Raw genomic sequence first — 922,746 nt, forward strand, 5'->3', positions numbered from 1 at the left:
GCCCCCATCTTTCCGGTTCCGACGACTGCCACTCCGAGCGGGTCGCGCGGGTTCATGGCCACCGGCCGTCCTTTCGGGTCGTCAGGCACCACAGGAATCGTCAGGCACCGCAGGAACGGAGGAACTTGCGGGTGCGCTCCGCGATGGGGAGGGGCTTGTCCGGCTCGCACGGGTACATGTCCTGCTCGACGATCGCGAACAGCTCCACGCCCAGGCGCTGCGCCGCGATCAGCACCGGCTCCAACTCCGGTACACCGGACGGCGGTTCGCACATCACACCCCGTGCCACGGCCGGTCCGAACGGCACCTCGTCCCTGACGACGTCGGCGAGGACCGCCGGGTCGACCTGCTTGAGGTGCAGATAGCCGATGCGTTCGCCGTACGCCTCGATCAGCTTGACGCTGTCGCCGCCGCAGTAGGCGTAATGCCCGGTGTCCAGGCAGAGGTTGACCAGTTCCGAGTCGGTCGAGTCGAGGAAGTGCTCGACGTGGTCCTCGGTGTCGAGGTGGGTGTCGGCGTGCGGGTGGACGACGATGTCGAGCCCGTACGCCTCCTTGACCTCGTGTCCGAGCCGCTCCATGCCCTTGGTGAGGTGGGCCCACTGCTCGCCGGTCAGCTCCGGCGGTTCCAGGATCTCTGCGGTCTTGTCGTCCCGCCAGAAGGAGGGGATGACGACCAGGTGCCGCGCGCCCATCGCCTGGGTGAGCGCGGCCACTTGGCTGACGTGCTCCCACGTTGCGTCCCAGACCGAGGGGCCCCGGTGCAGGCCGGTGAAGACCGTGCCCGCGGAGACCTTCAGGTCGCGCCGATCGATCTCCTCTGTGAGCCGGGCCGGGTCGGTCGGCAGATAGCCGTACGGGCCCAGTTCGATCCAGGAGTAGCCGGCCTGCGCGACCTCGTCCAGGAACCGTTCCCACGGCACCTGTTGGGGGTCGTCCGGGAACCACACGCCCCACGAGTCCGGGGCGGAGCCGACCCGGATGCGGTCCAGGAACGGGCGGTCCGACATGTCAGGCGGTCCCTTCGGGAGACGCGGCCACCGGCGCCTTCAGGGCCTTCTCGTCGGGGAGTTCGTCGACGTCGACGCCGCGTACCTGGGACAACTCGTGCTTGAGTGCGGCGAGTTCGGTGCCGCCGGCCATGTGGTTGGTGAGCTCTTCGAGGGTGATCTCGCTGCGCTCCGCCGACAACTCCATGGTGCCCAGGCGCAGCACGCTGAAGTGGTCGCCGACCATGTAGGCGTGGTGCGGGTTGTGGGTGATGAAGATGACCCCGAGACCGCGTTCACGCGCTGCGGCCACGTACTTCAGCACGACACCGGACTGCTTGACACCCAACGCGGCTGTCGGCTCGTCCAGGATCAGGACGCGGGCACCGAAGTAGACGGCGCGGGCGATCGCCACACACTGGCGCTGGCCGCCGGAGAGGGTGCCGATGGGCTGGTCCAGGTTGTCCAGGACGATGCCCATGTTGCGCAGCTCTTCGTCCGCGGTCTTCTTCATCTTCTCGATGTCGAGACGGCGGAACGGCCAGGGACCCTTGGTCATCTCGGAGCCGAGGAAGAAGTTGCGCCACACCGGCATCAACGGCACGACGGCCAGGTCCTGGTAGACGGTCGCGATGCCCCGGTCCAACGCCTGACGCGGCGTGGTGAAGTGCACCGCCCCGCCGTCGACGAGGAACTCGCCCTCGGTGTGCTGGTGCAGCCCGGAGATGATTTTGATGAGCGTGGACTTGCCCGCGCCGTTGTCACCCAGCACGCAGGTGACCTGACCCGGGCGGACCGCGAGGTCTACGCCGTGCAGGGCGCGGACATTGCCGTACGCCTTGCCCGCGTTGCGCAGTTGGACGATCGGCGCGTCCGCGTCGGCGGGCGCGCTGTCGGTGAGGATGGCGCCGTGGGTGCCGGATTCGTTGCTTGCCATGAAGGTCACCTCCGGGTCGCGGTGCGCTGGACCCACAGATTGATGAGGACGGCGCCGAGCAGCATCACGCCGAGGAACGCCTTGAACCAGTCGGGGTTCCAGCCGGCGTAGACGATGCCCTGCTGCACCATGCCGAACATGAACGCGCCGAAGACGGGGCCGATCGCCGAGCCGGCGCCGCCGGTCAGCAGACAGCCGCCGATGACGGCCGCGGAGATGTAGATCAGCTCCTGGCCGACGCCCTCGCCGGACTGCACGGTGTTGAAGGTGAACAGCTGATGCATGCCGATGAACCAGGCACCGAAACCGACCAGCATGAACAGGGAGATCTTGGTGAACGCGACGGGCACGCCGACGGCCCGCGCGGAGTCCTTGTTGCCGCCGACCGCGAAGATCCAGTTGCCGTACTTGGTGCGCAGCAGCACCCAGGTGGCGATCGCCGCGAACACCAGCCAGTAGAAGATGGTGATCTTGACGTCGACGCCGCCGATGTCGAAGGACGCCGCGAAGACCTTCTTGGCCTGGCCGAAGCCGTCCATGTTGCTGATGTCGTCGGTGGCGACGTTGCCGGTGACCAGTTTCGTCACCGCGAGGTTGACGCCCTGGAGGATCAGGAACGTGCCCAGCGTGACCAGGAAGCTGGGCAGCCCGGTCTTGACGACCATCCACCCGTTGAGGAAGCCGATGCCCAACGACACCAGCAGGGCGACGATCACACCGACCCACACGTTCATGGTGAGTTGGTAGCTGAGCATGCTCGCGGTCAGTGCCGAAGTGATGACCGCGACACCGGCGGAGAGGTCGAACTCCCCGCCGATCATGAGCAGGGCGACCGGTAGCGCCATGATGCCGATCGTCGACGAGCTGTACAGGATGTTCGCCATCGAGGCGCCGTCCCGCACGGGCGGAGCGGCGATCAGGAAGAACACGTACACCGCGGCCGCGCCGAGGAAGACGCCCACCTCGGGCCGGGCCAACAACCGTAGCGCCAGGGGCCGTTCAGAGGTCCGGCCATCGGTTTCCTTGGGGCCGGGGGCCGGCGGTGAGGTCACCGCCGGCTCGGCGTGCTGGGTCATGCTCATCACCGGGTTCCGTTGGCGGCGTACTTCGCGACGGCGTCGACGTTGGTCTTGTCGACGAAGGCCGGGCCGGTCAGTACGGGCTGCTCACCGCCGCCGCTGTAGTTGCCGTTGTTCTTGTAGAGCCACAGGGAGTCGACCGCCAAGTAGCCCTGGAGGTACGGCTGCTGGTCCACCGCGAACTGGACGGTGCCCTTCTTGATGGCGCCGGTCAGGGTGCTGTTCAGGTCGAAGGTCGCGACCTTCGCCTTGCTGCCCGCGTCGGACAGCGACTGCACCGCCGTCATCGCGAACGGGGCACCCAGGGTGACGACGTAGTCGATCGCCTTGTCCTGCGTGAGCTTGGCCGTGATCGTCGACTTCACCGACGGCATGTCCGTGCCGTTGACGTTGAGGACCTCGGTGGTGCCGGTGAACGTCTTCTTCACACCGGCGCAGCGCTGGGTCAGACCGATGTTGCCCTGCTCCTGGATGACACAGACGGCCTTCTTGGCGCCTTCCGCGTTCAGCCGCTTGCCGAGCGCCTCGCCGGCCACCGTCTCGTCCTGGCCGAAGAACTCCAGCAGTCCGAGCTTCTTCCAGTCGCTGAGACCGGAGTTGAGCCCGACGACGGGTATGTTCGCGGACTTCGCCTTGCCGATGACGTCCTTCAGGGCGTCGGGCTTGGCGAGGGTGACCGCGATGCCGTCGACCTTCTGGTCGATCGCGTTCTGCACCAGGTTCGACTGGTTGCCCGCGTTCGGGTCGGCCGAGTAGATGAGCTTGATGTTGTCCTTGGCGGCTGCGGCCTGGGCGCCCTTGCGGACGATGTCCCAGAACGTGTCGCCGGGCGCCTGGTGCGTGACCAGGGCGACCGTCATACGAGGGGTGCTCGCCTTGCCCGCGGAGGCGCCGGAGCCGTCCTCGGTGGACTTCTTGCCGCCCGAGCTGCTGGAGCAGCCGGCGAGGGTCAGGGCCGCTGCCGCGGCCACCGCCACGATGGGGGCCATTCTGCGCGAGCGGGAGTAAGTGGAACGGTCCATCTTTCCTGCACCTCACTGTGCTTCAGGGGAAAGGGAGTCATGATCGCAGAAATCCGGGCTCGGGGCCTGTCGGCCCCGGGTCGTTTGCCGCGAAACACGGCTGTTGCGCTGGGACGGAATCAAATCCCCGGTCGCGTCCGCTGTCAATACTTTGTTAAGACATCATTTCACGAGCAGGTCCGAATGTAAGTACAAACTATTGACAGGGAGCCCCTCCGAGACCTACACCTGGGAGGCGGCAGGCCTCTGGACCCGCCCACCCCCAGCAGCTCAGAGGAGTGTCGCGCATGGCCGAGTCAGCCCAGTCCTTCGATCTGATCACCATGGGCCGCATCGGGGTCGATCTCTACCCGTTGCAGTCTGGCGTACCGCTGGCCCGTGTGGAGACGTTCGGCAAGTTCCTCGGAGGTTCGGCGAGCAATGTGGCGGTCGCCGCCGCCCGGCTCGGCCGCAGCACCGCGGTGATCACCCGCACCGGCGACGACCCCTTCGGGACGTATCTGCACGAGGCCCTCAAGGATTTCGGGGTCGACGACCGCTGGGTCACGCCCGTCGCGGAGTACCCGACCCCGGTCACGTTCTGCGAGATCTTCCCTCCGGACGACTTCCCGCTGTACTTCTACCGGCAGCCCAAGGCGCCCGACCTGGAGATCCGCACGGAGGAGCTGGACTACTTCGCGATCCGCCAGGCCCGCGTCTTCTGGATCACCGGCACCGGTCTGAGCGAGGAGCCGAGCCGCTCCGCCACGCTCGCCGCCCTCAAGGCGCGCGACAAGGCGGGCACCACGGTCTTCGACCTCGACTGGCGCCCCATGTTCTGGAAGGACCCGGAGGAGGCCCGCCCGTACTACGCGGAGGCCCTGCGCCACGCGACGGTCGCGGTGGGCAACCTCGACGAGTGCGAGGTCGCCACCGGCGTCCGCGAGCCCCGTGCCTGCGCCCAGGCGCTGCTGGACGCGGGCGTGGAGCTGGCCGTCGTCAAGCAGGGCCCCAAGGGCGTCCTGGCCGTGCACCGCGACGGCACGACCGCCGAGGTGCCGCCGGTCCCGGTCGAGGTGCTGAACGGCCTCGGCGCGGGCGACGCGTTCGGCGGTTCGCTGTGCCACGGGCTGCTGGCCGGCTGGGACCTGGAACGGTCCATGCGGTTCGCCAACGCGGCCGGCGCCCTCGTCGCCTCCCGTCTCGCCTGCTCCACCGCGATGCCCACCGAGTCCGAGGTCGAGGACCTCCTCGCCGGCGCACGTGTGGACGGCTGACCCACGTGACCGCCCGAGCCTTTCCTGAACGGAGCTTCTCTTGAGCATCAGCATCGCCGACCTGGTCACGGTCAGAGCCCGGCACCCGGAGGCCGTCGCCGAGGCGGCCGCCCGCCGGGTGCGCCGCCCGCTGCTGGGCGACAGCGGCCGCCTGATGATCGTGGCCGCCGACCACCCCGCGCGCGGCGCCCTGGGCGTCGGCGACCGCCGCATGGCCATGGCGAACCGCGCCGACCTGCTGGAACGCCTGTGCGTCGCGCTGTCCCGGCCCGGTGTCGACGGGGTGCTCGCCACCGCCGACATACTCGAGGACCTGCTCCTGCTCGGGGTCCTCGACGGCAAGGTCGTGATGGGCTCGATGAACCGCGGCGGCCTGTCCGGCGCCGCCTTCGAGATGGACGACCGGTTCACCGGACACCGTGCCGAGGACATCGCCCGGCTCCGCTTCGACGCGGGCAAACTCCTGCTCCGCATCGACTACGACGACCCGGGCTCCCTCACCACGCTGGAGTCGACGGCACGCGCCATCGACGACATGGCCGCGCACCAACTCCCCTTGTTCGTCGAGCCGTTCATCTCCCGCCGCGTCGACGGCAAGGTCCGCAACGACCTGTCCGCGGAGGCCGTGACGCGCTCGATCGCGATCTCCTCGGGCCTGGGCGGCACCTCCGCCTACACCTGGCTGAAACTGCCCGTCACCGACGACCCGGACGACATGGCCGAGGTCCTGGAGGCGTCGACACTGCCCGTCGTCCTGCTCGGCGGCGAGGTCGGCGACGACCAGGAGGGCGCGTACGAGAAGTGGCGCAAGACGCTGCGCCTGCCCACCGTCCAGGGCCTGGTCGTGGGCCGATCCCTGCTGTACCCCGCCGACGGCGGCGTGGAGGCGGCGGTGGACACCGCCGTGGGTCTGTTGTGAACCGGAGGCACACCATGACGAGCGCGTACCACCTTCCCGCAGGCAAGGCCCTCGGCGGCCCCTACGTCGTGGACGTCACCCCCGAGTCGGCGGCCTGGGGCTACTCCAGCCTGCGGGTCCTGGAGCTGCCGCCGGGCGGCGTCCACACATTCGACACCGACGACAGCGAGTGGATCGTCGTCCCGCTCGCCGGCGGCTGCACGGTCTCCGCGGCCGACGACTTCGGCCACGACACCTTCGAACTCCACGGCCGCGAGAGCGTGTTCACCGCCGTGAGCGACTTCGCGTACGTGCCCCGCGATTCCCGTACGACGATCCTGTCGCCCGGCGGTGGCCGCTTCGCGCTGACCGGCGCCCGCTGCACCCGCCGGCTGCCCGCCCGCTACGGCCCGGCCTCGTCGGTGCCGGTGGAGCTGCGCGGCACCGGCAACAGCAGCCGCCAGGTCAACAACTTCGGCGCGGCCGGCGTCTTCGAGTGCGACAAGCTCATCGCCGTAGAGGTGATCACGCCCGGCGGGAACTGGTCCTCGTTCCCGCCGCACAAGCACGACCAGCACCGGCCCGGCGAGGAGTCCGTCCTCGAAGAGGTCTACTACTTCGAGTTCGCCGACCACGAGGGCACCCCCGGACTCGGCTACCAGCGGGTCTCCCCGTCCGGGCAGGGCCGCAACACGGATGTCCTGGCCGAAGTCCGGGGCGGGGACGTGGTGTTGATCCCGGACGGCTGGCACGGGCCCTCCATGGCAGTGCCCGGTCACCACATGTACTACCTCAACGTCATGGCGGGTCCCGAGGACGACCGCTCCTGGCTGATCTGCGACCACCCCGATCACGCCTGGGTCCGCGGCACGTGGCCCGAGCAGCCCGTCGACCCCCGTCTCCCCCTCTACACGGCACCGGAGAAGTCCTGATGAGCACCCCCACCCGCCGCCTGACCGTCGCCCAGGCCCTGGTGCAGTTCCTGTCGGTCCAGTACACCGAGCGCGACGGCGTTCGGCACCGGCTGATCGCCGGCACCTGGGGCATCTTCGGCCATGGCAACGTTGCCGGACTCGGCCAGGCGCTGCTCGAAGCCGGCGAGGACACGATGCCGTTCCACCAGGGCCGCAACGAACAGGCCATGGTGCACGCGGCAGTTGGCTATGCCCGCCAGCTGGACCGCCTCTCCGCGCAGGCGGTCACGACGTCGATCGGACCGGGCGCCACCAACCTGGTCACGGGCGCCGCGCTCGCCACCATCAACCGCCTGCCGGTCCTGCTCCTCCCCGGCGACTACTTCGCGACCCGCGCCGCCGACCCGCTGCTCCAGCAGCTGGAGCACCCGGTCGAAGGCGACCTGTCGGTCAACGACACGCTGCGCCCGGTCTCCCGCTACTTCGACCGCGTCATGCGCCCCGAGGCCCTGATCCCGGCCGCGCTCAACGCGATGCGCGTCCTGGCCGACCCGGTCGAGACGGGAGCGGTAACTCTCGCTCTCCCGCAGGACGTTCAGGCCGAGGCCTACGACTGGCCGGAGGAGTTCTTCGCCGACCGCGTGTGGCACGTACGGCGTCCGACTGCCGATCCGTTCGAGCTGGCGGAGGCCGTCGAGGCCATCCGTTCCGCCGAGCGCCCGGTGATCGTCGCGGGCGGCGGTATCCACCACAGCCGCGCCGAGGAGGCGCTGAAGGCGCTGGTGGACGCCACCGGCATCCCGGTCGCCTCCACCCAGGCGGGCAAGGGCTCGCTCCGCTACGACCACCCGGCCGACCTGGGCGGCATCGGCCACACCGGCACGGCGGTCAGCGACGACATCGCGCGCACCGCGGACCTGGTGATCGGTGTCGGCACCCGCTACACGGACTTCACGACGGCGTCGAACACGCTCTTCCAGAACCCGGACGTGCGGTTCGTCAACCTCAACATCACCGCGTTCGACGCCCACAAGCTCGCGGCGCGCACCCTGGTGTGCGACGCGAGGGCGGGACTCACCGCGTTGACCGAGGCACTCGCCGATCACCGTGTGAACTCGGTTTACGAGGCCGAGTACCGCGAGGGCAAGGAGCGCTGGGAGCGGGTCGTCGACACCGCGTTCACCGCCCCCGACGAGAACGCCGTACCGACCCAGACCCAACTCCTCGGTGCTCTCGACGCGGTCGTCGGCGACGACGACGTGGTCATCAACGCGGCCGGCTCACTCCCCGGCGACCTGCACAAGCTGTGGCGGGCGCGCTCGCCGCGCCAGTACCACCTCGAATACGGCTTCTCCTGCATGGGCTACGAGATCCCGGCCGGCATCGGCGTCCAGCAGGCCGCCCCCGACACCCCCGTGTGGTCGCTGGTCGGCGACGGCACGTATCTGATGATGCCGACCGAGATCGTCACGGCGGTCCAGGAGGGCCTCCCCGTCAACCTGGTCCTGATCCAGAACCACGGCTACGCCTCCATCAGCGGCCTCTCCGAGTCCGTCGGCGGTGAGCGCTTCGGCACGGCGTACCGCTACCGCGCGGCCGACGGCACCTTCTCCGGCGCCCCGCTCCCGGTCGACCTGGCCGCCAACGCGGCCAGCCTCGGCATGGACGTCCTGCGCGCCAAGACGGTGCGCGAACTGCGCGAGGCGCTCGCCACGGCCCGCGCCTCCGACCGGCCCACCTGCGTCTACGTCGAGACCGACACCGCCACCCCGACCGCTCCCCCGGCCGAGGCCTGGTGGGACGTGCCGGTCGCCGAGACCGCCTCGCGCGAGTCCGCCGTACAGGCCCGCGAGGAGTACGACCGCCAGGTCGCCGACCGTCGCCGTCACCTCTGAACTCCCCTCCCCCGAAAGGCACGTGCACCATGAAGACGATCACCCACTGGATCGACGGCAAGCCCGTCGAGAGCACCTCGGGCCGTTTCGGCCCCGTGTACAACCCGGCGACCGGCGCTCAGGAGAAGCAGGTCGGCTTCGCGACCGTCGACGAGGTGGACACCGCCGTCGCCTCCGCGAAGGCCGCGTTCGAGAGCTGGGGCACCTCCTCGCTCGCCAAGCGCACCGCGATCCTGTTCAAGTACCGCGAGCTGCTGGACGCGCACCGCGACGAGATCGCCGAGCTGATCACCGCCGAGCACGGCAAGGTGCACTCGGACGCGCTCGGCGAGGTCGCGCGCGGCATGGAGATCGTCGAACTCGCCTGCGGCATCAGCGTGCAGCTGAAGGGCGAACTGTCGACGCAGGTCTCGACCCGCGTGGACGTGGCCTCGATTCGCCAGCCGTTGGGGGTAGTTGCGGGCATCACGCCGTTCAACTTCCCGGCCATGGTGCCGATGTGGATGTTCCCGATCGCCATCGCGACCGGCAACACCTTCATCCTCAAGCCGAGCGAGAAGGACCCCTCGGCCTCCTACCGACTGGCCGAACTCGCCTCCGAGGCGGGCCTGCCGCAGGGTGTCCTGAACGTCGTGCAGGGCGACAAGCTGGCCGTCGACCGCATCCTGGAGCACCCGGACATCGAGGCCGTCTCCTTCGTCGGCTCGACGCCGATCGCGAAGTACATCCAGCTCAAGGCAGTCGAGCACGGCAAGCGCGTGCAGGCCCTCGGCGGCGCCAAGAACCACATGCTGGTCCTGCCGGACGCGGACCTGGACTTCGCGGCCGACCAGGCGATCAACGCGGCCTACGGTTCGGCCGGCGAGCGCTGCATGGCCGTCTCCGTCGTGGTCGCGGTCGGCGACACCGGCGACGAGCTGGTCGCCAAGATCGCCGAGCGCGCCGGCAAGCTGCGCATCGGCCCCGGCAACGACCCGGCGAGCGAGATGGGCCCGCTCATCACCCGCGAGCACCGCGACAAGGTCGCCTCCTACGTCGCGTCGGCCGCCGAGCAGGGAGCCGAGGTCGTCGTCGACGGCACCGGCTTCTCGGTCGAGGGCCACGAGGACGGCTTCTTCCTCGGCGTCTCCCTCCTCGACAAGGTGCCGCTGACGGCGGACGCGTACAAGGACGAGATCTTCGGCCCGGTCCTGGTCGTCGTCCGCGCGGAGTCGTACGACGAGGCCATCACCCTGATCAACAGCTCCCGTTGGGGCAACGGCACCGCGATCTTCACCCGGGACGGCGGCGCCGCGCGCCGCTTCCAGATGGAGGTCAAGGCAGGCATGGTCGGCGTGAACGTGCCGATCCCGGTGCCCGTCGGCTACCACTCCTTCGGAGGCTGGAAGGACTCCCTCTTCGGGGACCTCCACGTCTACGGCAACGACGGCGTCGCCTTCTACACCCAGGGCAAGGTGATCACCACCCGCTGGCCCGACCCGGCCGACGGTGGCATCAACCTCGGTTTCCCCAGCAACTCCTGACAACCCGTCACGATCCGTGAGGAGGTGCCCCTGTGGCGAAGACCGGTGACTACGCGCGTGCCGCGAACGGGTCCCCGCTCGATGCCCTGCATTTCGCCCTGGACCGCAACAGTCCGGTGCCGCTGTACTACCAGCTCGCACAGCAGCTGGAGGCGGCGATCGAGCACGGGACGCTGGCGCCGGGCAACCTCCTGGGCAACGAGATCGACCTGTCCGTACGCCTCGGCCTGTCCCGCCCCACCGTCCGCCAGGCCATCCAGTCCCTCGTGGACAAGGGCCTGTTGGTCCGGCGGCGCGGGGTCGGCACGCAGGTGGTGCACAGCCAGGTCAAGAGACCGCTGGAACTCAGCAGCCTCTACGACGACCTGGAGTCGGCCGGGCAGGGTCCGACCACGGTGGTGCTGCGCAACGAGGGCGTGCCCGCGACCGCGGATGTCGCGGCCGCCCTCGGCGTCCCGGAGGGCAGCGAGGTGACCCTCCTGGAACGGCTGCGCTCCACGCACGGCCAGCCGGTGGCGTTCCTCTGCAACTACCTGCCGTCGAACCTGCTCCAACTCGACACCGCCCGGCTGGAGTCGACGGGCCTGTACCGGATGCTGCGCACCGCCGGCATCACCCTGCACAGCGCCCGCCAGACGATAGGCGCCCGCTCGGCCACCCCGGCGGAGGCAACGCGCCTCGACGAGAAGGAGGGCGCGGCCCTGCTCACCATGCAGCGCACGGCGTACGACGACACGGGGCGGGCGGTCGAGTACGGAACGCACATCTACCGGGCGTCGCGGTACGCGTTCGACTTCCAGTTGCTGGTCAGGCCCTGAACTACAGGGCGGAGTCGAGGAGTTGCCGCTGCTCCGCCGTCAACTCCAGTTCCACGGCCGCGAGGTTCTCCGCCAACTGAGCGACCGACGACGCCCCCGCGAGCGGCACGATCGGCAGCGGACCGCCCAACTGCCATGCCAGCACTACCTGGTTGACACTCGCCCCGGTCTCCTTCGCCACCTCCCGCAGTGCGGCGAGGCGGGCGGGGGTGCCGGGGTGGTCGTAGTCGGCGGGCAGCGGTTTGTCCTCGCGGGTGTAGGCGCCGGCCAGCAGGGGTGAGTAGGCGACCAGGGTGAGGGCGGGCTCGGCGCGCAGATAGCCGAGGAGGTCCGGGCCGGCGCTGCCGAGGCTGCCGTCGGGGAAGAGCTCGGACGGTACGTCGGTCCGGGGGCGCAGATAGCTGTGCTGGTACTGGAGGACGTCGTAGCCGGGCAGCCCGGCCGCGGCGGCGAGCGCGCGGGACCGTTCCACACGCCAGACTGCATGGTTGCTGACGCCGAGGAGACCGACGGTGCCCTCGGCGACCAACTCGGCGAATCCTTCGACGGTTTCCTGTAGCGGAACCCGGTGGTCCTCGATGTGCGCGTACAGCACATCGAGCTTCTCCACGCCGAGGCGTTCGCGGCTGCGCTCGGCCGACTCGCGGATGACCTTCGCGGACAGGCCCTCCGGGTTGTCGACGTAGCTCGTGCCGGGTGCCAGCGGGCGGGCGCCGAGCTTGGTGGCGATCACGATCTCGTCGCCGACGCCGCGGCTGCGCCGCCACCGTCCGAGCAGCTTCTCGCTCTGGCCGCCCTGGCTTCCGTCGTGCCAGAAGGCGTAGTTGTCGGACGTGTCGATGAAGTTGCCGCCGGCCTCGACATAGCGGTCGAGTACGGCGAAGCAGGTCGCTTCGTCGGTGCGGGAGCCGAACAGCATCGCGCCGAGCGCGAGCACGCTCACCTCACGGCGACGGTCCGGATCGGCGCCTATCGTGCGGTACTTCATGGTGGTCCCTCCCGTTCGCGCCCGGTCCTCCGGGCGCGAACGGGAGTCTTCCTCTTGAAGCGCACTTCAAGTCAAGGCCCTGGACGGCTACTTGGCGAACGGCCCGTCCAGCGCGGCCCATTGGAGCAGCATGATGGTCTTGGCGTCGGCGATCTCCCCGGTGCGGATCATCTCCAGGGCTCTGCGGAAGGGCAGTTCGAGGATCTCGATGTCCTCGCCCTCCTCCTGGAGGCCGCCGCCCTCGTGGGTGCGGGTGGAGGGGCCGTAGGAGGCGGCGTAGAAACCGATGCGTTCGGTGACCGAGCCGGGGCTCATGTAGACGTCGAAGACGTGCTCCACCTCGCCGACGGTGTGCCCGGTCTCCTCCACCACCTCGCGCCGTACGGCCTCCTCCGGGTGTTCGTCCTCGTCGTCGAGGAGTCCGCCCGGGGTCTCGACGAGCATGCCGTCGGGGTGGCCGTTGACGTACACGGGGAAGCGGAACTGGCGGGTGAGCAGGACCATTTCGCGTTCGGCGTCGTAGAGGAGGAGGGTCGCGCCGTTGCCGCGGTCGTGGGTCTCGCGCTCCTGGGTGGTCCAGGTGCCGTCGCCGTGCCGGAAGTCGAAGGTGGTGGTCCGCTCGACGTACCAGTGGCTGGACAGCAGTGTCACGTCGCGGACCTTGACGCGCGGGTTGCCGGTCAGGTCGAGGCCGGTGCGGTCCAGGCGGGTGCGGCCCCGGCGGTCGGGGGTGTCGGCGCCCGCGGTCATCGGACACCGGCCGGACGGGAGGGGACGATCGAGTTGTTCATGTCCGACGTCTATCACTCCGGAGCGCGAGACGCTTGGCCAGAACCTGTGCTCCGCGAGCCCAACTGGTGTGCCGGTTGCGTTGATTCGTCGCGTGCTGTCCCCTGCTCCGGGCATGCTGGAAGCATGTCTGAGCACGGTGATCAGGTTCCCGGATACCGGATGATCAGGATGGAAGCCCAGCCGGACGCCCCGGCGGCGGCCCTCGCGGACGTGGATGCCTGGCAGGCCCGCAAGGCGTATCCGAACGTCCTCGGAGGTGGTGGCCCGGTGTTCGGGGTGGCCGAGGAGCTGGAGACCGGTGGCTGGCAGATCATCTCCCTCTTCTCCAGCGCCTACCCGCAGGGCACCCGCGACACCATGGCCATGATGTTCCGCGAACGGGCGCGGGCCGCCGAGGACGCGGGCGACACGGAGACGCGGCAGGAGTGGCTGCGCAACGCGGAGCGGCTGGACTGGGAGGCGCTGGACGAACTCACGGTGCTGGGGCGCCGGTTCAGGATCGTGCGGGGCGACCAGTTCATCCGGATGGGCCCGACGGGACCGGAGCCGCCCCGGCCGTCCGACCCCGACCCGGCGAAGGTGGGGCACGGTCACGAGTACCGCGGCCGTACCAAGGGATTCGTGATCGACCCCTTCACCCCGACCGGGATGTCCGAGGGCATCCTGCGCATGGAGCTCCTGTCGCTGGTCCACGCCCCGGGCACCGCTCCCTCCGCCGTACGGAAGGACTCGTTGCGCGCCCTGGAGACGCATCCCGGGGGTGTGCTGCTGCCCGCCGAGTTCACGGCGGCCGAGTTCACCGACGGCCACTGGGCGCCGACGCAGATGACGAAAGCGAGCCCGCAGGGATCGCGGGACACGCTCACCACCTATCTGCGGGTGATGGCGCCGGTCATGGAACAGCTCGACGAGGAGACACGCGCGGAGTACGGGCGGCTGGCCGACCGGATCGACGCCGAACGCTGCGACGAGATCGTGATCGACGGCTGCCGCACGCGCATCGTCCGCGTGGAACGCCTCGTGCGCGTCGGCCCCGACGGCCCCGAGGGCCCGCGCCCCTCCGACCCCGACCCCGAACTCCCCAGCGCCGTCCAGGAGAAGCAGCTCCGCGAGGAGGGCGTGTTCGACGAGTACCGGGTGCTGAACGAGGAGGAGACCGAACAGCGCCGCGTGGCGGAGGAACAGTCGAAGGAGTTCCTACGGCTGTTCGAGGAGCAGAAGCGGCGGCGAGAAGCCGCTGACGGGGCCTGAGTCGATGAGGAGGGCGGGGCCGGCCGGTCCCGCCCTCCTCATCGACAGTGGTGTCAGCTCTTGCCGAGCATCTTGTTCATCTGCTCGATCTCGGCGCTCTGAGCCGTGATCACGTCGGCCGCGAGTTCGGTGGCGGGGGCGTAACTGCCGTCCGCCTTCTCGGTCTTGGCCATGTCGACGGCGCCTTCGTGGTGGTCAACCATCATGGTGAGGAACATGGTGTCGAAGTCGGCGCCGGAGGCCTTCTCCAGCTTGCCCATGTCGGCGTCGCTCATCATGCCGGGCGTGGCGGACGACGACATGTCGTGGTTCATGCCGGAGTCCATGCCGGACATGTCCTTGGGGACCTGCTCGCCCCACGAGGTGAGCCAGCCGGACATGGTCTTGATCTCCGGGGCCTGGGCGCCCTCGATCTTCGTGGCGAGGCTCTTGACCTGTGCCGAGGAGGCGTGGCCTGCGGCCAGTCCGGCCATCTCCACGGCCTGGCGGTGGTGCTGGATCATCTCCTTCGAGAAGGAGACGTCCGCGGCGTTGTGGCCGGCGGCCGCGGTACCGGACGCGGTCGCGGTACCGCTGCTCGCCTTGCCGTCGCCGTCGCTGCCGCACGCGGCGAGCGTGAGGGCGGCCACCGAGGCGGTGACGGCGAGAACGGTACGACGGACGAACCTGCGCTGTGCGGTCATGGTGGAACTCCTGGTGTGTGGATCCGTTCAGGGCATGCCGGTGCGCGCACGGTGACGTGTCGCGCGGGCCGCTCTAGATCCGCAGGAGTTGGAGTTCGGCGAGGGTCGGTGGGGCCCGGCCCCCGTCGGGACCGCTGCCCGCCGCGGACGTACGTCCGTCGGGCACTTCGGCGCAGGCCGCCACATCGGGTTGCAGCACCGGAACAACGGCCGGGGCACCGGCGACGGACGCGGAGGCGCAGGTCGCGTCGGCGTGCTCCATGTGGCTGCCGCAGTCGCCCGAGCCGTGATCGCAGGCATCCGGCGTCGACGCCGTCTCGCCCGTCGCCACGGTCGTAACCGCCATGGCGTGTTCGGCCATGGGAACGGGCCCGAGCCCGTGCATCCCGAGCAGGCCGAACAGCAGGGCGGCCACGAGCAGCCCGTAGGACCGCACGCGACGGTGCGGTCCTACGGGCTGCTCGGGACGGGCCATGGGGCCACCATACCCACCCTGGGTATCGGGCCCGCACCGGACACCTAGGTGAGTGCCCCCGCCGTGGGTGCCTTCGCGCTGCGGTAGGTGGAGATTCCCAGGGCCAGCAGCCAGTAGCTGAGGATCGCGCCCATCAGGGCGGTGGTGCCCCAGCCGTTCGCCGCGTAGAAGTGCGCGGGGGTGTTCCCGAAGAACAGGGACGGCACGAAGGCGAGGTTGATCACGGCCAGGACGTAGGCCGACCTACTGGTCCAGCGCGGCAGCAGCTTCGTGCGGGAGACGGCGAAGCCCAGCGCGGTCAGGAAGAACGCCAGCATCAGCCGGGAGATCGACCCGTAGAGGATGTAGGTGCCGCTGACGTCGATCGTCGGGTCGATCGGACGGTCGGCGGCGATGACCGCGCCGGCCTCCAGTCCGCTGGAGACCAGCGTGATCGTCGTGTAGACGAGCCCCGCCGTGAAGGCCATCGAACCGGCCCACTCGTACTCGGGATTCACGCGCTTCACCAGGTCGCGGAACGCGGTCACGAACACGAGCAGGAACGCCAGCGCGACGATCCCGATCAGCAGCCTGGCCAGCACGTTGGCGTCCGGCGGCGGGCCCGAGTAGACGAAGTACAGGGGCACTTCGACGATGAGGGCGACGGCGGCGGCGATGCCCGCACCGCCCGCCAGACGCCTGGCCGACATTTCGTTCATGGGGTCCCCCGAAGGTTCCGTGTGGTGGATTCGGTACGCCTTGAATCCTGCCGTCGGCGACGCTCACGGTCCCTGGGCCTGAGGACCGGATCGGGGGTGTTCCTACCGACACCCCCGATCCGGACCTTCAGCGCGCCCGGCGCAGGAAGTCGACGACCAGGTCGGTCGTCGCCTCCGGCTGTTCCTCCGTGATCCAGTGCCCGCAGTCCGGGATGACCGCGTCCTCGACGTCGTCGGCGACACACCGCAGCACCTCGCCGATACCGGGGCCGAAGGTGGCCTCGCCGCCGAAGGCCAGGACCGGCATCCGCAGCTTGCCCTGGGCGAGGAACTTCTCGTTGTCGGCCGCGTCCTGACCGAACGCCAGGAACTGGGCGAAGCTCGCCCGCATGGCGCCGGGCCGTGCGTAGAGCGCCGCGTAGTGCTCGCGCTTCGCTCCGTCGAACCGTTCCGGGACCACGGAGAGTTCGTTCCAGAAGCGGTCGAGGTAGACGCGCTCGCGGCCGGCGACCAGGCGCTCCATGTCGTGACCGCCGAAGCCGAAGTGCCACATGGTCGGGTCCTGTGTGATCCGGTCCCAGGGCCCGATGCCGGGCAGCGGCGCGTCGATGGCCACCCATCGGCTCACGCGCTCGGGGTGGGTGGCGACGGCCGCGTAGCCGACCATGATGCCGATGTCGTGCGTGACCAGTTCGATCGAGCCCACGCCCAGGGCGTCCAGGACACCCCACACGTCCGCCGCCTGGTTCTTCTTGTCGTAGCCGCCCTCGGGCTTCGAGGAGAGGCCCAGCCCCCGCAGATCGGGCGCGATGACGGTGGGGTCCTCGATGAGCGCGCTCGCCAGATGACCCCACATGTCGCCCGTCGTGCCGAAGCCGTGCAGCAGGACGACCACCGGCCCCTGTCCGCCGACGCGTACGTGGATCGTGGCGCCGTTGGTCTCGATCTCACGCGTCCGCATGCAGAGAGGAAGCTGGTCGCGTTTCCGCCGCACGGCCAGGCGGTTCACGCGCTTGTGCCGCGACCAGACGCATGGGCCCGCGTGCCGCGCCGTCCGCTCGATGGCGGCGAGTTCCGGGTTAACCTCGGTCCATACGAAAAGGGCCCCCACAGGCTCTCGCCTGCGAAGACCCTTCGCACCGTCGGGACGACAGGATTTGAACCTGCGACCCCTTGACCCCCAGTCAAGTGCGCTACCAAGCTGCGCCACGTCCCGGTGCGCTTCCCACGGAGAACCGTGTGATCGCGCGAACAGCACTTTACCCCACGCCCGGGGGTGCGCCGAAGCCGGTGCCGGGCGGGGGACAATCGTCGTATGAGCGACACGACCTCAGACGGTACGGCCGACGCGCGGGACCGGGACGGCGAGGGGCGGGCGCGCAATGCCCGGCCGCGGGACGGGCTCGGGCGGCCGTTGCCGTACGACGCGGACGGTGTGGCACGGCAGCCCGAGGGGGTCGTGCGGGCGCCGGAGGTGACCGTCGTCGAGGCGCAGGCGCTGCTCGACGAGGGGAAACCCTTCCACGCGCACGAGGTCTTCGAGGACGCCTGGAAGTCGGGTCCCGACGAGGAGCGTGCCCTGTGGCGCGGGCTCGCCCAGCTCGCGGTGGGCCTCACGCACGCGGCCCGGGGGAACACCACCGGCGGGGCCCGGCTGCTGCGGCGCGGCGCCGGGGGCGTCGAGGAGTGGGCGTCCCGTCCGGGGCGGGAGCGGCCGTACGGGATGGATCTCGTGGGGGTCGCCGCGTGGGCCCGGGGGCTCGCGGACGACGTGGAGCGGGGCGGCGGGAGCGTCGACGCGCGGGCGCGGGCACCTCGGCTGCGCGGGACGTCGTAGCCGACGAGGGATTCGAATCACCCGGTGTGTGGCGAAGCGTGCCGGTGCGGTGTACGGGCTGTCAGTGGCGTGGGGCAGACTCGGGGGTGTGCGAAAGATTCATGTCATCGGTATCGGCGCGGGCGACCCCGAGCAGCTGACCCTCCAGGCGGTCAGGGTGCTGCGGAGCACCGACGTGTTCTTCATCCTCGACAAGGGTGAGGTGAAGTCCGACCTCACTCAGCTCCGCCGGGACATGCTCGACGCGCACATACCGGAGGGGACGTACCGCCTGGTCGAGGCGCGGGACCCGGAGCGGGACCGGAAGGCCGGGGGTGCCGCGTACTCGCCTGCGGTCGGGGACTGGCGCAGTGCCCGCGCGGACATCTACGAGCGGCTCATCGTCGAGGAGTTGGGCGAGGACGAGAGCGGCGCGTTCCTGGTATGGGGCGATCCTTCGCTGTACGACAGCACGCTCGGCATCCTGGAGGAGATCCTGGAGCGGGGTGCGGTGGCGTTCGAGTACGACGTCGTGCCCGGCATCAGCAGTGTCTCGGCGCTCGTCGCCCGGCACCGCACGGGGCTGAACCGGGTCGCCCGGCCGGTGCAGATCACCACGGGGCGGCGGCTGTCCGAGGGGTTCCCGGACGAGGTGGACGACGTGGTCGTGATGCTGGACGCGCACCAGGCGTTCCGGCGGTACGCCGACCAGGACATCGACATCTACTGGGGCGCCTATCTGGGCACCCCGGACGAGATCCTCGCCTCCGGTCCGATAGCCGAGGCCGCTCCGCGCATCGAGCGGCTGCGCGCGGAGGCCCGTGAGCGCAAGGGCTGGATCATGGACACGTATCTGCTGCGCCGGCACCCGAAGGGCGAGTAGCGGGCAGGGACTGGGGTGGGGAGGCTGGAGCTGGCGGCTGGGGCACCCGACTGGACCGCCCCGTATGCATGAGGGGGCCGGTGGTGTGAGGGTGACCTCGTGACAGTCGCCGAGGAAACCGCGCTGCCTTCCGCGCAGCAGCCCCCCGTGCTGGACCCCCGCCGCCGCAACGTCGTCTTCGTGACGATCATGCTGGGCATGCTGCTCGCGGCCCTCGACCAGACCATCGTCGGTACGGCCCTTCCGACCATCGTGTCGGACCTGGGCGGTGCCGAGCACATGTCGTGGGTGGTCACCGCCTATCTGCTCGCGGAGACCGTCGCGACCGTGCTGGTCGGCAAGTTCGGTGACCTGTTCGGCCGCAAGGTGGTCTTCCAGGTCTCGGCGATCGTGTTCATCTCGGGCTCGTTCCTGTGCGGCTTCTCCACCAACATGACGCTGCTGATCGCCTGGCGGGCCGTGCAGGGCATCGGCGCGGGCGGTCTGATGGTGACGGCGATGGCGCTGATCGCCGACGTCATCCCGCTGCGGGAACGCGGCAAGTACCAGGGCGCGATCGGCGCGGTGTTCGGCGTGGCCACGGTCATCGGACCGCTCCTGGGCGGCCTGTTCACCGACCACCTCACCTGGCGCTGGGCGTTCTACGTCAACGTCCCCATCGCGATCGTCGTCGTCATCGCGGCGGCCCGCACCATCCCCGTGGTCAAGTCGGCGATGCGGCCCGTCATCGACTACCTGGGCATCGCACTCGTCGCGATCGGCGCCAGCTCCCTGATCCTGGCGACGAGTTGGGGCGGCAACGAGTACGCGTGGGGTTCGGCGACCATCATCGGCCTGTTCGTGGGCGGTGTGATCGCACTCGGCCTGTTCTGCTGGGTGGAGACCCGGGCCGAGCAACCCATGCTGCCCATGCGGCTGTTCACGAACCCGGTGTTCGCGGTCTGCTCGATCCTCAGCTTCATCGTCGGTTTCGCGATGCTCGGCGCCCTGACGTATCTGCCGACCTATCTGCAGTACGTCGACGGCGACTCGGCCACCATCTCCGGTGTGCGGACGCTGCCCATGGTGATCGGGCTGCTGATCGCGTCCGTCTTCAGCGGCAACGTGGTCAGCAAGACCGGCCAGTACCGCATCTTCCCGATCATCGGCTCCGCGGTGATGGGCGTCGGGCTGTATCTGATGTCCCTTATGGGCCCGGGCACCGGCGCGTTCCTGGAGTCGGTGTACATGTTCGTGCTCGGCACCGGCATCGGCCTGTGCATGCAGGTGCTGACGATCGCCGTGCAGAACACCGTCGAGTACACCGACCTCGGCACCGCGACCTCCGGCGTCACCTTCTTCCGTACGCTGGGCAGTTCGTTCGGCACCGCCGTCTTCGGCACGATCTACGCCAACAGCCTGGGGCCGAACCTCAAGGACGGGATCGCCGAGGCCGCGAGGACCAGCGCGCTGAACCCGGCCGTCATCACCAAGGCGGCGACCAGCCCCGAGGGCCTGCACAAACTGCCGCACGCCGCCGCCGCGCCGATCATCAACGCGTACGCCGACACCATCCACACGGTGTTCCGGTGGACGGTCCCGGTCGCCGTGATCGGTTTCGTCGTCGCCCTGTTCCTCAAGCAGGTCCAGCTGCGCGACAGTGCGCGGATGGGCTCCACCGACATGGGCGAGGGCTTCGCGTCACCGCGCGGCGGGGACTCGCAACGGCTCCTCGAAGCGGCCGTCGGCAAGGTCATCGGCAGTACCGACCTGGACACCGCCAGGCGGATCATCACGGCCTCCGACACCCGGCTGGACGTCGCCGGCGCCTGGGCCGTGATGCAGGTCGAACTGTTCGGCCGGATGGTCGGCCACGCGAGCCTCGGCCTGATCGCCGCGCGCCGCCACATGCCACCGGAGGTACTCCTCCCCGTCTTCGACCGCATGGTCGAGGAGGGCTATCTGACCCGCGACGGCTACCTCCTCTCCCACACCGCGGCGGGCGAACGCGAGGCCGAGGTCATCGGCAAGGCGTGGGGCGATTGGCTGGAGGACCGGGTGGAGAAGGACATCGGCCGCCCCTCGGGCACGGATCTGCGCGCCGCGGTCGACTCCATCGCCAAGCGGCTCCTCGTGGAGGACCTGACCTCCGGACTGCCGCGGCGCGCGGCGGAGTTGGAGACCAGTTCGGCGCCGTGAAAACCGGGTGACCGGTGCAAGGCGCTCCGGTCATACTCGCGGCATGTCCCCGACGCCCGTGCGCTTCCGCGACCCGCGCGCCACGCTCGCCGACTTCGCGTCGTCGGTACTGGTCCGGTGCCCGCGCTGCGAGCGGATCGCCCACTTCGAACGGCGTCCGTGCACCCCACCGGACGCCGACGGCAGGAGGTATCCGCACACCCGCATCGTCTGCCGGTCCTGCGGCCTGTGCCGGATCGACATCGGCGCGGGCCGCTCCTCGCGGTATTCCAGTGACTGCTCCTGCCCGGCCCTGTGGCTGCGGGCCGGGACCAGACACGGGGAGTTGTGGGCGTACAACCTCCAACACCTGGACCTGATCAGGCGGTTCGTCGCCGCCGATCTGCGCGAACGAGCGCCCTGGTACGACACCGGGCGCAAGATGACACTCGTCGCCCGCCTGCCGGCCTGGATGAAGAGCGCCAAGAACCGGGACGACGTTCTGCGCACGGTGGACCGTCTCCGGGCCACGGTCATCGCCCCGCACTGAACCCCAGCCGCTCCAGCACCCCGGCGACATCAGGCACCGCGCTCACCCCGTCCGGCAACCGCGGCCGTCGTACGACCACGACCGGGACGCCCGCCTCGCGCGCGGCCGTGAGTTTGGCCGCCGTCGCCGCTCCCCCGCTGTCCTTCGTCACGACCACGTCGATCCGGTGGTCGCGGAGCAGCGCCGTCTCGTCGGCCAGGGTGAAGGGTCCGCGGGCCAGCAGCACTTCGACGTCCGGCGGCATCGGGGGTTCGGGCGGCTCCACCGACCGTACGACGAAGTGCAGTTGGGCGAGGTGGGCGAAGGTCGCGAGACCGAGGCGGCCGGTGGTGAGCAGTACCCGGCGTCCGAGTGCGGGCAGTGCCTCGGCGGCCTCGCTCAGGGTGGCGACCGTGTGCCAGTCGTCCCCGGGCCCCGGCCGCCAGCCGGGCCTGCGCAGCACCACGACGGGCAGTCCGGTCGCCGCGGCAGCCTGTACCGCGTTCGCGGTGATCGACTTTGCGAAGGGGTGGGTGGCGTCGACGACGGCGTCCACGCGATGTTCCCGCAGCCACTCGGCCAGCCCCTCGGCTCCGCCGAAACCGCCGATCCGTACGTCCCCGGCCGGCGTCCCCGGCCGTGACACCCGCCCGGCGAGAGACGTGGTCACCCGCACTTCGGGAAGGGCCGTCAGCTCGGCGGCCAGCTCACGTGCCTCGGTGGTGCCGCCGAGGATCAGGATGTGCGGGGACATGCGGCGAGCGTACGAGGTCACGGGGCCGAGGGGTCAGCGGAGGAGCAGTTGCAGGCCGCCGATGATCGTCGCCGCGATCACGAGTTGCTCGAACAATCGCTGGTTGATTCGGTTCACAGCCCATTTGCCGATCAACGCACCGGGCACGACGAACGCCGCGAGGGCCGCGTCAAGGAGGAGGGAGTGGCCGTCGATCAGACCGAGGCCCACGCTGAAAGGCACCTTGGTCACGTTGACGATCAGGAAGAAGAACGCCGACGTGCCGAGAAAGCCCAGCTTCCGGAAGCCCGCGGAGAGCAGGTACATCGACATCACCGGGCCGCCGGCGTTGGCGACCATCGTGGTGAAACCGCCGAGCACACCGTACGAGCGCGCCTTCGCCCGGCCGGACCTGGTGGCGACGGAGTCCGGTTCGTCATCGGCCCCCGCTCCGTCCCCTGCCCCGGCCTCCGCCCTGCGCCGGCGCCACAGGGTGACCCCCGCCATGAACAGCAGAATCGCCCCGATCGACGTCCGTACGACCGCGTCGTCGGCCCACACCAGGAACAGCGTCCCGATCACGACTCCCGCCGCGACCGCCGGGAACAGCCGCCACAGGGTGGGCCAGTGGGCGTGCCGCCGGTAGGTGAGGACGGCGAGGACATCGCCGACGATCAGGATCGGGAGCAGGACGCCGGTGGAGGCGCGGGCGGGCAGGACGGCCGCGAAGATCGCCAGGCTGACCGTGTTGGCCCCGCTGACGGCGGTCTTGGAGAAGCCGACGAGCAGGGCCGCGGCGGCGAGCGCGGCGAATTCCCAGCCGGATATGTGCCAGAGAGTCATCGTGTTCATGCGAGGACCGATGGTATGTCCATACATCTGCCCGCGTAAGGAGTGTCTCGCCAGGTGGCCCCTGCCAGGTCCGGGAGTCGCCAGCCGCCAGCCGTCGGCCGCCGGGCACGACGCTCGGCCAGTGCGGAGTGGTGACGATCCGCGGGGCCGCCTGGGAAGATCCACCGGGATCAGGACCGTTCCGACACCGCCGGAGGACACATGGCCGACACCCGCGAGCACACCCTCATGGGCACCCGGGGCGCGATCACCGCCCACGAGTGGCCGCACGAACACCCGCGTTACGTGGCCCTCGTCGCGCACGGATACGGCGAACACATCGGCCGGTACGCCGAGTTGGCCGCCGTACTGCTGACGCACGGCGCGGCGGTCTTCGGCCCCGATCACCAGGGCCACGGCACGTCGGCCGGCGAGCGTGTGCTGATCGCGGACTTCGAGGACGTGGTCACGGACCTCCACGCCGTCGCCGAACTGGCCCGTGCCACGCACCCGGGCGTCCCCCTCGTCCTGATCGGCCACTCCATGGGCGGCCTGATCGCATCCCGCTTCGCGCAGCGCCACGGCGACGGGTTGGCCGCGCTCGTGCTGTCCGGACCGGTGATCGGCGGCTGGGAACTGCCGGGCCGGCTGCTCGCCCTCGATGTGATCCCCGACATCCCGATCAGCCCGACCGCGCTGTCCCGGGACCCTGACGTCGGTACGGCGTACGCGGCGGATCCGCTGGTCTGGCACGGTCCGATGAAGCGGCCGACGCTGGAGGCCTTCGCCCAGACCCTGGAGACCGTGGCCGAGTTGGGGAACATCGGCGCGCTCCCCCTGCTCTGGCTGCACGGCGGCGACGACCGGCTCGTCCCGCTCGACGGCAGCCGCATCGGCGTGGAGCGGTTGAACGGCGGTGAGTTGACCGAGCGGGTGTATCCGGGCGCCCGGCACGAGGTGTTCCACGAGACGAACCGGGCGGAGGTCTTCACGGACCTGACCCGTTTCCTGGACGGGGTGTTGAACGGCACCACCCGGTCGGCATGACCGTGCCAAACTTCTCGCACAGCCCATGGGGACCGTCGCACGCTGCCCGTGGGTGTCGTCGTAGTGCGCAGTCCAGCAGAGGAGCGTCGCGTGACCGGGACAGAGCCGGCCGTCCAGCGGATCGACACGTCGAAGCCGCATCCGGCGCGGGTGTACGACTGGTTCCTCGGCGGCAAGGACAACTACCCGGTCGACGAGCAACTCGGCAGGCAGATCACGTCACTTGACCCGGGCGCCCCGCGGACCGCGCGTGCCAACCGCTGGTTCATGCAGCGGGCGACGCGGATGCTCGTCCGGGAGTCGGGCATCCGCCAGTTCCTGGACGTCGGCACCGGCATACCGACCGCGCCCAACCTCCATCAGATCGCCCAGTCGACCGCGCCGGACGCGCGGGTCGTGTACGTCGACAACGACCCGATCGTCCTCGCCCACGCGGCGGCGCTGCTGCGCGGTACGCCCGAGGGGGCGACGGAGTACATCCAGGCCGACGCCCGCGAACCGCTCACCATCCTCCAACAGGCGTCCCGCGTCCTCGACTTCGACCGCCCGATCGCCCTGTCCCTCATCGCCCTGCTGCACTTCATCCCGGACGAGGACGGCGCCCACGAGCTGGTGAGCACCCTCATCGACGCGCTGGCGCCGGGCAGTTGTCTGGTGGTCTCCGCCATGACCGCCGACCTCGAACGGGAGAAGGTCGAGCGGGGCATCGCCGCCTACGCGGCCGGCGGGGTGACGCTGGTGGCCCGTTCGCACGCCGAAGTGAGCAGCATCTTCAAGGGTCTTGAGCCGATGGACCCCGGCATCGTGTCGGTGTCCGACTGGCATCCCGAACTCGCGGAGAGCGAGACCCCGCTCGGCGAGGGGCCGATCTCGCTGTACGGCGGGGTCGGCTTGAAGGTCTGAGAGGGCACGCCCGGCCACGCCCCCGCACGTCCCGATCCTTCAGAACCACCCGGCCGGAAACACCGCCCGCACCTCCCAGCCGGCCCCCTCCCGCGGACCGGCCCGGAGGTCACCGCCCAGCGCCGTCACCCGTTCCTTGAGACCGACGAGGCCGAAGCCGCCGCCGTGTGCCGCGGACGGGAGTTGCGTGCCGCCACGCCCGTCGTCCCGCACCGTGACCTCCAGGCGTCGGCCGGAGCAGCGCAGTCCCACGGTGACCTCGGCGGCGTCGGCCGCGTGCCGTCGTACGTTCGTCAGGGCCTCTTGTACGACCCGGAAGGCGGCGGCCTGCACCTCGTGCGGGAGGTCGTCGGGCAGCATCGGGTCGCGGCGCAGGGTGACCTTCTGGACGGGGCTCGCGAAACCGTCGACGAGGTCGGCGACGGCCGCCAGGTCGCCGACCGGGCGGCGGTCGGCCGCGTCCGGGGCTGTGTCGCGCAGTACGCCGACCGTGCGGCGCATGGAGGCCAGGGCCTCGGTCGAGGCGCGTTCGATGGCCGCCAGGACCGGGTCGAGGTCTTCCGGCCGGGTGGTGGCCATCATGCGGGCCACCTGGGTCTGCACGAGGATCCCGGTGACATGGTGGGCGACGAAGTCGTGCAGGTCGGCGGCGATGGCGAGGCGTTCGGCGCGCCGGGTCTCGGTGATCGTGACGGTGCGGCGGTAGTCGAGCGAGCGCAGATAGCCCGCCAGCCCGGCGGTGCTCCCGACGAGCACCAGGCCCAGCGCCGTGACCAGGTAGAGGTTGTCGTCGGTGACCGAGTGGAAGTAGCGCGCCGACAGGGCGAGCAGCGCGAGGCCGTCCAGGCCACCGCACACCACGGCCCAGCGCTGCGGGCAGTGCCGTACGGCGATGAAGGTCAGGGTGAGCAGGATCACGACCTCGCCGGGGCCGAACAACTCCGTCCGCCCGGCGAGGATCGCGCCCGCGCTGTACGACAGCGAGAGGGCGGCGGGCACGGCGGTGCGCAGTTGTGGCGTGAGCCACGGCGGGCGGCGGCCGACGGGCCACAGGATGGCGGCCAGACCGGTGAGGAGCACGACGGTCGCCGGCCAGGTCGCCCGGCCGGTGGAGGCCGTGAAGCTCAGGTCGTAGGTCACGAGCCCGAGCAGGGCTCCCACGGCGAGTCCCCGCGCGCAGCCCCGGCCGTTGACGGATTTCATACTGGTCACGGTATGCGGGGCTCGGTGGGGTGGGATCGGCCGAACGGTCGAGCGGGCGGACCGCGAACCCTGGCCGTTCGGCCGAGGCGGGCGCGGGTCCTGGCCGGTGAGAGTGGGACCACTTCCTCCTCTCCGACCCTTCAGGAGTACGTGATGCAGTCCAGCAGGTTCGTCATCGGGGTGATCGGCGGCGCGGCGGCCGTGGTCGCCGTCGGGGCGCTCGGCACCCATCTGCTCTCCGGCACGCAGTCCACCACCGGACTCGACGCGCACAGCACGGTGACGGTGGACGGCCACAAGGCGCTGTCGGGCGACATCGTCGCCGGCCGGGCGCAGAGCAGGTACCACCCGCTCCCCTGGGTCGGTGACAAGGTCTCCGACGTCATCTGCCCCACCGGTCTGAAGGCCGTCGCGGGAGCCACCGTCACCTGCACGGGCCACAGGAGCGACGGTTCGACCGTCTCCATCCCGGTCAGCGTGGTCAAGGCCTCGGCCGACTCCGTCACCTGGAAGTTCGAGCGCTCATGACCGTCGTACTGGCCGGTGTCGGCCTCACCAAGAAGTACGGCTCCACCACGGCACTGGCGGGCGTGGACGTGGAGGTCGGCGCCCGCGACTCCCTCGCGATCATGGGCCCGTCGGGCTCCGGCAAGTCCACGCTGCTGCACACCCTCGCCGGGATCATCCGCCCGGACGGCGGCCAGGTGCTGTTGCGCGGCGACCGTATCGACGACCTGGGCGAGAACCGGCTCAGCGCGCTGCGCCGCAAGCGGTTCGGGTTCGTCTTCCAGTCCGGTCAGCTGCTGCCGGAGCTGCCCGCCGAGGAGAACGTCGCCCTTCCGCTGATGCTGGAGGGCCTGCCCCGCGCGCAGGCGGTCGAGCGCGCCCGGCGCTGGTTCGCGCCGCTCGGTCTGGACGGTCTGGAGCGGCGCCGCCCCGGCCAGTTGTCCGGTGGTCAGGCCCAACGGGTCGCCATCGCCCGCGCGTTGGCCGTGGCGCCGGATGTGGTCTTCGCCGACGAGCCGACCGGCGCCCTGGACCAGGCGACCAGTACGGAGGTCGTCCGTCTGCTGACGTCGGTGACCCGCGAGCAGGGTGCCGCCCTGGTGATGGTCACGCACGACGCCGATGTGGCCGCGCACTGCGACCGGGTCGTCCAGGTCCGCGACGGCCGGATCAGCAACTCCACCCAGTTCACTGCCAGTTGAGCCTCCGGAGCCCTCGATGCGTTCCCCCGTCCTGCCCCTGACCTGGCACCTCGCGAAGGCGTCCGGCCGCCGCGGCCTGCAGAGCCAACTCCTGGCCGCCGCAGCCGCGGCCGTGGGTTCCCTCGTCCTGCTGACCCTGCTCGCCGCCTACTTCGGTGCGGGAGCCCGCGCCGACCGCACGGCCTGGCGCACCCCCGACGCGGACCGCCACGGCACGGCGATCCAGGCCCTCACCACGACGTACGTCCGCGACCAGCCGATCACGGTCGTCTCCCTCGCCCAACTCCCCAACCGCGCACCGACACCCGCCCCGCCCGGCCTGAACACCTTCCCCGGACAAGGCGAGTTGTACGTCTCCCCCGCCCTCGCCAAGCTCCTCCACGACCTCCCCTCCTCCCAACTGGCCGCCCGTTTCCCGAAGACGACGTCCTACGGCACGATCGGCGCCGCCGGACTCGCCTCACCCGACGACCTCGTGGCCGTCGTCGGCCGGGCGCCCACGGACCCCGCGGTCTCCAAGTCGGCCGGGAACCACGGGATTTACGACCAGGGGCTGACCGCGCGCGCCGAGATATCCGGATTCTCCGGAACGCGACGCAGCGTGTTCACCGTCGACGACCAGAGCGCGGTACTCCTCGGCGTGGGTCTCCTGGTCGTCCCCGTGATCGTGCTGGCCTCGGCGGCCGGACGGCTCGGTGCGGCCCGCCGGGAACAGCGCCTGGCCGCGCTGCGCCTCGCCGGCGCGACTCCCCGCCAGATCCTCGCGATGACCGGCGTGGAGGCGGCCGCGGTGGGTGCGGCCGGTGCCCTGACGGGCGCGGTGGCCTATGGCGCGCTGCTGCCCGCGCTCGCCGAGATCCCGTACGGCATCGGCACCTGGTACACCGGGCAGTTGTGGGTGGGGCTGCCGTGGGTGGCGGCGGTCGTGGTCGGCGTGGCCGCGCTGATCGCCGTCAGCGCGATGTCGATGCTGCGCCGGGTGGCGTCCTCGCCGCTCGGGGTCGCCCAGCAGTCCGATCCACGCCGGACCCGGCTGATCCGGCTCGTCCTGTTCGTGGCGGTGCTGGTCTACATCCGGTCGAGCACGGACGGCAGCACCCTGAAGCCCGGGACACTGGTCGCGCTGATGATCCTGCTCTACGGCGGCTTCTGGATGTTCGGGCCGTGGGTCGTGGACCGCCTCGGCCGGATCGCGGGCCGCTTCGCCCGCCGCCCGGCGACCCTGCTGGCCGCCCGCCGGCTCAGCGACGACCCACGCGGTGCCTGGCGGACGGTGAGCGGCCTGGTGCTGGCCGGGTTCGTCGCCGGGTTCTTCACCGTCGGCCACCTCGGTATCGTCGGCTTCGACCAGCGGGGCCAGGTCGCCGTACCCACCGCGAACGCCACCGCCGCCCGGCACACGGTCGGCGAGGCCCGCACGCTGCTGCGCGCGGCGGGCGTCGAGGCGAGGGTCGGCACGGAGGACAGCGGCTTCCTCCTCGGCGGCATGGACGGCGTGATCGCGCACGTCTCCGGCGGACCGGCCGCCATCGACACGGCGGTCACGGCCCTCCAGCCGCTCGGCGCGGGCCGACTCCCGTACACCGGTGCCTACGCCGAGGCGCAGGACACCGCCATCACCGACCGCCTCGCCCAACTCGCCACCGCCACACTGGCCGTGAGCTTCCTCGTGGCCACGGCCTCCGCGGGCCTGACCGCCGCCGCGAACGTCCTCGACCGCCGCCGTACGTACGGCCTGCTGCGGCTGTCCGGCACTCCGTTGAAGGTGCTGGACCGGGCCAGAGTGCGTGAGACGGTCCTCCCTCTGCTCGTCCTGGCCGGCGGCACCACCGCAACCGGCGTGTACGCCGCCGTCCAGGTCGACAAGGCGGTCGGCAGCACGATCAGCTCCTCCGGCGCCGTACAGCTGGCCGTCTGCGTGACCCTGGGCGCCCTCGCCATGCTCGCCGCGATCGGCGCGAGCCGCCCGCTGCTGCGGGCGGTCACGGCGGACCCGGCCCAGGCGACGGACTGACACCGACCACCACCCTCCTGAGGCATGATCGACCCATGACCGTCCCCGCCCCGCCCATCCGCGTGCTGATCGCCGACGATCAGGAGATGGTCCGTACCGGTTTCCGGTTCTTCCTGGACGCCCAGCCCGACATCACCGTGGTCGCCGAGGCCGTCGACGGCGAGGAGGCCGTGGCACTGGCCCGGCGGGAGCGGCCCGACGTGTGTCTGCTGGACATCCGGATGCCGAAGCTGGACGGCCTGACGGCGACCCGGTTGCTGGCCGGGCCCGACGTCGCCGATCCGCTGCGGGTCGTCGTGGTGACGACCTTCGACCTGGACGAGTACGTGTACGGCGCGCTGCGCGGCGGCGCCTGCGGGTTCCTGCTGAAGGACTCGGGGCCGATCCTGCTGGCGGAGGCGGTCCGGGCAGCGGCGGCCGGTGACTCGCTGGTCTCCCCCTCGGTCACCGTCCGCCTGCTCAAGCACCTCACCGCCGCGACGGCCGAGACTCCCAAGGCGGCCCCCTCCGCACCGGCGCTGCGCGAGCCGCTCACCGACCGCGAGGCCGAGGTCGTCCGCCTGGTCGCCCTCGGCCGCACCAACGCCGAGATCGCCGCCGGACTGTACGTCTCCCTGTCCACGGTGAAGACGCACCTCTCCAGCGTCCAGCTGAAACTGGCCGCGCGGAACCGCGTCGAGATCGCGGCCTGGGCCTGGCAGCACGGTCAGGTGCGGCCGGGTCCCTGAACCGTCAGGCGGACATATCGAGATCTACGGCGGCCTCGGCATAGGTGACGAAGTCGTCGACCAGCTGGTGGAAGAGGCCCGCGAGGTGTCGTAGGTCCTCGGCGGACCAGTGGATCAACGCCATCTCGATACCGCGGCGGCTCGCGTCCCGTATGCGGTTGACGGCGGCCAGGCCGCTGTCGGTGAGCTGCACGCGCTGGGCGCGGCCGTCGTCGGGGTCCGGGATGCGGACCACATGGCCGAGCTGCTCCAACTGCCGCAGCTGGCGCGTGACATGGGAGGCCTCCACGGACATCCGGACCGCCAGCACCCCGGGGCGCAGCGGCTCGCTCTCGGCGATGTACCGGAGGATCGCCACGGCGGCCCGGTCCAGCGGCAGCCCGGCCAGCGCCATCAGGCGCTCGTGCTGCCGGGCCCGCCCCGCCAGGTAGGCGATACGGGTGAGAACCCGCTCGATCTCGGCTACGTCCTCCGGAACGGGCGCTGTCACGGGTGGCGGTGTGGACATGCGCCCACCGTAACAGCTACTTGCCTGAGTCAAGCAAGGTCGGGAACGCTTGCTTGACTCAAGTAACTCATTTATGGTTGCCTAACTCAAGCAAGCCAAGAGCTGGGGCCGCCTGAGCGGAGGTGTCCCCGTCGCGCCGTACACCGTGGGGACGGAGTATGGCGCAGTCACCGGCCCCGGCGGCCGGAGCACTCCCCCCGTCCGCCGCCGGGGCCGGTGACACCCCTCACGCACATGGAAAGCGAGCCCCACATGGCCACGATGAAGTCCGTGCGGACCGGCGCCGTAGACACGATCGACGTGGTGGACGTCGAGCGTCCGGTGCCCGGGCCGAAGGACGCCCTCATGAAGATCCGCGCCTGCGGGATCTGCGGCACCGACACCTTCTTCCTCCACATCGGCGGCGGCCCCTTCGGACCGGGCGGTGCCATGGCCCCGGTGCCCCTCGGCCACGAGCCGGCGGGCGAGATCGTCGAGGTCGGCGCCGAGGTCGACGGCCTGAAGGTGGGCGACCGGGTGGTCGTCAACCCGCAGGGCGCCCCCAGCGGGATCATCGGCTGCGGCGGCAGGCACGGCGCCATGAGCGACTACCTCCTGCTGGAGGACTGCGAGATCGGCAAGAGCGTCACCGTCTTCCCCGACACCGTGCCGTTCGACGTCGCCGCGCTCAACGAGCCGATGGCCGTGGCCCGGCACGCCGTCAACCGGTCCGAGGCCAAACCGGGCGACAAGGTCGTCATCTTCGGTGCCGGACCCATCGGTCTGGGCGCGGCGATCTGGCTGAAGCTGCGCGGGGTCGAGCACGTCGTCGTCGCGGACGTCATCGCCTCACGCCTGGAGACCGCGCTCGCCGTCGGCGCCGACGCCGTGATCAACTCCGCCGAGGAGGACGTCACCGCCCGGCTGACCGAGTTGCACGGCCAGGCCGCCAACGCGCTGGGCCAGCCCCGCCCGGGCACCGACATCTACATCGACGCCGCCGGCGTTGCCGCGGTCGTCAACACCACGGTCGACTCCGCGAAGTGGGGCGCCAAGCTGGTGATGGTCGCCGTACAGAAGAAGGGCGCCGACATCGACCTCGGCGGGATGCTGCGCAGCGAGCTGACGCTGATCGCCTCGCAGGGCTATCCCACCGAGATCTTCGAGGTCACGCGGGAGATCGTCGAGCACCACGAGCGGTTCGCCAAGCTGATCAGCCACCGTGTGCCCTTCGCCGAGGTCGGACAGGCCTTCGAGCTCGCGCTGACGCCGGGCGCGGCGGAGAAGATCGTCGTCACCTTCGACGAGTAGTCGCCGGCGCGCGGGTTCCCGCCGTCGGCCGTGGTCGACGGCGGGAACCCGCGGACGGCCGGCCTTCTCGGACAGGAACCCCCACTCCATGATCCCCACGCCATGATCAACCGCCTGCGGCGCCTGCAACGACTGCTGCGCTGCCATCCCCGTACCGTCGACCTGGTCATCGCCGCCACCCTCTTCGCCTGCTCCTTCCCGGGCAGTGTGATGACGCTCCCGGGCCGCGATCTGAACGTTCCGTGGTGGCCGGGCGTGCTGGTCACAGGCATCTCCGCCCTCGCCCTGCTGTGGCGGCGCACTCTGCCGCGCACCACCGTGGTGGTCACCCTCTGCGGCGCCATGACCGTGGCCGCGCTCGGCTACATCCTCACGGTCCTGGTGATAGGACCGCTGATGGTCGCCCTCTACACGCTGGCCCGGCTCTCCGACCGGACCACCGCGAACCTCTTCACCGTCTCCGGCATCGCCCTGCTGGTCGGCACGGCCCTGCTCGTGGGACCCGACACCGAACCGCTGGTCCTGAAACTGCTCGGCCCGGCCGTCTGGCTGCTGCTGCCGACCTCCCTCGGCACCACGACCCGGCTCCGGGCCGCCTACCTGGAGGCGGTGCAGGCCCGCGCCGAACACGCGGAACGGACCCGGGAGAAGGAGGCGCGGCACCGTGTCACCGAGGAGCGCATGCGGATCGCCCGCGACCTCCACGACGTCGTCGCCCATCACCTCGTCCTGGCCAACCTCCAAGCGGGCACAGTCGTACGGCTGATGCGCAGCCGGCCCGAGGAGGCCGAGCGGATCGCCGGTGAACTCGCGGCCACCACCCTGTCGGCCGTACGCGAACTCAAGGCCACCGTCGGCCTGTTGCGCCATGCCGACGACTCGGAGACTCCGTCGGGGCCCGCACCCGGGCTGGCCCAACTCGCCGAGCTGGCCGCCTCGTTCGAGCCCGCCGGGCTGTCCGTCACCGTCAACACCGAAGGCAGGCCAAGGCCGTTGTCCGCCGGCGTCGACCTCACGGCGTACCGGATCGTGCAGGAGGCGCTCACCAACGTGACCAAGCACGCGGGCACCGGCGCGGCGGAGGTGCGGCTCAGCTACTCGCACGACCGGCTCGGCATCACCGTCACCGACCACGGCGGTACGACACCGCCCTCCTCCCCCGCTCCCGCTCCGACCGACGGCTACGGAGTCATCGGCATGCGCGAGCGCGCCCTGTCCGCCGGGGGGCGGCTGCGGGCGGGGCATCGGCCGCAGGGCGGCTTCGAGGTGGTCACCGAATTGCCGCTGCCCTCTCACCATCAGGCTCACGATCAGCCTCACGACGAGAATGCACTTGCTTAACTCAATCAATCTCATTATGGTTGAGTAAGTCAAGCAACCCCAGCACCGCCCGTTCCCAATGGAGGCACTGCCATGTCCGACGCCCTTGCCCGACCCGCCGAAGCGGGTTCCTCCGCTCCGCCGAGGTCGAACGCCGTCGTCGCGGTGCTGGCCCTCGCCGGGATCGTCGTCTCGCTCATGCAGACCCTGGTCATTCCGATCATCCCGGAGCTGCCGAAATACCTGAACGCCTCCGCGTCGAACACGGCGTGGGCGGTCACCGCCACTCTGCTGGCCGCCGCCGTGGCCACCCCGGTGGTGGGCCGCCTCGGTGACATGTTCGGCAAGCGCCGCATGCTCCTGACCAGCATCATCCTGCTGGTGACGGGCTCGATCGTCTGCGCCCTGGCCGACTCGCTGGTCCCGATGGTCATCGGCCGTGCGCTCCAGGGGCTGGCGGCCGCGGTCGTCCCGCTCGGCATCAGCATCATGCGTGACGTACTGCCCAGCGACCGGCTGGCCGGCTCCACCGCCCTGATGAGCGCCTCGCTCGGTGTCGGCGGCGCCCTGGGCCTGCCCTCGGCCGCCTTTATCGCCGACCACTACAACTGGCACCTCCTCTTCTGGGTCTCCGCCGCCCTCGGCGCCGTCGCCTTCCTGCTGGTCCTGCTGATCGTGCCCGAGTCCAAGGTCCGCACCGGCGGCCGCTTCGACCTGGTCGGCTCGCTCGGGCTCTCCGCCGGGCTGATCTCCCTGCTGCTCGCGATCTCCAAGGGCTCCGACTGGGGCTGGACCAGCGCTACGACCCTGATCCTCGGCTTCGCCGCCGTCGCGATCCTGCTCTCCTGGGGCTGGTACGAGCTGCGCAGCCCGCAGCCGCTGGTCGATCTGCGCACGACCGCGAAGCCGCAGGTGCTGTTCACCAACCTGGCCTCGATCGCCCTCGGCTTCTCGATGTTCGCGATGTCCCTGGTCCTCCCCCAGCTGCTGCAACTGCCCACGCAGACCGGCTACGGCCTGGGCAAGTCGATGCTGATGGTCGGCCTGGTGCTCGCCCCGCAGGGCCTGGTCATGATGGCCATGTCCGCCGTGTCCGCCGCGGTCACCAAGGCCAAGGGCCCGAAGGTCACCCTGATGATCGGCGCGCTGATCGTGACCTCCGGCTACGGCCTGAACATCCTGCTGATGTCCGAGGTCTGGCACCTCATCCTAGTGTCCTGCATCATCGGTGCCGGTGTCGGCTTCACCTACGGCGCCCTGCCCGCCCTGATCATGGGCGCGGTCGACCCGTCCCAGACCGGCGCGGCGAACAGCCTCAACACCCTGATGCGGTCCCTGGGCACCTCCTTCGCCAGCGCCATCGCCGGTGTGATCCTCGCCCAGATGACCACCGACTTCGGCGGCAACGCCCTTCCGTCGGAGAACGGCTTCAAGGTGGTCATGGCGATCGGTGCCGGAGCCGCGCTGCTGGCCTTCTTCCTCGCGAGCCTGATCCCCAAGCGCCGTACGGCGGTTGAGGCACCGGCCGACGCGGAGCCGACTCCGGCTCCCGAGGTCGCCGAGGCCAAGGCGTAAGGCATTCTGGCCATCGAGTACACGGCGGTCGCCGTCCCGCGTGGTGCGGGACGGCGACCGCCCTCGGCTTGCCCGCAGTTCCCCCGGCACACAGCGAGGAGTCCACGATGACGACACCCAACTCCCGTGACACGGCGGCCGGTTCGGCCGACGCACCCGTGGTTCGCTGCGGCGCCGGTGCGGTGCGCGGGAGATGGGAGGACGGGCTGGCGGTCTTCCGCGGCATCCCGTTCGCCGAACCGCCCGTCGGGGAGGCCCGGTTCCAGGCACCGCGACCCGTGCGCGGCTGGGACGGCGTGCGCGAGGCCCACGACTTCGGTCCGCCGCCCCCGCAGGAGTCCGGATTCCAGGGCCGCCGGGGCGTGTTGGAGGCGGCGACGGGCGACGACTGGCTGACCGTCAACGTGTGGACGCCCGCTCCCGATCCGGCGGCCCGCCGGCCGGTCATGGTGTGGATCTACGGCGGCGCCTACAAGTTGGGACACGCGGGCAGCCCCGGCTACGACGCCCAACACATCGCGCAGGACGGCGACTTGGTGGTCGTGACCTTCAACTACCGCGTCGGCATCGAGGGGTTCGCCCGGATCAACGGCGCCCCCGCCAACCGCGGGCTGCTCGACCAGGTCGCCGCGCTGGAGTGGGTGCGGGAGAACATCACCGCGTTCGGCGGCGACCCCGAACAGGTCACCGTCTTCGGCGAGTCGGCCGGTGCCGGGTCGGTGGCGTCGCTGCTGGTCATGCCGAGCGCCGCCGGGCTGTTCCGCCGGGCCATCGCGCAGAGCGTGCCGAGCCCCTTCTTCTCCGACCCGCTGGCCAAGGACATCGCGGCCGCGATCGCCGCCGAGGCGGGACTGCGCCCCACCGCCGCCGACCTGGCGACCGTCGACCCGCGTCAACTGCCGGCCCTGGGCGAGACGTTGACCGCCAAGATGCACCAGTACGAGGACCGGTGGGGCGCCGTCGCCCACACGCTGAGCCCCTTCGCACCCGTCGTCGACGGCGAGGTGCTGCCCACTACGCCCTGGCAGGGCGTCGCGGCCGGCGCCGCCCGCGACGTGGAGCTGATCCTCGGTCACAACCGGGACGAGTTCCGCCTGTTCACCGTGCTCGACGGGCAGTTCGGGAAGATCACCGGGGAGGACGCGGCGACCACGCTGCGCCGGTTCGGGCCCGGCCCCGATGCCGCAACGGCCTACCGCGCCGCCTTCCCGGACGCCTCACCGGGCGAGTTGCACGAGACCGTCAACTCCGACCGGGTGTTCCGCATGCCCTGCGTCCACCTGGCGGATGCGCAGGTCGCCGCCGGCGGACGCGTGCACGTCTACGAACTCACCTGGCCCGCACCGGGGTTGGGCGGAGTGCTCGGCGCCTGCCACGGTCTCGACATCCCGCTGCTGTTCGGCACGTTCACCGCCGACCTGGGCAACCTCCTGTTCGCCGATGTCGAGCCCTCCCCCGAGGCACTGGCGCTGTCGTCCCGTTTCCGCGCGTCCTGGGCGGCGTTCGCGAGGACGGGCGACCCGGGCTGGCCCGCGTACGACAGCGAGCGGCGGCCGGTGCAGGTGCTCGACGCGGAGTCCGTGGTCACGGCGTACCCGGAGGAGGCCTCGCGGCGGGTGTGGGAGGGATATGCCTTCGGTGCGCTGACGTTGGCCGAGCAAACCGGGCAACCCGAGTAACGCGACCGCACGCCCCTCTTGGCCGCGAGCCCCCTCACCCCCAACCCCTCGCCCTCCCGAGTCCTCAGTCCTCGCCCTTCCCGGCCACCAACCGCTCCAGCCGGTCGAACCGCTCGTGCAGAGCCCGTACCGTCTCCGCGCCCAACTCCTCGGCCCCGTGCGCGAGATGATGCCGGCGGCGCTGTTCCCTGCCGACGAACCACGTGGCCAGGGCCGCCGTGACGAGGCCGTAGGTGGTGATGCCGGTGACCATCACCGCCGAGCCGACGACGCGGCCCCACAGGGTCACCGGGTAGAAGTCGCCGTATCCGACGGTGGTCGCCGTCTCGATCGACCACCACAGGGCCTTCGGGTACGTCGTCAGATTGGCGCCGCGCGCTCCCTGCTCGGCGGCGACCACCGCCCAGGAGCCGACGAGCATCACCACGCCGAGGACCGCCGTCGCCGCGCCCGCCGCCTTCAGGTGGAGCGAGCGGCCCTCCCTGCCGAGCAGCAACTCGACCGCCCTGGTGAGGAATCCGGGCAGCATGGTCACTCCTTCGCGCGGGGGTGCCGGGTGGGCGGCCGGAGCTCGTACCGGCCTGGGGCCAGTGTCGGGGCGGGCGGGGGGGGCGGGCATGCCGGGCGGGGCGTTCGAGTTGCCGTACGACGTGCGGCGTTGTGCGCTGGGGGCACTGCTTCGCTGCCCGACCGACCGCGCGGGAACACAACCGACCGCCCGCGAGACGATTCCCCCACCGCCCCACAAGACGGAGGAACCTGCCATGACCGCGGAACCCCGAGCCGTGCCGGAGACCTTCGCGTTCACCTGTGGTGACTGCGGCCACTGCTGGGAGGCCACCTTCCAGGTGATGTTCTTCACCAATCCGACCGACGCCTTCGGCCTGACCACGCAGGAGTACGTCGACGAGGAGGGGAAGGCCCTCAGGTCGCCCCTCGCCGACGCGGTCTGCCCCAAGTGCGGCGGGCGCACGGTGCATGTCCTGGAGGCCGGGCTCGCGGCACGGGCCCGCCGCGCGGAACACGAACCCCTGCCGCCGCACGAGCACCATGAGCACCGTCTGCATCTGCCGCACCGGCATTCCGGCCCGCCGGAGGACGAGGCACGCTGACGCACCCCTACCCGGCGTGACTCACCCGAACGGCCCCCTGCGCTGGAGCCCCGCTCCGCCCGATGGTGCGCTGGGGAGCGACCCACCACTCCCCCAGGAGGCCCCGCCATGCACCGTCGCCCGCCCTCCCGAGCGCCCCGTCCCGCCCGTGTCCTCGCGTCGGCCCTGGCGGTGGGCGCCCTGCTGACCTGCGCGGCCTGCTCCGGCGAGGGCGAGGGCGACGGTGCGGCCGGGGACCACGCCTCGGACGTCGCCGCCTCCCCTCTCGCCGCCGAGTCCCCGCTCGCCTCACCCCGCACCGGAAAATCCGCCTCGCCCCGTGCCCAGAAGTCCGCCGCCCCCGTCCTCACCCCGGCCGGTGCCAAGGCCGCGCTGATCACCGAGGCGGATCTCGAGGACGACTGGACCCAGGTCAAAGACGCCGCCGGCTGGGGCGACAAACTGGTCATCGGGAAGGTCGACGTCGCCGACTTCCTCACCGCGAAGACGAACGCCACCGACTGCCAGAAACTGCTCGACGCGCTCTACGACGACGATCTCCTCGGCAAGCCGTCCGGCGCGTCCGCGCTGACCGGGTTCGAGCAGGACGACTCCCGGCTGCTCTACCAGGTCGCCGCCTACGACCGGGCCAAGCTCGGTGCCTCCCTGAACTGGCTGAAGACGCTGCCGGTGACGTGCGACCAGTTCACCGCGACCGACTCCAAGGGCGGCCACCGGACGGTCCAGGTCATCGAGGACCCGGTGCCCTCCGTGGGCGACGCCCGCCAGGGTCTCCAGGTCACCGTCACGGGTACGAGCGGCAGCGCACCCACCACGCTCACCCTGCAGTTGGCCGTCGTCCGGGTCGGCACCGACGCGATCACCGTCACGTCCGGCGGCCTCGACGGCACGGAGAGCGACACGACCGAGGCCGCCGTGCGGAACGGCACCACGCACCTGAAGGACGTACTGGCCGGACGGACGCCGCCCGCCCAACCCGGCAACCTGGACTGACAGTTGACCGATCCCCGCCGCTCCCGGAGGACATCCGCCAGAAGATTCGCCCCGATGGCCGCGAGCTCTTGGGCCGAGTGATCACCAGACGGCACAATGGAGTTGACGGCCAAACAGGCGACAAAGGAGCCAAGACGTGAGTGACAGCGACACCCCGGCAGAGGGACCGACCCGGCTCAACACCGGTGTGGCGCACAACGCCCGCGTGTGGAACTACTGGATCGGCGGCAAGGACAACTACGAGATCGACCAGCGGGTCGGCGAGCACGTCGCCGGAATGTTCCCGGTGATCCGTGAAGTGGCGCGCGCGGACCGGGACTTCCTCGGCCGGGCGGTGCGCTTCCTCGCCACCGAGCGCGGGGTACGGCAGTTCCTCGACATCGGCACCGGACTGCCCACGGTCGACAACACCCACGAGATCGCCCAGCGCGTCGCACCCGACGCACGCATCGTCTACGTCGACAACGACCCGCTGGTGCTGATCCACGCCCGCACCCTGCTGACGAGCACCCCCGAGGGCGTCACCGACTACATCGACGCGGACGTGCACGACCCGGCGGCGATCGTCCAACGGGCAGCCGACACCCTGGACTTCGACCGTCCCGTCGCGGTGATGATGCTGGGCATCCTCAACTTCATCCTCGACACCGAGGACGCCCGGCAGGTCGTACGCAGGGTCATGGCCGCGGTCCCCTCGGGCAGTTTCCTCGTGCTGACGCACCCGACCTTCGACGCCGACCTCGGCGGCGAGGGCAACGTCCCGGCGATGACGTTCTGGAACGAGAACGCCACTCCCCCGATCACCGCCCGCAGCCGCGCCGACGTCACCGCCTTCTTCGAGGGCCTCGACCTCCTCGACCCGGGCCTGGTGCCGTGCTCGCGGTGGCGTCCGGACTCCGACTCCCCGGCCGTGGTACCGCAGTTCGGGGCGGTGGCCGTGAAACCCTGACGGGGACGCCGACCGTGCAGGACGCGACCGTGGAGGACGTATGACCACCCTTGTCGACCCCCTGCCCGGCGGCCGCCCCGGCGAGGTCGAGCGCGCCACCGCGCTGGCCGCGGAGCTGACCGGGCGGGGTGTGCACGGGATCGTCCTGGCCTACGTCGACACCGCGGGCGTGGGCCGGGTGAAGACGGTCCCGACCGCGAAACTCGCCTCGGCGGCGGCCTGGGGCGTCGGCATGTCCCCGGTGTTCGACACGTTCCTGGCGAACGACTCCATCGTCACCACCGACGTCCTCGGCTCCCCGGACGGCGATCTGCGCCTCTACCCCGACCTCGACCACCTGGCCGTCCTGTCCGGACAGCCCGGCTGGGCCTGGGCCCCGGTCGACCGCGTCACCCAGGAGGGCGAGCGCCACCCCGGGTGCAGCCGAACCTTCCTGCGCCGTACGGTCGTTGACGCGCAGCGGCTCCACGGGCTCACCTTCCGGGCGGGCATCGAGATCGAGTGGTCGCTCGGCCTGGCCACCGCATCCGACGACGCGTTCGTCCCCGCCACGACCGGTCCGGCGTACGGAGCGACCCGACAGGTCGAACTCAGCGACTACGGCGCCGAGTTGCTGTCGGCCCTGGCGACCCAGGGCGTGGACGTGGACCAGTTCCATCCCGAGTACGCGGCCGGGCAGTTCGAGTTGTCGATCGGCGCCCTCGACCCGGTCGCGGCGGCCGACCGCAGTGTCCTCGTACGGCAGACGATCCGCGCGGTGTCCGGGCGGCACGGCCTGCGCGCCTCGTTCACGCCGGCGGTCTTCGCGCAGGGTGTCGGCAACGGCGGCCACATCCATCTCTCCGCCTGGCGCGACGGCGCCAACCTGCATGCCGGGGGCGGCCGTCGCTACGGCATGACGGACGACGCCGAGTCGTTCGCGGCCGGTGTCCTCACCCACCTCCCGGCCCTCGCCGCCGTGACCGCGCCGAGCCCGGCCAGCTACTTCCGCCTCCAACCCTCCCAGTGGGCAGGGGTGTTCACCGCCTGGGGCCGCGAGACCCGCGAGGCGGCGGTACGCGTCGTCACCGGTACGGCCGGCCAGCGCGCCCAGGTGGCGAACCTTGAGGTGAAGCCGGTCGACCTGGCCGCCAACCCGTATCTCGCCCTCGGCTGCCTGATCGCCGCCGGCCTCGACGGCCTCACCTCGTCCGCCGCCCTGCCCGAGGAGACCACCGGAGACCCCGCGCACCTCGGCGCTACGGAGGCCGAGACCCGGGGCGTACGACGACTGCCGACCTCCCTCGCCGAGTCCGTCGCGGAGTTCAGCAAGGACACGCAGCTGCGGGCCGCGCTTGGACCGGTCCTCGCCGACGCGGTGATCGCCGTACGGCAGGGCGAGATCGCGGCCGTGGCGGAGCTGGACGACGACCAAGTGGCTGCCGTGTACCGCTGGAAGTACTGACGATGGCCACTGGACCGGTCCACGAGGCGCTCGCCGCGCTGGAGTTGGTGGACCACCACTGCCACGGAGTCGTCACCGAGGAGCTGGACCTCGCGGCCTTCGAGTCACTGCTCACCGAGGGCGATGTCTGGCCGGGCAGCGGGATCTCGCCGTTCGACAGTCCGGTCGGGATCGCCGTACGCCGTTACTGCGCGCCGGTGTTGGACCTGGAGCGGCACGCGCCCGCCGACGAATACCTCGCCCGGCGGGCCGAGTTGGAGCCGCACGAAGTCAACCGGCGTTTCCTGGCGGCCGCGGGCACCGGCGTCTTCTGCGTCGACACGGGATTCGCGCCGCACCACATCACCTCGCCCGCCGAACTCGCGGAGGTGGCAGGCGCCGTAGCGCATGAGGTCGTACGGCTCGAAGCGGTCGCGGAGTCCGTGGCCGCGCGGGGCGTCGAGCCGGACGGGTACGCCGAGGCGTTCCGGGCCGCCGCGCTGGACGCGGTGCGGCGGCCGGGGGTGGTCGCGGTGAAGTCGGTGGCCGCGTACCGGACGGGGTTCGATCTCGACCCGGCCAGACCCTCGGAGGTGGAGGTGACCACGGCGGCCCGCGACTGGCTGGACCGTGGCGGGCGGCTCGAAGACCCGGTCCTGGTACGGCAGTTGCTGTGGACCGCGGTCGACCTGGGGCTCCCGCTCCAGCTCCACACGGGGTTCGGCGACAACGACATCCGGCTGCACCGCACGGACCCCGCCCTGCTCACGGACTGGCTGCACCTGACCGCAGGCACGATCCCGGTGCTGCTTCTGCACTGCTGGCCGTATCAGCGTCAGGCCGGATACCTGGCGGCCGTCTTCGAACAGGTGTACTTGGACGTGGGGCTCGCCCTGCACCATGTTGGACCGGTCCGGGCGCGGGCCGTACTGGCGGAGGCGATGGAGATCACACCGTTCCGCAAACTTTTGTACAGCTCTGACGCCTATGGTCTTGCGGAGTTCTATGGGCTCGGTGCGCTGGCGTTCCGCCGGGGTCTGGGGGATCTGCTCCAGGAGCGGGTGGACGCCGACGAACTGGGCCTGGCCGACGCGCTGCGGCTGGCACGCTGGGCGGGGGCCGACAACGCCCGCCGGGTCTACCGGCTATCCGACGGACACTGAAAGTATGATCAAGCAATGTCTGACATGACCGATACCACGCCCGGTTGGCTGTCCGCCGACGACCTCGAACAGGCACGCGCCCGCATGCCGATCCTCTACGTCGAAGCGGTGCCCGTCCGCGTCGACGACAACGGGGAGGTGACCAGCATCGGCCTGCTGCTGCGCATCGGCCCCGACGGCACCGTCAACCGCACCCTCGTCTCCGGCCGCGTACTGCACCACGAGCGGGTCCGCGACGCGCTCCTGCGCAACCTGGAGAAGGACCTCGGCCCGGTCGCGCTGCCCCGGATCCCGACCTCGCTCCAGCCGTTCACCGTCGCCGAGTACTTCCCGACGCACGGCGTCACCCCGTACCACGACCCCCGCCAGCACGCGGTGTCCCTCGCCTACGTCGTGCCGGTCACCGGCGACTGCCGGCCCCGGCAGGACGCTCTCGACCTCGTCTGGTTCAGCCCGGAGGAGGCCGCCTCGGAGGCGCTGCGCAGCGAAATGCCGGGCGGGCACGGGGTGTTGCTCAAGCAGGCGCTGGCGCACGTGGGTTGTGTGTCCTGACCGGGGCGCTCAGCCCGTGACACCTCCTTCCGTGAGGCCCGCGAGGACGCGGCGCTGCAGGACGAGGTAGACGAGGACGAGCGGCAGGCTGGTCAGTACCACATGGGCGAACACCAGGTTCCAGCTGACACCGTGCGTGGACGAGGAGGCGAAGGAGTACAACGTCAGCGGCAGCGTGGCCGACTGCGAGCCACGCAGCAGGAACAGGGCGAAGTAGAAGTCGTTCCAGACCGAGATGATCAGCATGACCGCACCGGTGAAGAGCACCGGGGTGAGCACGGGCAGCACGATCCGCCAGTAGATCTGCCACTTGTTCGCCCCGTCCAGCTGCGCGGCCTCCTCGAAGTCGTGCGGAAGAGTGCGGACGAAGCCGGTGGCCAGGAAGATCACCACCCCGAGCCGGGTGCCGGCGATCACCAGCATGTAGCCGAGACGCGATCCGTTGAGGCCGAGCTGGGTGAGGACGTAGATGGTCGGGATGATCGCCGGGGGCAGCACGATCGACAGCGCGGACGTGTAGTACGCGAACCGCAGCGTCCGCGAGTCGGAACGGGCGTACGCCCAGGCCGCCATGGAGCCGAGCAGAAGCACCGCGAGGATCGTCGGAACGGCCAGCAGCGCGCTGTTGCGCAGGCCGGTGAGGTACGAGCCCTTGTCGATCACCGTGTGGTAATTCGCCCCGGCGCCCCAGTGTTTGGGCCAGCTCATCGACAGGACGCTCGCATCGCCCTCCGTCTTGAGGGAGTTGACGATCAGCAGCCAGAACGGGACGAGGATCCAGGGGATCGCGAAGAGGGTCAGGCACGCGTATCGGGCAACTCCCCTGGCTTTCAAGGCGATCGCGCTCACATCGGCACCTCCCGCCGGCGCAGCCAGCTCATCAGCGGGACCGCCGTGACGATCACCATCAGCGTGACGACGAAGCCCAGCGCGCTCGCCGTACCGAAGAAGCTCTGCCCGTACTGGGTGTAGACGGCGACGTTGAGCAGGGTTGTGGCGTCGCCGGGACCGCCCGCGGTCGTCGAGAACACCACGTCCAGCGCGCTGAACGCGCCGACGAGGGAGACGACCACGTTGAAGGTCACCGCCGGTGCCAGCAGCGGGAGTTTGACCGACCAGAAGCGGCGCACCGCCCCGGCGCCGTCGAGGGTCGCCGCCTGGAGGAGCTGCTCCGGGATGCGGTTGAGGCCCGCGATGTAGACCAGGGTGATCAGGCCGCTCAGCTTCCACGCGTCGATCGAGGCGACCGCGAGCAGCGCCGTGGTGTCGTGGCCGAGCCAGGCGTAGTGGAACTCGCCGGGCAGGACGGCCGACAGGAAGGTGTTGAGCGGGCCGTGCGCGTTGAGGACCGCGGCCCATATGTAGCCGGCCGCGAGCGGCGAGATCAGCACCGGGATGAAAAACAGCGAGCGGAAAAGGGAGTTGACGCGGTTGGTGCGTTGCAGCGCGGTGGCCAGCGCGAGGCCGACCGTGTTCTGTACGGCCATGGCGGTGATCGCGTAGATCGCGGTGACCGTGATCGCGTGCTTGAGGATGCCGAGTTGGTTCAGGAGCTTGAAGTTGGTGAGCCCGGTCCAGGTGATCGTGTCGCTGTAGCCGGTCCACTGCACGAACGCGAAGAAGGCGTTGGCGAGGAACGGCAGCACGAAGAAGACCAGGACGAGGGCGATGGACGGCAGCGCGAAGGCGTACGGGTGCAGCCTGCGGCGGGGACGGTTGACGGCCAGCGGCGGCTCGTCCGGGGCGGGTTGGCCGGCCGGGACGGCGGTGGTCGGGGACGCGTCGTGCAGTGAGGACGTCATACGTCGGTCACTGGTCCCGCGTCACTGCTTGGCCGCGGCGGCGGCCTGGGCGTAGTAGGTCTGCATCTTGTCGGCCACCTGCTGCGGTGTCTCCTGTCCGGCGAGCAGTTTTTGGGCCTCGGCGCCGAAGCTGCTGAAGCCCGGCAGGGGCGAGTTGAAGGAGAGCGTGGCACCCCTGTCGTACGCCGTCTTCACGTCCTGGAGGAGGCCCTGGAGTTGAGGTGTCGCCGTGCCGGAGAGCGTGGGGATGATCTTCGCTTCCTTGATGTAGTCGGCGTAACCGGCACCGGTGATGTAGTCGATGAAGTCGACGGCGGCGCGTTCCTTCTTGGAGTCGCCGGTGCTCGGGACGTAGTACGTGCCGAGCGGGCTGGGCGCGTAGTTGGTGACCGGCTTGGTGGCGGAGAGGCCGACGAAGCCGACGGCCGCGTCGACCTTGGCGGTGTCGTCGTTCGCGTCGGAGTTCAACAGGCCGATGGAGTCGGAGTTGTTGGCGACCATGGCGGCCTTGCCGCTCAGGACCGCCTTGAAGGAGTCCTCCCATTGGGCCGTGTTGGCATCGGAGTTGAAGCAGCCCGCCTTGCGAAGCGAGTCGTAGGCCTTGAGTCCGGCGACGAACGGGCCGTCGGGATCGTTGAGTTGGGCCGTGCCGTCGAGGATCGACTTGTCGTAGGCCTGGTCGGTGTTGGACTCGGCGAGGTAGTTGAAGGCACCGAGGATCTGCGGCGGCCACTGGGAGCCGCCGGCCTCGAAGATCGGCGTGACGCCCGGCGTCTTCGCCTTGAGGGTCTTGCAGGCGGCGGCCAACTCGGCGTAGGTCTGCGGGGGTTGGAGGCCCGCCTTGGTGAGGACCTGCTTGTTGTAGAAGATGCCGTCGACGGACAGGGAGCCGACGGTGGCCGCGTAGACCTTGCCGCCGACGTTGCCGGAGACGTCCGCGAGCGTGCCCTCCTTCTTGACGAAGGGCAGGGCGCTGAGGTCGATCATGTTCTTGGCGGCATTGAGGGAGAGCACGTCGACCTGGTTGCCGTGCCATTCCAGGATGTCCGGGCGGGCTCCGGTGGCCCACTTGGTCTGCACGGTGCTCGGGAAGCTGTCGGCGGGGATGTCGACCAGGTCGATCGTGTTGCCGGACTTCTTCTCGTAGGCCTTGTACAGGTCCAACAGGGCTGTCGGGTCGGCGGTGTTGTGCCAGAGCGTGAGCGTCACTCCGGTCGGCGCCTTGCCGGAGGTGTCGGCCACCTTGCCGGACCGCGCCGAGTCGTCGCCGTTCGCACAGGCCGAGGCCGTGAGACCGATGACGAGGGCTCCGACGAACAGGCCGTGACGCCGTCTGCAACCGTTCATGCCGTGCACTCCCCTTCACTGCGGCTCCGAGAGGGGGGTCACACTGGCACGGGCCGACGCGGTCCCGTCCATCTCCGGATCGAACGCTTAGCTTTCAAGACGTGCACGCACGACCGGAGTTGTGGACGGACGGGACCGATGCGGTGAGTCAGGCGGGGTCGCCGGCGCTGCGCTGGCTGGTGCCCGGCTGGCCGTCGTCCCGCTGCCACTCGACGACCAGTTCGTCCTTGGTACCGAAGCGGACCAGATGCCGGCCCACCACATCTTCGAGCCGGTCGAGGAACTCGGGCTCTGCCTCGACCGCGAGCAGCAGTGCCCCCTCGGTGGCGGTCAGCGAACCGGTGCCGTCCTGGAAGACGAGACGGCCCGTGCCGGTCTCCTCGTCCCAGCTGGTCTCGCTGCGACGGCCCAGGTGGGAGGCGAGTTGTTTGGCGTAGCGCTGCGGTCGGTCGGTGGTGACGCGGGCTTCAGAACGGGACATGGACGACTCCTGGGTGACGTGATGCGTGACGGTGACGTGGATACGCGACGGTGGCGTGGACGCGGATCGTTGACTCGGATGTGGATCGTTGACGCGGATGCGGGAACGAGTCGATGGTGCCGGAGAGTCGGGCCGGCCGCGCGGATGTGCCACCCGTCGTGTGCCGCAACGTATGGATGCCTTCTGGGGCGCCTTCACTTCCTAGACGCGGACATGCCGTTTCCGTCATGTTTCCCAGGGGCCGGTATCGGTCCGTGCCCGGCGCCTGCCCTGTTTCTGTCAACTCTCCGCCCTCTCTCCGTCCGCGAACACCAGGAGGACGTATGCGCCTTGGACCGCTCCAGGAGTTGAACGCGGACCAGGCCGTGTTCCGCGACCGGCTCGTCGCCCAACGGGGTGGAATCCACGGGCCGTTCGAGGTCCTGCTGCGCAGCCCGCGTCTCGGCGACCGGATGGAGGCGCTGAGCACGTACTGCATGCGCGACTCGGCACTTCCGCCGAGACTGCGCGAACTGACCCTTCTCATCGCCGCCCGCCGCTTCGACGCGCAGCACTCGTGGAATGCCCACCACAGCAAAGCGGTTGCGGCCGGTCTCGACCCCGCCGCACTGCACCGGCTGGCCCGCGGCGAGGACCCGCGCTTCGACCGCGCCGACGAGAAGGTCCTGCACCGGTTCGCCGTCCGGACGTTGACGGTCCACTTCGTCGACGACGACACGTACGCCGCCGCGCTCGCGGAGTTCGGCGAGGCCGCGCTCGTCGATCTGGTGGTCGCGCTCGGCACGTTCGCGACCCTCGCCCTGGTCCTCAACACCTTCGAGGTGGACCTCCAGCCCGACCGGGAACCGCCGTTCCCGGACGTACGCGGCTTCCAGCACATCGGGCCCGCCCAGGAGGAACGTTGACCTCACCGCACGAAGAGCCCCTCGACTCCGCAGCACCGCAGGAGCCGGGACGACTACGGGCCGGTGTCGTCAGAACCGACATCACCCCGACCGACCTCACCGGTCTGCACCCCCTCCCCGGCACGTTCTCCGGCGTACACGACCGGCTTTTCCTGCGCGCCCTGTACCTGAGCGACGGCGAGACCGAAGTCGCCCTGGTCTCCCTGGACTTGATCGAGGCCGGCGACATCACACCGGTGCGCGAGCGCGTCGAACGCGAACTCGGCATCCCCACCGACCACATCGTCATCACCGCGACCCACACCCACAACGCCCCCCGGATCGCGGACGTCTCACCCGGCGCACTGGCCCACGCGGGCGGCCCGGAGTCCTTCGTCTACACGGAGTTCGTCTACGACCGGATCGTCGGCGCCCTCCACGAGGCCAGGTCGAGGGCGCGCCCGGCCAGGTTCGGCGTCGGCACCGGGACCGCCGACGTCAACATCAACCGCGAGGCGTACGTCGACGGCCGGTGGACGCTGGGCCAGAACCCGGACGGGCCGTCCGACAAGACGGTCTGGGTCCTCAAGTTCGAGTCCCTGGACGGCGATCCGATCGCCCTCCTCGTCAACTACGCCGTCCACTCGACGGTGGTGCTCGGCACCGGGGAGGTCAGCGGCGACCTGGCCGGGGCCGCCTGCCGTTACCTGGAGGGGAGTTACGACGGTGACGTGGTCGCCCTGTGGACCGTCGGCGCGCTGGGCGACCAGGATCCGCGCGTCAACATCGGGGTGCCGTTCGGCGTCGCTCCCACCGAGCGGCAGAAGAGCCGCGCCTACGCGGCGATGGAGGCGCAGGGCCTGATCGTCGGCGCGGAGGCGTTGCGCGTCGCGGACGGGATCGGCGAGTTGACGCATGCGGTGCGTATCGGTGCGGGGCAGCGGACGGTGGCGTGTCCGGTGAAGGCCGGCCAGGACGTCATGGAGACCATGAGGCAGGAACTCGTCGACTCCGTGCCGCTGCGCCTGGCCCTCGTCCAGCTCAACGAGGTGGCGCTGGCGGGTGTGTCCGGCGAGGTCGTCACCGACATCTACCGCCGCCTGCGGCACGAATCGCCGCTCGCCCGCACCCTGTTGATCTCCATCGCCAACGACCGCATCGGCTACCTCCCCGACGACGCCCACTTCGACCGCCCGGTCCACTCGGTCAACGGCTGCCCGATCGCCCGGGGTTACGCCGAGGACACCATCGTCGACGGGGTGGTGGGGTTGATCTCCGAGCAGTTGCGGGCCGCACGGTGAGCACGCGGTTGCGTGCGGGCGCCGGGCGGGCGGCCGTGGACCTGCCGGCCTCGCTGCTCCCCGTCGACGGTTTCACCACGGTCCACGATCCCCTGCACGTACGGGTACTCGTGCTGGACGACTCCACAACTCGGCTCTGCGTCACGGTCATTGAGCAGACATCGATCTTCGACGACCAGCTCGCCCGTACGAAGAAGATCCTCCACCAGGTCTGTGCCGTGGACCCGGCGCACGCGCTGGTCGTGGCGAGCCACACCTTCTCCGCCCCGCACATCCACCCGCCCGGACGCGCGCCGGAGGGCGAGGAGGAGCGCAACGCCCGCCTGAGCAGCGCCGTGGACGACGCGCTGGCACGGGCCGCGGCCGACGCCGTACGGACCCTGCGCCCCGCCCGCACCGGCTTCGGGCTCGGCTCCTGCCGCGTCAACGTCCAGCGGGACGTGCGTACTTCGCACGGCTGGTGGCTCGGCGCCGACGACAGCGGCCCGACCGACGACAGCGTGGGCGTCCTGCGCATCGACACCACGGACGGCGTTGACGGCGTTGACGGCCGTCCGATCGCCGTGCTGGTGAACCACGCCGTCCAGTCCTCGGTACTGAACGGCTCCCTCACCCGCTCCGGCGACCGCGAGATCAGCGCCGACCTGGCGGGCGCGACCGCGACCCGCGTCGAACAGCACTACGGCGACGACACGGTGGCCCTGTTCCTGGTCGGCGCGGCCGGCGACCAGGCCCCCTACCTCACCGCCGTCCGCACCACGGTCGACGAGCACGGCGGACTCCACCGATCCGACGCCCAGGAGGCCGGACACACCCTGGTCGACCTGCTCGGCGAACGCCTCGCCGCCGAGGCGATCCGCGTCGCCGAACACACCCGCACGACCGAACCGACCGCGCCGCTACGGGTGGCGCACGACAGCGTCAGGGTCCCGGCCCAACTCCCCCCGGCGGGCGGCCTGCACGCCCTGCACCCCACGACGCGCTACGACTTCACGCAGGACGGATTCTCCGAGGCACCGGTCGTAGTGGCCAGGATCGGCGACACCGTACTCGCCGGACTACAGGCCGAGTTGAACGCCCGCACCGGTCTCGACCTCAAGGCCGCGTCGCCGTTCCCCGCCACCTGCGTGGTCACCATGGTGAACGGCGCCGCCAAGTACATGGCAGACGCCGGGAGTTACGACCGGATCACCTACGAGGCGATGAACTCCCGGTACGCGAAGGGCGCGGCCGAGGCCGTCACGGCGCGGCTCGCCGGGCTGCTGCGGGAACTCCGGGCCGCCGCCTCCTGCCGCATCTACACGTTCTGAGGTCCGAGGACCAAGGAGACGTCGACGCGCACCGCCACCGGTATGCCCAAGGTCGCGGCCCCCGGCTCGGAACCGGGGCCCGCGACCTCTCGATCAGCGCCTGCCGTACGTCAGTTCTTGCCCTTGGTGACGATCCACTTGCCGCCCACCCAGTTGCCGACCGTCTCGTAGCCGGAGCGGAAGGAGCCGAGCCGGTTGAGCTTGAGGGAGGCTTCGGCGGTGGACTTGACGGGGGTGTAGCTGCTCGCGTCGGTGGTCGGGCCGCCCGTGGTGTTCTTGGCGTAGTACGGGAAGGGGTAGACCGGACGGGAGGCGGTGGTGTCGCCGCCGCTGTCCACCGACCTCGTCGTCAGGCTGGCCGGGGCGTCGCCCTTGGTCACCCAGTCGGTGATCGCGGTCAGCGCGTCGAAGGTGTTCGGGCCCTGGCCGCCGCCGCAGTGGGCGACGCCAGGGAGCAGGAAGAGGCGGGCGAAGGTCTTGGTGGCCGCCTCGCCGCCCATGACCTTCTCAACTGCCTTGTAGTAGGCCATCGTTCCGACGGCGGGGATGTGCTGGTCGCCGAGGCCGTGCCAGAGGATCAGCTTGCCGCCGGCCTTCTTGAACGCGGCGAGGTCGGGGTCGGTGGCGTCGTACATGCCCTCGCCCAGCCGCATGACCTTCTTGTAGTAGGCGGCCGTGAACTTGATGTCCTTGTACGTCAGGGTCGGCTGCGGGCTGTCGAAGATCTGGTAGCGCAGGGTCTCCCGGACGAAGCTGATGTCGCCGCTGGCGCCGGTGGCGGTGGCCGGAGTGATGATGCCGGCCCAGTTCAGCTCGGAGCCGAGCAACTGGTAGCCGGGGTAGAGGAGTTGGCCGTGTTCGTCGGTGGGGCCGGCGTAGATGCGGCGCAGGGTGGTGACCTGGTCGGCGGTCAGGCAGTACGCGTCGGACGTCGAGGTCCGGCCCGTCTTGCACTGGATGGTGCCGGGGTCCCAGGTGCAGCTCAGCGGGTCGGCGATGATGCCGTCGGCGGGGGCGCCGCAGCCCTTGAGCACGGCCTTGTGGAGGTCGGCGAGGTCGGCGTTGGTGATCGTGGCCGGGCCGCCGTCGAGGTACACGGACTGGGCGGTCCAGGCGTGCGAGAAGGTGTTCAGCGCGGTGAAGTTGTTGGCCGGGGCGCCGGCGATGATGCCGTCGAAGTCGGTCGGGTAGCGCTGCGCCTCGGTGAGGGCCTGGTGGCCGCCCTGGGAGCAGCCGTCGAAGTAGGAGTGGGTGACCGCCTGGCCGTAGTACTGCTTGATGACGGCCTTGGCCGCCTGGACCAGTTCGTGGTCGGACTTGTAGCCGAAGTCGGCGCGCAGGGTGGGGTCGGTGGAGAAGAGGCCGCCGCCCTGGTAGTGCCCCTCGTCGCTGGAGGCGACGGCGAAGGCGCCGGTGGTCAGGGGGACGCAGCCGGTCGAGGCGGGGGCGCTGGTCACGTTGATGTTGCCGCACAGGCCGCCGCAGCCGAGCTGGAGGTAGTTGGCCTGCCAGCCGGTCTGGGGCAGCTTGATCTCGAAGTGGATCTGCGGGGCGATCACGCCCTTGACGTCACAAGCGGCCCAGTTTCCAAGGGTGTTGGTGCTCGCGGCGAGTTCGGTGGCCGAGGTGATCTCGAAGGGCACGCCGGGGACGGCACTGGCCAGGTCCAGTTGGGCTACGGCGGAACACGAGATGGCCGGTGCGATGCCCGAGGTCGTAGTGCTCGCCGAAACGCCTTTCGCCGAGGTCGAGTTGGCGGCCTGCGCGCTGCCGGTCGCGCTGTTGGCCAGTGCCACGCCCGCACCGGTGACCAGCGCGACGGCCGCGGCGAGGGTGGCCATGAAGGTGGCCGAGTTCCACCGACACCATCTGAACAGCATGGGCATGCCGGGTACTCCGTTCGATCGCCGGATCGGGGTTCGTGCCGAGGTGCCGTGACAGGCGTGGAACCCGGTGGGCGCGCTACGGCCGAGGCCGACTCCACGATGAAGGCACGGCGAGGAACGTAGCTCTCCGGAAATCCGTGCGCAATACCGTCGCCGACATTGTTAACGATTTCGTCGAAACTTTTTGCGGCCGTCGCCACCCGCAGCCGAGACCGACATGGAACGCAACGTCGGCTTTCACTCACTGCCGCCGGCTTCGAACCCTCCCAGGGCGAACCTCCGCACATCGACGGCAGAACGCGTCATACCGCACCGGTCACGGCGACGCGCGATCAGTACCAGATCCGCACTGAATCGCCCGCCCTCCTCCCGTCCATTTTTCTGCGCGAACCATTGTTTGTACCGACCGTTAGGTCTATTTTATCGCCAGCCGCACCGGGGCCGCGAAAAGGAGGCAGGCATGCCCGCCGCCCGGGCCGTCGCGACCGGCACGCGCCGCTCTCGCGCCGTATGCCCCAGACGCAGTCAGATCCAGAGCCGCCCCACGCACCTCCGCTCACCCACGGAAGGCCGCTGATGTCCCAGACACAAACCCCGCTCCCGGAGACCGCGGAGAGATCTCTCTCCACCAGCCGCAACGTCCTCGTCATCGTGGCACTCGTGTGGACCGTCCAACTGGTCGCGCTGGTCGCCGCGTTGTCCGGCATCGCGCAGGCCGATGTCGCGATCCACTTCCGGACCACGAACATCGCCTGGTTCACCCTGATGACCCTGCTGACCGGCACCTTCTTCCTGCCTTTCGCCGTCAAGGCCGCGGCGATCTTCGGCAAGAAGCGCGTCCTGCTCGCCGCCACCGCGCTCGGCTTCGTCGGCGACCTGCTCGCCGCCGTCGCCACCGACTACCGCACCCTGCTGATCGGGCGCGGCATCGCGGGCATCTACGCAGCCACCGCCCCGCTCGCCTACGCGATCACCCGCGACGTGTTCCCCCGCCGTTGGGTCGGTCTCGCCAGCGGAATCCTCGCGGGCGGCATCGGCCTCGTCGCCTTCGGCGGGCCTTTCCTGTCCGGCTGGCTCCTGGACGACTACGGCTTCCGCGGCGTGCTGTGGTTCATGGCCATCAGCACCGCACTGAGCTTCGTACTGGTGGCCGCCTTCGTGCCGGAGAGCCCGATCCGTACGGCGGCCGGCCGAATGGACTGGGCCGGAGGAATCCTCCTCGGCGGCGGCATCACCGCGCTCGTCTACGCCGTCGGTGAGGGGTCGCACTGGGGCTGGAGCAGCGGCAGGTTCATCACCTGGGTCGTCGCGTCGGCTGTCACCTTGATCGTCTTCGTGCTCGTCGAGCGCCGGGTCGCCGAACCGCTGTTCCCGTCGGCCATGACCCGGCGCCGTCCGGTGTGGACCGTTCTTCTGGCAACCTCCGTCGCGGCCGGCGCACTCAGCGCCGTCGGCGTAGTGATCCAGCTGCTGATCCTGATGCCGAGGATCCCCACCATCTCCGACGGCCTGGGCTGGTCCGGGACCCACAACGCCATCGTCACCAGTCCGATCAGCGCCATGATCATCGTGGGGGCCGTCGGTACCGGTGCGCTCGCCCGCCGGATGGACTCGCGGATCCTGCTGGGCGTCGGTGCCCTGCTCGCGATATTCGGTTACGGTCTCGGCACCCACCTGCACCACAGCGCCCCGCAGATCATCGGGATGGGTGTGTTCGCCGGGTTGGGCACGGGCATTGTCATGGCCAGTGTGCCCATCATGATCATCGAGGCGGTGACCCCCGAGGAGCAGGCGCTGGCCAACGGCGTCCAGACCCTCGGTATGGGCGTCGCGCAGATCATCGTCTCCCAGGTGGCCTTCGTCGTGATGGCGCAGCACGGGGCCGTCCTCAAGGGCACCCAGTTCTACCTCGACGCCGGCTTCACGAACGGGCTCTGGCTGGTCGTCGGATGCGTCACCGTGGGCGCGGCACTCATTCTCCTGATCCCCAAGACCAAGCACCTCGACGAGGTGGTGGTCGGCCAGGCGGTCTGACGCCACACGGACAGCCCCGAACAAGCCGAAGGCCGTTCACCCGTCGCCGGGCGAACGGCCTTCGGCGTCACGCCGGTTCAGACGTTCCGCACGTACTCGGCGGCCGCGTCCAGCAGCCAGTCCGTCAGATACCCGGCGAAAGACGAACGGACCAACACCCAGAACCCCGCGCCGGGTTCGTCCCGGGCGACCAGGACGACCTGGGCGCGGGCCAGGGTGGTCTGGGCGCAGCGTCCGGGACCGAAGGCTCGCGGGTGCAGGTCCAGCGGGCACCCGTGGGCCAGCAGGTCGCGGGCGCGGGCGCCGGAGACGAGGAGGGTGGTGCGCTGGGCCGAGACATCGGTGACGGCGACGTGTTCGTCACCGGCCGCAGCACGGATCCGGTGCTCCACGTCCCGCTGGATGTCCGGCGGTCCGACCACGAGCCACTCGTCCGGGCCGAGCCACAGCACGGTCAACTCCCCTGCCCGCACCACCGTGTTGGGCTCAAGGGGCAGGGACAGGCCGAGCGCGAGGCCTACGGCGTCCGCCGCCGCGCCCTTCGCGTCGAGCCGGAGGTTCACCTGGGCCAGGAAGGGGAGTTCGGCCAGCCGGATCGCGCCGCCGGAGGAGCGGGTCGTGTCCGCCAGTCGGTCGGCGGCACCGGTGAGGGGGCTGCGGCGCGGGACGGAAAGGGCGGTGTCAGCCATCGCGGCGGGCTCCCTCGGGGTCGTAGAGGACGGGGCTTGCGACGGTGACCGGGATCAACCGGTCGCCCACGGGGGCGTAGAGGCGTTCGCCGATGCGGTCACGGCCGCCCTTGATCAGGGCGAGGGCGAAGGTGCGGCCGAGGGCGGCACTGCGGTAGCTGGAGGTGACGTGGCCGAGCATCGGGACGGGCGGGGCCGGGAGCACGCTGTCCGCGATCAGCTGGGTGCCCTCGGGGAGGAAGGCGGCGGGGTCCTCGGGGAGGAGACCGACGAGGTGTTTGCGGTCGGGGCGGACGGCGTCGGCGCGGGCGTAGGAACGCTTGCCGATGAAGTCGGGCTTCTTCTTCGAGACCGCCCAACTCATGCCGAGATCCTGGGGCGTTACGGTGCCGTCGGTGTCCTGGCCGATGATCGGGTAGCCCTTCTCGGCGCGCAGGACGTGCATGGTCTCCGTGCCGTAGGGGGTGATGCCGAAGGGGGCGCCGGCCTCGTACAGCGCCTCCCACAGGGCGAGGGCCTCCCACGGTGACACGTTGATCTCGTAGGCGAGTTCGCCGGAGAAGCTGATCCGGCAGACCCTGGCCTCGATGCCGGCGACGGTGGTGTCCCGCCAGGCCATGAACGGGAAGTCGTCGTTGCCGACTGCCAGTTGGGGTGCGAGTGCGCCGAGCACCTCGCGGGAGCGGGGGCCGACCAGGGCGACGGTGGCCCACTGTTCGGTCACCGAGGCGCAGTGGACGCGGAGTTCGGGCCACTCGGTCTGGTGCCACTCCTCCATCCAGTCCAGTACGGCGGCCGCGTTGCCCGTGGTCGTGGTGACCAGGTAGCGGTCCGGTGCGAGGCGGATGGCCGTACCGTCGTCGAAGACCATGCCGTCCGGGCGGCACATGACGCCGTAACGGATCATGCCGACCTTCAGGTTGCTCATCATGTTCGTGTAGAGCCGGTCGAGGAAGACCGGTGCGTCCGGGCCCTGTACGTCGATCTTGCCGAGGGTGGAACCGTCCATGAACGCGACGCCCTCACGGGCCGCCGCGCACTCGCGCAGGACGGCGCTCTCCATGTCCTCGCCGTCGCGCGGGTAGTACCAAGGCCGCTTCCACTGGCCGACGTTCTCGAACAGCGCGCCCTGCATGACGTGCCAGTCGTGCAGCGCGGTCGTACGGATGGGGTCGTGCAGGGCGCCCCGGTCGCGGCCGGCGAGGGTGGCGAAGGAGACGGGCGTGTACGGCGGGCGGAAGGTCGTCGTGCCGAGCGACGACACGTCCACGCCCAGGAGTTCGGCGACCACGCCGCTCGCCAGGATGCCCGAGGTCTTCCCCTGGTCGTTGGCCGTACCGGCCGTCGTGTAGCGCTTGGTGTGTTCGACCGAGTTGAGGCCGGCGGCGGTGGCGCGGGTCAAGTCGGCGACGGTGACGTCTCGTTGGAGGTCCACGAAGTGGGGGGCGTCGGTGGCGCCCGGGACGTGGAAGACGTGCATGGCGGGGGTGTGCGGTTCGCTGGTCACCTGGGGCAGGGAAGGCGGTTCGGCCGTGTAGCCCTCGGCCTCTGTCGCTCGGGCCCCCGCGGCTGCGCCCTGCAACAGGGCTCCGGCCAGGTCGAATTCACCGTTCGCGCTGCCCGCGACCTCGACCAGCTGGCGGCAGGTGTCGGGGACGAAGGTGCCGAGGGTGTCGTCGTAGCGGAGTCTGCCACCTGCCTGGCTGAAGAGGTGGGCGACCGGGTTCCAGCCACCGGAGACCAGGAGGAGATCGGCGGCGAACCGCCTTGTCGTGCCCGTGGTTTCGCCGTACGGGGCGACCGTCACGGCGGTCAGGCGTGGGGCGCCCTCGGTACCGACGACTGCGTGTCCGGTCAGCACCTCGATGCCTGCCTCGCGGGCCCGGCTCGCCCACTCCTCCGGCTCCGACGGGCGGGTGTCCACGATCGCCGCGACCTCCACGCCTGCCGCCGCCAGGTCCAACGCGGCTGCGTACGCCGTGTCGTTGGTGGTGAAGACGACGGCACTACGGCCGGGGAGGACGCCGTAGCGATTGACGTAGGCGCGGGACGAGGCGGCGAGCATCACGCCGGGGCGGTCGTTGTCCGCGAAGGCGAGTGAGCGCTCGTGCGCGCCTGTTGCGAGGACGACGCGGCGGGCGCGGATGCGCCAGACGCGTTCCCGGGAGACGTGGGCGGGGGCTTCCGCGCCGAGGTGGTTGGTGCGGCGTTCCACGGCGAGGAGGTGGTTGTCGTCGTAGTGGCCGAAGACGGTGGTGCGGCGGAGTACGCGTACGTCGGGTGCCGTGGTGAGCTCCTCGCTCAACTCGGCCACCCAGTCCAGGAGTTGAGCCGTGTCCAGGAGGCTTCCACCCAGGTCGGGGCGGTCGTCGGCGAGGATTACCCGGGCTCCGGTGCGGACGGCGGCTGCGGCGGCCGCGAGACCGGCTGGGCCTGCGCCTACGACGAGCAGGTCGCAGTGGGCGTGGACCGCGTCGTAGCGGGCGGGGTCCGGTTCGGTGGCCAAGCGGCCCTGGCCGGGGAGGCTGGTCGCGACGAGGCCGTCGTACAGCTCGACGGTCGTTGCCGGGAGCATCGGCTCGGGGAAGGGGGCCTCGATCTGGATGACGGCGTTGGGTTCCTCGACGCCGGCCGTGAAGATGCCTCGGGGGCGGCCGAGTTTGATGCTGGTGCCGGTTTGGATGACTCCGTTGGCGAGGAGGGCGGAGGCGAGGGTGTCGCCTTTGTAACCCTGGTATTCGGTGCCGTCGAAGGTGAAGGTGAGGGGGGTGTCTCGGTGGATTCGGCCGCGGGTGGGGTGGCGGAACGGATGGCCCGCGGCAGAGCCGCTGATGGATGCGGCGCCCCCGCCGCCCCTACCCGTCCCGTCCTCCAGGGGCTCTGCCCCTTCGGCCCCGTTCCCAGGGGGCTCCGCCCCCTGGACCCCCGTCGGCCCCGAGAGGGCCTCGTCCTCAAACGCCGGACGGGCTGACATTGCGGGCCCGCGCTGAACAGTGGCCGGATGGACGGGTGCGGTCGGACGTGGCTGAGGACGTGGCTGAGATGGCACCGTCGAATCGGCAACCGCCTCCCTCCCACTCGGCGTTGGCCGCGGCTCCCCCGCCCGGTACACCCCCAGGATCTCGTTCGTCGCCGTGTTCCGTACCGCGTTGAACCAGCGGCGGCAGCCCGCCGCGTGGTTCCACCGCTCCGCGAAGGGGCCCTTCGGGTTGTCGCGGAAGAACAGGTAGCGCGCCCACTCCTCGTCGGTCAGTTCAGCGGGGGTCTCCGGGTAGGCGACGTGGGCCTGGCCGCCGTAGTGGAACTCGGCTTCGTCGCGGGGCCCGCACCAGGGGCAGGGGATCAGCAGCATGGTTGGGCTCCCTAGTGGGCCACCGCGGCGGCGCCGTGCTCGTCGACGAGCGCGCCGGTGGTGAAACGGTCGAGCGAGAAGGGGGCGTTGAGGTGGTGAGGGGTGTCGTGGGCGATGGTGTGGGCGTAGACCCAGCCGACGCCCGGGGTTGCCTTGAAACCGCCGGTTCCCCAGCCGCAGTTGAGGTACAGGTTGTCCACGGGACTCAGGCCTACGATCGGTGACGCGTCCGGGGTTACGTCCACGATGCCGCCCCAGGTGCGCAGCACATGGGCTCGGGCGAAGACCGGGAAGAGTTCCAGGGCCGCGGACATCTGTTCCTCGATGATGTGGAACGCTCCACGCTGGGTGTACGAGTTGTACGAGTCGATGCCCGCGCCCATCACCAACTCGCCCTTGTGCGCCTGGCTCACGTACACGTGGACCGCGTTGGACATGACCACCGTGGGGTGGACCGGTTCCAGCAACTCCGACACCAAGGCCTGCAACGGGTGGCTCTGGAGCGGGAGTTGGATGCCCGCCATCGCTGCCAACACCGACGTGTGGCCTGCCGAGCAGAGTGCCACCTTGCCCGCCGCTATCGGGCCGAGTGTGGTCTGTACGCCCACCACCCTGCCGTCGACCATGTCGAGGCCCGTGACCTCGCAGTTCTGGATGATGTCGATGCCGGCGGCGTCCGCAGAGCGGGCCAGGCCCCAGGCCACGTGGTCGTGTTTGGCGATACCGGCGCGTGGTTGGTAGGTGCCGCCCATCACCGGATACCGCACGTCCGGAGAGACGTTGACGATCGGGCAGACCTCTTTGACCTGCCGTTCGTCGAGCCACTCCGCGTCCACGCCGTTGAGACGGTTCGCCTCGACCCGGCGCACGCTGTCGCGGACGTCCTGGAAGCTGTGGGCGAGGTTCAGGACCCCGCGCTGGGAGAAGAGGATCGGGTAGTCCAGCTCCTCCTCCAGGCCCTCCCAGAGTTTGAGCGCGTGCTCGTAGATGCCGGCGCTCTCGTCCCACAGGTAGTTGGAACGGATGATCGTGGTGTTGCGGGCCATGTTGCCGCCCGCCAGCCAGCCCTTCTCCAGCACCGCGACGTTGGTGATGCCGTGGTTCTTCGCCAAGTAGTGGGCGGTCGCCAGGCCGTGGCCGCCGCCGCCCACGATGACGACGTCGTACGAGCGTTTCGGCTCCGGTGTGCGCCAGAGCCAGTCCGGGTGTTCGGGGAGGTCTGCGCCCGGGGTGCGGGGGGTCATCGGGGGGCGTCCTCCTCGGACAGGTGCGGGTAGAGCGGGTGCTTCGCGGCGAGGGCTTCTGTGCGGGCCCTCAACGCCCCCGTGTCCGGGGCCGGTTGGAGGGCCAGCGCGATCACGTCGGAGACCTCGGCGAAGTCCTCCTCCGTGAAGCCGCGCGTGGCCAGCGCCGGGGTGCCGATGCGCAGCCCGGACGTGACCATGGGCGGGCGCGGGTCGAAGGGCACGGCGTTGCGGTTGACCGTGATGCCGATCTCGTGGAGCAGGTCTTCCGCCTGCCTGCCGTCCAACTCCGAGTCGCGCAGGTCTACCAGGACCAGGTGCACGTCCGTACCGCCGGTGAGGACCTTCACGCCGGTCGCGGCCACGTCGGCTCGGGTGAGGCGCTCCGCGAGGATGCGGGAGCCGGCGAGTGTGCGGGCCTGGCGTTCGGCGAACTCCGGAGACGCGGCGACCTTGAACGACACCGCCTTCGCGGCGATGACATGCTCCAGCGGGCCGCCCTGCATCCCGGGGAACACCGCCGAGTTGATCTTCTTGGCGAGGTCGGCCTCGTTGGTGAGGATGACTCCGCCGCGCGGGCCGCCGAGGGTCTTGTGCGTCGTCGTCGTGGTCACGTGTGCGTGTGGGACCGGGTTGGGGTGCAGGCCTGCGGCCACCAGGCCCGCGAAGTGCGCCATGTCGACCATCAGCAGGGCGCCCACCTCGTCGGCGATCCGGCGGAACGCGGCGAAGTCCAACTGCCGTGGATACGCCGACCAGCCCGCGATGATCATCTTGGGGCGGTGTTCCTTGGCGAGTTGCTCCACCTCGTCCATGTCGACCAGGTTGTCGGTCTCGGAGACGTGGTACGGCACCACGTTCAGCATCTTGCCGCTGTAGTTGAGGCGCATGCCGTGGGTGAGGTGTCCGCCGTGGGCGAGGTCGAGGCCGAGGATCGTGTCACCGGGCTTCAACAGGGCGAAGAACACCGCCGTGTTGGCCTGTGCGCCCGAGTGCGGCTGGACGTTCGCGAAGCCCGCGCCGAACAGGGACTTGACCCGCTCGATCGCCAACCGCTCGGTGACGTCGACGTGTTCGCAGCCGCCGTAGTAGCGGCGTCCGGGGTAGCCCTCCGCGTACTTGTTGGTGAGGACCGAGCCCTGCGCCTCCAGTACGGCGGACGGCGCGAAGTTTTCGGAGGCGATCATCTCCAACGTGGACTGCTGGCGGTGCAGTTCGGCGCGGAGCGCGGCGTGGACCTCGGGATCCAGTTCCGCCAAGGGGGTGTTCAGCGCGTTCATGGAGCGTTCGCGTCCTTCCGGCTAGCCGCGGAGGCGGGACATCGTCGGGTCGAACAGCGGCTCCTCGGCGACGACGGCCTCGACGCGCTCGTCGAAGTAGCCGATGTGCAACTGGGTGCCGAGGGTGGCGAGTTCGGCCGGGAGCCAGGCGTAGGCAATGCCCTTGCCGATCGTGTAGCCGTAGGCGGCGCTGGTGACGTAGCCGACGGCACGCTCGCCGTCGTAGACCGGCTCCTTGCCCATGACGACGGAGTGCGGGTCGTCGATGGTCAGGCAGGTCAACTTCCTTTGTACGTCGGCCTTTCGGCGTTCCAGTGCCGTCTTGCCGATGAAGTCGCCCTTGTCGAGCTTGACGGCGAAGCCGACGCCGGCCTCGTAGGGGTCGTGCTCGTAGGTCATGTCGGTGCCGAAGGAGCGGTAACCCTTCTCCAGGCGGAGGCTGTTGAAGGCGCCGCGCCCGGCGATGACACCGCCGAGGGGCTTGGCCGCCTGCCACAGGGTGTCCCAGAGTTTCTGGCCCTGGTCGGCGGTGGTGTACAGCTCCCAGCCGAGTTCGCCGACGTAGGAGAGTCGCATGGCGGTGACCGGGACCGTTCCAACATAGGCCTGCTTGGCGCGGAAGTATTTGAGGCCCTCGTTCGTGAAGTCCTCGTCCGTCAGGGGTTGGAGGACCTTGCGGGCCAGGGGGCCCCACAGGCCGATGCAGCAGGTGCCGGGGGTGATGTCGCGGACCTGGACCGTTCCATCGGCCGGGAGGTGGCGGGTGAACCAGTCGAGGTCCAGGTTGCCGTTGGCGCCGACCTGGAAGCGGCCGCGGGCCAGGCGGGCGACGGTGATGTCGCTGCGGATGCCGCCGTCGTGGTCGAGGAGGAGGGTGTACGTGACCGAGCCGACGGACTTGGCGACCTTGCCGGTGACCAGGCCCTCCAGGAAGTCGGCGGAGCCGGGGCCGGTCACCTCCAGGCGTTTGAGGGCCGTCATGTCGTACATCGCGACGGTCTCGCGCGTGGCCTGTGCCTCGGCGCCGACGATGGGCGACCAGTACTGTGCCGCCCAGTCGTTCGGGGTGGGGATCGAACGGCCTTCCAGAAGGGCCGAGTTGGCCTCGTACCACTGCGGGCGCTCCCAGCCGTTCGCCTCCAGGAAGACCGCGCCGTGTTCCTGCTGGCGGGTGTGGAAGGGGCTGGTGCGGATCGGGCGCGGCTCACCGGACGGCTGGAGGGGGTGGAGGATGTCGTACACCTCGACGAAGTTCTGGCAGTCGCGGGCCAGGACGTATTCCGGGGCGAGTTGGTGCTGTTCGAAGCGGTTGACGTCGCACTCGTGGAGGTCGAAGGACGAGCAGTGGCCGTCGACCAGCCATTCGGCCATCGCGCGGCCGACGCCCGCCGAGTGCGTGACCCAGACCGCCTCGGCGACCCAGAAGCCCTTGACGTCCGGGGACTCGCCGAGGAGGGGGAAGTTGTCGGTGGTGAAGGAGAAGAGGCCGTTGATGCCCTCTTCGACCTTCGCGTCCTTCGTCGCGGGGAGCAGTGACTGTGTTTCGGTCCAGGCGGGCGCGAAGTCGTCCTCGGTGAACTTGAGGACGGAGGGCATGTCGTCGGCCTCGCCGACCGAGAGGATGTCGTCAGCCGAGATGGGCATCGGGCGGTGGCCGTAGTAGCCGATGCCGATGGCGTCGTAGCGGTCGCGGTAGTAGAGGTCGGCGTCCTGGTGGCGCAGGATCGGGCGGACGGCCTCCTCGGTCTGGCCGGCGAGGGCGGGTACTGGACCGGTCCAGGCGAGTTGGTGGCCGAGCGGGGTCAGCGGGAGGTTCATGCCGACCATGCGGGCGATCTTCGGGCCCCAGATGCCGGCGCAGCACACGACGATGTCGGCGGGGATCTCGCCCTGGTCGGTGAGGACGCCGGTGACGCGGCCGTCGGCCCGCTGGACGTCGAGGACTTCGTGGCGGGCGAGGAAGGTCACGCCGCGTTCGGTGGCCCGGCGGATCTGCGCCTCGACGGCGAGGACGGCTTTCGCGAGGCCGTCGGTGGGGACCAGGAGGCCGCCGAGGACCTTGTCGGGGTTGACGAGGGGGTGCTGCTGCACGCACTCCTCGGCGCTCAGCAGCCGGGCCTCCACACCCCAGGCGGTGATCCAGCCGTGGCGGCGGTGGAGTTCGGCGACACGTTCGGGGGTGGTGGCCACTTCGAGGCCGCCGACCTGGAGGAAGCAGGGCTTGCCGTCGACGTCGAGGGAGCAGAACTTCTCGACCGTGTAGCGCGCCAACTCGGTCATGGTCTTCGAGGAGTTGGTCTGGAAGACCAGTCCCGGGGCGTGCGAGGACGAGCCCCCGGTGGCGGGCAGCGGGCCCTGGTCGACCACGGTCACTTCGGTCCAGCCTCGCGCGGAGATCTCGTCCGCGAGCGCCGCCCCCACGACGCCCGCTCCGATGATGACCACTCGGGGTCCCGCCATCGCCGCACCTCCGGCTAGAAAGCAATCCGGTTGCTGTCTGCGCAACATGCTTCAGGTTGCGCAACTCAATGTGCCCGGCGCGAGGAGTGGGTGTCAAGGGGTCCGTGACGTCGGAAAACAGCCCGAAACACCGGCCTGAACACGCCGACACACAGCGATGCCCGGTGGGCGGTGCGCACCCTCGCGCACCGCCCACCGGGCAGGTCCAACCACGTTCCCGTCAGGGCTACTTGAGCCAGGCGTCGACCTTGGCCTGGTTGGCGTCGACCCACTTCTTCGCCGCGGCGTCGTCGGACAGCTTGTCCTGCGCTATGTACTTGGCCACGGTGTTCTGGTCCTCGTTCGTCCAGTTGAAGTTCTTCACCAGGTTGTAGGCGGGACTGCCCGACTTGGCGAACTTCGCGCTGACGATCTTGTCGAGGTCGTACACGGGATAGTCGCAGGCGATCTTCGCCGCGTCCGCGTCACAGCCCGTCGTGTACGCGGGCAGCGACACCTTCTTCAGCGCGACCTCGGAGAGGAACCACTGCGGCTCGTAGAAGTAGCCGATCACCCACTGCTTGTTCTTCTCGGCGGTACGGAAGGCCTGGATGAGCGCGGTCTCGCTGCCCGCGTACACCACCTTGAAGTCGAGCTTCAGGTTCTTCACGAGCGCGGCGTCGTTGGTGACGTACGACGGGTCCCCGTCGAGGAGTTGGCCCTTGCCGCCCGACTCGGAGGTCTTGAACTTGGACGCGTACTTGTTCAGGTTCTTGTAGTTGAGGATGTCGGGGTGGGCTTTCGCGAGCCACGGCGGTACGTACCAGCCGATGATGCCTTTGTTGCCGGTCTGGCCGGCCTCCACGGCGGTCTTCTGGCCGGTGATGTACTTCTTCTTGAGGTCGTCGTGGCCCCAGTTCTCCAGGACGGCATCGACCTCGCCGGTGCCGAAGCCCTGCCAGGCGATCTCCTCTTTCAGGTCCTTCTTGTCGACCGTACAGCCGAGTTGGTGCTGCGCGACGTACGCGACGACCGCCGCGTCCGCCTCGTAGCCCACCCACGGGTTGACCGCGAGGTTGAAGGTCCCGCACTTGGCCGAGCTGCCCGAGCTGCTGCCCGAGTCCGAGGACGTGTCGCCGACCTTCGCCCCGCCGCAGGCGGTGAGGGTGAGGCCGAGGACGGCCAGGCCGGCCGCGCCGGTTCGCCAGTGTCTTGCCATGGTGTCGTGCTCCTTTAAGCGCTGGTTCGGCGCGCGGCCGCCTGAGTGATCCGGTCGAACATGACTCCGAGCAGGACGATGGCGAGCCCCGCCGCCAGCCCCTTGCCGTACAGCTCGCCCTGCGAGAATCCGGCCACGACGTCGTAGCCGAGGGCGCCGGCTCCCACCAGGCCGCCCACAACAACCATCGACAGCACGTAGATCAGGCCCTGGTTGGTCGCGAGGGTCAAAGCGCTACGTGCCATCGGGAGTTGAACCTTGGTGATGATCTGCCAGGTGTTGCACCCGGCCGCGGTGGCCGCCTCGACGGTGGTCTCGGGAACGGCCCGCACCCCGTCGGCGGTGATCTTGATGGCGACCGGTACGGCGTACACGACGGCGGCGACGATCGCGGTGAAGCGGGTCGCGCCGAACAGCGCGAGGAACGGCACGAGATAGACGAACGGCGGCATGACCTGCGCCGCGTCCAACGTCGGCCGCAACAGCCGGTCCACCATCGCGCTGCGCCCCATCCACACGCCGAAGGCGATGCCGAACAGCATCACCAGCACGGTCGCCACGACGGTCGAGGCGAGTGTCGTCATGGCGTCCGACCACACACCCGTGCCGACAAGCAGCCCCACACAGACGGCAGTTGTGACCCCGGAGCGCCAGCCGCCGACCACCACGCCGATCCCGACGAGCGCGGCGCCGACGAGCCACCACGGGGAGTCGGTGAGCAGCGACTGGAACGGGTTGAGCAGTCCGTTGGTGATCGCGTCCCGGAAGGCGTTGGTGATGCCGGAGAGGTTGTCCTGCGCCCAAGTCGTCACGCTGTCAGCCGCGTTGGCGATATGAGTGCCCGCGGTGCCGTCGCCGGGGAACTGCGCCGCCCAGAGGTAGGTGTGCGACAGATAGAGGAGCACTACGACGCCCACCGCGCCCGAACCGAGCAGCGGGCGGCGCCACTTGAGGAACCGGCCGCTGGAATTCCGGGCCTGTTCCGCGCGTGTGCTGGACGCGGTGGTGACCCGGTCCAACACGATCGCCATGACGACGATGGCGAGGCCCGCGTTGAAGGCCGTACCGACGTCGAGCGACTGGAGGGCCTGCATGACGGTCTTGCCGAGGCCGGGTGCGTCGATCAGGGCCGCGATGGTGACCATCGCGAGGGCGGCCATGATGGTCTGGTTGACACCCATCACCACGGTCCGCTTGGCCATCGGCAGCAGCACCTTGAGCAGCGACTGCCATCGCGTCGACCCCATGGAGTCAGCCGCTTCCACGGTGGTCTCCGGTACGGAGCGGATGCCGTGCGCGGTGATGCGGATCGCGGGCGGTGCCGCGTAGATCACCGTGGCGATGACGGCGGAGGCCGGGCCGATGAGGAAGATCAGGGTCAGCGGTGCCAGGTAGACGAAGGTCGGCATCGTCTGCATGAAGTCCAGGAAGGGCGTCATGATCCGGTTGACCCGGTCGGACAGCCCCGCCCACACCCCCAGCGGGATCGCGAACAGCAGCGCCACGAAGACCGCGGAGAGGGTGAGCGCCAGGGTGTCCATGCTCTCCTGCCACAGCCCCTGCAGCCCGAAGAAGGCGAAGCCGGCCATGGCGAGGAGCGCGACCCGCCAGTTGCCCACGGCCCAGGACACGAAGCCGACGGTGCCGACGACACCGAGCCAGCCGATCTGCGGCAGCGGGCGGTCGCCGCTCGGCTGCGAGATCAGGTCCTGGACGAAGGTCACCAGGTTGTCGATGACCAGGCGGATCTCGTTGAAGAAGTACAGGAACAGCGGGTTGGAGTTGCGGTTGGCGCCGACCGAGTCGTTGAGGTCGTTGAACCAGCGGTGCAGCCCGGTGAGATCGGCCGCCGCGAGGGTCAGCGTCTGCTTGCCGCGCAGCACGGCGAACAGCACGAGCCACACGACCAGGATGGCGCCCACCATCATGGGCCGGGTCACCCTGCGCACGGCGGGGACCGTGGGAGGGGCTTCGGCGACCCGCTCCGTCTTCTCCGGTTTCTCCACGGCGACGGTCATCACGCGTCGCCTTCCTGCCCGGCGACGACCGCGAGGATCTCCTCGTCGCCGACGATGCCGAGCAGCTTGCCGTTCTCGACGACCTTGACGGGCTTGTCGGCCGCGAGCACGGCCCGGGTGGCTTCCCGTACGACGACGTCCGGCCCCAACTCGGGCCCGTCCAGGGCGTCTCCGTCCACGGCGGGACGCATGATCCAGCGCAGGGTGAGGACGTCACCGCGGGGCACGTCCTTCACGAACTCGCGTACGTAGTCGTCGGCGGGAGCGCCGACCAGCTCGTCCCCGGTCCCGCACTGCACCATCTTACCGTCGCGCATGATGAGGATGCGGTCGCCCAGCTTGAGGGCCTCGGACAGGTCGTGGGTGATGAACACCATGGTCTTGCCGACCTCGTGGTGCAGCCGGATGACCTCGTTCTGCATGTCACGGCGGATCAGCGGGTCGAGCGCGGAGAACGGTTCGTCGAAGAGGAGTACGTCCGGGTCGCCGGCCAACGCCCGGGCGAGACCGACGCGTTGCTGCATACCGCCGGAGAGCTGGTCGGGGTAGGAGTTCTCGTACCCGGAGAGGCCGACCAACTCGACGACTTCCAGGGCCCGTTTGGTGCGCTCGGCCTTGCTCATGCCGCGGATCTCCAGGCCGAACGACACGTTGTCGACGACCCTGCGGTGCGGCAGCAGCCCGAAGTGCTGGAAGACCATGGAGAACTTACGGCGCCGCAGCTCGCGCAGCCGCTTGGCGTCCGCGTCCCGGATGTCCTCGCCCTCGAAGACGATCTCACCGGAGGTCGGTTCGATCAGCCGGGTCAGACATCGCACCAGGGTGGACTTCCCGGAGCCGGACAGCCCCATGACGACGAAGACCTCGCCGGGCGAGACCTCGAAGTTCACATCGCGTACGGCGGCCGTGCAGCCGGTGCGGTCCATCAGCTCACGGCGCGTCAGCCCGCACAGTTCCTCGGAATCGGGTACCTGCTCGGCCTTCGGCCCGAACACCTTCCACAGCTTGCGCACGGATATGACCGGGGTGGGGCCCGAGTCCTGGGGCGTGCCGCGCCGCTGCGGCACCTCGGTCTGTGCTGGGGTCACGATCGACCTCTTTTCGGCGTTCAGCCGCGGAACCAGTGCTGCGGCCGGGGTTGGATGTTCTGCCAGATGTGCTTGGGCTCTCGGTACTCGTCCAGGCCGGTCGGTCCCAACTCCCGGCCCACGCCCGAGTGTCCGAAGCCACCCCATTCCGCTTGCGGCACATAGGGGTGGTAGTCGTTGATCCACACCGTGCCGTGCCGCAGCCGCCGGGCGACCCGCTGGGCCTTCCCCGCGTCCTGGGTCCAGACGGCACCGGCGAGTCCGAACTCGGTGTCGTTGGCGATACGTACGGCGTCGTCCTCGTCGGTGAAGCGCTCGACGGTCAGCACCGGCCCGAAGGACTCCTCGTGCACCACCCGCATGTCCTGCGTGCACGCGTCGAGCACGGTCGGCGGGTAGAAGTGCCCGTCGGCGAGGGCGAGTTCGGAAGGCCGCTCACCACCGCACCGCAGCACGGCCCCCTCGGCGATCCCGGCCGCGACATACGCCTCGACCTTCTCCAGGTGCTGCGCGGAGATCAGCGCCCCGGTCTCGGCCTCGGGATCGAAGGGCCCGCCGAGCCTGATCTGCCGCGCGCGCCGCACCACTTCGTCCACGAAACGGTCGTGCAGCGAGTCCTCGACGATCAACCGGGCGCCGGCCGAGCAGACTTGGCCCGAGTGCAGGAAGACGGCCGTGAGCGCGAAGTCCACGGCCGTCTCGAAGTCGGCGTCGGCGAAGATGACGTTGGGGTTCTTGCCGCCCAGCTCCAGCGCCACCTTTTTCACGGTCGCGGCGGCGGTGGCCATGATGCGTTTGCCGGTCTCCAGTCCCCCGGTGAAGGAGACCATGTCGACGGCGGGATCCTCGGAGAGCGGCGCACCCACCTCGGGCCCGGTACCGAGCACGAGATTGGCGGCACCGGCGGGCAGTCCCGCCTCCTCCAGCGCGCGCATCAGCAGGATGGAGGTGGAGGGAGTCAGCTCACTCGGTTTGAGAACGACCGTGTTCCCGGCGAGGAGCGCTGGAGCGACCTTCCAACTGGCCTGCAACAGCGGGTAGTTCCAGGGCGTGATCAACCCGCACACCCCAACGGGCTCGTAGACGACCCGACTTACGGCGTCGTCGCGCCCGGTGTCGATGACCCGCCCGGCGTCGGTCCCGCCGATCCCGCCGTAGTAACGGAAACAAGAGACGACATCGGCGATGTCGTACTCGCTCTCCACCAGCCGCTTGCCGGAGTCCAGCGACTCGGCGCGGGCGAACTCCTTGGCGTCGCGCTCGATGAGATCGGCGGTGCGCAGCAACAGCGCACCGCGCTCCCGCTCGGGGGTGCGCGGCCACGGCCCTTCGTCGAAGGCGCGGCGGGCGGCGGCGATCGCGGCCTCGGTGTCGGGACGCGTTCCCTCGGACACGGTCGCGGTGAGCGTGCCGTCGGCGGGACAGCGGATGTCACGGTGACCGCCGGCCACCGCGTCGCGCCATTCTCCGTCCACATACAGGTCTGCCACGTGTGGAGCCCTTCGAGCGAATTTCGTTGCGCATCGTGCACCGTATTGCTTGTGGTGGAACACCCTGGCGAATGTGCAGACATACGTCAAGGGGTTGGCAGATGACGATTTCGCCATGCGGCCCATTGCGTGGCCGCCTCTTGACCGCGAGCGGCGCGCGGCCCAACCATGTTGCGTATCGCTCACCACGTTGTGCAATACGCACCACTGTTACGCACCGACGGAGGCCATCCATGTCCCCTCGACCGCACCCCGGCCGCGAATTCGTCCTCACCCTCTCGTGTCCGGACAGCGCCGGACTGGTCCATGCCGTGAGCGGCTTTCTCGTGCGGAACTCCGGCAACATCCTGGAGAGCCAGCAATTCGATGATCGACTCCAGGACCGCTTCTTCATGAGGGTCCACTTCGACGTTTCCGATCCAAACGCCGACCTGAAAACTCTGCGTTACCGATTCGGCCCGGTCGCCGAGGCGTACCGCATCTCCTGGACCCTCCGGGACGCCTCCACCCCCACCCGGACCCTGCTCATGGTCTCCAAGTTCGGCCACTGCCTGAACGACCTGCTGTTCCGCCAGCGCACTGGTGCCCTCAACATCGAGATCCCCGCGATCGTCTCCAACCACCGCGACTTCGAGGGCCTCGCCGAGACGTACGGCATCCCCTTCCACCACATCCCGGTCACCAAGGACACGAAGGCCGACGCGGAGGCACGCGTGCTGGAGCTCGTACGCGACCTGGACATCGACCTGGTGGTACTGGCCCGCTACATGCAGATCCTCTCCGACGACCTCTGCAAGCAGCTCGAGGGCCACGCCATCAACATCCACCACTCCTTCCTCCCCAGCTTCAAGGGCGCCCGCCCCTACCAGCAGGCGTACGACCGCGGCGTCAAGCTCGTGGGCGCCACGGCGCACTATGTGACCCCCGAACTGGACGAGGGCCAGATCATCGACCAGGACGTGGTGCGGGTGGACCACTCGCTGGACCCGGATGAGCTGGTGACGGTCGGGCGGGACGTGGAGGCGCAGGTGCTGGCGCACGCGGTGAAGTGGCACAGCGAGAGCAGGGTGATGGTGTACGGGAATCGGACGGTGGTGTTTCGGTGAGGGTGGGGGGTGAGCCCGGCCGTGGGTGAGGGTGCGGGTGCGGCGGGTGCGGGTGCGGGTGCGGGTGCGGGCTGTATACGGCTTCTGGCAGCGGCACTTGGGGCACAGGCAGGCTGATCGTGCGGTGGAGTTGCGGTGAGAGTGGGAGTGAGGGCGGGCTAGGGTCGGCGGGTGCGGATGAGCGCCGCATACGGCCCCCGGCGGCGGCACTTGGGGCGCAGCACGGCGACGGCAGCCTGTCGGGGGCGACTTGGAACGCGGGCACGCACACATCAGCCTGTCCCGCGGCGACATGGAACGCGGACGCACACAACAGCCCAACCCGCTGCATCGCGGAGCGCGGGCGCGCACATCAGCCCGTCCATGGTGACTCGGAACGCGGGCGCGCACACATCAGCCCGTCGACAGCGACTTGGAACGCGGCCGGCGAATCCAACCGTCTGCGGCGACTCGAGACGCGCGCCGGTATCGTCCAGCCGTCGTGGCAGCTTGAAACGCGCGTCCGCAGCACCCAGCCGTCCCCGGCGACTCGAAACACGGGGCCACAACACCCGGCCGTCTGCGGCAACTTGGAACCCAGGCCGGCTATATCAGCCCGTCCGGCGTTTGAGGACGAGGCCCGTTCAGGGCCGATGCGGGGGTCTGGGGGCGGAGCCCCCGGCAACGCCCGCCGCAGCCGACCGCGCCCCAGGAGACGCCCCTAGGCGCCCAACCGCTCAAGCGCAGCGCAGCGCCACCGTTCGGTCTCCGCAAGCTGGTTGAACGTGAACACGTGCAGGCCCGCCACCCCCGCCGCCGGCCCGGCGAGCGCCCCCGCGCTACGGTCGAGCAACCGGTCGGGCGAGTAACCCCCGGGCGCGGCGAACCGTAGAAACCAGGACGCGTGCTTCGTGAGGAAGCGGGTCGACTCCCCCACTCCGATCTTCGTCGCCATGGCCAGCAGTTTCGCCCGCTGTACAGGCCCCGCGACGCCCACGTACAACGGCAGGGCGACGTCACGCCGCCGGATCCGCCCGACCCACTCGCCCAGCACGCGCGCGTCGAAGCACAGGTTGCTCACGATGTACGTGGCGTGCGTGCGCTTGTCCCACATGGCCTGGATGGTGAGGTCGTCGTGGATGAGGGGGTGGCTCTCGGGGTAGCCGGTGATGCCGACGCGGGCGAAGGGGCTGCCCAGCTCGCTGAGCCGGCGCAGCACCGGCAGGGCCCCGTCGTAGGCCCCAGCAGGCGGATCCGCGTCTCCGGCGGGTACGAAGACGTCGTCGACGCCCGTCTCCCGGAGCCGGTCCACGATGTCCTTGAGATGCGCGTCGTCCCGCAGCAGCCGTGCCGGCACGTGCGGGACCACGCGGTAGCCGTGCGCCGCCAGCCGTCCGACGAGGTCGAGGGTCGGTTCCAGGCCCTTGACCGGCGACGCCGTCACGGTGACGACGACATCGCGCGGTACATGGGCGAGGACCTTCTCCTCGGTCGCCTTCGCGGGCAGCACCTCGTAACGGACGTTAGACAGCAGCGTCTTGAGACCGTCGCCGCCCAACACGCCCTACCCGGCCTGCTTCTGGGCGTCGCGGTGCCGGTAGTACACCGCCGAGGACGGAGCGAGCGGCTCCTTGCCCAGAATCAGATCGGCCGCCTTCTCGGCGATCATCATCACCGGCGCGTAGATGTTGCCATTGGTCACGTACGGCATCACCGACGCGTCCACGACCCGCAGCCCCTCCACCCCGTGCACCCGCATGGTGCCGGGATCGACGACGGCCATGTCGTCCGTGCCCATCTTGCAGGTGCAGGAGGGATGCAGAGCGGTCTCGCCCTCCTTGGCCACCCACGCGAGGATCTCCTCGTCGCTCTCCACGGACGGCCCGGGCGAGATCTCCCCGTCGTTGTACGGGGCGAGCGCGGGCTGGTTGAGGAGCTTGCGGGCGACCCGGACCGACTCGACCCACTCCCGCCGGTCCTGTTCGGTGGACAGGTAGTTGAAGCGCAGCGCGGGGTGCTCCAGCGGATCCTTGCTCTTGATCTTCACCGAGCCGATCGCGTCGGAGTACATGGGCCCGACGTGCACCTGGTAGCCGTGGCCGCCGGCCGGCGACGAGCCGTCGTAGCGGACCGCGATCGGCAGGAAGTGGAACATCAGGTTGGGGTAGTCGACGTCCTCGTTGCTGCGGGCGAAGCCGCCGGCCTCGAAGTGGTTGGTGGCGGCGGGGCCCTTGCGGAAGAGCCACTGGAGGCCGATGAAGGGGGCGCGCCACTTCGCCATGTACGGCTGCATGGAGACGGGTTGCTTGCAGGCGTACTGGATGTACACCTCCAGGTGGTCCTGCATGTTCTCGCCGACGCCCGGCAGGTCGTGGACGACGTCGATGCCGAGCGCGGTCAGCTCCTCCGCGTTGCCGATGCCCGAAAGCTGAAGCAGCTGGGGGGAGTTGATCGCGCCGCCGCACAGGACGACCTCGCGGGCGCGCACCTGGTGGAGCCTGCCGCGGTGCTTGTACTCGACGCCGACGGCCTTCTTGCCCTCGAAGAGGACGCGGGTGACCATCGCGCGGGTGGTGACGGTGAGGTTGGGCCGCTTCCGCACCGGCTTCAAGTACGCCTTGGAAGCGGACAGTCGGCGCCCCCGGCTGACGTTGCGGTCGAAGGGCGCGAAGCCCTCCTGCTGATAGCCGTTGACGTCGTCGGTGCGCGGATATCCCGCTTCCTGCACGGCGTCGAGGAACGCGCCGAACAACGGGTTGGAGGCGGGCCCGCGTTCGAGGACGAGCGGGCCGTCGTGGCCGCGGAACTCGTCGTCGGGCTCGGCCGCGAGGCAGTTCTCCATCCGCCGGAAGTACGGCAGACAGTGCGCGTAGTCCCAGCTCTCCATGCCGGCGTCGGCGGCCCAGCGCTCGTAGTCCATGGGGTTGCCGCGCTGGAAGATCATGCCGTTGATGCTGCTGGAGCCGCCCAGCACCTTGCCGCGCGCGTGGTAGACGCGCCGGTCGCCCATGTGCGGTTCGGGTTCGGACTCGTACTTCCAGTCGTAGAACCGGCTGCCGATCGGGTAGGTCAGCGCGGCCGGCATGTGGATGAAGACGTCCCACGGGTAGTCGGGCCGGCCGGCCTCCAGGACCAGCACCTGGTTGGCCGGGTCCGCGGAGAGCCGGTTCGCCAGTGCGCTGCCGGCGGATCCACCGCCGACGATGACGAAGTCGTATTGCAGGGGAGCCATGATCTCTCGTCTCGCTCGCGCCGTAGATACGCGAGGCATGCTAATACGAGTACCGCTATACGCACTAGGTTGCGCGCCACGCAACTTGGAGGCCCAGGTTTCCGTACTGTTTCCCGGCCCCGGTCCCGCGCGGGACCGGGTGGACCCCGCGTTCCTCAGATGCTGAAGCGCTCCTTGCCGAGGAGGGGCCGGACCCGGGAGCGGAAGCCGGCCGTGCGGAAGGGTTGCTGGAGGAGGCCCGGGCGCAGGTGCTGGGCGAGTGCGGCGGCGATCATGCCCTGGTCGAGAGCGAGGACGTGGTCGCTGACGCGGCCGTTCGCGGTGTCGACGGAGTCGCGGAAGCCGTAGCGGTCGTCGTAGGCCCCGAAGTCCCGGGCCAGTGCGGTGAGGTTCGCGAGGGCCTCGGGCGCGGCGTACGGCAGGGCGAGGAAGGAGGCGTGCGGGGTGACGACGCCGAGGGAGTTGTAGCCGTCCTCCTGCATGCCGATCGCGTCCACGCCGTACTCGCGGTAGCCGCCCTCGGGGATGTTGGCCGGCGAGAAGCCCCAGTAGCCGTACTTCTCCTCGTCCAGGCCGTGTTCGATCTGGCTGCGCACGTAGCGCTGGTGGGTGGTGCCCCACGAGTTCGGCGACCAGGCGGCCTCGGGCACGAACAGCGGGACCATCAGCGCCTCGAACATCGAGCCGCCCCAGGTGGGGACGAGCTTGCGGCCGCGGTAGGTGTAGTGGCCCTCCCACACCCGTACGCCGTCGATCGTGACGTAGGAGCCCTCGGGTTCCTGTTCCTGTCCCATGCCGGGGAGCAGGGTGCGGAACAGGTGCCAGTAGTGCTCGGTGGGCAGCGAGTTGTCGGCTATGCCGAGGTAACTGGCCATCCTCGGTTCGGTGTTGAGGGCGCCGTAGTGGTGGCCGGTGGGTTCGCCCTTGCCGGGCTTGTCCGGCCAGAAGCCGCCGCGCAGTTGACCGGGTCCGGCGACCGGGTCGGCCGGGTCGTAGGGGGTGTAGTAGTACGACCAGTCGGCGTCGGCGAGGAGTCGGGCGACGCGCGGACGCAGTTCCGGGTCGGCGTCGGCGGCGATCTTCAGTCCGGTGACCAGCCAGGCGTTGTCGACGGTGGAGAGGAAGGGGCGCACCGGGTCGCCCGTCCCGGGCCAGCCGGTGAGGACCGAACCGTCGTACGCGTCGTACCAGTTGAACCAGAAGCCGTGCGCGCGCTCCAGCTTCTCGACCGCCGCGAGGGTGCGGGACAGCCGCTGGTGCATGACGGACCCGGAGATCACCGCGAGGCCGGCGGCGGCGACGGTCGACCACAGGCCGCAGCCGATGTTGGTCGGTGAGGTCTGGGTCGAGGGCACGGGGGTGCCGGTGCCGGAGACATCCACCGTGTCGGCGGTCAGGCCGAGTTCGGTGGTCATCGCGGTTATCGAGCGGTAGGTCGCCTCGAACCAGGTCCGCAGCGGCGCGCTCGCGGGGGCGGGGCGGCCGCGGGTCGACGCCGACGCGGAGACGAGGGGTGTCGCGGCTGTGAGGGCGGCGGCTCCCGCCGTGGCGGTGGTGAGGAACGTACGACGGTTCATGCGGGTCCAACTCCCAGGGGAATGCGGGCGGGACGGGCAAGGGAAGGGGTGCGTGTGCCGTCGTGTCCCGTGCGGGACGGCGGCGGGGCGGGAGCCGACGGGATGTCAGGGGCCCGTCGGCTCCCGGGACTTGGGGTGGGCTATGCGTTCAGGTTTGCCGTGCGCGGCAGTTCGCGGGTTCGGCCCAGGGCGCCGAGCCAGTCGGCGGACGGCTTGGCGGTGCGGGCGAAGGTGACCGGGTCCACGGCGATCAGGCCGAACGTCGGCCGGTAGGAGCCCCATTCGTAGTTGTCGAGGGCGCTCCAGGCGAGGTAGCCGGCGATGTTCAGGCCGTCGTCGAGGGCCGCGGCGACCGCGTCCAGGGCACCCGCGTAGTAGTCGATACGGCGATGGTCGTCGGCGGTGGCGATGCCGTTCTCGGTGACGATCAGCGGAACGCCGGGGCCGACGATGCCGGCGGTGTGACGCAGGGCGTGACCGACGGCCTCCGGGTAGAACTCCCATTGCGTGAGGGTGCGTTCGGCGTCCTCGGGCGCGGGGATCGGGCCGTCGGCGCCGATCCTGGTGCGGGTGTAGGACTGGACGCCGATCCAGTCGTCGTCGCGGGCGGCCTCGATGAAGACGTCCTCGCGGGGGTGGCGGTAGGCGGCGGTGACGTCCTCGGCACCGGGCAGCGCCTGGTAGACCTGGTTGGCGATGGTCCAGCCGACCTGGATGGCGGGGTCGATCGCCCGCACCGCCTTGACCGCGGCCCGGTGGGCGGCGATCACCGCGTGGGTGGTCTCCTCGTCCGGGGTGGGCAGTCCGGCGGGCGGGAAGCCCTGGTCACCGGCCTTGGCGGCGCCCGCCATCACGGCGATCATGTTGGGTTCGTTGATGGTGCAGACGTGGCGGACGCCGTCCGCGATGATCGGCGCGCACCGCTCGGCATAGCGGGCGAACAGGTCGGCGGCGCCGTCGGCGGTCCAGCCGCCGAGGTCCTCGAACCACTGCGGGACCGTGAAGTGGTGCAGGGTCACCATCGGGCGCAGGCCGCGCGCGAGAGCGCCGTCCACCATGCGGCGGTAGTGGGCGATCTCGGCACGGGAGAAGGTGCCCGGGACGGGTTCGATGCGGGCCCATTCGACGCTGAACCGGTAGTCGGTGAAGCCGAGTCGGGCGAGCAGGTCCATGTCCTGCTCCCAGCGGTGGTAGCTGTCGCAGGCGTCCAGGCTCGGCTCCTCGATGCCGGCCGCCGGGTCGTGTTCCTTGCGCCACCAGTCACTGTTGACGTTGTTCCCCTCGATCTGGTGGGCGGCCGTGGAGGCGCCCCACAGGAAGCCGTCGGGGAACGGGGTGGGAGTGTGACTCATGGTTCGTCGTGTCTTTCTGCTGGTGGGGGCGGGCGGACTTGCGGGGCCAGCGGCGTGTGAGACCAACAGGCCTGTGGGGCGGGCTACTTGAGCCCGGCGGTCGCGATGCCCTGGGTGAAGTGGCGTTGCAGTACGGCGAAGACGAGCAGCACCGGCAGCACGACGAGCAGGGAGCCGGCCATCAACATGCCGTTCCCGCCGCCGACCGTGCGGTTGGGATCGTTGGCGAACGTCGCCAGGGCCACCGGCAGCGTGTACTTGCCGGGGTCGTTGGTCGCGATCAGCGGCCAGACGAAGTTGTTCCAGGACCCGAGGAAGGTGAAGATCGTCAGGGTCGCCAGGGCGGGCTTGACCAGGGGCAGCACGATGCGCCAGAAGATGTACCACTCGCCGGCACCGTCGATGCGGGCCGCTTCGAGGAGTTCGTCGGGGATCGACTGCATGAACTGCCGCATGAGGAAGACCCCGAAGGCCCCGGCGGCGAAGGGCAGGACCAGTCCGGCGTAGGTGTCGATGAGGTTCAGCTTGGTCATCAGCACGTACAACGGCAGCACGAGCAGGTTGCCCGGCACCATCAGGGCCGCCAGGACGATGCCGAACACCTTGGAGCGGCCGGTGAATTGAAGCTTGGCGAGGGCGTAGCCGAGCATCGAGCAGAACAGCAGATTGCAGACGGTCACGAGCACCGCCACGATCAGCGAGTTCATGAAGTACCGCGCCATGTCCAACTGGTCCAGCAGCTCACGGAAGTTGGCGAGCGTCCAGTGGCTGGGGATCCACACCGGCGGGCTGGCCGTGAGGTCCTTCTTCGTCTTGAAGGCGGACAGCGCCATCCACAGGAAGGGTGCGGCCATGACCAGCAGCCCCAGCGAGGCGACCGTGTACAGCAGGGGTCCTCGGACCCGGCCAGGGCCGCGGCGGGTCGGGGCGGTCGCCGTGGGCGCGGTCATGAGGTGTTGTCCTTCAGCAGTCGGAGCTGGAGCACCGTGATGCCCATGATCACCACGAACAGGACGTACGCCATGGCGCTCGCGTAGCCCATGTGGAAGAAGTTGAAGCCCTCCTGGTACATGTCCAGGGAGACGGTCATGGTGGAGTTGGAGGGGCCGCCCTGGGTCATCACGAAGGGTTCCTCGAACACGTTGAGGTAGCCGATGGAGGTGATGACGGTGGCGTAGAGCATCGTCGGCCGCAGCAACGGCACGGTGACGCGCCGCAGTTCCTGCCAGGCGCCGGCGCCGTCCAGTCGCGCGGCCTCCCGGACCTCGGTGGGGATGGCCTGTAGTCCGGCGATGAACAGGACCATCACGGTGCCGAGGTTCCGCCATACCGCCATCGCGATCAGCGAGGGCATGGCCCAGGTCTCGGAGCCGAGGAAGTCCGGCGCGGTCAGGCCGAGTTCGGAGGCGAGACCGGCGACCAGCCCGTCCGATGGGTCGAGCACGAACCGCCAGACGACGGCGACCGCGACGATGGTCGTGACGACCGGGGCGTAGAAGCCGACGCGGAAGAAGGTACGGGCGCGGTCGATGCCGTTGTTGAGCAGGACGGCCACGAGCAGTCCCAGTACGACGGTCAGCGGGACGCCGACGACCACGAAGTAGCCGGTGTTGAAGAGCGCCGTGCGGAAGACGTCGTCGTCGAAGAGCCGTGTGTAGTTGTCGAAGCCGACGAACTCCGCCTCGAAGGGGCGGGTGACGTCGCGCGCCCCGAAGTCGGTGAAGCTCATCAGGAGCGTCGCGACGATCGGGAGGAGCATGAACAGGCCGAACAGCACGAGGAAGGGCGTGGAGAACAGCCAGCCGTGCAGGTTGTGCCGGCCCGGCGGACGGCCGCGACCCGGCCCTCGCGTCGGCCCAACAGGGGCCTTGGAAAGCTTGGTCGGGCCCGTGGCCGCGCTGTCGGCGGTCGATCCGGTCACCAGGGACATCGCTGTTACCTCACGAGCCCTTCGATCTGGGACTGCGCCTTGCCCAGCGCGTCCTTCGCGGACGAACGGCCCTGCGTGACCTGCTCGATGGCGGCGTCGACCTTGGAGGTGATCTCCGTGAGCTTCGGGTCGGACGGCGGGGTCTTGGCGCTCTCCAGCTGCTTGCGCCAGATCTTCAGGTTCGCGTCGGTGGCGAGGTCACCGGACTCCCAGGCCGCCTTGTTGGCGGGCAGGTCACGGGTGCGCTCGTACCAGTCGGCCTGGCCCTGGGCGTTGGTGAGGGAGGCGATGAACTCCTTCGCGGCGGCCTTGTGTTCACTGTCCGCCGAGATCGCGAGACTGGACCCGCCGGCCATCGACACCGAGGACGCGTCGGACGGCACGGGCGCGATCGCCCACTTGCCCTTCAGGTCCGGGTAGTTGTCGTCGAGCAGGGACATGATCCACGGCCCGCCGAAGAACATGGGCACGGAGCCGGTGTTGAAGTCCTTGGTGACGTCGTAGCCGGGCCGCACCGACTTGGCGCTGAGCCCCTTGTCGAAGTAACTCCCGTAGTTCTCCAGCGCCTTGACGGCCGCCGCGCTGTCGATGACGGGCTTGTCGTCCTGCGTGAGCAGCTCACCGCCCGCCGAGTACAGGAACGGGTAGAAGCTCTGCACGGTGTCCAGACCACCCGGCTGGATGGACAGCCCCCACTTGGTGCCGGCCTTCTCCTTGTACGCCTCGGCCGCTTTCTGCAACTCGGTCATGGTCGCCGGGGCGGTCTTGAGGCCGGCCTTGGCCGCGAGGTCGGTGCGGTAGTAGAGGACGCGGGTGTCGACGTACCAGGGGACGCCGTACGCCTTCCCGTCGTACGACACCTGGTCCCAGGCGGCGGGGAAGAAGTCGCCCTCCTTGGCCGTCTTGGTGTCGACCGGTTCGAGGACACCCATGTCGGCGAACTCGCCGAGGTAGGTCCCGCCCATCTGGACGACGTCGGGGAGCTTGTCGGCGGCAGCGGCGGCGACCAGCTTCTGGTGGGCCACGTCCCAGCCGACGGGGGTCACCTTGACGGTGATGTTGGTGTGCGTCTTCTCGTACGCCTTCGCGACGTCGGCGAGCTTCTCGCCCTCGGTGCCCATCGCCCAGACCGTCAGGGTCTGTTTGGCGTCGGCTGCCACCTCCGCGCCACCGGAACCACCGCAGGCGGTGAGGGTGAGCGCGGAGGCCACGGTGAGGGCGATCGAAGCGGTGGTGGCAGGACGGCGCATGGACTGCTCCTCCTTGAGCGTTCCGGATGTATGCGCTTCCTGTAAGCGCATACATCACTCTCGTGCAAGAATTCCGGGACGAGCAAGGGGCTCTCGGTCACGCTCCCGTAACGACTGGGACATCGGGCGATGACATGGAATCCGAGTCGGTTGATTTGCTGATTTAGCGCGCTTTGGGTGCCGCCGCACGGGGATGGTTCGGTGGATTCCCCGATGCGCTCGCGGGCGGTGATCCGCGACGATGGGTGGTCCTGGTGCTCCGCTCCTGCCCAGGGGGCTTGAGTCGACGCTCATGGTCTGCGTTGCGGGTCACCGGCCGTGGTCGCGTTTCTCTTTCGCGTACGGAGGCTGGGCGCCGGGGCTTCGCGCACCGAGGGGGATGCAGATATGACGAAGCGGATGGCCCTGTGGGGCGAGGAGCTTTTCCGGAGTCGGGAGTGGGAGCGGCGTCGCGGTCTGGCGCCGGAGAGTCATGCGGAACTCGGCCCGGCGCCAAGGGGGTTCGAGCCCTGCCTGCTGGCCGTGCTCCGGCTGTCGCTGGGGACGAAGCCGGACACTCGTGTCCCCACCGGGTGGTTCCGGCAGGCGCTCGCCCGCACGGGGTACCTCGCCCGTGCGGCCGAGTCGGCGTACACGATCAGTGACGAGGCCGAGCGGGGTGAGGAACTCCTGACCCTGGTGAAGGCCGCGGCCAACACCGAAGACCTCTGCGGCGCGCAGGAGTTGGCCGAGTCGATCACCGTGCGCCAGCTGCGGGACCTGGCACTGGTCGCCCTCGTACCGGCGTGGGCCCGGGCCGGGGAACGCGACCGGGCCGTCGCCGTGGCGGAGAGCGTCCGCTATCCGCACAACTGGGGGAAAGCCTGGGCCTTGTTGGCGGAGGCGGCGGCGGACGACGGTGACACCCTCGACGCACTCGAGTTCGCCGACCGCGCCGACGCCGAGGCGAGTTCCGCCGGCTTCGACGGGACGGGAGAGGTGCTTGTTCGTCTCGTGAAGGTGGCCGACGCCGCCGGTGACCAGGTCCGGGCGGCCATGCTCGCCGACCGCGTCGAGGACTTCGCGCGGTCCCACAAGCGGAGCCCGTGGACTCAACCCGGGCCACTGGCGGTGGTGTTGGCCCGGGAGGCGTTGAGAGGAGACCTGGACCGGGTGGATGCTCTGCTGGGCCGGCGGCTCGGCACCGGGAGTGGGAGCTGGGGCGAATCCGGGGGTGGGGGCGAAGGCCGAGCTGGAAGCGGGAGCGGGGGCGGAGGCCAAGCCGGAGCCGGAAGCCGAGTCGGGGGCGGGGGCCAAGCCGGAGCAGGAAACGGAAGCCGAGTCGGGGGCAGAGGCCAAACCGGAGCAGGAAACGGAAGCCGAGTCGGGGGCAGAGGCCAAACCGGAGCAGGAAACGGAAGTGGAGAGAGGTCATTGGACGGCGGCGATCCCGTCGACCAGAACATGGCCCGCCACGGAGACGCGGACCCGGACATGCTCATCAGATACCTGCCGGTGCCCAGTTCCCCTCTCGGCGCCTCGGACCTGGCCCATGTGCTGGACGCGGTCGCCGAATCCGCCGCCCAGGAAGTGGCCCTCACCCTGGCGGACCGGGCGGAGACACTGCTCGACACCACCGTCGGCTTCGATCACGACCTGCTGCTGAGCGCCCTGACCCTTCTGCTGGCCCGGCGCGGGCAGGTCGAGCGGGCCATGGCGCTCGCCGACCGGATCGACTCCCCCGCGGCGCGCGCGGGGCAACAGGCGGCGATCGTCGGCCAGTTGGCCCGCTACGGCGACACGGACCGGGCCGAGGCTCTCGCGTCCGAGATCACCGACCGCCGGGCGCGGACCCGGGCACTGATCGAAGTGGTCCGGGAGTTGGCCCGACGAGGCGATCCGGACCGGGCGGAGACCTTGGCCCGCTCGATCACCGACCGCTGGGCAGAGGGCGAGGCGTTGATCGCGGTCGTCCGGGAACTGGCCCGGCGTGGCGATCCGGAGCGCGCCGAAGCCCTCGCCCACTCGATCGCCTACCGCGCGACACGGGCCCGCGCGCTGGCCGTACTCGCGGAGCTGTCCGATCCGCCCCGCGCCCGCAGGCTTGCCGCGCAGGTCATGGTCCTCGACGACTGGGCGACTGCCCTGCCCTTGTTGGAGCGGCTCGTGCCCCGAGCGGTGGCGACGGTCGCCCACCATGCCGAGGAGCTGCTGCGCGATCGGGCGTGACGGGCTGCCCCGCCTCTCCTTCTTCTCCTTTTCTCCTTCTTGTCAGTGCCGATTGCGAGACTCACTCCATGATTCCGAAATTGCCCCTGAACAGCCCGCGTTGGCGTGACCTCGACGGTGTGACCGCCGAGGAGGTGCAGGCACTCCTGGCGCAGATGGCCTCAACGGCCGTCACCGGCGCCGACGCTGAATGGCGGCAGTCCTGGACGTACATGACCGACGACCTGATGGCCGACGGCACCGTCTACGACAGCGCCTACGCGGTCCTGCCCCATCTCGTCGAGGCGGCGGCGGAGTTGCCCCCGGATCAGTCCGTGGACTTCTGGGTGGACCTGGGCTTCATCGTGACCGCGGAGGACAGGCGTCCGGTACCGGCCGATCTGGAGGCGGGGTTCGATGCCGCGCTGCGGCTGGCCGAGCGGGCGGCCGCACGGAGCTTCCTCGACGCGGGCGCTCCCGCGAAGCTCTGCGGCCAACTCGCCCTGAGCTGCGTCGCCTTCGCCGGTCACCACATCGGCGCGGCGCTGTGGGATCTCGAACCCAAGGAAAGCTACCTCCAGTTGGTGTGTCCCGGGTGCGGGTCCGACACCGAGATCCTCAAGTTCTTCGTGGACCCGGTGCATCCGCCGTTCCAGGCCCCTGAGTTGCCTGATCCGGATCATCGTGTCCGTCAGGGGCAGCACCCTTGGGGTGAGGTCGCCGACGCTTTGCGGGGGGACACGCTCGGGCGGGAGTGGGAGCCCTTCCTGCGGGTGGCGCGTGCCGTCGCGGCGGCAGGGGTGCCCGTCGAAGCACCGGGGCCGGCCGTCCTGTGCCTGATCGCCGGGATGGTCGCGGCCAAAGGCACCCCGCAATGGGCCGGGAGCGAATGGGCCCGCCAACTGGCTTTGCTCACCGGGCACTTCCGCTGCTGGGACTGCGAACAGAGCTGGACGATCGCCGACGGCCTGGCGGAGAGCCCGGACGGCGCCAGTCCCCAGAGCGTCCCCGCGCAGGCATCGGCGGACGCCACCGGCAGCTCGGCCACTGCGGTGCGGCCGGCAACAGTTGAACCAACAGGCGGCGCAACCACCCGTCTACGGCAGGACGGGAACGTTCTCCTCACGGCCGACGGCACGCCCTGGGGCCGTATAACGGTGTTCTCTGATTCCGAGTCCCCTTTCTCCGATTCCGCACCGGGTTCATCCAGCGGCGTCGACTCCCTGACGGTAGTGGCCCTCCCCGATGGGCCAACGCTCGTGGCCGGTGCCTGTGTTGGCGCCGGAGACAAGGGCGTGGTGTGTCTGTGGGACGCGGCCGACGGCCGACTCGTCCATGGGCCGCTGGCCGGACATCACGACCGTGTCCGCGCGTTGACCGCGCTGCCCCTCCCCGAGGGCCGCGTCCTGCTGGCGAGCGGGGGCGGCAGCGGGTCGATCGGCCTGTGGGATGCCGTCACCGGGCGGCCGGTTCGCGAGCCCGTCGGCAACTGGCTCGGCGAGGTGACCGGGATGTGCGCCGCGCCCCTCGCCGACGGCCGGACCCTGCTCGTCACCGCCACCTCCCGAGGCGCGGTCCGCTTGAGGGATGCGGCCACGGGTGAACCTGTCGGGCGCCTCAACCCCTCCGGTCGTCCGATCCGGTCGCTCGCCGCCGTCCCGGCCTCCGGCGGACAGACGATGATCGCGGCCGCGGACACCCAGGGCGGCGTCCACATGTGGGACCCGGCCGTCGACGACCCCTGGGACCCGGGCGCGGCCGTGCAGTTGAAGGACCGCGCGCTCAGCGATGCCGGACACCGGGTGGCGGTCGTCGTGGCGGCGCCCACCGCCGACGGGACCCTGCTGGCCACCGGCGACGACCGCGGCGTGGTCATGCTGTGGGACCCGGCGACCGGAACGCCGGTCGGTGAGGGGCTGCCTCCCGCGACGGGCACCGCAGGCCCACCGGTCATGGCTGCCGCCACATCACACGAAGGGCGCGCCGTCCTGGTCATCGGCACCAAGCGCGGGCACGACCTGCGGGTGTGGGAACCGGCGACCGGCGCGGTGCGGCGGATATCCCTGGATGTGTCCGTCACCTGCTTGGCCGCCGTGGGTTCCGACGTGATCGTCGGACACGAGCACGGAGTTCTCGGACTCCCGCTCGCGAGGCGGTGAACCGACCCGTTCCGAACCAGCGGCGCCGGCCGAAACCCTGACCACCCGTCAGAAGAACTCGCCAACCCGTCCAGGATCTACGTCAGTTGGGTTCCGCTGCCCTCGGCCTCGCCGCATCCACAGCTGGCGCGGCGCACCACGGTGACCGGGAGCATCAGCGACACCGGCTCCCTGTCGGACGCCCCGCTGAGCCGCTGCACGAGCAGTTCGGCCGCCTGCTCCCCCAGCCGCAGCATGGGCTGACGCACCGTGGTCAGCGCCGGCCGCACGAGTCGGCCGAGCGGGATCCCGTCGAAGCCCGTCACCACCACGTCCTCGGGAACCCGTAGCCCCCGCCGTTGCAGCGCGTGCAGCGCGCCGACGGCCATCTGGTCGTTGGCGAAGACGAGGGCCTCGGGCAGCGGGCCGTCACGGTCGGCCAGGGCGTCCACCGCGTCGGCCCCGTCGGCCTGCCTCATCATCGGCATGCGCAGGACCGGTTCGTCGGCTGTTGCCACGTCTGCTGCCGCGCACGCCTCCAGGAAGCCCCGGAAGCGGGCCTCCACGTCCGGCGACTCCTCGGCGGAACCGATGTACGCCAGGCGCCGTAGCCCGTGGTCCTCGATGAGGTGGCGGGTCAGCTCGCGCTGGCCGTCGGAGTTGGCGACCTCCAGGTGGTCCAGGTGGTCGAGGTGGTCGCCGCCCTCGCGGGGCCCGGCGAGCATCACCACGGGCTGCCGTCTGGAGATCACCTCCAGCTCCTCGGTCGGTACGGTGCGCGCCATGACGGCGAACCCGTCGACACGTCCCGCCACCTTGGCCACCAGGCTCTCCGGCCCGCCCTTCAGCGAGGCGGCGATCAGCAGCGCGTAGCCGTGCCGACGGGCGGTGCGCTCCATGCCGCGGATGATCTGGTCGGAGTAGAGCATCGCCGCGTCGTCGTCCTCGGCGTCGGTCTCCTCCGCGTCCGGATCGGAGTAGTCGGGGAAGCACAGGCCCAGGACGCCGGTGGTACGGCTGGCGAGGCCGCGCGCGTTGCCGCTGGGTACGTAGCCGAGTTCCCGGGCGGCCGCGAGGACCCGCTCCCGGGTCTGGGCCCGCACCGAGTCGGGGTTGCGGTAGACGCGGGACACCGTGGCGATCGAGACGCCCGACCGGTTGGCCACGTCGTACACGGTGGGGACGGAACTCATGGGACGGAATCCTCATGTGGTCGGTGCGCATAGCGGCGTAGGCGCGTGATGTCTGCACGGGAGGCAAGCAGGTGATGTAAGCGCATTCACCCTAGGGGTTGGCCAGGTCAGGAGCAAGGCGCCGAGTCGGGGGGCGGCGGACTGGTCGTTTGTGAGTACGCGTACTCATGCCCCCGAACGCCCGGCCGCGTGACGATACAGATCGTCCGCACATGAGGCATCACCTCGTCCGCACACAGGGCATCACCGGCAGATCAGAGAGTCAGCAGCACGTGCTCAGCGCCTTCGCCCGTACCGTCGTCCCCCTCCTCGGCCGTCTGACGGTGACCACCGGGGCGGCCCGTACCGTCGCGCCCGGCAGCATCGTCGCGCCCAACCACACCGCTCTCGCCGATCCGGGACTCGTCCTGGCCGCACTGCACCGGCTGGGCGTCGAGCCGGTCGTCCTCGCCACCGCGGGACTGTGGAAGGTCCCCGTACTCGGCCGCCGTCTCACCCGCGAGGGCCACATACCGGTCCACCGGGGCAGCCGTAGCGCGGCGGCGGCACTGGACCTGGCGGCCGACGCCCTCGCCGCGGGGCGGGTCGTGGTGATCTACCCCGAGGGCGGACTCCCCCGCCGCCGGGACTCCGCGGACCACGGACCCGGGGCCTTCCGCACCGGTCTGGCCCGGCTCGCGCTCACCACCGGCGCGCCCGTCGTCCCGCTCGGACACGCGGGAGCCCGCCGGATCGTCTCCGGCGGGCGGGCGAAGCAGATCGCCGGTGTCCTCACCGCGCCGCTGCGCCGCCCGGACCTCCACGTCCACCTCGGCGAACCCGTCCATCTCACCGGAGACATCGACGAGGCAACCGCGCACGCCCGCACGGCAGTTGAGGCCGCCTGGCGGCAGGCGGTCGGTCGACTGCCGTCCTCGCGCAACGCCTCACTCCCCCGGACGTGAGGCAGCCGGGTCAGGCCGAGCCGCTCGTCGCGTTGCGGGCAGTCGGTCGGTACGTCGAGGAGCTGTCGCGCACGCTCCACATCACGTTCTCGCGCAGCCGCTCCAACTCGGCGCCGGAGCAACCGGCCCGGAAGCCGTGAAACGCCATGCTCGGCTCCAGCACCGGCGCCCCCGGCCCGGCGAGCGCACAGCCGTCCGCGACCCGCGTGCCGCGAACTCGGTTGGGTGAAGCGGGAGTTGGCGGGTGGCCGACGCTGTGGCCGGCCCATGAACCGACCGTGGGCCGGCCGCCACCCTCCATGGCTTCCCTGGCCTCGGACACCACCTCCTACCAGGCGAAAGAGCCTGATCAGAGTCTCCTCAGTAAAAACCTTGTACCGCACTACGCGTATAGTTTCGCTGTGAGCAACTACAGTCCAGATACTGAAACGACAGGTTCGCAGTCCGGCGGAGTGCAGTCCGTGGACCGTGCCATCAGCGTGCTGGAGATCCTGGCCCAGCGTGGCGAGGCCGGTGTCAGTGAGGTGGCCGGCGAGATCGAGGTTCACAAGTCGACCGCGTTCCGGCTGCTCGGGGCGCTGGAGGCGCGCGGGCTGGTGGAGCAGGCGGGCGAACGCGGCAAGTACCGGCTCGGCTTCGGGATCGTGCGGCTGGCCGGTGCGGTCACCGGCCGCATCGACATCACGCAGCAGGGCCGCCCGGTCTGCGAGCGGCTCGCCGAGGAGATCGGCGAGACCGTCAACATCGCCGTCATGCAGGAGCAGTACGCGATCAACCTGTACGAGGTCCGCGGCCCCGGCGCCGTCACCGCGCACAACTGGGTAGGAGAACTCACCCCGTTGCACGCCACCTCCAGCGGCAAGGCCCTGCTGGCCCACCTGCCCGCCAAGGAGCGCACCGCGCTGCTGGCGGAGGCCGGCCTGAAGAAGGTGACCCCGCACACCATCACCTCGAAGACCAAGCTGGAGAAGAACCTCGCCGAGGCCCGGGAGCGCGGATACACCTGGACGCTGGAGGAGTTGGAGCTCGGACTGCACGCCATGGCCGCGCCGGTGCGCAACCGCGACGGCGAGGTCATCGCGGCCGTCAGCGCCTCGGGACCGGCGTACCGGTTCACCGAGGAGCGTCTGCACGAACTCGCCCCGGTGCTGGTCAAGGGCGCCGAAGAGATCAGCCACCGCATGGGCTACCTGGGCTGAGCGTCCCCGGCGGCTCAGTCACCTCTGTCGGGTCCCGGTCCCGGGCGGCCGAGTCACCCCTGGCTGATCCCCAGGCGCTCGTTCACCCAGTCGTGGAAGGCGCCGATGTGGTGCTCGCTGGGCACCAGCACCCCGCCCTTGGCGTACATCCGGGAGCTCATCCCGGGCTGCGTACGCTCGCACGCCTCGAAGTCCTGGCGGTTGACCCGGTCGAAGAGCTCCACGGACCGGCTGACGTCCTTGCCGCTCTCGACGACGTGCGGGAGGTAGAGCCAGTCGCACTCGACGATCGTGCGGTCGACGGCCACCGGGTACATCCGGTGGAAGATCACGTGGTCGGGGACGAGGTTGATGAACACCTGCGGCCTGATGGTGATCGCGTAGTAGCGGCGGTCCTGGTCGTCGCTCACCCCGGGGATGCGGTCGAGGCCCTCCGAGCCGTCGACGGTGAAACCCTGCACCTCCTCACCGAACTCGGCGCCGTGCCCGACGTAGTACTGGGCGGCGTAGCCGTCGGCGAACTCCGGTAGTACCTCGGTGAGTTCGGGATGGATCGTGGCGCAGTGGTAGCACTCCATGAAGTTCTCGATGATGAGCTTCCAGTTGGCCTTGACGTCGTAGACGATGCGCCGGCCCACCGAGAGGTGGTCGATGTCGTAGTGCTCCAGGGACTCCACGTCGCCGAGCCGGGCGACGACCTCGCTGATGACGTCCTCGTCGAACGACGGGGGGTTCTCCGCCAGGTTGACCCACACATAGCCGAGCCATTCGCGGACGGCGACGCTCACCAGGCCGAACTCGGTGCGGCCGACGTCGGGCATCTTCGTGAGGTTGGGAGCCGCGACGAGCTTGCCGTTCAGGTCGTACGTCCAGGCGTGGTACGGGCATTGGAAGGCGCGTTTGACCTCGCCGGTCTCCTCGGTGCAGAGCTTGGCGCCGCGGTGCCGGCAGACGTTGAAGTAGGCGCGTATGGAGTTGTCGCGGGCGCGTGTGATCAGGATGCTCTCGCGGCCCACGTCGACGGTCCGGAAGGCGCCCGGTTTGGGCAGGTCGGAGGAGCGCACCGCGCAGAACCACATCGTCTCGAAGATGCGCTCCTGTTCCTGGGCGAAGATCTCCGGGTCCGTGTAGGAGGAGCCGGGCAGGGTGGCGATCAGGCTGTCCGGCAGGCTGGTCGAGGTCACAGTGCGCTCCTCCGAGAACGTCGTGGGTCGGTCATTCACGCGCCGGGCAGAGCGACTCCGGACGGTGTGGTCGGACGGTGTTGTACGGGTCAACTCGCCTTGGCGGCAAGCTGTTTGCGCCACCGCATGAACAGCCGCGGCTGGTTCATCGCGAGCACGGCGACCGGCTGCCCGGCCCGCCGGTAGACGGCGAGGAAACTGCGGTCGCCGGTGGCGCCCTCCTCGACGGTCACACTGTCGGCGCCGGCCGCGTGACCCGCGAACTGGATCTTCACGCCGTACTGGTCCGACCAGAAGTACGGCGGCCGCGGCGCCCCCGCCTCCACCGCACCCCACGCCAGCAACGCGGCCACGGCGGCTTCGGGCCGCTCCCGCGCCCCGGTCCAGTGCTCGACCCGACGGTGCGAACCCGCCTGCGGGTCGTACCAGTTGGCACAGTCCCCTACGGCGACCACGCCGGCGAGACTGGTCCGGCCGTCGGCACCGCACTTGACGCCGTTGTCGAGCTCGACGCCGGAACCTTCCAGCCACTCGACGCAGGGCCGCGCACCGACACCGACGACGACCATGTCGGCGGGGACGGTTCGCCCGTCCTCCAGCAGTACGGCGTCGACGCGGGCCTCACCGCTCAGCCCTTTCACCCCGACACCGCACAACAGCCGTACACCGTGGGCCTCGTGGAGGGCGGAAACGATGCCGCCCATGGTCTCGCCGAGCGGTCCCGCGAGCGGGGTCGGTGCCGCCTCGATCACCGTGACGTCGAGTCCGAGGGCGTACGCCGTGGAGGCGACCTCGGCGCCGATGAAGCCGCCGCCGATCACCACCAGCCGTCCGCCCAGGGCGAGTTCGTCGCGCAGGGCGCGGGCGTCGTCCAGGGTGCGCAGGGTGTGCACCCCGGCCAGTCCGTCCGTGCCGGGCAGGTTCCGCGCCACCGCGCCGGTCGCGACGACCACGCCGTCGGCCCGGACCTCCCGCCCGTCGTCGAGGAGCAACACCCGCTCAGCGCCGTCGACTTGGAGCCCGACGGCACGGGCGCCGAGCAGCCACTCCGCCCGCAGGTCCTCGTCGTCCATCTCCAGCAACAGATCGGCTTCGCTCACGGTCCCGGCGAGGAACTCCTTGGACAACGGCGGCCTGTCGTACGGGCGATGGGGTTCGTCGCCGATGACGACGAGCCGTCCGTCGTAGCCCTGTTTCCGCAGCGAGCGCGCCGCCGACAGCCCGGCCAGCGAGGCGCCCACCACGGCCACCGTCCTCACGCGGGGCCTCCGGCGAGCCGGGACGCGACGCAGGGCGGCAGGTTCGGGGCGTCCGTGGACGGCACGACGTAGATCATGCCGTCCTGGACGAGCACCTCGTGGGTACGCACCGGGCGCTTGGCCGGCGGGGCGTCGACGGCACCGGTCCGCAGGTCGAACTTCGAAGCGTGCAGCGGGCATTCCACCTCGCAGCCCTCCAGCCAGCCGTCCGCGAGCGAGGCGTCCTGGTGGGTGCACGTGTCGTCGATGGCGAAGACCTCGCCGTCGTCGGTGTGGAACACCGAAACCGGCGGATCGATGTCGAGCCGGTAGGCCTCGCCTCGCGGCAGATCCACGAGAAGGCACGCGGGAATCATCATGACACCTCGGTGCGTATAGCGAAACGGATTGCGGTAAGCGCAACGTCAGTTTGAGGGCGGCCCCAAACCGTTGTCAAGGTATTCAGAGGCCACGCGAACCCCTTACCCAGTGTTGCTTTTCACGCAACATCGCGCGCCCTCAGCAACACCAGGCGGAGCTCAGAACCCGCGGTCGATCCACTCCTGAAGGTGCGGGGCCTCGGCGGCGACCGTGGTCGTGTCCCCATGTCCGGTGTATACGACGGTGTCGCCCGGCAGACCGAGCAGCCGGTCCCGGATCGAGTCGACGATGGTCGGGAAATGGGAGTACGACCGCCCCGTGGCCCCCGGTCCGCCCGCGAAGAGCGTGTCACCGCTGAAGAGGGCGTTCAGCGCGGGCGCATACAGGCAGACGGCGCCGGGCGCGTGCCCGGGCGTGTGCAGCACGGTCAGCTCGACCCCCGCCACGACCACGACCTGCCCGTCGGCCAGTTCGGCGTCGGGCGCCCGGTCCGGGTGGGTCTGCTTCCACAGCGGCAGGTCGTCGGCGTGGAGCAGGACCGGAGCGCCGGTGCGGTCGGCGAGTCCGGGCGCGGCGTCGATGTGGTCGTTGTGCGCGTGGGTGCAGACGACGGCGACGAGTCGGCGGTCGCCGACCGCTTCCGCGATGGCGTCGGCGTCGTGCGCGGCGTCGATCACGACGGCCTCGGTGTCGTCACCGATGATCCAGACGTTGTTGTCGACGTCCCAGGTGCCGCCGTCGAGGCTGAACTGCCCTGAGGTGACGAGGTGTTCGATACGCGCGGCCATCACAGCACCACCACCGAACGCAGCACGTCGCCGCCGTGCATCCGCTCGAAGGCCTTCTCGACGTCCTCCAGCGCGATGGTCTCCGTGACGAACGCGTCCAGATCCAGCCGCCCCTGGAGATAGAGGTCGATCAGCATGGGGAAGTCGCGGGAGGGCAGGCAGTCGCCGTACCACGACGACTTGAGCGACCCGCCCCGCCCGAAGACGTCCAGCAGCGGCAGTTCGAGCGTCATCTCCGAGGTGGGCACACCGACGAGGACGACGGTACCGGCGAGATCACGGCCGTAGAAGGCCTGCTTGTACGTCTCCGGGCGGCCGACCGCCTCGATGACGACGTCGGCGCCGAAGCCGCCGGTCAGTTCGCGGATGGCCTCGACGGCGTCGGACTGCTTGGAGTTGACGGTGTGCGTGGCGCCCAGCGAGCGGGCCTTCTCCAGCTTCCGGTCGTCGATGTCCACGGCGATGATCCGCGCCGCACCCGCGAGCCGGGACCCGGCGATCGCCGCGTCACCGACACCGCCGCAACCGATGACGGCGACGGTGTCACCGCGTCCGACGTTGCCGGTGTTGATGGCCGCGCCGATGCCGGCCATCACGCCACAGCCCAGCAGCCCGGCGGCGGCAGCCGACGCGGCCCGGTCGACCTTGGTGCACTGTCCCGCCGCGACCAGGGTCTTCTCGGCGAAGGCACCGATACCGAGGGCCGGAGAGAGTTCGGTGCCGTCGAGCAGGGTCATCTTCTGCTTGGCGTTGTGGGTGTCGAAGCAGTACTGCGGCCGGCCGCGCCGACAGGCCCGGCAATTCCCGCACACGGCACGCCAGTTGAGGATCACGAAGTCGCCGGGGGCCACATCGGTGACACCCTCCCCCACCGACTCCACGACGCCCGCGGCCTCGTGCCCGAGCAGGAAGGGGAAGTCGTCGTTGATACCGCCCTCGCGGTAGTGCAGATCGGTGTGGCAGACCCCGCACGCCTCGACCTTCACCAGCGCCTCACCCGGGCCGGGGTCGGGGACGACGATCGTCTCCAGGCTGACGGGGGCACCCTTCCCCCGCGCGATGACAGCACGGACCTGGTGCGACATGGCCACTCCTCCGCTGGTACCGGACCTGAGCAGAACGTTGCTCATTACGGCACGCTTCGCGCGTGCCGCAACACAGCATCACGGAGGGCCGAACGGGGGTCAAGGATTCGGGCCGACGCTCACCGTCGGCATCACCGGCCGCCGAGCCCCCGCAGAAAGGTGTCGACGACCATGTCGGCGGCCTGGGCGGCGCCGAGGTCGGGCAGTTGCCGCGAAGCCAGGTGCATGAGCTGCGGCAGCAGTGAACTCGCCCACGCCGCCGGGACGTCGGCACGCAGGAGGCCCTCGCTCGTGGAACGTTCCAGGAAGACGTCCACCTCCCGGATCAGGGCGTCACGCCGTTCGCGGATCGTCTCGTCGGCCTTCATCCGGGTGAGCTCGACGGGCCACTTGCGATTGACGCCGATGATCCCCTCGACATAGCGGTGCAGGGCCACGGCGACGGGTGCCTCGCGCAGCCTGGCGTCCTCGACGGCCCGCTCGATGGCCTCGACCCGGGCCTCGTAGATGGCCGCCAGCAGTTCCTCGCGGGAGGCGAACCGCCGGTAGACGGTACGGCGGTCGACACCGGCCTCGGCGGCGATGGCGGCGATGCTCGCGCCCGGGTCGGCGGCGAGCATGCGCGCTCCGGTCGTCAGGACGGCTTCGAGGTTGCGTACGGCGTCGGCTCTCACACGCCGAAGTATAGCCAGCTATCACCACACGCCTGGGGCGGTGACATTCATAAGTGCTACATTGAAGTGGCAGATATCGAAAATGATCACCCTTGGACTCCCCGGGAGAGCGCACATGATCACCTACGACCGACTCTTCATCGCGGGTTCGTGGACCGTTCCAAGCAGCCCCGAGCTGCTCGACATCCGGTCGCCGCACGACCGCACGGTGATCGGCCGCGCCGCGCAGGCCCGCCCCGCCGACGTGGACCGGGCCGTGGCCGCCGCCCGCGCCGCCTTCGACGAGGGACCCTGGCCGCGTACCGCGCCCGCGGAACGCATCGCCGTCATCCGGAGGCTCAACGCCCTGCGCGAGGCCGACGCCGAGAAGATCGCGGCGCTGATCTCGGCGGAGAACGGCTCGGCCGGCTGGTTCACGCTGGCCGGGCAGCCGGGACTCGGCAGGCAGGCGGGCGCCTACCTCAAGGCGGCCGAGGAGCTCGGCTGGGAGGAGACCCTGGCCCCGTCCGACCCCGGCTCCCCCACCCGGAGCGTGCTGCGCCGCGAGCCCATCGGTGTCGTGGCCGCCGTCATTCCGTGGAACTCCCCGTTCTCCGCGGCCCTGGCCAAGGTCATCCCCGCACTGCTGGCCGGGAACACGGTCGTCCTCAAGGTGTCCCCCGAGAACTCGCTCAGCATGGGCTTCCTCGCCGAACTCCTGGAACGGTCCAGCCTGCCGGAGGGCGTGATCAGCATCCTTCCCGCCGACCGCGAGACCAGTGAGTACCTGGTGTCGCACCCCGACGTCGACAAGATCGCGTTCACGGGCTCGACCGGGGCCGGCCGCAGGATCGCGTCCATCGCGGGCGAGCAGCTCAAGCGGGTCAGCCTGGAGCTGGGCGGCAAGTCGGCGGCCGTCGTCCTGGACGACGCCGATATCGAACTGGCCGTACAGGGACTGAAGTTCGCGTCCCTGCTGAACAACGGCGAGGCCTGCATCGCACAGACCCGAGTCCTCGCGCCGCGCAGCCGGTACGAGGAAGTCGTCACCGCCCTCAAAGACCTCGTCGAGTCGCTCAAGGTGGGCGACCCGAGCGACCCCGACACGTTCATCGGCCCGATGGTCCGCCCCGACCAGCAGCAGCGCGTGCGCGACTACATCGAACTCGGCATCAAGGAAGGCGCTCGGCTGGTCACCGGCGGCCCCCAAGTTCCGCCCGGCCTCGAAGGCGGCAACTACGTCACCCCGACCGTCTTCGCCGACGTGGACAACTCCATGCGGATCGCCCAGGAGGAGATCTTTGGACCGGTCCTCGTCGTCATCCCCTACGACGACGAGGACGACGCCGTACGGATCGCCAACGACTCGGAGTACGGCCTCTCCGGCGGAGTATGGTCCGCCGACCAGGCCCGTGCGCTCGCCGTGGCCCGCCGCCTGCGCACCGGCACCGTCACCGTGAACGGTGCGCCCATCGCCTTCGACGGCCCCTTCGGCGGCTACAAGGCCAGCGGAATCGGCCGTGAGTACGGGGCAGTTGGGCTCGCGCAGTACGTGGAGTACAAGACCGTCACGCTGTGACCCGGCGTCGGCCTCGGCAACATCGTTGCCGTTTCAGCCGCTGCTACGAGGGCGGGACTTCCGCCGCCTGCGCGGCTGCCATGTCGAGGTCCAGCCACGCTTCCTCGGTCAGGTCGGTCGCGGTCCAGCGGGCAGCGGACACGACCTCCTCGGGAGTACGGAAACCCGCGACCACACAGGCCACGCCGGGGTCGCGCAGCGGGAACCGCAGGGCGGCGTGCGGGAGTTCGGTGCCGTGTCGGGCGGACACCCCGGCAAGAAGCCGGGCGCGGCGCAGTGCCGATTCCGGGGCGGGGCCGTAGTCGAAGGTGGCGTCACCCTGGGGGTAAGGACGGCTGAGCAGACCGGAGTTGAAGGGGGCGGCGGCCACCACCGCGACCCCGCGTTCGGCGCACGCGTCCAGCAAGGGGCGGGCGGTGCGGTCGAGCAGGGTCCACCGCCCGGCCACCATGACGGCGTCGACGTCCGCCTCCGCGACGACGCGCAGCAGCGGGGCGACCGTGTTCATGCCGACGCCGACGGCGCCGATGACGCCCTGGTCGCGCAGAGCGGTCAACGTGGGCAGGGCATGGCCGAGGGCGGCATCCAGGTGATCGTCGGGATCATGGACGTAGACGATGTCCACATGGTCCAGGCGCAGACGGTTCAGGCTGTCCTCCAGACTTCGCAGTACACCGTCCCGTGAGTAGTCGGGGCGGCGGACCAGCGTGTCGGGTACGGCGAAGCCGGCCGCCGCCAGGTCGGATCCGGTGGGTGCCGGGTGGGGTTCCAGCAGTCGGCCGACCTTGGTGGAGATGGTGAACTCCGCCCGTGGACGGTGGGCGAGGGCATCGCCGAGCCGCCGTTCGGACAGTCCGAGGCCGTAGTGCGGGGCGGTGTCGTAGTAGCGCACCCCCGCGTCCCAGGCGGCATCGAGGGTGGCCTGTGCCTGGAAGTCGCCGATCGGGCTGTGGAGATTGCCGACGGGGGCGGCACCGAATCCCAGCGTGCTGACCTGGACTCTCGTACCACCGAGTGGGCGTGTCCTCACGAGGTTCCCGCTTCCACGGCCTTCGCCGCATAGGGAAGGATCTGCTTCATCTGGCAGGCAGGACCCTAAGGATGGGATCCATTTCGCGCAACATCCCGGCAGAGCTGCGTAGTTCATCATGTTTTGTCGGTGTATTCGCGGGACTTCTGCCTGAGATGCGTCCGATCTCTTCCCAACTCACAGCCGCAGTGCCATATTGGCCGCGGAAAATGAACCTGATTAATCCGTGACGCAAGAGGAGATTCGCCTTGGGCGACTCAACACAGGCCTACCGTCCGGGGTACGAGCTGGTCGCGGAGCAGCTGCTGGAGTACATCGCGCAGCAGAACCTGCGGCCCGGCGACCGCCTCCCCACCGAGCAGGGCCTGGCCGAGATCCTGGGAGCATCCCGCAACGTGACCCGGGAGGCCGTGAAGGTGCTGGCCGCCATCGGCCGGCTCCAAGTGCGGCGCGGCGCCGGTATCTTCGTCGCCGCCTCGGTCGGCGGGCTGCTGGACGACGAGCTCTCGCACTTCCGGCCGACCAGCATGGAAGACGTCCGCATGCTCCTGGACTACCGCAAGGTGATCGAGTCGGAGACAGCTCGCCGTGCCGCCTCGCACGCCACCCCGATCGAGGTCCGGGCCATCCGGGAGAGCGCGGAGAGTTCCCTGACGGCGGCCACGATGGACGACGTGGACACCTTCGCCAAGGCGGACGCGGCCTTCCACGACTCGGTGGGCGCCGCCTCGCACAACGTGTTCCTGAGGGCGAGCGTCGCCGGTGTGCGGCGCCTGGCGTCCCAGTCCGACGTGCTGCTCTTCCACGGTGACGTGCCCGGATCGCTGGAGGTCGCCGCGCATCAGCATGTGGCCATAGCGGAGGCGGTCGCCGCGGGGGCGGCCGATCTCGCCGAGCGGCTGATGGTGGAACACATCGGCACCACGCAGAGCCAGTTCGAGCGGAAGATCCGCGACCGGCTGTTCAGTACCGACGCTCCCGCGGCCCCCGAGGGGCCTCCGGAGGGCTCGCAATAAGTGGCAGCACCGGGGCTCCACCGCCGTCCACGGCGGCGGCAGCCCCGTAACCCGGCCGACCCCGCATGTGCCGCGGCACAGCGATCGGGCCGCCCGACGCCCTGAAGTCCCGGTGGACGACCGGGACTTGCAGGTATCAACCTCCCTCAGGCGATTGGATACGCGTGTCTCATCCGTCTGCGCGCAGGGGCGCCTTCGTGCCGCTGCGAAGAAGTTTCACGGCCGTCTGTTCGGTGGCCGTCGTGGCGGCCCTGCTGAATGCCGGGCCGGCCCAGGCGGCTCCCCGGTCGCCGGACCTCGATGTCTATGTCTCCCCGACCGGCCGGGACGTCGGCTCCGGTACCGCCGCACACCCCTTCAAGACCCTCGACCACGCGCGGGACTACGTACGCGCCGTCAAGCAGAAGGCCAAGGGCGACATCCATGTCCGGCTCCTGTCCGGCACCTACCAGCTCAGCCGCACCTTCGCCCTGACCGCCCGGGACTCCGGCCGCGACGGACACCGGATCTTCTACGAGGCCGCCCCCGGCGCACACCCGGTGATCAGCGGGGGCAAGCAGGTCACCGGCTGGACCCCGGCCGACTCGGCGGGCAAGGTCTACAAGGCCAGGGTGGGCGACATCGACACCCGACAGCTGTATGTGGACGGCGAGTTGGAGACCCGGGCGCGCAGCGGCAAGAACCCCGCCGGCTTCAGCCAGACATCCACCGGCTACGCCTTCACGGACTCGAGTCTCAACGCGTACAAGCGTCCCTCGGACCTGGAGGTCGTCAGCTCCTGGGGCTGGAAGCTGATGCGCTGCCCCGTGCAGTCGATCGCCGACAACAAGATGACGATGCAGCAGCCGTGTTGGCACAACGCGCATCTCCAGCAGGGCCAGGAGATCCAGAACCCGACCTGGCTGGAGAACGCCCGCGAGCTGCTGGACACCCCCGGTGAGTGGTACCTGGACAAGGGTGCGGGCGAGATCTACTACATGCCCAAGTCCGGCCAGAACCTGTCCACTTCGACAGTCACCGTGCCGCTCGTGCAGGACCTGGTGGACCTCGACGGCACCAGGACCGCCCCGGTCAGCAACGTGTCCTTCCGGGGGATCACCTTCTCCAACTCCACCTGGCTCGCGCCCAGTTCCTCCGAGGGCCTCATCGAGGGCCAGGCCGGTTTCCGGATGGTCGGCAACGACCCGACCTTCGACGCGACCCGCCTGAAGTGGCGGAAGACGCCCGGCGCCGTCAATGTCAGCTACGGCCACGGGATCGGCTTCGAGGGCAACACCTTCACCCATCTCGGCGCGGTCGGGCTGAACTTGAACACCGGTACGCAGGGCACCGACATCACGGGCAACGTCTTCCGCCAGATCGCCGCCACCGGCATCCAGATAGGCGGGGTCGAGGTGATCGACGCCCACCCCGACGACCCTCGGGACATCACCAAGGACACCCGGGTCGCCAACAACGTGGTCACCAAGGTCGCCGACCAGTACAACGGCTCCATCGGCATCCTGGCCGGCTACACCGACCACACCACCATCACCCACAACAAGGTCTACGACCTGCCCTACACCGGCATCTCCGTCGGCTGGGGCTGGGGCCTCACCGACCAGGGCGGCGACACCAACTACCCCGGGAATCTGGGCGTTCCGATCTGGGACACCCCCACGACCAGCCGTGACACCAAGGTCACGGACAACGAGATCTACGACATCATGAAGTCGCAGGCCGACGGCGGCGCCATCTACACGCTGAGCTCCAACCCCGGCGGCGTGGTGTCCGGCAACTACATCCACGGCACACCGCCGCCCGCCTACGGCGCGATCTACCACGACGAAGGCAGCCGGTACTGGACGAACACCGGCAACGCCCTGTGCGACGTCGCCTACCAGTGGCTGTTCCTCAACCACGGCATGGACATCGACGCCACGGGCAACTTCACCACCCAGCCCGCCTACTCCACCCAGGCCAACAGCACGGGCAGCACCATCACCGGCAACACCACCGTGGACTCCTGCGCCCAGCTCCCGGCCTCCATCGTCAACAACGCGGGCCTGCAAGCGAGTTACCGCCACCTCGACCCGGACCCCGCCGTCCCCGACCACCAGGCGCCCAGCAGTCCCGGCACGCCGAGCGCGGTCACCGACTTCCCGACGATCGCGGACCTCAGCTGGGCCGCGTCCACCGACGACACCGCCGTCACCGGCTACTCCGTCTACCGCGACGGCAAGCTGATCAGCGCCACCGGCAAGACCTCGGTGCGCCTCCCGGGCCTGACCGCGGGCAAGTCGTACACCTTCAAGATCACCGCCCGGGACGCCGCCGGCAACGAGTCCCAGCCCAGCCAGGCGCTCAAGGTCACCATGCCGTCCGGCTCCGACCTCGCCCTCAAGAAGACGGTCACCGCCTCGTCGTACTCGGAGGCCAACACCCCGGAGAAGGCGGTCGACGGAGACCTCTCCACCCGCTGGGCGCAGGGCCTGGGACTGCCCGACCCGTCCTGGATCCAGGTCGACCTCGGAGCGTCGTACGACGTGAACGGCGCGATCACCACCTTCGAGAAGGCGAGCGGCTACAAGTACCGCATCGAGGTCTCCCCCGACGAGGTCCACTGGCAGACCCTCGCGGACCGCACCGCCGCGAACACCACGGCGGCGACCGACTACGTCCACTCGGACACTCCGGTCGCGGGCCGCTTCGTACGGCTGACCGTCACCGGCTCCAGCTGGAACGGCGGCAGCATCTACGACTTCCAGGTCTACGGCACCCCCAGGACCGTCACGGACCACACGGCCCCGACCGCCCCCGGACAGCCAACGGTCAAGCCGCTGCTGCCCAGCCTGGTCGATGTCGGCTGGCCCGCGGCCACCGATGACACCGGCGTCACCAGCTACGTCGTCTACCAGGACGGCAAGCGGATCGCCGTCACCGACGCCACGACCCTGCGGGTCTCCGGCCTCACCGCCGCCACGTCGTACTCCTTCACCGTCGTGGCACGCGACGAGGCGCTGAACGCCTCCGCCCCCAGCAAGGCGGCAGTCGTCACCACGCCGGCCGACAACGACCTGGCCCTGAACAGGACGGCGACCGCGTCCTCCGAGTCGGAGGGCTACGCCCCGGCGAAGGCGGTCGACGGCGATCTGTCGACCCGCTGGGCGCAGGGCCTGGGGCTGCCCGACCCGTCCTGGCTCCAGGTCGACCTCGGCAAGGACACCACCGTCTCCACCGTGGTCACCACCTTCGAGTTGCCCAGCGGCTACAAGTACCGCCTGGAGTACTCCACCGACGGCCAGAACTGGTCGCCGTTCGAGGACCACACAACCGAGAGCACCACCGCGCGGACCAACTACGCCTTCGCCGGCACCCCCGTCACCGCACGCTTCCTGCGCCTGACCGTCACCGGTTCCAGCGGCAACGGCGGCAGCGTCTCCGCGCTCCAGGCGTACGGCGGCTTCTGAGCACTCCGATGCGGAGTACTCCGCTTCCGGATACTCCGCGTCCGAGCCGAAACCTTTCTCCCTACAGAAGACGAAAGCCAGGATGAAGATCACCCATGTCGAAGTGCACCGGATCGATGTTCCGGCAGCCAGTCCGCCCTTCCGCTGGCGCGACGGGCTGAGCGGCAGCGCTCCGGTGGGCGACGGCGCGGTCCTGCACATCGGGACGGACGAGGGGGCCGAGGGCGTGGCGGTGTTCGCCCGTCCGGGCGCCCACTCCACCCTGCGGGACCTGGTGGACCGGGTCTTCCGCCCGGAACTGGTCGGAGCCGACCCGTTCCAGCGGGAGTGGCTGTGGCACCGGGTGTGGGAGCTGGACCGTATCCACGAACTCCCGCTCCCCGCCCTGGGCTTGATCGACATCGCCCTGTGGGACCTGGCCGGCCGCTACCACGGCGAACCGGTCTGGCGCCTGCTCGGCGGTTTCCGGGACGCCATCCCCGCCTACGCCTCCACCTCGACGTTCGCCGGCATCGCGGAGTTCCTCGACGTGGCGGACCAGTGCCTGGGGCTCGGCTACCGAGGCATCAAGCTGCACGCCTGGGGCGACGCCCGCCGTGACGCGGAACTGTGCCTGGCCCTGCGCGAACACGTCGGTCCCGACGTCCCTCTGATGTACGACGGTTCGGCGGGCTTCGACCTGCCCGACGCGATCCGGCTGGGGCGGGCGCTCTCCGAGGCCGACTACCTCTGGTACGAGGAGCCGATGCGGGAGTTCAGCATCTCCGCGTACCAGAAGCTGGCCGAGGTCGTGGACGTACCGCTGCTGGTGGCGGAGACCTCCGACGGAGCGCACATGAACGCGGCGGACTTCATCCGCTCCGGTGCCGCCACCTTCGGTGTCCGGGCCGGCACCACCCTCCGGGGCGGCATCACCGGCGCCATGCGCACCGCGCATCTCGCCGACGCCTACCGGCTGCGCGCCGAGGTGCACGGTTCGGACATTCCCAACCACCACCTGTGCATGGCCATCTCCAACACCACCTACTACGAGTCCCTGGTGACCTCGGTGAACGTCGTCCGGGAGCGCCATGTGGACGACCAGGGCCTGGTGCACGCCCCCACGGGGCCCGGCATAGCCCTTCCCCTCGATTTCGGCTACGGCAGCCAACTCCTGCCGTTCGTCGAGCAACCGCGCTGAGCGGCGCAAGAACAGAAAGGCAAGGCAAGACGATGGAGTCTTCCCGATCTCGGAGAACCGGCCGGCGTCACTCGCTGCTCCGCGCGGCGGCCGTCACGCTGTCCCTGGCCACCGCGGCCGCCCTGGCCGGCTGTGCCAGCGCCGACACCACCACCCCTTCCTCCGCCAAGCAGTCGGCGTTCAAGCCGGCCACGCAGAAGGACGGTTCGCAGATCACGGTGTGGGCCGACTCGACCCGGCTGCCGTCGGTGCAGGCGTACCAGAAGTCCCACCCCGACGTGAAGATGAAGATCGTCACGTACGACGGCGGCGCCGACGGATCGACGTACCTCCAGTCGAAGGTGCAGCTGTTCGACAGGACCGGCAGCGGATGGCCGGACGTGGTGTTCGGCACGCCGACCGACGTGACCTGGGCGTCGGAGGCCACCAAGCCCGGTGCGCGGCCGTTCGCCGCGCCCCTGGACGAGAAGCTCGTACCCCAGAGCACCCTGGACGGCTTCGCCAAGGGGTCCCTGACGCCCTGTCAGTTCAACGGCCACACCTACTGCATGCGCAACGACATCGCGCAGGTCGTCCTCTGGTACAACAAGTCCCTCATGGACAAGTGGGGTTACCAGGTCCCCACCACATGGGAGGACTACGAGGCCCTCGGCACGAAGGTCGCCAAGGAGCACCCCGGCTACCTCGTCGGCTCGGTCGGTGACACCAACTCCCATGAGTCGTACTTCTGGTCGGGCCAGTGCCCGGCGTTCAGCCTGACGAAGCCGGACACCCTGCGCACCGACCTCCAGGACCCGAAGTGCACCCGGATGGCGACACTGCTGGACAAGCTGATCAGCGCCAAGGCCATCACCACGCAGGGCTTCTTCAGCCAGGGCTTCGCCAAGAACAGCGGCAGCAAGGTCCTGATGGCCTACGGCCCCTCCTGGTACGGCCAGTACCTCTTCAAGGCCGGTTTCAAGACTCCGGCCAAGCAGATCGCCGCGGCGCCTCCGCTGACCTGGAAGGGGGAGAGCACGGCTGCCACGGGCAACGTCGGCGGCGGTGTGTGGATGGTGTCCTCGCACAGCGCCAACCTGAAGGCGTCCTCGGACCTGGTCACCTGGCTGACCACCTCGGACGAGAACCAGGCCACCGCGCCCACCTATCCGGCCTACGCCCGGGCCGCGAAGGCGTGGCTGGCCAACCCGGCCAACAAGGACTACTTCGCCAATGACGTGAGCGGGCCGTTCGAGCAGGCCGCGAACGAGGTGTGGACCGGCTGGTCGAACACCAGGTTCTCGGACTCCACCGCCTGGTCCAGCGTCGTACTCCCGGCTCTGACCGCCGGAAAGACCCTGACCGAGACGCTGCCGGCCTGGCAGCAGGAGATAGCCGGCGAGGCGAAGACCCAGGGCTACAAGGTGGTCGGTCAGTGACCCTGCTGGAGACCGAGCGCGTCACCGTCTCCGCCCTGCGCCGTGGCACCACGCCACGGCGCGGGGGCCGCGGTAGCGCGGGCTACTTCTTCGTCGCGGGCTACGCGCTGCTGCTGCTCGCGTTCGGCGTCTTCCCCACCGGGTACGCGTTCTACCTGTCGCTCACCAACGACCGGGGCCAGTTCACCGGGCTCAACCAGTTCACGAAGGTCGTCCAGGACTACCGCTTCGCCCCGGCCTTCACCCACATGCTGATCTATCTGGTCCTGTGGCTGGTGACACTCGTCGTCCTGGTCGTGCTGACGGCCGTGGTCCTGCGCAGCCGCGTGCGTCCGGGCACCTCGGCGCTCTTCCGCTTCCTCTACTACATCCCCGGCGCCCTCGCCGGAGTGGCGAGCGTGCTGGTCTGGCTGTTCATGCTGGACCCCGATGTCAGCCCGGTGTCACGGCTGTTGACCGCCCTGGGGTTCAAGACGTTCGCCGCCGTCCTGGCGCCCGGCAACCTGCCGCTGATCCTCATGCTGATCGCCTTTTGGACCGGTGCAGGAGGCTGGATGGTCGTGATGTACGGGGCGTTGAACAACATCCCCGACGAGGTGCTGGAAGCGGCCCGCATGGACGGCGCGGGACCGTGGCGCACTGCCTGGCACATCCAGATCCCGATGATCCGGCAGTGGATCGTCTACATGGCGATCATGGCCTTCGCGACGGGCACCCAGCTGTTCGTGGAGCCCCAACTCCTCCAGACCGCCAGCCTCGGCAGGGTGAGTCCCACCTGGTCACCCAACCAACTGGCTTACGTCTACGCCTTCCAGCAGGGCGACTTCAACGGCGCCGCCGCCATCTCCGTCGTCCTCCTCGCCGTGGGCCTCCTGGCCGCCGGTCTCCTGGTCGCCCGCTCGAACCTGTTCACGTTGGACGAGAAATGACACAGACGACTCTCTCCCTGACGGCCATGAGGCGACGCGTCCGCCCGTCAAGGAGCCTCCCCTTCCTGGTAGTTGGACTCCTTCTGGCCTTCCTCCTGGTGTTCTTCGTCCTGCCGGTGATCTGGCTGCTGTTGGCACCGTCGAAGACCGCCGGCGAAGTGGTGCGGGACAACCCGCTCTCCTTCGGTTCGTTCCACCAGATAGCCACGGCCTGGCGGCACTTGTTCGCCTTCCAGGACGGCGCCATGACGAGGTGGCTGCTCAACTCGGCCGTCTACTCGGGCGGTTCGCTGATCCTGACGCTGGCCGTCAGCGTTCCGGCCGGCTACGCGCTGGCCCTGACGAAGTTCCGGGGCCGCAAGACGCTCCTCGTGATCACCCTGGTCACCATGATCATGCCGCAGGCCACCCTGGTGCTGCCGATCTTCCTGGAGCTCAACCGCTTCCATCTCATCGGCACCGTCTGGTCGTTGATACTCCCCTTCTCCTTCTATCCGTTCGGCGTGTACCTGGTCTACATCTACTTCGGGAGCAGCCTCCCCAAGGACCTGCTCTCCGCCGCCCGCATCGACGGCTGCACGGAGTGGCAGCTCTTCGCACGCATCGCGCTCCCGCTCGCCAAACCGGTGGTCGGACTGGTCGCGTTCTTCAGCTTCGTGGGCAACTGGAACAACTTCTTCCTGCCCTACCTCGTCCTGCCGAACAGCGAGCAGTTCCCCGTCCAGGTGGGACTGAACCAACTGCTCACCTCCACACCGTCGTTCAACCCCGTCGCCGGCGCCGGACTGAACGTCACCATCCCCGAACTGGCCCTGGCCATCATCGTCGCCATCCTTCCCGTGCTGGTGCTCTTCGTCTTCTCGCAGCGCACCCTGGTGTCCGGGATGCTCGCCGGATCGAGCAAGGAATGAGCGCTGCCCCCTTGTCCGCAGAGGAGACCGTGTGTACCGGCTCGATCCGCGCTACGCCCCCGCCCCGCAGGCCGTCCTCCACACCGGATGGCAGGCGGTGGCCTCCCAACTCCCCGACGGTCCCGCGGTGTTGGCCGTCGACGGCCCCCCGTCCGTCGACTGGTCCCTCCTCGCCGATCGCCTCGCACACGAGCTGACCGGCCGCGGTACCCCCGTCACCCTGCTCGACATCCGGGGCCACTACGCACCGCCGGCCCACGTCAGGAGCCGCACCGAACACCCGTCAGACGCCGACGACCCGTACTTCCGCAAGCTCGCCGACAACCCCCTCGACGACCTCTTCGAGACCCTCCCTGAACCCGCACCGCCGCAGGAAGAGCTGCTCCTCGTCTACGGGCCAGGCGCCGCCCTCGTCGATCACGACCTGCTCTGGTACGCCGATGTGCCCAAGCGGTACGCGGAGGCGGCCGTCGGCGCGGGTGAGGTGGGCGCCAACCTCGGCCTGCCGGGCGTAGAACCCGACTTCAGACGCCTCTTCTACATCGACTGGCCGATGCTCGACCGGCACCGCGACGCACTCGCACCCCACCTCGACGCCTGGCTCGACATGCAGCGTCCCGAGCACCCGGCGTGGATCGACGGAGCGGGCCTGCGCGCCACCTGCGCCGCCCTGGCCCGCGAGCCCGTCCGCACCCGCCCGTACTTCAACTCCACTCCCTGGGGCGGCCATTGGGCCCAGCGCGAGCTCGGCTTCAACCCCGACTCCCCCAACACCGCGCTCGGTTACGAGTTGATCGCACCAGAGGCCGGCGTCCTCATCGGCACCGGACCACAGGCGCAGGCCGAGGTGCCGTTCCAACTCCTGTGCGTGCTGGAGCCGTTGAGCGTGCTGGGGGCGGAGGCGCACGCCCGCTTCGGCACGTCCTTCCCGATCCGCTTCGACTACCTGGACACCGTCGGCGGCGGCAGCCTCTCCGTGCACTGCCACCCGAAGGAGCCGTACATGCGCGAGCGTTTCGGCTGGGCGTACACCCAGCACGAGACGTACTACCTGACCCTCGGCGGCACCGACACCAAGGTGTTCCTCGGCCTGCGCGAGGACGCCGACGTGGACGTCTTCCGCAAGGAGGTGGAACGGTCCATCACCGACGGAGTGCCCATGGACCCCGAGGACCACGTCCTGGCCTTCCCCGCCGAGCAGGGCCAGTTGTTCATGATCCCGGCGGGCACCCCGCACGCCAGCGGCGCGGGCAACCTCGTCCTGGAGATCAGCGCGACCCCCTATCTGTACAGCCTGAGGTTCTACGACTGGCTGCGGCCCGGCACCGACGGCAACCCGCGCCCCCTCCCCTACGAGCACGGGTTCGCCAACCTGGAGACCGGACGACGCGGCGCGGCCGTCACCCGTGACCTGGTGCAGAAGCCGCGCACCCTGCGCGAGGGCACAGGCTGGCGGGAGGAGATCATCGGCGACCTGGCCGAGATGTTCTACGAGATCAGGAGGTTCGTGCTAGACGCCGATGCCGAGGCTCCCGACGACACGCAGGGCCGCTTCCACATCCTGAACGTGGTGGAAGGAGAAGGCGTCACGGTGCACACGGCGGCCGGTGACCGCCACGAACTCGCCTATGCGGAGACGCTCACCGTGCCGGCCGCGGTAGGCCGCTACACCCTGCGGGCAGCGGCCGGCGGCCCGGTGCGTGTCGTGAAGGCGCTGGTCCGTTGATCCCTGTCCTGGAGATCGGCGGCACCCATGTCACCGCGGCACTCGTCGACCCGCGCGACGGACGCGTCACCAGCCGTACGCGCAGGCCGCTCGACGCGGACGGCGACGCCGAAGCCATCCTCGGCCGCGTACGCGACTGCGCCGACGGACTGCCGGTGCCTCCTGGCGCGCGGTGGGGCGTGGCGGTGCCAGGGCCGTTCGACTACGCGAGGGGGATCGCCCTCTTCAACAGCGTGGGAAAGTTCGACGCCCTGTACGGGATGGACGTACGAGCAGCACTCCTCCACGGACTGCGGCAGCGCCCCGGCGACATCGTGTTCCTCAACGACGCCCACGCCTTCCTGACCGGCGAGTGGTCGGCAGGCGCCGTCCGCGGGCACCGCCGTGCCGTGGGCATCACGCTCGGCACCGGTGTCGGCTCCGCGTTCCTCGCCGACGGCCGCATCTGCGACACCGGTCCCGGCATACCGCCCGAGGGCCGGATGGACCTCACCGAGATCGACGGCCGCCCCCTGGAGGACACCGTCTCCCGCCGCGCGATCCTCGCCCGCTACGGCGATCCCGCCGCCGATGTGCACGACATCGCCGGCCGAGCCAGAGCGCGGGAAGAGCGGGCCCGGCGGGTACTGGACGACGCCTTCACCGGACTGGGCCTCGCCCTGGCCCCGCGCCTGGCGGACTTCGGCGCGACCGCCCTGGTCGTCGGCGGCTCCATGGCCCACTCCTGGGACCTCGTCGCCCCCGCCCTGTCCACCGGTCTCGCGACCGGGGGCTGGACACCGGACGACCCGGGTGCCGGCGCGGATCCACCGGCTCCCGCACCCCCGGAGGACACCGCGGGATCCGCACCGCTCGGTCCGGGCCGCACTTCGGCGGCCGGCGCACGGCGTACTCGTACGGTGAGACCTGCTGGCCCCTCGGGGGACGCCGCGCTGGTGGGCGCGGCCCGCGCGGCGGCGGCGTGAGACCGATCAGCTCCCAGCCGGTCGCCGGGGATGACCTCGATCGACGTCAGGAGCCGTCCCGGTCGCAGTCCTAGTACCCGGCGGGCTCCCGGTCCACGATCTCTTCCCGTCGCATGGTCGGCGCTTCAGGACTTGGCGGAAGCACGCGGGGCGCGGGGTCGCGCGCTGCGGGGCCAGGTCCAGGGGTGGGGTGCCGGGGTCGGGCAGGGGCTGGAAGGGCAGATCGCCGTCGTAGTGCACGGCGAGGGTCAGCATGCCGGCGGCGAGGCGGCGCGCGTCCGCCAGGCCGAGTGCGGACTCCTCGGTGATCAGCCGGTTGGTGAGGCCGTCGAGGAGCGCGAGGGCGACGGTCGCGACGTCGGAGGGGTCGCAGTCGCGGAAGTCACCGGTGCGCAGGCCGTCTTCGACCAGCGCGGCCAAGGCGTGCAGCATGCGGGCGCGGAACTCGGCGAGCGTCGCGGCGAGTTCGGGTGATCCGGAGGAGCGGATCTCCAGTTCGGCCCACAGCCTGCATTCCAGGACGTCGTCGTGCGTGAGCGGAAGTCCGAAGTCGATGAGGTCCGCCAGCCGTTGGGGCGGGGTGTCGCGGTCCGCCTGCCGGGTGCGGCCGGCGAGGCGGGCTTCGGCGCGGGTGAGGGAGTGCGCCAGCGCGCCGGTGAGCAGCCGTTCGCGGCCGGTGAAGTGGTAGTGCACCAGCGCGGTCGAGACGCCGGCGCGGGCCGCGATGTCGGCGATGCGGACGCCGTCGAAACCGTCCCGGGCGATCAACTCGACGGCGGCCTGCAGGATGCCCTCGCGCGCGCCGCCGGCGGTGTCCGCGGCTGCGTCGTCGGTCTTGGTCGCGTGCTCCTCGGCCCGGGTCTGGCCATCGGCGTCACCGACCTGATCCTGCGGCGCAATCGCTACCGCGGCCCCGGCCTGTGCAACGAGACCCCCACCAGCGCCTACTGGTACCACGGGGGCGTCAACCGGGCCGGCGTCACCGCCCAGGTCCTCGGCACCGCCGCCGCGCTGCTGTGCATCAACTCCACGGACTTCCAGGGGCCCTCGCCACCGCGCTCGGCGGAGCTGACCTGTCCGCGCTGGTCGGCCCCACCGTCGGAGCACTGCTGTACGCGCTGCTGTTCCCGCGCCTGTACCGCACCCAACTCACCACGGCCCGCGCCGAACCGTAGCCCCCAGACCACCGGAGCCCTGCCCGGGGCGACCGCCTGAAGAGGGCGAGCCCCGCCCCGCGTCGCGCCACGTTGCGCCGGAGCGCTCAAGACAGCGCTCTCACCTGCGGAAATACCCCCTCGGGCGATCGCATCCAGACGGGAGTCCGCCGGGCTGCCGGTCGGCTCGATCGACCACAACGAAGATAATGTTATCCCTCCTCATTTTCTCATTCAAACGAACGAAGGGTGTGATCGGCGGGTTAACCACCTCCCCCCAGGGCAGAAAGCCGTTGTTTCCGCCAAAGAATGAAAAGGAAGGGCGAGGGGGTGGAAAGAGTGGAGGGGATTTTCGTCGCATGGGGGTATGCGTGAACCCAATCGCCGGGAGCATTTCTTTCGTTCGATCATTGGTGATGCGCATGCACTTATGCCGCGATTCTTTCTGGACTGAAGTCCTTCAGCATCGCGAGCGCCTCCTGCGTCTGGTGCGCCGCCGGCTGCCCAATCTGCATGACGCCGAGGACTGCGTCCAGGAGGCCATGCTGCGGGCGGCGACCCACCGCGACCTGGACCGCGACCGGCTCGGTGCGTTCCTGACCACGGTCGCCATGCGGCTGTGCATCGACAGCTACCGGGAACGGGAGCGCTGGCAGCGGCTGCTCCTGCGCATCACCGACGGGGAGCCGGAGATGCTGGAGGAAGCCGTCTGCGACCGGGAGTTCGGCCGCTGGCTGCTCCGGCAGGCCGATCAGCTCCGCGGCAGGGAGCGGCAGGTGATGCTCGCGCGAGCGAATGGGATCTCCATCGCCGAGTTCGCCCGCATCAACCAGATCTCCGTAAAGGCCGCCGAGGGTGCTTTCACGCGTGGCAGAGCAAGGCTCCGGCACATGTGCACCCAATCTCTGGGCGAATCCTGCGGATGACCGAGAAATGGTTGGGCATCCTGGTGAATTCCATGATGCCCCTAGGGAAGGACACCCGAAAAAGTGGCTGACAAACCGAGCACCCAGGACACCATCAAGAACTTACTCGGCGACATCGCCGACAGTTCCAACAAGGCTTTCAACGATTTCCTCGACCCGCCGAACAAGTCCAGGAAGTCCGACTTCCCGGACTGGTTCGGCTCCGGCAATCCGATGGCGGCCCTGGCCGGGACACCCCTCGGGGCACTACAGGCGATGGCGGCGTTCGGCGGCGGCGTGAACCCCGTGGCCGCACTCGCCGGCGCCAACCCGCTCGCCCTCCTGGCCGGCGCCTCGTCGGACCGGGGCTCCGGGCCGGTGAACCCCCTGGCCGCACTCGCGAACGCCAACCCGCTCGCCGTTCTGGCGGGCGCGAACCCGGCGGCGGCCCTCGCCGGGTTGTCCGCCTCGTCCAACTCCGCCAATCCGCTCGCGGCCTTCGGGCAGCTCGCCGGCGCGGCAGCGGGACTGCCCGCCGCCGTGGGCGGTCTCGGCGGCCTGGCCGAGTCCCTGGCGACCCTGCCCCAGCAGATCGCCAAACTGACCGACCTGCTGTCCACGCTGGTCGGTGCCCTGGACACCATCAGCGATGTCGCGGCGAGTACCGGAGTCCGTCCGCCGGCCAAGAAGGGATGACCGACGCCGTCCTGGCACAAGGCCGTTGACCCGCGGTCCGTGCCCGGTGCGCCGGGCCGGCTTCCGCAGAACCCTTAGGAGGGAACCCGCGTCGTGAGGACCTTGATCGGCGACCGGCTCCGGCTGGTCGTGAAGGTGCTGGGCAGTCTGATCGCCGACGAGGTCGGTCACACGGCGCGGGAACGCGGCAGATCCAAGGGCAACGGCCGGTCCCCGGCGGAGGAGGAGGAATCCGCCGCCGGGGACGCCCAACGACGTGCACGGGCCGTACGCAAAGCCCTGGAGAGCCTGGGCCCGTTCTACGTGAAGCTCGGCCAGATCCTCTCCACCCGGCCGGACATGGTGCCGCCCTCGATGATCGCCGAGTTCCAGAACCTGCACGACCAGGTCGACGTGCAGCCGTTCTCCCTGTTCGAGCCGGTCCTGGAGAAGGATCTCGGCCCCGACTGGAAGCTCAGGTTCGACGACATCGACACCACCAAGCCCCTGGGCGCGGCGTCGCTGGCCCAGGTCTACCGGGTGACCCTGCCCGGGGGCCGGGAGGCCGTGGTGAAGATCCAGCGGCCGGAGATCCGCGAGGCCGTCCGGGCCGACATGGCCCTGCTGCGCCGGGCGTCCCGCATCGTGGCGCGGGCGGCACCGCGGTTCAACGAGGTCATCGACGTCGAGGCGATGCTGGGCTCGATCTTCGACGCCATGGAACCCGAACTGGACTTCACCGGCGAGGCCCGCAACATGGAGGAGGGCCGGGAGGCAGCCCGGGACTTCCGCACCCTGGCCGTCCCCGAGGTCCTCTCGGCCACACCCCGGGTGCTGGTGCAGTCGATGGCTCCCGGCATGTCCGTACGGCATCTGGACCCCAGGTCGTTCAGCGACAGCGAGCGCACCGACATCGGCAAGGACCTGCTGCGGTTCATGTACCGCGGCTACTTCGTCCAGCGGACGTTCCACGCGGATCCGCACGCGGGCAACGTCTTCGCGCTGCCCGGGGGCCCCGCGACCCTGATCGACTGGGGCATGGTGGGTCGCCTGGACAAGCGGACCAGCCTCCAGCTGCTTCCGCTGCTGATGGCGCTGGCGCAGAACGACGGACACGGCCTGGCCCGCGCCTGGGCCGACATGGGGAAACTCACCGCCTGGGCGAACCTGCCGGCGTTCGCCGCCGATATGGCGGCGCTGGTCCCCAAGATCTCCAGCGCCTCGCTGGGCGAGCTCAACTTCGGCGTCTCGCTCACCACGGTGCTGGAGAAGGCCACCAAGCGGGGCATCGGCTCCGCGCCCTCGATCTCGCTGCTGGGGAAGTCCTTCGCCAACCTCGAAGGATCGGTGCGCTGCCTGGCGCCCGAGCTGTCGCTGGCGGAGATCTTCAAGGGCGAGGTCCGCGGCATCGTGATGTCCCTGCTGGGCGAGTTCATCTCGCTGGAGCAGCTGGGCCGTACGGCGATGGACCTGATGGTCACGGCCACCACCAGCCCCGAGCAGCTGCGCGGGCTGCTGGCCGACGCGTCCAACCGGCGGTTCGCGCTCCAGGTCCACCACCCGAGGACGCCTGCCGCCCTGGGAGGCGAACGCGGCTCCTCCTACGCGGGGTTGATCGCCCTGGGTGCCATGGCGCTGCTGCTGGACCACCGCCGTAGGTCCCGCTGACGCGTCCGCCCGCGCACCCTGCCTCAGCCGCCCTCCAGGCTCCCGCCTCGGCCGCCCTCCAGAGCTGTCCGGAGGGCGGCCAGTGTGGCCCGCATCGTCGCGCGGTTGCGCTCGCGGCGCCGGACCACGCCGGTGACCGCCGGGCTGACGGCGGTGAGCAGCCGTCCGGCGACCGCCGACCGCAGGTCCAGCCACTCCTCCGTGACCTCGCATCCCCCGGGTACCTCCGTGAAGCGGTACGTCCACTGGGACAGGGCGACGCCCAGGAAGCTGACCTTGAAGGCGAAGCAGCTTCCCGGCCGGGCGGAGACCACGGTGCACAGGGTGGCCCAGGGCAGCCACGAGGCGCGGTTGAGCCCCACGAAGCGGGTTCCCACGCGTACGGCGCCCGCGTCGCCCAGCACACGGGCGCCGCGGACCTCCGGACTCCACTGCCCCATGCGCGTGACGTCGCTGACAGCGGCGTACGCCGTGTCCGGCGGCACCCGGACCGTGACGCGCTCGCTGAGCGGGGCCGGGCTCCTCACGCGCGGATGGTGATGCCGTGCTCACGGTCATCCGTGAGGATCTCCATCAGGGCGCGGCTGTCGGTCTTGAGCGCGGTGCGCTTACCAGTGACCCGGTTGGCGATCTCGACCGTGCAGGAGCCGATCTTCGTGTTGAGGCAGTGTTTGATCCCGCCGGGCGGGTTGTAGTAGTTCAGGCCTACGAACCGTTCCTTGGGGGCGGTCATCCGACCGCGGATGTCGACGGTGCCGTCGGACGTGGCGAAGTCCCAGTAGAAGTAGCCGAAGTCCGCCTTGGCGGTGAGCGCCTGACGCAGCGACACCAGCGAGTACTCGCGGTCGTCGTGGCGCAGGACGAGGAAGGTGACCTGCGGGATGTGCACGGGGCCGAGCTTGGCGCGGGCCGTGACGACCTCCAGGAAGCTGTCGGGCTCCCCGTCGAAGCCCGCGACCTGCCCGAAGGCGTAGTGGTCGGTGTGCCGGCTGCCCCAGTTGTGGTTCTGGCTGCCCGTCCAGCCGTCGATGTCGACGCTCTCGCCGTTGACGTCCAGGCTGCCGCTGTACCGGGCGAGCGGCGTGCCGACCAGGCTCTTCGCCTTGGGGAACCCGCCCGTGTACATCCTCGGCGGCAGCAGGAACAGCGGCGGCTGGTCCCCGGTGTACGTCAGGTCCCAGCCGATCCGGCCGTCCGGTCCCCGCGCCTCGCCCTTGAGGTGGCCCGGTTCCAGCACGCGGTCGCCGACCCGGGCGCCGAACGAGTCGGTGCTGAAGTGGCAGTCGGCGATGGGGTGTTCCTCCTTGGCCACCACATGCTGTCCGGTCACCCCGTCGAACCAGATCGCCCAGAGCTCGCCGATGGCCGCCTCGGGCATGTCCGCGGGGCTGAACACGGTGTAGCGGATCCAGAAGGCGCGGGGTTCCGTGGGGTGGTTGCCCCGCTGGTAGAAGCTCTCGTAGTGGCCGGCCCGCTGGCCCGGCCGGTAGCGGGTCCGGTTGATGTGCTCGGGGTCGAGGAGCGAGGCGTCGGCGTTCATGAGGTCCGTTCTCCGGCGACATGGGCGGTGCGTGCGGCCGAGGGCGTCCGCTGATGCATCGTCATCAGCATTCCGTACCGCGGCCGCAGCGTGATGGTGGCGTGGTTCACCACCCGGTGAGAGGGAACATGGCGGAACTCCCAGCGGCGCACCAGGGCGCACAGCAGCAGATGGGCCTCCATGAGCGCGAAGTGCTTCCCGATGCAGAGGTGCGGCCCCGCGCCGAACGGCAGATAGGCGAAGCGGTGGCGCCCCTTGCCGGTCTCCGGGAGGAAGCGGTCCGGGTCGAAGCGCTCGGGGTCCGGCCAGTGCCGCGGGTGCCGGTGGATGTCGTACAGGTTCACCAGGACGCGTGACCCGGCCGGTACCCGGTAGCCGCCCAGTTCGGTGTCCCGGAGCACCAGCCGGGGCAGGATCGGCGCCGACGGATAGAGCCGCAGGGCCTCCTCGAAGACCCGGAGGGTGTACGGCATCGCCGCCAGGTCGTCGGGGGTGGGGAGGTCGTCGCCCAGGACAGCGTCGACCTCGCGCTGGACCCGCTCCAGCACCTCGCGGTGCCGGGAGAGCAGGTAGAAGGCCCAGGTGAGGGTGATCGCGGTGGTCTCGTGCCCGGCGGCGAAGGTGGTGATCACCTCGTCCCGCAGTTCCCGGTCGGTCATCCCCTGGCCGGTGTCGGCGTCGCGGGCGGCCAGCAGCATGTCCAGCAGGTCCCCGCCGCCGGTGGGGGCGTCGGGCCGCCGGCGTTCCGCGATGATCCGGTAGATGAGGTCGTCGAGCCCTCGCATGACCTCGTGGAAGCGCCGGTTGCGGGGGGTCGGCCAGGACGTCGGCGGGCTCAGCGGGTTCTGCAGCCGGTCGAAGGCGTAGTTGATCGCGACGTCCACCGCGTCCGGTCCGAGACCGGCCAGGGTCCGGCTCACATCGGTGCTGAACATGCAGCGGCTGACGATGTCGAGGGTGACCCGCATCATCTCCGTGTGCAGGTCCACCACCGCACCCGTCCGGTAGCGGTCCGCCATGTGCGCGATCTGCTCGGCCGCCGAGACCCCCATCGTCGCGAACATGCCCGCGAGGGACTGCTTGGTGTAGATCGGCTGCATCATCCGCCGGTTGCGCAGCCAGCTCTTGTGGTCGTCGCTGGTCAGCAGCCCCTCGCCGAGGACGAGCCGCAGCGGGTTGTCCGGCCCGAGTTTGCCGAACCGGCCGGTGTCGGTCAGTACCTCGGCGGCCAGCTCCGGGCTGGACACGCCGTGCACCGCGACCGGGCCGAGCCGGTACCGGACCAGGTCGCCGTGGGCGGTGCGCCCGCGGTGCATGGCCTGGAGGATGTCGCGCCGGAAGTCCAGCACACTGCCCAGCAACGGCAGTCCGGCCGCCCTCGGGGCGCCCGCCGCCACGCCATCGCGTACGTCGGTCATCGCGATCGCCCTCACTTCCGCGCCAGCGCGCAGACCCAGCCCAGCGAACGGCGCGGCTCCGACACGAACCGGGCGTCCTGGAACCCGGCCTTGGTGAGCCGGTCCACCAGGTCGTCCCCGGAGAGGATGTGCAGCCCCGCCCGCCGCGACCGTTCCGTGAAGCGCCGGCCGAAGAACCGCTGCGTCAGTGACGGGTCGGCGGCGGCCTCCCGGCTCATCTCCAGCGTGACGGCCACCTGCCCGCCCGGCTTCAGCACCCGGTACGCCTCGGCGAGGCCGCCCAGGGGGTCCGGCCAGAAGTAGAAGGTCTCGATCGCGCAGACCTGGTCGAACGACGAGTCCTCGTACGGCAGTTGGGAGCAGTCTCCGTGCCGGATCTCGACCCGGCCGCGCGCGACGGCCGGCAGATTGCGCCGTACGGCCTGCTCGACCATCTCCGTCGAGTAGTCCACCCCGGCGACGAATCCCTGAGCGGTCCGCCGCGACAGCAGCCTCACCGCCATGCCCCCGCCGCAGCCGACGTCCAGCACCCGCTGACGTCCGCGCACGTTCATGTGCTCGATCGTCCACGCGGTGAGACTCCGGTGCTGCACCGCCATCAGGTTTCCGAAGAACCGGCCGGCTCGCCCGGTCGGCCTGCGGAAGTTCTCCTCCATGAGCTCCAGCGGCCTTGCCAGCAGTGTGCCGATCATTGACGTTCCTTTCCGGTCAGCCCTGCGTCCGTGTGGTTCCGAGGCGGTCGGAGTGAATCGGTCGAGTGGTCCACGGCTCCTCACCCCCGGGGGCCGAGTTCGGGCCAGGCCGCGCGGCGGACCGTGCGGTCCATCGAGGCCAGCCGGGCCCGCAGGAGCGGCCGGGCCGGTCCCGACACCGGCAGCCAGGGCGCCCGGGAGCGGTGCCAGGGCAGCGGCTCGTACGGGCCCGCGGCACCCAGCAGAGCCGCCGCGAGGTAGGAGCCGTGCGCCACCGACATCGCGAGACCGTGCCCGTTGCAGCCGCCCGCGTACCAGACACCGGGCCGCCCCCGGACCGGCCCCACCACGGGGAGGCCGTCGGCCGTCACCCCGATCCCGCCCGCCCAGCGGTGCGTGACCTCCACCCCGGCCAGGGCCGGGTGCAGTGCCCGCAGCCACTGCTCCAGCCGGTGGAACGCGAAGACCCGCAGCACGGCCCTGCGGCGGGGCCCGATCCCGTCCGGACAGAGAGCGGTACCGCCCCCGACCACCAGCCGTCCATCCGCGGTGAGGCGGAAGTACGGGGCCAGGAGCACCGCGTCGATCACCGCCAGGCCACCGTGGCCGAGGAGCGCACGCGCCTCGTGGCCCAGCGGTTCGGTCGCCACCGCGTGCACCTCGAGACCGAGCACCGTGCCCACCGGCAGCCCGAGCCCCGCCACCCCGGCGTTCACCGCCAGCACCGACTTCGGCGCCCGTACGGTGCCGTGCGGGAAGAGCAGTTCGGGCTGGTGTCCGTCCCCGCCGCGCACCTCCCGCAGCGGGCTGCCACCGTAGAGCCGTACGCCCTTGGCCACGCAGGCCCTTGCCAGAGCCACCGTCAGCGCGGCCGGGTCGAGGGTGGCGGTGTGCCGGTGGAGCAGCCCCGCGTGGTAAGGCACGTCCACCCGGCGCCGGATGTCGGCGGCGCAGAGGACGGGCACCTCCAGGTCCAGGGAACGGTAGGCGGCGGCCTGCCGTGCCAGGGACACCAGCCCGGCGCGGGAGCGCGCCGCGACGATCTGCTCCCCGTCCGAGCAGGGCACACCGAGCCGGTCGCACAGCTCCACGACGTGGCGTACCGCCTCGACGCTGGCCCGGTGCATCCGGCGGGCGACGGCGGGACCGTGCCGACGCACCGCCCGGTCGACCGGCGGGCCGACGCGCGGGCCCAGCAGCCCGGTGCCCCGCCCGCTGGCACCCGCCGCCGGCCGCCGCGCGTCCACCACCACGATGTCCAGGGAGGGTTGGCGTTCCGCCAGGTGGTAGGCCGTGGACAGTCCTACGAGTCCCGCGCCCACCACCGCGACATCGGCACCGATCCGGCCGCACACGGTCGACGGCGGGTCGGCGCCGTCCGGATCCCCGGGTTCCCAGCAGGGCGTGCCCGGCGCGAACAGGGTCACCGGGGCGCTCCTTCCCGGGCCGTCGGCTCACCGGCCCCGGACAGCGACCCGAACCTGCGGTCGTGCCAGAGCAGGGGACGGCCCGACGCCACCTGCACCGCGGCCACCCGTCCCACCACCGCGCTGTGGTCGCCGTAGCGGCGGATGTCCTCGACCAGGCAGACCGACCAGCCGAGCGCGTCGCCGAAGACGGGGGCGCCCAGGACGGGACGGAGGGGGACCTCGCGGAACCGCTCGGCCGGTGAGACGGCCGGGTCCGCGAAGCGGGTGGCCCGTGAACGCTGGTTGTCCCGGAGCAGGTTGACCGCGAAGACGCCCTGACCACCGATCGCCGACAGGGTGTGCGAGCCGTTGCGCAGACAGGCGAGCAGGAGGGGCGGGCGGGCCGACAGGGAGGTGAGGGAGGAGACGGTCATCCCGGTGGGGCCGTCGCCGCCCTGGGTGGTGACCACGGTGACACCGGAGGCGAGTTGGGCGTACAGGCGCAGGCAGTGCTCGGTGTCCGGGCCGGGCTCGTCCCGCAGCTGTTCGCCCGGGGCCGGCGGCCGGGCCAGGGCGAGGTCAGCCATGCGCGGCGTCCACGAAACCGGCCGGTGACACCGTGCCGAGCAGACCCTGGAGGATCTTCTCGATGTTCGTACGTAACGTCGACTCGGCCACCGGGTCGAGGATCTCGGCCAGGGTGGGGATCCCCAGGTCGAACGAGGCCCGGAAGGTGACGGTGGTGCCGTCCCGGTGCGCCTCGCAGGCCCAACTGCCCTCGAAGGTCTCGAAGTCGCCGCTGAGCTGTTCGAACGCGATGGAGAGGGTGGCCGGCGAGAAGGTGTCGCGTTCCGTCCAGCGCATCAGCCCGTTGCGGAAGGCGACCGTCCACGCGGAGACCACGGAACCGTCGGGTCGCGGCGGCTGCACCTCCACCGCGCGGACGGTCGTGGTGAGTTCGGGGTACCGGCTGAAGTCGCTGATCCTCCGGTAGGCGTGCTCGGGGTCGATGCCCTGGGCTGTCATCCGGACTGTCACATGGCGCATGGGGTTCGTCCTCACTGGCGGGGGTGCTGTCGTGACTGACGTGGGGTGGTGTTGTCGTGCCGACGTCGTGACCGGTCAGGCGAGGCGGGTGTGCACGGCCCGCAGGGCTTCGGCGAGGGCGTCCAGGAAGAGCTGGGTCTCGTCGGCGTCGGCGATCGCCGGGGGCGTCAGCCGGAGCACGCGCGTGGAGTTGAGCGAGTGGTTGACCAGGACACCCCGGCTCACCAGCTCCAGCAGCGTCTCGCCGACGGCCTGTGCCCGGGTGAACTCGATACCGATCAGCAGTCCCCTGCCGCGCACCTCGCGCACCAGGCGTTCCCGGTAGGGGGCGCAGGCCTCCTCGACTCCCGCGAGCAGGTGCCGGCCGAGCGCTGCGGCCCGGCCCACGATGTCCTCGCGGTCGATCGTCTCCACCGCCGCCAGTGCCGCCGCACAGGCGATCGGCGAGGCGCCGAAGGTGGAGGTGTGGAGGTAGGGATCGCGGGAGAACGGACGGTAGGCGTCCTTGGTCGCCACCAACGCGGCCACCGGTACGACACCGCCGCTCAGCCCCTTCCCGACGAGGAGGACATCGGGCACCACGCCCTCCCTGTCCACGCCCCACCAGGTGCCGAGCCGGCCAAGACCGGTCTGCACCTCGTCCACGATCAGGAAGGCGCCGTACGCCCGGCACAGCCCGGCCGCCTCCGCGAGATACCCGGGCGGCGGAATGCGCACCCCGCCCTCGCCCTGCACCGGTTCGAGGATCACGCAGGCGCGGTCGCGGCGCGCACGGAGTGCCGCCTCCAGCTCGGCCAGGTCCCCGTACGACACCTGCGCGGTGTCCGGCAGCAGCGGCTCGAAGGGCTGCTGGTACAGGGAGTTGGCGGTGACGCTCAGCGCCCCCAGGGTCTTGCCGTGGTACCCGGACACGGTGGTCACCAGGGCGTTGCGCCCATGGGCACGGGCCAGCTTCAGGCCCGCTTCGGTGGCCTCGGCACCGGAGTTGACGAAGTGGACGTGGTCGAGTCCCGCCGGGGTACGGGCGGCCAGCGCGGCGGCGGCCTGCGCGGCGACGGGTTCCAGGAACACCCGGGTGGCCAGCGGATGCGCGTCCAACTGCCGGTGCACCGCGTCGAGTACGGCCGGGTGGCGATGCCCCAGGATGAAGACGCCGTAGCCCCCGAAGTCCAGGTAGCGGCGCCCGTCGTCGGTATGCACCCAGGCACCCTCGGAGTACACCTCGGCCATTCCACCGAGCACGCTGCCCATGACGGCCCGGCCGGTGCCGAGGTGGCGGCGGTACAGCTCGGCGGTGTCGGGGGGTCGTGGTGTGGGGGTGGGAGCGGTGGTCTCTGCGGGGGCGGGAGCGGCTACCCCTGCGGTGGCGGGAGCGGCCACCCCTACGGACGCGTGAGCCGCAATCTCCACGGCGGTCATGACGCAAGCTCCGTCGGTGTCCGAGGCGTCGGTGTCCGAGGCGTCCGCGACCGGAGCAGGCCTCCTCGGCCGGTGGCCCAGCACTCCACGTTGCGCGTCAGCGCCGACCGGATCGCGGCGCGTGTGGGGGCCGTACCGCAGTGCGGTGTCCCCAGATCGGACGCGAAGGGCAGTTCCCGCTGGAAGACGAGCAGCAGCTCCGCGTAGTCCTGGAGCCGGCGCCGCACCAGCGCGGGGAAGGACGGCCCCTCCAGCAGTGGCAGCAGCAGCCGGTGCACCGCTTCCACGGGGATCAGCCGCGGCGGGTGCGGGCGTTCACCGTGGTGTCCGGCGAACTCCAGGCAGATGTCGACGACCTCCCGCTGCAGGATTGCCTCGCGCCCGGCGGTCAGCCAGTACTCGCCCTGTGCGACGCCGGACCTGACCAGGTCGCCCACCGCGCGGGCCACCACGTCCTGCGGCACCATGTCGATCCGTGTCCCGGGCGAGCCCGGAAGCACCGGGACCTGGCCCTTGACGATCCCTCCCAGCGCCCGGGTCAGGCCCTGCACCCGGGCGATCCGGCCGGTGGACGAGTCGCCCATGACCAGGGACGGACGCAGGATGACCCCGGGGACCTCGGCCGACCGTACGGCCTCCTCGGCGGCCGTCTTGGAGGCGAGGTACGCGGCCGCCCCGGGAAAGCGCTCCTGTTCCTCGGGCGCGAGCGGGTTCGCCACGAAGGCGGTGCTCATGTAGAAGAACGGGGCGTCGGCGCGGGCCGCCAGGTCGAGCATCGACCGGGTGCCGTCCAGGTTGGTGCGCCAGATGTCGGCCGGGGCCAGCCGCCAGTTGGTGGCCGCGGCGGAGTGCACCACGACGTCCACCTCGGCTGCGAGGTCCAGCCGCTGGGCGGGCGAGAGCCCCAGTCCGTGGGCTCTCAGATCCGCCGTCACCTCCCGTACCCGGGGGTCGTCCAACGGTGCCCGGTGGCGCAGGCAGATCAGGTCGTAGTCGTCGCAGAGCTCGTCGATCAGGGCCTGGCCGAGTACTCCGGCGGCGCCGGTGAGCAGCAGGGTGGGGCGTTGACTTCGAGGGCGGGACGGACGGGATGAGCGGGACGGGTGGGATGGACCGGTGGGTTCTGGCGGCATGGTTCGGGAACTCCCATCGGGTGGAGGGGTGTTGAAGTGGGTGTGATGCGGTTCCTGAGGACGTGAGGAGTCGTGCCCAGGGCCGGGATCGGGGTCCGGATCGGGACCGGGATCGGGATCGGGTCAGGCGACGGTGAGCGGGCCGTCTGCCAGGTGGGCCGCCAGCGGGCCGGTCATCCTGGACCGTGCGGGCGGGTGCAGGGACAGCCCGTTGGCGCAGGCCGCGAGGTGTCCTACCTCGTCCGAGCTCATGAAGTTGAGGCCGCCGAGCAGCTCCACCGCCCGCGGGACGATGCGGGCAAGGGCGTCCTGCACGCAGTACCGCACGTACAGCGAGTCGGCGAGCGCCGACTCGTCCGGGCAGCCCTCGTCGAGCCGGCGGGCGACGCCCTCCGCGGCGGCCATCGCGCCCTCGGCCTCCACCAGCAGCCGGACCCGCTCGGACTCGGGCACCCGCTCGTTGCGCAGCACCCGCTCCACCAGCGCACTGGCGACCCCGAGATAGCTCCCCGTCATCAGCAGCTCGAACCAGACCAGGCCCGCGGTCTGCAGTTCGTCCAGGCGCCCCTCCGTGGCCGAGGTCCGCAGCAGCAGCTCCGGCGGTACGAGCACATCCGAGAGGGTGACCTGGTCGCTCTCCGCTCCCGACAGGAAGGTGCTGGACCAGAAACCGCTGACGCTCACGCCCTCGCTCTCGGCGGGCACCAGCGCCACCGCCAGCTCGTCGCGCGCCCCCCGCTCACCGGGAACCAGGACACTGGCGGTGAGCAGATCCATGGACCGGGCGAGGCTGCACGGGCGCTTCACCCCGCTGATCCGCACCCCGTCGGGTCCCACCGTGGCGGTCATCGACGGGGAGAGGATGCCTGCGCCCGGCCGCCCCTCGGCGAAGCCGGAGGCCACCAGACGGTTGCCGGAGGCCACTCCTTCGACGAGCATCCACTCCAGGCCCTCGCCGTCGGTGACCAGGCCGACCAGGGTGGCCATGGAGAAGTGGTGCATCGTGGTGGCCACCGCCAGGGACGGCGACCTGCTGCCCAGGGCGCGCTGCACCCGCAGGGCGTCCAGCGCGGTGGCGCCCTTCCCCTAGCAGGAGACCGGCACCACAAGACCCGGACCACCGCTGTCGCGGAAGAGCCCGATACCCGGGCTGCTCGGGCTCTCCAGCTCCATGAGCGGCACCGCCCGCAGACTCTCGTCGAGCCCCGGCAACAACTTCGTCAGTACGGCGCGTTCGCGCTCCAGAAACCTCATGTGCTCCCCTGCTCCGGGACGACCCGGTCGCGCTGAACCCCGTCCGCCGGACGGGAATGGTCAGATCCTTCGGCCAGGCCCTACAGCGCGCGGGTGGCGCGCAGCAGCTGCCACACCGCCGAAGGACCTGGCCGCCCCTGGAAGGCGATGTACTCGGGCAGCACCACATGGGGCGCCCATTTCCGCTTGTACTCGAGCTGCGCGGCGGCCGGGTAGATCCGCTCGCCGTGCTGGGCGAGCAGCCGCACGCAGCGCGTGAAGGTACGGCTCGCACACGGCAGTTCGTGCTCGTCGGAGAGACCGGTGAAGGGCGTGAAGCCGAAGTGCAGCCAGCCCGCGCCGTCGGCCGACATCCGCTCCATCGCGGTCGCGTTCAGCGCCTCCATCACCCCGGGTGGAGCGTCCGGGGAACGCCGGCTGAGGTCGTGCAGCCAGCCCGGCCGGCTGCCGAAGACCGGCGAGTAACTGATGTACCCGACGGCCACCCCGCCGATCCGCCCCACGAACAACCGCCGGTGCCGCTGGGCCAGCCCGGTCCGCTCCCCCACCAGGAACCGCAGCTCCTTGGCACCGCCCTTGCCGCGGAGCCAGGCCCGGTCGATCAGATCCAGTTCGTTCTGCACCTCGTCGTCGGCCACGGAGGGGGCCTCGACCACCTCAAGACCGGCGCGCCGGGCTCTGGATATCTTGTTCCGCAGCCGTACGAAGGCCGATCCGCGCAGCGTGAACCGGGTCAGGTCGACCGCGTACGACGCCCCGAGCTGGTTCACGGTGAACCCGTGCGCCCCGTACAACTCGGCGTCCGCCCGCTGCAGTTGTACGGCCACCAGCCGACGCGGACGGGCCTGCGCCGCGAAGGCGTCCAGCAGCCCCGCGCGCTGCTCCTCGGCCGCGAAGGGACCCGCGAACTGCAGCAGGTGGCGCCCCGACCGCCGATAGACGCAGGTGCCGTCGAAACGTGGATCTCGGAAGTATTCGTTGCCCTGATTGAGTGCGAGAAAAGAGCTCGGATTGTCGCTGTGCCGGACCAGGGTCTCAAAGACGGACGGCATCCGCACCCCTCCGGGATTCATCAGGGTCCATTCCGGCCGAATTCGAGTATGCCCGCTCGAATTCGATGTACACCGGATGCGGGTGCGGCTCGAAAAGGACCCCGAACGGCTTGAGCGAATTCCCGAACAGGGCGCGGTCCCCCAACAGATGCAGGGGGAGAGCGAGCAGCGCCCACTCCGGCTTCACCAGTACCGCCCACAGTCCGGCGACGACACTTGCCGTCACGAGGCTGTGCATGGTGTTGTACGCCACGAAGTACCAGCGCGAGATACGCCCGTCCCGGCTTCTCCGGAATGCCAGGGCGCCGGGGAGATAGCCGATGGCGTCGATGACGACGAAGAGCGCGATGAACACTGCCCACCGGATATCCGAAAAATGCCGCACGGCGAGCGCGGAACATACGGCCAGACCACCCAGCCATTCCAAGCGCAGCAGCAGGAAGGTGGTTCTCGTCTCGAATCTGTTTTCTGCATCCATGTGCTCTCCACCCTTCACCCTTGTTTACGGGGAAAGCGAAGGAAACCCTCACACGATTCCGGGCTCCTCGTCGACGTCGAAGACGTATTCGAGAAGTCGGGACGAGACGATGGGCGTACAGCTGGTCAGCTCCTCCCGCGCAGCGGAGGAAGCTCATGTCCGGGTCACCCCTGCTGTTCCTCGCCCAGCAGGATCCCCGAGTCGCGGCGCCAGGCTTCGCCCTCGGGTGTCCAGGTGACGCGGGTGCCGAGGGTGATCCAGACGCCGAACTGTCCGGGAGACAGCTCAGCGTGCTGCGCCACCCAGACGCTGTTCAGGCAGAGTTGCAAGCCGCAGTTCTTGGAATCGGACAGGCCGCGCCAGCCGCAGTTCCGGCTGACGTCCAGGCTCAGTGGCCCGAGCACGGAGACCATCCGGTCCAGTTCCTCCTCGGTGGCGTCGTCCTCGGGCTCGCTGTCGGCGGTACCGAAGGGCGGGGTCGTATCCAGGGAGAGCGTCACTCCCTCGGGCAGCGGCCAGAGGTCGGCCAGGCCGGGGCCAAGACGTAGGTCCGCCGTGAGCCAGGACTTCGGCTGCTCCGCGTCGAACGCGATGGCATCACGGCGCACGAGTTCGTCCAGGAAGGGGAAGACGACGGGATCCCGGTCCGCGACCATGCGGGCGGTGCCGAAGGAACGAAGAGCGTACGCGTACTGCTCGGCCGTGCTGATCGGTTCCAGCCGGGGCCAGGGGTCGGTGGACCAGTCGGCCAGATCGCGCATGATCGCCCGCGCCCGCGCACTCGCGGCGTCGGGAAAGGATTCGAGCACTGGATAGAGCATCGAGGCCAAGAAGCGTGCCTTTCGGGGACACAGGGACACGGGCGGACGCGCCGTCGCCGTACGCGTCCGCCCGCGTCCCGGGGATCGCAGCTCGAGGTCGGACAGCGGTGGGCGGTTCAGCAGGAGTGCCTGTTCGGTGAAGAGTAGGCATGTCCCTCGACGTGGCCTTCGTCGGTGTCACCACCGAGGTCGAAGTCGCCGAGTTCGATGCCGCTTGCGTCGCAGACCCGCCCGTGTGCGGCGTTGCGGACGGCATCGGCCTCCGCGGACACGAGCGCGTCGGCGAGCGTCTTGGCCATCGTGCGCGGCGGATCCGGACTCGCCGCGGCGAGGTCGTCTTCCGCGAGCACTCGCGGAGGCGGACCGTCGGGTGCGGTCACCGTGCTGGTCTCACCCCCTCGGATCAGGTCGAACTGTCCGGCGGCGGTTTGCCGCGAGCGGATTGCGGCTAGGGTGCTGACGGTTCGCGCCGAGGCGTGCGGACCAGGAGCGGGGATCCGCGGGGCGGTCATGGGGTCACGGTCGCCGGGGAGTTAATCGGACACGACGGGGGCTCGGGTTGGATCACGGCGGGCGGCAGGGGAACAAGGGCACTGCCCCAGGTCGACCGGACGCGGTGAACGGGTGACCGGCCGCCCGGCGCCATCGGTGCTGCCCCCGTCGCTGCGCCCGTGGCTCGGACTGATCGCGGTCCTCGCCGCGCTGGTGGTCGGCGCGCTCGGGGTCCTGTACTCCGGCCACAGCGAGCCCGGCGCGGTGGACAGGTGGATCATCCAGCCGACGGCGGACACTCTGGGGCCGCCGTGGCGGCGCGTCGCCCTGGCCCTGGACTTCCTGGGGGAGCCCGTGGGAGCGGCGGCGCTGATCGTGGCCGCCGTGACGGCCTGCCTGCTGCTACGGCGTCCTCGCGCTGCGGTGTTCGTCGTTGCCGGCGTCGGCACGACCGTGGGGACGGCGACGCTGCTCAAGCACTTGGTGGGACGTACCATCCACGGCCCCGGCAACCTGTCCTACCCGAGTGGGCACACCGCCTTCGCCACCGCGCTCGCCCTCATGGCGGCGCTGCTCGCGACCCGCCGGCTCGGCCTCGGCAGGACGGCCGGCACGTCATTCGTGCTCGCCTCGGCACTGGTCGCCGGCGCCGCCATGGGATGGGCGCAGGTCGGACTGGGCGCGCACTATCCGACCGACGTCCTCGGCGGCTGGTGCACCGCACTGGCGGTGATTCCGGCGACCGCGTGGCTGGTCGACCGGATCGCCGACCGGATGACCGACTCCGGTCGGCGGGAACGCCGCTGACGTCACGTCACCTCACGACAGGCGGCGGAACACCGGCTTCACGGGTCGCCCGGCCAGCCAGGGGGTGGGGTCGGCGGCGTCCAGCGCCTTCCGGTACACGGCACACGCCTCGGCCACCACGTCGACGGTACGGTCGATGTCCTCGTCGTCGAGTGCGTTGCTCACCACGAAGGAGGGGGCCAGCACGCCGCCCGCGAGGAGCCGGCGCAGGAACAGGGTGCGGTACTGCTGCGACGGCTGCCCGTTCTCGTCGAGGGTGGCGAAGACCAGGTTGCTGGCCCGGCCCCGGACGACGAGGTGGTCGCCGACGCCCATGCCGTCCGCGACCTCGCGGACACCGGCGGCCAGCCGCTCGCCCAGGGCGTGCAACCGCGCGGTGACACCCTCTTCGACGTACGTGGCCTGCACGGCCATCGCCGCCGCCAGGGAGTGCGTCTCCGCACCGTGCGTGGTGGACAGCAGGAACACCCGCTCGCCGGAGTGACGCAGCCCGCCCCGCTCCATCAGGTCGCGGCGCCCGGCCAGCGCGGAGACGGCGAATCCGTTGCCCAGTGCCTTGCCGAACGTGGAGAGGTCGGGGACGACGCCGTACAGGCCCTGGGCGCCCGCCTCGGACCAGCGGAAGCCGGTGATCATCTCGTCGAAGATCAGTACGCAGCCGTACCGGTCGGCCAGCTCGCGCAGGCCGGCGAGGTACCCGGGCGGCGGTTCGGTGTGGGTGGCGGGTTCGAGGATCAGGCAGGCGATCTCGTCCGGGTACCGGGTGAGCATCTCCTCCGTGGCGGCCAGGTCGCCGTAGGGGAAGGACGCTATGAGGTCGGTGGTCGTCGACGGGATGCCGGCGGACATCGGTGTGGTGCCGATGAACCAGTCGTCGACGGAGAAGAACGGATGGTCGGAGCAGAGGGCCACCCGCGAGCGGCCGGTGGCGGCGCGGGCGAGGCGTACCGCGGCGGAGGTGGCGTCGGAGCCGTTCTTCGCGAACTTCACCATCTCGGCGGTCGGCACGGTGGCCAGGAAGCGTTCGGCGGCCTCGACCTCCACGATGGACGGCCGGACGAAGTTGCTGCCGCGGCCGAGTTCCCGCCGCACGGCCTCGATCACGCGCGGGTGGGCGTGACCGAGGCTGACCGACCGCAGGCCGGAGCCGTACTCGATGTAGCGGTTGCCGTCGACGTCCCACACGTGGGCACCGCTGCCGTGGCTGATGACCGGGGCCAGGTTCTCGGGGTACTGGTCGTCGCCCTTGGCGTAGGTGTGAGCGCCCCCGGGGATCATGGCGTGCAGCCGCTCGTTGGCTGTCCGCGACAGGGGCAGGTCAAGCACTTCGGTGTCCACGAGGACCTCAACTTTCTCTGTGCTTCAGGACCTCGGCGAGGCTCGGCGCCTCTCGGTCCCGTTGGGACATCAGTGCAACCGGCAGCGGCCAGGGAATGGCGAGCTCCGGGTCGTCGAAGGCGATGGTGACGTCCTCGGTCGGATCGTGCGGGCGGTCGATCCGGTACGAGGTGTCTGCGGTGTCGGTCAGTGCCTGAAAACCGTGCGCGCATCCCGCGGGAATGTAAAGAGTTGGCTGTGATTCTCCTGTGAGTTCAAAGGATGTCCAATGGCGGTACGTCGGTGAGTCCGGCCGCAGGTCCACGACGACGTCGAAGACCCGCCCGTACGAGCACCGCACCAACTTGGCCTCGCCCGCACCGGATCGCAGGTGCAGGCCGCGCACCACGCCCCGGACCGAGCGGGACAGGCTGTCCTGGACGAAGGCGTCCGGGTCGAGGCCCACCGACCGGACCACGTCGGCGTCGAACGTGCGGCAGAAGAAGCCGCGTTCGTCGGCGTACGGCGTCGGTTCGAAGAGGAACGCGCCGGCGATCTCCGGGACTTCGGTCGCTTTCATGGAGACTCCTGGCGGGCGTGAGCGTGGGTGTGGCCAGTCGCGGGGAACACGGCCGCGGTCAACGAGCTGAACTGGTCCCGCAGTTGGCGGGCGGCGGCCAGGTTCCGCTCGGCGAGGGTCCCCCGCAGCTCGGCCGATCGCTTCTCCAACGCCCGGAATTGCTCCAGCAACCGGTCTGCGTCGACCTCGCGCGCCGGGTGGCAGTACGCGCCGAGGCCCATCCGCTCCATGAGCGCGTCGCTCTTCGCCGCGTAGCTGAGGGCGAGCACCGGCGTTCCGGTCTTCAGCGCGCAGATCAGGTTGTGGTAGCGGACCGCCACCACGGTGTCGGCGGCCGCCATCTCGTTCATCAGGTCGGCCAGGGACATCGGTTCGGCCGCGGTGACCAGGGGTGAGTCGACGGCGTCGAGGATCGCGGCGACCACCGTGGCATCGCAGCGGTCGCCGGTGAGCAGCCGGACCGGCCTGCCCTCCTCGACCAGCGTGCGGACGAACCGGATCGTCCCGTCGAGGTAGCGCCCGTATATCTCGTCGGCCCGGGCGCGGTCGTCGTTGCCGCCGTGGAAGTCCATGACGCCGACGCAGACCGTGCCGGGCGGGCCCGAGGGTGTGCTCGTCCGCGGCGCCGGCAGGGAGAACGCGAGGTCCGGGTAGACCTCGTCGCGCGCGGTGTCCACGCCCATCGCCCGCATCGCGTCCCTGGATTGGGCGTCGCGGTACGACCGGTAGGCGGCCAGCCGCCCCGACCAGCGGACCAGTGCCCGGGTGGGCCGGTTGCGGATCTCGGCGGCGCCGACGCTGACCAGCGCGACCCGGGTGCGCGTCAGGCGGCCGCTCGCGCAGAGCAGGAACAGCGAGTACGGGAAGCCCCACGGCCGTAGCGGCAGGGTCGCTTCCAGGACGCCCATGCCCGGCACGATCACCACGTCGTGGCGGCGCACCCAGGCGGCGGTGCGGAAGATGTCGACGAACTTGCCCAGCCCCTTGGACACGATCGCGCCCGCGCGGGACGCGGTCCGGTACTCGGCGCGGTTCCAGTGCATGCGGGTGGCGGGGATCCCGAACCGGGCCGTCACGGCCTCGGGTCCGCCGCACAGGGCGTCCACGACCGCGTCCGGGTGGTCGGCGCGGAGGTAGCCGAGGACGGCTTCGAGCGACCCGTCGTTACCGAGGTTGCCGGAGCCGAGCAGGCCGAACACCCCGACGCGCACCGGCCGTTCGGGCGCTGACGTCATGCGCGCCTCCCCTCGCGGCCGGCGACGAGGGCGTCGACGGAGACCGTGAGCTGGGCCGGGTCGACCGGGGCCCGGTCCTCGACCCGCTCGCCTGCGCCCGGCCGGACCCGGCTGGTCATCCAGGAAGCCAGGTGGCGGTAGCAGGCGCGCCGGTCGGCCGGGGAGAGCGGTGCCCGCCGGATCGCCGAGGCGAAGCCCCAGACGTACTCGGCGAGCAGGCGGGGCGTCGGGTGCAGCGCGCCGGCCCGGCGCGGGTCCAGGTTGACGCACCGGGCGCGCTTGGAGGGGTTGGCGCGCTCGGCGCGGGTGGGGTGGTCGCGGCGGAAGTACAGCAGTTCCGGGACCTGGTGGAAGCGTCCGTGCAGGGTGATCTCGGCGACGAACGTGCGGTCCGCGTGGTGGTAGCTGTCCATCGGCTTCACCCGGCGCAGTACGTCGGCCCGGATGACTCCGTAGAAGTCGTCGCCGCCGGGCTCGAACAGCAGACTGCGGAAGCGGTCCGGTGCGTGCGGGGAGTCGGTGGCGAGCGTGTAGTCGTAGGGCACCGTCACCTGGCCGTCGCCGTCGATGACCGCCTGGTCGGTGTGGGCGAGGATGACGTCCGGCCGCTCGTCCAGTGCTTCTATGCAGCGCGTCAGCAGGTCACGGCCGTAGAGGTCGTCGTGCGAGGCCCACTTGAACAACTCGCCGCGGGACTCGGCGAACACGTGGTTGTGGTTCGGGGTGGCGCCGATGTTGCGGGGCAGCCGGAGGTAGCGGATGCGGGAGTCCTGCGCCGCGTACTTGCGGCAGATGTCCTCGGTGCCGTCGGCCGAGGCGTTGTCGGAGACGACCAGTTCGAAGTCCTCGTAGGTCTGGCCGAGCAGCGCGTCGAACGACTCGGCCAGGTACTCCTCGCCGTTGTACACGGGCAGGCCGATGCTCAGCCTCGGTCGGTCGGTCATGAGGTCCTCACTTCGGGGATGGGATCGCGGTGGCGCTCGCGCAGGGCGGAGCGCAGTTGCAGCCACCACACGGCCGAACCGCTGATGGTCGCGGCGGCGACGCCCCAGGCCGAGCCGGCCGTGCCGGCGAGGGCCGCCCCGCCGAGCCCGCCGCCGACGTAGCAGGCGGAGGCGAACAGCTGGCATTTCAGGCTGCGCCGGGCCGCGCCGAGTGCGCGCAGTCCGGCCGCGGCGCCGGTGCCGAGGCCCGCTCCCGCGACGCTGAGGGTGATCTGCACGATGAGGTGCGAGGAGGAGTGCCAGACGTCGCCGAGCGCCAACTCGCCGAGCCGGCCCGGCATCAGCAGCAGCGCCGAGCCCCAGATCAGCGCCCCGGTCGCCTGTCCCCCGCCGAGGAGGAGGCAGAACCTGCCCAGTCGGTGCGGGGCCTGCCGCAGCACGCGTGCCGCCTCGGGGACGGTGACCAGGGACAGCCCCATCAGTACGGCGAGGAAGGGGCCGAGGAGGAGTTCGGCGCCGCGCACCGCGCCCACCGCGCTCACTCCGACGATCGCGCCGAGGCCGTACGCCCGGAGCTGGCTCGCGCCGCTGAGGCTGACGTTCTCGACCAGGTACCGGTAGCCGAGATCACGCTGTTCGCGCAGCCACCCGCGGGCCTGTGAAGTCCGGGGCCGGATGCCGGACTGGACGCAGCCGTACCCCGCCGCGACCGTGGCGGACGCGCCCCAGGCGAGCACGAAGGCGGCCACGGTGCCGACATGAGCCGCCACCACCATGGCGGGGATCAGCGCGATGCCCCACACGATGTCGTTGACGAACGCCTTGCGCCCGTCGCCGGCGGCGAAGAACGAGAACCGCCAGGCGTCCTGGAGCAGCAGCCCCGGCATCATGAGACCGAGGGCGGCGAACGCGGGCCCCACCCGACCGCCGAGCCCGAGCCCGGCCGCCAGACAGAGAACTCCGAGCGCCGTGCCGACGCAGAGCGCGGTACCCGTCGAGCGGGCCACCGCCCCGCGCCAGGACGCCTGCGGCACCCCGCTGAAGCGCACCACGAGCGGGTCGGTGGCCAGGCCGCGGGAGACGTTGAGCACCACGCCGTAGGTCACCCAGGCGAGGCTGAACACGCCGAACGCGGTCACCCCCAGCGAGCGGGCCACATAGATGCCCACCGCGAAGTTGCTGATACTGGAGGCCGCCTGGTCGGCCAGTCCCCAGGACAGCCGGCCGACGAGGGCCCGCTTCGCGGACCGGGCCGGTCGCGCCGCTGTCTGAGGATTCTCCCCGTCGGTGGTCATCGGCGTCATGTCTTGATCAGCCCGGCCTCGCGCAGCGCGCCGGCCGCGCCGGCGACGGTGTCGAACGGCAGCCCGGACCGCTCGGCGACGTCCAGCAGACTGTGGTCGCCGTCGGACAGGTTGAGCACCCAGAGCATGGCCATCTGGGCCTGCTTGGTGTCGCTGCGGCCACCGAGCGCGTCGTACAACCCGCGCCGGCCCAGCTGTGGTTCGCCGTAGGGGCTGAGGTTGAGGTACCGCCGGTTGCGGTCGAGAACGGCGAACGCCTCGCGGCAGACCGCGAGGGTGTCCGCCATCGCCTCCGGGGAGACGTAGTCCAGGTTGTCCGCCGAGGTGTGGTACTCGGGGTAGCCCGCGTACGGGGTCCGGGTGAGCGAGCCCACGCCCAGGTTGAAGCCGGGTGAGCAGTACTGCCGCTCGTCGTAGCCGTACGGGGTGAACTCGTTGACGCGGTGCGGGCGTTCGGACGCCGCCAGCACGTGCCGCAGCACCCGGTCGATCTCCGCGTCACCGCGCCTGCTCTGCTTGTACGTCAGCTGTCCCGGGTCCCCGGCGCAGGCCAGCACGAGGCCGTGCTTGACCCGCTCGATCCGCTCCGCGTTGCGGGCCAGCCAGGTGATCGCCCCGATGGTGCCGGGCGCGTAGATGAACCGGTAGGTGTAGTACGGCGTCTGCCGCGCCAGCGCACGGGCCAGGAACGTCGCCACCGCGATGCCGGCGAGGTTGTCGTTGGCCAGCGACGGGTGGCAGGTGTGGCAGGAGACGATCACCTCGTCGGCGACCTGTCCGGGGACCACGTGCTCGGCGTAGGTGAGGTGGCCGTCCGCGAGGGTGGAGTCGATCCGCACCTCGTAGTCGCCGTCGGGCAGCGCGTCCAGGGTGTCCTGGGCCAGGCAGAAGCCCCACTCCGGCTTGTAGTAACTGGTGCGGTACGGCACCCAGTTGGGCTGGTCCGGCAGGGTGTGCAGGTGGGCGCGCAGCTCGGACAGGGGCATGGTCCTCGACACCGGCACGCTGTAGCCGAGCACGTGCAGGCTGGACGCGGCGAAGTCGACGACCCGCCGGCCGGTGCTGTCGGCGATGTACGCGTCCCGGATGTTCCACTCCTGCGGCACCGTCCAGTCGAGGACCTGCGTCCCCGTCGGCACCTCGTGCACCTGCAACGGGAGGTACTCGCCGACGATGTCCAGGGTGGCGCGCACGCCGTCGCCGGTGATGCTCCGGCAGAGCGGATACAGCCGCTCCACCAGGCCGTACATTTCCTCGCCCGCGTCGGTCATCGGCGCCACCGCAGGGTGTCGTCGACGGTGCCGGCGTCGGTCGCCGCGCGCAGCACGGCGAGGCGGGTGAAGCGCTGCTCGAAGGCCTCCCGGGTCAGGTCGAACTTGCGGTAGGCGTCGGCGAGTTCGAGCGCGCCCTGCTTCACCGTCCACTCGCAGTCGAAGCCGGGGATCGCGGCGCGGAACCGGGAGAAGTCCACCCGGTAGGACCGCGGGTCGGCACCGTTCTCCCCGGTGATCACCACCTTCGCGCCGGACACCGCCTCGGCGACCTGGTCGGCGATCTCGGCGACCGTGACGTTGTTGAACTCGCTGCCGATGTTGAACGCCCGGTCGTGCACCGCCTCGCGCGGTGCGGTGAGCGCGGCCGTGAAGGCGCGGGCGATGTCGGCGGCGTGCACCAGCGGGCGCCAGGGCGTGCCGTCGGAGAGGACCAGCACCTCCCCGGACAGGAGCGCGTGGCCCACCAGGTTGTTCAGCACGATGTCGGCGCGCAGCCGGGGCGAGTAGCCGAAGGCGGTGGCGTTGCGCATGAACACCGGGGTGAAGTCGCCGTCGGCGAGCGCGTGCACATCGTCCTCGACCCGCACCTTCGACTCCGCGTACGGCGTCACCGGGCGCAGCGGGGCGTCCTCGGTCACCAGGTCGTCGCCGCCCGAGGCGCCGTAGACGGAGCACGTCGACGCGTACAGGAAGCGCCGGACTCCGGCTTCGCGGGCCAGCTTCGCCAGCCGTACGGACGCGTGGTGGTTGATGTCGTAGGTGAGTTCCGGCGCCAGCGAGCCGAGCGGGTCGTTCGAGAGTGCGGCCAGGTGGATCACGGCGTCCACCCCGGCCACGTGCTCGGCGGTGATGTCGCGCAGGTCCACCCGGACCCCGGGCGGGTCGGCGGGCTGCGGGCCGAGGACGGAGTCGGCGAACAGGCCGGAGTCGAGGCCGACGACCTCGTGTCCGGCGGCGGTGAGGACGGGTGCCATCACGGTGCCCAGATATCCCTGGTGTCCGGTCAGTAGTACGCGCAAGGTTGTTCAACCCCCCAGGTTGAGCGTGAGTTTGGTGACGGCGAAGGCCTCGGCGTAGCGCGCGTGGCATTCGATACCGCGGATCCGGGCCAGGCCCAGGAAGGCCTCCCGGTCGTACCAGGGCCGGTGTCGCTGCGAGGGGTAGTGCTCCTGCAGCAGCCGCACCTTCTGTTCGGCGGTCTCCGGCGACAGCGGCTGGTACGCCGCCATGCGGCCGAGATCGCCGTCCCACTTGACGATCTCGTAGCCGAGCACCAGGTGGTCGCGGAACGCGGTGGGTATCAGCCGTGCCAGGCCGCGGTGGTCCTGGTGCGCGTCATCGGTACGCGGGGCCAGGATCAGATCCGGGTCGGTCCGCTCGCGCAGTTCCTCGACCGCGGCCTTGGCCTCGTCCCAGTGGGTGGGCAGCCGGCCGTCCGGCAGCTTGTGCACGGTCAGCCGCAGGTCGGCGCCCGGGCAGAAGGCGGTGAGCGCGGCCTGTTCCTCCTGCTCCCGCTCGCTGCCGCCGCCGGAGAGCACCAGTGCGTCGACGCGGATGCCCGGCCGCGCCTGGCAGAGCGTCAGCAGGGTGCCGCCGGCGCCGATGGCGATGTCGTCGCAGTGCGCGCCCACGACGACGATCCGGTCGAGAGGACCGGCTCCGAGCCTGATCACGCACGCACCTCCGCGCTGTCCCGCTCCCACACGGCCCACGGACGGTCGCCCCGGGTGTAGGCCTCGTCGAGCGCGGCCCGCTCCTTCACGGTGTCGGTCGGCTTCCAGAAGCCGCGGTGCTGGTGCGCCACCAGCCGCCCCTGCTTGGCCAGTTGGGCGCATCCGTCGGCGACCAGGTCCCCGTTCTCCGGTATGTGGTCGAAGACCTCCTGGCGGAGGACGAAGTAGCCGCCGTTCTCCCACAGCGGCATGTCGCTCACCGCGGTGATGCCGCCCACCAGGCCGTCCTCGCCCAACTCCACGCAGTGGAACGAGGACTGTGGCGGTACGACCATCATCGACGCCCCGGCGTCGCGCTGGGCGAACCGGTCGATCATCTCCGGCAGCGGGGCGTCGGTGAGCACGTCGGCGTAGTTGGCGAGGAACATCTCGTCGCCGTCCAGATGGTGCCGCACCCGGCGCAGCCGCTCCCCGATCGGTGACTCGATGCCGGTCTGCGCGAACGTGATCGTCCAGTCCGCGATGTCGGTGGACAGCAGCTCGGTGCGCCCGCCCCGCAGGACGAAGTCGTTGGACGCCGTCTCCTCGTAGTTGAGGAAGAAGTCCTTGATGTGGTGCGCCCCGTAGCCGAGGCACAGGATGAACTCCTTGTGCCCGAAGTGCGCGTAGTAGCGCATGACATGCCAGATCAGCGGTCTCGGCCCGACCATCGCCATCGGCTTGGGCACGTCGTCGGAGGTTCCGTTGCGCATGCGCATCCCGTAACCGCCGCAGAACAGGACGACCTTCATGCTGTGACCTCCTTCAAGACGCCTTCGACAATGCTCAGTTCCGGGATCGGAAAGACCAGCCGGCCGCCCCACTCGTGCACGAACGACAGCTGCTCGACCAGCTCCGCCCGCAGGTTCCACGGGAGGACGAGGACGTAGTCCGGCTTGTCGGCGGCTATCTGCTCGGGCGGCAGGATCGGGATGCGGGTGCCCGGGGTGAACCTGCCGTGCTTGTACGGATTGCGGTCGACCGTGTACGCGAGCAGGTCGGGCCGGATGCCGCAGTGGTTGAGCAGGGTGTTGCCCTTGCCCGGGGCGCCGTAACCGACGACCGTCTCGCCGCGCTCGGCCGCCTCGATGAGGAACCGCAGCAGGTCCCGGCGTACCTTGGCCACCCGGGCGGAGAACTCGGTGTACCCCGACAGCTCCTGCAACCCGGCGGCCTTCTCCCGGGCCAGCACGTCGGCCACCCGCTGCGACGGCTCCCCCGCCACCTCGGCCGGCCGGGCCCACAGCCGGATGGAGCCGCCGTGCGTGGGCAGCAACTCGACGTCCACGAGGGCGAGTCCGCCGCTCGCGAGGGCTCGGATCGCGGAGGCGACCGTGTAGTACTGGAAGTGCTCGTGGTAGATCGTGTCGTACTGGTTCTCCTCGATCAGGGTCAGCAGGTGCTGCACCTCGATGGAGACCCAGCCGTCGTCGGCGACCAGCGCGCGCAGCCCCTGGGTGAACCCGACGACGTCGGGGATGTGCGCGTACACGTTGTTGGCCACGACCAGGTCCGCCGGGCCGTGCTCGGCACGGACGGCCGAACCGGTGTCGGGGCTCAGGAACGCCGTGTGCGTGGGCACCCCCGCCTCCCGCGCCGCGGCACCGACGTTCACCGACGGCTCGATGCCGAGGCAGCGGATCCCCCGGTCCACCACGTGCCGCAGCAGGTAGCCGTCGTTGCTCGCGACCTCGACCACGAAGGCGTCGGGACCGAGAGCGAGGCGCTGTACGGCATCGGCGACGTACGTGCGCGCGTGCTCCACCCAGGAGGTCGAGAACGAGGAGAAGTACGCGTACTCCTTGAACGTCTCCTCCGGCGTGATCAGCGGAGGGATCTGCGCGAGCCAGCAGTCGGTGCAGACCCGCAGGTTCAGCGGGTACGTCTGCTCCGGCCGGTCCAGTTGGTCCGCGGCGAGAAAGCTCTCACATGGTGGTGTCGCCCCAAGATCGACGACGCTCGTCGTCGCTTCCGAGCCGCAGAGTCGGCATCGTGTCATCCGCTGTCCCCATCCCCCCTGCTCGCGCGGGTGTCCCCACCACGAGCCAGTGCTGACCGACCCGCGATCGCGGTGCGGTACTCCTCCAGCAGGCGCTCCAGGCCGACGGCCGGGCTGAATCCCTGCTCGTAGCGGCGCCGGGCCGCCTGCCCCATCTCCCGGTTGCGGGCCGGCTCGGCCGCGATCCGGCGTACGCAGGACGCCAGCGAGGCGGGCTCGCCCGGCCGGTGCAGCAGCCCGGTGACGCCGTCCTCGACGAGTTCGACGAAGGCGCCGTGACCCGCGGCGACGGTCGGGACCCCGGCCGCCATCGCCTCCACGACCACCAGGCCGAACGCCTCCAGCCACGTCGAGGGAGCCACCACGGCGACCGACCGCGCGATGGCCTCCCCGCACTCCGCCGTGTCCAACAGGCCGACGTAGCGCACGTCGTCCCGGCCCGCCGCCCAGGCGGTCACCTCCGGCTCCAGCGGCCCGGTGCCGGCGATCACGAGCGGTACGCCGATACCGCCGCCCGCCGCGATCTCGTCCCACGCGGTCATGAGCAGCCGCACGCCCTTGGCCTCCGCGAGCCGGCCGAGATACAGCACGTGCTCGCCGTCGTCCTTTCGGCAACTGCCCGGCTCCGGCACGAAGTTGTGCTTCACCGCCAGCCGCTCGGCGGGCATGCCGGACCGCACCAGGACGTCACGCTGCGCCGCGGAGATGCAGAGGAACCGCTCCACGCCGGACCACCACCGCCGCCGGTTGACCGACAGGCTGACCGCGAGCGGCACGGTCGCCAGGCGGGAGTTGCGGTAGCAGCCGTGCCGGACGGCGGGCAGCGGTGCAGAGCCGACGCACTCGGTGCACGGTCGGCCGTCCCGCTGGAGCGTGCCGGGCGGGCAGACCTGGGTGTAGTTGTGCAAGGTGGCGACGGCTGGCACATCGGCGTCGGCGCAGGCGGCGAGCACGGCGGGCGACAGGAGCGGGAAGACGTTGTGGACGTGCACCACGTCCGGCCGCTCGGCGCGCAGCCGGGCGGCGAGTTCCGTGCGGACGGCCGGGTTCCACGGCACCAGGAGCGGCACCGCGACCTTGCCGAGGAGGGAGCGGGCGCCGATGTCGTCGCTGCGCCGCTCGAACACCTCGACCCGGTGGCCGGCCGCGCGCAGCAGCTCCGCCTCCTGGTCGACGACCTTGTTCTCCCCGCTCGGCTGCGCCGAGTTGTAGCGGTTGTGCACCACGAGAACGTGCATGCTCAGGTCGCCTCCGATCTACGGGCCCAGCGCGGGATGTGCCGTCGCGAGGCTTCGGGCATCGAGAGGGAGGCGGCCTGGGCGGGGACCGCCAACAGCGAGGCGGCCAGGGCCAGATGGAGCAGATACGGCGAGGCGTCGCCGAGACCGGCCTCGGTGTACGAGGCGATCGCGCAGTAGCTGATCAGGAAGATCGCGCAGGCCCTCTCCAGCGACGGCGGCCGCAGCAGCGCGACGCCGCCCAGCACGAGGATGATCGCCGCGACGAGGGTGACACCGATCAGGCCCTGCTCGTTGTAGACGGCCAGCCAGCTGTTGTCGATCGGCAGCCCGCCGAAGGACTTGTCGCCCAGGCCCACGCCGAACACCTGCTCCGCGGTCGTCCGGGGCGCGGCCAGCAGGGCGTTCCAGACCTTGGCCCGGCCGGTGAGACTGGAGAAGTTCTCCTGGCTCTGTCCGCGCAGGAACCACGTCTGGAGCGCGGAGGCGAAGCCCACCGCGGCCACCACGGAGATCAGCACCGCCCAGGTGAAGAAGCGGCGGGCCGCGGCGCTGGTCAGGACGAGCGAGCCGATCGCGAGCGTCAGCCCGAGGAGCAGGCCGAGTGTGGCCGTCCGGGTGTGGGTGAGCGCGAGCAGCACCAGCGACGGCACGATGACCAGCACGGCGCTGGTCCGGTCGGTCCGTTTGCCGATGACGAGCAGCACGGTGAGCCCGATGATGACCGCCGCGTACTGCCCGATCTGCGGCGGGGTGAGCGGCCACAGCGCGCCGACGAGGCGTCCGCCGTAGAGGCCGGGCAGGGCCTTGCCCGGGGAGACGAGCAGGCCGGCGGCCACCGAGCCGAGGACCGCGTAGTACATCCGGATGTGGTAGCGGACGAACGTCGCACTGCCGTCCCACCAGCGGGTGAGCAGCCAGAGTGTGCCGATGAAGAGGGCCAGCCGGAAGCAGCGGAACAGCGCGCCCGTCCCGGATTCCAGGCTCGCGCTGGAGATCACGCTCGACACCAGCAGCAGGGAGAGCAGCAGCACGTAGGCGCTGGATCGGATGCGCACCCGTTGGTTGACCGCGAGCGCCAGCGCGAACGCGGCGACCAGCGAGCCCATGGTGACCATCTGGATGAGGGAGCGGGGCAGCGGGACGATGGTCTTCGCCCCGGCGGAGCCGAGCGTGTTGAGGACCAGCAGTCCCCAGACGATCCCGACGATCTTCGGTGTGCCGGCCGGGCGCGGTACGGCGCCGGGCGGCGTCTGTGCCGTCTCCGGTCCGCGCGTCAGGTTCTCCCCCATCTCAACCACCGGCCTGGAGGTCGAGGGTGCTGCCCTTGTCCTGCTGGTACGGCGCCGCCTGCCACTGCCCGAAGTCGAGCACCCGGCTCTGGTCCTCGGCGACGAACTTCCACGGCCCGACGTAGACGTTGTCGTGCCAACTGTTGTGCTGCTTCTCGGTGATGGCTTCGGCCACCCCTTCGCCGTGGTACGGCGACCAGTCCGGATAGGTGCCGTAGTTGGAGAGCACCGCCATGCGGTCGCACATCTCCGTGCACTTGACGACGGACTCGTCGAGCACGAAGCGGTTGTCGTGGATGTCCACCCGCTGGGTCTTCCACCGGCAGTCGGAGTACAGCGGTGCCTTGGTGATCGCCGGTCGCACGCAACTGCTCGTCTTCTTCACCAGCAGCGTGCAGTCACCGGACGAGGTGTTGGCCGGGCTGTTGCAGAACCGGTCGGCGTTCTCCCACAGGGTGATCCCGGACCAGTTGTCCTCCAGCACGTTCCCGTAGATCTCGATCTTGTGGGTGCGGGCCTGGACCCGGGGTTCGCCGCCGGACTCGGAGAGGTAGACGGTCGCGTACGGGAAGTTGTCGCCGCTGTCGGCCGCCTTGCGGCCCTCGACCCAGTTGTTCCGCCGGATCGTGTTGTCCCGGATGACCGCGTTGTAGCTCGTCTCGTAGATCAGTGCGGCACCGTCGTTGGCCTCGATCACGTTGTTCTCGATGAGGAAGTCGTTGTTGTTGGTGTCCGCCCACAGCCCGGTGCCGCGGTTGCCGTGCACCCAGTTCCCGCTGATGTCGGCGCCGTCGACCTCCCAGAACTTGACGCCTCCGGTGCAGCCGCAGCCCTTCTGCTTCCGCTCCCAGTCGCCGGTGTTGTTGCCCGTGATCTCGTTGCCCTCGACCACCAGGCCGGTGATACGGCCGTTGCCCTTGTAGGCGTTCATGCCGTATTGGCCGTTGTCGCGCAGGCAGTCGGCGCGGACCTGCTGGCGGGCACCGGCCATCAGCCCGGCGCCGGAGTTGTTCTGGATCGTCGAGTGTTCGATGACCCATCCGTCGGCCGAGTCGTGGTTGACGACGCCCTCGTCCTGCGGCGCGACGAACCCCTGCACGGTCAGATAGCGGATGGTGACGTCGGCGGCGTTGCCGGTGAAGGCGTACTGGTTGGCCTTCCGGCCGTCGAACACCGCGCCGGGCGCGCCGATGTAGTGGTCCCCCTTCTTGGGGATGACCTGGGCGTAGCGGTCCCGCTCGAGTCTGTGCGTGCCCGGCTTGAGCCAGAACGTGGTGTTCGGGGGGCTCTTCTTGGTCTTCGCCGCCAGGTCGCCGACCACCTTGGGGTCCACGGTCACCGCACCCGCCGGCGCCTTCGCCGGTCCGGATGCGGGGTTGGCGCACACCCGGGCAACGGACCGGGCGGCGGACGTGGACGTGGACGGCGCGGCGGTCGGCTTCGTCGTGGCCGGGGCGCTCGACGTGCTGTCGCAGCCGGTGACCGTCAGCAGGGCCAGCGCCAGCGGTGCCGCCGCCAGCGCCCAGTGCCGCCTCCTGTTCCTCACGCGCCCCCCTGGCCGCGGAACCCGAGCACGGTGGTGAACCCGTCCGTGCCGTCGGCGAATCCGGTGCCGACCAGCGTGGTGGTGGGTTCTTTGCGCCCGAATCCGGCGGAGTACCAGCCCAGCGGCGGGTCCGTCTCGCCGCGATGCGCCTGCCAGGACAGCTGCGCGGGCAGGTCGAGCACCGCGGAGCGCTCCTCACCGTCCCGGGTCCAGGTGAGCACGGCCCGGTGCCCGGCCAGGTCCGCGGCGATCGCCGGGCCGAGGTGGAACGCCAACCGCGCGTCCCGCGGGCTGTGTTGGCCGCGGACCTCGTCGACGATCCTCAGCTCCTGGCTCCCGGCCGTCAGCTCCACCCGGCGGCGGTGCACCGAGCCCTGGTAGCCGTCGTGCTCGGCGGCCCAACGGGCCACTCCCGCACCGGAGTTGTCCACGTCCAGAACGCGGCTGCGGGCCTGCCGGGTCCAGAGGAACGGGCCGCCGGAGACGGACTGGTCACCGCCGTCCAGTTGCAGGGTGTTGTGGCCGAGGGTCGAGCGGAAGTACTGCCGCCATGCGGGCTGCCCGTGATAGCAGTACGTCCCCGGGTCGGCGAGCACGTCCACCCCGTCGTGCCGGACCTCCACGGACAATGCGTCGGCGTGGGCGTGCGCGGCGATGGACAGGAAGCCGTGCGGACCGCCGTCGCAGCGGCACCAGATCTCCTCGGGACCGCGCAGGACGGTGAGCCCCGCGTCGGCGAAGTGGGCGGGCCTGGTCGCCGGGCGGGCGGTTCCGTCCTTCGTGTACGGCCGGACGAGCGCGGCCAGCAGCGGGGTGCGGACGTCGGTGCCGGTGACCGCCGGCCACCAGTCGAGGCGGCCGAACACGGCGTCGCCCGTTGCCAGGAGCGAGCCCCAGCGGTCGGTGCCCTCGCCGTCCAGGATCAGGCCGTATCCGTCGTCCGCGTCCCCCTGGCGGGGCGGTCGCAGCCGGTTGTCCACCACGGCCGCCAGGGCGTCGGTCATCCGCAGCAGCACCAGCCGGAGCGACGCGGGCACCGGCACATCGGCGGCATCGGCCTCGGCCAGCGCGGCCAGGCCGAGTTCCAGCACGAGACCGTGGTACTCGGTGGCCAGCTCGCGGTTGAGGCCGGAGTCGAAGGTGTTGGCACGCAGCTCCCGCTCCAGCGAGCGCAGCGCGTCCGATCGCCAACGCGCCGACGAGGGGAACCAGTTGAACGCGCAGGCCGCGGCGAACTGTCCGGCGGTCTCCGCGATGACGTGGTTGTTCGCCGAGGAGCCCCGGCTGGGGAAGGCGGCCAGCCAGCGCTGGTGGTGCCAGATCTGGTTCAGCGCGACCGGGTTGTCCTCGAACAGCTCGGCCGCGCCCGGCCAGCCGTCGAGCAGCCGCCGGACCCATACCCAGGACAACAGCCGGATGCCCAGCTCGATGCCGCTGATCCAGTGCACGCCTCGCAGCGGCGGGTTGGCCGCCCACCACGACCGCAGCTGGGCGGCGACGCGCTCGGCGTACCGCTCGTCGCCGGTGACCGCGTAGGCGGCGGCGAGCACGGTGAGGTGCTGGTGCCGGGACGGCTCCCAGATCTGCTTGATGTCCCCGGCCACGTCCTCGTCGCGGTACGGCACGTCGAAGGCGTAGCCCGACGGGGCCCGGCGCCCGGTCTTCGGGTCGTAGGACCAGTCCGGGTCGATGAGGTCGTCGCGGACCACCCCGAAGAACTCGGCGTGCCCGGCCATCAGTTGGTCCGCCTCGGCGACGAGCCGTTTCACGGCGTCCGGCGGCACCTCGGCGACCGTGCCCGCGGGCAGGACGGCGGTGAACCGGGCGCCGGTGACGGCCGGACAGGCGGGCGGCGCCGACCGCCAGCGCCGTCTGCGCACGGTGTCGCCCGCCCGGCCCGCGATCTCGCGCGGGCCCATCCGGGACAGTCGGCGCAGGTACCAGCCCGCGCTCATGGTCATGGCGTCCTCGCCAAGGTCACCGGCGCGCCGCCGGCCAGGCCGGTCCCCACGGCGAGGGTGGCCGCCGTGGTGGCGACCAGCGACTCCAGCGGCACCGGCATCGGCCCGCCGGTCCGAACGGCCTTGATGAACGCGGCCAGTTCGGCGTTCTGGCCCTTGTCCCGGGCCTTGGGCAGCCGCGAACTGACCCACTTCTTACGGCCGTGGACCGAAGCGCGGACGAAGTCGTCGAGCTTCAGCACCTTGCCGTCCCCGACCAGGTCCAGGGTCTCCTTGGGGAAGCCGGAGGCGCCGGTGGTGACGTAGCTGATGGTGGCGGTGGACCCGTCCGGGTAGCGCAGGACGACCTGGAGGTCCTCGTTGCCGGGCGCGGCCGTCGCGTACACGGAGACCGGGTCGGCGTCGAGCAGCCAGCTCGCCGTGTCGATGAAGTGGCCGCCCTCACCGGCGAACCGCGAGCCCTCGGCGCCCTGTTGGAGGTACCAGCTGCCGTGCTGGAGCTTGCCCGCGTTGACGAGGTAGCGCAGGCTCGCCGGACCGGTCCGGGCGCCGAACCGCTCCTTGGCCTCCTGGAGCAGCGGTGCGAACCGGCGGTTGAAGCCCACCTGGAGGCGGTCGTTGCCGGACTCCTCCACCGCCGCGAGGACGCCGGCCAGCTCGTCCTCGGTGAGGGCCAGGGGCTTCTCCACGAACACCGTCTTGCCGGCCAGCAGTGCCTGCCGGGTCAGCTCGGCGTGCGAGCTGTGCCGGGTGACCACGAACACGGCGTCGACGGACTTGTCGCCGAGCACGGCGTCGAGGTCGGTGGTCGCCTGGGCGAAGCCGAACTTCCGCTGCGCGTTGGCCCCCGAGAGCGCCGTCGTGGTGACGACGGTCGACAGCTCGACGCCCTCGCGCTGGGCCAGGTGCGGCAGCAGCATCGACGTCGCGTAGTTGCCGGCGCCGACGAACGCGAGCCGCACCGGAGTCTTGGCGGACCGGGCCGGGGTGGACACCTTGGCGGTGCGCGGCACCGCGGGCACGGCCACCGCCGGGGCCTGCGTCTCCCCCGCTTCCTCTTCCTGCTCGGGGTACCGGAACAGCACGGCGACAGCCTTCAGTTCGCCGTCCTTCAGCCGCTGATACGTCTCGACGGCGTCGTCGAAGTCGGCGATGTGGGAGACCAGGGGGTCCACGTCGACCCTGCCTCGGGCGACGAGGTCGAGGAAGCACGCCAGGTTGCGGCGCTCGGTCCAGCGGACGTAGCCGATCGGGTAGTCCCGGCCCTCCAGCTCGTACGACGGGTCGTAGCGCCCGGGGCCGTAGGAGCGCGAGAAGCGGACGTCGAGTTCCTTCTCGTAGTACGCGTTCCACGGCAGGTCCAGGCGGCACTTGCCGATGTCGACGACCCGGCCGCGGTCCCGTGCGAGCCGGGCGGCCAGCTCGACGGGCTGGTTGCTGCCGCCGCCTGCGGCCAGGAACACCTGGTCCACGCCGTGGCCGTCGGTGAGTTCGGCGACGGCCGCTTCCACGGCCGGGGACGCGGGGTCGCCGCAGGCCGCGGCGCCCAGGCGCTCGGCGAGTTCGCAGCGCGTCGGGTCGGGGTCGGCGCCGACCACGCGGACTCCCGCGGCGGTGAGCAGCTGCACCACGAGTTGCCCGATGAGGCCGAGGCCGATGACCAGCGCCACCTCGCCGAGCTGCGGCTCGCCCTGGCGGACACCCTGCATCGCGATCGAGCCGACGGTGCCGAAGGCCGCGTGCTGCGGCGCGAGGCCTTCGGGGACGGGGGCGTAGAGGTTCTTCGGCACCCAGTTCAGCTCGGCGTGCAGCGCGTGTTCGTTGCCGGCGCAGGCCACGAGGTCGCCGACCTTCACGTCGTCGATCCCGGCGCCGACCTGCTCGACCACCCCGCACAGCGAGTAGCCCAGCGGCGTGTAGGAGTCCAGCTTGCCCATCACCTTGCGGTAGGTGGCGGGCACCCCGTTGGTGGCCACGCTCTGCATGACCTTGGCCACCTGGTCCGGCCGCGAGCGGGCCTTGCCCAGCATCGACATGCCGGCCTCGGAGACCTTCATGAGCTCGGTGCCGGTGGATATCAGCGAGTAGGCGCTGCGGACCAGCACACCGCCCGGCTTGCACCCCGGTACCGGAACGTCGAGCACCGCCAGCTCGCCGCTCTTGTAGTTCTGTACAACCTGCTTCACCAGAACTCCTGATTCCTAAGCCATCGACCGAGTGCTCTGGGCGGAGCCAGAGGTCGCGTCGCGATACCAGTACTCGAGGGTCAGTACGTGCCACAGATGTTTGGAGTAGTCCGCCTGTCCGGCGGCGTCCTCGGCGACCATGCGCGCCAGCGCGTCGCGGCGCAGGAGCCCGGAGTTGACGAGCACGCCGTCGTTGACGACCTCGCGCACCAGCGGTGCCAGGTCCCGGCTCATCCAGGCGCGCAGCGGGGCGCTGAACAGGCCCTTGGGCCGGTACACGATCTCCCGGGGCAGGATCGAGGTGGCCGCCTCCTTGAGGGCGGCCTTGCCCTGTCGTCCGACGATCTTGCGGTCGCCGGGCACGGTGAACGCCGCCTTGACCACCTCGACGTCCACGTACGGCACCCGCACCTCGGTCGACGCGGCCATGCTGGAGCGGTCCGTGTAGGCGAGGTTCAGGCCCGGCAGGAACATCCGGGCGTCGGTCAGGCACATGCGGTTGACGAAGTCGTCGAGGTCGTTGTCCTGGTAGACGTCGGCGTGTTCGGTCAGCACGTCGTCGACCGTTCCGGCCAGATCCGGGTTGATCAGGGCGAGCAGTTCGTCCTGGTCGTACATGGTGTAGCTGCGCCGGAACGCGGTCTCCTCGGGCAGATCGGCGAAGGAGAGGAACCGCTTCGCGAAACGCACCGACCGGTAGCCGCGCCGGGCCGAGGCGACCGGCAGCCGGTCCACGACCCCGGACACCCCGCGCCGCAGGGGCCGGGGGACGCGCTGGTAGCGCAGCGCGAGCAGGTTGGCGAAGTGCTTGCGGTACCCCGCGAACAGCTCGTCCGCGCCCATCCCCGAGAGCATCACCTTGACCCCGGCCTCCCGGGCGGCCATGCAGATCAGGTACGTGTTGATCGCGGCGGGGTCGCCGATCGGCTCGTCGAGGCTGTACGTCATCTGCGGCAGCAGGTCGAGCACGTTCGGGGCGATCTCGATCTCGTGCAGGTCGACGCCGAACTGCTCGGCGACCTGCCGGGCGTAGCGCAGGTCGTCGGGCATCGCCTCGAACTTGGCGTCCTCGGCGCGGAAGCCGATCGTGTAGGCGGAGATCCCGGGTTGGTGGCGGGCCGCCAGCGCGGTCAGATAGCTGGAGTCGAGGCCGCCGGAGAGGAAGGTCGCCACGGGTACGTCGGAGAGCAGGTGGCGCCGGGTCGACTCCTCGACGACGGCGTCCAGGTCCGGCTGTTCACCGGCCAGCGCCCGGTCCCGGCCCTCGGCGGCGACGTCCTTCAGGTTCCAGAAACTGCCGCGCTCCACCCGGCCGTCGGGCCGGCAGCGCAGCCAGCTCCCCGGCGGCAGCTTCTCCGCCTCGCGGAACGCGCAGCGCGAGTCCGGCACCCAGTAGTAGAGGAGGGAGGCCACCAGCGCCGCATGGTCCACCTCCAGCGACTTGCCGGTCGCGGCGGCCAGCGCCTTGAGCTCGGAGGCGAACATCAGGCCCTCGCCGCGCCGGAGCAGGAACAGCGGTTTGATGCCCAACTGGTCGCGGGCGAGCACCAGTTCACCGGAGCGCTCGTCGAAGACACCGAACGCGAACATGCCGCGCAGCCGGGGCAGGCAGTCCGTGCCCCAGCGCCGCCAGGCCTCCAGGAGCACCTCGGTGTCGGAGGTACCGCGGAAGCGCACCCCGGTGGCCGCCAGCTCGGCACGCAGCTCGGGCGCGTTGTACAGCTCGCCGTTGTACGTCAGGGCGAGGCCGTCCGAGACCATCGGCTGGGCGCCGGTCTCGGACAGGTCGATGATGGACAGCCGACGGTGCCCGAGCTGCACTTCGCCGTCACCCAGGGGGTGGCCGTAGCGGCCCGCGCCGTCCGGGCCCCGGTGGGCGAGGGTGTCGGTGAGCCGGTCGGTCACGGCCTTTCCGTCCGGCCATCGGTACGTGCCCGCTATGCCACACACGTCTACCGCACCTCCTGGTCGTTGTCCGGGACCCGTGCGGCCCGTATCGGCTGCCGTTCCGTGAGCCGCCGGCCTGTCGCGTTCTGCCAGGTCGGCCGCTCGCTCCGACCGCGCAGCGCGTTGGCCAGCCCGTCCCACAGCGTGCCGTCGGTCCGGTCGCGCGGATCGGGATCGATCAGCACCACACCGATCACCGGGATGCGCTGGTCCGCGAGCTGCCGCGCCACGGTGTGCAGCCAGGCGGCGCTGCCGTGCCCGGCACGTACGACGAGCACGGTCCGGGTGCCGAGATACTGGAGGTCGGTCCACGCCGTGCCGGGCGCCACCGAGCCGACGCCGATCCGCTGGTCCTGGGGCGACACCGCCGCGGCGTTTTCGCCGCCGACCACGGTGGGGTCTCCCGGTTTCGAGCGGCGGCCGGAGAGCTGCGTGCCGGGGAGACCGTCGACGACGACGACCGGCCCGTCCTCCGCCAGTGCCCGGGCGAGGCCGAGGGCGATCACGGTCGTGCCGCGCGCGCAGCCCAGTTCCAGCAGCGACAGGGGTTCCGCCGCTCCGCGCGCGGTGCGGACCAGTGTCGTGGTGAGCCGTTCGCGGGCCACCCGGGTGCGCCGGCGCTGCCACAACCTGCCCGAACGGCGGGGCAGTTCGGCGATGACCGAGGCGCCGAGGTTGGCCGCGATGTCCCGGCGCAGCACGGGGCGGTCCGCGACCACCACACCGACGGCGGCCAGCGCGAGCCCGAGGAAGAGCCCGAGGACGAGCCCGATCACGGCGTCGGTGACGAGGGCCTTGGGCAGGGAGTGCCGCACCGCGCGCGGTGCGTCCACGATCTGGGTGGCGGCGATGAGCTGGGGCGCGCCGATGCGCGCTTCCTCGGCGCGTTCGCCGAAGTCGGAGATCCGGGAGGTGAGTTCGGCCCGCTGGGCGAAGAGCGACTCGATGCTCGCCGAGTCCTTGGGATCGCTGTCGGGCGTCCGGCCGCCGATCGCCTTGTTGACGTCGGCGAGCTCCGCCTGCATCCGGGCCTGCTGATCGAGCAGGCCCTGGGCGTTGGCGTTGGCGATGTCCCGGATGCGCTGGGCGTGGTCCGCGACGAACGCGTCGGCCAGTGCCTTGGCCCGGGCCACCGCCTCCGCGTCGGTGTCGGCCGTGACATCGATCTGGAGCACGTTGTTGGTCAGGCCGGTGCCCCGGTAGTCCCGCATGAAGTCCTCAGGTTTCTCCGAGGACTTGAGGGCCTTCAGGGCCCGATCGGCGATCCGCGTGGTGCCCAGCAGCTGGGCGTCGGTGCGGATCAGCGTTCCGGGGTCGTTCGGCTGGTCCTCCTGATGCGCGACCAGCACCTTGGTCTCCGCGGTCGGTGCCGGCGGCAGCAGGACCGCCACGGCCGCGCCGCCCAGCAGTCCGAGCACCGCCATGGCGCCCCACAGGCGGCGGCGTCTGCGCACCGCGACCACCAGCCCCTGGAGGTCGAGGAGCGGCGTGGAGGCCGACGACTCCGAAGTCGTGCTCGTCGTCACGCTGAATCTCCTGTCGCGTGGCCATGGACCGCGAACGTCAAAGTGGCGTCGTCCGAAAGGCGGTCGGCGGTTTCCGTCGCTCGGGTGCTGACCGTGCCGGCGACGACGACGCCGACGACCTCGTGTCCGCCGTCCGCGCACGCCTCGGCGAGGCCGGCGAGTTCCCCGGCGGTCCAGCTCCCGGCGCTGAGGACGGCCAGGACACCGGACTCGGTGGCGCGGTCAGGCACGATCGGCCGGTCCACCGAGACCTCGACCAGTCGCAGCAGCGGATCGCCGCCGGCTTCGGTGACGAGCTGTCCGGCGGCCCGGCGGGCCACCTCGTCGCCTTCCGGTACGACGACCAACAGCCTTCGGGGGGAGGGAAGTTGGTCCCGGAGGCGAGCGCACACCCGCCGGTAGCGGATCCGCCGCTCGGCCTCGTCGCCCGACCTGTGCGGGGTCGGTGTGTCCCATCGGGTGTCGGTGCCGAGAAGCCGGCGGATCCGGGCCCGTGCGCCACCGCTGTCGGGGTGGTGCCCGCGCCGTTCACCGGGCACGTCGACGGCGCCGAGGAACGGCGAGCCGAGCGCCGCGGCGATCTCCGGTTCGGTGCGCAGCCGGCGGCTCACTCGTGCGGCGGCGAGATGGCCGACGATCGCGAGCAGGAAGAACAGCAGCGCACCGGCGCCGATGAGCTGTGTCCTCGTCGGCGCCGCCGCACCGGTCGGCCGGGGTGCCGGCCCCATGACGACCATGTTGGCCTTGGCGGACGTCGGATCGGCGTCCTCCAGCTTCTTCAGGGCGTCCTGCAACGCGGTGCGCAGACCCTCCAGCTCGGTGCGGGCCTGCACGCTCTCCACGGTCTGCCCCGGATCGGCCGCGCCGGCCAGGTCGGTGATGCGGCGGTTGGTCTCCGCCACCTGCTTGCGCAGCGCCTCCGTGGCCGTGTCCGCAGCGGGGTCGGTGCTGCCGCCCGCGATACGGGTGGCGAAGGTGACGAACTGCTGGGCCAGCTGGTCGGAGAGCCGCTGGGCGCGCTCCGGGGTGTCGGCCGTGCCGGAGACCTTGATGATGTTCCCGTCGTCCGCCTTGGCACTCACGTCTTTCTGCAGTTCGGTGCCGTCGACGCCCTTCCAGTTGAGCGCGGCGGCGGCACGGTCGGCCACCGCCGAACTGGTCGCGATGTCCACCTGGGTCAGCAGTTCGCGCTCTTCCCACTGCCCGGGCAGCAGGACCGATGCCTCTGCCGTGTAGCGCGGCGGGAGCAGCAGCACCGAGGTGCCGTAGCCGAAGAGCGCGCCCACTACGGCGAGGACGGCGAGGAGCCGCCACCGCCGGCGGAGAATCCGTCCGATCGTGACCAGACGGATCGTGTCGTCATTCAATGGTGCGGCCTCTTCCCCGTACGGACCGGCCCGCCCGCCGCGACCGGGACCTGGTCCCGGCAGGCGGCGGTGTAGGCGGCGAGCAGTGACGCTTGCGAGTTCTCCCAGGACAGCGGTCCGCTGATCCGCTCCTGGCCGATCCTGCCCATCCGGGCCCGCTTCTCGGGATCGTCGAGGAGCAGCGCGATGAGCTTGGCGAACTGGGCCTCGTCGTCGTCGGGCGCGTAGACGGCGGCGTCACCGGCGGAGACGCGCGCCTCCCGGAGGTCGAACGAGACGATCGGCCGTCCCATCGCCATGTACTCCAGGACCTTGTTCATGGTCGACACGTCGTTGAGCGGATTGCACGGGTCGGGAGACAGGCACACGTCCGCGGTGCACAGGTAGCGCACCAGGTCGGCGTCCGGGATGCGTCCGGTGAACTGCACCTGGTCGGAGAGGCCGAGCTCCCGGGACAGTTCCACCATCGCGTCGAAGGCGTCGCCGGCGCCGACGAAGACCGCGTGCCAGTCGGTCCGCCCGTGCTCGTCGCGCAGTTTCGCGAGGGCCCGCAAGGCGTAGTCGACGCCGTCCTGCGGGCCCATGACGCCGAGGTAGCACAGCAGATGAGGCTTGCCGCGCTTCAACTCCGGCTCCGGGGGCACCGGTTGGAACCGGTCGGTCGCGGGCGCGCTGCGCACCACGAAGACGTCCTCCGGCCGCTTGCCGCCACGGCGCAGCGCGACGTCCCGGTAGCTCTCGTTCGTGGCGAGCACGATGTCCGCGGCCCGGTAGGTCCGCCTCTCCAGCGCGCACACGGCGCGGTAGAGCAGGTCCTCGCCTCGGTCGAACCGGGAGAGGTACAGCTCGGGTACCAGGTCGTGCTGGTCGAAGACGAACCGAGCGCCGCGCCGCTTCATCCACAGCGCGGGCAGGAACAGCAGGTCGGGCGGGTTGCAGGCGTGGACCACGTCGACCGGACCGACCTTGCGGGCCAGCCGGACCGTGTGCCACAGCGCCGATCCGTACTCCCGCAGATAGCCGGCCGGCCCTCCGGTGGCCGCGCGCAACGGGTAGCGGTGGATCCGCACCCCGTCGATCACCGCCTCCGGTTCCGTGTCCCGCTTCTCCCCCCGGGGGCAGATGACGTGCACCTCCCAGCCCGCGTCGCGCAGCGTGGTGCACTCCTGCCACACCCGCCGGTCGAACGGCACTGACAGGTTCTCCACCAGGATCAGCGCGCGCCGGTTCGTCCCGTCGCCGCTGTTCTCGTTACCAGGCAAGGCCCATGTACCCCGGTTCGGTCCGGCGCGCCTCGGCGTCGGGAAGATGGATGAGGTCGATGATCGCCGGTCCGCCCGCAGGGGGCAGCGCCGACAGTACGGCCGGGTCCTTGGTCCCGACCAGGCACACCTCGGCGTGCTCCACCACCTCGTCGACGGAGTCGGCGAGCAGCTGCGCGAGATGCGGCAGCCGGCTCTCGATGTACTCGCGGTTCGCGCCGAGCAGCCGGGAGAGGCTCACGTTGGCGTCGTAGATCTTGAGGTCGTAGCCCTTGCCGAAGAGCCGCTCCGCGAGCTCGACGAGCGGGCTCTCCCGGAGGTCGTCGGTGCCGGGTTTGAAGGACAGCCCGAACAGGCCCACCCGGCGCTTGCCGGTGCGCTCGACCATGTCCACCGCGCGCTGGAGATGGTCGGAGTTGGAGGCCAGCACGTGGGAGAGGATGGGCACCGAGACGTCGGCCCGCTGCGCCGCGTGGACCAGACTGCGCAGGTCCTTGGGCAGGCAGGAACCACCGAAGGCGAAGCCGGGCCGCAGGTAGGCGGGGCTGATGTTCAGCTTGCGGTCGGCCAGGAACACGTCCATCACCTGGTGCGAGTCCACCCCGAGCGCCTGGCACACCGAGCCCAGCTCGTTCGCGAAGCCGATCTTGAGGCCGTGGAACGCGTTGTCCGCGTACTTGATGGCCTCGGCGGTCGGGATCGGCACCCGGAACACCTCGCCGGGCAGGCCCTCGTACAGCGCCGCCACCGCGTCGCCGCTCGCCGGGTCGAGTTCGCCGATGACGGTCTTCGGCGGGTCGAAGAAGTCCTTCACGCTGGTGCCCTCGCGCAGGAACTCCGGGTTGACCGCGACCCCGATGTCCACCCCGGCCGTACCGCCGACGTGCTTCTCCAGGATCGGCACCAGCAGGTTCAGGCAGGTGCCCGGGAGCATGGTGCTGCGGAACACGACGGTCTGCCGCCCGCCCCGCTCGGCCAGCGCGGCGCCGATCTCCTCGGTGACCCGCTCCAAGTACGTGGTGCACAGGCTGCCGTTGGGCTCCGACGGCGTGCCCACGCAGATCAGCGATATCTCGCTGTCCATGATCGCTTCGCGGACGTCGCCGGTGGCGCGGAGCGCTCCGGTCCGCACGACCTCGGCGATGAGCTCGCCGATCCGCTCCTCGACCACCGGGGCCTTGCCGTCGTTGACCAGGTCGACCTTCACCTGGTTGACGTCCACCCCGATGACCTCGTGCCCCATGCTGGCCAGGCACGCGGCCGACACACAGCCCACGTAGCCGAGCCCGAAAACGCTGACTCTCATGCCTCGCCTCTCCCCCCAGTCAGGCCCTTGCGGCCTGCGGTCCGCGCGTCGGTCGGACGACCCCCGCGCATCAGTAGGCCCCCTGCCCGTGGAGCACCGCACGCAGCGTCTTCCACAAGATCACCGTGTCCAGGGCGAGCGACCAGTCCTCCACGTACCGCAGGTCGAGGCGGACCGCCTCCTCCCACGACAGATCGCTGCGTCCGCTGATCTGCCACAGGCCGGTGAGGCCGGGCTTGACCAGCAGCCGCCGCCGGATGTCCGGGCCGTACGCGGCGGATTCCTCCGGCAGCGGAGGCCGCGGTCCGACGAGCGACATCGATCCGGTGAGTACGTTGAAAAGCTGCGGGAGCTCGTCGAGCGAGTACCGGCGCAGCACTGCTCCCACCCGGGTCACCCGCGGATCCCGGCGGAGCTTGAACAGCAGACCCGCGCCCTCGTTCCGGTCGGCCAGGTCCTTACGTGCCCCGTGGGCCCCGGTGACCATGGTGCGGAACTTGACGATGGTGAACTCGCGGCCGTCCTTGCCGACCCTGCGCTGGCGATAGATCGCCCCGCCCCGGCTGTCCATCAGCACGAGCAGCCCGACGAGGACCATCAGCGGTGCGAACAGCACCAGCAGAATCGTTGCGCCAATCCGGTCGACGACCCCTTTGATCGCCCGGCGGCCCCCACTGAAGGTCGGCATGCTGACCCGCAGCAACGGGATTCCGAGCACCGCGTCGACATGCAGGCGCGGGCCGGCCACCTCCATCAGCACGGGGGCCACGATCATCTCGGCGTCGCTGCCTTCGAGGTTCCAGGCCAGCCGCTGCAGCCGGTCCGGTGACCAGTGCGGGTCCGGTGTGACCGCGACGACGCGGTAGCCGTCGTGGCGGACGTGCTTGGCGACGTCCTCCAGCAGGCCTATGACCGGCACTCCGTCCAACTGGTCACCGTCGAGCCCGCCTTCCTCGCCGTCGATGCCACGGCCGTCCGTCGTGCACACCGCCTCCACCCGCCAGCCGAGGTGCGGGAACTTGCGGGTGCGATTGATCAGGTCGCGCACGGTGGCCGGGCTCCCGGCAGCGAGCACCGGTCTCAGGCACCGTCCTTCATTGCGCTGTTTGTGCAGCCAGAGGCGGAGCAGATACCGCGCGGTCATGGTGACGAGCGCTATCGCCGGGATCGCGACGAAGATCCAGAGCTTGATGTTGCGCGAGGTCAGGGCGATCCCGCCGAGCGCCAGCACGACGGTCGCCGTGAACAGCGAGCGTCCGAGCCGACGGAATTCCTCGGCACCCTGGCCGAGCACGGCCGGAGCCCACGCCCGGCTCACCGCAAGCGCTCCCAGCACCAGCAGCTGGGTGCCGAAGGCGAGAATCCCCCATTTCTCATGCCAGTTGGCCGCGTCCCGGGCCCCGAAGAAGTCACCGATCGCCCCCACCACGCAGGCGGTGGCCACGGTGTCACTGATGATCACGGTACGGCGGTACCGCTGCTCCCAATCGGTCGCGGGCTGGCTGATCGCCCCGTCCGCCAGGCGCCCACGCGCCGACGGAAAAGGGCCGACTATTCCCCCCTGCCGCACAGAACCCCCCAAGGTCCCCAGTGGTACGGCGTCTCCGCCTCACACTGTTTCGCCCCCTGCGGAGGGTCCCCGCCCTCCGCACTGTGCCTCCCTTCGGGAGGCCCCCACCGCGCTGTTCCCCTCAGGAAGCCACCGCCCCGGCGTATGGCATCCCGGCTGTCTCAGAGTTACGTGGTCAACCCCCTGACGACAGCGAACTCGCGGGTCCTACCAAGCTCCTGGGGTACGCGGAGACCCGTCGAAACCTCGGATGCTCCCCACGCCCCAAGTCCCCCTACGGGTCCAAGTACCGATCACCCCCACGTCAGGCGCGAGAGACGCGGCTACTGGCCGTCTACATCGCCGGACCCATAGATCATCATTTGTCGCCTGGTGTCCCACCATTGCGAAAGCACGGTCAATCTAGACCATCTGGGGCCGCCTGAAGAGAGGTCTGTGTGGACTTTGTGCTCAATATTTGAAGGCGGGGCCATAGATCAGTGATCTCCCGCGGGTGCCCTGGTGACGCAAAACGTGCCCTGCGCCCTACGACGGCGGGAGTTCTCCGAGCCGACGGCACCGGCGACCCGAGGCGTCCCGGCGCCGATCGACGACACCCGGGAACAGGTCTTCACCGCACTGTTCGCGCAGGCAGACGCCGAGGACGACCTCCACCGGGTCGTCGCCGTCGACTTACGAGATCGTGCGCGCCGACCACTACGCCGCCGAAGCCCACGCAAACCGGCCCCGGCCGCGCCGGGTTCCCAACCAGCCAACCCACATGCCCGTGTGGCGCAATCCTCGCGAGCCGTCCGACCCCACCTCGGGAGGCAAAGTTTGCGCGCGGTGGTGCCGCAAAGGCCGCTCCGATCGCCACCCGCGAACACCGCGGCGGATCCGGTGACCGATCGCCGGCCATCGCCGGTACGGGAGCGCGACAAGATCACGTCGAGGACCGCGAACCAGGCCTGAGGGAACGCAAGAAGCCGCCCTCCCTCATATCAGGCAGAACCACGATGCAAGACGCGCGTCCGCGCGCGTGCCGTTCAAGGTCACGCGCACCGTCCGGTCCCCAACTGGTCCCCAGGACAACGGCAACCGGAGTCCGTGGCTGCCTGCCGTGGACCAGCAAGTACCTGGCCTCCCCGGCCGCCCGCAGTGCCGTGGGTGTCGGAGTCGCTCAGGGAGCTCTGGCCTTGCCCTCGCCGACGTTTCCGGGAGCGTGGGGGTGCGTGGTGAGCGGATGCGTCAGCACCCGGGGAGACCGGGCTCGGCGATTCGTGGTTCGTCCGGCGGTTCGATCTCCGGCGGGATCGGCAGGTCGATTCGGCCGGCACACCGATCGCGTTCTCGTCGTTGAACGCGACCACGGCGGCAGGCAGTTCGCCCGCGTCGAGGAGGTGACGGGCGGCGCGCTCACCGGCCGCCTCGGTGTTGTCGCCGCGCCGCACCCTGATGTGCCCGTCCAGACCGTGCCGCCGCATGGCCCCACAAACTCTGCTGGTCCGGATGTCGCGCCATGTTCCTCGCGTCAAGCGCTCCCCGGAAACCCCGAGCTCCTGCCCCGTCACGGGCAGACAGGTCCCGAAAAGCGGATCCAGCGGCACCACCGCACTCCGCCCGGGCCCTGCCCATCCGGTCAAATGCCCAGAACCGTACGGGCGGTGAGGAAATAGATCACCAGTCCCGTGGCGTCGACCAGGGTCGTCACCATCGGGGCCGACACCACCGCGGGGTCGATGTGGAGCCGTTTGGCCAACAGGGGCATGGCGCCACCGACCGTCGCCGCCCAGCCGCAGATGATCACCAGGGTGATGCCGACCACGACGGCGATCTGCGCGCCCACGAACAGTGTGCCCAGCACCATCCCGAGGGTGGCCAGCATCGTGCCCAGCACCACGCCCACCCTGGACTCGCGCCAGATGACCGCCGGCAGATCGGAGACGCGCACCTCGCCCACGGCCAGCGCCCGTACCGCGGCGGTGGCCGCCTGCGCTCCCGCGTTGCCGCCGGTGCCGATCAGCAGCGGAATGAACATGGCCAGTTGGGTGACCTTCTCCAGCGTGCTCTCGAACGCCTCCGTCACGGTCACCGTGAGGGTCGCGGCCAGCAGCAGAAGCAACAGCCACACGACCCGGTACCGCGCCAACTGCCAGACGGACGCCGCCATGTAGTGCCCCATCCAGGGAGCCGCCCCGGACTGCAGCACGACATCCTCCGTGTCCGCCTCCTCGATGACCTCGACCGCGTCGTCGATGGTGAGCAGCCCTACGAGCCGCTCCTCGCTGTCGACGACGGGCAGGGCCAGGGCGTTGGTCTCGCGCATCAGGCGCGCGGCACCCTCGGCGGAATCGGTGGCGTACGCGCGGGCCGCGCCGGTGACGACGTGGTCGGTGACGTTGTCGTCCGGCGAGCTGAGCACCAGCTCGCGCAGGGTGACCACACCGGTCAGGCGGCGCCCGGAGTCCACGACCGGCAGGGTGTAGACGGTCTCGGCGTCCGCGCCCTTGGTCCGGACCCGTCGGAGTGCCTGCCTCACCGTCGACCGGCCGTCGAGGGCGACGACTTCCGGTGTCATGTAGCGGCCGACCGAGCCTTCCGGGTAGCCGAGCAGTGCCGCGGTCACCTGGCGCTCGTGCGTGCTGAGCCCCGCCAGGACCCGCCGGACCACCTTGGCGGGCGCCTCGCGCAGCATGCGCACCCTGTCGTCGGGGTCCAGCTCCTCGACCAGCTCGCGGAACGCCACGTCCCGCAGCCCCATCAGAATGGCCTGCTGATCCACGGGTTCCAGTTCCTCGAACACCGCGATGGCCTGGTCCTTGCCCAGCAGCCGGAACGCGACGACCGCGTCCACGCTGTCCATCCGGGCCAGCTCGTCGGCGATCACGTGCGGAGGGCGTCGGCCCAGCAGGTGCTGGGCGTCGCGCAGGTCGTGCCGTTCCAGGGCGTCCCGGAGCTCGGTGGGCAGTTCGTCGGGCAGCTGGACAAATGTCATGGCAGGTCACCTCGGCGGGACGGAGGGAAGGGGGCATGCTCTCCTGCTCGAAGGCGCACACCGGAGCCCGTCACCGCCCTGACAAGGTTCAGCCGTGAGCTGTCACGGCCCGCGTGGGAGAGGGGCAACGGTGCGCGGGGACCGACTCGGAGGTTCGCTCTGCACGGCGAACCACCTCCTTCTTCCGCTGACGAACGTCCTGGGCCGACAGCCGGATCGTGCTTGCGGCATCCGGCACACGCGAGCCGTACGGCTGATCTGAGGGGTTTCCTCCGTCTCGGACGAGTCGCGTGAAGGATGCGTGCAGACGATCAGCGGGACGTCCGGGAGGAGAAGCACGCCCGTGTACGGCGACGCCCCAGCGGGGTGCACGGACCCACCGGGGCGGCCCGCGGTCGTCAGGCGTGCTGGACGAGGGCGAAGGTCACGCCCGCCGTGTCCTTGAATACGGCGACACGTCCGAGGCCGGGCGCCTCGATCGGCCCGGACACGACAGTGCCGCCCAGCGCGACCGCCGCGGCGGAGGCCGCGTCCACGTCCGCGACACCGAAGTGCAGGGTCCAGCCGGCGGCACCCTCGGGCCCGCTCGTGATACCACCGAACTCCGCGACTCCGCCGACGAACGTCAGATGAGCCACGGCGCCTCCGGCCGGGGGTACGGCCGCGGTCCAGCCGAAGACCTGGCCGTAGAACGCCTTGGCACCGTCGACGTCCGGTGTGCTCAGTCCGAACCAGGACAGCGCGCCGGGCTCGCGCACCAGTCCGGAGCCGGGGTGCTTGTCCGGCTCCCAGGCGCCGAACACCGCGCCGTCCGGGGCCTCGTAGACGGCCGCGCTACCGGCGACCGACACCTTCGCGGGCGGACTCACCACACGGCCCCCGGCCTCCTCGACGGCCTTGGTCGTCGCGTCGAGGTCGTCCGACATGAAGTAGACGGTCCAGCCGGCCGAGTGCTCCTGCCCCTCCCTGAGCTTGACCGCGCCCACGATCTTCTCTCCCCGCAGCACCAAGTTCACGTATCCGCTGGGCAGTTCGAGGGCCTCCCAGCCCAGGAGGGAGCTGTAGAAGGTGCGGGCGGAGGCGACGTCGGGGGTGTCGAGATCCGCCCAGCAGGGTGCACCGGCAGGGTGACGAGTGATCTTCATCGGTTCTCCTCGGGTCACAACGATCGATCTTCACCCAGAGTGGCTGTGCCGCAGGCCAGGGCTCCAGTCAGCGCGGTCAACTCGCTTGTTCCTTCCATTCGTTGACCCGTCCGCGTCGATTTCGTCCACCTCTCGACCGCCCAGTGCGTCCAGGACGGCTTGGGTGACGTCCTCGGGGGTACGGCCGTCGGTGGCCACGACAGCCCGCGCGACCTCGGCATACAAGTGACGCCTGGCCTCCATCAGTTCACGCCACTGCTTGCGCGGATTGATGGCCAGCAGCGGACGCGCCGCGTTCAGACCCGTGCGCTTGACCGCCTCGTCCACATCCATGGACAGATAGACGACCCGATGCCCGACCAGCAACGCCCGCGTGTCCGCATCGAGGATCGAACCCCCGCCCAGCGCCAGGACACCCTCGTGCCCGGCGAGCGCCTGGTGCACGGCACGCTTCTCGATCGCCCGGAAGACCGGCTCACCCTCGTCGACGAAGATCTCCGCGATGCTGCGGCCCTCGACAGCCACGATGTCCTCGTCCGTGTCCCGGTAACCGACACCGAGCCGCCCCGCGAGCTGCTGCCCGACGGTGGACTTGCCGACCCCCATGGGACCGACCAGGACGACGAGCGGTACCGCGGTCACCGGATCGCCAGGTTCTCGAGGTACGACCGCACGTTACGACGGGTCTCGGGCACCGAGTCGCCACCGAACTTCTCCGCCACCGCATCCGCCAGGACCAGCGCGACCATCGCCTCCGCGACAATCCCCGCAGCCGGCACCGCAGACACGTCGGAACGCTGATGATGGGCCTGCGTGGCCTCACCCGTCACCACATCGACCGTCTGCAGAGCACGCGGCACCGTCGCGATCGGCTTCATCGCCGCCCGCACCCGCAACAACTCACCCGTCGACAGACCACCCTCAGTACCACCCGACCGGCCCGAGACACGCCGAATGCCCTCACCGGTGTTCACGATCTCGTCGTGCGCCAGCGAACCGGGCACCCGGGCGAGTTCGAAGCCGTCGCCGATCTCGACACCCTTGATCGCCTGAATACCCATCAGCGCACCGGCGAGACGGGCATCCAGCTTCCGGTCCCAGTGCACATGCGAGCCCAAGCCGACGGGAACCCCGTAGGCCAGGATCTCGACCACACCACCGAGAGTGTCACCGTCCTTGTGGGCCTGATCGATCTCCGCGACCATCTGCTTCGACGCATCCGCGTCCAGGCACCGCACCGGATCCGCGTCCAGCTTCCCGACATCGGCGGGCGTCGGCAGCACACCGCGCGGGGCCTTCGCCGAGGCCAGCTCGACGACGTGCGAGACGATCTCGATCCCGGCCGTCTCCCTGATGTACGACCGCACGACGGCACCCAGCGCGACACGCGCCGCCGTCTCACGCGCCGAGGCACGCTCCAGGATCGGACGCGCCTCGTCGAAGCCGTACTTCTGCATACCGGCAAGATCAGCATGGCCGGGGCGCGGACGGGTCAGCGGAGCGTTACGCGCCAGCCCCGCCAGGATCTCCGGATCGACCGGGTCCGCCGCCATGACCTGCTCCCACTTGGGCCACTCCGTGTTCCCCACCATGATCGCGACCGGGGAACCGAGCGTGAGACCGTGCCGGACACCACCCAGGAAGGTGACCTCGTCACGCTCGAACTTCATCCGCGCACCACGTCCATAACCGAGCCGGCGCCGGGCCAGGTGATCCGCCACCATCTCCGTGGTGATCGGCACACCGGCGGGAAGACCCTCCAGCGTCGCCACGAGTGCGGGACCGTGGGACTCCCCCGCGGTCAGCCAGCGCAACCTGCCCATACTCACTGGTGCTCCTCGATCGACTCATCCGCGCCGACGGGCGGTTCGTACCAGGGGAAGAGCCGCCGCAGCTCGCTGTGGAACGCTGGAAATGTCTTCGCCACGCAGTGCGGGTCGTCCAGGGTCAGCGTGTCCGGGGTGGTGAGACCGAGCACCGAGAAGGCCATCGCGATGCGATGGTCGTGGCGGCAGGAGACGCGCGCGGAACGTGGTGTGCCGGGGTACACGGTGATCCAGTCGCTGCCCTCGGCGGTCTCGATTCCACAGGCCCGAAGGTTCTGCGCGACGGCGGCGATGCGGTCGGACTCCTTCAGGCGTGTGTGTCCGATGCCGTGGATCGTGATCGGTGCGTCGGCGAGCGGGGCGATCGCGGCGAGGGTCATGAAGGTGTCCGACACATCTCCCATGTCGACGGCGAAGCCTCCGCGCAGTCGTCCGGTTCCGGTCACCGTTGTCGCCGTCTCGTCCACGCGTACCTCGGCGCCCGCCTTCGCGAGGATCTCCACGAAACGGAGGTCGCCTTGAAGACAGCCCGCGCCGAGGCCCGGCACGGTGACGGTGCGTCCCGTCACGGCCGCGGCGGCGAAGGCGTACGAGGCCGTGGAGGCATCCGGTTCGACGACCGTGTCGGTGGCCGTGTACGGCCCCGGCTCGACCCGCAGATCGCCGTCCTCACCCTCGGTGACGCGGGCGCCGTAGCGTCGCATCAGCGCCAACGTCATGTCCACGTAGGGGCGGCTGACCAGGCCCAGGGCGCGGACCCGGAGTCCCGTGCGCATCAGGGGCGCCGCCATGAGCAGACCGCTGAGGTACTGGCTGCTCGGCGACGACTCCACCGTGATGTTCCCACCGGCCAGTCCTTCGGCGCGGACCAGCAGGGGTAGGCCGTTGCCCGGACCCGCCTCGATGTCGGCTCCCAGTCCGCGCAGCGCCTCCAGCAGAGGTTCCTGGGGGCGGGCCCGCAGTTGGGAGGAGCCGTCGAAGAGGAAGGCGCCGTGGCCGGTGGCGGCGAAAGGGGGCAGGAAGCGGGCGGCCGTCCCGGCGTCCGCGCACCACAGGCGGGCCCGTCCGGTCGGGCCCCGGCCCGCTCCCGTCACCTCCCAGGACTCGTCCAGAGGACCGACCCGCACGGGGATGCCGCATTCCCTGAGCGCGCCGCGGAAGGCGAGCGTGTCCTCACCGACCAGCGGGGCGTGGATCCGGCTCGTGCCCTCGGCGGCCGCCGCGAGGAGCAGGAGCCGGTTGGTCAGGCTCTTGGAGCCGGGGATTCTGGCGATGAGGGGCGTCGTGCCGCGTGTGGTGTCCGTGTTCACGTGACCACCTCCGGGTCGCGGCGTGGGGTGGGCAGACGCAGTCCGCGGTGGATGTCCATGGCGGCGGACGACTGGTTGAGGGTGATGTAGTGCAGTCCGGGGGCTCCCTCGTCGAGCAGCCGCTGGGCGAGTTCGGTGGCGTGGTCGACGCCGATGCGGTGGGACTCCCCGGGGTCGTACTGCGCGGTCCGCAGGCGCAGCGCGAGGTCGTCGGGGAATGTCGCGTCGCTGAGGCGGGCGAACCGTGCGATCTGTTCGTAGCGGGTGGCGGGCATGATGCCCGGGATGACCGGGGTGTCGCAGCCGGCGAGGGCCAGCCGGTCGCGCAGCCGGAGGTAGTCCTCGGCGCGGAAGAACATCTGGGTGATGGCGTAGTCGGCGCCGGCCCGGCACTTGGCCACGAGATGGCGGATGTCGGTGTCCCAGTCCGGTGAGCGGGGGTGGCGTTCCGGGAAGGCCGCGACGCCGATGCTGAACGTGCCGCACCGGCGGATGAGTTCGACGAGCTCGGCGGCATGCCGCAGGCCGTGGGGGTGCGGGATCCACGGGCCCCGGGGGTCTCCGGGCGGGTCTCCGCGCAGGGCGAGGACGTCGCGGATACCGGCGTCGGCGTAGCGGCCGATGATCGCGCGCAGCTCGGCGGTGGAGTGCTGGACCGCGGTGAGGTGGGCCACCGGGCGCAGGGTGGTGTCCTCGGCGATCCGCCGGGTGAGCGCCGTGGTGCGTTCTCGGGAGGTGCCGCCGGCGCCGTACGTCACCGACACGAAGGACGGGTCGAGGGTCTCGACGCGGCGCAGCGCGTCCCACAGCGCGCGTTGCCCTTTGCCGGTCCTGGGCGGGAAGAACTCGAAGGAGTACGAGCGGTGGCCTGCCGTGATCAGTTCGGCCGGTCCCCTGCGGATCCGCTCGGCCGGCGGGGCGGGAGTCGTCATGCCGTGTCGCCTCCTGGCGGGGTCGCCGGTCCGTATGCCGCGGTCGTCAGGGCTCGCAGATGTGCGGCGGACGTGGTGTAGGTCTGGGTGCCTGTGCGCGACAGCGCCCGGGCGGCCAGGGCCGAGCCCGACTGCGCGCACCGGGTGGTGTCCTCGCCCGCGGCCAGGGCTGCCAGGTAGCCGGCGCGGAAGGCGTCGCCCACGCCTGTCGGGTCGGCCGCCCCGGGGGTGGCGACGGCGGGGATGTCCAGCGTGGGTTCGTCCGCGCGCTCGACGCGGCTGCCCTTCTCCCCGAGGGTGGTGATCCATACGCCGACGCGGCGCAGGACGTCGGATCGGGACCAGCCTGTCTTGGCGAGCAGCAGCGCGTGTTCGTACTCGTTGGTGAACAAGTGGTCGGCGCCCTCGACGAGTTCACGGATCCGGGGGGCGTCGAGCCGGGCCAGTTGCCGGGACGGGTCGGCGGCGAAGGGGATGCGGTGGGCGCGGCACGCGCGTGTGTGCCGGAGCATCGCGGCCGGGTCGTCGGCACCGACGAGGACGAGGTCGGCGCCTCCGCCCCGGCGTACGACGTCGACGAGGTCGATGTCGGCGGCCTCGGTCATCGCTCCCGGATGGAAGGAGGCGATCTGGTTGCCGTCCGGGTCGGTGGTGCACAGGAAGCGGGCGGTGTGGCGGGTGCGGGAGACATGGACCCCGGAGGTGTCCACGCCGAGTGCCGACAGCCGCTGTCCGTACTGGCCGAAGTCCGTGCCCACCGCTCCCACCAGCAGCGGGCGGTGGTCCAGTCGGGCCAGGCCGTAGGCGATGTTCGCGCCCACTCCCCCGTCGCGGATCTCCAGGGTGTCGACCAGGAACGACAGCGAGACATGATCGATGCGGTCGGCGAGCAGTTGGTCGGCGATACGGCCGGGGAATGTCATCAGGTGGTCGGTGGCGATGGAACCGGTGACGGCGATCCGCATGTCAGACCCCGGCCGCCGCGCGCAGGGCGTCGACCCGGTCGGTGCGCTCCCAGGTGAAGTCGGGCAGTGCGCGCCCGAAGTGGCCGTACGCGGCGGTCCGGGCGTAGATCGGGCGACGCAGGTCGAGGTCGCGGATGATCGCGGCCGGGCGCAGGTCGAAGACCTGCCGGATGGCGTGCTCGATCGCCGTGTACGGCACGGCGGCGGTGCCGAAGGTCTCCACGAACAGGCCGACGGGCTCGGCCACTCCGATCGCGTACGCCACCTGGACCTCGCAGCGGCGGGCGAGTCCGGCGGCGACCACGTTCTTGGCGACCCAGCGCATCGCGTACGCGGCCGAACGGTCCACCTTGGAGGGGTCCTTGCCGGAGAAGGCGCCGCCGCCGTGGCGGGCCATGCCGCCGTACGTGTCGATGATGATCTTGCGGCCGGTCAGGCCGGCGTCGCCCATCGGGCCGCCGATCTCGAAGCGGCCGGTCGGGTTGACCAGGAGGCGGTAGCCGTCGGTGTCCAGTTTGACGCCGTGCTCCGCCAGCCGGGCCAGTTCGTGCTCGACCACGTGGGTACGGATGTCGGGGGTGAGCAGGCCGTCCAGGTCGATGTCCGCGGCATGCTGCGCGGAGACGACGACCGTGTCCAGGCGGGCCGCGCGGCTGCCCAGGTACTCGATGGTGACCTGGGTCTTGCCGTCCGGGCGCAGATAGGGGGCGACACCCTCCTTGCGGACCTCCGCGAGCCGCTGCGACAGGCGGTGGGCCAACTGGATGGGCAGCGGCATCAGTTCGGGTGTCTCGTCGCAGGCGTACCCGAACATCAGGCCCTGGTCGCCCGCGCCGCCGGTGTCGACGCCCTGGGCGATGTCCGGGGACTGGGCGCCGATCGACACGGACACCCCGCACGACCGCCCGTCGAACCCCTTCTGGGACGCGTCGTAGCCGATGTCGAGGACGGCCTCCCGGACCAGGCCGGGGATGTCCGCGTACGCGGTGGTGGCCACTTCTCCGGCGACGTGCACCTGCCCGGTGGTGATCAGGGTCTCCACGGCGACCCGCGACCGCGGATCCTCCGTGAGCAGGGCGTCGAGGACGGTGTCGCTGATCCGGTCGGCGATCTTGTCGGGGTGGCCCTCGGTCACGGACTCCGAGGTGAACAGGCGGCGGGACATGGCTCTCCCTGTGGTCGCAGCGGCTGCTGGCTGGTGGGACGTCGCACGCGAAGGCGTGAAGGTGTCGGGCCGGAGAGCTCCCCGGGGGAAGTAGGAGCTCTCCGGCCCTGCTGGGGGGGGTGATGGATGGTCAGGAGGCGGCGGCCGTGAGGGCCTTGGCGAGGCGCACCACCCGTTCGGCCTGGACCCGGGCCGCGTTGCGGGTGACGTCGCCGACGGGGACGGTGCCGCCGGCATCGTGGTGGGCGGTGCCGTAGGGGTTGCCGTCGACGAACTTGTCCGGGTGGGTGAACCCGGGGGCGACGACGATGCCGCCGAAGTGGTGGAAGGACTGCATGAGGGCGAGCAGGGTGGACTCGTTGCCGCCGTGCGGGCTGCCCGTGGAGGTGAAGCCGCTGTAGACCTTGTCGGCCAGTTCGCCACGCCTCCACGCACCGCCGAGGGTGTCGAGGAACTGCTTGAGCTGGGCGGCGATGTTGCCGAACCGGGTCGGAGAACCCATGAGGACGGCGTCGGCCCAGACGATGTCCTCGACGGCGGCGAGCGGGATGCCGGCGGTCGCCGCCGCGGTGGCGGCCCAGGCGGACTGGGATGCGACGACTTCTTGGGGGGCGAGTTCCGCCACCCGGCGGAGCCGGACCTCGGCGCCGGCCTTCTCGGCCGTGTCGGCGATCTCCCGGGCGATGTCGGCGACATGGCCGGTGGCGGAGTAGTAGACGACGGTGACCTTTACGACGGTGTCCATGCCGGTCCTCACCAGTCCGCCAGGTGGAGGGACAGCAGCGGATCCGCCAGGGCGAGCGCGGAGGCCGGGTGGGTGAACGTCCGGTCGTAGTGGACGAGCGGAGTGCGGTCGTCGTCCACGTGGGTGTCCAGGACGCGGCCGACGACGATGCTGTGATCGCCCCCGTCGAGGACGGCGTGCAGCGCGCAGGCGATCCGGGCGCAAGCACCCGGCGCGCCGGGCAGGCCCAGCTCGCAGGGCACGATGTCCCCCTCCATGTCGCCTTCGGCGAACCGGTCGACGCCGGACCGGGCGAAGCGGAGTGCGACCTGGTCCTGCCCGTGTGCGAGGAGGTTGACCAGGAAGCGGTCTGCGGACGTGAACGCCGTGTGGGTGCTGGCGGTCTTGTTCAGGCAGACCAGGACGAGGGGCGGGTCCAGGGACAGGGAGCTGAAGGAGGTCGCCGTGAAACCCCAGCGCCGTCCGGTGCCGTCGACGGTCGTGACCACGGTCACCGGTCCGGGAACCCTGGACATGGCGTGGGTCAGGGCCGCGCCGGTGGTGCCTGCTGTGCCATTCATGGGGCGATCACTCTCCGGTGGCAGGCGGATCAGGGCTGGAGGCGGCACGTGCGCCATCCTCGGTCGTGACGGTCGTAGCGCAGCCTGCGGTGCAGCCGGTCCGAGTCGGCGCACCAGAACTCCACGGCGACCGGGCTGAGCAGGTATCCGACGAAGCGTGCGGGGCGCGGCAGCGGGGTCGCGGGGGCCGCGAGGCGGTCCGCCTGGGCGCGCAGGGCGGTCACGTCCCGCAGGGGTTCGCTCTGCCGGGAGGCCGCGGACATCGAGTGCATGGGGATCGGCCGGCCGGACCAGAGGGCATCGGAGTCGGCGTCGCTCGACTGGGCGACGGGACCGGAGAGGATGAGCTGCTGGCCGGTCTCGCGCCAGTAGAGGAGGCCGGACGCCCAGCCGGTGGCCGCCATCTCCCGGCCCTTCTGGCTGGTGGAGTGGCTGGCGAACACCAGCCCGCGGGCGGTGATGTCGGTGACGGAGACGATGCGGTTGGAGGCCCGTCCCTGGCTGTCGGCGGTCGCCAGCGCGAGAGCGCGGGGTTCGCGCACCTCGCGTGCGGTCGCCTCGCTGATCCACTGGTGGACGAGCCCCATGGGCTCGGCGGGCGGACGGTCGTACTCGGGGAAGTCCAGGTCGACTTCGCCGGTGAGGCTCTCGAATCGGCTGCTGTTCACGCGTTCCTCGCTAGACGTAGAGGGTGCCGCGGGCGGCGACGACACCGTGGCCGCCGACCTCGACCGACCGGACGGTCCCGCCGGTGCCTTCGGCGGTGGCGAGCATCAAGGACGGGCGGCCCATCTCGACGCCCTGAAGGATCTCCAGGTGCTGCCCGTAGGCGGCGAGCCGGTGCCGGGCCAGGTGGATGGCGAGCGGCCCGGCGGCCGAGCCCGTCGCCGCGTCCTCCACGACGCCGTAGGCGGGCGAGAACATACGGGTCCGCCAGTGGACACCCGCGCCGGCGAAGCAGTTGGCCGCCATGTCCGGGAACCGCCCGAGGGCCCGGTGATCGGGGCGGAGAGCGGACAGCTCCGTGACGCTCGGGAGCCCCACGAGGACGTGCCGGGGGCCGTTGCGGTAGATCTCCACGGGCGCGACGGTCTCCCCGACTCCGAGCGCCGCCAGGAGTTCCGCACGGTGCTCGTACGGCTCCCAGGTGGGGACGGGCTGTCGCATCCGTACGGTCGTGACGCCGTCGTCGTCGGCGAGTTCGAACGGGATGACGCCCATGGCGGTCTCGAGCCGGAGCCGGTCCTCCTTGAGCGTGTGTCCCAGCGCCACCGCGGTGCCCAGCAGCGGATGGCCGGCGAACGGCAGCTCGTTGACGGGGGTGAAGATGCGGATGCGGGCGTCTCCGCCCTGCTCGGGCGGCAGGACGAAGGTGACCTCGGAGAGGTTCATCTCGCGGGCGATGCGCTGCATCAGTTCGGTGGTCAGGTCGGCGGCGTCGAAGAAGACCGCCACGGGATTGCCTTCGAGGGGAGTCCGGGCGAAGGCGTCGACGACTGTGTATGCGTGCACGTGAGTGTCCCCCGGGTAGTGGTGCGGTTGTTCAGGCGGTCGCCGTGAACACGGGCCCTGGTCCGTCGAGTCCGAGCAGCGAGTGGGCGCCCTCGACCGTGGCCTCGACGTCGAAGCGGGTCCGGTGCGTGGGCGGGCGCCCGATCAACTGCGCGGCCCGGTTGGGCGGCAGCCCGTCGGGGCGGTCCGCCTCCCAGAGCATCACCGCGCCCCACCGGTTGTGCTGCCGGTCCGCCATCCAGAACTTCAGCCGCAGACCCGGTACGTCGCTCCACGCGGCGACCGCCCCGTCCCGAAGGTGTTCCCGCAGCGAGTCGATGGTCTGCGGCGTTCCGTCGAGGTCCCACCAGACGATGTCAACCCGCACGGCCGAGCACCTCCTGGATGGTGCGGCCCAGGATGCGCGGACCGTCGACGGTGAGCACCGACTCGGCGTGGAACTGCATCGAGGCGAAGCCGGGTCCGCGCAGTCCGTGCACCTCTCCCGTCGCCGGGTCACGGCTCACCTCCACGGCACCGATCCCCGCGATGTCCTGCTTGTCCTCGTCGCTGTGGGCGGCGAAGGTGTTGTAGAACCCGACGCGTTCCCGGCTGCCGAACAGGTCGATCTCGCGTTGCACTCCCTGGTTCGGGACATCCCGGCGGATCAGGCCGAGTCCGAGGCCGAGGCTGAGCACCTGGTGGCTCAGACACACGGCGAGGAAGGGCCGTTGCTCGGCCAGCAGGCAGTCGATCGCGGAGCGCAGGCTGCGGATCTTGGGGTCGTCGGCCGCTCGGGGGTCGCCGGGTCCCGGTCCCATCACGACCAGGTCGTGGTCGCCGAAGGCATACGGATCGTCGAAGTGACAGATCGTCACTTTCAGCCCCAGGGAGCGGAGTTGAAGCCCGATCATGGCGGTGAAGGTGTCCTCGGCGTCGATGATCAGGGCGCTCAGTCCTTCCAGCCCGGTCACCGCGGGCCGTCGGCCGGCGTTCTCGTCGAGCCAGAACCGGGCGATGCCGCTGTTGCGCTGTGCCAGGGCCGCGCGGACGTCCGGATGGGTGCCGTACCGCTGGGCACGTCCGTTCTCCAGGGCGCCGAGGAGGCCGGCCGCCTTGGCCCGGGTCTCGGCGACCTCCGACAGGGGGTCGGAGTGCCGGACCAGTGTGGCGCCGACCCCGATCCGCACCCTGCCGCGGGTGTCGATGTCGGCGGTGCGGATGAGGATCGCCGAGTCGAGAACACGCTCGCCGCTCGCGTCCCGTCCGATCAGCGCGGCCACACCGCTGTAGTAACCGCGGCCTTCGGGCTCGTACTTGTGGATGATCCGGACCGCGCTCTCCAGCGGGCTGCCCGTGACCGTGGGCGCGAACAGCGTCTCGTGCAGGATCTCGCGCACGTCCCGGTCGGTGCGTCCGTCGATGAAGTACTCGGTGTGGGCCAGCCGCGCCATCTCCTTGAGATAGGGGCCCAGGACACGGCCGCCGCCCTCGCAGATGCGGGCCATCATCTTCAGTTCCTCGTCGACGACCATGTACAGCTCGTCGGTCTCCTTGCGGTCGGCGAGGAACTCGGTGACGCCTTCCAGGGTGGAACCGGCCGGCGGGTAGCGATAGGTGCCGCTGATCGGGTTCATGACCGCGGTCCCGCCGCTCACCGAGATGTGCCGTTCAGGGGTGGCGCCCACGAAGGTGCGGTCACCGGTGTGGATGACGAACGTCCAGTACGCGCCCTGTTCCCGCTCCAGCAACCGGCGGAAGAACACCAGCGCGTCGCGGAGCGAGTAGTCGCCGATCTCGGCCAGGAAGGACCGCTTGACGACGAAGTTGGCGCCCTCCCCGGTGCCGATCTCGTCCGCGACGACGCGGCGTACGGTTTCGGCGTACCGCTCGTCGTCGATGTCGAAGCCGTGGGCCGTCACGGAGGTCGGTGTGTCCGGAAGCCGGAGAAGCAGTTCGGGCATCGAGACCCGGTCCTGCTCGGTGACGGACAGCGCGATGAGGGGCGCGCCGTCGTCGGGAGCGGTGAAGCCGCGTTCGGTGATCTGCCGGTACGGCGCCACGACCAGGACATCGTGCCCGGTCCCCGCGCTGCCGGGCGTCGGGTGATCGGTGAGGGGGATGTCGGCCAGGGTCTCCGGCAGCGTCACGTCGCCGACCAGGACGTCGACCGTGTCCGGGACGCCGGTCTCCGGACGGTGCAGGAGGGCGAAGGCGGATGCCTGGAGGTTCAGTACGCGGCCGAGCAGGTCGCCGGGGGTTCGAAAGCCCGGGTCGTGTCGCGTGCTCATATGAGCACCTCCGTGGACGGGAGCACCACCGCGCAGCGCTGGGCCGCGTAGTCCAGGGCCAGTCGGTGGTGGGCCTCGGAGAAGTCGCCGAGGGCGTCGGCGGCGAGGAAGGTCTGGATGTCGTTGGTGAACGCCTCCAGTGCGGTGGCCAGGACGCCGACATGGGCGTACACACCGCACAGCACGAGTTGGTCGCGGCCCGCGGCCCGCATGCGGTCGAGCAGGTCGGAGCGGAAGAAGGCGCTGTAGCGCCACTTGGTGAGCACCCAGTCCTCCTCGGTGGGCGCGAGTTCGGGCACCACCTCGCGGTCCGCCGGGTCGGTGCGCATACCGGGGCCCCAGAAGTCCTTGAGCAGTCCGCGCTGTTCGTCGGTCATCCGGCCGGGCTGGGCGGTGTAGGCCACGGGGACGCCGAGGGCGGCGGCCCGCTTGCGCAGGGTGGCGGCGTTGTGGACGAGTTCGCCGCGCAGGGGGTCGGGCAGTGCCTGGAGGAAGTAGCGCTGCATGTCGTGGACGAGCAGGACGGCGCGGTCCGGATGCGGGGTCCAGTCCGCCACGTTCGCGGGCAGGCGTCCGGCGGTGGGCAGGGTGTACGGCGTGATGGCGGGTAGGCCGGCCATGGGATCAGCTCCTTTGCGGCGGGGTGGCCGCGTCGGCGGGGCGTGTCAGAGGGCGTCGGCCCATGCCGTGACCAGGGAGACGGCCTGCCGGGAGTTGAGGCGGGGGTCGCAGAAGGTGGTGTGCCGTTCGCCGATCCGGCCGAGCTCCGAGACGTCCGCGGCGCACTCCGTCACGTCGTCCGGTGTGGTCTCCAGGTGCAGTCCGCCGGCCACGCCGCCCGCCGCCGCGACCGCGTGGCCGAAGTCGTGGACCTCACGGGCCATGGTGGTCAGCAGGCGGGTCTTCCGGCCGCCCGGTGCGGTGATGGTGTTGCCGTGCATCGGGTCGCACAGCCAGATCACCGGGTGGCCCGCGGAGCGGACCGCCGCCACCAGGGTCGGCAGCCGCTCCCCGACGGTGTCGGCGCCCATCCGGGAGACCAGGGTGAGGCGGCCGGGTTCGCGCAGCGGGTCCAGGCGCTCGCACAGCGAGGTGATCTCCTCGGGGGTCGTGCCCGGGCCGACCTTGCAGGCGACCGGGTTGACCACATCGGCCAGCAGGTCGACGTGGGCGCCGTCCAGCTGGCGGGTGCGCTCACCGATCCACGGCCAGTGCGTGGATCCCAACCAGCGTGTGGAGTCGCCGAGTTCGCGGATCATCGGGACCTCGTAGTCCAGCAGGAGCGCCTCGTGGCTCGTCCACACCAGGGGTTCGACGCCCGGCCAGGTGCGCAGGGCGGGGGCGCGCCAGCCGAGGTGTTCCACGATGTCGCAGGCCGCCATGTACCCGGTGAGGATCCGCAGCGGGTCGGGACGCCTGGCCTCCGGGTCGGGCTCCGGGCTGTTGACCATGTGCCCTCGGTAGACGGGCAGCGCCAGGTCGCCGACCTGCTCGAAGTCGCTCGACCGCGGCTTGGCGAACTGGCCGGCCATCCGTCCGACGCGCAGCACGGGCTTCCCGGTGAGCATCTTCAGGGTGGTGCCGAGCAGGTCGAGCACGGCGGTCTTGCGCCGTACGTGCCCGGACGTGCACTCCTCCGGGTCCTCGGCGCAGTCTCCCGACTGGAGCACGAGCGCCTCCCCCGCCGCGACGGAGGCGAGCAGCGACCTGAGGGTGTGGACGTCCTCGATCCGGACGAGCGGCGGGCGGGAGCTGAGGATCTCCCGTACCCGCTGGACCTGTGCGAGGTCGGGCCAGTCGGGCTGTTGCAGCGCCTTGGACCTCTGTATTTCGGTTAGTGCGTGTCCCACGACAGTGCCCCCGTGAAGCGGAGAGGATTTATGTTCGGGTCATGGCATACCGTGCGTGCAGGCCGGCGGATCAGGTGGGGATGCCTTCACGTTCGATGCGCGGAACTTCTATTCCCAGCGCCTTGAACTGCTGGCAGGGATTCATGAACTCGCGCTGCTGCTTTATCTTCCCGTCCTCGAACAGGAAGGAGTGCAGGAAGTGGTTGCGGTAGTACCCGTCCGGATATCCGGGAAAAAGAATCTTTCCCTCTCCGTCGCATTCGACCCAGAAACGGTCGGGGTCCTGGCTGTCGAAGATCTCGACGTTGGTCCAGACCCAGTCGGGGAAGCACTTGAGCGACCAGACGGCGTGCTCGCCCAGCCGGTCGCGGCCGCGGATGACGATCGGTTCGCCGCTCTCCGTGGTCCACAGGCCGCCGGCACCGTCCTCGGTGAACAGCAGGTGGCGCCGGAGCCGGTCCTCGCCACGGGTGTTCATGTACTGCTCGACGATGGCCCGGTTGTGGGTGCGCAGTTCGGTCCGGTCGGTGGGTATTCGAGGTTCTGACATGGGTGTCCTCTGCTGGGGTGGGGCGAGGAATGAGGGGGATGCGCGGGGGTCAGACGATGAAGCTGATGTCGCGCGGGTCGCCGCCGACGAGGGCACGGCCGTAGACCTGCTCGGGGATGCCCATGCCGAAGCCGGCGTGTCGGCTGCCGACGTTGATGTCGCGCCAGAGCCGCTGGAGGGGGTTGGACTCGTTGAAGGCGGACGAGCCGTGGGCGGTGAGGAGGGTGTCCACGGCCTCCCTGCACAGCCGTCCGACCAGCGTGGACTCCAGCCGGTTGCGGGCCCGGACGGTGAGGTCGGCGTTGACGCCGGCCCGGGCGAGTTCGTCCACGGTGTCCGCGATGCGTGCGGCCACCAGCTTCGCCATGTCGATCTTCGAGGTGGCGTCGGCGAGGTCGAGCTGGAAGGTCGGCGACTGCGTCTGGTTCCGGTAGGTGGAACCGGCGACGGGGCGGGTGGGGCCCTTGTCGCGGACGAAGTCGAGGGCCGCCTCGGCACCACCGATCAGGGCGCCGATCAAGCCGATCGAGAACAGGCCGGTGAGGCTGTTGCGGTAGGGCAGCGCGGGATCGACGACACCGTCGGTCTCGCCGTTGAGGATCGGCAGGTACGGCACCAGCCTGTGGTCGGGTACGAAGATCCGGTCGGCCACGACGGTGTTGCTGCCGGTGCCGCGCATTCCGGCGAAGTACCAGGTGTCCTTGACGGCGACCTCGTCGGCCGGCATCAGGGCGAAGCGCACGTCGGGCCGGCCCGCGTCGGTGGGGACGGCGATCAGCGCGCTGACCCACTGTGCGTGCAGGCAGCCGGAGACGTACGCCCACTCGCCGCTGACGATCATGCCGCCGTCGACCGGTTCGACGGCCGGTGAGGGCAGCCCGAGGACCAGTGCGCACCGGGCGTCCGGGGCCTCTCCCCAGATCTCGTCGCCGGCCGCGGCCGGGAACAGGGCGGCCATGAAGTTGCCGGCGTTGAGGACGCCGGCGATCCAGGCGGCGGAGGGGCAGCCCCGGCCGAGCGTGGTGGCGACGTCGAGCAGGGTGCGCATGTCCGTCGCGTAGCCGCCGAGCCGCCGCGGTGTCTGCAGCCGCAGCAGTCCGGCCTCCGTCATGGCGGTGACGACCCGGTCGGATATCCGCCGCTCTCGTTCGCATTCGGCGGCGTCCGTCCACAGGAGTTCCCGCAGACCTTCGGCCCGCGCGACGAGTTCCGCACGGTCGGGAATCAGTTCTTCACTGGTGACCGAATCGACAGGGAGCACGGAATTCGACATTCCGAATCATTCCTTTCGCGTTTCTCGACAGGTGGAACGCTAGGGGCCCGAAATCCCGGAAGTCAAGGGTGACTATTTCCGATTCGCCGAGAATCCGGACCGCCGAAAATTGGCAGGACTCAATTACGCGCCGTGCTTTTCGACCGTGTTTTCGGGAGTTCGGTGGCTCAGCGCGGACCGACGGGGCGGCGCAGGTTGCCGAGCACGACCCTGCCGACGGTGAGCGGGTTGAGGAGGATGAGGGGTGAGGAGAGCAGGGAACTGACCTTGACGAACTCCTGGGTGAGCGCGGGGTCCCGCTCCGCCGCGTTCAGGAGCCGCTCGAAGTAGGCGTTGGTCAGCCGTACCGGGAGCGGCCGGTCCCCCTCGACCTGAGGAAGGGCCAGGTCACTGCCGACGGCCATCTGCCAGGCCACCTCGATCTTCCGGGCGGCGGCCCGGAAGAAGCGGTACGGCAGCCGGTCGCGCCCCCGGCCGAGACACTCCCGCAGGGCGGCGGCCTGGAGCGCGGCCACCGACATCCCCTGGCCGTAGACCGGGTTGAAGCTGCAGATCGCGTCGCCGAAGACGATCAGCCCCTCGGGAAACCTCTCCAGCCGTTCGTAGCGGCGGCGCACACTCGCCGGGTAGCGATGGGCCACCGGGTCGTCGAGAGGTTCGGCGGCGCACAGTGCCTCGAAGACGTCGGACGGCACGATGGGCTTGGCGAACTCCAGGAAGTCGGCGGGGTCGGTCGGCGGATGGTGGCCGCCGTAGCCGATCAGGGTGAGCATCCAGCGGTCCTCCTCGTGCTGGAGGAAGGTCGCACCTGTCGGCCGGCCCGGTGTGGCTCCCACGATGACCACCTTGCGGCGGCCGAGGGTGCCCGGCGCGAGACGCAGGGTGCGGCTGACGTACTTGATGTCGACGGCGATCCTGTCCTCACCCGGAGGTTCGTAGCCGAGGTCGGCCAGCCAGCGGGTGGTACGTCCGCCGCGTCCGGTCGCGTCGACGACGAGGTCGGCCGTCAACTCCCGTTCCGCACCGCCTTCGCGCTCCACGACCCGGACACCGGCGACACGGGATCCGTCCGACCCGCCGAGCAACCCCGCGGCCTCGCACCGGTCGATGATCTCCACACCCGGCAACTCCCTCACCCGCGCCCGGATCTGTCCCTCCAGCTGAGGCCGGGTCGGCTGGTAGGTGGGCGTGGGGTCCGCGTAACGGCCCTCCTGGCACAAGAGGTGACCGCCCGGCGCGAAGTACATCTCGGTGGGTTCCCGGACGACGGGGACCCCGCCCGCCTCGAACTCCTCCAGCAGTCCGGGGAACATCTCCTGGAGCCCACGGGTGCCGGCGGGCAGGATCGCGTGGGCGTGCCGCCCCTGCGGCACGCCGCGCCGGTTCTCGTCCGTCGCCGGGAGGGCGTCCCGGTCGACCACGGTGACGCGGTCGAAGGTGTCGGACAGCACCCTGGCGGCGAAGAGACCGGCGATGCTGGCTCCGAGAACCACACAGTGGCCGCCGCGGGCACCGGGCTCCTTGGGATCATGCGGGCGTGCGGTGTCGTCAGACATGCGATTCCTCTGCTGTCCGTGAGGCAGGTGACGGGGCTGATTTCCCGGTCGCGCCGGCGAGAAGAGCTCCGTGTCGGCCGTGGATCTCTCGTTCCGGGCCACGGGAAAAAGACTTTCGGCAAGCAGCGTGCAATGAGGCCGAGATCCGTCGCCGAGCCGCTCCGATTAACAGGGAGATGAACCGCAGGAAAATACACTGCGCGCGATCATACCCGGCGGTATCCCCGTAGTGCGACTAGGCCAAACCCGCACGGCGGGCAATGTCTCGGCCAACATGGGGGCGGCGTGGCGAGAAATGAGGCAACCGGCAACGGAATAGGGAATTCCGAATTACCGGCCGCGCACCCGGGAGTTCCCTCAGAGTTCCGCGGCCGCCAGCCAACAGGAAGGAAGCGGGGCGACCGTGCGCCCGTGACCGATCCGCGCGTCGTCCCCCGCGTACACGCGGGCCCGCCATCCGTGGCCGCCGAGCCACTCCTCGATGTCGTCGCGGGCGGAGAGCCACTTGGCACCCTGCTCCTCGACCCGCTCACGCACGGGCCTGCCCTCCTCCTGGAGCATGGCCGCCTTGAGGTGCTCCAGCATGAGCCGGCTCCCCGGCGCGGACAGTTCGGTGACGCCGGCCAGGAGGGACTCCCCGGCCGCGTCGGTCAGGTACATCAGCAGACCCTCGACCAGCCAGACCGTCGGCTGCCGCGGGTCGAAGCCCGCCGCACGCAGGTGGGACTGCCAGTCCTCGCGCAGATCAGCGGCCACGCCGTGGCGCTCGCACGCCAGGGGCAGTCCGGAGCGGGCGATGAGGGCGTCCTTGAACCGCGTCATCTCCGGCAGCTCCACCTCGAACCACCGGGTCCCGGCAGGCAGGGCGAGCCGTACGGTACGGCCGTCCACCCCCGCGGCGAGCGTGACGACCTGACGGATCCCGGTGCCGACCCCCGCGAGGATCTCGTCGTCGAGGAACCGCGTGCGCACCGCGAAGTACGTCGGGAAGCCGGCGGCGCTGTTGTGGGTCTGCTTGATCACCTCGGCCACCTCACCCAGCACCGGGTCCTCGGCCAGCGCCGACAGCATCGCGGCGGCCAGCGGGTCCCGGAACAACCCATCCGGACGCTCGCTTTCCAGTTGCCGCATCCAGGCGGTGAAGAGCGCTGTCTGTCCGACCCCGACGGAAGGTGTCTTCAGCTCCACCATAAAATCCTCCCCAAGACGAGTTCAATTCAACGGAAAGGAACGGTCTACGCAGGTAGATCGTCGACCGTGGGCATCCGTAAAAATTGCTGACTATTTCCTGGCGGAAGGGGCGCGAAAAGAGGATGGAAGACAGCCCACCCGTTCGCTGTACATGCCCCCGCTACGCCCGTGCATCTCAGCCCGAGCGGTTGACCTGATGGAATTCTGTGGGACCTTACGGCTGCGATGGTAGCGTGCTCTGCGTTATCTTCAAGTTTATTCCACGGAGCAGGGCCTCATTGAAGGATGTGTGCATGCTGGATGACCTGGACCGTGCCCTGATCCACGCGCTGCACATCGACGGCCGCGCACCTTTCAGCCAGATCGCCGCCGCCCTCGACGTCTCACCGCAGACCGTCGCCCGTCGCTACCGCCGACTGCGCACCGAGGCCTCCCTGCGGGTCGTGGGACTTCCGGACCCCCATCAGGCGGGTCAGACGCAGTGGCTCGTCCGGCTCACCGCGGCGGCGAGTTCCGCTCAGGACCTGGCCTACGCGCTCGTACGCCGCCGGGACACGTCGTGGGTGAAACTCACGTCCGGCGGCACCGAGATCGTCGCGATCATCCACGCGCCGACCGAGGCCGACGCGGGCAACTCCCTGCTGCTGCGCGACATCCCGCGTACCAGCAACATCACCGCGGTGTCCGCGCACTGCATCCTGCACACCTACCTCGGCGGTCCGACGAACTGGCGCCGCAGCGCCGACACACTGGACGAGGCGCAGCAACGCGTCCTGCGCGAGCACGACGCGACCGACACCTCGTACGTGCCCGTACCGCGCCAACTCACCGAGGCCGACGCGGGCTTACTGGTCGCTCTCCAGAAGGACGGCCGGGCCACACACGCGGAACTGGCGCAGGAGACGGGCTGGTCCCCGGTCACCGTGGCGCGCCGGCTCGCCGATCTGCAGGCGGGCGGCGCCATCTTCTTCGACGTCGAGGTCGACACCGGCCACTTCGGTGCCAACACCAGGGCGCTGCTGTGGATGTCGGTGAGCCCGGCGCAACTCGAGAACGTGGCGACGACACTGGCCGGCCACGACGAACTGGCCTACGTCGCCGCGACCACGGGCCCCACCAACCTGGTGGCTCAGGCCCTGTGCCGCGACCCCGCCGACCTGCACCACTACCTGGCCCGGCGGCTGGGCTCCCTGGACGCCATCCACACCCTCGAGACCAGCCCGGTCCTTCAGAACCTCAAGGCGTCGAGCCCCATCATCACCGATCTGGCCCGCACCAGAATCCCCCCGGCCCCTGCCCGTACACGGATCTGACGGTCTGTGGCCCACCAGCCACCGGCACGCCGAAGCGGCGGCCCGGAGGCCGCCGCACACACCCCGCGGGACATCGCTCCGCTAGTGCCCGGATCCCGCGTCGGCCGGAGCGTTCTTGTCGACCATCATCCGGCTGGCCGCGAAGCTGACCACCACCAGCGCCACGGCGACCCAGAAGGCGAGCTGGACGGCGTGCAGGGCGGCCCGGGCCCCGCCGTCACCCGCGCTGCCGAGGTAGACACTGCCGAGGACCGCCACCCCGAGCGTGGCGCCCAGTTGCTGGACCGCGTTCAGCAGACCGGCGGCCGAGCCGATCTCCTGCGGCTGGAGCGGCTTGAGCGCGATGGTGAAGAACGCCGGACTGAACAGGCCGACTCCGAGCCCGACGACCGCGAGCGCGAACAGCAGCGCCGTCGGGTACTTGTGCGCGTCCGCCGTGTGGTAGACGGCGATGGCGGCAAGCGCACCGACCAGCAGAACCGCCAGCCCGAGGGACATCATGCGGTGTCCGTAGCGCCTGACCAGGTGTGCGCCGGCCACCCAGGAGGCGACGGCCAGGCCCACCGACCACGGAGCGAGGGTCAGACCCGCCTTCAACACGTCCGTGCCCAGACCGAGTTGGAGCTGAAGCACGATGACCATCATCAGACCGTTCGTGACGGCGAAGAAGGACATCGACGTCACCAGTGCGGCCGGGAACCCGTGGTGGGCGAACAGACTCGGCTCCACCAGCGGGCTGCGTCCGGTGGCGGCCACCTGCCGCTGGTGCACCGCGAACAGCGCCATCAGGCACAGCCCGGCCACCATGGCCGCCCAGCTCCACCCCGACAGGGCGGTCAGGTCGGCGCCGATCAGCGGGTAGACGACAAGACCGATGCCGGCCATGGCCAGCAACGTGCCGGTCACGTCGAGGCCGGGCCGCTTGGGGGCGCGGTTCTCCATCAGCTTGGGCGCGATCGCGAGGACGACGACCGACACGGGGACGTTCACCAGGAACGCCGCGCGCCACGAGGAACCGAACAGGTCGGCGTGGGTGAGTACGCCGCCCAGCACCGGCCCGCACACGGCGGCCAGACCCATCACCGGCCCGATGCTGCCCAGGGCCTTGGACATCTCGGGACCGGCGAACATCGTCTTGATCAGGCCGATGGTCTGCGGAATGATCACCGCCGCCGCGGCTCCCTGCACCACCCGGAAGGTGATCAGGAGCCCGACGGTGGGCGCCGCGGCGCAGGCGGCGGACGCGACCATGAACCCGGTGACACCGATGACGAACAGCCGCTTGCGTCCGGCGATGTCACCGAGCCGGCCGCCGGTGATCAGCAGCACCGCGAACGGCAGGGTGTAGGCGGTCGTGAACCACTGGATGTCGGAGACCGACCCGCCCAGATCGGCATGGATCTTCGGTGCGGCGACCTGCACGATGGTCGCGTCCAACAGGTTCATCGCCTCACCGAGCAGCAGGGCGGTGAGCGCCAGCCACCGCCATCGGTACGCCGTGGGGTTCGGCGACAACACACGCTCAGCAGTCATCAGGGGATTCCTCTCCACCGTTGTCGACACGCCGGCCCGACCTCGGCGAGCGAGCTTCGGGGCCGACCACCACTGAGCGTGGCGGCGAGGAGAAGGGGTGCTCCAGCCAGAGCGGGGACTTGGTGGATTCCTTCCACCGGTGCCACCCCTGGAGTCGATTTCCCACACGCCCACCGGGTGGGAGTACGACGTCCGCGGCACCGTCGTCCGGACCTGGGGCCGGGCATGCGGTGTCAGGTTCCTTCAACAGGGCCCTCCCGATGGAAGAAATGCTCCAGTCCACCGCCGTCACTGGAGCGGCCGCACGTGATCACTTCACGCTGGGGTTCCCCGGCCGCCACCGGCGTTCCGGGGCTCGACCCCGTCACGTTCATCCTGTTCAGGAGCGCGCATGGCCGTAGTGCCCGCCACCCAGAGAGAAGTCCGCCTCCTCACCAAGCCGACCGGGCTGCCCCGTCCGGAGCATTTCGGTGTGGTCGAGACCCCTGTCGTACCGCCAGGGGAGGGCGAGGTGCTGGTACGCAACCTCTTCTTCCACGTCTTCGCCACCCTGCGCATCCTCATCGCGGGTGCGACCCAGGACACCCCGTTCCCCGTGCTCGACGCCGGTGACACCCTCGTCGGCGCGGCGATCGGCGAGGTGGTCCAAGCGCCGGAGGGCAGCGGCCTCGGGGCGGGCGACCTGGTCTCGCACTGGCTCGGCTGGCGTGAGTACGCCGTCGTACCGGAAGCCGAGTGCACCCGGCTGGACCGCACGGTCCTGCCGGATCCGGTCGCTCACCTCCAGCAGGGCTGGACGGCGTACGCGGCACTCACCCGCGGGGTCGAACTCCGCCCCGGAGACACCGTGTTCGTCTCCGCCGGGGGCAGCGGCATCGGTTCGATGGCCGGCCTCATCGCCCGGCAGCTGGGCGCCGGGCGGGTCATCGCCAGCGCCGGTTCGCAGGAGAAGGCCGACCGGCTGCGGACCGAACTCGGCTACGACGACGTGGTGGTCCGCGGCGCGGGACCGCTCGCCGAGCAGCTGGCGAAGGCGGCACCCGACGGCATCGACGTCTACTTCGACAACGTCGGCGGAGAACAACTGCGAGCGGCCGTCGACGCGGCGCGCCCGGGCGCCCGGTTCGTGCTCATCGGCGCGCTGTCCGGGCAGTTGGCACCGGAGGGCACCGGAACCACGGCCCCCGTCGAGCTGGACTCGCTGCCGCTCATCCACAAGCGCATCGAGATGCGCGGCTTCAGCTCCGACGACTACGACGACAAGGACGAGTGGACCGAGCGTTTCGGTGCGTGGCTCAGGGCCGGGAAGATCACCTTCCCCCATGTGCGCGTCAAGGGCATCGAGAACGCGCCGCGGACCCTGCTGGAGGTGATCGAGGGACGGCACGTCGGTGCCGTCGTCGTCGAGCTGTAGCGGCCCAACCGCCCCGCTTGCCAACCGAGTCAGGAGTCCCAGTGTCGCGAGCTGCAACCGAGGTCCTCGACCTTCCCATCGACGTCCCGCCGGAGCCGGACGAGCTCATCCGAGCCGCCATGGCGTGGCACTTCGGCCCGGAGACGGGGTCACCGTTCTGGCTGGAGCGGGCCAAGAGCCTGCCGTTCGATCCACTCACCGACGTCAGGACCCACGACGACCTCACCCTGTTCCCGAACATGGCGGCCGAGCTGCGGGACGTACGCGCCCAGGACCTCGTACCGCGCGGGTACGGCCGATCGCCGGACGTCATAGGGGTGTTCGAGAGCGGCGGCACCACCGGGGCGCCGAAGCGCGTCGTCCTGCTGCGGGACTGGCTGGAGCGGATGCTCCACTGGAGCAACCTCAACCTCGACGCCCACGGCTTCGAGCGGGGTGCCGACTGGCTCGGCCTCGTGCCCAGCGGCCCGCACATCGTCGGCGAGTACTTCCGCAGGTCCGCGGCCACCCACGGACGGTACGGGTTCACCCTCGACCTCGACCCTCGGTGGGTGAAGAAACTGATCGCCTCGGGCCGCCGGGCCGACGCGGACGCCTACGCCGAACACCTCGTCGACCAGGCGGCGTTCGTGCTGCGCACCCAGGACATCGGCGTGCTGACGATCACTCCCCCGCTGCTCGAACGCGTCGCCCGCCGGGACGACTTGACCGAGCTGGTCAACGAGAAGGTCCGGGCGATCCGCTGGGGCGGAACCCAACTGGACCCCGACTCGCGCCACCTCTACAAGACCGAGATCTTCCCCGATGTCGTTCTGTGCGGGAACTACGGCAGCACCATGATCCTCGGCTTCGCCGGCGAACGCCCGGGCCTGCCGGACGACGCCGGCTGTGTCTTCGACCCGTACAGCCCGTACGTCACGTTCTCCGTCGTCGACCCGGAGACACTGCGCCCGGTCGGCTACGGGGATCGGGGCCGCGTCCTCGTGCATCACGTCAGCAAGTCGTTCTTCCTGCCCAACAACCTGGAGCGGGACACCGCGACCCGGATCGAACCGCTCACCGGACGCGTGGGCGACGCCGTGGCCGACATCGCGCCGGTGACGACCTTCGAGAACGAGGCCGTGATCGAGGGTGTGTACTGATGACCGGGCCCCGTTCCGACGTGGTCCCGCTCGACGCCCTGGGGCCCCGAGGACCCTACCGGGCACGCAACCGCCTGGCCGTGTCCGACGTGGCGGGCCGGGAGAGTGCCGAACTCAGCCTCGTACCCGCCCTGTTCGTCGATCGCACGATGAAGGCCATGCGGCGGGCCAGCACTCCCCCACCCGACGAGCGGATCGGCATGATCGGCCGGGCCGCCGACCTCTTCGCCACCGCCACCCTGGGCGACCTGACACCCGATGAGTACGCCCACCGGGTCAGCCGGGTCGGCGGAACACCGATCTCCGTCGTGCGGGCCACCGCGACAGCCATTGCGGCACGGCTGCGCAAAGCCCACTACAGCGTGGAGCACGCCAGGCCGACCGGTGCGGTGCACCGGTGGGACGATCCGCTGACCCGCACCGGGCGCGCGGTGTGGGTGCGGCGCGGGAACGTGTTCGGGGTGCACGCGGCCGGCAACCATCCCGGACCGCACAGCCTGTGGCCGGAGGCACTCGCGCTGGGCTACCGCGTCGCCGTACGGCCGTCCCGCCGTGAGCCGTTCACCCCGCACCGACTGGTCACGGCTCTGCGCGCGGCCGGCTTCGGCGACGACCAGGTGGCACTCCTGCCGACCGACCACACGACGGCCGACGCCCTGTTGCGGGGCTCCGATCTCGGGCTGGTGTACGGGGGCGAGGAGGTGGTGCGCAAGTACGCGGGCGACCCCTCGGTGCTGCCGCAGGGTCCTGGCCGGTCGAAGATCCTGCTGACCCGGGAGATGGACTGGCGGGAACACCTCGACATGATCGTCGACTCGGTGAGCGGTCACGGAGGCACGGGCTGCGTCAACACGACGGCCGTCTTCGTGGAGGGTGATCCCGCCCCGCTGTGCGCCGCGCTCGCCGAACGCCTGGCCGCCGTCCCGAGCCTGCCCCCGGAAGATCCGGCAGCGGTCTTCCCCGTCCAGCCACTGGCCACCGCCAAGGCACTCGAAGCCCATCTCCTGCACCGGGCGGCCGGCACCACGCCGTGGCTCGGCGGCGACGGCATACGGGACGAACTCGGCGACGGCAGCGCCGTACTGCGCGCCGCGGTCCACCAGCTCGACCGGCCCGACGCTCCGCAGGCCGTCGTGGAACTGCCCTTCCCCTGCGTGTGGGTGGCGCCCTGGACGCGTGCGGCGGGCCTCGCACCTCTGCGCGACAGCCTGGTCCTGACCGCGGTCACACACGACGACCGGCTGGTGGCCGAGCTGGTGGAGGAACCCTCGATCAGCAACGTGTACGTGGGGAAGCACCCGACGTACTGGATGGACTCCGGACTGCCGCACGACGGCTACCTCGCCGAGTTCCTCATGCGGTGCAAGTCGGTGATCAGGGACTGACACCGGTTCCGTCGCCCGTGGCGGTGAATCCCCACCGCCCCCGCCGACGGGGGAGCAGCTTCCCCCTCCCCGTCGGCGGCCGTGTTTCATCCTGCCCCGCAGGGTGCGTGAAGGATGGTGTGCGAATGCTCGACGAACTCGACCGCGCCCTGATCCACGCGCTGCACATCGACGGACGCGCCTCCTTCGCCCAGCTGGCTGCCGTGCTGGCGGTGTCCCCGCAGACGGTCTCCCGCCGCTACGACCGGCTCCGCGAGCAGGCTGCTCTGCGGGTCGTCGGGTTGCCCGACCCTCAACTGACAGGCCACGAGCAATGGCTGCTGCGCCTCACCGCCGCCCCCGAGACCGCCCTGGACCTCGCGCACGCTCTGGTGCGCCGCCCGGACACCTCATGGGTGTACCTCACCGGAGGGGGCACCGAGATCGTCGCCGTGCTGGAGACCCCCCTGGGCACGGCACACGGCCACTCCCTGCTCCTGCGCGAACTGCCGCCGAGTGTGGGTCTCACGGCCGTCTCCGCCCACCACCTGCTGCACACCTACCTGGGCTGGCGCACCCCGTGGCGCATGAGCGCCAACACGCTGACCCCGCGTCAGCAACGCATGCTGGGCGGAAGGACGTTCACCGGGTACGGCGAGACGAGGCCCCCCGGCCACCACCGCCAGGTCCAGCTGTCCCCCGCGGACCACGCCCTGATGGACGCGTTGCGGCGGGACGGGCGGGCCGCCGTCGCGGAACTCGCCGCCGGCACCGGCTGGTCACCGGCGACGGTCTCACGACGGCTGGATCACCTGCGCGCCTGCGGGGCGATCTTCTTCGACATAGAGATCGACCCCGTCCTGCTGGGCGGGAGCGTCAAGGTCCTGCTGTGGATGGCGGTAGCCCCGGCTCATCTCGACGAGGTGGCGGAGTCCCTGTCCCGCCATGACGAGCTGGCCTTCGTGGCCCACACCACCGGCCCCACCAATCTCGTGGCACACGCCCTGTGCCCGGACAGCGCCGCGCTGTACCACTACCTCACCCACGGCCTGGGCGCGGTCAAGGCGATCAGCACCCTGGAGACGGCACCGGTGCTGCGTACGCTCAAAGCGGTAGGGCCGATCGCGCCCCCGGGACCGTCTGATCGCCGAGGATGAACCGCGCGGAGATCATCGCAGGAAGTACGTCATCCGAAGAACGCACAGGGGACAACCCGGCGAGAATCGACCGCACAAACGGAAAAGCCGCTTCAGATCTCCTCTGAAGCGGCCCTGACCTACGACTTCTTGTCTACGACTCCGAAGAGTCGGGACGACAGGATTTGAACCTGCGACCCCTTGACCCCCAGTCAAGTGCGCTACCAAGCTGCGCCACGTCCCGTTGCCCGTCTGACCTGGGGTTTCCCCTGGTTGAACGCGCATGGAAACAATACCGCACTCGCGTCGGTGATCGCGCCCGTCTTTATTCTGGGCCGGCTTCCGGTCGCGCCCCCGGCAGCGCTTGACCTGAAGTTTGGTTGAGGTTGCACGATCGTCCCCATGACGACGACAACCACGGAACACAGCCGTCCGTACACACACGGCGACCTGCCCCGCCTCATGGGGCTGATGACCGGCGACGAGAAACACGGCCCGGCGGCGACCTCGACGCTGGACGCGCTGTGGGTGCTCTACGACCGGGTGCTACGGGTCGGCCCGGAGCGGATGGACGACCCCGAGCGGGACCGGTTCCTGCTGTCCAAGGGGCACGGGCCGATGGCGTACTACGCCGTACTGGCCGCCAAGGGATTCGTGCCGGTGGAGTGGCTCCCGGGCTTCGGCTCCTACGACTCGCCGCTCGGCCACCACCCGGACCGGGTGCTGGTGCCGGGCGTCGAGATCGGCAGCGGGTCGTTGGGGCACGGGCTGCCGATCGCCGTCGGGACGGCGCTGGGGCTGCGCGCCCAAGGGCGCACCGAACCGCGGGTCTGGGTGCTGGTCGGGGACGCCGAGCTGGACGAGGGCAGCAATCACGAGGCCATCGCGTTCGCCGGGCCCGCCGGACTGGACCGGCTGCACACCGTCGTCATCGACAACTCCTCGGCCAGCCACGCCCGTCCCGGCGGTATCGCCGCCCGTTTCGAGGCCGCGGGCTGGTCCGCGGCGACGGTCGACGGCCGTGACCACGAAGCGCTGTACGCCGCCTTCACCGCGCCGCACCCCGGCCGACCGCATGTGGTCGTGGCCCAGGTGGAGCCGAAGTCCGCCTGATCGCCCCTCCCCCTCCCTCACCAGCACATCGAGAAAGGCACCCCATGGACACCATGCGTGACCGTTTCGCCCCGGTCGTCTCCCGGCTGCTCGACGAGGACCCACGGGTCGCGGTCGTCCTCGCCGAGATCGGCATGGACGGCTTCGCGGACACCCGACTACGGCACCCCGACCGGGTGATCAACGTCGGCATCCGCGAGCAACTCCTCGTCGGGGCGGGCGCGGGACTAGCCCTGACCGGGATGCGTCCGGTCGTGCACACCTTCGCGAGTTTCCTCGTCGAGCGCCCCTTCGAGCAGGTCAAGCTGGACCTCGGGCACCAGGACGTCGGCGCGGTCCTGGTGAGCGCGGCGGCCTCCTTCGACTGGCCCGCCGGCGGGTTCACGCACATGGCTCCGGGCGACGTGGCCCTCCTCGACACCCTGGACGGCTGGACCGTGCACGTGCCGGGCCACCCGGACGAGGCCGAGACCCTCCTACGGCACGCGGTCGCCGCGGGCGACGACAAGGTGTACGTACGGCTGTCCGTCCAGTCCAACGCGGAGGCCCTTTCGGTCGACGGCGCGCGCTTCCGCACCGTCCGCGAGGGCCGCTCCGGCGTGGTCGTCGCCGTCGGGCCGATGCTCGACGCCGTCCTCGCCGCGACGGAGGGCCTCGACGTCACCGTCCTGTACGCCACGACCGTACGGCCCTTCGACGCGGACGCGTTGCGCGCGGCCACGTGGGATGCCGGGACGGACGTCGTCCTCGTCGAGCCGTATCTGGCGGGCACTTCGACCACCGCCGCGAACGACGCGCTCGCCGACGTGCCCCACCGCGTTCTCGGCCTCGGCGTCGGCCGGGCCGAACTGCGGCGCTACGGCACCGTCGCCGAACACCTCACCGCCCACGGCCTCGACGCCCGGACCCTGCGCGAGCGAATCGGCGGCTTCGTAGGAGGAGGAAGAGGCGGGCGCGTGGCGGCGCGGAGCTGAGACATCGCCGTACGACAACGCCCCCACCGTCACACGCACCCGCCGCGGCCGGCACCGTCCCCTCGGCCTCCTCTTCGCCGTCAACTCTCCTGCGGGCACGCCCGTTCACGTATCACCGCATCGCTCGGGGCACTGGTGCCACGCGCGCCGACCGGTGTCGCGTCGGCGCGTATCAGCCCGCGTACGGCAGGCACCAGCAGCAGAGCGGTCGGCACCACCAAGCTCATCGCGCCCGCGACGAGGAGCACGTGGTCGGCGCCGAGGGCTCCAGCGGCGGGGCCCGCCAGGGCCTGGCCGACGGGCATCATCGCGAGGGAGCCCGCCACGTCGTACGCATGGATGCGGTTGAGGACGTCCGGTGGGACCTGGGTCTGGACGCTCGTCGCCCACATCACGCCCCAGAAGGACATCCCCACCCCGGCGACGGCGGCACCGGCCGCCATGGCCGGTACGCCGAGTCCCGCCCCGACGGTCGCCGGGAAACCGGCGAAGGCGAAGAGGGCGATCGCCCCGGCGCGGAGCATACGGCGGGGGCGCAGCCGCAGGGCCAGCAGTCCGCCTACGACGGTGCCCGCGCCGAGGGCGGAGTTGACCAGGCCGTAGGCGCGCGGGCCGTGTTGTTGCACGACCTGTGTCGCCACGAGGGGAACGGTCGGACCCCATACGGCGATCATGTAGAGGCACCACACGGCGATGACCGCCCAGAGCCAGGTGCGTGATCTGAACTCCCGCCATCCCTCGACCAGATCGGCCTTGAACGCGCCCGACCCGTGCCCGGGCTCGCGGCTGCCCGGCGCGAGCGGGGGCAGCCGGAGGAGCAGGAGGCAGAGGGCGCTCACCGCGTAGGTGGCTGCGTGGGCCGCGAACACGCCGCCGGGCGAGGTGAATCCGACGAGCAGGCCCGCGACGGCCGGACCGGCGAGCTGGGCGGCGGACTCGGCGATGCGTATCGCGCCGTTCGCGCCCTGGATGTCGGTGGCGAGTCTCGGCACCGTACTCGCCACGCCGGGCTGGAACACCGCGCCCGCCACGCCGTTGACGAAGCCGATCGCGCAGATCTCCCAGAGCACGACATGGCCGCTGAAGAAGAGCGCGGCGGCGAGGGACTGGGTGCCGAGGCGCACCAGGTCGGCGCCGATCATCAGTTTGCGGGTGCTGAAACGGTCGGCGATCACCCCGCCGAAGACGACAAGTCCCGCGAAGGCGGCGGCTGTCGAGGCCATGGCGAGACCGACCGCGCCCGCGCCGTACCCGTGTTCCAGCAGACCTGCGGCGAGGGCCACGGGCAGCATGGTGTCGCCGAGCCGGGCGACGGCGCGGGCCACGAAGAACAGCGCGAAGTCCCGTGACCAGACGGGTCGTTCGCCACGCCCACCCCCTTCGCCAGGCCCACGCCCACCCTCACGGCCCCGCTTCACCGACCCCGCAACCGCTCCGGCAATCCCTCCGGCAACGATGTCATCGCCGTTGCAGTAGCCATCGCCGACGCCGGCCACCCCGACCGGCTCCAACTCCGATCCGCGCCCCATCGCCTCGCGCGCCGGATCCGACGCCGTCCCGCTCATCCCCCAGCGCTCCCTCCCCCGGCCGCCGCCCCCGAAGCGCCCCGCCGGTGCTCACGAAATCCCTCCCAGGCGGGAGCCGGATCCCCCTCCGCCCCAACTCCCACTCCCGCTTCCGGATGATGCCACGCACCACTGACAACGCCCGAGGGAATTTCAGTCGCCGGACCCGGACGGCAGGCCCAACTCGGGGTAGGAGTCCAGGAGTCGGGGCGGGGCCGCCTGGCGCCAGGAGTCGGCGAGGATGTCGCGGAGTTCGTCCTCGCTGTCCAGCGCGGAGAGGCGGGCCCGGACCCAGGCGAAACCCGCCTCGTGGTCGGCGACCCAGAACTTCTCCGGCTCCGCCAGGACCAGTTCGTCGCGCTCCTCCTTGGGGCAGCGCACCGCGATGGAGGTCTCCTCCTCGGGCACGGTGACGAACATCTTCCCGGCGACCCGGAAGGTGGGCATGTTCCAGGCGATCTTCTCCGTCGTGTCCGGGAGGGAGAGGGCGATACGGCGTACGTCTTCGGCATCCGGCATGAGTCGCAAGATAGCGGCTGCCACTGACAATCACCTGGTGGGAGTGCCTGCCCCCAAGTCCGCCACGGCGCCCGCCCTCGCGACCGCAACCGCGCCGACGTCCGCTGCCCGTCCCTCCCCCACACTCTTGTAGTACAGCGTCGTCGGCCGCAGCACCCCGGCCGGGTTCGCCGCGTAGTCCGGGATCACGCCGGCCCGGGTCCAGCCGGCCGAGCGGTACAGGTGCTCGGCGGGGCTGTCGGTCTCGGTGTCCAGATGGAGGAGGGTGATGCCGGCGGCGACGGCCGCGTCCTCGGCGATGGTCAGGAGCCGCCGGCCGAGCCCCTCTCCCCTGGCCTCCCGGTGCACCATCAGCTTGACCAGTTCGGCGCGGTGGCGGCTGTTGGGCTTGTCGGGGAAGGCCAGGCTCACCGTGCCGACGACCCGGTCGCCGCTCAGCGCCGCCCACACGGCGAGTTGCCCGGCGGCCACACCGGCGGCACGCTCCCGCCACCAGTCGACGGCCGCCGTCCGGCCGAGCGGCGCGAGGAACCCGATCGAGGCGCCGTCGTCCACGGCGTCGACCAACAGGTCCGCCAGCTCATCGACGGCAGCGAGCAGTTGAGGCGAGTCCAGGACCCGCACCGTCACCTGCATGTTCGCGTTCACCTTCAAGTCCATGTTCACGGCAACACCACCGCCAGTACGTAGCGCACGTCACCAGGCCCCGAGCACCGGAACCGCGTCGGCCCCCACACCCGCAACCGCAGACAGTCACCGGCGTCCAGATGGTGCTCGGCGTCCTGGGCCGTCACGTCGAGGGCGCCCTCCAGGACCCAGATGTGCTGTTCCAGGCCGGGCACGGGCGGCCGGTCGTAGGCGAGGTCGGCGCCCGCGCGGAGCCGTCCCTCGACGAGTTCGCCGCGCAGCCCGGTGTGCGGGGGCGACACGGACCGTCGTACGAAACCGGAGGCGCGGTCCTCCCACACCGGTTGCTCGGCGGCGCGGACCAGCAGGGCGGGTTCGGCCTCCACCTCGCTGAGGAGTTGGGACATGGTGCGGCCGTAGACGCCGCAGAGACGGTTGAGGAGAGAAGCCGTGGGGCTGATCTCGGCGCGTTCCGCACGGAACAGGGTCGAACGGCTCACCCCGCTGCGCTCCGCCAACTCCCCCAGGGACCAACCGTGTTCGGCCCGCAGCTCGGCCAGTCGGGTGCCGAGCCGGGCGTCCATGGGGTCCGGAGCGGTCACCGGTTCCTCTGGTTTCATATCCGGGACGATATCCCGGATATGAAACGGCGGGGTTACGTCCGGGCCACTTCTTCGAGTGCGTCCAGTACCGGGCGGATCAGGGGGTGCTCCTCCGTGCCGCGCCGTACGGCGGCGAAGACGCGGCGGGTCGGGGCCACTCCGTCGACGGGCCGGACGACGACGCCGGTCAGGTCCATGCCGCGCAGCGCCGAGCGGGGGACGAGGGCCACGCCCGCGTCGGCCGACGCGAGGGCGACCACGGCGCGGAAGTCGTCGGAGGAGTGTTCGAGACGGGGCTGGAATCCGGCGTTCTCGCAGGCCAGGACGACGACCTCGTGGCAGGGGTTGCCGGGGTAGGGGCCGATCCACGAGTCCTTGGCCAGCTCGGCGAGGGGAACCTCGGCGGCGTCGGCGAGGCGGTGGGTGACCGGGACGACCGCGTCGAACGGCTCGGCGTAGAGCGGGAGATGGGTCAGGCGCGGGTCGTCGGCGGGCGGGGCCCCGCGGTACTCGACGGCAACCGCGACATCCACCTGCCGGTCCAGCACCATCGGCAGGCTGGCGTCGCCCTCGGCGTCCTGGACGCGGATGCGGATACCGGGCGCCAGCCGGGCGAGCCGGGTCACCGCGGGTGCTACGACCTGTGCGATACCGGTCGCGAACGCGGCGACCGTGACCGTGCCGGCCGCGCCCGAGCTGTACGCGGCGAGTTCCGCCTCGGCCCGCTCCAGCTGGGCCAGGACCACGTTGGTGTGGCTGAGCAGGATCTCGCCGGCCGGGGTCAGCCGTACGCCCTTGGCCCCGCGCTCGACCAGGCGGTGCCCGGTCTCCTGCTCCAGCGCGGCGAGCTGCTGCGACACCGCCGAGGGGGTGAGATACAGCGCGGCGGCCGCCGCCGTCACGGTGCGGTGGTCTGCCACCGCACGGAGGATGTGGAGCCGCCGCGCTTCGATCATGGGACCGATTATCGCAATATGTCCAAGCTGTTCGGTCCCCTCGGGTTTCCGGCCGCTCCCGGGCTTCCGGTTCCGCTCAGGCGTTCAGCTCCGCGCGGGCCGCCACAAACGCGTCCACCGCCCGGTTCACGTCGTCCGTCGAGTGCGCGGCGGACAGCTGGACCCGGATGCGGGCCTTCCCCTGCGGCACCACCGGATACGAGAAGCCGATCACGTACACACCCCGCTCCAGCAGCAGCTCCGCCAACCGCCCGGCCACCGCCGCGTCGCCGATCATCACGGGTGCGATCGCGTGGTCACCGGGGAGGACGTCGAAGCCTTCCTCGGTCATCCTCCGGCGGAACAGCGCGGTGTTCGCGGCGAGTTGGACGCGCAGGTCGTCCGCGGACTCCAGCAGGTCGAGCACCTTCAGGGAGGCCGCGGCGATCACCGGGGCGAGGGTGTTCGAGAAGAGGTACGGCCGCGAGCGCTGGCGGAGCAGAGCGACGATCTCGGCGCGGGCGGCGACATAGCCGCCGGAGGCTCCGCCGAGGGCCTTGCCGAGGGTGCCGGTGATGATGTCGACGCGGTCCATGACGCCGTGCAGTTCGGGGGTGCCCCGGCCGCCGGGGCCGACGAAGCCGACGGCGTGGGAGTCGTCGACCATGACCATCGCGTCGTAGCGGTCGGCGAGGTCGCAGATCTCGCGCAGCGGGGCGACGTAACCGTCCATGGAGAAGACGCCGTCGGTGACGATCAGCTTCCTGCGCGCACTCGACGCCTCCTTCAACTGCCGTTCCAGATCGGCCATGTCGCGGTTCGCGTACCGCATGCGGCGGGCCTTGCTGAGGCGGATGCCGTCGATGATCGACGCGTGGTTCAACGCGTCGGAGATCACCGCGTCCTCCGGGCCCAACAGGGTCTCGAAGACACCGCCGTTGGCGTCGAAGCAGGAGGAGTAGAGGATCGTGTCCTCCTGGCCGAGGAACGCGGACAGACGGGCCTCGAGTTCCTTGTGGACCTCCTGGGTTCCGCAGATGAAGCGCACGGAGGCCATGCCGTAGCCCCAGCGGTCGAGGGCCGCGTGGGCTGCGGCGACGACCTCGGGGTGGTCGGCGAGGCCCAGGTAGTTGTTGGCGCAGAAGTTGAGGACCTCGCCGGGACGGCCGCCCGCGGTGACCTTCACGGTCGCGGACTGCGGGGAGCCGATCACGCGCTCGGGCTTGTGGAGTCCGGCGGCGCGGATCTCGTCGAGGGTGGTGCGGAGGTCGTCGCGCACGGAGTCGAACATGGGGGAAGCTCCTAAAGTTCCTTCGCCGAAAGGGAGTTGCTCGGCCCGACAGGGAGTTGCTCGTTCCCAGATGGAGTTACGCGGTCCAGTCCAGGATGACCTTGCCGCCCTTGCCGCTCGCGGCGTCCGCGAACGCCGCCTCGAAGTCGCGGTAGCCGTACCGGCCGGTGATGACGGGCGCGAGGTCCAGGCCGCCCTCCAGCAGGACCGACATCGCGTACCACGTCTCGAACATCTCACGGCCGTAGATGCCCTTGATGGTGAGCATCGAGGTGACGATGCGCGACCAGTCGACCGGGAACTCCTCGGCGGGCAGGCCGAGCATGGCGATACGGCCACCGTGCGTCATGTTGGCGATCATGTCGCGCATCGCCTCGGGGCGGCCGGACATCTCCAGCCCGATGTCGAAGCCCTCGCGGAGTCCCAATTCCCTCTGACCGTCCGCGATCTGAGCGTCCGTCACGTTGAGCGCGAGGCTCACACCGATCTTCCGGGCGAGGGCGAGTCGTTCCTCGCTCACATCCGTCACCACGACGTTCCGCGCGCCGGCGTGGCGCGCAACTGCCGCCGCCATCAAGCCGATCGGGCCCGCACCGGTGATCAGGACGTCCTCGCCGACGAGCGGGAAGGACAGCGCGGTGTGCACGGCGTTGCCGAACGGGTCGAAGATCGCGGCGACATCGAGGTCGACGGGGACGCGGTGCACCCACACGTTGGCGGCGGGCAGCGCGACGTACTCCGCGAAGGCCCCGTCCCGTCCGACGCCGAGCCCGACCGTGGCGCGGCACAGGTGGCGGCGCCCGGCGAGGCAGTTGCGGCACTTGCCGCACACCAAGTGGCCCTCGCCGCTGACCATTTCACCGATAGCGATGTCGGCGACGTCCCGGCCCGTCCCGACGACCTCGCCCACGAACTCGTGGCCGAGCACCAGCGGCGTACGGATCGCCTGCTGAGCCCAGCCGTCCCAGTTCCGAATGTGCAGGTCGGTGCCGCAGATCCCGGTCCGCAGGACCTTGATCAGTACGTCGCCCGGTCCGACGGCGGGCTCCGGGACGTCCGCGAGCCACAGCCCGGGCTCCGCCTTCTCCTTGACCAGCGCCTTCAACGCAACGGCTCCTGAGGGTGAGGTCCCGGGCGCGGGCATGCCGAACGAGCCCGTTCCGGGGGTGGGGTGGATTCTGTTAGCAATCTGCCCCACCCGAGCGCCCGGGTCCATCGAGGTTTTCTTAAGCCGTGTCGCAGCTTTCCTTCACAGCTGTCAGAGCCGCGACACCTGGTAATGGGCGATGTACCAGCCGCCCGTCAACCGCTTCACCAGCACGGCTAGCTTGACGTCGACCGGCGCCCGGTCGGTGAACGTGAACTCCGCGTCCAGATAACCGAGTACGAGGTCGTCGGCGTACCGCCGGGTTTCGAGGATCGCGAACTCGGCTGTCATACCCAGTGGTTGGGAGTCGTAGTACTCGGCGACGCCCTTTCGGCCGACGCTGTAGGGGTGCAGCCCCTGGAAGATCGCGTCCTCGGTGAAGAGCCGGGCCACCCCCTCCGGTTCGTGCGCGTCCACGGCCGCCTTCCAGGGGTCCAGGACACCGCGCAGGACGAGTTCGTCGTCGTTCGTGCTGTTCATCTCCGTCGACCTTTCTCAGTGACCGGTCTGTCGACCCTTCTCAGTGACCGGCGCTCATACCGCCGTCGACATGCAGGATCTCGCCGGTGACGAAGGGCGCGTTCTCCAAGAAGACCACCGCGTCGACGATGTCGCTCACCTCGCCCATCCGGCCGACGGGGTGCAGGCCGGCGAGGCCCGTGTGGGTCTCCTCCGGGTGCATCGGGGTCTTGATGGTGCCGGGCGACACCGCGTTGGCGCGGATGCCGCGGGTCGCGTACTCGATGGCGAGGGACTTGGTGGCGGACTGAAGTCCGCCCTTGGTCAGCGAGGCCAGGGCGGAGGGGACCCGGGCGTCCGCGTTGTCGACCAGGCTGGTGGTGACGTTGACGATGTGGCCGCCGCCCTGGGTGAGCATGTGCCCGATGGCCAGCTGGGTGATCCGGAAGAACCCGGTCATGTTGATGCCGATCACGGAGGCGTAGTCGTCGGCCGTGTAGTCGGTGAACGGCTTGGCGACGAAGACGCCCGCGTTGTTGACCAGCGTGTCGACGCGGCCGAACCGCTCGATCGCGGCGGCGACGACCCGCTCGGCGGTCGCCGGGTCCGCGATGTCGCCCTGGACGGTCAGCACGTCCGCGTCGTCGGCCGGGGCGATGGTGCGCGAGGTGGCGACGACGGCGTACCCGAGCTTGCGGTAGGCGTCGACGACGCCCGCTCCGATGCCCTGCGAGGCACCGGTGACGATCGCGACCTTCTGGTTCTGAGTGCTCATGACGACCTTCTCCGAAGTAGGTGCTGAGGTGCTCCCGGTCGATCGATGATTACTAGCCGACCGGTCGCCTATTGGAGAAAGTAGGCGACCCGGGGAAGTGAAGGCAAAGGCCGGACGGGGTTTTCCCAGGACCGGAATCCTCGCTGCTGGGAGGCCTGGCCTCCCAGCCCACGTCAGCGGTGCGGGTCGCCCTCGGGCAGCCAGGCTTCGGGGACGCGCAGCCCGAGGTCCCCGACGCCGTCGCAGAGCGCGTCCACGGCGGCGAGCACCGCGGTGCGCGTCTCGCCCTCGCGCCACACCAGCGACCAGGTCCAGTGAACCGCGGGCGCGACGATCTCGCGGCGCACCAGGTCGGACGGCAGCGAAGTGGTCTGCCCCTTGGGCGAGTTGACGACCGGACGGCGGCTGCGGCGGACGTGGTCGAAGAACGCGGGGCCGGTGATCCCGCCGTCGGAGATGGGCACCGCGCGGGCCCCTGTGTCGTGCGCGAGCTGCTCGGCGTACACGTTCCACGACGACCAGGAATTGGTGTCGTCGTCGAGGAGGAGCACGGTGTCCCGGGCCCGCACGTCACCGGTGTCGGTGCCCGCGGACACCGCGTACAGCCGGTCCGCGCCGAGCAGCCGGGCCCGCAGTCCGTGCCGCTTCAGGTCCTCGTCCCGCACCCAGCACACGGCGAGGTCCAGGCTGCCGTCCGCGACCCGGGCGGCCTGCGTGTGCGAGGGCGCGACCCAGGCGTCGACGTGCACCTGGGCCACCCCGGCGGTGCGCGAAGTCAGGTCCGCGGGAAGCCAGTTGACGTAGCCGAGCCGGACCGCCTCCGAGCCCGCGAGCCGCCCGGCCCGGCGCCGGAGGTCGTCGGCGCGCTCCAGCAGGGCGCGGGTGTGCGGGAGCAGGGCGGCTCCGGCCGGGGTGAGGGAGACCGAGCGGCGGTCGCGGTCGAAGAGCCGTACGCCCAGGTCGCGTTCGAGGGCCTTGATCTGCTGGGAGAGGGACGGGCCGGCGATCAGCAGGCGGTCGGCGGCCCGGCCGAAGTTCAGCTCCTCGGCGACGGCGACGAAGTACCTCAGTTGGCGCAGCTCCACGCCCGTCATGCTACGCGGGCTGGGAGGCCGTACCTCTCAGCAGGGAGCGAGCCCGTCGTGGCGCCCGGGCCGGTCACGGGCCACCATGAGGGCATGGAACCCGGCGCTCTGTCGTCCCGCCGGGCGGGCCGAACGGAGCGAGACCATGCTGCGAGAGTTCCTGGTCGAGATCACCACCACGATCCCCGAGGGCACCCCTCAGGAAGAGGTCGACCGGCGCCGCGCCGCCGAGGCCGTCCGCGCCCGCGAACTGGCCGCGACCGGCCATCTGGCCCGGCTGTGGCGCCCGGTCGGCGAACTGCGCAGCGTGGGCGTCTGGCGCGCCGCCGACGAGGAGGACCTCCACGCGAAGGTGCTGGGCACCCTGCCCCTGCACGCGTGGATGAGCTTCGTCGTCACCCCGCTGGAACCGCACCCGAACGACCCCGGCAGCTCGGTGTAGCACACCACCCCAACTCACCCCCTGCGCAAGGGATTTCATCACCATGAGCCCCTACGCCCCGGTGCCCGCACCTCGGGCGGAGGGCCCCTTCCCGTCCCCGTGGCTCCATGTCGCGCGGGTCGCCGCGGCCCTCGCGGCGGGCATGGGTGTCGGCCGCTTCGTGTACACCCCGATCCTCCCGCTGATGCACGCCCAGGCGGGGCTCTCCACCGACGCCGGCGCCCACCTGGCCACCGCCAACTACGTCGGCTACCTCCTCGGCGCCCTCGCGGGCACCCTGCTCCCGGCCCTGGTCCGCTCCCGCACGGTCCTGCGCGGCTCGTTCGTCCTGCTGGTCTGCACGCTGGCCGCGATGCCCGCCACGCACAGCACCACGGCGTGGATCGCGCTGCGTCTGCTGGCGGGGGTGGCGAGCGCGCTGATCTTCGTGGTCGCGGTCAGCTCGCTCCTCGGCCACCTGCGCAACCACCCTGCGCACCTGCCCGGTTGGGGCTTCGGCGGCGTGGGCGCCGGCATCGCGCTCTCCGGGCTGCTGGTCCTCGCCCTGCGCTCCGTCGCGGACTGGCAGGTCGCGTGGTGGTCCTCGGCCGTACTCGCCACGGCGCTCGCGGCCGCCGCGTGGAATCTACGGCCCGAGGCGCCGATCGCACCCTCAACAGACGCCCCGGAAAAGGCCGTTGACCCCTGGTTCGGCGCCCTGTTCGTCAGCTACGGCCTGGAGGGCGTCGGCTACATCGTCGCGGGGACCTTCCTGGTCGCCGCGATCGGGCAGAGCTCCCCGGGCTGGATCGGCAGCGGCGCGTGGGTGCTCGTCGGGCTGGCCGCCGTACCGTCCTCGGCGCTGTGGGCGCGGCTCGGGCGCCGCTGGTCGCGGCCCGCGCTGCTGTGCGTGGCGCTGGTGATCCAGGCGGTCGGCATCGCGCTGCCAGCGCTGGTCGGCGGGGTGGCGGCGGCCCTGGTCTCCGCGGTGCTGTTCGGCGCGACCTTCATCGGCATCAGCACGCTCGCCCTGGCCACCGGGGCGGAGTTGCGATTCCCGCGCTCGGTGGCCCTGTTGACCGCCGGCTACTCCGTCGGCCAGATCGTCGGCCCCCTCGCCGTGGCCCCGCTGCTGCACCACGGCTACCGCCCGGCCCTGCTCCTGGCCGCCGCGGTGGTCCTCGCCGCGGCCGTGGCGGCCGCCGTCCTACGGGCCGGTCTCCCGCGTCACGCGGTGGCGCCACGACGCTCCGTGCCGGCCCAGGAGATACGGACCGCCGATCGCTGATCAGGCGGCCCGGGCCCCGAGCAGGGCCAGGCAGTTGGCCCAAAGGGGGCTCAGGCGCCCGGTGTTGTTGTAGAGCTTCGCGAACATCACCTGGCCCTCCAGCTGCGCGACGACGGAACGCGCCGCCTCCCGGGAGTCGGTGACGGTGACGTCACCGCGGTCGCGCGCCTCGCCGACGACCGCGGCGACCATCTCGACCTGCGCGTCGAAGATCTCCTGCAACCGCGCGCGCACGGCATCGGTCTGATTGCTCATCTCCAGGCTGAGGTTGCCGAACAGACAGCCCAGCACGGTGCCGCAACCCTGCTGCACGGCGTGCTGCCCGGCCTCGGTCTCCTCGAACAACTGCCGCAGCCGGTCCAGCGGTTGGGCTCCACCGTCACCGCCAGCGCCGCTGTCGCCGCCGTCACCGCTCAGGATGCGCGTCCACTCCCGGCGCTGGTCCGCCCAGTGCGCGTCGACGACGGCCAGCGCGAGGGCTTCCTTCGAAGCGTAGAAGTAGTAGAAGCTGCCCTTCGGCACCCCGGCCGCCTTGCAGATCTCGGCCACCCCCAGCGCCGAGTAACCACGCACCTCGAAGAGCGACCGCCCGGCGGCGAGGATCTTCTCTCCGGCGTCACTTGTCCTACCCATACGACAACTATACGACCGGTCGGCTATCCACGACGGGCCGGCTATCCACCGCCGAGCAGCTCCAGGCGGGCCACCAGCTCCGCCGCCGTCGACTTGATCGTCTCCAGACCCGGCTTCCCCCACGGCCGCGGCTCCGTGTCGACGACACACACGGTGCCCAGCACCATCCCCGTGGAGTCGATGAGCGGCGCTCCCAGATAGGAACGGATGCCGAACTCGTCGACCACCGGATTGCCCGCGAACCGCGGATAGTCGCAGACGTCCTCCAACACCAGCGCCTTGCGTCGGACCACCACATGGGGGCAGAACCCATAATCACGCGCCAACTGCCGTCCCACCTCGGGCTTGGCGTGCTCCCCTCCCGAGACGGGCCTGGGCAGTCCCACACTGCCCGGAGTGTGCAGACCGGCGAAGAACTGCCGGTTCTCGTCGATGAAGTTGACCATCGCGTACGGCGCCCCGGTGAGCTCGGCGAGGTGGTCCGCGAAGGCGTCGAGCGCCGGGTCCGGATGCTCCCCCAGGCCCAGCCCGCGCAGCCGTCGCATCCGTTGAGGGGCCTCCTTGTCCTCGGGCGTGAGCAGCAGACGACCTGCCGGACGCGGCGGGTCGTAGCTCATGGGCGTACTCCGTCCCTGTGGACGTATGACATAGAGGAACTCCGTGGCGGTGTGCGGGGATCACATGTGGGCACCATGGCTCGGCGCATGCGCCGGGGCGTGGGCGATGAGATGGCGTACGAGGGTCAGCAGGGTCTGGACACCGGAACTGGAGATCCGCGCGTCGCAGCGGACGACCGGGATCCCGGGGTCGAGGTCTATGGCGGCACGCACTTCCTCGGGGTCGTAGCGGTGGGAGCCGTCGAACTCGTTGATCGCGACGATGAAGCCGAGGCCGCGCTGTTCGAAGAAGTCGACGGCCGCGAAGCACTCCTCCAGTCGTCGTGTGTCGGCGAGGATGACCGCGCCGAGCGCGCCCTCGGACAGTTCGTCCCACATGAACCAGAACCGCTCCTGTCCGGGCGTGCCGAACAGATAGAGCACGTGTTCCGGGTCGAGGGTGATCCGGCCGAAGTCCATCGCCACGGTCGTCTCGACCTTGTTCTCGATGCCTTCGAGATCGTCGGTCGCGGCACTGACCGTGGTGAGCAGCTCCTCCGTGCTGAGCGGCGCGATCTCGCTCACCGCACCGACGAAGGTCGTCTTGCCGACGCCGAAGCCGCCCGCCACCAGGATCTTCAGTGCGGTGGGGAAGGGATCGTGGCCGCTCTCGTAGTCAGAGCTGTCGTCGTAGTCCATCGAGCACTGCCTCCAGAAGAGACCGGTCAGTGGGGTTGTGGTGGAACTCGGGTGGCTTGGTGGTCAGCGTCCCGCAGTCGACGAGGTCCGACAGCAGCACCTTGGTGACCGCGGCCGGCAGCTTCAGGTGGGCGGCGACCTCGGCGACCGAGACGGGCGCGCGGCACAGGTCGAGCGCCTGCGCGTGCTCGGGTCCGAGGTAGCCGAGGGGGGTGGCGCCGGTGGCCATCACCTGCGACAGGAGGTCGAGTGCGACGGAGGGCCGGGTCCGGCCGTTGCTGACCGTGAAGGGGCGCACAAGACGTCCGGCCGCGTCGTCCAACCAGGGCCCGTCGCCGGCCGTCGCCACGCTCACGGCCTCATCGCAGGGGATTCGACGGCGTGCTGCCGGGGCGCGGTCACGAGGTAGGGGCGGACGCTCTTGACCAGCATCGCCATCTCGTAGCCGAGGACGGCCGCGTCGGCCTCGCGGCCGGCGAGCACGGCGAGACAGGTGCCGGAGCCGGCCGTGGTGACGAAGAGCAGCGTCGAGTCGAGTTCGACGACGACCTGCCGGACGTCTCCACCGTCACCGAAGCGGACGCCCGCGCTACGGCCGAGGGAGTACAGCCCGGAGGCCAGGGCGGCCATGTGGTCGGCGCTGTCCGGGTCGAGCCCGTGAACCGACTTCACGAGCCCGTCGCAGGAGAGCAGGACCGCGCTGGTGGTGTGCGGTACGCGCTGCACGAGGCCGCTCATCAGCCAGTCGAGATCGGATACATGGCCGGTCGGCGCATCGCTCGCCATGGTGGATCGACTCCTTGGGGTACGAAGGTCTGCGGGAGCGCGGGTGGGGGTGGCAGTGGGGGTGGGGGCGTGCGTGGTCATCCGGCTGATGCGCTCCCGTCGTGCCGGGCGGTGAGGTCGCGGTCGTGACCGAGCACATGCGCGTGCGCTTCGGCTATGGGGGCCGCGCCCATGTGGGGGGCGAGGGTGAAGCGGTCCGTGGTGGTGTGCGTGCCTGGGCCCGCGTCCGTCTCGGTGTCCGGTGTCGTGGGCTGAGCGGTGTAGTGGTGGAGTGCGGTGTCCATATAGCCGGAGCCCATGTGTGTTGCCGACATATGCGGTTGCTCTACGGAGGGCTGTTCCGGGGCGTTCGAGTCCAGGCCGGACGGGTCCGCGTGGAGCGCGTTCATGTAGAGACCGCCGGTGTGGACGCCGTTCGTGCCGGCCCCGTTCATGTGCGGGAACTCCGTGTGGGACGGCTCAATGGACGACGGGACCGTGCGGGACGGCTCGGTGAGGGACGATTCCGTGAGGGGCGGCTCCGTGTGGAGTGCGCTCATGTAGGCCCCGCCCGTGTGGACCTCGTCCATGGGCAGGACCGAGGCCTGTGCCAACTCGGTGTGGGCCGACTCTGTGTGGGCCGACTCTGTGTGGTCCGACTCCATGTGTGGTGACGCCACCTCGGCCCCGTCCGCCGGCACCGCCCCGTCCGCCGCCTCGGCCGCCTCCATGTGCTGCTGTGCCTCCGCGAGACCGATCCCCCGTTGGAAGGCGGCCATCAGCCCCGGGTCGTGGCCTGCGGGGTGCTCGGAGTCCTGGCGGGGAGTGGGGCCGTCGCGGAGTTGGGGTGCGATGTGTTCCTGGGCCCGGCGCCGGGGCAGTTGGGGCGGTTTGCCCATGGTGCCGCGTACCGCTCCGCCGCGCGGGACGGGCGGTGCGGTCACGTTCTCGGCCACGGTCCCCCGGTCGTCGGGACGGATACCGGGCACCGCCTCCGAGGGGTTGGCCCGTTCCGCGTGGGCGCCGCGCACGGGCAGCGGCACCGGCCCACTGCCGTTCGGACTCGGTGCACCGGGCGGCACGGAGTCCCGTCGTTGATGCCGCCCCGGCGACCCTGCCCCACGCTGGTGCCGCCCCGGTGCGACAGGAGCACCGGACGCCGCCGATTCGCCCTGTCCTACGGCGAGTTGACCAGCCTCGGTCCCACGCTGCGCCTGTCCCCCGACCTGCGGAGCGTGCTGCGGCGGCGCGAGCGGATGCCCCCCGCCCAACGTGTCCTGCGGCCGTCCCGCGACCCCGGGTGCGCCCGGTGCCGTACCCAACAGGGCTTGTGGCACCACGATGACGGCCTGCACCCCGCCGTAGATGTTGGTCTGGAGGCGGACGTGGATGCCGTGGCGGCGGGCGAGTTGGGAGACCACGAACAGGCCGATGCGGCCGTCGGCGAGCAGGCTCGCGACGTTGACCTGGTCGGGGTCGGTGAGCAGGGCGTTCATGCGGCTCTGCTCACCGACGGGCATGCCGAGTCCGCGGTCCTCGACCTCGACGGCGAGTCCCGAGGTCACGAGGTTGACGCGGAGCAGTACTTGGGTGTGCGGGGCGCTGAACACCGTGGCGTTCTCGACGAGTTCGGCCAGCAGGTGGATCACGTCGGCGACGGCGTGGCCGCGCAGGGTGCCGTCGATCGGCGGCACGAGTTTGACGCGGGAGTACTGCTCGACCTCGGCGATGGCGGAGCGCAGCACCTCGGTCATGGAGACCGGGTTGCTCCACTGTCTGCGGGAGACGGCGCCGCCGAGGACGGCGAGGTTCTCGGCGTGCCGGCGGATGCGGGTGGCGAGATGGTCGACGTGGAAGAGGCCCTTGAGCAGGTCGGGGTCCTCGATCTCGTTCTCCAGCTCGTCGAGGATGGAGATCTCGCGGTGCACGAGGGACTGCAGGCGCCGGGCGAGGTTGACGAAGACCTCGACCTTCTGTTCGCTGCCCGCCTGGCTGGAGAGCTGGGATGCCGCGACGACGGCGGTGACGGCGCCGTCGTGCGCGTGTGCCAGGTCGGCGGCGAGGAGGTCGAAGTCGTCGGCGTCTCCCGGGGGCCTGCTGCGCGGTTTGCGCTGGGGCGGGCCCTCGCCGCGGCGCAGCGCCTCGACCAGGTCGCGCAGATCGGCCTCGCCGCGCGCGCTGCTGCGGCGCAGGGCGCCGATGCGGTCGCTGACGGAACCGGCGGCGCGGCCCGCGGCGACGGCGGCGATCAGGATGCCCGCGACCGTCACCGAGGTCGCTCCGGCGAGGACGACCCAGAGGGTGAGGCTGGTCCGCGCTCCGGTGGAGCGGACGGTGAACAGGACGGCGGCGCTGGCGCTCAGTGCGACCGCGATGGGCGGCAGCACGGCTAGGCGCAGGAGTTGGGGGCGTATGTGCGTATCGGGCAGTGCGGGCACGGGTCGGGCGGCCGGTCGCCCGTGCCGGCCGCCCTCACGGCGGTCTGCGCGTGCGGCCGGTGCACGGAGTTGAGACATCGGCGTCCTCGTACTGGTGCGTCGGGCCGGTTTGTTCGCGCGGGGTGCGCGATTCGGGCATACGCCATCGCGGTGCCGGTCGAGAGAGCCGAAGATTTCGGCCCTGCGTCGCCCGACGGACACTCACAGTAGTCGTCAACGCATCAGGTGCGGTGGGCAGTTGACAAAGTCCCCCGGGGAGCGTCCCGCTCTGGTATGAGGCCTCGCACGACAGACCGATAACCCCCTCGACCACATGCCGAAGAAGGACAAAGAATCGATCACGCCTGATCGGAAGCGGTCGCGAACGGGCGCCGGGGGATGAGGGGTTCGATGCGGCCCTGCCCGCCACCCCTCGCCCGCCCCTCGCCCGGGGTCGGGCCACAGGGGCGTTTCCCGGTGAATCGACCGCCCTCGATCACACCCCGGAACATCACAGAGCGTGTCCGCGACGGAGGTCTACGAGCGCGTCAGGCGTCGAAGCGGCGGCGGGCGGCCTCGATCTGGCCGAGGTATCGGTGGGTCCAGCCGCACATGGCGTCGACGGTCGCCCGGAGCCCCTGTCCCGACTCGGTGAGGGTGTATTCGACGCGCGGCGGCACGGTGGGGTGCACGTCGCGCTCGACCAGACCGTAGCGCTCCAGCATGCGCAGGTTCTGGGTGAGCATCTTGTGGCTGATGCCCTCGATCGCGTTCCGCAGTTCACTGAAGCGCAGGGTGCCTTCGCCGAGGGCCTCGATGATCAGGAACGCCCACTTGTTGGCGACGTCGGAGAAGATCTCCCGCGCCAAGGAGTCGGCGCGCCTCAGGTCCGCGTCCTCGGGCGAGTCGCTGAACTGCTTGGTCACCATAAGGTTCCTCAGTCACCGAAAAGTGCGTTCTTCCAGGTCAGTGGCAACTCTCCTACGGTTTCCGAGTAACCACAAGTGACCGAGAACGAGGTGGGCAGCATGGCCGTCAGTCTGATGAACCCCAGCGGATTGCCGCAGATCCCGGTGTACCGGCAGGTGTCGATCGCGACCGGGTCGAGGCTGGTCTTCGTCGCCGGCCAGGTCGCCTGGGACGCCGAGGGGGTCACGGTCGGCGAAGGCGACCTCGCCGCCCAGGTCGAGCGGAGCTACCTCAACGTCGGCACCGCGCTGGCCGCGGTCGGCGCGTCCTTCGACGACGTGGTGAAGCTGACCGTCTATGTCGTCGACTGGACCCCTGACAAGATGCCCCAGTTCCTGGAGGGGGTCGCCCGGGCCGCCGCGCGGCTGGGGACCACGCCGATGGCGCCGGGCACACTGATCGGCGTGGCGGCCCTGGACGTGCCGGACCATCTGGTCGAGGTCGAAGCCACCGCGGTCATCGACTGAGCGGAGCCGACCGGGCGGCTCCGTTTCGCCCGGCCGCAGGACCTCCGCACCTTGCGCGCCTCGCCCTGTCAGCGCTCGTTCGCGAGGTCCAGCTCCGCCGGAGCGGCCGGCTGCTTCGACTCCGGCTCCGTCTCCACCGGCTTCGGGGTCCGCCAGTGGTGGTCGATCGTCCCCCCGAAGGGCCGCCACCACGGGTCCGTGGTCAGGTCGCCGCCCGGTTCGAACGGCTCGCCCGGCCTCGGCGTGGCCACGGCCTGGCCCGCCGCCTCGCCCTCGTCCGCGGTCCACTCGCCGGGCTCGGCCCACGGGTGCAGCGCCAGATTGAACGTGCCCCAGTGGATCGGCAGCAGCACCCCGTGCGGCTGCCCGCCCTGGAGGTCGAGGTGGGCGCGCATGCCCTCCTCGGGCGTCATGTGGATGTCGGGCCAGAACTCGCTGTACGCACCGATCTGGATCATCGTGGCGTCGAACGGGCCGTGCGCGGCACCGATGTCCTTGAAGCCCTCGAAGTAGCCGGTGTCGCCGCTGTGGTAGATCCGGTGCTCGTCACCGGCGACCACCCAGGAGGCCCAGAGCGTGTGCTGGGTGTTGCGCAGACCGCGGCCGCAGAAGTGGCGGGCCGGGGTAGCGGTCAGGGTGAGGCCGCCGACCTTGGTCTCCTCGTGCCAGTCCAGCTCGCGCAGCCGGTCGGGGGACACGCCCCAGTGCTCCAGGTGGGCGCCGACGCCGAGCGGCACGGCGAACAGGGTGTCCGTGTCGGCCAGCGCCTTGATCGTGGGCATGTCCAGGTGGTCGTAGTGGTCGTGCGAGATGACCACGACGTCGACCGGGCCGAGCGCGGCGATCGGCAGGGGCACCGGGTGCAGCCGCTTGGGTCCGGCGAACGGGAACGGGGAGCAGCGCTCGCCCCAGACCGGGTCGAAGAGGACCCGGTGTCCGTCGATCTCCGCCAGCACGCTGGAGTGCCCCATCCAGGTCAGCCGCAGCCCGGTCGCGGCGGGCCTGGCCAGGTCGGCGAGGGTGGTGGCGTGCACCGGCAGCGTGCCGCCGGGGGCGCGGCGGGCGCGCTGCTCCTTGTCGAGGTAGGACTTCCCCATCTCGCGCATCGTGCCGCCGGACGGGCGGACGTTCGTGTTGCCCCCGGGGTTCTGGAAGACCCCGTCCTTGAAGTGGGGCGATCTGCGGATGCGCGCCAGGCGCTCGCCGCTCGGGTCCGCGCCGAAGGCAGCGGGCTGCAGCGCGCGGAGCCCGGAGCTCAGCGTACGGAATCCGGTCACGATGCCTCCAGGTCGGGTCGGTCAGGCTTTCCATTATGGTCGACCCCTGTGACAACGCCGATGCATCGGCGTCACGAGGGCCGGTTTCCAAGGAAAGACCAAAGTTCCGCGCCGGAGGTTGACGCCGTGGACGGAACCGGACCTTCCGTTGACAGGACGCCGTACCGCTTCCGATACTGACTCGCCGTTCAGTAACCGCCGTTCGTCACCTGCCGTCCGGTACGCGCTTCCGCACTCGTCCCACCCGTGTTCGCCCTGCCGGGCGGCGCCCCGAGGAGCCCCATGACCGCCCCCTTGATGTCGCTCACCTGGACCGACCACGTCACCGGTCGCCAGGGTTTCCTGGTCGTCGACCGGCTGGTGCGCGGGGTGTCCAGCGGCGGACTGCGGATGCGGCCGGGCTGCACGCTCGACGAGGTGGCCGGGCTCGCCCGGGGCATGACCATGAAAGAGGCGCTGCACTACGACCCGGAGGGCCGCTACGTCCCCCTGGGCGGCGCCAAGGGCGGTATCGACTGCGACCCCCAGGACCCGGTGTCGTACGGCCTCCTCGTGCGCTATCTGCGCGCCATGCGGCCGTACATCGAGAGCTTCTGGACGACGGGTGAGGACCTCGGACTCAGCCAGGACCTGGTCGACCGGGCCGCCGCGGAGGCGGGGCTCGTGTCGTCGATCCAGGCCGTGTATCCGCTCCTCGACGACGAGACGGAGGCGCGGCGGCGGCTGGCGGACGCCTTCGCGGTCGAGGTGGACGGCATCGGTCTGGACGAGCTGGTCGGCGGCTGCGGGGTCGCCGAGTCGGTGCTCGCGGCGCTGGACCGGGCGGGCGTGCCGTACGCGGGGACGCGGGTCGCCGTGCAGGGCCTGGGGACGATGGGCGGGGCCACGGCACGGTTCCTCACGCGCGCGGGGCTGGCGATCGTCGCCGTCGCCGACATCAAGGGCACGATCGCGAACCCGGCCGGGCTCGACGTGGACGCGCTGCTCGCGGCCCGGGACACCTACGGCACCGTGGACCGCTCCGCGCTGCGCCACGGCGACCTCGAACTCCCCGGCGAGGACTGGCTGTCCGTCGAGGCGGAGGTGCTGGTTCCGGCGGCGGTGTCGTACGCGATCGACACCTCGAACCAGCAAGGGATCACGGCCCGTTGGATCGTCGAGGCGGCCAACATGCCCGTGCTGCCTGAGGCGGAGGAACTGCTCTCCGCGCGCGGGGTCACCGTGCTGCCGGACGTGGTCGTGAACTCCGGGACGAACGCCTGGTGGTGGTGGACGCTGTTCGGCGACATCGGCGCCGACGCGGACGAGGCGTTCGCGCACACCCGGCGTTCGATGCGCGCCCTGATCGACCTGATGCTGGCCCGCGCGGAGGCCGACGGCACGACACCGCGCGCCGCCGCGCACGCCATCGTCGCGGACCGGCTGCCGGTCATCGCGGAACGGTTCGGCTGGTACCGGTGACGTACGGGACAACACCCCTGTGGGCGACGGATTAGGGTGACCGCGTGGCGAGAGTGCGGTTGAGCGTGACGGAGCGGCGGGCGGAGTTGCTGCGGGCCGCCGTCGAGCAGATCGAGGCGCGGGGTGTGGCGGCGGTCAGGATCGCCGACGTCGCCTCGGCGCTCGGGGTGAGCAACGCGCTGGTGCTCTATCACTTCTCGACCAAGGAGAAGCTGGTCGCCGCCGCGTTCACCTTCGCCGCCGAGGACGACCTCGCGCATCTGCGCAAGCTGCTCGGCCGCCGTACGACCGCACTCCGTAGGCTGCGGACGGCGGTGCGCTGGTACGCGCCGACCGGGCAGGCCAAGGGCTGGCGGCTGTGGATCGAGGGCTGGGCGGCGGCGCTGCGCGAACCCGCCCTCCTGGAGGTCACGCGCGATCTCGACCGGCAGTGGAAGCAGGCACTCGCGGAGGTCGTCGCCGAGGGAGTGACCGCGGGCGAGTTCCACTGCCCGGACCCGGCCACCACGGCCCTGCGCCTCACGGCCCTCCTGGACGGCCTCGCCGTACAGATGACGGCGTACGCGGGCGCGGTGTCGCGGGCGCGGGCCCTGGAGTGGGTCGACGAGGCGCTCGCCCGCGAACTGGGCCTCGACCGGGCCGCGTTGATTGCCCCCTGAACCGTCTCTCCGTAGACACTCAGTTCAGTTCGTGGACCGCGGTGACCGTGACCGTGGCACGGATCCCGCCCGGCGCGACGAGCACACTGTCCTGGGCGCGCGGCAACGGCACGGCCACGCGTGCGCGTGCGGATCCAGCGGGTCCACGGGTGGGTGTGGGCATGGAGACGAGTACGGGCATACGGACGGGATCCTTCCGGCAGCCGGGGCGGTTCGGGGCATGCCAACACCCCGGTCCTTCCACCGGCGTACACCACTCCCGCGCGGTCACCTCACCGGTGGAGCAGGGCGGGCCGACCGCGCCGGGACGTACGACGACGTAGCACCCCCCGGCATGGCGGCCGCACCCGTCACCCTGTGGTCCGGTAAAGCGTTCATCCCGTCAGGCCACCCGCTCGATCCGCATCTTGATGTCGTCCGGAGACAATGCGCCCTTCGCCTCGACATGGTCCCCGGAGGACTCGCCCCGGAGCCGGCGTCCGATCCACGGCACCAGGTACTCGCGCGCCCAGTGGACGTCGTCGCGCCGGATGTCGAGCGGGCCGCGCCGCGGCAGCGGAGGCCAGGGCTGGTCCGGGTCGGCCGGGACCTCGACGCCGAGGATCTGGCCGGCGCGGAGCGCCACGCGCGTGTGCCCCTCGGGAGAGAGGTGGAGCCGGTCGCCGTCCCAGGCCCGCCGGTCCTGGACCGTCTTCAGGGACCAGAGGTCGAGCACCGGGCAGCCGTACCGGTCGGCGATGGCCCGCACATGTCCGTTGTAGGTGGCGATCTTGCCGCGCAGATGCTTGAGGACGGGCACGTTACGGGTGTCGAAGCCGGTCGTCACCATGACGGTGCCGACGGCTCCGGTGAGGTCGGCGACCGCGCGTTCGAAGCGCTCGGCGACCTCGTCGGGGTCGGTGCCGGGACGGATGATGTCGTTGCCGCCGGCGCAGAAGGAGACCAGGTCCGGGCCGATCTCCTTGGCCCGGGTGAGCTGGTCGGCCACGATCTGGTCGAGCAGCTTGCCGCGTACCGCGAGGTTGGCGTACTCGAAGTCGCCCTCGGGTTGCCGGTCCGCGAGCAGTACCGCGAACCGGTCGGCCCAGCCGACCATCGCCCCGTCGGGCCCTGGGTCGCCGACGCCCTCGGTGAAGCTGTCCCCCAGCGCCACGTACGACCCGATCACTGATCTGTTGTCACTCTTCGAATCGTTAGCCACGGCAACCATAATTCACCCTGGGGTGTGACCTACGCGATCGTAATAAGGGGTTGACGGACGGTGAGATAAGCCACTTGTAAAGTGTTGTCCAAAGTCGGAATAAGCCTCTGATCAGGGGCGTTGACCCCCCAACTGCTATGCCCGAAGGCCGGACCCGAGGATCTGGGTCCGGCCTTCGATGGCGCGAGGCAGGCGTCGGGGCCTGGTGTCAGCCGACGGTGACGCCGTGCGAGCGGAGGTAGGCGACCGGGTCCACGTCCGAGCCGTAGTACGGCGTGGTCCTGATCTCGAAGTGGAGGTGCGGGCCGGTCACGTTGCCGGTCGCGCCGGAGAGGCCTATCTGCTGGCCCTCGGTCACGGTCTGGCCGGCCGAGACGGACAGCTGCGACATGTGGGCGTACTGCGAGTACTCGCCGTCCGCGTGCCGGATGACGACCTCGTTGCCGTACGCGCCGTCGTAGGCCGCCGAGACGACCGTGCCCGCCGCTATGGCCTTGATGGTGGTGCCGGTCGGGACGACGAAGTCGACGCCGGTGTGGTAGCCGCTGGACCACATGCTGCCCGCGACGTGGTAGCCGGTGCCGATGGTGGCACCGGTCACGGGGAGGGTGTAGCCGCTGGAGGTGCTGGTGCTGTCGTCGCTCTGCGAGGCCGATGTGCTCTTCGAGGAGGAAGACGAAGAGGACGAGGAAGTCGAAGAGCCGGACGACTTGGACGAGTTGGACGACTTGGTCGTGTCCGTCCCGCTCGTCCCGCCCGTCGTGGCCTTCTCGCCGAGGGAGAGCTTCAGGCCCGGGTGGATCAGCGACGGGTCACTGCCGATGACCTCGCGGTTGTCCTGGTAGATCTTCTTCCAGCCACCGGTGACGTCCTGCTGCTCGGCGATCTTCGCGAGCCAGTCGCCGGCCTTCACCGAATACGTCTTGACGCCCGAGGCCTTCGAGACGGTCTTCGCGGCGGCCTGCTCCGTGACCGTCTTCTCGGTCGCCGGAACGGACTGAACCGCCTTTTCCGGAGCGGAAGTCGTGGTCGCGGCATGGGCGCCGGTGGCCCCCATGAGCGGAAGGGCGAGTGCGGCGCCGCCGGTTCCGGCTACGGCCATCGAGCGAGAGAGACGCTGGGACTTCGGGCGGCGGTGCTTACCCTTCGCGGGCATGACGAATTCCTCTCCGGCGCCTGCGAGGTGAGCTGTCGGGTGCGGGCTGGAGATGCCCGGCCGCGCGCTGGTCGCGGCTAAACCCCAAGCCCGTTCCGGAGACCGGAACAGGCGTCTTACCTGTGGGTCCCCCGCTCCTGCCGCATACGGGTGGGTGTGTGCGGAGTCCGGTCGGCGGCAGGATTGGGCGTCCGTCCGGATTGGTGGCGAACGTAAGCGAGGAAGACGCAAAGGGACAAGCAGGAGGTTCCACGGATTTGCGTTCCTTGCGACTCCCTGTGGGAATTCACAGTCACCCTCCGTGAATTCCCACCGGACTCAACCCCTCAATTCCCCTGTAAGAGCACGTCAATTACGTGCACATGACGAACGACGCACGGTCACGAATATGACGCTGCTCACGTACGCAACTCTCAGGTTCCTTTATTCCAGAGCGAGTTGGCACGAAGGCTGCAATTAGGACAGAGGGATCAGATGCGACGCAGGCGGAGAACCGTCGCATCAAGGTCACCTTGCAGCCCCGTCCGCAGCCCGTGGTGCAACAGGACGGCACCCCGGTGGACTTCGCCCGTTTCGAGGCATTCGTACGACACTGTCGGGTCGAGTCCGCGCAGCCGGAGCGCAGGCAGCGGCTCACCGTAGTGCTGCGCCTGGAGCAGGGCGAGGACGACGGTCTCGTCGCCGCGCACGTACTGCACGGCGCTCAGGCCGCCGCGCGGCGGGCGCAGCCGGTGGAGGTCGCCGTGCTGGACGAGCGGCCGGATCTCCTTGTAGAGGTCGACCCATCGGCGGGCCTCGGCGAGTTCCTCCTCGGTCCACTCCGAGAGGTCGCCGCCCACCCCGAGGACTCCGGCCATGGCGCTCACGAACCGGAAACGCAGGCTGCTGACCCGGTTGTTGAGCTGGGTGTTCGGGCTGTCGGTGACCCACGCGGCCATCACGCGCGCGGGGTGGATCTGGCTGAAGCCGTGCTGGATGGCGAGCCGGTCGAGCGGGTCGGTGTTGTCCGAGGTCCACACCTGGTCCGTGCGGCTCATGATGCCGAGGTCGATCCGGCCGCCGCCGCCCGAGCAGGACTCGAAGGCCACGCCCGGGTGGGCCGCCCGCAACCGGTCGAACAGGGCATACAGGGCGCGCACATGGTCGACCCAGAGGCGCTGCGGATAGGCGTCACCCGGCCACCCGGCATCCGTGAAGCAGCGGTTGAAGTCCCACTTCACGTAGTCGATGGGGGCACTGGAGAGCAGCCCGTCGAGCTGCTCCCAGAGGTACTCCTGGACATCCTCGCGGGCCAGGTTCAGAACGAGCTGATTGCGGAACTCCGTCCGCTTTCGCCCCTCTTGGTACTGCACCCAGTCGGGGTGCGCGCGGTACAGGTCGCTGTCCGGGTTGATCATCTCGGGCTCGACCCAGATGCCGAACTGCATGCCCAGCGCGTGGACACGGTCGGCGAGCGGCTTGAGGCCGGCGGGGAAGCGGTCCGGGTTGGGGGTCCAGTCACCGAGCCCGGCACGGTCGCTGGTGCGCTTCCCGAACCAGCCGTCGTCGACCACGAACAGCTCGACCCCGACCGCCGCCGCACGCCGCGCGAGCGTCTCCTGCTGCTCCTCGGAGATGTCGAACTGCGTGGCCTCCCAGGAGTTGTAGAGCACCGGCCGGTCCTGGTCCGCGTCCGGGATGACGTACGTCCGCTGGTACGCGTGCCAGGTGCGGCTGGCGCCGCCGAACCCGGCGTCGCTCCACAGTCCAGCGAAGACGGGGGTCGTGAAGGACTCCCCCGGCGCGAGGAGCAGCAGCCCGGAGTCGTCGTACCCGGCGCCGCCGCCGATCTGCACGCGCGCGTCCGGGAGTTGGGCCACGGCGATCCGCCAGGACCCCGACCAGCCGAGGGCACAGCCGTAGACCTCGCCGCGCTCCTCGGTCGCGTCGGTGTCGAGGGCGACCCAGGGCAGGTGCTGGTGCCCGGTGTGGCCGCGCCGGCTGCCGATGACCTTCTCACCGTAGGTGAGGTCGGAACGCACCAGCCGCGACTCGGCGGCCCACCGCCCGTGCAACTGCGACAGCCGCCACCCCTCGCGCTCGGGCAGCGTCCACACGGCGGAGTCGGCACGCAGCAGCTCCAGGGCCTCGCCCCCGTCGTTGTCGAGGCTGGTCCAGCGCTCTACGACGTCGCCGCGCATCCGGTAGTGCAGCGTGATCGCGAGGCCGGTGTCCCGGAAGCGCAGCCGCAGTTCGTCGCCCTCGGTGTCGTACCGCTCGAAGGCCCATTCCGTGCCGCGGCGCTCGGGCGTGCGCACGGACAGCGCGGGGCGTGCGAAGCGGGGGCCGCCCTCGACGGGGTACTCCTCGCGGCCGTCGAGCGGGGACTCGAAGGAGGAGCCGCCGGGCAGCGGGCGGGCGGCGAGTTCCTCGGCGTCGGCGAGTGCGATCGCGGGGCCCCAGTGCAGGTGGAGCAGTTCGTCGTCCTCGGTGAGATGGACGGCGTAGCTGCTCGTGGGGCCCGACAGCACCCACGTACGGCCGTTCTCGGCGATCTCCAGCATCAGGTTCCTCACAGATTCGAACAAGTCCGTTCAAGCGCCAACATCATCAATGGCAGGAGGCCTGCGAGGCAACGCCTGTGGACAACTCATTGCCTCTCGAACCCATGTCGTATCGTCGTGAACGTGCCCGCCGGTGAGCCGCGTCGTCGGGCCGAGTGGGAGGAGTCCTCGTGACGCAGCAGATTCCGTCGACCGAGCCGGAGTTGTCCGGAGTGCGCAATTTCCGGGACGTGGGCGGACTTCCGACGGCGGACGGACGGCGGGTGCGGCACGGGGTGCTGTTCCGCAGCGGCCACCTCGCGCACGCGACCGAGGAGGACGCCGCGTTCCTCGACTCGCTGGGCCTGCACACGATCTTCGACTTCCGCAACGCGTCGGACCAGAAGCTGGAGGGTCCCGACGTCGAGCTGCCCGGCGTGCGCAACGTGAATCTGCCGCTGTCCGACCCGGCGGACGGCTCCGAGTTCTGGAAGATGGTCCGCGACGGCGAGATGGACCAGCTGCGCGAGATCCTCGGCGGCGACAAGGGCGCGAACCGGATGATCGCCTCGTACCGCACGATCGTCACGGACCGCACCGCCGAGCACTCCCAGGTGCTGCGCGCACTCGCGGAGGACAGTGTCCCCGCGCTGATGCACTGCGCGGCGGGCAAGGACCGCGCGGGCCTGTCGATAGCCGTGACACTGCTCGCCCTGGGCGTGGAGCGCGAGGCGATCGTCACCGACTACCTGGAGTCGAACGCGAAGCACCGCCGCTACAAGGTGCGCCGCAGCGGCTCCGCCGCCTCGGCCTACTCCCCCGAGGTGATGGAGCTCCTCAGCCCCCTGTTCGACGCCCGCGCCGAGTATCTGACGGCGGCCTTCGAGACCGCCGAGGAGACCTGGGGCAGCGTGGACGCCTATCTGGAGCGGGGACTGGGGATCACCCCCGCGATCCGGGAGCGGCTGCGCGAGCGCCTGCTCGACTGAACTCGCGGCTGTGGCGGGCTACTTGGCGCCCACGGAGAACAGCAGGTAGATGAAGGCCGCGAAGACGTGGCCGACGGCGATGTAGATGAGGAGCCGTACCCACAGCGCGCGCGGGAACTTGTCCTCGATGTTGTTGCCGCTCATGACGTCTCTCCGGTGATCGGGCCCAGGCACAGGGTGGCCGTGGGGCTCTGCAGCAGGGTGTGGACGAACAGGACCTCGACGCCGTCCTCGTCGGCGGCGGCGAGGCGGTGCGGGGTGAGCGAGTCGAAGTGCGCGCTGTCGCCCGGCGCGAGGAGGTGCGCGGTGTCCCCGAGGCGCAGGCGCAGCCGGCCCTTGAGGACGTAGAGCCACTCCTCGCCGGGGTGCACGCGCACGATGTCGCCCTGGGAGCCGTGCGGGATGCGGACGCGCAGCGACTGCATGCCCCGGCCGGGGGCGCCGGCCTGCCAGTACGTCCAGCCGCCCGCCCCGGTCGGTTCCATGTCGGCGGCGCGGACGACGGCGTCCCGGTCGGTGGCCGTCTCGCCGAGCAGATCCGAGACTGTCGTACCGTAGATGCGGGCGAGCGCGAGCAGCATCGGCAGCGAGGGCTGGCGCAGCCCGGTCTCCAGACGGGAGAGATGGGCGGGCGAGAGTCCGGCCGAGCGGGCGGCGACCTCCAGGGTGAGGGAGGCGCGGCGGCGCAGGGCGCGGAGCTGTGGTGCGACGGTGGCCGGCAGGTCTTCGACCGGCCCGGCCGACGGTTCCGGCTCGGTCTCGGGAGAGCTCATGCTCTCCATTCAGCCGCAGGATTGCCTCTGCGGCAAATTTCTTGCCACAGAGGCAAAAACCTCGTCCTGGCGGCTCAGCGGTTGGCCACCGCCTGCTTCACGAGCGTCTTGCTGAAGTCCCACATCAGCCCGCCGCCGCTGTGCGCGTCGTCCATCACGGCCGTGAAGGCGTCCACGAACCGGTCCACCTCACGCTCACCGACGGTCAGCGGCGGGATCAGCTTGATGACCTCCAGATGGTCGCCGGAGACCTGGGTGAGGATCCGGTGCCGCTGGAGCAGCGGTACGACCACCATCTGCGCGAACAGGCCCTTGCGCGCGGCCTGCAGCATCGCCCAACGGCTGCGCAGTTTCAGCGACTTGGGCCTGCCGAACTCGATGCCGATCATCAGGCCCCGGCCGCGCACGTCGGCGAGCAGCTCGTACTTGTCGACCAGCGCGGCGAGCCGGGACCTCAACTGGTCCCCGGTGGCACGGGCGTTGGCGACGATCTGCTCGTTCTCCATGACCGACAGCACGGCGAGGCCCGCCGCCATGGCCTGCGCGTTGGACCCGAAGCTCGCCGAGTGGACCAGCACACGGTCCATGGACGAGTAGACCTTCTTGAAGATCCAGTCCTTGCCGAGGGTGGCGCCGACCGGCACATACCCCCCGGACAGCGCCTTGGCCACGCACACCAGGTCCGGCTCCACGCCCTCCTCGTGCTGGTAGGCGTAGAAGTCACCGGTGCGCCCGAGGCCGGTCTGCACCTCGTCGGCGATGAGCAACGCCTTGTGCTGGTGCAGGAGTTCCTGCGCGGCGCGCAGATAGCCGGGCGGCGCCTCGTGGACGCCCTTGCCCTGGATCGGTTCGACGACGAGGGCGGCGACGTCACCCTTCTTCAACTCCCGTGCCAGGGCGTCGAGATCGCCGAGCGGTACGGCCGTGTCCGGCAGCAGCGGGGCGAAGCCGTCCCGGAAGCCGTCCTCGCCGTTGACCGAGAGCGAGCCGGTGGTCAGGCCGTGGAAGGCGTGGTCGCAGTACAGGACCCGGGGTTTCCCGGTGGCGTAGCGGGCGAACTTGAGCGCGGTCTCGACCGCCTCCGTGCCGCTGTTGCCGAAGAACACCCGGTCCAGGTGCGGGCTGTGGGTGAGGAGTCGCTCGGCGAGCAGGCCGGGCAGCGGCTGGCAGTCGAAGCGGGTGAGGTCGGCGAGCTGGGCGTCGAGGACGTCGTGCAGCGCCTTGCGGACGACGGGGTGGTGGCGGCCCAGGCCCATCACCCCGAACCCGGCGAGCATGTCCAGGTAGTCGTTGCCGTCCGCGTCCCAGAAGTAGGCGCCCTCGCCCCGCTCGTAGACCTTGTCGAAGCCGATGGTGTGCAGCATGCGCGGGAGCTGGTGGTTCAGGTACTTGGCGTGCAGCTCGTAGCGCTCGGCTCCGCGCTCGGCCAGCAGCGCGGTGAGGTCGAACTCCTTGGTCATTCGGGTTTCTCCTTGGCTGTGCCGGCGTTCGCGTCCTTGACCGCCAGGCTTGCGCTGATCCGTCCGGCGACCTCGACGGGCGTGAGGCCGATGTCGGCGAGCACCTCGCCGCGTTTGGCGTGCGCGAGGAACTGCTCCGGGATGCCGAACCGCCGTACGGGGACGTCGACTTCGGCGTCACCCAGAGCCAGCGCCACGGCGGCGCCGACGCCGGACGCCCGGCTGTTGTCCTCGACGACGGCTACGAGGCGGTGCTCGGCGGCGAGGCCGGGCAGCGCCGGGTCGACGGGTTTGACCCAACGGGGGTCCACGACCGTGCAGTTGATGCCGCGCGCTTCGAGGAGTTCGGCGGCCTGGAGGCAGACGGGCGCCATCACTCCTACGGCGACGAGCAGTACCTCGGGTGCCTCCGCACCCCGGTGCAGGACGTCGAGGCCGCCCACGCGGTCGATCGCCGGGATCTCCGGTCCGACCGACTCCTTCGGGAAGCGGACGAGGGTCGGCGCGTCGTCGACGGCGACCGCTTCCCGTAGCTGGGCCCGGAGTTGGTCGGCGTCGCGCGGCGCGGCGATGCGAAGGCCCGGCACGACCTGGAGGATGGACATGTCCCACATGCCGTTGTGTGACGCTCCGTCAACTCCGGTCACCCCGGCGCGGTCCAGGACGAACGTCACCCCGCAGCGGTGCAACGCCACGTCCATCAGCAGTTGGTCGAAGGCTCGGTTGAGGAACGTGGCGTAGATGGCGACGACGGGATGCAGACCGCCGGTCGCCAGACCTGCCGCCGATACGGCCGCGTGCTGCTCGGCGATGCCCACGTCCCACACCCGGTCGGGGAACTTCGCGGCGAACTTGCCGAGGCCGACCGGGTGCAGCATGGCGGCCGTGATGGCCACGATGTCGTCGCGTTCCTCCCCGATGCGCAGGATCTCGTCGCCGAACACGCTGGTCCAGGAGGGGCCGTTGGAGGGTACGAGGGGTGCGCAGGTGAGCGGGTCCATCACGCCGACGGTGTGGAAGTGGTCCTCCTCGTGGGCGAGGGCGGGTTCGTAGCCGCGCCCCTTCTCCGTGAGGCAGTGGACGAGGACCGGGCCGTGGAAGCGTTTCGCGCGGCGCAGCGCGGACTCGACGGCGCCGATGTCGTGTCCGTCGATCGGGCCGACGTACTTCAGGCCCAGGTCCTCGAACATGCCCTGCGGGGCGAACGCGTCCTTGAAGCCCTTCTTCGCGCCGTGCAGCGACTCGTAGACGGTGTTGCCGATGACCGGGGTGCGCAGCAGGACGTCCTTGCCCCAGGCGAGGACCTTCTCGTAGCTGTCGGTCGTGCGCAGGGTCGCCAGGTGGTTGGCGAGGCCGCCGATGGTGGGCGAGTAGGAGCGCTCGTTGTCGTTGACGACGATGATCAGCGGCCGGTCCTTCGCGGCGGCGATGTTGTTCAGCGCCTCCCACGCCATACCGCCGGTCAGCGCGCCGTCGCCGATGACCGCGACGACATGGCCCTTCTCGCCCTGCACCTGGCGGGCCTTGGCGAGGCCGTCCGCCCAGCCGAGCGCGGTGGAGGCGTGGCTGTTCTCGATGACGTCGTGCTCGGACTCGTCCCGCGAGGGGTAGCCGGACAGGCCCCCCTTGCTGCGCAACTTCGAGAAGTCCTGACGGCCCGTCAAGATCTTGTGGACGTAGCTCTGGTGGCCGGTGTCCCACAGGATGCGGTCAGTTGGAGACTCGAAGACCCGGTGGAGCGCGATGGTCAGTTCCACCACACCCAGGTTGGGCCCGAGGTGTCCGCCGGTCCTGGCCACCGCATGGACCAGGAACTCCCTTATCTCTTCGGACAGTTCGCCGAGTTCCGCCTCGGACAGCGACTTCAGGTCGCGTGGTTGCCGGATGCTCTCCAGAATCGTCACGTCGGGCCCCCTTCGGTCCGTGCTGTTTCAGCTCACGGTGACGGCCGGTTCCCCCGCCGCGACGCCGTCCTGCTCCATCTGTTCGGCGATCTTCATCGCCTCCTCGATGAGGGTCTCCACGATCTTCGACTCGGGGACGGTCTTGATGACCTCGCCCTTGACGAAGATCTGCCCCTTCCCGTTGCCGGAGGCGACCCCCAGGTCCGCCTCCCGTGCCTCGCCGGGTCCGTTGACGACGCAGCCCATGACCGCGACGCGCAACGGCACCTCCATGCCCTCGAGCCCGGCCGTGACCTCGTCGGCGAGCTTGTAGACGTCCACCTGGGCGCGCCCGCAGGACGGGCACGACACGATCTCCAGCCGGCGGGGCTTGAGGTTCAGCGACTCCAGGATCTGGAGGCCGACCTTGACCTCCTCCACCGGCGGGGCGGACAGCGACACCCGGATCGTGTCGCCGATGCCCTCGCTGAGCAGCGCCCCGAAGGCGACCGCCGACTTGATCGTGCCCTGGAACGCGGGCCCGGCCTCGGTGACCCCGAGGTGCAGCGGATAGTCGCTCTGCGCGGCGAGTTGCCGGTAGGCGTTGACCATCACCACGGGGTCGTTGTGCTTCACGGAGATCTTGATGTCGCTGAAGCCGTGCTCCTCGAAGAGCGACGCCTCCCACAGGGCCGACTCGACGAGCGCCTCGGGCGTCGCCTTGCCGTACTTCTGGAGCAGACGCCGGTCCAGGGAACCGGCGTTGACCCCGATGCGGATCGGCGTGCCGTGGTCCTTCGCGGCCCGCGCGATCTCCTTGACCTTGTCGTCGAACTGCTTGATGTTGCCGGGATTGACGCGAACTGCCGCGCACCCGGCCTCGATCGCGGCGAACACGTACTTGGGCTGAAAGTGGATGTCCGCGATCACCGGGATCTGCGACTTGCGCGCGATGGTCGCCAGCGCGTCCGCGTCGTCCTGCGTGGGGCAGGCGACGCGGACGATCTGGCAGCCGGACGCGGTGAGTTCGGCGATCTGCTGGAGGGTGGCGCCGATGTCCGACGTACGCGTCGTGGTCATCGACTGGACCGAGACGGGGGCCCCGCCCCCGACCGCCACCGATCCGACCTGGATGCGTCGCGACACACGTCGCTCGGCGATCGGCCGGACCGGCATCTCGGGGACGCCCAGGGCTACAGCGGTCATGACGTCAGTCGCGGTTTCCGGCGACGGTCTCGCGCATGGCCCGCAGGGACTCCTTGAGGGAGCCCATGGTGGCGAGGACGGCGGTGGGCTCGTAGCCGCAGTGCGCCATGCAGTTGGCGCAGCGCGGGTCCTTGCCGCGGCCGTACTTGTCCCAGTCGGTGTCCTCGATCAGCTCCCGGTACGTGGGCACGTACCCGTCGCTCATCAGATAGCAGGGGCGCTGCCAGCCGAAGAGCGAGTAGTTCGGGATCGCCCAGGCCGTGCACGGGAAGTCGACCTTGCCCTCCAGGAAGTCCAGGAAGAGCGGGGAGTGGTTGAGCCGCCACTTCCTGCGGTTGCCGCCCGCGAAGGCCTTCTTGAACAGCTCGTGGGTCTGCGCGACACCCAGGAAGTGCTCCTGGTCGGGCGCCTTCTCGTAGGCGTAGGCGGGCGAGATCATCATCTCGTCGACCTTGATGTCGTCGTTGAGGAAGTTCAGGACCTCGATGATGGTCTGCGGGGTGTCGGTGTTGAAGAAGGTGGAGTTGGTGGTGACCCGGAAGCCGCGTTTCTTGGCCTCCTTCATCGCCTCCACCGCCTCGTCGAACACACCCTCCTTCGCGACGGACTCGTCGTGCCGCTCGCGCAGCCCGTCGATGTGCACCGCGAACGCGAAGTATGGCGAGGGCGTGAACTTGTCGAGCTTCTTGCGCAGCAGCATCGCGTTGGTGCAGAGGAAGACGTACTTCTTCTTCGCCACCAACTGCCGCACGATCTCGTCGATCTGAGGGTGCATCAGGGGCTCGCCGCCCGCGATGGACACCATCGGCGCACCGGACTCGAGCACCGCCCCGACGGCCTGCGCCACCGGCATGCGCTGCTTGAGCACGCCCGCCGGGTGCTGGATCTTGCCGCAGCCCTCGCACTTCAGGTTGCACGCGAAGAGCGGTTCCAGCTCCACGATCAGGGGGAACTTGTCCCGCTTGCGGAGCTTCTGTTCAGCCAAGTAGGTAGCGACCTTGATTGTCTGGCGCAGCGGCATGGCCATCTGGCTCACCTCCGGGGGAGCAGCAAAGAACGGTGCCATTCGAAAAAAGCGGGAAGAACGGATCGAAGAACGCGGAAAGCTGATATTCCACCGCGCACCGTGCCGATCCGGACGAGTTCATGTTCAGGAGCGTCCACGACCACCCGTACGGCCGCAACCGGGCGCGCGCCCGTACGCACGGCGCTCAGCAGCGTGGCCGCCGACTCCATGTCGACCGCGATTGCGCCGGTCGCGAGCAGATCCGACCGTTCCTGACCGCGGACGATGTGATCGGAGCCGGTCAGGGGGCCGGTGTGGACGGTGCGTCCGGGCAGGGCCCGCACCAGTTCCTTGACGAGCAGCTCGGTGCCGACGCACGGAACGGTTCCGCGCGCCTGTCTGGTCTCCTCGGCGACCACCAGGTCACCGGGGTGCATGCCGGGGGCGAGTCCGGCGCAGAAGCCCGTGGCCAGTACGGCGGCCCCGTCCAGCGCCGGGTCGGCGAGGCGCCGGGTGACGGCCTCCTCGGCCGCCTGGGGCCCCATCCCCGTCCTGAGGAAGGTGACCGGCCCGCCGGCGCCGGAGCGGTCGCCCGCGCGCAGGGCGAGGTGCTCGATGCCGAGCGCGCAGGCGATCAGCAGCGGCGGTCCGGCGGGCTGCGGGCTCATCAGCCCCCCTTGGCCGGGGAGAAGGGCGTCTGGGAGAACGGTTCTCCATGCACGAAGCGCCCGAGCGCGGTGAGCGGGAAAACCTGCCGGTAGAGGTGGTAGTTGATGGAGAAGTCCCACGGGAACCCCGTGCCGGTGAAGTAGGGCTCGTCCCAGGACCCGTCCTCCCGCTGGGTCGCCGCGAGCCACTCGATACCGCGTTCCACGGCTTTGGAGTCGCGCTCCCCCGCCGCGAGCAGGGCCATCAGGGCCCAGGCAGTCTGCGAGGCGGTGGAGGCGCCCCGGCCGCTCCATTCCTTGGCGTACTTGTAGGAGCGCAGGTCCTCGCCCCAGCCGCCGTCGTCGTTCTGCACGGTCTCCAGCCAGGTGACCGCCCGCCGGATCGCCGGATGCGAGCCGGGGATCCCGGCCGCGGCGAGCGCCGGTACGACGGACCCGGTGCCGTATACGTAGTTGACGCCCCAGCGGCCGAACCACGAGCCGTCCGGCTCCTGTTCGGCGAGCAGCCACTCGATGCCGCGCCGGGTGCGCGGGTCGTGGGCGAGGCCCTCGACGGCGAGCATCTCGACGACGTGCGCGGTGACGTCCGCCGACGGCGGGTCGATGACCTCGCCGAAGTCGCAGAACGGCAGCCGGTTGGGGAACGGGCTGGTGTTGTCGACGTCGAAGGCGCCCCAACCGCCGTTCTTGGACTGCATTCCGAGGTTCCAGCGGACCGCGCGTCCGGCGGCCCGGTCGAGTCGTTCCGGGTCGTGATGTCTGACCCGGCGCAGCGCGAGCACGACCTCGGCGGTGTCGTCGATGTCGGGGTAGTTGTCGTTGTGGAACTCGAACGCCCAGCCGCCGGGCGGCAGTTGGGGCCGTTTGACCGCCCAGTCGCCAGGGCGGACGATCTCCTCCCCGAGCATCCAGTCGGCCGCCTTGACCAGTTGGGGGTGGTCGGCGGGCACGCCCGCATCGGCGAGTGCGATGGTCGCGAGGCAGGTGTCCCACACCGGGGACTGGCAGGCCTCGATCATCCGGGCCCCGTCCTCGCGCCAGACCGCGAACCGGTCAAGCGACTCAAGTCCCGCGCGCATCACGGGGTGTTCGAGGTCGTAGCCGAGCAGGTGCAGGGCGATCACCGAGTACACGGCCGGCGGCTGGATGCCGCCCCAGCAGCCGTCGTTCTCCTGCCGCTCGATGATCCAGCGCGCGGCCGATTTCATGGCCGCCCCGCGCAGCTTGCGCGGCGCGATTTTGCGGTAGAGGTGCAGCGCCTTGTCGAGCCGCTGGAAGGCACCGTCCCAACTCGCCACCGGGGCAAGGGGCTTGACCGGGTTCGGGTTGTCCGCGTCGGTGTGCAGTTCGTCGAGCGGGAAGGGCGCGGGACGTACCGGCCGCTTCGCGGAGACGACGGTGAGCGGCACGATGGTCTGCCGGGCCCAGCATCCGAAGTCGTAGATGTTGAGCGGTACCCAGGTGGGGAAGTATAGGAGTTCCGGCGGGAGTTCGGGCAGGTCGTCCCACTTCCACCAGCCGAACAGCGCGAGCCAGATCCGGGTGAAGACCCGGGCCGAGGCGATCCCGCCCCGCTCGCGGACCCACGCGGACGCCTTCGCCATGTGCGGGGCGTCCGGCGCGTCCCCGGCCAGCCGGAGGGCGACGTACGCCTCGATGGTGGTGGAGAGTTCACCGGGTCCGCCGTAGAAGCTCGCCCAGGTGCCGTCCTCGCGCTGCTCGCCGCGGATGAAGAGTGCGGCGGCCTGCGTCGTCGACTCGTCCCGGATGCCCAGGAACTGACGGAGCAGCAGATCCTCGGCGTCCATCGTGACGTTCGTCTCGAGGTCGCCCTTCCACCAGCCCTGGGCGTCCTGCTGCGAGAGGAGGAAGTCGGTGGCGCGTTGTACGGCGAGTGCGGCGGCGTCGTGCACCCCGGCCGCCACGGGGGTGTTGATGTCGGTTTCGCTGGCCGCGGCAACACGGGGAGGCATGGCCCCGGTGCTTCCGTCGGTCGTCGCTGTCATGGCTTCCCCTTCGTGCAGTGGCATGTCTCTGCTGTGGGTCCGCCGTCGGCCGGTACTCGTTCGTTCGCAGCACCGGCCGGCGACTACGCGAGGGCTATTCGACCGATAGTGATCATCTCTTTCGTACGACGACGAAGTCGGCGAGCGCCGTGAACTGCGCCCGAACCCGGTCGGGCATGTCGATGGCGTCGAGGACCTCGATGGCGATGGTGTGCTGACGGCGTGCCTCTTCGGCGGTCCACTCGCGGCCGCCGGCCTCCTCGATGAGCGCGGCGCGGGCCGCGAACTCCGCCTCGGAGAAGTTCTCGAAGTCGCTGCTCTTGGCGTCGGCGGCGAGGATCTCGCCGAGCCGCTCGGATGCGGGTCCGCCCGCCGCGAGCGCCGCCACCACGGGCAGGGACTTCTTGCGCTGGCGCAGATCGCTCCAGGTCTGCTTCCCGGTGGCCTCCGGGTCGCCCCAGATGCCGAGGAGGTCGTCGACGGCCTGGAAGGCCAGGCCGAGGTGGTAGCCGTACTTCTCCAGGACGTCGGCGGTGCGGTCGTCCGCGCCGCCGAGCACGGCCCCGATGGAGGAGGCGCAGGCGAGCAGGGCGCCGGTCTTGTTGCCCTCCATCTCCAGGCACTCCTCGACGCTGACGCGGTCGCGGTGCTCGTAGGAGATGTCCTGCGCCTGGCCGTCGATGAGGGCGCGGGTCGCGGTGGTGAGGCGGCGGGTGGCGCGGCCGGCCTCGACGGTGCCGAGCTCCAGCAGCACCTCGTTGGCCAGCGCGAACAGGGCGTCGCCGACGAGGATGGCCTGGGAGGGGCCGTGCACCTTCCAGACGGTGTCGCGGTGCCGGCGCTGCTCGTCGCCGTCCATCAGGTCGTCGTGCAGCAACGAGAAGTTGTGGACCAGCTCGACGGCTACGGCGCCGGGGATGCCGGTCTCGGGCGACGCGCCGGTGACCTCTGCGGAGAGCACGGCGAGCGCGGGGCGTACGGCCTTGCCGCCGTCGCCGGCCGCCGGGTTGCCCTCGGCGTCGATCCAGCCGAAGTGGTAGGCGGAGACGGTGTCCATGGGAGGAGCCAGGCGGTCCACGGCCGCCCTCAGTACCGGTGTGGCAAGGGTCCGGCCGCGCTCCAGGAGCGCGGACACGTCCACCGCGTCGGCAGCCGTCTCGGCCGGGGGCACAGTGGGCACAGTCTCTCCTCTTGTCGCGGTACCGGAGGTGCGGGGGCCTGCCGCATGCTGATCGAGCATCACGCCGCCTCCTCGAACTCGAAGAGATGACGGGGGCGGGGCCGGCCCAGGGCGGCGAGTGCGGCGTCCGCCGCGCTCACCCCACTGCGGACCGCACTCTCCATGGTCGCGGGCCACCCTGTGGCGGTCCACGATCCGGCCAGGTACAGGCCGGGGGCCTTGGTGCGGGCGCCGGGCCGCAGCCGTCCGACGCCGGGGGCGGGAGCGAACGTCGCCGTGCGCTCCCTGGTCACGAAGAAGTCCTTCACCTCGGCGCCGCGCGCACCGGGCAGCAGCCGCTCCAGCTCGGGGAGGTAGCGCTCCCGCAGCGCGGCCACGGGCGCGTCGATCTCGTCGTGCACGGCGGACTGGGACAGCGCCAGGTACTGGCCGTCCTTCAGTCCGGACGCGTCGGTCCGGTCGAACACCCACTGCACGGGGGTGCCCAGTGCCGCGAAGAAGGGCCGGGCGAGCACCTTGCGGTCGTAGACGACATGGACGTTGAGGATCGGCGAGTAGTCCATCGCCAGCAGCCGCTCGGGGGCGTCGAGCGCTCCGCCGGGCAGCAGATCGTGGGCCTCGCGCTGCGGTACGGCGAGGACGACGGCGTCGGCGTCGATGGTCTCGCCGGGAACCTGAACGCTCCAACGCCCGTTTTCGTCAGTGGAGATGGAGGTGACGCGTGTACGGACTTCGGTGCGCACGCCCGCGGAGTCGAGCGCCTTGCGGGCGAGCCGGTCGTGCAGTTCACCCAGCGGGACATGGGCCCAGCCGATGTCGGCCGCACCCGGGTCGGAGAGCAGACCGGTCTTGAACACCATCGCGGCCAGCGCCAGCGAGGAATCGCCCGCGACCGCGTTGAGGGTGGCGACCCCCACCAGGTCCCACAGTGCCTCGACGGCACGCGCCGACTGACCGTGCGCGGTCAGCCAGCTGCCGAAGTTCTGGGCGTCCAGCGCGGGGTCGGCGAGGTCGAGCCCTTTGAGGGCGAGTGCGGCACGTCCGACTTTGGCGCGCTCGGCGAACGAGAGATGCGGGTACGTCGCGAGGCTGCGCCCCAGATGCAGGGGCACGGGCAGCGGGTCGCGCCGCAGTCTCCCGAGGCGGCGTCCCTCGGGGCGGTTCACGTCGAGTACGGGCACGTCGAGACGATCCTGCAGCGGAGCCAGCGCCGCGCCCTCGATGCGGTCGAGGAACCAGCGGTAGGCGGTGCAGCAGCGCAGGTACACGTGCTGGCCGTTGTCGACGGTGAGGTCGCCGCGCTGGAAGGAGAAGGCGAGTCCCCCCAGGCGCGGGCGGCCTTCGAGCAGGGTGACGCGGACTCCGGCGTCGGCGAGCGCGAGCGCGGTGGTGATGCCGGCGAGCCCGCCGCCGACCACGACGGCATGCCGTCCGGTCCGTCCCGCCGGTTTGTCCGAGGGCAGCCCTTCGGACCGCGTCCCTCCGCTCATCGCGCACTCCCCCCTGCGTACCCGCCGTGGCAGGTCGTTGCAGTCAGGGACGCCGCTTCGCACCGGAGGGTTGCGTGCCGCATTTCTCCGGCGGCATCACCTTGGCCCACTTTGTCCATCAGGTGCGCCTCCTGAGGGTCCGCCGCGTGACGTGCCGGGCGTCCAGACCGGACAGGCCGCGCACCGCGACGTAGGCCTTCTCGCGGCCGGGCAGGGAGACGCGGCCGCGCAGGACGGCCTCCGGCTCGCGCTCGATACGGTCGAGGAGGCGGCGGTAGATGCCGGCCATGGCGGCGACACAGGCGCCGCTGCGGCGGTCGAGCATGGGCAGCAGCCGGTAGCCCTCGGCGAACAGGGTGCGGGCCCGGCGCACCTCGAAGTGCACGAGACCCGCGAAGTCGGAACCCTCCGGCGGATTCGGCCCGTCGAACCCGGCCGAGCAGCCGAATTTCGCGAGGTCGTCGGCGGGCAGATAGGTACGGCCGCCCTCGGCGTCCTCGCGGACGTCCCGCAGGATGTTGGTGAGCTGGAGCGCGAGCCCCAGCGTGTCGGCGTACTCCGAGGCGCGCTCGACACCGCGCGCCCCCGCCTCCGTCCCGAACACGCCGAGCGAGAGCCGCCCGATCGCACCCGCGACACACCGGCAGTAGACCTTCAGGTCGTCCCAGGTCTCGTAGGTCTCGCCGCGTACGTCCATCAGGACGCCGTCGATCAGTTCGTCCAGGCCGTCGAGCGGGACCGGGAAGGCCTCGGCCGTGTGCGCGAGGGCGACCGCGACCGGGTCGGTGTCGTCCTCCTCGACCTTGCCCTCGCGGACCCGGGTCAGCAGCGCCCGGGTGTCCTCCAGGCGTGCCGACTTCACGTCGGTCGGCAGTGCGCCGTCACCGATGTCGTCGACGCGCCGGGAGAACGCGTACAGCGCCGACATCGCGCGGCGCTTGGGCGTCGGCAGCAGTCTGATGCCGTACGCGAAGTTACGTGCCTGCTGTCCGGTGACGGCCTCGCAGTAGCTGTAGGCGGCGAGTACCGGTGCGGACATGTGCGGTGCAGACTCCACGCTGCGGATCACCCCTCTCCTCGCAGAGTCACGCCCACCTCACGCAGCAACTGGATCTTGCCGGGTTTGGGCGGGCCGGGAAGTACGTCGTATTCAGCGGCGACGATCGCTCGGATCGCCGCTCTTCCCCCCGCCACGAACCCCGCGAGCAGCAGCTTCAGTCTGCCGTGGACGCTACCCACCAGGGGGGCGCCTTCATTCAGGAGATCGCGGGCGCGTTCTGCTTCGTATGCAACCAGTGCGCGCACCGATGCGCCCGCGGAGGGCGTGGCGAGATCCGCTTCCTGGACGTGAAAGCGCTTCATGTCCTGGGCGGGCAGGTAGATGCGGTCGCGGCCGAGGTCCTCGGCGACGTCCTGCAGGTGTTCGACGATCTGAAGTGCGGTACAGATCGCGTCGGAGTGCCGGACCCGCTCGGGGGTCTCGGTGCCGGTGACGCCGAGGACCAGGCGGCCGACCGGGTTCGCGGACAGTTCGCAGTAGGCGACGAGATCGTCGTAGGTCTCGTAGCGCGTGACGAGCTGGTCCTGGCGGTTCGCGGCGATCAGGCCGAGGAAGGGCTCGGGGGTCAGCGCGCGGCGGCGGACGGTCGGCTGGAGGCGGCGCAGCAGGGGGTGGCCCGGGGTGCCGTCGAAGACGCGGTGCAGATCGGCCTCGAAGGCGTCGAGGAGGAGCAGGCGGTCCTCTGCGTCCGCGGGCGACACACCGAGTAGGCGGGCGTCGGCGCCGCCGGGGGCCAGGTCGCCGTCGCCGATGTCGTCGACGAGGCGGGCGAATCCGTACACCGCCATGAGATCGGTGCGCCAGGACTTGGGCAGGAAGAAAGGTGCCACGGGGAAGTTCTCACCCGCGGCCTTGTCGAGTGTGCCGCGCTCCGGATCGCCGGGGCCGGCGGGGCCGCTTCCCGTCATCGCTCACTGCCAGGGGCGGGGACGGCGCATGCTTCGGTGAGCTGGGGAGTTTCCGTAGCCATTGCCGTCACATCTCCCGTTCTACACTGCCGACCCAATACACACTATTTCGGACACGCCGCCCAGTCGTCCGCACGGTTAAACGCAGGCTTACCCGCAGGAGGGTGTCGCGCATTATCGCCCCACTTGCCGCTATTCGGCACCGGTACAGCTTACGTTGTACAACGCAGCGAGCTTCCTCGGGGTGTCCTGCACATCACAACAACACACCGATTGGCGTCAAGATTCCTTGGGCGGGGCCGAGTTGACGTTTCCTTTGCAGACGCGGAGCCCCGCCGGAACAGTTCCGGCGGGGCCCTGGGAAGCGTTCTGGGCTTTTGCGCCCGTATGCGGGTGGACTACTTGCCCGTGAACTTCTCGTACTCCTTGAGAACCTCGTCGGTCGGGCCGTCCATCCGCAGTTCGCCGCGTTCCAGCCACAGCACCCGGTCACAGGTGTCGCGGATCGACTTGTTGTTGTGACTGACGAGAAACACCGTGCCCGCGGACTTGCGCAGCTCGCGGATGCGCTCCTCGGAGCGGACCTGGAACTTGCGGTCGCCGGTGGCCAGCGCCTCGTCGATCATCAGGACGTCGTGGTCCTTCGCCGCCGCGATGGAGAAGCGCAGCCTCGCCGCCATGCCGGAGGAGTAGGTGCGCATCGGGAGGGTGATGAAGTCGCCCTTCTCGTTGATGCCGGAGAAGTCGACGATGTCCTGGTAGCGCTCCCTGACCTGCTCGCGGCTCATGCCCATGGCGAGTCCGCCCAGGATGACGTTGCGCTCGCCGGTGAGGTCGTTCATCAGGGCCGCGTTCACGCCCAGCAGCGAGGGCTGGCCGTTGGTGTAGACGCGGCCCTTCTCGGCCGGGAGCAGGCCGGCGATGGCGCGCAGCAGGGTCGACTTGCCGGAGCCGTTCGAGCCGATCAGGCCGACGGCCTCGCCGCGGTAGGCGACGAAGGAGACGCCCTTGACGGCGTGCACCTTGCGCACCCCGCGCTCCTCGCCGCGCTTGACTATGCGGCTGAGGGCGGAGGTGGCACTGCCCTTGCCGGTCTTGGCGCCGTGCACGCGGTAGACGATGTGCAGCTCGTCCGCGATGACGGTGGGGACCAGGTCCCGGGGGGTCTGCTCGACGTTCTGCTCAGCCACGGCCGTACCGCTCCTCCGCCTGCCAGAAATACACGAAGCCGCCGACGAACAGGACCACGGCCCAGAAGGCGGCGATGGCCCACACGTGCGGCGGCAGGTTCGAGGAGCCGTAGCCGTCGATGATCGCGAAGCGCATCAGGTCCATGTAGACGGCGGCCGGGTTCACCTGGAGCACGCGGATGAACACCTCGGAGCGGCCCTCCATCATCGTGCTGATGGAGAACATGACGCCCGACGCGTACATCCAGGTGCGCAGGATGAACGGCATCAGCTGGGCGAGGTCCGGGGTCTTGGCGCCCATCCGCGCCACGATCAGCGCGAGCCCGGTGTTGAAGAGGAACTGCAGCACCAGCACCGGGAGGATCAGCAGCCAGGACAGGCTGGGGTAGCTGCCGAAGCCGACGACGATGATGAACAGCACGACCATCGAGAACAGCAGTTGCTGGAGCTGCTGGAGCGCGAAGGAGATCGGCAGCGAGGCGCGCGGGAAGTGCAGCGCGCGCACCAGGCCGAGGTTGCCGGAGATCGCGCGGACGCCCGCCATGATCGAGCTCTGCGTGAAGGTGAACACGAACACGCCGGTGACCAGGAACGGGATGTACACGTCCCGGGACATGCCGCGGCTGGCCTTCAGGATGACGCCGAAGATGAAGAAGTACACGGCCGCGTTCAGCAGCGGCGTGGCCACCTGCCAGAGCTGGCCGAGCTTCGCCTGGCTGTACTGGGCCGTCAGCTTCGCCTGGGAGAAGGCGAGGATGAAGTGACGGCGTCCCCAGAGCTGGCGGACGTACTCGGCGAGTCCGGGGCGGGCACCGCTGACCGTCAGCCCGTACTTGGCGGACAGTTGTGCCGCCGTGAGGCCTTCGTCGGGCGACGGACGCGGGCTCACCGCGACTCCGCCGTCATGCGTTGTCTCACTCAAGGGTGGATGCCTTCATCTTCGGATTCGTCTTACGACTGTCTTGCGTTCGTCTTACGGAATTGTGCTACAGGACGCGACACGTATCCGCCGCGGGATACGTTCCGAGGGGTCGTCCGCGCGGCCGGCGCGCGGTGGCGCACCCCGAGCTTGTCAGATGACCGGAGGACGGCCCAGCCGAGTCAGGCGCCACACCGTACGCCACCGCATGGGCCGGCGCGGTCCGCACGGAGTGGTCCAGCCCTCCTTGAACCCGCCGAACCAGGCCTGGAGCGCCGGGCGCGAGGGACGGCGCAGGAGGGTGAGCAGCAGCCACACCCCGAGATAGACGGGGACGAGGGGTGCGGGGAGGTTGCGGCGGGCCAGCCAGACCCGGTTGCGGGCGACCATGCGGTGGTACACCGCGTGCCGCGAGGGCGCGGTCGTCGGGTGGTACAGCACCATGTCGGACCGGTAGTCGATCATCCAGCCCGCATCCAGGGCCCGCCAGGCGAGGTCGGTCTCCTCATGGGCGTAGAAGAACTCGTCCGGGAGTCCGCCGACCTCGGCGAAGACCCTCGTGCGGACGGCGTTGGCGCCGCCGAGGAAGGTGGTGACCCGGGAGGAGCGCATCGGGTCGGAGGCGCGCAGCCGCGGCACGTGGCGGCGCTGGGTGACGCCGGTCTCCGGGTCGGCGATACGGAAGCTGATGATGCCGAGTTCGGGGTCGGCGGCGAAGGCCTGCCGGCACAGCTCGGCGGTGTCGTGCTGGGCGAGGAGCCCGTCGTCGTCGAGGAACATCACTATGTCGACATCGCGACCGCCCGGTCCGAAGGCGTCCAGGCCGATGTTGCGGCCACCGGGGATGCCCAGGTTCTCGGGCAGTTCGACGGTCCGGACGCCCTCGGGGACGTCCGGTACGGGCGAGCCGTTGCCGACGACGACCGCCTCGACCCGGTCGCCGTCCTGCTTGGCGACCGAGTCGAGCAACGCCCGTAGTTGGTCGGGGCGGTTGCCCATGGTGATGATCACCGCGCCGACCTTCATGCCGCTCACTTCAGCCTGCTCGACGCGAGGATCGACACCAGGTGCAGCAGGGTCTGGAGCAGCGCGATGCCGGCCAGGACGGCGACGCCGAGCCGCGAGTAGAACAGGTCGCCGCGCATCTGGTCCACGATCGCGAGGACCAGGATCAGCAGGGACGCCTCGATGCCGAGGATCAGCCGGTGGAACTTGAAGGCGGCGGCGGCCCGGCGGGCCAGCGCCATCCCGGAGGACCGCATCTCGGCCGCGGACTCCTGCACCGGTTCCTTGCCGGTCTGGTGCCGGGCGACGCCGACCAGGTCGGTCTCGGCCTTGATGAGGATCGCGCCGAGCGCGGCCAGCGTCCCGAGGAACGCCCACAGCCAGTCGATACGGCCGCTGCCCCACAGGTCGGCGGCGCGCAGCCCGAAGCCGACGAGGACCGCCGCGTCGGTGAGGTAGGCGCCGACCCGGTCGAGGTAGACCCCTGCAAGGGAGTACTGCTTGCGCCAGCGGGCGATCTCGCCGTCGACGCAGTCCAGCAGCAGGTACATCTGGACGCACACCACGCCGAGTACGGCGCCCGTGATCCCCGGCACCAGCAGCGCCGGGGCGGCGAGCACGCCGAAGACGGTCATCAGGTACGTGAGCTGGTTGGGCGAGACCCTGGTGTTCACCAGGTAGCGGTCCACCCGCAGGGACACCTCACGCATGTAGAGGCGTCCCATCCAGTGCTCACCGCTGCGCCGGTCCTTCACCCCTGCGGGGTGGACGACGGGACGGAGTTCAGCTACCGATGGCCTTGACATAGTCGGCGTAGTTGTCCTTGATCTGGTCGGTTTTCAGGTCGAGGTGTTCGAGGATGGTGTAGCGGCCGGGGCGGGTCTCCGGAGCGAACTCCACGGCGCGGACGAACTCGTCCACCGTGAAGCCGATCTCCTCGGGCAGCACCGGCAGTCCGTGCCGGCGCAACACCTCGGCCATGTACACCGATTCCTCGTGGGCTCCGCGCAGGTACATCGCGAAGGCCGCGCCCAGTCCGCACTGCTCGCCGTGGGCGGCCGCGCGTTTGGGGAAGAGCAGGTCGAAGGCGTGGTTGATCTCGTGGCAGGACCCGGAGGCGGGACGTGAGTCGCCCGAGATCGACATCGCGACACCGGTGAGGACCAGCGCCTCGGCGAGCACCTGGAGGAAGGCACCGTCCTCTATGCCGCCGGGATGCCGGAGCACCGCTTCGCCCGCCTGCCGGGCCATGGCGGCGGCGAGGCCGTCGATCTTCTCGCCGTTGACGCGGTTGGACAGTTCCCAGTCCGCGATCGCGTTGATGTTGGAGATCGCGTCACCGATACCGGCCCGCACGAAGCGCGCCGGTGCCTCCCGGATGACGTCCAGGTCGATGACGACCGCGATCGGGTTCGGCACGCCGTACGAGCCGCGGCCCGCGTCGTTGTCGAGGGTGGCGACGGGCGAGCACAGGCCGTCGTGCGCGAGGTTCGTCGGTACGGCGACCAGGGGCAGGCCGATGCGCGCCGCGGCGAACTTGGCGCAGTCGATGATCTTGCCGCCGCCGAGGCCCACGACCGCGTCGTAGTGACCGGCCTTCATGTCGCCGGCCAGCTGGATCGCGTCGTCGAGGGTGCCGCCGCCGACCTCGTACCAGGTGGCGCCGGGCAGGCTGGGTTCGAGGCGCGCGCGCAGCCGGGCACCGGAGCCTCCGCTGACCGCGACGGCGAGCCGGCCGGAGTGCGAGATGCGCTGGTCGGCGAGGACGCAGGCCAGGTCGTCGAGGGCACCCGGGCGGATGTCGACGACGACCGGCGAGGGAATCAGCCGGGTCAGTACAGGCACGCGATCTCCCGCCCCTTGGCCAGATCGTCGTGGTTGTCGATCTCGACCCACTTGACGTCGCCGATCGGGGCCACGTCGATCCGGAAGCCGCGGTTGACCAGTTCCTGGTAGCCGTGCTCGTAGAACTGCTGCGGGTCGGTCTCCCACACGGTCTTGAGCGCGTCGGCCAGTTCCAGGGTGGCGTCGCCCTCGATGAGAGTGACGCCGATGTACTCGCCGGTGGCCTCGGCGGGGTCCATCAGCTTGGTGATCTTCGTCATGCCCTTGGCGGGGTCGACGACGACCTTCATCTCCTCGTCGGCGAGGGACTTGACGGTGTCCAGCGCGAGGATGATCTTCTTGCCCTCGCCGCGCGCCGCGAGGAGCGTCCGCTCGACGGAGACCGGGTGGACGGTGTCGCCGTTGGCGAGGATCACGCCGTCCTTGAGGGCGTCACGTCCGCACCACAGGGAGTAGGCGTTGTTCCACTCCTCGGCCTTGTCGTTGTCGATGAGGGTGAGCTTGAGGCCGTACTTCTGCTCCAGGGCCGCCTTGCGCTCGTACACGGCTTCCTTGCGGTAGCCGACGATGATCGCGACCTCGGTCAGACCGATCTCGGCGAAGTTGCCGAGGGTGAGGTCCAGGACCGTGGGTTCGCCCTCTATGCCCGCGGGCCCCACCGGCACCAGAGCCTTGGGAAGGCTGTCGGTGTAGGGGCGCAGACGCCGTCCGGCGCCGGCCGCCAGCACGAGGCCGATCATGCGGGTTCTCCTTCATCGTGTACGGCGGGCGCCCCTGCGGACACCCAGAAGCGGATGCTCTCGAAGAGCACCAGCAGGGCCACGGCCACGGCGAGGGCCGTGAGCGCGACCGTGAACTGCGACGCGGTGAGCGCGGCGGCGAGAACGGTGACGAGCAGCGTCCGCCCCTCGTGCCCCCCGATGGCGCGCACCAGCCAGGCCGGGGACGCCCCGGCGTTGCCGCGGATGCGGTACACCGTGTCGTAGTGATGGTAGGCGACGGCGGCCACCAGGCCGAAAGCCGCCGGAAGCGCTCCGTTCACCTCCGCTTGGGCCGCGAGGATCAGGACGGTGCAGTATTCGGCCGCCCGGAAGAGCGGGGGGACCAGCCAGTCGAGGGAACCCTTGAGAGGGCGGTACAGGGCCTGGCCGGCGGCGACCGCGTAGACGAAGGCGCCCGCCACGGGGGCCCAGGTCACACCGGAGAAGAGGGACACGGCGAGGACGGCGGTGCCCGCGAGGGCGATCAGGAGCGGTGCGCCGAAGCGGCCGGGGCTCACCCGGGCCACCAGGGACGCGAGCGGTCCGTTGTCCGCGAGGTCCGCCAGCGCCTGTGCCGCCCGGTCCGTCCGCTTCGCCTTGCGGGTCAGTGAGCGCAGCACCCGGCCCGCCGTCGTGTACGTCGCCGCGAAGGCGCAGCCGACGAGGAGGACGTAGAAGGTGATCCGGGGGGTCGTCGCGGCCGTGAGGACGGCGATCATCGCCCATCGTTCGCCGATGGGCAGAACTATCATCCGGCGCACCCAGACCGTCCAGCCGACGCTGTCGAGCTTGTCGGAGAGGGCTGCGGTGGGACTGGTGTTGGCGGTGGCGTCGTGGTTGGCCTCGTTGAACGAGAAGTCCACGACGTGTCGGCAGGTCTGCAGGATCATCGCGCCCAGCGCGAGCGCCCACACGTCGTCGCCGCCCCGGGCCGCGCCGAGCGCGAGGCCGGCGTAGTAGGCGTACTCCTTGGCGCGGTCGAAGGTGGCGTCGAGCCAGGCGCCGAGCGTCGAGTACTGCAGGGCGTAGCGGGCGATCTGTCCGTCGACGCAGTCGAGGACGAAGGAGAAGAGGAGCAGCACGCCGGCCACGACGTAGCCGCCGCGGGTGCCGGTGGCCGCGCTGCCCGCCGCGATCAGCGCGGTGAGCAGGGAAGCGGTGGTGACCTGGTTCGGGGTGAGGCCGCGGCGGGCGCACCAGCGCGCGATGTAGCGGGAGTACGGGCTGATGAAGTGCGTGGTGAAGAAGCCGTCGCGGGACTTCACGGCCGACTTCAGGCGGACGGCCTCGTCGTCGACGGCGGCCACGGCCTGACGTGCCTCGTTGCGGGCCTGCGGGTCGGCGGGGACGGTGGCGACGAGGCTGCCCAGCTCGGGGCGGTGCACGTCGCAGCCGTCGGCGTCGAGCGCGGTGACGATGCGGTCGGCGAGGTTGTCGAGGAGGGTCGTGCCGGTGCTCGCCGAGTTCTCGCGGGCGACCGCACGGGTCAGTGCCTGCCGGCCGGTGGGCTGGGCGGTGACGGCGCCCGGTACCGCGGCGAGCGGGAAGCGGGGGTCCGTGAGGCCGAGGCGCAGCGCGTGCGGGTGGCCCACGAAGCGGGCGTCCACGACGGCGACCCGCTGGTCACCGGGGACGGCCGCGAGGAGCGTCTCCGCCTCGGTGGCGTCGGTGGCGGTCCGGACGTCGAAGCCGAGCGACCGCAGATCGGTCTCGATCGACGATCCGGGGACCGGCTGACCGGTGAGGATGGCGGTCGACAACCGAACTCACTCCCTGGGTGCCGACGCTCGGGCGCCGGTCATGTGCATGGTGGTGGCGCCCTACGGGTGGCACCCGGGCGGCATGTCGGCAGAGGCTATCGGATGCTCTCAAGCCCGTGTTCACCGGCCGTTCATGGGCTGATCAACAGGGTCTGAGGCGCCTCCGCCGAGATCATCATCGGGGATTCGGGCCCCGCCCGACAAACCGCACCTGCCAGACCGGGCATCGCGGGACATTGCGGAGGCCCACTCCGCAACGGCATAGGGTCGATGCCCATGACATGGCTGATCACCGGCGGAGCCGGATACATCGGGGCCCATGTGGCGCGGGCGATGGCGGACGCCGGGGAGCGGGTCGTCGCCCTCGACGACCTCTCGGCGGGAAACCCCTCGCGCCTCCCGACGACCGTGCCGCTCGTCCACGGTTCCTCCCTGGACGGCGACCTCCTGAAGCGGGTGTTCGCCGAGCACCAGGTGACCGGGGTCGTGCATCTCGCGGCGCGCAAGCAGGTCGCCGAGTCCGTGGCGCAGCCGACGCGCTACTACCGGGAGAACGTGGGCGGCCTGGCGACCCTCCTGGACGCGGTCGCCGGCGCGGGCATCGAACGGTTCGTGTTCTCGTCCTCGGCGGCGGTCTACGGCGACCCGGGCGTCGACCTGATCACCGAGGACACCCCGTGCGCGCCGGTGAACCCGTACGGCGAGACCAAGCTCACCGGTGAGTGGCTGGTCCGGGCGGCGGGCGCGGCGCACGGCATCGACACGGTGTGCCTGCGCTACTTCAACGTGGCGGGCGCCGCCGCCCCCGAACTGGCCGACACGGGTGTCTTCAACATCGTCCCCATGGTCTTCGACCGGCTCACCCGCGACGAGGCCCCGCGGATCTTCGGCGACGACTATCCGACCCCGGACGGCACCTGCGTCCGCGACTACATCCATGTCGCCGACCTCGCCGAGGCGCACCTGACGGCGGCACGGCGACTGTCCGACGGCGGCGCGAGCGGCGACCTGACGGTCAACATCGGCCGCGGGCAAGGGGTTTCGGTCCGCGAGCTGGTCACGGTGATCGGTGAGGTCACCGGCGACCGGCGGCCGGCCGTCGTCGAGGGACGCCGTCCCGGCGACGCCCCGCGGGCGGTCGCCTCCGCCGAGCGGGCCGCCGCAGAGCTGGGGTGGACGGCTCGGCGTGGGGTGCGGGAGATGGTCGAGTCGGCGTGGCAAGGGTGGCGGCTGCACCACGCCATGTGAACTTAGGCTGCCCTGACCTGCGATTTGTTTACGCAGGTCAGGGCACATGACAACGGTGTTCAGTGCCGCGTTGCCCGATACCCCCCACCCGTAGTTCACTGGGGTCCCGGTCAGTAATCAGGAGGGCGGCGTTTCATGGGGGCAGGGCACGACCACGGGCACTCGCACGGCGCTCCCGTCACCGGTACGGCGGCGGCCGCGTACCAGGGCAGGCTGCGGGTCGCGCTGGGGATCACGATCACCGTGATGGTGGTCGAGGTCGTCGGCGGACTGCTCGCGGACTCCCTCGCGCTCATCGCGGACGCGGCCCACATGGCGACCGACGCGCTGGGCCTCGGCATGGCGCTGCTCGCGATCCACTTCGCGAACCGCCCGGCGACCGGCAACCGCACCTTCGGCTACGCCCGCGCGGAGATCCTCGCCGCGCTCGCCAACTGCCTGCTGCTGCTCGGCGTCGGCGGCTACGTCCTGTACGAGGCGGTCCAGCGGTTCGTCACGCCGGCCGACACCGAGGGCGGGCTGACCATCGTGTTCGGTCTGATCGGCCTGGTCGCGAACATGATCTCCCTCACGCTGCTGGTGCGCGGCCAGAAGGAGAGCCTGAACGTGCGGGGCGCGTTCCTGGAGGTCGCCGCGGACGCGCTGGGCTCCCTCGCGGTGATCATCTCGGCCGTGGTGATCCTGACCACGGGCTGGCAGGCGGCCGACCCGATCGCCTCGCTCGCCATCGGCCTGATGATCGTGCCGCGCACCCTGAAGCTGCTGCGCGAGACCCTCGACGTACTGCTGGAGTCGGCCCCCAAGGACGTCGACATGCAGGACGTACGCACCCACATCCTGGCCCTGGACGGGGTCGAGGACGTCCACGATCTGCACGCCTGGACGATCACCTCGGGCATGCCGGTGCTCTCCGCGCACGTGGTCGTCCGCTCGGACGTGCTGAACGCCATCGGCAACGAGAAGATCCTCCACGAACTCCAGGGCTGCCTCGGCGACCACTTCGACGTGGAGCACTGCACCTTCCAGCTGGAGCCCGGCGGGCACGCGGAGCACGAGGCGAAGCTCTGCCACTGACGGCTGACCGAAGCCGACGGAATCCGAGGGAAATCGACCGGTCCGGACGGAACGCAACCGTCCGGCGTACACCCATGTCCACACTCGCGCGACCCCGCCCCCCGGACGGTTCCGCCGTCGCCGCGCCGGGCACGATGAACTGCCGGGAGTGCCGGATCCGTACGGCAGACTTGGCTCGAGGACCGATGTGAAGGATGGGTATGCCGACCACACCTGCCACCGCGACGCACAACTCGTCGAACGGCACCGCTGACGCGATCTTGCTCGAACTGGTCGACGAGAGCGGCGTGACGATCGGCACCGCCGAGAAGCTCACCGCCCATCAGCCGCCGGGGCAGCTGCACCGCGCCTTCTCCGTCTTCCTCTTCGACGAGCAGGGCCGGCTGCTGCTCCAGCAGCGGGCGCTCGGCAAGTACCACTCCCCCGGTGTGTGGTCCAACACCTGCTGCGGTCACCCCTACCCGGGCGAGGCGCCCTTCGCGGCGGCGGCCCGGCGGACGTACGAGGAGCTGGGGGTGTCCCCGTCGCTGCTCGCCGAGGCGGGCACGGTGCGCTACAACCACCCGGACCCGGACTCGGGCCTGGTGGAGCAGGAGTACAACCACCTGTTCGTCGGCATGGTGCAGTCGCCGCTGCGGCCGGACCCGGAGGAGGTGGGCACGACCGCGTTCGTGACGCCCGCCGAGCTGACCGAGCGGCACGCGAAGGACACCTTCTCGTCCTGGTTCATGACGGTGCTGGACGCGGCCCGTCCGGCGGTCAGGGAGCTGACGGGCCCGTCCGCGGGCTGGTGACCTCCTCGCCTACGGCACCTGCGCGGGCTTAAGCGGCAGGGCGGCCCAGATCACCTTGCCGCCGCTCGCGGTGTGCTCGACGTCGCAGACGCCGCCCGCCTCCCGGGTCACCTCGCGCACCAGGAGCAGCCCCCGGCCGCCGGTCTCGTCGTGGTCGGCCACCAGGGCGGTCGGGCGGTAGGGGTGGTTGTCCTCGACGGACACCCGCACCCACTCGGCACCGACGGCGATCTCCACGGCGAGCGTCGGCGACAGCAATACCGCGTGCCTGACCACGTTGGTGACCAGCTCGGAGACGATCAGCAACAGCCCCTGCAACAGGTCGTCCGAGAGGGGCACGCCCTGCCGGAAGAGCAGGTCCCGTACGGCGTGTCGCGCCTGCGGGACGGAGGCGTCGACGGCGGAGGCGGTGAACCGCCAGACTCCCTCGTACGGCAGCGGATCCGGCGGGGCGGGGACGGGGACGGGATCCGGGGGATCGTCTCTGCCGCCTTCTGGGCGTGGGCCTGACCCACGCCCGTGGTTCTCCATCGTCCGGTCGCCACCCTTGCGCTCGATTGTCACCACACGACGAGTGTTGGCATCGACCCGCGCCACCCCGGATGACTGAACAGAAGTCAGCAGGTATCGGACGCTTTCCGATCGTTGCTGCATGGCCCGGTCGACTGTGGGACCGCCCCTGTTCCTCTGATGCCGACTTCGCGAACTCTTCGGGTTGTACGTAGCATCCGGCCCATGGAGCCCCGCCTGCTGCACGACGTCGCCGACTCGGTCGCCACCGTCGTCGTCCACCACCCCGGCAAGCGCAACGCGATGACCGCCGAGATGTGGCGCTCGCTGCCGCCGCTGCTCGACACCCTGGCCGCCGATCCGGGCGTACGGGCGCTCGTACTGACCGGTGAGGGCGGGACGTTCTGTGCCGGGGCCGACATCTCGACGCTGCGGGGGTCGGCGGGTGAGGCGCAGGGGCTGGCGGTGCTCGCGGAGGAGGCGCTCGCGGCGTTCCCGAAGCCCACGCTGGCGGCGATCCGGGGGCATTGCGTGGGCGGTGGGGCGCAGTTGGCGGCGGCCTGTGATCTGCGGTTCGCCGAGGAGGGCGCGCTGTTCGGGGTGACTCCGGCGAAGCTCGGGATCGTGTATCCGGCGTCCGCCACCCGGCGGCTGGTGTCGCTGGTGGGTCCGGGGGCCGCCAAGTACCTGCTGTTCTCGGGAGAGTTGATCGACGCGGAGCGGGCGCTGCGCACCGGGTTCGTCGACGAGCTGCTGCCCGAGGGCGAACTCACCAAGCGGGTCGCGGAGTTCACCCGGGTGCTGGTCTCCCGCTCGCAGTTGACGCAGGCCGCGGCGAAGGAGTTCGCCAACGGCCGTACGGACAGGGACGGTTACTGGGCCGAGCAGGTGCGCGGCAGTGGCGACACCGCGGAGGGCGTCGCCGCGTTCCTGGAGCGCCGGGCACCGCGCTTCACCTGGACTGCGTCAGGCACTGTTTCAGGGACTACTTCAGGATGAAGCGGCTGCTCGCGCGGAACTTCTCGACGAGGTGCGCGGGCGCCTTCTGCGGGGACCCCGCGTCGTAGGGCGGTTGCGGGTCGTACTCGGTCAACAGCTGTACGGCCTGGGCGTGTTCGTCGCCCGCGATCCGGCCGAGCAGGGTGAGGCCCATGTCGATGCCGGAGGAGACGCCGGCCGCGGTGACGTACTTGCCGTCGGTCACCACCCGCTCCCCCGTGGGTTCGACGCCGAAGTTCTTCAGGTGGTCCAGGGCGAGCCAGTGGGAGGTCGCGCGACGGCCCCGGAGGAGTCCGGCGGCGGCCAGCAGCAGGGAGCCCGTGCACACCGAGGTCGTCCAGGTGGTCGTGGCGTCGGCGGTGCGCAGCCAGTCCAGGAGGGTCTCGTTCTCCATCTGCGGGGTCTGGCCGGGGCCGCCCGGGACGACCACGATGTCGGGGGTCGGCACGTCGGCGAGGGTGCGGTCGGCGACGAGCGCCAGGTTTCCGGTCTCGTTGCGGACGGGGCCGGTCCGTTCGGCGACGAAGACGGTTTCCGAGTCGGGGAGGCGGCCGAGGGTCTCGTAGGGGCCGACGGCGTCCAGGGCGGTGAAGCGGTCGAAGAGGACGATGGCGATCTGCATGGGGGCCTTTCGTGTTCGGTGGGTGCTGGATGCGGTTCAGGTGGTTCGGTGGTTCGTTCGCTGCAGGTCGACGGGGGCTGGTCGCGCAGTTCCCCGCGCCCCTAAAAGGGGCGCTGCCCGCGGGCGTTGGGCAAGAAGTGGCGGGACGCCCCGGAGAGCTCTCGGCGTTCGGCAAGCGGAGGTCGCCGGTGCGCCGGGGATGCCCTTCAGCCTTCAGCGGGCGGGTGTCGCCCGGGCGCTCGGTGCCGGGTGGAAGCGGCGGCGGTACTCGGCCGGGGCCGCGCCGAGGGTCTTGAGGAAGGCGCGGCGCATGGTCTCGGGGGTGCCGTAGCCGCTGGCGCGGGAGATCTCCTCGATGCCGTCGGCGGTGTCCTCCAGGAGGCGCCGGGCGTGTTCGAGGCGGACGCGGTCGACGTAGCGGCCGGGCGTCGTGCCGGTCTCGGCCTGGAAGGCGCGGGCGAAGTGGCGGGGCGAGAGGCGGGCGCGGGTTGCGAGGGAGTCGACGCTCAGGTCCTCGCCGGGGTGCTCGGTGATCCACTGCTGGACCTCGCGGAGGGGCTCCCGCTGGGCCGTCTGGGCGGCTAGCTGGGCGCTGAACTGGGCCTGGTTCCCCGGCCGGCGCAGGAACACGACCAGGTGGCGGGCGATGGTCAGCGCCGTGTCCCGGCCCAGGTCCTCCTCGACCAGGGCGAGGGCGAGATCGATGCCGGAGGTGACACCGGCCGAGGTGGAGACGGGCCCGTCCCGGACGTAGATCGGGTCCGGGTCGACCTCGACGGCGGGATGGTCGCGGGCGAGTTTCGCGCAGTACGCCCAGTGCGTGGTGGCCCGGCGGCCGTCCAGGAGGCCCGCCTCGGCGAGCAGGATCGCCCCGGTGCACACGGAGACCAGTCGCTCCGCGCGCGGCCCGTGTGCGCGCAGCCAGTCGGTCACACGCGGGTCGGGGGCACGTGTCCCCGGGCCGCCGGGGACGAGGAGCGTGTGCGGGGCGGGCGCGGCGGCGAGGGTCGAGTCCGGTACGACGGTCAGGCCGCTGGAGGTGCGCACCGAACCGCCGTCCAGGGAGGCCGTACGGATGCGATAGGCGCCCGGGGCCTGCTTCTCGGCGCCCGCGAAGACCTCCACGGGGCCGGTGATGTCGAGGCTCTGGACGTCGTCGAAGAGGACCACCAGGACGGTTCGCATACCGTCGATTCTTCGCGCTCAGCGGGATGGCCGCAATGACGGGTACCCCACCTTTCCTGCCATCCGGCGCCCACCCCTGGAGCCCGTACCGACCAGTCGGTAACGTGGCCGTCATGACTACTGCCGCCGTCGATCACCGTGCCGGGCGCCGCTGCTACAACGCGCTCAACTCCCTGCACTCCACGCTCTACTTCTCGCCCGACCTGGGGAGGGAGGTGTCGGCTCTCGGAGTCAAGGACTCCCAGGCCATCAACTTCGCCGTACGGGCGGCCGCGATGGGGCCGGTCGGGCCGGGCACGGTGATGGCCACGTTCTACAACTACAAGTACGACCTCGTGGCCCGGCATGTGCCCGCCGTGTGGGAGATCGTCTCCCCGGAGCAGGTCCTGCACGCACGCGCGCGTGCCGTCGACGCGACCCTGCGGCGCCTGTTGGGCGACGACGCGGTGGCGTCGGAGGAGATGGCGGAGGCGGCGCGGCTGGCGCTGCGGGCCACCGAGGCGTGTGCGCGCCCCGCCCGGCCCCTGTACGCCGCGCACGCCGATCTGCCGCTCCCCGAGGAGCCGCACCTCGCCTACTTCCACGCGGCCACGCTGCTGCGCGAACACCGCGGCGACGGCCACCTGGCCGTGCTGCTGTCCGCCGGACTCGACGGCCTGGAGGCCGTGGTCACCCACACCGCGACCGGCAAGGGCATGACCCCGAAGTGGGTGTTCGGCACGCGCGGGTGGAACCAGGAGGAGTGGGACGCCGCATCGGGACGGCTCCGGGAGCGCGGGCTGCTCGACGGGGAGGGCGAGTTGACGGAGGCCGGGGTCGCGCTGCGCGCCGAGATCGAGGCGGAGACCGACCGGCTGGACCGGGCACCGTACGAGCACCTGGGCGCCGAAGGGGTCGCACGTCTGACCGAACTGGCGACCGGATTCGCACGGCTCGCGCTCGCCGCCGGGGCGTTTCCTCGGGATCTGCTCGGCAAGAGCTAGTCGTCGGACCCGCAGGGCAGCGCCCTGATCCCCGGTTGTCGGTGTCACCTGCCACAATTGCCGCGCAACCTCAGTGGAGAAGGCGGTACGGGCGTGACGACACCCCTCGTAGGGTCCATCGAAGGCAGGATCGCCGAGGAGCTCGGCGTACGGGAGCGGCAGGTGAAGGCTGCCGTCGAGCTGCTCGACGGCGGTTCGACGGTGCCCTTCATCGCCCGCTACCGCAAGGAAGCGACCGAGATGCTCGACGACGCGCAGCTGCGCACGCTCGAGGAACGGTTGCGCTATCTGCGGGAGTTGGAGGAGCGGCGGACCGCGATCCTCGAATCGGTGCGTGAGCAGGGCAAGCTCACCGGGGAGTTGGAGGCGCAGATCCGGGCCGCCGAGACCAAGGCGCGTCTTGAGGACATCTACCTGCCCTTCAAGCCCAAGCGGCGGACGAAGGCCCAGATCGCGCGCGAGGCCGGTCTGGAGCCGCTCGCGGAGGGGCTGTTGGGCGACCCGTCCGTGGAACCGCTGGCCGCGGCCGCCGCGTTTGTCGACGCCGACAAGGGCGTCGCCGATCCGCAGGCCGCCCTCGACGGCGCCCGGGCGATCCTCACCGAGCGGTTCTCGGAGGACGCCGACCTGATCGGCGAGCTGCGTGAGCGGATGTGGGGGCGCGGGCGCCTCGCCGCGAAGGTGCGGGACGGCAAGGAGGAGGCGGGCGCCAAGTTCGCCGACTACTTCGACTTCTCGGAGCCGTTCACCGCGCTGCCCTCGCACCGCATCCTCGCGATGCTGCGCGGCGAGAAGGAGGACGTCCTCGATCTCGTCCTGGAGCCCGAGGAGGCCACCGAGGGGCCCTCTTCCTACGAGGGGATGGTCGCCCACCGCTTCCAGGTCCTCGACCGGGGCCGTCCCGGCGACAAGTGGCTTCAGGACACGGTCCGTTGGGCCTGGCGCACCCGCATCCTCGTGCACCTCGGCATCGACCTGCGGCTGCGGCTGCGTACGGCCGCCGAGGACGAGGCGGTCAACGTCTTCGCCTCGAACCTGCGCGACCTGCTGCTCGCCGCACCGGCCGGCACGCGCGCGACGCTGGGCCTGGACCCCGGTTTCCGTACGGGCGTGAAGGTGGCCGTCGTCGACGCGACCGGCAAGGTCGTCGCCACGGACGTGATCTACCCGCACGTCCCGGCCAACAAGTGGGACGACGCCCTCGCCAAGCTGGCCCGCCTCTCCGCGCGGCACTCGGTCGAACTGATCGCGATCGGCAACGGCACGGCGTCCCGCGAGACCGACAAGCTCGCCGGTGAACTCATCACCAAGCACCCGGAGTTGAACCTCACCAAAGTGATGGTGTCCGAGGCCGGCGCGTCCGTGTACTCGGCGTCCGCGTTCGCCTCGGCGGAACTGCCCGACATGGACGTGTCGTTGCGCGGTGCCGTCTCCATCGCGCGCCGACTCCAGGACCCCCTCGCGGAGTTGGTGAAGATCGACCCCAAGTCGATCGGTGTCGGCCAGTACCAGCACGACCTGTCCGAGGTGAAGCTGTCGCGTTCGCTGGACGCGGTGGTCGAGGACTGTGTGAACGGCGTCGGCGTGGACGTCAACACGGCCTCCGCGCCGCTGCTTTCACGCGTCTCCGGCATCACGTCCGGCCTCGCCGAGAACATCGTGTCGCACCGCGATGCCAACGGCCCCTTCAAGTCGCGTACGCAGCTGAAGAACGTGGCGCGGCTCGGCCCGAAGGCGTACGAGCAGTGCGCGGGCTTCCTGCGCATCCGGGGTGGCGACGACCCTCTCGACTCGTCCAGCGTGCACCCGGAGGCGTATCCGGTGGTGCGGCGGATGGTGAAGACGGCGGGCAGCGAGGTGGCGTCGCTGATCGGCAACACGTCGGTGCTGCGCTCGCTGAAGCCGACCGAGTTCGTGGACGAGACGTTCGGTCTGCCGACGGTGACCGACATCCTCAAGGAGCTGGAGAAGCCGGGGCGCGACCCTCGTCCCGCGTTCAAGACGGCCACGTTCAAGGACGGCGTCGAGAAGATCTCCGACCTCACCCCCGGGATGGTTCTGGAGGGTGTCGTCACGAACGTCGCCGCGTTCGGGGCGTTCATCGACGTCGGTGTGCACCAGGACGGTCTGGCGCACGTCTCCGCGCTGTCGAAGACGTTCGTCAAGGACCCGCGGGACGTGGTGAAGCCGGGTGACATCGTCAAGGTGAAGGTCCTCGACGTGGACATCCCCCGGAAGCGGATCTCGTTGACGCTGCGGCTCGACGACGAGGCGGTGGCCTCCGGCGGGGAGCGGCGACAGCAGGGTGGGGGTGGCGAGCGTCGGCAGCAGGGCGGTGGGCGTCCGCCGCAGCAGCGCCAGCAGCAGCGGCAGGGCGGTCAGGGGGGTGGATCGCGGCAGGCGGCTCCGCCGCCGGGTAACAGTGCGATGGCTGATGCTCTGCGGAAGGCGGGGTTGTTGGACCCGGGCAAGAAGGGCAAGCGCTGACGGGTGTGACGGTCAGGTAGTGGGGCGCTGCGGGTCCGTTGTGGCTGGTCGCGCAGTTCCCCGCGCCCCTGGGGGGGTGGGCGCTCAGCGGCGGAAATGGGTGGACGTGGATCATCTCGCCGACAGACTGGGCGCATGATCTCACCGGACTTCAAAGCCGACCTGCGCGTCTTTCTTCAGGACCCCGTGACGCACTGCTGTGGAAGCTCGAAGGGCTGTCGGAGTACGACATCCGACGGCCGGTGACGCCGACCGGGACCAATCTGCTGGGACTGGTCAAGCATCTGGCCGGGGCCGAGGCGTTCTACTTCGGGACGGTGTTCGGGCGGCCGGTCGACGGGCCGGAGTTGTGGATCGCGGGGGACGCCGAGCCGAACGCGGATCTGCGCGCACTCGCACGCGACGATCGAGGCGCTGCCTCTGGACGCGGTCGGCCGTATGCCCGGTGAAGGCGGCAACGAACTCACCCTGCACCGCACCCTCGTCCACATGCCCTACGAGACGTCCCGCCACGCAGGCCACGCCGACGTCGTACGCGAACTCGTCGACGGGGCGACGGGTCAGCGCGTCGGGGGCACCAACATGGCTCCTGGTGAAGCGAGTTGGTGGGAGGAGCACCGGAACCGGGTGGAGCGCGCCGCGAAAGCGGCCGAGCGTCTCAACTCCGGTGCGAACAGCACCCCTTCAGGGGCGCGGGGAACTGCGCGACCAGCCACAACGGACCCGCGGTGAACGAACAACGCAAACCTCACCGTTGCTCCGTCACCTTCCCGTCCGCCACCTCCAACCGCCGAGTCACCTGAACCGCGTCCAGCATCCGCCGATCATGGGTCACCAACAGCAGCGTGCCCTCGTACGCATCGAGCGCCGACTCCAACTGCTCGATGGCAGGCAGGTCGAGGTGGTTGGTCGGCTCGTCCAGGACGAGGAGGTTGACGCCCCGGCCCTGGAGGAGCGCCAGAGCAGAACGGGTGCGCTCACCCGGTGACAGGGTCCCGGCCGGACGCATCACGTGGTGCGCCTTGAGCCCGAACTTGGCCAGCAGCGTGCGGACTTCTGCGGGCTCGGTGTCCGGGACCGCCGCGCAGAACGCGTCGAGCAGGGACTCCGTGCCGTGGAACAGCTGCCGGGCCTGGTCGACCTCGCCGACCAGGACGCCCGAGCCGAGCGTCGCGTGCCCCGCGTCCAACGGGATACGCCCGAGCAGCGCGCCGAGCAGCGTCGACTTGCCCGCACCGTTCGCACCGGTCACCGCGACCCGGTCCGCCCAGTCGATCTGGAGGGACACCGGCCCAAAACCGAAGTCGCCCCGCCGTACCTCCGCGTCCCGCAGCGTCGCGACGACCGCGCCCGAGCGCGGCGCGGACGCGATCTCCATCCGCAGCTCCCACTCCTTGCGGGGCTCGTCGACGACATCGAGGCGTTCGATCATCCGCTGGGTCTGCCGCGCCTTCGCCGCCTGCTTCTCGCTCGCCTCGCTGCGGAACTTGCGGCCGATCTTGTCGTTGTCGTTGTTCGCCTTGCGGCGGGCGTTCTTGACGCCCTTGTCCATCCAGCCGCGCTGCATCTGCGCGCGGTCCTGGAGGGCGGAGCGCTTGTCGGCGTACTCCTCGAAGTCGTCGCGGGCGTGCCGGCGGGCCACGTCCCGCTCCTCCAGGTACGCGTCGTAGCCGCCGCCGTAGAGGTTGATCTGGTTCTGGGCCAGGTCGAGTTCGAGGACCTTGGTGACCGTGCGGGTGAGGAACTCGCGGTCGTGCGACACGACGACCGTGCCGGCGCGCAGGCCGGAGACGAAGCGTTCGAGGCGCTCCAGGCCGTCGAGGTCCAGGTCGTTGGTGGGCTCGTCGAGGAGGAAGACGTCGTAGCGGGAGAGGAGGAGGGAGGCCAGGCCCGCGCGTGCCGCCTGGCCGCCGGACAGGGACGTCATCGGCTGGTCGAGGTCGATGGCGAGGCCGAGTGTGTCGGCGATCTCCTCGGCCCGCTCGTCGAGGTCGGCGCCGCCGAGGTCGAGCCAGCGCTCCAGGCTCGCCGAGTACGCGTCGTCGGCGCCGGGTGCGCCGTCCACCAGGGCCTGGGTGGCCTCGTCCATCGTGCGTTGCGCCTCGGCGACTCCCGTACGGCGAGCGAGGAACGCGCGCACGCTCTCGCCCGGGCGCCGGTCCGGCTCCTGCGGGAGGTGTCCTACGGTCGCCGCCGGCGGGGAGAGGCGCAGTTCGCCCTCCTCGGGAGCGAGGAGCCCGGCGAGCATCCTGAGCAGGGTGGACTTGCCCGCGCCGTTGGCACCGACAAGGCCGATCACATCGCCGGGGGCGACGACGAGGTCGAGCCCGGTGAAGAGGGCGCGGTCGCCGTGTCCGGCGGCGAGATTCTTGGCGACGAGAGTGGCAGTCATCAGACCGCCGATCCTAATCGGTCCCCTTCGCCGTCCGCGCCGCGGTTTTCTCCCGTCCGCGCCGCCGTTCTCAGCGCGCCATCGCCTCCACCAGCACGCTTCCCGTGGTCCGGGCCACGACGAAGGACTCGCCCTTCACCGCCTTCGCGTCGAGGGCGATGCGGTGGCGGCCGGGTTCCAGGACGCCGTCGAAGAGATCCTGGGCGCGGCCGCGGTTGAGGCGGTCGAGCCGGTACGCGGTGAGGCGCACCCGGCACGGTGAGGTGACCTCGATGCCCGCCTCGCCGTCGGCGGCGACCAGCCGGGTCAGCCGGTGCTGGCCGGCGGGGCGGCGGTCCAGGGCGTGTTCGATCTGGGCGACGAGGAGCGGGACGATGGGGGCGAGGCCGTCGACGTACGCCACGTCGACCCCGGCACGGTCGAACGCGGCCTGTACGGCGGCCCGTTCGGCCTGGGTGACGGCCCGGCCGAAGGCTACGGCGCCGTAGCCGCGGAGTTCGTCGGCGGGGACGTGGGTCGCGTCGCCGGTGATGTCGGCGCCGATGCCGATGGCGCGCAGGGCGGCGGCGAGCTTGGCGAGGATGGCGACGCGGGCGCCGATCAGCAGGACACGGCGTTTGGCGACCGGGGGCTCGGTGCCGTCGATGAGGGAGTCGAGGGCCGCGCGGTACTCGGCTCCGGCGAACCGGAAGGGCCCCAGGCCGTGGTAGCCGTTGCGCTCCAGGTCGGCGTGTTCGTCGGTCTGCCAGGCGAAGTCGCGCCAGATGTAGTCGGCGCCGTCCTGCTGGATGACGGCGGTGACGGCACCGCAGGCCAGGTCCTCGCACTCGGGGCAGCCGTAGATGACGTAGCGGCCGCCCTTCAGGGGTGGGTCCGTCTCCAGGAGGAGGCTGCGGACCTGGGCGGTGAAGATCGCGGGTGGTACGTCGGAGGCGAGCGGGGAGACGGCGTCCAGGTCGGTGAGCTGGAACAGCAGCGGGCGGCCGTCGACGATGAAGTCGACGAAGTCGCGGTGCACCTGGTAGCCGCCGTCCGCGAGGACTTCACCGGCACGCATCGCCGGTGCCAGGCCGAAGGCCGCGTATTCGGCAGACATGCTGTGAGTATCCCCAGATCGAGGCGGATGTGAGCACGGCATGACATATTCCGCTAGCGTCCGCGCATGGAGAGCGGTGTGCGTGGCGATGTGATCGTGGTCGGCGGGGGCGTCATCGGACTGACGACGGCCGTCGTGCTGGCGGAGCGTGGTGCCCGGGTACGGGTGTGGACGCGGGAGCCTGTCGAGCTGACGACCTCGGCGGTCGCCGGCGCGCTGTGGTGGCCGTACCGGATCGAGCCGGAGGCGCTCGTCGGTGAGTGGGCGCTCCAATCGCTCGTCGTGTACGAGGAGTTGGCGGCGCGGCCCGAGGAGACGGGCGTACGCCTGGTCGAGGGCGTACAGGGCGAGACGCGGCTGGACGAGCTGGGGCCGTGGGCGGCCCGGGTGCCGGGGCTGCGGGAGGCGCGGGCCGAGGAGTACGCGGGCGGCGGGCTGTGGGCACGGTTGCCGCTGATCGACATGCCGGCCCATCTGCCGTGGCTGCGGGGGCGGTTCCTGAAGGCGGGCGGGACCGTCGAGGAGCAGTCGGTGGTGGATCTCGCGGAGGTGCCGGCGGCCGTCGTGGTCAACTGCACGGGGCTGGACTCCATGGACCTCGTGCCCGATCCCTCGGTACGGCCGGTGCGCGGGCAGTTGGTCGTCGTGGAGAACCCGGGGATCACGACCTGGCTGACGTCGGTCGACCACTCGGCGGACACGTCCACGTACTTCTTCCCGCAGCCGGGCGGGCTCATCCTGGGCGGCACGGCCGAGGAGGACGCCTGGTCCATGACACCCGACCCCGCGACCGCCGAGGCGATCGTCGCCCGCTGCGCGGCGATCCGCCCGGAGATCGCCGGGGCGCGTGTACTGGAGCACCGGGTGGGCCTGCGGCCGACGCGGCCCTCGGTGCGGCTGGAGCGTGAAGTACTGCCGGACGGACGGGTGTTGGTGCACAACTACGGCCATGGCGGGGCGGGGATCACGGTGGCGTGGGGGTGTGCGCGGGAGGCCGCGGGGTTGGTGGAGGCGGGCGCTGCCTGAGGAGTCCGGCCGCCACCGGGACCCACCCGACGAGGGCGGCGGAGCCCGGTCGCTCCGCCGCCCCCGTCGAGCCGTTGACCGACGGTCAGTTGCCCGGTACCCGGTGTGCGGAACGGGGCGACCGTACGCCGTCGAGGGTCGTGGCCGCTGGTGTCGCGGCTCCGGCGCCCGCCGTGGCCTTCGCGAACGCCGACGCACCGCCGACGAGCGGGAGTTGGGCCGAGGTGCGGGACAGGTTCAGGGCGAGGGTCGGGGTGGTGGACGGCGGATCGATGAGGTCCTTGTCCGTGCCCGCGACGATCAGGGCGAGGCGGTGTCCGGCCGGGACGACGTGGTCGGTCGCCGCCAGGTCGAGGGTGATGGTGTACGCCTTGCCCGGGGTGAGCGGTACGCCCTTCGTCGCGGAGGCGTAGTTGCCGAGGTCGGCCCAGCCGCGGCTGACCACGTTGTAGTCAACAGCCTTGGTCTTGGCCTGGGTTGCCAGGAAGCAGGCGCTGTCGCCGGCCGTGCTCTCGCCCCAGCAGGTGCGGTCGGTGAGCGTGGTGATGCCCTCGGCGGAGTCCGCGTAGTCACGGATGGTGTCGGGGCCGACGTCGACAAGTACGGCCGAGAGATGGGCCGTTGACGTGGTGGGTGTCGCGGTGACCGTCACCTTCGAGGAGCCCGACAGACGCAGGTCCTTCGTGAGCGGCCCGGTGACGAAACCGGCCTTGTCCGCCGTCGACCTGTCGATCGCCGCGGCCCAATCGGTCTCGCTCTCCTGCGGGTTGTCCGTGAACGTCTCGGTGCCCGCGCCCGCGTGCAGGCCGAGCGTGCCCACGCCCGCCTGGGTGCCCTGCGCCGGGTGGAGGGTGGTCGTCGCGGTGCCGCGGGGCGGCCAGGTCGCCGACGTGACCCACTGGTCCGGGTGCCGTTCGACGTCGGCCATCGGCCGGCGGTCGATTCCGTTGTCGTAGCCGAGGAGTTCGTGGTCGAACCAGCGGTGCAGGGTGTCCACGAAGGCGGCGCGGCGGTAGTCGAAGGGGTCGACGTGGCCGGTCTGGGAGAGCCAGATCTTGCGCTCGACGCCGTTCTTGGCGAGGGCGTCCCACCACTGGCCGAAGTTCTTGGTGCGGACGTTGAGGTCCTGCATGCCGTGCACGAGGAAGACGCTGGCCTTGACCTTGCTCGCGTCCTTGACGTAGTCGCGCTCGGTCCAGAACGGCGTCCAGTCGCCGGTGCGCGGGGCTCCGTCGACGATCTTCTGCTGGACGGCGGCGCACTTGGCCTGTGCGTCGGGGCTGTCGACGTAGCCGGAGAGCCAGTCGGGGCCGGAGTCGTAGAGCGGGGCGCCCTTGGCGAAGTAGTAGTCGTACCAGGAGGAGATGGCGCTGATCGGGACGATCGTCTTCAGGCCCTTCACACCGGTGGCGGCGACGCCGTTGGCGATGGTGCCGTCCCAGCTCTTGCCGATCATTCCGGTCTTGCCGTTGGTCCAACTCGCTTGTGTGCGTGCGGTTCCGGTGCGGGTGGTGTACGCCTTGGCGCGTCCGTTGAGCCAGTCGACGACGGCCTTCGCGGACTGGATGTCGGAGCGGCCGCCGACGTCGACGCAGCCGTCGGAGCGGTTGGTGCCGGCGAGGTCGACGCCGACGAAGGCGTAGCCGCGGGGCACGAAGTAGTTGTCGTAGAAGAGCGGCATCTGGACAACGTTGCCGCCCGCGTCGTACGTCTTGAGCTGGCTCTCGTTGCCGCGTCCGCAGCAGGAGTAGTAGGGGCTGGCGTCCATGATGACGGGGACTTTGCGGCCCTGTCGGGCGGGTTCGCTCGGGCGGACGATGTCGACGGCGACCCGGTCGGTCTTTCCGTCGCCGTCGCCGTCGAGTCCGGTGTCCACCCAGACGGCCTCGCGGATGGCCTTCGCGTAGGAGTAGACCGGTTGGCTCTCCTGCGGGGCGCTCTGGGCCGCTGTCGGGGTGAGGAAGGCGGCCAGGAGGGCGGCGATCGCCGCGGTCGCGAGCGATCTCCAGATCGTGAAGCGCGTGCGTTTCGGCATGCGCGGACGGTACATCGGTCAACTCCCGTGCTGGAAGAGGCACTCGGGGTCGTTCGGGGTCATGACGGCCGAATGGCGATCGTGTGACAGGAGGGGCCGTGGACAGGCGAGGGGCCACAGGGAGTGAATAGCCTTTGGACAGACTTCGTGGACCGACCCCTACGGCTCTTCGACCTTCGTGGACCCCCACGGCTCTTCGACTCCTCGTGGAGCCCTACGACTTGGAGTTCTCGTGCACCGCAGAATCATCGCGCCGGGCGCCCTCGCGGCGGCCTCCCTCATGCTGGCGATCCCGGCGTCGGCGGCAAGCTACTCCCCCGGCGCTCCGGGCATCGGCGACCCCTACTACCCGGCCTACGGCAACGGCGGATACGACGTCTCGCACTACGACCTCAGGCTCCAATACCAGCCCGCGACCGACGAGTTGGCGGGCACGGCGACGATCCTCGCGCAGACCACGCAGGACCTGTCCCGCTTCGACCTCGACTTCCTGCTCGACGTGAGCGAGATCCGGGTCAACGGCGCCAAGGCGACGTTCGCGACCTCCGGCCAGCACGAGCTGGAGATCACCCCGAAGACGCCGCTGCCGAAGGGCACGCCGATCACGGTCGTGGTCCGCTACAGCGGGGTGCCGTCCACGAAGAGCGCGTACGGCTTCACCACGTGGCACCGCACCCCGGACGGCGCGGTCGCGGCGGACGAGCCCGAGTCCGCGTGGTGGTGGTTCCCGAGCAACGACCACCCCAGCGACAAGGCGACCTACGACGTGTCGGTGGCCGTACCGAACGGCACCCAGGCCATCTCCAACGGCACACTCCAGTCGACGAGTTCACAACTCGGCTGGACCCGCTACAACTGGCGCCAGAACAAGCCGCAGGCCACCTATCTGGCCACGCTCGCGCTCGGCAGGTTCGACATCACGACCAGCACTTCGGAGGGCGGCGTCCCCGTCATCAACGCCTACAGCAAGGACCTCGGCGACAACGACGGGTCCGCGCGGGCGAGCGTCGAGCGCACCGGGGAGATCGTCGACTGGCTGAGCGGCTACTTCGGCAAATATCCGTTCAGTACGGCTGGTGGCTATGTGCCCAACACGACCACCGGGTACGCCCTGGAGACCCAGACCCGCGTCTACTACAGCCAGAAGCAGTTCGCGAACGGCGCCAACACCTCTGTCGTCGTCCATGAGTTGGCCCACCAGTGGTACGGCGACGACGTGTCCCTGAAGGGCTGGAAGGACATCTGGATCAACGAGGGCTTCGCGCGGTACGCGCAATGGCTCTGGTCGGAGCACGAGGGCGAGGGCACCACCCAGCAACTCGCCGACTACGTCTACGCCTCGCACCCGGCGGACGACGCGTTCTGGACGATCGCGCCGGGCGACCCGGGCGCGGACAACCAGTTCGAACTCCCCGTGTACGACCGGGGCGCGCTGGCCATCCAGGCGCTGCGCAACGAGGTCGGCGACGACGCGTTCTTCGCGATCCTGAAGGGCTGGCCGAAGGAGCACGCGTACGGCAACGCGTCCGTCGCGGACTTCCGGGCCTACGCCGAGCAGGTCTCCGGCAAGCCGCTGTCCGCGCTCTTCGACACCTGGCTGTTCCAGCCGACGAAGCCGGCGGCATCGGCGGCGCGGAGCGCGTCCATCGCGAGGGCGTCGGCGGACGCGGCTCCGGTGCGGCCGAAGTCGTGGAAGAAGATCGCGGCGACGAACGACGTGCACGGGGGCTGACAGGTCGGGCGGGTGAGTGGGCGGGTGGCTCGGGGAAGCGGTTCTCCCGGGCCACCCGCGTTCACGGACTCGGGCCGTACCGGTCCCGGTCAGTCGTTGCCGGACACCGAAGGGGTCAGGTCCCGCCCGGTGTCCTTGACGAACACGATCCCGTCGTTTCCGGCCAAGTGCGCGGGGTCCAGCGGCGCGTAGCCGTACCAAGGGGACACGCGAGGTGCGGGCGTCGTACCGGCGAACGCGGCGGCGAGTCGGCGCGGGTCGACGAGGCAACGCTCCTGCGGGAGCGCGTACAGCAGCCCCTCGACGGTGTCCGGTGGCGGGGCGTCGACCCCTTGGTGGCGGATCGTGCCGAGGGCCGTGGCCAGGAAGGCGTACTCCTCGCCCATGTGGGCGTCGACGATCGCGCCGGCGCTCCACCACTCCAGCGGCAGGCCGCCCATCCGCATCGTGCTCCGGTGCCGCTGGAGGTGGCCGTTGTGGGCGTTCACCAGCGTCGGGCTCCGTTCGGCGACGGCGAGCAGGTTCGCGGCCATCATCGAGTCCCGCAGGGCGACCAGCCGCGCCATGCGGCTCGGTGACGGGTCGGCCATCGAGGCGTGGTAGCGCAGCAGCCCGACCGCGGTACGGCCGTACAGGCGCGCGCGGTGCCACTCGTCCGGTGTGGACGTGGCGACCAGGTGTGGCGTCTGCGCGTCGAGCAGAGCCACCAAGTCATCGGCCAGCAAGCGGAGTTGCCTGGCGTCGGGGGTCTGTCCTACGGACCGGGCCGGGTCCGTCATCGCGGCGGGGTCGGTCCACCGGTCGTCGGCGCCGAGGAGATCGTCGAGTGTTTCCGCCGTGCAGGGAAGGAGGGCTGCGTCGACCTTGGCGGTGAGGTACGTATGGAGTGCGGTGAGGGCCTGCCGCGGGCTCGCGGCGCCGGTGATCTCCAGCGGGCCGTCGAAACCGGCGAACCGCACCCGCTCGGACTCGGACCGGCCGTCGTTGAACGCGCGCATCCAGCGCACCAGTTCGCGGTTGGCCGGGAAGACGCCCCACTCGTGGCTGAAGCCGCGCTCCATGACCTCGTCGAGGGTGCCTGTGCCCGAGGTGACGTGGTCGTCCACGACCAGGCCCATCAGGCAGTCGCTCTCCAGGGCGATCGTCCGGTAGCCCTCCTGCTCGACGAGGTGGCGGAAGAGCTCGTTCCGTACGTCGAGCAGAACGTCCTCTCCGTGGGTGGGCTCGCCCAGGGCGAGCAGTCGTGGCCTGGTCGGCAGCAATCCCATGACGGCAGCGGGGTCGACGGCGTGCACCGCATCTGTGATACCGGGAGTCATACCTTCAAAGCTATCGTTGAACCAACGGTTGAAACTTTTCGTCGACAGCGGCAGGACAGTGAAGCGGAACCCTCAAAGCAGTGGTCGGCTCAGGCCCGTCGACCTGGCGCGCGGACACGGTCTGTCGACGCAGGCGGTCCGCAACTACGAAGCGGCCGGGATCCTTCCGGCCGCCGAACGCACCGCGCACGGCTACCGCACCTACACGCGCCGGCACGCTCAGGCCCTGCACGCGTTTCTCGCGCTCGTGCCCGGACATGGTCATCAGACGGCCGCGGCGATCATGCAGGCGGTCAACCGGGACGCCACCGAGGACGCGCTTCGGCTCATCGACGACAGCCATGTGCAGCTGCTCGACGACCGCCGCATCCTCCAGGCGGTCGAAGCCGCGCTTCGTGACCTGCGGCCCGTGCCGGAGGAGCGCGGTGACACGTTCGTCGGCCCGCTGGCGAGAAGGCTCGGCATCCGCCCGGCCACCCTGCGCACATGGGAGCGCGCCGGTCTGGTCCAGCCGCGCCGGGACCCGCGGACGGGTTACCGGGTCTACGGCCCGGTCGACGTACGCGACGCCTTCCTGGTCCACCAGCTCAGGCGGGGCGGCCAACTGCTCGGACAGATCGCCCCGTTGATCGCCCAGGTCCGTTCCGCCGGAGGCGTCGCACCGCTCGAGTCGACGCTGCGCGACTGGCAGGCCCGCCTCTCGGCCCGCGGCCGCGCCCTGCTCACCGGCGCCGCCGCACTGGACGCCTACCTCGACCACTCACCGGCGCCCGGAGACGGGCCGAGCACCCGCACCACCGCCGCGTCGGCCACGCCCTAGTGCGGCGCACCGGCCGTCGAAGCCTCCAACTCCGCAACCTGTACGAGGAGTTCGTCCCGCCCGATCGCGTCGATCTCCGTCGACGGCACCGTGCACGCGTACGCCCCGGCGATCGCGCCGTACCGGGCACAGCGCTGCGGGGTCTCCCCCTTCAGCCAGCCGAAGAGGAAGGCGGAGGCGAAGGCGTCGCCCGCGCCGTTCGAGTCGACGACCGGCTTCCGGGGTGTGGTGGTCGGGATGTGGGTCAGCTCGTCGTCGGCCAGCAGATACGCGCCCTCCGCACCGGCCGTCGCGACGACCAGTCGGGCCCGGCCCCGTTCGGCGATGGCACGCATCGTGTGTTCGGGGTCGCCGGTCAGCGCGGTGGTGGACAGGAAGACGATGTCCGCCGCGTGGGCGAACTCCTCCTGGTACGGGTTCTCGCCGTCCCAGTTGTGCAGGTCCGTCGAGATCGTCGTGCCGGACTCGCGCAGCAGCGGGAGGGCGTGGGCGCAGGGCTGGGTGATGGAGACGTGGGCGTGGCGGCTCGCCTCGGCGAGGGCGCGGACCGTGGGTTCCGGGAGGCGGTCGTCGGGGTGGGCGCGGGTCGCGTCGTAGAGGGAGAGGCGCCGGCCGTCTGGGCCCACGAGGTTGACCGCGCGCTTGGTGCCGGCGGGCTGCGGGACCTCGGTGAGCGGGATGGCGCGGTCGCGGTGCAGGGCGCGGACCAGGTCGCCCTCGGGGTCGGCGCCGAGCATGTCGAGGTGGTGGGTGCGCAGGCCCAGCGCGCTCAGGCCGAGGGCGACGAAGTCGCCGGTCTGGCCGGCGCGGGTGCGGATGCCGGGGTCGATCATGTAGCTGTCGGCGTACGGGAGCGGCAGTTCGGGGACGTGGACGATGGTGTCCACGCCGGCGCCGCCCAGGACGAGGACGTCGATGTCACGGCTCATGGCTCTCCCTCTCCGATGCGAGCAGCGAGTCAAGCAGGCGGCGGGGATCATCGCAAGGGCTTGCGCAAGATTCTGCAACTCCTTTCAGGGTGAGGCGAGTTGGGTCCTGTCAGTGTGAGGTGAGTCGGGTCCGGCGGTTCAGTCCCCGTGGTCGTACACCGTCACCGCGATCCCCCGCCGCACCAGCCGCTCGGTGACCAGTGGTTCGACCCGTGACCACTTGCCGCCCGCGAGGCCGCACCCGATGCGGGGCATGTGCACGGACGCGCCGAGCTCGGCCGCGCGCTCGGCCAGCAGGCCCAGCGCCGTGTCGATCGCCTCGTAGCGCACGGGGACGCCCTTGCTGCCTGTGCGTATCCCCCGCTGGCCGATCATGTTGGCCACCCACACATGGCGCTCGACCCGCACGAGCTGGATCGCGCCCAGCCCGAAGTCGTTGGCCGCGCGGCCGTGGTGCCATGCGCGGTACTCCTTCTCCGGCTCGGGCCAGCGGCGCGACACGGCCAGCACGAAGCCCTTCCCCCAGCCCCCGATGTCGTTGCAGACATGCGCGATCACCTTGACGCCCTTGACCGACGGAACGGTCGCGTCACCCCGGACATAGTTGATCTCCCCCATGCCGTCCACCGTAGGCGGCACCACTGACAACACCCTTCGGTGGTTTCACAGTGTTGGTGAGACAGCGATACTGCTGCACATGACGACCGACACCGAGGAGCCGACGCTCACGATCGACGAACTGGCCGCGCGGGCCGGTACCACGGTCCGCACGGTCCGGTTCTACAGCACCAAGGGGCTGCTCCCGCCGCCGGTGATCGGGGCGCGGCGGGTCGGGCACTACGGGCAGGAGCACCTGTCGCGGCTGGCGTTGATCGAGGAGTTGCAGCAGCAGGGCATGACGCTGGCCGCGATCGAGCGCTACCTGGGGCAACTGCCGCCGGACCTCAGCGCGCACGACCTCGCGATCCACCGCGCGGTGGTGGCGTCGTGGGCGCCGGACGGCACGGAGACCCTGGACCGGCGGGAGCTGGACCGGCGGGCGGGCCGGGCGCTGAGCGAGGAGGACGTGGAGCGGCTCGTCGCGATGGGCGTGGTCGGGCTCGACGGTGCCTCGTACCGCGTCGACTCCGGTCTGCTGCGGCTCGGCGTGCGACTGCTCGACGTACCGGTGTCGCAGGAGGCGATCCTCGCCTCCCGGAACGTACTCATCGAGCATTCCCGGGCGGCGGCCCACGAGTTGGCGCAGGTGTTCCGCGGCGAGGTGTCCGAACGTGCCGCGCATGACGTGAAGTCACTGTCCGCGCACATGCAACCCCTGGTGGTGCAGGCCCTCCTGACGACCTTTCAGCGGTCGCTGCGCGAGGAACTCCGCACATGGCTCAAGGAACCGGCCGAGTCACAGGAAGGCTGAACCGCCCGACACGTTCAGTGTCTGCCCGGTCAGGAACCCGCTGCCCTCGTCGACCACGTACAGCAAGGTCGAGACGAGGTCGGACGGCTGCTGTGTCCGTGGCACCACCTGCTGGTCCCGGACGTGCCCGAAGCCGCCGTCCGCGCCGACCGTCCGCTCTGCGGTCGCGGTGCGGACCATGCTGGGCGCGATCGCGTTGACGGTGATGTCGTACGGTCCGAGCGCCGCCGCGAGCGAGCGCGTGAAGCCGATGAGGCCCATCTTCGAGGCGACGTACGGGACCATCGTCGGCGGTGCGGTGAGGACGGCCGCCGAGACGATGTTGACGATACGGCCCCGGCCGGCGGCCTTCAGATACGGCAGGACCGCGCGGCTCAGCAGGAACGGCGCCTCCAGGTTGACGCGCATGATCCGGCGCCACTCCTCGGGTGTGGTCTCCTCGAAGGGGCGCGACGGGTAGACGCCCGCGTTGTTGACCAGGACGTGCAGTGTGCCGAACTGCTCGATGACGTGTTCCAACGCCCCCTGGATCTGAGCCTCGTCGGTGACGTCACCGATCAACTCCACGTAGCCCGGCACCTTTTCGGCGGTCTCCGGCTGCGCGACGAGATCGAGTCCCGCGACCCGGTAGCCGCGCTGGGCGAGCGCGACGGCGAACTCCTGCCCGAGGCCCTGTGCCGCGCCGGTCACCAGGGCGGTCCGCGTGTCCATGGGGCGAGTGTGATGACCCGTCAGGCCGTCGGCAAGGGCGCATTTCACTCGCTGAAACGCCCTGGTTGCCGCTCACGCCCGGTGGGCCCACCCTGCGTGACGAACCCAGCACCAGCCGTACGGGAGCCGTGCCCGATGACCGAGACCGAGCGTGCCGTGGACGACGCCGAGCGCGCCCGCGAACAGGGCGGCGGGCCGGGCGGGTCGGCGCCCTGGTGGCGTCGGCTCACGCCGTCCGCGCCTGCGTCGAAGCCGGTGCCGCGTCGGTGGGTCCGGGACGAGTTCGGTGTGCTGCTCGTGCTGGGGTTGCTGATCGCCGGGATCGGCATCCCGTACCCGGACTTCCTGGGCACGGACAATCTCCTCTCCACCGCCCACAACTCCGTCTACATCTCGCTGATGGCGTGCGGCATGGTCTTCGCACTGTCGATGCGCGAGGTCGACCTGTCCGTGGGCGGGACCTACGCGATGTGCCTGGTCGTCGGGGCGCTGTTGATCCGGGACGGCACCGCGCCCTGGCTGGCGGTGCCGGTGATGCTGCTCACCGGGATCGCGCTGGGGGTGTTCAACGCGCTGGTGACGACGCTGCTGGCGCTGCCGTCGTTCATCGTCACGCTCGGCACGCTGATGCTGTTCCGAGGTGTCGGACTGGCGCTCGCGGACGGCAAGCAGATCACCGATCTCCCCCTGGACGACTCGTTCTTCACGTTCGCGGGCGGCGATCCGGGCGGGGTGCCGTTCGCGCTGTGGGTGCTGCTCGCGATGATCGTCGTGCTGACGGTCGTGCTGTCCCGGACGCGCTTCGGGGCGCGAGTGCGGGCGATCGGGTCCAACCCCGACGCCGCCGCCTTCAGCGGCATCCCGGTCGTCCGCACCCGTGTCCAGGCGCTGGCCCTGTCCGGCCTGACCACGGCGTGCGCCGCCGCGCTCGCGCTCGCCTTCTACGGCGCGGGGGATCCGACTCTGGGCCAGGGTTACGAGTTGCAGGCGATCGCCGCGTGCATCATCGGCGGCACTCCGCTGGCCGGGGGGCGCGGTTCGGTGGTCGGCGCGGTGGCCGGGGCGATGATCCTGTCGGTGGTCGCCTCCGGCCTGGTGTTCTTCGAAGTACCCATCAACTGGACGTCGTTCGCGACGGGCGGGGTGATCCTCGTCGCCGTCGCGGCCGACAGCGCGCTGCGCCGCACCGGACGCCGTCGCAAGTGAGGTCCCCCTGAGGTCCAAGTCCCTCGTCGTCCAAGTCCCCCTGTGGTCCAGCCTTTTGGAGGCCGTGATGCACTCCCGTTCGCGTACCTGGTCCGCGGCGTTCGGCGCCCTGGTCCTGCTGGCCACCGCAGGCTGCGGCAGCGGTTCCGGCGGCAGCAACGGCAAGCTGAAGATGGGCATTTCGGTCGCCAACATCTCCCTGAACTTCGCCCACGAGATGGTGCTGGGCGCGGAGAGCGCCGCGAGTCACGCGGGCAAGGTCGACTTCAAGGCCGTAGGGCCGCCCAACACGGACGGGCCCGCCGAGGTGCAGCTGTTCCAGAACCTCACCGCCGTCGCCAAGGACGGCATCGTCCTGGAGAACCTCGACCCGCCGATCTTCACCCGGCCCGCCGCACGCGCCGTCGACCAGGGCATCCCGATCGTCGCCCTGGACACCTCCCCCACCAACGGCAGCAAGGTGAACTTCTATGTGGGGAACGACAATTACGCGCTCGGTGAGCTGATGGCGAAGGAGGCGCTGAAGCGGCTCGGCAGCGATCCGAAGGGGCAGATCGTGATCGGGGTGCCGAACCCGGGGACGCCGGTGCTCGACAACCGCGCGAAGGGCATCTCCGACACGTTCAAGAAGGAGGCGCCCGGCGTCAAGGTCCTCGGCCCCTTCCAGACGTACAGCGATCCCGGCCAGAACTACAGCTCCTGGTCCGCGCAGGTGAACGCGCACCCGGACGCGCTCGCCTTCCTCGGCGTCGGTGACGCCGACAGCTACAACCTCGCGAAGATCAAGAAGGCCGAGCACGGCAAGTGGCTCACGGCCGGCTTCGACGTCGACCCGAAGACCCTGGACGCCGTGAAGGACGGCTCCAACTTCGTCACCATCGACCCGCAGCACTTCCTGAAGGGCTATCTGTCCACGGCGATGCTGATCGAGGCGGTGCGCGACAAGAAGGGGAAACTGCCGGACGGTTGGTTCCTGTCGCCCGGCGGGGTCGTGGACTCTTCCAATATCGACGAGATCATCGCCCGGCAGAAGTCGGCGCAGGCGGCCTACGACTGGTACAAGCCGACGATCGACAAGCTGCTCGGCGACCAGTCGGCCAACCTCAAGCCCTTGAAGGACGCGCGCTGAGATGGCCCGCGACGACATCCTCGTGGCGGAGGAACTGGTCAAGTCCTACGGCGGTGTACGGGCGTTGGACAGTGCGTCGATCCGGCTGCGCGGCGGCGAGGTGCACGCGCTGGTCGGTGAGAACGGCGCCGGGAAGTCCACGCTGGTACGCATCCTGTCGGGGACGCTGGCCGCGGACGCGGGGACGGTGCGGTCGGCCGAGGACGCCCGGATCGCCGTCGTCTCCCAGGAGTTGAGCCTCTTCCCTGACCTCACCGTGCGCGAGAACCTCTTCCCGCAGCATCCGCCCCTGCGCCTGGGCCTGTTGGACCGGAGCGCCATGGACCAGGCGGCCCGGCCGGTCCTCGCGGAACTCGGCCTGGACGTGGACCTCCGGACAGAGCTGGGCGAACTCCCGCTCGCCGACCAGCAGTTGACGGAGATCGCACGCGCTCTGCTACGACGCCCCAAGCTGCTGATCCTCGACGAGCCCACGTCGGCGCTGCCGGCCGCCGCCGTCGACCGCCTCGAAGGTGTCCTGCGCACGCTGACGGACCGGGGCATCGCCGTCCTGTACGTCTCCCACTTCCTGGACGAGGTGATGCGCTTCGCGCAGCGCGTGACGGTCCTGCGGGACGGGCGGGTGGCGCTGGCGGGTGTGGAGCGGGCCGAGGTCGACGTGCCGGAGCTGGTGTCGGCGATGCTGGGCGGCCGGCCGGAGCAACTGCCGCGCCGGGCGCGGTCGTTGGCCGCCGACCGGCCGCCGCCCGTGGTGCTGTCCGAGGTGAACGTGGACGGGCGGCTGACCGATGTGACGTTCACCGTGCGGGCGGGCGAGGTGGTCGGGGTCGCCGGGCTGCAAGGAGCGGGCCATCTCGACGCGTTGGCGGTGGTGTGCGGGCGTACGGCGGTCTCCGGGGGCCGGGTCGACGTCGGCGGCCGGGGTCTGCCGCGCTCGCTGCGGGGCGCGGTGCGCGCGGGCGTCGCCTTCGTGCCGAGCGACCGTAAACGGTACGGGCTGATGGTGGACCGTACGGTGTGGGAGAACACCACGGCGGTCAGCTGGCTGGCGCTGGGCCGGGGCGGGATCGCCCCCTCCCGGTCCGAACTGGTGCGCCGCACCGCCGAGTTGACCGGGCGGCTGCGGCTGCGCGGCGGGCCGTACGACCTGGTCGCCCGGTTGTCCGGCGGCAATCAGCAGAAGGTCGTCTTCGCCAAGTGGCTCGCGACCGAACCGAAGATCGTCGTCCTGGACGATCCGACCCGGGGTGTCGACGTCGGTGTACGCGCGGAGATGCACCGCATCGTGGGCGAGTTGGCGGCGGGCGGCGCGGCCGTCCTGATCGCGTCGACCGATCTCGCGGAGCTGACGGAGGTGTGCGACCGGGTGCTGGTGTTCGTGCGCGGGCGGGTCACCGAGGAGGTGCGCGGGGAACGGCTGACGGAGCACGGGCTGGCGGTGGCGATGCAGCGGCCGGAGGTGGCCGCGTCAGACTGACAGGCTGCGCGTGATCGCGCGTGCCGCCGCGCACAGCCGTGCCCCGATGCGGTCCATGTCCAGGCGGCGGGTGCCCCCGGTGACGGAGATCGCGGCGATCGGGCGGGGGCCGAAGTCGTGGGCGTAGACGGGGGCCGCGACGGCGGAGATCCCGATCTCGGCCTCCTCCAGGTTGACGCCGTAGCCGCGGGCCCGGGTGCGGGCGAGGTCGCGGGCGAGCTGGCCGGGGAGGACCAGGGTGCGCGGGGTGAGGCGGGGCAGGGTGCGGTGCGGCGGGCGCGGGTCCTGGGCGAGGAAGACCTTGCCGGTGGCGGTGCAGTGGGCCGGGAGCCGGCCGCCGGTGCGGGAGACGATCGGGGTGGCGCGGCGGCCGGTGACCTTCTCCAGGAAGAGGGTGTCGGTGCCGTCCGGGACGGCCAGGTGGACGTTCTCGTGGGTCGCCTCGTGCAGATCGCCCAGATAGGGCAGCGCCACGTCCCGCAACTCCCGTACGGACGGCGACGATTGGCCGAGGACGAACAGGGCGAGCCCGATGCGGTAGCTGCCTTCCGGCGTTCGGTCCACCAGGCCGAGTCGGGCCAGCTCGCCGATCAGTCGGTATGCCGTCGGCTTGGGCAGGCCGGTGCGCAGGGCGAGTTCGGCGAGGGAGAGCGCGGTCTCGGCGTCGCCGCAGGCGCGGAGCAGCAACACCCCGCGTGCGAGTACCGACTTCGGCAGCGGCCCGTCCGTCATGGACCGATGGTGGTCGCTGTCGAGCGCGGGTGACAAGGCGTGGGTGACGGTGGGTCAGGAAAGCAACCGAAGCGGTATCTCTACGAGGTGCGCAGCGGTACGTCCACGAGCATCGGCCGCGTCAACTCGTCGGCCCCGGACACCAGTTCACGCAGGTGATCCGCGCTGTCGGCCCGTACCGCGTCGACGCCGAAGAAGCGTGCGGCCTGGGTGAAGTCCAGGGCGCCCAACTCGGTTCCGGGGCAAGGCCCGTTGCCGCCCATCGCCCCGTACGTGTCCTGGAGCGTGCGGTAGCTGCCGTTGCCCATCACCACGAACAGCACCGGGACCTGCTGCCGTGCCGCGCTCCACAGCCCCTGGAGTCCGAACAGCGCGCAGCCGTCGCCGAGGACCGAGACCACCGGCCGCCCGGGCTCGGCGAGCGAGCGGCCGACGGCGGCACCGATGCCCCAGCCCAGGCCCCCGCCGACGGCGTGGGTGTAGCTGCCGGGGCGGTCGAGCCGTAGCAGCCGACGGAGCAACAGGCCGACGGTGATGGCCTCTTCGACGATCACGGCGTCCGTCGGCAGGCCGCGTGCGACGGCGTGGGCGGCGGCCCAGGGGGCGAGTGGCGCCGCCGAGTAGGCGGCACGGGCGGCGGACTCGGCGCGGTCGCGCTCGGCGGTGTGCCGTTCGCCGGCGCGCAGGGTGCGGGCCTTGGCGGTGTGGTCGGGCACCTGCTCGCGCAGCAGCTCGGCGAGCCGGTGCAGCGAGGGTGCGAGCGCGCCGACGAGCCCGGCATCCGCGGGGAAGTTGCGGCCGATCTCCTCGGCGTCCGCGTCGAGTTGGACGACGGTGATGCCGGGCGGCAGGGCGGGCCCGGGGCTGTAGTGGTGGGGCGTGAAGGCGTGCGCTCCGACGATGAGGACGGTGTCGTACGAGGCGAGGGCGGCCCGGATCGCGTCGTGGCGGGGTGGCAGCATCCCGGCGTAAAGGGGGTGTGTGGCGGGGAAGTTGAGGCAGTCGGCCATCGGCTGGTGATGGACGGTCGCACCGCAGGCCTCCGCCGTGCGGACGAGCGCCGCCACCGCGTCCTCACGGCCCACTCCGTCCCCGGCGACGATCGCGGGGCGGGCGGCGGCGCCGAGCAGTACGGCGGCCCGGTCGAGTCCGGCGGCGGGGCCCGGCCTGGGCGGTGCGGTGCGGGCGGGCACCTCCACCTCGGTGTCCTCGGCGAGCAGGTCCATGGGGACGGACAGGAACACCGGCCCGGCGGGCGGGCGTTGGGACTGCGCGAAGGCGCGGCGCAGGGCGAGGGGCAGGTCGCGGGCGTGCTGGATGTCGTACGTCGCCTTCACGGCGGGCGCCGCGAGGCCGAGCAGGTCTCCGGAGAGCATGGGGTCCTGTTGGAGGTGGCGGCGGTCCTGCTGGCCGGCCGTGACGACGAGCGGGGTACGCGAACGGCGGGCGTTGAGAAGGCCGATGAGGCCGTTGGCCAGTCCGGCGGCGATGTGCAGGCTGACGAACGCGGGGCGGCCGGTGCCGCGCGCGTAGCCGTCGGCCATGGAGACGACGGCGCCTTCGTGGACGCCGAGGACGTACTCGGGGGCGTCCTCGGTCTCCGACAGGGCGGCCAGGAACGGGAGTTCGGTGGTGCCGGGGTTGCCGAAGATCCGGTCCACGCCCTCGCCGCGCAGGATGTCGAGGAGGGCGAGGGCGGGACGGTGACCCATGGGGGCTCCTCGGGGGACGGGACCGGTGAACGGTTCGCCGGTCAGCGTCGGGGTCCCGTCCCCACGAGGGCAAGGGCAGCGTGTCGCTCAGCGATACGTCAGCGCGCGTCGCTGAAGCGCTCCCCCTTCTCGGCCTTCTCGACGAGCAGCGCGGGCGGCGTGAACCGCTCCCCGTAGCGCTCGGCGAGCGCACGCGCGCGTGCCACGAAGCCGGGGAGGCCGCCCTCGTAGCCGTTGATGTACTGGAGGACACCGCCGGTCCAACCGGGGAAGCCGATGCCGAAGATGGACCCGATGTTGGCGTCGGCGACGGACGTCAGCACGCCCTCTTCAAGGAGCTTGACGGTGTCGAGCGCCTCGGAGAACAGCATGCGTTCCTGCATGTCTTCGAAGGGCACGGTCTCGGAGGGGCTCTCGGCGCCCTCGCGGGTGAAGTGCTCGCGCAGGCCCGGCCACAGACCCGCGCGCTTGCCGTTCTCGTCGTAGTCGTAGAAGCCCGCGCCGCCGCTGCGCCCGGTGCGGCCGAACTCGTCGACCATGCGGTCGATGACGGCCTCGGCGGGGTGCCCGGGCCAGGTGCCGCCCGCTTCTTCCACCGCCCGCTTGGACTCGTTGCGGATCTTGCGCGGGAGGGTGAGCGTCAACTCGTCCATCAGGGACAGGACCTTGGCCGGGTAGCCGGCCTGCGCGGCGGCCTGCTCGACGGACGCGGGCTCGATGCCCTCGCCGACCATCGCGACGCCCTCGTTGATGAACTGCCCGATCACCCGTGAGGTGAAGAAGCCGCGCGAGTCGTTGACGACGATCGGGGTCTTCTTGATCTGCCGGACCAGGTCGAAGGCGCGCGCGAGGGCCTCGTCGCCGGTGCGCTCGCCCTTGATGATCTCGACGAGGGGCATCTTGTCGACGGGCGAGAAGAAGTGCAGCCCGATGAAGTCGGCCTGGCGCTCGACGCCTTCGGCGAGGGCGGTGATGGGGAGGGTGGAGGTGTTGGAGCAGAGAAGCGCGTCGGGCTCGACGATGTGCTGGATCTCCTGGAACACCTTGTGCTTGAGCGAGGTGTCCTCGAAGACGGCCTCGATCACCGCGTCGCAGCCCGCGAGTTGCTGCGGGTCGGCGGTGGGGGTGATGCGGGCGAGCAGCGCGTCCGCCTTCTCCTGGGACGTACGACCGCGGGAGACCGCCTTCGCGCAGAGCTTCTCGGAGTAGGCCTTGCCCTTGGCCGCCGCCTCCGGAGTCACGTCCTTCAGGACGACGTCGATGCCCGCGCGGGCGCACGAGTAGGCGATGCCGGCGCCCATCATCCCGGCGCCGAGGACGGCGACCTTGCGGACGGGGCGGGACGCGATGCCCTGGGGGCGGTTGGCGCCGGAGTTGACGGCCTGGAGGTCGAAGAAGAACGCCTGGATCATGTTCTTCGAGGTCTGGCCGACCGCCAACTCGACGAAGTAGCGGGTCTCGATGACCTGCGCGGTCTCGAAGTCGACCTGGGCGCCCTCGACGGCGGCGGCGAGGATGTTGCGCGGGGCCGGGTAGGGCGCGCCGTTGGTCTGCTTGCGCAGGGAGGCCGGGAAGGCGGGCAGGTTGGCCGCGAACTTGGGGTTCGCCGGGGTGCCGCCCGGGATGCGGTAGCCGGGCTTGTCCCAGGGCTGCTGCGACTGCGGGTTGGCGTCGATGAAGGCGCGGGCCTTGGCGATCAACTCGTCCGGGGTGGTGGCCACTTCGTGGACGAGGCCGTTCTCCTGGGCGCGCCGCGGGCTGTACTGGGTGCCCTGGAGCAGCACCTTCAGCAGCGCGTCGGTGATGCCCAGCAGCCGTACCGTACGGACGACTCCGCCGCCTCCGGGGAGCAGGCCGAGGGTGACCTCGGGGCAGCCGATCTTCGAGCCGGGCGCATCGAGGGCGACCCGGTGGTGGCAGGCGAGGGCGATCTCGTAACCGCCGCCCAGGGCCGCGCCGTTGATCGCGGCGACGACCGGCTTGCCGAGGGTCTCGATGCGGCGCAGGTTCCGCTTGATGGCGAGGCCGCCGTCGAAGAACTCCTGCGCGGTGTCCGGGGTGACGCGGATCAGGTCGCGCAGGTCGCCGCCGGCGAAGAAGGTCTTCTTGGCGGAGGTGACGATGATGCCGCGGATGGACTCCCGCTCGGCCTCCAGGCGGTCGGCGATCACGGTGAGGGAGTCGCGGAAGGCCGCGTTCATGGTGTTCGCGGACTGGTCGGGGTCGTCGAGGACGAGGGTGACGATCCCGGTGTCGTCCTGTTCCCAGCGGATGGTGGTGCTCTCGGTCATGAGGGGTTCTCCGTAGAAGTCTCTGCTGCCGCTGGGGTGTTCAGACGCGTTCGACGATCGTGGCGATGCCCATGCCGCCGCCGACGCACAGGGTGGCGAGGCCGTAGCGCTTGTCCTGGCGCTCCAGTTCGTCGACGAGCGTGCCGAGGATGATCGCACCGGTCGCGCCGAGCGGGTGGCCCAGCGCGATGGCGCCGCCGTTGACGTTGACCTTGTCCAGGGACAGGCCCATGTCGCGCACGAAGCGCAGGACGACCGCGGCGAAGGCCTCGTTGATCTCGACGAGGTCGATGTCGTCGATGGTCAGCCCGGCCCGGGCGAGGGCCTTGCGGGTGGCCGGGGCGGGTCCGGTGAGCATGATGGTCGGCTCGGAGCCGGAGACGGCCGCGGAGACGATCCGCGCGCGCGGGGTGAGGCCGTAGCGCTCGCCGACCTCCTTCGAGCCGATGGCGACGAGGGAGGCGCCGTCGACGATGCCGGAGGAGTTGCCCGCGTGGTGGACGTGGTCGATCTTCTCGACCCAGTGGTACTTCTGCAGGGCCACGGCGTCGAAGCCGCCGAGCTCGCCGATGTCCGCGAAGGACGGCTTGAGCCTGGCGAGGGAGTCGGCGGTGCTGCCGGGGCGCAGGTGCTCGTCGTGGTCGAGGACGACCAGGCCGCTGCGGTCGCGGACCGGGACGACGGACCGCTCGAAGCGGCCCTCCTTCCAGGCGGTGGCCGCCCGCTCCTGCGAGAGCGCCGCGTACTCGTCGACGTCGCGCCGCGAGAATCCCTCGATCGTGGCGATCAGGTCGGCGCCGATGCCCTGGGGCACGAAGTTGACGGCGAGGTTCGTCATCGGGTCGTTGAACCAGGCGCCGCCGTCCGAGGCCATCGGCACTCGTGACATCGACTCGACACCACCGGCGAGGACGAGGTCCTCCCAGCCCGAACGCACCTTGGCGGCGGCCATGTTGACGGCTTCGAGGCCCGAGGCACAGAAGCGGTTCTCCTGCACCCCGGCCACCGTGTCCGGCAGTCCGGCGGCCACGGCGGCGATCCGGGCGATGTCGGAGCCCTGGTCGCCGACCGGGCCGACGACGCCGAGCACGATGTCGTCGATCGCGGCCGGGTCCAGGTCCGGGAAGCGGTCACGGAGTTCGTGGATCAGTCCGACGACCAGGTCGATGGGCTTCGTGCCGTGCAGGGATCCGTTCGCCTTGCCGCGCCCGCGCGGGGTGCGGATCGCGTCGTAGACATACGCTTCGGTGCTCACTGCCAAGCCTTTCGATGAGGGTGTTCAAAGACTCGCCGAGGGGTTTCCTCGCTGAGGGTCGTCGACGGCGTCGAGAAGTCCGGGGACGTCCCAGTCCCGGGCCACCTCGGACGTGCCCGCGCCGGGCCTGGCGGGTCCGCCGCGCACCGAGGTGGGCGTCGCGGAGAACCGGGGTGCGGGGGCGGGCTGGGTGATCCCGCCGTGCTCGGTGAAGGTGCCGCGCGCGGCGAGGTGCGGGTGGTGCGGGGCCTCGCGCAGCGACAGCACAGGCGCCACGCACGCGTCCGTGCCCGCGAAGACGCCGGTCCACTCGTCTCTCGTACGGCTCCGGAAGCGGGCCGCGACCGCCTCGCGCAGCTCGCCCCAACGGGTCCAGTCCCGGCGGGCGTCGGCGAAGTCCGCGAGGCCGAGCAGGTCCACGAACTCGCCGTAGAACCGCGGCTCCAGGGCGCCCACCGCCATGTGCTTCCCGTCGGCGGTCTCGTAGGTGCCGTAGTACGGGCAGCCGCCGTCGAGGAGGTTGGCGGCGCGCCGGTCCTGCCAGCCGCCGGCGGCGAGCATGCCGTGGATCATCGCGGAGAGGTGGGCGGTGCCGTCGACGATGGCCGCGTCGACGACCTGGCCGGTACCGGTCACGCGCGCGTGGTGCAGGGCCGCGAGGACGCCGACGACGAGGTAGAGCGCGCCGCCCGCGTAGTCGCCGAGCAGGTTGGCGGGGGCGGGCGGGGGCTCCCCGGGGCTGCCGATCATGCCGAGGGTGCCGGTGAGCGCGATGTACGCGATGTCGTGCCCGGCGCGGTCGGCGAGGGGGCCGTCCTGGCCCCAGCCGGTCATCCGGCCGTAGACGAGCCGGGGGTTGCGGGCGTGGCAGGGCTCGGGGCCCACTCCGAGGCGCTCGGTGACGCCGGGGCGGTTGCCCTCGATCAGGATGTCGGCGCGTCCGACCAGGTCGAGCACGCGCGCGGGGCCGTCCGGCGCCTTCAGGTCGACGAGGACCGAGCGCTTGTTGCGGTTGGTGATGTCGCACTCCGGGTCGATCCCGAGTGCGATGCCGCCGGGCCGGTCGACGCGGACGACGTCGGCGCCCAGGTCGGCGAGGAGCATGGCCGCGAAGGGGCCGGGGCCGATGCCGGCCAGCTCGACCACGCGCACGCCGGAGAGCGGGCCGTGCCCGGGCGTCGTTGCCGCTGTCATCCAGCCCCCAGCTGTGACACAACCGATGTAACACCAGCGATGATAAGAACGTGTTCCACTCGACACAAGGCCTGGGCGAGCAAGCGCTTAGCCAAGTTACCCGTCGTTAGCCACGGCTAGCCGCGACTCTGCGCGTCCAGCTCGGCCGTCAGGCGCTTCGGGGCGATCGCGCGGTAGCTCTCCTCCGCCCAGTCGCACAGCAGCTCGGCGGCCGGGGCGCCCTGCTCGGCGAGCGGAACGCGCACCCAGCCGGCCTTGCCGAGGCCGTAGCCGGCGGGCTCGGCGCCGGGCGAGGTGAGCGCGTGGGCGTGGGCGGCCTCGTCCGTGAGCTTGACCGTCATGGCCGACGGATGGCTGCCGTCGTCGACACCGAGGAAGACGAACACCTTCTTGTTGACCTTCACGACGGTCTCACCCCAGGGGCAGTATCGATATGCGGCTCCGCCGCGCGGCCTCCACGGCACCCGGCAGCGCGAGGGCGAACTCGCGTACTTTCGCCCGCTTCTTCAGGGCGTTCCTGGGCACAGCCACCTGATACCTCCGGGCTCGTCGTCGGGCTCCGCACTCTTCACGCTAGCCTCAGCCACCGACAGCGGCGCGGGCTGCGGGACCCAGGAGTGTCATGAGCAGGCTGAACAGGACAGATCGTCCCTACGACATCGTGCTCTTCGGAGCCACGGGCTTCGTCGGCGCGCTCACCGCGGAGTACCTCGCCGCGCACGCGCCCGAGGGCCTGCGCTGGGCGATCGCCGGCCGCGACGAGCTGAAACTGAAGCGACTGCGCGAACGGCTCCCCGGCGGCCCGGCGGTCGGCGTGCTCCGGGCCGACGTCTCCGACCCGGACTCCCTGCGCGAACTCGCCGAGCACGCACGCGTGGTGGCCACGACGGTCGGCCCCTACGTCACCTACGGCGAGGACCTCGTCGCCGCCTGCGCGGACGCCGGCACCGACTATCTCGACCTCAGCGGCGAGCCGGAGTTCGTCGACCTGACGTACGTCCGCCACGACGCACGCGCGCGTGAGACCGGCGCACGGCTGGTGCACTCCGCCGGCTTCGACTCGATCCCGCACGACCTGGGGGCGTACTTCACCGTCCAGCAGCTGCCGGAGGGGGTGCCCCTGACGGTGGACGGCTTCGTGACCGTCGACGCGATGTTCTCCGGCGGCACGTTCGCCACGGCGCTGACCCAACTCGGGCGCGGCAGGCAGGTGCTGGCCGCCGCCCGGGAGCGGCGCCGCCACCAACCGCGGCTGGTGGGACGCCGGGCCGGCGCACCCATGGGGGCACCGCGGTTCGCCGGGGAGGTCGGCTCCTGGGCGGTGCCCCTGCCGACCATCGACCCGCAGGTCGTCGAACGATCCGCGCGGGCCCTGGAGCGCTACGGCCCCGACTTCCGCTACCGCCACTACGCGGCCGTACGGCACCTCCCGGTGGCCCTCGGCGGTGTCACGGTGGCCGGCGCACTGGCCACGGCCGCCCAACTCCCGCCCGCCCGCCGCTGGTTGTCCGACCGTCTCAAGCCGGGCGACGGACCGAGCCCGGAGAAGCGCGCGAAGAGCTGGTTCTCCGTGAAGTTCGTCGGCGAGGGCGGCGGCCGCCGGGTCTTCACGGAGGTCGCGGGCGGCGACCCCGGCTACGACGAGACGGCGAAGATGTTCGCCGAGTCGGCCCTCTCCCTCGCCCTCGACGAACTCCCGCCCACAGCGGGCCAGGTGACGACGGCGGCGGCGATGGGCGACGCCCTCGTCGAACGGCTCCGGAGTGCGGGCATCACGTTCCGGGTGGCGGCGAGCCGCTGACGGTGTCGGACCCCCGTGTCACGATGGACGCCATGGAGACGCCGAACACCGACTGGATCACCGTCGCGGCCTACGAGAACCTGCCGGGCCGCCCCACGCCGTGGGCGGCCACGCGCGCTTGACTGCGCGAGCACGGCATCGACTGGATGCCCTTCGCCCAGGAGGAGTTGCGCTGGGATCTCGCCTGCGGCATCGGGCCCGACGGCCACTGGCACGGCTGGTTCGACGTCCGGGTCCGCACCGACGCGCTCCGGGGTCTCGGACTGCATCCGGATCAGCCCACCGCCGAGGCCGTCGGCCCGTCTCCGCCCGGCTGGTGGCATGCCGCCGCGGAACGCCGGGCCGTGAACAGGCCGCGCTGATCGGGGAGTTCAGGGCACCCCTCGGAATGGGCTAGGATGGATCTTGAGCCGGTCGCCGGAACATTCCGGGGTCTGGTCGCGCGTCGGTGGTCCAAGGAAAGACGCCCCGCTTCCTGCGGGGAAATGCAGGTGCAAGGCCTGCCCGGCGCTCAAGTCCGAGCCCCGTCCCGCTACTTGCGGGGTGGGGCTCGAGTGTTTCCCGCACCGGTGCGGCCCCGGCCTCACGGCCACAGCGTGTAGATCATCCCGCCGATCCAGGCGAGGCCCGCCGCCACGGACAGGACGAGCGCGATCATCACGGCGCGCTCGACGGGCTGGCTCGGGTGGGCAACGGGCTTCGGGGAACGGTGCGTTGTCATGCGGGACAGCCTGCCGATCACGCGGGCGCGGTCACATCCGTACAGGTACTCAGATCAGGTACTCAGAACGCGACGCGCTCCCGCATGCCTACGCGGTCGCCTCCCGCAGCGCCCGCCGGCACAGCGCGTCCGCCCTGCGCGTCGTCTCCGGGAGGCGGAACTCCGGGGTCAACGCGAGCGTGTGGGCGCAGGCGTTGTCCAGGGTCACCCGGTGGCCCACGGAGACGAACACCGGCTTCACCGCGTCCCGGGTGCGCAGCGCGCGTCCGACCTCGTCGGCGTCCGCGCGGAGCGGCGACGAGGAGCCGCGCGGAGTGCCCGGATCGTCGTAGGTGAACGTGAAGGGGTTCTTGGCGACGCCGATCGTGGGCAGGCCGGTGAGGACGCCGAGGTGGCTGGCGAGGCCGAAGCGGCGAGGGTGGGCGAGGCCGTAGCCGTCGCACACGACCAGGCCCGGCGGGCACGGCAGGGCCTCCAACGCGGCCAGCACCGTGGGGATTTCACGGAAGGCCAGCAGCCCCGGCACGTACGGGAAGGAGACCCGGCCGACGGCCGTGGCCTCGGCGACGACCGTGAGGTCCACCGCGTCCAGCACGACCGCCGCGGCCACCACCACGTCCCGCTCGTCGTCGTAGGCGACGTCAACTCCGGTGACGTGCCCGGTCCTTGGCGGCGGCCCCGGTTCGCCGGTCACCACCCGCTCCCGCAACTCGTCCTGGACGGCGCGGGCTTGGTCCTCGGTCGCGGGCCAGCCCGCGGGAATGGGTACGGTCGTCATGGTGGTGCCGAGCGTACGGGGATCCTGGGGGCGCGAAGGAACGGCGGGACCGTGGTGGCCCCGCCCAACGCTCCGCCCGGCGTCCTCGCCCAACACCCCGCCCGGCCTCCTCAGTTCTCCAGCCGTGCCACGCGCCCCTTCTCCCCCGCGGCCCAGCAGCCCAGGTCCGCCGCGCAGTCGACCGTGTCGTACGAGCCGGTGTCCACCGTCTTCCAGGTGCGGCCGGCGTCGGTCGTGAGGTCCGTGCCCGTGGGGCCGACCGCGAGGGCCGTGCTGCGGCTGTGGGGCAGCCAGCTGACGCCGGAGCGGTAGGCGGGCGGCGGGGTCGTGGCGGGACGCCAGGTGCGGCCCCCGTCACCGGTGACGGCCGCCGCGAGCGGTGAGGGCTGGTCGGCGGTGTAGTTCCCGCCGACCGCGAGGCCGTGCGAACGGTCGCGGAAGGCGAGCGCGAACACCCCGCGCGCGGGGTCACCGGCCGGGATCGGCGTGTCGGTCGCCGTCCAGGTGAGGCCCCGGTCCGCGGAGTGCAGGACACGCGCGCGTGCGCCCCCACCGGTGGCCAGCCAGACGTCCCTCGGCCCGGAACTCACCAGACACTGGCCGCTCGCCGCGAAGCCCGCCTCGCCGTCGAGCGCGGCCGGCATCCCGGCGTTCGACAGCACCTTCCAGGAGCGGCCGCCGTCGCCGGTCGACAGGATGCGGAACTTGCCGTCCACCGGGTCGCTCATCGCGAGGCCGTGTCGGCTGTCGAAGAAGGTCATGCAGTCGTAGAAGGCGCTCGCGTCGGTGTTGCGGAAGGACTCCGTCCAGGTCGCTCCGGCGTCGTCGGTGCGGTAGACGCGGGACGCCTCGCCCTCGCCGATCGCCAGGACCACCGCGCGCCGCGCGTCGAACGCCTCGATGTCCCGGAACTGGAGGTCGGCGGCGCCGGGCGGCGAGACGTTCCGCCAGCTCGCCCCGCCGTCGGTGGTGCGCAGCACCGTGCCCGCGGTCCCGGCCACCCACGCGGTGTTCCGGCTGACGGCCGACAGCCCCCGGAACCGCACGTCGGCGGCCCCGCTGTCCTTGAGCTGCCAGTGCGGAGCCCAGTGCGCCGTGTCCCGCGCCTGTGCCGGTACGGCGGTCAGCACAGCCAGCGCCGCCCCGCACGCCACGGCCGCGGCCATGCTCCGGTACGTACGTCCCACCTGTCGCGTCTTCCCCATGCGCCTCATGGCGGGCGAAGCTAGCCCACTCCCCGGAGGCCGTCCAGATGCCCGCGCCCGCCTTGGGCGCATATGGGCAGCGGTGACAGAGGTCACTCGAAATTCGTGTACACGAATCGGCCCGTTCCAGCGTCTCTTCCAGTGCGGACCCATCCGACCGGGGGTCCGCTACGGAGTCTTTTCAGGAGCCCGTCCGGCCGTCATCGCAGTCAGCACCGCCGTCACACAAGGGAGCAAGGCGTTGTCCATCGTCATCGAGCAGCCCGTAGAGGCCCGTCTCGTCGCCGCCGCACCGCGGATGCCGAGCATTCCCGCCACCCTGCACTACGACCGGCGGGACCCCTTCGCCGTCCGGATGACCTTCCCGGCGCCGGCCACCCTGGAGGGCGTCGAGGTCTGCTGGACCTTCGCCCGGGAACTCCTCGCGGACGGCCTGCACGGCACCGAGGGCCAGGGCGACGTCCGGGTGCGGCCCTACGGCTTCGACCGCACCGTCCTGGAGTTCCACGCCCCCGAGGGCACCGCGGTCGTGCATGTCCACTCGTCCGAGATACGCCGCTTCCTGCAGGCCACCGGCGAGCTGGTGCCCGCCGGTCTCGAACACCTCCAGCTGGACCTGGACCACGACCTCGCCGAGCTGATGCGGGACGCCTGCTGAGCTAGTTCCCCCGCGCCAGCAGGGAGTTGAGCTCGCCGTAGCCGAGCCCTCCGGTCTGCGCGCCGTAGGTACCCGTGTCCAGCAGCTCCCGCGCGGCACGGCGGACCACGGCGTACGCGGCCGCCGCGATGCTGGAGCCCGCGCTCACGCGCGCCACGCCCAGCGCGGCCAGTTCGGCGACCGGCGGTGCGCCGGGGCCGACCAGCACATTGAGCGGCGCGTCGATCCCGCCGGCGAGTTCCTTGACCGTTCCCGGTTCGACGGCCCCGGGGACGAAGATCCCGTCGGCGCCCGCGGCACGGAACGCGGCGGCCCGCTCCAGCGTCGCGTCCACTCCCCCGGCACCCCGCAGATACGTGTCGATGCGCGCGTTGACGAACAGCGGCACGCCCTCCGCGTCGGCGGCCTCGCGGGCGGCGGCGATGCGCTCGGCCTGCTCGGCGACCGGACGCAGGATGCCCTCACCCCCGTAGAGCGCGTCCTCGATGTTCACCCCCACCGCACCCGCGGCGAGCACCGCGCGGACCGTGTCGGCGACGCCCGCCGGGTCCTTCGCGAAGCCGCTCTCGATGTCGGCGCTCACCAGTACGGCGACGGTCGCGGTGATCCGCGCGACCGCCTCCAGGGCCCGCTCCCGGTCCAGCCGGTCGCCGTCCGCGACGCCGAGGGCCCAGGCGAGGCCCGCGCTGGTGGTCGCCACGGCGGACGCGCCCGCGTCCTCGACGATGCGGGCGCTCGCGGCGTCCCAGGCGTTCGGGAGGACCAGCGGACGTCCCGGGACATGCAGCGCGCGGAAGGCCAGAGCCCGGTCACGGAGGGTGTTCTGGTTCGTCATGCGCCCCACTCAAGCAGTCGTGGGCGTGCCCTGGCTGGCAGGAATCCGACATCGGCGTGCGGGTCGCGGGCGCCCGTTTAATGCGTTGACAGTCCCCTGAGGCCGTTCGTAGCGTTGCCCTTGCTTCTGTTGCCGTCGATCGGAGTAGGACGTTGCTCGTCTGAGGTTCTGAGACACCGCGTCACACACCCCTGAGGTGTGTCCGTCGTGTACGACCTCGGCGTCCGAGCCGTCCTCCGGAACAGGGCCTTTTCCTCTGCCCCCGGGACCAGTCTCCCGCCTCGCGGTGTCTCGCTACGCGTCCGCCCCTGACCGCGTCAAGCAACCGCGAGGCCCTCATGCATACCTCCGTCACCTGTACGTCCCTCTCCTTCGCGTGGTCCGACGGGACCCCCGTCTTCGAGGACCTGGACGCCGCCTTCGGACCCGGAAGGACAGGGCTCGTCGGCGTCAACGGATCAGGGAAATCAACCCTGTTGAAGCTGATCGCCGGTCGGCTCGCCCCGGCCGACGGCGCCGTGCGGGTCGCGGGCGAGGTCGGCTACCTCCCGCAGAACGTCACGCTCGACACCGCCCTGCGCGTCGACGTCACGCTCGGCATCGCCGCTCAACGCGCCGCCCTGCACGCCATCGAGGCCGGTGACGCGGCCGAGGAGCACTTCGAGACGCTCGGCGACGACTGGGACGTAGAGGAGCGCGCGCTCGCCACACTCGGCGAACTCGGCCTGGGACACATCGACTTGGACCGCACCATCGGCGAGGTGTCGGGCGGCGAGTCCGTACTCCTGCGGCTGGCCGCGCTGTTGCTCGGCCGGCCGGACGTCCTGCTCCTCGACGAACCGACGAACAACCTCGACCTGTACGCCCGCAGGCGGCTGTACTCGGCCGTCGCGTCCTGGCCGGGAGTGATGATCGTGGTCAGCCACGACCGTGAACTCCTCGACCTGGTCGACCAGATCGCCGATCTGCGCTCCGGCGAGATCACCTGGTACGGCGGCAACTACTCCGCCTACGAGGAGGCCCTCAGCACCGAACAGGACGCCGCGACACGGATGGTGCGCGTCGCCGAGGCGGACTTCCGCAAACAGAAACGCGAACTGTCCGACGCCCAGGTCAAGTTGGCCCGTCGTAAGAAGTACGGACAGAAGATGTTCGAGCAGAAGCGCGAGCCGAAGATCGTCATGGGCGCGCGCAGGCGGTCCGCGCAGGAGTCCGCGGGCAAGCACCGCATCCTGCACGAGGAGCGGCTCGCGGAGGCGAAGGAACGGCTCGACGAGGCGGTGGAGGCGGTACGGGACGACGACGAGATCCGCGTCGACCTGCCGTACACGGCCGTACCGCCGGGCCGTCAGGTCCTGACCCTCATGGACCTGGAACTCGCGTACGGCGCGCGGGTGGGCGGCCTCGATCTGCGCGGGCCGGAGCGCATCGCGCTGATCGGGCGCAACGGCGCCGGCAAGACGACGTTGTTGCGCACGATCGCCGCGGAGCTGGAGCCGGTGTCGGGCGAGGCGGTGACGCATGTCCCGCTCCGCTTCCTGCCGCAGCGGCTCGATGTCCTCGACGGTGAGCTGACCGTGGCCGAGAACGTGGCCCGGTTCGCGCCGGGCGCCACCAACAACCGGGTCCGGGCGCGGCTGGCCCGCTTCCTGTTCCGGGGTGCCCGCGCCGACCAGCAGGCGGCGACCCTGTCCGGCGGCGAACGCTTCCGGGCTGCGCTGGCCGCGCTGATGCTGGCGGAGCCCGCCCCGCAGCTGCTGATGCTGGACGAGCCGACGAACAACCTCGACATGGCGAGTGTGCGGCAGCTCACCACGGCGCTGGAGTCGTACGAAGGGGCGTTGATCGTGGCCAGTCACGACCTGCCGTTCCTGGAGTCGATCGGCATCACACGCTGGCTGCTGCTGGACGGGGAGCTGCGGACGATCACACCGGAGGAGGTGGAACACCCGGCATAGCGCCCGTGCGGCACCCGGTCCGGGCCCTCCGGGCGCGTCTCAGGAGGGCCACAGCCTCACGTGAGGGGTTTTGTCGGCACGGACGGGTGACGCATGATGGCCAACCGGTGCCCCGACAACGGCGCCGAATCGATCCCGCCGATACGGAGTCCCGCTCGTGCCCAGCAAGAAGGCCCTCGTCCGCCGCCCCAGCCCGCGCCTGGCCGAAGGGCTGGTCACGCACATCGAGCGGGAGAAGGTCGACGTCGAGCAGGCCGTCGAGCAGTGGGAGGCGTACGCGCACGCGCTGCGGGTGCACGGCTGGGAGACGATCGAGGTGGACCCGGCCGACGACTGCCCCGACTCCGTGTTCGTCGAGGACGCCGTCGTCATGTACAAGAACGTGGCGCTGATCGCCCGGCCCGGCGCCGAGTCCCGGCGCGAGGAGACCGGCGGGGTCGAGGAGGCGGTGGCCCGGCTCGGCTGCTCGGTGAACTGGGTCTGGGAACCGGGCACCCTGGAGGGCGGTGACGTTCTCAAGGTCGACGACACGATCTACGTCGGCCGGGGCGGCCGGACGAACGCGGCCGGCGTCCAGCAGCTGCGGGCCGTGTTCGAGCCGCTCGGGGCGCGGGTGGTCACCGTGCCCGTGAGCAAGGTGCTGCATCTGAAGTCGGCGGTCACCGCGCTGCCCGACGGGACGGTGCTCGGGCACATCCCGAAGGTGGACCGGCCCTCGCTCTTCCCGCGCTTCCTGTCGGTGCCCGAGGAGGCCGGTGCGCATGTGGTGCTGCTCGGCGCCGACAAGGTGCTGATGGCGGCGAGCGCGCCCAAGACGGCCGATCTGCTCGGCGATCTCGGCCTCGAACCGGTCGTGGTGGACATCAGCGAGTTCGAGAAACTCGAAGGATGTGTGACCTGCCTCTCGGTCCGGCTCCGGGATCTGTACGCCTGAACGGGTGACGGAACCGCCCGTTCGGCGCCGGGACCTGCGGTCCTGGGGCCCCGCGGGATTACCCGGCGATACGGCCTGAACAGCGATCTTTACAGCGTCCTTAACCTACGGTCTCGTAACCTACGGTTTCGTAGCCTACGATTCCGTAAGTTGCACAGGTCCCGGCACCGCTCGCCGGTTTGTTCAGTTTTGTACCGCGTCCCCCTGGAGTCCCCGTGACGATCACTTCCCCGCACCTCGGCAGCCCCGCAGTCTGGACCGACGCCAAGCTGCTGTACGCGCTCGAGGAAGTGGTCGAGACCGAGCTCAACCGGCACCTCAAGGTCACCAAGGACTGGATGCCGCACGAGTACGTGCCGTGGAGCGACGCCCGGAACTTCCCCGGCTTCTTCGAGGACGGCGAGGCCTGGGGCAAGGAGCAGTCCAAGGTCACCGAGATCGGCCGCATCGCCCTCGTCGTGAACCTCCTTACGGAGGACAACCTCCCCAGCTACCACCACGAGATCGCCTCCCTCTTCGGCCGCGACGGCGCCTGGGGCACCTGGGTGCACCGCTGGACGGCGGAGGAAGGCCGGCACGGCATCGTCATGCGGGACTACCTGCTCGCCTCCCGCGCGGTCGACCCGGAGAAGCTCGAAGCGTTCCGCATGCAGCACATGAGCGAGGGCTTCGAGTCGGACAACCGGCACTCGATGCTGCACTCGGTCGCGTACGTCGCCTTCCAGGAACTGGCCACCCGCGTCTCGCACCGCAACACCGGCCACCAGTCGGGCGACCCGGTCTGCGACCGCATGCTGGCCCGCATCGCGACCGACGAGAACCTCCACATGGTCTTCTACCGCAACCTCCTGAAGGCCGCGTTCGAGCTCGCCCCCGACCTCACCATGCAGGCCGTGCGCGACGTCCTCGTCAACTTCCGGATGCCCGGTCACGGCATGCCCGGCTTCGAGCGGTTCGCCGCCCAGATGGCCATCGGCGAGGTCTACAACCTGCGCATCCACCACGACGACGTCATCCAGCCCGTGCTGCGCTTCCTGAAGGTCATGGACATCGACGGTCTCGGCCCCGAGGGCCAGCAGGCCCAGGAGGAAATCGGCCTCTACATGGGCGGTCTGGACTCCGAGGCGTCCAAGTTCGACGAGAAGCTGGCGACCCGCAAGGCCCGCATGGCGGCCCGCGCGAGCGCCTGACCGACCACTAAACCGCCCGGTGATCGATTTACCGGTGCGGGACGCGCCCCCGCTGCGGCATCATGCCGCCATGCGTGACAACAGCACGTCGGGGGCGGCGGTCGGCTTCCTGCTGCACCTGATCGACAGCGCGGACGCCGAGCGGATACGGCGGCGGACCGGCCTCCCGGAGCCGGAGGCCGAGGGAACGTCCGAGGCCCGGCGCAACACCCTGCTCTGGTCCTGGACGAGGACGGCGGTGCCGTCCTCCGTGCTGTTGTGGGTCCTGGAGGAGAACGATCCGGAACTGAACCAGTGGGTCTGGCGGCACGTCTCCGCGGACAACGCGATGCGGCGCGCCATCGCGCGCGGTGTGCCGTTCGGTCCCCCGCGCGCGGAGCCGCTGACCGTCGCCGACAGCGTGCAGCTGTCGGACGAACCTCCGGTCCCCGAGAACTTCACCCGCTTCGGCCTCGTCGGCGCCCTGCGCGAGGGCACCACCATGCAGTCCGCGCGGACGGCCGCGTCCATGGTCCTGGAGCGCTCCGACTGGCAGGCCGTCACCGACGCGGACCAGGATCGCCCGCTGCCCGGTTACGCGCGCTGGGCGCTGTCGATACGCCCGGACTGCCCGTCCGCGCTGCGCGCGCGTTTCGGCACACACCCCAAGTTCACCCACCGGGTCGAGCAGGCCGGCGTGCTGGACGGCCCCGCCGACTACGCGACCGGCTGGGGCCCCGCCTGGCACGTCCTTGGCGTGGTCTCCACAGGCCGGCTGCTGTTCCCCACGCGCGTGACCGAGGCCGAGGACGCCCTGCGACCGCTCGTGCGCGAGCACCTGGCCGGCCACGAGGACGCCTGGGCGGTCCTGGCACAGCTCATCGACACGTTCCACGGGAACGCGGTGGAGCTGGTGGTGACGGCGGGCGCGATCGCCTGAGCCGGGCCCTGAGGGCTTGAGGGGGGCGGGGCGGCTGGATTCGAACCAGCGTGTTCCGGTTCTGGAGACCAATGCGCCTGCCTCTGCGCTACGACCCCGCCCTTGGCACCAGAGCGTAATGCCTTGGCCCGCTGTCAGTGCGGCCTGGTACCAATGGGGCACTGGGGAAAACGCGGCGCGGGGGGCGTGACATGGCGTACGGGGAGCGGGGTCGGCGTACCCCTGTGGTCGATCTGGCCGACCGCAGGGCGCTGGAGCGGTACCGGCCGGCGGACCCGGCCGTGGTCGCGGAGGCGCGGCGGCTGAAGGAGGCCGCGCTGCTGGACTTCGGGCTGACGGAGTCGGCGGTGGCGTCCTGGCTGTACGCGAAGTGCCATCACCAGATCCCGACCACGGCGGTGGACACGGGGGCCGTGGTCGCCTCCGGTGACGGCTCCTGCCTGCTGCTCTTCAACCCGGACTTCTTCGTCGGACTCGGCCTGGACGGCGTGAAGTTCGTGCTCTTCCACGAGGCACGGCATCTGGTGCAGCGCCATCTGTTCGCCGACCTGGAACTGCGCGACGACCCGGTCTTCGAGCTGGCCGCCGAGGTCTCCATCAACCATGTCGCCCTGGTCCGCCTCGGCCGCACCGGACTGCCCCTGCTGAACGGCCGGCCGACAGGCATCGACCCACGCGAGATCCACGGCCTGTACCGCGAGGACCTCACCGCGCACGGCCTGGAGCCGGTGCCGTACGGGGAGTTCGTCGCGACCGACATGAAGGTCTACGGCGAGCTGAAGCGGATGCGGCACCCTCCGGTCCCGGAGCGGCACCTGTGCGTGCACCTGGTGGACGGGTGGGTACCGGCCGACCAGGAGACGGTGGACGCGGTGGCGTCGTCCGCGCTGCTGAACTCGCTGCTGGCGGCCCGGCGCGGACACACGGGTGCGGAGCGGGAGTTGCTCGACCTGATGGGCCGCACCGAGGACGGTTCCGCGCGGGCCGGCCGGATCTGGGGGAACCTCGGAGCGGGCGTCCTGCGCGGCGAGACGGCACGCACGCATACGGTCCACTGGTGGCAGCGCTGGCTCGTCGACGTCCTCGGCTCGAAACTGCGCGACGGCGAGCGCCTGGTGTACCCGAAGAAGCGCGGCGCCCTCCTCGCGGCCCTCGGCCAGGACCCGATGCTCTCGCGCCGCGGCCCGGTCCGGGACAAGGTCCTGGTCATCGCGTACGACACCTCGGGCTCGATGCCGCACCAGGTGATCACCTGGCTCACCGAACTCGTCGGCCGCATCGACGGGGTCGAGGCGCACTGGCTGTCCTTCGACGCGGTGGTGATGCCGTTCAGGCCGGGCGAGCGGGTCTACGGCGGTGGCGGCACCAGCTTCCAGGTCGTCGCGGACTACGTGGAGGGGCGTACCGAGGTGAACGGCCGGCGGTTCGACGTCACCCCGGACGCGGTCGTGATGGTCACCGACGGGCACGCGCCGCCGGTCACGCCCGCCGAGCCGGACAAGTGGATCTGGCTGATCACCGAGGGCGGCAGCGAGTGGCCCGAGACGCACAACCCGGCGATGGACTGCCATCGCGTCACGACAGGATCGACGTAAATGACCACGGAGACAGGGCAGTTGACGACCCCGGAGACCGGGCACGGTCGGCGTGAGCCGTCGCGTCTGGAGGCGTTCATCGACGCGATGATCGACATCGGGCAGACCGGGCAGGTCTTCGGCGAGCACGGCATCGGCAAGACGGCGACGTTCTTCGCCCACATCGGCCGCGCCCACCCGGACACCGCGCTGGTCTACGTCCCGGCGGCGAATCTCACACCGGACGACCTGCTCGTCAACGCGCCGGTGCGGGACCCGCACACCGGCGAACTCGTGCTGCGCCAGCTGGTGATGAGCCAGTTGAAGCCGGGCACGCCGTTCGTGCTGCTCATCGACGACTCGTTGCAGGCGGGCGACACGATCCAGTCGCAGCTGATGCAGATCGCCTGCAACTGGACGCTGGGCGAGCACGATCTGCGGGCGCTCGGCTGCGTCGGTGTCTTCCTCACGGACAACGAGTCGCTGTCCGAGACCTCGGCCCGGCGCGGTGATCTCGCGCTGCTCGACCGCATGGTCACGATGCGGATCACGGCCAACGACACGTCCTGGCGCCGGCATCTGGCCGCCAAGTACCGCCCCTGGGACCTCAGTTCGGTGTTCAGTGTCTGGGCGTCGCTCTCGCCGGCGCTGCGCGAACTGCTGTCCCCGCGCACGCTGGACCACGTCCTGGCCAACGCGAAGGAGGGCTTCCCGCTCCGCTGGGGACTTCCCCTGATCGACGGCGAGCGGCTGCGGCTGGCCGAGCCGGGCCCGGACGGCAAGCCCGGGCAGAACCGCACGGCGGAGATCCTGGACCGCATCGCCGAGGCCCTGGGCGTCCCCAACCCGGCCACGATCCCCGACCCGGTACGGCAGGTGGTGCGGGCCGCGCTGCGCAACCGCTGGACGGTGCTGCTCCAAGGGCCGCCCGGGTGCGGCAAGACGGAGCTGGTCCGGGAGACGGTCCGCGCGGGCCTCGGCCGGGAGCCGCTGTACTTCTCGCTCCCGGTGACTAACGTCGAGGACCTGTGCGCCCCGATCCCGTCGCCGGACGGCACCCTGGACAACCTGCTGGCGGCGAACTTCACCGGGCCCGGCCCCAAGGCGATCGTGTGGGACGAGTACAACCGCCCCAAGGACAAGGCCGCGTTCGCCAAGCTCATGGAGATCACCCAGGAGTGGTCGCTGGCCGGGCGGCGGATCGAGAACCTCAGGGCACAGATCGCCGTCCAGAACCCGCCGTACCACCTCGGCCGCAAGCTGCTCGTCTCGCGCAACAACATCGCCCAGGCGACGAGGTTCACGGCCTCGCTGACGGTGGAGCCGGAGGACATCCCGGCGAACGAGTGGCTGCTCGCGCGCTACGGCTCGGACGCGGAGACGGTGCTGGAGTGGTGGAAGCACGACATCGACGACGAGGGCCGCGCCTGGATCACCAAGCGCACGCTGGAGCGGCTCATCAAGCTGCACCGGCGGGGGCTGCCGCTGGAGATGGCGACGGTCTACCTCGGCGACGGCGAGTACGCGCCCGTGCCGCTCACCGCCCTGATCGACCGCTTCAAGGGCCGCCCGGTGACGGGCCTGCGTGAAATGGCCCGTGACGCGGACCTCTGGGAGGCCCGGCTGCGCCGAGCCGCCGAGCACACCGACGAGGGCGGCGACGACAGTGACGTGGTCCACCAGATCCTCGCCAACGCGGAGCTCTCCCAGCTGAAGAAGCACCGCGCGGTGGTGGCCCGCATGGTGGCCCTGCTGCCGGCGAAGCTCCGGGCGACGTATCTGGTGGGGGCGTCGGAGCCGCAACAGCGGTTCTGGACGGACGTCTTCACGGGGTTGGCGCGTCGCTGACCCCGTGCTCGGCCTCCCCCGGCCGCGCCGTGCGGTGCACGCTGCGTACGGCGGCCACGTCGGGAGCGAGCAGGGGCGCGGGGATGTGGGCGGTAAGTGCTTCCAGGCGGCGTTTGACGCTGGCGGCGATCCCCTGGCCGAGGACGAAGCGGGTGGGGGTGATCGCGCGGGGTGCCGTGTCGAGGAGGCGGTGGGCCTCGCGGCTGCGCATCCCCGTGTGGGACAGGACGAGATGGGTGAGGCGGTGCTCGGCGGCCACGAGGGCTTGGGAGATGCTCTCGGCGGCGGTCAGATCGACGTGGTTGTCGGCCGCGCCGAGCACGGCCGCCGCTCGCACCCGCCCGAGGTCCAGCAGACCGACCCCGGCCGCGGTGGCGGCGGTCACCAGCCGCGCCGCGACCCGCGGGCCGATGCCGTTGCTGGCGACGGACAGCCGTGTGAGCCGTCCGTGCGGCCCCTGTTGCAGGGCGTCGGCCAGGAGGAGGGCGCCCTGGTCCCCCAACCCGGCAGCGGATACGTAGAGTTCGTCGATCGCGCCCGCCGCGATGACAGCGGCGAGGGGTGCGGCACCATCCGCGCCGAGCGGGTTGCCGCCGACGAAGAGCCGCTCGATGCGGCGCCCATTGCCGGCGGCGGCGAGCAGCGCATCGGCGAGAACGAGAACCCCCGCCGGATCGATCCCGGTCTGCACGAGGTCGAGCGTGCGCAAAGACCGCGCGGACTCGATGAGTTCGGCCGCCGCCCGCCCGCCACCGCTGCCCAGCGGATTGCGCTTGAGCCACACCCCGGTGACGACCTGCGGCGAGGCGCGCAACTGGTCGGCGATCCGGCAGGCACCACCGGCCGTGATCCCGTTGCAGCCGAGATAGAGCGTCTCGACCTCACCGCTCCCACCGGCCACGACCTCGGCACCCTCGTCACCGAGCCCGTCCGTGCCGAGCAGCAAGTGCCGTACGGGAGACGGCCCTTGGGCCAGTGCCTCGGCGACCAGCGCGGCGCCCTCCGCCCCCAGGTCCTGCTTGCACAGGTCGAGCCGCCCGTCGGGCAACGCCGTCCCTACGGCGAAGTCGAGCCGCTCTCCGGCGGGCCGGCCCGCCCTCAACCAGTCGAGCAGCGGGCCGAGTTCGGCGACGGGCCGCGGCGGGACATGGACCACACCGGCAAAGCCGATCGCCGGGGGACGGGGGGACACCGGGGCTGCCGATTCCGGGGCGGTCGGTGCGGGCATCGGAACCGACTCGCCCGACGCGGACCCCGAAGCCGTCGCCTCCGGGCCGACCGGCGCAGCCGTCGGACGCGACTCGCCCACGTCCGGCACCGGAGATTCCGTCGCCCCCTGCCCCGGACCCGCCCCAGAAGATCCCTCCAGGTCCCCGGTGTTCTCCATGCCCCCGCTCACCACGCCGCCTCCCGATAGTCCTTGAGGAACACCCCGGACACCGGGTCCCCGGACTCACCGCGCACGATCGGGTCGTAGACGCGGGCCGCGCCGTCCACGATGTCGAGCGGTGTGCGGAAGCCGGCCTCGGCCATGCGGCCCTTCTTGGGGGCGGGGTTCTCGTCGGTGATCCAGCCGGTGTCGACGGCGCACATGTGGACGCCCTGGTCGGCGAGTTCGGCGGCGCTGGTGCGGGTGAGCATGTTGAGCGCGGCCTTGGCCATGTTGGTGTGGGGATGGCCGGCCGTCTTGTTCCGTACGGCGAACCGGCCCTCCACCGCGGTGACGTTGACGACGTATCTGCGCGGACGCGGCGAGGCGAGCAGCAGGGGCAGCAGGCGGTCGCAAAGGAGGGCGGGGGCAAGGGCGTTGACGAGCTGGGTCTCCAGGACCTCGGCCGGGTCGAGGGCGCCGAGCCGGGCCGACCAGGAGTTCTCCGGAGACGGGTCGGGCAGCAGCCCGGCCTCGTCGGCCTCGCGCAGCACGACGGGCAGCGCCGACGCCCCGCCCGCGAGCATCCGCATCGGGGTGAAGCCGGGCGCCTGCCGTGCCCCCTCCGGCAGCGCGTCCCGCTCCCCAGCGGCCAGCAGCGCGTACGACTGCGGAGGGCGCCGTACGGTCTGCGCGGCGTTGTTGACGAGGATGTCCAGCGGCTCGCCCGCCTGCCTCAACTCCTCACACAGGCCCAGTACTTGACGCGGATCGCGGAGGTCGACGGCGAGCACCGTCAGCCGGTCCAGCCATTTCTCGCTGCCCGGCTCGGCGCGGAAACGGTGTACCGCATCGTGCGGGAAGCGCGAGGTGACCAGCACGTCCGCGCCGTCCCGCAGCATCATCAGCGCCAGCTGGAAACCGATCTTCACCCGCCCGCCGGTGAGCAGCACCCGGCGCCCGCTCAGATCCGTACGCAGCGCCCGGCGCGCGGAGTTGTCGGCGGCGCAGTCCGGACACAGCCGGTGGTAGAAGGAATCCACCTGTCGATAGGGCGACTTGCAGACATAGCAACCGCGCGGCCTGCGGTAGACACCACCCGCGTCCGCACGCCCCGCGACCTCACGCGCGAGGCCCAGCGGAGCGTCCTCGCGTCGGTCGACCGCCCCCGTCGCGGTCGCCGCCATCGTCGCCGCGTCGGACGCGGACACGTCGGCACCGCGGGCCTTGCGGCGCCGCAGCCGGCCGTCCCGGGCGAAGGACGCGGCGACCTGTTCCGCGCGCAGGCGCACCGGATCGTCGACGGGCAACTCCCGCAGCCTGCCCACCGCATGGTGGAAGGCGGCCAGTTCCGCCTCGGTGATCCCGCCCTCGTCAGTCATCGCTTCCCGCCCCGGCCGTGCCATGAAGTGGGCCCCGGCCGGATTCGAACCGGCGTGACCGCCCTGAGAAGGCGGCGAGTCTGCCTCTGCTCTACAGGGCCCCCGAACGCAGCCCGGGGATCGGATTCGAACCGATGTGATTCGTCAGAGCACGACGTGCGCCTGCCTCTGCGCTACGCCCGGGTGCGCCCCCGGATCCTAGCCGCACTCCCCCGCGCGCACCGCACCGATAAACGCCCCCGTCAGCGGGAGCCCCGTCTTATCTCCAGGCGTTCCTTCTCCGACAGACCGCCCCACACACCGAAGCGTTCGTCGTTGTCGAGGGCGTACTCCAGGCAGGCGGAGCGGATCGGGCACATGCCGCAGATCCGTTTGGCTTCCCTGACGGAGCTGCCCGGTTCGGGGAAGAAGAAGTCCGCCCCGGTCTGCGCGCACAACGCCTCCTGCTGCCAGTCCAGGTCGGGCGAGGTGATCGTGTCGATGTGCATGGGCAGGATCGTGCCGTGCGGCGAAAAACGTTCGATCAACGCGGGATCAACGCCACGCTCCGAGGCCTCCGGCCGCCCCGATGATGGCCCCTCCGCCCGCACCGGCGCACGGCGGCGCGCGGAACCGGTATGAAAACACGGAGAACTTCAGCGGTCACCGAGGGTGACCGACACCGTATGCCCGAACCGGGGCCGCACCCCGGCAGCGATTGTCAGTGGGCGGTGCAAGACTCGGCAGTGCAGAGAACGGGACCCTTCAATGAGGAGGGCAATAATGCTCACCACCCGTTTCGTCAACGGCGCTCCCAACTGGCTGGACGTCGGCTCGCCCGACTTCGACGGCGCCATCTCCTTCTACGGCGGTCTCTTCGGCTGGCAGTTCCAGTCGGCGGGACCCGAGGCCGGCGGCTACGGCTTCTTCCAGCTGGACGGCAGGACGGTCGCCGGCGGCATGCCCCTGCCCCCGGAGCATGCCTCGTCCGCCTGGACCGTGTACTTCCAGAGCCCGGACGCGGAGGCCACGGCCAAGGCGGTGGAACAGGCGCACGGCACGGTCCTGTTCCAGCCCATGGACGTGATGGGCGAGGGACACATGGCGGTCCTCGCCGACCCGGCGGGCGGCGCGTTCGGCATCTGGCAGCCGGGCCGGACCAAGGGGGTCGACGTCGCGGGCGACCCCGGTTCGCTGACCTGGGTCGAGCTGTACACGCCGGACGTGGCCGCGGCGGCCGCGTTCTACTACGCCTCGCTCGGTCTGGAGACCTCGGCCGCACCCATGGCGGGCGGCGACTACACCTGTCTCAACCCTGCCGGTGCCGGTGAGGACGCGATGTTCGGCGGTGTCGTCCTGCTCGACTTCGACCCGACCGGGGCTGTCTCGGGGGCGTACTGGCTGGCGTACTTCGAGGTGGCCGACGTGGACGCCACCGCGGCGAAGGCGCTGGAGACGGGCGGCGAGGTCACCATGCCGGCCACCAGCATGGAGGGCGTCGGCCGCATGGCCCAGCTCACCGACCCGCAGGGCGCCCGCTTCGCGATCATCAAGAGCGAGCCGCCACAGGGCTGACGAGGCCCCGGGTCGGCGGGTCGGCGGGTCGGCGGGTCGGCGGGTCGGCGGGTCGGCGGGTCGGCGGGTCGGCGGGCCAGTCCTACGCCGACGTACGGGCCCGGCTCACGTACGGGCCCGGCTCACGCGGAGGCGCGGTGGATCAGTGTGGTCGGCAGGATCACGCTGGACGGCGCGCCTCCGATGCCGTCCCGGACCGCCCGGCGGTCGAGCCCGCGCAGCAGCAGGCGGGCCATCAACCGCCCCATCTCCTCTATGTCCTGACGGACCGTCGTGAGCGGCGGCTCGGTCTGCTCGGCGACCGGAAGCATGTCGTCGAAGCCGATCACCGCCACGTCCTCGGGCACCCGCAGCCCCTCCTCGCGCAGCACCTTCAGGGCGCCGTAGGCGGTGAGGTCGTTGGCGGCGAACACGGCGTCCACGTCGGGGCAGTTGCCGAGGAGTTCCCGCATCGCGCGCTCGCCGCCGCCCGGGGTGAAGTCGCTCTCGACGATCAGCCGCGGATCGACGTCGACCATGACGTCCCGGAACCCGTCGAGCCGGTCCACCGCGGACGTCTGGTCGAGCGCGCCGGTGATGTGCGCGATCCGGGTGCGGCCGAGTCCGACGAGATGCCGTACGGCCTCGCGGGCGCCGCCCCGGTTGTCGCAGTCGACGTACACCGTGGGCCCCGACGCGCGTGTCCCCTCGCTCCAGGAGGGCCGGCCGCCGAACACCGTCGGGACACCGGCCCGTTGGATCAGTCCGGGCAGCGGGTCGTCGAGGTGCAGGGAGAAGACGAGCGCGCCGTCCACGTGGCCGCCGGCGAGATAGCGGCCGACACGGGCGTGGTCGGCGCGGCCTTCGGTGAGGAGCAGTACGAGTTGGGAGTCGTGGGCGGTCAACTCCTTGCTGATACCCCTGAGTTGCATGGCGAAGAACGGGTCGGCGAAGACGCGGGTCTCCGGTTCCGCGATCACCACGGCGATGGCGTCGTGCCGCTTCGTCACCAGACTCCGGGCGGCCTGGTTGGGGACGTACCCGAGTTCCTCCACGGCTTGTCGGACCCGCTCGACGAGCGATTCCCGCACCCCGTCCCCGCCGTTGACCACCCGGGAAACGGTGGCCCGCGACACCCCCGCCCGCGCGGCCACGGCCTCCAGCGTGGGACGCGGTGTTGTCTCGGTCACTTCTGGTCCCCCCTTGATGATGCGGATCAGGATAGCCGCGGCCGAACCGGACGGTGAGAGCGCTCCCAGATCGGCGAGATCCCCTTGCCTGCGAGCGGTTCACCCCAACAGATCCACCCGTCGTCCCAGCCCGTCCCGCTCCGCCCGCTGGTACGCCAGCCATGCCAGCGCCAGGTCCTGCCACGGCAGCCCGACGGGGGCGTAGACGGAACGCGCACCGGCGTCCGTCCGTCCCGGATGGTCGCCGCGCAGTACGTCGCCGAGCGTGGTGTCGATGTCCGTCGGGGTCAACGCGCCCACGGACTCGACCAGTTGCCGGTCATCGACGACGACGAGCGCCGTGTCCAGCAGGTCGGCGGCGAGTTCCCGCTTGCCCGGCTCGTCGGCGCCCAGGCTGGTGAGGTGCTGGCCCGCCCGGGTGTCCGCGAGGGACAGCAGCGGGGTGCGGGACCAGGTCGCCAGCAGGACGATGTCGGCGGCCGCGGCGATCTCCTTCGGTGAGCCCAGCACCCGGCCGCCGTGCCGTGCGGCGAACTCGGCGGCTCGGTCCAAGTCCGTGTCGTGGACGAGGAGTTCGCCGTGCTGCCGGAGCGCGCCCAGCCCCCGCACCATCAACTCGGCCTGCGCGCCCGCGCCGATGACCCCCACCACCGCGCCCTCCGCCGACCCCGCGAGGGCATGCGTGCCCAGGGCGGCCGCAAGGCCCGTGCGCCACGCGGTCACCGTCGCCGAGTCGAGCAGGGCGAGCAACTCGCCGTCCACGCCGCTGTGCAGGCAGAGCACGCCTCTCAACGCGGGCCGCGCGTCGGGGAACTTGGCGTTGACCTTCACCGTGTAGGCCTCGATGCCGGGCAGCAGTCCGGGCATCAGCGCGGTGGCCGTACCGGGGAACGGCAGGTCGGTGCGCACCCGTTGGCCCGGGATCGCCGCCGCGGCCCCCACGGCGAGGAAGCCGGCACGCAACGCGGCGAGGCAGGCCGAGGTTTCCAGCAGGGCGCCGAGGACGCTCCGGGTCAGCAGGCGAGTCATGCGCTCATGATCCGTCAGGGGCGGAGTCCGCGGCGGAACCGGTGCCGGATTCAGCGGAGGAATCCGGGGTGGCGGCCGCCTTCTTCGCCCTGCTCGGCTGCACCCTCTTCGGCTCCCCCGGCATCTTCGGGTACTCCGGCGGGTACGGCAGATCGCCCAGCCCGTGGTCGTGTTCGTCGCGGCGGGCCAGTTCGAGGAGGGCGTCCAGGGAGTAGCGGTGGTCGTCCATGTCCGCGTGCACATCGCCGAGTTCGGCGAAACGCGCCGGCATGGTCGCGAGGTCGAAGTCCCGGGGGTGCGCGGTGCCGACCTCGTCCCAGCGCAGGGGCGCCGAGACGGGGGCGTGCGGGCGGGGTCGTACGGAATAGGCGGAGGCGATGGTGCGGTCGCGGGCGGTCTGGTTGTAGTCGACGAAGATGCGCTCGCCGCGCTCCTCCTTCCACCACTTGATGGTCACCTGGTCGGGCATCCGGCGTTCCAGCTCCCGGCCGACCGCGATGGCCGCGCGGCGGACCTGGGTGAAGGTCCAGCGCGGTTCGATGGGGACGAAGACGTGCAGGCCGCGTCCGCCGGAGGTCTTGGGGAAGCCCCGCAGACCCCCGAACTCGTCGAGCACGGCGCGTAGTTCGTGGGCGGCGCGGACCGCGTCGTCGTAGTCGGTGCCGGGCTGCGGGTCGAGGTCGATGCGGAGTTCGTCGGGGCTGTCGACGTCGGCGCGGCGTACCGGCCAGGGGTGGAAGGTGAGCGTGCCGTACTGGGCGGCCCACAGGACGGCGGCCTGTTCGGTGGGGCACATCTCGTCGGCGCTGCGTCCGCTGGGGAAGGTGATGTGGGCGGTCGGGATCCAGTCGGGCATGTTCTTGGGCGCCCGCTTCTGGAAGAAGTTCTCGCCCTCGACCCCGTCCGGGTAGCGCTCCAGGGTGGTGGGGCGGTCGCGCAGGGCGCGCAGGATCCCGGGGCCGACCGCGATGTAGTACCGGGCGAGGTCCAGCTTGGTGAAGCCGCACTCCGGGAAGAAGATCTTGTCGGGACTGGACAGCCGTACGGTCCGGCCGCCCGCCTCCAGTTCCACCGCTTCGCCCATGCGAGCCACCGTAGGCCTGGCGCGCAAACATCGCATACCGGGCGACAAGCGACGTACGAGAGCAGAATCGGAACCATGGATCTGCCGGTGATGCCGCCCGTGAAGCCCATGCTCGCCAAGTCGGTGGCGAGGATTCCGCCGGGCATGCACTACGAGGCGAAGTGGGACGGCTTCCGGGCGATCGTGTTCCGGGACGGGGCCGAGGTCGAGCTGGGCAGTCGTACAGGAAAGCCGCTGACCAGGTACTTTCCCGAACTCGTCGAGGCGTTGAAGGACCGGGTGCCCGAGCGGTGCGTGCTGGACGGCGAGATCGTGATCGCGCGGGACGGGCGGCTCGACTTCGACGCGTTGACCGAGCGCATCCACCCGGCCGAGTCGCGGGTGCGGACGCTGGCCGAGCGCACACCGGCCTCCTTCGTCGCCTTCGACCTGCTGGCCCTGGCCGACGAGTCGCTGCTGGACGTCCCGCTCGGCGACCGCCGAGCACTCCTCGAACGGGCCCTGTCCGGCGCGACCGCACCCGTACATCTGGCGCCCGCGACCACCGACATCGACGTAGCGCAGCGGTGGTTCGAGCAGTACGAGGGCGCCGGGCTCGACGGTGTCGTGGCCAAACCGCTGGACCTGCGCTACCGCCAGGACGAGCGCGCCATGTTCAAGATCAAGCACGAGCGGACCGCGGACGCCGTCGTCGCGGGTTACCGCCTCCACAAGAGCGGCCCCGTCGTGGGCTCGCTCCTTCTCGGCCTCTACGACGACCAGGGCGCCCTGCAACACGTGGGGGTGTCCGCCGCCTTCACCATGAAGCGCCGCGCCGAACTCATCGACGAGCTGGCGCCGCTGCGCATGGACGACCCGACCGGGCACCCGTGGGCGGCCTGGGCGGAGGAGTCCGCGCACGAGTCGGCCCGGCTGCCGGGCGCCCCGAGCCGCTGGTCGGGCAAGAAGGACCTCTCCTGGGTGCCCCTCAGACCGGAACGGGTGGCCGAGGTGGCGTACGACCACATGGAGAACGGCGCGCGCTTCCGGCACACGGCGCGTTTCCGCCGCTGGCGCCCGGACCGCACGCCCGAGAGCTGCACGTACGCACAACTGGAGGAGCCGGTCCGCTACGACCTCGCGGAGATCCTCGGCCCGCCGGACTGACCCCTTCCGGATCTTCCGGTGGGCCGATCGGCCCATTCGACGCGCACAAACACAACCGAGCGGGTATGGCCACCAATGAACTTATAAGCGCACAATCGAAAACACAGATTTGGTGGCAACGGTGGGCATGGGACAAAGGGCGCCCCGGCGTCGCGGCGCGAGAAGAGCGGCGCTGCTGGCCGCCACGATGACGGCCTCCCTGGCGGTGGGCTGCACGGCACATCACGGCAGCCCCGTCGACGACGGTCGCGGACCGAGCCGGCCCCCTGCGCAGAGCCCGGACCAGAGCCCGAGCGCCGACGGCACGGACGCCCCCGCCGCTGGTCCGGTGCTCGCGGTGAAGATCGACAACGTGCCCGCGGCCCGCCCGCAGACGGGTCTGGACTCGGCGGACATCGTGTACGCGGAGCAGGTCGAGGGCGGGCTGAGCCGACTGATGGCGGTGTTCGCCACCAAGCTGCCCAAGTCCGTCGGGCCGGTGCGCAGCGCCCGCGTCTCCGACCTGGAGCTGCTGCGCCAGTTCGACGACCCGACGCTCGCCTTCTCCGGGGCGCAGCACAAGCTCCTGCCACTGATCGCCAAGGCACCGCTGCGATCGGCGTCGCCCGACGAGGAGGGCGCCGCCTACTACCGGGGCGTCGACAAGTCCGCCCCGCACAACCTCTTCCTCCACCCGAACAAGCTGCTCTCCTCCGCGCCCGGGGCGGCCGCCCTGACGACCGGCTTCCGCTACGGCGCGGCCCCCGCGGGCGGCAAGGCCACCGCCTCCCGCAACGTGCGTTATCCAGCGGCCCGCTTCACCTTCACCTGGTCCGGGAGCAAGCACCGCTGGCTGGTCACCGAGGACGGCACCCCCACCGTGCTGACCAACGGCAAGCGGGTCGCCCCGGCGACGGTCGTCGTCCAGTACGTCAAGATCCGCAAGTCCAAGTACCACGACGTCCTCGGCAACAACACGCCGTACACGGAGACCGTCGGCTCCGGGAAGGCGGACGTACTGCGGGACGGCCGTACGTACAGCGTCGACTGGAAGCGGCAGAAGGCCACGGACGGAACGGAGTTCACCACCGCGGACGGCAAGCCCATGAACTTCGCGAAGGGCCAGGTCTGGGTGATTTTCGCGAAGTCCTGAACATAGCCGGCCGAGGCGAGCCCCCTTAGGGGCGCGGGGAACTGCGCGACCAGCCCCCACCGACCCGCAGACAACGAACGGCCCACCCAGCGGAGCGCTACCGCTGCGCGGCAAGGGGCTCCGCAGGATTGCGGAGCCCCTCCGCCGCGTCCGAGACACGTTGGATGAGGTCAAAAAAGACGGCTTGCTCAGCGGCGGAGAGCGGAGCCAGAAAGACCTGGTTCATCCGGGCCGTGCGCACGACCAGCTTGCGGTGGGTGCGCGAGCCGTCCTCCGTGAGGCGCAGCAGAAACCGCCGGCCGTCCTGCGGATCGCGCACCTTGTCGAGGAGCCCGCGCCTGATCAGCCGGCTGATCACCTCCGCGATGGTGGACCGGTCCAGGCCCACCCGCTCCCCCACCGTGCGCTGGTCGAGCCCCGGCTCCTCGGCGAGCGCGTTGAGCACCGCGAACTGCGGGGAGGTGATCTCTTCGGACACCATGGTGTTCCACAGCAGGTAGTGCGCCTGCTGGAGTCGCCGGGCGAGGTGCCCGGGATGGGTGGTGAGGTCCACCGCGGCCATGTGCCCTCCCGACGTCAAATTCATCCGTGTACTGAACGATACCTGGACGCCCTCCGGCCGAGTCCAGCCTTGCGCACCACCATGTCTCCGTACCTGACCTCGCACTTCTCCGAGGTCTTGACGGGGAGCCCCCACAGTGGCAGCGTGAAGGAAACTTCACCGAAATGCTCAGTGCCCTGACTAACTGCTGACCGGGTGCTCGAACGGGACGGAGCTTCACGGATGGACAAGGTGGTCGCCACAGCCGACGAGGCCGTGGCCGATGTGCCGGACGGAGCGACACTCGCGGTCGGCGGCTTCGGGCTGAGCGGTGTGCCGAACGTGCTGATCCAGGCCCTCTACGAGCGCGGCGTCAGCGCCCTGGGCGTGGTCTCCAACAACTGCGGTGCGATGGAGTCCGGCCTCGCCGTCCTCCTCTCCGCCGGGCGGATCGCGCGCGTGACCGGCTCCTACATCGGCGCCAACAAGGAGTTCGCCCGCCAGTACCTCGCCGGGGAACTGGAGGTCGAGATGATCCCCCAGGGCACCCTCGCCGAACGCCTGCGCGCCGGCGGGGCGGGCATCCCCGCCTTCTACACCCCGGCAGGGGTCGGCACCCAGGTCGCCGAGGGCGGACTGCCCTGGCGCTACGACGGCTCGGGCGGCGTCACGCTCGCCTCCCCGGCGAAGGAGGTGCGGGAGTTCGACGGCACCGAGTACGTCCTGGAGCGCGGCATCCGCACCGACTTCGCGCTGGTCCGCGCCGCAAAGGGCGACCGGCACGGAAACCTCGTCTTCAACAAGTCCACCCGGAACTTCAACCCCCTCGCGGCGATGGCCGGCAAGGTGACCATCGCCGAGGTGGAGGAGCTGGTCGAGCCCGGCGAGATCGACCCGGACGCGGTGCACCTGCCCGGGATCTTCGTGCAGCGGGTGGTGGCCCTCACCCCCGAGCAGGCCGCCGACAAGCGGATCGAGCAGCGGACGGTGAGCAGCTGATGGCCTGGACACGCGAGGAGATGGCGGCCCGCGCGGCCCGCGAACTCCAGGACGGGCAGTACGTCAACCTCGGCATCGGGCTGCCGACCCTGATCCCCAACTACCTCCCGCCGGGCGTCGAGGTGATCCTCGAATCCGAGAACGGCATCCTGGGCACCGGCCCGTATCCCACCGAGGACCAGGTCGACCCGGATCTGATCAACGCCGGCAAGGAGACCGTGACGGTCCTGCCGGGCGCCTCCTTCTTCGACTCCGCGCTCTCCTTCGGGATGATCCGGGGCGGGCACATCGACGTCGCCGTGCTGGGTGCGATGCAGGTGTCGGCGGGCGGTGACCTGGCGAACTGGGCGATCCCCGGGAAGATGATCACCGGGATCGGCGGGGCGATGGACCTCGTGCACGGTGCCCGCACGGTCATCGTCGTCATGACCCATGTGGCCAAGGACGGCTCTCCGAAGATCCTCTCGGAGTGCGCGCTGCCGCTCACAGGCAAAGCGTGTGTGAACCGAGTCATCACCGATCTGGGCGTGATCGACGTGTCACCCGAGGGCCTCGTGTTGATCGAGACCGCGCCCGGTGTGGGCGTCGAGGAGATCGTCGCCAAGACCGACGCGAAACTCACCGTCACGGAGGGCCTCCTGTGAACCCGGTTTACATCGTCGACGCCGTCCGCACCCCCATCGGCAGGTACAGCGGAGGGCTCGCCTCCGTCCGCCCCGACGACCTCGCCGCCCACGCCATCCGCGAACTCCTCGCCCGCACGCCCGACTTGGACCCGTCCCGCATCGAGGACGTGTACTTCGGCAACGCCAACGGCGCCGGCGAGGAGAACCGCAACGTCGCCCGCATGGCAGGCCTCCTCGCGGGCCTGCCCACCTCCGTGCCGGGCGTGACGGTCAACCGGCTGTGCGCCTCCGGCCTCGAAGCGGTCATCCAGGCGGCCCGCGCGATCGCGGTCGGGGACGCCTCCATCGCCGTAGCGGGTGGTGTGGAGTCGATGACCCGCGCGCCGTACGTCCTGCCCAAGTCGGACCGGCCCTTCCCCGCCGGGCACACCGAGTTGTACTCGACCACGCTCGGCTGGCGCATGACCAACCCGGCCATGAACCCGGAGTGGACCATCCCGCTCGGTGAGAGCGCGGAGTTGATCGCCGACAAGCACAAGATCGGGCGTGAGCAGCAGGACGAGTTCGCGCTCGCGAGTCACCAGAAGGCGGCCCAGGCGCAGGCCGCAGGCCTCTTCGACGGCGAGATCGCACCCGTGTCGATCCCGCAGCGCAAGGGCGACCCGGTCGTCTTCGGCGCCGACGAATCCGTACGGGCGGACGCGTCCCTCGCCGCCATGGCCAAGCTGAAGCCGTCTTTCCGTACGGAGAACGGGACGGTGACGGCGGGTAACGCCTCCCCCCTCAACGACGGTGCCGCGGCCCTGTTGTTGGTGGACGAGGAGGGGCTCAGGGCGACCGGCCGCCAGCCTCTCGCCCGCGTGTCCGCCACCGGTGTCTCGGCGATCGATCCGCAGTACTTCGGACTCGCCCCGGTCGAGGCCGTCAACCGCGCACTCACCAAGGCGGGCAAGGGATTTGACGACCTGTCAGTCCTCGAACTGAACGAGGCCTTCGCCACGCAGGTGCTCGGATGTGTCGCGGAGTGGCCCGAGTTCGACCCCGCGATCCTCAACCCGCAGGGCGGCGCCATCGCCCTCGGGCACCCGCTCGGCGCCTCCGGTGCCCGGCTCGCGGGCACCGTCGCCCACCAACTCGCCCGCAAGAGCACGGGAGTTGGAGTCGCCACCCTCTGCATCGGCGTAGGTCAGGGCCTGGCCCTCGTCCTCGAACGGTAGGAACTCGAACGGTAGGAAGGCCCATGGCTCTCACCCAGCACGACATCGACCTCGAAATAGCGGCCGAGCACGCGACGTACGAGAAACGGGTCGCCGACGGCGCGCCGGTCGAGCACCACCCGCGCCGCGACTACGCCCCGTACCGCTCCTCGTTGCTCCGCCACCCGCAACAGCCGCCGGTCACCATCGACGTCTCCAAGGACCCGGAGCTGGTGGAGCTGGCCTCGCCCGCGTTCGGCGAGCGGGACATCACGGAGATCGACAACGACCTGACGAGGCAGCACAACGGGGAGCCGATCGGTGAGCGGATCACCGTCTCCGGGCGGCTGTTGGACCGGTCCGGGCGGCCGATCCGCGGTCAGCTGGTGGAGATCTGGCAGGCCAACTCGGCCGGCCGGTACGCGCACCAGCGTGAGCAGCACGACGCCCCGCTGGACCCCAACTTCACCGGTGTGGGGCGCACGTTGACCGACGACGACGGCGGCTACCGCTTCACCACCGTCCAGCCGGGCCCCTACCCCTGGCGCAACCACGTCAACGCCTGGCGCCCGGCGCACATCCACTTCTCGATGTTCGGCACGGCGTTCACGCAGCGGCTCGTGACACAGATGTACTTCCCGAGCGACCCGCTCTTCCCGTACGACCCGATCATCCAGTCGGTGACGGACGACGCGGCCCGGCAACGCCTCGTCGCGACGTACGACCACGGCCTGTCGGTGCCCGAGTTCTCGATGGGCTACCACTGGGACATCGTGCTCGACGGCCCGCACGCCACCTGGATCGAAGAAGGACGCTGACCAGCCATGACGAAGATCGACACGAGCCGTCCGGAGTCCGTGCTGCCGACCCCGTCGCACACGGTCGGCCCCTTCTACGGCTACGCGCTGCCGTTCCCCGGAGGCGGTGACATCGCGCCGGTCGGGCACCCGGACACGATCACCGTCCAGGGGTACGTCTACGACGGCGAGGGCACACCGCTGCCGGACGCCTTCGTCGAACTGTGGGGGCCCCACCCCGAGGGCAACCTGTCCACGACCGACGGCTCGATCCGGCGCGACCCGGCCAGCGGCGGCTATCTCGGCCGCAACGGCGTGGAGTTCACCGGCTGGGGCCGTATCCAGACCGACGCCAACGGCCACTGGTACGCGCGGACGCTACGGCCCGGCGCGCGCGGCCTGAGCGCCCCCTACTTGAGCGTGTGCGTCTTCGCGCGCGGACTGCTGGTGCACCTCTTCACCCGGATCTATCTCCCGGGCGACGAGGCCGCGCTCGCCGCGGACCCGCTGCTGTCCGGGCTGGACGCGGCGCGGCGCGACACGTTGATCGCGACGGACGACGGCAGGGGCACATACCGTTTCGACATCCGCCTTCAGGGCGAAGGCGAAACGGTCTTCCTGGAGTTCCAGTGACAGCTGCCGACCCGTCGGACACCGGCCTGCTCGCCCCCGGGTGGGCCGGCTCCCCCGCCGCGTCCACGACGAGCGACACCGCGTATCTACGGGCCCTGCTCGACGCGGAGTCCGCTCTCACCCGCGCCCAGTCCGCCCTGGGTCTCGCACCCGCCGAAGCAGCGACGGCGGTGACGACGGCGGCCGACGCGAACCTCTTCGACGTACGGTCCCTCGTGGAACGGTCCAGGACCGGCGGGAACCCGGTGATCCCGCTGGTCGCGGACCTGACGAAGGCGGTCGGCGGGGAGTACGGCCCGTACGTCCACCGGGGCGCGACCAGCCAGGACATCATGGACACGGCGACGATGCTGGTCGCAGCCCGCACGTTGGATCCGGTCCTCGGCGACCTCACCCGCACGGAGCGTGCGCTGTCGGCGCTGGCCACCGCCCACCGTGACACAGCGATGCCGGGCCGGACACTCACCCAGCACGCCGTACCGACGACCTTCGGGCTGAAGGCCGCCGGGTGGCGGTCGCTGGTGCTCGACGCGCGGGATCGCGTACGGGTGGCAAGGGGTGCGCTGCCCGTCCAACTCGGGGGCGCGGCAGGCACGTTGGCCGCCTTCACGGCGTACGGCGCCGAGGACCCGCTCGCACTGCCGGACGCGTACGCCCGTGAACTCGGCTTGACCGCCCCCCTGTTGCCCTGGCACACACTGCGGACGCCGATCGCCGATCTCGCCGGGTGCCTGGCCTTCGCGGCGGGCGCGCTGGGCAAGGTAGCCGCCGACGTACTCGTCCTGTGCCGTACGGAGATCGCCGAGGTCTCCGAGGGCAGCGGCGGCGGCTCGTCGGCCATGCCCCACAAGGCGAATCCGGTACGGTCCACGCTGATCGCCGCCGCCGCACGGCGGGCACCGCAGCTCGCGGCCGTCCTCTACGGCTCACTGGTCGCCGAGGACGAGCGGCCGGCCGGGGCCTGGCACGCCGAGTGGGAACCGTTGCGGGAGCTGCTACGGCTGGTCGGCGGTGCGGCGCGCGACGCCGCCGAGCTGACCGAGGGGCTGCGGGTGCACCCGGACGTGATGCGTGAACACCTGGATCTCACCCATGGGTTGATCGTCTCCGAGCGGCTGTCCGCCGAACTGGCGCCGCTGCTGGGCCGGGCCCGGGCGAAGGAACTGCTCACGGAGGTGGCCCGGCGGACGTACTCCGAAGGCCGTCCGCTGGCCGAACTTCTCGCCGGTGAACCGGAGTTGAAGGACCTCGACCTCTCCGCGCTGACCGACCCCGCCCGTTACACGGGTTCCGCCGGAGCCCTCACCGACCGTGCGTTGGAGCGACGTTGACCGAGAAATTCCTCAACTTCCGTGCCGAGGGCCCCGATTCCGCGCCCCCGCTGCTGCTCGGGCCCTCGCTGGGCACGTCGTACGCCCTCTGGGACAAGGTCGCGCCCGAACTCTCCGTCACCCACCGGGTGATCCGCTGGGACCTGCCCGGGCACGGTGGTTCGGCACCCGGTCTGATCGGTCCCGGGGCGACGGTAGGAGTCCTCGCGGACCTGGTGCTCGCGCTCGCCGACTCCCTCGGGATCGAGCAATTCGCCTACGCGGGCGTGTCGTTGGGCGGTGCGGTCGGCCTGCATCTCGCCGTACATCACCCCGAGCGGGTCGCGTCGCTCGCCGTCATCTGTTCCTCGGCCCACTTCAACGGGTCGAAGCCGTGGGAGGAACGGGCCGCGCGGGTACGGAACGAGGGGCTGGCCTGGCTCGTCGAGAGCGCCGACTCCCGTTGGTTCACGCCCGGGTTCACCGTCCCGGAGCTGGTGGCCGACCAGCGTGACGCCGACCCGGCCGCGTACGCCGCGTGCTGTGACGCGCTGGCCGCGTACGACCTGCGGTCGCGGCTCTCCGAGATCAGTGCGCGGACGCTGGTGATCGCGGGGCGCGAGGACCCGGCGACCCCGCCCGCGCATCTGCGGGAGATCGCGGACGCGGTGCCGGGCTCGGCCCTCGTGGAGATCCCGGGCGCTTCCCATCTGGCGCCTGCGCAGTGCCCGGAGGCCGTCCTCACCGCGCTGCGCGCGCACCTCGGCGGGGGTGCGAGGCTGGGGATGGCGGTGCGGCGGGAGGTGCTCGGTGATGCCCACGTGGACCGGGCGCAGGCTCGGCAGACGCCGTTCACCGCGCGGTTCCAGGACTTCATCTCGCGGTATGCGTGGGGGGAGATCTGGACCGATCCGACGTTGACGCGGCGCGAGCGGAACATGGTCACGCTGACGGCGTTGGTTGCGGGTGGGCATTCCGACGAGTTGGCGATGCATGTGCGGGCGGCTCGGCGTAATGGGCTCACGGTGGAGGAGATCGGGGCGGTGTTGATGCAGAGCGCGGTGTATTGCGGGGTGCCTGCGGCGAACTCGGCGTTTGCTGTGGCGCAGCGGGTGTTGGAGGAAGAGGGCGACTAAGGGGGCGGGGCTACTTGTTGTGCGTCGTCTACGGCTGCGTCGTGGCTGGTCGCGCAGTTCCCCGCGCCCCTTAGAAACGCAGGCCGACCCGAGTTCTTAGGACGCGGGGAACTGCGCGCGCCCGAAAAATGCAGGCCGACCCATGTCTTTAGGGGAACGAAAAACTGCGCGGGCCTAAAACGCGGGCCAGCTCATGCTTTAGGGGCACCAGGAACCGGGCGGGCCTTAAAACGCAGGCCAGCCCACGCCTTTAGCGACACCAGGAACCGCGCGAGCCTCAAAACGCAGGCCAGCCCACGCCTTTAGGGGCGCGGGGAACTGCGCGACCAGCCCCCACCGGCCCGCGGACAAAGAACAACTCACCGCAGCCCCCTTCCCGTCTCCAAAACCTCCCGCGCCTGTGTCACCAAGCCGTCCGCCCCGCACGAACGCGCAAGCGTCAGGCCCCTGTTGATCTCCGCCACCGACCGCGCGGCGATGCCGTACTCGACCCGCGCCGCCGCATGCTCGTACTGGCACGGCGAGGACTCCAGGTAAGCGACAGCCTGCGCCGCGAGGCGCACCGCACGCTGCCCCGTTTCCAGCGAAGCGGCACAGCGGAGGGCCTCGCCGATCGCCGTGTCCGTGCCGAAGTGTTCGGCCTGGCGGCGGGCGTCGGAGGCGAGTTGGGCCGCGCGGGTCGGGTCCTCGACGGCGAGGGCGCGGGCCAGGTCCACGGCCCAGGGCACGAGGACCGGGTTGTGGTGGCCGCGTACGGTCGCCGCCTTCGCGGCCTGTTCCAGTTCGTTGATGCCGTCCTTCGTGTTGCCGACGGCGAGCAGCAGCCGGCCACGCACGCAGCGCGGGTCGGGCAGCACGATGGTGGACGGGTACGGCGGTGCGAAGCCGTACTGTTCGGCGGTCGCCCAGGCCTCCTCGACATGGCCGCGGGCGAGCAGGGTGTCGACCAGGTTGCAGGTGGCCGACCAGTACAGGGGCAGTCCGCGGCCGACGCGTTCGGCGAGGCGCAGGGACTCGCGCAGCGAGGTCTCGGCCTCGCGGAGGCGGCCGCGCCTGCGGTGGCCGAGGCCGATGTAGGCGTGCGCCAGGGAGAGGTGGCCGCCGCTCCAGCCGGCGGACACGTAGGCGCGCAGGGCTTCGTTGTAGAGGCTCTCCGCGCGGTCCAGGCGGTCCGTGTAGGCGTACGCGCTGGCCAGCATCATGAGGATCTCGATGCCCCACTCGGTGTCGGTCCAGCCGAGTCCGGGGGCGAGCCGTCCGTTGACGAGGGCGCGGTCGCAGACCTCGGCGACCTCCTCGGCGTTCTCGCCGTGGGTCATGGCGTCGAAGCCGCGCAGGATCAGCAGGGCGCGCTCGGAGTTGTCCCGTCCGGTGCAGGTGCCGGCGAGTGCGGCGAGCCGCTCGGAGCGTCCCGGGGAGATGCCCTCGCCCGCGTGGATGCCCTCCCACATGAACTGCACGGCCTGGAGCCGCATCCGGGCGGCGCCCGGTTCGTACCGGGCGGCCTCCGCCTCGACGGTGCGGACGGCCTCCTCCAGTTGGTTGTTGTGGAGCAGTGCCTGGGACAGCCGGAAAACGGCGTCCACGCGTGCGTGGCCGTCGAGGCCGGGCATGCCGAGGGCGGTCTGGAGGTGGCCGATGGTGGTGGCGGGCGCGGTGAGCAGGGTGGCACAGCCCAGTTCGAAGAGCACGTGCGCGTGGGTCTCGGCGAGCGGCGGCTCCAGGAGGGCGCGCTCCAGGCAACGGCGGGCCGCGTCGGGGGCGCCGATGGAGAGGTGTTCGCGGGCCGCCTCGCGCAGCTGCTCGACGAGTTCCTGGTCGTCGTCCGGGTGCACCTTGAGGAGGTGCCGTGAGGCGGCGGCCGCGCCGAGCCCGGAGTCGGTGACGACCTGGGCGGCGATGCCGTGCATGGCCGTCCGCACACCGCCCGGGATGGAGTCGTAGACGTCGCTCGCGATCAGCGGGTGGACGAACTCCAGCTCGCCGGCGCCGGCCTGGGACGCGGCGGGGTCGGGCGCGGTGAGGATGCGGTCGGTGCGCAGCAACTCGGCGCAGCGGCCCGCCTCTTCGCGGCTCATGGTGGCGAGCTTGGCGACCAGGCTGACGGAGATGCCGGTGCCGAGGATGGCGGCGGCCCAGGCGAACCGGGTGGCTTCGAAGCCCAGGTCGTCCAGGCGGGCGAGCAGTCCGCCGCCGCGCGCGGAGCGGTTGAGCTCGCGCAGTTCGGCGGCCGAGTCCTCGACGGGTGCGAGGCCGCTGTCCTTCACCTTGGCGAGGAGTTCGACGGTCTCGTACGGGTTGCCGTCGGTGACCGCCCACACCTCGCGGCAGAACGCGCCGTCGGCGTGCGGGCCGAGGGTGGCGCGGGTGAGCCCCGCGGTGGCCGGCGGGGTGAGGGAGTTCAGGAGGGTGGCCGGTGGGCCCGCGGCTTCGGCGATCGTGTCCAGGTAGCGGGCGCTCTCGCCGCTGACCTCGCCGGGCCTGCGGGCGACGACGAGCAGGACGGACAGGTCGTCGAGGCGCTCGGCGAACGCGGCGAGCCAGCGCAGGGTCTCCTGGTCGGCCCAGTGGGCGTCGTCGACGATCAGGACCAGCGGCCAGACGCGCTTGGCGAGCCGGCGCACCGCGGCGACCAGTCCGTCGCACACGCCCTGCGGGTCGGGCTGCCGCTCGCCGGGTTCGGTGACGCCGAGGGCGGGGCCGGCGATGTCGTACCAGTCGCCGAGGTACTCGCGGATCTCCTCGGGCATCAGCGAGATCAACGCGGGTTGCAGCAACTGCCGTACGACGTTGAAGGGGACGGACCTGAGGGTCTCGCCGCCGCGGGCGTGCCAGACCGAGCAGCCGCGTGCCTCGGCGATACGGCGGGTCTCGGCCAGGAGCGCGGTCTTGCCGAACCCGGCCTCGCCGCGGACCATCAGCAGGCTGCCCGAGGACGACTCGTCGGCGCGCAGGCGGTCGATCGCCTCCGCGACACCAGCGACTTCCTCGTCGCGCTCCCAGAGGGAGGCCGAGGTGGCCTCCGGAGGCCGTTCCTCCGTCATCCCGATTACCTCCCCAGTAGCCCGAACGACGTACAGCCCTTGAGCGTAGCCGTCCGGATGCCGAAGCGGAGGCCGGTCCGGGGAGCTGTTGCCGCATCGGGTGACGGCTGGGCCCATAGGCATGACGAACAGTCAGAAGGTGTCGAAACAAAGCCACTTTCGATCAATCCCGCAACACTCCGGAGCTTCGCCCACCAAGCCTGTGAATCAGCTCAAATCCGTTGCTGCGGCGGCCGGTTGCGTGATCGAATCTGCCCGCGGACGGCGTTGGCATGTGCGAATCAACGCCGGTCGTCCGGTCCGGGATCGGACCACCCATCACACAACGGGGAATCAACCATGAACAAGAAGTGGGCCAGTGCTGCCCTCGTCACCGGCATGACGACGTCGGCTCTCGTCGCGGTGCCGGCGACCCAAGCGTCCGCGGTCAACCACTGCACCGCGAACTCACACAAGATCACTTGGGCGAAGGTGGCCAAGCCGTGGGCGGTCACCCACCGGAAGGTCATCGAGAACTACACGGGCGGCACCGTCACCAAGACGTACAGCGTCGAGACGGTCCTCACCATCGGGTCCTCCGTGACGTTCACCGCCGGGGCCAAGGTGAAGGCGGATGCCATCCTCGAAAGCCTCGAAGCGACCGCCGACCTGCAACTCCAGGTGTCCGGCTCGTACACCAACAAGCATGCGGAGAGCATCAGTTACAAGCTCTCCAAGAACGGCACCTATGTGATCTACTCCGGCACGCGGAAGGTCACGGGCAACTGGACCCGATGGGCGTGCGACGGCATCGGCTACATCAAGACCGGCCAGCACGGAAAGGCCCAGAGCTGGACCGATGAGGTGGACGGCGGGGTGCGCTGCAACGCCACCGTCCCCAAGACCAGCCTCGCCGCCGCGGTGAAGAAGAAGTACTGCTGATCACGTCCGCCGCCCGGGCGGAGGCACTGCGGCCGGATCCTCTCATCCCCCTTTCACCGAGGCCTCATACGGTAGGGGCATGACGCAGGTGACTCCCCCCGGGTGGTACCCCGATCCCGGGCAGACGAATGACGGTCCCGCCGCCGAGCGCTGGTGGGACGGCAAGGCATGGACGGACCGCACCCGCCCCGCCGGGTCGGGCGCCGAATGGGGTCCCCCGACGGAGCCGCCGTACGGCGGGGCGTACCCGGCGTATCCCGCGGCACCCCCGGCCGCGCCGCGCCGGAATCTGCGCACGGGCATAGCCGTGGCGGTGGCCGTGGCGGTCCTCACGGCCATCGGTGTCGGTGCCTACGCGCTGTCCGACAACGGCAGCGGGAACGGAACCCAGGCCGGCAACCAGCAGGCGCCGAACGGACAGGGCGGCATCGGCGGCCAGGGCGGTCCCGAGGGGCAGGGCGGCACGGGCGGTTCCGGTGGCACCGGCGGCCAGAGCGATCCCTTCGGCGGGTCCGGCGGGACGGGCGGTGCGACGCCCGCGCCCAGCCAGTCGGCGGAACCGAAGGTCAAGGCCGGCGGCACCGTGACCGACTCGCTGGACGGCATCAGCTTCACCGTGCCGTCCGACTGGTACGGCCAGGCCATGCAGGGCGGCGCCCAGGTCAGCTCGAACGACACCTACAAGTGCCCCGGCGACACGACCCAGACCTGTTCCACAGGCGGTGCGTACTCGACCGCCGCCGTGGTCCTGGGCACCGCCGGCAGCACGGCCGAGGAGGTCGCCAAGGCGGACATCTCCGCCGCGGCCGAACAGCAGTACGGCGGCAAGGTCTACGGCAGCATCACCTCCCACGAGGTCCTCGCCTCGAAGGCCGTCACCGTGGCCGGGCAGAAGGGCTACCTGGTCCGCTGGAAGGCGATCACCAGCAAGGGCGCCGACGGCTATGTCGAGTCGCTCGCGTTCCCGTCGCCGGCGAGCGCCGGTCAGATCGTCGTGGTCCGCTTCGGTGTCGACGTGGGCCAGAAGCAGTCCGTCATCGACGAGATCACCTCGGGCATCAAGGTGGCCTCGGGCACCGGTGGCGACGGACAGAAGATCTGACCCGTCGCCGTAGGCGGGTCAGCTCCCCGGACACCAGTCGGCCGGGTGGGGCGCCTCTCCGCTCAAGAGGAACCCCACCCGGCCGGGGGGTGCGCGCCGCCCCCGTCCCCACGGTGCGGCGCGATCAGGTCACCGTCCAGTCATCCCACGGACGGCGGCCTGGTTCTCAGGTGAGTCCGAGTGCGGGCAGCACCGCGGCCTCCACGAATCTCACCAAGTAGTCGGGATCGGCGTAACAGCCCTCCAGGACGGGACGGGCCCGCAGGACGCCGAAGATCTGGGCGGGGACGTACGGCAGGGCCGGATGGTCCGCCGGGATCTCGCCGCGTTCCACACCGCGGCGCAGGATGTCCTCCAGCGCGGCGATCTCGGGATGGACGAGCGCCTCGCGCACCGCCTGGGCGAGTTCGCTGTCCTGGATGACGGCGTGGCCCAGCGCCGAGACGAGTTTCGTGTCCTTCGCCGACCAGGCGCCCGCCGCCCGCGCGGCCTGGCGCAGGTCCTCCGCGAGGGAGCCCGTGTCGATGCCGGTGAAGTGCACCCGGCGGTTGGCGCGCAGTGCGGCCGCGACGAACTGGGGCTTGGTCCCCCACTGCCGGTACAGCGTGGACTTGCTGCACCGGGTGCTGGTGGCGACGCCCTCCATGCTGACGGAGTCGTACCCGCATTCCCGGATCTGTTCGAGCACGGCGTCGAAGAACTCCCGCTCACGCTCTGGCGTGATCTTGGAGCGGCGCGAGGCGGCGACCGTGTCCGGTCCGTCCTCAGCCTGCGACGTCATGGCTCGTCTCCTCGCTCGGTCCGCGGACTCGGGGTCCGCTCTCCAGTGTGTCTCGTTTCGCTATCGATACGCCAGTGTACCGGTACTCCGGCGTATCGGTACACGCTCGTATCGGTACACTGGCGTATCGGAACGAACTCGTACCGATGAGTTCGGGCCGCGAGCCGAGTCACAAGCTCGGCCTGCACCACCACACGCACCACCGTCAGCGAAGGGGCCGGGGGATGAATGCCCGCACCGAGCCTGCAGAGAAGGGGACCAGCGCGATAGCGCGGCCCCCACTCGTCCGTGAGCTCCTGCTCGTCGCAGGGCTCTTCCTCGTCTACAAGTTCGGCCGCCAGCTGGCGACGGGCCACACCGGTGAGGCCCTGCACAACGCCCGCCACGTGTGGGACCTGGAACGGACCCTGCATCTCCCCGGCGAGGGCTCGGTGCAGTCGGTGCTGCTGCACAGCGACACCCTCGTACACATCGCGAACACCTTCTACGCGACCGTCCACTTCCCGGCCACCGTCGCCTTCCTGGTCTGGCTGTACCTGCGGCGCCCCGCGCACTACGTCTGGGCCCGCCGCGTCCTGGCGACGGTCACCTCGGCCGCCCTGGTACTGCCCTTCGTGTTCCCCCTCGCACCCCCGCGCATGCTCGCCGCGACGGGCCTGGTCGACACCGCCAAGGTCTACGGCCCCTCGGTCTACGGCCCGCCGACCAGCGACCACCTCTCGAACCAGTTCGCGGCGATGCCCTCGCTGCACTTCGGCTGGGCCCTGATGGTCGCGATCGGCCTGATCGTCGCGACCCGCTCCCGCTGGCGCTGGCTGTGGCTGCTGCACCCGCTGGTCACACTGATGGTCATCATCGGCACGGCGAACCACTACTGGCTCGACGCGATCGTGGCCACCGCCATGCTCGGCATCGCCCTCGCGTTCATCCATCCCCCGCACCGCACGGCGACGACGGCCGGCCGCGGCCAGCCCCGACTCGCCGTGGAAGAGCCGGTTCTCGTCGGAGCCGGCCGATGAACGCCACCCTCGTCGCCGTCGTCCTGTCCCTGTTCTCGGCCGTCGCCTACGCGGCCGCCGCCGTGGCGCAGGAACGGCTGGCCTCCCGGAACTCCGACGCGGGCATGCTCCGGCTGCTCTCCACCGGATCGTGGTGGGGGACGGTCGGCCTGAACGCGTCGGCCGCGCTGCTGCACGTCGTGGCCCTCAAGTACGGCCCGCTGACCGTCGTACAGCCACTGGGCGCCCTCACCCTCGTCGCCGCCGTCCCGATGGGGGCGCGAGTGGCCGGGCGACGGGTCACCATGGTCGAGTGGCGGGGCACCGCGCTCACCCTGCTCGGCCTCTCCGCCCTGCTGGTCACGGCGTCCGGCCCCCAGCCCGACCAAGTACTCACCGTTCCGCAGGCGTTGGCGGTCGCGGGCACCACGTCCGCACTCATCGGCCTGCTGGCCCGACGCGGCGCACGACCCGGTCTACGGCATGCTTCGGCGTCCGGTGTCGCCTCGGGTGTGGCCTCCGCGCTCACGCAGACCGTGACGGTCGCGGCGACGGACCGTTCGGGTCCGGTGCTGAGCATGCAGGTGGTCGGAGTCGCCCTGCTGGTCGCGGTGTTCGCGGCGGGCGGGCTGCTGCTGTCGCAGACCGCCTACCGGGGCGGTCTCGGCGCCCCGCTCGCGGTGGTGACCCTGGCGAACCCGGTGGCCGCCGCCGCGATCGGCCTCGCGCTGCTGGGCGAACGACTCCAGGGCGGCGCGGCCGGCATCCTGCTCGCGCTGACGGGAGCGGGAATCGCGTCCTGGGGCGTGGTCCTGCTGACCCGGGTGACACCCGCCGTACCGCTGATGCACGAGTACGACGACCACGATCATCCCGTGGCCGCCGTACTGGCGCTGGAGCCTCAATCGGCTTCCGCCGAACCGGCGTTGCTGCCCAGGCAGCCGGACCGGAAGTCCGCGCCGGGGCATCTCACCGCGCTCTGAGCGGGGTCAGCCGAGGCCGCGCGAGTCCTGCTTGAGCGCGGTGTCGACGGTCAGGGCCGTCGCCACCACCAGGCTCAGCAGCGGCTCGGGCAGCTGGTAGTGGATCTGCAGGACGTAGTTGTCCGCGGTCGTGAACATCGTCTTGGCGAGGCCTTCCCAGGTCTTGGTGATCCGGGCGACCTCGTTGTCCGCGTGGTCGACGATGGCGAAGTTCCACGCCCGCCAGTTCTCGGCCTTGATCGCGCCGATCTGCTGGCCGTCCACGTTCAGCGCGAAGTTGATCTTCCCGATCATGTTCTGCTGGACGATCTCGCCCACCGGTGAACCGTCCGGGCGGGACACGATCACCCTGGACTTCATGATCTTCGCCGGCCGGGTCAGCACCAACTGCGGCTGCCCGTAGGCGTCCCGGATCTCCAGCCGGTGGGTCATGAACTGGTCGAGGCTGGAGACGAAACGCAGCGCCTTCTTCAGCGTGCTCTGGCCTATCTCGCTGACCGAGCCGATCAGATTGCCGTTCTGATCCATGACCTTGTACTCGTTGGTCAGCTCGATCAGCTTGGCCTTCTGGTTCACCACGAGGACCGGCTCGGTGAACAGGCTGCCGCCGCCGGGGCCGCCCCCGGCGACCCCGGCCTGCTGCTGCACCTGCTGCTTCACCTGGCGCTGGGCCCGCGGATCCGGCCCCGCCTGCTGCTGCGGCACGGCCTGCGGCTGCGCCTGCTGGTCCGCGTTGGTGTGCTCGGTCCACTTCGCGCCGTCCCAGTACCGGAGGGTCTGGGGCGCTCCGTGCGGATCCGGGTACCAACCTGCAGGTGTGTTCGAATGCGTGGTCACCGGGGCACACTACCGCGAGTGCCCCGGAAAACAACCGGTCTCACGAAGCCCCTCAAGCGGTCGCGATCGCCGGGTCGCTGACCCCCGGCCGACCGTTCTCGACATGTCCGGCGAATCGCCGCAGGAAGCTCGCGTCGCCGTCGGAGGTGACCGTCAGGTCGTACCACCGCTTGCTCGCGCCCAGGTCGAAGGTGTGCCGTACGGTGGCGCCCGCCCGCACCTTGAACGTCTGCGCCCGGCCGCCGTAGCCGCCCGCGACCTTCAACTGCACTGTCCCGGAACCCTTGTTGGTGAAGGTCAGCTCGATGTCGTCGCCGCAGGTGCGGGCGGTGACCTCGGGGCCGGCGCTCTTGCCGGGTCCCTTGAAGACGCGCAGGAAACCGTTCGGGCCGTGCACGGTCAGGTCGTACGAGCCGTTCGAGTACGCCGAGTTCCAGGCGTCCGAGACGGACTTGCCGGCCTCGGTGGTGTAACTCCAGGGCCCGTCCGTGCGGTTGGCCGAGGTGACCAGGAAGTTGGCGCCGGCCTTCGGGCCGGAGGCGAAGGTCAGGGTGAACTTCCCGGCCGCCGGGTCCGCCGAACCGTCCACCGCGGCGGCGTAGTTGAGCGGCCGGGCCGGGCGCAGTCCGCGTTCCTGCCTGGGCAGCGCCGGGTTGGCGGGCGGGGTCGGCACATAGTCGGGGTGACGGTTGCCGTCCGGCGGGCGGTAGCCGTCGGTGTCCGGGAGCGGGACCTTCTTGACGTCCTTGTGGGAGAAGTCGAACGCGGTGGTCAGGTCGCCGCAGATCGCGCGCCGCCAGGGCGAGATGTTGGGCTCGTGGACACCGAAGCGGCGCTCCATGAACCGGATGACCGAGGTGTGGTCGAAGGTCTCCGAGCAGACGTAACCGCCCTTGCTCCAGGGCGAGACGACGATCATCGGCACCCGCTGGCCCAGTCCGTAGGGACCGGCGGGGTGGCTGGCGTCGCCCTTGAAGAGGTCGGGGCCGACGTCGACGGTCGACTTGCCCTGCGCCGCCGAACCCGGCGCGAACGGCGGCACCAGGTGGTCGAAGAAGCCGTCGTTCTCGTCGTAGGTGATGAACAGGGCCGTCTTCGCCCACACCTTCGGGTCGGAGGTCAGCGCGTCCAGGACCTGGGCGACGTACCAAGCGCCGTAGTTCGCGGGCCAGTTGGGGTGCTCGGTGAAGGCCTCGGGGGCGACGATCCAGGAGATCTTCGGCAGCTTGCCGCCCTTGACGTCCGCCTTCAGCTGGTCGAAGAAGCCCTCGCCCTTGCGGGCGTCGGTGCCGGTGCGGGCCTTGTCGTAGAGCGGGTCGCCGGGCTGGGCGTTCTGGAACTGCTTGAAGTAGAGGAGCGAATTGTCGCCGTAGTTGCCGCGGTAGGCGTCCTGGATCCAGCCCCAACTGCCGTTGGCGTCGAGGCCGTCGCCGACGTCCTGGTAGATCTTCCAGGAGACCCCGGCCTTCTCCAGACGCTCGGGGTACGTCGTCCAGCTGTAGCCGGCCTCGTCGTTGCCGAGGACGGGGCCGCCGCCGACGCCGTCGTTGCCGGTGTAACCCGTCCACATGTAGTAGCGGTTGGGGTCGGTGGAGCCGATGAACGAGCAGTGGTACGCGTCGCAGATGGTGAAGGAGTCGGCGAGCGCGTAGTGGAACGGGATGTCCTCGCGGGTCAGGTACGCCATCGTCGTGGAGCCCTTGGACGGCACCCACTTGTCGTACTTGCCGCCGTCGAACGCGGCGTGCCCGTCGTTCCAGCCGTGCGGGAGGTCCTGGATGAACTGGAGGCCAAGGTCGTCGGCCTCGGGGCGGAACGGGAGGATGTCCTTCGTGCCGTCCGACTGGTACCAGACCGGTTTTCCGTCCTGCCGGGTCACGACCGGATGCGGGTCGCCGAAGCCCCGGACGCCCCTGAGCGAGCCGAAGTAGTGGTCGAAGGACCGGTTCTCCTGCATCAGGACGACGATGTGCTCGACGTCCTCGATGCTCCCGGACCGGTGGTTCGCCGGGAGCGCGGCGGCACGCTCGATGCTGTTCGACAGTGCCGTGAAGGCCGTGGTGGCACCCGCGAGTTGGAGAAAGCGACGCCTGTTGACTTCGGACATGCGTGAGGTACCTCTCATCCTGACGCGCGGCCGGCCGGAACATGGCGAAATGCGCGCGGTGCGAGTGTTCCAAGAGCAACAAACGTCAGGGAAGGGTCTGGTGGCGCCCATGTGAAAGTCGTCCGTACGTGCGGGGGCGGCTCGACACCGCCGAAGCCGCCCGCGACGGCGCCTCCCACGGGTGAGCCCCTCAGCGCATGGAGTCCGGCGGCGGCAGGCGCATTCCCGCGAGGTCCGCCGGGACCGGGGTGTCCGGGCGGAAGAACGGTTCCGAGGGTCCGTCCTGGGCGTTGGCGGGCGCGTCCGTGAGCCGGAACCGGTCGCGCAGCCGGCCGTAGAAATCCGTCGGGCGCAGGCGGATGAGGCGGACGCGTTGGGGGGCTCGGAAGACGCCGATCCAGTCGCCGGGGTCGAGGACGCCGCGGAGCTGGCCGTCGACGCTGACGGCGGCCTGGCCGGAGTGGGGCAGGACGCGCAGGCCGATCGGTTCGTCGGGGGCGGCGATGACGCTGCGGTTGAACGTCATGTGCGGGGCGATCGGGGTGAAGACGAGGGCGTCCATGTGGGGCGAGAGGACGGGTCCGCCGGCGGCGAAGCTGTAGGCCGTGGAGCCGGTCGGGGTGGCGACGGCCAGGGCGTCGGCGGAGTAGGTCGCCAGCAGTCGTCCGGCGAGGTAGACGCCGACGCCTACCTGCCGGTCGCGGGCGAGTTTCTCCAGTACGACGTCGTTGAGCGCGGTGACGTCCAGCGCACAGCCCCAGCCGCCGCCCTCCGTGGTCTCGGGCCGGACCTGCGGCGGCGGCAGGGCGGGACCGCGGCCGTAGCGGAGCAGGGCCTCCATCTCCTCCGGGATGTCCAGCGGGCGGGAGGCGCGCATGGTCAGCGTCATGCGCTCCTCGACGATGGCCCGCCCTTCGTGCACGGCGTCGAGGGCTTCGTCGATGTCGCAGGCCGGGACCTCGGTGAGGAAGCCGACCTTGCCGAGGTCGACGCCGAGGACGTCGGCCCCGCTCTTGACGGCGATCCGGGCGCCGCGCAGGAAGGTGCCGTCGCCTCCGAGGGTGACGACGAGGTCGGGGTTGCCCGCGGCCTCGGCCTCCTCGCGGCCGGCACGGCGGTGGTGGTCCTTGGCCCACACGTCGATCTCCGTGCAGCGGACGTCGTGCGCCTCGCTCCAGGCGTGCACGGCGGCCGCCGCGTCCCGGGCGGTCTCGCGTCCCTGGTGGACGACGAGGCCGATACGACGTACGGGCATGGGCTCCTCCGTGGAATGCGGTGAGGGGGTCAGGGGGTGCGGAGTTCGGCGGCCGGTGTGGGGCGGTCGTCGGGCGGGACCAGGCTGAGCACGATCTTCCCGCGTGTGTGGCGGCGCTGCACCTGCCGGTAGGCCTCCTGGACCTGTTCCAGCGGATAGATCTCGCTGATGGGGACGGTGAGCAGTCCCTTGGAGACCAGTTCGGCCAGTTCGGCGACCAGTTGAGGAGTGAAGACGTCCTCCTGGGCCCTGCTGCGGACGCCGTGGCGGGCGACGGCCCGGCCGTCGGCGAGGGTGTTGATCCGGTGCGGGGGCACGCCCAGCGCGACGGCGACGTCGACGTTGCCCTGGCCGAAGGTGTCGACGAAGGCGTCGATCCCGTCGGGCGCCGTGGCCTTCAGCCGGTCGGCCAGGCCGGGGCCGTGCTCGACGGGGACGACACCGAGCGAGCGCAGGAAGTCGGCGTTGTGCGGTCCGGCGGTGCCGATGACCCTCGCACCCCGCAGCCGCGCGAGCTGCACGGCGAGCGACCCGACCCCGCCGGCCGCACCGGACACCACGACCGTGTCCCCGGCTTCTGGCTCTACGGCGTCGACGGCGGCCCAGGCCGTCACCCCGACCGCCGACAGGGGCGCCGCGGCTTCCCAGCCGATGTCGGCGGGCTTGGGGGCGAGGAGGTCGGCGGGCGAGACGACGTAGTCGGCCTGCGCTCTTCGCGGAAGGTAGCCGATGGCCTCGTCGCCGACGGCGAAGTCACTTACGCCGTCGCCGAGTTCGGAGATCCAGCCGGCGAAGTCGTTGCCCTGTCCTTCGGGGAACACGGCCGGCCACATGTCCGCGAAGACGCCCTGCCGGATGCCGGCCTCGCCGGGGTTGACCCCGGCGACGACGACCCGGACGAGCACTTCCCCAGGGCCTGCCTTCGGTCGCGGCACCTCGACGACCTCCAGCACCTCCGGGCCGCCGTAGCGCGAGAACCTCACTGCTCGGGGCATGGTCGGGTCTCCAGTGTCCAGAGGATCCGGTGGCTTACAGAAGGTTCCGCGGGCTTACAGAAGGTACTGCCACTTGGTCATGCGGTCCTTGAGGTCGACGGTCGGGGCGTCGAGGGGAGGACGCACCCGCCGGTCCCGACGAGCGCCTCGTAGCTGTGGTCCCAAAGGCCGATGGTGCACGCGATCAGCGGCGGGGCGTGGCGCACCATCATGGTGGGTGCGGGAGGACCAGCCTCCGACCCCGGCTCACGTGTTCGCGTTCGCCTGGGCCTTCTTCGGCTCGGTGGCCATCGCCCGCAGCGTCTCGAAGGCCTGCGCGGTCGGACCGGCCGGTTCGGCCTGGTAGACGACGAGTTGCTGATGCGGGGCGCCGTTCACCGTGAACGCGGCGAAGGCGATGTGCAGGTCGCCGACGTCCGGGTGCCTGAGGTGCTTGCCTTCCTGGGACTTGCTCTTGACGTCGTGCAGCCGCCAGATCCCGGCGAACTCCTCGCACTGTGCGGACAGTTCCTCAACCACCTCGGCGATACGGGCGGATTCGGGATCGTGGCCGTAGGCGGCCCGGAGTTCGGCGACACAGGAATGCGCGGCGCGCTCCCATTCCTGGTAGAACTCACGCCCCGCCGGATCGACGAACACATTGCGGGCGAGGTTGTCGAACGTGTCGAATCCGCTGTGCAGCGCCGTGGCAAGGGAGTTGGCCGCGAGAATGTCGAGAGCCGGGCCGAGAACGAACGCCGGGGTGTGCTCCCAGCCGTCCATCAACCGCAGCAACCGCGTGCCGACTTCGGCCTCGCCCCGGTCGTGCGGACGCTGCGAGGGCGTCAGGCAGAGGCGGTTGAGATGGTCGGCGGACTCCGCGTCCAGTTTCAGCGCCTGCGCCACGGCTTCCAGGACCTGCGGGGACGGGCTGTTCTCGCGGCCCTGCTCCAGCCTGATGTAGTAGTCGGAGCTGACTCCGGCGAGCAGCGCGACCTCCTCCCTGCGCAGTCCCGGCACCCGGCGTCGGCCGTACTCCGGCAGACCGACGTCCTGGGGCTTGAGGGCCTCGCGGCGGGCCCGGAGGAAATCTCCCAAAGGGGTCCCCTTGCTCATGCGGCAAGACTAGGTGCTTTTCTGTCGGCGAGCCGGGGAGCGGTGATCCTGGGTGCAGCGCACCCACCGTCGACAGAACTCCTCCGGGCGCTTTCCGCCTAGCCTCGACGGTATGTACAACGACGACGTGCGCCCCGGCCCGGTGGAAGGGCTGGGTCGGTTCCTCCGCTCCCGCCGGGAGCGCGTCAGCCCCGCCGACGTGGGGCTGACCGGCTCCGGCCGGCGGCGGGTGCCCGGGCTGCGCCGCGACGAGGTCGCCGCACTCGCCGGGGTCAGCCCGAGCTACTACAGCAGACTTGAGCAGGGCCGTGAACTCAGCCCGTCGGTACGAGTGTTGGAGGCCATGGCCCGTGTGCTGCGGCTGGCGGAGGAGGATCGCCTGGAGCTGTTCCGGCTGGCGCGGCCCACGGGCCGTCGTACGAAGTCGCCGGCCCGCGTCGAGCGGGTGCGCCCGCATCTGCGGCAGCTGATCGAGAGCTGGACCAGGACGCCGGCCTTCGTCATGGGCCACGCCCAGGATCTGCTGGCCGCCAACGCCCTGGCCGACGCCCTCTACCGCGACTTCACCCAGCACGACAACGTGCTGCGCATGCTCTTCCTCGACCCCGCCGCGAAGACGTTCTACCGGAGCCCGGAGCGGGCGAGGAACCGCGCGGTCGCCGATCTCCAGCAGTCCGCCGCGAGCACGCCCGAGGATCCGCGCATCCTCGAACTCGTCGGTGAACTGTCCGTGCGCAGCGGCGAGTTCCGCTCGCTGTGGGCACGCGAATACACCCGGGTCCCGCCCTACGAGGTCAAGCGGATGCGTCATTCCGTGGTGGGGGACCTGGAGTTGCGGCACGAGGCCCTCGCCATCCGCAGCGCGCCCGGGCAGCAGCTCATCATCCTCCAGGCGGAACCGGACTCGCCCTCGGCGGACGCTCTGGCCCTGCTGGGTTCACTCAGCGCGCCCGAGGTACCGCACCAGCAGAATCCGGCGCGGGGCGCCCCGTAAAAGCCCGCCCACGACTACCCGACCGGGATTACCGGGATTACCGGGATTACCGGGATTACCGGGAATTCTGCTCGACCGCGCCCAGGATTCGGTCCAGGAAATCGCCGAAAAGGCGTACCTCGTCCGATGTCAGCGGGTCGAAGAAAAGCCGTCGCACGTTGTCCACATGGGTGGGTGCGGCGGCCTCGATCGCTTCCCGACCCTTTTCCGTAAGCCGGACCATGGAGCCTCGGGCGTCGTCCGCGCAGGCCTCGCGCGTGACGAGCCCGCGCTTCTCCATGCGGCTGATCTGATGGGACAGCCGGCTGCGCTCCCAGTCGACCTCGGCGCCGAGCTCCCGCGCGCGCAGCACGCCGTCGGCGGACTCGGACAGGGGAGCCAGGAGGGCGTAGTCGGCGGCCGAGAGACCTGAATCCCGCTGCAACTGCTGGTCCTGGGCCCGTTGCAGCTCGCGGCGCACCCGCCGGTACTTCACCCAGACGTCGGCCTGGTCGGGGGTGAGCCATCGGGGTTCGGACATGACCTCACCGTATCAGCTTGTTGACATGTCACCGACTTTGCCGTTCGCAGCCCTTTTCTGGGTGCGGGACTCCCAGGAAAACCACTGCCTTCATACCTCCGTCGCACGGGAACAGACTCGTTCTCGTCAACAAGAAATCCCCCGACAAGGGGAAGCGACGAAAGAGGTTTTCCCCATGGCTACGCGGTTTGCCACCGGCGCCTCCCGCGGAATCGGCCACGCAGGACATCACCGCGCAGCTCATCACCGACGCCGGCTTCGACCCGCTCTACGTCGGCGACCTCGACCCGGGCGCGCGCCTGCTGGAGGACAGCTCGGGCCTGACCCGCGCGCTGGCCGGGCAGATCGGCGGGCCGTTCTTCTACCGGTACGGGCGGCCCGGGGAGCTGTAGGCGCGGGCCGGGTCAGCGGCCGGCGGGGGCGGGCGCGGTCTGCCCCATGAGGCCGATCATGTCCGGGGCGACCCACTCCTCGGCGATCCGGTCCCCCTCGAACCGGTAGACCTCGATGCTCCGGTAGGCGACCTGCCGGCCCGTCGCCTCGAACTGCTGGAACGCGCCCTGGTGCGTGCCCCGGAAGGAGACCAGCGCGGTCACCTTGTCGGCCGTGCCGAACATGTCCTGGACATCGATCTTCAGGTCGGGGAAGGCCTCCAGCATGGCCCGCGCGCCCTGCCGCCAGACCTCCCGGCCGTGCAGCGGGTCGGGCAGACCGGGGACGTTGGCGAGAAAGTCCTCCGCCAACATCCCTACGCACGCGCCGAGTTCACCGCTCTCCAGCTGCCGGTACGCGGCGCGCAGCAGAACCATGTTCCTCTCGGTGGTGGTGGTCATCTCGGTGTCCTTTCGGGGATGGCGCCGTGAGTTCGGTGATCGCTCAGGGCCGGATGCCCCTCAGTACAGATCCTGACGTCGCGGCAAGGTCAAACGCTCACGAGTCGCCTTGACCTTGCCGCGACGTCAGGGTTTCTACTGAAGCCATGCGAATCGGCGAGATCGCCGCCTTCATCGGGGTCACCCCGCGGGCCGTGCGGCACTACCACCATCTCGGGCTGCTGCCCGAACCCGTACGGCGGAGCAACGGCTACCGCGAGTACGGCATCCGGGACGCCGTGCTCCTCGCCCGGATCCGACGCCTGACCGAGCTCGGCCTCGGTCTCGACGAAGTGCGCGACGTCCTCGCGGACGACGAGGGCCGCGAACTGGCTGAGGTTCTCCAGGAGTTGGACGAGGACCTCGGACGGCAGGAGGCGGTCATCCGCGAGCGACGCCAACGGCTCGCCGCGCTGCTGACCGAGGCGCGGGGCGGGCGGCTGACCGCCGAGGCACCGCTGTCGCCGCAGCTCACCGCCCTGCTGGCGGGCCTCGGTGAGCTGTCGGACTCCCCCATTGCCGTGAAGGACCGGGAGATCCTGGCCCTCCTCGACACCGTGGCCCCCGAGGCGGACCGGGTCCTGCTGATGGAGACGCTGCGGGGGATGGCGGAGCACGCGAGCGAGATGTACGGCCTGCTGGACGCCCTCGCCGACAAGGAGCCGGACGATCCCGGGGTGGCCCGTGCCGCCGCCGCGCTGGCGGCCCTGCTGCCCGACGACCTCGCCGCGCGGTTCCCCGACAAGGCCGACGACGGTCTGACCGACGCCATCTTCGCGGACCTGGCACCGGCCCAGTCGGCGGCGGTGCTCGGCGCGATCGACCTCGCGAAACACCGACAGTTCGCGAAACACCGACAGGAAGACCCCTCATACCGGCAGGAAGCTCCGTCACACCGACAGGGAGACCCGTCATGACGACGACGGAGGTCCAGACGCCCCACCCCCAACCCGAAGCCTCCGCGCGCGGCCCGGCCCTGCGAAAGCTGTGCGCCGTCGCGGTACCCGCCCAACTCGCCCTGGCCGTCTGCCTGTTCAGCGGCGTTCCGGTACCCGAGATCGTTCTGCTCGGTGCCAAGCTGCTCCTGCTGGTACTGCTCGGCGCCGAAGCCTACGTCTGGCTGCGGCTACGGCGGCTCGGGCTGTCCCTGCGTCAGGCGCTCGCGCGGCTGGTGCCCGGGCGCGTGGCGCGGTACGTCGCGCACGAGGCGCGGATCATGGCGAGCCTGGTCCGGTGGATCGCACGCCGTCCGCACGGTGTCGGCGAAGCCGACGCGGTCTTCCCGCACGCCCGCGATCAGGCCGCCATGATGTACGGCCTCACGTTCGTGTGCGTGGCCGAGACGGTCGCCCTGTCGTTCCTGCTCGCCAGATGGCCCGTCGTCCACGCCGTCCTCCTGGTCGTCGACGTCTACACCGTTCTGTTCGTCCTGGGCATGCACGCGGCCACTGTCACCCGGCCGCACGTCCTGGCCGGGGGTGTCCTGCGCATCCGACAGACGGCACATGTCGACGTCCGCGTTCCCCTCACGCAGATCGCCGCCGTCCGGCGCCAGACTCTGTTCACCCACACGAAGAAGAACGGCGAGCTGAACCTGCCCATCGGCTCCCAGACCTCCCTCACCGTCGAACTGACCGAACCGGTCGATGCGCCCAAGCTCCTCGGCGCCCCGCGCCTCGTACAGGTGATCAGGCTGCACGCCGACGATCCGAAGTCCCTCTACGACGCGGTCACCCGGGCCCGAACCGCACCACCCGCACCCGCGCCTCAGGACGCCGACTGAATGTCCCCCCGCGTGGACGCCGCGATCGTGTCCCGGTGGGCGAAGTCGCCCGGAGGGATGCCGGGATGGTGGCCGAGCGGGGTCGACGGGACCGTCACCGAGGGGCCGAGGGTGAGGCGGGAGACGATGCGGTAGCGGTCGCCCCGGTAGATCGAGTGGACGTACTCGACGGGCCGGCCTGTCGTGTCCGAGGTGAGGCGCTCGAAGAGCAGGGCCGGGGAGAGTTCCGGGACGTCGAGGAGTTCGGCCTCGGCCCGGGTGACGACGGTCGGCTCGATCGCCTGGACCGCCTCCTGGACGTGTACGCCGTGCTGTTCCCGCAGGTGTTCGTACAGGTCGCCGGCCTCCAACTCCCGTGCGGACAGGGTGGGGACGAGGTCGGCCCTGATGTGCAGGTGCTCGATGGCCATCGGGGCGCCGTCGACCAGGCGCAGCCGCGCCACGTAGACGATCTCGGCGGCGGGCGAGAGGCGCAGCCTGCGGCCCACGCGGGCGCCGGCCGGGATGGTGGTGAACTCCAGCAGGCGGCTCGACCAGGCGCCGGCGGCCTGAGGTGCCGTCATGGTCTGTTCGCCGGAGACGAGTTCCTGGGTGATCTTCTCGGGCGCCACGAACATGCCGCGCCCGTGCTCCCGCACCAGCAGCCCGGCGGCGACGAGTTCGTCGACCGCCGCGCGCAAGGTAGGCCGGGACACGCCCAGTTGGGCACAGAGGACGCGCTCGGAGGGGATCGCGTCCCCCGGGTGGTGCGACTCGACGAGGTCGAGGATGAAGTCGCGGACCCGCTCGCGTTTGAGCACCGCACCTGGCGCGTCGGCCTTCATGTCGCACTCCTCATGCGCGGAGTCCCTGGTTGACCACCTGACCAGTTGACCAACGGTAGCCCGCAATCGCCCTGTTGACCCGGGCAGTGTAACCACCGCCGGGCGGTGATCCTTCGGATCCGGACCGACGGGCACGCCAAGTCCCCTTGCGGCAGGAGGGGTTGACGCCCACATTGGTCTATGCCACCTTCGTCCCCACATCGAGAGGTGAGCTGTCCAGTGGGCTTCACTGGTCAGGTGGTCAGGTGTTCCCGCATGCCCTCCCCAGGTGAACCTCCCTCCCCCACATGCCCCGTCCCGCCCCGGAGACGATCCATGCCCGCACAGCGTTCCGTGCTCTCCCTCGTCCCCCGCCCCACCAAGTCGGTCGTCCGGCCGGGGCAGTTCACTCTCGACGCCGACATCTCCCTGCGCGTCGGCGCGGGCGCCGGACCGGCCGCGGACCTGCTGCGCACCCTGCTCGCCCCGGCCACCGGACTGCCCCTGCCGGCCTCCCCCGAGGGGCAGTTGACCCTCACCCTCGACCCCGGACTGGCCGGCCACGGCGAGGAGGGCTACGGACTCACCGTCGCCCCGCACGCCGTACTGCTGCGTGCCGCGCACCTCACCGGACTGCTGCGCGGCATCCAGACGATCCGTCAACTCCTGCCCCCGCGGGCCCTGTCAGAGTCTCCCCAGCCCGGCACACGATGGCAGCTGCCGTGCGTCGAGATCACCGACCTCCCCCGTCACCCCTGGCGCGGCGCGATGCTCGATGTGGCCCGGCACTTCCAGCCCGTCTCATATCTGCGCCGGTACGTCCACCTGTTGGCGCTGCACAAGATCGGCGTCTTCCATCTGCACCTCACCGACGACCAGGGCTGGCGCATGCCGGTGTCGGCCTACCCGAAGCTCACCGAGATCGGCGGGCACCGCACCGATTCCCAACTCGGCTCCGCCGGGAGCGACTTGTACGACGGTGTACCGCACGGCGGCTCGTACACCCGGGCCGAACTCACCGGCCTGGTGGACTATGCGGCCGCTCGCGGAGTCACCGTCATGCCGGAGATAGAGATGCCGGGACATGTGCGGGCCGCTCTCGCCGCCTATCCCGAACTGGGCAACAACCCGGAGCGCACCCTCGACGTCTGGACCCGCTGGGGCGTGTGCGACACCGTCCTCGGGGCCCATGACGAGGTGCTCGACTTCTGCCGTACGGTCCTCGACGAGGTCATGGACGTCTTCCCTTCGCCGTACATCCACGTCGGCGGCGAGGAGTGTCCCACCGCCGAGTGGACGCACAGTGTCGCCGCGCGCGAACGGGCCGTGGCGCAGGGCCTGTCGAGTCCCGCGGCGCTGCACGGCTGGTTCCTCGGGCGGATCGGCGACTTCCTCGTCCGGCACGGGCGGCGTCCGGTCGGCTGGGCCGAGACGGGTGCCGAACTGCCCCTGGACTTCACGGTGATGACCTGGCGCGACTCGGCACACACCCTGGCGGCGGCCCGCCGCGGCCACCCCGTCATCAGCGCGTATCACCGGGCGACCTATCTCGACTACGCCCAGTCCGAGGACCCGGGCGAGCCCCCGGCCCAGCCCGGCGGCGCCGTGGATCTGCGTGCCGTCCACGCCCATGACCCCGTTCCCGAGGACGCCGAACGGAGCGCCGCCGAGCGGGTGTTGGGCACCCAGGCCCAGTTGTGGACCGAGTTCGTCAGGACGCCCGAGCGCATCGAGTACCTCACCTACCCCCGCCTGTGCGCCCTGGCCGACCGTGCCTGGAGCGGCGCGACCGACTGGGCGGACTTCCGTTCCAGGCTCGACGACCACACGGCCCGCCTCGACGCGCTGGGCGTCCCGTACCGCCCCTGACCCGTCCCGCTTCGACTCCCCCCACCTGTCCCGTTCCGGAATCACCCCACCTTTCTGGAGAGGCACGACATGAGACTCGGCATGAGGTTCGACAAGAGGTTCGACACGAGGTTCGCGAAGAACAGACTGCGCGCCGCCGCGTCCGCCGCCGTGGCGGTGGCCATGGGCGCCGCCGCCCTAACCGCCATGCCGTCCACCGCGAGCGCGGCGGGCGACGGGCTGAGCGTCCAGTACCGCACCAGTGCCACAGGTGCCACGGCCGACCAGTCCGAGCCGTGGTTCAAGGTGAGGAACACCGGCTCCAGCACTGTGCAGTTGGCGAGCGTCAAGCTCCGCTACTACTTCAAGGCGGACTCGGCGAGCGCGAGTTACCGCTTCGCGTGTTCCTGGGCCGTCAAGGGCTGCGCCAACGTCACGGGCACCTTCGGCACGCTCGCCAACCCGACGGCCACGGCGGACCGTTACCTGGAGATCGGCTTCACCTCCGGCACTGGAACGCTCTCGCCGGGCGCCGACACCGGTGACATGCAACTGCGCTTCTACCAGTCGACGTGGCAGACCCTGAACCAGAGCGACGACTACTTCTTCGGCGCCTCCCAGACCTCGTACGCCAACTGGTCCAAGGTCACCGCTCAGTTGGCCGGCACCACCCTGTGGGGCACGGCCCCCGCGGGCAACGACCCGACGAACCCGCCCACCGACCCGCCGACCGACCCCCCGGCCACCGGCGCCGCGCTGTTCGACGACTTCAACTACAGCGCCTACAACGACCCGAAGATCACCTCTCACGGCTGGAGCGTGCGCTCCACCTCCGGCGGTCCCGGTGTCTCCGGCGCCACCTGGGCGCCCCAGAACGTCACGTTCGCCGGCACCAGCGGCAATTCCGTGATGAACCTGGAGACTTCGACGTCCGGCACCGGCGAGAGCACCAAGCAGACCGAAGTCGTCACCAACACACGGAAGTTCAAGAACGGCACCTACGCGGCCCGGGTCAAGTTCAACGACGCGCCCAAGTCGGGACCGGACGGCGACCACCTCGTGCAGACGTTCTTCACCATCAACGACCTCACGGCCCCGCTGGCGGACGACTACTCCGAGTACGACTTCGAGTACCTCCCCAACGGCGGCTGGGGCGAGACCTCCAACATCCTCTACACGACGTCCTGGGAGACCTACCAGGCCGACCCGTGGATCGCGGTCAACCAGCACACCGAGGGCCGGCAGAGCTACACCGGCTGGCACGACCTGGTGCTGACCATCGACAACAGCAGCATCAAGTACTACATCGACGGGCAGCTCTTCGGCACCCACGACGCCGCGTACCTGCCGGAGCGGCCGATGTCGATCAACTTCAACCAGTGGCTGATCGACTTCGGCGGCCTGACCAGCTCCACCCCGCGCGCCTACGACGAGCAGGTCGACTACGTCCTGCACGTCAAGGACCAGGTCCTCACCCCGGCGCAGGTCGCCGCCAAGGTCGCGGCGTACCGCGGCGCGGGCACCACGTTCGAGGACACCGTGCCCAGCAGTTGATCACCCAAGGCAGCGGGCCGCGCACTCGGCGTAGGGCGTCGGAGCGCACGGCCCGCCGTCGCCTAAGCTCCGGCCCATGCGCGTAATGGTCTTGGAGGACGACCCCGAGCTGGGCCCCGTCGTCGCTGCTCAACTGCGGGACGCGGGGTTCGCGGTGGACCTCGCGCGGACGCTGGCCGAGGCGGATCTCAAGCTGTCCGTCAATCGCTACGACTGTGTCGTCGCCGACCGCTCGGTCCCGGACGGCGACTCCCTCACGCTGCTCGCCGCACACCGGCGGGCGGGATCGGTGCTGCCCTTCCTGCTGCTGACCGCGCTGGACACGGTGAGCGACCGGGTGGCCGGCTTCGAGCACGGGGCGGACGACTACCTGGTGAAGCCGTTCGCCTTCGCCGAACTGGTCGTACGCGTAAGGGCGTTGTGCCGCAGGGAGCAGCCCGCGCGGCCGTCCGTCCTGCGGGCGGGCGACCTGGAACTCGACCTCCCGCGGCGCCGGGTGACCCGGGCCGGGGTGCTGCTCAGCCTCTCCGCCAAGGAGTTCGCGGTGCTCGAACTGCTGATGCTGCGCGCGGGCGAAGTGGTGACGCGCAGCGAGCTGATCGAGAGCTGCTGGGACGAGGCGAGCGAGCCGATGTCGAACGTGGTGGACGTCCTGATCGGCCAGCTGCGCAGACGGCTCGGCCCGCCCGATCCGATCGCGACGGTGCGCGGTGTCGGCTACCGCCTGGGCGGCGAGGCGTGAAGCGCCACACTCAGGCACCGGCCCCGTCGCCCGCCGTGGCCCGGCTGCGGCGCACCCGCCGTCTGATGACCCTCCTCTTCGCCTCGACGACCGCGGCCTGTCTCGTCGTACTCGCCGTGGTCGCCATCCGTATCGACTCCGCGTCCCGCCGTTCCGGCCTCGACCACGAGGTCGGCAGCCGCGCGGCGGGGCTGTCGCGGGCGGTCTGGTTCGACGCGGGCGTCCTGCACCTGGAGCCGCTGCGGGAGGACGAACTCGCCCAGGGCGCCCAGGTGTTGGCGATCCTGCAAGCAGCGCCCGGGAAGACGCCGACCGTGCGGAACGTCGTACCCGGACGGTCGGCGCTGCCCGACACGGACCGGTTGGACGAGGTCTGGCACAGCGTCCTGGACGAGCAGGGAACGGTCCAAGTCAGCGCGTCCGCCACCAAGGGCGGGCGGCTGCGGTGGGCGGCGGCTCCGGTCTGGGACGGCGACCGGATCGGGGCGGCCGTCCTGGTCGGCACGGAACTGGCCCGCAGCGAACGCGACCACGACCTCCTGGTGCGCTGGCTGGCCCTCGGCTGCACAGCGCTGGTGTGCTGCGCGGCGGCCGTAGGCCATCTGTTGTCCGGTCGGGCCATGCGGCCCGCGCTGCGCGGGCTCGGTCAGCAGGAGCAGTTCCTGGCCGAGGCGGCGCACGAGTTGCGGACGCCGCTGGCGACGCTGCGGCTCGTGGTGGAGCGGCACGGTTCGTCCGACGAGGCGCTACGGCTCGTCGACCGGCTGAGTCGGCTGGTCAGCGGGCTGCTCGCCAGGGCGCGGCTGGAGTCGGGGGCGCAGCGGGTCGAGCTGGTGCGGCTGCGGCTGGACCAACTGGTGGAGACCACGGTCCAGGAGTTGCCCGACCACAGGAGCGTGACGGTGACGGCCGAGCCGGTGGTGGTGCTCGGCGATCCGGACCTGTTGGCGCAGGCGGTACGGAATCTGGTGGAGAACGCGCAGCGGCACGGCGGGCCGGCCGGTTCGCCGGTGGAGGTCACCGTCGCGCCGGGGCTGGTCACGGTCCGCGACCACGGGGGCGGCGTACCGCTCGCGGACCGGGAGCGCGTGTTCACACGTGGTGTCACCGGGACCGGTCCAGGCACGGGCGCGGGCCTCGCCATCGTCCGCTGGGTCGCCGGTCTGCACCACGGCACCGCCCGCCTCACGGACGCCCCCGGCGGCGGCCTGCTCGCCGAACTCCGGCTCCCGACGGACGCACCCCCGGCGTCCTCATCCTCATCTCATGAAGGTCCCGGCACCGTGGGCGCATGAACGTATTGCGCAGCCCATTCCTGCTGGTCACCACCACCGCCGTGACCATCGGCGCCGTCCTCGTCGGCCTGAACGTCTACGGCGAGGCCGCCACACCGTCCGCCGCCCATGTGGCCGTCCGGGTCGACCAGGTCGGCTATGTGCGCGGCGAGACCAAGCAGGCGTACGTCATGGGACCCACAAAGGCGCTCGCCGGCGCGCGCTTCAAGGTCGTCGACGCGAAGAACAAGGTGGTCACGGCAGGCCGACTCGGTGCCGTCACCGGCCACTGGAACGCCAAGTTCCCGTCCGTACGGACCGTCGACCTCTCCGCGCTGGACAAGCCCGGCACCTATCGCATCGTCCTGTCCGGCAGCGCCGCCGGCCGCTCCCCCGCGTTCCGGATCGCCGACGCGAGCGAGCTGATGACCCCGCTCGTCCGGGACAACGTCCGCTTCCTCCAGGCGCAGCGCGACGGAGCCGACGTGGTTTCCGGCGGCGGCCTGTCCCACGGCCCGTCCCATCTCACCGACGAGGACGCGACCGTCTACGCCGACCCGCGCTACGACGAGGCGGGCGAGGAACTGCTCGACGAGCGGCTGACCCCGACCGGTGCCACCGTCGATGTCGCGGGCGGCTGGTTCGACGCGGGCGACTTCCTGAAGTTCACCGGCACCACCTCCTACTCCACCGCCGAACTCCTGCTCGCCGAGCGGGACTTGCCGGACATGGAGGCGCTGTCCGCCGAGGCCGAGCACGGGCTGGAGTGGGTGGACAAGATGTGGGACGGGGACAGCGGGACGCTCTACGCCCAGGTCGGCATCGGCGCGGGCAACGACGCCGTACGGACGGATCACGACGTGTGGCGGCTGCCGGAGGCCGACGACCGGCTCGATGTGTCGCCCGGTGACCCGGACTACACGATCAAGCACCGGCCGGTGTTCCGCGCGAACGAGCCGGGAGAGCCGATCATGCCGAGTCTGGCGGGACGGGTGGCCGCGGTGTTCGCCCTCGCCGCGCAGCGGGCGGCCGACAGCGCCCCGGACGAGGCGCGGGAGTGGCTGGAGAAGGCCGCCGCCGTCTACGACCTGGCCGACACCGACCACGACCCCGACCAGCCGCTCGTCACGGCCTTCCCGAGCGCCTTCTATCCGGAGGACTCCTGGCAGGACGACATGGAGATCGCCGGCGCCGAACTCGCCCTGGCAGCACGGGACTTGGGTGACGACCGGGAGGCCGACTGGACCGGCGAGGCCGCCCACTGGGCCCGGTCCTACCTGGACTCCGACGTCAAGGGCACCCTCAATGTCGCGGACGTCAGCGCCCTGGCCCATGTCGACCTGACCACCGCTCTGGACGGCGCCCGCAGCAACGGAGTTGGAGCTGCGGACCTGAACAAGGATCTGCGGCGCCAGTTGGAGGACGGGGTCGATCACGCCGATCACGATCCGTTCGGGGCCGGTGCGGTCTACGACGACTTCGACGCCGTACCGCACACGTTCGGGCTGGTGGCCACCGCCCGCCTCTACGCCAAGGCGACCGGGGACACCCGCTACGACGCGTTCGCCGGGCGGCAGCGGGGCTGGGCACTCGGCGCCAACCCCTGGGGCACCAGCTTCATGATCGGTGCCGGTGAGGTCTACCCGCACTGCCCGGAACACCAGTTGGCCAACCTCCGCGGCAGCCACGACGGAAAGGGCGCGATCCTGCGGGGCGCAGTGGTCAACGGCCCCAACGCCGCTGACAAACTGGCCGAGTTGAACGGCTTCCCGACGATGGAGAAGTGCACCGCCACCCCGCCGTCGGGAGCCTGGACCGACTTCGACGGCAAGGGTTCGCGGTACGTGGACGACGTCGGCGCCTGGCAGACGGTGGAGCCTTCGCTGGACTTCACGACGACGGCGCTGCTGGCCTTCGCGCTGACCGCGCAGGGCGAGGACGCGTAGCCGAGCCTCTGAGCCTCCTCAAGTCGCTTGGCGCGCACGGGACATGGCGGTCAGGCTGAGCCCCATGACTGGAATCACGGGACTGAGCAAGAAGAACACCTTCGTGCTGACCATCCGGGACGCCGACGTGGTCGCGGCGACCCTGCGCCAGGCACTGGCCGGGGCCTCCCCCGAGGAGCGCCCCGGCCTGGAACGCGCCGCCGCTCTCGTCGAGTCCACCGCCGCCGCCAACGAAGGCCAATTGCACGCCCGTTGGGTCCGCTCCCGGCTGGCGGCGGCCGGGTTCGCCGGGGACCTCGACTCGGTCGCCGCGGTGCGTGCCCTGCGCCAGGCGGAACCGCGACTGAGCCTGCTGGCCGCCGTGCACCTGCAGAAGGAGGCAGTGGCCCACCCGGAGTGATCCGGCAGCCCCCGGTCACGCGGGGAGGCGGGGGCTGCCGGAGGTGTGGTGCCGCTCAGGACGTGAGGTAGCAGGACTTGCTCACGTTGGGCAGCGGGTCGGTGCCGAAGGCGGCCGTCGTGCAGCTCGCGCCGCCGCTGAAGGCCTTGTAGAGGAAGCGGCCGCGGGCGCCGTAGGCGACGGTCTGCTGTCCACTGAAGGCACAAGTGCCGCCTTCCGCCGAGCAGTTGGTGGCGTAGCCGACCGGGCCGCCGGTGGCGGTGTAACAGGCCTTCGACTCACCGGAGATGGGGTCGCCGAACGTGGCGTCGGTGCACGCGGTGTCGCCCGTGGCGGTGGCCGTGGTGAACGCTCCGTACGCGCCGTACATCACCGGCTGGCCCGCCACGGCGGCACAAGTTCCGTTCTGGTCCGCGCACTTGGTCCAGCCTCCGGCCGGAGCGCCGGCGGGCGGGAGGTAGCAGGACTTGGCGACGCCGTCGATGGGATCGCCGAAGTGGGCGTTGGTGCAGGCCACGGAGCCGTTGGTGACCTGGTGGACGAAGTTGCCGTTGGCACCATAGGCGACGTCACGGTTGTAGCCGGGCACGGCGCAGGTGCCGTTCTCGGCCGCGCAGACGGTGTGTCCGGGCGGGCCGCCCACGTCGGCGACGTAGCAGGACTTGACCAGGTTGGCCGCCGGGTCGCCGCCGAAGGAGTCGTTCGAGCAGGCGGTGCTGCCGGTCACCGTCTTGTAGGTGTACGTCCCGGCGCCGTAGGCCACCGAGCGGGTGCCGCTGAAGGAGCAGGTGCCGCCCTCGCCCGCGCACCGGGTGTAGCCCGCGCGCAGGGCGCCGGTGCCGGGTTCGGCGGGCGGCGCCGGATTGCCGAGGCCGGTGGCGGAGACGGTGTAGCTGCCGGGGGCGACGCCGGTGAGGTAGACGTAGGTGTCGTCCTGGCTGCCGCCGGTGATGCCGGAGGCGGGCGTGAAGGCTCCGTTGCTCCAGACGGTCGCGCCGTTGACGGTCACCGTGATGTTGCCGCCGAGCTTGGGGACGCCGATACGGCCGGTGCTGCCCGAGGGGCTGGAGAGGGTGGCCGAGTAGGTGCCGGCCGCCGGGTCGCGGGACCAGGACGCGTTGATGGCACCCTGGGGCATGGTGATGCGGCCCTGGGCGCTGGTCAGGTCGCCGGGGTGCGGGACGAAGCGGTAGGCGCCGGTCGACGACTCTGGCGTGGTGCCGAGCACGTCGAAGGTGAGCGTGGAGGTGGGCGCGGTGGACCAGCCGTGCGCGAGGCTCATGAACGAACCGCCGTACGCGAGGCCGCCGTCGGACTGGATGCCCTCCCAGAACGTGCTCTTGGTGCCGATGTCGCTGTCGAGCATGTGGCCCCAGGTGCGGCGGATCTGGTCCAGGGCGGTGAAGTCGTCGTTGGCGGTGAAGCGGGCGTTCAGCTCCATGCCGCCGGCGAACGGCGAGACGTTGCCGCCCCATTCGGGTGTGGTGGGGCCGTAGATGCCCCAGTTCTTGCCGAGGCCCGTGATGATGCTCTTCGACTTGGCGGTGGAGTCGCTCAACCCGTACCAGACGGCCAGGGAGTTGCCGTCCTGCGGATACAGGCCGCTGCTCGGGTTGTCCTTGTACATGCCCTTGGAGGCGTCCCACAGCAGGGAGTTGGCCGCGGACTTGATCGCGGCGGCCTTGCTGTTCCAGCTCGCGGCGAGCGCGCTGTCCCCCTCGACCGTGGCGAGGGTGGCGCCGCCCTTGAGGGCGCCGTACAGCAGCGCGTTGGCGGAGATGTTCTCGCCGCCCTGGCCGACGCGGGCCCAGTCCTGGGTGCGGGTCACGTTGAGGAGGTTGTTGCCGTCGATCTTGTTGGTGATGAAGGCCATCCCCCGCTTGTAGTTGGACCATTCGGAGTCCAGCCACGGCCGGTCGGCGGTGTACGTGTAGTACGTCGACGTCCCCAGCAGGGTCCACGTGTGGTACGTGTCCGAGCCGGTGAGGTTGAACGGCGGCCCGGACCAAGGGATTTCACCCGCCGACGACTGCGCGTTGTACATCGTGGTGAGCGCGTTGCGGGTCGAGGTGAGATCGTTCGAGTACGCGTACTGCGTGGGGACGGCGATGCCCATGTCGCCGGGCCACACCGTACGGTCGCGCTTCGCGCCGTCGACCAGCACGGAGTCACCGACGCCGACGGTCGCGCTGTTGTCCCAGGCCGAGGAGGGCGGAGGCCAGGCGCGGCCCTGGTTGGAGGCGATGGTGTTCAACTGCACGGTGTACGCCCCGGCGTACCAGATGCGGTTGAGCAACTCGTCGCTTGAGGTGAAGTAGTTGGGGTAGTCGGCCGGGTTGGACTTCCCCGGAGCAGCGGTGAAGCTGAGGCTGACGCCCTTGAGGTCCACCCAGCCCGAGCTGTCGAGGAAGACGGTCAAGTAGCGGAACCCGCCCCGGAGTTGGGCGGTGGGCACGGTGTAGGTGCCGTTGGCGGAGGGTGTGGCGTAGAGGGCGCCGTCCTCGCCGTCGCGGCCGCTGCTGCGGTCGCTGTTGTTGCCCACGTACAGGGACGACTCACTGAAGGCCAGGCCGACGCGCTGCCCGCTGGAGCTGACGCTGCCGAATGACAACGTTACCAATCCGCCGACTTCTTTCTCGAAGTCGAGGGTGACGGCCGACTGCGAGCCGGAGATCCGCGTCGCCTGTCCGTTGAGGACGTTCGTCGGGTTCGCGACGCTGCCGGACGTGCGGTAGACGGCGGTCGGCTTGAGGGTGCGCGAGGTCGGCGAGTAGTTCACGGCGTCGAGTGCCGCCTTGGGAGCGGGCGTCGCGGTCGCCGGCGCCGCCCCGGCGGACAGCGTCGGGGCCACGGCCAGCGCGGCGGCCACCGCCATGGTGAGCCCAACTAGGCGGCCTGGTCTGGGCTTTCGGTTCTGCGGTGGCCTGCGGCGGCGCATGAGTGCCTCCCGGATCAGTGGGGGAACCAGCCGTTCAACTGGACAACCAGGCATGTGAATCGATTCAAAACGATCGACCGCAGCGGCCTGGAGTCTGAAGAGCAACGGGTACGCGAGATGACTCGCCGAAGTTCGGACCGATGATGGGCGCCGGGGCAGCAGGTGTCAACCCATCGCGTCAGCCTTCAACTCCCGGGAAAAAAGCGCACCTTGCGACATTGACAGGGTCGCACCAAGCCGGTTCACTGCGTCGGGTACGGGTAGAGGTATGGACCATTGATCCAGAGCTGAATCCATTCACACCCTGCATCCCCCCATCGTGAAATCGAGGCGAGTTCCGGTGTCCCCACACAGCTTCGACATCGTTATCAGACCACGGTTGCTCAGCCTTCTGCTGACGGCCGCCCTCGCGTTCGTGGCGCTGGTCCCGGTCGCGACGCCGGCGTCCGCCGCCACCCAGGTGTGCGTCCTGGCCTGCGACACCCTGGACCCTTCGCAGGCGAAACGGGAAACGTTTCCAGTGCCGGACAAGACGCTCAACGGCCGGCGCGTCCAGCTCCATGTGTCCGACGCGGACGACATGGCGTGGGCCAGCATCGACAACGGCACGACCGGCGACGCGGTGTGGTTGGACCGGTCCTGGGACGGCGGCGCCACCTGGGACGGTCTGCTCGGCAAGGCGAGCATCCCGAGCACGTGGACCGGCACCAGGACGCTGATGTACAACATCACCGACCCGCGCAACCACAAGCGCGGCCTCGTCCGCGCCTGCGGCGACGCGGCCGGCGTCGGCTGCACGAACTGGGTCTACCCCACGGTCTGCGACACCGTCTGCGACGGTACGGGCGCGGGCCAGGCGGCGGGCGACGACCAGCCGATCCCCTCAACCACCTTGTACGGCCGCACGATTCGGCTGCACGTGGACCAGAAGAACGCGATGGCCTGGGCGAGCATCGACACCGGTGGCGCCGGTGACGAGATCTGGCTGGACCGTTCCTGGGACGGCGGCTCGACCTGGCCCGACGGCTCCTCCCTCGGCCGTACGAGCACCCCGTCCGGAGGGACCACGACCCGCACCGCGATGTACGCCACCCGTGATCCGCGCGGTCTCCTCTACGGCGGGGCGGTCCGCGCGTGCGGCCGGGAGGTGAGTCACAACGAGGGCAGCTGCACCGCGTGGTACCGGCCGGTGCCGACCCGGGCGCGTGCCGCGGCGGACGCGCTGATGACGTCGTACGACCCCTACAACGGCTGGTGGCCCAGCAGTTGGTGGAACTCGGCGGCGACCCTCACCTCCGTCATCGACTTCGCGAAGACGACCGGCACGCACGACTACGATTGGATCATCGCCCGCACCTTCGACCGGAACAAGGGCGTCTTCCCGGCCGGGACGCGGAGTTCGGACGCGATCGAGGGCGACTTCATCAGCCGGTCGATCGACGACTCGGGGTGGTGGGCGATCGCGTGGATCGACGCCTACGACTACACGCACGATGCCCGCTATCTCAACGAGGCCATCACCATCGCCAATTACGTCCAGCAGTACTGGGACACCGGTACCTGCGGCGGTGGCGTGTGGTGGGACCGGGAGAAGACCTACAAGAACGCGGTGACGAACGGGCAGTACCTGTGGCTGACCACCGCGCTGCACCAGCGCATCGCCGGCGACACCGTGTGGCTCCAGCGGGCGAGGACGTCGGCGGCCTGGTACAAGGCCAGCGGGATGATCAACTCCTCGGGTCTGGTGAACGACGGGCTCTCCTCGTCCTGCGCCAACAACGGTTCCACCGTGTGGAGTTACAACCAGGGCCTCGCCATCGGCGCCTTCACGGAACTCTGGAGGACGACCGGTGACAGCTCGATGCTGACCACGGCGCGCACGCTGGCGGACGCGGCGATCAGCAGTCCGACACTGACGTCCGGCGGGGTGCTCACCGAGTCCTGCGATGCGGGATCGGCGGCCTGCGACGACAACCAGAAGCAGTTCAAGGGCATCTTCATGCGAAACTTCGCCGACCTGGCGAAGGCGACCGGCTCCACCACCTACCGGAACTACATCCAGAAACAGGCCGACACCCTGTGGGCGTTGGACCGGTCCACGCTCAACGACCTCGGTGAACGCTGGGCGGGCACCAGCCCGAACCAGACCGACTGGCGTACGCAGGCCAGCGCACTCGGGGCACTGACCGCCGCCGCGGGCTGAGCGCAGGGTGGGAGCGCAGGGTGGGTGCGAGGCACCTGGGGTAACGGCGGCCTGGTTGCGCTCCTCGGGCGCGACCAGGCTCTGCCGTGCAACACCACGCCCCCACCCGAGGAGCAGACGATGAGCGTCACCCACACGGAAACCGGCACGGAAGTCGGCACGGACACCGTGACCTGGAACAACAAGGCCCTCGACGAGATCGCCGCGAACGACGCGGGCCGCCCCGTCCTCTTCGCCAACGCCCGGGTCCTGACCATGGACCCCCTGATCGGAACCCTGCCCGGCGCCGACATCCTGCTCGTCGGCGCGCTGCTGGTGGGCATCGGCCCGGGCATCGTCACGGCGGCGGGAGACGACAACGCCATCGTCGTCGACTGCACCGGCATGACGGTGGTCCCGGCGGTGGTGGACACGATCGCGCTCGCCGGCGGGCGCGGCCAACGCGCGGATTACGTAGGGACGTTGACACCGGGGAACACGGGCGACCTGCTCGTCGTACCGGACTCACTGGCCGCCGATGTGGCGAGCGCGCAGGCCACGCTGCTGACCCGCCCGGAGGAGGTCCGCGCCCTGGTCGCGGCCGGCCAGCCGGTGCTCTGGTCCGGCACGGACGCCCCCGGCCGTGCCACCGCCCCCGAGGCGGGCATCCCGGCCGCCCAGGACCTGAGCAACAGTCCGCGCATCGGCGTCTGGATCGACGAAAACGGCTTCCTGCACCAGGAGTTGACCCCCGACGGCCGCTACGACGAGACCCGCGGCGGCCGCCCGCACGCCTACGAGGGCCGCTACTGGATCGACGGCGACCGCATCGACTACCTGGACGACCTCGGGTTCTGGGCGTTCGGCGAGTTCCGGGGCGGGGAGTTGCGTCACGCGGGGTATGCGATGCGGCTCGGGGCGCGGGCGTAGAGCTTGTTCAGGTCGGACCCCCGGGCGTAGTGGTTGTCCAGGCCGGACCCCGGGCGTACTGACCGTTCAGGAAGGTCACTCCGGTGTGCCCGCCAGTTCCACCGCCCTGCGGCGCAGGGCGAGGGCGGCCGGGGCGACCGCCGAGAGTACGGCGAGTACCGCGCAGGCGGCCACGGTCCAGCCGAGTGCCGCCCAGGGGATCTCGATCGGCGTCCACACCGAGAGCAGGCCCAACGCGCCCCACATTCCTGCCAGGTTGAGCCCGGCGACCAGCACCCCGAGCACACCGCCGACCACGACGACCATCAGCGCCTCGGCGGCCACCAGCCGCAGCACCTGCCACCTGGTGGCCCCGGCCAGCCGCAGCACGGCCAGTTCGCGGACCCGGTCGGAGGTCGCCATGACCATGGTGTTGGCCAGCGAGATGCCGGTGTACAGCAGGGCGATGCCGAGGACCAGCAGGAACCCCGTCCGGGTCGTGCGGTTGGTCTCGGGGTACGTCGACCGCACCCACTGCCGGTCGGTGAGCACCTGCCCGCCCGACGGCCGCACCGCGTTCCGCAGTCCGGCGGCCACGGCACTCGCGTCGGCGTCGTCCGCGAGGCGTACGTCGACCCGGTCGACGGGCGCGTCCGGGGCGTTGCGCGGGGTGACGTAGACGCCGTTGTCGCCGGTGCCGGTCGTCATGACGGCGGCGATCCGGAGGGACTTCTTCCTGCCGTCGCCGAGCCACACGTCCACCAGCTCGCCCACGGTGTGCTTCGCCCACTCCTCGTTGACGATGATCGAGTCGTCGTCCAGGTCGCTCACCTTCCCGGCGACGAGCGGCAGTCGGACGGTGTCGGCAAGGAGGCGGGGGTCGGCGGCGCGGGCCTCGGACCGGACGAGCGCCACACCGTCCTCCAGGACGTACACGGCACTCGCCGAGGTCGCGGAGACCTCGGCGTCGGGGACGGCGCGCAGTTTCCTCAGCGTCGCGTCGTCGAAGCCCGCGTCGCCTGCGTCGCCCGCGGTGGTGACCACGAAATCGGCGGTCGTCCGCGTGCGGACCTCGGTGGCCTTCGCCTCATTGAGGGTGGCGGTGGCGCCCAGCAGTGATCCCGCCAGCGCGACCGTGACCAGCACGGGCGCCGCGACGGCGGCGGTGCGCCGGACACCGGTGGCGGCGTTCTCTCGCACCAACATGCCCGTGGCGCCGGGCAGTTGGGCCGGCAGCCAGGCGATCAGGCGGGTCAGCGGGGGTACCAGCACCGGCGCGAGCAGCGCCACCGCGGTCATCAACAGCATCGGGCGGCTCACGTAGGTCTTGCGGTGCAGCAGGCCGCTCGGATCGTTCACCAGGGCCAGGACCAGCGTCACCAGGGCGGTCAGCAGCAGCGCCGAGCCGACCAGTCGGCGGCCCCGTGTCAGTGTCCGGGTGTCCACGGACGCCTCTTGCAGCGCCTCGGTGGGCCGGGTGCGCCCCGCCCGCCAGGACGCGGCCAGCACTCCGGCCAGGGCGACGAACAGGCCTGTCCAGAAGGCCAGTTGGTACGGCCAGGTGGAGTCGCCGATGGCGAACCAGCGGGGCGCCAGGCCCTCTTCGACCGTCCACTCGGCGAGCTTCGGCGCACCGTAGGAGCCGAGTACGCAGCCTGCCGCCGAGGCGAGCACGCCGATCAGGAGGGCCTCGGTGACAACCGTGCGGCGGATCTGCCCCGGCGTCGCACCGGCCGTGCGCAACAGCCCGAACTCGCGGCGGCGTTGGGCCACCGTGAACGCGAAGGTCGACGCCACCACGAACACCGACACGAATCCCGTGACACCGCCGGCCGTGCCGTACATGGCGTTCATCGCGGTGAGAGCCTCGCTGTCCCGGCCGGGATCGGCGTCGGCGTACCGGCGCGCATTACCGGTCAGGACCCGGACGCCGTCGCTGCCGCGCACCGCCGTGCGTACGGCCGCCGCTCCTGCGTGGACGACGAGTTGGACGCTGTGCGGTGCCAACCGCGCGGCGCGCGCGTCGGTGTAGAAGACGGCGTTCTCGAAACCGAGGCCGACCACGGTGCCGACGACCCGCACGGTGCCGCCGTCGGTCCGCAGCCGGGTGCCCGGACGGAACCGGTCCCCGCTGACGACGACCTCGTCCGCGGTCTGCGGTGCGCGCCCCGCGTCGAGCCGGTACGGCGCGAAGGCGGCGGTGGACCAGGGGTGGCCCACGAGATCGCCGGGGCCGCCCCGGGCCCGTACAGCGAAGGACCGGTCCACGACGACGGTCCCGAGGTGCTTCAGCTTCGCGATCACGTCGGCGGGTACGGCGCGCGGCCGCGCGAGCTTCTGGGTGCGGACGCCGGTCGGGGTGCGCACGCTCAGGGTGTCCATGCCCTGGACGACGACCGGTGCCGCGGCGAACCGCTCGGGCCTGCGGTCGGGTGCGTCCAGCGACGACGCCAGGGCCAGCCCCATGACGGCGATCAGCGCCACGCCGAGGGAGAGGGCGACGAAGCTGCCGACGAAGGTGACCCAGCGAGTGCGCAGAGTGCGCAGGGCGGTGCTCAGCACGGCGCGGCCTCCAGCTTGGTCATGCGGGCGGCGATGTCCTCGGCGCCGGCGCCGGTCAGCTCGCCGTTGACGCGGCCGTCGACGAGGAAGACCGCACGGTCGGCGTAGGAGGCGGCGACCGGGTCGTGCGTGACCATGACGACCGTCCGGCCCTCGCGGTCCACCATGGCACGCAGCAGGTCGAGCACCTCGCGGCTCGTCCGCGAGTCGAGCGCGCCGGTCGGTTCGTCACCGAAGAGCACCTCGGGGCGGGTGATCAGGGCGCGGGCCAGGGCGACGCGCTGCTGCTGGCCGCCGGACAGCTCCGTCGGCCGGTGCCGGGCCCGGTCGCCGAGTCCGACCTGTTCCAGCACCTCGCGGACCCGGGCTTTCGGCGGGCGACGGCCGGCCAGTCGCAGCGGCAGGGCCACGTTCTGCTCGGCGGTGAGCGAGGGCAGCAGGTTGAACGCCTGAAAGACGAAGCCGATGCGTTCGCGTCGCAGCAGGGTCAGCTTGGTCTCGCTCAGCTCCGTCAGCTCGGTCCCGCCGACGGTGACCGAACCCGACGTGGACCGGTCCAACCCCGCGGCGCACTGCAGCAGGGTCGACTTGCCGGAGCCGGACGGCCCCATCACGGCGGTGAACGTCGCCTTCGGGAAGGTGAGCGACACCCGGTCCAGGGCGGTGACAGACGTGGCACCCAGGCTGAACTCCCTTGATAGCGCGCGCAGTTCGACCGCGTGGTTGCTCGTGTGTTCCCCCACCAGTACCTGCTCCTCGGTTCGTCGGTGCCATAACGAAACCGTGGAAGCACCTCGTGACGCACTACGCCCCGGACGAGACCTGGGGTAGGGCCAGGCCTACCCCCGATACGGACCCTGGACCGATGGCACCCGACCGGCCGGGCCGCCTACGGTCATGCGCATGCACCCTCGGAATGTGTGGCAGGCCATGTCCCGGCCGGGTTTCCTGCTGTCGGCCTGGCCCTGGCGATCCGCCGCGTATCTGCTCACCGGCGCGGTGACCGGCGCCGCCGCCCTGGTGGGGATCGTGACGGCGGCGGCGGTGTGCGGCGCGCTCGCCGTCGTCCTGGTGGGGCTGCCGCTGCTCGTCGTGGTCGCCCTCGGCGGGATCCCGGTGGCCGTGGTGGAACGGTCCAGGCTGCGTCTGATCGACCGCGATCCGGTGTCCGGCCGGCACCGGGTGCCGGCCGCGCCGGGGCTGTGGGCCTGGCTGACCACCCGGCTGCGCGAACAGGCGACCTGGCGGGAGCTCGGCTACGCGCTGCTGTTCGCGGGACTGCTGTGGCCGGTCGACGCCCTGGCGGTCACGGTCGCCCTGTTCGTCCCGCTGTCCCTGGTCGCCACCCCGCTGCTGCTGGCCACGGTCGGCGGCGGCCACGAGGCGAAGGTGCTCAAGCAGTGGACGGTCACCACCTGGCCGACCGCTTTCGGCGTCGCCGTGCTGGGCCTGCTCCTGCTGGGCCTCGGCGCCTACGTGCTCGGCGTCGCGGCGGGCGCCCGCGCCGGGCTGACCCGGCTGCTGATCGCCTCCCGCGAGGGCGAGTTGGGCGCCAGGGTGGTCGAACTGGCCCGCTCCCGCGTCCGGTTGGTCGATGCCTTCGAGGCCGAGCGCCGCCGTATCGAGCGCGATCTGCACGACGGCGCCCAACAGCGCCTGGTGGCCCTGACGATGGCCCTCGGACTGGCCCGCCTCGACGCCCCGCCCGGCCCGCTCGCCGAGCGGCTGACCACGGCCCACGAGGAGGCGGGCAAGGCGCTCGCGGAGCTGCGCGAGCTCATCCATGGCATCCACCCCAAGATCCTCACGGACTACGGCCTCCAGGCCGCGGTCGGCGACGCCGCCGACCGCTGCGTGATCCCCGTCGACGTCGACCTCGAACTGCCGGGCCGGCCGACCATGGCGGTCGAGTCCGCCGCGTACTTCGTGGTCTGCGAGGCGCTGGCCAACGTCGCCAGACACAGCGGGGCCGACCGCGCGCGGGTGAGCGGCGGACACCGCGACGGACGCCTGTTCCTGGAGGTGCGCGACGACGGCCGCGGCGGCGCGGACGCCTCGAAGGGCACCGGCCTCACCGGTCTCGCGGACCGGGTGTCGGTCCTGGATGGCAGACTTGCCCTGACCAGTCCGCCGGGTGGACCGACGCTGTTGCACGTGGAGTTCCCTTGCGAGTTGACCGGGGCGGCCGACCGCTCCGCGTAGTGCTGGCCGAGGACAGCGTGCTGCTGCGCGAAGGGCTCATCGGCCTGCTCGGCCGCTACGACCACGAGGTGGTGTCGGCCGTCGGGGACGCGCGGGCGCTGATCGCCTCGGTCGAGGAGCACGCCCCCGACATCGTGGTGACGGACGTCCGCATGCCGCCCGGTTTCCAGGACGAGGGCCTCCACGCGGCAGTACGGCTGCGCGAGAAGCGGCCCGCACTCCCGGTCCTGGTCCTCAGTCAGTACGTGCAACGGACGTACGCCGCCGAGCTGTTGGACTCCGGCGACGGATCGGGCGTCGGCTATCTGCTCAAGGACCGGGTCGGCCAGGTCGAGGAGTTCATGGAGGCCCTGCACCGGGTCGCGGACGGCGGAACGGTGGTCGACCCCGAGGTGGTGCGCCAGTTGCTGCGCCGCCGCCGCGATCCGCTGGAGCAGCTCACCCCGCGCGAGCGCGAGGTGCTGGCACTGATCGCCGAGGGCAGGTCCAACGCCTCGATCGCCGGCGAGCTGGTGGTCTCCGAGGCCGCGATCGGCAAGCACATCGGCAACATCCTCACCAAGCTGGACCTGCCTCCGGCGGCCGGCACCCACCGCAGGGTCCTGGCCGTCCTCACCTACCTGCGGGCCTGACCGAACGGGCTCACAAGTACCGGATCACGAACCGCCGCTCCCCCGGAACCCGGCGCGCAACCGGGCTTCGGCTCCCGGTTCCGCTCGCGGATGCAGGTCCAAGGCCGCCAACGCGGCGCCGAGCAACGGCGGTTCCGTGCACACCACCGGCCGAACCCCCGGCACCGCCTCGGTGAGCCTGCGTTCGACGTCGTCCAGGAGCACCTTGTGCCCGGCGGCCAACACGCTTCCGCCCAGGACGACTTCGGGGTCCGGGGAGACCGCGAGTTGGAGGCGGCACAGGACCGTGACCGCCATTCTCGCGATCTCTCCCGCGAGGCGTTCGACCAGCTCGGTCGCGATCTCGTCGCCCTCGTCGCGGGCCGCGAAGACCGCCGGGCAGAGTTCGCTGAGGCGGAGTGCGGGCAGGTCCCCGTTGTGCAGAGCGGCGGTGACATCGGCGACCGTCGCCAGACCGAAGTGGTCAATCACCGCTGCACGAAGGGCTGTTCGCGGGCCGCGGCCGTCCTCCGCCCGCGCCGCGTGCCACAGCGCCGACGTCCCTACGTCGATGCCGCCGCCCCAGTCCCCCGAGATCCGGCCCAGCGCGGCGAAGCCGGTGGTGCGGCCGTCGGGGGCCACGCCGACGCAGTTGATGCCGGTGCCGCAGACCACGCCGACACCCCAGGGGCGGCTGGCTCCGGCGCGCAGGACGGCGTAGGAGTCGTTGTCGACGCGCTGCGTGACAGCCCAGCGGCGGGCTCCGACGGCCTCGCGCAACGCCTTGATCTCATACGGTAGATCGGCCCCGGCGAGGAAGGCCGTGATGCCGTCCACCTCGACGTCGGCCGCGACGCCGGCCGACGCCATCGCCTCGGCGCGCAAGGCGGCGAGTACGTCCATGGCCGCGTCGACGCCGACCGCCTGCGGGCGGAATCCGCCGCCCCGCGCGCGGCCCAGGATCGTGCCGTCCGTCCTCAACACGGCGACGTCCGTCTTGGAGTTGCCGCCGTCGACGGCCAGGAGCAGACCCGTCTCCATCAGGCCCACCACAGGTGTGCGCGGTTGGCGGCGACGAGCTTCGCCGCCAACTCCTCGGCGACCTTGACCTGCCCGACGAGTGGATGCGCCAGCAACGCCGTCGCGACCCGGTCGACCCCACCGTGCAGGGCCGCTTCCAGAGCCAGTTCCTCGTAGGCCGTCACATGCGCGATGAGTCCGGCGAAGAGTGGCTCTACGGGCGTGACGGGCAAGGGAGTTGCGCCCTGGGCGTCGATGCGGGACGGGACCTCGATGACGGCGTCGTCGGGGAGGAAGGGCAGGGTGCCGTTGTTGCGGACGTTGGCCACGCGGACGTCACCGGTGTCGGCGGTGAGGGCGTGCACCAGCTGGACGGCCGCCTCGGAGTAGTAGGCGCCGCCGCGCTTGTCCAGCAGGGCGGGCTTCTCCGTCAGGGCCGGGTCGGCGTACATCTTGAGCAAGTCGCTCTCCATCTCCGCCACTTGCTGGGCGCGGGAGGGTTCGCTGAGCTGCTCGCGCAGGACCTCGTCGTGGGCGTAGTAGTAGCGCAGGTAGTAGGAGGGGACGACGCCCAGCCTGCGGACCACGTCCAGCGGCATGCGCAGCCGGTCGGCGAGGGCCTGGCCATGTTCGTCGAGGATGCGCGGGAGGACGTCCACGCCGTCGAGCCGCACCGCCCGTTCCCAGGTGAGGTGGTTGAGGCCGACGTGGTCGAGGCCGACGCGCTCGTGGTCGACGCCGAGCCAGTCGGCGAAGGTGCGTTGGAAGCCGATGGCGACATTGCAGAGGCCAACTGCCTTGTGTCCGGCGTCCAGTAGGGCGCGGGTGACGATGCCGACGGGGTTGGTGAAGTCGACGATCCAGGCGTTCGGGGCGCGCTTGGCGACCCGTTCGGCGAGGTCGAGGACGACGGGGACGGTGCGCAGCGCCTTCGCCAACCCGCCCGCACCGGTGGTCTCCTGGCCGATGCAGCCGCACTCGTGCGGGAAGGTCTCGTCGACGTGGCGGGCGGCCTGGCCGCCGATGCGGAGCTGGAAGAGGACGGCGTCGGTGCCGTCGATGCCGGCGTCCGGGTCGGCGGTGGTGGTGATCTTCGCGGGGCTGCCCTGGCGGGCCAGGATGCGGCGGGCGAACGGGGCGATGACCGCGAGCCGCTCCGGGTCGGGGTCGACCAGGGCGATCTCGGTGACGGGCAGTCCCAACCGGGCGAATCCGTCGACCAGTTCGGGGGTGTACGTGGATCCGCCGCCGACAACGGTGATCTTCAACCTTTGACTCCTGTCAGTGTGACGCCCTCGATGAAGGCCTTTTGCGCGAAGAAGAAGACGATGATCACCGGCGCCATCGCGATGAGGGTCGCGGCCATGGTGAGGTTCCACTGCACCGCGTGGGAGGTCTTGAAGGTCGCCAGGCCCAGGGCCAGGGTCCAGTGGGCGGGCGTCTCGCCGGTGTAGATGAGCGGGCCGTAGTAGTCGTTCCAGGCGTTGAAGAAGGCGAAGAGGCCGACCGCGACGAGCGCCGGGCGCATCATCGGCAGCACCACCCGGGTGAGGACCCGCAGTTCGCCGCAGCCGTCGATGCGGGCCGCGTTGAGGTAGTCCTCGGGAACGGTGAGCAGGAACTGGCGCAGCAGGAACACCGAGAAGGCGTCGCCGAAGAGGGACGGGAGGACCAACGGCCAGATGGTGCCGGTGAGATGGAGTCGGGCCCACATCAAGTACATGGGGATGACGAGGACTTGGGGCGGCAGCATCATCATGGTGATGACGCAGAGGAACGCCGTGTTGCGGCCCTTGAAGCGGAACCGGGCGAGCGCGTACGCGATGGGGACGCTGGACAGCAGGGTGGTCGCGGTGGCGGCGACGGCGTAGATCACCGTGTTGGTGAGCCAGGTGCCGATCGGCGCGGTGCTGAACACCGTGCGGTAGTTGGACCACTGCCAGTGGTGGGGCCACAGGCTGGTGGTGAGGGACTGGCCGTCGGTCATGACCGAGGTCAGGAAGATGAACACGATCGGGCCGATGAAGGCGCAGGCCAGGCCGACGGCGACGGCGTGTTCGGCGATCCAGATCAGGGTCCTGCGGCGGCCGGCCCGACCGCGCGCGGCACGGTGGGGCGAGGCGGCGCGGGTCTGCCGGGCGGGCGCAGGAGCGTAGGTCGTCGTCATCGCGGCGACTCCCCGGTCGTCAAGTCCCGTGCCGTCGTGGCGACTTCCCGTTGGACGAAGTGGTGTGTCATCGCGGTGACTCCTCGATGCGGAAGGTCTCGAAGCCGTACGTCATCGCGGTGACTCCTCGATGTCGAAGCCGGAGGCGCGGCGGAGCAGGACGACGGTGAAGGCCATCGCCACCACGAAGAGCACCACGGCCAGTGCGCAGGCGTAGCCCGCGTGGAACTGGTTGAAGCCGGCGATGTAGAGCTGCTGGGGGAAGGTGAGGGTGGAGCCGTCCGGATAGCCGGGCGCGGCCTGGATGTTGCCGTTGGCGACCTGCGAGGCGACCATCGCCTGGGTGAAGTACTGGAGTCCGGCGATGACTCCGGTGACGGTCGCGAACAGCACGACCGGGGAGATCGTCGGCAGGGTGACGTAGCGGAAGCGGTGCCAGGGGCCGGCGCCGTCCAGTTCGGCGGCCTCGTACAGTTCGGCGGGGACTTCGAGGAGTGCCGCCAAGAAAATGACCATCATCGTGCCGCTGCCCCACAGGGCGAGCAGGGTGAGGGCCGGTTTGGACCAGTCCGGCGAGTTGAACCAGAGCGGGCCGTGGATGCCCAGCAGGCCCAGAATCCGGTTCACCGGGCCGGAGTTGGGGTTGAACATGCAGACGAAGGCGACGGTCGCGGCGACCGGCGGGGCCAGCGCGGGCAGATAGAACAGGGTGCGGAACAGACTCGCCCCGGCCTTGAGCCGGGCGGTGACCATGGCCACGCCGAGGGCGAAGAGCACCTGCGCCGGGACCATGATCACCACCAGCCAGGCGGTGTTGCGGACGGCGTGCCAGATCAGCGGGTCGCCGTCGAGCAGGTAGCGGTAGTTGCGCAGCCCCACGAACCGGGCCTGGGAGATCATGTTCGAGTTGGTGAAGGACAGCCAGACCGTCATCACCAGCGGGTAGACGAGGAAGACGGCGAAGCCGACAAGCCCGGGGGCGAGGAAGAGCAGGACGCGCAGCCGGTTGCGGCGGATGCGGGCCCTCAACGGTGCTGGGGCGAGCTGGAGTTGGGTGGCCATGACGGTCACTGCCCCAGCTTGAGCGCCGCGTTGTTCTGCTTGTCGACGGCGGTCAGGCCGGCCTTCAGGTCGGGTACGCCGCCGCTCTGCCACTTCTCCACGAAGTGACCGAAGTTGGTGAGATAGGCGCCGCCGTCGCCGCTGGCCGGAGTGGTGGTGGTGAGCGGGTTCTTGTAGACCTCCAGGAACGGGGCGAAGTCGGGGTCCTTGGAGAGGCCGAGCGAGGCCGAGTCGAGCGCCGCCTTGGTGGTGGGGACGTTGCCGATCGCGTCGGCGAGCGTGGTCAGCGCGTCGGTGTCGGTGGTGAGGAATTTGATCAACTTCCAGGCGGCGCCCGGGTGTTCGGCACCTCGCGGCATGCCGATCACGTTGCCGCCGACGTAGCCGGCGCCGTAGAGCTGGGACTTGCCGTCGGCGGCCGGTACCGCCGCGGTGCCGTAGTCGATGTCGGCCTTGTCGTTCTTGATGAACGCGTTGCGCCACTCGCCGTCGACCATCATGGCCAACTTGCCGGTCTCGAAGGCGTTCTGGGCGGAGAACTCGTCGCCCATGCCCGCCTTGAAGGTGACGAGCTTCTTCGTGCCGAACCAGTCGACGAGGCTCTTCTGCCAGGTCAGTGCCTGGGCGAAGGCGGGGTCGGCGCCGACGTTGGACCGGCCGTCGGCGGTGAGCCACTTGCCGCCCCAGCTGGGGACGAGGTGCTCGGTGAGCATCTCGTAGGCGCCGAGATAGGGCATGAAGCCTGCGGTCCTGATCGAGCCGTCCGCGTTGAAGGTGGTCAACTTCTTGGCGTCCGCGGCCAGTTCGGACATGGTCTTGGGCGGGGACGATATCCCGGCCTTCGCGAACAGCTTCTTGTTGTAGTACAGGCCGAAGGTGTCGGCGAGCCACGGCATGGTGCAGCGCTTGCCGTCGAAGGCGGTGTACGACTGGACGGCCTTCGGGATCTGGCTCATGTCGACGTGGTCGGCCTTGATGTCCGGGTTGAGGTCTTGGAACGCTCCACTGGAACACCAGCCGCCGACGTTCGCGGCGTTGAACGAGGACGCCACGTCGGGGGCGGTGCCGCCGCGGATGGCCTGGTTGACCTTGTCGTCGGTCTGGGCGGCGACGGCCTTGACGGTGATGTACGGGTATTCCTTGTGGAACTTGGCCAGCACCGCGTTGACCGAGGCGATCTCGTGCGGGGAGCTGAGACCGTGCCAGAAGGTGATCGTGACCGGGGTGGTGTCGTCGGCGCCGGTGTCCGCCTTCGACGTGGCGCCGCCGGTGGTGCATGCTGCGGCCAGCAGTGCCGTGACCGCGATGAGCGACGCGGCGACGGTACGGCGGGCGGTGCGGCGGGGGGTGCGGGTGGTATGGGTGACGGGTCCGCCACGGGACTCGGACATGGAACCTCCGGCAAATTCGCTTACCACTTATTGACCAGTGGGCACATGCTGGGGCACCATTTGGGCAGTGTCAAGCAAGCATTTCGGAAGTGGACCGGAAGAAAAATGACCACCGGTATGGAAAGTTGGTAGGAATGGTCAGCGGTGAGAGCCGTTGGGAGAAGCGGGAACGCATCCGCACCCACCTCCTCGACCTGGTCGAGGAGACCGGGCCCGGCCGCCCCCTCCCGGGCGAACGCCAGCTGTGCGAGGAGCTCGGGGTCTCCCGCCCCACCCTGCGCGCGGTGGTCGACGACTTCGTCCGTGACGGTCTGCTGGTGCGGGAGCACGGACGCGGTGTCTTCGTCGCCCGTGCCAAGGTCGCCCAACACCTCAGCGGCACCGCCCCCGGGCAGGCACCGGGCCTGGGCGTCGGCGGTGTGGACGGCACCTGGGCCAGCCGCACCCTGGACTTCAAGACCGTCGCCGCCGGACCCCGGATCGGCCGCCGGCTGAGCATCGCGCCCAGCGAGGAGATCCTGCGGATCATCCGGCTGCGCACGGTGGACGGTGACCCGATGTGTGTGGAGACCCTGCACGTGCCGCACGCGCTGGTCCCCGGACTGACCGCCCGCGACCTGGAGACCGACTCCTTCTACCGCCTGCTGGGCCGGCGGTACGAGATCCTGCTGACCGACGCCGCACAGAGCATCGAACCGACCGTGGTCGACGAGTGGGAGGCCGAACTCCTCGGCGTCTCCGTGCACACCCCCGCCCTGCTCTTCGAACGGGCGGCCAGGGACGCGCAGAACCGCGTCGTCGAGTTCACCCGCTCCGTCTACCGAGGCGACCGCTACCGCATCTTCACCAGGCTGTCGCTGGCGGCCCAGCCCGACGGCGGACGCGTCGTCGACGGCTCCTGGTCGGCGGCCACCACCGTCCCCGGCGCCGACACCCTGGTCTTCGACCCCTACTGGAGCAACTAGCCACCCCTTCCCACCAGTTCACCGCGCCGGTCGTCGTCCGGCCGACGCGGCGATCCCGCACGCCCTCCCAGCCCGAAAGACACGCCCCTCCCCACCCGAAAGGACCGCTCATGTTCCGCCATGCCCTTACCGTGAGCGGCGTCGTGGCCTGCACGGTCACCACGCTGCTCGCCTGTACGGCCTCGGTCCCGGCCGGCGCCGCTCCTTCCGCCACCTCGGGCGTCCAGCTCCAGACCTGGCTCTACCCCGGATCGACCGGTGACTCCACCTGCACCGCCAAGAGCGAGTACGCCGACAACAGGGTGAAGAACGGCGCCCTCAACCCCGAGTACTGGTCGGTCCAGAGCAACGGCTCGGTGAAACTGGAGACCACCGCCGACGGCAGCTGCAACACCTACAGCGCGGCCAACGTCGCCGACCTCAAGGCGCACTCGGCGTACCAGTACCCGACGCTCTCCGGCATGACCACCGCCGATGTGCACGCCCTGGTCAGCACCAACAGCACCCGTACGGCGGCCGTCTCCAAGGTCACCTCCCTCGTCGGCGACGCCGGGCTCAGCGGTGTCGACGTCGACCTGGAGGACTACTGGTCCTGGAGCACCGCCGACTTCACCAACTACAAGACGTTTCTGAAGCAGTTGGCCACCGCCCTGCACGCCAAGGGCAAGCGCCTCCAGGTCGACGCACCGGCGATGACCGAGGACGCCTCGTTCTACGACTACGCGGCCGTGGCCGCCACCGGCGCCGACGACGTGGTGATCATGGCGTACGACGAGGAGTTCGACACCGCCGCCGGCGCCCGCTGCCTGCCCATCAGCCCCTACGACTGGCTGAAGAAGGTCACCCAGTACGCGCAGAGCAAGATCCCCGACCCGAGCCGCCTGATCATCGGCGTGCCCTCCTACGGCTACAGCGCGCCCGACCCGTGCGACCTCAACTCCGTGACGGGCAACATCCAGTTCAGCGACATGAAGAAGAGCCCCGGCTTCTCCTCCAACCCGGCCACCATAGAAAGCCGCCGCGACGCCTCCTCGGGCGAGATCCGCTGGGTCTCCGGCGGCGTCCTCTACGACTACGTCGACAGCGTCGCCATGGACCGCAAGCTCGCGGTCCTCAAGGGCCTCGGCGTCACCAAGGTCTCGGTGTGGTCGCTGGGCGGCGGGAACCCCTGGTTCTCCAACTGATTCACCTGATCCAGCTGATTCACCTGATCCGCTCAAGGCACTGGTGCGGCGGGCACCCTCAGGTGTCCGCCGCATCAACGCCCCCTACTTCGCCGGCGTGTTGAGCACATGGTCGCGAGAGGCGGCGACCTCGGCACGCAACTCGGGAAGGTTCACGTCGAGCACCTGACCGTCCCACTTACGGGGCTGTCCGTCGACGAACACGGCGGTGATGTTGCGGGCATCGGAGCCCAACACCAGTGTCCCGATCGGGTCGTTGAGCGGCATGTTGTTGAGGTCCTCGGCCTGTACGACCAGCAGGTCCGCCTTCTTGCCGACGGTGAGGGAGCCGGTGACATCGCCGAGGCCGTTGGTCCGGGCGCCCTGGAGAGTGGCGAAGTCGAGGACGTCGTGCGCGGTGATGCGCGAGGGCTCGCCGCCGGTGCCGTAGGCGGCGTTGACCGCGCGCATCCGCTGGATGGCGAGCAGGGCCCGCATCTGGGTGAACAGGTCGCTGGCGAGGGCGACTTCGACGTCGATGCTCAGCCCGGGCCGGATGCCGACGGCGAGCGCCTCGTCCACGGCGGGGATCGCCGTCTCCAGGCCGATCTGCGCGTCGGAGGTGGGGGCCAGCGCGACCGTCGTACCGGACTCCCCCATCGCCTTCCACGCCTCGGTGGTCAGACCCGTGGCGTGGATCAGGGTGACGTCGGGTCCGAGGATGCCGTGCTTCGCCCAGGACAGCACGGCCTCCGACCCGGAGGCGCCGAAGACCGCGTCGACGCTGACACCGATGCCCAAGTCGGCTGCGGTACGCGCGAGTTCGGGGCCGTAGGCGAGGGCGGGCCCGGCGATCTCGTCGGTGGCCAGGGTCGCCAGGCGGAGGGTGAGGAGCTGGTCGTCGCTGCTGAAGTACTGGTCCTTGAGGCGGTTCAGGTCGGCCGGCCACTGGCGGTCCCAGTCGCCGAAGTGCGGGCCCATGGAGGCGTGGACGCCACGGATGCCGGTGTCGCGGAGCGCCTCGATCGCCGCGTCGGAGTGTTCGCGGGTACGGGAGTTGTGCGAGAAGTCGAGCATCGTGGTGATGCCGCTGTCGAGCGCGGTGAGCGCCGCGAGTCTGGTGCCGGTGTACATGTCCTCGGGCCGGTAGACGGTGGCGTACCCAGCGAGCGTGGCCATCACGTATCCGCCGAGGTCGTCGACGTCTGGCATGATCCGGCGCAACTGGGCCTCCCAGGCGTGCCGGTGGGTGTCGACGAGACCGGGCGCCAGGATGGTTCCCGAGGCGTCGACGACCACCGCGCCCTCCGCCGCCAGGTCCGGGCCGATCGCGGCGATCGAGTCGCCCTCGACGAGCAAGTCGCCCAGCAGGATGCCCAGTTCGGGGTCCATCGTGACGATGGTGGCGCCGGTGAACAGGATGCGGCGACCCGGATCGGCGGACTGGCGGCGGAGTTGGCCGAGAAGACCGGCGCTGGTGGTGTCGTTGGCGTTCATGAGAGCCCCTTTTCGGGTGACGTCGGATGACATCCGGTGATGTCAGGTGACGCCGGGTGCTGTGTGGTGACGTGTGGTGCAAGACTCGATCCGCGTCCGCGCGGCAACCAGGCCGCCGTTTCCCCAGGTGCGGCACACCCAGGACGGCCTGGGCCGCTCAGCGCCGCCCCAGCCGGATCTCCTCCACGCCGAGCACTTCCTGGCCCGCCCTCTGGACGATGTGGAGGACGGCGGCCGCGACGGCTGTCAGTTCGAGGCCGTCCAAGGCCGTACCGGCTTACGCGCGGTACAGGACGAGGTGCTCGTGGAAGAGCACGCCGTCCCGGACGTCACCGGTGGCGGTGAAGCCGGTGTCGTCGACGTAGTCGATGTGGTCGCCGGTGACGGTGTAGCTGCCGGTGTAGGCGCTCGGCCGGTTCCCGCGGGCCTCGTCGTAGCGGCCGTTCGGGAGGAGTTCCTGCCGGATGTGTCCGTCGGCGGTCACCCACATGCCGACGAAGGGGTGCGGTGCTGCGTTCCTGTTCATGGCTCCACCGTCGCGTTCCCGCGCGGGGGTAACCAGGCCACACCTCTCCTGGGTGTCCGGCACCCACCTTCAGGTCTTCAGGAGGCTTTCTCCGAGGTGGGCAGGACCGGTCCAACGGCGGCGTCGAAGGCGTGGGTCACTTCGGGGGCGGTGCCGGGCAGGAGCAGGGCGCGGGCGCGGTCCTCGAAGCCCCGGTCGGTGGTGGTGAGCCGGTTGTGGTGCTGGGCGAGGTGTTCGGCCCAGGAGCCGACGAGGTAGTTCTCGATGAACCGGCCGGGTTCGTTGCCGTCCTGGAAGAGGCCCCAGGTGATGGCGCCGGTCCGGCGTCGGGAGCGGGCCACGTTGTCCATGGCCTCGATGAACGCGGCTCTGTCGTCCGGCGCGACGCGGTACACGACGGAGACCAGCACCGGGCCGTCGGAGGGGCCGGGCACGAAGACCAGCGGCGGGGTCGGCCAGTGGTCGGAGAGGGTGGGATCGATGCCCTCCGTGCCGTAGAGCCGCCATCGGTAGAGGCTGAGCGCGCTGAGCAGCATGGTGGCGGCGCCGATGAGGAGGGCCGTGGTCAGGCCCAGCCCTTGCACGAGGGCGCCCCATACAGGGGCGGCGACGGCCTGGCCGCCCTGGAAGACCAGCAGGTAGACGGCGAGTCCGCGGGCCCGGACCCAGCCGGGGAGGCGGGTCTGCATCGCCGCGTTGAGGGTGGACAGGACGCCGATCCAGGCCACTCCGGCGGGCAGCAGCGCGAGGACCGCGACCCAGGTGACGTGCACGGTGGCGAGGACCAGCAGGACGAGGGCGAACATGAGGGCGCCGGCCGCCAAGATGCCGTTGATACCCAGGTGTTGGCGCAGCCACGGCAGTGCGAACGCGCCCGCCACCGCGCCGGCACCGACCGCGCCGAGCAGCAGGCCGTAGCCGCCCGACCCCAGTCCGAGCGAGTCGGCGGCGATCAGCGGGAGCAGAGACCACAGGGCCGCCGCGCCGGGGATGAACAGGGCGGTGCGCAGCAGGACGCGGCGGATGCCTGGAGCGTTCCAGACGTAGCGGCGGCCCGCGTACAGGGCGGTCAGGAGCCGTTCCCGTTCGGCGGCCGGGACGGTGGTCTTCGGGCGGTGCCACAGCACCAGTACGGCGGCGATCCCGAGAAATGACACCGCGTTGAAGCCGAAGACCCAGCCCGCGCCCGCCGCCGCGACCACGACACCGCCGAGCGCCGGGCCGACCGCACGGGCGAGGTTCATGTTCACCGCGCCCAGCGCGGACGCCTGCCCCAGCTGCTCCCGCTCCACCAGCTCCGGCTGGATGGCCTGCCACGACGGCCCCATCAGGGCGGTCCCGCAGCCGAGGAGGAAGGTGAGGGCCAGCAGGGGTACGGCGGACAGCGCGTCCGCGAAGGCCAGCACGGTCAGCACTGTCGACACGGCGAACATCGCGACCTGCGCCACGAGCAGCAGCCCGCGCCGGTCGAACCGGTCCGCCAGCACACCCGAGGGCAGGGCCAGCAGCACGATCGGCAGACTGGACGCCGTCTGGACCAGGGTCACCATGGTCGCCCCGTGCCCGAGCAGCAGCCACTGCGCGCCGACCGTCTGCATCCAGGTGCCGATGTTCGACACGAACTGGGCGATCCACAGCGCCCGGAACACCGGCCGGCTCAACGGCGCCCAGGCCGACGCGGACCGCGCGGTCTTCCCCGTCGTCGTACTCGCGGTCATGCTGCGGCTCCCGGGGCGAAGTGGGCGGTCGAGAAAGAAAGTACGGCAGCTCGGTGCGGGGCAGGCCACCAAGCTGCCGTAAAACCGGGCCCGTCGTGGGACCGGTCCAAAGGCCGGTCAGAAGCAGCCGTCCAGCGGGTCGAGGGCGCCGCCGGCCTGGTGCGGGACGCGGTCGAGATCGCCGCGCCGCGCACGCCAGGCGCGCTGCTCCTCGGAGTCCGCGGCGGCCTCGGTGAAGGCGCGGGCCTGCCGTGCGCCGGGTACCTCCGACGCGGCTTGGAAGCCGCCGAAGCGGGCGACCGGACTCCAGGCCGGGCTGATCTCCGGGAGCGGGGCGGAGATGTTCTCGTAGTCACCGACCGCGTGCACGATCTTGCCGCCGGCCACGGTGAGCACGGCCTCGATACGGTCGATGTCCTCGTCGGCGACGGAGAAGTAGTCGGCGGACAGGACGGCCAGGTCGCCGTACTTGCCCTCGGTGATGGTGCCCTTCACGTCGGCTTCGCCGGTGAGCTGGGCGCCCGCGCTGGTGTACATCTCCAGTGCGGTGGAACGGTCCACGCGGTTCTCGGCCGGGTAGAGGAGGGTGTCGCCGACGGTACGGCCGGTGACCAGCCAGGACAGGGACAACCACGGGTTGTAGCTGGAGACGCGGGTGGCGTCGGTGCCGGCGGCGACCAGCAGGCCGGTGTCGCGCATGGCGCGGATCGGGGGCGCGGTCGCGGCGCGCTCGGCGCCGTAGCGGTCGATGAAGGCCTTGCCCTGGAACATCATGCGGTTCTGGACGGAGACGGCGCCGCCGAGGGCCTTGATCCGGTCCAGACTGCTCTGGCTGACGGTCTCGGCGTGGTCGAACAACCACCGTGTCCCGTCCGGGAATGCGCCGTCCGCGGCGATCTTCTCGAAGACGTCGAGGTCCTGGCGGATGGTCTCGTCGTAGGTGGCGTGGAGCCGGAAACCCCAGCCGTTGTCGAGCAGCAGCCGGGCCGCCACCTCCAGGTCCTGGCTTGCGCGGGCGGTGAGTCGGGGGCGTGGCTCGGCGAAGTTCTCGAAGTCGGCCGGGGACCAGGCGAGGTTCTCGCCGGCGCCGTTGCAGCGCAGCCACGCGTCTCCGTCGCCGGGGCTGACCATGCCGATCCAGCGGCGCAGGTCGTCGAGTTCCTGCCCGGCGGTCTGCGGGAAGAGGTGGTAGGCGATACGGACGGTCAGCTCGCCGCGCTCCGCCAGTTCGGTGACGGCCGCGTAGTTGTCGGGGAAGTTCTGGAAGCCGCCGGCGGCGTCGATGGCACTGGTGATGCCGAAGCGGTTCAGCTCACGCAAGTAGTGCCGGGTGGAGCCGAGTTGGTCCTCCGGGGCGAGGATCGGTCCCTTGGCGAGGGTGGAGTAGAGCAGCCCGGCGGCGGGCGCGGCGAGCAGCACACCGGTGGGGTCGCCCGCGAAATCGCGGACGATCTCGCCGCCGGGCGGATTCGGGGAGTCACGCGTGAAGCCGACGGCCTCCAGCGCGGCCCGGTTGAGGATCGCCGACTGGTACAAGTGCAGGACGAACACAGGGGTGTCGGGGGCGGCGGCGTTCAACTCGGACACGGTCGGCAGCCGCTTCTCCGCGAACTGCTCCCCGGTCCAGCCACCAACCACCCGTAGCCACTGCCCTGTTGGCGTCCGCTCGGCCTGCTCCCGCAGCATCCGCAGCGCTGTGCGCAGCGACCGTACGCCGTCCCAGCGCAGTTCGAGCAGATAGTTCAACCCGCCCCGGATGACGTGCAGATGGGAGTCGTTGAGCCCGGGGATCACCCGTCGGCCGAGCGCGTCGACGACCCGGGTGGCGGGGCCGATGTGCGGGGCGACGGTCGCGTCGTCCCCCACGGCGGTGAAGACACCGTCGGTGATCGCCACGGCGGACGCGGCCGGGCGGGCGGGGTCGCCGGTGTGGATGCGGGCGTTGCGGACGACGAGCTGGGCAGGGTGCTGGACCCCGCCGTAGGGGCGTATGCCACCCACGGGCATGGTGCCCGCGGGCATGGCGCTGCTGGACATGGAGGCTCCTTGGAGCAGGAGAGGTGGGGCGGGGCGGGGATCGGTCGTCCGGCGACATCCCCGACGCTAGGTCTGCGACAATGGATCGGTCCAACACATGGTTCTGCTCGAATCATTCGCCATCACAGATCACGGACCAGAGGCAAGAACGGCGAGAGGCGAGAAAAGAGAGGGAGGCGGCAATGGATCTGCGCCACCTGAAGTACTTCCTCGCCGTCGCCGAGACCCGCAACTTCACGCAGGCGGCGGCCAGTTGCTATGTCGCGCAGTCCGCCCTGAGCCAGCAGATCGCCCGGCTGGAGAAGGACGTGGGCGCCCGGTTGTTCAGCCGCACCAGCCGTTCCGTACGGCTGACGGCGGCCGGGGAGCTCCTCGAACCGCTGGCCCGCCGCATCCTCGCCGACGTCGACACCGCCCGGGCCGCGCTCGACGCCCTGTCCGGACTGCGGCGCGGGCGGCTGCGCCTCGGCCTCGTCCAGACGCGGGCCTCCTCGGTCGACCTGGTCGAGGTGATGGCCGACTACCACGCCCGCTACCCCGGCATCGACCTCCATGTGACCAACGCGCCCAGCGCGGAGATGGCCGCCTCGGTCCTGGCCGGTGACCTCGACATAGCGATCGTCGGCCTCGGCCCGCGCCAGATCCCGGACGGGCTCGACCACCAGGTCCTGGCGGCCGACCCCCTCGTCCTGATCGTGCCCGCCGACCACGCGCTGGCCGACCGCGGGACCGTCGACCTGGCCGATCTGCCGGAGAGCCACCAGCTCATCCAGTTCACCCGGGGCAGCGGCCTGCGCCGTCAGGTGGAGGCCGCGTTCGCCCGCGCCGGAGTGGAACCCGGCCAGCACTTCCAGGTCGGCCAGATACAGGACATGATCCGGCTGGCGGCACGGGGCATCGGCGTGACGGTCGTACCGCGCTCGTCCGTGCTCGACGACTCCGCGCCGGGCGCGAGTCTCCGGGACGTCCTGCCGTACGGCGCCCGCGCACTGCGTATCGCGGACGAGGCGGCGGTGCACACCATCTGCGCGGTCCACGACAGCAAGCGGCTGGCGCCGGCCGCGGCGGCGTTCCTCGAAGTGGTGGAACGGCACGCGATCAGGGACTGAACGGGTCCGGGCGATCACGCGACCGGAGACCGGCGGGGCCGGGCGATCGATCGCTGTTGCCGATCGCTGTGCCCGTATCCATATGTTGGACGTGACGCTCCCATGGCGCGACGCTCGGAGGAGGAAGCCGGGAGACCGGGAGTCCGCCAGCGAATGGGAGCAATGCCATGTCTGCCGTACTGCGGGACGCGTGGACCACGGTCGTCCCCGACATGGAGGGCCGGCACGGCCCGCTCCCTCCCCTGATGCTCGCGCTCACGGTGGTGACCGGGCTAGTGGACGCCTTCAGCTATCTCGTCCTGGGCCATGTCTTCGTCGCCAACATGACCGGCAACGTCGTCTTCTCCGGTTTCGCGATCGCCGGCGCGGCGGGCTTCTCCCTGGCCGCCTCCCTCGCGGCACTGGCCGCGTTCGCCGCGGGCGCCCTGCTCGGCGGACGGCTCGCGCACGGGGCCGGCGCCCACCGGGGACGGGTCCTGCACCTGGCGCTGCTGCTGGAGACGACCCTGGTCCTGGCCGCGTACGTCGTCGCCCAGGTCGCCGACACCGCGCACGTGGGCACAGCCGTGCAGTACACCCTGATCGCGCTCCTCGGCCTGGCGATGGGCGTGCAGAACGCCACCGCCCGCGCCCTGGCCGTACCCGACCTGACCACGACCGTACTGACGCTCACCATCACCGGAGTCGCCGCGGACAGCCGCCTCGCGGGCGGCAAGGGCAGCAAGGTCGGCCGCCGGCTGCTCTCCGCCGCGGCGATGTTCGCGGGCGGCCTGGCCGGTGCCGTCGCGGTCGAGCACGGCGGCCGGGCCCTGCCCCTGCTGTTCGCCGCGGTGCTCCTGGTGGCGGCCTCCGCCACGGCGTTCGTACTGACCCGCTCCGACGCCTCGTGGACGAAGCCGCTGTGAACGACGCGTCCGCGGACCCCGCATGGCGGCGCACGCTGCACTCCGCGCTCCTCGAACTGGCCCTGACCGCACTGATGTTGTTCGTCGTGGCCACCACGGTCCGCTGGCTGCTGGGCACCGTCGACCCGGCGTCCGGCGGCTGGTGGAACACCCCGGAGGCCAGACTGCTCGCGGTGGCCCCCCTCTCCGGCTACACGGTCACCGTCGTCATGCTCTCCCCCTGGGGCAAGGTGACCGGCGGCCACATCAACCCGGCGATCACCCTCGCGATGTGGCGCTACGGCCGTACGCCGGGCCGCGATGTCGCGCCGTTCATCGCCGGTCAACTGACCGGATCGCTGCTCGGCGTCGCGGCCGGACGGCTGGTCTGGGGCCCGGTGTTCGCCTCCCCGGCCGTGGACTTCGCCGTCATCAGGCCCGCTCCCGGCTGGAGTTGGGCCTCCGTCGCCCTGATCGAGACCGCCACGATGTTCGTCATCGTCGCCGTCGCCGGAATCGGCGTCTCCAGCCGCCGGCTCGGCCCCTTCACCCCCTGGGCGGTCGGCACGATGATCGCCGCCCAGATCATCGCCTTCGGCACCCTGTCGGGCGGAATCGCCAACCCGGCACGGGAGTTCGGGCCGGCGGTGTTCGCCGGCGCCCCTTCCCTCCTGCCCGTGTATCTGCTCGCCCCGCCGCTCGGGGCGCTCGCGGCGACCGTCGTGATCAACCGGATCAACCGTCTCAGCGCCACGGAACAGTCCGGGCGGCGGTTCAGCCCGTGCGGATGATCTTCAAGGTGGGCGGCAGTACGTCGTCACCGACCGTCCTCACGGTGGACGGCACCCGAAGGATCCGTAGAGAGGGCACATCCTTCAGCGAACTGACGTCCACCTCCGGGAGCGGGGTTTCCAGTGTCAGCTCGACGAGACGGGGGAACTCGTCGAGCCAGTCCCAGGAACAGCGCATGTCCGCCGCGATGCACAGGCCCACCAGGCGGTCCGGTACACAGTGGCTCCGCATTTCCTCGACACCGAGCGGCGACGTGATCCGCAAGTAGGATCTGCCGCCGAAACGGCGCAGGGTTCGCAGTTCCCGGCTGCTCGAGACGACGAAGTAGAGGCAGTCGTCCTCGTTCAGATCCGCGATGACCTCCTCGGCGTAGCGATCGGTGTCGAACCGGGCCCAGGCAAGGGCGAGTTCGGCACGTACCCGCTTCTCCTCCGCGGCCCGGAACCGCGTCAGTACCGGGATGGCGGCATCGGTTCCGATCCGGACTGCCGCGAGAACGGTGAAGTACGCCTCGTCGGACGTCAGTCCCTCGGGCCCCGGCAGGAGTTCGAGTACCACCGGACCGACGTCCGCGAGCGCGCGTGCCTGGTCCACCGAGCGCGGCGGGATGAGTCTCTCGGCACGGCGCTGGACTTCGGTCCGCACCTCGGGGTCGAGTTCGGTGGCATCGTCCAGGCAGGCCGCGGCGAGCAGATGGAGCCGGTAGCGGGTGTCCTTGGAGGAGTCACCGCGTTCGATCAGCCCGGTGAGCAGCCGCGTCCGCTCCGCGGGGCGCGCGTGCGCGACGGCCATGCGGACAACGTCCTCCCACTGGTCGAGATGGGCGTTCCCGCCGAGGAAGTCGAAGTCGAGACTCTCCACGGCGGCCCTGGCACCGAGGTAGTCCTGAAAGGTCCGGTGGATGAACTGCAGGGTGCCCTCGACCGGTTCGATGAGCAGCCCGCTGCGGACCAGCAGGTGATGGTAGATCTGTTTCGCCGTGCCCTGCTCGGCGACGCGGGGCATCGACGTCAGCGCCTGGGACAGGAGATCCACGACGTCCTTCGCGTCCATCTCCGAACGGCCGTTGCGGATCAGCCAGTACGCGAGTTTCTGGATCAGCTGTACCTGGTGTGTCTCACCGATCCGCATGTCGCCCGTCTTGTAGATACCGCGCTCACGGTCTCTCCGTGACAGCAGCATCGACAGGGCCGCGTCGTAGAGTTCCTTGCGTCCGTCGGGCAGATAGCCCCTGCGGTCACGGTGGAGCGCGCAGATGAGTGCGCACATGAGCGGGTTCGTCGCCAGCCGGTCGAGTTCCTGTTTGGCTCTGACGGCGTAGAGGAGTTCCTTTCCGTAGGCGTCGGCACTGCCGGCCGCCTTGTGCCAGCGTTTGATGAAGGCGGCGACGTCGTCACGGCTCACGGGCGCCAGGTCCAGTTCCGTGAACTTCTCGCCCGCCAGCCAGTTCTCCTGCACCGCCGAGGGACGCGACGTGACGAGCCAGTGGTTCCTCGGGTACGAACCGACAAGATCCCGCAGCCAGTTGCGGGCCTCCTCGCGTTCCCCCTCGGGCATCTCGTCGATTCCGTCGATGAGCATGAGGCCGCGCCCGGCGGTCAGCACCCGGTCGTACCAGCCCGTGGGCTGGGCGTGCGCGATCGGGCACCCCACCGCCGAGAGGAACTCGTCCGGGGCCGGCAGTCGCGCTCCGGCGCGCGTCAGGGAACGCATGGGCAGCACGAACGGCACCAGTCCGTGCAGGTACAGGAGATGCTCGTCGACGTCGCTGCGGGCGGCGCTCACCGCCAGCCACTGCACAAGGGTGGTCTTCCCCGATCCCGCGACTCCCCGCAGAAGGACCCGGGCGCGCCCGGCCAGGACGTGTTCCGCCGGCATCGTCAGCGGCATCTTGCCCCCGGCCGCGGTCCCGGTGGCCTCCAGGCTCAGGTAGGCGGCGTCCAGCGGCCACGCCGCCGAGGCCGTGGCCAGATCGAGGCCGAAGATGGTCAACTTGCCGTGCTTGGTGGAGATGTAGCTCGCATAGCGCGCCTCGAAGCCACCGTCCGCCGGTGACGGCGTGCGCATGATCAAGGTGTCGATCTTCGACGACAGCTCCTCGATCCGGCGGCTCTGCTCGACGAGGGTGCGGGGCACGAAGGTCGACCTCGTGGTGAAGAAATGCAGGATGTGCAGGCAGGCGGTGTCCACCACCTGCGCGTGCAGCAGCACCGCGTCACTCGAAAGTCCGATCGTGGCGGCCGGGTTGCTCGACCGGAGGCTCCGCGACAACTCCAGATGGCCGAGCTGTACGGCTTGGACGTCGTCCATGTCGATGTGCTCCATGAAGCACAGCGAGTGGGTGACGGCGTTCACCACGGCACGTTTCTCGAAGCTGGGAAGCCGTTCCGAGACACCGGTCGACAGCGCCGCGCGCTCGACCAACTCCTCGGCGATCTTGCGGAGTTCGACATCCGTGAGGGTCCGCGTCTCCCCGCGGAACGACACCAGGCTGGAGACGCGAACAGGTCTGTCGACCAACCCCGCCCCGGGCCCGTCCGTACGGAACAGCTTCTTCACCAGTGGGCCGACGACACTCGATGCGAGACGGGCCCCGACACTCATGGCTTCCATGACCGCATCAGCGTAGAACTCCCTTGAGGCGCAGGGCAGTTCAACCGATCACAATGCCTTGAATGATCACCCGGGCGATCAGAGGGCGTCAAACTGTGCCGTCACTCCGACAGAGCGTCGGACAGAGCGACCGAAGGAGATCGCGCCGACTCCGCTTCACCACGCCGGGAGAGTGGGCATGGTGATGCCGTGAACGACGACGACACGACCGCACCGGCCCCGCGACCGAGCTCCGAGGAGAACCGGCACGCCAGCTGGCTGGAACTGTTCTTCGACCTGGTCGCCGTGGCGGGTGTGGCGCAGATCGCGCACCTGCTGCACGGTGTCCCGGACCTGGCGGACCTGGGCCTGTACGCGCTGCTGTTCCTGGCCTTCTGGACGGCCTGGATCTGCTTCACCCTGTACGCGAACGTGGCCTACGAGAACACCCACGTCCGTACGGTGCTGGCCGCGATGTTCGGCATGGCCGTGATGGCCGCGGCCGTGCCGGGGGTGCACGAGGGCGACGACCGGCACGCGCGTGTGTTCGCCCTCGCCTACGTCCTGGTCCGGGTCCTGGCGAGCCGGGCCTGGCAGCACCGTCGCCAGATCCTCGTCGACTGGCCGGCGGCGCAGATGTCGCTCGGGGTGATCCCGTGGACCGTCTCCCTCTGGGCGCACGCCCCGACGCGCTACTGGCTCTGGGCCCTCGGTATCGCCCTCGACCTGTACGTCACGTTCGCGGTCTCCGCGCGCGACATCGTCGAGCACAAGGAAGCCCGGGAGGCGCGGGAGGCCCGGCAACGCCGCGACAGCCGGCCCGCGCGGCGCGGCTCCGCAGCAGGCACGTCGCTCGCGCGGTCGCAGACGGAGCACCTCAGCGAGCGCCTCGGCCTCTTCGTCATCATCGTGCTGGGCGAGGGGGTCGCCCAGGTGGTCGAGGCCACGTCCGACGCGGAGTGGGACAAGAAGCTGTACATGCTCGCCGTGGCGGCGTTCTTCCTGCTGGCCATGGTGTGGGCGCTGTCCTTCGGGCACGGCTATGCGGGAGTACCGCATCTGGCGGCCGGGGTGCTGCCCGCGCGCGTGGCGCTGCCCCTGCACTGTTTCGTGTCCGGCTGCCTCGCCGCTCTGGCCGCCGCGCTGGGAGCCGCGGCCGAGCACCTGGAGACACTGCCGGACGCCACCCGCTGGCTGATGTGCTCGGCCCTGGCCGGGTACTTCACGCTCAGCGGACTCGCCTGGCTGGGCCGGGCCGACCGCGAACGGCGGTGGCTGCTGTCCGTGGCCCTCCCCTGCTGCGTACTGCCGCTGCTGCTGGCGGCGTTCGGCGCGCGGCTGCACACCGTGACCGTGGTCTGGCTGCTCGTCCTGATCACTCTGTGGCCGATCCTCTACGAACGGCGGTCGGCGAAGCCGTCGAAGCGGGCGGTGCGGGCCGGCACGTGAGCCGGGGGGCCGGGTTGTACCGATGGCGCGGACTCGGGCACGCTGACTTCCCCGTCGCCAGGAGAGGCGGGACGACCGGGAGGAGTCACAGGCATGATCGATTGGGTGCCTCTCAGCACCGGAGCACGGCCCGTCCCCTCGCCCGTGGCCACACCGCTGGTCTGGGCCGCGGCATCCGGTGGCGCACTGGTACTGGTGGCACTGCTCAATGCCCTGGTGGGTCCCGACCGGCCCTCGCCGGCGCTGGCCGCACTGTCCCTGCTCTCCGTCCTGCTCGGGCTGTGCGCCCGTTTCACCGCCGCCCCCGGCACCGCGCTGCTGTGCTGGCTCTTCCTCAACGGCTTCGCCGTCCGGCCCGCCGGCACGCTCACCTGGGCCGGACACCGTGACGCGCTCTGGCTAGGCTGCCTGTTCACCGCCGCCCTGGTGGGCACGGCCCTGGCCCGTCTCCTCCACGCCCGGGCCGCCTACCGCCGGGTCACCGCCGACGTCGGCGGCCCGACCTCGACAGAGACCTGACCGTGAACGGCGCGGCAGCGCGTCGGGCCATACCATCGCGCGGCCGCCCGGGGCGGCCTCCGCGGGCAGTCCACTCGGTCGGGTGACGGCCGACGGCATCATGGCCGTTCGTCGAACCGAAAAGAGACGTTTCCGGGCTTTGTGGCCAGATCCCTCCTATCGTGGAACGACACAGTGCCCCTCGGCGTCGAACAGGCAGGCCATGCAGGATCCGGAGATCGACTACGCGGCGGTCTTCCGCGCCCTGCCCGGCATGGTCGCGCTGCTCACCCCCGACCTCGTCTACGTCGACGCCAACGAGGACTTCCAGCGCCTGTCGGGACGCAAGCGCGAGGAACTGATCGGCCGCTACATCTTCGACGTCTTCCCCGAGAACCCCAGGGACCCGGCGGCGGCCGGCATGCGCGAGACCCGGGAGTCGATGCGGCGCGCGGCGACCACCGGCGAACGCGACACCATGGCCCTGCTCCGCTACGACATCGAGGACCCCCAGGGGACCGGCCGATGGGTGGAGCACTTCTGGAGCCCGGTCAACGCACCTGTCCTGGGCCAGGACGGCGAAGTGACGATGATCGTCCACCGGGTGGAGGAGGTCACCGAGTTCGTCCGGGCCTTCGGCGGCCGGCCCGACGACAAACGGGCCCGCGCGCTGGAGGCCGAGTTGTACACCCGGGCACGTGAGCTGCAACAGGTCAACGAGCGGCTGCGCACGGCACACGCCCATGAGCGCGAGGTGGCCCTGACCCTGCAGGCCGCGATGCTGCCCCCGCCGCGACCGGTCGGCCACCACCGGGCGGCCGTCCGCTACCAGCCCGCCGTGGACGCCCTGAACGTCTGCGGCGACTGGTACGACCTCGTCGACCTGCCCGACGGCGGCATGGCGGTCGCCGTCGGTGACGTCGTCGGGCACGGTCTGGCGGCCGCCTGCGCCATGGGCCAGCTGCGCAGCGCCCTGAGCGCGGCCTGCCGGGTCGCCGACGGGCCGGGCCCCGCCCTCGAGGCCCTCGGTCTGTACTCGCGTTTCGTCGAGGGCGCCGAGTCGGCCACCGCGGTGACGACGTTCATCGACTGGGACGACCACGCGATCACCTACAGCTGCGCGGGCCACCCGCCCCCGGCCCTGCTCGACCCCGACGGCACGGTGACCTTCCTCGACCAGGCCACCGACCCGCCCCTGGGCGCCCGGCCCGAGCACGTCGGCCGGGTGCAGACGAGCGTCCCCTTCGCCGACGGCGCCACCCTCGTGCTGTACACCGACGGACTGATCGAGCGTCGTACGGAGGACATCGACCGCGGGCTGGCCCGCCTCGCCGACTCCCTCGCCCACCACCGGCACACGGAACCCGAGCTGCTGGCCGACGCCCTGCTCGCCGACCTGCTCCCCGCCGAGGGCAACACCGACGACACGGCCCTGATCGTCCTGCGCCTGTGACGGCGGGCCACGCGACTGGCCTGAACCCGTCGCATGGAAGCACGCCCCGGCGGCCCTCTGTGAGCTCCGGCGAACGAGCACGGCCAGGCGGCCCGTTCGCCGGTTTCACGTCGGCTCGTCGCCGCCTGTCCACAGGTTCCCCGGCCGATTGTCAGTGATCGCCGCTAACGTTCCACTCGTCGTCGCACAGATGTCGGGGCATCCCGGCTGAACTGTGCTTTCTTCTGGCTGTGTTGATGTGGGAGGCGGGGGCATCGTGGGTTGGCTGTCGGCGGGTGACGGGTATGAAGTCGCCCTGGTGGAGGGGCGGGTGGCGGCGCGTGCCACCGGGGGCCGGGCAGCGGGGCGGCAGTTGAAGTCCCTGCCGCGCGCGCTCAAGGACCACCCCGAGGTGGACCGGCTGCGGCGGTTCGGCGAATGGCTGGATCGGCACGCCGCGGGATGCGTCGCCCAGGTCGACTCCTGGATGGTGTCGTCGCTGCCCGTGCCCACCGGCCTGCTGGTCCGCGTGTGGCCGGACGAGGCCTGGCAGTCGGCGCTGCGCGACCTGGCCGTGGTCGGCGACGACCCCGACGAGGTCGGCTTCCTCCGGGGCACCACCGAGGACGGGGAGCTCCGGGTGGTGAACCTCGACGGCGAGACGGTACGGCTGTCCCCGCGCACGGTGACCCTGCCGCACCCGGTCCTGCTGCCGGACCTCGACGACATCCGCGAGTTCGCGGCGGAGCTGGGCATCGTCCAGCGCGTCGAGCAGATCCACCGGGCGACCTGGCAACGTCCCGAGGAGTCCGGCGCCAAGGCCACCGAGGTACGGGAGTTCAGCGGCGGCTCGTTCCGCTCCCGCTTCGCCCTCGCGGCGCGCGCCAGTTCGCTGGGCTACCGCGTCTCCGGCGGCTACTCCACGGCCCGGGTCCGCGACGGCGGGCGCACGGTCGAGGCCTCCGTGTGGATCGGGGAGCCGTACTGGGAGGACACCGTGGAGACCGGTGGCCTCAGCTGGCAGGACCAGGAGGGCCGTGCCCTGCCGCTGCGGGAGGTGGGCCCGGTGGCCTGGTCCGAGGGGATGCGGATGGCGGCGGCACTGTACGCCGGGCGTGACATCGAGAAGGGCAAGGACGCATGAGCGGGGGGACGCAGGTGTCGTACGAGGACATGCTCGCGGCGGGGGCGGTGCTGCCGCCCGACTCGGAGGGCGCCGGTGAGCGGGCGGTGCCGCTGACGGCGCGCACGTACCGTCACCCGGGTCTGGACGACCGGGTGGTGGTGCGGCTGGTGGCCGGGGAGTTGGGCGCGGCGGAGGACCTGGCCGCCGGTTTCCTCGGCCTGGAGCAGGCCGCCGAACCGGTCGTGGTGGGCCTGGGGTCGCGTCAGTCGCTGGGCTTTCCCGAGTGGGTGCTGGTGCACCACCCCGAGGACGGACACCACGCGCTCGGTGTCGTACCGGACCTGGAGCGGGCGGCCCGGCAGGTGAAGTCCCGGCCCAAGGCCGCCCTGGACGCCTACCTGGAGCTCGGCTCGCGGCTGGCGGCCTCCGTCCCGCACTTCCTGCCGACCTTCTACGAGCAGGCGGGCCGGGTCTTCCTCGCCGAGGAGAACGCCACCTACGCGGCCCAGTTGTTCACCCGGGCCCGCAAGGCCGAGGCCGAGCACGGGCTGGTCATCGAGGAGGACCGTCTCGACGCGGTGTTCCTGGAGTTCGCGCTGGCGGGCGCGCTCCCGGTGAAGGTGCTGTCCTCCTACGGCAGGGAGCTGTCCGCCCGGGTACCGGCCGAGGAGGCGCTGCGGCGTTTCACCCGGCTGTGCCTGCGCCGCACCGCCGGTGGTCTGCCGCCGTCCGCGCAGATGGCGGGCGACCTGCGCAAGCTGGCCCGCGCCGCAGGGCAGGACGCCGACCTCGCCGAGCAGCGGTATCTGTCCGAGCTGCTCGGACTGCCGGCCACACCGCGGGCCGCGGCCGGCTGGTGGAAGGGCCACCGTGCCGCGCTGGTGGCCCTGGCCGCACGGGAGCGGCGGGTGCGCGGCACCCTGCTGGACATGCTCCCCGCGGTCCACGACGACGAGATGCCCGCGCTGTGGCTCCAGGTGCTGGAGGACTCCGGTGCCACGGCGGGGCTGTGGGACGCCACGCTGCCCGAGGAGGAGCGTCCGCGGGACGGCACCGCGGGCTGGCTGGAGCGCTTCCTGACGTTCCGGGAGCGGGCCAGGTCCTGGCGCGGCTCGACCCGGATGCCGCAGCTGTACCCGCTCGTGGAACGGACGGTGGACCGGCTGCGGGCCGAACTCGCCGCGTCCGGCGGCGCGTTGAAGGTCACCCACGACATCGATCTGATCGACCTGCTGCTGTCCCTGGACATACCGGTGGCCGCTCCGGAGCGCGACGACACTCTGCCGCTGGAGCAGTGGGCACTGGGCGACGGGCACCGGGACCTGGTGTTCCTGGGCGCCGACGCCCGATTCCACGACGCCTTCCTGAAGGGCGCGGACCGGTTCGGCGACGACGTCCAAGGCCTGCGGGCCATCCGGCTGTTGGCGCAGTCGCCCGGCTGCCGTCCGCTGCTCGCCCGGTGGGTGCGTACGGTCGTCGAGCGGTTCACGGCGGTCGGCCTGCCCCAACTGCCCGACGCGCTGGCCCGGTTGAAGTGGCTGCCCGCCGAGGCGCTCGCGCTGGCCGAGGCGGACGTACGCGCGGCGGTCGCCACCGACCTCGCACCGGTGCTGGAGCGCACCCTGCGCGCCGGCCTCTTCGACGAACTGGGCTGGCCCGCCTGGGAGGACGCGGCAGCCTCCCTCGTGCCGAAGAGCCGGGTGGAGGACCTGATCGTCGCCGACGCCTGGCCCCACCTCGTGGTGGCCGGCGAGGCGCAGGCCCGGGTGATCGGCGCCGAGGGCACCCTGCTCACCCACGACCTGCGCATCCCCAAGGACAACCGGTACGGCGACCCCGGCTTCCACCACGTCGACGGCGAACTCCTCGTCTACTGGAACAGCCGTGACGACGGCCTGCGCGGCTACTGGCACACCCGTGCCGACCGCGTCGAGAGGCTCGAAGGGCCACGCGGTACACGCGGCACCGAAATGGACTGGTACAAGGGCGACTTCGCCATCACCCTGCCGTTGCCCGGGGGCGGCCGCAGTACCGGACACGGTGTGGTGCACGCCGGGGACACCACCGTGCCCGAGGAGCGCCCGCTGCTCTTCGACGGCACCAACTACTGGGTCTGGCACGTGGAATCCGAGGACCGGGAGGCGAACGGCTGGTACGAGTACGACCCGGCCACGGGCGAGCGCGGACGCATGAGCCGGCCCGCCTTCCTCGCCGACGCGCTGCGCTCCGCCCCCGCGGGCAGCAAGTTCACCGGCGGCCGGCTGCGCCCCTCCCCCACGACCGGTGCCACCCCCGCCTGTTCGCCCGTCGACGGGCTGGTCGGCCTGCGCAGGCTGGAACTCCCCGACGGCTCCACGCTTCTCGAGGATCTCGCCGGGCACACCCTCACGCTGCCCTCCGGGGCGGGCCGGCCGTACACGCTGGTGATGTTCCCGGGCGCGGAGCGGCCCACCGCGGTCGTGCGCAACGGCTGGCAGCTCGACCTGGTCGACGCGGACGGTGTCGTCACCGCCTGGGCGAAGACCGACCGTACGGCGGGCGTGTTCGGCGAGGGTTCGCTGCTGCTGCCGCCGGTGCAGTACTGGGAGTGCCTGACCCCGCGCGACCCGGAGGGCTCGGCGGGACTGCGGAAGATCGACCGGGACATCGCCGCCGCCCTCCTGTCGGCGGCCACCGACCAGGACACGGAGGCGCTGCCCGCCGCGATCCGCACGCTGCTGCCCGTCACCCACCCCGCCCTGCTCGCGGGCATCGCCGGGGTCGTGCGGTACGCGGCGGCTCAGCAGGCGGTCCTAGACGCGGCGGCGACCCGGCTCACCCTCGCCCTGGAAGGCGGCGTGGAGGACGAGGGTCCGGCCGGTCCGACGGACAGTCTGCTGCGGGACGCGATGAGTGGTCTCGGCGCGTCGAACGGCTACTGGTGGAACCGCGACGACCAGGCCGACAGCGTCTTCCGCACCCTGCGGATACTGACCCGTGCCGCCGAGGCCGTAGCGGAACCGTCCGGCGCCCGGCTCCACCTCGACGGGCCCGAACTGCCCACCGGGCAGCCGGAGTTGCGCACCCTGCTCGGGCGGGCGACGGCCCTCGCCCACCGCGCGGCGGCCGGTACCACCGCCGACGGGCACCGCGAGGCGCTGCGGCAACTGCTCGCCGGATTCGACGCGTTGGGGCTTGCACAGTCCGAAGTGCCCGGCCGCTGGCGCTCGGTGACGCTGCACCTGGACGCGCACCTGCTGCGTCCGGCCCCGGGCGCCTGGCGGGAGGGCTCCTGGAACGGCCTGCTGCCGCTGGCGGACGGCGCCTTCGTCGCGGTGACCGGACACGGGTCCCCGGGCGACGACGGCTGCGACTTCACCGGTCTGTTCCACGATCCGGCCGGACGGTTCGCCGTTCCGGAGCCGTACAGGGTTCTGGCCTGTGACCCGATCGGCGCGGACGAACACCCGGGCCGGCTCGGTGCCTTCCTCGGCGCGCTCGCCGAGCGCGGTCCGGCACCGTGGTTCCCGGACGCCGCCGAGGAGTTCGCCCGGCTCACCGGAGTCACGGAGACCATGGCCCGGCTCGTCGTCGCCGGACTGCCGGGTGTCGACGCCTACGAGCGGGCCTTCCTCACCACCGAGGCCCGCACCCTCATCGGGGTGAAGGTCGCCCCGGCGGCGGTCGCCAAGGACGAACTGCGCGCCGTCGACGGCGCCGTCCGCGCCGCGGTCGTGGCGGCACTGCTGCCCGCCGACCCGGTCCGCCTGTGGACCGAGGGCCCGGACGTGGCGGCGGGCGCCGCCGTGTGGAACAGCAGGCTCGGCAAGCGTCCCGCCATCCCCGAGGACCTGCTCAGCGACGCCGTCCGCGCCCTCAAGCACGCGCCGTGGCCGGTACGGCAGGCCCTGCCCGCGCTGCTGGACCCGACCCGCGCCCCGGAGCTCAGCCGGGACCTGCGCTGGGAGGTCAACGGCGACCGGGTGCGGCCGGCCGGGAACGACACGGCCGGGTTCAGCACGCAGACCCTGGTCGGTTCGGTCGGGCTCGCCGCGTGGCTCGCCCACCGGCTGCCCGCCGGCGACCCGATCCGCGCCGCGCTGCCTCCCGTACTCACCGCGGTGCGCCAACGCCTCGCCGCCCCCGGGCTCATGCTCGACCTCGGCCAGTACATCAGCCTCTCCACGTTCCGGAAGACGGCGGGCACCCCCACCGAGACCGGCACGGGATTCGAGCGCTACGGCGCCGTGGTCCTGGCCACCCACGACGACCAGCCGGCCCCGGGCATCCGCGTCGACCTGCTCGACGAGGCCGGCCAGGACCCCTACCTGCCCGCGACCCGCGTCAACGACCTGCCGTACCCGGCCGAGGTCGCCCTGCGCCTGGTCCGCGACCCCCGTTTCGCGGCCCTCCTCGCCGACCCCGGCGAGCCGATCCTGGGCGGCCCGGACAAGGACGGCACCTGGTGGCCGCAGGACCCGGGCCGCTCCGTGCCCGACCTGCTCACCGAGGTCGCCGAGGAGCACGGCCTCGGCGACGACGCGGCCACGCTGTATCTGATGCTGCTCGCCATGCCCGACCCGACCGACCGGCTGACGGCCCGCTGGACGGGGTGGAAGCCGGCCCGCCTCAAGGCGGCCCGCGCCGAACTGGCCGCCACCGACCTCGTGGTCGAGGCCACCCGGACCAGGGCGGGCCGCTCGCTCTTCCTGCCCGGCGGCTGGGCCGAACAGTCGGCCCCGCGTATTCCCCTGGAGCAGTGGAAGCTGCCGCTGTTCGACACCGTCGACGGCGACCGCACGTTCTTCGGCGTGATCGTGCCGACCGAACCGGTCGCGGACCTGTACCGCAGAGCCTGGCAGCGGGTCCGGGAGGGCGACGCGCCCCGGTTCGAGGAGCTGAAGGTGCGCCGGGGCCGCCGCCGCTGACGGACGAGGGCCAGGCTCGCCCGACACCACCGGTGCGCGCCGAACAGGCGGCCCCGCGCGACCTGCGCCCGCTGCCCGAGGGGAGCCCGGCGTCACCGGGCTCCCCCCCATCGACGACCAACAGACCTACCCGGCAAGGACATTCATGACCCCGACCGACACGGCGACGGCCCTGCCCCACCGGCAGACCCTGCCCGCCGAAGAGCGCCACGCCACCGAACTCGCCTTCCTCGCCGCCCACGACGACGGCCCGCGCCCGCCCGGCTGGCTGCTGACGCCCCGCGCCGTCATCACCTTCGTCTGCGGCAGCGCGGGCGAACCGCTCAAGCTCGCCAAGCCGCACGAGACACTGCCCCGCGAACTCGTCGTAGCACCCAAGTTCGTCGGTGAACGCGCCCTGGTGGAGCGGTGCGTGGTCACCCTCGCCGGAGAACGCGGACTGCTCCTGGTCGGTGAGCCGGGCACGGCCAAGTCGATGCTCTCGGAGCTGCTGGCGGCGGCCGTCTGCGGCACCAGCGCACTCACCGTGCAGGGCACCGCGGGCACCACCGAGGACGCCCTGCGCTACGGCTGGAACTACGCCCTCCTCCTGGCCCAGGGGCCCACGCCCCAGGCGCTGGTCGACTCGCCGGTGCTCGCCGCGATGCGCTCCGGACGGGTGGCGCGCGTCGAGGAGATCACCCGCTGCCTGCCCGAGGTGCAGGACGCGCTCGTGTCGATCCTCTCCGACCGCCGGATGAGCGTGCCCGAGCTGTCCGGCACGGACGACGCGCAGGTCGCCGCGGCCTCCGGCTTCACCGTCATCGCCACCGCCAACCTGCGCGACCGGGGTGTGTCGGAGATGTCCGCCGCGCTCAAGCGCCGCTTCAACTTCGAGACGGTGCATCCGATCGCGGACGTGGACGCCGAGACCGCGCTCGTGAAACGACAGGCTGTCGCGGCCGTCGAGCGGGCGGGCGCCGCCTTCGGCGTCGACGACGCGGTGCTCGACGTCCTGGTGACCGTCTTCCGTGATCTGCGGGCGGGGCGCTCGGCCGAGGGCTGGGACGTGGAGCGCCCCGGCACGGTGATGTCCACCGCGGAGGCGGTGCAGGTGGCCGTATCCCTCGGGGTGGCCACCGCCTACCTCCCGGCCGGGGACCCCCTCGACCTGGTGCCCGGTCACCTCCTGGGCGTGGTCCGCAAGGACGACCCCTCCGACCACGCACGCCTCCTGGGCTACTGGGACGGTCCGGTGCGTCGCCGCGCCGAGGACGGTTCGGCGACCTGGCGCCGGCTCTGGGACCTGCGGGAGAACCTTCGGTGACGCTCGCTCAGGACCCGAGGGCCGCGCTCGACGCCCTCGCCGACTCGGTGGTGCCGTACCTGCTGGGCGTACGGCACCACAGCCCGGCGCTCGCCGCCGCCGTACCCGCCCTGCTGGACGCGGCCGGCGCCGAGGTGGTGTGCGTGGAACTGCCGGCGGACTTCCAGCCGTGGCTGACCCATCTCGGCGCACCCGGCACGCTCGCGCCGGTCGCGCTCGCGGGTGCCGGTGAGGACGGGCGGCTCGGCTTCTACCCGTTCGCCGACTTCTCCCCCGAACTCGCCGCGGTCCGCTGGGCGCGCGAGCGGGGAGCGGAGGTCGTCTGCTGCGACCTGCCGATGGCCGACGCCCGCTGGCACACGGAGGGAACGGAGGGAGACGTACGCGCCGGGGCGGTCGACCGTCCGGCGTCCGCATCCTTCGCGCGGGCGCTCACCGCCGCCGGGACCGGCCGTGACGGCGACGACCTGTGGGACCGCGCCGTGGAGGTCCTCGCCCCCGGCTGCACCCCCGAGTCGCTCCGCCGCGCCGCCCTGGGCGTCGGCTGGGCGCTCCGACAGGACTCCGAGTCGTCGGGCGGCGTACCCGCGGTGGACCTGGCGCGCGAGGCCCACATGCGGGAGACGATCGCCCTCGCGGCGACCGGCGGACGCCGCGTCGCGGCGGTGATCGGCGCCTTCCACGCACCGGCGCTGACGGACGGGGCGGACGGGCGGGTTGGGGCTTCGGCCGGCGGGGCGGGAGCGCACGGGGCGCCGACGACCAGCCGGGCGGGAGCGCAAGGTAAGCCACCGTCCGACCGAGCAGAAGCGCACGCGACACCGCCGACCAACGGAGCGGGGGCGCACGCGACATCGCCGACCGACCCAGCAGGGGCACCCGGCACGGCATCGACCGGATCGCCGCTCCCCGGGGCGCCCTCCCCCGTCGTCACTTCCCTCGTCCCGTACGCCTTCGATCTGCTGGACTCCCGGTCCGGCTACCCGGCCGGCATCCGCGATCCCCGCTGGCAGCAGGCGGTGTTCAGCGCCGCGGGTGATCCCGATCTGCTGTACGACGCCGCCGCCCGGGCCATCACCGGAGTGTGCCGGGAGTTGCGCGCGGCCGGGCACACCGCCGGGACGGGTGAGGCCCGGGAGACGTTGCGCGTGGCCGGTGACCTGGCCCGGTTGCGCGGGCTCCCGGCACCGGGCCGGGGTGAGGTGCTGGAGGCCCTGACGTCCGTGATGGGGCAGGGCGAGCCGCTGGGCCGGGGCCGTGCTCTCGCGCGGGCACTGGAAGTGGTCCTGGTCGGTACCGAGCGCGGCCGGGTCGCGCCGGGCACCCCGCGCTCCGGGCTCGGCCCGTCCGTCGAGGCCGAACTCGCCGCCCTGCGGCTGCCCGGCCCGGACGATCCCGCCCGGCGCGAGCTGCGCCTGGACCCGCTCCGCTCGGCGCTCGACAACCGGCGGGAGATCCTCCTGCGGCGCCTCGACGTGTGCGGGGTGGGATACGGCGAGCCGGTGGAGGTGGCCGGTACGGGCGACGCCGCCGCGCTCACCACCCGGTGGCGGGCGGCATGGGTACCGTCCGTGCCGGTCCGCCTGGACCTGGCCGGGGTGCGGGGCGTGACCGCCGCGCTGGCGGCCGAGGGAACGCTGCGAGAGACCTTCCGCAGGGAGTCGGCGGAGGGCGGCCCCACCTGCGCCCTCGTCCTGACGGGACTTCGGGACGCCGCCCGCTGCGACCTGCCCGCCCTGGTGACCCAGCGGCTGGCGGAGGCCGCCGAGGTGCTGCCCGCCTCCGCGACGCTCCCCGAGATCCTCACCGGACTGGATCTCCTGGAGGCACTGCGCCGGGACCATCTGCCCGGCACCACGCCCGGAACCCGCCGGGCGGCGGGCGAACTCGCCGCCGATCTCCTGGAGTCGGCGGTACGGTCCCTGCCGGGCCTGGCGGGGAGCGACGACCCGGAGGAGGCGTCCGCGCTCGTCGCCCTGGCCGCACGCGCCGGCGAGCATCGCCTGGGACTGCGCATGGACGAGGCCCTGACCGGCCTCGCGCACACCGGCTCCCCCCTCGTCCAGGGGGCCGCCCTCGCCTGCCGGGTCCTGCTGGATCTGGACGACGCCGACGCCCTCGGTGCCCGGGCCGCCGGCTGGATCGACGCCGCCACCGGCCCCGACGCACGGCACGCGCTGGCCCGCCGCCTCGCCGGGCTGCTGACCGGGGCCGCACCGCTGCTCCAGTCGGCGCCCACCGCGCTCGATCCGCTGCTCGACCGCGTCGACTCGCTCACGGACCAGGCGTTCCTGGAGCGGCTGCCCGCCCTGCGCGGCGGCTTCGACACGCTCTCCCCGGCGGGCCGCGACCGGCTGCTGCACACGGTCACGGAGAGGCTCGGCGACCGCATCGACCTCACCCTGGCCGCCCCTGCGCACCTGCTGGCCCTGTGGGCGGCGGCGGACGAGGCCGGCCGTACGGCGGTGGAAGCCCTGTGGCCGACGCCCCGGACCGCTGACCTGCCGGCCGCCACGACGGCCGACGTACGTCCCGTGCCGACGCCGGACCCGTCCGGCGTGGCCGAGCCTGCCGACGGCGTACCGCGTCTCCCGCCGACGGACCGGTGGCGCCTGCTGCTGGGCAGTGAGAGCGGCAAACTGCCGGCGCACGCCCGCCGTTACGCGCACGCGCTCGACGAGCTGTACGGCACCGGTCGCGGCGAGGGCTCCTCGGACCCGGGCCGGGAAGCCGGGCGCGACGGCGGACAGGACGCCTCCTTCCCGACCGCACGTGAGTGGGCCGAGGAACTCCAGGCGCTGTTCGGCGCGGAGGTACGCGAGGAGGTCCTCGCCCGCGCCGCCGATCAGGGGCGCGGCGATGTCCTGGCCGAACTCGACCCCGCGGCCGTACGCCCCTCGGTCGATCTGCTGACGTCGGTGCTGTCGCTGGCGGGCGGGATGCCCGAGCAGCGACTGGCGCGGCTACGGCCGCTGGTGCGCCGCCTGGTCGACGAGCTGGCCAAGGAGTTGGCGACCAGGGTGCGGCCCGCGCTGACCGGTCTGGCCACCCCTCGCCCGACCCGTCGTCCGGGCGGCCGGATCGACCTGGCGCGCACCCTGCGGGCGAACCTGGTCCATGCCCGCAGGAGGGCCGACGGCAGCACCCTGGTCGTGCCGGAGCGGCCGGTGTTCAGCACCCGTTCGCGCAAGGAGGCGGACTGGCGGCTGATCCTGGTGGTCGACGTGTCCGGGTCGATGGAGGCCTCCGTGGTCTGGTCGGCGCTGACCGCGGCCGTCCTGGGCGGAGTTCCCACGCTCAGCACGCACTTCCTGGCGTTCTCGACCGACGTGATCGACCTGACGGACCGGGTCGACGACCCGTTGTCGCTGCTGCTGGAGGTGCGGGTGGGCGGTGGCACCCACATCGCGGCCGGTCTGGCCCACGCCCGTTCCCTGGTGACCGTGCCCAGCCGGACCCTCGTGGTGGTGGTGAGCGACTTCGAGGAGGGCTATCCGCTGGGCGGGCTCCTGGGCGAGGTACGGGCGCTCGCGGGTTCCGGGGCGCATCTGATGGGCTGCGCCGCGCTCGACGACACCGGTACCCCGCGCTACTCCGTGCCGGTGGCCCGGCAACTCGTCGCGGCCGGCATGCCCGTCGCCGCCCTCAGTCCTCTCGCCCTCGCCCGCTGGGTGGGCGAACGCCTTCGCGGAGAGTCCCGATGAACCCCGAACTGCCCCCGGTGGCGCCCGAGGTGGCCGCTGCCGCCGTGGAGGTCCTGACCTCCCGGCTGCGCAAGAAGCTGGACGCCGCGATCGAGACGTACGTGGCCGCGCCCGTCACCGTGGAGGGCGCCGTGCGGCGGGTGCGGTGCGGTGAGGATGCGGAGGTCGTCCTCACTCCTGGTCCTTCCGGGACGGTCACGGACGCCGAACAGGCCGTGTGCAGCTGCCTGTTGGCCCCGCGGTGCCTGCACCGCGCCGCCGTGCTGGGCGCCTGTCCGGTGGCCGACGCGGAGACGACCGTAGGGATGAACGCGCCGCCGACCGAGGCGGCCGGCAGCGCTGCGGAGGCGGTGCCGCCGGCGCGGGACGCCTCCGGCGCGGACGCCGTCCAGGATGTTCCCGCGGCAGCGCCGCAGGCGGGTCCCACGGACGCGCAACGGGCCGCCGCGCGCGCTCTGTGGGCCGCCGCGGCCGCGGCCCTGGCCGCCGGGGTTCCGGCGGCGGGTGCGGTGGCGCAGGCGGAGGTGCTGCGGGCCTCGCACACCGCGCGTCTCGCCGGGCTGCACCGTGCCGAGGCGGCGGCGCTGCGCGTGGTGCGTGGGCTGCGGGGCGCCCGGTCCCGGCACGACGGCCACCGGCTGGCCGACCTGGTCGGGGACCTGCGTGAACTGCTGCTGACCACGGGCCTGTTGGCGGCGGCCGATCCGGATCCGGCACTGGTCGGAACCGCCCGCCGCGGCTACCGGCCGGAAGGCGCGCTGCGGGTTCACGGGGTGTGCCGGGAGCCGGTGATCTCCGCCACCGGGTACGGCGGGGTGGTCACGCATCTCCTCTCCGACGACGGGCGCTGGTTCACCGTGGCGGACGTGCGGCCGGGCGGCCCCGCCCGTGCGCGGGGCGCCGCCACGGCCACCGTCGCGCTCGGCTCGGGCAGCCTCGACCACGCCCGGCTCTCCCGTGGCGGGCTGCTGATCTCGGGGGCGACGCTGTCCTCGGACGGCCGTCTCGGTGCCGGCAAGGGGGTCCGGGCGACGCCGGTCGCGGGCCTGTCCTGGACCTCGGGGCCGTTGGCGGCCCTGTTCGCCCGGCCCCTCGCCGAGGCCGTGGCCGCCCGGCTCGCGGATGCTCCGGTGAGCGCCCCGGAGCGGGCCGAGCGGACGGACGGTGAGCTGATCGGCTGCGATCTGGTCATCGTCGGAGTGGTCGAACAGCACGTGCTCGCACAGGAGTTGACCTCCGGCCGGGCGGACCCGGACGGACTCCTGATCCGCCTGCTGCCGTCCCACGGCCATCCCGACCTCGCCCACACCGCGAACCTCCGCCGACTGGCGTCCCGCCCCGGGCTGCGGCTGCGTGTCGTCGGCCGCCTCGACCCCGATCGCGCGGTCACCCTGCGGCCACTGGCCGTCGGCCCTCTGCCGGACGAGGGCACGGCGACCCTGCGGCTGCCGGCGGAGTGGCTGGGCCACGCCGATCTGGGCTACGACCGTCTCGAAGGCATCCACCTGCCGCCCGCCGACGCCTTGCCGGAGTTGCCCGCACTGCCCCGCGTCCCGCCGGACCCGGTGGCGCGGGCGCCGTTGTGGCGGCTGCGGCGGTCGGTCGAGGTCGCCGTGTCCGGCGGTCGCAGGGCCGCCGCCGAGCCCGCGCGCGACGGCGACCGGGCCGGGGCCGCGGCGGCGCTGCGCCAGGCGGGTTTCCGCACGGCCGCGGACCTGTCACGCGCCCTCGCCGCGGAGGCGGACCGGCGCGGCCGCGACGCCTTCGGCCGCACCGAGGAAGCCGACCCGGACGGATACGCACGCGCCTGGCTCGCCGCCGCCGTCTACCTGGCCGGCACCGAACGGGCGTTGGTCCGGGCCACCTGGGGGCCGACGGGGACGACCTGACCACGGCGGCCGACGGCGCGTGCGGGTACGGGCCTCGGGCTCAGCGTGCGGGTTCGAGGGCCGGCAGCGAACTGGATCGGTCTCGTCGGACCGTGTCATCCGGTGGACGGAGATGCCACCGCCTTCGCGTCCGGTGAGCCGGTCTCCCGGACCAGCCCTCCGAACAGGCCTTGCGCATCGGCCCTTCCGTGAGGCGGAAGCAGTGTTGCGCCCCCGTGACGCCCTTCCGGACGATGTCGCCATCACCCAACGACGGGAGCCGCAACGATGCCGCACACCACCGCCTTCGCCAGGAACCAGTGGTACGTCGCCGCCTACAGCCACGAGGTCGGCCGCGACCTGCTCGGCCGGACGATCCTCGGTGAACCCCTCGTCTTCTACCGCACCGAGGACGACGGCACCGCCGTGGCGCTGCACGACCGGTGTGTGCACCGGCGGTTCCCGCTCTCCGAGAGCCGGCTCGACGGGGACCGGATCGTGTGCGGCTACCACGGCTTCACCTACGACACGACCGGCACCTGCGTGTACGTGCCGGGCCAGAAACGCATCCCCCGCACCGCCCGCGTCGCCTCCTATCCGGTGGTCGAGCAGGACGCGCTGGTCTGGGTGTGGATCGGCGACCCGGCGCTCGCGGACCCGCAGGTCATTCCGCGCGCCCCGCACCTCGCCTCCCCCGAGTGGGTCACCGTCAGCGGCATGGAGCCGATCGACGCCGACTACGGCCTGCTCGTCGACAACCTCCTCGACCTCTCCCACGAGACGTATCTGCACGGCGGTTACATCGGCTCCCCCGAGGTCGCCGAGACGCCGATCACCACGGAGGTCGACGAGGGCGCCGGCGTCGTACGGGTGAGCCGGCACATGGACGACGCCGAGTGCCCGCCGTTCTACGCCAGGTCCACGGGGATTCAGGGGCGGATCACCCGCTGGCAGGACATCGAGTACCACGCGCCGTGCCTGTACCTCCTGCACAGCCGTATCGCCCCGGTCGGCGTCCTGCCCGAGGAGGACGCCAGCGACCCGAATGGCTTCCACACCGAGATCACGTACGCCATCACGCCCTCCTCGGACGGCAAGGTGTACGACTTCTGGGCGGTCTCCCGCGACTGGGCCACGGACGACGCCGAGGTCACCGAGTTCCTCCGGAGCAACAACCACACTGTCGTCATGCAGGACGTGGACGCCCTCAACCTCCTTCAGAAGACGCTGGGTTCGGAGCGCGGCGGCTACCAGGAGCTGAGCATCAACATCGACACCGGCGGTCTCGCCGCCCGCCGTATCCTCGCCCGGCTGGTCGAGGAGGGCGCCAAGCCCGTGGAGAGGGTCCAGTGACCGCTCCGACGGGCGAGGTCTACCGCATCGACTGGCTGCCGGGCACCGACGTCCTGCACGGCACCTGCCACTGCGGCCGCGAGCACACCTCCCAGGACCCCATCGAGATGTGGGAGTGGATGCTCGCCCACCCCAACGGCCACACGGTCGACGATCCGCGGGGAGCCGGCGCATGACCACCTACGAGGCCGAACTCATCGTGGCGGCAAAGGAGTTCGCGGCCGACGGCGTCCTCGCCCTCACCCTGCGCCACCCGCTGGGCGAGCGACTCCCCGCCTGGGAACCGGGCGCCCACATCGACGTCCTCCTGGGCCCCGACCTTGAGCGCCAGTACTCACTCTGCGGCGACCCCGCCGACCGTACGGCGTGGCGGATCGCCGTGCTGCGGGAGCCGGACGGGCGGGGCGGATCGGCGTACGTGCACGGGCAGTTGGGGCAGGGCGACAAGGTGCGGGTACGCGGACCGCGCAACCACTTCCGGCTGGAGCCCGCCCCCCGCTACCGCTTCGTCGCGGGCGGCATCGGCATCACCCCCATCCTCCCGATGCTGGCCGCGGCCGAGGCGGCGGGCGCGGAGTGGACCCTCCTCTACGGCGGTCGCACCCGCAACTCCATAGCGTTCACGGAGGAGTTGAGCCGCTACGGCGAGCGCGTCACCGTCGCTCCGCAGGACGAGGCCGGGCTGCTCGACCTGCCGTCGGTCCTCGACGACGTACCGGATGGGACCCTCGTCTACTGCTGCGGTCCCGGGCCGCTGCTCGACGCGGTCGAGGCGCGGTGCCCCGGCGGGATCCTGCACGTCGAGCGGTTCCAGCCGAAGGCCCAAGTGGCGGGCGCCGACAGCGAGTTCGAGGTCGTCCTGGAGCAGAGCGGGAAGACGGTCACCGTCCCGGTGGGCGTGTCCGTGCTCGACACCGTGCGTGCCGCCGGTGTCGAGGTGCTGTTCTCGTGCACCGAGGGCACCTGCGGGACCTGCGAGACCGATGTCCTCGAAGGCACTCCGGACCACCGGGACTCGGTGCTGAGCGAGGAGGAACGGGCGGCCGGCGAGACGATGCTCATCTGTGTCTCACGCTGCCTGGGGAAGCGGCTCGTACTGGATCTGTGACGACGCGGGCCGGATCTGTGACGGCGCCGGGCGAGACGGCAGGGGCGCACTTCACAACACGACAAGAGCACACTTCGGCAACTGTCAACAATATTGTGAGCACTAGGCATTGACCTGGCCGCGACGGGGCCCTACGTTCCCGCTCAACACCCATTGAGCACCACTGTGCGCTGTACGCACAGCCTGTCGGAACACCGTCGTCTGCACAGGAGTTGCCATGCGTCGTCTGCTCGTCGGCCTCGCGGCCGGAACAGTGCTGGTCGCCGCGTCGGCCTGCGGTTCGTCCGGCAACGGAGCGTCGGACAACAACAGTTCGTCCACCGGCACCACCACGGTCAAGGTGGGGGTCATCCCCATCGTCGATGTCGCCCCGCTCTACCTCGGCCAGAAGGAGGGCATCTTCAGCAAGCACGGCCTGAAACTGTCGATGACGCTCGCGCAGGGCGGCGCGGCCATCGTGCCGGGTGTGGTCAGCGGCCAGTTCCAGTTCGGCTTCTCCAACATGACCTCCCTGATGCTCGCCCAGTCCAACGACGTCCCGGTGAAGGCGATCGCCAACGGCGTCGCCTCAACAGGCGTGTCGGGCAAGGACTTTGGCGCCCTCGTCGTCAAGAAGGGCAGCACCCTGAAGTCGGCGAAGGAGCTGGAGGGCAAGAAGGTCGCGGTCAACACGCTGAAGAACATCAACGAGACGGCCGTACGCGAATCCGTCCGCAAGGGCGGCGGCGACCCGGACAAGGTGAAGTTCGTCGAGCTGGCCTTCGACCAGATGCCGGCCGCGCTCGACAAGGGCCAGATCGACGCCGCGATGGCCGTCGAACCCGCGCTCACCACCATGCTGAACCAGGGCGCCCAGCAGATCGCCTGGCCGCTGGTCGACGTCGCGCCGAACCTCACCGTCGCCATGTACTTCACGTCGACGGCGTACGCGGCCAAGAACCCGGACGTGGTGAAGAAGTTCCAGGAGGCCACCGCCGAGTCACTGGCCTACGCCGACGCCCACCCGGACGAGGTCCGCCAGATCGTCGCCACCTACACCAAGGTCCCGGCGAGCGTGCTGGCCAAGGTGATCCTGCCCAAGTGGCCCGCCGATCCCAACCGTTCGTCGATCGAGGCGCTGGAGAAGCTGAGCGAGACCGACGGCCTCTTCAAGAAGACCCCCGACCTGAACACGCTGCTCCCGTGAAAGGACTGAACACCGCACTCGGTGCGGCCGGACTCGCGGCCTTCCTCGCCCTCGGCGAGGTCGTGCCGCGCGTCGGCATCGTCAAGGAGGCCTACTTCCCGCCGACCAGCCGCATCGCGTCCGCGTTCTGGGACGAACTCAAGGACGGCGCGTTCTGGTCGGCCCTCGGCGACACCCTCACCGGCTGGGCCCTGGGCCTGGCGATCGCCGTCGGCGCGGGGATCGTCGCGGGCGTCGTGCTCTCCGTCGTCCCCTACCTCCGCGAGGCGACCGCCTCGACGATCGAGTTCCTGCGCCCGATCCCGTCCGTCGCCCTCATCCCCCTAGCGGTGCTGTTGTACGGCACCGAACTCCGCTCAGTGCTGTTGCTCGTCGTCTACGCCTCCTTCTGGCAGATCCTGATCCAGGTCCTCTACGGCGTCCAGGACGTCGACCCGGTCGCCGAGGAGACGGCACGGTCGTACGGTCTCGGCACCTGGGCCCGGATCCGGCACGTGCTGTGGCCGAGCGCGCTGCCGTACGTCATGACGGGCGTGCGGCTGGCGGCGGCCGTCGCGCTGATCCTCACCATCACCGCCGAACTGGTCATCGGCGCACCGGGGTTGGGCGCGACCATCGCGGTCGCCCAGACCTCGCAGGCCGTACCGGAGATGTACGCGCTGATCGTGGTGACCGGTCTGCTGGGGCTGCTCATCAACGTGGGCGCGCGTACGGTGGAGCGGCGGGCGCTGGCCTGGCACCAGTCGGTGCGCGGGGAGGTGGCGGTGTGAGGCGGACCCTGCTCCGGCTGCTGTTCGCGGTCGCGCTGCCGACCGTACTGGTCGCCGTGTGGTGGCTGGCGTCGGACGGCAGCACCAACGTGTACTGGCCGCCCCTGCGGACGACCCTGAAGACCTTCCCCGACGTGTGGACCGGCGACCGCCTGAAGTCGGACGTCCTGCCCAGCGTCCTGCGCCTCGCGGCCGGTTACGCCACGGCGGCCGTCGCCGGCGTCGCGCTCGGCACGGTGATCGGCTCGTACCGGCGGGTGCGCGCGGTGTGCGAACCGGTCCTGGAGTTCCTGCGCGCGGTCCCGCCACCGGTACTGGTCCCGGTCATCATGCTGTTCGCGGGCATCGGCGACACGATGAAGATCGTGGTCATCGCGAGCGGCTGTGTCTGGCCCGTCCTCCTCAACACGGTCGAGGGCGTCCGCGCGGTCGACCCGGTCATGAAGGAAACCGCCCTCTCCTACGGCATCACGGGCGTCGCCCGGCTGCGCACGCTGGTGCTGCGCTCGGCGAGCCCGCAGATCTTCGCGGGGCTGCGCCAGGCACTGTCCATCGGGATCATCCTCATGGTCATCAGCGAGATGTTCGCGGCCACCGACGGCCTGGGCTTCACCATCGTCCAGTTCCAACGCAGCTTCGCCATCCCGGACATGTGGACCGGGATCCTCGTCCTCGGGATGCTGGGGTTCCTGCTCTCCGTCGTCTTCCAGGTGGTCGAGCGGCGGGTGCTCGGCTGGTACCACGGCCTGCGCGCGGCCGCCCGCCGGTCCCCGTGAACATCGTGAAAGGGCGGTCCATGCTCGACGTACGCGGCCTGAGGAAGGTCTACGAGGGTTCCGGTCGCCGGGTGGAGGCGGTGCGGGACCTCACCTTCACCGTCGACGCCGGCGAACTCGTCTGTCTCGTCGGCCCGTCGGGCTGCGGCAAGACGACCCTGCTGAAGTGCATGGGCGGCCTGCTCACCCCGACCTCGGGCGAAGTCCTCCTGGGCGGACGGAAGGTGAGCGGTCCGCCGCCCGGGATGGCCTTCGTGTTCCAGGAGTACGGGCGCAGCCTCTTCCCCTGGATGCGGGTCGGCGAGAACGTCGAACTGCCGCTCAAGCAGAAGGACTTGAGCAAGGCGCGCCGGCGTGAGCTGGTCGCGGACGCGCTGGAGTCGGTCGGGCTGACGGATGCCGCGGGGGCGTATCCGTGGCAGCTGTCCGGCGGTATGCAGCAGCGGGTCGCGATCGCGCGGGCGCTGGCGTACGAGCCCGAAGTCCTGCTGATGGACGAGCCGTTCGCGGCGGTCGACGCGCAGACCCGGGCCGATCTGGAGGATCTCGTACGGGGGTTGTGGCGGGAGCGCGGGATCACGATCCTGTTCGTGACGCACGACATCGACGAGGCCGTGTACTTGGGCGAGCGGGTGGTCGTGCTGTCCGCGTCGCCGACCGTCGTGCAGGAGCAGCTGAAGGTCGATCTGCCCGTGGAGCGCGACCAGTTGCACACCCGGGTCGCCCCGCGCTTCGCCGAACTGCGGACCCATGTGTACGAGCAGATCCAGGCGGCGAAGCGCGGGACGCTCCCGGTCCAGGACCGGCTCACGAAGACGGATACGCCTCCACTTCGCTGAACTGGGCCGCCGGCCAGCCGGAGTTGGCGGTGACGTTGAGCCGCAGATAGCGCAGGTTCGTGCTGCTCGGGAGCGCCACGGTGACCGTGTTCCCGGTCGCCGGGTCGAACCGGTAGCCGGTGGAGCCGACGACGGTCGAGTAGGCCGAGCCGTCGGTGCCGCCCAGCACGGACAGCGTCTGTGTGCGGGCGCCCCACGCGGACGACGGCGGCAGCTTCAACACCAGCCTGCGCACTGCCTGGTTGGAGCCGAGGTCGACGGTCCAGGCCTGCGGAAAGGCGTTGTTGGCGGACTCCCAGTAGGTGTTCGCGTCGCCGTCGACCGCCTTGCCCGGCGTGTAGACGTCCTGTGAGCCGGTCGCGGTGGCCGGGCGGCCCTTGGCGAGGTTGGTGTTCTGGTCGGGGGGTGGGTTGCCCTGGCCGGGCTGCGGCCAGGTCGAGCAGTCCGACCATGTGCTGCTCCAACCGGAGTTGCCGCCGCCGTCGGTGAGGTTGAAGGTGCCGGAGCCGGACGGATAGGGGCAGTTGTAGTTGCCGGCCGCGCCGACGCCGGTGGCCTGCACGTTGCTGAACCTGGCCGCGCCCTGCGCCTCGGCCTGGACGACGACCGTGCCCGTGTTCTGCACGCTGGCGCCGCTCACGGTGACGTTGCCGGTCGAGTACCCGTGCCCGCCGCCGGACACGAACTCGAAGGCGCTGTACGGGCTGTTGGTGATGGTCGTGTTGGTGATGTTGACGGTGGCGTTGACCGCGCTGTCGTAGGAGTCGACGCGCAACGCACCCATGGGATGGCCCCAGTTGGGGTTGATCGCTCCGGTGCGGACGAGGGTGTTGCCGTCGACCGTGATCGTCCCGGCGAGTGGCGAGAAGGGGTCGAGGAACTTCTGGTTGGAGATCGCGATGCCGCTGCCGAGGGCGTTGGTGTCGGCGACCAGGTTGTTCCTGACCGCGATGTTCGTGCCGCCGTAGATCGCGATGCCGTTGGCGAGGTTCGGCTGGGAGATGGTGTTGTTCTCGAAACTGCTGTTGGTGTCCGGGGAGTTGAGCGACCACATGGCGAGGGAGTCGTCGCCCTGGTTGCGGAGGAAGTTGTTGCGGACGATCACGCCGTGGGCGGAGCCGTTGAGGTTGAGGCCGTCGGCGGTGGTGTCGAGGACGCGGTTGTTCTCGACGACGAGGTTGTCGTTGTTGCCCGTCAGCCAGAGGCCGACCTTGAGGTGCTGGATCCACATCCCGGAGACCGAACTCCCTGGCCCCAGCGACCCGTTGACGAAGTTGTCGGGGTTGGAGTCGACGCGTTCGGTGACCTCGCCGATGACGGCGAAGTCCTTGATGTGGACGCCGCCGGAGGAGCTGGACTGGTCGATGAAGCGCGAGGTGTGCACGACCGAGTACCACTGACCGGCGCCCTGGAGCGTCACGTTCTGCACACCGCCGAGGGAGGAGGTGAGCCGGTAGTCGCCCGGCGGGATCCACACCACTCCCCCCTGCGCGGCGGAGACGGCGTCGCGGAACGCCTGGGTGGAGTCGCCCGCGCCGCTGGGGTCGGCGCCCTTGGAGACCACGGACACCGAACCGGCGGGCTGCGCGGCGGCCCCGGCGACCTGCTCGAAGTCGGCCACGTCGACGGTGACTTGGGTACCCGTCGACACGAACGCGACCTTGTCGCCCTGCTGCACGTTCTGGCCGAGCAGGAGGCGCGCGTTGTCGAAGAAGTGGTGTGTCTTGGCGCCCGCGATCCAACTGGTGTCGACGTACGAGTACTTGGACGTGACGGTGAGCGTCCTGCTGATCCTGACGCCGTTGACGTACACGTCGAGGCTGCCGCTCTGGCCGTCCGGGACGCTGTAGGACACGTTCACGGCGTTGGCCGCGCGCGGCACGGTGAACTCGAGACGCTGCCCGGAGCCGAGCCGTACGGCCTGCCGCCCGGAGGCCTCGGACGCGAGGGTCCCCTGGGTGTAGTCGGGGCCGATCCTCGTGCCGGTCGTGCTGGCCGACTCGGCCTCGACGGAGGTGAAGGGGAGGGAGGCGCCCGCGGCGGCGTGGGCGGCGGCCGGGGTCAGGGCGACGAGCGTGCCGGCTGCGAGGGCGACAGCCGTACCCATCATTGGCATGCGCCTGACATATCTGAGCATGGTGCTGTGCATGTGCTGATCCCTTCGTGGTGGGGGTACGGGGATAGCGGATGCAGGGTGACGGCCGGGGGCCGGCCGGCTATGCGGTGTGCAGCCAGGCGGCCGTGTCCCGCGGCAGGCGTCCCTGGTCGTCCAGGGGGCCGCTGGTCAGCAGGAGTCGGGTGTGGGTGGGGAGGTCGGCGGGCGCGTCGGCGAGGTTGACCACGCAGATCACGCCCTCCGCGCGGGCGAAGGAGAGGACGCCTTCGGGGGCGGGCAGCCAGGTGAGGGGGCCGTCGCCGAAGACCGGCCGGAGGCGGATCGCCTCGCGGTAGAGGTTGAGCATGGAGTCGACCGTCCGCTGCTGACGGTCGACCGCATACGATGTCCAGCCGGCCGGCTGTGGCAGCCACGGCTCACCGCGCGAACCGAAGCCCGCGTACGGCGCCCCCTCGGCCCACGGCAGCGGCACCCGGCAGCCGTCGCGGCCGGGGTCGGTGCCACCGGACCGGAGGTACATCGGATCCTGTATGCGGTCGACCGGCAGCTCGACCTCGGGCAGCCCCAGCTCCTCCCCCTGGTAGAGGTAGACCACTCCGGGCAGGGCCAGCGACAGCAGCGCCGCCGCCCTGGCGCGCCGGGTGCCGAGCGCGAGGTCGGTCGGGGTGCCGAAGGCCTTGGTGGCGAAGTCGAAGCCGGTGTCGGCGCGGCCGTAGCGGGTGACCGTGCGGGTCACGTCGTGGTTGCACAGCACCCAGGTGGCGGGCGCGCCGATCGGGGCGTGCTCGGCGAGGGTCTCGTCGATGGACGTGCGCAGTCGCTCCGGGTCCCAGGGGCAGGACAGGAAGGCGAAGTTGAAGGCGGTGTGCAGTTCGTCGGGGCGCAGATAGCGGGCGAAGCGTTCGGTGTCGGGGAGCCAGACCTCGCCGACGAAGACGGCGCCGTACTCGTCGGCGACGGCCCGCCAGGAGCGGTAGATGTCGTGGAGTTCGTCGCGGTCCACGAAGGGGTTGGGGTCGCGGCCCTCGACGAAGTCGGGCAGTGCAGGATCCTTGGCGAGCAGCGCCGCCGAGTCGATGCGGACGCCTTCGACACCGCGCTCGAACCAGAAGCGCAGGATGTCCTCGTGCTCCTGACGCACCGCCGGGTGGGCCCAGTTGAGGTCGGGCTGTTCGGGGGTGAACAGGTGGAGGTACCAGTCGCCGTCGGGAAGGCGGGTCCACACGGGTTCGGTGGAGCCGGCGAACTGCGACGGCCAGTCGTTGGGCGGGAGTTCACCGTGCGCGCCGCGTCCGGGGCGGAAGTGGAACAGTTCGCGTTCGGGGCCGCCGGCGAGGGCGGCACGGAACCACGGGTGCTGGTCGGAGACATGGTTCGGCACGATGTCGACGATCGTGCGGATGCCCAGCTCCCGTGCCTCGGCGATGAGTTTCTCCGCCTCGGCGAGCGATCCGAAGGCCGGGTCGATGGCGCGGTAGTCGGCGACGTCGTAGCCGCCGTCCTTCATCGGTGACAGGTACCAGGGGTTGAACCACAGGGCGTCCACGCCGAGTTCGGCGAGATACGGCAGTCGGGAGCGGACGCCCGCGAGGTCGCCGGTGCCGTCGCCGTCGCCGTCCGCGAAGCTGCGGACGTACACCTGGTAGATGACGGCGGAGCGCCACCAGTCGTCCTGGCTCTGGGCATGGGTGGGCTGTCCCACGGTGCTGGCCTTTCTGTCGGGGGCGTCGAAGGGGGCGGTGTCAGCCCTTCGTGCTGCCCGCGCTGATCCCGGCGATGATGTGCCGCTGGAAGACCAGGAACATCGCGACCATGGGGATGCTCGCGATCACCATCGCGGCGATGAGCACGGTCAGTTGGATGTTCTGGGACAGCTGGACGAGTGCCACGCTGATCGGCTGTTTGTCGGTGTCGGAGAAGACCATCAGCGGCCACAGGAAGTCCTGCCACACGGCGACGAGCGCGAAGATCGACACGACGCCGAGGACCGGGCGGGACATGGGCAGCACGATGGACCACAGGACGCGGAGTTTCCCGGCGCCGTCGATCTCGGCGGCTTCCAGGATGTCGCGCGGGAGTTGGTCGAAGAACCGCTTGAGGAGATACAGGTTGAAGGCGTTGGCGACGGCCGGCAGCCAGATGCCCAGCGGGTCGTTCAGCAGGCTGGTGTGGATCAGCGGGAGATCGGCGACGGTCAGGTACTTCGGTACGACCAGTGCCTGGGCCGGGACCATCAGCGTCGCCAGGATGCCGCCGAGGATCAACTTGCCGTAGGCGGGCTTCAGTTTGGACAGGGCGTAGGCGGCGGCCGTGCACAGAACGAGCTGGAAGATCCAGGCGCCGGCGGCCTGGACGACCGTGTTCCACAGGTGTTCCGGGAGCTGCATCAGGTCCCAGGCATCGGTGTAGCCGCTGAGCTGCCAGTGCTTGGGGATGATCGTGGGCGGGGTCTGCGCGACCTCGTCCGGCGACTTCATGGCGCCGGTGACCATCCAGTAGACGGGGAAGAGGAAGGCGAGCGCGAAGAGCACGACGACGCCGGTGAACACCGTCCAGTAGACGGCCTTTCCGCGCGGCCGGGCGAGGGTCGCCGGGGAGAGCAGCGTGCGGGTGGTCACAGGTCGTCCTCTCCGGAGCGGGTCAGCCGCAGATAGAGGGCCGAGAAGACGCCGAGCAGCACGAGGAGCATCACGCTGAGCGCGCAGGCGCCGCCGAAGTCGTTGTAGAGGAAGGCGTATTTGTAGATCAGGTAGAGCACGGTGACGGTGGCGTTCTCCGGTCCGCCTCCGGTGATGACGAACGGTTCGGTGAAGACCTGCATCGTGGCGATGATCTGAAGGAGCATCAGCATCAGGATGACGAAGCGGGTCTGAGGGATCGTCACGTACCGGACACGTTGCAGGAGGCTCGCGCCGTCGAGTTCGGCGGCCTCGTACAGCTCGCCCGGGATGGACTGGAGTGCGGCGAGGTAGATCAGGACGGTGCCGCCCATGTTGGCCCAAGTGGCCACGATGACAAGGGAGATGAGGGCGGTGTCGGTGCCGTTGGACCAGTTCGAGGTGGGCAGGTGCAGGAAGCGCAGCGCCTCGTTGGCTAGGCCGGCTCCCGGGTCGTAGAACCACTTCCACAGCAGGGCGGTGACGACCGGCGGGATCATCACCGGGAGGTAGACGACGATCCTGAAGAAGGCCTTCCAGTGCCTCAACTCGTTGAGGACCAGGGCGAGTACGAAGGGGATCGCGAAGCCGACGAGCAGGGCCAGCAGAGTGAAGACGAGGGTGTTGCGCCAGGCCGCGGTGAACTCGGGGTCGTGCCAGACGCGGGTGAAGTTGGCGGTGCCGACCCACTCGGGCGAGGAGCCGGGCGTGTACTTCTGGAAGGCGATCACGACCGCGCGGATCGCCGGGTACCAGGAGAACAGGGCGAAGCAGATCAGGCCGCCGATGAGGAAGGCGTAGGCGCGGGCCTGGTCGAGGAGGCGGCGCCGCCCCCGGCCCCCTGCCGGGGGCGGCGCCTCGACCTGTCGTACCGCCGTCGTCCGGGCGGGACTCCGGGTGGCCGTCCGGGTCATCGGGTCAGCCCCGGGCCAGGATGCCGTCGATCTTTCCGGAGGCGTCCTTGAGAAGTTGGTCGATGTTCGCGTCCTTCTTGGTGAGGACGGCGGAGACGGCCGAGTCGAGGACGGAGTAGATCTGCTGGGCGTCCGGCGGCTCGATCTTCATCTGGAGGGACTGGTTGCCGTCGAGGAAGGCCTGGTAATTCGCCACCGGGACATTGGAGTTGGCCTTCTTGACCTGCTGGTCCTTGGCGTCGGCGGCGCCGGTGAACAGGCGCGGTTCGGGCAGTCCGACGGGCGCGTTGGCCTTCTTGGCGCGGGCGTAGTCGCCGAGGAAGCCGCTGCCCGGGGTGAGGAACATGCTGTCGAGCCACTTGAGGCCGGCGCGGATCTGGGCGGGCGTGTCGTTCTTGTTGAACATGTAGCCGTCGCCGCCGATGAGCGTGCCCTGGCCGCCGGGCATCGGGCCGAGGGCGAGGTCGTCGTAGTTGCCGCCCTTCTCCTTGACCAGGATCGGGATGTTGTCCGGCGCGGAGAGGTACATGCCGAGCTTGCCCGAACCCATCAGCTGCTGCACGTCGTTGATGACCAGGAGCTGCTTGCTGCCCATCGAGTTGTCGGTCCAGCGCATGTCGTGCAGGTTCTGCAGGACGGCGTGGCCCTGAGGCGTGTCGATGGTGGCCTTCTTGCCGTCGGCGCTGACGACGTCGCCGCCCTGCGAGTACATCTCGGCGGTGAAGTGCCAACCCCCTTGGTTCTGGGCGCTGTAGTCGGCGTAGCCGATGGTGCCGTTGCCGAGCGCGGCTATCTTCTTGGCGTCGGCGCGGACCTCGGCCCAGGTCGTCGGCGCCTTGTCGGGGTCGAGGCCGGCCTGCTGGAAGAGCTTGCGGTTGTAGATCAGGCCCATCGAGTAGCCGGTGCGCGGAATGCCGTAGATCTTGCCGTCGACGGTGTAGATGTCACGCAGCTGCTTCTGCAGCGTGTCGTAACTCTTCAACTCCTTGATGTACGGCGTGAGATCGGCGGCCTGGTTGATGTCGACGACGTGCTTGGCGTCGGTGAAGTACGTGTAGAACACGTCCTCCATCTGGCCGCCGGCGAGTTTGGCGTCGAAGGTCTTCGGGTCCTGGCAGGGGAACGCGTCGTGGGTGACGACGTCGATGTCCGGGTTCTTCTTCTCGAAGGCCGCGACATCGGAGTCGAAGAACTTGCGGTCGACCTTGGCGCTCTTGGGCGGCTCGCAGTTGACCGTGATGCGTGTCTTGCCGCTCGCCGAGTCGTCGCCGGACCCGCAGGCGGAGGCAGTGAGCGCGAGAGAACAGACGCCGATCGCGGCGAAGGTGCGGCGGAACCCGGTGCTTCTCATCGGTGGACCCCTCTGGGCAGGAGCGGTGGGCGCCGCACACTCAAGCACCGCCGACACCTGTCCGCAAGATGTCGCGCAGAATCTGTAATTATTCGACAGCGCGCTGACGCTCAGCCGCGCGGGGCTTGCGCGGTGGAACCACGCACTACCAATTCCGGTTCGAAGAGCAGCTCTTCGGCCGGTACGGCGGTGCCGCCGACCTGTGAGTTCAGCAGCTCCACGGCGGCCCGGCCCATGGCCTCGATGGGCTGGCGGACGGTGGTCAGCGGGGGCTCGGTGCAGTTCATGAAGGCGGAGTCGTCGTAACCGACGACGGAGATCTGTGACGGGACGTCAAGTCCCTTGCGGCGGGCGGCCCTTACCGCACCCAGGGCGAGGGGGTCGCTGGCGCAGATGATGCCGGTGACGCCCCGGTCGATGAGCCGGGAGGCCGCGGCGTGACCGCCCTCGATGGAGAAGATCGCGCGGGCGACGAACTCGTCGGGCAGGTCGGTCGCGAGGGCCCGCGCGGCGGCCAGCTTCCGTGCGGACGGCATGTGGTCGGCGGGGCCGAGGACGAGCCCGATGCGCTCGTGGCCGAGGGAGGCGAGGTGCCGCCAGGCCTGCTCGACGGCGACCGCGTCGTCGCAGGACACGGCGGGGAAACCGAGGTGGTCGATGGCCGCGTTGACCAGGACGACCGGGATGTTGCGCTCGGCGAGCAGCCGGTAGTGGTCGTGCGGCGCGTCCGCCTGCGCGTAGAGCCCGCCGGCGAACACGACGCCGGAGACCTGCTGTTGGAGCAGCAGCGTCACGTAGTCGGCCTCGGAGACCCCGCCCTTGGTCTGGGTGCACAGCACCGGGGTCAGGCCGAGTTGGGCGAGCGCGCCGCCGATCACCTCGGCGAAGGCTGGGAAGATGGGGTTCTGCAGCTCGGGCAGCACCAGCCCCACCAACCGCGCGCGTTCACCGCGCAGTTGGGTGGGCCGCTCGTAGCCGAGAACATCCAGGGCCGACAGGACCGCCTGCCGGGTGGGCTCGGAGACTCCGGGTTTGCCGTTGAGCACCCGGCTGACCGTGGCCTCGCTGACCCCGACCTTCTTCGCCACCTCAGCAAGTCGTCGCGTCATGTGCGCAAGAATAGCGCAAGATACGCAAGTGGTTTGCGTTACGGGGTGGTCGGATGAAGTCGATCACGACTCCTGCCGCTCGCGACTCCTCACGACTCCCGGTGCCGGTGCCAGCGCCGACACCGGTCAGTCGTGGGCGGCCCACAGACCGCGGACGTGTCCCAGGTGCCGGGTCATGATCTCACGCACGGCCCCCTTGTCACGGTCCAACAGCGCGTCCAGGAGCTCCAGATGCTCCTGCGCGGAGGCCAGCAGCCGCCCTGCCTTGACCAGGGCGGTCAGCCCGTAGAGACGGGAACGCCCCCGCAGATCACCGACGACCTCGACGAGGTGGGCGTTGCCGGCCAGCGCGAGCAGGCCGAGGTGGAAGCGGGTGTCGGCCTCGACGTACGCGATGAGGTCACCGGCCACGGCCGCGCCGACGATCTCCCGGGCGGCCGGACGCAGCGCCTCCAGCGAGACGGGGTCGGCGGTCTCGGCCAGCCCCACCACCGTGGGGATCTCGATCAGCGCGCGGATGTGGGTGTACTCGTCGAGCTGCCTCTCGGAGACCGCGGTGACCCGGAACCCCTTGTTCGGGACGGTGTCGACCAGCCCCTCCTTGGCCAGGTCCAGCATGGCCTCGCGCACCGGGGTCGCCGAGACGCCGAAGCGGGCGGCGAGCGTCGGCGCGGAGTACACCTCGCCCGGCCGCAGCTCCCCCGCGATCATCGCGGCCCGCAGGGCGTCGACGACCCGCTCGCGGTAGCTGCTCTTCTTGCCGCCCAGCGTGGGCAGATCCGGAGCGGCGGTGGGCGGGGCGCTGGCTCGCTGGACGGCCATCGAATCTCCTAGTCGTGCAATGTCACGCGTGACCGGCCATTATCCCCGGTCTAGAGGATGAATCCGCCCGGGAACGGGTCGGCGGGATCGAGCAGGTACTGGGCGGTGCCGGTGATCCAGGCACGACCGGTGAAGCTGGGCAGGACGGCGGGGATGCCGGCGACCTCGGTGGTGTCGAGGAGCCGTCCGGTGAACTCGGTGCCGATGAAGGACTCGTTCACGAACTCGGTGTGCAGCGGGAGTTCACCGCGCGCGTGGAGCTGCGCCATGCGCGCGCTGGTGCCCGTGCCGCAGGGCGAGCGGTCGAACCAGCCGGGGTGGATCGCCATCGCGTGCCGGGAGTGCCGTGCGGTCGCGCCGGGCGCGTACAGGTGGACGTGATGGCAGCCGCGGATGGAGTCGTCCTCGGGATGGACGGGCTCGTCGCTCTCGTTGATCGCCTCCATGAGGGACAGGCCCGCCTTGATGATGTCGTCCTTGCGGGCCCGGTCGAAGGGCAGCTCGAACTGGTCCAGCGGCAGGATGGCGTAGAAGTTGCCGCCGTACGCCATGTCGTATGTCACCGTCCGCCCGTCGGCGAGGGTGATCTTGCGGTCCAGGCCGACGGAGAACGACGGGACGTTCTTGAGGGTGACGTTCTTCGCGGCGCCGTTCTCGACGGCGACTTCGGCGACGACGAGTCCGGCCGGGGTGTCGAGCCGGATCGTGGTGACCGGCTCGACGACCTCGACCATGCCCGTCTCGACGAGCACGGTGGCCACGCCGATCGTGCCGTGCCCGCACATCGGCAGATAGCCGGAGACCTCGATGTAGACGACGCCCCAGTCGCAGTCGGGTCGGGTGGGCGGCTGGAGGATCGCGCCGCTCATCGCGGAATGGCCGCGCGGCTCGTTCATCAGGAACTGCCGGATCTGGTCGCGGTGTTCGCGGAAGTACAGCCGCCGCTCGTTCATGGTCGCACCGGGGATCGTGCCGATGCCGCCGGTGATCACGCGGGTGGGCATGCCCTCGGTGTGCGAGTCGACGGCGTGCAGGACGAGATTGCTGCGCATGACGCTCCCTGGTGGATCGATGCCGATGCGAGGGTACTTACGCGAGTCCGGCCGCGACCGCCTTCTCGGTGGCGGCACGCACGACGGCCTCCTGCTCGGGCAGCAGGGGAACGCGCGGCGGGCGTACGGGACCGCCGTGCCGGCCGACGATGTCCATGGACAGCTTGATGGCCTGCACGAACTCCACCTTCGAGTCCCAGCGCAGGAGCGGGTGCAGCTGCTCGTACAGCTTCTTCGCCGTGGCCAGGTCGCCGCCGACGGCCGCGTGGTACAGCTCGACGGACGCGGCGGGCAGCGCGTTCGGGTAACCGGCCACCCAGCCCTTCGCACCCGCGAGCGCGAGCTCCAGCAGGACGTCGTCGGCGCCGATCAACAGGTCCAGTCCCGGGGCGAGTTCGGCGAGCTGGTAGGCACGGCGGACGTCGCCGGAGAACTCCTTGACGGCGTGGATGTACCCCTCGCCGTGCAGCTTCGCGAGCAGTTCGGGCACCAGGTCGACCTTGGTGTCGATGGGGTTGTTGTACGCCACGATCGGCACGCCCGCCTTCGCGACCTCCGCGTAGTGCGCGAGGACCGAACGCTCGTCGGCGCGGTACGCGTTGGGCGGCAGCAGCATCACGGAGGCGCAGCCGGCGTCACGGGCCTGCTCGGCCCAGCGGCGGGACTCGGCGGAGCCGTAGGCGGCGACACCGGGCATCACGCGCGCGCCGCCGATCGCGGCGACGGCCGTCTCGACGACCTTGGCGCGCTCCTCGGGCGTGAGCACCTGGTACTCGCCGAGCGAGCCGTTCGGTACGACGCCGTCGCAGCCGTTGTCGACCAGCCAGGCGCAGTGTTCGGCGAACTTGTCGTGGTCGACGGCGAGTTCGTCGGTCAGCGGGAGCGCGGTGGCGACGAGGACGCCGCGCCAGGGGCGGTTCGGGGTGGTGGTCATGTGCGGTTGGGGTCCCATCTCAATAGGGTGTGACATTTCACCGGCGGACAATGCGTACGGCCAGTCAGTCGGGCAGGACGTCAGGTGGTGCGGCGGTCGGCAGGCCGGCCTCGGACTCTCCGGCGCGGGCCAGTACCCCGAGCGGCACGGGCCGCGCGAACGGGCGCCGGGACGGGGTGAGTTCGCACCCGGCCAACCCCGCGACCGCGGGCCCGCACATCCGCCCCTGGCACCAGCCCATCCCGGCCCGTGTCAGCAGCTTCACGGTGCGGACGTCACCGGCGCCGAGCCCGTCCACGGCCTCGCGGATCGCTCCCCCGGTGACCTCCTCGCAGCGGCAGACCACGGTGTCGTCGGTGACGAGGTCGGTCCACCGCGCGGGCGGCGCGTACACGGTGTCGAGCGCGGCGAAGAACTCCCGCAGTCTCGTACGGGACTTGGCGGCCGGCGCCCACGAACGCGGGTCGGGTTCGGTGCCGTTGAGGCGCGCGGCGGCGGAGCGTCCCGCGATGTGGCCCTCGGCGAGGGAGAGCGCCGCGCCGCCGATACCGGTGGTCTCGCCCGCCGCCCAGACGCCGGGGACGTCGGTGCGCTGCTCGTCGTCGACCCGCGCGTCGAGTCCGTCGAGTCCACAACCCAGGGTCTCCGCGAGGTCGGTGTGCGGAAGCATGCCGTGGCCGACCGCGAGGGTGTCGCAAGCGATACGGCGTCCGGTGCCGGGCCGGACGCGCCCGTCGGCGTCGAGTGCGGCGACGGTCACCGCCTCCAGCCGCTCGTCGCCGTGTGCCTCCACGACGGTGTGCCGGGTGAGCAACCTGACGCGGTGGCGAAGGAGTTGGGCCGCGTACTGGGCGCCCTCGGCGACCTTGCCGGGCTGCGCGGCGAGCGCACGGGTCCGTCGTACGAACGCCTTGGGGTCGGTGGACTCGACGAGCGCGGCCACCTCGACACCGGCTGCCGCGAGGCCTGTTGCCACCGGGAGGAGGAGCGGTCCGGTGCCGGCGACCACGGCGGTGCGGCCGGAGACGGCGAGAGTGCCCTTGAGCATGGCCTGGGCGCCGCCCGCGGTGAGGACTCCGGGGAGGGTCCAGCCGGGGAACGGGAGGACCTTCTCGTAGCCGCCGGTGGCGAGGAGGACGGCGTCGGCGCGTACCTCTGCCGGGGCCTCCTGTTGGGGGCCCTGAAGGGCGTGCACGGTGAAGGCGTCGCGCGGGCCACCGCCGCCGGGCGTACCGGCCTCCCGACTCAACCGCCGTTCCACCAGCCACACATGATGTTCCGTCAAGTGCGTTACGCGGCCCGCCTCCACGTGTTCCGCGAGGGCGTCACTGAGCCGCTGCCACGTCCGCCACTGGTGGTGCAGGGCCTGCGGGCGTCCGGCGTTCAGTCCGGCGGCGGGCTGTCGGTAGAACTGGCCGCCCGCCCGCGCCGCCGAGTCGATCAGGGTGACGCGGACGCCGTGGGCCGCGGCGGCGACCGTGGCGGCGAGCCCCGCCGGGCCCGCGCCGATCACCGCGAGGTGCGGTCGGTCGTCAGCCATCGTGACCCGTCCCCTCCTGCGTACGGATGGCGTCTCCCGGGTGCACAGGCACCAGGCAAGCCCGTTGGTTCGGGCGGTCGTTGACGGTGACGAGGCAGTCGTAGCAGACGCCGATCCCGCAGAAGACGCCGCGAGGACGGCCCTCGCCCCGGGTGGTGCGCCAGGACGTCACGCCCGCCGTCCACAGTGCGGCGGCGACGGTCTGGCCGGGGAGGGCCTCGATCGCGCGGCCGTCGAGGGTGACCGTGAAGGCCGCGCCCGGGTGGGCGTCGGCGAGGTCCAGTGGGGAGTTCACGCGTCCTCCTCGGGGAACTCGGGGAAACGGTCGGGTCGAAAGGGTGCCGGGTCGAGGTCCGGGGTCTTGCCGCCGAGCAGTTGGGCGATCAAGTGCCCAGTGCCGGTGGCGAGTCCGATGCCCGCACCCTCGTGGCCGCAGGCGTGGACGAGTCCGGGGACCCGGGGGTCGGGGCCGATGGCGGGCAGGTGGTCCGGCATGTACGGGCGGAAGCCGAGGTAGGAGCGCATCGCGTGGACGTCGGACAGGAACGGGAACAGTTTCGTCGCGCCCGCCGCCAGCGCCCGTACGACCGGCAGCGAGAACTCCCGGTCGAAACCGACGCGTTCGCGGCTCGCGCCGATCAGGATCGGTCCCGCGGCCGTGCCCTCCACGACGGGCGAGGTCTGCAGGGCGGCCGAGTCGCTGGCCACGTCGGCCACGTAGTCGGCGGCGTACACCTTGTGGCGGACCAGGCGGGGCAGCGGTTCGGTGACGAGGACGAAGCCGCGGCGCGGGAGGACGGGGAGGGTGACTCCGGCGAGGGCGGCGAGTTCACCGCCCCAGGTGCCGGCGGCGTTCACGACCGCGGGGGCGAGGATGTCGCCCCGGTCGGTGCGGACGCCGTGGACCGTTCCATCCGCCTTGAGGAGTACGTCCGTCACCGTACGGCCGGTGAGCAGGCGGGCGCCCGAGACCCGGACGAGGTGGGCGGCGGCCAGGGCGGGCATCACCTGGCAGTCCTGGGGGTAGTAGACGCCACCAGGGAGGCCGGGGGCGAGGTGGGGTTCGAGGTCGTGGAGGACGTCGGCGTCGACCGGTTCGGCGACGACTCCGGCGGCACGCTGCTCGTCGGCGAACCGTTCCAGCGCGGCGAGCCCGTCCGGCGTGGAGGCCACGACTAGGCCGCCCTTCGCCTCGTACTCGACGAACTCCCCGAGTTCCTCCGCAAGTTGTGCCCACAGGCGGCCGGAGAGGAGGGCGAGGTCGAGTTCCGGGCCCGGCTCCTTGTCGGAGACGAGCAGGTTGCCCTCGCCGGCGCCGGTCGTCCCGCCGGAGACCGGGCCGCGGTCCACGATGATGACGTCGAGGCCCGCCCGGGCCGCGTAGAGGGCGCAGGCCGCGCCCACCATTCCGGCTCCGACGACCACGACATCGCAGGTCAGTCGCTTGCTCACAGCAGTACTATGTCACATGTCTCTCTAGCTGGGAATGTCATCGCGCGCGTCACGACACACGTCATGACACACGCCATATGACACACGCCATCACACACGGAAGAGGTGCCCGACGTGGCCAAGGGCCGAAAGAACGGTCTGTACCGAGGAATCTCCGACGAGCTGTCCGCCCTGATGCGGACCGGCTGGGCCGACACCGAGCGCACGGATCTGGAGCCGACCGAGCAGGCGCCGCACGCGGCGCGCCGCCGGGCCGCGCTGTCCGCGCTCTTCCCGGGCGAGCGCCTGGTCGTGCCGTCCGGGAACCTCCTGATCCGCTCGAACGACGACCACCACCCGTTCCGCCCGTACTCCGGCTATGTGCATCTCACCGGCGACCAGGCGCGCGACGGTGCCCTGGTCCTGGAGCCCCGCCCCGACGGCGGCCACGACGCGCACTGCTACCAGCTCCCCCGCGACAGCCGGGACACCGACGAGTTCTGGACCGGCTACACCGCCGAGCTGTGGATGGGCCGCCGCCGCTCGCTCGCCGAGTCGGCGCTGGTGCTCGGGCTGCCCTGCCGTGACATCCGGACGATCGCCGAGGACCTGGCGAAGGCCTCCGGGACACCCACCCGCATCGTCCGCGGCGTCGACCCGGCCCTGGACGCGGCGCTCGACACCGACGAGGAGCGGGACGACGAGTTCGAGTCGGCCGTCTCCGGGCTGCGGCTGGTCAAGGACGCGTGGGAGATCGGCGAGATGCGCCGGGCCGTCGACTCCACGGTGCGCGGATTCACCGATGTCGTACGGGAGTTGTCACAGGCGGTCGCCACGTCGGAGCGCTGGATCGAGGGCACGTTCTTCCGCCGGGCCCGCGTCGAGGGCAACCACGTCGGTTACGGCTCGATCTGCGCCGCCGGTGAGCACGCCACGATCATGCACTGGACCGACAACGACGGCCCGGTCCGCCCCGGTGAACTCCTCCTGCTGGACGCGGGAGTCGAGACACACAGCCTCTACACCGCCGACGTCACCCGCACCCTCCCCATCAACGGCACGTTCTCCCCGGTCCAACGCACGGTCTACGACGCGGTGTTCGAGGCCCAGGAGGCCGGCATGGCGGCGGTGAAGCCGGGCGCTCACTACCGGGACTTCCACGAGGCGGCCCAACGGTCGCTGGTCGAGCGGCTCGTGGAGTGGGGCTTCATCGAGGGGCCGGCCGAGCGGGCGTACGAGCTGTCGCTGCAACGGCGGTTCACGATGGCGGGCACCGGGCACATGCTCGGGCTCGACGTCCACGACTGCGCCCGGGCGCGCGGCGAGGAGTACGTGGACGGGGTCCTCGAACCCGGGATGGTGCTCACCGTCGAACCGGGCCTGTACTTCCAGCCCGACGATCTGACGGTGCCGGCGGAATGGCGGGGCATCGGCGTCCGGATCGAGGACGATCTGCTGGTGACGGCGGACGGTTACGAGAACCTGTCGGCGGGGCTGCCGCGCTCGGCCGACGAAGTCGAGGCTTGGATGCGGGAGTTCGCGGGCTGAGTACGTCGACTGGTCACCCGGGCAGGCGGGGTGACCAGTCGTCAGGCACGGGCGCCACCGGGTCGCCCGGGTGAATCGGTCGTCGTCAGACGCGGCTCGTGGTGGCCGTGTCGGCGGACAGGCGCTGGGCGACGTAGATCGGGAGCACGGAGAGCAGGACGAGTACCGCGGCCACCACGTTGACGACGGGGGCCTGTTGGGGCCGGGTCATGTTGTTGAAGATCCAGATCGGGAGGGTCTCGATGCCGGGTCCGGCGGTGAACGTGGTCACCACGATCTCGTCGAAGGACAGCGCGAACGCGAGCAGTCCGCCCGCGAGGAGCGCCGAGCGCACCAGCGGGAAGGTGACGTCGACGAAGGCGCGGAAGGTGTCGGCGCCCAGGTCCATCGCGGCTTCCTCGTACGACCCGGAGGTGCGCCGGAGGCGGGCGACGACGTTGTTGAAGACGACGACGATGCAGAAGGTGGCGTGTCCGACGATCACCGTGAACAGGCCGAGGCCCACGCCGAGCGGCTCAAGTACCGTGCTGAACGCCGAGTTGAGGGCGATGCCCGTGACGATGCCGGGCAGCGCGATCGGCAGGACGACGACGAAGGAGATGGCGTCGCGGCCGAAGAAGCGGTACCGGGCCACGGCGAACGCGATCAGCGTGCCGAGCACCAGGGCGATGGCGGTGGCGCCGAGGCCGGCCTTCACCGAGACCCAAAGGGCGGCGCGGGCACCGGAGTTCTGCCAGGCGACCGACCACCAGTGCAGGGTCAGGGTGGACGGCGGCCAGCTCGCGCTGCGGTCCGGGTTGAGGGAGTTGACGAGGACGAGCAGGAGCGGGACGTAGATCACCGCGAAGCCGAAACCGGCGGCCACGCGCAGGGCGATACGCGCGGAACGGGAGAGCCGCATGACATGTCACCCCCTTCAGAGGCGGTCGAGAGTGCCTTACAGGCTGCTGAGCGCGCCCGTGCGGCGCATCGCGAACAGGTACACCACGATGACGACGACGGGGACGGTGCCGAGGGCGGCGGCCATGGGCAGGTTGAGTTCGATGTTGGAGTAGACGAGGTTGCCGATGAGCTGGGTCTTGCCGCCGACGATCTGCACGGTGATGTAGTCGCCGAGGCTGAGCGAGAAGGTGAAGATCGAGCCGGCGGCGACGGACGGCAGCACCATCGGCAGCACGACCGACCGGAAGGTCCGCCCGGCCCGTGCGCCCAAGTCAGCTGAGGCGTCGAGGAGGTTGGCGGGCAGCTGCTCCAGCGCGGTGTGGATCGGCAGGACCATGTACGGCAGCCAGAGGTACGTCAGGGTGAGGACCGTGGCGGGGAGTCCGAACCCCGGTCCGCTGAGGCCGAACGGCTTCAACATCCAGTCGGCCAGGCCGCCTTGGGACAGGATGAGCCGCCACGCGTACACCTTGACCAGGTAACTGGCCCACAGCGGGGTGAGGATGGCGACCACGAGCAGCGGGCGCCACCGCGGCTTGGCGACGCGGGCCGTGTAGAAGGCGAGCGGGAACGCGATCACGGCGCACAGGACCGTGACGGAGAGCGCGACGCCGATGCTGCGCAGGATGACCTGCCGGTACACGGGCACCGTGAACAGCTCGTGGAAGTTGTCGGTCGACCAGACCTTCACCACCTCGGAGGTGAAGGAGTCCGTCGTCCAGAACGCGGAGACGAACAGCACGCTCAGGGAACCGAGATAGAGCACGGCGAGCCACAGCAGCGGTGCGGTGAGCAGCAGGGAGAGCCGCAGCCGGGGCCGGCGGTGCAGCATCCCGGCGAGCCGCCGGACGGGGCCCGGTGCGGGGCGTCCGGCGGCCTGCGCGGTGACGGTCATGTCGGTGTCAGCCCTTGATCTCGGTCCAGGCCTGCACCCACTTGGCGTACGGCACGCACTTCACGTCCGTACGGCCGTCGAGGCACTGCTCGATGGGCGTGTTCCAGAAGGCGATGTTCTTCCAGTACGCGGTGTCGGCCGCGTGGTAGGTGGTGCAGAAGCTCTTGTCGCTGGTCTCGGCGCACGCCTTGGAGTTGGCGGGGGCCTCGCCGAAGTACTCGGCGACCTGGGCGTTGACCTTCGGCGAGACGATCCAGTTGAGCCACTGGTAGGCGCAGTTGGGGTGCTTGGCCTTGGCGGAGATCATCCAGGTGTCGGACCAGCCGGTCGAACCCTCCTTGGGCACGAAGGCCTTGATCCTGGCGCCCTCGTCGGCGGTGAGGTTGGCGATGACCTGCCAGGTGGTGCCGACCACGGAGTCGCCGCTCTTGAAGGCGGAGATCTCCTTGAGGTAGTCGCTCCAGTACTCGCCGATGTCCGCGTTCTGCTTCTTCAGCAGGGCGACGGCCGCGTCGAACTGCTTCTGGTCGAGCGCGTAGGGGTCCTTGATCCTCAACTCGGGCTTGGTGGCCTTGAGATAGAGGGCCGCGTCGGCGATGTAGATCGGCGAGTCGTACGCCGTGACGTGGCCCTTGTACTTGGAGGCGTCGTCGAAGACGGCGGCCCAGGAGGTCGGGGCGGGTGTGACCTTCTGGGTGTTGTACATCAGCAGGTTGGCGCCGCGGCCGTGCGGGATGCCGTAGGCCTTGCCCTTGACCGAGTTCCAGGCCTGGAGCTTCAGGTCCGGGAAGATGTCCTTGTAGTTGGGGACCAGGTTCGTGTTGACGGGGGCCGCGTCACCGGAGGCTATGAGGCGCAGGGAGGCGTCGCCGGAGGCGGAGACGGCGTCGTACTCGCCGGTCTTCATGAGCTTGACCATCTCGTCGGAGCTGGCGGCGACCTTGGAGTTGACCTTGCAGCCCGTCTGCTTCTCGAAGTCGCCGACCCAGTTCACCTTGGGGTCGTTGGAACCGTCCTCGACATAGCCGGCCCAGGCGATCAGGTTGACCTCGCCCTCGCTCTTGCCGAGCTTCGACTGGGCTTTCAGATCAGGGGGGTTGAGGCCGCCGGACGAGCTGCCTGCCGAGTCGGAGGAGCCGCAGGCGGTGGCGGCGAGCAGGACGGCGGCACAGGCCGCCACCTGGAGGGTTCGGGTGAGACGCACGGCGTTCTCCATGGGTGAAGGAGATGGGTGGAGGAGCGAACGGGGTCAGCGGGGGTCGGGAACGTGCACCGTGTGGCGCCGGTGCCATTGCAGTCGCACCCGGCTGCCGCGGTAGGCGGCGACGTCCTCGGCGGAGGTCTCCAGGTTCTGCTGGAGTGCGGTGAGCCGGCCGCCGGCGTCGAGGTCGACGAGGAAGCGGGTGGAGTCCCCGAGGTAGACGACCTCGGCGACGGTGCCGGCGGCGCTCTCGTGGTCCGGGTCGCCGGGTTCGGCGGAGTCCTTGAGGACGCGGATCTTCTCGGGCCGGATGCTGTAGGTGCCCGGGGTGCCGACGACGCGCTGGGCGGACTCGCCCTCCAGCAGGTTGGAGGTGCCGACGAAGGACGCGACGAAGGGGGTCGCGGGGCGTTCGTAGACCTCGGCGGGGGTGCCGGTCTGTTCGATGCGGCCCTCGTTGAAGACGGCGATGCGGTCGCTCATCGTCAGGGCCTCCTCCTGGTCGTGGGTGACGAAGACGAAGGTGATGCCCACCTCCCGCTGGAGCGCCTTGAGTTCGACCTGCATCTGCTCGCGCAGTTTCAGGTCGAGGGCGCCGAGCGGTTCGTCGAGGAGCAGCACGCGGGGGCGGCCGACAAGGGCGCGGGCGAGGGCGACGCGTTGCCGCTGGCCGCCGGAGAGCTGGGCGGGGCGGCGGGTGCCGTAACTCTCAAGTCGTACTTCCGCGAGGGCCTTTCGGGCACGCACGAGCCGTTCGGCTTTGGGGACCTTGCGGACCTTGAGGCCGTAGGCGACGTTCTGTTCGACCGTCATGTGCGGGAAGAGGGCGTAGTCCTGGAAGACGGTGTGGACGTCCCGCTCGAAGGGGGCGAGGCCGGTGACGTCCTGTCCGGCGAGTTCGATGGTGCCCCCGGTGGGACTCTCGAAACCGGCGATCATGCGGAGCACGGTCGTCTTGCCGGAGCCGGACGGGCCGAGCATCGAGAAGAACTCGCCGTCCCTGATCTCCAGGTCGACCCCGGCCACGGCGGTCGTGTCCCCGAACGATTTCCGCAGATCCCGCAGCCGGATCGCAATCCCCTCCATGGGCGGGAACCTTTCTGGCGCTCTGTAACGTTGCACGGAAACATATGAAGTCATAGTTCAAATCTCAAGACCCCCTTAGGGTAAAGCTTGAGTCAACGTGCAAGGTGGTGGCCGTGAACCAGCAGCAGCACATGAACGGCGGCGCCCGGAAAGCCGTCTTCGCCCCGGTCGACAACCGGGCGCGGGTCGACGCCGTCGTCAGCAGGCTCGGGGACGCCATCGAACTCGGACTGCTCTCCGACGGTGAGCAGCTGCCGGGCGAGAGCGAGCTCGCCGGGCAGCTCGGGGTGTCCACGGTGACCCTGCGGGAGGCGCTGATGGCGCTGCGCCAGCAGGGGCTGGTGACCACCCGCCGGGGGCGCGGCGGCGGCAGCTTCGTGTCGCTGCCCGAAGTCCCGGGCGAGGAGCGGCTGAGGGTCCGGCTGCGCGGCTGGAGCACCGAGGAGCTGCGCGACCTCGGCGACCACTGGGCGGCCCTGTCCGGCACCGCGGCCCGGCTCGCCGCCCAGCGCACCGAGCCGGAGGACCTCGTCCAACTCCGGCGTACGGCCGATGAGTTGACGCAGGCCGAGGACGCGGCGGCACGCGGCCGGATGTACGGCCGCTTCCACGTCGAGCTCGCCGCCGCCGCGCAGTCCGCCCGGCTCACCCGCGAACAGGTCGCGTTGCAGACCGAGGTCGGCGCACTGCTGTGTCTCGTGCTCGGCAGCGACGAATATCGTGAAGAAGCCGCAGCCCGTCACCGCTCCGTAATCTCGGCCGTGCAAGATGGGGCCCACGATTCGGCCAGGGAGTTGGCCGAGCGGTGCGTGCAGGAATCGACGGCGCGGCTCCTCGCCGAGCGGCTGGCCCTGTAGCCGCCACCGCGCCCGCTCCCCGTCTGCTGGAGGGCACGCATGAGCCTCGCGACGGCAACGCCACCCACGGCACCCGAGCAGTCCGTCGCGGCCGGGGTCCGCTCGGCTCTGGAGTCCGTGTTCGACGCCGTGGCCACCACCCGCGCCGACACGACGGCACTGCTCGCCGAGGTCGCCGCACAGGGTCGCCGCCCGGCGACCGTGGACCTCGCCGCACTGCGCCCGGGGCTCCATCTCCGGCTCGCCCGGCACGAGTTGGTGTCCGGCGTCGGCTTCGTCGCCGCGCCGGGCCTGCTGAGCGACGTACCCGCATGGCTGGAGTGGTGGCAGTCCACCTCCGACGGAGGCGTACGGCCGCTGCTGCTCGACCTCGATCCCGAGCACTCGGCGTACGCCGACTACACGCACTGGGACTGGTTCGCGCTGCCCCGCGACACCGGGGAGCGGGCGGTCGCCGGGCCGTACGTCGACTACCTCTGCTCGGACGAGTACAGCCTCACGCTGTCCGCGCCGGTCCTGATGGAGGGACGGTTCGCCGGGGTGGCCGCGGCGGACGTGTACCTACGGCACTTCGAGGCGGCCGTGATGCCGATGCTGCACCAACTGCCGGACCCGGCCCGACTGGTGAACGCGCGCGGCCGGGTCGCCGCGTCCACCGACCCCCGGCACCTGGTCGGTTCGCTCAGCAAGGGACCGGACTTCGCCGAGGCGCTCGCGGCGGGCCGGGCGGGGTATGCGCGGGGGTCGCGACTGGTGCCGTGCGACGGGGTGCCGTTGGTGCTGGTCGTCGCGGAGCGGTGACCGAACTCGACCGCCCGGGTGAGGAGTTGGGATGCTCCGGGCCGGGCCGGCCCTCACTCGGCCGCGGGGACCACCCTCAGATGTCCGGCGCCGCGTCCCGCCCTGCGGAACTTGGCCGGCGGTGTGCGGCGGGCCTCGCGCAGGACCAGTGTCAGACGCGTATAGCCCATGTTCTCAAGGGTCTTGGGGGTCTCGCCGACGACACGGCAGTCGGTGGCACCCCAGCGCGGGTCGGGGTGCAGCAGCGGGCGGACCGCGCCGTCGTGCTCCACGGCCGCCTCCTCGCCGACCGCCCGGATCCAGTGCGGCAGGCCCTGCCGGTAGGCGGCCTCCATGATCGGGTCCTGGGCGATGTCGCGGCGGATCGCCTGGAGGCCGTGGTCGTGTCCGTGACTCTCCACGGCGGCGGCGAAGTGGGCCAGCATCGGCAGGCACCAACTCGACTCGTGCTGACCGAGAACGGTGCTCGCGTCGGGGTGGAAGAGTACGAAGCGAAGGAAGTTGTCGCCCGGCATCGCCGTCGGATGCGGGCCGACCGCCCGGAAAAGTGACTTGAACGCGCCGTTGGTCAACACCACGTCCCAGCGGTGGTCCACGACGACGGAGGGAAAAGTGACGGCCTCCAACAGCGTGGCGTAGTCCAGCAGATACGCCTGGGCCTCGGGACTCTCGGGGACGGGCCGCGGCGCGGACCGCTGCCCACCTGCCTGATACGCCATCGGGAGGTCACCCCTCTTGCCTATGCGGCCTTCTCGCGGCGCCTTGATCCTGCTGCCCCGGCGCGAGTCGTGTCAACTATCGTGGCATTTCATGCTTGTTGACGGCTGAAATTGGCCACAGTTGTGGCGAGACCTGGATGCGAGTTCGAACCAACCGCTACTCTCCGGGATGTTCACGGCCCCCGTTTGTGAGAAGCCTGTGAGAGACGTAGACGTATAGGAGATCTGTCGGTGTCGGATGGCTTCGAGGTATCGGGCACGACGGCGACCGCTCTGCTGCCCGCCGTCGTCGACCGCGTCACCGCGCTCGCCGAACGGCTCGACGTGCCCCAGACCGAGGTCGTCCACATCGGCCGACTGTCCGTCGCCTGCGGTGTCCCGGAGCCCGTGGTCAGAGCCCTGCTGAGCGGCCGTCCCGCGGGCGAGCCCGATGTGCAGGCCCGGTTCCTGCAACGCCTCGGCCTGCTGCGCCGCACCAGACTCAAGCCCAACGGGCGCAAGTACACCCAGCAGGAGATCGCCGACGGCGCGGGCATGTCCCGTCAGCAGGCGGGCGCGCTCATCAACGGCGACCGGCGTCCCACCATGGAGCACTGCGACGCGCTCCAGCGCTTCTTCCGCGTGCACGCCGGATTCCTCACGGCCGAGGACTCCGAAGCCCTCGCGGGCGCCCTCCAGCGCACCGAGCAGGAGCTGTTGCAGAAGCTCGCGGACCGTGAGCGGGCGGCGGCCGAGGCCGCGGAGGACCCGCTGGAGCGGCTGCTCCAGGACCACGGAGTGCGCGGAATCGCCTGGCGGGCCGCGCAGTTGCCCACCGACCAGCACCGCGACAAGGTCGCCGAGTGGCTGGACATGCTCCTGGAGAGCGTGAAGCGGCCCGAGTCGTGATCCGGGGGAGAACTGTGGGCATCGGACGGCAGATGCGCCGCCTGTGCGGTGAGTTGGTCGCGGAGCTGAGCCTCGGCGCACCCGCACGCCCGCACGACCTGTACGCCGCGCTGTGCGACGCGATGAGCCGCCGCCGGGGCCGCCCGGTCCAGTTCCGTACGGCCGCCTTCCCGGCCTGCACCGCGAGCGGGCTGTGGCTCGACATGGCCGACCAGGATCTCGTGGTGATCGAGGAACGCACCGCGCCCGACCACCAGTTGGTGATCCTGGGTCACGAGCTGTGGCACATGAAGGCCGGGCACTGCGGCCCGCACCTGGAGGGCACCGCGGTGGCCGCCCGGCTCCTCGGCGACACCGTCGACGAGGCCGCGTTGCGCGCGACGGTCCTCAAAGTGGCCGCCCGCAGCCGGTTCGAGCGCGCCGACGAGCGGGAGGCGGAGAGCTTCGGTCTGCTGCTGGCCAGCAAGTGCCGTACGTGGCTGGCCGGTTCGTCCCTCAAGGGACCCGCGCAGCACGACCATCTGGCGGGGCGGATCGAGGCGGCGCTGGGGTATCCGGGGCCGCGGAGCTAGGAATTGGCGGCCCGTCAAATGATCGGTACGTCAAGCAGACGGCCCGGCTAGGTCGCGCTGCGTTCGCTCGCCTCCCGCAGGTCCCGTTCCCTCGCGCCGCCCTGGGCCGTGACGCCGGGGCGGCCCTCGCACAGGAGGTCGCGCCAGTGCTCGCGGCTCCAGTGGGCGGGCGTGGTGGTACCGGTGAACTCATTGACCAGGGTGAGGAATCGGGCCGGGTCCGTGTGGAACGGAAAGTGCCCCGAACCCTCGAAGATCTCCAGCCGGCTGCCGGGCATCGCCTCGTGGGCGCCGTACGCGTGCCGTACCGGCACCACGCTGTCCCGGTCGCCCCACAGCAGCATGGTCGGCATGCCCTCGGTCAGATAGCAGCGGTCGAGCATGGTCACCACCTGGCCGCGCCAGTCGACGACCGCGCGCAGGGTGCGGATGAAGGCGTTGCGGGCGGTCTCGTCCGGCAACGCGTCGACGAGGGTGAGGAGTTCGGGGGCGTCCTGGCCGAGGTCGGTGTCGAGAAGTCTCATCAGCCCTACGGCGAGGCCGACTTGGAGACGCATGCCGGGCAACCGCAGCGCGGACAGGGCCAGATGGGAACCGGGGAGCGAGACGAGCCGTAGCACCGGATTGACCTCGCGGCCCACGCCGCCCGCGCTGACGAGGACGAGCCGTTCGGTGCGCTCGGGGAACTGGTAGGCGAACTGCATCGCCACTCCCCCGCCCAGCGAGTGCCCGAGCAGGGTCGCGGACTCGATGCCGAGCGTGGTGAGCAGATCGCGCACGCCGTTCGCGTAGGCGGCGACCGAGTAGTCGGCCCGGGGCTTGTCGGAGGCGCCGTGACCGAGGAGGTCGGGCGCGATCACCGTGTGGGTGCGGGCGAGTTCGGGGATCAGGTCGGTCCAGGTGGCGGAGGAGTCGCCGATGCCGTGGATGAGGACCAGCGCCGGACCCTGGCCGGCCATGCGGAAGGCGCGGCGGTATCCGTGCACGACGCGGTACTGCAACTCGAGTTCTCCGGCACCCACCGAGCGCAGCCGTGCGGCGCGCGCCGGGCGCCGTACCGGGACGTCCTCCACGCACTCGCCTCCCGTTCACCTGGCCGCCCGCGGACGGCCGAAAGCCCTTCCCTCCAGCGTAGGGCCGCTGTCCCACCGGGGATTTCGGTGACGTTTCGCCTCCGCTAAGCGGGCGAACCGGCGCTCGGCGCAACGGCATTGTCAGTGGCACCCGGCAAGCTGGAGTCGTGCCACCGCCGTGCGGGGGCGCATGACGCCGACCAGGGGAGAGCCGTCCTATGCAGACCGCAGTGATGACCGACCGCGAGCGCGCCGCCGTTCAGGCCTATCTACGGCTGCTGCACACGGTCCGAGCAGCCTTCGACGGCCCACCGGGCGCCCCGCGGCCGGTCCTGGTCCCGCCCTCGGTACTGGCCGAGGCGGACCAGGCGTTGACGGACGCCGGGCTCGCGGGCAACGAGGAGGCGTTCTTCAGGCTGCTGGAGAGCTGGTGCCCGGAGGGGTGACCGGAGGGGTGCGGGGAGTCGAGGGGTGCGGGACCGTGACCGCCGTGGCGACCAGTCCGCGCCCGACGGTCCAGCGGCCCTCGAAGACGTCGAGCCGTTCGCCGTCGACCACCGGGCCGGGCACGAGGAGGCGGGCGCGGAGGCCGCCGCGCGCCTCCTCGCCGGGGTCCGTGAAGACCTCGATGTCGGCCTCGGAGAAGTCGAGCCACTTGCCGGTGAGGGGGAACCACGCCTTGTAGACGGACTCCTTGGCGCTGAACAGGAGCCGGTCCCAGTGCACGCCGGGCCGCTCCGCGCCCAGGAGTGCCAGGCGTTCCTGTTCGGCGGGCAGGGAGACGGAGGCGAGGATGCCGTCCGGGAGCGGGGCGTGCGGTTCGGCGTCGATGCCGAGTGAGGCGAGGTCGCCGGCGCGGGCCAGCGCGGCGGCGCGGTAGCCGTCGCAGTGGGTCATGCTGCCGATGACTCCGGTGGGCCAGGCCGGCGCGCCGTGGGCGCCGGGCAGGATCGGCTGCGGGGGCACGCCGAGCTTCTCCATGGCGCGCCGGGCACAGGCCCGTACGGCGGCGAACTCGCGGCGGCGCTTGGGCACCGCGCGGGCCACGCGGGCCTCTTCCTCGGGGTACAGCGGGGCGTCCTGGAGCCCCTCGTCACCGTGTGTCTCCACGGTCACCACGGAGTCCGGAAGCAGTTCCTCGATCACCGGTTCCGACCTCCATCGGCAGGATGCGGCGCAGTCGGCCCGGGGGTTCCGGGCGCTTCTGCCACTCGCGTGGGTATCCCACGGACACCTCTTCGAAGCGGACCCCCTCGTGGTGGGTGGTCCGCGGGATGTGGAGATGGCCGTAGACCATGGTGTCCACGCGGAATCTGCGGTGCCAGTCGGCGGTGAGGGTGGTGCCGCACCACATGGCGAACTCGGGGTACCACAGGACCTCGGTGGGGTGCCGGTCCAGGGGGTAGTGGTTGATCAGGACCGTGGGCAGGGTGTCGGGGATCTCGGTGAGCCGGCGTTCGGTCTCGGCGACGCGGGCCCGGCACCAGGCCTCGCGGCTGGGGTAGGGGTCGGGGTGCAGCAGGAACTCGTCGTTGCAGACGACGCCGGTGCCGTGCGCGTACGTCAGTCCCTCGGCCTTGGTGGCGCAGCCGGCCGGCAGGAACGAGTAGTCGTAGAGCAGGAACAGCGGGGCCACGGCCACCGGGCCGCCGGGACCCTCCCAGAGGGGGTACGGGTCCTCGGGTGTGACGACGCCCAGCTGTCGGCACAGGGCGACGAGGTGCTCGTAGCGGGCGACGCCGCGCAGGGTGACGGAGTCCTTGGGGTGGGTCCACAGTTCGTGGTTGCCGGGGGCCCAGAGGACCTTGCGGAAGCGGCCGGCGAGGAGTTCGAGGACCCAGCGGATGTCGGCCACGGTCTCGGCGATGTCACCGGCCACGATCAGCCAGTCGTCGTCCGTGACGGGCCGCATCTCCTCGACCAGGGCGCGGTTCTCGGCGTACCCGATGTGCAGGTCGCTGATGGCCAGCAGCTGTCCGGCACCGCCGGCCGTCGACTCCACCCTCGCCCCCTCCGTACACACGAATGGGTCCACGAGATCACACGCCGCCGTTCCGCGACAAGACGGCCGGGGCATACGCGGCGGTCAGGGCGACGCCTCGACGGGAGTTCATGTGCCGGGTGGGCACCAGCGCGAAATCCGTAACATGGGCGTTGCACGCGGCACCCTTCGAAAGCCGTATGATCGCCCCAACACCACCGCTACGAACGCCCCTTCGCCGAGGGCGGTTTGGTGTACCTCCAACCACCCTGGCCGGGCACGGCCCCGCTCCGCCGTGCCCGTGAACCCGAAAGGACGGCCCTGCATGGTCTCTCGCGTACGCGTCTGGCTCAACCGCACGTACGCGGAGAACGTGTTCTTCATGGATCAGCTGCGGAGAAATCCCAGCGACCGGGCCGTCGAGATCCATGCCACGCACGGCGACGCGGACTCCCCCGTACTGGCCGCCGCCGACACCGCCGACCTGGAGCCCGAGGGCCTGTCCCCGGCCGCGTACGTCGAGTTCGCGCTCGACCAGTGCGCCCGCCGCGGCATCGACGTGTTCGTGCCCCGGCTGCACCAGTCGGAGATCGTGGCGCACCGCGCGGACTTCGCGGCGGTGGGCACGGCGCTGCTGGCGCCGACCCCCGAGGCCGTCGCCGTCTTCCACGACAAGGTGATCGCGTACGAGGCCGTCCAGGCGATCGGCGTGCCCGTACCGCCGTGGTGGCGGGTGCGCACGGCGCCCCAACTCGTCGCCGCCGTCGAGGAGTTGGAGGCGGCCGGGCACAAGGCGTGCTTCAAGCCGGCGTCCGGTGCGGGCGGGGTGGGCTTCCGCGTGATCACGCGCGCCCCCTTCTCGCTCATGCACCTCAACGGCTTCCCGAGCCCCTACGTCCCGCTCGACACGGTCGTCGAGGCGCTGGAGCGGGCCGACGAGCAGGTCGACTGGCTGGTCATGCCCCGCCTTGAGGAGCCGGAGGTGTCGGTGGACTGCCTGACCGGTCCCGACAACCTGGTCCGGCTCGCCGTGGGCCGCACGAAGAACGGCCGCCGTCGCGGTTTCACCCTGCACGAGCAGTGGCTGGAGCCGGCCCGCCGGATCGCGGAGGGCTTCGGGCTGCACTACCTGTCCAACATCCAGTTCCGCATGTTCGGCGACCGGCCGGTGCTGATGGACGTCAACACCCGCCCCGCGGGCGGCCTGCACCAGCTGTCGCTCTGCGGCGTCAACGCCCCTTGGGCGGCAGTGCAGTTGGCGCTCGGCGAGGACCCGGGCACGATGGAGCCGCCGTTCCTGGGCGCGGACTACGCGGTGGTGTCCGGCCCGCGTCAGCTGCGTGCGGTGTCGCTCCCGCACCAGCGCGCGGAGGAGTCGGAGCCCCTGCTCCCGGCGGCGGCGCCCGCACCCGCGCAGGACGAGGTGGAGACGGCGACGGAGACCTCCGAGTCGGGCAGCCGGGCAGCCGCTCGCGCCTGACCCCCGGTCCCACCACACAACTTCATACCGGTATGGACCAATCATGGCGGCACATCTTGACACCGCGATTGGTCCATACCAACTTGGTTGCGCACCCTCTTGCACTCCCGAACACCCCCATTACTTCAGGGAGATCGCGTGCGCGACACACTCAGACGTTCCAGACGTCGGCTCCTCGCCCTGCTCGGTACCGCCGCCCTGGCCATGGCCGGGGCGATCGCGCTGCCCGGTACGGCCGAGGCGGCCAACGTCCTGACCAACCCCGGCTTCGAGTCGGGCAGTCTCTCCCCCTGGTCCTGCACCGGAAACCTCGGCTCGGTGGTCTCCTCTCCGGTGCACGGCGGCTCCAAAGCCCTTGCGGGCGCGGTGAGTTCGAGCGACACCGCACAGTGCACCCAGACGGTAGCCGTGCAACCGAACACGGCCTACTCGCTCAGCGGCTGGGTGCGCGGCAGTTACGTCTACCTCGGTGTCAACGGCGGCTCCTCCACCTGGACTTCGTCCCCGTCGGCGTACAGCCAGCTGACGACGTCCTTCACCACCGGCGCCTCGCAGACCAGCGCCACCATCTACGTCCACGGCTGGTACGCGCAGGGCACCTACTACGCGGACGACATCAGCCTCGACGGCCCGGGCGGTGGCGGCGGTGGCGACACCCAGGCCCCGACCGCGCCGACGGGCCTGACCTCCACGGCCAAGACGTCCTCGACCGTGTCCCTGTCGTGGGGCGCCTCGACGGACAACGTGGGCGTCACGGCGTACGACGTCTACAGCGGTTCGAACCAGGTCCTCAGCGTCACCGGTACGAGCGGCACGGTCAGCGGACTCGCGGCCAGTACCGCCTACACGTTCACCGTGAAGGCACGCGACGCGGCCGGGAACAGTTCGGCGGCCTCCAACGCGGTGAGCGTCACGACGAGTGCCGGCACCGGCGGCGGCACCGGGTTCACCCAGGCCGCGCCGTACCTCTACGAGGGCTGGGGCGATCCGCCTAGCCCGAGCACGGTGATGAGCGCGACCGGCATCAAGTGGTTCACGATGGCCTTCGTGCTCGACTCCGGTGGCTGCACCCCGAGTTGGGACGGCAGCCGGCCCCTGACCGGCGGCGTCGACCAGACCGCCATCAACCAGATCCGCGCGGCGGGCGGTGACATCGTCCCGTCGTTCGGCGGCTGGTCGGGCAGCAAGCTCGGCGCCAACTGCTCCTCCGCGAGCGCGCTCGCCGGAGCCCTGCAGAAGGTGATCACCGCCTACGGCCTCAAGGCGATCGACATGGACATCGAGAACTCGGACGAGTTCGAGAACGAGGCCGTGCAGGCGAAGATCCTGACCGCGCTGAAGACCGTCAAGGCCAACAACCCCGGCCTGCGGACGATCGTCACCTTCGGCACCTCGACCACCGGCCCGACGTACTACGGCAACCGGCTGATCGAGCAGGCGCAGTCGCTCAACGCCGGCATCGACGTCTTCACCATCATGCCGTTCGACTTCGGCGGCGGCGCCGACATGTACGGCAACACGGTCGCCGCGGCCGAGGGCCTGAAGACCAAGCTGAAGTCCACGTTCGGGTGGGACGACGCGACGGCCTACTCGCACATCGGCATCTCGGGCATGAACGGTCTGTCGGACCAGTCGGAGACCACGACTCCCGCTATCTGGACCTCGATCCGTGACTGGTCGAACTCGCACCACATCGCGCGGCTCGCCTTCTGGTCGGTCAACCGTGACCGCGGGTGCGCCGGCGGCGGAGTGGTGAGCAACTGCTCCGGCATCAGCCAGAACACCTGGCAGTTCACGTCCATCACGGCCGGTTTCACCGGCTGACGACCCCCACCCCTGGCGGCCGGTCCCCCGTGTGGGCCGGCCGCCTCGGTGTGTGCCCCGTCGGCCGTCTCCGTCCGTCAGAAACGTCCCGAGCCCCGGTACAGCTCCAACTCCCCGTCCAGCTCGACGGCGAGGACCGTGGCCAGCGGGTCGAGATCGGCCGACGGCGGCGGATCGATCCACAACTGCCCTACGGCCTCGTGCAGTCCGCCGATGACCCGGTGGGCGAGTTCGGTGCCGGTGCCGAGCACGGTGACCCTGCGGACCGGCGTGACCAGCCCGCGGACACCGATCGCGGCGCGCGGGATGTCGTACAGGGTGAGATAGAGGGTGCGCCGGTCGGCGGAGAGGGTGCTCGGCCCGTAGTGGTGCCCGGCGGGGAGCCCGCGCACCGTGCCGTACACGGCGTCGGCGTGCTTGCGGATCCACTCCCCCAGGCCTTCGAGGCGCTCGGCCTGCGGCCGCGGGATCGTGCCGTCCTCCATCGGGCCCACGTCCAGGAGGAGGTTGCCGCCCCCGCCGATCGTCTCCGTGAAGTAACGCACCAGCTGGCTCAGCGACTTGTGGTTGTCGTCGTGGTGCTGGTAGCCCCATGAGTCGTTGATGGTGAGGCACAACTCCCAGGGCCCGTCCGGGGGTTCGACGGGGGCGCCCTGCTCCGGCGTCGCGTAGTCGCCCTCGCTGAGCATGCGCGCGTTAAAGACGACGTCCGGTGAGTACGAGCGGATCAGTGCGGCGAGTTCCTTGATGCGCCACTGCTCCTCGCTGCGGTCCCACTCGCCGTCGAACCACATCAGGTCGGGCCGGTAACGGGAGGCCAACTCCCTTATCTGGCCGTCCCGGTAGACGATGAACCGCTCCCAGGCCGCCAGGTCCTCGTCCTCGGCCGCGCACTCGGAGTAGCGGTTGTCCTCCTGCTCCGGCGGGCGGCCCGGCTTGCGGGTGGTGGCGTAGTCGGGGTGGTTCCAGTCGGAGTGCGAGTAGTAGAGGCCGACCTTGAGGCCCCGCTCGCGGAGGGCGTCGGCGTAGCCGGCGATGTAGTCCTTGCCGAGGCCGAGTTCGCCGAACTCGCTGTCCCACAGGGCCACTCCGTCGTGGTGGCGGCTGGTGAGGACGGCGTACCTGGCGCCGGCGCGGGCGAACAGGTCGGCCCAGGCACGCGGGTCGTACTTCGCGCCGGTGAAGCGGTCGAGCTGGGACATGTACCGGTCGTGCGGCACGATGTCGTCGTAGAACGACCAGGACTCCTGGACGCCGTCGACGGCGTAGATCCCCCAGTGGACGAAGATCCCCAACTTGGCGTCGGTGAACCACGGTTGCACGGTCACGGCTGAACTCCCGCCGGGAAACGGTTGGTTGGTGGATGCGGGCGGGCCCGGCGTACGACCGCCGGGCCCGCCCCAGGCTCTACTGGCCCGCTTCCGCCCGCTGCAGACGGAGCGTCAGGATCTGGAAGGGCCGCAGGGCGACGGCGACCGAGTCGCCGTCGACAGAGACCTCGTCCTCCAGCGGTCGCTCCAGCAGGTCGGTGATCTGCGCGCCGGCGAGGGAGAAGCCCGTGCGCAGTGCGCCCTGGGCGCGGCCGCCGCTCGACTCGTAGAGGCGGACCACGATGTCGCCGGACTCGTCGTCGGCGAGCTTGACCGCCTCGACGGTGATGCCGTCGCCGTCGACGGAGACGACCGGCTCCGGGGCGCCGCCCGCATCGGCCACCCGCAGCGGGAGGTTGAGGGCGTAGCCCTCGGCGACCGCGTCCTCGATGCTCGCGCCGGGCAGCAGCGAGTAGACGAAGCGGTGCTTGCCCTGGTCGGCGCCCGGGTCGGGGATGCGCGGGGCGCGCACCAGGCTCAGGCGGACCGTGGTCGTCGTGCCGCCGTCCTCGCGGACCGTGCGGGAGACGTCGTGGCCGTACGTCGAGTCGTTGATGACGGCGACGCCGTAGCCGGGCTCGGCGAGGTGCACCCAGCGGTGGCCGGAGACCTCGAAACGGGCCGCCTCCCAGCTGGTGTTGGTGTGCGTGGGCCGCTGGATGTGGCCGAACTGGATCTCGGCGGAGGAGTGCGCGGCCCGGATGTCCACGGGGAAGCCGGCCTTGAGGAACTTCTCGGCCTCGTGCCAGTCGATGTCGGTCTCGAAGTCGATGCGGGGGCTGCCCGCACGGACGGTGATCGTCTGCACGATCTTCGAGCCCTTGCCGAAGTTCCGCTCCACGCGGATCGCGCCGAGCAGCGGGTCCTGTTCGACGACGGTGATGGAGTCGGCGTCCAGGAGGTCGGTGAAGCGGTTCTTGTAGTGCTTGTCGACGTCCCAGGCGTCCCAGTAGTTCGGGAGGTCGGTGTGCAGGCGCAGCAAGTTGCCCTGGTCCGCGAGGACTTCACGGCCGCCGTGGCGCAGGTCGCGCACGGAGGCGAGGGTGCCGTCGTCGGCGAGTTCGACGCGGACGATGCCGTTGTCGAGGACGCGGTCGGTGACGGTCACGGCCTGCGGGACGTACTCGGCGGCCAGCGGGGCGCTGCCGTTCGCGGGGACCGTCGCGTACATCGGGACGCCGGTCGCCGTGCGGATGACCTCGGCGCGGTCGTAGGGGCTGGTGTTGAAGACGCGGGTACCGCCGCCGCCCAGCGCGGCCACGGCATCCGCCGTCAGCTCCTCCAACTCCGTTGCCACCCTGGCGTATTCGGCCTCGGCCTCGCGGTGCACCCAGGCGATCGAGGAGCCCGGCAGGATGTCGTGGAACTGGTGCAGCAGCACCGTCTTCCACAGCTTGTCGAGCTTCTCGTACGGGTACGCGTAGCCCGGTGCGTGCAGCGCGGCGGTGGTCGCCCACAACTCGGCCTCGCGGAGCTTGTGTTCGCTGCGCCGGTTGCCCTGCTTGGTGCGGGCCTGCGAGGTGTAGGTGGCGCGGTGGAGTTCGAGGTAGAGCTCGCCGACCCAGACAGGGGCGTCGGGGTACTCGGCGCGGGCCTTGGCGAAGAACTCGTCGGGGTGCTCGACGACGACCTTCGGCGAGCCCTCCAAGTCGGCGAGCCTGCGCGCCCGTTCCATGATCTCGCGGGTCGGGCCGCCACCGCCGTCGCCCCAGCCGAACGGGGCCAGGGAGCGGGTGGCGTTGCCCTTCTCCTGGTAGTTGCGGACCGCGCGGGACATCTCCTCGCCGCTGAAGCGGGCGTTGTAGGTGTCGACCGGCGGGAAGTGCGTGAAGATGCGGGTGCCGTCGATGCCCTCCCACCAGAAGGTGTGGTGGGGGAACTTGTTGGTCTGGTTCCAGGAGATCTTCTGGGTGAGGAACCACTCGTTGCCGGCGAGCTTGGCGAGCTGCGGGTAGGCCGCGTTGTAGCCGAAGGAGTCGGGCAGCCAGACGCCCTTGGTCTCGACGCCGAAGTGCTCGATGAAGAACCGCTTGCCGTGGACGAGTTGGCGGGCGATGGCCTCGCCGCCGGGCAGGTTGCCGTCGGACTCGACCCACATGCCGCCGACCGGCGCCCACTGGCCGCGCTTGACGGACTCCTGGATGCGGGCCCACACCTGCGGGTAGTTGTCGCGCACCCACTCGTACTGCTGGGCCTGCGAGCAGGCGAAGATGAAGTCCTCGTACTCGTCGGCCAGCGACGTCACGTTCGAGAAGGTGCGCGATGTCTTGCGCTTGGTCTCGCGGATCGGCCACAGCCACGCCGAGTCGATGTGCGCGTGCCCGACACCGGAGATGACGTGTGCGCTGGCGTTGGCCGGCTTGGACAGCACCGGCTTGAGCGCGGCCCGTACGTCGGCGGCCGTACCGGCGACGTCGTCCAGGTCGAGGAGGTCCAGGGCGCGGTCGAGGGCGTGCATGATCTCGTGCCGGCGCGGGTCGTGCTCGCCCAGTTCCAGCATCAGTTCGCGCAGCACCTGGACGTCGAGGTCGAGGTGGAAGACCTCCTCGTCGAGGACGGCGAGGTCGGCGCGGCGGAATGTGTACAGTGGACGGTCGCCTGCCGTCAGTACATCGCCGAGCGGTGTGGGCTCGGAGAAGTTGTTGGCGAGGATGTCGGGGTTGGAGGCCGCCTCGACCAGGTAGTCGATCACCTCGCCGCCCGTCGCCGGGTTGGCGATCGCCACGTACTGGTTGAGCGGGTTGACCGCCTTCAGCGGCGTCCCGTCCGCGAGGTGGACCAGTGCCTCGGCCTGGTTGCCGGGCCAGTCGCCGACGAAGCCGAGGTCGATGACGGCCTCGACGCGCTTCCCGGCCCACTCGGCGGGCACCTGCCCGCGCATCCGGAACCAGGTCGTGCCCCAGGGCGGACCCCACGGGGTGTCCATCGCGAACGGCGCGTACGGCGCCGCCGCGGCCTCCTCGAAGGGGACCGGCTCACCGGGGGCCTGCCAGGCCTCGACCGTGAAGGGCGCGGTGGCCGCGTAGATCGCCGGCTTGATGCGCTGGTTGTGGGCGCGCTCGACGCGCTCCTCGATCCGGCGGCGTTCGTCGTGCATGGGAAGTCTCCAGGGAACCAGGGAGCTGCTGAGAACTTGGGGAGCTGTCGACACCTCGGAGAGCTGCCGAGCACTCGGGGAAAGCGCTTACTGAACGGATGCCTACTTAAGGTACGCCAGGCCCGGGTGGACCTCGGTGTACCCCTCGACCAGTCGGCGCGCGACATTCACGGAGTCGACCAGCGGGTGCAGCGCGAAGGCCTTCACCGCCGTCGTACGGGAGCCGTTCCCGGCCGCCGCGAGGACCTCGCGTTCGACGCCCTTGACCGCGCAGACCAGGCCGGTGGCGTGGTCGGGCAGCGGGTCGACGGCGACCGGGTGCGCGCCGTTGGCGTCGACCAGGCACGGGACCTCGATGACGGCGTCCGCGTCGAGGACGGACAGCGCGCCCTGGTTGCGGACGTTGAGGATCAGGGTGGTGCGTTCGTCGCGGGCGATGGCCCGCATCAGGGCGAGGGCGACCTTCTCGTACCCGCCGGAGAGGTCGTCGGCGTCGCGTTCGCCGGCGCCGGCCGTCTCCCGGTTCTCCGCCATGTAGGTCGCCTCGCGCTCGGCGCGGGTGCGGTCCCAGGCGGTCAGCGCGGCCGTGTCGGGGCGCTTCATCTCGTCGTAGAACTGGGCCTGTTGGTCGCGCAGGAACGCGCCGCGGGTCTTCTCGACCTCGCTGTAGGCGCGGACCGTCTCGCGGTTGAAGTAGTAGTAGTGCAGGTACTCGTTCGGGATGGCGCCGAGCGACTGGAGCCAGTCGGTGCCGAAGAGCTTGCCCTCCTCGAAGGAGCCGAGCAGGTCGGGGTCGGCGAGCAGGCGCGGGAGTTCGTCGCGGCCGGCGACGCGCAGGCCGCGCACCCAGCCGAGGTGGTTGAGGCCGACGTAGTCGATGAACGCCTCGCGCGGGTTCGCGCCGAGCACCGTGGCGATACGGCGGCCGAGGCCGACCGGGGAGTCGCAGATACCGATGACGCGGTCGCCGAGGTGGCGGGACATGGCCTCGGTGACCAGGCCCGCCGGGTTGGTGAAGTTGATGACCCAGGCGTCGGGGGCGAGGCGGGCCACGCGCTGGGCGATGTCGACGGCGACCGGGACGGTTCGCAGACCATAGGCAATACCGCCGGCGCCGACCGTCTCCTGGCCGAGGACGCCCTGCGCGAGGGCCACCCGCTCGTCGTTCGCCCGTCCCTCCAGGCCGCCGACGCGGATCGCGGAGAAGATGAAGTCGGCGCCGCGCAGGGCCTCGTCGAGGTCCGTGGTGGCGGTGACGGTGGGGGCGTCGGGCACGGTGGCGGCCTGTTCGGCAAGTACACGGGCGACCGCATACAGTCGACTGTCGTCGAGATCGTGCAGCACCACCTCGGTGACCCGGCCCTCGCCGCGGTCCGTCAGGAGTGCCCCGTACACGAGCGGCACCCGGAACCCGCCGCCGCCCAGAATCGTCAGCTTCACGCTTTCACCTTTCCTGCCACGACGACCTCGACGCCCGCTTCCTCCAGGGAGGAACGGGTCACCGGGTCGACCGGGGCGTTCGTCACCACCGCGTCCAGGTCCTCGGGACCGCACACCTTCGCCATCCCCGTCCCCGGGAACTTCTGCGCGTCGGCGAGCAGGACGACCTTGTCGGCGGCCTTGATCATGGCCCGTTTCACCGGCACCTCGACGACCGTCGTGTCCATCACCTGGCCGCCGGGCCGCACTCCGCTGGTGCCGAGGAAGAGCCAGTCTGCGTGCAGCTGGCGCAGGTTGTCCTCGGTGAGGAAGCCCACCAGGGAGCGGTACTCGCGCCGGACCATGCCGCCGAGCAGCACCAGTTCGATGCCCTCGTCGTCGGCCAGCTCCTCGTAGACCACGAGGTTGCTGGTGATCACGGTGAGCCGGCGGCCGTGCAGCTGGCGGGCCAGCCGGTAGGCGGTGGTACCGATGTCGAGGAGGACCGACTGGCCGTCCGCCACCATCGCGGCGGCGCGCGCGGCTATCGCGTCCTTCTCGGCCACCCGCACCTCGGCGACCTCGGCGAAGGGCTGGTCGCCCTCGTCGGCCACGGCACCGCCGTGGACACGCGTGAGCAGTCCATCCTCCTCCAGTTTGAGCAGATCACGCCTGATGGTGGCGGGGCTCACACCCAGCTGCTCGGAGAGATCGGTCACGGCCGCGGGGCCCCCTGAGCGCAGGGCCCGCAGGATGAGTTGATGTCGTCGTTCTGCCAGCACGTCGCGAACACTACTCGTCATCTTCAATCATTTCTATGCTCAGTTCTGCTTGGGTATTGACCAATCTCGTCGAGCAGCGCACGATTCCGGTCACCGAAATGAAGAGTTTTGACGAACTCTCCAGACGACGTGCCGACGAGAGGATGCGCGCGTGGACGACCCCCGGCCCGATGTGCTGCTGACCGGGCTGCTCTTCTACGACCTCGTCCTCACGGGGCTGGGGCAGCCGCCGACGCCGGGCGAGGAGATCTGGACGGCCGGCATGGGCTGCGGCCCCGGCGGCATCGCGAACCTCGCGGTCGCCGCGTCCCGCTTCGGCCTGAAGACCTCCCTGGCCACGGTCTTCGGCGACGACTTCTACGGCGCGTACTGCCATGAGGTCCTCGCCGGCCAGGAGGGCGTCGACCTCTCCCTGTCCCGCACCGCGAACGGCTGGCACACCCCCGTCACCGTCTCGCTCGCCCACGGCGACGACCGGGCGCTGGTCACCCACGGCCAGGAACCGCCGTACTCGCAGGACGTGCTGATGGGCGACCCGCCCGAGGCGCGCACCGCGCTGGTGCACCTGGAGGCCGAGCCGCGCGGCTGGCTCGCCAAGGCCTCCGCGAACGGCACGCAGATCTACGCCGACGTCGGCTGGGACCCCACCGAGCAGTGGTCCCGCGACCTGCTCGACCAGCTCGCCCTGTGCCACGCCTTCCTCCCCAACGAGACCGAGGCGATGGCCTACACCCGCACCGACAGCGCGGTCGCGGCGCTCGGCACCCTCACCGAACTGGTGCCGGTCGCGGTGATCACGCGGGGCGGCGACGGGGCGATCGCCGTCGACCAGACGACGGGCGAGTACGCGGAGGTCCCGGCCCTGGCCGTGGACGTCCTGGACGCGACGGGCGCCGGTGACGTGTTCGGCGCGAGTTTCGTCGCGGCCTCGCTCGGCGGCTGGCCGCTGGAGGAACGGCTGCGGTTCGCGGTGCTCGCGGCCGGGCTGTCCGTCCAGCACCACGGCGGCGCGCTGGCGGCGCCCGGCTGGTACGGCGTCGACCGTTGGCTGCATACAGTCCGCGATCCCGAACTGCGGCGTGCATACGGCTTCCTCGTCGACAGGATCCCGGCGGACCCCGGCCCGCCCGTCATGTACGCACCCGTCACTCCCCCCGCACGGCAGTAGCCCCCCCCACCTCTCAAGTCCCTTACAAGTCCCCCCACTTGAGTCCCTCGTATGCACGACCCGAACAGATCGAACAGATCCGAAAGGCGGTGGGAGCTGTGCGGCTCTCACGAAGAGGCCTGCTCCGTGCGGGCCTGGCCGGTACGGCCGCCACGGCGCTCGGCGGCCTGACGTCCGGCTGCGCCGTACCGACCGGTTCCACCGGCCGGAACATGGTCCTGTGGTACTGGGACGGCGGCCTCGGCGACACGGTCGTCAAGAACGCCAAGGCGCGTTACGACAGTACGGTCGACCTCCAGGCGATCAAGATCGGCGGCTACTACCGGTCCAAGCTGATCACCACGATGGCGGGCCAGGCCCACATTCCCGACATCGCCGGCCTCAAGGGCGAGGACATGGCGTCCTATCTGCCCAACGCCGACCAGTTCGTGGACCTCAGGACACTCGGCGCGGACAAGTACAAGAGCCAGTACCTGACGTGGAAGTGGGAGCAGGGCATCGCCGACGACGGCACGATGGTCGGCTTCCCCATCGACTGCGGTCCGGTGGCGCACTTCTACCAGTACGCCGTGTTCCGCAAGGCCGGACTGCCGTACGAACCGGCCGATGTGTCAACGGAGTTGAACACCTGGGAGAAGTTCTTCGCGGCGGGCGAGCAGCTGAGGAAGCGGATCCCGGGGACGTCTCTGATCACCGACGTCAACAGCGTCTTCGAGAACGTGGTGAACCAGGGCTCCAAGCGGTACGTCGACAAGGACCGTCACTTCATCGGTGACGAGGAGCATGTCCGCCGGGCCTGGGCACTCGCCGTGGAGGCGAAGCAGCGCAAGATCGTCTCGGATCTGGTCAGTGGCACGCCGGACCAGCTCTCGGCCGTGCAGGACGGCAAGCTGCCCAGTCAGCTGGGTGCTTCCTGGGCGACCAGTGACATCAAGACCGGCGTACCGAAGACCAAGGGCCGATGGCGAGTTGCCCAGATGCCGGTGCGGCCCGCCAACAACGGCGGCTCGTTCCTGTCGGTCACCAAGGCGTGCCGCGAGCCCGAGCAGGCCTTCCGGATCATCACCTGGATGATGAACGCGGCCAACCAGGCCCAGGGTTTCGTCGACGCCGGCCTGTTCCCCTCGACCCCCGCCTCGTACGACCTGAAGACCGTGCGGGTGCCGGACCCGTTCTTCGGCGGCCAGGACACGATGGACATCTTCGGGCCCGCCGCGCAGAAGATCACGGTCGCCTACAACAGCCCGTTCGACATCGCGCTCGGGCAGCCCCTCAAGGACGAGATCAAGAACGTCGGTGTCCTCGGCAAGGACCCCAAGAAGGCCTGGAGTGACGCCATGAGCAAGTGCCGGCGCATCGCCGACCACCTGGGGGTGAGCTACTGATGGCCACCGCACTGGACAAGCCCCCTGCCGCCGTGGACAGTTCGTCCGCCTCCTCGCGGCCCAAGAACGGGTTCCGCAAGTACTGGCATCTGTATGCCGCGATCTCCCCGTTCTATCTGCTGTTCCTCTGCTTCGGGCTGATCCCCGTCGGCTTCTCGTTCTACCTCTCCCTCCACCGCTGGGACGGCCTCGGCTCCATGGAGTGGGCGGGTCTGTCGCAGTACAAGTACCTGCTGAGCGACACCGACTTCTGGAACTCGATCGGCAACACCCTCATCATCTGGGCGCTGGCGACGTTCCCCATGATCTTCCTCGCGATGATCACGGCCGTGATGCTCAACTCGGCGGTCCGCTTCAAGAACGTGTACCGCTTCGCCTACTTCCTCCCGAACGTCACCTCGGTGGTGGCGATCGCGATCGTCTTCGGCTCGGTGTTCTCCACCAACTTCGGCCTGGTGAACGCCCTGTTGCAGGCGGTGGGCATCGACCAGATCGCCTGGCTGAACACCCCGTGGGGCATCAAGATCGCGATCGCGACCCTGATGACCTGGCAGTGGACCGGCTACAACGCGATCATCTTCCTCGCCGGTCTGCAGACCATCCCGGGCGAGGTGTACGAGGCGGCCCGGATGGACGGCGCCGGCCCGGTCCAGACGTTCTTCCGGATCACGCTGCCGATGATGCGGCCGGTGCTCCTGTTCGTCCTCGTCATCTCGACGGTCACCGGTCTCCAGAGCTTCTCCGAACCACAGGTGCTGCTCCAGAACACCTCGAACGACTCGACGTTCGCGGGCGGTCCGGGCCACTCCGGCCAGACGATGGTCCTGTACTTCTTCCAACAGACCTTCGACAACAACGACTTCGGTTACGGCGCCGCCGTGGCCTGGGGCATCTTCCTCGTCGTCATCATCTTCTCCATCGTCAACTGGCGCCTGGTGCAGCGCCGGGGCGAAGACTAGGGAGTCGGTCACCATGGCATTCCTTCAAGGCACACGGCGACCGAAGGGCATCCGGGGCGACCGGAGCCGCGGCATCGCCCTCCATGTCTCCCTGATCCTGGGCGTGTTGCTCTCGGCCTTCCCGTTCTACTGGGCCGTGATCATGTCGACGCACACCTCGTCGGAGATCTTCTCCTACCCGCCGAAGCTGCTGCCGGGCACGCACTTCCTGGAGAACGTGCGCAGCCTCTTCGACAACATCGACTTCTTCGGCTCGATGTTCAACTCGGTGCTCGTGGCGGGGTCGGTGACCTTCCTGGTCCTGTTCTTCGACTCGCTGGCCGCGTTCGTCTTCGCCAAGTTCCAGTTCCCGGGCAAGAACGTGATGTTCGCGCTGCTGATGGTCATCTTCATGGTGCCGGCGCAGCTCGCGGCCATCCCGCAGTTCGTCATCATGGCGAAGCTCGGCTGGATCGGCTCGATGACCGCGCTGATCGTGCCGGCGGCGGCCAACGCGTTCGGCATCTTCTGGATGCGCCAGTACATGAAGAGCGCGATCCACGACGAACTCCTCGACGCCTCCCGCATCGACGGCGCGAGCTTCCTGCGCCAGTACTGGCACGTGGCCCTCCCGGTGGTCCGGCCGGGCCTCGCCTTCCTCGGCATCTTCACCTTCATGGGCCAGTGGAACGACTACGCCTGGCCCCTGATCGCCCTCACCAACCCGAACAACGTCACCCTCCAGGTGGCCCTGTCCCAGCTCAACGGCACCCACGGCACCACCGACTACGGAATGGTCATGACCGGCGCGCTCCTCGCCCTCGTCCCCCTGCTGATCGTGTTCGCGGTCGGCGCCAAGCAGATCATCGGCGACCTCGGCAAGGGAGCCATCCGCTGATGAGCGACCCGCTGCTCGCGCTCCGCCCCTGGGAGTCACCCGAGGTGACCTCCTGGGGGCGGTTGCCCATGTCCGCCGTCGACCGCCGCGCGGCTGCCCTCTCCCTCGACGGCGACTGGCGCTTCCAACTGCTGCCCGCGCCGGACGCGCCACTCGCGGAGACCTGGTCGTCCGCATACGTTCCGGGCGTATGGACCATGCAGGATACGGACGACCTTCCGCAGTACACGAACGTCCGTATGCCGTATGCGGAATTCCCCCCACTGTCGCCGGTCGACAATCCGACGGGTGTCTACGAGCGTGAGGTGGACGTCCCGGCCGACTGGGCCGGGCGACGGATCGTGCTCCAGGTCGGGGCCGCCGAGAGCGTGCTGCTCGTGCACGTGGACGGGCGGCCCGTCGGCATCTCCAAGGACTCCCACCTCGCCGCCGAGTTCGACCTCTCGGGCGTCGTACGCCCCGGCGGGCGGGCCACCGTACGGCTGACCGTGGTCAAGTGGTCGGATGCCTCGCACATCGAGGACCAGGACCAGTGGTGGCACGGCGGCATCACGCGGTCGGTGCTGCTCTACGCGACCGATCAGCTGTATCTCGCCGACGTGACCGTCCGGGCGTCCTACGACGGCGGGCTGCGGGTCGACTGCCAGGTGCGGGACGCGGGTGGCGCGCTGCCCGCCGGGTGGTGGGTCAGCGGTGAGCTCGACGGTCAACTCCTCACCCAGGACGAGGAGTTCGACCGGTTCAACGCCGAGGACGACCGGGTCTCCGACTTCCTCGGCGAGGCCCGCATGCGCGCCACCGTGCCCGAGGTCCGCACCTGGAACGCCGAGACCCCCGAGTTGTACGGCCTCACCGTCCGGCTGCACCGCGCCGACGGAACGGTCGCCGACTCGTCGTACCGGCGCATCGGCTTCCGTGACGTGGAGATCGTCGGGCGGGACCTTCTCGTCAACGGCGAGCGCGTGTACATCCGCGGCGTCAACCGGCACGACTTCCATCCACTGACCGGCCGCACGGTGTCGTACGACGACATGCGCGCGGACCTCGTGCTGCTCAAGCGGTTCGGGTTCAACGCGGTCCGCACCGCGCACTACCCGAACGACCCGGCGCTCTACGACCTCGCCGACGAGCTGGGCTTCTACGTCGTCGACGAGGCGGACATCGAGTCGCACGACCACGCGCACGAGATCGCGGACGACCCGCGCTATCTGAACGCGTTCGTGGACCGGACCTCACGGATGGTGCTGCGGGACAAGAACCACCCCTCGGTGATCATCTGGTCGCTCGGCAACGAGTCCGACTACGGCGCCAATCACGACGCGGCGGCCGGCTGGGTCCGCCGGCACGACCCGACCAGACCGGTCCAATACGAGGGCGCGGCCAAGCGCGGCTGGGCCGACCCGGACCTCGCCTCCGACATCGCGTGTCCGATGTACGCGCCGCTGGAGGACTGTGTCGCGCACGCGCTGTCCGGTGAGCAGACCAAGCCGTTGATCCAGTGCGAGTACTCCCACGCGATGGGCAACAGCAACGGAACCCTCGCGGACCACTGGGCCGCCATCGAGTCAACCCCGGGTCTTCAGGGCGGCTTCATCTGGGAGTTCTGGGACCACGGAATCCTGCAGCGTGTGAGCGACGGAAGACCCACCGGCCGCGCGGGCGCCGGACTCTATGACAACGGTGTCGCCGCGCCCGGTCAGCGCTGGGCGTACGGCGGTGACTTCGGCGAGACGATCCACGACGGCGCGTTCATCTCGGACGGCGTGGTGTTTCCCGACCGCACGCCCAAGCCGGTCATGTTCGAGCACCGGGAGATCGCGGCGCCGCTGCGCATCGAGTGCTTCCGGCACGAGGGCATCGTCCTCGGCAACCACCAGCACTTCCGGGGCCTCGACTGGCTTGCCGGTACATGGGAGTTGGCCCTCGCGGACGGTCGTACGCTGACCGCTCCTGCCGAGCTGCCCGCCCTGTGCCCGGGCGAGACGGCGGCCGTGCCCCTGCCGTTCGAGCTGCCGGAGGACGGCGGCGAGGCCTGGCTGACGCTGCGCGTGACGACGGCCGAGGACCAGGCGTGGGCGCCGCGCGGCACGGACGTGTGCGCACCCCAGGTGCGGCTGCGGGCGGCGACTCCCGTGGCACCGGCGGTGATTGGCGATGGCCGGGTCGAGGTCGACGGCGAGGGCCTGCTGCGCCACCCGCTGTTGACGGTCGCCCCGACGCTGTCGCTGTGGCGGGCGCCCACGGACAACGACGAGCTGAGCGGCATGGCGGCCCGCTGGCGGACCTGGGGGCTCGACTCCCTGGTCCGGAAGATCGTTTCGGTACGGTGTGACGGCGAGCGGGTGACGACGGTCGCCGAGTACGCCGGGGCCGACGGTGTGGTCCGGCACTGCCAGGTGTTCACACCGGTCGAGGGCGGGGTCCTGGTCGAGGAATCGGCCGAACTGCCCGAGGAGTTCGTCGACGTGGCCCGGGTCGGCACCGTGTTCGAGACGGTGCCGGGGCTGGATCTGCTGGAGTGGTTCGGCCAGGGTCCCTGGGAGTCGTACCCCGACCGCAGCACGGGCGCGCCCGTGGGCCACCACTCGGTCCCCGTCGACGAGTTGTTCACTCCGTATCTGCGGCCGCAGGAGAGCGGTGGCCGGCACGGGGTACGGCGGTTCACGCTGTCGGCACCGGACGCCACCGGTCTCGCCGTCGACCTCGACGAGCCCCGCCAGGTCTCGGTGACCCGCCATCGCGCCGAGGACCTGACCGCCGTACGGCATCACGACGAACTGGTGCCGCGCGCGTCCTGCGTGGTGCAACTCGACGCGGTGCACCGGGGGTTGGGCACGGCATCGTGCGGCCCCGACACGTTTCCGAAGTATCTCGTAGCACCGGGTGTCCATCGCTGGAGCTGGACCCTGCGCGTTCTCTGAACTCCCCAGATCTCAGCAGCTTTCACGAGCACTCACCCTGTACGGAGCACACGTGTGTACTTCGCATGAGCACGATCAGTGCGAGACGGCCCAGGCCGGCGCCGGACGGCGCAGTTTCCTCCGGGCGACGGCGCTGCTCGGTGCCGCCGCCACGGCCGGCGTCGCGCTGCCGACCTCCGCCGAGGCGGCCCCGACGACGGCCAGTTGGCGGCCCGACACCGACAGCCGGCGCTTCACTCTCGCGGTGATGCCGGACACCCAGTACCTCTTCGACGGGCCGAGCATCGACAAGGCGCCGATCGAGGCCTCGCTGCGCTATCTCCTGGAGCACGGCAAGGACGAGAACATCGTCTTCCTGTCCCACCTGGGCGACCTGACGCAGAACGGCGCGAAGCCCGAATTCGCCGCGATCGGGGAGGCGTTCAGGCTGCTGGACCGGCGGGGCGTCGGCTACAGCGTGCTGGCCGGCAACCACGACGTGAACTCCTCGACCGACGACCAGCGCGGCTCGTCGCCATACCTGGACACGTTCGGGCCGCGGCGCTTCAAGGGTGCACGCACCTTCGGCGGTGCCTCCGCCGACGGCTACAACACGTACCACCTCTTCGAGGCCGCGGGCCGCGAGTGGATGGTGCTGGCGCTGGACTGGCGGCTGTCGACGCAGGGTTACGCGTGGGCCAAGAGCGTGCTGGCCCGGCATCCGCACACGCCGGTGATCCTGACGACGCACGAGCTGGTCGTCGAGGACGACCAACTGTCGGCCTACGGACAGCAGTTGTGGGACCAGCTGATCGAGGACCACGACCAGGTCTTCCTCACGCTCAACGGGCACTACTGGCCCGCCGGCCGGGCGACGCGCAAGAACGCGGCGGGCAACGACGTCCACCTGCACCTGACGAACTATCAGAACCGTTACTTCGGCGGTGCGGCGATGATCCGCCTCTACCGCTTCGACCTGGACCGCGGGGTCATCGACGTCGAGACGGTCTCCCCGTGGATCCTGGGGCGGGCCGCGAAGGGCCTCAACGAGCTGGAGCGGCAGGAGATCGAACTCAGCGGCGACGCCGACCGGTTCTCCGTCGGCATCGACTTCGCGGACCGCTTCTCCGGCTTCGCCCCGGTCCCCGCCCGCCCGGCGCGTCCCGCCTCGAAGCTCCTCGTCCCCGGCACGGTGGCCTACTGGCGCTTCGACGGACACTCCGACGCCACGGCCGTGAGCGGCACGGTCCGCGACCAGTCCGGGCGCGGCAACGACCTCACCCTCGTCACGGTCGGCGGAGGCACCCTGAACTGGTCCTCGGACCACCACCCCGACCAACCCGGCCACGGCAGCCTGGAGTTCACGGGCTACAAGTCACCGCTCAAGGGCGCGTATCTGCGCACGGTCGACGACGCTCCGCTCAACTCGGCCACATTCAAGCGGGGTTACACCGTCGAGGCGTTCTACCGGCTGCCCGCCGACTGGGACCCCGACCACAACGCCTGGTCGGGACTGGTCAGTCGGACCGGCACAGGCGGCGCCGCGGGCAAGACCGCGGACGACCCGGACGAGCCCCTCGCCACCCTCTCGCTCTCCAACGACCGTGAACCGCAGTGGGCGGTACGCCCGTCGAACCAGGAGGGCATCGCCAGCAACTGGGGTCAGGAGACCCCGCTGGAGACCTGGTGGCACCTCGCCGTCGTCAACGACGGCAAGCACACCACGCTCTACGTCGAGGGCTGCCCGGTCGTGCGCAATCCGACGGCGACCGCCGTCGGCCTCACCTCGGTCGGTCTGCCCTGGCTGCTCGGCGGTTACGAGTACGCCGGGAAGATCGACCAGATCCTGCACGGCCGGCTCGGCGACGTCCGGATCGTCGAACGGGCGCTGCCCGTCACGTCGTTCATGAACCACTGACAGCCCTGAAAAGGACTCCCGAATCCTCATGACCGAGCAGCAGCTGCCCACCTGGGCCGATCCGTCCGTCTCCCCCACCACCCTCGACGCACAGGGTGTCTCCCGACGCCAACTCCTGCGCCGCGCAGGCCTGTTCGGCGCCGCCTTCACCCTCGGCGCGGGACCGCTCGCCACCTCCGCGTCGGCGGCGGGCCGGGGCTACGGCGGCAACGACCCGCGCCTCGCCTACCTCGTCGGCGACCACCACGTGCACTCCGTGTACAGCCACGACGCGAAGTACACGTTCTCCCAGCAGGCGCAGGCCGCCGCGAAGTACGGCCTCGACTGGATGGTGTTCAACGAGCACTCCAACTTCGGACACGCCTCCTACGGCGCGAAGTTGGAGCACGCCGAGATCCTCAAGGCGCGCGCCGAGAACCCCCGCCAGCTGATCTTCCAGGGCCTGGAGTGGTACATCCCGGCCGCCGAGCACTGCACGGTGTTCGCCGCGCCCGGCCGCCACGAGGTCGATCTGCTCACCCGGTTCGAACTCGCCTACGACGGCAAGCTGTTGGGCTACGACAAGGGCGGCGCCGCCGACGCGGACACCGCCCGCAACGAGGCCCACGCCGTGAAGGCCGTCAAGTGGCTGGCCGAGCAACGCCGTTCGGGCTACGTCGACGACGTCCTCGTCCTCGCCAACCACCCACTGCGTCTCGGCATCGACTCCCCGCACGAGATGCGGGGTTGGCGGGACGCGGCCCCCGAGATCATGATCGGCATGGAGGGCGCACCCGGCGCCCAGGGCGCGGCCCTCCCCGGCTGGCGCGGCGCCACGTCGATCCGGGGCGAGTACGAGAACAAGCCGTCGGCCCAGTCCTGGTCGGGCTATCCGACGGACGCGTATGTGACGTACGGCGGTTTCGACTGGGCGACGGCGACCGTCGGCGGGCTGTGGGACTCGATGCTGGCCGAGGGCCGGCTGTTCTCGATCACCACGAACTCCGACAACCACCGTACGGTCTACGACACTTGGGCCAACGGCGCCTGGCCCGACGGGCAGAACTTCGACAACACCGGCAAGCTGCCCGACCCGGTCGACACCGGCACCCCGCAGCCCGGCAGCGACTTCTGGCCCGGCGAGTTCAGCCGCACCCACGTGGGCGTGACCCGCTACGGCTACCGCGAGGTGATGGCGGGGATGCGCGCGGGCCGGGTCTGGGTCGACCACGGGCATCTGCTGGACGGGCTCGACGTACGCCTCAAGCGTGACTGCGACCACGGCCAGGGCGTCACGCTGGGCGGCCGGCTGCGGGTCCGCAAGGGCGACCGGCTCACGCTGAACATCACCGTGACGACCGCCTCGCGGCCCAACGCCCAGGGAATCCTGCCCGAGTTGGCGCACGTCGACGTGATCCGGGGTGCGGTGCGCGGTGCGGTGTCCGACCGGGACGCGTGGCGAGCCCCGGACACGAAGGTCGTCCGTACGGCCGACGTGAGCGGCCGCAAGGGGACGTACACCCTGCGCGTCCCGGTGACCGCCGGGGACGAGTCCTTCTACCTGCGGCTGCGCGGCAGCGACGGCAAGCGACACGGTGCGGGCTACCTCGGTGCGTCCGTCGACCCGCACGGACCGATCCCCCACGAGCCCGGAAACGGTGACCCGTGGGCCGACACATGGTTCTATTCCAACCCCATCTTCGTCGATCTGGCAGGTATCTGATGAAGCGTCAACTCGCTGTCCTCGCTGGCTTATTGGGCGCTCTCACGCTCGGCGTGAGCACCTCCTCGGCCGCCGCCTCCACCACCTGGACAGAGACCGGTACGGCCTACACCGACAGTCTCGGCGGCGGTGAGGGCGTCGCCAGTCGGGCGGACGGCTCACTGCTGTACCGCGGACTGGCCTCCATCCCGCTGGATCTGCGCATCCAGGGCTGGAACCACATCGGCGACCCGGACATCGCCAACGGCTACGTCTTCGACGCCTACCAGGGCGCCGACACGGGCACGTCCAAGATGTTCGCGGTCACCACGCCGTCCGGGACGCGCTACTCGTACGTCCACACGCTCGACCCGGGCGAGAAGATCAACAACTCGTTCGACGCGATCTCGCCCGACACGCAGTGGATGGTGTCGGGCGAGTGGGGCGACCAGTCCAGACTCCAGGTCTTCCCCACTCCCCTGCTCAACCCGTCGACTCCGGCGACGGGCGGGGCGCTGCCACAGGCCGGGCAGATCACCCTGGACAGGACGGTGAACGACATCCAGGGCTGCGACTTCGTGACGGACACCCGCCTGGTGTGCGTCTCGGACGACGCGTCGGGGACCAAGTTCCCCGAGATCCGCCCGCTCCTCCAGGTCGACCTGCCGCACAAGCTGGACGGCCAGCCGATCACCGGCACGGTCACCAGCCTGTTCGCACTGCCCCAACGCAGCATCTGCACGGGCACGTTCGAGGCCGAGGGCATCGACTACGACGTGAACAGCGGCACGTTGCGCGCCGAGGTCGTCCAGCCGGGCGTGTGCGTGGTGTCGACCAGCGTCTACTCGTACAAACAGCAGTAGACGAACGACGGGCGGCGGACGACGGTCGGCAGCTGACAGGCAGCAGTACCCGCCGGTCAGGCGTAGAACCGCGAGAGACTCTGAAGGACGGCGGCGGGCTTCGGCCAGCCGTCGATCTCTATCGTCCCGTCGACGGCGATCTGCACCCCGCCCGGCACGTCCTCGACCGAGGCGAGCTTCGCGACCAGCCGGATGCGCGAGCCGACCTTCACCGGCGCGGGGAAACGCACCTTGTTCAGGCCGTAGTTGACCTTCGTCGACACGCCCTCGACGTCCAGCAGTTCGGTGAAGAGCGGGATGAAGAGGGAGAGGGTCAGATAGCCGTGCGCGATGGGTGCGCCGAAGGGGCCTGCCGCCGCCTTCTCCGGGTCGACGTGGATCCACTGGTGGTCGCCGGTCGCGTCGGCGAAGGTGTTGACGCGTTCCTGGGTGATCTCGATCCACTCACTGGTACCGAGGTCGCTGCCCGCGAGCTTCTTGAGTTCGTCGAGGCCGTTGACGGTGATGCCCATATCGCTTTCCCTACTTAAAAGTTGGTGCCGAAACCTAAGAGTTGGTGCCGAAGCGCTTGCGCACCCGGGACTTGAGGAGCTTTCCGGAGGCGGTGCGCGGTAGTTCGTCCGCGACCACCATCGACTTGGGGATCTTGTACTTGGCGAGCCGACCGGCCAGTGACGCGAGCACCTCGTCGGGATCCGGCGTGGCGCCCTCGCGCGGCACGACGACCGCGCGCGGCACCTCGCCCCACTTGTCGTCCGCGACCCCGATGACCGCGCACTCGACGATGTCGGGGTGGGCGAGCAGCAGGTCCTCGATCTCGGCGGGATAGATGTTCTCTCCGCCGGAGATGATCATGTCCTTCATACGGTCGACGATGTACACGTACCCGTCCTCGTCGGTCCGTGCCGCGTCCCCGCTGCGGAACCAGCCGTCGGCGAAGACCGCGGCCGTCTCCTCGGGCAACCCCCAATAGCCGGGCATGACATGGGGCCCGCGGACCACGACCTCGCCGGTCTCGCCGACGTCGGCGGCGGTGAGGTCGGGCCGTACGACCCGTACGTCGCTGAAGAAGTGCGGCACACCCGCCGAACCCGCTTTGCTGACCGCGTGTTCGGCGTCCAGGAACAGGGTTCCGGGCGCGGCCTCCGTCATGCCGTAGCCCTGGAGGAAGGTCAGCCCGCGCTCCTGGTACGCGGCGATGAGCGGGGAGGGGACCGGGGAGCCGCCGCAGGTGAGGATGCGCAGTGAGGAGAGGTCGGCGTCGGCCCAGCGCGGGTGCCGGGCCAGTTGGTCGAACATCGTCGGCACCCCGAACATGAAGGTGATCCGGTGCTGTTCGATCAGGTCGAAGGTGGCCGCCGGGTCGAAGGCCTCGACCAGGACACAGGTGCCGCCCTTGAGCAGGACCGGCAGGGTGAGCATGTTGAGGCCGGCCGTGTGGAACAACGGGGCGGAGACCAGGGCGCGTTCGTCGGCGATCAGGTCGGTGTCGACGAGGACGTTGATCGCGTTCCAGGCCAGGTTGCCGTGGGTGAGCATGGCGCCCTTGGGGCGGCCGGTCGTGCCCGAGGTGTACATGATGATGCAGGTGTCGTCGGCCGTGACGGGCTCGTCGATCGGCTCCTCGGCGGCCGCGTCGAGCAACTCCTCGTATTCGGGGCCGACTTCGAGGTACGTACGTACGTCGGTGCTGCCCGGGAGTCCGGCGACGAGACCGGCGTGCGTCGGGCCGTAGACGAGGATCTTGGCGCCGGAGTCGGTGAGTTGGTGGGCGATCTCGGGGCCGGCGAGGCGGGTGTTGAGGGGGACGAAGACCGCGCCGAGGATGCCGGCCGCGAACAGGGTCTCCAGGTAGGAGGGGTGGTTGGGGCCGAGGTAGGCGATGCGATCGCCGCGGCGGATGCCTCGGGCGCGCAGGGCGTGGGCGAGGCGGGTGGTTCGTGTATGCAATGTGCCGTAGTCCATCGACGAACCGTTGCGGTGCGTCGGCGGACCACTGTGGTCTGCCGACCGTCCACCGTCGACCGTCGACGATCCACCCCGGCCCGGTGATGGTCCGTCGCCGACTGTCGACGGACTACCGGCGCCCGCCGACGATCCGTTGCCGACCGTAGGCGGAATACCGTGCCCCGTCGACGATCCGCTGCCGACCGTAGACAGTCCGCCGTAGACCAAAGCCGTGCGGTGCGGGGTCTTGCGGGCCCGGCGTGCGGGCCACGACCCCAGTCCCTCGTTGCGCATCCGGCGTCCTTTACGTCAGGCCGAGCAGGCGGGCGGCGTTCTCTTTGAGGATCTTCGGCTTGACCTCGTCCTTGATCGGCAGCTTCTCGAAGTCGGCGAGCCAGCGGTCCGGGGTGAGGACGGGGTAGTCGGAGCCGAAGAGGACCTTGTCCTTCAGCAGGGTGTTGGCGTACTGCACCAGTTGCGGCGGGAAGTACTTCGGCGACCACCCGGACAGGTCGATGTGCACGCCCGGCTTGTGCGTGGCGACGGCGAGGGCCTCGTCCTGCCAGGGGAAGGACGGATGCGCCAGGATGATCTTGAGGTGCGGGAAGTCGGCCGCCACGTCGTCCACGTGCAGGGGGTTGGAGTACTTCAGGCGGATCCCCCCTCCCCCCGGCACGCCCGCGCCGATGCCCGTCTGGCCGGTGTGGAAGAGGGCGATGGTGCCCGTCTCCTCGATGACCTCGTAGAGGTCGTAGGCGACGGACCGGTCGTTGGGGAAGAAGCCCTGGATGTTGGGGTGGAACTTGAAGCCCTTCACCCCGTACTCCTCGACCAGCCGTCGTGCCTGCTTCACGCCCGCGCGGCCCCGGAACGGGTCGATGGACGCGAAGGGGATGAGCACGTCGGCGTTGGCGGCGGCGGCCTCGGCGACCTCCTCGTTCGGGACGGGCTCGGTGCCCGTCGCGGACTCGGCGTCGACCGTGAAGATCACGGCGGCCATCTTCCGCTCGCGGTAGTACGCGGCGGTCTCCTCCAGGGTCGGCTTCCGCTTGCCCTCGACCTTGAAGTAGGCGGAGGAGGCGTCGTGCAGGTCGTCGTCCAGGGAGGAGTGGCCCTTGGAGGACACCTCCGCGTGGGTGTGGACGTCGATCGCGACGAGTTCACCGAGGTCCATGACGTGTTCGCCGACGTTCGTGGGGGGTGCCATCACGCCTCCGGCAGCTTCGGTGCGGGGATGCCGACCGACTGGAGTTCGGCGCCGACCGAGGTGGGGAAGGCGTCGGCCAGGGTGTCAGGGGTCCAGCCGCCGTCGGCGTAGGCCGCGCTGATCTCCTGCGGGTGGGACCAGAGTGCCACCTTGTCGCCGCCGATGCCGATGGCCTGGCCGGTGATGCCGCGCGCGGCCTCGGAGGCGAGGTAGGGGACGAGGGCGGCGCAGTCCTCGGGGGTGCCGAAGCCCTCGCCCTTGCGGAGGAAGTCGGGCAGCGGATCGCCGTTCTTCATGGCCTCGATGTACGGGGCGAACGCGGGGATCGTCTCGGTCATCGCGGTCGCGGCGACCGGCACGATCGCGTTGACGGTGATGCCCGCGCGGCCCAGTTCCATCGACCAGGTGCGAGCGAAGGCGGCGATGCCGGCCTTGGCGGCCGAGTAGTTGGTCTGGCCGAAGTTGCCGCGCTGGCCGGCCGGCGAGCCGACCAGGATCAGGCTGCCGCCCTCGCCCTGCTCGCGCATCCGTACGGCGGCGGCGCGGGCACAGGTGAAGGTGCCCTTGAGGTGGGTGGTGATCACCGCGTCGAAGTCCTCGTCGGTCATCTTCCACAGCACCTTGTCGCGCAGGATGCCCGCGTTGGTGACCAGGATGTCGAGCCGTCCGAACTCCTCGACGGCACGGTTCACCAGCCGTTCGGCGGCCTCGGTCGTACCGACCGGGACCACCTCGGCGACGGCGGTGCCGCCCGCCTCGGTGATCGACTTCACGGCCTGCTCGGCCACCGCCTCGTCGATGTCGTTGACGACCACGGACGCGCCGTGAGCGGCCAGGGCGTGCGCGTAGGCGAGGCCGAGGCCCCGGCCGCTGCCGGTGACGACGGCGACCTTGCCGGTCAGATCGATGCTGGGCACGAGCGGTCCCTTCACAAGACGAGGCTGCGGTACGACACACCGGGACCGTGACCCCGAAGTCCGCGAAGTCCCGAGGACTGCGAAGACTGCGAAGACTGCGAACGGCACCGGTGCGGCTTCGAGATCGAAGCTAAGAGCAATAATTGTTGACGTCAATAGTTGTTGCCGATGGACCATGTGCGTCACACTGGCCCCGAACCACCGCACGCCCCGCCCGGGGCCTCGACCCAGGGAGCCAGCCATCGCCCGCCAGCCGCACGCCGCGAACCCCCCGATCGACGCGCACGAGCCGTGGATGCGCGGGCTGCACGCGGACACGGGCTATCTCATGTACCGGCTGGGCCTGCGTTCCGGCCAGCTCTTCAACACGTTCCTCCAGGAGTCGGGCCTGCGCCTGCGCCACTACGCGCTGCTCCGCTTCCTGGCCACGTCCGAGGGCGCCCTCCAGCGCGAACTGAGCACGCGGCTCGGCTACGACCCGAGCGCGATCGTCGGCCTGGTCGACGACCTGGAGAAGTTGGGGTTCGCCGAGCGCCGCCCTTCCCCCGACGACCGGCGCAGCCGCATCGTGGTCCTGACACAGGACGGCCGCGGCTTCCTGCGCGACACGGACGAGGCGGGCCTGCGCGTCACGAACGAACTGCTGGACCCGCTCGACGCGACCGAGCGGGAGACCCTGCACACGCTGCTGCAACGGGTCGCCGAGGACGGACTGACCTGACAGAGGACGGACTAGACCTGACACCGGACGGAGGCCCGGCCATGACGACCACCCGGTCCGCGACGAGCACCGGTTCCACGACGGCCACGCCCTCGGCGACGACCACCGGGCCCGCGCCCACCGCACGGTCGGCGACGACCACCGAGCCCGCGCCCGTCACGCGGTCGTCGAGGATCCCCCGGTCGACGGCGCCCGCCACCCGGTCCGCGCCCGACCGGCTGCTCGCCGTGCTCGCCGCCTTCGACCACGCGCACACGGCCCTGTCCCTGTCCGACATCAGCCGCCGCGCCGGCCTCACTCTGACCACCGCCCACCGCCTCGCGGGCGCCCTCACCGAGTGGGGCGCGCTGGAGCGGGACCCGTCGGGCGCCTACCACGTGGGCCTACGGCTGTGGGAGATCGCGGCACTCGCGCCGCGCGGCCTCGCCCTGCGCCAACTCGCCCTGCCCTACCTGGAGGACCTGTACGAATCGACGCACGAGAACGTGCAGTTGGCGGTGCGGGACGGCGCGGAGGTCGTCTACACCGAGTGGATCTCGGGCCGTTCGGCGGTCGGCGTGCACATCCGGGTGGGCGCCCGCTGGCCCCTCCACGCCACGGGCGTGGGCCTCACCCTGCTGGCCCACGGCGACCCGGACTTCCAAGAGGCCTACTGCGCGGGCCCGTTGGCGTCCTTCACGCCGTACACGATCACCGATCCGCTACGACTGCGCCGGGTACTGGCCGAAGTCCGGCGCACCGGCGTCGCAGTGAGTACCCGTCAGGTCACGGACGACGCGCTGTCGGTGGCGGCCCCGGTGCGCGGGCCGGGCGGTGCGGTGGTCGCCGCGGTGTCGGTGGTCGTGCCTCAAGTAGACGCGCAGGTACCGGCGTTGATCCCGGCGGTGCGGCTCGCCGCGCGCGGGATATCGCGGGCGTTGGGGTGGCGGCCGGAGGCGTGACGGGGACGCACCACCGCTTCGGCGTGCGTGAACAGACCTCCCCTGAGTAAGAGTTGGCGAGCCGGTGACCCAACTACTTGTTCTCGCCGGGCTTTCCGACGTGGTCGCCGTAGCCGGCGGTGTCGTCCCCGGGTTTGGCCGAGGCGGTGGACGTGGAGGTTGATGTGGAGGGGGGCGGCATGTGGTCGCCGCCGTCTCCGGACTTGCCGGTCGCGCCGGAGGCGTTGAGCTGGAAGGCGAAGAGGAGGACGGCCACGGAGAGGGTGGCCGTGAACCAGAGGGTGATGCGTCGCATGTGTGCTCCTGTTGACGGGGTGGGGCGCTGTTACCAGGCGAACTCTTCGGTGTGGACGCTGTCGCGGTGCGCGCCGGCGCCGCGTGCGGCCTTGCGGACGGCGGTGATCCAGGTGGGCGGGCCGCAGACGTAGATGTCCCGGTGGGCGATGTCGGGGACGAGCTTCTTGAGGACCTGGACGTCGTCGTCGAGGTGCGCGGGGCCGGTGGCCTGCCCGGACGTGTCGGCGAGGTGGGCCGGGCCTGCGGCCTGCGAGGCGGTGTTGGAGCGGTCCACGAGAGCGGTGGCTTGCCGAGACGTGCCGTCACGGTGGGCGGAACCCGCCGCCTGCCACGACGTGTCGGCGCGGCGCGGGCCGGGGAGGAGGATCAGCTCGACGCCCCGGTGGGTGGCGATGTCGCGGAGTTCGTCGGCGAGCACGGCGTGCTCGTCCTCGCCGTAGCGATAGATGAGGGTGGCCTCGCCGGGGGCGTAGGGGGCGTCTTCGAGCAGGGCGCGCATGGGGGTGATGCCGATTCCGGCGGCCATGAGGAGCATGCCGGGTCGGGTGCGGCGGCGGGCGGTGAGGGTGCCGTAGGGGCCCTCGATCAGGGCGCGGGTGCCGGGGGTGAGGCGGGCGGCGCGGTCGCTGCCGTCTCCGGCGGACTTGATGGTGATGCGCAGCAGGTCCGGGGTGGGGGCGGCGGAGAGGGTGTACGGGTTGCCGCGGGACCAGCCGGGGCCGTCGAGGAAGCGCCAGACGAAGAACTGGCCGGAGGCCGTCCGCATCCGGTCCAGGCGATGGCCCTTGATCGTGATCGACACCGTGCCGGGCGCCTCCGTGACCACGGACTCGACCCGCAGGCGGTGGTACAGGGAGCGCCAGGCGGGCAGGGCGACCCGGTAGAGGAGGGTGACGGCGAACGCGAAGCCGTACAGGCACCACCAGTAGACGCGGGTCCATGTCTCGTGGAAGTCGGCGCCGTCGGTGAAGGTGTGCGGGAAGGTGGCCGCGATGCCGGCGTAGGAGTAGAGGTGCAGCAGGTGCCAGGACTCGTAGCGGAGCCGGCGGCGGGCCGCGCGGACCGAGGTGACCACGACCATGATCAGCAGCAGGGTCCCCACGGTGGCGAACAGCATCCATGAGTCGGTGACGAACAGGCGCAGGAGTGCGTCCGGTATGGCCGTGGGTTCGCGGGTGGACCGTTCCACGGCGAACAGGGCGACGTGGGCCGTCATCAGCCAGAACGAGGCGAAGCCGATCAGGCGGTGGCGGCGGGTGAGCAGGTCGTGGCCCCAGGAACGTTCCACCCAGGGGATCCGGGCGAGGAGGACGACCTGGAGGATCATCAGGTCGGAGGCCAGCAGTCCGGCGAGCAGGCCGAGGGAGCCCGTCGCGCGGTCGGCGGCGGTCAGGCCGAGTGGACCGCCCTGGTTCATGACCCACAGGGCCACGACCGCGACCACGGACAGGATCGCCAGCGCGCCCAGCGGGTCGGCGAGGGTGAATCGCCGCCTGTGGGGCGGGGCGGGTGGGGTGCGTTGCCCGCGGGGCAGCTCGGTGGACAGGGTCATCGGCGGGCTTCCTTCGTCGCGAGGTCCGGGGGCGCCCCGTGGGCAGGGCGTGTCCTCACCCTTGCGACGCTCTTTGTGGCCGCTCTAAGAAGCCTGGCGGCCGGGAGGGCCGGGCGCGCCGTTGACCTGTGCCGATACCGGATCAGAGGGAGGAGTGGCCCGCGTGGTTCTTAGACTTCCTTGTTGTTCGCCGCCGATCCTGGGGGCAGGCGACGGTGCCCGCTGCGCGGGTGCCGGTGAGGAAGTCGAGGTGCTGCATGGCGGCGGTGGGCCGGAAGCCGGAGGTGCTGGTGGTCGACGACGACCCCGGCGTGCGCGCGGCCCTGGACCTGGGGCTCGGTCTCGAGGGCTTCACGGTACGGCTGGCCGAGGACGGCGAGACGGCACTCGACGGGGTCGCCGGCCGGCCGCCGTCGGTGATCGTCCTGGACGTGACGATGCCGGGCCTGTCGGGGGTCGAGGTCGTCCGCGAGCTGCGCGCCCAGGGCCGGACGCTCCCGGTGTGCATGCTCTCCGCCCGCGACGAGGTCGACGACCGGGTCGCGGGGCTCGCGGCGGGCGCGGACGACTACGTCGTAAAACCGTTCTCCATCGGGGAGTTGTCCGCGCGGCTGCACGCGATGGTGCGCCTGCACGAGTCGACGACCGAGCGGTCCCTGGTCGTCGGCGACGTCGCGATCGAGCCCGCGCGCCGCGTGGCCTCCCGGGCCGGACGCGAACTACGGCTGACCACGCGGGAGTTCGACCTGCTGCTCGCCCTCGCCCACCGACCCGGACAAGTCCTGTCCCGGGCCCAGCTGTTGGAGCAGGTCTGGGGCTACACCTGGGACGTGGACACCAACGTGGTGGACGTCTTCATCGGCTACCTCCGCAAGAAACTCGAGGCCGACGGCGGCCCCCGGGTACTCCGCACCGTCCGCGGAATCGGCTTCGTCCTGCGCACGGGCCCGTGAGGGGGCTGCGGCGCGGCCTGCGCTCCAGGGCCAGGGCCAGGGCCAGGGCCACAGTCAGTCCTGCGTGCACGCCCCCGACATGGCGGCTGCCGCACATCACACCCGCCGTCGGCCTACGGACCACCCCATGACCTGGCTCCCGCGTAGCCTGCGTTCCCGGATCACCGCCGCTGTCGTGCTGCTGGTGACCGTCGTGGTCGGGCTCGCCGGGCTGGTCATCGTTGCACGGATCGACCATCGCGACCGTACCGACGTCGACCGGCAACTCGCCGCGCGTGTCGAGAAGGGGGACCAGGACGCCGACAAACTGCGCGACCAGGGCGAGCATCCGAGCGATGACGGGGAGGACAGCGACGACTACGGCGGCCTGCTCGCCGGCAGTCAGAGTCTGGTTCGGCTGGTCTCCGGCGGGAAGGTGATCGCGCAGCACGGTGAGACGCCGGCCGCGCCGCTCCCAGTGCCCACCCGCGACGGGTATCGCACCATCGACAGCGACGGGCAGACCTGGCGTTCGCTCACCCGGTCCCTGAGCACCACCGGCGAGCGCCTCGAAGTCCTCCAGGACATCGACCCCATCGAACGGCGGCTGGCGGACAACACCGTGATCGTCGCCGCCGTCACACTCCTCGCCGCCCTCGCCACGGCCGGCGGCGTCTGGCTGCTCACCCGGATCATCCTCCAGCCGCTCGAACGCCTGCGGACCGGCGCCCTCGCGATCAGCGCGGACACGGCCGGGCCCCAACTCCCCGCCGTCACACGCCCGCAGGAGGTCGCGGACCTCTCCCACGCCCTGAACAGCATGCTGGACCAGTTGCGCGTCAGCATGGACTCCACCCGCCGTTTCACCGCCGACGCGGGCCACGAACTCCGCACCCCGCTCACCAGCATCGGGGTCACCCTGGAGACCCTCCAGCGCAACCCCGGCCTCCCCGCACCCCAACGGGCCCGCGCCCTGGAGGCGATGGGCGCGGAACACCGCCGTATCACCGCGCTCCTCACGGGACTTCAGACCCTGGCCCGCGGCGACGCCCACGCCCTGCCCGAACGCACCCCCGTCGTCCTGAGCGAAATCCTCGACGAGGCCGTCGCCCACGCGGCACACCGCCATCCCGCGACCACCTATCAGCTGACGGCCAACTCCCCCGCGACCGTGGACGGTTGGCCCGTCGGCCTACGCCTGGCCGTCGACAACCTCCTCGACAACGCGGCCCTCCACGGCCGCCCCGACGGCACGGTGGACGTCCGGCTCGGCGAGGACGCGGGCACCGTCCGGATCACCGTCGGCGACGACGGCCCCGGCATCCCCGCCGCCCAACGGCAGGCCATGAAGGCCCGGTTCACCCGCGGCACCCGCACCCGCTCCCCCGGCTCCGGCCTCGGCCTCGCCCTCGTCGACCAGCAGGCCCACCTCCACCACGGCACACTCCACCTCGACGCCACCCCCACCGGAGGTCTGGAGGCCACCCTCAGCCTCCCCGCGGCCCCCGATGACGAGCCCCACGAGCGGACCACACCGGACTGACCACACCCGAACGACCACGCCATCGGATCCGGACGCGGGCCCACGACCGAGACGCAGGCCTACGACCGGGACGCGCATCCAGCGCCGACGCCCGCCCCTCCCCCGCCGCCGCCCGCTCCCGCCCGTCTCACCCGGGCAACCCCGCCAGCATCCGCCGATCCCGAGGCGCAGCCTTCCGGTCCAGCCGCGCGTCCAGCAGCCGTCGTGCCGCGTCGCACCGCCCCGCCGACACCAGCGCGTACAGCAACGTCTCCTCCACGACCTCGCGTTGGGCCGCGCTGCCGCCCACTTTGCGCAGGACCGGCAGCAACGCGTCGAGGCCGTGGGCGGCTTCGTGGAAGCGGTGTTCGACGAGGGCGGCGAGGGCCTCGCAGAGCGGGGTGATGACCTCGCGCTGCACCGGGTCGGCGCCCGCCGCGTGGTCGCGCAGTCGGCGCAGCGCGGGGAGGTCTCCGGCGGCGGTGAGGGCGACCGCCGCGTGCAGGGCGGTGAAGGCGGTCGCGGGCCGCTCCAGCACCTCGCAGGCCACGGAGTCCAGGACGTCCGAAGTCGGCAGCTCCCCCTGCCAGTTGCCGCTGAGCCGGGCCCGCCACAGCAGCGACCCCGAGTCGACGAGCGCGCGTACCCCGGTCACCCGCCCCGGCGCCAACTGCGCGAACCAGCGCCTGCGTACGGCGGCGGGGTCGTCCAACGCGAGTTCGTGCAGGGCGATGTGCCAGGAGAAGTGGGCCCGGTGGACGGCACCCCGGCCCTGCCCGGACACCCAGCCGTCCAGCCAGTCCCGGCCCGCCTCGTGGGCGCCGGACTCGTAGTGGACGTGGGCCAGCGCGTGCACGGCGTGACCGGATGCGGGCTCGACTCCCAGGGCTCGGTGGGCGAGTTCACCCGCCTCGTGCAGCCGGCCCTGCTCCTGGCGCAGGAACGCGAGCAGCGAGGTGTGGAACCAGTGCCCGTCGTAGGCGGGGGACGTGCGCTCGACCAGCCGCAGCGCGTAGTCGTCGTCCAGGTCGGTGACGCCGGAGAAGGCAATGGTGGGGACGGCGGCGGCGAGGGCGAGCGCGTCGGCGGGGTGGGTGTCGAGGTGGCGTATCAACGCGCGGTCCCCGTCGGCGGATTGGACGCGGCGCGTGATCACGTCGACGAAGGAGCGTTCGCGTTCGTCGGCGCGTTCGTGTGCGCAGCGCTGGGCGTCGGCGAGGGCCCGGGGTACGTCGACGGCGGCTCCGCACTCGTGGCCGAGCAGCGCCAACGCCGCGTGTCCCAGGGCGAATCCGGGGTCCAGGGCGACCGCGCGGGCGAAGGCGTCCTCGGCTCCGGCGCGCACCTTGAGGACCCGGTCGAGTCCGTTGCGGTAGGCGGTGGCGGCCTCGGCGTGGGTCGACAGCGGGAGTCCGAGTCCGTCGACGGGCCTGCGGCGGGCGGCGCGGCGTGCCGGTGGCACCAGCAACTGCCGGGCCAGGGCGGCGGCCTGGACGCGGATCTCGGGGATGGCCGTGGTCTCCCAGAGTTCGCCGCGTCTGGGGGGCGCCGAGCGTGAACAGCGGTCGTACGGAACGGCCTTGGGCGTCGAGGAGGTGTCCGTCGCGGGTGGCGACGCCCATGCCGAGCGGTCCGGGCACGGCCGCTCCGGTCTCGAACAGCCCACGCCACAGGGGGTCTTCGAGCCGTTGGCCGGGTCCGGTGCAGTCGATCACCCAACCCACGCGCAGCGTGCGGCCGTTGGAGAGCGTGACCGCCAACTGGTCACCGGACTCCACCACATCGGCGATCGTGCCCGCGTGGACCTGGAGGCGTCGTGCGGTGCGGGCCCGGGTCACCGACTCGGCGGTGGTGGGGGCCATGCGGTGACGGTGGGTGTTCCAGAGGGTGCCCTCGTGGGCGAGGAACTCCCCGCGCTCCTCGGGGGTGAGGCTGCGCCAGAGTCTCGCGGTGTGCGGGCGGAGGCTGTCGAGGGCGGGGCGCCAGTCGCCGTGGGTGCGGACGGATCGGCTGACGTGCCGGTAGACGGTTCGGCGCAGTCCGCTCAGTGTCAGGTCGCGGGGCCAGCTCGGCGCCTCCATGGCGCCGGCCGGTCCCAACGCGTGCGGCTGGGGCAGGAGTCCGCTGCGGGAGACGGCGTGGACCGTGCGTTCGGGCCGGTCGAGGGTGAGGGCGAGGTCCACGGCGGTGAGGCCCGTGCCGACGAGGAGGATGTCGGCGGTGTCCTCGCGTACCGCGTCCAACGCACCTGGTGTCCAGGGCGAGTTGACGAAGCGGGGCGAGGTGCGCAGGGCGGGCGGGGCCCAAGAGGCCGTAGAAGCGGCGGGGCCGGTGGCGAGGACGGCGCTGTCGGCGGTGAGGAGTCCCCCGTCGGCGAGGTGGAGTTCCACCGGGCCTTCGGGGGTGCCGGTACAGCTCTCGGCGCGGGTGCGCAGCCGTCGTACGGAGACCGTGCCGTGGGAGCGGACGACGGCCTGGGCGAGGGTGTCGGCGAGGTAGGCGCCGTAGCGGTAGCGGGTGGCGAAGTCGGTGCCGCTGACGGTGGGTTCGCCGTGGCGGCAGAGCCAGCGGGTGAAGTGGCCGGGGTCGTCGGGGTAGCAACTCATGCCGCCCGCCGGGACGTTGAGCCGGTGGCGTGGATCGGGGGTGGCGTAGGCGGTGCCGCGGCCGGCTTCCGGGGCCGGGTCGACCAGCACCAGGTCGAGGGGGGTCCGGCGGCGGGTGGCCGTCTCGCACAGCTGGACGGCGGTCAGGGTTCCTGCCGCGCCCGCTCCGACGATCGCCACGGTGGGCCGCTTGCGGACTTCGGTCACGAATACCTCCGGCGTGGTCTGCCGCGGAGCCACCGAAACGGAACTCCGCCTTCAGGTCCTTCCTCACTATTCCGACCGGGTAGGTGGGGAAGCCATGGCGGGACGGGGATCTCACCGGATACTCAGGGCACCGGTCGGCGCCTTCATACTCTGTTCACACTCGGGAAGCGTCCGGCAACCGTGGTTTCAGGCCTTCTTTCAGGCTCTCTTCACAGGAATCTCAGGTGGAGCCCCTGGGATTCAAAGACTCACCCCATGGAAGTGGCGCAGGATGCAACGGCACTGGTGATCTCGTCGCGTACGGCCAGGGGGTGTGCGCGACATGCGGAGGAAGGCGTGCTGTGGGCGTGTCGCACATATCCAACCGGTCCGAGGAGACGTCGGAGAGGTGGTCCCGTCGTGGGGTCCTCGCCGTGCTCGGGGTGGTGCCGGCCGCCGTTCTGACCGGTTGCAGCGGTTCGGCGGGCGCCGCGGAGGGCTCCTCGTCGGGTGGTTCGTCGGCGACCGCGGCCGTGAAGGCCGCGAAGGTGCCGACCGTCACGGTCCTGCCCGCGGACGGCACCAAGAAGGCCGGCTTCACCACCCCGGTCACGGTCAGCGTGACCGACGGCACGCTCGCCACGGTGAAGGTGACCGGCAACGACGGCTCCACGCTGGCCGGGACGTTCAACGACGCCAAGACGAAGTGGACGTCCGCGAAGAACCCGTACTCGGGCACGAAGTACACGGTCGCGGCGCAGGCGCAGGGCGCCGCCGCGAAGACCGCGACCTTCACCACCAAGTCGCCCGGCGAGACCTTCGTCGGCTACTTCACGCCCGAGGCGAACTCCACCTCCGGCGTCGGCATGCCCGTGTCGATCAACTTCACGCACGCGGTCAAGGACCGGGCCGCCGTCCAGAAGGCGATCACGGTCACCGCCGAGCCCGCCGTCGAGGTGGTCGGCCACTGGTTCAGCGACACCCGGCTCGACTTCCGCCCCGAGACGTACTGGGCGGCCGGCACGAAGATCACGCTCAGCCTCCGCCTGAAGGACATAGAGGGGCAGGACGGCATCTACGGCGTCCAGTCCAAGGACGTCACCTTCGACATCGGCCGCGAGCAGATCAGCACGGTCGACCTGTCCAGCAAGGAGATGGTCGTCAAGCGGGACGGCAAGACCCTCGCGACCTACCCGGTCAGCGGCGGCAACGCCCAGCACACCACCTGGTCCGGGATCATGGTGATCAGCGAGCGGTTCAAGCAGACCCGCATGGAGTCCTCGACGGTCGGGCTCGGCGACGAGTACGACATCTCCGACGTCCCGCACGCCCAGCGCCTCACCACCTCCGGCACCTTCGTGCACGGCAACTACTGGGCGTCCACCTCGGTGTTCGGCAACCAGAACACCAGCCACGGCTGCGTCGGCCTGCACGACGCGAAGGGCGCGAACGACACCTCGGTGCCGGGTTACAAGTTCTACGACAGCTCGATGCTCGGCGACGTGGTCATCGTGAAGAACTCCGGCGACAAGACCGTCGCGGCGGACAACGGCCTCAACGGCTGGAACCTGTCCTGGGCGGACTGGAAAGCGGGCAGCGCGGTCTAGCCCCCGACGCCCTCCGGCCCGGCGACGCGCTCCGATCCCGGCAGCGCCCTCCAGCCTCCCGGCGCAGCGCGCACGGGTCCCGGCGGCGCACTCTGGTCTCCGCCGGGCCTGGCCCCTGCGGCGCCCTCTCGTCCCCGCAGCGCCCTCCAGCCCCGGGCGCACCGATCCCGGCAGCGCGCTCCGATCCCGGCAGCGCGTTCCGGTCCCCGCAGCGCGCACCGGTCCCGGCGGCGCCCACCGCCGCCTGCGCCGGTCCCCACCGGCGACACCCCTCGGAAACCTCCCCATTCACCGCATTCATCGCCTGAACTCCCGTACAGCGAAAGGACTTTCACGGCTTCACCTCTTGACGCCCGGAGTGGCTGAGAGCACATTGACCGCGCACCCACTGCGTGAGAGCGCTCTCAGGCAGGTATGGCACGCACCCGCACCCCCACTCCGTATCCGAGAGGCACCCATGAGTGAAACCTCCGGCACGCAGCGCAGACCCCGTCCGCTCCGGCGCGTCCTGATCGCCGTCCTCAGCACCCTCGGCCTGGCGGCCGCCACCGCCACGGCCTTCACCCTGCCCGCGAACGCGTCCGCGCCCACACCCCCGGCGGGCTGGACGCAGGTCTTCCTGGACGACTTCAACGGCTCCGCGGGCACCGGCGTGTCCACCACCAACTGGCAGTACGACACCGGGACTTCATATCCGGGCGGCGCCGCCAACTGGGGCACCGGCGAGGTCGAGACGATGACCTCCTCCACCAACAACGTGGCGCTCGACGGCAACGGCAACCTGCTGATCACCCCGCGCCGGGACGCCGCCGGCAACTGGACCTCGGGCCGTATCGAGACCAACCGCACCGACTTCCAGCCGCCGGCCGGCGGGAAGCTCCGCGTCGAGGCCCGCATCCAACTCCCCAACGTCACCGGCTCGTCCGCGCTCGGCTACTGGCCCGCGTTCTGGATGCTGGGCGCGCCGTACCGGGGCAACTACCAGAACTGGCCCAGCGTGGGCGAGTTGGACGTGATGGAGAACGTCCAGGGTCTCAACACCGACTGGGCGACCGTGCATTGCGGCACCAACCCGGGTGGTCCCTGCAACGAGACGAGCGGGATCGGCGGCAACACCGCCTGCACCGGGACCACTTGTCAGGCCGGCTTCCACACGTACGCCATGGAGTGGGACAGGTCGACGAGCCCCGAGCAGATCCGCTTCTACCTCGACGGCGTCAACTTCCATACGGTGAACGCCAGTCAGGTCGACGCGACGACCTGGGCCAACGCCACCAACCACGGTTTCTTCATCATCCTGAACGTGGCGATGGGCGGCGGCTTCCCCGACGCGTTCGGTGGCGGCCCCACCAGCGCCACCGACCCGAACCACCCGATGACGGTGGACTACGTCCAGGTGCTCCAGGCCGCGGGCAGTGGGAGCGGTACCACGACCCCGCCGACCGGCAGCCGGGACGCCTACAGCGCCATCCAGGCCGAGTCCTACGACAGCCAGTCCGGCACCATCGCCGAGACCACCACGGACACGGGCGGCGGCCAGGACATCGGCTCGATAGCCAACGGCGACTGGGCCCTCTACAAAGGCGTCACCTTCGGCTCCACGGCGGCCACCCAGTTCTACGCCCGGGTCGCCAGCGGTGCCGCGAGCGGCGTCAGCGGTCTGGTCCAGGTACGCCTCGACAGCCCCACCGCGACCCCGATCGGCAGTTTCGCGCTGGCCAACACCGGGGGCTGGCAGTCGTGGAGGACGGTGCCCGCGAACATCAGCTCGGTCACCGGCACCCATGACGTCTATCTCACCTTCAGCAGCGGCCAGCCGGCGGACTTCGTGAACGTCAACTGGTTCGACTTCGGCCACTGATCCCAACTCCCCACGGGAAAATCCGAACTCCCCACGGGAGAAGGGGGCTTCACGCGTGCGCGTGGGGCCCCTTCTCCTTTCCCGCCGACGCGATCATGCGGTGCATGACGGGCACGGGGAGGGCCGGGTTCTGGGCGGCGTCCAGAGCGCTGCCTTCGTCGAGGAGCAGCGACACCAGGGACGCCGGGGGCAGGGCCGGGTTTCGCCGGGCCGGGTGACACACCTCCCAGGCGGTGTCCTGGGTCAGCCTGGCCGCGGAGTCGGGGGACAGCCGCGGATCGCCCGCCGCCCGCCCTCGCACCTCATTGTCGGGATCGCGGCTGAACCGCTCGACGAGGTCGTCGTCCGACGCGGGATCGTCGAGCGCGAGAAGACGCAGGCGCGGCCGGGGGTCGTCGGCGAAGCGCAGCAGGCCGTCGCGGGGGAAGTTGGGATGGTTGCGGGGGCGGCCGGGGAACGAGAAGCTGCCGGACCACCAGGTCCACACGTCGAGGAGCAGGTCAGCGGGGGCGTCGTCGCAGGACTCGGTGAGGAAGAGCCGTACGACGCGGTCCTCGTCGCGGGCCAGCAGGTCCACGACGTCAGGGGGAAGGCGCACGGCGCGGGCCACGCTGCGACGGATCAACAGCTTGGCGGACGAGGCCAGTTGCCGCATGGCGGCCGGGTCGTCGTGCAGGGCGGCGACCCACCAGAGGGCGTAACTACGGTCGTCCGCCGGGATGTCGGGGACGGTGTCCGCCATGGCGGCGATCCCGGCCGGTGTGGCAGGCGGGCGGGACTCGGGGGACGGCGCGCGGGCCACGCCGATACGCGCGCCGCGTCGTCGGTAGTCGTCCTGCTCGTCCGCCATCTCGGCCAGCAGCTCGTGAACGGGCAGCCCCGCGGTGGCGGCCAGGAGCCGGTCCCACTGATCGCGCGAGAGCCTCCCGCTCTCCGCGGCCCTGCCCCAGACACTCCTCGACGGATGGGCCACGGCCGCGTCCAGAACGCCGGCGGGAAGATCCGCGCGGTACAGAAAGCTCGCTTCTCCGGCGTCGAAGAGACCGACCAACACCTCAACGGGGGCTGCCCTGTTCAGCGCCAGACCCGACAACCACCCTTTGGCGACACGCTCGTCGGGCTGAGAGCCCTCGAACAGCGCGGACCAGACATCGTTCATACGTCTCTCTCCCCCGAAGGCGTCCAAGGTTAGCGACCCCGGTCCACTGCTCCCCCGTCGCCGCCTGTCAGCGAGCCCTCAGCGCAGCTCCGCCCGAAACCCCGCCGGCGTCACGTCCGTGTGCTGGTGGAAGAACTTGGAGAAGTTCGCCGCGTCGGGGAACCCAACTGCCGCGCCCACCCTGCCGATCGGCAGATCCGTGTGGGCCAACAGCCGTTTCGCCTCCAGGACGACCCGCTTGTCGATGAAGCCCTTGGGGGTCTCGCCGGTGGCGGCGCGGACCGCGCGGACGAGGGTGCGGCGGGAGTAGCCGAGGGCGTCGGCGTAGGCGCTGACGCTGTGGTTGGTGGCGAAGCCCTTCTCGACGGCGTTCCGGAAGAGGGTGAACGTCGTGTCGGCCTGCCGGGCCGCGTCCTCGGCCGAGCTCGCCGCCAGGTGCGCCAGGCGCAGCAGGAACGCCGTGAGGGAGTGTCGTAGGACCGAGGTGTGCAGGCTGAGCGGGAGCGTCTCCGTGTCCTCGTACTCGCGTCGCAGCTGGGCGAGCGAGGACCGCAGTGCGGCGAGCCGGGGCTCGTCGGGGTGCAGGACGGGCGGGAGGTCGTAGCGGTAGAGGCCCGTCGCCTCGACCGTGGCGCGGGGCAGGAAGCCGGGCTGCATGGTCAGGACGGTGCCGCGGTACTCGCTGGTGCGGGAGAAGCGGTGGACCTGGCCGGGGCGGATCCACAGGACGTCGCCGGCGCCCACCTCGTACTCGGCGAAGTCGATCATGTGGCGGACCGGGCCGCCGGAGAAGAGCATCACCACATGGAAGTCGATGCGGTGGACGCGGTGCAGGGGTGCGTCGGCGTGCCAGGTGTGGTCGCTGCCCATTGGGCCGACCTGCATGCCGACGCCGCAGACACTCAGATCGACAGGGAAGGGAAACGTTCTGATCACGTCGCCGTCACCGCCGACGTCTTGGATAGTTCTGTCCGTCATGTCCTTCTCGTGCCGCCTCAGCGTCGCTGCCGGTGTCCCACTTTCACCACAGGCTGGCACACCGGCACCTTCCCTCGTAAAAGTCAGACTTTTAGATTTGAAGACGTCCGAGCAGTTCTTCCGCTCTTACCGAGGACTTCTTGAAGATGAACGCGCACACACCTGACAGCTTCGAGTGGACCGATCTCGACCGTCGAGCCGTCGACACCGCCCGCATTCTGGCCGCTGACGCGGTCCAGAAGGTCGGCAACGGTCACCCGGGCACCGCGATGGCCCTGGCTCCCGCCGCGTACACGATCTTTCAGAAGGTGATGCGTCACGACCCCGCGGATCCCGAGTGGACCGGTCGTGACCGCTTCGTCCTCTCCCCCGGTCACACCTCGCTGACGCTGTACACGCAGTTGTACCTCGCCGGGTACGAGCTGGAGCTGGACGACCTGAAGGCCTTCCGGACGCACGGCTCGAAGACGCCTGGTCACCCCGAGTACGGGCACACGGCCGGTGTGGAGACCACGACAGGACCGCTCGGACAGGGCGTCGCGAACGCGGTGGGCATGGCGATGGCCGCCCGCTACGAGCGCGGCCTGTTCGACCCCGAGGCCCCCGAGGGCGAGTCGCCCTTCGACCACACCGTCTGGGCGATCGTCTCCGACGGCGACCTGGAGGAGGGCATCTCCGCCGAGGCCTCCTCCCTCGCGGGCCACCAGCAGCTCGGCAACCTGGTCTTCGTCTACGACGACAACCACATCTCCATCGAGGGCGACACCGCGACCGCCTTCTCCGAGGACGTCCTGAAGCGGTACGAGGCCTACGGCTGGCACACCCAGCGCATCGAGCCCTCCGCCGACGGCGACATCGACCCCCACGCGCTGTACACGGCGCTGAGGGCGGCGCAGGCCGAGACCGAGCGCCCCTCGATCATCGCGATGCGCACGATCATCGCCTGGCCCGCTCCAAACGCCCAGAACACCGAGGCCTCGCACGGTTCCGCGCTCGGCGCCGAGGAGATCGCCGCCACCAAGCGCGTCCTCGGCTTCGACCCGGAGAAGTCCTTCGAGGTCGCGGGCGACGTCATCGCGCACAGCCGCCAGGCCCTGGACCGGGGTGCCGAGGCGCACTCCGCGTGGGACAAGCAGCTCGACAAGTGGCGCGGCGCCCAGCCCGAGCGCGCGAAGCTCTTCGACCGCATCGTCGCCGGTCAGCTCCCCGAGGGCTGGGAGCAGTCCCTGCCGGTCTTCGAAGCGGGCTCCTCCGTCGCCACCCGCGCCGCCTCCGGCAAGGTCCTCCAGGCGCTTGGACCGGTCCTGCCCGAGCTGTGGGGCGGTTCCGCCGACCTGGCCGGCTCGAACAACACCACGATCGACAAGACGTCGTCCTTCCTCCCGAAGGGCAACCCGCTGCCGGAGGCCGACCCGTACGGCCGTACGATCCACTTCGGTATTCGCGAGCACTCGATGGCGGCCGAGATGAACGGCATCGCGCTGCACGGCAACACGCGTGTCTACGGCGGCACCTTCCTGGTGTTCTCCGACTACATGCGCAACGCCGTCCGCCTCTCCGCGCTGATGCAGCTCCCGGTGACGTACGTCTGGACCCACGACTCCATCGGTCTGGGCGAGGACGGTCCCACGCACCAGCCGGTCGAGCACCTCGCCTCGCTGCGCGCGATCCCGGGCCTGAACATCGTGCGCCCGGCCGACGCCAACGAGACCGCGATCGTCTGGGCCGAGATCCTCAAGCGGCACGCCACGAAGCCCGCCCCGCACGGCCTCGCCCTGACCCGTCAGGGTGTGCCGACGTACGAGCCCAACTCCGATGCTTCGCGCGGCGGTTACGTCCTCAAGGACTCCTCCACCGGGACCCCGGACGTCGTGCTCATCGCGACCGGTTCGGAGGTCCACCTCGCCGTCGAGGCGCGCGAGCAGTTGGAGGCGGAGGGCGTGGGCACCCGGGTGGTGTCGATGCCGTCCGTGGAGTGGTTCGAGGAGCAATCGCGCGAGTACCGCGACAGCGTCCTTCCGCCGTCCGTGAAGGCCCGCGTTGCGGTCGAGGCCGGGATCGGTCTCACGTGGTACCGGTTCGTGGGTGACGCAGGACGCATCGTCTCCCTCGAACACTTCGGCGCCTCCGCCGATGCAAAGACCCTGTTCGCCGAGTTCGGTTTCACCGCCGAGAACGTCGCCGCAGCTGCCAAGGAATCCCTCGCCGCCGCGCGCGGTTGATCCGATCGCCAGAAAGAAGATGATCACAGTGACCGAAGTGACCGCCACCGCGGGAGCTCTCAAGCGCCTGTCCGACGAGGGCGTCTCCATCTGGCTGGACGACCTGTCGCGCAAGCGGATCGAGTCCGGCAACCTCGCCGAACTCGTCGACACCAGGAACGTCGTCGGTGTCACCACCAACCCCTCCATCTTCCAGGCCGCCATCGGCTCCGGCGAGGGTTACGAGGAGCAGCTCGCCGACCTGGCCGTGCGCAAGGTGACGGTCGAAGAGGCCGTACGGATGATGACCACCGCCGACGTCCGCGCCGCCGCCGACATCCTGCGCCCGGTCTACGACGCGACCGACGGCCGGGACGGCCGGGTCTCCATCGAGGTCGACCCGCGCCTCGCCCACAACACCAAGGCGACCATCGCCGAGGCCAAGCAGCTCTCCTGGCTGGTGGACCGTTCCAACGTGATGATCAAGATCCCGGCGACGAAGGCTGGTCTCCCGGCGATCACCGAGGTCATCGGCGAGGGCATCAGCGTCAACGTCACGCTGATCTTCTCCCTGGAGCGTTACCGCGAGGTCATGGACGCCTACCTGGCCGGCCTGGAGAAGGCACGCGCCGCGGGCATCGACCTGGCGACCATCCACTCCGTGGCCTCCTTCTTCGTCTCCCGCGTCGACTCCGAGATCGACAAGCGCCTCACCGCGATCGGCACGGACGAGGCTCTCGCCCTCAAGGGCAAGGCGGCGCTCGCCAACGCGCGGCTCGCCTACGAGGCGTACGAGGACGTCTTCTCCTCGGACCGTTGGACCGTTCTCGCGGGCTCGAAGGCCAACAAGCAGCGCCCCCTGTGGGCCTCGACCGGCGTGAAGGACCCGTCGTACAAGGACACCCTGTACGTCGACGAGCTGGTCGCGCCCGGCACGGTCAACACCATGCCGGAGGCGACGCTGAACGCCACCGCCGACCACGGTGACATCCACGGCGACACGGTGACCGGCGGCTACGCGCAGGCCCGCGCCGACCTGGACGCCGTAGAACGGCTCGGGATCTCGTACGACGTCGTCGTCAAGCAGTTGGAGGACGAGGGCGTCGCCAAGTTCGAGGTGGCCTGGCAGGACCTGCTGGACGCCGTCGCGAAGTCGCTGAGCGGCAAGGGGGTCGACGGGGAATGACCGAGGAACTTCCCGGAACGAAACCGGCCGAAGCAGCCGATGCTGCCGAAGCGGCGGTGCAGGCACTGACCGTCGAGGAACTCACCGACGCCCTGGCCGCCGACTGGGACAACCCGCTGCGTGACCCCCGCGACCGCCGGCTCCCCCGTATCGCGGGCCCGTCCGGGCTGGTCATCTTCGGGGTCACCGGAGACCTGTCCCGCAAGAAGCTGATGCCGGCCGTCTACGACCTGGCCAACCGCGGCATGCTGCCGCCGGGCTTCTCACTCGTCGGGTTCGCCCGGCGGGACTGGGAGGACCAGGACTTCGCGCAGGTGGTGCACGACTCGGTGCGCGAGCACTCCCGGACCGAGTTCCGCGAGGAGGTCTGGCAGCAGCTCGCCGAGGGCATGCGGTTCATCCCGGGCGACTTCGACGACGACACGGCGTTCAAGCAACTGCGCGCGGCCGTCGACGAGTTGGACACGTCCCGGGGTACCAGCGGTAACTACGCGTTCTATCTCTCCGTACCGCCGAAGTTCTTCCCGAAGGTCGTCCAGCAGCTGAAGAAGCACGGCCTGGCGACGGCCGCCGAGGGTTCCTGGCGGCGCGCGGTCATCGAGAAGCCGTTCGGGCGCGACCTGAAGAGCGCGCGCGAGCTGAACAAGATCGTGCACGAGGTGTTCGACCCGGACCAGGTGTTCCGCATCGACCACTACCTCGGCAAGGAGACCGTCCAGAACATCCTGGCGCTGCGCTTCGCCAACCAGATGTACGAGCCCATCTGGAACCGGTCCTACGTCGACCACATCCAGATCACGATGGCCGAGGACATCGGCATCGGCGGGCGCGCCGGCTACTACGACGGCATCGGTTCGGCCCGTGACGTCATCCAGAACCACCTGCTTCAGCTGATGGCGCTCACCGCCATGGAGGAGCCGATCGCCTTCGACGAGGAGGCGCTGCTCACCGAGAAGCTCAAGGTGCTGAAGTCGGTGCGGCTGCCCGAGAAGCTGGGCGAGCACACGGTGTTCGGGCAGTACGCGGAGGGCTGGCAGGGCGGCGAGAAGGTCGTCGGCTACCTCCAGGAGGACGGCATCGACCCGCAGTCGAAGACCGACACCTACGCGGCCGTCAAGCTGGAGGTGGACAACCGCCGCTGGGCGGGCATCCCCTTCTACCTGCGCACCGGCAAGCGGCTCGGGCGGCGCGTGACGGAGATCGCGGTGGTGTTCCAGCGCGCCCCGCACTCCCCCTTCGACTCCAGCGCCACCGAGGAGTTGGGCCAGAACGCGATCGTCATCCGCGTGCAGCCCGACGAGGGCATGACGGTCCGGTTCGGCTCCAAGGTGCCGGGCACCTCGATGGAGATCCGGGACGTGTCCATGGACTTCGCCTACGGCGAGTCGTTCACGGAGTCGAGCCCGGAGGCGTACGAGCGGCTCATCCTGGATGTGCTGCTCGGCGACGCCAACCTGTTCCCGCGCCACCAGGAAGTGGAAGAGTCCTGGAAGATCCTCGACCCGATCGAGGAGTACTGGGCGCAGAACGGCAAGCCCGCGCAGTACTCCTCGGGCAGTTGGGGTCCCGAGGAGGCGGACGAGATGCTCGCACGAGACGGACGGAGCTGGCGCAGGCCATGAAGATCGACCTGAGCGACACCACGGCAAGCAAGATCAACAAGGCGCTGGTGCAGGGTCGCCGCGACATCGGCACCCCTGCCGTGGGCATGGTCCTGACGATGGTCATCGTCACGGACGAGGAGAACGCCTACGACTCGATCAAGGCGGCCGAGGAGGCCTCGCACGAGCACCCCTCGCGCACCCTGGTCGTCATCAAGCGGCACGCCCGCACCCCGCGCGACCGCACCAACTCGCACCTCGACGCCGAGGTCCGGGTGGGCACCGACGCCGGCACCGGCGAGACGGTCGTGCTGCGGACCTACGGCGAGGTGTCCGACCACGCCGACTCCGTGGTGCTGCCGCTGCTGCTGCCGGACGCACCGGTCGTCGTGTGGTGGCCGGCGGAGGCTCCCGCGGTCCCGGCGAAGGACCCGCTGGGCGCCCTCGCGCAGCGCCGGATCACCGACCTGTACGCGGCGGCGAACCCCATCGAGGCCCTGGACTCCCGTGCCCGTGCCTACGCGCCCGGCGACACCGACCTCGCCTGGACCCGGCTGACCCCGTGGCGCTCGATGCTGGCGGCGGCCCTGGACCAGGCCAAGTCGAAGATCACCTCGGGTGCGGTGGAGAGCGAGGCCGACAACCCGGCCGCCGAGCTGCTGGCCCGCTGGCTGGAGGCACGCCTCAAGGTGAAGATCGACCGCGTGGTCACCGCGGGGCCGGTCATCACGGCCGTCCGCCTCGGCACCGGGGCCGGTGAGGTCGTCATCGACCGTCCCGAGGGCCCGCTGGCCACGCTGTCCCTGCCCGGGCAGCCGTCCCGCACCCTCGCGCTGAAGGTCCGCACGACCTCCGAACTGATCGCCGAGGAGCTGCGGCGCCTCGACGCCGACGAGATGTACGCCATCGCCCTCCGGGCCGAGGGCACCAAGGAGACCCCTTCTCATGTCTGACTCCCCCAAGCTCACCCGGCGACCGGAGTGGGCCGCGCTGGAGGACCACCGCGCGGGTCAACTGCACCCGCAGTTGCGTGAGTTGTTCGCGGCGGACCCGGGGCGCGCGGAGCGGTACGTGGTCACCGTCGGCGATCTGCGCATCGACTACTCCAAGCACCTGATCACGGACGAGACCCTCGCCCTGCTCCAGGAACTGGCCACCGCCACCGGCGTGTTCGACCTCCGCGATGCCATGTTCCGGGGCGAGAAGATCAACGTCACCGAGGACCGCGCGGTCCTGCACACCGCGCTGCGCGCCCCGCGTGACGCGGTGATCGAGGTCGACGGCGAGAACGTGGTGCCCCAAGTGCACGCCGTGCTCGACAAGATGGCCGGCTTCGCGAACCGCGTCCGCTCCGGCGAGTGGACCGGCCACACGGGCCGTCGTATCCGCAATGTCGTCAACATCGGCATCGGCGGCTCGGACCTGGGTCCGGCGATGGCCTACGAGGCGCTCCGCGCGTTCACCGACCGGTCGTTGACGGTGCGGTTCGTGTCGAACGTGGACGGCGCCGACCTGCACGAGGCGACCCGCGACCTGGACCCGGCGGAGACGCTGTTCATCGTCGCGTCGAAGACGTTCACCACGATCGAGACGATCACCAACGCGACGTCCGCCCGGACGTGGCTGCTTGAGGGTCTCGGTGGCGACGACAAGGCCGTGGCGAAGCACTTCGTGGCGCTGTCGACGAATGCCGGGAAGGTGTCGGACTTCGGCATCGACACGGACAACATGTTCGAGTTCTGGGACTGGGTCGGCGGACGCTACTCGTACGACTCGGCCATCGGACTGTCGCTGATGATCGCCATCGGCCCGGACCGTTTCCGCGAGATGCTCGACGGTTTCCACCTCGTCGACGAGCACTTCCGCACCGCGCCCGCCGAGGCCAACGCGCCGCTGCTCCTTGGGCTGTTGGGCGTCTGGTACGGCAACTTCTTCGACGCACAGTCGCACGCGGTACTGCCGTACTCGCACTATCTCTCCAAGTTCACCGCCTACTTGCAGCAGCTGGACATGGAGTCCAACGGCAAGTCGGTGGACCGGGACGGTAATCCGGTGGAGTGGCAGACCGGCCCGGTGGTGTGGGGTACGCCCGGCACGAACGGGCAGCACGCCTACTACCAACTCATCCACCAGGGCACGAAGTTGATCCCGGCGGACTTCATCGGCTTCGTGAACCCGGTCGCCGAGCTGAGCGAGGGGCTGAAGGCGCAGCACGACCTGCTGATGGCCAACTTCTTCGCCCAGACACAGGCGTTGGCGTTCGGCAAGACACCGGACGAGGTGCGCGCGGAGGGTGTGCCGGACGAGCTGGTGCCGCACAAGACGTTCAAGGGCAACCACCCCACGACCACGATCCTGGCCCGCGAACTGACCCCCTCGGTGCTCGGGCAGCTCATCGCGCTGTACGAGCACAAGGTGTTCGTCCAGGGCGCGGTCTGGAACATCGACTCCTTCGACCAGTGGGGCGTCGAACTGGGCAAGGTCCTCGCCAAGCGCGTCGAACCCGCCCTGAGCGAGGGCGCCGACGTGCCCGGTCTCGACTCCTCCACCGCCGCGCTCGTGGCCACCTACCGGACGCTCCGTAATTCCCAGGATTCTCAGGAAGTGAACTGACATGCAGCTCGGACTGATCGGCCTCGGCAAGATGGGCGGCAACATGCGCGAGCGCATCCGCCTCGCGGGCCACACCGTCATCGGCTACGACCGCAACCCCGAAGTGACCGACGTCGAGAGCCTCGCCGAACTGGTCGACAAGCTCGAAGCGCCGCGCACGGTATGGGTGATGGTCCCGGCCGGCGCCCCGACCCAGTCGGTCGTCGACGAGCTGGGCGAGCTGCTCCAGCCCGGCGACGTCATCGTGGACGGCGGCAACTCCCGCTGGACGGACGACGAGAAGCACGCCGAGGAGCTGGGTGCCAAGGGCATCGGCTTCGTCGACGCGGGCGTCTCCGGCGGCGTGTGGGGCCTCAAGAACGGCTACGCGCTGATGGTCGGCGGCGACGTCAAGAACATCGCGAAGGTGCAGCCGATCTTCGACGCGCTCAAGCCGGAGGGCGAGTTCGGCTTCGTGCACGCCGGCAAGGTCGGCGCCGGGCACTTCTCGAAGATGGTTCACAACGGCATCGAGTACGCCATGATGCAGGCGTACGCCGAGGGTTGGGAGCTGCTGGAGAAGGTCCACTCCGTCACGGACGTGCGGGAGGTGTTCCGCTCCTGGCAGGAGGGCACCGTCATCCGCTCGTGGCTGCTCGACCTGGCGGTCAACGCCCTTGACGGCGATGAGCACTTGGACAAGCTGCGCGGTTTCGCGGAGGACTCCGGCGAGGGCCGGTGGACTGTCGAGGCGGCCATCGACAACGCGGTGCCGCTGCCCGCGATCACGGCCTCCCTCTTCGCGCGGTTCGCGTCGCGGCAGGACGACTCGCCGCAGATGAAGATGATCGCGGCGCTGCGCAACCAGTTCGGCGGTCACGCCGTCGAGTCCAAGTAGGCGCGCCGTGGGGGATCTTCTGCTGGTCCGCCACGGCGAGACGGAGTGGAGCGTGTCGGGCCAGCACACCAGTTGGACCGACCTGCCCCTCACCCAGCACGGCGAGGAACAGGCCAAGTCCCTCGCTCCGCTCCTCTCGGACCGGACCTTCGCGCTCGCACTGACCAGCCCGCTCGACCGCGCGATACGCACCGCCGGACTCGCGGGCATCACCGGGGCCGTACCCGACCCCGACCTGCACGAGTGGGACTACGGCGCCTACGAGGGCGTCACCACCGTCGACATCCACCGCACCCGCCCCGACTGGTACTTGTGGACCGACGGGGTGCCGCCGGGCCCTGCCGGACACCCGGGTGAGTCTCCGGACGAGGTCGGCGCCCGTGCCGACCGGGTGCTGAAGCGGGTGGACACCGCGCTGGTGGACGGTGACGTGGTCCTCGTGGCCCACGCCCACTTCCTGCGTGTCCTCACGGCCCGCCGACTGGGCCTGCCGACGGCGGACGGCCGCCTGTTCCAACTGGCCACCGGCACGGTCAGCCGCCTCTCCACCGAGCACGACCGCCCGGTGATCGCGGAGTGGAACACCCGCCCGTAACAGCGGCACAACTCCCTGGCCCGGACCGCGCGTTGACGCGCGGCCCGGGCCGTTGTCGTCCCCTGTGCCGACGGCCTCGGCGCGGCTAGAGTCCCGCTTGATGGAGATCAACGATCTGACACCGGCCGAGGAACAGGTGTGGCGGGCCTTCCCGTTGGGCGAGTCCGTGGACTTCCGTACGGCGCGGGACGAGGACATCGGCCTCGGCGACAGCTGGGGGCCCGAACGGACCGTGCGCGCCGAGGTGTTGCGGGCATTGCTGCTCAACGGACCGCAGGAAGCGGGTGAGATAGCGTCCCTGAGCCTGGCGGGCGCCCGGATCAGTGGCAGGCTCGATCTCCAGTACGCGACGATCGACCACCCGGTCCGGCTGCGGTACTGCCACTTCGACGAGGCCCTCCGCTGCCACGCGGCCCGGCTGCGTGAGCTCAACCTCGGCGACTCCGTGCTGCCCGGGCTGACCGCCCACGCGATGCGGGTCGACGGCGTCCTGCGGCTGACCCGGGCCCGGTTCCGCGGAGTGGTGCGGCTCGCCGGGGCGAAGATCGCCGGGAGCCTGTACATGGAGAGCGCGGAGATCATCGCTCCGGACGCGGAGGAGCCGGTGCTCCAGCTCAACCAGGCGGCCGTAGGCGACGATCTCCGGGCGACCGGACTGCGGACGCGTGGTCAGATACGGCTCAGCGGCGCGAGTGTCGCCGGGTCGGTCAACCTCAACACGGCGCACCTCTCCAACCCGGGAGACTCCGCCGTCGACGCCGAGATCCTCACCGTGGAGGGCAACGTCCTCGTCCGGGAGGCCCGCGTGGACGGCTGGGTGGGCCTGCGCGGAGCCCGGATCGCGGGCCGGCTGGACCTGTCGTACTCGACCCTGTCGAACCCCGGCGGTCCCGTACTGCTGGCGAGCAGCACCACCATGGGGGAACTCTGGCTGCGCGCGAGCCCGCCCATGCAGGGGGGACTCGTGCTGCGCAGCGCCCAGATCGACGTCCTGCTGCTGGAGCCGGAGGTCCTGCCGGCGCAGGTCTTCCTCACCAGCCTCACCTACACCTCGCTCATCCCGCACGAGCCCGCCGACCGCCGGCTGACCATGCTGGAGCGCGACGGCGACGGCTATGTCCCGCACGCCTACGAGGAGTTGGCCGCCGCGTATCGCCGCGTCGGCGACGACTACGCGGCTCGCAACGTCCAACTGGCCAAGCAGCGCCGCCTGCGCGGCACCCTCCGCTGGTACTACCGGATCTGGGGCTACGCCCAGGACACCACCGTCGGCTACGGCTTCCGCCCGCTGCGCGCCTGCACCTGGCTGCTGTCGCTGCTGGCGATCGGCTCCATCGCCTACGGCCTGCACCAGCCCCCCGCCCTCAAGCCGTCCGAGGCCCCGCACTTCAACCCGGTGTTCTACACGCTCGACCTGCTGCTGCCGGTGATCTCCTTCGGCCAGGAGGAGGCGTTCGCGCCGGTCGGCGGGTACCAGTACCTCGCCTACGCCCTGATCATCACCGGCTGGATCCTGGCCACGACGGTCGTCACCGGTGTGACCAGGACCGTCAGCCGCCAGTGAGCCGCTTCGCCGTGTGCTGGGCGGCCAGCCGCACCGGCGCGTTCCGGGCGCCGTAACCGCGGTGGCCCGGCTCGCGCTGGACCAGCTCGAAGAAGACCCGCCCGACGGTCCGGGTGTAGCAGTGCCGGAACTCGCCGCCCGCGTCCCGGTCGTAGAGGATGCCGAGGTCCTCGTACGTCTCCAACTCGCCCTCGGTGAAGTCGAATCGGGCCGCGAGGTCGTCGTAGTAGTTCGCGGGCATCCGCAGCAGTTGCCCGCCGGACTCGCGGAAACGGCGGGCCGCGGTGACCACGTCCTCGGTGGCGAGGGCGATGTGCTGGGCGTGGGCGCCGTCCTCGCTCGGGGCCGCGCCGACGCTCAGGGCGATACGGACGCTGCCGTCGGGGGTGGTCACGGCGCGGCTGCGCAGCAGGCCGTAGGGGTCGGCGACGTCGACGCTCTCCTGTGCGTGGAGGCCGAGGACGCTGCGGTGGAAGAGAGTCGCCTCGTCGAAGTGGTGCCAGGGCTGGGTGAGGGCGAGGTGGTCGATGCGCTGGACGCCTGTCCCTGCGGGCAGTTGGCCGGTGGTGTCGGTGAAGTCGGCCCGCCAGCCCGGGAGTTCGGGGGTGGTGCGGGCGCAGAAGAAGAGTTCCGTGCCGTCCGGTGCGGCCACGGCGTCGAGTTGGGCGTCACCGGGTGCGCGGCGGCGGGGCAGGACCGGCGCGAGGAGGGCCTCGGCGCGGCGGGCGGCGCCCTCCGGGTCGGGTGATTCGAGGCCGATCGCCGCGAGGGCGGTGCCGTCCCGTCGCAGGGCGGGGCCGGTGTTGACCAGGATGCGGGCCTCGCCCTGCTGCCAGAGGTCCACCGGTTTGCCGTGGTGGCGGGCCGTGCGGGCGAAGCCGAGGGCGCCGAGCAGGGCCGAGACGGGTTCCGCGTCGGGCGTGACGAGTTCGGCGAAGGCTATGCCCGTGGGGATCACCGGGGCGGGCAGAGCGGCCACGCCGACCGTCTCCTGAAGGACCAGCAGGGAGCGTTGGGCGTCGACCGCCGTGGGGCCCGCTTCCGCTTGCCGGAACACGTCGTTGAAGATCTCCAGCGAGAGCGGGCCGTCGTAACCCGCGCTCAGGACGTGCCGCAGGAGTCCGGCGACGTCGAAGCCGCCCTGGCCGGGGAAGCAGCGGTAGTGGCGGCTCCACTGGAGGACGTCCATCGCGAGGAGCGGGGCGTCGGCGAGCTGGAGGAAGAAGATCTTCTCGCCGGGGATGTCTTCGATGCCCTTGGGGTCGGAGCCGCGGGACAGGATGTGGAAGCTGTCGAGGCAGGTGCCGAGTGCCGGGTGGCCGGCCGCCTCGACGATGCGCCAGGCGTGGTCGTACGTGCTGACGTGCCGTCCCCAGGCGAGCGCCTCGTAGGCGACGCGGACGCCGAACTCCTGCGCCAGGTCGGCCAGTTGGCTGAGCTGGGCGGCGGCGAGCGCGTCGTCGTCCTCGGCGAGGGGGGAGACGCTGGAGCAGACGAGGACGGTGTCGGTGCCGAGCCTGCGCATGAGCTCGAACTTGTGCCGGGCGCGGCGCAGGTTGCGGGCGAACTCGGCCTCGGGCACCGCTTCGATGTCCCGCATCGGCTGGTAGAGGTCGATGGTCAGGCCGAGGTCGGCGCACCGGGCGCGGATCTCCTCGGGCGTCAACGGGCTGGCGAGAAGGTCGTTCTCGAAGATCTCGACGCCGTCGAAGCCGGCCCGGGAGGCGGCGGTGAGTTTCTCGGTGAGGGAACCGCTGAGGGAGACGGTGGCGATGGACGTGCGCATCGGGGTACCTCTCAATTTCGCTGCGGGCACGGCTATTTGGGCGCGGGCACGGCACCGGCCAACTCGGCGATGTCCGCGAGCATGCGGGTGCTGTCGGGTTCCCGGCCGGTGAACAGGCGGAACGCGTCCGCCGCCTGGAAGACGGCCATACCGCCGCCGTCGAGGGTGGCGCAGCCCAACGCGCGGGCGGTGTTCAGCAGTTGGGTCTCCAGCGGGCGGTAGACCACTTCGGCGACCCACAGCGCGGAGTGCAACAGGCTTGGAGGGAAGGGCAGTCCGGGGTGGGCGGCCATCCCGGTGGGCGTGGCGTGGACGAGGCCGTCGGCGGCTGCGAGCAGGCCGGGCAGCCGGTCGGGGGCGGCGCCGACGGCACGGCCCGGGCCGAAGTGGCGGTTCAGGGAGTCGGCGAGGGCGGTGGACCGTTCCGGCAGCGCGTCGACGACGGTGACGCGCTCGGCGCCGAGGGTGAGCGTGGCGTGCGCGACGGCCGCGCCCGCGCCGCCCGCGCCGAGCTGGACGACACGTTCCATGGGCGCGTCGGGCAGTCCGCGCGCGAAGGAGGCGGCGAAGCCGGTGACGTCCGTGTTGTGGCCGATCGCGCGGCCGTCCGCCGCGAAGACGACGGTGTTGACCGCGCCGAGCGCCTCGGCCTGCGGGGCGAGCCCGTCGAGGTGCTCGATGACGAGCTGCTTGCAGGGGTGGGTGATGTTGAGCCCGTCGAAGCCCAGGTCGCGGGCGGCCCGCACGAGATCGCCGACCGCTTCCGGGCCGACGCCGAGCACGTCGATGTCGATGAGCCGGTACAGATAGCGCAGCCCCTGCCGGTCGGCCTCGCGTTCGTGCAGGGCCGGGCTGAGGGAGGGCCCGATGCCGGCACCGATCAGCCCGACGAGATACGAGTCCTTGAAGACGTCGGCCACGGTGGCCCTCCTGAGCGGCTCACTTATGTACGAACTAGTACGTTAGCTATATCAGCATCGCGCGGCCCCGGGAAGCCCCCGGCCGGCAACCGGCCCACCCGCCACCGGCCCCGCCTTCTACAATCGGCCGCACACCGCGCCCGCGCCCGAAGGAAGCCAAGGAACCCGATGACCAGCGTCGAAGAACCGGCACGACCGAACGGGCGCATCCGTGACGCCGCCCGCACCAAGGCCGAGATCCTCGACGTGGCCACCCACGAGTTCGCCCGGGCCGGCTACGACGGCGCCCGCGTCGACGAGATCGCCGCCCGCACCCGCACCACCAAGCGGATGATCTACTACTACTTCGGCGGCAAGGAACAGCTCTTCACGGCCGTCCTGGAACGGTCCTACGGCGTGATCCGCGAGGCCGAACGCGGCCTGGACGTCGAGCACCTGGACCCGGTCGCGGCCATCCGCCGGCTCGCGGAGCTAACCTTCGACCACCACGAGCAGCACCCGGACTTCATCCGCCTGGTGTCCATCGAGAACATCCACGGCGCCGAGCACATCGCCGCCTCCGAGAAGCTCGGGAAGATCGGCTCGCCCGCCCTCGACGTGATCCGCCGCATCCTGGAGGCGGGGCAGAAGTCCGGCCTGTTCACCGCCGACGTGGACGCCGTCGACCTGCACGCGATGATCAGTTCCTTCTGCTTCTTCCGGGTCGCCAACCGGCACACCTTCGGCGCCCTGTTCGGCCGCGACCTGGTGGCGCCGGAGCAGCGCGAGCACTACCGGACGATGCTGGGCGACATGGTGATCGCCTATCTGACGGCGGAGCGGGCGACGGACTGAGCGGCGAGATCCTTCGGTACGGCCTCTTGACACCCGGGAAACGTGAGCGCAACATCCGTAGCCAACCGCTACTAACTACCCAGTGGGTTAATTAGCCGGGCAGCACCGCGGCATCCTGCGCAGCCGTCCCGTCATCCCCGCCGTCCCGTCATCCCGCCGTCCCGTCACCCCAGGGATCCGGCATCTCTCCCCCGCCGCTCACTCCACCTACGGTGGAGTTCCCCCGAAGGAGCAAGCCGTGTCCGTCCCCGCCAAAGCCGTCGGGCAACCGAAAAAGGCCGCGACCGCCGCCTGGATCGGCAGCGCCCTGGAGTACTACGACTTCTTCATCTACGGCAGTGCCGCCGCGCTGATCTTCCCGAAGGTCTTCTTCGACGACTCGGACCCGGCGACGGCGACCCTGCTCTCCCTCGCCACCTTCGGTGTCGCCTACGCGGCCCGGCCGGTCGGCGCGCTGTTCCTCGGGCACTTCGGCGACCGGGTCGGCCGCAAGAAGATCATGATCTTCACGCTGCTGCTGATGGGCCTGTCGACGTTCCTCATCGGCTGCCTGCCCACGCGGGGCCAAGTCGGCACGCTCGCCCCGGTGTTGCTCGTTCTGTGCCGGGTCCTCCAGGGCATCTCGGCGGCGGGCGAGCAGGCGAGTGCCAGTTCCATGACACTGGAGCACGCGCCGGCGGACCGGCGCGGCTTCTTCACCAGTTTCACGCTGGGCGGCACCCAGGGCGGCCAGCTGATCGCCACGCTCGTGTTCCTCGCCGTCGCTCAACTCCCGGACAAACAGCTGCTGTCATGGGGTTGGCGCGTCCCGTTCTGGGCGAGCGTGCTGGTCGCGGTCGCGGGCTACTTCATCCGCCGCAACCTCCAGGAGACCCCGGCCTTCGCCGAGCAGGCGGCGACCGAGGGCGTCGTGAAACTGCCGCTGGTGGTACTGCTGCGCGAGCACTGGGCGGACGTCCTGCGAGTGATCGCGGGCGCGCTCATCGCCTCCGTCTCGACGATCTTCACGGTGTGGGCGCTGGCCTACGCGACCAGCGACGCCGTCGGCATGTCCCGCTCGTCGATGCTGTGGGTGGGCGCGCTGGCCAACCTCGTCGCGCTCGCCGCGATCCCCCTGTGGGCCACGCTCTCCGACCGCATCGGCCGCCGCCCGGTGTACCTGATCGGCGCGGTCGGCAGCGCGATCACGATGTTCCTCTACCTGTGGGCGATCTCGACGGGCTCCTACGCCCTCATCCTGATCCTCGGTATCGTCACCTTCGGCGTCGTCTACAGCGCCGCGAACGGCGTGTGGCCCTCCTTCTACGGCGAGATGTTCCCGACCCGGGTCCGGCTGTCCGGCATGGCGATCGGCACCCAGATAGGTTTCGCCGTGGCCGGGTTCGCGGTCACGTTCGCCGCGCAGATCGCGGGTCCTGACGGCACGGACTGGTCCTCCGTGGCCCTGTTCACGGCGGCCCTGTGCGTCCCGCCGGTCATCGCCGCGCTCTCGGCCCGCGAGACCCACACGGTCCCGACGGAACTGCTCGGCACCCGCTCGCCCCGCGAGGCGTCCGAGCCGGAGACGGTGACGGCCTGACCGTCATCACCCGCCAAGTACCGCACCCCCGGGCCTCGTTGCCCGGGGGTTTCGGTTTCGGGGCCGTCTGGACCGGTCCAAGCTTTCCCTGTACGCGGGCACCCCGTTGACAGATGACGTTTCGCGCAAGAACATCGGCCGGAACGAGCAGAAAAGAACAGCGCCGCTACCGCCGAGGGAGGGGTCCCCGCGTGCCCCGGCCGATTTCAGGGGCGGCCGGTGCACGCGGGCCGGGGGCCGACTGTCGTTGCCCGCCCCACCGGCCGTCCCGGGGCCGACGGCCCCGGACACCGCACCGATGGCGCCCGTGGACAGCCGATCCATCGCCTCGTGCGCACCCCCGTCGTCCGCTCCCCGCACAGCGGATCAACCTTGGTGCCGGTGAAGGCTGGTGACGATGCGTCACCCTTCGTCGGCACGCTTCGCAATGCCGTACGCCCGCTCCACCCGCAACCGCAGCACCAGCCGCCGGTCCCGCACCATCGCCGCCCGGTAGTCGTCCCAGTCCGGATGCTCGCCGAGGACGTCGCGGTAGAGCCGGATGAGCTCCTCGACCGTGTCGTCGTGCGGGTCGGCGGCGACCGGGGTGAGGTCGGCGGTGCCCTCGGCGACCGTGAAGGCCCACCGGTCGGAGCTGGTCACGTGGTAGGAGGCGCGGGGGTCCCGGCGCAGGTTGCGGGTCTTGGCGCGGTCGTCGGTGATCGACACACGGATGATCCGCTCGTCGGGGTAGTAGGCGTGGCTGACGTTCGACAGCTGGGGCCGGCCGTCCTTCTTGAGGGTGACCAGTACCCCGCCGTGGCCCTCGGAGAGCAGCCGGAGGAGTGCGTCCTGCGTCGCGTCGTGAGTCATGCGTTCATCAACCGTGTGAAGCAGGTCACGCATTCCCCGACCCGGGAGCCGACGGGTAGACACTGTCTACCAATCGCTGGTAGACAGTGTCTATGAGCATGAACGAACCGGAAGCCGGACTACGAGGCCGCCTGGTCGACGTCGGTGTGGAGCTGGTGGCCCAGGAGGGTGCGCAGGCGTTGACGCTGCGCGAGATCGCCCGGCGGGCCGGCGTCTCGCACGGCGCGCCCCGCCGCTACTTCCCCACCCATGTGGAGCTGCTGTCCGCGATCGCCCGCCGGGGCTTCGCCCAGCTCGCGGACCGGGCGACGGCCGCGTCCGGCGACGGTACGGCGCCCCCGCGCGCCCAACTGGAGACACTGGGCCGGGTCTATCTGGAGTTCGCGCTCGACAACCCCGGCATGTACGAGTTGATGTTCCGTCACGACCTGCTGGAGAGCGGTCACTTGGGGCTGCGGGACACCAGCCTGCCGCTGTTCGGCGTCCTGGTGGACCTGGTCGGCCGGGCCCGCCCCGACGGGGACGCCCGCCTGGTCGCGGGCGCGTTGTGGGCGAACCTGCACGGCGTCGCCCAGCTCTGGCGCTGGGGCAGCCTCCAACTCGCCACCGGCGCCGACGACTTCACACCCCTGCTGCGGTCGGCCCTCGACGCGCACCTCGGTCCGGAGACCACCCGATGACGGTCCGACGAAGGCTCGTGCTGGCGAGCAGTGCGGCGGGTGCGGCGATCGTCGCGCTGGACGGGACCGTGCTGACCGTCGTACAGCCGACCCTGCAACGGGAGTTGGGGGCGTCGCTCGCGCAGGTCCAGTGGACGAGCACCGCGTATCTGGTCGCCGTGGCGAGCCTGTTGGTGTCGGCCGGGCGGATCGGGGACCGGTACGGGCATCAGCGGGTGTTCGGGCTCGGCATGCTCGGCTTCGGTCTCGCCTCGGCCGGGATCGGGCTGGCGCCCGGGGTGGGGTGGGTGATCGGACTCCGGGTCGTCCAGGGGGTGTTCGGGGCGCTGCTCCAGCCGGCCACGCTCGGCATGCTCCGTGCCGCGTTCCCGCCCGACCGGCTCGGCATGCCCATCGCCGTACGCACGAGTGTGATCGGAATCGCGGCCGCCGCCGGGCCGTTGGTGGGCGGGGCGTTGGTGGGCGCGGTGGGCTGGCGGGCCGTGTTCTTCCTCAACGTCGTGCCCTCGCTCGTGTTCGGCGTGCTCGCGCTGACCGTTCGGGGCCCGCAGCGCACAGGAGCAGCCACCGTCCGGTTCGATCTACCCGGCGCCCTGCTCCTCGCACTCTCCCTCGCCTCTCTCATCCAGGCGCTGGTGGACCTCCCCGGTTCGGCCGCCGGGCTGGCCGTGTCGGCGCTGGCAGGCCTCGCCTTCGTACGCCATGAACGCCGTACCGCACATCCGCTGCTGCCGCCGGACGTCGTCGGGTCGGCGGCGATCCGCGGGGCGCTCGGGATGCTGCTCGCGGCGTCGGCCGCCTTCTCCGGGACGCTGTTCGTCGTCACCTATTTCCTGCAGGACACGATGGGACTTGGCCCGTTCCAAAGCGCCCTCCGAGGGCTGCCGTTGGCCGCCGCGATGGTGCTCGCGGCACCCGTGACCGCCGTGGTGCTGCGCCGGGTCGGGGCCCGTTCCACGGCCGGCGTGGCGATGGTGGTCGTAGCCCTGGCTGTTCTCGTGCTGTCGCGGGCGTCGGGCACGATCACGGTATGTGCGGGATTCGCCCTGCTCGGGGCCGGGTTTGGAACGGTCATGGTGGCGGCGACCCAAGTGGTCGTGCGGGAGGCCGCCGTGGAGTCGGCCGGGGTGGCGGGCGGGCTCAAGCAGACCGCGGCGAACGTGGGTCCGACGCTGGGGGTCGCGGCCGGAAGCGCACTGATGGCCGGAAGTGGCCGGGAGCCGGCGCTCGGAATCCTCGCCGCGGTGGCCCTGACCGGCGCTCTCGCCTGTCTCGTACTGCCCGGGCGGACAGTCGCGTCGCTCACACATCCCCCCGTTACAGGAGACCGCGCAGGTGTTCCTGCGCGACGATGAGTTCCGAGGTGTCCGGGGCCGGGTATGCGGGACCCCACCTCGTGAACGCAATTCGGAGGAGAGCCATGGCACAGCTGCGACAAGAGGTCGACCCGGACGAGGTCGGACTGGATCACAAGGCGCTGGACCGCCTGGACCAGCACTTCGCCCACTACGTCGACGTGGAGCGCCTGCCGGGCTTCCTGGTGTCCGTGGCCCGCGGCGGTCGCGTCGCCCACCTCACCGCCCACGGGCACCGCGATGTCGCGGCGCAACTCCCTGTGACGCCGGACACGTTGTACCGGATCTACTCCATGACCAAACCGGTCACCGCGGTCGCCGCGCTGATCCTGATGGAGGAGGGCAAGCTCTCCCTGGACGACCCGGTCGGCCGTCACCTTCCGGCCTTCGCCGACATGCGGGTCTACGACAGCGGCTCCGGCGCCGACGTCAGGACCCGGCCGGTGGAGCAGCCGATGCTGATCCGCCACCTGATGACCCACACCTCGGGCCTGACCTTCGCCTTCTACCACTCGCACCCGGTCGACGCCCTGTACCGGGAGGCGCACTTGGAGTCGTCCGTGCCGCCCGGCGCGAACCTCGCCGAGACGATCGACATCTACGCGAGCCTGCCGCTCCAGTTCGAGCCGGGCACCCAGTGGAACTACTCCGTCGCCTCCAACGTCCTGGGCCGCGTCATCGAGGTGGTGTCCGGGCAGCGGCTCGACGAGTTCTTCGCCGAGCGCATCTTCCAGCCGCTCGGCATGCCGGACGCCGGCTTCCAGGTCCCGGACGAAAAGGCGGGCAGGCTCTCCGAGTTGTACGGCGACGCCGACGGCGGCGGTATCGAGCCGATCGCCGGGCTGCCGCTGCGGGGCGGCCGGCCGCGGTTCCTGTCGGGCAGCGGCGGGATGGCGGCGAGCCCCTACGACGTGCACCGGTTCGCGGAGTTCCTGCGGTGCCGGGGCGAACTCGACGGCACCCGGCTGCTCGCGCCCGAGACGGTCGACCTCATGGCCAGCAACCACCTCCCCGGCGGCGCCGACATGCGCGCCTTCGGCAGCCCCGCGCATCAGGAACCCGGCAACGACGGCATGGGCTTCGGCCTCAGCGTCTCCGTCGTCATCGACCCCGAGCGCACCCAATCCCCCATGGGACTGGGCGCGTTCGGGTGGAGCGGCGCCGCGACGACGACGTTCTGGGTCGACCCGAGCCGCGACCTGACCGTGCAGTTCATGACCCAGCTGCGGCCGAAGTCGTCCTTGAAGATCATCCCGGAGTTGAAGCAGCTGGTGCACGAGGCGGTCACGGGCTGAGCCGCGACCGCCGGCTCACTGATCCACCACTGGTTCGCTACTGATCCACCCGCAAGGTGAACTCAAGCCCCTCCCCCGCCAGTTCACTCAGCCACTCCCGTGACCGTTCCGCCGTCTCCGCCGCCCGGTTCAAGCCGGACGGCAGGTCGTCGGACAGGATGTGGCGGACGGCGAGGGAGAGCGGGCGCGAGACACAGCGGGCCATCGCGCTCTCCTCCTCGTCACCGACCAGGTCGAGGAGGTAGCTGCCGGACCAGGTCCCGCCCGTGTCGCCCCGGACGTCCAGGGACACCGCGAGGACGACCCGGTCGTGGTCGGCGTCCGTGGTGGGGTAGGTCGCCGCCAACTCCCGTGCCAGCGCGGCGATCCGGGTGTCGTCGCCCGCCTTCAGTTCCTCGAACACCGCGTCCCAGGCCCGCAGCCAGCCGTCGAGACGCAGGGTGCCGCGCACGAAGGTCCGCGGCGTCCAGCCCGCCGGGAGTCCGTACTGCTCGATGAACGGCACGCTGTCCCGGTTCGGATAGACCTCGAAGGTCTCGCCCTCGACGACATGCGGCCGGGTCACCTCCCAGGGCCGGTCGGCCGTGGTCTCCTCGCCGTCCTCCAGGTACCGCGCCGGTGAGCGCAGCGCGCCCAGCACTCCGGCCGGCGCCCAACTGAACCGGTACCGGAAGTCGTTGGACACCGCGGGGACACCGCCGCAGTACGAGGTGAGGCTGTACGAGGCCGCCGCGTCGTCGCCGATCGCCTCCCGGGCGCGGGCGACCAGGCTGTGCGCGAAGAGATGGTCGATGCCGGGGTCGAGACCGGCCTCGGTGAGGACGACGATGCCCGCCTTCTCGGCCGCCGGTACGTGTTCCAGGACGGCGTCCGACACATAGCTGGAGCAGGCGAAGTGCGCCTGCCGCCGCACGCAGACGGCGAGCAGCGCCGTGTGTTCGGGCGCGGGGAGCATGGAGACGACGACGTCTCCGGGCGCCAACTCGGCCGTGAGCGCGGCGAGGTCGAACGCTCGCGGTTCGGCGCGCCCCGTCAGACCCAGGTGGTCCAGAGCCTGCGCCGCGCGCTCCTCGGTGCGGTGCCACAGCCGTACCCGCTCGGCACTGTCGCACAGCAGGGCGAGCCCGCTGCCCGTGGACAGTCCGGCGCCGATCCAGTGGACGGTGCCGCTCGCGCGCACCACGTCAGACATGGCCCAACTCCCCTTCCCCTGCGGCGATTCCGAGTTCACGGGACTTCGTGCGGAAGAGGTCCAGACAGCGGCCCCACGCCTTGCCCGTCCCGAAGTCCAGGAGTTGGGGCAGCAGCGCCGCCGAGAAGTCGGTGCTCGACTCCCTCGGCAGCAGGGACGGCAGGTTGTCGATGGCGATGAGGTCGAGCAGGGGACGCTCGTGCAACTGCCGTACCGGGTCGTCCCATTCGGTCGTGCGGTCGTAGACCGGCAGGACGTTGAGGGGTGAGCCCACGTCGCAGGTGACGTCGGAGACGGTGCGGAGGCGGCGGGTCGGGTCGTCGAGGTCCTCCTCGCGGAGGAAGGGCGGGACGGGGGTCGTCGCCAGGACGCAGTTGACCAGCACGTCGTGGGCCAACAGGGCGGGCCGGTCCAGGTTCTGGGTCTCGGGCAGGTCCCAACAGGACGGTTCGATCCCGGCCGTGGAGAACGCGACCCGCGCTCCGCGTCCGCTGCGGCCAAGGGCGCCGATCACCAGCGCGCTGAACTCCGCGTCCCCGGCGGCGGGTTGGAGCGTCTTGTCCAGCTCCTCCTTCGAGGTGGGCGTCAGCGGTGCGACCAGTCGGCCCCGGTGCTGGAGGACGGCCAGGGCCGCGCCCAAGTAACCCGCCCAGAAACCGAACGCCGCCAGTCGGCGGCCGTCGTCGTCCACCAGGTACTCGAGGTCGAGGAGTGCTCCTCCCCCGGCCGCGAACCTGCCCAGCAGGTCGCTCGCTCCTGGCTGGCCCTTGTAGGCGTGGCCGAAGAAGATATGACGGTGGGTCAACTGCGCCGGCTCGTCCGGGAGTTCCTTGAGGCCGAGGATCACCGTGTCCCGCGGCGCCGACGTCCAGGAGTCCGCGGGTGCCACACGGGCGCCGACCGCCTCGTACTCCTCGATGGGGAAGATCCGTTGCGGGGACTCCTCGACCGTGAGGGTCACGCCGTTCTCGACGAGCCGGCGGGCGTCGGAGGGGACGACCGGGGTGCGGCGTTCGGTCGTTCGGGGCTCGTGGCGCAGCCACAGATGGAGCTCGGTCATACCAGGTTGACCTCCGGACGCGGGGCGTCGGCCGCGAATCGGCCGGCGCTCAGGGGGCTGACGTCCACGAAGGGTACGTGGCCGAGGTACAGGTCGCGGACGACCTCGCCGACGGCCGGTCCCTGGAGGAAACCGTGGCCGGAGAAGCCGGTGGCGTAGAGGAAGCGGGAGACCGAAGTCGCCTCGCCGATCAGGGCGTTGTGGTCCGGCGTGTTCTCGTACAGGCCCGCCCAGCCGCCGGTGCGGCGCAGCTCCAGGAGGTCGGGGGCGCGCCGGCGCATGGCGTCGGCGAGGCGGGGGATCCAGCGGTCGTGGGTGTCGGTGGCGAAGCCGGGACGCTCGTCGGGGTCGGACATGCCGACGAGGAGGCCGGGGCCCTCGGCGTGGAAGTAGAGGCTGGTGCTGAAGTCGATCGTCATGGGGAGGTCCGGCGGCAGTCCCGGCACCGGTTCCGTGACCGCGATCTGGCGGCGCAGCGGCTGCACCGGGAGGTCCACGCCCGCCATCGCGCCGATCCCCTTGGACCAGGCGCCGGCCGCGCAGATCACCGTGTAGGTGTCGATGCGGCCGAGGGTCGTCACCACGGCGGTGATGTTCTCGCCGTGCGTCTCGATGCCGGTGACGTCGGTGTGGCGCAGGATCGTCGCGCCGTGCGCCCGGGCGGCGGAGGCGTAGCCGTGGACGACGGCCTCGGGGGTGCAGTGGCCGTCGTCGGGCGAGTAGGCGGCGGCGATGAGGCCTTCGGTGCTGATCAGCGGGGAGAGGCGGCGGGCCTCGGCGGGGTCGATGATGCGGCTGGGCACGTCGAGGGAGTTCTGCAGCCGGACACCCGTCTCGAAGGACGCGACGTCCTCGGGCGTGGAGAGGAGGAACAGGTAGCCGACGCGATGTAACCCGATGTCGTGGCCGGTGTCCTCCTCGAAGCGCTCGAAGGCCTCCAGACTGCGGGCGCCCAGCTGCACGTTGAGTCCGTCGGAGAACTGGGCCCGTACTCCGCCGGCCGCCTTCGAGGTGGACCCGGCGGCGAGTTCGTCCCGTTCGACCAGGACCACGTCTCTGACGCCGGCGCGGGCCAGGTGGTAGGCGATGCTGGTGCCGATGACCCCGCCGCCGATGACGACGACCTCTGCCTGACGCTTCACGGGCGCTCCTTCTTGGCCGCGTCGATGACGGCCCAGGCCGCGGCCGCGTCCTGGATGCCGAGTCCGACGCTGTTGTAGTGGACGATGTCCTCGGGTCGGGTGCGGGCGCTGCGGCGGCCGGTGAGGACGGCGCCGAGCGGGATCAGGTCGTCGGGGGTGAGCAGGCCGGCGCGCAGGGCGTCGACGATCGGTCCGGCGTGCTCGGCGGCCGTCTCCGGGTCGTCGACGACGACGGCCGCGGATCGCCGTAGGACCTCCTGGTCGACCTCGCTGCGGGTCGGTTCGAAGGAGCCCACGCTGACGACCGTGCAGCCGGGCGCGAGCCAGGTGCCGTGCACCACGGGGGTGGTGCTGAGCGTGCAGGCGGCGACCACGGACGCGCCGGACACGGCTTCCTTCGCGGTGTCCACCGCCTCGACGGGGAAGGGCAGTTGGGCCGTCAGCGTCTGTGCGGCCCGTGCGCGCCGCCGGGGGTTCGGGCTCCACAGGCGTACGGATGTCAGGTCCCGGACCCGGGCGATCGCGCGGACGTGGGCGAGGGCCTGGGTGCCGGAGCCTAGGACGCCGAGGTGGGCGGCATCGGGGACGGCCAGGGCATCCACTGCGACGGCGCTGCCCGCGGCCGTGCGCAGGGTCGTCACGGCCGTGCCGTCCATGACCGCGACCAGTTGTCCGGTGGACCGGTCCAGGGCGCTGATCACCGCGTGGATCGTGGGCAGTCCGGCGCGGGCGTTGGCGGGGTTGACGCTGCCGAACTTCGCCACCGCCCCGGTGTCCGCCGAGAGCCGGGAGACGTAGGCGAAGACAACGCTGTCGTCGAAGCGGCTCGGGTACATGATCTTGCCGGGCAGGTCGGCCTCGCCGTCACCGAGCGCGGTGAAGGCCGCGCGCTGCGAGGCGATGGCCGTGTCGGCGTCGAGCAGGTCCGTGACCCGGTCGCCGGAGAGGAAGAGGATGTCGTCGGTCATTCCCTCTTCCTGTCCGGACTCCGCTCACCGGAATCAGGACCAGTGCGCCACCGCGTCCAGATGGGGCAGGTGGTGGTCCAGACGCTCCCGCTTGGTGCGGAGGTAGGTGATGTTGTTCTCGCACGGCGGGATCAACAGGGGTACCTCCTCGGAGACTTTGATGCCGTGTTCCAGCAACGCCTCGCGTTTGCGCGGGTTGTTGGAGAGCAGGCGGACGCTCGCCACCCCGAGGTCGTGCAGGATCTCGGCGGCGACGCCGTAGTCGCGGGCGTCGACCGGCAGGCCGAGGGCGAGGTTCGCCTCGACGGTGTCGAGTCCCTCCGCCTGCAGGGCCATCGCGCGCAACTTGGCGAGCAGGCCTATGCCGCGGCCCTCGTGCCCTCTCAAGTAGACGACTATGCCCCGGCCTTCGGCGACGACGGCCCGCATCGCGGCGTCCAGCTGGTCGCCGCACTCGCAGTGCTGGGAGCCGAAGGCATCACCCGTCAGGCACTCCGAGTGGAGTCGGGTGAGTACGTCGTCCGTGCCGATGTCACCGTAGACCAGGGCCACTTGCTCGTCACCGCGGTCGTGGTCCAGGTAGCCGACCGCCTGGAATTTGCCGTACACGGTGGGCAAGGGAGCATTCACGACGCGTTCCGCGCCCCTGGGCTGCGCGGACTTCTGCTTGCCGAGTACGCCAATGTTTTCTGTCATGATCTGGTTCCTAAGCAGAGACGAAAGGCCGTGAAAAAATGAATGGTTCGGACTCACGGACGGCGGCATACGGACTGGTGCCGGCGGACACCACGGAGGACGTGCGGTCTAGGGGGGCAGAAGTATCAACACAGGTCGCCGTCCTTCCGGTCGGCAGTTTCGAGCAGCACGGCCCGTATCTTCCGCTGGCGACCGACACGCTGGTCGCCTGTGCCGTGGCCCGGGAGATCGCCGCGGCGTACCCGGTGCATCTCCTGCCGCCGGTGACGATCGCCTGCTCGCACGAGCACGCGGCCTGGCCGGGGACCGTCAGCATCTCTTCCGTGACCCTTCATGCGGTGGTGCGGGACATCGCTGACTCGCTCCGCCGCTCGGGGGTCGAGACCCTGGTGGTGGTCAACGGCCACGGCGGAAACTACGTGCTGGGCAACGTCGTTCAGGAGTCCTCCGCGCGCGGTGAGCGGATGGCGCTGTTCCCCGCCGCCGAGGACTGGGAGACCGCGCTGGAGCGGGCCGGGGTGCTGACCTCGTTGCTCACCGATATGCATGCGGGGGAAATCGAGACCTCCATTCTTCTGCACGCTCATCCCGAATTGATCCGTCCCGGATATGAGACCTCCGATTTCGTCGCCGACGACCGTCGCCATCTCCTGACGCTCGGTATGTCCGGCTATACCGAGTCGGGTGTCATCGGACGCCCGTCCCTCGGCTCGGCGGAAAAGGGGAAGACACTGCTGGCGAGCCTCGCCGATTCCTTCGGCGCGTATTTCTCGATGCTGACCGCCGAGGCCTGAGCGGGCACCGGGTCCGGTACGGCGGTGCCGGGCCCGGCGGTGCGCAGGCCGGTGTACCAGCGGGCGACCAGGACCAGCAGGCCGGGCAGGGCGGCGACGAAGCTGAGCACGCCGTAGATCACGGAGACGGCCAGGCCGCTGGTCGCGCCGAGGCCGGCGGCGCCGAAGGCCCAGGCGGTGACGCCCTCGCGGGGGCCCCAGCCGCCGACGTTGAGCGGCAGTCCCATGGCGACCAGCGCGAGGATCGCGATCGGCAGCAGCTGGGCGACGGTGGCGGCGGAGCCGGCGGCCCGGGCGGCGACCACGAACATCGCGAGGTGGCCGGCGAGGATGACGAGCGAGGAGAAGGTGACGCCGGGCCAGTTGGCGCGGGAGAACAGTCCGGCGCGCGCCTCGTCGAGGGTGGCGCGCAGGGCGCGGCCGCGGCGGGTGGCGGTGGGCGGACGGTTCATCCGTACGGCGGCCACGACCGCGAGCGCGCCGACGGCGGCGAGCAGCACGAGCGGGGCGATGCTGCGGACGTCGCCCATCACCGGGGAGTCCAGGCCCAGCAGGACGGCCACGCCTACGACGGCCAGCGCGATCTGGCCCGCGACGCGTTCGAGGACGACGGCACGTACGGCGCGGCCCATGTCGCCGGCGCTCTGTCCGTGGCGGACCGCGCGGTGCACGTCGCCGAGGATGCCGCCGGGCAGGGCCGCGTTGAGGAACAGGGCACGGTAGTAGTCGGCGACGGCCGGGCCGAGCGGCAGCTTGATGCGCAGGCCGCGTGCCACCAGGGCCCAGCGCCAGGCGCTGAACACCGTGGTGACCACGCCGATGGCGAGCCCGATCAGCAGGGTCGGGGCGTCGATGCGGCGCAGGCCGTCGAGGAAGACGCCGGTGCCCAGGCGCCAGAGCAGGACGCCGAGGATGGCGGCGCCGGCGACGGTGCCGAAGTGGGTGCGTACCGCGCGGGAGTTCACCCTGTTCAGGATCGCGCGCAGGACGCGGCGGGCGCCGGAGGCGCGGTCGGCGGTGGGGCGCGGCGCGGAGACGATCACCCCGATACGGTCGCCGGAGACGGCCGAACTGTGCAGCGGCGGGGTGTGCTTGGGACGGCTCACCACTTCCACCGCGGTCTCGGTACGCAGGGCGAGGGCGACCGGTGTGGACCGGTCCACGCGCACCCGGCGCGTCTTGGTGGCCGCCCGCGGTACGACCGTCCTCATCGTCTCGACGCTCATGACGTGCCCCCCGTCGGCCGGGCCAGCGCCAGCAGGTCGCTGTGGTGGACGAGCACGCTCAACTCCCCTGCCGCGCAAGCCGCGAGGCGCCGTTCCAGATACTGGTCGGCCCGCTCCTTCAGCTCGGGGCGTTCCTCGACGGCCGCGCCGATCCACCCGCGCAGCCACTCGGCGGTGAGCGCGGCCTCGTCCGGGCCGAGCCGCCAGGCGCTCGGGTGGACGCGGACGGTCGCGCCGTGCGCGGCGAAGGCCTCGCAGGTGACGGTGACGGCGTCCGGGCCGAGGAGGCCGTCGCGCCGCTGGTGGGCGTTGAACGCGTCGGCGATCTCGGCGTCCATCGGGTCGGCCGGGGTGAGTTCGACCCGGCCCGCCACCGACAGGGTGAGCAGCGCCGGGCAGCCGGCGCCGACACAGGCGGCCACTAGAGCGTCGACCTCCTCGCGGGTGAGGACGTCGAGGAGTGCGGAGGCCGTCACCAGCGAGGCGCCGGCCAGCGCGTCCGGGGTCAGCCGGGCCACGTCGCCGCGCCGGGTCTCGACCGTGACGCGGCTGCCGTCGGCGGCGGCACGCGGGGAGGCGACGGCGGCGAAGTGCAGGAGGTAGGGGTCGCGGTCGTGCAGGATCCAGTGCTGGGCGCCGTCGAGGCGGGGCGCGAGCCACCGTCCCATCGAGCCGGTGCCGCAGCCCAGGTCGTGGATGACGACCCCGGAGCGTCCGGGCAGGTTGGCGAGCCGGATGCGCAGCGGGTCGAGCAGTTCGGGCGCCCGCGCTACGGCGTCGGCGCCCTCCCGCAGCTCCAGCCACTCGGGCGCGTACCGCGGCGGATCGTCGGGTCCGACGTCCCGCAGCCGTACGGTGGCCCGCTCGCCGGGGCGGGTGGCGGGCCCGGCGCCGGGGATCACGGAACCTGGGCCTGTCTGCTCGCCGGCGTCCGCTTGGACCGTTCCCGCCATGATGTCCTCCGGCCTCGGCTGTCCAGCCGTCAGGTCCTTCGCGTCGGGCTGTACCGGGGCGACCAGCATGCCCAGCGGTACGCCTCTGGGCCCCGGCTGCGCCGGGATCCGTCCAGCCTGTGCCGCGGCCCGTGTGGACTGCGTGTTCCTCATGCCGCCCTCCGGGGTTCGCTGGGGAGCCGGGTGAGTACGCCGGCCAGGCTGCGGGCCGTGGTGGCCCACCCGTCGAGCGCCGCGCGCCGGCCCCGGGCCGCCGCCTTGAGGCGTCGGCGTACGTCGGCCTCGCCGAACCAGCCGCGCAGTTCGGCGGCGAGGGCGGCGGGGGCCTCCGGCGGGACGAGGATGCCGGGCACCCCGCCGTCGGGGGCGCGGCCGACCGCCTCGGGCAGTCCGCCGACGTCCGTGGCCAGCACGGGGATGCCGCGTGCGAGGGCCTCGGTGACGGCCATGCCGTAGGTCTCGGCGTACGACATGAGGACCATGAGGTCGGCGGAGGCGTAGGTGGCGTCGAGTTCGGCGCCGGCCCGCGGGCCGGCGAGGTGCAGCCGGTCCTGGAGGCCGTAGCGCTTGATGAGGTCGCGCAGGTGGTCGACGTACTCCGGGTCGTTGCCGAAGCCGCCGACGCACTCGCAGGTCCACGGCAGGTCGGCCGCGGCGGCCAGTGCCTCGATCAACCGGTGCTGGCCCTTGCGCGGAGTCAGCGTGGCGACGCACAGCAGGCGGGAGACGCCGTCGGTGCCGGAGGCGAGGGGGGCGATGTCGGCGCCGGGGGTGGCGACATGGACGCGCTCGGGGGCGAGGCCGTGGTGGGAGACGAGGCGGCGGACCGCCCACTCGCTGGTGCCGATGACGGCCGACACCGCGCGCAGGACCGTCCGTTCCTTCTCGTCCAGCTCCGCGGCGACGGCGGCCTCCAGGCCGGTCTCGTCGCCGAGCGGGAGGTGGACGAGGACGGCCAGGCTCAGCCGGTCGGCCTCCGGGACGATGATCTCGGGAACACCGCAGGCCACGATCCCGTCCAGCAGTACGGCGGCGCCGTCAGGCAACTCGCGCAGCACCCGGGCGAGTTCGGCGCGGGCGGCCGCACCGGGCCGGGGCCACTCGCCGTCCACGGCGTGCTTGTGCACCTGCCAGCCAAAGCCGGGCAGGTCCAGGCTGACCCGCCGGTCGTAGGCGTTGCCGCCGCTCGGCGCGGACGGGTCGTCGACACCGCCCGGCATCACGAAGTGCACGGTGCGCAGGGACATGGGGATGATCTCGGCATTCCGGGAGGACGCGCGCTGTGCGGGCAGGAATCCCAGCGAGGGGGCGCGGTCGATGGTCACGTCGCTCACAGGGCACGCTCGTAACTCGCCCAGGCGACGTGCGACTCGTGCAGAGTGACCTGGAGGCCGGTCAGGCCCCGGGCGCCCTCGCCGAGCGCGCCCTTCTCGATCCGCTCCGCGAGCCGGTCGGCGATGACCTTCGCGAGGAACTCCGTCGAGGTGTTGACCCCGGCGAAGTCGGGTTCGTTGTCGAGGTTTCTGTAGTTCAACTCGCTGACGACGGCGCCCAGTTCCTGGGTGGCCAGTCCGATGTCGACGACGATGTTGTCGTCGTCCAGCTGCTCGCGCCGGAAGGTGGCGTCCACCAGGAACGTGGCTCCGTGCAACCGCTGGGCGGGCCCGAACACTTCGCCGTGGAAGCTGTGGGCGATCATGATGTGATCGCGAACGGTGATGCTGAACAACGGACGACCCTCCAGGTGCGGCGCGTCTGGTCCCGCGGCTGATCCCTGCCGGGGGATGCCGTGTAGTACGGCTGCACGCCTCCCCCTGTTCAGCCCGCTCTCACTCTTTTCTCAGGTCAGACGCTCTTGCTCGTACGGAATTGAACAGTTCTCAGCCGATGTCGGTGTAACGGACCCGGTGGCACAGTGCCGGGATCTCCCCCGAGGCGAGCCTGGGCAGCAGGTCCGGCAGCTCCTCGAAGTCGCTCTCCCCGGTGACCAGGGCGTCCAGCGCGGGGTCGGCGAGCAGGTCGAGGGCGAGGGCGAGCCGGTCGGCGTAGGTCCGGTTCGCCCGGTTCGGGGAGACGGTGCCGACCTGGCTGCTGCGGATGACCAGGCGGCGGGAGTGGAACGCCTCGCCGAGCGGGAGGCTGACCTTCCGGTCGCCGTACCAGCTCAGTTCGAGGACGGTGCCCTCGGCGCTGAGGAGTTCCAAGGCGCGGGTGAGGCCCTGTTCGGTGGCGCTGGCGTGGACGACGAGGTCACAGTCGCCGAGCGCGTCCGCCGGCAGCGCGAAGCCGACACCGAGCGCCTCGGCGATCTTCGCGCGCGCCGGGTCCGCGTCCACCAACTGCACGCGCACACCCGGGAAACGGCCCAGCAGCGCGGCGACCGAGCAGCCGACCATGCCTCCCCCGACCACCGCGATCCGGTCGCCGACCAGCGGCGCCGCGTCCCACAGGGCGTTGACGGCGGTCTCCACGGTCCCGGCGAGGACGGCCCGCCCGGCGGGCACGGAGTCAGGCACGGGTGTCACGGCGCTCGCGGGGACGACGTAGCGCGTCTGATGCGGATAGAGGCAGAAGACGGTACGGCCGAGCAGCGCGTCCGGCCCCTCCTCCACCACCCCGACGTTGAGGTAGCCGTACTTGACCGGACCCGGGAAGTCGCCCTCCTGGAAGGGGGCCCGCATGGTCGCGTGCTGGTTCTCAGGGACGCCCCCGCGGAAGACCAGGGTCTCGGTGCCGCGGCTCACGCCCGACCACAGGGAGCGGACCAGCACCTCGTCCTCGGCGGGGTCGGGCAGGACGACGTCTCGTATCTCGCCGTGACCCGGTGGACCGATCCAAAACGCCTTCGCGGTGCGCTTCATCGGAATCCTCCTGAACGATCGGGAAGCTGTTCACGTACGGGTAACCACAGGCCGCGCACAGTACGCGGCGTTGATCGACTCTGTCATACGGCCGGAGGGTGTGCGGTGGCCCTGAACAACACATACGAAGCAAGGCTGGTCCAGCAGGAGACCGCTGTGGGAGCGGGCGTTCAGATCCTGTTGCTGGCGTTGCTCGGCACGGCGATCGGGATGGGGCCGGCCGGCTGGCTGACCGGCCTGGCATTCGCGATCGCCACCTGGGCCGTGCTCTCCAAGGCGCTGCACCGGACCCGGACCCGTTCCTTCGGCCCGGCCAACCGGGTCACGCTGGGCCGGGCCATCCTGGTCGGCGGGGTGACCGCGCTGGTCGCGGACTCCTTCGAGAGCTCGCCGCCGGTGACGCTGCTGGTGGGACTGACGGCGGTGGCCCTGATCCTGGACGGCGTCGACGGCAAGGTCGCCCGGCGCACGGGCACCTCCACCGCGCTGGGCGCGCGCTTCGACATGGAGGTCGACGCGTTCCTGATCCTGGTGCTCAGCGTGTACGTCTCGACGCAGATGGGCCCGTGGGTCCTGCTGATCGGCGGCATGCGCTACGCGTTCGTCGCCGCGGCCCGCGTCTGGCTGTGGCTGAACGCCCCGCTGCCGCCGAGCACGGCTCGCAAGACGGTCGCCGCCACGCAGGGCATCCTGCTGCTCCTCGCGGGCGCGAACCTGCTGCCCCACGTGGCCAACATCGGCGTGGTGGCCCTCGCCCTGGGCACGCTGGTGTGGTCGTTCGGCCGGGACATCCTGTGGCTGTGGCGCACCTCGCGCACCTCCCGCGTCGAGGAGGTTCCGGTGGAGGAGAAGCTGCTGGAACTGGTCTCGCAGTAGGGACGGTTGCGCGGAAGGGCCCGGATCACCTCGTGATCCGGGCCCTTCCGCGTGCGGTGCTACGGCGCTACGACCGCGGGGTCCGGCTGCGCACGATCGCGAACGCCCCTGCCGCCAGGCCCAGTACGCCCACGATCAGCCCGGCGATGCCGAGCCCGCGGGCGGTCGAGTCGCTGCTCGACGATGAGGCGGAGGCCGTGGACTTCGTGGCGGTGGCCGCCGTCGAGGCCGAGGCGGCCGGGGTCTCGTCGCCGTCCTCGCTCTCCTTGGCGGTGAGCTTGAGGACGGGCGCCGGGTTCTCCGGTTCGTCGTCGCCCGCCGCGGCCTCCTCGATCCAGCGGACGACATCGCCGTCCGAGTAGGTCTGGAGCGTCTTGAACGCCAACTGGTCGGTGTCGTCGGGCAGTTGACCGAAGGCGACGTTGAAGTCCTCGTACTGTCCGGCCGCGATCTTCCCGCCGGTCCAGGTGATCTGGGAGACGGCGTCGGTGATGGTGCCGTCGTCGGTCTTGACCGGCGTCTTGAGCTTGCTGGTGGTGACCTTCGCGGTCCAGCCGTTCTGCGGGGTGACCAGCACACCGAGGACGGGGTGGTCGGTGGGCAGATAGACCTGGACCTTGGTGGTGCTGGCCTTGTCCTCCTCATTGGGGACGCGGAAGGTCAGCACGCCGTCCGTGGCTCCCTTGGCGTAGCTCTCGGGGTGGACGGTGACGTGCGCGGAGGCGACCCCGGCGGCGGCCAGGACTCCGGCGGTGGCGAGCGCGGCGACGGTGCCTGCGCGGCGCAGGGCGGTGCGGTGTGCGGACATGGTGAGGTGATCTCCGTACGGGAAAAGGAAGTTGGGTGGTCAGACCGGGTACGGGATCGGGTCCGGTGGTCCTCTACGGCTGACCGCGTGCCGCAGGAGGAGCTGGCGCAGGGGGGCCGCGTCGGCGGCGGCGCGTCCGGACCGGCGGGCGGCGCGGGCGGCCGACGGTGCGGGGGCGTCCCGCCACCAGGCCACGAGCCCCGGCACGAAGGCGACGGCCCAGCGCAGCAGCGACCACAGCGCGGCCTCGCCGCGCCGCAGCCACCAGGCCGCGACGAGCGCGGCGACGACGTGGGCGGCCACGGCGTGCGGGGTCATCGCCTGCGTCTGCCGCATGGGTGCCATGGCGTGCCCCGACATGTGCGCCATACCGGCCATCGCCATGCCGGTCCGGGGCCGCGCGATGTCGAAACCGAGGTGGAGCCCGGCCTGGGTGGCGAGCATCGCGGCACCGATACCGGGCAGGGACCGTTCCCGACCGCCGAGCAGCCACCCCATGACGAACACGACGAGGAACCCGGCGCCGTCCGCCCACAGCGGGGGCGTCGCGCCGGTGGCGAGTCCGTGCCCGGCGGCAGCCAGCAGCACACACACCGCGGCGAACACCGCGGCGCGCAGGCTCCGAACCGCCGGCGATGCGCTCATGGTGACGGATCCTCCCACGCACCGCTGCCGCCGTAGCCGTCGATGGCGGTTTAGGGGGCAGCTCATATCTGGTTCATGGCTTGGTACGGGGGTGGCGCGTGGGGCGTTCAGTTCGCGTGGGGAGACTCGTGCGGGCATACGGCGATTTACCGGGATACGGGGACACAGGAAACGGAGGACCGGTCCAGTCGCGGGGACATGCACGGACACGGCGGCCCGGGTACGGCTCACTTTCCGCGCGGCAACAGCCCGATCGCCACGACCGGTACGGCGGCCAGCACCAGCCACGGCACGGCCGAGGGCAGCCGCGTGTCGAGGAGGGTTCCGGTGGCCGCGCTGCCGAGGAGGACGATCAGGCCGGAGACGGAGGAGAGCGCGCCCGTGTAGAGGCCGAGGCGGCCGGGTTCGGCGAGGTCGGGGACCCAGGCGCGGGCGACCGGGGCGATGAGCATCTGGCCGAGGGTGAGCAGGACGACGAGGGCCGTGGCGGGCAACAGCCCGGTGGTGCCGGCCAGTTGGGCGGGACGCGCCACCGCCACGACCGCGAACCCTACGGCGATCAGCAGCAGCCCGGCCGCCATGGACCGGCGAGGGTCGAGCCGCTCCCCCGCCCAGCGGGTGACGGGCAGCTGCGCGCTCACCACCAGCAGCGAGGACAGCGCGAACAGCCAGGCCAGCGGCGCCTGCGAACCCGCCGCACGCTCCACCTCCTCGGGGAGGGCCAGATAGAGCTGGTTGTACGCGAGGAGATAGGCGCCGTAGGCACAACACAGCGCGAGGAAGGGCCGGTTGCGCACCAGGGCCCGTACACCACCCTTCTCCGTCACCCGCGCCCGCCCGGGAATGTGCTGCGGCAGCAGCCACGCGTGCCCGGCGAGTACGAGCACGAAGACCCCGGCGCCGGCCAGGCACGCGACCCGGAAATCCACGGCGAGCAGCAGCGCACCGAGCAACGGCCCGGCGAACGCCCCGACTTGACCCGCGACGGTGAACAGGGCGAGCACCCGGGTGCGGGACCCGCCGCCCGTCTCCTCCCACTCGACGGCCTGCCGGGCCACCTCCGACTCCACGGCCGGTGAGAACAGTGCGGCGGCGAACCCGATGAGCAGCACCGCCCCGACGACGGCCCAGGTCTCCTCGGCGTACCCGAGCCAGCCGAACCCGGCGATCCGCAGCGCGCATCCCGCGAGCACCACGGGCCGTACGCCGTACCGGTCGGCGAGGGCCCCGCCGACCACGAACAGCCCCTGCTGGCTGAAGGTTCTGAGCCCCAGCACGAGACCGACGAGCCAGCCCGCCATGCCGATCGCGTCCGCCAGGTGCTCGGCGAGGAACGGCAGTACGGCGAAGAAGCCGATGTTGAAGGCGAGTTGGGTGAGGATCAGCAGCCGGAGCAGCGGGGAGAGCGGGGTCCGCACGAGGGCCACGGTGGTCATCGGGCGGCCGACTCCCTTGGTGCACCGGCCCCTTGCATGCTTCCGGCGGCCGTCACCGCCAGTGCGCCGAGCAGGGCGAGTACGGCGGCGGGGGCGAGGACGGACCAGGGGGCGCGTTCGGCGTAGGGCTGGTTCTCGGCGAGGAGGAGGCCCCACTCCGGGGAGGGCGGTTGCGCGCCGAGGCCGAGGAAGCCGAGCGAGGCGAGGGCGAGGGCGACACCGGGCAGACGGAGCAGGGCGTGCCGGGTGACGGGCGGCAGGACGGCGGGCAGGAGTGCGTGCCGCAGGATGTGCCAACGGCCCGCGCCCAGGCCCCGGGTGGCGGTCACGTGCAGGGTGGCGCGTTCCTGGAGCAGCAGTGCGGAGGTGTGTGCCGCGAGGGGGGTCCAGGCGAGGGCGGCCACGGCGAGGGCGGGTGTCGCCGCCCCGCTTCCCGCGACGGCGGTGACCAACAGCGCGGCGAGGACGGGCGGTACGGCGTTCACCGTGTCGACGAGCGGCCCGGACAGCCGGGGCACAAGCCCGAGCAGTACGCCGGTGGCGAGCGCGACGGCGCTGATCGCGAGGGCGAGCAGCAGGGTGTCGACGGCACCGTGGGCGACCCGCGCGAGGAGATCCCGGCCGAGCGCGTCCGTGCCGAATGGGTGGGCCCAGGTGGGGTGTTGGAGACGCAGGCCGGTGTCGAGGGCGAGCGGGTCGCGGGGCAGGCCGAGCGTGACGACGCCGAGGAGGAGGGCACCGTGGACAACGGGCAGTGTCCGGCGAGTAGTTGAGGTGCTGGGCCCGTGCAGGGAGGGGAGGACGTCGGCGTGGAGTGCGGGGCCGACGAGGAGGCGTGCCGCGAGGCGGGCGAGTCCGGCGGCGACGGCGGCGAGCAGGAGGAGGGCGAGGGTGCCGGCCTGGAGGACGGGGAGGTCCTGGGCGAGGGCGGCCTGGAGGGTGGTGCGCCCGAGCCCGGGGATGTCGAAGATCTGCTCGACGGCGACGGCCCCGCCGGTCAAACCGACCACGAACAGGCCCATGTTGGGCAGCAGCCCGGGCAGACACCGTCGCACCGCATGCCGGGCGATCCGCCGCCCGGGCAGCCCGCGCGCGGCGGCGGCCCGCGCCCACGGCTCACCGAACGCCCCCGGCAACAGGTCGTCGAGCAGCCGCCCGAGCACCGCCCCGGCGGGCAACCCCAGCGCGAGCGCGGGCAACACCGTCCATCGCGGCCCGTACCACCCCAGCGCGGGCAACCACCCGAGTTGTACCCCGACGACGGTGGCGAGCACGGACGCGGTGAGGAACTCGGGCAGCGCGGCGAGAACGGCGGAGCCGGTGCCGCCGGGCCGCCCCGCGGGACGACCGGTGCGCCGCCGGTTGCGGGACTCCGACGGGGCCGCAGGAAGGGTGGACCCGCCTGCGTCGGCTCGCTCCGGGGGACGGCCGGACCATCGCCGCGCGAGAGACTCCGGCCGCGCCGCGCCCACCACGGGCCCGCTGCCGCCGAGCCACCGCGCGCCGAACTCCCGCAGCACGCCCGGAAGTCCGGGCCCACCGCCGTCCGACCGCTCCATCGCAAGCGCGCCCCGCCGCAACGTCCGCGCGCACACCGCCGCGGCGGTGACGACGGCCACCGCGGCAGCCGCGCCCATCAACAGCAGGGAGGCGCCCAGGGCTTGGAGCACTCCGGGCATGACCTCGGCGCCGGAGATCCACGACCGCCCGGCGTCACCGCGCGGCAGGCCGCCGAGCCACTGGCCGAGCAGGTGCAACGGGCCTTTTTCCAGGCCGAGTTGGGCCCGGACGGCAGCGAGCACCTCGGGGTCGGGGTCGCGTTCCGCCGAGCGTGCCTTGAGGACGGTGAGCGCCGGGTCGGTGCGCGAGAGCCAGGGCAGCAGGCCCACGGCACACACGAGGGCGGCCGCGAGGAAGGCGCGCCACAGGAGCGCGGTCGTGCGGTGCGGCATGGTTCAGCGCCGGGTTCCGGGGCCGACGAGGGTGCGCTCGTACGGGTCGAGGAGGACGCCCTCGACGGAGGCGCCGACGCCGGTGACGACCCGTTGGTGCACGAGCGGCACGACGGCGTCGGCGCCGAGGATCTCGGCCTCGGCCGTCATCGTGGCACTCTGCCGTGCGGAGGTGTCGGCGATGCCCTCGGCCTTCGCCACGGCCCGGTCGACGCCCTTGTCGCACAGCAGGGCGAGGTTGTAGCCGCCGTCGCAGGTGTAGTCGCTGGCGAGCACGGCCACCGGATCGCCCGTGTCCACCAGGGTGTTGCGGGCGACGACGAACGCGTCGAACTTCCCGGCCAGCGCGTCGCTCTCGATCCGCGAGTACTCCCGCACCTCCAACTCGACCTCGAATCCGTCCTTTTCGAGCTGCTGCTTCAACACCTGCGCGACTTCGGGGAGTTCGGGCCGGTTGTCGTACGTCGCGAGGGTGATGGCCCGCCCGCCGGGCGCTGCTGCCTTCGCCCGACCGACCGGTTGCTCGCGCTTGCCCGCGGCCCAGGTGACGGCGGGGCCGTAGATGCCCGTACCCGCGTCGGCCTGGCCTTCGTAGACACCCTTGGCGAGGGCGGAGGTGTCAACGGCCTCGCGGGCGGCGGCGCGAAGCTTCGGGTCCTTGAACACACCTGCCCTCGTGTTGAGTTGGAGGCTCGTGGTGCGGGTGGTGGCCGTCTCACGGCGGGTGGCCGTGTCGAGGGTGGCCGCCTGGGCCACGGGTATCGCCTCGGCGATGTCGACCTGCCCGGTGCGCAGCGCGTTGGTGCGGGCGGTGCCGTCGGCGATGAACCGTGCGTCGATTCCGGAGGCGTGGGCGAGGCCGCCCCAGTAGTCGTCGAAGCGGTCGAGGGTGGCCGCAGTGGAGCCGGTGACCTTCGTCAGCTCGAAGGGACCGGTGGCGGTGCCGACCGGATCGACGCGGCCCTTCTCCTCGTAGGCCTTCGGGGAGAGGACGGCGAGGGCGGGACCGGCCAGCCTCAACGGCAGTACGGGGTCAGGTGAGTTGGTGGTGATGCGCAGGCGGTCGCCGCCCACGGCTTCGGCGGTGAGGGTGACACCGGAGAGCGCGGCGGGGGCGGGCTTCGCCTCGGCGGCACGGCCGAGGGCGGCGGCCACGCGGGCCGGGGTGACGTCGGTGCCGTCCTGGAAGGTCGCCTCGCGCAGGGTGAACAGCCAGCTGCGGTCGCCCTCCCGCTGCCAGGACCGGGCGAGCGCGGGGGCGGCGGAACCGTTGGCGTCCAGCGAGGTCAGGCCTTCGGTGACACCGAGGCGGCTGAGAATGGTGGCGTCGGCCCCGTAGGGAGAGAGGTTCTCGGCGGGCGGGAACGCGAGCGCCACCCGCAGCCGGGACCCGGACTTCGCGTCCCCGGCCCTCTCCCCGGCCTCGTCACCGGCGGAGGCGAAACAGCTGGTGAGCACCGGCGCGAGGGCGAGGGCGAGAAGGATCGGGGACCGTCGCATCGGTCCAATACGCCTACGTATCGGTGCACTTGTGCCGGCGTCTGTTCGTCGGAATCGCATCGCGTCTATCGCTCCATCGCCAGTTCGAAGTGCACGATCCCCTGCCCGCCGCCCGGGTCGTCGCGCTCGTCGTGCACGACCTTGCCGAGCGACCGCCAGAAGGCCTCGGCGCCGGGCACGGCGGGATCGGTGTGCAGATACGCGGCGCGGTAGCCGCCGTCGGCCGCGGCGAACGCGAGGAGTTCGGCGACGAGGTGCCGGGCGAGGCCGCGACGGCGGTGCGCGGGGCGGACGTAGACGCGGCGCAGTTGCGCGGTCTCGCCGGAGGGGTAGCGCTCGGCGAGGTCGCGCGGGTTCGGCGGATGGACCGGTCCACGGGAGTCGAGGGCGCCGGTCGCCACGACCGTGCCGTCGGCGGGGTCGAGTGCCACGAGGAGGGTGTGGCGGGCCGGGGCGAGGTAGGCGGCGGCCGGGTCGATGACGTCGCCGTGCCAGCGGGGCACGTAACCGGTGTGGAAGTCGCAGTAGACGGTGTCGAGCATCACGGCACGCGCACCGTCGATATCGTCCGGGCCTGCCGCCCTGATGCAGTAGTCAAGCACTTGCACATCATATGCATTAAGACTCCTAGGCCTTGATCACCCTTGGACCGTTCCTGGATCGCCCTTGATCCACTGGATTTGACAGCCTCGCGGCCACCCCCTAAAACCTAGCCACATGACATTCATTTTCAAAACCGCGATCGCGGCGGACCGGTAGTGCGCGTCGCGTTCGTCGGCAAGGGCGGCAGCGGGAAGACCACGCTGTCGGCCCTCTTCGCCCGCCACCTGGCCCGCTCCGGCGCCCCCGTGCTCGCCATCGACGGCGACATCAACCAGCACCTGGCCGAGGCGCTGTCCCCCGGCAGGTCCGCCGACACGTCCCCCGGCAACGAGCCGGTCACCGCCCGGCCCCTGGCCGCCCACCTGACCGAGCTCAAGGACTTCCTGCGGGGCACCAACCCGCGCATCGCCTTCACCGAGGCCATGATCAAGACCACACCACCGGGACGCGGCTCACGACTGCTGCGTCTGCTCGGCGACGACGAGGTGCACGCCCGCCATGTGGTCCGTGCGGGTGACGTTCCGCTGATGGCGACGGGCGAGTTCGAGGAGAGCGACCTCGGGGTGGCCTGCTACCACTCCAAACTCGGCGCGGTGGAGCTGTACTTGAACCACCTGGTCGACGCCCCCGGCGAATACGTCGTGGTCGACATGACGGCGGGCGCCGACGCCTTCGCCTCCGGCCTCTTCACCCGCTTCGACCTGACGTTCCTGGTGGCCGAACCCACCCGCAAGGGCGTCTCCGTGTACCGCCAGTACCGGGACCACGCACGGGAGTTCGGCATCCGCCTCGCCGTGATCGGCAACAAGGTCACCGGCGAGGACGACCTGCTCTTCCTCAAGGAAGAGGTGGGGGACGACCTGCTGACCCATCTGGTCCACTCCCCCTGGGTACGCGCAGCCGAACAGGGCCGCGCACAGGGCGAGTTGGAGCAGCACAACCGCCACGCCCTGAACGTCCTCCGCGAAGCCGTCGACATCTGCCCCAGGGACTGGCCGACCCTGCACCGCCACGCCGTCGAGTTCCATCTCCGCAACGCCCGCGCCTGGGCGGACAGGGCAACGGGCCTGGACCTCGCGGCCCAGGTGGACCCGGACTACGTACCGGGCCCGACGCCACAGCCCTGATCGCCACCCGCTCGCTGTTCCCCAACAACCAGACAGGACACCCTTTTTCATGTCTCTCGACGTCTCCCCGAAACTCCTCGCCGAAGCCGAGCACGGTGACATCCGCGAGGCGGACTTCGTGGACACGGTCCGCACGTCCCTGCCCTACGCCTACGACCTCATCGCCGGCCTCGCCACCGAACTGCGCGACGGCACGGCCGAGTTCACCGACAACCAGACCCCGCCCCCGTCCGAACAGGAACGCGGCCAGCTGCTGCGGGCGCTCGCCAGCGACGCGATCCGGGGCAGCCTGGAGCGCCACTTCGGGGTGGCCCTGGCCTTCCAGAACTGCCATCGGGTGGCGACGTTCCGGCCGGAGGCGCTGGACGGGGAGACGTATGCGCGGTTCACGTCGGTGCGGTCCCAAGTGCTGAACCAGTCACCGGAGTTCAGGGACTGCTGACGGGCTCCACCAGCGCGACGAACCGCCCCGCGTCGTCCAGCCACGGCATGTGCCCGGCCCCGGACTGCACCGCGAACTCGGCGTTCGGGAACAGTCCCGCGTACTCCGCCATCGCGCGCGGCGGAGCGGAGATGTCGAACTCCCCGGCGAGGACGAGCACCGGGGATGTGAAGTCGGCCAGGGCCGCGCGGGTGTCGGCCGGGTCGAAGGCGCCTTCGGCGGTGTAGGCGGTCGCGGCCTCCGCGTTCCGCTGCTTCGCGTCGGCCTCGTCGAAGGCGCGTGCCGTCTCGTCCCAACGGGCGTGGGCGAAGGGCGCGATGGCCGGCCAGGAGTCGGGGGTCGCGCGGCCGGCGGTGATCTCCTCCAGGGCGGCGAACGCGGGTCCGAACCACGGTTCGGACCCGCGCAGTCGCGCGACCGTCAGGCGGTCCTCGGCGGAGATCGGGATGCCGACGGCGTAGACGCTGGGGGTGACCAGCGTCAGTCGGGCCACGCGGCCCGGGTGGCGGGCCGTGTACAGCGCGGCCAGGTTCGCGCCGGCCGAGTGGGCGAGCAGGTCCACCCGGTCGAGCCCCAACTCGCCACGCAGCGCCTCGACATCGGCCACCTGACGGTCGCAGCGGTACGACGCCGGATCCCTCGGGACCTCCGACTCGCCCGTGCCCCGTAGATCCAGTCGGATCAGGCGGCGGTGGGCGGTCAGGCCGCCGAGGGTGCCGAGGTAGGCCGAGTCGCGCATCGGGCCGCCGGGGAGGCAGATCAGGGGCGGGCCGTCGCCCGACGCGTGGTACGCGAGGCGGGTTCCGTCGGGTGCGGCGAAGGTCGGCATGGGCGCGAGCGTGTCAGGGGGTGGCATCTGCGGCAACCCGATTGCCGGGCGGTGGAACGGGCCGGTCCGGTGCCGCGCTCCGGACCGGCCCAGCTGTCACCTCTTCTGTTCGACCCGCACCCAGTCCACCTCCGCCTGCACTCCCCCGGCCGCGACCTTGTCGACGCTCGACTGCGGCAGGCCCCAGTACGGCGTGGTCACCTGGTTCCAGCCGGCCGGATACGCCCCGCCCAGCGCGAGGTTGAGGATGACGTACTGGTCGTGGGCGAAGACCCATTGGCCGCGGGTCGATTCGAGTTTGTTGCGGGTGGTCTCCTGGACGAGGTTGTCGTCGACGTAGAAGCGCATCCCGGTCGGGGTCCATTCGACCGCGTACGTGTGCCACTGGTCGGCCGTGCCGCCGTTCGGGTAGGTCTGGCGGGCGCCGATGTTGCCGTCGGCCGAGTAGCCGGGGCCGTGGAGGGCCGTGCTCGTCCAGGTCGGGTAGCCGATGTTCTCCATGATGTCGGTCTCGCCGGAGGCCGGCCAGGACACCGACGGGTCGTCGACGTTGCTGCCGAGCAGCCAGAACGCGGGCCAGAATCCGTCGCCGACCGGCAGCTTCATACGGGCGCTGACCTTGCCGTACGTGAAGTCGAACTTGGTGTTGGTGTCGATGCGGCCGGACGTGAAGTCGTAGGTGCCGCCGCCCGCCTGGGTGCAGCCCTTGCAGTACTTCGCCGCGAGGATCAACTCACCGTTCTGCGTACGGACGTTGCCCGTCGAGTCGACGTACGCCTGGGACTCGCCGTTGACCGAACCCATCTCCGTGCCGGTCCTGACCACCCGCCACTTGGAACGGTCCAGGGCCGCCGACGTGAAGTCGTCGAAGAACGCCGTCTGGTACGTGCCCGACTGGTCGCCGGGGAGTGCGGGGTAGGCCGCCGCCGCGCTGCCGCCGGTGCCCCAGACCTGGAACTCGTAGAGGGAGTAGCCGAATTGGGCCGTGTAGGGGGCCGGATTGAAGAAGGAGCGGCGTTCCTTGCCGAGCATCCGGACGTAGCGGCCGGTGACCGGCTGGGGCAGGGTCACCGTGTCGTGACGGCCCGTGGCGTCGGCGGGGGCCTGGACGTTCGCGCGGCGGGCGGCGATGTCGGCGGCGGAGGGTTCGTAGACCGTGCGCCAGGTGGTGTTGTCGTCGGAGACCTGGAGCAAGTAGTCGACGGCGTACGCCGATTCCCAGTAGAAGTCGACCGTGTCGATCGTCGAGGTCGCGCCGAGGTCGACGGAGACCCAGCGGTCGGCGTTCCAGTCGCTGGACCACCGGGTCGCGTCGTCCTTGAGGTTGGCGGGCCAGCCGCCGTCGGTGAAGTAGGCCGGTGAATTGCCGTTGTGCTGGTAGTAGTTGGAGTACGCGGGGTGGTTCAGGGCGAGGTTGGTGCGGGTCGTGGACGCGGGGGCCGCCTCGCCGCCGTAGACCTTGAAGGAGTAGAGCGAGTAACCGTAGGGCGTGGCACGTTCCAAACCGCGCAGGCGGACGTAGCGGCCCGTCACCTCCTGGGGGTACGTGCTCGTGGTGACCGAGCCTCCGGTGCCGGCCGTCTCGGTGTAGAACGGCGTCCAGTCGGTGCCGTTCTTGGAGACCTCCAGGACGTATCTCTTGCCGTAGGCCGCCTCCCAGTCGAGGGTGACGCGGTCGATGCGGATCGTCGTGCCGAGGTCGAGGCGGATCCAGGCGTCGTCGGCGAAGTTGCTGGACCAGCGGGTCGCGCCGTCGCCGTCGAAGGCGAGGCCGGGGGTGGTGCCGGCGTTCTCGCTGCCGGAGGCGGTGACGGTGGCCGGGTTCGCGGCGTAGGCGGCGGCCGCGCGGTCGGTGTCCCAGGTCGCGGCGGCCGCGGCCTGCGGGGCGGGGGCCGCGAGGGCCGGGGTGGCGGAGAGCAGGGCCAGTGCGGTGAGCGCGGTGAGCAGGGTGCGTGCGGGCATGCGGGTCTCCTTGAGGGGCGGATCTCCTTCTGGGGGTGATCTTGCTGACGTGCTCATGACATGCATGGGACGGATGGGGATGGCGGGCACGATGGGGATGGTGGTGCCCCGGTGGGTGCGGGCTCCCCCGCCCGCGCCCACCGGGGCGGCCTTGTTCAGGCCGCGCGCCGGGCCCGGCTGCGGTGGTCGCGGATGATGTCCGCGTACCGGCGGCCGGAGCCCTTGATCGTGCGGACCTGGGTCTCGTAGTCCACGTGGACCAGTCCAAAACGCTTCTCGTAGCCGTACGCCCACTCGAAGTTGTCGAGCAGCGACCAGGCGAAGTAGCCGGCCAGCGGGGCGCCCTTGCGGGCCGCCGAGGCGCAGGCCGCGAGGTGCTGGACCAGGTAGTCCTGGCGCTCCGGGTCGTCGATGGTGCCGTCGGGGCGTACGACGTCGGGGAACGAGGAGCCGTTCTCGGTGACGTAGATCCTGCGCGGGTCGTACTCCTCGGTGAGGCGGAGCAGCAGGGTCTCGATGCCGGACGCGTCGATCTCCCAGTCCATGCCGGTGCGCGGGACGCCGAGGCGGCGCACGGCGCGGGTGTAGGGGGCGGGGCCGGTGGGGTCGTCGGCGACGGTCGCCGGGAAGTAGTAGTTCAGGCCGAGCCAGTCCAGGGGTGCGGCGATGGTCGCCAAGTCGCCCGGCTGTTCCGGGAGTTCGACGCCGTACGTCTCGACCATGTCGGCCGGGAAGCCGCGGCCGTGGATCGGGTCGAGCCACCAGCGGTTGACGTGGCCGTCCTGGCGGCGGGCGGCCTGCACGTCCCTTTCGCGGTCGGAGGCGGGGTACACCGTGGAGAGGTTGTTGACGATGCCGACCTGGGCGTTCGGGGCGGCGGCGCGGATCGCATGGGCGGCGAGGCCGTGGCCGAGCAGCAGGTGGTAGGAGGCACGGACTGCGGCCGTCAGATCGGTCCAACCCGGGGCCATCTTGCCTTCGAGGTGGCCGATCCAGGCCGAGCAGGAGGGCTCGTTGAGGGTCGTCCAGTGGGTGACGCGGTCGCCGAGGCGTTCGGCCACGACCGAGGCGTACGCGGCGAAGTGCTCGGCGGTGGCGCGCTCGGGCCAGCCGCCGCGGTCCTGGAGCGCCTGCGGCAGGTCCCAGTGGTAGAGGGTGACGGAGGGGGTGATGCCCGCCTCCAGGAGTCCGTCCACCAACTCGTCGTAGAACGCGAGGCCCTTGGGGTTCACCGGGCCGTCGCCGCCGGGGATCACGCGGGGCCAGGCGATCGACAACCGGTAGGCGTTGGCGCCGAGTTGGCGCATCAGGCCGAGGTCCTCGCGCCAGCGGTGGTAGTGGTCGCAGGCGACGTCGCCGTTGTCGCCGTTCGCGATCTTTCCGGAAGTGTGCGAGAAGGTGTCCCAGATCGACGGCGCGCGTCCGTCCTCGGCGACGGCTCCCTCGATCTGGTACGCCGCTGTGGCCGTGCCCCACAGGAAGTCGTGCGGGAGTGCGGCGAAGTCGATGGTCACTGAAGTCCCTTTACGGTCAGCGGAGTTGGTCGGGTCGGTCACTTGACGGCGCCCGCCGTCAGCCCGGCGACGAGATAGCGCTGCAGCAGCAGGAAGCCGGCGACCACGGGCACGCTGACGACCAGCGAGGCGGCCATGATCTGGTTCCAGTACACGTCGTTGAGCGTGGAGTAGCCCTGGAGTCCGACGGCCAGCGTGCGGGTCGAGTCGTTCGTCATGACGGAGGCGAAGAGCACTTCTCCCCACGCGGTCATGAAGGCGTAGACGGCGACCGCGACGATGCCGGGGATCGCGGCCGGTACGACGACGCGCAGCAGCGCGCCGAGCGGTCCGCAGCCGTCGACCAGCGCGGCCTCGTCCAAGTCCCGTGGCACGGAGTCGAAGTAGCCGATCAGCATCCAGATGGAGAAGGGCAGGGAGAAGGTGAGGTACGTCAGGATCAGGCCGCCGCGCGAGCCGAACAGGGCGATGCCCGTGGCGTTGCCGATGTTGACGTAGAGGAGGAACAGCGGGAGGAGGAAGAGGATGCCCGGGAACATCTGCGTCGACAGGACGGTGACCGTGAAGGCGCGCTTGCCGCGGAACTCGTAGCGGCTGACGGCGTACGCGGCGAAGACCGCGATCACCACCGAGCAGAGGGTCGCGGCGACGGACACGATCAGCGAGTTCATGAAGTACTTCGCGAGCGGGACCGTCGACCAGATGTCGATGTACGGGCGGATCGTCAGCCCGCTCGGCAGCCAGCGGAACTTGCCCGTGACGTCCGAGAGCGGTTTCAGGGAGCTGGAGAGCATGACGTACACCGGCACCAGGACGAAGCCGGCGAGCAGGGTGAGGAAGATCCGCCGCGACCAGATGAAGGAGCGGGGCGGGGCCATCGGGGAACTGGCACTAGACATCGGCCGACCTCCGTCCGCGTGAGGTGATGACGAGATACACGCCGGTGACGACGAGCAGGAACAGGAGCAGCAGGACCGACATGGCCGAGCCGGTGCCGAAGTTCCAGGTGACGAACGAGGCTTGGTAGATGTGTACCGAGATGAGGTCCGCGGCTTCGGGTGCCGCCCTGCCGAACAGGACGTACGGCGTGTTGAAGTCGTTGAACGTCCACAGGAACAGGACGAGGACCAGCACCTGGTTGACGGGGCGCAGCGACGGCAGGGTGATGCGGCGGATCTGCTGCAACCGGCCGGCGCCGTCGATCGACGCGGCCTCGTACAGCTCCTTGGGGATGTTCTGCAGGCCGGCCATGACGATGAGGAAGGCGAACGGCCAGCCCTTCCACACGTGCACGATCAGCAGCGCGTAGAAGCTGTTGTCGCCGATCAGCCAGAACGAGGGCTTGCTGGTGATGTGCAGCTGGTCGTGCAGGACGTGGTTCACCAGGCCGTTGTCGTGTTGGAACATGAACACCCAGGTGATGACGGCCGCGTACACCGGCAGCGCGTACGGGATGAGAAAGAGCGCTCTCAACAGGCCCCGGCCGCGGAAGTTGTCCTGCATGTAGATCGCCGTGACCGTGCCGATCAGCCAGCAGAAGCCGACCGAGAGCAGGGTGAAGCCGACGGTGACGAAGAAGGAGTGGAGCAGCGACTTGCCGACGGGGGCGCTGAAGTCCACGGAGACCTTGTAGTTGTCGAAGCCGGACCAGGGCGCGGTGCCCCAGTCGCGGATGTAGAACTGGGTGAGCTCCTTGAAGCTCATGACGATGCCGATGACCATCGGCACCAGGTGGACCAGGAGTTCGAGGATCAGGGCGGGCAGGAGCAGCAGATACGGCAGTCCGATCCGGCGGATCCGGTCGGTACGGCGGCGGCGCGGCCCGGGGGCCGCCGTGGCGGAAGAGTCCTTCCGCACGGCGGTCTCCGGGGTGACAGTGCTCGTCACAGTCGCACTCACTTCGCCGGCATCTGCTGCTGAGCCTTTTCGAGCTCCGCCTTGACCGACGCCGTCGTGACCGCGCGGCCGGCGGCGGCGTCGGCGAACAGGTCCTTGACGGCCGTGCCGACCGCCGTCTCGAACTGCGACTCGTCGGCGACCTGCGGCAGCGCGGCGGCGCTGGTGGCGAGGGTGTTCTTCAGGACGGCGTTCGCGGGGGTGTTGAACGCGGTGTCCTCCTGCGCGGTCTTCACCGGCGGGATGGAGGTGTAGGCGGTGTTGAGGATCTTCTGCTCGGCGTCGCTCGTCATGAACTTCACGAACTTGGTGGAACCGTCCAAGTTGTTCGTGTTCTTGAAGACGGCCAGGTTGATGCCCGCCACCATCGAGTTGGTCTGTACGCCGGTGCCCGGGGTGCCGGACTGCACGGGTATCGGGGCGATGCCGTACGAACTCTCGCTCATCCCCTGGGACTTGAGGTTGGCGGAGGCCGACTGCCACATCAGCATCGCTGTCTTGCCCTTGGCGAAGTCGCTGACGGACTGGTTCTGCGCGTACTCGGCGTTGCCGACCGGGATGACCTTGTCCTTGGCCATCAGGTCGACGTACTGCTTGACGGCCGCCACGACACCGTCGTTGGTGAAGTCGGCCTTGCCGTCGGCGGTGAAGAAGTCGGCGCCGTGCTGCTTGGCGAAGACGAACGCGTGGTGGATGTTCTCGGAGACGTTGGCGCCCTCGGCACCGAGCGCCTGCTTGCCCTTCGCCTCGATCTTCTTGCCGTCGGCGACCAGTTCGGCCCAGGTGGTGGGTGGCCCGGAGATGCCCGCGTCGGCGAAGATCTGCTTGTTGTAGTAGAGCGCGTACGCCATCGAGTACAGCGGGACGGACGCCGGGTCCTTGCCCGTGGCGCCGGTGGAGCCGAGCGCGGAGTCGACGAAGCGGTCCTTGCCGCCGATCTTCGCGAAGTTGGCCGTGCTCCACGGCAGGAAGGCGCCGGTGGCCTGGAGGGAGGCGCTCCAGGTGTTGCCGATGTTCAGGACGTCGGGGCCCTGGCCGGAAGTCGTGGCCGTGAGGATGCGGTTGAGGAGGTCGGACCAGGGCACGACCTCCAGCTTGACCGTGATGCCGGTCTGCTGCTTGAACTTGTCGAGCTCGGGCTGGAGGACCTTCTTGTCGATCGCGATGCTGGCGCCCTGGTTGGAGGCCCAGTAGGTGAGCGTCTTGGGCGAGTCGTTGGATCCCCCACCCGTGGACGAACCGCCTCCGCAGGCCGTGGCCGCTAGGGCGAGTGACATGGTGACGGCGCCTACGGCCGCGGCTCGGATGCTGCGCATACTCCGGGTGTCCCTTCAGGGAATGCACTCACGACTTAATTTAGGACGTGAGTTAAACCTCGGAAGCCAAAGGCGTCAAGAGTTTGGACGCCACTCGTCGAACTCGGTCGTACCTCTTGACGGCCGCGTTCACGGACCTGAAGCATTCCCCCGCGAGAGAGCGCTCCCAACCCCACCGGCGTTCATTTCATGAACAAGGAGAGCCGCGACATGTCCTCAGTTCGACGCAGAACAGTCCTCGGTGCGGCCGCCGCCGCGTCCGCGCTGGCCGGCCTGCCCACAGCCGCTTCCGCCGCCCCCGCCACCCCCACCGCGGTGACCCCGCGCGCCCTGCCCGGCGGCGGCGATCTCGGCCCCAACGTGATCGTCTTCGACCCGTCCACCGCCGGCATCCAGGCCAGGCTGGACCAGATCTTCGCCCAGCAGGAGACGGCCCAGTTCGGCACCGGCCGCTATCAACTGCTGTTCAAGCCGGGCACGTACAACGGGCTCAACGCCCAACTCGGCTTCTACACCTCGATCTCCGGGCTCGGCCTCTCCCCCGACGACACCACGATCAACGGTGACATCACGGTCGACGCCGGCTGGTTCAACGGCAACGCCACCCAGAACTTCTGGCGTTCGGCGGAGAACCTCGCGCTCGTGCCCGTGAGCGGGACCAACAGGTGGGCCGTGGCTCAGGCGGCCCCCTTCCGTCGTATGCATGTGCGCGGCAGCCTCAACCTCTCCCCGAACGGCTACGGTTGGGCCAGCGGCGGCTACATCGCCGACAGCCGGATCGACGGCCAGGTCCAGCCGTACTCGCAGCAGCAGTGGTACACCCGGGACAGCGCGATCGGCAGCTGGCTCAACGGCGTCTGGAACATGGTGTTCTCGGGCGTGCAGGGCGCGCCGGCACAGGGCTTCCCGAACCCGGTGTACACCACCCTCGCCACGACACCGGTCTCCCGCGAGAAGCCCTTCCTCTACCTCAACGGCACCGAGTACCGCGTCTTCCTCCCGGAGAAGCGCACCAACGCGAGCGGCGTGACGTGGGGCAACGGCACACCGCGCGGCACCTCGCTGTCCCTGTCCCAGTTCTACGTAGCGAAGCCGGGCGTCACGGCGGCCACCCTCAACCAGGCGCTCACGCAGGGACTTCACCTCCTGCTGACCCCGGGGATCTACCACCTGGACCAGCCGATCCAGGTGAACCGCGCCAACACCGTCGTCCTGGGCCTGGGTTACGCAACTCTCGTCCCGGACAACGGAGTTACGGCCCTCAAGACGGCAGACGTCGACGGCGTACGGCTGGCCGGTTTCCTGATCGACGCGGGCACGGTCAACTCGAACACCCTGCTGGAAGTCGGCCCGTCGGGCACGACGACGGACCACTCCGCCAACCCGACCACCGTGCAGGACGTGTTCGTCCGCATCGGCGGCGCGGGCGCGGGCAAGGCCACCACCAGCATGGTCATCAACAACCGCCACACCATCGTCGACCACACCTGGCTCTGGCGCGCCGACCACGGCACGGGCATCGGCTGGGACACCAACCGGGCCGACTACGGCCTCGTCGTCAACGGCGCCGACGTGCTGGCCACCGGCCTGTTCGTGGAGCACTTCAACAAGTACGACGTGCAGTGGAACGGCGAACGGGGCCGCACGATCTTCTTCCAGAACGAGAAGGCGTACGACGCCCCGAACCAGGCGGCGATCCAGAACGGCTCGGTCAAGGGCTACGCGGCCTACAAGGTCGGTGCCAACGTGACGGTGCACGAAGGCTGGGGCCTCGGCAGTTACTGCTACTACAACGTCGACCCGACGATCGTGCAGCACAACGGCTTCGCGGCGCCGACCCGTTCGGGCGTGAAGTTCCACGACCTGCTCGTCGTCTCGCTCGGCGGGCAGGGCCAGTACGAACACGTCATCAACGAGACGGGCGCGGCGACTTCGGGCACGTCGACCGTGCCGTCCACGGTGGTCTCGTACCCCTGAGATCCCAGGAGTCCCCGAGATCCCGGGAGTCCCTGAGATCCCGAGGAGTTGGTGAAACCCCCCGGGAGTCGGTGAGACCCCCGGAGTCCCTCAGTACGTGGCGGGTGCGGGCCGAAGCTCCCCCTTCGGTCCGCACCCGCCACCGTCACCGGACGGTCACCGCACCCGGCGCGGGCGCGTGTATCCCGTCGGCCGGGCGGTGAACGTGCCCCGGCCCTGCGTACGGCTGCGCAACCGCGTCGCGTAGCCGAAGAGTTCGGCCAGCGGCACGGTCGCCGTGACGATCGCCGACCCCGTGCGGGCCGTCGAGCCGGTGACGCGGCCGCGCCGGGCGGCCAGGTCGCCGAGCACTCCGCCGACCGCGTCCTCGGGCACCGTGACGGTGACCTCGACGACCGGTTCGAGGAGGACCGTCGTACAGGCGCGCAGGGCTTCCCGCAGGCCGAGGCGGCCGGCCGTGCGGAACGCCGTCTCCGAGGAGTCCTTCACATGGGTCGCCCCGTCGGTCAGCGTGACGCGCAGCCCGGTCACCGGGAAACCGCCGATCGGCCCCTCGTTGAGGGCGTCACGGCACCCGGCCTCCACCGAGCGGACGTACTCCTGCGGCACCCGCCCGCCGACGACCGCCGAGCGGAACTCGAAGCCGAGCCCCTCCATCGGCTCGACGTCGAGCACGACATGCGCGAACTGCCCTGATCCGCCGTCCTGTTTGACGTGCCGGAAGACCAGCCCGGACACCCCGCGCACGACCGTCTCGCGGTAAGCGACCCTCGGGCGGCCGACGTTGACGTCCACGCCGGTCGCCCGGCGGATCTTCTCCACCGCGACCTCCAGGTGCAGTTCGCCCATGCCGGACAGAACCGTCTGGCCGGTCTCGGCGTCGGTCCGGACGACCAACGAGGGTTCCTCCTCGACCAGTTGGGCGAGCGCCGAGGCCAGTCGGCCGGTGTCGGTGCTCCTGCGGGCCTCGACCGCCACGGACACCACCGGGTCGGCGACCGTGGGCGGTTCGAGGACGAGCGGGGCGTCCGGCGCGCACAAGGTCGAGCCCGCGCGGGCGGACTTCAGCCCGACCACGGCGACGATGTCCCCGGCGACCGCCCGGTCCAGCCGTTCGTGCCGGTCGGCCTGCACCCGCAGGATGCGCCCGATCCGCTCGGTGCGCCGCGCGCCCGGGTCCCACACGGTGTCTCCCTTCTCGATCGTGCCCGAATAGATCCGCAGGTAGGTCAGCCGCCCGGTCGCGGTCGCGCTCACCTTGAACGCCAGTGCGGAGAACGGCAGTTGAGGATCGGCCGCCCGCTCCTGCTCGCCGCCGTCGTACGTCCCCCGTACCGGCGGAACGTCCGACGGCGAGGGCAGATACGCCACCACGGCGTCCAGCAGCGGTTCGATGCCACGGTTGCGGTAGGCCGAGCCGCACAGCACGACCACGCCGTCGCCGGTGCGGGTGAGGTCGCGCAGGGCGGTGCTCAACGTCTCGGCGGACAGGGTCGATCGGTCGTAGAACTCCTCCAGCGCACCCGCGTGCAGCTCCGCCACCGCCTCCTCCAGCAGCCGCCTGCGCCGTCGCGCCTCCTCCAACAGGCCCTCCGGGAACGGGACTTCCGCCGCCGTGTCGGCGCCGTCGGTCCACACCAGGGCCCGTAGGCGCAGCAGGTCGACGACTCCGGTGAAGCCGTCCTCCGTGCCGATCGGCAACTGCACCACCAGCGGCGCCGGATGGAGCCGTTCGCGGATGGAGGCGACGGCCGAGTCGAGGTCGGCGCCCGCGCGGTCCAGCTTGTTGACGAAGGCGATCCGCGGCACGCCGTACCGGTCGGCCTGGCGCCACACAGACTCGCTCTGCGGTTCCACGCCCGCGACGGCGTCGAACACCGCGATCGCGCCGTCGAGAACGCGCAGGGACCGTTCCACCTCGTCGGCGAAGTCGACGTGTCCCGGGGTGTCGATCAGGTTGATCCGGTGACCGTCCCACGCGCAGGTGACGGCCGCGGCGAAGATGGTGATGCCACGGTCTCGCTCCTGGGGGTCGAAGTCGGTGACGGTCGTGCCGTCGTGGACCTCACCGCGCTTGTGCGTGGTGCCGGTGAGGTAGAGGAACCGCTCGGTGACGGTGGTCTTGCCGGCGTCGACGTGGGCGAGGATGCCCAGGTTGCGGACGGCGGAGAGCGGGTTGGTGAGAGGGCGTTCGGTGCGCACGGCCCGTGGCCTTTCGAAAGTGATTCCGTGCAGGGCGGCGCGATTCCCGTGCGGGAGAGGTGAATTGACGGTGCGTCAGAAAGCTGTCACGTCACGGGCGTCCGGTGCCGGCCGCGCAGCGGGCACCGGAGGGACGAGGACAGGAGGATCACGGCGGTGCGGTCACGCACGGCGGGCTCCCCTCACTCGTCAACGGATGTGGCGAGTGTAGGGAAGCCCGGGTGGTGGGGCATGTGGTTTTTCTGCTGCGGGTCAGGTGCAGGTGGGGACGCCGTCCAGCCAGGCCGGTCCCTGGATGTAGATGTTGGTCATCCAGGCCTTGTAGTCGGGCAGGTAGGCCCAGGCATCGTTGGTGTAGCCGTCGGAGGTGACGGTCTCCGCGTGCTTCTGGCACTCGACGCGGATGCTGGTCGGGCCGGGGAAGGCGTAGACGCGCGTGGCGCCGACCGAGGGCGCGGTCTTCGTCCAGACGCCGGTGCCCCAGGTCTGGAAGACATGCCCGGTCACCGCACCGGTGTTGACGCGGACGGCCCCGAAGTAGTCGGGGCTCAGGCGGACGTCACTGACCATCAGATGAGTGCCGGACTGCTTGGCCTCGACCATCTTGCCCGCGCCGAGGTAGATCGCGATGTGGTGCAGGTCCGCCGAGTCGCCGTAGGCCAGCAGGTCGCCGGGGAGCAGCGGGGCGAGTCCCTGGGCGGCGGTGAAACGGGCTGCGGCGTGCGTGGTGTAGTACTGCCGGCTCGCGTCCCCGTTGAGGATGTCGGACCCGGCGGCCTGCGCGTAGGCGTAACGCACCAGGCCTGAGCAGTCGAACCCGAGCCGCTCCGGGTCGTGTTCGCTGGCCGGGTCGGTGGGGTCGACCTGGCCGTAGGTGGCGCCGGGCCGCGCGCCGTGGCCGCCGCCCCACGTGTACCAGGTGCCCGCGTCGACCTGGGCGCAGGCCGCGGCGATCGCGCTCTGCGCGGCGGCCGAGGCGCCGGGGGCGAGGACACCGCAGCCACTGGCCGCCGGTGCGGCTGGTGCGGCTGGTGCGGCTGGTGCGGCTGGTGCGGCGACGGCCGCCGGTGCCCAGAGCAGGAGGGCGAAGAGCCCGATGAGTGTGCCGATGATTCCGGTCCGCCGGAGCATGCCGGGACCCCCGTTTTCTGTGGTCCGTAACTGGTCGTGCACCACCCTGCCGACCCCGGTCCGACCGGTCGAGGACCCGGCGTCACCCCACCCGGAAGGGCAACGGGAAACCCTGGGGAAACCCCCTCCCACCAGGGGCACTTGGCCATCCGCGCTCAGGGCTTCGCACACCCGGCCGTGAACGACACGGCCAGCCCTGGCACCAGCGTCTTCCGCTCCCGGGGGCCAATTGCCGTGCGCAGGCGGCAGATTCGGGTGAGCCGGTCGCCGAGGTCCAGGTCCCACAGGCGGACGGTCCCGTCGTTGCTGCTGCTCGCGAGGGTCCGCCCGTCGGGGGCGAACGCGACGCCCCACACCGCGTTCGTGTGCCCGGTGAGCGTGGCCCACGGCCGCCGCCCGGCCACGTCCCAGAGCCGTATCGTACGGTCGCTGCCGCTGCTCGCGAGGAGGTGGCCGTCCGGCGAGAAGGCGAGGCCGCGCACGGATCCGGTGTGGCCGGTGAGGGAGGCCTCGAAGCGGCGGTGGCGGACGTCCCACAGGCGGACCGTGCCGTCGTTGCTGCTGCTCGCGAGAGTCCGCCCGTCCGGGCTGAAGGCCACGCCTCGCACCGCGCCGGTGTGGCCGGAGAGGGTGGCGAGCGGGCGGTGGGTCGCCGTGTCCCAGAGGCGGACGGTCAGGTCGTCGCCCGCGCTGGCGAGGGTGCGGCCGTCGGGGCTGTAGGTGACATCGTTGGCGGAGTCCAAGTGGCCGTTGAGGACGGTGAGTTGGCGGTGGCCGTGGACGTCCCAGACGCGGACCGTGCGGTCGGCGCCCGCGGAGGCGAGGGTGCGGCCGTCGGGTGCGAACGCGACCGAGAAGACGTCCCCGGTGTGGCCGGTGAGGGTCGCGAGCGCTCGGTGCGCGCGGACGTCCCAGAGCCGGACCGTGCCGTCCGAGCCCGCCGACGCGAGGGTCCGCCCGTCCGGGGCGAACGCCACCGAGAACACGCTCTCGCGGTGGCCCGTGAACGTCGTCACGACCCGGTGCCGGGCCACGTCCCACAGCCGTACGGTGTGGTCCGCGTCGGCGGTCGCGAGGAGCGTCCCGTCCGGGCTGTACGCGGCCTGCGAGACCTCGGTGAACGGGCGGGCCGTCAGGACCGGTCCACGCAGGTCCCACAGCACCACCGACTGGTCGAAGCCGCCGGTGGCGAGCGTCGTCCCGGCGGAGTTCACGGCGACGGACATCACGTAGTCGGTGTGCCCGGCGAGGATCGCGGCCGGCCGTCCCGTGCGCACGTCCCACAGCCGGGTCGTGCCGTCGCCGCCCGCGCTGACGACCGTGCCGCCGTCGGGGGTGTAGGCGACGGCGTTGACGTCGTCGCTGTGTCCGGTGAGCGTTGCCGTGGACCGGTGCGAGGCCACGTCCCACAGGCGTACAGTCCGGTCGACGCCCCCGGAGGCCAGGCTCCGCCCATCCGGCGCGAACGCCACCCCGAGCACTTCGTCGGTGTGCCCCTTGAGCACGGCGAGCGGCCGTCCCCGGTCGGTGTCCCACAGCCGTACGGTCCGGTCGGAGCCGCCCGAGGCCAGGGTCCTGCCGTCCGGGGCGTAGGCCAGCGTGTTGACCCGGCCGGTGTGCCCGACGAGCCGCACCGCGGTCGGGTGGTCGCCGCCGATGTCCCACAGTTGGACCGTTCCATCGTCTCCGGCGACCGCGACGCTACGGCCGCGGGGGTCGAAGGCGAGCGCGCGGGCGCCGGTGGTGGTCGCGGGCAGCAGGGCCCCCACCCGGTGGTCGGCGGTGCCCCAGATCCGGACCGGTCCATCGCTCGACGTCGCCGCGAGGGCGGCCCCGTCGGGGCTGAAGCCGACCGAGCGGACCCGTCCGGGCAGGGTGAGCGTGGCGGTCGTACGGTGATCGGTGGTGCGGCGCAGTTGTACGGTTCCGTACGAACCGGCCGTCGCGAGGAGCTTGCCGTTCGGGGCGAAGGCGACCGCGTTGACCGGGCCGTGCCGGCCGACGAGGCGGGCGGAGAAGGCCTGGGCCTGGGTGCTGAGCAGGGCGCCGCGGGCCTCGGGGGTGCGGTCGGCGCGGTAGGCCTCCTCGGCGAGGAGCATCGAGGCCTCGGGCTGGCTGCCGGCCAGGGAGGTGGACCGCACGGCGAGGGCCTGGGAGCGGGCCACGCGTTCCTGGTCGAGGGCGCCGGCGCGCTGCTGGTAGGCGAGGCCGCCGGCGGTCACGGCGAGGCCGAGGAGGACGGCGAGGGTGGCGAACAGGGCCTGGCGGAACCGGATCTGACGCCGCGCCAGATGCTGCCGCGCGTCCTCCTCGGCCTGGCTGGCTTCGAGGAAGGCCTCTTCGCGGGGGCCGATGCGGCTGCGGCCGTCGAGTTCGTCGGCCCAGGCGCGGACCGTGTCGAGGCGGGTGCCACGGTAGAGGGCGGACGGGTCGCGGTCCTCGCGCTCCCATTCGGCGGCGGCGTGGGCGAGTTGCTGGTGGATGAGGAGTCCGGCGCGGTCGGCGTGGATCCAGTCGCGCAGCCGGGGCCAGGCGTGCAGCAGTGCCTCGTGGGTGATCTCGACGGTGTCCCGGTCCACGGTGATGAGCCGGGCCCGGACGAAGACGTCGAGGGCGGTCGACGCGGCGTCGGCGTCGGCGAGTTGTTCCATCAGGGCGCTGCGGCCGGCGCGGCGCCGGGTCGCGACGGTCCCCTCGTCGGACACGTGGACGAGCCGGGACAGGACGCGCCGGATGGTCTTCTGCTCGGCCGGGTACAGCTGGGCGAACACCGTCTCGGCGGTGCGGGCGATGGCGCCCTGGATGCCGCCGGTGCGCTCGTATCCGGCCACCGTGAGGGTGGTGTCCTCGCGCTGCTGCCAGGTGGCGAGGAGGGCGTGGGAGACGAGGGGCAGGGCGCCGGACGGGGTGTCGTCGCGGGCGGGGTCGGCGGCGCGGTCCGCGGTCCCGGGTTCGTCGCGCAGCCCCGCGTCGCGCAGGAGGAGGGGGACGAGGCCGGGTTCGAGGGTGACGCCGGCGAGTTCGGCGGGGCGGGTGATGGACGCGCGCAGTTCCGCCACGGACATGGGGAGCAGGACGAACAGTCCGTCGGTGAACACCGGGGCGAGTTCCGGGAGTTCGAGGCAGCGGCCGGTGAAGTCGGCGCGGACGCCGAGCACGACGACGGCGGGGTGCGGGCCGGTGGACAGCGCCCACAGGACCCGTACGAAGGCCCGTCTCTCGCTCTCGTCGGAGCAGAGGGTGAACAGTTCCTCGAACTGGTCGACCAGCAGCACCGGCCGGACGGGCGGCGGGCGGCGGCCGTCCGGACCGGCCGGGGCGCCCTCCGAACGGGCGCGGACCGCTTCCAGCAGCGCCTCGGGGCGGTCGGCCAACTGCCGTGCGGTGAGGTCGAGATCGCTGCCGAGGACCTTCGCCGTACGTTCGAGGAGTTCGTCCAGCGGATGGGCGGTGGGCGTGAGCGCGACGACGGGCCAGCGTTCGGCGCCGGGCATCGGGAAGCCGCCGGGGCGGCGTAACGCCGGTACGAGACCGGCGTTCAGGAGCGAGGACTTGCCGGCGCCGGACGGGGCGACGAGCAACAGCGGTCCGCCGCCCACGCGTTGGAAGACCCGCTCGACGAGTGCGGCCGTGGACCGCTCCCGGCCGAAGAACCAGGCCGCGTCCTGCGGGGTGAACGCCGACAGTCCGCGATACGGACAGGCGGGCGTACCGGTGTCGGTGGTCGCCGCGCCGCCGCGGTCGGCCGGGCCCGTCTCGCGCACCAGCCGGAGCAACTCGCCCTCGGCGCGCAGGATGTGGTCGCACTGGCGGGCCACGTCGACGGTCGCCCGCTTGACGCCGGTCTCGATCTTGCTGAGATAGCCCTTGCTGTAGTGCGTCTGACGTGCGAGATCGGCCAGAGACAGGCCGCGCTCCCGGCGCAGCCGTCGCAGCTGCGCGGGAAAGGACGACGTGGCCTGTGCGGTGTTTCCCGGCTGGTCGGTCCGGTCGGCGCCCGCGTGGTCGTACTGCTGATCCCCCAAGGCGTCCCCCCTGGCACCGGCCTGCCCGGATCGTGAGACGGCGGATGCCCAGGTTACTGCGGGGGTCGGACAGGGAGACAGGGCTTTCACCCGGAGTGGCGAAAAAGCGGGACTGCCGGAACCGGTGTGGACCGGTCCCGGCAGTGCTCCCCCGCTTCGGAAGATCCCGTTACGGCCGGTTGAGGGTGATGGAGTTGATGGGTGTGAAGTTGAGGCGGTAGGCCCAGTCCTGGGCGATCGTCAGGGTGCAGTTCGTGCCGTTGTAGCCGTTGCACACGCTCGCGGTCGCGCCGCCGGTCTGGTTGTTGAGGATCCAGTGGTAGCCCAGCTGGTTGCTGAGGTTGTGGGCGCCGTAGCTGTAGTACACGTTGGTCGGGTGCGGGTTGTCCGCCGGGACCACTCCCTCGCCGTAGATGCAGACCGCCCCGGACGGGCACCCGTCCCAAGGGGTCTCGTCGGCGGGCTTCGCCTGGGCCGCCCCGCTCATCGCCACCACAGTGACGGCCGCGGTCACGAACGCGGCGGCGCCGCCCAACATCTTGCGCATGTCTCCCCCTAGTGGGTCTCCTGCGTCGCCGCAGGCCGTGCTTCGTGCTGACGGGATCAGCCTGTCCCGGGGGAGTTCCGGGGTCGACGGGTTTCCTGTTGCCCGTCGGAGGGGCGCGCGGGAAACCCGGGGTGAGCAGGGAAGTTGTTGACCGGCGGGCAACCGGGGCGCTGTTCTAGGGTGACGCACGGGGAGCGACAGCGGGGAGGGGGACCGGGGTGGAGCGGATCGGCACGTACACGATCGAGCGGGTGCTCGGCGAGGGCGGGATGGGCACCGTCTATCTGGCGAGATCGCGCGGCGGGCGGAGCGTGGCGGTCAAGGTGGCCAAGCCGGAACTCGCGGGGGATGCGGGGTTCAGGGAACGTTTCCGCTCGGAGATCACGGCCGCCCGCGCGGTGGGCGGTTTCCACACGGCGCCCGTCGTGGACGCGGATCCGGACGCCCCGATGCCCTGGCTCGCCACCGCCTACGTGCCCGGTCCGACCCTCGCCGATCTGCTCGCCGCGCGCGGGCCGATGGCCGAGCCGGCGCAACGGCGACTGGGGCTGGCGCTCGCGGAGGCGCTCCAGGCGATCCACGGCTGCGGCCTGGTGCACCGCGATCTGAAGCCGAGCAACATCATCATGTCCGACGACGGCCCCCGGGTCGTCGACTTCGGTATCGCGCGGGCCGTGGAGGGCTCCCGGCTGACCATGACCGGGATCGCGGTGGGCACCCCCGGATTCCTGGCCCCGGAGCAGGCCGAGGGCGAGCAGGTCACTCCCGCCGCGGACGTCTTCGCGCTCGGTGCCGTCCTGGTGGCGGCGGCCGGAGGCAGCGCGTTCGGGGACGGTACGCCGGTCATGCTGATGTACCGCTCCGTCCACCACGAGCCCGACCTGTCGGCGGTACCCGGCCCGCTCCGGCCGACGGTGACCGCCTGTATGGCCAGGGACCCCCAACACCGGCCCGGCACCGATCAGTTGCTGGACATGCTCGCCGCCCCGCACAGCGGTGGACCGGTCCACTACACACCCACCATGGCCGTACCCCCGCCGACGATGCCCGCCGGGGTCGCGCCCCCGCCCGCGATGCCGCCGTATCCGCCCGCCCCTCCGTCCCCGGTGCCGGTGCCGGTGCCGTCCCCGGTGCCGGGGAGTGTCCCGGGCGAGGTCGTGGAGTTCCTCGCCATGGACCACAGGAACGCCGTCGTCGCCGACGGCCACGGCATCTCCCTCGGCGTCAACGGCAGCCCCGTCGACTTCCCCTGGTACGCCGTCTCCGCGGTCACCCACACCGAGACCGGCCGGGGCTACGGCCTCACCGTGGCCGTCCTGCTCACCAACGGCGTGACCCACACCTGCCGGGTCACCACCCGCAGCGAGGCCGAGCTCGACGACTGGATCGACCAACTCACGCTCGTCGTCGAACAGTTCATCCCGCCGCGGCCCTAGCGGGAGCCGAATCACCTTACTGGTCGGGCGAGTTGGGGCGGGCGAGGCCGAGGTCGTAGGCCAGGATCACCGCCTGGATGCGGTCGCGGGCCCCGACCTTCGCCAGGACGCGGCCGACGTGCGTCTTCACCGTGGACTCGGAGAGGAAGAGGCGCTCGGCGATCTCTCCGTTGGTCCAGCCCCTGCCCATGGCGACGAGGATCTCGCGCTCGCGTTCGGTGAGGGCGCGGATGCGGGGGTCGTCCGTCGCGGGCGCCGGCGCGGGTCCCGCCGGTGAACTCCTCGGCAGATGCTGGGCGTAGGCGTCCAGCAGACGGCGGGTGAGCGCGGGGGCGATGACGGCGTCGCCGGAGGCCACCGCGCGGATGCCGGCGAGGAGTTCCTCGGGGTGGGCGTCCTTGAGGAGGAAGCCGCTGGCTCCCGCGCGCAATGCCTCGTGGGCGTACTCGTCGAGGTCGAAGGTGGTCAGGATGAGGACGCGCGAACGGTCGCCGGCCGCGACGACCCGGCGGGTGGCCTCGATGCCGTCCATGCCGGGCATCCGTACGTCCATCAGGATCACGTCGGGACGCAGTTCGGCGGCCATCCGCACCGCCTCGCCGCCGTGGCCGGCCTCACCGACCACCTCGGTGTCGGGGTTGGCCTCCAACAGCATGCGGAAACCCAGGCGTTGGAGGGGCTGGTCGTCCACGATGAGCACGGTCGTCATGCCGCACCCCCGGTCCCTGTCGCTGTTCCGGTCCCTGTCCCTGTCTCGGTCCCGCTCGCACTCTCGCTCCCGGTGAGCGGGGTGGGGTCGAGGGTGGCCCGTACCGTCCAGCCGCCGCCCGGAGCGGGGCCCGCGGTGACGGTGCCGTGGTAAAGGGCGGCGCGTTCTCTCATGCCGGCGAGTCCGTGTCCTTCGTCGTGGCTCGGTGCGGGTCCGGTGAGGGTCCCCGCCGGGCCCGTGTCGTGGCAGTCGACGCGCACCCGTGACTCCTCGACGTTCACCGCGAGTTCGACGCGGGTGTCGTGGCCCGCGTGCTTGAGGGCGTTGGTGAGGGCTTCCTGGACGATGCGGTACACGGTGAGCTGGACCCCGCGGTCCAGGGCGGCGGGGTCGCCGCCGGTGCGGTACACGACCTGCGGTCCGGCGGCGCGGATGCGGGCGCACAGGGCGTCGAGGTCGGCGATGCCCGGCTGCGGGCTGAGTTCGGGGGCGTCCGGTGTGGCGCTCTGGACGCGCAACACGCCCAGCATGCGGCGCAGTTCGCCGAGTGCCTGGCGTCCGGTGTCGCCGATGAGGAGCAGGGCCTGCTTGCCGCGCTCGGGGGCGAGGTCGGTGGCGTAGGCGCCGCCGTCGGCGAGGGTGATGATGACGGAGAGGTTGTGGCCGATGATGTCGTGCATCTCCCGTGCCACACGGGTGCGTTCGGCGGCGGCGACCAGTTTGGAGCGCTGGTCGCGTTCGATCTCCAGGCGGGCCGCGCGGTCGCGCAGTACGGCGAGCTGGGCGCGTCGGATGCGGACCACGAAGCCGAGCGCCACCGCCGCCGTGATCGTGCTGAACAGGACGAACAGCGCGTCCAGGACGGGCACTTCGGGCGGCAGCCGCAGCGCGAACAGCCCCAGGGCGGCGAGGGTGACCGCGCAGGCGACGGGCAGCCGGCGCAACTGCCCGTGCAGGACCAGGCTGTAGAGGGAGATCAGCAGGGCGACGTCGGCGCGCAGCCAGACGCCCAGCCCCGCCTGCACGAAGAACACCGCGGCGATCAGCGCGAAGGCCAGCGTCGGTCTGCGGCGCCGCAGCAGCAGCGGCAGCACCAGTCCGGCCTGTAGCGCGACGGTCGCCGGCCAGGGCAGATGGATGAAGCTGTTGTCGAAGCCGCGCCGCCGGCCGTCGTCGTCGTCCACCAGGTCCGGCAGGCAGAACACCAGAGCGGCCATGACCGTCAGGGCCGTGTCCAGCACCCAGGGGTGCCGCCGGTCGCCCTGCTTGATCCGCCGGCCGAGCCGGGACAGTCCGCCGGCCAGGGGATGACTCCACGGGAGGTCCGTCTCCGCGAACAGCACGTGGGCGGGGTCGTCGAGGCTCATCGGTGTCACTGGTCCGGGTTCATCGAGGTCACCTGTTCATTGTGGGGCCGGGTGCGAGACGTTCGGGCGTCGGACACCCGGCCCCGGAGACCTCAGGCGTCGGTCCGCACCAGCCGGTACGCGGCCCCGGCCAGCGCGAGGGCCGTCCAGCCGAGGAAGACCAGGAGTCCGGCGGTGGGTGACAGGGTCGTCGAGTCGTGGGTCAGCGCGAACATCGACCCGCCCGCGTTGCTCGGCAGATAGGGGCTGATGTCGTCCTGCCAGGAGCTGGGCAGCAGCGAGATCAGACCCGGCACCAGCATGAACGTGGCGACGAGGACCGAGATGCCGCCGGCGACCGAGCGCAGCAGCGCGCCCAGCGCGGTGCCGATCACACCGACCAGGCCGAGGTAGAGACCGGCACCGAGCAGGCTCCGTACGACTCCGGAGTGGGAGAAGGTGAGAGCGGCGGGGGTGCCGGAGACGATGCCGCTCACGATCGGGAACGCGACGAACACCCCGACGAGGGAGATCCCGAACGCGACCACGCCGAACACGAGTGCCTTCGACCACAGCACCGGCAGCCGGCGCGGCACGGCGGCCAGCGTGGAGCGGATCATGCCGGTCGAGTACTCGCCGGCGGTGACCAGGACGCCCAGCACACCGAGCGCGAGCTGCGCGAAGTTCGTACCGAACAGGGAGATGTCGAGCGCGGTGGAGTTGGCGTCGTCGGCCCTCAAGTGGCCTGAGCCGTAAGAGGACTTGTAGTGCGCGGCGGCGATCAGGCCGAACGCGATCAGGAACAGCAGGCCCAGGCCCAGGGTGATCCAGGTGGAGCGCAGGGACCACAGCTTGGCCCACTCGGAGCGCAGCACCCGGCGCCCGGTGACCTTGTACGGCGGACGGGCCGGTTTCACCGGTGCGGGTGCGACGCTGTCGGTCGCGGTGACGGTGCTCATGCGGCCCTCCCGGAGGTCTCGACGGTGGTGGAGCCGTGGTACTCGACGGCGTCCCGGGTCAGGTCCATGAACGCCTGCTCCAACGAGACGGTCCGCGCGCTGAGTTCGAAGAGCGGAATGCCGTGCTCGGCGGCCCTGATACCGATGGCGCGCGCGGTCAGCCCGGTGACGTGCAGCTCCTCGGAACCGACCTCGCCGCTGATCTCGACGCCGGGACCGGCGAGGACCTCGCGCAGCCTGGCCGGCTGCTCGGAGGCCACGGTGACGGTGTCGCCGCCCGCGTGCCGGACCAGGTCCTGGACGGTGGTGTCGGCCAGCAGCCGCCCCCGTCCGACGACGATCAAGTGGTCGGCGACCAGCGCCATTTCACTCATCAGGTGCGAGGAGACGAAGACGGTACGGCCGTCCGCCGCGAGCCCGGTCAGCAGGTTGCGGATCCACAACACGCCCTCGGGATCAAGGCCGTTGACGGGTTCGTCGAGCATGACGGTCGCCGGGTCGCCGAGCAACGCGGCGGCGATGCCGAGCCGTTGGCCCATGCCGAGGGAGAAGGCGCCGGCCCGCTTCCTGGCCACGGACTGGACTCCGGTCAGTTCGATGACCTCGTCGACCCGGCGGCGCGGGATGCCGTGCGTGTGGGCCTGCGCCATCAAGTGGTCGAACGCGGAGCGGCCGGGGTGGATCGACTTGGCCTCAAGAAGTGCGCCGACTTCCTGGAGCGGTGCGCCGTGCTCGGCGTAGGGCTTGCCGTTGACCGTGACGGTGCCGCTGGTGGGCGCGTCCAGGCCGACGATCATGCGCATCGTGGTGGATTTCCCCGCGCCGTTGGGGCCCAGGAAACCAGTGACGGTGCCGGGCCGGACGACGAAGTCCAGCCGGTCGACCGCCATCTTCTCCCCGTACCGCTTCGTCAGTTGGTGTGCCTCGATCATCGGTTTCCCTCACGCTCACGTACCGCCGCCCCCACTGGGCCTTCCCACCGGCAACGCTAGGAGCGCGGGGGTCCCGAAACCGTCGTACCGCGGGGTCATTGAGGGCGTGGGCGTAGTACCGCGGTACCACTGTGCGCTCCGGGTTGTGTACGTTCCCACCCCGCTCGCACACACAACACGCCCACCAACTGCGAGAAATACAACCGACACACATATTTACAGCGCCTGTTACCTCTCCTACTGTGAACGTTCTCAGAAACAACCGCATGCGCATGTCAGTCGACCCAAGGAGGTCGGGTACCCCGTGAAAATCCCGGGCCGCATAGTGAAGGCCGCCTTGCTGCTGGCCGCAGTCGCCCTGCCGGCGGCGCTGCTCACTCCCACGAACGCCGCCGCCGCGAACTCGCTCACCATGCTCGGCGCGGACGTCTCGTCCGCACAGCGCGCCATCGATCTCGGCGCCAAGTACTACGACTCCAGCGGGACCGCCAAGGATCCGCTGGACATCCTCAAGGGCGCCGGCGTCAACTACGTCCGCCTGCGGATCTGGAACAACCCCGCCAGCGGCTACAACAACAAGGCGAAGGTGCTGGCGTACGCGAAGCAGGTGAAGGCCAAGGGTCTCAAGCTGCTGATCGACTTCCACTACTCGGACACCTGGGCCGACCCGGGCAAGCAGTACAAGCCGGCGGCCTGGTCGAGCCACGGCATCAGCGCACTGCAGACCGACGTCTACAACTACACCTACGACGTCTGCAACAGCCTCAAGTCCCAGGGGACCACCCCGGACAGCGTGCAGATCGGCAACGAGATCAACGTCGGCATGCTGTGGGACGACGGCAAGGTCGTCAACAACAGCTTCACCAACCTCGGCCTGCTGCTGAAGTCGGGCTACAACGCGACCAAGGCGTGCAACAGTTCCACCCAGGTGATCATCCACACGGCCGACGCGGACAGCGACTCCAACGCCCGCTGGTTCTATGACGGCATCAAGGCGCAGGGCGTCAACTGGGACATCACCGGGCTGAGTTACTACTGCATGTGGCACGGCACGCTGGCCAACATGGGCAGCGTCGTCTCGGACATGAAGTCGCGCTACGGCAAGGACGTCATCATCGCGGAGACGGCCTACCCGTTCACCTCGTCCGACGCGGACAGTACGGCGAACTCGGTGACTTCGGGCTGCTCGGGCTATCCGCTCACGTGGGCCGGTCAGGGCGCTGAGTTCACGGCGGTGCAGAACACGGCCCGGAGCGCGGGTGCGATCGGCGTCTTCTACTGGGAGCCGACCTGGTACGCGGTCACGGGCAACGGCTGGGACCCCGCCGACATCGCGAACAGCGGGGACGGCTGGGACAACATGGCCATCTTCAACTGGACCGGCCAGGTGAATCCGAACGTGAAGTGGACGCCGTAGCAAGGTAGTTCGGCGCTTCACCTCTACTTCCGCCTCTACAACGGGGAGCGGCACCGGCGGTGCCGCTCCCCGTCGTCCCTCATGGCTGATGATCCGTCAAGGCTCTGTATACGGCCGAGGACTTGGGGTTGTCGCCGCAGCGCCACACACCGTGCGGGCAGTAGTCGCTGATCGTCTGGTAGAGGGGGCGCCGGCCTGCCATCCAGGTGAGCATGCCGCGCATGTAGGTGGGGTTGTCGCCGTTCTCGAACAGGCCCCACTCGGGGTAGGCGATGGGCTTGTGGTGGGCGCGGGCGAAGTCGGCCTGCGCCAACAGCCCGTAGGGCTCGGTCAGTTGCCGGGCGAAGGACAGACCGCGCGGGGCGTCGTAGGCGTCCATGCCGATGACGTCGACGTAGTCGTCGCCGGGGTAGCAGTCGGTCCAGGGGATCGCGTCGCGGCCGCGGGTGGGGGTGAAGTCGAAGCGGAAGCGCTGCCCATGGACGGATCGCATCGCGGTGACGATGCGCGTCCAGTAGCGCTTCCAGGAGGCGGGGTCGGGCGCGCAGCGGTGGGTGTAGGTGGTGCCGTTCATCTCCCAGCCGAGGACGATCTCCGTGTCGGACGCGCCCAGTTGGACCAGCCGCCGGGCGAGGGCGCGGAAGTGGTCGTCGTACCGTCCGTCCGCCCCGTCCGCCAGTTCGGCGCGGACCACGCTGTCGGGCAGGTGGTCCTCGTTGCGGTCCAGCATCGGCACGTTGAGCACGAGCAGCCGGTCCTGCTCCTCCCGACGCCAGTCGGCCCACGGGGCAAGGTCGTCGGAGGCGCCCTCGATGTCGCTCCAGTTCTCCCCGGACAGATAGGCGTGCCCGACCCGGGGTTCGGGACGCCCGAGCCAGGCACCGAACTCCGCGACCCGCCGCACGGCCTCGGCGCCGTAACCGACGTAGGCGCCGTAGGCCGTGGGCGGGCCGGACGCCTGCGCCGGGGCGGTTCTCACGGGCGGGGGCGGGGATTCGACGCCGGGTACACAGGCCGGCCCGGCCAGCAGCATGAGCGCGAGGGCGACGGTGAACAGGGCCGGCGGGGTGCGGCGCGTCCCGTGCGGGGCCACTCGGCTCTCCTTCTTCGGCGGGACGTGTGGGGGCGTCGGATGCGGCGGGTGTGGGGGTGCTCCGACGCCCGAGCAACGTATCAGCGCGGGGCGGAAGATGATGACGTAACGCCCTATGGGCGACATGACCGCCGAACGTGAGGCACCATGCCGGCCGACCCGGGATTCCTGGCGGCCTTTCCGCCCCTGCCGGGATCACGCTCCCGCGAAAGGACTGCGCGCCGACGCGAAAGACCGCACCCGTGTGCCCTTGGAAGAGTCGGTTCCATGAACGCGGAACGGGTGAAGAACGTCGTACTCGTCCACGGCGGGTTCGTGGACGGCTCCGGGTGGCGGGAGGTGCACCGACTGCTGACCGGCGACGGGTTCCGGGTGAGCGTCGTACAGAATCCGACGCTGTCCCTCGCGGGTGATGTCGCGGTCACCGAGCGGGTCCTGGACGCGCTGGACGGGCCGGTGCTCCTGGTCGGGCACTCCTACGGCGGGGCCGTCGTCACCGGGGCCGGACATCACGAGCGGGTCGCCGGGCTCGTGTACGTCGCGGCGTTCGTGCCCGACAAGGGCGAGTCCGTCGGCACGTTGATCGCCGACCCCGCGTCCGGCGCGCCGGTGCCGCCGATCCTGCCGCCGGTCGACGGGTTCCTGTTTCTCGACCGGGCGCGGTTCCACGCGTCCTTCGCGGCCGATCTCCCGGTCGCATGGGCCGAGTTCATGGCCGACTCGCAGGTGCCGTGGGGGCTCGACGCGCTCGGCGGCGCCATCGGCGAACCGGCCTGGCGGCACAAGCCGAGCTGGTACCTCGTGGCGACCGACGACCGCATGATCCCGCCTCCCGCGCAGCGGGCCATGGCCCGGCGGGCGGGCAGCACCGTCACCGGGACCGACGCCGGCCACTCCGTGTACATGTCCCGGCCGGACGCCGTCGCCGACCTCATCAGACAGGCCGCGGCCGACTCCGCCGACGGCTGACACCCCTGCCCACACGCAACTCCCCACCCCTGGCCGCCCGTTCACCGGGCGCATACCGGGCACGCACCGAAGGATCAGCATGACGACCCCTCAAGTCCCCCAATCCACCTCTCAAGTCCACCAGTCCGCCTCTCAAGTCCCCCAGGTCCAGACCGTCCGCGGCCCCGTCCCCGTGACCGACCTCGGTTCCGTCCTGATGCACGAACACGTCTTCGTCCTCAGCGAAGAGCTCCGGCGGAGCCTCCCCGAGACCTGGGACGAGGAGGAACGCGTCGCCGACGCCGTCTCCCGGCTGAAGGCCCTCGCCGCGACCGGGGTCTCCACGCTCGTCGACCCGACCGTCATCGGGCTCGGCCGCGACGTGGCCCGCGTCGCGCTGGTGAACGCGCAGGTGGACCTCAACATCGTTGCGGCGACCGGCATTTACACGCTCGCCGACATCCCGGACTTCTTCCGGTACCACGGCCCGGGCACCCTGCTCGGCGGCCCCGAGGGCATGACCGACCTGTTCGTCCGCGAACTCACCGAGGGCATCGCGGACACCGGCATCAGGGCCGCGTTCCTGAAGTGCGCGATCGAGGGCGAACTCACCCCGGGCGTGGAGCGGGTGATGCGCGCGGTGGCCCAGGCCCATCTGCGCACCGGCGCCCCGATCACGGTGCACACAAGTGCCCCCGCCCGTACGGGACTTGTCGCGCAGGACGTGCTGCGCAGCGAGGGTGTGGACCTAGGAGCCGTCGTCATCGGGCACAGCGGTGACACCGCCGACCTGGACTATCTGCACCAGCTCATCGACAACGGCTCGTACGTCGGCATGGACCGCTTCGGTCTCGACGTCCTGCTGCCCGAGGACCAACGGGTGGCGACCGTCGCGGCCCTCGCCCGGGAGGGGTTCGCGGAACGGATGGTCCTGTCGCACGACGCGTCCTGCCACATCGACTGGTTCCCGCCGGGCGTACGGGAGCAGATCGCGCCCAACTGGCACCACACACATCTGCACGACGTGGTGCTCCCGGCGCTGCGCACCGCCGGTGTCACGGAGGCACAGCTCAGCACCATGCTGGTCGACAATCCGCGGCGGTACTTCACCCCGGCCGACTCCTAGCCGCTACCCGCCACTTCACCAACTCCTGGCTTTCACAACCCACTTGGTCAAATCCCGCCCATCACGTCCCACTTGGTCAACTCCCGCCCATCACGTCCCACTTGGTCAACTCCGGACCATCACCCTTCACTTGGCCGGGTCCTGACCGTTGCGCCGCGCTTCGCGCGGAGTCATCCCGAACTCCGCGCGGAACGCCGTCGCGAACGAGGCGTGGCTGCCGAAGCCACTGGCGTGGGCGATCTCCGCGATCGAGTACGTCGTCCAACTCGCGCTCGCCAGACGGGTTCTGGCGACATTCAGCCGCTCGCGGCGGATCAGGTCGCGCGAGGTGGTGCCCGCGGCCTGGAGCACCTGCTGGACGTAACGCGCGGACCAGCCGAGCGCCCGTGCGATGCCGACGACGTCCAGGTCACGGTCGCAGGCGCGCTCGCGGACGTAGCGCCGGATCTCGGCCTCGACGTTCGCCCGCTGGCCGGTGGGCGCCGAGTCGACGCCGCCCTCCACGGCCAGGCACACCAGGTCGAGCAGTCGGTCGCAGGCGATGTCGAAGGTGGTCTCGGAGAGGTGCTCGCGCTCCTCGTGCAGGGTGGTGGTCAACTGCCGTATGACCCGGCCGAGTCCGCGGTCTCCGTGGAGCAACTGCGGTACTCCGGCGGCGAGCCGGCTGCGTGCGGAGAGATTGTGGCCGTTCACGATCAGGGAGATGCTGCGGAGGTCGGTGCCGTGCGCGAACGTCAGGGGCCGGTCGATGTCGCACAGCGCCATGACGCCGGGTCCGATCTCGCCGGACGCCCCGGCCTGCTCCACCCAGGCCGACCCGGTGAGCGGGACGAGGAGTTCGTGCGTGCCGCGGGGATCGGTGCGGATGTGCCGGGTGTCCCGGTGGACCACTTCCTCGCCGAGCGAACACTGCGCGAGGCCGTAGGCCTTGGACCGCTGCCACTCCAGGCGCCCGGTCCACGGGGCGCGGCGGTCGGGCACCGTGATGCGGCTCGCGCCGTGGAAGCCGGTGAAGACCTCGTCCCAGGCGCTCGCGGAGGAGAAGGTCAGGGCTTGGCTCCAGGAGGACACACCTCATCCTATGCACCCGAATCCGGCGATGGTCATGACAGCTGAACGCTCCATTCCCCCACCCCTGTGATCGAGTTCACGCCGCCGGGATCGAACCTTTGGACCGGTCCCGCATCGTGTTCGTGTTGCCAGTACTCCATCCGGAAGCGAGCTCTCCCATGTCTGTGCCACGGCGTTTCCTCGCCCCCGTGGTCCTCCCGGCCGACCCGTCCTGTTCCGTCCTGCGCGACGCCGCGGTCGACGTCGGCGCGGACGGCCGCATCACCTACTGCGGTACGGCCGCCGCCGCTCCCCCGCTCCCGGCCGGTGTCCCGGTCGCCGCCCTGTCCGGGATCCTCGCTCCGGGCCTGGTCAACACGCACGCGCACTCCCCGATGACCCTCCTGCGGGGACTCGGCGGGGACCTCCCGCTGGCGTCCTGGCTCCAGGACGCCGTCTGGCCCGCCGAGGCCCGCATGCGCCCCCGGGACGCCCGCGCGGGCATGCTCCTGGGCTGCGTCGAGATGCTGCGCTACGGCGTGACGACCAGCGCCGAGATGTACGCGCACGCCGAGCAGGTGGCCGACGCGGCGCTGGAGGCCGGGAGCCGAGTCCTGATCGCGCCCGCCTACTTCGACCGGCCCGGCGACGACTGGCACACCGATCTCGCGGCCATCGGCAAGTGGATCGACGCGGACGGCCTGCGCTTCGGGCCCGGTGAGCGCGTCGAGCTCTGCTACGGACCGCACTCCGCCTACACCCTGCCGCCCGAGGCACTGCGCGCCACGGCACAGGAGGCGGCACAGCGCGGCGCGCTGGTGCACATACATGTCGCGGAGACCCTCGCCGAGGACGCCGTCCAAAGGGAGTTGCACGGCTCGGTCCCTCAACTGCTCCAAGAGACCGGGCTGTTGGACGGGCGGCTGCTCGCTGCCCACGCGGTGCATCTCTCCGACGACGACATCCGGCTGCTCGCGGCGTCGGGCGCCGGTGTCGCGCACTGCCCCGGCTCGAACGCCAAACTCGCCTCCGGAACAGCCCACTTGCACGCCCTGCGCGCCGCGTCCGTCGCCGTCGGCCTCGGTACCGACGGGCCCGCGAGCAACGACGACCTCGACCTGTGGGAGGAGGCCCGTCTCGCGATGATGTTCTGCCGTCTCGCCACGGCCGACGCCATGGCACTCACCGCCGCGGACGCCTTCCTCATGGCGACCTCGGCCGGAGCCGCGGCCCTGGGCCGGACCGACATCGGGGCGCTCCGCCCCGGAAACTGGGCGGACATGATCCACCTCTCCGTGGACGGACCCCACTTCACCGCGGGTCTCGACGTCGAGGACGGCCGGCTGCTCGCCAACCTCATGTGGGCGGCCGGTTCCCGCGCGGTCCAGGACGTCTGGGTCGCGGGCGAGGCCGTCGTCGTGGGCGGCGAGACGGTCACGGTGGACCGCGTCGCCGCCCAGCACGCCGCCTTCGAAGCCGCCGCACACCTCGTGTAGACCGGCACCGGACGTTTTGGCAGTTCCTGTTGCTGCTCGACTTGGCAGTTCCTGTTCCCGCTCGACCACTACGGGAGGCGTCATGGCATCGGCACCCCTCACCCCGCCGGCCCTCGTCGGACGATCGGCCGAACTGGCCGTCCTCGACGGGCACTTCGGCACCGCCCTCGTGCGACAGACCGCGCTGATGCTGACCGGGGAGGCCGGGGTGGGCAAGACCGCGCTGCTGGACGCCGCGGCGCTGCGCGCGGCCGAGGCCGGCTTCCGGGTGCTGCGGGTCGCCGGCTGCCCGTTCCGGAGGGGCGTCGGCTTCTCGGCGTTGAACCAGTTGCTGCAACCGCTGGCCGACGGGCTTCCCGCGTTGCCCGCGCGGCAGGCGGAGACCCTCCAGGCGGTCCGTGGGCTGTCCGGGGAGCAGCCGGCCGAACTGCTCGCCATCGCCAACGCCGTGCACGCCCTGCTGGCCCGGACCGTCGCCGGGACCGGTCCACTCGCGCTGATCGTCGACGACGTGGCGTGGGTGGACCGGCCCAGCGCCACGGTCCTGGGGACCGTCGCCCGTTCCCTTCACACCGAGCCCATCGGTCTGCTGGGCGCGGCCCGGACCGGCGACGAGTCCTTCCTGAGCAACATCGGGATACCGGAGTACGAGGTCGGTCCCCTGGACGAGGTCTCGGCGAACGAGCTGGTGGCCGAGCGGTTCCCCGCGATGGCGGCGAGGGTGCGCCGACGGCTGGTCGCGGAGGCCCGGGGCAATCCCCTGGCGCTGCTGGAACTGCCCGTCCCCCTCAACGACTTGCAGCAGACGGAGCGGGGCACCCTGCCCGCCGTACTGCCGTTGACCGAGCGCCTCAAGGGCATCTTCTCCACCCGGGTCGCCGCGCTCCCGGCCGCGACCCGCAAGCTGCTCCTGCTCGCCGTGCTGGACGGCTCGGGTGAACTGCACATCCTCCAGCGGGCGTTGGGCGTACCGGACGGTCTCGCGGGGCTGTCCCCCGCCGAGCGGGCCGGGCTCGTGCAGGTCGACGGTGTCACCGGGAGGCTGGAGTTCCGGCATCCGCTGACCCGTTCCGCGGTGATGGAGCTGGCGACCAGTGAGGAGCGCCGGTGGGCCCAACTGGCCCTCGCCGCCGAGCTCCCCGAGGGCTCCGAGCACCGGGCCCGGCATCTCGCCGACGCGGCCGTCGGCCCTGACGACGAGGTCGCCGCCCTGCTGCACGAGGTGGCGTACGGCACCCTGCGCCGCGGTGACGCCGTCGGCGCCATCACGACCCTGCTGCGCGCCTCGGAGTTGAGCGGCACGGGCACGGCCAAGGCCCGTCGGCTGGCGGAGGCGGCCTGTCTGGGCGCCAACATCACCGGCGATCTGCGCAACGTGCGCGCGCTGCTGGACAACGCCGGCCACGCCGACCCGTCCGGCGTCGGCTCCCTCGCCGCCGCCACCGCCGCGGCCAGCCGGCTCCTCAACGGCGAGGGCGATGTCGACACCGCCCACCGGCTGCTCATCGGCGCCATCGAGACCCATGTCTGGCCCGAGGACGGGGAGTCGGCCGAGGACATCTTCCGCGAAGCCCTCAACACCCTTCTCATGGTGTGCTTCTACGGCGGCCGGCCGGAACTGTGGCACTCCTTCGAGGATGTCGTGAAGCGTCGGCGGCCACCCGCTTCGCGTCGCCTGCTGCCGGTGATCCTGGGCGCCTTCGCCGATCCGGCGTACGGCGCGCTGCCCTTCCTCGACCGGCTCGACCACCTCGTCGCCGGCCTGCATCAACAGACGGATCCCGTACGGGTCTTCGGCGTCGCGCTGTCCGCCTCCTACATCGACCGCCTCCCGGGCTGCCGCAGCGCGCTGCGGCGGGTGGTCGACGACGGCCGCGACGGCGGGGCCGTGGCCCTGGCGATCCAGGCGCAGTTCCTGCTGGCCAACGACGCCTACGCCGGCGGCCAGTGGGACGAGCTGCTGGAGATCACCGAGGAGGGCCTCGGCTGGTGCGAGTCGTACGACTACCGGCTGACGGCCTCAACCGGCCACTTCCAGCGGGGACTTGTGGCCGCCGCGCGCGGCGACGGCACCACCGCCCGTGAGGTCGCGGACCGGCTCGTGTCCTGGGGCAACCCGCGCGGGCTGGGGGCGCTGCGGGTCTACGCCGCGCACATCCGGGCCCTGTCGGCGCTCGGCGGCGCGGACTTCGACGCCGCCTATCGCCTGCTGCGCGCCCTCGTCACACCCGGCGAGGTGCCGAGGTTCATGTCGCACGCGCTGTGGCTCCTGCTGGACTTCACCGAGGCCGCTGTGCACACCGACCACCACGAGGAGGCGGCCGCGTACATCGCGGCGGTCCGCGGGACCGACATCCCTTTGCTCTCACCGCGGTTGGCCATGCTGACGGACGCCGCCGAGGCGATGGCGGACCCGGACGTCATCGACCACGGCCTGTTCGAGGCGGCCATCGCGGCGCCGGGTGCCGAGCGCTGGCCGTTCGACTGGGCGCGGATCTGCCTGGCGTACGGCGAGCGGCTGCGCCGTGCCAAGGCGGGCGGCGCGGCCCGTGAGCACCTGGACGCGGCGCTCGGCACGTTCGAGCGGCTCGGCGCGGCCCCGTGGAGTGCGCGGGCGGCCAACGAGCTGCGGGCGAGCGGAATCCCCGTCAAGCCGCTCAGGCCCGTCGAGTCCGAGGACCAGGACCGGCACGCGCTGCTGACCCCGCAGGAGCGGGTGGCGGCCCAACTGGCCGCCACCGGGCTGACGAACAAGCAGATCGCCGCGCGGCTCTTCCTGTCGCCGCGCACGGTGGCGGCCCATCTCCGCAGTGTCTTCCGGAAGTTGAACGTCACCTCCCGGGGCGGCCTGCGCGACGCGCTGACCGGCCCGATGCCGTGACGCCTCCCGCTCAGCTCGCGTCGGGTTCCAACTGCCAGGTCCAGTTGGGGCGTTCGTAGGCCACCTCGAAGCCGAGGCGGAGCATGTTGTGCAGGGAGCTGTTGTGGGTGCCGGGCTCCTCGGCGCCGGTCTCGGCGACCAGGACCCGGCACCCCGACTTCTGTGCCTGACGGGCACGGGCGGCGAGCAGGGCGGTCTGGCCGCCGCGTCCGCGTGCGTGGGGCAGTACGGCGCCGGCGAACATCTGCGCGGTGTCACCGCGGACGAGCATGGTGCCGGTGCCGACCAACTCACCCTCCAGCCAGGCCCCGTAGGGATACCAGCCCGGCCGGGACACGGTCGCGGCGCCCATCTCGGCGTAGTGCTCGACCGGCGTTCCGAAGGCCCGCATCATCACCGTGCCCCATTCCAGGGCGTGTTGGGCCTCCAGCGGGGTGACGCTGATGCCGTCGGGCGGCACCTCCAGGGCGTCGGCGCGGGCGACGGCCTCCTCGGTGGAGCAGACGAGCTTCACCCAGGACGAGGACTGGACGATGCCCTCCCGTTCGCAGATCTCCGGCCAGTCCTCGGGCAGGAAGGCGGGCGCGATCTGGAAGGCGGCCTGCGGGGTGCCTGCCGCACGGTAGAAGTCGCAGACCTCCTCGACGAGTTGGGCGGTGACGGGGGCGGTGACACCGAAGCCGAGGGCCTTGCTCCAGAAGCGGGTGATGTCGTGGCGCATGGACAGCACCACACCGCCGCCGATCCGGGTGGCGGTCATGCCCAGCGCGGTACGGACAGGCTCGGGAGTCTCCGTCTGGAATCGGTAGAGGGCCTCCGCCTCGGACTGTTCGGCGACGGACGGCTGGACGACGGTCGTCATGGATCTGGCTGCCTCTCGGTCATCCCGGGGTGTCCCGGGAAGCGACGCGGACAGCCCGCCTGTGAACAGGCGGGCTGAAGCGGGGAGTTGACATGTGGTCAGCGATGGGACATCAGGCCTGGTGGGCCGCGGCCCGCTTGATCAGGTCCGCCACCGCGGCGGGCTGGGAGACATAGACCGCGTGGCTGCCGGCGGCCTCGGTCACGGTGGCCCCGGCGCGCTCGGCCATCTGGTGCTGGACCGGCGGCGGGATCATGTGGTCGTCGGTGGCGACGAGGTACCAGCTGGGCTTGGTCCGCCAGGCGGGCTCGGTGATCGTTCCGCCCAGCGCCTCCAGGCCCCACGGAACCTGCGAGTCGGCCAGGAACGCGGCGTCCTCGGCCGGCAGGTCGCCCGCGAAGGACGCGGCGAACTTGTCACGGTCCAGGAAGAGGAAGCCGTCGACGGGCGGCAGGATCGGCGGCACGGGCGCGCCGGGCGCCGGGTCGGCGACCAGCGTGCCGACGGACTCGTCCTTGTCCGGTGCGAAGGCAGCGACGTAGACGAGCGCGGCGACGCCCTCGTGCCGGCCGGCCTCGGTGATCACGGCGCCGCCGTAGGAGTGGCCGACGAGGACCACCGGGCCGTCCAGGGCGTCGAGGGCCCGCTGGGTGACGGCCACGTCGTCGACGAGAGACACAGTCGGGTTCTGTACGACGCTGACGTTGTAGCCGTCCTGGGTGAGCAGGCGGTGCACGGACTGCCAGCCGGAACCGTCGACGAATCCGCCATGCACGAGAACGATGTTCTTCACGGCACTCATGCCGATGCTCCTTGTTTGTCGGAAACCCTGCGGGCAGATCCAACGTAGGCCGGGCCGTCCGTCGGGGCTTCGACCAAATGACCTAGTTGCACATGACCTGGTTGCCGGCGGGGGTCCCGGCGTCGCCCACGGGGGCCTCGACGAAGGCCGTCACCGCCTTCGCGAACGCCTCCGGTTCCTCCAGGTGACCGAAGTGCCCGCTGTTCTCCAGGATCACCAGTTCCGAACCCGGGATGAGCTCGTGCAGTTCCTCCGCCCAGCGCAACCCGCAGATGAAGTCGTGGCGGCCGACGAGGACGAGGGCCGGCACGGTGAGCGAGCCGAGGTCGGCGCGGTCGTCGATGACGTCCGGGGTGAGGTCGTCGTCCAGCCCGGAGACGTGGGTGGCCACCACGGCGGCGCGCGCGGGGCCGAACTCGGCCTCCCTGCCCCAGAAGTCGGCGAAGTACGCGGGGAACAGCCCACGGGCCACGGAGGTCATCTGCTCGTCGTCCGAGATGGTGGGGATGTTCTGGAACGCCTCCACGACCTCGGGGAGCCCGGGGTTGCCGGCGTGCCGGGCGGCGAACTCCTGCACGAGGCGCATGGCCTCGGCGCCGTGCTCGGGACCGGTCACCGGAGCGCTGTTGTAGAGGATCACGCCGGCGATGCGGTCGGGGTGGTGCAGGGCGTGGTACTGGGCGACGAATCCGCCGTGCGAGTGTCCGAGGAGGTGCACCTCGGGGACGCCGAGGTGTTCGATCAGCGCCGTGAGGAAGCGGCTGTAGCGGGCCCGGGTGTAGCCGTGCGGGTGGGCGGGCAGCCGGCCGGAGGCACCGGTGCCGACGGGCTCCGGGTAGACGACGGTGAGGTGCTCCTCCAACTCGGGCATGCGCAGGTACTCCCAGAAGATCCCCGGTCCGCCGGAGTGCGCGACGCAGACCGGTCCGGTCCCGTGGACGTGGTAGCTCTGCGTGACCCCGTCGATCTCGACGGTGTGGGTCCCGGTGGCGAGCGGGTCGGTCGAGGGGGTGGTGCTCATGGGATCTCCCTGTTCGGCATACGGCGATGACACGGACAGGACGCGGCAGGAAGGACGAAGTTCGAAATGAATCGCGTGACGCCGGTCACACAAGAAGGGAGTGGGGGACGGGCACCGGCCGGGGATGGACGAGGCGCAGCCGATGCACGCGCCCGGCGCCGTCCAGACTCATGAGCCAGGCCACGGCGGGTGGGCAGTGCTCGGGGTCGTCGTCGGGATTGCTGATGTCCATCTCCCAGACGACGAGCGACCGCCCGGCCACGGCGTGCACGAGGTGCTGCCGTACGCCGGCCTCCAGGTCGCACTCCATCCCGCGCACCAACAGGCTTCTGCCGCCCACCGGTTGGTTCCCCCGGACCAGTGCGGCCTCGGGCGACCAGCGTTCGGTGAGCAGCTTGCCGAAGTGTCCGTTCTCGGCCGCGTCCAGCGTCTCGCGCGCCTCGACCCGGCTGGCGCGGGTGCGCCGTCCGACGTCACCGTGCGGGGCGTCGGCGGTGGCGGCGAGGGCCAGCGCGAGCTTGGCCCGCCCCTGGCTGAGCCGGCTGCGGACCGTTCCAACGGGAACTCCGCAGGCCCCGGCGATCTGCTCGTACGACGTGACGCCGACACTGAAGTGCCGCAGCACGAGCGGCAACCGCAGCGCGGGAGACAGTTCCTCGATCGCCTCCCAGATCCAGTCCCGCAGGGCGTGCCGCTCCAGCCACCGCTCGGGACCGGACTCGGTGACCGGCACGTGCAGATCGTCGAGCGGCCGGAGATCGACGGCTCCCCGCAGCAGCGAACGGGCCTGGTTCCGCACGATCATCCGCAACCAGGCCCCCACGGCCTCCGGGTCCCGTACATCCCCCAAGCGCCGGAGCGCGGTCACCGCCGCGTCCTGCACCACGTCGTCGACATCGGGCCCCGGCCCCAGCACACTCACCGCGACGGCCCGCATCCCGGCCCGGTGCCGCTCCAGCAGCAGTCCCAGGGAGGCGACGTCCCCGGCCTGCGCGGCCAGGGTGAGCGCCGCGTCCTCGATGCGCGTGATCTCACCCAGGTCCCGGCTGCTCATGCTGCCCCTCTTCCGGCGCCCGTGTCGTCCGTACGACCGTAGTGGGCGCGCCGCACGAGGTCACATCGCGCCGACGCCCGGCGGGGTCGGCGTCGCACCAGGTGTCCGTTGCCGGTGTCCGGGTCCCGCACACCGCCGATACGCCCCGGACCAAGGATGTTCAGCCTTTGTTCAACGACTTGGACCGGTCCCTACGACCGTTGCGGCCACGTTCTGTTGACGGCCAGGGGGCTACCCCAACCGTCAGCGCCCCCGGCCGGGCTCCCGCGCCGCACCCGCGCCGGCGTTCGCGCCCCGCACGCCCGCCGGGACGACCGCACCGACGATGCGCGCGCTGTGCCGTCGGAAGGAGACGGACTTGGTCACGGCCTGGAGGAGGTTCGCGCAGGCCAGCGCGGTCCACAGGCCGGTCAGTCCCGCCGCGTCGGCGATCGGCACGGCGAGGGCCGCGAGCACGCCGAACCACACCGCCGTGGACACCAGGCTCGGCACGGTGCGCCTGAGCCCGACGAGCCCGAAGCCCGCCACGGCCTGCAGGGCGTCGGTGACGACCACCGCGAGGACCAGCGGCAACAGCCGTACGACCTGGTCCGCCAGCCCCGGTTCCCTGGTGAACAGGCCGATCACCGGGTCCCGCAGCACGACCAGTACGGCCCCCAGCACGCCCACCGCGCACAGGGCGACCCCGATCCCGGCGTCCACACTGCGCCGGATGCGGGCGAGGTCGCGTTCCTCGGCGTATCCGGCGATCAACGGCACCGTGGCCTGCCCGACCGCCGCGGCGGCGGTGAAGACGACGTTCACCAGGGACTCGGAGACGCTGTGCACGGCGGCGCTGTCGGTACCGATGCGGGCGGCGGCGAAGGTCAGCACGCCCAGCACGGAGAACTTCACCAGCACGGTCCCGCCGAGCGGCACCCCGACCCGGGCCAGCCGCAGCACCTCGCGCGGATCGGGGCGCCCGGGCCATAGCGACCGGCCGGCGAGCACGGTACGGCGACGCAACGCGTACTGGTTGAGCCCGGCCCCCATCGCGCTGGACGCCAGCATGGCCACCCCGGCCCCCGCCAACCCGAAGCCGGGCAGCGCCCCCGGTCCTCCGACCAGCACGACGGACAACGCCACGGACACGCCGGTCCCCACCAGCCCGGACCGCATCACCTGCGCCGACCGCCCCAGCGCGACCAGCACGGACGAGGCAGACGAGTTGACGGCGATCAGCAGCACGCTGCCCGCCAACATCCAGGGAAACAGGCCCAGTTGGTCGAGGACGGCACCCGGCACTCCGAACGCCCCGCCGAGCAGCGGCACCCCGGCCACCGCCGCCGCGCACACCCCGCCCACGGCGAACGCCAGCCACATCCCGCTCCGCACCAACGGCAACAGCTCCTCGGGGTCGTCCCGTTGGGGCGCCACGAAGGGCATCACCCCGCGCAACGCCCCGGCGACGGTGGCGGTGGCCGGGCTGAACACGGCGATCGTCACGGCGAACGCGGCCAGCGAGACGGTGGCGTGCCGCCCCAACAACGCGGTGTCGACGAGCGATCCGGCCGACGCGGCGAGGGAGCTCACGTACAGCGGCGCGGCGGCCCTGGCGATGGTCATGAAGGCGCTGCGTTCACTCACACCCGCCCATCCTGCCAGTCAACTACCGCGCCACGCACATGAGTTGCTACGGCGTCATGGTCGCGGGCGGCGGCCCCGTGCTCCCCCGCACCTCGATCCGCGGCTCCGACAGCACGGTCTCCGCGGCCCTCCTCGGATCCCTCATCCGGTCGACCAGGAGCTGCGCGGCACGGCGGCCGATGTCGTGGCTGCCGTTGTCGACGGTGGTGAGCCAGAGGTGTCGTAGGCGCGCGAGGTACGTGTTGTCGTAGCCGACGAGGGACAGGTCCCGAGGCACCTGGAGACCCAGTTCCTCGGCCGCCGAGAGCGCGCCGACGCACGCGATGTCGTTGAAGGCGAAGACGGCCGTGGGGCGTTGCGGGGCGGTGAGCAGGCGGACCATCGCGCGGTAGCCACCCTCCTCCGTGTGGTCGCCCTGTTCGACCGCCGCGAGGTCGGTCAGGCCGTGGCCGTGCATGACCGCTTCGAAGGAGGTGCGGCGGAGTTCGCCGGCGACGCCCTGGCCGGCGATGTGGGCGATGCGGCGGTGGCCCTGGTCGATGAGGTGTTCGGTGGCCAGGACGGCGCCGTACGAGTCGTCGCCGGCCACGACGTCGACGTGGGGCAGGACCGGCTCGACGGCGCCCGCGATCACCGTGGGGATGTGGGTCGCGGCGGCGAGGAGTTCGTCGGAGCCGGGGAGGGTGCCCACCACGATCAGGCCGTCGACGCGGAGTTCCGTGAAGATGCGGGTGAGGTCCTCGCCGAGGTGGCGGTTGAGGCGGCCGTCGGCCAGCATCATGTGCAGGCCCTGCTCGTGGAGACGGGAGCCCAGGCCGTCGAGGAGTTCCACGAACCAGGGGTTGCGCAGGTCGTTCAGCAGGACACCGACCGAGCGGGTGCGGCGTTCGCTGAGGCTGCGGGCGGCGGCGTTCGGGCGGTAGCCGAGTTCCTCCACGGCAGCCAGCACGGCCTGCCGTTTCTCCGGCCGTACCTGCTCGGAGCCGCGCAGCACCAGGGAGACCAGGGATTTCGACACACCGGCCCGCTCGGCGACATCACGGATGGTCGGAGCGCTCATGGGTGGACCGTTCCATGCAGTCGCGCCCCCTGTCAAAGGCGCGGACACTCGGTGTTGACAGCCAGGTATTGACATCAGGACGAACGGGTTCCACTGTGACGAGGACAGTTTATGGACCGGTCCAAAGAAGGGCAGTCATGGTGACCTCGCTCGGTGTTGCCGTCGTGGGCTTCGGATGGATGGGGCGGGTGCACACGCAGGCGTACGCCCGTGTCCCGCACCACTTTCCGCAGCTGACCGTGCGGCCGCGGCTCGTGACGGTCGCCGAGGAGGTCCCCGGGCGGGCCGAGCAGGCCGCCGAGCAGTTCGGCTTCGCGTCCACCACCCGTGACTGGCGCGAGGTGGTCGACGACCCGCGCGTGCAGGCGGTGAGCATCACCGCGCCGAACTTCCTGCACCGCGAGATCGGCGTCGCGATGGCGGAGGCCGGCAAGCACATCTGGATCGAGAAGCCGGTGGGCCTGTCGACGGCGGACGCCTCAGCCGTGGCCGACGCGGTCACCAAGTCCGGCGTCCAGGGCGCGGTCGGCTTCAACTACCGCAACGCGCCCGCCGTGGAGGCCGCCCGCGACCTGATCGCCTCCGGCGACCTGGGCACGGTCACGCACATCCGCGTCCGCCTCTTCAGCGACTACGCGGCCCACCCGGACGGTGCCCTGACCTGGCGCTACGAGCTGGAGCGCGGCGGTCACGGAGTCCTGGGCGACCTGGCCTCGCACGGCGTGGACCTGGCCCGGTATCTGCTCGGCGACATCGCGTCCCTCGCGGCCGACACCGCGATCTTCCTGCCCGAGCGGGCCCGCCCCGCCGGCGCGACCGCGGGCCACGCCCTGGCCACCGGCGGCGAGTTGGGCCCGGTCGAGAACGAGGACTACGTCAACTGCCTGCTGCGGTTCGCCTCCGGTGCCCGGGGTGTCCTGGAGGCCTGCCGGGTCTCGGTCGGCGAGCAGAACAACTACGGCTTCGAGGTGCACGGCACCAAGGGCGCGGTGTTCTGGGACTTCCGCCGGATGAACGAGCTGGCGGTCAGCCGCGGCACGACCTACCAGGACCAGCCCGTCACCACGGTGTATGTCGGCCCGGGCGACGGCGAGTTCGGAGCGTTCCAGCCGGGCGCGGCGAACGCGATGGGCTACGACGACCTCAAGGTGATCGAGGCGTACCGCTTCCTGCGCTCCGTCGCCGAGGGCACTCCGTACGGCGCGACGCTCCCGGATGCCGTACGCAGCGCGGCGGTTGTGGACGCCATGGTGCGCTCCGCCGAGACCGGCACCTGGGTGAGCCCGGCGTGAACGGCGCGCGCGTCGCCTGATCGGCGCGCCGCCGGGCGCCCGCGCGATCTCGCGCCCACCCGCCGGACTCGACTACCGTTCACGCTCGGGAGTCACTCGCCTACGCTGTGGTGACCGGTTGGCGGACGGGTATGGGGGCGGCATGGGATACGGCTTCGGACAGCGGCGGGGCGGTCAACTCCCGGTGGAGTTGACCAGCTTCGTCGGACGCACCGAGGAACTCGCGGTGCTGCACGCCGAGTTGGCGCGGTCGCGGCTGGTCACGCTGGTCGGTCCGGGCGGTGTCGGCAAGAGCCGTACGGCACTGCGGGCGGCCCGCGCGGTCGCGGACCGGTTCACCGACGGGGTACGGCTGGTGGAGCTGTCGGCGCTGCACGACCCGGAGTTGGTGCCGCCGACCCTCGCGGGCGTCCTCGAACTGCCCGAGCAGTCCGGCATGACGCCGCTGGACGCCATCGTGGAACACCTGCGCGGCCGGCGGATGCTGATCGTCCTCGACACCTGCGAGCACTTGGTCGACGCGTGCGCGATGCTCTGCGACATCCTGCTGCGCGAGGCTCCCGGACTGAGCGTCCTCGCCACCAGCCGACAGCCCCTCGACGTGCCCGGTGAGCGCTGTCTGCCGATCGCCCCGCTGGCCCGCGCGGACGCCGTCGACCTGTTCGTGCAACGCGCCGCCGCCGTCACCGGCGGAGCCGCCCTGGACGGCGCCGACCGGGAGAGCACTCTCGCCCTCGTCGACCGCCTCGACGGCATCCCCCTCGCCCTCGAACTCGCGGCCGTCCGCCTGCGGGCCGTACCCCTCTCCGAACTCGTCGCCCGCCTGGACCGCCACTGCGAGGTCCTGACCGGCGGCCGGCGCACGGCACTCACCCGCCACCAGACCCTGCGCGCCGCCATCGACTGGTCCTACGACCTGTGCACACCCCAGGAACAACTCCTGTGGGCGCGGCTGTCGGTGTTCGCCGGTTCCTTCGAACTCTCCGCCGCCGAGCGGGTGTGCGCGGGCGACGACCCTGGTGGACCGGTCCAACTCGACGGCGAGCAGGTCGTCGAGGCGCTGATCGGGCTCGTCGACAAGTCGGTCGTCCAGCGCATCGGCGAGGACGGCGGCCGCTACCGGCTCCTGGACACCATCCGCGAGTACGGCACCGCGCGCCTCGCCACCACCGAGGACTCCGAGGCCGTACGACAACGGCACTTCGCCCACTACGACGAACTCGTCGGCCGCTTCTGGAACGGTCTGATGGGCCGGGGGCAGGTCCAACTGCACCATGCCGTGCGCGCGGAGATCGCCGACGTACGGGCCGCGTTGAAGTACGGCTGCGCCACCGAGGGACGGACGGGCGACGCACTGTGGCTGGCGACCCGCCTCGGGGCGTACTGGCGGGCGGCCGGGACGCTGTCGGAGGGCCGGTACTGGATCGACAAGGGGCTCGGCCTCGTCCCGCAGGACTCCGCGACGCGGGCCTGGGGGCTGTTCATGACCGGGGTGTTCGGGATCTGGACGGCCGATCTGGAGACGGCGTTGGACCGGTTCCCGCAGGCCCTCGACGTCGCGCGCCGCGTCGGCGAGAGCCGCGTGGAGCTGTTCAGCGAGGGCTACTTGGGCGCCCTGGCGGTGCTCGGCGGTGCCGTCGAGGAGGGGACGGCGGCGCTCGAAGCGGTCCGCCGGCGGATGATCGCGGCGGACGACGCGCTGGGCATCGGCGTCGTCCACTACGAAGGGGCCCTGCTGTACGCCGCGTTGGGCTTCACGGACCGCGCGCTGGAGTGGTGCGAGACGGGCCTGACGTATCTGGAGGGCCGCGGCGAACGCCAGTTGTACGGCTCCACCCTCACCGTCCAGGGCATCATCCTGTGGCTCGTCGGCCGGCCCGAGGAGAGCGCGGTCGCGTTGCGCCGGGGCCTGGAGGCGGCGAGCGAGATCGGCGAGGTGCTGGTCGCGGCGCTCGCGTCCCTCGGCCTGGCCTGGCACGCGGCCGGGCAGAAGCGATACGTCAGGGCCTGCTGGCTGCTGGGTTACGCGGAGCACGCGCGGCGGCTGGGCGGCGACCCGGTCGGCATGCTGCCCCGGCTGCTGGAGGAGCAGGAGTCCCAACAGCGGGCGGTGCGGGCGGCGTTGGGCGCCGAGCCGTACGAGCGGTGGCGGGAGGCCGGGGCCCGGATGTCGGGCCGCGAACTCCTGGACGCCGTACGCACCGACGCGGACGAACCGCCCGGCATCCCCGCGGCCCGCTCCGCCACCGCGGACACCCGCCCCGCCGACCCCCTCACCCGCCGCGAACGCGAGGTCGCCGCGCTCGTCACCCAGGGTCTGTCCAACCGGGAGATCGCCGAACGGCTCGTCATCTCCAAACGCACCGTGGACGCCCATGTCGAGCACATCCTCGCCAAGTTGGGCATCACCTCGCGTACCGAGATCCTGGCCGCGGCTCAGCCCGAGAGCACCAAGTCGGCGTAGGTACCCGGTACCTACGTACCCCCTCCACGCCCCGCGCCGACGCCTACGTGCACCGATATCGCCACCGATCTACGGGAGTTCACCTCCCCCGCACCCGCCCGCCACCCCAAGCTGGTCCTACCGCCAGGGGAACGGGAAGTGTCGGGGGCCGGCAGTGTTGGTCAACCCCACGGCTGTCATGGCAAGGCAACCGTCACCGCACCTCCCCTGGCGGTATGCGCGTGGGGCTGCCCCTGTCGGCGGGGGCAGCCCTCCTCCAAAGGCCCGGCGATCAGCCGCGCTCGGCCCGCCCGTACATCGTCTTGGCGGTGGCGCCGAGGATCTCGCCGTACATCTTGGTCGGCGTGAACCCGTCCAGCGAGCTGTTGACCGAGACGAGGGTGCCCTGCCCGGTGGTCTCCTTGAAGTCGGCCAGCCACGGGCCGCCGCTGGAGCCGCCGGTCATGTCGCAGGGGATCATCTGCTGGCCGTTCTCCTTCTTCTCCGTGCCCACGCAGCGCAGGAGTTCCTCACCGAGCTGCGGGTGGGTGGCGGGGTAACCGAAGGACGAGATCTTCCCGCCGACCGCCCGGACGATCCGGGTTGCGTCGTCGGGTCGGCGGCCGTCTCACCGAGGAAGGCGAGGAACTCCCCCACCGTGCAGTTCCAGAGCCGGCGTTCCACCAACGCCGTGTGCCGGCGGGCGAGTTCGTGATCGTCGCCGTAGACGAACCCGACGACGAGCGGGCCCTCGTACTCGCGGATCTCGATTCCGCTCGGCTGTACCTCGTCCGCCGAGTGCAGGCCCACCGTGATGCCGATGATCTCCCGGATCAGGACGCCCGCTCTCCTGAACACGCCGTCGGACGAGGTGTGCCACACCACCTCGAAGTGTTCGTGCGCGGGCGTCCCGGGATCGGGCCGCCGGTTCACGCCGTTCGATGTACTGGACACACCTACGTCCTCTCTGCGCGGCGGGGAACTTCGCGGCACGGACTGCCTAGTTGAGGGCGTCCGAGGGGTTGGTCAGCCAGTAGGTGGTGGTCAGCGAGCTGTCGATGTACACGCCCTTGCTGGGCAGCGCGACCTTGACGCCGGAGCCGACGAAGTCGAGCGCGCGGTTCTGGAAGATCACCGAGAGCGTCTTCGCGGTGTAGCCGCCCGAGCCGCTCCCGTCGGCGGCGGAGAGGAGGACGCCCGCGTAACCCGACTGTCCGGGGCGGAGCGTGGTGACCGCCTGCGGCTGCGTGTCCTCGTCGACCGGGGGGACGGACTGGGCGTCCGTGAACCGCAGGGCCGGGTAGCCGTACAGGTAGCAGGTCTTGGAGCCGGTGTTCTTGACGGTCAGCAGCAGATGGTTCAGCGGCCGCGTCACGGTCTGCGCGGTGACCTTGGTGTTGGCGCCGGTGCAGGTGACGATGCTCGATGTCGACTTGGATCCGCTGGACCCCTTGGCGGTGGTGCTGCTGCCGCCCGACTTCGAGACGGCCTCGGCCACGTCCGTACCGGAAGCGGCGGCCTTGGTGTCCCCCGCGTCGGTCTTGGGTGTCGCGGTCGAGGAGGAGCCGCTGTCGGCGACGACGGTCGGGTTGCTCTTCGCCCCCGTGTCCGTGCTGGTTCCGCAGGCAGTCAGTGCGAGTGAGGCGGCCGCGGCGAAGGTCGCGGTGAGGAGTGCCGTACGGCGGCGGAAGACGGTGTCGGACATGATCGGGTTCCCCCTGGGTGCGGTGCTGGAAGGCGAGCCACCGGGTTCGTGGTGGATCTCGCTGCGAACAACCGCAGCTTGCTCGGCGATCCGTCCCAGCCGCCAGAACAGTCGGGGGAAACGGGAAGCTGGAACGCTCACACAGGGTCTGACCTGTGGGGACGTACCGTCCCTGGAACGCTTGGGTGGGACGGGCACCGGCCGTTGGAGCGGTCCAGCCGGTGCCCGTGCCGCACTGTCAGCAGTAGAGGTTGCCGCCCGGGGTGGTCCCGAGGATCGACGTGAACCGCTGGTAGGCGTCCACGCGGCTCTGCACCTGGGCGGGGTTCTTGCCGTCGCACTCGATCGAGCCGTTGATGCTGCGGATGGTCTGGCCGAAGCCGGCGCCGTTGACCATCGCGTTGTGCGGGGTCATGCTGCCGGGGCCGGTCTGGGTGTTCCAGTACCAGAGCGCGGTCTTCCACGCCACGGCCGAGTCGTTCTGCACCAGCCAGGGGTTGTTGAGCAGATCGATGCCCAACGCGTCCCCCGCCGCCTTGTAGTTGAAGTTCCAGCTGAGCTGTATCGGACCACGCCCGTAGTAGGCGGCCTGGCCGGCCGGGCAGCCGTACGACTGGCTCCAGTCGCAGTACGTCGGGTAGTTGGCGGTGTTCTGCTCGACGATGTACACCAACCCGCCCGTCTCATGATTGACGTTGGCGAGGAAGGCGGCGGCCTCCTGCTTCTTCGTGGTGTCGCTGCCCGTGTTCGCGAAACCCGGGTAGGCGCTGAGGGCGGCGGTCAGACCGCTGTACGAGTAGAAGGAGTTCCGGCTCGGGAACATCTGGTTGAACTGGGCCTCGCTCACCACGAAGTTGCCCACGGGCGTGCCGGAGCCGTCGCAGGCGTACGGCTCCCAGAACCAGGTGCTGATCACCGGGTCGTAGCCCGGGTTGTCGTGCTCGGCGATGTACGCCTTGCCGTCGGTGTAGCGGACGATGTTGCCGGTGACGTACGACTTGCCGGCCACCCAGTTGGGATAGCTGGAACAGGACGCGGCGGACGCGCCGGCGGCGGGGAGGACCACGGGCGTAAGGCTACCGAGGACGAGTGCGGTCAGTACTGCGGCGATGCGGCGTCTCGACACAGGGTTCAACTCCTCTGCGGAGCACGGCCGTCCCCGCCGAGGGCAGGGCGAAGCTGAGCCCTTGTGCGCGCGGGCCGGTTGGACCGGTCATGGCGTGGGGGGCGGCCGTGGTGGGGGGATGACGCCACTCACTGAACCGCATTGGTATGTACCAGTCAAGGGTATAGACCAGTCAACCCCGCACCCGGGCCGCCGAGTTGCGACCGGCCCGAGCCACGTCGTCCTGCCTCACCTGCGCAAAGTCGTCACCTCCAGAGCCGGGTCGCCGGCAATCTCCGCCGGAGTGGACCGTTCCATGACCCACTGCTTGCGCGAGAAGCGACGGGGCTGGTCCGAGAAGTGGGGCGAGGCCGGGTTCGCGGACTGACCGTAGGTGAGGAGGGTGTGGGCGCGCGGGCCGTCCGGGGGCAGTTCGACGGTCAGCAGGAAGTTGGTGCCGAAGGCCCCGGCGGTCGGGGTGCCGGTACCCGACTCCGGGCTCGCCTCCACGACGTCGAAACAGCCCGCGTCGCAGCCGGGCAGCGGGATGCCCGCCCACTTCTGTACGGCGCCGAGTTCGACGTCGACCGGTAGGTCACGGGCCGCGAAATCCTGGACGGCGTCGGCCAGGGCGCGCTGGACGCGGTTCCGGAGTTGGTGGAAGCCGTCGGAGGCTTCGCGTCGCCGATGTCCGGTACCAACGGCACTGTCGCGGTCACCCTGTTGACGTCGTAGACGACGCTCCACAGGTCGAGCGCGGTGATCGGCCGCACCCAGGGCTTGCCCTTGCAGGTCGGGTCCGGGAGGTGGTCGACGCCGGTGTCGCGGAGGTAGCGGTTGTACCCGGCGGCGTATCCCTCGACCATGCGGCGCAGCTCCGCCGTCGGCCCCAACGGCGCTTTCCGCGCGAGCAGTTGACGGACGGTGCCCGCGCGCAGCTGTCCGGTGTAGTACGTGTCGCTCGCAAGGTTGGAGCCGCCCACCTCACCTTCGCCGGGCTCGCCGCCGGACCCGAAGAACCGGGACCGCTCTCCTCTCAACGTCACGACGTGGTCGGCGAGTTCGCACACTTTGTCCTGCGCGAACGCGTACCCGTATCCATTTGAGGTCCTGTCGGCTGTCGGCAGTCCGGCTCCGTCTACGGCTGGTAGATCCGCCACAACGTGGCGATGGCCATGGCGAACTGGCCGGACTCATTGGGGTGCGCGGCCGCGGTGTTCGCGGCGGGGGTCAGCGACTCGACCCAGCGTTCCTCACGCGGCCGGCACATGTCGTGACCCACCGTCGCCGTGTAGGTGTCGGCGTAGGACGCGTGCACACCCTCGGCCGCCGCCTGGCGTCGCAGCGCCGCGTTGGCCCGCTTCGTGGCGTCCCGCAGATAGGCGAAGTCACCCTTGGCGAAGGGGACTTCGGCGCACCCGACGCCGTTGTCGGGGAAGAGCGCGGGGTACCCGACGACGATCACCTCGGCATGCGGACTACGTCGCCTGATGTCGGCGAGCACGTCGTGTACACGCCCCTCCATGGTGGCGACGCGATCGGCCAGTACGTCCTTGCCGTCCGCCGTGAAGTACTGCTCGCTGGGCGTGCCGTCCCGGTCCGTCGCGGCGACGCGGGCGCAGGTGGCGAGCACACTGCTGAAGCCGACGTCGTTGCCGCCCGCGGTCAGGGTGACGAGTCTCGTGCGGGGAGTGAGCGCGTCGGCCTGGGGAGCCTTGCCGCCCTTGGGGTTCCAGTAGTCGTTCGTGATGGCGCCGCTGCACGTGACGTCGTCGAACGTGTGCCTACGCCCCACCGTCGAGGCGAACTTGGAGATCAGGCTGGGGTAGCTGCCGGTCGTACGGTCGCACTCCTTGTCCTTCACACCGGCCAGGCCGGCCCCGGAGGCGTAGGAGTCGCCGAGCGCCACATAGGCGGGCCCGCCGGCGGGGGTGGCCGCCGCGGTCGGCGCGCTCAGGGTGAGGACGACGGCCGAGGTTGCCAGGATCAATCCGAAAGGGGACACAATGCCTCTTCGTTCTCGGGGAACCGGACAGGCGCCGGCCGGTGCCGCGAGAGAGCTGTCGCTTTCTCGGTGTGATCGAGCCTAGGGTCGGGGCGGGGCGCCGTCCTCGCGCTACGGAACGACTGCCGCGTGCAACCAAAGTTGGAGAACACCTCGGAGGCGATGGCCCTGATCACCCTGGATCTGCACCCCTACTTCCGCAGCGATCGCGACATCGACACAGCCCTGCGCCAGACCCTCTTCAAGGCCGCCGCCACCGGGGTCGACACCATCCAGATCATCCCGGGCAAGGGAACCGGCCAGCTGAAGAAGCGCGTGCTGGCCGTGCTGGCGCAGAAACACATCAAGAAGCTCTACGCCCGCGTGGAACAGGATCCGACCAACGCGGGCCGGATCCTGGTCCACCTTCGCTGACTAGCCGTCGGTCATTGGCTGTTGGCTACTACCTCCTACCTCCTACCTCCTACCTCCTGGCTACTGGCTACTGGCCGAAGCCGTACGAGAACAGGTGGTCGGTCCCCGTCGAGCCCGTCACCGGCAGGGTGATCGACGCGACCTGCTTGGACGGGTCCAACGGGACCTTCGCGGCGAAGACATAGGTCTTCACGCTGTCCCGGCCCCCACTCCCGGTGTTCCGGTAGGCCGTCGTGGCGGCGGTCGTGTCACCCGGAATCGGCTTGCTGGAACCGCCGTTGAGGGTCCAGTCCGGGAAGGCGACCGTCCCCTGGGAGGTGGTGCCGTCGGTGTAGGTGACGGTCACCGCGCCCGAGACACCGCTGCCGTCGGTCGGCGCGTTGGTCGCCGTGCCGAGCAGCCCCAGCGACGCACCCGACGTACCGGCCGGCATCAAGATGGTCTGGCCGGCCATCTCCAGGTTGTCCAGTTGACCCGAAGTCACCGTCGGCCAGGTGTAGTTGATGCCGTCGACCGTGAGCGGCGAGCCGCTCGTGACGCCCGCCGCGGCCAGCGCGTTCTGCGAGAAGGCCCAACCGCCGCCGTCGAAGCCGCCCGAGAAGGCGGCGCCGTCGGGATAGATGCCCTCGTTCGTGTTGTACGGCCACAGCGCACCGGCCTTGGCCACGGCCACCCGGAGGGTCGCCCCGGCCAGCGCCGCACCGGAGGTGTGGTCGGTCAGCGCGAACGTGACCGGGAACAGGCCTTCGTCCGCGCCTGCCGTCACCTTGACCTTCGCCTCGGCACTGCCCGCCGCGGGCACCGCCAGCGATCCGGTCGCCGTGTCGAGCGTGACGCCGGAGGGAGCCGTCGCCTTCCAGTCGACCGTGACGGCCGCGCTGCCGAGGTTGGTCAGGTCGAGCGTGCCGTCGCCGGCCGAACCCGGCTGGAGCACAAGGCCGTTGGAGGGACCGGTCGCGGCCAGCACCCGGCCGCCGCCCGTGGTGTCCGACGGCGGCGCCGCCGAAGGACCGGACGCCCAGGCCGTGTTGGGCTGCGTACCGAGCGTGAAGTCGAGCGTGCCCGCGCCCTGGAACTTCTGGTAGGTCAGCCAAGAGGTGTTCCACGCCTTGCCGTTGACGCCGAGCGACTGCACGTACGGCGCGTCGGGCGCGGCCTGCGGCGCGTTGATCCGCACCGACTTTCCGCTGCCGAAGGTCACCTTGGCCGCCGGGAACGCCGGGCTGCCGAGCGCCAGGGTGTCCGTGCCCGGGGTCTCCGGGTACATGCCGAGCTCGGACCAGACGTACCACGAACTCATCGCGCCGAGGTCGTCGTTGCCGAACGAGCCGACCGGTGCGTTGAAGTACAGCTTCTGCTGCGCCTCGCGGACGGCCGCCTGCGTCTTCCAGGGCTGGCCCGTGTAGTCGTACTCCCAAGGGATCTCGACGCTGGGCTCGTTGCTCAGGTCGGCGTCGGTGTTGCCGGGGGCGGTGATGTCGTCGAGCAGGCTGTCCAGGTACGACGAGTACGCCGTGGCGCCGCCGCGGGCCTGGATGAGCTGTCGCAGGTTGAACGGGACCATCGGCGTGTACTGGGCGGAGGTGCCCTCGACGAAGCCGTTGGAGGTGCCGGGCGTGAAGCCGCCCGCGAACTGGCCGTCCTTGTTCTTGCCCTGCATGTAACCGGTCTGCGGGTTGAAGACGTTCATCCAGTCCTGGGCGCGGGTGGCGAACTTCTCGTAGACGGACGTCTTGCCCAGCGATTTCGCGAAGGCGGCGATGGCGTAGTCGGCGGAGTCGTACTCGAGTTGGGTGGAGACCGGGCCGTAGAAGTTGCAGCAGTTGTAGTCGTTCTCGTCGAGCGGGAGGTAGCCCTTGGCGTCCCGTACGGACTCGCCGGGGCGGTCGTTGTTGGGGACGGTGGCCTCGTGCTGGAGGGCCGCGAGGGCCTTGGCCGTGTCGAAGCCGGTCGCGCCGAAGGCGTACGCGTCGGCGATGATGCCGGCGGCCGGGTCACCGACCATCACATAGCTCTCGCCGTTGTTCGAGGCCCACTTGGGCAACAGACCTGTCTGGTCATAGCCGTTGAGCATCGAGGTGACGACGTCGGCGGCGACCTTCGGTTCGACCATCGCCATCAGCTGGGTCTGGGAGCGGTAGGTGTCCCAGCCCGAGTAGTTGGCGTACTGGGCCTGTTGCCCCTTGGCCAGCTGGTGGACCTGGTTGTCCATGCCCATGTACTGGCCGTTGTCGTCGGAGAAGACGTTCGGGTGCAGCAGCGCGTGGTAGAGCGCGGTGTAGAACTGCGTCTGCTGGTCGGCCGATCCGCCGCCCACCTGGATCTTGTTCAGTACGGTGTTCCAGGCATCGTGATTGGCCTTCTCGACCGCGTTGAGGTTCCAGTTCTTGATCTCGGTGGCGAGGTTGTTCGCGGCGCCCGCGTCGCTCGTGTAGGAGATGCCGACCTTCGCGCTCACCGTGGGGTTCGCGGAGGTGTCGAAGGTGAGGTACATGCCGTTCGCGCCGGTCGTGGGCGGCTCGGCGGCCTTGGCTTTGGCGCTGGTTTTGGCTTTGGCACCGCTCGCGTGGATCGTCGGGGCCGGCTTCGCCGGGACGGTGAAGTGCTTCTCCTTCAGCGGCGTCGACTCGGCTGTCTGCGGGGCGAGTTGGACCTTGCCCGCCTTCAGCGACCTCGCATCGGGGTTGATGGTGCTGCCGACCCAGGTGCCGCTCGCGGTGAACGGCTGGTCGAACTTGATGTCGAAGTGCAGCGTGTACCTGTTGCTCGCGCCGCAGAAGTGACCGCTGTCGATCGCGCCGCTGATCTCCTTGCTGTTGACCACCTGGACGCGCGTCCCGTCCACCTGCGTGGCGCCACCGCTCAACTTGAAGAGCAGGTTGGCCTGTTGACCCGTCGGGAAGGTGAACGTGCCAAGACCTGCGCGGGTGGTGTCGCTCAGCTCGGTCTTGACACCGTTCGCGTCGGTGACCTTGTAGCGCCCGATACCGGCCTGCTCGTCGGCGTGGCTGAAGCCGACGGACGTACTGCCGAGGTCACCCGACAGCGAGCCTGTCACCGGCAGGATCGGCAGGTCGCCCGCGACGGGGCAGCCGGGTCCCGAGATGTGGGTGAGGCTGAAGCCGGAGAGTTTGTTGTCGTCGTACTCGTAGCCACCGCCGTCAGGACGGTTCGGTGTCGTGTCGGGACCCCACTGCACCATCCCGGCCGGCATGTCGGGGCCGGGGAAGGTGTCCACCGCACCGGAAGTGCCGATGAGGGGGTTGACGAGGGACGCGGGGTCCGTCACGAGGGCCGGCGTCGCGGAGTTCGCGGCCTGGGCGCTGCCGATCGCCGTGAGCGGAAGGGCGGTCAGGCCCAACACGCAGACCACGGCGAGGCGTTGACGGAATCTGTTGCGGTCACGTGGCACGGCTGAACGTCGGGGTCTCACCATCGGTCGCCTCCGCAGCGGTTCGTGCTTCGCAGATCAGGTGGCGGCGCGCCGGTGAACACCGGAACGCCGGCGACAGGCAACAGTTCCTGGTCGCTCCCACGGCCTGACAACGTTGCCATGCACGAGTGTCGAGTGAAACGCGTGTGCTGATGGTGTGTCAACGAGGTTGGCAGGAGTTTGGGGTGGAGTTGAGGGACGGGTGGGGTTGGTGGCGGGGCGGGTGGGGTTGATGGCGGGGCGGGTGGGGGTGGGCGCGTGGGGGTGGGTGGTGCGTGTGGGCAGGGCGTTGATGGGCTGGGGACTGAGCACTGGGGGTGGATGGGCGCGGTTGGCGCGGTTGGCGTCGGCAGTCCGGGGGTTGAGCGCTGGAGGCGCGCAGGCGCAAATGGCCCCGGGGCCCGGGGTTCGAGCGCCGTGGACGCGCGGGCACGTACGACATCGGCGGCCCGGAATTCGAGCGTTGCTGGCGGGATCGGCGGGCGGCCTCGCAACGCGGCAGGTCCGGCAGACACGGAAGATCCGGCAGGTCTGACAGGTGCGGCAGGTCTGACAGGTCTGGCTCACCCAACAGGCGACAGCCGGACAGGCAGGCACGTGCCGCCATATCCCTCCACCACCTTGCATCCCGACCGACGCGGACCGACGCGGACCGACGCGGACCGGCAAGGCTGCGGCACCGGTCGCCCGGTCGGGCACCCCGGCGGTCCGGCAAGCAGACGCACCCTCAACACCCACACACCCCCGCGCAACAGCCGACAGGCGACGCGCAGCCACAACCCCCTCCCCCTCACCCGGAGTTGACGCGCCCCGCCCCGACCGAACCAAGTTGGTCTAGTCCTCTTGACGAAGACTCTCGCGAGCTGTTTGGTATGTACCAATATCCTGCGCACCCCGCCCCTCCCTCCGCTCCACCCCCTCCGCCCCACCCCTCCACCACCCCGCCCCCGACGGGCAACCCGGCACCCCCGAAAAGGGAACTGTCATGCGCCTGGCAAGATTTGCGGCTTCCGTGGCCGCCCTCGCGCTCTCGGCGACCGGCGTCACCATCGCCCTGGCCCCCGCAAGCAGCGCAGCGGCAAGCAGCGTCTACTCCGTGGCCCCCTACGTGGACATGTCGAACAGTCAGGAAGGACTGCTCGACACCGCCATCACCGGACACAAGCTCAAGGCCTACACCGCGGCCTTCGTGCTCGGCGTCGGCTGCAACCAGATCTGGGGCGACACGCTCCCCATCGGCAACGACTCCTACACCGACCCCGAGATCGCCAGGGCCAAGGCCGAAGGCGCCTCCGTCATCGTCTCCTCCGGAGGGGCCAGCGGCGAACCGCTCGCCTGGACGTGCTCCACCCAGAGCAGCATCGACGCCGGATACCAGGCCATCATCAACGACTACGGCGTCACCCAACTCGACTTCGACATCGAGGGCGCCGCCATCGCGGACACCGCGGCAGCCGCCCGCCAGATGCAGGCGATGAAGGACCTCAAGGCGTCCAACCCGAACCTCCAGTTCTCCATGACCCTGCCGGTACTGACCAGCGGGCTGACCGGCGACGGCGTCAACATCCTCAAGGCCGCCAAGAACGCGGGCATCAAGATCGACGTGGTCAACATCATGGCCATGGACTACTACGCCGGCACCGGCACGGAGATGGGTCAGGGCGCGCTCTCCGCGGCCAGGGCCACGCTGGCGCAGATGCAGTCCGTCGACTCCGGTTACACCTACGCCAACCTCGGCATCACGCCGATGATCGGCAAGAACGACGACGGTTCCACCTTCACCCTGGCCGATGCCCAGACGGTGGAGAGCTTCGCCGCGCAGAACGGTGTCGGGCGCCTGGCATTCTGGGCGATCACCCGGGACCAGGCATGCGGCGGAAGCGCCAACTCCCTTCCCACGTGCAGCCAGATCAGCCAGATCAGCCTCGCGTTCACCGACGCGTTCGTGCCCTACGAGGGCAGCTCGGGCGGCGGCGGAGGCACCACCAGCGACTTCTCTCTGTCCCTGTCACCGGGCTCCGCCTCGGTCACCCAAGGCAGTTCGGCAACTACGGCCGTCTCCACCGCTGTCACTTCCGGGAGTGCCGAGTCCGTCAGCCTCGCCGCGTCCGGCGTGCCATCCGGCGTCAGTGTCTCGTTCAGCCCCAATTCCGTTACGTCCGGCGCCAGTTCGACACTGACGGCGACGGTCGGGTCGTCCGTGGCCGCGGGTACGTACCCAATCACCGTCACCGGCACCGCCGCGACCGGCGGCCACAGCGCGACCTACACACTCACGGTCACGATCACCGGAGGCGGAGGAGGGGGCGGGGGTTCACTGACCAACTCCGGCTTCGAAACCGGCAGTCTGAGCCCGTGGACCTGCACGGGCGGCAGCGCGGTGGTCTCCACCCCGGTCCACACGGGCAGCCACAGCCTCCAGGTCACCCCGAGCGCAAGCAGCACCGGCGAATGCGACCAGAACGTCACCCTGTCCCCCAACACCGCCTACACGCTGACCGCTTGGGTCCAGGGCCCGTACGCCTACATCGGCGTCACCGGCGGCGCCTCCGCCACCTCCTGGTCGAACAGCACGAGTTGGAACCAGCTCAAGGCGACCTTCACCACCGGCAGCAGCGGAGCGGTAACCGTCTACGTCCACGGCTGGTACGGCCAGTCCAACGTCAACGCCGACGACTTCACCCTCAGCTGAGGTCACCGACACGGGCACCGGCCCGAGTTGACAGAACGTCACCGAGGCGCCGCGGCTGGGCTGTTGGATTCCGGCCGCGGCGCAGGTCGCTGCTTCCGGCGCCCGTCAGGACTGCCGTCCCGGTTGCATACGCGCAGCTCCCGGTGGTCGTAGGAAAGCTCACGGTCGGGGCCTCGTACGGTGAGGGCGTCGCCCGGGTGGAAGACGCGGCCGCCCAGGAAGGGCTGCGCTCCGCTGACCTCGGGGCGAGAAGGCTGAGCCGTCATCGCCTTCCGCCGGTCGTCGTCCATGGGGGCGCACGCCGGCCGCCGCCTCTGACCATCGTCCGACCGGGGGATTCGCTCGGCCGTTGGCCACATGGTCGGTCGCGCCACAGCCCGAGAAACAGAAAGACCCCAGATCAACTGGGGTCTCTCCTGGTTACTGGTGTCCGAGGGGGGACTTGAACCCCCACGCCCGTTAAAGGGCACTAGCACCTCAAGCTAGCGCGTCTGCCATTCCGCCACCCGGACTAGGTGTCTGCCGCCTGGCCGGGGGTGTTCCCCGCGGCGACATGGACAACAATACCAAGCTTTCGGAGCGCCTTTCACCTGCATATCCACCCCTGGGAGAGCTGGTCTCCGCAGGCCCGCGACCTGCGGAGAACCGCCACCGCGGGTGAACGACCGGCTACGGGCGGCAGGCCGGATTCGGCCACTCCGCCGCCCCCTCGCGCCCGCTCACGCCCGCTCCGTGAGCACGAGTGTCTGCAGTGCCCGTACGAGTGACGCCGCCGTCTCCTCGTCCAGTGGAGCGAGGAAACGGCGCTCCGCCGCGCGGTGGGCCTGCTCGGCCTGGCGCAGGCAGTCCCGACCCTCCGGGGTCAGTTCGACGATGTTCTTACGGCGGTCCTGCGGGCTGCGGCGCCGTTCGACCAGACCGTGGTCCTCCAGGCCGTCGATCAGCGACACCATCGTGGTGCGGTCGATCCCGAGCCGCCCGGCGGCCTCGACCTGCGACAACGGCTCCCCCGCCGAGAGCACCACCATCACGGCCAGCTCGTGACCGTCCACTCCGTGTGACGCCAGCGCCTCCGCCGATGTCCTGGCCAGTCTGGCCTGGGCGTGCTTGAGGAGGTAACCGAGCCGGGACTCCAGGGGCGCGGATTGCTGGTCGTTCGCCATTCGTCGACTGTATGGGGACGCGCGGACCCGGGACGTCCTCACCTTCGAGACCTTCGAGACCTTCGAGGGACGCTGCCGCCGGCTGGGACGCGACCCCGGTGAGATCACGCCGGCCGGGGAGGTGATCGCCGGACGGCACTCGGTGGACGCGAGCGCCGCCCGGCCGTAGGTCACGGCATGAGCTGGTACTCCGGGAAGTTCCCGGGCAGCCGCTCGCCCACCGGCCCGTGTGTCACCGCGCGGATGAGGAGTTCGCCGCCGACGAACGCGCCGCGCCAGGACGCGCCGAAACCGCCGAACAGTTCGTCGCGGTCGCCGCGGGAGCGTGGCGTGCCGTGGCCGACCTTGAACGCGCGGATCTGCGGGGCCAGTCGGTCGTAGGTCGCCCGGTCGTCGGTGGACAGGGTGGCGACCAGCGCACCGTTGGACGCGTTCATCGCGGCCAGCAGCTCCGCCTCCGTGTCGACCAGGACGATGGTGTCGACCGGGCCGAACGGTTCCGCGTGGTGCAGCGGGGACGACGGCGGCGGATTGAGGAGCGTGACGGGGCGGACGTACGCCGAAGTGTCCTGCCCGGGAAGGAAGTTGGCCTTGGACAGCCTGCCGCGGTGCAGCGGTACGGCGCCGCGGTCGATCGCCTCGGCCACCTGGTCGTGGAGTTCCTTGGCCTTGGCCGCGTTGATCACGGGCCCGAAGTCCAGTTCCGGATAGGGGTCTTGGGCGTGCCGGACCGCAAGAGGGTGGCCGACGCGGAGAGTTCGGACCGCCGGGAGGTAGGCCGTGAGGAATTCGTCGAACAGCTCGCGCTGGACGACGAAGCGCGGATACGCCGTGCAGCGCTGCTTGCCGTAGTCGAAGAGCTTGGGGATGACGGCGGTGAGCGTGTCCCAGTCCGTGTGGTTCCAGATGCCCCAGGTGTTGAGTCCTTCCTGTTCGAGGATGTGCCGCTTGCCCAGGTCGGCTACGGCCGTGGCCACCGCGGCTCCGGTGTCGCGGCCGCCGACGAAGGAGACACAGCCGATCTCGGGCGCGCGGACCAGCGCCTCCGACAGTTCGCCTCCGCTGCCGCTGACGAGGGTGACGGGGATCCCCTCGCGCGCGGCGAGCGCGGCGGCGACAGTGAGGCAGGCGACGCCGCCGTCGGTCGGGGTCTTGGCGATGACCGCGTTGCCCGCCAGTGCCTGCACGAGCATGGCGTGGACGAGGACGCTCATCGGGTAGTTCCAGCTCGCGATGTTGGACACGGGGCCGTCCAGCGGGATGCGGCCGGCGAGCATCGGCTCGATGCCGTCGACGTACCAGCGCACGCCGTCGATGGACCGGTCCACGTCCGCCTGCGCGAGCCGCCAGGGCTTGCCGATCTCCCAGACCAGCAGCAGCGCGAGGAGTTCGCGGTGCTCGGTCAGGGCGTCCAGCGTGGCGGCGACACGGGCACGCCGCTCGTCGAGCGGGACGTGGCGCCAGGCACGGTGCTGGTCGAGGGAGGCACGTACGGCCTGGTGGGCGGTGGACCGGTCCAAGCGGGGCGGGCCGACGATGGGGCTGCCGTCGACGGGACTGGTGGCGGGCAGCGCCCGGCCGTCCCGTTGCCAGGCCGCGTTCCAGAGGTTGAGGACACGGTCGTCCTGGAACGCCTCGGGCGCGACAGTGAGGCAACGCCGCCAGGCGTCACTCCAGGACGTGCCCGCCTTGAGGGTCGGGGGGATATGACTGGGGGTGGGGGTGGAGGTGGAACCGGGCGTGAGGGTTGATGCCATGCTTCTGCTCCGCTCTCGGTGCACAGTCGGGGCGGGGTGAGGCAGGAACGGTCCTACGCACGAACCGTCGTACAGATGAAGCTAGTTACGCTCGAAGGAGCACAACAGTCACGGCACATCAACTATGAGTGACGTCACGTGTCCCTTACGGGAGGTCCAGTGCCGCCTACGGGAGATTCAACCGGTCCAACACCAGCCGCGCGGTCTCCGTCGGCGTGCTTCCGACCTTCACTCCTACGGCCTCCAGCGCCGCCTTCTTCGCCGACGCCGTGCCGGAGGAGCCCGACACGATGGCGCCCGCGTGGCCCATCGTCTTGCCCTCGGGTGCGGTGAAGCCGGCGATGTAGCCGACGACCGGCTTGGTGACGTGGTCGCGGATGTACGCGGCGGCGCGTTCCTCCGCGTCGCCGCCGATCTCCCCGATGAGGACGACGAGTTCGGTGTCGGGGTCGTCCTCGAAGGCGGCGAGGCAGTCGATGTGGCTCGTGCCGACGACGGGGTCTCCGCCGATGCCGACGCAGGTGGAGAAGCCGATGTCCCGTAGTTCGTACATGAGTTGATAGGTGAGCGTGCCCGACTTGGACACCAGCCCGATGCGGCCGGGCTTGGTGATGTCGGCGGGGATGATGCCCGCGTTGGCCTGGCCGGGGGTGATGAGGCCGGGGCAGTTGGGGCCGATGATCCGGGTGCCCTTCGACGTGGCGTACGCCGTGAAGGCGACCGAGTCGTGGACGGGGATGCCCTCGGTGATGACGACCGCGAGGCCGATGCCCGCGTCGGCCGCCTCGATCACCGCCGCCTTGGCGAAGGCGGGCGGCACGAACACGACGCTGACATCGGCTCCCGTCGACCGCATACCGTCGGCGACCGACCCGAAGACCGGCACGGCCCGGTCGTCGAAGTCGACGGTGCGGCCGGCCTTGCGCGGGTTGACGCCGCCGACGACGTTCGTGCCGGCCGCGAGCATCCGGCGGGTGTGCTTCATGCCCTCGCCGCCGGTCATACCCTGGACGAGGACCTTGCTCTCCTTGGTGAGGTAGATCGCCATGTCCCGGCTCCTTAGCGTGCGTTGGCGAGGTCGGCGGCGCGGCGGGCGGCGCCGTCCATGGTGGTGGCCTGCTGGACCAGCGGATGCGCGTGCCCGTCGAGGACGGCTCGCCCGCGGGCCGCGTTGTTGCCGTCGAGCCGGACGACCAGCGGCTTGGTCAACTGCACGGTGTCCAGGGCCCGTACGATGCCGTCGGCCACCGCGTCGCACGCGGTGATCCCGCCGAAGACGTTGACGAACACCGACTTCACGGCCGGGTCGGAGAGGATGACGGACAGCCCGTCGGCCATGATCTGGGCCGATGCCCCGCCGCCGATGTCGAGGAAGTTGGCGGGGCGGGCGCCGCAGCCGGCGACCACGTCGAGGGTCGACATGACCAGGCCCGCACCGTTGCCGATGATGCCGACCTCGCCGTCGAGCTTGACGTAGTTGAGCCCCTTCGCGGCGGCCGCCGCCTCCAGCGGATCGTCGTGCGCCGCACCCTCGGCGCCCCAACGCGCTTGCCGGAAGCGGGCGTTGTCGTCGAGGGTGACCTTGCCGTCGAGGGCGAGGATCTGCCCCTGCCGGGTGCGCACGAGGGGGTTCACCTCGACGAGGACGGCGTCCTCGCGGACCAGCACCTCCCACAGCCGTACGAGGACGTCGACGGTCTGCGGCGGCAGCCCGGCCGTCTCGGCGATCTCGCCCGCCTTCGCCGAGGTGACGCCCTCGACGGGATCGATGTGTATGCGGGCGACCGCATCCGGTCGACTGGCGGCGATCTCCTCGATCTCCATACCGCCCTCCGCGGACGCGATCGCGAGGAAGCGGCCCGCCGCGCGGTCCAGGACGTAGGAGACGTAGAACTCGCTCTCGATGTCGACGGGTTGGGCCAGCATCACCTTGCCGACCCGGTGGCCCTTGATGTCCTTGCCGAGGATCTGCCGTGCCGTCAGCTCGGCGGCGGCCGGGTCGGCGGCGAACTTCACTCCGCCCGCCTTGCCTCGCCCACCGGTCTTGACCTGCGCCTTCACCACGACGCGTCCGCCCAGCCTGCGGGCGATCTCCCGTGCCTCCTTGGACGAGGCCGTGACCTCGGCCCGGGGCACCAAGATGCCGTGTTCCTCGAAGAGTTCCCTTGCCTGGTGCTCGTACAGATCCATCCGAGCTCCTCACCTAAAAGTGCCGCACGCCCCCTGGACACCACCCACCGGATGCGGGATAACAAGTTTCATACAGTATTCGTCGACTGTATGCAATGTACCGCGAGAGCGTTCCAACCCCCTACGAAGGGACAGGACTTCGCCATGCCCGACGACACCCAGGACGTGATTTCCGGTGGTCATCTCGTCGCCAAAGCCCTGAAGGCCGAGGGGGTCGACCGCATCTACACCCTGTGCGGCGGCCACATCATCGACATCTACGACGGCTGCGTCGACGAGGGCATAGAAGTCGTCGACGTACGCCACGAACAGGTGGCAGCCCACGCGGCGGACGGTTACGCACGCATCACCGGCAGGCCGGGGTGCGCGGTGGTCACCGCCGGTCCCGGTACGACCGACGCCGTCACCGGTGTCGCCAACGCCTTCCGCGCCGAGTCACCGATGCTGCTCATCGGCGGCCAAGGGGCCCTCACCCAGCACAAGATGGGGTCCCTCCAGGACCTGCCGCACGTCGACATGATGACGCCGATCACCAAGTTCGCGGCGACGGTGCCGGACACGGCGCGCGCCGCCGACATGGTGTCGATGGCGTTCCGCGAGTGCTACCACGGCGCACCCGGCCCCTCCTTCCTGGAGATCCCGCGCGACGTCCTCGACGCGAAGGTGCCGGTGGGCAAGGCGCGAGTGCCGAAGCCCGGGGCGTACCGTGCGTCGACCCGCTCGCCCGGCGACCCCGAGGCGATCGAGAAGCTCGCCGATCTGCTGGTCCACGCCGAGAAGCCGGCGATCCTGTTGGGCAGCCAGGTGTGGACAACTCGCGGCACCCAGGCGGCCATCGACCTCGTCCGCACCCTCAACATCCCCACGTACATGAACGGCGCGGGGCGCGGCACCCTCCCGCCCGGCGACCCGCACCACTTCCAGCTGTCGCGCCGTTACGCCTTCTCCAACGCCGACGTCATCGTCATCGTGGGCACGCCCTTCGACTTCCGCATGGGCTACGGCAAGCGGCTCTCCCCCGACGCGACCGTCGTACAGATCGACCTCGACTACCGCACCGTCGGCAAGAACCGCGACATCGACCTCGGCATCGTCGGCGACGCGGGGCTCGTCCTGAAGTCGGTCGCGGAAGACGCCTCAGGACGCCTCAACGGCGGTGCGTCCCGGCGCAAGGAGTGGCTCGACGAGCTGCGCGCGGCCGAACAGGCCGCGATCGAGAAGCGGTTGCCGAGTCTGAGGTCGGACGCGTCACCGATCCACCCGTACCGTCTGGTCAGCGAGATCAACGACTTCCTCACCGAGGACTCCATCTACATCGGCGACGGCGGCGACATCGTCACCTTCTCCGGGCAGGTCGTGCAGCCCAAGTCGCCCGGCCACTGGATGGATCCGGGCCCGTTGGGCACCCTCGGCGTCGGCGTCCCCTTCGTGCTGGCCGCCAAGCAGGCGCGACCGGACAAGGAGGTCGTCGCGCTGTTCGGCGACGGCGCGTTCTCCCTCACCGGCTGGGACTTCGAGACCCTCGTCCGCTACGACCTGCCCTTCGTCGGCATCGTCGGCAACAACTCCTCGATGAACCAGATCCGTTACGGCCAGGCCGCCAAGTACGGCCTGGAGCGCGAGCGGGTCGGCAACACCCTCGGCGACGTCCACTACGACAAGTTCGCCCAGATGCTGGGCGGTTACGGCGAGGAGGTCCGCGACCCCGCCGACATCGGCCCCGCGCTCCGGCGCGCCCGCGAGTCGGGCAAGCCGTCGCTGATCAACGTCTGGGTCGACCCGGACGCGTACGCCCCCGGAACCATGAACCAGACGATGTACAAGTGAGGTGAACGGCCATGACCGCCAGGGCACTTGAGGGCATCCGCGTCCTCGACATGACGCACGTCCAGTCCGGCCCCTCCGCGACCCAACTGCTCGCCTGGCTCGGCGCCGACGTCGTCAAGCTGGAGGCGCCGACCGGTGACATCACGCGCAAGCAGCTGCGCGACCTCCCGGACGTCGACTCGCTCTACTTCACGATGCTCAACTGCAACAAGCGGAGCATCACCCTCAACACCAAGACCGAGCGCGGCAAGGAGATCCTCACCGAGCTGATCCGGCGCTCCGACATCATGGTCGAGAACTTCGGGCCGGGCGCGGTCGACCGTATGGGGTTCACCTGGGATCGCGTACAGGAGATCAATCCCCGCATCGTGTATGCGTCCATCAAGGGCTTCGGGGACGGCCCGTACACCAACTTCAAGGCGTACGAGGTCGTCGCGCAGGCGATGGGCGGGTCGATGTCGACCACCGGCTTCGAGGACGGGCCGCCGCTGGCGACGGGCGCTCAGATCGGTGACTCCGGCACAGGGGTGCATACAGTAGCCGGGATACTGGCGGCACTGTTCCAGCGCGAGAGCACCGGCCGCGGCCAGCGGGTCAACGTCGCCATGCAGCATGCGGTGCTGAACCTGTGCCGGGTGAAGCTGCGCGACCAGCAGCGCCTCGCGCACGGGCCGCTCGCCGAGTACCCGAACGACGACTTCGGCGACGAGGTGCCCCGCTCGGGCAACGCGTCCGGCGGCGGTCAGCCCGGCTGGGCGGTGAAGTGCGCGCCGGGCGGCCCGAACGACTACGTGTACGTCATCGTGCAACCTGTCGGCTGGAAGCCGCTCACCGAGCTGATCGGCCGGCCCGAGCTGGCCGAGGACCCCGAATGGGCCACGCCGGAGGCCCGGTTGCCGCAGCTCTCCAAGATGTTCCAGCTGATCGAGGAGTGGTCGTCCACGCTGCCCAAGTGGGAGGTGCTGGAGCGGCTCAACGCCCACAACATCCCGTGCGGGCCGATCCTCTCGACCAGGGAGATCATCGAGGACGAGTCGCTGGTCGCCAACGAGATGGTCGTGACGGTGCCGCACCCCGAGCGCGGCGAGTTCGTCACGGTCGGCAGCCCGCTGAAGCTCTCCGACTCCCCCGTGGACGTGACCAGTTCACCGCTGCTCGGCGAGCACAACGAAGAGGTCTACATCGGCGAACTCGGTCTCGGCGACGAAGAGTTGCGCCTGCTCAAGTCGAACGGGGTGATCTGACGTGATGGCGGAGGACCGGATCCTGAAGGTGCGCGCGCTCCTCGACTCCGTGCGGGCCGGGGGACGGTTCGCGCTGACCGCGCCCGAGGGCAAGGTGATCGCCGACGCGTACGGGATCGCCGTACCGGGCGAGGAGTTGGCGACGGACGTCGACGAGGCCGTGGCGTTCGCGGCACGGTTCGGCGGGCCCGTCGTGATGAAGATCGTCTCGCCGGACATCCTGCACAAGACCGACGCGGGTGGTGTGATCGTCGGGGTCGAGGGCGCTGCGGACGTACGGGCCGCGTTCCACAGGATCGTCGACAACGCGCGGGCCTACGACGCCGACGCCCGCATCGAGGGCGTCCAGGTGCAGGAGTTGCTGCCGCAGGGGCAGGAGGTGATCGTCGGCGCGGTGACCGACCCGACGTTCGGGAAGGTGGTGGCGTTCGGGCTCGGCGGGGTGCTGGTCGAGGTGCTGAAGGACGTGACGTTCCGGCTCGCTCCCGTGAGCCCGGACGAGGCGTTGTCGATGCTGGACTCGATCCGGGCGGCGGAGATCCTGCGCGGGGTGCGCGGCGCGCCGGCCGTGGACCGGTGGGCGATCGCCGAGCAGATCCGCCGGGTGTCCCAACTGGTCGCGGACTTCCCGGAGATCGCCGAGGTGGACCTGAACCCGGTGATCGCGACACCGGAGGGCGCGGTCGCGGCGGACATCCGGGTGATCCTCGCCGAATCGCAGCCGGTAGCCCGTCGACGGTATACACGCGACGAAATCCTGACGACGATGCGCCGGTTGATGGAGCCGGCCTCGGTCGCCGTGATCGGCGCCTCGAACGAGCAGGGCAAGATCGGCAATTCGGTGATGCGCAACCTCGTCGACGGCGGCTTCGCCGGCGAGATCCACCCGGTGAACCCCAAGGCCGATGACATCCTCGGCCGCAAGGCGTACAAGAGTGTCACGGACGTTCCCGGTGAGGTGGATGTGGCCGTCTTCGCCATTCCCGCCAAGTTCGTGGCAGCGGCACTGGAGGAGGTGGGACGCAAGAACATCCCCAACGCCGTCCTCATCCCCTCCGGGTTCGCCGAGACCGGCGAGGTCGCGCTCCAGGACGAGATCGTGGCGATCGCCGAGCGCTACGGCGTCCGACTCCTCGGGCCGAACATCTACGGCTACTACTCGACCTGGCAGGACCTGTGCGCCACGTTCTGCACGCCGTACGACGTCAAGGGCGGGGTGGCGCTGACCTCGCAGTCCGGTGGGATCGGGATGGCCATCCTGGGGTTCGCGCGGACCACGAAGACGGGGGTGTCGGCGATCGTCGGGCTCGGCAACAAGTCGGACCTGGACGAGGACGACCTGCTGACCTGGTTCGGCGAGGACCCGCACACCGAGTGCATCGCGATGCACCTGGAGGACCTCAAGGACGGCCGCGCGTTCGTCGAGGCGGCCCGAAAGACCGTACCCCGTAAGCCGGTTGTGGTCCTGAAGGCGGGTCGTACGGCGGCGGGTGCGAAGGCCGCCGGTTCGCACACGGGCGCTCTGGCCGGCGACGACGCCGTGTACAGCGACATCCTGAAGCAGGCCGGCGTCATCCGGGCCCCCGGGCTCAACGACATGCTGGAGTACGCGCGCGGCCTGCCCGTGCTGCCAACTCCCCAGGGAGACAACGTCGTCATCATCACGGGCGCCGGCGGCAGCGGTGTGCTGCTCTCCGACGCGGTGACCGACAACGGCCTTTCCCTGATGGAGATTCCAGCCGATCTGGACGCGTCCTTCCGGGAGTTCATCCCGCCTTTCGGGGCCGCGGGCAACCCGGTCGACATCACCGGGGGCGAGCCGCCGTCGACGTACGAAGCGACGATCCGGCTGGGTCTGGAGGACCCGCGGATCCACGCACTGGTCCTCGGTTACTGGCACACCATCGTCACTCCCCCGATGGTCTTCGCCGAGCTCACCGCGCGTGTGGTCGCCGAGTTCAAGGAGCGCGGGATCGAGAAGCCGGTGGTGGCATCGCTCGCGGGTGACGTGGAGGTCGAGGAGGCCTGCCAGTACCTGTACGAGCGCGGGGTCGTGGCGTACCCGTACACGACGGAGAAGCCTGTGGCCGTGCTCGGCGCGAAGTACCAATGGGCGCGCGCGGCAGGCCTGTTGGGCGGTGGTTCATGACGTGAGTCGACGCGGGGCCGGCCGACAGTGCGGTCGGCCGGCCCCGGGGACCCGTGCGCACGCGAAAGGCATTGGACAGGGGGCGCTGGCCAGAACTTTCGACGCAAGGGGCACTGAGCGATGGCAACAACGGACTTCCCGACGTCCGTCTCCTACAGGGAGGTGACGGACCGTCACGGCCGTGTGTACCGCATCGGTGAATCCGATGTCGACATCATGGGCCGGGCGCGCAAGTGGATGGTCGTCCTGCCCTGGGTGGGCATGATGGGCATCAGCTCCGCCGAGTACGCGTTCACGTCGGCGGAGGACACGCTCCACGACGCGCATCTGTGGAGCAGTGGACACATCTTCTGGCTGATGGGCGTCTGGGTGTTCTTCCAGGCGGCCGTGGCCTTCCCCGCCGGGCAGTTGCGCGAGAGCGGCAGACTCCCGGCCCGTACGGCCATGTTGATCGGCGCGCTCGGCACACTGCTGGGCTATCTCGCGCTGGCCTTCGCGCCGAACGTGCTCGTCGCCTACTTCGGCTTCGGCATGTGCAGCGGTATCGGCGCCGGTCTTGTGTATGCGACCTGCGTGAACATGGTCGGCAAGTGGTATCCGGAGCGCAAGGGCGGCAAGACGGGCTTCGTCAACGGCGGATTCGCCTACGGGTCCGTGCCGTTCGTGTTCCTCTTCACCTCCGTGCTCGACCTCGGCAACTACGAGGTGCTGCTCAGCCTGGTCGGCGTAGGACTGTGTCTGGTGGTGGCGTCGGCGGGCTGGTTCTTCCGCGATCCGCCGAAGAACTGGTGGCCCGCGCACGTCGATCCGCTCAAGACGACCCAAGACCCCAAGGTCCGCCGGGCGTTGGAGAAGAACCCGCCGGCGCTCAAGCAGTACACACCCAAGGAGGCCGCCCGTACCCCCGTGCTCTGGATGATGTGGTTCTGTCTGCTGTGCACGGCCGGCATCAACATATTCGGCATCGCCTTCCAGGTGCCGTTCGGCAAGGACATGGGCTTCGCGGGCGGGATCGTGGCCACGGCGATGTCCCTGAAGGCGATCGTCAACGGCACCGGGCGCGGTGTCATCGGCTGGATCTCCGACCGCTACGGCCGCCGCCACACGCTGATCATCGTGTGCCTCGTGCTCGGCACCGCGCAGTTCGGCGTGCTGGTCTCGGGCCAGATGGGCAGCATGCCGTTCTTCCTGTTCTGCTCCATGGTCTCGGGTTTCGGCGGCGGGGCGATCTTCCCGCTGTTCGCGGCCATGACGGCCGACTACTTCGGTGAGAACAACAACGCCAGCAACTACGGGATGGTCTACAGCTCGAAGCTGATCTCGGGGCTCGTCGGCTCCGGTCTGGGCGCGGTCGTCGTGGGTGAGTGGGACTACCACGGCGCGTTCGTCCTGGCCGGTTCCGTGGGCCTGGCCTCCGCGGTGCTGGCGATCTTCCTCAAGGCTCCGGGCAGGCCCGACGCCCGGCGCATCGTGCCCAACCCGCACCCGCTCGGCGAGGAGATGGCGTGACATGACCGCAGATCCCATCACCACGAACGAATCCGGCGCCGCGAACCGTCCCTACCGTGAAGTGACCGACGCCCACGGCCGCGTCTACCGCGTCGGCGAGACCGACCGCGACATCCTCGGCCACTCGCGCAAGATCATGATCTATCTGCCGTGGATCGCCATGATGGCGATCAGTGTCTTCGAGTACGCGTACGGCTCCGCGGAGGACACCCTGTCCAGCGCGCACGGCTGGACGCAGAGCAACACCTTCTGGATTCTGAGTGTCTGGGTCTTCTTCCAGGCCGGTATCGCCTTCCCGGCGGGCTGGATGCGGGAGAAGGGCATCCTGACGGCCCGCAAGGCGATGTACGTCGGCTCGGTGCTGTGCGTGCTCGGTTTCCTCGCGCTGTCCCACCTGGACAACGTGTGGCTGGCGATCATCGGCTTCGGCGTGATCGGCGGCGTCGGCGCCGGGCTGGTCTACGCGACCTGCATCAACATGGTCGGCAAGTGGTTCCCCGAACGGCGGGGCGCCCGTACCGGGTTCGTCAACGGCGGCTTCGCCTACGGTTCGCTGCCGTTCATCTTCATCTTCAACTACGCCTTCGACACCGGGAATTACCACCGGGTCCTGGATCTGATCGGCTGTTACATCCTGATCGTGGTGTTCGGGTGCGCGTTCTTCTTCAAGGACCCGCCGAAGAACTGGTGGCCCGCCGACATCGACCCGCTGACCTACGGCGGCAACGACAAGACCGCGACGAGCCTCGTCAAGAACCCGCCCGCCGTAAAGCAGTTCACGCCCAAGGAGGCCATCCGCACGGGCATGCTGCCGCTGATGTGGCTGTCCATCGTGCTGACCGCCGGGGTGTCGATCTTCGGGATCTCCTTCCAGGTCGACTTCGCCAAGGACGTGGGCTTCGGCCCGCTGGTGGCGGCCTCCTCGATGGGCATCATGGCCGTCATCAACGGCATCGGCCGCGCGGTCGTCGGCTGGCTGTCCGACCTGTGGGGCCGCAAACTCACCCTGGTCTTCGTCATCCTGGTCCTGGGCCTGGCCCAGTTCGGCGTGATCTGGGCCGGCCATCTGCGCAGCGAGTGGCTGTTCCTGTTCTTCGCCTTCCTCTCCGGTTTCGGCGGCGGCGCCTTCTACCCGATGTTCGCCGCCCTGACCCCGGACTACTTCGGCGAGAACTTCAACGCCACCAACTACGGCCTGGTGTACAGCGGAAAGCTCGTCAGCGGCCTCTTCGGCGGCGGCCTCGGCTCGATGGTGGTGGCGGCCTGGGGCTACAACGGCGCGTACGCGCTGGCCGGCGGCGTCTCGATGGTGGCGGCGGCGATCGCGTTGCTGCTACGTCAACCAGGGCGCAGCGACAGGGAGTTGCCCCAGGTTCCCCAACCACAGCCAGCGGCCTGACAGTTCGCACGACACGGTCGCGGATCTGGACCTGGACCTGGACCTCGATCTGGTCCTGGATCCGAATCTGGACCTACTGATGGCCCTCCCCGACGGGAGGGCCATCACCCGACTCGCCTGTGCCCCAACAGCCCTGCCCAGCCTCAGGACTTGGCGCGCTCGTGGTACGACCGCCGGGTGTGCTCGGTGTGTTCACGCATCAGCAGGCTGGCGCGCAACTCGTCGCGGGCCGCGATCGCGTCGATCAGGTGGCGGTGCTCGATCCAGGACGTCAGGCCGCGCTGACGGGCCACCGGCGTGTAGTACCAGCGGACCCTGCGGTCGACCTGCGCGGCGAGTTCGGCGAGGACCGCGTTGCCGGCCAGCTCCATGATCTTCGCGTGGAAGCGGGCGTTCATCGCGACGGCGGCGTCCACCTCGTCGGCGTCGACGGCGCGCTCGCCCTCCGCGCACAGCTCTTCCAGCACGGCGATGCCCGCCTTGCCCGCGTTGGCGGCGGCGAGCCGGGCGGCCTCGGCCTCCAACAGCGTGCGTACGGTGAGGAGTTGGTCGGCCTCCTCCTCCGTCGGCTCGTGCACGAACGCGCCCTGGGCGGGCCGCAGATCGACCCAGCCCTCGGTGTTGAGCCGCTGCAACGCCTCCCGCACCGGCTGCCGGGACACCCCGAGGTGCCCGGCGAGTTCGCTCTCGACGAGATGCTGACCGGGCCGCAGGGCACGTGTGGTGATGAGTTCGAGCAGCGCCTCGTAGACGCGGTCCCGCAGTGGGCCCGGTCGTTCGAGCTTGGGCACCGACCCCTGCGGCAGTCCTTGCGACAACATCGCGGTCCCCCTCCTGGGCAACATCGGCAGTTTGCAGACAGTAGCCAGCAGACAGTGGCCGTACGACCAAGTATCGATTGTTTATCGTCTACAGTCTACGGCGCACAGTAGCCAGGGGGTACGGGAGTCGACCTCGTCACATCGGGAGGCACACCTGAGCGGGTGCGCAGGTCACGGGCACCGGACAACCTGGCCGGCGTACGACAGATTCCCGCCGAAGCCGAACAGCAGGACGGGGTCACCGGTGCGGACGGCACCCTGTTCGACGAGTTTCGAGAACGCGAGCGGGATGCTGGCGGCCGAGGTGTTGCCCGATTGGACGACATCGCGGGCGACGACCGCGTTGACGGCGCCGATCTTCTCCGCGAGGGGCTCGATGATGCGCAGGTTCGCCTGGTGGAGGACGACGCCGGCGAGGTCGGCGGGCGTCAGGCCCGCCTTCTCGCAGGCCTTGCGGGCGATCGGCGGGAGCTGGGTGGTGGCCCAGCGGTAGACGCTCTGGCCCTCCTGCGCGAACCGCGGGGGCGTGCCCTCGATCCGTACCGCGTGCCCCATCTCGGGCACGGAACCCCACAGCACCGGTCCGATGCCGGGTTCGTCCGCGGCCTCGACGACGGCGGCCCCCGCTCCGTCACCGACGAGGACGCAGGTCGTACGGTCGGTCCAGTCGGTGACCTCGGACATCTTGTCGGCGCCGATGACCAGGGCCCGGGTGGCCGCGCCCGCGCGAACGGCGTGGTCGGCGGTGGCCAGGGCATGCGTGAAGCCCGCGCACACGACGTTGACGTCCATGGCGGCGGGCGACGGGATGCCGAGGCGGGCGGCGACGCGCGCGGCCATGTTCGGGGAGCGGTCGATGGCCGTAGAGGTGGCGACCAGGACCAGGTCGATGTCCCCGGGCGTCAGGCCCGCGGCGGCGAGGGCCTTGGCGGCGGCGTGCGCGGCCAGCTCGTCGACGGGTTCGTCGGGCCCGGCGATGTGGCGGGTCTTGATGCCCACCCGGGAGGTGATCCACTCGTGACTCGTGTCGACCATGCCCGCCAGGTCCTCGTTGGTGAGTACCTTGGCGGGCTGGTAGTGGCCGACGGCGGCGATCCGCGTGCCGTTCATGGGTGGTCCCCCTCGTTGCCTTGGGTAGCGGGATCCACCAGTCTTGCCAGTGACTCGCGGGTACGACGGCAGGTGATGCCACAGGAAACAACCGTCCCGGTTGTCGGCTTCTGTCATCCATCCTGTGATTGACGGTGCCGCCCGAACATTCAGCCGGTGAACAGCTGCTTCGCCTTGAGGATCAGTTCGTATACGCCATACACGAGGGGTGCGCCCACCCAGAGCCAGGCGAAGGCGATCAGTGGCCTCCGGTCAGGCGGACTCTGACTGCTGTCGTTCGACATCGGCGGCCTCCCTCGGGGCGGGAATGTGGTGGCGGGCGTTGACGGGCCGGACGAGTTCGTTGGCGACGAAGCCGACGACGAGCAGCCCGATCATGATGACGAAGGACGTGTCGTAGAGGGACGCGCCGTGTTTTCCGGCGTCCTTCTGGTGGTCGGCGATCCAGTTCACGATCAGCGGTCCGAGGACACCGGCCAGGGACCAGGCGGTGAGCAGCCGGCCGTGGATCGCGCCGACCTGGTAGGTCCCGAAGAGGTCCTTCAGGTAGGCGGGCACGGTCGCGAAACCGCCGCCGTAGAAGGAGAGGATCACCAGGGCGCACAGGATGAACAGCGGTTTCGAGGAGTCGCCGAACAGTGCGATGAGCGCGTACATGACCGCGCCGACGCCGAGGTAGACGCGGTAGATGTTCTTGCGTCCGATCAGGTCGGAGGTCGACGACCAGCCGATACGGCCCGCCATGTTGGCCGCGGAGAGCAGCGCGACGAAACCGGCGGCGGCCGACACCGTGACGGGCGTCGAGGTGTCCGCGAAGAAGTCCGTGATCATCGGGGCGGCCTTCTCCAGGATGCCGATGCCCGCGGTCACGTTCATGCACAGGACGACCCACAGGCACCAGAACTGCGGGGTGCGTACGGCGCTGTTCGCCGAGACCTGTATGCCGACGAGGGCGCTGGGCGCGTTCGCCGCGTCCTTGGCCCTGTCCTTGTTTTCGCCCTCGTCATCGCCCTTGGGGCCCTCCGTGCGCGGCACCCGTACGAGCAGTACGCCGAGTGTCATGAAGACCGCATACGAAAGACCGAGTACAAGGAACGACTGGGCGATGCCGGTGTTGTCGGAGCCGAACGACTTCAGCATCTGGGCCGACCACGGGGAGGCGATGAGCGCGCCGCCGCCGAAGCCCATGATGGCGATGCCCGTGGCCATGCCGGGCCGGTCCGGGAACCACTTGATCAGGGTCGAGACCGGTGAGATGTAGCCGATGCCGAGGCCGATCCCGCCGACGAAGCCGTAGCCGAGGACGATCAGCCAGAACTGCTTCGTCTCCGCACCGAGCGCGGAGATCAGGAAGCCGGAGGAGAAGCAGATCAGGGCGACCGTCATCGCCCAGCGCGGTCCGTTGCGTTCGACGAGGGTGCCGCCGAACGCGGCCGACAGGCCGAGCATGACGATCGCGAGCTGGAAGGGCAGCGCGCTCTGCGTGCCGCTGAGGTTCAGTGAGGATTCGAGCGGCGGCTTGAAGACGCTCCAGGCATAGGCCTGACCGATGGAGAGGTGCACCGAGAGGGCGGCGGGCGGAACCAGCCAACGGCTCCACGCCGGGGGTGCGACTGGGGGACTCATGATCCCGGACGGTAGGGAGTGGCAAGGGAGTTGAGAAGGCGGCGCGTCGACCGTATGCGATGAGCGGTATGCAGAGTGCGCCGAACGGTCGCCGCCGAGTTCCCACGCCCGCACGCGCACCCGCACTCTCTCCTGTTCTCACGCCTGTTCTCGTGTGGCGGGCGGGACTCAACTCTGGACCGACTCCGCGATCCGCAGGGCGGCTTGGGCGGGGGTGAGGTGTGTGGTGTCGACGACCTCGGCCTCGCGGTGCAGCCAGGTGCGGGCCGCCTCCGCGTAGGGCTCCAGGTAGGCGAGACGGAAGGTGGAGGGGCCCATGACGGTGTCCCCCTCGATGCGTCCGCGGAGGGTGTCCTGGTCGGCGTGGAGGACGAAGTGCCGTACCGGGATGGCGTGTTGGGCGAGGCCCGCGCTGATCTCGCGCCAGTACCGCTCGACCAGGACCGTCATGGGCATCACCAGCGTGCCGCCGGTGTAGTCGAGCACGCGGCGGGCGGTCTCGACGACGAGCGGCCGCCATGGCGGCCAGTGCTGGAAGTTGTCCGTCGCGGGCAGCCCCGGCGAGATGTCCATGAGCGTCTCGCCGACCTTCTCGGCGTCGAACACCCGTGAATCCGGGAGCAGTTGCTGCACGAGCGGACCGGTCGTCGTCTTGCCCGCGCCGTGGGTGCCGTTGAGCCATACGATCATGAGCTCGACGCTAGCGCTGTCCGTCCACCCGTACACGGTCCTCTGTAGACAGCCCTCTGTACACAGTCCACGCCCGAACCCTTGCTGGCCCGGCTTCCATACTGTAGACAATATTTCGTCGACACTGTTCGAGTCCGCCCGGCGCTGTCCGAGCGGCAACCACCTCCGCGGTACTCCCTCGACCGAACGGAGAGTCTCCAGTGAGAGTCGCAGTCCTCGGTGCCGGTGCGATCGGCGCCTATGTCGGCGCCGCGCTCCACCGTGCGGGCGCCGATGTGCATCTCGTCGCCCGTGGACCGCATCTCGCGGCCATGAGGCAGCATGGCGTCCAAGTCCTCAGCCCGCGCGGCGACTTCACCGCCCGCGCCCATGCCACCGACGACCCGGCCGAGATCGGCCCGGTCGACTTCGTCCTCCTCGGCCTGAAGGCCAACTCGTACGCGGCGTGCGGGCCGCTGATCGAGCCCCTGCTGCACGACACCACGGCGGTCGTGGCCGCCCAGAACGGCATCCCCTGGTGGTACTTCCACGCGCACGGCGGTCCCTACGGCGGACAGCGCATCGAGAGCGTGGACCCGGACGGCGCGGTCAGTGCGGTGCTCGCGCCCGAACGGGCCGTCGGCTGTGTCGTCTACGCGGCGACCGAACTGGCGGGACCGGGAGTCGTCCGCCATCTCGAAGGCACCCGGTTCTCCATCGGCGAGCCCGACCGCAGCGTCTCGGCGCGCTGTCTGGCGCTGAGCGAGGCCATGCAGGCGGGCGGGCTGAAGTGCCCGGTGGAGCCGGAGCTGCGCAACGACATCTGGCTCAAGCTGCTCGGCAACATCTCCTTCAACCCGATCAGCGCGCTGGCCCGCGCCACCATGCGGCAGATGTGCCTGCACGGCGGCACCCGCAGGGTCATCGAGATCATGATGACCGAGACGCAGTCCGTCGCCGAGGCCCTGGGCTGCGAGGTGGGTGTCTCCATCGAACGGCGGCTCGCGGGCGCGGAGCGCGTCGGCGACCACCGCACCTCGACGCTCCAGGACCTGGAGCGCGGCAAGCCGCTCGAACTCGACGTACTCCTCGCGGCGGTGGTCGAGTTGGCGGAGATCACCGGCGTTGAGGTGCCCACCCTGCGCACCGTGCACGCCATCTCGGACCTGCTCGCGCTGCGGAGTGCCGCATGAGGAGCCGAGGTGTTCGTGGAGCGGGCCTCGGCCTCATCTCGTGCGTGCAGGACAATGAGGGCGTGGAGGTCACCTCGCCGCACGACGGCCCGGTGGCCCACGGCACCCTCCGCAGCAAGGGCCGTTTCGGCCACCAGCACGTACAGAACCGGGGCTGATCAGGACATGGGACGAGTCACGGAACGACGCAAGGTGATCCGGATCCGGGACGGCGTGGTCTCCAGCCGCCCGGACACGCTCGTCGCCGAGGAACCTCTGGAGATCCGGCTCAACGGCAAGCCGCTCGCGATCACCATGCGTACCCCCGGCGACGACTTCGCGCTCGCGGCCGGGTTCCTGGTCAGCGAGGGTGTACTGGCGAACGCATACGATCTGCAGAACATCGTGTACTGCGCGGGGGCGACTGTAGACGGTTCGAACTCGTACAACGTGGTGGACGTACGGACCTCCCCTGACGTGGTGATGCCGGACATCACGTTGGAGCGGAACGTGTATACGACGTCGTCGTGCGGTCTGTGCGGCAAGGCGAGCCTGGACGCGGTCCGTACGACGGCTCGCTGGCCCATCGCCGACACTCCCCCGGTCCGTGTCGAGCCCTCGCTGCTCGCGAGCCTCCCCGACCGGCTGCGCGCGGCCCAGCGGGTCTTCGACCGGACCGGGGGTCTGCACGCGGCGGCCCTGTTCAGCGAGGAGGGCGAGCTGCTGGACATCCGGGAGGACGTGGGCCGGCACAACGCGGTCGACAAGCTGGTCGGCCGTGCCCTGCAGAACGGGGACCTGCCGCTGTCCCGGGTGATCCTGCTGGTGTCGGGCCGGGCCTCCTTCGAGCTGGCGCAGAAGGCCGTGATGGCGGGCATCCCGGTGCTGGCGGCGGTGTCGGCGCCCTCGTCCCTCGCCGTGGACCTGGCGGCGGAGACGGGCCTGACCCTGGTGGGCTTCCTGCGCGGCAGCAACATGAACGTGTACGCGGGCGAGGACCGCATCGCCCTGCGGGCCGCGGCCGCCCAGGGCTGAGACCCTCGCCCCGCGTCACGGCGGCGGGGCCCCGACCGGCGGGGAGCGCCCCCTGCGCCGCAGGGGCCCCGCCTCAGCCTTGTGCGGTCGCCACGAACGCCGCGATCAGCGGTGACCGGCGGGCCGCCTCCCAGGCGAGGATCACCTCGTCGGGTTCGGCGTCGGTGACGGGGACGTAGGTGATGTCGGGGCGGGAGTACCGCTCGGCGACGGAGACGGGGACGAGGGTGATGCCCGTTCCGGAGGCCACGGCCTCGAACTTCTCCTCGATGCTGCGGATCGGTACGTCGTCCGGGCCGGGGTCGGCGTACCGCAGCCAGGTCTCGCCGTCGAGGTCGGCCCGCACGAGGTCCTGTTTGCCGGCGAGGCGGTGGTCGGCGGGCAGCATCGCCACCCGGGCCTCGGTGAACAGGGGCAGCAGCGTGAGGCCCTGCTCACGGATCGGGCGGCGCAGATAGGCGAGGTCGACGGTGCCGTCGAGGATCAGTTGCTCCTGGTCGTCCCATTCGACCCGGCGGGCCTTGACCTCGATGTCGGGGTGGGCGGCGCCGTACGCACGCAGGGTGTGGGTGATCACGACACCCGCGCGGAAGCCGACGACGAGGCGGTGCGGCCCGCGCGCGGACCGCTGCACCCTACGGCGGGTCGCGTTCGCCGAGGCGAGCAACGCCCGCCCGTCGTCGAGGAGTTGCCGCCCCGCCGACGTCAACGTCACGCCGTGACTGTCCCGTTCGAAGAGCGTGGTGCCCAAGTCCTTTTCCAGGGCCCGGATCTGACGGCTCAACACCGGCTGCGCGATGTGCAGCTGCTCGGCCGCACGGCCGAAGTGCAGCAGCTCGGCCACCGCCACGAAGTAGCGGACCTTCCGCAGGTCGAGGTCCATGGGTGCCGCCCTTCCGTACGCCGTCGGCGATGCCTTCAGGGTATCGCCACCGCCGAAAGAGGTCTTGGACGGCGAGGCGACGGCGGCCGCAGGCTGGAACACGTCACAACAACGCGCACAAGCCGAAAGGTGCAGGACATGGGACTGCGAGGACAGCGGATCGTCGTCATCGGCGGTACGGCGGGAATCGGATGCGCGGTCGCGGAGGCGGCCGCGCGGGAGGGCGCCCGGGTGGTGGTCGCCTCACGCCGGCAGGAGAGTGTGGACGCGGCGCTGAAGCGGCTCCCGGAGGACGCCGAGGGGCGGGTGCTCGACGCGAGCGACGAGGAGGCGGTGCGGGCCTTCTTCGCGGGGCTCGGCGGCTACGACCACCTGGTCTACACGGCGGGTGAGGCGCTGCTGATGGAGAGCCTCGCCGAGTCCGACCTCGGGCGGGCCCGCGCCTTCCTGGACACCCGGCTGTGGGGCGCGTACACGGCGGTGAAGTACGGCGCCCCGTCGATCCGGGAGGGCGGTTCCGTGGTCCTGACCACGGGCACCGCCGGACGCAGGCCGCTGCCGGGCACGACCGTCGCGGCCGCGCTGTGCGGGGCGATGGAGTCGCTCACCCGGGCACTGGCCCTGGAGCTGGCCCCGCTGCGGGTCAACGTGGTCGCGCCCGGCGTGGTCCGCACGGACCTGTGGCGGGAGTTGGCCGACGAGCACCGGGACGGCCTGTTCGAGTCCGTCGCCGGGTCGCTGCCGGTCGGCCGGATCGGCGAGCCGGAGGACATCGCCGAGGCGTATCTGTATCTGATGCGCGGCGGCTATACGACCGGTTCGACGGTGGTCGTGGACGGCGGCACGGTCCTCGTCTGACCGTCCACCGCCCGCCTCAACCACCCAGCGTGAAGCGAACCTGAGCGCCGCCCGGCAAGAGGCGCACCTCAGTCGCCCGCCCCGAACCGCACGTCACTCGCCGCAACCACCGACCCCAGCCGAGGGAAGTCGAGCCTGACCGACGCCTGGTGCTCGGCCGCGGTGAGCGCGCTCATGGCGTCCTCGACGAAGACGAGTCGGTGGCCGAGGTCGCCGGCGGCACGTGCGGTGGACTCCACGCCGAGGTTGGTGGCGATCCCGCCGAACACCAGGGTGTCGACGCCCCGTTCACGCAACCGCTCCTCAAGTGCCGTGCCCTGGAAGCCCCCGATCGTCCGCTTCACGATCTCCAGGTCCCCTTCCCGCAGCAGCCCGTCGGCGAGTCCACTGCCGGCGGGCTGCTCGGCGATGCCGGGACGTTCGACCCGGATCAGCACGACGAGCGCACCGGCGGACCGGAACTCGGCGGCCAACTCCTCGGCCACGGCGAGGACTTCGGTGCCCTTGTACGGTTCGAGCGGCAGCGCGACGATGCGGTCCATCAGGTCGACGAGGACCAGGGCGGTGCGCTCGGGGTCGAGGGCGAGCCGGGATCCGGAAGTCTGGGGTGGTGTCATGACGGAACGTTAGCCCCCGTCAGCCGTCCGTACCGGAGATCCGGATCAACAGGCCCATGAACTGGGTGCGTTCGGCCTCCGACAGCGGGGCGAGGAGCTGCTCGTTGGCCGCACGGGCCGCCTTCTCGCACCGCTTCAGCAGCCGCGCACCCTCGGTCGTGAGCGACACCGCGTTCTTACGGCGGTCCTTCGCGTCCGGCTCCCGTACGACCAGCCCGGCGGACTGGAGGTCGTTCAGTACACCGACCAGATCCTTGGGGTCGAGCCCGACACCACGACCGAGGTCGGCCTGGGCGACGGGCGCGAGGTCGCGGACGGCGGAGAGCACCACGTGGTGCCACATCTTCAGCCCCTCGGCCGCCAGCGCGCCGGCGACGAGGGCACGCCCCCGGGCGGCGGCTCGACCGAGGAGCCAGCTGGGGAGGGCGCGGATCGCGGGGAGGGGTGCTTCGGCCATGGGGGCAGCGTAGCGAAAAGTCGTTGGACTTCCCAATGAAATCGTGAATATCATTGGGCCTCCCAACGATCCCCACCACTCTTCACCGCTCCCCAATGCTCCTCACCGGTCCCCGCTGATCCCCGTCGATCTCTGACGCTCTCTGACGATTCCTGGAGGTGCGATGCGTCGCGTCCGGTACGAGTCCACCGGCGGCCCGCTGTTCCTGGAGGAGGTCCCCGCCCCCGCACCGGGCCCCGGCGAACTCCTCGTCCGTACCGAGGCGATCGGGATCACCCTGCCCGTCGTCCGCAAGGTCACCGAGGCGGCCGAGCCGATCCCGCTCGGCGGCGAGATCGCGGGCGGGGTGGTCGCCATAGGACACGGCGTGACGCGCTTCCATGCGGGCGAGCGGGTGACCGGGCTCTGCTTCGGGCACGGCTACGCCGACTTCGCGGTCCTCCAGGAGGCCATGGCTTCCCCGATCCCCGCCTCCGCCTCCGCCGTCGACGCGGTCGCGCTCGTCCGCAGCGGGCTGGTGGCCCTGGGCGCGCTGGACGCGGCCCGCCCCGAACCGGGCGAGGCCGCGCTGGTCACGGCCGCGGCGAGCGGAGTCGGCCATCTCGCCGTGCAGTTGGCGAAGGCGCGCGGCGCCGGGCGGGTCGTGGGCGCGGTCTCCGATTCGGCGAAGGCCGACTTCGTGCGGGCGCTGGGCGCCGACGAGGTGATCACCTACGACCGTCTGGACCGGGCGGGTTGGGGCGAGCCCGTCGACTACGTACTCGACGCGGTGGGCGGCGAGTTGCTCACCCCGGCCGTAGGGGCGCTCGTCCCGGGTGGGCGGCTCGTGGCGTACAGCTCGGGTGGCGGGACGATCCAGGCGTACGACCTTCTCGTGGGCGCCAAGTCCGTGATCGGGTTCCAGATGGCTCGGATCGCGCGCGGGAAGCCGGAGTTGTACGAGCGGTGGCGGCAGGAGCTGTGGCGACTGTTCGCGGAGGGTGCCCTGAAGCCGTCCGTGCACGGGGAGTTCGCGCTGGCGGACGCGGCCGAGGCGCACAAGGTGATCGAGTCGCGGAGCAATCTCGGCAAGGTCGTCCTGCGCCCCTGAGACGTCCCGCCCCGTCTGACGACCACTCACCATCGGTCCCGTAGGGCGAAGTTATGGGGCGGCGAGCACTGCACGCTTCTTGTGAGGCGGCGGAGGCCCCAACTAACGTCTGTGACGCGCCCGTTGGACGTGGGATGTCCGGATGTCCAGACGAAGGAAGGGCAGGTAGCACCACCATGCCGTCGAGTCTTCGCGCACGTCTGAGATCCACCCTCACCGCCGCACTCACCCTGGCCGCGCTGCTCGTGCTCCCGAGCCCCGCGCACGCCACCGCCGCCCAATCCGTCGCCCCCGCCCCCGAGTTCGAGCAGCAGGCCCTCTTCAAGGCTCCCCAGGACGCGGGCTACGCCTGCTTCCGGATCCCGGCCGTCGTGCAGACCAAGGACGGCACACTGCTCGCGTTCGCCGAGGGCCGGGTCCTCAACTGCGGTGACGCCGCCGACATCGACATCGTCGTCAAGCGCTCCACGGACGACGGCCGCACCTGGAGCCCGTTGCGGGTCGTGAACCACGGCGGCGGTGACACGCACGGCAACCCGGCGCCCATCGTGGACCGGAGGACGGGCCGCGTCCTGCTCGCCGAGACGTACAACACGGGCCGTACGGACAGCGCCGGTTGCTCGGTCCCCTGCGACCGCACCCCGCACCTTCAGTACAGCGACGACGACGGTCTCACCTGGTCGCGGCCGCGCGACCTGAGCGCCGAGATCCTGCCCCCGGACTGGAACTCCTGGTACGCGACCGGCCCCGTGCACGGCATCCAGCTCACCCGTGGCCGGCACCAGGGGCGGCTCGTGTTCGGCGTCAACACCGAGACCTGGGACGGGAGTCGGGTCACCGCGAACAACGCGGCGCTGATCGTGAGCGACGACGGCGGCGAGCACTGGCGGATCGGCGCCACCGACTCGTATCCGATCGCGACCGACGGGACGTGGCGGCAGAAGCCGTCCGAGGTGACGCTGACCGAGCGCACCGACGGTTCGATCCTGGTGAGCGGCCGTGAGCAGGACGGCACCGACCTCGGGCAGCGCACCCAGGCGGTCAGCCGCGACGGCGGCGACAGCTTCACCGCACCCTTCCGCGCTCTGCCGGACCTGTACGCCCCGCAGGTCCAGTGCTCGACGCTCGGCGTCGGCGCGCGCATCCTGCTGGCCTGCGACGCAGACCCCGACCGCCGCCGGACGATGATGATCCGGTCCTCCTACGACGGCGGCCGCACCTGGGACAGCGTGGACCGCGGCACGGTCGTGACGAAGGACTGGTCGGGCTACTCCGACATGGCGCGTATCGACGGCGACACGGTGGGCCTGCTCTACGAGGGCGGTGCCGTGACCGCGACGGACGAGATCCGCTTCGTCCGCTTCAACGCGGCCTGGCTGCAACCGCGTCGGGGCCCGGACCCCACGACCGCCGACCTCGCCCCTTACGCCAAGCGTGCGTTGGTGCTCGGCGGCGCCCGGGAGACCGACGGCGTGTCCGGCGGCGCCCTGTCCTTCGACGGCGTCGACGACGCCGTGCGCCTGCCGTACAGCGACCGACTCCCGCTGGGGACAGCGGACTTCACGGTGTCCCTCTGGTTCCGCTACACCGCGACGGCCGGTGATCAGCCGTTCCTGTGGATGGGCGGGGTCGGCACCACCGAGCCGCAGGTGTGGCTGCGCGGTGAGCCCGCGGGCAGCCACGTCCGGGCGCTGATCACCACCCGGGTCGGCGCGAGCACCGTCCACACCACGTCCGTGGTCACCGCCGGCGCCTACAACGACGGCCAGTGGCACCGGGCCGTACTGCGGCGCGGCGGTGGGCAGCTGACCCTGTCCGTCGACGGTACGGCGGTGGGCACGGCGGACATCGTGGGCTCGGTCAGCCGCAACTCGCCGTTCGGTGTGCACATCGGCCAACGCATGGACAGCATGCAGTACTTCACCGGGTCGATCGACGAAGTCCACGTCTGGGACCGGCTGTTGACGGACGACGAACTGGCCGCGCAGCGTCCGTCCCCCGCCGGGACCGTGCTGTGGCTGCCCATGGACCATGTGAGCGGCAGCCACTAACGTCCCGGGCGTGCCCGAGGACCGACGAGCACGACAGCGGAGGGGAGCCGGGGTCGGCCTGCTGCTGACCCTGGTTCTCGCCGCCGTGCTGCTCACCGCCCTCCCCAGGCACCACGACCGGGAGGGCGGCGCCGCGTGCACGGCCCGTGCGGTGCGCTCCTGGTCGCCGGACGCGAAGCTGACCAACTCCTTCGCCGCGTACGGCGACGACGAGTCCCGTGCCGACGACTGGACCGGCGGCGACGGCACCCACTCGGTGCGGCTGCCGGACGGCCGGGTGCTGTGGCTGTTCTCCGACACCTATCTCGGCCGGGTGTACGCCCCGCCCAACCCGGTCGGCGAGTCGTACGCCTGGCGGGACACGACCGCGCCGCTGGTGCGCAACTCGGCGGTGGTGATGCGCGACGGCCGCCCCCAACTCACGCTCCCCGCCCCGCTGTTCCCCGATCCCGCCCCGAACGAGTGGCGTTGGCCGGTGGCGGCCCGCGTCGAGCCCCGCTCCCCCGGTTCGGCCGAGTCGGTCGTACGGGTGCTGCTGTGGACGCGGACGGCCGGACCGTACCCGTGGATCTACGGTGTGCCGACCGCGACGGAGGTGGCCACGCTGTCGCTGCCGGACCTGCGGGTGGAGTCGATCGTGAAGGTCTTCGACCAGCGACTCGTCCAGGACCCTTCCCAGCGTGTGCAGTTCGGGACTGCGTCGGTCGCGGTGGGCGGCTGGACGTACGTCTTCGGCGGGAACGACGCCCAGGCCGCGGCCCGGCCGACCTCCTCGGCGTATGTGGCGCGGGTGCCGGAGGGGCGGCTCGGGGAGCCGGGTGCCTGGGAGTACTGGGACGGCTCGGCGTGGACGGCCGTCGCCGGGCCGCGGCCGGTGCTCGGAGACGGCCAGCACACGGGTGTGGGCAGCGCGTTCTCCGTGGTGCGGGACGGCGGGACGTACGTCCTGTTCACGATGGCCGCGGGCAGCCGGGGTCTCACCACCGTCACTTCGTACTGGGCCTGTTCGCCCGTCGGGCCGTGGCACGGACCGACCAGGAGTTTCAGCCCGCCGCTGCCGCCGGGCCAGGTCGCCGCGTACAACCCGCAGGTGCACGCGGAGTTGGGCGGCGACGGCCGGATCGTCCTGAGCTACGACGTCAACTGGCTGGACGCGACGGCCACTTCGGCCGCCCTGAACCTCAGCCGGAACGTGTCGCTGTACCGACCGCGGTTCGTGACGCTGCGGTTGGGTCCGCCGACCCGGTGACTTCGGGCAGTGGATCGCGGGCGCGGCGCTTGGCGATGACCGCGCACACCATCAACTGCATCTGGTGGAAGAGCATCAGCGGCAGCACGGCCAGCGAGGCATGGGCGCCGAACAGGACGCTGGCCATGGGCAGTCCGGAGGCGAGGGACTTCTTCGAGCCGGCGAACTGGATGGCGATCCGGTCCTCCCGGTCGAAGCGCAGCGCCTTGCCGCCGTACCAGGTCAGGGCGAGCATCACGGCGAGCACGACGGCCTCGACGGCGAGCAGTCCGGCGAGGCGGGCCGCGCTGACCTGGTGCCAGATGCCCTGGACCATGCCCTCGCTGAACGCGGTGTAGACGACGAGGAGGATCGAGCCACGGTCGACGTAGCCGAGGATCTTCTTGTGCCGGGTGATGAACCCGCCGATCCAGCGCCGCAGCACCTGCCCGGCCAGGAACGGCACCAGGAGTTGCAGCACGATCTTGAGGAGTGAATCGGCGGAGAAACCACCGCCGTTGTTGCCCAGCAGTGCCGCCGCGAGCAGTGGGGTGATGACGATGCCGGCGAGCGAGGAGAAGGAGCCCGCGCAGATCGCGGCGGGCACGTTGCCGCGGGCGATCGAGGTGAACGCGATCGACGACTGGACGGTCGACGGGACCAGGGTGAGGAACAGCAGCCCCTGGTAGAGGGGATGGGTCAGGATCACCGGGACGAGACCGCGGGCGGCCAGGCCGAGCAGCGGGAAGACGACGAAGGTGCAGGCCAGGACGGTGGTGTGCAGCCGCCAGTGTTTGAGACCGTCCAGTGCCTCACGCGTCGACAGCCGGGCGCCGTAGAGGAAGAAGAGGAAGGCGATCGCGGCCGTGGAGGCGCCCGAGGCGACGTCGGCGCCCGTGCCTCTCGCGGGGAGGAGTGCGGCGAGGCCCACCGTCCCGAGCAGCAGCAGGATGTAGGGGTCGATCGGCATCCGACTCGGCCATCGCAGGCGTTTCACTGTGCTCCACTGTCTCGCTTGTCGCGCTGTACGTCCGGTCCGTCTTCCGGCGCGGACTCGTGCTCTCCCATGCTCCTCTCCGGATCCTTGATCGGGAATCCGTCATACCGCTCTGACTGTCATCACGTTTCGCGATAGCCGGGTATGGTGTATGCCATGTACGACCCCTCCCACCTGCGTACCTTCCTCGCGGTGTCCCAGACGCTGAGTTTCACGCAGGCCGCCCGTCGGCTCGGGCTGCGCCAGTCCACGGTGAGCCAGCATGTGCGGCGGCTGGAGGACGCGACGGGACGGCAGCTGTTCACCCGGGACACGCACTCCGTGGAGCTGACGGAGGACGGCGAGGCGATGCTGGGCTTCGCGCGCCGCATCCTGGAGGTGCAGGAGCAGGCGTCGGCGTTCTTCACCGGCACGCGGCTGCGCGGCCGGCTCCGTTTCGGCGCCTCGGAGGACTTCGTCCTGACCCGGCTCCCGGAGATCCTGGAGGGCTTCCGCTCCGACCATCCCGAGGTCGACCTGGAGCTGACGGTCGAGCTGTCCGGCACGCTGCACGAGCAACTGGCCGCGGGAAAGCTGGACTTGGTGCTGGCGAAGCGCCGCGCCGAGGATCCGCGGGGTGAACTGGTCTGGCACGACAAGCTGGTGTGGATCGGCGCGGAGCGGCTCCGCCTGGACGCGGATCGTCCGGTGCCGCTGATCGTCTATCCGCCGCCGGGCATCACGCGGGCGCTCGCGCTGGAGGCGCTGGAGCGGCAGGGGCGGGCGTGGCGCATCGCGTGCACGAGCGGGAGTCTGAACGGCCTGATCGCCGCGGCCCGGGCGGGGCTGGGGGTGATGGCCCACTCGCGGGGGCTGGTGCCGCCGGGGTTGGTGCGGATGCCGGAGCGGGCCGGGCTGCCGGAGCTGGGCGAGGTCGACTTCGTGCTGGTGCACGGGCGGCACAGGGTGTCGGCCCAGGGGGCGGCGGACGCGTTGGCGGCGGCGATTCTGGCGGGCGGGGATCGATTGCACCGGCGCGGTCCGTAGTCCCGGTTTTTCATTGCTGGGCTATGTCAATATCAGGCTATGCCGATATCGAATATCGCAAGGGCGGGATAAAACGCCGGGCCGTACTCCAGCGTCCACAAGAATGCCGACGGCGATTAATTCCTCGACCGGTCACGAGGGAATTCCCGGCAGCGGGCGGCGCTGCCGGAGGCAGCGCCGCCCATTACGTCGCCGATGGGTGGTTCAGGAGAACGAGAACTCTCCTCCGTAGTCGGTGTCGTGGTCGCGGTAGACGGAGCTGTAGTTGAGCTGGCTGGTGTCGACCACGCCGTCCTTGACGGAGAACTCGACCCAGACGCCGGGTCCGTCGATGCGGACGTAGTCGCCCGCGGTGTCCAGCGCGGTGGTGCCGGAGTACGAGATGTAGGTGTCGTCGAGTTCCGACTTGTAGGTGCTCAGGGTGGACGCGGCGGTCGTGTCGTCGGCGGCCTCGACCCACGGTGTGATGGCGTCGAGCACCAACTGCTGCTGGTCGTCGGTGAGTTCGCTGACCGCGAGGCCCTCCTTGGTGTCGGGGAAGTCGCCGTCCTCGTCCGGGCCGAGCACCACGTCGGCGGTGGAGTCGGAGAGCTTCGCCTCGGACAGCTCGTCGTCGCTCAGGCCTTCGAGCATCGACTCCACCCCGTCGTGCATCCCGGACAGGGGTGCGTAGGTGGTGCCGTCGTCGGTCCAGCTGGCGGGTTCCACCCCGGCGAAGTACGGGGTGGTGCCCACGACCTCCCCGTCCTTGTAGGTGAGGTTCACGGCCAACTGGTCGCCGCCGAAGTGCAGTTGCCAGGTGCCGGAGGTGCTCGGGGTGCCCAGGAAGGCGAGGTAGTAGTTGCCGCTGCCGTAGTCGCTGTCGGTCTCGCCGAGGACGTCGTCGGCCGCCAGGATCTGGCTGATCTGGTCGTAGCCGGTGTCGGTCCCGGTGCCCGTGGCCGCCTCGACCACCGCCTTGGCGGCGGCGAGCTGGGTGTCGCTGAGCGTGCTCAGTTCGATGCCGACCCGGCAGGTCGCGCCACATGCCTCGTTCGACCAGGCGGTGGCGTTGGCCTGGGTGAAGTCGAGGAGTACGTCGGCCTGTTGGTCGTCGTCCAGGGTGTCCAGGAACGCGTTGGCGGCGTCGACCACGTCCGAGACGGACGAGCCCGTGCCGGCCGTGCCCGTGGGCTCGGGGGCGGACGCGGAGGTGGACGGACGGGACGAGGAGGTCGATCCGGGGTCGGACGGGGAGGTGGAGCCGGGGGTGGACGGGGACGCGGAACCGGGGGCCGACGCGGACGCGGACACGCCGGTGGACGGGTCGGACTGGACGGACGCGGCGTTCGCGTTGGCGTACATCGCGCCACCGAGGAGGGTCGTCGCCGCGGCTAAGGCCATGACGGCCTTCCTGTGACGTCCCAGCGACCGGCGATGAGTGTTTTTGGTCTTCAACTCGATATTCCCTTCGAGGGCTCGCCGGAAGGACTTCCGAAGACTATTTTCAGAAGGTCTTTCGGGAAATCCCTGCGGCATCGGTTCGGACGAGCCACAGTCGATCGCCGAACACTGTGATTCCCATCTCCGGGTGCTTGGTTTTGCGCATGATTTATCTTGAACTTACTTTGAGGGAGGGCGAGTTGAGGGGGAGCGTCCGATACGTCAGCTGCTTCACCCGCCGCAGGAAAGGGCTCGCCTCCACCTGCTGTACCCCGTCGAGCCGGCCCAGCGGCCCGCTGAGGTAGTCGTACAGCCCCGCCGTGTCCTTCACGACCGCGGTCACCGCGATGTTGGACGTACCGGCCGTGGCGGAGGCGTACGCGATCTCGTCGTGCGTGGCCAGCGCCTCGCCGACCGACCGCAGCGCGGCCGGGGTCGCGGTGATCCAGAGCACGGCCGCACGCGCGTAGCCGAACACCTCCGAGTCGTACTCGATGTCGATGTACACCGCTCCCGAGCCGATCAGTGCGGCGAGCCGGCGTTTGACGGCGGACTCGGAGCGGCCGGTGGCGCGCTGGAGTTCGGGGTAGGTGGCGCGGCCGTCGCGTTCGAGGACGGCGATCAGGGCCTCGTCCTCCGGCTCGATGCGGGCGGGGCCGGGTGCGGACGCCGGTTCGGGGAGGAGTGCGGCGATCTGGTCGTCGTCGAGCACCTTGAAGCGGCGGAGCCAGCCCGTCGGGCCGCCGTAGAAGCGGTGGAGCAGTTGGTGGGCGCGGATGTCCAGGACGCTGGGGGTGCGCGGGAGTTTGCCGAGGAGGAGGTCGTCGTAGTCGCCGGGGCTGCGGGGGCGGGTCAGGCAGACGATCTCGGTGCCGCCCGAGGCGAGGCCGATCCAGGCGGTGTCGGGGCGTCTGGCGAGGGCGTCGGCGATGTTGAGGGCGTTGTCGGGGGCGCAGCGCAGGCGGAGCATCCACTGGTCCTGGCCGAGGCGTTCGGCGTCCCGGATCGCGACGACCCGCAGGCCGGCCTCGGCGGTGAGCCGGCGGTAGCGGCGGGCGATGGTCTGGTCGGAGGCGCCGAGCACCGCGCCGAGGCGGCTGAAGGAGGCCCGGCCGTTGAGCTCCAGCGCGGTCAGCAGCTGCATGTCGAGACGGTCGAGGGTGTCGGATTCCATCTCCAGCATGTCTGCTCCTGTCGGATTCCGGCGGTGAGGTGTCCGGCACCGCCTTGATCGTCCGGGTCGAGCCCATCGTACGGAGAACTGCACAACCCGGACAGGGGAGTTGAGGACATGCGTACATGGGGGCCGCTCACGGCGGTGTGCCTGGGCACGTTCATGTTGTTGCTGGACGTGACGATCGTGGTCGTCGCGCTGCCGGACATGGCGCGGTCGCTGCACGCGTCGTTGAGTGATCTGCAGTGGGTGGTGGACGGGTACGCGCTGGCGTTGGCCGCGCTGTTGTTGGGGGTCGGCGCCGCCGCCGACGTCCTGGGGCGCCGGCGGGTGCATGTGGTGGGCGTCATGCTGTTCGCGGTGGCGTCGCTGCTGTGCGGGCTCGCGGACGGGCCGGGCGCGCTCGTGGCCGCGCGGGCCGTGCAGGGTGTGGGGGCGGCCGCGATGCTGGCCACGACGTTGCCGTTGCTCGGCTCCGTCTACCAGGGGCGGCGGCGGTCGGTGGCGCTCGGGGTGTGGGGCGCGGTCAGCGGCGGGGCCGCGGCGGTCGGGCCGGTGCTGGGCGGGGTGCTCACCGAGGGGCCGGGCTGGCGGTGGATCTTCTTCGTGAACCTGCCGGTGAGCGTGGCCGCGGTGTGGCTGACGCTGCGGGTGGTGCCGGAGTCGCGGGGGCCGCGCGGGATGCGCGTCGACTGGCTCGGCACGGTGGCGTTCGCGGGGTTCGCGGGCGGGGTGACGTATGCGGTGGTGCGGGCCGGGGAGGACGGCTGGGGCGCCTCGGTGACGCTCGGTTCGTTCGCGGTCGCGGCCCTCGCGCTGGTCTGCTTCGTGCTGGTGGAACGGCGGGTGGCGCATCCGCTGCTCGATCTGTCGCTGCTGCGCAAGCCCGCGTTCGTGGGTGTGATGGCGGGGGCGCTCGCCTTCAACGGGGTGGCGTTCGGCGGGATGCCGTATCTGTCGATCTGGCTGCAGACGGTGCTCGGGATGAGTCCGGTGCGCGGCGGGCTGACGCTGCTGCCGCTGACGGGGGCCGCGGTCGTGGTGTCGGTCCTCGCCGGGAAGCTGCTGCACGGGGTGCCGGCCCGGCTGACCATCGGCGGCGGGCTGCTGCTGATCGGTACGGGCTGCTTCTGCCAGGCCGTCCTCGGCGCCGGTTCGGACTGGACGACGCTGGTGCCGGGGCTCGTCCTGGTGGGCATCGGTACGGGACTGGTGGCGCCGGGGATCGCGGGGGCGGCCCTCGCGGCGGTGCCGGCCGAGCGCGCGGGCATGGCGGGCGGCGCCGTGAATACCGTACGACAGTTGGGGTATGCACTCGGCGTCGCCGTGTCCGGGACCGTCCTCACCTCGCGGATGCGCGACACTCTCCCGCACGACGCGGCGCACACCCTGGCGGGCGGCGGGGCCGGAGCGCTGCGCGGGACGTTCTCCGAGCACGCGCTGCGGGCCGCGTTCGCGTCGGGTCTCGACTCGGCGCTCGTGACGGCCGGCTTCGTCGGGACGGCGGCGGGCGCGCTGGTGCTCGCCCTGGTCAGGGCGGGTCGCGCGGAGCGCACCGGAGGGACGGCGGGAGTGACAGAATCCGCCGCGCGGACGCTGACCGGGGAGGAGACGGCGTCCCACGGGTGACGTCGCACGACCGGGACGCCGGGGGTAATCGGGTCGTACAGATTCAGTGGAGATTACGGGGCCGAAACCTACGGAACCGTAAGGATTTCTGTCCGACCCTTCCCCTTGTGCGGGCATTTTCCGTCGCTGACCAGTGCGAACGTGAGGACCGCTCGCTTTCCCACCCCCTCCCGCCCTTCCGCCCGGTGGGGTAGCTTTCACGGCGCTGTAGGGGAGTGCCAACAGGAGCGGGGAGCGAGGTTTGCGCGAGTACAACAACCCTCCGTTGGCGTTGGCACCGCCGGTGGGCGGTCTGGCCGACGTCGTCTTCGAGCGTGCCCAGGACGCCCCCCTCCACGTCTCCCTCGGCCGCAAGGACGAGCGGGACGAGTGGCGGGACGTGACCGCCGCCGAGTTCCGCGACGAGGTCCTCGCCCTCGCCAAGGGCCTCCTCGCGCAGGGCATCCGCTTCGGCGACCGGGTCGCGATCATGTCCCGTACCCGGTACGAGTGGACGCTGTTCGACTACGCGCTGTGGACGATCGGCGCCCAGGTGGTGCCGATCTACCCCACGTCGTCGGCCGAGCAGTGCTTCTGGATGCTGCACGACGCGCAGGTCTCGGCGGCGATGGTCGAGCACGAGGACCACGCGATGACCATCGCCACCGTCATCGACCGCCTCCCCGCGCTGCACCAGCTGTGGCAGCTCGACACGGGCGCCGTGCAGGAGTTGTACGACGCCGGCGCGCACATCGAGGACGAGGTGGTGCACCGGCACCGCCAGGCCGTCACCCCGGACTCGACCGCGACGATCATCTACACCTCGGGCACCACGGGCAGACCCAAGGGCTGTGTCATCTCGCACGGCAACTTCGTGTACGAGGCGGACACGGTCATCGACCGCTGGGAGTCCGTCTTCCACTCGAAGAAGGGTGACGAGGCGGCGACCCTGCTGTTCCTGCCGCTGGCGCACGTCTTCGGGCGGATGGTGCAGGTGGCGGCGATCCGCGGCGGGGTCCGCTTCGGCCACCAGCCGCAGCTCAACGCGGCCGCCCTGCTGCCCGATCTGGTCGCGTTCAAGCCGACGTTCATCCTCGCCGTGCCGTACATCTTCGAGAAGGTCTTCAACGCGGCCCGCCGCAAGGCCGAGAAGGACGGCAAGGCCGGCCCGTTCGAGAAGGCCGTCGAGATCGCGGTGCGGTACGCGGACGCGATCGAGGAGAAGGCCTGGGGCATCGGCCCCGGCCCCTCGGCGGGCCTGCGCATGCAGCACCAGCTCTTCGACAAACTCGTCTACTCCAAGGTGCGGGCCGCGATGGGCGGCCGTATCCGCAACGCCATGTCCGGCGGGTCGGCCATGGACCGGCGCCTCGGCCTGTTCTTCGCCGGCGCGGGCGTCCAGATCTACGAGGGCTACGGCCTCACCGAGTCGACGGCCGCCGCGACCGCCAACCCGCCCGAGCGGACCCGCTACGGCACGGTCGGCCAGGCCATCCCCGGTGTCACCGTGCACATCGCGGACGACGGCGAGATCTGGCTGAACGGCCCCAACGTCTTCCAGGGCTACCTCAACAACCAGAAGGCCACCGACGAGACCCTGCACGACGGCTGGCTCGCCACCGGTGACCTGGGCTCCCTCGACGAGGACGGCTATCTCACCATCACCGGGCGCAAGAAGGAGATCCTGGTGACCTCCGGCGGCAAGAGCGTCGCGCCGGGACTCCTCGAGGAGCGGGTGCGGGACCATCCGCTGGTCTCGCAGTGCATCGTCGTCGGCAACGACCGCCCCTACATCGCCGCCCTGGTCACCCTCGACCACGAGGCCGTCGAGCACTGGCTCACCATGCGCGGCAAGCCGCAGATGACCCCGGCCGAGCTGGTGCGGGACGCCGACCTGGAGACCGAGGTGCGGCGCGCGGTGGTCGCCGCCAACACCCTGGTCTCGCAGGCCGAGTCGATCCGCACCTTCCGGATACTGGCCCAGCCGTTCACCGAGGAACACGGGCTGCTGACCCCGTCCCTGAAGCTGAAGCGCAAGGCCATCGAGAACACGTACGCCAACGAGGTCGAGGCGCTGTACCGGGCCTGAACTCCCGCTGCCCTAGCCGATGTTCACACGGAAGATCTTGTCGGACCCGTCCGCCTGGTTGCCGTTGTTGTCGCAGTTGGTGGTCGACAGCCACAGCTGGTCGGCGCCGGGGACCTTGGTGACCGTGCGCAGGCGGCCGTACGTTCCGACGTAGTAGGCCGTCGGGGTGCCGACGCTCTCGGTGTCACCGTTGATCGGGACGCGCCACAGGCGTTCGCCGCGCAGGGACGCCATGTAGACGACGTTGCGGACGATGGCGATCCCGCTGGGCGAGGCCTCGTCTACGTTCCAGGTGGCCTTGGGGTTAGTCATCCCGGCGACGCTGCAACTCCCTTCGCAGGTGGGCCAGCCGTAGTTCGCGCCCGGCTTGATGAGGTTGAGTTCGTCCTTGGAGCTGTTGCCGAACTCCGCTTCCCACAAACGGCCGTTGCGGTCGAAGGCGAGACCTTGCGGGTTGCGGTGGCCGTACGAGTAGACGTAGTTGCCGAACGGGTTGCCGGGGGCCGGCTTGCCGTCCGTCGTCATGCGCAGGATCTTGCCGTTGAGCGAGGTCTTGTCCTGGGCGAGGTCGGGTGTCTGGGCCTCGCCGGTGGAGACGTACAGGTAGCCGTCGGGGCCGAAGGCGAGGCGGCCGCCGTTGTGGTAGCGGTTCTTCTTGATGCCCTGGAGGAGGACCGTGTAGCCGGTGAGGGTGGTGCCGTTGTACGTCATGCGGACGACGCGGTTTCCCTCGGACGCGGTGTGCATGAAGTAGACGTAGTGGTTGGTGGCCCACTTGGGGTCGACCGCGACGCCGAGCAGGCCGCCCTCGCCGTTGGTGGTGACCGCGTTGGGCACCGTCCCGACCTGGGTCCGGGTCCCGTCCTTGGTCATCTTCCACACCCGGAAGTCGTCCCGCTCGGTGACGAGCGCGGTCTGGCCGTCGGGCATCCAGTAGATGCCCCACGGGATGGTCCAGCCGGTGGAGAGCGTGGCGACGGACGAGGGGACACCGCCGTCGGTCGCGCAGGCCTTGGTGCTGAAGGTGACGGTGTCGCTCGGCTGGGAGAGGTTGCCGGCCGCGTCGCGTGCGACGACGTTCAGTGTGTACGGGCTGTCGCAGGCGAGGCCGGTGAGGGTGGTGGAGGTGCCGGTGGTGACCGTCTTGTAGACGGTGTCCCCGCTGCGGATGTCGTATGCAACAACCGAGCGGTCGTCGGTGGACGGGCCCCAGGTGAGGTCGACCGTGTTCGATGTGATGTCGGCGGTCGACAAAGTACCGGGCTTGGTCGGCGGGGTGGTGTCGGAGCTGGGTTTCGTCGTGCAGTCAACGACCGGGCTGGCCGGTGAGGTGTTGCCGGCCGCGTCGCGGGCGATGACGGTGAGGTCGTAGGTGGTGTTCGGGGCGAGCCCGGTGAGGGCCTTGCTGGTCGAACTCCCGGACGCCTCACCGATCTTGTTGCCGTGCTCGTAGAGGTCGTACGCCGCGACGCCCACGTTGTCGGTCGAGGCGCCCCAGGCGAGCGTCAGGCCGTCTTCGCCGACGTCCGGGCAACTCGGCTGCCCGGGGCGGGTCGGGGCCTGCGCGTCGACCGCGGTACCCACGCTGATCCGGTCGAGGTTGGGGCCCCCGTTCGCGGTGGTCGCGGTCGCCCGGATCTTGTCCGTGCCGGCGGTCAGCGGGACGTTCACGGTCTTCGTCGCCCACGTGTTCCAGTCGGCGGTGGCCGGGAAGGAGACGGCGGACGCGACGACCGTGCCGTTGACGGAGATGTCCAACGGGCGGTCGACGGCGGTGCCGTTGGCGTAGCGCAGCGCGATCGACGCGGTGCCGGTGGCGGTCGCGCTCACCGCGAACTCCACATAGGAACCAGTGACGTTGGTGTAGTCGACGAAGCCGGTGCCCGTGTAGCCGGTGTGGTTGGTGGCCACGGTGCCCTGGACGACGGTGGCGTCCTCGGCCTGGTAGTCGGTGGTCGCCGCGTGCGCGGTACTGCCGGTGAGCCCGGCGAGCGGCACGGCGAGGGCCAGCGTGAGGGCGAGGGAGAGAAGCGGGGAAAGCGCCGAGGAGGGGCCCCGCGTGCCCCGCGCCGGTGGTGTGCCGCGTGTCATGAGTGCCCCCTCAGGGTGCCGTCGACCGGGTTCACCCGGATCAGGCGGGTCTCGCCCGGCCGTAGCGTCGCGCTGTACGAGTCCGTGATCGTGCCCTTGTGGGAGCCGGACCAGAGGTCGGTGACGTCGCCGGAGCCGGTGAAGCCGACCTTCGACCAGTTCACGGAGACCGTCGCGCTGCCGGACGTCCCGGTGTTGAACAGCGCGACCACGTAGGCTCCGTCGCTCTCCCGTTTGCTCCAGACCTGCTGCACACCGCTGTTCACCACGCGTTTCGCGGCGACGCCGTCCTGATCGACGCCGATGAGGCGGTCGTTGGTGAGCATCGCCTTGTCGACGGGGTCGAGGTGGGTGACGTCGGTGCCGAGCAGCAGGGGCGAGCCGGCCATCGCCCACAGGGTGAAGTGCGAGCGCCGCTGGTCGGCCGTCAGCCCCACCTGGTCGCCGTTGCCGACCTCCAGCGAGTCCAGGTCGTTCCAGCCGCCCGGCCCCGCGTACGGCTGCCAGGACGCGGCGGTGTTGAAGCGCGCGGAGACGTGCGACCAGTCGGTCAGCGGATAGCCGCTGCCGTTGGCGCCGGGTCCGCAGTAGCACTCGACGTCGCCCTGGGTGCGCCAACTGTTCGCCAGCGAGCGCCAGGTGGTGGCGTCGGCGATCGGAAGGTTGTTGGAGAGCGCGAAGTTGACGGACCGTCCGCTCGCGCGCAGGGCCTTGTCCCAGGCCTGGACGTCGGGGATGTCGGCGCTGCCCACGCCGTCGATCTTCAGGTAGTCGACGCCCCAGGAAGCGAACTGCTTGGCCCACGAGTTGACGAACTCCTGGGCGCCCGGCTTCCCGTAGTCGATATAGTACATGTTCTTGCAGTTGTAGTTCTTCTCGGTCCTGGACGTGTCCGCGATGTCCTTCGCGTGGTACGAGGTGCCCTCGATCGGGGTGTTCGCGGTGACCGCGTTCTTGGCGATGCCCGGGGTGACGTAGAAGCCGAACTTCAGTCCCTTGGAGTGGATGTAGTCGGCCAACGCCTTGATTCCGGAAGGGAACTTGGCCGTGTCGACGGCCCAGCGGCCGTAGGAGTCGACGGTGAAGCCGTTGGCGTCGCACTTCTGCCAGAAGTCGTCGAGGTTGACGTACACGAAGCCGTGGTTCTTGAGGCCGCTCGACACGAGGGCGTCGGCCTGGGCCTTGATCTTCGCCTCGGTGGGCGTGCGGCGGACGTAGCTCCAGCTGCTCCAGCCCATGGCGGGGCGGGTGGACTGGCCGTTGTCGGAGGCCGCGGCCGGGGTCGGGCCGCTCAGGAGGGGAAGCGCGGAGGCGGCCAGCAGCCCGGCGAGCGCCGCCACGAACGGTCTGGGTCCGATGTGTGTCATGACGATCCCCCGGGGGTCGCGTAGGAGGTGCCGATCCAGGCCTCGTCGATCCGCAGCCGCTGGTAGCGGGTGGTGTCGGTGGCGGCGGCCCAGGTGGAGTCGACTTCGAGGCGGACGTAGCGCGCGTCGGCCGCGGTGAGGTCAATGCCCTGGATTCCGCGGCGACTTGGGAGCTGGCCGGTCTTTACCGCGCTGCCCCAGTTGGTGCCGTCGTTGCTCAGGAACACCTTGTACGCCTTGATCCGCGCCGACTGCTCGGTGTCGGAGCGGGCGTAGGCGACGGAGTCCTCGCGCTGGTTGAGCCCGATGTACCGCACCTTCTTCGAACTGCCCAGATCGAAGGTGAGGTTGACCGGCAGGGTCTTGTCGTTGTCCCAGTAGGTGAGGTAACTCCCGTCCCCTGCGGCCGAACCCGCGTGCCCGCTCGCCGAGGCGCTCGCGCTCACGGTGACGCCGGACAGGATGCCCTGGCGGCCGGCGGTCGTGACCTTGAAGACGGTGTCGTACGGGTCCCAGCCGCCGAGGCCGCTGAGCGTGAGCACTCCGCCGGACTGGGACCACGAAATCGCCGCTCCGGTACGGAGGTTGGTGACGGAGGCGATGCGGTAGCCGTTGTCGCGGATGCGCAGGGTGCCGGTGCCGGGCGGGGTCAGGACGTGGATGTACTGGAGGTTCGGGTCGGTCCGGCTGATGGTGGTGACGCCGTGGGCGCCGTCGTTCCAGAAGCCGGGTTTCAGGCCGCCGTACATGTAGCCGCCGCCCTCAGTGCCGTGCAGGGACTCCCAGATGGGGGCGAGGTAGGAGTCGGCGAAGGTGTTGAAGGACGCCTGGTTCGCCGGGAATCTGCCGTTGACCTGGGCGGTCTCCGCCATCAGGGCCTTGACCGAGGAGCCGGCGTTGGTGACGAGGCGGCCGAGGGTGAGGGCCCGGTCGACGGACGGGTCGGAGCCGTCGTACCACCACGCTCCGGTCGACGGGAGCTTGAAGTCGGCTTCCGTCAGGCGGGGTTGTGCGGTGTACACGGCCTGGGGGTAGTCGTAGGCGGGCGTCATTCCCGTCTTCTGCTCGTTGCTGATCATGTCCATGATGGGCGTGTCTTCGTTGTTGTTGCTGAGCGTGTAGTTCGGGCGCTTCTGGTAGATCTGCTGGTAGAGGTCGTGGCTCTCCCAGTACGCGTTGTCGTTGTCGATCCAGAAGCCGCCGAGGTCGGGATAGCGGTCCATGACCTCGAAGAAGTTGTCGTAGCTGAACTGCCCGAAGCCGTCGCGGGTGGTCAGGTCGACGTTCTTGCCCTTGTAGGCGGAGTAGGCGGCCGAGTCGAGCCACTCGTGGCCGCCGTCGGCGTGCCACTGGGGGTCGTCGGTCATGTAGAGGATGACCTTCAAGCCCTTGGCCTTGGCGGCGGTGATCAGCTCGCCGACGAAGTCCCGCTTGGTGGAGCAGGATCCGGGGATCTTCGAGGGCCAGGGGCGGGCGTAGCCGAGGCGGCTGTGGAAGGTCGCCAGTACGAGGTATTGCGTATGCAGTTTCTGGGCCTCGTTCACCCAGTAGTCGGGGGTCCAGCCGCCGCTCGTGACATCGCTCTCCCAGGCGGTGCAACTGGTGTGGGCGGGCGCGGTGCGCAGGCCCCAGTGCAGGAAGAGGCCGCCGACGGAGCCGCGGAGGAAGTCCTGGCGGGGGTTCTCCAGGTCGAGCGGGCGGGTGGCGGCACCGGGCGGGCGCGTGCTCGCGGGCGCGCAGTTCTCGGTGGAGCCGGTGGTGGAGACGCGCGGCGAGCCGGCGCCGCTCACGCAGTAGCCGTTCACGTCCTGGAAGCCCAGGTCGTAGGGCGAGTTGGCACCGCGCCGCGCGGTGAAGCCGGTGAAGCGGATGTCGCTCGCCGCGTTGGCGATGACCGCCGGGCGGCCGTCGTCCGTCGCGAACTTCACTGAGCTGTCGGTGAATTGGACGTGGTCGGCGTTGTGCAGATACCAGCCGTAGGCCGGCCGGGTGCCGATGGCCTTCGGGTTGTAGTCCTTGGGGTCGTTGCCCGGTACGCCGGTGGACATCGTGCCGTTGCCGCCGGGGACGGTGACGTTGACGTTCGTGAACGTGATCCCGTCGATGCGGTGACCGGTCTCGCCCCACAGAGTCGGACTGAAGGAGGGGCTGTTGCCGGTGGCCGTGATGTTGTCGTAGGTGACGTCGCTGATCGAGCCGACACCCGGACTGTTGCCGCAGCGTTTGCGGGTGCCGATCTTCTCCATGATCGGTGAGTGGACGCCGGTCATGGTGATGTCGCGGTAGTGGACGTCGGAGATCTTCGCGCCGTCCATGGAGACCATGCCGAGGCCGGACTTGTCGGCGCCCTCGATCCGGATCTTCTCGAACCGGTAGTCCGAGAAGTCGCCGCAGGTCTCGGAGCCGAACATCAGCGCGTTGCAGCACTTGGCCGACAGATACGAATCGCTCACGCGCACATGGCCGTTGGGGAGTTTGGCGCCGAGTGCGTAGTCGCTCTTGAAGACGAGTGCGTCGTCGTTCGCCTTGATGCTGGCGTCGGTGACGGTGACGTTCGTGGTGGAGATGATGTTCCAGCCGTCGCGGTCGCTCGCGGTGTCGATGGTCAGCCGGTCCGAGGTGACGTTCGTGCAGCCGTTGATCAGCGCGGCGAAGTGGCCGCCCCGGCGCAGGGTGAGGCCGTCGCCGATGCGGAGGCCGTTGCAGCGCGTCAGCGACAGGATCTTGTCGGCCTCGCCCGACTTGGGGTTGCCGGTGATCAGGTTGCCGAGCCCGTCGATGACCCCGCCGCCGACGAAGCCGATGTTCGTGAGCCGGTCGCCGTAGATCATCGCGTTGTGAAAGTGGCTGTGCCCGTAGTCCTGGTACTGGTCGTACGGGTTGGGCTCGGGGGCGTCGTAGGTGTCGGCGGACGAGCCCTGGAGCGTGGCGCCGGTGTCGACCTGGAGCGTCACGTCGCTCTTCATGTGGATGGTGTTCTTGGACTTGTACGTGCCGGCGGGGAAGCGGACGGTGCCGCCGCCGGCCGAACTGGCCGCCGTGATGGCCTTGTTGACGGCCGGGGTGTCATTGGCGGAACCGTCGCCCTTGGCGCCGTAGTCGCGGACGTCGTAGACGGTGGCGTGCGGTGCGGCGGGTGAGGGCGTTGCGGGATGTGCCGCCGCGAGGGCCGAGGGGTGGGCGAGGCCGAGGACGACGGTGAACGCGAAGAACACGCTCGCCGCCCAACTCCGCTTGTACAGGGGCGATTTCATGGGGGGTTTCATGGAGCGTGCTCCTCACCCGAGCTGGTAGCCGCGGAGATCGGTGAGCAGGAGGTAGGTGTCCTGAAGGGACCCGGAGGTGTCGCCGAGGGAGCGGTAGATGCCCCACTTGGGGCGGACACGGTCGGCGAGGAAGGTGTCGACGCCGGTCCGCGACTTGTCGATCACCGTCGTGGAGCCGGACTTGAGGATCCAGCGGACCGAACCGGCCGTGCCGTTGCCGACCTTGATCTGGAAGTCGACGTCGGTCCACCGGTCGTGCAGCGGATCGAGGTCGGTGCGGCCGACCAGGACACCGGCGATCGGCAGGTTCAGCTCGATGGTCTGCACGCCGTTCACGCGTCGCAGGGACTGCACGACGATCGGCGAGGTCCCGCTGCCGGGCTGCTTCATCTGCATGATGTGCGTGAAGGTCGTGGTCGCCTTCAGGGAGCTGGGGATGTACATCGAGTACGTGATCCGCCAGGTCTGCCCCTCGGTCCACTTGAGGTAGCTGCTCCTGCCGGTGCGCAGACCGGTGACCTCCTGGCGCTGCCGGTCGGTCGACGTGTCGCGGTCGACCGTATGCATGGTGAAGCGCCAGTTGTTTCCGGTGGCGTAGATGTGCGGGTGCCCGGCCGGGTGCGAGTCGGCGCGGTCGTCCTCGACGGTCTCGAAGGCGCCGAGGCCGTCGCCGGTCGCGGTCGGCGCCCACTTCTGCTGCCAGGAGGCGGCGTGCGCGGGCGTGGCGGCCGAGAGGCCGGCCGCCGCGCCGGCGGCTCCGCCGAGAGCGGCTCCGAGAACCGCCCTTCTGGACGTGCTCATGACACTAATCACCTCGCAGTTGTTCGTTCATGATCAGGAAGGCGCCCAGGCCGTGGAAGTCGTTCGTGGCCCGGGTGCGGGCGACGTAGTACGCGTAGTCGCCGACGTTCGTGCCGATGGAGATGTCCGTGAGGTCGGTGCGGCCGTCGGTGCCGACGGAGAGCTTCGCCAGGACGCCCTCGTAGCCGCGCCGGGCGACATCGGCGAAGTGCCGGTCCAGGTAGCCCTGTTGGGCGCCGCGCGAGAGGGCGTAGGTGAACATGCTGGAGCAGGATGTCTCGGTCCAGTTGTCGCTGCGGGCGCCCTTGTCCATGACCTGGAACCAGCGGCCGGTCGCCGGATCCTGGTATTTCTCCAGTCCGGCCGCCAACCGGCGGAGGATACCCAGGAGTTGGGGCCGGCGCGGATGATCGGCGGGGAGTGCGTCGAGGACGTTCGTGATGGCCATCGCGTACCAGCCGACCGCGCGGCACCAGTGTTCCGGCGCGAGTCCGGTCCCGGGGTCGGCCCAGCTCGCGGTGCGCGATTCGTCGTACGCGTGCCTCAACAGGCCGTTCGCGACCTGGAGATGGCTGCCGTAGACATAGAGCTGCTTGGCCGCCTCGTCGTTCGTGTAGGCGCTGTCGCCGAACTCCTTGCCGTACTCGACGAGGAACGGGTTCACCATGTAGACGCCGTCCGCCCAGAGTTGATGGGCGCGGCTGCTGCTGTCGGCGTGCCAGAAGCCGCCGTCGCTCGTGCGCGGGTAGGTGTCGAGGCGGTCGCGGATCTTCTTGGCCGCTTTGCGGTAGCGGTCCTGGCCGGTCTCGTGGTGCAGGATCACCAGGAGGCGGCCGGCCTGCATGCTGTCGAGGCTGTTGAAGGACTGGTCGATCGAGCCGTCGCTCTTCACGAAACGGTCGACGTAGCTCTTGATGTAGGCCAGGTAGCGGGCGTCGTGGGTGCGCCGGTAGGTGAGGTACTGGCCGTAGAGGTAGAGGCCGACCGGGTACGACCAGCCGCCGATGGTGCTCGGTGTGTAGCGGGCCGTCGTCGAGTCGACCACGGCCACGGACCAGTCGGGCGCCGCGGCCGGCCGGCTCGCCGCCACCGCCGTCTCTAGCGGCGGGGCCGCTCCGGTCAGGGTGGCGGTGGCGAGGGCCGCCGCGGTCAGGGCCGTTCGCAGGCGTCGGCGTCTCATGTTCCTCCCTTTCGCGTTCGGTGGGTTCGGGTGGAGTGCGCGGGTCCCGCGGGCTCGGGTCCGGCACACGGGAACGCCGCGGCTGCCGGCACTTCTATTGACCGACCATTCAGTCGGCCGGACCGAAGAAGCACCCGCTCACCGTCGCCGGTCCGTTCGCCGTGCGGGCCCGTGGTCGACGAGGCCTTCACCACACCTTTTCATCCGATGTTTCCTGCATACGGTGTTCCGTCTGGAGGATCCCGGGCAAGGGTCTACTCATGCGCGCATACCTGCTCTCCTGAGGGCTGGGGGGTCTCGGAGTCCAGACAGGTGCTGGTGTTCACATGGACGCACCGCGTTCAAGGACGCGTCCGATGGCGTGCTTAGCGTTGCGGCATGACGGTCCGCGGTCAATGGTCCGGACCGAATAACATCGGATGCATTTCTCGCCAATCTTCGGATACCGGCGCCGATTCACCCCTCGGTCCGGACGGATTCCGCGGTCAGGAATGCGGCACGACCCCTGATCGTTGACGATGTGAGTACCACCCGACGACTGAAGGATCGAGAGCTCGTGAGCAGCAAGGTCCCCCCGATCATCCTCAACAACGGTGTCGAGATGCCCCAGCTGGGCTTCGGCGTCTGGCAGGTGCCGGACGCCGAGGCGGAGCGGGCGGTGGCCACCGCGCTCGAGGCCGGGTACCGCAGCATCGACACGGCTGCGATCTACGGCAACGAAGAGGGCACCGGCAAGGCCATCGCCGCGTCCGGCGTCCCGCGCGAGGACCTCTTCGTCACCACCAAGCTCTGGAACAGCGACCAGGGATACGACGCCACACTGCGCGCCTTCGACGTGTCGCTGGCGAAGCTCGGCCTGGAGTACCTGGATCTGTATCTGATCCACTGGCCGACTCCGGCCCGGGACAAGTACCTCGACAGCTACAAGGCGTTCGAGAAGCTGTACGCGGACGGCCGGATCCGCGCCATCGGCGTCTCCAACTTCGAACCCGACCACCTGGCCCGGCTGATCGAGGGCACCTCGGTCATCCCGGCGGTCGACCAGATCGAACTGCACCCGCAGTTCCAGCAGCGCGCGGGGCGCGAGTACCAGGCGGAGCAGGGCATCGCGACCGAGGCCTGGTCGCCGCTCGGCTCGGGCAAGGGCCTCCTGGAGGTCCCGGCGATCGTCGCCATCGCCCAGAAGCACGGCCGCACCCCGGCCCAGGTCGTACTGCGCTGGCACATCCAGCTCGGCAACGTGGTGATCCCCAAGTCCGTGACGCCGTCGCGGATCAAGGAGAACATCGAGGTCTTCGACTTCAGCCTGGACACCGAGGACCTCGCGGCGATCAGCGCGCTGAACGAGGACCGGCGACTGGGTCCCGACCCGTCGACGTTCAACGCGGCCTGAAATCCGGGCACATGGCCTGAACCCCAGGTAGTGCGATCGCCCCGGAGCCTGTCGGCTCCGGGGCGCTTCGCTTTTCCGTGCCGCCGGCCCCGCCGGGTTCGCACTTGGTTCGTACCAGGGTCTTGACGCGAGCATGCGGACGGGTCCACCTTGTTGCGCACCCGGTAAGGAAACTTTCCTAACAGAAGGGTCCCCCACAGTGCGCATGCGAACACTGACCCTCGCCGCGGCCTCGGCTGCCGCCCTGCTCGCCGCCGGAGTACTCCCCGCGAGTGCCTCCGGCGCCACCCCCAAGTCGGCTCAGGAGGGCTCGGTCAGCGCGGCCAGCCTGCTCTCCAAGGTGACGTCCTGCTCGCAGATATCGAGCGGCAAGTACCGTACCGACGACGAGACTTCGGCCACCATCCCGGTGTGCGGCAAGAACGGTGCCGTGTTCTGGAAGGCCGACATGGACATCGACTGCGACGGCCAGCGCACCGCGAAGTGCAACGAGAACGCCGACCCCTGGTACCAGGACGACACGGCGTTCCACCAGTCCAACGGCCAGCCCCTGAAGGCGGATTCACTGCCGTACATCGTGGTGCCCAGCTCCAGCAGCATCTGGAAGTACTCCAGCTACGGCATCAAGGGCGGCGGTGTGGTCGCCGTGATCTACAACAACAAGGTCGAGTACGCGGTCGTCGGCGACACCGGCCCCACCAACATCATCGGCGAGGCCTCCTACGCCACGGCCAGCGCCCTCGGCATCGACCCCGACCCGGCGACCGGCGGCGCCGACTCCGGCGTGACGTACATCCTGTTCAAGAACTCGACGGTCTCCCCCATCGAGAGCCACAGCGCGGCGGTCTCGCTGGGCGACCAGTTGGCGAAGCAGTTCCTGTCGAACAACTGAGCCCAGGAGGACATGAGTTGGCCCGTTGTCACGACCGTTCGCGGCTGTTCGCGGCTGTTCGCGGCTGTTCGCGGCAACGGGCCTTTCCCGTGGACGAGTTGGGTCCGCTACGTCAGTTGGGCTGCCCGATCGGCCGTACGACGACGGTGTTGATGTCGACGCCGGCGGGCTGGCGGATCGACCAGAGGATCGTGTCGGCGATCTGGTCGGCGGTGAGGAGATGGCCGGGCGGCAGGCTGCCGTTGCCGTCCCAGAACGGGGTCTCCACCCGGCCCGGGGCGACCAGCGTCACCCCGATGCCGAACTCCGTGACCTCGCGCCGGGTGTTCTCGGCGAGACCGGTCATCGCCCACTTGGTCGCGCCGTAGATGTTGCCGGGGGTGTGCACGAACCCGGCGACGCTGCCGATCAGCACGATCCGGCCGTGCGTCTGCTTCAGCGCGTCGACGGACGCCCGGATCAGCAGCGCGGGGCCGAGGACGTTGGTCAGCACCATCTCGGTCCACCCGGTCGGGTCACCCTCGGCGACCGAGTCGTGCGTGGCGACCCCGGCGTTGGCGACGACCGCGTCCAGCCGGCCGAACTGTTTGAGGGTCGTCTCGACGGCGGCCTGCACCTCGTCGTACTCGGCGGCACTGCCGGGGATCGTCAACAGGCCCTCGGGGTGGCCGAGTTGAGCGGCGAAGGCGTGCAGCCGCTGCTCGCTGCGGCCGGTGACGGCAACCCGGCCCCCGGCGCTGAGGAGTTGCCGGGCGACGGCGGCCCCGATGCCACTGCCGCCGCCGGTTATGAGTGCGACGTGAGAGTTGTCGTTCATGGTGGTGGTCCCCCCGTGGGTCGGTGAACTCCGCGCAGTCGGAGGGGCAGTTCATCACCTTGAGCACTCTCGAAGTCAAGCCGCCGAGATCACGGGCCCTTTCAGCCGGCCCGTACCGCCGTGTGCACGGTGTGCGCGGCCAGCACGAACACATCCGCGCGCCGGTGCACACCCGCCGGGTCCTCGGGGTCGACGAGCCGGTCGAGGGTGGCCATGTCGTCGGCGTCGAGAGCCTCGCCGTAGGTGTCACGGACGCGGGTCAGCCAGGTGGCGGCGTAGGCGCGGACGCGGTCCGGGGCCGGGGCGGGCAGGTCGAGGAGGAAGCTGCGGCTGCCGGTGTGCTTCAGGCCGGCCGAGGTCAGGAGGGCGGGCCAGTCCTCGGTCTCGGTGACCGCGCCGGGGAGGTCGGTGCGCATCTGCGCGAACCACTCGGCCTCGATCGCGTCGATCCGCGCCTCCAGGCCCGGGCGGCCGATGCCGAAGTCGCGGGGCAGGAACCGGGAGGGCAGGCCGCCCTCCATGATGGCGAGGGTGCCGCCGGGCGCGAGCCGCTCCGCGAACGCGGCGAGACCGGCGCGCTGGTCCCCGAGGTGGTGCAGGCTGCGGCTGGCCCACAGCAGGTCGGCCGGATACTCCAACTGCCCCAGCACCTCGGGCAGTTCACCGGCCAGCGTGCTGAAGCGGTCGCCGAAGCCCTGCCGGTCGGCGCGGGCGCGGGCCCGCTCCAGGAGCGGTTCGGAACCGTCCACCGCGACGACCCGGGCGCCCGGGAACGTCTCCGCGAACAGACACGCGACCACACCGGGCCCGCTGCCCACGTCGACGATCAGCCCCGGATCGGTCCGCTCCTTCGCGAGCCACGCCATGGCCCGCTCGTACAGGGGCGCGAACAGCTCCGCCTGGGTCTCCAGCAGGGGGCCCATGACGGCCCAGTCGATGTCGGTGTGGTCGTGGTGGTGGCTCAGGCCCAGCTTGTGGTCGTGGTCCGGGCCCGGCTTGTGGTCGTGGTCCGGGCCCGGCTTGTGGTCGTGGTCCGGGCCCGGCTTGTGGTCGTGCTCGTGCTCGTGCGCCATGGTGGTCAGCCTCTCGTCCGCGTGCCGTCAGCCTGCGCCGACGCACCGTTCGACGGCCAGTTCCGTTGCCGAAGCGGCAAAAAATGAGGTGCGGAACAGGTCGTCCGTCGCCGAGCATGCCCGTATGGACGACGTGATGGTGGAACGCTTCCTCGAAGACGGGTTCGTGAAGATCGAGGGGGCCTTCCCACCGCGGGTCGCCGAGCACTGCGCTCGGCTGCTGTGGCGGGAGACGGGCTACGACGCGGAGGACCCCGGCACCTGGCAGGACCCCGTGGTGTGGGTGAGCGACATGGCCCAGGGACCGTTCGCCGCCTCGGTCAACTCCCCTGTCCTGCATGAGGCGTTCGACCTGCTGGTGGGCGCCGGCCGGTGGCAGTCCCGGTACTCGGTGGGCAGTTTCCCGCTGCGCTTCCCGCACGCGACGGAACCGGACGACGCAGGCTGGCACATCGAGGGCAGCTACGCGGCGGAGGGCGCTGAGAACGAGTGGCCGTACGCGAATCTGGCCTCGCGCGGCCGGGCCCTGCTGATGCTGATGCTCTACTCCGAGGTGACCGAGGAGAACGCGCCGACCCGCATCCGGGTCGGCTCCCACCTCGACGTCCCGCGCGTCCTCGAACCGTACGGCGAGAAGGGCGCCTCCTCGCTGACCCTCGGCCCGAAGGTGGCCGAGGCATCCGCCGGGCGCCCCCTCGCGTACGCCACCGGTCAGCCCGGTGACGTCTACCTCTGCCACCCCTTCCTGGTCCACGCCGCCCAGCCCCACCACGGCGACCGCCCCCGCTTCATGGGGCAGCCACCGCTGATGCCGGCGGTGCCGTACGAGTTGGAACGGTCCAACGGCGACTACTCGGTGGTGGAGCAAGCAATCCGCCGGGGCCTGTCGAACGAGGGCTGACCCCCGCGCCCCTGAAAGAGGCGCGGGGCTGTATCGATTTGCGGCTCCGCCGCGTGGGCGCGACCAGCCACATACGGCCCGCAGCTTGAGACCGGCCTACAGAGGCGGGTACGCGTTCGCCATCAGCTGCTGGAACTGCGCAGAGAACCAGTGTCCGGACAGCGGAGCGTTCGCCAGCGCACCGGACATGTTGTTGCCGTTGCGCGCGTTCCCCGTGTACGTCGGGTCGCACATCCGGTCGAAGCCCTTGCCCTCGTCGTTGGCGATGGCCGTGCTGGACCCGTCCGACTCACCCGGCGGCTTCATCCACACGTACGCGTCGATCCCGGTCGCGGGGGCGGCCTTCGGCCGCTCACCGAGACCCGCACCGGACTGGTTGCACCAGTTCCCGACCTGGATCCGCCGGTCGTAGCGTCCGCCGTCGACGTACGTGTCCACACTGGTGGTCGCACCCGGACCGGTCGGCCGGGCCGAACCGCCCCAGCCGTTCCGCGACGTGTCGATCAGCATGCCGATACCGGAGTTGAAGCCCACCGACACCAACTGGTTGCGGAATGCCTGGGCGTACGACTGCTCGTCCACGTAGCGGTTCCAGTCGACCCACTTGGACTGGCGTACGGAGACACCGTTCACGCTGTCGTTGATGGTGAAGTTGTTCTCCTTCAGGGCGCTGTAGTTGGCCGTGTTGGTGATGAAGCCGGCCACGTCGTTCACGGTCGCGCCCTCGGCGTTCGCGGCCTGGTAGAAGAGGTTCGCGGAGGGGAGGAAGTTGTCGTCCCAGCCGAGCCAGCCGTGGTGTCCGGCGTCGATGTAGTTGTAGACGTTGGGGATCGCGCCGAGCTTGTTCAGCGCGTATCCGACGCCCTTCACGTAGTTGCCGTTGGCGAGCATCGTGTCGCACTGCGGGGTCGCGGTGGCCTTGCTGCCGGTGTTGGTCACCAGGTTGGGCAGCGAGTCGATCTCGATCGTGGTGACGATCCGCAGCGAGGCGTACTTGCTGTCGGCGAGGATCGCGGCGATCGGGTCGATGAACTCGCTCTCGTAGCGGCCGATCTCGGTCGGGCCGAGTTCACCGTTGGAGGCAAGGGCCGCGCAGTCGCGCCCGGGGAGGTCGTAGACGACGAGTTGGACGACCTCTTCGCCGGTGCCCTTCTGGGCGAGCGCCGCGTCGAGGTGGGCGCGCAGGCCCATCCCGCCGTTGACACCGTTGATGGCGGCGATGCGGTCGAGCCAGACCCCGGTGGGCTGACTGGAGACGCGGCTGCCGCCGGTCTCGGCGGCGGCCTTCGCGGACCACTCCGGGTTCACGTACACCTTGGCGCCCGCGTACGGGTTGTCGACCCGCGTGCCGGGATCGGTGCCGCCACCCCCTCCCCCACCGCTGCCGTCGTCGACGTTGCAGGTCACTCCGTCGAGGGTGAAGGTGGTCGGCAGCGCGTTGGTGCCGCTGTAGGAGGCGTTGAAGCCGAAGCTGACCGAACTCCCGGTCCCCAGGCTCCCGTTGTAGGTCTCGTTGGCCGCCGTGACGGCGGTCCCGCTCTGGCTGATCTTCGCGTTCCAGCCGCTGGTGATCTTCTGGTTACCGGCGTACGACCACTTCGCGGCCCAACTGGACTTCGCGGCCCCGTTATTGGTGATCGTGACGGCGGCGGTGAAGCCGGTGTCCCACTGGTTCTGCACCTTGTAGTCGACGCTGCAGGGGATCGCGGCGATGCCGACGTCCGCCGAGGGGGTGGCGGCGACCGCCGTCCCCGAGGCCCCGGCGACGAGCACCAAGGCAGCGAGCAACGCTGTTCTGGTACGGCTCATGAGTGCGGGTTTCCTTGTCTGTGAAGGAAGTTGGTTGCGGGTGCTGCGGTGTGCGCTGTTCGGTGTGCGGGGGCGCCTATCCGTTGAGGGCGCGCAGATGGTCGCGCAGCCCGATGCCGTACGCCGTGGGTGTGCCGTCGTAGGCGGAGATCAGGGACGGACCCGAGGAACAGTCCCAGGTGTTCCAGGTCCAGCCGAGATACGAGAGCCCGCGGTCGTCGAACCACTTCATGACCTGGTCGACGAAGGCGTGCGAGCAGGTGTTCTCGCCGATCTCCCCTGCCACCAGCGGCACTTGGGCCGCGACGGGGGCGAGTGTGGAGTTCCAGCAGCTCTCGGTCGCGCAGGTGTTGAAGTTGTACACGTGGTACGCGGCGACGAGATTGCCCGTCGGGTCGGCGGGCCGGTAGGTCAGCCACTGGCTCAGGTCGTTCGAGTACGCGAGCCCGCCGGCCATGATGACGTTCGTGGCGCCGGTGGACCGTACGGCGTCGACGAGATCCTGCATACCGGCGACTTCGTACCCGATGCCGGGGCAGGTGCCGCCGTCCCGCCAGCACTGCCACGCCTGGGTGGTCGTGGAGGTGGCGCGGTCCGGGTAGGGCTCGTTGAACAGGTCGAACGCGACGGCCTGGTCACCCTTGAAGGTGCTGGCGACCGAGGACCAGAACGACGGGGTGTACTGCGCGTCCGGCATCGGCTTCTGGCAGGTGGCGTGCACGTCGGAGCAGCCCGCCGAGTTGCCGGTGTACTGGCCGTAGGTCCAGTGCAGTTCGACGATCGGTGTCATGCCGTGCGCCTCGACCTTCGCCACCAGGTCCTTGACGGCGGCGATGTAGTTGGCGCCCGCGTACTCGGGCTTGATGTTGGAAAGGCCCAGCCAGCACTCCTCGTTGAGCGGAATGCGGACCACGTTCGCCTTCCAGTCGGCGATCGCCGCGACGGCCGCGTCGTCCGCCGGGCCGTCCCAGATGCCGTAGCCCTGCACGCACATGAACTCGCCGCCGGACCGGTTGACGCCGAGCAGACGGCGGTTGGTGCCGGCGGCGTCCACGAGCTTGTTCCCGGAGACGTGCAGCGCGGGTGCGGTGCCGCTCGGCGGTGGTGAGGTCGGAGGCGGCGAGGTCGGTGGTGTCGGCTCCGAATCGACGTTGCAGGTCGTCCCGTTGAGCTTGAACGCGGACGGTACGGCGTTGCTCCCCGACCAGTTGGCGAGGAACCCGGCACTGACGCTCGCGCCGGTGCCGAGCGAGCCGTTCCAGCTCTCGTTGGTCGCGGTGACCGTCGTGGCGGACTGGGACCACTTGGCGTTCCAGCCCTGGGTGACCTTCTGGCCGCCGGCGAAGTCGAAGCTCAGGCTCCAACTGCTCACCGGTGCCATGTTGTTGGTGATCTGCACTGCACCCTGGAAGCCGGTGTCCCACTGGCTGGTGACCGAGTACTCCACCGTGCACGCGGGAGTGGCGCCGGACGCCGTGACCACCGGTACGACCATGGCCCCGACAAGGGTGGTCGCACCGGCCACGGCTAAAAGCATTGAACGCGGGGGGTGTCGCATGAGCGAGTCCTTGCAGCTCGGACGCGTCGTACGGACGCGTCGACTGACGGATTCGCTCCCACTGGTGTCCAGGAAGGTAGCGCCAAGTGACGGTAAAGGACAGGGGAGTCACAGACTTTCGCTGACTTTCCCTCAACCCACGACTGTCGAATCTTTTCGACTCCGTAAGCATCTTGACGGCTCCCACCCCCGTCCCCACGATGGGAGCGCTCCCACTGGTTCAAGGCTTGTTGCTGCTCCGCCCCCACTTCTCCGAGCCGCAAGGAGGAACCAGCACATGCACCCCAGAAGGAGACGCCGCGTGACGCGGAGGCTCTGGACCGCTGTCGTGGCGGCCCTCGCTCTTCCGGTCTCGATGCTCGCGACCGGCACAACTCCCGCTCAGGCGGCGACAGTTCAGTGCAGCGTGGACTACAAGACCAACGACTGGGGCTCCGGCTTCACCGCGGATCTGACCCTCACCAACCGCGGTACGGACGCGATCAGCGGCTGGACCCTGACGTACGGCTACGCGGGCAACCAGAAGCTCAGCAACGGCTGGAACGGTACCTGGTCCCAGTCCGGCGGCACGGTCTCGGTGACGAACGCGTCGTACAACGGGACGATCGCCGCGGGCGCGGCCGTCTCGACCGGCGCGCAGTTCAGCTACAGCGGCACCAACACCGCGCCCACCTCGTTCGCCATCAACGGCACCACCTGCGCCGGCGCGCACCAGCCGCCGATCACCGTGCTGACCAGCCCGAGCGCGGGCGCGATCTACACGCAGGGGGCCGCGGTCCCGCTCGCGGCGACCGCGGCGGCGGCCGACAACGCGACGATCAGCAAGGTCGAGTTCTATGACGACACCACGCTGCTCGGCACGGACACGAGCTCGCCGTACTCTCTTTCGACCTCCGGGTTGACCGTGGGCAGTCACTCGCTGGTGGCGAAGGCCTACGACAGCCTGGGCGCGTCCGGCGAGTCCACGCCGGTCGGCATCACCGTCGCGTCGGGACCCGCGGTGGTGGCCTCGCCGACCCAACTGGGCGTCCAGCAAGGGAAGTCGGGCACGTACGCGGTGTCGCTGTCCTCGCAGCCGTCGTCGAACGTGACCGTCACGACGGCTCGCGCGAGCGGCAACACCGGGCTGTCGGTCACCGGCGGCGCGTCGCTCACGTTCACGCCGTCGAACTGGAACACCGCGCAGACGGTGACCCTCACGGCCGACGCGTCCGGCACCGGTTCGGCGCCCTTCGAGTCGACGGCGACGGGCTTCACCAAGGCGACGGTCACCGTGACGGAGCTGGCTGCGGCGAACACGTACGACGCCCGCTTCCTCGACCTCTACGGCAAGATCACCAACCCGGCGAACGGCTACTTCTCGCCCCAGGGCGTCCCCTACCACTCGGTGGAGACCCTGATCGTCGAGGCGCCGGACCAGGGGCACGAGACGACGTCGGAGGCGTACAGCTATCTGCTGTGGCTACAGGCGATGTACGGCAAGGTGACGGGCGACTGGTCGAAGTTCAACGGCGCCTGGGCTCTCATGGAGAAGTACATGATCCCGACCCACGCCGACCAGCCGACCAACTCCTTCTACAACGCCTCGAAGCCGGCGACCTACGCGCCCGAACAGGACACCCCGAACGAGTATCCGGCGAAGCTCGACCCCTCGGTGCCGGTGGGATCGGATCCGATCGCCGGTGAACTGAAGACCGCGTACGGTACGGACGATGTCTACGGTATGCACTGGCTGGAGGACGTCGACAACACCTACGGCTACGGCGACACGCCGGGCGGCGGGTGCGAGGCGGGGCCGACGGCGAGCGGGCCTTCGTACATCAACACCTTCCAGCGCGGACCGCAGGAGTCCGTGTGGGAGACGGTGCCGCAGCCGACCTGTGACGCCTTCAAGTACGGCGGCACGAACGGCTACCTGGACCTCTTCACCGGTGACTCCTCGTACGCCAAGCAGTGGAAGTACACCGACGCCCCCGACGCCGACGCGCGGGCCGTGCAGGCCGCGTACTGGGCCGACGTGTGGGCCAAGGAACAGGGCAAGGGCACCGACGTCTCCACGACCGTCGGCAAGGCCGCGAAGATGGGCGACTATCTGCGCTACGCCATGTACGACAAGTACTTCAAGAAAATCGGCAACTGCGTCGGACCGTCCACGTGCCCTGCCGGGACCGGCAAGGACGCCTCGGACTATCTGCTGTCCTGGTACTACGCGTGGGGCGGCGCGAACGACACCAGCGCGGGCTGGGCGTGGCGCATCGGGTCCAGCCATGTGCACGGGGGCTACCAAAACCCGTTGGCCGCCTACGCGTTGAGTTCGTACGCCGATCTGAAGCCCAAGTCCACTACGGGCGCGGCGGATTGGGGTACCTCGCTGTCGCGGCAGCTGGAGTTCTACCGCTGGCTCCAGTCGAGCGAGGGCGCCATCGCCGGTGGGGCGACGAACAGTTGGCAGGGGCGGTACGCGAGTCCGCCGGCCGGGACGTCGACGTTCTACGGCATGTACTACGACCAGCAGCCCGTCTACCACGACCCGCCGTCCAACCAGTGGTTCGGCTTCCAGGCGTGGTCGATGGAGCGGGTGGCCGAGTACTACCAGCAGACGGGGAACGCGAGCGCGAAGGCGGTCCTCGACAAGTGGGTGGCGTGGGCGTTGTCCAAGACCACGATCAATCCGGACGGCACGTATCTGATTCCCTCGACGTTGCAGTGGTCGGGGCAGCCGGACACGTGGAACGCGTCAAGTCCCGGTGCGAACACGGGACTTCATGTCACCGTCGCGGACTACACGAATGACGTGGGGGTGGCCGCCGCGTATGCCAAGACGCTGACGTACTACGCCGCGAAGTCCGGTAACTCGGCGGCGAAGACGACGGCGAAGGCGCTGTTGGACGGGATGTGGGGCAACTACCAGGACAGCCTGGGTGTCGCCGTTCCGGAGACCCGCGCGGACTACAACCGGTTCGACGACAGTGTGTACGTGCCCAGTGGGTGGAGCGGGACGATGCCGAACGGGGACGCGGTCAACTCCGCTTCCACGTTCGCCTCGTTGCGGTCCTTCTACAAGAACGACCCGGCGTGGTCGAAGATCCAGAGCTATCTGGCGGGTGGGGCCGCGCCCGTCTTCACGTATCACCGGTTCTGGGCTCAGGCGGATGTCGCCTTGGCCATGGGGTCGTACGCGGAGCTTCTCGAATAGCCCCCGCGAGGCGCTCCGCGGGTTGGGCGGTTCGGAACAGTGCCGGTCCGTTGTGGCTGGTCGCGCAGTTCCCCGCGCCCCTGAAAACAGGGGTGTTGGACCTGCCCGTCTCCCGGAGAGTGCCTCTGAGTTCCGCGTGCGTGGTCCCGCCACCTGACGGCGGGGCCCACCGGCCGGGCGGCCCCCACCCGCACTGGGGGTCGCCCGGCGCTCGTGTCTTCAACCCCTCTTCACGAGAGGACCCCTCGTGCGAAGAACTCGTATTCTCACGGCCGTACTCGCCCTCGCCGCAGGTCTGTTGGCGGGCAGTCCGTCCGCCCTTGCCGCGGACGCGGACGCGAACGTGCCGAAAGTGGCTCTCGCGGCCGACACGTACACATGGCACAACGCCCGGATCGACGGCGGCGGGTTCGTGCCCGGCGTCGTCTTCAACCGGAGCGAGAAGAACCTCGCCTACGCCCGTACCGACATCGGCGGGGCCTATCGCTGGCAGGAGGCGACGAAGACCTGGACGCCGTTGCTGGACTCGGTCGGGTGGGACGAGTGGGGGCACACCGGGGTGGTGAGTCTCGCGTCCGACTCGGTCGATCCGGACAAGGTGTACGCGGCTGTCGGTACGTACACGAACAGTTGGGATCCGACGAACGGTGCCGTGCTCAGGTCGGCCGACCGGGGCGGGAGTTGGCAGAAGACCGATCTGCCGTTCAAGCTCGGCGGGAACATGCCGGGGCGCGGTATGGGTGAACGGCTGGCCGTCGATCCCAACAAGGACAGCGTGCTCTATCTCGGTGCGCCGAGTGGGAAGGGGTTGTGGCGGTCCACGGACTCCGGGGTCACCTGGTCGCAGGTGACGAACTTCCCCAACGTCGGCAACTACGTGCAGGATCCGACCGACACGAGCGGCTACGCCAGCGACAACCAGGGCATCGTGTGGGTCACCTTCGACGAGTCGACGGGTACCGCCGGCAACGCGACCAGAACGATCTACGTCGGTGTCGCCGACCAGGCCAACGCCGTGTACCGGTCGACGGACGCGGGCGCGACCTGGAGCCGGGTGGCCGGGCAGCCCACCGGTTATCTGGCCCACAAGGGTGTACTGGATGCGGTCAACGGTTATCTGTACATCGCATACAGCGACAAGGGCGGGCCGTACGACGGCGGCAAGGGGCAGGTGTGGCGGTACGCGACGGCGACCGGCGCGTGGACGAACATCAGTCCGGTCGCGGAGGCCGACACCTACTACGGCTTCAGCGGTCTGACCGTCGACCGGCAGCATCCCGGGACCGTGATGGCGACGGCGTACAGCTCCTGGTGGCCGGACACGCAGATCTTCCGCTCCACGGACAGCGGCGGCACCTGGACGAAGGCGTGGGACTACACGTCGTATCCCAACCGTGCGAACCGCTACACCATGGATGTGTCGTCCTCGCCCTGGCTCACCTTCGGCGCGAACCCGTCGCCGCCCGAACAGGCCCCGAAACTCGGCTGGATGACCGAGTCGCTGGAGATCGACCCGTTCGACTCCGATCGCATGATGTACGGGACGGGCGCGACGCTCTACGGCACGGAGAACCTGACGAACTGGGACAGCGGTGGCCAGTTCACCGTGAAGCCGATGGTGCGGGGGCTGGAGGAGACGGCCGTGAACGACCTCGCCGCTCCCCCGTCCGGCGGGGCCCAACTCCTCAGCGCGCTGGGCGACATCGGCGGGTTCCGGCACACGGATCCGGCCAAGGTCCCGTCGATGATGTTCACTTCGCCGAACTTCACGACGACCACGAGCCTCGACTTCGCGGAGACCAACCCGAACACGGTGGTCCGGGTCGGCAATGTGGACTCGGGGCCGCACATCGCGTTCTCGACGGACAACGGCGCCAACTGGTTCGCGGGGACCGATCCTTCGGGTGTGAGCGGTGGGGGGACGGTGGCCTCAGCGGCCGACGGCAGTCGGTTCGTGTGGAGTCCGGCGGGTGCGGGTGTGCAGTACACGACGGGCTTCAGCTCGTCCTGGTCGGCGTCCAGCGGTATCCCGGCGGGCGCGACCGTCGAGGCGGACCGGGTGGACGCGAAGACCTTCTACGGCTTCAAGTCGGGTCGTTTCTACGTCAGTTCGGACGGCGGGGCGACCTTCACCGCGTCGACCGCGGCCGGCCTCCCCGCCGGTGACAGCGTGCGCTTCAAGGCGCTGCCCGGCACGAAGGGTGACGTCTGGCTGGCGGGCGGGGCGAGCGACGGGGCGTACGGGCTGTGGCACTCCACGGACGCCGGAGCCACCTTCACCAAGCTCGCGAACGTCGACCAGGCCGACACCATCGGCTTCGGCAAGGCGGCGACCGGTGCCTCGTACCAGACGCTCTACGCGAGCGCGAAGATCGGCGGTGTGCGCGGTATCTTCCGCTCGACCGACAAGGGCGCGACCTGGACCCGCATCAACGACGGTGCCCACCAGTGGGGTTGGACGGGTGCGGCGATCACCGGTGACCCGAGGGTGTACGGCCGGGTGTACGTGTCGACGAACGGTCGCGGGGTTGTCTACGGCGACTCCTCCGACGCCGGAGACGGAGGGAGCGGGGGCGGCGGTACCGATCCGACACCGACGGGCGCCTGCGCGGTGACGTACAAGATCACGAACCAGTGGACGGGCGGCTTCCAGGCGGACGTGCAGCTGACCAACACCGGCTCAACGGCCTGGAACGGCTGGGCACTTGGCTGGTCCTTCGCCGACGGGCAGCAGATCGGCCAGCTGTGGAACGCCGACTACACCCAGTCGGGCGCGACGGTGACGGCGAAGAACGTGAGCTGGAACGGGACGGTGGCGGCGGGGTCTTCGGTGGGCTTCGGCTTCACGGGGAGCTGGACGGGGGTGAACACGAAGCCGGGCGCGTTCAAGGTGGGAGATCAGAGCTGCAAGGTCGTCTGAGCGGAGAGGGCGGCTGCGCGCGTCCGGCGCGCAGCCGCCTGTCTCATGGCGTGTATCTCATGGCGTGTACACAGTCGGCCGAGGCGCCGTCGTCATCCCGTCGCCGATGTGGAAGCTCGGGTGGGGCGGCTGGTTGTAGGCGGTGTTCTGCCAGGCCAGGGCCGTGCGGTACTGGGTGTCGTGGAGCAGGGTCGTGATCCTGGTCGTCGTCTCGTACGGGGTCGAGTAGATCCGTAGCGCCGTGTTGTCCGTGGTGGGCCAGACGGCCTCCTCGCGCCAGTCGCCGAGGATGTCTCCGGACAGGGTCGGGGTCGCCTTGGTGCTGTTGTTGGAGTGGACGCCGGCGGCGGTCAGGAGGCGGGTGTCGGCGGTCGTGCCGTACTTGTCGATGTGGGTGGCGTCGAGGAGTTCGCGCACCGGGTCGCCGTCCCACCAGGAGAGGAAGTTGGTGCTGGAGGGCTTGCGGCTCGACACCACCGTGCCCTTCGGGTTACGGACGCCGCTCTCCGACGCCGACCAGGACTCGGCGCCCGCGCTGCCCGCCCAGATGTCCCCGGAGACACCGCGGCCGTTGTCGCCGTTGGCCGGCGTGGACCAGATGACCGCGCCGGTCCTCGCGTCCGCCATCCACGAGGACGGTTTCGAGGAGTCCTCGTCGACCTTGAACTCCTCCAGGCCCGGGCGGGAGGGGTCCAAGTCGCCTACGTGCAGGGCGTCTCCGTGGCCGTTCTTCGTGGTCCACAGGCCGGAGCCGTTGTCGTCGACGGCCATCGAGCCGTAGACGATCTCGTCCTTGCCGTCCCCGTCGACGTCCGCGATCGCCAACTGGTGGTTGCCCTGGGCGTCGTAGCCCTTTCCGGTGTTGGTCGAGGAGTTGGTGTCGAAGGTCCAGCGGCGGGTGAAGGCGCCACCGCGCCAGTCCCAGGCGGCGATCACCGTGCGGGTGTAGTAGCCGCGCGCCATGATCAGGGAGGGGCGGGAGCCGTCCAAGTAGGCGGTACCGGCGAGGAATCGGTCGACGCGGTTGCCGTAGGAGTCGCCCCAGGAGGAGACCGTGCCGCGGGCCGGGACGTAGTCGACGGTGCCCATCGCCTTGCCGGTCTGGCCGTTGAACATGGTCAGGTACTCGGGGCCCGACAGCACGTAGCCGCTCGAATTGCGGTAGTCAGCCGCCGAGTTGCCGATGACCGTGCCGGTTCCGTCGACCGTGGCGTCGGCCGTCTTCATGGCGACCTCGGCCTTGCCGTCGCCGTCGTAGTCGTACACCTGGAACTGGGTGTAGTGCGCGCCGGAGCGGATGTTGCGGCCCAGGTCGACGCGCCACAGGCGGGTGCCGTCGAGGGTGATCCCGTCGAGGATCGTGTTGCCGGTGTAGCCGGACTGGGAGTTGTCCTTGGCGTTCGTGGGCTGCCACTTGAGGACGAAGTCGAGCCTGCCGTCGCCGTCTAGGTCGCCCACGGAGGCGTCGTTGGCCTCGTAGGTGTACGCGACTCCGTCGGGAGTCGTGCCGCCGGCGGGCGGGGTGATCGGGACGTCCTTGTAGCCGGTGCGGAACTGGATCGCGTGGACCGAGTCGGCCTGTTCCACACCGCCGACGATCGCGCGGACCGTGTAGTCGGCCTGCGCGGGCGCGCCGGCGTGGAAGTAGTTCGTGGAGCCGGTGATCGGGGCGGAGTTGACCTTCGTACCGGCGCGGTAGACGTTGAAGGAGATGTCGTCGGGGTCGGTGCCGAGCCAGCGCCAGCCGACCAGGTTGCCGCTGTCCGTGTGGACGCTGACGACACCCCGGTCGAGGGCCTCGACCTGGCGGGCGGTGGCGGCTTCGGCGGTCCCGCCGGTGGTGAGTCCGGCGAGGACCAGGGCCGCGACGGTGGTGAGGGCGGAGAGTGCGGCCCTTCGTCTGCGGGGGTGGCGGGGCGGGTGGGCGTGTACGTGCGGGTGCGGGTGGCTCACGTGGCGTACCTCCTGGGAGGACGGACGGGTTGCGTACCCTCAGTCGCCGCTGTCTGTGAGCAAGTTGCCGTACCTTTCGGCCAGTTGGGCCACCGTGTGCGCGATGCGGTCGCGTAGTTCGGGCGGTGTCAGGACCTCGACGTCCGTGCCGAGCCGCAGGAACTCGCCGTGCGCGTGCTCGACGGACTCGATCGGTACCGACATCAGGGTCCAACCGTCCTGCTCCGCCTGCCCGTTGACGGGGACCGCACGGGCGAGCGTCGCCCCCGGCGCCAGCCGGACCACCGCCTCGCTCCGGTACAGCCGGTCGTGGAAGTCCTGTTGGTGGGCCGTCCAGTAGGCGGCCAGGTCGAAGCCCTCCGGGCGGGTGAACTCCTCGTCGGCGGCGGAGGCGGTGAGTTCGAGGATCTGGTCGACGCGGAAGGTGCGCGGTCCGGGACCGGCGACGACGTACCATCGGCCCGCCTTCAGCACGAGCCCGTACGGCTCCAGCCTGCGCTCCACGTCGGTCGGCTCGCGCCAGCGGCGGTATACGGCATACAGGACACGGTTGTTCCATACGGCGTCGGCGACTGTATGCAAGAACGGTGTCTCGTCGGCGTCCGCGTACCAGCCCGGCGCGTCCAGGTGGAACCGGCCGCTGATCCGGTCGGCGTGCTCGCGCAGTTCGGCCGGCAGGGCCGCCCGCACCTTCAGCTGGGCGGCGGCCAGCACCGGGCCGAGGCCCAGTTCCCTGGCCGGTCCCGGCGCGCCCGCGAGGAACAGGGCCTCGGCCTCGGCCGTGGTGAGGCCGGTCAGGCGGGTGCGGTAGCCGTCGAGGAGTCGGTAGCCGCCGGCGTGGCCCGCGTCGCCGTACAGCGGGACGCCCGCCGCGCTCAGCGCCTCGACGTCCCGGTAGACCGTGCGGACCGAGACCTCCAGGGCCTCGGCGAGCTGGGCGGCGGTCATCCGGCCGCGGGTCTGGAGCAGCAGGAGGATCGAGACGAGTCGGCTGGACTTCACTGACACAGGATGGCAGTGAAGTCGTCCTAGCGTCCTGCCATGCCCTTCACCGAGAAACTGCTGACCGTGCCCCCGCCGATCGAGGTGGCCGGGCGGCACATCAAGCGCTACCACGTCACCGCCGACCCCGCGGGGATCGCACCCGAGGTGGAGAGGGCGGCGTACGCGATCCTGCCGAAGCTGCTGCCCGAGCCGCGCCCCGGCGACGGGCCGACGGGAGACACCACTCCGCCGGCCACGTTCGTCGTGCTGCACCGGGGCGGTGACGACGGCGCCTATCTGAACGCGTACAGCTGGGTGTGGGACAACGTCCTGCACTTCCGGGGCGCGTCGGCGGGCCAGCCGGTGCTCGGCTGCCCGGACCTCGACCCGACCCACTTCATCACTCCCGACCTGCCGTGGATCGGCTGTGTCTGGGAGCTGCCGCCGATCCTGCACGAACGGGACGCCTGGGTACGGCATCTGCTCGCGCCCGAAGTCCCGGACCTCGACGCGTACTTGGCCGACTCCCTGCCCGCCGGAACCACTGGGGACCGCTCATGAGCAGCCCGCACGACTTCGACTTCTTCCACGGCGAGTGGGAGGTCGCGAACCGCCGGCTCACCGACTTCCTCCGACCCGGCAGCGGCTGGGAGGAGTTCGAGGGCACCAACCGCTGCCGGCCGCTCTTCGACGGCGCCGCGAACGTCGACGAGATCGACATGCCGCACCTCGGCTCGAAGGGCCTGACCCTGCGGCTCTTCGACCGGGAGACCCGACTGTGGTCCCTGAACTGGTCGTCGAGCCGCAGCGGCAAGCTGTTCCCGCCGGTGACCGGGCGGTTCGAGGACGGCCGGGGCGAGTTCTACGGCGACGACACGCACGAGGGGAAGGACGTGCGGGTGCGGTTCGTGTGGTCGGGGGTCTCCGCGACCGGCGCGCGGTGGGAGCAGGCGTTCTCGGTGGACGACGGGGCGAGTTGGGTGACCAACTGGACGATGGACTTCACCCGGCCGAAGGTTTCCTGAAGGCCAGGACCGTGAACTCGGGGTCCGGGCGCGGCCGTTCCTGGTCCGGGAGTGACTCCAGCTCGGCGGCGAACCGTTCGGTGAGCGGTTCGCCGGGCGGCAGCATGGTGAACCAGCCGCGGCGCAGGTCCGCGGTGGTGCTGCGGGGGCTGCGGCCCTGACCGTGGCCCCGGAAGCGGGCCGTGCCGGCCGGGCGGAGGCCGAACTCGGCGGCGTACGCGTGGACTTGGTCGCCGCCGTCCTGGGCCGGGCGGCGTGGACGAGGTGCGAGGACGGCGTCGATGTCGCTGCCGACGTCGTGGGCGGCGGCCTTGTCGACCGTCGTGATGTACACGCCGCCGGGTCGCAGGACCCGCGCGCACTCCGCGATGATCGCCCTGGCGTCCTCCGGGCCGTCCACCAGGTGCAGCAGCCATACGGTCGTGATCGCGTCGAACACCCGGTCCGGAAAAGGGAGTTGGCGGCTGTCCGCGAGGAGGATCGCGCCGGGGAGCCGCGCCGCCGCCGTGCGGGCCATGGCGGGTGCGGCGTCGAGGCCCGTCACCCGGAGACCGGGGCGGGCCGCGGCCAGGCGGCGGGTGACGATGCCGGTGCCGCAGGCCACGTCCAGGAGACTGCGGGCGTTCTGCGGCACGCAGCCCAGTACGGCTTCGGCGGCTGCCGCGGCGCGGGGCTCACCGCCACGCGTCGCGTCGTACGCGTCGGCTTCCTTGTCGTAGTCGAGCACGCGCTTCCGTCCCCTTCTCTCCCCGCCCCTCCTCCCCGCCTCCGGTCAGCTCGCGCCGTGTCCCGGGGCCAAGTCCTCGACCCTGCGCGCGAGTTGGAAGTCCAGCTCGGTGATCGCGCCGCCGACGCTGTGGGTGTTCACGGTGAGGGTGACGGTGTTGTAGCCGAGGGTCAGGTCGGAGTGGTGGTCGAGTTCCTCCTGGACCTGCGCGATGTGGACGACCATCGCGGTGGCCGCGAAGTGGGAGGCGAGGCGATAGACGCGGGTGAGGCGGTCGGCGTCGACGGACCAGCCCGGCAGTTCCGCGAGGCGGTCCTCGGTCTCCTTCTGCGACAGCGGTGCGACGGGCATGGCCGCACTCCTTCCTCGGGGTCGGGTTCCACTTCAGCGTGCCACAGGAGGGTGGCTGCGCACCTGGTCAGAAGGGTGCCCGGAGGTCAGCCCCGTACGCACTCGGCCGCGAGATCGTCGGCGAGGGCGGCGATCGTGGCACGGCCCTCGACCTGCTGGACCCAGCTGTGGGGCAGGCCGTGGTCGCCGTACCGGGCGCCGAGGAGGTTGCCGCAGATGGAGCCGGTGGAGTCGCTGTCGCCGGAGTGGTTGACGGCGAGGAGCAGCGCGGCCCGCACGTCACTCGCCGCCAGCGCGCTGTAGACGCCGATCGCGAGGGCCTGCTCGGCGACCCAGCCCGCGCCGAGGGACTCGACCTTCTCGGCGGTGGGCGAGCCCTCGGCGGCCAGGTCGAGGGCCTCGCGGAGGGCGGCCGAGGTCTCCTCGTGGCCGGGGTGGCGCTCCAGGAGTCGTAGCGCGCGCAGGACCGAACCCTCCAGGGAGTCCCCGGCGACCAGGTGCGCGACGATCGCGGCGAGGGCGCCCGCCGCGTAGTAGCCGGTGGGGTGGCCGTGGGTGATCTGGGCGCCGCGAGCCGCCATCGCGAAGGCCCCGTCGGCCGTGTTGACCAGACCGAAGGGGGCCGAGCGCATCACCGTGCCGCAGCCCTTGGAGTCGGGGTTGACGGGTCCCGGGGTGCCGTCGAGGGCGACCCACGGGTCGGGCGCGTACATCTGAGCGACCCCGGACAGGCAGGCGTTGCCGGGGGCGCGGCGGGCGTACAGCCAGGGCTCGGCGATCAGACCGGACGTGGCGCTGTCGCCCGGTGCGGGCTTGGACTGGGTCTCCAGCCATCGCTCGTACGCCTGCCGGAGCAGCATGGACCAGGCGCCGCCGATCCCCTTCGCCCGTTCCCGCGCGTGGGCCGTGATGAGCGCCTCCACGGTGAACAGGGTCATCTGGGTGTCGTCGCTGATCAGGCCCAGCGCGCCGTGGGCGCCGGACACGTACCCGGTCACGCCGCGCTGTCCGTGGCTCGCGCGGATGCGGTCGAGGGAGGTGAACTCGATCGGGTAACCGAGGGCGTCGCCGACCGCGCCGCCGAGGAGGCAGCCGCGGACTCTGGACCGGTACATCGCCGCGGCCTCCCCCATGGAGTTCCCTGCGGCCTGCCCGGACGGGATCCTCGACTCGTTCACGTGCGCTCTCCTTCGACTACGGTCGTGCGTATGACCATTGTCCCGACCGGCACCGACACCGCTGCCGACGCCCCGGCCGGCAAGGGCGTCGGCCCGTTGCTGCGTGCCTGGCGGGAGCGGCGGCGGGTCAGTCAGCTGGAGCTGGCGTTGCGGGCCGACTCCTCGGCGCGGCACATCAGCTTCGTCGAGACGGGGCGGTCCCGGCCGAGCGAGGAGATGGTGCTGCGCCTCGCCGAGCACCTGGACGTGCCCGTACGCGAACGCAACTCCCTTCTCCTGGCGGCCGGTTACGCCCCGCACTATCCGGAGACCCCGCTGGACGACCCGGCGTTGGCCGCGTTGCGCGAGGGTCTGGAGCGGCTGATCCAGGGCTACGAGCCGTTTCCGGCGCTGGTGGTCGACGCCACCTACACCGTCGTCGCGGCGAACCGGGGCATCGCCATGCTCCTGGACGGCGTACCGGAGTCGCTCCTCCAACCCCCGCTCAACGCCATGCGGTTGACGCTCCACCCCGATGGCCTGGCACCGCGCATCCGCAATCTGGGTGAATGGCGCGGGCATCTCCTCGCACAGATGGAACGGCAGATCGCGCTGCACCGCTCCGAGCCGTTGCGGGCGCTGCACGAGGAGGTCGCCGCGTACCCGGCGCCCGGGACGGCCGGCGCCGGAGATGCCGGAGACGGCGGAGACGAACCCGCGCCGCCCGTCCCGTACTTCGCGCTGCCGATGCGGATCGAGCACGACGGCCGGGTGCTGTCCTTCGTCTCCTCGATCTCCACGTTCAACACACCCATGGATGTCACGGTGTCCGAGCTGGCGATCGAGACGTTCCTCCCGGCCGACCCGGCTACGGCCAAGTACCTGCACGCGCTGGGAGACTGACGGATGATCACCTCCGAACCGCTGAGACAGTGGCCGGAACATGGCACACTGCCCCCAGACTTCGGCGCGTATGGGGAGGCGTGGCGTGAGTGAACGACGGCCCGCGCCCACGGTGGGCCAAGTGGTGCTGGGCAGAAGGCTGCAGGAGTTGCGTGAGGCGGCCGGCATCAAGCGCGAGGAGGCCGCGCAGGTCCTGCGGGTGGCCCCGGCGACCGTACGGCGGATGGAGATGGCCGAGGTCGCGCTGAAAGTGCCGTACGTCCAGGTGCTGTTGACGACGTACGGGGTGTCCGAGGAGGAGACGGACGCGTTCATCGCGCTCACCGAGGAGGCGAACCAGCCAGGTTGGTGGCAGCGGTTCCACGATGTGCTGCCCGAGTGGTTCAGCCTGTACGTGAGCCTGGAGGGCGCCGCCGGACTGATCCGTTCCTACGAACCGCACTTCGTGCCGGGCCTGTTGCAGACCGAGGACTACGCGCGTGCCGTGATGGAGGCCGGGACGATCGGGCAGACCGGTCCGGAGACCATCGAGCGGCATGTGTCGCTGCGGATGGCGCGGCAGGGGCTGCTGGAACGGGACAATCCGCCGCACCTGTGGGTGATCATGGACGAGACCGTGCTGCGCCGGCCGGTGAGCATGCGCGGCGAGGTCATGCGCGAACAGCTCGACAGACTCCTGGAGTTCGGCGAGCGCGACCGGGTCACGCTCCAGGTCGCCGAGTTCGAGAACGGCCCGCACCCGGGGACGTACGCCCCCTTCTCGCTGTTCCGTTTCGCCGAACCGGAGCTGCCCGACATGGTGTTCACCGAGTACCTGACCGGCGCCCTGTATCTGGACTCCCGTACGGAGGTCTCCGCGCATCTGGAGGTCCTCGACCACATGACGGCGCACGCCGCGTCCGCACAGCGCACCAAGAAGATCCTGCGGGACTACCGCGAGACCTTCTGAGCACGGCCCGGCACACAGCACGGTCCGGCAGACTGCACGGTTCCCGGCACACCGACCGAACTCCCGAGGAGACGACACCGCATGACCGGATCCGAAGCCGCGCCCACCCGTATCGACACCAGCCGGCCGCATCCGGCGCGGGTGTACGACTGGTGGCTCGGCGGCAAGGACAACTACCCGGTGGACGAGGAGCTGGCGCGCAGGATCCTCGCCTCGGACGGCACCGCGGTGCGCGGGGCGCGGGCCAACCGCCGGTTCATGCACCGGGCGACGCGGACCGCCGCCGAGGCCGGGATACGCCAGTTCCTGGACATCGGCACGGGCATTCCCACCGAGCCCAACCTCCACCAGGTCGCGCAGAGCGTCGCCCCGGACGCCAAGGTGGTGTACGCGGACAACGACCCGATCGTGCTGCGGCACGCGGAGGCGCTGCTGCACGGTTCGGCCGAGGGCAGCACCGAGTACGTGCACGCCGACGTGCGCGACCCGGACACGATCCTGCGGCTGGCCGGCGAGACCCTCGACTTCACGCAGCCGGTCGCGCTGTCGCTGGTGGCGCTCACCCACTATCTGGGCGACGATCCCGCGGGCGACGATGTCTACGGCCTGATCGAGCGGTACGTCGACGTGCTCGCCCCGGGCAGCTACCTGGTGATGTCGCAGGTCACCCCGGACCTCATCCCCGAGGCCATCGCGAAGGCCGCCGAGCACTTCCGGCGCAGCGGCACCCCGTTCTACCCGCGCTCGCTGGCCGAGTTCTCGCGCTTCTTCGACGGCCTGGAGCTGCTCGGCCCGGGCGTCATCTCGGTCTACGGCTGGCGGCCGGAGCCGGAGGACGTGGCCGCCCAGGCGGAGGGTGTCGTCCCGGTCTACGGCGGGGTCGCCCTCAAGCACTGACCCGTACGGCGTGGGCTCCGACGCGTACCGCCGCGGGCGCTGACCCGTACGGCTGCGGTGAACGGGTGCGCTCCCCTGCCCCGCCCTAGGTTCGACACCACGGGCGGGCAAGGGAGCGCGGTGACGGACGCGCGAACACCGCCCGTCGAGCCGGGAGAGACCACGACGCGGAGGATGCCCGATGCCCTCGGACGCTGTGCTGTACCAGGCGGCCGCGCTCTGCCTGACCTACCCCGACGACGACTTCCGCGCCCGGCTCCCCCTGCTGCGCGAAGCCGCCCCGCAGCTACGGGAGTTCGTCGACCACGCGGCCCTCACCCCGGCGCGGGACCTGGCCGCGCACTACGTCCAGGTCTTCGACCTCGAGAACCGGCACAGCCTGTACCTGAGCCGGTGGCAGGACGGCGACACCCGGCAGCGCGGTATGTCCCTGGTCCGTTTCAAGGACCTGTACCGCGCCCACGGGCTGGAGTTCACCGGCGAGGAGCTGCCCGACTTCCTGCCCGCGGTCCTGGAGTTCACGTCCCGTACCGGCGACCTCGGCCTGCTCGCCGAGCACCGCGCCGCCCTGGACCGGCTCCGCTCCCGCCTGACCGACTTCGGCACGCCGTACGCCTCCGTCCTGGACGCCGTCCGCGCCACCCTGCCGGCCGGGGGCTAGGCGGCTCCGCCCTTCGTGTCCTGTTCGTCGTCGACGATCTCCGCGTCGACGACACCTTCCTCCTCATCGTGCTGCCGAGCGGAGTCGGGCTCCTCGGCGCTCTCCGCCTGTTCCGTGGGTGACTGCTGCGCCGCCTGCGCGTACATCGCCTGCCCCATCCGCTGGCTGACGGTGGCGAGTTTCTCGACGCCGGTGCGCAACTCGGCCGTGTCGGCGTCGTGTTCCAGCAGGGACTTCACCTCCGCGGCCGACGCCTCGACCTCGGACCTGATGTCCCCCGGAACGCGTTCCTCGTTCTCGTGGATGAACTTCTCGGTCTGGTAGACGAGTTGCTCGGCCTGGTTGCGGGTCTCGGCGGCCTCGCGGCGCCTGCGGTCCTCGTCCGCGTACTGCTCGGCCTCCCGCATCATCCGGTCGATGTCGTCCTTGGCCAGGGCGGAGCCGCCCGTGACGGTCATCTTCTGTTCGCGGCCGGTCGCCAGGTCCTTCGCCGAGACATGCATGATGCCGTTCGCGTCGATGTCGAAGGCGACCTCGATCTGCGGCACCCCGCGCGGGGACGGCGGCAGCCCGGTGAGGTCGAAGACGCCCAACTTCTTGTTGTACGCGGCGATTTCACGCTCGCCCTGGTAGACCTGGATGCCGACCGAGGGCTGGTTGTCGGTGGCGGTGGTGAAGATCTCCGAACGCCGGGTCGGGATGGTCGTGTTGCGTTCGATGAGCGTCGTCATGATGCCGCCCTTGGTCTCGATGCCCAGGGACAGCGGGGTGACGTCGAGGAGGAGGACGTCCTTCACGTCGCCGCGGATGACCCCGGCCTGGAGGGCCGCGCCGAGCGCCACGACCTCGTCGGGGTTGACGCCCTTGTGCGGGTCCTTGCCGGTGAGTTCCTTGACGAGGTCGGTGACGGCGGGCATGCGGGTCGAGCCGCCGACGAGGATCACGTGGTCGACCGCGGAGAGCTTGATGCCCGCGTCCTTGACCGCCTGGTGGAAGGGGGTCTTGCAGCGGTCGAGCAGATCGGCGGTGAGTTCCTGGAACCCGGCGCGGGTCAGCTTCTCGTCGAGGTGCAGCGGGCCGTCGGCGGAGGCGGTGATGTAGGGCAGGTTGACGGTCGTCTCGGTGGACGAGGACAGTTCGATCTTGGCCTTCTCGGCGCCCTCGCGCAGGCGTTGGAGCGCCATCTTGTCCCTGCCGAGGTCGATGCCGTACTGCCCCTGGAACTTCTTGGCCAGGTACTCCATGACCCGCTGGTCCCAGTCGTCGCCGCCGAGACGCGTGTCGCCGTTGGTGGCCTTGACCTCGATGACACCGTCGCCGATCTCCAACAGGGAGACGTCGAAGGTGCCGCCGCCGAGGTCGAAGACGAGGACGGTCTGTTCCTCGCCGCGGTCGAGGCCGTAGGCGAGGGCGGCGGCGGTCGGTTCGTTGATGATCCGCAGGACCTTGAGGCCCGCGATCTCGCCTGCCTCCTTGGTGGCCTGGCGCTGGGAGTCGTCGAAGTAGGCGGGGACGGTGATCACGGCGTCGGTGACGTCCTCGCCGAGATAGGCCTCCGCGTCCCGTTTCAGTTTCTGCAGCACGCGCGCGGACAACTCCTGGGCGCGGTACCGCGTTCCGTCGATGGCGCCCGTGTCCGGGAAGCGCCACGCGGTGTCGCCCATGTGCCGTTTCACCGAGCGCGCGGTGCGCTCGATGTTCGTCACCGCCTGCCGTTTGGCGACCTCGCCGACCAGCACCTCGCCGTTCTTGGCGAAGGCCACCACCGAGGGTGTGGTCCTCGCCCCCTCGGCGTTGGCCACCACCGTGGCCTCCCCGCCCTCCAGCACCGCGACCACCGAGTTCGTGGTCCCCAGATCGATCCCGACCGCACGTCCCATCGCTGTCCCCTTCCGCCAGGCGCTGCCCGATCTCCAGCTGAGAACTTGAGTGCGGGAATGTCAATGCCGCACCCGTTTTTCCGGGCGCGGCATCGAGGCGGGGGGAAAGCGGGGGTCAGGCGGATTCCACCGTCAGCGTGATCGTCGTACCCGCGAGGGCCTGGCTGACCGGGCAGTTCTTCTTGGCGTCCTCGGCGGCGGCGGCGAAGCCGGCCGCGTCCAGGCCGGGGACCTCGCCGCGGACGGTGAGGTGGATGCCGGTGATGCCCTCGCCGGGCTGGAAGGTGACGTCGGCCTTGGTCTCCAGGCGGGTGGGCGGGGTGCCCGCGCCGGTCAGGCCGTGGGAGAGCGCCATGGAGAAGCAGCTGGAGTGGGCGGCGGCGATCAGTTCCTCGGGGCTGGTCTTGCCGTTGGCGTCCTCGGCGCGCGAGGCCCACGTCACCGGCTGCACACCGATGCCTGACGAGTCGAAGGTGACCTCGCCGCTGCCCTTGATGAGTTCGCCTTCCCAGACGGTGTGTGCGGTGCGCGTGGTTGCCACGATGTTTCCTTTCGACGCGGATGTCGTTCGAACCCATCCGATCACATTCCGCTTCAGCTCACCCGGAAGACCGGCCCACGGGCGGTGAACGGCAGGCGAGCATTCCGCGGTATGAGATAGGCGTGTTCGCGCCGCACGCGCAGGGTGTCGCACATGCCGTCCGTGATGACGAGGATCGGCGCTCCCGGCGGGAAGTCGTCCGCGCGGTGCAGCAGATCGATCCCGGGCTGCAGGACCGTACCGCCACGTCCGTGCACGCGGACCCGGCCCGCGATGTCGGTGACCGCCACATAGCCCGCGTCGTGCGGGGCCGCGTCGCAGAACACGACCCGGGCGGCCGGTACGTCACGGGCCTCGGCGTACGACGCGATCGCGCCCAGCGCCTTGCCGAGGAGGGCGCGGTCCATGGAGCCGGAGGTGTCGAGGACGACGCCGAAGGTGCAGCGGGCGATCTCCTCCGGCGGGAAGTAGTGGCCCGCGCGCGGGATGTCGGGGGTGGAGGACTGGCGGCGCGAGGGGCGGGCGTACGACCGTACGGGCTCGGGGCGTGGCACGAACTCGTCGAACCAGCGGGCGAGTCGGGCGTCCCACGGCAGCGGCGGGTGGCTGAGCGCCCGGATCTCCTCGACCAGCCCGCCGGGCAGGAAGCCCCGTTCGTGCCGCTGGTGCAGGTCGAGGCCGCGGGCGAGGCCGCGCCGGTAGAACTCGTCGAGGTCCACGTAGTCGCGCGGGCTGCCGAGCGGGCCGCCGAGGATGTCGCCGACACCCTTGCCGCGCAGGGTGGCCAGGCGGCGCATCCGGCGTAGGTCGCCGGCGATCCGGTCGTAGACCTCCTCGGCGGAGAGGTCCTTCAACTCCGGGTCGTACAGCAGGCCTTCGGGCATCCGGCCGACGTCCATCTCGCACAGCCAGCCGTTGATGACGTAGTCGGCGGCGATGTTGAAGAGGAACGGGTCGCGGACCCCGCAGCGGTCGCCGTGGCGCAGGGCGGCGTGCAGCATCTCGTGGGCGAGGACGAACCGCCATTCCTCGTCGTCGAGTCGGCGCAGCGGGTTGACGTAGATCTCGGCCGCGCCGGTGTCGACGGCGGCGACGGAGATGCCGTGGGCGCGGGCGAGTTCGGCGTCGGCGACGAGGGTGATGCCGGCCGCGATGCCGCCGAGGAGCGGGTAGGAGGAGACGAGCCAGTTCAACGCCCGTTCCCAGGGCTGGAGTCGGGTGGGTCCGCCGCGCATCGAGGCGCGCCGGCCGCCCGCCACGTCCATCGCCATGGCCACGGTGCGGGTGAGGGCGTTCGCGAAGTTGAGCTGCCAGTCGGGTGCCTTGCCGCCCTGCCAGGTGTCCCACGGCACGAGCAGCTGGTCCGGCTCGCCGCCCGCCGTACCGCAGCGCTCGTACAGGGGCGGGATGCCGTCGCGGCGCCAGCGGGCGGCGAGTTGCTCCTCGTCGCCGCCCGGGTAGGCGGCGGGCAGGTCCTCGGGGGTGATCCCGATGGGGAAGCCGAGCAGGAAGCGGTTGACGACGGCGCAGTTGGCCGCGAGGGCGGGGCCGTCGGGCTGGTCGCGGAGCTTCGGCGCCGCCGGGACATGGCCGAAGCCCAGGTGGATGATGCAGTGCGCGATCGCCCAGGCCCACTCGGCGGGTTCGGCGCGGCGGGTGGGGTGGACGTGCAGCACGCCGTTGGAATCGACGCGCACGAGACCGGAGTTGGGCGTGTGCCGGCAGTCGTCCCGGCGGCAGGTGCTGAAGCCGATGGCGGCGAGCGCGCGGTTGGCCCGCACCAGCCGCAGCCCCTCCTCGAAGGCCTCGGCCGCGAGATCCTTCTTCGACTTCCCCTTGTTCCCCCGGGTACGGCTCACTGCCGGGCCTCCACCAGCCGGGGCATGTCACGGGCCGCCTCGACCAGGAACCAGGCGGGCAGCAGCGGATTGCCGTCGGTGTCCGGGGCGATGACGCTCTGCGCGACCTCCACGGAGATCTCGGCGAGCTGCACGAGCAGCGACTTGGCGCGGTACGCGGTCTGCAATCCGTTCGCCGACAAGTGCTCCTTGCTGACCGGGAGCTCCTTGACCAGCCGGCCCCGGAAGGACTCGGCGAGGTAGTACAGCAGGTCGCGGTCCTCGGGGCGGTGCGGCCAGCGGGCGTCGCCCTTGATGATCGCCTCGATGCCGAACCGGCTGCGCACGATCTTGACGTACCCGCAGAACGCGACCGCGTGGGCGGGCGTCAGCGTGCCGTGCGCGATGACCTTCAGGGTGTCCTCGTCGAGGTCGGGCCCGAAGGAGCCCAGCGCGTCGGAGAGCATGTGCCAGGACCGGGGCGTGGAGAAGGCCTCCTCGGTCTTCGGCGGCTTGGACCACAGGTGGTCGGGCCGGTCGGTGAGGTGGTCCAGGATCCACGGGTGAATCCCGTTGGCGGCGGCCCAGTTGAGCCAGTCCTTCGGGGACGCCTCCAGGTGGACATGCGTGAGCCGGTTGATCAGCGCGGACGCGATCGGCCGGGCCAGCGCGTTGTCGGTCGCCCGGTTCCCGGCGCCGATCACGATGGAACCCTTGGGGAGTTCGTAGTTCCCGATACGGCGGTCCAGGATCAGCGAGTAGAACGCCTTCTGCACATCCGGTGTGGCCGCGTTGAGTTCGTCGAGGAACAGGCAGTACGGCTCGTCCCGCGCGATCGCCTCCGGCGGACAGAACACCGACCGCCCGTCCCGGATCTGCGGCACACCGATGAGGTCCTCGGGCGCGAGTTGCGTACCGAGCAGGCTGACGCACTCCAGGCCCAGCGACTCGGCGAACTCCCTTACCAGGGACGACTTTCCGATGCCGGGCGCGCCCCAGATGAACACGGGCCGGACGGTCGCGAGACCGAGCAGCAGCTCCGGTATGCGAGCAGGGGTGACAGTGACGGCAGCCTGCAAAAGAGGCGCTCCTCAAGGGGGTTCGGCAAGGGCGCACACGCGCTCCGATGCCCCCAGTGTGTGCCTGTGTCCCATCCGGCGCAGCCGATTTTCAGGCGGCCCGTTCCGACTGCTCGTCCGTCAGCGGCACTTGGGGTCCGTTGCACTCGCGCAGCCACCGGCGCAGAACCTGGTGGACGTGCTCGGCGCCCACGAGGTCCTCGCCGTCGTCGACCGGTGCGGAGAAGCTGTGCGGCGACAGCAGGAACGGCTTGGCCTGGGCACCGCCGAGGCCGCCGTGGGAGCCGATCTGCTCCTCGAAGGCGAGGACTTCGCCCTCGGCGGGGTCGTACCAGGAGTTGACCATGATGTCGGCGGTGTGCGGGAAGGAGTGGGTGCGCCGGACGGCGTCCGCGACGCCGGGGCCGAAGTCCGCCAACGGGCCCTGTTTGTCGTCGAGTTCGGCCACCGGGAGTTCGGCGCCGTGCGCCCCCAGCACGACCCCTCCGTGCTCCTCGCTGCGGACGAGGACGAAGCCGATGCCGGGGTGGTTGGCGAGGGTCGTCAGCAGCGCCGGATGCCGGGCGTCGATCTCCTCCTTGCTCATGCGGTGCGGCACGTCGGGGAAGGAGACCAGGCCGAGGTTGCCGGAGGCCAGCACGACCGGCTCGGAGTGCCGGCCTGGGTGCCTGTGCTGCTCGTCCTTCTTCTCCTCGACCGGACGGCGCAGTGCCGCGCGGACGGCCGCGCGGGCCTCGGTGCCGCTGTGGGTGCGGCGGGCCCGGCGCGGCACGGGCAGCCCGCAGCCCGCCCGGACCAGGTCGCCGAGGGTGAGGCCGTAGCGGCCCTGGAAGGTCTCGCCGGGGCTCTGCCCGTGGTCGGAGAGGACGACGATGCGGTAGGGCCGCGGGGCGTGCTCGGCGACGTTCTCGATCAACGCGAGGGAGCGGTCCAGGCGTTGGAGCACCTTGGCGGCGTCGCGGCTGCGCGGTCCGGAGTGGTGGGCGACCTCGTCGTAGGCCACGAGGTCGGCGTAGACGGCGGTGCGGCCGGCCAGCATGTCGCCCATGACGGCCGCGACGACGACGTCCCGTTCGATGACGGTCGCGAAGGCGCGGACGAGGGGGTAGAGGCCGCCGCGCTTGATCCGGGGGCGCTGCTTGGTGAGGCGGCTGCGGGTCGACTGGCCGATCTCGCGGCCGACCTCGGCGACGAAGGACATCGCGGTGCGGACGGCGTTGGCCGGGTCGGAGAAGTAGGCGAAGTAGCCCGCGCGGGAACGGTTCTCGCGGCCCCGGCGGCGGATGGCGATGGACAGGACGAGGGCCTGTTCGTCGGCGCCGCCGCTGAAGAGGTTGCCGCGGCTGGCGCCGTCGAGCGTGAGGAGGCCGCCGTCGCCGGTGAACTCGACGGCGCGGCGCTGGAGTTCGGCGGCGCTGGTGGGGCGGTTGCAGACCATCACCTCGCCGGTGTCCTTCTCGTACCAGCGGAAGGCGGGGATGTCGTGGTTGGAGCCGTGCAGGATGCCGAGCTGGCTGGCGCCGGTCTGGCTGGACCAGTCGGTGCGCCAGGGGGTGAGGCGGTGGGTGGGGCGGTCGCCGCCGAGGAGCTTCGCGACGGTCGGCATCAGGCCCTTGGCGACCGCGCCGAGCAGGACGTCGTGGCCGACGCCGTCGAGCTGGAGGAAGACGGTGCCGGGCGAGGACGGGCCGGGGGGCAGGGCTCTGCGGCGGCGGTCGGCGAGGCGGTAGAGGCGGCGGCGGTAGGCGTCGTCGTCGCGCACCGCGAGGGCACCTCCGGTGGCGGAGGCGACGGCGGACATCACGGCGGCCACGACGACGGCGGTCTCGGGGGCGACCTCGCCGCGCAGCCCGCCGTCCGGGTTGATGCGCAGGGCGATCAGCAGCAGCGACCCGTTGAGCACGAAGACGAGGAGCCCGAGGACGAGCGCGGGCACCAGCAGCAGCAGCCGTACCAGCAACGGCCAGACGAGGGCCGACAGCAGACCGAAGGCGCCGGCGCCGAACGCGGCCGTGACACCGATCCGGGTCGCGCTGTCGCCGTCCGCCGACTGGAGCTTGAAGTCCGGCAGGATCCCGGCGAGCACCAGCATGGTGACCGTGGAGACCGCCCACACCGCGATACTGCGCCCGACCTGACTGGCGAGCCGCCGCCAACGCGCTCCACCCACGCCCCGTACACCTCACGTCCCTGGCCCGTCGACCTGGCGGGCCTGTGCCCAGCCTGTCATACGGGACGCGTGGACCCTGGAGCGAGAAGCGGGTCCCCAGAGCTAGCGGCCGTCGTAACCGGCCGTCGGCATGGACAGCCGTCGGTGCACGCTGGCCTTCATCTGGGCGTCGTAGCAGGGTTCCGCGCGGCCGACCGTCTCGATCCGCACCCCGCGTCGCGCGCACTCGTCGGTGAACTCGTCGACGGAGGACAGCGCGCTCTCCAGTACCCGGCGGCTGGGGGCGACGAACAGGTCGAGGCCGGGGCGGACGCCGTCCCACAGGGCGCAGTGGTCGGGGCGCAGCGCGCGGACCAGAAGCTCGCGGGCGATCACGTAGCCGTGGTCGGCGGCCCAGCGGGCGCACATCGCGTGCTGGCTGCGGGAGTCGACCAGGAAGGGGTCGTCGTCCAGCTCCTCCAGCGGCGTCAGGCTGGCGATCGCCGTGACCCGAAGCCGCGAGCGCATACCCGAGGCACCCCGTACCTGTCCCATGGCGTCCCCCTCACCTCCGGGTTTCGCCGCCGACCCTACTCCTGCCCGTAGGCTTCGGGGGAGTCGCGCGAAGGAGGCAAAGAAGGTGCCGGTGGAGATCACCTGGTGGGGTCACGCCACCTGCACGATCGAGGACTCGGACGTACGCGTGCTCACCGACCCCCTGTTCGCGCGCCGCCTCGCGCACCTACGGCGCCGTCGGGGCGCGGTGCCGCCGCCCGAGGCCCATCGCGCGGACCTGGCGCTCGTCTCCCATCTGCACGCCGACCACCTGCACCTTCCCTCGCTCGCCGCCCTCGCCCCGGGCACGCGCCTGCTCGTGCCCCGGGGCGCACTCCGCGCGGTCCCCGGACTGCGCCGGCTCCGGCAGCTGCGGATCGACGAGGTGGTCCCCGGCGATCAGACGATGGTCGGTGACCTGGTCGTACGGGCCGTCCCCGCACGGCACGACGGACGCCGGCTGCCGGTCGGACCGCACCGCTCCCCCGCGCTGGGCTACGTCGTGGAGGGCGAGGCGCGGACCTACTTCGCCGGGGACACCGGGCTGTTCGACGACATGGCCAAGGAGGTCGGGCCGGTCGACGTGGCGCTGCTGCCGGTGGGCGGCTGGGGTCCGTATCTCGGCGAGGGGCATCTCGACGCGGGCCGCGCGGCCCAGGCCCTCGCCCGGCTCTCGCCGCGCAGTGCGGTGCCGGTGCACTACGGCACGTACTGGCCGATCGGGATGGACGCGGTGCGCCCGCACGAATTCCACACGCCGGGCGACGAGTTCGTGCGGATCGCGGCGCAGCTCGCGCCCTCGGTGTCGGTGCACCGGCTCGGGCACGGGGAGAGCGTGCACCCGGAGGTCGCCCGGTGAGCTGGTTCGCGGAGGCACTGTCCGCGACGGCCACGACGTCGCCCGAGTCCACCCAACAGGCCATCGGCTACCCGTCGTTGTTCCTTCTTGTGCTGTTCGGGGCGCTGGTGCCGGTGATTCCGACGGGGGCGCTGGTGAGTTCGGCGGCGGTGGTCGCCTTTCACCAGACGGCACCGTTCGCGCTGGCGCTGGTCTTCGTTACGGCTTCGCTGGCCGCGTTCCTCGGGGACATCGCGCTGTACTGGCTGGGGCGGCGCGGGATGGGGTCGAAGAACGGGTCGCGGTGGCTGGAGGCGATCCGCTCGCGGGCTCCGGAGGAGCGGCTGGAGCAGGCCCAGGCGAAGCTGGCCGACCATGGGGTGGCGGTGCTGGTGCTGTCCCGGCTGGTGCCGGCGGGTCGTATTCCGGTGATGCTGGCCTGCCTCATGGCGGAGTGGCCGATCCGCCGGTTCGCCCGGGGTAATGCGCCCGCGTGTCTGGCGTGGGCGGTGACGTACCAGCTGATCGGCATCCTTGGGGGTTCGCTGTTTCCGGAGCCTTGGGAGGGTGTGGTGGCGGCGGTTGTGCTGACCGTGGTGATCAGTGTGGCGCCGACTCTGTGGCGACGGGTGAGGAAGACAACTCCCGTCTAGGCGAGCACTCTTGAGCCTCCCACCGGCAGGTCCCACAGGTCCTCGCGCGCCAACTCCGCCTTCTCCCAAGCCGCCCTGACCCGCGTCAGCGGTTCCAGGACCGGCTCCGCCGACAGGACGAACGTGCCCCAGTGCATCGGAGCCATCCGCCTCGCGCCCAGGTCCTGTACGGCCTGGACCGCCTCCTCGGGATCGCAGTGGACGTCGCTCAGCCACCAGCGCGGGTCGTACGCGCCGATGGGGAGGAGGGCCAGGTCAATTCCCGGATAGCGGCGGCCGATACGGGAGAACCAGTGGCCGTAGCCCGTGTCGCCCGCGAAGTAGACGCGCTGTCCGTCAGGGGCCGTCAGGACCCAACCGCCCCACAGGGAGTGGCAGGTGTCGGTGAGGCTGCGCTTGGACCAGTGGTGGGCGGGGACGAAGTCGAGGCGTACGCCGTCGAGTTGGGCCGCCTCCCACCAGTCGAGCTCGGTGACGCGGGTGAATCTGCGGCGCCGGAACCAGCTGCCGAGGCCGGCCGGTGCGAACACCGGGGTGGTGCGCGGGAGTCGGCGCAGGGTGGGGGCGTCGAGGTGGTCGTAGTGGTTGTGGCTGATGACGACGGCGTCGATCGGCGGGAGTGCTTCCCAGGCCACGCCGACGGGGGTGATCCGGGCCGGGGTGCCGAGGATGCGGTGGGACCAGACCGGGTCGGTGAGGATGGTCAGCCCGCCGATCCGCACCACCCAACTGGCGTGCCCCGCCCAGGTGACGGCGACGGTCAGGGCGTCCACCTGGGGCAAGGGCTCTGGTGCGAACGGCAGTTGGGGGATGTCGGCGAGGCCCTCCGGGCGGGGCCGCACGGAACCCTCGCGGGCGAAGCGGGCGAGCGCCTTGAGGCCGGGCAGCGGGGCGGTGAGCCGGTCGTGGAAGGTCCGGGGCCACACGCGCCGCTCGCCGAGGGGGCGGGGTTCGGCGAGCGGCGGGAACGAAGGGGCGAACGGGGACGAGGGGGTGAACGGAGACGTCGGAGCGGCCGCTTCCCGCATGGCCGTACTGCTGTCGGTGGTCGACTCGGACTGCTGCGTCATCGAGGAGGCTCCCATCGCTGAGCGTCGTCGCGGAGATCGTCGAAGATCGACCTCAAGGACATCAACGCGCGTTGCACGTGTGGCAGTTCCAACGGAATGGGTGACGTGAGACATTCCGCGCGCTCCCCGTCGGTTCGGCCCAGCAGCGCCCCGGTGGACAGCCGTACCCGCAGCGCGCCCAGGTCGTCGCCGAAACGGTGGCCGCCCGGCGCGGGCATGCCGAGCCGGGCGGTGAGGAACTCCTCCAGGTCCTGCGCGTCGCCCACCCCCTGCGGGGTGAGCGCGTGGCGCAACGGCCCGAGATCGACGTACAGATGACGTCCGGCCTGCGGCGGCCGGGAGAACGCGCCCGCCCCGGTGACCACGGCGTGCACGGCGGCGGCCACGCGCGCGTGCAGGCGTACGGCGGTGTCGCGGCGGGCGAGGACGGGCGGGGGTTCGCCGAGGGCGTGGCCGGCCGCGGCGGCGACCGGTGCGGCGACGCGGGCGCCGAGTGCGGTGAGGACGTCGAGCACGCGCGCGCGTAGCGCCTGCCCGGCGCGGTCGGCGGGGAAGCGGGCGACGGCGGCCGGCCAGCCGGACGGGAGGAGCGCGCCGGCCAGGTCGGTGACGACGGTGACCTTGTCGGGCAGCATCTCGGCGGGGCTGAGCAGCATGGTGCCGCGCGGTGCGTGCAGGGTGTCGCGCCAGGTCTCGTCGCTGACCAGGTGCAGCCCCTCGGCCGCGGCGGCCTCGACGGTCTCGTGCATGACCTCGGGCGGTGCGACGGTGGCGGTGGGGTCGTCGGCGACGGACAGCACGAGCAGCCGCGGGTCACCGCCCTCGTCCCGGACCCGGCGCACGGTCTCCAGCAGGGCGTACGGATCGGGCACCCCACCGCACTCGGCCGGGGTGCCCACATGGAACACGGATCTGCCCAGCAGGCGGGCGTACGGCGCCCACCAGGCGGCGCAGGGTCTGGGCACCAGGACGTCACCGCCGAGCGCGGCCGTCAGCGCGACCAGCAGCGCGGGGGCGCCCGGGGCGGCGGCCACGCGGTCGGGTTCGGCGGGCAGGCCCCGGCGTTCGAAGTAGCCGCTCGCGGCGTCGAGCAGCGCGGGGGCACCGCCGACGGGCTGTTCCTCGGTACGGCTCGCGGCGGCGGCGAGGACGGCGGCCAGTTCCGGCAGGACGGGCAGCCCGTCGTCGGGAAACACCGGACCGTAGCGCACAGGCCCCTGGCCTACCGCGTCCGCCTGCCGCATCGTGCCTCCGCGCAGTCCCTCGTGCAGTGCCGTGCCGTGTCCCGATCGCGCGCTCAGTGTCCCGGCGTCCGCCTGCGCAGCCGGTACACGGCGCCTCCGAAGGCACCCGCGATCAGTACACCACCGGCGACCAGAGCCGGAACGGAGTCGGTGAAGGTCCCGCCCTCCCCCGCCCGCACCCCGCGCTGGATCGCGGCGGGCACACCACCACCACAGGCATCCCCCCGGGGCTCCTGACACTGGGGTTGCCCACCCCCGCGCTCGATGCTGAAGGTCGCGCTCCAGGGCCTGCCCTGTCCGCCGGGCGGCGCGGGACAGGTCCCGTCGACGGTCCACGCGGAGTCCCGCTCGACCCCGTCCGTGGAGATCCGCGCGGTCCCCCGGTAAGCGGCTCCGGCAGCCCGGTCGTCGTTGCCGGGCACCCGCTGCAACTGGACGGTCCCGTCGTCGAACCCCTGGGAGGTGGCGTCGATGGTCTCGGCCACGGTCCCCCCGGTCGCCTCGCAGGTGACGGAAACGGTGACGCTCCCACCCGCCCGCACGGTGCTCGGACTGACCTCGGCACCCGGATCGGCGGCCAGAGCGGGCCCGGCGGCGCCGACAAGGGCGACGACGGACAGAGCAAGGGCGGTGCGACGCATGAGCGGGTCTCCTTAGACCGAGGACGACGGCAACACCATCGAAGCCCGGTCAGGAGAGCGCCGCGCGCGGCCAGGCCCCATTGGGGTGGGGAGAGCGCCCGAGCGAGTGAAATTCAGGCCGGCCGGGGCGCCCCTTCAGGGGCGCGGGGAACCGCGCGCCCAGCCCCCACCGGCCCGCAGCTAGGCAACTTCCCGCAGAACCTGTTCCCGGATCCGCCGACAGCACCGGTTGATCAACCGAGACACATGCATCTGCGAAACCCCGAACCGCTCAGCGATCCGGCTCTGCGTCATGTCCCCGAAGAACCGCAGGTACAAGATCTCCCGCTCCCGCTCAGGCAACGCGGCAAGCCGAGGCTTCACGGCCTCACGATCGACGACGACGTCCAACGCCGGATCAGCGGCCCCGAGAACATCGCTCAGCGAATACCCGTCCGAACCGCCGGGGGCACCCGCGTCCAGCGACAACGCGCTGAAACTCTCCAACGCCTCGAGCCCCACCCGCACCTCCTCCTCGGAGAGACACGCGTGCGCGGCGATCTCCGCCACGGTAGGCCGCCGCCCCGGCACGGTCTGGGCGAGCTCCTGCCCGGCAACCCGCACCCGGTTCCGCAGATCCTGCACCCGCCGAGGCACATGCAACGTCCACAGGTGATCCCGGAAGTGCCGTTTGATCTCACCGGTGATCGTCGGTACGGCATAGCTCTCGAACGCGTTGCCCCGCTCGGGGTCGTACCGGTCGACGGCCTTCACCAGCCCGAGGGCAGCGACCTGGCGTAAGTCCTCGGTGCTCTCGCCCCGGTTGCGGAACCGCCCCGCGAGCCGGTCGGCCATGGGCAGCCACGCCTCGACGATGCGTTCGCGGACGGTGTCGTGCTGCGGGCCGGGAGGCAGCGCGGCCAGCGTGCGGAACGCCTCCGCGGTGTCGGGGGCGTCATGGTGGGAACGGCGTTTCGTGCTCGTACTCGTGCGAGAGGGCCGAGTGGGCATGGCGCGTCACAACTCCCTTGAGCATGCTCCGGGTTGGACGGTCACCGTCGGTGGGAACGCGTTTGCGATCCAGCGCTGAAAGTCCGCCTGCCCCCGACCTCAAGGCACAAACACCCGCCGCTCAGTCCCGCTCGCGTGCCCCCTGCCGGGTACGGCCGGGGGCGACGAGGCGACGCGGGTGGCGGCGCAGATACTCGCCCTCCAGTCCGGCCATACGGTCGTTGTGGGCGCGCAGCGCGTCGTTCGAGCCGTACAGCAGGGTGTCGTGGCGCGTGCGGTGGATGGTCTCCAGCTCCTTCATGAGCTGAGCATCGTCCAGGCGCGCAGGGTCGACTCCGGTCATGGTGTGCCCCGCTCGTCGAGTCTCACGGTCCTGAGTCCACTCTACGAACATTCCGGCATTCCGGCCCCGCGGCCTCCGCACCAAAGCAAGCCGTCACACCCCGCACGACCTACCGCGCGCGCTCCACCCGCCGCTCGTCCCACACCGGCTCGGTCGTCTCGCGGACCTTGCCGTCGCTGCCGAAGACGAGATACCGGTCGAAGGAGCGGGCGAACCAGCGGTCGTGCGTGACGGAGAGCACCGTGCCGTCGAACGCCTCAAGCCCCTCCTGAAGGGCTTCCGCGGATTCCAGGTCGAGGTTGTCGGTCGGCTCGTCGAGGAGAAGAGCGGTCACTCCCTGGAGTTCCAGCAGCAGGATCTGGAAGCGTGCCTGCTGCCCGCCGGAGAGCCGGTCGAAGCTCTGCTCGGCCTGGCCGGTCAGCTCGTAGCGCCGCAGCCGGGACATGGCGGGGCCCTGGGCCTGCGCGTGTTCCTTCCACAGGATGTCGAGGAGGGTGCGGCCCTGGAGTTCGGGGTGGGCGTGGGTCTGCGCGAAGTGGCCGGGCACGACGCGCGCGCCGAGCTTCCACTCCCCCGTGTGCTTCACCTCCTCGCCGGCGAGGAGCCGCAGGAAGTGGGACTTGCCGGAGCCGTTGGAGCCGAGGACGGCGACCCGTTCGCCGTAGAAGACCTCCAGGTCGAAGGGCTTCATCAAGCCGGTGAGTTCAAGTCCCTTGCAGGTGACGGCTCTTACGCCCGTGCGGCCACCCTTGATGCGCATGGTGATGTCCTGCTCGCGCGGGGGCTCGGGCGGCGGTCCCGCCTCCTCGAACTTGCGCAGGCGGGTCTGGGCCGCGGCGTAGCGGGACGCCAACTCGTGGCTGATGGAGGCGGCCTGACGAAGGTTCAGGACGAGCTTCTTCAGCTGGGCGTGCTTCTCGTCCCAGCGGCGGCGCAACTCCTCGAAGCGGGCGAAGCGTTCACGCCGGGCCTCGTGGTAGGTGGCGAAGCCGGCCCCGTGCACCCAGGCGTCGGCGCCGGTCGGCGAGGGCTCCACGGAGACGATCTTCTCGGCGGCGCGGGCGAGGAGTTCACGGTCGTGGGAGACGAACAGGACCGTCTTGCGGGTCTCCTTGAGCCGCTCCTCCAGCCAGCGCTTCCCGGGCACGTCGAGGTAGTTGTCGGGCTCGTCGAGCAGCAGCACCTCTTCGCTGCCGCGCAGCAGCGCCTCCAGCACGAGCCGCTTCTGCTCACCCCCGGAGAGCGTGCCGACCTGCCGGAACTGCGCCTTGTCGTACGGCACTCCGAGCGCGGCCATGGTGCACATGTCCCACAGGGTCTCGAACTCGTAGCCGTGCACCTCGGCCCAGTCGGACAGGGCCTGCGCGTAGGCGAGTTGGGCCGCCTCGTCGTCGACGGTCATGATGCCGTGCTCGGCCCTGTCGACCTCGGCCGCGACCTCGCGGATGCGCGGCGGTGCGACCGAGACGAGCAGGTCCCGTACGGTCGTCTCGTCGCGTACGGAGCCCACGAACTGGCGCATCACGCCCAGGCCGCCACTCACGGTGACCGTGCCGCCGTGCGGTTTCAGCTCGCCGGAGATCAGCCGGAGCAGGGTCGTCTTGCCGGCGCCGTTGGGCCCGACCAGGGCGACCACGGCGCCTTCGCCGACCCGGAAGGACACATCGCCGAGCAGCGGCCTCCCGTCGGGGAGGTAGTACTCGAGGTGTGCGGCTTCCAGATGTCCCATGACCACGCATTCTGTGGGGCGGCCTCGCGGCCGGGCAAACTCTTATTGTGCCCGTCAGGGCCTCGCCAGGCTGTCGCCGGGACTTCGCCGGGAGCAGGCCCGGACCCCGCCCGGACCTCGCTAGGGCTTCTGGTCCTCGTCGAGCGGCTGTCCGGTCGGGCCGCCGTCCGTGTCCGGTCCGGCCGTCTCGACCAGGGCGCCCTCCCAGGACAGGGCCTTCCAGCCGTCGGCCGGGGAACCGTCCAGGATCACGATGCCGGTGTTGTCGAGGGGGCGGGCGGCGGCGAAGGTCACGTCGATGTTGTCGGCGCGGGCGGACGTCCACATCCGGATCGCGGCGCCGTGGCTGATCATGGCGACGGTGCGGGCGCCGCTGTCCGCGGCCTCCGCGATCACGCCGTCGTAGCGGGCGAGGGCCTCGGTGCCGCTCTCGCCGCCGGGCATCCGCAGCTCCGTGTCACCGGCGGCCCACGCGAACACGATCCGCATGTACTCGTGGCCGGGCTCGGTGTCGCCGGGCAGCATCTCCAGGTCACCGGCGGTGAGCTCACGGATGCCGTCGCGGACGCGTACGTCGAGGCCGCGGGCGGCGGCCAGCGGGGCCGCGGTGTGCTGGGTGCGGATCAGGGTGGAGGCGTAGAGGGCCTCGATGTCCTCGTCGGCGAGGGCCTCGGGGAGGGCGGCTGCCTGGCGGCGGCCCAGGTCGGTCAGCTCCGCGCCGGGGACGGCCGTGTCGAGGAGGTAGGCCACGTTGGCCGTCGTCTGGCCGTGGCGTATGAGGAGCAGGCGCATGCGGGGATCCTCCGATGGAACGGTCCACCCACGGTCCGGACGAAATGGTCCGCCGACAGTCGGTACGAAGCGGTCCGCCGACGGTGGACGACGGTGGAATCGGGCCGCCGGCGGTCCGCCGGGCAGCAAACGGCCATTTCAGGGTACCCGGCAGCGCATGAGCCCTGACGTCGACCTCACGGTCCCCCTCCCCGGCCGCCACGCCCTGCGCGAGTGGCTGCTCTCCCTCGACTCGCGCCTCTTCGAGGTGGCCGCCGAACGGAACTGGCCCGCGGGCGAGCCCGTGCTGCCGCGGCTGAGCCGGAGTGCCAACCACGGCGTGCTGTGGTTCGCGACGGCCGCCGCGGTGGCCGCGAGCCGTACTCCGCGGGCCCGCCGGGCCGCCGCCCGGGGCATCGCCTCCCTGTCCCTGGCCTCCCTGGCCATCAACACGATCGGCAAGCGGACCGTACGCCGCTCCCGTCCCGTCCTGGACCCCGTCCCGCTGGGCCGGCAGCTGAAGCGGCAGCCGGTCACCACGTCGTTCCCGTCCGGTCACGCGGCGTCGGCGGCGGCCTTCGCGACCGGCGTGGCCCTGGAGTCCCCGGCCTGGGGTGCCGTGGTCGCGCCGATCGCGTTCTCGGTCGCCGCCTCCCGCGTCTACACCGGTGTCCACTTCCCGAGCGACGTGCTGGCGGGCGCCGCCCTGGGCGCGTGCGCGGCGTTCGCGGTGCGCGGCATGGTGCCGACCCGCGGGCAGATCGTGCCGCCGGCCCGCTCCCGCGCCGAGGTCCCGGCGCTGGAGGACGGCGAGGGCCTGGTGATGGTGGTCAACTCGGCGTCGGGCAGCGCCGACCGGGCCGACGCGCTGACGGACTTCCTGCCCGGCGCGGAGGTCGTCGCCTGCCAACCAGCCGGCATACAGGCCGAGTTGGAGAAGGCGGCGGCCCGCGCCCAGGTCCTCGGGGTGTGCGGCGGCGACGGCACGGTGAACGCGGCGGCCGAGGTCGCCCTGCGCCACGGCCTGCCCCTCGCGGTCCTCCCGGGCGGCACGCTCAACCACTTCGCCTACGACCTCGGGGTGGAGGGCCCGCGCGATCTGAGCAAGGCGGTCAAGCAGGGCGACGCCGTACGCGTGGACGTCGGCCGGTTCACGTCCGGTGCCACCCGGGGCATCTTCCTCAACACCCTGAGCCTGGGCGTCTATCCGGAGCTGGTGCGCGAGCGGGAGCACTGGGCGCCCCGGATCGGCGGCTGGCCCGCGGGCGTGATCGCAGCGTTGCGGGTGCTGCGCGCGGACCGGCATCCGCTGGAGGCCGAACTCGGCGGCCGTACCCGCCCGTTGTGGCTGCTGTTCGCCGGCAACGGCACCTACCACCGGATGGGGATCGCCTCCGGCCGCCGCGTCGACCTGGCGGACGGGCGTCTCGACATCCGGATCGTGCACGGCGGCCGCAGGCCCGCGCTGCGTCTGCTCGCGGCGGCCCTCGCGGGCCCGTTCTCCCGCTCCCCGGTCCACGCCTCGGTCCAGGTGCACCGACTCCGCCTGAGCGGCCTGGCACCGGGCACGCTGCTCGCCTACGACGGTGAAGTCACGGACGTGGGTGGCGAGTTGACGCTGGAGGAGCAGCCCGAGGCGCTGACGGTGTATCGCCCGCTCACGGAGTCTCTGATCACCCGTCAGTCCACATCGTAAAACGCGGGTCTCATTATTCGGCATGCGCGCGTACCTTCGTGTGTACGACGAAGAAGCCGCCGCGAAGGGGTAGGTAGAGCCATGCCGAAGCCGCAGGAGACCGCCGTCTACACGCACGGGCACCACGAGTCCGTGCTGCGTTCGCACACCCAGCGGACCGCCGCCAACTCCGCGGCCTACCTGCTCGGTTCGCTCAAGCCGCACATGAAGATCCTGGACATCGGCTGCGGCCCGGGCACGATCACCGCGGACCTGGCGGCGCTGGTTCCCGACGGGCACGTCACCGGTGTCGACCGCGAGCCGGGCATCCTGGACCAGGCACGGGCCACCGCCGCCCGACGCGGCCTGACGAACGTGGACTTCGCGGTCGCCGACGTGCACGCGCTGGACTACCCGGACAACACGTTCTGTGTGGTCCACGCCCATCAGGTGCTCCAGCACGTGGGCGATCCGGTGCAGGCGCTGAAGGAGATGAGGCGGGTGACCAAGCCGGGCGGGTTCATCGCCGCCCGCGACGCGGACTACGCGGTGATGACCTGGTACCCGGAGGTACCCGGCCTTGACGACTGGCTGGACCTGTACCGCCGGGTGGCCCGCGCGAACGGCGGCGAGCCGGATGCCGGACGCCGTCTCAAATCGTGGGCACTGCGGGCGGGGCTGACGGACGTCACGGCCACGTCGAGCACGTGGACGTTCCAGACTCCGGACGAGCGGGCCTGGTGGAGCGGCCTGTGGGCGGACCGTACCGTCGCGTCCTCGTACGCGGGGGTCGCGACCGGGGGCGGCCACGCGACCGCCGAGCAGCTGGGCGCCGTAGCGGAGGCGTGGCGGGAGTGGGGAAAGCAGGAGGACGGCTGGTTCGCCGTGCTGCACGGGGAGATCATCGGCCGCAAGGACGTCTGATCCGCGTGATCGGGGGAACTCGGAGGCCAGGAGGTTACACACTATGGTTCCGATCCTGATCGTCCTACTGCTGGCGCTGGTCCTGTTCGGTGCCGGATTCGCTGTGAAGATCCTCTGGTGGGTGGCGCTGATCGTGCTCGCCGTATGGCTGCTCGGCTTCCTGGTGCGCGGCACCTCGGCGGGCGGCGGCCGGGGACGCTGGTACCGCTGGTAGCGGACGCGTCCGCAGCACCACACAGACGTCGAGCCCGTGCCCGCCGAGAAATCGGGGGGCACGGGCTCCTGGCGTTCGGCGCACGACCGGTGTTCAGCGCACGATCGCCGTCTCCACCAGCAGCCGCCCGGCCGCCGCGATCGACTCCGCGTCGATGCCGGCAGCGTGCAGCTGCTCGGCCGGACTCGCCGAGCCGGGCATGGTGCGTACGGCGAGACGGACCAGGCGTGGCACCGGCCGGCCGTCGAGGAAGGCGTCGAGCACCGCGTCCCCGAGGCCGCCCTCGGGGTGATGGTCCTCGACGGTGAGCAGACAGCCGGTGTCCTCGGCGGCCTGGCGCAGGGTCTCGACGTCGACGGGCTTGACCGAGTACAGGTCGATCACCCGTACCTGGATGCCCTCGCGGTCCAGCGCGTCGGCGGCGGCCAGCGCCTCGTGCACGGTGACGCCCGCGGCCACGACCGTCAGCCGGTCCCGGCTGGAGAAGCGCAGCACCTTGCTGCCGCCGACCGGGAACTCCTCGTCGGGGCCGTACACGACCGGCCCGGCACCCCGCGAGGTCCGCAGATAGCGCACGCCGTCCAGGCCGGCCATCGTGGCGACGAGCCGGGCGGTCTGGTTGGCGTCGCACGGGTACAGCACGGTCGAGCCGTGCACCGCGCGCATCATCGCCAGGTCCTCCAGGCCCATCTGTGAGGGGCCGTCCTGCCCGATGGACACACCCGCGTGCGAGCCGACCAGGTTGATCCCCGCGCCGCTGACCGCCGCCATCCGTACGAAGTCGTAGGCGCGCGTGAAGAACGCCGCGAACGTGGAGGCGTACGGCACCCAGCCGCGCGCCGCCAACCCGACGGCTGCGCCGACCAGTTGCTGCTCGGCGATGTAGCACTCGAAGTAGCGGTCGGGGTGTTCCTTGGCGAAGAACTCGGCGCGCGTGGAGTCCCCGACCTCGCCGTCGAGCGCCACGACGTCCCCTCGCGCGGAACCGAGCGCGGCGAGGGCCTGCCCGAAGGCGTCGCGGGTGGGGACGTCGTCGCCCCGGTCGTAGCGCGGGAGTTCCAGGTGGTCGGCGCGTACGGAGTGCAGCGCGCGGGCGGCGAGAGGTTCGCGCACCTGGACGCGCAGGTCGCGCGGGCCGCCGAGTTCGGCGATCGCCGCCTCCGCGTCCGGCAGCGGTTTGCCGTGCAGGCCCTCGCGGTCCTGGACGGAGGCGACGCCCTTGCCCTTGAGGGTGCGGGCGAGGATCGCGGTGGGCTGCCCCGTCGTGGCCGCCGCCTCGCCGTACGCGCGGTCCACGGCGTCCACGTCATGTCCGTCGACCTCGACCGTGTGCCAGCCGAAGGCCCGGAACCGGCGGGCGTACGCGTCCAGGTCGTGCCCGTGCCGGGTCGGTCCGCGCTGCCCGAGCCGGTTGACGTCGACGATCAGGGTGAGGTTGTCGAGGTGTTCGTACGCCGCGTGCTCGGCGGCCTCCCACACCGAGCCCTCGGCCAGCTCGCTGTCCCCGCACAGCACCCACACGCGGTACCCGGTGCGCTCAAGCCGCTTGCCGGACAGGGCGATGCCGACGCCGACCGGCAGCCCCTGGCCGAGTGAACCGGTGGCGGTCTCGACCCACGGGAGCCGCCGCGGGGTGGGATGCCCTTCGAGACGGCTGTCCAGCATGCGGAAGGTGAGCAGTTCGGCGTCGTCGACGGCGCCGACGGCCTTGTAGGCGGCGTAGAGCAGGGGTGAGGCGTGTCCCTTGGAGAGGACGAAGCGGTCGTTGCCGGGGTGGGCGGGGCGGTCGAAGTCGTAGCGGAGGTGGTGGGCGAGCAGGACGGCCATCAGGTCGGCGGCCGACATGGAGGACGTGGGGTGTCCGGAGCCCGCCGCGTCGGCGGCCCGCACACTGTCCACGCGCAGTTGCTGTCCGAGTTCGACGAGTTCGGCGGTGTCCATGAGGCTCCTTCGGGGGGACTGTACGAGGTGTTCCGCGTCCCCCTGAGCGGGCCGCCCAAACACGTGCCGAACGGTCACCGGGTTCGTCGAGAAGGATCACCACGGGCCGCCCGCCCCAACTAGGCTCATCCGTATGGAGATTCTGGGAGCCACGCTGCGTATCTGCGTCGACGACCTGGAGACCGCCGTCCCCTTCTACGAACGGCTCGCGGGTGGCACCGCGCTCCGCTTCGAGCGCGGTGGGGTGTCGGTGGCCGCGGTCGGCTGTTTCCTGCTGATGCGCGGGCCTCCGGCGGAGTTGGAGGTGTTGCGCAAGGTCGCGGCCACCATCGCCGTCAAGGACGTCGACGAGACCCACGCGGTCCTGACGGAACTGGGCGCCCACATCGTCGCGGGCCCCATCACCTCACCGGCGGGCCGCAACCTGATCGCGCTGCATCCGGACGGGATGGTCTACGAGTACGTGGACCGGCGGGTCTGATCGGCGACCGCCGGTCCACAGTCCGTCGTCTCAGGGGGTGTCCGGCCGCATCCTGAAGTCGTAGCGCGCCGGCAGGGGTTCGTCGGTGAGGCGGGCCCAGAGCCGGCCGATCGACTCGGCGCCCTCGCGCAGATCGGCGACCTCGAAGCCCTCGGCGAAGACGGCCCACGCGTCGTCGCGCCGGCCTTCGGCGAGCAGCAACTCGGCCTGGAGCAGCAGGAATCGGCCGCGTTCCCGGGTGGCGGGGTGCAGCATCTCCCACACCGCCCGGGCATCGGCCGTCCGCCGCACCCGCAGCAACGCCTCGACGGCCTCCCGCCCGAGCGCGGCCGTCGCGGCGGTCCACCGCTCCCCCGCGTCCCGCCGCTCGTGACACAGGTCCGCGAAGGCCTCGTTGTACCGGTCCGCGGCCCGCTCGTGGTTCCCCGCCTCCTGATCGGCTACGGCCAGACAGCGCAGCAACGGCCAGAGGGACGGGGCGAGTTCGAGGGCCCGCTCCCAACTGCGCACCGCCTGCGCCCGGTCGCCGGCGTGCCACTGGGCGACGCCGAGGTGGTACTCGGTGAGCGGGGTGGCGGGCGCTGTCTCCAGCATGTCCCGCCAGTGCGAGGCGACCAGCGTCTCGCCGGGCGGCCGGACCCGGCGCGGCTCGGGCAGGACACCGCTCCGCATGAGCTCCGCCCAGGGCGCCTGGGCCTCGCCGAGCGTGGACTCCTCGAAGGGAGTGCCGGGCAACTTCCAGTCCGTGCGCAGGACTTCGAGCGCGCCCCAGCCGGAGCCGGTGGCGAGGATCTCACCGGGTTCGGTGTCGGCGTACGGCTTCCAGGCGGTGTAGGCGGCGTCCAAGTCGGCGCGGGGCAGGGCTGTTTCGAGCCGTGCCTCGGCACCGTCCACGACGGTGGACCACTCCCCCTCCGCCTCGGTGTCCAGCGGCCCGTACGCCTCCAGCCAGGACACCTCGCCCTCCGGTTCGATCCGTACGTGCTCCAACTGCGTGCGGGCCAGGCCCGCTTGGATCTCGCAGTAGCCGCCGGTCCCCGGCTCGGTGAGCCACTCCTGCCAGCGCCGGCCACCACTGCCGGTGCCCCACACGAACAGCTTGCGGCCCCGCAGTACGTCGGTGGACGTCTGCACCAGCCCGTGCCCGTCCGCGTCGAGCGCGGCGATCCAGCGGCGCCGCCCGTCCGGCAGTTCGTAGAAGTAGTCGGCGGCGTAAGGGCTGTTGAGGGGGTACGTCCGGTCCACTCCGTCGTACGACGGCACGGGCACCCGGCGCAGCCGCCGCTCGTACCCGAAGTGCCAGGCCTCCGACGCCGGTGCGAGGACCCGGCGTTCCTCCGGTACGGCGATGTTGGACCACCAGTAGGTGGGCGCGGGCCGCTCGTGCGGGTTGCGGACGCGGACGCCGACGTAGAGGAAGTCGGAGCCGTCCGGGAGCCAGAGGTCCACCTGGAAGGGGAGGTCGCGGAGGCGTTCCCACTCCCACAGGCGGAGCATCTCGCCGCCGTCGGGGGCGGGAACGCGGGCGGCGTGCAGGGGGGCGCAGGAGAGGGTGGTGTGGCCGGTGGCGCCGATGTTCCATTCGATGCCGCCGGAGAACCAGGCACCGTTGAGGGCGAAGTTGGCGGGCTGCAACACCGGGTTGCGGTACAGGAGTTCACGGTCGGTTGGCTTGTGGACGAGGGAGGCGATGCGGCCGCCGAGGGCGGGGAGCACGGTGGCGCGCAGCCGGTCGTTCTCGATCACGAAGGCGTCGATGCGGCGGGGTGTGCGGTCTCTGTCGTAGCCGTCCCGGACGCGGGTCGGCAGCAGGCTGCGGAGGGGTTCGTAGCCGACCTGGCGGGCCATGTCGCGCGGTATGTCCTCGCGGTCCCGGTCGTCGATGCGGTGCACCTCGTCGAGCGGACGCAGTGGGGGCAGCGGGTTGTCGGGACCCAACTCCGCGGCGGGCAGCGTCAGTACCTCACGTCGGATCGTCGTCACGATCACCATGGAACCCGGCAACGGGTGCGGTGGCCAGGGGCGCTACCGGTCAGGATTCCGCAAAGGCGGGGGCATCGGGCGCCGCGAAATTCCGTGTGCGCCGGGTCCTCGGCGACGTACAGTCGGGCCGTTCGACGACAAGGACCGAGGAGTGGAACGGCTGATGAGCGAGCGGCACACGTACCGGGTGATCGTCCGGGGCACCTGGGACGCGCTGACGGACGAGGCGCGGGAAAGGCTGCTGGCCGAGGCGGCGGAGCACGGGATGCTGAGCATGCGGTTCACCGAGGAGGGCTCGCTCAGTTACGAACCGTCGCCGCTCAAGCACTTCTCGTGGCGGTATGTCGTGGTGTCGGACGCGGCGGACGGTGACGAGATGGCGGCCGCGCTCGCGGAGGACCGTGCCGAGACCGCGCTGAAGGGCCTCGGCTACGGCTTCCGTGACCTGAAGTCGACGGTCACGGACCTCGACACGATGAAGGTCAACCGGAAGTCCGCATCTCGGCGGTGATCGCCCAGCGCTCGTGGTCCCGCCACGCGCCGTCGATGTAGATCATGTTCGGCGAGAAGCCCTCCAGCCGGAACCCGCAACTGCGGGCGAGTGCGATCGACGGGGCGTTGGTGGGCTGCACGTTGATTTCGAGCCGGTGCAGCCGCATCGGCCCGAAGGCGTGCCCCACCACGAGGTTCATCCCCTCGCGCATCAGCCCGCGCCCGCTCGCGTGCGCGAAGGCGCCGTATCCCAGCGCACCGCACTGGAAGCCGCCCTCGACGATGTTGTTGATGTTGATGAACCCTGCGATGCCCCCGCCGTCCAGCTCGCACACGAGGAACCCGGCCTTGGCCGGATCCTGGATCAGCCGTCGCGCGTAGGCGGTGTACGCGTCCCCGCTGGCCGGCGGGAACAGCCACGGCTGGTGCAGATCCTTGCTCTCCCGGGCACGCGCGGTGAACTCGGCACCGTCCTCGTAGCTGAAGTGACGTATCCCCACGCGGGGACCCTCGGCGAGATAACGGGATGCGGTGTGCGGCATCCCGTCACCCTAATCGGGGCTAGCGGCGCCGTCGCATGAAATACCACCCGCACAGGGCGCCGATGATCGCCGTGCCCAGGAGCGCCATCCACAGGGGCATGGTGACCTCGGGGATCAGCAGGCGGATCTTGGTGGCGCGGGTGTTCTCGAAGATGAAGATCAGGGCCAGGACGGCGAGCAGCAGAACCGTGATCCGGGCGGGTGTCAGCACGCGTTCCCGCTGGCCGGTCCTACCGCCGCTCTCGGTGGTCTTCGGGCTCATGCCTCCAGGGTGAGCCCGAATCCGCCATCACGCACGGTGAGACTCAGTCCGCGACGACCGGCAGCTCCAGCACCCCCGTGTCCTGCGGCGAGCTGACCACCGTCACCGGCTTGATCCCCCGGTTCCCGGTGTACGCGTCGTCGCTCGCCGCGATCACGAACCGCAGCCGGTGCCCCTTCGCGTACCGGTGCACGATCCCCGGCAGGGTGACCGTGAAGCTCTTCGTGACGTCCGGTACGCGGACGGGGGCGACCAACCGGTGGACCAGCGTCTTGGTGCCGTCGGGGGCGAGATCGTAGAGCTTGGCGAAGAGGACCAGCCTGTCGGCGGCGTCGCCGGAGTTCTGGACGCGCCGAGCCGTCGGCGAAACGACCTTCAGCGTGGCCTTCGGGGCGCCGACGACGTCCGTCGTGCGTGTCAGGGGTTCGCCGGTCCAGCCCAGGTACGTGCCCGCCGTGTCGTACGGCCCCGGGTCCGGCAGGCCGGTCATCCCGCTCAGCGAGCTCTCCGAATGGCTCGTGGGGACGAGCGAGTTGGAGTAGTCACGGCTGCCGCGTACCACCTTCGCCCGGTTGTCCACGAGTTTGCCGTCGCCGGAGAGGTACAACTTCTCGTCGAGGGCGGGGAGTTGGTTCGCGGTGGCGTAGGTGTCGGCGGGGTCCGTGATCCAGTCGCGGTAGTAGGCGAACGCCGGTCCCGTGTCCGTGTCCGTCCGCCGGAGCAGATAGCGGTCGAACCAGGCCACGATGCGCCGGCCGACGTAGCTCGCCGCCAAGTCGCCCTGGCTCAGGTCGAGTTCACCGGCCGCCGGGGCGGTCGTCCCGCTGCTGTGCCCCAGCGACTGCCAGATCATCTTCGTGGTCGTCCCGAGCACCTTCAGCGTCTTGTACGTCGCCGTCGCCTCGTTGAGGTTGAACAGGCTGTCGGCCTGCCCCTGGACGAGCAGCGTCGGTGCCTTCACCCGGTTCAGATACGACACCGGCGAGACGCTGTGCAGGTACGCCAGCAGGTCGGCCGTCGCCTTGGCCGGGTAGCTCCCGGAGTTCAGGGTGCGGAACATGGCGCAGGCCCTGGTGACGAAGTGCAGACAGGCGAGGGAGGTGTTGATCCGGGTCGGGTCGAGGCTCGGTACGGTCAGGGGCTGGGTCTCGCCGGAGAGGTGGAAGCCGTTGGTCCACTGCCACTTGAAGGCGCCGGGCACGGTCCGACCGCCTTCGCCGACCGCGTTGTTGGGGTCGAGGGAGTACGCCAGGTCGTTCCAGGTGATCAGCGGGACGAGCGCGTCCACCCGGTGGTCGACGGCCGCCGTCGCCAGCTGGATCGCGCCGCCGTACGATCCGCCGATCATCCCGACGCGCGGGTCGCCCTTCGCGTCGAGGGTCACGAAGTCGGCCCGGGTCCCGTCGGCGGCGGCGCGCGTGCCCGCCAGGAAGTCGATCAGCCCCGACGCGGCGATCCCGTCGATGCGCGGGTCGTCGAGCGAGATGAGACACCCCGACCTGCCGAATCCGAGCCCTGAGTAGACGAGCCCGACATAGCCGCGCCGCGCGAAGAGCTTGCCGATGGTGTCCGTCGAGCCGTCCGACTTGCTGCCCCCGAAGCCGTTGGTCGCGAGCACGGCGGGCGCCGGGTGGGCGCGGTCCACGCCCGTGGGCCGGTACAGGTCGGCGTCGACCGTGCAGTCGCGGCCACCCGCGGGGACGGTGAACTTCAGCGCGGTGACGGTGTATTGGTCCGCGGCCGCGGCGGGGCGACCCAGGACGAGCGGGGCGGTGAGGGTGAGCGGGGCGGTGAGAGCGAGAGCCAGCGCGGCGCGGATTCCAGGCACACGACGGGACACAGGGACCTCCACACTGAGGACAACCCGACTGAGGACAGCTCGACCGAGGGCAACCGAACGGGAGCAACCGGATGAGGGCGGGGCGACTGACGACAAGGCGCCTTGGTGGCCGTTCGGCCGGCGGGCGGCTACCGCAGTGCGGGCTCGTCCAGCGTCAACGTGCCCGCGTCCGCGTCCAGTTCGGCCGTCACGCCCAGCGGTATCGTCAGCGCCCCGTCGCCGTGCCCGAACCCGAACTCCTCGACGACGGGTACGCCCAGTCCGCCCAACCGGTCCGCGAGCACCGGGCGCAGCTTCTCGTACGGTCCGCAGCCGGCCCACGAGCCGAGGGCGATCCCGGAGACGCCGTCCAGCCAGCCGCTGCGCAGGAGTTGGGTCAGCATCCGGTCGATGCGGTACGCCAGTTCGCCGACGTCCTCGATCAGCAGCAGCCCGCCGCGCGCACCGGCCGGGGCGTGCGGGGTGCCGAGGTCGGAGGCGAGCAGGCTCAGACAGCCGCCGAGGGTGACACCCCGGGCCCGCCCCGGCACCAGTGCGCCGCCGCCGTCCGGGACGGCCCGGATGGTCCGTACGGACTCCGGGGCGAACAGGGTCGCCCTCAACTGCTCCTGTGTGCGGGTGTTCTTGATGAAGTCGGCACCGGCCGCGGCGGGCCCGTACAGGGTGACCAGGCCCAGTCGGGCGGCGAACGCCTGGTGCAGCACGGTGGGGTCGCTGAAGCCGACGAACACTTTCGGTCCGGCCGCCCGCATCGCCTCCCAGTCGAGGAGATCGACGATGCGCTGCACGCCGTAGCCGCCGCGGGCGCACAGCACGGCGGAGACGGACGGGTCGCACCACGCGTTCTGCAGATCGGCCGCGCGGTCCGTGTCCGTGCCCGCCAGATAACCCAACTCGGCGTGCCGGTCCCGTACATGGGGTGCCACGACCGGGTCGAGGTCCCAGCCGCGCAGGATGTCGAGGCCCGCCTCCAACCGTTCCTCTGACACCGGCCCGCTGGGTGCGACGACGGCCACGCGGGCGCCGGGGGCGAGTCGGAACGGCCGTACGAGCGCGGTCACTTGGTGAGCTCCAGGGTCGGGACGCCGGGCGGGTCGATGCCGAAGACCTGGGCGTACAGGGAGAGTTCGGCCTCCAGGGCCCGGATCATGGTGTCGGCGCGGCGGAAGCCGTGGCCCTCGCCCTCGAACGCGAGGTAGGCATGCGGTACTTGGCGTCCGCGCATCCGCTCCAGGAACCGTTCGCACTGGACGGGCGGGCAGATCACGTCGGCCAGGCCCTGCATGAGCAGGAAGGGCGCGGTGACGCGGTCGGCGTGCTCGACGGGTGAGCGCTCGGCGTAGCGGGCGGGCACCTCGGCGAGCGGTCCGACCAGGGTCTCCAGGTACCGGGACTCGAAGTCGTGGGTCTCCCCCGAGGCCCAGTTGGCCAGGTCGAGGACGGGATAGATGATGGTGCCGCAGGCGTAGACGTCGGTCGTCACGAGGGACGCGGCGCTGGTCCAGCCGCCCGCGCTGCCGCCCCGGACGGCGAGCCGGGCGCGGTCGGCGGTGCCCTCGTCGGCGAGGGCGAGCGCGACGGCCGCGCAGTCCTCGACGTCGACGACGCCCCACTGCTCGCGCAGCCGGTTGCGGTACTCGCGGCCGTGCCCGGTCGAGCCGCCGTAGTTGACCTCGGCGACGCCGATGCCGCGCGAGGTGAAGTAGGCGATCTCCAGGTCGAGGACGAGCGGCGCCCGGCTGGTGGGTCCGCCGTGCGCCCAGATGACGTACGGCGGCAGCTGGTCGCCCGGCGCGGCCCAACACGGGTTGTGCGGTGGGTAGATGTGGGCGTGGATGTCGCGTCCGGCGGGGCCGGTGAAGGTGCGGATCTGCGGTTCGGGGTAGTGGGCGGGGTCCACGGGGTCGTCGTGGGCGGCGCCGATCACCCGGGCTCTGCCGGTGCGGGTGTCGAGTTCGACGACCTCGTGGGCGCTGCGCGGGCTGGCGCCGACGCCGACGATCCGCTCGCCGTTCACCGCGAGGGTGGACGCGAACTCGGTCCAGGGCCCGGCCGCGTCGACGACCTCGCCGGTCTCCGGGTCCAGGATGCCGAGCGAGGTGGCACCCCGGCCGTGCACGACGGCGATCGGACCGCTCTCCAGGGGTGCGAACCAGCGCTGGCCGAGCTTCCACAGCGGCCCGCCGAACTCCTCCTCGCGTGCGCACAGCGGCTGGTGGTCGCGGTAGAGGTTCCACCAGCCCGTGCGGTCGCTCGCGTACAGCAGCGAGCCGTCGAAGCCCCAGTCGACCTGGGCGATCGACTCCTCGGGCCCGCCGGCGACGACCCGCGGCTCCCCGAACGTGCCGTCGTCCGCGACCTCGGCGAGCACCAGCTCCGTGCCGTCCCACGGCATCCGCGGATGATCCCAGCCGAGCCAGGCCGCCCGCCGCCCGTCCGGCGAGACGCGCGGCCCGGACACGAATCGGTGCCGTTCGCCGGTGAGTTCACGTACGGCGTGCCGGTCCTCGGCGGCGGACCGGTCCAACGGTACGGCGGCCAGGACACGCCGCACATCACCGGGGCCCTCGCCGGTGAACTCCTCAAGAACGCACCACACTTCACCCAGGTCCGGGCGCACCCTCGGTTCCGCCCAGCGGAGTCCGCCGCCCACGGGAGAGACCGGCGTCAGAGGCTCCGGTTCACTCCCCGGCTCGTAGCGGTAGAGCCGCTGGTCGGTGAAGTTCACGAAGACCACGAGAGGTTGGCCGTTTTGGACCGTTCCCGCCCAGGGCTCTCCGCCGTACTCGATGACCCTGGTGCGGACGTTCCACGGGGCGGGCAGCACGGACTCCTCGGAGCCGTCCGCGTGGCGGCGGACCAGGGTGCGGCGGCCGCCCTCGGTGGGCCGTGGTTCGGTCCACCAGGCCTCGTCGCCGACGAAACCGACGTACTCGGGATGTCCGTCGTGCGCGGCGGCGAGGGCCGCGTCGATGGGCGAGGGCCACGAGCCGTACGCCAGCGTCCGCATGTTCTCCCCCACTTGCTAGGCCGTCCTCAGGAAGCGGTCCAGGACACGGACGCCGAAGTGCAGCGCCTCGACGGGGACCCGTTCGTCGACTCCGTGGAACAGCGCCTGATAGTCGAAGCCCTCCGGGAGCTTCAGCGGTGCGAAGCCGTAGCCGGTGATGCCGAGGCGCGAGAACTGCTTGGCGTCCGTGCCGCCGGACATGCAGTACGGCACCACATGGCCCTCGGGTGCGAACTCCTCGACGGCGGCCCGCATCTGAGCGTACGTCAGCGAGTCGACCGGCGCCTGGAGGGCCACCTCGCGGTGGTGGAACTCCCAGTCGACGTCCGGTCCGGTGAGCCGGTCCAGGGTGGTGCGGAACTCGTCCTCGCCGCCCGGGAGATAGCGTCCGTCGACGTACGCCACGGCCTCGCCCGGGATGACGTTGACCTTGTAACCGGCGTTCAGCATGGTCGGGTTGGCGCTGTTGCGGACGGTGGGCTCGACGAGCTTGCCCGCCGGGCCGAGCTTGGTCAGGAGTCCGTCGACATCGTCGAGGTCGGGGTCGATGCCGTACAGGGCGGCGAGTTCGGTGAGGGCCGCGCGGACGGTCGGGGTGAGCCGTAGCGGCCATTCGTGCTCGCCGATGCGGGTGATCGCGGCGGCGAGACGGGTGATCGCGTTCTCGTGGTTGACCTTGGAGCCGTGGCCCGCCCGGCCGCGCGCGGTCAACTTCAGCCAGCCGGTGCCACGTTCACCGGCGGCGATGGGGTAGATCTCCCGGCCGCCGCCGTCGTGGAAGGTGAACGCCCCTGATTCGCTGATGCCTTCGGTGCAGCCCTCGAAGAGCCCGGCGTGCTGGTCGGCGAGGAATCCGGAGCCGTCCTCGGCGCTCGCCTCCTCGTCGGCGGTGAACGCGATGACGAGGTCGCGCCGGGGCCGAACGCCCTGTCTGGCCCAGGCGCGGACGACGGCGAGGATCATCGCGTCCATGTTCTTCATGTCGACCGCGCCGCGCCCCCAGACGACCCCGTCGCGGATCTCCCCGGAGAAGGGGTGCACGCTCCAGTCCTCGGCCTGGGCCGGTACGACGTCCAGGTGACCGTGCACGAGCAGCGCGTCCGCCGAGGGGTCGGTGCCCTCGATGCGGGCGACGACGTTGGTGCGGCCCTTGGAGCGTTCCAGAAGGGTGGGTTCGAGCCCGGCACCGGCCAGTTGCCCGGCCGCGTACTCGGCGGCGGGCCGCTCCTGGCAGTCGCCGCCGCCCCGGTTGGTGGTGTCGATGCGGATGAGGTCGGAAGTGAACGTCACGACCTCCGCCAGTGCCTGCTCGTCGACGTCAGCCATACTGCTCCTCCACCGCGGCCGAGACGATCGTGGTGACCGCCTTGAAGGTCCGGATCCCCTCGTACATGGTGTCGCTGGTGTACGCCACCTTCCGCTCGCCGGCCCGCCCGACACCCGGTACCACGGTGGCGGCCATCGCGAGGTGCTCGGCGTCGAACTCGAGGGCGACGGTGAACGGGCCGCCCCGCACCGGTTCCTGACGGACCGCCAGTTTCGCCGCTTCCTTCGCCGCCTCGCGGATGTCGGCGGCGGTCCTGGCCGGTGTCCGGCACACGGCCGCGTACCGCGACACATGGTCCTTGACGGCCACCTTCAGCGCCTCGGGCGCGTACCCGAGGGCGTCCTCGCAGGCCACGTCGTCACCCGTGACCAGGACGACCGGTACCCCGTACTCGGCGACGACATGCGCGTTGAGCAGACCCTCGCTCGCGCGGACGTCGTTCAGCCACACGCCGGTGATCGAGTTCGCGAGGTAGGTGTGGGCGAGGACGCCCTCCATGCCGGCGCCCGCGTGATAGCCGACGAACGCGATGCCGTCGACGTCGCCGTGCTGCACGCCCTCCACCATGGAGAGGGACTTGTGGCGCCCGGTGAGCATCTCGGTCCGCTCGTCGAGCTGTTCGAGGAGCAGGTTGCGCATCGTCCAGTGGGCCTCGTTGACGAGCACCTCGTCGGCGCCGCCGTCGTAGAAGCCGAGGACGGCCGCGTTCACGTCCGAGGTGAACATCGAACGGCACCGCTCCCACTGCGGCGTCCCCGGCAACACGTCGGCCGGCCAGGTGACGCCGGTCGCACCCTCCATGTCGGCGCTGATGAGGATCTTCATGGGGGATCACGTTACGCGTCGCCGCCGAAACCGCGAGGAAGCACCGCCCGGAAGCGTCGTCCGGCATCCAAGGATCGCGCAAGATTTTGCGTGACTTGCGTTCGCTTTCGTTCAGCGACCGCAAGCGCACGCAAGCCAACTCCCGTGTAACTCCAGGGTGATGAGTGCTTCTGGTGAATATTGCGCTGTTCCAGCTGTAGACCCACCCACGCGGCTCTGCAATATTTCGATGAAACGACGCAAAATCCTGCCTCTCAGGAGCAGCACGCTCCTCGTCACCCCGCACCTTTCTGCTCCTGCACCACTCCGCCAGGAACGAGCCGCCCTCGCCGCCCCACCGGCGCGCGAGCCTCCGCAGGAAGTGACCCGTATGACTCGACCGACCCGACACAAGCAGAGATCCTCCAGACGGCGCGCAGCCGTCGCCGCGCTCGCCTCCGCCGTGATGGTGCTGGGCCTGCCCGCCGTCGGCGCGCACGCGGCCGGTGGTCCCAACGTCGCCGCGGACGCCAGGACCACCGCGGGCAGCACCCGCGGCGCGCACAAGGCCGCGAGCGTCACCGACGGCGACACCGACACCTACTGGCAGGCCGGGAAGAAGTCGGCCCAGTGGGTGCAGACCGACCTCGGGAAGAGCGAGCGCGTCCGCCAGGTCGTGCTGCGGCTGCCCGAGCACTGGCAGACCCGCAAGCAGACGCTGGCGCTCCAGGGCAGCGACGACGGCAAGAGCTTCGCGACGCTCAAGTCCTCGGCGCAGTACGTCTTCAGCCCCGGTGACGACAACACCGTGAAGATCTCCGTGCCCTCGACCCTCGCCCGCTACGTGCGGGCCGACTTCAGCGCCAACTCGGTCGCCGGTACGGCCCAGTTGGCCGAGATGCAGGTCCTCACGGCCACCGCCCAGACCCCCAACCTCGCCCAGGGCAAGCCCTTCAGCGAGAGCGGGCACGCCGATGTGTACGGCGCGGCCAACGCCGGTGACGGCAACCGGGACACGTACTGGGAGAGCACGAACAACGCCTTCCCGCAGTGGCTCCAGGTCGACCTCGGCTCGTCGGTCAAGGTCAACCAGGTCACGTTGCGGCTGCCGAGCAATTGGCCGGGCCGCAGCCAGACGCTCAAGCTCCAGGGTTCGACCGACAACCAGAACTTCACGGATCTGACGGCCTCGAAGGCGTACACCTTCGACAGTTCGACCGACCAGTCGACGACGATCTCCTTCGACGCGACGACCACGCGGTACGTGCGGGTGCTGATCACGGCGAACACGGGCTGGCCCGCGGGGCAGGTGTCCGAGCTGGAGGTCTACGGACCGGCGACCGGTGACACGCAGGCGCCCACCGCGCCGACGAACCTGGGCTACACCGAACCGGCCACCGGGCAGATCAAGTTGACCTGGAGCGCGGCCACCGACGACACGGCCGTGACGGGCTACGACGTCTACGCCAACGGGCAGTTGAGGTCGAGCGTCGCCGGGAACGTCCTGACGTACACCGACACGCAGCCGGCCGGCAGTGACATCACGTACTTCGTGCGGGCCAAGGACGCGGCGGGCAACGTCTCCGCCAACAGCAACAGCGTCACCCGCAAGGGATCGACCGGTGACACCCAGGCGCCCACCGCGCCGGGCAACCTCGCCTACACGCAGTCGGGCAGCGACGTGAAGCTGACCTGGCAGGCGTCGAGCGACAACGTCCAGGTGACCGGGTATGACGTCTACGCCAACGACCAGGTCGTCAAGTCCGTTGCGGGCGACGTGACTTCGTACACCGACACCCCGTCTACGACGGCCACGGTCACCTACTACGTGAAGGCGAAGGACGCCGCCGGGAACGTGTCGGTGGCGAGCAACAGCGTCACCCGGGCCGGTAACGGTGCCGGGTCCGACCTCGCGCAGGGCAAGCCCATCGAGGCCTCGTCGTACACCTTCACCTATGTCGCCGCGAACGCCAACGACGGTCAGATCGCGACCTATTGGGAGAGCGGGGGCGGTGCCTACCCGGCCACCCTCACCACCAAGCTGGGTGCCAACGCCGACCTCAGTCAGGTCGTCGTCAAGCTGAACCCGGACGCCGCGTGGTCGACGCGTACGCAGAACATCCAGGTGCTGGGGCGTGACCAGGACGCGACCGCGTTCACGAGTCTCGTCGCGGCGAAGGACTACACGTTCAATCCGTCCAGCGGCAACACGGTGACCATCCCGGTCTCGGGCGCCGCCGCCGACATCCAGCTCAAGTTCGCCTCCAACACCGGTGCTCCGGGCGGGCAGGTGGCCGAGTTCCAGGTGATCGGCACCCCGGCCGCCAACCCGGACCTCAAGGTCACCGGCATCACCAACTCCCCCGCGGCTCCTGTGGAGTCGGACGCCATCAGTCTGACGGCGACGGTCACCAACAGCGGCAGCAAGGCGTCCAAGGCCACCGACCTGAACTTCACGCTCGGCGGCACGAAGGCCGCCACGGCGGACGTCCCGGTCCTCGCGGCCGGCGCGTCGACGACGGTCACGGCGAGCATCGGCACCCGGGACGCGGGGAGTTACCCGGTCGGCGCCGAGGTGGACCCGTCGAACAAGGTCATCGAGCAGAACGAGGCGAACAACGTCTTCACCCGCTCCGACGCCCTCGTCGTCAAGCCGGTCTCCAGCTCCGACCTGGTCGCCGCACCGGTCGCCTGGACGCCGTCCAGCGCCTCGGCGGGCGACAACGTCACGTTCACCGTGGCGATCAGGAACCAGGGTTCGATCGCCTCGGCCGCCGGCGCCCACGGCGTCACGCTGACGCTCCTGGACGCCAACGGCGCCACCGTCAAGACACTCACCGGCTCCTACAGCGGCACCATCGCCGCCGGCCAGACGACCGCACCCGTCGGCCTCGGCTCCTGGACGGCCGTCAACGGCAAGTTCACCGTCAAGACGGTCATCGCCGACGACACCAACGAACTCCCGGTCAAGCGGACCAACAACACCACCGCACAACCCCTGTTCGTGGGCCGCGGCGCCGACATGCCCTACGACATGTACGAAGCCGAGGACGGCACCGTCGGCGGCGGCGCCCAGGTCGTCGGCCCCAACCGCACGATCGGCGACATCGCCGGGGAGGCGAGCGGCCGCAAGGCGGTGACCCTCAACTCGACCGGCCAGTACGTCGAATGGACCACCCGCGCGGCGACCAACACCCTGGTCACCCGCTTCTCCGTCCCCGACGGCACCAACACCACGCTCGACGTCTACGTCGACGGCCAGTTCCTCAAGGCCATCGACCTCACCTCCAAGTACGCCTGGCTGTACGGCAACGAGACCGCGCCCGGCAACTCGCCCAGCGCCGGCGCCCAGCGCCACATCTACGACGAGGCAAATCTCCTGCTGGGCAAGACCGTTCCGGCCGGTTCCAAGATCCGGCTCCAGAAGGACGCGGCCAACACCTCCACCTACGCCATCGACTTCATCAACACCGAACAGGCGACGGCGACTCCGAACCCGGACCCGGCCGCCTACGCGGTCCCGGCCGGCTTCTCCCAGCAGGACGTGCAGAACGCTCTCGACACGGTCCGCATGGACACCACGGGCAAGCTCGTCGGCGTCTATCTGCCCGCCGGTGACTACGAGACGTCCAGCAAGCTCCAGGTCTACGGCAAGGCGGTCAAGGTCGTGGGAGCCGGGTCGTGGTTCACCCGCTTCCACGCCCCCGCCTCGCAGGAGAACACCGACATCGGCATCCGGGCCGAGGCCACCGCGAACGGCTCGTCGTTCACCGGCTTCGCCTACTTCGGGAACTACACGTCCCGGATCGACGGTCCAGGAAAGGTCTTCGACTTCTCCAACGTCTCCAACATCACCATCGACGACATCTGGGTCGAGCACATGGTGTGCCTGTACTGGGGCGCCAACACCGACAACATGACCATCAAGAACTCCCGCATCCGTGACACGTTCGCCGACGGCGTCAACATGACGAACGGCTCCACGGACAACCACGTTGTCAACAACGACGCCCGGGCCACGGGCGACGACAGCTTCGCGCTCTTCTCGGCGATCGACGCGGGAGGCGCCGACGAGAAGAACAACCTCTACGAGAACCTGACATCGACGCTCACCTGGCGTGCGGCCGGTATCGCCGTCTACGGCGGCTACAACAACACCTTCCGCAACATCCGGGTCGCCGACACCCTGGTCTACTCCGGCATCACGATCTCCTCGCTGGACTTCGGCTACCCGATGAACGGCTTCGGGACCGATCCGACGACGATCGAGAACGTCTCCCTGGACAGGACGGGCGGCCACTTCTGGGGCTCCCAGGTCTTCCCCGCCATCTGGGCGTTCTCCGCCTCGAAGGTCTTCCAGGGCATCCGGGTCAACGACGTGGACATCGACAACTCCACGTACGGCGGAGTGATGTTCCAGACCAACTACGTCGGCGGGCAGGCGCAGTTCCCGGTGAAGGACACGATCTTCACCGACATCTCCATCACCAACTCCAAGAAGAGCGGAGACGCGTTCGACGCCAAGTCCGGGTGGGGCATCTGGGCCAATGAGCTGTCCGAACCCGGTCAGGGACCCGCCGTGGGTTCGGCCACCTTCGTCAACCTGCGGATGAGCGGCAACGCCCAGGACATCCGCAACACCACGTCCACCTTCACGATCAACGTCCAGTAACTCCCGCCGGCACAAACTGAAGCGGGGCCGCCCTTCCTGACGAGGGCGGCCCCGTTTCGCGCTGTGTCCGTGCCTACCAGCCGACGGCGACCAGGAGCCACTGCGGGTCGGCGTGCGAGATGAACGAGGACTGGCCCGCGACATCGTCGTAGGGGAAGCCGTAGGCAAGCTGGTTGATGGCGTTGTCGTGCCAGAACTTGGCGTAGTAGTTGGCGGGCGCCGCCTTGTAGAACTGCGCCGGGTCGGACTGCTGCGACGCCGGAAGCGTGGCCACATGGCGGTTGAGCCCGGCGCACATGTCGGGGTTGGCGGCCAGCGAGCCCGCGCAGCCGAAGATGTCGGAGGTGGCCGCGTTCACGCCGACCGACTGGGCGTACGACGTGAAGTAGCCGGCGTTGACGCCGCCCGCGCGGAAGCTCGGGTCGCTGCCGGGCGCGATGATCCGGTACGGCGCCTGGGTCTGGGCCAGCACCTTGAACTGGGCCGGCACCGCGTCGGTGAACCGCTGAAAGGTGGTCGCGCGGTCCTCGGCGAAGGTCGCCCGGTTCTCGCCGACCTCGGTGTCGTAACCGTCCTTGCTGTGCAGGCGCATGGCGAGCTTGAGGCCGAAGGCGTCGACGCGGGTGGTGTTGCCGTTGAAGACGTTGCCGCCGACCGTGAACTCGATGAAGTCGTAGTAGGAGCTGGTGGGTGAGCCCAGGTAGAAGTACATGCGGCCCGCGGAGTTGGCGGGCATGTCGAGGTAGGGCTGCTCGGCGATGGAGTGCGTCTGGCCGTTGAAGCTCCAATACACCTGGCTGTCCGGGTACTTGCCGTTGGTGCGGTTGAGGATCTTCACCTCCACGGCGTTGTTGGCGGCGGGGATGTCGCTGGTGCTGCCCCAGAAGTCGTCGGGCGGGGTGGTGCTTCCGGGGCCGTAGACCTGGAACTCCCAGAGGGAGTAGCCCCATGGGGTGGCGCGGGCGGTGCCGTACAGGCGGACGTAACGGCCGCTGCCGGTGACGGTGAGGTTCTGGGTGCCGCCGGTGGCGGTCGTCGTGGAGTAGATCGTGGTCCAGGTGGTCGCGTCGGTGGAGGTCTGGATCTGGTAGCCGGTGGCGTACGCGGCCTCCCAGTCGAGCGAGACGCGGGTGATCTGCTGGACCGTTCCAAGGTCCACCTGAAGCCACTGCGGGTCGGCGAAGGCGGAGGACCAGCGGGTGCCGGTGTTGCCGTCGACGGCCGCGCTCGCGGGGAAGGACGCGTTCTCGGCCGAGGACGCGGTGGCGGGGCGTCCTTGGGACAGCAACTGGTCGGCGGCGCGGGCGGGTGAGGGGCTCAGGGCGGCGAAGAAGGCGACGATCAGGACGACGACCAGACCGAGAGCCGTGCGGGAGCGTACGGCTCCGCTCGGAGGTCTGGCGGAGGTGCCGGCGGGCGTCTGCATGGAGGGTCTCCTCAGTGGGGTTGGGAGCGCTCTCCCCGGGTTGTAGTCCCGCCCTCGCCAGCCGTCAACAACTGAAGCCGAATCAGCGGTAGTTCGTCGATGCGGGCGCCCAGGGCGAGGCATCCGTTCAGGATCCGACCGCATTCCCTGCCCCGACCGGCCGTGTTTCTCCATCACTTGACGCGTCCGGTACGGACCTTTCCGCAGGTGACAGAGTGGTCACCGGAACATCGCACGCACGGCGAGAACAGTCTTGGGAGAGAAGTCCGTTGAACTCCGGAACCCCGGTCCCCGGCAGCTACTACGAGCGCATCGACGAGCACCGCTACAAGCCCACGGCCCACGCGGGCGGCGCCTGGGACCCGGACGAGCTGCACTTCAGCCCGCTCGGCGGGCTCGTCGTCCACGCCATCGAGGGCCAGTTGGCGCAGCGGCCGGGCGGCGACGGGCTCGTCATGGCGCGGATCAGTTACGACATCCTGGGCCGGCTCGCCCTCGACGAGTGCGAGATCCGGGTGGAGGTGGTCCGCCCCGGCCGCACGATCGAGCTGGTCGAGGCGGTGGTGCTGGTCGCCAACCGGCCGGTGGTGCGGGCCCGGGCCTGGTTCCTCGCCGCGATCGACACCTCCGCCGTAGCGGGCGGCTCCGACGAACGGCTCACGCCTCCCGAGGAGTTGGCCCCCTGGGAGATGAGCGCGCTGTGGCCCGGCGGCTACATCGCTTCCTTGGACGTACGGCCGCTCGCGCCACCCCGGCCGGGCCGTGCGACCGCCTGGATCTCCACCCGGCACGCCCTCGTCGCCGGCGAGCCCAGCAGCCCGCTCGCGTCCTGTCTCGCGCTCGTCGACACCGCGAACGGCATCGCCGTACGCCAGCCGCCGACCGCCTGGATCTACCCGAACGTCGACCTGACCGTCCACCTGCACCGCCAACCCGTGGGCGACTGGACCGGGTTGGACACGACCGTCGCCTTCGGACCCACCGGACAGGGCCTCACCAGCACCGTCCTGCACGACGTCGACGGCCCGGTGGGACACGCGCTACAGATGCTCACCGTGCGGCCCGTGCCGGAGCAGTGAGCGCACTCGTGATCGATACAGCTATCGCGCGGTCCAGCCGCCGTCCACCGTGAGCGTGCTGCCGGTGACGAAACGGGACGCCTCGGAGGCGAGGAAGACCGCGGCTCCGCCGAGTTCCGAGACATCGCCGACGCGGCCCAACGGCGTGCTGTCGACGATGCGTTCGCCCCAGCGGCTGGCCAGCAGACCGGAGCTGAGGTCGGTGCGGAAGTAGCCGGGTGCGAGGGCGTTGACGCGCACCCCGCGGTCGGCCCACTCGACGGCGAGGGACTTGGTGAGGGCCTCGACCCCGCCCTTGCTGGTGGCGTAGGCCGCGATCCGCTCGAAGCCGGTGCGGGCGTGCACCGAGGAAACGTTGACGATCGAGCCGGAACGCTGCTCCAGCATCACCCTGCCCGCCTCGCGACAACAGTAGAAGGTGCCTTGGAGGTTGACGTCGAGGACCTGTTGCCAGTCCTCGTCGGTGACGCGCTCACTGCGGGTGAAGTGGGGGCTCGTACCGGCGCAGTTGACGACCGCGTCGAGGCGGCCGGTGTCGGCGACGGCGCGCTCGACCATGGTCCGTACGGCGGTGGAGTCGGCCACCGAGCCGGGCAGGACCAGCACCTTGCCGCCGTGGGCGGCCAGTTCGGCCTCCAGACTCTCAAGATCCGCTGCGGTACGAGCCGTTGCCGCCACGGTGGCACCCGCCTGGGACAGGGCGACGGCGATCGCCCGTCCCAGTCCCTTCCCCGCACCCGTCACCCACACCGTCCTTCCGTCGAGACGGAGTTGGGCATTCACGTCGTTCATGTCCGTCATGGCTCAGCCCCCCGCGGGGAGGTCGCGCAGGGTCCGCTTGAGGACCTTGCCGGACGGGGTGCGGGGCAGCTCGTCGACGATGTCGAAGCGGGCCGGCACCTTGAACTTGGCCAGGCGTGCTCGGCAGAACTCCCGCAGTTCCTGCGGCCCCGCACTCTCGCCGGGCCTGAACACCACGAAAGCGCGCGGGACCTCACCCCAGCGGGGATGGTCGATCCCGACCACTGCGGCCTCCAGTACGGCCGGGTGTTCGTACAGCACCCGCTCCACTTCGGGCGTGGCGATGTTCTCGCCGCCGGAGACGATCATGTCCTTCTTGCGGTCGTCTATGAAGAGGAAGCCGTCCTCGTCGACGTGCCCGATGTCGCCGGTGTGGAACCAGCCGTCCCGGAGCGCCGCCGCTGTGGCCTTCTCGTCCCGCCAGTACCCGGCGAAGACCTTGGGCCCGCGCAGGGTGATCTCGCCGAGTTCACCGGCCGGAACCTCGGCCCCCGTGTCGTCGACGATCCGCACGCGGGTGTGCGGGACGGGACGCCCGACCGAGCCCAGTTTGGACAGCGCGTGCTCGCGGTCGAGGAAGGTGTCGCCGGAGACGGTCTCGGTCAGGCCGTAGGCGTCGGCGAACCAGGCGTTGGGGAACGCGGTCATGATGCGCCGGAGCACCGGTTCGGGGGTCTTCTCGCCGCCGCCGAGGATGAAGCGGACCGAGCTGGTGTCGTACTCCTCGCGGTCGGGGACCTCCAGGACCGCGTTGACCATGGCGGGCGCCAGCCACACGTTGGTGACGCGGTGCCTCTCGATCGCGTGCAGGACGCCCTGCGGGTCGAACTTGCGCTGGAGCACGACGCTGCCACCCGCGTACAGGACCCCGAGTGCCGGCATGTCCAGGCCACCGACGTGGTAGAGCGGGCCGCTGACCAGCGTGGTGTCCGCCGCCGTCAGACCGAAGTGGACGATGTGGGCGAGGTTCTTGGCCTGGAGGTTTCCGTAGGTGATGCGGACGCCCTTGGGGCGTGAGGTGGTGCCGGAGGTGTACATGAGGCGCTGAAGGTCGTCGAGCTCGACGTCCACGGGCTCCACCCGCTCCCCCTTGTGCCGGGCCAGCAACTCCTCGTAGTCGGTCCACTGCTCCTCGGGCGGCTCGCCCCCGCCGATCAGGACCCGGTGCTCCAGGTCCGTCAGGCACCCGGCACTGCGCTCCACCGCCCGGACGAACTCCGGCTCGGTGACGATCACCTTGGCCTGGGCGTGGCCCAGGATGTACTGCCACTCCTCTTCCGAGAGGCGGTAGTTGAGCGGCAGGAAGACCGCGCCGAGCCGGTTGGTCGCGTGGACCAGCTCCAGGAACTCCGGCTGGTTGTAGAGCAGCAGACCGACGACATCACCGCGTCCGACGCCCAGTTCGGCCAGGCCGGCCGCCAACTGGTTGACCCGCTCGTAAAGGTGACGGACCGTCAGACAGCGCTCGTCCTGGACGACGGCGACGGCGTCCGGCCGCTGCGCCAGGTGGTAATCGAGGATGCTCGCGAAATTGTGCACGGCTCACTCTCGCTCTGTGGTGTTCGGCACTGAACACGGCTCGACCACGACTCACGGGGCATACCGGATCCCGACCGGTCGGTTGCCCACTCACATGATTTAGTGTACCCCTTGGTCTATAAAACCTGTGAGCCGCACTTTACGACGGCGTGTGCGCATCGACAACCATCCGAGCGCATGCGACTCCGCTTCCGCCGACGAGGAGGGTCTTCGTGCCACGCATCCGGCTCGACACCGACGGACCGGTCGTCACGGTCCGCCTCGACAACCCGCCGATGAACGCCTTCGACTCCCTTCAGAGAGAGGAGCTGGCCACCTGCGTACGCGGGCTGGCCGACTCCCCGGCCGTACGGGCCGTGGTGCTCCACGGCGGCGAACGGCTCTTCGCCGCCGGCGCCGACATCAAGGCCCTCGCCGCGATGGGCCCGGAGGAGATCCGCGGCTGGAACCGCGCGCTGCAACGCACCTTCGACGAGGTCGCCCGCCTGCCCATGCCGGTGATCGCGGCGGTCACCGGCTACGCCCTGGGCGGCGGCATGGAACTGGCCCTGGCCGCCGACTACCGGGTGGCCGCCGAGGACGCGGTATTCGCCCAGCCGGAGGTCCAGCTCGGCATCATGCCGGGTTCGGGCGGCACACAGCGGCTCGCCCGGCTGATCGGCCCGTCCCGCGCGAAGAACCTGTTGATGACCGGCCGCCGGGTGAAGGCGGACGAGGCGCTACGGCTGGGGCTGGTGGACGAGGTGGTCCCCACGGGCGAGGCCCTGAAGGCCGCCCTGACCTACGCCCGCCAACTCTCCGAGGGCCCATCGGCAGCCTTGGAAGCCATCAAAGAGGCGGTCGACCACGGCACGGACGCGAGCATGGCGGCGGGCCTGGCACTGGAACGCGCCCTGTTCACAGGGGTGTTCGGCACAGAGGACGCAAGGAAGGGCATCGGCTCCTTTCTCAACAGGGCCAAGAAGAACGCCCCTTAAGGGGCGCGGGGAACTGCGCGACCAGCCCCCACCGGGCCGCAGCCAAAATCGATACGAAAGGGGCGGAAAACATGGAGGCACTCGTCTGGCACGGTGCACAGGATCTCCGTTTCGAAGAGGTGCCCGAACCCCCCGACCCCGCCCCGCACGAGGCAGTCGTAGAAGTGACCTGGTGCGGAGTCTGCGGCACAGACCTGCACGAGTACCTAGAAGGCCCCCACATGATCCGCGAGGGCCCCCACCCCCTCACCGGCACCAAGCCCCCACTCGCCCTGGGCCACGAACTCAGCGGCACAGTAGTCGCGTTGGGCGCGGACCTGCCCGGCGTCAAGGTCGGCGACCGAGTGACCGCGGACCCGGTGTGGCGCTGCGGCACCTGCTTCTGGTGCACGCGCGGGGAGTACCACATCTGCCCCAAGAGCGGTTCCGTGGGCCTCGCTTCACCCGGCGGCTTCGCGGAACGCGTCACCGTGCCGCTGGCCGGCCTGACCCGCCTCCCGGACAACGTCAGTGACGAACTGGCCGCCGTGGCCGAGCCGTTGGCGGTCGGGCTGCACGCCGTGACCCGGGCCGGGGTCAAGCCGGGCGACAACGTTCTCGTGGTCGGCGGCGGCCCGATCGGCGTCGCCGTGGTCCTCGCGGCCCAGATCGCGGGCGCCGCAGGCCTGTTCGTGAGCGAACCCCTCGCCGGCCGCCGCGAGATGCTCCTCGGCATCGGCGTCACCGAGGCCTTCGACCCGCGCGAAACGGACGTACGGCGTGAGGTGTTCGTACGGACCGGCCGGATCGGCCCGGACGTCGTCATCGACGCGACCGGCGTGCCCGCGCTCGCGGGGCAGGCCGTGTCGATCGTGCGGCGCGGCGGACGGGTCGTGCTGGCCGGGGTCGGGCACGGAAGTGTCGAGTTCGACATGGGCCAACTCGTGTTCTACGAGCGGTCGGTGGTCGGCACGCTCGGTTACAACTTCGACATCCCGCGCGTGATCGATCTGATGAGCACCGGACGCCTGGACGCCTCCGCCCTGATCACCGGCCGTTTTCCGCTCTCGGGAGGAGCCGGTGTCTTCGAGGACCTGGCCGCCGACCGGGCCAAGCACCTGAAGGTGCTGCTGACCCCGAAGGGACTGTGACATGGACTTCGACCTGCCCGAGGAGACCCTCGCTCTCCAGGACATGGTCCGCGAGTTCGCGGCCAACGAGATCACGCCCCACGCGGCCGAGTGGTCCGAGAACGAGATCTTCCCCACCAAGGTCTTCACCAAGCTCGGCGAACTCGGCCTGATGGGCATGCTCGTGCCGGAGGAGTACGGCGGGGCCGGCTCGGACACCGTCACCTATGTCGCGGTGATGGAGGAACTCGGCGCCGCCGACCAGTCGGTGGCCTCCTCGTGGAACGCCCACTCGACTATCGGCACCCTGCCGTTGCTCGCCTACGGCACCGAGGAGCAGAAGCACCGCTGGCTGACCCCGCTGGCCAAGGGCGAGGCGATCGGCGCGTTCGGGCTGACCGAGCCGGAGGCCGGTTCCGACGCGGCCGGCATCGCGACCACCGCCCGCCGGGCGGACGGGGGTTGGGTGATCAACGGCACCAAGATGTTCATCACCAACGCGGGCACCGACATCAGCCAGGGCGTCACCCTGCTCGCCACGACGGGCAAGGGCGCGGACGGACGCAAGGGGTACGCGACCTTCTACGTGCCGACCGGCACGCCCGGTTACACGGTCGGCGCCAAGCTGAAGAAGCTCGGCTGGCACGCCATGGACACCCGGGAGCTGGTGTTCACCGACTGCTGGGTCTCCGACGACCATCTGATCGGCGAGGAGGGCAACGGGCTGCGGCAGTTCCTGTCCGTGCTCGACGGCGGCCGGATCAGCGTGGCGGCGCTGGGCCTCTCGCTGGCCAAGGCGGCGCTGACGCTGGCCGTCAAACACGCCAAGGAACGGCACCAGTTCGGGCGTCCGCTGGCGGACTTCCAGGCCGTGGCGCACAAGATCGCCGACATCGGTACGGAGTACCAGGCCGCCCGCTGGATGGTCTACCGCGCCGCATGGCTCGCCGACCAGGGCCGTCCGCACAGCACGGAGGCCGCCATGGCCAAGCTGTACGCCTCCGAGGTCGCCAACCGGGCGGCCTCCCAGTCGCTGCAGATCCACGGCGGCTACGGATACGTACGGGAGTCGGAGATCTCCCGTTTCTACGCCGACGCCAAGATCCTGGAGATCGGCGAGGGCACCAACGAGATCCAGCGCAATGTCATCGCCAGGGCCCTGGTCCAGGGCGCGTGAGAGGGCGGGATCCGCGGTGCGCCGTCACGCACCGCGGGTCCGGTCAGCTCGCCACGGAGACCGCTTCCCACAACGCCTCGGGATCGAGGGGCAGTTCGGGCCGGGCCCGCTTGAACTCGACGGCCAGCGCCTCGACATCCGGGAGGTCGCCGACGGACGCGGCGAAACCGCGGAACAGGGTCGAGCAGTACTCGCCCGACAGGAACGCGGCGTCCCAACTGCCGTCCGGCCGCACCCACTGGTAGGTGTGGTTGTGGAGGTTGAGGAACTGGAGGGTGGCCAGGTGCGGTTCGACCGCACGGAAGGTCCCCTGCTCGACAGCCTCCGTGAGCAGGCCGGTGATCAACAGCTCGAAGTCGGAGCGCTGCCGCAGCACGATCTCCAGCTCCTTGCCGCTGAGGCTGCGGTAGTCGTGTTCGTAGACCCAGATGTGGTCGAGCCTGCGGAAGATGATCGTCAGCAGCGACTCGGACAGCAGCCGCAGCCGCAGCAGCGGAACCTCGTCGAGGGCCGCGATCTCCTTGGCACGGGCCAGCAGCGGGCCGAGTACCCGCGACTGGATCTCGATGAGCAGGTTCTCCTTGGAGCCGATGTAGTAGTACAGGGCTCCCTTGGCGAGCCCGACCGCGCGGCCCAGGTCGTTGATGGAGGTCGCCGCGTAGCCCTGTTGCGCGAACAGGGACGCCGCGGTGTCGATGATCTTCTGGCGTCTGACTTCGAAGCCCGGCCCATGGCCCGGCGGTCGTGGCATCTCTTCTCTCCCCTTGCCGTGACGACGTACGTGCTGTCCCGGGTCCGCACAGGCGCCGGATCGTGGCGCGCCTGGGGGAAGCGGCCCCGGGGACGTCGCTCCAGTTTGCTAGACCAAACGGTACATTAAAGCGAGGACCGTATGACTCAGGCATCGCATCACACCGGCACCAGGACCGGCACCGCACAGACGGACCAGCTCCTGGAGATGTACCGACGGATGCGCCGCATCCGCCGCTTCGAGGAGCGGGCGTCCGAGCTGTACAAGGCGACGGAGATCCCGGGCTTCCTGCATCTGTCGATCGGCCAGGAGGCGAGCGCCGTCGGCGCCTGCTGGCCGCTGGGCGCACGGGACGGCATCACCTCCACCCACCGCGGCCACGGCCACGTCCTGGCCAAGGGCCTGGACTCGGCGTCGATGATGGCCGAGCTGATGGGCAAGGACGCGGGCACCTGCCACGGCCGCGGCGGCTCGATGCACATCGCGGACCCCGGTCTCGGGATCTACGGCGCGAACGGCATCGTCGGCGCAGGACTCCCGATCGCGGCAGGGGTCGCGACCGCCGCGAAGCTGCGGGCGGCCGGTGACGTGGTGGTGGCGTTCTTCGGCGACGGGGCGGTGGCCCAGGGCATGTTCCACGAAGCCGTGAACCTGGCCGCCGTATGGGATCTGCCGGTCGTCTTCCTCTGCGAGAACAACCACTACTCCGAGTTCTCGCCCGAGGCAGAACAGCATCGCGCCCCGCTCTCCGCCCGCGCCGCCGGATACGGCATCGGATACGAACACGTGGACGGCAACGACGTGTTGGCCGTGGCGCAGACCATGACCGGAGTGGTCTCGCGGCTGCGCGCGGGCGGCGGCCCGGTCCTCGTCGAGGCCGAGACGTACCGCTGGCACGGCCACTACGAGGGCGACCCCGAGCGCTACCGCCCCGCCGAGGAGGTCGCCGCCGCCAAGGAGCGCGACCCGCTGCTGGTGGCCCGCCGGCACCTGACGGCGGCCGGGGTACCGGCAGCACTGGCCGACGCCGTGGACGAGGAGATCGACAAGGAGATCGAGGCGTCGGTCGAGTGGGCCAGGGGCCTGCCGGAGCCCGCCCCGGAGACCCTGCACGACTACGTCTCGGCCCCCCGCCTCCTCGTCGCCGAGCCCGAGCCGCTCCCGGCCGACGCCGAGATCTTCCGGTCCATGGACGCCGTACGACTGGCCCTGGAGCACGAACTCGCCGCCGATCCGAGCGTGTTCGTCGCCGGGATCGACGTCGGCGCGGGCGGCAACGTCTTCGGACTGACCCGCGGACTCGCGCAGGCCTTCCCCGGCCGGGTGCGGGACACCCCGATCAGCGAGAGCGCCGTCGTCGGTACGGCGGTGGGGGCAGCCATGGCCGGCATGAAGCCGGTGGTCGAGATCATGTACATGGACTTCATCGGCGTCGCCTTCGACATGCTCCTCAACCAGGCCGCCAAACTCCGCTTCATGACCGGCGGCCGGGCCTCGATGCCCCTCGTCGTCCGCACCCAGTTCGGCGCGGGCCGCTCCTCGGGCAGCCAGCACTCACAGAGCCTGGAGGCCCTGCTGGCCCACATCCCCGGCCTGACGGTGGTGATGCCGTCCAACCCGGCGGACACCTACGGCCTGCTCCGCGCCGCCATCCAGGACCCCAACCCGGTGGTCTTCGTGGAGAACCGGCTCCAGTACGGCCTCAAGGGCCCCAAACCCCCGGCCGACCACCTGATCCCGCTCGGCAAGGCCAAGGTCGTCCGCGAGGGCACCGACATCACCCTGGTCTCCTGGTCGCGGATGGTCCAGGATGCCCTGGCCGCAGCCGAGTTGCTCGCCGGCGAGGGCATCGGCGTCGAGGTGATCGACCTGCGCACCATCTCCCCGCTGGACCGGGAGACCGTCCTCGCGTCCCTCGCCAAGACCAACCGCCTGGTCATCGCGCACGAGGCGGTACGCGACTTCGGCGTCGGCGCCGAACTCGCCGCCATGGCCGTCGACGAGGGTTTCTGGCATCTGGACGCACCGGTCACCCGGGTGGCACCGCCGCCGGTCCCGGCGCCGTACGCGCCCTCCCTGGAGCGGGTGTGGCTGCCGTCGCGGGACACGATCGCGGAGACGCTGCGGCGGATCGCCGCGGTCTGATCCGAACAGCCACTACGACGGGAAGGGCCCCCAGAGTCTCTGGGGGCCCTTCCCGTCGTAGTGGCTGTCAGACGGTCGCGACCGGAGTCAGCGGACTGCCCTGTGTCCCCGGCAGGTTGAGCGGGGGCGCGGTGAGGAGGAAGCGGCTGCGATTGTGCTCGCGCAGCCAGGCCGCCAGCTTCTCCAGGTACCACAACTCGCCGAGCGGGACGCCCAGTTTGAAGAGGCAGAGGTTGTGGATCGGGAGCAGCGAGTGCGGGGTGTTGTCCTCGGGGCCGACGCCCACGCCCTCGACGGCGTAGTTGTCCGAGATCAGCGCCGAGATCTGCGAGTCGGCGATCCACTCCAGGAGCGCCGGGTCGAACGCGTCGAGGTAGGAGGCCGTGGTGTGGATCCCAACGGGGTCCGGGTTCTTGCCCCAGGCCATCACGGCGGTGTCGAAACCGGTGTGCAGGAGGAGCATGTCACCGGGTTCGACGACGATGTTGTCCGCCACCATGATCTCCTGAAGGGTCTTCAGGTTGACCGGCTGCCAGGTGTTGCCCAGGTGGTGGGCCAGGTCGATCAGGACGCCCCGGCCCTGGACCCCGTGCTCCGCCATGTGCTCCAGGCCGAGGTGGCGGGCGAAGCCGAGGGTGCCGCTGCCGTCGCCCTTGGCGTCCTCCTGCGGTCCGACGATGTCGGTGTCGGCGCGGTAGCCGTTGTAGTAGACCGCCTCCTCGACGCCGTCACCGTCGGCGTCGAACTCCTGGCCCTGGTGGGCGAGCGCGTCCCACTGCGTCGAGTACTGCAGCCAGAGGGTCACCACGTCGTCGGACCAGACGTCCCTGAGGTGCGGCGAGAAGTGCTCCCGCGCCTTGATGTTGTAGAAGACGTCCTGCTTGTGTTCGAGGTCCTCGGTGGGCCGCAGGATCGGAGGGTAGCGCCGCTGGTTCAGCTCGCTCCCGCCCGGATAGTCGAGCGGCAGGCTCAGGCTGAAGCTGATCCCGTGCTCGACCTCGCGGACCCCCTGCAGGACCTTCTCGGGCGTGAGCAGGTTGATACGACCCAGTTCGTCGTCCTCGCCCCAATCGCCCCACGTAGAGCCCGGCGGACGCTGCTTCCAACGCTTCGTCATGATCACGCCTCCTTCGGCGACAGTCCCCGTTGACCAGCCGCCCGCATGTTATTTGTGATTGTACCGATCGGTCAACGAATCCGACGCGCACCCCTCCCTTTATCTTCACCTCATCAATAGACTGAGTGGTCGAAACACCTGACCTTGGAGCGAAGAATGAGCGAATCCACACAGGCGTGGGTCGTGGCGGGCGTACGGGCCGTACTCGGCGCGCACACCCAGGCCCAGGACGCCGGCCGCACCGACGACGTCGTCGCGCAGTACGCGCCCGACGCCGTCCTGGAGATCCCGGGCATGGACCCGGTCGAGGGGCGCGACGCGATCCACGCAGCCTTCAAGGGATGGGAGCCGGTCCAGCCGCAGCTGCACCTGGTCACCAACACCGTCGTGACGTCCACGGGCGAGGACGAGGCCCGCGCCCTGAGCGACGTGGTCTTCCTCCAGCGCGGCGACGCGGGCTGGGCGGTGGGCGTGGTCGGGCACTACGACGACACACTGCGCCGGCACGACGGCACCTGGCTGCTGCAGCGCAGGAAGACGACGTATCAGGCGTAACTGCCCTACCCCACAGGCCCCTTGACCTTCCTTCTCGACCCTGGAGTGAGATGACCACCACGATCGACGCGTCCGTCACGGCGGCCGTACAGACCGCCATCGCCGCCTATGCCCAGGCCCTGGACGCCGGGCGGACCGACGACATCGCCGACCTGTACACGGCGGACGGCGTCGCCGAGATAGTCGGCATGGCCAAGTTCGAGGGCCGGGAGGCGATCCGGCAGGGCTTCGGCGGCTTCGCGCCCCAGGCGCCGCAGTTGCACCTGATCGCCAACACCGTCGTCACCTCCGCGACCGAGGACGAGGCGACGGCCACCAGCGACCTGGCGTTCTTCGCGCGCGGCGACTCGGGCTGGAGCGTGCAGATGGTCGGGCGCTACGACGACGTGCTGCGCCGCGAGGACGGCACCTGGCGCTTCCAGCGGCGCGTGACGACCTTCGCGGAGTAACGCGCGGGAACCCGGACGCCCGTGCCGCCCACGTCCAGGGCGGTACGGGCGTCCGGGCGTTCAGGCGTCCGGGGTCTCGGCCTTGGAGAGGGCGAACGTCGGGAACTCGTTCTCCTTCACGGCGTTGATCGCCTCCTGGAGCGCCCACCGGCCCGTCGGGTTGAGGAGCTGCTTGACCGGCTTGCCGGGGATGTTGCCGCCGTAGAAGTAGCTGCTCTCCAGGAAGGAGGACATCGTGCTGTTGTTCATGCTGTCCGTCCACTCCTCCTCGGCGGCCTCGGTCACCTCGATGACGTCGTAACCGTGGTCGCGCGCGTGGACGAGGGCGTCGATGACGATCTCCACCTGGTCGCCGGCGTAGCGCGGGTTGTTGCCGGTGGCGCCGTGCGGGCCGCCGGGGAAGAAGAAGTTGGGGAAGCCGGCAGTCGCGACGCCGAGGTAGGTGCGCGGGCCGTCCGCCCAGTACTCCTTGAGCGGGAGGCCCTGACGGCCTTGCACACCGAGGCGGTTGAGGGCTCCGGTGCCGAAGTCGTAGCCGGTGGCCCAGACGATGATGTCGAACTCCTCGACACCGTCGGCGGTTTCGATGCCGTCCTCGGTGATGCGGGTGATCGGCGTGGTGTTGATGTCGACGAGCGAGACGTTCGGCTTGTTGTACGTCTCGTAGTAGCCGGTTCCGAAGGGGGGCCGGCGGCCGCCGTAGCCATGACCCTTGGGGATCAACTTGTCTGCGGTCTCAGGGTCCTTGACGATGCCGCGGATCTTGTCGGCCATGAACGCGCACCACTCCGCGTTGACGGTCTCGTTCGACAGCATGTCCATGTAGTGCTCGGTCAGCTTGGTGAACCCGGGGCCGTTCCACCGCTCCTCGTAGAACGCCTGGCGGTCCTCCGGGCTGTCGTCGAGGCCGGAGCGCATGACGATCTGGTGCAGGAAGCCGCTCGGCGAGGTGTTCAGCGTCTCGCGGATGGACTCGAAGTTCGCCTTCAACTCCGCCTGTTCGTCAGGCGTGATGGGCCCGTTGTTGAGCGGCGTGAGCCAGTCGGCGTCCTTCTGATACACCGTCAGCTGCGCTACGTCGTCCGCGATCGCGGAGATGATCTGCACACCGCTGGAGCCGGTGCCGATCTGGGCCACCCGCTTGCCGGTGAAGTCGATGGGCGCCTTCGGCCAGCGCGCGGTGTGGTGCTGCGCGCCGCGGAAGTCGTCGCGTCCCGGGATGTTCGGGATGAACGGCACCGAGAGGTTGCCGGTGGCCGCGACGACGTAGCGGGCCCGGATCTCGGTACCGTCACTGCCCCGCACGGTCCAGGTGCCGGAGGGCTCGTCGAAGACGGCCGCCGTCACCTTGACGCCGGTGCGGATGTCGCGCCGCAGGTCGAAGCGGTCGACGACGTGGTTGAAGTAGCGCTCGATCTCGGGCTGACCGGCGAACCGCTCCGACCACTCCCATCCCTCCCACAGCTCCTTCGAGAACAGGTAGCCGTAGGTGTAGCTCTCCGAGTCGAAGCGCGCCCCGGGGTACCGGTTCCAGTACCAGGTGCCGCCCACGCCGGTGCCCGCTTCGAGGAGGCGCACCGAGAACCCGGCCTCGCGGGCCTTGTACAGCTGGTAGATGCCCGTGACGCCCGCGCCGACGACCAGCACGTCGACCCGGTCCCGGGCCGCCGGGTTCGAAGCTTCGCTCATTTGCCCTCCAAGGCGACTGGGGCTGCGGCTCGCACATGACCCTGGTTTGATAGTTCGACCAGTCGGTCGAATATTCAGACCGAGAGTAGATGAGGGTCCTGCCCCGATCAATGGCGATGACGGAGAGAGCCTGGACCAGCCATATCCGTAACAGGCATTGATTGTACCGACCGTTTGATCTAACTTTCGTTTGGGACGAATGCAATCGCATGAACCGGGAGTCGGGCATGAGCGCCGAAGACGTCAAGGAAACCCCCGATCTGCGCGTCGCGGGCCTCAAAGCCCTGCGGGCCGCACTGCCCGGGGTGGTTCCCGCCGAGGGCGATCTCGACATGCGGGACGGCAAGCTCGGCGAGGACCTCGTCGAGATCGGCCTGTCCACCGTGTGGGGCGCGCTGTGGGGCCGCGAGGGTCTCGCCCCGCGCGACCGCAGCCTGGTCACCCTCGGCATCCTGATCGCGCTCGGCGCCGAGACCGAGCTGAAGACCCACGTCCGGGTGGCCCTCACCAACGGCGTGACCAGGGACGAGCTCGCCGAGATCCTCTACCACTCCGCCGGGTACACCGGCTTCCCCCGGGCCGTGGCGGCCCGCACCGCGGCCCGCGAGGCCCTGGGCGAATAGGCCCGGCCGCCGGTGTCCTCGGTGTCCGGGACACCGCGCACGAGCGCAAAGGAGCGCACATGTCACTTCAAGGAAAGGTCGCCGTCGTCACCGGCGGCGGCCGCGGCATCGGCCAGGCGATCGCGACGGTGCTCGCCGCCCGCGGAGCCGCGGTCGCGGTCTGGGACCTGAACAGCGAGGGCGCCGAGAAGACCGCGGCGGCCATCCAGGAGGCGGGCGGTACGGCGATCGCCGTCTCCGGCGACGCGGCCGAGGCCGGCGCCGTGGCACGGGCGGCCGCCCGCACCCGCGAGGAGCTCGGCCCGGTCACGATCCTCGTCAACAACGCGGGCATCACCGCCTACGAGCCGTTCACGAGCATCTCCGAGGCGTCCTGGGACCGCATGATCGGGATCAACCTCAAGGGCCCCTTCCTGGTCACCAAGGAGATCGTGCCCGACATGGTCGAGGCGGGCTGGGGCCGGATCATCAACATCTCCTCGTCCTCCACCCAGACGGGCGCGCCCGCGATGGCCCACTACGTGTCCTCCAAGGGCGGTGTCATCGGCCTCACCCGGGCCCTCGCGATCGAGTACATCGAGAAGGGCATCACGGTGAACCACGTGCCGCCCGGCTTCATCGACACCCCCCTGGTCCGCCAGGGCCCCGTCGACGTGGAGGCCGCCGCCGCCACCATGCCGATGAAGCGCGCCGGGCAGCCGGAGGACGTCGCCTACGCGGTGGCCTACCTCGCCTCCGAGGAGGCCTCCTACGTCACCGGCCAGACCCTCAGCGCCAACGGCGGACGCTACCTCGTGTGAGCACCCGCAAAGTACATCGCAACGACGCTGCAACGGAGCACGACATGAGCATCGAGGACGACACCGGGGCCGTGGCCCACGTGCTGGTGGTGGGCGCCTCCGCGTCCGGGCTGACCACGGTGGAGGCTCTGAGGCGCAAGGGGTACACGGGCCGGATCACGGTGCTCGGCGCCGAGCCGCACGCCCCGTACGACCGTCCGCCGCTGTCCAAGCAGATCCTCTCCGGCGCCTGGGAACCGGGCCGCGCCGCACTGCGCACCGAGGAGATGCTGTCCGGTCTCGACACCGAGTTCGTGCTCGGCGACCCCGCGGTCGCCCTGGACCCGGCGACCCGCGCCGTGCGCACGGAGTCCGGGCGCGAGCTGAGCGCCGACGCGACCGTGATCGCCACCGGCGTACGGCCCCGAGTACTGCCGGGACAGGGCGAGTTGACCGGTGTCCATGTACTGCGCACCCTCGACGACGCGCTCGCCCTGCGCACGGATCTGCTCGCCGGATCACGTCTGGTGGTCGTCGGCGAGGGAGTCCTCGGCTCCGAGATCGCCGCCACCGCGCGGACGTTGGGCCTGGAGGTCACCCTCGCGGGCCCGCTCACGGGACCGCTGGCCCTCCAGGTGGGCCCGTTGGTGTCGGGGCTGCTGGCGGAGCTGCACACCGAACGGGGGGTACGACTCCGGCTCGGGAACGGTGTCGTGGGCCTGACCGGCGACCAAGGCCGGGTCACCGGCGTCGAGTTGAGCACGGGCGAGGTGCTGCCCGCCGACGTGGTGGTGGTCGCCATCGGGGCGACCCCGGCGACGGAGTGGCTGGCCGGCAGCGGGCTCGAACTCGACAACGGCGTGGTGTGCGACTCCCGTTGCCGGGCCGCGCCGGGGGTCTACGCGGTCGGTGACGTGGCCCGCTGGCAACACGAGCAGCTCGGCCGGCTGATCCGGCTGGAGAACCGGACGAACGCCACCGAGCAGGCCATGGCGGTCGCCGGGGCGATCCTCGGCGAGGACCGGGCCTACGAGCCGGTGCCGTACTTCTGGACCGATCAGTTCGACGCCAAGCTCCAGGTGCACGGCTTCCTGCCGGCCGATGCCGAAGTGGACGTCGTCGAGGGGGAGTTGGCGGCCCGCCGGTTCGTCGCGCGCTACCGCAGCGGCGGCCGGGTCACCGGGATCCTCGGCTGGAACATGCCCAAGCAGGCCAGACAGCGCCGTCAGGAGATCGTCGACGCGGTCCCCTCCCCCGCTCCCGCCCGCTGAACGCCCCGGAACGATCAGGAGAGTTGCCATGAAGGTTGTCGTCGACGAGGACAAATGCGTCGCCGCCGGGCAGTGCGTCGCCGCCGCGATGGACGTGTTCGACCAGCGTGACGAGGACGGCATCGTCGTCCTGCTGGACGAGAATCCGCCGGCCGAACTGGCCGACGACGTACGGAACGCCGCGGCGGTGTGCCCCGCGCTGGCGATCCGTATCGAGGAATAGCCCCCAGCCGTGTTCCCTCCACCCGCATTCCCCCCACCCCCACCCTCATCTGGAGGAATGACCATGTCCGAGGCCGAGACGGAACTCGCCGCCCCTGACGCGGAGCTCTTCGACTACCCGGGCGCGCGGGACCGCACCTGCCCGTTCGCCCCGCCGGCCGGGCTGCGCGCCCTGAACGACGGGGCGCCCGTGTCCCGGGGCCGGATCTGGGACGGCAGCACCCCGTGGCTGGTGACCGGGCACGCCGCGCAGCGCGTGATCCTGTCCGATCCGCGGGTGAGCAGCGACGACAAGCAGCCCGGGTTCCCGTACCCGAACGAGGCGATGGCGGAGAACGCTCCCCACCACCCGCTGACCATCTTCAACGCCGACGGCGCCGACCACACGCGGATCCGCCGCATGATGACGGCTCCATTCACGCGCAACCGGATGGAGAAGCTGCGGCCGGAGATCCAGCGGTTCACCGACGAGCTGATCGACAAGATGCTCGCGGGCCCGAACCCGGCGGACCTGAACACCGCACTGTCGCTGCCGCTGCCCTCGCTGATGATCTGCGCGCTGCTCGGAGTGCCGTACGAGGACCACGAGTTCTTCCAGGAGCACGCCTCGCTGGCGACCCGCAGCGACAAGACCGCCGAGCAGGACCGGGCGGCGAACCAGGCGCTCGGCGGCTACCTGGCCGGACTGCTCCAGAAACGGATGGAGGAGCCGGGCGACGACGTCATCTCGGACTTCGCCGGGCGGATCAAGGCGGGCGAGGTCACCCTGCCCGAGGCCGTCATGCTGTGCATGATCCTGCTGATCGCCGGCCACGAGACCAGTGCCGGCATGATCACCCTGGGCACCGCCCTGCTCCTCCAGAACCCCGAGCAACTCGCCCTGCTGCGCGAGACGGACGACCCGAAGGTCGTCGCGAACGCGGTCGAGGAGATCCTGCGCTATCTGACGATCCCGGCACTCGGGCAGCGGCGGATCGCCGCCGAGGACATCGAGATCGAGGGCGTGACCATCAAGGCCGGCGAGGGCATCGTCGTCGCGCTGCCCGCGGGCAACTGGGACCCTGCGGCCTTCCCCGAGCCGGAGAAGTTCGACATCTCCCGCGAGGCACGGCACCACCACGCCTTCGCCTGGGGCATCCACCAGTGCCTGGGCCAGCAGCTCGCCCGCATCGAACTCCAGGTCGTCTACGGCACGTTGTACCGCCGCGTCCCGACCCTGCGACTGGCCGTCGGTTTCGACGAGCTGACGTTCCGCCGGGACGACGCGCTCGCCTACGGCCTGCACGCGCTGCCGGTCGCCTGGTAGCCACCCACGCTGTCACCCGCAATCAACTGGAGTCACCCATGAGCGAGTTCGGCTTCGAAGGACGCGTCGCCGTCGTCACCGGCGCGGGCCGTGGCCTCGGCCGCGCCTACGCCCGCCTGCTGGCGGAGCGCGGGGCGAAGGTCGTCGTCAACGACCTGGGCGGGTCGATGGAGGGCGAGGGCTCGGACGCCGGTCCCGCGCAGAAGGTCGTCGACGGGATCGTGGCCGCCGGCGGGGAGGCCGTGGCCGACACCCACGACGTGTCCACGCAGGCCGGCGGCGAGGCCATCATCGACACCGCGATCCGGAGCTTCGGCCGGATCGACGTCCTCGTCAACAACGCCGGGATCATCCGGTACGCGGGCCTCCCGGAGATCGAACTCGACAACCTGGAACGGCACTTGGCCGTCCACCTGCTCGGCTCCTTCAACACGATGCGGGCCGCCTGGCCGCACTTCGTCGAGCAGGGCTACGGCCGGGTCGTCCTGACCACCTCCAGCGGCATGTTCGGCATGGACAACAACCTGTCCTACGCCGCCGCGAAGGCCGGCACGGTCGGTATGGCCCGCAGCGCGAAACTGGCCGGCGAGCCGCACAACATCAAGGTCAACCTGATCGCTCCGGCCGCGATGACCCGGATGGGCGGCGGCCCCGAGGAGGAGCCGGCGGAGACCGCGGAGGGCATGCCGTACATGCCGTCGGCGGCCGTCGCGCCCATGGTGGCCTATCTCGCGCACGAGAACTGCCCGGTCAGCGGAGAGATCTACACGGCCGGGGCGGGCCGCTTCGCGCGGGTGTTCCTGGCCTCGACGGAGGGGTACGCGCACGAGGAGGGCGACGCGTCGGTCGAGGACGTGGCGAAGAACTGGGACGCCATCAACGACGAGAAGGGCTACTACGTGCCCGCGGACCTGATGGCGTGGTCCGGCTCGTTCCTGAAGCACCAGTTCGGTTAGAGCGGGCGGGGGGAGGCGGTGAGCCGCCCCGCCTCCCCCCGTCGCCTCAGACCGCACGCCCCACGATCTGCCACTTCGACGGCAGTTCGATGCGCGCGCCGTCCGCGGTGAACTCGGTGGTGATCAACGGCAGTTCGCCGCTCGCGACGACGGTGAGGCCGGCCGCGCGCAGGAGTTCCGGCACCTCGTCGTCGGACACTTCGCCGGGGGCGATGCCGTGGCGGAGGACCGGGGCGAGTTTCGGCGGGGGGCCTGCCGGGTCCTGGGCCAGTTCGCCGAGGATCGGGCGGGCGGCCTCGGAGAGTTCGACGAGGAAGGCGTGGCCGCGCTCCCCGATCAGCGCGGCGATCCCGTCGACCAGCGGCTGCCGGTCGTCGGGCTCGACCTGGTGCAGTACGCCCCTCATGTAGACGTTGGCGTCGCCGAGTTCGGCGTGCAGCGTCTCGACCTCGGTCTTGTCGGCCGCGTCCAGCAGCCGGTAGGTCGCCTGCCCCGCCGGGTCCGCCTGCCGGGCGAGGTCGATGGCCGCGGCGGACAGGTCCGCGCCGACGACATGGGTGAACCGGTCGGCGAGGAAACGGGTCTGCGTGCCGTTGCCGCAGCCGAGGTCCACCATCTGCAGGCCGGGATCGCGCAACTTCGGCTCGAACAGGGCGAGATGGAGTCCCACCGTCTGCGCCGCCGCCGCGTCCCAGAAGACGGCCCCTTGTCCGTCGGGCGCCTCGCGCCAGAAACCTTCCCAGGCCTCCCGGTACCGACTGGTCACGCTCATGCCCAACTCCCCAGGATGCGAGGCCGTTCCGCCATAAGTGACGGGCCAGTACGGTCTATCGCGCCCCGCTCCCGCTCACAAGCACACGGCGCATACCTTCACCGCTCATTCGACCGGTGTACGCCGTTGTGCGCCTCTTGCGCCCCCACGGCCACCTGGGCTTCAGCGGCGCGGCAGGGTGAGTTCGAACCAGACGGTCTTGCCCGTGGTCGTGCGGCTGGCGCCCCATTCGCGGGCGAGCACGCCGACCAGGTGCAGGCCGCGGCCGAACTCGTCGTCGGGGCCCGCGCCGAGCAGGGACGGCAGGGTGGGGTCGTCGTCGTCCACCTCGCACAGCAGCGTGTCGCCGCGCACCAGGCGCAGTTCGATCCGGCGGCCGTGGGAGTGCCGTACTGCGTTGGTGACCAGCTCGCCGGCCAACAGGGCGGCGTTGTCGGCGAGTTTGGCGAGGCCCCACTCGTGGAGCTGCTCGCGGACCACCGCGCGGGCCCGGCCGGCCTCGACGGGGTCGAGGCTGAGCCGCCACTCGGCGACGTCGTCCGGCTCGATGCCGTTCAGGCGGGCCATCAGGAGGGCGACGTCGTCCTTGCGGCCGCCGCGGGTGTTGAGGGTGCGGATGATGGTGTCGCAGGCGTCGTCCATGGACGCGGCCGGATGCGCGGCCGACTCGCTGAGCGTCGCGAGTCCCACGCCGATGTCCTCGCCGCGCACCTCGACGAGACCGTCGGTGCACATCACGAGCCGGTCGCCGGGCAGCACGCGCACGCGTACCGCCTCGAAGGGCACCCCGCCGACGCCGATGGGCGCGCCCGTGGGCAGGTCGAGCAGCTCGCTGCGGCCGTCCCCGGCACGCACGACCACCGGCGGGATGTGGCCCGCGTTGGCGATGTGGAGTTCGCTGGCGATCGGGTCGTAGACCACGTACAGGCAGGTCGCGAGGTACGAGTCGCCGAGGCGCTGTGCCAAGTCGTCGAGGTTGCGCAGGAGTTGGGCGGGTGGGAGGTCCATGGCGGCCATGGTCTGCACGGCGGTGCGCAACTGGCCCATCATCGCGGCCGAGTTGAGGCCGTGGCCCATGACGTCGCCGACGACGAGCGCGGTACGGGCGCCGGGCAGTTTCACCGCGTCGAACCAGTCGCCGCCGACCCGTCCGAGCAGCGTGCCCGGCAGATAGCGGGTGGCGATGTCGCAGCCCGCCATGCGCGGCGGGATGTGCGGCAGCATGCTGTCCTGGAGGGTCTCGGCGACGGACTCCTGGTAGGTGTACATGCGCGCGTTGTCGAGCACCAGGCCCGCGCGGGCGGCGAGTTCGGCGCCGGTGGCGCGGTCCATGTCGTTGAACTCGACGCGCTCGGGGTGGCGCAGCAGGATCATGAAGCCGAGGACGACGTTGCGGGCCTTGAGCGGGACGACCAGCATGGAGCGGCCCGTGATCAGCGGCCGGATGTCGCGCTTCTCGAACTGCGAGGCGATCATGTGCCCCATCTGTTCGCTGATGCGCGGTACGAGGACGGGGTCGCCGGTGGTCATGCACTGGAAGAACGGGGTGTGCGCCGGGAACGGCATGGCCTCGCCGACCGGTACGACGTCGTCCCAGCGGCCGGGTTCGTCGGTGTGCTCCAGGGCGACCCGGTGCCACATGGTGGTGGTGTCCGGCACACCGTCCGGGAACCCCTCGCCGGCGACGACCTGTTCGCGGAGGTAGGTCCCCGCGACGTCCGTGAACTTGGGTACGACGGCCTTGCTGACCTCGACGATGGTCTTCGCGAGGTCGAGCGAGGTGCCGATGCGTCCGCTGACCTCGTTGAGGAACTCCAGCCGCTCGCGTACGGCGACGTATTCGAGGTCCTCGCCCTCGTCCGCGGCCTCCTGCGGCACCGGGAGCCCGTCGGCGACCGCGAGGGCGGCCCGCTCGCGGCGCGCCTTGCGCTCGGCACGGCGGGCGACGCCCCAGTCGGGGGTCACCGGCACCCGCTCGTTCTGGCTGAACTCCAGGACGGGATAGCCCAGTTCGAGGACCTGCGCGACGATGCGGGCGCTCTCGTCGACGCTCATGCTGGGGAGGATCTCGGGGAGCCTGCGGGCGAGTTCGTCGGCGCCGGGGAAGTTCGTGTGCAGGGCGAAGCCCGGGGCTATGCGCTCGAAGGCGCGTTCCACCTCCGGGAGGTCCTGGCGCAGGCCGCCCGCGTCGGCGGCGAGCACGAGGAGCCGCTCCTGTCCGGGGCCGACCAGGGGGTAGGCCCACCACAGGACGTCGATGCGGTCACGCTCGGGGACGGTGAGGCGGGCGCGGCCCGCCGCCGGGTAGGACAGGCGTCCGTCGAGGGAGGACTCCAGGTCGGGGCCGAGTCCGTCGTAGGCCGTGAACCCGCCGTAGGGACTGGTCTCCTCGTCCTCGGGGAGGGCGCCGGAGACGGGGAGCAGGTCGATCGCCGTCTGGCCGATCGCCTCTTCCTTGGTGACGCCGAAGAGGCGTCGGGCGCCGCGGCTCCAATGCGAGACGAGGCCGTCGCGATCGACGAGGATCACGGCCAGGGGGATACGGCCCGTCGCGGTGTGTTCCGCGACCACGTCGTCCCCGGCCCCGCGGCCGGGAGGTGTCCCCCGCTCGGTGCCACGGTCCATGCCCCAGGCCCTCTCTCCCCACGGCTCCGCAAGATCTGTGCCGCCACTCACCACGCTACGGGGGCGGCCGGTGGCGATGTGTGGCATTCCTGGAATTGGTTCCACTCAATCGCACCGGCGTGCGCCGCCGCGCCCTATGGGGCAGGAGTCAGTCCTCGTGGCCGAGTTGGAGATCGCGTTCGGTGCGTCCCCCGCCCGCCACTTGGAGCACGGTGGCCACGGGCGGGTACCCGGCGGCGATCACCGTGTACTCGCCGGAGGACAGGTCGACGAACCGGAACGTTCCGTCGGGTCCCGTGGTGAGGGTGTCCACGACGTTGCCCGCCGCATCGAGGAGCGTCACGCGCGCGTCCTCGACGGGCCGCCCGCCGCTCGCCCTGACGGTGCCGCGCAGCACGGCGCCGCCGGCGAGTTCGACGTCCTGGCGGGTCTCGCGGGACGCCTGGACGCTGACGGGGAGCGCGGCCGGGCGGAACGCGGGCGCGCTGGCGGCGAGTGTGTACTCGCCGGCCACCAACTCGCTGATGACATAGCCGCCTTCGCGCCCGCTGCGGGTGCTGGCGACGACCTCGCCGTGCACGTTGGTGAGCGTCACGGCGGCCTCCCGCACCGGGGTGCCGTCCGCGGTCAGCACGCTCCCGGCGAGGCGTCCGGCGCCGCCGAGGACGACGTCCAGCTCGACGGGCCGCTCGCCGACGGTCACGGACACCGCCTGCGGCTGGTGCCCGCCGGCCGCCGCGATCAGGACGTACGAACCGGAGCCGGGCGTCGACAGCGCGTACCGCCCGTCCGGGCCGCTGGCGCCGCGCCCGATCTGCCGTCCGGAGACGTCGATGAGGGTGAGCGCGGCCCGGGGCACGACGGTCCCGTCGGGGTGCTGGACCGTTCCGCAGACGGGGATTCCGGCCGCGTACGCCGAGCGAAGCGAGATGGGGGTCCCCCCGGCCGAAGGTTGGGGGAAGGCCTGCGGGATCGGGGAGTTGAGGGGCGCGGCCTCGGGCGTCTCGGCGGGGGCGTTGTGGGACACCAGTGGTTTCTCCTTGAGGAAGAAGGCGATGAGCAGGCCGAGGGCGAGCACCGGCACCAGGTAGAGGAAGATCCGCGGCATGGCGTCGGCGTACGCCTGGATGTAGCCGTCGCGCAGTGCCGGGGGCAGCGTGTGGACGAGCTGCGGGGTGATGGACTCGGGGTCGGGCAGGCCGGCACCCGCGCGCGCGGGGATGCGGTCGCGCAGGGCGTCGGTGAGCCGGTCGGCGAACAGGGTGCCGAAGACGGCGGCGCCGACGCTGCCGCCGATCTGCCGGAAGTAGTTGTTGGCGCTGGTGGCGGTGCCGAGGTCGGCGGGCCGTACGGAGTTCTGCACGGCGAGGACGAGGACGGGCATCACCATGCCGATGCCGGCGCCGAGGACGGCCATCCAGAGGCTGTACTGGAGCCGGGAGGTGTCGACTTCGAGGCGGGACAGCAGCCACATGCCGAGGGTGGCCAGCGCGCTGCCGAGGACGGGGTAGATCTTGTACCGGCCGGTGTGGCTGATGAGCTGCCCGGAGACGATGGACGCGCCGACGATGCCGCCCATCATCGGCAGCATCAGCAGTCCCGACTCGGTGGCGCTCGCCCCGTCGACCATCTGCAGGAAGGTCGGCAGATAGCTGGCGGCCCCGAACAGCGCGACCCCGATCACCAGGCCCACCAGGGCGGTGATGTTGAAGACGGCGTCCTTGAACAGCCGTAGCGGGATGAGGGGTTCGGGCGCGAAGCGCTCGGCGACGAGGAACAGGACCGCGGCGGCCACGGCTCCCGCGCCGAGTCCGAGGATGACGCGCGAGCCCCACGCGTACTCGGTCCCACCCCAACTGGTCAGCAGGACCAGGCACGTTGACGCGGCGGCGAGCAGCAGCGCGCCGACGATGTCGAAGCGCGCCTTGGCGGTCGGCTTCGGCAGCTTCAGTACGACGGTCACGACGGCGAAGGTCACCACGCCGAACGGCACGTTGATGTAGAAGCACCAGCGCCAGGAGAGGTGGTCGGTGAAGTAGCCGCCGAGCAACGGCCCCGCCACGGAGGCGAGTCCGAAGGTGGCGCCGATCAGGCCCATGAACCGGCCGCGCTCGCGGGGCGGCACGATGTCCGCGATGATCGCCTGCACGCCGATCATGAGTCCGCCCGCGCCGATGCCCTGCACCGCGCGGAACGCGATGAGTTGGTCCATGGACTGGGCGCGGCCCGAGAGCGCGGAGCCGATGACGAAGACGCCGATCGCGAACTGGAACACGCTCTTGCGGCCGAGGAGGTCGCCGAGCTTGCCGTAGACCGGCAGGCCGACCGTGGAGGTGAGGAGGTAGGCGGTGATCGCCCAGGACATCTTCTCCAGGCCGTGCAGTTCGCCGACAATCTTCGGGAGCGCGGTGGCGACGATCATCTGGTCGAGGGCTGCCAGGAGCAGCGCGAGCATCAGGCCGAGGAACACCAACCGCACGCGGCGCGGGCCGAGTTCGACCTTCTCGACGGGTGTGGGGACGGGTGTCTCCGGGGGTGCCGGGGCCTGTTCGTCCCGCACCAGACTCGTCCCGCCCACGTACCGCTCCCCTCGTCACGCCTGCCGCACAATTGCCGCTTTAGGCGACAACTGCGAGCAAGCGCGACGAGTTACGGCGTACGCCCGGCTCGGACGGAGATCCACCCGAACCGGTGAGGGACGCGGCCAGGACGCCAACGCGCCCTGGAGGCTTGGCCCTTGAAGCCTACTTCTCGACCTCGGCGGCGAGCCTGTCGAGCACCAGGTCGTAGATGCGGCCGAGGCCCTTGGGGGCGAAGGTGCGCTCGAAGAAGCCGCCGATGCCGGTGGCACCGTCCCACGTGCTGGTCACGGTGACGCGGGACTTGCCCTCGCCGGCCGGGGTGACCCGCCAGGTGGTGACCATGGTGGAGTTGCGGTCCTTCTCGACGAGTTCGCCGTCGGTGGGCTCGGTGACCTCCAGGAGGCAGTCGCGGACGCGCTTGCTGGTGGCCTGGAGCTTCCAGTGGACGAGGGTGCCCTCGCCGTCGCCGCCCTCGCGCACCTCGTACTCGCTGAACTGCTCGGGCAGCACCTTCGCGCGCGTGCCGCTGTAGTCGGCGAGGGCGTCGAAGACAGCCTCCGCGTCGGCTGCGACGACCCGCTCGGTAGTCGCCTCGACCTGCGCCATCGGTTTCCTCCAGGACATGAGTTCTCGGGGTCGGTGCAAGCCAACCACCCCCGCCCACGGCCCCCCAAATCGGGGTGCCTCAAGGCGTCGGAAGCGATCGGGAATGACACTTGCACAGTAATTCGAACAAGTGTTTCACTCGGAGGGCAGGCCTACTTAGGAGGCGTCATGCGCTGGGAGAACCTCACCGTGGAGTCCGGCGGTCACAGCCGGGCGGCCGACGCCGCGCTGTTCGGCGCGGACGCCGTGGTCAGCCGTACCTTCGACACGCCCGAGTTCCGCGGGATCACCTTCCACGAGGTGCGGGCCCGTTCGATCATCAACCGGGTGCCGGGGGCCTCCCGCATGCCCTTCGAGTGGACGGTCAACCCGTACCGGGGCTGCTCGCACGCGTGCGTGTACTGCTTCGCCCGCAAGTCGCACAGCTATCTGGACCTCGACACCGGCCTCGGCTTCGACTCGCAGATCGTGGTCAAGGTGAACGCGCCGGACCTGCTGCGCCGCCAGCTCGGCTCACGGCGCTGGCTGGGCGAGCACATAGCGATGGGCACGAACGTCGACTGCTACCAGCGCGCGGAGGGCCGCTACCGGCTGATGCCGGGCATCCTCGGCGCCCTGCGCGACCACGCGAACCCCTTCTCGATCCTGACGAAGGGCACGCTGATCCTGCGCGACCTGGACCTCCTGGTGCAGGCCTCCGAGGTCACCGACGTCGGCATCTCGGTCTCCGTCGGCTTCACCGACCCCGCGCTGTGGCGCACGGTGGAGCCCGGCACGCCCTCCCCGGAGCGGCGCCTGGACGCCGTACGGACCCTGACCGAGCACGGCATCGACGTCGGCGTCCTGATGGCCCCGGTGATCCCCTTCCTGAGTGACCACCCGGCCCAACTGCGCGCCACCGTAAGGGCGATAGCGGCCTCCGGGGCCAGTTCGGTGACTCCCCTGGTGCTGCATCTGCGGCCCGGTGCCCGCGAGTGGTTCATGGCGTGGCTCGGGCAGCATCACCCGCATCTGGTGCGCCGTTACGAGCGGCTGTACGCGGAGGGCGCGTACGCCCCGAAGTGGTACCAGCGCCGGATCACCCGTCAGGTGCACGACCTGGCGCAGGAGTACGGCATCGGTCCCGCGCGCGCGGGGATGCCGCGCCGGATTCCAGAGCCCGAGACCCCGCCGGATCAGCCGGTGTCCGAGCCGACGCAGCTCTCGCTGATCTGAGGGTGTTCGTCCCTGAGCCGATCCGGGGGCGCTTCTCACCGATCCGGGGGCGTTCGAGCGCATCCGGCGGCCCAATTGGGTCAAGTATCGGCTGAACAGGTTCTTCCGCCCCGGGTTTTCGGGACTATGCGGCGAGGACGGACCGCGAAACCCGCTGTCCGCCGCCTCTCCGTCCTGGGAGGACGTATGAGAAAACGCGTAGCCGTACTGTGCGGTGCCGCCGTCGTCGTGGCCGGGACGGTCACCGCTCTCCCTGCCGACGCGAGCACCGCGCACCCCACGACCACCGTCCAGGCGGCGAAGCTCAGCTGGAAGAGCTGTGCCACCACCGACTACCCGACGCTCCAGTGCTCGAGCGTCAAGGTGCCCCTGGACCACGCGAAGCCGCACGGCAGGCAGATCACGCTCGCCCTGTCCCGCGTCCCGCACACCGCGAAGACGTATCAGGGACCGCTGCTGGTCAACCCCGGCGGCCCCGGCGGCAGCGGGCTGACCCTCGCGGGATTCGTCGCGTCCTCGCTGCCCAAGGCGGTGGCGTCCCAGTACGACGTCATCGGCTTCGACCCGCGCGGCGTCGGCAAGAGCACCCCCGCCCTCGACTGCAAGCCGGGGCACTTCAACCCGGTGCGCCCCGACTCGGTGCCGAGCACGCCGGCGCTGGAGAAGGCCAACCTCACGCGCGCGAAGGCCTTCGCGGCCGCCTGCGGCAAGAAGTACGCGAGCGTGCTGCCGTACATCGACACGATCAGTGCCGTGCGCGACATGGACTCGATCCGGCAGGCGCTCGGCGCCAAGAAGATCAACTACTTCGGCTACTCGTACGGCACCTACCTGGGCGCCGTGTACGCCAAGCTCTTCCCGGAGCGCGTGCGCCGCCTGGTGCTGGACTCCATCGTCGATCCCACCGGAGTCTGGTACGACGACAACCTCGGGCAGGACTACGCCTTCAACGACCGCCAGCAGGCGCTCATGGCGTGGATCGCCAAGTACGACTCGACGTACAAGCTCGGCACCGACCCGGCCAGGATCGAGGCCAAGTGGTACGCGATGCGGGCGGCGCTGGCCAAGAAGCCGGCGGGCGGGAAGGTGGGGGCCTCCGAGCTGGAGGACACCTTCATCCCGGGCGGGTACTACAACGGCTACTGGCCCTATCTCGCCGAGGCGTTCGCGGCGTACGTGAACGACAAGAACGCCGATCCGCTGGTCGAGGCGTACGGCAACTTCGCCGCGATCGACGCCTCCGGGGACAACGGGTACAGCGTCTACACCTCGGTGCAGTGCCGTGACGCGTCCTGGCCGCGCGACTGGAACCAGTGGCGCAAGGACAACTGGGCGGCCTACGAGAAGGCGCCGTTCATGGTCTGGAACAACGCCTGGTACAACGCGCCGTGCGCGTTCTGGCCGACGGAGACGAAGCAGCCGATCAACATCGCCAACGGCAAGCTGCCGCCGGTGCTGCTCTTCCAGGCGACGAACGACGCGGCGACCCCGTACGAGGGCGGCGCGACGGTCCACCAACTCCTGGCCGACTCCAGCTTCGTGGTCGAGCAGGGCGGCGGGAACCACGGCATCACGCTGAGCGGGAACGCCTGCCTGGACAAGTACCTGGCGACGTATCTGACCAACGGCAAGGTGCCGCGCAGTGGCGGCGAGGTCGACGCGGTGTGCCAGAAGACGCCGGACCCGAAGCCACTTACCGCGGCGAAGTCGGCGACGAGCACGGCACACGGTTCGACGCTGCACGGCCTGCTGGGCTTCCGCGGCTGAGCACGACTGATTACTGCCCACCGCCCCCGACGGTCCGTCGGGGGCGGTGGGCATTCTCGGCCGTACAGGTCGCCGCGCCGGTGCGACCGGAGTTCCTGATGGAGATCGAGGCGTTCGCGGTGATCGCCGAACAGGCCGAGCTACAGGCCGAGTAATTCGGAGGCGGGCTCGGCCGACGCATCCCTAGGGTGCGGCCATGGACGACGATCAGCCCCTCCAGATCCGCCCGATGACCCTCGCCGACTGCGACCGCGTCTCCGAAATCCGCGTCCTGGGCTGGCAGTTCGCGTACCGGGGCCTGATGCCGCAGCCGTACCTCGACACCCTCAGCGCGAAGGCCGACGCCGAACGCCGCCGGGCCCGCTTCGCGCAGGGCGACGACAGCGTGGTGAACCTGGTCGCGACGCGGGGCGGCGAACTCGTCGGCTGGGCTGCGATCGGACCGTACCGCGACGGTGAACTCCGCAGCGGGGAGGCCGAGTTGTACGCCGTCTATCTCGACCCCCAGTACGTGAACACCGGCGTCGGACGGGCCCTCGTGCAGGAGTCCCTACGGCAGTGCGCGGCCCGCGGGCATGACCGTGTCTACCTCTGGGTCGTCCGGGGCAACGCCCGTGCCCGACGTTTCTACGAGCGTGCGGGCTTCCGGACGGACGGCACGGAGGAGCCGTACGAGGTGGAGGGGGTTGCGGTGCCCGAGGTGCGGTACGTCAAGGACTTGAGGGACTGAGCGCCCCACCGGGCCAACGGCTCACCGCTGCTGCGGAATCCGCCCCAGCGCGTGCACTGCCGCCTCCGCCAGTGCCGGGTGGGCCAGCGCGTCGTTCAGGACCGGTCTGGCGCGCGGGTCGGCCAGTTCACCCAGGCCCTCCACGCAGGCCAGGGCCACGCGGCGGTACGGGTCGTGCGGGCGGAGGCGGCGTTGCAGGGTGGTGATGAGGGCGGGGACGGATTCGGGGGCGTGGAGGTCGGCCAGGAGGCGGACAGGGTGCAGCGCGTAGGCGATGCGGAGTTCGTTGGTGGCGAGGGCGGCGGCCGCTCGGGCGGTGCGGGGGTCGTCGAGGCGGGCCAGGGCGTACGCGGCGGAGGCGCAACGTTGGGGGTCGCGGTGGTTGAGAAGGAGGACGAGGGACTCGAAGGCGCGCCGGTCGCTGGCGAGGCCGAGGCGGAACGCGGCCAACTCCCTTGCCCACAGCGGATGGCCGGGGGCGGTGAGGAGCTCCGCCAGTTCGTCGAGGTCGCCGGTCGCCACGAGTCGCTCGTACGGCACCGCTCCTCCCGACTCCTGCCGTAAGCGCTCCGTGAGTGATCGCAACTCTTCGTCCATGAAACCGAGCCTATGGGTGTCACAGGAAGCCCGGGACCTACATCACAAACTCAGGGGCTGGCGCGCTCGTTACTCACCGGTTAAGCTCAGGTGAGCGAGTTACCCACTCGCGCATCTCCTTACGGTGGCCTGGTGACGCAGCCGCCGTGAGTGCAGTCGGTTCGGTACTTCGCGTGCCGCAGTACGACCAGGCCTGGGACAGGGCCGGTCGGAACTCTCTTCTTCCGCCGGGCGTGTGCGCTCGTTGCCCGGCATCACCCGCACTCCGTGCGCTCCCAGTCGTCACCCTCATTCCAGGAGTCCCGCGATGGCAGCTCCCCTGTCCGACGCTCCCCTGTCCCCGTTCAAGACCATTGCCGTCGTCGGTCTCGGCACGATGGGCACCGGTATCACCGAGGTCCTCGCCCGGGCCGGCCGAGAGGTCGTCGGCATCGACGTCAGCGAGGCGGCGACCGCCCACGCCGTCGCCGCCCTGGAGACCGCGACCGCCCACGCCGTGCGGCGCGGCCGGCTGACCGAGCAGGAGCGCACCGACGCCCTGGCCCGTGTCCGCACCTCCACCGACCTGAGCGCCGCGGCCGGCGCCGACCTGGTCATCGAGGTGGCCCCGGAGTCGTACGAGATCAAGCACCAGATCTTCCGCGAGCTGGACGGGATCGTGCGCCCCGACACCATCCTCGCGACCGGCACGAACGCTCTCTCCGTGACCCGGCTGGCCGCCGACTCCGCGCGGCCGGAGCGGGTGCTCGGGCTGCACTTCTTCAACCCGGCGCCCGCGATGAAGCTGGTCGAGGTCGTCTCCTCGGTGCTGACCGCGCCCGCCGCCGTCGCCGCCGTCACCGAGCTGGCGATCGAGCTGGGCAAGGAGCCCGTCGCGGTCGGCGACCGGCCCGGGTTCGTCGCGGACGGGCTGCTGTTCGGCTACCTCAACCAGGCGGCCGCGATGTACGAGGCGAAGTACGCCTCCCGCGAGGACATCGACGCCGCGATGCGGCTCGGCTGCGGGCTCCCCATGGGCCCGCTCGCGCTGCTCGACCTGATCGGCATCGACACCGCGCGCACGGTCCTGGAGGCCATGTACTCCGAGTCCCACGACCGGCTGCACGCCCCCGCGCCGATCCTGAAACAGCTCAGCGAGGCGGGCCTGACCGGCCGTAAGACGGGCCGCGGTTTCTACTCGTACGAGACTCCGGGCGGCGCGACCGTCGTGCGGGACGCGCTGACCCCGCCGGAGGGCGCGCAGCTCGCCCCGGGTCGTACGGTCCGCTCGGTCGGGGTCGCCGGTTCCGGGACCATGGCGTCCGGTATCGCCGAGGTCTTCGCCAAGGCCGGGTACGAGGTCGTGCTCGCCGCCCGCAGCGAGGAGAAGGCGCAGGTCGCCAAGTCCCGTATCGGCAAGTCGCTTTCGCGCTCCGTCGACAAGGGCCGGATGACCGCCGAGGCCGCCGCGCAGACCCTGGAGCGGATCACTCCGGCGGGCTCCTACGACTCCTTCGCGGACGTCGACCTGGCCGTCGAGGCGGTCGCCGAGGACCTGGAGATCAAGCAGCAGCTGTTCGCGACGCTGGACAAGGTCTGCAAGCCGGGCGCGGTCCTGGCCACCACGACCTCGTCGCTGCCGGTCGTCGCGTGCGCCCGCGCCACCTCGCGTCCGCAGGACGTGATCGGCATGCACTTCTTCAACCCCGCACCGGCGATGAAGCTGGTCGAGGTCGTCCGTACGGTGTTGACGGATGTTGACGTCCAATCAACAGTTCACGAGGTGTGCGTCAAGATCAAGAAGCATGCCGTTGACTGTGGTGACCGGGCCGGCTTCATCGTCAACGCACTGCTTTTCCCGTACCTCAACAACGCGATCAAGATGGTGCAGGAGCACTATGCGTCCCTTGACGACATCGACGCGGCGATGAAGCTGGGCGGCGGCTACCCGATGGGCCCCTTCGAGCTGTTGGACGTCGTCGGGCTCGACGTGTCTCTGGCGATCGAGAAGGTCCTGCACCGCGAGTTCCGCGACCCGGGCCTCGCTCCGGCACCGCTTCTGGAGCACCTGGTGGCCGCGGGCTGCCTCGGCCGCAAGACGGGCCGCGGCTTCCGCGAATATGCCCGCCGCTGAGGATCCGGACGACCGGTTCGGGATCGACGGGGACTGGGGCGGACTGCTCGGACCCACCGGAGGACCCCCGCCCGCGGTGGGCGGGGGAAACCCCCGACGTGCATGCCAAGCTGCGCACATGCAGTACGTTCGGGTCATGCCCCAGCCCGCCAAGCCCTCCCGTACACCAGCCACGCCCGACGCGCCGGAGAGTGCCGCGGGCAGTCGCGCCGCCGCGCAGCGTCTCAAGATGCGGCGCGAGCTGGCGGCGGCCGCGATGGAGCTGTTCGCGACCAAGGGGTACGAGGCGACCACCGTCGACGAGATCGCGGCCGCGGCCGGGGTCGCGCGCCGGACGTTCTTCCGCCACTTCCGCTCCAAGGAAGAGGCGATCTTTCCCGACCATGACGACACGTTGATCCGGGCCGAGGCGGTACTCAATGCCGCCCCCGCGCACGAGCACCCGCTCGACACGGTCTGCCGGGGCATCAAGGAAGTCATGCGCATGTACGCGGCCAGCCCGGAGATCTCGGTCGCCCGCTACAAGCTGACGCGCGAGGTGCCCACCCTGCGCGAGGCCGAGATCGCGTCGGTGGCCCGCTACGAGCGGCTGTTCACCCGCTATCTCCTGGGCCACTTCGACGAGCACGCGCACGACGACGACGCCAACGACGACCCGCTGCTCGCCGAGGTAGCCGCCTCGGCCGTGGTCACCGCCCACAACCACGTGCTGCGGCGCTGGCTGCGGGCCGGCGGCCAGGGCGACGTCGAGACACAGCTCGACCACGCCTTCGGGATCGTACGGAAGACGTTCGGCAGCGGCATCGGTGCCGGCCGCACCACGACCCCCAAGCCGGCCACGGCGATGGTGCACCAGCAGGGCGAGGTCCTCGTGACGGTCGCCCGCACCGACGCCCCGCTGGACGAGGTCATGCGGACCATCGAAGAGGCGCTGAGGGACCGCTGACGTTCCCACTCCGCTGTGATGACGGCCACCCCACGGGGTGGCCGTTTTGGCATGTCAGAGCAGGTTTTCAGGCACCTTTCCGACCCCGTTCGATCGATCATCGCTCATTTGTTACGTAAAGATTTCACCTGAGAGCGATTCATGGCACTCGGTGCCTTGCGAGGTGACACGCAGTGTCATACGTTGAAGGTGTCCGGGCGGCCGGCGTACAGAGACCTTTCGTACGTCGGCTGTCCCCGCAACCCACCACTGGGATGCGCGCCCGGACGCCTGCGTCACAGGCAACCTCCCGCGCCACAAAGCGCTGCCGAAGCACCACCCGCCGAACCGACGGCACCTCAGCACCCACCCTCAGCAGCAGCACCGACGTAACCATCGGCGCCCCTCCCTCAGGGCGCACTTCGCCGGAGGCAATACCGTGACCGTGAAGGACATCCTCGAAGCGATCCAGTCGCCGGACTCGACTCCGGCCGACTTCGCCGCCCTGCCGCTCCCCGAGTCGTACCGCGCGATCACCGTGCACAAGGACGAGACGGACATGTTCGCGGGCCTCACCACCCGCGACAAGGACCCCCGCAAGTCGATCCACCTGGACGACGTCCCGGTGCCCGAACTGGGCCCGGGCGAGGCCCTGGTGGCCGTGATGGCCTCCTCGGTCAACTACAACTCCGTGTGGACCTCGATCTTCGAGCCGATGGCGACCTTCGGCTTCCTGGAGCGCTACGGCAAGCTCAGCGAGCTCACCAAGCGGCACGACCTGCCGTACCACATCATCGGCTCCGACCTCGCGGGCGTCGTCCTGCGCACCGGCCCCGGCGTGAACGCCTGGAAGCCCGGTGACGAGGTCGTCGCGCACTGCCTGAGCGTGGAGCTGGAGTCGAGCGACGGGCACAACGACACGATGCTCGACCCCGAGCAGCGCATCTGGGGCTTCGAGACCAACTTCGGCGGGCTGGCGGAGATCGCGCTCGTCAAATCCAACCAGCTGATGCCCAAGCCGGGCCACTTGTCGTGGGAGGAGGCCGCCGCCCCGGGCCTGGTGAACTCCACCGCCTACCGGCAGCTGGTCTCCCGCAACGGCGCCGGCATGAAGCAGGGCGACAACGTCCTGATCTGGGGCGCGAGCGGCGGACTCGGCTCGTACGCCACGCAGTTCGCGCTCGCGGGCGGCGCCAACCCCATCTGTGTCGTGTCCTCGCCCCAGAAGGCCGACATCTGCCGGGCGATGGGCGCCGAGGCGATCATCGACCGCACCGCCGAGGACTACAAGTTCTGGGCCGACGAGCACAACCAGAACCCGCGCGAGTGGAAGCGGTTCGGCAAGCGCATCCGTGAACTCACCGGCGGCGAGGACGTGGACATCGTCTTCGAGCACCCCGGCCGCGAGACCTTCGGCGCAAGCGTTTACGTCACCCGCAAGGGCGGCACGATCGTCACCTGCGCCTCGACCTCCGGGTTCAACCACGAGTACGACAACCGCTACCTGTGGATGTCCCTGAAGAAGATCGTGGGCTCGCACTTCGCCAACTACCGCGAGGCCTGGGAGGCCAACCGGCTGGTCGCGAAGGGCAAGATCCACCCGACGCTCTCCCGCGTGTACTCCCTGGAGGAGACCGGGCAGGCCGCCTACGACGTCCACCGCAACCTCCACCAGGGCAAGGTCGGCGTCCTGTGCCTCGCCCCCGAGGAAGGCCTGGGCGTCCGCGACGAGGAACTGCGCGCCAAGCACATCGACGCGATCAACCGCTTCCGGAACATCTGAGGGCTGAGGTCCAGTACATGACTGAGCGCCAGAAAGACCGTCCGTGGCTCATGCGCACGTACGCCGGTCACTCCACGGCCGAGGCGTCCAACGAGCTGTACCGGCGCAACCTCGCCAAGGGCCAGACCGGTCTGTCGGTCGCGTTCGACCTGCCGACGCAGACCGGCTACGACTCCGACCACATCCTCGCCCGCGGCGAGGTCGGCCGGGTCGGCGTGCCGATCGCGCACCTCGGTGACATGCGCAGGCTGTTCCAGGACATCCCCCTGGACCAGATGAACACCTCGATGACGATCAACGCCACCGCCATGTGGCTGCTGGCGCTCTATCAGGTAGTCGCCGAGGAGCAGGGCGTCGACATCACCCAGCTCCAGGGGACGACCCAGAACGACATCGTCAAGGAGTACCTGTCGCGGGGCACGCACGTGTTCCCGCCGGTTCCCTCGCTCCGGCTGACGACCGACATGATCTGCTACACGGTCAACCACATCCCCAAGTGGAACCCGATCAACATCTGCAGCTACCACCTCCAGGAGGCCGGGGCCACCCCGGTCCAGGAGATCGCGTACGCGATGTCCACCGCGATCGCCGTCCTGGACGCGGTGTTCGCGTCCGGCCAGATCCCCGAGGACCGCAGGGGCGACGTCGTCGCCCGCATCTCCTTCTTCGTGAACGCGGGCGTCCGCTTCATCGAGGAGATGTGCAAGATGCGCGCCTTCGGCCGCATCTGGGACGAGATCACCCGCGAGCGCTACGGCATCGAGAACCCGAAGCAGCGCCGGTTCCGCTACGGCGTCCAGGTCAACTCACTCGGCCTGACCGAGGCGCAGCCGGAGAACAACGTCCAGCGGATCGTGCTGGAGATGCTGGCCGTGACGCTGTCGAAGGACGCACGCGCGCGTGCCGTGCAACTCCCGGCGTGGAACGAGGCGTTGGGCCTCCCCCGCCCCTGGGACCAGCAGTGGTCGCTGCGCATCCAGCAGGTCCTCGCGCACGAGAGCGACCTGCTGGAGTACGCGGACATCTTCGAGGGCTCGCACGTCATCGAGGCGAAGGTCGCCTCCCTGGTCGAGGAGTCCCTCGCGGAGATGGACCGTATCGAGGAGATGGGCGGCGCGATGGCCGCCGTCGAGTCGGGCTATCTGAAGTCGCAGCTCGTCTCCTCGCACGCCGAGCGACGGGGCCGTATCGAGTCCGGTCAAGAGAAGATCGTCGGCGTCAACATCTTCAACACGACCGAGCCCAATCCCCTCACCGCCGACCTCGACACGGCGATCCAGACGGTCGACCCGGCCGTCGAGGCCCAGGTCATCGAGGCGTTGCAGCACTGGCGGGACACGCGCTACCAGCCGCCGTTCAACCACCCGCGCCCGTGCAAGGCGCTGGAGCGGCTGAAGGAGGCCGCCAAGGGCACCGGCAACCTCATGGAGGCCACCCTGGAGTGCGCTCGCGCCGGTGTCACGACCGGCGAGTGGGCCGGGGCCCTGCGGGAGGTGTTCGGCGAGTTCCGGGCGCCCACGGGCGTCTCGTCGGCGCCGGTGGCGGTGCCCGCCGAGGAGGGCTCGGCGATGGCCGGGGTGCGCCGGAAGGTGGACGTGACGGCGCGCGAGATGGGTGTCGGCAAGCTGCGCTTCCTGGTCGGCAAGCCGGGCCTGGACGGGCACTCCAACGGCGCCGAGCAGATCGCCGTACGCGCGCGTGACGCCGGCTTCGAGGTGGTGTACCAGGGCATCCGGCTGACCCCGGAGCAGATCGTGGACGCGGCCCTCGCCGAAGACGTGCACGCGGTGGGTCTGTCCATCCTGTCCGGCTCGCACGCCCAGCTGGTGCCGGACGTGCTCGAACGGCTCCGTGTGGCCGGTGCCACAGACATACCTGTCATCGCCGGTGGGATCATCCCCAATGGTGACGCCGAACAGCTGCGGGCCGCCGGAGTCGCGGCGGTCTTCACACCGAAGGACTTCGACATCACCGGAATCATCGGCCGCATCGTCGACGAGATCCGGAAAGCGAACAAGCTCGACCCTCTGCTCGACCCCTTGGAGGTCCCCGCATGACCACGCCCGCCCCCGTCAACCGGCTTCGCCCGCGGCGCTCCTGTCTCGCGGTCCCCGGGAGCAACCCGCGCTTCCTGGAGAAGGCGCAGGGTCTCCCCGCCGACCAGGTCTTCCTGGACCTGGAGGACGCGTGCGCGCCGCTCGCCAAGCCCGAGGCGCGGCACACCATCGTCAAGTTCCTCAACGAGGGCGACTGGACGGGCAAGACGCGGGTCGTGCGCGTCAACGACTGGACGACCGAGTGGACGTACCGCGATGTCGTCACGGTCGTCGAGGGCGCGGGGCAGAACCTCGACTGCATCATGCTGCCGAAGGTGCAGACGGCCCAGCAGGTCGTCGCCCTGGATCTGCTGCTGACGCAGATCGAGAAGACGATGGGCTTCGAGGTCGGCAAGATCGGCATCGAGGCGCAGATCGAGAACGCCCAGGGTCTGAACAACGTCAACGAGATCGCCACGGCGTCCCAGCGGGTCGAGACGATCATCTTCGGCCCGGCCGACTTCATGGCGTCGATCAACATGAAGTCGTTGGTCGTCGGCGAGCAGCCGCCCGGGTACCCGGCGGACGCCTACCACTACATCCTGATGAAGATCCTGATGGCCGCCCGCGCCAACAACCTCCAGGCGATCGACGGCCCTTACCTCCAGATCCGCAACATCGACGGCTACCGCGCGGTCGCCCAGCGCGCCGCCGCGCTCGGCTTCGACGGCAAGTGGGTGCTGCACCCGGGCCAGGTCGAGGCGTCCAACGAGATCTTCTCGCCGTCCCAAGAGGACTTCGACCACGCCGAGTTGATCCTGGACGCGTACGACTACTACACGTCCGAGGCGGGCGGCAGGAAGGGCTCCGCGATGCTCGGCGACGAGATGATCGACGAGGCCAGCCGCAAGATGGCGCTCGTCATCTCGGGCAAGGGCCGGGCCGCCGGCATGGAGCGCACCTCCAAGTTCGAAGCCCCGGAGGCCTGAGACCATGCAATTCGGACGCACCTACGAGGAGTTCGAGGTCGGCGCGGTCTACAAGCACTGGCCCGGGAAGACGGTCACGGAGTACGACGACCACCTCTTCTGTCTCCTGACGATGAACCACCACCCGCTCCACATGGACGCCAACTACGCCGAGAACACGACGGACTTCGGCAAGAACGTGGTGGTCGGCAACTACATCTACTCGCTGCTGCTGGGCATGTCGGTACCGGACGTGTCGGGCAAGGCGATCGCCAACCTGGAGGTCGAGTCGCTGAAGCACGTGGCGCCGACCTTCCACGGAGACACGATCTACGGCGAGACGACGGTCCTCGACAAGACGCCCTCCAGGTCGAAGAACGACCGCGGGATCGTGTACGTCGAGACCAAGGGCTACAAGCAGGACGGCACGCTGGTCTGCGTGTTCCGCCGCAAGGTGATGGTGCCGACCGAGACGTACATCAAGGAGCGCGGCGGCGAGCAGCCCGGCCGCCCCCAGCTCAAGGAGCAGGAGAAGTAGCCATGGCGCGACTCGCCCAGACCGCCGGTCTCACCGACATCCAGCGGGAAATCCTGTCCACCGTCCGCGACTTCGTGGACAAGGAGATCCTCCCGGTCGCCACCGAGCTGGAGCACCGCGACGAGTATCCGCAGCAAATCGTCGACGGGCTCAAGGAGTTGGGCCTCTTCGGCCTGATGATCCCGGAGGAGTACGGCGGCCTGGGCGAGTCCCTGTTGACGTACGCCCTGTGTGTGGAGGAGATCGCGCGCGGGTGGATGTCCGTGTCCGGCATCATCAACACCCACTTCATCGTGGCCTACATGCTCAAGCAGCACGGCACGCAGGAGCAGAAGGACCACTTCCTGCCGCGCATGGCGGCCGGTGACATCCGGGGCGCCTTCTCGATGTCGGAGCCGGCGCTGGGTTCGGACGTCTCCGCCATCACGTCGAAGGCGGTGAAGGACGGTGACGAGTACGTCCTGACCGGCCAGAAGATGTGGCTGACGAACGGCGGTACGTCGTCACTTGTCGCCGTTCTCGTGCGAAGTGACGAAGGACACCCGGAGGGCACCGCGCCCCACAAGTCGATGACGACCTTCCTGGTGGAGAAGGAGCCCGGTTTCGGTGAGGTCCGGCCCGGTCTCACGATCCCCGGGAAGATCGACAAGATGGGCTACAAGGGCGTCGACACCACCGAGTTGATCATGGACGGCCTGCGGATTCCGGCCGACCGGGTCCTCGGCGGCGGGACCGGCCGAGGTTTTTACCAAATGATGGACGGAGTCGAGGTGGGCCGCGTCAATGTGGCGGCGCGTGGCTGCGGTGTCGCTCAGCGTGCCTTCGAACTGGGCGTCTCGTACGCGCAGCAGCGTCACACCTTCGGGAAGCCCATCGCCCAGCACCAGGCGATCCAGTTCAAGCTCGCGGAGATGGCTACCAAGGTCGAGGCCGCCCATGCGATGATGGTCAATGCGGCACGCAAAAAGGACTCCGGGGAACGAAACGACCTTGAGGCAGGGATGGCGAAGTACCTCGCCTCCGAGTACTGCAAGGAGGTCGTCGAGGACGCGTTCCGGATCCACGGCGGGTACGGCTTCTCCAAGGAGTACGAGATCGAACGCCTCTACCGCGAGGCGCCGATGCTGTTGATCGGCGAAGGTACCGCCGAAATCCAGAAAATGATCATCGGGCGCAGGTTGCTCGAAGAGTATCGATTCCAGGGCTGATTGTCCGTTTCGGGGTGTTTTCATCGAGAAGAAGATCACACCCCGTCAACGCTCCTCAGCCGCCGACTCGGCTTCCTGGCTTGCCCAGTTGTGGCCCGCGACCGGTACGATCCCGGGAAAGCCGCCGTCCCCCGTTACAGCGCGGCATCATCCGCTACGAAGGTCATCCATGCCCCACAGCCAAACCTCTGCACCACGCGACAGCCTGGCAGGCGTACGCCTCGCGCGCGGAGCATCGCCGTGGCTCCTGCCGACCGTCGCCACCGCAGCCCTCAGCCTGGTACGTGCGCGCAAGTCCGGCGCCGCCAAGGTCGTGGCCGTACCCGCCACCGCGCTCGCGGCGGGCATGCTGTGGTTCTTCCGCGACCCCGAGCGCGAGATCACCCAAGGCCGGGTCATCTCGCCCGCCGACGGTGTGGTGCAGAGCATCATGCCGTGGAAGGACGGCCGCACCCGCGTCGCCATCTTCATGAGCCCGCTGAACGTCCACGTCAACCGCGCGCCGCTCTCCGGCACGGTGACGTCGGTCGAGCACATCCCGGGCGGTTTCGTTCCCGCGTTCAACAAGGAGAGCGAGAACAACGAGCGGGTCGTCTGGCACTTCGACACCGAGCTCGGTGACATCGAGATGATCCAGATCGCCGGCGCCGTCGCCCGCCGCATCGTCCCCTACGTCCCGCAGGGCACGAAGGTCGAGCAGGGCGAGCGCATCGGACTGATCCGCTTCGGTTCGCGCGTCGACATCTACCTCCCCGAGGGTGTCGACGTGGACGTGGAGGTCGGTCAGAAGACGGTGGCTGGGGTGACTCGCATTGACCGTGGTTGATCCGGAGACACAGACGGGCTGGGTGCCCGAGGCCGATGAGGTGGACGACGAGGAGGAGATGCCTCTTTCTCTCCGCCTCTCAATAGCGGACACCCTCACCCTCGGCAACGCCACCTGCGGCTTCATGGCGGTGTACTTCACCACCACCGGCATCCTGATCCCGCACCTGACGGGCAACGACGAGTCGACCGGCATGGCCCGCCACAGCGCGGCCACCGCGGTCATCCTGATGCTGTGCGCGGCGGTCTTCGACCTCTTCGACGGCCTCGTCGCCCGCAAGCTGCGCTCCTCCCCCATGGGCGCGGAGCTGGACAACCTGTCGGACCTGATCAGCTTCGGCCTCGCGCCGGCGTACTTCGTCCTCGTCTACGGCATGGTCGCCGACGACGCGCACCAGAGAGTGGCCGCGGTCGGCGCGATCGTGGTGCTGCTGGCGGTGGTGCTGAGACTGGCCCGCTTCTCGTGCGTGACGCCACCGAACGGCATGTTCCAGGGCATGCCCTCCCCCTTCGGTGCGCTGACGGTGGTCTCGATCGTGCTGCTGGAGCTGCCCTTCGCGGCGACGCTCATGGCGATCCTCGGTACCGCCTGGCTGATGGTGAGCCGGGTCGAGTACCCGAAGCCGCGGGGCCGCCTCGCGGTCGCGATGCTCGCCTGGATCGTCCTGTCGATGGGCCTGTTGGCATCCTGGGCGTTCGACGCCCCGGGCGGCCAGCTGCTCCTTCAGACGGGCTGTGCGCTCCAGCTGGTCATGGGCGCGGTGATCCCGCTGTTCGCGACGGCCCGCCGGGTGAACAACTTCCGCGGCAACAGGCGTGAGGCGCGAGCCGCACAGCTTCCGTAGCGGTCGTAGAACGCGCGTTGTAGTACGACACGAAGGGCCCCGAGCCACTTGGCTCGGGGCCCTTCGGCGTTCCTCGGGGTGGGGATCAGACCAGGAAGTCGCGTGCGATGTTCTCCGCCACGCGCTCCAGGATCGGGCCCGCGTCCGCGATGCACTTCACGACGTCCGGCTCGATCGACGTGAGGGGGTACGCGCGGCGGATGCCGGCGTGGCCCAGGGACTGCGGGGGCAGGGCGAGGCGGCCGCAGACGGCGACGACCTCCTTGCCCTCGGCGCGGGCCGCCGCGGCGACGCCTGCCGGAGCCTTGCCGTGGAGGGTCTGTTCGTCGAGGGAGCCTTCGCCGGTGATGACGAGCGTGGCGCCCTCCAGGGCGGCGGCGAAGCCGAGGACGTCGAGCATGACCTCGATGCCGGGGCGGAAGCGGGCGCCGAGGAGGAGCGCGCCGTAGCCGATGCCGCCGGCGGCGCCCGCGCCGGGTGCGGCGGCGTACTCGGCGGCCTTGGCGCCGATCGCCTCCTCCAGGACCTTCGCGTAGTGCCCGAGGGCCGCGTCGAGGGCGTCCACGTCGTCCGGCGCCGCACCCTTCTGGGGGCCGTAGACCGCGGGGGCGCCCTTGGGGCCGGTGAGCGGGTTGTCGACGTCGCTCGCGAGGACGAGGTCGACGGTGGTGAGGCGCGGGTCGAGGCCGGTGAGGTCGGCCGAGGCCAGGTCGGTCAGGCCACCGCCGCCCGGGGACACCGGTTCGCCCTCCGCGTCCAGGAAGCGGGCGCCGAGCGCGGAGAGCATGCCCGCGCCGCCGTCCGTGGTGGCGCTGCCGCCGACGCCGAACACGATGGTGCGGGCGCCCGCGTCGAGCGCGGCCCGCAGCAGTTCGCCGGAGCCGTACGTCGAGGAGGTGAGGGGGGCGAAGACGCCCTTGGGCAGGCGTTGCAGCCCGCTCGCCTCGGCCATCTCCACGACGGCCGTGTCGCCGCGTACCGCGAAGGCCGCGGTGACCTCGTCGCCGAGGGGCCCTGCGACCCGTATCTCCCGTCGCTCGAAGCCCGCCGCGACGGCCGCGTCCACCGTGCCGTCGCCGCCGTCGGCGACCGGCATCGCCTCGACCTCCAGATCGGGTACGACCCGGCGCAGCCCGGCCGTCACCCGCTCGGCGACCTGCACGGCCGTCAGCGACCCCTTGAACTTGTCCGCGGCGATGAGCACCCTGTGGGTGCCCCTCTGTGCAGCGTTCGCCACCTTGCGATCCCCTTGCTCTACGGGCCCCCGCGTATTTCCGGGGCCAGTCGCGCCGCTGCGACCTTAACCGGCGGACGCCCACGCCGTCATGCTCCGACCGAACCCTGGGACCGGCCTACGAGTGCCCTGTGCGGACCGGTCCAACCCCGCGCGGTCACCCCCTCGAATCGGGTAGACCGGTCCTATGACCCCTGTGGGCAGTGAGCCAGAGCTCGCGGACCGCATTCTCGGGGGCTGGCTGGGCCGGATCGCGGGCAACATGCTCGGCAAGCCGGTCGAGCAGGGCGACCTGTGGACGCGCGACCGCATCGACCGCTATCTCCGGCAGGCCGCCGCCCTGCCGCTGACCGACTACCTCCCCGAGCCGGCCGACGAGTCCGACGGCTTCGAGCTGCGCCCCGAGTGGCAGCGGTGCGTGCGCGGCCGGATCCACGGCAGCTGCCGTGACGACGACGTCGACTACGCCATCCTCGGCCTCGACCTCCTGGAGACCCACGGCTTCGCCTTCAGCACCGAGCAGGTCGGCGAGCTGTGGCTGCGGAGACTGCCGTACCTCCAGACCTTCACGGCCGAGCGCGCCACGTACCGCAACCTCGCCAACGGCCTCAAGCCGCCGCTGACGGCGACGCACGACAACCCGTACCAGGAGTGGATCGGCGCCCTGATCCGCGCCGACATCTACGGCTGGACGAGCCCGGGTGACCCGCGTCGCGCGTCCCAACTGGCGCGCAAGGACGCGGTGTTGTCCCACTCCGGGAACGGTGTCTACGGCGCGATGTGGGCCGCCGCTCTCGTCTCGGCGGCGTTCACCGCGCCGAGCGTGCGGCACGCGCTGGACACGGCGCTGACCGTGATCCCGCCGGGCTGCCGCCTCGCGCGGACCGTGCGCCGGGTGCTCACGCTGCACGAGACCCGGATGACCTGGGAGGACACGCTCACCACGCTGTCCGAGGAGACGGCGGGGCTCGGCTGGATCCACACGATCCCGAACGCGGCCGTCCTCACCGCCGGACTCCTGTACGGCGACGGCGACTTCACCCGCACCATCACGCTGACCGTCCGCGGCGGCCTGGACACCGACTCGAACGGCGCGACGGCCGGTTCGGTCGCCGGGGTGCTGACCGGCGCGGACGCGATCCCGGCGCAGTGGAAGGACCCGTTGGAGGACACCGTGCGCAGTGCGGTGTTCGGTTTCGACGGGGCGCGGATCAGTGAACTGGCCGCGCGGACCGTGCGGTTGGCCGAGGCCGCCGACGCCTAGACGGCACCCTGCGCGATGAGGCTCCGGGCGCAGTCGAGGACGGCTTCCCGGGCCGGGCGCGGTTCCCAGCCGAGGACGCGGCGCGCCTTCTCGGTGCTGTGGCGGTTGCGGCGGCCGAGCGCGGGGGTGATCTCGCGCAGCGACGGGTCCCGGAAACGGGCGGCGAGACGGACGGCGAAGTCCGGGAGGCGGCGCGTGGAGACGGTACGGCCGTGCTCGCCGAGGCCCTCGCGCAGGGTGCGCGCGATGTCCTCCATCCACACGAACTCCCCGGTGGCCAGGAAGCGTTGACCGGCGGCCTCCGGTGAGGTCATCGCCCGGATGTGGACGTCGACCAGGTCGCGGACGTCCACGACTTCGAGGCCGATGCGGGGGACGCCGGGCATCTTCCCGCTCACCATGCGCGCGATGATGCCGACGGAGCCCATGTTCGCGGTGGTGAGGACCGGTCCAAAGACCGCGCCGGGGAGCACGGTGGTCAGCTCGGTCGGACCGTCGTGGTCGCGCATGAAGTCCCAGGCCGCGCGCTCGGCCAGGGTCTTCGAGCGGCGGTAGGGGATGAGGGTCGGGTCGTCTGGATCGGTCCACAGCGACTCGTCGGTGACGCCTTCGGAGGCGTACGACGAGGGGCTCGCGGCGTTCGCGGCCGAGGTCATCACCACGCGTCGTACGCCCGCCTCGGTGGCCGCGCGCAGAACGCGCAGCGCTCCGCCACGGGCCGCGGCGATCAGGGCCTCGGGGTCGTCCGAGGCGGCGCCGAGCGGGGAGGCGACGTGCAGGACGAAGTCGACGCCCTTGAGCGCGGCGTCCCAGCCCTCGTCGGCGGTGAGGTCGGCGACGGCGAAGCTCAGCCGTCCGGCGGGGTCGACGACGGTCACGACGGCGTCGGTGACCGCTCGCTCCTTGCCCGGGGCGCGGACGGTCGTACGGACGTCGTAGCCGCGGCGGAGCAGTTCGGCGATGCACCAGCCTGCGATGTAGCCGCTGCCTCCGGTGACGAGGACGAGTTCGGGCATGACGGTGCTCCCTGCGGTGTCGGGTGGGGATGTGCCAGAATGAAGAACGAAACGGAGGCCCCTCCGGTACATCCACCAACGTACCGGAGGACCCTCCGCTTAGCAATCCGACACCCGACGGACGGCCCGCACCCGTGAACCCGAAACCGACCCGCCGCGACGCCCTCGACAACCGGGAGCGCATCCTGACCGTTGCCCGACAGGCGATAGCCGCGTCGAGCGGTGCGTCAAACGGCGCGTCCCTCACCGCGATCGCCAAGGAGGCGGGCGTCGGCATCGGGACGCTCTACCGCCACTTCCCCACCCGGGAGGCGCTGATCCTGGAGCTGTACCGCCACGACATACAGCACCTGATCGACCGCGCGCCGGTGCTCCTCGCAGAGCATCCGCCGCTCATGGCGCTACGCCTCTGGTTTGACGAGGTCGCCCACTACGGGAGGCTCAAGTTCGGCGTCGCGGAGGTCATCCACGCGGCGACCGACGGTGGCGCGGACGACGAGTACTTCGCGCCCTTCGTGGCCGCAATTGCCGTACTGCTGAAGGCGGGAGCGGCCGACGGGTCGCTCAAGTCCGGGCTCGATCCGGAGGACGTGCTGCTTCAGCTGAGCGTGCTGTGGCGGCTCGATCCGGCGCGGGGTGGGGAGGCGCGGGCCGGGCGGATCCTGGACCTCATCGTGGACGGGCTGCGGACGACTCCGTAGGCGTCATGCCGTCGAACGCCTCCGCCGTCACACCGAACGCCCGTAGCACCAGCCTGTCCCGTAGTCCGTCCGGCAGGAAGCGCAACAGAGCGAGGGCACGGCCGTCCTTGCCGGTGGTGGTGAGGGTCGCGGGACGGCGGGCGGTCAGGGCGCGTACGACGGCGTCGACGGCCGGGGTGACCGGGCCGAGCGGCTGGCGGGCGGCTGTCGTTCGTACGGCGTCCAGGGCGCGGGCGTAGTGGCGCCGGGTCTCCGGTGAACCGGCCGAGCCCATCTCCGAGTTCGCCTTGTCCGCCGTGGCGAAGATGGGGGTGTCCATGGCGCCGGGTTCGACGAGGGCGACCTTGATGCCCTGGTGGCGCAGTTCCGCGCGCAGGGAGTGGGTGAGGGCGGCGAGGGCTGCCTTGGAGGCGGCGATCGGGCCGAAGAACGGCGGCGGGACGCGGGCCGAGACGGCGCCGACGTTCACGATCCGGCCGCCGGACGCCCGTAGCGCGGGCAGGAAGGCGCGGATGACGGTCGCCTGACCGATCACGTTGATCTCGAACTGGCGGCGCCACGCCTCGGTGGGGGTCAGTTCGACGGGGCCCTGGCCCATGATCGCGGCGCTGTTCACGAGCCCGTCCAGACGGGGGCCGACCTGGTCGGCCGCTGCCATGACGGAATCCTCGTCGGTCAGTTCTAGGCGTACGGGAGTGAAGCCGGCGTCCCGGAGCGTTTCCGCGTCCGCGGGGCGGCGGTGGGCGGCGTACACGGTCCAGCCGTCGGCGTGCAGGGCGCGGGCGACCGCGGAGCCGACGCCGCCGGTGGCGCCGGTGGCGCCGGTGACCAGGACGGTGCGGGGATGGGACAGGGACAGCTCAGCCACAAGGGCCGCCTTTCAGCTGGGAGTTGAGACCACCAGGGACCTTCGGTTCCGGTGTCCCTTCCACCCTGCGCCGGGTGGCGGCCCGGTTGAAGAGTGCAGAATTTACTGGTGCCGCCGACACCACCACCAGAAGCCGAAGAACCACCAGAGGCGAAGGAGCCGCCAGAGGCCAAGGATCACGGCCGCAAGGCCCTCGCCGCCTTCCTGCGGTCCCGCCGCGAGCGCGCCGACCCGGCGGAGACGGGGCTGCCACCCGGTGGCCGCCGCCGCACCCCGGGGCTGCGGCGCGAGGAGGTCTCGCTGCTCTCCGGTGTGAGCCTGACCTGGTACACCTGGCTGGAGCAGGGCCGCGACATCAACGTCTCCCCGCAGATCCTGCTCGCCCTGACCCGCGCGTTGCAGTTGGACGACGTGGAACGGGCGCACCTGTTCCGGCTGGCGGGCCGGCCTGCCCCCGAGCCGGCCGAGCGGTCCCTCCAAGTCCCGGACGCCGTACGGGCGTTCATGGACACGCTGATGCCGAACCCCGCCTTCGTCATCGACCGCTGCTTCGACGTCCTGGCCTGGAACCGGGCCCAGGAAGCGATCCTCGGCCCCGCCCTCCTCGACCGGCCGCGCCGCGAACTCAACAGCGCCTGGCTGCTGTTCAGGGAACCGGGCATCCGTGCCCTGATGCCCGAGTGGGAGGCGGAGACGGAGTGGATGGCGGGCCTGCTGCGGCAACAGGCGGCGTACGAACTGGACAACCCGCGCTTCGCGGAGCTGATCGACGAACTAGTCACCACCAGCCCGCACTTCGCACGCCTGTGGGAGGCGCACGAAGTGGTGGAGTTCCGCTCCTCGCTGCGCCGTTACCACCACCCTCTCGCGGGTGACATCGAGGTGTCGTTCGTACGGCTCGCGGTGCAGGAGGCGCCCTGGTTGAGCCTGGTCTGTCACTTCCCCGAGCCGGGCAGCCAGTCGGAGAGGCGGCTGCGCGGGCTGGTTACCCTTCCCTGATGACCACCACGACAGACTTCGCCACGTATCTCGCGGGCCTCCCCCGCATTCTCGCCGGGGCCGCCGCCCTGTTCCGCGACACCGAGGGCCAGGTCCTCCTCGTCGAGCCCAACTACCGTGAGGGCTGGGCCCTTCCGGGCGGCACGATCGAGTCCGACGACGGCGAGACGCCACGCCAGGGCGCACGCCGCGAGACCTTGGAGGAGATCGGCCTCGACGTCGAACTCGGCCAACTGCTCGCCGTCGACTGGGTCTACCACGGCCCGGAGTACCCGCCGTTGGTGGCCTACCTCTACGACGGCGGAGTCCTCACCGCGAACGACCTCAAGTCCATCCAGCTCCAGGAGGAGGAACTGTTGTCGTGGCGACTCGTCCCACGCGAGGAACTCACGGAGTATCTGCCGGGTTCGCTGGGGCTTCGGGTGCTGGTCGCGCTAGATGTGCTTGGGGAGGGGGCGGGGACTGCGGAGTTGGAGAACGGGAAGCGGGTGGGCTGACGAGGAGGAGCGCCGGGAGCGATCGGCTGACGTGGGTCGGAGCGCCGGGGCGGATCGGTTCACGTGGGGCGAAGCGCCGGGGCGCGTCGGCTTACGCCGGGCGGAAGGCCGAGGGCGGGCCGAGCAGATGACGCTGGGCGACTGGGCCGGGAGCAGGTGAGGTCGATAACGCCGGGGATGGCCAGGCAAGTTGGCCAACTTCGGCCGCCCGGCCCCGCGGCGCTCAGCCCTCGACTTCCCGGGGTTTCGCGTCCACCTCGCGCAGCGCGTCGTCGCGGGTCTGGGCCCTGGCCTCCGTGCGGTGGCCGCGTTCGATGTAGTCGCGGACGACGAGTTCGACGGCGTCCTGCGGGTTGCCCACGCCTGCGAGCACCATGACTTCCACGACGAGAGCCGCGTCGAGCGAGACGGTCACCTTGGCCATGCGCGGACGGTAACATCCGCCGCCGCGCCCCGGACATCCGGACGAGACCGAGACCGAGATCGAGACCGAGGAACAACTCCCCGTTGATGACGAGCACTTCCTCCTCTGACAATGACCGCGGCTGCCTGCGCATCCTCCTCGCCGTTCCCCTCGTGCTGCTCACCCTTGTCGCCGTGTCCTGTTGCTGGGTGGCGCTGACCATCCGTCCGTCCGGCTCCTGGGACGACGACGCGTACGCCGGCGTCGCTCTCGCGTGTGTGCTCGCCATCGGGGCCGCCGGTGCGGTGGTGGGGGTGTGGCTGCTGCCGTCCGTGCGGCGGGTCATGGGGTGGTGGTGGGTGGGGCCGGCCGTCGTGTCGGGCGTGGTCTCGGTGATCTGGTACGTGGCGGTCGGCTGACCCCGCGATATCCACTCGCCGCGCCCGACCCCATCGACCTACCCTCGGCTGCATGAGCAAGCCTCTTGTCGCCCTTCTCAGTGGGGCGGGTATCTCGACGGACTCCGGAATCCCCGACTACCGCGGCCCCAACGGCCTCTGGCGCAAGGACCCCGAGGCCGAGAAGCTCGTCACCTACGAGTACTACATGGGCGACCCGGAGATCCGGCGCCGGTCCTGGCAGATGCGGCGGAAGAACCGCGCCCTCCAGGCCGAACCCAACACCGCGCACCGGGCCGTCGTAGAACTGGAGAAGTCCGGTGTACCGGTGCGGGTCATCACGCAGAACGTCGACGGGCTGCACCAGCTCGCCGGGCTGCCCGCCCGCAAGGTGCTCGAACTGCACGGCACCGCACGGGAGTTCAAGTGCACCGGATGCCATGTGCGCGGGCCGATGGAGGATGCCCTCGCGCGGGTGGACGCCGGGGAGGACGATCCCGCCTGCCTGGAGTGCGGCGGGATCCTGAAGTCCGCGACCGTCTTCTTCGGTGAGCGGCTCGACCCCGTCGTCCTCGGTGGGGCCGTCGCCATCACCAAGGCCTGCCAGGTGTTCATCGCCGTGGGCAGCAGCCTCCAGGTCCACCCCGCCGCCGGGCTCGCCGGTGTCGCCGCCGACCACGGGGCACGACTGGTCATCGTCAACGCCGAGGCGACCCCGTACGACGACCGTGCCGACGAGGTCGTACGGGAGCCGATCGGGACGGCGTTGCCGCGACTGCTGGACGGGCTCAGCGGGTGAGCCGGAGTTTGGACTGGCCGTGCGGGAGTTGTTCCCAGTCCTCCATGAAGTGGGCTTTCAGGCCGTGTCGGGCAGCCAGCGCGACGAGGGTCTCGGTGCGGTAGTAGAAGTCCTCGCGCAGCACGTGGTGTTCCTCGCCCTCCGTGCGGTCGAAGGTGAAGTCGAACCAGCCGCCCGGCGCCAGGACACGGCCGACGTTGGCCAGGCACTCCTCGATGACCGGGAGCGGCGAGTGCGAGAACACGCTGTGCGCGTGGACGACGTCGAAGTGCGCGTCGGGCAGGAAGCGCAGGGCCAGGTCGGGTACGGGGGTGAGGACGGGGAGGCGTTTCTGCAGGCCCATCTCCACGACCGTGTCCTGCGCGGCGGCCAGGATGTCCGGGGAGATGTCGATGCCGTAGTAGTGCCCGGGGTCGAGGTGGCGGATGAAGCGCCAGCCGCCGCGCAGGTTTCCGCAGCCGATCTCCAGCATGCGGTGCTCGGGGCGCAGGCCGTGGCCGAGGAGGTAGTCGAACTGCATCGCGCCCAGCGCCAGCCAGCGTTCGCGGCTCGCGCTGCCGACCGCCGCGTCCGGATCGGCCCGGGTGTCGGAGCGCATCACGGCGCGGTAGTAGGAGACGTGGTCCGGGTGGCGGTGGCGCAGCCAGGCGTCCCGGGTGGCCCGGGCCAGGTGGCGGGGCACGCGGTCGGGGTGGCGCAGGGCGTAGGCGATGCGGTGGCCGAGGGCGGCGCGGTTGGCGGTGAGGTTCTTGGTGGGCACGGATCGTCGCCTTTCCGAATTCCGAGGTGGGTGGCGGGTGTTGATGCCAGCCTCGGTGCGGTGGCAGGGTGTCCGGCTCGGTCAAGGGGCGGTGATCCGGGGGCGATTCGGGCGATCGGGATGTCAGCCGATCGGTTGATGCGCCGTCCCGTCCGTCGCGTTAGACACGGAGGATGGGACACACGGCACAACGGAGGACTGGCCCCGCGGAACAACAGAGGACGGGACGCATCGATCCGGACGAACGGCTGTTGCCCGCGGTGGTGCACGCCGCGTTCTTCCTGCTGCTCGGCTCCTCGTTCGCGCGCTTCCTGACCCGCGACCAGGGTGGGGCGCGCACCGGCTGGGTGGTGGCGCTGTACGCGGTCTTCTGTCTGCTGTACGTCCTCGGGCAGTTCCTGGCGCCGGCACCGCGCCCCGGTTCCGCGCCCACCACGCGTCATCTGGCCTGGCTGGGTTCGGTGTCCCTCGTCTGGACCGTGCTGCTCGCCCTCGCGCCGAGTGCCACCTGGTGCGCGATGCCCCTGCTGTTCGCCGGTCTGTACGCGCTGCCCCCGCGGTTCGCGGTGCCGCTGGCCGCCGTACTCACCGCGCTCGTCGTCGCCTCCGAGATACGGGTGGCTGACGGCACGCTCAACCCGAACATGGTCGTCGCCCCGCCGGCCCTCGCGGCGGTCGCCACCGCCGTACTGGTGCAGTTGCAGCGGCAGGCGGCCCGGCAGCGCGTCCTGATCGACGATCTGGTCCGCACCCGCCGCGACCTCGCCGCGACCGAACGGCGGGCCGGTGTCCTGGCGGAACGGCAACGGCTGGCCGCGGAGATCCACGACACCGTCGCGCAGGGCCTGTCCAGCCAGCGGATGCTGTTGCAGGCCGCCGAGCGGGTGTGGCGGACGGACCCCGACGCGGCCCACGGGCACATCATCGAGGCCGCCGCGATCACCTCCCGCGGCCTCGCCGAGGCGCGCCGGTTCGTCCACGACCTGGCACCGGCCGACCTCGTCGAGCACTCCCTGCCGGCGGCGCTGGGTGCGCTCGCCGAGCGGGAGAGCGGTCCGGGTCTGACGGTAGAGTTCCGGCTCGACGGCGATCCGGGCCCGCTGCCCGAGCGGGCCTCGGCGGCGCTGTTGCGCATCGCCCAGGGCGCGTTGGCCAACGTGCGCGAGCACGCGGCCGCCACCCGGGCCGCGTTGACCCTGACCTGCCTGGACGACCAGATCTCCCTCGACGTCGCCGACAACGGCCGCGGTTTCGACGCCGCCTCTCCCCCGGTCGCCGTGCCCGGCCGGGCACGCGGCCACGGGCTGCCCGCGATGCGGATCCGGGCCCGGCAGTCCGGCGGCACGCTGAGCGTGGAGTCGGCCCCCGGCGAGGGCACGGTCGTGTCGGTCGCCGTACCTGTCGCACCAGTCGTAACTGCCGCACCAGTCACACCCGTCGCGTCTGTCGTCCGTGATCCCCGTGAGGAGCCCGTCCCGTGAACACACCGGTACCCGTACGTCTGCTGCTGTGCGACGACCACGCCGTCGTACGGGCCGGACTGCGCGCGCTGCTGTCCAGCGCCGACGGCATCGAGGTGGTCGGTGAGGCGGGCAGCGGCGAGGAGGCGCTCGCCCTGGCCGCCCGGGTCCGTCCCGACGTGGTGCTGATGGACCTCCAGCTCGGCGACGGCATGGACGGCGTGACGGCCACCAGGAAACTGACCGCCGGTGAGGGCCCGCGTGTCCTCGTCCTCACCATGTTCGACACCGACGCCGACATCACCCGCGCCGTCGAGGCGGGCGCCACGGGCTACCTCCTCAAGGCCGAACGCCCCGAGGAACTGTTCACCGCGATCCACAGCGCCGCATCCGGCCGTACGGCACTCTCGGCACCGGTCGCCGACCGCCTCATGGCCCGGATGCGCAGCCCGCACCCCACGCTGTCCGAGCGCGAACGCGAGATCCTCGGCCAGCTGTCCCGTGGCCTGGGCAACCGGGAGATCGCCCGGACCCTGTTCATCAGCGAGGCGACGGTCAAGACGCATCTCGGGCGGATCTACGGCAAGTTGGGGGTGGAGACGCGGTCCGGAGCGGTGGCCGTCGCCAAGGAACGACGGCTGCTGTCATGACAGCCCAGCATCTCAACATCCCAACACCATTGGCACGAGGGGCACTTGGAGAACTTGGGGTATTAGAAGAGCGCCGCCCCGCTCTCGAAGTCCAGCAGCCGCTGCTTGCGGTCGAGGCCGCCGCCGTAGCCCGTGAGGCTGCCGTTCGCGCCTACGACGCGGTGGCAGGGGACGATGATCCCGATGGGGTTCTTGCCGTTGGCGAGGCCCACCGCGCGGGAGGCGCCCGGGTTGCCGAGGGCGTCGGCGAGGTCGCCGTAGGAGCGGGTCTCGCCGTAGGGGATACGGCGGAGCTGGTCCCAGACGGTGCGTTGGAACGGGGTGCCGTGCAGGTGGAGTTGGAGGGTGAACTCCTTCAACTCGCCCGTGAAGTACGCCTGTAGTTGGGCGGTCGCCTCGGCGAAGGGGGTGTCGTCGGGGGTGCCGAAGTTCTCCTCCGGGGGGCGGTGGCGCTGGTCGACCATGTAGAGGCCGCAGAGGGCGCCATCGTCGTCGGCGACGAGGGTCAGCGGGCCGTAGGGGCTGTCGATCACCGTGTGGTGCTTCATTACCTTGGCTTTCCTTGTCCGAATGCCCTTATACCGGCAGGAAGTTGATCGGGTGGCCGTCCGTCGCCCACAGGTACTGGACCGCGTACGCCCGCCAGGGTCGCCAGGCCGCCGCGCGGGCGGTGAGGGCCGCCGGGGTCGACGGGAGGCCCAACTCCTGGGCGGCGCGGCGGATTCCGAGGTCGGTGGGGAGGAAGGCGTCGGGGTCGCCGAGGGCGCGCATGGCGATGGCGTCGGCCGTCCAGGGGCCGAAGCCGGGGAGGGAGAGGAGTTGGGCGCGGGTTTCCGCCCAGTCGCTCTCCACCCCCAAGTGGAGCGCGCCGTCCGCCAGTTGGCCCACCAGCGTGGTGAACGTCGTGCGGCGGGTGCGGGGCATCGCCAGTGTTTCCGGGTCCACCGCCGCCAGCGCCTCGGGGGACGGGAAGAGGTGGGTCAGGCCGCCCTCGGGGTCGTCGACCGGTTCGCCGTGCGCGGCGACCAGGCGGGCCGCGTGGGTGCGGGCCGCCGCGGTGGAGACCTGCTGGCCGAGGACGGCCCGTACGGCGAACTCCGCCTCGTCGACCGTGCGCGGCACCCGTCGGCCCGGCGCCTTGTCCACCAGCGGCGCCAGCACCGGATCCGTACGCAACTGGTCGTCCACCGCGACCGGATCGGCGTCCAGGTCGAGCATGCGGCGGCAGCGGCTGATGGCCACCGGCAGGTCGCGCAGGTCGCTGAGGGTGAGGCGGCAGGCGATGTGGTCGGACTTGGGAGTGAGGGACGCGATGCCGTGGCCGTAGGGGAGGCGGAGGGTCCGGCGGTACGCGCCGGCGCGCCACTCCTCCACGCCCGGTACGGCGGTCGCCGCCAGGTGGCCGAAGAGGTTGTCGGGGTTGAGCGGGGCGCGGAACGGCAGGCGGAGTGTGAGCGTGCCGGGGGTCAACACGGTCGTCTTCGGGCGCCTGTTGCGCAGCTCGCTCGGGGAGAGGGCGAAGACGTCGCGCACGGTGTCGTTGAAGGTGCGGATCGAGGAGAAGCCGGCGGCGAAGGCGATCTCCGCCATCGGGAGGGCGGTCGTCTCGATCAACAGCCGTGCAGTCTGGGCACGTTGGGCGCGGGCCAGCGCGAGGGGGCCGGCGCCGAGTTCGGCAAGGAGCTGGCGTTCGATCTGCCGGGTGCTGTAGCCGAGGCGGGCGGCGAGGCCGGGGACGCCCTCGCGGTCCACGGTTCCGTCGGCGATCAGGCGCATCGCGCGGGCCACCAGGTCGGCCCGCTGGTTCCACTCCGGGGAGCCGGGGCTGGTGTCCGGGCGGCAGCGCTTGCAGGCCCGGAAACCCGCCTGCTGGCAGGCCGCCGCGCTCGGGTAGAACGTCATGTTCTCCGGCTTGGGCGGGACGACCGGGCAGCTGGGCCGGCAGTAGATGCGGGTGGTCAGGACGGCCGTGAAGAACCAGCCGTCGAAGCGCGCGTCCTTGGACTGGACCGCGCGCACACAGCGCTCCGTGTCGGTGTGCATCCCGTTCTGCATACGTCCAGCATCCGATACGGCGCGGGCCGGGGCTGGCGGGAATCCGACGTCAACCTCGCGTGGCCTGCTCCCCTCCCAGGTCACCACGCGTCCGAGGGACGCACAGGGGGACGAAGGGGGGTTACGCGTTTGTGGTGTGACCCCGGGCTTTGTAGCGTCGACCTCCGTGACCCCTCCCGCACCTGCGCACAGCGCCGACTCCCTCCCGGCCCGTCTCGACGCGGCCCGGAGCGACTACGAAGTCCTCCTCACGAAGAAGCTGTCGCTCGACCTGACCCGCGGCAAGCCCTCCGCCCGTCAGCTCGACCTGGCCGCCGAGCTGCTCTCGCTGCCCGGCGACCGCTACACCGCCGCCGACGGCACGGACTGCCGCAACTACGGTGGCGCGGACGGGCTGTTGGAGCTCCGGCAGATCTTCGCCGGGTTCCTCCAGGTCCCGGCCGGGCAGCTGCTCGCCGTGGGCAACTCCAGCCTGGAGCTGATGCACGACTGCCTCGTGCACGCGCTGCTCGGCACGCTGCCCGGGGCCGCACGCCGCTGGGCGGACGAGGAGCGGATCGCGTTCCTGTGCCCTGTCCCCGGGTACGACCGGCACTTCGCGCTGTGCGAGCGCTTCGGCATCGAGATGATCCCGGTGCCGATGACCGCCGAGGGCCCCGACATGGACGCGGTGGAGCGGCTGGTCGCCGAGGACCCCGCCGTGAAGGGCATCTGGTGCGTGCCCAAGTACAGCAATCCGGACGGGACTTGCTACAGCGACGAGACCGTACGGCGACTCGCCGCCATGCCGACGGCCGCGCCCGACTTCCGGATCTTCTGGGACAACGCCTACGCCGTGCACCACCTCACCGACGAGGAGGTGGAGATCGCCGACCTGTTGGCCGCCTGCGCACACAGCGGGCACCCGGACCGGGCCTTCGTCTTCGGGTCCACCTCGAAGATCACACTGGCCGGTGCGGGCGTGGCGTTCTTCGGCTCGTCCCCCGCCAACGTGGCCTGGCTGCGCGGTTGCAGCGCCAAGCGTTCCATCGGCCCGGACAAGGTCAACCAGCTGCGGCACGTGATGTTCCTGCGCGACGCCGACGGGGTGCGCGATCACATGCGCAAGCACCGTGAGCTGCTGCGGCCCAAGTTCGACACCGTGCTGCGCATCCTCACCGAGCGGCTCGGCGGCACCGGCCTCGCGACCTGGTCCACGCCCAAGGGCGGCTACTTCATCACCCTCGACGTGCCCGACGGGTGTGCCGGCGAGGTGGTGCGCCGCGCGGCCGACGCCGGGCTCGCGCTGACACCGGCGGGCGCCACGCATCCGTACCGCGACGACCCCAGGGACCGGACGATCCGGATCGCCCCCTCCTTCCCGGACGCCTCCGAGATCGAGGAGATCATCGAGGGAGTGGCGACCTGCGTACGGCTGGTGGGCTACGAAAAGCTTGCGTCCGAGCGGAGTTGACCCGGTTCGGGTACCGCCCGCCGGACGCTCTCCAGGTGTGCGGAACCTCACGCCCCGGTTACGAATCGCTCAACCTCTGGTTGCGAAGCGGTGCGCAGTCCACGATGGGCACATGACCCTGGCCGAGCGAGCCATGCAGCGCCTGGAAGGCTGGCGCGACCTCAGCGCGGTCCCGGCCAGTTGCGGTACGGGGCGGGCGCTGCGGTCCGCCCACAGCGAGATCGTGCACTTCCACTCCGACCACGATGTGGACCTGCATCTCACGGTCGGGGCCATCCTCCGGTTCCACCACGACCTCAGCGAGTCGACCGCGATCCGGATCATCCCGGGCTCCCGCTGGGTGACCGTCCACCTGGACTGCGAGACGGACGTCGACCTGCTGCTGAGCCTGGTCAGCGTCGCCCTCAAGGCACACGCGGGCGGACCCCCGTCCGGGAGCCCGCCCGCGACCGGCTGCAACTTCCACCGGGTGACCCTCGTGCCGCGAGACGGCGACTAGGACCGGTCCAAAAGGGCCCGGTCCCTAGAACACCGCCGCCGTGTCGTCCTCCCCCTCCTCCAGCAGGTTCGCCGCGGCGCCGACGATGCGGGGGTCGGGGCTGCCGACCACCTCCTCGTCCTTGTCGGCGTAGTCGAAGCGGGCCAGCACGCTGCGCATGGCCTCGACCCGGGCCCGCTTCTTGTCGTTGCTCTTCACCACGGTCCAGGGCGCGTGCTCGGTGTCGGTCTCCCGGAACATGGCGACCTTGGCGGCCGTGTAGTCGTCCCAGCGGTCCAGGGACTCCAGGTCCATCGCGCTGAGTTTCCACTGCCGTACGGGATCCACCTGGCGGATCGTGAAACGGGTGCGCTGTTCACCCTGTGAGACGGAGAACCAGAACTTGATCAGGTCGATGCCGTCGTCCGCCAGCATCCGCTCGAACAGCGGGGCCTGGCGCATGAAACGGCGGTACTCGTCGTCCGAGCAGAACCCCATCACGCGCTCCACGCCCGCCCGGTTGTACCAGGACCGGTCGAACAGCACGATCTCGCCGGCGGTCGGCAGATGCTGGACGTAGCGCTGGAAGTACCACTGACCGCTCTCGCGCTCGCTCGGTTTCTCCAGGGCCACCACGCGGGCGCCGCGCGGGTTCAGGTGCTCGGTGAACCGCTTGATCGTGCCGCCCTTGCCGGCCGCGTCGCGCCCCTCGCAGACGATGACGAGCCGGCGTCCGGTCTCCTTGACCCAGCGTTGCAGTTTCAGCAGTTCTATCTGCTGGAGCCGCTTGTGCCAGTCGTACTCCTTGCGCTCCATCCGCTGTTCGTACGGGTAGTTCTCCCGCCAGGTGTCCACCGTGCTGCCGTCGGGCCGCACCAGCACCGGGTCGTCGGCGTCGGTGTAGTCGACCCGCAGCCCGGTCAGCAGTTCGGTCATCCCGGCCTCCTCTCAAGGGGGTTCAGTGGCTCAGAGGTGATCGGTGGTGATCCGTGGTGATCCGTCGCGCTCAGTGGAACTGCGGCACGATCAGATAGATGCCGTACGCCACGACAGCCGCACACGCGAGAAAGCACAACCCCGCCTGCGTCAGCCCGAGGGCGTGCGTGCCGCCGTCCACCTCGCGGGCGGCCTCGACCCGGGCGAGGCCGAGGATGCCCAGCGCGAAGACGGCGACCACGCCGACGGTCACTCCGACACTCACCGCGAAGACCTCGCCGAGGGCGTTCCAGTCCACACTCATCAGTCGACTCCCTTGACTCAGGCGGCCGTACGGACGTCCGTGGACGCCTCGCCGCGGATGGTGACCTCGTGGGTCTCGTTGACGTTGTTCGCGTGCACGGGGTTGCGGCGCGAGGCGACCACGATGAACAGGGCCACGGCGGCGGCGATCAGCGCGATCAGGGCCGTACCGAGGTTGCCGCCGTGCTTGACGACGGTCGCGGAGAGGCCGCCGACCAGAGCCGCCGCCGGCAGGGTGACCAGCCAGGCGATGACCATGCGGCCGGCCGTTCCCCAGCGCACCTCGGCCAGGCGCCGGCCCAGACCGGCGCCCAGGATGCCGCCGGAGCAGACCTGCGTGGTGGACAGCGCGAAGCCCAGGTGGGCGGAGGTGAGGATGACGGTCGTGGAGGCGGCCTCGGCCGCGAAGCCCTGCGGGGACTGGATGTCGGTGAGGCCCTTGCCCATCGTGCGGATGATGCGCCAGCCGCCGATGTAGGTGCCCAGGCCGATGGCGAGTCCCGCCGCGGTGATGACCCACACCGGCGGACCGGCGTCGTGGCCGAGCGCGCCCACCGAGATCAGGGTCAGGGTGATGACGCCCATCGTCTTCTGGGCGTCGTTCGTGCCGTGCGCGAGGGAGACCAGCGAGGCCGAGGCGATCTGGCCGAGCCGGAAGCCCTTGGTGACCGAGTCCTTGCGGGCGCGGGCGGTGATCTTGTAGGCGAGGTAGGTGGCGAGGAGAGCGGCGATCCCGGCCACGAGCGGGGAGGCCACCGCGGGGATCAGGATCTTCTCCACGACCTTGTCGAAGTGGACGCCGTTGGCGCCCGCGCCGACCCAGACGGCGCCGATCAGGCCGCCGAACAGGGCGTGCGAGGAACTGGACGGCAGTCCCAGCAGCCAGGTCAGGAGGTTCCAGAGGATCGCCCCGACGAGTCCCGCGAAGATCATCCCTGGCGTGACCAGGGTGTCGTCGACGATGCCGCCGGAGATCGTCTTGGCGACCTCCGTGGACAGGAATGCGCCGACGAGGTTGAGGGCTCCGCTGATCAGAACCGCCGTTTTGGGCTTCAGCGCCCCGGTGGCGATGGACGTCGCCATCGCGTTGGCGGTGTCGTGGAATCCGTTGGTGAAGTCGAAGGCCAAGGCCGTGACGATGACGACCGCCACGAGGAACGTGATGTGGTCCATCGTTCGATGGAAGCAACCGAAGGCGTACATTCGGCCAACCGGAGGCCAAATCGAGGCATGGCCCGTGCAACGCCGGTGTGCACACGCCGCTCTCCGCTCCTCGCTCACCCCTTCTTCCACGGCACGCACACACTTCCCTCTCCTTATGGCATGGACCGGTCAAATCTGCGAAGCTTCCCCCGCGATCACGCAAGCGCTACGCGCGTTCCCACGGCCGCCCACCGGAACACCCAGTCCGGCCCGGCGGCCACCGAGCAGGCCGTAATCCCGGCCGCCGTATAAGGAGTTCCGTGTGAGATCGACCCCCCACAAGGCCCTCGCCGCCGGCGTCTTCGCCGTCGCCGCGGTGGCCGCGCTTTCGCTCCCCGTCAGCCCGGCCGCCGCCGCGCCGGCGGCCACCCCGCTCGCCGCCGCCTGCGCCCCCGCACAGGTGGTCACCAACGGCGGCTTCGAGAGCGGCACGTCGTCCTGGACCCCGTCCTCCACGACCGTCATCACCAGCCGCACCGGGCAGAGCGCCCACGGCGGCTCCAGCTTCGCCTGGCTGGACGGCACCGGCGGCACGCACACCGACAGCCTGAGCCAGAGCGTCACGATCCCCTCGGGCTGTGCCAGCGCAACGCTCACTTTCTGGCTGCACATCGACACCGCCGAGACGACCTCGTCGACCGCGTACGACAAGCTCACGGCGAAGATCGGCAGCACGACGCTGGCGACGTACTCGAACCTGAACAAGGCCACCGGCTACGTCCAGAAGTCGTTCGACGTGTCGTCGTTCGCGGGCCAGACCGTGAGCCTCGCCTTCAGCGGCACCGAGGACTCCAGCCTCCAGACGAGCTTCGTCCTGGACGACATCGCGCTGAACACCTCGGGTGACACCGCCCCGCCGGCCGACTCGACGCGCACGCCGGCCGCACCGGCGTACACCGTGAGTCTGACGAGCAACACCGCCGGCACGGTCTGGACCGGCCACGAGAGCACGACCTTCACCAACGCCTCGGCCACCCCGCTCACCGAGGTGTACCTGCGGCTGTGGGACAACTACCACGGCACCTGCTCGGCGATGCCGATCGCGGTCAGCAACGTCACCGGCGGTACGGCGGGCGCCCTCTCGGTCGGCTGCACGGCCCTCCAGATCGCGCTCCCGACCCCGCTCGCCCAGGGTCAATCGACCACGATCGGCTTCGACTTGGGGATCACCGTCCCGAGCGGCGCGGACCGGTTCGGCTACGACGGCGCGTTCAGCATGATCGGCAACGCGCTGCCGGTCCTCGCGATCAAGGACGGCTCGGGCTGGCACCTGGACCCGTACACGAACAACGGCGAGTCCTTCTACTCCCTGGCCGCCGACTTCAAGGTGACCCTGGACCACCCGACCACCCTGCTGGTCCCGGCCACCGGCGCCTCGGTCGACACCCCTGGCACCAGCGGCCGCACGGTGACCACGGCCACCGCGTCCAAGGTCCGTGACTTCGCGTGGGCGGCGGGCCCGTTCACCAAGATCTCGGGCACGTCGACGGCGGGCACCCCGATCAACATCTACTCGGTCACGGGCATCAGTTCGTCCAGCGCCCAGTCGATGCTCACCACCGCCAAGTCCGCGGTCGACGCCCACGCGGGACGCTTCGGCGCCTACCCGTACGGCGAGTTGGACGCCGTCATCGACAACAACTTCTGGTTCGGCGGCATGGAGTACCCCGGCTTCGTCCTCGACCTGGTCAGCACCACGGCCCTCACCCACGAGATCGGCCACCAGTGGTTCTACGGCATCGTCGGCGACGACGAGTACAACAGCCCCTGGCTGGACGAGTCGTTCACCGACTACGCCACCGACCTCGCGCAGGGCCTGACCGGCACGAACTGCTGGAACAACGTCTCCTGGGCCTCCTCGGCGGAGAACATCACCAACTCGATGGCCTATTGGGACACCCACTCGTCCCGCTACTCCACCGTCGTCTACGGCTACGGCAAGTGCGCCCTGCACGACCTGCGCCGCACCCTCGGTGACACCGCGATGGCCAAACTCCTGAAGGACTACGCCACTTCGCACTGGTACGGCGTCTCGACCACGGCCGAGTTCAAGGCGGCCGCCCAGGCCGCGACGACCACGGACCTGACGTCCTTCTGGACGACCCACCGCATCATCGGCTGACGGAAGGGGAGTCGGCGGTGCGGTCGGGGACCGCACCGCCGACTCCCCGCCTGGTCAGACCCGTCGTGTAGGAGCCGCCGCGGTCGGCGGTACGGCGATCCCGCCGGCCTCCGTGCGCCAGGCGTCGGCGAGTTCGGCGGGGAAGCGCCGGCCGCTGCGGGTGAGGACGACACCGGGGGCGAGTTCGACCTCGTCGCCAGGGCGGAAGGACCGGTCGGTCCCCGGCGGCAGCGCCTCCCAGGGACCGGGCGCGCCTCTGCGGCCGGCTCTGCGCATCCGCGTCCCGTAGGTGCTGACGTCGCGGACCAGGACCGTCCCGCCGCGCGCGGAGAGAGCCACATGCCGACGGCTGACCTGCGCGGCGACCTCCGGCGACAGCAGACTGTGCAGGGCGATGCCCTCCGGTCCCGGCAGCCGTCCGACATGCGCCTCGGAACCCTCGTCGAGGGTGTAACGGGCCACGCAGACACGGTCGATGACGACCTTGAGCTGGGCGGCGGCGGGCCTCTGCCCCTCGTCGGCCAGCGGGGTGCCGTGCAGTTCGCAGGTGGGGACCCCGCGCCGCATGCGGGGCAGCAGGACGCGGTCGCCCCGGTGGACGTCGTAGAGCGTGCAACGGGGTTCCGGGCAGCGCCAGTTGCGCATGATGACCTGGGTGAGCGGGGTGCGGGCCGGGCCGAGCAGGCCCTGCTTCTTGAGGGCCGCGAGTTCCATGCGGTAGGAGATCTCGGCCTCCGTGCGCACGCCCATGTCCATGGGGACGACGGCGACCGAGCCGTCGGGGCGCGGCTCGGGTCTGAGGAACTGCCAGGTGTTGCCCTGGATCCACGGGTGTTCGACGCGATGGTCGACGTACTGGTCGCCGGTGACGACGCGGGTACCGGTCATCCGCGCCAGGTCCAGGATCCGCTCGTCGGCGTCGTCGACCTCCTCGACCAGCCCGTCGGCGACCCAACGGCGCAGCCTGCGCACCTCGGCCGGATCGCCGAACTCCCGTTGCCCGCCCAGCAGACTGGTGTCGGCGACCAGGTAGACGGAGACGTCCGGGTCCCCGGTGAGCTCCGTCAACGCCCGCAGGACAAGCGCCAGTCGGTGCAGCGAGCGCGGCCCCCGGGGGCCGATGGAGGTCTGGCGTACGACGTTGGAGAGTTCCAGCAGATAGTCGGCGCCCTCCGCCGAAGGGGCCAGATGATGTTCCATACGCACGCCCTCACAGTCCGGCGGAACCTGCCAACTGCCTTGATTCTCCTCGATCTTCGCCCATTTTCCTTGATCCCCTCGGATACTTCCCGATGACCGGCTTGCGCCGGTACGATCACACGCCTGGCGAGGGGGGTTGTACATCTTGAACAGTGCTGGAAACGGTGGCCACTTGAGACCGCTTGGCCCCGACGACCCGCAGGACGTTGCCGGTTACCGGCTGCTCGCCCGGATCGGCGAGGGCGGCATGGGTTCCGTCTACCTCTCGCGCACGCGCGGAAACCAGCCGGTCGCCCTGAAGGTGATCCGCCGGGAGTACGCCCAGGACGAGGAGTTCCGCCGCCGCTTCGAGCAGGAGGCGACCTCCGCCCGCCGGGTGCAGGGCTACCACATCGTCCCGGTCGTCGACCACGACACCACCGGGCCACAGCCCTGGCTCGCCACCGTCTACGTCCCCGGCCTCGCCCTGGACCGGGTCCTCGCCCTGCACGGGACGCTCCCGCTGCCCACGGTGCTCCAGCTGACGGGCTGCGCGGCGGAGGCGCTGCACGCCGTGCACAAGGCCGGTGTGATCCACCGGGACATGAAGCCGAGCAACATCCTCATCGGCTCCGACGGCCCCTGGATCATCGACTTCGGCATCGCGCGGGCCGCCGACGCCACCCAGCTCACGCGCAGCGGCGGGCTGATCGGCACCCCGCAGTTCATGTCGCCGGAGCACGCGAACGGGCAGGAGCAGACCCCGGCCGCCGACGTCTTCTCCCTCGGCCTGATCGCCGCCGTGGCCGCGACCGGCCGCCATCCGTACGGTGACTCCGGGGCCATCACGCTGGCCACGAAGATCGCCAACACCGAGTTCCGGCCGCCGGACCTGACGTCGTATCCCGAACCGCTGCGCACGGTCCTGGAACGCACGCTGGCGGCCGACCCCGCCGCCCGACCCTCCCCTTCCGAACTGGCCGCTCTGTGCGAGGAGTTGGCCGAGCGGCCGTTGCGGGACTTCACCGGCTGGCTGCCGGAGCCGGTCGCGGCGGACATCGCCCGACAGGAGCAACTCGCGGGCGAGCAGGGGGCATTGGAGGGTGCAGGGAATCCCGCGAGCACCTCCGCGGAGACCGGCGTGCCCGCGGGTTCGGGCGACTCCGCAGGAGCGGCGGGCGCGACGACCGTACCGCCCGGCAGCGGGTCTCGCGGTACCGTGCCGCCCAACTCCCCATCGCCCGGCGGATATACGCCCACCCACACGCCGGCATCCGACCAGCCGACGCAGCACGCCCCGACGCGCCCGCCGCAGCCCGCCTCCGGCCCGGCACCCTCGTTCCCGTCCGGGGCGCCGCCCACCTCCCCGCCCTCGGTCACGGCACCGGCACCGGCACCGGCCCGCAGCCGGACCCCGCTGGTGGTCGGCGCCGCCGCGCTGGCCGTGGTGGTCGTAGGGGCGGCCGCCTGGGTCTTCACCCGTGACGACGACAAGGACACCGGCGCGAAGGGCGGCGCCGGGCGGACAGCCTCGTCGGGGCCCACCGGCACCACCGCGTCACCCTCCACGAGTTCGACGGCCGGCGGCTACACCGTGGTCTTCAAGGACAAGCCGCTCACCCTGCGCGCCCAGTTCACGACGGGCCGCAGCTCGTACACCAACGTCGACCTGGACTCGCCACAGATCGACACCCACGCCTCCAGCTCGACGACCGGGGCCGAGCTGCAGTACGCGGAGTGGGGCACCACCCACACCCTGAACCTCGTGACGACCACGGGAAAGAGCGCGGGCCCCACCCCCGAGCAGTGCGCCGAGGGCGCGGCGGCGAACGCGCTGCCCTCCCAGCTCGCCGGCACCGACCAGGGCAAGGAACTGACCAAGGGCACGCTGCTGTGCACCGTCACCGATGAGAAGAACCTGGCCATGCTCAAGATCACGGATGTCGTCCTCCAGAAGGACTCGTCCGGCTACACCGCACGCGACTACGTCACCGAGCTGACCCTCTGGAAGACGGCCTGACCGTCGAGCTGGAGGACCGCTTCGCAGTCGCTTCGGGCAGCGGCTCACCGGGCTCGTAGGCGGCGCCGTCGGCTCGATTACCCTTCCGCCATGACCAGCAACGGAAGCCGCCCGCGCGATCACTCGGTGCAGTCCGTCGACCGGGCGGTGTCGATCCTCCAGGTGCTGGCCACGCGGGGGCCCAGCGGCGTGACCGAGATCGCCGAGGAGCTGGGCGTCCACAAGTCGACCGTGTTCCGGCTGCTGGCGACGCTGGAGTCACGGGGTCTGGTCGAGCAGGACACCGAGCGCGGGCGGTACCGCATCGGGTACACGATGGTCGAACTCGCGGCCGGGGCGAGCACGGTGAACGACCTGTCCCTGCTGAGCCGTCCCGTCTGCCAGGAACTGGCCGCGGCCGCCGGTGACACCGTGAACGTGGCGATCCACGACGGGCACGACGTGATCAGCATCGACCAGGCGATCGGCGCGGCGGCGATCACGAGCATCGACTGGGTCGGCAGGCGCACCCCGATGCACGCCACCGGGGCGGGCAAGCTGTTCATGGCGCACATGCCCCCCGGCCAGGTCGCGGAGATCCTCGCGCGCGGGGTCGAGAAGTACACCCCGCACACCCTCGTCGACCCGGCGCCCCTCGCGGCGGCGCTGGAGACGATCCGCGAGCGGGGCTACGCGACCACCAGCGAGGAGCACGAGATCGGGCTGGCCGTCATCGCCGCCCCGATCCGTGCCCTGGACGGCAGGGTGATCGCGGCCGTGACCCTGTCCGGGCCGACCTTCCGCATCAACGAGGACACCGTGCCCGGACTCGCGGAACAGGTGCTGGCGGCGGCGGCGAAGATCTCCTGGCGCCGGGGGTACGTGAAACGCGGCTGAGCGCTGAGCGCACGGCGAGTTAACACGGCGGGCTCTTGACGGGTGGGGATTTCCAGCTCCACCATTTGTTTCGTATCGCGGAGCTGTTTCGCATAGCGAAACCATCCGCTCGGAGCTCTCCTGAGGAGCTGCTGTGCCCTCACCCGCCGCTGTGCCCTCACGCGTCCTGGACCCCCTGCTCCAGCCCTTCCGGCTCAAGCACCTCACCCTGCGCAACCGGGTGGTCAGCACCTCCCACGAACCGGCGTTCGGCGAGGACGGGCTGCCCAAGGACCGCTACCGGGCCTACCACGTGGAGAAGGCGCGGGGCGGGGTCGGCCTCACGATGATCGGCGGCTCGGCGGTCGTCTCGCCCGACAGCCCGCCGGCGTTCGGCAACCTGCTCCTGTACCGCGACGACATCGTGCCGTGGCTGCGCCGGCTCGCCGACGACGTGCACGAGGCCGGGGCCGCGGTGATGTGCCAGGTCACCCATCTGGGCCGCCGTACCAGCAACTTCACCGGCGACTGGCTCCCGGTGGTGTCCGCCTCGGCGCTGCGCGAACCCGCGCACCGCGCCTTCCCGAAGGCCGCCGAGTCCTGGGACCTGGACCGGATCGTCGCCGACTACGCGGCCGCGGCGGTCCGTTGCCGGGAGGGCGGCCTCGACGGCATCGAACTGGAGGCGTACGGCCACCTGTTGGACAGCTTCCTGTCCCCCGCGACCAACCATCGCGACGACGAGTGGGGCGGGAGCCTGGAGAAACGCATGGCGTTCCCGCGCCGGGTGATCCGTGCCGTCCGCGAGGCCGTCGGCCCGGACTTCGTCGTCGGCATCCGGATGTCGCTCGACGAGGCGCACCCCGGCGGCCTCCCCGGTCTCGCCTTCGAGGAAGCGCTCACCGCCGCCGAGCAATACACCGCCGACGGCATCGACTTCCTCAGCGTCATCCACGGCTCCATCGAGAGCGACGCGTCCCTGGCGAAGGCCATCCCGTCCATCGGTACCCCCCCTCGGGCCGTACCTGGACTTCACCGGCGAGATAAAACGACGCCTCTCCGTCCCGGTGATGCACGCGGCCCGCATCGCCGACGTCGCCACCGCGCGGCACGCCCTGCGCGAAGGACTGCTCGACCTGGTCGGCATGACCCGCGCGCAGATCGCCGATCCGCACCTGGTCGCCAAGGTGACGGCCGGCCAGGAGGACCGCATCAGGCCCTGCGTCGGGGCGAGTTACTGCCTGGACGCGATCTACGACTCGGGTGACACCAAGTGCATCCACAACCCGGCCGTCGGCCGTGAACTCCACGTACCGCACCTGATCTCCCCCACAATCGGCCGACGCAGGAAGGCAGTTGTCGTCGGAGGGGGCCCGGCCGGCCTGGAAGCGGCGCGCGTCCTCGGCGAACGCGGCCATGACGTCGTCCTGTTCGAGGCGGGCGACCGGCCCGGCGGGCAGCTCAGGCTCGCCGCGTCGAACCCGCGCCGGGCCGACCTGATCCAGATCGTCGACTGGCGCCTCGCCGAGTGCGAACACCTCGGCGTCGACCTGCGCCTGGGCACGTACGCCGAGGCCGACGACGTCCTCGCCGAACACCCCGACCTCGTGATCGTCGCCACCGGCGGCCTGCCCGACCGCAGCTTCCTCACCGCCGGCGAGGACCTGGTCTCCGACACCTGGGACGTGATGACGGGCTCGCTGCGCCGACCGCGCGGCGAGATCCTGGTCTACGACGACCACGGCGGCTACCCGGCGATGGACGCCGTGGAGGTCCTCACCGCGTCACCCGGCGTCCGGATCGAGTACGTCACCCCGGAGCGCACCCTCGCCCCCGACGTCGGCAGCATGAACTCCCCCGCCTATCTACGGGCGTTCGCGAAGCACGACGTCACGACCACACTCGCCCGGCGGCTGCGCTCCGTACGCCGGACCGGGGACGGGCGGCTCACCGCGACCCTCTACAGCGAGTACACCGAGGCCGGGACCGAGCGGACCGTGGACCACGTGATCGTGGAGCACGGCACCCTGCCGAACGACGAGCTGTACGTCGGACTCCTCCCCGGCTCGGCCAACCTCGGCGAGGTCGACCACCGCGCCCTGCTGGCGTACGAGCGGCAGTCGGTGGTCCGCAACGAGGCGGGCCGCTACCAGCTGTTCCGCATCGGCGACGCCGTGGCCGCCCGTACCGTCCACGCCGCGGTCTACGACGCGCTGCGGCTGTGTCTGCCGGTCTGAACTCCCTTGCTCCCACGCCGACTTCCGAGCCCTGTCGGAGAGATGAGATGAACCCAGTGACAGCCGCTGCCGCTGCCGAGGTGTGCTCCCCCGCCGACCTCATTGCCCGCCGCCCCGTCGGACAGAGCCTCGAAGCCCCGTTCTACGTGGGCCAGGAGTTCTTCGACCTCGACATCGAGGCCGTCTTCGCCCGGAGTTGGCTGTTCGTCGCCGCCGAGGCGGAGCTTCCCGAGCCCGGCGACTACGTGACGGTCGACATCGGGTCGTACTCGGTCATCGTCGTGCGGGACGACGACGAAGACGTGCGGGCCTTCCACAACGTCTGCCGCCACCGCGGCGCGCGCGTCCTCACCGAGGAGCACGGCTCGGTGGGCAACATCGTCTGCGGGTACCACCGTTGGACGTACGGCGTGGACGGCAGGCTGCTGCACGCCGAGTCCCAGGCGCCCGGCTTCGACCCGTCGTGCTTCGGACTGCGCACCGTGCACGCGCGCACGGTGGCCGGGCTGGTCTTCATCTGCCTGGCCGACGAGCCGCCCGCCGACTTCGACGAGGTCGCCGCCCGCATCGAGCCGTACCTCGCCCCGCACAACCTCGCCAGGGCGAAGGTGGCCACGCAGATCGACCTGGTCGAGAACGGCAACTGGAAGCTGACCATGGAGAACAACCGGGAGTGCTACCACTGCGTGGGCCACCCCGAGCTCCAGGCCTGCTACTTCCCCATCTACGGCTACCAGGAGAAGGACATCCCGCCCGCGCTGCGCCCCGCCTACGAGCGCTTCCTGCTGGCCGACGCCGAGGCCCGGAAAACCTACGACGCGTTGGGCCTGCCGTATGCCGAGATCGAGGAACTGGACACCCGGCCCACCGGTTTCCGCATCCAGCGCGAACCCCTCGACCTGGCCGGGGAGTCCTACACCCCGGACGGCACGGCCGCGTGCGAACGGCTGCTGGCGGACTTCCCCACGGCACGCCTGGGCCGGCTGTCGATGCACCTCCAGCCCAACTCCTGGTTCCATTTCATGGCCGACCACGCGATCACGTTCTCCACGATCCCGCTCGGCCCCGACCGCACTCTCGTCCGCACCACCTGGCTCGTGCACGCCGACGCCGTGGAAGGGATCGACTACGACCTCGACACGATGACGAAGGTGTGGAAGGCCACGAACGACCAGGACGCGGTGCTGGTGGCCCGCGCCCACCAGGGCATCGGCAGCCCGGCCTATCTGCCGGGCCCGTACGGCCCGACGGAGGAACAGGTCGAGGCGTTCGTCAACTGGTACGTGACCCGGCTCAGGTCACACCTGGAGCTCCAGCCATGAGCGAGACCGAAGAGCTGCTGGTCTGCCGTCAGGTGCACCCGCTCACGCACGACGTCACCACGTTCGTCTTCGAGTACGCCGAGCCCCGGCTGTTCCGGCACGACCCGGGCCAGTTCCTGACGCTGGCCCTCGACATCGACGGACGACCGGTCCAGCGCTGCTACACCATCTCCTCGTCGCCCACCCGCCCCTTCCTGCTCTCGATCACGGTGAAGCGCATCCCGGGCGGACTCGTGTCGAACTGGCTGCACGACCACCTCCGGCCCGGCGACACCGTGCGGGCGCACGGACCGCTCGGCGAGTTCAGCACGGCCCGGCATCCGGCGCCCAAGTACCTGTTCCTGTCCGGGGGCGTCGGGGTGACGCCGTCGATGTCGATGACCAGGACGCTGTACGACCTGGCCGACCCCGCCGACGTGGTGTTCGTGCACAGCGCGCGTACCCCGGCGGACATCGTCTTCCGCCACGAACTCGACCTCATCGCCGCGACCGCGCCCAACATCCGGGTGGTCCACATCTGCGAGGAGGACCGCCCGTACGCCCCCTGGGGCGGATACCGCGGCCGCCTGACGATCGAGACGCTCCGGCAGGTCGCGCCGGACTTCCACGATCGCGAGGTCTTCACCTGCGGTCCCGCCCCCTACATGGCCGCCGTACGGCACATGCTGGCGGACGCGGGCCTCGACATGGACCGCTACCACGAGGAGAGCTTCACCTTCGAGACACCGCCCCCGCAGGACGACACCTCACGGGCCGCCGCCACGGATGCCGGTTTCAAGGTCGAGTTCACCCGCAGCGGCCGCACCCTCGACTGCGACGCCGACACCTCGCTCCTCGCCGCCGCCTCCCGGGCCGGCCTCAGCCTGCCCGCCTCGTGCGCCCAGGGCATGTGCGGCACGTGCAAGGCGACCCTGCTCTCCGGCTCCGTCGACATGCAGCACAACGGAGGCATCCGGCCACGCGAGATCACCCAGAACAAGATCCTGCTCTGCTGCTCGAAACCGCTGGAGGACGTCGTGATCGACGCCTGAGGACGCGAGCCGGGCGGCCGGGCCACGGCTGTCGGTCAGCGGACCTGCCGGCCGAACGCCTCGTACGCCGCCTCGTCGAACAGCACGAACGTGACCTCCTCGACCGACGTCTCCGCCGCCCGCACGGTCTCTACGGCGATCCGCGCCGCGTCGTCCATCGGCCAGCCGAAGATCCCGGCCGAGACGGCGGGGAACGCGACCGTAAGGGCGCCGAGTTCGTCGGCGACGCGCAGGGACTCGCGGTAGCAGGAGGTCAGCAGCTCCGAGCGGTCCTCCTCGCGGGAGTAGACCGGGCCCACGGTGTGGATCACCCACCGCGCGTCCAGCTCGCCCGCGGTCGTCGCGACCGCCTTCCCCGTCGCCAGGCCCTTGCCGTAGTGCGAGGCGCGGAGCTTACGGCAGTCCGCGAGGATCGCCGGGCCGCCCCGGCGGTGGATCGCGCCGTCGACTCCTCCGCCGCCCAGGAGGGAGGAGTTGGCCGCGTTGACGATCGCGTCGGCGGTCTGGCGGGTGATGTCGCCCCGGACGAGGGTGATGGTGGTCATGACTGCCGCAGTCGTCGCCAGACGGCCTTCGCCGCGTTGTGTCCCGACATGCCGTGCACACCGGGGCCCGGCGGGGTCGCCGAGGAGCAGATGAAGACGGCCGGGTGCGGGGTGCCGTAGGGAGAGAGGGAGAGTTTGGGGCGCAGCAGGATCTGGAGTCCGGAGACCGCGCCGGTGCCGATGTCGCCGCCCACGTAGTTGGCGTTGCGGGCGGCGAGTTCGGGTGGGCCCGCGGTCGCCCGGGCCAGGACGCGGTCGCGGAAACCCGGGGCGAAGCGCTCCAGTTGGCGTTCCAGGGCGTCCGTGAGGTCGCCGGTCCAGCCGCTGGGGACGTGGCCGTAGGCCCAGAAGACCTGTTTGCCGGCCGGGGCCCGGGTGGGGTCGACGATGCTGGGCTGCACGGTGATCAGGAACGGCCGCTCGGGGGCGCGGTTCTCGCGGGACGCGGCGCGCAGGGCGTTGCCGATCTCCGTGCTGTCGGCGCCGATCTGCACGGTGCCGGCGGTGCGCGCTTCCTTGGCGGTCCAGGGCACCGGGCCGTCCAGCGCGTAGTCGACCTTGAAGACGCCCGCGCCGTAACGGTAGTTCTCGTAGTAGTTCCCGAAGCCCGCGATCTTCGCGAGGGCGGTGGGCGAGGTGTCGAAGACGTAGGCGCGGGCCGGCGGGAGGTCGTCGAGGCGCTTGACCTCGTAGTCGGTGTGGATCTCGCCGCCGAGGTCCTTCAGGTACGCGGCCAGGGCGTCCGAGATGGACTGGGAGCCGCCGCGCGCCACCGGCCAGCCACGCGCGTGTGCCGCCAGGGCGAAGACCAGGCCGATCGCACCGGTGGCGAAGCCGCTGAGCGGGGCCATGACGTGTCCGACGAGTCCGGCGAACAGGGTCTTGGCGCGCTCGTCCTGGAAGCGGCCGGTCAGCCAGGTCGAGGGGGGCAGGCCGGCCAGGCCGAAGCGGGCGAGGGTGACCGGGTCGCGTGGCAGCGCGGTGCGCGGCAGGGACATGAAGTCGCGGACCAGCGTGTCCCACTTGGGGAGGAAGGGCTCGACCAGCCTGCGGTACGCCCCCGCGTCACGCGACCCGAAGGAGGCGGCCGTCTCCGCGACCGACCGCGACAGCACGGCCGCGCTGCCGTCGGTGAACGGGTGCGCCATGGGCAGCTCGGCGTGCAGCCACTCCAGGCCGTAGCGCTCCAGGGGCAGGGCGCGGAACGCCGGGGAGTTGATACCGAGCGGGTGCGCCGCCGAGCAGGGGTCGTGCCGGAAGCCGGGGAGGGTGAGCTCCTCCGTGCGGGCGCCTCCGCCCACGGTGTCCCGTGCCTCGAACACGGCCACGGAGAAGCCGCGCCGGGCCAGCTCCACGGCAGCCGTCAGTCCGTTCGGCCCCGCACCCACCACGACCGCATCGAGCATCGACGGCACCTTCGGACCCCTTCGTCAGCCGATGGCAACTCGGGCTCAGGATATGCCGCGGGACTGACACTCCCGGGGTCAGCCCTCCAGGTGAGCGCAACCCGTGACCCTACGACGCCCTCAGCAGCTCCATCACGCGCCGCGCGGTCGCCGCGTCCCGGGCCGCCGTGAACGGCAGCGCGTTGCCTCCCGTGATGCGGAACGGCTCTCCGGTGAGCGTGAGGTGGGCGCCGCCCGCCTCCTGGACGAGGAGCAGTCCCGCCGCGTGGTCCCAGGCGGCCTCCCAGGAGAAGGCCGTGGCGTCCAACTCGCCCCGGGCGACGGCGAGGTACTCAAGGCCGGCCGAGCCGCACGGGCGCGTGTGCACACCGTCCGTCCACAGGCCGAGCAGGGAGCGCTTCTGGGCGTCCGTCGTGTAGTCCGGGTGGGAGGTGGCCACTTCCAGGTCCCGGGCGGGATCCGGGGAGCCGGAGCGCAGCCGTACGCCGTCGAGGAAGGCGCCGCCGCCCTTGACGGCCGTGGCGATCTGGTCGCGGGCGGGCGCGTACGTCCAGGAGGCGAGCAGCTCCCCGTGCCGGGCGAGCGCGACCAGGGTGCAGAAGCCGGTCTCGCCGCGCACGAACTGCCGTGTCCCGTCGACCGGGTCGACGATCCAGACCGGGGCGTCGCCCTGTATCGCCTCGTACGTCTCCGGGTCGGCGTGCACCGCTTCCTCACCGACCACGACGGAGCCGGGCAGGAGGGAGCCGAGCACCTTCGTCAGATACCGCTCGGCGTTGCGGTCGGCGTCCGTGACCAGGTCGTGCGGGCCGCTCTTCTGGTCGATCTCGTGCGCGGCGAGCTGCCGGAAGCGGGGCATGATCTCGGTGGCCGCCGCCTGGCGGACTGCTTCTTCGACGTCGGCCGTGTGCTGTACGAGAAACTCGTCGATGGTTTCGGTGTCTTCGATCATGCCTCCATGAGAGCACGCGTCACTGACAATCCCCACCCGCCCGGTGCACTCCGGGTGGAATCACCATGAACACCCGGGTTCGGGATCACCGTCCCACGGCGTATCCCTGCATGCCCCGGGGATTCGCCGCCGCCGACAGGATCCCGGCCGCCGGATCCCGGGCGACCGCGCACAGCCGCCCCTCGGACCAGGCGTCGCCGACGGTCACGTCATGTCCGCGTCGCCGCAGCTCCTCCACCACGGCGGCGTCCATGCGGGACTCGACCGTCACGCTCCCCGGCCGCATGCCGCGCGGGTAGAAGGAGCCGGGGAAGCTGTCGTTGTGCCAGTTCGGGGCATCGATCGCGCCCTGGAGGTCGAGGCCGCCGCGTGCCTTCGCGCGCGTGGCGACCGCGAGGAAGAAGTGCAGCTGCCACTGGTCCTGCTGGTCCCCGCCGGGAGTGCCGAACGCCAGGACCGGCACTCCGTCGCGCAGGGCGATCGACGGGGTGAGCGTGGTGCGCGGACGGCGGCCCGGGGCAAGGGAGTTGGGCAGGCCGGGCTCCAGCCAGGCCATCTGGAGCCGGGTGCCGAGAGGGAAGCCCAGCTCGGGCACCACCGGGTTGGACTGCAACCAGCCGCCGCTGGGCGTGGCCGCGATCATGTTGCCCCAGCGGTCGACGACATCGAGGTGGCAGGTGTCGCCCCGGGTACCACCGTCGGCGGCGACCCGCGCGACGGTCGGCTCCCCCGCGCCCATCGGGTCGAAGCCCGACTCCTTGGGCGCCACCACGCGCGCGTGCTCGCACAACCGTGGGGCGCGCCCTCCGGGGCTGCCGGGCCGCAGCTCGTACGACGCCTTCTCGCCTGTCAACTCCCGCCGCGCCGCGTTGTAGTCCGCCGACAGCAGCTCGCCCAGCGGTACGGCGTCCGGATCCGCGTCGCCGTACCAGGCCTCCCGGTCGGCCATCGCGAGCTTGCAGCCCTCGATGAGCAGATGGACGTAGTCGGCGGACCCGTAGGCCGGCAACTCGGTCGGGAGCAGGGCGAGTTGCTGGAGGAGGACCGGGCCCTGACTCCAGGGGCCGGCCTTGCACAGGGTCCAGCCGTTCCAGTCGTACGTCGCCGGCGCCTCGTAGGACGCGGACCAGGAGGCCAGGTCGGCGGCCGTGAGCGTGCCGGTGTGGCGCTCGCCGCTGGTGTCCATGGTGGGCCGTCCGGCCTGCCGTACGAGGGCCTCGGCGATGAACCCGGACCGCCACACCTCCCGCGCCGCCTCGATCTGGGCCTCCCGGTCCCCTGTTCCGGCGACCTCGGCGAGGAGTCGCCTCCAGGTGGCGGCGAGGGCGGGGTTGCGGAACAGCTCGCCGGGCCGGGGCGCCTTCCCGCCGGGCAGGTACACGTCCGCCGACGAGGTCCACTCCGTCTCGAACAGCTCCCGTACGGCCTCGACGGTCGCCCCGACGTTCTCCACGCACGCGTGGCCGTCCTCGGCGTACCCGATGGCGTACTTCAGGACGTCGGCCAGGGACTTCGTGCCGTGGTCGCGGAGGAGCAGCATCCAGGCGTCGAAGGCGCCGGGGACGGCCGCCGCGAGGGGTCCCGTACCGGGTACGAGATCCAGACCGAGTCCCCTGTAGTGGTCGATCGTCGCGCCTGCGGGTGCGACGCCCTGTCCGCACAGGACGCGCACCTCGCCGCCCGCCGGGGCCAGCAGGATGGGCACCTCGCCGGCGGGTCCGTTGAGGTGCGGTTCCACCACATGCAGGACGAACGCCCCGGCGACGGCGGCGTCGTACGCGTTGCCGCCGTCCTCCAGGACGGCCATCGCCGACTGCGAGGCCAGCCAGTGGGTGGAGGACACCATGCCGAAGGTGCCCTGGAGCGTGGGGCGGGTGGTGAAGTACATATCTCACCTCGGTAGTTCGCGCGCGTGCGCCGGGGCTCGGCTCCGGTCGCCCTGGTCGGGCAGCAGACTATCGACCAGGGGCGTTCACCCTTCGCCGCCCTACTTCGCGGGAGCGAACACGCGTTGGGCCGCGACGACCGCCCCGCCCCGTGCCCACTCCTCGAACGGCAGGGGACGGACCACGAGATCGCAGTCCACCGCGGCACCGAAGGCGTGGTCCACGAAGGCCTGCCGGATGTGGTCGGCGAACAGGTCGTAGGAGGCGACGCCCTCGCCGGAGATGATGATCCGCTCCGGTCCGATGAGGTTGGCGACGCAGGCCAGGGCGAGGCCCACGGCGTGTCCGGCACGGGCGAAGACGGTCCGGACGGCGGAGTCTCCGGTGTGTGCGAGGCGGATCGCGCCGTCCATGGTCAACTCCGCGTCGCCGGTGGCCTGTCGGGCCTGCTCGACGATCGCGTGGGTGGAGGCGACGGCCTCCACGCACCCGGTGTTGCCGCAGGTGCAGACCCGGTCGGTGCCGCTCACCGGCAGGTGCCCCACCTCGCCCGCCACGCCGTGCGCTCCGGAGACCACCCGGCCGGCGACACAGAGCCCGGCGCCGATGCCGGCGCCGACGGTGACCAGGGCGAAGATCGACAGCCCGACACCGGCGCCGAACCACTGCTCGGCCACGGTCAGAGCCCGTACGTCGTTCTCGATGACCGTCGGTGTCCCGGTGGCCGTCTCGACGAGTTGGGCGAGCGGCACCCGGCGCCAGTCGAGGAAGGGCGAGTACTGGACCGTGCCCAACTGGCTGTCCACGTCGCCGGAGATGGTGACCCCGATGCCGTGGAGGCCGGTGGTGCCCTCCAGGTTCGCCGCCGTGCGCAGTTCGTCGACCAGCCGGGCGATGGCCAGCACCACGGTGCCCACGTCGCGTGAGTCGAGGCGGACGCGCCGGGAGGCGAGCGGACGGGCCGTCAGATCGGCCAGTACGCCGATGAGTTCCTCGCCGGTGACCTTCACACCGGCGAACAGGGCGCGTTCGGGCCGCACGGCGACCGGGGTCGCCGGGCGGCCGTTCGTCCGCTCGGTGACGGGTCGGCCGCCCTCGGCGATCCAGCCGTCGGCCATGAGCGAGGTGGCCACTTTGGTGACGGCTCCCGGGGTCAGCCCGGTCCGCCGGCCGATGTCGGCGCGACTCAGCGGACCGTGCTGGAGCAGGGTCTGCAGGACGAGTGCGGCCGCGGGTGGCTGGTCGGCGAGGGTCATGAGGCGACGTTACCTTTCCTTTGGAAAGTAAGACAAGGGCTATACATCGGCCCTATCGGCCTGAAACCGCAGGTCATTCACCAACAGGTGGCCGAAACCCCCCACCAGGCCCCACAAAGGTCGGAGTTTTCTAGGCCCGGACTATGTTGACGCTGGAAGGAAACTAAGCCTAGATTCGCCGCACTCCTCGTCGGGGCGGACGGGACAGTCCTGCGCCGGTGAGGAGTGTGTGGCCCCCACCCACTCGCCCGTTGGTCCCAGCGAACCCTCTCGGTGATGTCCCGGGACGACCACCACCGAGAGGCTCACCGCACCTCGACACCTCAGGCGGGAACCCGCCTGCAGCCGCGCCCTGACGGAGTACACACATGCCTCGTCCAGCTCGATCCACACGTCTGAGAACCCTCACCTGCCTCACCGCGCTCACGGCGGCGCTCGTCGTGCCCGCCTCCGCACGGGCCTCGACCGCCGCGGACGCCTCGGGGGCCCAGGCGTCCGGTGCCACGAGCACGCCCCTCGTGGCCGCCAAGCCGTACATGGGCTACAGCACCTGGAGCGTCGAATCCACCAACTTCCCCGGCTACGGCGGGGACTGGCTCACCGAGGCGCACGTCCTCCAGCAGGCCGGCGTGCTGTCCTCGAAGTTGAAGTCGCACGGCTACAACTACGTGAACGTGGACGCAGGTTGGAACGACGCCAAGGGCGACGCCTACGCCCGGCCGACCCCGAACCTGACGAAGTTCCCGCACGGGATGAAGTACCTCGCGGACCAACTCCACAGCAAGGGACTGAAGTTCGGCCTCTATCTGGCCGTCGGCCTCTACCAGCAGGCGTACAACGACGGCAAGACGCCCATCTACAACGCCCCGGGCTGCACCACCAAGGACATCGTCTACCCGGACCTGCGCAAGACCAGCGGCTGGGACGACGTCTCCTACCAGCTGAACTTCGCCAGCCCCTGCACCACCAAGTACATCCAGTCCGAGGCCGACCAACTGGCCTCCTTCGGCGTCGACTTCCTCAAGATCGACGGGGTGGGCCCCGGCTCCAACCAGGGCGACGCGGCGCACGACAACGTCCCCGACATCCAGGCGTGGCACACCGCCCTGAAGAACACCGGGCGGCCCATCGAGCTCACCCTGTCCTGGTCGCTGAGCCACAACCAGGCCGACGTCTGGAAGGCCAACTCCAACGGCTGGCGGGTCGACACGGACGTCGAGTGCTACTGCGACACCCTGGTGACGTGGAACAACTCCGTGAAGGCGCGCTGGAACGACGTCGTGCCGTGGATCGACGACGCCGGGCCGGGGCACTGGAACAACCTCGACTCGCTCGACGTGGGCTCGGACGTCATGGACGGCGTCAACCAGACCGAGCGGCAGAGCTACATGACGCTGTGGGCCATCGAGGCAGCGCCGCTGTACATCGGTGACGACCTCACCAAGCTCGACAAGTACGGCCTGAAGCTGCTCACCAACGACGAGGTCATCGCGGTCGACCAAGCGGGCAACCCGGCCCGGCCGGTCAGCCAGAAGACCCCCCAGCAGGTCTGGTACTCCCGTGACACGGACGGCAGTTACACCGTGGCCCTGTTCAACCTGGGCAAGGGCTACTCGGACGTGACCGCCGACTTCAGCGACCTCGGCATCAGCGGCAAGGCCAAGGTCCGCGACCTCTGGAGCCACAAGAACCTCGGCTCGGTCAGCGGCAAGTTCACCGACAACCTGGCCCCGCACGGCTCGCGTCTGCTGCGCATCACGCCTCCCAGCACCGGCAGCCACCCGGGTGTGCCGCTCAACGTGCACGGCACCGCGTCGACGGCCGGCAGCGTCTCGCTCGCCTGGAGCGCGGTGAACTCCGGTACGAAGACCACCGGTTACGACGTGTACGCCAACGGCACCAAGAAGGCCACCGTCACCGGCACCTCCGCCACCGTGAGCGGTCTGAAGGCGGGTACCGCCTACTCCCTCACCGTGGTCGCCCACGACGCCAAGGGCCGAACGTCCGCCCCCAGCAAGGGAGTTGACGTCACCACCCCGGCGGCCGGCGGGCCGGTGTCGTACGAGGCGGAGGCCTCCGGGAACACCCTCAGCGGCAACGCCTCCGTGGGCGACTGCTCCGCGTGCTCGGGCGGCAAGAAGGTCGGCAACCTCGGCGGCACCGGAACCCTGGCGGTCAACCACGTCACCGCGCCCCGCGACGGCACCTACCTGATGAAGGTCGACTACACAGACGGCGACACCGGCCGCACGATGATCATCACCGCGGGTGGCACCTCCTTCCAGCAGTTCCTGCCGGGCAGCAACGACAACAACTGGGGCCGGCCGAGCTCGATCACCGTGCCCGTCCAGCTGAAGGCCGGCGACAACACGATCACCTTCGGCAACGCCTCGGACTACGCCTCCGACGTGGACCGCATCACCCTCTGACCGTCGTCCGTCCGACCTGACCAGCCTCCAACCGACCGACATCCGAGGAGAGTTCCGTGGTGGTCACATCACAGAGCGAGCCCAAGACGCCGACCCCACCGCCGTCCGCCGCGGTGACCACCACGGCCACCGCCTCCGGCTCGACCCCCCACGTCCGCACGACCCGTTCGGCCCGCAGGGCGAGCCGCTACGCGCCGACCAGGTCCGCGGCGGCCCGCCGCCGCGACCTGCCGGTCGCCCTCCTGCTGATCATTCCCTCCGTCGTCGGATTCGCCGTCTTCTACGCCTATCCGACCCTGCGCGGCATCTACCTCAGCTTCACCGACTTCCATGTCCTCACCCCGCCGGACTGGGTGGGACTGGCCAACTTCCACCAGATGTTCGGCGACGACGTCTTCTGGCACTCCCTGCTCGTCACCGTCTACTTCGTCATCCTGGCCGTCGTCTTCGGCACCCTGGCCTCCCTGGTGACGGCCGTGGTGCTGCACCGGGTGACCAAGTCGTCCGCGCTGCGCGGCGTCATCCTGCTGCCGTTCCTGATCTCCAACGTCATCGCCGCGCTGGTGTGGCAGTGGATGCTCGACCCGTCCCTCGGTGTCGTCAGCCTCGTCCTGCAGCATCTGACCGGCCACTCCATCCTCTTCTTCGGCAGCAGCGGCTGGGCCGTACCGTCCCTCGCCGCGATCAGCATCTGGAAGTGGATGGGGTACTACTCCCTGCTGATCTTCGCCGGACTCCAGACCATCCCGGCCACCATCTACGAGGCCGGCCGGGTCGACGGCGCCGGTGAGGTGCAGATGTTCCGGCGCCTCACGGTGCCCCTGCTGCGGCCGATCCTCGTCATGGTCGTCGTCCTGACAGTGATCAACTCCTTCCAGGTGTTCGACATCGTGCAGGTCACCACCCAGGGCGGGCCGGCGAACGCCTCGAACGTGCTGCAGATGTACATCTACAGCAAGGCGTTCAGGCAGTTCGACTTCGGCTACGCCGCCACCCTCTCGCTGGCCCTGTTCGCCCTGCTCATCACGGTCACCTTCACCCAGCTGCGGCTCGCCCGCGCGAACGAATCCGACCTGAGCTGAAGGAGCCCGTCATGGCAGTCACCCTCGCCCCCGGCCGGGCGGCCACCGCGCGGCCCCGGCCCCGGAAGTACCGCAGAAGCCTCTCCCCCGGCAGGATCGTCGCCTGGATCTATCTGGGCATCGTCGTCCTCATCACCCTCTTCCCGTTCTACTGGATCCTGCGCACCGCGCTGTCCAACAACTACAAGCTGTCGACGCACCCGTCGTCACCCCTGCCGGTGGGCTTCACCTGGGGCGCCTTCGAACGCGTCCTCGGTATCGCCTCCACCGCCGAGGCGCAGGCCCAGGGCGGCTCGGGCGCGGCCATCAACATCGCGCTCTACCTGCGCAACTCGCTGATCTACGCGTCGGTGCAGACGGTGCTGATCGTCCTGTTCGCCTCGGCCGGCGCCTACGCGTTCTCCCGGCTGCACTGGCGTGGCCGCAACCTGGTGTTCAACATCCTGATCACCGCGCTGATGGTGCCCAGCGTCTTCACGCTGCTGCCCAACTTCGTCCTCGTCAAAGACCTCGGACTGACCAACACGTTCGCCGGACTGATCCTGCCCGGGGCGCTCTTCCAGGCGTTCACGCTGTTCTTCCTGCGGCAGTTCATGCTCGGCCTGAGCACCGAGGTCGAGGAAGCCGCCATCATCGACGGCGCGGGCCCGCTGCGGATCTTCTTCCGGATCATCCTGCCGATGTCGACCGCGCCGATCGCGACCGTCTCGCTGCTGATGTTCGTCAACGCCTGGAACGACTACTTCTGGCCGCTGCTGATCACCAACAGCCAGGACGTGCAGCCGCTGACCCTCGCCCTCGGCGTCTTCAAGCAGTCCTCGCCCCAAGCAGCCCCCGACTGGGCGGGGTTGATGGCCGCCGCCCTGGTCGCGGCGCTGCCGATGCTGCTGCTGTTCGTCGCCTTCGGCAAGCGCATCGTCAACTCCATCGGCTTCTCCGGCCTCAAGTGACCGACCGTACCCCGCGATTGGACGACACAGCCATGCACTCCAGCGACCTGGTGCTGAGCTGGCCCGCGCCCGCCGCCACCTGGACGGAGGCCGCCCCGGTCGGCAACGGCAGGATCGGCGCGATGGTCTTCGGCGGCACCGGCCGGGCCCGTATCCAGATCAACGACTCCACCGTCTGGTCCGGCACCCCTACCGGGCCGGCCACCGCCCTCGCCGCGCTGCGCGCGCAGGGAGCCGGTCCCGAGCGGCTCGAAGAGGTCCGCGCCGCGCTGCGCGCCGGCGACCAGGACCGCGCCGAGTCCCTCCTCATGACCTTCGAGGGGCCCTACACCCAGGAGTATCTGCCGTACGCCGACCTCTACTTGACGGTGCCGGGCGGCGAGCGCGCCGAGTACCGCGGCAGGACGCTCGACCTGGACACCGCGGTCGCCGAGGACGGCTTCGACCTCGACGGGACCGCGATACGGCGCCGGGTCTGGGCCGACGCCGTCACCGGCGCGCTGTGCGTGACGCTGGACGCGGACGGCGGCACCGTCGACCTGTCCGTCGAACTCTCCACCCCACTGCGGGAGATACTGCGCTCGGCCGCCCCCGACGCCATCACGCTGGGCATCGAGATACCCGTGGACGGCGCCCCCGCCCACGAACCCGAGGTCGCGGAACCGCTGCGCTACGCGGACGGTCCCGTCGACGGCTACGACCCCTTCGGCGCCCTCGCGCTCGCCGTGCGCACCGACGGCACGACGACCGTGGACGACGAGGGAGGTCTGCGCGTCACCGGCGCCTCCCGCGTCCTGCTCACCCTCGCCAGTTCCACCGCGGCGGACCGCGACTGGAGCGGGGCTCCGGCCCTGGACCGCGCCGCCCATCTGGCCGGCGCCGGCGACCTCGCGGCGCGAGCCCTCGCGCAGGGCGCCGACCGTCTCCTCAAGGAGCACGAGGCCGACGTACGGGCCCTGTTGGGCAGCACCTCCCTGCGTGTCGGGCCCCGCCGCTCGGGCACCTACGACGTCGCCCGCGACATCCTCGGCGGCGACGACGAACTCCTCACCGCCACCGTGCTGTTCCAGCTCGGCCGCCATCTCCTGGCCACCGCCTCCCGCCCGCACACCGGCCCGCCGGCCAACCTCCAGGGCATCTGGAACGCCGACCTGCGCCCCGCCTGGTCGTCCAACTACACGATCAACATCAACACGCAGATGAACTACTGGGGCGCGGAGACGGCCGGGCTCAGCGCCTGTCACGAGCCCCTGTTCGACCTGCTCGACCGCATGGCCGTACAAGGCACGCTGGTGGCACGGGAGTTGTACGGTGCGCGCGGCTGGGTGGCGCATCACAACACCGATCCGTGGGGATGGGCGCTGCCGGTCGGCATGGGGCACGGCAACACCTCGTGGGCGCTGTGGATGATGGGCGGCGCCTGGCTGTCCCAACACCTGTGGGACCACTACGACTTCACCCGCGACCTCGGCTTCCTGCGGGAGCGGGCCTGGCCGTTGCTCAGCGGTTGCGCGGAGTTCCTGCTCGACTGGCTCGTCGACGACGGCACGGGGCATCTCGACACCCTGCCGTCGACCTCCCCGGAGAACCTGTTCCTGGCCGACGGCGTCCCGAGGTCACTGACCCGCACCGCCACCATGGACCTGGCGCTGATCCGGGCCACCTTCCAACGGACCCTGGCCGCAGCCGAGTTGCTGGCGATGGACACCCCGCTGACCGGCGAGATACGGGCGGCGCTGCCCCGGCTGCGCGCGCTGCCTCTCTCGCCGGAGGGACGGCTCCAGGAGTGGGCCGAGGACCTGACCGAGGCCGACCCGCACCACCGTCACCTCTCGCACCTGATCGCCGTACACCCGCTCGGTCTGATCGATCCCGACGCGACTCCCGAACTCGCCGCCGCCGCAAGGAAGTCGATGGACCTGCGCGGGCCCGGGGCGATGGGCTGGTCGTGGTCCTGGAAGATCGTTCTGCGGGCGTGGCTGCGTGACGCCCCGACCGCGCGCTCGCTGTTCCTTGAGGCGATCCGGCCGCTCGACGGTGACGCGGGGGTGGACGCCCCTGTGGACGGCTCCCGTTGGGGCGGGCTGCTGCCCAACCTCTTCTCCACGCATCCGCCGTTCCAGATCGACGGCAACTACGGGCTGATGGCCGCCGTGGCCGAGATGGTGGTGCAGAGCCACACCGGCGTCCTCGACCTGCTGCCCGCGCTGCCCGTCCAGTGGACCGAGGGTGAGGCCCGGGACCTGCGCTGCCGCGGCGGCCTGGCCGTCGACTTCGCCTGGAACGAGGGCGAGTTGACCGGCGCGACCGTGCGCAGGCTCACCGGCGACTCCGGTGAGCCCGTGCGGATCCGGTGCCTCGGCCGCACGGCCGAGCTGCTGCTTCCGGCCGGTCACCAGGTCGAGCTGGACGCTCTCCTGCGGCCGCGAGGGGAGCCGGTGCCGTGCTGAGCGAACAGGACGTCCCCGAGCTGTTCGCCTACCGCAGCGCCTACCGCGAACCCGCCGACTTCGACACCTTCTGGAAGGGCACCCTCGCCGAGACCCGCGCCGGGCAGGAGGCCGGGCTGCGGCTGACGGAGGTCGCCACCGGCCTGGAGACGGTCGACGTCTTCGACGCCGTCCTCCCGGGCTTCGGCGGCCACCCGGTCCACGCCTGGCTCCGGATGCCCCGGCACCGCAGCGGCCCACTGCCAGCCGTGGTCCAGTTCCACGGCTACGGCAGCGGGCGCGGCGCCCCGATCGACGACCTGCTGTGGGCGTCCGCCGGGTACGCGCATCTGCTGGTGGACGCGCGCGGTCAGGGCGGCGCCTGGGCGGGCGGGGGCGCGACCCCCGACCCGGTCGGCAGCGGTCCGGCGCATCCCGGTTTCCTCACCCGTGGCATCGAGGACAAGGACATCTACGTCTACCGGCGGGTGTTCACCGACGCCGTCCGCGCCGTCGACGCGCTGCGCGCCCGCACCGACCTCGTCGACCCCGACCGGGTCGCCCTGGTCGGCCCCAGCCAGGGCGGCGGCATCGCCCTCGCGGTCGCCGGGCTGGTGCCCGGTCTGGCGGCGGCCCACTTCCAGTCGCCGTTCCTCTGCGACATCCGGCAGGCCACCCGGCTCACCTCCGCCGAGCCGTACGCCGAGATCATCGGCTATCTGGCAGCCCGCCGGGACCGGGTGGAGCGGGCCTTCGACACCCTCGGCTACTTCGACGGCCTCGCCTTCGCCCGCCGTGCGACCGCCCCGGCCTGGTTCTCCGCCGGGCTGCGCGACGAGGTGTGCCCGCCGGTCACCGCGATCGCCGCCTACCACGCCTACGCCGGGCCCAAGGAGCTGCGGCTGTGGGAGTTCAACGGCCACGACGCCGGCGGGTCCGAGGACCTGGCCGTCGCACTGGGCGCGTTCGGCGCCCTCCTCAAGACGTCGTCCCATCCGCTGGTGCAGCCGTCCCCCGCACCGACCGCGTCATCCCGAAAGAAGGAACAATGAGAAGAATCAAGGGAGTTCGAAAGACGGTCGCGTTGGGCGCCACGCTCACGCTGGCCGCCCTGCTCTCCGCGTGCTCAGGCGGCTCCTCCTCCGCCGGCGGTTCCAAGACCGTCAACTGGTGGACCTGGGACGACAAGCAGGCCGCCGCTTACAAGGTGTGCGCCACGGACTTCGAGAAGGCCAACCCCGGCACCAAGGTGAAGATCACGCAGTACAACGTGAACGACTACTTCACCAAGCTGACCGCCGGATTCGTGGCCGGCAGCGCGCCCGACGCCTTCCAGAACAGCGTCCAGTTCTTCCAGGCGTACGCCTCCCAGCACCAACTGCTGGCGATGGACGACTACATCAAGAAGGACGACTTCGACCTGTCCCGCTTCTCGGTCGGTGTGGACGCCTGGAAGTTCACCGACGGCAAGCAGTACGCCCTGCCCCTGGACTGGGCGGCGGCCGGCCTCTACTTCAACGACGACGCCGTCAAGAAGGCCGGGTACACCGAGAAGGACGTCGACTCGCTCAACTGGAACCCCGACAACGGCGGCACGCTGGGCAAGATGATCGCCCACCTGACGATCGACACCAAGGGGCGCCGCGGCGACGAGAAGGGCTTCGACAAGTCCCACATCAAGACCTACGGCTACGGCGAGATCGCGGCCAAGGACTTCATCGGCCAGACCACCTGGAGCCCGCTGGTCAGCACCACGGGCTGGCGGCTGGGCGACAAGGCCAGCTGGCCGACGGTGTTCAACTACTCCGACCCGCGCTTCGTGAAGACCATGGACTGGATCCGCTCGCTGACCGACAAGGGCTACGCGCCCAAGATCGGGCAGTTCACCGACAGCGTCAGCGACGTCGACCTGCTCTCCTCCGGCAAGGTCGCGATGGAGACCGGCGGTTCGTGGGAGGCCTCGACCTTCGTGAAGATCCCCGGCCTCAAGGTCGGCATCGCTCCCACCCCCTACGGCCCCGACGGCAAGACCCGGTCCGTGCTGAGCAACTCCAACGGGAACAACATCTGGGCCGGGACCAAGAACCCCGACCTGGCCTGGAAGTGGGTCTCCTACATGGGCAGCGAGGCCTGCCAGTCCAAGGCCTCCCTGACCGGCACCTTCTTCCCGTCGATCCCGGCCTCCATGGACGCCTCGGCCAAGGCACTGGCCAAGACGGGCGTCGACCTGTCCGTCTTCACAGACATGATCAAGGACAAGGTGCTCTACCCGTCCCCGGTCTACGGCAACGGCGCGGCCCTCCAGGACGCCCTGCAGCCGCTGTTCCAGGGCTACTTCGCCGGACAGAAGAGCGACTCCGTCTTCACGGACATGCAGAAGCAGAGCAAGCAGCTGCTCGCCAAGAAGTGACCCCACCACTCCTCCGCACTCCCTGTCCGGCCGCCGGGCGGGCCCACTGAGCCGGGCCCGTCCGGTGGAGCCGGCCGATCGGAAAGGACTCTGCATGTCGGACACCACGGCGCGGATCCACATCCTGCGCGCGGCGGGCACCGCCCTCGTCGTGGAGCTCACCGAGCCGGTGCCCAGGGTGCTGCACTGGGGAGCCGACCTGGGCGACCTCTCGCAGGAAGCCCTGGCCGCGCTCGCCCTGACCGGCGAACCCGCCGTGCTCAACAACTCCGTCGACGTCCCGCGCCGGTTCACCGTCTGGCCCACCGAGGCCGACGCCTGGTCGGGCACCCCGGCCCAGGAGGGCCATCTCGCCGGCGCGTTCGCCGCGCCCCGGCTGACCCTGGCCGACAGTTCCTGCCAACCGCGGGCGGCGGGCGGGGAGTTGACCCTTCACCTCACCGACCCCGGAATCGGACTCGACGTCACTCTCTCCTACCGTCTGGAGCCCTCCGGAGTACTGGGCGTACGCACCACGCTCACCCGCCGGCCGGACGCCGACCCGGCGCCGTACGACCTGGCGCACGTCACGACGCTGCTGCCGGTGCCGCGCCGGGCCGCGGAGGTCCTCGACTTCACCGGCAAGTGGAGCCGGGAGCGCTCACCGCAGCGGCGGCCGCTGGGTTTCGGCACCCATGCCCGTGAGGTGCGGCGGGGCAAGCCGGGACTGGACTCGCCGTACGTCATGGCGGTGGGCGTGCCCGGATTCGGCTTCCGCGACGGGGAGATCTGGGCCGTGCACGTGGCCTGGAGCGGCGACCAGCGGTATCTGGCCGAGCAGTTGCCGGAGGGCGCGGGCACCCATGCGGCGGTGCTCGGCGGCGGCGAACTCCTGCGGGCCGGGGAGATCCGGCTCGCGCCCGGCGACTCGTACACCGCCCCGGTCTGTCACTTCGCCTGGTCCGACCAGGGCCTGGACGGGCTCGCCGACCGCTTCCACACCCTGCTGCGGGGCCGCCCCGCCCATCCTCGCGGCCCCCGCCCGGTGATCCTCAACAGCTGGGAGGCGGTGTACTTCGACCACGATCTGGACCGGCTGCTTCGGCTGGCCGACCGGGCCGCCGAGGTCGGTGTCGAGCGGTTCGTGCTGGACGACGGCTGGTTCCGGGGCCGTCGTTCGGACAACGCCGGGCTGGGCGACTGGACCGTCGACCCGGTGGTTTGGCCCGAGGGGCTGACCCCGCTGGTGGACCATGTGGGCTCGCTCGGCATGGAGTTCGGGCTGTGGGTCGAGCCGGAGATGATCAACCTGGACTCCGACCTGGCCCGCGAGCACCCCGACTGGGTGCTGGGTCCCGCCCGTGGGGTCGGCCCGGCGGCCCGCCATCAGCATGTGCTGGACCTGGCCAACCCCGACGCCTGGCGGTACCTGCTGGACGCGTTGGACGCGCTGGTGGAGAAGTACGCGATCGCCTATCTCAAGTGGGACCACAACCGGGAACTCCACGAGACCGTGCACTCCGCCGCCGACCGTCCCGTGGCGCACGCCCAGGTGGTGGCCCTCTACCGGCTGATCGACGCGCTCCGGGAACGCCATCCCGCGCTGGAGATCGAGAGCTGCGCCGCCGGTGGCGGACGGGTCGACCTGGGCATCCTGGAGCGGACCGACCGGGTCTGGGCCTCGGACTGCAACGACCCGGTGGAGCGCCAGACCATCCAGCGCTGGACCGCGCAGCTGCTGCCCCCCGAACTGGTCGGCACCCACGTGGGCCCGCGCACCAGTCACACCATGGACCGCGTCAGCTCCGACCAACTCCGCCTGGCCACCGCCCTGTTCGGGCACGCCGGCATCGAACAGGACCTCACCCGCTGCACCCCGGAGGAACTCGCCCGGCTCACCGCGTGGACCGCGCTCCACCGCGAACTGCGCCCGCTGCTGCACGGCGGGCGCACGGTCCGCGCCGACCTCACCGACGACTCGACACTGCTGCACGGAGTCGTGGCTCACGACGGGTCGGCCGCGCTGTACTGCTGGGCGCGGCTCGCCACCTCCCCCGAGGGCCAGTACGGGCGGGTGCCGTTGCCCGGCTTGGACCCCGAGGCGACCTACCGGGTGCGGGTGCGCACCGAGCTGGGCCGGCCGTCCTTCCACGAGGTGGCGGAACCCGCCTGGCTGCCCGCGGCCCTCGACGACCGCCTGTCGCTGCCCGGCTCCGTCCTCACCCTCGCCGGCCTGCCCCTGCCGAACCTCAACCCCGAGCAGGCCCTGCTCCTCGAACTCACGAGGACGGCCCGCTGACCGTGAGCGGCACGGCGTACGGTCAGTGGGGCCGCCTGCCCGCGGTGAGCAGATGTCCGCTGGTGCCGAGCAGCGTGAGCTCGGACTCGATCCGGCGGGTGGCCGCCAGGACGGCCTCGCGGCGGTCGGGGTCGTCCAGCCAGTCCTCGATGCCGCCCATCAGCCAGGCGGCGCCTTCGAGGCCGTACTGGCCCTCGACGGTCAGGCCGGTCTCCGTGAACTCCTCGGGGGCCTCGTGGGGTTGGGCGAAGTAGGCGGTCGTGAAGAGGCCGCCGTCCTGGGAGTCGTGGCGTCCCTCCTCCGTCTCCCGGTCGACCCGCACGCGGTGCGGGGCGGTGAAGTACAGCTCGTGCTTGAGCAGGTCGTGCAGGCCCGCGAACCGGTTGATCGTCACCGCGGCCACCAGACCGCCCGGCCGCACCACCCGACGCGCCTCGCTCAACGCCCGTACCCGGTCGGCCCGTTCGGGCAGGTGGTACAGCGGCCCGAGCAGCAACACCACGTCGTACGAGGCGTCTTCGGCGGGCAGCGCCCTGGCGTCCCCGGCGCGGGCGTCGACCCCGGGCAGCCGGCCCGCCTGTTCCACGTGCAGCGGTACGGGGTCCACGAGTTGGACCTCGTACCCGTCCCGCGCGAGCCACTCGGCGTGGATGCCGCTGCCTCCGCCGACGTCCAGCAGCTTCGCGGGAGCCGTCGGCAGCAGGCGCCGCAGCACGTCCTGGGTGCGCCAGAACTCGAGCCGCTCGGAACCCTGTCTGAGGCGGCCGTCCTCCTTGCCCTGGGCGTAGTAGGCGAGGATCTCCTCGCGAACACCGACGGCGGGGTCCTGCGCGCGTGTCGTCTCGGTCATCGCCCCAGGTTGCGATCCGGCGGGTCCGGCTCGCAACGGGATTCCGGCGTGCGGGCCGTCACCAGCCCCGACTCGTAGGCGAACACGACGAGTTGGGCCCGGTCCCGCGCTCCGAGTTTGGTCATCGCCCGGCTGATGTGGGTCTTCGCCGTGAACGGGCTGATGACCATGTGGGCGGCGATCTCCTCGTTGGTGAGACCGCGGGCGGCCAGCGCGGTGACCTCGCGTTCGCGGCGGGTGAGGTGCTCAAGACCGGAGGGGGTGGAACGGTCCGGGGGCCGGGACACGAACTCGCCGATGAGGGTGCGGGTGATGGCCGGGGACAGGAGCGCCTCGCCGCCGGCGACGATCTCGATCGCCTGGAGCAGGTCCGCCGGGTCGGTGTCCTTGAGGAGGAAGCCGCTGGCGCCCGCGCGCAGCGCCTCGAAGACATACTCGTCCAGGCCGTAGTTGGTGAGGATGACGACCCGGACCGCGGCGAGGGCCGGGTCGGCGGCGATGCGGCGGGTGGCCTCGATGCCCGTCATCACCGGCATCTGTACGTCGATCAGCGCGATGTCGGGAAGCTGCGCGCGCACGAGGGCCACGCCCTGTTCGCCGTTGGCCGCCTCGCCGACGACGTCGATGCCTTCCTCGGCGTCGAGGAGGGCGCGGAAGCCCGCGCGCATCAGCGCCTGGTCGTCGACGACCGCGACCCGGATCATCCCGTCTCCCCCAGCGGCAGTTCGGCCCGTACCGAGAAGCCGCCCCCCGCGCGCGGGGCGGTGTGCAGGGTGCCGCCGAGGGCCGCGACGCGCTCGCGCATGCCGGTGAGGCCGATGCCCGGCTTCGGCGGGCAGCCGGGGTCGGCCGCTCCGTCGTCCTCCACGCGTATCGTCAAGTCGACGTCCCCGTAGTCGAGTTGGACGCTGACCTTCGCGGGGCCCGCGTGCCGGGCCGCGTTGGTGAGGGCCTCCTGGACGATGCGGTACACCGCGCGGTCGACCGTCGCGGCGAGGGGGCGCTCCTCCCCGGTCACCGCGAGTTCGACGGCGAGACCGGCCGCGCAGGCCCGCTCGACGAGCAGCGCGGGGGTGCCGGTGGGTTCCTCGGTGGTGCGCAGGATCTCCAGGGTGGCCCGCAGTTCGCGCATCGCCTCGCCGCCCGCCTCCTGGATGGCGAGCAGCGCGGGTGGCACCTCCTCGCCGCGCTTGCGGGCGAGATGGACGGCAACGCCCGCCTGGAGCTTGACGATCGAGATGCTGTGGGTGAGGGAGTCGTGCAACTCCCGCGCGATCCGCAGGCGTTCCTCGCCCGCGCGCCGCAACGCGGCCTCCTCGCGGGTCCGTTCGGCCTCCAGGGCGCGCTGTTCGGTCTGGCGCAGATACGCCTGCCAGTTGCGGTCGGCGAGGCCGGTGACCACGGCGCACAGGAACCAGCCGGCGATGAGCGCGGTCCGCTCCAGCACCTGCTGGGTCGTCGGCCCCGTCGCGAAGTACGCCGCCAGGAACAACGCGCCCGCACCGGCCGCCCAGCCGCGGTGTCCCGCGCGGGCCGCCGTGTGCATGGCGGCGAGGACGGGCAGACCGGCGACCGGCCCCGGATGGGCGTGCAGGACGTAGCCGGCCTCCGCCACCGTGGCCACGGCGAGGACCGCTCTCGGAGCCGTCTGGTAGAACGCCAGGGCCGCCGAGGCGAGGGCGGCGAGCGCGAAGTCGACGGCGGTCGTGTCCGCGTCGAAGGCCGCGACGGTCACTACGAGGGCGCCGATCACGACCGCGAGGGACGCGTCGGCGAGGCGCCTGCGTGGGGTCACATCGACCGGATACCCGCTCATGTCCGCACACTAGACCGCCGCGCCGACACGGGCGTCAGCCCTGTGGACAACTCCTGGACTACTCCCCACGCAGTAGTCCGCGACGCCGCGGACCTCCCCGTCGTAGCCCCAACTGCCTTCGCCCGTACGACGACCCGGGCCGCCCCGGCCGCGCACGCTGCTGCCATGCCCACACCCTTCCGTCACACTCAGCCGCCGTCGCCGAAGTCGGCCACCGGCCGCACCGCCGAGGTCTTCGAGCAGATCGCCGTCGACTTCGGGATCGAACGCCCCCCGACCTTCGTGGTCCTGTCCTCCGCACCCGAACTCCTCGCGCCCGCCTGGGCGTTGATGCGGGAGTCGCTGATCGCGGGCGCCGGCGGCCGCACCGGCAAGGAGCTGGCCGCCCTCGGTGTCTCGCTCGCCAACAAGTGCCCGTTCTGCGCGGACGCGCACACCGTCCTGCTGCACGCCACCGGCGACCACGCCCTCGCCGAGCACCTGGCCCGGGGCGGCACACCGGAGGACGAGGACCACGCGCGCGTGCTCGACTGGGGCCGCCGGACGCGCGTCCCGGGTGCGACCCTCACGCCGTACCCGTTCCCGCGCGAGCAGGCGCCCGCCTACCTGGGCACCGCCCTCGCCTTCCACTTCATCAACCGCGTCGTGTCGGCCCTGCTGACCGAACAGCTCCTCCCGGGCAACGCCCAGCGCTTCCGGGCCGTACGGAGCCTCGCGGGCCGCAGCGTCGCCCGCACCGTGCGCCGCAGTGCCGTACCGGGCGCGGCGCTCCCCCTGCTCGACGCGCCGGGCGCCGGCCCGGACTGGGCGGCCGGAACGGCGGTGGGTCCGGCCTACGACGCCCTGCGCACGGCCGCGCACGCGGGCGCCGAGCTGCTCGACGCGGACGACCGGACGCTCGTACGGGAGACGCTGTGGGCCTGGGACGGGTCGCATCCGCCGGTCGTCCTGCGCGGTTTCCCGAACCGGCGGGAGCGGCCCGCCGCGCGCCTGGCGGTGCTGGCCGCGCTCGCGCCGTACCGGATCACGGAGGAGGATGTCGCCGCCTGGTGCGCGCCCCGGCACACCGACGCGAGTCTGGTCCGGCTGATCGCGTACGGGGCGTTCGCGGCCGTCGAACGGATCGAGACGACGATGCGCGTGCCCGCCGCGCGGGCGTGACGCACGGACATAAGGGGACACACAGCCCACGAACAGTGAGGCACTGTCACCGCACAGGCACGGAGCGAGTTCATACTTCCGCCTCACAGGCAGTCATGTGACACTGGCCGTCCCCGTCCGCAGTGCGGACCCGCTCCGCACGTGATCCCCCACGAGAAGTGCGACTTGCGTTCTCTTCCTCTGCCGCTCGCTCTCACCGCACGTCTGTCACCGGTCGTCGTGCTCGCCACGATGGGCTGGGCCCTGACGTCCGGACCGTTCGCCGCGACGACGACCGCCGACCACAAGTCGACGCCCGAGGCCGGCTCCTCGTCCGGCAGCTCGGCCCCGTCGACGGCGCCCGTGGCCAAGGCGTACTCCACGTCCCCCGCCCCGTGCGGAAGTGTGGCGGTGGCGACGATCAAGTCGCTGGTGCCGGGCGCGAAGACCGCCGGCAAGGAGATCCCGTCGACGGACACGAAGGTGCGCCGCACCTGCTCGTGGAACGCGCTCAAGGGGTACGACTACCGCTGGCTCGACGTGTCGTACGAGATCACGGAATCGGACGCGGCGGCACAGAAGTCGTACACCGAGACGACTACGGAGAAGAGCGGCGGCGGGGTGGTCCCCGGGCTCGGCGACTCCGCCTACTCCATCGTGAACCTCACCACGGAGGACAAGCAGCAGACGCGTGAGGGCACGGTCGTCGTCCGCGCGGGCAACGCGCTGGTGACCATCACCTACAACGGCAGCGACTTCGAGAACAAGAAGGCGCCGAGTACGGACGTCATCAACAAGGGTGCGATCAAGGCCGCCAAGGAGGCGGTGACCGCACTGGAGGGCGGCAAGGCCAGCTAGCCTCGACCGCCCTCCAAGTCGCGGAGTCCTTACGCCTCGACGGTCTCCGGTACCGGCTCCGTCTGCTTGCCGGTCAGCAACGTGAGTACTACGTAGAGCAGCATCGACGTGCCCAGGCCGACGGCCCAGCCGTAGTCGGCGAGCGAGGACAGGGCCGGGATGGGCCGGCCGTCGATCAGCGGGTGGAAGTCGGCGCCGCCGACGGCGAGTACGCCACCCACCACGAAGGCGACGACGGCCCGCCAGTTCCAGCCGCCGTCGTACCAGTAGCGGCCGCCCTTGCGGTACAGGTCGGCGAGGTCGAGCTTGCCGCGGCGCAGGATCCAGTAGTCGGCGATGAGGATGCCGGCGACCGTGCCGAGCAGACCGCCGACCAGGCCGAGCCAGGTGAAGATGTAGCCCTGCGGGTCGGAGTACAGCTTCCACGGGAAGATCAGCACCGCGAGGACGCTGGTCACGAGGGCGCCGGTGCGGAAACTGATCTTCCGGGGCGCGATGTTGGAGAAGTCGAAGGCGGGCGAGACCAGGTTGGCCGCGATGTTCACGGACAGGGTCGCGACCAGCACGGTCACCAACGCGTACAGCAGGCCCACGACGTTGTCCGTCTTCGCCGCCAGCTGCACCGGGTCCCAGATCGCCGTGCCGTAGACGGCCTGCGAACCGGAGGTGACCATCACCGACAGGAACGCGAACAGGGTCATCGTGGTCGGCAGACCGAGCGCCTGGCCCCATGTCTGGGCCTTCTGGCTCTTGCCGTAGCGGGTGAAGTCGGGGATGTTCAGCGACAGCGTGGACCAGAAGCCGATCATGCCCATGAGCGAGGGCCAGAACAGCTTCCAGAAGCTGCCGCCCCAACCGAGCTTGGAGGGCTGGTCGAAGAGCGGGCCGAAGCCGCCGGCCTTGTCGCTCATCCACCACAGCATCACGAACGCGCCGACGAGCACGAAGGGCGCCGCCCAGTTCTCGAAGCGGCGGATCGTCTCCATACCCCGGTAGATGATGGCCACTTGGAGCACCCAGAACAGCGCGAACGACAGCCACATCGTCCAGGCGTACCCGCCGATGTGCGAGGCGTTGGCCCAGCTGTCCCCGATCAGCTTGCCGGCGAGGAAGAAGATCGCCTCACCGCCGATCCAGGTCTGGATGCCGAACCAGCCACAGGCCACCAACGCCCGTACGACAGCGGGGAGGTTGGCGCCGCGCACGCCGAACGAGGCACGCGCGAAGACCGGGAAGGGGATGCCGTACTTCGGTCCCGCGTGCCCGGTGAGCAGCATGGGCACGAGCACGATCAGGTTGGCCAGGGCGATGGTGAACACCGCCTGCTTCCAGTCCATGCCGACGGCGATGAGACCGGAGGCGAGGGTCCAGGAGGCCGTGTTGTGGGCCATGCCGACCCACAGTGCGGAGAAGTTGTACGTGGTCCAGGTGCGCTTCTCGACGGGAACCGGCAGCAGGTCGTCGTTGGCGTACGGACCGCTGGGCAGCGGAGACCCCGGGGCGAGCTCCACCCGCCCGTCGGCGAGGGTGACTTGAGCGGTCGGCTCTATGGCCGTGGGAGCGGTGTCGGTCATGGGCAGGCCAATCAAACGAGGGGCGGATCCGGAAAGGCCGTGCGGGGGCTTGGCGGGGCCGGGGAAGGGCGTGCCCGCCCTTCCCCGGCCCCGCCACCCCCCCTCCCCAGGACGGTGGGGAGGGGGAGAACTGGAGTGGGGGGACGGGGAGTTGAGCGGTGGTACGGGTGTGCGTCAGCCGTTGACGGCCGGGATCACCTTCGACCCGTAGGCGTCGATGGTGGCCTCCTGCGCGTCGTGCATGTCGTAGACGGCGAACTGGTCGACGCCCAACTCGCGCAGGGCGTTGAGCTTTTCGATCTGCTTCTCGGCCGATCCGATGATGCAGAACCGGTCGACGATCTCGTCGGGCACGAAGGCGGTGTCGGGGTTGTCGGAACGGCCGTGATGCGAATAGTCGTACCCCTCACGGGCCTTGATGTAGTCCGTGAGTTCCTCGGGTACGGCGGCGGAGTGCTCGCCGTACTTGGAGACGAGGTCGGCGACGTGGTTGCCGACCATGCCGCCGAACCAGCGGCACTGGTCGCGCGCGTGGGCGAGCGCCTCGGGCGAGTCGTCCTCGGTGACGTAGGCCGGGGCGGCGACGCAGATCTTGACCTCGGACGGGTCGCGTCCGGCGGCGACGGCCGCGTCCTTGACCGCCTTCACCATGTACTCGGTGAGGTAGAGGTCCGAGAGCTGGAGGATGAAGCCGTCGGCCTCCTCGCCGGTCATCTTCAGCGCCTTGGGGCCGTACGCGGCCATCCAGACCGGGAGTTGGGCGTCCTCCTTGGCCCAGGGGAACTTGATGACCGTGCCGCCGAGGTCCGCCTCCTGGCCGGAGCCGAGCGCCCTGATGACCTTCATGGCCTCGCTGATCCGGGCCAGCGTGTTCGGCGTGCGGCCCGCGACGCGCATCGCGGAGTCGCCGCGGCCGATGCCGCAGACCGTGCGGTTGCCGAACATGTCGTTCAGGGTGGCGAAGGTGGAGGCGGTGACCTCCCAGGTGCGGGTGCCCGGGTTGGTGACCATCGGGCCGACCGTCAACTTGGTGGTGTTGGCCAGGATCTGACTGTAGATCACGAACGGCTCCTGCCACAGCACGGCGGAGTCGAAGGTCCAGCCGTAAGTGAAGCCGTTGCGCTCGGCGCGCTTCATCAGGCTGATGACCCGCGAGGCCGGCGGGTCGGTCTGCAGGACGAGTCCGAAGTCCATGTGCGCCACTCCTAGTTGAGGTACTGACTGGTGGAGCGCGGGGTGTAGACGCCGTGGCCCGCGTGCCCGGTGTACTCCCGCTCGGTGATGACGAGTTCGCCGCGCGAGAGGACGGTCTCGACGCGGCCGGTGAGGCGCTTGCCCTCGTACGCCGAGTAGTCGACGTTCATGTGGTGCGTCTCGGCGGAGACGGTCTGCTCGGCGTGCGGGTCGTAGATGACGACGTCGGCGTCGGCGCCCGGGGCGATGGTGCCCTTCTTCGGGTAGAGGCCGAACATCCGCGCCGGGGAGGCACAGGCGATCTCGATCCAGCGGCGGCGGCTGATGTGGCCGTCGACGACGCCCTGGTGGAGCAGGTCCATGCGGTTCTCGACGCCCGGCATGCCGTTCGGGATCTTCGAGAAGTCGCCCCGGCCCAGTTCCTTCTGGCCCACGAAGCAGAAGGGGCAGTGGTCGGTGGAGACCACCTGGAGGTCGTTGGTGCGCAGGCCCTGCCACAGCTTGGCCTGGTGGTCCTTGGGGCGCAGCGGCGTGCTGCACACGTACTTCGCGCCCTCGAAGTCGGGCTCGGCGAGGTTGTCGGTCGACAGGAACAGGTACTGCGGACAGGTCTCGCCGAAGACGGGGAGCCCCTCGTCGCGCGCCCGGGCGATCTCGGCGACCGCCTCCATCGCGGAGACGTGCACGACGTAGAGGGGTGCTCCGGCGACCTGCGCGAGCTTGATCGCGCGGTGGGTGGCCTCGGCTTCGAGGAGGGCCTTGCGGACCTCGCCGTGGTAGCGGGGGTCGGTCTCACCGCGGGCCAGCGCCTGCTCGACCAGTACGTCGATGGCGATGCCGTTCTCGGCGTGCATCATGATCAACCCGCCGTTGTCGGCGGCACGTTGCATGGCGCGCAGGATCTGGCCGTCGTCGCTGTAGAAGACGCCCGGGTAGGCCATGAACTGCTTGAAGGAGGTGACGCCCTCCTGCACCAGCAGGTCCATCTCCTTGAGGGTGTTCTCGTTGACGTCGGAGACGATCATGTGGAAGCCGTAGTCGATGGCGCAGTTGCCCTCGGCCTTGGCGTGCCAGGCGTCGAGGCCCTCGCGGAGGGCTCCGCCGACGCTCTGGATGGCGAAGTCGACGATGGTCGTCGTACCGCCCCAGGCGGCGGCCCGGGTGCCGGTCTCGAAGGTGTCGGCCGCCTTCGTGCCGCCGAACGGCATCTCCATGTGGGTGTGGGCGTCGACCCCGCCCGGGATGACGTACTTCCCGGTGGCGTCGATGACCCGCTCGGCGGTCCAGCCCTCGGCGGTGGTGGTGCCGGAGGTAGCGAGGGCGGCGATTCGGCCGTCCTCGATCAGGACGTCGGCGTGGAGTTCGTCTGACGCGGTGATTACTAGGCCGCCGCGGATGACGGTACGGGTGCTCATTTTGACTCCGCTGGGTTGTCGTCGGGTGCGGGTCGTTGGGTTGTCGGGTGCGGGTCTGTGGGGGCTGGTCGCGCAGTTCCCCGCGCCCCTCTGGAAGGGCTGCGCCCTCCAGAGGGGCGCGGGTTGCTTACGGTGCGGTCAACGGCCCGTACGCGTCCGGGCGGCGGTCGCGGTAGAACTGCCAGCGGTCGCGGACCTCGCGCAACTTCGCCAAGTCCAAGTCCCGGACGACGAGTTCGGGCTCCTTGTCGCTGGCCACCTCGCCGACGAACTGGGCCTCCGGGTCGACGAAGTAGGTCGTGCCGTAGAAGTCGTTGTCGCCCAGTTCCTCGACACCGACCCGGTTGATGGCGCCGACGAAGTACTCGTTGGCGGCGGCGGCAGCGGGCTGCTCCAGCTGCCACAGGTAGGCGGACAGGCCGCGCGAGGTCGCCGACGGGTTGAAGACGATCTCGGCACCCGCGAGGCCCAGTGCACGCCAGCCCTCCGGGAAGTGCCGGTCGTAGCAGATGTAGACGCCGATCTTGCCGACCTTGGTGTCGAAGATCGGCCAGCCGCTGTTGCCCGGGCGGAAGTAGAACTTCTCCCAGAATCCCGGCACTTGGGGGATGTGGTGCTTGCGGTACTTGCCGAGGTAGGAACCGTCCGCGTCGATCACGGCGGCCGTGTTGTAGAGGACGCCGGGCTGCTCCTCCTCGTACATCGGCAGGACCAGGACGATGCCGTGTTCCTTGGCGAGCGCCTGGAAGCGCTTGACGATCGGGCCGTCCGGGATCGCCTCGGCGTACTCGTAGAACGCCTTGTCCTGGACCTGGCAGAAGTACGGTCCGTAGAACAGCTCCTGGAAGCACAGGACTTGAGCACCCTGCGCGGCCGCGTCGCGGACCGCCTGCTCGTGTACCTGGATCATGGACTCCTTGTCGCCCGTCCAGGCTGTCTGGAACAGGGCGGCACGAATCACTGTGCTCATCGGGACCTCCGGTCGCTAGGTGTGTGAGGAGCCTAGGAAGTCCTGATGTCCGGTTTGAGTTGCACGGTGTCACGTCTGCGAGCGCGCGGCGTTCCACGGTGTCACCCTGTCGTGGGCGCATGTTTCACCGCCGTTTTCCCAGGTAGTCCCATGTTTCACCCCTGTTGCGCGTCGTGCGCGAGGAGCGCGATGTGCACCGAGGCGGCCTGCTCGAAGTCGTCGAGGTCGACCCCGAGCCGCCCCTCTATGGCCTCCAGCCGGCGGTACAGCGCGGGCCGCGAGACGTGGTGGAGCTGCGCGGTGCGCGACTTGTTGCGGCCGGTGGCCAGATAGGTGCGCAGTACGGCGAGCAGGTCCTCGTCGGCCGCGCACAGCAGCCCGTCCAACTCCCGCTCGGCGAAGGACTGCACCTGCGGGTCGTCCCGCAACAGCCTGATCAGACCGCGCAGATGAACGTCCTTGAGGCGTACGACGGCGGGGAGGTCGAGGGCGTCGCTGGAGTCGGCCACGGCGTCGGCGACGTGCTGTGCCTCGCGCAGGCCGGCGGGCACATCGTCCCAGACGGTGCGCTGCCCGGCGGCGGCCACGACCGCCTTCAACGCCCCCGACTCGGTGCGCAGCCGGCTCGCGAAGTGCGCGGCGAGGGCGTCCGCGTCCTGGTCGCGGGGCAGGCTGAGCAGCACGGCGGTGACACCGTCGGCCAGTTCGGCGACGAGTCCGGGAAGCCCCAACAGCCTTAGCACACGGTCGAGTTGGGCGGTGTCACCGTCGCGTACGACCATCGGGACGAAGGTGCGCCGGTTGACGGGGAGTCCGGCCGCGCGGGCGCGGGGCAGGAGTTGGCGGGCCGGTACGACACCGCTCGCGAGGTCGGTCATCAGGCTCTGGGCGGACTGTTCCTCCCAGGTGTGGGCGGAGCCGCCGAGCATGCGGTGCAGGACGAGGGCCTCGGCGGCGCGGTCGGCGAGGAGGCGTCCGGTGGCGGTGTCGCCGCGGTAGCCGCACAGCATGATCTGGCCCCAGCGTTCGCCGCGTCCGCCCAGTTCGGCGCGGATCCAGCCGTCGCCCTCGCTGCCGCCGGCCTGCCGGGAGATGCGCTCCCAGTCGCGCAGCACGTCGTCCACGGCCGACCGCTCCCCCGCCGTGGCGAGGACGCGGTGCGCGAGGTTGGTGACCACGACGGGACAGGCGCTGTGCGCGGCGACCTCGTCGAGCAGGCTCTGCAGCGGTGCGCCGCCGGTGATGAGCCCGGTGAGCGCGGTCCGTACGGCCTCGGAGAGGCTCACGGCGGCGAACTTCCGCCGTACCAGCCGGGATTGGACCTCTTCCGTCAACTCCGCGAAGGGGAAGGGCCGGTGGAGCACCACCATGGGCAGCCCGCACCGCTCGGCCGCCCGGCGCATCACGTCCGGCGGGGCGGGGAACGCGCGGCCGAGCCCCAGCACCACGGCCGAGGCCTCCGCGCGGTGCAGGGACTGGATGTACTCGGCCTGGGCCGCCTCGTCGCCGGCGAGGAGGACCCCGGTGGTGAGGACCATCTCGCCGCCGGTGAGCATCACGCCGACGTCGGCGGCCTCGGCGACGTGCACCCAGCGCACGGGCCGGTCGAGCTGGCTCGCGCCGGCCACCACCTCGGGTTCCCCGGCGAGGACCCGTTCCAGGCCGAGGACCTGGCGCACCGACAGCGCGGGCTCCAGGCCGTCCAGGGTTCCGAGGGTTCCCAAGGTGGTGGTCATGACGGTCTTCCCTTGTTCAGCGTGTGCTCTACTGCGTGCTCCTCAGAGCCCGTTCAAGGATCGCGGCGCCCTCCTCGGCCTCCGCGACGGTCAGGGACAGCGGTGGGGCGATGCGCAGAGCGCTGGTGTTGTGTCCGCCGCCCTTGCCGATCAGCAGGCCGCCCTCGCGGGCCGCTTCGAGTACGGCGGACGCCGCGTCCGGATCGGCCTCGTCGGTACCGGGCTTGACCAGCTCGATGCCGATCATCAGCCCCCGCCCACGCACCTCCCGTACGCCGGGATGCTGCGCGACGACGGCCCGCAGCCGCTCGATGAGGAGGCCGCCGACGCGGCGGGCGTTGCCCTGGAGGTCGTGCTCCAGCAGATAGGTGAGGTTGGCGAGGCCGGCCGCCATGGTGATCTGGGTGCCGCCGAAGGTCGAAATGCTGTTGGAGTCCAGGCAGTTCATGATCTCGGCGCGGGCGACGACCCCGCCGATGGACATGCCGTTGCCGATGCCCTTGGCGAAGGTGAGGATGTCCGGCGGACCGTTCTCCGCGTGCGCCTGCCAGCCCCAGAAGTGGTCACCGGTGCGGCCCCAGCCGGTCTGCACCTCGTCGGCGATCCACAACACCCCGCGCTCGGCGAGGACTTCACGGAAGGCGGCGTACAGACCGTCGGGCGGGGAGGTGAACCCCCCTACGCCCTGGACGGGTTCGGCGATCAGCGCGGCCGGCGGCCGCACATGCCCCAGCAGATCCTTCAGGTCCTCGACACAGGCCGCGATGAACTCGGCGTCGTTCAGGTCGGCGTAGGGTCCGCGTGTCCGAACACCCCCGTGGACGTACAGCGTCTGGAGCGGGGACAGCGAGGTCGGGGACCAGCCGCGGTTGCCGGTGATGCCGACCGAGCTGAAGGAGCGGCCGTGGTAGCTGTTGCGCATGGCCAGGATCTGGTTGCTCTTGCGGTACGACGTCGCCAGCATCAGGGCGGTGTCGTTGGCCTCGGTGCCCGAGGTGGTGAAGAAGACGCGGGCGTCGGGGATGCCGGACAACTGGGCGACGCGCTCGGCGAGTTCGACCATCGGCCGGTTGAGGTAGAGCGTGGACGAGTGGATGATCCGCCCGGCCTGCTCGCTCACCGCCTTGGTGACCTCGGGGAGCGCGTGCGCGGTCATCGTGGTGAGGATGCCGCCGAAGAAGTCGAGGTACTTGTTGCCCTCGGCGTCCCAGACGTGCCGGCCCTCGCCGTGCGTGATCTCCAGCGGGTCTTGGTAGTACAGGGCGAGCCAGTCGGGGAGTACGTCCCGGTGGCGTCCCAGCAGGTCCTTGGTCACGGCTGCACCAACCCTTCGTAGGCGTCGGGACGCCGGTCGCGGTAGAACGCCCACTGCTGGCGGACTTCCTCGATCAGCCCGAAGTCCAGGTCGCGCACGACGAGTTCCTCGTCCTTGTCGCTGGCGGCCTCGCCGACGAACTGGCCTCGCGGGTTGACGAAGTACGACGTCCCGTAAAAGTCGTTGTCCCCGTACTCCTCCTGTCCCACACGGTTGATCGCGGCGATGAAGTACTCGTTGGCGACCGCGGCGGCGGGCTGCTCCAGCTGCCAGAGGTACGCGGAGAGGCCGCGCGAGGTGGCGGACGGGTTGTAGACCAACTGCGCGCCGTTGAGCCCGAGTTGGCGCCAGCCCTCCGGGAAGTGGCGGTCGTAGCAGATGTAGACACCGACCTTGCCGACCGCGGTGTCGAAGACCGGCCAGCCCGCGTTGCCCGGCCTGAAGTAGTACTTCTCCCAGAAGCCCTTGACCTGCGGGATGTGGTGCTTGCGGTACTTGCCGAGGAAGGTGCCGTCGGCGTCGATCACTGCCGCGGTGTTGTAGTAGAAGCCGTCCTGCTCGATCTCGAAGACCGGGACGACGATGACCATGCCGGTCTCGCGCGCGAGCTGTTGCATACGACGCACGGTCGGCCCGTCGGGCACCGGTTCGGCCCAGTTGTAGTGCTCGGGTTCCTGGACCTGACAGAAGTAGGGGGCGTTGAACACCTCCTGGAACCCGATGATCTGCGCGCCCTGGCGGGCCGCCTCGCGGGCGTGTTCCTCGTGTTTCGCCACCATGGACTCGGTGTCGCCGGTCCAGGTGGCCTGAACCAGAGCGGCGCGTACGACGTTGGCCATGAGCTGCTCCTTCGACGGGACGCCAGAGCCTCTACGCCCGTAGACAAGGCCGTAGAGGGATGAACGTAAGCCTCCGGAGGAGCCTTGCCAAGACCATCGCCGTTAACCCGCGGAGTCGATCGTGTTTCACCCTCCGGTGGGTGAGCCGCTGCGCCAGGTAGGCGGCCTCGGGGCCCCGTAAGGGGCGCGGGGCTGTATCAATATGCGGCTCCGCCGCGCGGGCGCGACCAGCCCCCCACCGACGCGCACCCGAAAAACCGCGCACCCAACCGCTAACCCAGCGGAGCGCTCACGCGCTGAAGCCCGCCACCCGCAAGGCATGCACCAGATCCCAGTGGCATTCGTCCGAGGCGCCCTGCGCGGCCTCCCGCAGCAGCGGTACGAGCTGCTGCGGGTCGGCGGCGACGCTGCGGGCCGCCTCCTCGGGGGTGCGGACCCGGACGTAGGCGTCGAGAAGGGCGCGGATCTCCCGGCGGCGCCCCTCCGCGGCGAGCGCGAGCACGGCCTCGCCTATCTCGCCGGCGGGGCGGGCCACGCCCTGCCGCAGGATCTGCTCGCCGTCCGCCGTACGGCCCGCCGCGACCAGCGCGTCCGCCGCGCCGACCAGCCGGTCGGCGGGCAGCGAGGCGGCCTCCCACAGCAGCGTCGCCCAGTCCGCGCCGAGCCCGGCGCGCTGGAGCTCGGCCGCGAGCAGCGGGAAGCGCGCGGCGGGCCAGTACGCGGCCTCGACGAGCAGCGCGTGCGCCTCGCCGCTACGGCCCTCGCGGCGCAGCCCCACGAGCCGCTGCACGGTCTCCACGGTCCCCTGCCGCGCCTCCGCGTCCAGCGGCTCCCGCTTCGGCTGCGCCCGCTCGACCGGCCGGGCGGCCCCGGCGAAACGCGCTCCGCGCGGGGTCCGGCGGGTGGCGGGGGCGGGCGCGGGGAGTTCCGGTACGACGGCTGCGGGGTCCGGGGCCGGGGTGGTGGCGGTGTCGTCCTCGACCATGCCGGCGAAGCGGGCGCTGCCCCGGCGGCGCTTGCGCTGCTTGGGCGCGGGGGCGGCGGCCTCGGCCTGGTCGGGGGGCTCGGTCGCGGGGGCGGTGGCGTCGGGGTTCGCGAGGTCGTCCCAGGTGGGGTCCGGATCGCCGTAGCCGGGGTTCGCGCGCTCGAATTCCTCGTAGCCGCGGCGCGCGTCCGGACCCCGGTCGTCCCGGTGCGTCCCGTCGACGCCGTCGGGACTGCCGTATCCGCCCCCGACCCCGTCCCCGCCCTGCGGTCCTGTGACGGACATCTGCTCGGCGTCACGTTGGCGGGGCAGTCGGTGCGGGGTCTGGTTCCGGTCGTACGGGGAGGTGTTCTGCTCGTACGGGTAGGCGTTCTGGTCCTGGAACGTGTCGTCGGCGCGGAACACGTTGCCGTGCCGGTCGCGGTGGATGGTCTGGGCGCCCCGCGTGTGGGCGCGGTTGTCCAACTGCTCGATGCGGGTGCGGAGTTCGATACAGCGGGCGGTGGCGCGCTCGTGATCGTCGTGGGCCCAGGCGAGGTCGAGGCGGAGGGCGTCGGCCTCCTCCTGGGTACTGGCGGAGTTGAGCAACCGCCCCAGTTCCGACTGGCGTTCGGCCGCGTACTTCTGCTCACGGAGCATCACGTCGAGCCGGTCGCTGAGGGCGTCGCGGCTGCCGGGACGGGCGTCGAACGCGGCGAGCGCCGCCGCGTGCAGGGTGCGGGCCCGGTTCTTCTCCTGGCTCGCGACACCGTGTCCGTACTCCGCCGCGAGGTCCTGGAGGAGGGCTTCCACCACGTCCCACGGCGGCACTTCGCGCCCGCCGAGACAGGCCTGCATGCCATCGGGATCGCGCTGCCAGAACACCCCGCACCAGCCGCCGCCCTGGTCCAGGCGCGCCAGCAGTCCGTCGAGGTAGTTCGCGAACTCCCGCACCTGTCCGGGGAGTTGATCCACAGCCATGCCCCAACTCCCGCCAGACCGGAATGCTCCGATCCGTAGAAAACACCATTTGTGTTACGACGCGGCTACGGAAGCTTTTCGAGCCGGGCGCAGAGGTCTCGGAGCCTACGCCTCCCGACTGTGCGCCCGCCGGGTTCACACCGGATCCGGCACTTCCCGGGCGGGAACGGGGAGGGTGAGCCGACGACGGGACAGGGCCAGGACCACCGCTCCCGCGGTCACTCCGCAGGCGCCGAGCGCGGCCGCGGCGGGCAGCGTGGAGTCGGCGAGGAGGAGGCCCGACACGGCGGATCCGGCGGCGATCCCGGCACCGATCAGGGTCACCAGCCAGGCGAAGGCCTCGGTCACCGTGCCGTCGGGGGCGAGTTCGCCGACCAGTCCGAAGGACACGGTCAGCAGGGGCGCGAAGAAGACTCCGGTACCGGCCGCGACCAGGCAGGCACCGGCAGGCCCGGGCACGAGTGCCACCAGCCAGTAGGCGGCGGCCATTCCGGCACACAGCGCTACGGCCTTCAGCGGTGCGTCGGCGGTCCAGCGCAGGGTGCCGTAGGCAATGGCGCCGAGCAGCGCGCCGAAGGCCGACAGTGCCATGAGGAGGCCCGCGCCGCCGGGTACGGAGTGCTGCTCGGCGTAGGCGACGCTGAAGACGTTGAAGCCGCCGAGCGCCCAGCCGGCCCCGAACAGGGCGCCGAGCAGCAGGAGCAGGCCGGGGCTGCGCAACGGGCCGAGCCAGTGCACGTCACGGGTCCGGGTCCGCCAGTCCCGGGACGGCCGGGCGGTGGCCATCACCAACGAGCCGAGCAGCCCCAGCCCGGCGGCCAGCCACAGGGCGAGCGGCGCGGGGCCGAGCGCGGCGACACCGGCGACGGCCAACGGCCCCGCGATGAACACGACTTCCTGCGCCCCGGCGTCGACGGCGTACGCCGCCTGCACCTGCCCCTCGGCCACCAACTCCGGCCACAGGGCACGCAGACACGGCTCCAGGGGCGGCGCGGCGGCACCCGCGACGACGGCCCCGACGAGGCTGCCGTAGACCGATCCGGGTGCGAGCGCGAGGAGGACGTACCCCAGGCCGGACACCACTGCGGACGCGACGAGTACGCGCGGCTGGCCGGTGCGGTCGACCAGCCGCCCGAGCAGCGGGCCGCCGATCGCCCCGGCCACGGCGAACACACCGGTGGCGACGCCGACCAGGCGGTAGCCGGCGCCGGCCTCGCGCACGGAGAGGGCGATGGCGAGGGCGGCCATGGCGCTGGGCATGCGGCCGACGAGGGAACCGGTGAGCAGTCGTAGGACATGGGGGCGCCGGAGCAGGGTCGGATACAGCACACGTCTCCCGTTGGGGCGCGATCGCGCTCTCGGCTTCAGGCTGCCAACGGCGCGCACCTGACCACGAGTTCGTCCATGGACAGCCCGAGCGCCTCGGCGAGGGCGGACACGGTGAAGAAGGCGGGCGTGGGAGCCCGGCCCGTCTCAATCTTGCGGAGGGTCTCCGCCGAGATGCCCGCGTGCGCCGCCACGTCCGTCATGCTGCGGCCGCCACGGGCCTCGCGGAGCAGCCGGCCGAGCCGTTCGCCGCGTTCGCGCTCTTCGGGGGTGAGAGGGGTGCGTACCATGCCGTCATTCTAATACCGGTATAGTAATTGGCATGGTGGAACTGAAGACGGACACGTCTATCGATGCGATGTACGAGGCGGGCCAGGTCGTGGCCCGCGCCCTCACGGCTGTGCGGGAGGCCGCCGACGTGGGCGTATCCCTCCTGGAACTGGACGAGTTGGCGCACGACGTGCTGCGCGCGGCCGGCGCGAGTTCACCCTTCCTCGGCTACCGCCCCGCCTTCGCGCCCACCGCGTTCCCCGCGGTCATCTGCGCCTCCGTGAACGACGCGATCGTGCACGGCATCCCGGACGGCTACCGCCTGCGCGACGCCGACCTGGTCTCGATCGACTTCGGCGCCAAGCTGGGCGGCTGGGCCGGCGACTCGGCCATCAGCTTCATCGTCGGCGAGCCGCGCCCGGCCGACGTCCGCCTGATCGACACCGCCGAGCGCGCCCTCGCGGCGGGCATCGACGCAGCCGTCGTCGGCAACCGCATCGGCGACATCGCCCACGCGATCGGCACGGTCTGCCGCACGGCCGGCTACGGCATCATGGAGGACTTCGGCGGCCACGGCATCGGCCGCCAGATGCACGAGGACCCCGGAGTCCCGAACGAGGGCCGCCCCGGCCGAGGCCTCCCCCTACGCCGCGGCATGGTCATCGCGATCGAGCCGATGCTGATCGCGGGCGGCCGGGACGACTACCACGCGGCGAAGGACGGCTGGACCCTCAAGACGAACGACGGATCGAGGGCGGCCCACGTGGAACACACGGTGGCGATCACGGAGGACGGTCCCAGGATTCTTACGGCACGCTGAGCTCTTTTAGGGGCGCGAGGAACTGCGCGACCAGCCACAACGCACCCGCAGACGAAAACCAGCCGCAATCCCCCCAAACCTGCACATGCCCCACGCAGTGCCCCGTGCCATGGTGGATTGATGACCAGCGGCTACACAGACCCCGAAAACGACCCCTTCGGCGACTTCCTGGCCCGGTTCTTCGGCGGAGCCACGGGCGGAGCCGCTGGCGGAGCGGCCCCGCCCGGCCCACGGCACGTGGACATAGGCCGTCTGCTCAGCCAACCGGCCAGGGAACTCATGCGGGGCGCCGCCCAGTACGCCGCGGAACACGGCAGCCACGACCTCGACACCCAGCACCTGCTCCGCGCCGCCCTGTCCGCGGAGCCGACCCGCGGCCTCCTCACCCGGGCCGGCGCGGACCCCGACTCCCTCGCCGCGGAGATCGACGAGCGCTCGGGCCCCGCGCACCCTCCGGACGGCACGTCGCTCGCCCTCACCCCGGCCGTCAAACGCGCCCTCCTGGACGCCCACGACCTGGCCAGGGCGGGCGGCACCGGATACATCGGCCCCGAACACGTCCTCGGCGCGCTCGCCGCGAACCCGGACTCGGCGGCCGGTCACATCCTGAACGCGGCCCGCTACGCCCCCACGGGCCTGCCGCCCGAGGCACCGGACGGCATCCAGCCCCGCACCGACCAGCCCCGCCCCACCGGCACGCCCACCCTCGACAAATACAGCCGCGATCTCACCGACCTGGCCCGCCACGGCCGTATCGACCCGGTGATCGGCCGCGACGAGGAGATCGAGCAGACCATCGAGGTGCTGTCCCGGCGCGGCAAGAACAACCCGGTGCTGATCGGCGACGCGGGTGTCGGCAAGACCGCGATCGTGGAGGGCCTCGCGCAGCGCATCACGGACGGCGATGTGCCGGACGTCCTGGTCGGGCGCAGGGTGGTCGCCCTCGACCTGACCGGCGTGGTCGCGGGCACCCGCTTCCGGGGCGACTTCGAGGAGCGGCTGACGAACATCGTCGGCGAGATCCGCGCCCACTCGGACGAACTGATCGTGTTCATCGACGAGTTGCACACCGTGGTCGGCGCGGGCGGTGGCGGCGAGGGCGGTTCGATGGACGCCGGCAACATCCTCAAACCGGCCCTGGCACGCGGCGAGTTGCACATCGTGGGCGCCACGACGCTGGAGGAGTACCGCCGGATCGAGAAGGACGCGGCGCTGGCCCGCAGGTTCCAGCCGATCCTGGTGCCCGAGCCGACCGTCGCGGACGCGATCGAGATCCTGCGCGGGCTGCGCGACCGCTACGAGGCGCACCACCAAGTCCGTTACACCGACGAGGCATTGGTGGCGGCCGTAGAACTCTCCGACCGCTATCTCACCGACCGCCGGCTGCCGGACAAGGCGATCGACCTCATCGACCAGGCGGGCGCGCGGGTACGGCTGCGGGCGCGCACGAAGGGCACGGACGTACGGGCCCTGGAGCGCGAGGTGGAGCAGCTCGCCCGGGACAAGGACCAGGCGGCGGCCGACGAGGACTACGAGAAGGCGACACAACTACGCGACCGGATCGCCGAGTTGAAGGTGCGGCTGGCGGACGCCGGTGGCGAGGACACGGGCGACGAGGGGCAGCATCTGGAGGTCACCGGTGAGGCGATCGCCGAGGTGGTGTCGCGGCAGACCGGTATCCCGGTGAGCAGTCTCACGGCGGAGGAGAAGGACCGGCTGCTCGGTCTGGAGGAGCATCTGCACCGGCGGGTCGTCGGGCAGGAGGAGGCGGTCCGGGTCGTGTCGGACGCGGTGCTGCGCTCCCGCGCCGGGCTGGCGAGCCCGGACCGGCCGATCGGCAGTTTCCTGTTCCTGGGCCCAACCGGCGTCGGCAAGACGGAACTTGCCCGGGCACTCGCCGAGTCCCTGTTCGGCAGCGAGGACCGGATGGTCCGGCTGGACATGAGCGAGTACCAGGAACGGCACACGGTGAGCCGTCTCGTCGGCGCCCCGCCCGGCTACGTCGGCCACGAGGAGGCCGGTCAGCTCACCGAGGCCGTACGCCGCCACCCGTACTCGCTGCTCCTCCTCGACGAGGTCGAGAAGGCGCACCCGGACGTGTTCAACATCCTGCTCCAGGTCCTGGACGACGGCCGGTTGACCGACGCGCAGGGCCGCACGGTCGACTTCACCAACACGGTGATCGTGATGACCAGCAACCTCGGCTCCGAGGCGATCACCCGGCGCGGTGCCGGTATCGGCTTCGGCCCTGGTGGCGCCGACGCGGACGAGGAGGCCCGGCGCGAGCAGATCCTGCGCCCGCTGCGCGAGCACTTCCGCCCCGAGTTCCTCAACCGCATCGACGAGATCGTCGTCTTCCGCCGGCTCACCGCCGAGCAACTCCGGCTGATCACCGGGCTGTTGCTGGACCACACCCGCCGTCTCCTGCACGCGCAGGGCATCACGGTCGCGTTCACGGACCCGGCGGTCGACTGGCTCTCCCGCCAGGGCTACCAGCCCGAGTACGGCGCCCGCCCGCTGCGCCGCACCATCCAGCGCGAGGTCGACAACCAGCTGTCGCGACTGCTTCTGGACGGCCGGATCGCGGAGGGCGGCCGGGTGACGGTGGACGTGGAGGACGGGCGGCTCGCGTTCCGTACGGATGCACCACCGCCCGACCCCGACGGACCTGCTACGGCTCCGGGTTGACGACTGCCGCCGACCCGCCGCCGCGTCGTACCTTCTCGGCGGCGGCCAACCACTCCCCGTTCGGGAGCCGTTGCACACCGGTCGCCGCGCCGATCTCCGGGTTGAGAGTGAACGAATGCCCGATGGCTTGCAGCTGGGGCTTCAAGTCGCTGTTGTAGAGCGCGGGTTCGAGTTCCGTGTTCGCCGCGTTGCGCTGGCTGGCGCGAGGCGCCGCGATCGCGTCCACCAGCGGCAGGCCCCGGTCGAGGAACTCGGTGAGGGTCTGCAGCACGGTCGTGATGATGGTCGCGCCACCGGGTGAACCGAGCGCCACGACCGGCTTGTTGTGCTTGTCGAGGACGATCGTCGGCGAGATCGACGAGCGCGGGCGCTTGCCCGGTCCTGGCAGGTTCGGGTCGTGGACGGCCGGGTTGGCCGGGGTGAAGGAGAAGTCGGTCAGCTCGTTGTTGAGCAGGAAACCGCGGCCGGGCACGGTCATCGCGCTGCCGCCGGTCTGCTCGATGGTGAGCGTGTAGGAGACGACGTTGCCCCACTTGTCGGCGACCGTGAGGTGCGTGGTGTTCTCGCCCTCGTACGTCGTCGGGGCGGCCGTCCCGGCGGCGGTGCAGGCCGTCGGATTGCGCGGGTCGGCGGGCGCCAGCGGGCTGGTGAGCACCGCGTCGTCCTTGATGAGGCAGGCGCGCGAGTCGGCGAACTTCTGCGAGAGGAGTTCCTTCGTCGGTACGTCCTCGAAGGCGGGGTCGCCGACCCAGCGCCCCCGGTCCGCGAACGCGATCCGGCTGGCCTCGATGTAGTGGTGCAGGTACTGGACCTCGCTCGCCTTCGAGAGGTCCGTCTTCTCAAGGATGTTGAGGGCCTCGCCGACGGTCGTGCCGCCGGAGGAGGAGGGCGCGATGGAGTAGACACCGAGTCCGCGGTACGAGGTCTTCGTGGGCGCCTGGAGCTTGGCGCGGTAGGCCGCGAGGTCCTTGGCGGACAGCTTGCCGGGGCGGGCGTTCCAGCCGGAACCGGCGTCCACCTTGGGGTTGTTCACCGTGGCGAGGATGTCCTTGCCGAGGTCTCCGTGGTAGATCGCGCCGATCCCCTTCTTGCCCAACTCCTTGTAGGTCCTGGCGAGTTCGGGGTTCCTGAAGGTGGAGCCGACGACCGGGAGCTGCCCGCCGGGCAGGAACAGCTTGGCGGTGTCCGGGAAGTAGCGGAAGCGGGTCTCGTTGGACGCCGTCTGGCTGCGGAAGGTGTCGTCGACCGTGAAGCCGTCACTCGCGATCCGCTCGGCGGGCTTGAGCACCGTGCCGAGCTTCTCACTGCCCCACTGGTCGAGCGCGGTCTGCCAGGTGGCGGGCGAGCCCGGGGTGCCGACGCCGAGGCCGCTGCTGACGGCGTCGGCGAAGGCGAGGGCCTTGCCGTTCTCCACGAAGAGGTTGGAGTCGGCGGTCAGCGGCGCGGTCTCGCGGCCGTCGATGGTGTGCACCGTACGGGACTTGGCGTCGTAGTAGACGAAGTAGCCGCCTCCGCCGATGCCGGAGGAGTAGGGCTCGGTGACGCCGAGCGCGGCGGCGGTGGCGACGGCCGCGTCGACCGCGTTGCCGCCCTTCTTCAGGACCTCGATACCGGCGGCGGTGGCGTCCGCGTCGACGCTCGCCACGGCGCCGCCGTAGCCGACCGCGACCGGAGCCTTCGTCGGTGTGCCGCTCGTTGCGGCCGGTGGGGCGGCGGCCCCGACCGACACGACGGCGGCCGAGACCGCCAGGACCGACAGTTTCCGTGCCACAGGGCGACGCATCCATACCTCCAGTCAGGACCGTCCGCGCAGCGTAGCCACATTGCCATGACCCCAACAGACCACCTCGCGCCACTGTCACACGAGTGCCACACGTCGAACACCGGTACGTACCAGCCGCGTCGGGCCGCTAACATGCGCGCCCATGAATGACGACCTGCGCAACATCGTTCTGGGCGTGGCCGCCGCCGGCATCAGCGCCGCGCTCGGCTGGCTCGCCCGCACCTATCTGTGGAAGCGCAAACTCCGGCGCAAGCAGGCGTTCTTCGGGCTGCCCGACAACTCCGAGTCGCTGCTCGTGGTCAACCGCGAGGCGGGCGGCCCCGAACTCACGGTGATGCGGCACGACGTGTTCGCGCTCCTCGAACTCGCGGCCCTGATCAAGGACTGCAACGCGCACGCCCAGGTCGTCGCGCACGACGCGGCCCAGCAGGGTTTCGGCGAGCGGACCGAGTTCTGCGTGGGCGGCCCGGCCTCCAACCGCCGGATGGCCGCGCATCTGGCGTCCCTGCTCCCCGGCATCCGCGTCAACGTCGACCCCGAGCCGGGACCGGACCGGGGCGCGTTCCAAATAGGCAGCGAGCGCTACCGACTTGATCCCGGCAAGGGCGAGTACGTGCTCCTCGCCCGCCTCACCGCCGGCCAACTGGGCGGCGCGCGGCCGGTGTTCCTCTTCTGCGGCCAGCGCGCGATCACCAACCAGGCGGCGTCCCGCTATCTCGCCCGCAACCATGAGAAGTTGGCCCGCAAACACGGCGGCAACACCTTCGTCCTGCTGCTGAAGGTGGTCAACTCGCAGGCGTACGGCCCCGATGTGGTGGAGTTGGTAGCGGATGTGACACGGGCGGCGGAAACCCCGCTGCCTGCACCGGCTCCCCGAAGTTCGCACCGTGCCTCCTGAATCCGCACACACGTCAACAATCTTTACTGGCACGTAACTTACTGACGGGTTACCTGAGGTAGGGGGTCCCGGTTACCGTCGGGTCACTTTGCATTGACACGTGTGAGGAGTGACCCGTGCGAACCCAACGCCAGGCCCTGCGTACGACCGCCGCGGGCGCCGTCTCCGCGACCCTGATCGCCGGAGGCGTCCTCGGGCTCGCCCCCACCGCGCAGGCCGCCACCAACGGCGTCCGCTTCGTCGACATCACCGGCGACGGCGGCACGAAGCTCGCGGCGAACGTCGTCACGCCCGCGGGCGCGGACGGCTCGCACAGCTACCCGCTGCTCGTCATGCCCACGGCCTGGGGATTCCCCCAGGTCCAGTACCTGGCGCAGGCCGAGAAGCTCGCGAACTCCGGCTATGTCGTGGTGAGTTACAACGTGCGCGGCTTCTGGCAGTCCGGCGGCGGGATAGAGGTGGCGGGCCCGAAGGACGTGGCCGACGCCTCCAAGGTGATCGACTGGGCGCTCGCCAACACCCCGTCCGAAGCCGGGCACATCGGCATGGCGGGCGTGTCGTACGGCGCCGGCATCAGCCTGCTCGCGGCCGCACACGACAAGCGGATCAAGGCAGTCGCCTCGCTGAGCGGCTGGGCGGACCTGATCGACTCGATCTACTCGGGCCGTACCGAACACTCGCAGGCGACCGCCCTGCTGGACGGCGTCGGCCTCGTCACCGGCCGCCCGAGCGCCGAGACCAGCCAGGTCTTCAAGGACTTCTTCGCCTCCGACCTCTCCAAGGAACAGGAGATGATCAACTGGGGCAAGGTGCGTTCGGCTTCGACCTACGTCGATCAGATCAACAAGAACGGCGCGGCGATCATGCTCGCCAACGCCTGGGGCGACACGATCTTCCCGCCCAACCAAATCGCCGACTTCTACGGGAAGTTGACCGGACCCAAGCGGCTCGAACTCCGCCCCGGCGACCACGCCACCGCCGAGCTGACCGGACTGTTCGGGCTGCCCAACGACGTATGGACGGACACCGAGCGCTGGTTCGACCACTACCTCAAGGGCGCCGACAACGGGATCGACCGCGAGCAGCCGGTGGAGCTCAAGTCCCGTTCCACGGGCGGCTACGAGGGCTATCCGGACTGGAAGTCGGTCGGCGCGACCCGGAAGAAGATCGACCTCGCGGGCACGACGACCATCCACACCAACGTCGACTCGGGCGCGGACGGCGGGATCGTCTTCCTGTCCAGCATCCTCGACCAGGTAGCCCAGGTGCCCCCGGTGGCGTACGTCCCGCTGCTCCCCCGCCGCTGGGCCGCCGTCTGGCAGTCGGCGAAGTACGCGAGTGCCCAACAGGTGCGCGGCACCGTCAAGTTGCACACCACGGTCACGGACACCAAGGAGAGCGGCACCCTCGTCGCGTACCTCTACGACGTGGGCCCGCTCGGCCTCGGCAAGCTGGTCAGCAACGCGCCGTACACCTGGCACGGGCAGCAGCCCGGCCAGCCGTTCGGTGTGGACCTGGAGTTGTTCTCCACGGCCTACGACGTCCCGGCAGGGCATCATCTCGCCCTGGTCGTCGACACGGTCGACCCGCTCTACATCGAGCACAACCCGTCCGGCGCGCAGCTGACCTTCTCCTCGCCGGCGAACGACCCGTCGTACGTGTCGATCCCGCTGCGCGAGCAGTGATCTCCGGCTGCTGCCGGCCGGGCAAGTGCCCTCTCGACTACTGCACCCGCGGCAGCAGCGTCCCTGGTTCCGCCGGGGCCACGTCCACGGCCCCGGTCTTGGGACTGCGCTGCTCCCGGCGGGACACCCAACCGGCGAACCAGGAAAGCAGCATGCACATCCCGATGTAGATCGGCGAGATCACCATCACCACGGGGATGAACGGCAAATCGTAGTCGAGGTTCGACGCGATCAGCTTCCCGGCATGGAGAAACTCCTCATAGGTGATCAGATAGCCCAGCGAGGTGTCCTTCAGCGCGACCACCAACTGGCTGATGATCGCGGGCAGCATGGCCCGTACGGCCTGCGGCACGAGGACGTACGACATGACGTGGACCTTGCGCATGCCGAGTGCGAACGCGGCCTCCCGCTGGCCGCGTTCGACGCTGTTGACGCCCGAGCGGAAGACCTCGGCGAGCACCGAGCCGTTGTAGAGGGTCAGGCCAGCGACCAGTGCGGGCAGCGGCTGGACCTTGAGCGCCACGAAGATGAAGAAGATCATCACCAGGACGGGCATGGCGCGGAAGAACTCCACGACGAGCGTGGACAGCCAGCGCACGGGACGGTGGTCCGAGAGCCGTCCCACGGCGAGCAGGGTGCCAAGTGCCAGTGACAGCACGGCCGCCAGGCCGAAGGCCTTGAGCGTGTTGCCGAGGCCGCGCAGCAGCAGTTCCTGAATTCCCTTGTACTCGAAGGGCATCCACTTCGTGTACGTGAACTGGTCGGTGTCGAAAAGGAGATAGAGGATCCAGCCGAGCAGCGCGAGGATGACGACCGTGGACGCGATGCCGTAAAGGCGGTGCCGTTTACGGGTCTTGGGTCCCGGTACGTCGTAGAGGGCGTTGGCGGTGGTCATCGGGCGACTCCCCACTTCCTCTCCAGCGCGTTGAACAGCGCGCTGATGGCGAGGGTGATGATCAGGTAGCCGACGGCGATCCAGACGAACGTCCAGACGATGTTGTAGCCGAGTTCGCTCAACGTCCGGTAGGTGCCGAGGAGTTCGGTGACGCTGAAGGCGCCGGCGATCGCCGAGTTCTTGGCGAGGGCGATGAGGGTGGAGCCGACCGGCGGGATCACCGAGCGGAACGCCTGCGGCAGCACGACCAGGCCGAGGCTCTGCCCGAAGGACATCCCGAGACTGCGGGCCGCCTCCCCCTGCCCTCGGGGCACGGTGTTGATGCCCGCGCGCAGCGCCTCGCAGATGAACGCCGAGGTGTAGCAGCCGAGCGCGAGGACCGCGAACACCTTGAAGGGCAGCACGAGTCCGAAGCGCGGGAGGCCGAGCAGCACCGCGAAGAACAGCAGGGTGAGCGGGGTGTTGCGCAGCACGGTCACCCACACGGTGCCGAAGACCCGCAGCGAGCCGACCGGCGCGACCCGGAAGGAGGCCATGAGGAAGCCGAGGACGAGCGCCAGCACCGAGGCGTACACGGTCAGTTCGACGGTGCCGAGGAAGCCGTCGTCGAAGGTCGAGAAGTTGTCTGTCAGTACGTTCACGTCTGCCTCCCTCAGCTCGCCGGGTAGCGGTCGATCGCGGGCGGGGTGGGCGCGGGCACTCCGGACAGGCCCAGCGTCGCCTCGTACGCCTTCTTCCAGTCGCCGTTCTTCTCACGGGCCTCCAACGCGTCGTCGAGGGCGAACCGCAGGGCGTTGTCGCCGTGCGGGACACCGATGCCGTACGGCTCCTCGGAGAAGGGCTTGCCGACGACCTTGAGCTGGTCGGGGACCTTCGCCGCGTAGCCGATGAGGATCGCGTCGTCGGTGGTGACGGCGTCGACCTGATAGGTGAGCAGGTTGTCGACGCAGACCGAGTACGTGTCGTAGGCGACGAGTTGGGCCTTCGGATAGTCGTCCTTGATGCGCTGGTACGGCGTGGAGCCGGCGGCCGAGCAGACGCGTTTGCCGGCGAGGTCCTGCGGGCCGTGGATGTCGTGCTCGTCGGTGCGGACGAGGAGGGACTGGCCGGCCATGTAGTAGGGGCCGGCGAAGCCGACGAGCTTCTTGCGCATGTCGTTGATGGTGTAGGTGCCGACGTAGTAGTCGATCTGGCCGTTCTGAAGGGCGGTTTCGCGGTTGGCGGAGGCGATCGTCCGGAAGTGGACGGTCTTCGGGGCGAAGCCGAGGGAGGCCGACATCATCTTGGCGATCTCGATGTCGAAGCCGGAGTAGGTGCCCGTCGCCGGGTCCTTCTCCCCGAGGTAGGGCTGGTCCTCCTTGGCGCCGACGGTGAAGTAGCCGCGCTTCTTCGCCCGCTTCCAGGTCTTGGAGTCGGGGAGCTGAAAGCCTTGTGCCACTTGGTAGTTGGGGAGTTTCTCGGCGGCCGGTCCCTTGACGGGCGGGCTGCCCTCCTTGCCGCAGGCGGTCGCGCACAGCACGGCGAGCACGGTCACGGCGAGGGACGCACGGGTGGTACGGAACATGGATCGCACTCCCCCGCTCAGTGCTTGAGGATCTTGGACAGGAAGTCCTTGGCCCGGTCGCTGCGCGGGTTGGTGAAGAACTCCTCGGGGGTGCGGTCCTCGACGATGCGGCCGTCGGCCATGAACACGACGCGGTTGGCGGCGGAGCGGGCGAAGCCCATCTCGTGGGTGACGACGACCATCGTCATGCCGTCGTGGGCGAGTTGGCGCATGACCTCGAGGACCTCGTTGATCATCTCCGGGTCGAGAGCCGAGGTCGGCTCGTCGAAGAGAAGCGCCTTGGGTTCCATGGCGAGGGCGCGGGCGATGGCCACGCGCTGCTGCTGGCCGCCGGAGAGCTGCGCGGGGAACTTGGGCGCCTGGGAGGCGAGGCCCACGCGGTCCAGGAGCTCCAACGACCGCCTGTCGGCGTCCTCCCGCTTGCGCTTGCGGACCTTGACCTGGGCCAGCGAGACGTTCTGCAGGACCGTCTTGTGGGCGAACAGGTTGAAGGACTGGAAGACCATGCCCACCTCGGCGCGGAGCTTCGCGAGGGCCTTGCCCTCCTCGGGCAGCGGCTGCCCGTCGAGTTCGATCGTTCCGGACTCGATGGTCTCCAGCCGGTTGATCGCCCGGCACAGCGTCGACTTTCCCGACCCCGAAGGGCCGATGACCACGACCACCTCCCCCTTGCCGACGGTGAGGTTGATGTCCTGCAGGACATGCAGCTCCCCGTAGTACTTGTTGACGTCACGCAGTTCGATCAACGGATCGACGGCCATGCCCAGCCCTACTCACTCTCAGCTGTGTCGTGGTCGCCGCAAACTATCCACACAAGAGTGGAGTTAAGGCACGACACGCACTTTTCGGGCATTAGCCGTATTTAAGCCCGTTGTTACTCTTCCGCGACTTCGGCGTACAGCTGCGAGAGTTCGGGCACGCCGCTGGCCGCCCACTCGTGACCGGAGGCCACGACGTCGAACTCGCGCCCGGAGTCGAGCCGTACGACGGGCTGACCGCTCTCCCAGATCTCCCAGGCGGCGCCCGGCACGGTGCGCACGATCACGGTCCCCAGATACAGACCGGCGTCGTTGCCGAGCCAGGAAAGGGTCTCCTCGTCGTCCCGCCAGCGCGGCACCAGTTGATCGAGCGCCTCCAACGAGCCTACGGAGTCGTCGAGTTGGATGCCTTCCTGAGCCGCGAGGGCGCGGAGCAGTTGACACTCGGACAGCAACTCGGCGATGCCCTCGGGGTCGTGAGTACGGTGCTTCTCGCCCCGGTCGCCCAGGAAAGGGATGTTCATCCGTCTAGCGTGTCATTCGCACCGCCGTACGCACCACAGGGCGTCGCCGGTGGCGTGTCAGCAACCGGCCGCGGGAGGGGGAAAGCCCTTCTGCCGAGGGCGGGTTGGCCGGATGGTGGCCGCCGAGTTGAGAGGCGACGAGAACGGCGCCTGGGCACTCCGGACTACGGCGGCTCCCGCCACCTCGGCTCCCAGCGGGCCGGAACCACCCGCCGTGGTGCGGTGGTTCACGACCCTGCGCTGAGCGGCGGGCGGGTCAGACGTCCAGGTCCACGACCACGGGCGCGTGATCCGAGGCGCCCTTGCCCTTGCGCTCCTCGCGGTCGACGTAGGAGTCGGTGACGGCCTTCGCGAACGGTTCGTTGCCGTAGACCAGGTCGATGCGCATGCCGCGGTTCTTCGGGAAGGCGAGCTGGCGGTAGTCCCAGTACGTGTACGGGTGGTCGTACTTGAGGGGGCGCGGGACCACGTCGGACAGGCCCGCGTCGCGCAGGGCGGTCAGGGCGGCGCGCTCGGCGGGGGTGACGTGGGTGAGGCCCTCGAAGGCGGCCACGTCGAAGACGTCGTCGTCCGTCGGTGCCACGTTGTAGTCGCCCAGCACCGCGAACGGGCGGCTGCCCTGCGCGTCGTCCGCGACGGCCGCCTTGAGTGCCTCGAACCACTGGAGCTTGTACGCGTAGTGGGGGTGGTCCACCTCGCGGCCGTTCGGCACGTACACCGACCAGACGCGGACCGGGCCGCAGGTCGCCGCGACGGCGCGGGGTTCCTGGACGCCGTCGTAACCGGGGTCCCCGGCAAGGCCCTTGACCACGTCGTCGAGCCCTACGCGGGAGAGCACCGCCACGCCGTTCCACCGCCCGGTCGCGTTGACCGCCGCCTCGTAGCCCGCCTCGCGCAGCGCGTCGAACGGGAACTGCGCCTCGGCCAGCTTGGCCTCCTGGAGGCACAGCACGTCGGTGCCGCTGCTCTCCAGCCAGGCCAGGAGCCTCGGCAGACGGGCGGTGATCGAGTTCACGTTCCAGGTCGCGATGCGCATGCCTCACAACCTACCGGGCGGGTCTGACACTCACAGGTCCGCCGCCTCGCCGGGCGCCAGCCGCAGGTGCTCCGCGCCGCCGAGCGCGCCGATCTGCATGTCGTAGATCGGGCGGGCGAGGTCGGTGAGCAGGGCGTCGTGGATGTCGTAGGCGCGCTGCGGCTTGACCTCGCGGACGTAGTCGATGACCTCGGAGATCTTGCTCCAGGGGGCCATGACCGGGAGCATCAGGGTCTCGACGGTGTGGTCGGGGACGGTGAGGGCGTCGCCCGGGTGGAAGACGCGGCCGCCGTCGACCAGGAAGCCGACGTTGGTGATGCGCGGGATGTCCGGGTGGATCACGGCGTGCAGTTCGCCGTGCACCTGGACGTCGAAGCCCGCCGCCGTGAAGGTGTCGCCGTGGCCGACCGTGTGCACGCGGCCCGGGAAGGCGGCGGAGAGCTGGCCGGCGACCGACTTCAGGGTCCAGATCTCGGCCGCCGGGTTGGCCTCCAGGCCGGCCCGCAGCCGGTCCTCGTTGAAGTGGTCGAGGTGCTCGTGGGTGACCAGGATCGCGTCCGCGCCGACCGCGGCGTCCTCCTCGGTGAAGGTGCCCGGGTCGATGACGAGCGACCGGCCGTCCTTCTCCAGACGGATGCAGGCGTGCGACTTCTTGGTGAGCTTCATGGGTCCATCCTGCCGCGCCGGAACGGCGGACGGGCGGGTGAGACTGGTGCTTTCGGTACCAGGCCGACGATCACTCGGTGGGGGTCGTCTCCTCGCGGATGACCTGCTGGGCGACCTTGAACGCGCTGTTCGCCGCGGGCACCCCGCAGTACACGGCGGCCTGCATCAGCACTTCCTTGATCTCGACCGGGGTGAGGCCGTTACGGAGCGCCGCCCTGGTGTGGAAGGCCAGCTCGTCCAGGTGGCCGCCCGCGACCAGCGCGGTGAGGGTGACACAGCTGCGCGAACGCCGGTCGAGGCCGGGCCGGTCCCAGATCTCGCCCCACGCGTACCGGGTGATGAACTCCTGGAAGTCCCCGGAGAACTCGTCGGCCTGCGCCAGCGCCCGGTCGACATGCGCGTCGCCGAGCACCTCACGGCGGACCTTGATCCCGGCGTCGTAGGGGTCCGGACGGCCCATGTCCTGCGGCGGAACGGCGGGCGGCGGCGCGATCTCGGCGATCGGCGCGAGCTGCGGCGGCGCGGCGAGGACCGGTTTGACCGGGGCCGCCACGATTGCCATCTGCCCGGTGGAGTGGTCGTACGCCGGCTGCCAGGCGGTGGAGAAGTGCCGGACGAGGAGGTCGGTCACGGCCGCGGGCTGCTCGACCGGGACCAGGTGCGAGGCGCCGGGTACGACCGCGAGGCGGGCGTCCGGGATGCCGGCGACCAGTGTGCGGGCCTCGGCCGGGCCGGTGACCTGGTCGTCGGAGCCGACGAGGACGAGCGTCGGTACGCCGATACGGGCGAGTTCGGACCGTACGTCGAACGCGGCCAGCGCCTCGCACGCGGCGATGTAGCAGCCGGGGTCGGTGGTGCGGACCATCTGTACGGCCCACTCGGTGATCGCGGGCTGGGACGCGGCGAACCCGATGGTGAACCAACGGTCGGGCGAGGTGCGGGCGATGGGGTCGAGCCCGTTGGTACGCACGATCACCCCGCGCTGACGGAACTCGTCCGCCGTGCCGAAGCGGGGCGAGGCGGCGATCAGCGCCAGCGAGGCCACCCGCTCCGGGTGGCGCAGGACCAGTTCGAGACCGACCGCGCCGCCGAGCGCGCAGCCCGCGTAGCCGAAGCGCTGCACGCCGAGGCCGTCCAGCGTGGCCAGCAGCCGGTCGGCCAGGTCGGAGACCGAGCCGGTCGGGTGCGCGGGCGAGCCGCCGTGGCCCGGCAGGTCGTACCGGAAGACCCGCCACTGCTTCGCCAGTTCGGGCACCTGGCGATCGAACATGTGCCAGGTCGTCCCGAGGGACGGGCCCAGGATGAGAACGGGCGCGTCTTCGGGGCCGTCGAAGCGGTACTGGAGGGCAGGGGTCTTCATGTCGCTCACCGCTCCAACGTAACCGCCGTTTCTTACGGTCCGGCTGTGGGGCCCCCGGTCTCCCCACTCGGCTCCCACACATCAGTGGGGAACCCTCACACCGCCTTCACCGGAAACCGGTGGGAGCGCTGCGGCTGTCAGGCCTGTGGGACCGGAGGGGCTCTGTGTCGAAGGACACTCGGTGGCTTTGGGCGGTTCAGAGCTCGCCGGGGGCGCCCAGGCCCGTGAGTGCGCCCACCGGGTCCAGGTCGGGGGTGCCTCTGGGCCACCAGTCCTCGTCGCCCGGTTCCGATTCGTAGGCGTACCACAAGCCGTCGCGACCCAGGCGGAGTTGGACATGGCCGTGGGGGTGGGTGAGGTGGTTGTGCCAGGGGCGGAAGGCCGGGAGGTCGGCGGCCAGGAGGAGCGGACGGGCCCGGTCGAAGCGGCCGGCCGGTGGGTCCCAGGGCTCTTCGAGCACCGCGAGCCCTTCGATGCCGCCCTGCCGCCAGGCGGCGACCGCCCGCGCCAGCTCGCCCGTGCCTCGTCCGGTGGCCTTGGCGAGGGAGGCGTAGAGGGAACGGGTGGTGACGGTCAGCCCCGAACCGGGGCGGGCCGCGGCGAGCCGTACCGCGTCCTGCCACAACGTCAGGCCCCCGACCGGGTCCCGGCCGGTGCTGAGCAGCGCGTGCGCGCGGGCGGCTGCGTCGGTCGCCAACTGGTCGAGCGCGAAAGGGTCCGGGCCGCCCGGAGCCGCCGGGTACACGGGGGGCTGCTCGGGGTGCGGGGGCATGGGCAACGGGCGTGGCAGCGGGGGGAGTCGGCGCTCCCCCTGCGCTGCGAGGACGTCCGTGGCTCTTACGCCGGGGAGGGCCGCCGGTTCCTGCTCCTGGGCGGCGCGGGCCGCTCGGGCCGCGTTGCGGCGGGACAGGGCGTCGAGCAGTGGGCGTTCGCCCCGGCCGCGGAGCAGGAGCAGGACGAAGGGGTCGGCGTCGAGGAGGCGGGCGGTCTGATAGCAGAGGGCGGCGGCATGCTTGCACGGGTGACCGGAGTCGGGGCAACTGCACTGCGGGGCGAGGTCGCCGGGCCCCGGCAGCAACGGAACTCCGCTCTCCGCAAGGGACTTGGGCATCTCCTTGTCGAGCAGCGCGGCGATGTCCCCGGGCCGGTCGGCGGCGGCGTCCAGGAACCGCTCCCAGTCGGCGTCGTCCAGCGTCCGCAACCGCACCTGCACGCGGTACGGCCGCGCGCGGCTGCCCTGCACATACCCGAGCACGAGCCCCGGCGTCACGGTGATCGCGTCGACGTGCCCCTTCTCCGCGTAACTCCGCCCCCGCAGCAGCCGCTTGGGATCCAGCGCGCCCTCTTCCAACGCGGTGACCCATGCGTTGCCCCACCAGGTGTCGGCGAAGCGGGTGTTGGCGGCTCCGCCGCCGTCTCCGTTTGCGTCTCTGTCCGAGGGGCGGGCTGAGAAGGCGGGGAAGGTGCGGCGGAGGTCGCTGTCGCGGGAGGGGGAGGCCATGGAGGTGGGGGTTCGGGGGGTTGCGGGGATGAGGTCGGAGTCGGGGGTGGGGACGGGAAAGGGGAAGAAGGAGGCAGAGGTCGAGTCGTCGCGGGTCGGGTTGGGGGCGGTGGGCGAGAGCGACGGGTGTGACGGGTGTTCAGTCCGGGTGGGTGCGTGGGCGGACGTCGGGGTGACCGCCGTGGGGTGTGAACTCCCCGGTGTGGAAGGGTCGTTGTCCGGTGCGGTCTCCTCGGTGGGCGGCGTCACATCGTCCGGCTCCGTCACATCGGCCGGCAACCGAAAGGCGTCCGCGAGGAAGTCCCGTAGCTCACGGACCCCGGCCTCACCAGCACCCCCACGCACACCCTGCGCACCACCGTGTCGTCCCTCGGAACCGGCGCTCGCACGGGGCACCGGCCGAGACACCGGCTCCACTCCCCTGGCCCCGACATCCTCACGAGCCTTCCGCGCCGCACCACGAGCCGCCCGCAACGCCTCACGCGCGACATCCGCAGGCCGTACCGAACCGCCGCCCGCGCCGCCCGCCGACTCCTGAACCGTCTCCGCTTCCTGAACTCCAGCCGACGTGTCCGCCGTCCCCTCCCCGGACCGTTCTACTTGACCAACTTCTCCAACTCCGCTGCCCGGAACGGCGGTTCCGGCGCGCGCCGGGTCTCGCGGCCGGCCCGCTGCTCCTTCTCCCGGGCTGTCTCCCGAACTGTCCTCTCCCGCGCTGTCATCTCCCGGGCTACTCGCCACCGTGCCCTGGACCGAGCCGTCGTCCGGTGCGAGGGCGTCTTCCCCCGAACCGCCGACGGCGCGCCGCTCGGCGACGGCCCGGCGCAGCGCCGCCCGCGCCGCGTCACCCGGCCGGGCCTGGGGCTCCGCGGCCTTGTCGACTGGTGCGCGGTCCGGGCCCGGTGCGTGAGAAGACTCCGCCGCCCCAGCGGCCTCCGCGTCCATCCCCCGATTCTCACGGTCCCGCGCCGCCTGCAACGCCCGCCGCACCACGTCCGCGGGGCGCTCCTCCAGCGAGGGGCGCTGCGCCTCCGGCGCGTCATCGGCCGACTCCTGCGATGCGTCCCCCGCCGGGGATCCATGCGCCTCGGCCCTTTCTTCCGCCGGGGCCTCCGGCGCCTCCTCTGCCCGGTGCCGCAGCGCCTCCGCCCCTTCCCCCGCCGACGCCTCGTCCGCCCCCTGCTCGTCCTCCGCCAGCGCCATCACCTCACCCACCCGACGAACCTCTTCGGCGCCACGATCCACCCCCACACCCACACCCCGCCCCATACCCCCCATCACTCCGACCTCCGCAACGACACCAGGTCGGACAGGTCCCGGTCCGACAGCTCGGTCAACGACGACTCGCCGGAGCCGAGGATCGCGTCTGCCAACGCCCGCTTGGATTCGAGCATTTCGGCGATGCGGTCCTCGACCGTGCCCTCGGTGATGAGGCGGTGGACCTGGACGGGCTGGGTCTGGCCGATGCGGTAGGCGCGGTCGGTGGCCTGTTCCTCGACGGCCGGGTTCCACCAGCGGTCGAAGTGGACGACGTGGCCCGCGCGGGTCAGGTTGAGACCTGTGCCCGCCGCCTTCAGGGAGAGGACGAGGACCGGGGTCGTGCCGGCCTGGAAACGGTCCACCATGCGCTCCCGCTCCGGTACCGGTGTGCCGCCGTGGAGCAGCTCGACCGGGACCGCACGGGCCGACAGGTGGGCGGTGATGAGGCGGGCCATGCCGACGTACTGCGTGAAGACGATCGCGGAACCGTCCTCGGACAGCAGCGTGTCCAACAGCTCGTCCAGCAGGGCGAGTTTGCCGGAGCGGGCGGCGAGGCGGTCCCCGACGGCCTGTGCTGCCGCGTGGTCCTCCTTCAGGTACAGCGCGGGGTGGTCGCAGATCTGTTTGAGGGAGGTGAGGAGCTTCAGGACCAGGCCCCGGCGGGCGATGCCCTCCGTCGTCTCGATCGCGAGCATCGACTCCCGCACCACCGCCTCGTACAGCGAGGCCTGTTCGCGGGTGAGCGGGACCGGGTGGTCCGTCTCCGTCTTGGGCGGCAGCTCGGGGACGATGCCCGGGTCGGACTTCTTGCGGCGCAGCAGGAACGGGCGGACCAGGCGGGCCAGCCTCGTCACCGCCTCCTCGTCCTCGCCGTTCTCCACCGCACGCGCGTGCCGGGCGCGGAAGGACTTGAGGGGGCCGAGGAGTCCGGGAGTCGTCCAGTCCAGCAGCGCCCAGAGTTCGGAGAGGTTGTTCTCCACCGGGGTGCCGGTCAGCGCCACGCGCGCGGGGGACGGGATCGTGCGCAGGGCCTTCGCCGTCGCCGAGTACGGGTTCTTGACGTGCTGTGCCTCGTCCGCGACGACCATGCCCCACGGCTGTTGGGCGAGGGTGGGTGCCGCCGAGCGCATCGTGCCGTACGTCGTGAGGACGAAGCCGCCGGTCAGGTCCTCCAGGGTGCGGTCCGTGCCGTGGAAGCGGCGGACCGGGACTCCGGGGGCGAAGCGGGTGATCTCCCGCTGCCAGTTGCCCAGGAGCGAGGCGGGGCAGACCACCAGGGTGGGGGCGCGGTGGGCCCGCCGTAGGTGCAGAGCGATGAGGGTGATCGTCTTGCCCAGGCCCATGTCGTCGGCCAGGCAGCCGCCCAGGCCGAGGGAGGTCATGAGGTCGAGCCAGGCCAGGCCCCGGAGTTGGTAGTCCCGGAGGGTGGCGTCCAGGCCCGGGGGTGGTTCGGCGGGTTGGATGCCTGCCGTCAAGCGGTCGCGCAGGGTCGCCAGCGCGCCCACCGGGACCGCCTCCACCCGCTCGCCGTCCACCTCCGCGGTGCCGGTGAGCGCGACGGACAGCGCGTCGACCGGGTCGAGCAGGCCCAGTTCGCGTTTGCGGGCCTTGCGGACGAGGGCCGGGTCGACCAGCACCCACTGGTCCCGCAGCCGTACGACCGGGCGGTGGGCCTCGGCCAGCAGGTCCATCTCGGCCTCGGTGAGCGGGTCGCCGCCGAGCGCCAACTGCCAGCGGAACTGGAGGAGTTCCTCGCTCTCGAAGAAGCCCGTGCCGTCGGTCGCGGAGCCCGGCGCCGACCGGACCACGGCGGACACCGTCAGGTCCTGCGCCAGGTCCCGGGGCCAGTGGACGGCGACCCCGGCCGCCGCGAGCCGGGTGGCCGCCATGCCGAGCAGCTCGCCCAACTCCTCCTCGGACAGGGCCAGTACGTCGGGCACGTCCTGCTCGGAGAGGCGGTCCAGCGGAGGCCAGACGCGCGCCGCCCGCCGTACGGCCAGCGCGGCGTCCACGCGTGCGCGGGGGCCGAAGGCGGTGTCCGCCGTGCCCGCCCACAGGGCCGCCGCGTCGACCACGAGGGTCGGGTCGGCGAGGCTGTGCACCTGGACGATCGCCGCGCCCGCGCTGCGCACCCGCCCGCCGTCGTCGAACAGGTCGTACGCCGACAGGTCCAGGCGGAGCGAGATCCGCACGCCCGCGTCCATGCCGGCGGCGACCTCCGCGGCCCAGTCCTGGGCGTCGCGCAGGCGCTGCGGCGGACGCGCGGCGAAGGGCATTCCGGAGGTGTACGGCGCGGCCGGGGTGCGGGGCAGGGTGTCCGCGACCGCGTCCAGGAAGGACCGCATCAGCGCTTCCGGCTCGGGCAGCCGGAGCGGGCCCGGGCCGGGCAGCGGGACCGCGTGGCCCTCGTACGGAAGGGCCGCCGCCACCGCGCGGACGTGCGCGATGTCCTCCGGCTCCAGGGGGCCCGCGCGCCACGCGTCGTGGCCCGACGCGGTGAGCCCGGGGAGCAGTCGGCCGCGGGCCGCGAGCCGCAGCGCGTGCAGGGTGGCGGCGCCCCAGCAGGCCGTGGCGGGATGGGCGGCGGGGTCGCGGCGGGCGCGCACGAGCAGCGGCAGGGCCGCTTCGATCGGCAGGGTCAGCGCGGGGGTCGGCCTGCGGCGGACTCCGGAGCCGTGTCGTCGTACGACGGTCAGTTCCGTCTGTTCCGCGTCTCCTTCGGGGAGGGTGCTCTCGCCGTCGAGGGCTCCGTCGGGGTCCCAGAAGGCGATGCGGCCCTCGCGCGGGACGACGGGGGACGGCAGGAAGACCGCGGCCAGTCGCACGGAGATCTGCTCCGTCTGTGCCGTGTCCGTCATACGTCCTGTCACCTCCCGCCCGTCAGTCGTGTCAGCTGTCTTCGACTCTACGGGCGGGGTCTGACAATCGGCTCCGGCGACCGGCCGGGGCAACCCGCTAAGGAACCGTGCGGGAGACGACGTAGACCATGGGGAGCTTGGGGTCGGACAGGTTCACCACGATGTCCTGGGTGGGGGCCGGGTCCTTCTGTTTGTTGACGACGCCCCACCAGGGGCCGGGGCGGGTGAACTTCCAGCCGGTGATCTTCTGGTCGCGGGCGCTGATGGTGATGTCGTTCTTCTTCAGCGTGTTCCGGTCGACGTCTATGCCGGCGAGGAAGGTGTCCAGGCCCGCGTCGGTGGTCTGGAACTGGACGTAGAGGCGGCTGGTCTTCCAGTTGTTGGTCTCGTAGAAGGCGACCTCTTCGGCCGGGTGCGGGACCGGTACCTGGTAGAGGCGGCGCTGGACCTTGGAGGGCCAGCCCACGGTGAGTCCGGTCGCCGAGTACTTGTCCTCCTTGTCCTTGCCGCTGTTGCGGCTCTGGTTGGCGGAGATCGCCAAGTAGCCGGCTGGTACGCCGATGAGCAGCACGATGATGAGCAGGGTGATCGCTCGGCGGCGGGCCTTGTGGCGGGGGTCCTCGGGTGGTCGGGGAGGTTCGTCCCTGGGTACGGCCTGGCGGGGCAGCGATGCGGTCATGCCGTGTCCTGGCTGCCGCGCCGGAACTCCGCGAACCGCTCGTAGCGCTCGTACCGCTCGACCCGGCGGCGCTTGGCGCGGCGGAAGCGGCGGGCGACCAGGCGGGCGAGGTCGGCGGCGCCGACCATGCCGGCCTCGGGGCCGAGCTGGGCGCGCACTATGCGGGCCTCGGGGCGGTAGCCGCGGCCGGTGAGCTGCCGCTTGAACGCGTCCCGCGCGGGGCCGATCAGCAGGTCGTCGGCGGCCGAGACACCGCCGCCGATCACGAAGCAGGACGGGTCGAGGGCGGCGGCGAGGTTGGCGATGCCGACGCCGAGCCACTGGCCGATGTCCTGGAGCAGCTCGATGCACATCGCGTCGCCCTCACGGGCCAGCTCGGTGATCATCGGCCCGGTGATCTCGCCGATGTTGCCCTTGACGTGCTCGATGATCCCGTACGCCACCGGGGAGTCCGCCGCGGCCAGCTCCCGCGCCTCCCTGACCAGCGCGTTGCCCGAGCTGTACTGCTCCCAGCAGCCGCGGTTGCCGCACGCGCAGCGGTGGCCGCCGGGCACGACCTGCATGTGGCCGAACTCGCCGGCGACGCCCCACTTGCCGCGCTTGACCTGGCCGTCCTCCAGGATCGCGCCGCCGATGCCGGTGCCGAGCGTGATCATGACGAGGTGGTCCTCGCCGCGGCCGGCGCCGAAGCGCCACTCGGCCCACGCGGCGGTGTTCGCGTCGTTGTCCACCAGGACCGGCACGGAGAGCCTGCTCGTGATGCGGTCCCTGAGGGGCTCGTTCCGCCACGACAGGTGGGGGGCGAACAGGACCCGGTTGCGCTCGGCGTCGACCCAGCCGGCCGCGCCGATGCCGACCGCGTGCACGTCGTGCCGGTCGGAGAGGTCCAGGACCAGTTCGACGATGGTGTCCTCGACGACCTTGGGGCTCTTGGACTTGTCCGGGGTCTCCGTGCGGAGCTTCTCCAGGATGTTGCCGTCGGCGTCCACGACTCCCGCCATGACCTTGGTGCCGCCGATGTCGATGCCGACGGTCGGCACGCGGGGGGCCGTGAGGTGCGACCTCCGCTCGCGGGTGCCGACCGTCCTCAGTGCGGGGGCACGCCGGGAGCCTATAGGGGCGCTGAAGTTGCCGTAGGTGCTCATCAAGGCCCGATTCTGCCTCACCGTGACACCAGGTGCTGTGCGGGGGCTTGAAGGGGGGTGCGGATCGTTGTTCGGTGCGGCTGCATCGTGGCTGGTCGCGCCCCGCGGCGGAGCCGCAAATCGAAACAGCCCCGCGCCCCTGACCTCGTTGCGCTCCACGGCGTAAATCGTCCAGCGCATTTCGACCAGGAAGAACAACCCAGCCAAATCGTCCGGACATTATGACAAACATCGCGGGCGAAGGAGTGCGCTCAGGGACGTACCAGAAGCTGGAACTCGAACGAATAGCGCGTCGGTCGATAGGTATGGCTGCCGAACTCCACCGCTCGGCCCGTGTCGTCGAACGTCGTGCGCTGCATGGTGAGCAGCGGGGCGCCCTCCAGCTCGGCCAGGCGCTCGGCCTCCTCCGCCGTGGCGCCGCGGGCGCCGATCGACTGGCGGGCGCTGTGCAGGGTGATCCCGGCGGTGCGCATCATCCGGTACAGGCCGGTGGCCTCCAGTTGCGCGGTGTCCAGACCGAGCAGGCCGAGCGGCAGGTGGTTGGACAGGTACGCCATCGGCTCGCCGTGCGCGAGGCGCAACCGGTCGATGCGGTGTACGTCGCTGTCCTCGGCCACGCCGAGTGCCGCCGCGACCTCGGCGGAGGCCTGGACGACGGTGTTGACGAGGACCTTCGTGGCGGGGCGCTGCCCCGCCGCCTCCAGGTCGTCGAAGAGGCTGCTGAGTTCCAGCGGGCGTTTGACCTGGCTGTGCACGACCTGGGTGCCGACGCCCCGGCGGCGCACCAGGAGGCCCTTGTCGACCAGTGACTGGATGGCCTGGCGGACGGTGGGCCGGGACAGGCCGAGCCGGGCGGCCAGTTCGATCTCGTTGCCCAGCAGGCTGCCGGGGGTGAGCGAGCCGTGTTCGATCGCGGCCTCCAGCTGCTGGGACAGTTGGAAGTACAACGGCACCGGGCTGCTCCGGTCCACGCTGAGCTCGAGCGGCACTGTCGGGTCCACATCTGGTTTCGGCACGGGGCCGAGCGTAGCTGTGTGAATGGTTGACGGGAAGTGATGTAGTTCGATTGTCCGGACATACGCATTGACAGCGTGGCTGGTCGGCCCTCAGTTTGTTCCCATGCGCATCGGAGTCATCGGTACGGGCCGCATCGGGACCATCCATGCCAGGACCCTCAGCCGTCATCGTGAGGTCGGTTCGCTGATCCTCACGGACGTGGACCCGGCACGGGCCCAGGAGCTGGCGAACCGGCTGGGGGAAACGGCGGCACCGAGTACGGAGGAGATCTTCAAGTGGGGCGTGGACGCCGTGGTGATCACTACGGCGACGTCGGCGCACGCCGAATTAATCGGGAGAGCGGCGCGGTCCGGGCTCCCGGTGTTCTGCGAGAAGCCCATCGCCCTGGACCTGCCGGGCTCGTTGCAGGCGATCGCCGAGGTGGAAACGGCGGGAACGATCCTTCAGATGGGGTTCCAGCGCCGGTTCGACGCGGGCTACACGGGTGCCCGGGAGGCGGTGCGCTCCGGGCGGCTGGGACGGCTGCACACGGTCCGCGCGACGACCTCCGACCAGACGCCTCCCCCGGCCGACTATCTGCCGATCTCCGGCGGGCTGTACCGGGACACCCTGATCCACGACTTCGACATGCTGCGCTGGGTGACCGGGCACGAGGTCGTCGACGTGTACGCGACCGGTTCGGACGCCGGTCCCGCGATGTTCCGCGAGGCCGGTGACATCGACACGGCCGCGGCGGTCCTCACCCTGGACGACGGCACGCTGGCGACAGCGACGGCCGCGCGACTGAACGGGGCGGGCTACGACGTCCGCATGGAACTGGCCGGAGAACTCGACCAGGTGGTCGTCGGCCTGGACGACCGCACGCCCATCGCGTCCACCGAGCCGACCGGTCCCCCGGCCGCGACCAAGCCGTGGACCGGCTTCCTGGAGCGCTTCGGACCCGCCTACGAGGCCGAGTTGATCGCCTTCGTCGAGGTCGTCGTAGGCCAGCGCACCAACCCGTGCGACGGCCGCGAGGCCCTGCAGGCACTGCGCATCGCCGAGGCCTGCGAAGTGTCCAGACGCGAACACAGACCGGTCCGCCTCGCGGAGATCGCGGGTGCGCTCCCCTACAGCTGAGCAGGCGTTTCGTGGACGGTGATCCCTCCTCAGGCTCTTCGAAGGGCGCTCAGGACGTACGGACCGCCAGCACCGTGCCCTGGGCGACCGCGCAGAGAGATTCCGTACCGTCGTCGGCGACGGCGAGGACGTCGCAGCGGACCACGGCCTGGCGGCGGCCGGCCTGGACGACCTGCGCGTGGGCGCGCAGGGTGCGGCCGGTGGCCGGGCGGACGTACTGGATGGTGAGGCCGCCGGTGAGGACCGCGGGGCCGAGTGCCGTGCCGCCGGCGAAGGTGAGCGCGTTGTCGGCGGCGTAGGCGAGGACTCCGCCGTGCACGAAGCCGTTCTGCTGCTGGAGATCCTCCCTGATGTCGATCTCCAGCGTGGCGACGCCGTCCCCGAAGGCGCTCAGCCGCGCGCCGATCAGCCTGCTGAAGGGCTGGCTCTCCAGCGCCTTCCGAGCCATGGTCAGGTCGAACTCGGCGAACTCGGCGATTGCGGTCATGAGGGCGGGCCTCCTACAGGGTCCACGATTTCTACGGCTGTCACGGCTGCTGCGACTTCAACGACGGCTGCGGCTACGGCAGTTGCTGCCGAGGTTGCTGTTGCTACGGCCTTCAGGGCACCGCCGCCGCCACGGCCGCCCGTGCAGCCGTTCTACCAGCGCACCGGCAGCGCCCGCATCCCGCGCATCAGCATGCCCGGGAGCCAGTCGCCGGGCGGGCCGGCCAGGGTGAGGCCGGGGGCGCGCTCCAGCAGGGTGCGTATCGCCGTGCGTGCTTCGAGGCGGGCCAGGGGGGCGCCGAGGCAGTAGTGGATGCCGTGGCCGAAGGCGAGGTGGCCTCGGGTGTCGCGGCGGATGTCGAAGCGGTCCGGGGCGGGAAAGCGGTCCCCGTCGCGGTCTGCGGCGGTCAGGCCGACCATGACCGGATCGCCCCGCTCCACCGGGGTGCCGGCGATCTCCAGGGGCTCGGCGGCGAACCGGAACGTGCCGTTCTCCACCGGGCCCTCGTAGCGCAGCATCTCCTCGATCGCGCCGTCGAGCAGGGTCATGTCGGCGCGCAGGGCGGCGAGTTGGTCCGGGTGGGTGAGCAGGGCGTGGATGCCGCTGGTGAGGAGGTTGACGGTGGTCTCGTGACCGGCGACGAGCAGGATGAAGGCCATGCCCCGCAGTTCCTGCGGGGAGAGCCGGTCGCCGTCCTCGGCGGTGGTGCGGATCAGGTCGCTGAGCAGGTCGTCGCCGGGGCCCGCGCAGCGTTTGTCCTCGATCAGGTCGGCGAGGTACGCGGCGAGCCGTACGAACGCGTCGTACTCGGTGCCCGAACTGGTGGGTGCGACCGCCTCCGTGGACAGCTTGCGGAACTCCGCGCGGTCCATCTCGGGCACGCCCAGGAGTTCGCCGATCACGGTGATCGGCAGCGGGTAGGAGAGCGATTCGACGAGGTCGGCGCGGCCGGACGGCAGCATCGCGTCGAGCAGGTCGTCGGTGATCCGCTGGACGCGCGGGCGCAGTTCCTCGACCCGGCGCATGGTGAACGTGCGGGTGATCAGCCCGCGCAGGCGGGTGTGCTGGGGTGGGTCGGCGGCCAGGAGGTACTTGCCGATCAGCTCCTCGTCGAGGAACGTCACGCCGATCTTGCCGCCGTCCTTGGCCAGTCGCGGGTCGGCCAGCGCCGCGCGCGCCTCCTCGTACCCCACGATCAGCCAGGTCACGTGGTGCTCGTCCGGCGCCGGCAGCCGCACGCGGTGCACCGGGCCCGACTCCCGCAGCAGGGCGTACACCTGGTGCGGGTCCCGCCGGAACGCCTCGCCGAACTCCCCCAGATCGATCACTTCGGTCATGCCTGCCCCCTCCCGGTCGATCCCCCGAGATCTCCCAGTGCAATGGGAACGGACGGCGGCAGCCGCTAGTGCCCGCTCTCGCCGTCCTCTTCGAGCAGGCCCGCGTCGTACGCCAACAGGGCGATCTGCACACGGTTGTTGAGGTCGAGCTTGGCCAGGATGCGGGAGACGTGGGTCTTCACGGTGGCGACGCTCATGAAGAGGCCGGTGGAGATCTCGGCGTTGGCGAGGCCCTGGCCGACGGCCATGGCGACCTCGCGTTCGCGGTCCCCCAGGGCGGCGAGGCGTTCACGCGCGCGTGCCCGCCGGGTGTCGGTGGCGGTGCCCGCCGCGTGCTCCATCAACTGGCGGGTGACCGCGGGCGAGAGGACGGGGTCACCGGCCGCGACCCGGCGTACGGCGTCGAGGATCTCGGCGGGCGGGGTGTCCTTGAGGACGAAGCCGGCGGCGCCCGCGCGGAGGGCCCGTAGCACCTGTTCGTCGGCGTGGAAGGTGGTGAGGACGACGATCTGGGGCACGTCGCCGCGGGCGCGCAACCGCTCCGTGGCGGTCAGTCCGTCGACCGACGGCATGCGGATGTCCATGAGCACGACGTCCGGGTGGACGCGGTCGACGAGTTCCTCGACCTCGCTGCCGTCGGCGGCCTCGCCGACGATCTCGATGTCGGCGGCGCCGCCCATCATGAAGGACAGCCCGGCCCGCACCAGCGGGTCGTCGTCGACGAGGAGCAGTCTGATCGCAGTCATGGGGCTACGTAACCACGGCGGCGAGGCGGGTGGTGGCGTGGTCCGCGGTGCCGGGCGGGGCGCCCAAGGAGTCGTGCGCGCATCCTCGCTGCCCACGCCGAGGCCGGCCGCCATGCCGTCGACACCGCGAGCGGCGACGGCGGCGGCCCGAGCGGGATGGCCCTCGGGGAGCGACTCCGGGGCGGCGGGACGGCAGTGCGATCGGTGCTCCACGGCAGCGCCCCGGGCACCCTGGCCCGGCTGCCGCCCCGCGCCAACACGTCGGCGGAGCCTGCGAGTTGGCCGGAGTCCGCGTGGGCGGTGCCGGAGCGGTCCGGGCCGCGCGGCGCGCACTCCCCACCGCACTCTCCAGCGCGCTCCCCCGCGACGCCCCCTGTTCGCAGGCGGGCGGCACTGGGCACACGTGCGGCGACTTCCCGGGAGCGACCTTCATCTCCCTTACCCGGGACGGGAGTTACCCGCGGCGCCGAACGAGCTTCACCCCCACGGCAGCCAGGCCCGCACCCGGAACCCCCCGCCCTCTTCCGGGCCGTGCTCCAGCCGTCCCCCCGCCAGCGTCGCCCGCTCGGTCAGCCCGATCAGCCCCTGGCCGGAACCGGGGACATGGGGGACCTCGCCCTCCGGGGGCGGGTTGTGCACGGCGATCACCAGGCCCTCGCCCGGGGTGCCGGTGACCGTCACCGTGACCTCCGCGCCGGGGGCGTGTTTGCGGGCGTTGGTGAGGGCCTCCTGGGCGATGCGGTAGGCGGTGCGGCCGACCGAGGCCGGGACCGCTGCGGGGTCGGTGACCCGGTTGGCGAGGGTGACCTTCATGCCGGCCTCGCGGGACTCGGTGACCAGCGCGTCCAGGGCGCCGAGCGTGGGCTGCGGGCGGCCCGTGTCGTCGGGTTCGCCCGCGCGCAGCACGCCGATGATCTCCCGCAGGTCCTGGAGGGCCTCATGGGCACTCTCGCGAATGACACCGGCCGCTCTCGCGACCTCCGCGCGGGGCGCGTCCGGCCGGAACTCCAGCGCGCCCGCGTGCACGCTCAGCAGGGTCAGCCGGTGGGCGAGCACATCGTGCATCTCGCGGGCGATGGCCTCGCGGGCGAGCCGCTGGGCCTGCTCGGCCCGCAGCTCCGCCTCCGTCTCGGCGCGCCGGGCGCGGTCACGCAGGCTCAGCATGAGCTGCCGCTTGGAGCGGACGAACATGCCCCAGCCGATGACGGTGAGGGTGAGCAGTTCGGTGAACAGGACCGCGCCGGCGTACGGCAGGTCAGGGTCCGGGCGCATCCAGTAGAAGAGCGGCGCCAGGGCGAGTTGGATGCCGCCGATCCAGGCGACGTAGCGGAAGGGCCGGTGCACGGCGAGGGTGAACACGGCGACCATGGCGGCGCCGCTGGCGGTGTTCGACACGAGGCCGACGGGGATCATCGCGACGGCCAGCCCGAGCGGCCAGCGGCGGCGCAGCCAGACCGCGCCGCAGGCGAGGACCCCGAAGAACTGGTCGACGACGGCGAGGGAGTGCGGGGTCGCGGTGTCGTTGTCGAGCGTCTGCGCGGCCAGGAGTCCGATGGTCACGGCCAGGAGGAAGCAGCAGACGTCGACGACCCAGTCGCGTGCGGTACGGCGGGGCCGTCCGCGCCGTTCGACGTCGGGATCGAGTTCGTCGGCCACTGCGGACGGCAGCAGCCATCGGCGCCCCGCGAACGCCTGCGGTACCTGCGTGGTCCTGTCACCTGTCACGGTCGACAAATCTATGCGGGACCGGGCCAGGTGACCCACCCCGCGCGGGGGAACGGCGACCAAAGTCGCGCCATCACAGACTTTCGGCGGACATGCCTCGCCCCGCGGCCCATGATCGTGGGGGGAGCCGCGGGGCGAGGGGCGGGCAGTGGTGCAGCTGGTCGTCGACTCAGCAGTCGAAGTCGATCAGGTCGAACGTGGCGTAGTGGTCCGCGGTGTAGTAGTCCTCCTCGGTCTCCTCACCGGTGATGATCCGACGCGCTCCGCGCGTAGACGAACCCGGTGTCTTGACCGTGTACTCGTGGTAGTAGCCGGTCGACTGGCTGGGCAGGATGCCTTCCTGGTTGCGGAAGACCGTGCCGTCCTGCGAGTAGGGGAAGGGGCCGTTCGACGCGATCAGGTCGAGCGTGTCGTAGGCCTGCGAGGGCAGGTCGCTATAGCAGATGCTGCCGACCGAGCCGGCAGCGGCGTCCGCCGTGGTGGCGGAGACGGTGCCGCCCACGACGAGGGCGGACAGGAGAGCAGCTGCGGCTCCGATACGAGTAGCGCGTGGGGGGAATCTCATGGCTCCATGATGACGCGCGTAGACCGTGGCATGTCAATGACAACTCCGTGGTTTTTCCCGTCAAGTCCGATGAGTTTTCCGGGAGTTAACGTGCGGCACCGCGTCCCCACGCGGTCCCCACAAGCACGAGGACGCCGCCTGCCAGCCCGAACGCGCCGAGTCGTTCGCCACCGAGAACGATGCCGGCCGCGGCGGCCCACAGGGGCTCGGTGCCGAGCAGCAGGCTGACCCGGGAGGGCGAGGTCCGGCGGACGGCCCACATCTGTACGAAGAAGGCGAACAGGGTGCAGAACACCGAGAGGAACAGCAGTCCGGCCCACTCGCGTGGCCCGAAGTCGGCGGCCGTGGCCCACGGTGTGGTGTCGGCGCCGGTCGACAGGATCGCGAACACCGCGACGGCGGTGCCGAGTTGGACGGTGGTCAGGGACAGTGCGTCGGCACCCTGGACCGACTTGGTGCGGGACATGGCGAGGACGTGCAGGGTGCGGGCGAGGGCCGCGAGCAGCATGAGGAGGTCGCCGAGGGAGGGGCGGGTGAAGCCCGCGCCCTGGGTCAGCAGCAGCACGCCGAGCACGGAGAGGGCCGCCGCGCCGAGGAAGGCGCGGGAGGGCCGGGTGCGGGTCACGGCGGACTCGGCGAGCGGGGTGAAGATCATGGTGAGGCTGATGATCAGGCCCGCGTTGGTCGCCGAGGTGTGGACGACGCCGTAGGTCTCCAGGAGGAAGATCCCGGCGAGGATCAGTCCGAGCAGCCCCGCGCCGCGCCACTGGGCGGCCGTCAGGGCGCGCAGCGAGCGGTGGCCCACGACCGCCAGGACGGGCAGGACGAGGGCGAAGCGCAGGACCAGGACGGCGAGGACCGTACGGGCCGTGGTGATGTCCTTGGCGGCGAGATAGCTCGCGCCCCAGACCACCGCGACCAGCAGGACGGGCAGGTCGGTGAGCCAGGCTCGGCGGGGCAGGGCGGCGGACGGTACGGCGATCGAGGACATGGGGGCGGCTCTCCCGGTCTCCGGCGAAGGGGTGGAGACATCGGTGGCTGCCACACGGAACGATCACCGTACCGGCGCGGACCCCAGCTGACTAGGTGTTTTCCGCGTCCGCGTCGGCGTACGACCCGTAGGTCGGGCGGCCCGCCAGGTCGTACGACTGGATGGAGACGCCGGTGCCGGTGATGCGCCCGCCCGTGTGCCGGAAGGCCATGGGGTCGGTGCCCTCGGGGAACAGGCGCAGGCCGCTGCCCAGCACGACCGGGAAGGTCACCAGGTGGAGCGTGTCGACAAGACCGAGCGCGAGGAGGGACCGGACGAGGGCGCCGCTGCCGTGCACCTGGAGCTCGCCCTCGGTGCGCTCCTTGAGGTCGGTGACCTCCTTGGCGAGATCGCCGCCGAGGACCGTGGTGCCGGCCCAGGAGGCGTCGGTGAGGGTCGACGAGGCGACGTACTTCGGCAGCGCGTTCAGCTTGGCGGCGATCGGGTCGGCGGGGTCGGTCTTGAGCGGCCAGTACCCGGCGAAGATGTCGTACGTACGACGACCGAGCAGGTAGGCGCCGGAGCGGTCGAAGACCTCGACCACGAACCGGCCGAAGTCGTCGTCGCCGTAGACGAAACTCCAGCCGCCGTGCTCGAAGCCGCCGCGGGTGTCCTCTTCGGGGCCGCCCGGGCCTTGGTAGACGCCGTCGAGGGTGACGAAGAGGGTGGAGACGAGCTTGCCCATGTCGGGTGCCTGCTTCCTGGTGCGGGAGCGGATGGTGTCATCAGCTCAGACCCCACGGGCCCCCGCAACTCATCGGTCCTCGCTACGGCATCTCTTGGTCTCCGCTACGGCATCTCAGCCCGCGTGGGTCGAGAACATGCCGCCGGTCGGGCCCTGCTTGTCGCCGCCCTGGGCCTTCTTCAGGGCGTTGGCGAGGCTCTCGATGGTGAGGGACTGGAGGATGACGCGGCCGTTGCCCTCCAGGGTGGCCAGGGAGAGGCCCTCACCGCCGAACACCGCGTTCATCAGGCCCTGGCGGTTGAGGCCGCCGATGCGCTGGACGCCGTACTGGACGCCCTCCTCGAAGGCGACGAGGCAGCCGGTGTCGACCTCGATGCGGCCGCCGAAGTCGGCCGGGTTCAGGTCGATGAAGTTGCCCGCGCCGGCGATGATCACCGTGCCGTGCCCGGTGAACTTCTCCAGGACGAAGCCCTCGCCGCCGCTCATGCCGGTGCGGCCGCCCTGGAAGGCGATGCCGAACTGGACGGTGGACTCGGCGGCCACGAAGGCGTCCTTCTCCGCGAACCACGCGCGTGTGCCGTCCAGCTCCAGGGCGCGCATCTCACCGGGGAGCACGCCCGCGAAGCCGACGGTGCCCTCGCCGCCCTGGGAGGTGAAGTACTGGAACGCCAGCGACTCACCGGCGAGTGCGCGCTGGCCGACCTGCATGGCGGTGCCCATGGCCTGCCTGAGCATGCCGCCCATGCCGCTGCCGCCCGAGCCGCCGCCCTGTTGCTGGCCGCCGCTCGACGATCCGCCGAGGCGGGTCTCCATGGTCACGTTCGTCGTCTTGAAGAGGAACTTTCCGGCCTCGCAGTACACGGTCTGGCCGGGGTTCAGGTTGACGACCGCCATCTGCATGGCGTTGCCGACGATCTCTTGCTGAAGGGTCACGAAAGGAGAACGTAGCGGGTGGCCGTCTCGGTTCCGAGTGCGGGTGCGTTGTGGCTCGCGTGCCTCCGGGGGCTCCGCCCCAGACCCCCGTCGGCCCTGAAGGGGCCTCGTCCTCAAACGCCGGACGGGCTGAAGGGTGCCGGCCCGGCGTTGAGAGGCGAACGCCCCGGGGGTCAGAAGGCCCGTCTCAGCCGCCCAGCTCCTGGTGCCTGGCCGCCAGTGCCGCCGCCCCCTGCTCCGTCAGCGAGCCGAACAGCCGCAGCCGTGAGATCCCGCCGTCGGGATAGATGTCCACGCGTGCGTGCGTCCCGATCGCCGGGGTCGGGAGGACGAAGCGGTGGTTCGTGTCGGGCTGGAGGCGGGTGCGCGGGAGGATCTCGGTCCAGTCGCCGGTCTCGCCGTCCCGTACCGACACCGACGCCCAGCCCGCGCTGTTGCCCTTCAGGTACGCCGTGTCGATCTCGACGGCGCGGATCTGGGACTGGGCCGCCAGGCGGTAGCGGATCCAGTCGTTGCCCTGGTCGCGGCGGCGGCGGGTCTCCCAGCCGTCGTCCATCTTGCGGGAGCGGCCGGGCTGGATCGTGTTGCTCGCGGGTGAGTAGAAAAGGTTGGAGGCGTCCTCGGCGCCGCCGCCGTTCTCCAGGGCGACCACGTCGAAAGTACCCAGCGCCGCGAGCCAGTTGGGGTCGGGGACGACCTCGCCGTAGACCCGCAGGCGGGCGATGCCGCCGTCGGGGTGCTGGTTGACGCGGAGGTGGGTGAAGCGTTGTTCCAGCGAGATGGAGAAACCATTCGCCGCGTGGCCGCCGACCGCTGTGCGCGGGACCAGGCTCGTCCACTTCACGTCGTCGGCGAGCAGGTCCTCGGGGGACGGGGAGCCCGGCAGCGATACTCCCTCGACCGACACCGCCTGCGGGTAGTTGCCGCGGAAGTGGGCCGTGTCGATGACGATCCCGCGGATCACGCCGGGTGCGCCCAGGCGGACCAGTGCCCAGTCGTGGTCCTCCGCCGTCGGCCAGGGGTGGTCCGCCGAGGCGCCGCGGCGGCGGCGGGTCTCCCAGCCGTCCATGATCTTGCCCTTGTGGCCGAAGTGCTCGGGGTCGAACTCGGCGGGTCCGGGCACGAGGAGGTTCTCGCGCTGGGCGAAGAACTCGTCGTTGGCGGCGATGACACCGGCGCCGAGCTGCCGGTCGGCGAGGTTGGCGTACTGGGTGAAGGGGAAGTCGGCCGTGCGGTAGTCCGCGTACGGGTCACCGCCTCCGTAGGGGTTCGCGTCGCCGGTGAAACTGGGTATCGCCGTCACAAGGTCTGCCTTTCAGACGTAGGCCGCTGCGGGTGCGGGGGGTGAATCAGGGGGTACGGGTCAGGAGTTGGCCCTTCGGGTCGGTGAACTCTCCGTCCAGCACGATGCGTTCGCCGCGCAGCCACGTCGACTTCACGACGCCGCTGAAGGTCTTTCCGGCGTACGCCGTGACGCGGTTGCGGTGTTGGAGGGCCGCCGGGTCGACGGTGAACGTCTCGTCGGGCGCGAGGACCGCGAAGTCGGCGTCGCGGCCCGCCTCGATGGCGCCCTTCTGGTCAAGTCCCGCCAACTCGGCCGTACTCGATGACATCCAGCGGACCACGTCGGCCAGGTCGTGGCCGCGCTTGCGTGCCTCCGTCCACACCGCGGCGAGGCTCAACTGGAGGCCGGAGATGCCGCCCCACGCGGTGGCGAAGTCGTCGGTCTTCAGGTCCGCGGTCGATGGCGAGTGGTCCGTCACCACGCAGTCGATCGTGCCGTCGGCCAGCGCCTGCCACAGCAGGTCCTGGTTGGCGGACTCGCGGATGGGCGGGCAGCACTTGAACTCGCTCGCGCCGTCCGGGACTTCCTCGGCCGTGAGGGTCAGGTAGTGGGGGCACGTCTCGACGGTTATGCGGACACCCTCGGCCTTGGCGGCGGCGATGAGGGGGAGTGCGTCGGACGAGGACAGGTGCAGGACGTGCACGCGCGCGTCGAGGCGCTTCGCCTGCGCGATCAAACCCGCGATGGCCGTGTCCTCGGCGTCGCGCGGGCGGCTGGCGAGGAAGTCTGCGTACTTGGGGCCGCCCTGCTGCGGGGCCGCTTCGAGGTGGTGCGGGTCCTCCGCGTGCACGATGAGCAGGCCGTCGAAACCGGCGATCTCGGCGAGGGACAGGGCGAGTTGGTCCTGGTCCAGGTGCGGGAACTCGTCCACGCCGGACGGGGACAGGAACGCCTTGAAGCCGAAGACGCCGGCGTCGTGCAGCGGGCGCAGGTCCTTGACGTTGTCGGGCAGGGCCCCGCCCCAGAAGCCGACGTCCATGTGGGCCTTCTCCGCGGCGACTTCCCGCTTCGTGCGGAGGTTGTCGACCGTCGTCGTCGGCGGGAGGGAGTTGAGCGGCATGTCGATGAGCGTGGTGATGCCGCCGGCCGCCGCCGCGCGCGTGGCGGTCCAGAAGCCCTCCCAGTGGGTGCGCCCGGGGTCGTTCACATGGACGTGGGTGTCGACCAGGCCGGGCAGCAGGACGTCGTCCCCGAAGTCCTCGAACCGTGCCCCGGACGGGACTTGGGCGTCGTACGGGAGGACGGCCGTGATCTTCCCCCCGGCGACCGCGACCGCCGCCGCGCGTGTCCCCTCGGGAGTGATGACACGTGTGGAGCGCACCACCAGTTCTGCGTCGGACACCCGGACCCCTCTCTCTGCCGCCGTTGTTACTTCCGGGAAACGGGATTTACGTCCACGTAACGGAATTCAACGTTCTGTTGAAGGAGTCTTCACTCCCGCTCCCGTACCGTCAAGGGCACACTTCTCCACGATGCGCCTCACGCACACACTCTGGACGTTTCCACAAAGCGGAATTAAACTTCCGGCAAGCAGAACGTAGCTACGCACAGGCGGGGAGTCAACCGACCCCCGGGTAGGCTTCAGCCCTTCCCGCCCGTGCCGAAAGGAACGCGCCGTGCCGCCGTCCAGCGCCAGCACCACCGATTCCACCAAGTCCGCCACCGGTGGTGTCCAGTCCCTCGAGCGCGCCTTCGACCTGCTGGAGCGGATGGCCGACGCGGGCGGTGAGGTCGGCCTGAGCGAGCTCTCCGCGAGCAGCGGCCTGCCGCTCCCCACCATCCACCGTCTGATGCGCACGCTCGTGGTCTGCGGTTACGTCCGTCAGCAGGCGAACCGCCGGTACGCGCTCGGCCCGCGCCTGATCCGCCTCGGCGAGTCCGCGTCCCGGCTGCTCGGCACCTGGGCCCGCCCCTATCTGGCCCGGCTGGTCGAGGAGACCGGCGAGACGGCGAACATGGCGCTGCTCGACGGCGACGAGATCGTGTACGTCGCGCAGGTGCCGTCCAAGCACTCGATGCGCATGTTCACCGAGGTCGGCCGGCGCGTCCTGCCCCACTCCACCGGCGTCGGCAAGGCCCTCCTCGCCAACACCCCGGACCACGAGGTGCGCGCGCTGCTCGCCCGTACCGGCATGCCCGCCGCGACCGACAAGACGATCACCACGCCCGACGGTTTCCTCGCGGCGCTGGAGGACGTGCGCCGACTCGGCTACGCGATCGACGACAACGAGCAGGAGATCGGCGTGCGCTGCCTCGCCGTCTCCGTGCCCAACTCCCCCACAGCGGCGGCGATTTCGATCTCGGGCCCGGCGGGCCGGGTCACCGAGTCGGCGACCGAGAAGATCGTGCCGGTGCTCCAGCAGGTGGCCGGCGAGCTGTCGGAGGCGCTGGCCAGCCAGAACCCCGCGTGAGCGCCGTGCAGTTCTGGCCGGGCCGGTACACCGACCGGCACGGCACCGAGGCGGTCGTCTTCGAGTCGGACGGCCGGGAGCTGGTCCGCACGACGATCCGGGGCGTCCGCTTCGAGGGCGACACCATGGACGACCTCGGCGCACTCGGCGGCGAGCCACCGGAGGCCCCGTTCACCTTCTTCGACGGGGCGCTGTGCGCCTGCCTGTTGGAGTGGGAGGTGCCGATGCCCGTCACGGTCGAGGGCCAGGGTGTACGTACGGCGGCGCTGGACTGCGCGTTGCGGCTCGGCGGCCCGGGCGGTCCCGGGCGCGGGCTGGACGCGGAGACGCTGACCACGACCCTGCGCCTGGACGGGCGGGAGTACCGGAACGGGGAGGGCCAGGGGGACTTCGAGTCGGCGCTGCACGACATCCAGCGCCAACTCCCGGCAGGGGTGAGGCTCCGGGCATGCATCGCGTGCGCCTGGTCCGACTACAACCCGGCCGGCAACGGGCTGATGGCGGGGCTCGCCTGCTTCCGTGACGCCAAGGAACGCTACCGGCAGGTCGACGGCAAGCACGGCCCGACGGGGATCTTCGCGGTCTGGGACCAGCACACCGAATTCGTCCAGGAGACCTGGCTCTGCGGGGAGTTCGAGCACCGGACGGCCACGCACACGGGGTACCGAGGACCGTTCCCGGCGCGCCGTTGGTGGTGAACTAGCCCTGCCCGCCCCGAGGTTGACCGAACAGGTCCACGGCGTTGCGTACGTCCGTCAGACCCCTCGCGAGCGCGCTCACGGAACCGATCGCGCCGGCGATCAGGAGCAACGAGCGGCGCAGGCGCGGGATTTCGGGGGTGCCGTCGATGGTCATCGCGGCCAGCGCCGCGAGTTCGTCCTCGGCGATGACACGGTCGGGGAACTCGGCCGGATGCACGGCCAGTTCGCGGCGCAACCGGGACACCGCGGTCCGCAGTTCCGCCACCCTCGGATCCTCGTCGCTGCCGGTCACTGGCCTCTGCCCCAAGCTCCGCAACACAGCTCTCCCCCCTCGCACGTCTTCGTGCGCAAGAACTTTGTGATCCCGCCGCGCGCACCCCGCAACACTGGTCGGGCGCCGAGGGACGCGGGCCAGTAAACGCCACCCGGTACGGGGTGCGCCACTCCACGGACCGAAATTAAGTCTGAGGATTCCCTGCGGCCGTCCCCGCGTCAGGTATGCAGGAGACATGACGCGAAACGAAGACCAGGTCGCCGGGCTGCTGCTCGCCGCGGGCGGCGGCCGGCGCCTCGGCGGGCGGCCCAAGGCGCTGCTACGGCACCGGGGGCGACCCCTCGTGGAGCACGCGGTCGGGGTCCTGCGCGCGGCCGGCCTCACCCGCGTCCACGTGGTCCTGGGGGCGCGGGCCGACGCCGTACGGGAGCAGGCGGAGCTGACCGGGTGCGTGCTCGTGGAGAACCCGGAGTGGGAACAGGGGATGGGGTCCTCGCTGCGAGCGGGGCTCGACTCGCTCTCGAGCACGGGGGCGCGGGCGGCGCTCGTGTCGCTCGTCGACCAGCCCGGGATCGGCGCGGCGGCGGTGGCGCGGGTGCTCGCCGGGTACGGGTCCGAGGAGTCGCTGATCTCGGCCGCCTACGACGGGGTACGCGGGCATCCGGTGCTGTTCGGTGCCGTGCACTGGGCCGGTATCGCGGAGAGCGCGACCGGGGACCGGGGGGCGCGGGCGTATCTCAAGGCGCACGCGGACGCGGTCGTGCTCGTCGAGTGCGGGGATGCGGCGCGGCCGTACGACATCGACACTGAGGCGGACCTCGTCCACCTTGAGTGAGCGAGGTGGCACTGAGCGCCACTTTGGCTTGATCCGGAGAATCTCGACGTCAACAAACGATTGAACTTCCACGATGAGGAAACTAGTATCCACTGTTCAGAAGCACCCGACGGCCCCTCGGGTGCTCCCAGCCCTACCCGGGTCACCTGGCACCCGGTGCCTCGCTCGCTGAAGGAAGTGACAGTTCATGTCCGCACCAGCGCCGTCCTCGCCGGTCATCGTCGACGCCGAACCCCTGCCCCGGCAGGACGAGGTCCTCACCCACGAGGCCCTCGCCTTCGTGGCCGAGCTGCACCGCCGGTTCACGCCCCGCCGGGCCGGACTCCTCGCCCGCCGGGCCGAGCGCCGCGCGGAGATCGCCCGTACCTCCACCCTCGACTTCCTCCCGGAGACCGCCGCGATCCGCGCCGACGACTCCTGGAAGGTGGCCCCCTCCCCCGCCGCCCTGAACGACCGGCGCGTCGAGATCACCGGCCCCACCGACCGCAAGATGACGATCAACGCCCTCAACTCGGGCGCGAAGATCTGGCTCGCGGACTTCGAGGACGCCTCCGCGCCGACCTGGGAGAACGTCGTCACCGGTCAGCTCAACCTGATCGACGCCTACACCCGCGCGATCGACTTCACCGACCCCAACTCCGGTAAGTCGTACGCCCTGAAGGCCGAGGACGAGCTGGCGACCGTCGTGATGCGGCCGCGCGGCTGGCACCTCAACGAGCGGCACCTCCTGGTGGACGGTGAGCAAGTCCCGGGCGCCTTCGTGGACTTCGGGCTGTACTTCTTCCACAACGCGCGGCGGCTGCTCGACCTCGGCAAGGGCCCGTACTTCTACCTCCCGAAGACCGAGTCGCACCTCGAAGCCCGGCTGTGGAACGACGTGTTCGTCTTCGCGCAGGACTACGTCGGCGTCCCGCAGGGCACCGTCCGCGCGACCGTGCTGATCGAGACGATCACGGCGGCGTACGAGATGGAGGAGATCCTCTACGAACTCCGCGACCACGCCTCGGGGTTGAACGCGGGCCGCTGGGACTACCTGTTCTCCATCGTGAAGAACTTCCGTGACGGCGGGCCCAAGTTCGTCCTCCCGGACCGCAACGCGGTGACGATGACGGCCCCGTTCATGCGGGCGTACACCGAACTCCTCGTGCGTACCTGCCACAAGCGCGGGGCGCACGCGATCGGCGGCATGGCGGCGTTCATCCCGTCGCGCCGTGACGAGGCGGTCAACAAGGTCGCGTTCGAGAAGGTCAAGGCGGACAAGGACCGTGAGGCCGGGGACGGTTTCGACGGCTCCTGGGTGGCCCACCCGGACCTGGTGCCGATCGCCATGGCCTCGTTCGACGCGGTGCTCGGCGAGAAGCCGAACCAGAAGGACCGGCTGCGCGAGGACGTCGACGTCAAGGCGGCCGACCTGATCGCCGTGGACTCGCTGCACGCGAAGCCGACGTACCCGGGACTCGTCAACGCCGTTCAGGTGGGCATCCGTTACATCGAGGCGTGGCTGCGCGGGCTCGGCGCGGTCGCCATCTTCAACCTGATGGAGGACGCGGCCACCGCCGAGATCTCGCGCTCGCAGATCTGGCAGTGGATCAACGCGGGCGTCGAGTTCGAGAACGGCGAGAAGGCGACTCCCGAACTGGCGCGCAAGGTTGCCGCCGAGGAGCTGGAGAACATCCGCGCCGAGATCGGCGCGGACGCCTTCGCCGCGGGCCACTGGCAGCAGGCCCACGACCTGCTTCTTGAGGTCGCGCTCGACGACGACTACGCCGACTTCCTGACGCTGCCGGCGTACGAGCAGCTCAGGGGCTGACCCCTCAACTGCCGCCAGGCGGCGCTCACTTGTCCGAGTGGCCCAGGGACTTTCCCGGGGCCACTCGGTCGCGTACGAGCTTCTTCACGGCCGTGGGCTCCGGGAAACCCTGTACCCGGCGGTCCCACACGACCTCGTCGTCGACTCGGACGATGAAGACGCCACCGGTGCCGGGCTTCAAGGACAGCTCCGTCAACTCGGTCTCGAAGGTGGTCAACAGCTCCTGCGCCAGCCACGCCGCGCGGGGCAGCCAGCGGCACTGGGTGCAGTACTCGATCTGAACTCGTTGGGTCATCCGAGTCGTCTTCCCGTCATCCGAGGTGTACCGACCAATCCTGTTCCGCCGCCGGTCTGCCGTGCAGGTCGGGGACCCGCTTGAGCCAACTCGGGCGGCCCTGCTGTGTCTTCGCCGCCCGCTGGGCCTCCTCGGCGGCGCGTTCCTCCCGGCTGGGGAAGTCGGTGGGGAGCCAGGCCGCGGAGGACTTCACGCGCGCGTGGAGGTAGGCGACGTACGCCTCCCGTACGGCCTCGGGTGTCGCGAAGCCCGGTTCGCCGGCCAGCCAGGCGTCGGGCACCTCGGCCGCGATGCGGCGCAGCAGTCCTCCGGTCACCTTGGGCGCCAACTCGGTATCCGCGGCACGGGTGTCGGGGCTGTAGTGGCCGAGGGCGTGATGGCGGAAGTCGTAGGACTTCGCGGGGTCGGCGCCGTCCCAGCGGTGGTGGAAGACGAGGGCGGCGCCGTGGTCGATGAGCCACAGGCGCGGGGGTGCGATGCCGAGCGTGGGCCAGATCATCAGGTTCGAACTGTGCACCGTACGGTCGACGTTGACGGTCAACGCGTCGAGCCAGACGATCTTCCCGGCCTCCAGCGGGTCGACGGTGCACTGGGCGGCGACCTCCGGGGTGAAGTCCTGGGCGCCCGGCAGAAAGTCCATGCCGAGGTTCAGGCCGGCGCTCGCGCTGTGCAGGTCCCGTACCTCCTGGTGGGGTTCCTCGTCGGCGATCTCCGGGTCGAAGTGCACGAGGACCAGCTCGGGGAAACGCAGCCCCAGGGCGCGGGCCAGCTCCCCGACGATCACCTCGGCGACCAGCGCCTTGCGGCCCTGCGCGGAGCCGGTGAACTTCACGACGTAGGTGCCGAGGTCGTCGGCCTCAACGACCCCGGGGACGGAACCGCCGGAGCGCAGGGGCTCGATGTAGCGGGTCGCGGTGACCTCTCTCAGCATGTCCTCGGGCCACCTCACTCTTCAGCCCTCCGGCCTTGGGCTCGAAGTGAGCATAGTAACCGAGGGTGATCACGGGCGAGGAGTGGTGGACGACGGCCGCTCGCCAGTCAGCTGTCCGGCGAGCGGCCGTCGTCCGAACGGACCCCGGTGCCTGTGCGGAAAAGGCTCTGCCGTGGTTTCTCGTCCTCGCCGACGGACCGGCGCCGAGTCCGTCGACGGTTCCCTTCAGCCCACCAGCGGACTCCGCACCGGCAGATACCGCGCGTCGGCACCATCGGCCCCGGTCCAGCGCAGCAGCAGGTTCGTCTTGCCGGGCAGGGTGGGCGAGGCGAGGAGTCCGGCGATCTCGGGCAGGTCGTGCCGGGCGAGTTCGGCGCGGACCACAGGCCAGGGGTCCAGCTTCGGGTGGCGTTCGGCGAGGACTCCGGCGATCTCGACAAGGTTGTTGACGACCAGGCAGTACACCAGCCGCTCCCACCCGGCGGCCCGGTCCACGTCCGTCAGCAGCTTCACGCCCTCCGCGTCCCGGTACAGCGCCTGCACGGGCGTTCCGTCCGCGTCGACGGCGACCAGCGTGTTCTGCAGATGCGCCTCGAGTACGACGCCGTGGTCGGCGAACGCTGTGAGCGCGGGCGGTACGACCTGCCGCAGATACGCCTCCCACCAGGCCCCCGGGTCGCCCGTACCGTCGAGCGGGCTGCCCTCGAACCCCTCCACCAATCCCGCGGCCAGCAACGGAGTCGTGCCGGGCAGAACGTGCTCGCGCAGGCCGTCGCGCACCAGGACGGCGAGTTCCTCGAAGGCGAAGTCGGCGGTGCGGTAGCCCCGGTCACTGAGCCAGGCCGCCGGGCCGGCCATTGCCGCGAAGGCGTCCCGGACGGCCGTGTCCGTGCGCCGGAGTTTCAGCAGGTCGTGGCGCCACAGCCGGCGTACGTCGTTGGTGATGCGCACATCGAGGCTGAACTTCAGGAACAGATCCTCCCCGCGTTCCGCGGACCCGGGGCTGTACACCGTGCGGATCGCCGCCGTCGGCCGAACCTCCGTCGCCGTCGTGCCGAGCCGGATCAGCCGCCCGTCCGCGAAGGCCTCCGCGAGGCCGGTGCCGACGAGGTCCAGCTGCCAGGGGTGCGCGGGCAGCAGCCGATATCCGGGCGGGGCCTCCCCGAAGGCGTCCAGCGCCGAGACGTCCCCCTCCTCGGCCACCGCGTCCTCGCGCAGCCCGAGCAGCACCAGCGGGAAACGGGCGTACGCCTCCGGGGCGTAGGGCAGCCAGCCCGCGACGGGGCCGCCGCCGCGGGCCTTGGGCGCGGGATGGTAGGGATGGCCGGTGATCAAGGACTGCTCGGAGCGGAGATACGGGTCGGCCGGCGCCGTCGCCAGGTCGCGGGCGGTGAGCAGCGTGGCGACCGCGTCACGGCTGTCGGTCATCTCGGCGGGCAGTTCGTGGTTGGAGACTCCGGTGTGCCGGGTCAGTTCCTCGGCCACGAGTTTCACGAGTTCGGTGTGGTCGACGCGCCGCCAGTCACCGTCCGCGTACACCTCGGGCTCGGCGGGCCGCCGCTCGCCGCGCACCCGCAGCAGCCGGCCGCTCCCCGGCAGCCGGTACACGTGTCGCTCCCCCTGGTCCGGGAGCGGCCGGGCCACCTCCCGGAGCAGACAGTTGAGCAGGGGCGCTGCCGCGTACGCGTCGGCGCGCTCCGCCACATCGTCGCCCGGGGGTGTGAAGTCGACGCGATCCATACGTTCCCTCAGTCCGTGTCCTGCGATCGCGATCAGTATGTCTCTCGTCGCACAGTGTCCCGCCGCCCCGTCTCCGCCCGCTCCGCCTCTCCCCGCCCTGTCTCCCGTCGTCACCGATCATGACGCCCCGTCCGCACCCGAGGAGTCGACCGTGGACCGTCCCCCGCATCCCGAGGCCGAGGTCGCCGAGGAACTCGCCGCCGTACGGCCCGACCTGGTGCAACGGTACGCGGCCGAACTCCCCGGTGCCCGGGCGGCGGTACTCACCCGGCTGTGGCGGGCGCTGGCCCATGAGCCGCTGCCGTGGATCGTCGGCCGGACGCCCGGCACCGTCCTACGGCTCTCCGACGGCCGGCGGCTGCGCGGCCCGCACGCGGACCCGTACGCGACCGCCGCCTACGTCACCGTCGTCCACCTCGACGACATCGCCTACGACGATCCGGCGCACCTGATGACCGACCTCGCCGTGCCGCACGGGACCGGTTTCGCGGCCGAACTCGGGCACAGTGTCGCCTCGTTGGCGCTGTCGCGGGCCAACCAGCCCGCCCATTGCGAGGATTGGCCGGCGCACGACTGGGAGTGGGAGCAGCGGATCGTCGACGGGCATCCCTTCCATCCCAACTGCCGCTCCCGGCCCGGGTTCTCGGTGGCCGAGCAGCTCGCGTACGGGCCCGAGCACCGGCCCGTGGTGGCCCTGGGGTCGGTGCCGGTGGGGGCGGGAGAGTGTCTGGTGACGGGGGTGTGGCCGGACGAACTGCGGGACGGGGGGCGGCTGTTGATCCCGGTGCACCCGTGGCAGGCGGCGCATGTGCTGAAGCGGGCGGGGGACGGCCCGGTCGGCGCGCATCCGCTGATGTCCCTGCGGACCCTCGCCCTGCCGGACGGGCCGCACGTCAAGACCGCGCTGAGCGCCCGGCTGACGTCCTCGGTGCGGGACATCTCGGTCTACTCGATCGGCCTGTCGGCGACGTTGTCGGCATTCGGGGAGACACTGGCGGCGCGCTCGGACGGTCTGTTGCACGTCACCCGCACACTGGGCGCGGCCACGGCCAACTCGCCCGATCTCGCGGCCGTGTTGCGGGAGTCGCCGCAGACGTACGCGGACACGGAAGCGGGCGAGCGGGTTCTGCCGGTGGCCGCGCTCGCGGTCACCGGCCTGCCCCGATCGCCCGCCTGGCTGGCCGAGTTCACCCGTCTCGCCCTCGTCGTCTGTCTGCGGCTGCTGGAGTCCGGCGTGGCCCTGGAGGCGCACGGTCAGAACCTGCTGGTGGTGCTGTCCCGCACGGGTGCCCCGCTGCGCCTGGTCTACCGCGATCTCGCCGACATCCGGGTCAGCCCCAAGCGCCTTGCCGAGCAGGGGATTCCGGTACCGGAGCTGAGCGGACGCATCGTCACCGACGACGAACTCACCCTGCGCCGCAAGCTGTTCGGCTCCCTGGTGGCGGGAGCACTCGCGGGTACGGCGGGTTCCGGTACGGCGCTCAGGGCGGCGCTGGCGGCCGTCGTACCGGATCTGCCGCGCACGCCGGATCTGCGCACGCTGCTCGAACAGCCGCTGCCGAGCAAGGCGTTGACGCTGATGCGGCTGTCGCCGGAGCTGCCCGGGGACCAGTGGACGGGGCTGCCGAACCCGCTCGTTTTGGAGCCCGGTCCATCTGATCAATAGGATCCGGCGATGATCACAAGACAACGGCTGGCGGCGGGGATCTGTGCCCTGCTCGCCACCCTCACGGCCGGGGTCGCCTTCCCTGCCGGAGCGGTCGCCGACGAGACGGACTCCGCGGCCTCCCCCAAGGTCGAACTCGTACTGGACGTCAGCGGTTCCATGAGCGCCAAGGACATGGACGGCGGCTCGCGCATGGCAGCGGCGAAGCAGGCGTTCAACGAGGTGCTCGACGCGACACCCGAGGAAGTGCAGCTCGGCATCCGCACGCTGGGCGCCAACTACCACGGCAACGACCGGAAGACGGGCTGCAAGGACACCGCGCAGCTGTACCCGGTGGGCACCCTGAACCGCACCGAGGCCAAGGCCGCGGTGGCGACGCTCCAGCCCACCGGCTGGACCCCGATCGGTCCCGCGCTGCTGAAGGCGGCGGACGACCTCAACGGCGGTGACGGCACCCGCCGTATCGTCCTGATCAGCGACGGCGAGGACACCTGCCAGCCGCTGGACCCGTGCGAGGTGGCCCGCGAGATCGCGGCCAAGGGCATCGACCTCACCATCGACACACTGGGTCTGGTGCCGGACGCCAAGACCCGCGACCAGCTCAGCTGCATCGCGGACGCGACCGGCGGCACGTACACCTCCGTGCAGCACAAGGAGGAACTCTCCGACCGCGTGGGCCAGTTGGTGGACCGCGCCGCCGATCCGGTGGTGACCCCGGTCGCCACCGAAGGTACGGCCCGGTGCAGCAGTGCCCCGACCCTCAAGTCCGGTCTGTACACGGACCGCGAGGAGTTCGGCAAGCAGCGCTTCTACCGCGTGGACGTCGACCCGGGGCAGGAGCTGCGTGCTTCGGTGAGCGTGGGCGCCGACCGTGAAGTGAACCCGGACTACGGGGTGTTGCTGCGGGCGGTCACCGTGCACGGCCGCGAGATCGTGCGCGGCGAGGGCACGGGCAACGGCCGAACGGACGCCGTCTCCACCGGGCTGCGCTATCCGAAGGCCGAGAGCGACGACGACGACGCGCCGGCCGAGACCGTGTGTCTCCAGGTCACCAACTCCTTCTCGGCGGCCTCCGGGGTGAAGACCACCCCCGGTCTGCCCCTCGAACTCACCGTCGACGTCGTGGACGGACCCAGCCGGGCGAGCGACGTGGCTTCCTTCGGCCTCGGCCGCGGCTGGTGGCTGCTCGGCGCCCTCGTGCTGACCGGCTTCGTCGCGGGTCTGCTGTGGGGCTGGCTGTCACGCTGGCGTCTCGCGGTCTGGAGGACCAACTGATGCGGATCACACGTGTGTTGAGCACGGCCCTGCTGCTGGCGGGGCTGGCGGCGACGCCCGCGATGGCGGACTCCTCGCCGTCCGCGAGCCCCTCCGACAACAGTTCGGCGCCCACCCAGGCGGGCACCTCGTTCCGTACGGCGACGGAGCTCGACCAGGGTCGGACGGGCACGGCGAGCGGCTCCACGGGTGACTACCTGTACTGGTCGTTCGCCGCGGACGCCGGCCAACGCCCCACCGTCAAGGCGACGGTGAAGCTCCCGGACACGCACGCCGGCGAGACGTGGCAGCTCGACGTCTACGACGGGCTGCGGCGCCGCCAGGCCTGCCAGTACGGGGCGGCGACGCGCACCGCCGCGCAGGACGCGACCTCGCTGGACCTGGCGTGCACGCTGCGTACCGTCCGTGCCTGGTCGGAGACTTGGGCCAACGACCCGCTGCCGGGCACGTACTACGTCCGGCTGACGGTCGTGGATCTCCAGTCCTCGGACCTGGGTCTCCCGGTGAGCACCGAGGTGCGGGTGGACTCCAAGGACATCGGCGGTTCGGCGGCGGTGGACGGCTCGCTGGCGCAGCCGCTGACGCCGGGGATCGCGGTCAAGTCGGCCTCCGACGAGGACGGTTCATCGTCGGCCTCGGCCGCACTGTCCAGCATCGAGCCCGACGGCGGCTGGTCCTCCGGCTGGTGGTCCGACCGCTGGGTGTGGACCGGCGTGGGCGGCGTGCTGGCCGCGCTCGCGGGGATCGGCGGGTACGCGCTGACCCGGGGTTCGGGGCGGCCGAGGCGGGTCCCGCCGCCCGGCATGTAACTCCGTGACGGTTCATCAGAAGGCCCGCCGTCGGCGGGCCTTCTGCCGTTTCACGCCTGCCTTCAGGCCTCCCGCAGCGCCTTCGCGAGCGTGCCGTCGCCGCTCACCTCGACGCGCCCGGCACGCACCGCGTCAGGAAGGCTCAACTCCCCCTGCGCGACAGCCGTACACGTGTCGACGTCGAGCACGAGACGGGCGTCGGGCTCCCGGGGAGCGGGCCCTTCCCCGTAAACCGCCCCGTCCGCCTCCACCCCGGCATACACATGGAACTCCCCTTCCTCCAGCCGGACTTCGACCAGCCCCTCACCTTCCAGCGCGCGCAGCAGCGGCAGCGCGAACCAGTGGGCGCGTACCGCGTCCGTCGGCCGCCGCTCCCCCAACTCCGGCGCGCCCCAGGTGCCGAGGGCCTGGAGGACGGGCAGCAACTCCCGCCCCCGGCCGGTGAGTTCGTAGACGAAGGCGGCACCCGGAGGCGGCAGCCGCCTACGGGTCGCCAACCCGTCCCGTTCCATGTCCTTCAGCCGTGAGGCGAGTACGTCCGTGCTGACACCCGGCAGATCGGCGTGCAGGTCCGTGTAGCGGCGCGGGCCGGCGAGGAGTTCGCGGACGATCAGCAGGGTCCAGCGGTCGCCGACGAGGTCGAGGGCCCGGGCCGCGGAACAGTACTGGTCGTAGCTTCGGCGAGGTGACATGCGACGCAGTCTAGACATGTTGTTGGACTTTCCAAGCTCACACTTGGTAAAACCAAGCAACACACGAACCCGATGGGGCGAGGGCGCAATGGAGTTCCGGCAGTCGAGCAAGCTCAGCGAGGTCTGTTACGAGATCCGCGGTCCGGTGATCGAGCATGCCAACGCACTGGAGGAGGCGGGCCACAGCGTCCTGCGCCTGAACACCGGCAACCCCGCGCTCTTCGGCTTCGAGGCACCCGAGGAGATCATCCAGGACATGATCCGGATGCTCCCCCAGGCCCACGGCTACACGGACTCGCGCGGCATCCTCTCGGCCCGCCGCGCGGTCGCCCAGCGCTACCAGACCCTGGGTCTCGAAGTCGACGTGGACGACGTGTTCTTGGGCAACGGCGTCTCCGAGCTGGTCTCCATGGCTGTACAGGCGCTGCTGGAGGACGGCGACGAAATCCTCATCCCCGCCCCGGACTTCCCCCTCTGGACGGCCGTGACGACCCTCTCCGGCGGCAAGGCGGTCCACTACCTCTGCGACGAACAGGCCGACTGGTACCCGGACCTGGACGACATGGCGGCGAAGATCACCGACCGCACCAAGGCCGTCGTCATCATCAACCCGAACAACCCCACCGGCGCCGTCTACCCCAAGGAGATCGTCGAGGGCATCCTCGACCTCGCCCGCCGCCACGGCCTGATGGTCTTCGCCGACGAGATCTACGACCAGATCCTCTACGACGACGCCGTGCACCACTCGGCCGCGGCCCTCGCCCCCGACCTGGTCGTCCTCACCTTCTGCGGCCTGTCGAAGACGTACCGCGTGGCGGGCTTCCGCTCGGGCTGGCTGGTGGTCACGGGCCCGAAGCAGCACGCCAAGAACTACCTGGAGGGCCTGACGATGCTGGCCTCCATGCGGCTGTGCCCCAACGCGCCCGCGCAGTACGCCATCCAGGCCGCGCTCGGCGGCCGCCAGTCCATCCGCGACCTGACGGTCCCCGGCGGGCGGCTGCACGAACAGCGCAACGTGGTGTGGGAAAAGCTGAACGAGATCCCGGGCGTCTCGTGCGTGAAGCCGAAGGGCGCCCTGTACGCGTTCCCTCGCCTCGACCCCAAGGTGCACAAGATCCACGACGACGAGAAGTTCGTCCTGGACCTGCTGCTCCGCGAGAAGATCCAGGTGGTCCAGGGCACCGGCTTCAACTGGCCGACCCCCGACCACTTCCGCATCCTCACGCTGCCGTACGCGGACGACCTGGAGGCGGCGATCGGCCGGATCGGGCGCTTCCTGGGCGGATACCGGCAGTAGCGGCCGACCGGACAGCTACGGGCGCACCGCCCTGGGTAACCCCTCCCCATGACCGACCGCCCCCTGCTGCTCCTCGACGTCGACGGCCCCCTCAACCCGTACGGCGCCCGGTTCCTGCGCCACCGCGGCTATGTCACCCGCCGGCTGTGGCCGGCGAACTGGTCGGCCCGGCAGGAGCCGGGCTCCCGGCGGCTGCGGCGCGGGCTGCGGGTGCGTCTGCACCCCGGGCACGGCGAGCTAATACGCGCGCTGCCGTACGAGCCGGCCTGGGCCACCACCTGGATGCACCAGGCCAACGAGATGATCGCGCCGGTGGTCGGGCTCCCCGGCGACCTGCCGGTGATCGAGTTCACCAATCTGTTCGCCAGGGACCCGGACGGCCTCTACTGGAAGACCCGCCAGATCGTGGCCTGGGCCGCCGGCCGCCCCTTCGTCTGGGTCGACGACCTGGTCACCGACCTGGACGTACGGCATGTCGAGGCACACCACGACGGGCCGGCTCTCCTCCTCAAGGTGGATCCGCGCAGGGGTCTACGGGAGGGCGATTTCGCGACGTTGGAGCGGTGGGCCCATAGCCTGTGAGGTATGGGCGACCTTTTCCTCGTACGGCACGGAGAGACCGAATGGTCCCGGTCGGGGCGGCACACCGGCTCGACCGATGTCCCGCTCACCGCGAAGGGGCGGGAGGAGGCGCGCGGGCTGGTGCCCCTGATCCGTTCGCACCGGGTCGGCGCCACGTTCGTCAGCCCCATGCAGCGCGCGCGGGAGACCGCCGAACTGATCGGGCTCACGGACGTCCGCATCGATGTGGATCTGCGCGAGTGGGACTACGGCGGCTACGAGGGCATCACGACCGTCGAGATCCAGCGCACCCGGCCGGACTGGTTCCTGTTCACCGACGGGGTCGCGCCCGGACCGCCCGACCACCCCGGGGAGAGCCCCGAACAGGTGGGCCAGCGCGCCGACCGCGCACTGGCCAAGGTGGACGCGGCCCTCGCCAACACCGAGGGCGTGGTCGTCCTGGTGGCCCACGGCCATTTCCTCCGCGTACTCACCGCGCGCTGGCTCGGGCTGCCGCCGTCGAAGGGCGCGTTGTTCCAGCTCGCGACCGGGACACTGGGCCGGCTGAGCACGGAGCACGGACGGCCGGTCATCGCCGCCTGGAATGTCAGACCCCCGTCGTAGCCTTCGAATGGGACGCGCCTACGACGTCCGGGTGGGCCGGCAGACGGGGAGGAGCACGCCGTGACACGACCGCCGACTGCCGCGCAACGGCGTGTCATCGACGCCGCCGATCCCGTCACCGGGCGGCTGCGGGGTACGGAGACGCAGCTCGCCGCGCTGGTGAAGCGGGGGCTGGCGTTCCGGCACCCGCGCCCGCCGCACGATCACTTCCTGACGCCGGCGGGGCACCGAATACGGGAGTCCGGACCGGAGGCCATCGAGCCCACCACCGCTGCCGAAGCCACCGCGACCTCCGAATCCACCACGACCGCCGGGGTGTTCGCCGCCCGGATCGGCGGCGAGGAGACGACGGCCGTCACCGGTCCGGCCCGCACCCGTGAGGTGCACAGCGCCTGGCAGGGGCTGCTGGAGCTGCGCCGGATGACGAATCCGGACGGTTCCGTGGAGCGGCCGTGCGGCTGGGAGCGGAGTCATCTGGTGCAGGCCGCCGCGCTCGCCCTGGAGGCCGCCGGGCACCGGCCCGCCGGTCGGGACGCGGAGGGCTACCGGGTTCGTGTGACCCCGCAGCCCGAGGCCGTCGCCGTGCGGGACCCGGACGGGGAGGCGCTGCCCGCGTGTGCGGGGACGCTGGAGCGGGCGGGCTGGCAGGTGAGCGAGCACAAGGAGCCGCGAACGGGGGCGAGTTATCTGCTTGCCTCACCGCGCCGGACGTGAACGAACCTGACCGGACCTGAAGGGCATGCCAAGATCGGTCGGTCAGATCGTCCGTCAGTGCGAGAAGGGAACGCAGTGAGCGAGCCGTTTTCCGTCCCGGTGACCGTCCGCGGATACGAGACCGACAGCCTGGGGCACCTCAATCAAAGCGTGTATCTCCAGTACGCGGAGCACGCCCGCTGGTCGGCGCTGACCGCCGCGGGGGCGGGCCAGCCCGAGTTGCTCGCCCAGGGGATCGGGCCGGTCGTCCTGGAGACCACCATCCGCTATCTGCGCGAGCTGCGCGTGGACGAGGAGGTGACGGTGAGCTGCGGCTTCGAGTGGGGCGAGGGCAAGACGTTCCGCGTGCTCCAGACGATCACCAAGGCGGACGGCACGGTCTCCGCGGAGATCGTGTCGACCGGCGGGCTGCTGGACCTCCAGAAGCGCAGACTGGTCACCCAACCGCAGGAGTTCTTCCGGAAGTTGACCACGAATCCGGGTCTGTTCGGGCTCTGAGCCGGTACTACTCCGGCAGGCGCTCGGTGTCGTAGGCCGCACGGGACTCCGCGATGTAGACACGGTTGCGCTCCGCCCAGTCCGTCAGCCGTAGCAGGGTCTCGTGCAACTCCCGGGCCACCGGGGTGAGTTCGTACTCGACCTTCGGCGGCACTGTCGGGTGGACGGTGCGGGTGACGAGTCCGTCGCGCTCCAGGTTGCGCAGGGTGAGGGTCAGCATGCGGCGGCTGATGCCCTCGATGCTGCGCTCCAACTCGGTGAAGCGGATGGGTCCGTGGGCGGCCGCGACCAGGATCTGCACGCTCCATTTGCCGGAGACCCTGTCAAGAACTTCACGGACCGGACAGGCGTGCGCGTTCACGACCTGGACGGTAACACCGGTGTTCCCTTGGGACATTGAAGTGCCTCCTTACGTCGACCTCCATGGTTCCTGACGATGTACTCCGTTACAAGTCGTGCACCTATGGTTCCTATGGATATCCACGGAGGTCAGGCCGCCATGACGGCACTCATCGAGTCCGGGTCGAAGACACCACGGACACACCCGTCGTCCCGAACGTACTCCCGCTGGGCGTCCCTGGTCGTCCTGTGCGCGGGGACGTTGATGACGATCCTGGACGGCAACATCGTCACGGTCGCCATGCCCGCGATCCAGAGCGACCTCGGTTTCTCGGGGCCGGGGCTCGCCTGGGTCGTCAACGCCTATCTGATCCCGTTCGGCGGACTGCTCCTGCTCGTCGGCCGGTTGGGCGATCTCGTGGGCCGCAAGCGGATGTTCACGGCGGGGCTCGCCGTGTTCACCGCGGCCTCCGTGCTGTGCGGGGTCGCGACGAGCCAGGGCATGCTGATCGCGGCCCGGGCGGTGCAGGGCGTCGGCGGGGCGATGGCCTCGGCGGTGGTCCTCGGCATGCTGGTCGCGCTGTTCCCCGAACCCCGTGAACAGGCCCGCGCCATCGCGGTGTTCAGCGCGGTCGGCGCCGGCGGCGGGGCACTCGGCACCTTCCTCGGCGGGGCGCTGACCCAGGCCCTGAACTGGCACTGGATCTTCCTGATCAACCTCCCGATCGGCATCGTGGCCTGGCTCGCGGCCGCCCGCGTCCTCACCCCGGAGCAGGGCGCCGGACTCGGCAGAGGCGCCGACTACCCCGGCTCCGCGCTGGTCACCGGCGCACTGATGCTCACGGTCTACGTCATCATCGGCACCGGCGACCGCCCCCTCACCGCCACTCTCCTGCTGGCGGCCCTCGCCCTGACCCTCTTCCTCGCGTTCACCGTCCGCCAGGCCCGGGCCGCACGCCCCCTGCTCCGCCTCCGCCTGTTCCGCTCCCGGCTCCTGACCGGGGCGAACGCCGTCCAGATCCTGATGATCGGCACGATGTTCGGCTTCCAGTTCATCGGCGCGCTGTACGTCCAACGGGTACTCGGCTACAGCGAGTTGCTCACCGGTACGGCCTTCCTGCCGGCGCCGGTCGCAATCGGCGTCCTGATGCTCGGCCTGTCGGCACGGACCATCGGCCGCTTCGGCGCCTACCGGGTACTGCTCGCCGGACTCGTCCTCATCATCGCCGGGATGGCCCTGCTCGGCCGCGCCCCCGCCGACGGCTCCTACCTCACGGACGTCCTCCCGCCGCTGCTCCTGCTCGCCGCCGGGTTCGCCGCCGCGATGCCCGCGCTGACCGGGCTCGCCATGTCGGGAGCACGGGAGGAGGACGCGGGACTGGCCTCCGGGCTCTTCAACACCACGCAGGTGGTGGGCGGTTCGCTGGGCCTTGCGGTCCTGTCGACCCTGGCGGCGGAACGGACCGACGGACTGCTCACCCGGGGCGCGGAGTTGATACCGGCGACTGCGGAGGGGTACCAACTCGCCTTCCGGACGGGGGCGTTGATCGCGGTGGCGGCCCTGGTGCTGGCGGCGGCGGTGCTGCGAGCGGGGAGGGAGCGGAAGCGGGGCTGACATCCCCACGGCCGTGCGCGCCATCGCCTCCGCTGGCGCCCGCGCCTCTGGCCGCCCCGCACAAACGCGCCGAACTCCCCGCCCCACGCCCGCGCTTCCGCTCACGCCGCACGCCGCCGACCCTCCCCCTCGCTCGGGCCGGCCGCGCGCTCCGCCCTTCACCTCCGCCCGGATCACCCCTCCCCGAACGCCGCCCGGTGGTCCAGGACCCACTCCCGGTAGGTCCGCGCCGGCCGGCCCAGGACCTCCCGCACCTCATCGGTGACGACCTCGTTGCCGCCCTCCCGGACGAACTTCCTGCTGATCTCGGAGGAGTCGATGAACGTGTCGCTGAAGCCCAGCCCGAGCAGATACTCGCGCGCCTCGGCCGAGGACAGGTCGCGCACCTCGACCGGGCGCCCGAGTACCCCTGCGAGGACGGCGGCCTGGTCCGGAACGCCGAGCACCTCGGGGCCGGTGAGGGTGTACGTCCGCCCCGAGTGGCCCGGGTCGAGCAGCGCGGCCACCGCCACCTCGGACACATCGCGCGGATCGATCACCCCTTGGCCGCCGGTGCCGCTCGTGTTCGGTACCGGGCTGCCCGCCCGCACGGACGCCGCCCAGCCGAGCGTGTTCGAGGCGAAGGCGGAGGGGCGCAGGATCGTCCACTCCAACCCGCTGTCCCGCACGGCCTGTTCACCGGGTACGTGCCAGGTGCCGACCGGTCCGACGGCCGGGTCGCCGGCGCCGATCCCGGAGAGTTTCACGATGCGGCGTACGCCCGCCGCCCGCGCCACCTCGACGAGACCCCGGTCGTGCTCGGCATCGTCCGGCCCGAACACCCCCACCAGGAAGGCGACTTCGACGCCGGTCAGCGCCGCCTCCACCGAGGCCCGGTCCGCGTGGTGGCCCCGCGCCGCCTCGACTCCCTCCGGGAACTGGGCCTTCGCGGGGTCCCGGGTCAGGGCGCGCACCTTCTCGCCGCGCGCCGCGAGCTGTCGTACGACTTCACTGCCGGTGGTGCCCGTGGCACCCGTAACGAGGATCATGCTCACCACAGTGGGCGGGGAGGCGGGCTCGGTTCTAGGAGATTCCGGCACGTTCGGGGGCCGTGTCCGGACCGGTGGCGCGCTTACCGTGGAGGGGTGACGAACACCCTGTCGCAGTGGGCCGTGCCCGTGCCCGACGAACTGCGCCCCTGGATCGCGCGCGTCGGCGCCCTGCGGCTCGACTCCGTGCCGAAGGAGCCGTTCGTGCATCTCCCGGACGCCGACACGAAGGTGGTCGTGCGGGTCGAGGGGAACGGCCTGCGCAGCGTCCTTGTCGTCGGGCCGCGCGTCCGCGCCACGTACCACGCGGGCAAGCCGCTGGTGTCCTGTGTGGAGGTGCGGCTGGCGCCGGGTACCACGGTGCCGCTGCTGGGCGTTCCGGCGGTCGATCTCGTCGGCCGGGCCGTGATCCTGGGTGACCTGCCCGGCCGGAAGGCCCGCCAACTCGCCGACGAACTGCGCTGGTTGGATGCCGATCCCGAAAGGACGGTGGAGCGGCTCGCGGAGGTGCTCCCCGCTCGGCTCACCGCCGTCGCGGACTCCTCGCGCACCGAACTCGTCCGGGCCGGCGTCGACGCGATGTCGATCCGTACCGGTCACCTACCGGGCCCGGTGCCCGACGTGGCCCGTGAACTCGCCGTCAGCGAACGGCAGTTGCGCAACCTGTTCGCCGAGGGGGTCGGTCTCTCCCCCAAGCACTACGCCCGTATCAACCGTGTCCGCGCCGTACTGGCGCACGCGGCCGAGATCTCCTGGGCCCAGCTCGCCGCCGTCACCGGCTACTACGACCAGTCCCACATGACGTCCGACTTCCGCGCCCTGATGGGTGTCCCGCCCCGGTCGTACTTCACGGGACGGCTACCGGCGGCCATGCCCTGCCAGTCGGTCCGGCGCGGCTGACCGCGGGTACGCCTTGCCGTGAATCGCGGCCGAGCTGTTCGCCAACCTCATGGCGTGGCCCGGGAATTCACAGTGCCCTGCCAACCCCACCCCACGGCTCTCCCAAGTTGACGCGCGAGTCTCAGCTGCCTTTCAGAGTTGTCGTGTATCGCGCCCGCCTTGGAGATGACGTGCCGTTCTTCCGAAGAAAAGCCACCCGCCGCACCCTGCTCGCAGCCTTCGGAACGGCGGCGATCGCGAGCCAGTGGCCGTCCGCGGACGCCGCGACGTCGGGTGGGGCGGGGCTCGACGCGCCCGCGAAGAAGGACATCGCGATGCGGCTGGTGTCGAGCGCGGAGAACTCCTCCCTGGACTGGGAGGCGCAGTACGCGTACATCGAGGACATCGGCGACGGCCGCGGCTACACCGGCGGGATCATCGGCTTCTGCTCCGGGACCAGCGACATGCTGTCCCTCGTCGAGCTGTACACGGAGCGGGCGCCGGGCAATGTGCTCGCCGGCTATCTGCCCGCACTGCGCGCCGTGGACGGCACCGACTCGCACGCGGGGCTGGCCCCGGGCTTCCCGGCGGCGTGGCGGAAGGCCGCGCGGACGTCCACCGCGTTCCGCAAGGCGCAGCGCGACGAGCGGGACCGCGGCTACTTCGACCCGGCCGTGGCGCGCGCCAAGAAGGACGGGGTGGGCACGCTCGGGCAGTTCGCCTACTACGACGCGATGGTGATGCACGGCCCGGGCACCGACCCCCTCTGCTTCGGCGGCATCCGCGCCCGGGCCCGCAAGCACGCGGCCACTCCCACCGAGGGCGGCGACGAGACGACGTATCTCGACGCCTTCCTCGACGCCCGTGTCCGGGCGATGAAGCAGGAGGAGGCGCACAGCGACGTGACCCGGGTCGAGACGGCCCAGCGGGTGTTCCTGAAGCAGGGCAACCTCGACCTGGACACGCCGCTCAAGTGGCGGGTGTACGGGGACAGTTACGAGATCGGCTGACGGGCGAGGGGTACGGCTCCGGTCGTACCCCCGGCCTGTGCGCGGGCCCGGCCGAGGTGGTGGAAGACCAGGTTCAGCGCCACCGCGGCCACGCAGCCCGTGGAGATGCCGGAGTCGAGGACGATCCGGACGGTCTGCGGGAAGGCGTGGTAGAAGTCCGGCGCCGTGATCGGAATGATCCCGACGGCCAGCGAGACCGCCACGATCAGGATGTTGGTGTCCTGTTCCAGGCCCGCCTTGACGAGGGTCTGGATGCCGCTCGCGGCGACCGAGCCGAACAGGACGACGCCCGCTCCGCCCAGCACCGGGCGCGGTACGACGGCGATCAGCGACGCCGCCATCGGGCACAGGCCCATCAGCACCAGGAAGCCGCCGCCGGTCGCGACCACGTACCGGCTGCGGATGCGGGTCATGGCGACCAGGCCGATGTTCTGGGCGAAGGCGCTGCACATGAAGCCGTTGAAGAGCGGGCTGAGGGCGGAGCCGAGGGTGTCGGCGCGCAGGCCGGCGGCGATGGTCCGTTCGTCCGCGGGGCGTTCGACGATCTCACCCAACGCCAGCATGTCCGCGGTGGATTCGGTCATCGAGACCACCATCACCACGCACATCGAGATGATCGCGGCGAGCTGGAACTGCGGTGCGCCGAAGTGGAAGGGGCTCGGGAAGCCGATCACGTCCGCGTCCGCGACGGGGCTGAAGTCCGCCCCGCCGAAGGGGATCGCGAGGAGCGTGCCGATCAACAGGCCGAGCAGCACGGCGATCTGCTTGACGAAGCCGCGGGTGAAGCGGCGGAGTGCCAGGACGATGACGAGTGTCGCCGCCGCCAGGCCGAGGTAGGTCCGCGAACCGTAGTCGTGCGCCGAGGGGTCGGGTCCCTGCGCCCAGCCGAAGGCGACGGGCAGCAGGGACACACCTATCAGCGTGATGACGGTGCCGGTGACGACCGGCGGGAAGAAGCGCACCGCCTTGCTGAAGAAGGGGGCGGCGAGGAAGCCGAGGAGGCCGGCGACGATCACCGCGCCGAAGATGACGGGCAGCGCGTCGGACTTGTCCTTGGTGGAGGCGACGATCGCGGTCATCGGGGCGACCCCGGCGAAGGTGACGCCGTTGACGAAGGGCAGCCGGGCGCCGATCTTCCAGATGCCGAGGGTCTGAAGGAAGGTCGCGAGGCCCGCGGTGAAGAGGCAGGCGCCGGTCAGGAAGGTGAGTTCGGTGCCGGAGAGGCCGACGGCAGCGCCGACGATCAGCGGCGGGGCGACGACTCCCGCGTACATGGCGGCCACGTGCTGGAGGCCCGTGGTGGCCATCTTGAGTGCGGGGAGTTTCTCGTCGACGGGATGGACGACGGGCTCGGCTACGGCTCGGGCCTCGGGTCGGGTGGTCACTGCGGCTCCTCCGGGCGGGTAACACGTCGGCTCTGACGTGGGTTTCAGGAGGTGGTGCGCGGTCGTGCGGGACCGGGACGGAACCCAGCAAAAGGGGTGGGTAAGGCCGTTCCGGGGCGCGCATGATCCATGCACGCCCCGGCCACGGCCACCGGTCGAGGGCCGTCCCCCTCAACCGGAGCTCTTCAACTGGTCGACCCGGCAAGGCGATTCACGCCCGCCGTGGTCGCCTCTGCCGGCTCAGCCCTGCGCGGCGATCCGCGCCAGGCGCCGGGCCTCTTCCCGCGTGGAGCGGGCGATCGCGTCCTCGTCGACGTGCAACAGCCGGTTGTCCTCGACGATCTGACGGCCGTTCACGAACGACGCGGTGACCGGGGCCGCCGCGCCGAAGACCAGCGCGGTCACCGGGTCGGCGATCGAGGCGTGCGCGAGGGTGTCCAGCTTCCACAGCACCAGGTCGGCCAGCTTGCCCGGCTCCAGGGAGCCGATCTCGCTTGCGCGGCCCAGGACTTGGGCGCCGCCGTAGGTTCCGAGGCGCAGCGCCTGGCGGGCGTTGAGGGCCGCTTCGCGGTGGGCGCCGAGGCGGTTGATGAGGAGGGCGTTGCGCAGTTCGGTGTGGAGTTCACCGGACTCGTTCGAGGCGGTGCCGTCGACGCCGAGGCCGACCGGGACGCCGGCGGCGAGCATGTCGGGGACGCGGGCGATACCGGCCGCGAGCCGGGCGTTGGACGAGGGGCAGTGGGCGACACCGGTCTTCGTCCGGGCGAAGGCCGCGATGTCGGAGTCGTTCATGTGGACGCAGTGCGCCATCCACACGTCCTCGCCGAGCCAGCCGGTGGACTCGAAGTAGTCGGTGGGGCCCATGCCGAACAGCTCCTTGCAGAACTGCTCCTCCTCGACCGTCTCCGAGCCGTGCGTGTGCAGCCGTACGCCGAGACGACGGCCCAACTCGGCGCCTTCACGCATGAGTTCGGTGGAGACGGAGAACGGCGAGCAGGGGGCGACGGCCACCTGGGTCATCGCGTCGAAGGAGGCGTCGTGGTGCTCCCGTACCGTCGCCTCGGTCGCGGCGAGGGCACCCTCCAGGGTCTCGACGGCGAAGTCCGGGGGCAGGCCGCCGTCCTTCTCGCTGCGGTCCATGGAGCCGCGGGCCAGCGTGAAGCGGACACCCATCTCGCGGGCGGCGCCGATGATGGCGCCGGAGAGGTCGCCGGAGCCCTTGGGAAAGACGTAGTGGTGGTCCAGCGCCGTGGTCACACCGCCGCGGGCCAGCATCGCGAGGGAGCCCTGCGCGGCGGCGCGGACCATCTGCTCGTCGATGCGCGCCCAGGTCGGGTACAGCGCGACGAGCCAGTTGAACAGGTTGTGGTCGGTGGCCAGACCCCGGGTGATCCACTGGTAGAAGTGGTGGTGGGTGTTGACCAGACCGGGGGTCACGAGGTGGCCCGACGCGTCGATGCGGCGTACGACGTTCCCCAGGCCCTCGGGCGCGCTGCCCGCGCCGAGCGACTCGATGCGGTTGCCGGCGACGACGACGTACCCGTTCGCGTACTCGGTGTCGTGGGCGTCGACCGTCGCGATCGAACAGTTCTCGATGACGATGCGCTGAGTTGCTGCCATGGTTCGTCCTATTCGCTCTATGGAATGGGCACGGCAGGACCCGGGGATTTGAGTACCGCGGCCCGCACGGGACGGGCGGGCCACGGGTGCCGCAGGTGAACGCCGAAAGGGCGCCGGTCCAGAAGGAGTTGCTCAGAGGTTGGTGAGATCCACCGGGATCTTCGGCTCGCAGCCGTCCCGCAGGACCGTCGCCTCGATCAGGCCGTAGGGCCGGTCGGCGGCGAAGTACACCTCGTTGTCGTTCTTCAGCCCGAACGGCTCCAGGTCCACGAGGAAATGGTGCTTGTTGGGGAGGGAGAAGCGGACCTCGTCTATCTCGCTGCGGTTGTCGATGATCCGCGAACCCATCTGGTACAGGGTCTGCTGGAGCGACAGTGAGTACGTCTCGGCGAAGGCCTGGAGCATGTGCTTCCTGACCTGCTCGTAGGACTTCTCCCAACTCGGCATCTTCTGCTCGTCGTCGGACCAGTTGAAGCGCCAGCGGGCGGAGACCTGGGTGGCCAGGATGCGGTCGTAGGCCTCGGGGAGGGTCGTGTACTTGTCCTTGACGTAGCCCCAGAACTCGGAGTTGGTCGAGTTCATCACGACGAGGTCCTTGAGGCCGGATATGACCTCCCAGTTCCCCCCGTCGTAGGTGATCTGGGTGACGCGGGTCTCCTGGCCCTTGCGGACGAAGGAGTGCTTGACCTCGTCGGCGCCGATGAACTGGGAGTTGGCGTCGGAGGTGTCGATCCGCTCCCAGGAGTACTCCTCGATGCGGATGCGCGCGGTCTTGATCGGCTCCTGGCTGGTCACGAAGTGCCGGGCGAGGTGGATGCCGAACTGCTCGGCGGACTCGATGCCGTGCTCCTTGGCGAACGCGTACACCGTGTTCTTGGTGGTGTCGGTCGGCAGCACGTTGGCGTTCGAGCCGGAGTAGTGGACCTCGTCCATGTCGCCGCTCAGCGACACGGACACGTTGAGGTCCTTGATGTGATGGGTGGCGCCGTCCCGCGTGATCTTGACGACTCGGTTCTCGGCCTTGCCGTACTGGTTCTGTCCCAGGATCGTGGGCATCTGCTAGCTCCCTCGGTATACGGAGTAGCCGAACGGGTTGAGCAGCAGCGGTACGTGGTAGTGCTCGCCGGGCTTCACGGCGAAGGTGATCGCCACCTCCGGAAAGAACACTCCGGTCGCACCGCTGTCCCGATTCGCGGGGGCGTCCTGCTGCGCATCGGCTTGCTTCTTCTCGAAATACGGCTCCACGGCGAAGTCGAGCCGTACGTGTGTGGTGCCCGCCGGCAGCGCCGGCAGGTCCTTGCACCGTCCGTCCGCGTCGGTGGCGGAACCTCCGAGCGGCTGCCACTCCCCCAACGGGCCGCTGCGGGCGGCGAGTTGGACGGCGACGCCCTCGGCGGGGCGGCCGACGCTCGTGTCCAGGACGTGTGTGGACACCGAGGCGGTGGTGCTGGTGCTCATGCTCGGGCTTCCTCTTCGACGACGCGGGCGAGCCGGATGCGGTTGATCTTGCCCAACTCGGTGCGGACGATCTCGCGTTCCCGCTCCGGCGAGTTGCCGATCCGTTCCTTGACCGCGTCGCGCATCTGCTCGCCGGTCCGGCCGGTGGCGCAGATCAGGAAGACATGACCGAACTTCTCCTGGTACGACAGGTTGAGGTCGAGCATCTCCGCCCTGAGGTCCTCGGAGGCGCCCGCCATGCCGCGCTGTTCGCGGGCGGAGGCGGGGTCGCCGGGCTTGGGGCGGCCGATCGGCGGGTGGCCGGCCATCGCCTCGGCCAGGTCGTCGGCGGTCAGCTCCGCCATCGCGGAGTCGCTCGCGGCGTACAGATCCTCGGGGCCGGCGTACGGACGGGCGGCGAGCAGCCGCCGCGCCCACGCCGTGGAGGCACACGCCTCCAGGAGTGCGGCGAACGCCGCGTGCTCCTCCAGGACGTTGAACCGGACGAGCCCCGGCGGCGTGGAAGTCGAAGTCACGGCAGCCTCCGCGGCCTTGTACTGAACGGGCTGCCCAGTAGCTAACGCCCTGCGAAACACCACGTCAACACTTTGTTGAAAATTCCGGGTAACAAAGCCGGGCAGCCGGAACACGCTGGACAGCACCGGCGGGCGAACACGCCACGGGGACCAGCACCCCGCCCCATTCACCTCACACCCGCCCAGAACACGCACCCCGACGCGCGAAGCCCGCTCAGGCGTCCCGCTCGCGGTTCAGGTAGTTGTACACGGTGAACCGGCTGACCCCGAGGGCACTCGCCACGGTCTCCACCCCGTGCCGTACCGAGAAGGCGCCGCGCGCCTCCAGTATCCGTACGACCTCCTGCTTGGCCTTGCGGTCGAGGTCGGCGAGGGGCTTGCCCTTCTTGCGTTCCATGGCGGCCAGGATGTGGTCCAGCGAGTCCGCGAGCTGCGGCAGGCGCACGGCGACCACGTCGGCGCCCTCCCAGGCGAGCACGACGTCGTCGGGGCCGGCCTCGTCGGGCGGGAGCATCTCGCCGCCCATGGCGTCGACCAGCGGCTTCACGGCCGTGATGAACGGCTCGTCCCCGATGCCGGTCACCGCTCACCCTCGCCGATCACGTTGAGCTGGAGCGAGACCCGGGTGGCGCCGGCCTCCAGGGTCCTGCGCAGCAGCGCGTCGACGGCGGTGAGCACCGCGTCGGTACCGCCCTCGACCGTGTTGCCGAACGGCCCGACGTCCACGGCGTCCAGCTCCGCAGCCTCGATGACCTCCCGGGCCACCAGCGCATGCGCCGGCGCCTCGTCGAGGTCGAAGGGCTCTGTCGTGAACTCCACTCGCAATCGCACGGGCACAACCTAACGCGCGGTGCCGTTTTCCGCCGGAGCCTCTTGACAAGCTCCGACACACGGCGGCAATCTTCCATTAAGCAGAAACCATATTCCGCGATACGGAATAGCAAGACGGCGCCTGACACGGAAGGGAGCGCGACCCCGATGGGATTCGCAGACCAGCGCTTCAACGTCAACCTGTCGATCCTCTTCACCGAACTCCCGCTCCTGGAGCGCCCCGCGGCCGCCGCCGCGGCCGGCTTCGGCGCGGTCGAGCTGTGGTGGCCCTGGGTCGACTCCCCCACCCCCGAGCAGTCCCAACTGGACGCGCTCAAGCGGGCGTTGGAGGACGCGGACGTCCAGCTCACCGGCCTGAACTTCTACGCCGGACAGCTCCCGGGCCCGGACCGCGGCGCCCTGTCGATCCCCGGCGAGGAGTCGGAGAGGTTCCGCGCGAACATCGACGTGGCCGCCGGCTTCGCCCACTCGCTCGGCGCCACGGCCCTCAACGCGCTCTACGGCAACCGCGTCGCCGGCGTAGACCCGGCCGAGCAGGACGCGCTCGCGCTGGAGAACCTGGTCCTCGCGGCCCGCGCCGCCGACCGGATCGGCGCGGTCCTGCTGATCGAGGCCCTGAACAAGCCCGAGTCGCCGCTGTACCCGCTCGTCAGCGCCCCCGCCGCCGTGGACGTGGTCGACAAGGTCAACGCCGCGTCCGGCCTCGGCAACGCGCGCTTCCTCATGGACCTCTACCACCTGTCCATGAACGGCGAGGAACTCCCGTCGGTGATCGAGCAGTTCGCCGCGAAGACCGGCCATGTGCAGATCGCGGACAACCCGGGCCGCGGCGCCCCCGGCACCGGCACGCTCCCACTGGAAGACCTCCTCGACCAGTTGAGGAAGGCCGGTTACGACGGCTGGGTGGGCCTGGAGTACAAGCCGGGCAACCGTCCGAGCGCCGGGGCCTTCGACTGGCTCCCGCGCGAAGCGCGCTGAACTCCCCGACGCAGCAGAGCAGTTAGAGAGGCACCCGCATGAGCAAGCTCCCCAAGGTCGCCTGGATAGGCCTCGGCATCATGGGCTCCCCCATGTCCGAGAACCTGATCAAGGCGGGTTACGACGTCACCGGATTCACCCTGGAACAGGACAAGCTGGACCGCCTGACCGCCGCCGGCGGCACCGCGGCCGGCTCCATCGCCGAGGCCGTGCGGGACGCCGACGTGGTGATCACGATGGTCCCCGCGTCCCCCCAGGTCGAGGCCATCGCCTACGGCCCGGACGGCATCCTGGAGAACGCGCGCTCCGGCGCCCTGCTGATCGACATGTCGTCGATCACCCCGCAGACCTCGGTCGACCTGGCAAAGGCGGCCGCGGACAAGGGAGTTCGGGTTCTGGACGCTCCCGTGTCCGGCGGTGAGGCCGGCGCGATCGAGGCCGTGCTGTCCATCATGGTCGGCGGCGGACAGTCCGACTTCGAGGAGGCCGAGCCGATCTTCGACGCGCTCGGCAGGACGATCGTGCTGTGCGGTCCGCACGGCTCGGGTCAGACCGTGAAGGCCGCCAACCAGCTGATCGTCGCCGTGAACATCCAGGCGTGCGCCGAGGCCGTGGTCTTCCTGGAGAAGTCGGGCGTGGACCTGGCGGCCGCCCTCGACGTGCTCAACGGCGGGCTCGCCGGCTCCACCGTGCTGACGCGGAAGAAGGACAACTTCCTCAACCGCGACTTCAAGCCGGGCTTCCGGATCGACCTGCACCACAAGGACATGGGCATCGTCACGGACGCGGCCCGCAACGTGGGCGCCGCGCTGCCCGTGGGTGCCGTGGTGGCCCAGCTGGTCGCGTCGCTGCGCGCCCAGGGCGACGGCGGCCTCGACCACTCGGCGCTGCTGCGTTCCGTGGAACGCCTGTCGGGCGCGCAGCTCTAGCACCCCCACAGACTCCGGGCGGCGCCGTCGCTGACAACTGTCCTGTCGCGCCCAGGCGTTGGCGCCGCCCGGAACCATGCCCACCAGTTCAACAAAATGTCGAGGAATGCTCTCCATGTCGAAGCGCGTGCTCACGACCGAGTCCGGCGCCCCGGTCGCCGACAACCAGAACTCCGCCTCCGCCGGCATCGGCGGCCCGCTCCTCCTCCAGGACCAGCATCTGCTGGAGAAGCTCGCCCGGTTCAACCGCGAGCGCATCCCGGAGCGCGTGGTGCACGCCCGCGGCTCCGGCGCCTACGGCTACTTCGAGGTCACCGACGACGTCACCGGCTTCACGCACGCCGACTTCCTGAACACGGTGGGCAAGCGCACCGAGGTGTTCCTGCGCTTCTCCACGGTCGCCGACTCGCTCGGCGGCGCGGACGCGGTGCGCGACCCGCGCGGCTTCGCGGTCAAGTTCTATACGGAGCAGGGCAATTACGACCTCGTCGGAAACAACACCCCGGTGTTCTTCATCAAGGACCCCGTCAAGTTCCCGGACTTCATCCACTCGCAGAAGCGCGACCCCTTCACGGGCCGTCAAGAGCCGGACAACGTATGGGACTTCTGGGCGCACAGCCCCGAGGCCACGCACCAGGTGACCTGGCTGATGGGCGACCGCGGCATCCCGGCGTCGTACCGCCACATGAACGGCTACGGCTCGCACACCTATCAGTGGACGAACGCGGAGGGCGAGGCCTTCTTCGTCAAGTACCACTTCAAGACCAACCAGGGCGTGCGCAGTCTGAGCGGTGAGCAGGCTGCGGAGATCGCGGGCAAGAACCCCAACTCCCATCAGACGGACCTGCTTCAGGCCATCGAGCGGGGTGTGAACCCGTCCTGGACGCTGCACGTCCAGGTCATGCCGGCGGCCGACGCGGCGGAGTACCGCTTCAACCCGTTCGACCTCACGAAGGTCTGGCCGCACGGCGACTACCCGCTTCAGCGAGTCGGCCGCCTGGTGTTGGACCGCAACCCGGACAACGTGTTCGCGGAGGTCGAGCAGGCCGCGTTCTCCCCGAACAACTTCGTGCCGGGCATCGGCCCCTCGCCCGACAAGATGCTCCAGGGCCGCCTGTTCGCCTACGCGGACGCGCACCGCTACCGCCTGGGCGTCAACCACACCCTGCTCGCGGTGAACGCCCCGAAGGCGACGACCGCGCAGAACTACGGCCGGGACGGCCTCATGGCGTCCAACGCCACCTCCCAGGGCCGCGCGGCGAAGAACTACGAGCCGAACTCCTACGACGGCCCGACCGAGACCGGCCGCGCCCTGTCGGCCCCCGTGGCGGTCACCGGCTACACGGGCACGCACGAGGCTCCGCGGCACACCAAGGACGACGACTTCTTCCAGGCGGGCGAGTTGTACCGTCTGATGTCGCCCGAGGAGCGGTCCCGTCTCGTCGCCAACATCGCCGGAGGGCTCGCGCAGGTCTCCCGCGACGACGTGATCGAGCGGAACCTCGCGCACTTCCACGCCGCCGACCCGGAGTACGGCCGGCGCGTGGAGGAGGCGGTCCACGCCCTGCGCGAGGACTGAACCGGGGACCGCGGAACCAGAGGAACCAACAGACGGCCCGTGTGTGCCGGACGACCCGGATGAGGGGTGGTCACCGGCACGGCGCGGGCAGGGCCAGGACCGCGGCGGTGTGCGAGCCAGTGCGGTGGTGAAGGTTCCGAGGCCTCCTTCTCGACCTGAGGGAAGGGGACCCCGGTCCCGTCGCGACCGCCGCGGTCCCAGCCGAAGGCCTCTGTGGAGGGGCTCCCCGAAGGTCTCTCCGTTGAGGCCACAGACTCCGTCCGACGGCGCGAACGTCCTGTCGCGCCCAGCCTCGCGCCGTCGGACGGCCACCACGACGAGCGCCGGATACGGACGGTCCCGTATCCGGCGCTCTTCGGCGTTTCCGGGTGCGGATCCGCCGTAGGCGCAGCAGCCTGTAGGCATGGCACACCCACCGGAACATCCGCAGATCGTGGTGCACCCCCCGGCGCTGGACGGCTCCCGCCGGGTCACCGCCGGCGCCGAGACGCTCGGTGTCGCGTCCCACCTGGACGATGTCGTCGAGATCCTGCGTCTGGCCGACCTGGACCGGATCGAGGTCGAGGAGAGCGATCTGATCGAGTGGCAGGGCGGTGGGCCGGAGGACTGGCCGGGGCTGTCGGAACACCACGCCGAGCACCACGATCAGTGAACCTCAAATAAACCTCTGAACCCCTCTCGCGAGGCTTCAACCACCCCTGAACACGGGCACATTCGTCGCACGAGGCCCGCCGGCACGGGGGCGGCGGGCCTCGTATCAGGGGGTGTCATGAGCGGTGCTCCGACGATCCGGCTCCAGCCTCACGAGGTCGCGTTGCTGCGGGGCGGTTCTCGTGCGGCCGTGACCGTGGCGGTGGTTGCCTTGCATCTGCGGGGTGAGGTGCGGGCAGGGCGGCCCGGCACGATGCGGACCTCGGGGGTGGCTGCGGGGGCGGGGGCGCTTCCACGTCTCACGAAGGCTGTGCACTCCGCGCTGTACCGGCCGGCGGGTATGCGGGAGTTGATTGACCGGCGGGGTGTGGGTGAGGCGCTCGGGGAGTTGCGTGGGGATCTTGTGGCGGCGGCGTTGCTGCGCAGGGTTCCGCCTGGTCGTACCCGTGCCGCGCGCGTGCTGTTGAAGTCCCTGCGGGTTCAACTCCCTTTGCCTGTAGGGCGGGAGGGGGTGTCGTCGGGTGATGTTCTGCTGGCGGTCGCCCTGTACGGGGACAAGGCGTTGGTCTCGCTTGTGCCGCGTTTCGCGGAGGCGGCGGGGTTGGCTGGTCGGGGTGGGGCCGCTGCGGAGGGGTTGCCGCAGTCATGGGGTGGGGGGTCCGGGGGTGGGTTGACTTGCGGGGCCGGATAGGTCCTGCCGGGTTCTGTCGGCTGCGAAGTGCGGGTCGTCGTGGCTGGTCGCGCCCACGCGGCGGAGCCGCACATCGACACAGCCCCGCGCCCCTTTGGTTGGCGCTTCGCGCCTCCCAAAAGCAGGGGGTGGCCCATCCTCCTGGATGAGCCACCCCCTGCTGACCTCTCCCCGCTTCTCAGACCTTCAACGTCCTGATCGACGTCGGTGCATGACCCGGCTCGGTCGCGATCTCCTCGAACTCCACCACCGCGCTGATGTCGTTCGTCTTGCTCATCGCGATGTTGGTGACGCGTTCCAGGATCGCTTCCACGACGACCGGGACCCTGAACTCCGCCGCCAGCTTCTTGGCCTGTTCGAAGGCCGTGCCCAGTTCGGCGGGGTCGGTGACGCGGATGGCCTTGCAGCCGAGGCCCTCGACGACCTTGACGTGGTCGACGCCGTAGACGCCCAGCTCGGGAGAGTTGATGTTCTCAAATTCCAGGTTGACCTGGAAGTTGATGTCCAGGCCGAGCTGGGCCTGGCGGATGAGGCCCAAGTAGGCGTTGTTCACGAGGACATGGACGTACGGAATCCGGTGCTGTGCGCCGACCGCGAGTTCCTCGATCATGAACTGGAAGTCGTAGTCGCCGGAGAGGGCGACCACGGACGCCTCGGGGTCGGCCTTCGCGACGCCCAGCGCGGCCGGGATCGTCCAGCCGAGGGGGCCCGCCTGGCCGCAGTTGATCCAGTGGCGCGGGCGGTAGACGTGCAGCATCTGGGCGCCGGCGATCTGGGAGAGGCCGATCGTGGAGACGTAACGGGTCTCCGGGCCGAAGGCCTTGTTCATCTCCTCGTAGACGCGCTGCGGTTTGATCGGGATGTCGTCGAAGTGCGTACGGCGCTGGAGAGTCGACTTCCGTTCCTGTGCCGCGGCCGCCCACGCCGAGCGGTCGGGGAGGGCGCCCTCCGCCTTCAACTCCCTTGCCACCGCCACGAACAGCTCCAGCGCCGCCTTCGCGTCGGACGCGATGCCGTAGTCGGGGGCGAAGATCCTGCCGATCTGGGTGGGCTCGATGTCGACGTGGACGAACGTCCGGCCGGCCGTGTAGACGTCCAGCTTGCCGGTGTGACGGTTGGCCCAGCGGTTCCCGATGCCGAGGACGAAGTCGGACTCCAGGAAGGTCGCGTTGCCGTAGCGGTGCGAGGTCTGGAGGCCGACCATGCCCGCGTTCAGTTCGTGGTCGTCGGGCAGGACGCCCCAGCCCATCAGGGTCGGGACGACCGGGATTCCGGTCAACTCGGCGAACTCGACGAGGAGTTCGGCCGCGTCGGCGTTGATGACACCGCCGCCCGCGACGATCAGCGGGCGCTCGGCGGCGTTCAGCATCCCGAGCGCCTTCTCGATCTGGGCGCGGGTCGCGGTCGGCTTGTAGACCGACAGCGGTTCGTACGTCTCCGGGTCGAACTCGATCTCCGTGAGTTGCACGTCGATCGGCAGGTCGATGAGGACCGGGCCGGGGCGGCCGGAGCGCATCAGGTGGAAGGCCTGCTGGAAGACGCCCGGGACCTGGGCCGCCTCCAGGACGGTCACCGCCATCTTCGTCACCGGGCCCGCGATCGACGCGATGTCGACGGCCTGGAAGTCCTCTTTGTGGATCACGGCGGTCGGGGCCTGGCCCGTGATGCACAGGATCGGGATCGAGTCGCCGATCGCGGAGTAGAGGCCGGTGATCATGTCGGTGCCGGCCGGGCCCGAGGTGCCGATGCAGACGCCGATGTTGCCCGGTCCGGTACGGGTGTAGCCCTCGGCCATGTGCGAGGCGCCCTCGACATGGCGGGCGAGGGTGTGGTGGATGCCGCCGGAGGCCTTGAGCGCGGCATAGAAGGGGTTGATCGCCGCACCCGGGACGCCGAACGCGTCGCTGACGCCCTCGCGCTTGAGGATCTCGACTGCCGCGCGGGCAGCGGTCATACGAGCCATGGAGTACTCCTGCTTCGGCTGTCGGAATCACATCACCGGCGCGCCCCGCGGTGAAAACTCCTTGCGAGCTTCTGACTTCCGCATCAACTTCCGTATTGCGGAATCTAACTTCTACTATCTGGAAGTAATGTAAGTGGGGTGACCAAGGCCGTCAAGAGACGGACAAGCAGGGGTTTTCAGGAGGACTATGGGGCTCATGTCCGAGAGCGTGCCGGTGCGCTGTCCCGCCTGCCGACGAGAGCACGTCTACGCCGCACCGTCGTATCCCTGTGTGTGCGGGGCCCCCGTGGCCCCACCGCTGGACCAACGCGGCGTGGCGACGGTCGTGACCCACCGCGTGTGGGACGAGGACTGGATCGCGGTCCGCTGCGCGGCCTGTGGCCGGCTCGACGAGTGGCCGTACCCGGAGCTGGGCTGCCCGTGCGGGACGCTGCTGCGGATTCCCGTCGCGGGTGCGGAACCCACGTCGGAACCCGCCGGGAGGACCCCCAAGGCCGGCGCCGACGCCGAGGGCCGCCCCGCCTTCCAGCCCGTCACGATCCGCACCGCGCGCGACGCGGTCACCGCCGCCGCGCTGTATCTGCGCTGGCTCGGCTACCGGGACATCCGCCGTGCCGACCAGCGGCCCCCGTCCGGCATCGGCCTCGCCGCCCGCGGCATCCTGGCGCAGGTCGACCCGACCGTACGGCCGGCCTCACTGCGCGACGTGGAGTGCCTGTGGCTGACGGCCATGACGGAGTCCACCGAGTGCGTCTACTTCTCCCTCGCCGGTTACGCCGACGACGCCCGCGCCCGCGCGGACGCCCTCCGCGTCCCCCTGTTCGTCCTCGACCTCACGGGCACGCCGCAGCCGGTGAACGACCTGGCTGATCAACTCGACGCGGCGGGGAGTTAGTTGGGCGGGTGGGGTAGGGGGCAGGTCGGGGTCGGGTTATGGCGACCACGGCCGGTTCGCGACGGCGGGCGGCGGGGGTGACTGCCGGACCGCGGGACGAGGACGCGGGCCCACGGAGACCGTCCGCCGACGACATCGTGCGGCTGCGTGACGCTGCCACCAGGCCGCCTCCGCAAGTCGCCGGACCCGCCGGACTCACCGCAGACTGTCCCGCCAGATGTATCCCAGGCCGTCGGACGCACCGCCTCACAGCAGCTCGGCCGAGCACCAACGCCCGCGGCCGAGCGCCCCGTACACGCCACCGACGGACCAGGTGTCCGAGTCACTCCACACTCCAGCGCCCAGGCCCACCACGGAGCCCTCAGACACCCACCCGCGCCTGAGGGCTCCCCCACCTCACCGCCCCCGAACAGCCCGCTCCCGCAGTTCGATCTTCCGTACCTTCCCCGACACCGTCATCGGAAAGGCGTCCATGATCTGGAGCAGGCTCGGGATCTTGTAGTGCGCCAGCCTGCCCTCGCAGAAGCCGCGCAGCTCCTCCAGGGTCGGCGGGTCCGCCGGGTCGCGCGGGATGACGCAGGCCAGGACCTCCTCGCCGTAGCGCTCATGCGGCACCCCCACCACCTGGACGTCCGCGATCTTCGGGTGGGTGTAGAGGAACTCCTCGATCTCGCGCGGGTAGATGTTCTCGCCGCCCCGGATGATCATGTCCTTGATGCGGCCGACGATCTCGACGTAGCCGTCCTCGCGCATCATCGCCAGGTCACCCGTGTGCATCCAGCGCCCCGCGTCGATCGCCTCGGCGGTCTTCTCGGGCTCGTTCCAGTAGCCGAGCATCACGCTGTAGCCCCGGGTGCACAACTCCCCTGCCGTGCCCCGGGGTTGGGTCACACCGGTCGCCGGGTCGACGACCTTGACCTCCAGGTGCGGGAGGACGCGGCCGACCGTGCCGGTGCGGTGTTCCAGGTCGTCGTCCCTCCTCGTCTGGAGCGAGACCGGGGACGTCTCCGTCATGCCGTAGCAGATGGAGACCTCCGCCATGTGCATCTCGGCGACCACCCGTTTCATCACCTCGACCGGGCAGGGCGAGCCCGCCATGATGCCGGTGCGGAGTGAGGAGAGGTCGTAGGTAGAGAAGTCGGGGAGGTTCAACTCCGCGATGAACATGGTCGGTACGCCGTAGAGCGACGTGCACCGCTCCTGCTGGACCGCCTTCAGCGTCGCCGCCGGGTCGAAGGACGGGGCCGGGATCACGATGCACGCCCCGTGCGAGGTGGCCGCGAGGTTGCCCATGACCATGCCGAAGCAGTGGTAGAAGGGCACCGGGACGCAGACCCGGTCCTGCTCGGTGTACGCGATCAACTCACCGACGAAATAACCGTTGTTGAGGATGTTGTGGTGGGAGAGAGTCGCGCCCTTGGGGAAGCCGGTCGTACCCGAGGTGTACTGGATGTTGATCGGGTCGTCGCAGGACAGCTCGATCCTGCGGGTCCAGAATTCCTCGTACAGGTCAGGCGTCCCGCGCCGCAGCAGCGCCTCCCAGCTCGGATCGCCGATGTACACGACCTCCCGCAACTGCGGGCACTTCGGCCGGACTTGGTCGACCATCGCCCGGTAGTCGCTGCTCCTGTGGCTGACCGAGGCGAACAGGACCGAGATCCCCGCCTGGTTGAGGACGAACTCGACCTCGTGGGTGCGGTACGCCGGGTTGATGTTCACCATGATCGCGCCGATGCGGGCGGTGGCGTACTGGACGAGCACCCACTCGGCGCAGTTGACCGCCCAGATCCCCACCCGGTCGCCCTTGGCGACCCCGCTCGCGAGCAGCGCGTACGCCAACTGATCGATGTCGGCGGCGAATTGGCCGTAGGTCCAGCGTCGTCCGGACGGTACGTCGACGAGGGCCTCGCGGTCGGGCCAGGCCGCGACCGCCCGGTCGAGGTCGGCGCCGATGGTGTCGCCGAGGAGTGAGGTCCCGCTGGTTCCATGGCTGTACGAGTTCATCGGCGGGTTCATCGGCGAATCCACCGGCTTCGTCGGCGAGTTCATCGGAAGTCCTCCTCGCGGTACTCGGCGGCCGACCCCGCGGCCGTCGCCTCCCGCAGCTCGATCCGGCGGATCTTGCCGGAGACCGTCTTGGGCAGGTCGGCGAACTCCAGCCGCCGGATGCGCTTGTAGGGGGCGAGGACGTCACGCGAGTGCTCGAACAGCACCTTCGCGGTGTCGGGTCCCGGCTCCCAGCCCGCCGCGAGCACGACGTACGCCTTCGGTACGGCGAGCCGCAGTTCGTCCGGCGCGGGCACCACGGCGGCCTCGGCCACCGCCTCGTGCTCCAGCAGCGCGCTCTCCAGCTCGAACGGGGAGATCTTGTAGTCGGAGGCCTTGAAGACGTCGTCGGACCGGCCGACGTAGGTGATGTAGCCGTCCGCGTCCCGGGCGCCGATGTCGCCGGTGCGGTAGTAGCCGCCGGCCATCGCCTCCGCCGTACGGTCCGGGTCGCCGTGGTAGCCGGTCATCAGGCCGACCGGCGGGTCGGACAGGTCGAGCGCGATCTCGCCCTCGGCCGCGCCCGGCGCACCCGAGACCGGGTCGAGGAGTTCGACGCGGTAGCCGGGGCTCGGCCGTCCCATGGAGCCGGTCTTCAGCGGCTGGCCGGGGCTGTTGGAGACCTGCACGGCGGTCTCCGTCTGCCCGAAGCCGTCCCGGATGGTGACGCCCCAGGCGCGCCGCACCTGCTCGATCACCTCGGGATTCAAGGGCTCCCCCGCGGCCAGGGCCTCGCGGGGCGGGGTGCGCAGCTGGGTCAGGTCGGCCTGGATGAGCATCCGCCACACGGTCGGCGGGGCACAGAAGGTGGTGACGCCCGCCCGGTCCATCTCGGCCATCAGCCGGGCCGCGTCGAAGCGCGTGTAGTTGTGGATGAAGACGGTCGCCTCCGCGTTCCAGGGCGCGAAGAGGTTCGACCAGGCGTGCTTGGCCCAGCCGGGCGAGGAGATGTTGAGGTGCACGTCACCGGGCTGGAGACCGATCCAGTACATCGTCGCCAAGTGCCCGATCGGGTACGACGTGTGGGTGTGCTCGACCAGCTTGGGGTGGGCGGTCGTGCCCGAGGTGAAGTAGAGCATCAGCGGGTCGTCGGCCAGGGTCGCGGCGTCCGGCGTGAACTCCGCGGCGGCGGTGTACGCGTCCTCGTAAGTCCGCCAGCCCTCGACCGCGCCGCCGACCGCGATCCGCGTGTACGTGCCGGGCACCTCGTCGAACTTGGCGGTGTCCCCGGAGCGCACGATCACCTGGCGGACCCGGCCGCGTTCGACGCGGTCGCGCAGGTCGGCGGGGCCGAGCAGCGGGGTGGCGGGGATGACGACGGCGCGCAGTTTCATCGCGGCCAGCGCCGTCTCCCACAGCTCGGTCTGGTTGCCGAGCATGACGAGGATCCGGTCCTCGGCGCGGACGCCCTGGGCGCGCAGCCAGGTGGCGACCCGGTTGGAGCGCTCGGACATCTCGGCGAAGGACAGGGCGGCCTCGGTGCCGTCCTCCTCGACGATGCGCAGCGCGGTGCGGTCGTTCCCGGCGGCGATGACGTCGAACCAGTCCAGCGCCCAGTTGAAGTGCTCGGGCCGGGGCCAGGAGAAACCCTCGTAGGCCGTGGCATAGTCCTCGCGATGTGCCAACAGGAAATCGCGCGCACTACGGAACGACTCGCTTGCCGTCGTCATCTGTCCTCCTAGTAACCGGACCATTGCCGGGCGGCTCTCTGACATCGTGTAATCCGTGATGTGGGTCTCACTACCCCCGTACGGGGGTGTGTGCAGCACGGCGGCCGCAATGAAGGGGCAAGCGGGTGGCTACGGACGCGGCAGGGATGGTGGAGATTCAGTCGGCGCTGGCACGGCTGCGGCGCGGTACGGGGCTGCCGGTCGCCTTCGGCGGCCTGGTGGAGAGCGGCCGGCAGCAGATGCGCATCAGCGAACTGAGCGGCACGTTGACCCCGTCGCTGCGCGCCCTCGCGGTGACCTCGGGCAACGGTCTCGGCGGCAAGGCGGTCGCCCTGGCCCGCCCGTGCGCCGTCCTGGACTACTCCGCCTCCCGCCAGATCAGCCACGAGTACGACGCCCCGGTGGCCGCCGAGGGCCTGCGCGCGATCCTCGCGGTCCCGGTCGTCGTACGCCGCCGGGTGCGCGGTGTCCTCTACGGCGCGCTGCGCACCGCCCAGCCGTTGGGCGACCGGATGCTGAGCGCGGCGATGGAGGCCGCGCGGGACGTGGAACAGGCGCTGGTGGTCCGGGAGGAGGTGCGGGAGCTGCTGAGCGCGGCGCGTCCGGCACCGGCCCCCGACCCGGCGGCGAGCGCGGTGTGGGAGCAGGTGCGGGAGGCGCACACGGCGCTGCGGGCGCTGGCCCCGCGCATCCCGGACCCGGCGCTGCGGGCCGAACTCCTGGACGCCTGCGGGCTGTTGACGGCGGAGGCGGCCACCGGAGAGGTGGAGCTGGCGCCCCGGGAGCTGGACGTCCTGGCGTGTGTGGCGGCGGGGGCGACGAACGCGGTGGCGGCGGAGCGGCTCGGGCTGCGGCCGGAGACGGTGAAGGGGTATCTGCGCTCGGCGATGCGAAGGCTCGGGGCGCACACCCGCGGGGAGGCCGTGGTGGCCGCGCGGCGGGCGGGGGTGCTGCCGTGAGAGAGGCGGTGGTACCCCCATCGGTGGCCCTTGAGGCAGCTCCCATGACACCTATCTATTCACTCATCGGAGCTTTGAATTTCCCGATGCTGCACAGTTGTTATTTCCCTCACCACCCCATCCATCCGAATTTCAAGGACTGATTGCCTAATATTGGCCCGGACACGACACACGAGGGGAGCGGTGACCGTGCGACGGGACTTCAAGGAGCCTGCCAGAACGCGCCCCGACCTGGTCATCGGCCGGGAGGAGATGTTCAACGCCGCCCGTGACCAGCTCGCCGAGGGTGGCAGTGTGCTGCTCCACGGCCCCGCCGGAATAGGAAAGTCGACCGTCCTGCGGGCGTTGGCCGCGGAATACGGCGAGACGGCGCGCACCGTGTTGCGCTGCTCGGCCACGGAGTCCGAATCCCATCTCCCCTTCCTGGCCCTCGCCGACCTCCTTGGTCTGGTCCTGGACGAGGTGTCCGAGCGACTGCCCGTCGCCCAGCGCACGGCACTCGAATCCGCGCTCACCGGCCGCGGCGAATCCTCCCTCCAGCGCGACGGCCTCGCCCTGCGCCTCGCCGTCCTGTCCGCGCTGCGCGCCCTCGCCACCGACGGTCCCGTCCTCGTCGTGGCCGATGATCTCCAGTGGCTGGACCCGGCCAGCGCTGAACTCCTCGGCTTCGCCGCCCGGCGGCTCGGGGACACGCAGGTGCAGATGGTCTTCGCGGTGCGCACCGAGGGCCAGGAGTACGACCGGTATCTGAGCGCGTCGCCGCCGGACACCCTCGCGTTCCGGCTCAGCCCGCTCTCCCGGGCGCAGGTGTCGGCGCTGCTCGACCACCGCGGCTACACCGGGCTGCCGCGCTCCACGGTCCGCGAGATCCACCGCACGAGCGGCGGAAACCCGCTGTTCGCGCTGGAGTTGGGCCGCGCCCTCGCCGAGAATCCCACCCCGCCGAGACCGGGCGAGCCGCTGCCGGTGCCCACTTCGCTACGCGCGTTGGTGCTGAGCCGGCTCGACATGCTGCCCGCCGAGGCCCGCCGCACGCTCCTGGTCGCGAGCGCGGGCGCCCGACCGACCGTGTCCCTGCTGCAGAACGCCGGCCGCGAGAACGCCGAGGCGGAGACCGCCCAGGCCGCCGAACTCGGCCTGCTGGCAACGGAACCCGAGGCGCCCGCCGTACGGTTCGCGCACCCGCTGATCTCGGCCGCGCTGTACGCGGAGGCCCCCGCGCAGGAGCGGCGGGCCGCGCACGCCGCTCTGTCGACCGCGGCCTCCGACCCCATCGAGCGCGCCCGGCACCTCGCCCTCGCGACCACCGGCACCGACCCGGAGGTCGCCGCCCGCCTCGCCGAGGCCGCGACCCTGGCCCGCGACCGCGGGGCGCCCTCGGTCGCCGCCTCGCTGGGACTGCTGGCCGCCCGGCACACCCCGGTCGACAGCGTGCCGGGCCCGGACGAGCGGCGGTTGCAGGCCTCGGAGGACGCGATCACCGCGGGCGAGCTGGACCTCGCCCGGGACATCGCGCGTGAGGTGCTGACCCGGACCTCGGTGCCCGCCGAGCGGGTGCGGGCCTGGATCATCGTGATCGACACGGCAGGGCACTCCATGGCGGACGTCGACGCCGTCTTCCCGCAGGCCCTCGCCGACGCGGGCGACGACCCCCGGCTGCTCGCCCTGGTCCGCTACCAACTGGCGTGGCGCGCCCTGCTCGTGGAGGGCGACTTCGCCGAGGCCCGGGCGGAGACCGCGCGCTCGGCCGAGCTGGCGGCGCGCGCCGGTGACCGGCGCACCGAACTCCTCGCGCTCTCCTTCCAGGCGCAGACCGAGACCCTGATGGGCCATCCGGACGCCCCGCTCACCATCAAGCGCGCGCTGAAGGAGCCCCAGGACCCGAGGGTGGCGTGCCATCACAACGGCGCGGGCTCGGCCCGGTTCCGCTGGCTGGTGATGAGCGATCAGCTGCCCGAGGCCCGCGCCACCATCACCGCGCTGCTGCGCGAGGTGCGGCGGCGCGGGTCGGTGGAGAGCGAGGTGCACTTCCTGCGCGGCTTCGCCGAGACCGAACTGCGCTCCGGGCACTGCGGCCGCGCCCTCGACCTGGCCCGCGAGGGCCTGCGGCTGGCCCGCGACTCCGGGATCGGCCAGACGGCGTCCGCGATGCTCACCGCGCTCGCCGAGGCCTCCGGCGGTGACGTCGAGGAGGCTCTCGCGCTCGCCCGGGAGGCGGTCGAGCACGCTGAGGAGGACGGCGACCAGATGTATCTGTCCCGTGCCCTCGGTGCCCTGGGATACGCCCAGTTGGTCGCCGGGGACGCCCACGGGACCGTCCGCTCGCTGCGCCGGGTCCGCGAGCTGGAGCAGGCCCTCGGGGTGACCGACCCGGCGCGCGGCCGCTGGCACGGCGACCTCGCCGAGGCCCTCGTCCGGATCGGCGAGACCACCGAGGCCCAGGACGTCATCGACGTGACACGTGAACGCGCGCTGCGCCTCGGCCGCGAGAGCGTCCTCGCCGTACTCGACCGCGCCGAGGCCCTGGTGCGGGCGGCACGCGGCGAACACGACGCGGCCGTAGCGCAACTGACGTCCGTTCAGGACCGGCTGGCCAAACTCGGTTACGGCCTGGAGGAGGCCCGCGCGGCCTTCGCGCTGGCGTCGCTGCGCACCGGACAGCCCGGACCGACGTCGTACGACGAGGCGACCCGGCTGTTCAGGCGCTGCCGGGCGCTGCCCTGGCTGCGGCAGGTGGACGAGGCCGCCGTGGTCCGGCCGCCGGAGCCGACGCCCGTGGCCATGCCCGCGCCGACCATGGAGGGGCTCGACGGGCTGGCCTCGATGGAGCGTCAGGTCGCCGCGCTCGTCATGGAGGGCGCCACCAACCGGGAGATCGCCGCCCGGCTGTTCATCAGCGTCAAGACGGTCGAGGCCACCCTGACCCGGGTCTACCGCAAGCTGGGGATCCGCTCGCGGGTGGATATCGTCCGACTGGCGGCGGGGCGCCGTCCGAACTGAGGACCCTACGGGTTTACTGTGCGGCGACCGAGGGTTTTCCCTGCCCAACTCCCCTAGGGGGTTCCCTCATTGGGAGCAGGGTGTCCCGGGTTCTAGCTTATGGGTGTGCCGCTCGCCCGGGCATACGGGGGTCGGTCCCGCGACCCCCGTTGCACACCCCCACACCCGCGCGATCCCCCACCGGCAAGCCAATGAGGAGACTCATGTTCGGGCTCAACCGCGCCAAGAGAACCACCGCAGTCGTCGCAGCAGCCGCCGCTGCCGCAGCGACCGCACTGCTCAGCGCCCCCACCGCTGTGGCAGCCCCCCAGCCCATCGTCGGCGGTTCCACGACCACGACGACGACGTACCCGTTCGTCATGCAGATCACGGACGCCTCGCAGAACCAGTTCTGCGGCGGCACGCTCGTATCCGCCACCAAGGTGGTCACCGCCGCCCACTGCATGGTCGGCGAGACCACGAGCAGCGTGCGTGTGGTCGGCGGCCGCACGTACCTCAACGGTACGAACGGCACCGTCAGCAAGGTCAGCAAGATCTGGATCAACCCCAGCTACACGGACGCCACCAACGGCGACGACGTGGCCGTGCTGACCCTGTCGACCTCGATGCCGTACACCACGGCGTCGTACGTCTCCTCCTCCCAGACCAGCGTGTACGCGGCCGGCACCACCGCCCGCATCCTCGGCTGGGGCACCACCTCGGAGAACGGCAGCTCCTCCAACCAGTTGCGGACCGCGACCGTCCCGATCGTGTCCGACTCCAGCTGCAAGAGCTCCTACGGTTCGGACTTCATCGCGTCCGACATGGTTTGCGCCGGATACACATCCGGCGGCGTAGACACCTGCCAGGGCGACAGCGGCGGTCCCCTGCTCATCGGGGGCGTCCTGGCAGGGATCACTTCTTGGGGCGAGGGCTGTGCCGAGGCGGGTTACCCGGGTGTGTACTCCCGGCTGACCACGTTCTCCAGCCTGGTGACCACACAGGTCAACTCGTAACCCGGAAGAACTCCTGAGCACTCCTCAGGGAAATACCAGGGTGCGTTGCGGGCTTCCACGAGCAGCCCGCAACGCACCCTATCCATGTGCGGGCCACCAACCGGCCCCTAGAGCGGACCCCTTCCCGCCTGTTTCAATGAGCGCCGGATGGGAGTGATCGCATGGTGTCCACAGACCGTTTCCTCGCCTTCGCCGCGATGTCGTTGCTGGTGATCGTGATCCCGGGCCCGAGTGTCCTGTTCGTCATCGGCCGCGCGCTCGCCCACGGCCGCCGTACGGCGGTGGCGACGGCGATCGGCAACGTCTTCGGCTCGTATCTCCTCGTGACGGCCGTGGCGTTCGGCATCGGCGCGCTGGTGGAACGGTCGGTCACGATCTACCTGACGGTGAAACTGGCGGGCGGGGCCTACCTGATCTATCTGGGCATCCAGGCGTTCCGCCACCGCAAGGACCTGAAGGCGTCCGCGATGCGAACAGCTCCAGGGCAGGAGCCCCGAGGTGACCTGCGCACAGTCCTCGACGGAGCCCTCGTCGGCGTCACCAACCCCAAGGGCGTGGTGTTCTTCGCCGCCGTACTCCCCCAGTTCGTCAACCACTCCGCGGGCCAGGTCCCGCTCCAGATGCTCCTGCTCGGCCTGATCCCCATCTCCATCGGCCTGGTCACGGACACCCTCTGGGGCCTGACCGCCTCGGCGGCCCGCAACTGGTTCGCCCGCTCCGACCGCCGCCTCTCCCTGATCGGCGGCGCGGGCGGCTTCACGATGATCGGCCTGGGAGTGACGGTCGCGGTGACGGGCCGAGCGGACTGAACCTTCCACGGTTCCACGGCCCTTGGGTTCCACGGTCCTTGGGTTCTACGGTCCGTGGGTTCTACGGCTGTACGACCGTCCCGAACCGGATGTCGTACGACGTCCCCGTGTGCATGGTGTCGAGCATCCGCGCCCCCTCGGCGGTCACCTCGTCCCTCTCGGCCTTGGTCAGCTTGCCGAAGGGTTCGATGACGAGGTGGCCGTCGCCGTCGTCGAGTTTCCAGACCCCGGCGAGGAACCCGTCGACGAGGAACGTGCGGTGGGCGACGTTGCCCTGCCAGGCGCGGCCCCAGTACTCGGGCGGTACGACGCGGGTGCGGTCGGCGTGGGAGAGAAGCAGGTTGTCGAACTCGGGCAGGAAGCGCGGCGGGGCCGGGGTGTCGGCGGCGGGGCGGGGCGCGTCCGGGAGGTCGAAGAGTTCGACGCCGTTCGGGTCGTAGAAGGTGACGAGTTGGGGCCGTAGCCGCTCGAAGGCCTCGCGCAACCGCGTCAGACCGGCCCAGGTCTGCATGTCCTTGACGGAGGCCGGCCCGAAGGCGGCGAGGTAGCGCAGGACGGTCGCGTCCGGGGTGGGGGCGGGTTCGGCGGGGCGGCCCAGCCAGTGCTCGGCGGTGGTGAGCGCGACCTGACCGCTCCGTCCCCACAGCCCGCGCGGGGTGACCTGGACGAGCGGGAGCTTGCAGCGGGCGGCGATCCCGAGGGCCTGCGGGTCGGCGTCGGGCCACTCGACGAGGAGTGCCTCGCGCAACTCCTTCATGGTGCGCGGCTCGTCCTCGACGAGTTCACGGGCGAGTACGGCGAGCCGGTCCAGGTCGACCCCGGCGAGCCCCTTGCGGAAATTGCCGAGCTCGCGGTCACGGGCGGCCTGCACGAGCGGGCGGAGGCTGAGACAGTCGGCGGCGGTGTGGGTGTGGATGGTGGAACGCATGGTGACGATCCGGACGACCTCGCGCTCGGCCATCAGCCCGGACAACTCCTCGGGCGCGAATCCGTCGAGGCGGGCGGCGAGGGCGTAGTACGGCGGCTTGACGTTCTGGGCCTGGAGGCCGAGGAGATGCTCGATGCCGGCGCGCGCCGAGAGGGGCGAGCGGCGCAGGAGGAGCTGCCGGTCGAGGGTGGCGCGGTTGAGGGCGCGGATGTCGAGTACGGGAGCGGTCGGGGGCTTCGCCTTGGTCACGCTCCCACGCTAAGGGCGATTGCGGACACCTTCCGTCCGCAACTCTCACCGAGTCGGGGACCCGTTTCACACGCCCCGGCTGTTTGCCCCCGTATATCCTGCTCATGCCCTGTGATCACGTAGACGTAGGGACATAGGCCCGATCGAGAGGCACCGCGATGCCCCAGCGACGCGCCCGCCCCACCTCGGAGAACGGCAGAGACGGCAGGAACGGCAGGACGTCCGGCTGGCGCCGTACGCAGGCCCCTCCCCCGGCACCCGAACCGAAGCCCCCGGTGTCCCCCGCCGACGCACCCCCCTCGGAACCGTCCGACGCGGGCAGCGTCGTCCAGGCCGCCCTCTACCGGGACGGCGTGCGCGTCTCTGCGCCGGACACCCTCGCCGACACGTTCCGCGAACTGCGCGAACAGCCGTCCGGCATGGCCTGGATCGGCCTCGCCCGCCCCACCGAGAGCGAACTCCTCTCCCTGGCAGCGGAGTTCGACCTCCACCCGCTGGCCGTCGAGGACGCGATGGAGGCACACCAGCGACCCAAACTGGAGCGCTACGGCGAGACGTTGTTCGTGGTCCTGAGCGCGGCCCGCTACTTGGACACCACGGAGGAGGTCGACTTCGGCGAGCTGCACGTCTTCGTGGGCCCGGACTTCGTGATCACGGTCCGGCACGGCGCGGCCCCCGATCTGTCGGCGGTCCGCCAACGCATGGAGGAATCACCGGAGTTGCTGAAGCTCGGCCCCGAGGCGGTGCTGTACGCCATCCTCGACGCGGTCGTCGACGGCTACGCGCCGGTGGTCGCCGGCGTCCAGATCGACATCGACGAGATCGAGACGGAGGTCTTCCGCAGCGAACCGCAGGTCTCCCGCCGCATCTACGAACTCTCCCGCGAAATGGTCGAGTTCCAGCGCGCCACCCGCCCCCTGGTGGGCATGCTGCACAGCCTGATGGCGGGCTTCGCGAAGTACGGCACCGACGAGGAACTCCAGCGCTACCTCCGCGACGTCGCCGACCACGTCACCCACACCAGCGAACGAGTCGACGGCTTCCGCCAGGCCCTCACGGACATCCTCACGGTGAACGCGACCCTGGTCACCCAGCAACAGAACGCGGAGATGCGGGCGTTGGCGGAGGCGGGGTTCGAGCAGAACGAGGAGATCAAGAAGATCTCGTCGTGGGCGGCGATTTTGTTCGCTCCGACGCTGGTCGGGACGATCTACGGGATGAACTTCCGGCGCATGCCAGAGTTGCACTGGGTACTCGGATACCCCTTCGCCATCGTCCTGATGGCGGTTGTATGCACCAGTTTGTACGTCATCTTCAAGCGCAGAGACTGGCTCTGAGTAATCGCCCGAGGAGGTGCTTCTGCGCGGCAGTGCGGCCCTGATCGCAGGCTCCGACGATGCCTTCAAGGTCGCTGGGGAGAATCTGGGGAGAATGAGCCGCGTTCCGATTCCTGCGATCGCGGGCGTTGACCGGCGGTTGCCTCGCCGCTGAGGCGCAGGCTGGCAGCACTGATCGGCACGGAGAGTAGCCAACTTCCCTTGTGGAACGTCGAAACGGGTGGGCACAGCAGATCGCTGTGCCCACCCGTTTCGTGGGTTGTGCGGAGAGGATGTCTACGCAGCCAGTGCAGGCTGGCCGATCAGGGCGTCGATGGCGCCTCGCCCCTTGCCGCCGGCCTCCGGCATGAAGTGGGCGTAGTAGTCCAGGGTGATCGTCGGGCTCGAATGGCCGAGCCAGCGGGCCAGAGTGACGACGGACTCGCCCGCTTCGAGGATGACCGAGGCGTACGTGTGCCGGAGCACGTGGAAGCCGTCCTTGCGCGACGCCTTCCACCGCTCGCCCTTCTTACGCAGGGGGATGACGCCGGCGGCGGCCAGGGCCGGCTTCCACACCTCTACGTTGAAGATGTTCGCGCGCAGGGCGTTGCCGTACGTCGTGGTGATGACGAGCGGGAACTTCTTCGTCTCCCGTTCGGGCTCCGGGCCGCCCCACGGCAGCTCCACCTCGACCGCCGGGTACTCCATGAAGTACTGGGCCAGGGCCCCAGCGACCGACGGAGGCATGTCGACGACGCGGGTCTTGCCGCCCTTCGGCAAGGTGAAGTACAGCCGCCCGCCGAGGAGTTGGACCTGCCGGCGGATGCGCAGGACTCCACGGGCGAAGTCGACATCCTCCGGCGACAACCCGAAGACCTCACCCTGCCGCAGCCCGCAGCCCAGCGCGAGCACGACGGCGATGCGGTAGCGCGCGTTGATCGCGTCCCGTACGCGCTGCGCGGTCTCCAGGGGCCAGGCTTCTCTCTGATCCTCCGGCGCCTTGGGCCACCGCACGGACTTGGCCCGCATCGGATTGCGCACCAGGCGCTTGTCGTCGATGGCGGTCTCGACGATGTTCGAGAGCGTGCCGAGGATCTGCCGGGCGTATCGCGGCGAGAGTTCCTTCTCCAGCGCGGCGATGTATCCGCGCAGTACCGCCGGGCTGATGTCCCGCAGGGCGACGGTGCCCAGCTGAGGCTGGATGTGGAGGCGGACTCGTTCGTCGATGCGTTTGACCGTGCCGGGCGCTCCACGAACTCCCGTCTGCCAGAAGCGTGTTACGTAGTCGTCCAGCGTGATGGAGCCGTCCCGGGGATCGACGAACTCGCCGCGTTCGCTGTCGGTGCCGGCCGTTCGCAGCCACGTTTTGGCGTCTTCGAGCACGTCGAACGACTTGTCCCGGACACCGGGGATACCGGCGACTCGGTACCGGGAGCCCTTGCCGTAGCGGGTGGTGCGTTCCCGCTTGCCGGTGTCGGGGTCCTTCTTCTTCTTGATCCAACGGTCTTCTATATAGCCGGCCAAATACTTCCCTCGATGACAGGTTGCGTGCGATAGGAGTCAGCCGGGTCAGGCGCCCGTGGCGTAGTCCGAGCGTCTCTGCGGTGCGGCGCCCAATGGGCTCAGGGTCGTATTGGAACGCGAGTCGGCCTGCTCCTGTTCGCGGATCCAGGCGTCGAGCGCTTCTATCCGGTACATGACGCGGCCACGCGGCCCCATCCGGAAACTGGGCGGACCGTTTCGGCGATGCCGCCAGACATAGAGGGTGTGCGGGGACAGGCCGAGGTATTCGGCGGCGCCTTTCACACTCAGGAATGCCTGGCGCGTAGCGGGGGTGGCATCCGGAACTTGGATGGAACTCGGCTTCGGAGCAGAAGACGGTCGTGCAGGCAAGGTTGGCCTCCGTGGGCATGGCGCGAGGGCGGGTGTGGTCTGCCAGGCGGCGCGACAGTGGAAAGGGGCTCTCTGTGCCGGGCGCGGTCGGCGAACACCATCAATGGTGCGGAGCATCCCCGGTTTCGGTAACCGGGGATCTCGTGCTATATGCCCCAGCGAGTACGAGCTGTAGGGCCCGGGGCAAGCACTCACCGACCTTCCCCGGACTGTGAATCCAGCTCCGGGGGCAGGTCAGACGAGTGTGGGGTCTCCGAGGAGCACTGGGGGTGCGACGTGCAGTGCCTGGGCGAGAGCCACGAGGTCGTCGATGTCGCACCGGCGCTGAACACGTTCGATGCGAGACAGCATGGTGTTGGACATCGGGTGGCCAAGTGCGGTGACGCGGCGGGCGAGTTGGCGTTGCGAGAAGCCTCGTTCGGTGCGGAGGATTTCGATGGTGCGGGCCGCCCGTATTCCTGCGGGGCCGATTTCCAATGAGCGTGCGGGCATGGCTCCAGTTGTAGCGTCCATTCGCCGGTTTGGTTAACCGGCGATCGTGGTCTATGTTCCCCCGCGTTGTCCGCATGCGGAGCGGTTCCCCGCGCTGACATGACCCGAGAGCCGCCGCGCTGATCACCGCTCAGTGACTGCTGCGACATGGGGTGTTGTGTTGTAGCTTGCCCGTCTCCGGCACGTCAACGGCTTCCCGATGTGATGCTTCTGGCTCGGAAACCGGCACAACTATTTGGTCAACCGGCGATCGTGCCTTACCGTTTTGCCACCGCCCCCTACCGCCCGCTTTTGCGGCTTCCTTTCTGCCGTAAGAGATTGCGCGGGATGGGGCTGGACTTGTGCGACCTGGGTGTGGCTATGTTGACGACACCCCCGGAAAGCGCGAGCGGCCATCAGCGCGCCCCGTGCCGCCGACAGGCCAACTCCCCCACCCCGTAGGCCCGTACCGCCGATCGACGGTGAGCCGTGGGCTCCTGCCCACCTGCAACCGAGTGAGGACCCGCCCCTCTTGGCACGAATCCGCACCATCAAGCCCGAAGCCTTCGTCTCCGAGTCCCTGGCCGCCGTCTCGCTGACCGCCGAGCGCACCTTCTTCGGCCTGCTCACCCAGGCCGACGACCAGGGCCGCCACCGCGACCACGCCGCGATCATCGCCGGACAACTGTGGGTCCTACGCCCCGACCACACGCCCTCCGACGTCGAGACGGACCTCGCCCAGCTAGCCGACGCCGGACTGATCTGCCGCTACACGGGCCCGGACGACAAGCGGTACCTGCACGTCGTCACATGGCATCAGCATCAGAAGATCAACCGGCCGAGCATGAGCCGTCTGCCCGATTGCCCTCGCCATAACGGCCCTTCCCGGACCCGGCCGATCATCGCCGCACCGGTGACGGAGGCGAGCGTCACGGAGTCCGCACCTTCTCCTCCTGGACCCCTCCGTGAGCCCTCCCGCAAAGCGCGCGAGCCTGCACCGCACTCGACCCCTGATAACGAAACCGCAGGTCAGAAGGATTTCACGGAGCGCTCCGTGATGGATTCGGGAGCCCTCCCTGCATCGGCGGTGACACCTCATCGTCCGGATCTAGGACCTAGGACCGTGGATCTAGGAAGTAACCCTTCGGGGGTCGCAAGCGCCCCCGCGCCCGACACCGTCTCGGCCAAGGATCTCCTTGGCGAATACGTGGCCGCGTGCAACCACCGCCCGCCGGACGACGTCCTGAAGCGTCTCGGACAGCAGGTGCGGAAGCTGCTCGACGAGGGCATCGCCCCCAGCCACCTCCGGGCCGCACTGGAACGCCACCGGGTCAAGGGCCTGTCCCCGAGCGTCCTGCCGAGTCTCGTCCACGAGGTCATGAACGCCGCGCCCATGCCTGCCACCCACAGGGCATGGACGAACCCCGCCGATATCAATGCCGCCTATGGAGGTGACCTCTGAGCGCCACTCTCACCCGCGAGCCCCACCGGGTCGGCCCGATCGCCGACCGGCTCAACGGCATCCTGGCCACTCGCGGCATCAACCCTGCGGTCACGGCCCAGGAACCACCGGCCGAGCCGGTCACCGCCCTGGAGCTTGCGGACGCCCGCATCCCCGCCCGCTACCGCCGCGCCCTGGCCGACCACCCTCAGATCACCGCCTGGGCCGACCGGATCGCCGGGGCAGGACGCCCCGGACCTGGCGGACCAGGCATCGCCGAGGGACCGTCGCTGCTGATCGCCGGCCCCACCGGAACCGGCAAGACCCACCAGGGATACGGCGCCGTCCGCGCCCTCCTCACCCGAGGTGTCCGCCTGCGCTGGGAAGCCACCACCAGCGCCGACCTGCACGCGCGGCTCCGCCCCCGCGCCGGCCACGACGGCGAACGGGAGCTGCAGACGCTGGCCCGATGCCCGCTGCTGCTCCTGGACGACCTCGGTGCGGCCAAGACCAGCGAGTGGACCGAGGAGTTGACCTACCGGCTGATCAACCACCGGTACGAGCACATGCTCCCCACCCTCATCACCACCAACCTGCCGATCCCCGAGCTGCGCACCGCGCTCGGCGACCGCGTCGCTTCACGCCTCGCCGAAATGACGGAACGCGTCATCCTCACCGGCCCCGACCGACGCCGTACCGCGCCCGCCGCCTGACGGCAGCCGCGCGTCTCCCTCCTCGCCCTCACCTCACCCCGCCCACGCAAGAGCCATGCCCTCGCTCGCGTTGGCCCTTGGAGAGCCTCTGCATGACCCCTGGCACCACCGCACTCATCAGCGCCAACGGCATACCCGCCTGGCCGCACTGGATCCCTTCGCCTGTGGTAATCGCGGTCCTGGTCGCCGTCGCACTGTCCGTCGCATGGTCCCTACGGCGGCGCCTATGGAAGCGGGACGCCGAGCAGCGCCGTAGCACCGCCGCGGTCCGGGTCGCTGCCCTCGCCGCGATCGGCTGCACCGCCTACAGCGCGGACACCAGTTGGCGGTTCGCCGCCGATTACCTCGACATGGGCAGCAGCATCGAACGGGCGGCGATGTTCGCCGCCGCCGAACTCGCCCTGTTCTCCACCGCCCTGCTCGCCCGGGCGAACCTCAACGGCCCGAAGCGGGCACCCGGTCTGCCCGGCACCCTCACCTGGGTGATCACCGGCGTGCAGATCGTGCCCGCCTACGCCGAGTCCGGGCTGGTCGGCGGAACCGTGCGGGCCTTCGTCGGCCCGGTCCTGGCGGCCGTGCTCTGGCACCTGGCCATGGGCATCGAACTGCGCCACCGCACCCCGGATGCCGACTCCCGCAGTCTGACCGCTGTCCTCGCCCGACAGGTTCGCGAACGGCTGCTGGCCCGCCTGGCAATCGCCGACAGGGACGCAGACGCCGCCCGGATCATCCGCGAGCGCGCCCTCGACCGAGCCGTCACCCTGATCCTCCGGGCAGAGGCCATGAAGCCCGAGAAACGCTCCAAGTTGCGCGGCCGGCGCCTCACCCGCCGCCTGCACCAGGCCCTGGAGCAGGCCGACGTCGACCGCGACGAGCGGCAGGACGAGTTGCTGCTGCGCAAGCTCGCCACCCGCCAGCAGGCCCTCGCCCTGGCCTCCGTCCCACTGCCCAGGCGCTGGCCCGAACCCGCCCCGTACACGACGGGCGGTGCAGCAACCGCCCGCCCGCGCGCCACGGCAACGAAGCGGGGAAAGAACCCGGGCCGTCCGCCCGAGACCGATGCGGGCGATGACGCTGGCGACCCGGCTGCCCGCGCAGAGCCCGAAAGCCGCCCGCAACCGCCCGCCCGCACGACCACCAACCCGAAGCCAATCTCGGGCGGGCAGCCACCGGACACCGATCGGGGCAAGGCGACACGGGCGAAGCCGGACCCCTCGGACCCCAGACCGCGCGCGACGCAGGAGGTCCTCATCGAATTCGCCCATCGCATGCTCCACGAGACCGGACGCCTCTCCCGCGACCTGCTGGAACACACCGTGCGCGAGAACGGCTACAGCGTCGCGAGCGACAAAGCCGGCGAGGTCGTCCGCACCATTAAGGCCGAGCTGAAGGCCACTCACACCGACCATCCACACTGATCCGCTCCACCCACAACGCCCGAGGAAGAACGCTCAATGCGCGACTCGCAAAACGAACTACCCACCGCCCAAAGGGAGATGACCACCCCAGCCTCAACGCCAGCAAGTTGTACCGGAAGCGATGCTTCCGGGGTTCCCGCCCCGAGGGTGGCGGGAACAGCCCGGCACCAGGGGGCACCGGACAGTCAGGCTGCGACCGAGGGCGGACCGCAGCAGGGAAGGGAACGGCAGGCCGAGTCCCTTGCAAAGAGACGTCAGCGCGTCCGTCAGCCGAAGTCACGCAAGCGCCTGCGCCAGCCCAGCTGCCGCATGAACGACGCCGAGTTCAAGCGCTTCACTGACGCAGCCGCCCACTGCGAGATGTCCAACGCCGCCTTCCTCGCCTACTCCGTCGACAAGGCCGCCCGTGACCTGACCCGCACCGCCGCCGAGATCGCCACCGAACGAGAGGTCATCGCCGAGTTGTTCGCCGCCCGCCGGCACCTGGGCCGCATGCACGGCCTGTTCAACCAGGTCGCCAGAGCCCTCAACTCCGGCGCCGACGCACCCCACCTGGATGCCTCGGCCGAGGCCGTGCGCAGCGCCGCCCGCCGCATGGAGGACGCGGCCGATGCCCTGCTCGCTCACCGCGACGGCGGTGCCCCCGCATGATCCCCAGCATCCACAAGCGCGGCAGCGAGACCATTGGTCTGATCCGCTACCTGTACGGCCCCGGTACCGAAGAGGAGCACATCGACCCGCACCTGGTGGCCGCCTTCGACCCGCTCACCCCCGACCCCGGCCGCGACCCGAAGGCCACTTACGAGCAGCTTGAGCATCTGCTCGACCAGCCCGTCACCGCCCTGCCCGTCGGCAAGCGACCCGAGAAGCACGTATGGCACCTGTCCGTTAGGGCTGCCCCAGAGGATCCGATCCTGTCCGACGAGGACTGGGCGGCCATCGCCCGCCGCATGGTCGCCGCCACCGGCATCGCCCCCGACGGCGACGAAGCCGCCTGCCGCTGGGCGGCCGTCCGGCACGCCGACGATCACATCCACATCATCGCGACCCTCGTCCGGGACGACGGCCGCCGGCCCCGCCTGCACAACGAGGCCCGCCGTGCCCAGGCCGAGTGCCGCCGCATTGAAGTCGACTACAACCTGCGCCGCGTCCCCTCCGGAGACGGGACCGCCGCCAAGCGTCCGACCAGCGCCGAACGCCACAAGGCCGAACGCGAGGGCAGGGAACAACCGGCACGCGAGGAACTGCGCGAAACCGTACGCCGCGCAGTCGCCGGAGCCACGAGCGAGGAGGAGTTCTTCGACCGACTGGCCTCCGCCGGCCTGCTGATCCGCAGGCGCGTCGCGCCCTCTGGTGACCTGCTCGGCTACACGGTCGCCCTCCCGGACAACCGCAACGGCGAGAAGGAGCCGGTGTTCTACGCGGGCTCCACTCTCTCCCCCGACCTGTCCCTCCCCCGTATCCGCGCACGCTTCTCTGGCGAGGGCGACGCCGTCGGCCGAAGCGACAGGGCACCGTCCGACCGAGCCTCCGATCCCTCGCCAAGCGGTCCGGCCACTGCTCGCCGTCGGGCAGCCACGGCGGTGTGGCAGGCGGTGCTGGTCGTCGACGGCGGTGAGGACGCGGCGGTGGCCGCGCACATCGCGGCGGCTGGAGAGGTCCTGGACGCGCTCGCCAAGACCTCCGCCGCGCACACCCGCCATCAACTGCGTGAGGCGGCTTTCGTGTTCGAGCGGGCCACCCGCTCCCACGTCAAGGCCGAACGCGGGCACGACCGGGCCCTGCGACAGGCAGCCCGCGACCTCGTCTACAGCGGGCCGGCGCTCGGCCGCGGGGAAGACGGGGCGACCACGGCGATGGTGATCGACATGGCGTTCTTCCTCGTCACCGCCGCGGCCCACTGGCATGCGAAGAAGGGGCATGCTCAGCAGGCGGTTGCTGCCCAGGATGCCGCCGAGCACCTGCGCGCCGCCTACCAAGCCGCCGCCGGTGTTCCGTTGGGGGTGCTGTATCAGCGGGGTCGGCGCCTGCCGCAGCCCCTGCGACAGAGGCAGACAGCCCACCTGCGTCAGGCAGTGCCGGAGCTGGCGGATCAGGTTCTCGCCGAACCGGGCTGGCACGCCCTGGCCGCCACGCTCGCCGATACCGAGAGCGCCGGCCACGACCCGGCAGCGCTGCTGGCCGAAGCCGCTGCGCGGCGGGAGCTGGGCACTGCAGGTTCGATCAGCGACGTGCTCGTGTGGCGCCTGCGACGCATGGCCGACCTACCCGCCGACGCCACCACGATGCCCCAACACCCCACCGTTGCGACGAAGGTCCGAAGTAGTGCCCTGCCCTCGCCAGGCCGACACGACGGGCCGCACAACGCACGCTAATCCGGGCTATACGCCGCTGCCCCTCTACCAAGGCAGAGGGGCAGCGGTAAAGCGTTTGGGTTAGGAGGCGGCCTGCGCCTTGGCGAGTGCCTTCTCCAGGCTGGCGTCCACGAGACCCGGCGAGCCGGAGACGATCACCAGGACGGTGCCGATTCGGACCGCCGTCTGCTTGACGACACTGCGCTGCCCACCAACCGAGTAGGTGAGCAGCTGGCTCCACTGCTCGTCACCCAGATCAGGCGCGGCCGTCATCTGGGTGCCCATGTCGATGACGGTGCTGCCCGAGGCAACCTGGTACGTGGGGCAGGAGAGCATCGCTTCGAAGATCTGCCCAATGCCCTTCGACAGCCTCGCGGCGCTGTCGCTGTACAACTCCTCGGACACCTCGGAATCGCTGCCACCAACGTAGGTGAAGGACGCCTTCGCCTTGCGGAAGAAGTCGAGGCCGGCACCGGTCGCCGCGTCAGCGCCGAGCTTCTCCAGCGCCGGGCAGCCGATCACGCTCACGTCGTCGTGCACGGCGGAACGCAGCGGCGTGCGGGCGTACCCCTCGCCCAAGTCACCTTCGCCCAGGAGCCGCTTGGCCAGCTCGGCCGAAGACAGCGGCGCTGGCATCGAGGCGTCCTCGGACGAGGCGGTCGCGGCGGACTCCGGGTCGCTGGAGGAGGTGCTGCCGATCGAGCAGACCTCCAGGGCCAGGACGGCGAAGGCGCTCAGGCTGAGGACGGTCATGGTGTGAAGGCGCAAACGAACCCCTAAATGGCCTACGAAACGGACAGGTTGACCAAGCCGGGCCTCCGGGCACCGGCAGCGAGAAGGAACCCAGGGGATTCGGGGGTTCAGTGGCCGAGGTGGCGCAGGCCCTCTTCGAGGGTGGGATGGAACTGGTCGACCGGACCGGAGTTGCGGTCGTACCAGGCCGCGTCCAGGCCGGGCTCCTTCGTCTCGTGGCCAGCCCGGCACCGCAGCCATATCGAGTCGTCGCGCATGCAGAAGACGATCCAGTCCCGGTACACGCCGCACTCGGGGCACGTACGAACCTCGCCGTCGATGACGAGTGGCTGCTCCCAACGCATCATCAGCCCGGCCACTTCCTGGCGGGACGGCACCCGCAAATCCGGCGGCGGGAGGTCACTCAGCGCCGATTCCTCCGCAGCCGGTGCTGAAACCGGTGCGGTCGGCTCGGGGAAATCGCGCCACGGCTGTGTGGCCTGTAGCTGCATGAGCAGCGCGTAGCCGGCACGCTGGGCTTCGCGCAATGCGCGGTGCTTGCGAGCGCGTCGAAAGAACAAGATCTCTTCCTCTCTGTCGTCGGACGGACGCAGGGAATGTGCTTGATGCGTCCGCCCTGCTACCGCTCGCGAAAATTGGCGACGAGCAGCACACCTGCGGTTCCGTCAGGGCACGGATCGTCAGCTGCGGTGGACGACTGTGAGCCGTCCCTCGGCGCTCTTGGGCACACTGTGGCGGGGCACCGGGATCGGTGAGGCAAGCGACGTTGTGAACGCGGCCACCAGGCCGTTCGGAACGCTGGCGCTGAAGCTGGCACACCACAGGTACGGGGCGCCAAGAACAGGCTCCGCCCACGCCTGCCATCCCGACAGGTCAGGGCGTGGGTCGGCGTCCTGGATGAGCGGTGGCATCAGCTCCAGGGAGACGCAGCCGGAGAGCCCGGGGTCCGTGGCGGTGGTGTGGGGGCGATCCACGTCGCGGAGCCAGCCTTGGGCACCGAGCGCGTTCAGCACCGTCTCGGCCCCGCCGAAGTCGGTGTCGGTTGCCTCGTCGGCGTCGATCGCCACGAGGAGATCGGCGAGCGCCTCGTACGGGACGCCAGTCGTGAAGTACGCGTTCCACTCCGTCATCGCCGAGGTGGCATGCGGACGGGCGCTCAACTGCCAGGCAACAGGCAGTCCGCCCAGCTCGAACGGGTTGGCCGCGAGGATCCACTCGGCACCACGCAGGTTGTCCGGGCTCGCATACAACAGGGTGTGGCGGGAAGTGGGCCACATCCGCCAGCCAAGGTCGGCCAGGGTGTCGCCGATCCGCTCGGCAAGCGCACCGTCGTCACCAGCCAAGTGGCGCGGGGTGACCCAGTACACCGGGTCCGGCGAATCGGAACGGGAGGGATCGCTGGGATGGTGCGGGTGCAGGGGCCGCCTCCGTGCCTCGGGATAGGTTACTGACCGTCGTTGACCTGGGGTTTCGGACGGTCGTCCACGTTGACATGCCAATCCGCAGAGCACCAGCGGTTTCGCGATCTTCCCTGTCTGCCTCCGGCGAACTGGCGTCCGTCGCCACCCAATCGAGGCGACTGACAGCAAACCTAGCCGTATGAGAGACCCAAGTTGGGGGCGTAAGCGCGTCACAGGTGTTCCCCGAGGGAACAGACAGGGCGTTTCTCCAGGGAACGGACGGTGCGTTCCCTGGAGGAACGATGTCCGTTGCCAGGGAAGAGCGGACAGCAATCGAATCCGGCCATCCCTGGGGTGTTGCGGCCGGTCCGCTCTTCGTCGCTCTGACCCCGGCCGCGTAAGGTCAACTTCCGTACTCCTGGCAAGTTTCGGCAAGTTCCTGACCCCACGGCACACCCACGGGCAAGCTCTGGCACAGAGATCGTTACCGGCATCCGAGGAGGACATCATGGCCCTGCGTAAGCTCGGTAAGGACCCGGAGAGTCCCAGTGGCGGCTCCCCCACCATCTACCTCGACGAGGAGAAGGACAGCTACCTCGTGCAGGGGTGGAAGGTGGAGGACATCGAGCGCCTCGGGCAGATGGACATCCCCGGCCATGAATCGGTGGTGGAGATCCCCCGGCGCATGGTGCAGTTCTTCCTGGAGGTGAAAAAGGTTGACGAGGACCCCGACGTTTGAGGAACTGTTCCGCGGCTGCCAGCGGACGGCTGTCCATCTGGAGATGCGCGACGCGTACATGAAGTCGGACCCGGCCTTCATCGACTGGAGGGCCGGCATCGCACTCGACCCGGCCGAGCGCTGGGGTGACTGGCACGCCAGCGTCACGGAGGCGACCTCGCGAAGCGTCGAGGTCCGCCGGGCCCGGGTCGTCTCGACTCCCGTCAGCGAGTACATCCGCTTCGAGTACGACGTGACGGACGGACTCAACATCGCCGCCGGCGAGGACGTCCGCTGGCTCTCCCGGCGACACGCTACGGACCTCGGGCTCCCGGGCAACGACTTCTGGCTCTTCGACTCCAGCCTCGTCCTCGTCAACCACTTCGACGGCGAAGGCGAGAACATGGAGGTGGAACTCACCGACGACCCAGCGGTCGCGAAGCTCTGCGAGTCGGCCTTCGAGGCCGTGTGGGCGCGGGCAACACCGCACGCAGAGTTCCAGCCGGTCTGACAGCCCGAACTGCACCGTCGCAGCGACATGACATCGCCATCTTCGAGCGTTCAGGAAGCCCGCAGGGCTCTTGGTAAACGCCTGAGCGAAATCCGGCTCGAAGCCGGGCTCACCAAACGAGCGTTGGCCAGCAGCCTCGGCTGGCACGAGTCGAAGTGCTCGCGCTTCGAGAGCGGCACGCGTCCGCCCTCGGAGCGCGACCTGCGTGCGTGGGCCGCCGCGTGCGGTGCGGAGAGCGCAGCCGAGGATCTCGTCTCGACAGCCCGCGGCATCGAGGGGATGTATGTCGAGTGGCGCAGGTTGGAGCGCACCGGCCTGAAGCAGGCCCAGGAGTCCGTCCTCCCCCTGTGGGAACGCACCAAGCGCTTCCGCTTCTACTCCCCGTGGCTCATTCCCGGCCCGGTACAGACGGCCTCGTACATCACCGCACTGCTCACCTCAATTCGCAACCGCCGTGGCCTCATTGATGACGTGCCGGCGGCCGTCAAGGTGCGTGTGGAGAAGCAGCAGATCGTCTACGGCAACCACACGTTCGCGATCCTCCTGGAAGAGGGAGCACTCCGGAAGCGCATAGGCGGGACGGAAGTGATGGCCGGCCAACTCGGCTATCTGCTCAGCGTCATGGCGCTTCCCTCGGTGAGCATCGGCATCATCCCTGAAGACGCCGACCGTTCCGGCCTCTGGCCCGTCGAGGGCTTCTTCCTGTACGACGACCACACGGCCCACGTCGAACTCGTCTCGGCCCACCTCGCCGTCACGCAGAAGCACGAACTTGCCATGTATGCCCAGACGTTCACGGAACTGGCCGAACTTGCCGTCTACGGCTCGGCGGCCCGCGAAATCATCACGGCAGCCATCGAATCCCTGGGGTGAATGCCGGGCAAGTTCCGGCACACTCGTAGAGCCCTTCCCGTCGCCCTTCTTAGCGTTACTGGCACGGCCGGAAACGCGTGCTGAAGGGGCGAGATGGTGATCACTGTGGCAAGTAGCGGCAAGGCATCGAGAGCAACCGACAGCGCGGGAACCGAAGTTCTCCCCGTCGACGTCGAGACGATTTCGGAAAGCACCGAGGCAGCCCTCTCCATGCAGATGGCCACCTCCACCCGCAAGGACATGGACACCTCCCTGCCGGAGATCGTCGGACACCTCAACCTTCTGCTCGGTGAGGATCTGGGGGCGGACGAGGACGACGAGGTACGGGAGCTGTTCCGCACGGGGTACCGGCTCCTCGACCTCCAGAACCGGCCGACCGCGGAGACCCCGTCGTTCGGCGCCTTCATCTACCTCCGGGATGCCGCCGACGTCACACGAAGGCTCCTGTGGATCTACACACAGCGCCACGGGCTCGGTGCCCCGTGAGTGTCCGGGAGGACCAGATCGTCCAGGATTTGTCCCGCTACATCCACGAGCACCCTGACGAGCAGATGGCGCTGATGCCGGTGTACGACGCCGCCCGCGACCACGCCCAGCGCGGTACCTGCACCCACAGCCGGCGCTGTCCCCTCGTGACGACGGGCGCGGTCATCGTCGATGAACACAATCGCGTCCTGTCCCTGCGGCACAACGGTGCCTTCGCCCTGGCCGAAGCGGAGCCGGAGGAGCAGGACGACTCGCTCGGAGGGGCGGCCCTGCGTCTGCTGGCCGAGGCGGTCGGCATCCGGGACGTGTGGACGGAGCCCGACAGCGATGGCCCCTTCCTGATCGACGTGACCAGAGCGGGGCAGCACCGGTACGGCCCCCGCCTCCGGATCGGCTTCCGATACCTCTTCCGGGCCCACTCCGGTGCCATCGCTCCGATGGTGATCGAAGCCGGCGCGGCGGCCTGGATGCCCCTTGGGGAGATCGGTATCCCGTCGGTCCGCGACCGTCTTCACGGCCACGTGGTCGGTGCCCCTTGAGCCCCCGGGACCAACAACTCTGCTACGTGGCAAGCCTCTTGGCACTCGGCGGTTCGATCCTCCTGGCCATCTGGAGAGGCTGAATGTACGAGCGCCGCACCACCGAACCAACCCCTGTGCCTCCTCCCCTCGGCACCATCCCCGGTTACAGGCAACCAAGCGATGTCCACATAGGCGATTTCGTGTTCCTCGACGGGTTGTACCTGCGGGTCCGCGACATGAGGTCCGGCGGCACCGCGGGGCGCCGGGTTCTGATCTTCGACGGGCACTCCCCGTGGGTCATGAAGGAGTCGACGACCACGTATCGGCCCGTCGAACTCCTCTGACCCGAAGCCCCATTCAGCCATCACGAGAACTGTCACCTCACGCCAGCGAGGAGCTTCGCCATGCGCTTCCGCAAGATCCACGGAGCGGGGAACGACTTCGTCCTGTTATCCGACCCCACTCCGGACAGCGAGGAGGACTGGCCGAAGGAGGCCGAGCGCCTCTGTGCCAGGCGAACCGGCATAGGCGCCGACGGCCTGGTCGTCAGCAGCCTGATCAGCATCAGCCCGGTCGTCTTCGAAGTCGGCTGTTTCAATGCCGACGGCTCGATCGCGACGATGTGCGGCAATGCTCTGCGGTGTACCGCCTGGGCCGCGCACCACGACCACGGCTTCCGCGAGATGAGTCTGCGCATGGCGGGGGTGATGCACGAGGCGATCGTGAGCGACGACTCCGTGTGGGTCACGACCGAAATCGGCGCGGTCCATCCCCGCCGCGTGCAGACCGTCATCAACGGCAAACCGACCTGGTTCGACAGCGCCCACACCGGCACCGAACACGTCGTCGCCGTCGTAGACGACGTGGACGCCATCGACGCGGTACTCGTCGGACGTCTCGTCCGCCACCACCCGGACCTGGCCCCGCTGGGGACGAACGTCAACTTCGTACAGGCCGCCGGCCGCCAGGCGTTGAAGATCCGCACCTACGAGCGCGGCGTCGAGGCGGAAACCCTCTCGTGCGGGAGCGGAGCCGTCGCGGCCGTCGTCATCGCCACCCTGCGCGGCCTCGTGTCGCAGCAGCGTGCAGTCACCGTCCAGAACCGGGCCGGGGAGCCGCTTACGGTCCGGCCGCATCCCGACCGGCCGAAGCGAACGCACTGGGTCGGCGGCCCGGTCACCCACACCTTCGAAGGGGTCCTCGCATGACTCAGTTCCTCACCTCCAGCTCTGACCTCGCGGTGCGCGAGGCCGCCCAGAACCTTCGCGACTGGCAGCGCGACCGCGAAGGGCTCAGTGTCGCCCTCGTCTACGGACCGGTATCAGCGGAGGACCGGCTCTACCACTCGAAATGCCCCGTGGACCAGCGCTCCGTGACCGCCCTGTCCGAGACTCTCGACGACATCGGTGCCCGCTGGAAAGTGCTGAACCCGTGCGAGCCGGACTTCATCACGGAGTTGGCCGGCTACGACGTGGCCCTCTCCAACCTTCACGGTCCGTACGGGGAGGACGGGAGGCTGCAGGGCCTGCTCGACTACCTGCGCGTGCCGTACTGCGGCAGCGGAGTCGCAGCGTCCGCGGTCGCCGCCGACAAGATCCTCTGCAAGCGGGTGATGCTGAGCCTCGGCGTCCCCACCCCCGGGTGGTGGGTGTGGTCCGGCGGGCCGATGCAGTGGAACGGTCGGGCGGCGATGGTCAAACCGCCCTTCGGCGGCTCCAGCGTGGGCATGAGCCTGGTCCGCGAACAGGCAGATCTTCCCCTGGCGTTGGCGGACGCTGCTGGCGAAGAAGGCGACGCCGTACTGGTCGAGGACTACCTGACAGGCGTACCGCTGACCGTGGGGCTCCTGGAACTGCCCGGAGGCGCAGTCGTTGTGCTCCCCCCGCTGGCCACCGAAGCCACCGAGGCGGAGTTCTACGACGCCGACACCAAGCTCGACGTTGATTCCAAGGGCGCAGTAGCCGTTCGGGCGGCTGAGTTGTCGCCCAAGGTGCTGTCCAAGGTCACCGAGTGCGCCACGAAGCTGTGGGACGGGCTGGGGCTGCGTGGTTCGGCGCGCGTCGACTTCATCCTCGCCGAGGACGACCAGCCGTTCGTGCTGGAGGTCAACAGCACGCCGGGCATGTCCCGTGACAGCAACTTCGTGGTGGGCGCCGCGATGGTCGGACTCACGCACACGGATGTCGTAGTGGCCATGCTGCACGAGGCGTTGACCCGACCGCCCTACGATGTTCCCCTGCCCACTCCCGCGTTCTCCAGCACCACGCTGACTCGGGAGGCTGCCGTCTCACCGTAGGAGCCCGCCCGCTGTGTCGCGCGTCCACGATGTCCCCATGTGCCGACAACTCATCGCCCCCGAGGAATGGGATCTACACGGAGGCTGGGCACTCGGGGACAGGCTGGAATGGTCCAACCGGGCGTGCGGCCTGGCATCGCTGAGAATGATCCTGCTCGCCTACGGGCGCGAGGCACCCACGGTCACGAAACTGCTGAAACTCGCCGTCAAGCACGAGGTCCTGACCCCGCGTGGAGCACTCCACGCGGGCATCGCGAGCCTGGCCACCGACCTCGGTGTCCCGGCGACCGCAGAGCCCGTACCCGTCGAAGACCTGCTCGCCCGCCTCGATGTCGCACCCGTCATCGTGTCCGTAACCGAGCAACTCCCCGACGACGGACGTTCCGGAGGCCACCTCATCATCCTTCGCGGCTACGAGGACGATCCCGACCCCACAATCTTCATCCGGGACCCATCGGCCTGGGGCCAGACGCACGATCAAGTCCCCCTGAGTCGCCTGTCCCCTTCCTACGCCGGCCGCGCGATCACCTTCGCGCCCCTGAACAACGGAGAGTCCTGATGACCGAGGCAGACGGCGACACGACCGAGGCCGCAGGCGGCCGGAGGATCGCCGTACTCGGAGAGATGCTGGAACTGGGCGACGAAGCCGTGGAAGCCCACCGCCAGGTCGGGCGCATGGCAGCCGAAAACGGCGTCGATCTCATCGTGGCGGTCGGCAACACACTCGCCAAACAACTCGCCCTCGCGGCAGGCGCGGCAGGCGTCCCGGACATCGCGATGGTCGGCGACAACGGCACCGCCGCCGCCTACCTGGCCTCCATCCTCCGCCCCGGCGACGTCGTCCTCGTGAAGGCATCCCGCGGCGGACAGCTCTGGCAGATCGCCCAAGCACTCACCGGGCAGCCCGTCACCGGCCTGTGAACAGCCATCCGCCCTGAGAGACGACCGCTACCTCCGTCGGCTACAGGTGCCGGACGTGGCGGACGTCTATCGAGGTGGACAGGACTGGGTCTTCCAGTGTGACCGTTCGACATGTCCAGAACCCCAGAAGGCTGAGAAGTCGGACCGTAAGCCGGGGTACAGGTGACGGGGAACCCAAATTGGGAACCGTCGGTCTTGGCCTTGGCTCTGTTGAACTCGCCAGTTGGATCGTGGGCAAGTGCCACCGAGCGGATCCAGTGAACCGGCCCCGCGCCGGCGCTGAAGTATTCGTTAGGTCGGCGCGCGGTCGCGTTGGCGTCGAACAGCAGGCCGTCACCAGCTGGCAACCCCAGCGGACGCTTTCCCCGCAGGTGCCGCATCGGTCGCTCAGAGAGCGCGGGCGAGGAAGACGTCGGTGACCTGGAGTACGTCGATTCCTCCTCCGTGGGCGTCAAGCAGGCGCCCGACCTCGGCGAGTGCCCGCTCACGGCGGTCGTCGGACAGAATGCGGTAGGCGGACAGCGAAGTGAGATAGCCGAGGTAGCGGTCGGTGTCGTATCGCAGATTCTGCGGGAACCGGACCGAACGCAGATCAGTGAAGCGGCCGTCCCGGCGGCACTCCATATCTGGCCAGACCTGGTCCCAGTTCCCGGGCTCGTCGCCGGAGAGATCGCAGGCCAGGAAGCGGTGCGGAGCCCCGGTGACCCCGTGGCGGTCTGCGATGCCGGCGAGTTCGGCGCGCAATCCAGCGTCATGGATCCCGTGCGGGTTCCTGACCAGCGCCATGGCACCGCCGGGGGCGGGCGCGGCGCGGACCAGGTCCCAGCGCCGGCCATGGTCCAGGAAATTCCAGGCGGAGGCGGCGAACAGCAACCCGTACTGCCGCCCGCCCGGTTGCCACTGCTCGAAGTCGCCGACCTCGACCCGGACGTTCGGATATCCGGCGGTGTTGCGTCGCAGCACCTCGGCCATGCGCGTATCCGGCTCGACGCACACCAACGGAATCCCCAGCACGGCGAACGGCACCGTGGCCTTCCCGGTACCCGCGCCGATCTCCACAGCCGCACGGTCCCCGAGAGCCGCGTACGCCAGCACCTCGGTGACCATCGTGTCTGCGTAGCCAGGGCGGGCCGCATCGTAGAGCTCGGCCACCTCACCAAAGACCTTGCTACGGGCTGCGTTGACGTGTCCCTCTGAGGTCATGAGCGTCCCTCGGCTTCTTGATCGGCAGGCGGGAACCCTACCGACCTGACCGGCCGCAAGCCACCTCTTCAGGAGCCGCCCGCTTGCTCCGGACATCAACCTCCGCGGTCCGTGTCAACGCCTACGAAGGTCTCCTATGGGCCCAGTTGCCACCGCCAAAGCCCGGCGCCCCGGACATGTGATGTCCGCGGCGCCCTGGCCGCGGTGGCCGCTTCTTTACACCGCAGCGATGCCCTCCATGCCGGACTCGGCAAAGGGAGGCAGTCCCGTGGTCGTGCCGACCTTGGTCAGGGAGCCGTCGCGGCCGATGCGGAAGCCGTCGACGGTGCCGGACGTCGCGTTCTGCACGTACAGGAACTTCTGGTCCTTGGTCACCGCCAGGTCGATGACGCCCTGGGACTTGGCGGACGGCGGGGTGGCGACGCCGACGTCGTTGGTGAGCGCCAACTTGCCGTGGCGGTCCGTGCGGTAGCCGGTGACGGTCGAGTTGCCGGTGTTGCCGCCGTAGAAGAAGTCGCCGGCGCGCTCCAGCCAGCACAGCGTGTCCTGGCCGTTGGGCAGGCTCTTCTGGACGACCTTGAGGGTGCCGTCGGCGCGCACCTTGTACGTGCTGACCGTCGAGTCCTTGGCCTCGGCCACCAGCATCCGGCCGGCCTTGTCGAAGGTGATCGCGAACGGCACGGCACCGGCCGAGTCGTTGACCTTCGCCTTCCGCGCGGGCCGTCCCGCCCGGGTCATCGGGAAGACCTCAAGGGTGTTGGCGGACTTGGTGGTGACGACCAGCTCACGGCCGCCGGGGGTGAACGCGACCTGGCCGGGTGAACTGCTGAACAGCGGCACCTTCTTGTTGTCCAGCCCGAGCGAACGGCGTGTGTCACTCAGCGGTGCCAGTCCCTTGGCCGTGAGGCGGAACCCCTGGACGCTGCCCGCGCCGCCCGCGTTCATGACGTAGGCGATGCGCCCCGAGACCGCGATCGAGGCGGGGAAGTCACCGCCGGAGCCCATCACTTGACGACCCGTCAGTTTCTGGCCCTCGACCCGGAACGACGTCACGGTGTTGCTGCCCGCGTTGACCGCGAGGAGCAGCCGGGACCGGTCATCGTAGACGAGTGAGCCCTGGGAGGCGAGCGAGTCGGTGGGCGCGTCGACCTGGTCGCCGCCCTTGCCGCCGGTCGCGTATGTCCCGGCGGCGCTCAACGTGCCGTCCTGGGCGCGCTTGAAGACGTGGATCGTGTTGCCGGCGAGTTCGTTGCCCTGCACGAAGACCACGTGGTCGGCCCCGGCCTCGGCCTTCTTCACGACGTCGTGCCCGCGCGAGGGCTCCCCCGCCGAGGCGACGGTCACCGCCGTCACGACCGCCGCTGCGGCGAGAATTCCCGCTCCGGCGATCGTCAGCCTGATCTGTAACGGTGACCTTCGCCTGATGTGCCTGCTCATACGCCACTCCTCGGGCCTTCGCCGCCACCGCGGGGTCGGTGGAGAACAGGGACCAGAGTTGCCCATGGGGTGAGTGAGCCGTAGGGATTCGGCCGTCACGTCAGTTTCCCGTAACAACTCCGCGCGCGTGGGCAGGAGTTGCAGGGAGATCCTGCGGCACGCACCGACCGTGCCGGCCACCGGCGGGTATGTCTCACGATCACTCCAGGAGGACCGCTTCGCCTACTTCATTTCGTGGGGCCCGGTTCGGGGTCCGGGCCTCCGAGCGGCAGTCGGCCGTACCCGCCGGCCATCGCCCGCGGCTATCGTGCCGCCCATGACGACCACTGCCACCACGACGCTGAGCGAAGCGGACTTCGGCGCCCCGATCCAGGACCGCTTTTTCGAGGACTACATCCCGGGCTCGGTGTACGTCTACGGCAGCATCACCATGACCGAGCAGGACATCCTGCGGTTCGCCGGCGAGTTCGATCCGCAGAGCATCCACACCGACCCCGAGGCCGCCGAACAGGGTCCCTTCAAGGGGCTGATCGCCAGCGGCTGGCACACCTGCGCCGTCATGATGCGCCTGTACGCCGACCACTACGTCAGCAAGGTCGCGAGCCTCGCCTCTCCCGGCATCGACGAACTGCGCTGGGTCCGCCCGGTCAAGCCCGGCGACAGCCTCTCGATCCATACGACGATCCAGGAGGCCCGTGCCTCGCGGACCAAGCCGGACCGCGGCATCGTGCACACCGCCATCGAGGTGGTCAACCAGCAGGGCGAACCCGTGCTCACCTTGACGGCGATGAACATCCTGCTGCGGCGCACGCCTCAGCGATAGTCGGGGTTGGCCGCGTCGAGGCGGCAGCCGGCGTCCCATTCGGAGCGCTGGTTGCCGTGTGCCGGGATGCCGCCTGCGCGTTTGAGCATGGCGGCCAGGTGCATCAGGTTCCAGGCCATGAACGTGGTGTTGCGGTTGGTGAAGTCGTTCTCCGGACCGCCGGAGCCGGGGTCGAGGTACGAGGGTCCGGGTCCCGCCGGGCCGATCCAGCCCGCGTCGGCCTGCGGCGGGATGGTGTAGCCGAGGTGCTGGAGGCTGTAGAGGATGTTCATCGCGCAGTGCTTCACACCGTCCTCGTTGCCGGTGATCAGGCAGCCGCCGACGCGCCCGTAATAGGCGTACTGGCCCGCGGAGTTGAGCAGTCCCGAACCGCCGTAGAGCCGCTCGATGACCTTCTTCATGACCGAGCTGTTGTCGCCCAGCCAGATCGGCCCGGCCAGCACCAGGATGTCGGCGGCCATCACCTGCTCGTACAACGCCGGCCACGCGTCGGTGGCGAAGCCGTGCTCGGTCATGTCCGGGTAGACGCCCGGCGCGATGTCGTGGTCGACGGCGCGTACGACGTCCGTGGTGACGCCGTGCGCGTCCATGATCGCCCGGCTCTTGTCGATCAGTCCCTCGGTGTGGCTCTGCTGCGGCGACGGCTTGAGTGTGCAGTTGACGAACAGGGCGCGCAGGTCGTCGAAGCGGTACGGGTCGTCGAGCTGGTCGGGGGCGGGCGGTGACTGGGTCATGGAGGCTCCTTCACGCGGGACCGCCGGGGCGAGTCCCCCATCCGGTCCGAGCCGCGGCTCGGCGACAGCGTCTCGCACGGATCCCGGCCCGTCCCTCTGCGACGCACCGGCACCCGACGCCTGCGCACGGCGCCCGGTCGTACACCGTGCGCCCGCCGTCCATCGCGAGCATCCTGGACTCGGCCCCGGCCGCGACGGGCACCGGGCAGGACGACAAGGCGGCGGTGCGATGGCCATCGACGTGTCCGCGCAACGGGTGATTCCCGTTCCGCCGGAGCAGGTGGCGACGTACGCCATGGACTGGCGCCACGACGACGAATGGACGCAGGGCATCCGCAGCGCGGAGCTGACGCGGGAAGCCGACAGCGGTGGTTTCGGTGTGGGGGCCGAGATCACCCGTACGGCGTACTTTCTGGGCCGACGCATCGACTATGTCCTGCGCGTCGCCGCACACGAACCGCCTCGGCTGCTGGACATGGTGTCGGTGGCGGGGCCGATGCCCATGCACGTCACCTACACCTTCGACCCGCACCCCGCCGGGACGACGGCCCGTATCCGCGTCCAGGGCGGCGGGGGCGGCTTCTACCGGATGGCCGCTCCCCTCATGGCCCGCCAGGTCCGCACGTCAATCGGCAAGGACCTGCGCGACCTGGGACTCAGGCTCACCGGCACGGAATGAGAGAGACCCATGGCATACGACGAAGGGCTGGCCGAGCGCGTACGCGACCGGCTGGGCCCGCGTCCGGGCGTCACCGAGAAGCGGATGTTCGGCGGGATCGCCTTCCTGTACCGGGGGAACATGGCGGTGGGCGTCAGCGGTGACGACCTCATGGTGCGCGTCGGGCCCGAGCACACCGACACGGCTCTGGCCCGGCCCGGCACCCGCGTTTTCGACATGACGGGCCGCCCGATGCGCGGCTGGATCCTGGTCGACTCCTCGGTCCTGGCCGAGGACGACGCGCTCGGCCGGTGGGTCGACGAGGGACACGCCTTCGCCGCCGGTCTGCCGCCCAAGTGAGCAGAACTGGGCCACGCCTGTGCCCGGCTGACGGGCCATGGCGTCTCGGGCGGCACTGCCGAGGTTCTGATCAGGTCTTACGGACCGGTGACATGACGGGCGTGGTGCTGCCGCGTGGCGGGGTCGCGGTCCTAGCGTCGGGTGTATGCGAGTACTGGTCACCGGCGGTGCCGGGTTCATCGGGTCCCATGTCGTCGAGGCACTGACCGCACGCGGCCACGAAGCCGTCGTCTTCGACCTGCGCGACGGTCACGACGTGCGCAATCCCCAGGCGGTCGCGTCCGCGCTGCCGGATGTGGACGCGGTGTGTCACCAGGCGGCGATGGTGGGACTGGGCACGAGGTTCGGCGACGCGGCCGACTACGTCTCGCACAACGACCTCGGTACGGCGGTGCTGCTCACCGCCATGGCCGACGCGGGCCTACGGCGGCTCGTGCTCGCCGGGTCCATGGTCGTCTACGGCGAGGGCGCCTACGCCTGCGAGGAGCACGGACCGGTACGGCCCGGGCCCCGGTCCGTGGGCGATCTGGACGCGGGGCGTTTCGAGCCCCGGTGTCCGGACTGCGGTGCGGAGTTGGCGTCGGGGCTGGTGGGTGAGGACGCTCCGGTCGACCCCCGGAACGTGTACGCGACGACCAAGCTGGCCCAGGAGCATCTGGCAGCCGCGTGGGCGCGCTCCACCGGCGGTTCGGCGGTGTCGCTGCGCTACCACAACGTGTACGGCCCGCGGATGCCGCGCGACACCCCGTACGCGGGGGTCGCCTCCTTCTTCCGCTCCGCGCTGGCGCGCGGTGAATCTCCCCGCGTCTTCGAGGACGGCGGCCAGCGGCGGGACTTCGTACACGTCCGGGATGTGGCCGCGGCCAACGTGGCGGCTCTTGAGTCCGAGCCTCAGGAGGGGGCGCTGACCGCGTACAACACCGGCAGCGGGGACCCCCACACGGTCGGCGAGATGGCGCACGCGCTGGCCGCCGCGTACGGCGGGCCCGCCCCCGTGGTGACCGGGGAGTACCGGCTCGGGGACGTCCGCCACATCACGGCGGACTCGTCCCGGCTACGGGCCGAGCTGGGCTGGAAGGCCGAGGTCGAATTCACGGAGGGGATGCGCGAGTTCGCGACGTCGAAGCTGCGCGGGGAGCAGTAGTCGGCCGAGGACGTCTCCGGCGTTCACGCCTCGGCCATGGGCAGCGTCACCTCGAAGCGGCAGCCGCCGGACACGTTCCGTACGGCGGCGCGGCCCTGGTGGGCCTCCACGATGCCGCGCACGATCGCGAGGCCAAGACCGGCACCGGCCGGCGGAGTGCGCGCATGGGTGCCGCGCCACCCGGTGTCGAAGACGCGCGGCAGATCCTCCTCCGGGATACCGCCGCAGCCGTCTGTTACGGACAGGACAACCCCGTCGGTGGACCGCTCGGCGGCGACGGCGACCGTGCCGTCGGCCGGTGTCCGCCGGATCGCGTTGACCAACAGGTTCCCCAGCACCCGGCTCATCTCCTTGCCGTCCACCTCGACCGGCACCGGTTCGATCCAGTCGCCGACCAGCCGTACACCGTGCTCACGTGCGAGCGGATCGGCACCCGCGAGGGCATCGCCGATCAGGTCGTACAGGGACATCCGTGAAGGGGAGAGAGTGAGCGTCCCGGCGTGGATGCGGGAGAGTTCGAAGAGGTCGCCGACCATGCCGTTGAGGCGTTCCACCTCGGTGCGGATCTGGCGCAGGTAGCGAGCGGGGTCGGCGGCGACGCCGTCCTCCAGGGCCTCGGACATCGCGCGCAGACCGGCCAGCGGGGTCCGCAGATCGTGCGAGATCCAGGCGACGAGTTCACGGCGCGAGGACTCCAACGCCCGTTCGCGGTCGCGGGATTCGGCGAGCTTGGCGCTGGTGGCGGCCAACTCCCGGCTCAGGGCGGCCAGTTCGGCAGTCGTCGGACGGCCTGGGGCCGAGAAGTCGCCGTCGTCGCCGAAATCGCGGGCGGCAAGGGCGAGTTCACGGCTGCGGGCGACGACCCACTGGCCGAGCAGCAGGGCCGTGGCCAGGGAGACCACGGCCGCCATGGCGACGACGGTGGTGACGACGGCCAGATCGTGCGAGGAGAGGAACATCGCCTGTGCCACGGCCAGTGTGCCGGCGAGCATCGCGGTCACGGCGACGGCGGCGACCACGGACACGGACGCGGTGAGCGAACGCCGGCGCAGCAGCCACAACGCGCCCGCACCCAGCACCCCGGCACCGGCAGCACCGAGAAAGGCGAACAGAGCGATGAGTGATATGTCGCGCATGATCAGCCCTCCCCGGTGCCGACCGTGCCGGTGGACTCGAAGCGGTACCCGACGCCCCACACCGTCTGGATCAGCCGGGGCCGCCCGGGATCGTCCTCGACCTTGGCTCGCAGACGCCGCACATGCACCGTGACGGTCGAGAGGTCACCGAAGTCCCACCCCCACACCTCCCGCATGAGGTCCTCCCGGCTGAACACCCGCCCGGGGTGTCGCAGGAAGAAGGTGAGAAGGTCGAACTCCCTTACTGTAAGGGTGAGTTCGGTACCGTTCTTGGTGGCGCGGCGGCCGGCTGGGTCGGCGGTGAGCCCGGTCGATCGCAGGGTGCGTGCGGCGGTCGCGGGCCGAGTTCGCCGTAGCACCGACTCCACGCGCAGGACCAGTTCGCGCGGGCTGAACGGCTTGGTGACGTAGTCGTCGGCGCCGACCTCCAGGCCCAGGATGCGGTCGTCCTCGTCGCCGCGGGCCGTGAGCATGATGACCGGCACGGGTCCGCGCCCGCGCAGCCGGCGGCATACTTCAAGGCCGTCGATGCCCGGCAGCATCAGGTCGAGCACCACCAGGTCGGGCCAGTGTGCGGCGGCCCGGGCGAGAGCCTCCGGCCCGTCCTCGGCGCGGTCCACGATGTATCCGGCTCGGTCGAGATATCCGGAGACGACCTCGGCGACGGTCGGGTCGTCGTCCACGACGAGGACGCGCATCGTGTCCCGGGGCCTGCTCAGGACGGGTACGGCGCTTGGGGATTCGTACGGCTGCTGCATGTCGTCCAGCGTCCCACCGGCCGCGCTCCCCACCCGGTTTCCTGTCTCGACGTCCGCGTTTCGTAAGGATCGGAAGCCCGATATGTCGGATTCTCGCCCGTAGGGTGAAAGCCGTGACGACCTTCCCCGCAACGGAACCGGACCCGGCGTCTGTCGACGTGGTCCTCCCCTGTCTGAACGAGGCCGAGGCCCTGCCCTGGGTACTCGCCCGCATCCCGGCCGGCTGGCGTGCGCTCGTCGTGGACAACGGATCCACGGACGGTTCGGCGGAACTCGCCCGCAGTCTCGGCGCCACCGTCGTGCACGAGGAGCGGCGCGGTTTCGGCGCCGCCTGCCACGCCGGGCTGACGGCTGCCACCGCGGACTTCGTGTGCTTCTGCGACTGCGACGCCTCGCTCGATCCGTCCCTGCTGGTGCCCTTCGTACGCCAAGTACGGGACGGCGAGGCCGACCTGGTGCTCGGGCGACGCCGCCCGCAGGGACGAGGCGCCTGGCCCGCGCACGCCCGAGTGGGCAACCTCGCGCTCGCCAAAATGTTGCGCCGCCGCACCGGACTGAGCCTGCACGACCTCGGCCCGCTCCGTGCCGCCCGCCGCGCGGATCTGCTCGCCCTCGACCTGACGGACCGTCGCAGCGGCTACCCGCTCCAGATGGTCGTCCGCGCCGCGGACGCCGGACTGCGTGTCGCCGAACACGACGTGCCCTACCTGCCGCGCACCGGCGCCTCCAAGGTCACCGGTACCTGGCGCGGCACCTGGCAGGCGGTGCGGGACATGCGCCGCGTCCTCGCCGAACCCCCGGCCCCCACGGGCGTGTCGACCACCGGCTCCTTCTCCGCACCGCAAGGAGCGAACTCCCTGTGACCACTCTTCTTGTCATCGCCAAGGAACCGCTGCCGGGACGGGTGAAAACCCGGCTGACTCCGCCCTTCACTCCCGAGGAGGCCGCCGCGCTCGCCGAGGCGTCGCTCGTCGACACCCTGCACGTGGTGCTCGCGACGCCCGCACGGCGACGGGTGCTGGTGCTCGCCGGAACACCCGGTCCCTGGCTGCCGCCGGGCTTCGACGTCGTACCGCAGTGCGACGGCGGACTCGACGAGCGGCTGGCCGCCGCCTTCGCCGGCTGCGACGGGCCCGCACTGCTGATCGGCATGGACACCCCGCAGGTGACACCCGAACTCCTCACCGTCGACTTCGCCAACTGCGACGCGTACTTCGGGCCGGCCGAGGACGGCGGCTTCTGGGCCCTGGGCCTCGCCGACCCCGACCCCGCACTCCTGCGCGGCGTACCGATGTCGATGCCCACCACCGGCGCCGTGCAGCGCGCCCGGCTGACCGCCGGCGGGCTACGCGTCCGCGATCTGCCGAGTCTGCGCGACGTCGACACGGCGTACGACGCCGAACTCCTCGCCGCCGAGGTTCCGGAGGGGCGGTTCGCCGGGGAACTCGCGCGGCTGACAGCGGCAGTCGCCCGGTGAGTGCGGCGCACGAGGCGGAGCATCCGACGGCAAAGGGGAGACCGGCAACCGCCCTCATGAACCCCCGTCCGTCGAGCGTCACGAGTCACCCGAAGGGCGACCTCGGCGAGTGGTCGGCGCCGGCCGCCGGGCGGCTGTCCTCCGCGTCGCTCGACGTCACGGCACGCCCCTGGTCCGCCGACCCGTACACGGACGCTCTGCGCACCGGCCGCGGCCCCCTCTACCTCCGCCGTAGCGACGGCTGGCTGCTGCCCCTGGAGGTCGAGCGCTGGTGCGCCGAGGCCGACGCGGCGGACCGGGAGGTACTGGGGCGGTGCGAGGGGGCCGTGCTCGACGTGGGATGCGGGCCCGGGCGGCTGGTGGCGGCGCTCGCCGCGCAGGGGAGGCGAGCGCTGGGTATCGATGTCAGCGAGGCCGCCGTCGCGCACACCGTCCGGCTGGGCGGGCAGGCGCTGCGCCGGTCCGTCTTCGAGCCCGTCCCTGGCGAGGGCCGCTGGGACACCGCCCTTCTCATCGACGGCAACGTCGGCATCGGCGGCAACCCCCACCACCTGCTGCTCCGGATGTCCCAACTCCTCACCTGGGAGGGGCTGTTGATCGCCGAGACCGCGCCGGTCGATGTCGACGAACGCGTACAGGTGCACGTCGCCGACGGGCGCGGCGCTTCGGGTACGGACTTCCCGTGGGCCCGTCTGGGCACCCCTGCCCTGCTGCGCCACGCCCGCCGGGCGGGGTGGCGCCCGGACGGTCAGTGGGCGGCCGGCACTCGCTCCTTCCTCGCCCTGCGCAACCGCAGGACGAGCAGCACGGCCGAGCCCCCGAACAGCACCGCCGTGACCAGCAGCCAGCGGGCCAGGAATCCGTCCCCGGAGAGGCCAGTGGCGGACCTGTAGTGGTCCGCGACCTGCCCGCTGATCAGCGGGAACCACACCAGCAGCAGGAGGCCGGACAGCATGGCCGGGACCCGGACGTAGAGCGTCCACGTCCGGCGACCGACCGCCCCCAGTGCTCCCGCCAGGGCCCGGTCCGCCCCCGCGTACAACGGCACCAGCACCAGGTCGTGCACCAACGCCGCGCCCACGAACCACAGCGCCACCCCGAACCAGTCGTCCGCGAGCAGCCGCACCCCCGCGTACCCGGCGAGCGCGAACGAGCAGGCGAGGAGAAGGATCTGCAGCGGGCTGCCGAGAGGCGGCCGTCCGAACGGAATGCGCATCACAGGTCTCCGAACGTCATCCGGGCCACCCATTTGGTGTTGAGCACGCCGGGCGCCGCGGGGACGATGACGCGCGCCGGGTAGCCGTGGTCGGGGGTGAGGTCCTCGCCGTTGACGAACAGGGCGAGCAGGGAACGCGGGTCGGCGACCTGGTTGGCACGCAGGGCCGCGCGCCGGAACGCCCCGTGGCGTTGCAGCGACTCCACGAGGACGTCCACGGGATCGTCGTGTCCGACCAGCGCGGCCAGATCCCGCAGTCGTACACCCCGCCACCACTGGTCCGAGGTCGACCAGCCCTCCACACAGGCAATGGGCAACGCCGAGCTGTGGAGCGCCAGTTGGAGGAGCTGGGGGCGGTCGAGCCGTACGCTGCGGCCGTCGCGGCCGGTCACGACCAGCCGCCACGCTTCCGCTCCGGTCTCCGTCGGGCTGATGCCCGCGTAGGCGGCCGTCTTGTTGATCTGGAACCCGCCTGGACCGCCGCCCGGTTCGGGCCCGCCGTGCGGTGCGAGGACGGCCGTCTCCCGCAAGGGTCCGTCGAAGCTGCGGCCCGCCGTCGTGGCGAGCAGGAGCAGCGATCCGCCGCCCACCACACCGAGGGCGCCACGGCGCGAGACGGTGGGTTCGGCGGGGACCGGGGACACCAACTCCCCTTCCCCTGGCGGTTGTTCGTCGCGGATGTGGCGCAGGTTGCGCAGGGCCAGGGGGGTCTTCAGGACGGCGTGCGCGAGGAATGCGGCGAAGAAGACCCAGGCGCCGTAGAAGTGCAGGGGGTAGAAGGAGCCGGGGAAGATGTAGTCCAGCTGGACGTTGAGGACGCCGGTGGTGAACTCGAACAGGCCGCCACCCACGAGGAGAAGCAGCGAGAGCCGTTCCAGGGCGTGGGCCAGGGAGCGGGCGGGCGGCAGGGCGAACAGCTTCGGCACGACCGACCAGAGCTTGGCCAGCAGCACGGGGATCAGTGCGATGCCGAGGGTGACGTGGACGCCCTGCGTGAGGCGGTACAGCCAGGACGGGTGCGTCGGCCAGGAGAAGAGATAGAAGCCGAGCAGGCCCTTGTCCGGGGTCTGGTCGTTCACCGGCGACAGGTCCGGGTTGTAGGCGGCGTACGACACCAGGCCCGTCACGAACAGCACCGTGATCCCGGCGAGCAGCACGACGCCCAGCACGGAGGTGAACCAGGGACCGCGCAGCGGGCTGCGCCAGAACGCAGGTGAGGAGGGGGAACGTGGCATGACCCGACCGTAGGCCGGGAACACCCCCCGAACGGGTTCGCAAACCATGACGAAACCCTGACGTCCACTCCGGCGGCGGCTCGATCGGCCACCCTCCGGCCTAGCGTGTCGGTGTGAACCGCGATCTTCTCCGCGACCGTCCCCGTGTCCGTCCCGACGACCGTCCCCGTGACGTTCCGGGCGACCGCCGGCGCGACCTCGTCCGCGACCTGGCCGCAGCCCTCGCCGCCGCCCTGCTCGTCCTGGTGGCCGTCCTCGTCGGCGACGCCGTCCAACACCGTGACCATTCGCTCTTCGTCGCCTGGCCACCCGTCTTCGCCCAGTGGGAACCGCACGTCGGCCCCGGCACCCCGGCAGCGCTCGCCGTCGCGGTCGCCGTCGTCGCCCACGGTCCCGCACTCGCCGCCCGACTGCCCTGGCGGGCACTGCTGTTCACCGCCTGGGGCACCGCCATGGCCTGGACGTTCTCCCTGGCCCTGGTCGACGGCTGGCAGCGCGGCATCGCCGGACGGCTGACGACCACGAACGAGTACCTCACGGTCATCGACCGCTTCCACGACATCCCCGCCACCCTGCGCGACTTCACCCACCACATCCTCAGCCACTCCCCCGCCCCCTGGCCCGCGCACATCGCCGGGCATCCCCCGGCTGCCACCGTCACCTTCGTCCTCCTCGACCGGATCGGCCTGGGCGGCGGAGCCTGGGCGGGCGTCTGGTGCATCACCGTCGGGGCGACCGCCGCCACCGCGGTCCTCGTCACCGTGCGCGCCCTCGCCGGGGAAGAACTCGCCCGCCGCGCCGCCCCCTACCTCGTCCTCGCCCCGGCCGCCGTGTGGATGGGCACCTCCGCCGACGGCTACTTCGCGGCGGTCGCCGCCTGGTCCGTCGCGTTCCTCGCCCTCGCCGTCACCGGCCACCGCCCGCGCACGGCCGGCCTCGCCGCCGGTCTCCTCCTCGGCCTCACCGCGTATCTCTCCTACGGGCTGACACTGTTCGCGGTCATCGCGGGCGCCGCACTGCTGCTCGGCCACCGTCGACTCGCCCCGCTCCCGTACGTCGTCGCCGGACTCGCCGTCGTACCAATGGTGTTCACACTGCTGGGCTTCAACTGGTGGGAGGCGTACCACCTGTTGATCACCCGCTACTACGAAGGCGTCGGCGGGACCCGGCCGTACAGCTACTGGGTGTGGGCGAACCTGGCCTGCACCGCGCTGCTCGTGGGCCCGGCGACGGCGGCGGGGCTGCGACGCGCGGGCACCGCTTCCGCACGTCCCGAACTCCGGGACCTCCGGGGCGGTTTGCGCACTGCCGCACCCGAACACCGCCTCGCCCTGCTCGTGTTCGCCGCTCTGCTCGCCCTCCTCGTCGCCGATCTCTCCGGCATGAGCAAGGCGGAGACGGAACGCATCTGGCTGCCGTTCGCGATGTGGCTGCTCCCCGCCTGCGCGTTCCTTCCCCGGCCCCGCGCCTGGCTCGCCGCACAGGCCGTGCTGGCCCTGCTCATCAACCACCTGCTGCTGACGGGCTGGTGACAGTGAACCGGGCAAGCTCGGGAGGCTGTGCAGGGCGGTCGTCGCGCGCTTCACCACTCCACCCCTCGTCACCGGTGACTCAGCCGACCGCCCCTGGCAGGCGTACGGGCCCTGGGAGTCGAGCAGTAACGCCTGTGGTGGGTGGCGTCGTCATGGATCCGTGGTCGGCGTCTTCACGTCGGGCGGCTGGTGTCGTGCAGCGATGCCGCTGGGTCGGCCCGCCGACGCCGCCGCAGCCAGTCGCCGACTTCCCCGATGGCGACGAGAAATGCGGACGAGGCCGTGCACTGGGCGAGTGAGGCGGGTTGGTCGAGCATCGCACCCAGGGACCAGAAGATGACGGCGATCAGCATCCACCAGACGACGAGCGAGACGGCGAGGCGCAGCAGGCTTTGCCGGCCGGTCACGTGGTGGCGTTCCTGGTTCGGCGTGGGGCAAGGGCTGCGTACGTGCAGCCCACCGCAGCTACGACACCTGCGGCTGCCGTAGCGACCAGGATGATCAACGACGGAGCGTCGGCCAGGCGCGGGATCGCGTTGAGGGGGGCGGCGGAGTAGAGAGCGAGCAGGGCCCAGCCACGCGGGCGCATGGGAGCCAGCCAGTACCGCAGATGACGGGGTATCCGGCCAGTGACCAGGGCCAGCCCGGCCGGGAACAACGTGAGCGAGAAGAAGACGAGACCGGTCCAGTGCCAATTCATGGGTGCGAGGGCTCCTGTGGTGGGCGGGACAGGGTCAGGCAAGGCGTACGGCGCAGGTCGCAACAGCGTCCGCAGCCGACGTGGCGTGGCCGGGACAGGCCGCGCGACGCCTCGTCCGAACGACGCGTCGGGACTGCCCGAGACCACCCCGCACCTACGGCGCAGGCCCAGGGTCCTAGTCATGGTCATGGGCGACGCCTGCCGCCGTGGACCAGATGAGCGGTGAGCGCCCCGATGAGCAGGCCCCAGGCGAGAGAAGCGAGGCCAGCCTGGTTCCAACCGAGCAGGATGACGGCACCCAACACCGTCGTTCCGGCGACCACAGCCTGGCGGTTGGCGACAAAAGCCCACTGTTCGCGGGCGCTGCCCGGGCGCTGCAGCTCGCCGAGCGCTGCTCTGATCACCAGTGCAGCAGCCAAGATCGCGGGTGCCAGGAGGGAGGTGTCGGCGGCCATCAGCCGGGCCTCCCGTCGTACCGGTCCGCCCGCGGGGAGGTTGGAGGTACCTGCTCGTATGCATCCGGTATGCCGTCAGCTTCCGCGTGGGTGTGTTGCTCCTCGTGCCCGCACTGGTAGAGGCGGGCGTGTCCGCGCAGGAGCGGCGCCGAAAGGAGGGCGGAGGCCAGAGAGACGAGGAGAACAGTGGCCTTGCCGTGCTCACCCCGCGCGGCCTGGGGCAGGCCGGTTCCCCGAGGACGAGTTCTCGTTTGAACTCGACTCCGGCGACCGGAAACAACGCAGTCAGCAACCCGCCCGCCGGCCGATGGCCGCAGCCAGGCCGAGCCGGAAGCCCGATACACCGAAGCGGACGTCGCGTATCGGCTCATCCGCACTGCGCAAGGACCTGTTCCCCCCGTACCCGAGCCGTCGCTACGGCGACCGGCAGCACCAGGCCGCCGGCTCTGTCCGTACGCGAGGCGCGAGAGACGGCCAGCCACTCGCGGGGAGACGACAACGCCCAGCAACAGCGGGCACCAACGCGCAGTGGCCATGGCAGCAAATCCTCCGGGACATCGGCGACATCGGGCACACGGCCCCTTCACGCCGACCAGACTTCCCGGCACACCTCGCATCACTTGACGCGTTCTTTGCACACTATCGCCGGCAGCCCTTCGTGCCCAGCCCGCGCCCGCCACCGACCGCTCTGCGGTATCGGAACAGAGAGCCTGGGGCTGGGGCCCACGGGGACCATGAGGCAGGTGCCTCGCGCCGGTCGGACGGCCTGACGGGTCGTGATCGTCACGCCGCAGCACGGCTCGAAGGCTGCCCGAGAGACCCAGGATGAAGCACCAGGTACAGACAGCGGGCTCGCGTCGGCCGTACCCTGCCGGCGGCCGGGGCGTGCAGGTGGTCAGCGGTCGAGCACCGGTCCTGCGGTGTCCAGCGCGGCGCCGACATGGTCGGCCAGGCTCACGGCCACGAGCCGCGCCTGTAGCGGTGGCGGCGGCGTGCCGGGCTCCGGCCGCATCATGAACCGGCCGAGGTAGCGGCCTCCGACCGAGGCGCGCAGTTCGATCTCCTCATCGGGCCAGCCGTCCTTGTCCAGGTCCCAGTGGGCCCGGGCGACGGTCAGCATGCCGTCCTGTTCCAGACGGGGGTGCCTGCCCAGCAGTGTCCCGTGTTCGAAGCGGCAGCCGCGCAGCCCCAGGATCTCGACGAGTTGCAGCCGTACCTGGTCCACGACGGCATACGGCGAGGCTCCGGCCTGGACCATGCTCGCCGTCTCGTGGATCCGCGCCAGATGAGCCGCGTCGGTGACGGTGACCAGCTTCAGGGTGCGGGCGTGGGCGGCCAGTTGGGAGACGGCCACGCCCACCGCCAGCAGCAGGAGCGTGGTGATGATGTCGTCGCTGTCGGCGATGGTGAACCGCTGGTAGGGACGGGTGAGGAAGAAGTCGAACCACGCGGCCGCCGACAGCGCGGTCACCACCCCGGCCGTCCGGCTGCCCAGCGCGGCGACCGCGACGACGACCACCACGAGGATCAGCGCCAGGTTCGCGGACGTCATACGGGGGCGGACCGGAGCCAGAGCGAGGGCGACGACGAACGGAGCCAGCAGGGCGGCTGCCAGAGCGATCCGGTCGCGCAGGGCGATCCGCATGATCCACCACCTCACGGAAGCGAGGGGCGGCCCATGCCCGAAGAGGCCGCCCATACGGGCGCGACGCGTCACTGCGCCGACGAGGCAAGAATCCCTCTGCCGCTCTCTCCCGGCCAGCACCGCGCACGATCTTGACGGACTTCTGACGCCGCTCGCCCGAGGCCATCAGGCGACCGGGAATCCTGATGCGCCCCTAACCCTTGAACGACGGGCATTTTGAGGTGACAACACGAGTGGAGCGCCAGGAAGAGGCCGCGCCATGCGCTGCGACCACACACAGCTGCCGCCGACAGCTCCGGTGCGGGTCGACGGTCCGACCCACCCGCGCCGACGCGGGCTGACCGCCCACAGGGAGGACGGCGCTACACGCTCGGCGTTCCCCGGCAGAGCACCACCCGGCTCACCCCTGTGACGTGCACCCTTGACTTCCTTTGCATAATGCAAAGGCATGAAAGGGGAAGCGATGAGTGCCATTCCGGCAGCAAGGGACGAGCAGCACGTGCCCAGCACCGCACCGAGGGGTCTCCCGCCAACACCGAAGATCGCGGGACTACGGAGCGCCCCTTGGGGCCTGATGGCGCTTGCCGTGGTGGTGGGCGCCGGAGCCGGGGCGGGCTCGGTGGTCTTCCGTTGGTGCATCAAGACGTTCACCCGTCTGTTCTCCGGCCATGCCGACTATGCGGCATCTCCCGGTGCGAGCAATCCGCACGTGCCGTGGCTGGGCCCGTACTTCGTGCTCCTGGCGCCGGTGGTAGGTGGTCTGCTGTACGGGCCGCTGGTGAACCGGTTCGCCAAGGAGGCGCGTGGGCACGGGGTGCCCGAGGTGATGCTGGCCGTCGCCCAGCGCGGCGGGCGGATCAGCCCCAAGGTCGCCGTCGTCAAGACGCTCGCCTCGGCCCTGTGCATCGGCTCGGGCGGGTCGGTGGGCCGGGAGGGGCCGATCGTGCAGATCGGCTCGGCGCTCGGCTCCACCCTCGGCCGCGTGACGAAGGTGACCGAGGGCCGGATGAAGCTGCTGGTCGCATGTGGCGCGGCGGGCGGCATCGCGGCAACCTTCAACGCACCGCTGGCCGGCGTGTTCTTCGCCATGGAGCTGATCCTGGGCACCTTCACCGCTGAAGCCTTCGGTGCCACCGTGCTGGCCAGCGTGACCGCGAGCGTCATCGGACGGGCCACGTTCGGCAACGCCGCCTTCCTGAGCCTCCCCGACTTCCACGTCGACCACCTCGCCCAGTACGGCCTGTTCGCCGCACTCGGCGTCGGCGCCGCCGTGGTGGGGGTGGGCTTCTCGCGGTTCCTGTATCTGATCGAGGACGTCTGCGACTGGGTCTGGCGCGGCCCGGAGTGGCTGCGCCCGGCCGCCGGCGGGCTGGCCCTCGGCCTGCTCCTGCTGGCCCTGCCGCAGATGTACGGTGTCGGCTACCCCGTGCTGCAGAACGCGACCGAGGGCGGTTACGCAGTCGGCTTCCTGTTCATGTTGCTGGCGGGCAAGATGCTCGCGACCAGCCTCACGATCGGGATCGGCGGCTCCGGCGGGGTCTTCGCCCCCAGCCTGTTCATCGGGGCGATGCTCGGCTCGGCGTACGGCATCGGTGTCCACCACCTGCTGCCCCATTCCGCTGGCGCGGTCGGCGCGTACGCCCTGGTCGGCATGGGTGCCGTGTTCGCCGGCGCGGCCCGGGCTCCGATCACCGCCGTGGTGATCCTCTTCGAGCTGACGGGCGAGTATTCGATCATCCTGCCGCTGATGCTGGCGATCGTGCTGGCCACCGCCACCAGCCGACTGCTGTCCCACGACACGATCTACACGCTCAAGCTGCGCCGTCGCGGCATCGATCTGGAGGGCCCCGCGTCCGGCGCCCGGCTCGGTGGGCAGCGGGTCGCCGACGTCATGGAACCGCTGCCCTCGGCCCTGTCCGCGTCCGTCGGGCTCGGCGACGCGGCCGACCTGTTGAGTTTCTCCGGCCATGGCGCACTGCCGGTACGGGACGCCTCGGGACGCTACCTCGGCATGGTCACCGCCCAGGCGGTCGCCGAGGCGTTGGCCGAGCAGCCGGACGGAGCACCCACACAGGTCGGCGAACTCGCCGAACCGCCGGCCTCCGTCACGGCCGACGAGCCGTTGGCCACGGCCCTGCACCACCTGGTGTCCGCGAGCGGCACGGGCGTGCCGGTCCTGGAGGGGGAGAAGGGCGAACCGGTCGGCTGGCTCAGCCACCAGAGCGCGCTGCGCGCCCTGCACTCGACAGCACCGGCCACCGCGTAGCCGACCGCTCGCGGCTGCCGTTTCTCCGGCCCGCCCCAGCACTCCGATGATCGCTTTCGGTCACGGCGTCGGGCATCCATGACTCCCGGACCCACCAAGAGCTTGGCATAGTGCAATCTTTACCTGGAGCAAGGGTTTCCTTTCCGTTGCGGACCCGTACCTGCCGACGTACCCGCTGTCCGCCCCAGGAGGCACGATGCCCATCTCGCGCAGCACGCTCGGAACCGTCTTCGTGGGCGGAGCCCTGAGCGTCACGCTCGCCGCCCTGGCCTACCCGAGCATGCTCGGCGTCCAGAACGTGTCGACCAACCCGGCGCGCGTGATCGCCAACACCCAGTGGGGCCCACTCACCGAGGCCGACCGCAACTTCGTCGTCTTCGTCCGCTCCGCCGGACTATGGGAGGGCCCCTCCGGAGACCTGGCCATGAAGAAGGGCACGACCGCGGCCGTGCGCGAGGCAGGCCGACACCTGGTCATCGGGCACGCCGCACTCGACGCCTCCTGCCGGAAGATCGCCCCCGAGCTGAACATCACCATCCCCAACCAGCCCACCCCGCAGCAGCAGGGCTTCCTAGCGACATTCCAATCGGACACGGGCAAGCAGTTCGACACCGACTTCGCCAACACCCTGCGCATCACCCACGGCTCGATCTTCAACACCATCGCCAAGATCCGCTCCACCACCAAGAACACCCTCGTGCGCGCACTGGCCGACCAGGCCAACGACGTGGTCCTGGACCACATCACCCAGATGGAGAAGACCGGACTGGTCAACTTCGACCAGGTCAACTTCCAGGAGACGACCCCGCCGAAGCTGCCCGCCAGCCAGGTCACACCACCGGTGCCGCAACCGGGAGCACCCATGGTCACCCTCACCGTGCCTCCCGGACTGCCGACCGACGGAGTACCCACCGGCCCGGCGGACCCCGCCACGACACCCTCACCGTCCGCCTCCCCCACCACCGGATGACCCCACCCATGTGACGCACACCACTCGGCAGCATGCAACATTTACCCAGAGCAATGATCGAATGCTCCGGCCTGTCCGTACCCCCTGGCATACGAGCCGCTCACACCTGGAGGCCGCATGCCCATCTCCCGCAACATCGCAGGAACCGTCTTCGTGGTCGGCGCCCTGGGCCTGACCCTCAGCGCCCTCGCCTACCCCGCGATGCTCGGCGTGCAGAACACCTCCGGCAACCCCTCACGCATCATCGCCAACACCCGCTACGGCCCGCTGACCGAAGCCGACCGCGACTTCGTCGTCAAGGTCCGCGCCGCCGGACTGTGGGAGTACCCCCTGGGCGAACTGGCGCTCAAGAAGGGCTCCACGGAGGAAATGCGGGAGGCCGGCCGGCACCTGATCGTCGGGCACGCCGGCCTCGACGAGCTGTGCCGCAAGATCGCGCCCGAGCTGAACATCACCCTGCCCAACCAGGCCAGCCCTCAGCAGCAGCAGTTCGTGGCGACCTCGGCGGCCCAGTCGGGCACACAGTTCGACACGACGGCCGCCAACATCATGCGCGTCACCCACGGCCAGATCTTCCCGGCCATCGCCAAGATCCGCGCCACCACCACGAACACCATGGTCCGTGCGCTCGCCGACCTGGCCAACGACACGGTCCTGGACCACATCACCGTGCTGGAGAAGACCGGCGTGGTCAACTTCGACCAGGTCAACTTCCAGCAGAGCACCCCGCCCAAGCTGCCCAAGGACCAGGTCACCCCGCCCCCTCCGCAGGCCGGTGCACCCCTCGTCGCCCTCACTCCCCGCCCCGACCTGAACGTCAACACCGCCTCGCCCACCCCCAGCCCGACGGCTGGGTGATCAACGGTGCGCGGTAGCGCCCCGGCCAGAAGACGTCAGGGCGGTGGAAGGCGCGGAGAGCCGGTAGGAGCGGACGACGGCGATCACACTCGCGGTCACGAGGGCGACGGCCCACGGGGCCAGGTCACGCAGCGCTTCCGCCGTCCCGGCGCCTGCTTCCATCCCGCGCGGTGCCACGCGCCCCTCGGGGTCGTAGACGACGGTGAGTGCGTCTCCCGGGAGGGTCGTCCACGTGCAGCCGCGCCAGATGCGCACCGTAAGCGGCGAGCCGTCCCGGTGAGCCACCGCGCACAGGTAATGGCCGCGTCCGCCATCTGCTGCCCGGCTGGTCTCGACCGACGTCACCACCACGGGCTGCACCAGTCCGCGTTCCATCAGCACGACGCCCGCGGCGGCCTGCGGCGCCTGGAGGGCGAGGCACACACCGAGCAGCGCCACGATGCCGACCAGCGCACGTCCCACGCCCACGACCGACAGGTACAGGGCGAGGGCTGCGGCACACACGAGGCCCGCCTCGCCGCCGGCCAGGGAGGACTTCCCCGTCCACGCCCCGAAGAGCGTCGCAGCGATGATCGCGGCGGCACCGAGGACTCCCGCAAGGAGCCCTTCGCCGACCAGCCGGCGGGGCGGCGTCCCGACGAACTCCGCGGGCCCCCACACCGACGTACGCAGATGCGCCATGAGGTGCGACTCGGCAGGTGCCCTGAACCGGCGCCATCCGCGCATTCCCCTGCACCCCTTGTGTCGTTCCCGGTCCGTCGGCGACCGCCCATGGTCCCGCCGCGGCGACGCGACCGCCCTGCCTCTGACCGGACACGTCCGCCCGGCGCCCGTTGCCGGAATCCGGCAGCGGAGCGCCCCGCCTACCATTTCCTTGCATTATGCAAAAAATGTCGGGCACGGAGAAAGGCCGACCGCCCGAAAATGCACGGAACAGCCGCAAACCGTCACATGTCGTGCGCCAGCGCGCCGTCCACGACCCATCCGAGCGGGTGCGGCTCCGGGTCGTCCGCGGCGGGGGCCGGGGGCTCTCCGCCCGCCTCGTTGAAGGCGTTGAGGGCTTCGACGAGCGCCAGCCGCTGGGTCGGCCGGAGCCGTGCGACGACGGCGGCGATCTCGGTACGGCGCCGAGCGGTGACGTCCTCGACCGTGCGTCGACCTTCCTCGGTGAGCTGCAACATCGTTTCGCGACGGTTGCCGGGGTTGGTCTGCCGGTCGGCCAGACCGGCGGCGATCAGCCGGTCGACCATGCGCATGGCCGTCGAGGGCGCCACCTGGAGCAGCTCGGCGAGCGCGACCAGTTTGGTGGCACCCCGGGTGGACAACACGACCAGCATCCGGAACTGCGGCAGGGTCACCCTTTCCTCGACAGCGGCGAGCGAGCGCGCGGAGACCGCCACCAGCAGCCGGGACGCGGTCAGCACCGCCCGGGTGACCTCGTCGACATCGTCCATGGCCCCCGTTGGGGTCTCTCGCTCCGGCATGTGTCCTTTCTACCGTGCCGAAGTCGCTGCTCACTCACGTGATGGGAACAGATTTTCCTTCCCCGTGACCGTGGTAGCGCAGCAGGAGCATCGCGGCGTCGTCGTGCAGCGGCCCGGCAGCGTGCCGCACCAGGTCCTCGCGCAGGGCCTCCAGAGCACGGTGCGCGTCGGGTTCCTTGAGCAGGTCCGCCCTCTCGCCGAGGGGGTAGAAGGAGCCGCCCGCGTCGCGGGCCTCGCTGACCCCGTCGGTATACAACAGCAGCTGCTCGCCGGGCGTGAAGTCCACCCGATAGGGCTTCGGGCCCTCGATCCCCTGTGCACCCAGACCCAGCGGCAGGGCGTACACGGGCGGCTGCGGGAAGTCGGAGGCGCCGTCCTGGCGTACGACCATGGGAGCCGGATGACCGTAGTTGAGGAAGACGACCACACCGTCCGAGCCGATCTCCGCGAGAACCGCGGTGACGAACTTCTCACCCTCCAACTCCCGGGCCACACTGCGCTCCAGGCGTTCCCCCACCCCGACCAGGTCGGCTTCGTCGTGCGCCGCCTCCCGGAAGGCACCAAGCACCACGGCAGCCGTCTCCACCGCTGCCAGCCCCTTGCCCTGCACATCCCCCACGATCACCCGGATCCCGTGCGGCGAGGCAACCATCTCGTACAGGTCACCGCCGATACGCGCCTCCGCGACCGCCGAGGTGTACGACACCGCCGCCTGCAGCGGACCCGCGGTCCGCGGCACCGGCCGCAGCAGCACCCTCTGGGCCACCTCCGCGATCGACCGCACACTGGCCAGCTCCGCCTCTCTGCGGGAGCGCATCACGGCCGCCGCGATGCCGGCGCCGGTCACGCCCGCCACCGACACCATCGCGGTGAAGCCCCTGCGCTCCTCGAAGAGCCCGTCGTACAGCCCGAGCCCCACGCATAGGACCAGGGCCACGGAGCCGATCAGCGCCGTACGCCGCCACCCGCCGGCAAGCCCGGAGAACGCCGGCCCCAGCGAGACCAGGGGCAGAAATCCCACTCCCGGACCGGCAACGACGTCCGCAGCGGCCACCACGGCCATCGCCGCCACCGGCATCCAGGACAGCACCGCGGAATCGGGCGCCGTCCCGCCCACGCCCATATCGTCCTCCAGCGGTGCGGCAGCGCGTAAGAGCCGCCTCTTCGTTTCTGGCACAGACACACCTCCCCGCCTTTAGACTATGCAAAGGTTTCTGGGGCGAAACAGCCCTCGCCCCGGCCTTTTAGCCGACAGAGGCCGCAAGCCGCCGCGTCCGACCCTCCGGAAGGCGAAGATGTCCCACAGACAGAGCAGACCGCACCGGCCCCAACTCCCCACCGGGTGGCGACGTTTCGGCGCCTGGCTGCCGATCCTCCTCTTCCGCGGCGGGCTGGGACGGGCCTTCGGCAAGCGGCTGCTCCTGCTGCACCACACCGGCCGCGTCAGCGGACTCGACCGTTGCACGGTCCTCGAAGTGGTGGAGCACGACGCGGCCCACGTCAGCTGGATCGTGGCCTCCGGCTTCGGTCCGATGGCGGACTGGTACCGCAACCTGCACGCTGAGCCGAAGACCGTCATCCAGGTCGGCAACCGCCACCGCGCCGTCACGGCACAATTCCTCACGCCGGACGACGGCGCCGAGATCATGGCGGGCTACGCACAACGGCACCCCCGGACCGCACAACGCCTGTGCACATTCATGGGGTTGCCCGGCGACGGGAGTGAGGCCGGCTTCCGTGACGCCGGCCGCAGCATCCCCTTCGTGCGCCTGGATGCCGACACCGATCCCCGACTGCCCTGACCCACGGTGCGCTCATCGCCGGGCCGGGAGACCGAACACGGCCAAGCGCCCCGGGATCGGCCCGGGGCGCTGTTCCACGGCAGCCGCTTCCCATACCGCGGCGGCACCCTCTCGGGCGCCGAACAAGACCAGAGTCACGCATGACACGGCCGGGGCGGCAGCATGCGCCCGCCATGTCAGAGTCTCGTAAGACGCAGGCACCCTCAGGAGAGTGGCAGCAACGCGGCCGGGCCGAGACCTTTACCCGAAGCGCTGGCGAACTGATTTTGCACTGTGCAAGAATCATATCGGGGGCCGAGCCGACGGCCGACAAGCACCCGGCGCCCAGGAGTGACCGGCATTTGTCAGGGGTTTGGGTGGCACACCGGCCGTCGGCGGCCCCGTCATGCAGCCGCGCAGGGCGTGGACATCGCCTTCCACGGAACCCGCGACCGGCCCTCGGTGAGCGAGTGGGCCGCCTCCAGAGGGAGATGAGAGTCCCACCCTGCGTGCGCCGGTCAACCGGCCATGGCCGCCAGGACTAGCGCAACAGCCGCACCGCACAGCAGCACCACAAGCGGCCATGCCGGCCAGCCGCGCCCAGTACGCCTGCGCCACAGCACCAGCCACAGCGCACACGCCGCCACGAACACGACCGTCACACCGCTCAGCTCTCCGTCCCGCCACGCCACCCGCACGGCGCCAGGGTCAGCACCCCATACAAGGAGCGCAACGAGGACACCCACGGTCAGCGCACACACCGCTTCCAGCAGCCTGCTCATACGGTGCCCTTCTTCTCCGGCGTCTCCGTCAGGTCAGTGCGCGGGCGGAACGGACGCCTCGACCTCGACGGTCTCCGTCTTGTGGCCTTCTACGTCCATGCTGGTGGACCGCACCCGGGGCTCCTTCGCACGGGACAGCCGGGGCGAGTCCCCGACCCGGTCCGAGACGCGGCTCCGCCACACCCTCTCGCGCGGACCCAAGTGAGATCCGGACCGCACTCGTACGGGGCCAGGGCGCCGGCCTCCTTGCGTCCTAGCCCACCTCGTACGGCTCCTCGGCAGTGCTCTCCTTGGTGCCTCCCGTGTCCGCCGCAACGGCGGTCTTGTCGCGCCTGCGTCCGGTCAGGCGGGTGGCCAGGGGCTCGGTGTAGCGGGCGGTGAGCGGGCCGACGATGACCAGGATCAGTACGTACGCGGTGGCCAGGGGGCCGAGGGAGGGTTCGATGCCGGCGGTGACGGCGAGTCCGGCGATGACGATGGAGAACTCGCCCCGGGCGACCAGCGTGCCGCCCGCCCGCCAGCGGCCCTTCGCCGAGATCCCCGCGCGCCGGGCCGCCCAGTACCCCGTGGCGATCTTCGTGCCGGCGGTGACGGCCGCCAGGGCCAGCGCGGGCAGCAGGACCGGCGGGATGCTCGCCGGGTCGGTGTGCAGGCCGAAGAAGACGAAGAACACGGCGGCGAACAGGTCCCGCAGCGGGGAGAGCAGGTTGTGCGCGCCCTCCGCGGCCTCCCCGGACAGGGCGATGCCGACCAGGAACGCGCCCACGGCGGCCGAGACTTGGAGCTGCTGGGCGAGACCGGCCACCAGCAGGGTCAGGCCCAGGACGACCAGCAGCAGCTTCTCCGGGTCGTCGCTGGAGACGAAGCGGGAGATGTGGCGGCCGTAGCGGACCGCGACGATCAGCACGAGTGCCGCGGCGCCGAGCGCGACGGCCAGGGTCAGGCTGCCTGCCGCGAGGCCCGTGCCGGCCAGCAGGGCGGTGATGATCGGGAGATAGACGGCCATGGAGAGGTCTTCCAGGACCAGGACGCTGAGGATGACGGGGGTCTCGCGGTTGCCCAGGCGGCCCAGGTCGCCGAGAACCTTGGCGATGACACCGGAGGAGGAGATCCAGGTGACCCCGGCCAGCACCACCGCGGCGACCGGTCCCCAGCCGAGCAGCAGCGCCATCGCGGCACCGGGCAGGGCGTTGAGGGCGGCGTCGACGAGACCGGCGGTGTACTGGGTCTTGAGGTTGGAGACGAGATCGCTGGCCGAGTACTCCAGGCCGAGCATCAACAGCAGCAGGATGACGCCGATCTCGGCGCCGATGGCGACGAACTCCTCGCTCGTGCCCAGCGGGAGCAACCCGCCCTCGCCGAAGGCCAGTCCGGCCAGCAGATAGAGGGGTATCGGGGAGAACTGGAAGCGCGCGGCGAACCGGCCCAGCAGTCCCAGGGCCAGGATGATCGCGCCGAACTCGATCAGGAACCTCGCGGAGGAATGCACCGGTTCACTCCCGCCCGAGTATCGCCGCGGCCGCCTCGACGCCCTCGCGCGTGCCGATCACGATCAGGGTGTCCCCGCCGGCCAGCCGGAAGTCCGGCGTGGGAGACGGCACGGCCTCGGCCCGGCGCAGTACGGCCACGATCGAGACGCCGGTCTCGGTGCGCATCCGGGTCTCGCCCAGCACCCGGCCGTTCCAGTACGAGAGCGCCGACAACTGGACGCGCTCCGCGACCAGTCCAAGTTCCGTGGTGGACAGCAGATTCGGGCTGTGGTGCGAGGGCAGCAGGGCGTCGATGAGCGCCGTGGTCTCCCCCGCGGTCAGCCGTACCGACAGGGCGCAGGCGTCCGGATCGTCCGTGCGGTACGCGTTCAGCGTGCGCTCGCCGTCCCGGTGCGCGACCACCGACAGACGGCGCTGCTCACGCGTCGTCAGGTCGTACCGGACACCGATCCCCGGCAACGGCGTACTGCTCACGCGTGGAGTACCCATGTGTGTGTCTCCCTGTCCTCTCTGTCGGAATCCGATGCGATGGCCCTGCTCAGGCCAGTGCGAAGTAGCGCAGCCACACGTAGCCGAGCGAGATGGCCACGGTGACAGCCGTGACGATCAGGCCGTACTTGGTGAACTGCCAGAAGGTGATGGGCTGTCGGTTGCGTTCGGCGATGCCGAGGACGACGACGTTCGCGGAGGCGCCGATGGCGGTGGCGTTGCCGCCGAGGTCGGCGCCGAGGGCGAGGGCCCACCACATGACGTGGTCGCCGGCGCCGCCCATGTTGTGGACCAGGTCGCTGGTGATGGGCGCCATGGTGGCGACGTACGGGATGTTGTCCACGACCCCGGACAGCACGGCGGAGGCACCCAGCATGGTCAGGGAGCCACCGAGTTCGTTCGTGCCGATCGCGTCCGCGAGCGCCTTGGAGACCTCGTCGATCACACCGGTGTCGATCAGGCCGCCGATCATGATGAACAGGCCCGCGAAGAAGGCGAGCGTGGGCCACTCGACCTCGGCGAGGACCTCACCCGTCTCGGCCGTGGAGACGGCGACGAGCAGCCCGGCGCCCAGCAGCGCGACGATGCTCGGCTCGTAGTGCAGCACCGGGTGCAGGACGAAGCCCGCCACCACCAGGGCCAGCACGACCAGCCCCTGGACCAGCAGCCGCGGGTCCTTGATGGCCTCGCGCTCCTCCAAGGCCATGATCTCGGCAGCGCGGTCCTCGTCGTACACGAACGTCTTGCGGAACATCACCCGGCACAGCACGACCAGGACGACGACGAGCAGCGCGGACAGCGGGGCGAGGTGGACCAGGAAGTCGTTGAAGGTGATCCCGGCCCGGCTGGCGATGATGATGTTGGGCGGATCGCCGACCAGGGTCGCAGTGCCGCCGATGTTCGAGGCGAACACTTCGGCGATCAGGAACGGGGCCGCGGGCAGGGCGAGGCGTTCGCAGACCAGCAGCGTCACCGGGGCGATCAGCAGGACCGTGGTGACGTTGTCCAGCAGGGCGGAGGCGACCGCCGTGATGACGACGAGCATGGCCATCACCCGGAAGGGCTGGGCGCGGGCGCGTTTCACGGCCCAGATGGCCAGGTACTCGAACATGCCGGTCTTCTTCAGTACGCCGACGATCATCATCATGCCCATGAGCAGGAAGATGACGTTCCAGTCGATGCCGGAGTCCTCGGAGTAGAACGCCGAGACGTCGTCGGTCGCCCCGATCGCCAGCATCAGGCCCGCGCCGCCCAGGGCCACGGCGACGCGGTGGATCTTCTCGCTGATGATCAGGGCGTACGCGCCGACGAAGACGACGATCGACGCCCAGCTGTGCCAGTCGTTCACGGTCCTCCGGTTGCCGAGAGTGCTTGGGGTGACGTGTGCGTGAGGGCGTCCGTGTCGCCACTTCCGTCCGGGATGCCTGCCAGGTCCTCGACGTCGAAGGCGCGGGCGATCGGAACGTCCGTGGAGCTGTGGGCGACGATCGAGAAGGCGATGCACACCGCGATGAGCGTGAACGCCTGCTCGGCCTGCGGGATGCCGGACTGCAGTACCAGCAGCCCGTAGACGACCGAGGCGAAGCCCTTCGGGCCGAACCAGGCCGCCACGAGCTTCTCCCGCCGGGAGATGCCCGTGCCGAGCAGGGACAGCAGCAGCGATGCCGGGCGGATCAGAAAGATCGCGAGGATCACCGCCGCGTACCCGCCGAACGACAGGGCACCGAACAGCTTCGGAGTCAGGAGCGCGCCGAAAACGAGAAGCGCCGCGAACTTCGCCAGTTCCGCGAGCGCTTCGCCGAGCGGCTCGAAGGACGCCTTCGCCTCCGGCGAGAGGTGGGCGAGGACCGCGCCCGCCGAGAAAGCGGCCAGGTAGGGGTTGGCATGGGTGAGGTGGCAGGCCGCGTACAGGATGATGCCGCTCGCCAGCGGGAGCAGCGGCTGGAGTTTCGCCTCCGCGCCCAGCAGCCGGAACCGCACCAACACATTGACCAGCAGGGGCAGTACGACACCGAAGGTCAGGCCGAGCAGCAGCTCGACCGCGATCTTCCCGGGGGACGCCTCGGCGCTGCCCGCGGTGGGACCGGCGGCGGCGATAAGGAGCAGGACGACGGGGAGGGCGAGTCCGTCGTTGACTCCGCTCTCCACGTTCAGCAACTGCCGCAGCTTGGCGGGGACTTCGGTGCGCCCGACGATCGCCGAGGCGAACACCGGGTCGGTCGGCGCCAGCACGGCGCCCACCAGGAACGATGTCGTCCAGTCCAGGCCCACCAGGTAGTGGGTGACCAGTGCCATGAAGACGAAGGCGAGGGGCATGCCCAGCCCGAGGGCGCGCGCCGGGTTCCTCCAGTGGGCGCGCAGCTTCGGCAGCGAAACGTGCATGCCGTCGGTGAACAGCACCGCGACCAGGGCGAGATCCGCCGTCACGGAGACGATCTCGCTGTCGGGGGTGATGTGGATCAGGCCGAGAAAACCGTCGCTGACAAGCGCGCCCCCGGCCAGGAAGAGGAAGGACGTGGACAGCACCGTGCGGGCCGCCAGGCCCGACAACAGCACCGCCACCAGCAACGCGACACCGAACACCGCCACCAGCACCATGCCGAGTACCCCCGATCGGAAGAGAGAGCGATCCCCTGCTCGCCGACCAGGCTTCCCGGCACACCGCTGGAAACCTTACCGGTTCTTGACGCGTCTTTAACAGACTGTTGCCAGGCACCGCTGGATGCACGGTCTTGCCGGTTTCCGGCAAGGAGCAAGGCGCGCCGGATGGTGCCGCCCTTCTTGTCGGACACCGCCACCCGCGTGGCTGCCCACGGAACGTACGCCTAGGCTGACCACCAGGTGTGCCGGGAAGTCTGGTCGGCGATCGGCCCTCCTCTGCCCTCGGAGCCCCGCATGCCGCACTCCCCCGCAGGTCACGGACCTCACGAGCGCCACCGTCTCCGGGAGATCGGACACCGCCTACGGAACGCCCTGCTGCACCCGACCGTCAGCGTGATCTCCGACGGGGACCGCGTCGTTCTGCGCCTCGCGGGGGAAATCACCTCACGCAACGCGAAGAAAGTCGGCGAATGCCTACGAGAGGGCCTCGACGCCCGTCCCGGTGTCCTCGAAGTCGATCTCGGCCGGGTGACCTACCTCAGCAACGACGGGGGCGCGGCGTTCTTCCGGGCACTGCGGGCGCCACGCCCGCACGGCACCCTGGTGACCGTGACGCACGCGAGTGCCCGCGCCCGGACCACGCTCACCCAATTGGGCCTGGCTCGCCTCATCGACATCCGTACCGACTCGGACCGGGACGAGCTCTGACCCCGGAAGTCAGCAGGAAGCGGCGGCGAGCAGCCGTTCCAGCAGATGGGAAGCAGTGATCACGCCGAGCAGACGCACGCCCGCCCCGTCCTTCTCCACGACGGCCACCAACGGGCTGCGCACCTGCGCCATCTGAGCGGCGACCTCCAGCGCGGTGTCGTCCGGCGCGGCAACGGCGGGCGGTGGCGTGCTCTTCGACAGGCAGTCGCGCACCTTGCGGCCCGCCAGCGCCTCGCACAGCCGGTCGGCATGGCGCTCGTCGACCACCGCCGCGAGGGTCGGGTCCTCGACGACATAGGCCGGCACCAGGATCTTGACCATCTGGGAGGCGGGCAGGATCGCCTTCGGCGCTCCCCGTTCGTCGACCACCAGCAGCGCGGGGAGCCGCTGTTCGGCCATCAGCCGCGCGGCGTCCAGAGCGTCGCTGTCAAGGCCGACCGTTTCGTACTCCACCGCCAGGTCACGCGCGCGCACGCTCGGCTCCTGTCTCACGCTCGATGCACCGACTGCCGGCCTGTCCGGTCGTCCACCGCAACGGCAGGCTGGTCGTACGAGCACGATACAACCGACGGCTCAGGACGTACGTCCTGCGGACTAGCCCGCATCCGCCGTCGGTCCCCGCGAACCAGCACGGCCGTACCGAACGCCACAATCACCAGGGCGGCGGCAAGCGGCGCGAGGTAGTACGCCATCACCGCTCCTCCCATCCCGCTGCATCCCAGGCGTCCAGGTCAGTGGGGTTCACGGCATACGTCCTTAGGCATGAGGAGAGTTGACGTGCGAGGCACGCGGACGTGGCCCCGGTGCAGGTGGGCTATGGCTCAGGCGGCGTCATGGTGCGCCGTCGGCCGGGACGGCCCGCGTTCGTCAGGGAAGTGACGGCTCAGCCGCCGCACGCACCGGCGGGTCAGCCGCCAGGCGACGAGCGACGCACCGACTGCCACCACCAGACGCAGCCCCCAGCCGATCGCTCCCGGCGGCGCGAGGACGGCCAGGAGAGCGGTCGCACCGACGCCGAGGACCCAAGCGAGCACCGTGAGCAGAGTGACCGCGACCGCCACCGGCACTCCGCCCATGCCCGAGGCGTCCAGATCGGCGTCCGCGTCGAAGCTGTCCAGGGCCACGAGCCCGACGGCGAGAAGCAGCCAGAAGCACACGGCCACCAGCAGGGCGGCGGTGAACAGGATCATGGGCAGGCCCGTGGCGGCTTCCACGAAGATCCGCATCGCCGACCCCTCCCGCGCTCACCTCGTACTCCGACGGGGCACCGCTCCCCTCCGGGTTCCGGCCCGGCACCGTCTGCCGGTGTCCGGCACCGGAGCCATCCGCAGTGCTCCCCACACACCATGCTGCACGGCCGAGCCCCGCCCTCGCATTGCCGGTTCCCGGCAGCATTCACTAAGGTCTGCATGCCGGTGAGCCGCTAAGAAACCATCACCGATGCATCAAGATCGCGGGGGCCACATGACGAACCGAAGGATTCCCGACCACTACCTGGACGGCTACGCCGAGATCCTCACCGGGGTCTCGGCCACCGGCCGGCGCCTCACCCGGGAGGAGATCGAATCCCGGCGCGCCCTGGGGGAACAGGCCGCCGACGCCGGCCACGGGCTGCGCGACCTCGTCAGCGCACACCTCGTCGCCGCGCGCCTCGCCTGGCCCCGCGCCTCCAGCTCGACCGACATCGCACTCGCCGCCGTAGAGCAGGCGATAGACGCCTTCGCCGAGGGCTACGAACGAGCCCAGCGACTCGCCGTACGACAGGAAGAGGCGGCCCGGCGGGAGTTCATCGACGACCTCCTCTACGGCCGCAGCGACCTGGGCCGCCTCGCCGAACGTGCCGAGCGCTTCGGCCTGCGTCTGTCCCACGCCCATGCGGTCGCTGTCGCCCAGGGCCCCGCCGCCTACGACGAGGGCGACCAGGTGCCCCGGCAGGTGGAGCGCGCGCTCATGGCCCGCTTCGGCGACCGCAGCATCCTGCTCACCACCAAGGACGGCCGCCTGCTGTGCGTCGCCCCCGGCCACCAGGACGAGGTCCTCGCCCACTTCGCCAAGCAGGTGTACGCCGCCACCGACGGCTGTCGCGTCGCCGTCGGGCGTCCACAGCCGGGCGCCGGCGGGGTCGTGCAGTCGTACGAGGAGGCGCTGAACGCCCTCGACCTGGCCGAGCGCCTCGGCCTCGAAGGGCCGGTGCTGCGCGCCGCCGACCTTCTCGTCTACCCGGTGCTGACCCGCGACCGGCAGGCGATGGCCGACCTCGTCCTCGACACCCTCGGACCACTCACCACGGCCCGCGGCGGCGCCGAACCGCTCCTCGACACCCTCACAACCTACTTCGATTCCGGCTGTGTGGCCGCCGAGGCCGCCCGCCGCCTGACGCTGAGCGTGCGCGCCCTGACATACCGTCTGGAACGCATCCACAAGCTCACCGGTGCCGACCCGGCCGACCCCGCCCATCGCTACATGCTCCAGACCGCGGTGATCGGTGCCCGTCTGCTGGACTGGCCCGCTCAGGAGCTCTGAGGGCGATTCGGGCAGGCGGCACCGGCGTTCTCACGGTCGCACCCCAGTGCCTTGGACGGGGTGCCCTGGGCGTCGGTCACGAAGCGCATGTACCAGCCGGTCTGCAGCAGGGCCCCGTGGATCGTGTTCTGCCGGAACTGCTTCGGGACGTTCACCGAGTCCCAGTGCCCGTTCTTCGCCTTGTACTCGGGTCTGTTGATCGCGTACTGGTGGTACTTCTCGCTCCCGAAGCGGTACAGCCACGGCCCGTTCATACCGGCAAGCGCGAGCACCGCCACCGCGCCGACCACGAAACGACGGAGACGTCGACCCGTGCCAAGATTACTCATTTCCTGCATCCCCCCGGAATGTCTGCAGAGACGGCAGATGGTCAGTCGCACGACCCCGCCTTCGTAATTTGCATGACGCAAAGAAGAGTCCAAACCCGTGTAACGGGTGCGATAACCGAACCACTCGCGCACCAGCCGCCCCAGACGTGAAGTGCTCCAGGACGTCCGCGGGAGGACACTGGGATGGGAAACGGGGGCGGGAGCGGGGGTACGCGCGAGGGGGTGTCGACCATGACAGGTACCCGAGTCGGCAGGCTCTGGACCTGGCGCTGGCGCCGGAGTCCGCTCAGGCGCCGCAGCGACCTCGTCGAAGCCTGGATCGTGCTCGCGGCGTGGCTGATCGCGCTGGCTGGGAGCCTCCTCGCAGGGCTGACGGCAGCGGACGCGGTGAAACGAGGGCTCGACCAGCAGCGGGCGGAACGCCGTCCGATCACGGCGGTCCTGACCCAGAAGGCAGCCGGCAGCACGTCGGCACAGGCCGTGGACGACAGCCATGTATGGGCAGGCGTGCGCTGGACCGCTCCAGACGGTTCATCTCGCACCGGCCGCACGGAGGTACGTCCCAGCACACCGAAGGGCACCCCCGTCGCGATCTGGACCGACCGGCAGGGGCAACTCGTGTCGAAGCCGCTCACACCCGGGGACGCGGAGTTCCAGGCGGACTGGACGGGCGCGCTGGCCGCGACGGGCGCGGCCGGATTCGTGTTCGGCGGCGCTCAGCTCGCCCGCGCCGGGCTGGAGCGGCGACGCCTGAGGCAATGGGAGGAGGAGTGGATGCGCGTCGACACCCGCCGGGGCGGGAGGACCGGATGACGCGACGCAGAACCTCTCAACTTCTCAGCTCTTCAACGCCACTTGGGTGGAGCCCGTTGGTCGGGGCACACGGTCGGAGCCGGGCGGTTCGGTGCGCCTGACCGACCGTTGCCGGGACCAACGACCTCGAATCGTGGCACGATGCAAAGGTGAGCCGGAAAGCGGGTCCCCAAGGGAAAACGCGCGCCGGAGGCGGGACACCGGACCGTGTCCGCCCAGCCCCGGACGTCGCGCCGTACGACGAGGGGGCCGACCGTGTCCACCATTGCCGCCGCACTGCGCCAAGCGATGCGCATCGACGGAGTGCGCGGCGTGGCGGTCGTCGACTACTTCAGCCGTATGACACTCGGCGCCCTCGGCGACCCTGACGGACTCGACCTGAACCAGGCTGCCTGCGGCGACACGGATGTCGTACGCGCCAAGCTCTCCGCCATGGAGCTGATCGGTTACGCGCCGACGCGGCTGAAGGACATCCTGATCACCCTGGACACGGAGTACCACCTCATCCGCCCTCTGCTCCGCCGAGCCCACGAAGGACTCTTCCTCTACTTCGTCCTGGACCGCAGTTCTGCAGAACTGGAAGCAGTCCGCAAGGAGTTGCGCCGAATCGAGGATCTGCTGTGAAGACGACCGCCCGCCTTCCTCATGACGAACTCCCCACCGAGATCGCGCAGTTGACCCGCGGCCCGGTCGAGTTCCGGTACGAACCCCGCGGCCCGGCCACCATCGTGGTCTTCTACGGCGGTCACCTGCGCGCCGGACTCTCCCTGGGCGAAGAGGTGTTCGCCGGCGGCGGCTGTTCGTTGCTGGTGGTGTCGCGGCCCGGATACGGCCGCACGCCGGTCACGACCGGGGACTCGGTGACCGGATTCGCCGATGTCACGGCCGAATTGTGCGCTCATCTCGGAATCAGCGCCGTCGCCGCGGCGGTCGGTGTCTCGGCCGGCGGCCCGACCGCGGTGGCCATGACGGCACGCCACCCGACGCTGGTGGAGCGGTTGATCCTGCAGAGCGCGGTCGGACCGCTGCCCTGGCCCGACCGCAGGACGCGCATCGGCGCCCGCCTCGTCTTCGCGGCCGGAGCGGAGGCCGTGACCTGGGCAGCCCTCCACACCCTGGTACGGCGCGCACCCGACGCGGGCCTGCGACTGCTGCTGCGCGACCTCACGATCGTTCCCGTCCGGGACATGCTGGCGGCGCTGCGACCGGAGGAGCGGGCCAGACTCGCCGGCCTTTTCTTGCGAATGCGATCGGGACGCGGTTTCGTGCACGACCTCAAGGCACTGCGGAACCCGGCCGCCTTGACCCGCCTGGCTGTGCAGGTCCGCCGGCCCACGCTGGTGATCGCCTCCCGGAAGGATGCGGCGGTGCCGTTCACCCATGCCCAGGCCCTCACATCGGCGATCCCCGGCGCGGAGCTGGTGGAAAGTCAGGCTGACGGGCACCTTGTGTGGTTCAGCCAGGACTGGCCCTCGATCTCCGAGAGGATCCGCGCTTTCCTCACACCTCCGGAGGCGATTGCCGAGCCCGGTCGACGCACCCGTTAGGACCGGATCGTTCAGGAGCCGGTGTCGTCCAGAGGGCAGCGGGGATCCGCTTTGGCCATCCTCAACGACCTGGGCTCCGACACCGCCGGGGAGTACCGCCTCGGCTTCGGCTTCCCCGACGGTCACGACATCGAACTCTCAGACCACGTCGCTGGGCTCCGCGCGGCCATGTCCCGGTGGCGCTAGGTCACCGTCGTGGCCGACAGATCATGGTCGTCCGTTGTCGGGCCGGGAGCCACGGGCAGCACAAGGACCATGGTGAGGCCACCGCCGGGTGTGTCCTCAGCGTTGAGGGTGCCGCCCATGGCCTCGGCAAAGCCGCGGGCGACGGCCAGCCCGAGGCCCACCCCCGTGCCGCGCGGTGCGTCGCCGTAGCGCTGGAAGGGCGCGAAGATACGGTCCTTGGCCTCGTCCGGAACGCCGGGGCCCTGGTCGACCACCCGGACTTCCACGCGGTCGGCCATCGCGGACGCCGAGACCAGGACCGGTTCGCCTGTCGGGCTGTATTTCACGGCGTTTTCAACGATGTTGGCGACGGATCGCTCCAGCAGACCTGGGTCGACCGCGACCATCGGCAGGGTCTCGGGGATCTCCAGTTCCACGCTGTCCTCGGGCACTCCGCCGAGCGCCATCGGCACGACCTCGTCCAGGTCGATCTCGCGGATGATCGGGGTGACCGTGCCGGTCTTGAGGCCGGACATGTCGAGCAGGTTGCCCACCAGATGGTCGAGCCGGTCGGCGCCCTCCTCGATAGCTTCCAGCAGCTCCGCCTGGTCCTGTTCCGACCATTCGACATCGTCCGAACGCAGGGAGGTGACGGCGGCCTTGATGCCGGCGAGCGGGGTGCGCAGGTCGTGGCTGACGGCGGCGAGCAGGGCGGTTTGAGCAGGATGGCGATGGCCGGGGCGGCTCCGCCGTCGGCCAGGTCGATGTGTGAACGTACCAACCCGATTCGGGTCAACAGCAGTGGCACGAGCCCGGACACGGATCAAGCCTTGGAGGAATCTACGGATTCTTCCGCGGACCGAGGAGTTGGTTCTACGGGACCGGCCTACTCTCCTGGTGCGGGAGTGCCTCAGGGCGCAGGTGTCCGCGTCAGGCGCTCCGCCAGCGTGACGGCAAACTCCTCCGCGCGTGCCAGCTGTGTGCGCAGGTCCGCCACCCGCTGCTGAGCGGCCTGTTCGAAGCCGCGTATCCGCTCCAGCAATTCCTCGTGCTCGGCGAGCGCCAGCGTCTCGCCGGCGTCCAGCCGATCCGTGGCGTCCAGCAGGGCGCGCATCTCGTCCAGGGTGAAGCCGAGCGGTTTCATCCGGCGGATGACCATGAGCCGGGCGACGTCGGACTCGGTGTAGAGACGGAAGCCGCCCTGGGAGCGGGCGGACGGGGTGACCAGGCCGGTCTCCTCGTAGTGCCGGATTGTGCGCAGCGACAGCTCGGTCCGTGCGGCGACCTCGCCGATCTGCATGTGCTCGCTGCTCACGCGGGGTGCCTTCCTCGTCTCTCGCTGCGGCCCGGGAAGTCCGGCATCGATCTCTACTCTAACGTTAGGGTAGAGTCCGATGGTGTCGGACCGGTGTCTGCCGTGCCCGTTCCCATGGTGCGGGATGCCGTGCCGTGACCACCAACCATGTCGGGGCCGACGAAGCCCCCGGCGAAGACCGATGTCTGCAGGAGAGAGCGTGCGCATGTCCGTGATGGCCGGCGCTGCCGCCTGCCCGCCGTGATGTCTCGCCCGCAAGCAGCACCCGGTTCCCTCGCAGGTCGCTTCGCTGCTGCCCACCGACTTCGGTCCGCCGCTCGCGGACTTCGTGGATCGCCGCCCGGCCCTCCGCGCTCCTTTGCGCGCCCACCGTGACACCGGGCGTGCCCGAGCACGACAGGTTCTCCTCGTCTTGTCCTCCTCCGCACCGCTCTCGCTATCTCCGGCCGCCTGGCTGCGCGGCTCCCGTCGTCCCTCGTGGCTGTCGCCGAAGGTGCTGCGCACCGAGGTGCTGGCCGGTCTCGTGGTCGCCCTTGCCCTGATCCCGGAGGCGATCTCGTTCTCGGTCATCGCCGGGGTCGACCCGGCGATCGGCCTGTTCGCGTCGTTCACGATGGCCGTGACCATCGCGTTCGTCGGCGGCCGACCCGCCATGATCTCCGCGGCCACCGGTGCTGTGGCCCTGGTCATCGGCCCGCTCAACCGCGAGCACGGCTTCGGCTACCTCGTCGGGGCCGTGATCCTCGCCGGCGGCTTCCAGATCGTCCTCGGCGCGCTCGGGGTCGCCAAGCTGATGCGGTTCGTGCCGCGCTCGGTGATGGTCGGGTTCGTCAACTCCCTCGCCATCCTCATCTTTATGGCGCAGGTGCCGGAACTACACGACGCGCCCTGGGCCGTCTACCCGCTCCTCGCCGCCGGCCTGGCCCTGCTGGTGTTCTTCCCGAAGGTCACCAAGGCGGTCCCGGCGCCGCTGGTCTCCATCGTCATCCTCACGGCGATCACCCTCGCCGCCGGGATCGCCGTGCCGACCGTGGGCGACAAGGGCGACCTGCCGTCCTCGCTCCCGGTGCCGGGCCTGCCGGACGTGCCGTTCACCCTGGAGACGCTGAAGATCGTCGCGCCGTACGCGCTCGCCATGGCCCTGGTCGGCCTGATGGAGTCGCTGATGACCGCCAAGCTCGTCGACGACATCACCGACACCCACTCCAACAAGACCCGCGAGTCCATCGGCCAGGGCATCGCCAACATCGTCACCGGCTTCTTCGGCGGCATGGGCGGCTGCGCGATGATCGGCCAGACCATGATCAACGTACGGGTCTCCGGAGCACGCACCCGGCTGTCGACGTTCCTGGCCGGCGCGTTCCTGATGGTGCTGTGCGTCGCCTTCGGCCCGGTCGTCTCCGACATTCCGATGGCAGCCCTGGTCGCCGTCATGGTGATGGTCTGCTTCGCGACCTTCGACTGGCACTCCATCGCGCCCAAGACCCTCAAGCGGATGCCGGCCGGGGAGATCACCGTCATGGTCATCACTGTTGCATGCGTGGTCGCCACCTCCAACCTCGCCATCGGCGTCGTCGTCGGCAGCATCACGGCCATGGTCATCTTCGCCAAGCGCGTCGCCCACCTGGCCGACGTCACCTCCGTCACCGACCCCGACGGCACCCAGGTCGTCTACTCGGTCACCGGCGAACTGTTCTTCGCCGCCTCCAACGACCTCGTCGGCCAGTTCAACTACGCCACCGACCCCGACAAGGTCGTCATCGACCTCTCCGCCGCGCACATCTGGGACGCCTCCTCCGTGGCCGCGCTCGACGCCATCGAGACGAAGTACGCCCAGCGCGGCAAGACCGTCGAGATCATCAGCCTGAACGAGCCCAGCGCCCGCCTCCACAAGACCCTCAGCGGCGAACTCACCGGCGGTCACTGACCAGCACACAGAGCATCTGAGGCAGCAATCGCCTTACCAGCCGGCGGGGGCTTCGACGCTGGCTCCGTCGGCCTCGCGCCATTTCTCGCCCCAGAGGAGCCGGACCCGCCGATCGCTGCACGCCCGCTCCCCCTTGGCGTGGCGACGCGTTCCGAGGCCGACATCAGGACCGGCTGCGCGGAGCCCGAGACCACCCCGGGACAGGTGGACACACACCGTCATCGTGACGTAACCCTCACGTGACGAACTGCCCTCAACTCTCACGTAACGGTAGCGTTAGATGGTGACGATACGTGTGCTGGTCTGCGATGAACTCCCGGTGGTACGGGACGGGCTGGCGGCCACGCTCAGCAGCGAACCGGACATCGAAGTCGTCGCCACCACGGGCGACGGGACAGAGGCACTCTCACTGGTGCGGCGGCTGTCGCCCGACGTACTGATCACCGATTTCCGTCTGGCGGGACTGTCGGGGCTGGACGTCGTAAGCAGGGTGACCAAGAGTTCCACTGGCAAGCCCGTGCCGGAGGACCTCATGTTCAGCACCCGTACCGACGACGTCTCGGTCATGAAGGCGCTGGGGGCGGGGGCGTACGGGTATCTGGTGAAGCAGACGCCGCCGGCCGAGGTGATCCGCGCGGTGCGCGCCCTGGCCGCGGGTGATGCCGCCGCCACCGGCGCGGTGACCCGGCGTCTGATCGACTGGCTGTTCTGGCGCCATGCCAAACCCGTGGCCGCCAGCCAGGAGAAGCTGAACGCGCTGACCCCGCGGGAGCGTCAAGCACTGCTGCTGGTGGCAGCGGGGATGTCCGACGAGGAGATCTCCCAGAAGCTGACGCTGGAGGTGACCACGGTCCGCTCGCACCTCTACCACGTGCGGCAGAAGCTCGGCGTGCGCGATCGTGCCCAGCTCATCGTGTTCGCCTACCAGTCGGGTTTCAGTGTGCCTACGGCTCCCGTGCAGCCGGGCTGACCCAGCATCAGCCCGCCGCAGCCACGGTCCGGGTGGCGGTCCAGAACAGGGCCAGGCCGGTCAGGCTGATCAGTGTCACCAGGACGGTGGCGGCGGGCCAGCCGGTATGCGTGACGGTGAACCCGAAGACGGGTGGGCCGAAGAGGCTGCCCAGACAGCCCGCCTGGTTGAGCAGGCCGTAGCCGCGGCGCAGCGTGTAGGGGGATCGAGCGAGCGTCGGCATGCTCGCGTAGAGGGCGGCGAGGACGAGTCCGTTGGCGGCCATCAACACCGCCGCCCCGGCAGCGACCGCCGCCCAGGGGCTGACCTGGTAGATCACGACGGCGGCGCACGGCATCGCGAGGGCGGCCACGGCGAGTCGGCGCGGGGTGGCCCCTCGGTGCATGAGCAGGCCGGCTGCCAGCCCGCCGGGAACGCTGGCCAGGGACACCACGGCCGTGCTCGCGCTGCCCAGAGCAGCCGGGACGCCCCGGTGGTCGGCGAGGTCGGGCAGCAGCGCGATCACGGTGACCCCCAGCAGCGCGATAAGGCTGAAGGACACCGACAGCCACAGCACCGGGCGCAGCCCACCCGAGGCCCCACGGTGCTGACGTGCATCGTTGGTGCCGGTGCCGGTCCCGGTCAGCCAGGTGTGAGCACCCACCAGCGGCACCACGGCGGGCACCACGGTCAGCACAGCGGTCAGCCGCCAGCCCAGTACACCGGCCAGAGTGCCGGCAGCCGAGGCGAGCGCCATGCCGACGGGAATGAACGTGCTCCACAGAGCGAGCGCGCCACGCTCCGCAGCCGGTCCGCACCGGGCGGACAGCACCAGCGGCCCGGTGATCACCACGAGCAGGTAACCGCAGCCCTCCAGCATGCGCGCGGTGTACAGCAGCAGGACCGACGGGGAGACGACCTCCAGGATCCCGCCCAGCAGCATCACAGCGAGCCCGGCGCCGAGCACCCGGCCGAGATCGCCGCGCGCGATCCACAGCCCGGCGGGAAGGGCGAGCGCCGCCCCGACCACGGTGATGCCCGAGACCAGCCACCCGAACGCGGCGAGCGAGAGCCCGAAGTCGCCGCGTACGCCGGAACTGAGGGGGATGAACCGGCCCAGAGCCATCCCGGCCGACACCCCCGCCGCGTAGACGAGCCCGACGGTGCCGCATTCGGGAAGGACGCGTCGCTCGACGCGTAGTGCCTGGGTGCTCATGCAGAAGCGTTCCGCAGGAAAAGGGACACGCCGCTGAACAGGTCCCCTGCGTCGAGTTCGCCGAGGTCGGGTGTCACGACGTCACCGTCCAGCGCCTCGTGCAGCCGGAAACCCAGCACGTCGATCCCCTCGCCGGTCAGGGTGTGGGTGGCCCGGTCGGACGAGCACAGCACGGCGGCCGCATGCCGCGAGATCTTGCAGGAGTCCGCCAGCACGTCCCGGGCGGTGAGCAGGGTGCCGCCGGTCGCGGCCACGCAGTCGATGAGCACCGCGACGTCGTACAGCGGCCTGCTCGGCGGCGTCATGTACCGGCACCGGGCTCGGCCCTGTTCGTCGCGTTGCATGCCGAGGAGACAGAAATCGGTGTGGGCGAAGGGTGGGGCGAAGCCGGGATAGAGCAGCAGCCCGCCGCGCAGCACGATGACGCACAGCACTGTCGCGTCGTCGGGCAGGGCGGCACGTGTGGCGTCGGCCAGCACGCGGCTCAGCCCGAAGATCCCCTGCCTGACCTGCTCCGGCTCGGCCCCTGGCGCCACCAGCGTGCCGTAGGCACCTGCGGGATCGGCGACCGTCGTCGTACGGGCCCTCACAGCCGCACCCCGCGGACGGCGTCGGTACACCAGGTCGTCAAGTCCGCACCGGAGGTGAGCAGTTCGGCCATCGCCGCATCTCCTTCCACGGTGGCGCGGTCGCGGTCGACCATCCGCTGCGCGGCCAGCAGCGTCACCGCCAGTCGTACGTCGTCGGGGGCCAGCAGGTCCTCCACCAGCGAGGCGACATCGTTCTTGGCGACGGCCTCGGCGTGCGTCGCCGGGTCGAGGCCGGCGACGATGTCGGCCAGCGCCCACACTCCGTCGTCGACGAGGGAGTGGGTGATCGGGTCCTGGAAGAAGTAGTCCATCGCTTCGCCGAACCGCTGGCCGGTGAACATCATCCGCCGGTCCGGCGCCGTACCGGCGAAGATCCAGAAGGTTCCGTCCGAGTTGAGCGTCACCGCAGCCCCGGGACTGGCCGCGTAGGCACCCCGGATCGCGTCGTTGACCGCGGTGGCGAGCGTCAGCCGGTTGGACCCCGACTCGAACGGCGAGTAGTACTCCTTGATGGTCTGCGTGCCTTCGAGGAGATCGTCGCGCAGCTCGGCGGCCTTGCCGCTCAGCCGGAACACGTTGAAGGTGATCGGTAACGCCGTGCCGTCGGGCAGGACGATGCGCCGGTTCCAGTCGTTGACCGTCTCCACCTTGGCGCCCAGCTCCCGGGCCAGGTCCGCGTCCACGATGTCCATGTCCGGCTGGATGCTGCGGAAGCCCAGCGCGAGACCGGGGCGCAGCTTCTGCCAGGCGCGGGCGACGTTGCCGTAATGCGGGATCAGCACGGGCTGTGGTGCGTCGATGTGGTACCGGTCGATGCTGAGCCGCAGCAGCGTCTCGGGAGGCTGCGGATTTCGGCGCAGGGCTTCGTCCATCTGCCCCGGCAGACGCTCCGCCCGCCCCGCGTGTTTGCCCCAGTAGCCGGCCGTCACAATCTCCACGCGCGGCACGGTGACCCGTTCCAGCAGCCGCAGGATGGTCTTGAATTTCAAGAACGGCTCCCCGCCCCCGGTGATGTTCAGCTTCTCCGACCGGGAGGCGTTGATGAAGTCGATCGCCGCATCCAGCTCCGGCCGCGAGAGCGAGTCCTTCGCCGTCGCCTTCCGTGTCAGGTCCGACGCGTACATGCAGTGCTCACACGCGACCGGGCACAGCTCGCTGAGGTGGATGAAGAAGCTCGACCCCCGCTCCGGAACAACCACACCGCGGTGGCGCACCGCTTTGATGACCCGCTCGCGCGACTCCTTCGGATTGTCGAACAGCGTGCAGTGACCCGCATCGATCCTCACGCGATCTCCTCGCCTCGACGGTCCGCGACCGCCCGGCAGCTCCTGGCACCACTCACCCGGGCCCCGCCGGAGCCGCACCGAGCCGTGACTCTATCCGCGAAGATCCCGACGAACATGAGCCTGATCACGCGATTTGTTCTCCCCCTGGCATGGACGGAACCGCCATTTCTCTCCTCAGAACATGGAGAAGGACTGCGATCCTCACCAACACGACCAGCAGCAACCCAACAGGGACCGGGCCACCAAGAAGTGCAACGACGTCCGGGGCGACTACACCACCTCATGGGACGCGATCGCGGAACGTCCCTGCAGTGCGACGAAAACCCCTTCGCCTCCACCAAGGAACGCGGGGCGGACAACCTCCGGTGCTCGGCCAGGCTCATCGACGAACCGGACAATGAGGCCAGCGGGCGCGGCGCTTGCACAGAACGGTGACGCTTTTTATGCCACCGTTCTGTTCGTAGCACGGGAGATATGCGGGACCAGCGTCACGACACTTCTGTTGCGTCCAGCTACCCCTGGTGCGAGCGCCCCGATCCCGCCCCCTGGAGACAACGCTCATCTCCCTGCTCGGCCCGCCCCTGAACCTCGACGGCACCACCCGAGAATGCGTCAAGCGAGCGCGGGCCCCTTACTGCACCAGCGCCGGGCCTCGCCCAGACACGATCCGCATGCCGACTTAGGTTGGCCCGGACTCCGCCGCGAAGGGCAGGCCGAGCGACCACCCCGGGCATCGGAACCGACGGGTCCGCCACCGTCGACGCAGCCAGTCGCCGGCCTCCCCGAGAGCGATGAGAAAGAGCGCCGAAGCCGCGCATCGGGCCGGCGAGGCGGGCTGTGCGAGTGCCTTGCCCGGGAGCCAGAGGACCAAGGCGAGCAGCACCCACCACATACCGAGCGACAAGACGGCGCGTCTCGCGCGCGGGCTCACATCGTCCCCGCCGGACGCGTGCCCGGAGTGTCGTCCGGTCCGGACTGCTCGGCGGCACCCCTTTTTCAAGGTGAAGACCGACGGGTCGCTGTCGAACCCACGGATCATGCCGTGGAACTCCCAGGCACCGGAGCCGTCCCTCGTGAACTCCGCGACCGTCGTGGCGGTCGCGTCGGCGACCCGGGCGAAGTCGTCTGCCAGCTCCAGCGCCGCCTCGCGCAGCCGCGCCCGCCCGGTCAGATCACTCTTCGCCACCGCCCGCACCATGGCCGCAGCGTAACTGCCCGCAGGGCGAGGCCAGGGCGGCCGTCGCCGGCTACGGCGCGGAGTCCTTCTTGCTGCTCGCCGCCGCGTAAGCCTGGGCCGGGGTCATCGCCACACCGTTCAGCGCCACGGTCTTGTAGGGGCTGACCTTGGCGCAGGTCTTGGACTCGTCGGCGGTCGAGGCGTTGGCGTTGGAGACGGCCGCGTGGGTGTCGGCGGGTGCGGCGGAGGCGCTGCTGGAGTACGTCGTGCCGCTGGGCCAGTCGCTGCCGATGACGAGGGTCAGTCCGCTCTCGCTGCTCTGGGTGAGGTGCGAGGCGGACAGCCCGAGGGCGGATGCCACCGTCTGCGCCTCGGCCTTCTCACCGGGGCCGTACGTGAGCTTGGTGGTCGCCGCCTGCTCGGGCGCGTTACCCGTGCTGGTGCCGGGACTGAAGCCCTTGGCGATGAGGGCGTTGGCGATCACGGAGGCGCGTCCGCTGGTGGTGGTGCCGTTCTCCACCCGTACGGCGACCTCGGAGGCCGGCACCGTGGCTGCCGCGGACGTGGTCGCGGACGGTGAGGCGGAAGCTTTCTTCTTGCTGCTGTCCGCGGTCAGGGACTGGTCGTTGGCGATGGCCGCGAACAGGGATTTGGCACCGGCCGCCGGGACGACACGGTTGGCGTTGGCCGGGTCGGCCCCGGTCTGCATGGTGGTGAACGTCATCCGCTTGGAGGGGACCTCGTTCAGGTCGGTCGCCAGGTCCACGAGTTTGCTGACGCTACCCAGGCCGGTGTCGACGGTCAGGGCCTTGGTGGCGGCGTCGGCCAGGGAGTAGACCTTGGCGGGATTGGCCAGCGTGCCCGCGCTCTTGAACTTGCGGATCATCGCGCTGAGGAAGAGGTGCTGGGAGACGGTACGGCCGAGGTCGCTGCCGTCGCCGAAGCCGTGCCGGGAGCGCACGAACTCCAGCGCGGCCTCGCCCTTGAGGGTGTGGGTGCCCTTGGCGAGCTTGAGGTGCGAGTAGGTGTCGTAGACGTTGTCGCTGACGCACACCGACACCCCGCCCACGGCATCGGACATCTTGACCACGCCGGAGAAGTCGAGCATCACGAAGTGGTCGACGGTGATGCCGGTGAGCTCGTGCACGGTCTTGACCTGGCAGGCCGGGCCGTACTGCAGGGCGCTGTTGATCTGGCCGTAGTAGCCGGACGTCGCCTGGCTGCTGTCCGGGTCCTTGCAGGCGGGGATCTGGGTCATGGTGTCGCGCGGGACGCTCATCACGGTGGCGTTCGAGCGGTCGGCGGAGACGTGCACCACCATCTCCACGTCCGCGTTGTGCCCGACCGTCGAACTCGCGGAGCCGCAGCCGCCGCCCAGTTTGCAGTCAGCGGCGTTGTTCCGCCCGTCCGAACCGATCACCAGGATGTTGATCGGGGTGCGGCCGAAGGCGTCCGCCTTCTCCTTGCCACCGGCCCCGTCGTCGATCGCCACGCTCTTGATGTTTCCGTTGAGACGCTGCCACAGCCAGGCTCCGGCCCCTGCCGTGACCAGGATCAGCGCCGACACGGTCATCAGGGCTATGCGGGCCAGCCGTTTGCGCCGGGCTACGGGTTTCGCCCGTCGACCCGACTGACGCTCCTTGGACCGTGCGGCCTGGCGGGCGGCAGCCCTTCCGCCCGGCGGTCGATGGGCCGACGCTCCGTCCGCTCCGCGTTGGTGCGACACAGTGAAGCGATCTCGCGTGGCCGCACGGCCGGATGTCTCACCCCACGGGTCGCTCATCCACCACTCCCTACGCAGTCGCCGACACCAACCGCCGGCGCCACGATGAGACGGCAGAGACCCAACCCGTACGTCAGGACGCACCCCTCGGGCTGGATGATTGCGCAATATAGCAACTGTCGACGTTCCCGCCGGTGACCTCTCCCACATCCACACTCCGCACCGCCGACTGAACAAGGTCCTGTTCGAGGTCGTCCAGTGCCCGGCGGGCCGTGGCAATTCGTTCCAGCAGCAGTCGGCGGCCCTCGTCCTCCGACGCCGGCAAATCCTGTCGCTGCGGCTCGTCCCGCTCCGTCTCACGGGCATCGTCCAGGGACGTGAGAACCACGCCGATCAGGACGTTGACCAGGACGAAGGAGGCGAGCAGCACGTATGAGGCGTAATAGACCAGGCTCCAGCGCGAGATCTCCAGGCCGGCGTGGACTGCGTCACCGATGCCGTCCAGGGTCATCAGCAGGAACAGGGTGAGGACCGCGCGCCCGATGGAGCCGTAGTGCTCGGGGTCATGGCGGCCGAAGAAGACCCAGCCGACCATCGCGTAGACGTACAGCACCAGCCCACCGACGAGCAGAAAGCTCAGCGTGCCGGGCAGGCTGCGGGCGACGGCGACCAGCACGACCCGCAGCTGGGGCAGGAAGCGCGCGGTGCGCAGGACGCGGGCCAGGCGCAACAGTCGTAGCACGGTGGTGTTCTCGCGTACGACGGGCAGGAAGGCGCACAGGACTACGGCCAGGTCGAAGAGGTTCCAGGGGTCCTTGGCGAAGTCCCGGGGGCGGTCGGCGTGAGCGGCCAAGCGGAGCAGGATCTCGACGGTGAAGGCGGCCAGGCAGGCGTGCTCGGCCAGGCGTAACCAGTGGTTCCAGTCGGCGGCCAGCCCCGGGTACGTCTCGATGCCCAGCAGCGCGGCGTTGGCGAGGATGACGGCGAAGACGCTGAGGGCGAACCAGCGGGCCTCGGTGACGGTGCGGCAGCGGCGCGCCAGTTCCTCGCGGGCGGGTTGGGGTGTCGCCTCGGTTCCGTCGTTGCGCTGGTCTTGCATCCTGCTGTCTCCGCTCCCTCGCACAGGCTCACGCCCCCACCAACTGAGCTGGAAGGCGGGGTTGTTGAGCGATCACGCTTCAGGAGAGACTTCTACAGCACTGTAGATTGCAGCGTGTGGCCGGTACGCCGTAGCGGCCTGGTTCCCCGGGAGAAAGCAGACCTGATGTTCGGCTTGAGCGAACTGGCCGTGGTCCTCCTCGTCGTCGTGGTCGTCCTCGGCATCAAGAAGCTGCCGGAACTGACGCGTTCGGCGGGCAAGGCGACCCGGATCTTCAAGAGCGAGGCCAGGGCACTCAAGGAAGACGACTCCCGGCGCCCCTGACGGCGTAGTGAGTGCCTGAGGTCGGGACATGCCGGCCCGGCGATTGACTGCTGGTGATCACTCGCCTACCGCGCAGCTAGTCCGGCTGGGCGGCGAACAGTTCAAGGTGTGCGCAGATCGGACAACGAAAGGCGTCGATCTGCCAACGCGGTCGACCCATCCTCTTCGCATTGCCAAGCGAGCCTCGCTGAAGGGGGCCTGCGATCCACCGCGCGAACCCGCGGGCGCCCTGTCCGGAGTCCTCGACGAAGCCCGGCTCCAGTCCCACCGCACCGCATTGAGCGCACCGTATGTTGTTCATCGAGTGAGTGTAGTGAGGGACTGTTAGCGCCGGTCGTCAGAACCTGTCCCCAACTTCCCGTCCGACGCCCAGAGTTGAGACGCCGGACGGGACCACCGCCGTTATGCCGCCTGGGGATGCAGGAGGCGCGCGAGCAGGTCGTCGAGAGTGACCATGCCGGTGAGGTTGCCGGTGTCGTCACGGACCACCGCGAGGGAGGCCCTGCGCTGGCGGAGTTGCTCGATGGCGTGGCTGATCGTGTCCTGTTCGGTCAGCTCCGGTATCGGACGGGCAAGGTCCCGGGCGGTGACCGTGCGCCCGCGGGTACGGGCGATGAGCGCGTCGCGGGCGTGCACGGAACCGACAATGCCCGTGCCGTCGCGCACCAGCAGGCGGCTGCGGTCGTACTCGGCGGCGAGGGCGAGGATCTCGTCCACGCCGGCGTCCGCGGGTACCGAGTTGATCGCGGCGGCCGGGATCTGAAGGGCGCCGACCGGGTTCTGCGGCTCGGTGAGCGAGCTGGTGAGCAGCTCCGAGTCGGTCTCGCTGATCAGGCCGAGGCGCTTCGACTCCTCGACGAGGTGGGTGAGTTGCTCGCGGTTGTGGACCTCGGTCAGCTCGTCGCGCGGGGTGACCCCGCACAGCCGTACCAGCGCATTGCTCAACCTGTTCAGCACCCCCAGCAGCGGGCGGACCGCCTTGACCACGCCGCGGAAGGGTGGGGAGAGGAGCATCGCGGAGCGTTCGGGGTGGGCGATGGCCCAGGACTTGGGGGCCATCTCGCCGACCACCATGTGCAGGAACACCACGACGACCATGGCGACGGCGAAGGCGATGCCGTAGCTCAGCCCGCTCGGTAGGCCCAGCTTGTGCAGCAGTGGGTCGAGTTCGTGCGAGATCGCGGGCTTGGACACCGAACCAAGGCCCAACGTGCAGATGGTGATGCCGAGTTGGGCGCCGGCCAGCATGAGGGACAGCTCGCGCATGCCTGCCAGCGCGGCCTTGGCGCCGCGCTGGCCATTGGCCGCCGCCTTCTCCATGCGGTGCCGCTTGGCGGCGACCAGCGCGAACTCGGCTGCGACGAAGAAGCCGCTGCCGATCAGCAGCAGGACGGTGACGAAGAGTGCCATCGGGAAACTCATGCCTGCTCCTCTCCTTGCTTGACCAACCGCTCGATCCGTACGCGCTCGGGTACGTGACGGTCCAGAGTGCGTACGTCGATGACCACACGGCCGCCGTCGGGCAGCTCGACGGCGAGTTGGTCACCGATGGCCGGGAAGCGGCCGAGTCGGTCCACTATCAGGCCGCCCACGGTGTCGTAGTCCTGCTCCTCGGGCAGCTCGATACCGGTAGCCTCGGCGACCTCGTCGAGGCGGCGGCCGGCGTCCACCAGCCAGCCGTCCCCGTCGGCGGCGGCGAGTTCGGTGACCGTGTCTAGCTCGTCGGCGATGTCGCCGACCAGTTCCTCGGCGATGTCCTCGTAGGTGACGATGCCCGCCACCCCGCCGTGTTCGTCCAGGACGACGGCGTACTCGTCGTCCTGCTGACGCATCTGCTCGACAGCGTCCGGCAGGGGCAGGGTGTCAGGCAGCAGCAGGGGCTGCCGGGCGAGGGCGCCAGCGGTGGTGACCGTGAGGCGGTCGGCGGGCAGTCGCATCAGCTCGCGCACACCCAGGACGCCGGTGATGTCGTCCGGGTGGTCGCCGAGGACGGGGTAGTTGGAGTGGCCGTGCTTGGCGATGAGATCGACCGCCTCCGCGGCGCTCGCGTCCTTGCGCACGAAGACGGCGTCCGCGCGCGGCACCATCACCTCGTCGAGGGTGCGCTCGGAGAACTCCAGGGCATGGTCGAGGAGTTCGGCAGTGTCCTTGGGTAGCTCGCCCTGCTCGTGGGACTCGCCGATGAGGTGGCCGAGCTCTTCCAGGGTGGCGCCGTGGTGCAGTTCTTCGACGGGTTCGATGCCGATCTTGCGCAGCAGCCGGTTCGCCGCTCCGTCGAAGATGTGCACGACCGGACCGACGACCTTGAGGTAGGCAAGCGTGGAGGGCGCCAGCGCCTTGGCCAGCCGTTCCGGGACGGCGATGGCGAGGTTCTTCGGGGCCAGCTCGCCCAGCACCATCTGCACCACCGTGGCCCCGACGAAGGCGAGGACGACGGAGATGACGCTGACGGCCGCGTCGGGCAGGCCGAGACCGGACAGGACCGGCTTGAGCAGCGCGGACACGCTCGGCTCGGCGATGAAACCGACGGCCAGACCAGTCACTGTGATACCGAGCTGCGCGCCGGACAGCATGAACGACAGCCGCTCCAGTACCTTCAGCGCGCGGGCGGCCTTCTTGTCCCCCGCCTCGGCTTCACGCGCGAGGGCAAGCCGGCTGGCGGAGACGTAGGCGAACTCCTGGGCCACGAAGTAGCCGGTACCGACCGTCAGCACGAACACGGCCAGCAGACCCAGGAGAGCAGTCGCGGCACTCATCGAACACCATCCCGTCGCGTGCCGGATTCAGGAAAGACCTGGCGGGATGGTCGGGGACTGTGCCCCGAAGGGTCCGTCGATCTGGCGGACAAGATCAGTGCTCCTCTGATGATGGTCGGATCAGTAAAACGATTCTGGGCACATCCAGGTTCCCGGAGCCACTGGTGACCTTCGCAGGTCACGCGTCAAAGGCGAAGATCGGACGACGCTTTCCACACCATTCCCATAGGAAAGGTCTCTACGGTCGTGGACATGGATGTCTCCGCTCCGATCGTCGTCGCCGGAGCCCTGGTCGGATTCGCCGTAGGACTCACCGGCATGGGCGGCGGGGCGCTGATGACTCCGATCATGGTGATGGTCTTCGGTGTGAACCCCACCGCGGCGATCGGCAGCGACCTGGCCGCCTCCGTGTTCATGAAGCCGTTCGGCGCGCTCGTGCACCAGCGGGCCGGCACCGTGCGCTGGGACATCGTGCGCTGGCTGCTGCCCACCGCCGTCCCGGCCGCGTTCGGCGGGGTCTTCCTGCTCCACTTGTTCGGCGACGGGGACGCGCTGCAGCAGCGGGTCAAGTACGTCATCGGTACGGCGCTGCTGCTCGCCGTCGCGGGCATGCTCGTACGTCTGTGGTTGGACCGCCGGCGCGGCACCGTCGCCGACGAGGACGCCCACGTGCCCGTCCGGCCGGTCGCGACGCTGCTGATCGGCCTGGTCGGCGGGGTCATCGTCGGCATGACCTCGGTGGGTTCGGGCTCCCTGATCATCGTGATGCTGATGCTGGCCCACCCCATGCTGAAGGCCAACCACCTCGTGGGCACGGACCTCGTCCAGGCCATCCCGCTGGTGGCCGCCGCCGCGCTGGGACACCTGCTGGTCGGGGACGCCGACCTCGGCCTGGCCGCCACACTGCTCATCGGCGCGATCCCCGGAGTGGTCCTGGGCGCAGTCGCCTCCACCCGCGTCACCGGACCCGCGGTGCGCTGGGCCCTCGTGGTGCTGCTGACCGGCTCCGGGCTGTCCATGCTCAAGACGTCGTCCCCCGTCATCGTGTGCGCGTGCCTGGGCATAGCGACGCTCGGCACCGTCGTCACCGCACGCGGCCGGCACGCCACGCCGACCGCACCGAGCACAGTCCACGAGCCGGAGACCGAACACGCCGTCAGCTGACCCGCACGCCGCGCCGCCACTCCCGGCGCGAGCCAGGTCACCGGCATCCCGCAGCAACGCTCAGAGTTCGTGGTTCCATCGCAGGCACGGAAGCAGAGTGGACTGCGAGAGCCCGGTCCAGGGGCGTGCTCGGTCCACCTCGCGGGGAAGGCATCGGTGAGATGCTGTGCACCGTCTCCGTGCGACGACGGCACTTGGAGCAGCGTCAGACGTTGACGCCGAAGTCGGACGCGATGCCCGCCAGTCCGGATGCGTACCCCTGACCGACCGCGCGGAACTTCCACTCACCGCCGTGCCGGTACAGCTCGCCGAAGACCATCGCCGTCTCCGAGGAAGCGTCCTCGGACAGGTCGTAGCGGGCGATCTCCCCGTTGTTCGCCTGGTTCACCACGCGGATGAAGGCGTTGCGGACCTGCCCAAAACTCTGTCCGCGCGCTTCCGCGTCGTGGATGGACACAGGGAACACGATCTTGTCGATCTCGGCGGGTACGCCGGCGAGGTTCACCTTGATGCTCTCGTCATCGCCCTCGCCCTCACCGGTGAGGTTGTCGCCGGTGTGCTCCACCGAGCCGTCCGGGCTGCGGAGGTTGTTGTAGAAGACGAAGTGCTGGTCGGAGACGACCTTGCCCGACGCGTTCAGCAACAGCGCGGAGGCGTCCAGGTCGTAGTCCGCACCGGTCGTGGTGCGAACGTCCCAGCCCAGCCCGATCAGCACCGCGCTCAGCCCCGGCACCTCCTTGCTCAGCGACACGTTGCCACCCTTGCCCAGGGAAACTCCCACGGCTCTTTCCTCCCGACTGTGGGCTGTCTGTACGTCACTGGGTTCCAACGCGGAACCGACCACGACGGTTCCGACACTTGCGCAATAGTTGAAGTAATGTCACGGAGGCGGGCCCGGGCGACAGGCGAACGGGGCGGCGCGGACAGCGAGGAGCTGCGGATGTTCCCGGACGTAGGGCTGCCGGAACTAGTCACCCTCGCGATCCTGGTCGTCCTCCTCTTCGGCCCGGACAAACTGCCGGAGATCATTCAGAACGCGGCGGAGCTCATCCGCAAGGTACGGGCGTTCTCCGACAGCGCCAAGGAGGATATCCGCTCCGAACTGGGCCCGGATTTCAAGGACTTCGAGTTCGAGGACCTGCACCCGAAGACGTTCGTACGCAAGCACGTCCTGGACAGCGACGACATCGGCCGCGATCTGGGCCTGGACGAGATCCGCAGCGCCCTGGATCCCAGGAAGGACCTGGCGGAGGTGGCCGACGCCGTACGAGGTGCCGCACACGACACGGAACCGCAGGCGGCGGCACCCCAAGTGACGCTCGAAAAGGCCGACCCCCCGCAGGAGTCCGCGCGCTCCGCCTTCGACCCCGATGCCACCTGAGACACCTCGCGGTCACGTGATCCACTTCACGAAGGTCAAGCAGTTGCGCAACCTTTAAACTTTCGGTGTGGAAAACAGCGGCACGACGAACTGGGAAAACGCGGTGCTGGACGGAGGTCCCGCCGACGGGTTGCGGACACGCGTCATCGACCGGCCTCGGGTGGTCCAGGTGACATACCCCTGCCCCACGGACGGCCTGGAAGGCGATGTGCGCGCGGAGGCCCTGTATCTCTACCGCCTCGACCCCGGCGTGACGAGCGAGCCTCTCCGCTACGGCTTCGATGTGGCGAGTCCCTGACGGGCTCGGGCCGCGCGATTCAGCCGGCAGTGGCACTCTCAGAGACCGCCCTGGCCGAGGCGGCATCGCCCGGGGCGGCCTGGACGAGACGCGCAGCCGACGTGTCGGACGCGGAAGCAGTGTCGGACCGCTCGGCGGGAGGCTGGGAGGCGCCCTCGTCCTTCATCGCCTTGGCCTCGCTCTTGAGGATGCGCATGGACTTGCCCAGTCCGCGGGCAGCCTCAGGGAGCTTCTTCGAGCCGAACAGCACGATGATGACGATCGCCACGACCAGCAGGTGCCACGGTTCCAGTCCGTTGCGGAGCATCCCGCCCACCCCATTCTCTTGTCCGGACGGCGTGGTCCATGGACACGAAGCACCGTCAGTCATGATTGCTGTCTTGCGCAACTTTACAACCGTGGGGTGGGATCAGCGGTCCCCTTGATCCGCCGCAGAATGAACAGTTCCGTTGCCTGACTCCTGGGGTACATCTCTCTTCCATGCATGTGGAGATGAGCATCGACCTGCGGGATCAAGCGCAACCTTGTCCGCGCCCAGCGGGCCGATTCGGGAGAGGCAGCAGCCGGTGAGCAGCGTCAGCAAGGGACTCGGGAAGGCCGAAGTGAGGCTCAAGTGGGACCCGAGTCCTTGGAGCCGGCCGCCTCACCATCTCGACATCATCGCCACGACCTACTCTGCGGACGCCCCCTATGGGCAGCCGGTGTACGTGGTCCGCTACGACAGTCGCTCGCCGGACGGGACCATCAACATGCCCCGGCACAGCGAGACCGGGATGGGTTTCGGCTACGTGGAGGTGATGGTGCTGGACCTCGACCGCTTGGCGCCTTCCTTCGTACGGGTGGTCGTAGGGGTGGCGATCCACCAGAACACGGGCCCCAAGACCTTTGGCGACATATCGAACGCGGGGGTGCTGGTGGTCGAGGGGTACCAGAAGCTGCTGGAGGACGACTTCGCTCAGGTCGCCGGGTCCACGGCTACGACGGTCGCGGAGTTCACCAGGAATTCCTCCGGTGCGTGGGAGTTCCACGCGATGATCCGGGGATCCGACAGCGACCCGGTGGGGTTCACCGCGGAGATGGGCAGCGCAGGACAGCTCTGACCATGAAGGAGCGTGATGAGCCACAAAGTGGGTCTTCGTGCGATCGCCACCATCGGGGCATTTTCTGTCGGCGGCGGCCTTGCAGCACTCCTTCTCAAGGATTCCGGATTCTTCGGAATCCGACGCTTGGATGGGCGCTCTGGTGGTGAGCTACGGCCTTTGGCGCGGGGGTTGCAAGCCGACCGCGGGGATGATTCCGGCATCGGTCCGAGAAGGATGAGGGACTCACCCGCCGACTGCTTTCCCCGCCTTGACCCAGTTGGTGTGCAGCTGGCTCAGGTACGCCTGCGCCTGGCTGCCCGGTGTCGCACCGCGCGCGAAGGCGAGCATGTTGCTCGCGCCGGTGTTGTAGCCGAGTGCCAGCAGTTCGTCCTTGCTGAGGGAGCCGTGCCGGGTCGGGGGTAGTTGCTCCGCCAGGTCGTGTAGATACCAGGCTTCGGCCTCGATGGCGAGGGCGCGGTCATCGGGCAGTTCGTCCCAACGCCGACCGGCGAAGTCCCGGCCCTTCTTGACCTCGTCGAAGGTCGCGCGATGCATGTTCGCGATGCCGAAGGCCGCGTCCGGCTTGTACTTCTGCCAGGCCCGCTCGAAGGCCGCGTCATGCGGCTTGTACGCCTCGTTGTAGAGGATCGCCATCACCAACTGGGCACTGACGTGAGCCTGTTGGGCCCGAGTGCGGACCTGGGACGCATAGGCAGCGGGATCGTATGCCGAGGCGGTCGCTGACGCCGAGGGACTGGCGGAGCCAGCTGGCGAGGCCGACTTGGACGCCCCGGCCGAGGGTGGCGTGGCGGCCTGCGGGGTGTCGGCCGCACGCACGATGACGTAGACGACGACCGCGAAGACCGCCAGCGTGAGCCACCGCCGCCGTACCCGGAGTTCAGCCATCTCCCGCCTTCTCTCAGGACGGCTTGCACGTCCAGGACCCGAAAGTACCGGCAAACCCTTCTACAGCAGGTGGATTAAGGGCCGTGTGAAGCATCGAACGACCGGCCACAGCGACCGGGCTCACGACTCTCACCGGTGATCGGTCAGGCGCCGTTCGTCCCGCGCCCTGACCGCCATCAACCCGGCGGTATAGAGGACGAGGACCGCGGCCAGCAGCAGGTAGTAGAGAGCCGGCAACGGTGTGAGGCCGAGGAGCGAGCCGAGCGGGGAGACCGGCAGCAGCAGTCCTACGGCAGTCAGCGTGGCCGCCGCCCAGCCGATCGGCCCCGGTTTACGACCCTCGGCCGCGTGCCGTCCAGAGCGCAGCAGCGTCATCACCAGGGCCTGGGTGATCAGGTTCTCGGTGAACCAGCCGGAGTGGAACACCGCCGCGTCATCCAGGCCGTCGGGTCCGTGCAGGGCGAGGGCGAGCACGCCGAAGGTGGCCAGGTCTGCGACGGCGTTGAGGACACCGAAGCCGGTGATGAAGCGCAGCAGGTCGAGGGGGCGCAGCACGGTCGGCCGGCGCAGCACCGACGGATGCGGCCGGTCGTAGGCGAAGGCGAGCTGGGCGGCGTCGAAGCACAGGTTCTGCGCGAGCACCTGGGGCGGGAGCATCGGCAGGAAGGGCAGGAGAAGGCCGGCGGCGAGCATCGCGATGACGTTGCCGAGGTTCGAGGAGAGCGTGATGCGCAGATACGTGGTGATGTTGCCGCCCGCGTACCGTCCCGCCGCGATGCTGTGGCCGATCGCGGTGAGGTCCTTCTCGGCGAGAACCACATCCGCGCTCTCCTGGGCGACGGCCACGGCCTCGCGCGGGGCGATGCCGACGTCGGCGGTGCGCAGAGCTGGCAGGTCGTTGACGCCGTCGCCGAGGTAACCGACGGTGTGGCCGCCCGCGCGCAGGGCGGCGGCGATACGGGCCTTGTGCTCGGGGGCGCAGCGGGCGAAGACGGTGGTGCGGGCGGCTACCGCGGCGAGTTCGGTGTCGTCGAGACGGTCGACGCGGTCGGCGGTCAGGACGCTGTCGGAGGGCGCGGCGATCCCCAGGTCGCGGCAGACCCGGGTGGCCGTGCCCGAATGGTCGCCGGTAAGGATCTTGACGGTGACGCCCCGGTCGGCAAGCACCTTCAACGCGTCGGCGGCAGTGGGCGCGAGGGCGTCCTCGAAGGTGACGAAACCCCGGAAAGTCAGGCCGCGTTCGTCGGCAGGTGTGTAATCACGGGTGCGGGCGGGGCGTTCCGCGAAGGCGACCGCCAGCACCCGCAGGCCGTCGTCCGCCAGCTCGGCGGCGAGGGCGAGGAGCCGTTCGCGGTCCGCCTGGGCCAGCGCGCAGCGTTCCAGTACGGCCTCGACGGCTCCCTTGGCGACCAGCGTGTGCGTGCCGAGCCGGCCCGGCATGCGGACGACGGCGGTCGCGAGGCGCCGTACCGGATCGAAGGGAAGGGCGGCCAGCCCGTCGTACGCCATGAGGTCGTCCTCGTCGACGGCGTCCAGGACCGCTTCGTCAAGGGCGTCCGGCGTGGGCAGGTCGACGAGTTGGAGGGTCCACCAGGCGTTCACCGCGGCCCAGCGGAGCACCTCGGGGTCGTCCTGCCCGTCGGGGCCGAGGACGCGGTGGAGGACCGGCCGGTCCTGGGTGAGCGTGCCCGTCTTGTCCAGGCACAGCACGTCGACCGCGCCCAGGTCGTGCAGCGCGGGCAACCGCTTGACGATCACCCCGTGGGTGCGGGCCAGCAGCGAGGCGCCGCGCGCCAGGCAGGTCGTGACGATGACCGGCAGCATCTCCGGGGTCAGCCCGACGGCCACCGCGACGGCGAACGGCAGCGTCTCCAGGCCCCGGTCGCGCAGGGCCGCGTTGGCCATGAGGACCAGCGGCGGGGTCAGCAGCATGAACCGGATGAGGATCCAGGAGATGCCGTGCACCGAGCGGTCGAAGGCGCTCGCCTCACGCCGGTCGTCCGCACGGCCGTGGACGGCGGCAAACCGTGTCCGCGCACCTGTCGCCACGATGACGGCGGTAGCGCCGCCGGAGGCAACACTGCTGCCCTGGAAGCAGAGTTGGGGCCGGTCGAAACCTCCGTCGTCGGCCGCCGCATCGGCGGCGTCCTTCGCGACCGGCGCCGACTCGCCCGTGAGCACGGCCTGTTGCACAGTCAGGCCCTGCGTACGCAGCAGCCGTACGTCGGCCGGAACGAGATCGCCCGGGCCGAGACGGATCACGTCGCCGGGCACCAGCTCGTCCACGGCGATCTCCCGGGCGTCCGGCGGCGCGGCCTCGTCCGTGCGGCGCAGGACGGTGGCCGTGGCGGCGACCAGATCACGCAGCGCGGCCATGGACCGGTCGGCCCGGTACTCCCCCGAGGCGCGCAGCACGCAGCTCACCGCGACCAGCAGCAGGATCACGCAGGCGGTGCCCCAGGAGGCGACGGCCGCCGACACCAGCCCAAGACACAGCAGCACGGCAGTGAACGGATCGCGGAGACTGCACAGCAGCACCCGCGCCCAAGAGGCGCCCCGGTGGCCCGGCAGCGTGTTCGCCCCGAAGCGGACCTGCCGCTCCTCGGCCTCCGTCTCCGTCAGACCGCGCGGTCCGCTGTCCAGCCGCCGCAGCGTCTGCAGCACGGTCGGCACGCCCGGTTCCGGACCGCCGTCGCCGAGCACAGGCTCGGGAGCGAGTGGTCCGGCGTCCGGTTCCGAGGCCGCGGTGGTGTCAGCCACCGGTCCCGCGCAGGGTGCGCACGGGTGCGTAGGCTCCCTCGGCACGCGCGGCCAACTGTCCGACCATCACCCGGACCACGGTCACCACGTCGGGGTTGTCGACGAAGTAGATCTGGCGCCGACCCTCCCTACGGGACCGTACGAGGCCGGCGAGCTTCAGCTTCGCCAGGTGCTGGCTGACCGCGGGCAGGGCACCACCCACCCGGTCCGCGAGGTGGGTGACATCACTCTCGCCCTGTGCCAGCGCCCACATCAGGTGCAGCCGCGCGGCCGACGCCAGCAGACCGAAGGAAGCAGCCGCCTCCGCCAGCACCTCGGCGGACGGATCCTCGAAGCCACCGATGTCCGCTGCCACAGCCCTCTCCCGTCCCGCCCTGATCGTCACGCGCCGTACCCGCGCCGCTTCAGTCTAGGTCTCCGGCCGCGCCTGTCCGAGCACCCACGGGATGGAGCGGTCGGCGGAACGACCGGTGCAGTGGAACCGCCGTCACAAGGACGAAGAGCCCGAAGAGTGTGATCGCCGACAGTCCGACCGGCTGAAGGTAGCCGAGCGGGTGACGCAGGACGTCGTCCCAGTTCTCCCACCAATTCGCGGTCAGGTCCGCCGCCATGATGGTTGCGCCAAGAGGCGGGCTCAACGGGTGCGCCAGGGCGACCCCCACGGCGGCGAGCAGGTCCAGCACGACCAGGGAGTGAAAGAGCAGTTGGCTCGGCAAGGGCCAGTAACGATACGCGTGAAGCCCGCCCCTGATCACGTCGTAGGCGTGCGACCCACTCCCCTCCACGAAGCCAACGACGCACACAGCCGCCACCCACCGCGCCCAACGCGGCTGCATCCCCCATCGCATGCCGCCCACCCTAGGCACATGATCCAACGCCCCAGGAGCGAGAGGCGACTGACCGGTTCCGCAACCGCAGCCACATGGAATTGCATCTTCCGTAACGCCTATAGGGTTGCGCAACCGAGCAACCGACATCTCCTGGAGGACAATGACGTGGGCATCATCGGCTGGATCATCCTCGGTCTGCTCGCCGGAGGTATCGCCAAGATCCTGCTTCCCGGCCGCGACCCGGGCGGCCTGATCGGCACGACCGTCATCGGCGTCGCGGGCGCCTTCGTGGGCGGCTGGATCTCCGCCCGGTTCCTCGACCGCCCGGTGGAGAAGCAGTTCTTCGACCTCTACACCTGGGGTGCGGCGATCGGTGGCTCCCTCGTACTGCTCATCGCCTTCCGCCTGTTGTTCGGCAACTCCCGGGACTGACCCCGCAGTCCGGCGTCACCATCAGAGGTGGGCGGCGACAGCGGGCAACAGATCCTGGAACGTACGACCGGCCGCGGGCTCGCCGATCGCCTTCAACCGCCAGCCGCCGCCGTCGCGGTACAGCTTCGCCATGATCTGCGCCGTGTACGTGCCACCGCCGCTGAGCGTGTAACGGGCCAGTTCCTGCCCCGTGGTCTCGTCGATCAGACGGCAGAAGGCGTTCTGCACCTCGGCGAAGGTCTGCCCGGTGAACGAGTTGACCGTGAAGACGATCTGGTCGATGTGGGCGGGGACGCGACCGAGGTCCACCAGGATCGACTCGTCGTCGCCACCGGCACCGGCGCCTCCGACCAGGTTGTCCCCGGTGTGGCGGACAGATCCGTCGTCGCTCGTCAGATGCTGGAAGAAGACGACCTCAACCGGCTCACGGCCGGCGAAGAGCAGCGCCGAGGCATCCAAGTCGATCTCGCGCGGGCCGGCCAGCCTGGCCAGGAAACCCTTGCGTGGTGCGGCCTGCCAGCCGAGCCCCATCCGTACCGAACTCAACGTGCTGCCATCGGACTTGCTCAGGCTGATCTGCTGGCCCTTGCCCAGGTTGACCGACATACGTGACCTCTCCTCCTACTGGTTCTCAGACGCCGACGCCGAAGTCGGAGGCGATCCCCGCCAGTCCGGAGGCGTATCCCTGGCCGACCGCGCGGAACTTCCACTCCGCGCCGTTGCGGTACAGCTCGCCGAAGACCATCGCGGTCTCGGTCGACGCGTCCTCGGACAGGTCGTAGCGGGCGAGTTCGGCGCCGCCGGCCTGGTTGACGACGCGGATGAAGGCGTTGCGGACCTGGCCGAAGGACTGCTGGCGGTTCTCGCCGTCGTGGATCGAGACGGGGAAGACGATCTTGTCGACCTCGGCCGGTACGGTGGCGAGGTCCACTTTGATGGACTCGTCGTCGCCCTCGCCCTCACCGGTGGTGTTGTCGCCGGTGTGCTCCACCGAACCCTCGGGGCTCTTGAGGTTGTTGTAGAAGACGAAGTGCTGGTCGGAGATGACCTTGCCCGAGGCGTTGAGCAGCAGCGCCGAGGCGTCCAGGTCGAAGTCGGTGCCGGTCGTGGTGCGCACGTCCCAGCCCAGACCGACCAGCACCGCCGTAAGCCCCGGTGCCTCCTTGCTCAGCGAAACGTTGCCACCCTTGGACAGGGAAACACCCATGATTCGTTCCTCCACGCATGCCGACGGTCCGGGTCCGCGGCCCGGACCCGAACTGAAATCTACAACACTGTAGAAATAATCGCGGGGGGCTGCGGCCGTACGGCACCGCGTCGATACGATGGGACGATCGCGACCTTGCGGTGGGACACAGGAGGGAGACGGAGCGTGGCGAGACCGGATCCGCGCCCTCAGCGCCGGGCCCAGGGCGAGTTGGAGACACAGGTGCTCACCGTCCTGCACACGGCCGACGTACCGGTGACCGCGGCCTGGGTGCAGGAACGCCTGGACGCCGATCTCGCCTACACGACCGTCATGACCGTACTGATCCGGTTGCTGGAGAAGCAGGCGGTGACCCGCGTACGGGAGGGGCGCTCGTTCGTCTGGTCGCCAGCCGCGGACGAGGCGGGACTCGCCGCGCTGAAGATGCACAAGGTGCTCGACCGCGAGCGCGACCGCAAGGCAGTGCTGGCCAGCTTCATCACCGCCCTTCCGAAGGGCGACGAACAACTGCTGCGCGACCTGCTGGACCAGGCAGCCGACGAGTCGGCGGACTGAGACCCCATGGGCGTCTTCGTCCTACTGCCACTCATCCTGCCGTTGACGGCCTGGCCGATCGCCCGCCTGGCCACCCAGCACCTGCATCCCCGCACCGCCACGGGCCTGTTGAGCGCCATGGCCGCCGTCATGGCCCTGTGCAGCACGCTGTGCCTGGGCCTGCTGATGGTGGTCGGCACCGCCCAACTGCCCGGCAACCCGCTGCCGGACGGCTGGTCGGACCCCGAGGTTCGCGAGAGTGTCCCCCACGACGAGATCGTGGGCAAGGCCGCGATTCCCGTCCTCCTTGCCGTGGTCATAGGCTGCGCCCGAACTCTCTGGCGCCACTGCCGAGTTCGGCGACAGGCCCACGCGGCACTCGCCGGCCTGCGTGACACACCGGTCGCGATCCTCCCCGACGACGAGCCGTACGCCTACGCCCTCCCCGCCGGCCCACGCGACCGCGTCGTGGTGACCACCGCCCTGCTGGCGTGCCTCACCTCCCGTGAACGCCGGGCCCTGTTCGCCCACGAGCGGGCTCACCTCACCGCTCGGCACCACCGCCACCTGTTGATCGTCCAACTGGCGGCCCGGGCCAACCCGTTCCTGCTGCCGCTGCGTACGGCGGTCTCCTTCGTCACGGAGCGCTGGGCGGACGAAGAGGCAGCCCAGTCCGTCGGCAGCCGCAAAGCCGTCGCCCGCGCGATCGGCAAGGCGGCCCTCGTCTCCCGCACCACGCCGGCACCGACACTCGCGGCTCTCGCGGCGCCGGGCCCCCTCCCCCGCCGGGTCGCCGCCCTGCTGGCCCCGCCGCCCTCGGCCCGCACCTGGCCACCACTCTTCACCGCCGCGAGCCTGGCACTCTGGAGCGCGGCGGCGGCCGCCGCCCTGTCCGCGACGCTCTCGGCGAACTCGGCCATGACGCTGCTGCTCCTGCACGCGGCGACCCCGCTCTAGGCACAATGGCCGCACGGCCGACAAGCGGCACGGAAGCGGGGCATGGACCGGGAGTCCAGCGCATCCCAGTTGTGGCCGACAGGGGACATCTCCCGTCGACCACGGCGTTGTTCCGCTCAGAGAGACCGGATCACAGGTCGAACTCGTGCGGCGGCAGCCCCAGCGCGAAGCAGGCGTCGCGGACAACGGCCCGCTCGGTGGCGTCGAAGTCACCGTCAGCGCCACCGATGACGATGCCGATCTGGATGACGGCACGCGCCTCGGCCAGCTTCTTCTTCGCCTTGGCGATCTCCTGCAGCACGCCCACCTTGCCGAAGTCGAAGTCGGCGGTCAGCTTGTTGAGGTTGTCGTCGAAACGGCGCTGTAGGTCGGCTGCCGGGAAGTTCTGCAACACCTCGTTGCTGAAGATGAGTTGGGCGACGCGCTGCCGCTCTGACGGGTCGATCTTCCCGTCGGCGGCGGCGACGAGCGCGCACATCGCCATGCTCGCGTCGCGGAACGCCCCGCTCTTCAGATCGTTCTTCTTCGCCACCAACTGGGTCTGCATCGTTGACGCGGACTCCTTGACGCGGTCCCACAGTGCCATGCCGTCTCCCATTGTTCCGGGGCCGCCCAAGCCGCGTACGAGGAGGACCGGACGGCCGTCCCACTTCTTATATCTACAGCGTTGTAGAAGATATCAGGACGGATACGCGGCCCACCCCCGCACGGGTCAACGCGCCGGATGACCGCGCCGTTTCACGACGCTCGACTCCTCGATGCGCTCCAGGAGGAACGGCACGATTCCCCACTCCAGCAGGGCCAGTTCCCACTCCTCCCGCGTCCACCCGCCCTCGGGTTCCCTACCGGCGGACAACCCGTGGTCCGCGTCGCAGCGGTCGCGGGCCGCCGCCATGAGCGACCAGACGAAGTCACCCACTGCCGCACCGGCAGCAACGGCCCCGGCGATCATTCCCGCCGTGATCAACCCGTCGCCGACATAGGGCCGCCCGCCAAAAGCACGCAGACTGAAGCCGACCGCCAGCAACACCGCTGCGACGACAGCCACCAGAGCGAGTACGGCCACGAGCCAGCCGCTACGGCGCATACCAGCCGCATCCCGGGAAGCGGTTCTGCGCCAGCCGTCCTGCACACCTCCGGCTGCCAGGTAATCGCGATACCTGACGTCGACAACGTCACCGATGGCGGCACGCGCCTGGAGCGCCTGCGTACGCAGGCGCTCGCGATCAAACGCCTCCCCGGCGCGGTCCAGGGCTTCCCCGACCGGTCCGGAGTTGAGAGCCCGGTCCAGGATCAGCTCGAAGGCGACGCGGGCGTCCGCTCCCGAAGGCGCAGGATCCGGCATGCATCTCCCCCGATGAACGAAAACCTGCGGCAGCTGGAACCGACCGCATCCGCACGAGCGGTAAGGGGTGGAGAGTGTAATGGTTCTCGGCTTGCGCAACCTACAAAGGATCTGGCCGATGGGCGGCGCAGGCGTCGGGCCCGACCCTCAACGGGGAAGTTCTATCCTGACGGCGCTGGTCACCGAGTCGGAGTAAGGCCGCAGCGAGGGCCTCCTCGCCCACTGCCAGAGCGGCCGGCGTGCGCCTGCGCTGCAGCACCAACTCAGTGACGTAACCCCGCCGTTCCAGCCGATATTCAACCGGCCCCCGGCGCAACCGAGTATCCGCCGTGGGACGTTCCGCCCCTGGCCTTGAGTTCGTGAGAGTACCCTCCAACCGATCAGCGGTGTTGCAACGTCTGCAGTGCTCAGATTTCCCACGCCCGACGGTCAACAAGCCGCCGGAACCCACGAAGCTCGGGGACCATCAGGTCGGCAGGTCTGGCGCTCAGCTGGTCGCGAGATGACGGTGCGAGACCCGTGCAACAGCCGTATCCCTGCGCGTTGGTCGATCCCGCCCAACGAGAAGCGTGTGCACCGCAGTTGCCGAATCCGCCGGACCTTCCCGTCCCGCCACGGAGACTTCGATATACCGCGTACCGCTCGCCTCGTGGCGCGTACGCACAGCGGCCACACCCTCCGCGGCGCACGGAACGATCGCCACAACGCCGTTGCGAGCCAACACCTCGGCCGTCACGCCCGTACGTTCGAGGTCTGTTCCGAGGCCGCCGAACCGGTCGAGCACCTCGACCCGGCGCTGCTCGGCCAGCAACTGCTCAGCCAGAGCGTAGGCGGCGGCCAGCCGATCGGCCGCCTGCTGCCCGGTCACCCACACCGTGGCTCCCGGACAGGTACATCGGCACTTCAGGTCGCTCAACACGGATACCCCCAGGCACGGGTAATGTCGCGCAGCCCCGCCGGCACGTTCGCTGCATCCGGCAGTTGCCGTGCTGTTTGGATCTTTCCCGACTTGATGTTGTCGCTCCAGTCGCCGATGAAGGGCACGAACGGCCCGTGATCACCGCTGCTGTAATCCAGCATCGCCGCCGTCCACCGCACACCGAGATACGCGCAGATCTCCCGCGTGACCTCCTCCGGCCGCTCGGTCAGCTCCTCGTAGCGGACCGTGATTCCGTCCAGCTCTCCTCGGGCCGCCTCGACCGCGTCGACGTACATACGCACCTCACGTACGGTCGCCTCCAGATCGCGATCCGGACGGTTGTTGATCAGCGAGCTCACCATCGACGCCGGGTGACGCAGCAGGAAGATGTACCGAGCGTTGGGCCAGCCCTCATGCAGCCGCTCCCAGAACCCCGCGTTGCCGGGTGTCTTGTCCACGATGACCTGCTTGCCGCTGCGCACCAGCTCCCGATGCAGGATGCGATCCCACAGCAGGTACTCCAGCTCCCGCTGATCGAGGCCGAGTTGGGCCATGGCCTTCGAGGTGTACGGCTTCGTGAGGCTGACCGCCAGGGTGCGCAGGTGCATCTCGTGCGGGGCGCGGATCTGCGGGTGACTGTTGAGCAGGACCCGCAGCAACGTGGAGCCCGAGCGCACGGAGGAGAGGACGAACACCGGGGCCGACACGAGCCGATCTGGCGCCTGGCCCACCGGAGGTTCGGCCGGCTTCCGCATCCGCCGCCGTACCGCGCCTGCAACACGGCGCACCCCCGGACCGCTCAAGCCCATCGCGGTGCCTCCCTGACCTGTCCCGGTGTGCGGAGCCTTACCCTCCCGTTGAATGCTTGACCATACCGATACACCCCCCCGGTTTAGCCATGGACAGCCGATGAGAATCCCATGAGACAAACGCTATGACGGAAATGGCATGACAGGTCGGTCAGTACGTGGGCCCCAGCCCGGAGCGCACTGCGGCGGCGAGGCCAGTCGACGCCTTCTCCCTTAAGGCCGGCTTTCGGCAGGGGCACAGGAACGCTTCCTGGAGGACCTCTATCCCGCACGACGTGGGATGGTCACTCTGCGCACCGCACGCGAGGGGACTCCCCTACCCAGACGGCCTGGTTGACGCGCAACAGAGGTCCGCAGGCGATCCGCATGGTCGGCGCCTGCCCCTCTCTGACAGCCTCGGCTGAGGCTGTCAGAGAGGGCACGCGCATCCGCCGCGGGACTCACCGCCTTCGCCGGCGACGGGAACTCCACAGCCCCGTACCTCACCACCCGCCAGGGGAGCCGCCGCTTCTTCGCCGGCATCGCCCACGCAGCTACGGGAAGCGTCCAGGATGCCAAATGCACTCTCCTCGGCATCCCGTTCGTCGGCACCGACCATGTCTTCCGACTCAACGGAACACGTGTGGAGGCATACTCTGGGGTCCACGCGGACCTCTTCGATCACCTGAACCACGGCCGCCTGGAGCAATACCGCAGCGATGTCCACGCTCTGCGCTCCGCGTGGCCTTCGGACACCTGGGACGAGGAGTGGGACGGTCCCGTCTCGATACACCACGACGGCTCCGTCCTGGCCATTCACCTGCTGCCCTGACCAGTGGTCCGCCGGTAAGCGGGCCACCGTAATCCAGAGTTCATGGAGGGACGGGCAAAATATGCAGCAGAGACTGCCGACGGTTTCTGGATCGGCCGTCGGCAGTAGCGGTCTGTGATCAACAGGCCAATCGAAGGGGCCCACGCAGTACGTCCCACTGGCCACTCGCGGAGCGGTTCCCTGGGGAGAATCTGGGGAGTACGAGCGGCTTTGGGGAGCGCATGGGGAGAATCGACCGCGTAACTGGATGCGAGCTTGAAAGGCCCAGAAAGCCGAATCGGCCCAGGCCAGAGCCCCATGCAGTGACATCACCGCAGGTCAGCGCCCCCAAGTAGACAACTTCAAGAAGATCTCGTCGTGGGCGGCCATCCTGTTCGCGCCGACGCTCGTCGGCACGATCTACGGGATGAACTTCGATCGGATGCCGGAGTTGCACTGGGTGCTCGGGTATCCCTTCGCGATCATCCTGATGGCGGTCGTATGCACCAGTCTGTACGTCATCTTCAAGCGGAAGGACTGGCTCTGAGGAGCCGTCCCGGAAGATGCTCCCGCGAGTCGGCGCCGCCCCGCGGGGCGATCCCCCTAGTAGTGGTTCTCACCTGGGCGTGAGAGAGGGCCTTTCGCGAGGGTTCCGGAATCGGAAAAGGGGCGGGTGACGGCCGGCTGCGCGGCTTGTTGCCCGCCCCTCTGACGTACGCGGGTCAGGCGTCCAGGCGGTGCTTGGCGAGCCGGGTGACGACCTTGGGGTCGTGGTGGTCGAAGAAGAGCGAGGCACCGGTGTCGAGTGTGGCGATCTGGGCCGTCTGCTGGTCCGTGAGCTCGAAGTCGAAGATGTCGAGGTTCTCCGCCATGCGCTCGGCGCGCACGGACTTGGGGATGGCGATGACACCGCGCTGGGTGAGCCAGCGCAGCACGACCTGGGCGACCGACTTGCCGTACTCCTTGCCGATCTCGGCCAATAGCGGGTTGCCGAACAGGTCGTTCCTGCCTTCGGCGAAGCCGCCCCAGGACTGGATCCGGACGCCGTGCTCGGACATCAGCTCCTGGTAGTCGGCGCGCTGGAAGAACGGGTGGGTCTCGATCTGGTTGACCGCAGGAGTGATCTCGTTGTTGACGATCAGGTCGACCAGCCGGTCGGGGTAGAAGTTGGCGACGCCGATCGCCTTGGCGAGGCCCTCGCGGTTGAGCGCCTCCATGGCGCGCCACTGGCCGTAGACGTCGCCGAAGGGCTGGTGCATCAGGTACAGGTCGAGGTGGTCCAGGCCCAGCTTGTTCAAGGACGTCTCGAACGCGCGGCGGGTGTTGTCCTGGGCCGGGGCGTCCTGGACCCACAGCTTGGTGGTGACGAACAGGTCCTCGCGGGGGATTCCGCCGGACTTGATGGCGCGGCCTACGGCTTCCTCGTTGCCGTAGGCGGCGGCGGTGTCGAGCAGCCGGTAGCCGGCGGCGAGGGCGTCGGACACGGCGCGTTCGGTGTCCTCGGCGGGGATCTGGTAGACGCCGAAGCCGAGGAGCGGCATCTCGACGCCGTTGTTGAGGGTGGCGGTTCGCATGGGGGCTCCTTCGCCGTGGGGTGGAAATACGCGGTCAGGGGCGGATGAGTGCCTTGAGGACCTGGCGGTCGGCCATGGCCCGGTAGGCGTCCGGGGTGTGGTCGAGGGTGAAGGTCTGGTCGAAGACGCGGCCGGGGGCGATGGTGCCGTCCAGGACGTCGGGCAGCAGCTGCTCGATGTAGGCGCGGGCGGGGCTGACGCCGCCGGTCAGGGTGATGTTGCGCATGAACTCGGCCGGTCCGATCGGTCCCTGCTCGTACTGCGGTGCGCCCAGGCGGCTGATGGTGCCGCCGTCCAGGACCGCGCCGAGCGCGGTGTCGAGGGCCGCGCGCGTGCCTACGGCCTCGATGACCTTGTCCACGCCGCCGGTGAGCTCGCGGATGCGGGCGATGCCCTCCTCGCCGCGCTCCGCGACCACGTCGGTGGCGCCGAAGTCACGGCCCAGGGTCGTGCGGGATTCGTGGCGGCCGGCGAGCACGATCCGTTCGGCGCCGAGCCGCTTGGCGGCGATGACCGCGCACAGGCCGACCGCGCCGTCGCCCACCACGAGCACCGCGTCGCCGCGGGTGACGCCGGCGGTGACGGCGCCGTGGTGGCCGGTGGTCATCACATCGGACAGTGCCAGCAGGGAGGGCAGCAGCGCGGAATCGGCGGCGCCCGGCACCTTCACCAGGGTGCCGTCGGCCTGCGGCACGCGGACGGCTTCGCCCTGTCCGCCGTCGACACCGTCAAATCCGTACCGGCCGCCGTTGCGGCACGAGGTGTGCAGGCCCTTGGCGCAGTAGTCGCAGGTGTTGTCGCTGTAGGTGAACGGCGCGACGACGAGGTCCCCCGTCCTGAGGCGGGTCACGTCCGTGCCGGTCTCCTCGACGATGCCGAGGAACTCGTGTCCCATGGGGCGGCCGGTGTCGGTGGCGGGCATGGAGGCGTAGGGCCACAGGTCGCTGCCGCACACGCAGGACGCGACCACGCGGACCACGGCGTCGGCCGGCTGGACGATCTTCGGGTCGGGCCGGTCCTCGACGCGGACGTCTCCGGCTCCGTACATCACTGCTGCACGCATGAGGGCGGTTGCTCCAAACAGGGGTGGGCTGGGGCGCGGGGAAGAGGGCTGGGACGCGAGGGAGCGGGCTCGGGCGCGACGGGGCGGTGTCAGCGTTCGAGCATCCGGGCCTGGGCCTCGGTGTGGGTGGCGCCGGCGGCGGGCGGCAGGCTGGAGAGCCGGTCGAGCTGGTCGGCGGTGAGGACGACGGCGTCGGCGGCGGTGTTCTCCTCGACCCGTGCCACGCGCTTGGTGCCGGGGATCGGGGCGATGTCGTCGCCCTGGGCCAGCAGCCAGGCCAGCGCCACCTGCCCGGGCGTGGCACCGGCCTCGTCGGCCAGGGCCTTGACCTCGTCGGCGAGCGCCAGGTTGCGCTGGAAGTTCTCGCCGGTGAAGCGCGGGTTGTCGCGGCGGAAGTCGTTGTCGTCGAACTGGTCGGTGGAGCGCACCGTGCCGGTCAGGAAGCCGCGGCCCAGCGGGGAGAACGGCACCAGGCCGATGTTCAGCTCCCGCAGCACCGGCAGGACACGGTCCTCGATCCCGCGGGTGAACAGGGAGTACTCGGACTGGACCGCGGTGACCGGCTGCACGGCGTGGGCGCGGCGGATCGTGTCCGGGCCGGCCTCCGAGAGCCCGAACGCACGCACCTTGCCCTCGTCGATCAGCTCCTTCACCGCGCCGGCGGTCTCCTCGATCGGCGTGTTCGGGTCGACCCGGTGCTGGTAGTACAGGTCGATGTGGTCGGTGCCCAGCCGCTTCAGGGAGCCCTCGACCGCGGTACGGATGTTCGCCGGGCCGGAGTCCAGGTTCCAGGCGCCGTCGCCGCCGTGCAAGACCAGCCCGAACTTCGTGGCCAGCACCACCCGTTCCCGGCGCCCCTTCAGCGCCCGGCCCAGCAGGTCCTCGTTCGTGTAAGGCCCGTAGATCTCGGCCGTGTCGATGAGCGTGACGCCCAGCTCCAGGGCCCGGTGGACGGTCCGGATCGACTCCGCGTCGTCGGTACCGGAGCCGGTGTAGCCGTGGGACATGCCCATGGCGCCCAGACCGATCCGGGAAACCTCCAGGTCACGCAGCTTGATGTACCGCATCTCGCCCTCTTTCGATCCATGGCGTACCCGGCACCCCCAACTCTCGCCCGGCCCGGCGGGTCGCGCCCGTGGTGACCGGGGAGGGGCCGGGGTACCGGCGTCTTGCTCCTTCACCTTCGCCCGGATCGCGGAACTGTGGCAGGGCGGGCTCTTCGGGGGTAATGACAGGGCCCCCCTCGCGCCTGCGCCGCGGGCACCGACCGGATAAGACTGGAGCCATGGCACCCCAGAGCGCGCACAGCGAGGGCGCCGAGCTGGGCCGCTACCTGCGGGCCCGCCGGACCCAGACCAGCCCCGAGCACGTCGGCCTGACCGTCGGCACCGGCGTACGCCGCACCCCCGGCCTGCGCCGCGAGGAGCTGGCCACCCTGGCCGGCATCAGCATCGACTACTACGTGCGCCTGGAACGCGGCAAGGAGACCCGACCCAGTCCGGCCGTCCTCGACTCGCTCGCCCGCGCCCTGCACATGGACGACCAACAGCACCAGCACCTGCGCGAACTCGCCGCCCGCGCCGCCCGCTACGTCTCCGAACCGCCGCCCGCGCCCAGCCGCGCCGTGCGCCCGCATCTGAAGCTGCTGATCGAGTCACTGCGTCCGAACCCGGCCTACGTCATCAGCCGCAGCATGGACATGCTCGCCTGGAACCCCGGCGGCCTGGCCCTCTACGCGGGCCTGGACGACTGGCCCGTCAAGCACCGCAACCTCGCTCGCTACTTCTTCCTCCACCCGGCAGCACGCGAGCTCTTCCCCGACTGGGAGCGCCAGATCACCGCCTGCGTCGCCCGCCTCCGCGCCATCGCCGGCACCGCCCCGGACGCCCCCGACCTCACCAACCTCGTCGGCGAACTCCTCCTCAAAAGCCCCGACTTCGCCGGACTCTGGGAACGCTACGAAGTCACCGGACGCAAACCCGCCCACAAGACCTTCCACCACCCCCAGGTCGGCACCCTCACCCTGACCTCCCAGTCCCTGCACATCGAAGGCACCCCCGGCCAGCGCATCGGCGTCTACACCGCCGAACCCGGCACCCCCGACCACGACGCCCTGCTCCTCCTCGACATGACCGCACCCCGGCACACGCCACAAACCGCCCCCAGAGTCACCGGAACGCAGCCGCACTCCTCAAGCAGCTGAGGGAAATGCCCCGCTCCCGCGACCACACGGCCAGGTCGGCTGTAGGGCGTGCCGTGCCGGTGAACAGCTGACCAGGGGGCCGTCGGAGACCGGGTCCTCCACCACCGAAGCCGGACCGGGGCCTCCACCACCGAAGCCGGCCACCGACGTGCACAGGAACACTGCGCGCGACGCCATCGATGCGCCGGACCGGGTCACTCTGCCAGTCGGGCGAGGGCCAGCGCGTACGCCTGGTCGAGGGAGTCGGCAGCGGAGCAGGGGACGTCCGGCTGCACACCGGTGCCCTCCCAGTTCGCGCCGGAGACGGGGTTGATGGCGCGGCCGACGGGGACGGTGGCTTCCAGGTGCGGGTGCACGGTCCAGCCCTCGCAGGGATGCGCGCCGCCGCGGGTGCGCTCGCCGACGACAACGGCGCGGCCGAGCTGCTGGAGGTCGTACGCCAGTTCCTCGGCGGCGGAGAAGGTGCTGTCGCTGGACAACACGTACAACGGCTTGCTGCCGCCGAAGCGCGCGCCGGGGACGTGCGGCTGGCTCCAGGACTGCTCGGTGCGCTCGCCGGCGCGCCAGTACATGGAGTTGAGGTGCGTGCGCTCGTCCAGCAGGTAACCGCACACGAAGGCGACCGTGTCCGGGTCGCCGCCCCGGTTGGCGCGAAGGTCCACGATCAGCGCCTGGGCGCGGGAGGCGAGGGTGAGCGCGGCGCTCAGCGGCTCGGCGGCCCACTCCAGCGGAAACAGCATCGGCGCCAGTTCCACCACGGCGACCCCTCCGTCGAGCAGCTCCACCCGGGGCGCACCGCCCAGCGAGGTGTCGAAGTCCCGGCGGATGGCGGCCAGGCCGGCCGCCCCCTGCTCGGGGGGCACCGGGTCGGCGTGGTGCTTGAGTCTCAGGTGCCGGTCGCCGTTGACGGACTGCAGGTCCGCGGTGACCAGACGGGCGAGCGCCTCGGCGTCGTCCACGTCGTAGGCGCCCTCGGTGAGGCGTCGGCGCAGCAGGCCGGCGAGCTGCTCGGCTGTCTCGGGGAAGACGTAGTGCTCGGTCAGCAACCGGGCTGTCTCATCGATGACGGGGGCGGGCTGAAGCTTCGTCAGAGTCGTCATGACAGGGAGTACAGCACTGCCCTTGCGAAAGCGTCAACGAGATTAGACACTTTCGTCATGAGCGATCAGCCTTCCCATCAGCCGCCCCCCGAGGACGTTCTGGAGATCGGTGCGCCCGACCAGTTCGCGGCGCTCGCCCACCCGTTGCGTCAGCGGTTGCTCTTCGCTCTGGGCCACCGGCCCGCCACCACCAGCCAGCTCGCGGCGCAGCTCGACGCGAAGAAGGGCAACGTGGCCCACCACCTCAAAGTGCTCCGCGAAGCCGGGCTGGTCCACATCGCCGAGACCCGCCAGGTCCGCGGCGGCACCGAGCAGTACCACCAGCGCACGGCCCGCCACATGGTCGTCGCCGAACCCCAATCAGCGGGCACCGCCGCGATGTTCGCCGCCTTCGCCCAGGAGCTGGACCTCTCCCCCACCGAGCACCACCTGACACTGCGCCACCTGCGTCTCAGCCCCGCGAAGGCGAAAGAACTCGGCGAGGCTCTCGCCAAACTGGTCGACGAGGCCGAGGAAGACGCGGAGGACCAGCCGGTGCACGGCGCGTTGGTGGCGCTCTATCAGCAGGCCCCGCCGACCAGCACCAGCACCACGAGTTCCGCCTAGCGGTACCGCGTCGGCGGGGGCCTCAGTCGCTACGGGTGACCGGCTCGGGATCGGCGTCGAGCGCGTCGAGCACCGCGTCGCCGTTCGTCCTCGCCCACTCGGTCAGCATGTGGATCGGGTCGATCAACGTCGCCCCGAGCGGGGTGAGTTCGTACTCGACGCGAGGTGGCACCTCGGCGTAGGCGTGGCGGCGGACGAGTCCGTGTGCCTGGAGCCGTCGGAGCGTCTGGGTGAGCACCTTGCGGGAGATGCCGCCGATCAGCTCGATCAACTCCCCGTGGCGCACGGGGCCTTCGCTGAGGCCGTAGAGCACGACGGCCGTCCACTTGTCGGCGATCAGCTCGACCGTCAGACGCGCCGGGCAGTCGGAGAGGAAGGGATCACCGGGACCGAAACCGCACATGACGCCTAAGGTACCTGCCGGTTCCTTTCGGAAACCTAGCCTGGGATCTCTCCCCCCTTCCAATCTTCCAACTGTCCAAAGCCAGGAGAGAGATGCGACTCATGCGAGTCATCACCCAGCAGACGCTCGGCGGTCCCGAGGTGCTCACCGTCGTGGACGCGCCCGAGCCCCGGCCCCTCCCTACCGAGGTCCTCGTCCGCGTCAGGGCGATCGGGCTGAACCCGCTGGAGGCGCGTCTGCGCGCCGGCGAGTTCCCGCTGATCGGCCGGCCGCCGTTCGTCCTCGGCTGGGACATCAGTGGCGTGGTCGAACAGGCGCCGCAGACCTGGCGGTTCAGGCCCGGCGACGAGGTGTTCGGGATGCCTTTGTTCCCGCGGGCGGCGAGCGCGTACGCCGAGGTCGTGTCGGCGCCGGCGTTGCACCTGGCACGGAAGCCGGCGTCGCTCTCGCACGTCGAGGCGGCGGCGCTGCCGGTCGTCGGGCTGACGGCATGGCAGGGCCTGGTCGATCTCGGCGGCGTGAGCGAGGGTGACCGCGTCCTGGTCCACGGCGGTGGTGGCGGGGTCGGCCATGTCGCGGTCCAGATCGCGAAAGCGCTCGGCGCGTACGTGATCGCGACGGCCGGCGGGAGCAAGCGGGAGTTCGTCGAGGGGTTCGGTGCCGACGAGGTGATCGACTACACGGCGGTCGACTTCACCGAGGCGGTCCGCGACATCGACATCGTGCTCGACACGATCGGCGGCGACACCGTCGAGCGGTCGCTCGCCGTGCTCCGCCCGGGCGGTCACCTGGTGACGGCGGTCGCCGAGGACGATCCCGAACTCGCCGCCAAATACCGGGCGGCCGGCCTGCGCTTCAGCGGCATCGCCGTCGACCCCGATCCAGTCGCCCTGCGAGGTCTCGTCGACCTCGTCGAACAGGGCAGGCTCCGGGTCCACGTGCAGGAGACGTTCCCGTTCGACCGCGTCGCCGACGCGCACCGGCTGCTGGACGCCGGTCACCTCCGGGGCAAGCTCGTCCTCACCGTCTGATCCCGTTGTGTTCCTCGCGGATACGCCCCGGCGAGGCGAGGACCGACGCCCGCCGTCCCGCGTCCCCCGTACCGAGCCGTTCACCACGCGGCCCGCACCCGTCACTCCGTGTGAGGAGGATTGACAGGGACTCTTTGTCGATTCGACAGTGTCGGGCGTGACTTCCTCTCCGGTTCGGCCCGACGGGCATCCGCTTCGTGAGCTGTGCGAATCCCTGCTGTCGCGGATCGAGGAGCTCAGCATCGGAGTCACCGACGACATCAGGCGCGAGATCCCCTCCTACGCGGCGCTGCCGCTGGCCGAGCAGCGCATGACCGTACGCAACCGGCTTCACGCCCTCCTGCGGGGGCTCGCCCTCGATGTGGAGCCGACGGCCGGTCAACTGCGGGATATCCAGGCCGAGTCACGCAGGAGGGCGTACTACGGTCTGCCCGTCCAGGACGCGCTCGCGACCTTTCACATCGGTGCCCGTCGGCTGTGGGACGAACTGCGGGCCGCGGCGCGCGGGACGGCGGCCGAGGACACCGCGATCGAGCTGGTCGCGCCCCTGTGGCTGTGGGTGCAGTCGGCGAGCGGCGTCGTAGCGGACGCCTTCGCGGACGAGGCCGGGTCGCGGAACGGGCGCGAAGCCGGGCTGCGGCAACGCTTCCTCGAACTGCTCCGGACCGGCGGGGCGCCCCGCGAGCAGACCGCCGAGATCGCCCGTGAGCTGGGGTTCGACCCGGACGGCGACTTCCGGGCCCTGTGCACGCCGGCCCGTGGGCCGCGCAGGGCCACCTCGGTCTGTTGCAGCGTGCGGCACGGCAGCTTGCCGGGAGGGTCTCCTGCGGCCTGAGCGGGCAGCTGATGGTCGCCATCACCCAGCGGGTCGACCCGGCCGACCTGGTCACCCGCGTGATCAGCCTGGGTGGCGACGACGCACGGGTGGGTGTCGGTCTCGACCGGTCCGGGCTCGCCGGCGCGGAGATGAGCATCGCCGACGCGGAGCGCGCCCTCGCCGTCGCCGCACCGAGCAGCCGTGCCACGTCGTTCGAGGACGTCTGGCTCCAGGCGAGTCTCGCCGACAGCCGGGAGCGGCTGCACCCCCTGTTCGCCGAGGTCCGCCGGGTCGCCGGCCGGCAGCCGCTGCTGGCGGAGACCGTCATCCCCTTCGCCGACGCCGGGTCGTCGCTGGCCCATGCCGCGACCGCCCTCGGGATCCACCCCAACACGGTGGCCTACCGGCTCGGCCAGTGGCACAAGCTCAGCGGTGCCGATCCGCGCACCTTCGCCGGGCTTCTCCGCTCGGTCGTCGGCATCACCGGCTGACGGGCGTTGTGGAATCCACGAAAATCCGCCCGCACACTCCATGAGCACGCCGAAGACCACCGTCCGCGCCGTTCCTGCACTCCGTGACTGCTGACTTTCTCACTGCAGAGATTCCGGAGCGATGAACGGACCAGGAATGACAGAGAAGGACCCGAATTCCTAGGTGATGGGAACTACATCCGGGGAAGCGGACAGGCTCGGCATACAGGCTTCGCTCTACGACAGCCACACCGAACATCTCCTGAGGACGGCGGGCCTGCGGGAGGGGATGCGCGTTCTCGACGTCGGCTGCGGCACGGGCGAAGTGTCGCTCGCCGCCGCGCGCGTCGTCGGCCCGAGCGGCCGGGTTCTCGGCGTGGACATGGACCCGGGAGTCCTGGAGCGTGCGCGGCAGAACGCGGCCGCGTCCTCCTTCCGCAATGTCGGTTTCGAGCAGGGAACGCTCCCCGATCTCGAGGTCGCCGAGCCCTTCGACGCTCTTGTGGGACGGCTGATCCTGATTCATCTCGACGATCCGGTGGGGACGGTGAAGGGGCTGACACGCCTCGTCCGTCCCGGGGGTGTTGTCACGTTCCAGGACTTCAACACGTCGAGGACTCGCGCCATACCCGCGGTACCCGTGGTGACGGAGTCCGTGGCGTGGATCTGCGCTGCGCTCCGCGAAGGGCGCCGCGAACCCGACATGGGTGAGCGACTGGCCGAGGTGCTGCGGCTTTCGGGGCTGTCCGATCCGAGCGTGGCGGTCGCCGTGCCGACGGGCGGTCCCGACTCGGCGGCGGTGACCCTCATCGCCGAGTCGGCGCGCGGCCTCCTGCCGGTGATGGAGCGCGGCGGAATCGCCACGGCCGAGGAAGTCGACATCGACACCCTGCGGGCTCGCATGATGCGCGCGTGCACAGAGGTGCGGGCGACGGTCTACGTCCCTGAACTCGTCGCCGCCTGGGCAGAGGTGCGCCAGGGCCTGTTCCGGAGGCAGGTTCGGCATCCGCGACCATCGGTCGTCCGGCGACAACTCCCTGAACTGCGCGGCCAGTTCACCGCGGGAGCGGATGCCGGATCGGCGCGGTGTCCGGTCGTAGGCGAGGTCGGTCCTGGTCCGGTGGTGTTCCGGACTCCTTCCGGGCGGGGCCGAGGCGGCCCGTACGTAGCGGTGGCCTACTTCAGGCCGCCGGTCACCAGGTCGATGCGCCAGTACCGCTGCAAGGACAGGAAGAGCGCGATGACGGGGATGACGGACAGGAGGGTGCCGGTGATCACGAGGGAGTACAGGGACGCCTGGTTGGCGCCGTGGCGCAGCAGGCTGTACAGGCCGACCGTCAGCGGGAACTTGTCGTCGCTCGTCACCATGACGAAGGGCAGCAGGAAGTTGTTCCAGATGACGATGAACTGGAGCAGGAAGACGGTGATCAGTCCGGGTGCCATCAGCCGCAGCCCGATCGCCGAGAACATCCGCCACTCGCTCGCCCCGTCCATCCGTCCGGCGTCGAGCAGCGAGTCGGGTACGGAGGCGGTCGCGTAGATCCGGCACAGGTAGATGCCGTAGGGGTTGAACAGCTGGGGCAGGATCACCGCCGCGTAGCTGTCGGTGATGCCGACCCGGGCCAGCAGCAGGTACTGCGGCACGGCCAGCACGACCTGCGGCAGCAGGACGCCCGCCAGGATGGTGTTGAAGAGCAGGCTCCGGCCCCGGAAGCGGTACTTGGCGATGGCGTAGCCGGTCGCGGCGGAGACGGCGGTGGCCACGAACCCGCCGACCCCCGCGTACAGGAAGCTGTTGAGCATCCAGTGCCAGAACACGCCCGAGTCGTACGAGGAGAGGTCGGCGACGTTGTCCACCAGCCCCGAGCCGAACGACGGCAGATAGGTCGCGGTGGAGAACAACTCGCTGCGCGACTTGGTGGACGCGATCAGGATCCACAGCGTCGGCACCAGGCAGTAGACGGCTCCGAGCAGCAGCACCACGGTGGGCAGCAGGGCGATCCGCCTGCGGCGGGGGCGTTCGTACCGGGCGACGGTCACCGGGGATGCCACGGGACGTGCGGGCGAGTCGATGGTCATCGTCCCTCCTTGCCGACGGCTCCGGCGGCGCCCCACCAGGTCTGCGCGAGGCGTCCGACGACCACCGAGACGGCGAGGATCCCGGCCGCGAAGACGACGGAGGTGGCAGCCGCGAGATGGATGTCGGAGTCGACGAAGGCGTCGGTGTAGATCTTCATCAGGGGAACCCAGGTCAGGGAGATGGCATTCGACAGCGGCTGCAACGTGTTGGGCTCGTTGAACAGTTGCAGCGCGGCGAGCACGGTGAACAGGGTGCACATGGCGATGGCGGGACGGATCAGGGCGACCTTCACCCGCAGCGCTATCTGGAGTTCCGAGGCTCCGTCGATCCTGGCCGCCTCGTAGATCTCCGGCGGCAGCGCGCGCAGGGACGTGTACATCACCACCATGTTGAAGCCCACCGCGCCCCACACCGCGATGTTGGCGACCGAGACGTAGACCATCGAGCTGCCGAAGTAGTCGAGGTGCTGTCCGCCGATGGGGCTGGTCGCGGGCAGGTAGAGGAAGCCCCACAGGAGGGTGGCGATGACGCCGGGCACCGCGTACGGCAGGAAGATGGCCAGCCGTGCGAACCGGGTGAGCCGGGCTCGTGCCGTGTCCAGGAGGAGCGCGAACAGCAGGGCGAGGAGCACGGTCGCCGGTACGGTGATCGCGCCGACCAGGAGCATGCGGAGCAGGCTGTGCCACAGCTCGGTGTCGTGGATCACCGTGGAGTAGTTGTCCAGACCCGCGAAGACCGTTCTGCTGCCGGTTCCCAGCAGGCCCCCGCTGACCTTGCGCTGCTGGAAGCTGAGGAACAGCGCGTAGCCCCCGGGGGCGATCACGAACAGCAGGAGGAGCAGGATCGCGGGCAGGACCAGCAGATAGGGCAGCCGGCTGTGGCCCGCCCTGCGGCCCCGCCGCGAAATGCTTGTCGCCATCGACGTCGTCCCCATCGGATGAATGGCTGGTGCCAGTGACTGGTGCCAGTGACTGGTTTCGGTGGTTGGTCGATTGATGCCGGTGGAGCCGGCCCGGCCGCCCGGCGCGGGGGTCAGGAACCCGCGGCCGGGCGGCCGGGTCGCCCGGGCTAGTTCAGGGTGAACCCGAGCTTCTTCATGCCGGCCGTGGTGTTGTTCTGCATGGTGTCCAGCGCCCCGGTGAACGAGCTCCCGGACTGCAGCGCCGCGCCGAAACTGTCCCGGTACGCGGAGAAGGTCACTGTGACATTCGGGCCCCACATCGAGTAGCTGCGGGCGCCGGGCGCGACCTTCTTCACCTCGCCGTAGAAGTCCGGCTGGTTCGGGAAGAAGGCCGGCGGCTGGTCGAGGATCGGCAGGGCGCGCCCCGAGGTCGA

Annotated in this window: 802 protein-coding genes, 6 tRNA genes, 15 pseudogenes and 1 riboswitch (2 of these 824 only partly in view); of the genes and pseudogenes, 351 read left to right on the top strand and 472 right to left on the bottom strand. The window is 70.5% G+C overall.

Going from position 1 to position 922,746, the window contains the following annotated elements; all coding sequences use genetic code 11:
- The 5 genes in view from OG714_RS08440 to OG714_RS08460 are tightly spaced (at most 44 nt apart) and all read right to left on the bottom strand, a layout consistent with a single transcriptional unit that may run on beyond the window.
- Positions 1-56, bottom strand: the start of a protein-coding gene (locus OG714_RS08440) for a Gfo/Idh/MocA family protein (RefSeq protein WP_406119672.1). Its footprint begins 964 nt before the window's first position; 56 of the gene's 1,020 nt are visible here — the first part of the coding sequence; its start codon is at positions 54-56; its stop codon lies beyond the left edge, outside the window.
- 44 nt (positions 57-100) lie between these two features.
- On the bottom strand, positions 101-1,009 hold the full coding sequence (locus OG714_RS08445; protein WP_406119674.1) for a sugar phosphate isomerase/epimerase family protein: 909 nt from the start codon (positions 1,007-1,009) through the stop codon (positions 101-103).
- Position 1,010: 1 nt separating this feature from the next.
- A complete protein-coding gene (locus OG714_RS08450; RefSeq protein ID WP_406119676.1) occupies positions 1,011-1,925 on the bottom strand; it encodes an ATP-binding cassette domain-containing protein in 915 nt (304 codons plus the stop codon).
- 5 nt (positions 1,926-1,930) lie between these two features.
- Positions 1,931-3,007, bottom strand: coding sequence for an ABC transporter permease (locus OG714_RS08455; protein ID WP_406119678.1), 1,077 nt, complete (start codon positions 3,005-3,007; stop codon positions 1,931-1,933).
- Complete coding sequence (locus tag OG714_RS08460) at positions 3,007-4,026, bottom strand: sugar ABC transporter substrate-binding protein (protein ID WP_406119679.1); 1,020 nt, start codon at positions 4,024-4,026, stop codon at positions 3,007-3,009. The genes OG714_RS08455 and OG714_RS08460 overlap by 1 nt, the downstream gene beginning before the upstream one ends.
- A gap of 287 nt (positions 4,027-4,313) precedes the next feature.
- Between OG714_RS08460 and iolC the strand changes: the two genes are divergently transcribed.
- From iolC to OG714_RS08490, 6 genes are read left to right on the top strand one after another with little or no spacing between them, the layout of a single operon-like run.
- Positions 4,314-5,282 (top strand): 5-dehydro-2-deoxygluconokinase, encoded by a 969-nt coding sequence (iolC, locus tag OG714_RS08465; protein WP_406119681.1) that lies wholly within the window; start codon positions 4,314-4,316, stop codon positions 5,280-5,282.
- A gap of 40 nt (positions 5,283-5,322) precedes the next feature.
- A complete protein-coding gene (locus OG714_RS08470; RefSeq protein ID WP_406119683.1) occupies positions 5,323-6,201 on the top strand; it encodes a deoxyribose-phosphate aldolase in 879 nt (292 codons plus the stop codon).
- A gap of 14 nt (positions 6,202-6,215) precedes the next feature.
- Entirely contained in the window at positions 6,216-7,112 is an 897-nt protein-coding gene (gene iolB, locus OG714_RS08475; protein WP_406119684.1) for a 5-deoxy-glucuronate isomerase, read from the top strand.
- Positions 7,112-8,989, top strand: a complete 1,878-nt coding sequence (iolD, locus tag OG714_RS08480; protein WP_406119686.1) for a 3D-(3,5/4)-trihydroxycyclohexane-1,2-dione acylhydrolase (decyclizing) — start codon at positions 7,112-7,114, stop codon at positions 8,987-8,989. The genes iolB and iolD overlap by 1 nt, the downstream gene beginning before the upstream one ends.
- 29 nt (positions 8,990-9,018) lie before the next feature.
- Positions 9,019-10,512, top strand: coding sequence for a CoA-acylating methylmalonate-semialdehyde dehydrogenase (locus OG714_RS08485; protein ID WP_406119687.1), 1,494 nt, complete (start codon positions 9,019-9,021; stop codon positions 10,510-10,512).
- A 32-nt stretch (positions 10,513-10,544) separates the two neighbouring features.
- The gene (locus tag OG714_RS08490; protein WP_406119688.1) at positions 10,545-11,330 is read left to right on the top strand and encodes a GntR family transcriptional regulator; all 786 of its coding nucleotides are present in this window, start codon (positions 10,545-10,547) and stop codon (positions 11,328-11,330) included.
- A gap of 1 nt (position 11,331) precedes the next feature.
- On the opposite strand, the gene OG714_RS08495 is transcribed toward OG714_RS08490, so the two are convergent.
- Positions 11,332-12,318, bottom strand: coding sequence for an aldo/keto reductase (locus OG714_RS08495; RefSeq protein ID WP_406119690.1), 987 nt, complete (start codon positions 12,316-12,318; stop codon positions 11,332-11,334).
- Positions 12,319-12,405: 87 nt separating this feature from the next.
- Complete coding sequence (locus tag OG714_RS08500; protein WP_406119691.1) at positions 12,406-13,068, bottom strand: NUDIX domain-containing protein; 663 nt, start codon at positions 13,066-13,068, stop codon at positions 12,406-12,408.
- A 165-nt stretch (positions 13,069-13,233) separates the two neighbouring features.
- Here OG714_RS08500 and OG714_RS08505 point away from each other — a divergent pair, with 165 nt between their 5' ends.
- A complete protein-coding gene (locus OG714_RS08505; RefSeq protein WP_406119693.1) occupies positions 13,234-14,361 on the top strand; it encodes a DUF5954 family protein in 1,128 nt (375 codons plus the stop codon).
- Positions 14,362-14,414: 53 nt separating this feature from the next.
- Here the strand turns inward: OG714_RS08505 and OG714_RS08510 are convergent, their stop codons facing one another.
- The 5 genes from OG714_RS08510 to OG714_RS08530 form a co-directional block, all read right to left on the bottom strand.
- A complete protein-coding gene (locus OG714_RS08510) occupies positions 14,415-15,044 on the bottom strand; it encodes a DUF305 domain-containing protein (RefSeq protein WP_406119695.1) in 630 nt (209 codons plus the stop codon).
- 73 nt (positions 15,045-15,117) lie between these two features.
- The gene (locus OG714_RS08515; RefSeq protein WP_406119697.1) at positions 15,118-15,519 is read right to left on the bottom strand and encodes a DUF6153 family protein; all 402 of its coding nucleotides are present in this window, start codon (positions 15,517-15,519) and stop codon (positions 15,118-15,120) included.
- A 44-nt stretch (positions 15,520-15,563) separates the two neighbouring features.
- Positions 15,564-16,217: a hypothetical protein gene (locus tag OG714_RS08520; RefSeq protein WP_406119698.1), complete on the bottom strand. Its 654-nt coding sequence runs from the start codon at positions 16,215-16,217 to the stop codon at positions 15,564-15,566.
- 127 nt (positions 16,218-16,344) lie between these two features.
- Positions 16,345-17,178, bottom strand: coding sequence for an alpha/beta fold hydrolase (locus OG714_RS08525; protein WP_406119699.1), 834 nt, complete (start codon positions 17,176-17,178; stop codon positions 16,345-16,347).
- A gap of 181 nt (positions 17,179-17,359) precedes the next feature.
- A tRNA-Pro gene (locus OG714_RS08530) sits at positions 17,360-17,433 on the bottom strand.
- A 99-nt stretch (positions 17,434-17,532) separates the two neighbouring features.
- Between OG714_RS08530 and OG714_RS08535 the strand changes: the two genes are divergently transcribed.
- The 4 genes from OG714_RS08535 to OG714_RS08550 all read left to right on the top strand — a co-directional run bounded on the left by OG714_RS08535 (position 17,533) and on the right by OG714_RS08550 (position 21,623).
- Complete coding sequence (locus OG714_RS08535; protein WP_406119701.1) at positions 17,533-18,054, top strand: DUF309 domain-containing protein; 522 nt, start codon at positions 17,533-17,535, stop codon at positions 18,052-18,054.
- A gap of 88 nt (positions 18,055-18,142) precedes the next feature.
- Positions 18,143-18,916 (top strand): precorrin-6A synthase (deacetylating), encoded by a 774-nt coding sequence (cobF, locus tag OG714_RS08540; protein ID WP_406119702.1) that lies wholly within the window; start codon positions 18,143-18,145, stop codon positions 18,914-18,916.
- Between the two features lie 99 nt (positions 18,917-19,015).
- Complete coding sequence (locus OG714_RS08545) at positions 19,016-21,094, top strand: MDR family MFS transporter (RefSeq protein ID WP_406119704.1); 2,079 nt, start codon at positions 19,016-19,018, stop codon at positions 21,092-21,094.
- Positions 21,095-21,137: 43 nt separating this feature from the next.
- Positions 21,138-21,623: a hypothetical protein gene (locus tag OG714_RS08550; protein WP_406119705.1), complete on the top strand. Its 486-nt coding sequence runs from the start codon at positions 21,138-21,140 to the stop codon at positions 21,621-21,623.
- On the opposite strand, the gene OG714_RS08555 is transcribed toward OG714_RS08550, so the two are convergent.
- Both OG714_RS08555 and OG714_RS08560 read right to left on the bottom strand, forming a co-directional pair.
- Positions 21,607-22,356, bottom strand: coding sequence for a cobalt-precorrin-6A reductase (locus OG714_RS08555; protein ID WP_406119707.1), 750 nt, complete (start codon positions 22,354-22,356; stop codon positions 21,607-21,609). The genes OG714_RS08550 and OG714_RS08555 overlap by 17 nt on opposite strands.
- 33 nt (positions 22,357-22,389) lie before the next feature.
- The gene (locus OG714_RS08560; RefSeq protein WP_406119708.1) at positions 22,390-23,187 is read right to left on the bottom strand and encodes a sulfite exporter TauE/SafE family protein; all 798 of its coding nucleotides are present in this window, start codon (positions 23,185-23,187) and stop codon (positions 22,390-22,392) included.
- Between the two features lie 201 nt (positions 23,188-23,388).
- Between OG714_RS08560 and OG714_RS08565 the strand changes: the two genes are divergently transcribed.
- Together OG714_RS08565 and OG714_RS08570 are read left to right on the top strand one after the other, a co-directional pair.
- Positions 23,389-24,213: an alpha/beta hydrolase gene (locus OG714_RS08565; RefSeq protein ID WP_406119710.1), complete on the top strand. Its 825-nt coding sequence runs from the start codon at positions 23,389-23,391 to the stop codon at positions 24,211-24,213.
- 90 nt (positions 24,214-24,303) lie between these two features.
- Positions 24,304-25,116, top strand: coding sequence for an SAM-dependent methyltransferase (locus OG714_RS08570; RefSeq protein WP_406119711.1), 813 nt, complete (start codon positions 24,304-24,306; stop codon positions 25,114-25,116).
- 39 nt (positions 25,117-25,155) lie between these two features.
- Here OG714_RS08570 and OG714_RS08575 read toward each other — a convergent pair whose 3' ends face one another.
- Positions 25,156-26,319, bottom strand: coding sequence for a sensor histidine kinase (locus OG714_RS08575; RefSeq protein WP_406119713.1), 1,164 nt, complete (start codon positions 26,317-26,319; stop codon positions 25,156-25,158).
- Between the two features lie 153 nt (positions 26,320-26,472).
- Here OG714_RS08575 and OG714_RS08580 point away from each other — a divergent pair, with 153 nt between their 5' ends.
- The 4 genes from OG714_RS08580 to OG714_RS08595 are packed head-to-tail and all read left to right on the top strand — an operon-like array spanning position 26,473 to position 30,269.
- On the top strand, positions 26,473-26,847 hold the full coding sequence (locus OG714_RS08580) for a DUF4333 domain-containing protein (protein ID WP_406119715.1): 375 nt from the start codon (positions 26,473-26,475) through the stop codon (positions 26,845-26,847).
- Positions 26,844-27,527: an ABC transporter ATP-binding protein gene (locus tag OG714_RS08585; protein ID WP_406119716.1), complete on the top strand. Its 684-nt coding sequence runs from the start codon at positions 26,844-26,846 to the stop codon at positions 27,525-27,527. The genes OG714_RS08580 and OG714_RS08585 overlap by 4 nt, the downstream gene beginning before the upstream one ends.
- A 16-nt stretch (positions 27,528-27,543) precedes the next feature.
- Entirely contained in the window at positions 27,544-29,541 is a 1,998-nt protein-coding gene (locus OG714_RS08590; RefSeq protein WP_406119717.1) for an ABC transporter permease, read from the top strand.
- 35 nt (positions 29,542-29,576) lie between these two features.
- Positions 29,577-30,269: a response regulator gene (locus OG714_RS08595; protein ID WP_406119718.1), complete on the top strand. Its 693-nt coding sequence runs from the start codon at positions 29,577-29,579 to the stop codon at positions 30,267-30,269.
- A 4-nt stretch (positions 30,270-30,273) separates the two neighbouring features.
- Here OG714_RS08595 and OG714_RS08600 read toward each other — a convergent pair whose 3' ends face one another.
- Positions 30,274-30,777 carry a MarR family winged helix-turn-helix transcriptional regulator gene (locus OG714_RS08600; RefSeq protein ID WP_406119720.1) on the bottom strand — a complete coding sequence of 168 codons (504 nt, stop codon included), beginning with the start codon at positions 30,775-30,777 and terminating at the stop codon, positions 30,274-30,276.
- 252 nt (positions 30,778-31,029) lie between these two features.
- On the opposite strand from OG714_RS08600, the gene OG714_RS08605 reads away from it, so the two are divergent.
- The 4 genes from OG714_RS08605 (at position 31,030) to OG714_RS08620 (ending at position 36,641) form a co-directional block, all read left to right on the top strand.
- On the top strand, positions 31,030-32,067 hold the full coding sequence (locus OG714_RS08605; protein ID WP_406131756.1) for a zinc-binding dehydrogenase: 1,038 nt from the start codon (positions 31,030-31,032) through the stop codon (positions 32,065-32,067).
- Positions 32,068-32,169: 102 nt separating this feature from the next.
- Positions 32,170-33,408, top strand: a complete 1,239-nt coding sequence (locus OG714_RS08610) for a sensor histidine kinase (protein ID WP_406119721.1) — start codon at positions 32,170-32,172, stop codon at positions 33,406-33,408.
- 72 nt (positions 33,409-33,480) lie between these two features.
- Positions 33,481-34,962 carry an MFS transporter gene (locus OG714_RS08615; RefSeq protein WP_406119723.1) on the top strand — a complete coding sequence of 494 codons (1,482 nt, stop codon included), beginning with the start codon at positions 33,481-33,483 and terminating at the stop codon, positions 34,960-34,962.
- 107 nt (positions 34,963-35,069) lie between these two features.
- Positions 35,070-36,641, top strand: coding sequence for a carboxylesterase/lipase family protein (locus OG714_RS08620; RefSeq protein WP_406119725.1), 1,572 nt, complete (start codon positions 35,070-35,072; stop codon positions 36,639-36,641).
- Positions 36,642-36,705: 64 nt separating this feature from the next.
- Here the strand turns inward: OG714_RS08620 and OG714_RS08625 are convergent, their stop codons facing one another.
- Positions 36,706-37,170 carry a potassium channel family protein gene (locus OG714_RS08625; protein WP_406119727.1) on the bottom strand — a complete coding sequence of 155 codons (465 nt, stop codon included), beginning with the start codon at positions 37,168-37,170 and terminating at the stop codon, positions 36,706-36,708.
- Positions 37,171-37,405: 235 nt separating this feature from the next.
- Here OG714_RS08625 and OG714_RS08630 point away from each other — a divergent pair, with 235 nt between their 5' ends.
- The 6 genes from OG714_RS08630 to OG714_RS08655 all read left to right on the top strand — a co-directional run bounded on the left by OG714_RS08630 (position 37,406) and on the right by OG714_RS08655 (position 42,833).
- Positions 37,406-37,753: a hypothetical protein gene (locus OG714_RS08630; RefSeq protein ID WP_406119728.1), complete on the top strand. Its 348-nt coding sequence runs from the start codon at positions 37,406-37,408 to the stop codon at positions 37,751-37,753.
- 108 nt (positions 37,754-37,861) lie between these two features.
- Positions 37,862-38,746 (top strand): hypothetical protein, encoded by an 885-nt coding sequence (locus OG714_RS08635; RefSeq protein WP_406119730.1) that lies wholly within the window; start codon positions 37,862-37,864, stop codon positions 38,744-38,746.
- A gap of 136 nt (positions 38,747-38,882) precedes the next feature.
- Positions 38,883-39,695, top strand: coding sequence for an SAM-dependent methyltransferase (locus OG714_RS08640; RefSeq protein WP_406119731.1), 813 nt, complete (start codon positions 38,883-38,885; stop codon positions 39,693-39,695).
- Between the two features lie 40 nt (positions 39,696-39,735).
- Positions 39,736-41,139, top strand: a complete 1,404-nt coding sequence (locus OG714_RS08645) for a glutamine synthetase family protein (RefSeq protein WP_406119732.1) — start codon at positions 39,736-39,738, stop codon at positions 41,137-41,139.
- A 2-nt stretch (positions 41,140-41,141) separates the two neighbouring features.
- Positions 41,142-42,281, top strand: coding sequence for an amidohydrolase family protein (locus tag OG714_RS08650; protein ID WP_406119733.1), 1,140 nt, complete (start codon positions 41,142-41,144; stop codon positions 42,279-42,281).
- A gap of 24 nt (positions 42,282-42,305) precedes the next feature.
- Positions 42,306-42,833, top strand: a complete 528-nt coding sequence (locus OG714_RS08655; RefSeq protein ID WP_026151198.1) for an NUDIX hydrolase family protein — start codon at positions 42,306-42,308, stop codon at positions 42,831-42,833.
- Positions 42,834-42,842: 9 nt separating this feature from the next.
- Here the strand turns inward: OG714_RS08655 and OG714_RS08660 are convergent, their stop codons facing one another.
- From OG714_RS08660 to OG714_RS08675, 4 genes are all read right to left on the bottom strand, one after another.
- Positions 42,843-43,682, bottom strand: coding sequence for a carbohydrate ABC transporter permease (locus OG714_RS08660; protein WP_406119734.1), 840 nt, complete (start codon positions 43,680-43,682; stop codon positions 42,843-42,845).
- A complete protein-coding gene (locus tag OG714_RS08665) occupies positions 43,679-44,635 on the bottom strand; it encodes a carbohydrate ABC transporter permease (protein ID WP_406119735.1) in 957 nt (318 codons plus the stop codon). Before OG714_RS08665 ends, OG714_RS08660 begins: the two co-directional genes overlap by 4 nt.
- 21 nt (positions 44,636-44,656) lie before the next feature.
- A complete protein-coding gene (locus OG714_RS08670; protein WP_406119736.1) occupies positions 44,657-45,982 on the bottom strand; it encodes an ABC transporter substrate-binding protein in 1,326 nt (441 codons plus the stop codon).
- Between the two features lie 148 nt (positions 45,983-46,130).
- Positions 46,131-46,463, bottom strand: coding sequence for a DUF2218 domain-containing protein (locus OG714_RS08675; RefSeq protein WP_406119737.1), 333 nt, complete (start codon positions 46,461-46,463; stop codon positions 46,131-46,133).
- A gap of 323 nt (positions 46,464-46,786) precedes the next feature.
- Between OG714_RS08675 and OG714_RS08680 the strand changes: the two genes are divergently transcribed.
- From OG714_RS08680 to OG714_RS08690, 3 genes are read left to right on the top strand one after another with little or no spacing between them, the layout of a single operon-like run.
- Entirely contained in the window at positions 46,787-47,368 is a 582-nt protein-coding gene (locus OG714_RS08680) for a carboxymuconolactone decarboxylase family protein (RefSeq protein ID WP_406119738.1), read from the top strand.
- Entirely contained in the window at positions 47,365-48,648 is a 1,284-nt protein-coding gene (locus OG714_RS08685) for a neutral/alkaline non-lysosomal ceramidase N-terminal domain-containing protein (protein WP_406119739.1), read from the top strand. The genes OG714_RS08680 and OG714_RS08685 overlap by 4 nt, the downstream gene beginning before the upstream one ends.
- Positions 48,645-49,958: a hypothetical protein gene (locus OG714_RS08690; RefSeq protein ID WP_406119740.1), complete on the top strand. Its 1,314-nt coding sequence runs from the start codon at positions 48,645-48,647 to the stop codon at positions 49,956-49,958. Before OG714_RS08685 ends, OG714_RS08690 begins: the two co-directional genes overlap by 4 nt.
- A 110-nt stretch (positions 49,959-50,068) precedes the next feature.
- Here the strand turns inward: OG714_RS08690 and OG714_RS08695 are convergent, their stop codons facing one another.
- Positions 50,069-51,844, bottom strand: a complete 1,776-nt coding sequence (locus OG714_RS08695; RefSeq protein ID WP_406119741.1) for a tannase/feruloyl esterase family alpha/beta hydrolase — start codon at positions 51,842-51,844, stop codon at positions 50,069-50,071.
- A 576-nt stretch (positions 51,845-52,420) separates the two neighbouring features.
- On the opposite strand from OG714_RS08695, the gene OG714_RS08700 reads away from it, so the two are divergent.
- A complete protein-coding gene (locus OG714_RS08700) occupies positions 52,421-53,878 on the top strand; it encodes an MFS transporter (RefSeq protein WP_406119742.1) in 1,458 nt (485 codons plus the stop codon).
- A gap of 77 nt (positions 53,879-53,955) precedes the next feature.
- On the opposite strand, the gene OG714_RS08705 is transcribed toward OG714_RS08700, so the two are convergent.
- From OG714_RS08705 to OG714_RS08745, 9 genes are all read right to left on the bottom strand, one after another.
- Positions 53,956-54,567, bottom strand: a complete 612-nt coding sequence (locus OG714_RS08705; protein ID WP_406119743.1) for a sarcosine oxidase subunit gamma — start codon at positions 54,565-54,567, stop codon at positions 53,956-53,958.
- Complete coding sequence (locus OG714_RS08710) at positions 54,560-57,919, bottom strand: sarcosine oxidase subunit alpha family protein (RefSeq protein ID WP_406119744.1); 3,360 nt, start codon at positions 57,917-57,919, stop codon at positions 54,560-54,562. The genes OG714_RS08705 and OG714_RS08710 overlap by 8 nt, the downstream gene beginning before the upstream one ends.
- Positions 57,920-57,930: 11 nt before the next feature.
- On the bottom strand, positions 57,931-59,163 hold the full coding sequence (locus OG714_RS08715) for a sarcosine oxidase subunit beta family protein (protein ID WP_406119745.1): 1,233 nt from the start codon (positions 59,161-59,163) through the stop codon (positions 57,931-57,933).
- Entirely contained in the window at positions 59,160-60,443 is a 1,284-nt protein-coding gene (glyA, locus tag OG714_RS08720; protein ID WP_406119746.1) for a serine hydroxymethyltransferase, read from the bottom strand. The genes OG714_RS08715 and glyA overlap by 4 nt, the downstream gene beginning before the upstream one ends.
- A gap of 21 nt (positions 60,444-60,464) precedes the next feature.
- Positions 60,465-62,903 carry an FAD-dependent oxidoreductase gene (locus OG714_RS08725; protein ID WP_406119747.1) on the bottom strand — a complete coding sequence of 813 codons (2,439 nt, stop codon included), beginning with the start codon at positions 62,901-62,903 and terminating at the stop codon, positions 60,465-60,467.
- 226 nt (positions 62,904-63,129) lie between these two features.
- The gene (locus OG714_RS08730; RefSeq protein ID WP_406119748.1) at positions 63,130-64,101 is read right to left on the bottom strand and encodes an ABC transporter substrate-binding protein; all 972 of its coding nucleotides are present in this window, start codon (positions 64,099-64,101) and stop codon (positions 63,130-63,132) included.
- A gap of 14 nt (positions 64,102-64,115) precedes the next feature.
- Complete coding sequence (locus tag OG714_RS08735) at positions 64,116-66,119, bottom strand: ABC transporter permease (protein WP_406119749.1); 2,004 nt, start codon at positions 66,117-66,119, stop codon at positions 64,116-64,118.
- Positions 66,119-67,207: a glycine betaine/L-proline ABC transporter ATP-binding protein gene (locus tag OG714_RS08740; protein ID WP_406119750.1), complete on the bottom strand. Its 1,089-nt coding sequence runs from the start codon at positions 67,205-67,207 to the stop codon at positions 66,119-66,121. The genes OG714_RS08735 and OG714_RS08740 overlap by 1 nt, the downstream gene beginning before the upstream one ends.
- A gap of 20 nt (positions 67,208-67,227) precedes the next feature.
- Positions 67,228-68,697, bottom strand: a complete 1,470-nt coding sequence (locus tag OG714_RS08745) for an aldehyde dehydrogenase family protein (RefSeq protein WP_406119751.1) — start codon at positions 68,695-68,697, stop codon at positions 67,228-67,230.
- A 233-nt stretch (positions 68,698-68,930) separates the two neighbouring features.
- Here OG714_RS08745 and purU point away from each other — a divergent pair, with 233 nt between their 5' ends.
- Positions 68,931-69,803: a formyltetrahydrofolate deformylase gene (gene purU / locus OG714_RS08750; RefSeq protein ID WP_406119752.1), complete on the top strand. Its 873-nt coding sequence runs from the start codon at positions 68,931-68,933 to the stop codon at positions 69,801-69,803.
- Between the two features lie 700 nt (positions 69,804-70,503).
- Here the strand turns inward: purU and OG714_RS08755 are convergent.
- The 7 genes from OG714_RS08755 to OG714_RS08785 all read right to left on the bottom strand — a co-directional run bounded on the left by OG714_RS08755 (position 70,504) and on the right by OG714_RS08785 (position 79,123).
- The gene (locus tag OG714_RS08755) at positions 70,504-71,340 is read right to left on the bottom strand and encodes a 5,10-methylenetetrahydrofolate reductase (RefSeq protein WP_406131757.1); all 837 of its coding nucleotides are present in this window, start codon (positions 71,338-71,340) and stop codon (positions 70,504-70,506) included.
- Between the two features lie 6 nt (positions 71,341-71,346).
- Entirely contained in the window at positions 71,347-73,014 is a 1,668-nt protein-coding gene (betA, locus tag OG714_RS08760; protein WP_406119753.1) for a choline dehydrogenase, read from the bottom strand.
- Between the two features lie 155 nt (positions 73,015-73,169).
- A complete protein-coding gene (locus tag OG714_RS08765; RefSeq protein WP_406119754.1) occupies positions 73,170-74,591 on the bottom strand; it encodes a glucoamylase family protein in 1,422 nt (473 codons plus the stop codon).
- 140 nt (positions 74,592-74,731) lie between these two features.
- Positions 74,732-75,943 (bottom strand): glycoside hydrolase family 1 protein, encoded by a 1,212-nt coding sequence (locus OG714_RS08770; RefSeq protein ID WP_406119755.1) that lies wholly within the window; start codon positions 75,941-75,943, stop codon positions 74,732-74,734.
- An 83-nt stretch (positions 75,944-76,026) separates the two neighbouring features.
- On the bottom strand, positions 76,027-76,893 hold the full coding sequence (locus tag OG714_RS08775) for a carbohydrate ABC transporter permease (protein ID WP_406119756.1): 867 nt from the start codon (positions 76,891-76,893) through the stop codon (positions 76,027-76,029).
- Positions 76,890-77,873, bottom strand: a complete 984-nt coding sequence (locus tag OG714_RS08780) for a carbohydrate ABC transporter permease (protein ID WP_406119757.1) — start codon at positions 77,871-77,873, stop codon at positions 76,890-76,892. The genes OG714_RS08775 and OG714_RS08780 overlap by 4 nt, the downstream gene beginning before the upstream one ends.
- A gap of 5 nt (positions 77,874-77,878) precedes the next feature.
- Positions 77,879-79,123 carry a sugar ABC transporter substrate-binding protein gene (locus OG714_RS08785; RefSeq protein ID WP_406119758.1) on the bottom strand — a complete coding sequence of 415 codons (1,245 nt, stop codon included), beginning with the start codon at positions 79,121-79,123 and terminating at the stop codon, positions 77,879-77,881.
- A 387-nt stretch (positions 79,124-79,510) separates the two neighbouring features.
- Between OG714_RS08785 and OG714_RS08790 the strand changes: the two genes are divergently transcribed.
- Positions 79,511-81,331 (top strand): tetratricopeptide repeat protein, encoded by a 1,821-nt coding sequence (locus OG714_RS08790; RefSeq protein WP_406119759.1) that lies wholly within the window; start codon positions 79,511-79,513, stop codon positions 81,329-81,331.
- Positions 81,332-81,399: 68 nt separating this feature from the next.
- On the top strand, positions 81,400-83,469 hold the full coding sequence (locus tag OG714_RS08795) for a WD40 repeat domain-containing protein (protein ID WP_406119760.1): 2,070 nt from the start codon (positions 81,400-81,402) through the stop codon (positions 83,467-83,469).
- A 77-nt stretch (positions 83,470-83,546) separates the two neighbouring features.
- On the opposite strand, the gene OG714_RS08800 is transcribed toward OG714_RS08795, so the two are convergent.
- Entirely contained in the window at positions 83,547-84,641 is a 1,095-nt protein-coding gene (locus OG714_RS08800) for a LacI family DNA-binding transcriptional regulator (protein WP_406119761.1), read from the bottom strand.
- A 212-nt stretch (positions 84,642-84,853) separates the two neighbouring features.
- Here OG714_RS08800 and OG714_RS08805 point away from each other — a divergent pair, with 212 nt between their 5' ends.
- Positions 84,854-85,585 carry a lysophospholipid acyltransferase family protein gene (locus OG714_RS08805; RefSeq protein WP_406119762.1) on the top strand — a complete coding sequence of 244 codons (732 nt, stop codon included), beginning with the start codon at positions 84,854-84,856 and terminating at the stop codon, positions 85,583-85,585.
- A 10-nt stretch (positions 85,586-85,595) separates the two neighbouring features.
- On the opposite strand, the gene OG714_RS08810 is transcribed toward OG714_RS08805, so the two are convergent.
- A complete protein-coding gene (locus tag OG714_RS08810; RefSeq protein ID WP_406119763.1) occupies positions 85,596-85,907 on the bottom strand; it encodes a hypothetical protein in 312 nt (103 codons plus the stop codon).
- 130 nt (positions 85,908-86,037) lie between these two features.
- Here OG714_RS08810 and OG714_RS08815 point away from each other — a divergent pair, with 130 nt between their 5' ends.
- Positions 86,038-86,784, top strand: coding sequence for an IclR family transcriptional regulator (locus OG714_RS08815; protein WP_403586045.1), 747 nt, complete (start codon positions 86,038-86,040; stop codon positions 86,782-86,784).
- Between the two features lie 53 nt (positions 86,785-86,837).
- On the opposite strand, the gene OG714_RS08820 is transcribed toward OG714_RS08815, so the two are convergent.
- The 6 genes from OG714_RS08820 to OG714_RS08845 form a co-directional block, all read right to left on the bottom strand.
- Positions 86,838-87,968, bottom strand: coding sequence for an aromatic ring-hydroxylating dioxygenase subunit alpha (locus tag OG714_RS08820; RefSeq protein WP_406119764.1), 1,131 nt, complete (start codon positions 87,966-87,968; stop codon positions 86,838-86,840).
- A gap of 89 nt (positions 87,969-88,057) precedes the next feature.
- Positions 88,058-89,227 (bottom strand): NAD(P)/FAD-dependent oxidoreductase, encoded by a 1,170-nt coding sequence (locus tag OG714_RS08825; RefSeq protein WP_406119765.1) that lies wholly within the window; start codon positions 89,225-89,227, stop codon positions 88,058-88,060.
- Complete coding sequence (locus tag OG714_RS08830) at positions 89,224-89,586, bottom strand: bifunctional 3-phenylpropionate/cinnamic acid dioxygenase ferredoxin subunit (RefSeq protein ID WP_019069625.1); 363 nt, start codon at positions 89,584-89,586, stop codon at positions 89,224-89,226. Before OG714_RS08830 ends, OG714_RS08825 begins: the two co-directional genes overlap by 4 nt.
- 159 nt (positions 89,587-89,745) lie before the next feature.
- Positions 89,746-90,375, bottom strand: a complete 630-nt coding sequence (locus OG714_RS08835) for an MBL fold metallo-hydrolase (protein WP_406119766.1) — start codon at positions 90,373-90,375, stop codon at positions 89,746-89,748.
- Entirely contained in the window at positions 90,375-91,460 is a 1,086-nt protein-coding gene (locus tag OG714_RS08840; RefSeq protein WP_406119767.1) for an S-(hydroxymethyl)mycothiol dehydrogenase, read from the bottom strand. Before OG714_RS08840 ends, OG714_RS08835 begins: the two co-directional genes overlap by 1 nt.
- Before the next feature lie 131 nt (positions 91,461-91,591).
- Entirely contained in the window at positions 91,592-92,080 is a 489-nt protein-coding gene (locus OG714_RS08845) for a TetR/AcrR family transcriptional regulator (RefSeq protein ID WP_406131758.1), read from the bottom strand.
- 169 nt (positions 92,081-92,249) lie between these two features.
- On the opposite strand from OG714_RS08845, the gene OG714_RS08850 reads away from it, so the two are divergent.
- The gene (locus OG714_RS08850) at positions 92,250-93,692 is read left to right on the top strand and encodes an aldehyde dehydrogenase (RefSeq protein WP_406119768.1); all 1,443 of its coding nucleotides are present in this window, start codon (positions 92,250-92,252) and stop codon (positions 93,690-93,692) included.
- 43 nt (positions 93,693-93,735) lie between these two features.
- Here OG714_RS08850 and OG714_RS08855 read toward each other — a convergent pair whose 3' ends face one another.
- The gene (locus OG714_RS08855) at positions 93,736-94,722 is read right to left on the bottom strand and encodes an aldo/keto reductase (protein WP_406119769.1); all 987 of its coding nucleotides are present in this window, start codon (positions 94,720-94,722) and stop codon (positions 93,736-93,738) included.
- 248 nt (positions 94,723-94,970) lie between these two features.
- Between OG714_RS08855 and OG714_RS08860 the strand changes: the two genes are divergently transcribed.
- From OG714_RS08860 to OG714_RS08895, 8 genes are all read left to right on the top strand, one after another.
- Positions 94,971-95,738: a FadR/GntR family transcriptional regulator gene (locus OG714_RS08860; protein WP_406119770.1), complete on the top strand. Its 768-nt coding sequence runs from the start codon at positions 94,971-94,973 to the stop codon at positions 95,736-95,738.
- A 197-nt stretch (positions 95,739-95,935) separates the two neighbouring features.
- Entirely contained in the window at positions 95,936-99,187 is a 3,252-nt protein-coding gene (locus tag OG714_RS08865; RefSeq protein WP_406119771.1) for a discoidin domain-containing protein, read from the top strand.
- 82 nt (positions 99,188-99,269) lie between these two features.
- Complete coding sequence (locus tag OG714_RS08870; protein ID WP_406119772.1) at positions 99,270-100,367, top strand: enolase C-terminal domain-like protein; 1,098 nt, start codon at positions 99,270-99,272, stop codon at positions 100,365-100,367.
- A gap of 32 nt (positions 100,368-100,399) precedes the next feature.
- Entirely contained in the window at positions 100,400-101,785 is a 1,386-nt protein-coding gene (locus OG714_RS08875) for an ABC transporter substrate-binding protein (RefSeq protein ID WP_406119773.1), read from the top strand.
- On the top strand, positions 101,782-102,714 hold the full coding sequence (locus OG714_RS08880; RefSeq protein ID WP_406119774.1) for a carbohydrate ABC transporter permease: 933 nt from the start codon (positions 101,782-101,784) through the stop codon (positions 102,712-102,714). The genes OG714_RS08875 and OG714_RS08880 overlap by 4 nt, the downstream gene beginning before the upstream one ends.
- Positions 102,711-103,625 carry a carbohydrate ABC transporter permease gene (locus tag OG714_RS08885; protein ID WP_406119775.1) on the top strand — a complete coding sequence of 305 codons (915 nt, stop codon included), beginning with the start codon at positions 102,711-102,713 and terminating at the stop codon, positions 103,623-103,625. Before OG714_RS08880 ends, OG714_RS08885 begins: the two co-directional genes overlap by 4 nt.
- A 31-nt stretch (positions 103,626-103,656) precedes the next feature.
- A complete protein-coding gene (locus OG714_RS08890; protein WP_406119776.1) occupies positions 103,657-105,351 on the top strand; it encodes a class I mannose-6-phosphate isomerase in 1,695 nt (564 codons plus the stop codon).
- Complete coding sequence (locus OG714_RS08895) at positions 105,348-106,316, top strand: ROK family protein (protein WP_406119777.1); 969 nt, start codon at positions 105,348-105,350, stop codon at positions 106,314-106,316. Before OG714_RS08890 ends, OG714_RS08895 begins: the two co-directional genes overlap by 4 nt.
- Positions 106,317-106,322: 6 nt before the next feature.
- On the opposite strand, the gene OG714_RS08900 is transcribed toward OG714_RS08895, so the two are convergent.
- Positions 106,323-107,273, bottom strand: a complete 951-nt coding sequence (locus tag OG714_RS08900; RefSeq protein WP_406119778.1) for a TetR/AcrR family transcriptional regulator — start codon at positions 107,271-107,273, stop codon at positions 106,323-106,325.
- 59 nt (positions 107,274-107,332) lie between these two features.
- Here OG714_RS08900 and OG714_RS08905 point away from each other — a divergent pair, with 59 nt between their 5' ends.
- From OG714_RS08905 to OG714_RS08920, 4 genes are all read left to right on the top strand, one after another.
- Entirely contained in the window at positions 107,333-107,491 is a 159-nt protein-coding gene (locus OG714_RS08905) for a hypothetical protein (protein ID WP_406119779.1), read from the top strand.
- Positions 107,492-107,841: 350 nt separating this feature from the next.
- A complete protein-coding gene (locus tag OG714_RS08910; protein WP_406119780.1) occupies positions 107,842-108,396 on the top strand; it encodes an RNA polymerase sigma factor in 555 nt (184 codons plus the stop codon).
- Positions 108,397-108,459: 63 nt separating this feature from the next.
- Positions 108,460-109,071, top strand: coding sequence for a hypothetical protein (locus OG714_RS08915; RefSeq protein WP_406119781.1), 612 nt, complete (start codon positions 108,460-108,462; stop codon positions 109,069-109,071).
- 93 nt (positions 109,072-109,164) lie between these two features.
- Complete coding sequence (locus OG714_RS08920) at positions 109,165-110,718, top strand: ABC1 kinase family protein (RefSeq protein WP_406119782.1); 1,554 nt, start codon at positions 109,165-109,167, stop codon at positions 110,716-110,718.
- A gap of 23 nt (positions 110,719-110,741) precedes the next feature.
- Here OG714_RS08920 and OG714_RS08925 read toward each other — a convergent pair whose 3' ends face one another.
- The 14 genes and pseudogenes from OG714_RS08925 to OG714_RS08990 all read right to left on the bottom strand — a co-directional run bounded on the left by OG714_RS08925 (position 110,742) and on the right by OG714_RS08990 (position 123,361).
- Positions 110,742-111,245 (bottom strand): SRPBCC family protein, encoded by a 504-nt coding sequence (locus OG714_RS08925; protein ID WP_406119783.1) that lies wholly within the window; start codon positions 111,243-111,245, stop codon positions 110,742-110,744.
- Positions 111,242-112,258, bottom strand: a complete 1,017-nt coding sequence (locus OG714_RS08930) for a hypothetical protein (protein ID WP_406119784.1) — start codon at positions 112,256-112,258, stop codon at positions 111,242-111,244. Before OG714_RS08930 ends, OG714_RS08925 begins: the two co-directional genes overlap by 4 nt.
- Positions 112,255-113,676 (bottom strand): cytochrome P450, encoded by a 1,422-nt coding sequence (locus OG714_RS08935; protein ID WP_406119785.1) that lies wholly within the window; start codon positions 113,674-113,676, stop codon positions 112,255-112,257. Before OG714_RS08935 ends, OG714_RS08930 begins: the two co-directional genes overlap by 4 nt.
- Positions 113,677-113,687: 11 nt before the next feature.
- Positions 113,688-114,368: a class I SAM-dependent methyltransferase gene (locus OG714_RS08940; RefSeq protein ID WP_406119786.1), complete on the bottom strand. Its 681-nt coding sequence runs from the start codon at positions 114,366-114,368 to the stop codon at positions 113,688-113,690.
- 80 nt (positions 114,369-114,448) lie between these two features.
- Positions 114,449-115,795 (bottom strand): NAD(P)/FAD-dependent oxidoreductase, encoded by a 1,347-nt coding sequence (locus OG714_RS08945; RefSeq protein ID WP_406119787.1) that lies wholly within the window; start codon positions 115,793-115,795, stop codon positions 114,449-114,451.
- Positions 115,792-116,364 (bottom strand): flavin reductase family protein, encoded by a 573-nt coding sequence (locus OG714_RS08950; RefSeq protein ID WP_406119788.1) that lies wholly within the window; start codon positions 116,362-116,364, stop codon positions 115,792-115,794. The genes OG714_RS08945 and OG714_RS08950 overlap by 4 nt, the downstream gene beginning before the upstream one ends.
- On the bottom strand, positions 116,357-116,824 hold the full coding sequence (locus OG714_RS08955; protein ID WP_406119789.1) for an SRPBCC family protein: 468 nt from the start codon (positions 116,822-116,824) through the stop codon (positions 116,357-116,359). The genes OG714_RS08950 and OG714_RS08955 overlap by 8 nt, the downstream gene beginning before the upstream one ends.
- A gap of 75 nt (positions 116,825-116,899) precedes the next feature.
- Positions 116,900-118,243: an aspartate aminotransferase family protein gene (locus OG714_RS08960; RefSeq protein WP_406119790.1), complete on the bottom strand. Its 1,344-nt coding sequence runs from the start codon at positions 118,241-118,243 to the stop codon at positions 116,900-116,902.
- Complete coding sequence (locus tag OG714_RS08965; RefSeq protein WP_406119791.1) at positions 118,240-119,376, bottom strand: SDR family oxidoreductase; 1,137 nt, start codon at positions 119,374-119,376, stop codon at positions 118,240-118,242. The genes OG714_RS08960 and OG714_RS08965 overlap by 4 nt, the downstream gene beginning before the upstream one ends.
- A 123-nt stretch (positions 119,377-119,499) precedes the next feature.
- Positions 119,500-120,630, bottom strand: a pseudogene (locus OG714_RS08970) (acyl-CoA dehydrogenase).
- 80 nt (positions 120,631-120,710) lie between these two features.
- Positions 120,711-121,682, bottom strand: coding sequence for a bifunctional lysylphosphatidylglycerol flippase/synthetase MprF (locus tag OG714_RS08975; RefSeq protein WP_406119792.1), 972 nt, complete (start codon positions 121,680-121,682; stop codon positions 120,711-120,713).
- Positions 121,666-122,160, bottom strand: coding sequence for a hypothetical protein (locus OG714_RS08980; RefSeq protein ID WP_406119793.1), 495 nt, complete (start codon positions 122,158-122,160; stop codon positions 121,666-121,668). Before OG714_RS08980 ends, OG714_RS08975 begins: the two co-directional genes overlap by 17 nt.
- Positions 122,161-122,324: 164 nt before the next feature.
- Complete coding sequence (locus OG714_RS08985; RefSeq protein WP_406119794.1) at positions 122,325-122,969, bottom strand: hypothetical protein; 645 nt, start codon at positions 122,967-122,969, stop codon at positions 122,325-122,327.
- 128 nt (positions 122,970-123,097) lie between these two features.
- Positions 123,098-123,361, bottom strand: coding sequence for a hypothetical protein (locus OG714_RS08990; RefSeq protein WP_406119795.1), 264 nt, complete (start codon positions 123,359-123,361; stop codon positions 123,098-123,100).
- A 244-nt stretch (positions 123,362-123,605) separates the two neighbouring features.
- Here OG714_RS08990 and OG714_RS08995 point away from each other — a divergent pair, with 244 nt between their 5' ends.
- Positions 123,606-124,280 carry a phosphatase PAP2 family protein gene (locus OG714_RS08995; protein ID WP_406119796.1) on the top strand — a complete coding sequence of 225 codons (675 nt, stop codon included), beginning with the start codon at positions 123,606-123,608 and terminating at the stop codon, positions 124,278-124,280.
- A 12-nt stretch (positions 124,281-124,292) separates the two neighbouring features.
- Here the strand turns inward: OG714_RS08995 and OG714_RS09000 are convergent, their stop codons facing one another.
- From OG714_RS09000 to OG714_RS09200, 41 genes are all read right to left on the bottom strand, one after another.
- Positions 124,293-125,618 carry a glutamate-1-semialdehyde 2,1-aminomutase gene (locus OG714_RS09000; RefSeq protein WP_406119797.1) on the bottom strand — a complete coding sequence of 442 codons (1,326 nt, stop codon included), beginning with the start codon at positions 125,616-125,618 and terminating at the stop codon, positions 124,293-124,295.
- A 7-nt stretch (positions 125,619-125,625) separates the two neighbouring features.
- A complete protein-coding gene (gene rfbC / locus OG714_RS09005; RefSeq protein WP_406119798.1) occupies positions 125,626-126,177 on the bottom strand; it encodes a dTDP-4-dehydrorhamnose 3,5-epimerase in 552 nt (183 codons plus the stop codon).
- A complete protein-coding gene (locus OG714_RS09010) occupies positions 126,174-127,412 on the bottom strand; it encodes a polysaccharide pyruvyl transferase family protein (RefSeq protein ID WP_406119799.1) in 1,239 nt (412 codons plus the stop codon). Before OG714_RS09010 ends, rfbC begins: the two co-directional genes overlap by 4 nt.
- Complete coding sequence (locus tag OG714_RS09015) at positions 127,409-128,356, bottom strand: glycosyltransferase family 2 protein (protein WP_406119800.1); 948 nt, start codon at positions 128,354-128,356, stop codon at positions 127,409-127,411. Before OG714_RS09015 ends, OG714_RS09010 begins: the two co-directional genes overlap by 4 nt.
- Positions 128,353-129,660 (bottom strand): hypothetical protein, encoded by a 1,308-nt coding sequence (locus OG714_RS09020; RefSeq protein WP_406119801.1) that lies wholly within the window; start codon positions 129,658-129,660, stop codon positions 128,353-128,355. Before OG714_RS09020 ends, OG714_RS09015 begins: the two co-directional genes overlap by 4 nt.
- A complete protein-coding gene (locus OG714_RS09025) occupies positions 129,657-130,940 on the bottom strand; it encodes a DUF4910 domain-containing protein (protein WP_406119802.1) in 1,284 nt (427 codons plus the stop codon). The genes OG714_RS09020 and OG714_RS09025 overlap by 4 nt, the downstream gene beginning before the upstream one ends.
- Positions 130,928-131,953 (bottom strand): NAD-dependent epimerase/dehydratase family protein, encoded by a 1,026-nt coding sequence (locus OG714_RS09030; RefSeq protein WP_406119803.1) that lies wholly within the window; start codon positions 131,951-131,953, stop codon positions 130,928-130,930. Before OG714_RS09030 ends, OG714_RS09025 begins: the two co-directional genes overlap by 13 nt.
- A 6-nt stretch (positions 131,954-131,959) precedes the next feature.
- Entirely contained in the window at positions 131,960-132,607 is a 648-nt protein-coding gene (locus OG714_RS09035; RefSeq protein WP_406119804.1) for a PIG-L deacetylase family protein, read from the bottom strand.
- On the bottom strand, positions 132,604-133,398 hold the full coding sequence (locus OG714_RS09040) for a sugar phosphate nucleotidyltransferase (protein ID WP_406119805.1): 795 nt from the start codon (positions 133,396-133,398) through the stop codon (positions 132,604-132,606). Before OG714_RS09040 ends, OG714_RS09035 begins: the two co-directional genes overlap by 4 nt.
- Positions 133,395-134,645, bottom strand: coding sequence for a methyltransferase domain-containing protein (locus OG714_RS09045; protein ID WP_406119806.1), 1,251 nt, complete (start codon positions 134,643-134,645; stop codon positions 133,395-133,397). Before OG714_RS09045 ends, OG714_RS09040 begins: the two co-directional genes overlap by 4 nt.
- Complete coding sequence (locus OG714_RS09050; protein ID WP_406119807.1) at positions 134,642-135,883, bottom strand: glycosyltransferase; 1,242 nt, start codon at positions 135,881-135,883, stop codon at positions 134,642-134,644. Before OG714_RS09050 ends, OG714_RS09045 begins: the two co-directional genes overlap by 4 nt.
- A 2-nt stretch (positions 135,884-135,885) precedes the next feature.
- The gene (locus OG714_RS09055) at positions 135,886-137,175 is read right to left on the bottom strand and encodes an O-antigen ligase domain-containing protein (protein WP_406119808.1); all 1,290 of its coding nucleotides are present in this window, start codon (positions 137,173-137,175) and stop codon (positions 135,886-135,888) included.
- A gap of 1 nt (position 137,176) precedes the next feature.
- Positions 137,177-138,721, bottom strand: coding sequence for a right-handed parallel beta-helix repeat-containing protein (locus tag OG714_RS09060; protein WP_406119809.1), 1,545 nt, complete (start codon positions 138,719-138,721; stop codon positions 137,177-137,179).
- A complete protein-coding gene (locus tag OG714_RS09065; RefSeq protein ID WP_406119810.1) occupies positions 138,718-140,682 on the bottom strand; it encodes an alginate lyase family protein in 1,965 nt (654 codons plus the stop codon). The genes OG714_RS09060 and OG714_RS09065 overlap by 4 nt, the downstream gene beginning before the upstream one ends.
- Positions 140,679-142,868: a bi-domain-containing oxidoreductase gene (locus OG714_RS09070; RefSeq protein WP_406119811.1), complete on the bottom strand. Its 2,190-nt coding sequence runs from the start codon at positions 142,866-142,868 to the stop codon at positions 140,679-140,681. Before OG714_RS09070 ends, OG714_RS09065 begins: the two co-directional genes overlap by 4 nt.
- A 15-nt stretch (positions 142,869-142,883) precedes the next feature.
- Positions 142,884-144,818: an asparagine synthase (glutamine-hydrolyzing) gene (asnB, locus tag OG714_RS09075; RefSeq protein ID WP_406119812.1), complete on the bottom strand. Its 1,935-nt coding sequence runs from the start codon at positions 144,816-144,818 to the stop codon at positions 142,884-142,886.
- Positions 144,819-144,820: 2 nt separating this feature from the next.
- Positions 144,821-146,341: a Wzz/FepE/Etk N-terminal domain-containing protein gene (locus OG714_RS09080; protein ID WP_406119813.1), complete on the bottom strand. Its 1,521-nt coding sequence runs from the start codon at positions 146,339-146,341 to the stop codon at positions 144,821-144,823.
- Positions 146,338-147,708 carry a Wzz/FepE/Etk N-terminal domain-containing protein gene (locus tag OG714_RS09085; RefSeq protein WP_406119814.1) on the bottom strand — a complete coding sequence of 457 codons (1,371 nt, stop codon included), beginning with the start codon at positions 147,706-147,708 and terminating at the stop codon, positions 146,338-146,340. The genes OG714_RS09080 and OG714_RS09085 overlap by 4 nt, the downstream gene beginning before the upstream one ends.
- Positions 147,705-148,970, bottom strand: a complete 1,266-nt coding sequence (locus OG714_RS09090; RefSeq protein WP_406119815.1) for a glycosyltransferase family 4 protein — start codon at positions 148,968-148,970, stop codon at positions 147,705-147,707. Before OG714_RS09090 ends, OG714_RS09085 begins: the two co-directional genes overlap by 4 nt.
- Positions 148,960-150,276: a nucleotide sugar dehydrogenase gene (locus OG714_RS09095; RefSeq protein ID WP_406119816.1), complete on the bottom strand. Its 1,317-nt coding sequence runs from the start codon at positions 150,274-150,276 to the stop codon at positions 148,960-148,962. Before OG714_RS09095 ends, OG714_RS09090 begins: the two co-directional genes overlap by 11 nt.
- A 70-nt stretch (positions 150,277-150,346) precedes the next feature.
- Positions 150,347-151,846: a sugar transferase gene (locus OG714_RS09100; RefSeq protein WP_406119817.1), complete on the bottom strand. Its 1,500-nt coding sequence runs from the start codon at positions 151,844-151,846 to the stop codon at positions 150,347-150,349.
- A gap of 1,618 nt (positions 151,847-153,464) precedes the next feature.
- On the bottom strand, positions 153,465-154,820 hold the full coding sequence (gene mgtE / locus OG714_RS09105; RefSeq protein WP_406119818.1) for a magnesium transporter: 1,356 nt from the start codon (positions 154,818-154,820) through the stop codon (positions 153,465-153,467).
- A gap of 398 nt (positions 154,821-155,218) precedes the next feature.
- Positions 155,219-155,965 (bottom strand): VOC family protein, encoded by a 747-nt coding sequence (locus OG714_RS09110; RefSeq protein ID WP_406119819.1) that lies wholly within the window; start codon positions 155,963-155,965, stop codon positions 155,219-155,221.
- A gap of 30 nt (positions 155,966-155,995) precedes the next feature.
- Complete coding sequence (locus tag OG714_RS09115) at positions 155,996-156,571, bottom strand: shikimate kinase (RefSeq protein WP_406131760.1); 576 nt, start codon at positions 156,569-156,571, stop codon at positions 155,996-155,998.
- Positions 156,572-156,603: 32 nt separating this feature from the next.
- Positions 156,604-157,788: a chorismate synthase gene (gene aroC / locus OG714_RS09120; RefSeq protein WP_406131761.1), complete on the bottom strand. Its 1,185-nt coding sequence runs from the start codon at positions 157,786-157,788 to the stop codon at positions 156,604-156,606.
- Between the two features lie 2 nt (positions 157,789-157,790).
- Entirely contained in the window at positions 157,791-159,101 is a 1,311-nt protein-coding gene (gene aroA / locus OG714_RS09125) for a 3-phosphoshikimate 1-carboxyvinyltransferase (RefSeq protein ID WP_406119820.1), read from the bottom strand.
- Positions 159,098-160,033 carry a methylenetetrahydrofolate reductase [NAD(P)H] gene (gene metF, locus OG714_RS09130; protein WP_406119821.1) on the bottom strand — a complete coding sequence of 312 codons (936 nt, stop codon included), beginning with the start codon at positions 160,031-160,033 and terminating at the stop codon, positions 159,098-159,100. Before metF ends, aroA begins: the two co-directional genes overlap by 4 nt.
- On the bottom strand, positions 160,030-160,998 hold the full coding sequence (locus tag OG714_RS09135; RefSeq protein ID WP_406119822.1) for a carbohydrate kinase family protein: 969 nt from the start codon (positions 160,996-160,998) through the stop codon (positions 160,030-160,032). Before OG714_RS09135 ends, metF begins: the two co-directional genes overlap by 4 nt.
- Position 160,999: 1 nt before the next feature.
- Positions 161,000-162,163 (bottom strand): methionine adenosyltransferase, encoded by a 1,164-nt coding sequence (gene metK, locus OG714_RS09140; RefSeq protein ID WP_406119823.1) that lies wholly within the window; start codon positions 162,161-162,163, stop codon positions 161,000-161,002.
- A 130-nt stretch (positions 162,164-162,293) separates the two neighbouring features.
- Complete coding sequence (gene wrbA, locus OG714_RS09145) at positions 162,294-162,908, bottom strand: NAD(P)H:quinone oxidoreductase (protein ID WP_406119824.1); 615 nt, start codon at positions 162,906-162,908, stop codon at positions 162,294-162,296.
- 8 nt (positions 162,909-162,916) lie between these two features.
- Positions 162,917-163,468, bottom strand: a complete 552-nt coding sequence (locus tag OG714_RS09150) for a flavin reductase family protein (protein ID WP_406119825.1) — start codon at positions 163,466-163,468, stop codon at positions 162,917-162,919.
- Between the two features lie 29 nt (positions 163,469-163,497).
- Positions 163,498-164,136, bottom strand: a complete 639-nt coding sequence (gene phzG, locus OG714_RS09155) for a phenazine biosynthesis FMN-dependent oxidase PhzG (protein WP_406119826.1) — start codon at positions 164,134-164,136, stop codon at positions 163,498-163,500.
- A 10-nt stretch (positions 164,137-164,146) separates the two neighbouring features.
- The gene (locus tag OG714_RS09160) at positions 164,147-164,980 is read right to left on the bottom strand and encodes a PhzF family phenazine biosynthesis protein (protein WP_406119827.1); all 834 of its coding nucleotides are present in this window, start codon (positions 164,978-164,980) and stop codon (positions 164,147-164,149) included.
- A gap of 31 nt (positions 164,981-165,011) precedes the next feature.
- Positions 165,012-165,347: a hypothetical protein gene (locus tag OG714_RS09165; RefSeq protein ID WP_406119828.1), complete on the bottom strand. Its 336-nt coding sequence runs from the start codon at positions 165,345-165,347 to the stop codon at positions 165,012-165,014.
- Complete coding sequence (locus OG714_RS09170; RefSeq protein ID WP_406119829.1) at positions 165,337-167,250, bottom strand: anthranilate synthase family protein; 1,914 nt, start codon at positions 167,248-167,250, stop codon at positions 165,337-165,339. Before OG714_RS09170 ends, OG714_RS09165 begins: the two co-directional genes overlap by 11 nt.
- The gene (locus OG714_RS09175) at positions 167,247-167,870 is read right to left on the bottom strand and encodes an isochorismatase family protein (protein WP_406119830.1); all 624 of its coding nucleotides are present in this window, start codon (positions 167,868-167,870) and stop codon (positions 167,247-167,249) included. Before OG714_RS09175 ends, OG714_RS09170 begins: the two co-directional genes overlap by 4 nt.
- Before the next feature lie 45 nt (positions 167,871-167,915).
- A complete protein-coding gene (locus OG714_RS09180) occupies positions 167,916-169,100 on the bottom strand; it encodes a 3-deoxy-7-phosphoheptulonate synthase (protein ID WP_406119831.1) in 1,185 nt (394 codons plus the stop codon).
- A gap of 70 nt (positions 169,101-169,170) precedes the next feature.
- On the bottom strand, positions 169,171-169,650 hold the full coding sequence (locus OG714_RS09185) for a PhzA/PhzB family protein (RefSeq protein WP_406119832.1): 480 nt from the start codon (positions 169,648-169,650) through the stop codon (positions 169,171-169,173).
- Positions 169,651-169,699: 49 nt separating this feature from the next.
- Positions 169,700-170,923, bottom strand: coding sequence for an acyl-CoA dehydrogenase family protein (locus OG714_RS09190; protein WP_406119833.1), 1,224 nt, complete (start codon positions 170,921-170,923; stop codon positions 169,700-169,702).
- 167 nt (positions 170,924-171,090) lie between these two features.
- Entirely contained in the window at positions 171,091-172,479 is a 1,389-nt protein-coding gene (locus tag OG714_RS09195) for an FAD-dependent oxidoreductase (RefSeq protein ID WP_406119834.1), read from the bottom strand.
- 357 nt (positions 172,480-172,836) lie between these two features.
- Positions 172,837-173,670, bottom strand: a complete 834-nt coding sequence (locus tag OG714_RS09200; protein WP_406119835.1) for an SAM-dependent methyltransferase — start codon at positions 173,668-173,670, stop codon at positions 172,837-172,839.
- A gap of 293 nt (positions 173,671-173,963) precedes the next feature.
- Here OG714_RS09200 and OG714_RS09205 point away from each other — a divergent pair, with 293 nt between their 5' ends.
- Positions 173,964-174,983 (top strand): Lrp/AsnC family transcriptional regulator, encoded by a 1,020-nt coding sequence (locus OG714_RS09205; RefSeq protein ID WP_406119836.1) that lies wholly within the window; start codon positions 173,964-173,966, stop codon positions 174,981-174,983.
- 81 nt (positions 174,984-175,064) lie between these two features.
- Here the strand turns inward: OG714_RS09205 and OG714_RS09210 are convergent, their stop codons facing one another.
- Complete coding sequence (locus OG714_RS09210; RefSeq protein ID WP_406119837.1) at positions 175,065-176,516, bottom strand: MFS transporter; 1,452 nt, start codon at positions 176,514-176,516, stop codon at positions 175,065-175,067.
- Positions 176,517-176,907: 391 nt separating this feature from the next.
- Between OG714_RS09210 and OG714_RS09215 the strand changes: the two genes are divergently transcribed.
- The 4 genes from OG714_RS09215 to OG714_RS09230 all read left to right on the top strand — a co-directional run bounded on the left by OG714_RS09215 (position 176,908) and on the right by OG714_RS09230 (position 181,593).
- Positions 176,908-177,930: an MDR family NADP-dependent oxidoreductase gene (locus OG714_RS09215; protein ID WP_406119838.1), complete on the top strand. Its 1,023-nt coding sequence runs from the start codon at positions 176,908-176,910 to the stop codon at positions 177,928-177,930.
- A 41-nt stretch (positions 177,931-177,971) separates the two neighbouring features.
- Entirely contained in the window at positions 177,972-179,072 is a 1,101-nt protein-coding gene (locus OG714_RS09220; RefSeq protein WP_406119839.1) for a phenazine antibiotic biosynthesis protein, read from the top strand.
- Positions 179,072-180,457, top strand: coding sequence for an aldehyde dehydrogenase family protein (locus tag OG714_RS09225; RefSeq protein ID WP_406119840.1), 1,386 nt, complete (start codon positions 179,072-179,074; stop codon positions 180,455-180,457). Before OG714_RS09220 ends, OG714_RS09225 begins: the two co-directional genes overlap by 1 nt.
- A gap of 125 nt (positions 180,458-180,582) precedes the next feature.
- Positions 180,583-181,593, top strand: a complete 1,011-nt coding sequence (locus OG714_RS09230) for an Lrp/AsnC family transcriptional regulator (protein ID WP_406119841.1) — start codon at positions 180,583-180,585, stop codon at positions 181,591-181,593.
- 149 nt (positions 181,594-181,742) lie between these two features.
- On the opposite strand, the gene OG714_RS09235 is transcribed toward OG714_RS09230, so the two are convergent.
- Positions 181,743-181,816: transfer RNA gene (locus tag OG714_RS09235), tRNA-Pro, on the bottom strand.
- Positions 181,817-181,974: 158 nt separating this feature from the next.
- Between OG714_RS09235 and OG714_RS09240 the strand changes: the two genes are divergently transcribed.
- Positions 181,975-182,685 carry a transketolase gene (locus OG714_RS09240; RefSeq protein WP_406119842.1) on the top strand — a complete coding sequence of 237 codons (711 nt, stop codon included), beginning with the start codon at positions 181,975-181,977 and terminating at the stop codon, positions 182,683-182,685.
- 44 nt (positions 182,686-182,729) lie between these two features.
- Entirely contained in the window at positions 182,730-183,659 is a 930-nt protein-coding gene (locus OG714_RS09245; RefSeq protein ID WP_406119843.1) for a transketolase family protein, read from the top strand.
- Positions 183,660-183,739: 80 nt separating this feature from the next.
- Here OG714_RS09245 and OG714_RS09250 read toward each other — a convergent pair whose 3' ends face one another.
- From OG714_RS09250 to OG714_RS09295, 10 genes are all read right to left on the bottom strand, one after another.
- On the bottom strand, positions 183,740-185,224 hold the full coding sequence (locus OG714_RS09250; protein WP_406119844.1) for an MFS transporter: 1,485 nt from the start codon (positions 185,222-185,224) through the stop codon (positions 183,740-183,742).
- Between the two features lie 153 nt (positions 185,225-185,377).
- Positions 185,378-185,743: an MmcQ/YjbR family DNA-binding protein gene (locus OG714_RS09255; RefSeq protein WP_406119845.1), complete on the bottom strand. Its 366-nt coding sequence runs from the start codon at positions 185,741-185,743 to the stop codon at positions 185,378-185,380.
- Positions 185,744-185,773: 30 nt separating this feature from the next.
- Complete coding sequence (locus tag OG714_RS09260) at positions 185,774-186,403, bottom strand: GNAT family N-acetyltransferase (RefSeq protein WP_406131762.1); 630 nt, start codon at positions 186,401-186,403, stop codon at positions 185,774-185,776.
- A gap of 2 nt (positions 186,404-186,405) precedes the next feature.
- On the bottom strand, positions 186,406-186,990 hold the full coding sequence (locus tag OG714_RS09265) for a helix-turn-helix domain-containing protein (protein ID WP_406119846.1): 585 nt from the start codon (positions 186,988-186,990) through the stop codon (positions 186,406-186,408).
- A 35-nt stretch (positions 186,991-187,025) separates the two neighbouring features.
- Complete coding sequence (locus tag OG714_RS09270) at positions 187,026-187,928, bottom strand: LysR family transcriptional regulator (protein ID WP_406119847.1); 903 nt, start codon at positions 187,926-187,928, stop codon at positions 187,026-187,028.
- Positions 187,929-188,004: 76 nt separating this feature from the next.
- On the bottom strand, positions 188,005-189,198 hold the full coding sequence (locus OG714_RS09275; RefSeq protein ID WP_406119848.1) for a glycine C-acetyltransferase: 1,194 nt from the start codon (positions 189,196-189,198) through the stop codon (positions 188,005-188,007).
- A 76-nt stretch (positions 189,199-189,274) separates the two neighbouring features.
- Complete coding sequence (gene tdh / locus OG714_RS09280) at positions 189,275-190,303, bottom strand: L-threonine 3-dehydrogenase (protein ID WP_406119849.1); 1,029 nt, start codon at positions 190,301-190,303, stop codon at positions 189,275-189,277.
- Positions 190,304-190,456: 153 nt separating this feature from the next.
- Positions 190,457-190,825 carry a YybH family protein gene (locus OG714_RS09285; RefSeq protein ID WP_406119850.1) on the bottom strand — a complete coding sequence of 123 codons (369 nt, stop codon included), beginning with the start codon at positions 190,823-190,825 and terminating at the stop codon, positions 190,457-190,459.
- Positions 190,826-190,865: 40 nt separating this feature from the next.
- Positions 190,866-191,579: an SDR family NAD(P)-dependent oxidoreductase gene (locus OG714_RS09290; protein ID WP_406119851.1), complete on the bottom strand. Its 714-nt coding sequence runs from the start codon at positions 191,577-191,579 to the stop codon at positions 190,866-190,868.
- Positions 191,580-191,752: 173 nt separating this feature from the next.
- Positions 191,753-192,673 (bottom strand): LysR family transcriptional regulator, encoded by a 921-nt coding sequence (locus OG714_RS09295; RefSeq protein ID WP_406119852.1) that lies wholly within the window; start codon positions 192,671-192,673, stop codon positions 191,753-191,755.
- Positions 192,674-192,812: 139 nt separating this feature from the next.
- Here OG714_RS09295 and OG714_RS09300 point away from each other — a divergent pair, with 139 nt between their 5' ends.
- Both OG714_RS09300 and OG714_RS09305 read left to right on the top strand, forming a co-directional pair.
- On the top strand, positions 192,813-193,106 hold the full coding sequence (locus OG714_RS09300; RefSeq protein ID WP_406131763.1) for a muconolactone Delta-isomerase family protein: 294 nt from the start codon (positions 192,813-192,815) through the stop codon (positions 193,104-193,106).
- Between the two features lie 43 nt (positions 193,107-193,149).
- Positions 193,150-194,373, top strand: coding sequence for a YbfB/YjiJ family MFS transporter (locus tag OG714_RS09305; protein ID WP_406119853.1), 1,224 nt, complete (start codon positions 193,150-193,152; stop codon positions 194,371-194,373).
- Here OG714_RS09305 and OG714_RS09310 read toward each other — a convergent pair whose 3' ends face one another.
- The 7 genes from OG714_RS09310 to OG714_RS09340 all read right to left on the bottom strand — a co-directional run bounded on the left by OG714_RS09310 (position 194,374) and on the right by OG714_RS09340 (position 200,412).
- Complete coding sequence (locus tag OG714_RS09310) at positions 194,374-195,006, bottom strand: TetR/AcrR family transcriptional regulator (RefSeq protein ID WP_406119854.1); 633 nt, start codon at positions 195,004-195,006, stop codon at positions 194,374-194,376.
- Between the two features lie 41 nt (positions 195,007-195,047).
- Positions 195,048-195,623, bottom strand: coding sequence for a GAF domain-containing protein (locus tag OG714_RS09315; protein WP_406119855.1), 576 nt, complete (start codon positions 195,621-195,623; stop codon positions 195,048-195,050).
- A gap of 60 nt (positions 195,624-195,683) precedes the next feature.
- On the bottom strand, positions 195,684-196,301 hold the full coding sequence (locus OG714_RS09320) for an ATP/GTP-binding protein (protein ID WP_363095968.1): 618 nt from the start codon (positions 196,299-196,301) through the stop codon (positions 195,684-195,686).
- On the bottom strand, positions 196,279-196,650 hold the full coding sequence (locus OG714_RS09325) for a DUF742 domain-containing protein (protein ID WP_327406991.1): 372 nt from the start codon (positions 196,648-196,650) through the stop codon (positions 196,279-196,281). The genes OG714_RS09320 and OG714_RS09325 overlap by 23 nt, the downstream gene beginning before the upstream one ends.
- Before the next feature lie 2 nt (positions 196,651-196,652).
- The gene (locus tag OG714_RS09330) at positions 196,653-197,087 is read right to left on the bottom strand and encodes a roadblock/LC7 domain-containing protein (RefSeq protein WP_019069670.1); all 435 of its coding nucleotides are present in this window, start codon (positions 197,085-197,087) and stop codon (positions 196,653-196,655) included.
- A 77-nt stretch (positions 197,088-197,164) separates the two neighbouring features.
- Entirely contained in the window at positions 197,165-199,582 is a 2,418-nt protein-coding gene (locus OG714_RS09335) for an ATP-binding protein (RefSeq protein ID WP_406119856.1), read from the bottom strand.
- A 449-nt stretch (positions 199,583-200,031) separates the two neighbouring features.
- Positions 200,032-200,412, bottom strand: coding sequence for a winged helix-turn-helix transcriptional regulator (locus OG714_RS09340; protein ID WP_406119857.1), 381 nt, complete (start codon positions 200,410-200,412; stop codon positions 200,032-200,034).
- A 99-nt stretch (positions 200,413-200,511) separates the two neighbouring features.
- Here OG714_RS09340 and OG714_RS09345 point away from each other — a divergent pair, with 99 nt between their 5' ends.
- Positions 200,512-200,919: a RidA family protein gene (locus tag OG714_RS09345; protein WP_406119858.1), complete on the top strand. Its 408-nt coding sequence runs from the start codon at positions 200,512-200,514 to the stop codon at positions 200,917-200,919.
- A gap of 68 nt (positions 200,920-200,987) precedes the next feature.
- On the opposite strand, the gene OG714_RS09350 is transcribed toward OG714_RS09345, so the two are convergent.
- Positions 200,988-202,196, bottom strand: a complete 1,209-nt coding sequence (locus OG714_RS09350) for an MBL fold metallo-hydrolase (protein WP_406119859.1) — start codon at positions 202,194-202,196, stop codon at positions 200,988-200,990.
- Positions 202,197-202,478: 282 nt separating this feature from the next.
- On the opposite strand from OG714_RS09350, the gene OG714_RS09355 reads away from it, so the two are divergent.
- A complete protein-coding gene (locus OG714_RS09355) occupies positions 202,479-203,657 on the top strand; it encodes a Glu/Leu/Phe/Val dehydrogenase dimerization domain-containing protein (RefSeq protein ID WP_406119860.1) in 1,179 nt (392 codons plus the stop codon).
- 44 nt (positions 203,658-203,701) lie between these two features.
- Positions 203,702-204,316: a TetR/AcrR family transcriptional regulator gene (locus OG714_RS09360; protein ID WP_406119861.1), complete on the top strand. Its 615-nt coding sequence runs from the start codon at positions 203,702-203,704 to the stop codon at positions 204,314-204,316.
- A 19-nt stretch (positions 204,317-204,335) separates the two neighbouring features.
- Here OG714_RS09360 and OG714_RS09365 read toward each other — a convergent pair whose 3' ends face one another.
- From OG714_RS09365 to OG714_RS09380, 4 genes are all read right to left on the bottom strand, one after another.
- Complete coding sequence (locus OG714_RS09365) at positions 204,336-204,497, bottom strand: hypothetical protein (protein ID WP_406119862.1); 162 nt, start codon at positions 204,495-204,497, stop codon at positions 204,336-204,338.
- A 201-nt stretch (positions 204,498-204,698) separates the two neighbouring features.
- Positions 204,699-205,484, bottom strand: a complete 786-nt coding sequence (locus tag OG714_RS09370) for an SGNH/GDSL hydrolase family protein (protein ID WP_406131765.1) — start codon at positions 205,482-205,484, stop codon at positions 204,699-204,701.
- A 241-nt stretch (positions 205,485-205,725) separates the two neighbouring features.
- On the bottom strand, positions 205,726-206,673 hold the full coding sequence (locus tag OG714_RS09375; protein ID WP_406119863.1) for a peptidoglycan DD-metalloendopeptidase family protein: 948 nt from the start codon (positions 206,671-206,673) through the stop codon (positions 205,726-205,728).
- Between the two features lie 4 nt (positions 206,674-206,677).
- A riboswitch (cyclic di-AMP (ydaO/yuaA leader) is annotated at positions 206,678-206,840 on the bottom strand.
- Positions 206,841-207,143: 303 nt separating this feature from the next.
- A complete protein-coding gene (locus tag OG714_RS09380) occupies positions 207,144-209,216 on the bottom strand; it encodes an alpha-galactosidase (protein WP_406119864.1) in 2,073 nt (690 codons plus the stop codon).
- Positions 209,217-209,386: 170 nt separating this feature from the next.
- Between OG714_RS09380 and OG714_RS09385 the strand changes: the two genes are divergently transcribed.
- Positions 209,387-210,184 carry a tyrosine-protein phosphatase gene (locus OG714_RS09385; RefSeq protein WP_406119865.1) on the top strand — a complete coding sequence of 266 codons (798 nt, stop codon included), beginning with the start codon at positions 209,387-209,389 and terminating at the stop codon, positions 210,182-210,184.
- 18 nt (positions 210,185-210,202) lie between these two features.
- Here OG714_RS09385 and OG714_RS09390 read toward each other — a convergent pair whose 3' ends face one another.
- The 20 genes from OG714_RS09390 to OG714_RS09485 all read right to left on the bottom strand — a co-directional run bounded on the left by OG714_RS09390 (position 210,203) and on the right by OG714_RS09485 (position 231,304).
- Positions 210,203-210,328 (bottom strand): DUF6126 family protein, encoded by a 126-nt coding sequence (locus OG714_RS09390; protein WP_406119866.1) that lies wholly within the window; start codon positions 210,326-210,328, stop codon positions 210,203-210,205.
- Positions 210,325-210,957 carry a helix-turn-helix domain-containing protein gene (locus OG714_RS09395; RefSeq protein ID WP_406119867.1) on the bottom strand — a complete coding sequence of 211 codons (633 nt, stop codon included), beginning with the start codon at positions 210,955-210,957 and terminating at the stop codon, positions 210,325-210,327. The genes OG714_RS09390 and OG714_RS09395 overlap by 4 nt, the downstream gene beginning before the upstream one ends.
- Positions 210,958-211,031: 74 nt before the next feature.
- Positions 211,032-212,417, bottom strand: a complete 1,386-nt coding sequence (locus tag OG714_RS09400) for an aspartate aminotransferase family protein (RefSeq protein WP_406119868.1) — start codon at positions 212,415-212,417, stop codon at positions 211,032-211,034.
- Positions 212,414-214,321, bottom strand: coding sequence for a 1-deoxy-D-xylulose-5-phosphate synthase (gene dxs, locus OG714_RS09405; RefSeq protein ID WP_406119869.1), 1,908 nt, complete (start codon positions 214,319-214,321; stop codon positions 212,414-212,416). The genes OG714_RS09400 and dxs overlap by 4 nt, the downstream gene beginning before the upstream one ends.
- 27 nt (positions 214,322-214,348) lie before the next feature.
- Positions 214,349-215,506, bottom strand: a complete 1,158-nt coding sequence (gene ispG, locus OG714_RS09410; protein WP_406119870.1) for a flavodoxin-dependent (E)-4-hydroxy-3-methylbut-2-enyl-diphosphate synthase — start codon at positions 215,504-215,506, stop codon at positions 214,349-214,351.
- A 4-nt stretch (positions 215,507-215,510) separates the two neighbouring features.
- A complete protein-coding gene (hpnH, locus tag OG714_RS09415) occupies positions 215,511-216,533 on the bottom strand; it encodes an adenosyl-hopene transferase HpnH (protein WP_033281750.1) in 1,023 nt (340 codons plus the stop codon).
- Positions 216,534-216,538: 5 nt separating this feature from the next.
- Positions 216,539-217,180: a 1-hydroxy-2-methyl-2-butenyl 4-diphosphate reductase gene (locus tag OG714_RS09420; RefSeq protein ID WP_406119871.1), complete on the bottom strand. Its 642-nt coding sequence runs from the start codon at positions 217,178-217,180 to the stop codon at positions 216,539-216,541.
- Complete coding sequence (gene shc / locus OG714_RS09425) at positions 217,180-219,186, bottom strand: squalene--hopene cyclase (protein WP_406119872.1); 2,007 nt, start codon at positions 219,184-219,186, stop codon at positions 217,180-217,182. The genes OG714_RS09420 and shc overlap by 1 nt, the downstream gene beginning before the upstream one ends.
- A 112-nt stretch (positions 219,187-219,298) precedes the next feature.
- Complete coding sequence (locus OG714_RS09430; RefSeq protein WP_406119873.1) at positions 219,299-220,426, bottom strand: polyprenyl synthetase family protein; 1,128 nt, start codon at positions 220,424-220,426, stop codon at positions 219,299-219,301.
- A complete protein-coding gene (gene hpnE / locus OG714_RS09435) occupies positions 220,426-221,856 on the bottom strand; it encodes a hydroxysqualene dehydroxylase HpnE (RefSeq protein WP_406119874.1) in 1,431 nt (476 codons plus the stop codon). The genes OG714_RS09430 and hpnE overlap by 1 nt, the downstream gene beginning before the upstream one ends.
- Positions 221,853-221,975, bottom strand: a complete 123-nt coding sequence (locus OG714_RS09440; RefSeq protein WP_406119875.1) for a DUF6380 family protein — start codon at positions 221,973-221,975, stop codon at positions 221,853-221,855. The genes hpnE and OG714_RS09440 overlap by 4 nt, the downstream gene beginning before the upstream one ends.
- Positions 221,975-222,925 (bottom strand): presqualene diphosphate synthase HpnD, encoded by a 951-nt coding sequence (hpnD, locus tag OG714_RS09445; protein WP_406119876.1) that lies wholly within the window; start codon positions 222,923-222,925, stop codon positions 221,975-221,977. Before hpnD ends, OG714_RS09440 begins: the two co-directional genes overlap by 1 nt.
- Positions 222,922-223,824: a squalene synthase HpnC gene (gene hpnC / locus OG714_RS09450; RefSeq protein WP_406119877.1), complete on the bottom strand. Its 903-nt coding sequence runs from the start codon at positions 223,822-223,824 to the stop codon at positions 222,922-222,924. Before hpnC ends, hpnD begins: the two co-directional genes overlap by 4 nt.
- Positions 223,825-224,222: 398 nt before the next feature.
- Entirely contained in the window at positions 224,223-225,014 is a 792-nt protein-coding gene (locus OG714_RS09455; RefSeq protein ID WP_406119878.1) for an ABC transporter ATP-binding protein, read from the bottom strand.
- Positions 225,007-225,936, bottom strand: coding sequence for an ABC transporter permease (locus OG714_RS09460; RefSeq protein ID WP_406119879.1), 930 nt, complete (start codon positions 225,934-225,936; stop codon positions 225,007-225,009). The genes OG714_RS09455 and OG714_RS09460 overlap by 8 nt, the downstream gene beginning before the upstream one ends.
- Positions 225,937-226,086: 150 nt before the next feature.
- Positions 226,087-226,959: a glycosyltransferase family 2 protein gene (locus OG714_RS09465; RefSeq protein WP_406131766.1), complete on the bottom strand. Its 873-nt coding sequence runs from the start codon at positions 226,957-226,959 to the stop codon at positions 226,087-226,089.
- Positions 226,960-226,964: 5 nt separating this feature from the next.
- The gene (locus tag OG714_RS09470; RefSeq protein WP_406119880.1) at positions 226,965-227,744 is read right to left on the bottom strand and encodes a CDP-alcohol phosphatidyltransferase family protein; all 780 of its coding nucleotides are present in this window, start codon (positions 227,742-227,744) and stop codon (positions 226,965-226,967) included.
- Complete coding sequence (locus OG714_RS09475) at positions 227,722-228,783, bottom strand: iron-containing alcohol dehydrogenase family protein (protein WP_406119881.1); 1,062 nt, start codon at positions 228,781-228,783, stop codon at positions 227,722-227,724. Before OG714_RS09475 ends, OG714_RS09470 begins: the two co-directional genes overlap by 23 nt.
- On the bottom strand, positions 228,771-229,523 hold the full coding sequence (locus OG714_RS09480) for a sugar phosphate nucleotidyltransferase (protein ID WP_406119882.1): 753 nt from the start codon (positions 229,521-229,523) through the stop codon (positions 228,771-228,773). The genes OG714_RS09475 and OG714_RS09480 overlap by 13 nt, the downstream gene beginning before the upstream one ends.
- Positions 229,520-231,304: a DUF5941 domain-containing protein gene (locus OG714_RS09485; protein WP_406119883.1), complete on the bottom strand. Its 1,785-nt coding sequence runs from the start codon at positions 231,302-231,304 to the stop codon at positions 229,520-229,522. Before OG714_RS09485 ends, OG714_RS09480 begins: the two co-directional genes overlap by 4 nt.
- A 276-nt stretch (positions 231,305-231,580) precedes the next feature.
- Between OG714_RS09485 and galE the strand changes: the two genes are divergently transcribed.
- The 3 genes from galE (at position 231,581) to idi (ending at position 234,420) form a co-directional block, all read left to right on the top strand.
- Entirely contained in the window at positions 231,581-232,552 is a 972-nt protein-coding gene (gene galE, locus OG714_RS09490) for a UDP-glucose 4-epimerase GalE (protein ID WP_406119884.1), read from the top strand.
- A 135-nt stretch (positions 232,553-232,687) separates the two neighbouring features.
- A complete protein-coding gene (locus OG714_RS09495; protein ID WP_406119885.1) occupies positions 232,688-233,626 on the top strand; it encodes a cation diffusion facilitator family transporter in 939 nt (312 codons plus the stop codon).
- Between the two features lie 200 nt (positions 233,627-233,826).
- Positions 233,827-234,420, top strand: a complete 594-nt coding sequence (gene idi, locus OG714_RS09500; RefSeq protein ID WP_398850139.1) for an isopentenyl-diphosphate Delta-isomerase — start codon at positions 233,827-233,829, stop codon at positions 234,418-234,420.
- A 9-nt stretch (positions 234,421-234,429) separates the two neighbouring features.
- Here the strand turns inward: idi and OG714_RS09505 are convergent, their stop codons facing one another.
- Positions 234,430-234,951, bottom strand: coding sequence for an ATP-binding protein (locus OG714_RS09505; RefSeq protein WP_406131767.1), 522 nt, complete (start codon positions 234,949-234,951; stop codon positions 234,430-234,432).
- 204 nt (positions 234,952-235,155) lie between these two features.
- Here OG714_RS09505 and OG714_RS09510 point away from each other — a divergent pair, with 204 nt between their 5' ends.
- Positions 235,156-235,929: an enoyl-CoA hydratase/isomerase family protein gene (locus OG714_RS09510; RefSeq protein WP_406119886.1), complete on the top strand. Its 774-nt coding sequence runs from the start codon at positions 235,156-235,158 to the stop codon at positions 235,927-235,929.
- Here the strand turns inward: OG714_RS09510 and OG714_RS09515 are convergent.
- Positions 235,916-236,551, bottom strand: a complete 636-nt coding sequence (locus tag OG714_RS09515) for a DJ-1/PfpI family protein (RefSeq protein ID WP_406119887.1) — start codon at positions 236,549-236,551, stop codon at positions 235,916-235,918. The genes OG714_RS09510 and OG714_RS09515 overlap by 14 nt on opposite strands.
- 213 nt (positions 236,552-236,764) lie before the next feature.
- Positions 236,765-237,736 carry a GlxA family transcriptional regulator gene (locus OG714_RS09520; RefSeq protein ID WP_406119888.1) on the bottom strand — a complete coding sequence of 324 codons (972 nt, stop codon included), beginning with the start codon at positions 237,734-237,736 and terminating at the stop codon, positions 236,765-236,767.
- A 113-nt stretch (positions 237,737-237,849) separates the two neighbouring features.
- Here OG714_RS09520 and OG714_RS09525 point away from each other — a divergent pair, with 113 nt between their 5' ends.
- The 3 genes and pseudogenes from OG714_RS09525 to OG714_RS09535 all read left to right on the top strand — a co-directional run bounded on the left by OG714_RS09525 (position 237,850) and on the right by OG714_RS09535 (position 241,938).
- Positions 237,850-238,719: an SCO6745 family protein gene (locus tag OG714_RS09525; RefSeq protein WP_406119889.1), complete on the top strand. Its 870-nt coding sequence runs from the start codon at positions 237,850-237,852 to the stop codon at positions 238,717-238,719.
- Positions 238,720-238,812: 93 nt separating this feature from the next.
- Positions 238,813-241,206, top strand: a complete 2,394-nt coding sequence (locus OG714_RS09530; RefSeq protein WP_406119890.1) for a Tex family protein — start codon at positions 238,813-238,815, stop codon at positions 241,204-241,206.
- A 135-nt stretch (positions 241,207-241,341) separates the two neighbouring features.
- Positions 241,342-241,938, top strand: a pseudogene (locus OG714_RS09535) (DinB family protein).
- Positions 241,939-241,954: 16 nt separating this feature from the next.
- Here the strand turns inward: OG714_RS09535 and OG714_RS09540 are convergent.
- Both OG714_RS09540 and OG714_RS09545 read right to left on the bottom strand, forming a co-directional pair.
- Positions 241,955-243,598 (bottom strand): ABC-F family ATP-binding cassette domain-containing protein, encoded by a 1,644-nt coding sequence (locus OG714_RS09540; RefSeq protein ID WP_406119891.1) that lies wholly within the window; start codon positions 243,596-243,598, stop codon positions 241,955-241,957.
- 70 nt (positions 243,599-243,668) lie between these two features.
- Positions 243,669-244,694 carry an oxidoreductase gene (locus OG714_RS09545; protein ID WP_406119892.1) on the bottom strand — a complete coding sequence of 342 codons (1,026 nt, stop codon included), beginning with the start codon at positions 244,692-244,694 and terminating at the stop codon, positions 243,669-243,671.
- A gap of 66 nt (positions 244,695-244,760) precedes the next feature.
- On the opposite strand from OG714_RS09545, the gene OG714_RS09550 reads away from it, so the two are divergent.
- Positions 244,761-245,720, top strand: a complete 960-nt coding sequence (locus OG714_RS09550; RefSeq protein ID WP_406119893.1) for an FAD-dependent oxidoreductase — start codon at positions 244,761-244,763, stop codon at positions 245,718-245,720.
- 85 nt (positions 245,721-245,805) lie between these two features.
- On the opposite strand, the gene OG714_RS09555 is transcribed toward OG714_RS09550, so the two are convergent.
- Complete coding sequence (locus OG714_RS09555; protein WP_406119894.1) at positions 245,806-247,755, bottom strand: Xaa-Pro dipeptidyl-peptidase; 1,950 nt, start codon at positions 247,753-247,755, stop codon at positions 245,806-245,808.
- A 232-nt stretch (positions 247,756-247,987) separates the two neighbouring features.
- On the opposite strand from OG714_RS09555, the gene OG714_RS09560 reads away from it, so the two are divergent.
- Entirely contained in the window at positions 247,988-249,487 is a 1,500-nt protein-coding gene (locus OG714_RS09560) for a M1 family metallopeptidase (RefSeq protein WP_406119895.1), read from the top strand.
- A gap of 89 nt (positions 249,488-249,576) precedes the next feature.
- Here the strand turns inward: OG714_RS09560 and OG714_RS09565 are convergent, their stop codons facing one another.
- Complete coding sequence (locus OG714_RS09565) at positions 249,577-250,806, bottom strand: erythromycin esterase family protein (RefSeq protein WP_406119896.1); 1,230 nt, start codon at positions 250,804-250,806, stop codon at positions 249,577-249,579.
- Positions 250,807-250,864: 58 nt separating this feature from the next.
- Between OG714_RS09565 and OG714_RS09570 the strand changes: the two genes are divergently transcribed.
- Complete coding sequence (locus OG714_RS09570) at positions 250,865-251,626, top strand: TioE family transcriptional regulator (protein ID WP_406131768.1); 762 nt, start codon at positions 250,865-250,867, stop codon at positions 251,624-251,626.
- Here OG714_RS09570 and OG714_RS09575 read toward each other — a convergent pair.
- Both OG714_RS09575 and OG714_RS09580 read right to left on the bottom strand, forming a co-directional pair.
- Positions 251,623-252,555, bottom strand: coding sequence for an adenosine kinase (locus OG714_RS09575; RefSeq protein WP_406119897.1), 933 nt, complete (start codon positions 252,553-252,555; stop codon positions 251,623-251,625). The two genes, OG714_RS09570 and OG714_RS09575, sit on opposite strands and share 4 nt — an antisense overlap.
- A gap of 138 nt (positions 252,556-252,693) precedes the next feature.
- Positions 252,694-253,173 carry a macro domain-containing protein gene (locus OG714_RS09580; protein WP_406119898.1) on the bottom strand — a complete coding sequence of 160 codons (480 nt, stop codon included), beginning with the start codon at positions 253,171-253,173 and terminating at the stop codon, positions 252,694-252,696.
- A gap of 79 nt (positions 253,174-253,252) precedes the next feature.
- Between OG714_RS09580 and OG714_RS09585 the strand changes: the two genes are divergently transcribed.
- Positions 253,253-253,966 (top strand): MerR family transcriptional regulator, encoded by a 714-nt coding sequence (locus OG714_RS09585; protein ID WP_406119899.1) that lies wholly within the window; start codon positions 253,253-253,255, stop codon positions 253,964-253,966.
- Here the strand turns inward: OG714_RS09585 and OG714_RS09590 are convergent.
- Positions 253,952-254,677, bottom strand: coding sequence for an SDR family NAD(P)-dependent oxidoreductase (locus OG714_RS09590; RefSeq protein ID WP_406119900.1), 726 nt, complete (start codon positions 254,675-254,677; stop codon positions 253,952-253,954). The two genes, OG714_RS09585 and OG714_RS09590, sit on opposite strands and share 15 nt — an antisense overlap.
- Positions 254,678-254,812: 135 nt before the next feature.
- On the opposite strand from OG714_RS09590, the gene OG714_RS09595 reads away from it, so the two are divergent.
- The 3 genes from OG714_RS09595 (at position 254,813) to OG714_RS09605 (ending at position 258,489) form a co-directional block, all read left to right on the top strand.
- Positions 254,813-255,883, top strand: coding sequence for an ABC transporter permease (locus OG714_RS09595; protein WP_406119901.1), 1,071 nt, complete (start codon positions 254,813-254,815; stop codon positions 255,881-255,883).
- 67 nt (positions 255,884-255,950) lie between these two features.
- Positions 255,951-257,012 (top strand): sugar ABC transporter substrate-binding protein, encoded by a 1,062-nt coding sequence (locus OG714_RS09600; protein WP_406119902.1) that lies wholly within the window; start codon positions 255,951-255,953, stop codon positions 257,010-257,012.
- 1 nt (position 257,013) lies between these two features.
- On the top strand, positions 257,014-258,489 hold the full coding sequence (locus tag OG714_RS09605; RefSeq protein ID WP_406119903.1) for a sugar ABC transporter ATP-binding protein: 1,476 nt from the start codon (positions 257,014-257,016) through the stop codon (positions 258,487-258,489).
- Here OG714_RS09605 and OG714_RS09610 read toward each other — a convergent pair.
- From OG714_RS09610 to OG714_RS09635, 6 genes and pseudogenes are all read right to left on the bottom strand, one after another.
- Complete coding sequence (locus tag OG714_RS09610) at positions 258,481-259,221, bottom strand: IclR family transcriptional regulator (RefSeq protein WP_406119904.1); 741 nt, start codon at positions 259,219-259,221, stop codon at positions 258,481-258,483. The two genes, OG714_RS09605 and OG714_RS09610, sit on opposite strands and share 9 nt — an antisense overlap.
- Before the next feature lie 80 nt (positions 259,222-259,301).
- On the bottom strand, positions 259,302-260,933 hold the full coding sequence (locus OG714_RS09615; protein WP_406119905.1) for a thiamine pyrophosphate-binding protein: 1,632 nt from the start codon (positions 260,931-260,933) through the stop codon (positions 259,302-259,304).
- 98 nt (positions 260,934-261,031) lie between these two features.
- A complete protein-coding gene (locus OG714_RS09620) occupies positions 261,032-263,224 on the bottom strand; it encodes a 3-hydroxyacyl-CoA dehydrogenase NAD-binding domain-containing protein (protein ID WP_406119906.1) in 2,193 nt (730 codons plus the stop codon).
- Positions 263,225-263,264: 40 nt separating this feature from the next.
- Positions 263,265-264,479, bottom strand: coding sequence for an acetyl-CoA C-acetyltransferase (locus tag OG714_RS09625; protein WP_406119907.1), 1,215 nt, complete (start codon positions 264,477-264,479; stop codon positions 263,265-263,267).
- 24 nt (positions 264,480-264,503) lie between these two features.
- Positions 264,504-265,673 carry a CaiB/BaiF CoA transferase family protein gene (locus OG714_RS09630; RefSeq protein WP_406119908.1) on the bottom strand — a complete coding sequence of 390 codons (1,170 nt, stop codon included), beginning with the start codon at positions 265,671-265,673 and terminating at the stop codon, positions 264,504-264,506.
- Positions 265,674-265,789: 116 nt separating this feature from the next.
- Positions 265,790-266,204 (bottom strand): annotated as a pseudogene (locus OG714_RS09635) (MmcQ/YjbR family DNA-binding protein).
- A 91-nt stretch (positions 266,205-266,295) separates the two neighbouring features.
- Here OG714_RS09635 and OG714_RS09640 point away from each other — a divergent pair.
- The gene (locus OG714_RS09640) at positions 266,296-267,474 is read left to right on the top strand and encodes a saccharopine dehydrogenase family protein (protein WP_406119909.1); all 1,179 of its coding nucleotides are present in this window, start codon (positions 266,296-266,298) and stop codon (positions 267,472-267,474) included.
- 146 nt (positions 267,475-267,620) lie between these two features.
- Entirely contained in the window at positions 267,621-267,836 is a 216-nt protein-coding gene (locus tag OG714_RS09645) for a hypothetical protein (RefSeq protein ID WP_406119910.1), read from the top strand.
- A 221-nt stretch (positions 267,837-268,057) separates the two neighbouring features.
- On the opposite strand, the gene mmpA is transcribed toward OG714_RS09645, so the two are convergent.
- From mmpA to OG714_RS09660, 3 genes are all read right to left on the bottom strand, one after another.
- Complete coding sequence (gene mmpA / locus OG714_RS09650) at positions 268,058-268,195, bottom strand: morphogenic membrane protein MmpA (RefSeq protein WP_366430049.1); 138 nt, start codon at positions 268,193-268,195, stop codon at positions 268,058-268,060.
- 88 nt (positions 268,196-268,283) lie between these two features.
- Complete coding sequence (locus OG714_RS09655; RefSeq protein ID WP_406119911.1) at positions 268,284-268,973, bottom strand: endonuclease V; 690 nt, start codon at positions 268,971-268,973, stop codon at positions 268,284-268,286.
- Positions 268,974-269,083: 110 nt separating this feature from the next.
- On the bottom strand, positions 269,084-270,139 hold the full coding sequence (locus OG714_RS09660) for a WD40/YVTN/BNR-like repeat-containing protein (RefSeq protein ID WP_406119912.1): 1,056 nt from the start codon (positions 270,137-270,139) through the stop codon (positions 269,084-269,086).
- Between the two features lie 280 nt (positions 270,140-270,419).
- On the opposite strand from OG714_RS09660, the gene OG714_RS09665 reads away from it, so the two are divergent.
- Positions 270,420-270,836: an SsgA family sporulation/cell division regulator gene (locus tag OG714_RS09665; RefSeq protein ID WP_406119913.1), complete on the top strand. Its 417-nt coding sequence runs from the start codon at positions 270,420-270,422 to the stop codon at positions 270,834-270,836.
- A gap of 1 nt (position 270,837) precedes the next feature.
- On the opposite strand, the gene OG714_RS09670 is transcribed toward OG714_RS09665, so the two are convergent.
- Positions 270,838-271,671, bottom strand: coding sequence for an isocitrate lyase/phosphoenolpyruvate mutase family protein (locus OG714_RS09670; protein ID WP_406119914.1), 834 nt, complete (start codon positions 271,669-271,671; stop codon positions 270,838-270,840).
- 338 nt (positions 271,672-272,009) lie between these two features.
- Between OG714_RS09670 and OG714_RS09675 the strand changes: the two genes are divergently transcribed.
- The 4 genes from OG714_RS09675 to OG714_RS09690 all read left to right on the top strand — a co-directional run bounded on the left by OG714_RS09675 (position 272,010) and on the right by OG714_RS09690 (position 276,672).
- Positions 272,010-273,629 (top strand): ABC-F family ATP-binding cassette domain-containing protein, encoded by a 1,620-nt coding sequence (locus tag OG714_RS09675; RefSeq protein ID WP_406119915.1) that lies wholly within the window; start codon positions 272,010-272,012, stop codon positions 273,627-273,629.
- 157 nt (positions 273,630-273,786) lie between these two features.
- Entirely contained in the window at positions 273,787-274,563 is a 777-nt protein-coding gene (gene ddaH, locus OG714_RS09680; protein WP_406119916.1) for a dimethylargininase, read from the top strand.
- A 215-nt stretch (positions 274,564-274,778) separates the two neighbouring features.
- On the top strand, positions 274,779-275,753 hold the full coding sequence (locus OG714_RS09685) for an acyl-ACP desaturase (protein WP_406119917.1): 975 nt from the start codon (positions 274,779-274,781) through the stop codon (positions 275,751-275,753).
- Between the two features lie 70 nt (positions 275,754-275,823).
- Complete coding sequence (locus OG714_RS09690; protein ID WP_406119918.1) at positions 275,824-276,672, top strand: hypothetical protein; 849 nt, start codon at positions 275,824-275,826, stop codon at positions 276,670-276,672.
- Between the two features lie 24 nt (positions 276,673-276,696).
- Here the strand turns inward: OG714_RS09690 and OG714_RS09695 are convergent.
- Positions 276,697-276,772 (bottom strand) — tRNA-Trp (locus OG714_RS09695).
- A gap of 91 nt (positions 276,773-276,863) precedes the next feature.
- Here OG714_RS09695 and OG714_RS09700 point away from each other — a divergent pair.
- Both OG714_RS09700 and OG714_RS09705 read left to right on the top strand, forming a co-directional pair.
- A complete protein-coding gene (locus OG714_RS09700; protein ID WP_406119919.1) occupies positions 276,864-278,267 on the top strand; it encodes a DUF2201 family putative metallopeptidase in 1,404 nt (467 codons plus the stop codon).
- Complete coding sequence (locus OG714_RS09705) at positions 278,268-280,094, top strand: AAA family ATPase (protein WP_406119920.1); 1,827 nt, start codon at positions 278,268-278,270, stop codon at positions 280,092-280,094.
- On the opposite strand, the gene OG714_RS09710 is transcribed toward OG714_RS09705, so the two are convergent.
- The 5 genes from OG714_RS09710 to OG714_RS09730 form a co-directional block, all read right to left on the bottom strand.
- The gene (locus tag OG714_RS09710) at positions 280,072-281,403 is read right to left on the bottom strand and encodes a ribonuclease inhibitor (protein WP_406119921.1); all 1,332 of its coding nucleotides are present in this window, start codon (positions 281,401-281,403) and stop codon (positions 280,072-280,074) included. The two genes, OG714_RS09705 and OG714_RS09710, sit on opposite strands and share 23 nt — an antisense overlap.
- Before the next feature lie 86 nt (positions 281,404-281,489).
- Entirely contained in the window at positions 281,490-282,845 is a 1,356-nt protein-coding gene (locus OG714_RS09715; RefSeq protein WP_406119922.1) for an SDR family NAD(P)-dependent oxidoreductase, read from the bottom strand.
- Positions 282,846-282,874: 29 nt separating this feature from the next.
- A tRNA-Glu gene (locus OG714_RS09720) sits at positions 282,875-282,946 on the bottom strand.
- A 10-nt stretch (positions 282,947-282,956) separates the two neighbouring features.
- Positions 282,957-283,029, bottom strand: a tRNA-OTHER gene (locus OG714_RS09725).
- A gap of 58 nt (positions 283,030-283,087) precedes the next feature.
- Positions 283,088-283,333 (bottom strand): WhiB family transcriptional regulator, encoded by a 246-nt coding sequence (locus OG714_RS09730; protein WP_406119923.1) that lies wholly within the window; start codon positions 283,331-283,333, stop codon positions 283,088-283,090.
- A gap of 274 nt (positions 283,334-283,607) precedes the next feature.
- On the opposite strand from OG714_RS09730, the gene OG714_RS09735 reads away from it, so the two are divergent.
- On the top strand, positions 283,608-284,399 hold the full coding sequence (locus tag OG714_RS09735) for a VOC family protein (RefSeq protein ID WP_406119924.1): 792 nt from the start codon (positions 283,608-283,610) through the stop codon (positions 284,397-284,399).
- Positions 284,400-284,521: 122 nt separating this feature from the next.
- On the opposite strand, the gene OG714_RS09740 is transcribed toward OG714_RS09735, so the two are convergent.
- The 3 genes from OG714_RS09740 to ligD form a co-directional block, all read right to left on the bottom strand.
- On the bottom strand, positions 284,522-285,568 hold the full coding sequence (locus OG714_RS09740) for a LacI family DNA-binding transcriptional regulator (RefSeq protein WP_406119925.1): 1,047 nt from the start codon (positions 285,566-285,568) through the stop codon (positions 284,522-284,524).
- 99 nt (positions 285,569-285,667) lie between these two features.
- Positions 285,668-286,597 (bottom strand): ornithine cyclodeaminase family protein, encoded by a 930-nt coding sequence (locus OG714_RS09745; RefSeq protein ID WP_406119926.1) that lies wholly within the window; start codon positions 286,595-286,597, stop codon positions 285,668-285,670.
- A gap of 4 nt (positions 286,598-286,601) precedes the next feature.
- The gene (gene ligD / locus OG714_RS09750; protein ID WP_406119927.1) at positions 286,602-287,681 is read right to left on the bottom strand and encodes a non-homologous end-joining DNA ligase; all 1,080 of its coding nucleotides are present in this window, start codon (positions 287,679-287,681) and stop codon (positions 286,602-286,604) included.
- Between the two features lie 75 nt (positions 287,682-287,756).
- Here ligD and OG714_RS09755 point away from each other — a divergent pair, with 75 nt between their 5' ends.
- Both OG714_RS09755 and OG714_RS09760 read left to right on the top strand, forming a co-directional pair.
- Complete coding sequence (locus OG714_RS09755) at positions 287,757-288,827, top strand: ATP-dependent DNA ligase (protein ID WP_406119928.1); 1,071 nt, start codon at positions 287,757-287,759, stop codon at positions 288,825-288,827.
- A 127-nt stretch (positions 288,828-288,954) separates the two neighbouring features.
- The gene (locus tag OG714_RS09760) at positions 288,955-289,959 is read left to right on the top strand and encodes a DUF3048 domain-containing protein (RefSeq protein WP_406119929.1); all 1,005 of its coding nucleotides are present in this window, start codon (positions 288,955-288,957) and stop codon (positions 289,957-289,959) included.
- Positions 289,960-290,056: 97 nt separating this feature from the next.
- On the opposite strand, the gene OG714_RS09765 is transcribed toward OG714_RS09760, so the two are convergent.
- Positions 290,057-290,521 carry a MarR family winged helix-turn-helix transcriptional regulator gene (locus OG714_RS09765; RefSeq protein ID WP_406119930.1) on the bottom strand — a complete coding sequence of 155 codons (465 nt, stop codon included), beginning with the start codon at positions 290,519-290,521 and terminating at the stop codon, positions 290,057-290,059.
- Positions 290,522-290,743: 222 nt separating this feature from the next.
- On the opposite strand from OG714_RS09765, the gene OG714_RS09770 reads away from it, so the two are divergent.
- Genes OG714_RS09770 through pcaD form a run of 7 tightly spaced genes read left to right on the top strand, consistent with a single transcriptional unit; the run spans position 290,744 to position 297,197 of the window.
- Positions 290,744-291,499 carry a CoA transferase subunit A gene (locus tag OG714_RS09770; protein WP_406119931.1) on the top strand — a complete coding sequence of 252 codons (756 nt, stop codon included), beginning with the start codon at positions 290,744-290,746 and terminating at the stop codon, positions 291,497-291,499.
- Complete coding sequence (locus tag OG714_RS09775) at positions 291,499-292,143, top strand: CoA transferase subunit B (protein ID WP_406119932.1); 645 nt, start codon at positions 291,499-291,501, stop codon at positions 292,141-292,143. Before OG714_RS09770 ends, OG714_RS09775 begins: the two co-directional genes overlap by 1 nt.
- A complete protein-coding gene (locus OG714_RS09780; protein WP_406119933.1) occupies positions 292,140-293,342 on the top strand; it encodes a thiolase family protein in 1,203 nt (400 codons plus the stop codon). The genes OG714_RS09775 and OG714_RS09780 overlap by 4 nt, the downstream gene beginning before the upstream one ends.
- Before the next feature lie 23 nt (positions 293,343-293,365).
- A complete protein-coding gene (gene pcaH, locus OG714_RS09785) occupies positions 293,366-294,139 on the top strand; it encodes a protocatechuate 3,4-dioxygenase subunit beta (RefSeq protein WP_406119934.1) in 774 nt (257 codons plus the stop codon).
- A 6-nt stretch (positions 294,140-294,145) separates the two neighbouring features.
- Positions 294,146-294,751, top strand: coding sequence for a protocatechuate 3,4-dioxygenase subunit alpha (gene pcaG / locus OG714_RS09790; protein ID WP_406119935.1), 606 nt, complete (start codon positions 294,146-294,148; stop codon positions 294,749-294,751).
- On the top strand, positions 294,748-296,082 hold the full coding sequence (gene pcaB, locus OG714_RS09795; protein WP_406119936.1) for a 3-carboxy-cis,cis-muconate cycloisomerase: 1,335 nt from the start codon (positions 294,748-294,750) through the stop codon (positions 296,080-296,082). The genes pcaG and pcaB overlap by 4 nt, the downstream gene beginning before the upstream one ends.
- Complete coding sequence (gene pcaD / locus OG714_RS09800; protein WP_406119937.1) at positions 296,079-297,197, top strand: 3-oxoadipate enol-lactonase; 1,119 nt, start codon at positions 296,079-296,081, stop codon at positions 297,195-297,197. The genes pcaB and pcaD overlap by 4 nt, the downstream gene beginning before the upstream one ends.
- 359 nt (positions 297,198-297,556) lie before the next feature.
- On the opposite strand, the gene OG714_RS09805 is transcribed toward pcaD, so the two are convergent.
- Positions 297,557-300,241 carry an ATP-binding protein gene (locus tag OG714_RS09805; protein ID WP_406119938.1) on the bottom strand — a complete coding sequence of 895 codons (2,685 nt, stop codon included), beginning with the start codon at positions 300,239-300,241 and terminating at the stop codon, positions 297,557-297,559.
- Between the two features lie 339 nt (positions 300,242-300,580).
- Between OG714_RS09805 and OG714_RS09810 the strand changes: the two genes are divergently transcribed.
- Both OG714_RS09810 and OG714_RS09815 read left to right on the top strand, forming a co-directional pair.
- Positions 300,581-301,162, top strand: a complete 582-nt coding sequence (locus OG714_RS09810) for a hypothetical protein (protein ID WP_406119939.1) — start codon at positions 300,581-300,583, stop codon at positions 301,160-301,162.
- A gap of 79 nt (positions 301,163-301,241) precedes the next feature.
- Positions 301,242-302,264, top strand: a complete 1,023-nt coding sequence (locus OG714_RS09815; protein WP_406119940.1) for a DUF2510 domain-containing protein — start codon at positions 301,242-301,244, stop codon at positions 302,262-302,264.
- A 166-nt stretch (positions 302,265-302,430) separates the two neighbouring features.
- Here OG714_RS09815 and OG714_RS09820 read toward each other — a convergent pair whose 3' ends face one another.
- Positions 302,431-303,045, bottom strand: coding sequence for a TetR/AcrR family transcriptional regulator C-terminal ligand-binding domain-containing protein (locus OG714_RS09820; protein WP_406119941.1), 615 nt, complete (start codon positions 303,043-303,045; stop codon positions 302,431-302,433).
- Between the two features lie 224 nt (positions 303,046-303,269).
- Between OG714_RS09820 and OG714_RS09825 the strand changes: the two genes are divergently transcribed.
- Together OG714_RS09825 and OG714_RS09830 are read left to right on the top strand one after the other, a co-directional pair.
- Entirely contained in the window at positions 303,270-304,064 is a 795-nt protein-coding gene (locus tag OG714_RS09825) for a phosphatase PAP2 family protein (protein WP_406119942.1), read from the top strand.
- Positions 304,061-305,026 carry a hypothetical protein gene (locus OG714_RS09830; protein WP_406119943.1) on the top strand — a complete coding sequence of 322 codons (966 nt, stop codon included), beginning with the start codon at positions 304,061-304,063 and terminating at the stop codon, positions 305,024-305,026. Before OG714_RS09825 ends, OG714_RS09830 begins: the two co-directional genes overlap by 4 nt.
- A 6-nt stretch (positions 305,027-305,032) precedes the next feature.
- Here the strand turns inward: OG714_RS09830 and OG714_RS09835 are convergent, their stop codons facing one another.
- From OG714_RS09835 to OG714_RS09855, 5 genes are all read right to left on the bottom strand, one after another.
- On the bottom strand, positions 305,033-305,863 hold the full coding sequence (locus OG714_RS09835; protein ID WP_406119944.1) for a phospholipid scramblase-related protein: 831 nt from the start codon (positions 305,861-305,863) through the stop codon (positions 305,033-305,035).
- A gap of 52 nt (positions 305,864-305,915) precedes the next feature.
- Positions 305,916-307,970 (bottom strand): phosphocholine-specific phospholipase C, encoded by a 2,055-nt coding sequence (locus OG714_RS09840; protein ID WP_406119945.1) that lies wholly within the window; start codon positions 307,968-307,970, stop codon positions 305,916-305,918.
- 190 nt (positions 307,971-308,160) lie between these two features.
- Complete coding sequence (locus OG714_RS09845; RefSeq protein WP_406119946.1) at positions 308,161-309,225, bottom strand: NAD(+)/NADH kinase; 1,065 nt, start codon at positions 309,223-309,225, stop codon at positions 308,161-308,163.
- A gap of 29 nt (positions 309,226-309,254) precedes the next feature.
- Positions 309,255-310,220 carry an NADP-dependent oxidoreductase gene (locus tag OG714_RS09850; protein WP_406119947.1) on the bottom strand — a complete coding sequence of 322 codons (966 nt, stop codon included), beginning with the start codon at positions 310,218-310,220 and terminating at the stop codon, positions 309,255-309,257.
- Positions 310,221-310,466: 246 nt separating this feature from the next.
- On the bottom strand, positions 310,467-311,315 hold the full coding sequence (locus OG714_RS09855) for a helix-turn-helix transcriptional regulator (protein ID WP_406119948.1): 849 nt from the start codon (positions 311,313-311,315) through the stop codon (positions 310,467-310,469).
- Between the two features lie 112 nt (positions 311,316-311,427).
- Between OG714_RS09855 and OG714_RS09860 the strand changes: the two genes are divergently transcribed.
- Positions 311,428-312,309: a helix-turn-helix transcriptional regulator gene (locus OG714_RS09860; RefSeq protein WP_406119949.1), complete on the top strand. Its 882-nt coding sequence runs from the start codon at positions 311,428-311,430 to the stop codon at positions 312,307-312,309.
- 55 nt (positions 312,310-312,364) lie between these two features.
- Here the strand turns inward: OG714_RS09860 and OG714_RS09865 are convergent, their stop codons facing one another.
- Positions 312,365-312,829, bottom strand: a complete 465-nt coding sequence (locus tag OG714_RS09865; protein WP_406119950.1) for a MarR family winged helix-turn-helix transcriptional regulator — start codon at positions 312,827-312,829, stop codon at positions 312,365-312,367.
- Positions 312,830-313,017: 188 nt separating this feature from the next.
- On the opposite strand from OG714_RS09865, the gene OG714_RS09870 reads away from it, so the two are divergent.
- The gene (locus OG714_RS09870; RefSeq protein WP_406119951.1) at positions 313,018-313,221 is read left to right on the top strand and encodes a hypothetical protein; all 204 of its coding nucleotides are present in this window, start codon (positions 313,018-313,020) and stop codon (positions 313,219-313,221) included.
- A gap of 12 nt (positions 313,222-313,233) precedes the next feature.
- Here OG714_RS09870 and OG714_RS09875 read toward each other — a convergent pair whose 3' ends face one another.
- A complete protein-coding gene (locus OG714_RS09875; RefSeq protein ID WP_406119952.1) occupies positions 313,234-313,662 on the bottom strand; it encodes an ester cyclase in 429 nt (142 codons plus the stop codon).
- Between the two features lie 146 nt (positions 313,663-313,808).
- Here OG714_RS09875 and OG714_RS09880 point away from each other — a divergent pair, with 146 nt between their 5' ends.
- A complete protein-coding gene (locus OG714_RS09880; protein ID WP_406119953.1) occupies positions 313,809-314,618 on the top strand; it encodes a MerR family transcriptional regulator in 810 nt (269 codons plus the stop codon).
- Positions 314,615-315,484 carry a hypothetical protein gene (locus tag OG714_RS09885; RefSeq protein ID WP_406119954.1) on the top strand — a complete coding sequence of 290 codons (870 nt, stop codon included), beginning with the start codon at positions 314,615-314,617 and terminating at the stop codon, positions 315,482-315,484. The genes OG714_RS09880 and OG714_RS09885 overlap by 4 nt, the downstream gene beginning before the upstream one ends.
- Here the strand turns inward: OG714_RS09885 and OG714_RS09890 are convergent.
- Positions 315,469-316,308, bottom strand: a complete 840-nt coding sequence (locus OG714_RS09890) for a GntR family transcriptional regulator (RefSeq protein ID WP_406119955.1) — start codon at positions 316,306-316,308, stop codon at positions 315,469-315,471. The two genes, OG714_RS09885 and OG714_RS09890, sit on opposite strands and share 16 nt — an antisense overlap.
- A gap of 315 nt (positions 316,309-316,623) precedes the next feature.
- On the opposite strand from OG714_RS09890, the gene OG714_RS09895 reads away from it, so the two are divergent.
- The 6 genes from OG714_RS09895 to OG714_RS09920 all read left to right on the top strand — a co-directional run bounded on the left by OG714_RS09895 (position 316,624) and on the right by OG714_RS09920 (position 324,051).
- On the top strand, positions 316,624-318,156 hold the full coding sequence (locus tag OG714_RS09895) for a beta-N-acetylhexosaminidase (protein ID WP_406119956.1): 1,533 nt from the start codon (positions 316,624-316,626) through the stop codon (positions 318,154-318,156).
- Between the two features lie 81 nt (positions 318,157-318,237).
- Positions 318,238-319,689, top strand: coding sequence for a cellulose binding domain-containing protein (locus OG714_RS09900; protein WP_406131770.1), 1,452 nt, complete (start codon positions 318,238-318,240; stop codon positions 319,687-319,689).
- Positions 319,690-319,765: 76 nt separating this feature from the next.
- Complete coding sequence (locus OG714_RS09905) at positions 319,766-320,431, top strand: winged helix-turn-helix domain-containing protein (protein ID WP_406119957.1); 666 nt, start codon at positions 319,766-319,768, stop codon at positions 320,429-320,431.
- Entirely contained in the window at positions 320,428-321,726 is a 1,299-nt protein-coding gene (locus tag OG714_RS09910) for a sensor histidine kinase (protein ID WP_406119958.1), read from the top strand. The genes OG714_RS09905 and OG714_RS09910 overlap by 4 nt, the downstream gene beginning before the upstream one ends.
- Positions 321,723-323,651 (top strand): glycoside hydrolase family 9 protein, encoded by a 1,929-nt coding sequence (locus OG714_RS09915; RefSeq protein WP_406119959.1) that lies wholly within the window; start codon positions 321,723-321,725, stop codon positions 323,649-323,651. Before OG714_RS09910 ends, OG714_RS09915 begins: the two co-directional genes overlap by 4 nt.
- 64 nt (positions 323,652-323,715) lie before the next feature.
- Positions 323,716-324,051 carry a hypothetical protein gene (locus OG714_RS09920; protein WP_406119960.1) on the top strand — a complete coding sequence of 112 codons (336 nt, stop codon included), beginning with the start codon at positions 323,716-323,718 and terminating at the stop codon, positions 324,049-324,051.
- A 55-nt stretch (positions 324,052-324,106) separates the two neighbouring features.
- Here the strand turns inward: OG714_RS09920 and OG714_RS09925 are convergent, their stop codons facing one another.
- Positions 324,107-326,989, bottom strand: coding sequence for an MGH1-like glycoside hydrolase domain-containing protein (locus tag OG714_RS09925; RefSeq protein WP_406119961.1), 2,883 nt, complete (start codon positions 326,987-326,989; stop codon positions 324,107-324,109).
- Between the two features lie 340 nt (positions 326,990-327,329).
- Between OG714_RS09925 and OG714_RS09930 the strand changes: the two genes are divergently transcribed.
- Positions 327,330-329,192, top strand: coding sequence for a glycoside hydrolase family 76 protein (locus OG714_RS09930; protein WP_406119962.1), 1,863 nt, complete (start codon positions 327,330-327,332; stop codon positions 329,190-329,192).
- A 120-nt stretch (positions 329,193-329,312) separates the two neighbouring features.
- Complete coding sequence (locus tag OG714_RS09935) at positions 329,313-330,101, top strand: Atu4866 domain-containing protein (RefSeq protein WP_406119963.1); 789 nt, start codon at positions 329,313-329,315, stop codon at positions 330,099-330,101.
- Between the two features lie 75 nt (positions 330,102-330,176).
- On the opposite strand, the gene OG714_RS09940 is transcribed toward OG714_RS09935, so the two are convergent.
- Positions 330,177-332,642, bottom strand: coding sequence for an ABC transporter permease (locus OG714_RS09940; protein WP_406119964.1), 2,466 nt, complete (start codon positions 332,640-332,642; stop codon positions 330,177-330,179).
- The gene (locus tag OG714_RS09945) at positions 332,636-333,385 is read right to left on the bottom strand and encodes an ABC transporter ATP-binding protein (protein WP_406119965.1); all 750 of its coding nucleotides are present in this window, start codon (positions 333,383-333,385) and stop codon (positions 332,636-332,638) included. The genes OG714_RS09940 and OG714_RS09945 overlap by 7 nt, the downstream gene beginning before the upstream one ends.
- A 187-nt stretch (positions 333,386-333,572) precedes the next feature.
- Here OG714_RS09945 and OG714_RS09950 point away from each other — a divergent pair, with 187 nt between their 5' ends.
- Complete coding sequence (locus OG714_RS09950; protein WP_406131771.1) at positions 333,573-334,844, top strand: sensor histidine kinase; 1,272 nt, start codon at positions 333,573-333,575, stop codon at positions 334,842-334,844.
- Positions 334,844-335,476: a response regulator gene (locus tag OG714_RS09955; RefSeq protein WP_406131772.1), complete on the top strand. Its 633-nt coding sequence runs from the start codon at positions 334,844-334,846 to the stop codon at positions 335,474-335,476. The genes OG714_RS09950 and OG714_RS09955 overlap by 1 nt, the downstream gene beginning before the upstream one ends.
- Positions 335,477-335,500: 24 nt before the next feature.
- Here OG714_RS09955 and OG714_RS09960 read toward each other — a convergent pair whose 3' ends face one another.
- From OG714_RS09960 to OG714_RS09980, 5 genes are all read right to left on the bottom strand, one after another.
- Positions 335,501-336,496, bottom strand: a complete 996-nt coding sequence (locus tag OG714_RS09960) for an N-acetylglucosamine kinase (RefSeq protein WP_406119966.1) — start codon at positions 336,494-336,496, stop codon at positions 335,501-335,503.
- Positions 336,496-337,743: a 6-phospho-beta-glucosidase gene (locus OG714_RS09965; protein WP_406119967.1), complete on the bottom strand. Its 1,248-nt coding sequence runs from the start codon at positions 337,741-337,743 to the stop codon at positions 336,496-336,498. Before OG714_RS09965 ends, OG714_RS09960 begins: the two co-directional genes overlap by 1 nt.
- Complete coding sequence (locus OG714_RS09970) at positions 337,740-338,642, bottom strand: carbohydrate ABC transporter permease (protein ID WP_406119968.1); 903 nt, start codon at positions 338,640-338,642, stop codon at positions 337,740-337,742. Before OG714_RS09970 ends, OG714_RS09965 begins: the two co-directional genes overlap by 4 nt.
- Before the next feature lie 111 nt (positions 338,643-338,753).
- Positions 338,754-339,704, bottom strand: a complete 951-nt coding sequence (locus OG714_RS09975) for a carbohydrate ABC transporter permease (RefSeq protein ID WP_406131774.1) — start codon at positions 339,702-339,704, stop codon at positions 338,754-338,756.
- A 5-nt stretch (positions 339,705-339,709) separates the two neighbouring features.
- Positions 339,710-341,095: an ABC transporter substrate-binding protein gene (locus OG714_RS09980; RefSeq protein WP_406119969.1), complete on the bottom strand. Its 1,386-nt coding sequence runs from the start codon at positions 341,093-341,095 to the stop codon at positions 339,710-339,712.
- A 134-nt stretch (positions 341,096-341,229) separates the two neighbouring features.
- Here OG714_RS09980 and OG714_RS09985 point away from each other — a divergent pair, with 134 nt between their 5' ends.
- Both OG714_RS09985 and OG714_RS09990 read left to right on the top strand, forming a co-directional pair.
- Complete coding sequence (locus tag OG714_RS09985; protein ID WP_406119970.1) at positions 341,230-342,060, top strand: GntR family transcriptional regulator; 831 nt, start codon at positions 341,230-341,232, stop codon at positions 342,058-342,060.
- A gap of 110 nt (positions 342,061-342,170) precedes the next feature.
- Positions 342,171-343,244, top strand: coding sequence for a glycosyl hydrolase family 18 protein (locus OG714_RS09990; protein ID WP_406119971.1), 1,074 nt, complete (start codon positions 342,171-342,173; stop codon positions 343,242-343,244).
- A gap of 84 nt (positions 343,245-343,328) precedes the next feature.
- Here the strand turns inward: OG714_RS09990 and OG714_RS09995 are convergent, their stop codons facing one another.
- From OG714_RS09995 to OG714_RS10010, 4 genes are all read right to left on the bottom strand, one after another.
- Entirely contained in the window at positions 343,329-344,720 is a 1,392-nt protein-coding gene (locus OG714_RS09995; protein WP_406119972.1) for an amidohydrolase family protein, read from the bottom strand.
- A 277-nt stretch (positions 344,721-344,997) separates the two neighbouring features.
- Positions 344,998-345,246: an Atu4866 domain-containing protein gene (locus OG714_RS10000; RefSeq protein ID WP_406119973.1), complete on the bottom strand. Its 249-nt coding sequence runs from the start codon at positions 345,244-345,246 to the stop codon at positions 344,998-345,000.
- A 77-nt stretch (positions 345,247-345,323) separates the two neighbouring features.
- Entirely contained in the window at positions 345,324-346,964 is a 1,641-nt protein-coding gene (locus OG714_RS10005) for an MFS transporter (RefSeq protein ID WP_406119974.1), read from the bottom strand.
- A 117-nt stretch (positions 346,965-347,081) separates the two neighbouring features.
- Positions 347,082-349,001: an amidohydrolase gene (locus OG714_RS10010; protein ID WP_406119975.1), complete on the bottom strand. Its 1,920-nt coding sequence runs from the start codon at positions 348,999-349,001 to the stop codon at positions 347,082-347,084.
- Positions 349,002-349,183: 182 nt separating this feature from the next.
- Between OG714_RS10010 and OG714_RS10015 the strand changes: the two genes are divergently transcribed.
- The 3 genes from OG714_RS10015 to OG714_RS10025 all read left to right on the top strand — a co-directional run bounded on the left by OG714_RS10015 (position 349,184) and on the right by OG714_RS10025 (position 351,785).
- Positions 349,184-350,110: a LysR family transcriptional regulator gene (locus tag OG714_RS10015; RefSeq protein WP_406119976.1), complete on the top strand. Its 927-nt coding sequence runs from the start codon at positions 349,184-349,186 to the stop codon at positions 350,108-350,110.
- Positions 350,111-350,277: 167 nt separating this feature from the next.
- The gene (locus tag OG714_RS10020) at positions 350,278-351,015 is read left to right on the top strand and encodes a YoaK family protein (protein ID WP_406119977.1); all 738 of its coding nucleotides are present in this window, start codon (positions 350,278-350,280) and stop codon (positions 351,013-351,015) included.
- Positions 351,012-351,785, top strand: coding sequence for an MIP/aquaporin family protein (locus tag OG714_RS10025; protein ID WP_406119978.1), 774 nt, complete (start codon positions 351,012-351,014; stop codon positions 351,783-351,785). The genes OG714_RS10020 and OG714_RS10025 overlap by 4 nt, the downstream gene beginning before the upstream one ends.
- Here the strand turns inward: OG714_RS10025 and OG714_RS10030 are convergent.
- A complete protein-coding gene (locus tag OG714_RS10030; protein ID WP_406119979.1) occupies positions 351,769-354,399 on the bottom strand; it encodes an NACHT domain-containing protein in 2,631 nt (876 codons plus the stop codon). The two genes, OG714_RS10025 and OG714_RS10030, sit on opposite strands and share 17 nt — an antisense overlap.
- A gap of 189 nt (positions 354,400-354,588) precedes the next feature.
- On the opposite strand from OG714_RS10030, the gene OG714_RS10035 reads away from it, so the two are divergent.
- The 15 genes from OG714_RS10035 to OG714_RS10105 all read left to right on the top strand — a co-directional run bounded on the left by OG714_RS10035 (position 354,589) and on the right by OG714_RS10105 (position 376,700).
- Positions 354,589-355,827, top strand: a complete 1,239-nt coding sequence (locus OG714_RS10035; RefSeq protein WP_406119980.1) for a low temperature requirement protein A — start codon at positions 354,589-354,591, stop codon at positions 355,825-355,827.
- 93 nt (positions 355,828-355,920) lie between these two features.
- Complete coding sequence (locus OG714_RS10040; RefSeq protein ID WP_406119981.1) at positions 355,921-356,346, top strand: hypothetical protein; 426 nt, start codon at positions 355,921-355,923, stop codon at positions 356,344-356,346.
- 202 nt (positions 356,347-356,548) lie between these two features.
- On the top strand, positions 356,549-357,778 hold the full coding sequence (locus OG714_RS10045; protein ID WP_406119982.1) for a PP2C family protein-serine/threonine phosphatase: 1,230 nt from the start codon (positions 356,549-356,551) through the stop codon (positions 357,776-357,778).
- Between the two features lie 256 nt (positions 357,779-358,034).
- Positions 358,035-358,901, top strand: coding sequence for a DUF4132 domain-containing protein (locus OG714_RS10050; protein WP_406119983.1), 867 nt, complete (start codon positions 358,035-358,037; stop codon positions 358,899-358,901).
- Complete coding sequence (locus tag OG714_RS10055) at positions 358,898-363,790, top strand: DNA-binding protein (RefSeq protein WP_406119984.1); 4,893 nt, start codon at positions 358,898-358,900, stop codon at positions 363,788-363,790. Before OG714_RS10050 ends, OG714_RS10055 begins: the two co-directional genes overlap by 4 nt.
- 145 nt (positions 363,791-363,935) lie before the next feature.
- A complete protein-coding gene (locus OG714_RS10060) occupies positions 363,936-365,096 on the top strand; it encodes an AAA family ATPase (protein ID WP_406119985.1) in 1,161 nt (386 codons plus the stop codon).
- Entirely contained in the window at positions 365,093-368,800 is a 3,708-nt protein-coding gene (locus tag OG714_RS10065) for a vWA domain-containing protein (protein ID WP_406119986.1), read from the top strand. Before OG714_RS10060 ends, OG714_RS10065 begins: the two co-directional genes overlap by 4 nt.
- A complete protein-coding gene (locus OG714_RS10070) occupies positions 368,797-370,689 on the top strand; it encodes a hypothetical protein (RefSeq protein WP_406119987.1) in 1,893 nt (630 codons plus the stop codon). The genes OG714_RS10065 and OG714_RS10070 overlap by 4 nt, the downstream gene beginning before the upstream one ends.
- Positions 370,690-370,956: 267 nt before the next feature.
- Positions 370,957-372,021: a Rieske 2Fe-2S domain-containing protein gene (locus tag OG714_RS10075; RefSeq protein WP_406119988.1), complete on the top strand. Its 1,065-nt coding sequence runs from the start codon at positions 370,957-370,959 to the stop codon at positions 372,019-372,021.
- Positions 372,018-372,197 (top strand): hypothetical protein, encoded by a 180-nt coding sequence (locus tag OG714_RS10080; protein ID WP_406119989.1) that lies wholly within the window; start codon positions 372,018-372,020, stop codon positions 372,195-372,197. The genes OG714_RS10075 and OG714_RS10080 overlap by 4 nt, the downstream gene beginning before the upstream one ends.
- A complete protein-coding gene (locus OG714_RS10085; RefSeq protein WP_406119990.1) occupies positions 372,194-373,129 on the top strand; it encodes a PDR/VanB family oxidoreductase in 936 nt (311 codons plus the stop codon). Before OG714_RS10080 ends, OG714_RS10085 begins: the two co-directional genes overlap by 4 nt.
- 217 nt (positions 373,130-373,346) lie before the next feature.
- A complete protein-coding gene (locus tag OG714_RS10090; RefSeq protein WP_406119991.1) occupies positions 373,347-374,315 on the top strand; it encodes an ABC transporter substrate-binding protein in 969 nt (322 codons plus the stop codon).
- Positions 374,312-375,085, top strand: coding sequence for an ABC transporter permease (locus OG714_RS10095; RefSeq protein WP_406119992.1), 774 nt, complete (start codon positions 374,312-374,314; stop codon positions 375,083-375,085). The genes OG714_RS10090 and OG714_RS10095 overlap by 4 nt, the downstream gene beginning before the upstream one ends.
- Complete coding sequence (locus OG714_RS10100) at positions 375,082-375,861, top strand: ABC transporter permease (protein ID WP_406119993.1); 780 nt, start codon at positions 375,082-375,084, stop codon at positions 375,859-375,861. Before OG714_RS10095 ends, OG714_RS10100 begins: the two co-directional genes overlap by 4 nt.
- Before the next feature lie 20 nt (positions 375,862-375,881).
- Positions 375,882-376,700, top strand: a complete 819-nt coding sequence (locus OG714_RS10105; protein WP_406119994.1) for an ABC transporter ATP-binding protein — start codon at positions 375,882-375,884, stop codon at positions 376,698-376,700.
- On the opposite strand, the gene OG714_RS10110 is transcribed toward OG714_RS10105, so the two are convergent.
- From OG714_RS10110 to OG714_RS10165, 12 genes are all read right to left on the bottom strand, one after another.
- Positions 376,669-378,849, bottom strand: coding sequence for a discoidin domain-containing protein (locus tag OG714_RS10110; RefSeq protein ID WP_406119995.1), 2,181 nt, complete (start codon positions 378,847-378,849; stop codon positions 376,669-376,671). The two genes, OG714_RS10105 and OG714_RS10110, sit on opposite strands and share 32 nt — an antisense overlap.
- 67 nt (positions 378,850-378,916) lie before the next feature.
- Positions 378,917-380,518 (bottom strand): glycoside hydrolase family 13 protein, encoded by a 1,602-nt coding sequence (locus tag OG714_RS10115; protein WP_406119996.1) that lies wholly within the window; start codon positions 380,516-380,518, stop codon positions 378,917-378,919.
- A 40-nt stretch (positions 380,519-380,558) separates the two neighbouring features.
- Positions 380,559-381,434: a carbohydrate ABC transporter permease gene (locus OG714_RS10120; RefSeq protein ID WP_406119997.1), complete on the bottom strand. Its 876-nt coding sequence runs from the start codon at positions 381,432-381,434 to the stop codon at positions 380,559-380,561.
- Positions 381,431-382,387 carry a carbohydrate ABC transporter permease gene (locus tag OG714_RS10125; RefSeq protein WP_406119998.1) on the bottom strand — a complete coding sequence of 319 codons (957 nt, stop codon included), beginning with the start codon at positions 382,385-382,387 and terminating at the stop codon, positions 381,431-381,433. The genes OG714_RS10120 and OG714_RS10125 overlap by 4 nt, the downstream gene beginning before the upstream one ends.
- A 4-nt stretch (positions 382,388-382,391) precedes the next feature.
- Positions 382,392-383,738 carry an ABC transporter substrate-binding protein gene (locus tag OG714_RS10130; RefSeq protein ID WP_406119999.1) on the bottom strand — a complete coding sequence of 449 codons (1,347 nt, stop codon included), beginning with the start codon at positions 383,736-383,738 and terminating at the stop codon, positions 382,392-382,394.
- A 110-nt stretch (positions 383,739-383,848) separates the two neighbouring features.
- Complete coding sequence (locus OG714_RS10135; protein ID WP_365298307.1) at positions 383,849-384,847, bottom strand: LacI family DNA-binding transcriptional regulator; 999 nt, start codon at positions 384,845-384,847, stop codon at positions 383,849-383,851.
- 126 nt (positions 384,848-384,973) lie between these two features.
- Positions 384,974-385,669: a GntR family transcriptional regulator gene (locus OG714_RS10140; protein ID WP_406120000.1), complete on the bottom strand. Its 696-nt coding sequence runs from the start codon at positions 385,667-385,669 to the stop codon at positions 384,974-384,976.
- Between the two features lie 50 nt (positions 385,670-385,719).
- Positions 385,720-386,721 carry a proline racemase family protein gene (locus OG714_RS10145; RefSeq protein ID WP_406120001.1) on the bottom strand — a complete coding sequence of 334 codons (1,002 nt, stop codon included), beginning with the start codon at positions 386,719-386,721 and terminating at the stop codon, positions 385,720-385,722.
- A gap of 37 nt (positions 386,722-386,758) precedes the next feature.
- Entirely contained in the window at positions 386,759-387,655 is an 897-nt protein-coding gene (locus OG714_RS10150) for a dihydrodipicolinate synthase family protein (protein ID WP_406131775.1), read from the bottom strand.
- A gap of 64 nt (positions 387,656-387,719) precedes the next feature.
- Positions 387,720-389,195 (bottom strand): NAD(P)/FAD-dependent oxidoreductase, encoded by a 1,476-nt coding sequence (locus OG714_RS10155; protein ID WP_406120002.1) that lies wholly within the window; start codon positions 389,193-389,195, stop codon positions 387,720-387,722.
- On the bottom strand, positions 389,188-389,490 hold the full coding sequence (locus OG714_RS10160) for a (2Fe-2S)-binding protein (RefSeq protein WP_406120003.1): 303 nt from the start codon (positions 389,488-389,490) through the stop codon (positions 389,188-389,190). The genes OG714_RS10155 and OG714_RS10160 overlap by 8 nt, the downstream gene beginning before the upstream one ends.
- Positions 389,487-390,647 (bottom strand): NAD(P)/FAD-dependent oxidoreductase, encoded by a 1,161-nt coding sequence (locus tag OG714_RS10165; protein WP_406120004.1) that lies wholly within the window; start codon positions 390,645-390,647, stop codon positions 389,487-389,489. The genes OG714_RS10160 and OG714_RS10165 overlap by 4 nt, the downstream gene beginning before the upstream one ends.
- Positions 390,648-390,761: 114 nt before the next feature.
- Between OG714_RS10165 and OG714_RS10170 the strand changes: the two genes are divergently transcribed.
- Positions 390,762-392,174: an aminopeptidase P family protein gene (locus OG714_RS10170; protein ID WP_406120005.1), complete on the top strand. Its 1,413-nt coding sequence runs from the start codon at positions 390,762-390,764 to the stop codon at positions 392,172-392,174.
- Positions 392,175-392,259: 85 nt separating this feature from the next.
- Here the strand turns inward: OG714_RS10170 and OG714_RS10175 are convergent, their stop codons facing one another.
- From OG714_RS10175 to OG714_RS10190, 4 genes are read right to left on the bottom strand one after another with little or no spacing between them, the layout of a single operon-like run.
- Complete coding sequence (locus tag OG714_RS10175) at positions 392,260-393,075, bottom strand: ABC transporter permease (RefSeq protein ID WP_406120006.1); 816 nt, start codon at positions 393,073-393,075, stop codon at positions 392,260-392,262.
- A gap of 36 nt (positions 393,076-393,111) precedes the next feature.
- Positions 393,112-394,011 (bottom strand): ABC transporter permease, encoded by a 900-nt coding sequence (locus OG714_RS10180; protein ID WP_406120007.1) that lies wholly within the window; start codon positions 394,009-394,011, stop codon positions 393,112-393,114.
- A 7-nt stretch (positions 394,012-394,018) separates the two neighbouring features.
- Positions 394,019-395,215, bottom strand: a complete 1,197-nt coding sequence (locus tag OG714_RS10185) for an ABC transporter substrate-binding protein (protein ID WP_406120008.1) — start codon at positions 395,213-395,215, stop codon at positions 394,019-394,021.
- Between the two features lie 45 nt (positions 395,216-395,260).
- Positions 395,261-396,298 (bottom strand): ABC transporter ATP-binding protein, encoded by a 1,038-nt coding sequence (locus OG714_RS10190; RefSeq protein WP_406120009.1) that lies wholly within the window; start codon positions 396,296-396,298, stop codon positions 395,261-395,263.
- A gap of 131 nt (positions 396,299-396,429) precedes the next feature.
- Here OG714_RS10190 and OG714_RS10195 point away from each other — a divergent pair, with 131 nt between their 5' ends.
- Both OG714_RS10195 and OG714_RS10200 read left to right on the top strand, forming a co-directional pair.
- Positions 396,430-397,155 (top strand): FadR/GntR family transcriptional regulator, encoded by a 726-nt coding sequence (locus OG714_RS10195; RefSeq protein ID WP_406131776.1) that lies wholly within the window; start codon positions 396,430-396,432, stop codon positions 397,153-397,155.
- A 39-nt stretch (positions 397,156-397,194) separates the two neighbouring features.
- Positions 397,195-397,956 carry a cache domain-containing protein gene (locus OG714_RS10200; RefSeq protein ID WP_406120010.1) on the top strand — a complete coding sequence of 254 codons (762 nt, stop codon included), beginning with the start codon at positions 397,195-397,197 and terminating at the stop codon, positions 397,954-397,956.
- A 53-nt stretch (positions 397,957-398,009) separates the two neighbouring features.
- Here OG714_RS10200 and OG714_RS10205 read toward each other — a convergent pair whose 3' ends face one another.
- Positions 398,010-398,675, bottom strand: coding sequence for a hypothetical protein (locus tag OG714_RS10205; RefSeq protein WP_406120011.1), 666 nt, complete (start codon positions 398,673-398,675; stop codon positions 398,010-398,012).
- A gap of 231 nt (positions 398,676-398,906) precedes the next feature.
- Between OG714_RS10205 and OG714_RS10210 the strand changes: the two genes are divergently transcribed.
- A complete protein-coding gene (locus OG714_RS10210; protein ID WP_406120012.1) occupies positions 398,907-399,563 on the top strand; it encodes a helix-turn-helix domain-containing protein in 657 nt (218 codons plus the stop codon).
- Positions 399,564-399,595: 32 nt separating this feature from the next.
- Complete coding sequence (locus OG714_RS10215) at positions 399,596-400,135, top strand: toxin-antitoxin system, toxin component (protein ID WP_406131777.1); 540 nt, start codon at positions 399,596-399,598, stop codon at positions 400,133-400,135.
- Positions 400,136-400,182: 47 nt separating this feature from the next.
- On the opposite strand, the gene OG714_RS10220 is transcribed toward OG714_RS10215, so the two are convergent.
- Positions 400,183-401,208 (bottom strand): alpha/beta fold hydrolase, encoded by a 1,026-nt coding sequence (locus OG714_RS10220; RefSeq protein ID WP_406120013.1) that lies wholly within the window; start codon positions 401,206-401,208, stop codon positions 400,183-400,185.
- Positions 401,209-401,426: 218 nt separating this feature from the next.
- On the opposite strand from OG714_RS10220, the gene OG714_RS10225 reads away from it, so the two are divergent.
- The gene (locus OG714_RS10225; protein ID WP_033281635.1) at positions 401,427-401,654 is read left to right on the top strand and encodes a hypothetical protein; all 228 of its coding nucleotides are present in this window, start codon (positions 401,427-401,429) and stop codon (positions 401,652-401,654) included.
- Here the strand turns inward: OG714_RS10225 and OG714_RS10230 are convergent.
- The gene (locus OG714_RS10230; RefSeq protein WP_406120014.1) at positions 401,620-402,354 is read right to left on the bottom strand and encodes a 4'-phosphopantetheinyl transferase; all 735 of its coding nucleotides are present in this window, start codon (positions 402,352-402,354) and stop codon (positions 401,620-401,622) included. The genes OG714_RS10225 and OG714_RS10230 overlap by 35 nt on opposite strands.
- Positions 402,302-403,210 carry a metallophosphoesterase family protein gene (locus OG714_RS10235; RefSeq protein WP_406120015.1) on the bottom strand — a complete coding sequence of 303 codons (909 nt, stop codon included), beginning with the start codon at positions 403,208-403,210 and terminating at the stop codon, positions 402,302-402,304. The genes OG714_RS10230 and OG714_RS10235 overlap by 53 nt, the downstream gene beginning before the upstream one ends.
- 304 nt (positions 403,211-403,514) lie before the next feature.
- Here OG714_RS10235 and OG714_RS10240 point away from each other — a divergent pair, with 304 nt between their 5' ends.
- Together OG714_RS10240 and OG714_RS10245 are read left to right on the top strand one after the other, a co-directional pair.
- Positions 403,515-404,669: an ATP-grasp domain-containing protein gene (locus tag OG714_RS10240; protein ID WP_406120016.1), complete on the top strand. Its 1,155-nt coding sequence runs from the start codon at positions 403,515-403,517 to the stop codon at positions 404,667-404,669.
- A gap of 138 nt (positions 404,670-404,807) precedes the next feature.
- Entirely contained in the window at positions 404,808-406,493 is a 1,686-nt protein-coding gene (locus tag OG714_RS10245) for a carbohydrate binding domain-containing protein (RefSeq protein ID WP_406120017.1), read from the top strand.
- A gap of 77 nt (positions 406,494-406,570) precedes the next feature.
- Here the strand turns inward: OG714_RS10245 and OG714_RS10250 are convergent, their stop codons facing one another.
- The 4 genes from OG714_RS10250 to OG714_RS10265 all read right to left on the bottom strand — a co-directional run bounded on the left by OG714_RS10250 (position 406,571) and on the right by OG714_RS10265 (position 413,161).
- Positions 406,571-407,821, bottom strand: coding sequence for an alpha-L-fucosidase (locus OG714_RS10250; RefSeq protein WP_406120018.1), 1,251 nt, complete (start codon positions 407,819-407,821; stop codon positions 406,571-406,573).
- Between the two features lie 79 nt (positions 407,822-407,900).
- Entirely contained in the window at positions 407,901-410,960 is a 3,060-nt protein-coding gene (locus tag OG714_RS10255; protein ID WP_406120019.1) for an alpha-mannosidase, read from the bottom strand.
- A gap of 102 nt (positions 410,961-411,062) precedes the next feature.
- Positions 411,063-412,400: a 6-phospho-beta-glucosidase gene (locus OG714_RS10260; protein WP_406120020.1), complete on the bottom strand. Its 1,338-nt coding sequence runs from the start codon at positions 412,398-412,400 to the stop codon at positions 411,063-411,065.
- A complete protein-coding gene (locus tag OG714_RS10265) occupies positions 412,397-413,161 on the bottom strand; it encodes a DeoR/GlpR family DNA-binding transcription regulator (RefSeq protein WP_019058991.1) in 765 nt (254 codons plus the stop codon). The genes OG714_RS10260 and OG714_RS10265 overlap by 4 nt, the downstream gene beginning before the upstream one ends.
- A 151-nt stretch (positions 413,162-413,312) precedes the next feature.
- Here OG714_RS10265 and OG714_RS10270 point away from each other — a divergent pair, with 151 nt between their 5' ends.
- From OG714_RS10270 to OG714_RS10305, 8 genes are all read left to right on the top strand, one after another.
- Complete coding sequence (locus OG714_RS10270; protein WP_406120021.1) at positions 413,313-414,329, top strand: carbohydrate kinase family protein; 1,017 nt, start codon at positions 413,313-413,315, stop codon at positions 414,327-414,329.
- A gap of 98 nt (positions 414,330-414,427) precedes the next feature.
- Entirely contained in the window at positions 414,428-415,714 is a 1,287-nt protein-coding gene (locus tag OG714_RS10275; protein ID WP_406120022.1) for an ABC transporter substrate-binding protein, read from the top strand.
- Positions 415,714-416,673: a carbohydrate ABC transporter permease gene (locus tag OG714_RS10280; protein ID WP_406120023.1), complete on the top strand. Its 960-nt coding sequence runs from the start codon at positions 415,714-415,716 to the stop codon at positions 416,671-416,673. Before OG714_RS10275 ends, OG714_RS10280 begins: the two co-directional genes overlap by 1 nt.
- A gap of 13 nt (positions 416,674-416,686) precedes the next feature.
- Positions 416,687-417,550: a carbohydrate ABC transporter permease gene (locus OG714_RS10285; protein WP_406120024.1), complete on the top strand. Its 864-nt coding sequence runs from the start codon at positions 416,687-416,689 to the stop codon at positions 417,548-417,550.
- Positions 417,550-420,471: a glycoside hydrolase family 2 TIM barrel-domain containing protein gene (locus tag OG714_RS10290; protein ID WP_406120025.1), complete on the top strand. Its 2,922-nt coding sequence runs from the start codon at positions 417,550-417,552 to the stop codon at positions 420,469-420,471. The genes OG714_RS10285 and OG714_RS10290 overlap by 1 nt, the downstream gene beginning before the upstream one ends.
- A 52-nt stretch (positions 420,472-420,523) precedes the next feature.
- The gene (locus OG714_RS10295; protein WP_406120026.1) at positions 420,524-422,368 is read left to right on the top strand and encodes a LamG-like jellyroll fold domain-containing protein; all 1,845 of its coding nucleotides are present in this window, start codon (positions 420,524-420,526) and stop codon (positions 422,366-422,368) included.
- 28 nt (positions 422,369-422,396) lie between these two features.
- Positions 422,397-424,070 carry a PHP domain-containing protein gene (locus OG714_RS10300; protein ID WP_406120027.1) on the top strand — a complete coding sequence of 558 codons (1,674 nt, stop codon included), beginning with the start codon at positions 422,397-422,399 and terminating at the stop codon, positions 424,068-424,070.
- On the top strand, positions 424,070-424,912 hold the full coding sequence (locus tag OG714_RS10305) for a hypothetical protein (RefSeq protein ID WP_406120028.1): 843 nt from the start codon (positions 424,070-424,072) through the stop codon (positions 424,910-424,912). The genes OG714_RS10300 and OG714_RS10305 overlap by 1 nt, the downstream gene beginning before the upstream one ends.
- 56 nt (positions 424,913-424,968) lie before the next feature.
- On the opposite strand, the gene OG714_RS10310 is transcribed toward OG714_RS10305, so the two are convergent.
- The 4 genes and pseudogenes from OG714_RS10310 to OG714_RS10325 form a co-directional block, all read right to left on the bottom strand.
- Positions 424,969-425,424, bottom strand: coding sequence for a MaoC family dehydratase (locus OG714_RS10310; RefSeq protein WP_406120029.1), 456 nt, complete (start codon positions 425,422-425,424; stop codon positions 424,969-424,971).
- Between the two features lie 34 nt (positions 425,425-425,458).
- A pseudogene (locus OG714_RS10315) lies at positions 425,459-426,880 on the bottom strand (acyl-CoA synthetase); the annotation flags it as partial.
- Between the two features lie 283 nt (positions 426,881-427,163).
- Positions 427,164-428,033, bottom strand: coding sequence for an amidohydrolase family protein (locus OG714_RS10320; protein WP_406131779.1), 870 nt, complete (start codon positions 428,031-428,033; stop codon positions 427,164-427,166).
- Between the two features lie 32 nt (positions 428,034-428,065).
- Positions 428,066-428,983, bottom strand: coding sequence for an SDR family NAD(P)-dependent oxidoreductase (locus tag OG714_RS10325; RefSeq protein WP_406120030.1), 918 nt, complete (start codon positions 428,981-428,983; stop codon positions 428,066-428,068).
- Between the two features lie 295 nt (positions 428,984-429,278).
- Here OG714_RS10325 and OG714_RS10330 point away from each other — a divergent pair, with 295 nt between their 5' ends.
- Positions 429,279-429,704, top strand: a complete 426-nt coding sequence (locus tag OG714_RS10330) for a MarR family winged helix-turn-helix transcriptional regulator (protein ID WP_406120031.1) — start codon at positions 429,279-429,281, stop codon at positions 429,702-429,704.
- A 41-nt stretch (positions 429,705-429,745) separates the two neighbouring features.
- Complete coding sequence (locus tag OG714_RS10335; RefSeq protein ID WP_406120032.1) at positions 429,746-430,645, top strand: IclR family transcriptional regulator; 900 nt, start codon at positions 429,746-429,748, stop codon at positions 430,643-430,645.
- A gap of 73 nt (positions 430,646-430,718) precedes the next feature.
- On the opposite strand, the gene OG714_RS10340 is transcribed toward OG714_RS10335, so the two are convergent.
- Together OG714_RS10340 and OG714_RS10345 are read right to left on the bottom strand one after the other, a co-directional pair.
- Positions 430,719-430,940 carry a hypothetical protein gene (locus OG714_RS10340; RefSeq protein ID WP_406120033.1) on the bottom strand — a complete coding sequence of 74 codons (222 nt, stop codon included), beginning with the start codon at positions 430,938-430,940 and terminating at the stop codon, positions 430,719-430,721.
- 30 nt (positions 430,941-430,970) lie between these two features.
- Positions 430,971-432,494 (bottom strand): ferric reductase-like transmembrane domain-containing protein, encoded by a 1,524-nt coding sequence (locus OG714_RS10345; RefSeq protein ID WP_406120034.1) that lies wholly within the window; start codon positions 432,492-432,494, stop codon positions 430,971-430,973.
- A gap of 257 nt (positions 432,495-432,751) precedes the next feature.
- Between OG714_RS10345 and OG714_RS10350 the strand changes: the two genes are divergently transcribed.
- The gene (locus OG714_RS10350; protein ID WP_406120035.1) at positions 432,752-433,447 is read left to right on the top strand and encodes a response regulator transcription factor; all 696 of its coding nucleotides are present in this window, start codon (positions 432,752-432,754) and stop codon (positions 433,445-433,447) included.
- A 127-nt stretch (positions 433,448-433,574) separates the two neighbouring features.
- Positions 433,575-434,969 carry an ATP-binding protein gene (locus OG714_RS10355; RefSeq protein ID WP_406120036.1) on the top strand — a complete coding sequence of 465 codons (1,395 nt, stop codon included), beginning with the start codon at positions 433,575-433,577 and terminating at the stop codon, positions 434,967-434,969.
- A 127-nt stretch (positions 434,970-435,096) separates the two neighbouring features.
- Here OG714_RS10355 and OG714_RS10360 read toward each other — a convergent pair.
- Positions 435,097-437,761 (bottom strand): annotated as a pseudogene (locus tag OG714_RS10360) (FAD/NAD(P)-binding protein).
- A gap of 341 nt (positions 437,762-438,102) precedes the next feature.
- Between OG714_RS10360 and OG714_RS10365 the strand changes: the two are divergent.
- Complete coding sequence (locus tag OG714_RS10365; RefSeq protein WP_406120037.1) at positions 438,103-439,347, top strand: Ig-like domain-containing protein; 1,245 nt, start codon at positions 438,103-438,105, stop codon at positions 439,345-439,347.
- 457 nt (positions 439,348-439,804) lie between these two features.
- Positions 439,805-441,208: a glycoside hydrolase family 16 protein gene (locus OG714_RS10370; RefSeq protein WP_406120038.1), complete on the top strand. Its 1,404-nt coding sequence runs from the start codon at positions 439,805-439,807 to the stop codon at positions 441,206-441,208.
- Positions 441,209-441,257: 49 nt separating this feature from the next.
- Here the strand turns inward: OG714_RS10370 and OG714_RS10375 are convergent, their stop codons facing one another.
- Entirely contained in the window at positions 441,258-442,367 is a 1,110-nt protein-coding gene (locus OG714_RS10375) for a hypothetical protein (protein ID WP_406120039.1), read from the bottom strand.
- Positions 442,368-442,445: 78 nt separating this feature from the next.
- The gene (locus OG714_RS10380) at positions 442,446-443,345 is read right to left on the bottom strand and encodes a helix-turn-helix domain-containing protein (RefSeq protein WP_406120040.1); all 900 of its coding nucleotides are present in this window, start codon (positions 443,343-443,345) and stop codon (positions 442,446-442,448) included.
- Between the two features lie 146 nt (positions 443,346-443,491).
- On the opposite strand from OG714_RS10380, the gene tkt reads away from it, so the two are divergent.
- The 8 genes from tkt to OG714_RS10420 all read left to right on the top strand — a co-directional run bounded on the left by tkt (position 443,492) and on the right by OG714_RS10420 (position 453,982).
- Positions 443,492-445,567, top strand: coding sequence for a transketolase (gene tkt / locus OG714_RS10385; protein ID WP_406120041.1), 2,076 nt, complete (start codon positions 443,492-443,494; stop codon positions 445,565-445,567).
- Between the two features lie 19 nt (positions 445,568-445,586).
- Positions 445,587-446,732, top strand: coding sequence for a transaldolase (tal, locus tag OG714_RS10390; RefSeq protein ID WP_406120042.1), 1,146 nt, complete (start codon positions 445,587-445,589; stop codon positions 446,730-446,732).
- Positions 446,729-448,354, top strand: a complete 1,626-nt coding sequence (gene zwf, locus OG714_RS10395) for a glucose-6-phosphate dehydrogenase (RefSeq protein WP_406120043.1) — start codon at positions 446,729-446,731, stop codon at positions 448,352-448,354. The genes tal and zwf overlap by 4 nt, the downstream gene beginning before the upstream one ends.
- Positions 448,351-449,286: a glucose-6-phosphate dehydrogenase assembly protein OpcA gene (gene opcA, locus OG714_RS10400; RefSeq protein WP_406120044.1), complete on the top strand. Its 936-nt coding sequence runs from the start codon at positions 448,351-448,353 to the stop codon at positions 449,284-449,286. The genes zwf and opcA overlap by 4 nt, the downstream gene beginning before the upstream one ends.
- Positions 449,279-450,946 (top strand): glucose-6-phosphate isomerase, encoded by a 1,668-nt coding sequence (pgi, locus tag OG714_RS10405; protein ID WP_406120045.1) that lies wholly within the window; start codon positions 449,279-449,281, stop codon positions 450,944-450,946. The genes opcA and pgi overlap by 8 nt, the downstream gene beginning before the upstream one ends.
- A 1-nt stretch (position 450,947) precedes the next feature.
- The gene (gnd, locus tag OG714_RS10410; RefSeq protein ID WP_406120046.1) at positions 450,948-451,823 is read left to right on the top strand and encodes a phosphogluconate dehydrogenase (NAD(+)-dependent, decarboxylating); all 876 of its coding nucleotides are present in this window, start codon (positions 450,948-450,950) and stop codon (positions 451,821-451,823) included.
- 7 nt (positions 451,824-451,830) lie between these two features.
- Positions 451,831-452,418 carry a histidine phosphatase family protein gene (locus OG714_RS10415; protein WP_406120047.1) on the top strand — a complete coding sequence of 196 codons (588 nt, stop codon included), beginning with the start codon at positions 451,831-451,833 and terminating at the stop codon, positions 452,416-452,418.
- A 100-nt stretch (positions 452,419-452,518) separates the two neighbouring features.
- Positions 452,519-453,982 (top strand): membrane-associated oxidoreductase, encoded by a 1,464-nt coding sequence (locus OG714_RS10420; protein WP_406120048.1) that lies wholly within the window; start codon positions 452,519-452,521, stop codon positions 453,980-453,982.
- Here the strand turns inward: OG714_RS10420 and OG714_RS10425 are convergent.
- Together OG714_RS10425 and OG714_RS10430 are read right to left on the bottom strand one after the other, a co-directional pair.
- Positions 453,969-455,768: a bifunctional sugar phosphate isomerase/epimerase/4-hydroxyphenylpyruvate dioxygenase family protein gene (locus tag OG714_RS10425; protein ID WP_406120049.1), complete on the bottom strand. Its 1,800-nt coding sequence runs from the start codon at positions 455,766-455,768 to the stop codon at positions 453,969-453,971. The two genes, OG714_RS10420 and OG714_RS10425, sit on opposite strands and share 14 nt — an antisense overlap.
- 32 nt (positions 455,769-455,800) lie before the next feature.
- Positions 455,801-456,688, bottom strand: a complete 888-nt coding sequence (locus tag OG714_RS10430; protein WP_406120050.1) for a shikimate dehydrogenase — start codon at positions 456,686-456,688, stop codon at positions 455,801-455,803.
- 168 nt (positions 456,689-456,856) lie between these two features.
- Between OG714_RS10430 and OG714_RS10435 the strand changes: the two genes are divergently transcribed.
- Together OG714_RS10435 and OG714_RS10440 are read left to right on the top strand one after the other, a co-directional pair.
- Positions 456,857-457,522 carry a TetR/AcrR family transcriptional regulator gene (locus OG714_RS10435; RefSeq protein ID WP_406120051.1) on the top strand — a complete coding sequence of 222 codons (666 nt, stop codon included), beginning with the start codon at positions 456,857-456,859 and terminating at the stop codon, positions 457,520-457,522.
- 238 nt (positions 457,523-457,760) lie between these two features.
- Complete coding sequence (locus OG714_RS10440) at positions 457,761-459,101, top strand: MFS transporter (protein ID WP_406120052.1); 1,341 nt, start codon at positions 457,761-457,763, stop codon at positions 459,099-459,101.
- 402 nt (positions 459,102-459,503) lie between these two features.
- Here the strand turns inward: OG714_RS10440 and OG714_RS10445 are convergent, their stop codons facing one another.
- Positions 459,504-459,953, bottom strand: a complete 450-nt coding sequence (locus OG714_RS10445; RefSeq protein WP_406120053.1) for a PPOX class F420-dependent oxidoreductase — start codon at positions 459,951-459,953, stop codon at positions 459,504-459,506.
- Between the two features lie 98 nt (positions 459,954-460,051).
- Here OG714_RS10445 and OG714_RS10450 point away from each other — a divergent pair, with 98 nt between their 5' ends.
- From OG714_RS10450 to OG714_RS10460, 3 genes are all read left to right on the top strand, one after another.
- A complete protein-coding gene (locus tag OG714_RS10450) occupies positions 460,052-460,633 on the top strand; it encodes a TetR/AcrR family transcriptional regulator (RefSeq protein WP_406120054.1) in 582 nt (193 codons plus the stop codon).
- Positions 460,630-461,988 (top strand): MFS transporter, encoded by a 1,359-nt coding sequence (locus OG714_RS10455; RefSeq protein ID WP_406120055.1) that lies wholly within the window; start codon positions 460,630-460,632, stop codon positions 461,986-461,988. Before OG714_RS10450 ends, OG714_RS10455 begins: the two co-directional genes overlap by 4 nt.
- A 65-nt stretch (positions 461,989-462,053) precedes the next feature.
- A complete protein-coding gene (locus tag OG714_RS10460) occupies positions 462,054-463,283 on the top strand; it encodes a serine hydrolase domain-containing protein (protein WP_406120056.1) in 1,230 nt (409 codons plus the stop codon).
- Positions 463,284-463,320: 37 nt separating this feature from the next.
- On the opposite strand, the gene OG714_RS10465 is transcribed toward OG714_RS10460, so the two are convergent.
- Genes OG714_RS10465 through ribA form a run of 5 tightly spaced genes read right to left on the bottom strand, consistent with a single transcriptional unit; the run spans position 463,321 to position 468,341 of the window.
- Entirely contained in the window at positions 463,321-464,475 is a 1,155-nt protein-coding gene (locus OG714_RS10465) for a saccharopine dehydrogenase family protein (protein WP_406120057.1), read from the bottom strand.
- Entirely contained in the window at positions 464,468-465,535 is a 1,068-nt protein-coding gene (locus OG714_RS10470; protein WP_406120058.1) for a saccharopine dehydrogenase, read from the bottom strand. Before OG714_RS10470 ends, OG714_RS10465 begins: the two co-directional genes overlap by 8 nt.
- Positions 465,532-466,677, bottom strand: coding sequence for an NAD(P)/FAD-dependent oxidoreductase (locus tag OG714_RS10475; protein ID WP_406120059.1), 1,146 nt, complete (start codon positions 466,675-466,677; stop codon positions 465,532-465,534). The genes OG714_RS10470 and OG714_RS10475 overlap by 4 nt, the downstream gene beginning before the upstream one ends.
- On the bottom strand, positions 466,674-467,645 hold the full coding sequence (locus OG714_RS10480; RefSeq protein ID WP_406120060.1) for an ornithine cyclodeaminase family protein: 972 nt from the start codon (positions 467,643-467,645) through the stop codon (positions 466,674-466,676). The genes OG714_RS10475 and OG714_RS10480 overlap by 4 nt, the downstream gene beginning before the upstream one ends.
- Positions 467,646-467,678: 33 nt before the next feature.
- Positions 467,679-468,341 carry a GTP cyclohydrolase II gene (ribA, locus tag OG714_RS10485; protein ID WP_406120061.1) on the bottom strand — a complete coding sequence of 221 codons (663 nt, stop codon included), beginning with the start codon at positions 468,339-468,341 and terminating at the stop codon, positions 467,679-467,681.
- A gap of 38 nt (positions 468,342-468,379) precedes the next feature.
- Between ribA and OG714_RS10490 the strand changes: the two genes are divergently transcribed.
- Complete coding sequence (locus tag OG714_RS10490; protein WP_406120062.1) at positions 468,380-469,135, top strand: creatininase family protein; 756 nt, start codon at positions 468,380-468,382, stop codon at positions 469,133-469,135.
- Positions 469,136-469,275: 140 nt separating this feature from the next.
- Here the strand turns inward: OG714_RS10490 and OG714_RS10495 are convergent.
- The 5 genes and pseudogenes from OG714_RS10495 to OG714_RS10515 form a co-directional block, all read right to left on the bottom strand.
- Positions 469,276-470,361, bottom strand: a pseudogene (locus OG714_RS10495) (YbhN family protein); the annotation flags it as partial.
- Complete coding sequence (locus OG714_RS10500; protein WP_406131780.1) at positions 470,358-471,314, bottom strand: class I SAM-dependent methyltransferase; 957 nt, start codon at positions 471,312-471,314, stop codon at positions 470,358-470,360. The pseudogene OG714_RS10495 and the gene OG714_RS10500, both read right to left, overlap by 4 nt.
- 149 nt (positions 471,315-471,463) lie before the next feature.
- Complete coding sequence (locus tag OG714_RS10505) at positions 471,464-472,648, bottom strand: glycosyltransferase family 4 protein (protein ID WP_406120063.1); 1,185 nt, start codon at positions 472,646-472,648, stop codon at positions 471,464-471,466.
- Positions 472,645-473,043, bottom strand: a complete 399-nt coding sequence (locus tag OG714_RS10510; protein WP_019059043.1) for a 6-carboxytetrahydropterin synthase — start codon at positions 473,041-473,043, stop codon at positions 472,645-472,647. Before OG714_RS10510 ends, OG714_RS10505 begins: the two co-directional genes overlap by 4 nt.
- A gap of 151 nt (positions 473,044-473,194) precedes the next feature.
- On the bottom strand, positions 473,195-474,175 hold the full coding sequence (locus OG714_RS10515) for a zinc-binding alcohol dehydrogenase (protein ID WP_406120064.1): 981 nt from the start codon (positions 474,173-474,175) through the stop codon (positions 473,195-473,197).
- A gap of 105 nt (positions 474,176-474,280) precedes the next feature.
- Between OG714_RS10515 and OG714_RS10520 the strand changes: the two genes are divergently transcribed.
- A complete protein-coding gene (locus tag OG714_RS10520) occupies positions 474,281-475,051 on the top strand; it encodes a CDP-alcohol phosphatidyltransferase family protein (protein ID WP_406120065.1) in 771 nt (256 codons plus the stop codon).
- Between the two features lie 67 nt (positions 475,052-475,118).
- On the opposite strand, the gene OG714_RS10525 is transcribed toward OG714_RS10520, so the two are convergent.
- From OG714_RS10525 to OG714_RS10550, 6 genes are all read right to left on the bottom strand, one after another.
- Positions 475,119-475,859 (bottom strand): YcnI family protein, encoded by a 741-nt coding sequence (locus OG714_RS10525; RefSeq protein ID WP_406120066.1) that lies wholly within the window; start codon positions 475,857-475,859, stop codon positions 475,119-475,121.
- A gap of 39 nt (positions 475,860-475,898) precedes the next feature.
- Positions 475,899-476,504, bottom strand: a complete 606-nt coding sequence (locus OG714_RS10530; protein ID WP_406120067.1) for a hypothetical protein — start codon at positions 476,502-476,504, stop codon at positions 475,899-475,901.
- Positions 476,505-476,731: 227 nt separating this feature from the next.
- Positions 476,732-477,940 carry an MDR family MFS transporter gene (locus OG714_RS10535; RefSeq protein WP_406120068.1) on the bottom strand — a complete coding sequence of 403 codons (1,209 nt, stop codon included), beginning with the start codon at positions 477,938-477,940 and terminating at the stop codon, positions 476,732-476,734.
- A complete protein-coding gene (locus OG714_RS10540; RefSeq protein WP_406120069.1) occupies positions 477,937-479,892 on the bottom strand; it encodes an ABC transporter permease subunit in 1,956 nt (651 codons plus the stop codon). Before OG714_RS10540 ends, OG714_RS10535 begins: the two co-directional genes overlap by 4 nt.
- A 3-nt stretch (positions 479,893-479,895) precedes the next feature.
- A complete protein-coding gene (locus OG714_RS10545; RefSeq protein ID WP_406120070.1) occupies positions 479,896-481,392 on the bottom strand; it encodes an ABC transporter substrate-binding protein in 1,497 nt (498 codons plus the stop codon).
- 65 nt (positions 481,393-481,457) lie between these two features.
- Positions 481,458-481,994, bottom strand: coding sequence for a GNAT family N-acetyltransferase (locus OG714_RS10550; protein ID WP_406120071.1), 537 nt, complete (start codon positions 481,992-481,994; stop codon positions 481,458-481,460).
- Positions 481,995-482,150: 156 nt separating this feature from the next.
- Between OG714_RS10550 and OG714_RS10555 the strand changes: the two genes are divergently transcribed.
- Both OG714_RS10555 and OG714_RS10560 read left to right on the top strand, forming a co-directional pair.
- Positions 482,151-483,122, top strand: a complete 972-nt coding sequence (locus OG714_RS10555) for an ATP-binding protein (protein ID WP_406120072.1) — start codon at positions 482,151-482,153, stop codon at positions 483,120-483,122.
- A gap of 49 nt (positions 483,123-483,171) precedes the next feature.
- Positions 483,172-483,564 carry an SCO5389 family protein gene (locus OG714_RS10560; protein WP_406120073.1) on the top strand — a complete coding sequence of 131 codons (393 nt, stop codon included), beginning with the start codon at positions 483,172-483,174 and terminating at the stop codon, positions 483,562-483,564.
- Here the strand turns inward: OG714_RS10560 and OG714_RS10565 are convergent.
- The 6 genes from OG714_RS10565 to OG714_RS10590 form a co-directional block, all read right to left on the bottom strand.
- Positions 483,551-484,393, bottom strand: coding sequence for an alpha/beta fold hydrolase (locus OG714_RS10565; RefSeq protein ID WP_406120074.1), 843 nt, complete (start codon positions 484,391-484,393; stop codon positions 483,551-483,553). The genes OG714_RS10560 and OG714_RS10565 overlap by 14 nt on opposite strands.
- 96 nt (positions 484,394-484,489) lie before the next feature.
- Positions 484,490-486,355, bottom strand: a complete 1,866-nt coding sequence (locus OG714_RS10570) for a discoidin domain-containing protein (RefSeq protein WP_406120075.1) — start codon at positions 486,353-486,355, stop codon at positions 484,490-484,492.
- Positions 486,356-486,510: 155 nt separating this feature from the next.
- Positions 486,511-487,869, bottom strand: a complete 1,359-nt coding sequence (locus tag OG714_RS10575) for a GH1 family beta-glucosidase (protein WP_406120076.1) — start codon at positions 487,867-487,869, stop codon at positions 486,511-486,513.
- A gap of 38 nt (positions 487,870-487,907) precedes the next feature.
- Entirely contained in the window at positions 487,908-488,768 is an 861-nt protein-coding gene (locus tag OG714_RS10580; RefSeq protein ID WP_406120077.1) for a carbohydrate ABC transporter permease, read from the bottom strand.
- Positions 488,761-489,756, bottom strand: coding sequence for a carbohydrate ABC transporter permease (locus OG714_RS10585; RefSeq protein WP_406120078.1), 996 nt, complete (start codon positions 489,754-489,756; stop codon positions 488,761-488,763). Before OG714_RS10585 ends, OG714_RS10580 begins: the two co-directional genes overlap by 8 nt.
- Positions 489,757-489,764: 8 nt before the next feature.
- A complete protein-coding gene (locus OG714_RS10590) occupies positions 489,765-491,081 on the bottom strand; it encodes an ABC transporter substrate-binding protein (RefSeq protein WP_406120079.1) in 1,317 nt (438 codons plus the stop codon).
- A 210-nt stretch (positions 491,082-491,291) separates the two neighbouring features.
- Between OG714_RS10590 and OG714_RS10595 the strand changes: the two genes are divergently transcribed.
- The gene (locus tag OG714_RS10595) at positions 491,292-493,058 is read left to right on the top strand and encodes a coagulation factor 5/8 type domain-containing protein (protein ID WP_406120080.1); all 1,767 of its coding nucleotides are present in this window, start codon (positions 491,292-491,294) and stop codon (positions 493,056-493,058) included.
- A 145-nt stretch (positions 493,059-493,203) separates the two neighbouring features.
- Here the strand turns inward: OG714_RS10595 and fusA are convergent.
- The 4 genes and pseudogenes from fusA to OG714_RS10615 all read right to left on the bottom strand — a co-directional run bounded on the left by fusA (position 493,204) and on the right by OG714_RS10615 (position 500,963).
- A pseudogene (fusA, locus tag OG714_RS10600) lies at positions 493,204-495,260 on the bottom strand (elongation factor G).
- 252 nt (positions 495,261-495,512) lie between these two features.
- A complete protein-coding gene (locus OG714_RS10605; protein ID WP_406120081.1) occupies positions 495,513-496,391 on the bottom strand; it encodes an NlpC/P60 family protein in 879 nt (292 codons plus the stop codon).
- 155 nt (positions 496,392-496,546) lie between these two features.
- On the bottom strand, positions 496,547-500,416 hold the full coding sequence (locus OG714_RS10610; protein ID WP_406120082.1) for a helix-turn-helix domain-containing protein: 3,870 nt from the start codon (positions 500,414-500,416) through the stop codon (positions 496,547-496,549).
- Positions 500,417-500,585: 169 nt separating this feature from the next.
- Positions 500,586-500,963: a hypothetical protein gene (locus tag OG714_RS10615; RefSeq protein WP_406120083.1), complete on the bottom strand. Its 378-nt coding sequence runs from the start codon at positions 500,961-500,963 to the stop codon at positions 500,586-500,588.
- A 218-nt stretch (positions 500,964-501,181) separates the two neighbouring features.
- Between OG714_RS10615 and OG714_RS10620 the strand changes: the two genes are divergently transcribed.
- Positions 501,182-502,399 (top strand): serine/threonine-protein kinase, encoded by a 1,218-nt coding sequence (locus OG714_RS10620; RefSeq protein ID WP_406120084.1) that lies wholly within the window; start codon positions 501,182-501,184, stop codon positions 502,397-502,399.
- Positions 502,400-502,415: 16 nt separating this feature from the next.
- Here the strand turns inward: OG714_RS10620 and OG714_RS10625 are convergent, their stop codons facing one another.
- The 4 genes from OG714_RS10625 to OG714_RS10640 form a co-directional block, all read right to left on the bottom strand.
- The gene (locus OG714_RS10625) at positions 502,416-503,108 is read right to left on the bottom strand and encodes a response regulator (protein ID WP_406120085.1); all 693 of its coding nucleotides are present in this window, start codon (positions 503,106-503,108) and stop codon (positions 502,416-502,418) included.
- Positions 503,105-504,475: a sensor histidine kinase gene (locus tag OG714_RS10630; RefSeq protein ID WP_406120086.1), complete on the bottom strand. Its 1,371-nt coding sequence runs from the start codon at positions 504,473-504,475 to the stop codon at positions 503,105-503,107. The genes OG714_RS10625 and OG714_RS10630 overlap by 4 nt, the downstream gene beginning before the upstream one ends.
- Positions 504,476-504,567: 92 nt before the next feature.
- Positions 504,568-505,413, bottom strand: a complete 846-nt coding sequence (locus OG714_RS10635) for an ABC transporter permease (RefSeq protein ID WP_406120087.1) — start codon at positions 505,411-505,413, stop codon at positions 504,568-504,570.
- Positions 505,410-506,345, bottom strand: coding sequence for an ABC transporter ATP-binding protein (locus OG714_RS10640; RefSeq protein WP_406120088.1), 936 nt, complete (start codon positions 506,343-506,345; stop codon positions 505,410-505,412). The genes OG714_RS10635 and OG714_RS10640 overlap by 4 nt, the downstream gene beginning before the upstream one ends.
- Before the next feature lie 304 nt (positions 506,346-506,649).
- On the opposite strand from OG714_RS10640, the gene OG714_RS10645 reads away from it, so the two are divergent.
- Positions 506,650-507,762, top strand: a complete 1,113-nt coding sequence (locus tag OG714_RS10645) for an arabinogalactan endo-beta-1,4-galactanase (RefSeq protein ID WP_406120089.1) — start codon at positions 506,650-506,652, stop codon at positions 507,760-507,762.
- A 79-nt stretch (positions 507,763-507,841) separates the two neighbouring features.
- Here OG714_RS10645 and OG714_RS10650 read toward each other — a convergent pair whose 3' ends face one another.
- Positions 507,842-508,855, bottom strand: coding sequence for a glycoside hydrolase family 26 protein (locus OG714_RS10650; protein WP_406120090.1), 1,014 nt, complete (start codon positions 508,853-508,855; stop codon positions 507,842-507,844).
- 267 nt (positions 508,856-509,122) lie between these two features.
- Between OG714_RS10650 and OG714_RS10655 the strand changes: the two genes are divergently transcribed.
- Both OG714_RS10655 and OG714_RS10660 read left to right on the top strand, forming a co-directional pair.
- On the top strand, positions 509,123-509,824 hold the full coding sequence (locus tag OG714_RS10655; RefSeq protein WP_406120091.1) for an alpha/beta fold hydrolase: 702 nt from the start codon (positions 509,123-509,125) through the stop codon (positions 509,822-509,824).
- A 79-nt stretch (positions 509,825-509,903) separates the two neighbouring features.
- On the top strand, positions 509,904-510,929 hold the full coding sequence (locus OG714_RS10660; RefSeq protein WP_406120092.1) for a phosphotriesterase: 1,026 nt from the start codon (positions 509,904-509,906) through the stop codon (positions 510,927-510,929).
- 126 nt (positions 510,930-511,055) lie between these two features.
- On the opposite strand, the gene OG714_RS10665 is transcribed toward OG714_RS10660, so the two are convergent.
- Positions 511,056-512,000: an AraC family transcriptional regulator gene (locus tag OG714_RS10665; RefSeq protein ID WP_406120093.1), complete on the bottom strand. Its 945-nt coding sequence runs from the start codon at positions 511,998-512,000 to the stop codon at positions 511,056-511,058.
- Positions 512,001-512,158: 158 nt separating this feature from the next.
- Here OG714_RS10665 and OG714_RS10670 point away from each other — a divergent pair, with 158 nt between their 5' ends.
- Positions 512,159-513,475 carry an amidohydrolase family protein gene (locus OG714_RS10670; protein WP_406120094.1) on the top strand — a complete coding sequence of 439 codons (1,317 nt, stop codon included), beginning with the start codon at positions 512,159-512,161 and terminating at the stop codon, positions 513,473-513,475.
- A gap of 82 nt (positions 513,476-513,557) precedes the next feature.
- Positions 513,558-516,356, top strand: coding sequence for an AAA family ATPase (locus OG714_RS10675; RefSeq protein ID WP_406120095.1), 2,799 nt, complete (start codon positions 513,558-513,560; stop codon positions 516,354-516,356).
- 10 nt (positions 516,357-516,366) lie between these two features.
- Here OG714_RS10675 and OG714_RS10680 read toward each other — a convergent pair whose 3' ends face one another.
- The 6 genes from OG714_RS10680 to OG714_RS10705 all read right to left on the bottom strand — a co-directional run bounded on the left by OG714_RS10680 (position 516,367) and on the right by OG714_RS10705 (position 522,781).
- On the bottom strand, positions 516,367-517,218 hold the full coding sequence (locus OG714_RS10680; protein ID WP_406120096.1) for a GNAT family N-acetyltransferase: 852 nt from the start codon (positions 517,216-517,218) through the stop codon (positions 516,367-516,369).
- 112 nt (positions 517,219-517,330) lie between these two features.
- On the bottom strand, positions 517,331-518,020 hold the full coding sequence (locus tag OG714_RS10685; protein ID WP_406120097.1) for an alpha/beta hydrolase: 690 nt from the start codon (positions 518,018-518,020) through the stop codon (positions 517,331-517,333).
- An 82-nt stretch (positions 518,021-518,102) separates the two neighbouring features.
- Complete coding sequence (locus OG714_RS10690) at positions 518,103-519,041, bottom strand: alpha/beta fold hydrolase (protein ID WP_406120098.1); 939 nt, start codon at positions 519,039-519,041, stop codon at positions 518,103-518,105.
- 85 nt (positions 519,042-519,126) lie between these two features.
- Positions 519,127-520,095, bottom strand: a complete 969-nt coding sequence (locus OG714_RS10695) for an RNA polymerase sigma factor (protein WP_406120099.1) — start codon at positions 520,093-520,095, stop codon at positions 519,127-519,129.
- 243 nt (positions 520,096-520,338) lie between these two features.
- On the bottom strand, positions 520,339-521,721 hold the full coding sequence (locus tag OG714_RS10700; protein ID WP_406120100.1) for an MATE family efflux transporter: 1,383 nt from the start codon (positions 521,719-521,721) through the stop codon (positions 520,339-520,341).
- Between the two features lie 46 nt (positions 521,722-521,767).
- Entirely contained in the window at positions 521,768-522,781 is a 1,014-nt protein-coding gene (locus tag OG714_RS10705; protein WP_406120101.1) for a LacI family DNA-binding transcriptional regulator, read from the bottom strand.
- A 137-nt stretch (positions 522,782-522,918) separates the two neighbouring features.
- On the opposite strand from OG714_RS10705, the gene OG714_RS10710 reads away from it, so the two are divergent.
- Together OG714_RS10710 and OG714_RS10715 are read left to right on the top strand one after the other, a co-directional pair.
- Entirely contained in the window at positions 522,919-524,073 is a 1,155-nt protein-coding gene (locus OG714_RS10710) for a Gfo/Idh/MocA family protein (RefSeq protein WP_406120102.1), read from the top strand.
- A gap of 142 nt (positions 524,074-524,215) precedes the next feature.
- Complete coding sequence (locus OG714_RS10715; protein WP_406120103.1) at positions 524,216-526,537, top strand: LuxR C-terminal-related transcriptional regulator; 2,322 nt, start codon at positions 524,216-524,218, stop codon at positions 526,535-526,537.
- Between the two features lie 271 nt (positions 526,538-526,808).
- Here OG714_RS10715 and OG714_RS10720 read toward each other — a convergent pair whose 3' ends face one another.
- From OG714_RS10720 to OG714_RS10750, 7 genes and pseudogenes are all read right to left on the bottom strand, one after another.
- Positions 526,809-527,030 carry a hypothetical protein gene (locus tag OG714_RS10720; RefSeq protein WP_406120104.1) on the bottom strand — a complete coding sequence of 74 codons (222 nt, stop codon included), beginning with the start codon at positions 527,028-527,030 and terminating at the stop codon, positions 526,809-526,811.
- Positions 526,994-527,470 carry a hypothetical protein gene (locus OG714_RS10725; RefSeq protein ID WP_406120105.1) on the bottom strand — a complete coding sequence of 159 codons (477 nt, stop codon included), beginning with the start codon at positions 527,468-527,470 and terminating at the stop codon, positions 526,994-526,996. Before OG714_RS10725 ends, OG714_RS10720 begins: the two co-directional genes overlap by 37 nt.
- Before the next feature lie 46 nt (positions 527,471-527,516).
- Positions 527,517-528,221 (bottom strand): DUF4232 domain-containing protein, encoded by a 705-nt coding sequence (locus OG714_RS10730; protein WP_406120106.1) that lies wholly within the window; start codon positions 528,219-528,221, stop codon positions 527,517-527,519.
- 238 nt (positions 528,222-528,459) lie between these two features.
- Complete coding sequence (locus OG714_RS10735; protein WP_406120107.1) at positions 528,460-529,347, bottom strand: glycoside hydrolase family 19 protein; 888 nt, start codon at positions 529,345-529,347, stop codon at positions 528,460-528,462.
- 228 nt (positions 529,348-529,575) lie between these two features.
- Positions 529,576-530,073 (bottom strand): penicillin acylase family protein, encoded by a 498-nt coding sequence (locus OG714_RS10740; protein WP_406120108.1) that lies wholly within the window; start codon positions 530,071-530,073, stop codon positions 529,576-529,578.
- A gap of 113 nt (positions 530,074-530,186) precedes the next feature.
- Positions 530,187-530,486, bottom strand: a pseudogene (locus OG714_RS10745) (penicillin acylase family protein); the annotation flags it as partial.
- Positions 530,465-531,316 (bottom strand): SGNH/GDSL hydrolase family protein, encoded by an 852-nt coding sequence (locus OG714_RS10750; protein WP_406120109.1) that lies wholly within the window; start codon positions 531,314-531,316, stop codon positions 530,465-530,467. The pseudogene OG714_RS10745 and the gene OG714_RS10750, both read right to left, overlap by 22 nt.
- 144 nt (positions 531,317-531,460) lie before the next feature.
- Between OG714_RS10750 and OG714_RS10755 the strand changes: the two genes are divergently transcribed.
- Positions 531,461-531,745, top strand: coding sequence for a Smr/MutS family protein (locus tag OG714_RS10755; RefSeq protein WP_406120110.1), 285 nt, complete (start codon positions 531,461-531,463; stop codon positions 531,743-531,745).
- 67 nt (positions 531,746-531,812) lie between these two features.
- Here OG714_RS10755 and OG714_RS10760 read toward each other — a convergent pair whose 3' ends face one another.
- Positions 531,813-535,157 (bottom strand): lectin, encoded by a 3,345-nt coding sequence (locus tag OG714_RS10760; protein WP_406120111.1) that lies wholly within the window; start codon positions 535,155-535,157, stop codon positions 531,813-531,815.
- Between the two features lie 1,006 nt (positions 535,158-536,163).
- On the opposite strand from OG714_RS10760, the gene OG714_RS10765 reads away from it, so the two are divergent.
- Complete coding sequence (locus OG714_RS10765; RefSeq protein ID WP_406120112.1) at positions 536,164-537,870, top strand: carbohydrate binding domain-containing protein; 1,707 nt, start codon at positions 536,164-536,166, stop codon at positions 537,868-537,870.
- A gap of 424 nt (positions 537,871-538,294) precedes the next feature.
- Here the strand turns inward: OG714_RS10765 and OG714_RS10770 are convergent.
- The 5 genes from OG714_RS10770 to sucC all read right to left on the bottom strand — a co-directional run bounded on the left by OG714_RS10770 (position 538,295) and on the right by sucC (position 542,980).
- A tRNA-Leu gene (locus tag OG714_RS10770) sits at positions 538,295-538,382 on the bottom strand.
- A 207-nt stretch (positions 538,383-538,589) separates the two neighbouring features.
- Entirely contained in the window at positions 538,590-539,033 is a 444-nt protein-coding gene (locus OG714_RS10775; RefSeq protein WP_406120113.1) for a MarR family winged helix-turn-helix transcriptional regulator, read from the bottom strand.
- 170 nt (positions 539,034-539,203) lie between these two features.
- Positions 539,204-540,790 (bottom strand): aldehyde dehydrogenase family protein, encoded by a 1,587-nt coding sequence (locus OG714_RS10780; protein WP_406120114.1) that lies wholly within the window; start codon positions 540,788-540,790, stop codon positions 539,204-539,206.
- A gap of 166 nt (positions 540,791-540,956) precedes the next feature.
- On the bottom strand, positions 540,957-541,838 hold the full coding sequence (gene sucD, locus OG714_RS10785; protein WP_406120115.1) for a succinate--CoA ligase subunit alpha: 882 nt from the start codon (positions 541,836-541,838) through the stop codon (positions 540,957-540,959).
- 11 nt (positions 541,839-541,849) lie between these two features.
- Positions 541,850-542,980 (bottom strand): ADP-forming succinate--CoA ligase subunit beta, encoded by a 1,131-nt coding sequence (gene sucC / locus OG714_RS10790; protein ID WP_406120116.1) that lies wholly within the window; start codon positions 542,978-542,980, stop codon positions 541,850-541,852.
- A 144-nt stretch (positions 542,981-543,124) separates the two neighbouring features.
- Here sucC and OG714_RS10795 point away from each other — a divergent pair, with 144 nt between their 5' ends.
- The 5 genes from OG714_RS10795 to OG714_RS10815 all read left to right on the top strand — a co-directional run bounded on the left by OG714_RS10795 (position 543,125) and on the right by OG714_RS10815 (position 551,108).
- On the top strand, positions 543,125-544,807 hold the full coding sequence (locus tag OG714_RS10795; RefSeq protein ID WP_406120117.1) for a thiamine pyrophosphate-binding protein: 1,683 nt from the start codon (positions 543,125-543,127) through the stop codon (positions 544,805-544,807).
- Positions 544,808-544,818: 11 nt separating this feature from the next.
- Positions 544,819-546,051: a formyl-CoA transferase gene (frc, locus tag OG714_RS10800; protein WP_406120118.1), complete on the top strand. Its 1,233-nt coding sequence runs from the start codon at positions 544,819-544,821 to the stop codon at positions 546,049-546,051.
- A 4-nt stretch (positions 546,052-546,055) separates the two neighbouring features.
- The gene (locus tag OG714_RS10805; protein ID WP_406120119.1) at positions 546,056-548,200 is read left to right on the top strand and encodes an acetate--CoA ligase family protein; all 2,145 of its coding nucleotides are present in this window, start codon (positions 546,056-546,058) and stop codon (positions 548,198-548,200) included.
- A 120-nt stretch (positions 548,201-548,320) separates the two neighbouring features.
- Positions 548,321-549,709, top strand: coding sequence for an OFA family MFS transporter (locus OG714_RS10810; RefSeq protein WP_406120120.1), 1,389 nt, complete (start codon positions 548,321-548,323; stop codon positions 549,707-549,709).
- A 1-nt stretch (position 549,710) separates the two neighbouring features.
- On the top strand, positions 549,711-551,108 hold the full coding sequence (locus OG714_RS10815; protein ID WP_406120121.1) for an OFA family MFS transporter: 1,398 nt from the start codon (positions 549,711-549,713) through the stop codon (positions 551,106-551,108).
- A gap of 143 nt (positions 551,109-551,251) precedes the next feature.
- Here the strand turns inward: OG714_RS10815 and OG714_RS10820 are convergent, their stop codons facing one another.
- The 4 genes from OG714_RS10820 to OG714_RS10835 all read right to left on the bottom strand — a co-directional run bounded on the left by OG714_RS10820 (position 551,252) and on the right by OG714_RS10835 (position 555,355).
- Positions 551,252-551,929 carry a GntR family transcriptional regulator gene (locus OG714_RS10820; protein ID WP_406120122.1) on the bottom strand — a complete coding sequence of 226 codons (678 nt, stop codon included), beginning with the start codon at positions 551,927-551,929 and terminating at the stop codon, positions 551,252-551,254.
- A 171-nt stretch (positions 551,930-552,100) separates the two neighbouring features.
- Positions 552,101-553,039 carry a beta-ketoacyl-ACP synthase III gene (locus OG714_RS10825; RefSeq protein WP_317881295.1) on the bottom strand — a complete coding sequence of 313 codons (939 nt, stop codon included), beginning with the start codon at positions 553,037-553,039 and terminating at the stop codon, positions 552,101-552,103.
- A gap of 252 nt (positions 553,040-553,291) precedes the next feature.
- Entirely contained in the window at positions 553,292-554,665 is a 1,374-nt protein-coding gene (locus OG714_RS10830) for an OFA family MFS transporter (RefSeq protein WP_406120123.1), read from the bottom strand.
- Positions 554,666-554,833: 168 nt separating this feature from the next.
- Positions 554,834-555,355: an ATP-binding protein gene (locus OG714_RS10835; protein WP_406120124.1), complete on the bottom strand. Its 522-nt coding sequence runs from the start codon at positions 555,353-555,355 to the stop codon at positions 554,834-554,836.
- A 200-nt stretch (positions 555,356-555,555) separates the two neighbouring features.
- On the opposite strand from OG714_RS10835, the gene OG714_RS10840 reads away from it, so the two are divergent.
- From OG714_RS10840 to fdhD, 3 genes and pseudogenes are all read left to right on the top strand, one after another.
- The gene (locus tag OG714_RS10840; protein ID WP_406120125.1) at positions 555,556-556,527 is read left to right on the top strand and encodes a 2-dehydropantoate 2-reductase; all 972 of its coding nucleotides are present in this window, start codon (positions 555,556-555,558) and stop codon (positions 556,525-556,527) included.
- 38 nt (positions 556,528-556,565) lie between these two features.
- Positions 556,566-556,685 (top strand): annotated as a pseudogene (locus OG714_RS10845) (Fe-S-binding domain-containing protein); the annotation flags it as partial.
- Positions 556,686-556,692: 7 nt separating this feature from the next.
- The gene (fdhD, locus tag OG714_RS10850; protein WP_406120126.1) at positions 556,693-557,541 is read left to right on the top strand and encodes a formate dehydrogenase accessory sulfurtransferase FdhD; all 849 of its coding nucleotides are present in this window, start codon (positions 556,693-556,695) and stop codon (positions 557,539-557,541) included.
- A gap of 73 nt (positions 557,542-557,614) precedes the next feature.
- On the opposite strand, the gene OG714_RS10855 is transcribed toward fdhD, so the two are convergent.
- Positions 557,615-558,424 (bottom strand): LysR family transcriptional regulator, encoded by an 810-nt coding sequence (locus OG714_RS10855; RefSeq protein WP_406120127.1) that lies wholly within the window; start codon positions 558,422-558,424, stop codon positions 557,615-557,617.
- 138 nt (positions 558,425-558,562) lie between these two features.
- On the opposite strand from OG714_RS10855, the gene OG714_RS10860 reads away from it, so the two are divergent.
- Positions 558,563-559,282, top strand: a complete 720-nt coding sequence (locus OG714_RS10860) for an SDR family oxidoreductase (protein WP_406120128.1) — start codon at positions 558,563-558,565, stop codon at positions 559,280-559,282.
- Positions 559,283-559,350: 68 nt separating this feature from the next.
- On the opposite strand, the gene OG714_RS10865 is transcribed toward OG714_RS10860, so the two are convergent.
- Both OG714_RS10865 and OG714_RS10870 read right to left on the bottom strand, forming a co-directional pair.
- Complete coding sequence (locus OG714_RS10865) at positions 559,351-559,899, bottom strand: isochorismatase family protein (protein ID WP_406120129.1); 549 nt, start codon at positions 559,897-559,899, stop codon at positions 559,351-559,353.
- 19 nt (positions 559,900-559,918) lie between these two features.
- Positions 559,919-560,356: a MarR family winged helix-turn-helix transcriptional regulator gene (locus tag OG714_RS10870; RefSeq protein ID WP_406120130.1), complete on the bottom strand. Its 438-nt coding sequence runs from the start codon at positions 560,354-560,356 to the stop codon at positions 559,919-559,921.
- A 163-nt stretch (positions 560,357-560,519) separates the two neighbouring features.
- Between OG714_RS10870 and OG714_RS10875 the strand changes: the two genes are divergently transcribed.
- The 3 genes from OG714_RS10875 (at position 560,520) to OG714_RS10885 (ending at position 564,746) form a co-directional block, all read left to right on the top strand.
- Positions 560,520-561,446, top strand: a complete 927-nt coding sequence (locus OG714_RS10875) for a zinc-binding alcohol dehydrogenase family protein (RefSeq protein WP_406120131.1) — start codon at positions 560,520-560,522, stop codon at positions 561,444-561,446.
- A gap of 176 nt (positions 561,447-561,622) precedes the next feature.
- Entirely contained in the window at positions 561,623-563,497 is a 1,875-nt protein-coding gene (locus tag OG714_RS10880; protein WP_406120132.1) for an exo-alpha-sialidase, read from the top strand.
- Positions 563,498-563,507: 10 nt separating this feature from the next.
- Positions 563,508-564,746 (top strand): DUF4185 domain-containing protein, encoded by a 1,239-nt coding sequence (locus tag OG714_RS10885; RefSeq protein WP_406120133.1) that lies wholly within the window; start codon positions 563,508-563,510, stop codon positions 564,744-564,746.
- Here OG714_RS10885 and OG714_RS10890 read toward each other — a convergent pair.
- Positions 564,679-565,695: a bile acid:sodium symporter family protein gene (locus OG714_RS10890; protein WP_406120134.1), complete on the bottom strand. Its 1,017-nt coding sequence runs from the start codon at positions 565,693-565,695 to the stop codon at positions 564,679-564,681. The two genes, OG714_RS10885 and OG714_RS10890, sit on opposite strands and share 68 nt — an antisense overlap.
- Before the next feature lie 183 nt (positions 565,696-565,878).
- Here OG714_RS10890 and OG714_RS10895 point away from each other — a divergent pair, with 183 nt between their 5' ends.
- Positions 565,879-566,748, top strand: coding sequence for a LysR substrate-binding domain-containing protein (locus OG714_RS10895; RefSeq protein WP_406120135.1), 870 nt, complete (start codon positions 565,879-565,881; stop codon positions 566,746-566,748).
- Positions 566,749-566,952: 204 nt separating this feature from the next.
- Here the strand turns inward: OG714_RS10895 and OG714_RS10900 are convergent, their stop codons facing one another.
- Positions 566,953-568,131, bottom strand: coding sequence for a DUF3500 domain-containing protein (locus OG714_RS10900; protein WP_406120136.1), 1,179 nt, complete (start codon positions 568,129-568,131; stop codon positions 566,953-566,955).
- Between the two features lie 208 nt (positions 568,132-568,339).
- Positions 568,340-569,353, bottom strand: coding sequence for an Lrp/AsnC family transcriptional regulator (locus OG714_RS10905; RefSeq protein ID WP_406120137.1), 1,014 nt, complete (start codon positions 569,351-569,353; stop codon positions 568,340-568,342).
- Positions 569,354-569,461: 108 nt separating this feature from the next.
- On the opposite strand from OG714_RS10905, the gene OG714_RS10910 reads away from it, so the two are divergent.
- Together OG714_RS10910 and OG714_RS10915 are read left to right on the top strand one after the other, a co-directional pair.
- A complete protein-coding gene (locus OG714_RS10910; RefSeq protein WP_406120138.1) occupies positions 569,462-570,973 on the top strand; it encodes an MFS transporter in 1,512 nt (503 codons plus the stop codon).
- 241 nt (positions 570,974-571,214) lie between these two features.
- On the top strand, positions 571,215-573,041 hold the full coding sequence (locus OG714_RS10915) for an AMP-dependent synthetase/ligase (protein WP_406120139.1): 1,827 nt from the start codon (positions 571,215-571,217) through the stop codon (positions 573,039-573,041).
- 12 nt (positions 573,042-573,053) lie between these two features.
- Here the strand turns inward: OG714_RS10915 and OG714_RS10920 are convergent, their stop codons facing one another.
- From OG714_RS10920 to OG714_RS10940, 5 genes are read right to left on the bottom strand one after another with little or no spacing between them, the layout of a single operon-like run.
- Positions 573,054-575,132: a PQQ-dependent sugar dehydrogenase gene (locus OG714_RS10920; protein ID WP_406120140.1), complete on the bottom strand. Its 2,079-nt coding sequence runs from the start codon at positions 575,130-575,132 to the stop codon at positions 573,054-573,056.
- A complete protein-coding gene (locus OG714_RS10925) occupies positions 575,129-576,499 on the bottom strand; it encodes a glycoside hydrolase family 27 protein (protein WP_406120141.1) in 1,371 nt (456 codons plus the stop codon). Before OG714_RS10925 ends, OG714_RS10920 begins: the two co-directional genes overlap by 4 nt.
- Entirely contained in the window at positions 576,496-579,753 is a 3,258-nt protein-coding gene (locus OG714_RS10930; protein WP_406120142.1) for a glycosyl hydrolase family 28 protein, read from the bottom strand. Before OG714_RS10930 ends, OG714_RS10925 begins: the two co-directional genes overlap by 4 nt.
- Positions 579,754-579,777: 24 nt before the next feature.
- Positions 579,778-580,566, bottom strand: coding sequence for a Tat pathway signal sequence domain protein (locus tag OG714_RS10935; RefSeq protein WP_406120143.1), 789 nt, complete (start codon positions 580,564-580,566; stop codon positions 579,778-579,780).
- A 4-nt stretch (positions 580,567-580,570) separates the two neighbouring features.
- Positions 580,571-581,746, bottom strand: a complete 1,176-nt coding sequence (locus OG714_RS10940) for a glycoside hydrolase family 105 protein (RefSeq protein ID WP_406120144.1) — start codon at positions 581,744-581,746, stop codon at positions 580,571-580,573.
- 556 nt (positions 581,747-582,302) lie between these two features.
- Between OG714_RS10940 and OG714_RS10945 the strand changes: the two genes are divergently transcribed.
- Both OG714_RS10945 and OG714_RS10950 read left to right on the top strand, forming a co-directional pair.
- The gene (locus tag OG714_RS10945) at positions 582,303-583,139 is read left to right on the top strand and encodes an aldo/keto reductase (protein WP_406120145.1); all 837 of its coding nucleotides are present in this window, start codon (positions 582,303-582,305) and stop codon (positions 583,137-583,139) included.
- Positions 583,140-583,338: 199 nt separating this feature from the next.
- Positions 583,339-584,031 carry a glycoside hydrolase family 75 protein gene (locus OG714_RS10950; protein ID WP_406120146.1) on the top strand — a complete coding sequence of 231 codons (693 nt, stop codon included), beginning with the start codon at positions 583,339-583,341 and terminating at the stop codon, positions 584,029-584,031.
- A 112-nt stretch (positions 584,032-584,143) separates the two neighbouring features.
- Here the strand turns inward: OG714_RS10950 and OG714_RS10955 are convergent, their stop codons facing one another.
- Positions 584,144-584,848, bottom strand: a complete 705-nt coding sequence (locus OG714_RS10955; protein ID WP_406120147.1) for an SDR family oxidoreductase — start codon at positions 584,846-584,848, stop codon at positions 584,144-584,146.
- Positions 584,849-584,949: 101 nt separating this feature from the next.
- Positions 584,950-585,921 carry a methyltransferase gene (locus OG714_RS10960; protein ID WP_406120148.1) on the bottom strand — a complete coding sequence of 324 codons (972 nt, stop codon included), beginning with the start codon at positions 585,919-585,921 and terminating at the stop codon, positions 584,950-584,952.
- A gap of 124 nt (positions 585,922-586,045) precedes the next feature.
- Between OG714_RS10960 and OG714_RS10965 the strand changes: the two genes are divergently transcribed.
- Positions 586,046-586,822 (top strand): phytanoyl-CoA dioxygenase family protein, encoded by a 777-nt coding sequence (locus tag OG714_RS10965; protein ID WP_406120149.1) that lies wholly within the window; start codon positions 586,046-586,048, stop codon positions 586,820-586,822.
- Between the two features lie 96 nt (positions 586,823-586,918).
- Here the strand turns inward: OG714_RS10965 and OG714_RS10970 are convergent, their stop codons facing one another.
- Together OG714_RS10970 and OG714_RS10975 are read right to left on the bottom strand one after the other, a co-directional pair.
- Positions 586,919-588,631: a glycoside hydrolase family 6 protein gene (locus OG714_RS10970; protein WP_406120150.1), complete on the bottom strand. Its 1,713-nt coding sequence runs from the start codon at positions 588,629-588,631 to the stop codon at positions 586,919-586,921.
- A 76-nt stretch (positions 588,632-588,707) separates the two neighbouring features.
- Positions 588,708-590,189: a cellulase family glycosylhydrolase gene (locus OG714_RS10975; RefSeq protein WP_406120151.1), complete on the bottom strand. Its 1,482-nt coding sequence runs from the start codon at positions 590,187-590,189 to the stop codon at positions 588,708-588,710.
- A 277-nt stretch (positions 590,190-590,466) separates the two neighbouring features.
- On the opposite strand from OG714_RS10975, the gene OG714_RS10980 reads away from it, so the two are divergent.
- Both OG714_RS10980 and OG714_RS10985 read left to right on the top strand, forming a co-directional pair.
- On the top strand, positions 590,467-593,385 hold the full coding sequence (locus OG714_RS10980; RefSeq protein ID WP_406120152.1) for a glycoside hydrolase family 48 protein: 2,919 nt from the start codon (positions 590,467-590,469) through the stop codon (positions 593,383-593,385).
- A gap of 247 nt (positions 593,386-593,632) precedes the next feature.
- Positions 593,633-596,305, top strand: coding sequence for a cellulose binding domain-containing protein (locus tag OG714_RS10985; protein WP_406120153.1), 2,673 nt, complete (start codon positions 593,633-593,635; stop codon positions 596,303-596,305).
- Between the two features lie 57 nt (positions 596,306-596,362).
- Here the strand turns inward: OG714_RS10985 and OG714_RS10990 are convergent, their stop codons facing one another.
- Together OG714_RS10990 and OG714_RS10995 are read right to left on the bottom strand one after the other, a co-directional pair.
- A complete protein-coding gene (locus OG714_RS10990) occupies positions 596,363-598,258 on the bottom strand; it encodes a rhamnogalacturonan lyase (RefSeq protein WP_406120154.1) in 1,896 nt (631 codons plus the stop codon).
- Positions 598,259-598,297: 39 nt separating this feature from the next.
- On the bottom strand, positions 598,298-599,260 hold the full coding sequence (locus tag OG714_RS10995) for a helix-turn-helix transcriptional regulator (RefSeq protein WP_406120155.1): 963 nt from the start codon (positions 599,258-599,260) through the stop codon (positions 598,298-598,300).
- Positions 599,261-599,299: 39 nt separating this feature from the next.
- Here OG714_RS10995 and OG714_RS11000 point away from each other — a divergent pair, with 39 nt between their 5' ends.
- Both OG714_RS11000 and OG714_RS11005 read left to right on the top strand, forming a co-directional pair.
- Positions 599,300-599,803 (top strand): hypothetical protein, encoded by a 504-nt coding sequence (locus tag OG714_RS11000; protein WP_406120156.1) that lies wholly within the window; start codon positions 599,300-599,302, stop codon positions 599,801-599,803.
- Entirely contained in the window at positions 599,800-600,267 is a 468-nt protein-coding gene (locus OG714_RS11005) for a hypothetical protein (RefSeq protein WP_406120157.1), read from the top strand. The genes OG714_RS11000 and OG714_RS11005 overlap by 4 nt, the downstream gene beginning before the upstream one ends.
- On the opposite strand, the gene OG714_RS11010 is transcribed toward OG714_RS11005, so the two are convergent.
- The 3 genes from OG714_RS11010 to OG714_RS11020 all read right to left on the bottom strand — a co-directional run bounded on the left by OG714_RS11010 (position 600,245) and on the right by OG714_RS11020 (position 602,478).
- Positions 600,245-600,994 (bottom strand): class I SAM-dependent methyltransferase, encoded by a 750-nt coding sequence (locus OG714_RS11010; protein WP_406120158.1) that lies wholly within the window; start codon positions 600,992-600,994, stop codon positions 600,245-600,247. The two genes, OG714_RS11005 and OG714_RS11010, sit on opposite strands and share 23 nt — an antisense overlap.
- Positions 600,995-601,039: 45 nt before the next feature.
- A complete protein-coding gene (locus OG714_RS11015; RefSeq protein WP_406120159.1) occupies positions 601,040-601,345 on the bottom strand; it encodes a 4a-hydroxytetrahydrobiopterin dehydratase in 306 nt (101 codons plus the stop codon).
- Between the two features lie 86 nt (positions 601,346-601,431).
- The gene (locus tag OG714_RS11020) at positions 601,432-602,478 is read right to left on the bottom strand and encodes an ADP-ribosylglycohydrolase family protein (RefSeq protein WP_406131781.1); all 1,047 of its coding nucleotides are present in this window, start codon (positions 602,476-602,478) and stop codon (positions 601,432-601,434) included.
- Between the two features lie 75 nt (positions 602,479-602,553).
- Here OG714_RS11020 and OG714_RS11025 point away from each other — a divergent pair, with 75 nt between their 5' ends.
- From OG714_RS11025 to narJ, 4 genes are all read left to right on the top strand, one after another.
- Positions 602,554-603,405, top strand: a complete 852-nt coding sequence (locus tag OG714_RS11025; RefSeq protein ID WP_406120160.1) for a helix-turn-helix domain-containing protein — start codon at positions 602,554-602,556, stop codon at positions 603,403-603,405.
- A gap of 85 nt (positions 603,406-603,490) precedes the next feature.
- A complete protein-coding gene (locus tag OG714_RS11030; RefSeq protein ID WP_406120161.1) occupies positions 603,491-604,354 on the top strand; it encodes a helix-turn-helix domain-containing protein in 864 nt (287 codons plus the stop codon).
- 81 nt (positions 604,355-604,435) lie between these two features.
- Positions 604,436-605,251 carry an SAM-dependent methyltransferase gene (locus OG714_RS11035; RefSeq protein ID WP_406120162.1) on the top strand — a complete coding sequence of 272 codons (816 nt, stop codon included), beginning with the start codon at positions 604,436-604,438 and terminating at the stop codon, positions 605,249-605,251.
- A 181-nt stretch (positions 605,252-605,432) separates the two neighbouring features.
- Positions 605,433-605,912 (top strand): nitrate reductase molybdenum cofactor assembly chaperone, encoded by a 480-nt coding sequence (gene narJ / locus OG714_RS11040; protein WP_406120163.1) that lies wholly within the window; start codon positions 605,433-605,435, stop codon positions 605,910-605,912.
- On the opposite strand, the gene dnaK is transcribed toward narJ, so the two are convergent.
- The 6 genes from dnaK to OG714_RS11070 all read right to left on the bottom strand — a co-directional run bounded on the left by dnaK (position 605,909) and on the right by OG714_RS11070 (position 613,954).
- On the bottom strand, positions 605,909-607,792 hold the full coding sequence (dnaK, locus tag OG714_RS11045; protein ID WP_406120164.1) for a molecular chaperone DnaK: 1,884 nt from the start codon (positions 607,790-607,792) through the stop codon (positions 605,909-605,911). The genes narJ and dnaK overlap by 4 nt on opposite strands.
- Positions 607,793-607,907: 115 nt before the next feature.
- Positions 607,908-608,333, bottom strand: coding sequence for an OsmC family peroxiredoxin (locus OG714_RS11050; RefSeq protein ID WP_019062882.1), 426 nt, complete (start codon positions 608,331-608,333; stop codon positions 607,908-607,910).
- Positions 608,334-608,386: 53 nt separating this feature from the next.
- Positions 608,387-610,192: a DUF2201 family putative metallopeptidase gene (locus OG714_RS11055; RefSeq protein WP_406120165.1), complete on the bottom strand. Its 1,806-nt coding sequence runs from the start codon at positions 610,190-610,192 to the stop codon at positions 608,387-608,389.
- A complete protein-coding gene (locus OG714_RS11060) occupies positions 610,189-611,250 on the bottom strand; it encodes an ATP-binding protein (protein WP_019062884.1) in 1,062 nt (353 codons plus the stop codon). The genes OG714_RS11055 and OG714_RS11060 overlap by 4 nt, the downstream gene beginning before the upstream one ends.
- Before the next feature lie 91 nt (positions 611,251-611,341).
- A complete protein-coding gene (locus OG714_RS11065; protein ID WP_406120166.1) occupies positions 611,342-613,420 on the bottom strand; it encodes a phage holin family protein in 2,079 nt (692 codons plus the stop codon).
- Positions 613,421-613,522: 102 nt separating this feature from the next.
- Positions 613,523-613,954: a hypothetical protein gene (locus OG714_RS11070; RefSeq protein WP_406120167.1), complete on the bottom strand. Its 432-nt coding sequence runs from the start codon at positions 613,952-613,954 to the stop codon at positions 613,523-613,525.
- 85 nt (positions 613,955-614,039) lie between these two features.
- On the opposite strand from OG714_RS11070, the gene OG714_RS11075 reads away from it, so the two are divergent.
- Positions 614,040-614,813: an MBL fold metallo-hydrolase gene (locus OG714_RS11075; protein ID WP_406120168.1), complete on the top strand. Its 774-nt coding sequence runs from the start codon at positions 614,040-614,042 to the stop codon at positions 614,811-614,813.
- Positions 614,810-615,445 (top strand): DedA family protein, encoded by a 636-nt coding sequence (locus OG714_RS11080; RefSeq protein ID WP_406120169.1) that lies wholly within the window; start codon positions 614,810-614,812, stop codon positions 615,443-615,445. The genes OG714_RS11075 and OG714_RS11080 overlap by 4 nt, the downstream gene beginning before the upstream one ends.
- Here the strand turns inward: OG714_RS11080 and OG714_RS11085 are convergent.
- From OG714_RS11085 to OG714_RS11115, 7 genes are all read right to left on the bottom strand, one after another.
- Positions 615,442-616,515 carry an MBL fold metallo-hydrolase gene (locus OG714_RS11085; protein ID WP_406120170.1) on the bottom strand — a complete coding sequence of 358 codons (1,074 nt, stop codon included), beginning with the start codon at positions 616,513-616,515 and terminating at the stop codon, positions 615,442-615,444. The genes OG714_RS11080 and OG714_RS11085 overlap by 4 nt on opposite strands.
- Entirely contained in the window at positions 616,512-617,759 is a 1,248-nt protein-coding gene (locus OG714_RS11090) for an aminotransferase class I/II-fold pyridoxal phosphate-dependent enzyme (RefSeq protein ID WP_406120171.1), read from the bottom strand. Before OG714_RS11090 ends, OG714_RS11085 begins: the two co-directional genes overlap by 4 nt.
- A gap of 53 nt (positions 617,760-617,812) precedes the next feature.
- A complete protein-coding gene (locus OG714_RS11095; protein WP_406120172.1) occupies positions 617,813-618,400 on the bottom strand; it encodes a hypothetical protein in 588 nt (195 codons plus the stop codon).
- Between the two features lie 180 nt (positions 618,401-618,580).
- Positions 618,581-619,390, bottom strand: a complete 810-nt coding sequence (locus OG714_RS11100; protein WP_406120173.1) for an RNA polymerase sigma factor SigF — start codon at positions 619,388-619,390, stop codon at positions 618,581-618,583.
- Positions 619,391-619,511: 121 nt separating this feature from the next.
- Complete coding sequence (locus OG714_RS11105; RefSeq protein ID WP_019062892.1) at positions 619,512-619,733, bottom strand: DUF6158 family protein; 222 nt, start codon at positions 619,731-619,733, stop codon at positions 619,512-619,514.
- Positions 619,734-619,842: 109 nt separating this feature from the next.
- Entirely contained in the window at positions 619,843-621,462 is a 1,620-nt protein-coding gene (locus tag OG714_RS11110; protein ID WP_406120174.1) for an ABC-F family ATP-binding cassette domain-containing protein, read from the bottom strand.
- Positions 621,463-621,582: 120 nt separating this feature from the next.
- The gene (locus tag OG714_RS11115; protein WP_406120175.1) at positions 621,583-622,254 is read right to left on the bottom strand and encodes a histidine phosphatase family protein; all 672 of its coding nucleotides are present in this window, start codon (positions 622,252-622,254) and stop codon (positions 621,583-621,585) included.
- Positions 622,255-622,411: 157 nt separating this feature from the next.
- On the opposite strand from OG714_RS11115, the gene OG714_RS11120 reads away from it, so the two are divergent.
- From OG714_RS11120 to OG714_RS11130, 3 genes are all read left to right on the top strand, one after another.
- On the top strand, positions 622,412-623,929 hold the full coding sequence (locus OG714_RS11120; RefSeq protein ID WP_406120176.1) for a bifunctional phosphatase PAP2/diacylglycerol kinase family protein: 1,518 nt from the start codon (positions 622,412-622,414) through the stop codon (positions 623,927-623,929).
- An 81-nt stretch (positions 623,930-624,010) separates the two neighbouring features.
- Entirely contained in the window at positions 624,011-624,832 is an 822-nt protein-coding gene (locus OG714_RS11125) for a class I SAM-dependent methyltransferase (RefSeq protein ID WP_406120177.1), read from the top strand.
- Positions 624,833-624,875: 43 nt separating this feature from the next.
- Positions 624,876-625,046, top strand: coding sequence for a hypothetical protein (locus OG714_RS11130; protein ID WP_033279348.1), 171 nt, complete (start codon positions 624,876-624,878; stop codon positions 625,044-625,046).
- A 93-nt stretch (positions 625,047-625,139) separates the two neighbouring features.
- On the opposite strand, the gene OG714_RS11135 is transcribed toward OG714_RS11130, so the two are convergent.
- The gene (locus OG714_RS11135; RefSeq protein ID WP_406120178.1) at positions 625,140-626,987 is read right to left on the bottom strand and encodes a transketolase; all 1,848 of its coding nucleotides are present in this window, start codon (positions 626,985-626,987) and stop codon (positions 625,140-625,142) included.
- A 133-nt stretch (positions 626,988-627,120) separates the two neighbouring features.
- On the opposite strand from OG714_RS11135, the gene OG714_RS11140 reads away from it, so the two are divergent.
- The gene (locus OG714_RS11140) at positions 627,121-627,468 is read left to right on the top strand and encodes a VOC family protein (protein ID WP_406120179.1); all 348 of its coding nucleotides are present in this window, start codon (positions 627,121-627,123) and stop codon (positions 627,466-627,468) included.
- A 30-nt stretch (positions 627,469-627,498) separates the two neighbouring features.
- Here OG714_RS11140 and OG714_RS11145 read toward each other — a convergent pair whose 3' ends face one another.
- Positions 627,499-629,460, bottom strand: a complete 1,962-nt coding sequence (locus OG714_RS11145) for a DUF5107 domain-containing protein (protein ID WP_406120180.1) — start codon at positions 629,458-629,460, stop codon at positions 627,499-627,501.
- Between the two features lie 154 nt (positions 629,461-629,614).
- On the opposite strand from OG714_RS11145, the gene OG714_RS11150 reads away from it, so the two are divergent.
- The gene (locus tag OG714_RS11150) at positions 629,615-629,962 is read left to right on the top strand and encodes a DUF6204 family protein (protein WP_406120181.1); all 348 of its coding nucleotides are present in this window, start codon (positions 629,615-629,617) and stop codon (positions 629,960-629,962) included.
- Here OG714_RS11150 and OG714_RS11155 read toward each other — a convergent pair.
- From OG714_RS11155 to OG714_RS11185, 7 genes are all read right to left on the bottom strand, one after another.
- Positions 629,934-630,485 (bottom strand): GNAT family N-acetyltransferase, encoded by a 552-nt coding sequence (locus OG714_RS11155; RefSeq protein ID WP_406120182.1) that lies wholly within the window; start codon positions 630,483-630,485, stop codon positions 629,934-629,936. The two genes, OG714_RS11150 and OG714_RS11155, sit on opposite strands and share 29 nt — an antisense overlap.
- Positions 630,486-630,504: 19 nt before the next feature.
- Positions 630,505-630,747 carry a LapA family protein gene (locus tag OG714_RS11160; protein ID WP_266864038.1) on the bottom strand — a complete coding sequence of 81 codons (243 nt, stop codon included), beginning with the start codon at positions 630,745-630,747 and terminating at the stop codon, positions 630,505-630,507.
- A 43-nt stretch (positions 630,748-630,790) separates the two neighbouring features.
- Positions 630,791-632,587 (bottom strand): CocE/NonD family hydrolase, encoded by a 1,797-nt coding sequence (locus OG714_RS11165; protein WP_406120183.1) that lies wholly within the window; start codon positions 632,585-632,587, stop codon positions 630,791-630,793.
- 128 nt (positions 632,588-632,715) lie between these two features.
- On the bottom strand, positions 632,716-633,648 hold the full coding sequence (locus tag OG714_RS11170; protein WP_406120184.1) for an LD-carboxypeptidase: 933 nt from the start codon (positions 633,646-633,648) through the stop codon (positions 632,716-632,718).
- Positions 633,645-635,597, bottom strand: coding sequence for an LpqB family beta-propeller domain-containing protein (locus OG714_RS11175; protein WP_406120185.1), 1,953 nt, complete (start codon positions 635,595-635,597; stop codon positions 633,645-633,647). The genes OG714_RS11170 and OG714_RS11175 overlap by 4 nt, the downstream gene beginning before the upstream one ends.
- 15 nt (positions 635,598-635,612) lie before the next feature.
- Entirely contained in the window at positions 635,613-636,923 is a 1,311-nt protein-coding gene (locus OG714_RS11180) for a M20/M25/M40 family metallo-hydrolase (RefSeq protein WP_406120186.1), read from the bottom strand.
- Positions 636,916-637,749: a M55 family metallopeptidase gene (locus OG714_RS11185; protein WP_406120187.1), complete on the bottom strand. Its 834-nt coding sequence runs from the start codon at positions 637,747-637,749 to the stop codon at positions 636,916-636,918. Before OG714_RS11185 ends, OG714_RS11180 begins: the two co-directional genes overlap by 8 nt.
- Positions 637,750-638,119: 370 nt before the next feature.
- On the opposite strand from OG714_RS11185, the gene OG714_RS11190 reads away from it, so the two are divergent.
- On the top strand, positions 638,120-642,400 hold the full coding sequence (locus tag OG714_RS11190; protein WP_406120188.1) for a discoidin domain-containing protein: 4,281 nt from the start codon (positions 638,120-638,122) through the stop codon (positions 642,398-642,400).
- A gap of 73 nt (positions 642,401-642,473) precedes the next feature.
- Here OG714_RS11190 and OG714_RS11195 read toward each other — a convergent pair whose 3' ends face one another.
- On the bottom strand, positions 642,474-643,826 hold the full coding sequence (locus OG714_RS11195; protein ID WP_406120189.1) for a beta-1,3-glucanase family protein: 1,353 nt from the start codon (positions 643,824-643,826) through the stop codon (positions 642,474-642,476).
- A 269-nt stretch (positions 643,827-644,095) separates the two neighbouring features.
- Here OG714_RS11195 and OG714_RS11200 point away from each other — a divergent pair, with 269 nt between their 5' ends.
- Positions 644,096-644,905: a thioesterase family protein gene (locus OG714_RS11200; RefSeq protein WP_406120190.1), complete on the top strand. Its 810-nt coding sequence runs from the start codon at positions 644,096-644,098 to the stop codon at positions 644,903-644,905.
- A 21-nt stretch (positions 644,906-644,926) separates the two neighbouring features.
- Here OG714_RS11200 and OG714_RS11205 read toward each other — a convergent pair whose 3' ends face one another.
- Entirely contained in the window at positions 644,927-645,706 is a 780-nt protein-coding gene (locus OG714_RS11205; RefSeq protein WP_406120191.1) for an SDR family NAD(P)-dependent oxidoreductase, read from the bottom strand.
- Between the two features lie 3 nt (positions 645,707-645,709).
- Positions 645,710-647,245, bottom strand: a complete 1,536-nt coding sequence (locus OG714_RS11210) for an acyl-CoA synthetase (RefSeq protein WP_406120192.1) — start codon at positions 647,243-647,245, stop codon at positions 645,710-645,712.
- A gap of 221 nt (positions 647,246-647,466) precedes the next feature.
- Here OG714_RS11210 and OG714_RS11215 point away from each other — a divergent pair, with 221 nt between their 5' ends.
- From OG714_RS11215 to OG714_RS11225, 3 genes are all read left to right on the top strand, one after another.
- Complete coding sequence (locus tag OG714_RS11215; RefSeq protein WP_406131782.1) at positions 647,467-648,222, top strand: enoyl-CoA hydratase/isomerase family protein; 756 nt, start codon at positions 647,467-647,469, stop codon at positions 648,220-648,222.
- 71 nt (positions 648,223-648,293) lie between these two features.
- Positions 648,294-649,352 carry a 2,3-butanediol dehydrogenase gene (locus tag OG714_RS11220; protein WP_406120193.1) on the top strand — a complete coding sequence of 353 codons (1,059 nt, stop codon included), beginning with the start codon at positions 648,294-648,296 and terminating at the stop codon, positions 649,350-649,352.
- Between the two features lies 1 nt (position 649,353).
- A complete protein-coding gene (locus OG714_RS11225; RefSeq protein WP_406120194.1) occupies positions 649,354-650,508 on the top strand; it encodes an acyl-CoA dehydrogenase family protein in 1,155 nt (384 codons plus the stop codon).
- Between the two features lie 43 nt (positions 650,509-650,551).
- On the opposite strand, the gene OG714_RS11230 is transcribed toward OG714_RS11225, so the two are convergent.
- On the bottom strand, positions 650,552-651,259 hold the full coding sequence (locus tag OG714_RS11230; RefSeq protein ID WP_406120195.1) for a TetR/AcrR family transcriptional regulator: 708 nt from the start codon (positions 651,257-651,259) through the stop codon (positions 650,552-650,554).
- A gap of 141 nt (positions 651,260-651,400) precedes the next feature.
- Here OG714_RS11230 and OG714_RS11235 point away from each other — a divergent pair, with 141 nt between their 5' ends.
- Positions 651,401-653,404 carry a pyruvate dehydrogenase complex E1 component subunit beta gene (locus OG714_RS11235; RefSeq protein ID WP_406120196.1) on the top strand — a complete coding sequence of 668 codons (2,004 nt, stop codon included), beginning with the start codon at positions 651,401-651,403 and terminating at the stop codon, positions 653,402-653,404.
- Between the two features lie 67 nt (positions 653,405-653,471).
- Here OG714_RS11235 and OG714_RS11240 read toward each other — a convergent pair whose 3' ends face one another.
- Positions 653,472-654,521 (bottom strand): cyclase family protein, encoded by a 1,050-nt coding sequence (locus OG714_RS11240; protein ID WP_406120197.1) that lies wholly within the window; start codon positions 654,519-654,521, stop codon positions 653,472-653,474.
- A gap of 156 nt (positions 654,522-654,677) precedes the next feature.
- Here OG714_RS11240 and OG714_RS11245 point away from each other — a divergent pair, with 156 nt between their 5' ends.
- Both OG714_RS11245 and OG714_RS11250 read left to right on the top strand, forming a co-directional pair.
- Positions 654,678-655,076 (top strand): nuclear transport factor 2 family protein, encoded by a 399-nt coding sequence (locus tag OG714_RS11245; RefSeq protein ID WP_406120198.1) that lies wholly within the window; start codon positions 654,678-654,680, stop codon positions 655,074-655,076.
- Positions 655,077-655,126: 50 nt separating this feature from the next.
- Entirely contained in the window at positions 655,127-655,525 is a 399-nt protein-coding gene (locus OG714_RS11250) for a nuclear transport factor 2 family protein (protein WP_406120199.1), read from the top strand.
- Positions 655,526-655,585: 60 nt separating this feature from the next.
- Here the strand turns inward: OG714_RS11250 and OG714_RS11255 are convergent, their stop codons facing one another.
- Complete coding sequence (locus tag OG714_RS11255) at positions 655,586-657,214, bottom strand: flavin-containing monooxygenase (RefSeq protein ID WP_406120200.1); 1,629 nt, start codon at positions 657,212-657,214, stop codon at positions 655,586-655,588.
- A 227-nt stretch (positions 657,215-657,441) separates the two neighbouring features.
- Between OG714_RS11255 and OG714_RS11260 the strand changes: the two genes are divergently transcribed.
- From OG714_RS11260 to OG714_RS11285, 6 genes are all read left to right on the top strand, one after another.
- A complete protein-coding gene (locus tag OG714_RS11260; protein ID WP_366429749.1) occupies positions 657,442-657,837 on the top strand; it encodes a carboxymuconolactone decarboxylase family protein in 396 nt (131 codons plus the stop codon).
- 59 nt (positions 657,838-657,896) lie between these two features.
- Positions 657,897-658,637 (top strand): SDR family NAD(P)-dependent oxidoreductase, encoded by a 741-nt coding sequence (locus OG714_RS11265; protein WP_406120201.1) that lies wholly within the window; start codon positions 657,897-657,899, stop codon positions 658,635-658,637.
- 44 nt (positions 658,638-658,681) lie between these two features.
- The gene (locus OG714_RS11270; RefSeq protein ID WP_406120202.1) at positions 658,682-659,887 is read left to right on the top strand and encodes an NAD(P)/FAD-dependent oxidoreductase; all 1,206 of its coding nucleotides are present in this window, start codon (positions 658,682-658,684) and stop codon (positions 659,885-659,887) included.
- Positions 659,888-659,915: 28 nt separating this feature from the next.
- A complete protein-coding gene (locus OG714_RS11275) occupies positions 659,916-660,110 on the top strand; it encodes a ferredoxin (protein WP_019071312.1) in 195 nt (64 codons plus the stop codon).
- A 63-nt stretch (positions 660,111-660,173) separates the two neighbouring features.
- The gene (locus tag OG714_RS11280) at positions 660,174-661,415 is read left to right on the top strand and encodes a cytochrome P450 (protein ID WP_406120203.1); all 1,242 of its coding nucleotides are present in this window, start codon (positions 660,174-660,176) and stop codon (positions 661,413-661,415) included.
- 38 nt (positions 661,416-661,453) lie between these two features.
- Positions 661,454-662,371 carry an SDR family NAD(P)-dependent oxidoreductase gene (locus OG714_RS11285; RefSeq protein WP_406120204.1) on the top strand — a complete coding sequence of 306 codons (918 nt, stop codon included), beginning with the start codon at positions 661,454-661,456 and terminating at the stop codon, positions 662,369-662,371.
- Positions 662,372-662,417: 46 nt separating this feature from the next.
- Here the strand turns inward: OG714_RS11285 and OG714_RS11290 are convergent, their stop codons facing one another.
- The 4 genes from OG714_RS11290 to OG714_RS11305 all read right to left on the bottom strand — a co-directional run bounded on the left by OG714_RS11290 (position 662,418) and on the right by OG714_RS11305 (position 668,956).
- On the bottom strand, positions 662,418-663,143 hold the full coding sequence (locus OG714_RS11290) for a class I SAM-dependent methyltransferase (protein WP_406120205.1): 726 nt from the start codon (positions 663,141-663,143) through the stop codon (positions 662,418-662,420).
- 162 nt (positions 663,144-663,305) lie between these two features.
- A complete protein-coding gene (locus OG714_RS11295) occupies positions 663,306-665,768 on the bottom strand; it encodes a SpoIIE family protein phosphatase (RefSeq protein ID WP_406120206.1) in 2,463 nt (820 codons plus the stop codon).
- A 148-nt stretch (positions 665,769-665,916) separates the two neighbouring features.
- Entirely contained in the window at positions 665,917-668,346 is a 2,430-nt protein-coding gene (locus OG714_RS11300; protein ID WP_406120207.1) for an MFS transporter, read from the bottom strand.
- A gap of 166 nt (positions 668,347-668,512) precedes the next feature.
- Complete coding sequence (locus OG714_RS11305) at positions 668,513-668,956, bottom strand: SRPBCC family protein (RefSeq protein WP_406120208.1); 444 nt, start codon at positions 668,954-668,956, stop codon at positions 668,513-668,515.
- 168 nt (positions 668,957-669,124) lie between these two features.
- On the opposite strand from OG714_RS11305, the gene OG714_RS11310 reads away from it, so the two are divergent.
- The 4 genes and pseudogenes from OG714_RS11310 (at position 669,125) to OG714_RS11325 (ending at position 672,668) form a co-directional block, all read left to right on the top strand.
- Positions 669,125-670,171, top strand: coding sequence for an Rv2578c family radical SAM protein (locus tag OG714_RS11310; RefSeq protein WP_406120209.1), 1,047 nt, complete (start codon positions 669,125-669,127; stop codon positions 670,169-670,171).
- A 186-nt stretch (positions 670,172-670,357) separates the two neighbouring features.
- Entirely contained in the window at positions 670,358-671,938 is a 1,581-nt protein-coding gene (locus tag OG714_RS11315; protein WP_406120210.1) for an alpha/beta hydrolase, read from the top strand.
- A gap of 50 nt (positions 671,939-671,988) precedes the next feature.
- A pseudogene (locus OG714_RS11320) lies at positions 671,989-672,093 on the top strand (RidA family protein); the annotation flags it as partial.
- Between the two features lie 41 nt (positions 672,094-672,134).
- Positions 672,135-672,668 carry a GNAT family N-acetyltransferase gene (locus tag OG714_RS11325; protein WP_406120211.1) on the top strand — a complete coding sequence of 178 codons (534 nt, stop codon included), beginning with the start codon at positions 672,135-672,137 and terminating at the stop codon, positions 672,666-672,668.
- A gap of 21 nt (positions 672,669-672,689) precedes the next feature.
- Here OG714_RS11325 and OG714_RS11330 read toward each other — a convergent pair whose 3' ends face one another.
- Positions 672,690-673,265 (bottom strand): adenylosuccinate lyase, encoded by a 576-nt coding sequence (locus tag OG714_RS11330; RefSeq protein WP_406120212.1) that lies wholly within the window; start codon positions 673,263-673,265, stop codon positions 672,690-672,692.
- 307 nt (positions 673,266-673,572) lie between these two features.
- On the opposite strand from OG714_RS11330, the gene OG714_RS11335 reads away from it, so the two are divergent.
- The 9 genes from OG714_RS11335 to pssA all read left to right on the top strand — a co-directional run bounded on the left by OG714_RS11335 (position 673,573) and on the right by pssA (position 684,506).
- Positions 673,573-675,378 (top strand): 3-hydroxyacyl-CoA dehydrogenase family protein, encoded by a 1,806-nt coding sequence (locus OG714_RS11335; protein WP_406120213.1) that lies wholly within the window; start codon positions 673,573-673,575, stop codon positions 675,376-675,378.
- 136 nt (positions 675,379-675,514) lie between these two features.
- Positions 675,515-676,324: a TetR family transcriptional regulator gene (locus tag OG714_RS11340; RefSeq protein ID WP_406120214.1), complete on the top strand. Its 810-nt coding sequence runs from the start codon at positions 675,515-675,517 to the stop codon at positions 676,322-676,324.
- A 424-nt stretch (positions 676,325-676,748) separates the two neighbouring features.
- A complete protein-coding gene (ccrA, locus tag OG714_RS11345) occupies positions 676,749-678,086 on the top strand; it encodes a crotonyl-CoA carboxylase/reductase (protein ID WP_406131784.1) in 1,338 nt (445 codons plus the stop codon).
- Between the two features lie 17 nt (positions 678,087-678,103).
- Positions 678,104-680,143: a protein meaA gene (locus tag OG714_RS11350; RefSeq protein WP_406120215.1), complete on the top strand. Its 2,040-nt coding sequence runs from the start codon at positions 678,104-678,106 to the stop codon at positions 680,141-680,143.
- Positions 680,140-681,111, top strand: a complete 972-nt coding sequence (locus OG714_RS11355) for an HpcH/HpaI aldolase/citrate lyase family protein (RefSeq protein ID WP_406120216.1) — start codon at positions 680,140-680,142, stop codon at positions 681,109-681,111. The genes OG714_RS11350 and OG714_RS11355 overlap by 4 nt, the downstream gene beginning before the upstream one ends.
- Positions 681,112-681,115: 4 nt before the next feature.
- Positions 681,116-681,628 carry a MaoC family dehydratase gene (locus OG714_RS11360; protein WP_033279386.1) on the top strand — a complete coding sequence of 171 codons (513 nt, stop codon included), beginning with the start codon at positions 681,116-681,118 and terminating at the stop codon, positions 681,626-681,628.
- Between the two features lie 2 nt (positions 681,629-681,630).
- Positions 681,631-682,836 (top strand): acyl-CoA dehydrogenase family protein, encoded by a 1,206-nt coding sequence (locus OG714_RS11365; protein WP_365307088.1) that lies wholly within the window; start codon positions 681,631-681,633, stop codon positions 682,834-682,836.
- A 169-nt stretch (positions 682,837-683,005) separates the two neighbouring features.
- On the top strand, positions 683,006-683,662 hold the full coding sequence (locus OG714_RS11370; protein ID WP_366094923.1) for a phosphatidylserine decarboxylase: 657 nt from the start codon (positions 683,006-683,008) through the stop codon (positions 683,660-683,662).
- Positions 683,663-683,684: 22 nt separating this feature from the next.
- Positions 683,685-684,506, top strand: coding sequence for a CDP-diacylglycerol--serine O-phosphatidyltransferase (gene pssA, locus OG714_RS11375; protein WP_363096127.1), 822 nt, complete (start codon positions 683,685-683,687; stop codon positions 684,504-684,506).
- A gap of 85 nt (positions 684,507-684,591) precedes the next feature.
- Here the strand turns inward: pssA and OG714_RS11380 are convergent, their stop codons facing one another.
- Positions 684,592-685,710 (bottom strand): glycerate kinase, encoded by a 1,119-nt coding sequence (locus OG714_RS11380; RefSeq protein WP_406131785.1) that lies wholly within the window; start codon positions 685,708-685,710, stop codon positions 684,592-684,594.
- 217 nt (positions 685,711-685,927) lie between these two features.
- Here OG714_RS11380 and OG714_RS11385 point away from each other — a divergent pair, with 217 nt between their 5' ends.
- Positions 685,928-687,004: an ADP-ribosylglycohydrolase family protein gene (locus OG714_RS11385; protein WP_406120217.1), complete on the top strand. Its 1,077-nt coding sequence runs from the start codon at positions 685,928-685,930 to the stop codon at positions 687,002-687,004.
- Here OG714_RS11385 and OG714_RS11390 read toward each other — a convergent pair.
- Positions 687,001-688,020, bottom strand: a complete 1,020-nt coding sequence (locus OG714_RS11390) for an NAD-dependent epimerase/dehydratase family protein (RefSeq protein ID WP_406120218.1) — start codon at positions 688,018-688,020, stop codon at positions 687,001-687,003. The genes OG714_RS11385 and OG714_RS11390 overlap by 4 nt on opposite strands.
- A 134-nt stretch (positions 688,021-688,154) precedes the next feature.
- Here OG714_RS11390 and OG714_RS11395 point away from each other — a divergent pair, with 134 nt between their 5' ends.
- Entirely contained in the window at positions 688,155-688,721 is a 567-nt protein-coding gene (locus tag OG714_RS11395) for a TetR/AcrR family transcriptional regulator (RefSeq protein ID WP_406120219.1), read from the top strand.
- On the opposite strand, the gene OG714_RS11400 is transcribed toward OG714_RS11395, so the two are convergent.
- The gene (locus tag OG714_RS11400; protein WP_406120220.1) at positions 688,690-689,589 is read right to left on the bottom strand and encodes an SDR family NAD(P)-dependent oxidoreductase; all 900 of its coding nucleotides are present in this window, start codon (positions 689,587-689,589) and stop codon (positions 688,690-688,692) included. The two genes, OG714_RS11395 and OG714_RS11400, sit on opposite strands and share 32 nt — an antisense overlap.
- A 108-nt stretch (positions 689,590-689,697) precedes the next feature.
- Between OG714_RS11400 and OG714_RS11405 the strand changes: the two genes are divergently transcribed.
- Together OG714_RS11405 and OG714_RS11410 are read left to right on the top strand one after the other, a co-directional pair.
- Entirely contained in the window at positions 689,698-690,588 is an 891-nt protein-coding gene (locus OG714_RS11405) for a helix-turn-helix transcriptional regulator (protein WP_406120221.1), read from the top strand.
- Entirely contained in the window at positions 690,588-691,085 is a 498-nt protein-coding gene (locus OG714_RS11410; protein WP_406120222.1) for an NUDIX domain-containing protein, read from the top strand. Before OG714_RS11405 ends, OG714_RS11410 begins: the two co-directional genes overlap by 1 nt.
- A 223-nt stretch (positions 691,086-691,308) precedes the next feature.
- Here OG714_RS11410 and OG714_RS11415 read toward each other — a convergent pair whose 3' ends face one another.
- Entirely contained in the window at positions 691,309-691,509 is a 201-nt protein-coding gene (locus OG714_RS11415; RefSeq protein ID WP_406120223.1) for a DUF2191 domain-containing protein, read from the bottom strand.
- Between the two features lie 86 nt (positions 691,510-691,595).
- Here OG714_RS11415 and OG714_RS11420 point away from each other — a divergent pair, with 86 nt between their 5' ends.
- Complete coding sequence (locus OG714_RS11420) at positions 691,596-691,907, top strand: hypothetical protein (RefSeq protein ID WP_406120224.1); 312 nt, start codon at positions 691,596-691,598, stop codon at positions 691,905-691,907.
- A 52-nt stretch (positions 691,908-691,959) separates the two neighbouring features.
- Positions 691,960-692,685, top strand: coding sequence for an SIR2 family NAD-dependent protein deacylase (locus tag OG714_RS11425; RefSeq protein WP_406120225.1), 726 nt, complete (start codon positions 691,960-691,962; stop codon positions 692,683-692,685).
- On the opposite strand, the gene OG714_RS11430 is transcribed toward OG714_RS11425, so the two are convergent.
- Complete coding sequence (locus tag OG714_RS11430) at positions 692,675-693,445, bottom strand: class I SAM-dependent methyltransferase (RefSeq protein WP_406120226.1); 771 nt, start codon at positions 693,443-693,445, stop codon at positions 692,675-692,677. The genes OG714_RS11425 and OG714_RS11430 overlap by 11 nt on opposite strands.
- A gap of 173 nt (positions 693,446-693,618) precedes the next feature.
- On the opposite strand from OG714_RS11430, the gene OG714_RS11435 reads away from it, so the two are divergent.
- Together OG714_RS11435 and OG714_RS11440 are read left to right on the top strand one after the other, a co-directional pair.
- Positions 693,619-694,926: a sensor histidine kinase gene (locus OG714_RS11435; protein ID WP_406120227.1), complete on the top strand. Its 1,308-nt coding sequence runs from the start codon at positions 693,619-693,621 to the stop codon at positions 694,924-694,926.
- Positions 694,923-695,555, top strand: coding sequence for a response regulator (locus OG714_RS11440; protein WP_406120228.1), 633 nt, complete (start codon positions 694,923-694,925; stop codon positions 695,553-695,555). Before OG714_RS11435 ends, OG714_RS11440 begins: the two co-directional genes overlap by 4 nt.
- A 62-nt stretch (positions 695,556-695,617) precedes the next feature.
- Here OG714_RS11440 and OG714_RS11445 read toward each other — a convergent pair whose 3' ends face one another.
- Together OG714_RS11445 and OG714_RS11450 are read right to left on the bottom strand one after the other, a co-directional pair.
- On the bottom strand, positions 695,618-696,103 hold the full coding sequence (locus OG714_RS11445; RefSeq protein WP_406120229.1) for a methylated-DNA--[protein]-cysteine S-methyltransferase: 486 nt from the start codon (positions 696,101-696,103) through the stop codon (positions 695,618-695,620).
- Positions 696,104-696,131: 28 nt separating this feature from the next.
- Entirely contained in the window at positions 696,132-697,598 is a 1,467-nt protein-coding gene (locus tag OG714_RS11450; protein WP_406131786.1) for an AlkA N-terminal domain-containing protein, read from the bottom strand.
- A gap of 178 nt (positions 697,599-697,776) precedes the next feature.
- On the opposite strand from OG714_RS11450, the gene OG714_RS11455 reads away from it, so the two are divergent.
- Together OG714_RS11455 and OG714_RS11460 are read left to right on the top strand one after the other, a co-directional pair.
- Positions 697,777-699,063 carry an aminotransferase class I/II-fold pyridoxal phosphate-dependent enzyme gene (locus tag OG714_RS11455; protein WP_406120230.1) on the top strand — a complete coding sequence of 429 codons (1,287 nt, stop codon included), beginning with the start codon at positions 697,777-697,779 and terminating at the stop codon, positions 699,061-699,063.
- A gap of 112 nt (positions 699,064-699,175) precedes the next feature.
- Positions 699,176-699,562: a luciferase family protein gene (locus tag OG714_RS11460; protein ID WP_327400211.1), complete on the top strand. Its 387-nt coding sequence runs from the start codon at positions 699,176-699,178 to the stop codon at positions 699,560-699,562.
- A 24-nt stretch (positions 699,563-699,586) separates the two neighbouring features.
- On the opposite strand, the gene ppk2 is transcribed toward OG714_RS11460, so the two are convergent.
- The 3 genes from ppk2 to OG714_RS11475 all read right to left on the bottom strand — a co-directional run bounded on the left by ppk2 (position 699,587) and on the right by OG714_RS11475 (position 701,953).
- On the bottom strand, positions 699,587-700,477 hold the full coding sequence (gene ppk2, locus OG714_RS11465) for a polyphosphate kinase 2 (protein ID WP_406120231.1): 891 nt from the start codon (positions 700,475-700,477) through the stop codon (positions 699,587-699,589).
- Between the two features lie 70 nt (positions 700,478-700,547).
- Positions 700,548-700,781: a hypothetical protein gene (locus OG714_RS11470; protein ID WP_406120232.1), complete on the bottom strand. Its 234-nt coding sequence runs from the start codon at positions 700,779-700,781 to the stop codon at positions 700,548-700,550.
- A 17-nt stretch (positions 700,782-700,798) separates the two neighbouring features.
- Positions 700,799-701,953: an anion permease gene (locus OG714_RS11475; protein WP_406120233.1), complete on the bottom strand. Its 1,155-nt coding sequence runs from the start codon at positions 701,951-701,953 to the stop codon at positions 700,799-700,801.
- Positions 701,954-702,245: 292 nt separating this feature from the next.
- Between OG714_RS11475 and OG714_RS11480 the strand changes: the two genes are divergently transcribed.
- Positions 702,246-704,105 carry a M1 family aminopeptidase gene (locus OG714_RS11480; protein ID WP_406120234.1) on the top strand — a complete coding sequence of 620 codons (1,860 nt, stop codon included), beginning with the start codon at positions 702,246-702,248 and terminating at the stop codon, positions 704,103-704,105.
- Between the two features lie 54 nt (positions 704,106-704,159).
- Here OG714_RS11480 and OG714_RS11485 read toward each other — a convergent pair whose 3' ends face one another.
- Entirely contained in the window at positions 704,160-705,305 is a 1,146-nt protein-coding gene (locus OG714_RS11485) for an FHA domain-containing protein (RefSeq protein WP_406120235.1), read from the bottom strand.
- Between the two features lie 172 nt (positions 705,306-705,477).
- Between OG714_RS11485 and OG714_RS11490 the strand changes: the two genes are divergently transcribed.
- From OG714_RS11490 to OG714_RS11515, 6 genes are all read left to right on the top strand, one after another.
- The gene (locus OG714_RS11490; protein ID WP_406120236.1) at positions 705,478-707,304 is read left to right on the top strand and encodes a protein kinase domain-containing protein; all 1,827 of its coding nucleotides are present in this window, start codon (positions 705,478-705,480) and stop codon (positions 707,302-707,304) included.
- Positions 707,305-707,394: 90 nt separating this feature from the next.
- A complete protein-coding gene (locus tag OG714_RS11495) occupies positions 707,395-708,180 on the top strand; it encodes an IclR family transcriptional regulator (RefSeq protein WP_406120237.1) in 786 nt (261 codons plus the stop codon).
- A gap of 133 nt (positions 708,181-708,313) precedes the next feature.
- Complete coding sequence (locus OG714_RS11500; protein WP_406120238.1) at positions 708,314-709,426, top strand: hypothetical protein; 1,113 nt, start codon at positions 708,314-708,316, stop codon at positions 709,424-709,426.
- Positions 709,347-710,396 carry an FAD-dependent oxidoreductase gene (locus OG714_RS11505; protein ID WP_406131788.1) on the top strand — a complete coding sequence of 350 codons (1,050 nt, stop codon included), beginning with the start codon at positions 709,347-709,349 and terminating at the stop codon, positions 710,394-710,396. The genes OG714_RS11500 and OG714_RS11505 overlap by 80 nt, the downstream gene beginning before the upstream one ends.
- A 47-nt stretch (positions 710,397-710,443) precedes the next feature.
- A complete protein-coding gene (locus tag OG714_RS11510; protein ID WP_406120239.1) occupies positions 710,444-711,718 on the top strand; it encodes an aromatic ring-hydroxylating dioxygenase subunit alpha in 1,275 nt (424 codons plus the stop codon).
- Positions 711,715-712,749 (top strand): 2Fe-2S iron-sulfur cluster-binding protein, encoded by a 1,035-nt coding sequence (locus tag OG714_RS11515; RefSeq protein WP_406120240.1) that lies wholly within the window; start codon positions 711,715-711,717, stop codon positions 712,747-712,749. The genes OG714_RS11510 and OG714_RS11515 overlap by 4 nt, the downstream gene beginning before the upstream one ends.
- Positions 712,750-712,784: 35 nt before the next feature.
- Here OG714_RS11515 and OG714_RS11520 read toward each other — a convergent pair whose 3' ends face one another.
- The 5 genes from OG714_RS11520 to OG714_RS11540 form a co-directional block, all read right to left on the bottom strand.
- Positions 712,785-713,294, bottom strand: coding sequence for an O-acetyl-ADP-ribose deacetylase (locus tag OG714_RS11520; protein WP_406120241.1), 510 nt, complete (start codon positions 713,292-713,294; stop codon positions 712,785-712,787).
- Complete coding sequence (locus OG714_RS11525; protein WP_406120242.1) at positions 713,291-714,700, bottom strand: phytoene desaturase family protein; 1,410 nt, start codon at positions 714,698-714,700, stop codon at positions 713,291-713,293. The genes OG714_RS11520 and OG714_RS11525 overlap by 4 nt, the downstream gene beginning before the upstream one ends.
- A gap of 109 nt (positions 714,701-714,809) precedes the next feature.
- Positions 714,810-715,652, bottom strand: coding sequence for an inositol monophosphatase family protein (locus OG714_RS11530; protein WP_406120243.1), 843 nt, complete (start codon positions 715,650-715,652; stop codon positions 714,810-714,812).
- Positions 715,653-715,737: 85 nt separating this feature from the next.
- Entirely contained in the window at positions 715,738-717,540 is a 1,803-nt protein-coding gene (locus OG714_RS11535) for a gamma-glutamyltransferase family protein (RefSeq protein WP_406120244.1), read from the bottom strand.
- 99 nt (positions 717,541-717,639) lie between these two features.
- Positions 717,640-718,794 carry an ROK family protein gene (locus OG714_RS11540; RefSeq protein ID WP_406120245.1) on the bottom strand — a complete coding sequence of 385 codons (1,155 nt, stop codon included), beginning with the start codon at positions 718,792-718,794 and terminating at the stop codon, positions 717,640-717,642.
- A 368-nt stretch (positions 718,795-719,162) separates the two neighbouring features.
- On the opposite strand from OG714_RS11540, the gene OG714_RS11545 reads away from it, so the two are divergent.
- From OG714_RS11545 to OG714_RS11575, 7 genes are all read left to right on the top strand, one after another.
- Positions 719,163-721,223, top strand: a complete 2,061-nt coding sequence (locus OG714_RS11545) for a fibronectin type III domain-containing protein (RefSeq protein WP_406120246.1) — start codon at positions 719,163-719,165, stop codon at positions 721,221-721,223.
- Between the two features lie 56 nt (positions 721,224-721,279).
- Positions 721,280-722,305, top strand: coding sequence for a carbohydrate ABC transporter permease (locus tag OG714_RS11550; protein WP_406120247.1), 1,026 nt, complete (start codon positions 721,280-721,282; stop codon positions 722,303-722,305).
- 11 nt (positions 722,306-722,316) lie between these two features.
- Positions 722,317-723,255, top strand: a complete 939-nt coding sequence (locus OG714_RS11555) for a carbohydrate ABC transporter permease (protein WP_406120248.1) — start codon at positions 722,317-722,319, stop codon at positions 723,253-723,255.
- Between the two features lie 32 nt (positions 723,256-723,287).
- On the top strand, positions 723,288-725,705 hold the full coding sequence (locus OG714_RS11560) for a glycosyl hydrolase family 95 catalytic domain-containing protein (protein ID WP_406120249.1): 2,418 nt from the start codon (positions 723,288-723,290) through the stop codon (positions 725,703-725,705).
- Positions 725,699-726,736: an acetylxylan esterase gene (locus tag OG714_RS11565; protein ID WP_406120250.1), complete on the top strand. Its 1,038-nt coding sequence runs from the start codon at positions 725,699-725,701 to the stop codon at positions 726,734-726,736. Before OG714_RS11560 ends, OG714_RS11565 begins: the two co-directional genes overlap by 7 nt.
- Positions 726,733-728,094 (top strand): ABC transporter substrate-binding protein, encoded by a 1,362-nt coding sequence (locus tag OG714_RS11570; protein ID WP_406120251.1) that lies wholly within the window; start codon positions 726,733-726,735, stop codon positions 728,092-728,094. Before OG714_RS11565 ends, OG714_RS11570 begins: the two co-directional genes overlap by 4 nt.
- 94 nt (positions 728,095-728,188) lie before the next feature.
- Positions 728,189-730,372 (top strand): alpha-galactosidase, encoded by a 2,184-nt coding sequence (locus tag OG714_RS11575; RefSeq protein ID WP_406120252.1) that lies wholly within the window; start codon positions 728,189-728,191, stop codon positions 730,370-730,372.
- A 22-nt stretch (positions 730,373-730,394) separates the two neighbouring features.
- Here OG714_RS11575 and OG714_RS11580 read toward each other — a convergent pair whose 3' ends face one another.
- Genes OG714_RS11580 through OG714_RS11590 form a run of 3 tightly spaced genes read right to left on the bottom strand, consistent with a single transcriptional unit; the run spans position 730,395 to position 733,038 of the window.
- On the bottom strand, positions 730,395-731,222 hold the full coding sequence (locus tag OG714_RS11580; protein ID WP_406120253.1) for a class I SAM-dependent methyltransferase: 828 nt from the start codon (positions 731,220-731,222) through the stop codon (positions 730,395-730,397).
- The gene (locus tag OG714_RS11585) at positions 731,219-731,926 is read right to left on the bottom strand and encodes a response regulator (protein WP_406120254.1); all 708 of its coding nucleotides are present in this window, start codon (positions 731,924-731,926) and stop codon (positions 731,219-731,221) included. The genes OG714_RS11580 and OG714_RS11585 overlap by 4 nt, the downstream gene beginning before the upstream one ends.
- Entirely contained in the window at positions 731,923-733,038 is a 1,116-nt protein-coding gene (locus tag OG714_RS11590) for a sensor histidine kinase (protein WP_406120255.1), read from the bottom strand. Before OG714_RS11590 ends, OG714_RS11585 begins: the two co-directional genes overlap by 4 nt.
- A 165-nt stretch (positions 733,039-733,203) precedes the next feature.
- Here OG714_RS11590 and OG714_RS11595 point away from each other — a divergent pair, with 165 nt between their 5' ends.
- Positions 733,204-734,199 carry a carboxymuconolactone decarboxylase family protein gene (locus tag OG714_RS11595; protein ID WP_406120256.1) on the top strand — a complete coding sequence of 332 codons (996 nt, stop codon included), beginning with the start codon at positions 733,204-733,206 and terminating at the stop codon, positions 734,197-734,199.
- Positions 734,200-734,364: 165 nt separating this feature from the next.
- A complete protein-coding gene (locus tag OG714_RS11600; RefSeq protein WP_406120257.1) occupies positions 734,365-735,036 on the top strand; it encodes a hypothetical protein in 672 nt (223 codons plus the stop codon).
- Positions 735,037-735,065: 29 nt separating this feature from the next.
- On the opposite strand, the gene OG714_RS11605 is transcribed toward OG714_RS11600, so the two are convergent.
- The 10 genes from OG714_RS11605 to OG714_RS11650 all read right to left on the bottom strand — a co-directional run bounded on the left by OG714_RS11605 (position 735,066) and on the right by OG714_RS11650 (position 747,640).
- Positions 735,066-736,610: an NCS1 family nucleobase:cation symporter-1 gene (locus OG714_RS11605; RefSeq protein WP_406120258.1), complete on the bottom strand. Its 1,545-nt coding sequence runs from the start codon at positions 736,608-736,610 to the stop codon at positions 735,066-735,068.
- A 174-nt stretch (positions 736,611-736,784) separates the two neighbouring features.
- Positions 736,785-737,804 (bottom strand): TIGR03842 family LLM class F420-dependent oxidoreductase, encoded by a 1,020-nt coding sequence (locus tag OG714_RS11610; RefSeq protein WP_365307131.1) that lies wholly within the window; start codon positions 737,802-737,804, stop codon positions 736,785-736,787.
- Positions 737,805-737,815: 11 nt separating this feature from the next.
- On the bottom strand, positions 737,816-739,219 hold the full coding sequence (gene hydA, locus OG714_RS11615; protein WP_406120259.1) for a dihydropyrimidinase: 1,404 nt from the start codon (positions 739,217-739,219) through the stop codon (positions 737,816-737,818).
- 127 nt (positions 739,220-739,346) lie between these two features.
- Positions 739,347-740,189, bottom strand: a complete 843-nt coding sequence (locus tag OG714_RS11620) for a nitrilase-related carbon-nitrogen hydrolase (protein WP_019071248.1) — start codon at positions 740,187-740,189, stop codon at positions 739,347-739,349.
- Positions 740,190-740,344: 155 nt separating this feature from the next.
- Complete coding sequence (locus OG714_RS11625; protein ID WP_406120260.1) at positions 740,345-741,925, bottom strand: PucR family transcriptional regulator; 1,581 nt, start codon at positions 741,923-741,925, stop codon at positions 740,345-740,347.
- Between the two features lie 28 nt (positions 741,926-741,953).
- Positions 741,954-743,240: an aspartate aminotransferase family protein gene (locus OG714_RS11630; protein WP_406120261.1), complete on the bottom strand. Its 1,287-nt coding sequence runs from the start codon at positions 743,238-743,240 to the stop codon at positions 741,954-741,956.
- Positions 743,237-744,079 carry a nitrilase-related carbon-nitrogen hydrolase gene (locus OG714_RS11635; protein ID WP_406120262.1) on the bottom strand — a complete coding sequence of 281 codons (843 nt, stop codon included), beginning with the start codon at positions 744,077-744,079 and terminating at the stop codon, positions 743,237-743,239. Before OG714_RS11635 ends, OG714_RS11630 begins: the two co-directional genes overlap by 4 nt.
- A 289-nt stretch (positions 744,080-744,368) precedes the next feature.
- Positions 744,369-746,024: a hypothetical protein gene (locus OG714_RS11640; protein WP_406120263.1), complete on the bottom strand. Its 1,656-nt coding sequence runs from the start codon at positions 746,022-746,024 to the stop codon at positions 744,369-744,371.
- A 135-nt stretch (positions 746,025-746,159) separates the two neighbouring features.
- Positions 746,160-747,353 carry an MFS transporter gene (locus OG714_RS11645; protein ID WP_406120264.1) on the bottom strand — a complete coding sequence of 398 codons (1,194 nt, stop codon included), beginning with the start codon at positions 747,351-747,353 and terminating at the stop codon, positions 746,160-746,162.
- A 35-nt stretch (positions 747,354-747,388) separates the two neighbouring features.
- Positions 747,389-747,640 (bottom strand): helix-turn-helix domain-containing protein, encoded by a 252-nt coding sequence (locus tag OG714_RS11650; protein WP_019062010.1) that lies wholly within the window; start codon positions 747,638-747,640, stop codon positions 747,389-747,391.
- A gap of 32 nt (positions 747,641-747,672) precedes the next feature.
- On the opposite strand from OG714_RS11650, the gene map reads away from it, so the two are divergent.
- Together map and OG714_RS11660 are read left to right on the top strand one after the other, a co-directional pair.
- Positions 747,673-748,440, top strand: coding sequence for a type I methionyl aminopeptidase (gene map, locus OG714_RS11655; RefSeq protein WP_406120265.1), 768 nt, complete (start codon positions 747,673-747,675; stop codon positions 748,438-748,440).
- A 120-nt stretch (positions 748,441-748,560) separates the two neighbouring features.
- Positions 748,561-751,128 carry an ATP-dependent Clp protease ATP-binding subunit gene (locus OG714_RS11660; RefSeq protein ID WP_406120266.1) on the top strand — a complete coding sequence of 856 codons (2,568 nt, stop codon included), beginning with the start codon at positions 748,561-748,563 and terminating at the stop codon, positions 751,126-751,128.
- Here the strand turns inward: OG714_RS11660 and ggt are convergent.
- Positions 751,112-752,911 carry a gamma-glutamyltransferase gene (ggt, locus tag OG714_RS11665; RefSeq protein ID WP_406120267.1) on the bottom strand — a complete coding sequence of 600 codons (1,800 nt, stop codon included), beginning with the start codon at positions 752,909-752,911 and terminating at the stop codon, positions 751,112-751,114. The two genes, OG714_RS11660 and ggt, sit on opposite strands and share 17 nt — an antisense overlap.
- A 142-nt stretch (positions 752,912-753,053) precedes the next feature.
- Here ggt and OG714_RS11670 point away from each other — a divergent pair, with 142 nt between their 5' ends.
- Both OG714_RS11670 and OG714_RS11675 read left to right on the top strand, forming a co-directional pair.
- A complete protein-coding gene (locus OG714_RS11670) occupies positions 753,054-753,809 on the top strand; it encodes a hypothetical protein (protein WP_200715328.1) in 756 nt (251 codons plus the stop codon).
- Positions 753,810-753,925: 116 nt separating this feature from the next.
- A complete protein-coding gene (locus tag OG714_RS11675; protein WP_406120268.1) occupies positions 753,926-755,494 on the top strand; it encodes a CocE/NonD family hydrolase in 1,569 nt (522 codons plus the stop codon).
- Positions 755,495-755,531: 37 nt separating this feature from the next.
- Here OG714_RS11675 and OG714_RS11680 read toward each other — a convergent pair whose 3' ends face one another.
- The 13 genes from OG714_RS11680 to OG714_RS11740 all read right to left on the bottom strand — a co-directional run bounded on the left by OG714_RS11680 (position 755,532) and on the right by OG714_RS11740 (position 770,729).
- Positions 755,532-756,389 carry an amino acid ABC transporter permease gene (locus OG714_RS11680; RefSeq protein WP_406120269.1) on the bottom strand — a complete coding sequence of 286 codons (858 nt, stop codon included), beginning with the start codon at positions 756,387-756,389 and terminating at the stop codon, positions 755,532-755,534.
- Complete coding sequence (locus OG714_RS11685) at positions 756,386-757,030, bottom strand: amino acid ABC transporter permease (protein WP_406120270.1); 645 nt, start codon at positions 757,028-757,030, stop codon at positions 756,386-756,388. The genes OG714_RS11680 and OG714_RS11685 overlap by 4 nt, the downstream gene beginning before the upstream one ends.
- Positions 757,031-757,041: 11 nt before the next feature.
- Positions 757,042-757,953, bottom strand: coding sequence for a glutamate ABC transporter substrate-binding protein (locus tag OG714_RS11690; protein ID WP_406120271.1), 912 nt, complete (start codon positions 757,951-757,953; stop codon positions 757,042-757,044).
- Between the two features lie 17 nt (positions 757,954-757,970).
- Entirely contained in the window at positions 757,971-758,714 is a 744-nt protein-coding gene (locus tag OG714_RS11695) for an amino acid ABC transporter ATP-binding protein (RefSeq protein WP_403602819.1), read from the bottom strand.
- A gap of 113 nt (positions 758,715-758,827) precedes the next feature.
- Complete coding sequence (locus OG714_RS11700; protein WP_406120272.1) at positions 758,828-759,235, bottom strand: DUF6278 family protein; 408 nt, start codon at positions 759,233-759,235, stop codon at positions 758,828-758,830.
- A 256-nt stretch (positions 759,236-759,491) separates the two neighbouring features.
- Complete coding sequence (locus tag OG714_RS11705; protein ID WP_406120273.1) at positions 759,492-760,271, bottom strand: exodeoxyribonuclease III; 780 nt, start codon at positions 760,269-760,271, stop codon at positions 759,492-759,494.
- A gap of 30 nt (positions 760,272-760,301) precedes the next feature.
- Complete coding sequence (locus OG714_RS11710) at positions 760,302-760,937, bottom strand: MBL fold metallo-hydrolase (RefSeq protein WP_406120274.1); 636 nt, start codon at positions 760,935-760,937, stop codon at positions 760,302-760,304.
- Positions 760,938-761,007: 70 nt separating this feature from the next.
- Complete coding sequence (gene pcaC / locus OG714_RS11715; RefSeq protein ID WP_406131789.1) at positions 761,008-762,297, bottom strand: 4-carboxymuconolactone decarboxylase; 1,290 nt, start codon at positions 762,295-762,297, stop codon at positions 761,008-761,010.
- 196 nt (positions 762,298-762,493) lie between these two features.
- The gene (locus tag OG714_RS11720; RefSeq protein ID WP_406120275.1) at positions 762,494-765,013 is read right to left on the bottom strand and encodes an SWIM zinc finger family protein; all 2,520 of its coding nucleotides are present in this window, start codon (positions 765,011-765,013) and stop codon (positions 762,494-762,496) included.
- Positions 765,014-765,075: 62 nt separating this feature from the next.
- The gene (locus OG714_RS11725) at positions 765,076-767,916 is read right to left on the bottom strand and encodes a DEAD/DEAH box helicase (protein WP_406120276.1); all 2,841 of its coding nucleotides are present in this window, start codon (positions 767,914-767,916) and stop codon (positions 765,076-765,078) included.
- Between the two features lie 97 nt (positions 767,917-768,013).
- Positions 768,014-768,595 carry a sugar kinase gene (locus tag OG714_RS11730; RefSeq protein WP_406120277.1) on the bottom strand — a complete coding sequence of 194 codons (582 nt, stop codon included), beginning with the start codon at positions 768,593-768,595 and terminating at the stop codon, positions 768,014-768,016.
- Positions 768,592-769,740 (bottom strand): ROK family glucokinase, encoded by a 1,149-nt coding sequence (locus tag OG714_RS11735; RefSeq protein WP_026151184.1) that lies wholly within the window; start codon positions 769,738-769,740, stop codon positions 768,592-768,594. Before OG714_RS11735 ends, OG714_RS11730 begins: the two co-directional genes overlap by 4 nt.
- A gap of 251 nt (positions 769,741-769,991) precedes the next feature.
- Positions 769,992-770,729: a GntR family transcriptional regulator gene (locus tag OG714_RS11740; RefSeq protein ID WP_406131790.1), complete on the bottom strand. Its 738-nt coding sequence runs from the start codon at positions 770,727-770,729 to the stop codon at positions 769,992-769,994.
- 130 nt (positions 770,730-770,859) lie between these two features.
- On the opposite strand from OG714_RS11740, the gene OG714_RS11745 reads away from it, so the two are divergent.
- Positions 770,860-771,876 (top strand): Gfo/Idh/MocA family oxidoreductase, encoded by a 1,017-nt coding sequence (locus OG714_RS11745; RefSeq protein WP_406120278.1) that lies wholly within the window; start codon positions 770,860-770,862, stop codon positions 771,874-771,876.
- 49 nt (positions 771,877-771,925) lie between these two features.
- Here the strand turns inward: OG714_RS11745 and OG714_RS11750 are convergent, their stop codons facing one another.
- The 10 genes from OG714_RS11750 to allB form a co-directional block, all read right to left on the bottom strand.
- Positions 771,926-772,363, bottom strand: coding sequence for a PaaI family thioesterase (locus tag OG714_RS11750; protein ID WP_406120279.1), 438 nt, complete (start codon positions 772,361-772,363; stop codon positions 771,926-771,928).
- A gap of 152 nt (positions 772,364-772,515) precedes the next feature.
- A complete protein-coding gene (locus OG714_RS11755) occupies positions 772,516-773,700 on the bottom strand; it encodes a cytochrome P450 (RefSeq protein WP_406120280.1) in 1,185 nt (394 codons plus the stop codon).
- 65 nt (positions 773,701-773,765) lie between these two features.
- Positions 773,766-774,446 (bottom strand): response regulator, encoded by a 681-nt coding sequence (locus OG714_RS11760; RefSeq protein WP_406120281.1) that lies wholly within the window; start codon positions 774,444-774,446, stop codon positions 773,766-773,768.
- Between the two features lie 477 nt (positions 774,447-774,923).
- Positions 774,924-776,180 carry a histidine kinase gene (locus OG714_RS11765; protein WP_406120282.1) on the bottom strand — a complete coding sequence of 419 codons (1,257 nt, stop codon included), beginning with the start codon at positions 776,178-776,180 and terminating at the stop codon, positions 774,924-774,926.
- 160 nt (positions 776,181-776,340) lie between these two features.
- The gene (locus OG714_RS11770; RefSeq protein WP_406120283.1) at positions 776,341-776,736 is read right to left on the bottom strand and encodes a ribonuclease domain-containing protein; all 396 of its coding nucleotides are present in this window, start codon (positions 776,734-776,736) and stop codon (positions 776,341-776,343) included.
- An 85-nt stretch (positions 776,737-776,821) separates the two neighbouring features.
- A complete protein-coding gene (locus tag OG714_RS11775) occupies positions 776,822-777,727 on the bottom strand; it encodes a DMT family transporter (RefSeq protein WP_406131791.1) in 906 nt (301 codons plus the stop codon).
- Between the two features lie 91 nt (positions 777,728-777,818).
- Positions 777,819-778,451: a dihydrofolate reductase family protein gene (locus OG714_RS11780; protein ID WP_406120284.1), complete on the bottom strand. Its 633-nt coding sequence runs from the start codon at positions 778,449-778,451 to the stop codon at positions 777,819-777,821.
- A 114-nt stretch (positions 778,452-778,565) separates the two neighbouring features.
- Positions 778,566-779,384 carry an AIM24 family protein gene (locus OG714_RS11785; RefSeq protein ID WP_406120285.1) on the bottom strand — a complete coding sequence of 273 codons (819 nt, stop codon included), beginning with the start codon at positions 779,382-779,384 and terminating at the stop codon, positions 778,566-778,568.
- A 187-nt stretch (positions 779,385-779,571) separates the two neighbouring features.
- Entirely contained in the window at positions 779,572-780,687 is a 1,116-nt protein-coding gene (gene alc / locus OG714_RS11790; RefSeq protein WP_406120286.1) for an allantoicase, read from the bottom strand.
- 46 nt (positions 780,688-780,733) lie between these two features.
- Positions 780,734-782,071: an allantoinase AllB gene (allB, locus tag OG714_RS11795; RefSeq protein WP_406120287.1), complete on the bottom strand. Its 1,338-nt coding sequence runs from the start codon at positions 782,069-782,071 to the stop codon at positions 780,734-780,736.
- A gap of 274 nt (positions 782,072-782,345) precedes the next feature.
- Between allB and OG714_RS11800 the strand changes: the two genes are divergently transcribed.
- The gene (locus OG714_RS11800) at positions 782,346-783,140 is read left to right on the top strand and encodes an IclR family transcriptional regulator (protein WP_406120288.1); all 795 of its coding nucleotides are present in this window, start codon (positions 782,346-782,348) and stop codon (positions 783,138-783,140) included.
- Entirely contained in the window at positions 783,137-783,838 is a 702-nt protein-coding gene (locus OG714_RS11805; protein ID WP_406120289.1) for a DUF6304 family protein, read from the top strand. The genes OG714_RS11800 and OG714_RS11805 overlap by 4 nt, the downstream gene beginning before the upstream one ends.
- Before the next feature lies 1 nt (position 783,839).
- Here the strand turns inward: OG714_RS11805 and OG714_RS11810 are convergent, their stop codons facing one another.
- Positions 783,840-784,160 carry a DUF5955 family protein gene (locus OG714_RS11810; RefSeq protein ID WP_406120290.1) on the bottom strand — a complete coding sequence of 107 codons (321 nt, stop codon included), beginning with the start codon at positions 784,158-784,160 and terminating at the stop codon, positions 783,840-783,842.
- A gap of 190 nt (positions 784,161-784,350) precedes the next feature.
- Here OG714_RS11810 and OG714_RS11815 point away from each other — a divergent pair, with 190 nt between their 5' ends.
- Together OG714_RS11815 and aceB are read left to right on the top strand one after the other, a co-directional pair.
- On the top strand, positions 784,351-784,950 hold the full coding sequence (locus tag OG714_RS11815) for an NTP transferase domain-containing protein (RefSeq protein WP_406120291.1): 600 nt from the start codon (positions 784,351-784,353) through the stop codon (positions 784,948-784,950).
- 187 nt (positions 784,951-785,137) lie between these two features.
- A complete protein-coding gene (aceB, locus tag OG714_RS11820; RefSeq protein WP_406120292.1) occupies positions 785,138-786,760 on the top strand; it encodes a malate synthase A in 1,623 nt (540 codons plus the stop codon).
- A gap of 25 nt (positions 786,761-786,785) precedes the next feature.
- On the opposite strand, the gene OG714_RS11825 is transcribed toward aceB, so the two are convergent.
- The 3 genes from OG714_RS11825 to OG714_RS11835 form a co-directional block, all read right to left on the bottom strand.
- Complete coding sequence (locus OG714_RS11825) at positions 786,786-787,055, bottom strand: SelT/SelW/SelH family protein (protein WP_406120293.1); 270 nt, start codon at positions 787,053-787,055, stop codon at positions 786,786-786,788.
- 16 nt (positions 787,056-787,071) lie between these two features.
- Positions 787,072-787,986: a HipA family kinase gene (locus OG714_RS11830; protein WP_406120294.1), complete on the bottom strand. Its 915-nt coding sequence runs from the start codon at positions 787,984-787,986 to the stop codon at positions 787,072-787,074.
- A gap of 225 nt (positions 787,987-788,211) precedes the next feature.
- Positions 788,212-789,726 (bottom strand): IucA/IucC family protein, encoded by a 1,515-nt coding sequence (locus OG714_RS11835; RefSeq protein WP_406120295.1) that lies wholly within the window; start codon positions 789,724-789,726, stop codon positions 788,212-788,214.
- Positions 789,727-789,877: 151 nt separating this feature from the next.
- Here OG714_RS11835 and OG714_RS11840 point away from each other — a divergent pair, with 151 nt between their 5' ends.
- Genes OG714_RS11840 through OG714_RS11850 form a run of 3 tightly spaced genes read left to right on the top strand, consistent with a single transcriptional unit; the run spans position 789,878 to position 793,476 of the window.
- Positions 789,878-791,392 (top strand): IucA/IucC family protein, encoded by a 1,515-nt coding sequence (locus tag OG714_RS11840; protein WP_406120296.1) that lies wholly within the window; start codon positions 789,878-789,880, stop codon positions 791,390-791,392.
- Between the two features lie 9 nt (positions 791,393-791,401).
- Positions 791,402-792,667 (top strand): VWA domain-containing protein, encoded by a 1,266-nt coding sequence (locus tag OG714_RS11845; RefSeq protein ID WP_406120297.1) that lies wholly within the window; start codon positions 791,402-791,404, stop codon positions 792,665-792,667.
- Positions 792,667-793,476 (top strand): hypothetical protein, encoded by an 810-nt coding sequence (locus OG714_RS11850; protein WP_406120298.1) that lies wholly within the window; start codon positions 792,667-792,669, stop codon positions 793,474-793,476. Before OG714_RS11845 ends, OG714_RS11850 begins: the two co-directional genes overlap by 1 nt.
- Positions 793,477-793,538: 62 nt before the next feature.
- Here OG714_RS11850 and OG714_RS11855 read toward each other — a convergent pair whose 3' ends face one another.
- Positions 793,539-794,168, bottom strand: coding sequence for a winged helix-turn-helix transcriptional regulator (locus OG714_RS11855; RefSeq protein ID WP_406120299.1), 630 nt, complete (start codon positions 794,166-794,168; stop codon positions 793,539-793,541).
- 88 nt (positions 794,169-794,256) lie between these two features.
- On the opposite strand from OG714_RS11855, the gene OG714_RS11860 reads away from it, so the two are divergent.
- From OG714_RS11860 to OG714_RS11880, 5 genes are all read left to right on the top strand, one after another.
- Positions 794,257-795,465 carry a pyridoxal phosphate-dependent aminotransferase gene (locus OG714_RS11860; RefSeq protein ID WP_317887857.1) on the top strand — a complete coding sequence of 403 codons (1,209 nt, stop codon included), beginning with the start codon at positions 794,257-794,259 and terminating at the stop codon, positions 795,463-795,465.
- 48 nt (positions 795,466-795,513) lie between these two features.
- Complete coding sequence (locus OG714_RS11865; protein WP_406120300.1) at positions 795,514-796,047, top strand: HAD domain-containing protein; 534 nt, start codon at positions 795,514-795,516, stop codon at positions 796,045-796,047.
- A gap of 3 nt (positions 796,048-796,050) precedes the next feature.
- Complete coding sequence (locus OG714_RS11870; RefSeq protein ID WP_406120301.1) at positions 796,051-796,650, top strand: histidine phosphatase family protein; 600 nt, start codon at positions 796,051-796,053, stop codon at positions 796,648-796,650.
- A 60-nt stretch (positions 796,651-796,710) separates the two neighbouring features.
- Complete coding sequence (locus tag OG714_RS11875) at positions 796,711-797,364, top strand: hypothetical protein (RefSeq protein WP_406120302.1); 654 nt, start codon at positions 796,711-796,713, stop codon at positions 797,362-797,364.
- Positions 797,365-797,439: 75 nt separating this feature from the next.
- On the top strand, positions 797,440-797,862 hold the full coding sequence (locus OG714_RS11880; RefSeq protein ID WP_406120303.1) for an acyl-CoA thioesterase: 423 nt from the start codon (positions 797,440-797,442) through the stop codon (positions 797,860-797,862).
- Between the two features lie 7 nt (positions 797,863-797,869).
- On the opposite strand, the gene OG714_RS11885 is transcribed toward OG714_RS11880, so the two are convergent.
- Positions 797,870-798,259: a winged helix-turn-helix transcriptional regulator gene (locus OG714_RS11885; protein ID WP_406120304.1), complete on the bottom strand. Its 390-nt coding sequence runs from the start codon at positions 798,257-798,259 to the stop codon at positions 797,870-797,872.
- A gap of 102 nt (positions 798,260-798,361) precedes the next feature.
- Between OG714_RS11885 and OG714_RS11890 the strand changes: the two genes are divergently transcribed.
- Positions 798,362-799,816 (top strand): MFS transporter, encoded by a 1,455-nt coding sequence (locus OG714_RS11890; protein WP_406120305.1) that lies wholly within the window; start codon positions 798,362-798,364, stop codon positions 799,814-799,816.
- A 173-nt stretch (positions 799,817-799,989) separates the two neighbouring features.
- Here OG714_RS11890 and OG714_RS11895 read toward each other — a convergent pair whose 3' ends face one another.
- The gene (locus OG714_RS11895; protein WP_406120307.1) at positions 799,990-800,853 is read right to left on the bottom strand and encodes an NAD(P)H-binding protein; all 864 of its coding nucleotides are present in this window, start codon (positions 800,851-800,853) and stop codon (positions 799,990-799,992) included.
- Between the two features lie 87 nt (positions 800,854-800,940).
- Between OG714_RS11895 and OG714_RS11900 the strand changes: the two genes are divergently transcribed.
- Positions 800,941-801,744 (top strand): helix-turn-helix domain-containing protein, encoded by an 804-nt coding sequence (locus OG714_RS11900; protein ID WP_406120309.1) that lies wholly within the window; start codon positions 800,941-800,943, stop codon positions 801,742-801,744.
- A gap of 170 nt (positions 801,745-801,914) precedes the next feature.
- Positions 801,915-802,733 carry a chitosanase gene (locus OG714_RS11905; RefSeq protein WP_406120311.1) on the top strand — a complete coding sequence of 273 codons (819 nt, stop codon included), beginning with the start codon at positions 801,915-801,917 and terminating at the stop codon, positions 802,731-802,733.
- Here the strand turns inward: OG714_RS11905 and OG714_RS11910 are convergent.
- The 7 genes from OG714_RS11910 to OG714_RS11940 form a co-directional block, all read right to left on the bottom strand.
- Entirely contained in the window at positions 802,718-804,040 is a 1,323-nt protein-coding gene (locus tag OG714_RS11910; RefSeq protein ID WP_406131792.1) for a nucleobase:cation symporter-2 family protein, read from the bottom strand. The genes OG714_RS11905 and OG714_RS11910 overlap by 16 nt on opposite strands.
- Before the next feature lie 318 nt (positions 804,041-804,358).
- Entirely contained in the window at positions 804,359-805,738 is a 1,380-nt protein-coding gene (locus OG714_RS11915) for an 8-oxoguanine deaminase (protein WP_406120313.1), read from the bottom strand.
- Positions 805,739-805,870: 132 nt separating this feature from the next.
- Positions 805,871-806,794 carry a factor-independent urate hydroxylase gene (gene pucL, locus OG714_RS11920; protein ID WP_406120315.1) on the bottom strand — a complete coding sequence of 308 codons (924 nt, stop codon included), beginning with the start codon at positions 806,792-806,794 and terminating at the stop codon, positions 805,871-805,873.
- 3 nt (positions 806,795-806,797) lie between these two features.
- On the bottom strand, positions 806,798-807,196 hold the full coding sequence (gene uraH / locus OG714_RS11925) for a hydroxyisourate hydrolase (protein WP_406120317.1): 399 nt from the start codon (positions 807,194-807,196) through the stop codon (positions 806,798-806,800).
- Positions 807,193-807,711 (bottom strand): 2-oxo-4-hydroxy-4-carboxy-5-ureidoimidazoline decarboxylase, encoded by a 519-nt coding sequence (uraD, locus tag OG714_RS11930; protein WP_406120319.1) that lies wholly within the window; start codon positions 807,709-807,711, stop codon positions 807,193-807,195. The genes uraH and uraD overlap by 4 nt, the downstream gene beginning before the upstream one ends.
- A gap of 214 nt (positions 807,712-807,925) precedes the next feature.
- A complete protein-coding gene (locus OG714_RS11935) occupies positions 807,926-808,294 on the bottom strand; it encodes a helix-turn-helix domain-containing protein (protein ID WP_406120321.1) in 369 nt (122 codons plus the stop codon).
- Positions 808,291-808,542: a thiamine-binding protein gene (locus OG714_RS11940; protein WP_406120323.1), complete on the bottom strand. Its 252-nt coding sequence runs from the start codon at positions 808,540-808,542 to the stop codon at positions 808,291-808,293. Before OG714_RS11940 ends, OG714_RS11935 begins: the two co-directional genes overlap by 4 nt.
- Positions 808,543-808,689: 147 nt before the next feature.
- Between OG714_RS11940 and OG714_RS11945 the strand changes: the two genes are divergently transcribed.
- The 4 genes from OG714_RS11945 (at position 808,690) to OG714_RS11960 (ending at position 812,680) form a co-directional block, all read left to right on the top strand.
- Positions 808,690-809,520, top strand: a complete 831-nt coding sequence (locus OG714_RS11945) for a TIM barrel protein (protein ID WP_406120325.1) — start codon at positions 808,690-808,692, stop codon at positions 809,518-809,520.
- 38 nt (positions 809,521-809,558) lie between these two features.
- Entirely contained in the window at positions 809,559-810,449 is an 891-nt protein-coding gene (locus OG714_RS11950; protein WP_406120327.1) for a 2-hydroxy-3-oxopropionate reductase, read from the top strand.
- A gap of 115 nt (positions 810,450-810,564) precedes the next feature.
- Positions 810,565-812,028: a catalase gene (locus OG714_RS11955; protein ID WP_406120329.1), complete on the top strand. Its 1,464-nt coding sequence runs from the start codon at positions 810,565-810,567 to the stop codon at positions 812,026-812,028.
- 403 nt (positions 812,029-812,431) lie between these two features.
- A complete protein-coding gene (locus OG714_RS11960) occupies positions 812,432-812,680 on the top strand; it encodes a hypothetical protein (protein ID WP_406120331.1) in 249 nt (82 codons plus the stop codon).
- 868 nt (positions 812,681-813,548) lie between these two features.
- Here the strand turns inward: OG714_RS11960 and gcl are convergent.
- Positions 813,549-815,333, bottom strand: a complete 1,785-nt coding sequence (gene gcl, locus OG714_RS11965) for a glyoxylate carboligase (protein ID WP_406120333.1) — start codon at positions 815,331-815,333, stop codon at positions 813,549-813,551.
- A 187-nt stretch (positions 815,334-815,520) separates the two neighbouring features.
- Here gcl and OG714_RS11970 point away from each other — a divergent pair, with 187 nt between their 5' ends.
- Complete coding sequence (locus tag OG714_RS11970) at positions 815,521-816,228, top strand: hypothetical protein (RefSeq protein ID WP_406120335.1); 708 nt, start codon at positions 815,521-815,523, stop codon at positions 816,226-816,228.
- A gap of 396 nt (positions 816,229-816,624) precedes the next feature.
- Here the strand turns inward: OG714_RS11970 and OG714_RS11975 are convergent, their stop codons facing one another.
- Positions 816,625-818,232, bottom strand: a complete 1,608-nt coding sequence (locus OG714_RS11975) for an AMP-binding protein (protein WP_406131793.1) — start codon at positions 818,230-818,232, stop codon at positions 816,625-816,627.
- A gap of 41 nt (positions 818,233-818,273) precedes the next feature.
- The gene (locus OG714_RS11980) at positions 818,274-819,944 is read right to left on the bottom strand and encodes an AMP-binding protein (protein WP_406120337.1); all 1,671 of its coding nucleotides are present in this window, start codon (positions 819,942-819,944) and stop codon (positions 818,274-818,276) included.
- Positions 819,945-820,090: 146 nt separating this feature from the next.
- Here OG714_RS11980 and OG714_RS11985 point away from each other — a divergent pair, with 146 nt between their 5' ends.
- From OG714_RS11985 to OG714_RS12000, 4 genes are all read left to right on the top strand, one after another.
- On the top strand, positions 820,091-820,903 hold the full coding sequence (locus OG714_RS11985) for a response regulator transcription factor (protein ID WP_406120339.1): 813 nt from the start codon (positions 820,091-820,093) through the stop codon (positions 820,901-820,903).
- Between the two features lie 183 nt (positions 820,904-821,086).
- Positions 821,087-823,903 carry an ATP-binding protein gene (locus tag OG714_RS11990; protein ID WP_406120341.1) on the top strand — a complete coding sequence of 939 codons (2,817 nt, stop codon included), beginning with the start codon at positions 821,087-821,089 and terminating at the stop codon, positions 823,901-823,903.
- Between the two features lie 203 nt (positions 823,904-824,106).
- Positions 824,107-824,898: a S1 family peptidase gene (locus tag OG714_RS11995; protein WP_406120343.1), complete on the top strand. Its 792-nt coding sequence runs from the start codon at positions 824,107-824,109 to the stop codon at positions 824,896-824,898.
- 161 nt (positions 824,899-825,059) lie between these two features.
- Positions 825,060-825,707 carry a LysE family translocator gene (locus OG714_RS12000; RefSeq protein WP_406120345.1) on the top strand — a complete coding sequence of 216 codons (648 nt, stop codon included), beginning with the start codon at positions 825,060-825,062 and terminating at the stop codon, positions 825,705-825,707.
- 61 nt (positions 825,708-825,768) lie between these two features.
- Here OG714_RS12000 and OG714_RS12005 read toward each other — a convergent pair whose 3' ends face one another.
- Entirely contained in the window at positions 825,769-826,884 is a 1,116-nt protein-coding gene (locus OG714_RS12005; RefSeq protein WP_406120347.1) for a winged helix DNA-binding domain-containing protein, read from the bottom strand.
- A gap of 158 nt (positions 826,885-827,042) precedes the next feature.
- Here OG714_RS12005 and OG714_RS12010 point away from each other — a divergent pair, with 158 nt between their 5' ends.
- Positions 827,043-828,221 carry a magnesium and cobalt transport protein CorA gene (locus tag OG714_RS12010; RefSeq protein WP_406120349.1) on the top strand — a complete coding sequence of 393 codons (1,179 nt, stop codon included), beginning with the start codon at positions 827,043-827,045 and terminating at the stop codon, positions 828,219-828,221.
- A gap of 276 nt (positions 828,222-828,497) precedes the next feature.
- On the opposite strand, the gene OG714_RS12015 is transcribed toward OG714_RS12010, so the two are convergent.
- The 3 genes from OG714_RS12015 to OG714_RS12025 form a co-directional block, all read right to left on the bottom strand.
- A complete protein-coding gene (locus OG714_RS12015) occupies positions 828,498-829,724 on the bottom strand; it encodes a tyrosine-type recombinase/integrase (RefSeq protein WP_406120351.1) in 1,227 nt (408 codons plus the stop codon).
- A 45-nt stretch (positions 829,725-829,769) separates the two neighbouring features.
- On the bottom strand, positions 829,770-830,210 hold the full coding sequence (locus tag OG714_RS12020; RefSeq protein ID WP_406120353.1) for a helix-turn-helix transcriptional regulator: 441 nt from the start codon (positions 830,208-830,210) through the stop codon (positions 829,770-829,772).
- Between the two features lie 117 nt (positions 830,211-830,327).
- Complete coding sequence (locus tag OG714_RS12025) at positions 830,328-830,585, bottom strand: helix-turn-helix domain-containing protein (RefSeq protein ID WP_406120355.1); 258 nt, start codon at positions 830,583-830,585, stop codon at positions 830,328-830,330.
- Positions 830,586-831,096: 511 nt separating this feature from the next.
- Here OG714_RS12025 and OG714_RS12030 point away from each other — a divergent pair.
- The 5 genes from OG714_RS12030 to OG714_RS12050 all read left to right on the top strand — a co-directional run bounded on the left by OG714_RS12030 (position 831,097) and on the right by OG714_RS12050 (position 836,511).
- Positions 831,097-832,026 carry a hypothetical protein gene (locus OG714_RS12030; RefSeq protein ID WP_406120357.1) on the top strand — a complete coding sequence of 310 codons (930 nt, stop codon included), beginning with the start codon at positions 831,097-831,099 and terminating at the stop codon, positions 832,024-832,026.
- The gene (locus tag OG714_RS12035; protein ID WP_406131794.1) at positions 832,023-832,718 is read left to right on the top strand and encodes an ATP-binding protein; all 696 of its coding nucleotides are present in this window, start codon (positions 832,023-832,025) and stop codon (positions 832,716-832,718) included. The genes OG714_RS12030 and OG714_RS12035 overlap by 4 nt, the downstream gene beginning before the upstream one ends.
- 92 nt (positions 832,719-832,810) lie before the next feature.
- A complete protein-coding gene (locus tag OG714_RS12040) occupies positions 832,811-834,136 on the top strand; it encodes a hypothetical protein (protein ID WP_406120359.1) in 1,326 nt (441 codons plus the stop codon).
- A gap of 309 nt (positions 834,137-834,445) precedes the next feature.
- On the top strand, positions 834,446-834,787 hold the full coding sequence (locus tag OG714_RS12045; RefSeq protein ID WP_406120361.1) for a plasmid mobilization relaxosome protein MobC: 342 nt from the start codon (positions 834,446-834,448) through the stop codon (positions 834,785-834,787).
- Positions 834,784-836,511 (top strand): relaxase/mobilization nuclease domain-containing protein, encoded by a 1,728-nt coding sequence (locus OG714_RS12050; protein ID WP_406120363.1) that lies wholly within the window; start codon positions 834,784-834,786, stop codon positions 836,509-836,511. Before OG714_RS12045 ends, OG714_RS12050 begins: the two co-directional genes overlap by 4 nt.
- A gap of 60 nt (positions 836,512-836,571) precedes the next feature.
- Here the strand turns inward: OG714_RS12050 and OG714_RS12055 are convergent, their stop codons facing one another.
- The 3 genes from OG714_RS12055 to OG714_RS12065 all read right to left on the bottom strand — a co-directional run bounded on the left by OG714_RS12055 (position 836,572) and on the right by OG714_RS12065 (position 838,610).
- Complete coding sequence (locus OG714_RS12055) at positions 836,572-837,243, bottom strand: hypothetical protein (protein WP_406120365.1); 672 nt, start codon at positions 837,241-837,243, stop codon at positions 836,572-836,574.
- Positions 837,244-837,350: 107 nt separating this feature from the next.
- Positions 837,351-837,803, bottom strand: coding sequence for a hypothetical protein (locus OG714_RS12060; protein ID WP_406120367.1), 453 nt, complete (start codon positions 837,801-837,803; stop codon positions 837,351-837,353).
- A 120-nt stretch (positions 837,804-837,923) separates the two neighbouring features.
- Complete coding sequence (locus tag OG714_RS12065; RefSeq protein ID WP_406120369.1) at positions 837,924-838,610, bottom strand: DUF317 domain-containing protein; 687 nt, start codon at positions 838,608-838,610, stop codon at positions 837,924-837,926.
- A gap of 541 nt (positions 838,611-839,151) precedes the next feature.
- On the opposite strand from OG714_RS12065, the gene OG714_RS12070 reads away from it, so the two are divergent.
- The 10 genes from OG714_RS12070 to OG714_RS12115 all read left to right on the top strand — a co-directional run bounded on the left by OG714_RS12070 (position 839,152) and on the right by OG714_RS12115 (position 844,969).
- Positions 839,152-839,382, top strand: coding sequence for a hypothetical protein (locus tag OG714_RS12070; protein WP_210592287.1), 231 nt, complete (start codon positions 839,152-839,154; stop codon positions 839,380-839,382).
- Entirely contained in the window at positions 839,360-839,872 is a 513-nt protein-coding gene (locus tag OG714_RS12075) for a DUF6879 family protein (RefSeq protein ID WP_406120371.1), read from the top strand. Before OG714_RS12070 ends, OG714_RS12075 begins: the two co-directional genes overlap by 23 nt.
- A gap of 27 nt (positions 839,873-839,899) precedes the next feature.
- Positions 839,900-840,745, top strand: a complete 846-nt coding sequence (locus OG714_RS12080) for a helix-turn-helix domain-containing protein (RefSeq protein ID WP_406120373.1) — start codon at positions 839,900-839,902, stop codon at positions 840,743-840,745.
- 93 nt (positions 840,746-840,838) lie between these two features.
- A complete protein-coding gene (locus tag OG714_RS12085) occupies positions 840,839-841,231 on the top strand; it encodes a hypothetical protein (RefSeq protein WP_406120375.1) in 393 nt (130 codons plus the stop codon).
- The gene (locus OG714_RS12090) at positions 841,228-841,770 is read left to right on the top strand and encodes an NUDIX hydrolase (protein ID WP_406120377.1); all 543 of its coding nucleotides are present in this window, start codon (positions 841,228-841,230) and stop codon (positions 841,768-841,770) included. The genes OG714_RS12085 and OG714_RS12090 overlap by 4 nt, the downstream gene beginning before the upstream one ends.
- A gap of 182 nt (positions 841,771-841,952) precedes the next feature.
- On the top strand, positions 841,953-842,096 hold the full coding sequence (locus OG714_RS12095; RefSeq protein WP_406120378.1) for a hypothetical protein: 144 nt from the start codon (positions 841,953-841,955) through the stop codon (positions 842,094-842,096).
- Between the two features lie 60 nt (positions 842,097-842,156).
- On the top strand, positions 842,157-842,960 hold the full coding sequence (gene dapF, locus OG714_RS12100) for a diaminopimelate epimerase (protein WP_406120380.1): 804 nt from the start codon (positions 842,157-842,159) through the stop codon (positions 842,958-842,960).
- The gene (locus tag OG714_RS12105) at positions 842,957-844,048 is read left to right on the top strand and encodes an ATP-grasp domain-containing protein (protein ID WP_406120382.1); all 1,092 of its coding nucleotides are present in this window, start codon (positions 842,957-842,959) and stop codon (positions 844,046-844,048) included. Before dapF ends, OG714_RS12105 begins: the two co-directional genes overlap by 4 nt.
- Before the next feature lie 37 nt (positions 844,049-844,085).
- Positions 844,086-844,607, top strand: coding sequence for a C39 family peptidase (locus OG714_RS12110; protein ID WP_406120384.1), 522 nt, complete (start codon positions 844,086-844,088; stop codon positions 844,605-844,607).
- Complete coding sequence (locus OG714_RS12115) at positions 844,607-844,969, top strand: glutamate ligase domain-containing protein (RefSeq protein ID WP_406120386.1); 363 nt, start codon at positions 844,607-844,609, stop codon at positions 844,967-844,969. Before OG714_RS12110 ends, OG714_RS12115 begins: the two co-directional genes overlap by 1 nt.
- A gap of 387 nt (positions 844,970-845,356) precedes the next feature.
- Here OG714_RS12115 and OG714_RS12120 read toward each other — a convergent pair whose 3' ends face one another.
- The gene (locus OG714_RS12120) at positions 845,357-846,172 is read right to left on the bottom strand and encodes a methyltransferase domain-containing protein (protein WP_406120388.1); all 816 of its coding nucleotides are present in this window, start codon (positions 846,170-846,172) and stop codon (positions 845,357-845,359) included.
- Between the two features lie 216 nt (positions 846,173-846,388).
- Positions 846,389-847,609 (bottom strand): lactonase family protein, encoded by a 1,221-nt coding sequence (locus tag OG714_RS12125; RefSeq protein WP_406120390.1) that lies wholly within the window; start codon positions 847,607-847,609, stop codon positions 846,389-846,391.
- Between the two features lie 316 nt (positions 847,610-847,925).
- On the opposite strand from OG714_RS12125, the gene OG714_RS12130 reads away from it, so the two are divergent.
- Positions 847,926-848,432, top strand: a complete 507-nt coding sequence (locus OG714_RS12130) for a MaoC family dehydratase (RefSeq protein WP_406120392.1) — start codon at positions 847,926-847,928, stop codon at positions 848,430-848,432.
- Here the strand turns inward: OG714_RS12130 and OG714_RS12135 are convergent.
- Entirely contained in the window at positions 848,423-849,166 is a 744-nt protein-coding gene (locus OG714_RS12135) for a flavodoxin family protein (RefSeq protein WP_406120394.1), read from the bottom strand. The genes OG714_RS12130 and OG714_RS12135 overlap by 10 nt on opposite strands.
- A gap of 229 nt (positions 849,167-849,395) precedes the next feature.
- Between OG714_RS12135 and OG714_RS12140 the strand changes: the two genes are divergently transcribed.
- From OG714_RS12140 to OG714_RS12150, 3 genes are all read left to right on the top strand, one after another.
- Complete coding sequence (locus tag OG714_RS12140) at positions 849,396-849,845, top strand: SRPBCC family protein (RefSeq protein WP_406120396.1); 450 nt, start codon at positions 849,396-849,398, stop codon at positions 849,843-849,845.
- Between the two features lie 9 nt (positions 849,846-849,854).
- Entirely contained in the window at positions 849,855-850,184 is a 330-nt protein-coding gene (locus tag OG714_RS12145; protein WP_406120398.1) for a TfoX/Sxy family protein, read from the top strand.
- Between the two features lie 145 nt (positions 850,185-850,329).
- Complete coding sequence (locus OG714_RS12150) at positions 850,330-851,328, top strand: NAD-dependent epimerase/dehydratase family protein (protein ID WP_406120400.1); 999 nt, start codon at positions 850,330-850,332, stop codon at positions 851,326-851,328.
- A 23-nt stretch (positions 851,329-851,351) separates the two neighbouring features.
- On the opposite strand, the gene OG714_RS12155 is transcribed toward OG714_RS12150, so the two are convergent.
- Together OG714_RS12155 and OG714_RS12160 are read right to left on the bottom strand one after the other, a co-directional pair.
- A complete protein-coding gene (locus tag OG714_RS12155; RefSeq protein ID WP_406120402.1) occupies positions 851,352-852,464 on the bottom strand; it encodes a sensor histidine kinase in 1,113 nt (370 codons plus the stop codon).
- Between the two features lie 2 nt (positions 852,465-852,466).
- Positions 852,467-853,222: a response regulator transcription factor gene (locus tag OG714_RS12160; protein ID WP_406120404.1), complete on the bottom strand. Its 756-nt coding sequence runs from the start codon at positions 853,220-853,222 to the stop codon at positions 852,467-852,469.
- Between the two features lie 104 nt (positions 853,223-853,326).
- Here OG714_RS12160 and OG714_RS12165 point away from each other — a divergent pair, with 104 nt between their 5' ends.
- Genes OG714_RS12165 through OG714_RS12175 form a run of 3 tightly spaced genes read left to right on the top strand, consistent with a single transcriptional unit; the run spans position 853,327 to position 855,592 of the window.
- Entirely contained in the window at positions 853,327-854,085 is a 759-nt protein-coding gene (locus OG714_RS12165; protein WP_406120406.1) for a glycosyltransferase family 2 protein, read from the top strand.
- Complete coding sequence (locus tag OG714_RS12170) at positions 854,082-854,699, top strand: DUF2064 domain-containing protein (protein WP_406120408.1); 618 nt, start codon at positions 854,082-854,084, stop codon at positions 854,697-854,699. Before OG714_RS12165 ends, OG714_RS12170 begins: the two co-directional genes overlap by 4 nt.
- Before the next feature lie 56 nt (positions 854,700-854,755).
- Positions 854,756-855,592, top strand: coding sequence for a class I SAM-dependent methyltransferase (locus OG714_RS12175; protein WP_406120410.1), 837 nt, complete (start codon positions 854,756-854,758; stop codon positions 855,590-855,592).
- Positions 855,593-855,914: 322 nt separating this feature from the next.
- Here the strand turns inward: OG714_RS12175 and OG714_RS12180 are convergent, their stop codons facing one another.
- Complete coding sequence (locus tag OG714_RS12180) at positions 855,915-857,150, bottom strand: molybdopterin-dependent oxidoreductase (RefSeq protein WP_406120412.1); 1,236 nt, start codon at positions 857,148-857,150, stop codon at positions 855,915-855,917.
- A 113-nt stretch (positions 857,151-857,263) separates the two neighbouring features.
- Here OG714_RS12180 and OG714_RS12185 point away from each other — a divergent pair, with 113 nt between their 5' ends.
- Entirely contained in the window at positions 857,264-858,682 is a 1,419-nt protein-coding gene (locus OG714_RS12185) for a hypothetical protein (RefSeq protein WP_406120414.1), read from the top strand.
- Positions 858,683-858,855: 173 nt separating this feature from the next.
- Here the strand turns inward: OG714_RS12185 and OG714_RS12190 are convergent, their stop codons facing one another.
- From OG714_RS12190 to OG714_RS12205, 4 genes are all read right to left on the bottom strand, one after another.
- Positions 858,856-859,089 (bottom strand): hypothetical protein, encoded by a 234-nt coding sequence (locus OG714_RS12190; protein WP_406120416.1) that lies wholly within the window; start codon positions 859,087-859,089, stop codon positions 858,856-858,858.
- Positions 859,086-859,382: a hypothetical protein gene (locus tag OG714_RS12195; RefSeq protein WP_406120418.1), complete on the bottom strand. Its 297-nt coding sequence runs from the start codon at positions 859,380-859,382 to the stop codon at positions 859,086-859,088. Before OG714_RS12195 ends, OG714_RS12190 begins: the two co-directional genes overlap by 4 nt.
- Positions 859,383-859,567: 185 nt before the next feature.
- Positions 859,568-859,837: a hypothetical protein gene (locus OG714_RS12200; protein WP_406120420.1), complete on the bottom strand. Its 270-nt coding sequence runs from the start codon at positions 859,835-859,837 to the stop codon at positions 859,568-859,570.
- A gap of 895 nt (positions 859,838-860,732) precedes the next feature.
- Positions 860,733-861,482, bottom strand: a complete 750-nt coding sequence (locus OG714_RS12205; RefSeq protein WP_406120422.1) for a DUF4118 domain-containing protein — start codon at positions 861,480-861,482, stop codon at positions 860,733-860,735.
- Between the two features lie 574 nt (positions 861,483-862,056).
- On the opposite strand from OG714_RS12205, the gene OG714_RS12210 reads away from it, so the two are divergent.
- The 3 genes from OG714_RS12210 to OG714_RS12220 all read left to right on the top strand — a co-directional run bounded on the left by OG714_RS12210 (position 862,057) and on the right by OG714_RS12220 (position 865,576).
- Positions 862,057-863,748 (top strand): chloride channel protein, encoded by a 1,692-nt coding sequence (locus OG714_RS12210; protein WP_406131795.1) that lies wholly within the window; start codon positions 862,057-862,059, stop codon positions 863,746-863,748.
- 196 nt (positions 863,749-863,944) lie between these two features.
- Positions 863,945-864,718: a DUF4142 domain-containing protein gene (locus tag OG714_RS12215; protein WP_406120424.1), complete on the top strand. Its 774-nt coding sequence runs from the start codon at positions 863,945-863,947 to the stop codon at positions 864,716-864,718.
- A 117-nt stretch (positions 864,719-864,835) separates the two neighbouring features.
- Positions 864,836-865,576 (top strand): DUF4142 domain-containing protein, encoded by a 741-nt coding sequence (locus tag OG714_RS12220; RefSeq protein ID WP_406120426.1) that lies wholly within the window; start codon positions 864,836-864,838, stop codon positions 865,574-865,576.
- Here OG714_RS12220 and OG714_RS12225 read toward each other — a convergent pair whose 3' ends face one another.
- The 3 genes from OG714_RS12225 to OG714_RS12235 form a co-directional block, all read right to left on the bottom strand.
- Positions 865,577-866,302 carry a hypothetical protein gene (locus OG714_RS12225; RefSeq protein WP_406120428.1) on the bottom strand — a complete coding sequence of 242 codons (726 nt, stop codon included), beginning with the start codon at positions 866,300-866,302 and terminating at the stop codon, positions 865,577-865,579.
- Between the two features lie 221 nt (positions 866,303-866,523).
- The gene (locus tag OG714_RS12230; RefSeq protein ID WP_406120430.1) at positions 866,524-867,060 is read right to left on the bottom strand and encodes a MarR family winged helix-turn-helix transcriptional regulator; all 537 of its coding nucleotides are present in this window, start codon (positions 867,058-867,060) and stop codon (positions 866,524-866,526) included.
- Between the two features lie 34 nt (positions 867,061-867,094).
- The gene (locus tag OG714_RS12235) at positions 867,095-868,183 is read right to left on the bottom strand and encodes a PP2C family protein-serine/threonine phosphatase (protein WP_406120432.1); all 1,089 of its coding nucleotides are present in this window, start codon (positions 868,181-868,183) and stop codon (positions 867,095-867,097) included.
- Positions 868,184-868,355: 172 nt separating this feature from the next.
- Here OG714_RS12235 and OG714_RS12240 point away from each other — a divergent pair, with 172 nt between their 5' ends.
- Positions 868,356-868,862 carry a nitroreductase family deazaflavin-dependent oxidoreductase gene (locus tag OG714_RS12240; RefSeq protein ID WP_406120434.1) on the top strand — a complete coding sequence of 169 codons (507 nt, stop codon included), beginning with the start codon at positions 868,356-868,358 and terminating at the stop codon, positions 868,860-868,862.
- 497 nt (positions 868,863-869,359) lie between these two features.
- Here OG714_RS12240 and OG714_RS12245 read toward each other — a convergent pair whose 3' ends face one another.
- The 5 genes from OG714_RS12245 to OG714_RS12265 form a co-directional block, all read right to left on the bottom strand.
- The gene (locus OG714_RS12245; protein WP_406120436.1) at positions 869,360-869,623 is read right to left on the bottom strand and encodes a hypothetical protein; all 264 of its coding nucleotides are present in this window, start codon (positions 869,621-869,623) and stop codon (positions 869,360-869,362) included.
- Between the two features lie 253 nt (positions 869,624-869,876).
- Complete coding sequence (locus tag OG714_RS12250) at positions 869,877-871,112, bottom strand: cation:proton antiporter (protein ID WP_406120438.1); 1,236 nt, start codon at positions 871,110-871,112, stop codon at positions 869,877-869,879.
- 4 nt (positions 871,113-871,116) lie between these two features.
- Entirely contained in the window at positions 871,117-871,602 is a 486-nt protein-coding gene (locus OG714_RS12255) for a cation:proton antiporter regulatory subunit (protein WP_406120440.1), read from the bottom strand.
- A gap of 49 nt (positions 871,603-871,651) precedes the next feature.
- Positions 871,652-872,950, bottom strand: coding sequence for an SLC13 family permease (locus OG714_RS12260; protein WP_406120442.1), 1,299 nt, complete (start codon positions 872,948-872,950; stop codon positions 871,652-871,654).
- The gene (locus OG714_RS12265) at positions 872,947-874,200 is read right to left on the bottom strand and encodes a cation:proton antiporter (protein WP_406120444.1); all 1,254 of its coding nucleotides are present in this window, start codon (positions 874,198-874,200) and stop codon (positions 872,947-872,949) included. Before OG714_RS12265 ends, OG714_RS12260 begins: the two co-directional genes overlap by 4 nt.
- 297 nt (positions 874,201-874,497) lie before the next feature.
- Here OG714_RS12265 and OG714_RS12270 point away from each other — a divergent pair, with 297 nt between their 5' ends.
- Positions 874,498-874,911: an STAS domain-containing protein gene (locus tag OG714_RS12270; RefSeq protein ID WP_406120446.1), complete on the top strand. Its 414-nt coding sequence runs from the start codon at positions 874,498-874,500 to the stop codon at positions 874,909-874,911.
- Positions 874,912-874,920: 9 nt separating this feature from the next.
- On the opposite strand, the gene OG714_RS12275 is transcribed toward OG714_RS12270, so the two are convergent.
- On the bottom strand, positions 874,921-875,385 hold the full coding sequence (locus OG714_RS12275) for a CBS domain-containing protein (protein ID WP_406120448.1): 465 nt from the start codon (positions 875,383-875,385) through the stop codon (positions 874,921-874,923).
- A 347-nt stretch (positions 875,386-875,732) separates the two neighbouring features.
- The gene (locus OG714_RS12280; protein ID WP_406120450.1) at positions 875,733-876,137 is read right to left on the bottom strand and encodes a hypothetical protein; all 405 of its coding nucleotides are present in this window, start codon (positions 876,135-876,137) and stop codon (positions 875,733-875,735) included.
- 238 nt (positions 876,138-876,375) lie between these two features.
- Here OG714_RS12280 and OG714_RS12285 point away from each other — a divergent pair, with 238 nt between their 5' ends.
- Positions 876,376-877,434, top strand: a complete 1,059-nt coding sequence (locus OG714_RS12285; protein WP_406120452.1) for a PucR family transcriptional regulator — start codon at positions 876,376-876,378, stop codon at positions 877,432-877,434.
- 95 nt (positions 877,435-877,529) lie between these two features.
- Here OG714_RS12285 and OG714_RS12290 read toward each other — a convergent pair.
- A pseudogene (locus tag OG714_RS12290) lies at positions 877,530-877,763 on the bottom strand (galactose oxidase); the annotation flags it as partial.
- Between the two features lie 231 nt (positions 877,764-877,994).
- Here OG714_RS12290 and OG714_RS12295 point away from each other — a divergent pair.
- The 4 genes from OG714_RS12295 to OG714_RS12310 all read left to right on the top strand — a co-directional run bounded on the left by OG714_RS12295 (position 877,995) and on the right by OG714_RS12310 (position 880,309).
- The gene (locus OG714_RS12295) at positions 877,995-878,576 is read left to right on the top strand and encodes a hypothetical protein (RefSeq protein ID WP_406120454.1); all 582 of its coding nucleotides are present in this window, start codon (positions 877,995-877,997) and stop codon (positions 878,574-878,576) included.
- Between the two features lie 255 nt (positions 878,577-878,831).
- Positions 878,832-879,200 carry a hypothetical protein gene (locus OG714_RS12300; protein WP_406120456.1) on the top strand — a complete coding sequence of 123 codons (369 nt, stop codon included), beginning with the start codon at positions 878,832-878,834 and terminating at the stop codon, positions 879,198-879,200.
- Positions 879,197-880,123, top strand: a complete 927-nt coding sequence (locus OG714_RS12305) for an alpha/beta fold hydrolase (RefSeq protein WP_406120458.1) — start codon at positions 879,197-879,199, stop codon at positions 880,121-880,123. The genes OG714_RS12300 and OG714_RS12305 overlap by 4 nt, the downstream gene beginning before the upstream one ends.
- Before the next feature lie 51 nt (positions 880,124-880,174).
- Positions 880,175-880,309 carry a hypothetical protein gene (locus OG714_RS12310; protein ID WP_406120460.1) on the top strand — a complete coding sequence of 45 codons (135 nt, stop codon included), beginning with the start codon at positions 880,175-880,177 and terminating at the stop codon, positions 880,307-880,309.
- Here the strand turns inward: OG714_RS12310 and OG714_RS12315 are convergent.
- Together OG714_RS12315 and OG714_RS12320 are read right to left on the bottom strand one after the other, a co-directional pair.
- Positions 880,306-881,007, bottom strand: a pseudogene (locus OG714_RS12315) (sensor histidine kinase); the annotation flags it as partial. The gene OG714_RS12310 and the pseudogene OG714_RS12315 sit on opposite strands and share 4 nt — an antisense overlap.
- Positions 881,008-881,198: 191 nt before the next feature.
- Positions 881,199-881,603 (bottom strand): MerR family transcriptional regulator, encoded by a 405-nt coding sequence (locus OG714_RS12320; RefSeq protein WP_406120462.1) that lies wholly within the window; start codon positions 881,601-881,603, stop codon positions 881,199-881,201.
- A 412-nt stretch (positions 881,604-882,015) separates the two neighbouring features.
- On the opposite strand from OG714_RS12320, the gene OG714_RS12325 reads away from it, so the two are divergent.
- Complete coding sequence (locus tag OG714_RS12325; RefSeq protein ID WP_406120464.1) at positions 882,016-883,530, top strand: SulP family inorganic anion transporter; 1,515 nt, start codon at positions 882,016-882,018, stop codon at positions 883,528-883,530.
- A gap of 280 nt (positions 883,531-883,810) precedes the next feature.
- The gene (locus OG714_RS12330; RefSeq protein ID WP_406120466.1) at positions 883,811-884,500 is read left to right on the top strand and encodes a response regulator; all 690 of its coding nucleotides are present in this window, start codon (positions 883,811-883,813) and stop codon (positions 884,498-884,500) included.
- Between the two features lie 7 nt (positions 884,501-884,507).
- Here the strand turns inward: OG714_RS12330 and OG714_RS12335 are convergent, their stop codons facing one another.
- The 6 genes and pseudogenes from OG714_RS12335 to OG714_RS12360 all read right to left on the bottom strand — a co-directional run bounded on the left by OG714_RS12335 (position 884,508) and on the right by OG714_RS12360 (position 891,570).
- Positions 884,508-885,695, bottom strand: coding sequence for a CynX/NimT family MFS transporter (locus OG714_RS12335; RefSeq protein ID WP_406120468.1), 1,188 nt, complete (start codon positions 885,693-885,695; stop codon positions 884,508-884,510).
- Positions 885,692-886,285, bottom strand: coding sequence for a phosphoribosyltransferase (locus OG714_RS12340; RefSeq protein ID WP_406120470.1), 594 nt, complete (start codon positions 886,283-886,285; stop codon positions 885,692-885,694). Before OG714_RS12340 ends, OG714_RS12335 begins: the two co-directional genes overlap by 4 nt.
- Positions 886,282-887,571 carry a 4Fe-4S cluster-binding domain-containing protein gene (locus tag OG714_RS12345; RefSeq protein WP_406120472.1) on the bottom strand — a complete coding sequence of 430 codons (1,290 nt, stop codon included), beginning with the start codon at positions 887,569-887,571 and terminating at the stop codon, positions 886,282-886,284. The genes OG714_RS12340 and OG714_RS12345 overlap by 4 nt, the downstream gene beginning before the upstream one ends.
- A gap of 988 nt (positions 887,572-888,559) precedes the next feature.
- Positions 888,560-888,703 (bottom strand): annotated as a pseudogene (locus tag OG714_RS12350) (TerD-family protein); the annotation flags it as partial.
- Positions 888,704-888,818: 115 nt separating this feature from the next.
- Positions 888,819-890,321 (bottom strand): LCP family protein, encoded by a 1,503-nt coding sequence (locus tag OG714_RS12355; RefSeq protein ID WP_406120474.1) that lies wholly within the window; start codon positions 890,319-890,321, stop codon positions 888,819-888,821.
- Between the two features lie 283 nt (positions 890,322-890,604).
- Positions 890,605-891,570, bottom strand: a complete 966-nt coding sequence (locus tag OG714_RS12360; protein WP_406120476.1) for an ion transporter — start codon at positions 891,568-891,570, stop codon at positions 890,605-890,607.
- 165 nt (positions 891,571-891,735) lie between these two features.
- Here OG714_RS12360 and OG714_RS12365 point away from each other — a divergent pair, with 165 nt between their 5' ends.
- Positions 891,736-891,894 (top strand): twin-arginine translocase TatA/TatE family subunit, encoded by a 159-nt coding sequence (locus OG714_RS12365; RefSeq protein WP_406120478.1) that lies wholly within the window; start codon positions 891,736-891,738, stop codon positions 891,892-891,894.
- 402 nt (positions 891,895-892,296) lie between these two features.
- On the opposite strand, the gene OG714_RS12370 is transcribed toward OG714_RS12365, so the two are convergent.
- Positions 892,297-893,316: a hemolysin family protein gene (locus OG714_RS12370; RefSeq protein ID WP_406120480.1), complete on the bottom strand. Its 1,020-nt coding sequence runs from the start codon at positions 893,314-893,316 to the stop codon at positions 892,297-892,299.
- A complete protein-coding gene (locus OG714_RS12375; RefSeq protein WP_406120482.1) occupies positions 893,313-894,650 on the bottom strand; it encodes a hemolysin family protein in 1,338 nt (445 codons plus the stop codon). Before OG714_RS12375 ends, OG714_RS12370 begins: the two co-directional genes overlap by 4 nt.
- A 252-nt stretch (positions 894,651-894,902) precedes the next feature.
- Here OG714_RS12375 and OG714_RS12380 point away from each other — a divergent pair, with 252 nt between their 5' ends.
- Complete coding sequence (locus OG714_RS12380; protein ID WP_406120484.1) at positions 894,903-895,814, top strand: sulfite exporter TauE/SafE family protein; 912 nt, start codon at positions 894,903-894,905, stop codon at positions 895,812-895,814.
- A gap of 205 nt (positions 895,815-896,019) precedes the next feature.
- On the opposite strand, the gene OG714_RS12385 is transcribed toward OG714_RS12380, so the two are convergent.
- A complete protein-coding gene (locus OG714_RS12385; protein WP_366498061.1) occupies positions 896,020-896,595 on the bottom strand; it encodes a TerD family protein in 576 nt (191 codons plus the stop codon).
- Positions 896,596-896,754: 159 nt separating this feature from the next.
- Here OG714_RS12385 and OG714_RS12390 point away from each other — a divergent pair, with 159 nt between their 5' ends.
- Both OG714_RS12390 and OG714_RS12395 read left to right on the top strand, forming a co-directional pair.
- On the top strand, positions 896,755-897,195 hold the full coding sequence (locus OG714_RS12390; protein WP_406131796.1) for a sec-independent translocase: 441 nt from the start codon (positions 896,755-896,757) through the stop codon (positions 897,193-897,195).
- Positions 897,196-897,262: 67 nt separating this feature from the next.
- Positions 897,263-897,493, top strand: coding sequence for a hypothetical protein (locus OG714_RS12395; RefSeq protein WP_360077818.1), 231 nt, complete (start codon positions 897,263-897,265; stop codon positions 897,491-897,493).
- Positions 897,494-897,512: 19 nt separating this feature from the next.
- Here the strand turns inward: OG714_RS12395 and tatA are convergent, their stop codons facing one another.
- Entirely contained in the window at positions 897,513-897,800 is a 288-nt protein-coding gene (tatA, locus tag OG714_RS12400; RefSeq protein ID WP_406120487.1) for a Sec-independent protein translocase subunit TatA, read from the bottom strand.
- Between the two features lie 259 nt (positions 897,801-898,059).
- Between tatA and OG714_RS12405 the strand changes: the two genes are divergently transcribed.
- On the top strand, positions 898,060-898,593 hold the full coding sequence (locus tag OG714_RS12405; protein WP_406120489.1) for a TerD family protein: 534 nt from the start codon (positions 898,060-898,062) through the stop codon (positions 898,591-898,593).
- Positions 898,594-898,818: 225 nt separating this feature from the next.
- On the opposite strand, the gene OG714_RS12410 is transcribed toward OG714_RS12405, so the two are convergent.
- The 4 genes from OG714_RS12410 to OG714_RS12425 form a co-directional block, all read right to left on the bottom strand.
- Positions 898,819-899,481 (bottom strand): lytic transglycosylase domain-containing protein, encoded by a 663-nt coding sequence (locus OG714_RS12410; protein ID WP_406120491.1) that lies wholly within the window; start codon positions 899,479-899,481, stop codon positions 898,819-898,821.
- Between the two features lie 129 nt (positions 899,482-899,610).
- Positions 899,611-902,241, bottom strand: a complete 2,631-nt coding sequence (mgtA, locus tag OG714_RS12415; RefSeq protein WP_406120493.1) for a magnesium-translocating P-type ATPase — start codon at positions 902,239-902,241, stop codon at positions 899,611-899,613.
- Entirely contained in the window at positions 902,234-902,596 is a 363-nt protein-coding gene (locus tag OG714_RS12420) for a metalloregulator ArsR/SmtB family transcription factor (protein ID WP_329552201.1), read from the bottom strand. Before OG714_RS12420 ends, mgtA begins: the two co-directional genes overlap by 8 nt.
- A 49-nt stretch (positions 902,597-902,645) precedes the next feature.
- The gene (locus tag OG714_RS12425) at positions 902,646-902,957 is read right to left on the bottom strand and encodes a hypothetical protein (RefSeq protein WP_406120495.1); all 312 of its coding nucleotides are present in this window, start codon (positions 902,955-902,957) and stop codon (positions 902,646-902,648) included.
- 279 nt (positions 902,958-903,236) lie between these two features.
- Between OG714_RS12425 and OG714_RS12430 the strand changes: the two genes are divergently transcribed.
- The gene (locus OG714_RS12430) at positions 903,237-903,503 is read left to right on the top strand and encodes a GlsB/YeaQ/YmgE family stress response membrane protein (protein WP_329552203.1); all 267 of its coding nucleotides are present in this window, start codon (positions 903,237-903,239) and stop codon (positions 903,501-903,503) included.
- 21 nt (positions 903,504-903,524) lie between these two features.
- Here the strand turns inward: OG714_RS12430 and OG714_RS12435 are convergent, their stop codons facing one another.
- Positions 903,525-904,109, bottom strand: a complete 585-nt coding sequence (locus OG714_RS12435) for a TerD family protein (RefSeq protein WP_406120497.1) — start codon at positions 904,107-904,109, stop codon at positions 903,525-903,527.
- A 25-nt stretch (positions 904,110-904,134) separates the two neighbouring features.
- Entirely contained in the window at positions 904,135-904,710 is a 576-nt protein-coding gene (locus tag OG714_RS12440; RefSeq protein ID WP_406120499.1) for a TerD family protein, read from the bottom strand.
- Between the two features lie 165 nt (positions 904,711-904,875).
- Here OG714_RS12440 and OG714_RS12445 point away from each other — a divergent pair, with 165 nt between their 5' ends.
- Positions 904,876-905,265: a BlaI/MecI/CopY family transcriptional regulator gene (locus tag OG714_RS12445; protein WP_406120501.1), complete on the top strand. Its 390-nt coding sequence runs from the start codon at positions 904,876-904,878 to the stop codon at positions 905,263-905,265.
- A 6-nt stretch (positions 905,266-905,271) separates the two neighbouring features.
- Entirely contained in the window at positions 905,272-906,201 is a 930-nt protein-coding gene (locus tag OG714_RS12450; protein WP_406120503.1) for a M56 family metallopeptidase, read from the top strand.
- A 130-nt stretch (positions 906,202-906,331) separates the two neighbouring features.
- Here the strand turns inward: OG714_RS12450 and OG714_RS12455 are convergent, their stop codons facing one another.
- The 4 genes from OG714_RS12455 to OG714_RS12470 all read right to left on the bottom strand — a co-directional run bounded on the left by OG714_RS12455 (position 906,332) and on the right by OG714_RS12470 (position 909,172).
- Positions 906,332-906,787, bottom strand: a complete 456-nt coding sequence (locus OG714_RS12455; RefSeq protein ID WP_406120505.1) for a tellurite resistance TerB family protein — start codon at positions 906,785-906,787, stop codon at positions 906,332-906,334.
- 126 nt (positions 906,788-906,913) lie between these two features.
- The gene (locus OG714_RS12460) at positions 906,914-907,546 is read right to left on the bottom strand and encodes a hypothetical protein (protein WP_406120507.1); all 633 of its coding nucleotides are present in this window, start codon (positions 907,544-907,546) and stop codon (positions 906,914-906,916) included.
- A gap of 487 nt (positions 907,547-908,033) precedes the next feature.
- Entirely contained in the window at positions 908,034-908,414 is a 381-nt protein-coding gene (locus OG714_RS12465) for a hypothetical protein (RefSeq protein WP_406120509.1), read from the bottom strand.
- Positions 908,415-908,458: 44 nt separating this feature from the next.
- Entirely contained in the window at positions 908,459-909,172 is a 714-nt protein-coding gene (locus OG714_RS12470) for a sulfotransferase family protein (protein WP_406120511.1), read from the bottom strand.
- Positions 909,173-909,896: 724 nt separating this feature from the next.
- Between OG714_RS12470 and OG714_RS12475 the strand changes: the two genes are divergently transcribed.
- Together OG714_RS12475 and OG714_RS12480 are read left to right on the top strand one after the other, a co-directional pair.
- Positions 909,897-910,085 (top strand): hypothetical protein, encoded by a 189-nt coding sequence (locus OG714_RS12475; protein WP_406120512.1) that lies wholly within the window; start codon positions 909,897-909,899, stop codon positions 910,083-910,085.
- Positions 910,086-910,413: 328 nt separating this feature from the next.
- Positions 910,414-910,611, top strand: a pseudogene (locus OG714_RS12480) (CorA family divalent cation transporter); the annotation flags it as partial.
- Between the two features lie 175 nt (positions 910,612-910,786).
- Here the strand turns inward: OG714_RS12480 and OG714_RS12485 are convergent.
- The 3 genes from OG714_RS12485 to OG714_RS12495 all read right to left on the bottom strand — a co-directional run bounded on the left by OG714_RS12485 (position 910,787) and on the right by OG714_RS12495 (position 913,768).
- Entirely contained in the window at positions 910,787-911,638 is an 852-nt protein-coding gene (locus OG714_RS12485; protein WP_406120514.1) for an aldo/keto reductase, read from the bottom strand.
- A gap of 34 nt (positions 911,639-911,672) precedes the next feature.
- Complete coding sequence (locus tag OG714_RS12490; protein ID WP_406120515.1) at positions 911,673-912,701, bottom strand: zinc-binding dehydrogenase; 1,029 nt, start codon at positions 912,699-912,701, stop codon at positions 911,673-911,675.
- A gap of 89 nt (positions 912,702-912,790) precedes the next feature.
- Positions 912,791-913,768 (bottom strand): aldo/keto reductase, encoded by a 978-nt coding sequence (locus OG714_RS12495; RefSeq protein ID WP_406120516.1) that lies wholly within the window; start codon positions 913,766-913,768, stop codon positions 912,791-912,793.
- Positions 913,769-913,986: 218 nt separating this feature from the next.
- Between OG714_RS12495 and OG714_RS12500 the strand changes: the two genes are divergently transcribed.
- Positions 913,987-914,904 (top strand): helix-turn-helix transcriptional regulator, encoded by a 918-nt coding sequence (locus OG714_RS12500; RefSeq protein ID WP_406120518.1) that lies wholly within the window; start codon positions 913,987-913,989, stop codon positions 914,902-914,904.
- Positions 914,905-915,098: 194 nt separating this feature from the next.
- Here OG714_RS12500 and OG714_RS12505 read toward each other — a convergent pair whose 3' ends face one another.
- Entirely contained in the window at positions 915,099-916,004 is a 906-nt protein-coding gene (locus OG714_RS12505; RefSeq protein ID WP_406120519.1) for a S41 family peptidase, read from the bottom strand.
- 57 nt (positions 916,005-916,061) lie between these two features.
- On the opposite strand from OG714_RS12505, the gene OG714_RS12510 reads away from it, so the two are divergent.
- A complete protein-coding gene (locus OG714_RS12510) occupies positions 916,062-916,610 on the top strand; it encodes an ArsR/SmtB family transcription factor (protein ID WP_406120521.1) in 549 nt (182 codons plus the stop codon).
- A gap of 22 nt (positions 916,611-916,632) precedes the next feature.
- Here the strand turns inward: OG714_RS12510 and OG714_RS12515 are convergent, their stop codons facing one another.
- Positions 916,633-917,013, bottom strand: a complete 381-nt coding sequence (locus OG714_RS12515) for a winged helix-turn-helix transcriptional regulator (protein WP_406120522.1) — start codon at positions 917,011-917,013, stop codon at positions 916,633-916,635.
- Positions 917,014-917,114: 101 nt separating this feature from the next.
- On the opposite strand from OG714_RS12515, the gene OG714_RS12520 reads away from it, so the two are divergent.
- The 4 genes and pseudogenes from OG714_RS12520 to OG714_RS12535 form a co-directional block, all read left to right on the top strand.
- A complete protein-coding gene (locus OG714_RS12520; RefSeq protein ID WP_406131797.1) occupies positions 917,115-918,044 on the top strand; it encodes an NADP-dependent oxidoreductase in 930 nt (309 codons plus the stop codon).
- Positions 918,045-918,201: 157 nt separating this feature from the next.
- A complete protein-coding gene (locus OG714_RS12525; protein WP_406120524.1) occupies positions 918,202-918,879 on the top strand; it encodes a hypothetical protein in 678 nt (225 codons plus the stop codon).
- Positions 918,880-918,890: 11 nt separating this feature from the next.
- Positions 918,891-919,352: a helix-turn-helix domain-containing protein gene (locus OG714_RS12530; RefSeq protein WP_406120527.1), complete on the top strand. Its 462-nt coding sequence runs from the start codon at positions 918,891-918,893 to the stop codon at positions 919,350-919,352.
- 166 nt (positions 919,353-919,518) lie between these two features.
- Positions 919,519-919,935 (top strand): annotated as a pseudogene (locus tag OG714_RS12535) (class I SAM-dependent methyltransferase); the annotation flags it as partial.
- Positions 919,936-920,507: 572 nt separating this feature from the next.
- Here the strand turns inward: OG714_RS12535 and OG714_RS12540 are convergent.
- The 3 genes from OG714_RS12540 to OG714_RS12550 all read right to left on the bottom strand — a co-directional run.
- Complete coding sequence (locus tag OG714_RS12540) at positions 920,508-921,410, bottom strand: carbohydrate ABC transporter permease (protein ID WP_406120529.1); 903 nt, start codon at positions 921,408-921,410, stop codon at positions 920,508-920,510.
- On the bottom strand, positions 921,407-922,330 hold the full coding sequence (locus OG714_RS12545; RefSeq protein ID WP_406120531.1) for a carbohydrate ABC transporter permease: 924 nt from the start codon (positions 922,328-922,330) through the stop codon (positions 921,407-921,409). Before OG714_RS12545 ends, OG714_RS12540 begins: the two co-directional genes overlap by 4 nt.
- Positions 922,331-922,479: 149 nt before the next feature.
- A protein-coding gene (locus tag OG714_RS12550; RefSeq protein WP_406120532.1) for an ABC transporter substrate-binding protein crosses the window boundary here: on the bottom strand, positions 922,480-922,746 show its 3' portion. The gene runs 1,041 nt beyond the window's last position; only the last 267 of its 1,308 coding nucleotides appear in the window; its start codon lies beyond the right edge, outside the window — the gene reads right to left on this strand; its stop codon occupies positions 922,480-922,482.

The sequence above is a fragment of the Streptomyces sp. NBC_00989 genome (assembly GCF_045162655.1).
GTDB lineage: Bacteria > Actinomycetota > Actinomycetes > Streptomycetales > Streptomycetaceae > Streptomyces.

Bases quoted from the DNA above. Each gene is read 5' to 3' on its own strand.
- OG714_RS08445 (WP_406119674.1), bottom strand. From the start codon at position 1,009: ATGTCGGACCGCCCGTTCCTGGACCGCATCCGGGTCGGCTCCGCCCCG.
- OG714_RS08450 (WP_406119676.1), bottom strand. From the start codon at position 1,925: ATGGCAAGCAACGAATCCGGCACCCACGGCGCCATCCTCACCGACAGC.
- OG714_RS08455 (WP_406119678.1), bottom strand. From the start codon at position 3,007: ATGAGCATGACCCAGCACGCCGAGCCGGCGGTGACCTCACCGCCGGCC.
- OG714_RS08460 (WP_406119679.1), bottom strand. From the start codon at position 4,026: ATGGACCGTTCCACTTACTCCCGCTCGCGCAGAATGGCCCCCATCGTG.
- iolC (WP_406119681.1), top strand. From the start codon at position 4,314: ATGGCCGAGTCAGCCCAGTCCTTCGATCTGATCACCATGGGCCGCATC.
- iolB (WP_406119684.1), top strand. From the start codon at position 6,216: ATGACGAGCGCGTACCACCTTCCCGCAGGCAAGGCCCTCGGCGGCCCC.
- iolD (WP_406119686.1), top strand. From the start codon at position 7,112: ATGAGCACCCCCACCCGCCGCCTGACCGTCGCCCAGGCCCTGGTGCAG.
- OG714_RS08485 (WP_406119687.1), top strand. From the start codon at position 9,019: ATGAAGACGATCACCCACTGGATCGACGGCAAGCCCGTCGAGAGCACC.
- OG714_RS08495 (WP_406119690.1), bottom strand. From the start codon at position 12,318: ATGAAGTACCGCACGATAGGCGCCGATCCGGACCGTCGCCGTGAGGTG.
- OG714_RS08500 (WP_406119691.1), bottom strand. From the start codon at position 13,068: ATGACCGCGGGCGCCGACACCCCCGACCGCCGGGGCCGCACCCGCCTG.
- OG714_RS08505 (WP_406119693.1), top strand. From the start codon at position 13,234: ATGTCTGAGCACGGTGATCAGGTTCCCGGATACCGGATGATCAGGATG.
- OG714_RS08510 (WP_406119695.1), bottom strand. From the start codon at position 15,044: ATGACCGCACAGCGCAGGTTCGTCCGTCGTACCGTTCTCGCCGTCACC.
- OG714_RS08515 (WP_406119697.1), bottom strand. From the start codon at position 15,519: ATGGCCCGTCCCGAGCAGCCCGTAGGACCGCACCGTCGCGTGCGGTCC.
- OG714_RS08520 (WP_406119698.1), bottom strand. From the start codon at position 16,217: ATGAACGAAATGTCGGCCAGGCGTCTGGCGGGCGGTGCGGGCATCGCC.
- OG714_RS08525 (WP_406119699.1), bottom strand. From the start codon at position 17,178: ATGCGGACGCGTGAGATCGAGACCAACGGCGCCACGATCCACGTACGC.
- OG714_RS08535 (WP_406119701.1), top strand. From the start codon at position 17,533: ATGAGCGACACGACCTCAGACGGTACGGCCGACGCGCGGGACCGGGAC.
- OG714_RS08550 (WP_406119705.1), top strand. From the start codon at position 21,138: ATGTCCCCGACGCCCGTGCGCTTCCGCGACCCGCGCGCCACGCTCGCC.
- OG714_RS08555 (WP_406119707.1), bottom strand. From the start codon at position 22,356: ATGTCCCCGCACATCCTGATCCTCGGCGGCACCACCGAGGCACGTGAG.
- OG714_RS08560 (WP_406119708.1), bottom strand. From the start codon at position 23,187: ATGAACACGATGACTCTCTGGCACATATCCGGCTGGGAATTCGCCGCG.
- OG714_RS08565 (WP_406119710.1), top strand. From the start codon at position 23,389: ATGGCCGACACCCGCGAGCACACCCTCATGGGCACCCGGGGCGCGATC.
- OG714_RS08575 (WP_406119713.1), bottom strand. From the start codon at position 26,319: ATGAAATCCGTCAACGGCCGGGGCTGCGCGCGGGGACTCGCCGTGGGA.
- OG714_RS08580 (WP_406119715.1), top strand. From the start codon at position 26,473: ATGCAGTCCAGCAGGTTCGTCATCGGGGTGATCGGCGGCGCGGCGGCC.
- OG714_RS08585 (WP_406119716.1), top strand. From the start codon at position 26,844: ATGACCGTCGTACTGGCCGGTGTCGGCCTCACCAAGAAGTACGGCTCC.
- OG714_RS08590 (WP_406119717.1), top strand. From the start codon at position 27,544: ATGCGTTCCCCCGTCCTGCCCCTGACCTGGCACCTCGCGAAGGCGTCC.
- OG714_RS08595 (WP_406119718.1), top strand. From the start codon at position 29,577: ATGACCGTCCCCGCCCCGCCCATCCGCGTGCTGATCGCCGACGATCAG.
- OG714_RS08600 (WP_406119720.1), bottom strand. From the start codon at position 30,777: ATGTCCACACCGCCACCCGTGACAGCGCCCGTTCCGGAGGACGTAGCC.
- OG714_RS08605 (WP_406131756.1), top strand. From the start codon at position 31,030: ATGGCCACGATGAAGTCCGTGCGGACCGGCGCCGTAGACACGATCGAC.
- OG714_RS08610 (WP_406119721.1), top strand. From the start codon at position 32,170: ATGATCAACCGCCTGCGGCGCCTGCAACGACTGCTGCGCTGCCATCCC.
- OG714_RS08615 (WP_406119723.1), top strand. From the start codon at position 33,481: ATGTCCGACGCCCTTGCCCGACCCGCCGAAGCGGGTTCCTCCGCTCCG.
- OG714_RS08620 (WP_406119725.1), top strand. From the start codon at position 35,070: ATGACGACACCCAACTCCCGTGACACGGCGGCCGGTTCGGCCGACGCA.
- OG714_RS08625 (WP_406119727.1), bottom strand. From the start codon at position 37,170: ATGCTGCCCGGATTCCTCACCAGGGCGGTCGAGTTGCTGCTCGGCAGG.
- OG714_RS08630 (WP_406119728.1), top strand. From the start codon at position 37,406: ATGACCGCGGAACCCCGAGCCGTGCCGGAGACCTTCGCGTTCACCTGT.
- OG714_RS08635 (WP_406119730.1), top strand. From the start codon at position 37,862: ATGCACCGTCGCCCGCCCTCCCGAGCGCCCCGTCCCGCCCGTGTCCTC.
- OG714_RS08645 (WP_406119732.1), top strand. From the start codon at position 39,736: ATGACCACCCTTGTCGACCCCCTGCCCGGCGGCCGCCCCGGCGAGGTC.
- OG714_RS08650 (WP_406119733.1), top strand. From the start codon at position 41,142: ATGGCCACTGGACCGGTCCACGAGGCGCTCGCCGCGCTGGAGTTGGTG.
- OG714_RS08655 (WP_026151198.1), top strand. From the start codon at position 42,306: ATGACCGATACCACGCCCGGTTGGCTGTCCGCCGACGACCTCGAACAG.
- OG714_RS08665 (WP_406119735.1), bottom strand. From the start codon at position 44,635: ATGACGTCCTCACTGCACGACGCGTCCCCGACCACCGCCGTCCCGGCC.
- OG714_RS08670 (WP_406119736.1), bottom strand. From the start codon at position 45,982: ATGAACGGTTGCAGACGGCGTCACGGCCTGTTCGTCGGAGCCCTCGTC.
- OG714_RS08675 (WP_406119737.1), bottom strand. From the start codon at position 46,463: ATGTCCCGTTCTGAAGCCCGCGTCACCACCGACCGACCGCAGCGCTAC.
- OG714_RS08680 (WP_406119738.1), top strand. From the start codon at position 46,787: ATGCGCCTTGGACCGCTCCAGGAGTTGAACGCGGACCAGGCCGTGTTC.
- OG714_RS08695 (WP_406119741.1), bottom strand. From the start codon at position 51,844: ATGCCCATGCTGTTCAGATGGTGTCGGTGGAACTCGGCCACCTTCATG.
- OG714_RS08700 (WP_406119742.1), top strand. From the start codon at position 52,421: ATGTCCCAGACACAAACCCCGCTCCCGGAGACCGCGGAGAGATCTCTC.
- OG714_RS08705 (WP_406119743.1), bottom strand. From the start codon at position 54,567: ATGGCTGACACCGCCCTTTCCGTCCCGCGCCGCAGCCCCCTCACCGGT.
- OG714_RS08710 (WP_406119744.1), bottom strand. From the start codon at position 57,919: ATGCTGCTGATCCCCTGCCCCTGGTGCGGGCCCCGCGACGAAGCCGAG.
- OG714_RS08715 (WP_406119745.1), bottom strand. From the start codon at position 59,163: ATGACCCCCCGCACCCCGGGCGCAGACCTCCCCGAACACCCGGACTGG.
- glyA (WP_406119746.1), bottom strand. From the start codon at position 60,443: ATGAACGCGCTGAACACCCCCTTGGCGGAACTGGATCCCGAGGTCCAC.
- OG714_RS08725 (WP_406119747.1), bottom strand. From the start codon at position 62,903: ATGGCGGGACCCCGAGTGGTCATCATCGGAGCGGGCGTCGTGGGGGCG.
- OG714_RS08730 (WP_406119748.1), bottom strand. From the start codon at position 64,101: ATGGCAAGACACTGGCGAACCGGCGCGGCCGGCCTGGCCGTCCTCGGC.
- OG714_RS08735 (WP_406119749.1), bottom strand. From the start codon at position 66,119: ATGACCGTCGCCGTGGAGAAACCGGAGAAGACGGAGCGGGTCGCCGAA.
- purU (WP_406119752.1), top strand. From the start codon at position 68,931: ATGTCCCCTCGACCGCACCCCGGCCGCGAATTCGTCCTCACCCTCTCG.
- betA (WP_406119753.1), bottom strand. From the start codon at position 73,014: ATGGCTCCCCTGCAATACGACTTCGTCATCGTCGGCGGTGGATCCGCC.
- OG714_RS08765 (WP_406119754.1), bottom strand. From the start codon at position 74,591: ATGAACCGTCGTACGTTCCTCACCACCGCCACGGCGGGAGCCGCCGCC.
- OG714_RS08770 (WP_406119755.1), bottom strand. From the start codon at position 75,943: ATGAGTCACACTCCCACCCCGTTCCCCGACGGCTTCCTGTGGGGCGCC.
- OG714_RS08775 (WP_406119756.1), bottom strand. From the start codon at position 76,893: ATGACCGCGCCCACGGCGACCGCCCCGACCCGCCGCGGCCCTGGCCGG.
- OG714_RS08780 (WP_406119757.1), bottom strand. From the start codon at position 77,873: ATGTCCCTGGTGACCGGATCGACCGCCGACAGCGCGGCCACGGGCCCG.
- OG714_RS08785 (WP_406119758.1), bottom strand. From the start codon at position 79,123: ATGCGCCGTCCTGCCACCACCGCTTCGATCGCCCTCACCGTGGCCTCC.
- OG714_RS08790 (WP_406119759.1), top strand. From the start codon at position 79,511: ATGACGAAGCGGATGGCCCTGTGGGGCGAGGAGCTTTTCCGGAGTCGG.
- OG714_RS08795 (WP_406119760.1), top strand. From the start codon at position 81,400: ATGATTCCGAAATTGCCCCTGAACAGCCCGCGTTGGCGTGACCTCGAC.
- OG714_RS08800 (WP_406119761.1), bottom strand. From the start codon at position 84,641: ATGAGTTCCGTCCCCACCGTGTACGACGTGGCCAACCGGTCGGGCGTC.
- OG714_RS08805 (WP_406119762.1), top strand. From the start codon at position 84,854: ATGAGGCATCACCTCGTCCGCACACAGGGCATCACCGGCAGATCAGAG.
- OG714_RS08830 (WP_019069625.1), bottom strand. From the start codon at position 89,586: ATGATGATTCCCGCGTGCCTTCTCGTGGATCTGCCGCGAGGCGAGGCC.
- OG714_RS08835 (WP_406119766.1), bottom strand. From the start codon at position 90,375: ATGGCCGCGCGTATCGAACACCTCGTCACCTCAGGGCAGTTCAGCCTC.
- OG714_RS08840 (WP_406119767.1), bottom strand. From the start codon at position 91,460: ATGTCGCACCAGGTCCGTGCTGTCATCGCGCGGGGGAAGGGTGCCCCC.
- OG714_RS08845 (WP_406131758.1), bottom strand. From the start codon at position 92,080: ATGCTCGCCGCCGACCCGGGCGCGAGCATCGCCGCCATCGCCGCCGAG.
- OG714_RS08850 (WP_406119768.1), top strand. From the start codon at position 92,250: ATGATCACCTACGACCGACTCTTCATCGCGGGTTCGTGGACCGTTCCA.
- OG714_RS08870 (WP_406119772.1), top strand. From the start codon at position 99,270: ATGAAGATCACCCATGTCGAAGTGCACCGGATCGATGTTCCGGCAGCC.
- OG714_RS08875 (WP_406119773.1), top strand. From the start codon at position 100,400: ATGGAGTCTTCCCGATCTCGGAGAACCGGCCGGCGTCACTCGCTGCTC.
- OG714_RS08885 (WP_406119775.1), top strand. From the start codon at position 102,711: ATGACACAGACGACTCTCTCCCTGACGGCCATGAGGCGACGCGTCCGC.
- OG714_RS08930 (WP_406119784.1), bottom strand. From the start codon at position 112,258: ATGAACGCCGACGCCTCGCTCCTCGACCCCGAGCACATCAACCGGACC.
- OG714_RS08935 (WP_406119785.1), bottom strand. From the start codon at position 113,676: ATGACCGACGTACGCGATGGCGTGGCGGCGGGCGCCCCGAGGGCGGCC.
- OG714_RS08940 (WP_406119786.1), bottom strand. From the start codon at position 114,368: ATGATCGGCACACTGCTGGCAAGGCCGCTGGAGCTCATGGAGGAGAAC.
- OG714_RS08950 (WP_406119788.1), bottom strand. From the start codon at position 116,364: ATGGCTGACCTCGCCCTGGCCCGGCCGCCGGCCCCGGGCGAACAGCTG.
- OG714_RS08955 (WP_406119789.1), bottom strand. From the start codon at position 116,824: ATGCGCCATGTGACAGTCCGGATGACAGCCCAGGGCATCGACCCCGAG.
- OG714_RS08960 (WP_406119790.1), bottom strand. From the start codon at position 118,243: ATGACCGCCGTGGAGATTGCGGCTCACGCGTCCGTAGGGGTGGCCGCT.
- OG714_RS08965 (WP_406119791.1), bottom strand. From the start codon at position 119,376: ATGCCGCCAGAACCCACCGGTCCATCCCACCCGTCCCGCTCATCCCGT.
- OG714_RS08975 (WP_406119792.1), bottom strand. From the start codon at position 121,682: ATGCCGTCCGTCTTTGAGACCCTGGTCCGGCACAGCGACAATCCGAGC.
- OG714_RS08980 (WP_406119793.1), bottom strand. From the start codon at position 122,160: ATGGATGCAGAAAACAGATTCGAGACGAGAACCACCTTCCTGCTGCTG.
- rfbC (WP_406119798.1), bottom strand. From the start codon at position 126,177: ATGAAAGCGACCGAAGTCCCGGAGATCGCCGGCGCGTTCCTCTTCGAA.
- OG714_RS09010 (WP_406119799.1), bottom strand. From the start codon at position 127,412: ATGACGTCAGCGCCCGAACGGCCGGTGCGCGTCGGGGTGTTCGGCCTG.
- OG714_RS09015 (WP_406119800.1), bottom strand. From the start codon at position 128,356: ATGACCGACCGACCGAGGCTGAGCATCGGCCTGCCCGTGTACAACGGC.
- OG714_RS09020 (WP_406119801.1), bottom strand. From the start codon at position 129,660: ATGACGCCGATGACCACCGACGGGGAGAATCCTCAGACAGCGGCGCGA.
- OG714_RS09040 (WP_406119805.1), bottom strand. From the start codon at position 133,398: ATGAAGGTCGTCCTGTTCTGCGGCGGTTACGGGATGCGCATGCGCAAC.
- OG714_RS09045 (WP_406119806.1), bottom strand. From the start codon at position 134,645: ATGACACGATGCCGACTCTGCGGCTCGGAAGCGACGACGAGCGTCGTC.
- OG714_RS09050 (WP_406119807.1), bottom strand. From the start codon at position 135,883: ATGCACGTTCTCGTGGTGCACAACCGCTACAACTCGGCGCAGCCGAGC.
- OG714_RS09055 (WP_406119808.1), bottom strand. From the start codon at position 137,175: ATGGGGGAGAACCTGACGCGCGGACCGGAGACGGCACAGACGCCGCCC.
- OG714_RS09065 (WP_406119810.1), bottom strand. From the start codon at position 140,682: ATGACCATGAGCGCGGGCTGGTACCTGCGCCGACTGTCCCGGATGGGC.
- OG714_RS09095 (WP_406119816.1), bottom strand. From the start codon at position 150,276: ATGAGAGTCAGCGTTTTCGGGCTCGGCTACGTGGGCTGTGTGTCGGCC.
- mgtE (WP_406119818.1), bottom strand. From the start codon at position 154,820: ATGACATTTGTCCAGCTGCCCGACGAACTGCCCACCGAGCTCCGGGAC.
- OG714_RS09110 (WP_406119819.1), bottom strand. From the start codon at position 155,965: ATGAAGATCACTCGTCACCCTGCCGGTGCACCCTGCTGGGCGGATCTC.
- OG714_RS09115 (WP_406131760.1), bottom strand. From the start codon at position 156,571: ATGGGGGTCGGCAAGTCCACCGTCGGGCAGCAGCTCGCGGGGCGGCTC.
- aroC (WP_406131761.1), bottom strand. From the start codon at position 157,788: ATGGGCAGGTTGCGCTGGCTGACCGCGGGGGAGTCCCACGGTCCCGCA.
- metF (WP_406119821.1), bottom strand. From the start codon at position 160,033: ATGACGACTCCCGCCCCGCCGGCCGAGCGGATCCGCAGGGGACCGGCC.
- OG714_RS09135 (WP_406119822.1), bottom strand. From the start codon at position 160,998: ATGCGGATCGCCGTCACCGGTTCCATCGCCACCGACCACCTGATGACA.
- metK (WP_406119823.1), bottom strand. From the start codon at position 162,163: ATGTCCCGCCGCCTGTTCACCTCGGAGTCCGTGACCGAGGGCCACCCC.
- wrbA (WP_406119824.1), bottom strand. From the start codon at position 162,908: ATGGACACCGTCGTAAAGGTCACCGTCGTCTACTACTCCGCCACCGGC.
- OG714_RS09150 (WP_406119825.1), bottom strand. From the start codon at position 163,468: ATGAATGGCACAGCAGGCACCACCGGCGCGGCCCTGACCCACGCCATG.
- OG714_RS09170 (WP_406119829.1), bottom strand. From the start codon at position 167,250: ATGAGCACGCGACACGACCCGGGCTTTCGAACCCCCGGCGACCTGCTC.
- OG714_RS09175 (WP_406119830.1), bottom strand. From the start codon at position 167,870: ATGGCCGGCCTACCCGCCATCACGCCGTACACCCTGCCCACCGCCGGA.
- OG714_RS09185 (WP_406119832.1), bottom strand. From the start codon at position 169,650: ATGTCAGAACCTCGAATACCCACCGACCGGACCGAACTGCGCACCCAC.
- OG714_RS09190 (WP_406119833.1), bottom strand. From the start codon at position 170,923: ATGTCGAATTCCGTGCTCCCTGTCGATTCGGTCACCAGTGAAGAACTG.
- OG714_RS09195 (WP_406119834.1), bottom strand. From the start codon at position 172,479: ATGTCTGACGACACCGCACGCCCGCATGATCCCAAGGAGCCCGGTGCC.
- OG714_RS09200 (WP_406119835.1), bottom strand. From the start codon at position 173,670: ATGGTGGAGCTGAAGACACCTTCCGTCGGGGTCGGACAGACAGCGCTC.
- OG714_RS09205 (WP_406119836.1), top strand. From the start codon at position 173,964: ATGCTGGATGACCTGGACCGTGCCCTGATCCACGCGCTGCACATCGAC.
- OG714_RS09210 (WP_406119837.1), bottom strand. From the start codon at position 176,516: ATGACTGCTGAGCGTGTGTTGTCGCCGAACCCCACGGCGTACCGATGG.
- OG714_RS09215 (WP_406119838.1), top strand. From the start codon at position 176,908: ATGGCCGTAGTGCCCGCCACCCAGAGAGAAGTCCGCCTCCTCACCAAG.
- OG714_RS09225 (WP_406119840.1), top strand. From the start codon at position 179,072: ATGACCGGGCCCCGTTCCGACGTGGTCCCGCTCGACGCCCTGGGGCCC.
- OG714_RS09230 (WP_406119841.1), top strand. From the start codon at position 180,583: ATGCTCGACGAACTCGACCGCGCCCTGATCCACGCGCTGCACATCGAC.
- OG714_RS09240 (WP_406119842.1), top strand. From the start codon at position 181,975: ATGACGACGACAACCACGGAACACAGCCGTCCGTACACACACGGCGAC.
- OG714_RS09245 (WP_406119843.1), top strand. From the start codon at position 182,730: ATGGACACCATGCGTGACCGTTTCGCCCCGGTCGTCTCCCGGCTGCTC.
- OG714_RS09250 (WP_406119844.1), bottom strand. From the start codon at position 185,224: ATGAGCGGGACGGCGTCGGATCCGGCGCGCGAGGCGATGGGGCGCGGA.
- OG714_RS09255 (WP_406119845.1), bottom strand. From the start codon at position 185,743: ATGCCGGATGCCGAAGACGTACGCCGTATCGCCCTCTCCCTCCCGGAC.
- OG714_RS09260 (WP_406131762.1), bottom strand. From the start codon at position 186,403: ATGGACTTGAAGGTGAACGCGAACATGCAGGTGACGGTGCGGGTCCTG.
- OG714_RS09265 (WP_406119846.1), bottom strand. From the start codon at position 186,990: ATGAAACCAGAGGAACCGGTGACCGCTCCGGACCCCATGGACGCCCGG.
- OG714_RS09270 (WP_406119847.1), bottom strand. From the start codon at position 187,928: ATGATCGAAGCGCGGCGGCTCCACATCCTCCGTGCGGTGGCAGACCAC.
- OG714_RS09275 (WP_406119848.1), bottom strand. From the start codon at position 189,198: ATGTTCGACTCCGTGCGCGACGACCTCCGCACCACCCTCGACGAGATC.
- OG714_RS09285 (WP_406119850.1), bottom strand. From the start codon at position 190,825: ATGAACAGCACGAACGACGACGAACTCGTCCTGCGCGGTGTCCTGGAC.
- OG714_RS09290 (WP_406119851.1), bottom strand. From the start codon at position 191,579: ATGAGCACTCAGAACCAGAAGGTCGCGATCGTCACCGGTGCCTCGCAG.
- OG714_RS09295 (WP_406119852.1), bottom strand. From the start codon at position 192,673: ATGACGGGCGTGGAGCTGCGCCAACTGAGGTACTTCGTCGCCGTCGCC.
- OG714_RS09305 (WP_406119853.1), top strand. From the start codon at position 193,150: ATGAGCCCCTACGCCCCGGTGCCCGCACCTCGGGCGGAGGGCCCCTTC.
- OG714_RS09310 (WP_406119854.1), bottom strand. From the start codon at position 195,006: ATGGGTAGGACAAGTGACGCCGGAGAGAAGATCCTCGCCGCCGGGCGG.
- OG714_RS09315 (WP_406119855.1), bottom strand. From the start codon at position 195,623: ATGAGCTACGACCCGCCGCGTCCGGCAGGTCGTCTGCTGCTCACGCCC.
- OG714_RS09320 (WP_363095968.1), bottom strand. From the start codon at position 196,301: ATGGACTACGACGACAGCTCTGACTACGAGAGCGGCCACGATCCCTTC.
- OG714_RS09330 (WP_019069670.1), bottom strand. From the start codon at position 197,087: ATGGCGAGCGATGCGCCGACCGGCCATGTATCCGATCTCGACTGGCTG.
- OG714_RS09335 (WP_406119856.1), bottom strand. From the start codon at position 199,582: ATGTCTCAACTCCGTGCACCGGCCGCACGCGCAGACCGCCGTGAGGGC.
- OG714_RS09340 (WP_406119857.1), bottom strand. From the start codon at position 200,412: ATGGTGACCAAGCAGTTCAGCGACTCGCCCGAGGACGCGGACCTGAGG.
- OG714_RS09345 (WP_406119858.1), top strand. From the start codon at position 200,512: ATGGCCGTCAGTCTGATGAACCCCAGCGGATTGCCGCAGATCCCGGTG.
- OG714_RS09355 (WP_406119860.1), top strand. From the start codon at position 202,479: ATGACCGCCCCCTTGATGTCGCTCACCTGGACCGACCACGTCACCGGT.
- OG714_RS09365 (WP_406119862.1), bottom strand. From the start codon at position 204,497: ATGCCCGTACTCGTCTCCATGCCCACACCCACCCGTGGACCCGCTGGA.
- OG714_RS09375 (WP_406119863.1), bottom strand. From the start codon at position 206,673: ATGCCCGCGAAGGGTAAGCACCGCCGCCCGAAGTCCCAGCGTCTCTCT.
- OG714_RS09380 (WP_406119864.1), bottom strand. From the start codon at position 209,216: ATGCTGGAGATCGCCGAGAACGGCCGTACGTGGGTGCTGTCGGGCCCC.
- OG714_RS09390 (WP_406119866.1), bottom strand. From the start codon at position 210,328: ATGAGCGGCAACAACATCGAGGACAAGTTCCCGCGCGCGCTGTGGGTA.
- OG714_RS09395 (WP_406119867.1), bottom strand. From the start codon at position 210,957: ATGAGCTCTCCCGAGACCGAGCCGGAACCGTCGGCCGGGCCGGTCGAA.
- OG714_RS09400 (WP_406119868.1), bottom strand. From the start codon at position 212,417: ATGACCAAGGAGTTCGACCTCACCGCGCTGCTGGCCGAGCGCGGAGCC.
- ispG (WP_406119870.1), bottom strand. From the start codon at position 215,506: ATGACCGCTGTAGCCCTGGGCGTCCCCGAGATGCCGGTCCGGCCGATC.
- hpnH (WP_033281750.1), bottom strand. From the start codon at position 216,533: ATGGCCATGCCGCTGCGCCAGACAATCAAGGTCGCTACCTACTTGGCT.
- OG714_RS09420 (WP_406119871.1), bottom strand. From the start codon at position 217,180: ATGAGCCCGCAGCCCGCCGGACCGCCGCTGCTGATCGCCTGCGCGCTC.
- shc (WP_406119872.1), bottom strand. From the start codon at position 219,186: ATGACAGCGACGACCGACGGAAGCACCGGGGCCATGCCTCCCCGTGTT.
- OG714_RS09430 (WP_406119873.1), bottom strand. From the start codon at position 220,426: ATGCTCGATCAGCATGCGGCAGGCCCCCGCACCTCCGGTACCGCGACA.
- hpnE (WP_406119874.1), bottom strand. From the start codon at position 221,856: ATGAGCGGAGGGACGCGGTCCGAAGGGCTGCCCTCGGACAAACCGGCG.
- OG714_RS09440 (WP_406119875.1), bottom strand. From the start codon at position 221,975: ATGGACAAAGTGGGCCAAGGTGATGCCGCCGGAGAAATGCGGCACGCA.
- hpnC (WP_406119877.1), bottom strand. From the start codon at position 223,824: ATGACGGGAAGCGGCCCCGCCGGCCCCGGCGATCCGGAGCGCGGCACA.
- OG714_RS09465 (WP_406131766.1), bottom strand. From the start codon at position 226,959: ATGAAGGTCGGCGCGGTGATCATCACCATGGGCAACCGCCCCGACCAA.
- OG714_RS09470 (WP_406119880.1), bottom strand. From the start codon at position 227,744: ATGTCAAGGCCATCGGTAGCTGAACTCCGTCCCGTCGTCCACCCCGCA.
- OG714_RS09480 (WP_406119882.1), bottom strand. From the start codon at position 229,523: ATGATCGGCCTCGTGCTGGCGGCCGGCGCCGGACGGCGTCTGCGCCCC.
- galE (WP_406119884.1), top strand. From the start codon at position 231,581: ATGACATGGCTGATCACCGGCGGAGCCGGATACATCGGGGCCCATGTG.
- OG714_RS09495 (WP_406119885.1), top strand. From the start codon at position 232,688: ATGGGGGCAGGGCACGACCACGGGCACTCGCACGGCGCTCCCGTCACC.
- idi (WP_398850139.1), top strand. From the start codon at position 233,827: ATGCCGACCACACCTGCCACCGCGACGCACAACTCGTCGAACGGCACC.
- OG714_RS09505 (WP_406131767.1), bottom strand. From the start codon at position 234,951: ATGGAGAACCACGGGCGTGGGTCAGGCCCACGCCCAGAAGGCGGCAGA.
- OG714_RS09510 (WP_406119886.1), top strand. From the start codon at position 235,156: ATGGAGCCCCGCCTGCTGCACGACGTCGCCGACTCGGTCGCCACCGTC.
- OG714_RS09515 (WP_406119887.1), bottom strand. From the start codon at position 236,551: ATGCAGATCGCCATCGTCCTCTTCGACCGCTTCACCGCCCTGGACGCC.
- OG714_RS09520 (WP_406119888.1), bottom strand. From the start codon at position 237,736: ATGCGAACCGTCCTGGTGGTCCTCTTCGACGACGTCCAGAGCCTCGAC.
- OG714_RS09525 (WP_406119889.1), top strand. From the start codon at position 237,850: ATGACTACTGCCGCCGTCGATCACCGTGCCGGGCGCCGCTGCTACAAC.
- OG714_RS09540 (WP_406119891.1), bottom strand. From the start codon at position 243,598: ATGACTGCCACTCTCGTCGCCAAGAATCTCGCCGCCGGACACGGCGAC.
- OG714_RS09545 (WP_406119892.1), bottom strand. From the start codon at position 244,694: ATGTCTGCCGAATACGCGGCCTTCGGCCTGGCACCGGCGATGCGTGCC.
- OG714_RS09550 (WP_406119893.1), top strand. From the start codon at position 244,761: ATGGAGAGCGGTGTGCGTGGCGATGTGATCGTGGTCGGCGGGGGCGTC.
- OG714_RS09555 (WP_406119894.1), bottom strand. From the start codon at position 247,755: ATGCCGAAACGCACGCGCTTCACGATCTGGAGATCGCTCGCGACCGCG.
- OG714_RS09565 (WP_406119896.1), bottom strand. From the start codon at position 250,806: ATGACTCCCGGTATCACAGATGCGGTGCACGCCGTCGACCCCGCTGCC.
- OG714_RS09575 (WP_406119897.1), bottom strand. From the start codon at position 252,555: ATGAGCCGTGACATCGACGTCCTCGTCCTGGGCGGCGCCGGCGTGGAC.
- OG714_RS09580 (WP_406119898.1), bottom strand. From the start codon at position 253,173: ATGGGGGAGATCAACTATGTCCGGGGTGACGCGACCGTTCCGTCGGTC.
- OG714_RS09585 (WP_406119899.1), top strand. From the start codon at position 253,253: ATGACGACCGACACCGAGGAGCCGACGCTCACGATCGACGAACTGGCC.
- OG714_RS09590 (WP_406119900.1), bottom strand. From the start codon at position 254,677: ATGGACACGCGGACCGCCCTGGTGACCGGCGCGGCACAGGGCCTCGGG.
- OG714_RS09595 (WP_406119901.1), top strand. From the start codon at position 254,813: ATGACCGAGACCGAGCGTGCCGTGGACGACGCCGAGCGCGCCCGCGAA.
- OG714_RS09600 (WP_406119902.1), top strand. From the start codon at position 255,951: ATGCACTCCCGTTCGCGTACCTGGTCCGCGGCGTTCGGCGCCCTGGTC.
- OG714_RS09605 (WP_406119903.1), top strand. From the start codon at position 257,014: ATGGCCCGCGACGACATCCTCGTGGCGGAGGAACTGGTCAAGTCCTAC.
- OG714_RS09610 (WP_406119904.1), bottom strand. From the start codon at position 259,221: ATGACGGACGGGCCGCTGCCGAAGTCGGTACTCGCACGCGGGGTGTTG.
- OG714_RS09615 (WP_406119905.1), bottom strand. From the start codon at position 260,933: ATGGGTCACCGTCCCGCCCTCGCCCTCCTCGACATCCTGCGCGGCGAG.
- OG714_RS09620 (WP_406119906.1), bottom strand. From the start codon at position 263,224: ATGACCGAGAGCACCACCATCCGCTGGGAACAGGACGACACCGGGATC.
- OG714_RS09630 (WP_406119908.1), bottom strand. From the start codon at position 265,673: ATGACAGCGGCAACGACGCCCGGGCACGGCCCGCTCTCCGGCGTGCGC.
- OG714_RS09640 (WP_406119909.1), top strand. From the start codon at position 266,296: ATGAGCAGGCTGAACAGGACAGATCGTCCCTACGACATCGTGCTCTTC.
- OG714_RS09645 (WP_406119910.1), top strand. From the start codon at position 267,621: ATGCCCTTCGCCCAGGAGGAGTTGCGCTGGGATCTCGCCTGCGGCATC.
- mmpA (WP_366430049.1), bottom strand. From the start codon at position 268,195: ATGACAACGCACCGTTCCCCGAAGCCCGTTGCCCACCCGAGCCAGCCC.
- OG714_RS09655 (WP_406119911.1), bottom strand. From the start codon at position 268,973: ATGACGACCGTACCCATTCCCGCGGGCTGGCCCGCGACCGAGGACCAA.
- OG714_RS09660 (WP_406119912.1), bottom strand. From the start codon at position 270,139: ATGGCCGCGGCCGTGGCGTGCGGGGCGGCGCTGGCTGTGCTGACCGCC.
- OG714_RS09670 (WP_406119914.1), bottom strand. From the start codon at position 271,671: ATGACGAACCAGAACACCCTCCGTGACCGGGCTCTGGCCTTCCGCGCG.
- OG714_RS09675 (WP_406119915.1), top strand. From the start codon at position 272,010: ATGCATACCTCCGTCACCTGTACGTCCCTCTCCTTCGCGTGGTCCGAC.
- OG714_RS09690 (WP_406119918.1), top strand. From the start codon at position 275,824: ATGCGTGACAACAGCACGTCGGGGGCGGCGGTCGGCTTCCTGCTGCAC.
- OG714_RS09700 (WP_406119919.1), top strand. From the start codon at position 276,864: ATGGCGTACGGGGAGCGGGGTCGGCGTACCCCTGTGGTCGATCTGGCC.
- OG714_RS09705 (WP_406119920.1), top strand. From the start codon at position 278,268: ATGACCACGGAGACAGGGCAGTTGACGACCCCGGAGACCGGGCACGGT.
- OG714_RS09715 (WP_406119922.1), bottom strand. From the start codon at position 282,845: ATGACTGACGAGGGCGGGATCACCGAGGCGGAACTGGCCGCCTTCCAC.
- OG714_RS09730 (WP_406119923.1), bottom strand. From the start codon at position 283,333: ATGCACATCGACACGATCACCTCGCCCGACCTGGACTGGCAGCAGGAG.
- OG714_RS09735 (WP_406119924.1), top strand. From the start codon at position 283,608: ATGCTCACCACCCGTTTCGTCAACGGCGCTCCCAACTGGCTGGACGTC.
- OG714_RS09745 (WP_406119926.1), bottom strand. From the start codon at position 286,597: ATGACTCGCCTGCTGACCCGGAGCGTCCTCGGCGCCCTGCTGGAAACC.
- ligD (WP_406119927.1), bottom strand. From the start codon at position 287,681: ATGGGCGAAGCGGTGGAACTGGAGGCGGGCGGCCGGACCGTACGGCTG.
- OG714_RS09755 (WP_406119928.1), top strand. From the start codon at position 287,757: ATGGATCTGCCGGTGATGCCGCCCGTGAAGCCCATGCTCGCCAAGTCG.
- OG714_RS09760 (WP_406119929.1), top strand. From the start codon at position 288,955: ATGGGACAAAGGGCGCCCCGGCGTCGCGGCGCGAGAAGAGCGGCGCTG.
- OG714_RS09765 (WP_406119930.1), bottom strand. From the start codon at position 290,521: ATGGCCGCGGTGGACCTCACCACCCATCCCGGGCACCTCGCCCGGCGA.
- OG714_RS09770 (WP_406119931.1), top strand. From the start codon at position 290,744: ATGGACAAGGTGGTCGCCACAGCCGACGAGGCCGTGGCCGATGTGCCG.
- OG714_RS09775 (WP_406119932.1), top strand. From the start codon at position 291,499: ATGGCCTGGACACGCGAGGAGATGGCGGCCCGCGCGGCCCGCGAACTC.
- pcaH (WP_406119934.1), top strand. From the start codon at position 293,366: ATGGCTCTCACCCAGCACGACATCGACCTCGAAATAGCGGCCGAGCAC.
- pcaG (WP_406119935.1), top strand. From the start codon at position 294,146: ATGACGAAGATCGACACGAGCCGTCCGGAGTCCGTGCTGCCGACCCCG.
- OG714_RS09805 (WP_406119938.1), bottom strand. From the start codon at position 300,241: ATGACGGAGGAACGGCCTCCGGAGGCCACCTCGGCCTCCCTCTGGGAG.
- OG714_RS09810 (WP_406119939.1), top strand. From the start codon at position 300,581: ATGAACAAGAAGTGGGCCAGTGCTGCCCTCGTCACCGGCATGACGACG.
- OG714_RS09815 (WP_406119940.1), top strand. From the start codon at position 301,242: ATGACGCAGGTGACTCCCCCCGGGTGGTACCCCGATCCCGGGCAGACG.
- OG714_RS09820 (WP_406119941.1), bottom strand. From the start codon at position 303,045: ATGACGTCGCAGGCTGAGGACGGACCGGACACGGTCGCCGCCTCGCGC.
- OG714_RS09825 (WP_406119942.1), top strand. From the start codon at position 303,270: ATGAATGCCCGCACCGAGCCTGCAGAGAAGGGGACCAGCGCGATAGCG.
- OG714_RS09830 (WP_406119943.1), top strand. From the start codon at position 304,061: ATGAACGCCACCCTCGTCGCCGTCGTCCTGTCCCTGTTCTCGGCCGTC.
- OG714_RS09840 (WP_406119945.1), bottom strand. From the start codon at position 307,970: ATGTCCGAAGTCAACAGGCGTCGCTTTCTCCAACTCGCGGGTGCCACC.
- OG714_RS09845 (WP_406119946.1), bottom strand. From the start codon at position 309,225: ATGCCCGTACGTCGTATCGGCCTCGTCGTCCACCAGGGACGCGAGACC.
- OG714_RS09850 (WP_406119947.1), bottom strand. From the start codon at position 310,220: ATGCCCCGAGCAGTGAGGTTCTCGCGCTACGGCGGCCCGGAGGTGCTG.
- OG714_RS09855 (WP_406119948.1), bottom strand. From the start codon at position 311,315: ATGAGCAAGGGGACCCCTTTGGGAGATTTCCTCCGGGCCCGCCGCGAG.
- OG714_RS09860 (WP_406119949.1), top strand. From the start codon at position 311,428: ATGTACAACGACGACGTGCGCCCCGGCCCGGTGGAAGGGCTGGGTCGG.
- OG714_RS09865 (WP_406119950.1), bottom strand. From the start codon at position 312,829: ATGTCCGAACCCCGATGGCTCACCCCCGACCAGGCCGACGTCTGGGTG.
- OG714_RS09875 (WP_406119952.1), bottom strand. From the start codon at position 313,662: ATGACCACCACCACCGAGAGGAACATGGTTCTGCTGCGCGCCGCGTAC.
- OG714_RS09880 (WP_406119953.1), top strand. From the start codon at position 313,809: ATGCGAATCGGCGAGATCGCCGCCTTCATCGGGGTCACCCCGCGGGCC.
- OG714_RS09885 (WP_406119954.1), top strand. From the start codon at position 314,615: ATGACGACGACGGAGGTCCAGACGCCCCACCCCCAACCCGAAGCCTCC.
- OG714_RS09890 (WP_406119955.1), bottom strand. From the start codon at position 316,308: ATGAAGGCCGACGCGCCAGGTGCGGTGCTCAAACGCGAGCGGGTCCGC.
- OG714_RS09895 (WP_406119956.1), top strand. From the start codon at position 316,624: ATGCCCGCACAGCGTTCCGTGCTCTCCCTCGTCCCCCGCCCCACCAAG.
- OG714_RS09900 (WP_406131770.1), top strand. From the start codon at position 318,238: ATGAGGTTCGACAAGAGGTTCGACACGAGGTTCGCGAAGAACAGACTG.
- OG714_RS09905 (WP_406119957.1), top strand. From the start codon at position 319,766: ATGCGCGTAATGGTCTTGGAGGACGACCCCGAGCTGGGCCCCGTCGTC.
- OG714_RS09915 (WP_406119959.1), top strand. From the start codon at position 321,723: ATGAACGTATTGCGCAGCCCATTCCTGCTGGTCACCACCACCGCCGTG.
- OG714_RS09920 (WP_406119960.1), top strand. From the start codon at position 323,716: ATGACTGGAATCACGGGACTGAGCAAGAAGAACACCTTCGTGCTGACC.
- OG714_RS09925 (WP_406119961.1), bottom strand. From the start codon at position 326,989: ATGCGCCGCCGCAGGCCACCGCAGAACCGAAAGCCCAGACCAGGCCGC.
- OG714_RS09935 (WP_406119963.1), top strand. From the start codon at position 329,313: ATGAGCGTCACCCACACGGAAACCGGCACGGAAGTCGGCACGGACACC.
- OG714_RS09950 (WP_406131771.1), top strand. From the start codon at position 333,573: ATGTCCCGGCCGGGTTTCCTGCTGTCGGCCTGGCCCTGGCGATCCGCC.
- OG714_RS09960 (WP_406119966.1), bottom strand. From the start codon at position 336,496: ATGGAGACGGGTCTGCTCCTGGCCGTCGACGGCGGCAACTCCAAGACG.
- OG714_RS09970 (WP_406119968.1), bottom strand. From the start codon at position 338,642: ATGACGACGACCTACGCTCCTGCGCCCGCCCGGCAGACCCGCGCCGCC.
- OG714_RS09975 (WP_406131774.1), bottom strand. From the start codon at position 339,704: ATGGCCACCCAACTCCAGCTCGCCCCAGCACCGTTGAGGGCCCGCATC.
- OG714_RS09980 (WP_406119969.1), bottom strand. From the start codon at position 341,095: ATGTCCGAGTCCCGTGGCGGACCCGTCACCCATACCACCCGCACCCCC.
- OG714_RS09985 (WP_406119970.1), top strand. From the start codon at position 341,230: ATGGTCAGCGGTGAGAGCCGTTGGGAGAAGCGGGAACGCATCCGCACC.
- OG714_RS09990 (WP_406119971.1), top strand. From the start codon at position 342,171: ATGTTCCGCCATGCCCTTACCGTGAGCGGCGTCGTGGCCTGCACGGTC.
- OG714_RS09995 (WP_406119972.1), bottom strand. From the start codon at position 344,720: ATGAACGCCAACGACACCACCAGCGCCGGTCTTCTCGGCCAACTCCGC.
- OG714_RS10000 (WP_406119973.1), bottom strand. From the start codon at position 345,246: ATGAACAGGAACGCAGCACCGCACCCCTTCGTCGGCATGTGGGTGACC.
- OG714_RS10005 (WP_406119974.1), bottom strand. From the start codon at position 346,964: ATGACCGCGAGTACGACGACGGGGAAGACCGCGCGGTCCGCGTCGGCC.
- OG714_RS10010 (WP_406119975.1), bottom strand. From the start codon at position 349,001: ATGTCCAGCAGCGCCATGCCCGCGGGCACCATGCCCGTGGGTGGCATA.
- OG714_RS10015 (WP_406119976.1), top strand. From the start codon at position 349,184: ATGGATCTGCGCCACCTGAAGTACTTCCTCGCCGTCGCCGAGACCCGC.
- OG714_RS10020 (WP_406119977.1), top strand. From the start codon at position 350,278: ATGTCTGCCGTACTGCGGGACGCGTGGACCACGGTCGTCCCCGACATG.
- OG714_RS10030 (WP_406119979.1), bottom strand. From the start codon at position 354,399: ATGGAAGCCATGAGTGTCGGGGCCCGTCTCGCATCGAGTGTCGTCGGC.
- OG714_RS10040 (WP_406119981.1), top strand. From the start codon at position 355,921: ATGATCGATTGGGTGCCTCTCAGCACCGGAGCACGGCCCGTCCCCTCG.
- OG714_RS10045 (WP_406119982.1), top strand. From the start codon at position 356,549: ATGCAGGATCCGGAGATCGACTACGCGGCGGTCTTCCGCGCCCTGCCC.
- OG714_RS10055 (WP_406119984.1), top strand. From the start codon at position 358,898: ATGAGCGGGGGGACGCAGGTGTCGTACGAGGACATGCTCGCGGCGGGG.
- OG714_RS10060 (WP_406119985.1), top strand. From the start codon at position 363,936: ATGACCCCGACCGACACGGCGACGGCCCTGCCCCACCGGCAGACCCTG.
- OG714_RS10070 (WP_406119987.1), top strand. From the start codon at position 368,797: ATGAACCCCGAACTGCCCCCGGTGGCGCCCGAGGTGGCCGCTGCCGCC.
- OG714_RS10075 (WP_406119988.1), top strand. From the start codon at position 370,957: ATGCCGCACACCACCGCCTTCGCCAGGAACCAGTGGTACGTCGCCGCC.
- OG714_RS10085 (WP_406119990.1), top strand. From the start codon at position 372,194: ATGACCACCTACGAGGCCGAACTCATCGTGGCGGCAAAGGAGTTCGCG.
- OG714_RS10090 (WP_406119991.1), top strand. From the start codon at position 373,347: ATGCGTCGTCTGCTCGTCGGCCTCGCGGCCGGAACAGTGCTGGTCGCC.
- OG714_RS10105 (WP_406119994.1), top strand. From the start codon at position 375,882: ATGCTCGACGTACGCGGCCTGAGGAAGGTCTACGAGGGTTCCGGTCGC.
- OG714_RS10110 (WP_406119995.1), bottom strand. From the start codon at position 378,849: ATGCACAGCACCATGCTCAGATATGTCAGGCGCATGCCAATGATGGGT.
- OG714_RS10125 (WP_406119998.1), bottom strand. From the start codon at position 382,387: ATGACCCGGACGGCCACCCGGAGTCCCGCCCGGACGACGGCGGTACGA.
- OG714_RS10130 (WP_406119999.1), bottom strand. From the start codon at position 383,738: ATGAGAAGCACCGGGTTCCGCCGCACCTTCGCCGCGATCGGCGTCTGT.
- OG714_RS10135 (WP_365298307.1), bottom strand. From the start codon at position 384,847: ATGACGCGACGACTTGCTGAGGTGGCGAAGAAGGTCGGGGTCAGCGAG.
- OG714_RS10140 (WP_406120000.1), bottom strand. From the start codon at position 385,669: ATGGCCGTCCAGCGAGCCAGCGCCCCGCCCACCGCCGCTCCGGATCTG.
- OG714_RS10145 (WP_406120001.1), bottom strand. From the start codon at position 386,721: ATGCGCAGCAATCTCGTCCTGCACGCCGTCGACTCGCACACCGAGGGC.
- OG714_RS10150 (WP_406131775.1), bottom strand. From the start codon at position 387,655: ATGACCACCACCCCGAACCGCCCCTGGCGCGGCGTCCTCGTCGCCACC.
- OG714_RS10155 (WP_406120002.1), bottom strand. From the start codon at position 389,195: ATGGCTGACGACCGACCGCACCTCGCGGTGATCGGCGCGGGCCCGGCG.
- OG714_RS10175 (WP_406120006.1), bottom strand. From the start codon at position 393,075: ATGCGGCTCTCCCGTTCCGCGCGTATCGCCCTGCGCGTGGCCGCCGGT.
- OG714_RS10180 (WP_406120007.1), bottom strand. From the start codon at position 394,011: ATGACCGTCACCGCGCAGGCCGCCGGACGCCCCGCACCGGGCCCCGTC.
- OG714_RS10190 (WP_406120009.1), bottom strand. From the start codon at position 396,298: ATGGAGGGGATTGCGATCCGGCTGCGGGATCTGCGGAAATCGTTCGGG.
- OG714_RS10195 (WP_406131776.1), top strand. From the start codon at position 396,430: ATGAACGGCGGCGCCCGGAAAGCCGTCTTCGCCCCGGTCGACAACCGG.
- OG714_RS10200 (WP_406120010.1), top strand. From the start codon at position 397,195: ATGAGCCTCGCGACGGCAACGCCACCCACGGCACCCGAGCAGTCCGTC.
- OG714_RS10205 (WP_406120011.1), bottom strand. From the start codon at position 398,675: ATGGCGTATCAGGCAGGTGGGCAGCGGTCCGCGCCGCGGCCCGTCCCC.
- OG714_RS10215 (WP_406131777.1), top strand. From the start codon at position 399,596: ATGCGCCGCCTGTGCGGTGAGTTGGTCGCGGAGCTGAGCCTCGGCGCA.
- OG714_RS10225 (WP_033281635.1), top strand. From the start codon at position 401,427: ATGCAGACCGCAGTGATGACCGACCGCGAGCGCGCCGCCGTTCAGGCC.
- OG714_RS10240 (WP_406120016.1), top strand. From the start codon at position 403,515: ATGGTCTCTCGCGTACGCGTCTGGCTCAACCGCACGTACGCGGAGAAC.
- OG714_RS10255 (WP_406120019.1), bottom strand. From the start codon at position 410,960: ATGCACGACGAACGCCGCCGGATCGAGGAGCGCGTCGAGCGCGCCCAC.
- OG714_RS10280 (WP_406120023.1), top strand. From the start codon at position 415,714: ATGGCCACCGCACTGGACAAGCCCCCTGCCGCCGTGGACAGTTCGTCC.
- OG714_RS10285 (WP_406120024.1), top strand. From the start codon at position 416,687: ATGGCATTCCTTCAAGGCACACGGCGACCGAAGGGCATCCGGGGCGAC.
- OG714_RS10290 (WP_406120025.1), top strand. From the start codon at position 417,550: ATGAGCGACCCGCTGCTCGCGCTCCGCCCCTGGGAGTCACCCGAGGTG.
- OG714_RS10300 (WP_406120027.1), top strand. From the start codon at position 422,397: ATGACCGAGCAGCAGCTGCCCACCTGGGCCGATCCGTCCGTCTCCCCC.
- OG714_RS10305 (WP_406120028.1), top strand. From the start codon at position 424,070: ATGAAGCGTCAACTCGCTGTCCTCGCTGGCTTATTGGGCGCTCTCACG.
- OG714_RS10310 (WP_406120029.1), bottom strand. From the start codon at position 425,424: ATGGGCATCACCGTCAACGGCCTCGACGAACTCAAGAAGCTCGCGGGC.
- OG714_RS10320 (WP_406131779.1), bottom strand. From the start codon at position 428,033: ATGGACCTCGGTGAACTCGTCGCGATCGACGTCCACACCCACGCGGAG.
- OG714_RS10330 (WP_406120031.1), top strand. From the start codon at position 429,279: ATGCGCGGGCTGCACGCGGACACGGGCTATCTCATGTACCGGCTGGGC.
- OG714_RS10335 (WP_406120032.1), top strand. From the start codon at position 429,746: ATGACGACCACCCGGTCCGCGACGAGCACCGGTTCCACGACGGCCACG.
- OG714_RS10340 (WP_406120033.1), bottom strand. From the start codon at position 430,940: ATGCGACGCATCACCCTCTGGTTCACGGCCACCCTCTCCGTGGCCGTC.
- OG714_RS10345 (WP_406120034.1), bottom strand. From the start codon at position 432,494: ATGACCCTGTCCACCGAGCTGCCCCGCGGGCAACGCACCCCACCCGCC.
- OG714_RS10350 (WP_406120035.1), top strand. From the start codon at position 432,752: ATGGCGGCGGTGGGCCGGAAGCCGGAGGTGCTGGTGGTCGACGACGAC.
- OG714_RS10355 (WP_406120036.1), top strand. From the start codon at position 433,575: ATGACCTGGCTCCCGCGTAGCCTGCGTTCCCGGATCACCGCCGCTGTC.
- OG714_RS10370 (WP_406120038.1), top strand. From the start codon at position 439,805: ATGAGTGAAACCTCCGGCACGCAGCGCAGACCCCGTCCGCTCCGGCGC.
- OG714_RS10375 (WP_406120039.1), bottom strand. From the start codon at position 442,367: ATGAACGATGTCTGGTCCGCGCTGTTCGAGGGCTCTCAGCCCGACGAG.
- OG714_RS10380 (WP_406120040.1), bottom strand. From the start codon at position 443,345: ATGACGGACAGAACTATCCAAGACGTCGGCGGTGACGGCGACGTGATC.
- tkt (WP_406120041.1), top strand. From the start codon at position 443,492: ATGAACGCGCACACACCTGACAGCTTCGAGTGGACCGATCTCGACCGT.
- tal (WP_406120042.1), top strand. From the start codon at position 445,587: ATGATCACAGTGACCGAAGTGACCGCCACCGCGGGAGCTCTCAAGCGC.
- zwf (WP_406120043.1), top strand. From the start codon at position 446,729: ATGACCGAGGAACTTCCCGGAACGAAACCGGCCGAAGCAGCCGATGCT.
- opcA (WP_406120044.1), top strand. From the start codon at position 448,351: ATGAAGATCGACCTGAGCGACACCACGGCAAGCAAGATCAACAAGGCG.
- pgi (WP_406120045.1), top strand. From the start codon at position 449,279: ATGTCTGACTCCCCCAAGCTCACCCGGCGACCGGAGTGGGCCGCGCTG.
- gnd (WP_406120046.1), top strand. From the start codon at position 450,948: ATGCAGCTCGGACTGATCGGCCTCGGCAAGATGGGCGGCAACATGCGC.
- OG714_RS10420 (WP_406120048.1), top strand. From the start codon at position 452,519: ATGGAGATCAACGATCTGACACCGGCCGAGGAACAGGTGTGGCGGGCC.
- OG714_RS10425 (WP_406120049.1), bottom strand. From the start codon at position 455,768: ATGCGCACGTCCATCGCCACCGTCTCCCTCAGCGGTTCCCTCACCGAG.
- OG714_RS10435 (WP_406120051.1), top strand. From the start codon at position 456,857: ATGACCAGCGTCGAAGAACCGGCACGACCGAACGGGCGCATCCGTGAC.
- OG714_RS10445 (WP_406120053.1), bottom strand. From the start codon at position 459,953: ATGACTCACGACGCGACGCAGGACGCACTCCTCCGGCTGCTCTCCGAG.
- OG714_RS10450 (WP_406120054.1), top strand. From the start codon at position 460,052: ATGAACGAACCGGAAGCCGGACTACGAGGCCGCCTGGTCGACGTCGGT.
- OG714_RS10455 (WP_406120055.1), top strand. From the start codon at position 460,630: ATGACGGTCCGACGAAGGCTCGTGCTGGCGAGCAGTGCGGCGGGTGCG.
- OG714_RS10460 (WP_406120056.1), top strand. From the start codon at position 462,054: ATGGCACAGCTGCGACAAGAGGTCGACCCGGACGAGGTCGGACTGGAT.
- OG714_RS10465 (WP_406120057.1), bottom strand. From the start codon at position 464,475: ATGTCTGACGTGGTGCGCGCGAGCGGCACCGTCCACTGGATCGGCGCC.
- OG714_RS10470 (WP_406120058.1), bottom strand. From the start codon at position 465,535: ATGACCGAGCTCCATCTGTGGCTGCGCCACGAGCCCCGAACGACCGAA.
- OG714_RS10480 (WP_406120060.1), bottom strand. From the start codon at position 467,645: ATGACCGACGACATCCTCTTCCTCTCCGGCGACCGGGTCACGGACCTG.
- ribA (WP_406120061.1), bottom strand. From the start codon at position 468,341: ATGACAGAAAACATTGGCGTACTCGGCAAGCAGAAGTCCGCGCAGCCC.
- OG714_RS10490 (WP_406120062.1), top strand. From the start codon at position 468,380: ATGAATGGTTCGGACTCACGGACGGCGGCATACGGACTGGTGCCGGCG.
- OG714_RS10500 (WP_406131780.1), bottom strand. From the start codon at position 471,314: ATGGCGGGAACGGTCCAAGCGGACGCCGGCGAGCAGACAGGCCCAGGT.
- OG714_RS10515 (WP_406120064.1), bottom strand. From the start codon at position 474,175: ATGAAGCGCACCGCGAAGGCGTTTTGGATCGGTCCACCGGGTCACGGC.
- OG714_RS10525 (WP_406120066.1), bottom strand. From the start codon at position 475,859: ATGTCCGCACACCGCACCGCCCTGCGCCGCGCAGGCACCGTCGCCGCG.
- OG714_RS10530 (WP_406120067.1), bottom strand. From the start codon at position 476,504: ATGAGCGCATCGCCGGCGGTTCGGAGCCTGCGCGCCGCGGTGTTCGCC.
- OG714_RS10535 (WP_406120068.1), bottom strand. From the start codon at position 477,940: ATGACCACCGTGGCCCTCGTGCGGACCCCGCTCTCCCCGCTGCTCCGG.
- OG714_RS10540 (WP_406120069.1), bottom strand. From the start codon at position 479,892: ATGCCGCACCGCACGACCGCGCTCCTGTGGCGCGCCTTCCTCGCGGCC.
- OG714_RS10545 (WP_406120070.1), bottom strand. From the start codon at position 481,392: ATGCGACGGTCCCCGATCCTTCTCGCCCTCGCCCTCGCGCCGGTGCTC.
- OG714_RS10560 (WP_406120073.1), top strand. From the start codon at position 483,172: ATGTCTCTCGACGTCTCCCCGAAACTCCTCGCCGAAGCCGAGCACGGT.
- OG714_RS10565 (WP_406120074.1), bottom strand. From the start codon at position 484,393: ATGCCGACCTTCGCCGCACCCGACGGAACCCGCCTCGCGTACCACGCG.
- OG714_RS10570 (WP_406120075.1), bottom strand. From the start codon at position 486,355: ATGCCCGCACGCACCCTGCTCACCGCGCTCACCGCACTGGCCCTGCTC.
- OG714_RS10580 (WP_406120077.1), bottom strand. From the start codon at position 488,768: ATGTCTAGTGCCAGTTCCCCGATGGCCCCGCCCCGCTCCTTCATCTGG.
- OG714_RS10590 (WP_406120079.1), bottom strand. From the start codon at position 491,081: ATGCGCAGCATCCGAGCCGCGGCCGTAGGCGCCGTCACCATGTCACTC.
- OG714_RS10595 (WP_406120080.1), top strand. From the start codon at position 491,292: ATGTCCTCAGTTCGACGCAGAACAGTCCTCGGTGCGGCCGCCGCCGCG.
- OG714_RS10605 (WP_406120081.1), bottom strand. From the start codon at position 496,391: ATGCTCCGGCGGACCGGAATCATCGGCACACTCATCGGGCTCTTCGCC.
- OG714_RS10615 (WP_406120083.1), bottom strand. From the start codon at position 500,963: ATGCGCAAGATGTTGGGCGGCGCCGCCGCGTTCGTGACCGCGGCCGTC.
- OG714_RS10625 (WP_406120085.1), bottom strand. From the start codon at position 503,108: ATGACGACCGTGCTCATCGTGGACGACCAGCCCCTCCAACGCCTGGGT.
- OG714_RS10630 (WP_406120086.1), bottom strand. From the start codon at position 504,475: ATGAGCCTCGACGACCCCGCCCACGTGCTGTTCGCGGAGACGGACCTC.
- OG714_RS10635 (WP_406120087.1), bottom strand. From the start codon at position 505,413: ATGAGCACCGTCACCGCGACCGACAGCGTCGCACCCGCACCGGTGAAA.
- OG714_RS10640 (WP_406120088.1), bottom strand. From the start codon at position 506,345: ATGATCGAGGCACACCAACTGACGAAGCGGTACGGGGAGAAGATGGCG.
- OG714_RS10655 (WP_406120091.1), top strand. From the start codon at position 509,123: ATGAACGCGGAACGGGTGAAGAACGTCGTACTCGTCCACGGCGGGTTC.
- OG714_RS10660 (WP_406120092.1), top strand. From the start codon at position 509,904: ATGACGACCCCTCAAGTCCCCCAATCCACCTCTCAAGTCCACCAGTCC.
- OG714_RS10670 (WP_406120094.1), top strand. From the start codon at position 512,159: ATGTCTGTGCCACGGCGTTTCCTCGCCCCCGTGGTCCTCCCGGCCGAC.
- OG714_RS10675 (WP_406120095.1), top strand. From the start codon at position 513,558: ATGGCATCGGCACCCCTCACCCCGCCGGCCCTCGTCGGACGATCGGCC.
- OG714_RS10680 (WP_406120096.1), bottom strand. From the start codon at position 517,218: ATGACGACCGTCGTCCAGCCGTCCGTCGCCGAACAGTCCGAGGCGGAG.
- OG714_RS10685 (WP_406120097.1), bottom strand. From the start codon at position 518,020: ATGAGTGCCGTGAAGAACATCGTTCTCGTGCATGGCGGATTCGTCGAC.
- OG714_RS10690 (WP_406120098.1), bottom strand. From the start codon at position 519,041: ATGAGCACCACCCCCTCGACCGACCCGCTCGCCACCGGGACCCACACC.
- OG714_RS10695 (WP_406120099.1), bottom strand. From the start codon at position 520,095: ATGAGCAGCCGGGACCTGGGTGAGATCACGCGCATCGAGGACGCGGCG.
- OG714_RS10705 (WP_406120101.1), bottom strand. From the start codon at position 522,781: ATGAGCGCTCCGACCATCCGTGATGTCGCCGAGCGGGCCGGTGTGTCG.
- OG714_RS10710 (WP_406120102.1), top strand. From the start codon at position 522,919: ATGGTGACCTCGCTCGGTGTTGCCGTCGTGGGCTTCGGATGGATGGGG.
- OG714_RS10715 (WP_406120103.1), top strand. From the start codon at position 524,216: ATGGGATACGGCTTCGGACAGCGGCGGGGCGGTCAACTCCCGGTGGAG.
- OG714_RS10730 (WP_406120106.1), bottom strand. From the start codon at position 528,221: ATGTCCGACACCGTCTTCCGCCGCCGTACGGCACTCCTCACCGCGACC.
- OG714_RS10765 (WP_406120112.1), top strand. From the start codon at position 536,164: ATGCGCCTGGCAAGATTTGCGGCTTCCGTGGCCGCCCTCGCGCTCTCG.
- OG714_RS10775 (WP_406120113.1), bottom strand. From the start codon at position 539,033: ATGGCGAACGACCAGCAATCCGCGCCCCTGGAGTCCCGGCTCGGTTAC.
- OG714_RS10780 (WP_406120114.1), bottom strand. From the start codon at position 540,790: ATGGCATCAACCCTCACGCCCGGTTCCACCTCCACCCCCACCCCCAGT.
- sucD (WP_406120115.1), bottom strand. From the start codon at position 541,838: ATGGCGATCTACCTCACCAAGGAGAGCAAGGTCCTCGTCCAGGGTATG.
- sucC (WP_406120116.1), bottom strand. From the start codon at position 542,980: ATGGATCTGTACGAGCACCAGGCAAGGGAACTCTTCGAGGAACACGGC.
- OG714_RS10795 (WP_406120117.1), top strand. From the start codon at position 543,125: ATGCCCGACGACACCCAGGACGTGATTTCCGGTGGTCATCTCGTCGCC.
- frc (WP_406120118.1), top strand. From the start codon at position 544,819: ATGACCGCCAGGGCACTTGAGGGCATCCGCGTCCTCGACATGACGCAC.
- OG714_RS10805 (WP_406120119.1), top strand. From the start codon at position 546,056: ATGGCGGAGGACCGGATCCTGAAGGTGCGCGCGCTCCTCGACTCCGTG.
- OG714_RS10810 (WP_406120120.1), top strand. From the start codon at position 548,321: ATGGCAACAACGGACTTCCCGACGTCCGTCTCCTACAGGGAGGTGACG.
- OG714_RS10815 (WP_406120121.1), top strand. From the start codon at position 549,711: ATGACCGCAGATCCCATCACCACGAACGAATCCGGCGCCGCGAACCGT.
- OG714_RS10820 (WP_406120122.1), bottom strand. From the start codon at position 551,929: ATGTTGTCGCAAGGACTGCCGCAGGGGTCGGTGCCCAAGCTCGAACGA.
- OG714_RS10825 (WP_317881295.1), bottom strand. From the start codon at position 553,039: ATGAACGGCACGCGGATCGCCGCCGTCGGCCACTACCAGCCCGCCAAG.
- OG714_RS10830 (WP_406120123.1), bottom strand. From the start codon at position 554,665: ATGAGTCCCCCAGTCGCACCCCCGGCGTGGAGCCGTTGGCTGGTTCCG.
- OG714_RS10835 (WP_406120124.1), bottom strand. From the start codon at position 555,355: ATGATCGTATGGCTCAACGGCACCCACGGCGCGGGCAAGACGACGACC.
- fdhD (WP_406120126.1), top strand. From the start codon at position 556,693: ATGGGACGAGTCACGGAACGACGCAAGGTGATCCGGATCCGGGACGGC.
- OG714_RS10855 (WP_406120127.1), bottom strand. From the start codon at position 558,424: ATGGACCTCGACCTGCGGAAGGTCCGCTACTTCGTGGCGGTGGCCGAG.
- OG714_RS10860 (WP_406120128.1), top strand. From the start codon at position 558,563: ATGGGACTGCGAGGACAGCGGATCGTCGTCATCGGCGGTACGGCGGGA.
- OG714_RS10865 (WP_406120129.1), bottom strand. From the start codon at position 559,899: ATGACACCACCCCAGACTTCCGGATCCCGGCTCGCCCTCGACCCCGAG.
- OG714_RS10870 (WP_406120130.1), bottom strand. From the start codon at position 560,356: ATGGCCGAAGCACCCCTCCCCGCGATCCGCGCCCTCCCCAGCTGGCTC.
- OG714_RS10875 (WP_406120131.1), top strand. From the start codon at position 560,520: ATGCGTCGCGTCCGGTACGAGTCCACCGGCGGCCCGCTGTTCCTGGAG.
- OG714_RS10880 (WP_406120132.1), top strand. From the start codon at position 561,623: ATGCCGTCGAGTCTTCGCGCACGTCTGAGATCCACCCTCACCGCCGCA.
- OG714_RS10890 (WP_406120134.1), bottom strand. From the start codon at position 565,695: ATGCCGATCGACCCCTACATCCTGCTGCTGCTCGGGACGGTGGGCCTC.
- OG714_RS10895 (WP_406120135.1), top strand. From the start codon at position 565,879: ATGTACGACCCCTCCCACCTGCGTACCTTCCTCGCGGTGTCCCAGACG.
- OG714_RS10900 (WP_406120136.1), bottom strand. From the start codon at position 568,131: ATGGCCTTAGCCGCGGCGACGACCCTCCTCGGTGGCGCGATGTACGCC.
- OG714_RS10905 (WP_406120137.1), bottom strand. From the start codon at position 569,353: ATGCTGGAGATGGAATCCGACACCCTCGACCGTCTCGACATGCAGCTG.
- OG714_RS10910 (WP_406120138.1), top strand. From the start codon at position 569,462: ATGCGTACATGGGGGCCGCTCACGGCGGTGTGCCTGGGCACGTTCATG.
- OG714_RS10920 (WP_406120140.1), bottom strand. From the start codon at position 575,132: ATGACACGCGGCACACCACCGGCGCGGGGCACGCGGGGCCCCTCCTCG.
- OG714_RS10925 (WP_406120141.1), bottom strand. From the start codon at position 576,499: ATGACACACATCGGACCCAGACCGTTCGTGGCGGCGCTCGCCGGGCTG.
- OG714_RS10930 (WP_406120142.1), bottom strand. From the start codon at position 579,753: ATGAAATCGCCCCTGTACAAGCGGAGTTGGGCGGCGAGCGTGTTCTTC.
- OG714_RS10935 (WP_406120143.1), bottom strand. From the start codon at position 580,566: ATGAGCACGTCCAGAAGGGCGGTTCTCGGAGCCGCTCTCGGCGGAGCC.
- OG714_RS10940 (WP_406120144.1), bottom strand. From the start codon at position 581,746: ATGAGACGCCGACGCCTGCGAACGGCCCTGACCGCGGCGGCCCTCGCC.
- OG714_RS10955 (WP_406120147.1), bottom strand. From the start codon at position 584,848: ATGAACGACAACTCTCACGTCGCACTCATAACCGGCGGCGGCAGTGGC.
- OG714_RS10960 (WP_406120148.1), bottom strand. From the start codon at position 585,921: ATGGCGCACGAGCACGAGCACGACCACAAGCCGGGCCCGGACCACGAC.
- OG714_RS10965 (WP_406120149.1), top strand. From the start codon at position 586,046: ATGGACGACGTGATGGTGGAACGCTTCCTCGAAGACGGGTTCGTGAAG.
- OG714_RS10970 (WP_406120150.1), bottom strand. From the start codon at position 588,631: ATGAGCCGTACCAGAACAGCGTTGCTCGCTGCCTTGGTGCTCGTCGCC.
- OG714_RS10975 (WP_406120151.1), bottom strand. From the start codon at position 590,189: ATGCGACACCCCCCGCGTTCAATGCTTTTAGCCGTGGCCGGTGCGACC.
- OG714_RS10980 (WP_406120152.1), top strand. From the start codon at position 590,467: ATGCACCCCAGAAGGAGACGCCGCGTGACGCGGAGGCTCTGGACCGCT.
- OG714_RS11000 (WP_406120156.1), top strand. From the start codon at position 599,300: ATGCCCTTCACCGAGAAACTGCTGACCGTGCCCCCGCCGATCGAGGTG.
- OG714_RS11005 (WP_406120157.1), top strand. From the start codon at position 599,800: ATGAGCAGCCCGCACGACTTCGACTTCTTCCACGGCGAGTGGGAGGTC.
- OG714_RS11015 (WP_406120159.1), bottom strand. From the start codon at position 601,345: ATGCCCGTCGCACCGCTGTCGCAGAAGGAGACCGAGGACCGCCTCGCG.
- OG714_RS11020 (WP_406131781.1), bottom strand. From the start codon at position 602,478: ATGGGGGAGGCCGCGGCGATGTACCGGTCCAGAGTCCGCGGCTGCCTC.
- OG714_RS11025 (WP_406120160.1), top strand. From the start codon at position 602,554: ATGACCATTGTCCCGACCGGCACCGACACCGCTGCCGACGCCCCGGCC.
- OG714_RS11035 (WP_406120162.1), top strand. From the start codon at position 604,436: ATGACCGGATCCGAAGCCGCGCCCACCCGTATCGACACCAGCCGGCCG.
- narJ (WP_406120163.1), top strand. From the start codon at position 605,433: ATGCCCTCGGACGCTGTGCTGTACCAGGCGGCCGCGCTCTGCCTGACC.
- dnaK (WP_406120164.1), bottom strand. From the start codon at position 607,792: ATGGGACGTGCGGTCGGGATCGATCTGGGGACCACGAACTCGGTGGTC.
- OG714_RS11070 (WP_406120167.1), bottom strand. From the start codon at position 613,954: ATGGGACAGGTACGGGGTGCCTCGGGTATGCGCTCGCGGCTTCGGGTC.
- OG714_RS11085 (WP_406120170.1), bottom strand. From the start codon at position 616,515: ATGACGCAGCAGTCCGAGTCGACCACCGACAGCAGTACGGCCATGCGG.
- OG714_RS11090 (WP_406120171.1), bottom strand. From the start codon at position 617,759: ATGCGGCAGGCGGACGCGGTAGGCCAGGGGCCTGTGCGCTACGGTCCG.
- OG714_RS11095 (WP_406120172.1), bottom strand. From the start codon at position 618,400: ATGCGTCGCACCGCCCTTGCTCTGTCCGTCGTCGCCCTTGTCGGCGCC.
- OG714_RS11100 (WP_406120173.1), bottom strand. From the start codon at position 619,390: ATGCCCACTCGGCCCTCTCGCACGAGTACGAGCACGAAACGCCGTTCC.
- OG714_RS11105 (WP_019062892.1), bottom strand. From the start codon at position 619,733: ATGACCGGAGTCGACCCTGCGCGCCTGGACGATGCTCAGCTCATGAAG.
- OG714_RS11110 (WP_406120174.1), bottom strand. From the start codon at position 621,462: ATGGGACATCTGGAAGCCGCACACCTCGAGTACTACCTCCCCGACGGG.
- OG714_RS11115 (WP_406120175.1), bottom strand. From the start codon at position 622,254: ATGCGCCTGCTCCTCATACGCCACGGCCAGACGACGGCCAACGTGGCC.
- OG714_RS11120 (WP_406120176.1), top strand. From the start codon at position 622,412: ATGAGCCCTGACGTCGACCTCACGGTCCCCCTCCCCGGCCGCCACGCC.
- OG714_RS11125 (WP_406120177.1), top strand. From the start codon at position 624,011: ATGCCGAAGCCGCAGGAGACCGCCGTCTACACGCACGGGCACCACGAG.
- OG714_RS11130 (WP_033279348.1), top strand. From the start codon at position 624,876: ATGGTTCCGATCCTGATCGTCCTACTGCTGGCGCTGGTCCTGTTCGGT.
- OG714_RS11135 (WP_406120178.1), bottom strand. From the start codon at position 626,987: ATGGACACCGCCGAACTCGTCGAACTCGGACAGCAACTGCGCGTGGAC.
- OG714_RS11140 (WP_406120179.1), top strand. From the start codon at position 627,121: ATGGAGATTCTGGGAGCCACGCTGCGTATCTGCGTCGACGACCTGGAG.
- OG714_RS11145 (WP_406120180.1), bottom strand. From the start codon at position 629,460: ATGGTGATCGTGACGACGATCCGACGTGAGGTACTGACGCTGCCCGCC.
- OG714_RS11150 (WP_406120181.1), top strand. From the start codon at position 629,615: ATGAGCGAGCGGCACACGTACCGGGTGATCGTCCGGGGCACCTGGGAC.
- OG714_RS11155 (WP_406120182.1), bottom strand. From the start codon at position 630,485: ATGCCGCACACCGCATCCCGTTATCTCGCCGAGGGTCCCCGCGTGGGG.
- OG714_RS11160 (WP_266864038.1), bottom strand. From the start codon at position 630,747: ATGAGCCCGAAGACCACCGAGAGCGGCGGTAGGACCGGCCAGCGGGAA.
- OG714_RS11175 (WP_406120185.1), bottom strand. From the start codon at position 635,597: ATGCGGACGCTGGCGTACGGCTCGTGGCCCTCGCCCATCGACGCGGCC.
- OG714_RS11180 (WP_406120186.1), bottom strand. From the start codon at position 636,923: ATGGCTGACGTCGACGAGCAGGCACTGGCGGAGGTCGTGACGTTCACT.
- OG714_RS11185 (WP_406120187.1), bottom strand. From the start codon at position 637,749: ATGAAGATCCTCATCAGCGCCGACATGGAGGGTGCGACCGGCGTCACC.
- OG714_RS11190 (WP_406120188.1), top strand. From the start codon at position 638,120: ATGACTCGACCGACCCGACACAAGCAGAGATCCTCCAGACGGCGCGCA.
- OG714_RS11195 (WP_406120189.1), bottom strand. From the start codon at position 643,826: ATGCAGACGCCCGCCGGCACCTCCGCCAGACCTCCGAGCGGAGCCGTA.
- OG714_RS11205 (WP_406120191.1), bottom strand. From the start codon at position 645,706: ATGACGGACATGAACGACGTGAATGCCCAACTCCGTCTCGACGGAAGG.
- OG714_RS11220 (WP_406120193.1), top strand. From the start codon at position 648,294: ATGGAGGCACTCGTCTGGCACGGTGCACAGGATCTCCGTTTCGAAGAG.
- OG714_RS11225 (WP_406120194.1), top strand. From the start codon at position 649,354: ATGGACTTCGACCTGCCCGAGGAGACCCTCGCTCTCCAGGACATGGTC.
- OG714_RS11230 (WP_406120195.1), bottom strand. From the start codon at position 651,259: ATGCCACGACCGCCGGGCCATGGGCCGGGCTTCGAAGTCAGACGCCAG.
- OG714_RS11235 (WP_406120196.1), top strand. From the start codon at position 651,401: ATGACTCAGGCATCGCATCACACCGGCACCAGGACCGGCACCGCACAG.
- OG714_RS11240 (WP_406120197.1), bottom strand. From the start codon at position 654,521: ATGACGAAGCGTTGGAAGCAGCGTCCGCCGGGCTCTACGTGGGGCGAT.
- OG714_RS11245 (WP_406120198.1), top strand. From the start codon at position 654,678: ATGAGCGAATCCACACAGGCGTGGGTCGTGGCGGGCGTACGGGCCGTA.
- OG714_RS11250 (WP_406120199.1), top strand. From the start codon at position 655,127: ATGACCACCACGATCGACGCGTCCGTCACGGCGGCCGTACAGACCGCC.
- OG714_RS11255 (WP_406120200.1), bottom strand. From the start codon at position 657,214: ATGAGCGAAGCTTCGAACCCGGCGGCCCGGGACCGGGTCGACGTGCTG.
- OG714_RS11260 (WP_366429749.1), top strand. From the start codon at position 657,442: ATGAGCGCCGAAGACGTCAAGGAAACCCCCGATCTGCGCGTCGCGGGC.
- OG714_RS11265 (WP_406120201.1), top strand. From the start codon at position 657,897: ATGTCACTTCAAGGAAAGGTCGCCGTCGTCACCGGCGGCGGCCGCGGC.
- OG714_RS11270 (WP_406120202.1), top strand. From the start codon at position 658,682: ATGAGCATCGAGGACGACACCGGGGCCGTGGCCCACGTGCTGGTGGTG.
- OG714_RS11275 (WP_019071312.1), top strand. From the start codon at position 659,916: ATGAAGGTTGTCGTCGACGAGGACAAATGCGTCGCCGCCGGGCAGTGC.
- OG714_RS11280 (WP_406120203.1), top strand. From the start codon at position 660,174: ATGTCCGAGGCCGAGACGGAACTCGCCGCCCCTGACGCGGAGCTCTTC.
- OG714_RS11285 (WP_406120204.1), top strand. From the start codon at position 661,454: ATGAGCGAGTTCGGCTTCGAAGGACGCGTCGCCGTCGTCACCGGCGCG.
- OG714_RS11290 (WP_406120205.1), bottom strand. From the start codon at position 663,143: ATGAGCGTGACCAGTCGGTACCGGGAGGCCTGGGAAGGTTTCTGGCGC.
- OG714_RS11295 (WP_406120206.1), bottom strand. From the start codon at position 665,768: ATGGACCGTGGCACCGAGCGGGGGACACCTCCCGGCCGCGGGGCCGGG.
- OG714_RS11305 (WP_406120208.1), bottom strand. From the start codon at position 668,956: ATGGCGCAGGTCGAGGCGACTACCGAGCGGGTCGTCGCAGCCGACGCG.
- OG714_RS11310 (WP_406120209.1), top strand. From the start codon at position 669,125: ATGCGCTGGGAGAACCTCACCGTGGAGTCCGGCGGTCACAGCCGGGCG.
- OG714_RS11315 (WP_406120210.1), top strand. From the start codon at position 670,358: ATGAGAAAACGCGTAGCCGTACTGTGCGGTGCCGCCGTCGTCGTGGCC.
- OG714_RS11325 (WP_406120211.1), top strand. From the start codon at position 672,135: ATGGACGACGATCAGCCCCTCCAGATCCGCCCGATGACCCTCGCCGAC.
- OG714_RS11330 (WP_406120212.1), bottom strand. From the start codon at position 673,265: ATGGACGAAGAGTTGCGATCACTCACGGAGCGCTTACGGCAGGAGTCG.
- OG714_RS11335 (WP_406120213.1), top strand. From the start codon at position 673,573: ATGGCAGCTCCCCTGTCCGACGCTCCCCTGTCCCCGTTCAAGACCATT.
- OG714_RS11340 (WP_406120214.1), top strand. From the start codon at position 675,515: ATGCCCCAGCCCGCCAAGCCCTCCCGTACACCAGCCACGCCCGACGCG.
- OG714_RS11350 (WP_406120215.1), top strand. From the start codon at position 678,104: ATGACTGAGCGCCAGAAAGACCGTCCGTGGCTCATGCGCACGTACGCC.
- OG714_RS11355 (WP_406120216.1), top strand. From the start codon at position 680,140: ATGACCACGCCCGCCCCCGTCAACCGGCTTCGCCCGCGGCGCTCCTGT.
- OG714_RS11360 (WP_033279386.1), top strand. From the start codon at position 681,116: ATGCAATTCGGACGCACCTACGAGGAGTTCGAGGTCGGCGCGGTCTAC.
- OG714_RS11365 (WP_365307088.1), top strand. From the start codon at position 681,631: ATGGCGCGACTCGCCCAGACCGCCGGTCTCACCGACATCCAGCGGGAA.
- OG714_RS11370 (WP_366094923.1), top strand. From the start codon at position 683,006: ATGCCCCACAGCCAAACCTCTGCACCACGCGACAGCCTGGCAGGCGTA.
- OG714_RS11385 (WP_406120217.1), top strand. From the start codon at position 685,928: ATGACCCCTGTGGGCAGTGAGCCAGAGCTCGCGGACCGCATTCTCGGG.
- OG714_RS11390 (WP_406120218.1), bottom strand. From the start codon at position 688,020: ATGCCCGAACTCGTCCTCGTCACCGGAGGCAGCGGCTACATCGCAGGC.
- OG714_RS11410 (WP_406120222.1), top strand. From the start codon at position 690,588: ATGACCACCACGACAGACTTCGCCACGTATCTCGCGGGCCTCCCCCGC.
- OG714_RS11415 (WP_406120223.1), bottom strand. From the start codon at position 691,509: ATGGCCAAGGTGACCGTCTCGCTCGACGCGGCTCTCGTCGTGGAAGTC.
- OG714_RS11420 (WP_406120224.1), top strand. From the start codon at position 691,596: ATGACGAGCACTTCCTCCTCTGACAATGACCGCGGCTGCCTGCGCATC.
- OG714_RS11425 (WP_406120225.1), top strand. From the start codon at position 691,960: ATGAGCAAGCCTCTTGTCGCCCTTCTCAGTGGGGCGGGTATCTCGACG.
- OG714_RS11435 (WP_406120227.1), top strand. From the start codon at position 693,619: ATGGGACACACGGCACAACGGAGGACTGGCCCCGCGGAACAACAGAGG.
- OG714_RS11445 (WP_406120229.1), bottom strand. From the start codon at position 696,103: ATGAAGCACCACACGGTGATCGACAGCCCCTACGGCCCGCTGACCCTC.
- OG714_RS11450 (WP_406131786.1), bottom strand. From the start codon at position 697,598: ATGCACACCGACACGGAGCGCTGTGTGCGCGCGGTCCAGTCCAAGGAC.
- OG714_RS11460 (WP_327400211.1), top strand. From the start codon at position 699,176: ATGACCCTGGCCGAGCGAGCCATGCAGCGCCTGGAAGGCTGGCGCGAC.
- ppk2 (WP_406120231.1), bottom strand. From the start codon at position 700,477: ATGACCGAACTGCTGACCGGGCTGCGGGTCGACTACACCGACGCCGAC.
- OG714_RS11470 (WP_406120232.1), bottom strand. From the start codon at position 700,781: ATGAGTGTGGACTGGAACGCCCTCGGCGAGGTCTTCGCGGTGAGTGTC.
- OG714_RS11475 (WP_406120233.1), bottom strand. From the start codon at position 701,953: ATGGACCACATCACGTTCCTCGTGGCGGTCGTCATCGTCACGGCCTTG.
- OG714_RS11485 (WP_406120235.1), bottom strand. From the start codon at position 705,305: ATGGAACATCATCTGGCCCCTTCGGCGGAGGGCGCCGACTATCTGCTG.
- OG714_RS11495 (WP_406120237.1), top strand. From the start codon at position 707,395: ATGACCAGCAACGGAAGCCGCCCGCGCGATCACTCGGTGCAGTCCGTC.
- OG714_RS11510 (WP_406120239.1), top strand. From the start codon at position 710,444: ATGAACCCAGTGACAGCCGCTGCCGCTGCCGAGGTGTGCTCCCCCGCC.
- OG714_RS11515 (WP_406120240.1), top strand. From the start codon at position 711,715: ATGAGCGAGACCGAAGAGCTGCTGGTCTGCCGTCAGGTGCACCCGCTC.
- OG714_RS11520 (WP_406120241.1), bottom strand. From the start codon at position 713,294: ATGACCACCATCACCCTCGTCCGGGGCGACATCACCCGCCAGACCGCC.
- OG714_RS11525 (WP_406120242.1), bottom strand. From the start codon at position 714,700: ATGCTCGATGCGGTCGTGGTGGGTGCGGGGCCGAACGGACTGACGGCT.
- OG714_RS11530 (WP_406120243.1), bottom strand. From the start codon at position 715,652: ATGATCGAAGACACCGAAACCATCGACGAGTTTCTCGTACAGCACACG.
- OG714_RS11535 (WP_406120244.1), bottom strand. From the start codon at position 717,540: ATGTACTTCACCACCCGCCCCACGCTCCAGGGCACCTTCGGCATGGTG.
- OG714_RS11540 (WP_406120245.1), bottom strand. From the start codon at position 718,794: ATGACCCTCGCCGACCAGCCACCCGCGGCCGCACTCGTCCTGCAGACC.
- OG714_RS11545 (WP_406120246.1), top strand. From the start codon at position 719,163: ATGCCTCGTCCAGCTCGATCCACACGTCTGAGAACCCTCACCTGCCTC.
- OG714_RS11555 (WP_406120248.1), top strand. From the start codon at position 722,317: ATGGCAGTCACCCTCGCCCCCGGCCGGGCGGCCACCGCGCGGCCCCGG.
- OG714_RS11560 (WP_406120249.1), top strand. From the start codon at position 723,288: ATGCACTCCAGCGACCTGGTGCTGAGCTGGCCCGCGCCCGCCGCCACC.
- OG714_RS11570 (WP_406120251.1), top strand. From the start codon at position 726,733: ATGAGAAGAATCAAGGGAGTTCGAAAGACGGTCGCGTTGGGCGCCACG.
- OG714_RS11575 (WP_406120252.1), top strand. From the start codon at position 728,189: ATGTCGGACACCACGGCGCGGATCCACATCCTGCGCGCGGCGGGCACC.
- OG714_RS11580 (WP_406120253.1), bottom strand. From the start codon at position 731,222: ATGACCGAGACGACACGCGCGCAGGACCCCGCCGTCGGTGTTCGCGAG.
- OG714_RS11585 (WP_406120254.1), bottom strand. From the start codon at position 731,926: ATGATCCGGGTCGCGGTCGTCGACGACCAGGCGCTGATGCGCGCGGGC.
- OG714_RS11590 (WP_406120255.1), bottom strand. From the start codon at position 733,038: ATGAGCGGGTATCCGGTCGATGTGACCCCACGCAGGCGCCTCGCCGAC.
- OG714_RS11595 (WP_406120256.1), top strand. From the start codon at position 733,204: ATGCCCACACCCTTCCGTCACACTCAGCCGCCGTCGCCGAAGTCGGCC.
- OG714_RS11605 (WP_406120258.1), bottom strand. From the start codon at position 736,610: ATGACCGACACCGCTCCCACGGCCATAGAGCCGACCGCTCAAGTCACC.
- OG714_RS11610 (WP_365307131.1), bottom strand. From the start codon at position 737,804: ATGGACTTCGGACTCGTCCTGCAGACCGACCCGCCGGCCTCGCGGGTC.
- hydA (WP_406120259.1), bottom strand. From the start codon at position 739,219: ATGAGCACCCGTACCGTCATCCGCGGCGGCCTAGTAATCACCGCGTCA.
- OG714_RS11620 (WP_019071248.1), bottom strand. From the start codon at position 740,189: ATGAGCACAGTGATTCGTGCCGCCCTGTTCCAGACAGCCTGGACGGGC.
- OG714_RS11625 (WP_406120260.1), bottom strand. From the start codon at position 741,925: ATGACCACCACCTTGGGAACCCTCGGAACCCTGGACGGCCTGGAGCCC.
- OG714_RS11635 (WP_406120262.1), bottom strand. From the start codon at position 744,079: ATGGCCAACGTCGTACGCGCCGCTCTGGTTCAGGCCACCTGGACCGGC.
- OG714_RS11640 (WP_406120263.1), bottom strand. From the start codon at position 746,024: ATGGCTGTGGATCAACTCCCCGGACAGGTGCGGGAGTTCGCGAACTAC.
- OG714_RS11650 (WP_019062010.1), bottom strand. From the start codon at position 747,640: ATGGTACGCACCCCTCTCACCCCCGAAGAGCGCGAACGCGGCGAACGG.
- map (WP_406120265.1), top strand. From the start codon at position 747,673: ATGGTGGAACTGAAGACGGACACGTCTATCGATGCGATGTACGAGGCG.
- OG714_RS11660 (WP_406120266.1), top strand. From the start codon at position 748,561: ATGACCAGCGGCTACACAGACCCCGAAAACGACCCCTTCGGCGACTTC.
- ggt (WP_406120267.1), bottom strand. From the start codon at position 752,911: ATGCGTCGCCCTGTGGCACGGAAACTGTCGGTCCTGGCGGTCTCGGCC.
- OG714_RS11670 (WP_200715328.1), top strand. From the start codon at position 753,054: ATGAATGACGACCTGCGCAACATCGTTCTGGGCGTGGCCGCCGCCGGC.
- OG714_RS11680 (WP_406120269.1), bottom strand. From the start codon at position 756,389: ATGACCACCGCCAACGCCCTCTACGACGTACCGGGACCCAAGACCCGT.
- OG714_RS11690 (WP_406120271.1), bottom strand. From the start codon at position 757,953: ATGTTCCGTACCACCCGTGCGTCCCTCGCCGTGACCGTGCTCGCCGTG.
- OG714_RS11695 (WP_403602819.1), bottom strand. From the start codon at position 758,714: ATGGCCGTCGATCCGTTGATCGAACTGCGTGACGTCAACAAGTACTAC.
- OG714_RS11700 (WP_406120272.1), bottom strand. From the start codon at position 759,235: ATGAACATCCCTTTCCTGGGCGACCGGGGCGAGAAGCACCGTACTCAC.
- OG714_RS11705 (WP_406120273.1), bottom strand. From the start codon at position 760,271: ATGCGCATCGCGACCTGGAACGTGAACTCGATCACCGCCCGTCTGCCG.
- OG714_RS11710 (WP_406120274.1), bottom strand. From the start codon at position 760,937: ATGAAGCTCACCAAGAAGTCGCACGCCTGCATCCGTCTGGAGAAGGAC.
- pcaC (WP_406131789.1), bottom strand. From the start codon at position 762,297: ATGAAGACCCCTGCCCTCCAGTACCGCTTCGACGGCCCCGAAGACGCG.
- OG714_RS11725 (WP_406120276.1), bottom strand. From the start codon at position 767,916: ATGACGGACACGGCACAGACGGAGCAGATCTCCGTGCGACTGGCCGCG.
- OG714_RS11730 (WP_406120277.1), bottom strand. From the start codon at position 768,595: ATGACCGCATCGCTGCCCCGCCAGGCCGTACCCAGGGACGAACCTCCC.
- OG714_RS11735 (WP_026151184.1), bottom strand. From the start codon at position 769,740: ATGAGCACCTACGGCAACTTCAGCGCCCCTATAGGCTCCCGGCGTGCC.
- OG714_RS11745 (WP_406120278.1), top strand. From the start codon at position 770,860: ATGCGCATCGGAGTCATCGGTACGGGCCGCATCGGGACCATCCATGCC.
- OG714_RS11750 (WP_406120279.1), bottom strand. From the start codon at position 772,363: ATGACCGCAATCGCCGAGTTCGCCGAGTTCGACCTGACCATGGCTCGG.
- OG714_RS11755 (WP_406120280.1), bottom strand. From the start codon at position 773,700: ATGACCGAAGTGATCGATCTGGGGGAGTTCGGCGAGGCGTTCCGGCGG.
- OG714_RS11760 (WP_406120281.1), bottom strand. From the start codon at position 774,446: ATGACTGCGATCAGACTGCTCCTCGTCGACGACGACCCGCTGGTGCGG.
- OG714_RS11770 (WP_406120283.1), bottom strand. From the start codon at position 776,736: ATGAGATTCCCCCCACGCGCTACTCGTATCGGAGCCGCAGCTGCTCTC.
- OG714_RS11775 (WP_406131791.1), bottom strand. From the start codon at position 777,727: ATGTCCTCGATCGCCGTACCGTCCGCCGCCCTGCCCCGCCGAGCCTGG.
- OG714_RS11780 (WP_406120284.1), bottom strand. From the start codon at position 778,451: ATGGGCAAGCTCGTCTCCACCCTCTTCGTCACCCTCGACGGCGTCTAC.
- OG714_RS11815 (WP_406120291.1), top strand. From the start codon at position 784,351: ATGACGCGAAACGAAGACCAGGTCGCCGGGCTGCTGCTCGCCGCGGGC.
- aceB (WP_406120292.1), top strand. From the start codon at position 785,138: ATGTCCGCACCAGCGCCGTCCTCGCCGGTCATCGTCGACGCCGAACCC.
- OG714_RS11825 (WP_406120293.1), bottom strand. From the start codon at position 787,055: ATGACCCAACGAGTTCAGATCGAGTACTGCACCCAGTGCCGCTGGCTG.
- OG714_RS11830 (WP_406120294.1), bottom strand. From the start codon at position 787,986: ATGCTGAGAGAGGTCACCGCGACCCGCTACATCGAGCCCCTGCGCTCC.
- OG714_RS11835 (WP_406120295.1), bottom strand. From the start codon at position 789,726: ATGGATCGCGTCGACTTCACACCCCCGGGCGACGATGTGGCGGAGCGC.
- OG714_RS11845 (WP_406120297.1), top strand. From the start codon at position 791,402: ATGATCACAAGACAACGGCTGGCGGCGGGGATCTGTGCCCTGCTCGCC.
- OG714_RS11850 (WP_406120298.1), top strand. From the start codon at position 792,667: ATGCGGATCACACGTGTGTTGAGCACGGCCCTGCTGCTGGCGGGGCTG.
- OG714_RS11855 (WP_406120299.1), bottom strand. From the start codon at position 794,168: ATGTCACCTCGCCGAAGCTACGACCAGTACTGTTCCGCGGCCCGGGCC.
- OG714_RS11860 (WP_317887857.1), top strand. From the start codon at position 794,257: ATGGAGTTCCGGCAGTCGAGCAAGCTCAGCGAGGTCTGTTACGAGATC.
- OG714_RS11865 (WP_406120300.1), top strand. From the start codon at position 795,514: ATGACCGACCGCCCCCTGCTGCTCCTCGACGTCGACGGCCCCCTCAAC.
- OG714_RS11870 (WP_406120301.1), top strand. From the start codon at position 796,051: ATGGGCGACCTTTTCCTCGTACGGCACGGAGAGACCGAATGGTCCCGG.
- OG714_RS11885 (WP_406120304.1), bottom strand. From the start codon at position 798,259: ATGTCCCAAGGGAACACCGGTGTTACCGTCCAGGTCGTGAACGCGCAC.
- OG714_RS11890 (WP_406120305.1), top strand. From the start codon at position 798,362: ATGACGGCACTCATCGAGTCCGGGTCGAAGACACCACGGACACACCCG.
- OG714_RS11910 (WP_406131792.1), bottom strand. From the start codon at position 804,040: ATGGCCACCACGGGCCTCCAGCACGTGGCCGCCATGTACGCGGGAGTC.
- OG714_RS11915 (WP_406120313.1), bottom strand. From the start codon at position 805,738: ATGGCAGCAACTCAGCGCATCGTCATCGAGAACTGTTCGATCGCGACG.
- pucL (WP_406120315.1), bottom strand. From the start codon at position 806,794: ATGCCCACGATCCTGGGACAGAACCAGTACGGCAAGGCCGAGAACCGA.
- uraH (WP_406120317.1), bottom strand. From the start codon at position 807,196: ATGAGCACCAGCACCACCGCCTCGGTGTCCACACACGTCCTGGACACG.
- OG714_RS11945 (WP_406120325.1), top strand. From the start codon at position 808,690: ATGGGATTCGCAGACCAGCGCTTCAACGTCAACCTGTCGATCCTCTTC.
- OG714_RS11950 (WP_406120327.1), top strand. From the start codon at position 809,559: ATGAGCAAGCTCCCCAAGGTCGCCTGGATAGGCCTCGGCATCATGGGC.
- OG714_RS11955 (WP_406120329.1), top strand. From the start codon at position 810,565: ATGTCGAAGCGCGTGCTCACGACCGAGTCCGGCGCCCCGGTCGCCGAC.
- OG714_RS11960 (WP_406120331.1), top strand. From the start codon at position 812,432: ATGGCACACCCACCGGAACATCCGCAGATCGTGGTGCACCCCCCGGCG.
- gcl (WP_406120333.1), bottom strand. From the start codon at position 815,333: ATGGCTCGTATGACCGCTGCCCGCGCGGCAGTCGAGATCCTCAAGCGC.
- OG714_RS11970 (WP_406120335.1), top strand. From the start codon at position 815,521: ATGGGGCTCATGTCCGAGAGCGTGCCGGTGCGCTGTCCCGCCTGCCGA.
- OG714_RS11975 (WP_406131793.1), bottom strand. From the start codon at position 818,232: ATGAACTCGTACAGCCATGGAACCAGCGGGACCTCACTCCTCGGCGAC.
- OG714_RS11980 (WP_406120337.1), bottom strand. From the start codon at position 819,944: ATGACGACGGCAAGCGAGTCGTTCCGTAGTGCGCGCGATTTCCTGTTG.
- OG714_RS11985 (WP_406120339.1), top strand. From the start codon at position 820,091: ATGGTGGAGATTCAGTCGGCGCTGGCACGGCTGCGGCGCGGTACGGGG.
- OG714_RS11995 (WP_406120343.1), top strand. From the start codon at position 824,107: ATGTTCGGGCTCAACCGCGCCAAGAGAACCACCGCAGTCGTCGCAGCA.
- OG714_RS12000 (WP_406120345.1), top strand. From the start codon at position 825,060: ATGGTGTCCACAGACCGTTTCCTCGCCTTCGCCGCGATGTCGTTGCTG.
- OG714_RS12010 (WP_406120349.1), top strand. From the start codon at position 827,043: ATGCCCCAGCGACGCGCCCGCCCCACCTCGGAGAACGGCAGAGACGGC.
- OG714_RS12020 (WP_406120353.1), bottom strand. From the start codon at position 830,210: ATGCTCCGCACCATTGATGGTGTTCGCCGACCGCGCCCGGCACAGAGA.
- OG714_RS12025 (WP_406120355.1), bottom strand. From the start codon at position 830,585: ATGCCCGCACGCTCATTGGAAATCGGCCCCGCAGGAATACGGGCGGCC.
- OG714_RS12040 (WP_406120359.1), top strand. From the start codon at position 832,811: ATGACCCCTGGCACCACCGCACTCATCAGCGCCAACGGCATACCCGCC.
- OG714_RS12045 (WP_406120361.1), top strand. From the start codon at position 834,446: ATGAACGACGCCGAGTTCAAGCGCTTCACTGACGCAGCCGCCCACTGC.
- OG714_RS12050 (WP_406120363.1), top strand. From the start codon at position 834,784: ATGATCCCCAGCATCCACAAGCGCGGCAGCGAGACCATTGGTCTGATC.
- OG714_RS12055 (WP_406120365.1), bottom strand. From the start codon at position 837,243: ATGACCGTCCTCAGCCTGAGCGCCTTCGCCGTCCTGGCCCTGGAGGTC.
- OG714_RS12070 (WP_210592287.1), top strand. From the start codon at position 839,152: ATGGCCCTGCGTAAGCTCGGTAAGGACCCGGAGAGTCCCAGTGGCGGC.
- OG714_RS12080 (WP_406120373.1), top strand. From the start codon at position 839,900: ATGACATCGCCATCTTCGAGCGTTCAGGAAGCCCGCAGGGCTCTTGGT.
- OG714_RS12085 (WP_406120375.1), top strand. From the start codon at position 840,839: ATGGTGATCACTGTGGCAAGTAGCGGCAAGGCATCGAGAGCAACCGAC.
- dapF (WP_406120380.1), top strand. From the start codon at position 842,157: ATGCGCTTCCGCAAGATCCACGGAGCGGGGAACGACTTCGTCCTGTTA.
- OG714_RS12105 (WP_406120382.1), top strand. From the start codon at position 842,957: ATGACTCAGTTCCTCACCTCCAGCTCTGACCTCGCGGTGCGCGAGGCC.
- OG714_RS12110 (WP_406120384.1), top strand. From the start codon at position 844,086: ATGTGCCGACAACTCATCGCCCCCGAGGAATGGGATCTACACGGAGGC.
- OG714_RS12115 (WP_406120386.1), top strand. From the start codon at position 844,607: ATGACCGAGGCAGACGGCGACACGACCGAGGCCGCAGGCGGCCGGAGG.
- OG714_RS12120 (WP_406120388.1), bottom strand. From the start codon at position 846,172: ATGACCTCAGAGGGACACGTCAACGCAGCCCGTAGCAAGGTCTTTGGT.
- OG714_RS12125 (WP_406120390.1), bottom strand. From the start codon at position 847,609: ATGAGCAGGCACATCAGGCGAAGGTCACCGTTACAGATCAGGCTGACG.
- OG714_RS12130 (WP_406120392.1), top strand. From the start codon at position 847,926: ATGACGACCACTGCCACCACGACGCTGAGCGAAGCGGACTTCGGCGCC.
- OG714_RS12135 (WP_406120394.1), bottom strand. From the start codon at position 849,166: ATGACCCAGTCACCGCCCGCCCCCGACCAGCTCGACGACCCGTACCGC.
- OG714_RS12140 (WP_406120396.1), top strand. From the start codon at position 849,396: ATGGCCATCGACGTGTCCGCGCAACGGGTGATTCCCGTTCCGCCGGAG.
- OG714_RS12145 (WP_406120398.1), top strand. From the start codon at position 849,855: ATGGCATACGACGAAGGGCTGGCCGAGCGCGTACGCGACCGGCTGGGC.
- OG714_RS12150 (WP_406120400.1), top strand. From the start codon at position 850,330: ATGCGAGTACTGGTCACCGGCGGTGCCGGGTTCATCGGGTCCCATGTC.
- OG714_RS12155 (WP_406120402.1), bottom strand. From the start codon at position 852,464: ATGCGCGACATATCACTCATCGCTCTGTTCGCCTTTCTCGGTGCTGCC.
- OG714_RS12160 (WP_406120404.1), bottom strand. From the start codon at position 853,222: ATGCAGCAGCCGTACGAATCCCCAAGCGCCGTACCCGTCCTGAGCAGG.
- OG714_RS12175 (WP_406120410.1), top strand. From the start codon at position 854,756: ATGAACCCCCGTCCGTCGAGCGTCACGAGTCACCCGAAGGGCGACCTC.
- OG714_RS12180 (WP_406120412.1), bottom strand. From the start codon at position 857,150: ATGCCACGTTCCCCCTCCTCACCTGCGTTCTGGCGCAGCCCGCTGCGC.
- OG714_RS12195 (WP_406120418.1), bottom strand. From the start codon at position 859,382: ATGAATTGGCACTGGACCGGTCTCGTCTTCTTCTCGCTCACGTTGTTC.
- OG714_RS12200 (WP_406120420.1), bottom strand. From the start codon at position 859,837: ATGGCCGCCGACACCTCCCTCCTGGCACCCGCGATCTTGGCTGCTGCA.
- OG714_RS12205 (WP_406120422.1), bottom strand. From the start codon at position 861,482: ATGCGGATCGCCCTGCGCGACCGGATCGCTCTGGCAGCCGCCCTGCTG.
- OG714_RS12210 (WP_406131795.1), top strand. From the start codon at position 862,057: ATGGCGCTTGCCGTGGTGGTGGGCGCCGGAGCCGGGGCGGGCTCGGTG.
- OG714_RS12215 (WP_406120424.1), top strand. From the start codon at position 863,945: ATGCCCATCTCGCGCAGCACGCTCGGAACCGTCTTCGTGGGCGGAGCC.
- OG714_RS12220 (WP_406120426.1), top strand. From the start codon at position 864,836: ATGCCCATCTCCCGCAACATCGCAGGAACCGTCTTCGTGGTCGGCGCC.
- OG714_RS12225 (WP_406120428.1), bottom strand. From the start codon at position 866,302: ATGCGCGGATGGCGCCGGTTCAGGGCACCTGCCGAGTCGCACCTCATG.
- OG714_RS12230 (WP_406120430.1), bottom strand. From the start codon at position 867,060: ATGCCGGAGCGAGAGACCCCAACGGGGGCCATGGACGATGTCGACGAG.
- OG714_RS12235 (WP_406120432.1), bottom strand. From the start codon at position 868,183: ATGGGCGTGGGCGGGACGGCGCCCGATTCCGCGGTGCTGTCCTGGATG.
- OG714_RS12240 (WP_406120434.1), top strand. From the start codon at position 868,356: ATGTCCCACAGACAGAGCAGACCGCACCGGCCCCAACTCCCCACCGGG.
- OG714_RS12245 (WP_406120436.1), bottom strand. From the start codon at position 869,623: ATGAGCAGGCTGCTGGAAGCGGTGTGTGCGCTGACCGTGGGTGTCCTC.
- OG714_RS12255 (WP_406120440.1), bottom strand. From the start codon at position 871,602: ATGGGTACTCCACGCGTGAGCAGTACGCCGTTGCCGGGGATCGGTGTC.
- OG714_RS12265 (WP_406120444.1), bottom strand. From the start codon at position 874,200: ATGGTGCTGGTGGCGGTGTTCGGTGTCGCGTTGCTGGTGGCGGTGCTG.
- OG714_RS12270 (WP_406120446.1), top strand. From the start codon at position 874,498: ATGCCGCACTCCCCCGCAGGTCACGGACCTCACGAGCGCCACCGTCTC.
- OG714_RS12280 (WP_406120450.1), bottom strand. From the start codon at position 876,137: ATGCGGATCTTCGTGGAAGCCGCCACGGGCCTGCCCATGATCCTGTTC.
- OG714_RS12285 (WP_406120452.1), top strand. From the start codon at position 876,376: ATGACGAACCGAAGGATTCCCGACCACTACCTGGACGGCTACGCCGAG.
- OG714_RS12295 (WP_406120454.1), top strand. From the start codon at position 877,995: ATGACAGGTACCCGAGTCGGCAGGCTCTGGACCTGGCGCTGGCGCCGG.
- OG714_RS12330 (WP_406120466.1), top strand. From the start codon at position 883,811: ATGGTGACGATACGTGTGCTGGTCTGCGATGAACTCCCGGTGGTACGG.
- OG714_RS12335 (WP_406120468.1), bottom strand. From the start codon at position 885,695: ATGAGCACCCAGGCACTACGCGTCGAGCGACGCGTCCTTCCCGAATGC.
- OG714_RS12355 (WP_406120474.1), bottom strand. From the start codon at position 890,321: ATGACCGTGTCGGCGCTGATCCTGGTCACGGCAGGGGCCGGAGCCTGG.
- OG714_RS12360 (WP_406120476.1), bottom strand. From the start codon at position 891,570: ATGCAAGACCAGCGCAACGACGGAACCGAGGCGACACCCCAACCCGCC.
- OG714_RS12365 (WP_406120478.1), top strand. From the start codon at position 891,736: ATGTTCGGCTTGAGCGAACTGGCCGTGGTCCTCCTCGTCGTCGTGGTC.
- OG714_RS12370 (WP_406120480.1), bottom strand. From the start codon at position 893,316: ATGAGTTTCCCGATGGCACTCTTCGTCACCGTCCTGCTGCTGATCGGC.
- OG714_RS12375 (WP_406120482.1), bottom strand. From the start codon at position 894,650: ATGAGTGCCGCGACTGCTCTCCTGGGTCTGCTGGCCGTGTTCGTGCTG.
- OG714_RS12380 (WP_406120484.1), top strand. From the start codon at position 894,903: ATGGATGTCTCCGCTCCGATCGTCGTCGCCGGAGCCCTGGTCGGATTC.
- OG714_RS12390 (WP_406131796.1), top strand. From the start codon at position 896,755: ATGTTCCCGGACGTAGGGCTGCCGGAACTAGTCACCCTCGCGATCCTG.
- tatA (WP_406120487.1), bottom strand. From the start codon at position 897,800: ATGCTCCGCAACGGACTGGAACCGTGGCACCTGCTGGTCGTGGCGATC.
- OG714_RS12410 (WP_406120491.1), bottom strand. From the start codon at position 899,481: ATGGCTGAACTCCGGGTACGGCGGCGGTGGCTCACGCTGGCGGTCTTC.
- OG714_RS12435 (WP_406120497.1), bottom strand. From the start codon at position 904,109: ATGTCGGTCAACCTGGGCAAGGGCCAGCAGATCAGCCTGAGCAAGTCC.
- OG714_RS12440 (WP_406120499.1), bottom strand. From the start codon at position 904,710: ATGGGTGTTTCCCTGTCCAAGGGTGGCAACGTTTCGCTGAGCAAGGAG.
- OG714_RS12450 (WP_406120503.1), top strand. From the start codon at position 905,272: ATGGGCGTCTTCGTCCTACTGCCACTCATCCTGCCGTTGACGGCCTGG.
- OG714_RS12455 (WP_406120505.1), bottom strand. From the start codon at position 906,787: ATGGCACTGTGGGACCGCGTCAAGGAGTCCGCGTCAACGATGCAGACC.
- OG714_RS12460 (WP_406120507.1), bottom strand. From the start codon at position 907,546: ATGCCGGATCCTGCGCCTTCGGGAGCGGACGCCCGCGTCGCCTTCGAG.
- OG714_RS12485 (WP_406120514.1), bottom strand. From the start codon at position 911,638: ATGCGAACCGCCACCCTCAACAACGGCGTCGAGATGCCGCTCCTCGGC.
- OG714_RS12490 (WP_406120515.1), bottom strand. From the start codon at position 912,701: ATGCGTGCAGCAGTGATGTACGGAGCCGGAGACGTCCGCGTCGAGGAC.
- OG714_RS12495 (WP_406120516.1), bottom strand. From the start codon at position 913,768: ATGCGGTACATCAAGCTGCGTGACCTGGAGGTTTCCCGGATCGGTCTG.
- OG714_RS12500 (WP_406120518.1), top strand. From the start codon at position 913,987: ATGGCACCCCAGAGCGCGCACAGCGAGGGCGCCGAGCTGGGCCGCTAC.
- OG714_RS12505 (WP_406120519.1), bottom strand. From the start codon at position 916,004: ATGACGACTCTGACGAAGCTTCAGCCCGCCCCCGTCATCGATGAGACA.
- OG714_RS12510 (WP_406120521.1), top strand. From the start codon at position 916,062: ATGAGCGATCAGCCTTCCCATCAGCCGCCCCCCGAGGACGTTCTGGAG.
- OG714_RS12515 (WP_406120522.1), bottom strand. From the start codon at position 917,013: ATGTGCGGTTTCGGTCCCGGTGATCCCTTCCTCTCCGACTGCCCGGCG.
- OG714_RS12520 (WP_406131797.1), top strand. From the start codon at position 917,115: ATGCGAGTCATCACCCAGCAGACGCTCGGCGGTCCCGAGGTGCTCACC.
- OG714_RS12530 (WP_406120527.1), top strand. From the start codon at position 918,891: ATGGTCGCCATCACCCAGCGGGTCGACCCGGCCGACCTGGTCACCCGC.
- OG714_RS12540 (WP_406120529.1), bottom strand. From the start codon at position 921,410: ATGACCATCGACTCGCCCGCACGTCCCGTGGCATCCCCGGTGACCGTC.
- OG714_RS12545 (WP_406120531.1), bottom strand. From the start codon at position 922,330: ATGGCGACAAGCATTTCGCGGCGGGGCCGCAGGGCGGGCCACAGCCGG.